916 protein-coding genes, 1 tRNA gene, 3 other RNA genes, 28 pseudogenes, 12 riboswitches and 10 other annotated features (2 of these 970 cut by a window edge) are annotated in these 922,746 nt (G+C 35.2%); of the genes and pseudogenes, 690 read left to right on the plus strand and 258 right to left on the minus strand.

Going from position 1 to position 922,746, the window contains the following annotated elements; all coding sequences use genetic code 11:
• Positions 1-596, minus strand: partial view of an O-antigen ligase family protein gene (locus NLJ82_RS04785; protein WP_000256702.1) — the 5' portion only. 799 nt of this gene lie to the left of the window's left edge; 596 of the gene's 1,395 nt are visible here — the first part of the coding sequence; the start codon lies at positions 594-596; its stop codon lies off the left edge, out of view.
• Positions 597-906: 310 nt separating this feature from the next.
• On the opposite strand from NLJ82_RS04785, the gene NLJ82_RS04790 reads away from it, so the two are divergent.
• From NLJ82_RS04790 to NLJ82_RS04800, 3 genes are all read left to right on the plus strand, one after another.
• Complete coding sequence (locus tag NLJ82_RS04790; protein WP_000454172.1) at positions 907-1,695, plus strand: enoyl-CoA hydratase; 789 nt, start codon at positions 907-909, stop codon at positions 1,693-1,695.
• A gap of 101 nt (positions 1,696-1,796) precedes the next feature.
• Positions 1,797-2,117, plus strand: coding sequence for a YjcN family protein (locus NLJ82_RS04795; protein WP_000720155.1), 321 nt, complete (start codon positions 1,797-1,799; stop codon positions 2,115-2,117).
• Between the two features lie 17 nt (positions 2,118-2,134).
• Positions 2,135-2,461, plus strand: coding sequence for a nucleoside triphosphate pyrophosphohydrolase (locus tag NLJ82_RS04800; RefSeq protein WP_000118158.1), 327 nt, complete (start codon positions 2,135-2,137; stop codon positions 2,459-2,461).
• A 21-nt stretch (positions 2,462-2,482) separates the two neighbouring features.
• On the opposite strand, the gene NLJ82_RS04805 is transcribed toward NLJ82_RS04800, so the two are convergent.
• Positions 2,483-2,662: a hypothetical protein gene (locus NLJ82_RS04805; RefSeq protein ID WP_001027104.1), complete on the minus strand. Its 180-nt coding sequence runs from the start codon at positions 2,660-2,662 to the stop codon at positions 2,483-2,485.
• 126 nt (positions 2,663-2,788) lie between these two features.
• On the opposite strand from NLJ82_RS04805, the gene NLJ82_RS04810 reads away from it, so the two are divergent.
• The 3 genes from NLJ82_RS04810 (at position 2,789) to NLJ82_RS04820 (ending at position 6,757) form a co-directional block, all read left to right on the plus strand.
• Complete coding sequence (locus NLJ82_RS04810; protein ID WP_000930097.1) at positions 2,789-3,838, plus strand: M42 family metallopeptidase; 1,050 nt, start codon at positions 2,789-2,791, stop codon at positions 3,836-3,838.
• A gap of 240 nt (positions 3,839-4,078) precedes the next feature.
• A complete protein-coding gene (locus NLJ82_RS04815; RefSeq protein ID WP_000877274.1) occupies positions 4,079-5,671 on the plus strand; it encodes an N-acetylmuramoyl-L-alanine amidase in 1,593 nt (530 codons plus the stop codon).
• A 132-nt stretch (positions 5,672-5,803) separates the two neighbouring features.
• The gene (locus NLJ82_RS04820; RefSeq protein WP_001059297.1) at positions 5,804-6,757 is read left to right on the plus strand and encodes a TRM11 family SAM-dependent methyltransferase; all 954 of its coding nucleotides are present in this window, start codon (positions 5,804-5,806) and stop codon (positions 6,755-6,757) included.
• Positions 6,758-6,961: 204 nt separating this feature from the next.
• Here NLJ82_RS04820 and NLJ82_RS04825 read toward each other — a convergent pair whose 3' ends face one another.
• Positions 6,962-7,204, minus strand: a complete 243-nt coding sequence (locus tag NLJ82_RS04825; protein WP_000803014.1) for a YflJ family protein — start codon at positions 7,202-7,204, stop codon at positions 6,962-6,964.
• A gap of 89 nt (positions 7,205-7,293) precedes the next feature.
• On the opposite strand from NLJ82_RS04825, the gene NLJ82_RS04830 reads away from it, so the two are divergent.
• From NLJ82_RS04830 to NLJ82_RS04840, 3 genes are all read left to right on the plus strand, one after another.
• Complete coding sequence (locus NLJ82_RS04830; RefSeq protein ID WP_140418899.1) at positions 7,294-8,346, plus strand: proline racemase family protein; 1,053 nt, start codon at positions 7,294-7,296, stop codon at positions 8,344-8,346.
• A 19-nt stretch (positions 8,347-8,365) separates the two neighbouring features.
• Positions 8,366-9,343: an ornithine cyclodeaminase family protein gene (locus NLJ82_RS04835; protein ID WP_000960720.1), complete on the plus strand. Its 978-nt coding sequence runs from the start codon at positions 8,366-8,368 to the stop codon at positions 9,341-9,343.
• Between the two features lie 140 nt (positions 9,344-9,483).
• A complete protein-coding gene (locus NLJ82_RS04840) occupies positions 9,484-9,843 on the plus strand; it encodes a hypothetical protein (protein WP_000417604.1) in 360 nt (119 codons plus the stop codon).
• A gap of 88 nt (positions 9,844-9,931) precedes the next feature.
• Here NLJ82_RS04840 and NLJ82_RS04845 read toward each other — a convergent pair whose 3' ends face one another.
• On the minus strand, positions 9,932-10,936 hold the full coding sequence (locus NLJ82_RS04845) for an RpnC/YadD family protein (RefSeq protein WP_000107287.1): 1,005 nt from the start codon (positions 10,934-10,936) through the stop codon (positions 9,932-9,934).
• Positions 10,937-11,345: 409 nt separating this feature from the next.
• Between NLJ82_RS04845 and NLJ82_RS04850 the strand changes: the two genes are divergently transcribed.
• From NLJ82_RS04850 to NLJ82_RS04870, 5 genes are read left to right on the plus strand one after another with little or no spacing between them, the layout of a single operon-like run.
• Entirely contained in the window at positions 11,346-12,935 is a 1,590-nt protein-coding gene (locus NLJ82_RS04850; RefSeq protein ID WP_000823585.1) for an ABC transporter substrate-binding protein, read from the plus strand.
• A 59-nt stretch (positions 12,936-12,994) separates the two neighbouring features.
• The gene (locus NLJ82_RS04855; RefSeq protein ID WP_000278764.1) at positions 12,995-13,945 is read left to right on the plus strand and encodes an ABC transporter permease; all 951 of its coding nucleotides are present in this window, start codon (positions 12,995-12,997) and stop codon (positions 13,943-13,945) included.
• Positions 13,946-13,951: 6 nt separating this feature from the next.
• Positions 13,952-14,803, plus strand: coding sequence for an ABC transporter permease (locus NLJ82_RS04860; protein ID WP_001016541.1), 852 nt, complete (start codon positions 13,952-13,954; stop codon positions 14,801-14,803).
• A 26-nt stretch (positions 14,804-14,829) separates the two neighbouring features.
• A complete protein-coding gene (locus tag NLJ82_RS04865; protein ID WP_001291138.1) occupies positions 14,830-15,822 on the plus strand; it encodes an ABC transporter ATP-binding protein in 993 nt (330 codons plus the stop codon).
• Positions 15,815-16,786, plus strand: a complete 972-nt coding sequence (locus NLJ82_RS04870; protein ID WP_000544148.1) for an ABC transporter ATP-binding protein — start codon at positions 15,815-15,817, stop codon at positions 16,784-16,786. Before NLJ82_RS04865 ends, NLJ82_RS04870 begins: the two co-directional genes overlap by 8 nt.
• A 260-nt stretch (positions 16,787-17,046) precedes the next feature.
• On the opposite strand, the gene NLJ82_RS04875 is transcribed toward NLJ82_RS04870, so the two are convergent.
• Positions 17,047-18,372 carry an MFS transporter gene (locus NLJ82_RS04875; RefSeq protein WP_000035817.1) on the minus strand — a complete coding sequence of 442 codons (1,326 nt, stop codon included), beginning with the start codon at positions 18,370-18,372 and terminating at the stop codon, positions 17,047-17,049.
• 224 nt (positions 18,373-18,596) lie between these two features.
• Here NLJ82_RS04875 and NLJ82_RS04880 point away from each other — a divergent pair, with 224 nt between their 5' ends.
• The 12 genes from NLJ82_RS04880 to NLJ82_RS04935 all read left to right on the plus strand — a co-directional run bounded on the left by NLJ82_RS04880 (position 18,597) and on the right by NLJ82_RS04935 (position 35,593).
• Positions 18,597-20,186: an ATP-binding protein gene (locus tag NLJ82_RS04880; RefSeq protein WP_000749620.1), complete on the plus strand. Its 1,590-nt coding sequence runs from the start codon at positions 18,597-18,599 to the stop codon at positions 20,184-20,186.
• 23 nt (positions 20,187-20,209) lie between these two features.
• Positions 20,210-20,887: a response regulator gene (locus tag NLJ82_RS04885; RefSeq protein ID WP_000921529.1), complete on the plus strand. Its 678-nt coding sequence runs from the start codon at positions 20,210-20,212 to the stop codon at positions 20,885-20,887.
• Positions 20,884-21,861 carry a tripartite tricarboxylate transporter substrate binding protein gene (locus NLJ82_RS04890; protein WP_000746657.1) on the plus strand — a complete coding sequence of 326 codons (978 nt, stop codon included), beginning with the start codon at positions 20,884-20,886 and terminating at the stop codon, positions 21,859-21,861. Before NLJ82_RS04885 ends, NLJ82_RS04890 begins: the two co-directional genes overlap by 4 nt.
• Positions 21,862-21,986: 125 nt before the next feature.
• Complete coding sequence (locus tag NLJ82_RS04895; RefSeq protein WP_000383011.1) at positions 21,987-22,184, plus strand: hypothetical protein; 198 nt, start codon at positions 21,987-21,989, stop codon at positions 22,182-22,184.
• 37 nt (positions 22,185-22,221) lie between these two features.
• Positions 22,222-22,770: a restriction endonuclease gene (locus tag NLJ82_RS04900; protein WP_001129146.1), complete on the plus strand. Its 549-nt coding sequence runs from the start codon at positions 22,222-22,224 to the stop codon at positions 22,768-22,770.
• A gap of 245 nt (positions 22,771-23,015) precedes the next feature.
• Positions 23,016-24,782, plus strand: coding sequence for a UvrD-helicase domain-containing protein (locus tag NLJ82_RS04905; protein ID WP_000052106.1), 1,767 nt, complete (start codon positions 23,016-23,018; stop codon positions 24,780-24,782).
• A gap of 79 nt (positions 24,783-24,861) precedes the next feature.
• On the plus strand, positions 24,862-26,067 hold the full coding sequence (locus tag NLJ82_RS04910) for a TerD family protein (protein ID WP_000582015.1): 1,206 nt from the start codon (positions 24,862-24,864) through the stop codon (positions 26,065-26,067).
• A gap of 98 nt (positions 26,068-26,165) precedes the next feature.
• Complete coding sequence (locus tag NLJ82_RS04915) at positions 26,166-28,703, plus strand: MrcB family domain-containing protein (protein WP_000893109.1); 2,538 nt, start codon at positions 26,166-26,168, stop codon at positions 28,701-28,703.
• The gene (locus tag NLJ82_RS04920) at positions 28,678-31,113 is read left to right on the plus strand and encodes a restriction endonuclease-like protein (protein ID WP_041185202.1); all 2,436 of its coding nucleotides are present in this window, start codon (positions 28,678-28,680) and stop codon (positions 31,111-31,113) included. The genes NLJ82_RS04915 and NLJ82_RS04920 overlap by 26 nt, the downstream gene beginning before the upstream one ends.
• Before the next feature lie 309 nt (positions 31,114-31,422).
• Positions 31,423-32,238: a DNA adenine methylase gene (locus NLJ82_RS04925; protein ID WP_001034985.1), complete on the plus strand. Its 816-nt coding sequence runs from the start codon at positions 31,423-31,425 to the stop codon at positions 32,236-32,238.
• A gap of 11 nt (positions 32,239-32,249) precedes the next feature.
• A complete protein-coding gene (locus NLJ82_RS04930; protein WP_238389564.1) occupies positions 32,250-34,250 on the plus strand; it encodes an ATP-binding protein in 2,001 nt (666 codons plus the stop codon).
• Positions 34,250-35,593 carry a hypothetical protein gene (locus tag NLJ82_RS04935; protein ID WP_088296492.1) on the plus strand — a complete coding sequence of 448 codons (1,344 nt, stop codon included), beginning with the start codon at positions 34,250-34,252 and terminating at the stop codon, positions 35,591-35,593. The genes NLJ82_RS04930 and NLJ82_RS04935 overlap by 1 nt, the downstream gene beginning before the upstream one ends.
• Before the next feature lie 145 nt (positions 35,594-35,738).
• Here the strand turns inward: NLJ82_RS04935 and NLJ82_RS04940 are convergent, their stop codons facing one another.
• Positions 35,739-37,280: a hypothetical protein gene (locus NLJ82_RS04940; RefSeq protein ID WP_000360560.1), complete on the minus strand. Its 1,542-nt coding sequence runs from the start codon at positions 37,278-37,280 to the stop codon at positions 35,739-35,741.
• A 204-nt stretch (positions 37,281-37,484) separates the two neighbouring features.
• On the opposite strand from NLJ82_RS04940, the gene NLJ82_RS04945 reads away from it, so the two are divergent.
• The 10 genes from NLJ82_RS04945 (at position 37,485) to dnaB (ending at position 50,144) form a co-directional block, all read left to right on the plus strand.
• Positions 37,485-37,823: a magnetosome magnetite crystal formation protein family gene (locus tag NLJ82_RS04945; protein ID WP_000859135.1), complete on the plus strand. Its 339-nt coding sequence runs from the start codon at positions 37,485-37,487 to the stop codon at positions 37,821-37,823.
• A 3-nt stretch (positions 37,824-37,826) separates the two neighbouring features.
• Positions 37,827-38,078, plus strand: coding sequence for a hypothetical protein (locus NLJ82_RS04950; RefSeq protein WP_000808327.1), 252 nt, complete (start codon positions 37,827-37,829; stop codon positions 38,076-38,078).
• Between the two features lie 8 nt (positions 38,079-38,086).
• Positions 38,087-38,827, plus strand: a complete 741-nt coding sequence (locus tag NLJ82_RS04955) for a MerR family transcriptional regulator (protein ID WP_000312430.1) — start codon at positions 38,087-38,089, stop codon at positions 38,825-38,827.
• Positions 38,828-38,996: 169 nt separating this feature from the next.
• Positions 38,997-40,379, plus strand: a complete 1,383-nt coding sequence (gene jetA, locus NLJ82_RS04960; protein WP_000732297.1) for a type I Wadjet antiplasmid transformation system protein JetA — start codon at positions 38,997-38,999, stop codon at positions 40,377-40,379.
• A gap of 9 nt (positions 40,380-40,388) precedes the next feature.
• Positions 40,389-40,982, plus strand: coding sequence for a type I Wadjet antiplasmid transformation system protein JetB (gene jetB, locus NLJ82_RS04965; RefSeq protein WP_001181829.1), 594 nt, complete (start codon positions 40,389-40,391; stop codon positions 40,980-40,982).
• Positions 40,960-44,274, plus strand: a complete 3,315-nt coding sequence (gene jetC / locus NLJ82_RS04970; protein ID WP_238389566.1) for a type I Wadjet antiplasmid transformation system protein JetC — start codon at positions 40,960-40,962, stop codon at positions 44,272-44,274. Before jetB ends, jetC begins: the two co-directional genes overlap by 23 nt.
• A complete protein-coding gene (jetD, locus tag NLJ82_RS04975; protein WP_000384974.1) occupies positions 44,234-45,463 on the plus strand; it encodes a type I Wadjet antiplasmid transformation system protein JetD in 1,230 nt (409 codons plus the stop codon). The genes jetC and jetD overlap by 41 nt, the downstream gene beginning before the upstream one ends.
• A 405-nt stretch (positions 45,464-45,868) precedes the next feature.
• Positions 45,869-47,656, plus strand: coding sequence for a DUF6119 family protein (locus NLJ82_RS04980; RefSeq protein WP_240460963.1), 1,788 nt, complete (start codon positions 45,869-45,871; stop codon positions 47,654-47,656).
• Between the two features lie 323 nt (positions 47,657-47,979).
• A complete protein-coding gene (locus NLJ82_RS04985; protein WP_000312205.1) occupies positions 47,980-48,858 on the plus strand; it encodes a DnaD domain-containing protein in 879 nt (292 codons plus the stop codon).
• Complete coding sequence (dnaB, locus tag NLJ82_RS04990; protein WP_000027336.1) at positions 48,855-50,144, plus strand: replicative DNA helicase; 1,290 nt, start codon at positions 48,855-48,857, stop codon at positions 50,142-50,144. Before NLJ82_RS04985 ends, dnaB begins: the two co-directional genes overlap by 4 nt.
• A gap of 121 nt (positions 50,145-50,265) precedes the next feature.
• Here the strand turns inward: dnaB and NLJ82_RS04995 are convergent, their stop codons facing one another.
• Positions 50,266-50,682: a hypothetical protein gene (locus tag NLJ82_RS04995; RefSeq protein ID WP_001199092.1), complete on the minus strand. Its 417-nt coding sequence runs from the start codon at positions 50,680-50,682 to the stop codon at positions 50,266-50,268.
• Between the two features lie 172 nt (positions 50,683-50,854).
• Between NLJ82_RS04995 and NLJ82_RS05000 the strand changes: the two genes are divergently transcribed.
• Both NLJ82_RS05000 and NLJ82_RS05005 read left to right on the plus strand, forming a co-directional pair.
• Entirely contained in the window at positions 50,855-51,472 is a 618-nt protein-coding gene (locus tag NLJ82_RS05000) for a hypothetical protein (protein WP_000503172.1), read from the plus strand.
• A 31-nt stretch (positions 51,473-51,503) separates the two neighbouring features.
• Positions 51,504-51,710: pseudogene (locus tag NLJ82_RS05005) on the plus strand (DnaB-like helicase C-terminal domain-containing protein); the annotation flags it as partial.
• A gap of 88 nt (positions 51,711-51,798) precedes the next feature.
• Here the strand turns inward: NLJ82_RS05005 and NLJ82_RS05010 are convergent.
• Positions 51,799-52,584 (minus strand): TrmB family transcriptional regulator, encoded by a 786-nt coding sequence (locus tag NLJ82_RS05010; RefSeq protein WP_000384610.1) that lies wholly within the window; start codon positions 52,582-52,584, stop codon positions 51,799-51,801.
• A gap of 262 nt (positions 52,585-52,846) precedes the next feature.
• Between NLJ82_RS05010 and NLJ82_RS05015 the strand changes: the two genes are divergently transcribed.
• Both NLJ82_RS05015 and NLJ82_RS05020 read left to right on the plus strand, forming a co-directional pair.
• Positions 52,847-53,614, plus strand: coding sequence for a TSUP family transporter (locus NLJ82_RS05015; protein ID WP_000348452.1), 768 nt, complete (start codon positions 52,847-52,849; stop codon positions 53,612-53,614).
• Positions 53,615-53,788: 174 nt separating this feature from the next.
• Positions 53,789-53,944 (plus strand): hypothetical protein, encoded by a 156-nt coding sequence (locus NLJ82_RS05020; RefSeq protein WP_000346670.1) that lies wholly within the window; start codon positions 53,789-53,791, stop codon positions 53,942-53,944.
• 148 nt (positions 53,945-54,092) lie between these two features.
• On the opposite strand, the gene NLJ82_RS05025 is transcribed toward NLJ82_RS05020, so the two are convergent.
• The 4 genes from NLJ82_RS05025 to NLJ82_RS05040 all read right to left on the minus strand — a co-directional run bounded on the left by NLJ82_RS05025 (position 54,093) and on the right by NLJ82_RS05040 (position 55,779).
• Positions 54,093-54,620: a permease gene (locus NLJ82_RS05025; protein WP_000661327.1), complete on the minus strand. Its 528-nt coding sequence runs from the start codon at positions 54,618-54,620 to the stop codon at positions 54,093-54,095.
• A complete protein-coding gene (locus NLJ82_RS05030; RefSeq protein WP_000606985.1) occupies positions 54,617-55,099 on the minus strand; it encodes a hypothetical protein in 483 nt (160 codons plus the stop codon). The genes NLJ82_RS05025 and NLJ82_RS05030 overlap by 4 nt, the downstream gene beginning before the upstream one ends.
• Positions 55,092-55,433 (minus strand): PadR family transcriptional regulator, encoded by a 342-nt coding sequence (locus NLJ82_RS05035; protein ID WP_000683197.1) that lies wholly within the window; start codon positions 55,431-55,433, stop codon positions 55,092-55,094. Before NLJ82_RS05035 ends, NLJ82_RS05030 begins: the two co-directional genes overlap by 8 nt.
• 220 nt (positions 55,434-55,653) lie before the next feature.
• Positions 55,654-55,779, minus strand: a complete 126-nt coding sequence (locus NLJ82_RS05040; protein ID WP_000540377.1) for a YjcZ family sporulation protein — start codon at positions 55,777-55,779, stop codon at positions 55,654-55,656.
• Positions 55,780-55,977: 198 nt separating this feature from the next.
• Between NLJ82_RS05040 and NLJ82_RS05045 the strand changes: the two genes are divergently transcribed.
• Complete coding sequence (locus NLJ82_RS05045; protein WP_000013679.1) at positions 55,978-56,223, plus strand: hypothetical protein; 246 nt, start codon at positions 55,978-55,980, stop codon at positions 56,221-56,223.
• 349 nt (positions 56,224-56,572) lie between these two features.
• Here the strand turns inward: NLJ82_RS05045 and NLJ82_RS05050 are convergent, their stop codons facing one another.
• Positions 56,573-57,979 (minus strand): alpha/beta hydrolase family protein, encoded by a 1,407-nt coding sequence (locus NLJ82_RS05050; RefSeq protein ID WP_000889705.1) that lies wholly within the window; start codon positions 57,977-57,979, stop codon positions 56,573-56,575.
• A gap of 431 nt (positions 57,980-58,410) precedes the next feature.
• On the opposite strand from NLJ82_RS05050, the gene NLJ82_RS05055 reads away from it, so the two are divergent.
• Positions 58,411-58,995, plus strand: coding sequence for a CGNR zinc finger domain-containing protein (locus NLJ82_RS05055; protein ID WP_001158445.1), 585 nt, complete (start codon positions 58,411-58,413; stop codon positions 58,993-58,995).
• A gap of 117 nt (positions 58,996-59,112) precedes the next feature.
• The gene (locus NLJ82_RS05060) at positions 59,113-59,667 is read left to right on the plus strand and encodes an HPP family protein (protein ID WP_001015680.1); all 555 of its coding nucleotides are present in this window, start codon (positions 59,113-59,115) and stop codon (positions 59,665-59,667) included.
• A 119-nt stretch (positions 59,668-59,786) separates the two neighbouring features.
• Here the strand turns inward: NLJ82_RS05060 and NLJ82_RS05065 are convergent, their stop codons facing one another.
• Positions 59,787-59,897: a YjcZ family sporulation protein gene (locus NLJ82_RS05065; RefSeq protein WP_000505679.1), complete on the minus strand. Its 111-nt coding sequence runs from the start codon at positions 59,895-59,897 to the stop codon at positions 59,787-59,789.
• A gap of 153 nt (positions 59,898-60,050) precedes the next feature.
• Positions 60,051-60,317, minus strand: a complete 267-nt coding sequence (locus tag NLJ82_RS05070; RefSeq protein ID WP_000400941.1) for a YmzC family protein — start codon at positions 60,315-60,317, stop codon at positions 60,051-60,053.
• Between the two features lie 380 nt (positions 60,318-60,697).
• On the opposite strand from NLJ82_RS05070, the gene NLJ82_RS05075 reads away from it, so the two are divergent.
• From NLJ82_RS05075 to NLJ82_RS05095, 5 genes are all read left to right on the plus strand, one after another.
• Entirely contained in the window at positions 60,698-61,054 is a 357-nt protein-coding gene (locus NLJ82_RS05075; RefSeq protein ID WP_000501489.1) for a hypothetical protein, read from the plus strand.
• A gap of 262 nt (positions 61,055-61,316) precedes the next feature.
• Positions 61,317-61,775 (plus strand): MarR family winged helix-turn-helix transcriptional regulator, encoded by a 459-nt coding sequence (locus tag NLJ82_RS05080; protein WP_000198926.1) that lies wholly within the window; start codon positions 61,317-61,319, stop codon positions 61,773-61,775.
• Positions 61,768-62,352, plus strand: a complete 585-nt coding sequence (gene pssA / locus NLJ82_RS05085; RefSeq protein ID WP_000042031.1) for a CDP-diacylglycerol--serine O-phosphatidyltransferase — start codon at positions 61,768-61,770, stop codon at positions 62,350-62,352. The genes NLJ82_RS05080 and pssA (NLJ82_RS05085) overlap by 8 nt, the downstream gene beginning before the upstream one ends.
• Positions 62,353-62,374: 22 nt before the next feature.
• On the plus strand, positions 62,375-62,746 hold the full coding sequence (locus NLJ82_RS05090; protein ID WP_000620588.1) for an ATP synthase subunit I: 372 nt from the start codon (positions 62,375-62,377) through the stop codon (positions 62,744-62,746).
• A gap of 289 nt (positions 62,747-63,035) precedes the next feature.
• Positions 63,036-63,689 (plus strand): DUF2306 domain-containing protein, encoded by a 654-nt coding sequence (locus tag NLJ82_RS05095; protein WP_001080290.1) that lies wholly within the window; start codon positions 63,036-63,038, stop codon positions 63,687-63,689.
• A gap of 108 nt (positions 63,690-63,797) precedes the next feature.
• On the opposite strand, the gene dhaQ is transcribed toward NLJ82_RS05095, so the two are convergent.
• Both dhaQ and dhaS read right to left on the minus strand, forming a co-directional pair.
• Positions 63,798-64,796, minus strand: a complete 999-nt coding sequence (gene dhaQ / locus NLJ82_RS05100) for a DhaKLM operon coactivator DhaQ (protein ID WP_000723394.1) — start codon at positions 64,794-64,796, stop codon at positions 63,798-63,800.
• A 19-nt stretch (positions 64,797-64,815) separates the two neighbouring features.
• Positions 64,816-65,382 (minus strand): dihydroxyacetone kinase transcriptional activator DhaS, encoded by a 567-nt coding sequence (gene dhaS / locus NLJ82_RS05105; RefSeq protein WP_000204220.1) that lies wholly within the window; start codon positions 65,380-65,382, stop codon positions 64,816-64,818.
• A 178-nt stretch (positions 65,383-65,560) separates the two neighbouring features.
• Here dhaS and dhaK point away from each other — a divergent pair, with 178 nt between their 5' ends.
• Positions 65,561-67,312: a dihydroxyacetone kinase subunit DhaK gene (gene dhaK / locus NLJ82_RS05110; protein ID WP_000720740.1), complete on the plus strand. Its 1,752-nt coding sequence runs from the start codon at positions 65,561-65,563 to the stop codon at positions 67,310-67,312.
• 317 nt (positions 67,313-67,629) lie between these two features.
• The gene (locus tag NLJ82_RS05115; RefSeq protein ID WP_000940661.1) at positions 67,630-68,019 is read left to right on the plus strand and encodes a hypothetical protein; all 390 of its coding nucleotides are present in this window, start codon (positions 67,630-67,632) and stop codon (positions 68,017-68,019) included.
• Between the two features lie 639 nt (positions 68,020-68,658).
• On the opposite strand, the gene NLJ82_RS05120 is transcribed toward NLJ82_RS05115, so the two are convergent.
• Complete coding sequence (locus NLJ82_RS05120; protein WP_000133829.1) at positions 68,659-69,492, minus strand: CPBP family intramembrane glutamic endopeptidase; 834 nt, start codon at positions 69,490-69,492, stop codon at positions 68,659-68,661.
• Positions 69,493-69,855: 363 nt separating this feature from the next.
• Positions 69,856-70,338, minus strand: coding sequence for a GNAT family N-acetyltransferase (locus NLJ82_RS05125; protein WP_001049722.1), 483 nt, complete (start codon positions 70,336-70,338; stop codon positions 69,856-69,858).
• 350 nt (positions 70,339-70,688) lie between these two features.
• Between NLJ82_RS05125 and NLJ82_RS05130 the strand changes: the two genes are divergently transcribed.
• Both NLJ82_RS05130 and NLJ82_RS05135 read left to right on the plus strand, forming a co-directional pair.
• Positions 70,689-71,018: a hypothetical protein gene (locus tag NLJ82_RS05130; RefSeq protein WP_000566279.1), complete on the plus strand. Its 330-nt coding sequence runs from the start codon at positions 70,689-70,691 to the stop codon at positions 71,016-71,018.
• 309 nt (positions 71,019-71,327) lie between these two features.
• Positions 71,328-72,452: an HD-GYP domain-containing protein gene (locus tag NLJ82_RS05135; RefSeq protein WP_000975384.1), complete on the plus strand. Its 1,125-nt coding sequence runs from the start codon at positions 71,328-71,330 to the stop codon at positions 72,450-72,452.
• Between the two features lie 150 nt (positions 72,453-72,602).
• Here NLJ82_RS05135 and NLJ82_RS05140 read toward each other — a convergent pair.
• Positions 72,603-72,677, minus strand: a pseudogene (locus NLJ82_RS05140) (YjcZ family sporulation protein); the annotation flags it as partial.
• Positions 72,678-72,955: 278 nt separating this feature from the next.
• Here NLJ82_RS05140 and NLJ82_RS05145 point away from each other — a divergent pair.
• Positions 72,956-73,237 carry an LCI fold-containing protein gene (locus NLJ82_RS05145; protein WP_000473834.1) on the plus strand — a complete coding sequence of 94 codons (282 nt, stop codon included), beginning with the start codon at positions 72,956-72,958 and terminating at the stop codon, positions 73,235-73,237.
• 688 nt (positions 73,238-73,925) lie between these two features.
• On the opposite strand, the gene NLJ82_RS28730 is transcribed toward NLJ82_RS05145, so the two are convergent.
• Complete coding sequence (locus NLJ82_RS28730; RefSeq protein WP_041185162.1) at positions 73,926-74,141, minus strand: hypothetical protein; 216 nt, start codon at positions 74,139-74,141, stop codon at positions 73,926-73,928.
• A 964-nt stretch (positions 74,142-75,105) separates the two neighbouring features.
• Between NLJ82_RS28730 and NLJ82_RS05155 the strand changes: the two genes are divergently transcribed.
• A complete protein-coding gene (locus tag NLJ82_RS05155; RefSeq protein WP_000288214.1) occupies positions 75,106-76,842 on the plus strand; it encodes an S-layer homology domain-containing protein in 1,737 nt (578 codons plus the stop codon).
• 135 nt (positions 76,843-76,977) lie between these two features.
• On the opposite strand, the gene NLJ82_RS05160 is transcribed toward NLJ82_RS05155, so the two are convergent.
• The gene (locus NLJ82_RS05160) at positions 76,978-78,003 is read right to left on the minus strand and encodes a trypsin-like serine peptidase (RefSeq protein WP_000633061.1); all 1,026 of its coding nucleotides are present in this window, start codon (positions 78,001-78,003) and stop codon (positions 76,978-76,980) included.
• Between the two features lie 34 nt (positions 78,004-78,037).
• A pseudogene (locus NLJ82_RS05165) lies at positions 78,038-78,157 on the minus strand (RNA-guided endonuclease TnpB family protein); the annotation flags it as partial.
• 270 nt (positions 78,158-78,427) lie between these two features.
• On the opposite strand from NLJ82_RS05165, the gene NLJ82_RS05170 reads away from it, so the two are divergent.
• From NLJ82_RS05170 to NLJ82_RS05185, 4 genes are all read left to right on the plus strand, one after another.
• The gene (locus tag NLJ82_RS05170; protein ID WP_001035233.1) at positions 78,428-79,057 is read left to right on the plus strand and encodes a hypothetical protein; all 630 of its coding nucleotides are present in this window, start codon (positions 78,428-78,430) and stop codon (positions 79,055-79,057) included.
• Positions 79,058-79,184: 127 nt separating this feature from the next.
• Entirely contained in the window at positions 79,185-79,508 is a 324-nt protein-coding gene (locus tag NLJ82_RS05175) for a PadR family transcriptional regulator (RefSeq protein ID WP_001078064.1), read from the plus strand.
• Positions 79,509-79,664: 156 nt separating this feature from the next.
• Positions 79,665-80,276, plus strand: coding sequence for a DUF2812 domain-containing protein (locus NLJ82_RS05180; RefSeq protein WP_001993041.1), 612 nt, complete (start codon positions 79,665-79,667; stop codon positions 80,274-80,276).
• Between the two features lie 263 nt (positions 80,277-80,539).
• Entirely contained in the window at positions 80,540-81,670 is a 1,131-nt protein-coding gene (locus NLJ82_RS05185; protein WP_001009750.1) for an S-layer homology domain-containing protein, read from the plus strand.
• Between the two features lie 1,103 nt (positions 81,671-82,773).
• Here NLJ82_RS05185 and NLJ82_RS05190 read toward each other — a convergent pair.
• Together NLJ82_RS05190 and NLJ82_RS05195 are read right to left on the minus strand one after the other, a co-directional pair.
• The gene (locus tag NLJ82_RS05190; RefSeq protein WP_000700215.1) at positions 82,774-83,013 is read right to left on the minus strand and encodes a DUF2798 domain-containing protein; all 240 of its coding nucleotides are present in this window, start codon (positions 83,011-83,013) and stop codon (positions 82,774-82,776) included.
• A 300-nt stretch (positions 83,014-83,313) separates the two neighbouring features.
• Positions 83,314-83,397, minus strand: a pseudogene (locus tag NLJ82_RS05195) (YjcZ family sporulation protein); the annotation flags it as partial.
• Between the two features lie 316 nt (positions 83,398-83,713).
• Between NLJ82_RS05195 and NLJ82_RS05200 the strand changes: the two are divergent.
• A complete protein-coding gene (locus NLJ82_RS05200; RefSeq protein ID WP_000120198.1) occupies positions 83,714-84,127 on the plus strand; it encodes a hypothetical protein in 414 nt (137 codons plus the stop codon).
• A gap of 86 nt (positions 84,128-84,213) precedes the next feature.
• On the opposite strand, the gene NLJ82_RS05205 is transcribed toward NLJ82_RS05200, so the two are convergent.
• Positions 84,214-84,669: a hypothetical protein gene (locus NLJ82_RS05205; protein WP_000720871.1), complete on the minus strand. Its 456-nt coding sequence runs from the start codon at positions 84,667-84,669 to the stop codon at positions 84,214-84,216.
• Positions 84,670-84,764: 95 nt separating this feature from the next.
• Positions 84,765-85,133 (minus strand): VOC family protein, encoded by a 369-nt coding sequence (locus tag NLJ82_RS05210; RefSeq protein WP_000545704.1) that lies wholly within the window; start codon positions 85,131-85,133, stop codon positions 84,765-84,767.
• 106 nt (positions 85,134-85,239) lie between these two features.
• On the opposite strand from NLJ82_RS05210, the gene NLJ82_RS05215 reads away from it, so the two are divergent.
• The 3 genes from NLJ82_RS05215 (at position 85,240) to NLJ82_RS05225 (ending at position 86,207) form a co-directional block, all read left to right on the plus strand.
• The gene (locus NLJ82_RS05215; RefSeq protein WP_000448798.1) at positions 85,240-85,629 is read left to right on the plus strand and encodes a YflT domain-containing protein; all 390 of its coding nucleotides are present in this window, start codon (positions 85,240-85,242) and stop codon (positions 85,627-85,629) included.
• A 50-nt stretch (positions 85,630-85,679) separates the two neighbouring features.
• On the plus strand, positions 85,680-85,880 hold the full coding sequence (locus tag NLJ82_RS05220) for a CsbD family protein (RefSeq protein WP_000004268.1): 201 nt from the start codon (positions 85,680-85,682) through the stop codon (positions 85,878-85,880).
• A 75-nt stretch (positions 85,881-85,955) separates the two neighbouring features.
• Positions 85,956-86,207, plus strand: coding sequence for a GlsB/YeaQ/YmgE family stress response membrane protein (locus tag NLJ82_RS05225; RefSeq protein ID WP_000522902.1), 252 nt, complete (start codon positions 85,956-85,958; stop codon positions 86,205-86,207).
• 181 nt (positions 86,208-86,388) lie between these two features.
• Here the strand turns inward: NLJ82_RS05225 and NLJ82_RS05230 are convergent, their stop codons facing one another.
• The gene (locus NLJ82_RS05230; protein ID WP_000390995.1) at positions 86,389-86,589 is read right to left on the minus strand and encodes a hypothetical protein; all 201 of its coding nucleotides are present in this window, start codon (positions 86,587-86,589) and stop codon (positions 86,389-86,391) included.
• Between the two features lie 197 nt (positions 86,590-86,786).
• On the opposite strand from NLJ82_RS05230, the gene rsbV reads away from it, so the two are divergent.
• The 5 genes from rsbV to NLJ82_RS05255 all read left to right on the plus strand — a co-directional run bounded on the left by rsbV (position 86,787) and on the right by NLJ82_RS05255 (position 90,182).
• Positions 86,787-87,125 (plus strand): anti sigma b factor antagonist RsbV, encoded by a 339-nt coding sequence (gene rsbV, locus NLJ82_RS05235; RefSeq protein WP_041185163.1) that lies wholly within the window; start codon positions 86,787-86,789, stop codon positions 87,123-87,125.
• A 6-nt stretch (positions 87,126-87,131) separates the two neighbouring features.
• Positions 87,132-87,614 carry an anti-sigma B factor RsbW gene (gene rsbW / locus NLJ82_RS05240; protein WP_000970575.1) on the plus strand — a complete coding sequence of 161 codons (483 nt, stop codon included), beginning with the start codon at positions 87,132-87,134 and terminating at the stop codon, positions 87,612-87,614.
• On the plus strand, positions 87,577-88,353 hold the full coding sequence (gene sigB / locus NLJ82_RS05245) for an RNA polymerase sigma factor SigB (RefSeq protein ID WP_041185164.1): 777 nt from the start codon (positions 87,577-87,579) through the stop codon (positions 88,351-88,353). The genes rsbW and sigB overlap by 38 nt, the downstream gene beginning before the upstream one ends.
• Before the next feature lie 70 nt (positions 88,354-88,423).
• Positions 88,424-88,864 carry a ferritin-like domain-containing protein gene (locus tag NLJ82_RS05250; RefSeq protein ID WP_000017748.1) on the plus strand — a complete coding sequence of 147 codons (441 nt, stop codon included), beginning with the start codon at positions 88,424-88,426 and terminating at the stop codon, positions 88,862-88,864.
• A 175-nt stretch (positions 88,865-89,039) separates the two neighbouring features.
• A complete protein-coding gene (locus NLJ82_RS05255) occupies positions 89,040-90,182 on the plus strand; it encodes a fused response regulator/phosphatase (protein WP_000025554.1) in 1,143 nt (380 codons plus the stop codon).
• A 38-nt stretch (positions 90,183-90,220) separates the two neighbouring features.
• Here NLJ82_RS05255 and NLJ82_RS05260 read toward each other — a convergent pair whose 3' ends face one another.
• The 3 genes from NLJ82_RS05260 to NLJ82_RS05270 form a co-directional block, all read right to left on the minus strand.
• Complete coding sequence (locus NLJ82_RS05260) at positions 90,221-91,078, minus strand: CheR family methyltransferase (protein WP_000429026.1); 858 nt, start codon at positions 91,076-91,078, stop codon at positions 90,221-90,223.
• Positions 91,079-91,094: 16 nt separating this feature from the next.
• Entirely contained in the window at positions 91,095-93,785 is a 2,691-nt protein-coding gene (locus tag NLJ82_RS05265) for an ATP-binding protein (RefSeq protein ID WP_000836717.1), read from the minus strand.
• A gap of 205 nt (positions 93,786-93,990) precedes the next feature.
• Positions 93,991-94,242 (minus strand): hypothetical protein, encoded by a 252-nt coding sequence (locus NLJ82_RS05270; RefSeq protein WP_000991341.1) that lies wholly within the window; start codon positions 94,240-94,242, stop codon positions 93,991-93,993.
• A gap of 208 nt (positions 94,243-94,450) precedes the next feature.
• Here NLJ82_RS05270 and NLJ82_RS05275 point away from each other — a divergent pair, with 208 nt between their 5' ends.
• The 5 genes from NLJ82_RS05275 (at position 94,451) to NLJ82_RS05295 (ending at position 96,518) form a co-directional block, all read left to right on the plus strand.
• Entirely contained in the window at positions 94,451-94,588 is a 138-nt protein-coding gene (locus NLJ82_RS05275) for a hypothetical protein (RefSeq protein ID WP_000359816.1), read from the plus strand.
• A gap of 39 nt (positions 94,589-94,627) precedes the next feature.
• Complete coding sequence (locus NLJ82_RS05280; protein ID WP_001055600.1) at positions 94,628-95,158, plus strand: general stress protein; 531 nt, start codon at positions 94,628-94,630, stop codon at positions 95,156-95,158.
• A gap of 125 nt (positions 95,159-95,283) precedes the next feature.
• Positions 95,284-95,487, plus strand: coding sequence for a DUF4028 family protein (locus NLJ82_RS05285; RefSeq protein ID WP_000635854.1), 204 nt, complete (start codon positions 95,284-95,286; stop codon positions 95,485-95,487).
• 136 nt (positions 95,488-95,623) lie between these two features.
• On the plus strand, positions 95,624-95,935 hold the full coding sequence (locus tag NLJ82_RS05290) for a YbjQ family protein (protein ID WP_000637511.1): 312 nt from the start codon (positions 95,624-95,626) through the stop codon (positions 95,933-95,935).
• Positions 95,936-96,371: 436 nt separating this feature from the next.
• On the plus strand, positions 96,372-96,518 hold the full coding sequence (locus NLJ82_RS05295; RefSeq protein ID WP_000498643.1) for a hypothetical protein: 147 nt from the start codon (positions 96,372-96,374) through the stop codon (positions 96,516-96,518).
• A gap of 95 nt (positions 96,519-96,613) precedes the next feature.
• Here NLJ82_RS05295 and NLJ82_RS05300 read toward each other — a convergent pair whose 3' ends face one another.
• Together NLJ82_RS05300 and NLJ82_RS05305 are read right to left on the minus strand one after the other, a co-directional pair.
• Positions 96,614-96,919 carry a hypothetical protein gene (locus NLJ82_RS05300; protein ID WP_000264236.1) on the minus strand — a complete coding sequence of 102 codons (306 nt, stop codon included), beginning with the start codon at positions 96,917-96,919 and terminating at the stop codon, positions 96,614-96,616.
• A gap of 616 nt (positions 96,920-97,535) precedes the next feature.
• Positions 97,536-98,507 carry a zinc-dependent alcohol dehydrogenase family protein gene (locus NLJ82_RS05305; RefSeq protein ID WP_000546055.1) on the minus strand — a complete coding sequence of 324 codons (972 nt, stop codon included), beginning with the start codon at positions 98,505-98,507 and terminating at the stop codon, positions 97,536-97,538.
• A gap of 353 nt (positions 98,508-98,860) precedes the next feature.
• On the opposite strand from NLJ82_RS05305, the gene NLJ82_RS05310 reads away from it, so the two are divergent.
• Entirely contained in the window at positions 98,861-99,424 is a 564-nt protein-coding gene (locus tag NLJ82_RS05310; RefSeq protein ID WP_000515998.1) for a DUF4352 domain-containing protein, read from the plus strand.
• A gap of 79 nt (positions 99,425-99,503) precedes the next feature.
• The gene (locus tag NLJ82_RS05315; protein WP_001036904.1) at positions 99,504-100,088 is read left to right on the plus strand and encodes a hypothetical protein; all 585 of its coding nucleotides are present in this window, start codon (positions 99,504-99,506) and stop codon (positions 100,086-100,088) included.
• A gap of 66 nt (positions 100,089-100,154) precedes the next feature.
• Here the strand turns inward: NLJ82_RS05315 and NLJ82_RS05320 are convergent, their stop codons facing one another.
• Positions 100,155-100,295: a YflJ family protein gene (locus tag NLJ82_RS05320; protein ID WP_000273537.1), complete on the minus strand. Its 141-nt coding sequence runs from the start codon at positions 100,293-100,295 to the stop codon at positions 100,155-100,157.
• A 153-nt stretch (positions 100,296-100,448) separates the two neighbouring features.
• Between NLJ82_RS05320 and NLJ82_RS05325 the strand changes: the two genes are divergently transcribed.
• Positions 100,449-100,811 (plus strand): hypothetical protein, encoded by a 363-nt coding sequence (locus tag NLJ82_RS05325; protein ID WP_000582778.1) that lies wholly within the window; start codon positions 100,449-100,451, stop codon positions 100,809-100,811.
• 26 nt (positions 100,812-100,837) lie between these two features.
• Here the strand turns inward: NLJ82_RS05325 and NLJ82_RS05330 are convergent, their stop codons facing one another.
• Positions 100,838-101,023 carry a YhzD family protein gene (locus NLJ82_RS05330; RefSeq protein ID WP_000539555.1) on the minus strand — a complete coding sequence of 62 codons (186 nt, stop codon included), beginning with the start codon at positions 101,021-101,023 and terminating at the stop codon, positions 100,838-100,840.
• Positions 101,024-101,190: 167 nt separating this feature from the next.
• Here NLJ82_RS05330 and NLJ82_RS05335 point away from each other — a divergent pair, with 167 nt between their 5' ends.
• From NLJ82_RS05335 to NLJ82_RS05455, 26 genes and pseudogenes are all read left to right on the plus strand, one after another.
• Complete coding sequence (locus tag NLJ82_RS05335; protein WP_000815726.1) at positions 101,191-102,432, plus strand: metallophosphoesterase family protein; 1,242 nt, start codon at positions 101,191-101,193, stop codon at positions 102,430-102,432.
• Complete coding sequence (locus tag NLJ82_RS05340) at positions 102,429-105,353, plus strand: ATP-binding protein (protein ID WP_001217600.1); 2,925 nt, start codon at positions 102,429-102,431, stop codon at positions 105,351-105,353. The genes NLJ82_RS05335 and NLJ82_RS05340 overlap by 4 nt, the downstream gene beginning before the upstream one ends.
• Positions 105,354-105,394: 41 nt before the next feature.
• The gene (gene yhaM / locus NLJ82_RS05345; protein WP_000726642.1) at positions 105,395-106,339 is read left to right on the plus strand and encodes a 3'-5' exoribonuclease YhaM; all 945 of its coding nucleotides are present in this window, start codon (positions 105,395-105,397) and stop codon (positions 106,337-106,339) included.
• Positions 106,340-106,515: 176 nt separating this feature from the next.
• Positions 106,516-107,091, plus strand: coding sequence for a TetR/AcrR family transcriptional regulator (locus NLJ82_RS05350; protein ID WP_000532764.1), 576 nt, complete (start codon positions 106,516-106,518; stop codon positions 107,089-107,091).
• A 48-nt stretch (positions 107,092-107,139) separates the two neighbouring features.
• On the plus strand, positions 107,140-108,360 hold the full coding sequence (locus NLJ82_RS05355) for an MFS transporter (protein ID WP_000609256.1): 1,221 nt from the start codon (positions 107,140-107,142) through the stop codon (positions 108,358-108,360).
• 417 nt (positions 108,361-108,777) lie between these two features.
• Positions 108,778-109,722, plus strand: a complete 945-nt coding sequence (locus tag NLJ82_RS05360) for a ring-cleaving dioxygenase (RefSeq protein ID WP_000272996.1) — start codon at positions 108,778-108,780, stop codon at positions 109,720-109,722.
• 44 nt (positions 109,723-109,766) lie between these two features.
• Positions 109,767-110,744 carry a ring-cleaving dioxygenase gene (locus NLJ82_RS05365; RefSeq protein WP_001072550.1) on the plus strand — a complete coding sequence of 326 codons (978 nt, stop codon included), beginning with the start codon at positions 109,767-109,769 and terminating at the stop codon, positions 110,742-110,744.
• A gap of 121 nt (positions 110,745-110,865) precedes the next feature.
• Positions 110,866-111,393 carry a DUF2199 domain-containing protein gene (locus tag NLJ82_RS05370; protein ID WP_000161563.1) on the plus strand — a complete coding sequence of 176 codons (528 nt, stop codon included), beginning with the start codon at positions 110,866-110,868 and terminating at the stop codon, positions 111,391-111,393.
• A gap of 214 nt (positions 111,394-111,607) precedes the next feature.
• Complete coding sequence (locus NLJ82_RS05375; protein ID WP_123805808.1) at positions 111,608-112,480, plus strand: alpha/beta fold hydrolase; 873 nt, start codon at positions 111,608-111,610, stop codon at positions 112,478-112,480.
• A gap of 80 nt (positions 112,481-112,560) precedes the next feature.
• The gene (locus NLJ82_RS05380) at positions 112,561-112,761 is read left to right on the plus strand and encodes a sporulation YhaL family protein (protein ID WP_000449227.1); all 201 of its coding nucleotides are present in this window, start codon (positions 112,561-112,563) and stop codon (positions 112,759-112,761) included.
• A gap of 173 nt (positions 112,762-112,934) precedes the next feature.
• Positions 112,935-113,786: a DUF2935 domain-containing protein gene (locus tag NLJ82_RS05385; RefSeq protein ID WP_000554476.1), complete on the plus strand. Its 852-nt coding sequence runs from the start codon at positions 112,935-112,937 to the stop codon at positions 113,784-113,786.
• A gap of 612 nt (positions 113,787-114,398) precedes the next feature.
• Positions 114,399-115,112 (plus strand): hypothetical protein, encoded by a 714-nt coding sequence (locus NLJ82_RS05390; RefSeq protein ID WP_000748573.1) that lies wholly within the window; start codon positions 114,399-114,401, stop codon positions 115,110-115,112.
• A 1-nt stretch (position 115,113) separates the two neighbouring features.
• Positions 115,114-115,344 (plus strand): hypothetical protein, encoded by a 231-nt coding sequence (locus tag NLJ82_RS05395; RefSeq protein ID WP_001093032.1) that lies wholly within the window; start codon positions 115,114-115,116, stop codon positions 115,342-115,344.
• Between the two features lie 74 nt (positions 115,345-115,418).
• Positions 115,419-115,505, plus strand: a pseudogene (locus NLJ82_RS28875) (sporulation YhaL family protein); the annotation flags it as partial.
• A 466-nt stretch (positions 115,506-115,971) separates the two neighbouring features.
• Positions 115,972-116,196 (plus strand): annotated as a pseudogene (locus tag NLJ82_RS05400) (hypothetical protein); the annotation flags it as partial.
• Between the two features lie 65 nt (positions 116,197-116,261).
• Complete coding sequence (glpP, locus tag NLJ82_RS05405; protein ID WP_000394287.1) at positions 116,262-116,822, plus strand: glycerol uptake operon antiterminator GlpP; 561 nt, start codon at positions 116,262-116,264, stop codon at positions 116,820-116,822.
• A gap of 228 nt (positions 116,823-117,050) precedes the next feature.
• The gene (gene glpF / locus NLJ82_RS05410; RefSeq protein WP_001272193.1) at positions 117,051-117,872 is read left to right on the plus strand and encodes a glycerol uptake facilitator protein GlpF; all 822 of its coding nucleotides are present in this window, start codon (positions 117,051-117,053) and stop codon (positions 117,870-117,872) included.
• Positions 117,873-117,885: 13 nt separating this feature from the next.
• Positions 117,886-119,376 carry a glycerol kinase GlpK gene (gene glpK / locus NLJ82_RS05415; protein WP_000759994.1) on the plus strand — a complete coding sequence of 497 codons (1,491 nt, stop codon included), beginning with the start codon at positions 117,886-117,888 and terminating at the stop codon, positions 119,374-119,376.
• Positions 119,377-119,509: 133 nt separating this feature from the next.
• Positions 119,510-121,192, plus strand: coding sequence for an aerobic glycerol-3-phosphate dehydrogenase (gene glpD / locus NLJ82_RS05420; RefSeq protein WP_000672840.1), 1,683 nt, complete (start codon positions 119,510-119,512; stop codon positions 121,190-121,192).
• 297 nt (positions 121,193-121,489) lie between these two features.
• Positions 121,490-122,850 (plus strand): IS3-like element ISBce15 family transposase gene (locus NLJ82_RS05425; protein WP_085963576.1). Its coding sequence is split into 2 segments (ribosomal slippage): positions 121,490-121,946 and positions 121,946-122,850, totalling 1,362 coding nucleotides; the frame shifts between segments, so codons are not numbered across the junction.
• A 394-nt stretch (positions 122,851-123,244) separates the two neighbouring features.
• On the plus strand, positions 123,245-123,412 hold the full coding sequence (locus NLJ82_RS05430) for a hypothetical protein (RefSeq protein WP_000877815.1): 168 nt from the start codon (positions 123,245-123,247) through the stop codon (positions 123,410-123,412).
• A 263-nt stretch (positions 123,413-123,675) separates the two neighbouring features.
• Positions 123,676-124,209 carry a sigma-70 family RNA polymerase sigma factor gene (locus NLJ82_RS05435; RefSeq protein WP_000343925.1) on the plus strand — a complete coding sequence of 178 codons (534 nt, stop codon included), beginning with the start codon at positions 123,676-123,678 and terminating at the stop codon, positions 124,207-124,209.
• A gap of 4 nt (positions 124,210-124,213) precedes the next feature.
• Entirely contained in the window at positions 124,214-124,621 is a 408-nt protein-coding gene (locus NLJ82_RS05440) for a PadR family transcriptional regulator (RefSeq protein WP_000390158.1), read from the plus strand.
• Between the two features lie 7 nt (positions 124,622-124,628).
• On the plus strand, positions 124,629-125,900 hold the full coding sequence (locus tag NLJ82_RS05445; RefSeq protein WP_001034624.1) for an FtsW/RodA/SpoVE family cell cycle protein: 1,272 nt from the start codon (positions 124,629-124,631) through the stop codon (positions 125,898-125,900).
• An 84-nt stretch (positions 125,901-125,984) separates the two neighbouring features.
• Positions 125,985-126,341, plus strand: a pseudogene (locus NLJ82_RS05450) (IS3-like element ISBt2 family transposase); the annotation flags it as partial.
• A gap of 756 nt (positions 126,342-127,097) precedes the next feature.
• Positions 127,098-128,240, plus strand: a complete 1,143-nt coding sequence (locus tag NLJ82_RS05455) for a hypothetical protein (RefSeq protein ID WP_000066939.1) — start codon at positions 127,098-127,100, stop codon at positions 128,238-128,240.
• Positions 128,241-128,291: 51 nt separating this feature from the next.
• On the opposite strand, the gene NLJ82_RS05460 is transcribed toward NLJ82_RS05455, so the two are convergent.
• On the minus strand, positions 128,292-128,783 hold the full coding sequence (locus NLJ82_RS05460) for a TIR domain-containing protein (RefSeq protein WP_001109537.1): 492 nt from the start codon (positions 128,781-128,783) through the stop codon (positions 128,292-128,294).
• 12 nt (positions 128,784-128,795) lie between these two features.
• Positions 128,796-129,467, minus strand: a complete 672-nt coding sequence (locus tag NLJ82_RS05465) for a hypothetical protein (RefSeq protein WP_000272248.1) — start codon at positions 129,465-129,467, stop codon at positions 128,796-128,798.
• Positions 129,468-129,769: 302 nt separating this feature from the next.
• Between NLJ82_RS05465 and NLJ82_RS05470 the strand changes: the two genes are divergently transcribed.
• The gene (locus NLJ82_RS05470) at positions 129,770-130,012 is read left to right on the plus strand and encodes a hypothetical protein (RefSeq protein WP_000502173.1); all 243 of its coding nucleotides are present in this window, start codon (positions 129,770-129,772) and stop codon (positions 130,010-130,012) included.
• A gap of 265 nt (positions 130,013-130,277) precedes the next feature.
• Here NLJ82_RS05470 and helD read toward each other — a convergent pair whose 3' ends face one another.
• The 3 genes from helD to NLJ82_RS05485 all read right to left on the minus strand — a co-directional run bounded on the left by helD (position 130,278) and on the right by NLJ82_RS05485 (position 134,476).
• Positions 130,278-132,614: an RNA polymerase recycling motor HelD gene (gene helD, locus NLJ82_RS05475; protein WP_001035446.1), complete on the minus strand. Its 2,337-nt coding sequence runs from the start codon at positions 132,612-132,614 to the stop codon at positions 130,278-130,280.
• A gap of 381 nt (positions 132,615-132,995) precedes the next feature.
• The gene (gene prsA / locus NLJ82_RS05480; RefSeq protein ID WP_000710066.1) at positions 132,996-133,856 is read right to left on the minus strand and encodes a peptidylprolyl isomerase PrsA; all 861 of its coding nucleotides are present in this window, start codon (positions 133,854-133,856) and stop codon (positions 132,996-132,998) included.
• 425 nt (positions 133,857-134,281) lie between these two features.
• Positions 134,282-134,476, minus strand: a complete 195-nt coding sequence (locus tag NLJ82_RS05485; protein ID WP_000172692.1) for a hypothetical protein — start codon at positions 134,474-134,476, stop codon at positions 134,282-134,284.
• A gap of 118 nt (positions 134,477-134,594) precedes the next feature.
• Between NLJ82_RS05485 and NLJ82_RS05490 the strand changes: the two genes are divergently transcribed.
• On the plus strand, positions 134,595-134,930 hold the full coding sequence (locus NLJ82_RS05490) for a DUF1878 family protein (RefSeq protein WP_000383660.1): 336 nt from the start codon (positions 134,595-134,597) through the stop codon (positions 134,928-134,930).
• A 5-nt stretch (positions 134,931-134,935) separates the two neighbouring features.
• On the opposite strand, the gene NLJ82_RS05495 is transcribed toward NLJ82_RS05490, so the two are convergent.
• From NLJ82_RS05495 to NLJ82_RS05505, 3 genes are all read right to left on the minus strand, one after another.
• Positions 134,936-135,493: an HTH-type transcriptional regulator Hpr gene (locus tag NLJ82_RS05495; protein ID WP_000834918.1), complete on the minus strand. Its 558-nt coding sequence runs from the start codon at positions 135,491-135,493 to the stop codon at positions 134,936-134,938.
• Between the two features lie 298 nt (positions 135,494-135,791).
• A complete protein-coding gene (locus NLJ82_RS05500; RefSeq protein ID WP_000030300.1) occupies positions 135,792-136,154 on the minus strand; it encodes a YtxH domain-containing protein in 363 nt (120 codons plus the stop codon).
• A 178-nt stretch (positions 136,155-136,332) separates the two neighbouring features.
• A complete protein-coding gene (locus NLJ82_RS05505; protein WP_001016840.1) occupies positions 136,333-136,767 on the minus strand; it encodes an HIT family protein in 435 nt (144 codons plus the stop codon).
• A gap of 558 nt (positions 136,768-137,325) precedes the next feature.
• Here NLJ82_RS05505 and ecsA point away from each other — a divergent pair.
• The 3 genes from ecsA to ecsC are packed head-to-tail and all read left to right on the plus strand — an operon-like array spanning position 137,326 to position 139,994.
• On the plus strand, positions 137,326-138,069 hold the full coding sequence (gene ecsA, locus NLJ82_RS05510) for an ABC transporter ATP-binding protein EcsA (RefSeq protein WP_001292601.1): 744 nt from the start codon (positions 137,326-137,328) through the stop codon (positions 138,067-138,069).
• On the plus strand, positions 138,062-139,273 hold the full coding sequence (gene ecsB / locus NLJ82_RS05515; RefSeq protein ID WP_001089166.1) for an ABC transporter permease EcsB: 1,212 nt from the start codon (positions 138,062-138,064) through the stop codon (positions 139,271-139,273). Before ecsA ends, ecsB begins: the two co-directional genes overlap by 8 nt.
• 13 nt (positions 139,274-139,286) lie before the next feature.
• Positions 139,287-139,994 (plus strand): ecs operon protein EcsC, encoded by a 708-nt coding sequence (gene ecsC / locus NLJ82_RS05520; protein ID WP_000634128.1) that lies wholly within the window; start codon positions 139,287-139,289, stop codon positions 139,992-139,994.
• Between the two features lie 40 nt (positions 139,995-140,034).
• Here the strand turns inward: ecsC and NLJ82_RS05525 are convergent, their stop codons facing one another.
• Positions 140,035-140,178: a YjcZ family sporulation protein gene (locus NLJ82_RS05525; RefSeq protein WP_000522746.1), complete on the minus strand. Its 144-nt coding sequence runs from the start codon at positions 140,176-140,178 to the stop codon at positions 140,035-140,037.
• Positions 140,179-140,333: 155 nt separating this feature from the next.
• On the opposite strand from NLJ82_RS05525, the gene NLJ82_RS05530 reads away from it, so the two are divergent.
• The 11 genes and pseudogenes from NLJ82_RS05530 to NLJ82_RS05580 all read left to right on the plus strand — a co-directional run bounded on the left by NLJ82_RS05530 (position 140,334) and on the right by NLJ82_RS05580 (position 149,592).
• Positions 140,334-140,915, plus strand: coding sequence for a TetR/AcrR family transcriptional regulator (locus NLJ82_RS05530; protein ID WP_000164850.1), 582 nt, complete (start codon positions 140,334-140,336; stop codon positions 140,913-140,915).
• Between the two features lie 2 nt (positions 140,916-140,917).
• Positions 140,918-141,085: a hypothetical protein gene (locus NLJ82_RS05535; protein ID WP_000783813.1), complete on the plus strand. Its 168-nt coding sequence runs from the start codon at positions 140,918-140,920 to the stop codon at positions 141,083-141,085.
• 79 nt (positions 141,086-141,164) lie between these two features.
• On the plus strand, positions 141,165-141,641 hold the full coding sequence (locus NLJ82_RS05540) for a PH domain-containing protein (protein ID WP_000371358.1): 477 nt from the start codon (positions 141,165-141,167) through the stop codon (positions 141,639-141,641).
• A complete protein-coding gene (locus tag NLJ82_RS05545; RefSeq protein WP_000278190.1) occupies positions 141,634-143,085 on the plus strand; it encodes a PH domain-containing protein in 1,452 nt (483 codons plus the stop codon). Before NLJ82_RS05540 ends, NLJ82_RS05545 begins: the two co-directional genes overlap by 8 nt.
• A 564-nt stretch (positions 143,086-143,649) precedes the next feature.
• The gene (locus NLJ82_RS05550) at positions 143,650-144,183 is read left to right on the plus strand and encodes a hypothetical protein (RefSeq protein WP_000711253.1); all 534 of its coding nucleotides are present in this window, start codon (positions 143,650-143,652) and stop codon (positions 144,181-144,183) included.
• A 182-nt stretch (positions 144,184-144,365) separates the two neighbouring features.
• A pseudogene (locus tag NLJ82_RS05555) lies at positions 144,366-144,680 on the plus strand (L,D-transpeptidase family protein); the annotation flags it as partial.
• A gap of 465 nt (positions 144,681-145,145) precedes the next feature.
• The gene (locus NLJ82_RS05560; protein WP_000402494.1) at positions 145,146-145,517 is read left to right on the plus strand and encodes a DUF1304 domain-containing protein; all 372 of its coding nucleotides are present in this window, start codon (positions 145,146-145,148) and stop codon (positions 145,515-145,517) included.
• Positions 145,518-146,151: 634 nt separating this feature from the next.
• Positions 146,152-147,087: a hypothetical protein gene (locus tag NLJ82_RS05565; protein WP_000735179.1), complete on the plus strand. Its 936-nt coding sequence runs from the start codon at positions 146,152-146,154 to the stop codon at positions 147,085-147,087.
• A 247-nt stretch (positions 147,088-147,334) separates the two neighbouring features.
• Positions 147,335-147,631, plus strand: coding sequence for a hypothetical protein (locus tag NLJ82_RS05570; protein ID WP_000606820.1), 297 nt, complete (start codon positions 147,335-147,337; stop codon positions 147,629-147,631).
• Between the two features lie 73 nt (positions 147,632-147,704).
• Positions 147,705-148,181 carry a PH domain-containing protein gene (locus NLJ82_RS05575; protein ID WP_001182700.1) on the plus strand — a complete coding sequence of 159 codons (477 nt, stop codon included), beginning with the start codon at positions 147,705-147,707 and terminating at the stop codon, positions 148,179-148,181.
• A complete protein-coding gene (locus tag NLJ82_RS05580; RefSeq protein ID WP_000278117.1) occupies positions 148,174-149,592 on the plus strand; it encodes a PH domain-containing protein in 1,419 nt (472 codons plus the stop codon). Before NLJ82_RS05575 ends, NLJ82_RS05580 begins: the two co-directional genes overlap by 8 nt.
• Positions 149,593-149,758: 166 nt before the next feature.
• On the opposite strand, the gene hmoB is transcribed toward NLJ82_RS05580, so the two are convergent.
• Complete coding sequence (gene hmoB, locus NLJ82_RS05585; protein ID WP_000644059.1) at positions 149,759-150,256, minus strand: heme-degrading monooxygenase HmoB; 498 nt, start codon at positions 150,254-150,256, stop codon at positions 149,759-149,761.
• Between the two features lie 127 nt (positions 150,257-150,383).
• Between hmoB and NLJ82_RS05590 the strand changes: the two genes are divergently transcribed.
• From NLJ82_RS05590 to hemY, 4 genes are all read left to right on the plus strand, one after another.
• Positions 150,384-152,501, plus strand: coding sequence for a transglycosylase domain-containing protein (locus NLJ82_RS05590; RefSeq protein WP_000756269.1), 2,118 nt, complete (start codon positions 150,384-150,386; stop codon positions 152,499-152,501).
• Between the two features lie 179 nt (positions 152,502-152,680).
• The gene (gene hemE / locus NLJ82_RS05595) at positions 152,681-153,727 is read left to right on the plus strand and encodes a uroporphyrinogen decarboxylase (protein WP_000252614.1); all 1,047 of its coding nucleotides are present in this window, start codon (positions 152,681-152,683) and stop codon (positions 153,725-153,727) included.
• 14 nt (positions 153,728-153,741) lie between these two features.
• The gene (gene hemH, locus NLJ82_RS05600; RefSeq protein ID WP_000726777.1) at positions 153,742-154,677 is read left to right on the plus strand and encodes a ferrochelatase; all 936 of its coding nucleotides are present in this window, start codon (positions 153,742-153,744) and stop codon (positions 154,675-154,677) included.
• Between the two features lie 19 nt (positions 154,678-154,696).
• A complete protein-coding gene (gene hemY, locus NLJ82_RS05605; RefSeq protein ID WP_001228065.1) occupies positions 154,697-156,118 on the plus strand; it encodes a protoporphyrinogen oxidase in 1,422 nt (473 codons plus the stop codon).
• 39 nt (positions 156,119-156,157) lie between these two features.
• Here hemY and NLJ82_RS05610 read toward each other — a convergent pair whose 3' ends face one another.
• Positions 156,158-157,510, minus strand: coding sequence for a DUF4026 domain-containing protein (locus tag NLJ82_RS05610; RefSeq protein ID WP_000453692.1), 1,353 nt, complete (start codon positions 157,508-157,510; stop codon positions 156,158-156,160).
• Between the two features lie 240 nt (positions 157,511-157,750).
• Between NLJ82_RS05610 and NLJ82_RS05615 the strand changes: the two genes are divergently transcribed.
• A complete protein-coding gene (locus NLJ82_RS05615; protein WP_000279244.1) occupies positions 157,751-160,117 on the plus strand; it encodes a DUF6359 domain-containing protein in 2,367 nt (788 codons plus the stop codon).
• Between the two features lie 103 nt (positions 160,118-160,220).
• A complete protein-coding gene (locus tag NLJ82_RS05620) occupies positions 160,221-160,520 on the plus strand; it encodes a hypothetical protein (RefSeq protein WP_001149499.1) in 300 nt (99 codons plus the stop codon).
• Between the two features lie 114 nt (positions 160,521-160,634).
• Here NLJ82_RS05620 and NLJ82_RS05625 read toward each other — a convergent pair whose 3' ends face one another.
• A complete protein-coding gene (locus NLJ82_RS05625) occupies positions 160,635-161,489 on the minus strand; it encodes a hypothetical protein (RefSeq protein ID WP_000984138.1) in 855 nt (284 codons plus the stop codon).
• A gap of 427 nt (positions 161,490-161,916) precedes the next feature.
• Between NLJ82_RS05625 and NLJ82_RS05635 the strand changes: the two genes are divergently transcribed.
• From NLJ82_RS05635 to NLJ82_RS05650, 4 genes are all read left to right on the plus strand, one after another.
• Complete coding sequence (locus tag NLJ82_RS05635) at positions 161,917-162,489, plus strand: TetR/AcrR family transcriptional regulator (protein WP_000963375.1); 573 nt, start codon at positions 161,917-161,919, stop codon at positions 162,487-162,489.
• Between the two features lie 215 nt (positions 162,490-162,704).
• Positions 162,705-165,476: a YhgE/Pip domain-containing protein gene (locus NLJ82_RS05640; RefSeq protein ID WP_000678105.1), complete on the plus strand. Its 2,772-nt coding sequence runs from the start codon at positions 162,705-162,707 to the stop codon at positions 165,474-165,476.
• A 147-nt stretch (positions 165,477-165,623) separates the two neighbouring features.
• Positions 165,624-165,833: a hypothetical protein gene (locus NLJ82_RS05645; protein ID WP_000678005.1), complete on the plus strand. Its 210-nt coding sequence runs from the start codon at positions 165,624-165,626 to the stop codon at positions 165,831-165,833.
• Between the two features lie 37 nt (positions 165,834-165,870).
• Positions 165,871-166,173 (plus strand): DUF2087 domain-containing protein, encoded by a 303-nt coding sequence (locus NLJ82_RS05650; RefSeq protein WP_000140287.1) that lies wholly within the window; start codon positions 165,871-165,873, stop codon positions 166,171-166,173.
• A 165-nt stretch (positions 166,174-166,338) separates the two neighbouring features.
• Here the strand turns inward: NLJ82_RS05650 and NLJ82_RS05655 are convergent, their stop codons facing one another.
• The 4 genes and pseudogenes from NLJ82_RS05655 to NLJ82_RS05670 form a co-directional block, all read right to left on the minus strand.
• Positions 166,339-166,677 (minus strand): hypothetical protein, encoded by a 339-nt coding sequence (locus NLJ82_RS05655; protein WP_000489542.1) that lies wholly within the window; start codon positions 166,675-166,677, stop codon positions 166,339-166,341.
• Positions 166,667-169,081, minus strand: coding sequence for a hypothetical protein (locus tag NLJ82_RS05660; protein WP_000127291.1), 2,415 nt, complete (start codon positions 169,079-169,081; stop codon positions 166,667-166,669). The genes NLJ82_RS05655 and NLJ82_RS05660 overlap by 11 nt, the downstream gene beginning before the upstream one ends.
• 284 nt (positions 169,082-169,365) lie before the next feature.
• Positions 169,366-169,897, minus strand: a pseudogene (locus NLJ82_RS05665) (DinB family protein).
• Positions 169,898-169,981: 84 nt separating this feature from the next.
• Complete coding sequence (locus NLJ82_RS05670; RefSeq protein ID WP_001082246.1) at positions 169,982-170,923, minus strand: helix-turn-helix transcriptional regulator; 942 nt, start codon at positions 170,921-170,923, stop codon at positions 169,982-169,984.
• A gap of 197 nt (positions 170,924-171,120) precedes the next feature.
• Here NLJ82_RS05670 and NLJ82_RS05675 point away from each other — a divergent pair, with 197 nt between their 5' ends.
• Positions 171,121-172,134, plus strand: coding sequence for a LacI family DNA-binding transcriptional regulator (locus NLJ82_RS05675; protein WP_000103718.1), 1,014 nt, complete (start codon positions 171,121-171,123; stop codon positions 172,132-172,134).
• A 39-nt stretch (positions 172,135-172,173) separates the two neighbouring features.
• Here the strand turns inward: NLJ82_RS05675 and yhfH are convergent, their stop codons facing one another.
• Entirely contained in the window at positions 172,174-172,302 is a 129-nt protein-coding gene (gene yhfH / locus NLJ82_RS05680; protein WP_000567010.1) for a protein YhfH, read from the minus strand.
• A gap of 180 nt (positions 172,303-172,482) precedes the next feature.
• Here yhfH and NLJ82_RS05685 point away from each other — a divergent pair, with 180 nt between their 5' ends.
• The 17 genes and pseudogenes from NLJ82_RS05685 to NLJ82_RS05765 all read left to right on the plus strand — a co-directional run.
• Complete coding sequence (locus NLJ82_RS05685) at positions 172,483-173,217, plus strand: MBL fold metallo-hydrolase (RefSeq protein ID WP_000784659.1); 735 nt, start codon at positions 172,483-172,485, stop codon at positions 173,215-173,217.
• Positions 173,218-173,226: 9 nt separating this feature from the next.
• Positions 173,227-174,216: a lipoate--protein ligase gene (gene lplA / locus NLJ82_RS05690; RefSeq protein WP_000897267.1), complete on the plus strand. Its 990-nt coding sequence runs from the start codon at positions 173,227-173,229 to the stop codon at positions 174,214-174,216.
• Between the two features lie 233 nt (positions 174,217-174,449).
• The gene (locus NLJ82_RS05695; RefSeq protein ID WP_000832616.1) at positions 174,450-174,878 is read left to right on the plus strand and encodes a hypothetical protein; all 429 of its coding nucleotides are present in this window, start codon (positions 174,450-174,452) and stop codon (positions 174,876-174,878) included.
• 161 nt (positions 174,879-175,039) lie between these two features.
• Positions 175,040-176,572 (plus strand): fatty acid--CoA ligase family protein, encoded by a 1,533-nt coding sequence (locus tag NLJ82_RS05700; protein ID WP_001055183.1) that lies wholly within the window; start codon positions 175,040-175,042, stop codon positions 176,570-176,572.
• 112 nt (positions 176,573-176,684) lie between these two features.
• Complete coding sequence (locus tag NLJ82_RS05705) at positions 176,685-176,936, plus strand: hypothetical protein (RefSeq protein ID WP_000435479.1); 252 nt, start codon at positions 176,685-176,687, stop codon at positions 176,934-176,936.
• A gap of 89 nt (positions 176,937-177,025) precedes the next feature.
• Complete coding sequence (locus NLJ82_RS05710; protein ID WP_000592112.1) at positions 177,026-178,051, plus strand: S-layer homology domain-containing protein; 1,026 nt, start codon at positions 177,026-177,028, stop codon at positions 178,049-178,051.
• A 19-nt stretch (positions 178,052-178,070) separates the two neighbouring features.
• Positions 178,071-180,419 carry an RHS repeat-associated core domain-containing protein gene (locus NLJ82_RS05715; RefSeq protein ID WP_012644256.1) on the plus strand — a complete coding sequence of 783 codons (2,349 nt, stop codon included), beginning with the start codon at positions 178,071-178,073 and terminating at the stop codon, positions 180,417-180,419.
• 55 nt (positions 180,420-180,474) lie between these two features.
• Positions 180,475-181,179, plus strand: a complete 705-nt coding sequence (locus NLJ82_RS05720; protein ID WP_000878668.1) for a hypothetical protein — start codon at positions 180,475-180,477, stop codon at positions 181,177-181,179.
• Between the two features lie 338 nt (positions 181,180-181,517).
• Positions 181,518-183,221 (plus strand): annotated as a pseudogene (locus NLJ82_RS05725) (RHS repeat domain-containing protein); the annotation flags it as partial.
• A 794-nt stretch (positions 183,222-184,015) separates the two neighbouring features.
• On the plus strand, positions 184,016-184,618 hold the full coding sequence (locus NLJ82_RS05730) for a hypothetical protein (protein WP_000382053.1): 603 nt from the start codon (positions 184,016-184,018) through the stop codon (positions 184,616-184,618).
• 164 nt (positions 184,619-184,782) lie between these two features.
• A complete protein-coding gene (locus NLJ82_RS05735; protein ID WP_000446714.1) occupies positions 184,783-185,538 on the plus strand; it encodes an Imm26 family immunity protein in 756 nt (251 codons plus the stop codon).
• A 43-nt stretch (positions 185,539-185,581) separates the two neighbouring features.
• Positions 185,582-186,232, plus strand: coding sequence for a hypothetical protein (locus NLJ82_RS05740; RefSeq protein ID WP_001037220.1), 651 nt, complete (start codon positions 185,582-185,584; stop codon positions 186,230-186,232).
• 139 nt (positions 186,233-186,371) lie between these two features.
• Positions 186,372-187,298: a hypothetical protein gene (locus tag NLJ82_RS05745; protein WP_000919186.1), complete on the plus strand. Its 927-nt coding sequence runs from the start codon at positions 186,372-186,374 to the stop codon at positions 187,296-187,298.
• 324 nt (positions 187,299-187,622) lie between these two features.
• On the plus strand, positions 187,623-188,081 hold the full coding sequence (locus NLJ82_RS05750) for a hypothetical protein (protein ID WP_002027198.1): 459 nt from the start codon (positions 187,623-187,625) through the stop codon (positions 188,079-188,081).
• A pseudogene (locus tag NLJ82_RS28880) lies at positions 188,082-188,465 on the plus strand (hypothetical protein); the annotation flags it as partial.
• Positions 188,466-188,794: 329 nt separating this feature from the next.
• Positions 188,795-189,667, plus strand: coding sequence for an Rpn family recombination-promoting nuclease/putative transposase (locus NLJ82_RS05760; protein WP_000070889.1), 873 nt, complete (start codon positions 188,795-188,797; stop codon positions 189,665-189,667).
• Between the two features lie 437 nt (positions 189,668-190,104).
• Positions 190,105-190,455, plus strand: a pseudogene (locus tag NLJ82_RS05765) (YxiH-YxzG fusion protein); the annotation flags it as partial.
• Positions 190,456-190,504: 49 nt separating this feature from the next.
• On the opposite strand, the gene NLJ82_RS05770 reads toward NLJ82_RS05765, so the two are convergent.
• Positions 190,505-191,050: a TetR/AcrR family transcriptional regulator gene (locus NLJ82_RS05770; protein ID WP_000411001.1), complete on the minus strand. Its 546-nt coding sequence runs from the start codon at positions 191,048-191,050 to the stop codon at positions 190,505-190,507.
• 169 nt (positions 191,051-191,219) lie between these two features.
• Between NLJ82_RS05770 and NLJ82_RS05775 the strand changes: the two genes are divergently transcribed.
• Both NLJ82_RS05775 and NLJ82_RS05780 read left to right on the plus strand, forming a co-directional pair.
• Complete coding sequence (locus NLJ82_RS05775) at positions 191,220-192,137, plus strand: alpha/beta hydrolase (protein WP_000301541.1); 918 nt, start codon at positions 191,220-191,222, stop codon at positions 192,135-192,137.
• A gap of 146 nt (positions 192,138-192,283) precedes the next feature.
• Positions 192,284-193,390 (plus strand): metallophosphoesterase, encoded by a 1,107-nt coding sequence (locus tag NLJ82_RS05780; RefSeq protein ID WP_000793759.1) that lies wholly within the window; start codon positions 192,284-192,286, stop codon positions 193,388-193,390.
• Between the two features lie 41 nt (positions 193,391-193,431).
• On the opposite strand, the pseudogene NLJ82_RS05785 reads toward NLJ82_RS05780, so the two are convergent.
• Positions 193,432-193,784: pseudogene (locus NLJ82_RS05785) on the minus strand (DUF5412 family protein).
• Positions 193,785-194,142: 358 nt separating this feature from the next.
• Between NLJ82_RS05785 and NLJ82_RS05790 the strand changes: the two are divergent.
• Entirely contained in the window at positions 194,143-195,120 is a 978-nt protein-coding gene (locus tag NLJ82_RS05790; protein WP_000587041.1) for an HD domain-containing protein, read from the plus strand.
• A 40-nt stretch (positions 195,121-195,160) separates the two neighbouring features.
• Here NLJ82_RS05790 and NLJ82_RS05795 read toward each other — a convergent pair whose 3' ends face one another.
• Complete coding sequence (locus NLJ82_RS05795) at positions 195,161-196,279, minus strand: anti-sigma factor (protein ID WP_000501923.1); 1,119 nt, start codon at positions 196,277-196,279, stop codon at positions 195,161-195,163.
• 5 nt (positions 196,280-196,284) lie between these two features.
• Positions 196,285-196,770: an RNA polymerase sigma factor gene (locus tag NLJ82_RS05800; protein WP_000823996.1), complete on the minus strand. Its 486-nt coding sequence runs from the start codon at positions 196,768-196,770 to the stop codon at positions 196,285-196,287.
• A gap of 136 nt (positions 196,771-196,906) precedes the next feature.
• Here NLJ82_RS05800 and NLJ82_RS05805 point away from each other — a divergent pair, with 136 nt between their 5' ends.
• From NLJ82_RS05805 to NLJ82_RS05815, 3 genes are all read left to right on the plus strand, one after another.
• A complete protein-coding gene (locus NLJ82_RS05805) occupies positions 196,907-197,806 on the plus strand; it encodes an AraC family transcriptional regulator (RefSeq protein ID WP_000446821.1) in 900 nt (299 codons plus the stop codon).
• 59 nt (positions 197,807-197,865) lie between these two features.
• Positions 197,866-198,231 (plus strand): VOC family protein, encoded by a 366-nt coding sequence (locus NLJ82_RS05810; protein ID WP_012644261.1) that lies wholly within the window; start codon positions 197,866-197,868, stop codon positions 198,229-198,231.
• 182 nt (positions 198,232-198,413) lie between these two features.
• The gene (locus tag NLJ82_RS05815; RefSeq protein ID WP_000394952.1) at positions 198,414-198,566 is read left to right on the plus strand and encodes a hypothetical protein; all 153 of its coding nucleotides are present in this window, start codon (positions 198,414-198,416) and stop codon (positions 198,564-198,566) included.
• Positions 198,567-198,939: 373 nt separating this feature from the next.
• Here the strand turns inward: NLJ82_RS05815 and NLJ82_RS05820 are convergent, their stop codons facing one another.
• Together NLJ82_RS05820 and NLJ82_RS05825 are read right to left on the minus strand one after the other, a co-directional pair.
• Positions 198,940-200,682 (minus strand): sensor histidine kinase, encoded by a 1,743-nt coding sequence (locus tag NLJ82_RS05820; RefSeq protein WP_001010461.1) that lies wholly within the window; start codon positions 200,680-200,682, stop codon positions 198,940-198,942.
• Positions 200,683-200,691: 9 nt separating this feature from the next.
• On the minus strand, positions 200,692-201,396 hold the full coding sequence (locus NLJ82_RS05825; RefSeq protein WP_000272691.1) for a response regulator transcription factor: 705 nt from the start codon (positions 201,394-201,396) through the stop codon (positions 200,692-200,694).
• 134 nt (positions 201,397-201,530) lie between these two features.
• On the opposite strand from NLJ82_RS05825, the gene NLJ82_RS05830 reads away from it, so the two are divergent.
• The 11 genes from NLJ82_RS05830 (at position 201,531) to aceA (ending at position 211,579) form a co-directional block, all read left to right on the plus strand.
• On the plus strand, positions 201,531-202,385 hold the full coding sequence (locus tag NLJ82_RS05830; RefSeq protein ID WP_002027206.1) for a CPBP family intramembrane glutamic endopeptidase: 855 nt from the start codon (positions 201,531-201,533) through the stop codon (positions 202,383-202,385).
• Position 202,386: 1 nt separating this feature from the next.
• Complete coding sequence (locus tag NLJ82_RS05835; RefSeq protein WP_000750873.1) at positions 202,387-202,743, plus strand: hypothetical protein; 357 nt, start codon at positions 202,387-202,389, stop codon at positions 202,741-202,743.
• Between the two features lie 31 nt (positions 202,744-202,774).
• Positions 202,775-203,074: a hypothetical protein gene (locus tag NLJ82_RS05840; protein ID WP_001006054.1), complete on the plus strand. Its 300-nt coding sequence runs from the start codon at positions 202,775-202,777 to the stop codon at positions 203,072-203,074.
• Positions 203,075-203,085: 11 nt separating this feature from the next.
• On the plus strand, positions 203,086-203,274 hold the full coding sequence (locus tag NLJ82_RS05845; RefSeq protein WP_000949420.1) for a hypothetical protein: 189 nt from the start codon (positions 203,086-203,088) through the stop codon (positions 203,272-203,274).
• A 134-nt stretch (positions 203,275-203,408) separates the two neighbouring features.
• Positions 203,409-204,674, plus strand: a complete 1,266-nt coding sequence (locus NLJ82_RS05850) for a M48 family metallopeptidase (protein ID WP_001233300.1) — start codon at positions 203,409-203,411, stop codon at positions 204,672-204,674.
• A 95-nt stretch (positions 204,675-204,769) separates the two neighbouring features.
• Positions 204,770-205,672, plus strand: a complete 903-nt coding sequence (locus NLJ82_RS05855; protein ID WP_000469093.1) for a DMT family transporter — start codon at positions 204,770-204,772, stop codon at positions 205,670-205,672.
• 84 nt (positions 205,673-205,756) lie between these two features.
• Entirely contained in the window at positions 205,757-206,428 is a 672-nt protein-coding gene (locus tag NLJ82_RS05860; protein ID WP_001208789.1) for an S-layer homology domain-containing protein, read from the plus strand.
• Positions 206,429-206,839: 411 nt separating this feature from the next.
• Positions 206,840-207,499, plus strand: coding sequence for an S-layer homology domain-containing protein (locus NLJ82_RS05865; protein ID WP_000739939.1), 660 nt, complete (start codon positions 206,840-206,842; stop codon positions 207,497-207,499).
• Positions 207,500-207,838: 339 nt separating this feature from the next.
• Positions 207,839-208,498, plus strand: coding sequence for an S-layer homology domain-containing protein (locus tag NLJ82_RS05870; RefSeq protein WP_000726287.1), 660 nt, complete (start codon positions 207,839-207,841; stop codon positions 208,496-208,498).
• A 190-nt stretch (positions 208,499-208,688) separates the two neighbouring features.
• A complete protein-coding gene (gene aceB / locus NLJ82_RS05875; protein ID WP_000107303.1) occupies positions 208,689-210,278 on the plus strand; it encodes a malate synthase A in 1,590 nt (529 codons plus the stop codon).
• 23 nt (positions 210,279-210,301) lie between these two features.
• Positions 210,302-211,579 (plus strand): isocitrate lyase, encoded by a 1,278-nt coding sequence (gene aceA / locus NLJ82_RS05880; protein ID WP_000787353.1) that lies wholly within the window; start codon positions 210,302-210,304, stop codon positions 211,577-211,579.
• A 183-nt stretch (positions 211,580-211,762) separates the two neighbouring features.
• Here the strand turns inward: aceA and NLJ82_RS05885 are convergent, their stop codons facing one another.
• Positions 211,763-212,554, minus strand: coding sequence for a phosphotransferase (locus NLJ82_RS05885; RefSeq protein ID WP_000074035.1), 792 nt, complete (start codon positions 212,552-212,554; stop codon positions 211,763-211,765).
• A 352-nt stretch (positions 212,555-212,906) separates the two neighbouring features.
• On the opposite strand from NLJ82_RS05885, the gene cspA reads away from it, so the two are divergent.
• A complete protein-coding gene (gene cspA / locus NLJ82_RS05890) occupies positions 212,907-213,110 on the plus strand; it encodes an RNA chaperone/antiterminator CspA (protein WP_000301518.1) in 204 nt (67 codons plus the stop codon).
• Between the two features lie 199 nt (positions 213,111-213,309).
• Here cspA and NLJ82_RS05895 read toward each other — a convergent pair whose 3' ends face one another.
• Positions 213,310-213,513: a hypothetical protein gene (locus NLJ82_RS05895; protein WP_000412679.1), complete on the minus strand. Its 204-nt coding sequence runs from the start codon at positions 213,511-213,513 to the stop codon at positions 213,310-213,312.
• 307 nt (positions 213,514-213,820) lie between these two features.
• A complete protein-coding gene (locus tag NLJ82_RS05900; protein ID WP_000659564.1) occupies positions 213,821-214,006 on the minus strand; it encodes a hypothetical protein in 186 nt (61 codons plus the stop codon).
• Between the two features lie 284 nt (positions 214,007-214,290).
• On the opposite strand from NLJ82_RS05900, the gene NLJ82_RS05905 reads away from it, so the two are divergent.
• From NLJ82_RS05905 to NLJ82_RS05935, 7 genes are all read left to right on the plus strand, one after another.
• Positions 214,291-214,872 (plus strand): competence protein ComK, encoded by a 582-nt coding sequence (locus tag NLJ82_RS05905; protein ID WP_000444431.1) that lies wholly within the window; start codon positions 214,291-214,293, stop codon positions 214,870-214,872.
• 212 nt (positions 214,873-215,084) lie between these two features.
• Positions 215,085-215,681, plus strand: coding sequence for a DUF4306 domain-containing protein (locus tag NLJ82_RS05910; RefSeq protein ID WP_002027215.1), 597 nt, complete (start codon positions 215,085-215,087; stop codon positions 215,679-215,681).
• A 306-nt stretch (positions 215,682-215,987) separates the two neighbouring features.
• Entirely contained in the window at positions 215,988-216,581 is a 594-nt protein-coding gene (locus NLJ82_RS05915) for a TVP38/TMEM64 family protein (protein ID WP_000347516.1), read from the plus strand.
• 56 nt (positions 216,582-216,637) lie between these two features.
• Complete coding sequence (gene lepB / locus NLJ82_RS05920) at positions 216,638-217,201, plus strand: signal peptidase I (protein WP_000751900.1); 564 nt, start codon at positions 216,638-216,640, stop codon at positions 217,199-217,201.
• A 116-nt stretch (positions 217,202-217,317) separates the two neighbouring features.
• Positions 217,318-220,833, plus strand: a complete 3,516-nt coding sequence (addB, locus tag NLJ82_RS05925) for a helicase-exonuclease AddAB subunit AddB (protein ID WP_000058550.1) — start codon at positions 217,318-217,320, stop codon at positions 220,831-220,833.
• Complete coding sequence (gene addA / locus NLJ82_RS05930; protein ID WP_000572276.1) at positions 220,830-224,555, plus strand: helicase-exonuclease AddAB subunit AddA; 3,726 nt, start codon at positions 220,830-220,832, stop codon at positions 224,553-224,555. Before addB ends, addA begins: the two co-directional genes overlap by 4 nt.
• 12 nt (positions 224,556-224,567) lie before the next feature.
• Positions 224,568-224,855: an RNA polymerase alpha subunit C-terminal domain-containing protein gene (locus NLJ82_RS05935; protein WP_000179956.1), complete on the plus strand. Its 288-nt coding sequence runs from the start codon at positions 224,568-224,570 to the stop codon at positions 224,853-224,855.
• Between the two features lie 32 nt (positions 224,856-224,887).
• Here the strand turns inward: NLJ82_RS05935 and gerPF are convergent, their stop codons facing one another.
• The 7 genes from gerPF to NLJ82_RS05970 all read right to left on the minus strand — a co-directional run bounded on the left by gerPF (position 224,888) and on the right by NLJ82_RS05970 (position 227,149).
• A complete protein-coding gene (gene gerPF, locus NLJ82_RS05940; protein WP_001141566.1) occupies positions 224,888-225,103 on the minus strand; it encodes a spore germination protein GerPF in 216 nt (71 codons plus the stop codon).
• Positions 225,104-225,145: 42 nt separating this feature from the next.
• Positions 225,146-225,532, minus strand: a complete 387-nt coding sequence (locus NLJ82_RS05945; RefSeq protein WP_000902334.1) for a spore germination protein GerPE — start codon at positions 225,530-225,532, stop codon at positions 225,146-225,148.
• 15 nt (positions 225,533-225,547) lie between these two features.
• Positions 225,548-225,742 carry a spore germination protein GerPD gene (gene gerPD / locus NLJ82_RS05950; protein WP_001052802.1) on the minus strand — a complete coding sequence of 65 codons (195 nt, stop codon included), beginning with the start codon at positions 225,740-225,742 and terminating at the stop codon, positions 225,548-225,550.
• Between the two features lie 6 nt (positions 225,743-225,748).
• Positions 225,749-226,363, minus strand: a complete 615-nt coding sequence (gerPC, locus tag NLJ82_RS05955; RefSeq protein WP_001070747.1) for a spore germination protein GerPC — start codon at positions 226,361-226,363, stop codon at positions 225,749-225,751.
• A gap of 67 nt (positions 226,364-226,430) precedes the next feature.
• Positions 226,431-226,637 (minus strand): spore germination protein GerPB, encoded by a 207-nt coding sequence (gene gerPB, locus NLJ82_RS05960; RefSeq protein ID WP_001012508.1) that lies wholly within the window; start codon positions 226,635-226,637, stop codon positions 226,431-226,433.
• A gap of 14 nt (positions 226,638-226,651) precedes the next feature.
• Positions 226,652-226,873 carry a spore germination protein GerPA gene (gene gerPA, locus NLJ82_RS05965; RefSeq protein WP_001111188.1) on the minus strand — a complete coding sequence of 74 codons (222 nt, stop codon included), beginning with the start codon at positions 226,871-226,873 and terminating at the stop codon, positions 226,652-226,654.
• Between the two features lie 96 nt (positions 226,874-226,969).
• Positions 226,970-227,149 carry an aspartyl-phosphate phosphatase Spo0E family protein gene (locus NLJ82_RS05970; protein ID WP_000462840.1) on the minus strand — a complete coding sequence of 60 codons (180 nt, stop codon included), beginning with the start codon at positions 227,147-227,149 and terminating at the stop codon, positions 226,970-226,972.
• A 244-nt stretch (positions 227,150-227,393) separates the two neighbouring features.
• Here NLJ82_RS05970 and NLJ82_RS05975 point away from each other — a divergent pair, with 244 nt between their 5' ends.
• The gene (locus tag NLJ82_RS05975; protein ID WP_000945297.1) at positions 227,394-228,296 is read left to right on the plus strand and encodes a fumarylacetoacetate hydrolase family protein; all 903 of its coding nucleotides are present in this window, start codon (positions 227,394-227,396) and stop codon (positions 228,294-228,296) included.
• Between the two features lie 40 nt (positions 228,297-228,336).
• Here the strand turns inward: NLJ82_RS05975 and NLJ82_RS05980 are convergent, their stop codons facing one another.
• Both NLJ82_RS05980 and rocD read right to left on the minus strand, forming a co-directional pair.
• Positions 228,337-228,621 (minus strand): hypothetical protein, encoded by a 285-nt coding sequence (locus NLJ82_RS05980; RefSeq protein WP_000926868.1) that lies wholly within the window; start codon positions 228,619-228,621, stop codon positions 228,337-228,339.
• Between the two features lie 110 nt (positions 228,622-228,731).
• A complete protein-coding gene (gene rocD / locus NLJ82_RS05985; protein WP_000616655.1) occupies positions 228,732-229,922 on the minus strand; it encodes an ornithine aminotransferase in 1,191 nt (396 codons plus the stop codon).
• Positions 229,923-230,072: 150 nt separating this feature from the next.
• Between rocD and NLJ82_RS05990 the strand changes: the two genes are divergently transcribed.
• On the plus strand, positions 230,073-230,435 hold the full coding sequence (locus tag NLJ82_RS05990; RefSeq protein WP_000233503.1) for a YisL family protein: 363 nt from the start codon (positions 230,073-230,075) through the stop codon (positions 230,433-230,435).
• A 60-nt stretch (positions 230,436-230,495) separates the two neighbouring features.
• Here NLJ82_RS05990 and NLJ82_RS05995 read toward each other — a convergent pair whose 3' ends face one another.
• Complete coding sequence (locus tag NLJ82_RS05995; protein WP_000616054.1) at positions 230,496-231,050, minus strand: DUF2777 domain-containing protein; 555 nt, start codon at positions 231,048-231,050, stop codon at positions 230,496-230,498.
• Between the two features lie 238 nt (positions 231,051-231,288).
• Between NLJ82_RS05995 and asnB (NLJ82_RS06000) the strand changes: the two genes are divergently transcribed.
• From asnB (NLJ82_RS06000) to katB, 3 genes are all read left to right on the plus strand, one after another.
• Complete coding sequence (asnB, locus tag NLJ82_RS06000; protein WP_000333977.1) at positions 231,289-233,136, plus strand: asparagine synthase (glutamine-hydrolyzing); 1,848 nt, start codon at positions 231,289-231,291, stop codon at positions 233,134-233,136.
• 188 nt (positions 233,137-233,324) lie between these two features.
• Complete coding sequence (gene hemH, locus NLJ82_RS06005) at positions 233,325-234,284, plus strand: ferrochelatase (protein WP_000727358.1); 960 nt, start codon at positions 233,325-233,327, stop codon at positions 234,282-234,284.
• Between the two features lie 59 nt (positions 234,285-234,343).
• On the plus strand, positions 234,344-235,810 hold the full coding sequence (katB, locus tag NLJ82_RS06010) for a catalase KatB (RefSeq protein ID WP_001069155.1): 1,467 nt from the start codon (positions 234,344-234,346) through the stop codon (positions 235,808-235,810).
• A 275-nt stretch (positions 235,811-236,085) separates the two neighbouring features.
• Here the strand turns inward: katB and NLJ82_RS06015 are convergent, their stop codons facing one another.
• Positions 236,086-237,318 (minus strand): ammonium transporter, encoded by a 1,233-nt coding sequence (locus NLJ82_RS06015; RefSeq protein WP_001091648.1) that lies wholly within the window; start codon positions 237,316-237,318, stop codon positions 236,086-236,088.
• Between the two features lie 213 nt (positions 237,319-237,531).
• Here NLJ82_RS06015 and NLJ82_RS06020 point away from each other — a divergent pair, with 213 nt between their 5' ends.
• Both NLJ82_RS06020 and NLJ82_RS06025 read left to right on the plus strand, forming a co-directional pair.
• The gene (locus tag NLJ82_RS06020) at positions 237,532-238,833 is read left to right on the plus strand and encodes an alpha-amylase family glycosyl hydrolase (RefSeq protein WP_012644265.1); all 1,302 of its coding nucleotides are present in this window, start codon (positions 237,532-237,534) and stop codon (positions 238,831-238,833) included.
• Positions 238,834-239,149: 316 nt separating this feature from the next.
• Complete coding sequence (locus NLJ82_RS06025) at positions 239,150-240,052, plus strand: helix-turn-helix domain-containing protein (RefSeq protein WP_000397905.1); 903 nt, start codon at positions 239,150-239,152, stop codon at positions 240,050-240,052.
• 483 nt (positions 240,053-240,535) lie between these two features.
• Here the strand turns inward: NLJ82_RS06025 and NLJ82_RS06030 are convergent, their stop codons facing one another.
• Entirely contained in the window at positions 240,536-241,027 is a 492-nt protein-coding gene (locus NLJ82_RS06030) for a YajQ family cyclic di-GMP-binding protein (RefSeq protein ID WP_001040153.1), read from the minus strand.
• A gap of 246 nt (positions 241,028-241,273) precedes the next feature.
• On the opposite strand from NLJ82_RS06030, the gene NLJ82_RS06035 reads away from it, so the two are divergent.
• From NLJ82_RS06035 to NLJ82_RS06060, 6 genes and pseudogenes are all read left to right on the plus strand, one after another.
• Positions 241,274-242,128 (plus strand): CvfB family protein, encoded by an 855-nt coding sequence (locus tag NLJ82_RS06035; RefSeq protein ID WP_000281267.1) that lies wholly within the window; start codon positions 241,274-241,276, stop codon positions 242,126-242,128.
• A 285-nt stretch (positions 242,129-242,413) separates the two neighbouring features.
• Positions 242,414-249,076: a DNRLRE domain-containing protein gene (locus NLJ82_RS06040; RefSeq protein ID WP_000391591.1), complete on the plus strand. Its 6,663-nt coding sequence runs from the start codon at positions 242,414-242,416 to the stop codon at positions 249,074-249,076.
• Positions 249,077-249,131: 55 nt separating this feature from the next.
• Complete coding sequence (locus NLJ82_RS06045; RefSeq protein ID WP_000878668.1) at positions 249,132-249,836, plus strand: hypothetical protein; 705 nt, start codon at positions 249,132-249,134, stop codon at positions 249,834-249,836.
• Positions 249,837-250,171: 335 nt separating this feature from the next.
• Positions 250,172-251,397, plus strand: a pseudogene (locus NLJ82_RS06050) (RHS repeat domain-containing protein); the annotation flags it as partial.
• A gap of 326 nt (positions 251,398-251,723) precedes the next feature.
• Positions 251,724-251,987: a hypothetical protein gene (locus tag NLJ82_RS06055; protein ID WP_000658333.1), complete on the plus strand. Its 264-nt coding sequence runs from the start codon at positions 251,724-251,726 to the stop codon at positions 251,985-251,987.
• 124 nt (positions 251,988-252,111) lie between these two features.
• Positions 252,112-252,249 (plus strand): hypothetical protein, encoded by a 138-nt coding sequence (locus tag NLJ82_RS06060; RefSeq protein WP_012644268.1) that lies wholly within the window; start codon positions 252,112-252,114, stop codon positions 252,247-252,249.
• 147 nt (positions 252,250-252,396) lie between these two features.
• On the opposite strand, the gene prsA (NLJ82_RS06065) is transcribed toward NLJ82_RS06060, so the two are convergent.
• Entirely contained in the window at positions 252,397-253,254 is an 858-nt protein-coding gene (gene prsA, locus NLJ82_RS06065) for a peptidylprolyl isomerase PrsA (protein WP_001214228.1), read from the minus strand.
• A gap of 130 nt (positions 253,255-253,384) precedes the next feature.
• Entirely contained in the window at positions 253,385-253,516 is a 132-nt protein-coding gene (locus NLJ82_RS06070; RefSeq protein WP_001120845.1) for a DUF3941 domain-containing protein, read from the minus strand.
• A gap of 100 nt (positions 253,517-253,616) precedes the next feature.
• Here NLJ82_RS06070 and NLJ82_RS06075 point away from each other — a divergent pair, with 100 nt between their 5' ends.
• Positions 253,617-254,474, plus strand: coding sequence for a YitT family protein (locus tag NLJ82_RS06075; protein WP_000364456.1), 858 nt, complete (start codon positions 253,617-253,619; stop codon positions 254,472-254,474).
• Between the two features lie 25 nt (positions 254,475-254,499).
• Here the strand turns inward: NLJ82_RS06075 and NLJ82_RS06080 are convergent, their stop codons facing one another.
• From NLJ82_RS06080 to NLJ82_RS06090, 3 genes are all read right to left on the minus strand, one after another.
• Positions 254,500-254,697: a DUF3813 domain-containing protein gene (locus NLJ82_RS06080; protein ID WP_000527392.1), complete on the minus strand. Its 198-nt coding sequence runs from the start codon at positions 254,695-254,697 to the stop codon at positions 254,500-254,502.
• Entirely contained in the window at positions 254,698-254,838 is a 141-nt protein-coding gene (locus NLJ82_RS06085) for a hypothetical protein (RefSeq protein WP_000516816.1), read from the minus strand.
• Positions 254,839-254,943: 105 nt separating this feature from the next.
• Positions 254,944-255,753 carry a Cof-type HAD-IIB family hydrolase gene (locus NLJ82_RS06090; protein WP_001041235.1) on the minus strand — a complete coding sequence of 270 codons (810 nt, stop codon included), beginning with the start codon at positions 255,751-255,753 and terminating at the stop codon, positions 254,944-254,946.
• Positions 255,754-256,245: 492 nt separating this feature from the next.
• Here NLJ82_RS06090 and NLJ82_RS06095 point away from each other — a divergent pair, with 492 nt between their 5' ends.
• Together NLJ82_RS06095 and clpB are read left to right on the plus strand one after the other, a co-directional pair.
• Positions 256,246-256,425: a YjzC family protein gene (locus tag NLJ82_RS06095; RefSeq protein WP_000531418.1), complete on the plus strand. Its 180-nt coding sequence runs from the start codon at positions 256,246-256,248 to the stop codon at positions 256,423-256,425.
• 211 nt (positions 256,426-256,636) lie between these two features.
• Positions 256,637-259,237 (plus strand): ATP-dependent chaperone ClpB, encoded by a 2,601-nt coding sequence (clpB, locus tag NLJ82_RS06100; protein ID WP_000365372.1) that lies wholly within the window; start codon positions 256,637-256,639, stop codon positions 259,235-259,237.
• 37 nt (positions 259,238-259,274) lie between these two features.
• Here the strand turns inward: clpB and NLJ82_RS06105 are convergent, their stop codons facing one another.
• Positions 259,275-259,457, minus strand: coding sequence for a YjzD family protein (locus tag NLJ82_RS06105; protein ID WP_001211114.1), 183 nt, complete (start codon positions 259,455-259,457; stop codon positions 259,275-259,277).
• 156 nt (positions 259,458-259,613) lie between these two features.
• Here NLJ82_RS06105 and NLJ82_RS06110 point away from each other — a divergent pair, with 156 nt between their 5' ends.
• From NLJ82_RS06110 to NLJ82_RS06140, 7 genes are all read left to right on the plus strand, one after another.
• Positions 259,614-260,348, plus strand: a complete 735-nt coding sequence (locus tag NLJ82_RS06110) for a lipase family protein (protein WP_000028698.1) — start codon at positions 259,614-259,616, stop codon at positions 260,346-260,348.
• A gap of 29 nt (positions 260,349-260,377) precedes the next feature.
• Positions 260,378-261,250 (plus strand): NAD-dependent epimerase/dehydratase family protein, encoded by an 873-nt coding sequence (locus tag NLJ82_RS06115; protein WP_000486161.1) that lies wholly within the window; start codon positions 260,378-260,380, stop codon positions 261,248-261,250.
• A 53-nt stretch (positions 261,251-261,303) separates the two neighbouring features.
• On the plus strand, positions 261,304-261,480 hold the full coding sequence (locus NLJ82_RS06120; RefSeq protein ID WP_009879752.1) for a ComZ family protein: 177 nt from the start codon (positions 261,304-261,306) through the stop codon (positions 261,478-261,480).
• A 577-nt stretch (positions 261,481-262,057) separates the two neighbouring features.
• Positions 262,058-262,990 carry a beta-ketoacyl-ACP synthase III gene (gene fabH, locus NLJ82_RS06125; protein ID WP_001100540.1) on the plus strand — a complete coding sequence of 311 codons (933 nt, stop codon included), beginning with the start codon at positions 262,058-262,060 and terminating at the stop codon, positions 262,988-262,990.
• Between the two features lie 31 nt (positions 262,991-263,021).
• Positions 263,022-264,260: a beta-ketoacyl-ACP synthase II gene (gene fabF / locus NLJ82_RS06130; protein ID WP_000412651.1), complete on the plus strand. Its 1,239-nt coding sequence runs from the start codon at positions 263,022-263,024 to the stop codon at positions 264,258-264,260.
• Positions 264,261-264,366: 106 nt separating this feature from the next.
• The gene (locus NLJ82_RS06135; RefSeq protein ID WP_000513292.1) at positions 264,367-265,155 is read left to right on the plus strand and encodes a DUF2268 domain-containing putative Zn-dependent protease; all 789 of its coding nucleotides are present in this window, start codon (positions 264,367-264,369) and stop codon (positions 265,153-265,155) included.
• 143 nt (positions 265,156-265,298) lie between these two features.
• Entirely contained in the window at positions 265,299-266,045 is a 747-nt protein-coding gene (locus NLJ82_RS06140; protein WP_000966138.1) for a YjbA family protein, read from the plus strand.
• Between the two features lie 158 nt (positions 266,046-266,203).
• Here the strand turns inward: NLJ82_RS06140 and trpS are convergent, their stop codons facing one another.
• Both trpS and NLJ82_RS06150 read right to left on the minus strand, forming a co-directional pair.
• Complete coding sequence (gene trpS / locus NLJ82_RS06145) at positions 266,204-267,193, minus strand: tryptophan--tRNA ligase (protein ID WP_000110985.1); 990 nt, start codon at positions 267,191-267,193, stop codon at positions 266,204-266,206.
• 75 nt (positions 267,194-267,268) lie between these two features.
• Positions 267,269-267,485 (minus strand) — a binding site (T-box leader).
• A gap of 105 nt (positions 267,486-267,590) precedes the next feature.
• Positions 267,591-267,971 (minus strand): DUF3899 domain-containing protein, encoded by a 381-nt coding sequence (locus NLJ82_RS06150; RefSeq protein WP_001044991.1) that lies wholly within the window; start codon positions 267,969-267,971, stop codon positions 267,591-267,593.
• 319 nt (positions 267,972-268,290) lie between these two features.
• Between NLJ82_RS06150 and NLJ82_RS06155 the strand changes: the two genes are divergently transcribed.
• The 5 genes from NLJ82_RS06155 (at position 268,291) to NLJ82_RS06175 (ending at position 273,982) form a co-directional block, all read left to right on the plus strand.
• Positions 268,291-269,922 (plus strand): peptide ABC transporter substrate-binding protein, encoded by a 1,632-nt coding sequence (locus NLJ82_RS06155; RefSeq protein ID WP_000727234.1) that lies wholly within the window; start codon positions 268,291-268,293, stop codon positions 269,920-269,922.
• 127 nt (positions 269,923-270,049) lie between these two features.
• Positions 270,050-270,979, plus strand: a complete 930-nt coding sequence (gene opp3b / locus NLJ82_RS06160; protein ID WP_000534165.1) for an oligopeptide ABC transporter permease — start codon at positions 270,050-270,052, stop codon at positions 270,977-270,979.
• Complete coding sequence (gene opp3C, locus NLJ82_RS06165) at positions 270,976-271,992, plus strand: oligopeptide ABC transporter permease (RefSeq protein WP_000974101.1); 1,017 nt, start codon at positions 270,976-270,978, stop codon at positions 271,990-271,992. The genes opp3b and opp3C overlap by 4 nt, the downstream gene beginning before the upstream one ends.
• Before the next feature lie 18 nt (positions 271,993-272,010).
• On the plus strand, positions 272,011-273,054 hold the full coding sequence (locus tag NLJ82_RS06170) for an ABC transporter ATP-binding protein (protein ID WP_000854346.1): 1,044 nt from the start codon (positions 272,011-272,013) through the stop codon (positions 273,052-273,054).
• Positions 273,047-273,982: an ABC transporter ATP-binding protein gene (locus tag NLJ82_RS06175; RefSeq protein ID WP_000166346.1), complete on the plus strand. Its 936-nt coding sequence runs from the start codon at positions 273,047-273,049 to the stop codon at positions 273,980-273,982. Before NLJ82_RS06170 ends, NLJ82_RS06175 begins: the two co-directional genes overlap by 8 nt.
• A gap of 144 nt (positions 273,983-274,126) precedes the next feature.
• Here NLJ82_RS06175 and NLJ82_RS06180 read toward each other — a convergent pair whose 3' ends face one another.
• On the minus strand, positions 274,127-275,572 hold the full coding sequence (locus NLJ82_RS06180) for an MATE family efflux transporter (RefSeq protein WP_002091818.1): 1,446 nt from the start codon (positions 275,570-275,572) through the stop codon (positions 274,127-274,129).
• Between the two features lie 352 nt (positions 275,573-275,924).
• Here NLJ82_RS06180 and NLJ82_RS06185 point away from each other — a divergent pair, with 352 nt between their 5' ends.
• Positions 275,925-277,571 carry a peptide ABC transporter substrate-binding protein gene (locus NLJ82_RS06185; RefSeq protein WP_000728616.1) on the plus strand — a complete coding sequence of 549 codons (1,647 nt, stop codon included), beginning with the start codon at positions 275,925-275,927 and terminating at the stop codon, positions 277,569-277,571.
• Between the two features lie 28 nt (positions 277,572-277,599).
• On the opposite strand, the gene NLJ82_RS06190 is transcribed toward NLJ82_RS06185, so the two are convergent.
• The gene (locus tag NLJ82_RS06190) at positions 277,600-277,803 is read right to left on the minus strand and encodes a hypothetical protein (RefSeq protein ID WP_000559978.1); all 204 of its coding nucleotides are present in this window, start codon (positions 277,801-277,803) and stop codon (positions 277,600-277,602) included.
• A gap of 592 nt (positions 277,804-278,395) precedes the next feature.
• On the opposite strand from NLJ82_RS06190, the gene spx reads away from it, so the two are divergent.
• A complete protein-coding gene (gene spx / locus NLJ82_RS06195; protein ID WP_000258267.1) occupies positions 278,396-278,791 on the plus strand; it encodes a transcriptional regulator Spx in 396 nt (131 codons plus the stop codon).
• A gap of 49 nt (positions 278,792-278,840) precedes the next feature.
• Here the strand turns inward: spx and NLJ82_RS06200 are convergent, their stop codons facing one another.
• Complete coding sequence (locus NLJ82_RS06200) at positions 278,841-279,515, minus strand: TerC family protein (protein WP_000362603.1); 675 nt, start codon at positions 279,513-279,515, stop codon at positions 278,841-278,843.
• 339 nt (positions 279,516-279,854) lie between these two features.
• On the opposite strand from NLJ82_RS06200, the gene mecA reads away from it, so the two are divergent.
• From mecA to pepF, 4 genes are all read left to right on the plus strand, one after another.
• Positions 279,855-280,538, plus strand: coding sequence for an adaptor protein MecA (gene mecA, locus NLJ82_RS06205; RefSeq protein ID WP_000350710.1), 684 nt, complete (start codon positions 279,855-279,857; stop codon positions 280,536-280,538).
• Positions 280,539-280,610: 72 nt separating this feature from the next.
• Positions 280,611-282,155 (plus strand): cardiolipin synthase, encoded by a 1,545-nt coding sequence (locus tag NLJ82_RS06210; RefSeq protein WP_000799204.1) that lies wholly within the window; start codon positions 280,611-280,613, stop codon positions 282,153-282,155.
• 80 nt (positions 282,156-282,235) lie between these two features.
• Complete coding sequence (locus NLJ82_RS06215; RefSeq protein ID WP_000612263.1) at positions 282,236-283,480, plus strand: competence protein CoiA; 1,245 nt, start codon at positions 282,236-282,238, stop codon at positions 283,478-283,480.
• 50 nt (positions 283,481-283,530) lie between these two features.
• A complete protein-coding gene (gene pepF / locus NLJ82_RS06220) occupies positions 283,531-285,357 on the plus strand; it encodes an oligoendopeptidase F (RefSeq protein WP_000003390.1) in 1,827 nt (608 codons plus the stop codon).
• Positions 285,358-285,474: 117 nt separating this feature from the next.
• Here the strand turns inward: pepF and NLJ82_RS06225 are convergent, their stop codons facing one another.
• From NLJ82_RS06225 to NLJ82_RS06240, 4 genes are all read right to left on the minus strand, one after another.
• On the minus strand, positions 285,475-285,648 hold the full coding sequence (locus tag NLJ82_RS06225) for a hypothetical protein (RefSeq protein ID WP_000754592.1): 174 nt from the start codon (positions 285,646-285,648) through the stop codon (positions 285,475-285,477).
• A gap of 229 nt (positions 285,649-285,877) precedes the next feature.
• The gene (locus NLJ82_RS06230) at positions 285,878-286,771 is read right to left on the minus strand and encodes a ClpXP adapter SpxH family protein (protein ID WP_000360670.1); all 894 of its coding nucleotides are present in this window, start codon (positions 286,769-286,771) and stop codon (positions 285,878-285,880) included.
• The gene (locus tag NLJ82_RS06235) at positions 286,771-287,169 is read right to left on the minus strand and encodes a globin domain-containing protein (RefSeq protein ID WP_000043379.1); all 399 of its coding nucleotides are present in this window, start codon (positions 287,167-287,169) and stop codon (positions 286,771-286,773) included. Before NLJ82_RS06235 ends, NLJ82_RS06230 begins: the two co-directional genes overlap by 1 nt.
• 180 nt (positions 287,170-287,349) lie before the next feature.
• Entirely contained in the window at positions 287,350-287,928 is a 579-nt protein-coding gene (locus NLJ82_RS06240) for a CYTH domain-containing protein (RefSeq protein ID WP_000191110.1), read from the minus strand.
• A 146-nt stretch (positions 287,929-288,074) separates the two neighbouring features.
• Here NLJ82_RS06240 and NLJ82_RS06245 point away from each other — a divergent pair, with 146 nt between their 5' ends.
• The 4 genes from NLJ82_RS06245 to NLJ82_RS06260 are packed head-to-tail and all read left to right on the plus strand — an operon-like array spanning position 288,075 to position 290,840.
• Positions 288,075-288,446 (plus strand): UPF0738 family protein, encoded by a 372-nt coding sequence (locus tag NLJ82_RS06245; protein ID WP_001180003.1) that lies wholly within the window; start codon positions 288,075-288,077, stop codon positions 288,444-288,446.
• Between the two features lie 30 nt (positions 288,447-288,476).
• Complete coding sequence (gene yjbM / locus NLJ82_RS06250) at positions 288,477-289,115, plus strand: GTP diphosphokinase (protein ID WP_001081482.1); 639 nt, start codon at positions 288,477-288,479, stop codon at positions 289,113-289,115.
• Positions 289,116-289,133: 18 nt separating this feature from the next.
• Entirely contained in the window at positions 289,134-289,931 is a 798-nt protein-coding gene (locus NLJ82_RS06255) for an NAD kinase (protein WP_000673184.1), read from the plus strand.
• Between the two features lie 15 nt (positions 289,932-289,946).
• Positions 289,947-290,840, plus strand: coding sequence for an RluA family pseudouridine synthase (locus tag NLJ82_RS06260; protein ID WP_001079092.1), 894 nt, complete (start codon positions 289,947-289,949; stop codon positions 290,838-290,840).
• Positions 290,841-290,887: 47 nt separating this feature from the next.
• Here NLJ82_RS06260 and NLJ82_RS06265 read toward each other — a convergent pair whose 3' ends face one another.
• The 7 genes from NLJ82_RS06265 to NLJ82_RS06295 form a co-directional block, all read right to left on the minus strand.
• Positions 290,888-292,276: a peptidase G2 autoproteolytic cleavage domain-containing protein gene (locus NLJ82_RS06265; RefSeq protein ID WP_000730497.1), complete on the minus strand. Its 1,389-nt coding sequence runs from the start codon at positions 292,274-292,276 to the stop codon at positions 290,888-290,890.
• 200 nt (positions 292,277-292,476) lie between these two features.
• Positions 292,477-293,217, minus strand: coding sequence for a bis(5'-nucleosyl)-tetraphosphatase PrpE (gene prpE, locus NLJ82_RS06270; RefSeq protein WP_000872680.1), 741 nt, complete (start codon positions 293,215-293,217; stop codon positions 292,477-292,479).
• A 74-nt stretch (positions 293,218-293,291) separates the two neighbouring features.
• Positions 293,292-294,452, minus strand: a complete 1,161-nt coding sequence (locus NLJ82_RS06275; protein WP_000654691.1) for an FtsW/RodA/SpoVE family cell cycle protein — start codon at positions 294,450-294,452, stop codon at positions 293,292-293,294.
• Between the two features lie 142 nt (positions 294,453-294,594).
• Positions 294,595-295,530, minus strand: coding sequence for a glycosyltransferase family 2 protein (locus NLJ82_RS06280; protein ID WP_000427735.1), 936 nt, complete (start codon positions 295,528-295,530; stop codon positions 294,595-294,597).
• Positions 295,531-295,536: 6 nt separating this feature from the next.
• The gene (locus tag NLJ82_RS06285) at positions 295,537-296,295 is read right to left on the minus strand and encodes a class I SAM-dependent methyltransferase (RefSeq protein WP_001004744.1); all 759 of its coding nucleotides are present in this window, start codon (positions 296,293-296,295) and stop codon (positions 295,537-295,539) included.
• A gap of 136 nt (positions 296,296-296,431) precedes the next feature.
• Entirely contained in the window at positions 296,432-297,277 is an 846-nt protein-coding gene (locus NLJ82_RS06290) for a TylF/MycF family methyltransferase (RefSeq protein ID WP_000428846.1), read from the minus strand.
• 122 nt (positions 297,278-297,399) lie between these two features.
• Complete coding sequence (locus NLJ82_RS06295; RefSeq protein WP_000069693.1) at positions 297,400-298,305, minus strand: BclA C-terminal domain-containing protein; 906 nt, start codon at positions 298,303-298,305, stop codon at positions 297,400-297,402.
• 165 nt (positions 298,306-298,470) lie between these two features.
• Here NLJ82_RS06295 and NLJ82_RS06300 point away from each other — a divergent pair, with 165 nt between their 5' ends.
• From NLJ82_RS06300 to NLJ82_RS06345, 10 genes are all read left to right on the plus strand, one after another.
• Positions 298,471-299,571, plus strand: coding sequence for a glycosyltransferase (locus NLJ82_RS06300; RefSeq protein WP_000932900.1), 1,101 nt, complete (start codon positions 298,471-298,473; stop codon positions 299,569-299,571).
• A gap of 151 nt (positions 299,572-299,722) precedes the next feature.
• On the plus strand, positions 299,723-300,412 hold the full coding sequence (locus tag NLJ82_RS06305; RefSeq protein WP_001087862.1) for a class I SAM-dependent methyltransferase: 690 nt from the start codon (positions 299,723-299,725) through the stop codon (positions 300,410-300,412).
• The gene (locus NLJ82_RS06310) at positions 300,409-301,095 is read left to right on the plus strand and encodes a glycosyltransferase family protein (RefSeq protein ID WP_001272381.1); all 687 of its coding nucleotides are present in this window, start codon (positions 300,409-300,411) and stop codon (positions 301,093-301,095) included. Before NLJ82_RS06305 ends, NLJ82_RS06310 begins: the two co-directional genes overlap by 4 nt.
• Before the next feature lie 12 nt (positions 301,096-301,107).
• Positions 301,108-301,788 carry a glycosyltransferase family protein gene (locus NLJ82_RS06315; RefSeq protein WP_000654997.1) on the plus strand — a complete coding sequence of 227 codons (681 nt, stop codon included), beginning with the start codon at positions 301,108-301,110 and terminating at the stop codon, positions 301,786-301,788.
• A gap of 14 nt (positions 301,789-301,802) precedes the next feature.
• Complete coding sequence (locus NLJ82_RS06320) at positions 301,803-302,540, plus strand: sugar phosphate nucleotidyltransferase (protein ID WP_000676174.1); 738 nt, start codon at positions 301,803-301,805, stop codon at positions 302,538-302,540.
• An 8-nt stretch (positions 302,541-302,548) separates the two neighbouring features.
• Entirely contained in the window at positions 302,549-303,094 is a 546-nt protein-coding gene (gene rfbC / locus NLJ82_RS06325) for a dTDP-4-dehydrorhamnose 3,5-epimerase (protein ID WP_000451992.1), read from the plus strand.
• Between the two features lie 15 nt (positions 303,095-303,109).
• Complete coding sequence (gene rfbB / locus NLJ82_RS06330) at positions 303,110-304,078, plus strand: dTDP-glucose 4,6-dehydratase (protein ID WP_001024146.1); 969 nt, start codon at positions 303,110-303,112, stop codon at positions 304,076-304,078.
• Positions 304,079-304,089: 11 nt separating this feature from the next.
• Positions 304,090-304,944 carry a dTDP-4-dehydrorhamnose reductase gene (gene rfbD / locus NLJ82_RS06335; protein ID WP_000664401.1) on the plus strand — a complete coding sequence of 285 codons (855 nt, stop codon included), beginning with the start codon at positions 304,090-304,092 and terminating at the stop codon, positions 304,942-304,944.
• 108 nt (positions 304,945-305,052) lie between these two features.
• Entirely contained in the window at positions 305,053-305,823 is a 771-nt protein-coding gene (fabI, locus tag NLJ82_RS06340; RefSeq protein WP_000421886.1) for an enoyl-ACP reductase FabI, read from the plus strand.
• Positions 305,824-305,964: 141 nt separating this feature from the next.
• Positions 305,965-306,507, plus strand: coding sequence for a spore coat CotO family protein (locus NLJ82_RS06345; protein ID WP_002027253.1), 543 nt, complete (start codon positions 305,965-305,967; stop codon positions 306,505-306,507).
• Between the two features lie 60 nt (positions 306,508-306,567).
• Here the strand turns inward: NLJ82_RS06345 and exsY are convergent, their stop codons facing one another.
• On the minus strand, positions 306,568-307,026 hold the full coding sequence (exsY, locus tag NLJ82_RS06350; protein ID WP_001277733.1) for an exosporium assembly protein ExsY: 459 nt from the start codon (positions 307,024-307,026) through the stop codon (positions 306,568-306,570).
• A gap of 125 nt (positions 307,027-307,151) precedes the next feature.
• On the opposite strand from exsY, the gene NLJ82_RS06355 reads away from it, so the two are divergent.
• Complete coding sequence (locus tag NLJ82_RS06355; protein ID WP_000899663.1) at positions 307,152-307,511, plus strand: DUF1360 domain-containing protein; 360 nt, start codon at positions 307,152-307,154, stop codon at positions 307,509-307,511.
• Positions 307,512-307,612: 101 nt separating this feature from the next.
• A complete protein-coding gene (locus NLJ82_RS06360; RefSeq protein ID WP_002194706.1) occupies positions 307,613-307,798 on the plus strand; it encodes a hypothetical protein in 186 nt (61 codons plus the stop codon).
• A 78-nt stretch (positions 307,799-307,876) separates the two neighbouring features.
• On the opposite strand, the gene exsF is transcribed toward NLJ82_RS06360, so the two are convergent.
• From exsF to NLJ82_RS06390, 6 genes are all read right to left on the minus strand, one after another.
• Positions 307,877-308,380 carry an exosporium protein ExsF gene (gene exsF / locus NLJ82_RS06365; RefSeq protein WP_000492930.1) on the minus strand — a complete coding sequence of 168 codons (504 nt, stop codon included), beginning with the start codon at positions 308,378-308,380 and terminating at the stop codon, positions 307,877-307,879.
• A 167-nt stretch (positions 308,381-308,547) separates the two neighbouring features.
• Positions 308,548-309,021 carry a spore coat protein CotY gene (gene cotY, locus NLJ82_RS06370; RefSeq protein WP_001277709.1) on the minus strand — a complete coding sequence of 158 codons (474 nt, stop codon included), beginning with the start codon at positions 309,019-309,021 and terminating at the stop codon, positions 308,548-308,550.
• 142 nt (positions 309,022-309,163) lie between these two features.
• On the minus strand, positions 309,164-311,230 hold the full coding sequence (locus tag NLJ82_RS06375; RefSeq protein ID WP_000191166.1) for an ATP-dependent helicase: 2,067 nt from the start codon (positions 311,228-311,230) through the stop codon (positions 309,164-309,166).
• 99 nt (positions 311,231-311,329) lie between these two features.
• Complete coding sequence (locus tag NLJ82_RS06380) at positions 311,330-311,752, minus strand: GNAT family N-acetyltransferase (RefSeq protein ID WP_000543275.1); 423 nt, start codon at positions 311,750-311,752, stop codon at positions 311,330-311,332.
• A gap of 1 nt (position 311,753) precedes the next feature.
• Positions 311,754-312,272: a YjcG family protein gene (locus tag NLJ82_RS06385; protein ID WP_000765876.1), complete on the minus strand. Its 519-nt coding sequence runs from the start codon at positions 312,270-312,272 to the stop codon at positions 311,754-311,756.
• Between the two features lie 92 nt (positions 312,273-312,364).
• The gene (locus tag NLJ82_RS06390) at positions 312,365-313,096 is read right to left on the minus strand and encodes an alpha/beta hydrolase (RefSeq protein ID WP_001076839.1); all 732 of its coding nucleotides are present in this window, start codon (positions 313,094-313,096) and stop codon (positions 312,365-312,367) included.
• A 203-nt stretch (positions 313,097-313,299) separates the two neighbouring features.
• Between NLJ82_RS06390 and NLJ82_RS06395 the strand changes: the two genes are divergently transcribed.
• Positions 313,300-314,211, plus strand: a complete 912-nt coding sequence (locus tag NLJ82_RS06395; protein ID WP_000808257.1) for a DMT family transporter — start codon at positions 313,300-313,302, stop codon at positions 314,209-314,211.
• Positions 314,212-314,287: 76 nt separating this feature from the next.
• On the plus strand, positions 314,288-314,683 hold the full coding sequence (locus NLJ82_RS06400) for a PH domain-containing protein (RefSeq protein ID WP_000395650.1): 396 nt from the start codon (positions 314,288-314,290) through the stop codon (positions 314,681-314,683).
• A gap of 24 nt (positions 314,684-314,707) precedes the next feature.
• Here the strand turns inward: NLJ82_RS06400 and NLJ82_RS06405 are convergent, their stop codons facing one another.
• Both NLJ82_RS06405 and putP read right to left on the minus strand, forming a co-directional pair.
• A complete protein-coding gene (locus NLJ82_RS06405) occupies positions 314,708-315,106 on the minus strand; it encodes an Ig-like domain-containing protein (protein WP_000878719.1) in 399 nt (132 codons plus the stop codon).
• A gap of 271 nt (positions 315,107-315,377) precedes the next feature.
• Positions 315,378-316,856, minus strand: coding sequence for a sodium/proline symporter PutP (gene putP, locus NLJ82_RS06410; RefSeq protein ID WP_000107220.1), 1,479 nt, complete (start codon positions 316,854-316,856; stop codon positions 315,378-315,380).
• 456 nt (positions 316,857-317,312) lie between these two features.
• Positions 317,313-317,550 (plus strand) — a binding site (T-box leader).
• A gap of 42 nt (positions 317,551-317,592) precedes the next feature.
• Positions 317,593-317,837 (plus strand) — a binding site (T-box leader).
• A gap of 52 nt (positions 317,838-317,889) precedes the next feature.
• Between putP and trpE the strand changes: the two genes are divergently transcribed.
• The 10 genes from trpE (at position 317,890) to NLJ82_RS06460 (ending at position 327,082) form a co-directional block, all read left to right on the plus strand.
• A complete protein-coding gene (gene trpE / locus NLJ82_RS06415) occupies positions 317,890-319,308 on the plus strand; it encodes an anthranilate synthase component I (protein ID WP_001993793.1) in 1,419 nt (472 codons plus the stop codon).
• Complete coding sequence (locus NLJ82_RS06420; RefSeq protein ID WP_000636343.1) at positions 319,305-319,892, plus strand: aminodeoxychorismate/anthranilate synthase component II; 588 nt, start codon at positions 319,305-319,307, stop codon at positions 319,890-319,892. The genes trpE and NLJ82_RS06420 overlap by 4 nt, the downstream gene beginning before the upstream one ends.
• A complete protein-coding gene (gene trpD, locus NLJ82_RS06425) occupies positions 319,889-320,914 on the plus strand; it encodes an anthranilate phosphoribosyltransferase (RefSeq protein WP_001067336.1) in 1,026 nt (341 codons plus the stop codon). The genes NLJ82_RS06420 and trpD overlap by 4 nt, the downstream gene beginning before the upstream one ends.
• 1 nt (position 320,915) lies before the next feature.
• Complete coding sequence (trpC, locus tag NLJ82_RS06430; protein WP_000536686.1) at positions 320,916-321,677, plus strand: indole-3-glycerol phosphate synthase TrpC; 762 nt, start codon at positions 320,916-320,918, stop codon at positions 321,675-321,677.
• Complete coding sequence (gene trpF / locus NLJ82_RS06435) at positions 321,674-322,288, plus strand: N-(5'phosphoribosyl)anthranilate isomerase (RefSeq protein ID WP_000865101.1); 615 nt, start codon at positions 321,674-321,676, stop codon at positions 322,286-322,288. Before trpC ends, trpF begins: the two co-directional genes overlap by 4 nt.
• Complete coding sequence (trpB, locus tag NLJ82_RS06440; protein ID WP_001105012.1) at positions 322,285-323,478, plus strand: tryptophan synthase subunit beta; 1,194 nt, start codon at positions 322,285-322,287, stop codon at positions 323,476-323,478. Before trpF ends, trpB begins: the two co-directional genes overlap by 4 nt.
• A 3-nt stretch (positions 323,479-323,481) precedes the next feature.
• Complete coding sequence (trpA, locus tag NLJ82_RS06445) at positions 323,482-324,258, plus strand: tryptophan synthase subunit alpha (RefSeq protein WP_000537853.1); 777 nt, start codon at positions 323,482-323,484, stop codon at positions 324,256-324,258.
• Positions 324,259-324,332: 74 nt separating this feature from the next.
• Positions 324,333-324,692, plus strand: a complete 360-nt coding sequence (locus tag NLJ82_RS06450; protein ID WP_000946154.1) for a DUF4029 domain-containing protein — start codon at positions 324,333-324,335, stop codon at positions 324,690-324,692.
• A gap of 116 nt (positions 324,693-324,808) precedes the next feature.
• Positions 324,809-326,308 (plus strand): L-lactate permease, encoded by a 1,500-nt coding sequence (locus NLJ82_RS06455; RefSeq protein WP_000996248.1) that lies wholly within the window; start codon positions 324,809-324,811, stop codon positions 326,306-326,308.
• Between the two features lie 90 nt (positions 326,309-326,398).
• Positions 326,399-327,082, plus strand: a complete 684-nt coding sequence (locus NLJ82_RS06460; RefSeq protein WP_001128583.1) for a DUF2278 family protein — start codon at positions 326,399-326,401, stop codon at positions 327,080-327,082.
• A 67-nt stretch (positions 327,083-327,149) separates the two neighbouring features.
• On the opposite strand, the gene NLJ82_RS06465 is transcribed toward NLJ82_RS06460, so the two are convergent.
• The 4 genes from NLJ82_RS06465 to NLJ82_RS06480 all read right to left on the minus strand — a co-directional run bounded on the left by NLJ82_RS06465 (position 327,150) and on the right by NLJ82_RS06480 (position 330,250).
• The gene (locus NLJ82_RS06465) at positions 327,150-327,581 is read right to left on the minus strand and encodes a thioredoxin family protein (RefSeq protein ID WP_000738240.1); all 432 of its coding nucleotides are present in this window, start codon (positions 327,579-327,581) and stop codon (positions 327,150-327,152) included.
• Positions 327,582-327,687: 106 nt separating this feature from the next.
• Positions 327,688-327,984, minus strand: a complete 297-nt coding sequence (locus NLJ82_RS06470) for a hypothetical protein (protein ID WP_000354355.1) — start codon at positions 327,982-327,984, stop codon at positions 327,688-327,690.
• A 27-nt stretch (positions 327,985-328,011) separates the two neighbouring features.
• Positions 328,012-328,893 carry a DUF2599 domain-containing protein gene (locus tag NLJ82_RS06475; protein WP_000838660.1) on the minus strand — a complete coding sequence of 294 codons (882 nt, stop codon included), beginning with the start codon at positions 328,891-328,893 and terminating at the stop codon, positions 328,012-328,014.
• 523 nt (positions 328,894-329,416) lie between these two features.
• Positions 329,417-330,250, minus strand: a complete 834-nt coding sequence (locus tag NLJ82_RS06480) for a hypothetical protein (RefSeq protein WP_000424506.1) — start codon at positions 330,248-330,250, stop codon at positions 329,417-329,419.
• Positions 330,251-330,599: 349 nt separating this feature from the next.
• Here NLJ82_RS06480 and NLJ82_RS06485 point away from each other — a divergent pair, with 349 nt between their 5' ends.
• Both NLJ82_RS06485 and NLJ82_RS06490 read left to right on the plus strand, forming a co-directional pair.
• Positions 330,600-331,385 (plus strand): zinc ribbon domain-containing protein, encoded by a 786-nt coding sequence (locus tag NLJ82_RS06485; RefSeq protein ID WP_000649878.1) that lies wholly within the window; start codon positions 330,600-330,602, stop codon positions 331,383-331,385.
• Positions 331,386-331,461: 76 nt separating this feature from the next.
• Positions 331,462-331,688: pseudogene (locus NLJ82_RS06490) on the plus strand (YARHG domain-containing protein); the annotation flags it as partial.
• Between the two features lie 43 nt (positions 331,689-331,731).
• Here NLJ82_RS06490 and NLJ82_RS06495 read toward each other — a convergent pair.
• A complete protein-coding gene (locus NLJ82_RS06495) occupies positions 331,732-332,163 on the minus strand; it encodes a hypothetical protein (RefSeq protein ID WP_000332405.1) in 432 nt (143 codons plus the stop codon).
• A gap of 199 nt (positions 332,164-332,362) precedes the next feature.
• Here NLJ82_RS06495 and NLJ82_RS06500 point away from each other — a divergent pair, with 199 nt between their 5' ends.
• The 3 genes from NLJ82_RS06500 to NLJ82_RS06510 all read left to right on the plus strand — a co-directional run bounded on the left by NLJ82_RS06500 (position 332,363) and on the right by NLJ82_RS06510 (position 334,846).
• A complete protein-coding gene (locus NLJ82_RS06500; RefSeq protein ID WP_001110200.1) occupies positions 332,363-333,697 on the plus strand; it encodes an FAD-dependent oxidoreductase in 1,335 nt (444 codons plus the stop codon).
• Between the two features lie 102 nt (positions 333,698-333,799).
• Positions 333,800-334,291 (plus strand): GNAT family N-acetyltransferase, encoded by a 492-nt coding sequence (locus NLJ82_RS06505; protein ID WP_000470981.1) that lies wholly within the window; start codon positions 333,800-333,802, stop codon positions 334,289-334,291.
• Positions 334,292-334,435: 144 nt separating this feature from the next.
• Positions 334,436-334,846: a DUF3908 family protein gene (locus tag NLJ82_RS06510; protein ID WP_000996791.1), complete on the plus strand. Its 411-nt coding sequence runs from the start codon at positions 334,436-334,438 to the stop codon at positions 334,844-334,846.
• A 32-nt stretch (positions 334,847-334,878) separates the two neighbouring features.
• Here NLJ82_RS06510 and NLJ82_RS06515 read toward each other — a convergent pair whose 3' ends face one another.
• From NLJ82_RS06515 to odhA, 6 genes are all read right to left on the minus strand, one after another.
• A complete protein-coding gene (locus tag NLJ82_RS06515; protein WP_000025740.1) occupies positions 334,879-335,469 on the minus strand; it encodes a class I SAM-dependent methyltransferase in 591 nt (196 codons plus the stop codon).
• A gap of 92 nt (positions 335,470-335,561) precedes the next feature.
• The gene (locus tag NLJ82_RS06520; RefSeq protein WP_001175520.1) at positions 335,562-337,103 is read right to left on the minus strand and encodes a SagB family peptide dehydrogenase; all 1,542 of its coding nucleotides are present in this window, start codon (positions 337,101-337,103) and stop codon (positions 335,562-335,564) included.
• Positions 337,104-337,119: 16 nt separating this feature from the next.
• On the minus strand, positions 337,120-339,069 hold the full coding sequence (locus NLJ82_RS06525) for a TOMM precursor leader peptide-binding protein (protein WP_000192959.1): 1,950 nt from the start codon (positions 339,067-339,069) through the stop codon (positions 337,120-337,122).
• The gene (locus NLJ82_RS06530) at positions 339,066-340,985 is read right to left on the minus strand and encodes a putative thiazole-containing bacteriocin maturation protein (protein ID WP_000067620.1); all 1,920 of its coding nucleotides are present in this window, start codon (positions 340,983-340,985) and stop codon (positions 339,066-339,068) included. Before NLJ82_RS06530 ends, NLJ82_RS06525 begins: the two co-directional genes overlap by 4 nt.
• 124 nt (positions 340,986-341,109) lie before the next feature.
• The gene (gene odhB / locus NLJ82_RS06535; RefSeq protein ID WP_000569908.1) at positions 341,110-342,366 is read right to left on the minus strand and encodes a 2-oxoglutarate dehydrogenase complex dihydrolipoyllysine-residue succinyltransferase; all 1,257 of its coding nucleotides are present in this window, start codon (positions 342,364-342,366) and stop codon (positions 341,110-341,112) included.
• Positions 342,367-342,499: 133 nt separating this feature from the next.
• Entirely contained in the window at positions 342,500-345,367 is a 2,868-nt protein-coding gene (gene odhA / locus NLJ82_RS06540; RefSeq protein WP_000197153.1) for a 2-oxoglutarate dehydrogenase E1 component, read from the minus strand.
• Positions 345,368-346,192: 825 nt separating this feature from the next.
• Between odhA and NLJ82_RS06545 the strand changes: the two genes are divergently transcribed.
• The 14 genes from NLJ82_RS06545 (at position 346,193) to NLJ82_RS06610 (ending at position 359,270) form a co-directional block, all read left to right on the plus strand.
• On the plus strand, positions 346,193-346,402 hold the full coding sequence (locus NLJ82_RS06545; RefSeq protein WP_000428510.1) for a helix-turn-helix transcriptional regulator: 210 nt from the start codon (positions 346,193-346,195) through the stop codon (positions 346,400-346,402).
• A 2-nt stretch (positions 346,403-346,404) separates the two neighbouring features.
• On the plus strand, positions 346,405-346,782 hold the full coding sequence (locus NLJ82_RS06550) for a hypothetical protein (protein WP_001109906.1): 378 nt from the start codon (positions 346,405-346,407) through the stop codon (positions 346,780-346,782).
• Positions 346,783-346,810: 28 nt separating this feature from the next.
• Positions 346,811-346,993 carry a DUF3976 domain-containing protein gene (locus NLJ82_RS06555; RefSeq protein ID WP_001178301.1) on the plus strand — a complete coding sequence of 61 codons (183 nt, stop codon included), beginning with the start codon at positions 346,811-346,813 and terminating at the stop codon, positions 346,991-346,993.
• Between the two features lie 522 nt (positions 346,994-347,515).
• Positions 347,516-348,871, plus strand: a complete 1,356-nt coding sequence (locus NLJ82_RS06560; protein WP_000101451.1) for an RNA-guided endonuclease TnpB family protein — start codon at positions 347,516-347,518, stop codon at positions 348,869-348,871.
• A 306-nt stretch (positions 348,872-349,177) separates the two neighbouring features.
• Positions 349,178-349,492, plus strand: coding sequence for a hypothetical protein (locus NLJ82_RS06565; RefSeq protein ID WP_049772327.1), 315 nt, complete (start codon positions 349,178-349,180; stop codon positions 349,490-349,492).
• Positions 349,493-349,510: 18 nt separating this feature from the next.
• The gene (locus tag NLJ82_RS06570) at positions 349,511-349,780 is read left to right on the plus strand and encodes a hypothetical protein (RefSeq protein ID WP_001195388.1); all 270 of its coding nucleotides are present in this window, start codon (positions 349,511-349,513) and stop codon (positions 349,778-349,780) included.
• 81 nt (positions 349,781-349,861) lie between these two features.
• Positions 349,862-350,407, plus strand: coding sequence for a hypothetical protein (locus tag NLJ82_RS06575; protein ID WP_001267335.1), 546 nt, complete (start codon positions 349,862-349,864; stop codon positions 350,405-350,407).
• A gap of 158 nt (positions 350,408-350,565) precedes the next feature.
• The gene (locus tag NLJ82_RS06580) at positions 350,566-351,162 is read left to right on the plus strand and encodes a hypothetical protein (protein ID WP_001169479.1); all 597 of its coding nucleotides are present in this window, start codon (positions 350,566-350,568) and stop codon (positions 351,160-351,162) included.
• Between the two features lie 531 nt (positions 351,163-351,693).
• Positions 351,694-352,941 carry a hypothetical protein gene (locus NLJ82_RS06585; RefSeq protein WP_000731040.1) on the plus strand — a complete coding sequence of 416 codons (1,248 nt, stop codon included), beginning with the start codon at positions 351,694-351,696 and terminating at the stop codon, positions 352,939-352,941.
• 699 nt (positions 352,942-353,640) lie between these two features.
• Positions 353,641-353,883, plus strand: a complete 243-nt coding sequence (locus tag NLJ82_RS06590; protein WP_049772328.1) for a hypothetical protein — start codon at positions 353,641-353,643, stop codon at positions 353,881-353,883.
• A gap of 67 nt (positions 353,884-353,950) precedes the next feature.
• Positions 353,951-354,799: a site-specific integrase gene (locus NLJ82_RS06595; protein WP_000288985.1), complete on the plus strand. Its 849-nt coding sequence runs from the start codon at positions 353,951-353,953 to the stop codon at positions 354,797-354,799.
• Between the two features lie 343 nt (positions 354,800-355,142).
• Positions 355,143-355,502 (plus strand): hypothetical protein, encoded by a 360-nt coding sequence (locus NLJ82_RS06600; protein ID WP_001289626.1) that lies wholly within the window; start codon positions 355,143-355,145, stop codon positions 355,500-355,502.
• 697 nt (positions 355,503-356,199) lie between these two features.
• Entirely contained in the window at positions 356,200-357,456 is a 1,257-nt protein-coding gene (locus NLJ82_RS06605; protein WP_000910499.1) for a hypothetical protein, read from the plus strand.
• A gap of 434 nt (positions 357,457-357,890) precedes the next feature.
• Entirely contained in the window at positions 357,891-359,270 is a 1,380-nt protein-coding gene (locus NLJ82_RS06610) for a hypothetical protein (protein WP_088296479.1), read from the plus strand.
• Positions 359,271-359,443: 173 nt separating this feature from the next.
• Here the strand turns inward: NLJ82_RS06610 and NLJ82_RS06615 are convergent, their stop codons facing one another.
• Positions 359,444-360,256, minus strand: a complete 813-nt coding sequence (locus NLJ82_RS06615; protein WP_000804011.1) for a DUF1411 domain-containing protein — start codon at positions 360,254-360,256, stop codon at positions 359,444-359,446.
• Positions 360,257-360,485: 229 nt separating this feature from the next.
• On the opposite strand from NLJ82_RS06615, the pseudogene NLJ82_RS06620 reads away from it, so the two are divergent.
• Positions 360,486-360,991: pseudogene (locus NLJ82_RS06620) on the plus strand (recombinase family protein).
• Between the two features lie 836 nt (positions 360,992-361,827).
• Complete coding sequence (locus tag NLJ82_RS06625; RefSeq protein WP_000897970.1) at positions 361,828-362,349, plus strand: type I restriction enzyme HsdR N-terminal domain-containing protein; 522 nt, start codon at positions 361,828-361,830, stop codon at positions 362,347-362,349.
• Positions 362,350-362,681: 332 nt separating this feature from the next.
• Here the strand turns inward: NLJ82_RS06625 and NLJ82_RS06630 are convergent, their stop codons facing one another.
• On the minus strand, positions 362,682-363,923 hold the full coding sequence (locus NLJ82_RS06630; RefSeq protein ID WP_000739802.1) for a toll/interleukin-1 receptor domain-containing protein: 1,242 nt from the start codon (positions 363,921-363,923) through the stop codon (positions 362,682-362,684).
• Between the two features lie 170 nt (positions 363,924-364,093).
• Positions 364,094-364,192, minus strand: a pseudogene (locus NLJ82_RS06635) (DUF3900 domain-containing protein); the annotation flags it as partial.
• Between the two features lie 245 nt (positions 364,193-364,437).
• Here NLJ82_RS06635 and NLJ82_RS06640 point away from each other — a divergent pair.
• Positions 364,438-365,550 carry a tyrosine-type recombinase/integrase gene (locus tag NLJ82_RS06640; protein ID WP_088296478.1) on the plus strand — a complete coding sequence of 371 codons (1,113 nt, stop codon included), beginning with the start codon at positions 364,438-364,440 and terminating at the stop codon, positions 365,548-365,550.
• A gap of 97 nt (positions 365,551-365,647) precedes the next feature.
• Here NLJ82_RS06640 and NLJ82_RS06645 read toward each other — a convergent pair.
• From NLJ82_RS06645 to NLJ82_RS06655, 3 genes are all read right to left on the minus strand, one after another.
• Positions 365,648-365,720, minus strand: a tRNA-Ala gene (locus NLJ82_RS06645).
• 189 nt (positions 365,721-365,909) lie between these two features.
• Positions 365,910-366,134 (minus strand): hypothetical protein, encoded by a 225-nt coding sequence (locus tag NLJ82_RS06650; RefSeq protein ID WP_000929649.1) that lies wholly within the window; start codon positions 366,132-366,134, stop codon positions 365,910-365,912.
• 220 nt (positions 366,135-366,354) lie between these two features.
• On the minus strand, positions 366,355-367,110 hold the full coding sequence (locus NLJ82_RS06655; RefSeq protein WP_000858640.1) for a class I SAM-dependent methyltransferase: 756 nt from the start codon (positions 367,108-367,110) through the stop codon (positions 366,355-366,357).
• A 364-nt stretch (positions 367,111-367,474) separates the two neighbouring features.
• Between NLJ82_RS06655 and NLJ82_RS06660 the strand changes: the two genes are divergently transcribed.
• The 6 genes from NLJ82_RS06660 (at position 367,475) to calY (ending at position 372,576) form a co-directional block, all read left to right on the plus strand.
• Positions 367,475-367,702, plus strand: coding sequence for a hypothetical protein (locus NLJ82_RS06660; protein ID WP_000251858.1), 228 nt, complete (start codon positions 367,475-367,477; stop codon positions 367,700-367,702).
• Positions 367,703-367,857: 155 nt separating this feature from the next.
• Positions 367,858-369,144 (plus strand): D-alanyl-D-alanine carboxypeptidase family protein, encoded by a 1,287-nt coding sequence (locus NLJ82_RS06665; RefSeq protein WP_000247018.1) that lies wholly within the window; start codon positions 367,858-367,860, stop codon positions 369,142-369,144.
• A 191-nt stretch (positions 369,145-369,335) separates the two neighbouring features.
• Positions 369,336-369,905, plus strand: a complete 570-nt coding sequence (gene sipW, locus NLJ82_RS06670; RefSeq protein WP_000767811.1) for a signal peptidase I SipW — start codon at positions 369,336-369,338, stop codon at positions 369,903-369,905.
• Between the two features lie 60 nt (positions 369,906-369,965).
• Positions 369,966-370,556, plus strand: coding sequence for a TasA family protein (locus NLJ82_RS06675; protein ID WP_000172846.1), 591 nt, complete (start codon positions 369,966-369,968; stop codon positions 370,554-370,556).
• 157 nt (positions 370,557-370,713) lie between these two features.
• Positions 370,714-371,556 (plus strand): DUF4047 domain-containing protein, encoded by an 843-nt coding sequence (locus NLJ82_RS06680; protein ID WP_000917717.1) that lies wholly within the window; start codon positions 370,714-370,716, stop codon positions 371,554-371,556.
• A gap of 426 nt (positions 371,557-371,982) precedes the next feature.
• The gene (gene calY, locus NLJ82_RS06685; protein ID WP_000053739.1) at positions 371,983-372,576 is read left to right on the plus strand and encodes a biofilm matrix protein CalY; all 594 of its coding nucleotides are present in this window, start codon (positions 371,983-371,985) and stop codon (positions 372,574-372,576) included.
• 74 nt (positions 372,577-372,650) lie between these two features.
• On the opposite strand, the gene NLJ82_RS06690 is transcribed toward calY, so the two are convergent.
• Together NLJ82_RS06690 and NLJ82_RS06695 are read right to left on the minus strand one after the other, a co-directional pair.
• Positions 372,651-372,974 (minus strand): helix-turn-helix domain-containing protein, encoded by a 324-nt coding sequence (locus tag NLJ82_RS06690; protein WP_000578882.1) that lies wholly within the window; start codon positions 372,972-372,974, stop codon positions 372,651-372,653.
• A gap of 79 nt (positions 372,975-373,053) precedes the next feature.
• On the minus strand, positions 373,054-373,188 hold the full coding sequence (locus NLJ82_RS06695; RefSeq protein WP_000276223.1) for an anti-repressor SinI family protein: 135 nt from the start codon (positions 373,186-373,188) through the stop codon (positions 373,054-373,056).
• 341 nt (positions 373,189-373,529) lie between these two features.
• Here NLJ82_RS06695 and inhA1 point away from each other — a divergent pair, with 341 nt between their 5' ends.
• From inhA1 to NLJ82_RS06750, 11 genes are all read left to right on the plus strand, one after another.
• A complete protein-coding gene (inhA1, locus tag NLJ82_RS06700) occupies positions 373,530-375,917 on the plus strand; it encodes a M6 family metalloprotease immune inhibitor InhA1 (RefSeq protein WP_001035931.1) in 2,388 nt (795 codons plus the stop codon).
• Positions 375,918-376,088: 171 nt separating this feature from the next.
• Entirely contained in the window at positions 376,089-377,456 is a 1,368-nt protein-coding gene (locus NLJ82_RS06705; RefSeq protein WP_000116810.1) for an aldehyde dehydrogenase, read from the plus strand.
• A 238-nt stretch (positions 377,457-377,694) separates the two neighbouring features.
• On the plus strand, positions 377,695-378,678 hold the full coding sequence (gene potA / locus NLJ82_RS06710; RefSeq protein WP_000720319.1) for a spermidine/putrescine ABC transporter ATP-binding protein PotA: 984 nt from the start codon (positions 377,695-377,697) through the stop codon (positions 378,676-378,678).
• Positions 378,675-379,523, plus strand: coding sequence for a spermidine/putrescine ABC transporter permease PotB (gene potB, locus NLJ82_RS06715; RefSeq protein ID WP_000715498.1), 849 nt, complete (start codon positions 378,675-378,677; stop codon positions 379,521-379,523). Before potA ends, potB begins: the two co-directional genes overlap by 4 nt.
• A 6-nt stretch (positions 379,524-379,529) precedes the next feature.
• Positions 379,530-380,330 (plus strand): spermidine/putrescine ABC transporter permease PotC, encoded by an 801-nt coding sequence (gene potC / locus NLJ82_RS06720; RefSeq protein WP_000714204.1) that lies wholly within the window; start codon positions 379,530-379,532, stop codon positions 380,328-380,330.
• A 39-nt stretch (positions 380,331-380,369) separates the two neighbouring features.
• Entirely contained in the window at positions 380,370-381,419 is a 1,050-nt protein-coding gene (gene potD, locus NLJ82_RS06725; RefSeq protein WP_000772494.1) for a spermidine/putrescine ABC transporter substrate-binding protein PotD, read from the plus strand.
• A gap of 86 nt (positions 381,420-381,505) precedes the next feature.
• Positions 381,506-382,123 (plus strand): phosphatase PAP2 family protein, encoded by a 618-nt coding sequence (locus tag NLJ82_RS06730; RefSeq protein WP_002027288.1) that lies wholly within the window; start codon positions 381,506-381,508, stop codon positions 382,121-382,123.
• A gap of 109 nt (positions 382,124-382,232) precedes the next feature.
• On the plus strand, positions 382,233-384,425 hold the full coding sequence (locus NLJ82_RS06735; protein WP_254754645.1) for an MMPL family transporter: 2,193 nt from the start codon (positions 382,233-382,235) through the stop codon (positions 384,423-384,425).
• Positions 384,426-384,526: 101 nt separating this feature from the next.
• The gene (locus NLJ82_RS06740) at positions 384,527-384,943 is read left to right on the plus strand and encodes a YodN-related protein (RefSeq protein ID WP_000490288.1); all 417 of its coding nucleotides are present in this window, start codon (positions 384,527-384,529) and stop codon (positions 384,941-384,943) included.
• Between the two features lie 98 nt (positions 384,944-385,041).
• The gene (locus tag NLJ82_RS06745; RefSeq protein WP_000448365.1) at positions 385,042-385,965 is read left to right on the plus strand and encodes an RluA family pseudouridine synthase; all 924 of its coding nucleotides are present in this window, start codon (positions 385,042-385,044) and stop codon (positions 385,963-385,965) included.
• 91 nt (positions 385,966-386,056) lie between these two features.
• On the plus strand, positions 386,057-386,662 hold the full coding sequence (locus NLJ82_RS06750; RefSeq protein ID WP_000598981.1) for a DUF1648 domain-containing protein: 606 nt from the start codon (positions 386,057-386,059) through the stop codon (positions 386,660-386,662).
• 40 nt (positions 386,663-386,702) lie between these two features.
• On the opposite strand, the gene NLJ82_RS06755 is transcribed toward NLJ82_RS06750, so the two are convergent.
• The 4 genes from NLJ82_RS06755 to NLJ82_RS06770 form a co-directional block, all read right to left on the minus strand.
• Entirely contained in the window at positions 386,703-387,530 is an 828-nt protein-coding gene (locus NLJ82_RS06755) for a CAP domain-containing protein (protein ID WP_000747604.1), read from the minus strand.
• Between the two features lie 465 nt (positions 387,531-387,995).
• Positions 387,996-389,324 carry a (Fe-S)-binding protein gene (locus NLJ82_RS06760; RefSeq protein WP_000209636.1) on the minus strand — a complete coding sequence of 443 codons (1,329 nt, stop codon included), beginning with the start codon at positions 389,322-389,324 and terminating at the stop codon, positions 387,996-387,998.
• The gene (gene glcD / locus NLJ82_RS06765; protein WP_000890742.1) at positions 389,321-390,733 is read right to left on the minus strand and encodes a glycolate oxidase subunit GlcD; all 1,413 of its coding nucleotides are present in this window, start codon (positions 390,731-390,733) and stop codon (positions 389,321-389,323) included. The genes NLJ82_RS06760 and glcD overlap by 4 nt, the downstream gene beginning before the upstream one ends.
• 117 nt (positions 390,734-390,850) lie before the next feature.
• On the minus strand, positions 390,851-391,966 hold the full coding sequence (locus tag NLJ82_RS06770; RefSeq protein ID WP_000898630.1) for a CdaR family transcriptional regulator: 1,116 nt from the start codon (positions 391,964-391,966) through the stop codon (positions 390,851-390,853).
• Positions 391,967-392,102: 136 nt separating this feature from the next.
• Here NLJ82_RS06770 and NLJ82_RS06775 point away from each other — a divergent pair, with 136 nt between their 5' ends.
• From NLJ82_RS06775 to NLJ82_RS06815, 9 genes are all read left to right on the plus strand, one after another.
• Positions 392,103-393,077: a YncE family protein gene (locus NLJ82_RS06775; RefSeq protein ID WP_001232399.1), complete on the plus strand. Its 975-nt coding sequence runs from the start codon at positions 392,103-392,105 to the stop codon at positions 393,075-393,077.
• The gene (locus NLJ82_RS06780) at positions 393,070-393,741 is read left to right on the plus strand and encodes a response regulator transcription factor (RefSeq protein WP_000049881.1); all 672 of its coding nucleotides are present in this window, start codon (positions 393,070-393,072) and stop codon (positions 393,739-393,741) included. The genes NLJ82_RS06775 and NLJ82_RS06780 overlap by 8 nt, the downstream gene beginning before the upstream one ends.
• 3 nt (positions 393,742-393,744) lie before the next feature.
• The gene (locus NLJ82_RS06785; protein ID WP_000494834.1) at positions 393,745-395,145 is read left to right on the plus strand and encodes a sensor histidine kinase; all 1,401 of its coding nucleotides are present in this window, start codon (positions 393,745-393,747) and stop codon (positions 395,143-395,145) included.
• 226 nt (positions 395,146-395,371) lie between these two features.
• Positions 395,372-396,061 carry a FadR/GntR family transcriptional regulator gene (locus tag NLJ82_RS06790; protein ID WP_254915594.1) on the plus strand — a complete coding sequence of 230 codons (690 nt, stop codon included), beginning with the start codon at positions 395,372-395,374 and terminating at the stop codon, positions 396,059-396,061.
• Between the two features lie 168 nt (positions 396,062-396,229).
• Complete coding sequence (locus tag NLJ82_RS06795; RefSeq protein WP_000869149.1) at positions 396,230-396,949, plus strand: (Fe-S)-binding protein; 720 nt, start codon at positions 396,230-396,232, stop codon at positions 396,947-396,949.
• A gap of 16 nt (positions 396,950-396,965) precedes the next feature.
• Positions 396,966-398,387 carry a LutB/LldF family L-lactate oxidation iron-sulfur protein gene (locus NLJ82_RS06800; RefSeq protein WP_000061914.1) on the plus strand — a complete coding sequence of 474 codons (1,422 nt, stop codon included), beginning with the start codon at positions 396,966-396,968 and terminating at the stop codon, positions 398,385-398,387.
• Positions 398,387-399,097 (plus strand): LutC/YkgG family protein, encoded by a 711-nt coding sequence (locus tag NLJ82_RS06805; RefSeq protein WP_000147208.1) that lies wholly within the window; start codon positions 398,387-398,389, stop codon positions 399,095-399,097. Before NLJ82_RS06800 ends, NLJ82_RS06805 begins: the two co-directional genes overlap by 1 nt.
• Positions 399,098-399,209: 112 nt before the next feature.
• Positions 399,210-399,932 (plus strand): prepilin peptidase, encoded by a 723-nt coding sequence (locus NLJ82_RS06810; protein ID WP_000495747.1) that lies wholly within the window; start codon positions 399,210-399,212, stop codon positions 399,930-399,932.
• Positions 399,933-399,946: 14 nt separating this feature from the next.
• Positions 399,947-400,258: a cyclic-phosphate processing receiver domain-containing protein gene (locus tag NLJ82_RS06815; RefSeq protein ID WP_001103780.1), complete on the plus strand. Its 312-nt coding sequence runs from the start codon at positions 399,947-399,949 to the stop codon at positions 400,256-400,258.
• Positions 400,259-400,285: 27 nt separating this feature from the next.
• Here the strand turns inward: NLJ82_RS06815 and NLJ82_RS06820 are convergent, their stop codons facing one another.
• From NLJ82_RS06820 to phaQ, 7 genes are all read right to left on the minus strand, one after another.
• Positions 400,286-401,137, minus strand: a complete 852-nt coding sequence (locus tag NLJ82_RS06820; RefSeq protein WP_000893050.1) for a formate/nitrite transporter family protein — start codon at positions 401,135-401,137, stop codon at positions 400,286-400,288.
• A 202-nt stretch (positions 401,138-401,339) separates the two neighbouring features.
• Positions 401,340-402,134 carry a TerC family protein gene (locus NLJ82_RS06825; RefSeq protein ID WP_000383322.1) on the minus strand — a complete coding sequence of 265 codons (795 nt, stop codon included), beginning with the start codon at positions 402,132-402,134 and terminating at the stop codon, positions 401,340-401,342.
• 90 nt (positions 402,135-402,224) lie between these two features.
• Positions 402,225-402,390, minus strand: a riboswitch (yybP-ykoY riboswitch).
• 38 nt (positions 402,391-402,428) lie between these two features.
• The gene (locus tag NLJ82_RS06830) at positions 402,429-403,748 is read right to left on the minus strand and encodes a TrkH family potassium uptake protein (protein WP_000822318.1); all 1,320 of its coding nucleotides are present in this window, start codon (positions 403,746-403,748) and stop codon (positions 402,429-402,431) included.
• Positions 403,749-403,862: 114 nt separating this feature from the next.
• Positions 403,863-404,048: an alpha/beta-type small acid-soluble spore protein gene (locus tag NLJ82_RS06835; protein WP_001140707.1), complete on the minus strand. Its 186-nt coding sequence runs from the start codon at positions 404,046-404,048 to the stop codon at positions 403,863-403,865.
• A 148-nt stretch (positions 404,049-404,196) separates the two neighbouring features.
• Complete coding sequence (locus NLJ82_RS06840) at positions 404,197-404,640, minus strand: MaoC family dehydratase (protein WP_001067916.1); 444 nt, start codon at positions 404,638-404,640, stop codon at positions 404,197-404,199.
• A gap of 101 nt (positions 404,641-404,741) precedes the next feature.
• Entirely contained in the window at positions 404,742-405,266 is a 525-nt protein-coding gene (gene phaP, locus NLJ82_RS06845; RefSeq protein ID WP_000448589.1) for a polyhydroxyalkanoic acid inclusion protein PhaP, read from the minus strand.
• A gap of 42 nt (positions 405,267-405,308) precedes the next feature.
• Complete coding sequence (gene phaQ, locus NLJ82_RS06850; RefSeq protein ID WP_000903020.1) at positions 405,309-405,761, minus strand: poly-beta-hydroxybutyrate-responsive repressor; 453 nt, start codon at positions 405,759-405,761, stop codon at positions 405,309-405,311.
• Between the two features lie 198 nt (positions 405,762-405,959).
• On the opposite strand from phaQ, the gene phaR reads away from it, so the two are divergent.
• The 5 genes from phaR (at position 405,960) to NLJ82_RS06875 (ending at position 411,167) form a co-directional block, all read left to right on the plus strand.
• Positions 405,960-406,442: a polyhydroxyalkanoic acid synthase subunit PhaR gene (gene phaR, locus NLJ82_RS06855; protein ID WP_000566940.1), complete on the plus strand. Its 483-nt coding sequence runs from the start codon at positions 405,960-405,962 to the stop codon at positions 406,440-406,442.
• A 151-nt stretch (positions 406,443-406,593) separates the two neighbouring features.
• Positions 406,594-407,337, plus strand: coding sequence for an acetoacetyl-CoA reductase (locus tag NLJ82_RS06860; protein WP_000250412.1), 744 nt, complete (start codon positions 406,594-406,596; stop codon positions 407,335-407,337).
• An 82-nt stretch (positions 407,338-407,419) separates the two neighbouring features.
• A complete protein-coding gene (phaC, locus tag NLJ82_RS06865) occupies positions 407,420-408,505 on the plus strand; it encodes a class III poly(R)-hydroxyalkanoic acid synthase subunit PhaC (RefSeq protein WP_000206335.1) in 1,086 nt (361 codons plus the stop codon).
• Positions 408,506-408,600: 95 nt separating this feature from the next.
• Entirely contained in the window at positions 408,601-409,794 is a 1,194-nt protein-coding gene (locus tag NLJ82_RS06870) for an NAD(P)/FAD-dependent oxidoreductase (RefSeq protein ID WP_000772476.1), read from the plus strand.
• A 23-nt stretch (positions 409,795-409,817) separates the two neighbouring features.
• Positions 409,818-411,167 carry a TrkH family potassium uptake protein gene (locus tag NLJ82_RS06875; protein ID WP_001204709.1) on the plus strand — a complete coding sequence of 450 codons (1,350 nt, stop codon included), beginning with the start codon at positions 409,818-409,820 and terminating at the stop codon, positions 411,165-411,167.
• 38 nt (positions 411,168-411,205) lie between these two features.
• On the opposite strand, the gene NLJ82_RS06880 is transcribed toward NLJ82_RS06875, so the two are convergent.
• The gene (locus NLJ82_RS06880) at positions 411,206-411,541 is read right to left on the minus strand and encodes a DUF3905 domain-containing protein (protein WP_000725962.1); all 336 of its coding nucleotides are present in this window, start codon (positions 411,539-411,541) and stop codon (positions 411,206-411,208) included.
• A gap of 147 nt (positions 411,542-411,688) precedes the next feature.
• Between NLJ82_RS06880 and ykzP the strand changes: the two genes are divergently transcribed.
• From ykzP to cbpA, 11 genes are all read left to right on the plus strand, one after another.
• Positions 411,689-411,841, plus strand: coding sequence for a protein YkzP (ykzP, locus tag NLJ82_RS06885; protein WP_000240799.1), 153 nt, complete (start codon positions 411,689-411,691; stop codon positions 411,839-411,841).
• A 228-nt stretch (positions 411,842-412,069) separates the two neighbouring features.
• Positions 412,070-413,146: a putative 2-aminoethylphosphonate ABC transporter substrate-binding protein gene (locus NLJ82_RS06890; protein ID WP_000750888.1), complete on the plus strand. Its 1,077-nt coding sequence runs from the start codon at positions 412,070-412,072 to the stop codon at positions 413,144-413,146.
• 20 nt (positions 413,147-413,166) lie between these two features.
• Positions 413,167-414,168: a putative 2-aminoethylphosphonate ABC transporter ATP-binding protein gene (locus NLJ82_RS06895; RefSeq protein ID WP_000006183.1), complete on the plus strand. Its 1,002-nt coding sequence runs from the start codon at positions 413,167-413,169 to the stop codon at positions 414,166-414,168.
• Complete coding sequence (locus NLJ82_RS06900; RefSeq protein WP_000425422.1) at positions 414,169-415,926, plus strand: putative 2-aminoethylphosphonate ABC transporter permease subunit; 1,758 nt, start codon at positions 414,169-414,171, stop codon at positions 415,924-415,926.
• A 21-nt stretch (positions 415,927-415,947) separates the two neighbouring features.
• Positions 415,948-416,742 carry a phosphonoacetaldehyde hydrolase gene (gene phnX / locus NLJ82_RS06905; protein ID WP_000687359.1) on the plus strand — a complete coding sequence of 265 codons (795 nt, stop codon included), beginning with the start codon at positions 415,948-415,950 and terminating at the stop codon, positions 416,740-416,742.
• A 15-nt stretch (positions 416,743-416,757) separates the two neighbouring features.
• A complete protein-coding gene (gene phnW, locus NLJ82_RS06910; protein ID WP_000138245.1) occupies positions 416,758-417,855 on the plus strand; it encodes a 2-aminoethylphosphonate--pyruvate transaminase in 1,098 nt (365 codons plus the stop codon).
• The gene (locus NLJ82_RS06915; protein ID WP_000862149.1) at positions 417,852-419,036 is read left to right on the plus strand and encodes a saccharopine dehydrogenase family protein; all 1,185 of its coding nucleotides are present in this window, start codon (positions 417,852-417,854) and stop codon (positions 419,034-419,036) included. The genes phnW and NLJ82_RS06915 overlap by 4 nt, the downstream gene beginning before the upstream one ends.
• 40 nt (positions 419,037-419,076) lie before the next feature.
• On the plus strand, positions 419,077-419,859 hold the full coding sequence (locus NLJ82_RS06920; RefSeq protein ID WP_000117662.1) for a DeoR/GlpR family DNA-binding transcription regulator: 783 nt from the start codon (positions 419,077-419,079) through the stop codon (positions 419,857-419,859).
• A gap of 413 nt (positions 419,860-420,272) precedes the next feature.
• Positions 420,273-422,591, plus strand: coding sequence for an NEAT domain-containing leucine-rich repeat protein (locus NLJ82_RS06925; RefSeq protein WP_079993962.1), 2,319 nt, complete (start codon positions 420,273-420,275; stop codon positions 422,589-422,591).
• 249 nt (positions 422,592-422,840) lie between these two features.
• Positions 422,841-423,470 carry a class II aldolase/adducin family protein gene (locus NLJ82_RS06930; RefSeq protein ID WP_000895995.1) on the plus strand — a complete coding sequence of 210 codons (630 nt, stop codon included), beginning with the start codon at positions 422,841-422,843 and terminating at the stop codon, positions 423,468-423,470.
• Between the two features lie 125 nt (positions 423,471-423,595).
• Complete coding sequence (gene cbpA, locus NLJ82_RS06935; protein ID WP_001264219.1) at positions 423,596-424,219, plus strand: cyclic di-AMP binding protein CbpA; 624 nt, start codon at positions 423,596-423,598, stop codon at positions 424,217-424,219.
• A gap of 67 nt (positions 424,220-424,286) precedes the next feature.
• On the opposite strand, the gene NLJ82_RS06940 is transcribed toward cbpA, so the two are convergent.
• The gene (locus NLJ82_RS06940; protein WP_001234122.1) at positions 424,287-425,057 is read right to left on the minus strand and encodes a divergent polysaccharide deacetylase family protein; all 771 of its coding nucleotides are present in this window, start codon (positions 425,055-425,057) and stop codon (positions 424,287-424,289) included.
• 336 nt (positions 425,058-425,393) lie between these two features.
• Here NLJ82_RS06940 and NLJ82_RS06945 point away from each other — a divergent pair, with 336 nt between their 5' ends.
• Positions 425,394-425,675: an aspartyl-phosphate phosphatase Spo0E family protein gene (locus NLJ82_RS06945; RefSeq protein WP_000495540.1), complete on the plus strand. Its 282-nt coding sequence runs from the start codon at positions 425,394-425,396 to the stop codon at positions 425,673-425,675.
• A 29-nt stretch (positions 425,676-425,704) separates the two neighbouring features.
• On the opposite strand, the gene NLJ82_RS06950 is transcribed toward NLJ82_RS06945, so the two are convergent.
• Positions 425,705-427,201: a sensor histidine kinase gene (locus tag NLJ82_RS06950; RefSeq protein WP_000669149.1), complete on the minus strand. Its 1,497-nt coding sequence runs from the start codon at positions 427,199-427,201 to the stop codon at positions 425,705-425,707.
• 191 nt (positions 427,202-427,392) lie between these two features.
• On the opposite strand from NLJ82_RS06950, the gene NLJ82_RS06955 reads away from it, so the two are divergent.
• The 4 genes from NLJ82_RS06955 (at position 427,393) to NLJ82_RS06970 (ending at position 430,583) form a co-directional block, all read left to right on the plus strand.
• On the plus strand, positions 427,393-427,839 hold the full coding sequence (locus NLJ82_RS06955; protein ID WP_000203341.1) for a MarR family winged helix-turn-helix transcriptional regulator: 447 nt from the start codon (positions 427,393-427,395) through the stop codon (positions 427,837-427,839).
• Positions 427,840-428,000: 161 nt separating this feature from the next.
• Positions 428,001-429,695: a M3 family oligoendopeptidase gene (locus NLJ82_RS06960; protein WP_000008563.1), complete on the plus strand. Its 1,695-nt coding sequence runs from the start codon at positions 428,001-428,003 to the stop codon at positions 429,693-429,695.
• A gap of 138 nt (positions 429,696-429,833) precedes the next feature.
• Positions 429,834-430,367 (plus strand): DinB family protein, encoded by a 534-nt coding sequence (locus tag NLJ82_RS06965; protein WP_000941973.1) that lies wholly within the window; start codon positions 429,834-429,836, stop codon positions 430,365-430,367.
• Between the two features lie 99 nt (positions 430,368-430,466).
• A complete protein-coding gene (locus tag NLJ82_RS06970; protein WP_000066280.1) occupies positions 430,467-430,583 on the plus strand; it encodes a DUF6254 family protein in 117 nt (38 codons plus the stop codon).
• Positions 430,584-430,594: 11 nt separating this feature from the next.
• On the opposite strand, the gene kinB is transcribed toward NLJ82_RS06970, so the two are convergent.
• The gene (kinB, locus tag NLJ82_RS06975; RefSeq protein ID WP_001993722.1) at positions 430,595-431,803 is read right to left on the minus strand and encodes a sporulation sensor histidine kinase KinB; all 1,209 of its coding nucleotides are present in this window, start codon (positions 431,801-431,803) and stop codon (positions 430,595-430,597) included.
• A 207-nt stretch (positions 431,804-432,010) separates the two neighbouring features.
• Positions 432,011-432,054, plus strand: a riboswitch (PreQ1 riboswitch).
• Between the two features lie 93 nt (positions 432,055-432,147).
• Here kinB and queC point away from each other — a divergent pair.
• Genes queC through queF form a run of 4 tightly spaced genes read left to right on the plus strand, consistent with a single transcriptional unit; the run spans position 432,148 to position 434,526 of the window.
• A complete protein-coding gene (gene queC / locus NLJ82_RS06980) occupies positions 432,148-432,810 on the plus strand; it encodes a 7-cyano-7-deazaguanine synthase QueC (protein ID WP_000711607.1) in 663 nt (220 codons plus the stop codon).
• A complete protein-coding gene (gene queD, locus NLJ82_RS06985) occupies positions 432,810-433,301 on the plus strand; it encodes a 6-carboxytetrahydropterin synthase QueD (RefSeq protein ID WP_000368413.1) in 492 nt (163 codons plus the stop codon). Before queC ends, queD begins: the two co-directional genes overlap by 1 nt.
• On the plus strand, positions 433,294-434,010 hold the full coding sequence (queE, locus tag NLJ82_RS06990; RefSeq protein WP_000036284.1) for a 7-carboxy-7-deazaguanine synthase QueE: 717 nt from the start codon (positions 433,294-433,296) through the stop codon (positions 434,008-434,010). The genes queD and queE overlap by 8 nt, the downstream gene beginning before the upstream one ends.
• Before the next feature lie 18 nt (positions 434,011-434,028).
• Positions 434,029-434,526, plus strand: a complete 498-nt coding sequence (gene queF / locus NLJ82_RS06995) for a preQ(1) synthase (protein WP_000918895.1) — start codon at positions 434,029-434,031, stop codon at positions 434,524-434,526.
• Positions 434,527-434,581: 55 nt separating this feature from the next.
• Here the strand turns inward: queF and NLJ82_RS07000 are convergent, their stop codons facing one another.
• On the minus strand, positions 434,582-434,767 hold the full coding sequence (locus NLJ82_RS07000) for a YkvS family protein (RefSeq protein WP_001165081.1): 186 nt from the start codon (positions 434,765-434,767) through the stop codon (positions 434,582-434,584).
• A gap of 232 nt (positions 434,768-434,999) precedes the next feature.
• On the opposite strand from NLJ82_RS07000, the gene NLJ82_RS07005 reads away from it, so the two are divergent.
• The gene (locus NLJ82_RS07005) at positions 435,000-435,182 is read left to right on the plus strand and encodes a hypothetical protein (RefSeq protein WP_001997014.1); all 183 of its coding nucleotides are present in this window, start codon (positions 435,000-435,002) and stop codon (positions 435,180-435,182) included.
• Between the two features lie 88 nt (positions 435,183-435,270).
• Positions 435,271-435,873, plus strand: a complete 603-nt coding sequence (locus NLJ82_RS07010; RefSeq protein WP_000703126.1) for a histidine phosphatase family protein — start codon at positions 435,271-435,273, stop codon at positions 435,871-435,873.
• A gap of 33 nt (positions 435,874-435,906) precedes the next feature.
• On the opposite strand, the gene NLJ82_RS07015 is transcribed toward NLJ82_RS07010, so the two are convergent.
• Entirely contained in the window at positions 435,907-436,485 is a 579-nt protein-coding gene (locus NLJ82_RS07015) for a GNAT family N-acetyltransferase (protein ID WP_000619530.1), read from the minus strand.
• A 245-nt stretch (positions 436,486-436,730) separates the two neighbouring features.
• On the opposite strand from NLJ82_RS07015, the gene ykzS reads away from it, so the two are divergent.
• From ykzS to NLJ82_RS07085, 14 genes and pseudogenes are all read left to right on the plus strand, one after another.
• A complete protein-coding gene (gene ykzS / locus NLJ82_RS07020) occupies positions 436,731-436,925 on the plus strand; it encodes a protein YkzS (RefSeq protein WP_000356683.1) in 195 nt (64 codons plus the stop codon).
• 25 nt (positions 436,926-436,950) lie between these two features.
• Positions 436,951-437,268, plus strand: coding sequence for a hypothetical protein (locus NLJ82_RS07025; RefSeq protein ID WP_000502210.1), 318 nt, complete (start codon positions 436,951-436,953; stop codon positions 437,266-437,268).
• Between the two features lie 476 nt (positions 437,269-437,744).
• Complete coding sequence (gene nrdI / locus NLJ82_RS07030; protein WP_000959450.1) at positions 437,745-438,104, plus strand: class Ib ribonucleoside-diphosphate reductase assembly flavoprotein NrdI; 360 nt, start codon at positions 437,745-437,747, stop codon at positions 438,102-438,104.
• Positions 438,091-439,218 (plus strand): annotated as a pseudogene (locus NLJ82_RS07035) (ribonucleotide reductase barrel domain-containing protein); the annotation flags it as partial. The gene nrdI and the pseudogene NLJ82_RS07035, both read left to right, overlap by 14 nt.
• A gap of 382 nt (positions 439,219-439,600) precedes the next feature.
• On the plus strand, positions 439,601-440,551 hold the full coding sequence (locus NLJ82_RS07040; protein ID WP_074543497.1) for a ribonucleotide reductase barrel domain-containing protein: 951 nt from the start codon (positions 439,601-439,603) through the stop codon (positions 440,549-440,551).
• A gap of 154 nt (positions 440,552-440,705) precedes the next feature.
• A pseudogene (locus NLJ82_RS07045) lies at positions 440,706-441,284 on the plus strand (ribonucleotide-diphosphate reductase subunit beta); the annotation flags it as partial.
• 189 nt (positions 441,285-441,473) lie between these two features.
• Entirely contained in the window at positions 441,474-442,241 is a 768-nt protein-coding gene (locus NLJ82_RS07050; protein ID WP_041185167.1) for a nuclease, read from the plus strand.
• A gap of 135 nt (positions 442,242-442,376) precedes the next feature.
• Positions 442,377-442,772 (plus strand): annotated as a pseudogene (locus NLJ82_RS07055) (ribonucleotide-diphosphate reductase subunit beta); the annotation flags it as partial.
• 216 nt (positions 442,773-442,988) lie between these two features.
• On the plus strand, positions 442,989-443,369 hold the full coding sequence (locus NLJ82_RS07060; protein WP_000687513.1) for a GntR family transcriptional regulator: 381 nt from the start codon (positions 442,989-442,991) through the stop codon (positions 443,367-443,369).
• The gene (locus NLJ82_RS07065) at positions 443,366-444,064 is read left to right on the plus strand and encodes an ABC transporter ATP-binding protein (protein WP_000137734.1); all 699 of its coding nucleotides are present in this window, start codon (positions 443,366-443,368) and stop codon (positions 444,062-444,064) included. Before NLJ82_RS07060 ends, NLJ82_RS07065 begins: the two co-directional genes overlap by 4 nt.
• Positions 444,061-444,855 (plus strand): hypothetical protein, encoded by a 795-nt coding sequence (locus NLJ82_RS07070; protein WP_000647934.1) that lies wholly within the window; start codon positions 444,061-444,063, stop codon positions 444,853-444,855. Before NLJ82_RS07065 ends, NLJ82_RS07070 begins: the two co-directional genes overlap by 4 nt.
• 14 nt (positions 444,856-444,869) lie before the next feature.
• Complete coding sequence (locus tag NLJ82_RS07075; RefSeq protein WP_000528792.1) at positions 444,870-445,772, plus strand: ABC transporter ATP-binding protein; 903 nt, start codon at positions 444,870-444,872, stop codon at positions 445,770-445,772.
• Positions 445,772-446,548: an ABC transporter permease gene (locus NLJ82_RS07080; protein WP_000475449.1), complete on the plus strand. Its 777-nt coding sequence runs from the start codon at positions 445,772-445,774 to the stop codon at positions 446,546-446,548. The genes NLJ82_RS07075 and NLJ82_RS07080 overlap by 1 nt, the downstream gene beginning before the upstream one ends.
• A 202-nt stretch (positions 446,549-446,750) precedes the next feature.
• Positions 446,751-447,422, plus strand: a pseudogene (locus tag NLJ82_RS07085) (CPBP family intramembrane glutamic endopeptidase); the annotation flags it as partial.
• On the opposite strand, the pseudogene NLJ82_RS07090 reads toward NLJ82_RS07085, so the two are convergent.
• Positions 447,407-447,514: pseudogene (locus NLJ82_RS07090) on the minus strand (Lrp/AsnC family transcriptional regulator); the annotation flags it as partial. The pseudogenes NLJ82_RS07085 and NLJ82_RS07090 overlap by 16 nt on opposite strands.
• 63 nt (positions 447,515-447,577) lie before the next feature.
• On the opposite strand from NLJ82_RS07090, the gene NLJ82_RS07095 reads away from it, so the two are divergent.
• The 3 genes from NLJ82_RS07095 to NLJ82_RS07105 all read left to right on the plus strand — a co-directional run bounded on the left by NLJ82_RS07095 (position 447,578) and on the right by NLJ82_RS07105 (position 449,101).
• Positions 447,578-448,069 (plus strand): carboxymuconolactone decarboxylase family protein, encoded by a 492-nt coding sequence (locus NLJ82_RS07095; RefSeq protein WP_002027309.1) that lies wholly within the window; start codon positions 447,578-447,580, stop codon positions 448,067-448,069.
• Entirely contained in the window at positions 448,062-448,616 is a 555-nt protein-coding gene (locus NLJ82_RS07100) for a cysteine hydrolase family protein (protein ID WP_001064625.1), read from the plus strand. Before NLJ82_RS07095 ends, NLJ82_RS07100 begins: the two co-directional genes overlap by 8 nt.
• A gap of 86 nt (positions 448,617-448,702) precedes the next feature.
• Complete coding sequence (locus NLJ82_RS07105) at positions 448,703-449,101, plus strand: SseB family protein (protein ID WP_000435206.1); 399 nt, start codon at positions 448,703-448,705, stop codon at positions 449,099-449,101.
• Between the two features lie 180 nt (positions 449,102-449,281).
• On the opposite strand, the gene NLJ82_RS07110 is transcribed toward NLJ82_RS07105, so the two are convergent.
• Positions 449,282-450,202: a S66 peptidase family protein gene (locus tag NLJ82_RS07110; protein WP_000640088.1), complete on the minus strand. Its 921-nt coding sequence runs from the start codon at positions 450,200-450,202 to the stop codon at positions 449,282-449,284.
• Between the two features lie 115 nt (positions 450,203-450,317).
• Here NLJ82_RS07110 and NLJ82_RS07115 point away from each other — a divergent pair, with 115 nt between their 5' ends.
• Entirely contained in the window at positions 450,318-451,412 is a 1,095-nt protein-coding gene (locus NLJ82_RS07115; RefSeq protein WP_000495259.1) for an NAD(P)H-dependent flavin oxidoreductase, read from the plus strand.
• Between the two features lie 17 nt (positions 451,413-451,429).
• Here NLJ82_RS07115 and dltD read toward each other — a convergent pair whose 3' ends face one another.
• The 5 genes and pseudogenes from dltD to NLJ82_RS07140 all read right to left on the minus strand — a co-directional run bounded on the left by dltD (position 451,430) and on the right by NLJ82_RS07140 (position 455,744).
• On the minus strand, positions 451,430-452,605 hold the full coding sequence (dltD, locus tag NLJ82_RS07120; protein ID WP_001030285.1) for a D-alanyl-lipoteichoic acid biosynthesis protein DltD: 1,176 nt from the start codon (positions 452,603-452,605) through the stop codon (positions 451,430-451,432).
• The gene (gene dltC / locus NLJ82_RS07125) at positions 452,602-452,841 is read right to left on the minus strand and encodes a D-alanine--poly(phosphoribitol) ligase subunit DltC (protein ID WP_000807310.1); all 240 of its coding nucleotides are present in this window, start codon (positions 452,839-452,841) and stop codon (positions 452,602-452,604) included. The genes dltD and dltC overlap by 4 nt, the downstream gene beginning before the upstream one ends.
• A gap of 68 nt (positions 452,842-452,909) precedes the next feature.
• Entirely contained in the window at positions 452,910-454,076 is a 1,167-nt protein-coding gene (gene dltB, locus NLJ82_RS07130) for a D-alanyl-lipoteichoic acid biosynthesis protein DltB (RefSeq protein ID WP_000127951.1), read from the minus strand.
• Positions 454,073-455,585, minus strand: a pseudogene (dltA, locus tag NLJ82_RS07135) (D-alanine--poly(phosphoribitol) ligase subunit DltA). The gene dltB and the pseudogene dltA overlap by 4 nt, the downstream one beginning before the upstream one ends.
• 12 nt (positions 455,586-455,597) lie before the next feature.
• Complete coding sequence (locus tag NLJ82_RS07140; RefSeq protein ID WP_000440293.1) at positions 455,598-455,744, minus strand: teichoic acid D-Ala incorporation-associated protein DltX; 147 nt, start codon at positions 455,742-455,744, stop codon at positions 455,598-455,600.
• 337 nt (positions 455,745-456,081) lie between these two features.
• Here NLJ82_RS07140 and amaA point away from each other — a divergent pair, with 337 nt between their 5' ends.
• The 5 genes from amaA (at position 456,082) to NLJ82_RS07165 (ending at position 459,199) form a co-directional block, all read left to right on the plus strand.
• Entirely contained in the window at positions 456,082-457,251 is a 1,170-nt protein-coding gene (amaA, locus tag NLJ82_RS07145) for an N-acyl-aliphatic-L-amino acid amidohydrolase (protein ID WP_001082799.1), read from the plus strand.
• 274 nt (positions 457,252-457,525) lie between these two features.
• Positions 457,526-457,702 (plus strand): hypothetical protein, encoded by a 177-nt coding sequence (locus tag NLJ82_RS07150; protein WP_000929014.1) that lies wholly within the window; start codon positions 457,526-457,528, stop codon positions 457,700-457,702.
• Positions 457,695-458,141, plus strand: coding sequence for a flavodoxin (locus NLJ82_RS07155; RefSeq protein ID WP_000041150.1), 447 nt, complete (start codon positions 457,695-457,697; stop codon positions 458,139-458,141). The genes NLJ82_RS07150 and NLJ82_RS07155 overlap by 8 nt, the downstream gene beginning before the upstream one ends.
• 24 nt (positions 458,142-458,165) lie before the next feature.
• Positions 458,166-458,939: a hypothetical protein gene (locus NLJ82_RS07160; RefSeq protein ID WP_000544556.1), complete on the plus strand. Its 774-nt coding sequence runs from the start codon at positions 458,166-458,168 to the stop codon at positions 458,937-458,939.
• A gap of 98 nt (positions 458,940-459,037) precedes the next feature.
• A complete protein-coding gene (locus tag NLJ82_RS07165) occupies positions 459,038-459,199 on the plus strand; it encodes a hypothetical protein (RefSeq protein ID WP_000651087.1) in 162 nt (53 codons plus the stop codon).
• 2 nt (positions 459,200-459,201) lie between these two features.
• Here the strand turns inward: NLJ82_RS07165 and NLJ82_RS07170 are convergent, their stop codons facing one another.
• The gene (locus NLJ82_RS07170) at positions 459,202-460,104 is read right to left on the minus strand and encodes an aminoglycoside phosphotransferase family protein (protein WP_000378998.1); all 903 of its coding nucleotides are present in this window, start codon (positions 460,102-460,104) and stop codon (positions 459,202-459,204) included.
• A gap of 78 nt (positions 460,105-460,182) precedes the next feature.
• Here NLJ82_RS07170 and NLJ82_RS07175 point away from each other — a divergent pair, with 78 nt between their 5' ends.
• The gene (locus NLJ82_RS07175) at positions 460,183-460,701 is read left to right on the plus strand and encodes a hypothetical protein (protein WP_000820143.1); all 519 of its coding nucleotides are present in this window, start codon (positions 460,183-460,185) and stop codon (positions 460,699-460,701) included.
• Between the two features lie 63 nt (positions 460,702-460,764).
• On the opposite strand, the gene NLJ82_RS07180 is transcribed toward NLJ82_RS07175, so the two are convergent.
• The 3 genes from NLJ82_RS07180 to NLJ82_RS07190 form a co-directional block, all read right to left on the minus strand.
• On the minus strand, positions 460,765-460,914 hold the full coding sequence (locus NLJ82_RS07180) for a hypothetical protein (protein WP_000744620.1): 150 nt from the start codon (positions 460,912-460,914) through the stop codon (positions 460,765-460,767).
• Positions 460,915-460,932: 18 nt separating this feature from the next.
• The gene (locus tag NLJ82_RS07185) at positions 460,933-461,106 is read right to left on the minus strand and encodes a hypothetical protein (RefSeq protein WP_000343560.1); all 174 of its coding nucleotides are present in this window, start codon (positions 461,104-461,106) and stop codon (positions 460,933-460,935) included.
• Positions 461,107-461,179: 73 nt separating this feature from the next.
• Positions 461,180-462,541 carry an MATE family efflux transporter gene (locus NLJ82_RS07190; protein ID WP_000665524.1) on the minus strand — a complete coding sequence of 454 codons (1,362 nt, stop codon included), beginning with the start codon at positions 462,539-462,541 and terminating at the stop codon, positions 461,180-461,182.
• A 187-nt stretch (positions 462,542-462,728) separates the two neighbouring features.
• Between NLJ82_RS07190 and uppP the strand changes: the two genes are divergently transcribed.
• Positions 462,729-463,520 (plus strand): bacitracin resistance undecaprenyl-diphosphatase, encoded by a 792-nt coding sequence (uppP, locus tag NLJ82_RS07195; RefSeq protein WP_000796243.1) that lies wholly within the window; start codon positions 462,729-462,731, stop codon positions 463,518-463,520.
• 29 nt (positions 463,521-463,549) lie between these two features.
• Here the strand turns inward: uppP and NLJ82_RS07200 are convergent, their stop codons facing one another.
• Both NLJ82_RS07200 and NLJ82_RS07205 read right to left on the minus strand, forming a co-directional pair.
• Positions 463,550-464,137 (minus strand): thioredoxin family protein, encoded by a 588-nt coding sequence (locus NLJ82_RS07200; RefSeq protein WP_001997033.1) that lies wholly within the window; start codon positions 464,135-464,137, stop codon positions 463,550-463,552.
• A gap of 33 nt (positions 464,138-464,170) precedes the next feature.
• Positions 464,171-464,602, minus strand: a complete 432-nt coding sequence (locus NLJ82_RS07205) for a YrvL family regulatory protein (RefSeq protein WP_000503434.1) — start codon at positions 464,600-464,602, stop codon at positions 464,171-464,173.
• Between the two features lie 162 nt (positions 464,603-464,764).
• Between NLJ82_RS07205 and NLJ82_RS07210 the strand changes: the two genes are divergently transcribed.
• Positions 464,765-465,184 carry a MarR family winged helix-turn-helix transcriptional regulator gene (locus tag NLJ82_RS07210; protein ID WP_000081435.1) on the plus strand — a complete coding sequence of 140 codons (420 nt, stop codon included), beginning with the start codon at positions 464,765-464,767 and terminating at the stop codon, positions 465,182-465,184.
• A gap of 136 nt (positions 465,185-465,320) precedes the next feature.
• Positions 465,321-465,476: a hypothetical protein gene (locus tag NLJ82_RS07215; protein ID WP_000184931.1), complete on the plus strand. Its 156-nt coding sequence runs from the start codon at positions 465,321-465,323 to the stop codon at positions 465,474-465,476.
• 22 nt (positions 465,477-465,498) lie between these two features.
• Here the strand turns inward: NLJ82_RS07215 and NLJ82_RS07220 are convergent, their stop codons facing one another.
• Positions 465,499-466,734 carry a dicarboxylate/amino acid:cation symporter gene (locus NLJ82_RS07220; protein ID WP_000814817.1) on the minus strand — a complete coding sequence of 412 codons (1,236 nt, stop codon included), beginning with the start codon at positions 466,732-466,734 and terminating at the stop codon, positions 465,499-465,501.
• A 994-nt stretch (positions 466,735-467,728) separates the two neighbouring features.
• On the opposite strand from NLJ82_RS07220, the gene NLJ82_RS07225 reads away from it, so the two are divergent.
• The gene (locus NLJ82_RS07225) at positions 467,729-469,072 is read left to right on the plus strand and encodes a TrkH family potassium uptake protein (protein ID WP_000454133.1); all 1,344 of its coding nucleotides are present in this window, start codon (positions 467,729-467,731) and stop codon (positions 469,070-469,072) included.
• 33 nt (positions 469,073-469,105) lie between these two features.
• Here NLJ82_RS07225 and NLJ82_RS07230 read toward each other — a convergent pair whose 3' ends face one another.
• Positions 469,106-469,498, minus strand: coding sequence for an imidazole glycerol phosphate synthase (locus NLJ82_RS07230; RefSeq protein WP_001997037.1), 393 nt, complete (start codon positions 469,496-469,498; stop codon positions 469,106-469,108).
• Between the two features lie 112 nt (positions 469,499-469,610).
• Here NLJ82_RS07230 and ytfJ point away from each other — a divergent pair, with 112 nt between their 5' ends.
• Both ytfJ and NLJ82_RS07240 read left to right on the plus strand, forming a co-directional pair.
• On the plus strand, positions 469,611-470,072 hold the full coding sequence (gene ytfJ / locus NLJ82_RS07235; RefSeq protein WP_001993741.1) for a GerW family sporulation protein: 462 nt from the start codon (positions 469,611-469,613) through the stop codon (positions 470,070-470,072).
• Between the two features lie 114 nt (positions 470,073-470,186).
• Entirely contained in the window at positions 470,187-470,276 is a 90-nt protein-coding gene (locus NLJ82_RS07240) for a hypothetical protein (protein ID WP_000608225.1), read from the plus strand.
• Positions 470,277-470,638: 362 nt separating this feature from the next.
• Here the strand turns inward: NLJ82_RS07240 and NLJ82_RS07245 are convergent, their stop codons facing one another.
• Positions 470,639-470,878, minus strand: a complete 240-nt coding sequence (locus NLJ82_RS07245) for a YkuS family protein (protein WP_001062580.1) — start codon at positions 470,876-470,878, stop codon at positions 470,639-470,641.
• Between the two features lie 125 nt (positions 470,879-471,003).
• A complete protein-coding gene (locus tag NLJ82_RS07250) occupies positions 471,004-471,243 on the minus strand; it encodes a DUF3911 family protein (RefSeq protein WP_000752508.1) in 240 nt (79 codons plus the stop codon).
• A gap of 415 nt (positions 471,244-471,658) precedes the next feature.
• Here NLJ82_RS07250 and ilvE (NLJ82_RS07255) point away from each other — a divergent pair, with 415 nt between their 5' ends.
• From ilvE (NLJ82_RS07255) to NLJ82_RS07350, 20 genes are all read left to right on the plus strand, one after another.
• Positions 471,659-472,555: a branched-chain-amino-acid transaminase gene (gene ilvE, locus NLJ82_RS07255; RefSeq protein ID WP_001005497.1), complete on the plus strand. Its 897-nt coding sequence runs from the start codon at positions 471,659-471,661 to the stop codon at positions 472,553-472,555.
• A 16-nt stretch (positions 472,556-472,571) separates the two neighbouring features.
• Positions 472,572-472,800: a binding site (T-box leader), on the plus strand.
• A 72-nt stretch (positions 472,801-472,872) separates the two neighbouring features.
• The gene (gene ilvB, locus NLJ82_RS07260) at positions 472,873-474,573 is read left to right on the plus strand and encodes an acetolactate synthase large subunit (RefSeq protein ID WP_000095852.1); all 1,701 of its coding nucleotides are present in this window, start codon (positions 472,873-472,875) and stop codon (positions 474,571-474,573) included.
• Positions 474,570-475,079, plus strand: a complete 510-nt coding sequence (ilvN, locus tag NLJ82_RS07265) for an acetolactate synthase small subunit (RefSeq protein ID WP_000822949.1) — start codon at positions 474,570-474,572, stop codon at positions 475,077-475,079. Before ilvB (NLJ82_RS07260) ends, ilvN begins: the two co-directional genes overlap by 4 nt.
• A gap of 26 nt (positions 475,080-475,105) precedes the next feature.
• Positions 475,106-476,116: a ketol-acid reductoisomerase gene (gene ilvC / locus NLJ82_RS07270; protein WP_001151717.1), complete on the plus strand. Its 1,011-nt coding sequence runs from the start codon at positions 475,106-475,108 to the stop codon at positions 476,114-476,116.
• 1 nt (position 476,117) lies between these two features.
• Complete coding sequence (leuA, locus tag NLJ82_RS07275; protein ID WP_000809579.1) at positions 476,118-477,638, plus strand: 2-isopropylmalate synthase; 1,521 nt, start codon at positions 476,118-476,120, stop codon at positions 477,636-477,638.
• 77 nt (positions 477,639-477,715) lie between these two features.
• A complete protein-coding gene (leuB, locus tag NLJ82_RS07280) occupies positions 477,716-478,780 on the plus strand; it encodes a 3-isopropylmalate dehydrogenase (RefSeq protein WP_000415369.1) in 1,065 nt (354 codons plus the stop codon).
• Complete coding sequence (leuC, locus tag NLJ82_RS07285; RefSeq protein WP_000518108.1) at positions 478,780-480,174, plus strand: 3-isopropylmalate dehydratase large subunit; 1,395 nt, start codon at positions 478,780-478,782, stop codon at positions 480,172-480,174. Before leuB ends, leuC begins: the two co-directional genes overlap by 1 nt.
• Positions 480,152-480,733: a 3-isopropylmalate dehydratase small subunit gene (leuD, locus tag NLJ82_RS07290; protein WP_000433210.1), complete on the plus strand. Its 582-nt coding sequence runs from the start codon at positions 480,152-480,154 to the stop codon at positions 480,731-480,733. Before leuC ends, leuD begins: the two co-directional genes overlap by 23 nt.
• Positions 480,734-481,043: 310 nt before the next feature.
• Positions 481,044-482,306, plus strand: a complete 1,263-nt coding sequence (gene hisZ, locus NLJ82_RS07295; protein WP_000170314.1) for an ATP phosphoribosyltransferase regulatory subunit — start codon at positions 481,044-481,046, stop codon at positions 482,304-482,306.
• Entirely contained in the window at positions 482,282-482,917 is a 636-nt protein-coding gene (gene hisG / locus NLJ82_RS07300; protein WP_001244470.1) for an ATP phosphoribosyltransferase, read from the plus strand. Before hisZ ends, hisG begins: the two co-directional genes overlap by 25 nt.
• 11 nt (positions 482,918-482,928) lie before the next feature.
• Complete coding sequence (gene hisD / locus NLJ82_RS07305) at positions 482,929-484,218, plus strand: histidinol dehydrogenase (protein ID WP_000407015.1); 1,290 nt, start codon at positions 482,929-482,931, stop codon at positions 484,216-484,218.
• A complete protein-coding gene (gene hisB, locus NLJ82_RS07310) occupies positions 484,218-484,802 on the plus strand; it encodes an imidazoleglycerol-phosphate dehydratase HisB (protein ID WP_001209290.1) in 585 nt (194 codons plus the stop codon). Before hisD ends, hisB begins: the two co-directional genes overlap by 1 nt.
• Positions 484,803-485,432: an imidazole glycerol phosphate synthase subunit HisH gene (gene hisH, locus NLJ82_RS07315; protein ID WP_000560333.1), complete on the plus strand. Its 630-nt coding sequence runs from the start codon at positions 484,803-484,805 to the stop codon at positions 485,430-485,432.
• Positions 485,405-486,124: a 1-(5-phosphoribosyl)-5-[(5-phosphoribosylamino)methylideneamino]imidazole-4-carboxamide isomerase gene (gene hisA / locus NLJ82_RS07320; protein ID WP_000402311.1), complete on the plus strand. Its 720-nt coding sequence runs from the start codon at positions 485,405-485,407 to the stop codon at positions 486,122-486,124. The genes hisH and hisA overlap by 28 nt, the downstream gene beginning before the upstream one ends.
• Positions 486,118-486,876: an imidazoleglycerol phosphate synthase cyclase subunit gene (gene hisF, locus NLJ82_RS07325; protein ID WP_000880082.1), complete on the plus strand. Its 759-nt coding sequence runs from the start codon at positions 486,118-486,120 to the stop codon at positions 486,874-486,876. Before hisA ends, hisF begins: the two co-directional genes overlap by 7 nt.
• The gene (gene hisI / locus NLJ82_RS07330) at positions 486,873-487,178 is read left to right on the plus strand and encodes a phosphoribosyl-AMP cyclohydrolase (RefSeq protein ID WP_000803975.1); all 306 of its coding nucleotides are present in this window, start codon (positions 486,873-486,875) and stop codon (positions 487,176-487,178) included. Before hisF ends, hisI begins: the two co-directional genes overlap by 4 nt.
• A gap of 10 nt (positions 487,179-487,188) precedes the next feature.
• A complete protein-coding gene (gene hisE / locus NLJ82_RS07335; protein WP_000786131.1) occupies positions 487,189-487,512 on the plus strand; it encodes a phosphoribosyl-ATP diphosphatase in 324 nt (107 codons plus the stop codon).
• 11 nt (positions 487,513-487,523) lie between these two features.
• The gene (locus tag NLJ82_RS07340; protein WP_000861826.1) at positions 487,524-488,540 is read left to right on the plus strand and encodes a histidinol phosphate phosphatase domain-containing protein; all 1,017 of its coding nucleotides are present in this window, start codon (positions 487,524-487,526) and stop codon (positions 488,538-488,540) included.
• Positions 488,541-488,607: 67 nt separating this feature from the next.
• Positions 488,608-488,775: a YozQ family protein gene (locus tag NLJ82_RS07345; RefSeq protein ID WP_000043572.1), complete on the plus strand. Its 168-nt coding sequence runs from the start codon at positions 488,608-488,610 to the stop codon at positions 488,773-488,775.
• Between the two features lie 145 nt (positions 488,776-488,920).
• A complete protein-coding gene (locus NLJ82_RS07350; protein ID WP_001062824.1) occupies positions 488,921-489,892 on the plus strand; it encodes an NAD(P)-dependent oxidoreductase in 972 nt (323 codons plus the stop codon).
• A gap of 32 nt (positions 489,893-489,924) precedes the next feature.
• On the opposite strand, the gene pssA (NLJ82_RS07355) is transcribed toward NLJ82_RS07350, so the two are convergent.
• Together pssA (NLJ82_RS07355) and NLJ82_RS07360 are read right to left on the minus strand one after the other, a co-directional pair.
• Positions 489,925-490,626 carry a CDP-diacylglycerol--serine O-phosphatidyltransferase gene (gene pssA / locus NLJ82_RS07355; protein WP_000285422.1) on the minus strand — a complete coding sequence of 234 codons (702 nt, stop codon included), beginning with the start codon at positions 490,624-490,626 and terminating at the stop codon, positions 489,925-489,927.
• A gap of 294 nt (positions 490,627-490,920) precedes the next feature.
• The gene (locus NLJ82_RS07360; RefSeq protein ID WP_000941732.1) at positions 490,921-492,807 is read right to left on the minus strand and encodes an LTA synthase family protein; all 1,887 of its coding nucleotides are present in this window, start codon (positions 492,805-492,807) and stop codon (positions 490,921-490,923) included.
• Positions 492,808-493,007: 200 nt separating this feature from the next.
• On the opposite strand from NLJ82_RS07360, the gene NLJ82_RS07365 reads away from it, so the two are divergent.
• The 12 genes from NLJ82_RS07365 (at position 493,008) to NLJ82_RS07420 (ending at position 504,073) form a co-directional block, all read left to right on the plus strand.
• Positions 493,008-493,457, plus strand: coding sequence for a DUF3888 domain-containing protein (locus tag NLJ82_RS07365; protein WP_002091837.1), 450 nt, complete (start codon positions 493,008-493,010; stop codon positions 493,455-493,457).
• An 89-nt stretch (positions 493,458-493,546) separates the two neighbouring features.
• A riboswitch (Lysine riboswitch) is annotated at positions 493,547-493,728 on the plus strand.
• A 180-nt stretch (positions 493,729-493,908) separates the two neighbouring features.
• Complete coding sequence (gene lysA / locus NLJ82_RS07370; protein ID WP_000280635.1) at positions 493,909-495,225, plus strand: diaminopimelate decarboxylase; 1,317 nt, start codon at positions 493,909-493,911, stop codon at positions 495,223-495,225.
• A 117-nt stretch (positions 495,226-495,342) separates the two neighbouring features.
• A riboswitch (SAM riboswitch) is annotated at positions 495,343-495,451 on the plus strand.
• Positions 495,452-495,523: 72 nt separating this feature from the next.
• A complete protein-coding gene (locus NLJ82_RS07375) occupies positions 495,524-495,667 on the plus strand; it encodes a YezD family protein (protein WP_000116162.1) in 144 nt (47 codons plus the stop codon).
• 86 nt (positions 495,668-495,753) lie between these two features.
• Positions 495,754-496,458: a phosphoadenylyl-sulfate reductase gene (locus NLJ82_RS07380; protein ID WP_000958984.1), complete on the plus strand. Its 705-nt coding sequence runs from the start codon at positions 495,754-495,756 to the stop codon at positions 496,456-496,458.
• Positions 496,459-496,496: 38 nt separating this feature from the next.
• Positions 496,497-497,633 (plus strand): sulfate adenylyltransferase, encoded by a 1,137-nt coding sequence (gene sat / locus NLJ82_RS07385; RefSeq protein ID WP_000108788.1) that lies wholly within the window; start codon positions 496,497-496,499, stop codon positions 497,631-497,633.
• A gap of 12 nt (positions 497,634-497,645) precedes the next feature.
• Positions 497,646-498,239: an adenylyl-sulfate kinase gene (gene cysC / locus NLJ82_RS07390; RefSeq protein WP_000380526.1), complete on the plus strand. Its 594-nt coding sequence runs from the start codon at positions 497,646-497,648 to the stop codon at positions 498,237-498,239.
• Between the two features lie 11 nt (positions 498,240-498,250).
• Complete coding sequence (locus tag NLJ82_RS07395; RefSeq protein ID WP_000119636.1) at positions 498,251-499,873, plus strand: nitrite/sulfite reductase; 1,623 nt, start codon at positions 498,251-498,253, stop codon at positions 499,871-499,873.
• A gap of 10 nt (positions 499,874-499,883) precedes the next feature.
• Positions 499,884-500,084, plus strand: a complete 201-nt coding sequence (locus tag NLJ82_RS07400) for a DUF3906 family protein (RefSeq protein WP_000366912.1) — start codon at positions 499,884-499,886, stop codon at positions 500,082-500,084.
• 86 nt (positions 500,085-500,170) lie between these two features.
• The gene (gene cobA / locus NLJ82_RS07405; protein ID WP_000521284.1) at positions 500,171-500,947 is read left to right on the plus strand and encodes a uroporphyrinogen-III C-methyltransferase; all 777 of its coding nucleotides are present in this window, start codon (positions 500,171-500,173) and stop codon (positions 500,945-500,947) included.
• A 1-nt stretch (position 500,948) separates the two neighbouring features.
• Complete coding sequence (locus tag NLJ82_RS07410; protein WP_000644365.1) at positions 500,949-501,704, plus strand: sirohydrochlorin chelatase; 756 nt, start codon at positions 500,949-500,951, stop codon at positions 501,702-501,704.
• A complete protein-coding gene (locus NLJ82_RS07415) occupies positions 501,679-502,296 on the plus strand; it encodes an NAD(P)-binding protein (RefSeq protein WP_000283343.1) in 618 nt (205 codons plus the stop codon). The genes NLJ82_RS07410 and NLJ82_RS07415 overlap by 26 nt, the downstream gene beginning before the upstream one ends.
• Before the next feature lie 61 nt (positions 502,297-502,357).
• Positions 502,358-502,606 (plus strand) — a binding site (T-box leader).
• Positions 502,607-502,717: 111 nt separating this feature from the next.
• Complete coding sequence (locus NLJ82_RS07420; RefSeq protein WP_000665448.1) at positions 502,718-504,073, plus strand: sodium-dependent transporter; 1,356 nt, start codon at positions 502,718-502,720, stop codon at positions 504,071-504,073.
• 30 nt (positions 504,074-504,103) lie between these two features.
• On the opposite strand, the gene NLJ82_RS07425 is transcribed toward NLJ82_RS07420, so the two are convergent.
• Complete coding sequence (locus tag NLJ82_RS07425; RefSeq protein ID WP_001095993.1) at positions 504,104-504,265, minus strand: hypothetical protein; 162 nt, start codon at positions 504,263-504,265, stop codon at positions 504,104-504,106.
• Positions 504,266-504,367: 102 nt separating this feature from the next.
• On the minus strand, positions 504,368-505,639 hold the full coding sequence (locus NLJ82_RS07430; protein WP_000726429.1) for a murein hydrolase activator EnvC family protein: 1,272 nt from the start codon (positions 505,637-505,639) through the stop codon (positions 504,368-504,370).
• Between the two features lie 494 nt (positions 505,640-506,133).
• On the opposite strand from NLJ82_RS07430, the gene gltP reads away from it, so the two are divergent.
• The 9 genes from gltP to NLJ82_RS07475 all read left to right on the plus strand — a co-directional run bounded on the left by gltP (position 506,134) and on the right by NLJ82_RS07475 (position 513,845).
• A complete protein-coding gene (gene gltP / locus NLJ82_RS07435) occupies positions 506,134-507,405 on the plus strand; it encodes a glutamate/aspartate:proton symporter GltP (protein WP_000821149.1) in 1,272 nt (423 codons plus the stop codon).
• Positions 507,406-507,471: 66 nt separating this feature from the next.
• Positions 507,472-507,990 carry a ribonuclease FAU-1 family protein gene (locus NLJ82_RS07440; protein ID WP_000824633.1) on the plus strand — a complete coding sequence of 173 codons (519 nt, stop codon included), beginning with the start codon at positions 507,472-507,474 and terminating at the stop codon, positions 507,988-507,990.
• Between the two features lie 120 nt (positions 507,991-508,110).
• Positions 508,111-508,216, plus strand: a riboswitch (SAM riboswitch).
• A 94-nt stretch (positions 508,217-508,310) separates the two neighbouring features.
• A complete protein-coding gene (locus NLJ82_RS07445) occupies positions 508,311-509,627 on the plus strand; it encodes a Na+/H+ antiporter NhaC family protein (protein WP_000665476.1) in 1,317 nt (438 codons plus the stop codon).
• A 228-nt stretch (positions 509,628-509,855) separates the two neighbouring features.
• On the plus strand, positions 509,856-510,212 hold the full coding sequence (locus NLJ82_RS07450) for a lmo0954 family membrane protein (protein WP_000808648.1): 357 nt from the start codon (positions 509,856-509,858) through the stop codon (positions 510,210-510,212).
• A 45-nt stretch (positions 510,213-510,257) separates the two neighbouring features.
• Positions 510,258-510,920 carry a PspA/IM30 family protein gene (locus NLJ82_RS07455; RefSeq protein ID WP_000814144.1) on the plus strand — a complete coding sequence of 221 codons (663 nt, stop codon included), beginning with the start codon at positions 510,258-510,260 and terminating at the stop codon, positions 510,918-510,920.
• A gap of 106 nt (positions 510,921-511,026) precedes the next feature.
• Positions 511,027-511,767, plus strand: coding sequence for a cell wall-active antibiotics response protein LiaF (gene liaF, locus NLJ82_RS07460; protein ID WP_000716088.1), 741 nt, complete (start codon positions 511,027-511,029; stop codon positions 511,765-511,767).
• A complete protein-coding gene (locus tag NLJ82_RS07465; protein WP_254754648.1) occupies positions 511,767-512,822 on the plus strand; it encodes a sensor histidine kinase in 1,056 nt (351 codons plus the stop codon). Before liaF ends, NLJ82_RS07465 begins: the two co-directional genes overlap by 1 nt.
• Positions 512,819-513,451 (plus strand): response regulator, encoded by a 633-nt coding sequence (locus NLJ82_RS07470; protein ID WP_000598709.1) that lies wholly within the window; start codon positions 512,819-512,821, stop codon positions 513,449-513,451. Before NLJ82_RS07465 ends, NLJ82_RS07470 begins: the two co-directional genes overlap by 4 nt.
• Before the next feature lie 124 nt (positions 513,452-513,575).
• Positions 513,576-513,845 carry a DUF3992 domain-containing protein gene (locus NLJ82_RS07475; RefSeq protein WP_238389565.1) on the plus strand — a complete coding sequence of 90 codons (270 nt, stop codon included), beginning with the start codon at positions 513,576-513,578 and terminating at the stop codon, positions 513,843-513,845.
• A gap of 23 nt (positions 513,846-513,868) precedes the next feature.
• Here the strand turns inward: NLJ82_RS07475 and brnQ3 are convergent, their stop codons facing one another.
• Entirely contained in the window at positions 513,869-515,224 is a 1,356-nt protein-coding gene (gene brnQ3 / locus NLJ82_RS07480; RefSeq protein ID WP_001099146.1) for a branched-chain amino acid transport system II carrier protein BrnQ3, read from the minus strand.
• A gap of 57 nt (positions 515,225-515,281) precedes the next feature.
• Positions 515,282-515,540: a binding site (T-box leader), on the minus strand.
• A gap of 270 nt (positions 515,541-515,810) precedes the next feature.
• On the opposite strand from brnQ3, the gene NLJ82_RS07485 reads away from it, so the two are divergent.
• A complete protein-coding gene (locus NLJ82_RS07485) occupies positions 515,811-516,020 on the plus strand; it encodes a hypothetical protein (RefSeq protein WP_000880630.1) in 210 nt (69 codons plus the stop codon).
• Between the two features lie 39 nt (positions 516,021-516,059).
• On the opposite strand, the gene NLJ82_RS07490 is transcribed toward NLJ82_RS07485, so the two are convergent.
• Positions 516,060-516,836 carry a class I SAM-dependent methyltransferase gene (locus tag NLJ82_RS07490; protein WP_001122122.1) on the minus strand — a complete coding sequence of 259 codons (777 nt, stop codon included), beginning with the start codon at positions 516,834-516,836 and terminating at the stop codon, positions 516,060-516,062.
• A gap of 108 nt (positions 516,837-516,944) precedes the next feature.
• Between NLJ82_RS07490 and NLJ82_RS07495 the strand changes: the two genes are divergently transcribed.
• Positions 516,945-517,796, plus strand: coding sequence for a YhfM domain-containing protein (locus NLJ82_RS07495; RefSeq protein WP_001253243.1), 852 nt, complete (start codon positions 516,945-516,947; stop codon positions 517,794-517,796).
• A gap of 104 nt (positions 517,797-517,900) precedes the next feature.
• Here NLJ82_RS07495 and NLJ82_RS07500 read toward each other — a convergent pair whose 3' ends face one another.
• Complete coding sequence (locus NLJ82_RS07500; RefSeq protein WP_001053353.1) at positions 517,901-518,098, minus strand: hypothetical protein; 198 nt, start codon at positions 518,096-518,098, stop codon at positions 517,901-517,903.
• A 151-nt stretch (positions 518,099-518,249) separates the two neighbouring features.
• Here NLJ82_RS07500 and NLJ82_RS07505 point away from each other — a divergent pair, with 151 nt between their 5' ends.
• The 3 genes from NLJ82_RS07505 to hmpA all read left to right on the plus strand — a co-directional run bounded on the left by NLJ82_RS07505 (position 518,250) and on the right by hmpA (position 521,352).
• Positions 518,250-519,347, plus strand: a complete 1,098-nt coding sequence (locus tag NLJ82_RS07505) for a site-2 protease family protein (protein WP_000794508.1) — start codon at positions 518,250-518,252, stop codon at positions 519,345-519,347.
• Between the two features lie 114 nt (positions 519,348-519,461).
• Positions 519,462-519,980: a hypothetical protein gene (locus NLJ82_RS07510; RefSeq protein ID WP_000735215.1), complete on the plus strand. Its 519-nt coding sequence runs from the start codon at positions 519,462-519,464 to the stop codon at positions 519,978-519,980.
• A 163-nt stretch (positions 519,981-520,143) separates the two neighbouring features.
• Positions 520,144-521,352 carry an NO-inducible flavohemoprotein gene (gene hmpA / locus NLJ82_RS07515; RefSeq protein ID WP_000947721.1) on the plus strand — a complete coding sequence of 403 codons (1,209 nt, stop codon included), beginning with the start codon at positions 520,144-520,146 and terminating at the stop codon, positions 521,350-521,352.
• 33 nt (positions 521,353-521,385) lie between these two features.
• Here the strand turns inward: hmpA and NLJ82_RS07520 are convergent, their stop codons facing one another.
• Complete coding sequence (locus NLJ82_RS07520; protein ID WP_000600590.1) at positions 521,386-521,898, minus strand: Crp/Fnr family transcriptional regulator; 513 nt, start codon at positions 521,896-521,898, stop codon at positions 521,386-521,388.
• A gap of 169 nt (positions 521,899-522,067) precedes the next feature.
• Here NLJ82_RS07520 and NLJ82_RS07525 point away from each other — a divergent pair, with 169 nt between their 5' ends.
• Positions 522,068-522,295, plus strand: a complete 228-nt coding sequence (locus tag NLJ82_RS07525; protein WP_000882907.1) for a hypothetical protein — start codon at positions 522,068-522,070, stop codon at positions 522,293-522,295.
• Between the two features lie 294 nt (positions 522,296-522,589).
• On the opposite strand, the gene NLJ82_RS07530 is transcribed toward NLJ82_RS07525, so the two are convergent.
• The 3 genes from NLJ82_RS07530 to NLJ82_RS07540 form a co-directional block, all read right to left on the minus strand.
• Complete coding sequence (locus NLJ82_RS07530) at positions 522,590-523,390, minus strand: sulfite exporter TauE/SafE family protein (protein WP_000455758.1); 801 nt, start codon at positions 523,388-523,390, stop codon at positions 522,590-522,592.
• 117 nt (positions 523,391-523,507) lie between these two features.
• Positions 523,508-524,506 carry an inorganic phosphate transporter gene (locus tag NLJ82_RS07535; RefSeq protein ID WP_000380271.1) on the minus strand — a complete coding sequence of 333 codons (999 nt, stop codon included), beginning with the start codon at positions 524,504-524,506 and terminating at the stop codon, positions 523,508-523,510.
• A gap of 11 nt (positions 524,507-524,517) precedes the next feature.
• Complete coding sequence (locus NLJ82_RS07540; protein ID WP_000231448.1) at positions 524,518-525,138, minus strand: DUF47 domain-containing protein; 621 nt, start codon at positions 525,136-525,138, stop codon at positions 524,518-524,520.
• A 312-nt stretch (positions 525,139-525,450) separates the two neighbouring features.
• Between NLJ82_RS07540 and NLJ82_RS07545 the strand changes: the two genes are divergently transcribed.
• Entirely contained in the window at positions 525,451-527,493 is a 2,043-nt protein-coding gene (locus NLJ82_RS07545; RefSeq protein WP_000769281.1) for a transglycosylase domain-containing protein, read from the plus strand.
• Positions 527,494-527,588: 95 nt separating this feature from the next.
• Here the strand turns inward: NLJ82_RS07545 and NLJ82_RS07550 are convergent, their stop codons facing one another.
• From NLJ82_RS07550 to NLJ82_RS07560, 3 genes are all read right to left on the minus strand, one after another.
• Entirely contained in the window at positions 527,589-528,017 is a 429-nt protein-coding gene (locus NLJ82_RS07550; protein ID WP_001265566.1) for a hypothetical protein, read from the minus strand.
• Positions 528,018-528,212: 195 nt separating this feature from the next.
• Entirely contained in the window at positions 528,213-530,414 is a 2,202-nt protein-coding gene (locus NLJ82_RS07555) for a Gly-Xaa-Xaa repeat protein (RefSeq protein ID WP_001060602.1), read from the minus strand.
• Positions 530,415-530,657: 243 nt separating this feature from the next.
• A complete protein-coding gene (locus NLJ82_RS07560) occupies positions 530,658-531,929 on the minus strand; it encodes a PAS domain-containing sensor histidine kinase (RefSeq protein ID WP_000937007.1) in 1,272 nt (423 codons plus the stop codon).
• A gap of 160 nt (positions 531,930-532,089) precedes the next feature.
• On the opposite strand from NLJ82_RS07560, the gene NLJ82_RS07565 reads away from it, so the two are divergent.
• Entirely contained in the window at positions 532,090-532,935 is an 846-nt protein-coding gene (locus tag NLJ82_RS07565) for a DUF72 domain-containing protein (protein ID WP_000897343.1), read from the plus strand.
• Between the two features lie 432 nt (positions 532,936-533,367).
• Here NLJ82_RS07565 and NLJ82_RS07570 read toward each other — a convergent pair whose 3' ends face one another.
• The 4 genes from NLJ82_RS07570 to deoD form a co-directional block, all read right to left on the minus strand.
• A complete protein-coding gene (locus NLJ82_RS07570; protein WP_001094858.1) occupies positions 533,368-533,562 on the minus strand; it encodes a DUF3924 domain-containing protein in 195 nt (64 codons plus the stop codon).
• 119 nt (positions 533,563-533,681) lie between these two features.
• On the minus strand, positions 533,682-534,212 hold the full coding sequence (locus NLJ82_RS07575) for a tyrosine-type recombinase/integrase (RefSeq protein ID WP_000806236.1): 531 nt from the start codon (positions 534,210-534,212) through the stop codon (positions 533,682-533,684).
• A gap of 107 nt (positions 534,213-534,319) precedes the next feature.
• Positions 534,320-536,131: a sensor histidine kinase gene (locus NLJ82_RS07580; RefSeq protein WP_000797491.1), complete on the minus strand. Its 1,812-nt coding sequence runs from the start codon at positions 536,129-536,131 to the stop codon at positions 534,320-534,322.
• Between the two features lie 156 nt (positions 536,132-536,287).
• Positions 536,288-536,995 carry a purine-nucleoside phosphorylase gene (gene deoD, locus NLJ82_RS07585; RefSeq protein ID WP_000110707.1) on the minus strand — a complete coding sequence of 236 codons (708 nt, stop codon included), beginning with the start codon at positions 536,993-536,995 and terminating at the stop codon, positions 536,288-536,290.
• 176 nt (positions 536,996-537,171) lie between these two features.
• Between deoD and NLJ82_RS07590 the strand changes: the two genes are divergently transcribed.
• The gene (locus NLJ82_RS07590; protein WP_000232628.1) at positions 537,172-537,960 is read left to right on the plus strand and encodes a DUF8832 domain-containing protein; all 789 of its coding nucleotides are present in this window, start codon (positions 537,172-537,174) and stop codon (positions 537,958-537,960) included.
• Positions 537,961-537,964: 4 nt separating this feature from the next.
• Here the strand turns inward: NLJ82_RS07590 and mprF are convergent, their stop codons facing one another.
• On the minus strand, positions 537,965-540,550 hold the full coding sequence (gene mprF / locus NLJ82_RS07595; RefSeq protein WP_000010860.1) for a bifunctional lysylphosphatidylglycerol flippase/synthetase MprF: 2,586 nt from the start codon (positions 540,548-540,550) through the stop codon (positions 537,965-537,967).
• A gap of 186 nt (positions 540,551-540,736) precedes the next feature.
• On the opposite strand from mprF, the gene NLJ82_RS07600 reads away from it, so the two are divergent.
• The 14 genes from NLJ82_RS07600 (at position 540,737) to NLJ82_RS07665 (ending at position 553,776) form a co-directional block, all read left to right on the plus strand.
• Entirely contained in the window at positions 540,737-541,126 is a 390-nt protein-coding gene (locus NLJ82_RS07600; RefSeq protein WP_000583786.1) for a hypothetical protein, read from the plus strand.
• 21 nt (positions 541,127-541,147) lie between these two features.
• The gene (locus NLJ82_RS07605) at positions 541,148-541,639 is read left to right on the plus strand and encodes a YpuI family protein (RefSeq protein WP_000067567.1); all 492 of its coding nucleotides are present in this window, start codon (positions 541,148-541,150) and stop codon (positions 541,637-541,639) included.
• A 105-nt stretch (positions 541,640-541,744) separates the two neighbouring features.
• Entirely contained in the window at positions 541,745-542,659 is a 915-nt protein-coding gene (locus tag NLJ82_RS07610; protein ID WP_000082669.1) for a superoxide dismutase, read from the plus strand.
• Between the two features lie 111 nt (positions 542,660-542,770).
• A complete protein-coding gene (dacB, locus tag NLJ82_RS07615; RefSeq protein WP_001252622.1) occupies positions 542,771-543,895 on the plus strand; it encodes a D-alanyl-D-alanine carboxypeptidase DacB in 1,125 nt (374 codons plus the stop codon).
• Complete coding sequence (spmA, locus tag NLJ82_RS07620; protein ID WP_000247808.1) at positions 543,888-544,484, plus strand: spore maturation protein SpmA; 597 nt, start codon at positions 543,888-543,890, stop codon at positions 544,482-544,484. The genes dacB and spmA overlap by 8 nt, the downstream gene beginning before the upstream one ends.
• Positions 544,481-545,011 carry a spore maturation protein SpmB gene (gene spmB, locus NLJ82_RS07625; protein ID WP_000029510.1) on the plus strand — a complete coding sequence of 177 codons (531 nt, stop codon included), beginning with the start codon at positions 544,481-544,483 and terminating at the stop codon, positions 545,009-545,011. The genes spmA and spmB overlap by 4 nt, the downstream gene beginning before the upstream one ends.
• Positions 545,012-545,300: 289 nt before the next feature.
• Positions 545,301-546,029, plus strand: coding sequence for a 23S rRNA pseudouridine(2605) synthase RluB (gene rluB / locus NLJ82_RS07630; RefSeq protein ID WP_000440555.1), 729 nt, complete (start codon positions 545,301-545,303; stop codon positions 546,027-546,029).
• 94 nt (positions 546,030-546,123) lie between these two features.
• Positions 546,124-546,645 (plus strand): thiol-disulfide oxidoreductase ResA, encoded by a 522-nt coding sequence (resA, locus tag NLJ82_RS07635; protein ID WP_000742197.1) that lies wholly within the window; start codon positions 546,124-546,126, stop codon positions 546,643-546,645.
• A 121-nt stretch (positions 546,646-546,766) separates the two neighbouring features.
• Entirely contained in the window at positions 546,767-548,392 is a 1,626-nt protein-coding gene (gene resB, locus NLJ82_RS07640; protein WP_000910530.1) for a cytochrome c biogenesis protein ResB, read from the plus strand.
• A 14-nt stretch (positions 548,393-548,406) separates the two neighbouring features.
• The gene (gene resC, locus NLJ82_RS07645; RefSeq protein WP_000250096.1) at positions 548,407-549,564 is read left to right on the plus strand and encodes a cytochrome c biogenesis protein ResC; all 1,158 of its coding nucleotides are present in this window, start codon (positions 548,407-548,409) and stop codon (positions 549,562-549,564) included.
• Positions 549,565-549,866: 302 nt separating this feature from the next.
• Complete coding sequence (gene resD / locus NLJ82_RS07650) at positions 549,867-550,583, plus strand: DNA-binding response regulator ResD (protein ID WP_000426862.1); 717 nt, start codon at positions 549,867-549,869, stop codon at positions 550,581-550,583.
• Positions 550,583-552,358, plus strand: coding sequence for a sensor histidine kinase ResE (gene resE, locus NLJ82_RS07655; RefSeq protein ID WP_000964682.1), 1,776 nt, complete (start codon positions 550,583-550,585; stop codon positions 552,356-552,358). The genes resD and resE overlap by 1 nt, the downstream gene beginning before the upstream one ends.
• A gap of 137 nt (positions 552,359-552,495) precedes the next feature.
• Positions 552,496-553,077 (plus strand): cob(I)yrinic acid a,c-diamide adenosyltransferase, encoded by a 582-nt coding sequence (locus NLJ82_RS07660; RefSeq protein ID WP_000781285.1) that lies wholly within the window; start codon positions 552,496-552,498, stop codon positions 553,075-553,077.
• 84 nt (positions 553,078-553,161) lie between these two features.
• Entirely contained in the window at positions 553,162-553,776 is a 615-nt protein-coding gene (locus NLJ82_RS07665) for a peptidoglycan DD-metalloendopeptidase family protein (RefSeq protein WP_000645701.1), read from the plus strand.
• A 28-nt stretch (positions 553,777-553,804) separates the two neighbouring features.
• Here the strand turns inward: NLJ82_RS07665 and NLJ82_RS07670 are convergent, their stop codons facing one another.
• Entirely contained in the window at positions 553,805-554,491 is a 687-nt protein-coding gene (locus NLJ82_RS07670; protein ID WP_000711807.1) for a hypothetical protein, read from the minus strand.
• Positions 554,492-554,736: 245 nt separating this feature from the next.
• A riboswitch (FMN riboswitch) is annotated at positions 554,737-554,876 on the plus strand.
• Between the two features lie 162 nt (positions 554,877-555,038).
• On the opposite strand from NLJ82_RS07670, the gene NLJ82_RS07675 reads away from it, so the two are divergent.
• Complete coding sequence (locus tag NLJ82_RS07675; RefSeq protein ID WP_000810850.1) at positions 555,039-555,617, plus strand: ECF transporter S component; 579 nt, start codon at positions 555,039-555,041, stop codon at positions 555,615-555,617.
• A gap of 123 nt (positions 555,618-555,740) precedes the next feature.
• Here NLJ82_RS07675 and NLJ82_RS07680 read toward each other — a convergent pair whose 3' ends face one another.
• A complete protein-coding gene (locus tag NLJ82_RS07680) occupies positions 555,741-555,989 on the minus strand; it encodes a ferredoxin (RefSeq protein ID WP_001151996.1) in 249 nt (82 codons plus the stop codon).
• Between the two features lie 298 nt (positions 555,990-556,287).
• Here NLJ82_RS07680 and NLJ82_RS07685 point away from each other — a divergent pair, with 298 nt between their 5' ends.
• The 12 genes and pseudogenes from NLJ82_RS07685 (at position 556,288) to NLJ82_RS07740 (ending at position 566,200) form a co-directional block, all read left to right on the plus strand.
• Positions 556,288-557,349 carry a YpbB family protein gene (locus tag NLJ82_RS07685; RefSeq protein ID WP_001176989.1) on the plus strand — a complete coding sequence of 354 codons (1,062 nt, stop codon included), beginning with the start codon at positions 556,288-556,290 and terminating at the stop codon, positions 557,347-557,349.
• A complete protein-coding gene (locus NLJ82_RS07690; RefSeq protein WP_000762990.1) occupies positions 557,339-558,868 on the plus strand; it encodes a RecQ family ATP-dependent DNA helicase in 1,530 nt (509 codons plus the stop codon). Before NLJ82_RS07685 ends, NLJ82_RS07690 begins: the two co-directional genes overlap by 11 nt.
• The gene (locus NLJ82_RS07695; RefSeq protein ID WP_001025765.1) at positions 558,868-559,431 is read left to right on the plus strand and encodes a CPBP family intramembrane glutamic endopeptidase; all 564 of its coding nucleotides are present in this window, start codon (positions 558,868-558,870) and stop codon (positions 559,429-559,431) included. The genes NLJ82_RS07690 and NLJ82_RS07695 overlap by 1 nt, the downstream gene beginning before the upstream one ends.
• Positions 559,432-559,453: 22 nt before the next feature.
• Positions 559,454-559,933, plus strand: coding sequence for a LysM peptidoglycan-binding domain-containing protein (locus NLJ82_RS07700; RefSeq protein ID WP_001254344.1), 480 nt, complete (start codon positions 559,454-559,456; stop codon positions 559,931-559,933).
• Positions 559,934-559,990: 57 nt separating this feature from the next.
• Positions 559,991-560,767 carry a metallophosphoesterase gene (locus NLJ82_RS07705; RefSeq protein ID WP_000637818.1) on the plus strand — a complete coding sequence of 259 codons (777 nt, stop codon included), beginning with the start codon at positions 559,991-559,993 and terminating at the stop codon, positions 560,765-560,767.
• Positions 560,767-561,642, plus strand: a complete 876-nt coding sequence (locus NLJ82_RS07710; protein ID WP_001142635.1) for a MerR family transcriptional regulator — start codon at positions 560,767-560,769, stop codon at positions 561,640-561,642. Before NLJ82_RS07705 ends, NLJ82_RS07710 begins: the two co-directional genes overlap by 1 nt.
• Before the next feature lie 77 nt (positions 561,643-561,719).
• Positions 561,720-562,328: a genetic competence negative regulator gene (locus tag NLJ82_RS07715; RefSeq protein WP_001235392.1), complete on the plus strand. Its 609-nt coding sequence runs from the start codon at positions 561,720-561,722 to the stop codon at positions 562,326-562,328.
• Between the two features lie 267 nt (positions 562,329-562,595).
• A complete protein-coding gene (gudB, locus tag NLJ82_RS07720; protein ID WP_000225176.1) occupies positions 562,596-563,882 on the plus strand; it encodes an NAD-specific glutamate dehydrogenase in 1,287 nt (428 codons plus the stop codon).
• Between the two features lie 78 nt (positions 563,883-563,960).
• Positions 563,961-564,171, plus strand: a pseudogene (locus NLJ82_RS07725) (hypothetical protein).
• Positions 564,172-564,263: 92 nt separating this feature from the next.
• A complete protein-coding gene (locus tag NLJ82_RS07730; protein ID WP_001983018.1) occupies positions 564,264-564,500 on the plus strand; it encodes a DUF3961 domain-containing protein in 237 nt (78 codons plus the stop codon).
• 79 nt (positions 564,501-564,579) lie between these two features.
• On the plus strand, positions 564,580-565,110 hold the full coding sequence (locus tag NLJ82_RS07735) for a peptidoglycan recognition protein family protein (RefSeq protein WP_001240643.1): 531 nt from the start codon (positions 564,580-564,582) through the stop codon (positions 565,108-565,110).
• A 109-nt stretch (positions 565,111-565,219) separates the two neighbouring features.
• On the plus strand, positions 565,220-566,200 hold the full coding sequence (locus NLJ82_RS07740; protein ID WP_001168493.1) for a YpdA family putative bacillithiol disulfide reductase: 981 nt from the start codon (positions 565,220-565,222) through the stop codon (positions 566,198-566,200).
• A gap of 37 nt (positions 566,201-566,237) precedes the next feature.
• On the opposite strand, the gene ansA is transcribed toward NLJ82_RS07740, so the two are convergent.
• Positions 566,238-567,212: an asparaginase gene (gene ansA / locus NLJ82_RS07745; protein WP_000822020.1), complete on the minus strand. Its 975-nt coding sequence runs from the start codon at positions 567,210-567,212 to the stop codon at positions 566,238-566,240.
• Between the two features lie 179 nt (positions 567,213-567,391).
• Between ansA and NLJ82_RS07750 the strand changes: the two genes are divergently transcribed.
• The 4 genes from NLJ82_RS07750 (at position 567,392) to NLJ82_RS07765 (ending at position 570,915) form a co-directional block, all read left to right on the plus strand.
• On the plus strand, positions 567,392-567,565 hold the full coding sequence (locus NLJ82_RS07750) for a YpfB family protein (RefSeq protein WP_000738061.1): 174 nt from the start codon (positions 567,392-567,394) through the stop codon (positions 567,563-567,565).
• A 128-nt stretch (positions 567,566-567,693) separates the two neighbouring features.
• Entirely contained in the window at positions 567,694-568,371 is a 678-nt protein-coding gene (gene cmk / locus NLJ82_RS07755; protein ID WP_000361264.1) for a (d)CMP kinase, read from the plus strand.
• 333 nt (positions 568,372-568,704) lie between these two features.
• A complete protein-coding gene (rpsA, locus tag NLJ82_RS07760) occupies positions 568,705-569,853 on the plus strand; it encodes a 30S ribosomal protein S1 (RefSeq protein WP_000229576.1) in 1,149 nt (382 codons plus the stop codon).
• Between the two features lie 12 nt (positions 569,854-569,865).
• Positions 569,866-570,915, plus strand: coding sequence for a type 2 isopentenyl-diphosphate Delta-isomerase (locus NLJ82_RS07765; protein ID WP_000251033.1), 1,050 nt, complete (start codon positions 569,866-569,868; stop codon positions 570,913-570,915).
• A gap of 316 nt (positions 570,916-571,231) precedes the next feature.
• On the opposite strand, the gene NLJ82_RS07770 is transcribed toward NLJ82_RS07765, so the two are convergent.
• Positions 571,232-571,366 (minus strand): YpzI family protein, encoded by a 135-nt coding sequence (locus NLJ82_RS07770; RefSeq protein ID WP_000513900.1) that lies wholly within the window; start codon positions 571,364-571,366, stop codon positions 571,232-571,234.
• Between the two features lie 116 nt (positions 571,367-571,482).
• Between NLJ82_RS07770 and NLJ82_RS07775 the strand changes: the two genes are divergently transcribed.
• The 29 genes from NLJ82_RS07775 (at position 571,483) to NLJ82_RS07920 (ending at position 596,187) form a co-directional block, all read left to right on the plus strand.
• Positions 571,483-572,094, plus strand: coding sequence for a YphA family membrane protein (locus NLJ82_RS07775; protein ID WP_000399225.1), 612 nt, complete (start codon positions 571,483-571,485; stop codon positions 572,092-572,094).
• On the plus strand, positions 572,087-572,980 hold the full coding sequence (locus NLJ82_RS07780) for a YIEGIA family protein (RefSeq protein ID WP_000575282.1): 894 nt from the start codon (positions 572,087-572,089) through the stop codon (positions 572,978-572,980). Before NLJ82_RS07775 ends, NLJ82_RS07780 begins: the two co-directional genes overlap by 8 nt.
• Positions 572,977-573,162, plus strand: a complete 186-nt coding sequence (locus NLJ82_RS07785) for a capping complex subunit for YIEGIA (RefSeq protein WP_000979054.1) — start codon at positions 572,977-572,979, stop codon at positions 573,160-573,162. Before NLJ82_RS07780 ends, NLJ82_RS07785 begins: the two co-directional genes overlap by 4 nt.
• A 124-nt stretch (positions 573,163-573,286) precedes the next feature.
• A complete protein-coding gene (der, locus tag NLJ82_RS07790; RefSeq protein WP_001125893.1) occupies positions 573,287-574,597 on the plus strand; it encodes a ribosome biogenesis GTPase Der in 1,311 nt (436 codons plus the stop codon).
• A gap of 18 nt (positions 574,598-574,615) precedes the next feature.
• Positions 574,616-575,638 carry an NAD(P)H-dependent glycerol-3-phosphate dehydrogenase gene (locus NLJ82_RS07795; protein WP_000161775.1) on the plus strand — a complete coding sequence of 341 codons (1,023 nt, stop codon included), beginning with the start codon at positions 574,616-574,618 and terminating at the stop codon, positions 575,636-575,638.
• Between the two features lie 115 nt (positions 575,639-575,753).
• Positions 575,754-576,005 carry a stage VI sporulation protein F gene (locus NLJ82_RS07800; protein ID WP_000369755.1) on the plus strand — a complete coding sequence of 84 codons (252 nt, stop codon included), beginning with the start codon at positions 575,754-575,756 and terminating at the stop codon, positions 576,003-576,005.
• 267 nt (positions 576,006-576,272) lie between these two features.
• A complete protein-coding gene (locus NLJ82_RS07805) occupies positions 576,273-576,476 on the plus strand; it encodes a DUF2768 domain-containing protein (RefSeq protein WP_001288998.1) in 204 nt (67 codons plus the stop codon).
• A gap of 48 nt (positions 576,477-576,524) precedes the next feature.
• On the plus strand, positions 576,525-577,238 hold the full coding sequence (locus NLJ82_RS07810) for a YphF family lipoprotein (RefSeq protein WP_000755471.1): 714 nt from the start codon (positions 576,525-576,527) through the stop codon (positions 577,236-577,238).
• Positions 577,239-577,481: 243 nt separating this feature from the next.
• Positions 577,482-578,960 carry a stage IV sporulation protein A gene (spoIVA, locus tag NLJ82_RS07815; RefSeq protein WP_000416519.1) on the plus strand — a complete coding sequence of 493 codons (1,479 nt, stop codon included), beginning with the start codon at positions 577,482-577,484 and terminating at the stop codon, positions 578,958-578,960.
• Between the two features lie 297 nt (positions 578,961-579,257).
• Positions 579,258-579,530: an HU family DNA-binding protein gene (locus NLJ82_RS07820; protein WP_001043860.1), complete on the plus strand. Its 273-nt coding sequence runs from the start codon at positions 579,258-579,260 to the stop codon at positions 579,528-579,530.
• A gap of 120 nt (positions 579,531-579,650) precedes the next feature.
• Positions 579,651-580,220, plus strand: a complete 570-nt coding sequence (folE, locus tag NLJ82_RS07825; RefSeq protein WP_001151482.1) for a GTP cyclohydrolase I FolE — start codon at positions 579,651-579,653, stop codon at positions 580,218-580,220.
• A gap of 212 nt (positions 580,221-580,432) precedes the next feature.
• Complete coding sequence (locus NLJ82_RS07830) at positions 580,433-581,182, plus strand: heptaprenyl diphosphate synthase component 1 (RefSeq protein WP_041185168.1); 750 nt, start codon at positions 580,433-580,435, stop codon at positions 581,180-581,182.
• Positions 581,183-581,211: 29 nt separating this feature from the next.
• Positions 581,212-581,925 (plus strand): 2-heptaprenyl-1,4-naphthoquinone methyltransferase, encoded by a 714-nt coding sequence (gene menG / locus NLJ82_RS07835; protein ID WP_001187667.1) that lies wholly within the window; start codon positions 581,212-581,214, stop codon positions 581,923-581,925.
• A 31-nt stretch (positions 581,926-581,956) separates the two neighbouring features.
• A complete protein-coding gene (gene hepT / locus NLJ82_RS07840; RefSeq protein WP_000776082.1) occupies positions 581,957-582,919 on the plus strand; it encodes a heptaprenyl diphosphate synthase component II in 963 nt (320 codons plus the stop codon).
• Positions 582,920-583,043: 124 nt separating this feature from the next.
• Positions 583,044-583,490, plus strand: coding sequence for a nucleoside-diphosphate kinase (gene ndk / locus NLJ82_RS07845; protein ID WP_000415887.1), 447 nt, complete (start codon positions 583,044-583,046; stop codon positions 583,488-583,490).
• A 270-nt stretch (positions 583,491-583,760) separates the two neighbouring features.
• Positions 583,761-584,933, plus strand: coding sequence for a chorismate synthase (gene aroC / locus NLJ82_RS07850; RefSeq protein ID WP_001269361.1), 1,173 nt, complete (start codon positions 583,761-583,763; stop codon positions 584,931-584,933).
• Positions 584,933-586,030: a 3-dehydroquinate synthase gene (aroB, locus tag NLJ82_RS07855; protein WP_000427694.1), complete on the plus strand. Its 1,098-nt coding sequence runs from the start codon at positions 584,933-584,935 to the stop codon at positions 586,028-586,030. Before aroC ends, aroB begins: the two co-directional genes overlap by 1 nt.
• 120 nt (positions 586,031-586,150) lie before the next feature.
• On the plus strand, positions 586,151-587,263 hold the full coding sequence (gene hisC, locus NLJ82_RS07860) for a histidinol-phosphate transaminase (protein ID WP_001264009.1): 1,113 nt from the start codon (positions 586,151-586,153) through the stop codon (positions 587,261-587,263).
• Between the two features lie 463 nt (positions 587,264-587,726).
• Positions 587,727-588,989, plus strand: a complete 1,263-nt coding sequence (locus tag NLJ82_RS07870) for a tetratricopeptide repeat protein (RefSeq protein ID WP_001168676.1) — start codon at positions 587,727-587,729, stop codon at positions 588,987-588,989.
• A 73-nt stretch (positions 588,990-589,062) separates the two neighbouring features.
• Positions 589,063-589,599, plus strand: coding sequence for a ReoY family proteolytic degradation factor (locus NLJ82_RS07875; protein WP_001095923.1), 537 nt, complete (start codon positions 589,063-589,065; stop codon positions 589,597-589,599).
• A gap of 154 nt (positions 589,600-589,753) precedes the next feature.
• Positions 589,754-590,215 (plus strand): YpiF family protein, encoded by a 462-nt coding sequence (locus NLJ82_RS07880; protein WP_000871309.1) that lies wholly within the window; start codon positions 589,754-589,756, stop codon positions 590,213-590,215.
• Between the two features lie 137 nt (positions 590,216-590,352).
• A complete protein-coding gene (gene qcrA, locus NLJ82_RS07885) occupies positions 590,353-590,865 on the plus strand; it encodes a menaquinol-cytochrome c reductase iron-sulfur subunit (protein WP_001290418.1) in 513 nt (170 codons plus the stop codon).
• Complete coding sequence (qcrB, locus tag NLJ82_RS07890) at positions 590,866-591,540, plus strand: menaquinol-cytochrome c reductase cytochrome b subunit (RefSeq protein ID WP_000932700.1); 675 nt, start codon at positions 590,866-590,868, stop codon at positions 591,538-591,540.
• Positions 591,541-591,583: 43 nt separating this feature from the next.
• Positions 591,584-592,351, plus strand: a complete 768-nt coding sequence (gene qcrC, locus NLJ82_RS07895) for a menaquinol-cytochrome c reductase cytochrome b/c subunit (protein WP_000554606.1) — start codon at positions 591,584-591,586, stop codon at positions 592,349-592,351.
• A gap of 110 nt (positions 592,352-592,461) precedes the next feature.
• Positions 592,462-593,052, plus strand: coding sequence for a lipoprotein heptaprenylglyceryl N-acetyltransferase LhaT (gene lhaT / locus NLJ82_RS07900; protein ID WP_000262841.1), 591 nt, complete (start codon positions 592,462-592,464; stop codon positions 593,050-593,052).
• 25 nt (positions 593,053-593,077) lie between these two features.
• Positions 593,078-593,764 carry a lipoprotein intramolecular transacylase Lit gene (gene lit, locus NLJ82_RS07905; protein ID WP_000742534.1) on the plus strand — a complete coding sequence of 229 codons (687 nt, stop codon included), beginning with the start codon at positions 593,078-593,080 and terminating at the stop codon, positions 593,762-593,764.
• A 108-nt stretch (positions 593,765-593,872) separates the two neighbouring features.
• Positions 593,873-594,661 (plus strand): sporulation protein YpjB, encoded by a 789-nt coding sequence (gene ypjB / locus NLJ82_RS07910; RefSeq protein WP_000831595.1) that lies wholly within the window; start codon positions 593,873-593,875, stop codon positions 594,659-594,661.
• 104 nt (positions 594,662-594,765) lie between these two features.
• A complete protein-coding gene (locus NLJ82_RS07915) occupies positions 594,766-595,446 on the plus strand; it encodes a zinc metallopeptidase (protein ID WP_000499536.1) in 681 nt (226 codons plus the stop codon).
• Between the two features lie 99 nt (positions 595,447-595,545).
• Complete coding sequence (locus tag NLJ82_RS07920) at positions 595,546-596,187, plus strand: uracil-DNA glycosylase (protein WP_000876858.1); 642 nt, start codon at positions 595,546-595,548, stop codon at positions 596,185-596,187.
• Positions 596,188-596,215: 28 nt separating this feature from the next.
• Here the strand turns inward: NLJ82_RS07920 and NLJ82_RS07925 are convergent, their stop codons facing one another.
• Entirely contained in the window at positions 596,216-597,097 is an 882-nt protein-coding gene (locus tag NLJ82_RS07925; RefSeq protein ID WP_000203302.1) for a YitT family protein, read from the minus strand.
• A gap of 383 nt (positions 597,098-597,480) precedes the next feature.
• Between NLJ82_RS07925 and NLJ82_RS07930 the strand changes: the two genes are divergently transcribed.
• Genes NLJ82_RS07930 through NLJ82_RS07960 form a run of 7 tightly spaced genes read left to right on the plus strand, consistent with a single transcriptional unit; the run spans position 597,481 to position 603,035 of the window.
• Positions 597,481-597,822: a nucleotide pyrophosphohydrolase gene (locus NLJ82_RS07930; protein ID WP_001992677.1), complete on the plus strand. Its 342-nt coding sequence runs from the start codon at positions 597,481-597,483 to the stop codon at positions 597,820-597,822.
• Positions 597,822-598,622: a dihydrodipicolinate reductase gene (gene dapB, locus NLJ82_RS07935; RefSeq protein ID WP_000658806.1), complete on the plus strand. Its 801-nt coding sequence runs from the start codon at positions 597,822-597,824 to the stop codon at positions 598,620-598,622. The genes NLJ82_RS07930 and dapB overlap by 1 nt, the downstream gene beginning before the upstream one ends.
• 14 nt (positions 598,623-598,636) lie before the next feature.
• Positions 598,637-599,032 carry a methylglyoxal synthase gene (mgsA, locus tag NLJ82_RS07940; RefSeq protein WP_000684765.1) on the plus strand — a complete coding sequence of 132 codons (396 nt, stop codon included), beginning with the start codon at positions 598,637-598,639 and terminating at the stop codon, positions 599,030-599,032.
• Positions 599,033-599,043: 11 nt separating this feature from the next.
• Complete coding sequence (bshB1, locus tag NLJ82_RS07945) at positions 599,044-599,748, plus strand: bacillithiol biosynthesis deacetylase BshB1 (RefSeq protein WP_000015666.1); 705 nt, start codon at positions 599,044-599,046, stop codon at positions 599,746-599,748.
• Entirely contained in the window at positions 599,745-600,890 is a 1,146-nt protein-coding gene (gene bshA / locus NLJ82_RS07950) for an N-acetyl-alpha-D-glucosaminyl L-malate synthase BshA (RefSeq protein WP_000768302.1), read from the plus strand. The genes bshB1 and bshA overlap by 4 nt, the downstream gene beginning before the upstream one ends.
• The gene (locus NLJ82_RS07955) at positions 600,877-602,070 is read left to right on the plus strand and encodes a CCA tRNA nucleotidyltransferase (RefSeq protein WP_000439306.1); all 1,194 of its coding nucleotides are present in this window, start codon (positions 600,877-600,879) and stop codon (positions 602,068-602,070) included. The genes bshA and NLJ82_RS07955 overlap by 14 nt, the downstream gene beginning before the upstream one ends.
• Entirely contained in the window at positions 602,055-603,035 is a 981-nt protein-coding gene (locus NLJ82_RS07960) for a biotin--[acetyl-CoA-carboxylase] ligase (protein WP_001192049.1), read from the plus strand. The genes NLJ82_RS07955 and NLJ82_RS07960 overlap by 16 nt, the downstream gene beginning before the upstream one ends.
• Before the next feature lie 100 nt (positions 603,036-603,135).
• On the opposite strand, the gene NLJ82_RS07965 is transcribed toward NLJ82_RS07960, so the two are convergent.
• Entirely contained in the window at positions 603,136-603,525 is a 390-nt protein-coding gene (locus NLJ82_RS07965) for a cupredoxin domain-containing protein (RefSeq protein ID WP_000026410.1), read from the minus strand.
• A 406-nt stretch (positions 603,526-603,931) separates the two neighbouring features.
• Between NLJ82_RS07965 and panB the strand changes: the two genes are divergently transcribed.
• The 10 genes from panB (at position 603,932) to NLJ82_RS08015 (ending at position 613,098) form a co-directional block, all read left to right on the plus strand.
• Positions 603,932-604,768 (plus strand): 3-methyl-2-oxobutanoate hydroxymethyltransferase, encoded by an 837-nt coding sequence (gene panB / locus NLJ82_RS07970; RefSeq protein WP_000853115.1) that lies wholly within the window; start codon positions 603,932-603,934, stop codon positions 604,766-604,768.
• The gene (gene panC, locus NLJ82_RS07975) at positions 604,768-605,616 is read left to right on the plus strand and encodes a pantoate--beta-alanine ligase (protein ID WP_000691780.1); all 849 of its coding nucleotides are present in this window, start codon (positions 604,768-604,770) and stop codon (positions 605,614-605,616) included. Before panB ends, panC begins: the two co-directional genes overlap by 1 nt.
• A gap of 12 nt (positions 605,617-605,628) precedes the next feature.
• The gene (panD, locus tag NLJ82_RS07980; RefSeq protein ID WP_000490176.1) at positions 605,629-606,012 is read left to right on the plus strand and encodes an aspartate 1-decarboxylase; all 384 of its coding nucleotides are present in this window, start codon (positions 605,629-605,631) and stop codon (positions 606,010-606,012) included.
• 129 nt (positions 606,013-606,141) lie between these two features.
• A complete protein-coding gene (gene dinG, locus NLJ82_RS07985; RefSeq protein ID WP_000044929.1) occupies positions 606,142-608,946 on the plus strand; it encodes an ATP-dependent DNA helicase DinG in 2,805 nt (934 codons plus the stop codon).
• Between the two features lie 251 nt (positions 608,947-609,197).
• Complete coding sequence (locus NLJ82_RS07990; RefSeq protein ID WP_000358352.1) at positions 609,198-609,368, plus strand: YpmA family protein; 171 nt, start codon at positions 609,198-609,200, stop codon at positions 609,366-609,368.
• A 7-nt stretch (positions 609,369-609,375) separates the two neighbouring features.
• The gene (locus tag NLJ82_RS07995; protein ID WP_000758749.1) at positions 609,376-609,879 is read left to right on the plus strand and encodes a cell wall elongation regulator TseB-like domain-containing protein; all 504 of its coding nucleotides are present in this window, start codon (positions 609,376-609,378) and stop codon (positions 609,877-609,879) included.
• Positions 609,880-609,897: 18 nt separating this feature from the next.
• Positions 609,898-611,085, plus strand: coding sequence for an aspartate transaminase AspB (aspB, locus tag NLJ82_RS08000; protein WP_000761548.1), 1,188 nt, complete (start codon positions 609,898-609,900; stop codon positions 611,083-611,085).
• A gap of 120 nt (positions 611,086-611,205) precedes the next feature.
• Complete coding sequence (gene dnaD, locus NLJ82_RS08005) at positions 611,206-611,913, plus strand: DNA replication protein DnaD (RefSeq protein ID WP_000728540.1); 708 nt, start codon at positions 611,206-611,208, stop codon at positions 611,911-611,913.
• A gap of 15 nt (positions 611,914-611,928) precedes the next feature.
• Positions 611,929-612,576: an endonuclease III gene (gene nth / locus NLJ82_RS08010; protein ID WP_000933025.1), complete on the plus strand. Its 648-nt coding sequence runs from the start codon at positions 611,929-611,931 to the stop codon at positions 612,574-612,576.
• 3 nt (positions 612,577-612,579) lie between these two features.
• Positions 612,580-613,098 carry a YpoC family protein gene (locus NLJ82_RS08015; protein ID WP_000442680.1) on the plus strand — a complete coding sequence of 173 codons (519 nt, stop codon included), beginning with the start codon at positions 612,580-612,582 and terminating at the stop codon, positions 613,096-613,098.
• A gap of 23 nt (positions 613,099-613,121) precedes the next feature.
• Here NLJ82_RS08015 and NLJ82_RS08020 read toward each other — a convergent pair whose 3' ends face one another.
• Together NLJ82_RS08020 and recU are read right to left on the minus strand one after the other, a co-directional pair.
• Entirely contained in the window at positions 613,122-615,800 is a 2,679-nt protein-coding gene (locus NLJ82_RS08020; RefSeq protein WP_254754651.1) for a PBP1A family penicillin-binding protein, read from the minus strand.
• 65 nt (positions 615,801-615,865) lie between these two features.
• Positions 615,866-616,468 (minus strand): Holliday junction resolvase RecU, encoded by a 603-nt coding sequence (gene recU, locus NLJ82_RS08025; protein WP_000155592.1) that lies wholly within the window; start codon positions 616,466-616,468, stop codon positions 615,866-615,868.
• A gap of 103 nt (positions 616,469-616,571) precedes the next feature.
• Between recU and NLJ82_RS08030 the strand changes: the two genes are divergently transcribed.
• Positions 616,572-617,597, plus strand: a complete 1,026-nt coding sequence (locus NLJ82_RS08030) for a DUF2515 domain-containing protein (RefSeq protein WP_041185207.1) — start codon at positions 616,572-616,574, stop codon at positions 617,595-617,597.
• Between the two features lie 123 nt (positions 617,598-617,720).
• On the opposite strand, the gene NLJ82_RS08035 is transcribed toward NLJ82_RS08030, so the two are convergent.
• Complete coding sequence (locus NLJ82_RS08035; protein WP_001982922.1) at positions 617,721-617,897, minus strand: hypothetical protein; 177 nt, start codon at positions 617,895-617,897, stop codon at positions 617,721-617,723.
• A gap of 85 nt (positions 617,898-617,982) precedes the next feature.
• Here NLJ82_RS08035 and NLJ82_RS08040 point away from each other — a divergent pair, with 85 nt between their 5' ends.
• Both NLJ82_RS08040 and NLJ82_RS08045 read left to right on the plus strand, forming a co-directional pair.
• Positions 617,983-618,225 carry a hypothetical protein gene (locus NLJ82_RS08040; protein ID WP_001252039.1) on the plus strand — a complete coding sequence of 81 codons (243 nt, stop codon included), beginning with the start codon at positions 617,983-617,985 and terminating at the stop codon, positions 618,223-618,225.
• A gap of 15 nt (positions 618,226-618,240) precedes the next feature.
• On the plus strand, positions 618,241-618,585 hold the full coding sequence (locus tag NLJ82_RS08045; protein WP_000872959.1) for a YppE family protein: 345 nt from the start codon (positions 618,241-618,243) through the stop codon (positions 618,583-618,585).
• A gap of 25 nt (positions 618,586-618,610) precedes the next feature.
• Here the strand turns inward: NLJ82_RS08045 and NLJ82_RS08050 are convergent, their stop codons facing one another.
• A complete protein-coding gene (locus NLJ82_RS08050; protein ID WP_000242664.1) occupies positions 618,611-618,802 on the minus strand; it encodes a YppF family protein in 192 nt (63 codons plus the stop codon).
• Between the two features lie 177 nt (positions 618,803-618,979).
• On the opposite strand from NLJ82_RS08050, the gene NLJ82_RS08055 reads away from it, so the two are divergent.
• The 13 genes from NLJ82_RS08055 (at position 618,980) to pbuX (ending at position 630,461) form a co-directional block, all read left to right on the plus strand.
• On the plus strand, positions 618,980-619,450 hold the full coding sequence (locus tag NLJ82_RS08055) for a YppG family protein (protein ID WP_000487707.1): 471 nt from the start codon (positions 618,980-618,982) through the stop codon (positions 619,448-619,450).
• Between the two features lie 155 nt (positions 619,451-619,605).
• Positions 619,606-620,028 (plus strand): CotD family spore coat protein, encoded by a 423-nt coding sequence (locus NLJ82_RS08060; protein ID WP_000546264.1) that lies wholly within the window; start codon positions 619,606-619,608, stop codon positions 620,026-620,028.
• A gap of 56 nt (positions 620,029-620,084) precedes the next feature.
• Positions 620,085-620,639 (plus strand): SLOG family protein, encoded by a 555-nt coding sequence (locus NLJ82_RS08065; RefSeq protein ID WP_000862921.1) that lies wholly within the window; start codon positions 620,085-620,087, stop codon positions 620,637-620,639.
• Positions 620,640-620,736: 97 nt separating this feature from the next.
• Positions 620,737-621,075, plus strand: coding sequence for a cell division regulator GpsB (gene gpsB, locus NLJ82_RS08070; protein ID WP_000622430.1), 339 nt, complete (start codon positions 620,737-620,739; stop codon positions 621,073-621,075).
• Between the two features lie 87 nt (positions 621,076-621,162).
• Positions 621,163-621,553, plus strand: an RNA gene (gene rnpB / locus NLJ82_RS08075) — RNase P RNA component class B.
• 180 nt (positions 621,554-621,733) lie between these two features.
• Positions 621,734-622,873 (plus strand): THUMP domain-containing class I SAM-dependent RNA methyltransferase, encoded by a 1,140-nt coding sequence (locus NLJ82_RS08080; protein WP_000521234.1) that lies wholly within the window; start codon positions 621,734-621,736, stop codon positions 622,871-622,873.
• A 61-nt stretch (positions 622,874-622,934) separates the two neighbouring features.
• The gene (locus NLJ82_RS08085; protein WP_000376895.1) at positions 622,935-623,117 is read left to right on the plus strand and encodes a DUF3921 domain-containing protein; all 183 of its coding nucleotides are present in this window, start codon (positions 622,935-622,937) and stop codon (positions 623,115-623,117) included.
• A 137-nt stretch (positions 623,118-623,254) separates the two neighbouring features.
• Positions 623,255-625,192, plus strand: a complete 1,938-nt coding sequence (locus NLJ82_RS08090) for an ATP-dependent DNA helicase (RefSeq protein WP_000493702.1) — start codon at positions 623,255-623,257, stop codon at positions 625,190-625,192.
• Positions 625,193-625,293: 101 nt separating this feature from the next.
• Positions 625,294-626,811, plus strand: a complete 1,518-nt coding sequence (gene ypwA, locus NLJ82_RS08095) for a carboxypeptidase (RefSeq protein WP_000215095.1) — start codon at positions 625,294-625,296, stop codon at positions 626,809-626,811.
• Positions 626,812-626,856: 45 nt separating this feature from the next.
• Positions 626,857-627,330, plus strand: coding sequence for a GNAT family N-acetyltransferase (locus NLJ82_RS08100; RefSeq protein ID WP_000456875.1), 474 nt, complete (start codon positions 626,857-626,859; stop codon positions 627,328-627,330).
• 139 nt (positions 627,331-627,469) lie between these two features.
• Positions 627,470-628,216, plus strand: a complete 747-nt coding sequence (locus NLJ82_RS08105; RefSeq protein ID WP_000628426.1) for a type I methionyl aminopeptidase — start codon at positions 627,470-627,472, stop codon at positions 628,214-628,216.
• Positions 628,217-628,332: 116 nt separating this feature from the next.
• Positions 628,333-628,434: riboswitch (purine riboswitch) on the plus strand.
• A 107-nt stretch (positions 628,435-628,541) separates the two neighbouring features.
• Positions 628,542-629,135 (plus strand): xanthine phosphoribosyltransferase, encoded by a 594-nt coding sequence (locus NLJ82_RS08110; RefSeq protein ID WP_000866485.1) that lies wholly within the window; start codon positions 628,542-628,544, stop codon positions 629,133-629,135.
• Positions 629,136-629,138: 3 nt separating this feature from the next.
• The gene (gene pbuX / locus NLJ82_RS08115; protein WP_000809226.1) at positions 629,139-630,461 is read left to right on the plus strand and encodes a xanthine permease PbuX; all 1,323 of its coding nucleotides are present in this window, start codon (positions 629,139-629,141) and stop codon (positions 630,459-630,461) included.
• A 15-nt stretch (positions 630,462-630,476) separates the two neighbouring features.
• Here the strand turns inward: pbuX and NLJ82_RS08120 are convergent, their stop codons facing one another.
• A complete protein-coding gene (locus NLJ82_RS08120; RefSeq protein ID WP_000193096.1) occupies positions 630,477-631,640 on the minus strand; it encodes a DUF418 domain-containing protein in 1,164 nt (387 codons plus the stop codon).
• Positions 631,641-632,188: 548 nt separating this feature from the next.
• On the opposite strand from NLJ82_RS08120, the gene NLJ82_RS08125 reads away from it, so the two are divergent.
• On the plus strand, positions 632,189-635,848 hold the full coding sequence (locus NLJ82_RS08125; RefSeq protein WP_000182167.1) for a dynamin family protein: 3,660 nt from the start codon (positions 632,189-632,191) through the stop codon (positions 635,846-635,848).
• A gap of 3 nt (positions 635,849-635,851) precedes the next feature.
• Here NLJ82_RS08125 and NLJ82_RS08130 read toward each other — a convergent pair whose 3' ends face one another.
• Positions 635,852-636,106: a DUF3931 domain-containing protein gene (locus tag NLJ82_RS08130; RefSeq protein WP_000369737.1), complete on the minus strand. Its 255-nt coding sequence runs from the start codon at positions 636,104-636,106 to the stop codon at positions 635,852-635,854.
• 72 nt (positions 636,107-636,178) lie between these two features.
• On the opposite strand from NLJ82_RS08130, the gene NLJ82_RS08135 reads away from it, so the two are divergent.
• The 5 genes from NLJ82_RS08135 to ssrS (NLJ82_RS08155) all read left to right on the plus strand — a co-directional run bounded on the left by NLJ82_RS08135 (position 636,179) and on the right by ssrS (NLJ82_RS08155) (position 638,280).
• Positions 636,179-636,637 carry a GNAT family N-acetyltransferase gene (locus tag NLJ82_RS08135; RefSeq protein WP_000219276.1) on the plus strand — a complete coding sequence of 153 codons (459 nt, stop codon included), beginning with the start codon at positions 636,179-636,181 and terminating at the stop codon, positions 636,635-636,637.
• 30 nt (positions 636,638-636,667) lie between these two features.
• Entirely contained in the window at positions 636,668-636,940 is a 273-nt protein-coding gene (locus tag NLJ82_RS08140; protein ID WP_000451811.1) for a YpbS family protein, read from the plus strand.
• 2 nt (positions 636,941-636,942) lie between these two features.
• Positions 636,943-637,776, plus strand: a complete 834-nt coding sequence (locus NLJ82_RS08145) for a sulfurtransferase (protein WP_000961781.1) — start codon at positions 636,943-636,945, stop codon at positions 637,774-637,776.
• Between the two features lie 116 nt (positions 637,777-637,892).
• Positions 637,893-638,075, plus strand: a non-coding RNA gene (gene ssrS / locus NLJ82_RS08150) — 6S RNA.
• 21 nt (positions 638,076-638,096) lie between these two features.
• Positions 638,097-638,280: non-coding RNA, 6S RNA (gene ssrS, locus NLJ82_RS08155), on the plus strand.
• 54 nt (positions 638,281-638,334) lie between these two features.
• Here the strand turns inward: ssrS (NLJ82_RS08155) and NLJ82_RS08160 are convergent.
• On the minus strand, positions 638,335-638,784 hold the full coding sequence (locus NLJ82_RS08160; RefSeq protein WP_001235528.1) for a hypothetical protein: 450 nt from the start codon (positions 638,782-638,784) through the stop codon (positions 638,335-638,337).
• 83 nt (positions 638,785-638,867) lie between these two features.
• Between NLJ82_RS08160 and NLJ82_RS08165 the strand changes: the two genes are divergently transcribed.
• The 6 genes from NLJ82_RS08165 (at position 638,868) to NLJ82_RS08190 (ending at position 643,539) form a co-directional block, all read left to right on the plus strand.
• The gene (locus NLJ82_RS08165; protein WP_000169019.1) at positions 638,868-639,179 is read left to right on the plus strand and encodes a hypothetical protein; all 312 of its coding nucleotides are present in this window, start codon (positions 638,868-638,870) and stop codon (positions 639,177-639,179) included.
• A 3-nt stretch (positions 639,180-639,182) separates the two neighbouring features.
• Complete coding sequence (locus NLJ82_RS08170) at positions 639,183-640,421, plus strand: glutathionylspermidine synthase family protein (protein ID WP_000084959.1); 1,239 nt, start codon at positions 639,183-639,185, stop codon at positions 640,419-640,421.
• Positions 640,414-640,800, plus strand: coding sequence for a DUF350 domain-containing protein (locus tag NLJ82_RS08175; protein WP_000606860.1), 387 nt, complete (start codon positions 640,414-640,416; stop codon positions 640,798-640,800). The genes NLJ82_RS08170 and NLJ82_RS08175 overlap by 8 nt, the downstream gene beginning before the upstream one ends.
• Before the next feature lie 183 nt (positions 640,801-640,983).
• A riboswitch (M-box (ykoK) riboswitch) is annotated at positions 640,984-641,149 on the plus strand.
• Positions 641,150-641,492: 343 nt separating this feature from the next.
• On the plus strand, positions 641,493-642,218 hold the full coding sequence (locus NLJ82_RS08180; protein ID WP_000964970.1) for a P-type ATPase actuator domain-containing protein: 726 nt from the start codon (positions 641,493-641,495) through the stop codon (positions 642,216-642,218).
• Between the two features lie 130 nt (positions 642,219-642,348).
• Entirely contained in the window at positions 642,349-643,215 is an 867-nt protein-coding gene (locus tag NLJ82_RS08185) for a 5'-3' exonuclease (protein WP_000757057.1), read from the plus strand.
• A 183-nt stretch (positions 643,216-643,398) separates the two neighbouring features.
• Positions 643,399-643,539: an FbpB family small basic protein gene (locus NLJ82_RS08190; RefSeq protein ID WP_001228040.1), complete on the plus strand. Its 141-nt coding sequence runs from the start codon at positions 643,399-643,401 to the stop codon at positions 643,537-643,539.
• A gap of 357 nt (positions 643,540-643,896) precedes the next feature.
• Here NLJ82_RS08190 and NLJ82_RS28645 read toward each other — a convergent pair whose 3' ends face one another.
• A complete protein-coding gene (locus tag NLJ82_RS28645; protein ID WP_437439328.1) occupies positions 643,897-648,177 on the minus strand; it encodes a beta strand repeat-containing protein in 4,281 nt (1,426 codons plus the stop codon).
• 687 nt (positions 648,178-648,864) lie between these two features.
• Positions 648,865-663,897 (minus strand): CLIPPER-2 domain-containing protein, encoded by a 15,033-nt coding sequence (locus tag NLJ82_RS08205; protein WP_088296494.1) that lies wholly within the window; start codon positions 663,895-663,897, stop codon positions 648,865-648,867.
• A 111-nt stretch (positions 663,898-664,008) separates the two neighbouring features.
• On the opposite strand from NLJ82_RS08205, the gene NLJ82_RS08210 reads away from it, so the two are divergent.
• Positions 664,009-664,869, plus strand: a complete 861-nt coding sequence (locus tag NLJ82_RS08210) for a GNAT family N-acetyltransferase (protein ID WP_000570997.1) — start codon at positions 664,009-664,011, stop codon at positions 664,867-664,869.
• A 34-nt stretch (positions 664,870-664,903) separates the two neighbouring features.
• Here the strand turns inward: NLJ82_RS08210 and NLJ82_RS08215 are convergent, their stop codons facing one another.
• A complete protein-coding gene (locus NLJ82_RS08215; RefSeq protein WP_000806354.1) occupies positions 664,904-665,464 on the minus strand; it encodes a cysteine hydrolase family protein in 561 nt (186 codons plus the stop codon).
• A 181-nt stretch (positions 665,465-665,645) separates the two neighbouring features.
• Here NLJ82_RS08215 and NLJ82_RS08220 point away from each other — a divergent pair, with 181 nt between their 5' ends.
• Positions 665,646-665,906: a DUF6123 family protein gene (locus NLJ82_RS08220; RefSeq protein WP_001195212.1), complete on the plus strand. Its 261-nt coding sequence runs from the start codon at positions 665,646-665,648 to the stop codon at positions 665,904-665,906.
• Positions 665,907-665,908: 2 nt separating this feature from the next.
• Here NLJ82_RS08220 and NLJ82_RS08225 read toward each other — a convergent pair whose 3' ends face one another.
• The 3 genes from NLJ82_RS08225 to NLJ82_RS08235 form a co-directional block, all read right to left on the minus strand.
• Complete coding sequence (locus NLJ82_RS08225; RefSeq protein WP_000711160.1) at positions 665,909-666,814, minus strand: DMT family transporter; 906 nt, start codon at positions 666,812-666,814, stop codon at positions 665,909-665,911.
• Between the two features lie 13 nt (positions 666,815-666,827).
• Positions 666,828-667,214: a reverse transcriptase-like protein gene (locus NLJ82_RS08230; RefSeq protein WP_000573873.1), complete on the minus strand. Its 387-nt coding sequence runs from the start codon at positions 667,212-667,214 to the stop codon at positions 666,828-666,830.
• 70 nt (positions 667,215-667,284) lie between these two features.
• Complete coding sequence (locus NLJ82_RS08235; protein WP_000127426.1) at positions 667,285-668,157, minus strand: aldose 1-epimerase family protein; 873 nt, start codon at positions 668,155-668,157, stop codon at positions 667,285-667,287.
• A gap of 132 nt (positions 668,158-668,289) precedes the next feature.
• A riboswitch (PreQ1 riboswitch) is annotated at positions 668,290-668,334 on the plus strand.
• A gap of 6 nt (positions 668,335-668,340) precedes the next feature.
• Between NLJ82_RS08235 and NLJ82_RS08240 the strand changes: the two genes are divergently transcribed.
• From NLJ82_RS08240 to NLJ82_RS08250, 3 genes are all read left to right on the plus strand, one after another.
• Positions 668,341-668,826 carry a QueT transporter family protein gene (locus NLJ82_RS08240; protein ID WP_001026465.1) on the plus strand — a complete coding sequence of 162 codons (486 nt, stop codon included), beginning with the start codon at positions 668,341-668,343 and terminating at the stop codon, positions 668,824-668,826.
• Between the two features lie 151 nt (positions 668,827-668,977).
• Entirely contained in the window at positions 668,978-669,637 is a 660-nt protein-coding gene (locus NLJ82_RS08245; protein ID WP_000875519.1) for a ribonuclease H family protein, read from the plus strand.
• A gap of 12 nt (positions 669,638-669,649) precedes the next feature.
• Positions 669,650-669,826: a zinc-finger domain-containing protein gene (locus NLJ82_RS08250; protein WP_000358799.1), complete on the plus strand. Its 177-nt coding sequence runs from the start codon at positions 669,650-669,652 to the stop codon at positions 669,824-669,826.
• A 33-nt stretch (positions 669,827-669,859) separates the two neighbouring features.
• Here the strand turns inward: NLJ82_RS08250 and NLJ82_RS08255 are convergent, their stop codons facing one another.
• Together NLJ82_RS08255 and cspB are read right to left on the minus strand one after the other, a co-directional pair.
• Positions 669,860-670,108, minus strand: coding sequence for a DUF2564 family protein (locus NLJ82_RS08255; RefSeq protein WP_000534391.1), 249 nt, complete (start codon positions 670,106-670,108; stop codon positions 669,860-669,862).
• Between the two features lie 119 nt (positions 670,109-670,227).
• On the minus strand, positions 670,228-670,425 hold the full coding sequence (gene cspB, locus NLJ82_RS08260) for a cold shock-like protein CspB (RefSeq protein WP_001161727.1): 198 nt from the start codon (positions 670,423-670,425) through the stop codon (positions 670,228-670,230).
• A gap of 263 nt (positions 670,426-670,688) precedes the next feature.
• Between cspB and NLJ82_RS08265 the strand changes: the two genes are divergently transcribed.
• The 8 genes from NLJ82_RS08265 (at position 670,689) to NLJ82_RS08300 (ending at position 677,230) form a co-directional block, all read left to right on the plus strand.
• On the plus strand, positions 670,689-671,417 hold the full coding sequence (locus NLJ82_RS08265) for a YqcI/YcgG family protein (protein ID WP_001005940.1): 729 nt from the start codon (positions 670,689-670,691) through the stop codon (positions 671,415-671,417).
• Positions 671,418-671,555: 138 nt separating this feature from the next.
• Positions 671,556-672,188 carry a LysE family transporter gene (locus NLJ82_RS08270; protein WP_000466557.1) on the plus strand — a complete coding sequence of 211 codons (633 nt, stop codon included), beginning with the start codon at positions 671,556-671,558 and terminating at the stop codon, positions 672,186-672,188.
• 19 nt (positions 672,189-672,207) lie between these two features.
• Positions 672,208-672,501 carry a hypothetical protein gene (locus tag NLJ82_RS08275; protein WP_000286373.1) on the plus strand — a complete coding sequence of 98 codons (294 nt, stop codon included), beginning with the start codon at positions 672,208-672,210 and terminating at the stop codon, positions 672,499-672,501.
• A gap of 79 nt (positions 672,502-672,580) precedes the next feature.
• Positions 672,581-673,210 carry a sterol desaturase family protein gene (locus tag NLJ82_RS08280; RefSeq protein ID WP_000832150.1) on the plus strand — a complete coding sequence of 210 codons (630 nt, stop codon included), beginning with the start codon at positions 672,581-672,583 and terminating at the stop codon, positions 673,208-673,210.
• Between the two features lie 223 nt (positions 673,211-673,433).
• Positions 673,434-673,775 carry a DUF485 domain-containing protein gene (locus NLJ82_RS08285; RefSeq protein WP_000817360.1) on the plus strand — a complete coding sequence of 114 codons (342 nt, stop codon included), beginning with the start codon at positions 673,434-673,436 and terminating at the stop codon, positions 673,773-673,775.
• Positions 673,776-673,777: 2 nt separating this feature from the next.
• Positions 673,778-675,328 (plus strand): solute symporter family protein, encoded by a 1,551-nt coding sequence (locus NLJ82_RS08290; protein ID WP_001098246.1) that lies wholly within the window; start codon positions 673,778-673,780, stop codon positions 675,326-675,328.
• Positions 675,329-675,518: 190 nt separating this feature from the next.
• Positions 675,519-676,868: an aspartate aminotransferase family protein gene (locus NLJ82_RS08295; protein WP_000850972.1), complete on the plus strand. Its 1,350-nt coding sequence runs from the start codon at positions 675,519-675,521 to the stop codon at positions 676,866-676,868.
• Complete coding sequence (locus NLJ82_RS08300) at positions 676,868-677,230, plus strand: DUF3986 family protein (RefSeq protein ID WP_001001116.1); 363 nt, start codon at positions 676,868-676,870, stop codon at positions 677,228-677,230. Before NLJ82_RS08295 ends, NLJ82_RS08300 begins: the two co-directional genes overlap by 1 nt.
• 59 nt (positions 677,231-677,289) lie before the next feature.
• On the opposite strand, the gene NLJ82_RS08305 is transcribed toward NLJ82_RS08300, so the two are convergent.
• On the minus strand, positions 677,290-678,453 hold the full coding sequence (locus tag NLJ82_RS08305) for a cation:proton antiporter (RefSeq protein WP_000393887.1): 1,164 nt from the start codon (positions 678,451-678,453) through the stop codon (positions 677,290-677,292).
• Between the two features lie 331 nt (positions 678,454-678,784).
• On the opposite strand from NLJ82_RS08305, the gene NLJ82_RS08310 reads away from it, so the two are divergent.
• From NLJ82_RS08310 to NLJ82_RS08320, 3 genes are all read left to right on the plus strand, one after another.
• The gene (locus tag NLJ82_RS08310) at positions 678,785-680,458 is read left to right on the plus strand and encodes a ribonuclease J (protein ID WP_001086697.1); all 1,674 of its coding nucleotides are present in this window, start codon (positions 678,785-678,787) and stop codon (positions 680,456-680,458) included.
• Positions 680,459-680,554: 96 nt separating this feature from the next.
• Positions 680,555-681,385, plus strand: coding sequence for a MerR family transcriptional regulator (locus NLJ82_RS08315; protein ID WP_000925947.1), 831 nt, complete (start codon positions 680,555-680,557; stop codon positions 681,383-681,385).
• A 146-nt stretch (positions 681,386-681,531) separates the two neighbouring features.
• A complete protein-coding gene (locus NLJ82_RS08320; RefSeq protein ID WP_000388380.1) occupies positions 681,532-682,887 on the plus strand; it encodes an MATE family efflux transporter in 1,356 nt (451 codons plus the stop codon).
• Positions 682,888-682,922: 35 nt separating this feature from the next.
• On the opposite strand, the gene NLJ82_RS08325 is transcribed toward NLJ82_RS08320, so the two are convergent.
• On the minus strand, positions 682,923-683,588 hold the full coding sequence (locus NLJ82_RS08325) for a DUF421 domain-containing protein (RefSeq protein ID WP_000923932.1): 666 nt from the start codon (positions 683,586-683,588) through the stop codon (positions 682,923-682,925).
• Between the two features lie 187 nt (positions 683,589-683,775).
• Between NLJ82_RS08325 and NLJ82_RS08330 the strand changes: the two genes are divergently transcribed.
• From NLJ82_RS08330 to NLJ82_RS08355, 6 genes are all read left to right on the plus strand, one after another.
• The gene (locus NLJ82_RS08330; RefSeq protein ID WP_306447215.1) at positions 683,776-684,327 is read left to right on the plus strand and encodes a YdcF family protein; all 552 of its coding nucleotides are present in this window, start codon (positions 683,776-683,778) and stop codon (positions 684,325-684,327) included.
• Between the two features lie 146 nt (positions 684,328-684,473).
• Positions 684,474-684,791, plus strand: coding sequence for a magnetosome magnetite crystal formation protein family (locus NLJ82_RS08335; RefSeq protein WP_000678038.1), 318 nt, complete (start codon positions 684,474-684,476; stop codon positions 684,789-684,791).
• A 272-nt stretch (positions 684,792-685,063) separates the two neighbouring features.
• Positions 685,064-685,798 (plus strand): oxygen-insensitive NADPH nitroreductase, encoded by a 735-nt coding sequence (gene nfsA / locus NLJ82_RS08340; protein ID WP_001004522.1) that lies wholly within the window; start codon positions 685,064-685,066, stop codon positions 685,796-685,798.
• 88 nt (positions 685,799-685,886) lie between these two features.
• Positions 685,887-686,471 carry a type 1 glutamine amidotransferase family protein gene (locus tag NLJ82_RS08345; protein ID WP_000709453.1) on the plus strand — a complete coding sequence of 195 codons (585 nt, stop codon included), beginning with the start codon at positions 685,887-685,889 and terminating at the stop codon, positions 686,469-686,471.
• 186 nt (positions 686,472-686,657) lie between these two features.
• Positions 686,658-687,203: a sigma-70 family RNA polymerase sigma factor gene (locus NLJ82_RS08350; protein ID WP_001997136.1), complete on the plus strand. Its 546-nt coding sequence runs from the start codon at positions 686,658-686,660 to the stop codon at positions 687,201-687,203.
• Position 687,204: 1 nt separating this feature from the next.
• Positions 687,205-687,816: a hypothetical protein gene (locus NLJ82_RS08355; protein ID WP_000361350.1), complete on the plus strand. Its 612-nt coding sequence runs from the start codon at positions 687,205-687,207 to the stop codon at positions 687,814-687,816.
• 94 nt (positions 687,817-687,910) lie between these two features.
• Here NLJ82_RS08355 and NLJ82_RS08360 read toward each other — a convergent pair whose 3' ends face one another.
• The 6 genes and pseudogenes from NLJ82_RS08360 to NLJ82_RS08385 all read right to left on the minus strand — a co-directional run bounded on the left by NLJ82_RS08360 (position 687,911) and on the right by NLJ82_RS08385 (position 691,920).
• Positions 687,911-688,636 carry a sulfite exporter TauE/SafE family protein gene (locus tag NLJ82_RS08360; RefSeq protein ID WP_012644317.1) on the minus strand — a complete coding sequence of 242 codons (726 nt, stop codon included), beginning with the start codon at positions 688,634-688,636 and terminating at the stop codon, positions 687,911-687,913.
• A 126-nt stretch (positions 688,637-688,762) separates the two neighbouring features.
• Positions 688,763-689,983, minus strand: a complete 1,221-nt coding sequence (locus NLJ82_RS08365; RefSeq protein WP_000791691.1) for an MFS transporter — start codon at positions 689,981-689,983, stop codon at positions 688,763-688,765.
• 19 nt (positions 689,984-690,002) lie between these two features.
• Positions 690,003-690,452, minus strand: coding sequence for an ArsR/SmtB family transcription factor (locus NLJ82_RS08370; protein WP_000459093.1), 450 nt, complete (start codon positions 690,450-690,452; stop codon positions 690,003-690,005).
• A 128-nt stretch (positions 690,453-690,580) separates the two neighbouring features.
• Positions 690,581-691,534: pseudogene (locus NLJ82_RS08375) on the minus strand (MFS transporter); the annotation flags it as partial.
• On the minus strand, positions 691,494-691,634 hold the full coding sequence (locus tag NLJ82_RS08380; protein ID WP_002091863.1) for a hypothetical protein: 141 nt from the start codon (positions 691,632-691,634) through the stop codon (positions 691,494-691,496). The gene NLJ82_RS08380 and the pseudogene NLJ82_RS08375, both read right to left, overlap by 41 nt.
• 166 nt (positions 691,635-691,800) lie before the next feature.
• Positions 691,801-691,920 (minus strand): YjcZ family sporulation protein, encoded by a 120-nt coding sequence (locus NLJ82_RS08385; protein WP_000120179.1) that lies wholly within the window; start codon positions 691,918-691,920, stop codon positions 691,801-691,803.
• 227 nt (positions 691,921-692,147) lie between these two features.
• Between NLJ82_RS08385 and NLJ82_RS08390 the strand changes: the two genes are divergently transcribed.
• Positions 692,148-692,366: an aspartyl-phosphate phosphatase Spo0E family protein gene (locus NLJ82_RS08390; RefSeq protein ID WP_002091864.1), complete on the plus strand. Its 219-nt coding sequence runs from the start codon at positions 692,148-692,150 to the stop codon at positions 692,364-692,366.
• 54 nt (positions 692,367-692,420) lie between these two features.
• A complete protein-coding gene (gene hfq / locus NLJ82_RS08395; RefSeq protein WP_000400661.1) occupies positions 692,421-692,609 on the plus strand; it encodes an RNA chaperone Hfq in 189 nt (62 codons plus the stop codon).
• Positions 692,610-692,636: 27 nt separating this feature from the next.
• Here the strand turns inward: hfq and NLJ82_RS08400 are convergent, their stop codons facing one another.
• Positions 692,637-693,239: an HD domain-containing protein gene (locus NLJ82_RS08400; RefSeq protein WP_000400760.1), complete on the minus strand. Its 603-nt coding sequence runs from the start codon at positions 693,237-693,239 to the stop codon at positions 692,637-692,639.
• A gap of 172 nt (positions 693,240-693,411) precedes the next feature.
• Between NLJ82_RS08400 and NLJ82_RS08405 the strand changes: the two genes are divergently transcribed.
• From NLJ82_RS08405 to NLJ82_RS08435, 7 genes are all read left to right on the plus strand, one after another.
• On the plus strand, positions 693,412-694,245 hold the full coding sequence (locus tag NLJ82_RS08405; RefSeq protein ID WP_000502135.1) for a flagellar motor protein MotP: 834 nt from the start codon (positions 693,412-693,414) through the stop codon (positions 694,243-694,245).
• Between the two features lie 22 nt (positions 694,246-694,267).
• Positions 694,268-694,945, plus strand: a complete 678-nt coding sequence (locus NLJ82_RS08410; protein ID WP_000596048.1) for an OmpA family protein — start codon at positions 694,268-694,270, stop codon at positions 694,943-694,945.
• A 149-nt stretch (positions 694,946-695,094) separates the two neighbouring features.
• On the plus strand, positions 695,095-695,463 hold the full coding sequence (locus tag NLJ82_RS08415; protein WP_000940577.1) for a response regulator: 369 nt from the start codon (positions 695,095-695,097) through the stop codon (positions 695,461-695,463).
• A 128-nt stretch (positions 695,464-695,591) separates the two neighbouring features.
• Complete coding sequence (locus tag NLJ82_RS08420; protein WP_001192575.1) at positions 695,592-697,604, plus strand: chemotaxis protein CheA; 2,013 nt, start codon at positions 695,592-695,594, stop codon at positions 697,602-697,604.
• Between the two features lie 173 nt (positions 697,605-697,777).
• Entirely contained in the window at positions 697,778-699,418 is a 1,641-nt protein-coding gene (locus tag NLJ82_RS08425) for a flagellar motor switch protein (RefSeq protein ID WP_001114994.1), read from the plus strand.
• A gap of 16 nt (positions 699,419-699,434) precedes the next feature.
• A complete protein-coding gene (locus tag NLJ82_RS08430; protein WP_012644319.1) occupies positions 699,435-700,787 on the plus strand; it encodes an Ig-like domain-containing protein in 1,353 nt (450 codons plus the stop codon).
• Positions 700,788-700,815: 28 nt separating this feature from the next.
• Positions 700,816-701,532, plus strand: a complete 717-nt coding sequence (locus NLJ82_RS08435; RefSeq protein WP_000403993.1) for a hypothetical protein — start codon at positions 700,816-700,818, stop codon at positions 701,530-701,532.
• 84 nt (positions 701,533-701,616) lie between these two features.
• On the opposite strand, the gene NLJ82_RS08440 is transcribed toward NLJ82_RS08435, so the two are convergent.
• The gene (locus tag NLJ82_RS08440) at positions 701,617-702,399 is read right to left on the minus strand and encodes a CheR family methyltransferase (RefSeq protein ID WP_000582906.1); all 783 of its coding nucleotides are present in this window, start codon (positions 702,397-702,399) and stop codon (positions 701,617-701,619) included.
• Positions 702,400-702,438: 39 nt separating this feature from the next.
• Positions 702,439-702,936 carry a flagellar motor switch protein FliG gene (locus NLJ82_RS08445; protein WP_001020115.1) on the minus strand — a complete coding sequence of 166 codons (498 nt, stop codon included), beginning with the start codon at positions 702,934-702,936 and terminating at the stop codon, positions 702,439-702,441.
• A 143-nt stretch (positions 702,937-703,079) separates the two neighbouring features.
• Here NLJ82_RS08445 and NLJ82_RS08450 point away from each other — a divergent pair, with 143 nt between their 5' ends.
• The 22 genes from NLJ82_RS08450 (at position 703,080) to NLJ82_RS08555 (ending at position 722,170) form a co-directional block, all read left to right on the plus strand.
• Entirely contained in the window at positions 703,080-703,544 is a 465-nt protein-coding gene (locus tag NLJ82_RS08450) for a YaaR family protein (protein WP_000946323.1), read from the plus strand.
• A gap of 16 nt (positions 703,545-703,560) precedes the next feature.
• The gene (locus NLJ82_RS08455; RefSeq protein ID WP_000275905.1) at positions 703,561-704,013 is read left to right on the plus strand and encodes a hypothetical protein; all 453 of its coding nucleotides are present in this window, start codon (positions 703,561-703,563) and stop codon (positions 704,011-704,013) included.
• Positions 704,014-704,030: 17 nt separating this feature from the next.
• Positions 704,031-705,329: a flagellar hook-associated protein FlgK gene (gene flgK / locus NLJ82_RS08460; RefSeq protein WP_001239726.1), complete on the plus strand. Its 1,299-nt coding sequence runs from the start codon at positions 704,031-704,033 to the stop codon at positions 705,327-705,329.
• Positions 705,330-705,633: 304 nt separating this feature from the next.
• Positions 705,634-706,497 (plus strand): flagellar hook-associated protein 3, encoded by an 864-nt coding sequence (locus NLJ82_RS08465; protein ID WP_001266397.1) that lies wholly within the window; start codon positions 705,634-705,636, stop codon positions 706,495-706,497.
• A gap of 19 nt (positions 706,498-706,516) precedes the next feature.
• Positions 706,517-707,926: a flagellar hook-associated protein 2 gene (locus tag NLJ82_RS08470; protein ID WP_000929230.1), complete on the plus strand. Its 1,410-nt coding sequence runs from the start codon at positions 706,517-706,519 to the stop codon at positions 707,924-707,926.
• Between the two features lie 22 nt (positions 707,927-707,948).
• Positions 707,949-708,317, plus strand: a complete 369-nt coding sequence (locus tag NLJ82_RS08475; protein ID WP_001149522.1) for a flagellar export chaperone FliS — start codon at positions 707,949-707,951, stop codon at positions 708,315-708,317.
• Positions 708,307-708,579, plus strand: a complete 273-nt coding sequence (locus tag NLJ82_RS08480) for a hypothetical protein (RefSeq protein WP_001058066.1) — start codon at positions 708,307-708,309, stop codon at positions 708,577-708,579. Before NLJ82_RS08475 ends, NLJ82_RS08480 begins: the two co-directional genes overlap by 11 nt.
• Positions 708,580-708,927: 348 nt before the next feature.
• The gene (flgB, locus tag NLJ82_RS08485; protein WP_309242189.1) at positions 708,928-709,365 is read left to right on the plus strand and encodes a flagellar basal body rod protein FlgB; all 438 of its coding nucleotides are present in this window, start codon (positions 708,928-708,930) and stop codon (positions 709,363-709,365) included.
• Between the two features lie 20 nt (positions 709,366-709,385).
• Positions 709,386-709,799 (plus strand): flagellar basal body rod protein FlgC, encoded by a 414-nt coding sequence (gene flgC / locus NLJ82_RS08490; protein WP_000484677.1) that lies wholly within the window; start codon positions 709,386-709,388, stop codon positions 709,797-709,799.
• 17 nt (positions 709,800-709,816) lie between these two features.
• Entirely contained in the window at positions 709,817-710,116 is a 300-nt protein-coding gene (gene fliE, locus NLJ82_RS08495) for a flagellar hook-basal body complex protein FliE (protein WP_000701675.1), read from the plus strand.
• Positions 710,117-710,138: 22 nt separating this feature from the next.
• Positions 710,139-711,713 carry a flagellar basal-body MS-ring/collar protein FliF gene (gene fliF / locus NLJ82_RS08500; protein WP_000413181.1) on the plus strand — a complete coding sequence of 525 codons (1,575 nt, stop codon included), beginning with the start codon at positions 710,139-710,141 and terminating at the stop codon, positions 711,711-711,713.
• 13 nt (positions 711,714-711,726) lie between these two features.
• The gene (fliG, locus tag NLJ82_RS08505) at positions 711,727-712,731 is read left to right on the plus strand and encodes a flagellar motor switch protein FliG (protein ID WP_000883370.1); all 1,005 of its coding nucleotides are present in this window, start codon (positions 711,727-711,729) and stop codon (positions 712,729-712,731) included.
• Positions 712,718-713,401 carry a FliH/SctL family protein gene (locus NLJ82_RS08510; RefSeq protein ID WP_000051720.1) on the plus strand — a complete coding sequence of 228 codons (684 nt, stop codon included), beginning with the start codon at positions 712,718-712,720 and terminating at the stop codon, positions 713,399-713,401. The genes fliG and NLJ82_RS08510 overlap by 14 nt, the downstream gene beginning before the upstream one ends.
• Positions 713,398-714,702, plus strand: a complete 1,305-nt coding sequence (locus NLJ82_RS08515; RefSeq protein WP_001080957.1) for a flagellar protein export ATPase FliI — start codon at positions 713,398-713,400, stop codon at positions 714,700-714,702. The genes NLJ82_RS08510 and NLJ82_RS08515 overlap by 4 nt, the downstream gene beginning before the upstream one ends.
• A gap of 117 nt (positions 714,703-714,819) precedes the next feature.
• Positions 714,820-715,230: a hypothetical protein gene (locus NLJ82_RS08520; RefSeq protein WP_000360866.1), complete on the plus strand. Its 411-nt coding sequence runs from the start codon at positions 714,820-714,822 to the stop codon at positions 715,228-715,230.
• Between the two features lie 10 nt (positions 715,231-715,240).
• Positions 715,241-716,353 carry a flagellar hook-length control protein FliK gene (locus tag NLJ82_RS08525; protein ID WP_041185209.1) on the plus strand — a complete coding sequence of 371 codons (1,113 nt, stop codon included), beginning with the start codon at positions 715,241-715,243 and terminating at the stop codon, positions 716,351-716,353.
• Positions 716,354-716,356: 3 nt separating this feature from the next.
• Positions 716,357-716,935 carry a flagellar hook assembly protein FlgD gene (locus NLJ82_RS08530; RefSeq protein WP_001143469.1) on the plus strand — a complete coding sequence of 193 codons (579 nt, stop codon included), beginning with the start codon at positions 716,357-716,359 and terminating at the stop codon, positions 716,933-716,935.
• Between the two features lie 16 nt (positions 716,936-716,951).
• Positions 716,952-718,172, plus strand: coding sequence for a flagellar hook protein FlgE (locus NLJ82_RS08535; RefSeq protein ID WP_000588326.1), 1,221 nt, complete (start codon positions 716,952-716,954; stop codon positions 718,170-718,172).
• Between the two features lie 49 nt (positions 718,173-718,221).
• Positions 718,222-718,557, plus strand: coding sequence for a DUF3964 family protein (locus tag NLJ82_RS08540; protein WP_000198164.1), 336 nt, complete (start codon positions 718,222-718,224; stop codon positions 718,555-718,557).
• Between the two features lie 262 nt (positions 718,558-718,819).
• Positions 718,820-719,305 carry a hypothetical protein gene (locus tag NLJ82_RS08545; RefSeq protein ID WP_000068328.1) on the plus strand — a complete coding sequence of 162 codons (486 nt, stop codon included), beginning with the start codon at positions 718,820-718,822 and terminating at the stop codon, positions 719,303-719,305.
• 128 nt (positions 719,306-719,433) lie between these two features.
• A complete protein-coding gene (locus NLJ82_RS08550; RefSeq protein ID WP_000075953.1) occupies positions 719,434-720,342 on the plus strand; it encodes a chemotaxis protein in 909 nt (302 codons plus the stop codon).
• A gap of 880 nt (positions 720,343-721,222) precedes the next feature.
• Positions 721,223-722,170 carry a DNA-binding domain-containing protein gene (locus tag NLJ82_RS08555; protein WP_000274731.1) on the plus strand — a complete coding sequence of 316 codons (948 nt, stop codon included), beginning with the start codon at positions 721,223-721,225 and terminating at the stop codon, positions 722,168-722,170.
• Between the two features lie 93 nt (positions 722,171-722,263).
• Here the strand turns inward: NLJ82_RS08555 and NLJ82_RS08560 are convergent, their stop codons facing one another.
• Positions 722,264-723,064 carry a flagellin N-terminal helical domain-containing protein gene (locus tag NLJ82_RS08560; protein WP_001219707.1) on the minus strand — a complete coding sequence of 267 codons (801 nt, stop codon included), beginning with the start codon at positions 723,062-723,064 and terminating at the stop codon, positions 722,264-722,266.
• 241 nt (positions 723,065-723,305) lie between these two features.
• Entirely contained in the window at positions 723,306-724,790 is a 1,485-nt protein-coding gene (locus NLJ82_RS08565; protein ID WP_001222363.1) for a flagellin N-terminal helical domain-containing protein, read from the minus strand.
• Between the two features lie 256 nt (positions 724,791-725,046).
• On the opposite strand from NLJ82_RS08565, the gene NLJ82_RS08570 reads away from it, so the two are divergent.
• The 18 genes from NLJ82_RS08570 (at position 725,047) to NLJ82_RS08655 (ending at position 738,283) form a co-directional block, all read left to right on the plus strand.
• Positions 725,047-725,826: a lytic transglycosylase domain-containing protein gene (locus NLJ82_RS08570; RefSeq protein WP_000260229.1), complete on the plus strand. Its 780-nt coding sequence runs from the start codon at positions 725,047-725,049 to the stop codon at positions 725,824-725,826.
• A gap of 63 nt (positions 725,827-725,889) precedes the next feature.
• The gene (locus NLJ82_RS08575) at positions 725,890-726,114 is read left to right on the plus strand and encodes a flagellar motor switch protein FliN (RefSeq protein ID WP_000775712.1); all 225 of its coding nucleotides are present in this window, start codon (positions 725,890-725,892) and stop codon (positions 726,112-726,114) included.
• Between the two features lie 14 nt (positions 726,115-726,128).
• Positions 726,129-727,115 carry a flagellar motor switch protein FliM gene (gene fliM / locus NLJ82_RS08580; protein WP_000012187.1) on the plus strand — a complete coding sequence of 329 codons (987 nt, stop codon included), beginning with the start codon at positions 726,129-726,131 and terminating at the stop codon, positions 727,113-727,115.
• A gap of 10 nt (positions 727,116-727,125) precedes the next feature.
• Positions 727,126-727,485: a flagellar motor switch protein FliN gene (gene fliN, locus NLJ82_RS08585; RefSeq protein ID WP_000680025.1), complete on the plus strand. Its 360-nt coding sequence runs from the start codon at positions 727,126-727,128 to the stop codon at positions 727,483-727,485.
• Between the two features lie 12 nt (positions 727,486-727,497).
• Entirely contained in the window at positions 727,498-727,818 is a 321-nt protein-coding gene (locus NLJ82_RS08590) for a hypothetical protein (RefSeq protein WP_000121176.1), read from the plus strand.
• The gene (locus NLJ82_RS08595) at positions 727,815-728,573 is read left to right on the plus strand and encodes an EscR/YscR/HrcR family type III secretion system export apparatus protein (protein ID WP_001220584.1); all 759 of its coding nucleotides are present in this window, start codon (positions 727,815-727,817) and stop codon (positions 728,571-728,573) included. Before NLJ82_RS08590 ends, NLJ82_RS08595 begins: the two co-directional genes overlap by 4 nt.
• A gap of 33 nt (positions 728,574-728,606) precedes the next feature.
• Positions 728,607-728,882 carry a flagellar biosynthetic protein FliQ gene (locus NLJ82_RS08600; RefSeq protein WP_001098085.1) on the plus strand — a complete coding sequence of 92 codons (276 nt, stop codon included), beginning with the start codon at positions 728,607-728,609 and terminating at the stop codon, positions 728,880-728,882.
• 15 nt (positions 728,883-728,897) lie between these two features.
• Positions 728,898-729,659, plus strand: a complete 762-nt coding sequence (locus tag NLJ82_RS08605) for a flagellar biosynthetic protein FliR (RefSeq protein WP_001055694.1) — start codon at positions 728,898-728,900, stop codon at positions 729,657-729,659.
• Positions 729,660-729,669: 10 nt separating this feature from the next.
• On the plus strand, positions 729,670-730,716 hold the full coding sequence (flhB, locus tag NLJ82_RS08610; RefSeq protein WP_001030105.1) for a flagellar type III secretion system protein FlhB: 1,047 nt from the start codon (positions 729,670-729,672) through the stop codon (positions 730,714-730,716).
• Positions 730,717-730,739: 23 nt separating this feature from the next.
• Positions 730,740-732,806: a flagellar biosynthesis protein FlhA gene (gene flhA, locus NLJ82_RS08615; RefSeq protein ID WP_000472552.1), complete on the plus strand. Its 2,067-nt coding sequence runs from the start codon at positions 730,740-730,742 to the stop codon at positions 732,804-732,806.
• Between the two features lie 14 nt (positions 732,807-732,820).
• Complete coding sequence (gene flhF / locus NLJ82_RS08620) at positions 732,821-734,131, plus strand: flagellar biosynthesis GTPase FlhF (protein WP_000535881.1); 1,311 nt, start codon at positions 732,821-732,823, stop codon at positions 734,129-734,131.
• Positions 734,132-734,173: 42 nt separating this feature from the next.
• On the plus strand, positions 734,174-734,977 hold the full coding sequence (locus NLJ82_RS08625; RefSeq protein ID WP_001013944.1) for a flagellar basal-body rod protein FlgG: 804 nt from the start codon (positions 734,174-734,176) through the stop codon (positions 734,975-734,977).
• Positions 734,978-735,130: 153 nt separating this feature from the next.
• Positions 735,131-735,967, plus strand: a complete 837-nt coding sequence (locus NLJ82_RS08630) for a TrmB family transcriptional regulator (RefSeq protein WP_000343375.1) — start codon at positions 735,131-735,133, stop codon at positions 735,965-735,967.
• Complete coding sequence (locus NLJ82_RS08635; protein WP_000029966.1) at positions 735,960-736,685, plus strand: AzlC family ABC transporter permease; 726 nt, start codon at positions 735,960-735,962, stop codon at positions 736,683-736,685. The genes NLJ82_RS08630 and NLJ82_RS08635 overlap by 8 nt, the downstream gene beginning before the upstream one ends.
• Entirely contained in the window at positions 736,676-736,987 is a 312-nt protein-coding gene (locus tag NLJ82_RS08640) for an AzlD domain-containing protein (RefSeq protein ID WP_000425940.1), read from the plus strand. Before NLJ82_RS08635 ends, NLJ82_RS08640 begins: the two co-directional genes overlap by 10 nt.
• A 62-nt stretch (positions 736,988-737,049) precedes the next feature.
• Complete coding sequence (locus NLJ82_RS08645; protein ID WP_000602230.1) at positions 737,050-737,220, plus strand: DUF3951 domain-containing protein; 171 nt, start codon at positions 737,050-737,052, stop codon at positions 737,218-737,220.
• A gap of 87 nt (positions 737,221-737,307) precedes the next feature.
• Positions 737,308-737,892, plus strand: coding sequence for a TetR/AcrR family transcriptional regulator (locus NLJ82_RS08650; RefSeq protein ID WP_001118325.1), 585 nt, complete (start codon positions 737,308-737,310; stop codon positions 737,890-737,892).
• On the plus strand, positions 737,885-738,283 hold the full coding sequence (locus NLJ82_RS08655) for a DUF5367 family protein (protein ID WP_001065260.1): 399 nt from the start codon (positions 737,885-737,887) through the stop codon (positions 738,281-738,283). Before NLJ82_RS08650 ends, NLJ82_RS08655 begins: the two co-directional genes overlap by 8 nt.
• Before the next feature lie 27 nt (positions 738,284-738,310).
• On the opposite strand, the gene NLJ82_RS08660 is transcribed toward NLJ82_RS08655, so the two are convergent.
• From NLJ82_RS08660 to NLJ82_RS08670, 3 genes are read right to left on the minus strand one after another with little or no spacing between them, the layout of a single operon-like run.
• Positions 738,311-738,670: a hypothetical protein gene (locus NLJ82_RS08660; protein WP_000176489.1), complete on the minus strand. Its 360-nt coding sequence runs from the start codon at positions 738,668-738,670 to the stop codon at positions 738,311-738,313.
• Positions 738,671-739,276 carry a dienelactone hydrolase family protein gene (locus NLJ82_RS08665; protein ID WP_000727631.1) on the minus strand — a complete coding sequence of 202 codons (606 nt, stop codon included), beginning with the start codon at positions 739,274-739,276 and terminating at the stop codon, positions 738,671-738,673.
• Between the two features lie 2 nt (positions 739,277-739,278).
• Complete coding sequence (locus tag NLJ82_RS08670) at positions 739,279-739,614, minus strand: antibiotic biosynthesis monooxygenase family protein (protein WP_000794575.1); 336 nt, start codon at positions 739,612-739,614, stop codon at positions 739,279-739,281.
• Between the two features lie 279 nt (positions 739,615-739,893).
• Between NLJ82_RS08670 and NLJ82_RS08675 the strand changes: the two genes are divergently transcribed.
• From NLJ82_RS08675 to NLJ82_RS08690, 4 genes are all read left to right on the plus strand, one after another.
• Positions 739,894-743,229, plus strand: a complete 3,336-nt coding sequence (locus tag NLJ82_RS08675) for an isopeptide-forming domain-containing fimbrial protein (protein WP_012644323.1) — start codon at positions 739,894-739,896, stop codon at positions 743,227-743,229.
• Between the two features lie 40 nt (positions 743,230-743,269).
• Complete coding sequence (locus NLJ82_RS08680) at positions 743,270-744,931, plus strand: SpaH/EbpB family LPXTG-anchored major pilin (RefSeq protein ID WP_001992696.1); 1,662 nt, start codon at positions 743,270-743,272, stop codon at positions 744,929-744,931.
• A 91-nt stretch (positions 744,932-745,022) separates the two neighbouring features.
• On the plus strand, positions 745,023-745,823 hold the full coding sequence (locus NLJ82_RS08685) for a class C sortase (RefSeq protein WP_000827790.1): 801 nt from the start codon (positions 745,023-745,025) through the stop codon (positions 745,821-745,823).
• Positions 745,824-745,844: 21 nt separating this feature from the next.
• Positions 745,845-746,669, plus strand: a complete 825-nt coding sequence (locus tag NLJ82_RS08690; protein WP_012644324.1) for a class C sortase — start codon at positions 745,845-745,847, stop codon at positions 746,667-746,669.
• 56 nt (positions 746,670-746,725) lie between these two features.
• Here NLJ82_RS08690 and NLJ82_RS08695 read toward each other — a convergent pair whose 3' ends face one another.
• Positions 746,726-746,905, minus strand: coding sequence for an H-type small acid-soluble spore protein (locus tag NLJ82_RS08695; RefSeq protein WP_001025740.1), 180 nt, complete (start codon positions 746,903-746,905; stop codon positions 746,726-746,728).
• Between the two features lie 66 nt (positions 746,906-746,971).
• Positions 746,972-748,183: a helix-turn-helix domain-containing protein gene (locus tag NLJ82_RS08700; RefSeq protein WP_000212360.1), complete on the minus strand. Its 1,212-nt coding sequence runs from the start codon at positions 748,181-748,183 to the stop codon at positions 746,972-746,974.
• A 118-nt stretch (positions 748,184-748,301) separates the two neighbouring features.
• On the opposite strand from NLJ82_RS08700, the gene NLJ82_RS08705 reads away from it, so the two are divergent.
• On the plus strand, positions 748,302-749,570 hold the full coding sequence (locus NLJ82_RS08705; protein ID WP_000390434.1) for an MFS transporter: 1,269 nt from the start codon (positions 748,302-748,304) through the stop codon (positions 749,568-749,570).
• A 105-nt stretch (positions 749,571-749,675) separates the two neighbouring features.
• Entirely contained in the window at positions 749,676-750,200 is a 525-nt protein-coding gene (locus tag NLJ82_RS08710) for a COG3014 family protein (protein ID WP_000736435.1), read from the plus strand.
• A gap of 40 nt (positions 750,201-750,240) precedes the next feature.
• On the opposite strand, the gene NLJ82_RS08715 is transcribed toward NLJ82_RS08710, so the two are convergent.
• The gene (locus NLJ82_RS08715) at positions 750,241-751,134 is read right to left on the minus strand and encodes a LysR substrate-binding domain-containing protein (protein ID WP_001050628.1); all 894 of its coding nucleotides are present in this window, start codon (positions 751,132-751,134) and stop codon (positions 750,241-750,243) included.
• A 160-nt stretch (positions 751,135-751,294) separates the two neighbouring features.
• On the opposite strand from NLJ82_RS08715, the gene NLJ82_RS08720 reads away from it, so the two are divergent.
• The 5 genes from NLJ82_RS08720 to NLJ82_RS08740 are packed head-to-tail and all read left to right on the plus strand — an operon-like array spanning position 751,295 to position 757,086.
• Positions 751,295-752,287: an ABC transporter ATP-binding protein gene (locus tag NLJ82_RS08720; RefSeq protein ID WP_000351824.1), complete on the plus strand. Its 993-nt coding sequence runs from the start codon at positions 751,295-751,297 to the stop codon at positions 752,285-752,287.
• Positions 752,265-753,290 carry an ABC transporter substrate-binding protein gene (locus tag NLJ82_RS08725; RefSeq protein WP_000714696.1) on the plus strand — a complete coding sequence of 342 codons (1,026 nt, stop codon included), beginning with the start codon at positions 752,265-752,267 and terminating at the stop codon, positions 753,288-753,290. Before NLJ82_RS08720 ends, NLJ82_RS08725 begins: the two co-directional genes overlap by 23 nt.
• Before the next feature lie 12 nt (positions 753,291-753,302).
• Positions 753,303-754,973: an ABC transporter permease gene (locus tag NLJ82_RS08730; protein WP_000248129.1), complete on the plus strand. Its 1,671-nt coding sequence runs from the start codon at positions 753,303-753,305 to the stop codon at positions 754,971-754,973.
• A complete protein-coding gene (locus NLJ82_RS08735; RefSeq protein ID WP_041185170.1) occupies positions 754,970-756,232 on the plus strand; it encodes an MBL fold metallo-hydrolase in 1,263 nt (420 codons plus the stop codon). Before NLJ82_RS08730 ends, NLJ82_RS08735 begins: the two co-directional genes overlap by 4 nt.
• A 20-nt stretch (positions 756,233-756,252) precedes the next feature.
• The gene (locus NLJ82_RS08740; protein ID WP_000843591.1) at positions 756,253-757,086 is read left to right on the plus strand and encodes a hypothetical protein; all 834 of its coding nucleotides are present in this window, start codon (positions 756,253-756,255) and stop codon (positions 757,084-757,086) included.
• 52 nt (positions 757,087-757,138) lie between these two features.
• On the opposite strand, the gene NLJ82_RS08745 is transcribed toward NLJ82_RS08740, so the two are convergent.
• On the minus strand, positions 757,139-757,561 hold the full coding sequence (locus tag NLJ82_RS08745; RefSeq protein WP_000214605.1) for a YfmQ family protein: 423 nt from the start codon (positions 757,559-757,561) through the stop codon (positions 757,139-757,141).
• A 41-nt stretch (positions 757,562-757,602) separates the two neighbouring features.
• On the opposite strand from NLJ82_RS08745, the gene NLJ82_RS08750 reads away from it, so the two are divergent.
• From NLJ82_RS08750 to NLJ82_RS08780, 7 genes are all read left to right on the plus strand, one after another.
• Positions 757,603-757,719, plus strand: a complete 117-nt coding sequence (locus NLJ82_RS08750) for a multidrug transporter MatE (RefSeq protein ID WP_073541824.1) — start codon at positions 757,603-757,605, stop codon at positions 757,717-757,719.
• A gap of 65 nt (positions 757,720-757,784) precedes the next feature.
• On the plus strand, positions 757,785-757,946 hold the full coding sequence (locus NLJ82_RS08755) for a hypothetical protein (protein ID WP_000108701.1): 162 nt from the start codon (positions 757,785-757,787) through the stop codon (positions 757,944-757,946).
• Between the two features lie 159 nt (positions 757,947-758,105).
• Complete coding sequence (locus tag NLJ82_RS08760; RefSeq protein ID WP_000098979.1) at positions 758,106-758,741, plus strand: cupin domain-containing protein; 636 nt, start codon at positions 758,106-758,108, stop codon at positions 758,739-758,741.
• 98 nt (positions 758,742-758,839) lie between these two features.
• Positions 758,840-759,931 carry a serine hydrolase gene (locus tag NLJ82_RS08765; protein WP_001023519.1) on the plus strand — a complete coding sequence of 364 codons (1,092 nt, stop codon included), beginning with the start codon at positions 758,840-758,842 and terminating at the stop codon, positions 759,929-759,931.
• A 50-nt stretch (positions 759,932-759,981) separates the two neighbouring features.
• A complete protein-coding gene (locus NLJ82_RS08770; protein WP_001237276.1) occupies positions 759,982-760,623 on the plus strand; it encodes a DUF3885 domain-containing protein in 642 nt (213 codons plus the stop codon).
• A gap of 156 nt (positions 760,624-760,779) precedes the next feature.
• Entirely contained in the window at positions 760,780-761,349 is a 570-nt protein-coding gene (locus NLJ82_RS08775; protein WP_000208289.1) for a histidine phosphatase family protein, read from the plus strand.
• 246 nt (positions 761,350-761,595) lie between these two features.
• On the plus strand, positions 761,596-761,967 hold the full coding sequence (locus NLJ82_RS08780) for a hypothetical protein (RefSeq protein ID WP_000461771.1): 372 nt from the start codon (positions 761,596-761,598) through the stop codon (positions 761,965-761,967).
• Between the two features lie 18 nt (positions 761,968-761,985).
• Here the strand turns inward: NLJ82_RS08780 and NLJ82_RS08785 are convergent, their stop codons facing one another.
• The 3 genes from NLJ82_RS08785 to NLJ82_RS08795 are packed head-to-tail and all read right to left on the minus strand — an operon-like array spanning position 761,986 to position 763,606.
• Positions 761,986-762,822: an alpha/beta hydrolase gene (locus NLJ82_RS08785; RefSeq protein ID WP_001992663.1), complete on the minus strand. Its 837-nt coding sequence runs from the start codon at positions 762,820-762,822 to the stop codon at positions 761,986-761,988.
• Between the two features lie 60 nt (positions 762,823-762,882).
• Positions 762,883-763,212 (minus strand): DUF3147 family protein, encoded by a 330-nt coding sequence (locus NLJ82_RS08790; protein WP_000545631.1) that lies wholly within the window; start codon positions 763,210-763,212, stop codon positions 762,883-762,885.
• Positions 763,196-763,606, minus strand: a complete 411-nt coding sequence (locus NLJ82_RS08795) for a MarR family winged helix-turn-helix transcriptional regulator (protein ID WP_000651917.1) — start codon at positions 763,604-763,606, stop codon at positions 763,196-763,198. The genes NLJ82_RS08790 and NLJ82_RS08795 overlap by 17 nt, the downstream gene beginning before the upstream one ends.
• Before the next feature lie 124 nt (positions 763,607-763,730).
• Here NLJ82_RS08795 and NLJ82_RS08800 point away from each other — a divergent pair, with 124 nt between their 5' ends.
• On the plus strand, positions 763,731-764,558 hold the full coding sequence (locus tag NLJ82_RS08800; protein WP_041185171.1) for a PP2C family serine/threonine-protein phosphatase: 828 nt from the start codon (positions 763,731-763,733) through the stop codon (positions 764,556-764,558).
• A gap of 41 nt (positions 764,559-764,599) precedes the next feature.
• Here the strand turns inward: NLJ82_RS08800 and asnB (NLJ82_RS08805) are convergent, their stop codons facing one another.
• Entirely contained in the window at positions 764,600-766,423 is a 1,824-nt protein-coding gene (gene asnB, locus NLJ82_RS08805) for an asparagine synthase (glutamine-hydrolyzing) (RefSeq protein ID WP_000334035.1), read from the minus strand.
• A 264-nt stretch (positions 766,424-766,687) separates the two neighbouring features.
• On the opposite strand from asnB (NLJ82_RS08805), the gene NLJ82_RS08810 reads away from it, so the two are divergent.
• Positions 766,688-767,254 (plus strand): sigma-70 family RNA polymerase sigma factor, encoded by a 567-nt coding sequence (locus NLJ82_RS08810; RefSeq protein ID WP_000840039.1) that lies wholly within the window; start codon positions 766,688-766,690, stop codon positions 767,252-767,254.
• Complete coding sequence (locus NLJ82_RS08815) at positions 767,251-768,357, plus strand: DUF4179 domain-containing protein (protein ID WP_000653153.1); 1,107 nt, start codon at positions 767,251-767,253, stop codon at positions 768,355-768,357. Before NLJ82_RS08810 ends, NLJ82_RS08815 begins: the two co-directional genes overlap by 4 nt.
• Before the next feature lie 40 nt (positions 768,358-768,397).
• Here NLJ82_RS08815 and NLJ82_RS08820 read toward each other — a convergent pair whose 3' ends face one another.
• On the minus strand, positions 768,398-769,471 hold the full coding sequence (locus tag NLJ82_RS08820) for a WD40/YVTN/BNR-like repeat-containing protein (protein WP_000825335.1): 1,074 nt from the start codon (positions 769,469-769,471) through the stop codon (positions 768,398-768,400).
• Positions 769,472-769,660: 189 nt separating this feature from the next.
• Here NLJ82_RS08820 and NLJ82_RS08825 point away from each other — a divergent pair, with 189 nt between their 5' ends.
• Positions 769,661-770,560: a cation diffusion facilitator family transporter gene (locus tag NLJ82_RS08825; RefSeq protein WP_000510047.1), complete on the plus strand. Its 900-nt coding sequence runs from the start codon at positions 769,661-769,663 to the stop codon at positions 770,558-770,560.
• A 193-nt stretch (positions 770,561-770,753) separates the two neighbouring features.
• Complete coding sequence (gene fbpA / locus NLJ82_RS08830; RefSeq protein ID WP_000098301.1) at positions 770,754-770,924, plus strand: Fur-regulated basic protein FbpA; 171 nt, start codon at positions 770,754-770,756, stop codon at positions 770,922-770,924.
• 56 nt (positions 770,925-770,980) lie between these two features.
• Here the strand turns inward: fbpA and NLJ82_RS08835 are convergent, their stop codons facing one another.
• Both NLJ82_RS08835 and NLJ82_RS08840 read right to left on the minus strand, forming a co-directional pair.
• Positions 770,981-771,652 carry a GntR family transcriptional regulator gene (locus tag NLJ82_RS08835; RefSeq protein WP_001992741.1) on the minus strand — a complete coding sequence of 224 codons (672 nt, stop codon included), beginning with the start codon at positions 771,650-771,652 and terminating at the stop codon, positions 770,981-770,983.
• A 16-nt stretch (positions 771,653-771,668) separates the two neighbouring features.
• The gene (locus tag NLJ82_RS08840; RefSeq protein WP_033670227.1) at positions 771,669-772,634 is read right to left on the minus strand and encodes a DMT family transporter; all 966 of its coding nucleotides are present in this window, start codon (positions 772,632-772,634) and stop codon (positions 771,669-771,671) included.
• A gap of 253 nt (positions 772,635-772,887) precedes the next feature.
• On the opposite strand from NLJ82_RS08840, the gene NLJ82_RS08845 reads away from it, so the two are divergent.
• Both NLJ82_RS08845 and nhaC read left to right on the plus strand, forming a co-directional pair.
• Entirely contained in the window at positions 772,888-773,547 is a 660-nt protein-coding gene (locus tag NLJ82_RS08845) for a class I SAM-dependent methyltransferase (protein ID WP_001104683.1), read from the plus strand.
• A 332-nt stretch (positions 773,548-773,879) separates the two neighbouring features.
• Positions 773,880-775,283, plus strand: a complete 1,404-nt coding sequence (gene nhaC / locus NLJ82_RS08850) for a Na+/H+ antiporter NhaC (protein ID WP_000843974.1) — start codon at positions 773,880-773,882, stop codon at positions 775,281-775,283.
• A 100-nt stretch (positions 775,284-775,383) separates the two neighbouring features.
• Here nhaC and NLJ82_RS08855 read toward each other — a convergent pair.
• A pseudogene (locus NLJ82_RS08855) lies at positions 775,384-775,461 on the minus strand (SDR family NAD(P)-dependent oxidoreductase); the annotation flags it as partial.
• A gap of 190 nt (positions 775,462-775,651) precedes the next feature.
• On the opposite strand from NLJ82_RS08855, the gene fumC reads away from it, so the two are divergent.
• On the plus strand, positions 775,652-777,040 hold the full coding sequence (gene fumC / locus NLJ82_RS08860; RefSeq protein WP_000456631.1) for a class II fumarate hydratase: 1,389 nt from the start codon (positions 775,652-775,654) through the stop codon (positions 777,038-777,040).
• A 64-nt stretch (positions 777,041-777,104) separates the two neighbouring features.
• On the opposite strand, the gene NLJ82_RS08865 is transcribed toward fumC, so the two are convergent.
• The gene (locus tag NLJ82_RS08865) at positions 777,105-777,527 is read right to left on the minus strand and encodes a PH domain-containing protein (RefSeq protein WP_000669080.1); all 423 of its coding nucleotides are present in this window, start codon (positions 777,525-777,527) and stop codon (positions 777,105-777,107) included.
• Positions 777,528-777,735: 208 nt separating this feature from the next.
• Between NLJ82_RS08865 and NLJ82_RS08870 the strand changes: the two are divergent.
• Positions 777,736-777,852: pseudogene (locus NLJ82_RS08870) on the plus strand (permease).
• Here NLJ82_RS08870 and NLJ82_RS08875 read toward each other — a convergent pair.
• The gene (locus NLJ82_RS08875) at positions 777,817-777,990 is read right to left on the minus strand and encodes a hypothetical protein (protein ID WP_000153821.1); all 174 of its coding nucleotides are present in this window, start codon (positions 777,988-777,990) and stop codon (positions 777,817-777,819) included. The pseudogene NLJ82_RS08870 and the gene NLJ82_RS08875 overlap by 36 nt on opposite strands.
• Before the next feature lie 221 nt (positions 777,991-778,211).
• On the opposite strand from NLJ82_RS08875, the gene NLJ82_RS08880 reads away from it, so the two are divergent.
• The gene (locus tag NLJ82_RS08880) at positions 778,212-778,976 is read left to right on the plus strand and encodes a DUF2087 domain-containing protein (protein ID WP_001280290.1); all 765 of its coding nucleotides are present in this window, start codon (positions 778,212-778,214) and stop codon (positions 778,974-778,976) included.
• A gap of 98 nt (positions 778,977-779,074) precedes the next feature.
• Complete coding sequence (locus NLJ82_RS08885) at positions 779,075-780,484, plus strand: MATE family efflux transporter (protein ID WP_000804168.1); 1,410 nt, start codon at positions 779,075-779,077, stop codon at positions 780,482-780,484.
• A 56-nt stretch (positions 780,485-780,540) separates the two neighbouring features.
• On the opposite strand, the gene NLJ82_RS08890 is transcribed toward NLJ82_RS08885, so the two are convergent.
• Positions 780,541-781,239: a peptidase E gene (locus NLJ82_RS08890; RefSeq protein ID WP_000762144.1), complete on the minus strand. Its 699-nt coding sequence runs from the start codon at positions 781,237-781,239 to the stop codon at positions 780,541-780,543.
• Positions 781,240-781,632: 393 nt separating this feature from the next.
• Here NLJ82_RS08890 and NLJ82_RS08895 point away from each other — a divergent pair, with 393 nt between their 5' ends.
• From NLJ82_RS08895 to NLJ82_RS08915, 5 genes are all read left to right on the plus strand, one after another.
• A complete protein-coding gene (locus NLJ82_RS08895) occupies positions 781,633-782,031 on the plus strand; it encodes a DUF3942 family protein (RefSeq protein WP_002081424.1) in 399 nt (132 codons plus the stop codon).
• Between the two features lie 102 nt (positions 782,032-782,133).
• Positions 782,134-782,547, plus strand: coding sequence for a BlaI/MecI/CopY family transcriptional regulator (locus NLJ82_RS08900; protein WP_000495061.1), 414 nt, complete (start codon positions 782,134-782,136; stop codon positions 782,545-782,547).
• Positions 782,548-782,551: 4 nt separating this feature from the next.
• Entirely contained in the window at positions 782,552-783,364 is an 813-nt protein-coding gene (locus NLJ82_RS08905) for a M56 family metallopeptidase (RefSeq protein ID WP_000871965.1), read from the plus strand.
• 55 nt (positions 783,365-783,419) lie between these two features.
• Positions 783,420-783,974 carry a TlpA family protein disulfide reductase gene (locus NLJ82_RS08910; protein ID WP_000733158.1) on the plus strand — a complete coding sequence of 185 codons (555 nt, stop codon included), beginning with the start codon at positions 783,420-783,422 and terminating at the stop codon, positions 783,972-783,974.
• 18 nt (positions 783,975-783,992) lie between these two features.
• Positions 783,993-784,673 (plus strand): prolipoprotein diacylglyceryl transferase family protein, encoded by a 681-nt coding sequence (locus NLJ82_RS08915; RefSeq protein WP_000454841.1) that lies wholly within the window; start codon positions 783,993-783,995, stop codon positions 784,671-784,673.
• A 50-nt stretch (positions 784,674-784,723) separates the two neighbouring features.
• Here NLJ82_RS08915 and NLJ82_RS08920 read toward each other — a convergent pair whose 3' ends face one another.
• Entirely contained in the window at positions 784,724-785,269 is a 546-nt protein-coding gene (locus NLJ82_RS08920; protein ID WP_000427640.1) for a helix-turn-helix domain-containing protein, read from the minus strand.
• A 149-nt stretch (positions 785,270-785,418) separates the two neighbouring features.
• Between NLJ82_RS08920 and dsdA the strand changes: the two genes are divergently transcribed.
• Complete coding sequence (dsdA, locus tag NLJ82_RS08925; protein WP_088296514.1) at positions 785,419-786,750, plus strand: D-serine ammonia-lyase; 1,332 nt, start codon at positions 785,419-785,421, stop codon at positions 786,748-786,750.
• A 153-nt stretch (positions 786,751-786,903) separates the two neighbouring features.
• Positions 786,904-788,151 carry a DUF445 domain-containing protein gene (locus tag NLJ82_RS08930; protein ID WP_000058328.1) on the plus strand — a complete coding sequence of 416 codons (1,248 nt, stop codon included), beginning with the start codon at positions 786,904-786,906 and terminating at the stop codon, positions 788,149-788,151.
• A gap of 31 nt (positions 788,152-788,182) precedes the next feature.
• Here NLJ82_RS08930 and exsE read toward each other — a convergent pair whose 3' ends face one another.
• Genes exsE through NLJ82_RS08950 form a run of 4 tightly spaced genes read right to left on the minus strand, consistent with a single transcriptional unit; the run spans position 788,183 to position 791,127 of the window.
• Positions 788,183-789,145, minus strand: a complete 963-nt coding sequence (gene exsE / locus NLJ82_RS08935) for an exosporium protein ExsE (protein WP_001261392.1) — start codon at positions 789,143-789,145, stop codon at positions 788,183-788,185.
• A complete protein-coding gene (locus tag NLJ82_RS08940) occupies positions 789,142-790,212 on the minus strand; it encodes a hypothetical protein (RefSeq protein WP_001039090.1) in 1,071 nt (356 codons plus the stop codon). Before NLJ82_RS08940 ends, exsE begins: the two co-directional genes overlap by 4 nt.
• Positions 790,205-790,648: a hypothetical protein gene (locus NLJ82_RS08945; RefSeq protein WP_000972367.1), complete on the minus strand. Its 444-nt coding sequence runs from the start codon at positions 790,646-790,648 to the stop codon at positions 790,205-790,207. Before NLJ82_RS08945 ends, NLJ82_RS08940 begins: the two co-directional genes overlap by 8 nt.
• Positions 790,645-791,127: an RNA polymerase sigma factor gene (locus NLJ82_RS08950; RefSeq protein WP_001195469.1), complete on the minus strand. Its 483-nt coding sequence runs from the start codon at positions 791,125-791,127 to the stop codon at positions 790,645-790,647. Before NLJ82_RS08950 ends, NLJ82_RS08945 begins: the two co-directional genes overlap by 4 nt.
• Before the next feature lie 283 nt (positions 791,128-791,410).
• Between NLJ82_RS08950 and NLJ82_RS08955 the strand changes: the two genes are divergently transcribed.
• From NLJ82_RS08955 to NLJ82_RS09000, 10 genes are all read left to right on the plus strand, one after another.
• Positions 791,411-792,049: a response regulator transcription factor gene (locus NLJ82_RS08955; RefSeq protein ID WP_000694106.1), complete on the plus strand. Its 639-nt coding sequence runs from the start codon at positions 791,411-791,413 to the stop codon at positions 792,047-792,049.
• A 4-nt stretch (positions 792,050-792,053) separates the two neighbouring features.
• Positions 792,054-793,154 carry a sensor histidine kinase gene (locus NLJ82_RS08960; protein ID WP_000397649.1) on the plus strand — a complete coding sequence of 367 codons (1,101 nt, stop codon included), beginning with the start codon at positions 792,054-792,056 and terminating at the stop codon, positions 793,152-793,154.
• 123 nt (positions 793,155-793,277) lie between these two features.
• Positions 793,278-794,216, plus strand: a complete 939-nt coding sequence (locus NLJ82_RS08965; protein WP_001093819.1) for an ABC transporter ATP-binding protein — start codon at positions 793,278-793,280, stop codon at positions 794,214-794,216.
• A gap of 37 nt (positions 794,217-794,253) precedes the next feature.
• On the plus strand, positions 794,254-795,363 hold the full coding sequence (locus NLJ82_RS08970) for an ABC transporter permease (RefSeq protein ID WP_001020170.1): 1,110 nt from the start codon (positions 794,254-794,256) through the stop codon (positions 795,361-795,363).
• Between the two features lies 1 nt (position 795,364).
• Positions 795,365-796,510, plus strand: coding sequence for an ABC transporter permease (locus NLJ82_RS08975; RefSeq protein ID WP_000651873.1), 1,146 nt, complete (start codon positions 795,365-795,367; stop codon positions 796,508-796,510).
• Positions 796,511-796,620: 110 nt separating this feature from the next.
• Positions 796,621-797,832 (plus strand): cardiolipin synthase, encoded by a 1,212-nt coding sequence (gene cls, locus NLJ82_RS08980; protein ID WP_000591916.1) that lies wholly within the window; start codon positions 796,621-796,623, stop codon positions 797,830-797,832.
• A 921-nt stretch (positions 797,833-798,753) separates the two neighbouring features.
• The gene (locus tag NLJ82_RS08985) at positions 798,754-800,577 is read left to right on the plus strand and encodes a sensor histidine kinase (RefSeq protein ID WP_000385071.1); all 1,824 of its coding nucleotides are present in this window, start codon (positions 798,754-798,756) and stop codon (positions 800,575-800,577) included.
• Positions 800,578-800,608: 31 nt separating this feature from the next.
• Entirely contained in the window at positions 800,609-801,262 is a 654-nt protein-coding gene (locus NLJ82_RS08990; protein ID WP_000616900.1) for a response regulator transcription factor, read from the plus strand.
• 323 nt (positions 801,263-801,585) lie between these two features.
• A complete protein-coding gene (locus tag NLJ82_RS08995) occupies positions 801,586-802,488 on the plus strand; it encodes a hypothetical protein (RefSeq protein WP_000185074.1) in 903 nt (300 codons plus the stop codon).
• Positions 802,489-802,576: 88 nt separating this feature from the next.
• Positions 802,577-803,992 (plus strand): RICIN domain-containing protein, encoded by a 1,416-nt coding sequence (locus tag NLJ82_RS09000; RefSeq protein ID WP_000145517.1) that lies wholly within the window; start codon positions 802,577-802,579, stop codon positions 803,990-803,992.
• A 181-nt stretch (positions 803,993-804,173) separates the two neighbouring features.
• Here the strand turns inward: NLJ82_RS09000 and pyrH are convergent, their stop codons facing one another.
• Positions 804,174-804,917, minus strand: coding sequence for a UMP kinase (pyrH, locus tag NLJ82_RS09005; protein ID WP_254754656.1), 744 nt, complete (start codon positions 804,915-804,917; stop codon positions 804,174-804,176).
• A 376-nt stretch (positions 804,918-805,293) separates the two neighbouring features.
• On the opposite strand from pyrH, the gene NLJ82_RS09010 reads away from it, so the two are divergent.
• From NLJ82_RS09010 to NLJ82_RS09035, 6 genes are all read left to right on the plus strand, one after another.
• Entirely contained in the window at positions 805,294-806,565 is a 1,272-nt protein-coding gene (locus NLJ82_RS09010; protein ID WP_000713290.1) for a cation:dicarboxylate symporter family transporter, read from the plus strand.
• A gap of 24 nt (positions 806,566-806,589) precedes the next feature.
• On the plus strand, positions 806,590-808,029 hold the full coding sequence (gene aspA / locus NLJ82_RS09015) for an aspartate ammonia-lyase (protein WP_000224178.1): 1,440 nt from the start codon (positions 806,590-806,592) through the stop codon (positions 808,027-808,029).
• Between the two features lie 75 nt (positions 808,030-808,104).
• The gene (malS, locus tag NLJ82_RS09020) at positions 808,105-809,817 is read left to right on the plus strand and encodes an oxaloacetate-decarboxylating malate dehydrogenase (protein WP_041185211.1); all 1,713 of its coding nucleotides are present in this window, start codon (positions 808,105-808,107) and stop codon (positions 809,815-809,817) included.
• 64 nt (positions 809,818-809,881) lie between these two features.
• Complete coding sequence (locus NLJ82_RS09025) at positions 809,882-811,180, plus strand: sensor histidine kinase (RefSeq protein ID WP_001997204.1); 1,299 nt, start codon at positions 809,882-809,884, stop codon at positions 811,178-811,180.
• 2 nt (positions 811,181-811,182) lie between these two features.
• Positions 811,183-812,115, plus strand: a complete 933-nt coding sequence (locus NLJ82_RS09030) for a response regulator (protein WP_000500316.1) — start codon at positions 811,183-811,185, stop codon at positions 812,113-812,115.
• 117 nt (positions 812,116-812,232) lie between these two features.
• Entirely contained in the window at positions 812,233-815,427 is a 3,195-nt protein-coding gene (locus tag NLJ82_RS09035) for a DEAD/DEAH box helicase (RefSeq protein WP_000011083.1), read from the plus strand.
• A gap of 91 nt (positions 815,428-815,518) precedes the next feature.
• Here the strand turns inward: NLJ82_RS09035 and NLJ82_RS09040 are convergent, their stop codons facing one another.
• Positions 815,519-815,653 carry a DUF3934 domain-containing protein gene (locus tag NLJ82_RS09040; protein ID WP_000047591.1) on the minus strand — a complete coding sequence of 45 codons (135 nt, stop codon included), beginning with the start codon at positions 815,651-815,653 and terminating at the stop codon, positions 815,519-815,521.
• 406 nt (positions 815,654-816,059) lie between these two features.
• Positions 816,060-816,318 (plus strand) — a binding site (T-box leader).
• A gap of 70 nt (positions 816,319-816,388) precedes the next feature.
• On the opposite strand from NLJ82_RS09040, the gene asnA reads away from it, so the two are divergent.
• Positions 816,389-817,372, plus strand: a complete 984-nt coding sequence (asnA, locus tag NLJ82_RS09045) for an aspartate--ammonia ligase (protein ID WP_000284910.1) — start codon at positions 816,389-816,391, stop codon at positions 817,370-817,372.
• Between the two features lie 140 nt (positions 817,373-817,512).
• On the plus strand, positions 817,513-817,953 hold the full coding sequence (locus tag NLJ82_RS09050) for a helix-turn-helix domain-containing protein (RefSeq protein ID WP_000051968.1): 441 nt from the start codon (positions 817,513-817,515) through the stop codon (positions 817,951-817,953).
• A 207-nt stretch (positions 817,954-818,160) separates the two neighbouring features.
• Here NLJ82_RS09050 and NLJ82_RS09055 read toward each other — a convergent pair whose 3' ends face one another.
• Together NLJ82_RS09055 and NLJ82_RS09060 are read right to left on the minus strand one after the other, a co-directional pair.
• On the minus strand, positions 818,161-818,616 hold the full coding sequence (locus tag NLJ82_RS09055; RefSeq protein WP_000183758.1) for a VOC family protein: 456 nt from the start codon (positions 818,614-818,616) through the stop codon (positions 818,161-818,163).
• Positions 818,617-818,965: 349 nt separating this feature from the next.
• A complete protein-coding gene (locus NLJ82_RS09060; protein ID WP_000448044.1) occupies positions 818,966-820,195 on the minus strand; it encodes an aspartate kinase in 1,230 nt (409 codons plus the stop codon).
• Positions 820,196-820,394: 199 nt separating this feature from the next.
• Positions 820,395-820,581, minus strand: a riboswitch (Lysine riboswitch).
• Positions 820,582-820,772: 191 nt separating this feature from the next.
• Here NLJ82_RS09060 and NLJ82_RS09065 point away from each other — a divergent pair.
• From NLJ82_RS09065 to NLJ82_RS09075, 3 genes are read left to right on the plus strand one after another with little or no spacing between them, the layout of a single operon-like run.
• Positions 820,773-821,681 (plus strand): DoxX-like family protein, encoded by a 909-nt coding sequence (locus NLJ82_RS09065; RefSeq protein ID WP_000676667.1) that lies wholly within the window; start codon positions 820,773-820,775, stop codon positions 821,679-821,681.
• A 3-nt stretch (positions 821,682-821,684) separates the two neighbouring features.
• Positions 821,685-822,290: a DUF4166 domain-containing protein gene (locus NLJ82_RS09070; protein WP_000002637.1), complete on the plus strand. Its 606-nt coding sequence runs from the start codon at positions 821,685-821,687 to the stop codon at positions 822,288-822,290.
• 5 nt (positions 822,291-822,295) lie between these two features.
• Positions 822,296-823,921: a YndJ family protein gene (locus tag NLJ82_RS09075; RefSeq protein WP_000789553.1), complete on the plus strand. Its 1,626-nt coding sequence runs from the start codon at positions 822,296-822,298 to the stop codon at positions 823,919-823,921.
• A 29-nt stretch (positions 823,922-823,950) separates the two neighbouring features.
• On the opposite strand, the gene NLJ82_RS09080 is transcribed toward NLJ82_RS09075, so the two are convergent.
• Positions 823,951-824,436 carry an 8-oxo-dGTP diphosphatase gene (locus tag NLJ82_RS09080; RefSeq protein WP_000069999.1) on the minus strand — a complete coding sequence of 162 codons (486 nt, stop codon included), beginning with the start codon at positions 824,434-824,436 and terminating at the stop codon, positions 823,951-823,953.
• Between the two features lie 170 nt (positions 824,437-824,606).
• On the opposite strand from NLJ82_RS09080, the gene NLJ82_RS09085 reads away from it, so the two are divergent.
• From NLJ82_RS09085 to NLJ82_RS09100, 4 genes are all read left to right on the plus strand, one after another.
• Positions 824,607-825,851 carry an N-acetylmuramoyl-L-alanine amidase gene (locus NLJ82_RS09085; protein WP_000797228.1) on the plus strand — a complete coding sequence of 415 codons (1,245 nt, stop codon included), beginning with the start codon at positions 824,607-824,609 and terminating at the stop codon, positions 825,849-825,851.
• A gap of 255 nt (positions 825,852-826,106) precedes the next feature.
• Positions 826,107-827,519 carry an S-layer homology domain-containing protein gene (locus NLJ82_RS09090; RefSeq protein WP_000755998.1) on the plus strand — a complete coding sequence of 471 codons (1,413 nt, stop codon included), beginning with the start codon at positions 826,107-826,109 and terminating at the stop codon, positions 827,517-827,519.
• 195 nt (positions 827,520-827,714) lie between these two features.
• The gene (locus NLJ82_RS09095) at positions 827,715-828,977 is read left to right on the plus strand and encodes an MFS transporter (RefSeq protein ID WP_001161157.1); all 1,263 of its coding nucleotides are present in this window, start codon (positions 827,715-827,717) and stop codon (positions 828,975-828,977) included.
• 29 nt (positions 828,978-829,006) lie between these two features.
• The gene (locus NLJ82_RS09100) at positions 829,007-829,285 is read left to right on the plus strand and encodes a hypothetical protein (RefSeq protein ID WP_000905837.1); all 279 of its coding nucleotides are present in this window, start codon (positions 829,007-829,009) and stop codon (positions 829,283-829,285) included.
• 19 nt (positions 829,286-829,304) lie between these two features.
• On the opposite strand, the gene NLJ82_RS09105 is transcribed toward NLJ82_RS09100, so the two are convergent.
• Positions 829,305-829,769, minus strand: coding sequence for a YozF family protein (locus NLJ82_RS09105; protein WP_000823325.1), 465 nt, complete (start codon positions 829,767-829,769; stop codon positions 829,305-829,307).
• Between the two features lie 90 nt (positions 829,770-829,859).
• Between NLJ82_RS09105 and NLJ82_RS09110 the strand changes: the two genes are divergently transcribed.
• The 6 genes from NLJ82_RS09110 to NLJ82_RS09135 all read left to right on the plus strand — a co-directional run bounded on the left by NLJ82_RS09110 (position 829,860) and on the right by NLJ82_RS09135 (position 836,518).
• The gene (locus tag NLJ82_RS09110; protein ID WP_000661602.1) at positions 829,860-830,069 is read left to right on the plus strand and encodes a hypothetical protein; all 210 of its coding nucleotides are present in this window, start codon (positions 829,860-829,862) and stop codon (positions 830,067-830,069) included.
• A 125-nt stretch (positions 830,070-830,194) separates the two neighbouring features.
• Complete coding sequence (locus tag NLJ82_RS09115; RefSeq protein WP_000627648.1) at positions 830,195-831,637, plus strand: carbon starvation CstA family protein; 1,443 nt, start codon at positions 830,195-830,197, stop codon at positions 831,635-831,637.
• 89 nt (positions 831,638-831,726) lie between these two features.
• A complete protein-coding gene (locus NLJ82_RS09120) occupies positions 831,727-832,539 on the plus strand; it encodes a polyphosphate kinase 2 family protein (protein WP_000443567.1) in 813 nt (270 codons plus the stop codon).
• A gap of 177 nt (positions 832,540-832,716) precedes the next feature.
• Complete coding sequence (locus tag NLJ82_RS09125) at positions 832,717-833,256, plus strand: PadR family transcriptional regulator (RefSeq protein ID WP_000678338.1); 540 nt, start codon at positions 832,717-832,719, stop codon at positions 833,254-833,256.
• 35 nt (positions 833,257-833,291) lie between these two features.
• Positions 833,292-835,040, plus strand: coding sequence for an MFS transporter (locus NLJ82_RS09130; protein ID WP_000438137.1), 1,749 nt, complete (start codon positions 833,292-833,294; stop codon positions 835,038-835,040).
• A gap of 203 nt (positions 835,041-835,243) precedes the next feature.
• Complete coding sequence (locus tag NLJ82_RS09135) at positions 835,244-836,518, plus strand: MFS transporter (RefSeq protein WP_000886927.1); 1,275 nt, start codon at positions 835,244-835,246, stop codon at positions 836,516-836,518.
• Positions 836,519-836,561: 43 nt separating this feature from the next.
• Here NLJ82_RS09135 and NLJ82_RS09140 read toward each other — a convergent pair whose 3' ends face one another.
• Positions 836,562-837,545 carry a ketoacyl-ACP synthase III gene (locus NLJ82_RS09140; protein ID WP_001086307.1) on the minus strand — a complete coding sequence of 328 codons (984 nt, stop codon included), beginning with the start codon at positions 837,543-837,545 and terminating at the stop codon, positions 836,562-836,564.
• Between the two features lie 174 nt (positions 837,546-837,719).
• Here NLJ82_RS09140 and NLJ82_RS09145 point away from each other — a divergent pair, with 174 nt between their 5' ends.
• Together NLJ82_RS09145 and hflX are read left to right on the plus strand one after the other, a co-directional pair.
• Complete coding sequence (locus NLJ82_RS09145; protein ID WP_000849226.1) at positions 837,720-838,265, plus strand: hypothetical protein; 546 nt, start codon at positions 837,720-837,722, stop codon at positions 838,263-838,265.
• Between the two features lie 483 nt (positions 838,266-838,748).
• Positions 838,749-840,008, plus strand: a complete 1,260-nt coding sequence (gene hflX / locus NLJ82_RS09150) for a GTPase HflX (protein WP_000391886.1) — start codon at positions 838,749-838,751, stop codon at positions 840,006-840,008.
• 41 nt (positions 840,009-840,049) lie between these two features.
• Here hflX and NLJ82_RS09155 read toward each other — a convergent pair whose 3' ends face one another.
• Entirely contained in the window at positions 840,050-841,690 is a 1,641-nt protein-coding gene (locus NLJ82_RS09155; protein ID WP_000730650.1) for a peptide ABC transporter substrate-binding protein, read from the minus strand.
• 222 nt (positions 841,691-841,912) lie between these two features.
• Here NLJ82_RS09155 and NLJ82_RS09160 point away from each other — a divergent pair, with 222 nt between their 5' ends.
• The 4 genes from NLJ82_RS09160 (at position 841,913) to NLJ82_RS09175 (ending at position 845,557) form a co-directional block, all read left to right on the plus strand.
• Positions 841,913-843,124 carry an MFS transporter gene (locus NLJ82_RS09160; protein WP_001149409.1) on the plus strand — a complete coding sequence of 404 codons (1,212 nt, stop codon included), beginning with the start codon at positions 841,913-841,915 and terminating at the stop codon, positions 843,122-843,124.
• A gap of 10 nt (positions 843,125-843,134) precedes the next feature.
• Positions 843,135-844,052, plus strand: coding sequence for a cysteine synthase A (cysK, locus tag NLJ82_RS09165; protein ID WP_000762275.1), 918 nt, complete (start codon positions 843,135-843,137; stop codon positions 844,050-844,052).
• A gap of 77 nt (positions 844,053-844,129) precedes the next feature.
• Positions 844,130-844,642 (plus strand): GNAT family N-acetyltransferase, encoded by a 513-nt coding sequence (locus tag NLJ82_RS09170; RefSeq protein WP_000771322.1) that lies wholly within the window; start codon positions 844,130-844,132, stop codon positions 844,640-844,642.
• 90 nt (positions 844,643-844,732) lie between these two features.
• The gene (locus tag NLJ82_RS09175; RefSeq protein WP_254754659.1) at positions 844,733-845,557 is read left to right on the plus strand and encodes a DUF4037 domain-containing protein; all 825 of its coding nucleotides are present in this window, start codon (positions 844,733-844,735) and stop codon (positions 845,555-845,557) included.
• A 40-nt stretch (positions 845,558-845,597) separates the two neighbouring features.
• Here the strand turns inward: NLJ82_RS09175 and NLJ82_RS09180 are convergent, their stop codons facing one another.
• Entirely contained in the window at positions 845,598-847,232 is a 1,635-nt protein-coding gene (locus tag NLJ82_RS09180) for a putative polysaccharide biosynthesis protein (RefSeq protein WP_000107887.1), read from the minus strand.
• 220 nt (positions 847,233-847,452) lie between these two features.
• Positions 847,453-847,675 (plus strand) — a binding site (T-box leader).
• A 300-nt stretch (positions 847,676-847,975) separates the two neighbouring features.
• Between NLJ82_RS09180 and NLJ82_RS09185 the strand changes: the two genes are divergently transcribed.
• A complete protein-coding gene (locus NLJ82_RS09185) occupies positions 847,976-849,313 on the plus strand; it encodes a sodium-dependent transporter (protein WP_001088182.1) in 1,338 nt (445 codons plus the stop codon).
• 40 nt (positions 849,314-849,353) lie between these two features.
• Here NLJ82_RS09185 and NLJ82_RS09190 read toward each other — a convergent pair whose 3' ends face one another.
• Positions 849,354-850,058 (minus strand): polysaccharide deacetylase family protein, encoded by a 705-nt coding sequence (locus tag NLJ82_RS09190; RefSeq protein WP_000727403.1) that lies wholly within the window; start codon positions 850,056-850,058, stop codon positions 849,354-849,356.
• A gap of 330 nt (positions 850,059-850,388) precedes the next feature.
• On the opposite strand from NLJ82_RS09190, the gene NLJ82_RS09195 reads away from it, so the two are divergent.
• The 4 genes from NLJ82_RS09195 to NLJ82_RS09210 all read left to right on the plus strand — a co-directional run bounded on the left by NLJ82_RS09195 (position 850,389) and on the right by NLJ82_RS09210 (position 852,556).
• Positions 850,389-850,652 (plus strand): CD3324 family protein, encoded by a 264-nt coding sequence (locus NLJ82_RS09195; protein WP_000878319.1) that lies wholly within the window; start codon positions 850,389-850,391, stop codon positions 850,650-850,652.
• Between the two features lie 155 nt (positions 850,653-850,807).
• Positions 850,808-851,494, plus strand: coding sequence for a DUF421 domain-containing protein (locus NLJ82_RS09200; RefSeq protein ID WP_001015532.1), 687 nt, complete (start codon positions 850,808-850,810; stop codon positions 851,492-851,494).
• Positions 851,495-851,604: 110 nt separating this feature from the next.
• Entirely contained in the window at positions 851,605-852,246 is a 642-nt protein-coding gene (locus NLJ82_RS09205) for a FusB/FusC family EF-G-binding protein (RefSeq protein WP_000387063.1), read from the plus strand.
• A 109-nt stretch (positions 852,247-852,355) separates the two neighbouring features.
• Positions 852,356-852,556, plus strand: a complete 201-nt coding sequence (locus tag NLJ82_RS09210; protein ID WP_000473064.1) for a hypothetical protein — start codon at positions 852,356-852,358, stop codon at positions 852,554-852,556.
• A 163-nt stretch (positions 852,557-852,719) separates the two neighbouring features.
• On the opposite strand, the gene msrA is transcribed toward NLJ82_RS09210, so the two are convergent.
• A complete protein-coding gene (msrA, locus tag NLJ82_RS09215; RefSeq protein WP_001291872.1) occupies positions 852,720-853,256 on the minus strand; it encodes a peptide-methionine (S)-S-oxide reductase MsrA in 537 nt (178 codons plus the stop codon).
• 192 nt (positions 853,257-853,448) lie between these two features.
• Positions 853,449-853,694, plus strand: a binding site (T-box leader).
• A 62-nt stretch (positions 853,695-853,756) separates the two neighbouring features.
• Positions 853,757-853,996: a binding site (T-box leader), on the plus strand.
• 153 nt (positions 853,997-854,149) lie between these two features.
• Between msrA and ilvE (NLJ82_RS09220) the strand changes: the two genes are divergently transcribed.
• From ilvE (NLJ82_RS09220) to ilvA, 6 genes are read left to right on the plus strand one after another with little or no spacing between them, the layout of a single operon-like run.
• Positions 854,150-855,049, plus strand: a complete 900-nt coding sequence (gene ilvE, locus NLJ82_RS09220; protein WP_000528129.1) for a branched-chain-amino-acid transaminase — start codon at positions 854,150-854,152, stop codon at positions 855,047-855,049.
• A gap of 22 nt (positions 855,050-855,071) precedes the next feature.
• Positions 855,072-856,787, plus strand: a complete 1,716-nt coding sequence (gene ilvB, locus NLJ82_RS09225; protein ID WP_000437845.1) for an acetolactate synthase large subunit — start codon at positions 855,072-855,074, stop codon at positions 856,785-856,787.
• Entirely contained in the window at positions 856,784-856,996 is a 213-nt protein-coding gene (locus tag NLJ82_RS09230; protein WP_000019906.1) for an ACT domain-containing protein, read from the plus strand. The genes ilvB (NLJ82_RS09225) and NLJ82_RS09230 overlap by 4 nt, the downstream gene beginning before the upstream one ends.
• A 14-nt stretch (positions 856,997-857,010) precedes the next feature.
• On the plus strand, positions 857,011-858,018 hold the full coding sequence (locus NLJ82_RS09235; RefSeq protein ID WP_000861127.1) for a ketol-acid reductoisomerase: 1,008 nt from the start codon (positions 857,011-857,013) through the stop codon (positions 858,016-858,018).
• 46 nt (positions 858,019-858,064) lie between these two features.
• The gene (gene ilvD / locus NLJ82_RS09240; protein ID WP_001255809.1) at positions 858,065-859,738 is read left to right on the plus strand and encodes a dihydroxy-acid dehydratase; all 1,674 of its coding nucleotides are present in this window, start codon (positions 858,065-858,067) and stop codon (positions 859,736-859,738) included.
• A gap of 31 nt (positions 859,739-859,769) precedes the next feature.
• Positions 859,770-861,032 carry a threonine ammonia-lyase IlvA gene (gene ilvA, locus NLJ82_RS09245; RefSeq protein ID WP_000250338.1) on the plus strand — a complete coding sequence of 421 codons (1,263 nt, stop codon included), beginning with the start codon at positions 859,770-859,772 and terminating at the stop codon, positions 861,030-861,032.
• 79 nt (positions 861,033-861,111) lie between these two features.
• Here ilvA and NLJ82_RS09250 read toward each other — a convergent pair whose 3' ends face one another.
• Positions 861,112-861,339: a hypothetical protein gene (locus tag NLJ82_RS09250; protein ID WP_014297763.1), complete on the minus strand. Its 228-nt coding sequence runs from the start codon at positions 861,337-861,339 to the stop codon at positions 861,112-861,114.
• A gap of 52 nt (positions 861,340-861,391) precedes the next feature.
• Entirely contained in the window at positions 861,392-862,495 is a 1,104-nt protein-coding gene (locus NLJ82_RS09255; RefSeq protein ID WP_000854500.1) for a CapA family protein, read from the minus strand.
• A gap of 212 nt (positions 862,496-862,707) precedes the next feature.
• Here NLJ82_RS09255 and NLJ82_RS09260 point away from each other — a divergent pair, with 212 nt between their 5' ends.
• The 3 genes from NLJ82_RS09260 to NLJ82_RS09270 all read left to right on the plus strand — a co-directional run bounded on the left by NLJ82_RS09260 (position 862,708) and on the right by NLJ82_RS09270 (position 865,677).
• On the plus strand, positions 862,708-863,424 hold the full coding sequence (locus NLJ82_RS09260) for a DUF554 domain-containing protein (protein WP_000236043.1): 717 nt from the start codon (positions 862,708-862,710) through the stop codon (positions 863,422-863,424).
• Between the two features lie 18 nt (positions 863,425-863,442).
• Entirely contained in the window at positions 863,443-864,294 is an 852-nt protein-coding gene (locus NLJ82_RS09265; protein WP_000390865.1) for a GNAT family N-acetyltransferase, read from the plus strand.
• A gap of 168 nt (positions 864,295-864,462) precedes the next feature.
• Positions 864,463-865,677 carry a multidrug efflux MFS transporter gene (locus NLJ82_RS09270; RefSeq protein WP_000179317.1) on the plus strand — a complete coding sequence of 405 codons (1,215 nt, stop codon included), beginning with the start codon at positions 864,463-864,465 and terminating at the stop codon, positions 865,675-865,677.
• 50 nt (positions 865,678-865,727) lie between these two features.
• Here the strand turns inward: NLJ82_RS09270 and NLJ82_RS09275 are convergent, their stop codons facing one another.
• Entirely contained in the window at positions 865,728-866,489 is a 762-nt protein-coding gene (locus NLJ82_RS09275) for a DODA-type extradiol aromatic ring-opening family dioxygenase (protein WP_000982926.1), read from the minus strand.
• Between the two features lie 203 nt (positions 866,490-866,692).
• Between NLJ82_RS09275 and NLJ82_RS09280 the strand changes: the two genes are divergently transcribed.
• From NLJ82_RS09280 to NLJ82_RS09305, 6 genes are all read left to right on the plus strand, one after another.
• Positions 866,693-867,616 carry an alpha/beta hydrolase gene (locus NLJ82_RS09280; protein WP_001102555.1) on the plus strand — a complete coding sequence of 308 codons (924 nt, stop codon included), beginning with the start codon at positions 866,693-866,695 and terminating at the stop codon, positions 867,614-867,616.
• A gap of 247 nt (positions 867,617-867,863) precedes the next feature.
• Positions 867,864-868,508, plus strand: coding sequence for a LytTR family DNA-binding domain-containing protein (locus NLJ82_RS09285; protein ID WP_000389714.1), 645 nt, complete (start codon positions 867,864-867,866; stop codon positions 868,506-868,508).
• 127 nt (positions 868,509-868,635) lie between these two features.
• Positions 868,636-870,150 (plus strand): succinyl-CoA:acetate CoA-transferase ScpC, encoded by a 1,515-nt coding sequence (scpC, locus tag NLJ82_RS09290; RefSeq protein WP_000429782.1) that lies wholly within the window; start codon positions 868,636-868,638, stop codon positions 870,148-870,150.
• 212 nt (positions 870,151-870,362) lie between these two features.
• Positions 870,363-870,806, plus strand: coding sequence for a GNAT family N-acetyltransferase (locus NLJ82_RS09295; RefSeq protein ID WP_000701901.1), 444 nt, complete (start codon positions 870,363-870,365; stop codon positions 870,804-870,806).
• A 27-nt stretch (positions 870,807-870,833) separates the two neighbouring features.
• The gene (locus NLJ82_RS09300; RefSeq protein ID WP_000342914.1) at positions 870,834-871,193 is read left to right on the plus strand and encodes a YunG family protein; all 360 of its coding nucleotides are present in this window, start codon (positions 870,834-870,836) and stop codon (positions 871,191-871,193) included.
• 53 nt (positions 871,194-871,246) lie between these two features.
• Positions 871,247-872,572, plus strand: a complete 1,326-nt coding sequence (locus tag NLJ82_RS09305) for a bifunctional S-methyl-5'-thioadenosine deaminase/S-adenosylhomocysteine deaminase (protein ID WP_000675568.1) — start codon at positions 871,247-871,249, stop codon at positions 872,570-872,572.
• A 151-nt stretch (positions 872,573-872,723) separates the two neighbouring features.
• Here the strand turns inward: NLJ82_RS09305 and NLJ82_RS09310 are convergent, their stop codons facing one another.
• Positions 872,724-874,106 carry an alpha/beta hydrolase family protein gene (locus NLJ82_RS09310; RefSeq protein WP_001035242.1) on the minus strand — a complete coding sequence of 461 codons (1,383 nt, stop codon included), beginning with the start codon at positions 874,104-874,106 and terminating at the stop codon, positions 872,724-872,726.
• A gap of 587 nt (positions 874,107-874,693) precedes the next feature.
• Between NLJ82_RS09310 and NLJ82_RS09315 the strand changes: the two genes are divergently transcribed.
• Positions 874,694-876,322: a peptide ABC transporter substrate-binding protein gene (locus NLJ82_RS09315; protein WP_000823537.1), complete on the plus strand. Its 1,629-nt coding sequence runs from the start codon at positions 874,694-874,696 to the stop codon at positions 876,320-876,322.
• A gap of 52 nt (positions 876,323-876,374) precedes the next feature.
• On the opposite strand, the gene NLJ82_RS09320 is transcribed toward NLJ82_RS09315, so the two are convergent.
• On the minus strand, positions 876,375-876,905 hold the full coding sequence (locus tag NLJ82_RS09320; protein WP_000483988.1) for a GNAT family N-acetyltransferase: 531 nt from the start codon (positions 876,903-876,905) through the stop codon (positions 876,375-876,377).
• Between the two features lie 142 nt (positions 876,906-877,047).
• Between NLJ82_RS09320 and NLJ82_RS09325 the strand changes: the two genes are divergently transcribed.
• The 3 genes from NLJ82_RS09325 (at position 877,048) to NLJ82_RS09335 (ending at position 879,744) form a co-directional block, all read left to right on the plus strand.
• Positions 877,048-877,746, plus strand: coding sequence for a response regulator transcription factor (locus tag NLJ82_RS09325; protein WP_000414532.1), 699 nt, complete (start codon positions 877,048-877,050; stop codon positions 877,744-877,746).
• The gene (locus tag NLJ82_RS09330; RefSeq protein WP_000695278.1) at positions 877,736-878,812 is read left to right on the plus strand and encodes a sensor histidine kinase; all 1,077 of its coding nucleotides are present in this window, start codon (positions 877,736-877,738) and stop codon (positions 878,810-878,812) included. Before NLJ82_RS09325 ends, NLJ82_RS09330 begins: the two co-directional genes overlap by 11 nt.
• A 71-nt stretch (positions 878,813-878,883) precedes the next feature.
• Positions 878,884-879,744 carry a M23 family metallopeptidase gene (locus tag NLJ82_RS09335; RefSeq protein WP_000265299.1) on the plus strand — a complete coding sequence of 287 codons (861 nt, stop codon included), beginning with the start codon at positions 878,884-878,886 and terminating at the stop codon, positions 879,742-879,744.
• A gap of 60 nt (positions 879,745-879,804) precedes the next feature.
• Here NLJ82_RS09335 and NLJ82_RS09340 read toward each other — a convergent pair whose 3' ends face one another.
• Positions 879,805-881,100: an Nramp family divalent metal transporter gene (locus NLJ82_RS09340; protein ID WP_001030679.1), complete on the minus strand. Its 1,296-nt coding sequence runs from the start codon at positions 881,098-881,100 to the stop codon at positions 879,805-879,807.
• Between the two features lie 478 nt (positions 881,101-881,578).
• Here NLJ82_RS09340 and trhO point away from each other — a divergent pair, with 478 nt between their 5' ends.
• Positions 881,579-882,538, plus strand: coding sequence for an oxygen-dependent tRNA uridine(34) hydroxylase TrhO (trhO, locus tag NLJ82_RS09345; protein WP_000246211.1), 960 nt, complete (start codon positions 881,579-881,581; stop codon positions 882,536-882,538).
• Positions 882,539-882,731: 193 nt separating this feature from the next.
• Here trhO and NLJ82_RS09350 read toward each other — a convergent pair whose 3' ends face one another.
• Positions 882,732-884,207 (minus strand): hypothetical protein, encoded by a 1,476-nt coding sequence (locus NLJ82_RS09350; RefSeq protein ID WP_000387300.1) that lies wholly within the window; start codon positions 884,205-884,207, stop codon positions 882,732-882,734.
• 175 nt (positions 884,208-884,382) lie between these two features.
• On the opposite strand from NLJ82_RS09350, the gene panE reads away from it, so the two are divergent.
• Positions 884,383-885,327 (plus strand): 2-dehydropantoate 2-reductase, encoded by a 945-nt coding sequence (gene panE / locus NLJ82_RS09355; RefSeq protein ID WP_001221878.1) that lies wholly within the window; start codon positions 884,383-884,385, stop codon positions 885,325-885,327.
• A 55-nt stretch (positions 885,328-885,382) separates the two neighbouring features.
• Here the strand turns inward: panE and NLJ82_RS28650 are convergent, their stop codons facing one another.
• Positions 885,383-885,511 (minus strand): hypothetical protein, encoded by a 129-nt coding sequence (locus tag NLJ82_RS28650; RefSeq protein ID WP_000031869.1) that lies wholly within the window; start codon positions 885,509-885,511, stop codon positions 885,383-885,385.
• A gap of 139 nt (positions 885,512-885,650) precedes the next feature.
• Positions 885,651-885,797, plus strand: a riboswitch (cyclic di-AMP (ydaO/yuaA leader).
• Positions 885,798-885,941: 144 nt separating this feature from the next.
• Here NLJ82_RS28650 and NLJ82_RS09360 point away from each other — a divergent pair.
• The 12 genes from NLJ82_RS09360 (at position 885,942) to NLJ82_RS09415 (ending at position 899,821) form a co-directional block, all read left to right on the plus strand.
• Entirely contained in the window at positions 885,942-887,768 is a 1,827-nt protein-coding gene (locus NLJ82_RS09360) for an APC family permease (protein WP_000254902.1), read from the plus strand.
• Positions 887,769-888,367: 599 nt separating this feature from the next.
• The gene (gene nheA, locus NLJ82_RS09365; protein ID WP_000751837.1) at positions 888,368-889,528 is read left to right on the plus strand and encodes a non-hemolytic enterotoxin NHE subunit A; all 1,161 of its coding nucleotides are present in this window, start codon (positions 888,368-888,370) and stop codon (positions 889,526-889,528) included.
• Between the two features lie 31 nt (positions 889,529-889,559).
• Positions 889,560-890,768 carry a non-hemolytic enterotoxin NHE subunit B gene (gene nheB, locus NLJ82_RS09370; protein WP_088296496.1) on the plus strand — a complete coding sequence of 403 codons (1,209 nt, stop codon included), beginning with the start codon at positions 889,560-889,562 and terminating at the stop codon, positions 890,766-890,768.
• A gap of 107 nt (positions 890,769-890,875) precedes the next feature.
• Positions 890,876-891,955 carry a non-hemolytic enterotoxin subunit C gene (gene nheC / locus NLJ82_RS09375; RefSeq protein ID WP_001172007.1) on the plus strand — a complete coding sequence of 360 codons (1,080 nt, stop codon included), beginning with the start codon at positions 890,876-890,878 and terminating at the stop codon, positions 891,953-891,955.
• Positions 891,956-892,252: 297 nt separating this feature from the next.
• Complete coding sequence (locus tag NLJ82_RS09380; protein ID WP_000405634.1) at positions 892,253-893,347, plus strand: response regulator aspartate phosphatase; 1,095 nt, start codon at positions 892,253-892,255, stop codon at positions 893,345-893,347.
• Entirely contained in the window at positions 893,344-893,487 is a 144-nt protein-coding gene (locus NLJ82_RS09385) for a Phr family secreted Rap phosphatase inhibitor (RefSeq protein WP_000721513.1), read from the plus strand. Before NLJ82_RS09380 ends, NLJ82_RS09385 begins: the two co-directional genes overlap by 4 nt.
• 642 nt (positions 893,488-894,129) lie before the next feature.
• A complete protein-coding gene (gene deoR, locus NLJ82_RS09390; RefSeq protein WP_000356563.1) occupies positions 894,130-895,080 on the plus strand; it encodes a DNA-binding transcriptional repressor DeoR in 951 nt (316 codons plus the stop codon).
• 306 nt (positions 895,081-895,386) lie between these two features.
• Positions 895,387-896,058, plus strand: coding sequence for a deoxyribose-phosphate aldolase (gene deoC, locus NLJ82_RS09395; protein ID WP_001017431.1), 672 nt, complete (start codon positions 895,387-895,389; stop codon positions 896,056-896,058).
• Positions 896,059-896,162: 104 nt separating this feature from the next.
• Positions 896,163-897,344 (plus strand): NupC/NupG family nucleoside CNT transporter, encoded by a 1,182-nt coding sequence (locus tag NLJ82_RS09400; protein ID WP_000876184.1) that lies wholly within the window; start codon positions 896,163-896,165, stop codon positions 897,342-897,344.
• A 36-nt stretch (positions 897,345-897,380) separates the two neighbouring features.
• Positions 897,381-898,682 (plus strand): pyrimidine-nucleoside phosphorylase, encoded by a 1,302-nt coding sequence (locus tag NLJ82_RS09405; protein WP_002081390.1) that lies wholly within the window; start codon positions 897,381-897,383, stop codon positions 898,680-898,682.
• A gap of 33 nt (positions 898,683-898,715) precedes the next feature.
• Positions 898,716-899,111, plus strand: coding sequence for a cytidine deaminase (locus NLJ82_RS09410; protein ID WP_000358525.1), 396 nt, complete (start codon positions 898,716-898,718; stop codon positions 899,109-899,111).
• A 230-nt stretch (positions 899,112-899,341) separates the two neighbouring features.
• Entirely contained in the window at positions 899,342-899,821 is a 480-nt protein-coding gene (locus NLJ82_RS09415) for a CcdC family protein (protein WP_000561054.1), read from the plus strand.
• Between the two features lie 47 nt (positions 899,822-899,868).
• On the opposite strand, the gene NLJ82_RS09420 is transcribed toward NLJ82_RS09415, so the two are convergent.
• A complete protein-coding gene (locus tag NLJ82_RS09420) occupies positions 899,869-900,099 on the minus strand; it encodes a DUF896 domain-containing protein (RefSeq protein WP_000789783.1) in 231 nt (76 codons plus the stop codon).
• Between the two features lie 189 nt (positions 900,100-900,288).
• Here NLJ82_RS09420 and NLJ82_RS09425 point away from each other — a divergent pair, with 189 nt between their 5' ends.
• A complete protein-coding gene (locus NLJ82_RS09425) occupies positions 900,289-901,572 on the plus strand; it encodes an aminopeptidase P family protein (RefSeq protein WP_000842990.1) in 1,284 nt (427 codons plus the stop codon).
• 97 nt (positions 901,573-901,669) lie between these two features.
• Here NLJ82_RS09425 and NLJ82_RS09430 read toward each other — a convergent pair whose 3' ends face one another.
• Complete coding sequence (locus NLJ82_RS09430; RefSeq protein ID WP_000687264.1) at positions 901,670-902,305, minus strand: pentapeptide repeat-containing protein; 636 nt, start codon at positions 902,303-902,305, stop codon at positions 901,670-901,672.
• A 281-nt stretch (positions 902,306-902,586) separates the two neighbouring features.
• Positions 902,587-903,132, minus strand: coding sequence for a hypothetical protein (locus NLJ82_RS09435; protein WP_000458505.1), 546 nt, complete (start codon positions 903,130-903,132; stop codon positions 902,587-902,589).
• A 321-nt stretch (positions 903,133-903,453) separates the two neighbouring features.
• Between NLJ82_RS09435 and topB the strand changes: the two genes are divergently transcribed.
• The 3 genes from topB (at position 903,454) to NLJ82_RS09450 (ending at position 908,690) form a co-directional block, all read left to right on the plus strand.
• Complete coding sequence (gene topB, locus NLJ82_RS09440) at positions 903,454-905,598, plus strand: DNA topoisomerase III (protein WP_000766744.1); 2,145 nt, start codon at positions 903,454-903,456, stop codon at positions 905,596-905,598.
• 268 nt (positions 905,599-905,866) lie between these two features.
• Complete coding sequence (locus NLJ82_RS09445) at positions 905,867-907,114, plus strand: DUF4153 domain-containing protein (protein WP_000999657.1); 1,248 nt, start codon at positions 905,867-905,869, stop codon at positions 907,112-907,114.
• Between the two features lie 133 nt (positions 907,115-907,247).
• Positions 907,248-907,353: riboswitch (SAM riboswitch) on the plus strand.
• 107 nt (positions 907,354-907,460) lie between these two features.
• A complete protein-coding gene (locus NLJ82_RS09450) occupies positions 907,461-908,690 on the plus strand; it encodes an MFS transporter (protein WP_000389106.1) in 1,230 nt (409 codons plus the stop codon).
• Positions 908,691-908,745: 55 nt separating this feature from the next.
• Here the strand turns inward: NLJ82_RS09450 and NLJ82_RS09455 are convergent, their stop codons facing one another.
• On the minus strand, positions 908,746-909,711 hold the full coding sequence (locus tag NLJ82_RS09455) for an arsenic resistance protein (protein ID WP_000103774.1): 966 nt from the start codon (positions 909,709-909,711) through the stop codon (positions 908,746-908,748).
• Positions 909,712-910,005: 294 nt separating this feature from the next.
• Between NLJ82_RS09455 and NLJ82_RS09460 the strand changes: the two genes are divergently transcribed.
• From NLJ82_RS09460 to NLJ82_RS09480, 5 genes and pseudogenes are all read left to right on the plus strand, one after another.
• Positions 910,006-910,698, plus strand: coding sequence for an FMN-dependent NADH-azoreductase (locus NLJ82_RS09460; RefSeq protein WP_000522524.1), 693 nt, complete (start codon positions 910,006-910,008; stop codon positions 910,696-910,698).
• Positions 910,699-910,937: 239 nt separating this feature from the next.
• A complete protein-coding gene (gene brnQ, locus NLJ82_RS09465) occupies positions 910,938-912,296 on the plus strand; it encodes a branched-chain amino acid transport system II carrier protein (protein WP_000182719.1) in 1,359 nt (452 codons plus the stop codon).
• 83 nt (positions 912,297-912,379) lie between these two features.
• Complete coding sequence (locus NLJ82_RS09470) at positions 912,380-912,799, plus strand: VOC family protein (RefSeq protein WP_000750834.1); 420 nt, start codon at positions 912,380-912,382, stop codon at positions 912,797-912,799.
• Between the two features lie 329 nt (positions 912,800-913,128).
• The gene (locus tag NLJ82_RS09475) at positions 913,129-914,778 is read left to right on the plus strand and encodes a copper resistance CopC/CopD family protein (protein ID WP_000636165.1); all 1,650 of its coding nucleotides are present in this window, start codon (positions 913,129-913,131) and stop codon (positions 914,776-914,778) included.
• Positions 914,779-914,867: 89 nt separating this feature from the next.
• Positions 914,868-915,481: pseudogene (locus NLJ82_RS09480) on the plus strand (YcnI family copper-binding membrane protein).
• A 52-nt stretch (positions 915,482-915,533) separates the two neighbouring features.
• Here NLJ82_RS09480 and NLJ82_RS09485 read toward each other — a convergent pair.
• Positions 915,534-916,439: a DMT family transporter gene (locus NLJ82_RS09485; protein ID WP_000192785.1), complete on the minus strand. Its 906-nt coding sequence runs from the start codon at positions 916,437-916,439 to the stop codon at positions 915,534-915,536.
• 97 nt (positions 916,440-916,536) lie between these two features.
• Here NLJ82_RS09485 and NLJ82_RS09490 point away from each other — a divergent pair, with 97 nt between their 5' ends.
• The 7 genes from NLJ82_RS09490 (at position 916,537) to NLJ82_RS09515 (ending at position 922,510) form a co-directional block, all read left to right on the plus strand.
• Positions 916,537-917,406, plus strand: a complete 870-nt coding sequence (locus NLJ82_RS09490; protein WP_000156768.1) for a LysR family transcriptional regulator — start codon at positions 916,537-916,539, stop codon at positions 917,404-917,406.
• Between the two features lie 120 nt (positions 917,407-917,526).
• Complete coding sequence (locus NLJ82_RS09495) at positions 917,527-917,958, plus strand: Rrf2 family transcriptional regulator (RefSeq protein WP_000704076.1); 432 nt, start codon at positions 917,527-917,529, stop codon at positions 917,956-917,958.
• A 71-nt stretch (positions 917,959-918,029) separates the two neighbouring features.
• Complete coding sequence (locus tag NLJ82_RS09500) at positions 918,030-918,680, plus strand: DsbA family oxidoreductase (RefSeq protein ID WP_000153047.1); 651 nt, start codon at positions 918,030-918,032, stop codon at positions 918,678-918,680.
• A gap of 57 nt (positions 918,681-918,737) precedes the next feature.
• Positions 918,738-919,340, plus strand: a complete 603-nt coding sequence (locus NLJ82_RS09505) for a nitroreductase family protein (RefSeq protein ID WP_001276944.1) — start codon at positions 918,738-918,740, stop codon at positions 919,338-919,340.
• Positions 919,341-919,466: 126 nt separating this feature from the next.
• On the plus strand, positions 919,467-919,598 hold the full coding sequence (locus tag NLJ82_RS28655; RefSeq protein ID WP_000997341.1) for a hypothetical protein: 132 nt from the start codon (positions 919,467-919,469) through the stop codon (positions 919,596-919,598).
• Positions 919,599-919,707: 109 nt separating this feature from the next.
• Entirely contained in the window at positions 919,708-921,318 is a 1,611-nt protein-coding gene (locus NLJ82_RS09510) for an amidase family protein (RefSeq protein WP_000759430.1), read from the plus strand.
• Positions 921,319-921,496: 178 nt separating this feature from the next.
• Positions 921,497-922,510, plus strand: coding sequence for an AI-2E family transporter (locus tag NLJ82_RS09515; protein WP_001006574.1), 1,014 nt, complete (start codon positions 921,497-921,499; stop codon positions 922,508-922,510).
• Between the two features lie 54 nt (positions 922,511-922,564).
• On the opposite strand, the gene NLJ82_RS09520 is transcribed toward NLJ82_RS09515, so the two are convergent.
• Positions 922,565-922,746, minus strand: the 3' end of a protein-coding gene (locus NLJ82_RS09520) for an L-lactate dehydrogenase (RefSeq protein ID WP_000715326.1). The gene runs 763 nt beyond the window's last position; the window shows 182 of its 945 coding nt (coding positions 764-945); its start codon lies off the right edge, out of view; it ends in the stop codon at positions 922,565-922,567.

A 922,746-nucleotide genomic window follows, 5' to 3' on the forward strand; every position in this document is an offset into this window, starting at 1 on the left:
GTTTTATAAATCGAATATAAGACAACGATTGGGAACATAATCGCGAAGAGAGCACTTAAATCATTTCCAGCAAAGAACCAACCTCTTGAGCCAATTTTTGAGTGAGGATAGCTTGGGAAATCAGTGCCAGTTTGCATTGCGATAATCATTGTGATGCTTAAAATTAAAGTTGCATATAAGAAATATGTAATGATTTTATGAAACACATATTCTTTATTTTTTAGCTCTTTAAAGACGATAATATATCCAAACAGTAGCACAATTGGATATATGCTCTTTAAAATAAATTTAACTTCTTCTCCAAATGAAACTGGAGATTTAACCATCATATTATTTACAAGACCGATTGCCAGTGCAATGCCGAGTAAACATAAATAGAGAATGTACTTTTTCGCGCCTTGTTGTTTATGATGAAGAAGTAGATAACCTAATGCAAGAAGCATAAAGGCGAAACGGACTACGATTCCGACTGTTGCGCTCATGTGTAATATATAGATTGAAAAAGACGTTAATAAATCTAAAATTGGTTGAAACACGATGAATAGCAGTAGGAAATGCGGGAAGTAGTTATCCGTCTGTTTTAACTTAGTAACCATATGTTCCTCCATTTCTTCATTCCTTTATTTCAGCACCCCTCTATATAATAGGAAGGGGAATGAATTTCTATATTTAATTTTTATATCAGACTTAAGAATACACCATTTCATTGTAATGGTAAATAGATGAAGAGCCGGGATAAACCGACTTTAATTTCTATATTTTTCAACGAAATTGTATGTTTTATGCAAAGTGATATACAAATTACGAGATTATTAGACAGAAAATTAAGAAAAAAAGAAGGGTTTTTCACATCCTTTCTATAATTATATAAGTATAATCTTTGTGTAGAAAAGAGGGGTATATATAATGGAAGTAACAAGTAAAACAGAATCTGTCATTGTGAAATATGAAGGGCACGTTGCAACGGTTATGGTCAATCGCCCAGAGGTGTTAAATGCATTAGATGAGCCAACGTTAAAAGAGCTATTACAAAAATTGAAAGAAGTAGCGGAGAGTTCTGCACACATTGTTGTGTTATGCGGGAACGGCCGTGGTTTTTCTGCGGGTGGAGATATTAAATCGATGCTTTCAAGTAATGATGAAAGTAAGTTTGATGGTATTATGAATACTATTTCTGAAGTTGTTGTGACTTTATATACGATGCCGAAGCTTGTTATTAGTGCGATTCATGGACCAACTGCTGGTCTTGGATTAAGTATTGCACTAACAGCTGACTATGTGATGGCAGATATATCATCCATTATTGCGATGAACTTTATTGGAATCGCTTTAATTCCAGATGGTGGCGGCCATTTCTTCCTTCAAAAACGCGTCGGTGAAAATATGACGAAGCAAATTATTTGGGAAGGAAAGAAATTATCGGCGAGCGAAGCGCTTGAAATCGGTTTAATTGATGAAGTAATCGGCGAGGATTTCCAAACGGCTGTGAAGCAAAAAATTAGTGAATGGTCACAAAAGCCGATCAAAGCGATGATTCAAACGAAGCAAATTTTATGTGAAGTAAACCGTTCTAATTTAGAACAAACACTGCAGCTTGAAAAACGCGGCCAATATGCGATGAGACAAACAGCGGATCATAAAGAGGGCATCGCTGCATTTTTAGAAAAACGTTTGCCAGCATTTAAAGGAGAATAAAGTGTAGTAATAGTTTTACTAACGGTTAATTTAAGGTAAAGGGGAGAAAGTGCTAACACATTTTAGTATAATTGTGTTAGCACTTTTTTTAGGAGTAATATATGAAGAAAATTATTGGTGTTATCGTTATTATTTTACTTACATATTATGCTTTGCATAGTACACCATCTCTTGCGGTACGAACTGCACTATTCTTTGAAGGGCATCCAATTGTTGCTTTCTCAGGTGAAGTGGAGAAAGAACGGGATGTGAAAAAAGAGGCGATTCCTGATGAGTACCAAACCTTATATGGCGATAAGAAAGAAGAACCAGAGCATTATTTCTTTCCGGCAGTAAGGGCACACGGATCAGGAATTGATATGTTAAGTGCTTGTGTGAAAAAAGAGTGGTTATTTTATAAGGCAGAGCTCGGCTGCTATTAAACATAGGAGGGTGGATGATGTCAGTATATAACAAGTTAGTAAGAGATCGTGTTCCAGAGAAGATTTTAATGTCTGGAAAAACATATACAGCACAAAAATTAACAGGACAAGCATACATACAAGCTTTGGCGAAAATTGGAACAGAAGAAATTCGTGAATTTGCTTCTATGAAAGAGCGTGAACATGCGCTTGATTCTCTTGCGGATGCACTGGAAGTAATCATATCATTAGCGCGTGCAGAAGGTGCAACAATTGAAGATGTAGAACGTCTTCGTAAGCAGAAAGAGATAGAGCGCGGTGGGTTTGAAAGAGGTATTTACTTGTTGGATGTTTCAGAAGAATAGATTTGTAGGGAAAGCATAGCATTACTCATTAACGCTATGCTTTTTTGTTGCAATTAAGCTAATAATGAAGAAGATAGCTGTTAATACCCAGCCGGTTGTAATAGAAGTAGTAGTATGAACTGCATAAGAAACTTGTAAACAAAGTAATGATGCTAGAAACAAAATGAGTGTAATGTGTACATATTTTTTTGATATATTCATATTGTATAACTCCTTTTATATACTAAAGTGAATTTTACTATAATTTAGAAAATTAAGCTATATGAGTAGAGGATTTATAGTAAATTCGGTATACTAAATAATAGGAAAAATGAGGAGGAAATGACAATGGCACATCATACGAAAGAAACGATGGAATTGATTAAGGAGCTTGTCTCTATTCCAAGTCCATCTGGAAATACAGAGAAAATTATTCGTTTTATTGAAAACTATGTAAGTGAGTGGAATGTAGAAACGAAGCGTAACAATAAAGGTGCTCTTATTTTAACGGTAAAAGGGAAAAATGATGCACAGCACCGTTTATTAACAGCACACGTTGATACGTTAGGTGCGATGGTGAAAGAAATTAAGCCAGATGGTCGTCTCAGTCTTTCTATGATTGGCGGATTTCGCTGGAACTCTGTAGAAGGGGAATATTGCGAAATTGAAACATCAAGTGGTAAGACGTATACAGGAACGATTTTAATGCATCAAACATCTGTACATGTATATAAAGATGCAGGTGAAGCGAAACGCGATGAGAAAAATATTGAGGTTCGTATTGATGAGCGCGTATTTTCAGCTGATGAAGTACGTGAATTAGGAATTGAAGTAGGAGACTTCGTTTCATTTGATCCACGCGTTCAAATTACAGAGAGTGGGTACATAAAATCACGTCATTTAGATGACAAAGTAAGTGTTGCGATCCTATTAAAATTAATTAAGAGATTACAAGACGAAAACGTAACATTACCATATACAACTCATTTCTTAATTTCTAACAATGAAGAGATTGGATACGGTGGTAACTCTAATATTCCAGAAGAAACGGTTGAATATTTAGCGGTTGATATGGGAGCGCTAGGTGATGGACAAGCATCTGACGAGTATACAGTATCTATTTGTGCAAAAGACTCTAGTGGTCCGTATCATTATGCACTACGTAAACATTTAGTAGAGCTTGCAAAAACGAACAATATTGAATATAAAGTAGACATTTATCCGTACTATGGATCGGATGCATCAGCTGCGATTCGCGCTGGATTTGATGTGAAGCATGCATTAATTGGAGCAGGTATTGATTCTTCTCATGCATTTGAGCGTACACATGAAAGTTCGATTGCTCATACAGAAGCACTTGTTTATGCATATGTATTATCAGAGATGATTGCAGAATAAGAAAAGAAATAGGCTACCTCTAGTAGCCTATTTTTTGTGTGCAGAGAAATCGACTTTATTTAACAAAGAGTAAATTAATTGTAATTTATTTTACAATATTAAGAAATTAGGTTTACTACATAATTCGAGTATTATAAAATAATAGAGGCGCACTAATTTTTTTTGTTCGGATTTGAAGAGATTTATATATTAAGATTACGCGTTATTAAAAGATGATTGTCGAGAGGAGTATTATTTTTTATGAAGTATCGTGCAGTCGCGGCAGGTATTTTAGCCGCAAGTTTATTATCGTCTCCAGTAAGTAGTTTCGCAGTAGCGAAGAAGTTTTCGGATGTCCCTTCATGGGCGCAACAATCAGTTGATTATTTAGTAGGAAAAAAGGCGCTTGATGGAAAGCCAGATGGAACGTTTTCTCCATCTGAAGCAGTAGATAGAGGGTCAGCTGCAAAAATTTTAGCAGTCGTTCTTGGTTTACCAATTGATCCAAAAGCAAAGCCATCTTTTAAAGATGCACAAAACCATTGGGCAGCTCCGTACATTGCTGCAGTGGAAAAAGCAGGTGTAATTAGTGGAGATGGTACTGGTAAATTTAATCCATCAAGCCAAATTAACCGTGCATCTATGGCATCTATGTTAGTACAAGCATACTCATTAGATAAGAAAATTATTGGAGAACTTCCAACACAGTTTAAAGATTTGGAACCTCATTGGGGTAAGAAACAAGCTAATATTTTAGTAGCTTTAGAGATTTCTAAAGGTACGGGAAATGGCTGGGAGCCTGAAGGAACTGTAACTCGTGCAGAAGCAGCTCAGTTTATTGCGATGGCTGATCAAAATAAAACAGATACATCAAAAAGAATGTATATGAACAGAAACTTTATTACATATCATCAACCATCATTATCATCTGGTATTACTGATGTTCAGCATAAGCCACAAATGGTTGTAGTGAAAGAACAAAGAGCAGACGGCTGGTTAAAAATTGTAACAAGTAAAGGTGAGAAGTGGACACCTCTAACAGAAAAAACAGAAACAATTAACCAAGACTTTACTGCATATGAATTAGCTTCACATAGTTCTAAAGTGCTAGGTACATATAATGCACAAACAGTAACGATTATGGAAGAGAGTGGAAGCTGGATTCGTATCCGCGTAGGCGCTGGTTTCCAGTGGGTTGATAAAAATCAATTAAACCCACCAGTAAAACAAGAGAACTTCTTAGAAGGTAAAGCGATTATTATTGATCCAGGTCACGGTGGAATTGACTCGGGTAATGTTGGTTATTACGAGAAAGAAAGTCAAATCGTATTAGATACATCTTTACGATTACAAAAACTATTTGAGAAAAAGACACCATTTACTGTTAAGTTAACACGTACGAACGATACACGCCCAGGAGTAGATTCTAGTGATTCTTTAAGAAAAAGAGTAGAATTTGCTAATGAAAATAAGGGTGATATTTTCGTAAGTATTCACGGTAACGGTTCAGATGAAAAAAATGGACACGGTACAGAAACATTCTATTATGCAGCAGCACCGACAAGATCAACGAATCCACATACGGAAGACAGTCGCTTATTAGCAGAAAAAATTCAAAAACGCCTTGTAGCAGCACTTGGGACATATGACCGTGGTGTGAAAAAGGATAATTGGTACGTAATAAAATATAATACAATGCCAGCTGTATTAGCAGAATTAGCATTTGTAGATAATAAGAATGATGCAAATAAAATCGCTACACCAGCACAGAAACAAAGTGCAGCAGAAGCGATTTATCAAGGTATTTTAGACTATTATGAAGCAAAGGGTAATAACGTATCTTCTTTCCGTTAATACAATAAAAGAGATTGCCAATAGGCAGTCTCTTTTATTTATTAACGTTTCTCTTTATTTCAGGCATGTGATATCATTTAATTTTATATAAGAAAGTATTGTAATTATAACGATATAGAGGATGATCATAGATTGAATAATCATAGGAAAACACCTGCATGTATATATACGTATGCATTTCGTGAGGAGGAGCGTGCTTTATGTTACTTGGAAATGCGCTCGTTCTTTGGAATGGAGTCCCACGTTAATATTTTGAAAAGTGATGTCAAAATTGACCCGAGTAGAAGTCCTTTTATGAAAGAGCGCGTTGAGGTTATGTATGAAGGAGACGACTTAGAAAGTATTTTGGAACAAGTAAAGGAAATTGAATTAGGAGAAATGACGTTTAAAGTTATCTTCGTGAAAATCAATGACCTTGAGGGGGAAAATAAAATAGAGTATGCGGAAAGACGTATCATTGAACGACGTATTGGAGATTGTATTGATGCGGAAGCAGATGTGCGCAATCCAGAGCGTACTTTTGGTATTGTTCCATTAGGCGGACGTTGGTATTTTGGACATTATGTAGAGAGTAAGCCAGTTTGGTATCATCATATAAAAAAACCACGTAGCTATTCGACATCTCTTAGCACACGCGTTGCAAGATCCGTTGCAAATATTGCGGTGCCAAATCCAGAGGGAGTACGAGCGATTGATCCGTGCTGCGGCATTGGAACGGTTGTAGTAGAAGCTCTTTCGATGGGAATTAACATCGTTGGTAGAGATATAAGTCCGCTTGTTGCGATTGGAGCGAGAGAAAATATTGCACACTTCGGATTCGATGGGACGATAACGAAAGGCCCGATCGAGGAGATTACGGATAATTACGACGTCGCAATTATCGACATGCCATATGACTTATTTACGCACGCAACACCAGAAAATCAGCTCTCCATTCTTTCAAGCGCACGCCGCATCGCTAAAAAGGTAGTCGTTGTTACAATGGAAACAATGGACGATATGATTCATGAAGCAGGATTTGAAATTATAGATCGCTGCACTACAAAAAAAGGAACATTTTCTAGACAAATTCTTGTTTGTGAATAAGGAAAAAAGGTCACCCGTTTGGGTGACCTTTTTTTGCTTTGTATGAATGTGTGATTGGTTGGTGGAATGGAGGAGGGATTTGGCGAAATTTGTCGGTAAGTCGATATTCCATGTCGAATCGTCGATAAATTTAAAAAATCGCCGATATATTGTGTGAAATCGCTGATATATTCCGAGAATCGTCGATATCGTTACATTAGCATATTACTGTTCTTTTAATTTCTCTTGTTGTGCAAGTAGTAAATTGCGCAAGATGTGTCCGCGGTAACTTTCTAGTTTGCGTCCTTCATGATAACGCACGCCTAATTTTTTTAGTTCAGCTACGTACCAGCCTTTTGTTCCGTAATACATTGGATCACTTCCTTTTTGCTTTTGAACAGTATATGTTGGGGATGGAAGTAACTTTCCAGTGAAAATAATAAGCCTGGCTGTATCAAGTGGTTTCATAAAATAGCTTCTGGATCGTGTATAAAAAAATAGACAGTGGTGTATGCTTTTTTAAACAATGTATACAAATTTATACCCTATGCGTTGGCATGATATTTGCAATAAAAAGAGTATCAACATATAGGGGAGAGATGGAAATGAAGGTTAGTAAAGTGTATACGACAATTGATGCTCACGTAGCTGGGGAACCACTTCGAATTATTACAGGAGGCGTGCCAGAAATAAAGGGAGAAACGCAGCTAGAAAGACGTGCATATTGCATGGAACATTTGGATCATCTTCGCGAGGTTCTTATGTATGAACCGAGAGGACATCACGGTATGTACGGTTGTATCATTACACCGCCAGCAAGTGCACACGCTGATTTTGGTGTGTTATTTATGCACAATGAAGGATGGAGTACGATGTGTGGACACGGCATTATTGCTGTTATTGCAGTAGGAATTGAGACAGGTATGTTTGAAGTGACAGGTGAGAAACAAAAGTTCATTATTGATAGCCCTGCTGGGGAAGTCATTGCGTACGCAAAATATAATGGGAGCGAAGTAGAGTCTGTATCATTTGAAAATATTCCTTCATTTGTATACAAAAAAGACGTTCCTATTAAAATAGATAACTATGAATTTCAAGTAGATATCGCGTTTGGTGGAGCTTTTTATGCTGTTGTAGATAGTAAAGAATTTGGTTTGAAAGTTGATTTTAAAGACTTAGCTGCTATTCAAACGTGGGGCGGTAAAATTAAGCGCTACATTGAGAGTCAGATGGAAGTGAAGCACCCACTTGAAGAAGGGTTAAAAGGAATATACGGCGTTATTTTCTCAGATGAACCGAAAGGGGAAGGCGCAACGTTACGAAATGTAACGATTTTTGCTGACGGGCAAGTAGATCGTTCTCCTTGTGGCACAGGAACTTCCGCAAGAATCGCAACTCTTTTTGAAAAAGGCGCTCTGCAAAAAGGAGAAATTTTCGTCCACGAATGCATTACTGATGGGAAATTCGAGGGAGAAGTATTGTCGGTAACAGCGGTACATACATATGAAGCTGTTGTTCCGAAAGTAACGGGGCATGCATTTATTACAGGATTTCATCAGTTCGTTATAGACCCGAGAGATGATTTGAATCGGGGATTTTTGTTAGGATAGAAGAAGGAGGTGGAAAGATATGCTAGTCCTAAGCGCGAACGAACAACGAAACTTAGTAAATATGAATGAAGTCATTGAATATGCGGCGCTTGCCTTAAAAGAGTTTTCCGCAGAAAGAACAATCACGCCAATTCGCGGTTCATTACCATTTGCGAACGAGCAAAATACGGCATTAATTATGCCTTCAGTCGCAGAAGGGCTTGAGGCACTTGGTTTAAAAGTAGTAACAGTAGTCCCCGAGAACAAAAAGATAGGAAAGAAAACGATAAACGGGATTGTGATGCTATCAGACTTTCAAACGGGAGAACCGCTCGCACTTTTAGAAGGATCCTACTTAACGATGATTCGAACAGGCGCCTTATCAGGAGTAGCGACAAAACATTTAGCTCGTCATACCGCAAAAACTTTATGTATTATCGGGACAGGCGAACAAGCAAAGGGAATTGCTGAAGCTATATTCGCAGTTAGAGATATTGAAAAAGTCATTTTATACAATCGCACAGAAAAAAAAGCGTATGCATTCTCGCAATATATACAAGAGAAATTTGGTAAACCTGCTTACGTTCACACCAATGCAAATGAAGCAATAAGCGAAGCAGACATCATCGTCACAACTACGAACGCATCTACACCAGTCTTCTCAAAAAAACTACAAAAAGGCGTCCACGTAAACGCCGTCGGTTCATTCAAACCGAACATGCAAGAACTACCATCTCACGCTATTGCTAATGCAAATAAAGTAGTAGTCGAATCGAAAGAAGCAGCATTAGAAGAGACAGGGGACCTTCAAGTTCCGATACAGGAAGGTTTATTCAAAGCTAGCGAGATCCACGCTGAACTTGGTCAAATTATAAGCGGAGAAAAAGCAGGTAGGGAGAATGATGAAGAGATTACTGTTTTTAAATCGGTTGGTTTGGCGGTAGTGGATATTATTGTTGCGAAGTATTTGTATGAGAGAGCGGTGGAGCGCGGAGTTGGGGAGAGGATTGAGTTTTGAGAGGGGCTGCCTTTTGGTGGTCTTTTTTTGTTTGGGGTGTTTTATACGGTTGTGGAATTGGTTGTTTAGAGAGAGGGGGTAATCACGAAGAGAATGATAAAAGGTGAGATTTATATTCGGATGGAAAATTAAAGTCTTATATGGAAAAATATTCAGAGAATTTAAAATTCTATAAAGTGAAAATTGAAACTTGGAACAACAATGAAAAAGTTTTAGATAATACAGTTCAACTAGAAGCAAAACATTTTGAGAAAGAAGAAAAAAAGGAAGATGAGGGGTTATTGAGCTCGTTAAATCCATTTAGTGTAAAAACTGCAAGTGCAGGAGGTTCTTTTGTAGATTTTCTAAGAGGTTTTAACAATTGCTTAGCATCTCAAGGAATTGCTGCATGGGATATTCTGCAGCCGGTATTGTTTGGGACCCGCAGCTGTATCAGCTTGCTACTATGGGTTATCTTTCCTTACAGGTGGAGTAGTTGGATATTGTTGGACAAGCGCTAAATATTATCAGTAATGAAAAAGATAGCCGTTATGGCTAGGGACTAACCCTTAAAAAACACTTACGTGTCCTTAGGATTAGTCCCTTTTATTATTTGGAAAATAAATCATCTATTTTTTTTACATTATGAACTCGGCGAGCTAATTGTTTCATCTGATTTGGATCATCAATTTTGTTTAATTTTGTTCGTAGCTCTTCATTTTGGGTATCGAGGTTCTTATCTTGTAAGACATCGTATATAAGTTCCTTGAACGCTTCAACACGTACTTTACGTTCTTTAACAGGACTCCACAATGTATTAATCATATTATCCACCTCCTTTTTTATTATATGATATTCACTGTTTTTTTGAAATACATGCTCCGTAACATTTGTTAATACAATAAGCATTTTATCCGTATCGTCAAATGTTAATTCATCTCTATTATAATAACCTATAATAATTTCAACTAAAATTTTCACCTCATCTTGAATCTTATCCAAGATTGCGCGGATTTCCTCATCTCTATTTTTAGATGGCTTTCTATCCAAAATTTTATTTAAGTTTTTTCGGTAATTAAAAGGCTGTATAGGTAATAAGGCATATAAATTTCTTTTCATTAATTGATTGACATCCTGTTTCCAATACTTTTCTACAGGTACTTGATAATGGAATCCCCCGCTTGTAAAATGCAATTCCATGGAAAGAAAATCTGGAATTTTTTCATCTTCTTCAATAAAAAGAACTAACTGTCTTGGAAAGACGAACTTATCATAAGTACCTATCGATTTCTGGCACTCTTCCGCAATACAACAGCCATAATCAAACATTCGATAAGGCATGGTTGAATCATTTTTTAATTGAAATTCTAAATGATAATGAAAAACATCATCATTGTTTTTAACTTGAAGAACTTTATCTGATCGCTTCGTTTGATAACTATTTGTTAGACGTTTTTGAGTATACTCGACATTAAGATGTGTAATAGTCAGTTGGTCGTGTAGTTCAAATGCTTCATGAAATAGTCCGTTAACTAAATGAATGGTCGGTTTTCTTGACAAATGAAATAAAATTTTTAGCATTTCATCCATTTGAACAGAAGATTGTGTGGACATGGTATATTAGTTCCTTTCTTCTTGTTAACATTTTCTTGTTTTTACTGTGAACTCCCCAATTGGTCAAGCTTTTTCTTTTCTATAGTTATTTTCTATGTAATAAGTTGAATTCCTTTGATAAGGGAATTATGTTTTTCATAAGAGTTAGGTGTATATAAAACATCCATTCGATTCTTTCGATTATAACAATCATTTAAGAGAAATTTTTTAGGCTACTAGTTTTTTAACTTATTTTGCTCTTCGCATCAATATAGTTTATTGCAAGAATGCATGAATAGATTTCAAACCTTCTAGTTTTACAAAAAAGTTTGACTTTATATAGAGGTAGTGGTAATTTAAAACTTATAAGAAAACTCGGGATTAATTCCGAGTTTTCTTATGGGTATAACTAGTTTGAGGGGGCCGAAAGATGAAACGAAAATTATTTGCATTACCATTTGTCCTAATACTACTTATTGCATTAGCGGCTTGTTCTGGAGGAAAAGATTCTTCGAAGCAAGCGGGCACTAGTAAATCAGGGACTCCGAAAGATGGAGGAACATTAACGATTGGCGTTAGCGATAACCCAGAGACGATGAATCCGCTTTATGCGAATGATCGTGTGTCGTTAACTGTGCAGCAAGCTTTATATGCACCGCTGTATCATATGGAAGACGGTAAGAAGAAATTTGTTCTTGCTGAAAGCTTTACGCCTTCAGAGGATCAATTAACGTGGACATTGAAGTTAAAAGATAATTTGAAATGGCATGATGGTAAGAAAATTACATCAGACGACATAGCATTTACATTCCAATCTATTTTAGATGAGAAGCAAAATAGCTCAAGTCGTGAAAACTTTGTTTTTAAAGGAAAACCGCTTGAGGTGAAAAAGGTAGATGAGTTAACAACTCAATTCGTTTTACCACAAGTAAGTGCATCTTTTGAAGGTGTGATGAATGATTTCTTCCCAATTCCGAAACATGTATTTGAAGGGGAAGCAGATTTAGCGAAGAGTAAGAAAAACTTACAACCTGTAGGATCAGGTCCGTTTAAGTTTAAAGAGTATAAGTCTGATGAGTACGTTGCATTAGATCGATTTGATGATTATGTAGGTGGTAAAGCGAAATTAGACTCTATCGTATATCGCGTTGTAAAAGACCGTAATACAGCAAATGTTTCACTACAAAATGGTCAAATCAATATGAAGATGATTGAGCCGCAAGACTTTAAGAAATTAGATAGCACTGGGAACTTCTCAATGGTGACATTCCCAGAAGGTAGATTATTCTACTTATCTTATAACATGAATACAGATCTGATGAAGAAAAAAGAAGTGCGCCAAGCAATTGCGCATGCATTAGATAAGAAAGAAATGATTAACTCAGCATTCGTTTCTAGTCAATTTGCAGAACCGGCAAATTCAATTTTAACGCCAGACGCTATGTATTATGCAAAAGACATTAAAGATTATAAGTATGATAAAAAAGAAGCGAAAGATTTATTAGCGAAAGCTGGCGTGAAAGATAAAGAAAAAGTACGCGTCATGTATGTAACGAATAATAAGATTATGGAAAGCTTAGCGCTTTATACACAACAAAAGTTAAAAGAAGTTGGCTTAGAAGTTGAACTAAATGCATTAGATGCTAGTGCGGCAAGTGAAAAAGGCTTAGATAAAGAGAATAAAGAATATGACATTACATTTGGTGGTTACATAATGGGACCTGAGCCAGATTCATATAAGAGCTTATTCTTAAGTAATGCTGAATACAATTATGCACGATATAAAAACGCTGATTTCGATAAGTTATGGGAAGAAGCTGCAGTTGAAACAGATAAAACGAAACGCGCAGAACTATACCATAAAATTCAAGAGACAGCTAGAGAAGATTTACCTTATCTACCAATTGCGTATCCGAAAGCGGTTATTGCAGTAGATAAAAAGTTTGATGGATTAAAAGAAGCAAAAGCAATTCCTGTCACAATGTTTGAAGATTTATCTAAGATTTATGAAGTGAAATAAGAAACAAACAGTAAAGAAGCTGGTGGAAATCAGCTTCTTTAGCTTGAGGGGGGAAGTTTGTGTATAAAGTAATTGCGAAGAGGCTTTTAAATGCAATTCCGCTTTTATTTGTTATTTCTATTATTTCTTTTCTATTAATAAAACTAGCGCCAGGTGATCCTGTTCGAAACTTTGTCACACCGAATATGAGTCCAATTGATGTTGAGCGTATTCGCAAAAGTTTAGGGCTCGATCAACCAATTTATATGCAGTATATTTTATGGCTGAAAAATATTTTAACAGGGAACTTTGGTTACTCACTGCAAAATCACCGTCCTGTTTTAGATCTTATTGTAGAAAGGTTACCTGCGACAATCGGCTTAATGGGATCGTCTTTACTCGTCTCATTTGTAATTGCAATCCCGCTTGGACTACTTACAGGTGTGAAAAAGAATTCTATCTTTGATCGCATTGTAAACTTTATTTCTTATGTGGGAATCTCAATGCCAGTCTTTTGGTTCGCGTTACTATTAATCTACTTGTTCTCTTTAAAGTTGAATTTTCTTCCAAGTATGGGTATGCGTACAGTCGGGCAAGATTCCTTCTTGGATATTGTGCAGCACGGTATTTTACCTTGTATGGTGCTTGCGTTCCAAAACGTTTCAGTTTATATGAGATATATTCGTTCCAGTACAATTCAACAATTAGAAGAAGACTATGTACAAATTCAATATGCGTACGGTGCTTCAAAGAAAACAGTTTTATTTAATCACGTACTGCGAAACGTATTAATACCGATCATTACAATTTTCGGATTATCTATTCCAAGTTTAGTGGGCGGAGCGTTTATTACGGAAACAGTATTTTCATGGCCAGGTCTTGGTTCACTTGGGGTAAATGCTATTTTTAGATTTGATTATCCAATTATTATGGCAATTACATTACTATCGTCCTTCATGTTGATTCTCGGTAACTTAATTGCTGATATTTTATATGGCGTAGTAGATCCACGCATTCGAATGAGGGGGTGATTTGGAATGAATCATAGGAGATTTCAAACGATAAAAAGTAGTTTTACGAAAAATAAGTTTGTACTAATGGGAGTTATTATACTGGCGGTTTTAACGGTCGCATCGATTTTCGCATTCGTATCACCTTACGATCCTAGTAAAATGTCAATTCCAGATCGCTTACAAGAACCAAGTGTGAGTCATCCTTTCGGAACGGATGATTACGGAAGAGATTACTTAACTAGGGCGTTATATGGTGGACGCGTTTCACTTGCGGTCGGTTTCCTTGCGATGGTTGTATCTGTTACAATCGGTACCGCAGTTGGGACGATTAGCGGATATTTTGGCGGAAAGTTAGACAACTTCTTAATGCGAGTTGTTGAAGTGCTTATGTCAATTCCATCATTCTTCTTAATGTTACTATTAAATGCTTATTTAAAACCAGGAATTACAACGTTAGTTCTTATTATCGGATTACTAACATGGATGGACACCGCACGTATCGTAAGGGCAGAAACGTTATCTGTAAAAGAGCGTGAGTACGTTTTATATGCAAAAGTATCTGGACAAAAATCACTCGCAATTATTGTAAGACATATCATTCCAAACATTTTATCAACCATTATTATCGCCGCGACATTAACGATTGCGACATCAATTTTAATGGAATCATCACTTAGCTTCTTAGGTTTAGGTATTAGAGAACCAGATTCTTCTTGGGGCAGTATGCTAAACAATGCGCAAGGATATATCGGTGAAGCTTGGTATTTAACACTCTTCCCAGGATTCCTTATTCTTTTAACAGTACTAAGTTTTAACGTAATTGGTGAAGCGTTGAAGAAAGCTTTCGCACCAAAAGGAGCTGGAAATGAAAACTAAAGTGTTACGTGAAAGGAGTGAGAAGCGTGTCTGAAAAACTACTAGAAGTGAAAAATTTAAAGACATCTTTTTTCATAGAAAGTGGAGAAGTGGAAGCTGTTCGCGGCGTTACATTTCGTTTAAATAAAGGAGAAGTAGTTGGTATCGTTGGGGAATCTGGAAGCGGAAAGAGTGTAATGGCGAAGTCCGTTATGTCTCTCGTTGCGTCACCAGGGAAAGTGAAAGAAGGGGAGATTCTTTTTCATAATGAAAACATCCTTTCTAAATCTGAAAAAGAATTACGTTCTATTAGAGGAAATCAAATTTCACTTATCTCGCAAGATCCAATGTCAGCGCTAAATCCGGTCGTGAAAATTGGGAAACAGATGATGGAAGTAATTATACGTCATCAAAAAGTGAAAAAGAAAGAAGCAGAGCAGATCGCGGTTAACTTGTTAAAGCAAGTCGGTCTTTCGTCGCCAGAAGAAAGGGTAAAACAATATCCGCACGAACTAAGCGGTGGTATGAAGCAGCGGGTTATGATTGCGATGGCAATGTCTTGTAATCCAGATCTTCTCATTGCGGATGAACCGACGACAGCGCTTGATGTAACGATACAAGCACAAATACTAGATTTAATGAAAAACTTAAAAAATGAAACGAATATGGCGTTACTTCTTATTACACATGACTTAGGGATAGTCGCGCAAAACTGTACACGCGTTATCGTTATGTATGGCGGGCTTATTATGGAAGAGGGATCTGTACTTGATATTTTCCAATCGCCGAATCATCCATATACGAAGGGGCTATTAAACTCTTTACCGAAAATATCGAACGGTGTAAAAGAAAGGCTCGCACCAATTCAAGGTGTAACGCCAAACTTATTACACCCGCCACAAGGTTGCCCATTCGCAGAGCGTTGTCCGCATGCAATGGAAATTTGTGAAAAAGAACGTCCACCGTATTTTGAAATCGGAGACGGAAGGCGTTCCATGTGCTGGTTAAATGATAGGGCGGTAGGTGATTCCCATGCATGAAGAAAATTTAATTGAAGTTCGGAACTTAAAAAAGTATTTTCCTATTAAAAAAGGACTATTTGGCAGAAAAACAGAGCAATTAAAAGCAGTCGATGACTTAAGTTTCACAATTAAAAAAGGTGAAACATTCGGATTAGTAGGAGAATCGGGCTGCGGAAAATCAACGACAGGAAGAAGTATCATTCGCTTGCACGATGTCACTTCAGGTAATGTTTTATTTGACGGAAAAGACATCGCAAGCTTAAAGGAAAGTGAACTAAAAGAATATCGAAAACGAATGCAAATCATTTTCCAAGATCCATACGCATCATTAAATCCGTCGATGAACGTATTCCAAATTATTAGTGAGCCAATGAACATTCATGGATCTTATGAAAAAGAAGAACAAAAAGAAATCATATTAGACCTGCTCAAAAAGGTAGGCCTAAAAGAAGAACATCTATATCGCTATCCGCACGAATTTAGCGGAGGCCAGCGCCAGCGCATCAGCATCGCGCGCGCACTATCTGTAAAACCAGATTTCATCCTATGTGACGAACCGATCTCAGCACTAGATGTCTCAGTCCAAGCGCAAGTCGTAAACATGCTGCAAGACATACAAGAAGAAACAGGCGTCACATACTTATTCATCGCACATGACCTATCTATGGTAAGACACATATCAGATCGAATCGGAGTCATGTACTTAGGAAACATAGTAGAAATTGCCGACAGCGAAGACCTATACACAAAACCGGCACATCCATACACACAAGCACTACTCTCATCCATGCCAGAACCAGATCCAACAAAAACAGGGAAAAATCGGATCATTCTAGAGGGAGAAGTACCAAGCCCACTCAACTCACCATCCGGCTGCAAATTCAGAACACGCTGCAAATTCGCCACTGAAAAATGCGCGCAGGAAGTACCGAAGATGGTCGAGATTGCGAAGGGGCATGAGGTGGCTTGTCATTTGTTTTAGAGTGGGGGAAAAGCACTGGGGGGACCTGGTGTTTTTTTCTTTTGTAGGGGCGTGGGTGCTGGTGTGGGATTGGTTGGTGGTTTTGGCGCTGTTTTTTGCGAAATTTGTCGGTAAGTCGATATGTTGTGTCGAATCGTCGATATATTCGGAGTTGCGGTCGATATAATTGGATAATCGTTGATATATTTTTTGGGGGTGTGGGATTGGTTGAGAGAGTATATAAAAAGGCCACCTTCTCCAAGGTGACCGTCCTTACTTTTTTATTTTGAACTAGTACCATTCTTCAAACTATCCCCACCATCAAGCTCCGCCTCAATCTGCGAAGTCTTCGATGACTCATCCATACGCCAATACGTAATAAAGCTGATCGCGATACATCCGGCTACGTAGAAGTAGAATAGTGATTCCATTCCGATACTCTTTAGCCATAATGCGATAAACTCGGCTGTTCCGCCGAATATTGCAACGGTTAGTGCATATGGTAAACCTACGCCAAGTGCGCGAATTTCAGTTGGGAAGAGCTCTGCTTTTACAATTGCGTTAATCGATGTGTAACCAGTAACGATAATAAGGCCGACCATCATAAGTAAAAATGCTACGATTGGTTCTGTCGTTTTTTCCATAAAGAAGAAGATCGGTGCTGTTAGTAACGTTCCGAGAATACCGAATGCCATTAATAGTGGACGGCGTCCGATTTTATCGGATAGTAGCCCTGCAATCGGTTGAAGTACGACGAATATAAGTAGTGCGACAAAGTTAATCCAGCTTACAACTTCTTTCGGAAGACCGACTGTGTTTACCATGAATTTTTGTAAATATGTTGTGTACGTATAGAATGCAACAGTGCCTCCGAGTGTTAGGCCGACTACTGTTAATACTGCTTTCGGGTGTTTCATAAGAGCACGAACAGTTCCTGCGCTTTCGCGTTTTTGTGATTTTATGTTTGAGAATTGCTCCGACTCGTCCATCGTGCGGCGAAGCCATAATACAGCTACTGCGCCCATCGCTCCAATAATGAATGGAATGCGCCATCCCCAAGCTTTCATATCTGGTTCGCTTAGTAATTGCTGAAGAACAATTTGAACGCCTAACGCAACCATCTGTCCAGCAACGAGCGTTACATATTGGAAGCTTGAATAAAAACCGCGGCGACCACTACTAGCCATTTCAGATAAATACGTTGCGGAAGTTCCGTACTCTCCGCCAAGTGATAATCCTTGCAGCAAACGGGCAAGAACTAAAATAATTGGTGCCATAATACCGATACTTTCGTAACTAGGTGTACAGGCGATAATGAAAGAACCACCGGCCATAACCGTAATCGAAAGCGTTAATGCTGCTCGGCGTCCGTGCCGATCCGCATAGCGGCCCATTAATAAACTTCCGATAGGGCGCATTAAAAATCCAACTGCGAAAATAGCCGCTGTGTTCAGTAACTGACTCGTTGGATCTCCTTTAGGAAAGAACTCTGCTGAGAAGTAAACAGCGAAAGCAGAGTAAACGTACCAGTCGTACCATTCAATTAAATTGCCGACAGAACCTTTGAAAATATTGCCGGCGACTCGGTTTGATTTTGCTTGAGCCATACTAATTCCTCCTCTTGCTTAGAAATAAAAGGTATATATGAAAGCGTGTTCATTGTAGTTGAATTGTACTGTCTATAGAATGAAATCTCAATATTATGACAATTTTATTCTTTTTGTACTTTATGTACACGGATAATTTTAATAGTTGCTTCATTATTCGTTTTGTCATAATAATAGAAAAAGGAGATTGATAGTTTTGAATATTTTATCAAAGGGTATGGGGTATGAAAAAATCACGCAAAGTGTCATTACAAACGAAAATAGTAAGCTTAATTATCGCGTTAATTTTATTTGTCGTTCTCCTATTAGCCGGAATATTTGTTTACATTCAGTCCGTTGATACGAAGCGCCAAGTGGAGCAGCTAGCACTGCAAACAGCGAAGTCGCTTTCTTTTATGCCTGCTATAAAAGATGCTTTTCAAAATAACGAGCATAAAAGTACGATTCAATCCATTGCGGAACAAGTTCGTGAGCAAGCTGGTGCCGATACTGTCATTATAGAAGATCGCTCTGGGGTTATGTATTCCCATTCTAATTCTGAGTTGATTGGAACAAAGAGTAACAATCCATATAACTATGAAGCACTCACTTTTGGTGGCTATTATACGCTCGAAGGAAATGGTGAAAGTGGTCCAGCTTTAATGGCGAAAGCACCCATTATTGTTCATAACGGAGACTACGATCAAGTCGTAGGCGTTGTGACAGTAGAGTTTTTAATAAAAGGTATTGAATCTAACATATTGAGCAGAACGAAAGAAATTATACTCTTTTCCTTAGCTGTATTAGTAGCTGGAATTGTTGGGGGCATTCTTTTAGCACGTAGCATTCGTAAAGACACACTCGGTTTAGAGCCGAATGAAATCGCGGCGTTATACCGGGAACGAAGCGCAATACTACTATCTATAAAAGAAGGGATTATCGCCATTGATCAAAACGGTTTTATTACGATGATGAACACATCAGCAGAAGAAATGCTACATGTAAATGGTGATTATATGCAGCAGCACATTTCAAAAGTTTTACCGGAATTTCATATGGAGAGAGTACTAGAAAACGATCAAGAAATCGCATTTCAAGATAAAGTGTTTATTTTAAACATGACACCAATACTCGAAAATAATAATACAGTAGGCGTTGTATGTAGTTTTAGAGATAAAACAGAACTGCAAAACTTAGTGAACACAATATCTGAGGTAAGAAAGTATTCTGAGGACTTACGTGCTCAAACACATGAATTTACAAATAAGCTTTTCGTCTTATCAGGATTACTTCAGTTAGGGCACTACAGAGAAGCGATTGAATTTATCCAACAAGAATCTAATATCCATCAAAGCCAAAACCATATTTTATTCCATCAAATTCACGATGCGAAAGTACAAGCTATTTTATTAGGAAAAATCGGAACAGCGTCTGAGAAGAAAATTGATTTTCATATTGAAGGAGATAGTGCGCTTCATCCGTTACCAGATCATATAAAAGTTTCCCACCTTATTACGATACTTGGAAACATAATCGACAATGCGTTTGATGCGGTGAGTGAACGAGAGGAAAAGAGTGTTTCCTTCTTCGTTACGGATATTGGACACGATATTGTATTTGAAGTGATAGATAGCGGGATAGGAGTACCGGCAGAAAAAATAACGACCATTTTTCAAAAAGGATTTTCAACGAAAGGAAACAATCGTGGTTACGGACTAGCAAATGTGAAAGAAATGGTAGATGTACTAGAAGGAACGATTGAAATTCAAAACGAGAAAAACGGAGGAGCTATTTTTACAATTTACCTTCCGAAAACATTGAAAGAAAGTACATAACAAACAGGGGGATGGATGGGCATATGTTGAAGGTTGCAATTGCAGAAGATGATTTCCGCGTCGCGCAAATTCAGGAAGAGTTTTTATCAAAAATAAAGGACATAAAAGTAATCGGAAAAGCATTGAACGCAAAAGAGACGATGGAACTACTAAAAAAGGAAGAAATCGACTTGCTTCTATTAGATAACTATTTACCAGACGGAATCGGAACAGACTTATTGCCGAAAATCCATGCTGACTTTCCAAATGTTGACGTCATTATGGTTACGGCGGCGAATGAAAACCATATGCTAGAAAAAGCAATTCGAAACGGCGTAAGTAACTACCTTATAAAACCGGTCACGTTAGAAAAATTTGTTCGCACAATTGAAGACTATAAAAGAAAGAAGCAATTACTACATAGTAACAATGAAGTGAATCAAGCACTAATCGATAACTTCTTCGGTATGTCGCAAACACAAGATATAAAAAACTTACCGACAGGCGTTGATCCGTTAACACTGCAAAAAGTGAAAGGCATTATAAAAGGATTCGAAGAGGGCATTACAATAGAAGAAATGGGAGAACAAATGGGGGCCTCCAGAACAACAGCAAGAAGATATTTAGAATACTTAGTAGCGACAAACGAGTGCACAGTAGAATACACATACGGAATAATTGGACGACCAGAACGAAAATATCGAATAGGACGAGGGCTATGAAAAAACGATTATTACTATGTATATGGATCATGACAGGAGTAATAGCGGGTTGTTCCTCGGGGAAATCCCATACGAATAAAGTGAACATCGACAAATTAGAAATCGTTGCGCCGAACGTTCAAGGGGCAGGCTGGGACTTAACAGCGCGGGCGATGCAAAAAACGCTCGCAGAAGAAAAAATCTTCACAAAACCAATCACAGTCACAAACAAAGTAGGTGGCAGTGGTGACGTCGGATGGAAATATACGAAACAAAAAGGCGGTCACGTGCTGGCGATTAACTCAAGCTTACTCATAACGAACAACCTACTAGGCCACAGTAAACTAACATATAAAGACTTCACACCGCTCGCGCTACTAGCATCAGACTGGGAAGTTGTTGTCGTATCAAACGAATCAAACATAGAAAACGCAAATCAACTAATGGAACAACTCAAACAAGACAAGGAAAACTTCAAAATCGGCGTTGCCCCCGGCCTAGGAAACGACGATCACCTATCCTTCGTACAAGTAAGCAAAGCCTTCGGCATAAACCCTGCCGAACTACAATTCTTCGTCTACGAAAACAAAGAAAAAATCATAAACGCCCTAACGAACAAACAAATAAACGCCGCAACCATGACCCTATCCGAAGCCGAAAAACAATACAAAGCCAGCAAAATAAAAATACTAGCCGTATCCGCACCAAAACGTCTAGACCGACTACCAGAAATCCCAACATGGAAAGAACAAGGAATCGACGTCATCTTCCAGCACTGGAAAGGAATTATGGGCCCAAAAGATATGACGGAGGAAGAGGTTGCTTATTGGGATAGCATTATTAAGAAGATGGTTGAGAGTGATAGTTGGAAGGGGATTTTGAGGGAGCGGGGTTGGGAGAGTTTTTATAAGGGGAGTGGGGAGACGAGGGGGTTTTTGGAGGAGAGTAGTGGGTGGTATGGGGGGATGGTTGGTGGAGATAGAGGAGATAAGTAATTTTAGTGCTTTGTACTTATAAAATATCGATATCACTCTTAGTATATACATTTATATAAAAATTTCCCTTTATAAAAATAATACGTTATTATAATTTTATAAGTTAAGATAGAAAGGGAAATAAAATGGATGTTAATAATATAGAGTTACCAAAATCACTAAAAGAAGTACTTTGGGACGGGTGGATACTCCTTGGTGTCGTATTTGTTGTATGTACCTTGCTAGTAATTATTAGATCTTATATACCAGATGATATGCTACCTATCATTAAAGGTGCTATAGCATTAGTTATTTTAGGTGGGATATTTTATATAGGTTATTAAAGTAATTATTATGGTTTATGAGTGAAAAGGAGTTAAGATGGCTAAGCGAAAGAAAAAGCAAGATGAATCGATATTGGGATCTTTACTAGTTATGACGTTTTTCGGGGTGTTGTGGAAACCGGAATTTTTAGTACCGATAATAATGGTATCGGCAGCAATTATATTATTATATATGTATGTGAATGTAAAAAAGCTAAGAGAACTTCGGCAATCAGGAATTTATGATATCGATAAAATGAGCGGACACCAGTTTGAAAAATATTTAGGACGTCTATTTCAGGCTTTGGGTTATAAAACAGAGGTTACTAGAGCATCTAACGATTTTGGTGCAGATTTAATTTTGAGAAAAAATGATAGAAGAATTATTGTACAGGCAAAACGCTATAAGAATAACGTTGGAATTAAATCTGTTCAGGAGATTGTTGGTGCAAAAGAATTTTATAAAGCTGATGAAACATGGGTTGTTACAAATAGTGAATTTACAGCTGCAGCATACAAACTCGCTAAAGTGAATCGAGTTGTATTAATTAATCGAGAGAAACTTATTAAGTTAATTAGTCAGGGCAAACGAGAAAAGAGAAATTAGTGATACAAAAGGTTAGGTATAGACTTATGGAAAAGGCACTATGAAAAGTGTCTTTTTGTTTTGGATATAGAAAAATAATCCAGAAAACTTATATTTTAGTATATAATTTAAAATTAGAATGGCGTGTAATAATAAAAGAGAACTTTTGATCATTTTTTATTATTATAAATTATTTATTTATATATATTTATATTTAATTTATATAAATGTAAAACGCACATAATATTAAAAAAGAGGGGATTCTTGTGAGTTTACATATTATACCGAATGATTTGCCGAGCTTAACTCCAGGTGAGAGAAAAGTACTTGAAAAGGTTCGGTCTTTATATAAAGATGTGCAAAGAGAAGCGTATTTATATATTCAGCCAAGAATTAGACATTTAGAACCAGATTTTATTTTAATTGATTCACAAAGAGGTGTAACAATCTTTGAAGTGAAGGATTGGGAACTTTCTTACATTAGTAGAGCGGATAGAAGAAAAATAAATTTAGCAGATGGGAAACTGGTAGATAATCCGTTTTGTAAAGCTAACTTATATCATACTGCAGCACAGAGATTATTTAGTTTGCAAGATGTTTTAAAAAATGAACGGAATGAATTAAAGTTTAAATTACATACTAACGTTATATTTCCGTATCTTCATTCTAATAAGATTGAAGAGAGTGGATTAGATCAAGTATTTAATCAGCCACCAGCGCAGTGTATTTCATCTGACATGTTAAGTGCAGTAAATATAAATCAATTATTTAAAAATGAATTTAGTTTTGTAGAAGAAGATGAAATTATTGCAATACGAACACTATTATTTCCAGAAATTAAGGTTAGTTGTAGCGATAATCAAATCAGTACAAAAGAATTAATTACAGCACTAGATGCAGAGCAAGAGCGTTTCGCGAAGCGTGTACCGTACGGACACTATATGGTAACTGGAGTTCCAGGTAGTGGAAAAACAGTTTTATTGCTAGCTCGTGCAATTCATCTAGTACGTGAACATCCAGAATGGAAAATAAAAATATTAACGTATAATAGGTCGTTAAAAACAAAAATTGAAAACAAATTGAATTCCTTAGCAGCTGATCTTGCCTTTATGAATGTGCGCTTGGAGAATATAGACGTTAGCACTTTTCATAAATTTGCGCTAGATACAGCAAGTATATGTGTACCCCAAAAAAATACAGTGAAGTGGTGGAATGAAGAATTGCCGGAAGTAGCTATACAGCGAGCGCAATCATCATATGATGCTGTTTTAGTGGACGAATACCAAGACTTTCTAGATGATTGGATTCGATTATGTGTGAAGTCTTGTAAAGAACATACTTATGTTAATAATCAAAAGGAAACTGTTACTGGGATAAATTTATTTTTAGCAGGAGATAGACTACAGAGCATTTATAATAACTCAGATCATAGTTGGAAGAGCTTAGGTATTGATATGCGCGGGAGAAGTTCTTTATTAAAGAAATCTTATCGTGCCGGTAGTCAACATATAGATTTAGCCCTTAATTTCTTGAAACAAGAAAAGAAATTGGAAGAGGAAGTAAATAAATTTTATTGTCCAATGAGTGAACTATCTTTTGAGAACGAAATGAAAGATGGAGTTAGTTTTATTGAAGGATCATATGAAGATATTAGTAATAAAGTTTACGAGCTTATTAAGCGCGAGGGCTATAAGCCAGAAGATATATTGATTTTATGTAGAGAGCGAAAAGATTGTGAGAGTATACAGGAAAAACTAAATCATGAAATACGTCAAAAAGTAAAAGTTACAAAAAATATTACTGAAGGACATTTAATTATAACGACATATCATTCATCAAAAGGTCTTGAGGCACCAATTGTATTTTTAGTTGATGTAGACAAGTTTGAGAGAATGCAGATCGAACAAAATGATATTAAACTACGTAAGCTATTATATGTAGGCATGACAAGATCATCTGAGCATTTATACATTCATGCTGGAAGTTATGATAAACCGTCCTTTGGACAAGTATTAAGGAACGAAATATCTTGAGGGTATCCTTGAAAATCTAAAGAGGAGTATAATTGAACTGAATGTTAAAACATTAAAGGTGTAGGACGGGGGAATTATGATGATACATACTTTAGTAAGGGGACAAAAGATAGACGTTACTAATAATCATCCGGAGATTAGAGGTTTACTGGTAGATTTAACTTGGAATGCCCCGATGAATATGGATGTAGATGCATCAGCTTTTTTAGTAGGGTTTAATAGGAAAATTACTAAAGAAGAAGATTTCGTTTTCTATGGACAACCTTATTCTAGTTGTCGATCTGTTCAATTGAATCAAAATGAAACAAATGGAAGTAAACAAAGATTTTCGATAGATTTTACTCATATAAAAGATGAGGTACAAAAGATTGTCTTTTCGATTACAATTCATAATGCGGAAGAGAAGAAACAGGCGTTACGAGATGTTTCCCATATTCAATTGAAAATAAGTAACGCACAATCAGGTTTAGAAATTATTCATTTTCCTATTACATATCCATTTACAGATGAAAGTGCCATTATTGTTGGAGAGCTATATCGACATGGAGGAGGATGGAAGTTCAATCCTATTGGAGCTGGCTATTTTGGAGGGTTAGCTGCATTGTGTACAAATTTTGGAATAGAAATCGCAGAAGATGAAAAACAATTTACTCCTCCTGTAGAGAAGAAAATAGTTCCTACTAAGCCTCTAGTACAAAAAACTATTAACGCAGTGAAGGTTGAATTGAAGAAAAAACAATCTATCAATATACAAAAATCTAAAATGGTAACAGCTACTTTAGAGTGGGAAACAAATAAAGATTTAGACTTATATTGTTTTTACGTAACAACGAATGGAGAGATAGGAAAAGTTTATTATAAAAATCTAGGTTCGTCTAAAGTGTCGCCGTATATTGTATTGGACGGTGATTCGCAAGAACCAGGAAAAGAAACAATTCGTATTTACCGACCAGAAGCTTTAAAATATGTTTTATTTGCTGCATATAGTGCTGTCGGAAATGGAATAGGTAGTTTCTATTCTATGAAGGCTAAAGCTGTTGTCGATAATCATATGGGAAGCGTTGTAACAGCACCATTATTAGAAATAAATGACCACGCTTATTGGGTGTGCATTGCTCATATTGATTTCACCAATTCAAATGAGATGAAAATTTCACATGTAGAAAGTTACTCAAAAGACCATTCAGAGGCCTCACCACTTTTGTACGAGAACGGGAAGTTTCGAATGGATGTTGGGCCGATTGAATTTAAAAATGAAGAGGATTATCAGAAGTATTTTAAATAGTAGAGTAGAAAATCATACATTAAATTGTATGATTTTTCTTTTATACATAGTTTGGTAAAATAGTAGTAATTGTAATTAATTGTAACGGTGGGATGAAAATGTTAGAGCAACTTATAATTGAATTGGCTAAAACAACGAAGCAGGTTGAAGATATAAAAGGTGATAAAACTTATTGGATTATAAACAAGGATGATAAAGGATTAGATGTTCAAACTAAAACTTCAAGTGGACAATATGCAAAAGAAGAAGAACCATCTGATTTTAACGTGAGTTTTGAGCTTCTTAAGAATGCTTGGGGAAAGATTATCGCTATGCGTACGGTAAAGAGTAAAGATTTCGGACAAGCAGGTGAATGTAATGCTTTCTTGTTAGCCTTCTTTTCACAGCTGCCATTTGTGAATGTAATAGAATCAGGAGCTATTGCATTTAAAGAATTCCAAACCGATAACCTACCAAGTGAAAAATATGATAAAGTCATACTCTTTTTAGAAGAGATCATAAATGGTACATATAATCCAAGTACGTTAAGTGAACAAATGGATGAAAATTTATATAGTAGGAAGTCTCGCGCGCGTCAAGATTTAAGATTATTGGGCTTTTTGAATGAATCTCATGAAATGAATCAGCTTTTATTAAATGAATATGTTCAATCGGAAGATAAGAATGCTTATATAGCACAGCTAGTTTTAAGGCAGGAATATTTCCGTCATGCTTTATTTGTTCTTGGATTGTTAGAGAAGTATTCAAAGGATGAAAAGAAAGAAGCTTTAGTAGGTTTTGGAATGACGATTGTTCGAAATTCTTTAGGTGATAATCTAATGGTTGAATCGGTAGCGAAGAGGCGTACGGGTAACTTACTAGATTGGCTTGAACAAGTAGGGCTAATTAATGGTGAATGGATTCCTGTTGAACAATATGCAAAAGACGATGGAGAAAAGGGCGGTAGTATGGACAGTAATTTGCGTGAAAAGTTTTTAACGGTTCTGAATGAGTATTTACAGGCAAGAACAGAAAGATTTGCGGGGCATAAAATGGGATCGTTTGTTAGGAATGAAATGACAACGGAAATAACGAGATTACCATTTATTGATCATAGTCAGTATGTTGTTACAGGGTCAGTTGGACAAGGGAATTGGGCTGCTGTTCCATGGCTTGCGATTATGAATAAAGATATTACGACATCTACGCAGAGAGGTTATTATATCGTTTATTTGTTTAGTGAAGATATGGAGCGATTATATTTAACGCTGGCGCAAGGTGTGACAGAAACAACTAAAGAAGAGATGCAAAAAATTAAAGAAGAGATCCGTGAACAAATACATATGTCTCAAAAAGTGAAAAAAGATGATGAGATCTTTCTTGGCACGAGTACGAAAGCAAAGGGATATTCGAATTCAACCGCGGCTTATATTGCATACGATGTTAATAAAATGCCAAGCGAAGCAGAATTAGTGGAAGACTTGGAAGAAATGCTTCGCTATTATGAGGGATTCATAGCCTACAAAAAGGAAGGAACGAAGTATGAAATGATTTATGAGAGGAAAGAAGTGTATTTAGATCAGCAATCAATTATCGACCATGTGTCTTCTTATATTCAAAGTAAAGGTTTCTTTTATGAGAAAAATGATCTTGTTAATTTCTTCCTTTCGTTAAAGACGAAGCCATTTGTGATTTTATCAGGTATTTCAGGTACAGGGAAAACGAAAATTGTTCAGTGGTTTGCGGAAAGTTTAGGAGCAACGGAAGAGAATGGACAATTTACACTTATCCCGGTTCGACCTGATTGGAGTGATAGCTCTGATTTACTCGGTTATGTGAATCTTCAAGGGGAGTTTCAAGAAAGACCGTTAATTAAAGTTCTTGAAAACGCAGATGCAAATCCAAATAGGCCGTATTTTGTAGTGTTAGACGAGATGAATTTAGCTCGAGTGGAATACTACTTTAGTGACTTTTTAAGTGTAATTGAAAGTCGTAAATGGAAAGATGGAAAAATTGTTACGTCACCTGTTCTTCCTGAGTCAATTGCGAATAAGCATATTACGATTCCATCAAATGTATATATTATCGGAACGGTAAATATGGATGAAACGACACATCCGTTAAGTAAGAGAGTATTAGATCGTGCGAATACAATTGAGTTTAATACCGTTAACTTAGATTATTTTAATTTCTTAATGGATGTAGAGGAGAAGGAAGCTGAAATTGCTTCGAATCGCTCTTTAGAAACCGAGTATCTTCATCTAAAAGAATGTTTTAAAGACAACGAAGATCTTGTGAGAAATATCTCAACTATTTTAATAGAAATAAATAAAATACTTGAATCAGTTGGAGCTCAAGTTGGATATCGTATACGAGATGAAATTTGTTTCTATATGGCATACAACGAGCAAGGAAAGTTATTAACGTTTGATGAATCGCTGGATTATCAAATATATCAAAAGATTTTACCGCGTCTTGCAGGGAGTGATGGAAGAACAGAAGAGGTATTAAAGCAGTTGTATGTATTATGTGCAAATGAAGAATATGATAGTAGCAATAGTGACGCTTCATATGCTAAGTATCCTCGTTCTGCTAACAAGCTGTCTCATATGTTAAGGAGGTTCGAGTATGATGGTTTCACCTCTTTCTGGATCTAATGATGAGATAGAATTAGTTAAGATTGAAACAGAGGAGCTATCATTGACGATTAAAGGAAATCCTTATCATGAAAAATATGAGAGTTTAAAAGAATATCACGCTATGAACGCAGATGAAATGATGTATTTTCATGTAAATGGGAAGGCGGAATCCGTCTCTGTATTTGATGCGAGATTGCAGAGGCTAGACGAAAGGAATGAACACCCGCCAATCTTTTTTGAGAATAGAAGTTATCAGCTTGTTGTTGTTCCGAAAAATAACAAGCAACTCTCTTTTTATCATGAACATCCGGGTTTTCGAAAACAAGTTAGTTCCATTCAAATGGGATCACTTCATGTGTTAATGGGGAATCTTTCGTTTCCAAATGAAGTAGGAAATACAAGGTTTGAAATTAAAGATGATAAAGATACTTTATTAACCGTTACATTTGAAGTTTTCCCGGCAAAACTTGATTATAAGGATGATTATAGAGCTTTATTAGATGAAGTAAATGATGAAATTTATAATTTAGCGTTTCATTTATTAAAGAGAACTTACTTAGGAGCATCTGCAATTTATGCTACAAATCCATCGAAGAGTGAGTTCTATCGTATTTTAAATGATTCCTTTGAGCGTTTTATGAAGTCAATCTCTCATATTAAAAGACAACCGCATCATACGCTTATGACTAGACATCAACTAGTACGAGGAGAAAAAATTCGTAAATTGGATTCTGTCGGAATGAATTATTTACGAAAGCGGCCACACTTGCTGCAAGGAGAAAATAGTATACCAACTAAAGGTATTAGAGCTTATAAGGAAGCGTCTTATGATACGTTAGAAAATAGATTTGTTAAATGGATGATTCAAAGAGTCGTACATAAAATAGAAGATTTACTTAAGGCGCTAGAGCCAAAGTCTAGATATACACGTGGTGTAACTGATGAAGATTTGTTAGAACGTGTAAGAAATATGAAGTATCGAATGAAAAATGAATTGAACGATCCATTTTGGCGAGGAATAGGAAAATTAGATCGCTCAGTCTTTTCACTCGTAATCCAAATGGCGGCTGGCTATAGAGATGCGTATCAAATTTTCTTAATGCTATCACGAGGCTTAACATTACGAGGACAAATTTTTAAAATGTCGGTAAAAGATGTTGCTAGATTATATGAATACTGGACATATTTAAAACTCGGACAAATTCTATCAAAGAAATATATACCGCTCCATCAAGATGTTATTCAAGTTAAACAAGATGGTTTATACGTAACGCTTGATGAAAGTAAAACTGCAAAAAGAACGTTCAAGCATCCAGTCACTGATGAAGTAATAGAACTGTATTTCCAGAAAAGAAACGGTAGACTACCAACAGTTACACAAAAACCAGATATGATGCTCGCTATTGAGAAAAAGGGAAAGAACTATCAATATCAATACATTTTTGATGCGAAATACCGAATTGATTTTGCTGAAAAAGCTCATTACAAAAGGAAGTATGGCACTCCTGGTCCAATGGAAGAAGATATTAACACAATGCATCGTTACAGAGACGCACTAGTAGTAGAACAAGAGGGGCCTTTTGAGCGAACAGCTTACGGAGCGTACGTACTATTCCCGTGGAACCAAGAGGAAGCATACGAGAACCATCCATTTTATAAAAGTATCGAAAAAGTAAATATCGGTGGATTCCCGTTCTTACCAAACGCAACAAGACTAGTCGAACAATTTCTAGACCATCTCATTGAAAAAAGCCCAGAAGAAATTATAAGAGAAGGCATCCTTCCGAGAGGAACAAAAGAAGAATGGCACTCTTCACTAGATGAAAAAGTATTAGTAGGCAGCGTGAAAACTGAAGCCGACTATGAAACATATAGAAAAGAAGGCTTATACCAGTTATCAGTCACACAGTTAAAACCAGGATGGCAAGAAGCAAAGTACATAGCATTATACGCACCGAAAAAATGGCATGGTGAAAAAGGCGGAATTCAATACGTCGCCAAAATCAAACACATTCAAATGCAACAAAACGATGAATATGTACATTTTGAACTAGAGCCATGGAAAAAACTAGACCACCTCATCCGCCCAGTAGGATACGGCATTCAAACATACACCATAACAACTATGTCGTTATTAAAAGAAGTACAAGAACTCCCAGAACTCTTCATGAAATCAAAAGAAGAACGCACTCTTTGGAAAACGCTGCGTCGTTTTACGAAGCAAGTTAAGGTTGAACTGGATCATAACAACTTAGATGAGGCTTCTACTATTAAGAGTTATTATGTGCAGGACGTTCAGATTTGGGTTGATTATGAGAATGAGGTTGTTATGGTGGGGAGAGATGGACTAGTTAAGGAAGTGCCTTTGGAGTTGGTTGTTAGTAGGGGATCGGTGTTGTTTAAATTGATTTTGGGCTTTTTAACTTGATAAAATGTGACTATTTTGTAGTTCGGAATCTTTTAAAAGAAGTTCATAAATGTATCAATTTGAAATAGAATTAAAAATCATAGATTATGAGCTGTTGTTTTATAAAACTATTTTAGATTTTATTTGAGAAAAACTCAGAATTGAGATAAATTAGAATATATAGGAAATTCATCAGGAATGGAGTTTATATTTAATAGACTTAAGAAAAAGGAAATGTGGTTGCGCTTAAGCCAATGAATTAAATTGTCATATCTAATATTAGATATTTACAGATGATATTATTAAGGTAACGGATTGGATTTGGGAAATATGAATAAGAAAATAATACCATTCTTAAAATGGGCAGGAGGTAAGCGGTGGTTTGTCCAGCAGTATCCACATCTATTACCAGAAAACTATAATAGATATTTCGAACCATTTTTAGGGAGTGGGGTAGTATATTTTACACTCTGTCCTAATGATGCAGTGCTAAATGATAGGAATAAAGAACTTATTGATGCATATAAAGGCATTAAATTTTGCTGGAAGAAAGTATACGATTTATTAATTCAACATGATAAATTGCATAGTAAAGAATATTATTACGATATTAGATCTACTAGTTTTACTTCTTTAAAGGAAAAAGCTGCAAGAATGATTTATTTAAATAGAACTTGTTTTAATGGAATTTATAGGGTTAATAAACAAGGACAATTTAATGTACCAGTTGGGAGTAAAACGAGCGTTTTATTAGAAACAGATGATTTTGGAGAATTAGCCAAACTATTGAAGAAGGCAAAAATATTGAATCAAGATTTTGAAAAAATAATTGATCAAGCTCAATATAATGATTTTGTTTTTGTAGATCCACCGTATACTGTTAGGCATAACCAGAATGGTTTTGTGAAATATAATGAGGTGTTATTCTCCTGGGACGATCAAGTACGATTATCTAAGAGTTTAATTAGAGCGAAAAATAGGGGCGTTAAAATTCTGATGACAAATGCCTCGCACCAATCTATTAGAGAATTATATGAATCAGAGGGGTTTGATTTGCAAGTTGTATCGAGGTTTAGCTCGATTTCAGCATCGGCTCTTCATAGAGATAAATACGAAGAGTTGGTGATTAAGGTAAACATGGATTGAAGGGGGACGTAATGATGAATTTGGGAGCTAATCAGTTGGAACATTTGGTAAAGAGTACGGCACTTAGTGAAAGTCCTTTGAAAGTTCTTTCTAATTTCTTGGAAAAGCAGAATAGTCTAGAAGAGGCTCGAATTATTGATCAGATGAATTTTGTTGGCTACGTATTGGAATTAAATTATGATACTGCAAAAATCATTACTTCGGATCCTTATAAAATTGCAGTTGGGGGGATTCCAAGGGGCTCTTATTTAATTTTGGTTCCTAATGATTATAGAGGGATCCCACTGCACTTTACTTTATTAAGAGTAAGTGGGGTATCACCAACACCATTAAGCAATCATGTACAACAAACTTATTTTGAACTGCATAAAAAATCTATGCCAGAGCTAGATATATGGACACAAAGTGAATTACAATGGGGTGCATTAGATTGTGATGTCTTAGGAATGTATTATCAAAATCCTACGGATTACTCTCAAGTTGCTTTTTCTGGGGATGTCAACAACGTTGTAAGTGCCCATCGATATAAGGTATATGCTCCGGATGAAGAGATTCTTAATTTGATTGTGAATGGCTTATTGAAAAAGAACCAGAGATATAATCTAGGATATTTACGTACAACTGAATGCCAATTGACAAGAAAGAAAAAGCCAACAGAAGTAAATATTTCTGTTGAAGATTTTAAAGGTACTCGAACTGCGATGTTTGGGAAAACAAGGTTAGGTAAATCAAATGTAGTAAAATTGATTGCACAATCTATCATTCAATCTTCTGAAAGTGAAAAAAATATTGGACAAATAATTTTTGATATAAATGGTGAATATGCAAATGATAATCCACAAGATGGAAATACGTCTTTAAGGACAGCTTATAAGGATCAATGTGTAGTTTATGCTTTAACTAAAAGAACTGGTACGGAATCTAAGGATTTACGCCTGAATTTTTATGAACAACCATATGCATGTAAAAATGTAATATCAACTCTGTTAGAGCAAGATAAACAGCAAGCTAACTATGTAAAAAGTTTTAGTAGTGTAGTTTTGCCCTCAATTGAAGAGGTGAAGGTTTCTGAAGAGAGTGAAAAAGTTAGAATGATCCGTAAAATTCAATTCTATTGGGCGATATTGAAAAAAGCAGGGTATGAATGTAAGGAAGAGAAGCTCAAAAATATGAAGCTTAGAGCAAGGAATGTAGGTGACTTTAATCCTGGTTTCTCAGAGGCAGTTCGTAAAAAGATATACAAGGTTAAAGACAAAGAAGAGTTAAAAGCCAAACCGATGTCTTTAGAAGAATTAGTTGCAGAAATTGAAAAATTAGCTGCATTTATAAATGAAAACGGTGCGTCGGATTTAAAATCTGCTACTGGTAAAGATTTATTAGACGCAGATGATATAGCCCTACTGAACTTTTTCACTCCAAAATCAGGCAGTGGTCCTATGATTTTAAGAGGGTATTTACAATATCATTCTAAGGATGCGGGTGATTTTACCAAAGAAATTTTGGATTTAGTTGATTTGGGAAAAACGGTTATTTTGGATTTAGGAAATGCAACAGATAAAATTAGACGATATTTTTCAGATTTAGTATCTCAAGCAGTATTTAATCATCAAGAGAAAAAGTTTGTAGGAAATTCATTATCCAAACATTATGTTCAATTATATTTTGAAGAAGCGCATAACTTGTTTCCACCTAATACAAATGATCATACAGACATTTATTCTCGGTTTGCAAAAGAGGGAGCGAAGTTTCACATTGGTATGGTGTATTCTACTCAATCTCCATCTACTATAAGTAAAGAGTTATTAGCTCAGACCGAAAATTTTTTTGTAGGACATTTATCTTCTTCTGATGAAACAAAATCCTTATCAAAAGTACAGGTAGCATTCAATGGGATAGAAGCTGATATTCAAAAAGCAAAAACTCCGGGGTATATGAGAATACTTACTATGTCACATAGATTTGTTGTGCCTGTCCAAACAAATAAATTTGAAGTTAGTGCAGGTGGTAAATAATGGCTTATGCAAGTGGTTCAAATTTGCCTTTTGAATCAGCATCAAAACTAGGACATATAAATGTAATTGAAAGTGAATGGGTCAAATCTCTTGTAAAAGAATTTGAATCTATGGTTTATGATATTACTGATAGTGAAAAGTGTGGATGGGAAAAAGCTGAATTAGAGGGAGTGCAAAAATTAAAACACTTTTGGGCTGTTGATGGCTCTTATGTTACAGTTGCATCAGACACGAAACCTTGTAAGGAAGTTTCATTTGTCAAAACGGCCTTAATGTCCATTGATCGATTAAAGCTTGATGAGATTGATAAAGATCAGCCCCATCCTCTACTGTTGCAAGATATTATGAAGAAGAGCGCGGTACAGCATGCAACAGTATTCCCATTAAGAAATATAAAAAATACAAAAGGTTCTAATTATGATACTGTGAGACATATCGTTAGAGATTCAATGAAAATTGATCAAAATGGTGTTTTTTATGAAACACTAAAGTGGTTGGTATATGAAAAATGGTCAAACAATTATACCGTTTCACCAGATTTTCAATGTCCACATTGTAGTAGGGAAATTATTGGCTTTGAGGCTAATTCGGATGAAAAAAGATGTGAATTTTGTGATGGATTAGTTTTTTTAACTGATATGATTGGATTTCATTTAGATATGGAAGAAGATAGTGCACCTGAGAGTGTGAGCTCTGCATATATGCTTATTATGGAACATTTAATGCTATTTACAATTATCCGCTTGATGTGGGAGTATGAAGATCAGCGACTTGTAACAGAAACTTTATTTATAAAAGATGGTCCTTTGACGTTAAGAAGCCAATATTCAAAATTAGTACCTAAAATAAGAAGCTTTTTAGAATATGCTAAAAAGAAAAAAAGAACAATACATATAATTGGACAAGAAAAATCAGGAGTATTTTTCGATCACCTCTCCAAATTAAGCAAGGAATTAAAACCAAATGAACGAGGAGAAACAATGCATTATTCGGTTTTAACACATGAGTATATTCGGAAAGAAGTATATAGAAAAACTGATTTAGTAAATCCTTATGGTAAAAGAACAAATTGGGGAGAAAAAATTTATGTCAAAGCCGATCCAAACTCATACTTTGTATTAAATATCCCCACAGGGGATTATATAAATGAAAAGGATTCACCTCGAAAAGAGGAATTAGTTGGACTTGATAGAATACTGGCCACAATCCCAGAAATGGTTAGTCATCGTTATACAGGTGCACTATTTCCGATAGAATTAGCTAATGGTATAGCATCTATGTCCAGTTACCCATCTTCTAGAATTTTACAAAGGTTCTTAGAAGAAGGTAGTAGGAATTTGTAAAGAAATGCAATGTATATATGACAATATTTTAATTGGATATTTGTGTGATTACAGTGAGGTAATATCAAAAAAATCACTAGACTAAGGATATTATTAGTCTAGTGATTTTTTTGTGTATTTATATATTAAATTTTTATATATATATTTATTGCATAATTAGTTCGTTATAAATGCATTCGAACCATATTTTCTCGTTTATTAATCTGTTTTGATCCACTAAAAAAATCTTAATATTATCAGAAGAATTGAGTCGAAGTTTTTCTTTATACTCTCTTTCTATTTGAGATGGAGAACGATTATCATTTTTGTAGTGAAAAATAAATAATTTTTTATTTTCTTGCTCTACTAAGCTTCTAAACATACCATTAATATGACCATCATCACCATTAAATCCGTATCCAATTACACAGACTATATCTGATTCTATAAAATGATCATATAGTTCCACATATTTCCTCGACATTCCAACGGATGTTAATGGTTTAATACCACTTTGAGTAAACATAAAAGGAACAAGTAAGCGGCCTTCTTTTTCAATATCTATTGGATCGGTTAAAATTTCGTTTTTAAATGGATCGTAGTATTCATTAACGCTTCCATTTAAGTGATATACAGGGGTGTTGCTTAGTTCTGTTCCTGAAATTACCTGCTGTACGAAGTTATTGTAATTTGTGCTTCCAATTGCTTTGACAGTGAATAGTTCTTTCATATTGAGAAGATCATGATAATAACCCGGACCTATCGAAATTTTGTGAGGATCTACTTGAACAGATTGGGTAATATATCGTCTAACTGTGTGAAGAAAAATAGCAATGCGTGTAAACTTTGCCCAATGAGCTTTGGGATTGTATAAATAGCGGAAATGGCTATCGATCAAAGCTTGATAATCCATAGCTTGACAGTAGATTTCTTCTAAAATACTGCGACCTAATTCTTTGAAAATAGTTAAACCTTCAGTACTGTCGTCAATATCCAGAGGTTGTTCCTCAATTACAATTTCCATTCCAGTCTGTCCTACGCCTTGATAATTTAGAGAGAAGATTCCTGACAAGTCATCAAATACACTTAATTCATCAGGGGCTTCTGTGAATAGTTCTTCATTTAACTGTGAAACAAGGCTTTGTCCAAATGCCCCTACTAGTAATTCTAAGAAGGCTCTTACGATTCTTTTTATATGTTGTTCTTGAGGGTGTTTGGCTAATAACCTCAAAAATGCAGAAAAATATGCAGAGTCAAACAGAGGGACTTGAGCAGCTAGTTTTTCATTTAGTCTGACAGATTGACTATAAAGCTGGTCTCCAATGTGCTCGTTTGTTTCGTTAGTAAATTTCTGACGTACTACTTCCTCTGTTACATGCCAATTTTGAAGGATATTAATAACATGCTCATCAAAGTTGTCAAGGTATGCTAAAATATTATTTCGTCTATTCTCTAAACTAGAAGCGATTAATCCTTCAAATTCACCTTTTCCAAATACATTTAAACGTTTATTGGTGTAGTTATCGGGTAACCATTGTGTTGCAATTTGAGACATTCTATTAATATTTTGAATCTGATGACGGAAAACTTCTTTGTCTTCCTCATTTGGACAGCGAAATATTTCAAGTGCAAACTTCCCTCCAGAAGGTAGTCCGTAACCTATTTCTGCTCCTGCGCCAAAAAATACGGATATATTTGGTTTATCCAATAGTCTTCCTCCTTAATAATTACCTTTATTATTATTCTACAATATTTAACAAAAAATGCATATTCTAATAGATTAGAAATGCCTTTTTTAGTTTGGAAGGCTTTTCTTGAAGTTTGTGAAGAGAACTAATCTTCCCCTTGCACCTCCCCCAACGTCACCCCCTAACCTAAAGAAGACAAATCAAAAGGGGGGACCAAACCAACCATGAAAACCACCACAAAAGAAAAAAGAAACACCATCATCATGCTACTACTCTCAGCCACGATAGGAATCTTTTCACCACTACTCATGTACATCACACTGGCACATAAAAATGAAGTGTACAAATACCATTGCCGAAAGGCGTTCAACTTTCATTTGTTAATTTTTCTTCTATTTAATATTAGTTCACGTATTAGTGATGTTTTATTTTGGATTGTATTTGCTTTTGAGGTAGTTCAAGTGATCATTGTTGCGTGGAAAGTAATACGCGATGAACCATATCGTTATTTCATTCGAATTCCGTTATTTAAAGAAGAGCAGTATACGGTGGAAGGAGAATAGGTGATGAAACAAGAAGTGGAGATAAGGGGAAAGCGACTTTTGGTTATGATTGCAGTGTTGTTTATTGCGATTTATATTGTTTTACGAAAAAGAAAGTATGAGTACTTTTATGATGGCATTAGCGAGTATGAAAATCGTTATAGAGGGAATATTCCTTTTTTGTTACCTGTTGTAGGTTTGTTTCAATATTGTAGGCAGAATGAGATGAGTTTTTCTCGTATGCTTCAGTATGTGAAAGATAAGTTATCGGAGTAGGTGATGATATGGCGTGGATGATTAGTGAGTTTGCAAGTGTTGGGGATGTTACGGTGCGGACGCTTCGTTATTATGACAAGATTAATTTATTAAAGCCGAGCGATTATACTGAGGGTGGGCATCGGTTATATACGAAAGATGATCTGTATGTGCTGCAGCAAATTCAATCGTTTAAGCATCTCGGTTTTTCGCTTGGAGAAATTCAAAATATTATATTGCAGCGTGATATAGAGACGGAAGAATTTTTAAGACAAATACATTTTCAAAGGGAATTGCTTTTTGCGGAGCAAGAAAGAATTGCGAAGGTACTTTCGCATATGGATGAGATGACGAAGAAGTTTCAAAAGGAAGAACGAGTGGATGTTGCTTTATTTTCTTCATTTCTGCAAACTTTTATATGGGAGAAAGAAAATAAAGAATGGTTAGAGGAACATTTTTCAAAAGAGAGTGTTCAAGCTTTTTATAATGATAAGGAATTAAAAGAAAAGTTTGAGCAGCGCTTTATGGATGTGATAGGGAAGTTGAAAAAGTATAAGGTAGAAGAGAAGGATCCGAGTCATCCTGAAGTTCAAGTTACTTTGAAGGAATTTTTCAACTTAATTGAAGAGGTAACGAACTATCTTGATACATCTCAAAGTGATATAGAGGATATAATCCAAAATTCAAACTTCTCACTATCCGAATTCCCGATCCTCTTCACAGCCGAAGAAGAAAACTATATTCAAGAAGTAGTGAAATACACGCTATAAGTTGATCAAGAAACAACTTATAGCGTGTATTTTTTGTTGTATAAAATTTTAAAAATTATGTAATTTGATGCAGGGGAATTAAAACGTAATATAGAAATTTATAATTATAATTATAGAGTTAAATGATGGTGCTTAATGGAAGACGATGATAGCGAAAAAGGAGGCTGAAATGAAAAAACTATTTGAATGCATTCCGGAAAATTATTTCAATTTGTTTGCTGGGAAAAATCGGGGGTTTTATGCTGAAGTTGCTTTTTTACTATATGAACAATTCCATATCAATCGAGCTGGTATTTTATACAGTTTGATGAAAGATGAGGTTCAAGAATTAATAGAAACGAAAGAAGAGTTAGGAGAATGTATTGATATAGAAGATGAAATAGAAGAAAAAGAGCAAGACAGTGCTGGGAGAGCAAATGAGGTGCTTCGACGTTTAAAGAAACTTAAATGGATTGATGTAGAAGTACGTGATCAATTTGAAGAGTTTATAGTGCTTCCAGTGTATTCTAGCCGTATTTTGGCTGTGCTAAAGGAAATTTGTGAAAATAGAACAATTGAATATCAAAGATATTGTTTTACGACATATCAATTATTAACAGGAGTGGAGGCGGAGGAGCGCCCAGCTTCAGCTATTTTGGAGTCTGAAAAATATAGTGAGCAACTTTATGATGAATTAACAATTTTACTGCACAATATGAAAAATCATATGGAAACAATTGCAGCTAAAGATGATATACAACAAGTGTTAGAGCATCATTTTGGAGAATATAAAAAAGATATAATTGATAAAAGTTACCATCGTTTAAGGACATCGGATCATGTGTCGAGATATCGAAATAAAATATTGGAGCGTATACAGACTTGGTTTTTAGATGATAAATTCATGAAACGTGCTGCCGAAGATGCTGTAGAAAGTGGATATTCTGCTAACTGGGAAGAAGCAATGGATGGATTAAGTAAGAAAATGTATAGGGTTGAAGAAATTTATAGTAATTTAGATGAAATTTGTAATCAAATTGATGCACGCCATTATCAATATTTACGAGCAGTTTTAGATCGTTCTAGATATTTAAGTACTTATAATGACAGTATCAATTACAAAATATCTTATATTTTAGAACATATAGGGCAAATGGACGAGAATATACTCGATTCTTCTCTGTTTCGTTTAGTACAGTTGCGGCAACTTCAAGAAGCGTCACTGTTATCCCCACGTAAGAAAAAAGGTGTATATGAACCAGAACAGCATGAGGTTAATGAAATTAGTGATGAGATGCGAGAGGAGCTAAAGGCTGAAAATATAAGACGTATGGAAAAGGTTATGAATCGAAAGAAAATCCAAAAATTTGTGTTAGAAGCAATGAAGGGGCGTCAAGAGATAGAGATGAGTGAATTGAATTTGCAAAATGAGGATGACGCTTTGTATTTAATTTACGTTTATTTGTATGGTTATAGTAAGGGAACTGGATACAAGCTTAGTGAAGAGCCACCTGAATTTATTACACAAAAGGGGTATACATTTTCTAATCGTACGATAAAACGAGAAAATTAGGGGGAAGTTATGCAAAATGTATCGGAAAGAGAAAGAGAAGAGATGGGGATTGTTGTTAATTATTTATTCTCCCATAATTTTTTATTGAAAGAATTTGAACGTGAGAAGTATCACCTGGCAGTACGGAATAAAGATATTATTAAGCAATATTTACAGGTAATTGGTTGGGATTTTATTGTGGATGAAAAGCATGGGTGTATTGTTATTGTTTCGCCACATTACGAGCATCGTTTGAAATTGAAGAAAGACGAAACGATTTGGTTGTTAGTATTAAGACTTATTTATGAGGAAAAGCGTAGCGCTCTATCTATTAGTCAATATCCCTTTACCACTCTTCAAGAAATCAAGGGGAAATATGAGACGTTTCGATTACCGTTTGTATCAAAAACAAAATTACGTGAACTTGTGCAGATTGGAAAGCAAAATCAACTTTTGAGACCAATTGATAATGACATAGAGTCGGATGATTGTCGTTTTCAGCTTTTCCATTCATGCATTCATGTGCTGCAACAAGGAGATTTAAATGTATTGTATGAAAAAATAAAATCTTATAGTGAGGGTGGGGATCACAGTGAAATGGATGAAGAAACTACGATTAATTAATTGGCATTATTATAGTGATGAAACAATTTTATTTGGAAAACAAACAGTGATATCTGGACATACAGGAGCAGGGAAATCGACTGTTATTGATGCTTTACAAGTCCTATTTATTTCCGATGAGCGGAAGATTAAATTTAATTCAGCAGCATATGAGGAGGCCAATCGTACTTTAATTAATTATTTGCGGGGGAAGATAGGTACAGAAGAAAAACCTTTTGTAAGAGAAGGGTATTTTACAACATATATTGTTGCTGAGTTTTATGATGAGAAGGCAGGAGAGAGTTTTGTAATTGGTATTTCAATTGATGTATTTAAAGATGATGAAAAAGTAAAAGAGTATTTTATTATACCGAAATCTGAGATTAATATGATTTCGTTTTTTAGTACAAAAGACGAGAAACGTTATGTGGAAAAGCAAGCAGACTTTTGTAAAAAAATAAGAGAACAATTTCCAGAGGCTATAATTGAAAAAAGTTCAAATCAATATCAAAAGGCTTTATTACAACGTTTTGGTGGATTACATGAAAGATTTGTTAAAACGTTTGCAAGAGCATTATCGTTTAAACCAATCGATAACATGAAAGATTTTGTATATAAAAATATATTGGACGAAAAAGAATTAAAAATCGACGTTATGAGGAATATTTTTCAAACACATGAAGAATTGCAAAGAGAATTAGAAGAATTAAAAGAACGAAAGGAAGAGCTGGAGCGAATAGATAATATTTATTTGGAATGTGTAAAGCTGGAAGCGGATATTTCCATACAAGAATATGTTCTTAGAGGGCTAGAGTATTTATTAATACAAGAAGAAAAGAGCATGTGTAAAAAAAGTATTGAACAGAGAGAAAAAGAATTAAGAAAATGTGAATCAGATCAAAAAAAGACAGCGGAACAAAAAGAGCATGCTAGAAAAAAAGAGACTGAGTATGAAATTAAGATTAAGGATAGTGCTGAACAAAAAAGACAAAAACAATTACAAGAACAAATAGCTCAAGCGAAAAAAGAATGTGGTGATTTAGAGTGTACCAAAAACATATATGTTCATAGTTTAGCAAGAGAAGAAAAGGATGTTTCTAGTCTTTTAAATTATCAAGGTAATGAATATTTCTCTTTAAGCAAGGACGAGAAGCATGCATTGGAAATAGGAAGAGATTGTCTAGCCTTCTTGTCACATAATGATGGTACTGGAGGGAATAGGGAAGAGCAAACATTAAATAAACTTGGAGAGAGTTTAAAAAGAATTAGTGGGCGTTTTTATAAGAGTACAGCAGAATTGGAACACAGATCTGCTGAATTGAAAACAGAAGAGAAAGAATTACTTTCTGATATAGAGAATTTAAAAAGAAGGAAGCGTCCTTATCCCATGTCTGTTGAAAAGTTGAAGGGATTACTAGAAAAACATTTAGAGGATCAATCGAAGGTATGGATTCTTTGTGAAGAGTTAGAAATAAAAAATGATAAATGGCGAAATGCCCTAGAAGGGTATTTGAATACTCAAAGATTTGATATTTTGGTAGAACCACATATGTTTGCGACTGCACTGTCTATCTACGAAAAGGAAAAGTGGAATCTTGGTCTTGAAGGTGTTGGACTTGTTGATACTGAAAAAGAACAAACATATTTAGGGAAAGTTGAGAAGGGTTCTTTAGCTGAAGAGATAGTAGGTGGTAACCCAATAGTACAGGCTCGAATTCATCATTTATTAGGTAGGGTTATAAAGGCAGACAATGAACAAGAATTACGAAAGTATAAAACAGCTGTTACTGCGACATGTATGAGTTATCAACGTCTTGTAGCACGCCAAATTCCTAGAAAAGTATATGAAACCCCATATATAGGTGCACATGCTATTCAAAAGCAATTAGAAATTAAAGAAGAAAACTTAAAGGAAATTCAAACAGAACTGCAAATAGTAGGATACTATATTAAAGACTTTAAGAAATGGATTGAAATTTTAGAAGATAAGCAATCGGATTATAAAAATTATATATTAAATTTTTCATTAAATGATAGTATTTTGGAGTTTAATAAAAACATAAATAAATGGAAGAGTGAACTAAATACTCTTGATTTGTCACGTTTAGAAAGTTTACGCCAAAAGTTGAAAGAGTGGAATGGAAAATATAATCAATTTAATGGAGAAGAAGGTAGACTGTTTGAACAAATTGGGAAGGTGAAGGAAGAACTTCAAAGAGTGAATGCTGAGTTATGGAAAAAGGAAAAGGCCGCAACAGAGATTTTAGAGAAGTGGAAAAATTGGAAGTTTGAATATAGAATCGAATTATTACAAGAGGCTGAGCAAAGGTACGAGCAAGCTATTTCTACAAATAAAGCTTATGGTGCTATAAAAAATAAATACGAAAATAATAAAAAAGAAAATCAAAATAAATACGAAGAAAAAAGGGGTTTTCTAGAAAGTGAACGTAAGTCTTATAATGAAGCGCGAACTTTCCAAGGAATTATACAGGCTAAAGATAATAAGCAGTACGAAGAAGCGCTCCGGAAAATTGCAAACCTCGATATCCCAAAGTTTGAACAAGAGATCAAGGAAACGTTGCAGCAAGCTGAAGAGGAATTTCAGTCTCACTTTATTTACAAGATGCGTGAGGCTATTCAAGCGGCGCGTAGAGAATTTAATCAATTGAACCATGCGTTAGGAAGATTTAAATTCCGAAATGACACGTATCGATTTGTAATAAAGCCAAGTGAACAATATAAAAAATTTTATGATGTAATTATGGATGAAAGAGTACAGCCGGAGATATCTCTATTTGATTTTGGTGATGAAGATAGGGCGGAGATTTTAAAGGACTTATTTGGTAGATTAGTGGTGGGCGAGTATGGTGAAAACGAAGAGTTTGTGGACTATCGTAATTATCTCGATTTTGATTTAAGCATTAATAATGAAAATGGAACAAGATTTATGTCTAACTTATTACGTGAGCAATCTGGTGGAGAGACGCAAACACCTTTTTATATTGCCATCCTAGCATCATTTCAACACCTTTATCGAAATAAAAATACCATTCGTTTAGTAGTGTTTGATGAGGCTTTTAATAAAATGGATGAAGAGCGGATTCAAATTAGTTTACGTCTTATTAAACAGTTGGACTTGCAATTAATTGCAGCTGTGCCAGATGAGAAAATGGCTCATATGGCAGCTGAGGCAGATACAGCTATAATAATTAACCGAATAGGGCATTCATGTTTTACTGACATATTATCTTATCCAAGGGAGGACGAGGCAATTGGATTACAAGAGCAAGATTCTTTCAGTCTTATTGAATAAATATGAAAATAGTAAAACTGCTCATACAGGTGAGAGAAGTGCTCAGCGCCCTCAATTTTCATTTCGGCAAAAACATGAACTTTCTAAAGCATATAATGATGAAATGGATTATACGAACCGATTAGAAATTAATACTGCATTAAAGGACTTAATTCGTAAAAAAATTATTGAAGTGAAATGGGAAAAGTGGGAAGAGAATCGAATTGCTGAAAAGGTTTATTTACAGTATGATTTTATTCCACAAGCTTATAGAGAAGCTGGTATAGAACCAAAAATTGAAAAGATGAATAGGATTTTAAAAGTGTTAGAACCACTTGCTGTTCATTCATGGGAGTGGGTTCGACAATGGTATAAAGAAGTACAACAGTCGTTTCAAAATAATAAAACGGCACGAATTAATTTAAACGATGTTAAAGGATATGAACTACTTGTAAAAGCACTTTCTAGATTAGAAGGTTTGGAAGATAGTATACCGAAAAGGACCTTTAGCCAATTAGTATTCGGGGATACAAAACTTTTTGAAACTACGATACAAAACCGATTATTAATAATATATAAAAGGTACGGAGATATAGAATATGAAAGTGATAAAGAATATTTAGAGAGTATTGGGATTTTAGAGAATATCCAACCTGTCTATATAAAAGGAAATGTTGATATTCGTGTTAGAGGAGAGAAGATTGCTCTCGGTTCCTTTCCTGGTGGGTTCGGTTTAATGGATGAAACAATAAAAGAACTAGAAATTCAGTATGTACACGATGAAAGTATAATGCTTATTGAAAACATGACCACATACTATGAACAAATTAAAAAAAATAATAATATTTTATTTATCTATACAGGTGGGTTTCCTAAAAAGAATGTACAGCAATTGTTAAAAAAGTTGAATATATATTTGGAAAATCATCCAGTTCCAGTATATCACTATGGAGATCTGGACTACGGAGGAATCCAAATATTTGAGTACATTAAGCGTTCGTTTTTTTCAGGGCTTGAGCCGTATATGATGGATGTAGCTACCTACAGGCAATTTGTAAAGTACGGGATGGAATTTGGTGAAGGGTATGAAGAAAAATTACTGAAGATGTTAGAGAATGAGCAGTATTCTTTATGGCATGAGTTAATTAAAGAAATGCTTAAAGAAAAGAAGCGTGTTGAGCAGGAAGTGATAGTTAGAAACGTAATTTAGTGTATTTATATAAATTTAAAAAGGATGTCTATAGACCAGGATAACGGTTTATGGGCATTTTTTATTAGGTTTTGTATAAAAGAGATTTAGTTAGAGGAAATGAGATTTAATATGTTTTGTAAACGCCATAATATTAACGCCTGAATTTTTTTAGGAGAGGAAAGTAGAGTGTTGGCTTTGTTTTTCGTAATTAACTAAGTAATGTGAGAAGTTTTTTATATGGGGTTATTTATATAATTATTAAGTGCTAGATAATGAATTGTTAGTCCATCCTTATTTTGGAGGCATGTTCTAATTAAATAAACTGGTTGGATGTAATAAGTGAATTCCTGGTAATTTATCGTTGGAAAAAAATATATATTATGTATAATTAGTGTATAAATAAAATTCTCTGAAATTTGAAAGGTGATAAAATTGGCCGCAACTAGCTTTACTTTGTATAAATTACAATCTACAGCAATATCTTTTGATGAGTATTGTGAAGAAATTATAAATAAGTATAATAAGGAATTACCACAAGGAAGTGAGTTCGTAGAAAAAGAGCAGATTGATAAAAATAAATTCGAAAAAGTTAGTAATTATAAAGTGTTTTTTTCTGAAAGCCAGACAAAGCCAGATTGGCAGTATCCTTTACAAGAGTTAGTTGATAATTTGCCTACAATTAAGAACTTAAATCACTCATTTGTACTATTTCTTGAATGTCAGGATAATATTTTTGCAATCACTGGTGGAAAAGGTTATTTAGTTTTACAAGAGTATAAAGATTATAATTTTGGATTGGAATTACTTTCAAAGATACTGGATCCAAATGACAGCATAATTAAGGAAACAAATGATAGGTATTTAAGTGGAAATAAAGCCAGTGGGCAGCATCAATTTTTAGGATTAGTTACTTTAAATTCAGAAAGTAGCATTAGTAATTTTTTTAAAGGGGTTGATGTATTTTTTAAAAAGGAAAGAATTGAAGAGTTGTTTGGAGTGAAAATCGGTGATGGTAGGAAGGATTACAAGTTTGTTGCTAGGGATTCGGTTAGACTAGGAAAGTCATTAAGTGTAAGTGATCTAGATATCTTTATAAATAGTATTAATAAACTGTTGAAACAGAAAACTATATCAAACATTAATAACTTTTATGAACTGAATAGTAGGGATCCTATAAATAATGTTTTAAATGAATTGTTGGTGCAGGAATTTAAAAAATGTTCTGATGATCAGAAGATTCAAAGTGAAAACTTATTCCTTCTACAAATACAAGCGGAATGTGATAAGTTTAATCTTTTAAAAAAGAGTACTGGTCAAGTATTGAATTCTTATGAAGGACATTTAGACATTCAAGATATATTTAAGTTATATGTGGAAAAGTTTAAGGTTAATATTGAGCAGGGAGAAGATAAAAATGTGCTTGATGATTTTATTAAGCAGATTTTTGTTGTTGGAGTCATAGATGGTGAGACTCCTGTAGAGCAATCTTTATTAAGCTTATTAGATTTTAAGGCTATGCATAACGATAAGACGTATTGGCTTATGAACGGGAAATGGGTTTATTTAGATGAAACGTTTATTGGTATTTTAAATGAGCAATTTTATAGGAAAGTAACCTCTAAATACAAACAATCGAAACCGCTAGATGGACTTAAGATTTGGAAAAAGGGTATAAGTGAAGGAGAATACAACTTTTCCCATAATACCATAGAAAATATATTGGTTTTGGACAAAATATTTGTTGATAATATTGAAATTTGTGATTTACTTCTTATTGAAGAAACTGAATCTTTTTTCATACATGTAAAAAATGGGTTAGACCGTGATGCTCGAGTTCTTAGTGAACAAATAATGTCTTCGATGACAGCGGTTAATAATGCACAGCGTTTTGGAGATTTAGAATTTTTTAAAAGGTATTATATGAGTATTAGTAACAAAAAAAAGGAGATTGTAAGAGGGACACCAGAGTCAAGTTTATCTAAGTCGGCGAGGAAGTTCCTAAGTAGATTTCCTTCTGAACAGAAATTTCTTGAGTGGATTAATAATCCAAAAATAAAACATAATTTCGTATTTGCCTTTAGACCAGCAAGTCAAAATATTAATAAACCTGAAACTATACAATCAACACCTGCAAAAATATCAATGGTTAATCTTATTGATTATGTAAAGAGATTTGATTTTGAGCTATCTATTGTGGAAATAGAAAAATAGGTATTTAAAAAGAACCACTAGTAAAGTGGTTCTTTTTAAATAGCCTTATACAGATGAAATGTTATTAATATAGTTATATATAATTTTATGTATTCTAATTGCATACAAACAAACTCTAATAACTAGCCCCTCCTAAGCCCCTTACAAGCCCCTACCAAGTAATAAATCACTAAGAAAAAACATAACAAAACAAAAACACCAACAAACACCGTAGTAGGAGTCGAAAAAATTTTTGAAATAACACGCCAAAAACCCAGCCCTCCTTCCTATATATAGTACAAAGAGGAAATGTTCATTTTTGAATTAGGACGGGAGGAATTAGGATGGCGGTGTATCGTACTGTGCAGGTGAATTTTTGGCAGGATGATTTTGTTTTGGATTTGACGCCGGAGGAGCGGTATTTTTATGTGTACTTATTAACTTGTTCGAAGACGACGCAATGCGGGATTTTTCCTTTTCCGAAGCGGTTAGCTGAGATGGAGACGGGTTATAATCGGGAGACTGTTGATAAGCTTGTGCAACGCTTTGTTGATTATGGAAAGATTCTTTATGATGCGGATACGCGGGAGTTATTCGTTTTGAATTGGCTTCGTTATAATCCGGTGACGAATACGAATGTGGAGAAGTGTGTGCTTCGTGAGCTGAAGGGTGTGAAGAATAAGGAGTTTGTACATATGTTTCTTCAGAAGTGCGTAGAGGAGGAGATGAATGTTCCGATGCTGTTAGCGCATTTCGGTATGCCTGGTGATTTGGCTATGGATGATGTAGAGCCGGCTTGTGAGGAGGCAGAGGAAGAAGAGGAAGAAGAGGAAGAAGAGGTTGTTCAGGAAGAGACGGGAAGTAAGGTGTTCACGTTTTATGAGCAACATTTTGGTAGTTTGTCTCCTTTTACGGTGGAGGAATTGAATGCATGGATGAATGATTTGTCAGAGGAGTTGGTGCTGAAGGCTCTTCAAATTTCGTATGAGAATAAAAATCGGAAGATGGCTTATGTGAAGGGGATTTTGCGTGGTTGGTACGGGAAAGGGTTTACGAAAGTGTGTGAGGTTGAGGCGGATGCTGCGAATTTCCGGAAGAAGGAGTCGTCTGTTAGTACGGGGGAGACGGAGGAGTTTTTGGCGAGGTGTGAGGAGTGGGAGAAGAATACGCCGTCTGAGGAAGAGTTGCAGCGCTTTTTAGCGGAGCGCGGGTGGCGTCCATGAGTATTCAAAATGTGGAGGCGGAAAAGACGGTGTTAGGCTCTCTATTACTTGATGGAGAGCTTATTAAGGAGTGCCGTTTGACGGAGCAGTATTTTTCTATGCCAGTGCATAAGTCTATATTTCAGTTAATGCGAAAGATGGAAGATGAGGGACAGCCGATTGATCTTGTGACGTTCACTTCTAGAGTGGATCCGAAGTTTTTGAAGGGGATCGGGGGAATGGAGTATTTTATAGGGTTAATGGATGGTGTGCCTACTACTAGCAACTTCTCTTATTATGAGGGGCTTGTTCGAGGTGCCTGGAAAATGTATCAGGCGGGTGTTCTTGGGCACAAGATGGGAGAGCGTCTTATTGCAGAGAAGAGTGAGAAAATTATTGGTGAGACGATTACGGCACTTTGTGAGTTAGAGGAGAAGGACTGTGTATGTGAGTTTGATTTGAAGGATGCGCTAGTTGATTTATATGAAGAGCTTCATCAAGATGCGAAAGAGATTACTGGTATTGAGACGGGTTATACATCGCTAAATAAAATGACGTGCGGATTGCAGGAAGGAGATTTTGTTGTTCTCGGTGCTCGTCCTTCGATGGGGAAGACAGCGTTTGCGCTAAATGTTGGACTGCATGCGGCGAAGTCTGGCGCGGCGGTTGGGTTGTTTTCGTTAGAGATGAGTAGTAAGCAATTATTGAAAAGGGTAGCTTCTTGCGTAGGTGAAGTGTCAGGAGGTAGGCTGAAAAATCCGAAGCATCGTTTTGCGATGGAAGACTGGGAAAGGATGAGTAAGGCGTTTGCGGAGATTGGTGAGTTACCTCTTGAGATTTACGACAATGCAGGGGTTACGGTGCAAGATATTTGGATGCAAACTCGTAAGTTAAAGAGGAAGCACGGTGATAAAAAGGTTTTAATTATTGTAGATTATTTGCAGCTTATTACGGGCGATCCGAAGCATAAGGGCAATCGTTTTCAAGAGATTAGTGAGATTTCTCGTAAACTTAAGTTATTAGCACGTGAGTTAAATGTTTGTGTAGTAGCATTGTCGCAATTGTCTCGTTCTGTAGAGTCGCGTCAAGATAAGCGTCCTCTTTTATCTGATTTAAGAGAGACAGGGCAAATTGAGCAAGATGCGGATGTCATTATGCTTATGTATCGCGAAGATTATTACGATAAGGAAACGAAGCAGAAAGAGATGACGGAGATTCATGTGGCGAAGCATCGGAATGGACCTGTGGGGAGTTTTAAGCTGCGGTTTATGAAGGAGTTTGGGCGGTTTGTGGAGGGGAAGAAATAGTTAGAGAGGAAGTTTATGTTAGGAAAAAGTTACGTATGATTTTAGTGGGATTCAAATTGTAAAAAGACACCTTAAGGTGCCTTTTTACAATTTAAATCCTCTATATTTTATAGCGGAATAGTTAACCTTCTTTGCCAGTTGTTTGTACATTGGATATGTCTTTTTTAGATAAAATAAAGCTTGCGATTGAAATTAAAATGGCTAATCCAGCCATATAGTAGCCATTCGCAGCCCCATCTATATTTGATGTTCCAAAATTAACCATTCGATTGAGTTCATATATTAATATAATGCTCAGTATTGTACTTGCAAGGTGGAGGATTGGTTTATAAGTTTTCATCCACCCAAAATATATGTGCGCGAGACCGAGTATAGGAAGTGCAAAGAATAATTTAAATAAAGGAAAACGACTAAATCCCATAAGTTCTGAAGGGGAAAATAAAAATGCTCCAGTATTGTACCATGCTGAAAAGAAACTGAATAATAGCAAGACACCACATATTATTTGTAAAATATTTTTATTCGTTGCATACTGCATAATAACTCACCCTTTCTCGTTTTGTTTGTCTCCATTATTTATATTACGAACTAGATTGATTTAGATAACTACTTTTTAAATAAAAAAACAGAAAATTAAATAAATAATAATTTAAACTTATAAATATAAATGAGATAATACAATGAAAAAAATATTTGATAGGGGGAAGTTTATGGGGGATTACTCGAATAAGTCAGATGAAGAGCTAGAACGGCTATATTACGAAGGGAATACAAGTGCAAGTCGAGAAGCAGAAAATAAGTTATATGACAGAGGGTATACACTAGATCCTGATAGCGATACATGGGATGTAGGATTGAAACAAAACGATACTCATTCAGTTGGGATTCCAATACCTACTGGACAATGGACATTTTTTTTAGTTTTAGCTATTTTAATAGCCGGTTTAATAGCTTTTTTCATCGGTGGATTTCTTGTTATTGCGTATGCGGTTGAATACGCTACATATATTTATATAGGATTTGTTATATCATTTACACTCATGTATGTAACGAAAGCTAATTCTAGATTTATGAATTTTTTATTCTATTTAGGGTGTTTAGCTCTGGCCACTAGGCTATTTACTAATGTTATTGAACTGTTTGAAAATGTAGATTATGTCACTTTTATAATGAGAGATACTGATGGATTAGGAGTTATTATTAAATATGGAATTATATATATTATATACGCAGCTATTATCCCCTTATTGTTAATGAAGGTAATAACGGCAATTGTAAGAAAAACAAACTTAAAATCTAATAATAAAAATTCTACATTAAATGTTTGAAAAAGAGGTGCCACATAGTTATAAAGTGACACCTCCTTTATTTGATCTAAGAGAAACAGGACAAATTGAGCAAGATGCGGATGTCATTATCCTTATGTATTGCGAGGATTATTACGATAAGGAAACGATGCAGAAGGAGATGACGGAGATTCATGCGGCGAAGCATCGGAATGAGCCTGTGGGGATTTTTAAGCTACGGTTTTTGAAGGAGTTTGGGCGGTTTGTGGAGGGGAAATAGTGAAAAGACTTGAGTATTACTTTGCATATAAAATAAAGCATAAGTTTTCCAGTGTATTCACTTATGCTTTATTTTTTGAATATGTTCCTTATTTCCCCATAAAGAAAGATCGTCTCTCCGCAGTAATCCATTGCTCCAAATCATCTTGGCTACGTCGGACAAGTCGATTTACTAAAACATCATGCCATACATAATCCTCTAATAAGTATATATGAACGGGGTCATCTGTATAAAAAGCAATATTACGCTCTTCAAGTGATGGGCCATAAATCATTTCTTTAGAATCTATTGATAAAATAAACCAATGCTCTGTAGAGAGGGTTTCTGTATAAGTTGTTATACGATGGGCTTCTAGATTTTTAATAGGATTTTCAACATGCAAGGTAATGCCTTGTACTGTGACTTTATCAGCTACCTCAGTTAGATCCTTTTTTAACGCTTCATACATTTCATCCCACATTGAAATGACAATACGTTGTTTTGCTTTTTTTATTAATGTTTGACAGTAGCTAATGATTGTTTGATTGTCTTTTAAAGTAATCACTCGATTATCCGTTTTTTCCTCAGAAGTTTCTAGTTTTTTTAATGAATCACTAATTCCTTCATAAGTAGACTGCCATTCTGATTGAGCCTTCTGTAAAAAGATTTCAACAGGTAGGGGTGAATAGCGGGTGGTGTCATTTATTTCTTCTTTCATGACAATTCCTTTTTCTACAAGGTTACCTAAAATCTCATAAATTCGCGCTCTTGGGACACCCGAATCTTTACTCACTTGGTAGGCTGTGACAGGCCCTTGTTTCACAAGAGATACATAAGATTTAGCTTCATATTCATTAAAACCAATTTTTTTAAGCTGTTGCACTATGTAGTCCACTTTTTCGTCCTCCGATGTTTGCTTTTATCCCGCTTTAACGGGCAGTAAGACCCCCACCTCAAAATTCAGCGGAAGCAAAGAAGTTAGGTGGGGGGCGGGCTGCCCGTAAAAGCCCGATTGGTGAGGGCTGATAATCAGTGGGGGATGAACAAAACCCCCACTGATTAAAGTTTCACTTTATATTTCAACGTTACAATAACTCTTTACATTTAGCAAATTGATAGTTACTATTACAATAGTGACTAAAGGGGAGGCTATTAGTATGGATTTTTATTTAGACCCATCTGTATTAATGATTTTGATTGTTTTTGGGTTTGTGGCTGCATTTATTGATTCAGTTGTAGGCGGTGGTGGATTAATCGCGTTACCAGCTTTATTATTTACAGGATTGAATCCAGCAAGTGCAGTAGCCACGAATAAATTAGCATCAACAATGGGGAGTGCCACTAGTAATATTGTGTTTTATCGTTCTGGTAATCTTGATTTGAAATCGGCGTTTAAATTATTTCCAATCACTTTCATAGGTTCCATAATAGGGGCATGGACCGTTCATTTAATGAATCCAGAAGTATTGAAGCCATTGATGCTGGTAATGCTTGGCGCAGTCGCTATTTATACGATATTCAAGAAGGATTGGGGAAGTATTTCCACTCATAAAAAATTGTCTGGTCGACACGTCATTATTTTTACCTTTTTTATTTTTGTTATTGGTTTTTATGATGGATTTCTAGGTCCTGGTACAGGTTCATTTTTAATGTTTGCTCTTTTATTCATTGGGTATGATTTTTTAAAAGCAGCAGGTACGGCGAAGTTTCTTAATTTAGGAAGTAACGTTGGTGCATTGTTCATGTTTATGTATGTAGGTCAAGTAAACTATGCGTATGGATTCATAATGGGAATTGCTCAAATTGCTGGAGGAATCGCCGGATCCAGATTTGCTATAAAAAAAGGAAGCGGGTATGTTCGCGCCCTTTTCATTACCGTAACTTGTTTGTTGTTAGCGAAAAATCTGTATGACTATGTGCAGTAAGTAATCTAAGTGAAGAGAATGAAAATAATATAAACTCATATTTTTTCATATAAAATTTCATTTGTTTTATTTACATAATATCTTTACAATCATTTGATAAAATAAAGTCAACTGCGTATTGTGAGGGTGGGTGGTTATCCCTTCTTTCTATTTGGAAGGAAAGGGGGGGATAATATGGACTTTTTGTTTGACCTTGTAAAAGAGTTTGTCAAAGCGACTATGTGCGAAGTTTCAGCGTATTTTTTGCGGAAGCAACTTCTAGATAAGGACAACAAAAAACCCACTCCGCGCCGTAGGAAGCAAAAGGGTGGGTTCCGCAAAAAGAAATAGCTTATAATAACTACCACCCTAAGCGGTAGCAGTTAGGGAAGAGATGTTAGCGCATCTGTTCTTTTATTATATGCCATTTTAGTGGATGTCATACTTATATAGTACTCTACCGAAAATATATCATATTCCCATTTTATGGTCAATTTGATTACATTTCCTCCGTAACATCATACCGAAGTAACTCTTCCTGATCATAAAACCTCTCAAAAATAATCCCCATTACATAGAAAAATACTAGACCGAAACCAATATGAATGAGTGTAAAAGTAGCTCCAAATGAAGAAAATTCATACACGAGAATTGGCAATTTCGCAGTTGTCCAAACGCCTAAGAAAAATACGATGTACCGAATGCTTGCGCCTTTTTTTAATAGTAGTGCTGCGATTGGAAAGGCGACGTAGAGGGGACCAGCTGCAATGCCTCCTAATAATAGAGAAAACAAGATTCCGTACATACCTGATTTTTCCCCCATATATTTCATAAGCGTTTCTTTTTTCACCCACTGATCAAGTAGCCCTACAAATAGTAAGACAGGGGGGAGGAGAAACAACATATCTAAAATGCTATTCCCTGTTAGTTGTAATGCACTCCACCCTAAAGATTGATTTATAAAAGTTAATACAAAAAGCCCGAGTAGTAAGACGAAAAAGAAGCGATATCTTTTTAGTTCTTTCATACCATCACCATCCAAATGATATAGGAGAATAAAAGAGACATGAGCAAAGCAGCTGCATTACGTGCGTAAGCAAAGCTTCGCCCAAATATCTTTTGTTCCATCGGTAAAGTTGTAAGTCCTACTGACATAAGTGTAGACATAAGTGCCGCAACTTGAGGTAGGCCTGCGCCGTGTTGGACTAACGTATGACCAAGAGGAAATACGACGAAGCTTGGAATAAGTGCAACGGAGCCGAGTATAGCTGAATACATAATACCTAACAATCCGGACTGTTCTCCAATGATAGAAGAGATAAAGGACGGCGTTAAGATTGAAAGCGATAAGCCAACGAAAAGCATGATGGAGAGCATGGCAGGGAGAAGGTTGCGAAACATTTTCCACGACTTCATGAGAGCATCTTTCGTTTTCTTGCGGTCCTTCATAAAAGAAATCCCAGTAAGAATAATGGCTAACGTGTAAAGAATCACGCCGTTAATCATGATCGGATTCCTGTAAGTCTTTATATTTGCCCAGGAAAAAGGATAAGTTCTTCATTTTTTCTTCAATATCCATTTGAAAATCTGCCAGTTGTTCTTTTCCAGCAGACGTAATTTTGTACATCTTTCTCGGTTTGTCTTGATAATTTGTACTTACATAAGATTCAATCGCACCTTCGTTTTCTAATTTCTTTAGCGTGCGATATAAAATGGCGCTATCGATTGGATTGACGGGAAGTTCTTCCTCGCACTTTTGCAGTAATTGCCCGCCATAGTTATCACCCTCAGCTAGAAATAACAAAAGAAATGCACCTGTATGTCTTCCTGTATGTTTCATGGATCTTCCTCCTAGAATGAATTATGATTAATACTGTTAATGACAGTATACTGTTGTTAACAGTATATGGTGTGTTAAGTGTTATGTCAATTTCAAAATGTACGAATTTCGAGGGAGAAGATAACAAGAACATTGTTTTTTTAGCGCTGGGAAACGACGGATAGGTATGGGCTGTACATCCAAAAACATAAAAAAAAGACACTCTCAAGAGTGCCTCCCCTTAGCAGCCGAATCCGCCGCCCCAACAGCTAGCGCCAACGATGATTAATAAAATAAACAGTACAACAAGTAAAGCGAAACCGCCGCCGAAACCGCAGCCTCCACCACAACTACCGCCATAGCCCATATTAACTCCTCCTTCCATAAAGACCATTTAATAATGGATTTAATTCACTTTATGTTTTTACGGATAATCTTGAGCAGGTCCTTTTGAAAAATAAAGGTGCTTAGATTTTAAGAGAGTTGACGACCTTATTTTTGTCACCGTTATTCCGCTGATGACATATTGTATTTTATTCTGTGTATTGGGGGAAGGAGGATCTTTATGGCTAATTCTGAAATGATTTTACGTTTACTTACAGATTTAAAGATTGAACAGCAAGCTTTAAAAGAACAGCTGGAAAAAATGCAAACAGCTGTGAATACTCTTGAAGAAAAATCATTGATTTTGGAAGAAAAACCAAAGACTATTGAAGAAAAACCAGCTGTTGCTGCTGCAAAGCAAAGAGCTCATTCTGGACACCCAACATCTTTTCGTGCTTGGAGAGCATCTGCTCAAAGGAATTCATAAAAATATAAGAAAAGAAGACATCTAGTAAGATGTCTTCTTTTGCTTGTACAATCCAAATGCGATAAGAAGGTATATATCCATATTGCTTTAAAACTAAGAAGAAAATAACGATTGTCGACTCCTATTTTAGTATAGCATGTAATAATGAAATTCCTCTATGTAATATTGCATATATATGAATTATGCAATTTTTATCGTATATATTTTAGTTGTCTGTTATTTGTTTTAATTCATTGACTTATATTATTTTTTGAGCGCCCCAGTAATGGGGCCTTTTTTTATAATTGTTTTAAAGCAAAAACCCCTCAAGTATAGTGAGAGGCTACATGACTAGATAAATGAATGATGATTAGTGTTTAATGAGCTGAAGTTCAGGATATTGCTTCTGAATTTCTTCTAAATGATTTTCGTTTATTCCTTTTAAATTTTGATCAAAGAAGCTAGTTACTAGCTTATTAATGAGTGTATAATTTGCGGCTACATCTTCGTCAGGTTCGTTAATAATAGGTGAAAATGCTGCTAAATCTGTAAAACTAGTATGGTTTGTTTTTGGAATTACCACTGTGTACACGCCCGGTTTTTCAATAGTTTTATTTCTTAAATAGACTATTTCCAATAATTCATTTTGGATTCCGGTTATCTTTTGATTCTTAGCCTCTTTCATAAAATGAATCGTAGCTTCAGCATTCATCAACATGAATGGTTTTTGAGGACCGTCTTTAGGTAGTGGATCGCCATACAATCCGCCATCCATATCAATTGCAGCTTTAATACGCGCATCCTTTACTAACATTTGTGCGGAAGTTGCTCCGCCAAAAGAGTGACCGAACATTCCGATTTTGTCATAGTTAATTAAGTTTGCGATAGTTTTAAAACTTTTATCGAAATTACCTTCTATTACTTCGTTTAAAACAAAAGTAGTATCCTGTTCCCATTTTTGAACTAGAGTATTTAAAGCCGTAGGTGTATATTCAATTGGTATAGAGTCCACACGGTTTCCGTTAGGGAAAATAGTTGTTGCTGCGTATCCTGTGAAATTAAGAGCGATTACTACATAGCCTTGACTAGCTAATTCCTCTAACTGGAATGTATTTTGTTGACCATATAATCCCATCCCATGGCCGAATAAAAGGAGGGGGAATTTTTCTTTAGCTTGAAGTGGCTTAGCATCTTGATAAGAATGTGTTTTTGTCAGCCCTAAATGTGTCGTTACGATATACGGAGCACCGTTTGTTACTGCCAATTGTTCAGCGAGAGCGTTTATGTTCTCAAAATAGGTAGAAGGGTTCCCTGATCCTTTTTCGGCAGGATAATATACTTGTATCATTAACTCACGATTTCTATGATTATTTGGTACAGTGGTTTCTTTTCGATTTTTATCAATTAAATGAAAAGCTTTCGTTCCTACTGTATATTTTCCAGTAGGCTCAGGGAGTGTTATGATCGGAAAAAGTAAAGGTAATGTAAACATTGCGATAGCAGTTACGATAATTCCTAAACCTTTTAAAACTTTCATCACTAACTTTTTAGAAACAGCTGTAGTTTTTGGTTTCAAAAAAACTTGTAATGTTAAAACGAACAATAAGAAATAGGCGGGGATCATACGCCAGTTTGCACCAATTACAATGATGGTGGCAAATAAGAATGCATAATTGATCAGTAAAATGGCTACATTTTTTTTCGTTAAACCACGTTCGATAAAAATGAGAGTGATGCTAGATAAAAGTAATACAGCAACAAAAATGATTTCTAACATTTTCAGATTTTAGCTCCTTTCCAAATCACGTTGTAATAGATTGATAATTTACAACCTTCTCAATTATATAACTATCATTGGTGATTGTATGCATGTAAGTAAGTTTAGAATGTTTTTACATGACATTTTAAAAAAAGTACTCATACGAGTACTTTTTCTTAAATGGATTATTATTTATTTTTAAACCGTTCCCCACAAATGATAAACCATACCGAAAACAAAAAATGCGAGTCCTACAAATAAAACGATTAAAGCAAGCATTCCATTTTTATTATGTTCCATACAGTTAGCTCCTTTTTAGTTATATAGAAAAAAGCCTTTAGTCGTAATTATAGCTAAAGGCTTTGATCTTCATACTGTGTATTTTATAAAAAAGTTGTACTTCTGTATGAATTTGGAATATGATTATTTAAAGAGTAGGTGATGAGTACATGCAGGAAACAAAACAATTCCCGCTTATATCTGGAAATCTCTCATTAGATTTAGTGAATACAGAGCTAGTTAGGCGTGGACAACGTTATGATTTATTAATAACGGATAAAGATGTATTAGAATGGCTACATGTAATAAAGGTTAATCTTCCTTTTTGGAATGAAAAAACACTTATAGGAATTCAAGAACGAATGGATCAAGTTACATCTAGCATATTAGAGGCAAGAGAAGTACTGAGAAAACAGTTTGAGACAATTGCTGATCAGCACGAAATTTCTAATGATTTTATTACGTATTTGGAAAAACAAATTGAGAAGGCACCATTTACATATAAAGTCATTGAACAGAGTCTAGTACCTGTCCCAGTTGGAGAAGTTGAGGATGTACTTGTATCGATAATTGCATTTGATGCTTTAACCTTAGTAGCAGAAAATAAACTTATTTTCCTTAAAAGGTGTTCAAATCCCGACTGTGTTTTATTATTTATAGATAAAAGTGGGAAACGAAAATGGTGTTCTATGAAAATATGTGGGAACCGAAAAAAGGTAGCAAAATTCCAGGATCGAAAATGTGAAGAAGTTTAGGGGATCAACTTATAGCAGTTGATCTTTTTTTATGTATTTTTAAACTAACCTCTAAAATTAATATTGACCGGTTAGTTTGTTTGAAATATAATTGTTGGTAAATAAAGGAGGAGAATGATGAATCATATAACAGCAGCTAAGCAGAAAGAGGCTCCACCAATAAGTGTACGATATTTTGCAAAAATGAAAGGGAAAGGAAGAAGTCCGTTACAAGTAAACATAAAGGACTCTTTGACGGGACTATTAGGGGGATTTTTAACAATTCTCACCTTAACATATTTAACGAGTATAACTTCTACAGAATTGTTAATGGCTCCATTTGGGGCGAGTTGTGTATTAGCGTTTGGAGTTTGGAATGCACCGTTATCACAGCCACGTAATATTATTGGAGGACATTTGATTTCAACTTTCATTGGTCTATCAATATATCATTTGTTTGGGAATGAATATTGGACGATAGCTTTAGCAGTTGGGATGTCGATTGCTATTATGATGTTAACAAGAACAACACATCCTCCGGCAGGGGCTGATCCAATTATCGTTATTTTAGGGGCATACAGTTGGAGTTATTTAGTAACACCAGTTTTAGTTGGTTCCCTTGTTATTGTAGTTATTGCTTTATTCATTAATAACATGAGTAGTAAAAGAAGCTATCCAACTTTTTGGATATAATTAATAAGGTGAAAAACAATTTGAGTAAGTATCCCGTTTTTGCTATGTCTTCATTTCATATACTTTTTAGTTTACAAAGAAAAGACACCCATATAAGAGTGTCTTTTCCAATAGTTTGTTTAGCAGAAGCAAGCAGCTCCAACGATGATTAATAAAATAAACAATACAACTAATAATGCAAATCCTCCAGCAAAACCGCAGCCTCCGCCGCAACTACCACCAAAGCCCATAATAGTTCCTCCTTTAATAAGAGGGGAAAACAAAGGGTCACTCGTGTTTTTTAACGGATTCCATTTACTTTATGTTTGACGCCTGAATGTGAGCAGGTCCTTTTGAAAATAAAAAAAAGACACCCTGAGGTGCCTTCTGTCCCATTTATTTCATTAATATTCGTTAGCATAAAATTCTTTTATTAGCTTTATTTCATTTGTATCTGGGTTAAACTTAAATATTTTAATTTGATTAGATTCATCTTTATAGGCAAATGTATGATCGCCAATTTGGGTCATATTGCTAGTGTTTAAGATAGGGTCACTATCATGATCAGTGATTTCCACAGGTTTGTCACGATCCCAAAATGCAATGACAATGATCAAGATAATAAGACATATACGTATGTTACGTAGTTCTCTTGCTAGAGGATGCTCCATATGATAGTCTCCTTTATCATGTAATAGATTTTGTGTCTAAAAGAGATAAATCCTTAGAATATAAATAAAAAAGACACTGTAAAAAGTGTCTTTTTTATTTGATTTATGCGCATTGCTTAATAAGACGCTAGTTCCTCAAGTTAAATATGAGTAACTATGTAGGGTGATTTCATTATAACATTTTAACCATTACTGGGTCTATATGGAATTTTATTGATGGTTATGTTTGATTATTCAGAATGATACATGTAGTGAAAGATATTTATTGCCTATAGTAATTGTAAAATATAACGATGTATATAACTAGTCTTGTAATGAATTTTTATTATATTTAAGATTGAAATAGAAATGAAAAAAGCACAAAGAAGGAGCTGTAGCATATGGGCGCTTGGGGAACTGGATTATTTGATGATGACACGACTTGTGATGTGAAAGATCAATTTATTGAGTATATAGAAGAGGGTAATAGTGCGGAAGAAGCAACTAAGTTCATTTTAGAAGAGTATGTAGATGAGTTTGATATAGAGGAAGAGTTAGAAGAAATATCTTTAGTATATATTGGTCTTGCGGCAATACAATTGGAGAAAGGCTGTCTTCAAGAAGAAGTTCGTAACAAGGCAATTGCATTAATTGAACGTGGGGCTGACCTTGAGCTTTGGGAAGAAGCCGATACGGAAGATTATGAAGAGAGAAAGAGAGTTTTAGATGAATTTAAGCAACAGTTAATTAACGGTTAGTAGTTTACAACATAAAACTTATATATTGTCTAATATATAAGTTGAGGTGAGAGAAACACTTTTGCTTGTATAAAGATGTAATTGAGAAGAATAGTGAAAGTTTAGAGCTTTACGTATGAGAAGGAGACATCTTAATGGATGTCTTCTTTTTTAAAGTATGGAAATTGATTTCCCTTTACACAAACATAACGGTATAATATAGTTAAGTTAAGTAAACTTAACTATTAAACGAAACAAAATAACAGCATGGAGGAAGAGTGCTATGACGAGAACATATAAAGAAATAATTAATGAAATGAACAGAGCCTATAATGAATTTTACATTTTACTATTCCAGGAGTTGAAAGATGAGTACGGTCTTACAGGACAGCAAGAGAGTATGCTATTTCATATTCATTTAAATGAAAACACGACAGCAAATCACATTGCGACTACTTTTAATATATCGAAAAGTGCTGTGAGCCAAGTGTTATCGAAATTGGAAAAGCAGAAGATGATTTCAAAGCAAGTAAATCCTAATAATAAAAGGGAGTATTTCCTTACACTTGGTCCAAACGGTAGCAAGTATATGGAGGAGTTGTCTGAGTTAGATGATGTATTAATTGAGAAGTATTTTTCTAAAATCGATATCGGTGCTTTAGAACAAATGACGGATACGTTAAAGAAAATAAATAAAGTTATATTGGAAGAAAAACAGAAGGATCTTGATTGTAATGAGTAAGAACTTAGATGAGGTAATGAGTAAAAAGGAGGGGAAGCATGTGATGAGTTACATACCAAATATGATTACGATAGCAAACTTTGTATGTGGACTTCTCGCTATTCACGCTGTTTTCGTTCACGATATGTATGGTGCAGTTATGTTCATTATTACAGGTATGGTATTTGATTTGTTTGATGGCATGGTTGCTCGGAAACTAGATGCTTTTTCGGAAATTGGCGGAGAGTTAGACTCATTTGCGGATTTAGTTACGTTTGGCGTGGCACCGTCTATTTTTGCCTATAGTGTTGCGCTAAAAGATTTGCAGTCTATTGGGATGATATGTGCGCTCGCTTACAGTATTTGCGGAATGCTGCGGCTTGCAAGATTTAACACGCAGCAAAGCAAACTCCCAACCTTTATCGGCATGCCCATTCCATTTGCGGCAATGTGCCTTCTTATTTTATGCCTCCTGAATAATCCAGTTTCCGTAGCGTTTGGCACATGCGTACTCGCGTATTTAATGGTGAGTAAAATCAAATTCCCTCATTTTAAAAAAGATATATCGGAAAGCTTGAAGTCCGAAAGATGGAATTAAAGAGAAAGGTAAGGAGTATAACATGATTCGTATGGCATTAAGATCATTCAACATACAAATATATTGTTTGCTAGGCGTAATGTTATTGGGATGGTTGATGACACCTTTTTCAGCCCAGTTCGTAGGGATAAGCATTGGCCTTTTAGTAAGTATGTACTGCGCCTGGATTTTAGGAAGGCGTATTGAAAAGTTCGGAGATAGCATTGTAAAAAAAGAAAAAGCACCGATGCTTGGAATGATGAATCGTTTCGCAGCCGCCATACTCGGTGCGATTATTATGTATGAAATTGAACACCGTGATTACATGTGGACATTTGCTGCTGGAATTATGGGTGGGTATTTCTTGATTATTATTAATTTGGGGTATTACAGTATGAGGGATGCGGAGGAATAGATGAGTAAACTCTCAAGTATAGAATGATATACTTGAGGTTTTTTTATTATATAAAAAGTTTGCTCATTTTAAATGTATCTATTACTTGTTGCAACATATCCATTAGAACCTCCCATTTCATTACCTTTAACAATATAACATATATATTCATTATTTTTGAAATCTTAATCTATTACATGTCTCTTTTTCGGAGGTATTTCATTTGTCTAGAAGGATTTTCTATTTTTTACAAGAATGAACAGTAACGTATAATCTAATTTCCATGAATGTAATAGGGAGGCAGTGAAATTTGAACAGGAAAATTTGGTTTGTATTTACTTGTTTTGCTCTTTTAGTATCTGGTTATATTGTTGTCCAATATTTTATTATGGATGGATTTCAAACAGGGCTTGTAAAAGCGAAGCTTATGTATGGATCTAAATTAAGTGAGTTCTGGTATAGTATGTTATTTACGCATATTACAACGAGTATAGTAGCATTAGTAATTGGTCCGTTTACATTATCGACTAAATTTAGAGAAAGGAATATCAATCGTCATCGAATAATGGGGAGAATCTATATGGTTGGTATATTATTAGGAGGCATTTCTGGACTGTACCTGTCCTTTTATGCTACGGGAGGATTGGTAGCGAAGCTAGGTTTCGGTTTGTTATCCGTATTTTGGCTAACTTCAGCATATCAAGCGTTACATAGAGTTAAGAATAAAAAAATGAAAGACCATCGAAATTGGATGATTAGAAATTATGCTTTAACCTTTGCGGCAGTTACATTAAGAATTTGGCTACCGTTGTTTATCGTTCTATTTGGAATAGAACATTTTGAACTTAGTTATGCTATTATTGCTTGGTTAGCGTGGGTACCTAATTTAATTGTTGCAGAATTATTCATAAGAAAAAGGCTTAATAAAGGAAAATACGAAGGAAATGAGGATTTACATTTTTAATGTAAATTTGCTGTAATATTGAGTGCAGAATTCTTCAGTAATTGAATTTTTCTCATAGCTGAATTACGTACAAAAATAGGGTGGCCAATTGAAGCCATCCTATTTGTATTACCAACTAGCAGTTTCCGTATTTTCTTTCAACCACTTCACCCAGTTCAAGTCCTCTACCTTAAGTAAACTTAAAGAAACACCTTTCATATCTAAAGAAGTTAGAAGGGTACCAACTTTTACGAATGTAATCTGTAATCCTTCCAGCTCACACAAACGGCGAATGTCATTTGCGAAAATGTATTGTTCCATTAATGGTGTTGCGCCGAGTCCATTAATAAGGATGGCGAAGTTGTCGCCTTTTCTCCAGCGATAAATGCTTTTAAGTTTGTTCATTAGTTCAATCGCTAATATTTCAGAAGAGGATAGTGCTTCTTTGCGGTAACCTTTTTCTCCGTGGATGCCGACGCCATAAAAGACTTCATCTTCATTTAATGTGAATGAAGCTTGTCCTTTCACTGGATCGTTGGCAGGTGAAAGAGCGACTCCTAATGTGTGTAAGTTTTCAGTGATAGAACGGCTAATTGTTGTTAGTTCTTCTAAAGAATGTCCTTCAAGAGCAGCCGCACCAAGTATTTTTTGAACGAAAACAGTACCAGCGACGCCGCGTCTTCTTTTATTAAAAGAAGCATCATCTTCAATTGAAACATCGTCATTTACGATGATGTGTTCAATTTTTCTTCCTTCTTCTTTGGCAATTTGCTTTGCTGCTAAAAAGTTCTGAACATCATCTTTAAAGTTTTTAATGATGAATAAAATGCTTTTCTCCTTCGGTATGAGGCGAGTTGCCGCCACAATTTGTTCCACTGTAGGCGGAGTGAAAATACTGCCGTTTACTGCCGCCGTAAGCATACCTTTTCCTACATAACCAATATCAGCTGGTTCGTGTCCGCTACCACCTCCGCTTATAATGACAACGCCTTGCTTCATTTTTTCGATATCTTTTACATAAATGATGTTATTTGTTTCGTCGTAATTTACTTTGTCGTTATGTTCAAAATAAAAGCCATGCATCATATCTTGAACGATATTTTGTACATCATTCATAATCTTTTTCATTGCTTTTGCCACCCTTTAATTACTTTGCTGATTGCTCCAGTAATAGTAGTAATTGATTGTTTATCATATTTTTCATAAGAGAAGACATAATGGAAGGATCTACTTCACACTTACTTTCAATCCAATCTTTTATCGTTCCAACGAAGCCGTGACTATAAAAGGAGGCAATCGTATTTTTTGTCTCATCAGAAAGACTGAATCCGCAGCTCACAGATAGTTCATCAATAATTTTCATATATAAGTTTTTCGTATGCTCAAATAAATAGTGATTAAACGAGTTTTGTTCAATGACTTTGAAAGCATTTCGGTAAAATTTTTGATTTTCATAAAAGTAATCAAATAATAAATCGAAAATATTTTCCCATGTTTCATAGTCGAGAAAATCGATAATGTTTTCTTTCGTTTCTTCTCTATAAATCCAGCTTAATAGTTCAAATTTATCTTTAAAATGATAATAAAAAGTTTGCCTACGCATTTGACAGTGTAACATAATATCGCTCACTGATATTTTATGAAACGACTCTGTTTCCATTAAATACTTCAATGAATTCGCGATTATCTTTTTAGAAATTATAGAAGAGGTCATCTGAATCATCCCTAGAATGTTAGTAATATAAAAATCCTATCTATAAATGAGAGCGGTGTCTTTAGACAGATTGTCCATTTTGTCCGTTTACTATAAAACGCTTTCATTTTAACATGGATAGTAAGAAGAAGATTTCAAATATATCACAATATATTAAAGGAATTGAGGGAGAACTACAATGAAAAAGATTATAAACAAACCAGAAACATTAGTAATGGAAATGTGCAACGGAATGGTTATGGCTCATCCAGAGCTTGAGCTTTTGAAAAAATATAAAGTCATTAAGAAGAAAGAAATGAACGAAAATAAAGTAACATTAATTAGTGGCGGCGGTAGTGGTCATGAGCCAGCGCATGCAGGATTAGTCGGAAAAGGAATGTTAGATGCGGCTGTGTGCGGAGATGTGTTTGCTTCTCCTTCACAAATTCAGGTGTATCAAGCGATTAAAGAGACAGCTAGTAAAAAAGGTACGTTATTAATTATTAAAAATTATAGCGGCGATATTATGAATTTCAAAAACGGAGCGCATTTAGCGACAGAAGATGGAATTGAAGTCGACTATGTAAAAGTGGACGATGATATTGCGGTAGAAGATAGCCTATATACAGTAGGACGCCGCGGCGTTGCGGGCGTTATTTTAGTCCATAAAATTGCCGGTGCAGCAGCGGAAGCAGGTATGGATTTAGGAGCGGTGAAAGCTGTAGCGGAAAAAGCAGCTGCTAACGTGCGCACAATCGGTTTAGCGTTAACGTCTTGTACAGTTCCAGCGAGCGGATCACCTACTTTCACACTTGCGGAAGATGAAATGGAATACGGCGTAGGTATTCACGGCGAACCAGGAATTAAACGTGAAAAAATGTTGTCAGCAGATGAACTAGCGAACCGTATGACAAATGATCTTGTAAAAGATTTAGGAGTAAAAGATGGCGAAGAAATCGCACTTCTAGTTAACGGTTTTGGCGGAACACCACTGCAAGAACTTTACCTGTTTAACAACGCAGTGACGAGAGAACTAGCAGCTAGAAACATTAAAATTAATAGAGTATTTGTCGGCAATTATATGACGAGTATCGATATGGCTGGTATGTCTTTAACAGTGATGAAATTAGATGATGAGTTAAAAACATTACTATCGAAAGAGTGTAATACACCAGCGTTTAAAGTAGATGGGCCAGTTGAAAGTGTTGAGTATGTAAATGTACTTGAAGAGACAGAAGAGAAGGAAGTTTCCTTTGAACTAGAAACGGCGGAAGAGCACGCTGTGATTAAAGAGAATGTCATCACATTAAACAACATGATTTATCTCGTTGATAAAATGAGCGATATTATTATTAAAAATGAAGTACCGTTCTGTGAGCTAGACACGCATGCTGGTGATGGAGACTTCGGAATGAGTGTAGCAAAAGGATTTAAGCAATTAAAACGTGAGTGGCATTCGATTGTAGAACAAGAAAACGTAACGATCGGATCATTCCTTGACGGTTGTTCCATGATTATTATGGAACATTGCGGCGGCGCATCTGGTCCAATTTGGGGCGGTGCATTCCGCGCAGCTAGTAAAGCAGCAGGCGAAAAACGTGAATTAACAGTGAAAGAGTTCGCTGAAATGTTACAAGCAGCACTGCAAGGCATACAATCGATCGGGGAAAGATCATTCGGCAGAGGAGCGGTAGTTGGTGACAAAACACTTGTTGACGCACTTGCTCCATGTGTAGATTCTTGGTTAGATAGCGCCTCAAACGAAGTAGACGTAAAAACTGCCTTTGAAAAAGGAGCAGAAGCAGCGGTCAAAGGAGCAGAGTACACGAAAGAAATCGTAGCTCGCATGGGCCGCGCCGGTACAGTTGGCGAAAGAAGCTTAGGATATCCAGATGCAGGTGCACATGCACTTGGGGTTATCTTTACGGAGATTGCGGGTAGTTTGAAATAGGAATGATGTTAGTTTGAAAGAATCTCCTTCATGGTAAGTTGTTCACTGTGGAGGGGATTTTTTTAGTTGATATATATAATTTCATTAGATGTTCTTTCCACAAAGATATGTATTTTATAAATACTGAGATAAGAATTTTAAAAGAAGTAATATGAGTTCTTATTTTTTACGGTATTTATTAATCTTTTTCATCATTGGCTTAGTAATACCGAGGGTTATTATAGATATATTAATCATATAATTTGTCCCTATCAAAATGAACGTTTTTTGCATCTAATATATTGTAAATATATTTTATTTTGAAAGGATGTGATGATATGGCTCATAAATCTACTGGAGTGTTTCGAGTTCCCGTTTCTGAAAATGGGATTATTCCAACTGCTCTTAACATTATGTTAAACAATGATTCACGCTGTCATACTAGTAATGTAACGGTCACTGTTAAGAGAAGTCGAAACACTTTTTTCCCAACTCAAAATGAATTAGTTGAAATCTCTCGTACTTTTGTTTCTTTAGAACCAAACAGAACAACTAAGATTGTGTTGTTTACGCCAGAATTCCAAATAGAAGATTTTCTTGATGTCACAATTAGTGGAAATAAAGAGGATGTTAAGGATGTGCTTGTATATTCTTTCTTAGCAGATTCAGTAGGGCACAATCTGCCATCTACTGTTTTCAGAAATGCAGAATACACTTTTGCTTGCTGACAACGTGATGATGTATGCTTTACTATCATAAGTGCCATCTTGCAGCTTGAATCAACTTAATTTTATTGTGTTGTTATTATATAAGAAAAGAAGACATCGATTAAGATGTCTTCTCTTACTTGTACACTTGGTGTTAAGAAGGTATCATATTGCTTAAAAACCATGAAAAAATATAACAATCATCGAGTAAGCCTATTATAGCATCAATAAATAATTTTTAATATGCAAAATTACATATATATAGATTTATTTATGTTTAATCTATATAGTTAAATTGTCTGTTATTTGTTTTAATTCATTTACTTATTTTATTTTTGAGTGCTCCAGCAATGGAGCCTTTTTTTATGAAATAAAACATTTTCTTTGCGTTATTTAGTTGATCTATATTAACTTTACCTCTTTGAAAAATATCCACATTTAACCAAAGTGGTGTATAGATAACTAGTTTTTTCAAGAATCTATTAGATTAATAGTTTTAATGATATTGTACTAAGTTGAGGTTGCGTCACATCACCATTAAGCTAAGAAAATACAAATCCCCCATAACGAAAATTTTGTGCATCGTTGACTATTAGTAATGAGACGCTATGTCTACTAATTTTGTATAGAACAAACATAAAAAAGCTGTAAAAACTATTACTAAATTGAATCATGTTCTTTATTAACAAAGTTTTTAATTTTATTTCCATATAAAACTTTCTTTGGATTTATAACTATAAGTAAAATGGCAACTATTAAATAAAAAATTGCAGTATACATAATTAATTCGATTAATGGTCCATTTATTATGCCAATAAATAAATTAAAGAAAAAGTGGATGATAATTGGAACAATTAAATTTTGATTTAAATTATAAAATGTTGCCATGATAATTGTAGTAGATATAATTGCAATCATAAAAAATAAAATATATTTAATTAAATTACTGCCTGTAAAACCTGTAGTAAACCATATAGGCAGATGCCACATTCCCCACCAAAAACCAATAATGATTGAAGATTTTAATGGCGAGAATTTTTTCTGGAGCTCCATTAATGCAAAACCCCTCCACCCTAATTCTTCTCCTAGTGGTCCAGATACAATAGTTTTAACAACATAATAAATTAACACGCCCCATGTAGTTCTATTAAAAATAGAGTCTGCTTCACTATTAGTCGAAATGAGAAACAGCATTGTCAAAAATATAATTATTTGAATCATACTGACAGTAAGAACGATAGAGTAATTAAGTTTATTTTTAAATCTATCTTTTACGAATTGAATAAAATTTTGTCCAGGATAAATTCTTTTAAATAGAAACATAAAAGCAAAAGTGGAAGACCAAGCTGATATGCAGAGCATTACATCAAAAATCCAAGTTGGAAAATGTAATAACTTTGTAATTCCTACAAGCAGAAAAAGTGGCCAGAAAATAATGTTGGTTAGTAATATAAAACTTACCACCGGCTTTTTCAGTCTTTTATCTTCAGTCATATACAATTCCACCTTAAGTTAAATTTTTAACATGCAATAATGTACCTATTCAGCGCGTTGAGATGATGCACCGAGTATTCTTTCTATTATATCTATATGTTCTTTCAAAATATTACTTAGTTAATTAATAAAGGGAATTTTCAACTAATTGTTCACATAAAATTCATTCTTGGAAGTAAAGTTCTAAAAGTAATTTATCCATAGTGATATTAAAATTACTACTAACAGGGGGAGCACCACATCGCTATCATGCTAACAAAAATAAACTACACGAAATTAATTTTTTTGCTTCATATGTTAAAGAATATGGAGCAAAAACCAGAAAATGAAAAGATTTATACAGAACTAGAGGTATATATAGTTTTATACATTTACATAGTTTTTTAATTTTAAACAGTAAACTAATTCTGGATGGTGTCCTTCTTCAATCTCTCCTGTTGGCCTAAAACCCACTTTTTCATAAATCCGCTTTGCGCGTTCATTATCGTGAATAACCGATAAGAATATTTCTTCACATTTGTACGTCTGAACCATACTATCTATTACTGCTTTTAAAACAGGAACCCCATACCCTATCCCTTGATATTGATGGCCAAGCATCATACTAATTAACTCATATTGCTTCGTTTCATTTCTAAACCCATACGAAGCAAAACCTATTAAAACATCATTATCATATATAGCTTTCGGAGTAAACCCAAACGTTTGGCAAGCTGCAAGAAAGAAAGCATTTGAACCAACCCATCTTTCATATATTTGAATGTGTTTTTCTTGAAGTTTATCTGATTTTAAATTAATAATTTCAAAGAAATTTTCTTCTGTTACATCTATTAATTTTAGATTCATCTTTTCCCCTCTTTCCATTTTTTACATTATCTATTCTAATTCTTTATCGTATTTCTTATTCCTTTATCTTCTTAATCAATAACTCATTAGTATTCTACATACTAATTGCATGAATTAAGAGGTTTCGTGCACTACTTCTTGGAAGTTGATCATGTAGCGCTCTATTTCGTAATTCACTATGCTTTCCAAAGAAAATAATGAAAGGAAAGGCGATGAATACATTTGCAAAATGACAAAATTGTAAGAATACAAGAATGTTTGTAAGAAAGTTCGATGTTTTCCTTTTTCTTTTTTTATTATAGTGAAAAAGAAGAAAGAAATATTCTCTTATGTAGGAAAGGAAGATAATAATGATTGATTTATTAAATAAATGGATGTTAGAAAGTACAGGGAATTTCAATATTGTTGTAGGACTTACAGCACTTCTATTTTTGGGTTCAGTAATTGCACTTATTATTATTTACAAAAAAATTGGTAAACCAGATGAAGGAACAAATGCTATTTATTTAAAAATTACTTCTCGTATGTTTATTACTCAAATTCTAATGAATGCTATATTTATTTCTTTAGTTGGTAAAGATATCGAGAATTTCCGTCAAATCTTTATATTATTTGAAGCTTTTGTATTCTTTATTGGAGCTATTTATTCGTTTAAATTATATAGACAGGAATACAAATAGTTCACTTATAAGAAACAATAAAAAATGTAAAATTTTCCTTTTTAGTTTACTGTATATTCTATACATATGAGGTTAATATAACGTCTCATTATCGGTAGCAAGAAAAAGGCGAATTCCAAACTTCAAAAGGAATTCGCCTTTTTCTTTTTCTATAACCCTATCCATCTCTTTATACATTCCTATCATGGCAGTACCCCATTTATAGGTTATGAGAAAGGGTGTTTTTTGCACTATTATCTATTCTTAGATATTATTAATAATATCTATATGAACTTCTTTTTTATTAAAAAAGGTTTGGCGGTGTGTAAAATGATGAAAGGGATTAAAAATATTGAAACGAAAGAACCGATAAACATGTTTCTATTTATTCCCTGTAGTACTCTTTTGTTTGATAATATTTATCAACATTTTATTCTTGGAAAGGATTTTACACTAGAGAAGCTTTTATTTGAACTCGTATTTTTATTTATTTTCATTTCATTTTTTTTATGTAATAAGTGTTTACAAAAAATGAATAAACAAATGTTTACAAAATATATTTTTCTTGGTGTTAGTATTATTTATCTTTTGGCATATGATCTTATGTTTATAAGTGATCCAGGTTCGTCTTTACATATCCCATATTTAGAGTGCTTCCTAGTAATTTCTGCACCTTTATTTTTAAGTATTTATTATCTTCTATCGGTATCTATCTGTATGATATGTAGATTTTTAATTGCTATTTATTATTTTGAAATTAACTATCCAATATCATTAATATTATTGTTTCTAACAATTTTTGTTACGTCATTTTTTGTATTTCTTTCATTAAAATTTTTAGTACAAAAAATTAAAGCATCCTATGAAAAACAAATGAAAGAAACAGCTTTATCGATAATGAGGATAATGGAATTAAAGGATCAATATACGAAAGGACATAGTGAACGTGTAGCCAATTATGCTACGATTCTTGCTAAAGAAACAAATGAATATGATGATAATTATTTAAAACAATTTCACCTTATCTGTTTATTACATGATATAGGGAAAATAGGTATTCCTGATGAAGTTTTAAAGAAAGCATCTTCTCTTACAGAAGAAGAATATAATATTATTAAGACACACCCACAATTAGGATTAGAAGTTTTTAAAAATATATCTTTAATAAAAGGTAATGAAGACATAATTCTTTCTCATCATGAAAGATGGGATGGAAAGGGCTATCCTCAAAAACTAAAAGGAAATCAAATACCATTATGCGCAAGAATCGTTGCAATAGCAGATGCTTTTGATGCAATGACTTCTTCAAGAGCATATCGTTCGGCTCTATCTCCTGAAGAAGCGTATAGACGTATTATAGAAGGATCTGGTACACAATTTGATCCTTCCATGGTAGAGATTTTCAAAAAGGTATTTCCTTTGTGGGAAAAAATGGTCCCCAATTCTTTTCGTTAAAAACACATGTCTGAAATCGATTCTTATTTCAGGTATGATGAATACGAAAAATGAAAAAACAAATTCAATCGTGATAAAAATTTGGAACTAGATAATGAATAAGGCATATAAAGAAAAGGTACCCATATAGGTACCTTTTCTAATAGTTTTTTAGCAGAAACAACTGCATCCGATAATGATTAATAGAATAAATAATACAACTAATAAAGCAAATCCTCCAGCGAAAGCAAAGAAGTTAGGTGGGGGATCAACTGCCCATAAAAGTCCGATTGGTTCAACTAATAATCAGTGGAGGATAAAGAACCCCCCGCTGATTAAAGTTTCACTTTATTATGCACTGTTACATACTTCTCTAAATTCCTCTATTTTTCATTTGATAAAATGGAATCCTAATATTACCAAAAATTAAATAAATATTTCTACATATTCAAGATATTTACATAAGTTACAAAAGTGATACATTTAAGTTGTAAGCTATAAAAACTATTAAAGGGGGATTTATTATGTTTAAGAAATTAGTAGTAGGGCTATTGGCAACTGGTATTGCATTAACAGGAGGAATTGGAGCGGCTTCAGCTGATACGCAAAAAGCTGTGAGTTCTCCGAAGCAAGCAGCATGCTCAATTCCTTATGAGTATTCTAATGGTAAATTTAAAAGAACTCTTTATTACTCAAATGGAGTATATGCTAATAGTTTTAATGAAAATGTTTGTGGCGGGACGATTACATGGTATTTAAAGCATGTTCAAAATGGAGTTGCTTTTTACGAAGGTAATTTAAAATAGTAGATTTTTTGAACCTCATTTATTGAGGTTCTTTTATTTTTGATTTTTAAACTGATTCTCTATAAAAAAGCTAGGATTTCTCTTAGCAAAAGAGTTATATGTCATACAGAAAGACAATTGTATGCAAACTGGATATTTTCAATTTTATTATATAACGTTTATTGAGGGATTAATTGAATTATAGCAATCTTTACGTAAGTTTTATGTGATATTAAAGTTTTTGGGAGAGGTTGAAGTAGGATTTTGTACAAATAAGTAGGAAGTATGGGGATAATATTATAAAAAAAGGGTTCAATCCTCAAAAGGGAGAGAGTTGAGCCTGAAGAGGTAATTACTAAGCTCTCGGGTTGATGAAAACTAGTAATTAAATAAAATCGCCCTAGGTTTAGGGGGTCTAGGGTTTCACGTTTTGGTATATCTCACACGACATTATAAAAAGAATAGAACGTACTGAAGGTAACACATGAATGTTTCATAAATGTATCAAAAAAATGAACAAATTGTGTTTGAAATAAAAAAGGTCCTTACTATTATGTAAGAACTCCATAAACAAAGAAAAAAGTCGTATGTGCCTCTATATTAGAATCGAAATAACATTTTTAATATTCAATTATATATAGTTTTCTATATAACTTAACGTGATGAAGTTAAATAAAAATGTTATTTTAATACAAAACGAAATTGAAAGTTAGCAAGCAATACTTAAATAAGTAAAAGCGGCAAATCCATAAACTAATAAGCTACTAGTAGCAAGGAATTTTATAATTTCATTTGTAGAAATAATAGTTAAACATATTGCTATAGATGCACCTATAAAGAATTGATACTTCGTATGTATAATTGTAAGATTAATTATTACAAGTACAGTTAAGAAAAGTGAAATGAAGTTCAAATATCTTTTCATTGTCATATTTCCTTTCAATATTTGATCTGTATTTATTATACCGGATGGTACCAGTAATAACATACTTTGTAATAGATCGGAATAGAAATCTCATTTTGCCATAAATAAAAAGACGGTTGTTTCCGCAACCACCTTTCAGCAAAATAAAGCACTTTTTCAGAAATAAAATATGGATAATTCCTGAAAATGTTATAGGATATAATCCCATTTTTATAATTCAAGTGACGAGCTTAATTTATAAGAAAGGAATGACTACATTATATGAAAACTTGTCTAACAAGGTTACAAATAAAAGAGCAGCTAGCAAAGGCTAACTGCTCAATACAAGGAGATACAGAGAAAACTAAATGGGTTTTGGCATACAGCCTATCAACATTATGGACATAATATTGAGTTTTATTCGAAGGAATTCATGTTTTGTAAATTAGATTATAATAATAGATAATTTAATAAATGCTACGATTGGTTTAGGGTTAGTAAGGCAATACATCGCTCCACAGAAATTAGAAAAGGCTGTAGCTTGTATAATGAAATAAGTGATGATATGGCACGAAAGCAAACGCGAGAGTCTCTTAGTATTGTACTAGATAAAACGATAAATACGTTTATAAAAATGAGGAATAAAAGAAAGGACCCCCTGAAGTTCGGGTCCTTTTAGAAGTGATGATGTTTTCTCGGCTTGGGAAACTGAGAAAATACAAAAATATAATACATTGAGATTTAGAGGATTTCAATACTAAATTAGAGATTATCATGAGGGAGTTATAACGAGTTACTATTTATATATCCACAAGTAAAACAACATAATATCACCATGAATCCCTATAACAATATGAATTTTTGCATATTTCAAAACCTAATATATCCTTCAAAAAATTTTAATAGTATAATATGTTTTGTCATATTCTTTTAGATTTTTCGACAAAAAATAACATAAATAGAAACGATATTGGGAGAAGGAATTATGTACACAAAACTACTAAAATCAATTACATCATTATCACTTATTGGTGGTGCTTTACTGTATACAAACGGCAGTGATGTGAGAGCTGCTGAGGGGGGTATTTTTTCCGATGTGCCTACATCGCATTGGTCGTATCCAGCAATTAAAGATTTAGCGGGTAAAAATATTATTTCTGGTTATGGAAATGGGAAGTTTGGTTTCGGTGATGTTGCGACGAGAGAGCAAGTTGCAGCTTTAATTTATCGTGCGTTGTTACCGAATAAGCAAGGTGGTACGTTTAGTAATGATGGTGCTCGTTACGTATTACAAGATGGATCTACTTTAAACAATCCGTATCGAGATATTCGCTCAGGATCCACATTGTTTCCAGAAGAGGTTTTAACGTTAACGAAATTAGGGATTTTTAACGGGGATGGAAACGGAGGTTTTAGACCGAAAGATTCTGTTAGCCGTGCAGAAATGGCGCAAATTATTAAAAACGCTTTTCAAGTTTCGGCTAAGCAAAAGCATACATTTAATGATGTTCCGAATGGTTTTTGGGCAGAAGGGGCAATTAGTGCGGTGCAGTCAAACGGGATTGCATCTGGTACAGGCGACGGGAAATTTGAACCTGCTAAAACGGTAACGCGTGAACAATATGCACAGTTTTTATATAATGCTTTGCAGTATAAAAAGCCTGCGGTTGCGGTGCAAAATACAGGAGATGCAGCACTATTAGCAGCATTCAAAGATGAAGTGCAGAAGCGTATTAATGCGTACGAAACGAATATTACACTTCCATATAAAACGACAAATAGTAATACAAAAGAAGTGATGAATACACTTTTTAACGCCTATAAAGAAGTGGCAAGTAAAAATGAGTATACAAATAATAATAGATCGAATGTTTCATATGGACTTTCTGGATCACCTGGAAATTATACGTTTACGCTAAAAATTACATATCGTGAAACGAAAGAACAAACAGAATATGTAATGAAGCAAGCGAAGGCAATTGTTTCTTCTATTACACAAGTTGGGATGGATGATCACGAAAAAGTGAAAGCGATTCATGATTATGTCGTAAAACATGTTTCTTATGATACGTCTTATAAAGCTTACACAGCATATGAAGCACTCGTAAATCGTTCTGCGGTTTGCCAAGGTTACGCACTATTAACTTATCAATTATTAAAAGAAGCGGGAATTGAGAATCATTTTGTAGTAGGAACTGGAGACGGTCAGCCTCATGCTTGGAACTTAGTGAAAATCGAAAACAAATGGTATCACCTTGATACAACATTCGATGATCCTGTGCCAGATGAACAAGGCCGCGTAACATATTCCTATTTCAACTTATCAGATGAGCAAATCGCAAGAAATCATGAATGGAACAGAAGTGACTATCCGCAAGCTACAACAAATTATTATAGTACATTAACAAATAAAATTGCTGCAGGTGGTACGAAAATCCCTGCCTATCAGCAAATATTAAAAGATACAAAGTTAAACTATTTAGGAAATGAATACATCGCAAATAACTATAACGAATTAAAAAATAAAATGCAGCAACGTTATAACGAAAAGTCACCAAAGATCGAAATCCTTTATAAACAATCAATGGATGGCGCATTGCAAGATGTGAAAAAAGCAATTGGGGAAATCGGTTATCCGCAAGGGGCAAGCCGTGTTTCTTATAAAGCGGAGCCGTATAATGCGAAAGAAGGGTATTCTTTAGTGACGATTACGTTTATGTAGTGAGAATGAGAAAAAGCATCTGTTTCAGATGCTTTTTTTAATTGCTGAAAAAGAGATTTAACAAATTATATAATTTATTCCGCACTGATTAAAGTTTCACTTTTTTCATGTAATTCTCTTGAAGGAATCGTAAAATTAATCAGCGTTTAGCATGTTAGTAAATTCATCACCTAAGGGGACAGCGTAAAGTCTTTTCGTACCAGAAGCTGAGCTTCTTGATGTGGCAGCAAATATATAACCAAGAGATTCACTAGACATTCTATCAAACCATGCACCGCCACTAGAACCTTTTGTCATCCCGCAATTCATATATGCATCGTTTGAAAAAAGGCCATCTTTAAAAGTGTCACCATAACATGAATAAGGAAGTTGGCCATCATAAGGGGCATCAGATGGATATCCTGTTATCCGCACATCTGTCTGATATTGACTAGCGTTAGTAATCCAACCATTTGACCCTAGATAATTCGCAATTTTGGTACCGCTATTATTTGGTCTCATTCTTATAATGGCTTTGTCATAATCATATTTACCTGAATTTGTCCAGCCATATGGTGCATGGACTTTTTCCCATATCCAACTACCATATGGTCGTTCACCATTAAAGTACGCTGGAACAAATAAAAAGTCCGTATACCAGGAACCTTTAGCGCCATCGTGAACACAGTGACCTGCTGTTAATATTGCGTTATCTTCATTAGAAGTAACTACAGATGCAGAGCATACCGACGTTTTAGAATTAGGGGTCTCGCGAAAATATAGCTTTCCTGTAGTTTTTGGGACTATTGATTTAGTAGGAACAGGATCATTGCTGGGATAAGTTGGTGGTGCAAATTGTTGCTTTTTATCTTTTTCTTTCATAGGTGGTTTCTCAAATGATGGATTTAATTTGATGGAGTTGTCTGGTGTTTTTGTTTTATCTTTAGGTATGGCGTTTTTGAGGTCCTCTTCTGTATAAAGGCCTCCTGATTCTTCATATAATGAATCTTTACTTTGAATATAGTTTTCGGGTTTGGAAGGTTCATCGGGATTCATTATTGTTACTGGAGTTTCTGGATCTTCTGCTGCCATTGCTTGTTGTGATGATAGTGATGAAAAGAATATAGAAAATAGGATAGTAGAAAAGATACATACATTCTTAGGGATAAAAGATGTAATCATAATTTTCTGCTACTAAAAATATAGACAAATATACAATCTGCTGCACCCTAAGCATATTTATATCTATATTTGCTCTTTTGTTAGTAACAGATTATTCACCTCGCTTTTTTATATTTTCAAATTTACGTGATAAAGAGCGTTGTTCACGTTTGCTTATGTTTTCACTTACTGTTGTTACCTCCTTATATTTGATGAAATCATTATATCACTATTTTAATGAAAATGATAATCAATATCATTTATGAAATGCGCTTGCAAATTTACGGAAATAAACAGAGCTATTTTCAATATTTGTTTAGAGTGTTTTTATGAAAAATAGAAAAGGACTTATCCTATTTTGTTTTAATTCGACGTAATGCGACAAAAGAACATGCTAGCATCTGTTATGATGACCTTGGTAATTTTACATTTTGGAGGATTAATAATGAACAAAAAGAAGATTGTTGCTGCGTTAATAGGAATTATAGTGTTACTTGTAATTATTAATGTAGTTATTACGAAGGGAAAAACGACATCAACTAGTGAAAAAATGTACACTGAGAAAGAATACAATACATTAGTAGATGAGCATTTTGAAGAAATGCAAAAGTTAAAAAGTGATAAGAGTGTATTAGAAACTGAAAATAAATCTCTGGATGCACAAGTTAAGAGGTTAAAAGATGAATTAGCGAAAAAAGAGCAACCAATAGTGCAACAGCCAGTTCAACAAGAACAACCGAAGCAACAACCAGCTCCACAGCCGGAAACGAAAGAAGAGCCTAAACAAGAACAGCCTACAGGCGCATTCGCAAATCCTGTGAAAAGTATAAATAAAACAGATGCAATGAACAAAGTGAAAGAAAAAGCGAAGCAAGACTTTCAAGATGATTATATGACGCAAAACTTTGTTGCGGATGAACAATCAAAAGCATTTGATTTCTTAAATGGAGTAGAGATCAAATCACAAGAAGAATTGAACGTGATGAAGAAGGCGTTGAGGGATTTTCCTAACGATTTTATGACCGCAAAGTTTGTTTATGAAGAGCAAATGAAGGCAAAGAATAAGCAAGGGTAATATAAAAACGCTATCTTTTTAAAAAGGTAGCGTTTTTGTTATGGGTAATGAAGTTATTTCTGCATTTGACATATACAGTTCGACTATATAGTTTAGCTATATATTTATCGTTACATTGGAGGTCTTTATGAATAGAGATAAGAATTTACCATTAACGGAAACAACGTATTACGTTCTTTTAGCTTTATTAGAGCCAGCACATGGTTATTTAATTATGCAAAAGGTGGAGGAACTGAGTAATCATCAAGTGAAAATCGCAGCGGGCACATTGTATGGGGCGGTTGAAAATTTATTAAAACAAGGGTTAATAGAATCGGTAAAAAGTGAAGATAAACGAAGAAAAGTGTATGTCATTACGGAACGCGGGAAAGAAGTATTGCATTTAGACTTTATGAGAATGCAGCACATTATTGCGGTTACAAAAAGTTTATCCCACTTTAATGGGCAGTAAGACCCCCACCTCAAAATTCAGCGAAAGCAAAGAAGTTAGGTGGGGGATCAACTGCCCATAAAAGTCCGATTAGTTCAACTAATAATCAGTGGGTGATGAAGAAAACCCCCACTGATTAAAGTTTCACTTTATTACACGTATAGTTAGGGGGAAACAATGATGTGGAAATTGAAATTCTTTTTAGACTTTGAGAAAGAGGAAAAATGGTTAGAAGAGATGGCTTGGAAAGGCTATCAACTAGAAAGCAATACATTTGGTTATACATTTAGATATACAGAACCGGAAGATGCGACGATTAAAATAGACCATAGGGTATTTAGTAGAAAAAGTGAATTTATGAATTACTGTACATTATTTGAAGATAGTGGCTGGGAGCATATAGCTGGTAATTGGTGGTCAGGTACGCACTATTTTAAAAAGGTAAATGAGGAAAATGAAGATGACATTTTTTCAGATCAAATGTCACGAGCAGGGAAATATAAACGTCTATCTAAAACATTTTTAGAATTAGCGATATGTTCTATTCCGATATTAATTCTATTTATGTTTAATGACACGATTCGTTTAGGAGCACTTGCAAATCCGAAAGAACTATATTTTACGCCAGGACTATGGGATAAGCAAGGTGTATCATTTCTATGGGCATTCTTATTTGAAACACCACTTGCATTGATGAGAGGCTTTGCATGGTTGTTTATCCCTGCTGCAATTGTTATGTATTTAGTTTGTTCGTATAAAGCAAATCGATTATATGAAGAGAGAAGATGATAGGATGGGTCCCCTTAAAGCTGATGCTTTGAGGGGATTTTTTGCATTTATAAATTGTATTTTTTTAAATGGATAAAGGAAATGAGTGCGTATTGGAAGCAAGTTAGTACGATTTTAATTTAGTTGTATAAACATTATATGCTGGAATAACCTTCTTTAAATATTCCATAATTAACCTACAAAAAACATTTTTATATGTTAATATTAAAAAATATGTACGGTATTTTTTTAATATATTATTTTAAGAATAAGGGGATTCAATTATGAATTTTAAACAATTAATTTTAGCAGGGGCAGTTATTGCATCAACAACACTAACACCTCTAACAAATGTGCAAGCAGAAAATACACTAGGATTTAAAGATGTTCCTGAAAATCACTGGTCTTATCAAGCAATTATGGATTTAAAAGAGAAAAATATTGTGGCTGGTTATGGAAACGGAATGTTTGGTTTTGGTGATAATATTACACGAGGACAAGTAGCTAGACTAATATATGCCTACTTGAAGCCAGTAGATGAACTTAATACACAAAACCCTTTCACAGATATAGAAGAGCATATGTTTAAAAAAGAAATTTTAGCTCTTAATAAAGCTGGTATTATGAACGGATTTGGTGATGGGAAATTTGGTCCAGATAACGTTTTAACGCGTGAACAATTAGCTGTTGTATTAACAAAGGCTTTTAACTTCAAAGCAACATCTACTACTACTTTCAAAGATGTAGATAAAAATTACTGGGCAACAAATGCTATCAGTGCATTACAAGAAAATAAAATTACGACGGGCACAGGTGATAATAAGTTTGAACCACAAAGTCTCGTGACTCGTGAGCAGTATGCACTATTCTTATACAATGCAATTAATAAATCGGAAAAAGAGCATGAGTCAAAGCCTACTGCTATCCCACAAGATTTAGCAGACGAGCTCATTTATTATCATGAAGGTTGGATGGATAGCTCTTCGGTATTAAAAAAATCTATATCTAAGGAAGCACAAAATCTTATTACTGAAATTAACGCAAAATATAATGCGGAGCTAAAATATATAGGGATAGGCGGTCCACGTTCAGAGGTCGTGTTATTCTCTCCGGTATTAGAAGGGATTCCAGAATTTAATGGGAATTTCACTGTAGAAGGCGATAATGAAAGTAACTTTACCGTTAATTTTGTAATTGATAGAGGTCAAGGTAAGAAGGCGTTAGTAGAGTTAGGGAAAAAATGGATCAATATGATAAATCCAAACTTAGATTTGAGTACAGAGATTGATAATATAGTGGCTTCTAATACACGCACAGGTAATTTTGATATAAATAAAAACAATCTTAAAATAGAGATAAGCTTAGAGAAGCAAAATTCTAGTAGCGATCTAATGAGTGTTAAAATCCACAAGTAAAAAAGAGGAGTGAAATTTCACTCCTCTTTTAATTATATTATTTTTACTGTTATCCCTCATTTGCCTGTAAATGCTCGATAGGTTCAATTAATAATCAATGGGGAAGGGGGCTTACCGCTGATTATAGTTTCACTTTATGTTTGGTGACGCTATATAATTGGAATTGAAAATAGTTTGTTTAGGGTTAATTGTTATTTATATCCTTTTTTGTTTGAGTGTGATAAAATTAATAATAATATTCCTTAGGAGGATGATCATCATTCATACACTTTTAGGTATTATTGGAGCAATTGTTTTACTCGCTTTTGTTATCCACCCCGGTGTTCCAGACAAACGTGTCCCTCTAAAAAATAAACTCGCAGTAACCCTTCCATTGATTGTTATAGCCGGTTTCATTTCCTGGTATATATAATGAAAATAAGCACTTATCAAGTAACATTAAGGTAGATAGAGAAGTATATATCTATTTTTCTCCCTATGTGTAGTCCCATAGAGAGGTTGCTTATAAGGAGATTTAATATATACTCAGTACTGCTTATGTTTCTATCCATTGGTTCAAGCAAGGACTTTTAGGTGTCATTACTACTATTGATTTTTTGTTAATTACTACATGGACTACAAAAAGATCTCATATAGACAACCAGCACAAGTAAATTATTGTATTTCTCAATAAACAAAAACAACTTAACATGGTAAAATAATAGTTGGATGGGAGTCCAATACATATTATTAAAATTAAGATGGTTCAAGTCGGAGGAAGGCACTTTAGGGTGTCTTTTCTTTTTTCTAAAAGAGAGTTTTTCTTTAAAGAAGACAAATTTTCAATGGATTAATGCCATGCGTATGTAGAGATAAAGTTCATCAATACATGTATGTTCATAAATATGTATAATTACATGAAATTTTAGAGAAAAAGAGAGTATACTTTCTTATTGTGTAATAAAGATAAAGCCCGCCTACGGAAATAGGCGAGCTTTTTTAACATATAAAGAAAAGCAACTTTTAAGGTGCCTTCCTTCGAGTTAAAACATTTTACTAGGTTAAGTTTTGTGATGATTGTCTCTTTTCATTTACATAAACTAAAGTAGTGCATCACTTTAGTTTTAAGCATCCTTCTCAACAAATATGAATATTTTCATTATCCTTTTCACTACAAAGGGTAGTAATTTAGAAGCTAAAAATGCAAGCACGAAAGCAATTGCCCATGTTTTTATCCATGATTTGAGAAATAAAGCTGTATACCCAACATTCATTGAAACCATGACGAAAGAGATAATACTAGATATACCTAAAATCATAAAGAGATTAAAAATTATCGGTTCAAATTTTTTATTGATTTTCAAAATTAACACCTATTTTCTATATATACTTTGCTGTCCGATTTCACCAACATCTAATCTTACAGTTTGAAATCTATGTTGTCCAGCTTGTTGTACTCTTCTGCAATAGCAATTATTGAGATGTTAACTAGTTTGTCTGGGATGGGAACTCACGATATTGCTATCAAGCTAAGGTTGTATAAATGAACACTTTATCTTTTTTATAGCATCGAAGTTCATTTTGGGGGCGAATGTAATATTATATCATTAAAGTATTAGTTACACTTGAATTTCTGCATATCGCATGTCTTTTCCAATAGTTTTTTAGCAGAAGCAAGCAGCTCCAACGATGATTAATAAAATAAACAATACAACTAATAAAGCAAATCCTCCCGCGAAGCCATAACTATCACCAAAGCCGAGAACAGTTCCTCCTTTAAATAGGAGGGGGAAAACAAAGGATCAATTATGTGTTTTAACGGATTCCATTTACTTTATGTATTTATGAATGGAGCAGGTTCTTTTCAAAATAGATTTATTCTTTGAAGGAGTTCAAGGACAAAATAGGAGAATCTATATTATTTATTAATAGGGAATAAGTGGGAAATAAAATTTCCAAAAACACAGATAGAAATCCGCTTTTATACCTTTCATTAAAATAATACTAGCATTATATATTGTAAGGAATACTTATCCTTAATTGTAAATAAAAGGGGTGATTGGTATGAGTTATGGCTATGATCATCCTCCTGAAAAACATCATAAACACCACAATGAAACTTTATCAACGGGTGTATTACGTAGACATTCCGCTACGTTGTTTCTTACTGTGGAAGCTATGAATGTTGATCCAGATGATACTCATACAGTAACTGTTGAAATGTTTGATTGGTCATCGGGTTCTCCGGTATTGTTACCATTAGTAGACCCTTCAACACAAACATTGGCACCTAATCGACGTGTTACTTTTCGTTCAGCAGCTCTTCCTTCAGGTGTTTTTGCTTATGAAGTAAGAATCATTCGTTCGAAAGATAGAGATGTTGTTACGAATGTTTTTGGTCTTAGTGCAATCGTATTTAACCCACAAGAAGGAAATAATGTTTTACAACATGATTTAGCAAAATTAGATCTTAAATAGCTTTTATAAAAGTTTATTTATTGGACAAGATTAAAAAAGAGTAGGATTACATCCTACTCTTTTTTAACATCAATTATATTAAAATTTTAAAAGAAATCCTTCATCATTTTCACATTTTTAATATTCACTGTTACACCTTCAACCTTATCCTTCTTCTCATCTTTAGCAATCGTAATTTTCTCATTATTATCAACCCAAACAAGAAACTCTTCTTTGGAGTCATCTTTATATGTAACGGTAATAGTAGAATGTGCCGATTCTCGCTTTTTTTGATCTAAAGTGATTGTTTTAGGCGTGCCTTTTTGAACTGCTGAAACGATAGATTGTATCATTTCTTCGTTGTCTGTTTGAGATTTTGAAACGTTGTTATTTATTGTGCTAAGTATTTCAATGTCTGTAATATTTGCGGATTTTAATTGAAAGGTAGTTTGTGTATGTTCTTGCTTAGCTTGTGAAGCTTTATTTGTAGCTGAGGTGCTTGTACAGCCTATTACAGTGAAAGATAGAGCGGTTAGAGCGCATATAGATATGATTTTTTTCATAGTATCCCTCCTTAAGTTTAATTATAACAATTTTCTGTTAATTTAGGTGGTTATTGTAAGAGGATTTATTTTACTAGTTTTAGGATAGAGAAAGTTCAAGAGGAGGTTAACCGTAAATAATAACCATCAGGGTCTACAATACGAAAATCCTTCATTCCCCAAGATTGCATTTTAAGGTTAGATTCCACTGGATAATTTTTTTCTAATACATGTTGGTATATTTGTTCAATATTATCAAAAACTATGATAACCTCAACACCTTTACCTTTTGGCTTAAGTCCACCTGTTTTTAAATAATGATTTTCATTGAGAATATAATCAGGGGTTAATAATAAAGAAAAATCCCCTAGTTTAATCATTGCACTAGTTGCATTCTTTTTTGAGAATACAAGGGTAAGGATTTCCTCATAAAAACGAATAGATCTTTGCAAATCTTCAACAAATAGCTCTAGACGAAAGTGCATATGTACTCTCCTTTTCATTTTTTTCAAATTTTATGTTTAACATTTCGAAAATAGGTGTACTACATATAATATAACAAATAATTCATTTTAAAGGAGGAAGTTAAAGATGGAAACGAAGTATAGGAAACCTTTTGTATATGAATTTATTACGGAGAAAGAGGTCATGAATGCGGCGAATGATCTAGTGAAGAAAGGAATAGACCAAAAAGATATTTACGTATTAACACACGAGAAAGAAAGGACAGATAGAATCGCAGACAATGCAGACGTGAATACAATTGGTATACAAGAGGAGGGACTTGGGACAAGTATTATTAACGTCTTTCAAAAAACGGGAGATCAGTTAAGAAATAAGATGCAGGAGTTAGGGCTTAATGAGGAAGAAGCGAACTTCTACGAAGAAAAGCTAGATGAAGGAAAAATCTTGTTATTCGTTAAAGATTTAGAGAGAGTCGGTGAATGGTTACAAGAAAGAAGATGCATGTATTCTATTTAAATTTGTATCCTGTAAATCTATAAATCTATTACGAAAAGGAGATGGGAAATATGAGTGAGAGCGGACTAAAAGAACAAATTACTGGTAAAGTGGAAAAGACAAAGGGACAAGTAAAAGAAGGAATTGGTGAAGTTACAGAAGATAGAAAGTTGAAAAATGAAGGGAAGTGGGACAAGACGAAGGGAACGATAAAAGAAAAAGTCGGAAAAGTGAAACAAAAGATAAGTGACGGGTTGGATCATAAAGAATAATACATGTTTATCAAGCTTTGGTTACATACCAAAGCTTGATAAATCCAATATAAAACGAATATAGGAGGGTTAATTGTGGGACTGATTATTACGTGTATTGTAGGTGGACTTATTGGTGCGTTAGCTGGAATGATTACGGGAAAAGACTTCCCTTTAGGTATAGTTGGTAATGTGATTGCTGGTTTAATTGGATCTTGGGTAGGTAGTGCGTTATTTGGTCATTGGGGTCCTGAATGGGGAGGCATCTTTATTCTTCCAGCTTTATTAGGTGCAATCGTCTTTATTTTAATCGTTACATTCTTCTCTAGAATGTTGCGGAAAGCGTAAGTATGATAATGAATAGTAATCTTAAGTTTATTATATATAGCTATAAAATTAATGAACTGATAAATATACATAAAAAAGCATCCAATTAAACTAATTTGGATGCTTTTTTAATGTAATCTACATAGGAATGAGTGGAGGATGAAGAACCCCCACTCATTGAAATTACAATTTCTATTATGTATTAAACCATCGTTACTTTTTTACAATTATTTATTCTTACGACCTGCCTTGGTTCTATATGAGATAAGTCCTCGTTATTACCTATATCAACTACAATTGTATTCGTTAGTATATTAATAATGGAACCAACTAATTTTGTAGCATGATCGTGTCGATAAGAAAATTGAACAAAATCTCCTTTTTTAAAATTGTGCTCTTCCATAGATAGATCCCCCTAAAAATAATGTTTATAGATTATATATACACAAATTTATAAGGTTTAAACATTTGGTAGTATTTTTTACGTGTTAAGCCGAGAAAGGTGTGGAAAATTTATTTATAATAAAAATAAAAAAATATGTTTAAAACTAATTTTTATGGGTAATTAACATAGTAGTAGTTTGAGATAAGGGGGCGGAAATGATGAATTTGGGAATAAATATTTTGCAAAATGATGTAGGTTATACGGTACAGCTTAATGGTGAAATTGATGCGTATACGGCATCAGATTTAAAAAATAAGATTATGCCTATTGCAGGCGAAAAAGAGGTTTATATTGTCGTAGATTTTACTGAGGTAGAGTATATGGATAGTACAGGTTTAGGTGTTTTTATAGCGCTATTAAAAGCGGTTAAGAAAAATAATGGAAAACTAGAGTTTATTGGTGTATCTAAAAGGTTAAAAAGATTATTTGATATTACAGGGTTAACAGAAATATTAAATTTGAATTCCGATTTTGAAAAAGTAGAAAGAAGGTGACTAGGGATGATGGAGAGATTTGAAAAGATAGAAATGAAAATTCCTGCAAAGGCAGAATATGTGGCTATTATTCGTTTAACAATGGCTGGTGTTGCAAATCGAATGGGCTTTGCTTATGACGATATAGAAGATATGAAAATTGCTATTAGTGAAGCATGTACAAATATTGTACAACATGCATATAAAGAAGACGTTGGAGAAATTGCAATTGTCTTTGGGCTATATGAAGATCGATTAGAAATTATGGTTGCGGATAATGGGGTTAGCTTTGATTTTAACAACTTAAGAAGTAAGGTTGGCCCGTATGATATTAGTAAACCAGTAGAACATTTGCCGGAAAATGGTTTAGGTTTATATTTAATCAATACGTTAATGGATGATATACAAATCATGCATGATGAGGGCATGACAGTTTTAATGACAAAATATATACAAAGAGAGCAGGTGGAGAATGATGGAAATCCAATCTCAACCTACAACTCTTACTAAAGAAGACGTTATGAAACTAATTGCAGAATTTCAACAAAATCAATGTGATGAAGCGCAAGAAAGGTTAGTTGAGCATTATAAAAATCTCGTATATTCCATTGCATATCGCTATTCAAAAGGCGGGCCGATGCATGAGGATATTATACAGGTGGGAATGTTAGGGCTCTTAGGCGCAATAAGAAGGTATGATTATTCGATAGGGAATGCCTTTGAGCCTTTTGCAATACCTACGATAGTAGGGGAAATAAAGAAGTATTTGCGTGATAAAACTTGGGGCATTCACGTTCCAAGGCGAATTAAAGATTTAGGCGGAAAAATTAAACTTGCGATAGAGGAGCTAACAGATCGCCTGCAGCGTTCACCGAAGATTATAGAGATTGCAGATCATTTAGGACTATCCGAGGAGGAAGTACTAGAAATTATGGATGCGAAAAATAATTATCGAGTATCTTCCTTAGATGATGTAGTTGAAAATGCATCTGATGGAAGTTCGGTAGCGAGAATTGAATCTGTAGGTGAAGTAGAGCAAGGATATGAAGAGACAGAAAGGCGTCTCGTTTTAAAGGATATTTTTAACGTATTAAATGATACGGAAAAGAGTGTTATTCATTATATATTTGGAGAAAATTTAAATCAAAAAGATACAGGGGAACGGTTAGGTATTTCACAAATGCACGTTTCTCGTATTAAAAGACAAGCAATAAGTAAATTGAAACAAGCCGCATTTTTAGATACATAAAAAATTTAAAATAATGATGTTTAAAACATGAGAAAAGGGGTACGTATTAAGTATAGGAGGAGATATAAAAATGTCACACGATGTGAAAGAACTAATCGAAGGATTGAATGAAGATTTAGCAGGAGAATACTCAGCAATTATTATGTATAACCATAATGCAGCTACAGTTTCTGGTATATATAGACAAGTGTTAAAACCTTTCTTTGAATCTGAAATTAGTGATGAACAAGGACATGCCCTATATTTAGCGGAGAAAATTAAGACGTTAGGTGGTACACCTACTACGATCCCTTTACCAGTGAAACAAGTAGAAGACGTTAGAGAAATGTTAGAAGAAGCTAGAAAGTCAGAATATGAAACAATTAAGCGTTATGAAAAGAGAAAAGAACAAGCAGCGAAATTAAATATGACAGAGTTAGTTGTAAAGTTAGAAGATATGATCGCAGATGAAACAAATCATATGGAAGAATTGGATCGTCTTTTAAGTGATAAAGCAATGGTGCTAAATTAAAAGTGGAAACTTATAGAGTGAAAGAACAAACTCTCATTTCTGGGGGTTTGTTCTTTTGCTATATAAAAAATATGTTTGAGTAGGAAATTTTCATTTTATAACTGAGTATGTAATACTAGAAAAATAGAAAATAATAATCGATTTACATTTTATATAAGAAAAGGGGAAATCACTTGTGTCCATTTTAATTGTAGATGATAATCCGGTGAATATCTTTGTAATTAAGAAGATTTTAAAACAAGCTGGATATCAGGATCTTGTATCACTTAATTCTGCACAAGAGCTTTTCGAATACATCCATTTTGGAAAAGATTCTTCCAGGCATAATGAAATAGATTTAATACTATTAGATATTATGATGCCTGAAATTGATGGACTTGAAGTTTGTAGGCGATTACAAAAAGAAGAGAAGTTTAAAGATATTCCTATTATTTTTGTAACAGCTTTAGAAGATGCGAATAAATTAGCTGAAGCACTTGATATAGGTGCAATGGATTATATTACAAAACCAATAAATAAGGTTGAATTGTTAGCGCGTATGCGTGTAGCACTACGCTTGAAATCGGAATTAAATTGGCATAAAGAACAGGAAGAAAATCTTCGGAATGAACTAGATTTAGCTACGCAAGTACAAAGAAACTTATTAAGTAGCCCATTAAGAGAAGAACACATAAAAATCGAAGCAAGTTACTTACCTTCATTTAAACTAGCTGGAGATATGTATTACTGGTATAAAATCGATGAAAACCGCTACGGTATTATATTATTAGATGTGATGGGACATGGTGTATCTGCTTCCTTAGTTTGCATGTTCATTTCGTCTGTATTACGTGAAACGATTAAATGTTTAATCGATCCAGAACTTGTCATGAAAGACTTAAATAAATATATGACTCTTTTACATAATGAGAATGACAATATTCCATATTATTTTACAGCGATATACTTAGTAGTTAATACAGAAGATAGAACGATTGAATATGTAAATGCAGGACATCCTTCTGGATATGTTTTAGTTGATGAAACAAATGTAGTGGAACTAAATCGCGGGAGTTGTGCGGTAGGATTTTTTGATGAGATAAAAGTTGAAAAGACAGTTATACCTTTTGAGAAAAATGCTCAAATCGTATTGTTTACAGATGGTGTACTTGAAGCAATAGCAAGTGATGAGTTTGAGGCTGAAGAGAAATTACGTAATTTTACAGAAAGAAAATGGGGAGAGTTAGAAGAAGAGATAGAAGGGTTTTACAAGGAAGAACAGAAGGAAGCACAATCAGATGATATGTGTCTTATCATGATACAAGCGAATGCGAAATAAAAAGCGTATGAAATCCAAATAGAGGATTTCATACGCTTTTATTGTATTTTTTGATAGATTTGTTCGTGTGGATTAAATTGCGTATAATGCGGCATGATATCCGAGAAACGAAGAGTTTCTTTATTTCCTAAACATAGGAATCCATTGTGACTTAAACTTTCATAAAATAGTTGCTGTACTTGGTTTTGAAGTTTACTTGTAAAGTAAATTAAAACGTTACGGCAAAGGATAATATGAAATTCGTTAAAAGATTGATCGGTTACTAAATTATGTTGTGCAAAAATAATGTTTTGTAACAGTGAAGGATTAAAATAAGCAAAACGACTATCCGTTGAATAATAGTTAGAAAATGCTTGTGTACCGCCAGCTTGTAAATAATTTTTCGTATAAGTTTGCATTTTATTTAATGGAAGAATACCTTGTTTTGCTTTTTCTAACACATCTGTATTCATATCTGTTGCGTAAATAATAGCTTTTTCACTTAATCCTTCTTCATGAAGTAAGATGGACATAGATAATACTTCTTCACCAGTTGCGCATCCAGCGTGCCAAATTCTAATTTCAGGATGCTTTCTTAATTCAGGAATAACATGCTCTCTTAGCGCCTTAAAAAAGATAGGGTTACGGAACATCTCAGTTACATTGATCGAGAAATCATTTAATAACTGTTCTAAAACCCCTTCCTCGTGAATTACTTTTTCTATTAATTTTGAAATGGTAGGGATATTAGAAATCTGCATTCGATTACAAATCCGCCTATAAATAGATGTGCGAGCGTATTGGCGAAAATCAAATCCTGATAGTTTAAATACCGCTTCTAATAGTAAGTCAATTTCTAAGTTCGTACGCTTATCCATATCTACTGATGGATCAAAATTATAATACTTATTTTCCACTGAAACGAAACCTCACTTATTTTATTAACCATACACTCATTACCGAATAGAGTTGATGTAAATTTAATGGTTTACTTATATAATCTGAAGCGCCAGCAGATAAACATTTTTCCTTATCATTTGGCATTGCTTTAGCAGTTAATGCGATAATAGGTATTTCATGTAACCCTAAGTTCATTCGGATATGTTCCATCGTTTCATAACCGTCCATATTTGGCATCATAATATCCATTAAAATAAGGTCGATATTTGTATTGTTTTTTAGTATTTCTAAACACTCTAGGCCGTTTTGTGCAGTAATGATATTGGCATGGTGTTTTTTTAATGCATTCTGTAATGCAAATATATTTCGATGATCATCATCGACAATTAAAATGGTTTTCTCTTGGAAGACATTATTTGTTTCTGGAAGAACGATGGTTTCCTCAACAACTTCAGCAGGAATAACTTCATCTACCGTTGCTGCGACTTCTAAATTGGATACTTGTATATCAGTTAATCCGTTTGGAAGGTTAGGAATATATACGGTGAAAGTACTGCCTTCTCCTACATTACTTTCTAACGTAATCCAACCACCTAATAGTCTAGCAAACTCTTTACAAATAGATAAACCTAATCCTGTACCACCATACTTCCGAATCGTTGCGCCATCTGCCTGTTGAAAGGCTTCGAAAATAAGTTGATGCTGTTCTTTAGCGATACCAATACCAGTATCTTTTACTGAAATTGATATCCAGTCTTTACTTATAGACTGCATATCATGACTCAAGTTGCTTGTTTCTACCGAATCGAAATGTAAAGAGACGGATCCTTTTTCCGTGAATTTAAATGCATTGGATAATAAGTTTTTAATAATTTGTTCAATCCGTTTTGCATCTGTATAAAACAGATCAGGAATCGTGTCACTGTCTTCAACAGTAAATTCAACATTTTTTTGTGCAGCGATATGTAAGAAGTTTTGCTGCATACTTGCTGCCATATCACTTATATTTGTTGCTTCAAAAATAACATCTAGTTTTCCAGCTTCTACTTTAGATAAATCTAGTATGTCATTAATTAAAGTAAGCAAATCTTTCCCTGATGAATGAATGACGGTTGCTAATTCAATTTCATCATCGGATAAATGATTATCATGATTTTCTTTTAACATTTCAGATAATAGTAAAATACTATTTAATGGTGTACGTAATTCATGTGACATATTTGCTAGGAATTCTGATTTGTATTTTGAGCTACGTAACAACTCGCTTGCTTTTTCTTCTAATTCTAATTTAGTCACTTGTAAGTCAGCTGTCTTTTGCTCGGCCTCTTCCGTTCTAGACTCTAACTGTTCGTTCGTTGTTCTTAATTCCTCGGCTTGCATTTGTAGTTCTTCCGCTTGCGTTTGCAATTCTTCAGATTGAACTTGTAACTCTTCTGTCATTGCTTGTGATTCATGTAAAAGAGTTTGAATTCGCATACGTCCCATAATACTATGGATTGTTAAACCTAGATTATCAACAGTTTGGTGAATTAAATCTTGATGTAAATCTGAAATGTCAGTTACACTCACTAACTCCATTACTGCAATCACTTCATCCTCAAATAAGACAGGGATGACTAGTAAATTTTTAGGGCGTATTTCTAATAATCCAGTAGTAACGTAACGAAACTCTTCAGGTATGTCCCTAAGAATAAAACTTTTCTTTTCTAAAGCAGACTGTCCAATGAAACCTTCACCCATTTTAATAGATTGTTTTCCAATATCAATACCTTGATCGGCGAAAGAAGCTTTTTTCACAAAGTAGACAGTTTCTTCAACTTCTTCACGTACATAGAATGCACCGCAAGAAGTCTGCGTTTTTTGTATAATGCCACTCAAAATTTTGTTACCTAACATCTCAATAGAAGATACACCTTGATACATTAAAATTAATTCTGCAATCTCCGTTTGTAACCACTCTCTTTTCGATATTTCGTCTAGCAGATGGTTCGTTGTATGAGCAAGATCTTTTATTTCATCATGTGTATTTACATGAATTCTTTCCGTAATTTTTTCTTTAGAAGAAATGGATTTAATAGCTTGAATTACATTTTTAATCGTTTTTGTAATGGAATTGGAAATATAAAGTGAAACGATAATAGAAATACAAGATAGTAAGAACAATAAACTGTATAACCAACGCTCTAATTTATTATTTGCAGTATCTAATTGTGCAGCTCTTTTTTTCGTTAGTTGTTCCTCAGTGCTCCGGAAGTCAGTTAGTTGTGATTGTAATGATTGGATTTCGGTAGTGTCGATTTCTTGTATTTTATTACTATTATGATTTGCAATTAACGGGTGAATCTCTTTATTCATCCAATTAGTAATGTTTCCATTAATCTCTTTTAATTTTTCTTGCTGAGATGGATTATCTTCTAATAAAGAAAAAAGATTATGGTAATGTTTTTCATAATCTCTTTCGGCAGAGTTAAGAGATTGCAAATAGTTCGCGTTATTAGAAGTGATAAAGCCTTTCGCTTTATTTTCAATTGTTAGCAAGTCTTTCTCCACTTGATTCGTTAAATTGAGAACTTTAAAATCGTGATCAATAATAAAATTGCGAGATTTTTGTAAATTGGAAATCTGATTGTTTAACATAATAAAAGAAATAAGTAAAAACAAAATGATAACTAAATAACCAGCCATAATTTTGTAGCGAATACTAAATTTTGCTTTCGATTTCATTAAAAATTCCTACCTTCAAGGTTATTAAAAGTTTTCTATTTTAAAGAATGAAAAACGTAATATATATTATATCAGTTTTCATAGGGCTAAACTAGAAATCCCCCTATTGTATTAGGGGGTCTCGTTTTGAATAGAGGAAATCATTTTGAAGTATAAAACTATGTATGAAAAATAACAATCGAGGGAATAGGGGATAATAAAACCTTTAAGAAGGAAAGAGTGTTCTTAAAGCTCTTTTTGCATCTATTCCTTCAAATATAAATAATACAAGCTCTCTCTTTTTTATAGTAAGGAAAAATGATACTAATGTGCTTAAGTTTTTAATAGAAGTAAGTGTTCCTCGTTTACTTATAAATACATTCGTTTGAAATGTTGTCATTAAAGCATAAAAATGATGAATCTGCGTTATTGTAGGTGTTTCATTATAAAGAATAGTAGTAGAGTGAATGGCGTTCATCGTAATTTTCCTTTCCATATAATAAGCATAACAATATAAACGTACCCGTTTTAAAAAAAGTTAAACATATAAATAAGAAAAAATATAATTATAGCTTTTTACGTTTAGAAAGGGGTAAGAAGGGTATACATATACCATAAAGAGATTGAACGAAGATGAATTGTAAGGTTTTATACTTTTACTTTAAATAAAAAGGAGACTGTTACATATGGATAAAATGATAACGGATATTACATTTGATTTCATTTACTTGTTAAGTAGTTCTCTTGTAGTCCTTTTATTATTAGCATTTTTCGTAAATGGTTATGTGAATAAAAAAATAAGTGTATATAAAAACGAAGAGTAATAAAGATACGTTATATAAAATTTTAGGAGGTTAATAGTTATGAATATGGATAGAAAAATAGTAGGTGTTTTTCCAACAATTGATGATGCGGCACTCGTTATTAATGAATTAAAGGAAAAAGGATACCCGGCAGATAACATTTCAGCTATTGCGAAAGATCAAAAGGAAATTGAACAGCTGGAAGAAAAATCAGGTGAGAAAGTGAATCATGAAACTGCACATAAAGGAGATATCTTTTCAGCGACAGGGCTTGTAGCTGGAGGAGTAGCAGGCGGACTCGGAGGTTTATTAACAGGTCTTGGTGTACTTGCTGTATCTGGACTGGGCCCAATTGTAGCAGCGGGACCGATCGCAGCAGCTATTGGGGGAGCCGGTATTGGCGGAGGAGCTGGAAGTTTAATAGGAGCATTTATTGGCTTAGGAATCCCTGAAGACCATGCTAAGAAATATGAAGAATACATTTACGATGGAAATATATTAATTTTAGTAGATGCAAAATTAGATGATAAGTTAGAAATCTACAAAATATTTGATAAGCATCATGCTTATAACTCTGATTTCTTTAAATAAAATGTAAACAAAGTAAATATCGTTTTTGATCTTACAACTTTGGCGCGACCGAGGAGTCGTATGACTATAAGAGAGGAAGGGCTTATGGTAAAAGATCAAGTTTCAGAGAGAAGGGGTGTCTTGTCGTGATTGTAAAAATATTAAAGGATAGTAGTAATAGCTTCCTTTGTACAGTGCAAAATAAAAATGGAGAGAAGTATGTAAAGAAATGGTTTCATAAACAGGGAAACAAGGAAGAATTAGGACGACCAACTTTTAAAGAAGTAGAACGCGACTGGAAAGAAAATAGAGAATCGTTTATGTATCCTAATGTTAAAGCGCTTTATTAAACAAAATAGTCGCTGTATTCTTACAAAACTGTCACATTCCTGTAAGGTAATTCAATAGATTAGTTGTTTGTTCCGTGTCATAATAAAGACATAAGAAAGCTAATTAAAACTACAACTTATTAGGAGAGTGTCAGTCATGATTGTAACAACAACGTCTGGAATTCAAGGTAAAGAAATTATTGAGTATATCGATATTGTAAATGGTGAAGCTATTATGGGTGCAAATATTGTCCGCGATTTATTTGCTTCTGTTCGTGATGTTGTCGGTGGTCGTGCTGGTTCTTACGAAAGTAAGCTAAAAGAAGCTCGTGATATCGCAATGGATGAAATGAAAGAACTTGCAAAACAAAAAGGTGCGAACGCTATCGTTGGCGTTGACGTAGATTACGAAGTAGTTCGTGATGGAATGTTAATGGTTGCTGTAAGTGGTACAGCTGTACGTATATAAGTAAATAAAAAAACAGGCTCACCCCTCGAAGATTATGCTTCGAGGGGATTTTTTTGTTCATAACTAAAGGTAAGAGGGAGAAGAGCCAATATACTAGCCGGCTTATTTCAAATGTAGTATATTATTTTTAAAGGTAAAAGTAATAATATGGAAAAATATTAACTTTATGACAAATAATAAAATTGTCATTTGAGGTAAGAAGAGAAATAATGGTATGAATAGCCTTAGAGAGTGTATAGTTTATAGAAATAAACGATTGAGCATGTAAAGAGTTATAGTACATAAAATTTATCCCGCGCTAACGGACAGTAAAACTCTCACCTCAAAATTTCAATTGGAGCAAAGAAGTTAGGTGGGAGATCAACTGTCCGTAAACGTCCGATTGGTGAGATCTGATTAAAGTTTTACTTTATAAAGGATTGGAGGCAATTACATTATGTTTTGGTTAGGGGGTTTTTTAGGCTACATTGTAGGTTCAGTTATTACATGTGCTTTACTTTACTATGGATATAGATCTAGTGAAAATAAAAAAGCGGATATACGAAAGAGGGAGGAGAGGAAAATCAATCAAAAAGGTGTATAGGATGTGGAACGTAAGGTGATTACGTTGATGCCAAAATAAAGGACAGTACATATTGGATATGACGACTATGTACTGTCCTATTTATTCTTTTTGAATTAGGAAAAGTTATTTGCTGTCTTACTATAAATTTTATAGGCGAAATAACCAAATAAATAGCCTATTCCGGTCCCTAAACTAACTGAAAGCAGGGAGAAGTCCGGGAAAAACATGCCGAAAATCAAGCCGATCATACAACCAATAAACATTCCTATTGGTATTAAACTGTCTAATAAAATTTGAGCCTCATTTGATTTTTTCTTACCCAATTTGCCGTGCTTATATTTATGTTCCAATCTTTTTATTACAAATACTACAATTCCCCCGACTATTAGAACAGGCGCGATTGCCGAAATGAACCACATGTTAGAAGCTCCTTTCACCTTTTAATAGAATTATACCAAAAAATTACAATTATAGACTGCTAAACGTACTATCTAGTCTATTTAAAAGGTAAATGCAAAAGACTTCTTCTTTTGCATTTAATAACTCGTCAAAAACACTTTCCGATACGATAAACTTAACTAAATCTATACAATTCAATCAAATTTATCTTGTTCAACTAAGGGCGCAATTCCTTAGCCAGTTCTCTTATGAACTTCTCATGTTTTCACATGAGCGCAGACTATATGTTTATCTCTTTAAAGATAGAGGATTTTTCCATCACCATAGGCTTGTGATGTAATCTCGTCAGTTATACGAGATAGTCGTTGAACGTTCATCTTATCACTTTTGACTTAGATGATTCGAGGCGGAAGACCCATTGTTCTAGTGTTTAGGATTTAACCTTGCACGATCTGATTGATTTTTTCTGCTTTCGCAACATTCACGCTCGCCATTTCTAGCCACGTTGTAGTTCAATCAGCTTTAGGGATTGCCCGCAGTTAACCCTCACTACTAGCCAATCACTTGACTAGCAGGGCTTACTGATATATTTAATTAACTTTCGTTATAATTGGTTAAATAAATCATAACAGTTAGTTACCCTTTCGTTTTCTCAGCGGACTGTACAACATCAACCGCCGTTTTCACATCCGCTAAGTCATATGTAGAATGTACTTTCATAAAACGTAATTGCTTATTTTCTACTAAGTGAATTAAATGACGAAACGTTTCTTGCCATTTATATGGTGACACTTCTTTATTCCAATGTCGTAAATGAAATATGTTCGCGTGCACTTTTGCTTTCGTGACAATCTCTGCCCAGTTAACTTGTACACCTGATAGAAGGCCGATCGTTAAAAAATGCCCGTTTGGACGTAAGGAGAAAGCTAATTCATTTCCATCTGGTCCCCCGATAGAATCAATTGCAGCATCCGCACCGAGCCCGTTCGTTAATTCCATAACGGTTTCATAAAGCGGGGTAGTGGAAGTATCGATTACATGATGAGCGCCAAGCTGAAGTAATTCGTCTGTATGTTTACTATTTCTTGTTACGGCAATGAGTTGGAAATTTAAAATTTGCGATAACTGCGCAAAAAGATGGCCAATAGCGGATCCACAAGCATTTACTAATAAAACGTCATTTCGTTTTAAGTTTAGCGTTTCTGTACATGTAACCCACGCTGTAAGGGGATTAATATACATTTGTGCCGCTGTGAAATCATCAATGGTATCAGGAATAGGGATTACAAAATCAGCTGATGTTTTCACATATTCTTGCCAAGTACCTTCTCCGCGTAACGGTAAAACACGTTTGCCGATCAGGTCTCTAGAAACAAAAGCTCCCACATCTTCTACAATACCAACACCTTCATAACCAGGTATGTTAGGTAACGGAATTCTATGTGCATACGCTCCGGTAATGGGAATTAAGTCAGATGGATTAATTGGTCTAACTAACATACGAACGAGAACTTCATTTTCTTTTAATGGTTCTATATTTTTATATTCAACTTGTAATACATCTTTTGGGTTGCCAAACTTGTGAAATTGAATGTGTTTTCCGTGCAAGATAAATGTGCCCCCTTAGTTTGATTGGGTTTATTATAGCATTTATAGCTTGTGCACATATCGCGTTAACGATAGATAAAAGTGAACAGAAAGGTGTTATATATACATTTGATGGAATTGAGAGAGAAATTTTAAATAAGGTAAATTTTCCAGAGTAATGTAGTTATAGGAGGTAATTAATAGTTTTTTTTACAAATAAACACTTATTATTCCATATAAAGGTGAAAAGGGAGTATTTACCCCAAAAATGTCGTTTTTTAATTTTTCCTTCGACAAAATACGACATAATACAATCAGGTCATCTGATATGATAAGTTCGTAAATCTTACATATTATCATTGGAGGAAATATTCATGGGTAAAATTTTTAAGTTTGGATGTTTAGGATTCATCGGTTTAATCGTACTAGGTATCATTGGATCGGCATTAGGTGGCGGAGATGATGAAAAAGAAAAATCTTCTACAGAGCCAAAGCAAGAAACTAGTGCTCCAGCTACTAAAGAAGAACCTAAAAAAGAACTTTCTAAAGAAGGCGAGTCTTCTAAAGTTAAAATCGCTGTAGGATCTGTTGAATCAGTGGATTCTGTAGGTGGCGAATATTTAAAAGAAAAAGCACAAGGTGTGTTTAAAGTAGTTGAAGTTACAGTTACAAATAATCAAAAAGATGCTATTACTGTTGATGCTAACAGCTTCAAATTAGTTGATAATAAAGATCGTGAATTTACGTACTCTACACAAGCTCAAACAGCTTTCGATGTAGGTAACGGTGGTAAGTCTGATTTCTTCTTAAAACAACTTAACCCTGGTTTATCTCAAACAGGTAAAATAATCTTTGATGTTCCTGCCGACGCACAAGGATTAGTTTTAAAAGCTCGTGGCGGTATGACAGGAAAAGAAATTAAATTAAAAGTGGAATAGTTAAAGGCACTCAAATGAGTGCTTTTATTTTTCCTTCCCAAATACAATTTAACAATTACGCATAAATGGAGGAATCAGCATGAACAAAAAGGTAATCGGAGGGATTTTAGGTGTTATTGTAATCATCATAGCTCTTGTGAGTATGAACGTATTACAAAAAAACGCTAAAGAAACCGAAGAAAAAAAGAAGCGTGAAGCTAGTTATGTTCAAGCAGCAGCGGAATTTTATGATAATATCGGACTAATGGGATTTGTTGCTGATCTTGTTTTACCACAATATTCACAGGCCTGGTCTAAAGCTATTGATGATCGCCGAGATTTTAATATCGCTGTAAATGCTAAGAAAAACTCAAATGATACAATAATTTCCCAAGCAGCTGTAATATATAATGATATGGAAGGGCAATTAAAAACTGTTTCTGAAGCTGCAAAAGAAAATCCAGATAAGTATAAAGAACTTTATGATGAATACAAAAAGATGTATGGGACCATTACATCTTTAAAGGAACAAACTGAATCACCTAGTGGGACCTTAATGACATTTAACCAAAATGCAAATATGTTATTTCAGGAATACAAGAAGTATAAAGGAAATATCGATGTGGTTGTATCTGAGGATATAAAAAGTGAAGTTGAAAAGTTAAAAGAAAAAAACAAGAAATAATTAAAATCGTAATTGAAGTTTTCAAAAGCAAGAAGCTACTTTTAGAGTAGCTTCTTCTATTTTTTATTAAGCCGAAGCTCTCTTCATTCTCTCAAGTAAACTAGATAACACATGCGTACGATACGATTCTAGTTTTTTACCTTCATAAGTACGGATACCTAATTTTTTAAGTTCTTTTACATACCAACCTTTGCTTCCGAAATACATGTGATCGCTCCCCTTCAACTTTGTTTTATTTGTTCTGATTGTATATGGAGGTACAGGTAATATAATGAAGGAAATGAATTTCGCGCGAAAATGGTTAACTTTGTTGCAAAAGACATATATACTAAAGATAGTATACAACGAGGTGGACAAGACGTGATTATAGAGAAGCACGAAATTCAAATTGACCAAATTACGAGTGGTAAGGTGAATATCTTTACTTTCTATCGAAATAGAAAGCAAATTGATGATCATTTTTTACGATTGCAAGAACCATCGCTTACAGCAAACTACTTCTTCCATTTTCATTTTGATGCAGAGAGCTTGCATCTACTGCAGGAAGAGTTTCAGGGCGTATATCCGTACGACGGTAGTGAAACGATTCACGACTGGACGGAAAAGATGAAAGCAGAATTGCAACATCAGATCCAAACAGGAAAATGGAATAAGCGCGTACGTATCGGTAATCGCATTCTAGATGTGGTGTTTACGTGGTGTGACGAAGATATAGTAGAATGAAAAAGAAGCGGATGACGCTTCTTTTTTTAGCGCTGGAATAAAACGAGCTTACCTGCAGAAGATGTGCAGCGATGTGTTTTTTCATACAATCCTTTTTCTCGTAAAATAGATTCACCTTTTGTTTTCGCTTCTTTTTCAGTTGCCGCCTCGAATGATTCGTCTAATGCTTTTGAACCATCTTTTTCAAAGACTGTTAGAACGTATACTCCCATGAAAATTCCCTCCAATAATAAAAATCAGAATCTTATAACTATTTTGGCATAAATCACTAGAATATGCAAAGAAATATATGACATTGCGTGTTAAAATAGAGTGAAAGTTTTATGGACACTAGATTTACTATTTGTAGTAAAGTACGGAAAAGAAAGGATCGTTATATGTGAAACAAGTGAAGTTTATACATGCGGCTGATTTGCATTTGGATAGTCCGTTTAAAGGAATGGAGATGAATGTACCGCAGTCTGTTTGGAAGAGAATGAAGCAAAGTACGTTTGAATCGTTCGAACGTATTGTTGATAAAGCGATTCAAGAGCGCGTTGATTTCGTATTGCTAGCCGGGGATTTGTATGATGCGGAGACGAGAAGTTTGAGGGCGCAAGTGTTTGTGCGCGAGCAAATGAAGAGACTATCGCAGTACGATATCCCTGTTTTTATTATTCACGGTAACCACGATCATTTAGGGGGAAGCTGGGCAGCAATTGAATTTCCAGAAAATGTTCACGTGTTTACGGAGCCTTACGTAGAAGAGAAATCATTTTATAAAAATGGTGAGTTGTTAGCTTCTATTTACGGGTTTAGTTATTTGCAGCAAGCGGTAACGGATAATATGACAGCGCAGTATACGAAAATGAGTGATGCGCCTTTTCATATTGGCATGCTTCACGGAAGTGTGGAAGGGGATGCAGAGCATAATCGCTATGCACCGTTTCAAATTCGTGAGCTAAAAGAAAAGCAGTTTGATTATTGGGCTCTCGGCCATATACATAAACGTGAAATTTTATCAGAAGAGCCGTGCATTATTTATCCAGGGAACATACAAGGGCGCCATCGTAAGGAAACGGGCGAAAAGGGCGCGTACTTGATTGAACTCACGAAACAAGGAACGCAATGTTCATTTTTCCATACGGCGGATGTTGTGTGGGATGAGATAGAAGTGAGTATCGATGGACTTGAAACTGTTGATGAACTTATGACGAGCGTATCGAGTGCGATGAATGAGTGCCGAAGAGAAGAGGAAGGAACGCTATTAACGGTCTTATTTACAGGACAGGGGCCACTTTCTCCTTATTTACGCGATGAAAAACGTGTGGAAGAGATTTTTCATATTTTAGCAGCGGGCGAAGAGCGAAAAGATTTCGTATATGCGATGAAGTGGAAAAATGAGACGGTTTCTTTTGCGGAAATCGAACGTTTGAAAGAAGAAAATCATTTCGTCGGTAGCGTGCTAAAAGAGTTAGAAGCTTTCACCAATATGGACGGCGTGCTGCGCAGTATTTGGACATCTCCTGTAGCGCGTAATAGTATTGAATCTTTTACAGAAGAAGAGAAGAAAGAGATTCAAAAAGAAGCGGAAAATATTATTTTAGAGCAATTATTCCAGCAAGAGAGGGATAAGAAATGAGAATTGAAAAACTCCATATTTATGGGTACGGAAAATTAGAAAATGTGGAAATGGATCTTTCATTGCTGACCGTTTTATATGGTGAAAATGAAGCGGGGAAATCGACAATTCGTTCATTTATGAAAAGTATTTTATTCGGTTTTCCAACGAGAGGACAGCGCCGTTATGAACCGAAAGAAGGCGGCAAGTATGGCGGAGCAATCACTGTGCAAACAGAGAAGTACGGCCGTTTGAAAATTGAACGATTGCCAAAGACGGCTGTTGGTGAGGTAACTGTTTATTTTGAAGACGGGAAAACGGGCGGCGAAGAAATTTTACACGATATATTAAGCGGGATGAATGAAAGTTTATTTGAATCGGTCTTTTCTTTTGATATGCACGGTCTTCAAAACATTCATCAGCTTGGCGAAGCGGATATCGGCAATTATTTATTTTCGGCAAGTGCAGTCGGAAGTGATGCATTATTGCAGCTAGATAAAAAGCTAGAAAAAGAAATGGACCAGCGCTTTAAGCCGAGCGGGCGTAAACCAGAAATTAACGTGTCACTGCAAGAGATGAAGAAACTGGAAGAGAAGATGAAAGAGTGGCAAGGGAAAATTGGCACGTATGAAAAGCAAGTGGAGCAATTAAAAGAAAGTGAAGAGAAACTTGCTTCTGTTCGAGTGGAAAAAGAGAATGCAGAAAAACGAAAGCAAGATTATGAAATATTAGCAGCGCTTGAGCCTCTCGTTATTGAAAAGCGTGCGTATGAGAAAGTGTTAGAAAACGAGAAGGGGCAGTTTCCTGTAAACGGAATGGCGCGTTATGAAGCGATTAAGGCGAAGATGGAGCCGCTCCAATTACAAGTTGATTCGCTCCATAAAAAAATAGAGACAGTGCAATCGGAAATGGAATCGATTCAAATAGATGAAGAGTTTTTACAAAAAGAAAGTTATGTAGAAGAACTTCGCATGCAGCATATGTCGTATGAAAATGCACGCCAAGAAATGCGTGATATAACAGGAACGATTACGAATATAAAAGAAGAGCTTGCAGAACTCGAGCAACAAATCGGTGCTACTTTTGAAAAAGAAACAGTCCTTTCGTTTGATATGAGTTTGGCAACGAAAGAGTTAATTACGCAGGCAGTACAAAAGGCGCGCGAATTAGAAACGCAAAAAGCACAGCTTGATGATCGTTTTAAAGTAGCGCAAGAGCAATTAGAAGAACAAGAAGAAAACATAAGACAGATTCAGAAGCAAATGTTAGCGGATGAAGAACGAAATGCGTTAGTTGAGAAAGAAAAATCGTTCCAAGATGCGGCGTTTATCGGTATGGGTGCTGAGAGAATGAAGCGTAAGTATGAGGAAAAAGCAGGAGCGGCGATGCAAAAGAAAAAACAGTGGCAAAGAGTTTGTCTTCTGTTACTTCTTATTAACACATGCGTGTTATTCACAAGCTTATTTATAGATAACCGAGCACTCTTATTTATTAGTGTCATTATTTTTGTAGGGATTGTTCTTGCCCTCGTTTTATATAAAGATCCGTCAAGTGGATTACAAGAAGAACTTCTTACTCTTCAGCAAAGTGCTGGCGGGAGACAAAGTGAAGAAGCGATGTCTGTTCGTTATGAGTTAGAAAAAGACGAAGAGATTCGTAAGTTATTTGAGCGTGAGTCTTATAAATTGCAGCAAATGGAGCGAGCGTATGATAAAGTCGTTTCATCGTATGAGGAATGGGAGAGAGAAACGTTCCGCACGAGCGAACAAGTAAATGTGTATAAAAAGCGCTATACGTTCCCTGAATTTTATACGTATGCGCACATATTGCCGGCGTTTGAGCGTATGGAAAAAATGCAGCAATTATATCGTGAATTAGAGAAACAAGGCACGCGAAAATCTTCATTATATGAAATGATTTCCCAATTTGAACATAAACTAGAAACTGTTATCGGTAGTGCGGAGTATAGTAAGCTGCACGAGGCACAAAGCCGTATGCAAAATGAGAAAGAGAAGCGCCAAACTTGTAAGCAGTTAAAAGAAAAACTGACGGAATGGCAAGAAGAATATGAGTTCATGCAAGAACAATTAAAGCAATTACTAGTAGAACGAGACAGTTTATGGCATATTGCAGAAGCTACAAATGAAGAGATGTTTTTAGAAGCAGGTAAACTAGCGGAAAAACGTGAAGATGCGGAGAAGCAAGTAGGACGTTTATTACCGCAAATTGATCTTTTAGAACAACGTTTAACGAGTTTATCATTAGCTGAACATTATGAAGCTGACGGTTATGATGAAAAATTAAAGCAAGAACTGACAGCCGCGCAAAACTGTCTAGCACAAGAAAAAGAACTGACAGAGCGTATTGCACAGCATCGTATGGAAATTGCGAATTTAGAAGAAGGTAGTACGTACGGAGATTTAATGCATGAATGGGAAATGAAAAAAGCGCAAGTGCGTGAACAAGTGAAGAAGTGGGCTGCTTATGCGGCTGCAAAGACAGTGTTAACGAAAACGAAGCAATATTATCATGAAGTACATCTTCCTCGTATTTTACAAAAATCAGAAGAGTATTTCGTCTATTTAACCGGCGGACGATATAGTAAAATCTTTTCACCGTCAGAGGCGGAGCCGTTTATTGTAGAGCGTAACGATGGTATGCGTTTTTATAGTCATGAACTAAGCCAAGCGACAGCTGAGCAGTTGTATTTATCGCTGAGATTTGCGTTAGCAAAAACATTTGAGCATGATTATCCATTTATTATTGATGACAGTTTCGTGCACTTTGATGCGGTAAGGACGAATCGGACGATTGAACTTATAAAGGAAATTGCAAAGGATAGACAAGTCATATTCTTTACATGTCATGCGCATTTACTCGCGTATTTTACAGAAAAACAGATTATAAAATTAACGCATATGCGTAAAGAAAACGAGTTGTAGTGTGCTATACTAAAAGTAACTGATTTGGTGGAGGAATTCGAATGAAAAAGAAAATTGCAGAGTATGAAGTTGGTGAACAAGTCGATGTTTTCTTGTTAATTAAAACAGCGACAAAAGGTATCGCAAGCAATGGAAAGCCATTTTTAACAGTAATCTTACAAGATCCAAGTGGAGATATTGAAGCGAAATTGTGGGACGTATCACCAGAAGTTGAGAAACAATATGTAGCGGAAACAATCGTGAAAGTAGCTGGTGACATTCTAAACTACAAAGGCCGTATTCAATTACGTGTGAAACAAATCCGAGTTGCGAATGAAAATGAAGTAACAGACATCTCGGACTTCGTAGAAAAAGCGCCAGTGAAAAAAGAAGATATGGTTGAAAAAATTACGCAATACATATTTGAAATGAGAAATCCAAACATTCAACGTTTAACAAGACATTTATTAAATAAGCATCAAAACGAATTTTTAGACTATCCAGCAGCGACTAAGAACCATCACGAGTTCGTATCTGGACTAGCTTATCACGTCGTATCAATGCTTGATTTAGCGAAAGCTATCTCAAATCTATATCCATCATTAGATAAAGACTTACTATATGCAGGCGTTATTTTACATGACCTTGGTAAAGTAATCGAATTATCTGGTCCAATTTCTACTACGTATACGTTAGAAGGAAATTTACTAGGCCACATTTCAATTATGGTGAACGAAATTGGTAAAGCAGCAGACGAGCTGCAAATCGATGCAGAAGAAGTATTAATTCTTCAACACATCGTCCTTTCTCACCACGGAAAAGCAGAATGGGGTAGCCCAAAACCACCATTAGTAAAAGAAGCAGAAATTCTGCATTACATCGATAACTTAGATGCAAAAATGAACATGATGGACCGCGCATTAGGACGCACAAAACCAGGTGAATACACAGAGCGTGTCTTTGCTCTTGATAATCGTTCGTTCTATAAACCGTCGTTCCATAATTAATAGTATGAATAAAGTGGCCTCATTAAGTGTTAATACGCTTAGTGGGGCTGTTTTTGTATTGAACATTAATGTAGAAGTGCATGTGTTATATGGAAGAATTGATCTCAAGATGTTTTTTCTGGACTTATCGTTCCAGAAAAATTATACTGAATTATATAATAGGGGGGTGTTATTAATTGGGTAGAAAAATTAGCTTTAACAAAGAACATGCACTAAATAAAGCTATGCATTTATTCTGGGAGAAAGGTTATGACGCTACATATATATCAGATCTTATTGAAACGATGGGTATAAGTCGCTCTACTCTTTACGATAGCTTTGGAGATAAGGATGCACTATTTAAACTCGTTTTAGAACAGTATAAAAACTATGGTTCTCAAAAGAGAAATTTACTTTTTAGTGATACAAATACGAAAGAATCACTGAAATCCTTTTTTTATCAACATATTGAAAAATGTTATTCAGATGACATTCCAAAAGGTTGTATTATAACTAATTCTTCATTGCTGATTGGGCAAATTGATCCTTCCATAGAAGAAATACTCATAAATGATTTTAATGAACTTGAAAAAGCATTTAAGCAAGTTATCGAAGAAGGAAAAAAGAAAGGAGAAATTTCACAAGAGGATGACACTGAATTAGTTGCATATTCTTTATTAAGTTTAAATCATAGTCTTAATTTAATGTCTATGTATAAAAAAGAGAAAAAGCTAGCATATAATTTAGTTGATAAGGCTATTGCAGAGCTATAGTCTTTCTTTTTTAATTGTTTTGGAACGAACGTTCCGAAAGTGGAAGGAATGATAAATTTGACTAAAAAGACAAATTTTCTAATATTCATTTTAGCAATTAGTTGTGGCTCACTTGTTGCGAATATTTATTATGCACAGCCAATTGTACAATTCATTGCAAAAGACTTGAATATCGCTTCGGATTTATCTGGATTGCTCACTACTTTGACGCAAATTGGATATGGATTGGGCTTGTTTTTTATCGTACCAATGGCAGATTTATTTAAAAGTAAGAAAATAATAGGTATTCTTATCGGACTCACTATTATTTCATTGATTGGTACGCTAATTTCGACAAATGGAATTGTTTTTTTAATACTAACAACTGTAATTGGTATTGGAGCCTGTGCAGCTCAAATGTTAGTTCCGCTAACAATGAGGATTGTACCTATTGAAGAGACGGGTAAATATGTGGGTAAAGTAATGAGTGGTTTATTAATTGGGATTATGATTGCTCGCCCATTATCTATCGGAATAACTGAATGGTTCGGCTGGAGAATGGTATTTCTTTTTTCACTAATCATTCTAGTTGCTGTATTACTGTTACTTATAAAATTTTTGCCCAACTATGAAGTAGTATCAAATAGTAACATGTCATATTCAAATTTAATAGCTTCTATGGTAAAACTGCTACTACATACTTCTCCGTTACAACAAAGAGCTTTTTATCACGCATGTTTATTTGCAACATTTAGTCTTTATTGGACAGTTATTCCAATCTTATTACGGTCAGAACCATTACATTTCTCAAATAATGAAATTGCATTGTTTGGATTTGCTGCAATAGCTGGAGCTTTATTAACTCCTACTATTGGTAAAATCGCAGATAAAGGCTATATTTTTACAATGACTAATGTATCAATGGCGCTCGTACTATTATCTATCGTACTATTATTTTTTGTTCAAGATCATTCACTTTTTAGTGTGATTGTAATACTTATTTCAGGTATTAGCATCGATATTGGTGTAGCAGGAAATTTATTATTAGGTCAAAAAGTTATCTTTAGTTTGAATCCTGAGATAAGAAACAGACTGAATGGATTATATATGACCATTTTCTTTTTGGGAGGAGCCTTTGGTTCATGGATTGGAAGTTATACGTACTATAAATTTAATAGCGAAGTACCGTTACTCATTGGAGCGGCTTTACCTTTAATCGCCTTATTTGTGCATTTAATAAAAAATAATGCGATACATTTATCAAAAACGAAAAATAAATATATGTCTTAACGTTATACAGTTTAGACAATGAAAGTACTTGAATGAAATAGTAGAACAAAACCATCGTTCTATAATTAAGCTTGTAAATAGAACGGCCTCATTAAGTGTTAATACGCTTAGTGAGGCTTTTTTTTATAGGAAGTAAATCATAAGATACAAAAAATATCTCGAATTTGAGATAAATCACTTGCTTTTTAATCACTTGAGGTGTAAAGTGATAGTAACGAAAGCGATTGAGTCATATGAAAAACATACACTCAGTTGCTTTCGAGTTAAAAACGAAAGTAACTTATGCAGTAAAAACTAAGATGAATTTACAAAAATATAATGAAGAATAAATTGAAACGTTAAAAACCATATTAGTTGTGGGAAATGTTATTTTTTTAGTCATCACTTGACTAGTAAAACGAAACGGAGGAATAAACAATGTATGAAATTAAAGGGCATCATCACATTTCAATGGTTACGAAAAATGCAAATAAAAATAATCACTTTTATAAAAATGTACTTGGCTTACGTCGCGTGAAAATGACAGTAAACCAAGATGATCCGTCAATGTATCATTTATTTTATGGAGATAAAACAGGAAGTCCAGGTACGGAATTAACGTTTTTTGAAATTCCTTTAGTAGGAAAAACATATCGCGGTACGAATGCCATTACTCGAATTGGATTACTTGTTCCTTCAGAGGATAGCTTGCATTACTGGAAAGAACGATTTGAGACATTTGATGTGAAACATAGTGAAATAACAACATATGCAAATCGTCCTGCTTTACAATTTGAGGACGCTGAAGGTCTTCGCTTAGTATTACTCGTTTCAAACGGAGAAAAAGTAGAGCACTGGGAAACTTGGGAGAAATCAGAAGTTCCTGCAGAGCATCAAATTCAAGGAATGGGTTCTGTGGAAATGACAGTTCGTAGACTTGATAAAATGGCGAGCACACTTACAGAGATGTTTGGTTATACAGAGGTTAGCCGTAGCGAAGAGGAAGCAATTTTCCAGTCCATTAAAGGAGAGGCTTTTGGAGAAATCGTTGTGAAATATTTAGATGGTCCTACTGAAAAACCGGGCCGCGGTAGCATCCACCATTTAGCAATTCGTGTGAAAAATGATGCAGAGCTTGCTTATTGGGAAGAACAGGTGATACAAAGAGGCTTCCAGTCTTCAGGAATCATCGACCGTTTCTATTTTAAAAGCTTATATTTCCGCGAATCAAACGGAATCTTATTTGAAATTGCAACAGATGGACCAGGATTTACAGTTGATGGAGATGTGGAACATTTAGGAGAAAAACTTGATTTACCACCGTTCCTAGAAGATCAGCGTGCAGAGATTGAAGCGAATTTAGTACCTATAGAAGAGAAGTAATAGAAGAGAAAATATAAATTTTAAAACCATTGGAGGAATATAAAATGAACCAATTAAAAGGAATTCACCACGTTACAGCGATTACAAGTAGTGCAGAAAAGAACTATGAGTTTTTCACTCACGTTTTAGGAATGCGTTTAGTTAAAAAAACAGTAAACCAAGATGACATTCAAACGTATCATTTATTCTTTGCAGATGATAAAGGTAGTGCAGGAACAGATATGACATTCTTTGACTTCCCAGGTATTCCAAAAGGAGTACACGGTACGAATGAAATTTCAAAAACTTCATTCCGTGTTCCAACTGATGCGGCATTAGAGTATTGGGTAAAACGTTTTGACCGTCTTGAGGTCGAACATACAGGAATTAAAGAGCAATTTGGTAAGAAAACTCTTTCTTTCGTTGATTTCGATGATCAACACTATCAATTAATTTCAGATGAACTTGATAAAGGGATCGAATCAGGTACACCGTGGCAAAACGGACCAGTTCCATTAGAATATGCAATTACTGGTTTAGGACCTGTATTCATCCGTATTGCAAACTTTAGTTTCTTCAAAGAAGTGTTAGAAAAAGTTTTATTATTTAAAGAGGTTGCGCAAGAAGGAGAATTCTATTTATTTGAAGTAAACGAAGGCGGAAACGGTGCATCTGTCATTGTAGAACATAATACGGTTCTTCCAGAAGCACGACAAGGTTTTGGTACAGTGCACCATGCTGCATTCCGCGTAGAAGATCGCGCTGTATTAGAAGAATGGATTGAGAGAATCAGTAGCGTAGGGCTTCCTTCATCTGGCTACGTAGATCGTCACTTCTTCGAGTCATTATACGCAAGAGTTGCACCACAAATCTTATTTGAATTTGCAACAGACGGACCAGGATTTATGGGAGATGAGCCATACGAAACACTTGGCGAAAAATTATCTTTACCTCCATTCCTAGAGCCAAAACGTGAAGAAATCGAAAAATTAGTTCGTCCAATTGATACAGTGAGAAGTACGAAGGAATTTATTAAAGAGTAAAAGTAGAGGTAATAAGTAGGAGAGCAAGTAGTTTTAGCTGATAGCTGGAACTGCTTGCTTTTTTTGTTTTCGCTTTATAAGTATTTTGCTAAAATGAATGTAAAACTGATGGAGGAATAGAATGACGAAAATTAATGGGTATACTTGTAGATGCTGCGGTACATATCATGAAGAAATTCCAACGAGCTATGGATCAGCAGCTCCTTTTTATTATTATGATGCTGAACCTGAAGAGCGAGAAGATAGATTTGAAATGAACGATGATTTATGCGTGATGGATGGAGAACACTTCTTTATGCGAGGGAGTATTGAAATTCCTATCATTGGCACAGATGAACATTTCATATGGGGTGTATGGGTTTCATTAAGTCAAGCAAATTTTGATAAGGTGAATGAATGCTGGGATAAACAAGAACTGTTAGAGCCAATGTTTGGGTGGCTTTCTACAGATTTACCATATGAGCTGGAAACAGTCAATTTAAAAACGATGGTTCACCCAAGAGCCGATGGCATTCGTCCTTATATTGAACTAGAGCCGACAGACCATCCTCTAGCAGTGGAGTTTAGAGAAGGAATAACGATGGAACGGGTACAAGAAATAGCGGAACAACTGTGTGTAAATAACGAGGATGATGAGGAAGAGTGCTGATATTTGTTCAGTGCTCTTTTTATTATATGGAATAAAATAATTGACTTACTTTTCGTTTGTAACTATAATGGTTACAAAGAAACTGTCAGTAATAGAAATGAGTAATATTTTTTTAATATATTTGTAACCATTATAGTTACAATTAAAAATAATTATAAAACAACCAAATAATGTAAAAACTTTAAATAGCAACAAGAGAAAGGAGACGGGAATGTTGAAACGGTTTAAGTTTTATATGATTAGCGGTATTGTGCTCGTTTTACTTATCGTATGTAACTTCGTTGATAAGCCAATCGCGAAGGTTGGAGAAGTGAAAGATACTGTTATGATGAAGCTGAATACGAAAGAGAGTATGGCGCAAATTGATGGGCAGACGATTTATTTTAAGAAAATTGGTGAGGGGAAACCACCTTTACTTATGCTGCACGGGTTTGGTGGTTCTTCAGATGGATTTAGTGATATTTATCCGGAACTTGCGCGGGACCACACGATTATTGCAGTGGATATTTTAGGGTTTGGGCGTTCTTCTAAGCCAATTGATTTTGAGTATTCGTTTCCTGCACAAGTGAATTTATATTATAAGTTAATGAAAAAGCTCGGATACGATCAGTTTGCGGTGCTCGGTCATTCAATGGGCGGAGAGATGTCACTGAATTTAGCGTATTTATATCCGGATGCAGTGACGCATCTCATTTTGGCGGATGCTACAGGGATAGAGTCTTTCCAGCAAAAAGAAAGTTATGAAGTGCCGCCGTTATCGACAGACTTACAAACTGTAACTGAGATTACGGATTACAATAAAAATGAAGTGAAAAATAGTCGTGACGATAAAGAGCACTATGATCAGCTGACGAAAATGAGAGAGCGCCGCATTGCGATGGAAGCCGATAAAATTAAGGTGCCGACTTTAATTATATGGGGACGACACGATAAGAGTGTTTCTTGGAAAAATGGTGAACTGTATCATGGACTATTTGCAAATAGTACGTTTCATATTATTGAAAAGGGATACCATGCACCGTTTCGCCAGGAACCAATCGAGTTTATGGAATATGTACAAGCGTTCTTCGCGAAGAATCCACAATGATAAAATTTTAAGCATAAATCTACTTCTTTCCTCATACAGTGAAACTAATAAGGCTTGTCTAAGGAAAGGAATGAAGTAGAGTGGAAACTTTACCATGGTGGGTGTATCTTGTAATCGTTGGGATCGTATTAAGTGGCTACATGGTTTTATATACTTCAAAAAAAGAGCAAGAGATGGATAATGAGTTTATTGAAAAAGAAGGCGAAGTGTACATGAAGCGCTTAGCAGAAGAGCGCGAGAAACGTAATCAGGATAGTGATAAAGATTCTGTATTGCTTTAATAGAAATGTTGAAAGGCTATTATCTAGTAGAAGTTTACATCTAGGTGGTAGCCTTTTTCTTTGTTGGGAAGCATGTATACGAAATTCATTATGAACTTTTATTGAGGGCATTTATATATATGTTTCTTCATAAGAATGGAACTAGCGGGGTATTTTACTGGGGGGGATTAACAATGCATAGGGATGAAACTCCATTACATCCGGATACAGGTGTTACATCTGTAATGTTTGTTGAGCGTTCATTAAATGAAATTCGTTTTTGGTCTAGAATCATGAAGGAGCATTCTCTTTTTCTTCGCTTAGGGTTTAGATGCGAAGATACGCAACTAATTGAAGAAGCGAATCAATTTTATCGATTGTTTGAACATATTGAACAAATAGCGCATTCCTACACAAATGAAACAGATCCTGAGCAAATCAAAAGATTTAATGCAGAAGTACAACAAGCCGCAACTAATATTTGGGGGTTTAAACGAAAGATTTTAGGGTTGATTCTCACATGTAAATTGCCAGGACAAAATAACTTTCCACTGTTAGTTGACCATACGAGTAGGGAAGCTGATTATTTTAGAAAACGTTTAATGGAATTAAATGAAGGGAAATTAGATGCTCTTCCTGATGCTATTATTAAAGAAAATGTTTTCTTTTTGAGGATTATGGCAGACCATGCTAAATTTATTGGTCATCTTCTTGATCCATCGGAAAGAAAGCTTGTAGATACAGCACGAAATTTTAGCAATGATTTTGATGCATTAATGTATCAAGCAATTGACTTAGAATCTATGAAACCACAATCCCAAACAGTCCCTCTTTTAGATCAATTTTTAGATCAAAATCGTGTGTCGGTTGCATCTCTTCGGGACTTTAAGAAAACAGCACGTGATTTAATTGAGCAGTGTAAAATAAAGAGTATCATCCACCCATTATTGGCAGACCATGTCTTCCGTGAAGCTGATAGATTTCTTGAAATCATTGATATGTATGATGTTCATCTTACAAATATTCAATCACAACCTAGATATTAGAAGATAAGAAAAGATATTATTTTCCCTTAAGTTGAGAAGTTAACAATTTATTGTTAGCTTCTTTTTCGCGTAGAAAAGTTTCTTTAAAAACTACATAAATCCCTTTGACCAAATATGTAATTCTTTGTAAAATGATATATATGGAAAGATTATGAATATACAGGAAATCTATTCGTAGTAGATTCTAATAAATTATTCGGGGAAAATTTATTAATTAAGTATATTAACTTTTTTACACTAAATTTTACAACTAAAGGGGTAGTAGTAATCATGAAAGCAAAAAAATTAGTAAGTTTAGCATTACCAGTTATGTTATTGAGCGGTTGTATTACAATTGAAACGGATGGTAAGAAAGCCGAACCAAATAGATGCTGTTAGCTATCACAAAAAGCCAATGTGCATATGCGAATGGAAACAAAGACAGGCCATAGTATAGAAAAAATCTATATTATGGCCTGTTTTTATATATACTTTGGTTTTCTTATGCATATGTATTTTTAGATAATCAAATAGATTAACATAAAAATGAAAATGTAATTGATTTTTACTAGAGAGTAATTTATATTCAATTTATGCAATATATAGTTTTAACATTATTGGGAGGGATGTATTATGAAAAAAAGTAAATTTCTTAATTTAACAACGGCCGCCACACTAAGTTTAAGCCTTTTATTCACAGGAGCTGTATCCGCCGCTACTGAAGAAAAATTCAGTCCAAAACAAATGAGTTTAGATAAAGTTACATCTGAAAAAATTGATATGTATCAACTAAATCAAATTCAAGATACATTTACAAAAAAAACTGAAAATCAGGTAACTTTTTATTGGAAAAATACACAAGGTATAGAGGAATCAATTGATTTATCTGTTCGAACAGATGCTAGAGGAAATATAACTTCCGTAAACGAAGTCACTACACATGACAACCTAGTTGATTCTCTAGTTAAAAAGAAAAAACCAGGGAAACCAGGGAAAGGTTCGAGTCCAAAGGTACCATATAAATTAAATGGTGGAACAAATAAATCTAGCTTTATTAACGAACACGCTTATAATAGACATAAATATAATCCAAAAGAAAAATCTACTTCTAGCAAAACTCAGTATGGTCGAGATGTTGACGTGAAAAAGTTAAGGGAGGAAACAATGCATAATTATGAAAATAAGTGGAGTCAAACGGATAACAAGGGTAACAGAACAACAACTTATGCTAAACAATTTGATGGTAATTTAAGCACTTCTGATTCATCAACAAGTCATCATAGGGTTATAATCAATCATTCTGACTCATCAAGAAGTACACAATTCCCATTGTACTTAAAGAACTAACATGAATACAAAAAAATTTCAAACCTATGTGGCGTTGTCAACAAAAGACTGGAGTGCTGAAACATTTGTAAGAACCTTAGAAGAGATTGTATCTTCGGCAAAAGAATATGAAAATGATTATATTGAAGTCCATCAAGTATTAGAAATGGTAGTAACAGAAGTTGAAGTTGAGTATGTAATCATTTTAAATCATACGAGAAACTTAGATGATTTGGGGAAATATCTTAAATAACACATTTCAAATACTGTTTATAAAAAGTATGTAATCAGTATGACAAAGGAAAAACTTTCGGTCGTTTTACGTGAAAAGAAGGCGAAGTTTATAGGAGACGTTGAGAAGAAGAGCGAGAGAAACGGAATCAGGATAGTAATAAAGATTCGGTGTTATTATAATAGTCGAGAGAAGTTATCTGAAAAGGGTGTGAGATACAGTCTGTTTTAGATAGCTTCTTTTATTAATGGAAGTTTGGATATTTGTATCTATAGAGAGAAAAAATTAGTGTAAAGTTGATATGAGAAAGAGTGGGAATTATTTTGAATTAGAATTTGAAAGGAACTGGATAGGGTATTTTTTGCTAAAACAACGAATAATTGAAACTTTATATAGTTGATTCTTGATGATTAAAATAAAATGAATGATATATGTGTTGATATAAAAAAATCATTGGTTTTTTTATAGGTTTTTGAAGATTTTTTGTTGACTATAGTCAACGTTTTTGAAGAATAAATTTAGTTTAAAAGAGGAAATTAGATAGGTTTTTGAAGAATAAATTTAGCTGGAATAGGGGATTAAATAGGTTTTGGAGATTAGATTTAGTTTGAATAAGGAATTAAATAGGGTAAATAATAGATTTTTTTATGGAAGGTGTTTTTTGATAGTTTATTTATGATGGGTGTATTTTTGTTTGTTACAAAAATCGTTGTCTGGATATTAAATAAGTTTACTGGGGCGAGCATTACACTTGTAGCAGATGCACCGTATGTAATGAACTTTTTACCTCTCATATTAATGGTTATAGGTGGTATAGGATCTGATAAGTTGAAGAAAATATATATAGATAGAGGAAATAATTCCCCACACTAGCTGTTCTTTCTACTCAAATTGTGTACTATAAAGGATAGGACGACATAAAGAAGGGGATATAGAGAATGGAATTTCATGAACAAAAGATTTTGCCGGCAGTGAGGCAAATTAAAGATTTGGAAAAGCTATTACATAGTTCGTATGAGTATATCGTTATTTTAGATATTCATGTCGGTCAATTGAAGAGTGTTATATCACTTGCGAAGCAATATTGTAAAAAGGTGTTTTTACATGTGGATTTAATTCATGGCTTGCAGAGTGATGGGCATGCGACGGAGTATTTATGTCAGGAGTTTAGACCGTACGGGTTACTTTCAACAAAGGCGAGCGTCATTATGAAGGCGAAGCAAAAAGGTGTTGTGGCAATTCAGCGTATCTTTTTAATCGATTCGAGTGCAATGGAGAAAAGTTGCAATCTTTTAGAAAAGACGAAGCCGGATTATATAGAGGTGCTCCCAGGAGCGTTAACGGATGTGATCGCTGAAGTGAAAGAGCGTACTGGTGTACCGATTTTAGCGGGTGGTTTCATTCGTACTGTTGATGATGTAGAGAGAGCTTTAAATGCTGGTGCGACAGCAATTACGACATCAAAACGCGAACTATGGAAACATTACCAAAAAAAGTGACGAAAATGTGAAATAATTCTGTTGACACCGCTTTCATTAACGGTTAACATTATAGACAAGTTAATAAACGTGACGGAGAAAAGTAGAGATCCACATTTCATTGTTTCTATATAAATTTATATAGAAGCGTGCAAAGCTGTGGGTCTTTTTCTTTTGACAAAAACGAATGGCCATTCATTTTACCTCTATCACATTTGAAAGCGTTTAAATTGATTGTGGAGGGATACTATGTCAGCATTTTTAGGAGAGTTAATAGGGACTGCGTTGTTAATCGTACTTGGTGGCGGCGTTTGTGCTGGTGTAAGTTTAAAGAAGTCGTTTGCGAAAGATTCTGGTTGGATTGTTATTACAATGGGCTGGGGCTTAGCGGTAGCGGTTGCAGCGTATGCGGTTGGATCAATTAGTGGGGCACATTTGAATCCAGCTTTGACGATAGGATTAGCATTTAAGGGAGCGTTCCCATGGAGTGACGTACCTGGCTATATCGCAGCACAAATGATTGGGGCAATTATCGGGGCAGTTATCGTATATTTACATTACTTACCACACTGGAAAGAAACAGAAGATCCAGGAACAAAGTTAGGTGTATTTGCAACAGGTCCAGCAATTCCGAACACATTTGCAAACCTTTTAAGTGAAATGATTGGGACATTCGTTTTAGTATTTGGTATATTAGCAATTGGTGCAAATAAATTTGCAGATGGATTAAATCCATTTATCGTAGGTTTCTTAATTGTAAGTATTGGTTTATCATTAGGTGGAACGACAGGATACGCAATCAACCCAGCACGTGATTTAGGTCCGCGTATCGCGCACTTCTTCCTTCCGATTGCAGGAAAAGGCGGTTCAAACTGGAAATATGCATGGATTCCAGTAGTAGGTCCAATTTTAGGTGGATCACTTGCAGGATTATTCCATCAAGTTGTATTTGAAGGAAAACAAAATGCAGCACTTATTTATGTGATTATTGCAACTGTGATTGTACTAGCAATCTCTTATATGACAAGCAAAAAAAGTGGAAGCAATACAAATAGTAGAAAAGTAGCATAAGGGGGAAACCATTATGAAAAAATATATTCTTTCATTAGACCAAGGAACAACTAGCTCACGCGCAATTCTTTTCAATAAAAAAGGTGAAATTGTTCATTCAGCTCAAAAAGAATTTACACAACATTTTCCAAAGCCAGGCTGGGTAGAGCATAACGCGCAAGAAATTTGGGGATCTATTTTAGCGGTTATCGCAACTTGTTTAAGTGAAGCTGATGTAAAGCCAGAACAAATCGCTGGTATCGGTATTACGAACCAACGTGAAACAGCGGTTGTATGGGATAAAACGACTGGTAAACCAATTTATAACGCAATTGTATGGCAATCTCGCCAAACAGCTGAAATTTGTGATGAGTTAAAAGAAAAAGGTTATAGCGAAATGGTTCGCGAAAAAACAGGTCTTTTAATTGACGCATACTTCTCTGGTACGAAAGTAAAATGGATTTTAGATAACGTTGAAGGTGCAAGAGAGAAAGCAGAAAACGGCGATCTATTATTCGGAACAATTGATACGTGGCTTGTATGGAAACTATCTGGTGGTAAAGCGCACGTAACGGATTACTCAAATGCATCACGTACATTAATGTTTAACATTCACGACTTACAGTGGGATGATGAGCTTCTAGACATGTTAACAGTACCAAAGAGCATGCTTCCAGAAGTACGTCCATCATCTGAAGTGTATGGAGAAACAATTGACTATCACTTCTTCGGTCAAAATGTACCGATTGCCGGTGTAGCTGGTGATCAACAAGCGGCATTATTTGGACAAGCTTGTTTCGGTGAAGGTATGGCGAAAAATACTTACGGAACTGGTTGCTTCATGTTAATGAACACTGGTGAAAAAGCAGTAGCTTCTGAGCACGGTCTATTAACAACAATTGCATGGGGAATAGATGGTAAAGTAAACTATGCATTAGAAGGAAGTATTTTCGTAGCAGGTTCTGCAATTCAGTGGTTACGTGACGGAATGCGCATGTTTAAAGATGCAAGTGAGAGTGAAGTGTACGCTTCTCGCGTTGAATCAACTGACGGTGTATACGTTGTACCAGCATTCGTAGGTTTAGGTACACCTTACTGGGATAGTGAAGTACGCGGCGCTATGTTTGGTGTAACGCGCGGTACGACGAAAGAGCACTTCATTCGTGCAACACTAGAATCTTTAGCTTACCAAACAAAAGACGTATTATGCGCAATGGAAGCAGATTCAGGTATTGAACTAAAAACATTACGCGTTGATGGCGGAGCAGTTAAAAATAACTTCTTAATGAAGTTCCAAAGTGATATTTTAGACGTTCCTGTAGAGCGTCCGGTAATCAATGAAACAACAGCTTTAGGTGCAGCGTACTTAGCTGGTCTTGCGGTTGGATATTGGAAAAACCAAGATGAAATTAAAGAACAGTGGCATATGGACAAACGTTTTGAACCAACGATGGAAGCGGAAATAAGCGAAGAGCTATATGCTGGATGGAAAAAAGCAATTGAAGCAACAAAAGCTTTCAAATAATCATAAACAGTGTTATAATGGTGACAAGTTAATAATTCGGTAGGAGATTTGGAGAGACCACAACACGCTATAGAGGCGAAATCTATAGCGGAGTTTGTGGTCTCTTTTTTCGTTATCAAAGGGAGGAATTACCATGAAATTTTCAAGTAAACAACGTAAAGACGTATTAAACGGAGTAAATAAACAAGAATTAGATGTGATCGTAATTGGTGGAGGTATTACTGGTTCTGGTATTGCATTAGATGGAGCAACACGCGGGTTATCAACAATTGTGTTTGAAATGCAGGACTTTGCAGCAGGTACATCAAGTCGTTCAACGAAGCTTGTACACGGTGGTCTACGTTATTTAAAACAACTTGAAGTGAAAATGGTAGCAGAGGTGGGGAAAGAGCGTGCGATCGTATATGAGAACGGTCCCCATGTAACAACACCAGAGTGGATGTTACTTCCGTTCCATACAGGCGGTACGTTCGGATCATTCAGTACATCAATTGGTCTTCGTGTATACGACTTCTTAGCAGGTGTAAAACGAAGCGAGCGCAGAAAAATGTTTAGCCGTGAAGAAACGCTGAAGAAAGAGCCTCTTGTAAAACAAGAAGGATTAAAAGGCGGCGGTTACTACGTTGAATATCGCACTGATGATGCGCGTCTTACAATTGAAGTAATGAAAGAAGCAATTGAGCACGGCGCAAAAGCTGTTAACTACGCAAAAGTAGACGGTTTCTTATATAAAGATGGAAAAGTATGTGGTGTACGTGTAATCGATTTACTAGACGGAGAAGTATACGAAGTTTACGGTAAGAAAATTGTAAACGCAGCTGGTCCTTGGGTAGATACACTTCGTGAAAAAGATAACTCGAAAAAAGGAAAAGTACTTCAGTTATCAAAAGGTGTTCACTTAGTAATTGATCAAAAACGTTTCCCATTAGGTCAAGCGATTTACTTCGATACACCAGATAAACGTATGGTATTCGCGATTCCGCGCGGAGGAAAAACATATGTAGGTACAACAGATACGTTCTATGATAAAGATGCAGCTGTACCACAAATGACAACAGAAGATCGCACATACATCATTAATGCGATTAACTACATGTTCCCAAGCGTAAAAATTACGGAAAAAGACATCGAATCAAGCTGGGCTGGTGTACGTCCGTTAATTTATGAAGAAGGTAAGAGTGCATCTGAAATTTCTCGTAAAGATGAAATTTGGACTTCTGAATCTGGTTTAATTACAATCGCAGGTGGTAAATTAACAGGATACCGCAAAATGGCTGAAATGGTAGTAGACTACGTAACGAACTTACTACAAAAAGAAGGCCATAGTGCATATCCGAAGAGCTCAACGAAACATATGCCAATCTCTGGTGGACATGTAGATGGCTCTAAAGGATTACCAGCATTTATCGCGAAAAAAGCAGGCGAAGGTACGAAATACGGTTTAACAACAGCACAAGCAGAAGAATTCGCGAAATTCTACGGCTCTAACGTTGACGTACTATTCGACTTAGCAAAAAAACATAAAGACGAAGCGAAAGAATACAACATGCCACTAGACGTTCTAATCCCACTTGTATACGCAATGGATTACGAAATGACAGCAAAACCAGTTGACTTCTTCGTACGCCGCAGAGGCGCTGTATTCTTCAACATCCACTGGGTATACGAGTGGAAAGAAGCAGTAATCAACTACATGGCTGCGAAACTAGGCTGGAGCAAAGAAGAACAAATGAAATACACAGCAGAACTAGAAAAAGCATTAAGAGACGCTGTCATTCCTGTAGATCAACAAGAGCATGCAGCTGCGTTAGCATAAAATAGAGAAACACCTGAAGAGAAACTCTTTAGGTGTTTTTTTATCTTGACTAAAAATAAATAAAATGTGTTACAATGATGGTAGAGTATATAGTATGAATTTTGCATAAAATAAAGAAGACAGAAGCCTGAGAAACTTCTGCCTTTGTAACCTAACTTGCTATTGTGGTGGTAGTAGGTGCGGTTATAAGACAATTACATTAACGTTTTAGCCGAGAACCGCCCTTACCTTTTCCACGAAGTGAACCGCACCCAATTTGTTAGACAAATAACTAACAATTGGAGGTGCGGTTTTATTATGTCTAGAAAATATAAATTCGAATTAAAAAGAAATGCCGTTGAACATTATTTAAATACAAATGATTCTTTTAAAGTGACTGCCAAAAAATATCAAGTCAGTATATCGTTATTAAAAGAGTGGGTGGCACGTACTAGAGAACAAGGAATAGAGTCCTTAAACTCTAAATGTACAAGGTATGACATTCAGTTTAAAATGGAAGTATTGAATTTTATGAACAATACAGGAGCTTCGCCCCTACAAGCGGCCGCTATGTTCAACGTTCCATCTCCTCGTACCGTTAGGAAGTGGCGATCAATGCTAGAATCACAGGGGATAGATGCTCTTCGTAAAACAAGTAAGGGGTACTCCACTGTGAAGAAGAAACAGGCTATTGCACCTAAGAAAAAACAAAATATTAACTCTCAAAATGATTTACAAAAAGAAATTGAATACTTACGCATGGAAAATGCTTATTTAAAAAAGTTACACGCCTTAATTCAACAAAAACAACAATCTCTGAAAAAGACAAAGCACACATAATATATGAGTTAAGGCATGAATATAAAATTATCGACTTGATTAAAGCGGCTGAAATGGCTCGTAGTACATATTATTACTGGGTGAAACAAATGAGTCGTGAAGATAAATATAACGAGGTTAAAGAAAGTATTAAGCAGATTTTTCAGGAACACCAAGGGCGATATGGCTATAGGCGTATCACACTTGAATTACGTAATCAGGGCTATACCATTAACCACAAAACCGTCCTTCGCTTAATGAATCAATTAGGGTTAAAATCGTTGGTAAGAATCACTAAATACCGCTCTTATCGCGGGAAGGTTGGGAAGGTAGCGCCAAATGTCTTGAAGCGTGATTTCAAGGCCTCTAAGCCTAATGAAAAGTGGGTTACAGATGTTACTGAAGTTCATTTGTTTGGTGAAAAACTCTACCTATCTCCTATTCTAGACTTGTTTAATGGTGAGATTATTTCCTATAATATTGAGAAACGCCCTACATTCCTTCTAGTCGAAAGGATGTTAGATAAGGCTTTAAAATGCTTGGATAAAGAAGATACTCCTATCCTTCATTCAGATCAAGGTTGGCACTATCAAATGGATAGATATCAATATATTTTAAGAGAAAATAATATAACTCAAAGTATGTCCCGTAAGGGAAATTGCTTAGATAATGCAGTCATTGAAAATTTCTTTGGCTTATTAAAATCTGAATTACTTTATCTTAAAGATTTTGAAAGTATGGAACACTTTAGGGAAGAACTAGAGAATTATATTTATTATTACAATAATAAAAGGATTAAGGCAAAATTAAAAGGATTGCCTCCTGTAAAATACAGAATTCAATCCTTATTAGCTGCTTAAATATATGTCTAACTTTTCGGGTCCAGTTCAAAGCAGGGTGGTTCTCGCTTTTTTGTATACAGAAATTAGCCATGGACCAACGTATCTTCTACCGATGACAACGCCAGCTCCGGTTAGGATACCATACACTAATTTAATGACAAACATCGCGATCATATTATCACCTCCCCCTTTTTTCAAGATGGAAGAGATGATTACCACACCTACTAGTTATAGCTTATTAAGTCACGTATTCATTGTATTATGTTTTAAAATAGGGAACAAGACATATAGATAAAAAGCCCTAGCGTTCAAACTCAAACCCCCACTGAAAGGCTTTATCTCAGTGGGGGTAGTTGACTCCTTGTTAAATAAACATAACTAAAAAAATAAAGATACTGATAACAATATCCAAATGAAATACACGGCAGAACTAGAAAAAGCAATAAATCAACAAGAACAAACAGCTGCGTTATGTATAGAACTTCAAATACTACACTTGTATGAAGAATGTATCGGTTTTGATATTATCGATCCATCTTTGTATGGCCATGAAATATTAGATTCTTTAAGTGAGTGTTAGAAAGAAGGAGGACTCGATTAAATCGGTTCTCTTTTTCATTTAGCGATAGGAAACGAAGACGCCCCTCTTATTGCAAACTTAAAGAGCGCCGTGGGAGAAAGACGCTCTTTAGGTGAATGTAGTGTAATAACTATTCGGTTTATTATATGTAAGTTGCTGAGGAAGTGTTTTATAAAAAACGTTATTACCCTCTGTATTTTTTATAAATTTATAAAACTTTTCCATACAGTGCGTCGTCTAATATATGGGAAGGAGGGAAGGCTGTGGATGAATTAATGATAGAAGCGTTTGAAATAGAAGATAAGGAGGACCTTATCGACGAAATCATGAACAAGTATGGACAAGAAGTCTTACAGCTTGTGTATTCATATGTGAATAATAAAGAGGTTGCGGAGGATTTAACGCAAGATATATTTGTGAAATGTTATAAATCTCTTCATACATATAAAGGGAATTCGAACTTAAAAACATGGCTATGGAGAATTGCAATTAATCATTGTAAGGACTATTTAAAAAGTTGGTATAACAAAAAGGTCATCGTGACAGAGGATGACTTTACGTATATGGGGAGTCAAAAAGAAAGTGTGGAACAAACTGTCATTCAAAATGCGGAGGATCGTGAACTGGCTTCTGCAGTAATGAATTTACCGATAAAATATCGAGAGGTGATTTATCTATTTTATTATGAGGAATTATCAATTAAAGAGGTTGCTATTGTAATAGAAGTGAAGGAGAACACGATAAAAACGAGACTGAAAAAAGCAAAGGAGCTTTTGAAGAAAGGATTGGAGGAATAGTCAAATGGAAGATCGATTAAAAGGCTTACGAAAATCAATGGAGAACACAACTTTTAAACATTTGAGTTTTTCTGATCAGCACCAGAAGCGGGTGCATAAAAAAATCAATCAATCGTCCGAAAAAGAAGAAGATATCCTTTTAGCAGTGTTGCAACTTCTTATGAATGAAAAAACAGGCTATGAATTGATGCAGTTACTGCGGGGGAGAGGAATTCAAACATTCGAAGGTGATGAAGGATCTCTATACACTTTATTACATCGTCTAGAGCAGAATCGCTTTATCCAATCTAGCTGGGACCACGCGGAAGCTAAATATTATCAATTGAATGATAAAGGAAATAAAATGCTGCGAAAGGTAGAGAAGAATGCTACGAAGGCACGATTTATATTAAAAGGATTAGTACAGGAGTGAGAACAAATTGAACAAAAAAGGGGAGCGTTTTTTAAAAGAAGTTACGAACCATATTAAATCAAAAGAAGCAAAGGACTTAGTGGCAACGGAACTAGACTTTCACTTGAAACAGACGAAGGATATGTGGATAGGGAAAGGGTTAAGTGAGGAAGTTGCTGAAGATAAGGCTGTTGAACAAATGGGGAGTCCGATTAAACTGGGGCAGGAACTTAACAAACTTCATAAGCCAAAGGTTGATTGGTTTTTAATTGGTTTATTAGTGGCTGCGATGGGGTTAGGGTTTTTGCCGGTTATAGCTTTTGGATATATGAATGATTTACTAATGGATAAAGTGATATTTGTTGTTCTTGGTATTGCAACAGCGTTAGGGATGATGCTGATTAATTATCGGAAGTTAGAGAGATTAGGATGGTTGTTTTATACAATTGGTGTACTTATCTTGTTAATGCTATACTGCTTTCCGAATGCTGGGATGCTTGGAGAACCGATAATAAAAGTTGGTCCTATTGCAATTGACCGTTTAATGGCAGTGCCGTTCTTTTTTCTAGCTTGGGCTTCTTTTTTCAATAATAGTAGGATAAAAGTAATGCATCTTGTGGCTCTTTATTTATTTTCTTTGTATTTATTTTTAATTGGCGCAGCTTTTTCAGTGATTTTTATTTATATCACGATGGTATTCGTTATGCTTTGGTGGAGTAAGTTAGGGAAGAAAAAGGCATTAATTATTACAATTGTACCAATCTGTTTATTGATTATAGGGGTCTATTTTTCCTGGCACACAGTAAAAGGAGTTTATTTGGATAGATTTTTAGGGTATTTGAATCCAGAGCGTGATGCACAGGGCGCAGGATTTATGTATATACGTTTAAAGGAGGTAATGTCGTCAGCAGGTTGGTTTGGTACATACGGAGATGTAAAGTTCATCCCTAATCCAGATACTGATTTTGTATTTGCAAGTTTGACTTATTATTATGGATATGTGCTTGCACTGGTCCTTGTCTTAATTCTTTCTCTTTTTGTAGCACGGTTAATCTTCATATCTTATACAATAAATGACCGATATGGTAAATTGCTTCTCATTGGAGGCATGACTCTTTTCGTAGTACAATTCCTTTATAACGTCGGTATGATTTTAGGTTTATTACCGATTACTGCTATATCATTACCTTTTATTAGTTATGGATTAACACCTACTTTATTTCATGCATTTTTAATGGGAATCGTGTTAAGTGTATATAGGCGTAAAGATGTGTCGTTTAGAAGGGAAGAGACAACTTGATGATTTGAAGTGAACCCGAATAGTGGTACATAAAAAAACACAAGAGTTCATTACCTAGAAGAAATAAAGTGAAAAGTGATTGGAATGAAAAAGGATGGTTATTCGAATTGCAATATTATGGAGAAGTACGAAATTTAAAATGCTTGTCAAATTAAAACATGGATGAAATGGTATCGTACGGATCAAACGTATCGTTTTCAACAACCTGTAGGAAAACGAGATTCTTATGGAAAAGGACTAAAAGAGATCAGTGAATTAGAACAGCTACGTTTAGCAAATAAACATTTAAAAACAAAATTACTTGTATGGGGAAAGAATCTGGAAATCGAAAGGAGCTGAAACCAGAAACTGTAGTTACTTATATGGAGAGATGTAAAAATAAAAATAATGGTAAAAGAAATGTGTAACGTATTGGAATTACTCCGTTACACATTTTATCGTTGTAGAGTCAGTTTTAGAAACTGATGATTTTATAGAGATTTTAAAAGGTAACCATTCAAGTGATATCATTTTCTGGAGAAAGTACTTATTATGTCATTAAAAATTTATTCGAAAATAATTAGTGACAAAATGTTAGATTTATAAGGATAAAGGAATAAAAAAGAAATCGAGTTCCTTACTGGAATTTGCGCTTCTTTTTTTATAAATTAATATTTTATGTGTAGAGTTTTATAAGGTTCTTAATCGGTTGAAGTAGAGGCTGTAATCAGGTTGTTTGTAAGAAATGTAAATCGAATTAAGTAGTTGGTAATAAGTATGGTTATAAATTTAAGAGGATGTTGTTAGTTTTATTTTTTATAATTGCTACATTTATATTGTTATCTTTTTTTGCTATTCATACTATACATTCTTCCCCTCTCTGTTTCGTGTTCTGAATAGACCTATTAATTGTTTCTGAGTTTATTGTGGCTTGAGGTTACTTATAAGTTTATTCAGTAGATTTAAGGTAGAAAAACATTGTTAATGACTGCGTGAATTGTGGACATACATGGATGCCTAAAAATAGAATGTTTATAGGGATCAAGAAAGAAAAGACAGCTGATTTATTGCTGTCTTTTTTGTTTTTTTTAAGAGATAACTGAAAATAAACCTTTATTCAAAGATTTATTTTTATTCTTTGTAGAGGATATTTATATTTTTTGTTGAATAACTTTAAATTGATGTAAAGAATAAGATTGTATGGAGGAATATTATTTAATGTCTAATAAATATAAGATTTTTTTTATAATGCCATTTGATACTGAATTTAATGATTTATATGTACATATAAAAGAAATAATAGAAAATGAAGATGAGCGGTTCGAGGTATTTAGAGCGGATAACTTATTAAATCAACAAAATATATTGAAAGATATTGTTATATCTATTAATAATAGTGATTTAATAGTAGCTGATTTAACAGATTTAAATCCTAATGTTTTTTATGAATTAGGAATTGCTCATGCACTTAGGAAAAATGTTATATTACTTACTCAGCAAATAGATGAATTACCATTTGATCTTCGGTCGTATAGAGTGCTTTCTTATTCTACAAACTTTAAAAAGATTTTAGAGTTGGATAGTAGTTTGAAAAGAATGTTAAATGAAATTAAAAATGGTCAAATGTCATTTGGAAGTCCTATTACTGATTGGATTCCTGAGGAAATCACAAGTGATAATAACATTTTTTATAGTGGATCTAATGTTAGTAGTATTAGTAATGCCCTGGAGGGTTCACAGAATTCTACTTTTGAATATGATATAGAAGAAAGAGGTCTCTTGGATTATATGGCAGATTTAGACGAGTCAATGATAGATTTAACTCATATTATGGGTTTATTTTCTTCAAAGACTGAGGATTTAGGAGAACAGATTACTAAGAAAGCATTAGAAATTGAAAAGGCCTTTCAAAATAAGGGGCAAGGAACAACTTCGCAGGTAAGAAAGCTAACTAGAAAAACGTCTTCTATTATGAATGAATACGGCCTTTCTATTGCAAAATATAATAAAGATTATGATCGTAGCTGGATATCTTTTGAGGAAAATATTAATAATCTTTTTAATAGTGAATTCATAAAAAGGGAAGTGACAAATGATCTGGATAGTTTTCAAGGTTTTGTTAATTCGTTAGGTAATTTTAAAGATTATATATATCCGACAAAATCTGCTTTGGAAACTATGAATATACAGATGCAAACTTTAAAAGGTGTAGAAGCTTCTATGACGAGAGCTGTGTTATTAGTTGAACAGGAAATCAAAGAGTTTATGGATTTATTAGATAAATCGGTTGCTACTACAGAGAGACTTCATATTAAGGGAATAGATCTTATAAAGAAGTATTATAAGAGTAGTGTATTGTAATGTTTTTAAAGACCAATTTTTTAGATTGGTCTTTTTATTTTTGATTTATAATCAATCGTTGTAGTATCGGGGACCTTCTATGTTGTCTTTTTTTAATTTATAATATTCATCTGGCCAATAATTTAAGGCTCTTTTTATTACTTCTTTTTTGTATGGAATATGTACAGCCAGTTTCTCCCTAATTATAGGTGGACAAAAATCATAATTTATACCATTTATATTATTTAAGTTAATTACTATTATGGGAAGATCTAATAGTAATGCTGTTTCTATTTCCCATCTAACATACTTATATAAGTTTTTAGTTTTGTTTCCTACAAGTATAATAAAACATTTTGTATTTAACAGTCTTTTTTTTAGTCTTTCTTTTATATATTGTTCATCATTAATATCTAATTTGTTTTTTTGCATTTGAAAAATGTCATGAGCATTATGAAAATTGAATTCTTTTCCATCTTTTGCTTTTAATGCTGTCAATAGGCGATAATAGTGTATATCTTCATCAGCATCGAAGCATACATAAGTTTTATTACGATAGTTCATAAATATACCTCCTCATTGGTTCGCTTTTGGAATTGATTGTGTGAGTATTATTGCGATAAATAAAAACGATAGTAATATTTGAGAAGCTTTAAAATATTGTCCAATTTCAGTTAGAGCTTTTACACCTTCGTAGCTTAATGGAAATGTATTCGATAGGCTGAATAATAAAGATTTAGAAGAAGTAGTTATATCTGATGACCATTGGAATTCTTTTTTAAAAGGAATTTGAAATAAATATGCGTAAGAAATAATCATATAGAATAAAGATTGAAATAAATTGATGAATTTTCTTCTTGTTCTATGTATTGTTGCAAATTGTCCTTTTATAGCTCCTTCTTCCCAAACATGATAATAAAAATAGATAAATGAATTCATAATTAGAAGATAAATTGTAATCCCAGTTAGATAAATATTTTCAATTTGACTATGCCATAATATACCAATAAATGCGAATTTTAAACAGATGAAAATATCTATTGCAATGTTACGTGCTTTTCTTTTTTTTCTGTTAATTAAATTAACATTTGTTGAATGCCTATTAAAAAATAATATAATTTTTACTGTTATCCATTTAATTAATTCTACTATATTTATATAGAATATAAGGGATATCATTTTATTAATAATAGGATATATAAATCCATTATCAGTTGTTTGTTCTTTATTTCTACCTTGATCATACATAGTGAATTCCCTGCTTTCTTTCTATGAAAGTATATCTAAATTATATTAAATATATAATTTAGATATTTTTAACATAAATTATACAGTATTCTTTTGGTTTTGAATTCAATATTTTAAATTTATTAATAACTATTATTAAAGATGATGTTACAGATTTTATTTTTGATACAGGTGCAATTGAGCATTTAATATATCCTAAGGATTTAAAATTTCAAAAAATTGTTGAATTTAAAAGAAAATTAGCTTCGAGAATAAAAATTACTTATGAAAAATCACAATCGGACCCTAAATATTCAACGTTTTTGGGTGATTTTGGTGAATTTAAAATTGCTAAACTTAATCAGACAGCAGTTTCTGATGTTGATCAATTAGTTTTAGAAGAACTTTATAGTCTTAGAAGAGAAATAAATAGTGTGAAAAGAGAAGTTACAGATGAAGATTTTTTAGATTATTTAAATATTAATGATGTGGATATTTATAGTATGCCTGTGAGTAATGTATTAACGATAATTGCTAATGCCCAAAGTGATTTGAAGAAGAGTTAAGAAATTTTGCTGGTATTCTGATACAAGAAAAGGGGATAGTTTGTGGAAATATTTATTATTGAAATCTATAAGAATTATAGCATGATTTTCTCCCTCTTCTCTAGTTTTAAATGTTAGAAAAGAGGGAGAAAAATATAGAGCCAGCCGAAAAGAAAGCCAGGATAAAGGGGAATAGGGTAGAAGATTTTTAGGAGTAAGCTGAATCTTCCGCCGCTGTATGGCTGCATCCTCCTGCACCTGCATAAAAAAGAAACACCTTGAATCATCAAGGTGTTTTCGTTATAAGCTCAAAACTCTCCGAATCAGCCCCAAGTATAAAAGGACTAACCTCGCCAACGCTATAAAGTTGTAATTCATGCATTGCACGCGTACAAGCAGTGTAGAATAATCTACGAACGCTCTCATCGCTGTATACATCTTTAGAAGCATTGTAAATAATAACAGCATCAAATTCGATACCTTTCGCTAAGTAAGCTGGGATCACGACGATGCCTTGCTCATACTCAGCTGAGTTACTCTTCACGAGTTTAATATTCTCGATATGAATAAGTGCCTCATAGGCCGCGGCGCTTTCAGCTGCAGATTTACATATAATTGCGATCGTATTGTGCTGCTCTGTTTGTAGTTCAGCAACTTTGGCAGTAATACGTTCGTGCAGTACGCTCTCATTCGCTACTTTCGTCACTGTAGGTTTCTCACCATCACGTTCAAATGCATGGATGTTCTTTCCTTCCGGTACGAGAGCCCGTGTAAATTCAATAATCGGTTTTGTTGAGCGGTAGCTACGAGTTAAGTTAATGCCGTTCGTTTCATCCGGCCCGTATAAATTTGTAAGTGTATCGAAATTCACCGTTTCACTCGCATGAGCAAATATTGCTTGGTTAAAGTCTCCGAGTACCGTCATTCTTGCAGCAGGGAAGAGACGTTTTAAAAACTCGAACTGAAATGGTGAATAATCTTGCGCTTCGTCTACGAGTACGTGCTTAATCGATCTATTTGTTTGGAAGCCTTCAATTAACTCTTTTAAAAGTAAAAATGGAGTCGCATCCTCGTAATATAGCTTTCCTTCATCTAACATGTTCACCGTTAATGAACAAATGTCATCCCAGTTTTTCGGTTTTTCTCCCGTAACCCATGATGCATCTGTGAATAGCTGTTTATATATGCCTGTGAAATTGATAAAGCGCAATGTTTGAACACCTTTACGAAGTGGCTTCAATTTTTTACGGACAATCATACGTCCAAGTACTTTCGCCTCTTTCTCAAAATCGTTAAAGGAGTTGTCGTCAAACTCGCCCTTTTTCTGTAAATATTTATAAGCCTTTTGATATTCATCTTTACTAAGTAGTTCGATTTCTTCTTCTACCCAAGGCTTTTTCAGTTCTGCTTTTTCAAGTGCATCTATTTGCTTATTTAGCCAATCCGTTAACTTCTCAATTCGGCTATGGAAGCGGAGAGAGGAGTCAGTATTATAAAATTGCTCTGTAATTTCTTTCGCAGAGACAATTAGCTTTCCTCTAAATTTCATTCCTCTAAATAGCATGCCTGATGATTCAAGAGATTGTCTGTACGCTCGAATCATTTCGAAAAATTGAGTAGATGCTTTAAAGCGAATGCTTGCATTTCTTGTTTTATAGATAGGGCTATTTGTTTCAGTGAGCATATATTCTAATTGCTCGTATGGATCTTCCACGTCAAATGACTTACTTAGTCTATGATTTAAATATTCTTGGAATGTCACTTGCTGCATATTTTCTTCGCCGAGTTCAGGTAGTACGTTAGATACGTAGCTATTGAACATAGAGTTAGGGGAGAAGAGAATAATTTGATCTGCTTTTAGCCATTCGCGATATTTATATAGTAAGTAGGCGATTCGTTGCAGGGCAGCTGACGTTTTACCACTACCAGCAGCTCCTTGCACGATAAGGAGTCGGCCTTCATCGTGACGAATAATTTCATTTTGTTCGCGCTGAATTGTAGCGACGATACTTTGCATATGTTTGTTTGTACCTTTTCCGAGCGCTTGTTGCAAGATTTCATCGCCAATTGTAAGGCTCGTATCGAACATAGAATCAATCTCGCCATTTTCAATAATGTATTGTAATTTTTTCTCCACATTACCGTGGATTACGCCGCCTGGTGTACTATATTGAGCCGGTCCTGGTGGATAATCGTAGTACACACTTGAAATGGGGGCGCGCCAGTCGTATATAAGAAAGTTTTCTCCGCTAGCATCAGTAAGTGTAGCAACGCCAATATAAATTTGCTCTGCAGCAGATTCTCCTTCTTCTTTGAAATCAATTCGTCCGAAATAAGGTGCTTTATGCATGCGTTTTAGTGCGGCAAGTCGATTAAAGGTGTGCTTATGGGTAATTTGTGTGACAGCTAGTGACTGAGCTTGTTGTCTTAAGTTGATAACTGTTTCAAGATAATCATCAAAAGTATCAGTATTCACTTTCACGTCATCCCAAAAGTGTTTACGAATATGGATTACTTCTGCCCGGCGTCTGCCAGTTTCGTTTTCCAGTTTATCAATTTGTTGCGTAATCGTTTCGATTACGGTATCCAATCGTTTTTGCTCTAAATCAAGTTTTTTGTTCATACGGTAAGCACTCCTTTAAAAGTGAAAAATAGAGGTTGACTGAAGAAAGAAACTATGGTATATTTGATATACGGATAAATATGTTTTAGTTAATTTGTAAAACGTGTTTCTGTACTAATTTAACATAGTTTCTGAATTTAATCAATGATAATAAGATAAACCTTGGTTCCGTGTGGCGTGAATCGAGGTTTTTTTGTGTTTTAAGAGGGGTTCGCAGTTATTGTCAGTTTCTGTCGGTAAGTCGATATATTATGAAAATCGCCGATATAATTTATTCAGAGGACCAACTATATAATTTCATTTACCGAACTCGGACATAACTACCGAGAGAAGAGGGTATACAAAAAAGCTCGGACCTAAGCCCGAGCTTTTTTCAATTCATTATTTCTTTTCATCTTTTTTAGCTTTTGGCTCTTCAAAAAGATCTTTTAAATCTTTATCGTCAACTTTTACGTCAGCTTTTTTGATTTCTTTTATCATAAGATCGTTCATGAATTCGCCATCTTGCTTTTTCTTCTCAACTAATTCTTTTTTCAAATCAGCTTTTGATTGTTCGAATGATTTTTCTGGTTCTTTAATGTCTGTAACTTTAATGATGTGGTAACCGAATTGTGATTTCACAGGTTCGCTTACTTCATCTTTTTTCAGCTTGTAAGCAGCATCTTCGAATTCTTTAACCATTTTACCAGGTCCGAAGAATCCTAAGTCCCCACCTTTTTCTTTTGAACCAGTATCTTCAGAGTATTGTTTTGCTAACTCTTCGAAAGATTTACCTTGTCCAAGCTCTTCTTTAACCTTTTTCGCAGTCGCTTCATCTTTTACAAGAATGTGGCTTGCTTTAATTTCAGGTTTATAGTAATCCTTAACCTCTTTATCAGTGATTGCTTGTTCAACTGCTTTTTCTTGAGCTAATTGAGCGCGTACACTATTTTTTAATGTTTTTTCTGTAACACCTGGTTGTTTTAATAGTGTATCGAATTGATCACCGATTTGTTTTTTCATTTCATCGTACTTTTTGTCTACATCTTTGTCTTCAACTTTGTAGTTTTTAATAAGTACTTTTTCTAAAACCATGTTGTTTAGTGTTTGTTTACCAGTTGGTGAATTTTTCATTTGTTCATAGAACTCTTCTTTTGTAATGTCACCAGCTTTAGATGTAACGATTTTGTCTGATGATGATGTTCCACAAGCTGATAGTGCGATTACACTTGTTGCGGCTAAGGCAAGCATAGCTTTCTTCATTCGATAAACACTCCTACTATTATGTATTTTTAATTTATCCTATACCAATGAATTTTAGTTCATCAGAGCCCGATTAAGTCTCACTGATACTTTTGCTTTGTATATTGGTAAAGCGCGCTTAACAAGGCTTACCGAGGCTTTAGGATAAAGTTAAGATGCGTGTCATTTATTTCATAGTATAAGCAATATGTACAAAATTTAATATATCATATTTCGACTCGATTTCATATTGATAAAGAAAAATTAACCAGTACGTGTCAGATTTTGAAGGTGTGCCATATTGGGCGTATGCCGCATATACAGGAAAGAGGAGGGGATGGGGATGAATTCTCAACTTATTTTATTACTTGTACTGTTTATTTTATTGGTTATAGTAGGTATAATTTGCTTATAGAGGAAAAAAGTGAGGAAGGGGCTTTCCTTCCTCACTTTCCATGAAATATAATTTCTATATAACTAGAAATTAATAAAATTGTTATACATACATTAATAACCCGAAAGACACCGGGTTGGCGGCTCGCAGATATTTGTTTTCGTTCACACAGTGTATGTGTCATGAAATTCGTGTAAAATATAACAAGAAGTGCGAATGCGACAAAAACAACTGTTATAAGTGTCATGAGGCGAGACCTCCTTTTGGCTAAAATACATATACTTTATATATTGTATCATACGATATTTTGTTCGTGTTATAAAATTCAGAAATAGAAGACTTTGTGTTAGAAAGTGAGGGAGAAAATGGACGTTGTTAGAAGATTAGAACAAGCTGAATACTACGTAGACCTACTATTTAAAATGATTGATGAAGAAAAGTGTCCATTTTATTCTTTAATCATAAAGAAAAAAGCTCGTAAAAAAGATGTTGAACGTATACTACATCTTTGTGAAAAACTGAACGAACAATATGTAGCGGAGAAAGCAGAAGGCCTTCTTTTGTTCGATGCGCTGTTAGATCAATTTGAAAAAGCGCTTCCACATCAGCTCGAAGTACACGAAACTGCGGAAGCGCTAGCAAAACAAGGTTTATTCAAACCGCTTATGAATGAATTCTTAAGCATGATTGCGAAAAAGTAAATAGATTACTTCTTAACTAACTTTTGATCGGATTCTGTAAAGTTCTCTTCAATATCTTCTAATGATTTCTCAAAAATATCGATGAAGTCTTGTCCGTAAATGTTACGCAAGATAGCAATCAGTTCGATATTTTCTGGGAACTTCCCATAAAAATTACGAAGTGCAAGAGCCCCATTAAACACTGAATTATTTTCAGGGTCATACTCCTCCATTAAGCGAAGTAGTAATTCTTCCCCTTTGTCTGTAATTTCGATGTACGTATTTCGTTTATCATCTTCTTTTTTCGAGAATACAAGATAGCCGCGTTCTTCCAACTTTTTCGAGAAGTTAAACGCCGTTGATACGTGCATAACTCCAAACTTAGCAATCTCAGAAATAGAAGCCCCTTTTAAATGATAAGCGATTGTTAAAATATGATGCTCATTAATGTTTAAATCATAAGGTTTAATCCACATCTGCCAATCTTTCTCTACACATTTCCATAACGCTTTCGATAATTGAGCAATGCGTTGGCTGAAAATCATCGCTTCTTTTACCGAGTAATCTTTTTCTCCACTTTTCATATACTCACCCACTTTAACATTCTTTTTCATTACTATCTATTATGCCAGTAAAATAAAAATTAATAAAGTCTTTTTGTGAGAATTGTGAAAATTTTTTGGAAAAATGACATTCTATACAAATCATGCATAACTATGGAAGCGGTTTATGAGTCGTGAATACATGTGTTGTCCATACATGTTAAGTGATAACATATATTGTAAATGCATAAAAACACGGCATATCTATGTGATATGCCGTGTTAAGGTCAATTTATATAAAAAATATTTGTTATATGCAAAAAACTAAGCAGGAATTTGTTTACGCTTTTTCCGGAACAGCTTCTTGTAGTTTCTCAATTGATTTTTGAATGTCCAAAATCTCTTTCTCAATATGTCGTTTGTTTTGAGAAATATCTTGCTTCCAGTTAGAAAGTGTATCGTGCATATCGTCTTTTAATTCTTGGAACACTTCTTTACCTTCTGAAGCAGTTTCAACGATTTGACGTTTTAATAATTTTGTATCAGCTGTAATATCAGCTAAAGTCTTTTTAATATCATTTCCTTTTTCTTTTAACTTACCGCGCATGTCTTTGCCCGAAGAAGGAGTTGAGAAAAGAACAGCTAGTCCAGCAACTGCTCCGCCGCAAATGACACCTGTAATAAAGGATTTAGCTTTTGACATAAAAGGAGACCTCCTTATTTTTTGTTCGTATTCATGATGTGAAAAAATATGCATATCTTTAAGACGAGGGAAAGGAAAGTGTGCAGTCCCTGGCATCTTAAGTGGAGAAACAAGCCGTGCCATATTTAATCACGTTAGGAAAGTGGCTTGTTATGTATGACTTCTTATTATAGTGTCACTATTTCACACTATTTGCAATTGTACTTGCGATGTTTTGTAAATTTTCCATTGTGTATTCATTTTGATGTGATTTCCAAACAGCACCGAAACCATCGTTTTCACCGTAGCGTGGAATTAAATGAAGGTGGAAGTGGAACACAGTTTGTCCAGCTTTTTCACCATTATTATTAAGTAGGTTAAAGCCAACTGGATTAAACTCTGCTTTAATCGCATTTGCGATTTTCGGAACGACAGAAAAAATGTGTGATGCGATTTCTGGCGTTAACGCAAAAATGTCTTGTTTGTGAACTTTTGGAATAACAAGAGTATGTCCTTTTGTTACTTGACTAATATCTAAAAATGCAAGCACATGTTCATCTTCGTATACTTTTGAGCAAGGGATTTGCCCGTCAATGATTTTACAAAAAATACAATTATCTGCTGTATGATTCATCGATCTCATCCTTTCAAATATCCTTAGCCGTATTTTACCATAATTACATAAGAGAACAAACACGAAAAACAGGAAGCTGACTCAGCTTCCTGTTTTCTGAAGATGGATTGAAAAAGCATTATCGTAATTTACGTTTCGCAGACACCTCATTTATTTTAAGAAATGCACGGTAAATCGGCTAAAGTTTCTGCCGTAGACACCCCATTTTCAAGTGAAATGAATTGCAATCTTTTTAAATGAAATTGTTTACTTTTTAAAACAGTATATGCTCTTTCGGAGACACCCCGTTTCGAAAATAAAACAAATAATCTGGTTATGTGTAAATTCCTTTGTCCAACTTGGACACCCCATTTCATGATGACTTCACTATGTTGTTGTACTCATCAATAGGTGGTCGCTTTTTCAATGTGTTCCTTCTTCCTTAATTATGATGTCCGCTTTCGGGAAAATATATGCGAACAAATTTAAATTTTTTTGAATGCATCGATACTATGTAGTACAGCGTAATTTTTGGTAAGATGAATATAGAACGAATATAAATGAAGAAAGTGGTGTCGTATGAGCGAGTTATTGCGTGTAGAAAATGTTACAGGAGGATATACGAAACGACCTGTATTAAAAGATGTTTCGTTCTCTGTGAATAAGGGTGAACTTGTCGGCTTAATCGGTTTAAATGGAGCAGGTAAAAGTACGACGATTAAACATATTATCGGTTTAATGGAACCGAAAAAAGGAACTGTCACGATTAATGGGAAAACAATTCGTGATGATATGACAGCGTACCGTTCTAGTTTTTCGTTCATCCCAGAAACACCTGTATTATATGATGAGCTAACGCTAGAAGAACATTTGAAGCTAACAGCGATGGCTTACGGTGTCGATGAAAAACAATATGAAGAACGTGTAGGACAATTATTACAAGAATTCCGTATGAAAAATCGTTTGAAATGGTTTCCGTCTCATTTCTCAAAAGGGATGAAACAAAAAGTAATGATTATGAGTGCGTTTTTAGTAGAGCCATCTCTTTACATTGTGGACGAACCGTTCGTTGGGCTTGATCCGTTAGCAATCCAATCACTCCTTCAAATGATGGACCAAATGAAAAAGAGCGGTGCAGGTATTTTAATGAGTACACATATTTTAGCGACGGCAGAGCGTTATTGTGATTCGTTCATTATTTTGCATCAAGGCGAAGTGAGAGCGAAGGGAACATTATCTGAGCTGCAATCACAGTTTCATATGCCGGATGCAACGTTAGATGATATTTATATTGCATTAACGAAGGAAGAAGATTATGAATAGCACAGCATTATGGAAAGAACGATTTCGTTACTTTTTACAAGAAGTTCGTACATATAGTAAATACGTATTTAATGATCATTTAAAATTTATTTTCGTATTCATCATCGGCGCAGGAGCATATTATTACCAGCAATGGTTACAAACGTTAACACCTTCGTTTCCGACGGCCCTCGTTATGGCAGTGTTGCTTGGGCTCGTATTAACGACCGGATCCATTCAAACGTTGTTAAAAGAAGCGGATCTCGTTTACTTACTGCCAGTGGAAGAAAAGTTAAAACCGTACTTCACAAAGGCATTTCTTTTTACGTTTATGATTCAGTTATACATAATTGCAATCGTAGCAGCAGCGCTTGCTCCGTTATACTTCCAACAAATGAAGCAAACAGGAGCTGGTTACATATGGATCGTACTCGCATTTGTCATTGTAAAAGCGTGGAATTTATTTGTAGCGTGGGAAAAGTCATTTTTAACAGATCAAAATATACAAAGAGCCGATTGGTTCATTCGATTTATTTTAAACGCCTTATTTGTTTATTTCCTTGTGGAACGTACTTCAGTTATGTTTATTGCCGGAATCATCCTTCTGATGGTGTTATACCTCGCTATTCTGCATCAAATGGTGAAGGGGAAACCACTAAACTGGGAGTATTTAATTTCTGAAGAAGGTAAGAAGATGATGCTGCTGTACCGCATCGCGAATATGTTCGTTGATGTACCAGCATTAAAAGAGAGAGTAGCACGTAGAAAATGGCTTGATTTCATTCTTTCGATGATCGGTGAAAAGCGTACCTATTTATACTTATATACGAGAACGTTCTTAAGATCTGGTAATTATTTTGGCTTATATGTGCGCCTGCTCGCTCTTGGCGGAGTTATTCTTTACTTCATTCCGTTTTTATATGGACGATTTATCGTAAGCCTTATCTTCCTATACTTAATCGGTTATCAGCTATTAACTTTATGGAAACATCACCGCATGAAAATTTGGCTTGATTTGTACCCAGTAGGCGGAGAAGAGAAGAAGAAAGATTTTCTTACTTTATTAAATGCAATTCTCATTATTGGCAGCGTTGTATTTACAATCATATTTGCACTTGCTACGAAAGATTTCATGATGACGGGAATTTTATTAGTCGTAAGCATAGTATTTAGTATCGGTTTCGTTTATCAATACGGGGCAAAACGTATTGAGCGTTTAAATTGAAGGGAATGAACCTATGATTACATATGAAGAAAAGGTTATAAAAGAACTGGAGCAGTGGAAAGCTACATTCATGAAAGATTCTTCTATGATGACACGGTTCTCAAAGAAAGTGCAGACGAAAGTACAACAGCTTATTCCGGCGAAAGTACAAAAAGTATTAACAGAAACGATTCGGATGATGGTGCAAACAATTAGTGCCGGATCGAACTTTATAAAGCCGAAATTAAAAGAGACGAACTGGTCGTTGCAAAGACGAGATGATGAAGTACGTAAAAAAATGGATGAGTATAAAAAAATAGCAGCGGCAGAAGGAGCGGGGACGGGAGCAGGCGGTATTCTCCTTGGCCTTGCTGACTTTCCGCTGTTGCTCGGCATTAAAATTAAATTTTTATTCGATGCAGCAACATTGTACGGATTTGATACGAGCGATAAAGAAGAGCGCCTTTTTATCCTTCACGTTTTCCAACTTGCCTTTTCAAGTGACGACCACCGAAAAGAAATATGGAAAGCAATCGAAACGTGGGATACAGAAGAAGAAAATCATATGGACTGGGAAAAGTTCCAAACAGAGTACCGAGACTATATCGATTTAGCGAAGATGCTTCAGCTCGTCCCGGTAATCGGTGCCCCGGTCGGCGCGTATGCGAACTATCAATTACTGCAAAGACTTGGAGAAGTAACGATGAATTGTTATCGTATGCGATTGTTGAATAAGGATTAAAAACAAGGCGTCCTACATGTGTAATGTAGGACGCCTTTTCTTAGAAGCCAAGTCCGATATAGCTAACTCCAACTATAATCAATACGACAAAAAGTACAATGAGTAATGAAAATCCACTTTTGCCAGCTTGTCCAGCTTCACCGCCGCCATTACCACCACTACCGCCTTTACCACCAAGTCCCATATGATATCCTCCTTATTGTTATATATTGCTTTTGTTTTATATTTTTCTCCATTTACCAATAAATTCCTCCTGGGGCGCTAACTAACTTGAAAATCATTTCGTTTCATTTTATAATTTACTTACCGACCGGTAAGTAAAAATAAGTGAGGTACAGTATGACAAAGAATTTACAAACATCGCAAAACATTGTAGAGGCTTCATTTAAACTTATGGCAGAGCACGGCATTGAGAAGATGAGCCTTTCCATGATTGCGAAAGAGGTAGGTATTTCAAAACCGGCCATTTATTATCATTTTTCTTCTAAAGAAGCGTTAGTCGATTTTTTATTTGAAGAAATTTTCTCTGGGTATCATTTCGTGAGTTATTTCGATAAAGAGCAATATACGAAAGAAAACTTTGCAGAAAAGTTAATCGCAGATGGTTTACATATGCTCTCTGAGTATGAAGGACAAGAAGGAATACTGCGCGTCATAAATGAATTTATCGTAACTGCGGCGCGAAATGAAAAGTATCAGAAACGCTTATTTGAAATACAAGAAGAGTTTTTAAATGGTTTCCACGAATTATTGAAGAAAGGCGCGAGACTAGGCGTTGTGTCACAAGATGCAACGGAAGAAAACGCTCATACGCTAGCGCTTGTAATTGATAATATGAGTAATTACATGCTCATGGGATTTCAGTTAAAGTATAAAGAAATTTGGATTCGAAATGTGAAAAACGTCATGAAGGAGGAGTAAAGATGAAAATGCAAAAAAACTGGTGGCTCGGTTTTCTTGGATTCATTGGGGTGTATAAAATTCCAGGCATGATAGAAGCTTTTCAAGCGGATGGAAATTGGATGAAGTTAATCGGTTTCATTTGGCTACTTTGGTTCGGATATTTTATTCCTGAGAAGAAAGAAGATTGAATTTCAATTTTCTGTAAGGTTATGTAAAATATAGATTGAGACTATTCATATATTAGATTACTAGATTTGGAGTGGTTACATGGATCCATTGAAAAATGAAATTCACCCTGACATGGTCAAGGTGTGGAAAGTTCGGGCTGTAATAGAAGAAGGGATCGGTATTCTTGTCATTTTAGCTTACCTTTTCCTCATGATAAAGTTTGATTGGTGGGCGTGGATTTTGTATGTGATGATTGGGCTAACAGTTGTGTTCGCACCATTTTCGTACTTTTTATTCCCAAAACTACGTCAGCGTTATTACAGCTACCAACTAAATGAAGAAGAACTTGAAATTCAACACGGTCTTTTCGTCGTAAAGCGCGTATTAGTACCGATGATTCGTGTACAGCATGTGACGATTGAACAAGGGCCGATTATGAGAAAATACGGTTTAGCAGAATTACACATTTCAACAGCAGCAACTTCTCACAGCATCCCAGGCTTAACGATGTATGAAGCAGAAATGTTGAAAACGAAAATCGCAGAATTAGCGAAAGTGAGTGATGAGGATGTATAAGAGGCAGCATCCGATCACGATGTTATTGGAATTAAAAATAACAGATTTTATACCATTTATTATTTTTCTCCTTAGTTTAAAAGGAAAGTTCCCATTTTGGTATTTAGTTCCTATCGGTTTTGCGGTAATCACGATTGTTTCAGCTATCGTAGGCTGGTATTACAAAGTATATTGGATTGAAAATAACGTATTACATGTGAAACAAGGTCTCTTTGTGAAGAAGGAGAGCTACTTAAATAAAGAACGTGTTCAAACAATCAATACAAGCTCTAACGTGTTATATCAAATGCTTGGCTTAAAGAAAATCCAAATTGAAACAGCTGGCGGGGGCGATGATGCGGAGGTTAGCTTAGCCGGTATTACAGTAGAAGAGGCAACTGAGCTTATTGCTTTGCTAAATGAGCCAACTCTAGAAGTGAAAGCAGAAGGAACGCTAGACGAAAAAGCGGAACATGCAATAGAAAAAGAAATCGTTACAGAAGAAAAACAAACGACAGAATATAAATTGACTTGGAAAGAAATTTTACTAGCCTCTGTTACATCGGGGCAGTTTGGACTATTATTCTCGTTAATCTTTTTCGTGTATCACCAAGTAGAGGAATACATTCCGAAGTGGATAGAGAATAGCGTAAAGTCATATGTAATGCAACATGATATATATGGCTGGATTTTCATGGTAGCTATTTTACTCGTCCTTTCGTGGATTATATCTACAATCGGTTATGCGCTAAAACATGGAGATTTCACAGTAAATCGAAGAAATGACGAAGTCCGCATTTCACAAGGATTACTTGAGAAAAAAGAACTCGTCTTAAAGTTACATCGTATTCAAGGGATTACGATAAAAGAAAGTATTTTACGTCAGCCATTCGGCTATTGTGCTGTGCAAGTAGAAGTGATTCAAAGTAAGGGAACGGATGATGAAAAAGAAAAAGTTACACTGCATCCAATCATCCGAAAAGATCGAGTACAACAGTTACTCGCGCATTTACAATTACCATACGAACTGCATACAAATATGATTTCATTACCAAAAGCAGCATTACGCCGCTATCTCATTGATAGCTTCATCTTTTTCGTAATAATAGCTATCCCGCTTATTGGTATAAGTATATACTTTGAAAAGCACTTCATCATGTGGGCACTCATTCCGCTTGCGATTCTCATCTTTATACTTGGATACGCAACATTTAAAACAAATGGTTACAGTGTAAATGGAGAGCAAATTACGCTTGTATATCGTAGCATCGGAAAATATACAGGACTTGTTAGAAGAAGACACGTCCAATCAATGGAAAAGACGCAATCATACTTCCAGCGCCGCGCGGATTTATGTACGTATAAGTTTTCGAGCGCATCATCGAGTTATAAATTAGAGTATACGAGAGTAGAAGATGCGGAGAGAATGCAGGATTGGTATAAGAAGAGAATAAGTGAGAATTAAATGGAATGGCTCGTCTTTTGCGGAAGGCGGGCTGTTTTTTTATGTAAAGCTGATGGAAAATAATTTTAATTTCATATTTTCATTTTATTAATTCTATTTATTTTAATAATGTTTCTTCAAATATACGATGGTAAGGAGAAATTTTTTTGTTTTTATGAATAGAGTTCGTTCCTAAAACATTTGTTATAGGGACGTTAGTATTCTTTTAAAAGTATTCATATGATGGAGTATAGGTGGTTTATAAATCAGCAGTTTGTATTTATTACAACTTAGGATTAGAAAAGGCTGTATAATCACCCGTTAAATCGCTCATAAACGTAGCAATCGGAAGGTGGATGTGTTTCTTTTCTTAAATAAAATACTGGCAGTAAATCGATAAATATAAGTGAAAATCAGAAAAATGTCTGAAATACGGACAAGGCAATACATATATTCGAGATTGTGGTAAAATAATTGTAGACCAACTTTATCCTAATTAGTAAAATTTTAGATTTCGTTTGTGATATATTTAAGCATTTGTTGTTAAATGTTGTTTTAATAATATATTTATAAGGTGGAATGGTCATGAAAAAGGAAGAATTTTTGTTGTATTCCGAAAATAGAATATTACCAACAGTTATTGAATTAGAAGGAAGATATTATCCTGCATATGCTAGTAAATTACACCCTTTTTGTATAACTACTTTGGGAGAGCATAATATTACCATCACACTTTGTGAGGCACTTAGAATTAAAAAAAAGAAAGAGCCGGTAGAAGAGTTTATGTACAGCGAAATTAGCAATATAGAGGTTTCTGTTGTTAAGAAGCCCACCGCTGTTCTTTTCCTTCCTGGGACTCGAATTAATTTAGACTTAATTCTCAATTTGAAAAATGGAAGACGACTACATTTAGAGTGCGAAACTATACGTGTTTTGCCACAAATCATAAATCTTTTTTCTAAAAAAAGTATAACGGTTAAAGATCCTTTGGATTTAGAACATATTTTTCTGTCTAAAGATTCTATTGAAGATGTCTATGAATATTTAGAGAGTAATCTTGAAAACATGGCTAAGGAAAAAGGAATAAGTATATTTCGATTAAAGCAAACTGAAGATTAATTATACATTTTAATGGATTGGAGAATTTTTAGTGGTTGAGTTTATAGGAAACCTTTTGATTATTTATTTTGTAGTTTAAGACTGATAACACTAATATACATAAATAATAGGATTCCTTTTTGATAATCAAGTGAATTAAATGCTATATAAGAAAATAACGTTGCGAAAGTTTGGAAGCAAAACCAAATCATGTTTGGGTAGATGATTCTAAATCTCCATATTATAATACGCTACAAGAAAAGCCTGTAAGAGGTAGATGGAAGTCAGCTGAAAATATGTATATCCCAGCATATGATTATGGATTCGTAATTAATTATAATACGGAATCACGTACACCATACAAAGGAAGCGCAATTTTCTTCCATGTCTCTACTTCATGGACAGAAGGATGTACAGGTGTAGATAAACAAAATGTGATTGATATTTTAAGGTGGATTGATTCAGGAAAAAATCCTGTTATTATTCAAACACCTGAAAATGAACTGATAAATTATTAAGTTAATAACCTAAAAAATTTAAGTCTACTTTCATTAGTAGGCTTTTTTGTTAAGTATGCAATTTTTGTTTTGTTGGTGTAATCCCATGCCCATAGAGCTAGCAAAATGGATTGCCCCTAAAATAATAAAAATGATATAAAATTTTCGTCTTTGGAGACAACTAATTATTAATTTGATGATTTAGTTGATTTTTTTTGTAGTTATTGAAAAACACCATAGTTTCTAGAGAGTGAACAGGGGTTTTGAATTGATTTAAAGTTGACGGAACAAAATAAAACGAATTGAGCAAAAAAACTTGCAAAACTAAAAGAGGAGTTGTATATTAATTGATGCGTCAAATATTGATGTATCAATTAATGTTTTAATAAGTAAGAAGGAGGAATTTTCGAAAACGTGTTATTCAGACGATGTCGGATTTTTATATAAGCTATAAGATTAAAGCGAAGATAGAGGGGGCACAATACTGTGGAAATAATCGCAGCTATTTTAGTCGGGATCGTAGCATTAGAACATTTATTTATCATGAGCCTCGAAATGTTTTTTATGAATTCAAAAGTCGCAAAACGTGCTTTTAAATTACCGGAGCATTTAGAAGGAGATCGAAACGTAGCTATTATGTTTGCAAACCAAGGTTTATATAATGGATTTTTAGCCGTTGGTCTCATTTGGGGACTTATACTTGGTCTCAATTCAATTGGTTATATGGTTCAATTATTCTTTGTAATGTGTGTGGTAGTAGCAGCTCTGTTCGGCGGTTTCACATCTAATAAATCAATTATTGTAAAACAAGGACTTCCAGCTATATTAGCGTTGATTGCCCTTTTAATTGTGATATAGAACTAAAGCGTTTGTATAAAAGAACTCATTTTTGAAAAATACGTTATTCTTTCTTCCTATAGGCTCATAGGAAGAAAGAATAGCGTATTTTTTCTTTTTAAGGGGGTATATCCTTCAATTTAATCAAAAATGTAAATTCTTTTTTAGCGCGATTGTTATGAAAATACGTATTACATTAAGGATTGGAACCGGATTAACGCTTTAAAATATAGAAAGTGGGGAAAATAATGTAAAAAAAACTATTGTATGTTTAAAAACCATGTGTTACATTTGTGTTACAAAATAGTTACAAACTGTAACTTATATTGCAGTTTGTTTTCTTTTTGTTTTTCGGTATGTTACAAATCGGAGTGTGTATCAAATCGTCAGAAGATATATGAAGTTCAAAAGTTTTTCTATGTGTATAAGAGTGTGTGTAGTAAAGAGCTTGGTGAGAACTTTGCGCACATTATTAAAATTCCTTTCTGTCTTTAAAAGAAGAAAACCAAATATTTAGGAGTTTTAAGTAATGATAGTAAATGAAATGTACTTCCTTTCCCGCACATAAAGTACATATTTACGCTCAGTCTAATTACTACACAGACTTTTATACATATAAAGCTATTGTTTTAGGGGATATATAGGAGGAGAAAAAATGAAAAAGTTATTAATGGTAATTGGACTTACATTTTTAATGTTAGCTGGATGTAGTAATGGGAATTTTGACAAAGTAATGGATGAAGGAAAGACCGCGTTAACGAATAAAGAGTATAAAAATGCCTTATCATCATTTGAAAAAGCACTAGATGAGAAGAAAGATGATTCAGATGCAAAGGTGCTTGTAGAACAAACAAAAGCAATGATTGAAGCTGTGAAGTTAAAAGAAGAAACAAAGGTAGAAGAATCAATCAAGTCATTTGAAAAAGTAGAGAACATGAAGGATGGAAATAGTACGTTAGTAAAACAAGCGAAGGAAGAACGAACAGCATTATTAGCTATCGTCGAACAAAAAAAGAAGTATAGCGAGCAACTAGTGAAAAGTGAAGAGTTAATAAATAAGAAAAATTACGCAGAAGCGAAAGATATATTAAATAAGCTAGTTTCAGAAACAAAAGATAACAAAAATCTTGAAGAATATAATAAAAAGGCTTCAGGATTAATTACTAAAATTGGTGAAGCAGAAAAGAATGCAACGGTAGCGAAGGCAGAAAAAACTAATGTAGCAACGAATCAAAAGGTAACAACAGAGAAGCCTCAAAAGGTAGAAGCAGAAAAGAACCAAAAGGTAACGGCAGAGAAGACTCAAAAAGTAGAAACAGAAAAGAACCAGAAGGTAACGACAGAGAAGAACCAAAAGGTAGAAACAGGAAAGACTCAAGATGCATTTACTTTTGAGAAAGCGAAAGAATATATTAAAAATGAATATAAAGAAGACTATGATTATACGCTAGAAAATACGCAAGTAGAGAATGGAAAGAAATATTATCAAATTAGAGTGCGTACGACATATAAAATAGAAGGCGCAGCTGGATCAGGATTTACTGGCGTATTTAAAGTATTTGAAGATGGTACAATTGTTGAAGTGCACTAAATTAATGGAAAGGTATCCTCAAAGTGTTTGAGGATACCTTTTTAGCGTAAAAAAAAGCATCTAGCAAAAGTACTAGATGCAAATAAAAACACAAGGGAAGACAAAATTCTTCCCTTTTCCCGTAAGTAATTATATCAAAAAATTTATAAAAAACTAGCTTTATTTTTAATATAATTGATGTGTGAAGCTATGAAAGTATAAGATTACACTATTTTTGTAGTGTTTTGTTAAAAAAGGAGCTGTATATATGATTAATTTTAAACCAGAAAATTTGAACCAACTATTAAAAGTAATGTTAATTAGTGCCAATAAGTCTTATGATGCGATTCAAGATTATGAATATACAGGAGAAGCGGTAGTATTCCGTGTAGACTTCGAATATGTTGACGTTTCTCTTATGATTGTGGATATGTTAGGAAGATCGGCGGCTAGATTTAACATTTTGCCATTTGCTAAGCCAGATACGAATGAGATAGATTACATTCAGTTTCAAGTGTATTCGATTAATGAAGGGAATTTTAAAGAAGTAATGGATACGATGTAAAAACTATAATTTTACAAATATGTATATACCAACTAATATATAAGTAATACATTCATATAATTGGAGTGATGAAATGCAGCCGTTAGAAAGGGAGATTCATTCTAATATGCTGAAAGTGTGGCGAATTCACGCTTTAATTGGGGCGGCAGTTATACTAGCAATCGTAATTGCGTATTTCTTTTTTATGATTAATTTTAATTGGTGGGGTTGGCTGTTCGGATTGTTAGTAACAGGCGCTATTACATTTATCCCGCTTGATTATTTTGTATTTCCAAATTTACGTCAACGCTATTATAGTTACAGATTAAATGAAGAAGAAATTGAAATTCAAAAGGGAATGTTCGTTGTAAAACGCGTACTTATTCCGATGATTCGTGTGCAACACGTAACAATTGAACAGGGCCCAATTATGAGAAAGTATAATTTAGCAGAATTACATATTTCAACAGCAGCAACTTCTCATAGTATTCCAGGTTTAACGAAAGAAGAAGCAGAGCAGCTGAAAAAACAAATTGGAGAACTTGCGAAAGTGAGTGATGAGGATGTATAAAAGGCAACATCCGATTACGATTTTATTAGGTATTCGAATTGCGGGTTTGTTGCCTTTTATTTTTCTTGTTTTATTTCGATCAGATGGTGAAGTAGAACCATGGTATTTCTTGCATCTTGTTCTTTTGGCTCTATTATTCATTATGGCTATTTTCTCAGCGATAAAATGGTATTTCAAAGTGTACTGGGTTGAAAATAATATTTTACATATTAAACATGGCGTCTTTGTAAAGAAAGAAAGTTACTTAAATAAAGAACGTGTGCAAAATATTAGTACGTCTTCTAACATCATCTATCAAATACTTGGACTGACGAAATTAAATATTGAAGTAGCGGGCGGCGGGACTGAGCCAGAAGTGATGTTAGCTGGCATTAGAGAAGAGGAAGCGAAGGAACTAATTGCCTTATTACATAAAGAAAGAAGCGTTGTGAGTGAAGAAGCGCCAGCGGCAGAAGGAAGTAAGACGGTTTATCAGTTAGCTACGAAAGAAATTTTAGCAGCATCTATTACATCTGGCAGATTTGGATTAGTGTTTTCTATGTTAGTCATCCTTTACACAGAGTTTAATCAATTTCTACCAGAATGGCTTATCAATAAAGTAGAAACGTATGTGATGGATAACGGTGTATATGAATTAATCGTTATGGCGGCGATTTTAATGGCAGTGTCGTGGGTCATTTCAACAGCAGGTTATGCATTAAAATATGCGAACTTTAAAATTGAGCGAAACGGAAATGAAGTTCGCATCGTGCAAGGTTTATTTGATAAGAAAGAGTTTGTTTTAAAATTACACCGTATTCAAGCGATTACGGTGAAAGAAGGCATTCTTCGTCAGCCTTTCGGTTATTGCTCTGTCGAGGTGGAAGTCATTCAAAGTATAGAAACGGCAGGAAATGAAGTGATGTTACATCCTTTTATGAAGAAAAAAGATGTGCAGCAGTTACTCGCATATTTACAGTTGCCGTATGAAATGGAAGCGGAAATCGTTCATTTACCGAAAGCAGCATTACGTCGTTATGTCATCATGGGCTGGATTACAAGTGCCGTACTCGCTGTGCCAATCATAGGTGCGAGTATATATTTTAAACAAAATATTGCGTTATCCACTCTCATACCACTATGTATTATATTTACGTTACTTGCATACGCGCGGTATACAAGTAGTGGTTATATGATACGAGACAATCAGTTAGTCATGGTATACCGAGGACTCGCGAAATATACAGGAATCATGCGAAGAAGGCATGTGCAAGCAGTCGAATACAGTCAGTCGTATTTTCAAAAGAAAGACGAGCTATGTGCAGCTGTCGTATCAGTAGCGGGGCATCCTTACAAAGTGAAACATATGCAAAAAGAAGATGCGCTTCGTATATATAATTGGTACAAAGAAAAAGGAAACACCGGTGTGTAACGGTGTTTCCTTTTTGTGTCGTCATTTGTCGATAAGTCGATATTCTTTGTCGAATCGTCGATATATTGAAAAAATCGTTGATATATTCGAAAAATCGCCGATATATTCAGAAAATCGTCGATATAATTTCACATACCGTGACCTTCAAACTTCGAACTCCAAAACCCTAAACTAACACATCAAAAGTAGTCACGAAAGACGGACGAGAGAAAATACTCTTTTGCTGTTCTGCATGTGGATGCGCCGGAGCTTGTCCTTCTGCTTGTGCGGGGCGTTTTTTATGAGCATTTTCGAATGAACGTGATTCTGTCCAGTCTTTAAAGTTTTGCTCTGTTTCCCACATCGTTAAGATGACGTATGTATCGTTACTTAATGGGCGTAGAACGCGGATCGCTTGGAATCCTGGTTCGTTTTCAATAAGGCCTGCGCGGTTTTTAAAACGGTTTTCAAATACTGGGCGACCTTCGTCTGTTACAGAAATGTTGTTACAAACGATATAGCCAGGCTGTCCTTTAAATTCTCCAACAGCGTCTAGTACATCATACTGAAGTGATCCTTCTACAGATTCTTCTGTATTTTCTTTATAAAACATATTTTTTTCATCATTTTTTGCAGTGAAATGTGCTTGTTCTAGAGGTGTTTCGTATGAAATAATAGCCTTCATTTTAATGCCCCCTTACTTATTTGTTTCTATTATATCAACTCTCTTAAAAAACTTCGAAGATTATATACATAAAGATACTTCTTTTTCAAATAATAAATGTACCATCATTTGGAAAGAAGGCCGATGTATGAAGAAAGTAAAGTGGACTTTATTAGGTGGGTTAGCAACGCTTGTACTAGCGATTGTCCTTTATAAACTAATTGTGTTAGCTGGTGGCTATATGATGGATGAAAAGCAGCTCGTTTTCCACTCTTCATCACGTATCGTTGACCAGAAAGGGAAAGAAATTACGAAATTATACGTAGAAAATAGAGACCTCGTACCAATCGAACAAATTCCAAAATACGTGCAGCAGGCGTTTGTTGCGGTGGAAGATTCTCGTTTTTATGAGCATCAAGGAATTGATTACCCGTCTATATTTCGTGCTCTTTATAAAGACACGTTAGCTGGAGGGAAGGTCGAAGGCGGCAGTACGATTACGCAGCAACTTGCTAAAAACGTCTTTTTAACTCGTGAAAAAACATTTACGCGCAAGTTGAAGGAAGTCGCAATTTCCCTTCAATTAGAGCAAAAATATACGAAGCAACAAATTCTTGAAATGTATATGAATCATATTTATTTTGGCCATGGAGCTTACGGTATTCAAGCAGCAGCAAAGTTATATTTTAATAAAAATGTAGAAGATTTAACAGTAGAAGAAGGAGCAATGCTTGCAGGTCTTCCGAAGTCGCCAAACGGTTATTCACCTTATTTTTCTCCAGAGAAGAGTAAAGAACGCCGCGATCTCGTATTGTCACTTATGCATAAACAAGGCTATTTGACTGCCGAAGAAAGCGTACGTTATCAAGGAAAGACAATCGCTCTCTATAAAAACTTAGATGAGAATGAGCTCGCATATATGCCGTATATTGATATGGTCATAGATGAAGCAGCACGTTTATACGGATTGTCTCATCAAGAAGTGCTTCGCGGAGGATATACGTTTGTCGTACCGATGGATGAAAAAATTCAAAAGGTAGCATATAACCAGTTTCAAGATGCAAGGAATTTCCCTGGGAAAGAAGAGGGAGCGCAAGGTGCTTTTTTATTAATGGATAATCGTACAGGCGGCATTAAAGCGGCGATTGGCGGAAGAAAGTACGTTCCGAGAGGGTTCAATCGTGTTTTTGCAAAAAGACAGCCCGGTTCTGTGCTAAAACCACTTATCGTTTATGCGCCAGCACTCGAAACGAAAAAGTATAATCCGTATTCTTTATTAAAGAATGAAAGACATTCTTTTGAAGGTTATGAACCTCGAAATTATAACCATGAGTATTCGAAAGAAATGACGATGTACGATGCGATTGTAGAGTCAGCAAATGTACCAGCAGTTTCTTTATTAAATGAGTTAGGGGTAGAAGAAGGAAAGCAATATTTAGAGAAAGGAAATGTTCACATTGCTGATGCTGGCTTAAGTACAGCGCTTGGCGGATTGAAAAATGGTGTTTCAACATTTGATCTTGTGAAAATGTACCGTGCGTTTTTAGCAAATGGTGATATTATTGAGCCGCACGTTATTGATAAAGTGTTAAATAGACACGGCGCAGTCATTGGAGAGTCGCCAAAAGTAGAAACGAAAATTTTCTCGAAACAAACGGCTTGGTATATGACGAAAATGTTAGAAGGAGTTGTAAAGGAAGGGACAGCGAAAGTCGGTGTATATAGCGGGGCGTTAGCTGGGAAAACAGGTACAACTTCCTTACCAAATGACGATAATGGGGCGAGGGATATGTGGTTCGTTGGCTATACGCCAAATTTAGTAGGCGCTGTTTGGATTGGTTATGACCGCATAGATGAAGAGCATAAGTTGCAAGGAGAAAGTGCATCAGCAACAAAATTGTTTAAGAAAATTTTAACGAAAGCAAATGTAGAACAGAAAGAGCAGTTTAGGAAACCAGAAGGTGTGGAAACAATCGGTGCTCCAATTCGGCTGCGCAAGATTGAAGATGTGAAAATGAAATTAGCATTTAGCCCTTTCGGTTTATTTAAAGCGAAATTAAGCTGGACACCACTTCCAGATGAAAGAATTATGTATCGTATTTATAGAGTGGAAAATGGAATTCATACGCATGTAGGTACTGTAAATGGTGCCGGGGAATATGAGGAAAAGTTCGTTAACATCTTTTCAAAACCGAGTTTTTACGTTGTGCCATATAACACACAAACGAATCGCGAAGGAGAAAAGTCAAAAGTAGCTAAACCATAGTTTTTCTCTGTGTTATAATAAGAATGTTGTGAAAATAGTAAGCGTTTTTAAGAATGTTTGTGTCAATTTAATGAACAACGTACATAATATTATGCATTTTGTTTTTACAAGCTGTATAGTAAAAAAAGATAAATATCGAACGTATTCGAAGCATTGTGGTAAGGAAGGGAGCTAGGGTCTTGGTAAGAACTATAAATGAGACATTTTTAAAAGCATGTAGGGGGGAACGTACTGATTATGTACCAGCGTGGTATATGCGTCAAGCAGGTCGTTCGCAGCCGGAATATAGAAAGATAAAAGAAAAGTATTCTTTATTTGAAATTACACATAATCCAGAGTTATGTGCTTACGTTACAAAACTGCCAGTTGATCAGTATAACGTAGACGCAGCAATTCTTTATAAAGATATTATGTCACCACTACCTGCAATTGGTGTGGATGTAGAAATTAAATCAGGTATTGGCCCAGTTATTGATAATCCAATCCGTTCTTTACAAGACGTAGAAAAACTAGGGGAAATCAATCCAGAAGATGACGTACCGTACATATTAGATACAATTCGTTTATTAACGACTGAAATGCTAGACGTACCGTTAATCGGTTTTTCAGGAGCTCCATTTACGTTAGCGAGCTATATGATTGAAGGCGGTCCATCTCGTAACTACCATAATACGAAAGCGTTTATGTATGCAGAGCCGAAAGCTTGGTTCGCTTTAATGGATAAGCTAGCAGATATGGTTATTACATATTTAAAAGCGCAAATTAACGCAGGAGCAAAAGCAGTTCAAATTTTCGATTCTTGGGTTGGAACAGTAAACGTAGCAGATTATCGCGTATTTATTAAACCGGCAATGGAGCGTATTTTTGCAGAAGTTCGCACGATGGGTGTACCGATGATTATGCACGGCGTAGGAGCTGCACACTTAGTAAATGAATGGCACGACTTACCGCTTGATGTAGTCGGTTTAGACTGGCGTTTACCAATTGAAGAAGCACGTGCACGCGGCGTTCACAAGGCGGTACAAGGTAATATGGATCCTTCGTTCTTACTTGCACCATGGTCTGTTATTGAAGAACATGTAAAAGGTATTTTAGATCAAGGGATGAAACAGCCGGGTTATATCTTTAACTTAGGTCATGGTGTATTCCCAGAAGTAAATCCAGATACATTAAAACGTTTAACTACATTTATTCATGAATACTCTAAAGGGCAGTTAGCGAAGTAAAGGAGAATTGTTGTATGAAAAAGAAAATTGGTTTGCTTGTAATGGCATACGGAACGCCATATAAAGAAGAAGATATTGAACGTTACTATACACATATTCGCAGAGGAAGAAAGCCAAGTCCTGAAATGCTAGAAGATTTAACAGAGCGTTACCGTGCAATTGGTGGTATTTCTCCTTTAGCTACTATTACATTAGAGCAAGCTAAGAAGTTAGAGAAGCGTTTAAATGAAGTACAAGATGAAGTCGAGTACCATATGTATCTTGGCTTAAAACATATTGAACCGTTCATTGAAGATGCGGTGAAAGATATGCATAACGACGGTATACAAGATGCAATCGCACTTGTTCTTGCGCCGCACTATTCTACGTTTAGCGTAAAATCATACGTTGGACGAGCACAAGAAGAAGCTGAGAAACTTGGAAACTTAACAATTCATGGCATCGATAGCTGGTATAAAGAACCGAAATTTATCCAGTATTGGGTTGATGCAGTGAAAGGTATATATAACGGTATGTCAGACGCAGAACGTGAAAAAGCAGTATTAATCGTATCAGCTCATAGCTTACCAGAAAAAATTATCGCAATGGGCGATCCCTATCCAGATCAATTAAATGAAACAGCGGACTATATTGCAAGAGGCGCTGAAGTAGCAAACTATGCAGTAGGTTGGCAAAGTGCAGGAAACACACCAGATCCTTGGATTGGTCCAGATGTACAAGATTTAACGAGAGAACTAAATGAAAAGCACGGTTATACTTCATTCGTATATGCACCAGTTGGATTTGTTGCGGAACATTTAGAAGTTTTATATGACAACGACTTTGAGTGTAAAGTGGTAACGGATGAAATTGGCGCGAAATATTATCGTCCAGAAATGCCAAACGCATCGGATGCATTTATTGACTGCTTAACAGATGTTGTAGTAAAGAAAAAAGAATCTGTACTGTAAGAAGAAAGGGGGAGCCTGCTTGAGGAAAAAAGTTGTGATCATCGGCGGAGGCATCACTGGATTAACAGCAATGTATAACTTACAAAAAAATATTCATGAAAAAAACTTGCCGATTGATACATTACTGATAGAAGCATCGGGTAAACTTGGCGGAAAAATTCAAACCGTTCGAAAAGATGGATTTACAATTGAGCGCGGACCGGATTCTTTCTTAGCACGAAAAGAAAGTGCAGCTAGATTAGTGAAAGAATTAGGTCTTGGCGATGAACTTGTAAATAATGAGGCCGGTCAATCATTTATCCTCGTAAACAATCGGTTACATAAAATGCCGAATGGATCAATGATGGGAATTCCAACGCAAATTACGCCGTTTCTATTTTCCGGGCTGTTCTCCCCAATTGGTAAACTAAGAGCTGGTTTTGATCTATTAATGCCGAGGTCAAAGCCAGTATCTGACCAATCACTCGGGCACTTTTTCAGACATCGCCTCGGAAATGAAGTGGTTGAAAATTTAATAGAACCATTACTATCGGGTATTTATGCAGGGGATATTGATGAAATGAGCTTAATGTCAACATTCCCGCAAATGTATCAAATTGAGCAGAAACATCGCAGTATTTCACTCGGTATGCGTACGCTCGCTCCGAAAGAAGAGAAAGCTGAACCGAAAAAAGGAATCTTCCAAACAGTGAAAACAGGTTTAGAATCTATTGTAGAATCTCTCGAAGCAAAGATGCATGAAGGTACGATAATAAAGGGAACTCGCATTGAAAAAGTTGCAAAACAGGGTGATGGCTATACGATTACTCTTAGTAACGGAAAAGAAATAGAAGCGGACGCGGTCGTAGTGGCAAGTTCACATAAAGTATTGCCATCTATGTTTGCACAGTACAAGCAGTTTCGTTTCTTCCGCAACATTCCGTCCACATCAGTTGCGAATGTAGCAATGGTTTTCCCGAAATCAGCCATTCAGCGAGATATTGATGGTACAGGATTTGTTGTCTCTCGAAATAGTGATTACACAATTACAGCATGTACGTGGACGCATAAAAAGTGGCCACATACAACGCCAGAAGGAAAAACGCTTCTTCGATGTTACGTTGGACGACCTGGTGATGAAGCAGTTGTAGAACAAACAGAAGAGGAACTCGTTCAGCTCGTACTAGAAGACTTACGAAAGACGATGGATATTACAGAGAATCCAGAGTTTACAGTCGTAAGCCGTTGGAAAGAAGCAATGCCCCAATATACAGTAGGCCATAGCGAGCGAATGAAGAAACTCACAACATTTATGGAGAAAGAGTTGCCAGGTATATACTTGGCAGGTAGTTCTTACGCTGGTTCTGGTCTTCCGGACTGTATTGATCAAGGTGAGAGGGCTGCAAAGCGTGTACTCTCTCATTTGGAGAAAGTAATGAATACGGAATTAATCGCACAGTAAAGAGAAACGCCTTCAATCATATTGAAGGCGTTTTGTTACTTATTCACCAATAAACATATATAAGTTATTTGGCTTTATAACGGCATCTCCTGCATAAATAACCCACTCTGTTAAGTTATCAAAATCTAAATGATAACTATTTCCTTCACTCATATCTTCTATAAAATATGGTTCATTAATGAGTATTCCTTGAATAAAGTCTTCCGTAATGTTTTGCATTTCAAACCACATATGTTCGCTTTTACCCTCTTCATAGGAAACACCAAACTTAGCGAGGAAACGAAAATCTTCATTTGATTGTTCAATTTGAAAAATGTTGCTGAAATACCCGAAAGTATTTTTTGCATTGTAAGCCATACGAGCCGTTTCACTATTTGTTTTATAAAACATGAGCCCTGTAGCTTCCTCGTGTTCTTTGAAAAAGCTTTCGATACATTCTTCTGAAGTATCAAATTTGAACAAGAGAACAGATGGCGATTGATGGTATTCATCTCGGTCATCCATCCCGCCTAAGAATGTGTTTTGTGCATCTATTGGTTGTAGCTTCACTTCTTCATTCTCAATTGAAGATAATTGATCTATACTCGTTTTATGCCCAATATAAGATAAGCCTTTCTCCCATGGAACAGCTACTGTATGTATAGAACCTTGCTGACTATGTGCGATAACGATAGGCTCATTCATAGGGACTTGGCCATTCTCAACGGTATTATTAGCAAATGTTTGAAAGAGGTCACCAATGCCGTAGTAGGAAGAAATGCGATTTGGAATAATTAATTCTATTTCTGTTACGCCCGCTCTTAAAAGGCCGTGTGTATGAAACCAATATTGCGTAGGCTCGCCTTCTTTATCGTCTTCATAAACGGAATGAATAACGTACAAGTCAGGAATGTCAGGTAATAATTCATTTTCAACATGATATTCAATATAGCTTCTAGATATCACCTTCATTGCTGCACTTGAATCAATTACAAATAACAAATCTGGCGCAAGGTTCCATAAAAACTGTAACTGCTGGAAAAAGCAGTCCAGCACATCGCCTACAAATAGCGTACGGGTGAAAATTTCAGTCCCGAAAGCCGCATCTTCAAAATTACGATCTACGATTGTAGAATCTTGTCTATTGTACAGTTTATATTCTTCTGGGTCATTGGCCTCATCAATATGCAGTTCATACGGTATGACATTTTCATCGATGTGTAACTCAACAATAAGGCTTGTCTCATCACTATAAACAATTTTTAACTCATCAACTTTAGTAGCGATAGTTTCTAGCCGTTGTTTTAACTTCTCAATTGTAATTCTAGTCGGTATAACAGCAATCATATCTGAAAAATGACGTTCTAATGTTCCATTCATAGCTGCGCGGTATGTTTCTGTCTGTACTTCCATCCAATCACTCCTATTCAAATGAATCCATTTTACATGCCAATTAAATTTCGATATTTCTGTTTTTTCTCTTTCATATTATAAAACGCATTCGTATAAGGTGTAAAATTATTATTTTGTATTATAGTTTGAAAGCTTGTAAATTAAATAAATTTTTTGTAAAACTTGTCGAAATATCATTCTATATAACGAATCATTTGATATGATAGACATGCTGAGAAAATATGAAATAGGGAGAGGGAAATGGCTGTGAAGAAATTGTTAAGTGTCTTTTTATCATTCATACTATTGCTTTCATTTACTGGAACTTTAGTACAAGCAGAAGAAACGACTTCTATGTCAGTAGAAAAAGCAATTCAAGTATTTAAGCAGCAAGGGAAAACGAAGGGGATAGTGGAAGGATATATTGTCGGATATACGCAAAGTCCTTCGAAATACACGAAAGATCCGGCTAAGTTTGATGATACAAACGTAGCAATTGCTGATTCGCCAAATGAAACGAATCCAGACAAAATCATGCCTGTTCAGTTACCAAAAGGCGATGTGAGAGCGGCAGTAAACGTGAAAGATCATCCTGAAAATATCGGGAAGAAAGTTAGTTTAACAGGGACGCTTGAATTATATTTTAGTAGCACAGGTTTAAAATCAGTAACAGCTCATAAGTTTCAAGGAGAAGGACAAAACCGTGTTAGCGATGTAGTAGCGTCGCCTAGTGGCGGAGAAATTGCGAAAGGAACAGCAGTAACGTTAACAACGAATACAGAAGGAGCAACAATCTACTATACGTTAGATGGCTCTAACCCTACAAATAAAAGTGTTCGTTATAACGGACAAATTGTAGTGAATGAAAATAGTGTGATTAAAGCAATTGCAGAGAAAGAAGGGCTTACTTCTTCAGCAATTTCAACATTTTCATTTGTTATCGTAAACAATGAACCAGTTCGTATTCATGATATTCAAGGAAAATCACATATTTCTCCTTACAACGGGAAGAAAGTATACAATGTGGAAGGCGTTGTAACAGCGCTTGATAAAAATGGTTTTTATATAGAAGATAATCAGCCAGATAATGATCCAGCTACTTCAGAAGGTATGTATGTGTACAAAAAGGATGCGAATGTAGCAGTAGGAGATCTTATTCAAGTTGATGGAGTAGTAGAAGAATATGTTGGACCTGGATATGCAGAAAGGTTTGACACAGACTTAACGACGACGGAAATTAAAGCGAGCCGCGTTGCTGTAATCGCAAAAGATCAAGTTTTACCAGCACCGATTGTACTTGGAGAAAACGGTGTGAAAATTCCTGATCAAATTATCGATAATGATGCATTTGGTTTATTTGATCCAAATGAAGATGCAATCGATTTTTATGAAAGTATAGAAGGTATGCGCGTTACGATGCCAACGCCAAAAATTATTGCACCTCAGAAAAACGGGAATTTATATGTAACAGTGAAAAATGGCGGAAATAAAGTCGTAACGAAATATGGCACACCTGTATTAGATGAAAATCAATTAAACCCAGAGCGTCTTTCTGTAAAAGTACCTCGTGATTATGTAGCAAAAGTAGGAGATACTTTCACTGGAGATATAACAGGAGTAGTCGGATATGATTACGGTGCGTTCCGCATTGCGCCAATAACGGAATTACCATCTGTAGTAGACGGTGGATTTAAGCAAATAGGAGCAAATATTCAGCCGCGTCTTGATAAGTTAACGGTTGCTACATATAATATTGAAAACTTCTCGGCGAATAAAAAAGAAACAACAGATGAAAAAGTAAAAGCGTTAGCGTATTCTATTAAATACAATTTAAAAATGCCGGATATTATCGGTGTAGAGGAAATGCAAGATAATAACGGAACGGTTAATGACGGTACAACAGATGCTTCGTTAAGCGCAAAACGTATCATTGATGCAGTGCTAGAAATTCGCGGGCCAAAGTATGAGTATGTAGAAATTGCTCCGAATAATAATTTAGACGGGGGAGCACCAGGCGCTAACATTCGCGTCGGGTTCTTCTATAACCCATCACGCGTGAAATTAGCGACAGTACCGAAGTTGCTTGATAAAAACGTTGTCCGTATTGGAGACGAAAACCCATTGTTTGAAAGTACACGTAAACCGTTAGCGGCAGAATTTACGTTCCAAGGGCAAAATTTAGTTGTTGTTGCAAATCACTTAAACTCAAAAATAGGAGATGCAACACCATTTGGAAAAGTACAGCCGCTCGTATTAAAAAGTGAAGAAAAACGAGTTCAATTAGCACAAGAAGTAAACAATTTCGTACAAGGTATTCAGAAAAAGAATACGAATGCACCAGTTGTTGTGTTAGGGGATATGAACGATTTTGAGTTCGCTAAACCACTAAAAACATTAGAGGGAACAAACTTAAAAAATATGTTAAACACAGTGCCAAAAGAGAACCGCTACACGTACATCCATGAAGGAAATGCACAAGTGTTAGATCATATTTTAGTAACAAACAACATCGCACCGCACACAATCGTAGATCCATTACACTTAAACTCAAACATTATGAAAGAACACGGACGTGTAAGTGACCACGACCCAGTACTTGCTCAAATTGATTTGAAGAAAGCTTCTTAAATAGTTGAGAAAGAGCGCTTAGAGATATACTGAGCGTTCTTTTTCTGTAAAAATCATGTTAAAATTATTTAAAAATTCAGTATTATTAACGAGGAGGTTGAAGATGCAAGCATGGTTAAATGGAAAATTAATGAATCAGCTTGCAATTTTTTTTAGTACAATCGTCATGCTTCAATTTGTAGCGGAGGTAATAGGACTTACGCAAAGTTTAGATATTACATATAACTTAATACATACAGCGGCATCTTATATAACATTTAGTTTGGCAGTTATTTTTACTTTAATTGGCGCAAGAAGAGAATTAAGTAAATATGCAATTATTTCATTATGTTTAGTGGTAGGTATTAAAGCGATTTATTTTGTAGCGGTCGTTATTTTATGGGGATTGGCTGGTACGCCGTAAAGGGGAGGGTGATGATATGAATAGTGAAAATATGCGATTGATACATGTAAATGATAATAAGAGCGTAATTCTCTAATCTAAATTAGGGAATTACGCTCTTATTCGTTCAATGATTTAGTCTGAAATTACTTGAAACGCTTTTCTACACCGATCTCTTCTTTGCAGTCTTCTTCTATATTTTTTTCTATCCCGCTTTACTCCTTGTATATACATAAGTAAGCTAACGAGAAGGAAGAAAGCACATTGCATCGTTAAAATGTACGGTGACATGCCTTGCAATGGTTGCTTTGGGTCATATAAATGAATAGGTGCTCCGCCTATTGTAGGGAATATTGTATTTAGCAGGACGTACGGAATGGAGTTAACTGCAAATGGAAATAGAATCGCCATATAGTCCTTTTGTGACCATGCAGATGCAGCGAGTCCTAAGAGGGCCATTAAACCTGCAAATAAAAAATTAATTCCGATATATACCGTAATGTAAGTGAGAGGCGCATCTAAATATAGGTTTGCGAACATTCCATCATCATTTATGATGCCTGAACCAGCTATAGGTTCTCCGTCTGGAATTGTTAATTTGCAAAATAATAATGATAAGATGAACGGAAATGTATAAAGAAATCCTCCGCAAAAAAACGTAACGATATATTTCGTTATTGAATAAGGAAATAACGAAATTCCTTTACTTACGAACGGTTTAAAACCATCTGACTTATCGGAATTGTAACTTGTACTAAAGGGGAAACTCGCAATAACTGGCATTAATAATAAATAAACATCCATTTCATTATCACGAAATCCAATCCATTTTATATCTGTTGATATAGGTCCGCCCGCAGCGTTTCCTAAATAACGAATGACATAATAATAATGATAAATACAAATAAGAACGAATCCACTAAACAAAATAATTAAAGAAACACGATTACAAAAAGCTTGCTTTATATTTAAACGAAGTGCACGCATCATGACTGAAAAAGCCCCCACTGATTATTAGTCTTCACCAATCGGACTTTTATGGACAGCCCGATCCCCACCTAAATTCTTTGCTTTCGCTGAATTTTGAGGTGGGGTCTTACTGCCCGTTAAAGTCGGATAAACTTGTCTATTTTCTATATTACTATTAAATGTAAAGATTTTCTTGTTTTTTTATTTGATTATTTGAAAAAAGAGAAATTTGTTGTTTGTAAGTAAGGTTTAGCTGTATATCTCAAGAACACCTTTTCCTTTTCTCTTTTCTTCTGATAAACTATGGAAAGTATGATATAACTTGACTGAAATTTTTTATGATGGAAATAATAAAAAAGAGAACTTGTATAGAATGTAAGCGTGTGGTAATATCAAAGATGTACTAATTGACTATATTATCCAATTGGTCATTTTTGGAGGTGACGATGTGGCGATAGATCGAAAACGTTCTATTATTGAGGCTGCAACAAAGTCTTTTTCAGCATTCGGTTATAAAGCAACAACGATGGATCAAGTAGCGAAGTTAGCGAATGTAGGAAAAGGAACGATTTATACTTTTTTCAAAAATAAAGAAGAGCTATTTGGCGAGATTATTTCTAATTTAATTACAGAAATGAAGCAAGTTGCAGAAAATGCAATTCGTTCAGATGTTTCATTTTTTGAAAATGTACATAGAGCATTATATAGCATATTAGAATTCAGAAAAGAACATCAGCTCATGATTAAGTTAATTCAAGAAGAGCGCGATATGGGAACGAAAGAAGTACAAGAAGTGATGCAACAAGTAGATGTGGAAATCGTTTCTGTCATTCAATCGTATTTAAAGATTGCGATTGATAAAGGTGAAATTAGCAAATGTGATCCAGAAATTACAGCATTTATTATGCTTCGCTTATATGTATCGCTTATTTTTGATTGGGAAAAAAATCATGAGCCGCTAGAAAAAGAAAAAATTGCAGAATTATTTGAACTTTATTTATTAAAAGGATTGTCAAACTAAGATAATCCTTTTATTATTATAAAAAAGTGACCAATTGAACAAAGTGGTCATATATTTAATTTAGGAGGGATAATAGAAATATTCACTTCATAGTAAGGAACAGTTGCATAGTATAAATTCGGGGATAAGGCATATGTATGAATAGGTATAGCCTTTTTGTTTGGGTAAAAATGACTAAATGAACAATATAGTCATTTTAAAAAGGGGGATAAATGATGAAAGGAAATCAGTTACTTCGTAAAGAGTTCACACAAATTATAAAAAGTAAAAAAATATTAATTCCAATTATCGCGGTTTTATTCGTACCGATTTTATATGCAGGCATGTTTTTATGGGCCTTTTGGGATCCGTATAAACAGTTAGATGATTTACCAGTTGCGGTAGTCAATTTAGATAAAGGTGCAGTGTTTGACGGAAAACCAATTGAGGTCGGAAAAGGGCTCGTTGATAATTTAAAAGATAATACAAGTTTTAAATGGGAGTTTGTAAGTGAAAAAGAAGCGAAAAAAGGAATGGAAGGTAGAAAGTATTACATGTTAGTACGCATTCCAGATGACTTCTCAAGTAACGCTACAACATTATTAAAAGATGAACCGAAACCATTAAACTTAGAATATATTCCAAACGAAAGCTTAAACTTCTTATCTTCACAAATTGGCGGAACAGCCATTGAAAAAATTAAAGGTGAAGTAGCAAGTACGTTAACGAAAACATATGCAGAGAAAATGTTTGATTCCATTCAAGACGTCTCAAAAGGATTAGCAGATGGGGCGGAAGGAGCAAGTAAACTACATGACGGATCAAGTGAGCTGCATGATGGTTCAAGTAAAGTAACAGATGGCCTTCATACACTTCAAGGAAAGTCTGGGGAGATGAAGGATGGAGTAGGGAAGCTATTTGATGGATCTGGGAAAGTGACAGTAGGTTTAAATACGTTAAATGGCAAAACAGGTGAGATGCAAATAGGTATTGGAAAATTAGTAGATGGGTCAGGAAAAGTAACGAACGGTTTAAATACGTTAAATAGTAAAACAAGTGAGATGCAAACAGGTATCGGAAAATTAATAGATGGATCCGGAAAAGTAACAGCAGGTTTAAATACGTTAAATAACAAAACGGGTGAAATGCAAAAAGGAATTGGCGAATTACATGATGGATCTGAAAAAGTGACCGGTGGTTTGAACAAATTAGTAAGTAAATCCGGTGAATTACAAAAAGGAACAACGGATCTATCAAATGGTATGGGAAAACTTGCTGAAGGGCAAAGTCAATTAGAAAAATGGTCTCAAGAGATTCAAAAGGGATTGCAAGATTTAAATAGTAATGTACAAAAATCTGTTGCAGGATTGGGGGAAATGCAGTCGAAAGGCCCTTCTATATTGAATACAGTAAATGAGAAAATAGATGGTGCTGGGGCGAATGTAAATCAGTTAAATGAGCTTACGCAATCAACAGAAGAAGATGCAAAAAATGCAACGCAAGATGTAGCGAATTTACAAAAGCAAATTGAAAGTTTACCGAAAGAATATCAAGAGCAGTTACAACCATTCATAACAAGTGCTGTAAAAAGTACAGCGACAGTTCAGCAAAAAACTACTGGAGTAGCAGGCGGAACAAATAAATTAAATGAAGAAGTAAAACAATTAAAAGGCGAAATAAATCAAAAAACAGGGGATGGACAAAGCAAACTGCCGAATGCAGCAGAGTTACAATCCTTAACTGCTGGTATTGAACAATTATCTAGTGCACAAAAAGGGTTTGTTGAAAAATTTCAAGGATTTGGTGTAAAGTTAAATGTTGCTAAAGAAGGCGCAAATAAATTTAAAAATGAATCCGGTCAATTAATTGATGCGATAAATCAATTAGCAGATGGCTCAGGTAAAGTAACAGGCGGTTTAGGAACTTTATCTGCAGGAGCAAATCAAATGGCAGGTGGAGTAAATCAATTAGCAGATGGCTCAAGTCAAGTAACAGGCGGTTTAGGTGCATTATCTGCAGGAGCAAACCAAATGGCAGGCGGAGTAAATAAACTAGCAGATGGTTCAAGCCAAGTAACAGGCGGTTTAGGTACATTATCTGTAGGAGCAAATCAAATGGCAGGTGGAGTAAATCAATTAGCTAGTGGCTCCGGTCAAGTAACAACAGGCTTAGGTGCATTATCAACTGGCTCAACCCAGTTAATCGACGGAGTAAATAAACTAGCAGACGGTTCCGGGAAAGTAACGGATGGCCTTGTAAAAGTAAACGACGGTTCAGGTGAACTTGCTGAGAAACTAGGCGAAGGGGCAGAGAAAACGGGTGAAGTAAAAGGAACGGATAAAACGTATGATATGTTTGCAAGCCCTGTAAAAGTGAAGACAGAGAAAATGGCGGAAGTTCCAAACTACGGAACTGGATTCACACCGTATTTCTTATCACTCGGTTTATTCGTTGGGGCATTACTATTATCAATCGTATATCCATTACGTGACACAGTTGGTGTTCCAAAATCAGGGTTTAGCTGGTTTATTAGTAAGTTTGGCGTATTACTATCAGTCGGTATTATTCAAGCAGTAGTAGCTGATGTCATATTACTGTTCGGATTAGGTGTAGAAGTACAAAGTATTCCGTATTTCATACTCTTTAGCATCGTTACAAGCTTAGCGTTTATCGCGTTAATTCAATGTTTAGTAACAGCATTCGGTGATGCAGGGCGTTTCATTGCCATCATCACATTAATTATTCAGCTTACAACAAGTGCCGGAACATTCCCACTAGAATTAATTCCAAAGTTTTTACAACCATTCAATGCTTGGTTACCAATGACATACTCTGTATCAGGATTAAAAGCAGTCGTATCAAGCGGAGACTTTGACTTCATGTGGCAAAACATAGGAATACTCATGATTTTCATCGTTGTGTTATCACTTGGAACAATTGCTTCATTAACTTGGATGCATAAACGACAGTTTAAAAATATTGCTGAAAATCAATCGGTTGAAGCGTAGAAAAAAGCACCTTTTTGGTGCTTTTTTTATTGTAATACAGGGCATCTTTTTTGTAGTTCGGATATGAATCTTTCTAAAAACTATAGAAACGAAAGAAAAGGAATTACAACAATTTACAGAGAAACATAGAGTAGAGGAGCTGATACGATGAAAGGAAATCTTACTTATTATTTTATCTTAAATCCGCTAATCATCTTTCTTGTTTACGCCCTTTCACCTATCTTGTTTCATAAAGAAAAATATATAAATATGAAAGATGCACTAGGAATACTTACAGTTTACTATGTACTAATTAGCGGGTATTACCTTATGGATGTTATAAGTAAAAGAATGAAGAAAAATAGTAAGGACAAATAAAAAATCAGTACATAAAAAAACGATGGAGGACAAAAAAATGACTGAAAGTGAAATGAAATTTAGGGATACGACCATTCGTAACTTTTTTGATAAAGAGGACCGTCTAAAATCGATTCCAGGTCAAAAGAAGAAAAAACTAGTATTGTTAGAGCATTTAATTAGCAAATTAAATGCTGAAAATCACTATACAGAAAAAGAAATGAATACATTTATAAAACAATATCACGATGATTTTTGTACGATTAGACGCGAGTTTATTGTGCACGGGTTTATGGATCGCGAGGATAATATGTACCATATAAATGGGAGAGAAGTTTGGACGAAGTGGGAAGAGTTATAAATGTAATGAGGAAGGGGGATTTTCTTGCAAGTTAGTAGTCTTATACATGAGAGTCCGGAAAAACATCGATGTTAGGGATATCATTTAATACTTCAAATGAAATAAACGGATGCTATATTTTCCAAGCATCCGTTTACACCACAATCTAGCTTTCGCTCCAAAAATTTATCCCCAAAAACTAAAGTTATTTTCAAGAATACCATCTGGGTTTGTTTGTATATAGCCACCACCGTTTTCAGTGGTTGCGTCTATATCTGTGTTGCCATCACCATCTCGCCAATATCCTTCAACATGAGTTCCGTCTTGACGATCATAACTAGAAACGAAATGTGGCTCTACAAAATGATCTCCAGCATAATCAACATTTGAAGTATCAGTAACATCTGGATTTGCACTGGTGAATGGATTATTTACCTCAGAAATACCGGTCATATCTATGGTATCCATCTGATCAAATGAATCAGGAGTAGCTGTATTGTTAGGATTAAATGGATTACGGAACATAATTTTCAACCTCCAAACGGAATGTGTCTACGTGCTTTTCAGCATGGTTTTCATTTTTATTTGCTAATTCGATAAGCTTCTGTTTTTTCATTGTAACAGACTCATCGATTGGCAAGTTTTTAAATGTATAGAGCTGTGTCATTTTCATTAACATGTGTTCTCGAACTTCTTCGTTGTTTTTAATAGGCTCATAAAGAGCATGAACTTGCTTATAAGTATGGAAAACGGCATGATTCACTTCAGAAATATAGAAAGGCAATAACGTCTGAATGAAATGTTCGAAGGAATCTTGTATTTTAGAAGTATAGAATTCTAAACGTTGATTCTCACTTTCTTTTCGAATTCGCTCTCTCATTTCATGGTCTTTCTTACTATAATAAGTATTAATCCCGGTCATAGCTATTCCAATTAAAGCGAGGGGGCTAAGAGCTATTGCGGCTACCCCATACAAAGCACCATTGATTATTCCTCTGTTGATTATTTGATTAGAAATGTTTTTCTCATAGTCCTCTCTAGGAATAAGTGCAAAAGAAACTGCTGAAATAGAACTCTCCATTTCATGAAGAGAACGATGAATTTGAGATGTAATACCCATAAGTTTTTTTTGTAATGATTTAAATGATTGATATACCTTTCCTTGACCATGTTCCTTTAAAATATCTTTTTCCATTTGTTCAAGCATTGCTGGAAGATAAATAGATACCTTATCCAAATGTTTCTTTTGAGACTGTGTAGCATAATATAAATAGTTAATGATTTGTACATTCTTTAGTTCTTTGTCTTGTGTAGTAGCCTGAATTTCTTTCAAACCTTCGTACATTGCGAAAAGTTGTCCGAAATAATGATATAAGATATGGTTGTTAATTTGCCGACTATAACTTAAAAATAGTTGATCAGATGAAACTTGTGGCAGACTTGCTTCTTTCTTAAAATAATAGGCTTTTGACATTATCTCTTTAATACGTTCATTATAAACGTTCAATTTATATTGTTTCTGATTATTGAGCGTTACTGTCAATTCAGAATAAGATGATGATTCATTACCATAGTTGGTTACAGAAATATCTACAATTTGTTCATGATATAAATGTAAGAAATCCTTTTGAAGGGATCGTTTTAATGTGATAGCGTCCATCGATTGTTCTAGGAAAAACGGCTCATTATGGCCCGTAAAACAAATATTCATTTTTAACGGTTCTGTTATAGCTTCAAATTGTATGTAATTATGTAATTTGAATTTATTCTTCGTTTTTATAAGCGCTATTTCACCTTGGTGGATGAAAATGACATTCTTACCGTCTCGAATAAATTGGGCGTTTACCAACCTCACTACACCGATAGAATTCAAAGTATCTGCTAGAATAAATTCAATTTCCTCTTCATTTATTGCCATTATTATATTCACATTTGTGTATTCCTTACCTAATAAGGTACCAGTGAAATCTCCAAAATTCGAAATGAATCTATGATTTGGTTTGGTGAACTTTTTTGAAATTTGATTTTCTAATCCATTATAATCTAGTGAAAGTATAAATCGAGCCATTTGTCGCTGTTTATGCATGATCAATATTTGTTTTGACAGCGAATTGTAATAGCTATCGTATTCTTTGAAAGGATGTTGACTTATAATCTTACGTTTTGCTTCATCCATGACAACTAAGTCATCATTGAAAAGTGCAAATACTAGCTCTTGATTTCGTACGAACTGTCGATGAATGATACCGTTTGTTACAGCAGTGTACAGTAAATTTGTATTACCTATATCTTCAAAGATACTTGGGGATTGTTCTAATAAGCTGATTAATTGATTAATTTTATTATCAAAAGGGATAAAAATCTTAATATTCTCCAAATCACCGACCGATTTATTATAGAATTTTCCATTCAATTCTATAATAGAATCCGTCTTTTTGTATGAATAGATTCTATAATAGTATATGTCGGTAAAAGGGCCGTTCATTAATACTATCTTCTGATCTTTTATTATAATATCGCTGGAAAACATTTCAGAATGTTCGCTTTCAAAGTTGTTTGATATTAAACACGGTGCACTAGTAGCTGTTTCACCAACAATATGCCATCGTTTTTTTCTTACTCCTGATGTATATAACTTGTAAAATTGTCCATGAGTTATAGAAATATGAAATGTAAAAGAATCTGTTTTATAATTAGATAATTGCACATCAGATTTTGAAAATTTTACTTTAATCTTCCCTGTATATTCCCAGCTTTGTTCAGAAGAAAATAATCCGCCAGAATCATACCCCAATACTCGACCAGAATTGGTTATATATAGTTTCTTGTCTCCTATAATAGAATTGTTTGGAGCGGAAAACCCTCCGTTAACCTCTATAACAACATATTCTGTTTTCGTTAATTTATTATAAATCATACTGGCCGTCATAAAGTCCCTCCATAAGATATAAAATGAATTTCCATATTTAACTATATTATTCATTTTAAAATCTGTCTATTTTTATATTTGAAATTAATTGTATATTTTTATAAGCGAAAATATTACTAGATCATCGCTCTGCATCTGTACCGTCTTACTAGTTGATACGCATTTCCCTATACTATTTCAAATTGCTTAACAGATTTTTTTCGTTTATATAGACGTAGGAATATTGCATCAAAAGTGAAGAGACTGCCAATATTGGCAGTCTCTTTTAGTGGAAATGTTAACACTTAGAAAACCTTAAGTTCCAATCTTTCTTTCTGACGAAGATGATGTGCAAAATGCATAGAAATAAGTTGGAACCATTCTGCTGCATGTAAGTAACCAAGCCCAGGGTGTTCGACTTTACAATCACTTGGAATAGAAGAAAGTGTTGGCTCAATGTCTTTAACAACTGTAATTAATTCTAGCATACGTTTTTGTATTTCTTCTTTATTAGAGGGATTTTCAGGTGTATATCCAGGATGATTTGGTACTTTGATTTGTATATCCAGGATGATTTGGTACTTTGATTTGTATATCCGGGAAAGCACCAAGTTTATATACTTTTTCACCCATATCCGTTTTCTTGTTAGTTGCTGATGGTGTTTCAGTTTTACATTTCGCGATTGCATCTAACTGCATATATGTAGAGGCAATTAAATGACTATACATTTGACCGAGGGACCATTCTTCGCTAGACGGCTTCGTCCTAAATTGTTCTATAGAGTACCTTTCTAATTCCTCTATGTAATACGTAGCTAATTCCTCAAATTTCTTCATATTGTTAACCCCTTTTTATAAAAATGTATTTGTTAATACCTACTATAAAGGAGGGCTACTGACAGCATTATGTCAGTAGTGAAATTAAAGTTTTAACATTTTTTTTGCTTCATCACGGATTTTCTCAGAAAGAATTTTTGGCTCAAGTACTTGCACTTGGCTCCCCCAGCTCAATACCCATTGAAACACTTCGTCTATATTTCTTGATTTCAAAAAGACGTGAAAACCGTTATTTCTATGTTCATATGAATCTATAAAATAATATCGTGATTCAATAATTTTATGTGCAATATGAGATGGAAACAATAAATGAATCATAACAGTACGATTGCTTTCAGGCTTATAGTTTTGTAAAGAAAAGTCTTTCGGTTTTGTGAAAAATTCTTGTTCTTGCTGTAACGTATCCATACGATCTAAACGAAAATTGCGTATTTGTTTTCGAAGTAAGCAATGTGCAACGATGTACCAAATTCCTGAAATATTGACTAAGCCATAAGGATGAACGGTCCGCTTTATTTTTGTAGTTTCTCTCGGTTTCCGATAAGAAAAAGAGATAGCTTGTTCTTTTTGAATAGATTCTTGCAATAGGAGAAGTTGATTTTCTAGTTTTTCTTGTTCAGATTGCTGATGTGAAAACATAGGAGAAAGGAAACGAAAAGTTTCTCGTAATTCCTGGGCTTTCTTTTGTTGATCAGCAGGGAGAACAATTTCAAGTTTCTCTTTTGCTGATCGTGCATGTACAGAAAAAGAAGAAGTGAAAGTTTTCTCGATATAATCACCGCCTAGTAAAAGAGTAACAGCCTCTTCAGGCGTAAGCTGAATGGGGGGCAAGAAATAACCATCCATTAATGAATAACCGTGACCAGGCATTGAATAAATAGGAACACCCGATTCGTTAAGTGCATCCATATCTCGATAAATCGTTCTTATACTTGTCTCAAATTTTTCCGCTAAGCTTTGTGCTGTAACAGTTTGTTTTCTTTGTAATTCAATTAATATAGCTAATAAACGATCTGTCCGATTCATGAAATATCACCTTCGAATTTTTATAAATATGTTTACTATAAACTTCTAAAAGCAGTATGTTTTCCCCTCCCATTAACAGACTTTTCCCTATGTATAATATTAATATAGTAAAATCATAAGAAGCCGTATTGCAGTTTCCAATAATATACTATATAATCAATTTAAGAAAACGTTTTCATGCAAAGGGGGAGAATTTCGTGTCGACTATAGAGGACGTGGCGAAATTAGCGGGGTTATCAAGGACAACGGTTTCTAGGGTGATCAATAATCATCCATATGTTTCAGATGAGAAGAAAAAAAGGGTTCAATTAGCGATGAAGCATTTAGGCTTCGTTCCTAATTCTGCGGCGAGAAGGCTTCGTAAACAAAAAACGGAAACAATTGCGGTGCTAGTTCCAAGGATTACAAATCCTTTCTTCAGTAGATTTATTGAAGCAATTGAGATTGCTGCTTCTGAACATAAATATAAACTGATTATTTGTCAAACAAGATATTTACCGGAAAAAGAGATGGAGTATTTACAATTATTATCTACGAAACAAGTAGATGGGATTATTCTATGTTCACTAGAAAATCCGTGGGAAGATGTAGAGCCATACTTACAACACGGTCCAATCGTGTTATGTAATGAATATATTGAGGAAGCAAATATTCCAACAGTGAAGTTTGATCATGCGCAAGGAGCATACATAGCTGCTAAGCATGTGTTAGAACAAGGATATCGTAATCTTATTTTTTGCCGTGGTAACGAAACCAAAGTGGTTAGCCAACAGCGAAAAATGGGCTTTTTACGTGCAATAACGGAGAAGAGCCGCCAAGTAGAAGCGATTGATTTTCTTGAAAACGCTTTCTCTTGGGAAGATGGAAAACGAATATTCCATGAAGTATTAAAGGACAAAAAAAATCCTACCGCGATTTTGGCAGGAGGCGATGAGGTAGCAGCTGGAATTATTTCAGAGGCGAAACGCCATGACTGGAGCATTCCAGATGATCTCGCTGTTATCGGTTTTGATAATCAAATTTTATCACAGATTACAGAGCCAGGTATTACGACAATTGAACAGCCAATCGATGAGATGGCCCGGAAAGTTGTCGACCTGATGATGGATAAAATCCATACGAAAAATTATCGAAAAAAAGAATTGTATGAGTTTGAACTGGAGCTCTTGGTGAAAGGTTCAACGATGAAGGATACGATGTTATTAGCCTAGTAGACTATGTCTGCTAGGTTTTTTTCTGTTCACAAACTACTATTCTTCGTGAACGCAGTCATCACATTTGTTATGGTATGCTTCGTGTTGCTCATCAATTTCTTTCCCACAGTGCGCACAAGTTTTCGTCGGTAAATTTCTGAAAAACTCCATTGGTTGATCGATCATGTCAATCCCTCCATTTCCATTTCTTACTATCATTGTATTAGTACAAAAAACAAAAGTCAACAACTGTTTTATAACAAAATTGAAAATTAATGAAAAAGTTTAGGAAATGGATTATAGTTAACAATGTAGAATGTAAGTGAAACATGCATTTCTACTCGGTTTTAGAAAGGATGGATACATATGAAAATGACTGTTGTCGGCTTTTGGGGCGGCTTTCCAGAAGCGGGAGAAGCAACGTCGGGGTATTTGTTTGAACACGATGGTTTTCGTTTACTTGTAGACTGTGGTAGTGGTGTACTAGCACAGCTTCAAAAATATATAACACCATCTGATATAGATGCAGTTGTACTTTCGCACTATCATCACGATCATGTTGCAGACATTGGGGTATTGCAATATGCGAGACTAATTACGAGTGCGACAAAGGGACAACTACCGGAACTACCAATATACGGTCATACGTTTGACGAGAATGGATTCCAGTCTTTAACGCATGAACCGCATACGAAAGGAATCGCGTACAATCCAGAAGAAACACTTCAAGTTGGACCGTTCTCGATCTCATTCTTAAAAACTATTCATCCTGTTACATGCTTTGCGATGCGTATTACAGCAGGTAATGACGCTGTAGTATACAGCGCTGATTCCAGTTATATTCCTGAGTTTATTCCATTCACGAAAGATGCTGATCTTTTCATTTGTGAGTGTAATATGTATGCACATCAAGAGGCTGCAAAAGCAGGGCATATGAATAGTACAGAAGTAGCAAGTATTGCGAAAGATGCGAATGTAAAAGAACTTTTATTAACGCACTTACCGCATACAGGCAATCCAGCTGATTTAGTAACAGAAGCAAAACAAATTTTCAGTGGCCATATTACGCTAGCGCATAGTGGCTACGTATGGAACTCATGAGGTGATACGATGTTATTTATTGATAATAAAGGGATTACAGATCCTAGAATAAACTTAGCGATTGAAGAATACTGTGTGAAGAATTTAGATATTAACGAAACATATTTACTTTTCTACATTAATGAACCTTCGATTATCATTGGTAAAAACCAAAACACAGTAGAAGAAATTAATGCAGATTACGTAAAAGAAAAAGGTATTCATGTCGTTCGTCGTCTATCAGGCGGAGGGGCAGTATATCATGATTTAGGAAACTTAAACTTCAGCTTTATTACGAAAGATGATGGAGATAGTTTTAGCAACTTCAAAAAATTCACAGAGCCTGTAACGAAAGCGCTTGGTAAATTAGGTGTAAATGCAGAATTAAGTGGTCGTAACGACATTTTAGCTGAAGGCAGAAAAATTTCAGGTAACGCGCAGTTCTCAACGAAAGGTCGTATGTTCAGTCACGGTACGTTACTATTTGACTCTGAAATCGATCACGTCGTATCAGCACTGAAAGTAAAAATGGATAAGATCCAATCAAAAGGAATTAAATCAATTCGTAGCCGCGTTGCGAATATTACAGAATTCTTAAACGAAAAAATGACGACAGAAGAGTTTAGACAACTTCTTCTAGAAACAATTTTCGAAGGAGAAACAGAAATTCCAACGTACGAATTAACAGAAAATGATTGGAAAGAAATCCATAAACTTTCTGAAGAACGTTACCAAAATTGGGATTGGAACTACGGAAAATCTCCAAAGTTCAACTTACAACATTCACACCGCTTCCCAGTTGGACAAGTTGACGTTCGTCTTGAAGTGAAAAAAGGAACAGTAACAGAATGCAAAATTTACGGTGACTTCTTCGGTTCACTAGATGTGCATGATATTGAAGAACGTCTAACAGGCGTACAATTTGATAAAGATGCATTCACTGCAGCTTTAGAAGGCGTAGATATCGCACGTTACTTCGGTAATATTACAACAGAAGATTTCTTACATTTGTTCTTCTAAAAATAAGGGAGGCTACCGTAACTGGCAGCCTCTTTCTTTTTGCGTAGATTGTCACGTTTTGTCGGTAAGTCGATATATTTTAAAAATCGCTGATATATTTGGAAAATCGCCGATATATTTCGAGTTGCGCTGATATATCTGAAAAATCGCCGATATAATTTTATATACGATAAAATCACAGGACATCTGCCTCTTATAAAAGAATATACATATTCAAAAGGAGGCGGATCGAAATGAAAAGAGTAATGTACGTTGTATTATTGCTCAGCTTCGTTATTGGAATAGCAGCTTGTAACGATGAAACGTCCTCAAGTCGCATACTTTTATCGATTGGAAAACCAGCGAAAGATAATGTTATATATTTTACGCATACAGATAACAGACGAAAGATACAGGAAATACAAGACATGTTTCAAAATAAGAAGTGGAAAAGAAATGAAACATTCAGCACTGTTAATAAGACACCAGATGTCGTCTTTTCAATAGATGAAGACAATGCAGGGTTACCGGCACTATATGTTACGGTGTATTTTCATGAAGATGGAGCGGACGCGATTAACTTGTTTGGAGAGCATACGACGTTAAATAAAGAGGAACTTACTAAACTTAGAGAAAAGATGAGTGCATATTATCCTAAAATGATTTTTGGTCTAGTTTCATAAATTACTTGCAAATAAAATTCCCTTATCCTTCCAAAGTAAATGAAGAGGAGGTGATCTGTTTATATGCAGTTAATGGAATAACACTTGCCACTTTAATTTTCTTTTAATATAATTAATTTAGAATTTTTAAATATTCTAAATTTTATAAAGGTGGGGTTTGTGTGAATCTCGTTCAATCTTTGGCTGAAACGGCGAAAAAGAAGGGAGATAAACCGGCTTATATATTTATGGATCAGTCGGTCTCATATGACCAATTAAACAAAATGGTCACAAGGTTTTCTAGCAATTTAGCAGAAATGGGCATTGGAAAAGGGGACAATGTTGCATTAGTTGTTGGAAATTCACCACATTTTTTGGTCGGTTTATACGGAACAATGAAAGCGGGAGCAACTGTTATTCCAGTTAATCCAATTTATACAGCAGACGAAATGCATTACATTTTACAAAATGGAGATGTAAAAACAATCATCGTACTCGACGTCCTTCTACCTGTTATACAATCTCTTACAACAAGACTTCCTTCACTTGAGAACATCATCATATGCGAAACCTCATCAGATTTTAACCATACAGAAACCGAAAAAATGAAAACGTTTACTACAATGATAGGGGCTGGAGATTTAACTTACGAAGGCCCAGAACTAGATGAAGAAGATGTAGCGGTTATTCTATACACTTCGGGCACAACTGGAAAACCGAAAGGCGCTATGTTAACTCATAAAAATTTATATAGTAATGCGAGCGATGTGGCGTCGTATTTACAATATACGGCTGATGATCGCGTCGTTGCGGCACTGCCGATGTTCCACGTATTCTGTTTAACAGTGGCGGTCAATGCACCGATTGTGAACGGGGCAACGATTTTAATGTTACCGAAATTTAGCCCGAAAGAAGTATTCCGTATTTGCCGCACGTACGAACCGACGATTTTTGCCGGTGTACCGACAATGTACAATTACTTATATTTATTCGAAGAAGCAAGCGCAGAAGATGTGAAGACGCTTCGTCTTTGTATTTCAGGTGGTGCTTCAATGCCTGTTGCTCTTCTGCAAAACTTTGAACAACGTTTTGACGTTATCGTTTCAGAAGGATACGGTTTATCAGAAGCATCACCAGTTACTTGTTTTAATCCACTAGATCGTCCGCGTAAGCCAGGGTCAATCGGTACAAATATTTGGCATGTAGAAAATAAAATTGTAAATGAACTTGGGGAAGAAGTACCTGTCGGAGCAGTCGGTGAATTAATTGTTCGCGGGCCTAACGTTATGAAAGGATATTATAACGCACCAGAAGATACAGCTGCGACATTGAAAGATGGCTGGCTGTATACAGGAGACTTAGCGAAAATGGATGAAGAAGGTTACTTCTATATCGTTGATCGCAAAAAGGATATCGTCTTAGTTGGCGGTTATAACGTATATCCTCGTGAAGTAGAGGAAGTATTGTACATGCACGAATCAGTGGCGGAAGTTGTCGTAATCGGTGTTCCTGATGAAAACTTAGGAGAAGCAGTGCGAGCGTACGTCGTTCTGAAACAAACGAACGTAACAGAAGAAGAACTGATGCATTACTGTGCGTTACATTTAGCAAAATATAAAGTACCAAAGAGTATTGAATTTTTAACAGAACTGCCGAAGAATACGACAGGCAAGTTGCTGAGAAGAGCTTTGAGAGAAAAAGCGATGCAAGTTTAAATATAGGGGCAACCATCTTTATGAAGATGGTTGCCTTTCTATTTTTTAGCATTGGTTAAGCTATGATGCCATATATTTAAACCGTAATATGACTAATAAGGAGGAGATATAAGTGGAGCAGAAGGAATTACGTTTGCGGCGAGTACAATATCTTATTTGTGACATTATGGATGAAATGAATACTGAAAGTGAGAAGAAAAACTTAGAGATTTTGCAGCAAGTCATTGATCACCTTTCAGGAGCGATAGGTGATTTAGTGGATCCATCAAGCTCGTATTCTATCGATTATTTAGAGAGGAAAGTTCATACCGCGCATTATTTACTTTTTAAAAATGAGCGGAAAGCTTACTTATGTAGGAAATAATAGTATTATTTTTATTTGACATTGATAATCATTATCAATATGATAGTTGTGTTAAGTATATTTATATAAAGGGAGATGTCATATTGATAATGATTAAGAAAAAATATATGAATGCATTCGTTATAGCAGCAACGTTAGCAGTTCCATTTAGCGGTATGATGGCACCGATTGCGAAAGCAGAAGCGGTAGTAGAAATGAAAGCAGCTAGCAAATTAGCAGATGGCACGTATGACGTTATTTTAAAGACTTATAAAGATCAAACGAATGATACATCAGTTGCTTCTACATATTTAAAGAATGCAAAAGTAACGATTCAAGGTGATAAAAAAATCGTTACGTTAACAGTTCAAGATAGTAGCTATTTCCAGTATCTTAGAGTAGAAGATCCGAAAAAATTAGGGACATTCCATGATGTAAAAGTAATTTCCGAAGATAAAGCAAATAACGGTACGAAAGTTGTTCAATTTGAAATTGATGAGTTTTCGAAAAAATATAATATGCAAATGCATATATTAATTCCAGCAATTAAATATGATCATACATATCAAGTACAGTTTGAAATCGATGCGAGTGCAATTGAACAGAAGCCTAAATTCTCTGACGTACCAACTTGGGCACAAGAATCAGTTCAATATTTAGTAGATAAAGAAGCAGTACACGGTAAGCCAGATGGTACATTTGCACCAGCTGAAAATATTGATCGTAGTTCCGCTGCAAAAATAGTAGCAACTGTTTTAGGATTAGAAATTAAGAAAGATGCAAAGCCATCATTCCCTGATGCACAAAATCATTGGGCAACGCCGTATATTGCTGCTGTTGAAAAAGCAGGTATTGTAAAAGGTGATGAGAGGGGAAACTTTAATCCGGGCGGGTTAATTAACCGTGCATCAATGGCTTCTATGTTAGTAAATGCATATAAATTAGAAAGAAATGAAAATATAAAACTACCGAAAGAATTTGCTGACTTAAACAATCATTGGGGTGCGAAGTATGCCAATATTTTAATCCAAGAAAAGATTTCAATTGGAACAGATAATGGCTGGGCTCCAAATAAAGCGGTAAGCCGTGTGGAAGCAGCACAATTTATTGCGAAGGCGGATAAGTTGAAGAAATAAAATGAAATAGAATGAGAAAATGAAGGCGCACAACGTTCACTTTTGTGAATGGATTGTGTGCTTTTTTGTTGTGGGTTTCATTAATGGGATAGAGGTAGATAAAGTATTGCCTCTTTGGATAAGGGGGAATACTTTATTTCAATTTAGAAGAGAGAATAAAGGAAAAGTTTGGTTTGATAATATTCGTTTACTAGAAGGAAACGCTCTTATTAAAAACGAGTACGACAACGACGGAAATGTTATTGCCGCGTATGATGAAGAAGGGCAGAAGAATACATTCACATACGATGCATCAGGAAATAAAAAGAGCGAAACCGATGAAAAAGGAAATACAAAACTATATGATTACAACAAAGATAATCTATTAACGAAGGTTACATTAAAAAATGGTACCTCTGTAAATTATCGTTATGATCATAATGGAAACACAACAGAAAAATCTGTCATGTTTGGTGGGAAAACACAAACACACAAATATGAGTATGATGTAGATAACAAAAATACAGTGTATATCGACGCGTTAAACCGTCGTATTGAACATACGTATGATGAAAATGCAAACAAGATTAAAACGAAAATGCCAAATGGTTCTATCTTAGAGTCTGTATATGATACAGCTGATCGCGTTGTTGGTGAAAAGCGCAACGGAAAAGATTCATTTACATTTGAACGTGATCAAAATGGACAAGTTACGAAAGTAAAAGACCATGTTAACGGTGTAGAACGCACGAAAACATACGACAAGGCTGACCGCGTTACAAGCGCAACAGATAGCCGAGGCGGAAAAATTGACTGGGCATATCACGATAAAGCAAACAGTAAGACAGAAAAACTAAAAGAACAAACAGTAACACAAGGCGGATACACAAATAAAGTATCGTATGACTACAACACGTTAGATCAAAACATTCGTGTAACAGACGGTTCTCAAACGTATCGCTTTGATTATGATGATCAAGGAAATGTTCGTACGTACACAGCTGGAAATGGTTCAGGCTCGACGTTTAACTATGACCATGCGAACAAGATTAAAGATTTAGTAGTCGGTACATCAAACAGTATTCTACTTTCGGAACGATATGAATATGACCAATCAGGTAACCGTACGAAGATTAAACATGAAGGTGCGGGCGGAAAAGTAACAGAAACAAACTTTGTATATGACCCGATTAACCAATTATTAAATGAAGCACTACCAAACGGAACAACTAAATCATACACATATGATGGATTTGGAAACCGTACAAGTGTGAAAGTTGTAGAGAATGGAAAAGAAACAAAATCTATAGCAGCAACATTCAATGATGGGAATCAGCTTGTCAAATTCGGAAACGAATCATTAACATATGATGCGAATGGCAATCGTACATCGGATGGAAAGTATAAGTATACATGGAATGAAGACGATCAAATTGTAGCGATCACAAAACAAGGTGAGAGCAATGCATTCGCAACTTATAAGTATGATGAGGATAATCGTCGCATTGAAAAGAGTGTAAATGGTCAAGTAACACGTTATTTCTATGATGGAGATAGCATTAATCCGTTGTACGAGACGGATGGTAGTGGAAATGTTATTCGTCAATATGTGTATTCCGTAAATGGTTTACGTTTGGCTATGAAATCGCAAGGACAAACATTATACTATCACTACAATCCTCGTGGTGATGTCGTTGCGATGACAAACCAGGATAAAGAAGTTGTAGCAACATATGAATATGATTCATGGGGTAACGTATTAAAGAGCGACGTAAAAGGTGTTGCAGCAGACAATCCATTTGGATATGCGGGATACATGTATGATAAAGAAATTGGGATGTATTATCTGATTGCGCGTTATTATAATCCAGAGCATGGTGTGTTCTTATCGGTGGATCCTGATCCAGGTGATAGTGATGATCCGGTTACAATGAATGGGTATACGTATGCGGATAATAACCCGGTAATGAACATTGACCCAGATGGGCATTGGGCAATGGCTGCAGGCATATATTTCGTACCAGGTTTGGGACAAGCGGCATTATTAGCAACTATAGCGGTTGGTGGTGCATATGCGGCTTGGCGTATTGGTGCAAAAATCAGAGTCATGCAGGCCCGTAGTAAACCATCTGGACCAGACCCGAAGGCAAAGGGAAGTCCACATACAAGATATAAAACTAAAAATGGAAAAGTGACTGAATACGCAACTTATGGACAAGGAGGAGTGTTGAGGAAACAATTTCGTGGAGAAGGAAAACCGCATGGTGATGTTCCACGACCAAATGTTAAAACTAAAAATCAATACAATAGAAACCCTATAACTAAGAAGAAGTATCCGAAAGAAAAAGTGAGAAAACCATTTAAAAAGGAATATCCAAGAGGGTATTAAAATGAATATAGTTATTGAAGAATACTTGTATTCATAACAGGAAGGAGGGATGGGCATGAAATATTATAACGGTGGATTTATGATAATTTCATATGAAAAAGAGCTTATTTATCAAACTTGCATAATTGAGGGGCTTTCCTCGATTATTTTAACAATAAGTAATAGCGTACGGCCAACATTTCCTGATTATTGGTTTTTCCCTTGGGCCAATACAAATGAAAATGAATCGATTACTAAACTAATAAACTCAAGATTAAGGATCAGTAAAGAGGAGCATGAACAGGCGCGATGTTTTTTAGATACATTGATAGAGGAAAAAAGGTTCTCCTGGCCCAATGTTTTTAGGGATTTAGAGGATGCTAGATTTTTTAAGAAAAACTATTTAAAGGGTATAGAGGATTTGGAAATTGTTAGTTTAAATCTTTCAGAAGAGTATCGGGCGGATTTTTTATTGAATGAGCGAGAAGAGAATGATTTTGATTGTTCTATATATCATTTTATGGAAGATGCATTGCCATTCTGTATCAATAACGATGAAATGTTAGGTTTTGATATATGTGGCTATAGTAACAATAATTTTTATTCGTTTATTCATAATAATTTACAGACGGATTTTAGAAAGTATGGTAAGAATTTAAATGAATTATCACTTATCGCTAATTATGAGGATGCACAATATGTTATTCATTTAATTGATAATCAAAAGATAGAGGCGGAAGAGATATTGTGGTATCCTTGGTTAATTTTGAGGTGCTCATAATTTATAAAGAAAATATAAAAGATTTTTAGGGTTATATAGGTTTTGAGAGAGTAAGATATATTGTTTGTAGATAAATAAATTATAATTGAGGGTAAGCGTCAAACTTATTAAAATTAAGGGATTTTGACGCTTATTTTTTTTATATGGAGTTTGAGAGGGTTATAATCTGTTGTGGATAAATGAACTCTGGTTATGTAACCTCGCATATTATAAATGTCAACTAGATAATATGCGAGGTTAAGTTTGTATGAAAAGGATTTTATATAATTTAAACTTTTTTCCTACAATATTTTAATTTCCTAGTTCATACTTAAATTGAACATAAACACAAATGGCGTAGAACGAAAACATACGACAAGGCTGACCGCGTTACAAGCGCAACAGATAGCCGAGGCGGAAAAATTGACTGGGCGTATCATGATAAAGCAAACAGTAAGACAGAAAAATTAAAAGAACAAACAGTAACACAAGGCGGATACACAAATAAAGTATCGTATGACTACAACACGTTAGATCAAAACATTCGTGTGACAGACGGTTCTCAAACGTATCGCTTTGATTATGACGATCAAGGAAATGTTCGTACGTACACAGCTGGAAATGGTTCAGGTTCTACATTCAACTATGACCATGCGAACAAAATTAAAGATTTAGTAGTAGGTACATCAAACAGTATTCTACTTTCTGAACGATATGAATATGACCAAGCGGGTAACCGTACGAAGATTAAACATGAAGATGCAGGCGGAAAAGTAACAGAAACAAACTTTGTTTATGACCCAATTAACCAATTATTAAATGAAACATTACCAAACGGAACAACTAAATCATACACATATGATGGATTTGGAAACCGTACAAGTGTGAAAGTTGTAGAGAATGGAAAAGAAACAAAATCTATAGCAGCAACATTCAATGATGGGAATCAACTTGTAAAATTCGGGAACGAATCGTTAACGTATGATGCGAATGGAAATCGTACATCAGATGGAAAGTACAAGTATACATGGAATGAACATGACCAAATTGTAGCTATTACAAAACAAGGTGAAAGCAATGCATTCGCAACGTATAAATACGATGAAAACAATCGTCGTATTGAAAAGAGTATAAATGGTCAAGTAACACGTTATTTCTATGATGGAGATAGTATTAATCCGTTATATGAGACGGATGGTAGTGGAACTGTACTTCGTCAATATGTATACTCAACAAGTGGTACGCGTCTAGCGATGAAATCAAAAGGACAAACGCTATATTATCACTACAACCCACGTGGTGATGTCGTTGCGATGACAGATCAAAATAGAGAAGTTGTAGCAACGTATGAGTACGATTCATGGGGTAACGTATTAAAGAGTGACGCAAAAGGTATCGCAGCAGACAATCCATTTGGATATGCGGGATACATGTATGATAAAGAGATTGGTATGTATTATCTGATTGCGCGTTACTATAACCCAAATCATGGTGTGTTCTTGTCTGTGGATCCTGATCCGGGTGATGAAGATGATCCGGTTACGATGAATGGGTATACGTATGGTGATAATAATCCGGTGATGAAGGTGGATCCGGATGGGCATCTTGCATGGTGGATCGCTTCTGGAGCTGTTGGTGGAATTGCTAATGTGGGCAGTTATGTAATAGGGCATTATGCAAAACATAAAACTTTAAAAGGAATGAATTATAAAAGACTGGGTAAGGATTTCCTTTGGGGGGTAGCCGGTGGTATTATAGGAGGATCAGGAGGTCATGTTGCTAGGCATTTAGGCAAAGGAGCTCGTTTATTTGTTAGTACTCATACAGCAGTACCTGGGTATGCTGTAGCGAATGCTGGAAGTGGTGTACAAAGAAAAGGGCAAAGTGGTTATAGTGGAAAAGGTATGGCTCGAGATGTAGCATATTCTATGACTGGAAGTAAAGGTTATTTAGGATTAACCTTTGCTACTGCATATCGTGATAATCGTTCTACTAAAAATGTAAGTAGTAAGAAGAAAAATACAAAAAGTAATAAAAAGGCTGCTAAAAAAAGGCGAAGATAGTTTTTAATAGAAAATTGAGGTTAGTATATTAGTTAGAAGTTATTTTATTATTATGAGTAAGATGAATGTTTATGAATAATATCCATTAAGTGAAAATATATTTTTCACTTAATGGATAAGGTCCTTTAAAAAATAATAAAGTAGGAGAGATATATGGAAGACATTTTTTTTATGGTACTATGTTTTTTTATAGCCTGTGGAATTATAATTTTTGGAATTATAATAGATAAAGAAACTTTTAAAAAGCAGCGTGTTAACTCACTGTTATTTTCTTTATTAACACCATTCCCAATCGTACTGTCTTTCAGTTTTTATTTGTTTAAGATATTTTCAATCGGTGTAGGAGTAGCTATATTATATTCGATCTTTTATGATGTATATAGTTATTTTGGATTATAACTTAGTGTGTAAGTACTTGAGAGGTTAAGGAGAAAATAATTATTGATGATAATATAAGAATTTAAAAAGAAAGAAGAGCTGAAATGCAGTGTCCCCTGTCAAGTAGACAGGGAGCACTGCAAACTTTTAAGCTCTTCCTTTTTTATATGTTATAAATTAGGATATTCTTTAGAAGTGCTCTATACGGCTGAATGTACATCACAGTTTACGATAATATTCAATTATATATAATTGAAATAAGATCTTTATAAAACAGTATGCATCTAATTTTTAAATGGGGTATTTTTGGGGGAATACATTGTACAACGTGAATATATCGCTTTTTCCTTAAAAGGAGCTTGAAAATAAGTGGGATAACAGTAATCAGCTATACGAACGAGCTAGAAGGAGAAACCATGGACACATACATCGAAATACACAAGCCTGCAACGGAAAAAAACGAATATTTTCTAGTGTTGGATGAACATGATAATTTTGAAAATGATAAAATCCTGAATTTGTTATCAAAAATTAATAGATATATAGTTGATGTTGATACAAGCATGGAACAATTTATGAAAACAATGATGTCGAAATTTCATTTATATATTTTAGTGAATTGTGAAGGGATTCAAGAGGAATTAACAAAGGTGCAAAATTACATTTGGGAAAAAGAATTAAAAGAGTTAAACTGGAAAAAGTCGATTGTGAAGAGCACAATTTTAATAAACCAGTATGATCCTGCAACTGATATTTTCGATGTGATTTCTCCTGTATGTATGGAAGGGAGCCTCATGTTCCTTTTCTCTGAAAAAGAAGTAAACGATAATGAGTTAGAGAGTATCATAAAACATATAAATTTTGATCGGACAAGAGTATATTTCAATAAAGAAACAATTGAACTGGCGGGGGAAATGGGGTATATAGTAGGGCATTTTGAAGATGAGTATTATGTAGTATCTTTACGTTCGGAAAAGCAAGTATTTGTTTGTTATGCGGAAGAACGTATTATGGATTAGAATGAAGCCGCAAAACATGAAGTTTCTACATTGAGAATGAAAATGCACCTGAATTTTTGGGTGCATTTTTTACAACCTTTATGTGTAGAATCAATGAGAGGATTTTATTATTAGAAGAAAATAGTTTCAATGAAAAACAGTTAGAGTGTTATAGGAGAGAATAAATGGAATCAGTACTATTCAATGAATTAAATTATACGTTACAAATCGGGAGAATTCGTATGTTTATACCGGATTTTAGTTCAAAAGAATATATCATTTTTGAGGATTTAGCCGGGCTTTTAGATTTAGAGACAAATTATGATGCAATGGTTTTTATACGAAATCAAGTTAAAGAAGCGGGAATAAAAGGTAAAGTCCGTTTTGATTCAGAGAGCGATTGTGTAGAGATATATTCAACAAATGGAAAGAAAATGTTACAAGTTGCGATTTTGGTGAATAAGCTTATAGACGAAGAATTTACATTTGAGAATAAAAGAGAGTATGAACAGTTCATTGAATCTTGGAAACGACCTAAAAAGCAAAAATGGAAAGTTGGGGATGTATTTTCTATCTCTTTACCAAATGAAACATATTTTTTCGGACAAATTGTTGAATTGATGGAAGACGTGTTTCCTTTATGTGTTATATTCGATTTGCATTTGAAAACAGTGCCTACTAAAGAGGATATTGATAATGCTAACATTTTAACAGCATTGATGCTTAATGGAATGGTATTTGACGATTATACTCTTAAGGTTATTTTTGATATGGAAATAATGGGAGAAATCAATGAAAACACTAGGAGAAATCCAGTTCGAAATGTGACTTGGTCTACTTCTCATTTAATAGATTTCTGCATGGAATACAAGTTAGAAAAGAAACAAAAGTTTGTAGAAGAGATATCCGCTAATAAAAATTTTGTAATTGAGTATAACTGAAGGATAACAACTGTTATCCGTATTATAAAGTGGAGGCAAATATATGAATAAATTAGGGTTTAGAGTTATTCACGGGGAAGAGGGATATAGCCATTATTTTGGTGGAGAAACTTGGAAAGTTCCTATATATCCGCAATGTAATGAACAAGTGCATCAAATATTTACCTTTGATTTGAATGATTCTAGATTAGAGGAACTTAAGACAGAAGAATTAAGAGAGTTGCCATTAATCACTTGCTTAAATTGTTCCTTATATGAAGATATACAAAATTTCAAAATAAATATAATGGAAAGTTCTATACATACCATTACTCAAAGTGAGATGTTTGATTGGAAGTATGAATTAATTGATAAGATACCAGTTCCTTTGCCAAAATATGATATGAAATTAGTAACGATGGAGAATTATGATGTCCCTTGTGATGAAGATGAAAATGACCAAGCTTTAGATGCTATGGGAAGAGATTATATTTGTAGAATAGTTGGAGCGCCCCTATACATAGAAGATTCTATAGAGGCAACGTGTCCTTGTTGCTCGAAAAGTATGAACTATGTGGCTATGTTGACCGGAGAAGATTATGGGAATGAAGGGGGACTTACAGGAGGAATAACGTTTCAAATAGGAGAGAGTTTTTTATATTTCTATCTATGTAAAGAATGTTTAATCATACAAACTTCCATGCAGAGCACTTAAGTTTGTTCCGCGGTCTGAACGGTTTATTTGAATGAGAAGAGAGAGCGCACCATTTATAAATGTAGAAAAAGAATAAGTGATAATAGAACTTTTATCAATGGTTTGAGTTACGTTAGGATGTATAAAAGAGGTGGTATCAATGTTAAAACGAGAGCCTTCAAAGCTCGTAATAGAGGGGAATCAATTTTATATACCTTGGGTGTATTGTGTCATACAGGATAACTGTATTGTTGTGGATTCTAAATCTCGAAAGTTACAGTTTAAAATTGTATGTCCAACATATAAGACTTTAGTAGAAGATGATTATTTAGATATATATTTAAATAAGTACCCTGATTTTATTCATAAGGAACAAAGTTATTACTATAGAGAGTTTAATTTTCAAGAATCGGAATTTAATATAGAGGGAGAAACTTTTACGGTCCTTAATGGAAACATTCGAATTAGTTATTTATCAATAAGGACTTTTTCTATAGAAATGGAATTAGAATTAAAAGCGAGTAATGGTTTAAGAACAATGGCTACTTTATATTTATATCCCCTTATTAAGGAATCAGTAACGAGTGAGAGAAATATGTACTTTAGTAATCTTATTCCTAAAATAGTGAAAGAGGCAGGATCGCCGGTGGGTTCAATTAATGGAAAACCGATAGAGGAGCTAAGTCTTGAAGATTTTTCTTTTTCATCCATTTGGGAATGGGACTTAGAAAATGAAAGTTTTGAGTACCAAGATGAATCTTGGATTAGACCATCAACTGTTAAGAGTATATTTGAATTAGATAATACGGATGTCTTTATAAAAGCAGACTTATTATTAGAGGACGATGATAGTTTATACAAATGTATTTTAAATATAGATGTAGACCAAATAGCGCAGACTTTTTTTGTTATAGAAGGGGCTGCATTTATAAATGAAGAGTATATCGATTTGAGAGATTTTTTATTCAATCCAAAAGTAAATATACAAAAGATAGTTTTTTATATTCAAGATCAAACATTTGAAAAGATGAGTCCAATAAATTATAGAAAGCAACAATGGGATTTAACATTTTCTTGGAGTAAGTAAGGTGAAGTATATAAAATTATAATGGAGGATAAGCGTCAAACTTATTAGAATTAATGGAGTTTGACGCTTATTTTTTATGTTTAGAATCAATGAGAGGGTTTTTTATCTATATGAAAGATATCGTATGCAAAGAGTTCATCAGTTTTAAGTCTATTGTTGAAGCTTATCAATTTAGAAAAAATGAACGTGGACTATAAACAAAATATAATTTTATTAGTACAAGATCATCAGGATCGCCCTTGTATTATTTATTTGGATAAAAATAATGGGAGTATAAGTAATATTAATTTAAATGTGGATATAGATGTTGAATCTGTGATATGTATGCAGCGAATCGGAGAGAGATGGCTATTTATATTTAATTATGAAGATAAGAATGCAGTTATTTATAATCCAGACGGAAGTGAATATGTTGAGTTTTATGCCGGAGAAGAAATTACAATAGAGTTATTTAATAGTGAAGAAATAGAAGAAGGACAGGTTGGATACAGTATTACCGATAATGGGGAAAGTTTAATGAGTAATGAAGAAGGATCTTGGCAAGAAAGTTGGATTGTAATTGGCTTAGATTCATATATAGGAGATCCTATTTTTGTAGATACTAAAGATATAGGGTGTGCAGTGTACACTGCTGAACATGGAGAGGGAATGTGGACTCCCGTGCTTGTAGCAGAAAGTATAGAAAAGGTAATTCAAGTGGTTAAGGAGAAAAAATTGCTGAAGAAGGTGATTCAAAAGGTCATTAAAAATGCTCTTTTGGAGACACCTTCTTTCTTTATCTAGACAGATGGCTCGCAAACGTATCGCTTTGATTATGACGATCAAGGAAATGTTCGTACGTACACAGCTGGAAATGGTTCAGGTTCTACTTTTAACTATGACCATGCGAACAAAATTAAAGATGTAGTAGTAGGTACATCAAATAGTATTCTACTTTCTGAACGATATGAATATGATCAAGCAGGTAATTGCACGAAGATTAAACATGAAGGTACGGGCGGAAAAGTAACAGAAACAAACTTTGTATATGACCCGATTAACCAACTATTAAATGAAGCACTACCAAACGGAACAACTAAATTATACACATATGATGGATTTGGAAACCGTACGAGAGTGAAAGTTGTAGAGAATGGAAAAGAAACAAAATCTATAGAGGCAACATTCTAATAAGTTTTACTTCATATATGTCGCTCTTGGGTTACAAAATTAATATAGTGATATTCGTTTTTTTAGGAATTAGTTTGTTTTTAGCTGGTATTTTTGAAAAAGAAAAGTAAAGTCGATTCGGTGTATTTCAAAATCTAAACAAATAGTTTGATTTTGGGATACACTTTTTAATTTTGAATAACTTATTACTTCTATAATCTGATTTTTTATTGTATGTTGCTATAAACAGGCTCTTATATATTTACATAAGAACCCGTTTGCATGTGTATCACTGTTTTATGTACAATAAAAGAAAAGCATCTTATGAGATGGGGAGAGGAAAACCCATGTCCAATCAACAATTAGTAAATTTACGAATTGATTTCGCTTTTAAACAATTATTTGGTACAAGTGGAAATGAAGACATTCTAATTGCTTTTTTAAACGCAATGTTACGAGATTCTTTAAAATCGCCAATTGTTGCGTTACAATTAGAAGATCCACATTTGCATCGAGAACATGAAGAAGATAAATTATCGATATTAGATATTTTAGTTACATTAGATACAGGTACGAAAGTAAATATTGAAATTCAGTTGAATAATGCTCACAACATGATTAAGCGCAGTTTGTATTACTGGGGAAGGTTATACACATCCCAACTTCAAAAGGGAATGCCGTATAGTTCTCTTCGGAAAACCATCACGATTAATTTGTTGAATTTCGTTATGTTTCCTGAATATGAAGCATTCCATACAATAGGAATCCTATGGAATCAACAGCAACAGAAAGTATTGAGTGATGATATTGAAGTTCATATTGTAGAGTTTCCCAAACTTATGCAACAGTGGCGGAATGAACAAGTAAATCCCTGGGAAGATTCATTTGTTCGTTGGTTATTATTACTCCCAGCGAATGAAGATGAACAATTAACCCAAACATTGGAGGATATTGCAATGAACCAAGATCCGATTTTACAAAAAGCAATGAATAAATGGGAACGTATGAGTCAAGATTCTTCTTTTCGACAAGCGTATGAAGCAAGGGAAAAAGCTCTGATGGATGAGGCAGCAAAGTATGCACATGCCCGTAAGGAAGGGATTGAAGAGGGGAAAATACAACTCATTCGTGGTATGAGTAAAAATGGAATGTTGATAGAAGATATTGCAAAGTTTACAAATTTACGCATAGAAGAAATACGAAACATTTTACAAGTCTAAAAGAGTTATGAAAATAAGGGATGTAAAAGTGTTGATTTAACGACATTTTTACATCCCTCTTTACGAAAGTGAAAGATCTTGTCAACGGTGTAGAACGCACGAAGACATTAGCATTTGAAAAACGACACATGAAACAAACATCTCAAGAACCAATAGAACAACTCAATACTTCTAATTTTACACAACAATTCCCCGCTAATTCATTTACACTCTATGATGACAAATAGCATTGGAGCAATATATTCCTATAGGGGAGTGTAAAACATCTTTTTTAGTAAAAAGGGATATTTATATGAAGAAAAAACTAGAGATATTGAAAAAAAACTAAAAGAATTTTAACCTGGGACAGCAGAGGAAATGAATGGTGAAAATTAAATGAAAAATAATTTGTAGAAAGAAGAGCTGATATCGGCTTTTCTTTTTTATAAATATCTTATATAGCTGATTGTTATGCAATAAATGTGCTAGATGGAGACGTTTGGCTCTATTATTCAGAATTTCCTTTAGTTCAAATGAAAGATAAAAAATTTCATATGTCTTGGAATGAAATAAATGTAATTAAGGAAATACGGTCGGAAAGTTTTGCGGTTGCTCAGGACAAAGTAGTATTTATTACGCAAGATAAAAAGTTGGTTGTTTATGATTTAAATAATAATCATGTGCATGATGTGAATCTTCGTAATGAACTAGGAGAACCGATTCAATTTGTTGCTTATTATAGCCGCGGATCTGTTATGTATTTTCAGATGGATGATAGGCTGTATTATGTTGATACAATCAATATATGAGATGATAACAAAGCGCACTCAACAATCTGGGTGCGCTTTTTCATAACCGTTATATATTCCTCCTCATCAACTCCCCAACTTGCGTCGCAACAAACGCAACATCACTATCAATTTCGTCTAACACGTAAGATTCCAAAATGCCCATTACAGCCGTTCCTAAAAATTTTAAAAGGATGTGTTTATCGATGTTGTTATTTATTGATGTGTTTGTGTTTAACTTTTTCTCTATTTCATCCATGATGAAAGTTAATAACTTTTTTTGAAACGATAATGTGCTGTTACTTTTAAATAACGCCGCGAAAAATGGTTTGTGTTCTTTGAAGTATTCAAACCATATGATCGTTCCTTCTATAAACCCTTTGTTTTGTTTCTCATAGCATATTTCTTTTAATTGGTCTAAATGATCGTCCACAATTTTATCTAATAAATTGTACTTATCTAGATAGTGTAAGTAAAAAGTTTTTCGCCCGATGTTTGCTTTTTCGGTAATGTTTTTTACTGTAATTTCGTCGAAACCATCTGTAATTAACATTTCTATAAATGCCGATTGAATGGCGTTTTGTGATTTTATAATTCTTCGATCGATTTTCTCCATATGGTGTTCCTCCGTTGTTGATACACATATTTCGTTATGTGTGTATTATCACCCAAATGTGTAAATGTGGTCATTGAAACAAGATTCTACTCATTTTATTATAAATATACACGTGAGTAATAACTCTCACAAGTGTAATATTAAATATGAGATAAGGGTGGTTTTATATATGGCAGTTACGAAGGAAAATGTACGATTTTATGCAAGAGGTTTACAAGTTGCAGGTATTTTGAACATTCCTGAAGGTGCTGAGGAAAAGAAACAAAATCCAGCGATTGTTTGTGTGCATCCAGGTAGTAGCTGTAAAGATCAAACAGCAGGATTGTATGCGGAAAGGTTAGCAGAACAAGGGTATGTAACACTTGCGTTTGATGCATCGTATCAAGGGGAAAGTGAAGGTGCACCGAGATATATGGAAGAGCCAGCTGCGCGAGTTGAGGATATTCGCTCAGCAGTAGATTATGTAACGACTCTACCTTATATAGATGAAGAACGTATCGGTGTGTTAGGTGTTTGTGCAGGCGGTGGTTATGCGGTAAATGCTGCGATGACAGAGCGCCGTATTAAAGCGGTTGGTACAGTTGTTGGTGCAAATATCGGTCGTTTAAATCGTGAGTCTAACCCGATTGGTGTGTTAGAGGCAATTAGTAAACAACGTACTGCTGAAGCACGCGGAGCAGAGGTAATGATTACAAATTGGATTCCTAAAAATCAGGAAGAGTTAGCGGCAGCAGGTATGACAGATATAGATATTGTAGAAGCAGTTGAGTATTACACAACGCCGCGAGGTCAAAGTGTGAACTCGCCAAATAAGTTAAACTTTACGAGTATGGGATCGGTAATTGGTTTTGATGCGTTCCATTTAGCAGATGCGTTATTAACGCAGCCACTGCAAATTATTGTCGGCAGTAAACAAGGTGCATTCGGTTCTTATAAAGATGGTCATGAGCTTTATGAGAAAGCAGCATCAGAGAAAAAAGACTTACTTGTTGTGGAAGGTGCGAGTCACTACGATTTATATGACCAACCAGAACCAGTAAAAATTGCAGTTGAAAAATTAACAAGCTTCTATAACGAAAATCTGTAAAAGTAATTTTGTTTTGAATTGCACCTCTAATTGTTAGGTTTGCATCTAGCAATTAGAGGTCTTTATTGTGAAGATTGCTGTGCTTAATATTTACGCTATAAGTGCATAACAAGATATAATAGAAGAAATGAATAAGGAGGCTAGTTGTGAAGAATCTTCGTTATCTCAATATATTTACGATATTAATTATATACACACTACTTATGCTCTACATCGGCTGGAACGGATGGGTTTGGCTTCATGCGGTATTTGGCTGGGAGTCTTGGGGATATTACGCTTTCGTTGTTGGCTTCATTTCCTATGCGTACATTCTCGTGCAAGTGTTTAAGTTTTTGCCTTTCCTACGAACGATAGGTTCGATTTGGTTTGCGGTTATACAATACGCGCTTATGTTATTGCCGTTAGCTAATATTACAGTCTTTCTTTTACAGTTTGTAGTAGAGAAAGAAGCGGCAATTATTTGGACAGGGGCAGCTGTGTTAGCTGCATTTATTTTTATCTTTGCGTACGGAGTATTTAATGCATATAGCCCGGTAGTAAGAAAGTATGAGGTGCACATTCCGAAAAAAGTAGAGGGACGTAAAAGCTTACGGATTGCGATGGCTTCTGATATGCATTTCGGTAAATTATCTGGCGTTTCGCATTTGAAAAGGCTTGTTCGTCATGTAAATGAAATGGAGCCTGATATTATTTTACTGCCAGGTGATATTATCGATGATCATCCAGGTGTGTTCATTCAAAAAAATATGGGACATATTATGAAACAAATGACAGCGCCACTAGGCGTATATGGTGTGTTAGGAAATCACGAATATTACGGACGAGCAGTTCCAGAATTCCTGCAAGAGATGGATAAGATCGATATTCGCATTTTATTAGATGAAGTAATTACAATTGAAGATCAGTTTTATCTCGTTGGAAGAAGAGATAAAACTGAGCGAGATCGCCAAAGTTTTGAAAATCTAATGAGTACAGTAGATAAAACGATGCCAGTTATCGCAATGGATCATCAACCATTCGAGTTAAAACAAGCAGCGGATGCTGGCGTAGATTTACTATTATCCGGTCACACGCACCGCGGACAAATGGCACCAAACCATATTGTAACGAGAAGAATGTACGAACTAGACTGGGGCTACGCACAAAAAGGTGCATTTCACGCAATTGTTTCTTCAGGCTTCGGATTTTGGGGACCACCGCTTAGACTTGGAAGTAGGTCGGAGATTGTACAGGTGGAAGTTACGTTTGAATAGTAGGATAGAGGGCCAGCTAATAACAGTTGGTCCTTTTTTCTTTAGTTTTTTCTAAAATCATATGTGTCCGTTTCTACATTTAATTTATGTTTATTAATCATCAATGTATGATCGTCTAACCATTTGACGGTTGCAGTTTCTTCACGATAATTCCAGTATATATTTTTCTTGTTCATAAACTTTTTATTATTTGTTACAAGCTCTCCTCTTATAGCATAGCTAGTTGTTGCTCCGCCATTATGCCTGTATATATGTAACGATACGTTTTATTTGGGGAGTGTATGGATTGAATCTTTTCACCGCCTGAAAGCCCAGATAAAGTGAAGAATTTCCAATATCCTAAACTAATTAATACAATAATGATTAATAGAATGGTAAAGAAAATCTTTTTCATGTTTCCCCTCTTTCCCTTAATAGCTATATATGTATTAAATCAAAAAAGAATGAAACTAACAATATTATCCTTTTTGAACTAGAATATGTATGTTCCTATTTTTAACGTCCTGTTCACGATGTAAACGAATCCTTTCTCGTGCTTGATTTGAATGAGGTTCTTTATTTTTTCAATAAAAAAAGGCTCCAGATAAGGAGCGCTCAATAAAAACAAATGAATTAAAACAAATAACAGACATGTATAATATACAACATTAGTAATTTAATATCAATATATTAAGATTTATTATTTATTTTGGTGTCAATTTCATAAAAGAGGTACGATTATAAGACGAGGTTGAAATAAAGGGGGATTACAATTGATCATATCAGATGTGCTATACGGAGAATTTGAAGTGGATCCAGTAGTAGAAGAATTAATTGTAAGTAAGTCTGTGCAAAGGTTAAAAGGTATTCATCAAACTGGCGCAAGCTATTTAATAAATGAGGAATGGAATGTAACGCGCTTTGATCATTCAGTTGGCGTTATGTTGTTAATTAAGAAACTCGGTGGCTCAGTAGAGGAACAAATTGCTGGTTTACTGCACGACGTATCGCATACTGCTTTTTCTCATGTGATTGATTATGTTTTTGATAACAAAAATGAAAGTTATCATGAAGAAATATTTAGTGCTGTTGTGAAAAATTCAGAAATTCCAGCGATTCTTGCGAAGTATGGCTATAACTATGAAGAGATTTTGTTAGATGATTCGAAGTGGACGTTACTGGAAAGGTCAGCGCCAGAATTATGCGCAGATCGAGTGGATTATACGTTACGAGATATGTATACATATGGGTATATTTCTTTAGAAGAGGTTCATAGATTTTTAGAGGATATTATCGCAGTAGAGGGGAGAATGGTCCTTCAAAATATCGAAATAGCTGAATGGTTTACAGAAACGTATTACAAAGAAGTCATCGATTTCTTTATGCAACCAATGAATATTTATGGAAATGACATGTTAGCAAAAACGCTAAAGTTAGCTCTACACAAAAAGGTTATTCATGCAGATGATTTTCTTCTTGAAGATGATGAGCTAATTTCGAAATTGCAGCAATGTAGTGATCCAGAAGTACATGCTTTAGTAAGCAAAGTTCATCCGAATGTAAAGGTAAAAGAAGATAAAAACGATTATGATTTGTATCAGAAAAATAAAGTACGTCTTATTGATCCACCGTTACTTTGTGAGGGGGAAGTCGTTCCATCGTCTGTTGTGTCAGAAAACATAAGAGAGATGAGTGATAGCGCTTATGAAAAAGCGGTGAGAGGGATGTATGTGAAAGTGATTTCGGATTAAAAAGGAGAGCATCACTCCTAGATGCTCTCCTTTTCCCACATCACTGATCAAACCAATTCCAAACCTCAATATCTCCAAGAGTCGCATAACGTACGTGAGGTGAGTTTTGTAATTTTAACAATTCTTTCGACGGTCCGGTAATGACGATCCCGTATACTTTTACACCGTTCTCTTTTACATACTCATAACGCTTATCTAAGTTCAGCTCTTTTTCAGAAGTCTGAGTAGTTTTACTTACAGTTTCTTTATGCTCAGAAAGAATACGCATCATTTCGATTACTTCATCTTCTTTTGTCTTCGGTCGTTTTGCTTCATTATCAGGGAGATTTATATGTTCTGAAAATCCGATAACCTCTCCGCCATGTAGAATGAAATCTTCTTCATCTATTCTTTCTTGCCCTGTGTCTAAAGCGTACCATATAGGAGTGGGCGGTATTTCTTGTGCTTCAAATGTGCTATATAGAATGGATGCTAATTCTTGTAAAGTGTAAGGTTTGTCAAAAGATATCGCTACTTCTGCAACGGTGCCCTCATGTATCTTTCCGAGTGTACTCCAAACTTTTTTAGAGATTTCTTTCAAATGATCATCTTGCTTTATTTTTGGATGAACAAAGGAAAGTTTGTTGGAATAGGGTTTATTTGCCCATGATTGATTTGTGTCAGTTACAGATGATAAGAAGCTACGCGTTGTTACTGTACCAATTGGCATTTCTTTTTTACCGACCGTTTTAACTAAATTCATTTCAATTTCTGTACGGAAAAAGGGTTTAATCTTTGTACTGCCTCCAGTGGAACGACTATTTGGAATTGTTGCTTCTAGTGCGAGTGCTGGGATTTCATCTACTTCGACTAACTTTTTCATATTATAGAAGTAAAGAGAAGACGAAAAATGGTCGACAAAATAGATTGCAATACAAACGGCAAGGACAAAACTAACGGTTTGCCAACGTTGTTTCCATTTTATTTTCCAAAACGGAACTTTCAGGTTTTGTGGTGGTAGTTTTTTCTTTATTGTTTCACTTTTTGAAAGCAATTGATCTAAGTAAGCCTCGCATTCTTCACATGTCTCAATATGACTTTCTAACAGTTTCTGTTCATCATGCATGAGCGTTCCGTTTTCGTACTTCTCCCATAGTTTTTTAAATTCTGTACAACCCATCCGTATCACTCCTTTATGCTTTTCATTTCTTTTCGACCACGGTGTAATTCAATTTTCACTTTCGCTAGTGAGAGACCGGTCATCTCTGCTATTTCTTTATATGAGAATCCGTAGTAATCTCGTAGTAACAGAACATTTCGTCTTTCAAGCGGAAGAGAAGATAAACCTTCTAACCAACTAGCAATCTCATGTTTTATGAAATAAGAGTGCTCTGTACTTGGCACGTTTGGTAAATGGAATTCTTCCACTGTAGTTGTTTTATATTTTTTCTCTTTTCGATACCAATCGATAAAGGCGTTGTAGGCAATTGTAAATAACCACGGTCTAATTTCTTCGCCTTTGTAATAGTCAATATGGACGAGCATGCGGTAAAAGGTTTCTTGCATGAGATCTTCAGCAAAATGGGAATCTCCGGTTAGGGAGAGAAGATAGCGAAATAAATCTTGCATATGTTCTGAATAAATTTCTTCTAATGATTGTTTACGTTTCACTACATTTCCCTCCCTTCACACATAACAACGAAAAACATATAAAAAAGTTACAATTTTTATGGAATTATAGTAAAAAACGTCAAGAATTGGATAAGATTCTCTTTTATCATAATACATATAAGGCGGGTGAACAGAGATGGAAAGCTATGAAACACAAATTCAAAGGTCCATTGATTATATCGAGGAAGATGTAATGGAAAAACAGACGCTGCGTAAGTTAGCTCGCATTGCAGGTTTTTCTGAGTCGCATTTTCATCGTGTATTCCAGGCGTTAGTAGGTGATACGGTAATGGAGTATGTTCGGAAGAGGAGGTTAGCCCGGGCAGCTTATCAACTTTCTCATACGGATGAAAAAATTATTGATATCGCATTTGAACATGGCTTTCAATCTCACGAAACGTTCACGAGAGCCTTTAAAAAATTATTTCAAATGACACCGAGTGAATATCGAAAGCAGGAAATAGAAACACCGATGTATTACAGCGTGAATGTAAAGCAAAGAAAATTAAATCCGTATTTAGGAGGCATACAAATGGAATATCGTATTGTAAATAAACCGGAATTTTTAGTGGCGGGTTATGAACTGAAGACGACAAGTAAAGAAGGGAAGAACCATCAAGACATTCCAGCATTTTGGCAAGAATATTTACAAAAAGATCTTGGAACGACAATTCCGAATCGTAAAGATACGAGCCAATGGGTAGAGCTTGGATTATGTACTGATTTTAATTTAGAAACAGGGGACTTCACTTATATTATCGGAATGGAAGTCACAGACTTTGAAAATGTACCAAATGAAATTGCAAAGCGCACGTTCCCGGCAGCAACATATGCGGTATTTACAACGCCGAAAGTTCCTCATGAAGAAATGGTATCGTCTATTCACCAAACGTGGAATGCAGTATTCTCAGAGTGGTTCCCGCATTCAGGATACGAACATTGCGGCGTTACAGAGTTTGAATTATACGATGAGCGTTGTCACGAAGATAAAAGTGAGTTCGCTCAAGTAGAGCTTTGGATACCGGTGAAGAAATAATAGGGTAAGAGCGAATCATTGGGAGGTGGTTCGCTTTTTTATAAAGGGAGAGTGGGAATATGTTCAAAAAACTAGAATGTGTATCTATACATACGAAGGATATAGAAAAATCCGTTTCTTTTTATAAAGAAATGGGAATGGAGCAAAACTGGGTTATAGAAAGAGAACTAGAAGAAGGGGTTATTTGGACGTTAATCGGATTGAAGTTTCCAGATGAGAAAAGTTCGGAGTTAGTAATAAGCAATCATCCGGATATTCATTTTATGGAAGTCGAAGTATTAGTAGAAGATGTGCAACAAACGTATGAAAGTTTAAAAGATACTAAAGATGTTAAATGGATTCGTGAACCATTTCCAACAGAATCAGGACACGTTGCGGTAATGGAAGCACCTGATGAGAATGTGTTTGTATTGGTAGGAAAATAGCTGAAATATGGAGTGACCTTTCATAGTGAGTTATGAAAGGTTATTTTTTATGAGTGGATTGTTAAATTTGTATTGCTTTATATGTAATACATTTGAAAATGGTAAAATAAAATAGCAATTAAATATTGCGGGTGGAAGGTTACGCCCTTTCTTCATTTGGTGAAGAAAGGAGGTGTAATCGTATGGAATTTCTTTTGCAAATTTTGTTGGAAATCACAAAAACTATAGCTAGAGAAGGTATAGTTATGGGATTTAAGAAATTAACGACAAAAAAGCGCAAAAAGAAGACCACCCGTCTGCCTGCGAAGCGTGGGAAGTCTTCTAAGCGCAAATAAGCTTTAGTTGCAACCTTCCACCTTGCGGTAATTCGTTGCAGTGACGGGGTGTTGGAAGCACCTCGTCTACTTCATTTTATGCAAAACTTAGTTAGTTTATACTTCTATTTATAGTATAACAGTTTAGAAATGTATTTGTTAATAGTTTTATTTTTACTTTGTATAGTAGAGGAAGTAGGTTAGCGTTGTCGATTTTTGTCGGTAAGTCGATATATCTAGAAAATCGCTGATATATTTTGATTTGCGCCGATATATTTGAAAAATCGCCGATATAATTTCATATATCGCTAAAACAACTCAGAAAGATGGTCTATATCATTTCATATACCGCTAAACTCTCCCAAAAAAGAAAAGACGCCACATAGCGCCTTTTCTACGAACGAAACGGAAACACAAGTATAATTGTCGTTCCTTTTCCTAGTTCGCTATCGATAGAAATCGTTCCGTTATGAGCATGAACGAGCTGCTTTGTAATAGCGAGGCCAAGTCCCGTTCCGATGTTGCTTTCTTCTGTATTTGTTCCTCTGTAATATCGCTCAAATAGAAGCTCTTTCGTTTTATCATCCATTCCTTTTCCGTTATCTGAAATAGAGAGTGTAAATGAAGTAGCATTTTGTGAAAGCTTTACAATTACATTAGTCGTTTCATTATTATGTTTTACAGCGTTTACGAGTAAGTTTTCAATAATACGCTGGAACCATTTTTCTTCAATGAAATATTGAATTTTATTTGAGCTTGGTACGAATTCAATATTTTGATTTTGAAGTGTCGGATTATTAATGAATTGTAATAATACTTTTTGGACGAATTGATTCATTTCAATGTTTACATGCTGCGCAGGAAGACTATTATTTTTTAATTGATACGTTAAGCTTAAGTCATCAATTAGTGTGGTCATATATTGAGATTTCTCTTTCATAACGCTGCCAAATTGCTGAATGTCACGATCGGTCCAGTTATACTGTTTTGATTCTAGTAATAATGCGTAGCCGTATATAGAACTTAGTGGTGTTTTTAAATCGTGCGTTAGACCAGTAATCCATTCTTCACGTGTTTGCTGCAGTACTTGCCTCATTGCATCATTTTTTTTGAGTGTAATAGAAAGGTGCTCTAGTGAATTTGTAACATCACTAAATAAGCGGAATGACCATTTTTCTTTACCAGATTTCCTGAACCTGATAGGTTTTCCTTTTTTACTAACAGGCTCTTCGTACTTTCCACCAGCTATGTTTTTAAGCCAGCGCATCGCATGTAATAACGGTTTTCCAAATTTATTACCGTACCAAATAGAAAGAATGACTAAATAAACAAATACGATAAGAAGGATTAATCCGCATCCGATTAGAAACTTTTTAGCAAATACATCGTCTATTTCATCATCTGGGTAGTAGTACTCATTTTTGGCAGTTACAACGAGAAGATGATTGCTATTTGTGTCGTAAAAGCTAGACGTGTTTTCTTTATGGTTCCACGGTTCCTTTTCGCTAAGAGCAGCTTGTATGACAGAAAACGTTTTTTTCTTTCCATCTGGATAGGAGAATACTTCTTCGCCGCCACTATTAAAGATTTGAAGAGTAGCCTTTTCTTTAGAAAGTAACTGTTTTTCTTCTTCTGTTAATGCGAATGAATCTGTAGATACAGAAGGGTGCTCTTTCTGTATCGTTTTCAGTAATACATTGCTTTTTAACATACCGCCGTAAATAACAAGTACGTTTTTTTCTTCTAATTCAATTTCCCAATATGTAAATGTATAAGGACTTTCTATGTGATTCTGTATATACGAGAATAAAGATGTTTTCGTATAAGATGTCGGTACGTCATTTGGCGTATTAAACTGATAGAGAACTTTTCCGTTTTCCTCTACAACTTGAATCCAATCATTTTTCTCTTTAATTAAGTCTTTTATTTCAGCTTTTAACGAAATATCGCCATCTTCTGAAGAAATGTATCTTGCAATCATAAAATTTTCAGCATCTGGAATGTTCGGTTCGTATGAAGTACTCGTAACAAGAAAAATTAAATACGTGAATGCAGCTACTACAGCAATCAGTAATGTAACTAAAACAAATACGTGTTGCATGATAAACTGGATAATAAGTCGTTTATTAAAGTTCATATCGTCACCCTACTTTGTAATGAACTTATAGCCAAGCCCGCGAACGGTTTTTATATATTCGGGTTTACTTGGGTCTTGTTCGATTTTTTCACGTAGTTTTCGAATGTGGACCATAACGGTATTGTCATCGCCATTGTAGGCAGGTGCTCCCCAAACTTTCTCGTATATTTCTTCTTTTGAAAATACGTAGTTCGGATTCTCGCAAAAGAAGAGTAATAGCTGAAATAGCTGGGCGGAACATTCGACAACACGCCCATTTACTGTAAGCTCTGCGGAATATCGATCAATTTCAAATCTACCAAATGAACTGGATTGTGCTTTTTGTTCGTGTGGCATAACTTGCTTCATATGTCTTCGGAGTTGTGCTTTCATACGAGCTACTACTTCAAGTGGATTAAATGGCTTCGTAATATAATCATCTGCACCGTGTGAAAATCCAGATATTTTATCTAAATCAGATGTTTTAGCTGTGAGGAAGAAGATAGGGCAATCTGTTTTTTTGCGAATGATTGGACAAATATCAAAACCAGATTGTCCAGGAAGCATGACATCTAAAATAATTAAATCGTAATCGTTTTGCTGAGTAAGAGATAAAGCCATTTCAGCTGATGTTGCAGTTGTAATATGAGAAAAACCTTCTTTTTCAAGAATGGTAGTTAGTAATTGTAAAATTGCTGTTTCATCATCAACGAGCAAAATATTTGCTTCATACATAAAAATCCCTCCTAATTTCCTCGAATATCATATCATCTTTCGGTAACTTATGGAATTTTTAAGGAAATTTTAAGGTTTTCTTTCTCAAAAAATTAAGAATCAAATGATATGATAAAAGTAACATAGGGGAGGAGATGAGTGTGAATCCGTTTCAAACGATGCGAGCTAGATATTTTTTAATTGTATTTGCACTATTAACTGTAGTTGCAAGAGCCAGTAATGAATTGATAGAAAATACATTTCATATGCAAAATTCTACTTTTATAAATATTCTTATATTCTATATCCTGCCGATTATGTGGATCTTTTTTGAGTATAAAAAACACCGTGTTGCATTTTCATTATTTATTAATAGAAATGAAACATTTAACCTGGTGCAAGTTTTATACATTACGATTATGTTATGTGTGTTTAGTTATGGATATCTTATTTTGTACATGTATAGCTTTGCATGGATTACACCGACATTTATTATGAACGCATTACGCGAACCGATTATGGATAGCACTGGAGGATATGTTTATCAAGTTATTATGGTCGTATTCATCGCACCAATTATTGGGGAATTTGTTTTTCGCGGATTTTTACTGCAACGCTTCGCAGCAAAATGGGGAACGAGTATAGCAATCATTGTTGTAGCGATATTATTTGCATTGTTACACGTTGATTTTCTAGGCGCAGTTGTATTTAGCATTGTACTATCAATCGTATATATTCGTACGAATAGCTTACTCATGCCAATTGCTATTCACATGTTAAACAATGCATTTGTAATTGGTCTTTCTTTTCTAATAAATAAAGAAGAGATAATGAGTTTTGCAGATTTCTCAAATTATACGACGTTCTTTCCAGGACTTATTATTTTTATAACAGGATTAAACTTAGTACTCATCTTTTTATTTGTTAACCGCAAGTATTGGAGTAAAGAAATGCCCGCTATATATGTAGAGCAGGAAAAAAGTTTTTCAGACGTAGTGGGGAGTAAATGAGATGAAGAAGACGATTGAAAAAATATTGAAAGACATTATAGATGCTACGTCTCTTACAGATATGTGTGATAAAAGCGTTTGTCATTGGCTGCAACCTGTAGTAGATACGATTGTGTTTCCAGAGTATTACTTATTTTCTAGTACGCATGTAAAAGAAAATATTATTTCTCTTCTCATTGTGTTAGGAGTTTTACTACTATTTGGTCTAATTGTAGAAGAAATGATGAAGCGCATCTTCAGAAAGAATGAAGAGAAGTATATGTGGGTTCATAAAGTATTCGAGAAAGTAATAGTGGCTTTCCTTTTGTTTTATAGTATGAAAGCAATCATTTACTTTATAGCCTTGAAACATCATTAATTCAAAATGTGAAAGGGATGTATAAAATTATATGAATGAAACAATATCATCAAATAAGTTTTTTTATTTGATTGTGCTTAGTATAGTGCTAATAACGACAGTCAACGTTATTCTTCGCTGGGAGGAAGCTTATTTCTTTATGTATTTAGCACTTCATTTGCTAGGGATTTTATGTATTAGTGGCGGTGTAGTTGCTGAAAAAAAGAGTGAAGAAAGCGTTAATTATATGTGTGTGACCGGCCTTATTTTACTTTTAGCTGTACAAGGTATTATGAAATATAGTTCTTTTTCTTTACAAGATTTTAGCTTATTAATGGATGTACTTCCTTAAGGAGGCACGTTATGTTATCTAAGAAGCAAATAGGATATGTACTAGTTTTAATTGGATTTTTTACGCTTATTGTAACGACTTTATTTTTTCAAGACTATGAATATATACGCTATATAAAAGGCGCTGGTTTAATATGCTGGGTTGTAAGTACGTTTCTTATCCCAGAGTATGAACCGAAGAAAGCGTCTAAAGGTAGGTAAAACTCTTCTATTTGTAGAAGAGTTTTTTTATGTAAATAAAAGGATCTCGAGCAATTCGCGTAATAAGCTTGTTCTAATTTAGCATGTACGAACTTACAATAATAATAGACAGGCAGCATAGAGGAGGGAATAGCGTGAGGAAGGTTATCGGGTGGTCGCTTTTTTTGTACGTTGGGTTTGCGTTATTTATATATTGGTATTTACTTGGATGGAATCATGAACTAATTCCTGACATGTACAAAGGAACGAGTGCAGATCCAGAAACGTTTATGAATGCAAGAGAGCTTACGCTAAGCCAAGATTATTCGCGCGTGAAAAATTTACTGTATTTTTTAGCGACGCCTCTTGAATGGATTATTTTATTATTTGTACTTGTGCTCGGTATTTCAAAAAAGTTTGAGAAATGGTCGAAGGAAACGACGAAAATAAGTGTCCTGCAAGTTGCGATTTATTTCTTTTATTTATCATTACTTACAACAGTTCTTGCCCTGCCAATGCAATGGATTAGCCGAAAAGTGTCCGTTGATTACGGCATTTCAACGCAAAGTACACAAAGCTGGATAAAAGATCATGTTATCGGTTTTTGGGAGAGCTATGCGACTATGTTAATTGTAGTTACGGTTCTTCTATGGCTTATCCGTAAATTCCCGAAGAGATGGTGGTTAGCAGGGTGGGCGCTCTCTGTTCCGTTTACAATCTTTTTAACATTTATACAACCTGTTGTGATTGATCCGCTATATAACGATTTCTCGACGCTGAAAAATAAAGAGTTAGAAACGAAAATTTTAGCGATGGCAGATAAAGCTGACATTCCGGCAAAACACGTATATGAAGTAAATATGTCGGAAAAAACGAATGCGTTAAATGCTTACGTAACAGGAATTGGGCCTAATGCCCGAATTGTAATGTGGGATACAACGCTTAAGCAATTAAAAGATAAAGAGATTTTATTTATAATGGCCCATGAAATGGGGCATTATGTTATGAAACATATATATTGGGGCGTTGCGAGTTATGTGTTGCTATCGTTTATAGGGATGTACCTCATTAGTCGTATTATAAATATGTGTATTCGAAAATGGGGGGATACGCTGCAAATTTCAAAAGCAGCATGTTTCTCAATTTTACCTTTATTTTTCTTAATTTCTTCTGTCCTCTCTTTTGTATCACAACCAGCAACAAACTATGTTTCTCGTATAGAAGAACGAGCGGCAGACCAATATGCTTTAGACATGACGAAGGACGGGAAATCTGGTGTAAAAACGTTTCAATATTTATCAAAAACGAGTTTAAGCCAAGTAAATCCTCCTGCGTTAGTGAAGTTTTTCTTATACACACATCCACCAATTTTCGAAAGAATTCATACATTTGAACAATATGAAAAGGAAAAGAAGCGGTAGTGTACTGCTTCTTTTTTTATGCGTTATTCGAGTTTTGGAAAATTATAGTGTATAATATATGGAATATTCAGTGAAATGTTTAGGAGGTTAATATTTTGTTTCATTCAAAATCAATGCCGGCTATAAAAATGATCCTTTCGATGTCTATTTTCGGATCAATTGGATTTTTCTCTGTTCAAACAGGTTTACCGTCTTTTGAATTAGTATTCGTTCGTTGTATTTGTGCGACTATATTTTTAGCATTATGTTGGCTCGTAACAGGACAATATAAAAGTGAGCAATGGAATAAAAAAGAAGTCATGCAAATATTAGCATGCGGTGTATTTCTCGTTTTTAACTGGGTATTTTTATTTAAAGCATTTGAAGTTATGTCGATTACAATTGCGATTTCAGTTTATCATCTAGCACCCATTATCGTATTAATGATTGGTAGTATTGTATTTAAAGAGAGACTTACAATGTTTGCTGTTTTGTCCATTGTTATTTGTTTTATCGGTACAGTGTTAGTGGCTGGAGTAGATGGAAGTCTATCACTTGAAAAACTGATGTCATCTGGCATGGTATGGGCACTACTTGCGGCACTATTTTATGCTTTTACTACTTTACTAGGAAAAGGAATTCAGCATACGAGCGCCTATGCGATGACATTTTTACAAACATTTTTAGGTATATTTTTATTGCTACCATTCGTAGACTTTGGCAAGTTTCAAGGGTTAACAGAGATGAATTGGATGATGATTACAGCGACAGGTCTTATACATACGGGATTTGTATATTACTTATTTTTTGACAGTTTAAGAGATTTATCGACGAGATTAATTTCTGTATTAGTGTTCTTAGATCCTGCGGTTGCAATACTATTAGATACAGTCTTTACCGGGTTTAGACCGACTAGTATGCAAATAGTAGGAATTATTCTTATATTTGTAGGAATGGCATTTACTTTTCGAAAAACGAAGGATGAAAAAATAGTAGTAGAAGAAAAATTCTATTCTTAATTGTAAATAATTATGTTGAAATGAATTTATAATTTTCAGATTTATTGTATAATATAATTTGCAGGGAAATAAAGGAAAAGGTAGATGAGAGAGATGAAAAAGCTAGTAAAGATAGCGACATCGTTAACACTAATGGGAGGAATATTTGTAGGTGCAAATGGTGTGTCTGCAAATACAGATATTATCCAAAAATCTAGTCCTAATATTATGATAAAGTTTGATGATATAACAACAGATCATTGGGCATATGATGAAATTACAAATTTAGTACATCATCGCATTATGTATGGCTATGGAAATGGTAAGTTTGGGACGGAAGATCATATAACACGTGAACAAGCGGCAGCAGTATTGTACCGCGCACTTCATGTGAAAAGAAGTGCGACTATTGGAAATCCATATGGAGATATTAGTGCGAAATCAACCATGTTCCCTTACGAAATTTTACGCTTAACACAGCTTAGTATTTTTAAAGGAGACGAAAATGGGAATTTCCGTCCGAAAGATACATTGACCCGTGCAGAATTAGCACAAATTTTAACGAAAGCATATGATTTGAAAACAAAGAGTCCACATACATTTACAGATATACCAGAAAATCATTGGGCAAGGGATGCAATTAGCGTATTGCAGTCTAATAAAGTAGCGGTAGGAACAGGAGATGGCAAGTTCCAGCCTGAAATGCTCGTTACACGTGGGCAATTTGCAAAGTTTTTACAACGATCAATTGATAATTCTCCAGGGAAAATGGAATAGATAAAGAGAAAGCTCATAATTTGTGGAAGAGGTATCTTTCGCTCATTATGAGCTTTTGTTAATAGAGAGGCTACTATTGTCGTATGTTGTAGTTAAGTCGATATAATTGCATTTTTTGTCTAGAAAATGAACTCTTAAAACGTGAAGGATTTCTTTTGAAAAAAGTAGAATATTTATATTATAGAAACACCTTTACATGAATACAGGAAAGAAAATTAGTTTGCGTACAATTCGGTATAAAAATTGAAATTGAGAGCGAATTGGCTCTCCTTTAGTAGTGATTTTCACAATAATAGATTTTTTAAATGTAATATATTGCATAAATGGTGCAAAGGCAACATATGTAATATTGGAAAGGATTTCAGTCTATTATTTTCCGTTTTTTCAAATGGAGGTAAAGGGGAGAGGGCAATGAAGAAGAACATGTTACGTATAATGGCAACGGTAACTATTATGGGTGGTTTGTTTGTAAGTACGAATGTTCCCAACGTAAAAGCAGAAGAATATCCAGAAATGATTGTGTTTGATGATGTTCCAGTAAACTACTGGGCATATGACGATATAATGGATGTAGTATACAATAAAGTAATGTTAGGGTATGGAAATGGTAAGTTTGGTGTAGGTGATAATGTAACAAGAGAACAAGTAGCAGCAGTGCTGTATCGTACATTGAATTTGAAAAGGGAAGGTCCTTTAAAAAATCCATACAAAGATATTTCTGAGAGAGCAACAATGTTTTTAGATGAAATTTTAGTATTAACAGAGCATGGTATTTTTAAAGGTGATGAAAAAGGAAACTTTAGACCAACTGCACCAGTAACACGCGCAGAAATGGCACAAATTCTTACGAATGCATTTACATTTGAGGTGAAGAAGAACCATACATTTAAAGATGTACCAAATAATCATTGGGCAAAAAATGCGATTAGTGCACTACAGTCTAATCATGTCATAGTAGGAACAGGAAATGGGAAATTTGAACCGAATAAAGTTGTAACACGTGAGCAATATGCAACGTTTTTAAATAGAGCTGTTTTTTATTTTCCAGTAAAAGATGAAGATTATGAATGAAAGTTAAAATATAAGGATGTTTAAGTTATATCAATATAATATATATCGAGAAAAAAGCGCGGGAATTCCACGCTTTTTTCTTATTTAAAATTATTTGTAATTATATCGATTTTCTATTCGTAATTTAGTTTTTCGATTTTAGTGGATAAGAAGAGTTTGAATAAAGTAACTTTTTATTGTTTAAATATACGGTTTAGTAACTTTATTGTTAATAACGTGTAAATAAAAGTATGTGAAATATAGTTCATAAATTAGACAAAAATCACATGAAAATTATATTGTTACGCTTCCATTAATTCTTTATATTAGAAAAAAATATGTTTTTAGGGAGAGAATACTTTGAAGAAAAAGTTTTTAAAAGTAGCAACAGCTTTAACAATTATGGGTGGAGTGGCATTTAGTGCTGAAGGGACAATAGCAAAAGCTGAATTAGCTGCAAAGCCACAACAAGCAAGTCAGGCATTCTTTAAAGATGTACCAGCAGGACATTGGTCTTATGAAGCAATTCAAACTTTAGCAGAACAAGAAATTATGCTTGGTTATGGAAATGGTGTGTTCGGTTTTGGACATAACGTAACACGTGAACAAGTAGCCGCTTTAATTTATCGCACAATGGATTTCAGTGAAGTATTCGAGGAAGGCGATATTCTTGAAAATCCATACAAAGATATTAATGAAAGATCAACAATGTTCTTAGAAGAAATTTTAGTATTAACAGAATTAGGTATCTTTAATGGTGATGGAACTGGAAACTTTAGACCGAAAGATACATTAACACGTGCAGAAATGGCACAAGTGCTTACAGTAGCATATGAGTTAGAAGTAAAAGAAACAAAAGGATTTAAAGATGTACCAAAAGGACATTGGGCAGAAAATGCGATTAATGCAGTAGGTTCAAATGGTATTTCGGTAGGAGATGGAAAGGGTAACTTTGCTCCAAACATGAAAGTAACACGTGAACAATATGCGCAATTCTTATTTAAAACAATTTTTGAATAAATAATAGAAAAAGAAGCTGGTGTTGTATAACACCAGCTTCTTTTTTATGTGTAATACCGGTGGAAGAATACAGTTTTACAAAAAAACAATTAAATTTTCAAAAAAAAACTTCCTTTTCTGAAGATTTGTTATATAATATAAAACATAAAATCAAATCTGTTATAAAACAGTTTAAGAAGGGGATGCTAATATGTCGACGCAAACTTCACGGGTTACATTGCCCGGAGAAATGTTGCCAGCGTACAACGAAATATTGACACCTGAGGCGCTTAGTTTTTTGAAGGAACTACATGGAAATTTCAATGAGCGCCGCATAGAACTTTTACAAAAGCGTGCGGAGAAACAAAAGAGAATTGATGCAGGGGAGTTTCCGAAGTTTTTAGAAGAAACGAAGCACATACGTGAAGCTGATTGGACAATTGCTAAATTGCCAAAAGATTTAGAGGATCGCCGCGTAGAGATTACTGGCCCGGTAGATAGAAAGATGGTTATTAACGCTTTAAATTCAGGAGCACATCTTTTTATGGCGGATTTTGAAGATTCGAATTCACCAACTTGGGAAAATGCGATTGAAGGTCAAATAAACTTACGAGATGCAGTAAAGGGAACGATTTCACATAAAAATGAAAACGGAAAAGAATATCATTTAAATAGTAAAACAGCAGTATTAATTGTGCGTCCAAGAGGATGGCATTTAGAAGAAAAACATATGCAAGTTGACGGAAAGAATATGTCTGGTAGCTTAGTAGATTTTGGACTTTATTTTTTCCATAATGCGAAAGCTCTTTTAGCAAAAGGAAGCGGTCCATACTTTTACTTACCGAAAATGGAAAGCCATTTAGAAGCAAGGTTATGGAATGATGTTTTCGTATTTGCTCAAAAATATATCGGTATTCCAAACGGAACGATCAAAGCCACGGTGTTACTGGAAACGATACATGCTTCGTTTGAAATGGATGAAATTTTGTATGAGCTTAAAGATCATTCTGCTGGATTAAATTGCGGAAGATGGGATTATATTTTTAGTTTTCTAAAGGGTTTCCGTAATCATAATCAATTTTTACTTCCAGATAGAGCGCAAGTCACGATGACGGCGCCATTTATGCGCGCGTATTCTTTGAAAGTCATTCAAACATGTCACCGTCGTAATGCACCAGCTATTGGAGGAATGGCAGCACAAATTCCAATTAAAAACAATCCAGAAGCAAATGAAGCAGCTTTTGAAAAAGTTCGTGCGGATAAGGAGCGCGAAGCTTTAGACGGTCATGACGGGACTTGGGTTGCCCACCCGGGACTTGTACCAGTCGCGATGGAAGTATTTAATCACATTATGAAAACGCCGAATCAAATTTTTAGAAAACGTGAAGAAATACATGTTACAGAAAAGGATTTATTAGAAGTACCAGTGGGAACGATTACAGAAGAGGGTCTTCGTCTGAATATTAGCGTAGGTATTCAATATATTGCATCTTGGTTAAGCGGCCGAGGAGCAGCACCAATTTATAACTTAATGGAAGATGCAGCAACAGCGGAAATTTCTAGGGCACAAGTATGGCAATGGATTCGCCATGAAGGTGGAAAATTAAATGATGGCCGTAATATTACACTTGAATTAATGGAAGAGCTAAAAGAAGAAGAGTTAGCAAAAATAGAAAGAGAGATTGGTAAAGAAGCCTTTAAGGAAGGGAGATTCCAAGAGGCGACAACGTTGTTTACAAATCTCGTTCGGAATGATGAATTCGTACCATTTTTAACATTACCGGGTTATGAAATTTTATAAAAAGTGAAAAGGGGATGGAACAAATGAAAAACGAAAGAATCGAGAAATTACAAGAGAGCTGGGAACTAGATACGCGTTGGAAAGGGATCACACGTCCATATTCGGCAGAAGATGTAATTCGCTTGCGCGGATCGATTGATATTGAACATACGTTAGCTCGCCGCGGTGCTGAAAAGCTTTGGGCGTCGCTTCATACAGAAGATTACATTAACGCACTTGGTGCATTAACAGGAAACCAAGCGATGCAGCAAGTAAAAGCTGGTTTAAAAGCAATTTACTTAAGTGGTTGGCAAGTAGCAGCAGATGCAAACCTTTCTGGACATATGTATCCAGACCAAAGTTTATATCCAGCAAATAGCGTACCTGCTGTAGTAAAACGAATTAATCAAACGCTTCAACGTGCGGATCAAATTCAGCATATGGAAGGAGGCGGTGATACAGATTATTTCGTACCAATTGTAGCAGATGCAGAAGCTGGATTTGGCGGACAATTAAACGTATTTGAACTGATGAAAGGTATGATTGAAGCGGGTGCATCAGGTGTGCACTTTGAAGATCAATTATCTTCAGAGAAAAAATGCGGTCATTTGGGCGGAAAAGTATTACTACCGACGCAAACAGCGGTGCGTAATTTAATTTCGGCACGCCTTGCGGCAGACGTAATGGGAGTACCGACAATTATCGTTGCAAGAACAGATGCGGATGCAGCAGATTTAATTACGAGCGATATCGATCCTGTTGATAAAGCGTTTATTACAGGAGAAAGAACACCAGAAGGATTTTACCGTACGAAAGCAGGTCTTGACCAAGCGATTGCACGTGGTTTAGCATACGCTCCTTACGCAGACCTCGTTTGGTGTGAAACATCTGAACCAAATTTAGAAGATGCAAAACGATTTGCGGACGCAATTCATAAAGAGCATCCAGGGAAATTGCTTGCATACAATTGTTCCCCTTCATTTAACTGGAAACAAAAACTAGATGAGAAAACAATTGCGAGCTTCCAAAAAGAAATCGCATCTTACGGTTATAAGTTCCAGTTCGTAACACTTGCTGGATTCCACTCATTAAACTACGGCATGTTCGAATTAGCACGCGGCTATAAAGAGCGCGGCATGGCAGCTTACTCTGAACTACAACAAGCAGAATTCGCAGCAGAAAAACACGGCTACTCTGCAACTCGCCATCAACGAGAAGTAGGAACAGGTTACTTTGATGAAGTAGCACAGGTGATTACAGGTGGTACTTCATCAACGACAGCATTAAAAGGATCTACAGAAGAAGCACAGTTTACGAAATAAAAGGAAGGGGCCCCTTTTTGAAGGGTGCCTCTTATTATTTTTCGCACGATTCGAGAGTAAATAAAAATATATCGACGATTTTTTCGATATATCTATCATAACTTAAAATATATCAACGATTTTTCAAATATATCGACGATTCGACAAAGGATATCGACTTACCGACAAAAAAAGACAATATGATCAAATCCACTCAGCTCCATGATCACGAATAAACTTCATATCTTTTTCATAATGCTCTAAATGTCCTTCGTCAATCATTCTTTGGAAATTGATGTCGCCTTCGTTTGCTTTTCTTTTCATATATGTACATAATGCTTCTAGACGTAGTAGTACCATACCTAAGTAATCTTCATCCATACTTTTACCGTAGGACTGGACGAATAATTTTATTCTTTCTTTCATACGGTCAGCATGTTGTGCCGATTTATAATGAATTGTCTCGCCTGATTCCGTATAATAAACTCTACTTAAAGGCACACAAGTATAAAGTGTATAAGCGATATCCCAACTTCTTGGTCCAGGGGCAGCGACATCGAAATCAATAATTCCTACTGGCTTCTCTTTATTAAATATAATGTTATATATAGCAAAATCATTGTGGCATAAAACCTCAATATTATTTGGGGTATGGTCCATAGGTTTCCAATCATCTAATAACGGAAAGTCACTTACAGCATCATGATAAAGGCGAAGCATCTTTGCTATTTCTTTTAACACATCATTAGATCGCATATATTCTTTTAAAGGATAATTCCCAGCCTCTCCTTCAATAAAAGATAAAATCTCTCTATTTTTCTCATCTATACCTAAAAACTTTGGTGCGTAATGAAAACTTTTGTTTTCTAAATGCTGTAATAACTTATGAATTTGTGCGCTGTCTGGCTTCAATTCTCGCCGAACAGTATTTTTAGAACGATATACGTTTGAGACGTTTCCCCCTGTAAGCTTTTCTTCGTTTGTGTAGTTTGACATTTCATCCCCTCCAGTAAGTACTGTCAGATTACATTTTAACACGTAGAAAAAGGAATATAGTGGCATTCGAAAGATTTGTTTATTTTTATTCAAATAAGATATTGATAATTGCATACGTGATTTAATTTGTCAGTTATTTTCAAAAAAGATTGTACATTTTATTTTAATGTGCTATGATAATGTCAGTTGAATAGTTAAATTAAGCAATCCATATATTATCAAGTGCTGAAAACGAACGAGAAAAAGTATGTGAGAACTAGTTTATGTTTCGTATTTGATAATGTGTGGATTCTTTTTTTAGATAGGAAAACTAAAAATTTAAAAAAATGTATTTTCTTAGGAGGAAATAATTATGGCAGTAACAGGACAAGTAAAATGGTTTAACAACGAAAAAGGCTTCGGTTTCATCGAAGTTCCAGGCGAAAACGACGTATTCGTACATTTCTCTGCAATCGAAACTGACGGTTTCAAATCTCTAGAAGAAGGTCAAAAAGTTAGCTTCGAAATCGAAGATGGTAACCGTGGACCTCAAGCTAAAAACGTAATCAAACTATAATTTTATAGTTGATGATGGAAAAAAGGATGGCTAATGCCATCCTTTTTTTAGGTTGTGGAGAAAGTTTTCCCAGAGCCTGTTTTTATATCTAAATCTCTTTTTCTATGTTACAACGGGTGAAAAATTATCTGGAATGCGTATTAGTTTCTGTAGAAGAATTAGTTCAGCAAGAGCATTTGCTGCGTATGATAGTAAATAACTATAAATTTGTATTCTCTGTTGAAATAGGGAAATCTTTTCCAGATAGACCTTGAGTAACATCTTTTTTGTTAGTATTGTTGTTAGAATTTTGTTCGTCTTGAGATGATGTTTCTAACATTTGTTCTTGCTCCTTACTAGGGGTATTCAGAGCATCTGATGGGACGCTATTAATCTGTTGGCTTAATAGACTTTTTTTCTCCATATTATACAGCTCCTTTTTGGAATTAGATAAAAAACGAATGTAATCATAAATAATCACTTACATATTTTGTGTTTTGAAGTGGAATTATATACAAAACTTATATTGCAGATTTAACGAGTTAAAAAGTTGCTAGTGATTTATAAAGGTGAAGTTCTTAATGAAAATGGGTAACACGTACAAGTACTTTTTAACGTAGTGGATAATTTTTTATATGTAATAATATTAGAAAATAAAGGGGATACAGGGACACTCGGAAGAAAATATGAATATGAAGAAGAGTAAAAGGCTTTCCAAAATAGAAAGCCTTTTACTCTTCTTTTTCAACTTTTTTCTTCGCGCTTTTCTTACATTCAGAGCATTTCGATTTACGAAAAGGCTTTGCAAAAAATAATAGAATGAAAAATAAAGCGAATATAATGCTAGCTGGGTTGTTCACGATCACAATGCTGCTATTTTTCATGTGAATCGTTGGTTGCATTTCTTTTTCTTTCATAGTGGACCTCCATATATTGGATTTTTATTTTAATTATAGCAAAGTTAATTGTCTTAATGATGCGAAATGAGGAAGTAGTTGTAAATATTTATAGGTAGTATAAATAGATTTTGTATAGGTTTATTATTATAAAAATAATATATTTTTATTTTATAATTTAAAAGGTATTTGACAAATAATAAAGTATTGTAAAAAAGCGGAATCTGTAAGCCATTTCCTTTTCATAGATGCTAAAATTATACATGCAGCTGCTAATATAAATAGAAAAAAGGAGATAGTGGAATATGGAAAGTAAAGTAGAACGCTACGTCGAAAACTATGTTGTAAATAAAAATACAATGGCCTTACTTCCTGTAATTCTCAGTGAAAAGAAAATTGTTACGCGAGTTGTTGAAGTGCAAGACTCTTTTTTCGTATTTCAAAAACCTCTAGATATTATAGAAAGAAGTTGTCGCAAGCATGGTTCTAGTTTCTTAGGCAGAAAAGAAGGAACGAAAGAGTTAACTCACATTACACATAAAGCACCAATTGCAATTAGTCCGACCGATCAACTTTATTTTTTCCCTACCTATTCGTATTCTAGAAAAGAGTGCGCGTGGTTATCTCATTTTTATATTGAAAGCAATAAAGAATTAAAAGATGGAAACCTTATTATCCGATTTATAAATGGTTTTGCTGTGAAGTTAGAGATATCGAAAACTAGTTTTGAAAATCAACAAAATCGTACTGCGAAATTGCGAACGGAGTATGAAGATCGTAGGAAAAAACAAGGGAATCCTTGCTTTAAAGAGGTTGATCAAAGGGATGAATCAACATTAAGACCAGCTTATGAGAGAGTGTATGTTGTTAGAGAAGAGGATGTGTGAGAGGAAAAGGATGAGGTGACTCATCCTTTTTGATTTCATTATATATACAGTTTACGTTGTAAGATTTATAAACAAAATGAGAGAATGTAAAAACTTTTGTTCTCGAAGGGTTCAAGATAATATATAATTACAATATAATGGAAAAATTATACATATTTACTATAGTGTGAACATACAGTATATTTTTTCATTCTGTATAAAAAGGAGATGGTATGTTGAAAAGGAACCTGTTATTTTGGGCGCAATATATTCTTGCTTTGCCTATATTTTTTCTTACATTTGTGTTTACTAGTTTCACTGGTAGTCAGTTGATGATAGTCGCTGATAAACGATATTTTGTTTTCACACCTCAAAATACGACAGATTATAGTCAAATTAGTGAAATTGATAAATTGCTATTTGCTTTTTCAATTCAACCGTTTGTCACTATAGTATGTTTTCTGTCAATCGTGTATGTACTGACACTTATTGTCTTTCAAATTATTGAATGTAAGAAGAAAAGAAAGATATTACATAGCCTGCAATATATGATTCTTATACCAATTTTTCTTTATTTGTGGTTAGGAACGATGGAATTTTCCGCAGTTAATTTAACGTGGATAGATAACTGGAAAGATTATCTTATCTTCACTCCTGCAACTATAACGAATGAAGAAGATATATATATGATTGATAAATTTTTATACAAATTTCGAATGATACCTATTCGGAGTACATTATTAATACTATCTTTCTTACATATGTTAATACTTATCGTGATTGACAGTGTACGCTTGCTAAAAAAATTGCTTGTAAGAACTAGCCATTAGAGGATTGTTTGAAGGTAAAATAATCATCCGTCGCTACCTATATGAAAAAGACTAATTATTACTTTTTGCATTTTCTTCTTTCTCATAAAATATAACCATTAAGCTATAATCGGCGCATGTTATTTAAAATAACTTCACGTCCTGTCGAATATTGATAGATTATCATAGCATAATAATGAAGGAATTCTCATGAAAGATATGGAAACTTAATAATTACATCTCCATATGTCGTATCTACCATTTCCTCTTTCATATAGGCAATGATACAGTAGAGGTAGTACTTAGAGTAAAGGGGTAAAGTGTAGAATGGATTTTCAGACAATCAAAGAGTATTTTTCACCAGAAAATATGGATCATATCGTTGAAAGCTATAAAGCGTTCGGACCACTTCTTGGTATTGGGTTACCGATGATAGAGGCGCTAATTCCAGCATTGCCACTTATCGTATTTGTACTGGCGAATGCTGTTGCATTTGGATTTTGGCTCGGTTTTCTTTATTCTTGGCTTGGATCAGTAATGGGTGCCTTACTTGTCTTTTTCATAATCCGCCATTTTGGCCGAAGTCGTTTCTTTTCTTTTGTAAATAAGCATGAGAAAGTACGAAAGGCAATGGGGTGGATTGAAAGGAAAGGGTTCGCACCGATTTTCGTCATATTTTGTTTTCCGTTTACACCATCTGCGCTTATAAATGTTGTTGCTGGTCTATCTCGCATTAGTGTAAAACAGTTTGGCCTTGCGCTCGCGTTCGGAAAGCTTGTGATGATTTTTATTTTAACGTATATCGGTCATGATTTAATGTCATTTATTCATAATCCGGTGAAATCAGTCATTGTAGCAATTGGTATTTTTATTTTATGGTATGTCGGTAAGAAAATCGAAGTAAAGTTAGAACTACATTAAGAATAGTCTTCTTTGTAAAGGAAAGCTTCATTATTAAAGGATAAGGGGAGAAGCGGATGAAGAAAACTTTGAAAAAAGAAGGCATAGAGTGGATACGAACAATTTTAATTGGTGTATTATTAGCTGTATTTTTTCGAACGTTTTTCTTTTCAACGTACGTTGTAGAGGGGAAATCAATGATGCCGACATTGCAAGATGGCAATATGCTCGTTGTAAATAAGGTGAGTTATCAAGTGGGGGACTTGAATAGGTTTGATGTTGTTGTGTTTCATGCGAATAAAAAAGAGGACTACGTAAAACGAATTATCGGTTTACCTGGGGATCATATTGAATATAAGCATGATAAACTATATATAAACGGACAATTCGTAGATGAACCTTATCTAGAGAAATATAAGAAAGAGATAAATGGACGACAACTAACAGGTGACTTTACGCTAGAAGAGTTAACGAAGGAAAAAACGGTGCCGCCTGGATATATTTTTGTAGTAGGTGATAACCGCCTCGGGAGCTGGGATAGTAGACATTTTGGTTTTGTAAAAGCTGATACAGTTGTCGGTAAAGTTGATTTACGATATTGGCCAATTCAAGAGGTGCAAACGAATTTTTCAAAAGGTTGATATAATAGGTAGAAGTATAGAAAAAGACAAACTACTCCGTTTGTCTTTTTTCGTGTCCTATAATACAATTATAGTAGCAAACTAACGTTCGTTATGTAAGTGAAAGGTGGGGTTACATGTCACTTCGATTTGTGATTGGTAGAGCGGGAAGTGGAAAAAGTACACTTTGTTTACACGAAGTGCAAGAAGAGTTAAAACAGCGCCCAAGAGGGGAAACAATATTATATCTTGTGCCAGAACAGATGACATTCCAAACGCAGCAGGCGTTAATTGGTAGTGAAGATGTTAGAGGTTCTATTCGGGCACAAGTTTTTAGTTTTTCACGATTAGCGTGGAAAGTATTGCAAGAAGTTGGCGGAGCGAGTCGTCTTCACATTGATGAAGCGGGCGTACATATGTTACTTCGTAAAATTGTAGAGTCTCGTAAAGATGGATTATCGGTATTCCAAAAAGCAGCGGAGCAAAATGGTTTCTTTGAACATCTTGGCAGTATGATTGCGGAGTTTAAACGATATAACGTGACGCCATCAAACGTATATGAAATGTGGCAACAATTAGATGCACATAGTAGCAGTGCTGAACAAAAGCTATTAGCGAATAAAGTGTATGATTTACAGTTATTATATGATGATTTTGAACGTGCTTTAATCGGAAAGTACTTAGATTCAGAAGACTATCTGCAATTGCTAGTGGAAAAGCTTCCGCAGTCTGAATATGTAAAGGGAGCTGAAATTTATATAGATGGCTTCCATTCATTTTCACCGCAAGAACTAGAAATTGTAAGACAGCTTATGATTTGCGGTGCGAGAGTGACAATTACATTAACGATAGATGAAAAAACGTTAGCGCAGCCAGTAAATGAACTAGATTTATTTTATGAAACGACGTTAACGTATGAAAAAATAAAACAAGTAGCGCGTGAAGAGAAAATAGAAATTGAAAAAACGATTCCGCTTATGGAACAACCGCGTTTTCATTCTCCAGCATTAGCGCATTTAGAAGCTCATTATGAAGCGCGTCCGAATGAGAAATTTAACGGGGAAGCAAGTGTAACGATTCATACAGCCGCGAATTTACGAGCTGAAGTAGAAGGCGTTGCTCGTGAAATTCGTAGACTTGTGGCAGATGAAAACTATCGTTACCGGGATATTGCGGTTCTTCTTCGTAACGGGGAAAGTTATTACGATGTAATGCGGACTCTATTTACAGATTATAATATCCCGCACTTCATCGATGAAAAACGCCCGATGTCACACCATCCGTTAGTAGAATGTATTCGTTCTGCACTCGAGATTATTAGCGGGAATTGGCGTTATGATGCAGTATTTCGCTGCGTGAAAACAGAGCTTTTATATCCATTAGACGTAAGAAAAGAAACGATGCGCGAAGAGATGGATGAGTTTGAAAACTACTGTTTAGCGTACGGTGTACAAGGGAAAAGATGGACTTCTGAAGATCCGTGGATGTATCGCCGCTATCGTTCTCTTGACGATACGGACGGGATGATTACAGACAGTGAACGTGAAATGGAAGAGAAAATAAATCGATTGCGTGGCGTTGTAAGAACGCCTGTTATTCGTATGCAAAAAAGACTGAAGCGTGCGGGAACGGTTATGCAAATGTGCGAAGCTGTTTACTTGTTTTTAGAAGAGCTTGACGTTCCGAAAAAATTAGAAGCATTACGTATTCGTGCAGAAGAGAGCGGAGATTTCTTATTTGCGACAGATCATGAACAAGTATGGGAAGAAGTAATGAGTCTTCTTGATACGTTCGTTGAGATGCTTGGCGAAGAAAAAATGTCACTTTCTATGTTCACAGACGTTATGTCGACAGGTCTTGAGGCGCTTCAATTCGCAAACATTCCGCCGTCATTAGACCAAGTGTTAATTGCGAATATTGATCGTTCTAGATTATCAAATGTGAAAGCAACATTCGTCATTGGAGTGAATGAAGGTGTGATTCCAGCAGCACCGATGGATGAAGGTATGCTTTCTGATGAAGAAAGAGATGTTCTTAGCGCTGCAGGTATTGAACTCGCACCAACGACGAGACAAACTTTATTAGAAGAACAGTTTGTTATGTACCAAATGGTAACGAGAGCAACTGAGAAATTATACATTTCATGCCCGCTTGCAGATGAGGAAGGAAAGACGTTACTTGCTTCTAGCTTTATTAAGAAAATAAAAAGAATGTTCCCTGATGTGAAAGATACATTTATTACGAACGACGTAAATGATTTATCACGTTCGGAACAAATTTCATATGTAGCAACACCAGAAGTAACGTTGTCATATGTTATGCAGCAACTTCAAACGTGGAAGCGATATGGATTTGAAGGCAACTTAGACTTTTGGTGGGATGTATATAATTTCTACGTTACTTCAGATGAATGGAAGCAAAAAAGTAGCCGCGTATTATCAAGCTTATTCTACCGAAATCGTGCGCAAAAGCTAAGTACAGCTGTAAGTAGAGATTTATACGGAGATAAAATAAAAGGAAGCGTTTCTCGTATGGAATTATTTAACCGTTGTGCGTACGCTCATTTTGCGCAGCACGGTTTATCATTAAGAGAGCGTGATATTTTCAAACTTGATGCGCCAGATATCGGAGAGCTCTTCCATGCAGCGCTGAAGAGAATTGCAGATAGGCTATTACGTGAAAACCGTACTTGGGCGGATTTATCAATAAAAGAGTGTGAGCATCTTTCTGCTGTAGTAATAGAAGAGATTGCACCGTTATTACAAAGACAAATTTTATTAAGTTCAAACCGTCACTTCTATTTAAAACAAAAACTACAACAAATCATTTTCCGTACGTCAATCATTCTTCGTGAACATGCGAAGTCTAGCGGTTTCGTACCAGTTGATCTAGAAGTGCCATTTGGTATGGGCGGTACAGGATCACTTCCGCCAATGGAATTCTCGTTACCTAATGGTGTGAAGATGGAAGTAGTTGGACGTATTGACCGTGTTGATAAGGCAGAAGATGAAAACGGAACATTCCTACGTATTATTGACTATAAATCAAGCTCAAAAGCGTTAGACTTAACGGAAGTGTATTACGGATTAGCACTTCAAATGTTAACGTATTTAGATGTTGTTACTTCAAATGCGCATACGTGGATGAAAAAAGGCGGCACGGCATCACCAGCTGGTGTATTGTATTTCCACATTCATAACCCAATTGTGGAGGTAAAAGGTGACGCATCTGAAGCAGAAATTGAAAAGGAAATTTTAAAGAAATTCAAAATGAAAGGTCTCGTACTAGGAGATGCTGACGTTGTTCGTTTAATGGATAACAAACTTTCAACAGGAAGCTCTGATATTATTTCTGCTGGTCTGAAAAAAGACGGTAGTTTTAGTGCGCGTTCAAGTATTGCCAGTGAACAAGAGTTTAACGTCCTGCAAAAATACGTACACCATACGTTTGAAAATATCGGGAAAGACATTACAGAAGGCGTTATTGATATTGCTCCTTACAAAAAGGGGAATAAAGCGGCATGTACGTTCTGTAACTTCAAATCTGTTTGTCAGTTTGATGAATCACTTGAAGATAACCAATTCCGTACGCTAAAAGATATGAAAGATAGCGAAGCGATGGAGAAAATTAGAGAGGAGGTTGGCGGAGAATGATAGAAAATTGGCCTAAAAAACCAGAAGGTAGTCAGTGGACAGATGACCAGTGGAAAGCGGTTGTAGCGAACGGACGTGATATTTTAGTCGCGGCAGCAGCAGGATCAGGGAAAACAGCAGTATTAGTTGAACGTATTATTAAAAAGATTATTAATGAAGAAAACCCAGTCGATGTCGACCGCCTGCTCGTTGTAACATTTACGAATGCAGCGGCGCAAGAGATGAAAAACAGAATTGGGGAAGCGTTAGAAAAAGTATTAATTGATGAGCCGGGCTCTCAGCACATTAGAAAGCAGCTGAGCTTATTAAATAAAGCTTCCATTTCAACGATCCATTCATTTTGTTTACAAGTCATTAGAGGATATTATTACATGCTTGATGTTGATCCTCGTTTCCGCATTGCGAATCAAACCGAAAATGAATTGTTAAAAGAAGAAGTGCTAGATGACATATTAGAAGAAGAGTATGGGATAGAAGATAATACGATATTCTTTGAACTCGTTGATCGTTATACGAGTGACCGTAGTGACGATGATTTACAACGTATGATTTTAGCGCTTCATACAGAATCAAGAGCGCATCCAAATCCGGAAAAATGGCTCGATAAATTAGTAGAAGCATATGACGTCGAAGGAAAGACAATTGAAGATTTAGTGTACGCCTCTTACTTATTAGAAGATGTGAAATTCCAGCTTGAAACAGCGGAACAGCATATTCGGAAAGCAACGGAACTCGCAATGCTTCCTGACGGTCCAGCGCCTCGCGTTGAAACCCTGCAAGCAGATTTAGCTTTACTTGGAACGTTATCATCAGCTGCTCGTGAGTCATGGACAAGCGTATATGAAGCGATGCAAAACGTATCGTGGCAAACGTTAAAGCGTATTAAGAAAAGCGATTATAACGAGGATGTTGTGAAACAAGTAGACTCTCTTCGTAATAAAGCGAAAGATGAAGTAAAGAAATTACAAGAAGAGCTATTTAGTCGCAAACCTGAAAGTTTCTTACGAGATTTTCAAGATATGCATCCTGTATTAGAAAAACTCGTACAGCTTGTAAAAGTATTTACAGAGCGTTTCCAAGCGATGAAGCGAGATAAAGGAATGGTCGATTTCACAGATTTAGAGCATTTCTGTTTACAAATTTTAAGCGAACAAAGTGAAGAAGGTGAAATGAAGCCATCAGCTGTAGCACTTCAATATCGTAATAAATTTGCTGAAGTATTAGTCGATGAATATCAAGATACGAACTTCGTACAAGAATCGATTATTAAATTCGTAACGAAAGATTCTGAGAGTGAAGGAAACTTGTTTATGGTTGGTGACGTGAAGCAGTCGATTTATCGTTTCCGACTAGCAGAACCAGGATTATTCTTAGGAAAGTATAAACGCTTCACGCAAGAAGGGTTAGGCGGCGGAATGAAAATTGACTTAGCGAAAAACTTCCGTAGTCGTCATGAAGTGTTAGCGGGTACAAACTTTATCTTCAAACAAATTATGGGCGAAGAAGTTGGGGAAATTGATTACGATGCTGACGCTGAATTAAAGCTAGGTGCTAGTTATCCAGAAGGTGAAGATGTAGCAGCTGAACTATTGTGCATTCAGCAAACAGAAGAAGAAGTAATAGACGGTGAAGAAGGTGCGGAAGTAGAAAAAGCACAGCTTGAAGCACGTCTTATGGCGCAGCGCATTAAAGCGATGGTTGATTCAGGTTATGAAGTGTATGATCGTAAAACGGATAGTATGCGCCCTGTACAATACCGCGACTTCGTTATTTTACTTCGCTCCATGCCGTGGGCACCGCAAATTATGGAAGAGTTAAAATTGCAAGGAATTCCAGTATACGCTGATCTTGCGACTGGTTACTTTGAAGCGACAGAAGTAAATATTATGATGAACGTATTCCGCGTTATTGATAATCCGATGCAAGATATTCCGCTTGCAGCAGTACTTCGTTCCCCAATCGTTGGATTAAATGATGAAGAACTTGCAACGCTTCGTGCTCATGGGAAGAAAGGATCGTTTTATGAAGTAATGAGCTCATTTTTAAAAGGGGCACCGCTTGAAGAAGAAAAAGAACTACATGATAAATTAGAGTGGTTCTATAACTTATTACAAGGATGGCGTGAATTTGCGCGCCAACAGTCTCTTTCTGATTTAATTTGGAAAGTGTACGGTGAGACAGGTTATTATGACTTTGTCGGTGGTTTACCAGCTGGAAAGCAAAGGCAAGCAAACTTGCGTGTACTATATGACCGCGCAAGACAATATGAAGCAACATCGTTTAGAGGACTATTCCGCTTCTTACGCTTTATTGAGCGTATTTTAGAACGCGGTGATGATATGGGTACGGCGAGAGCTTTAGGTGAACAAGAAGATGTCGTTCGCATTATGACAATTCATAAAAGTAAAGGACTTGAGTTTCCAGTCGTATTTGTCGCTGGACTTGGTCGTCGCTTTAATACACAAGACTTAATGAAGCGTTTCTTACTGCATAAAGACTTCGGTTTTGGTTCGCAATTTATCGATCCTCGTAAACGAATTAAATATACGACATTATCACAACTTGCAATTAAGCGTAAAATGAAAATGGAATTAATTGCGGAAGAAATGCGCGTCTTATACGTAGCGTTAACACGTGCAAAAGAGAAGTTAATTTTAATTGGAACAGTTAAGGATGCAACTAAGGAAATGGAAAAATGGCTGGATGCGAGAGAGCATAGTGAATGGTTATTACCAGATCATATACGTGCCGGAGCGTCTTGCTACTTAGACTGGATTGCACCTTCCTTATATAGACACCGTGATAGTGAAATACTTCTTGAATTAGGACAAGGAAGTGTTCCAGATGAAATTTATGGGTATGACACTAGCTGGAAAGTAGAAGTTGTTGACGGTAACACGTTACTCGCGCCAGAACCGGTTCAAGAAGAGAAACAAGAATTGTTAGAAGCACTTCGTGAGAAAAAGGCCGTTCCATTAGAGAGTGAACGGAAAGAAGAGGTGTACGATAGATTAATGTGGAAGTACGGATATGAGGAAGCGACATCTCATCGTGCGAAGCAATCTGTTACAGAAATAAAGAGAAATTATCAATCTGAAGAAGGTAGCGATAATGCCTTTATTAAAAAATTACGTGCACCAATTAGGACACGTCCTCGTTTTATGGAGAAAAAGGGATTAACATATGCAGAGCGCGGAACAGCAGTACATGCCGTTATGCAGCATGTTGATTTGAAGAAGCCGATTACAGAAGAAGTGATTCGGGAGCAAATTGCTGGAATGGTAAATAAAGAATTATTAACATTCGAGCAGGCGGAAGAAATTGCGATTGAAAAAGTAATTTCATTCTTTGATAGTGACCTAGGTAAAAGGGTATTAGCGGCGAAAAGTGTTGAGCGTGAAGTACCATTTACGATGATGCTTGCAGCAGAAGAAGCGTATCAAGATTGGCAAGGGCAGAGCGGGGAATCCATTCTTGTCCAAGGGGTTATCGACTGCATGATTGAAGAGGAAGATGGCATTACGTTAATCGACTTCAAAACAGATACGATTGAAGGGAAATTCCCAGGTGGATTCGAACAAGCGAAACCAATTTTAGAAGAGCGATATAAAGTGCAGCTTTCGTTATATGCAAAAGCGCTCGAGAAAAGCTTACAACATCCTGTGAAAGAGAAATGTTTATACTTCTTTGATGGTAATCATGTTGTAAAAATCGAAGAATAGAGGAACTTGAAAATGGCAACGGAAAAAACGTTAAGAACGTGTGAAAAAGGTCATGAATACTACAAAAGTAGCGATTGTCCAACTTGCCCAACTTGTGAGAAAGAAAAGAAACCACAAACAGGATTTCTTTCACTTCTTTCATCACCAGCACGAAATGCGCTAGAGCAGCATGGAATTCATACTATAGAAGAACTTTCAAAGTATAGTGAAAAAGAAATTTTAAAGCTACATGGTATGGGACCAGCATCTTTGCCAAAGCTTAGAAAGGCTTTGGAGGAGAGCGGGTTATCATTTAAATAAAAGAAAAAGTAGGAGATATTCTCCTACTTTTTTTACGCTGTTCCAATCTGGTCTTGATCCGCCACATCAGAATCAAACGTATTTGTTGCACTAACACCGTTAAAAGTATTCACGACAAATCCAACATTGGAAGCTCCGGATCCATTATAAGCTTTCGTATTTTCTTTCGGAGACACGTTATAAAAATCCCCTAAATTGAAAGAACCATTACTGTTTTGCACGACGAGATTTCCAACAACAGAAGGCATACCATCCACCTACTTTACTAAGCTTTTTAATTACTATATGAATTATTGTGCGGAAGGTTCATCCGTAATATATTGGCGAATTTGCATAATACGAGAGTTATTAAAAACATAATCAACATTTCCAATTTGAAATCCACCAGAGTTTAAAAGTGTGCGCAATTCAACGTTATTCACTTCAATAAAAGGACATTCATTTATAATGTTTAATTTTACATCTGTCGTTCGTTTTGGGATTGTGATGTATTCATCTGTAAAGATTTCAAATGCATCTAAGCGGCCTTCGTCTTTTATATAACAAGGGAATTCCCGGTGGACGGCAAGAGCTCGACTTTTTAATTCCATTTGATTGGCATCTCCAACTTGAAATACGGCAGCAATTCCTAACGAAACAATAGAAACATTTTGGACAATAGACACGTGATGTAACATAATTTCTCAGTCTCCTTAACCTGGAGTAGGAGGGACATCTGTTACTAATGGCACAAATGGACCCTCTGTAACAGTTTCAAACGGCGTATCAAGAATAGAAGATAGAATGAGGAAATTTGCATCCCCAATTAAAAAGAGTGCGGACGACGATACACCGTTCATTTTAATCTGTCCGACTTTGAACTCGCGGTTTACAACGTTAAGGTTCATACATACTTACTCCTTTCGGAAATTGCCCGGTATGTGTTGAATAAACGAAAGGAAGGCCTTGTCGATATCATGTTTCATAGCTTGAATAATGATATCTCGTAAATAATCTGGATCTGTTGAAATCCCTTCATGTGATTGTGCTTGTGATAAATAATAAGGAAGTCTATGCTCCATCTGTTTCTTTATGTCGTCAACCATCATTTGTCGATACATTTCATCGAGTGGCGTTCTCTCTTCTTGTTCAAAATGGAGAATTCGATTATATGCTTCTTCATCTAAGTAACGATGCATTTCCTGAAGGATACCTTGGTAAAAGTCTGGATTTGTGTCAGTTTCAGGATTGACCTTCAAAGTTTCCGTGTCAACTTGAAAATCCTCAATTTGTTGTCCTTTTGTTGAAAATGGATTTAATCCAATATTTAAAGTGCCATTTAAATTTTCTACTTTTAATTGATCGAATTTATATTCCACTTTTCCTATAGAAGAGGAGGGGCGACTTTTTAATTCATTAAGCTCTTCTTGTAATTGACGAACTTGATCTTCTAAGTTAAGAATGGTCGCTTGTTGTGCTTGAAGAGCTTGTTGAAGTTGGTGTAAGTAAGTATATATATCTTGATTCATTTGTGAAACCTCCTTTTCAATAGGGAGGGTAAATATATTCCTACTATATATTTATGACAAGGATGTCTTAAGAAGAACTAGTTGATGGTTTGATAGAAATAATTTGTCCTTTTGCCTGTAATGGGCGAAGGGGTTCTGTAAATCCGCCAGTATTTGAGAATTTAGATAGGGCTTTAATACTTCCGGCAGTACCAATTTGGAATACAGAAGAGGTTGTAATGCTATCAATTTTAATACTGTTAATGATGATGCTTTGGTTTACATAAAAATTCAATACAATCGCCCCCTTTAAGTTGAACCAATTATCGCTTGATCAACAACATCTGAATCATTAACAGTCGTTGCGCTTTGATAATTGTAGACAGAAACGTTATCTCCAACATTAAAAGAGCCGGCCCCAGCGAAAGCGCGTGAATAACTAATAGGCCTAATCGCAAATACATCTCCAATATGAAAAATACCACTTGATCCAATATTAACGATACGAATATGTCCGACCATAGCTGGCATACAAAACACCTTTCGTTTTTAAAATTTTCTTTTCTACTATTGTATGGGCGTTTTTAATAAAATGTGTGTTTTTTTGAAATAAAAGAAACACACACGTTATTGTGTGTGTGTGTCGAGTGTTTGATTAGGGTGAAAATCCGTATGTACATGCCAAATTGCATTTAAGAGCCTGTCCAGTTCTTGGCTACAATCCACTGTTTTTTGAGAAGTCATTCCGTAGCGTTCAGCAAAATAAATCATTTTTTCACGTTTTTTTTCAATCGCTTGCTCAAACATTGAAATCGGCTCCATCTCTAAATGAAATTTTTAGTATATATGTAGTACATATTATACAAAAAAAACATAAAAAAGAAATGCATTCGCTAAAAAAAGTAAAATTTCTACATTTTATGCCAAATGATAAAGGAGTAACGAATCGGATATGAGAAGAATATTGTAAAAATTAGCGTGTATGAGAAGGTTTTTTTCTTACAGATGCGAATACAATTAAAAGGTATGAGTTTTAGGATGGAGAGTGGAAATGTTGCGTTTGGTAACGGCGAAAAAAGAAGAAAAGGTATTTGTAGGTATTGTGGATGAAGAAGAAGAAAAGGTATTGCACTTAAGAGAAGCGCAAAGGCAAAAGGGAGAAAAGGTTACAATCCCTATTACAATGTTAGAATGTATTGAAAGAGGAACCGAATGTGTTGAAAAAATGTGTGAAATTGTCAATTGGGCGAAGGAAAATGAAGGAACGGCGTATTACCCGTTAACTGAGGTGAAAATATTAGCACCAATTCCAAGGCCAAGAAAGAATATTCTTTGCGTTGGAAAAAATTATCGTGAGCATGCGATGGAAATGGGCGGCGTAGAGTCAATTCCAGAAAATATAATGATCTTTACGAAAGCACCAACGACAGTGATTGGAATGGATGAAAAAATTAATAGTCATCCCCACGCAACAAATGAATTAGACTATGAAGGGGAACTAGCTATCGTCATTGGTAAGCGAGGGAAACAAATAAAAAAAGAAAAAGCGCTTGAGCATGTTTTTGGTTATACCATTATAAATGATATAACTGCTCGCGACATTCAAAGGAAGCATAAGCAATTTTTCCTTGGAAAAAGTTTCGATACATTTTGTCCGATGGGACCGTATTTAATTCATAAATCGATGGTTAGTGCGCCAAATGCATTACACATTGAAACGGTAGTAAATGGAGAAGTAAGACAAACTTCAAATACAAATAAAATGATTTTTTCAATAGAAGAAATCATTTCAACGATAAGTAAAGGAATGACATTAGAACCAGGAGATATTATTGCAACAGGAACCCCGGCTGGTGTTGGAAAAGGTTTCACACCACCGAAGTTTTTGCATGCCGGTGATGAAGTAGTTATTACAGTAGAAGGAATTGGTACTTTGCGAAATGTAGTGAAGTGAAGTGAAGAAAAGAGCTATCTTATTACTAGATAGCTCTTTTCTATGGTCTTGGGTGATAGAGGTAATCGATAACGGAAAAAGTGTAAAGACCAATGACTGCAAGTGTACAAATGCCAAATAGTATAACCGTAAGTGCGCTTTTTTCGCGTCCAAAACCAATGATAGTAAGAATAACAGTAGTCCAAAATGATGCTTTCAGTAGTGTGAATGTAGTGGGAGTTGAGTAGTGACTAAGCGATGTTACGGAAAGTAGGAAGCCAAAGAATGTAACTAAAAGAAAAGTTGTAGCTAAATAGTTAATATGTTTGCCGTATCTTAATAACATATCGCACCTCCTTTATGATTTTAAAATACAGAAAATTACAATTTTATTTTAGTATAAATCAATATAAAATGAAAGAGGTTGTCCCAACATGTAGGACAACCTCTCTATTATTACGATAATACAGCTTTAATTTTTTGGAATGCCCACTCTAAATCTTCTTCAGAGATTACTAGAGGTGGTGCGATACGAATTACGTTTTCGTGTGTTTCTTTACATAACAGTCCAGCTGCTTTTAGTTGTTCACAGTAAGGACGAGCTGGCTCGTTTAATTCGATACCGATAAATAAACCTTTACCGCGAACTTCAGTAATCATTGGGTTATCAATTTCTTTTAATTGTCCAACTAATTTTTCACCTAATTGAAGAGAACGTTCTGTTAATTTTTCTTCTTCTAACACTTCAAGAGCTGCGATAGAAACAGCACATGCAAGTGGGTTACCACCGAATGTAGAACCGTGAGAGCCTGGCTCGAATACACCTAAAATGTCGCGGTTTGCTGCAACGCAAGAGATTGGGAATACGCCGCCGCCAAGCGCTTTACCAAGTATGTACATGTCAGGAGTTACACCGTCCCAGTCACAAGCAAATACTTTGCCAGTACGGCCTAAGCCAGTTTGGATTTCATCTGCTACGAATAAAACGTTTTCTTTTTTACATACTTCAAGAGCTTCTTTTAAGAAACCAGCTGGTGGGATGTTAATCCCTGCTTCACCTTGGATTGGCTCTAAAATGAATGCAGCTGTGTTTGGTGTAATAGCAGCTTTTAACGCTTCTAAATCACCGTAAGGAATTACAACGATGCCAGGAAGCATTGGACCGAATCCGCGCTTGTACTCTTCGTTTGAAGACATAGAAACAGCGCCCATCGTACGTCCGTGGAAGTTATCTTCACAAACGATAATTTCAGCACGGTTTGCTTCCACTTTCTTCACATCATAAGCCCATCGGCGAGCTGTTTTAATTGCAGTTTCAACAGCTTCTGCACCTGTATTCATTGGAAGTACCATTTCTTTATTAGTTAGTTTCGCAACTTTTTCGTACCAAGGACCTAATTGATCGCTATGGAAAGCACGAGAAGTTAACGTAACACGATTAGCTTGGTCAATTAAAGCGTTAATAATTTTTGGGTGACGATGCCCTTGGTTTACTGCAGAATATGCACTTAATAAGTCCATATAGCGATTTCCTTCAGGATCTTCTACCCAAACGCCTTCCGCTTTAGAAATAACGATTGGAAGTGGGTGATAGTTATTTGCTCCGTATGTGTCTGTAAGTTCGATAATATCCTTAGTTTGAATCATGATTGTTCCCCCTTTTGTTATTACAAGAAGTTTGTAAATACTCTAAATATTATATCATTTAAATGTAAAAAAGCGAAACATTTCCTGAAAATAAATGAACATGTTATCATATAGAGTGAAAAAGTGTGAAAAGAGGAGGTAAGGGATACGATGGTACATATGCATATTACAGCATGGGCGTTAGGTTTAATTTTATTCTTCGTTGCGTATTCACTTTATTCAGCAGGAAGAAAAGGGAAAGGTGTACATATGGGGCTTCGCCTAATGTACATTATCATTATTGTGACGGGCGTTTGGTTATACCTAGATCAAACTATAGTTGATAAGAGCTATCACATGTGGTACGGTCTAAAAATGCTAGCTGGTATTTTAGTTATCGCTGGAATGGAAATGGTTCTTGTGAAAATGAGCAAGAACAAGGCAACGGGGGCATTCTGGGGATTATTTATTATCGCGCTTGTAGCGGTATTTTATCTAGGACTGAAATTGCCGATTGGTTGGCAAGTATTCTAATAAAGAAAATAAAACCACCTTATAATCTCAAATATTTGGGAAATAAGGTGGTTTTTTATTTTATGTTGCATCGATATGCAACTCTTCTCCGTTTACTTTCGTAAAACGAAACATATTTTTATTTGACGTAGCGTGACGAACGAAATGGTGCTGCAGTGAACAAATCATCTCTTCGTTATCAAATAAAAGAATATTTACTCCTTCGCATGCTTCCTCTTTCGGTAAAAAGGATAAATAATTATGACAATACATGCAATCATATAAAGAGTAATGAAGTGATTGCAATGCCTCTGTTAATAAGGCAAAGACAGAGTCAGGTAATTCCTCAAGCCATTCTGTATAGCTAAGGAGTAATTTTTTACGAATGCGTATCATTTCCCCATTTTGCAAATGGTGCTGTTCGTTGGCGATTTGTAATACATCTTGTTCATAGAAACGAGCTGGTAGCCAGTTATTGTTATATAAAATCTCAAATCCATCTTCGGCAATATCTTCTAATAAAAATGCTTCCTCATTTTCATCATCAAAGAATACCCATTCATTGTTTATATATTCTACATTACCGACCGTATGAGCACGAGGTTGGTTATATAAAATATGTTTACGTTGTATCATACACGATTTCTCCTTTTGAAAAGTAGTTATTCCTGTTATAGACAGTTCGTGCATTCTTTATAACTAGACACATCTACACATAGGTGGGCATACAATAAAACACGTTTTACTGAGTGAAAATGCTATTCCGTATATGGATAGTAGGTTATCGTCAAGTTTTTCATTTTTTAATCCGCACCTCTTAGGGTGGGGATTACTGCACGTTCAAGAAAAGAAATAAGATGGAAGGATGATTTATATGTGCGGGATTACAGGATGGGTGGATTATAAACGCTCATTAGAAGGAGAACGGGATGTCGTTACGAAGATGGCTGAGACGTTAGCGAAGCGTGGCCCAGATGATAATAAAGTTTGGATTAAAGGCAATGTCGCATTTGGGCATAAACGGTTAATCGTTGTTGATCCTGAAGGTGGTAAGCAGCCGATGACTTGCTTAAAGGACGAAGCGAATTATGCAATTTGCTATAACGGCGAACTGTATAACACGGAAGATATTCGAAAGGAACTATTAAGAAGAGGATATACGTTCAAAGGTCATTCTGATACGGAAGTACTATTAGCATCGTATATGGAATGGAAAGAAGAATGTGTCGATCATTTAAACGGTATATATGCGTTTGCTGTATGGGATGAACAGAAAGAACAAGTGTTTATTGCGCGCGATCGATTAGGGGTAAAACCGCTATTTTATAAATATGACAGTGGGCGATTACTATTTGGCTCAGAGTTAAAAGCGATATTGGCGCATCCAGATGTGAAGGCGGAAGTGACGTTAGAAGGATTATCTGAAATATTTGGCCTTGGACCATCTAGAACGCCTGGCCACGGCATTTATGCTGGTATAAAAGAATTACGTCCAGGTCATGCGATGACATTTTCAAAGAACGGTTTATGCATATGGAGATATTGGAATGTAGAAAGTAAAAAGCATGAAGATTCCTTTGAAGAAACAGTAGAAAAAACACGCTTTTTATTACAAGATGCGATTACAAGGCAGCTCGTTTCTGATGTACCATTATGTACTTTTTTATCAGGCGGTGTAGATTCAAGCGCTATAACAGCAATTGCTGCGAAAGAATACGAAAGATCAGGAAAAGGGCAATTACACACATATTCGATTGATTACGAAGATAATGACAAATACTTTAAAGCAAATGCGTTTCAGCCAAATTCAGATGCACCATTTATTCATTTGATGACTGAAACGTTTCAAACAATCCATCATCGCTGCGTCATTTCAAATGAACAATTAGCGCAGTATTTAACCGAAGCAGTGCTCGTTCGCGATTTACCTGGTATGGCAGATATTGATTCGTCATTATTATGGTTTTGTCGAGAGATTAAACAAGATTTTGTCGTCGGTCTATCGGGGGAATGTGCAGATGAAATATTTGGTGGTTATCCGTGGTTTTATAGAGAGGATGATTTACAATCGAGTGCATTTCCGTGGATGCGCTCTACAGAAGCGCGTGAACAACTGCTAAAAAAAGAATGGAGAAATAAATTAAACTTACAACAATATGTACAACAGCGCTATGAAGAGTCCATTCAAGAAGTTCCTATTTTAGAGGGAGAAAGCCCAATTGAAGCAAAGAGACGACAATTATTTTATTTAAATATGGTATGGTTTATGACAACATTATTAGACAGAAAAGACCGTATGAGTATGGGTGCAAGCTTAGAAGTACGCGTTCCATTTGCGGATCACCGACTTGTCGAATATGCTTGGAATATTCCTTGGGAAATGAAAATGTATAAAAATCGCGAAAAAGGTCTATTACGTAAAGCGTTAGAAGGATTACTTCCAAATGACATCTTATATAGAAAGAAGAGCCCGTATCCGAAAACACATAATCCGCACTATACGAAAGCAGTAACAGTATGGCTACAAGATTTATTAACAGATAAAGGATCGATTTTACACGAACTATTTGATAAAGAACAGCTGAGTGGATTAATTGAGTCAGGCGGCAGTGCATTCCAAACGCCATGGTATGGTCAATTAATGACTGGGCCACAACTTTTAGCTCATTTAGCACAAATTCACGTTTGGTTTAAAGAATATGGAGTAAATATTAAAGAATAGGAGAAAAGCGACTTACTTTATAAGTAAGTCGCTTTTTATTAAATAAATTGTCATATAAAATTCAAAATCATATTAGAAAAAATACTTATTTAGAATAATTATCTTTACGTACTTATTATTAGTTGTTATAATTGGAAACAAATGTTCTTGAAAAAGATTCTCATTTATAAAATTGAGGTGTTATATAGATGAAAAAGAAAAAAATAGGTTTACTCGTAATGGCGTATGGAACGCCGGATTCATTAGATGAAGTAGAGGCATATTATACACATATTCGTCATGGGCGTAAGCCATCAGAAGAAGCACTCCAAGATTTAATTGGACGTTATAAAGCGATTGGTGGAATTTCACCGCTTGCAAAAATTACGAAAGAGCAAGCGCATAAATTAACAGACTTAATGAATAATATGTTTACAGAGTATGAATTTAATTGTTACTTAGGCTTAAAACATACTGCTCCGTTTATAGAAGATGCAGTAGAAGAGATGAAGCGCGATGGAATTGAGCAAGCAATTAGTATCGTATTAGCACCGCATTATTCTACCTTTAGCATTAAGGCATATAACGAGCGTGCAATTCGTCTCTCGGAGGAAATAGGTGGTCCTGTTATTGAGCCGATTGACCAATGGTACGATGAACCGAAGTTTATTTCGTATTGGGCAGATCAAATAAAAGAAACATTTACAAAAATTGAAGATAAAGAGAAAGCAGTTGTAATTTTTTCTGCGCATAGTTTACCAGAGAAAATTATTGCAGCAGGTGATCCTTATGTGGAGCAATTGCAGCATACAGCGGATTTAATCGCAGCAGCTGCAAACATCCAAAACTATACAATTGGTTGGCAAAGTGCCGGAAATACACCTGATCCATGGATTGGACCAGATGTGCAAGATTTAACGAGAGATTTATTTGAAGAGCATAGATATAAATCTTTCATATATTGCCCAGTCGGTTTTGTGGCAGAGCATTTAGAAGTTTTATATGACAACGATTACGAGTGTAAAGTTGTGACGGATGAATTAAATGCTGCGTATTTTAGACCAAATATGCCGAATGCACAATCTACATTTATTGATTGTTTAGCTACAATTGTTTCCAGAAAAGTGAAAGAAATAGTTGACAAAGAACTAATTTTGAACAATAATTAATTTATAATAATTTTAAATAAATAATAATTACTATGAAAGAAAGAGGAGGATCCCCCTAGATGAATCCAAATAATCGCTTAACAACAAACCAAGGTGCTCCGGTCGGAGATAACCAAAATTCTCGTACAGCTGGTCGCCGTGGACCAGTATTATTAGAAGACTATCATTTAGTAGAAAAACTAGCTCACTTTGATCGTGAACGTATTCCAGAGCGTGTTGTGCATGCACGTGGTGCAGGTGCTCACGGTGTATTCGTAACGAAAAACAGCATGAAGAAATATACGAAAGCAGCATTTTTACAAAATGAAGGAACTGAAACACCTGTGTTTGTTCGTTTTTCAACGGTTATTCATGGTCAAGGTTCTCCTGAAACAGCACGTGATCCACGCGGTTTTGCTGTTAAATTTTATACAGAAGAAGGAAACTACGATATCGTAGGTAATCATTTACCAGTCTTCTTCATTCGTGATGCGATTAAATTCCCTGATATGGTGCATTCTTTAAAACCTGCACCTGATACAAATATTCAAACACCAGATCGTTACTGGGATTTCATGACGTTAAGTCCAGAATCTACACATATGATGACATGGGTATTTTCTGATTACGGTACACCAGCAAGTTATCGTGAAATGGAAGGTTTCGGTGTACATTCATTCAAATGGATTAATGCAGAAGGTAAAATCGTCTACATTAAATATCATTGGAAGCCACAGCAAGGTGTACGTAACTTAAGTGCAAAAGAAGTGCAAGAAGTACAAGGAAAAGACTTCAACCATGCAACTCGTGACTTATTCGATGCAATCGAAAAAGGAAATTATCCGAAGTGGGATTTACACGTACAAGTGATGCAACTAGATGAAACGGATTCTTTAGATTTCGATCCGTTAGACCCAACGAAAGTATGGCCAGAAGATCGTTTCCCATTAATGGAAGTAGGGACAATGACGTTAAATCGTAACCCGAAAAACTTCTTCGCGGAAGTAGAACAAGTAGCGTTCTCTCCAAGTGCAACTGTAAATGGTATTGAACCATCTGAAGATAAATTATTACAAGGTCGTTTATTCTCTTATCCAGATACACAGCGTTACCGCCTTGGTGCAAACTACTTACAAATTCCTGTAAACTGTCCATACGCAGCTGTTCATAATCAACAACGTGATGGTGCGATGCAAATCAATCAAAACCCATCTACAATTAACTATGAACCGAGCCGTCATGCTGAAAATCCAGTTGAAGACCCAGCTTACCGCGATTCAACTATGAAAGTAGAAGGCTATGTATCTCGTGAGAAAATTGACAAACCAAATGATTTCAAACAAGCGGGTGAGCGTTACCGTTCATTCTCTAAAGAAGAGCAAGACAACTTAATTGCAAACTTAACAAATGACTTAAAAGACGTAAATGAACGTACGAAATTACTAGCTGTATGTAACTTCTTCCGTGCAGATCAAGAGTACGGTATGCGTTTAGCGCAAGCATTAAACGTTGATATTACGCAATATGTAGGAAATGCTCCGAAATAAATTGGAAAAGACGACTGTTATGAAACGGTCGTCTTTTTTTGTTTATGTAAAGTTACACGCGGGTATTCTTCAGTTTCATTATGTCGGAATTTGTTGGTAAATCGATATATCGTGTCGAAACGTCGATATATTGAAATAATCGCTGATATATTTGAAAAATCGTCGATATATCCGAAGAATCGCTGATATATTTATATTAATACCGCTCAGGGTATGGTGCCGGCAAGTCTAATAAAAAGAGATGCAATCTACTATCAATAGATTGCATCTCTTTTTTAGTTCACTCGCTCAGTATATTCATAAGCTTTCTCCCCGTGCATTGAAATATCAAGTCCCATATGTTCCTCGTGCTCATCTACCCGGACAGGGAGGAAGAAGTTAATTGCTTTAATAATCGCGTACGTCATTATAATTGTGAACGCATATGTTGCGCCGATTGCTACAAGTTGTTTCAACAGCAGCGCGGCGTTCCCGTAAAATAATCCGTTAGCGCCATCACTGTTTACGGTGGTAGTTGCAAATAGTCCTGTCGCAATGCCGCCCCAAGTTCCGCCGATGCCGTGACATCCAAATGCATCGAGTGTATCGTCGTATCCGAATTTTGTTTTTAAGAAAAAGACCGCTCCGAAGCATAATACGCCGCCAATTGCTCCGATAAGAAGAGCTGAGAAAGGTGTAACGAACCCGCAAGCTGGTGTAATAGCGACTAGACCGGAAACAACGCCGCAAGCAGCTCCCATCGCGGTCGGTTTTGATTGGAAGAACCACTCTGAAAGCATCCAAGTTAATGCGGAGGCAGCGGCGGCTATATTTGTATTAATAAATGCAGTTAAAGCTACGTCGTTTAAAGATAATGCGCTTCCGACGTTAAAACCGAACCAGCCGAACCACAGTAAACCAGCGCCTAACATCGTAAATGGTAAATGATGAGGAGACGAACCGTTTATGTTTTTGCGTTTTCCAAGGAAAATAGCTAATACGAGGCCAGCCACGCCAGATGTAATATGAACGACATTACCGCCAGCGAAGTCTAATGTGCCAAGTTCTCTTAGCCATCCACCAACGCCCCATACCCAATGAGCGACAGGATTGTAAACGATTGTTGTCCACAGAAGGATGAAAATAAGGAAAGCTGAAAATCGCATTCTTTCGGCAAATGCTCCTGAAATTAGAGCGGGAGTTAAAATAGCAAACATGAGTTGAAACATCATAAATAAATTGTGAGGAATAGTAGATGAGTAGTCTGGATTTGGTGCGTAGCTAACTCCGTTTAAACCGAACCAATCGAATGTGCCGATAAGTCCGTGCCAATCTGGTCCGAATGATAAAGAATAACCAATTACAATCCATTGAATCGAAACGATAGCCATTGCGCTATAACTATGCATTGTCGTACTGAGTACGTTTTTACTGCGAACCATACCTCCATAAAAAAGTGCTAATCCTGGTGTCATTAACATGACCATTACTGTCGCTACAAACATAAAAACCGTATCTCCTGTATTCATTCTCTCTCCTCCTATAATGTTAGGAAAAATAACATCAATTTGTTATGTTTCATATCATATTCGAAATAAAAAGAAAAATCAACTAAAAATTCAGAAAAATTTATGTGTAATGTTAGAAAACCTAACATGTATTAATTTGATAAGAATGAAATCAACGTATGCGATTCGTTTGGATAATTGGTATAATATTCTTACAATTAAAATACATGGGGGATGCGTGTGGGGAAAATACATACTAGGAAACTATTCATTTGTTTTTGTTTAGCTGTCGTTTTGTTTGTACCAATACATACATTTGCAGACGAAAAAAGAGAGTGGCGAGACGAAGTTATATATTCCATTATGATTGATCGTTTTAATAATGGGGAACCGAAAAATGACAAACAGTTAGAAGTTGGCAATTTAGAAGGATATCAGGGCGGAGATATAAGAGGTATTATAAAAAGACTGGATTACATAAAAAAAATGGGATTTACTACTGTTATGCTTTCGCCGCTTTTTGAAAGTGTAAAATACGATGGGTTAGACGTGCGCAATTTTCAGAAGGTAAATGAACATTTCGGAACAGAAAATGATGTGAAAGAACTTTTGCAAGAAGCTCATGCAAAAGGAATGAAAGTTGTATTTCAATTTCCACTTGGTGAAAACGAACAGCAAGTAATCGACTCGATGAAATGGTGGCTCAAAGAAGTTGATTTAGATGCAAGTTATGTAATACATAGTGAAAAAAAATCACCTGCTTTTTGGGATGATGTGCAAAAAGATATGCAAGTGATAAAGAAAGATTTTCGAGTTATGACAAAAGAAGATAGTGAATACAACGAAAAAATAGTAGATGCGTTTTCCAAAGCGGACGTATCGGTGAAACCTTTATATGATGTAAGTAAAAAAGACGGAGCAGCCGCTACATTTTTAGATAATCAAGATACAAAAAGATTTGCTCGTATTGCAAAAGAGAATATGAATTATCCACCATCTCGTTTGAAACTAGCTCTTACATATTTATTAACAACACCAGGTATTCCGAATTTTTATTACGGAACTGAAATTGCATTGGATGGAGGAGGTACGCCAGATAATAGACGATTAATGGACTTCAAATCAGATGAAAAGTTTATGCAACATATAACGAAACTCGGTGAGCTTAGACAAGCGAGGCCATCTTTACGCCGCGGTACGTTTGAGCTTCTATACGATAAAGATGGAATGAGTGTACTAAAGAGAAAGTATAAAGATGAAGTGACAGTAGTAGCGATTAATAATACGAAAGAAACACAAAAAGTTGCTTTACCTGCAAGTGCGATTGGTGAAAAACAAGAGCTAAGGGGATTGTTAGAAGATGAAATTATAAGAGAAGAAAACGGAAAATTTTATCTCGTTTTAAAGCGTGAGGAATCGAATGTGTATAAAGTTAACGGGGAAACAGGTGTGAATTGGCTATTTATTTCTTTAATCGTCGGTGTGAACGTATTGTTTATTGCTTTTTTAATTGTGGTTAAAAAGAGGCGGAAATAAGGGGAGATTCTCTTTTATGTTCAATTAAAAGTGCGTGATGAGGTGAGATGTTTAAGTCTTCTTATCGTATTCGTAATTCTGTATTTTGGGGATAACAGTGACGATGGGGAATTTGTTTGGTGGGACAGGCTAAGGAGAAAACTTTCTCTCTAGTCTGTTTTTCTTTGAAGTAAGACTCTCACCTCGAAATGCAATTGAGCAAAGAAGTAAAAAAATCGATAGAAGCAACAATAATTGAAAATATACTAATTTTACATTACATTAAAGGGTGAAAAGTATTTTGTTACTCATTGAGGGCTATATTTGAGGAGGAAAAATGGAATTTTACGATTTGGGTATTACCATTAAAGAACTTAGAATGAAAAAGAATATATCACAATCTGAATTGTGTCATGGAATATGTTCGCAAAGTCAAATTAGCAAAATAGAAAAAGGTATGATTTATCCATCTAGCGTATTGTTATATCAATTATCTGAAAGACTTGGTATTGATCCAAATCATATTTTCGCACTAACTCAAAACAAAAAACTAAAATATGTAGAAAATGTAAAATGTGTAATGAGAGATTGTACAAAACAAAAACAATATAATGAACTTTATGAAATAGTGAAACAAGAGAAAACCGAAAATAATTTCCAGTTAAAAGAAGATAAACAATTTCTAATATGGCATGAAGCGATTGCTATATTTTATGTGAATAAATCAATAAAAACTGCTTTAAATCTTTTAAATAATGCACTAAAACTAACTGTAACGAATGGTGATTTTTTATCGGAAAGAGAAATAGATATTATGCAGTCGATGGCTATATTTCATTGGGCAAATAAAGAATATGAAAAGAGTATTACTATATTAAGAAGATGTTTAACTAATTTTAATAAGTTAGATTTCCCTAGAGATAAAGAGGTTAAATTAAAAATCATTTTTAATTTAGGGAAAATGTTAGGTCATGCAAATCAACATGAAGAGGCAATAAAATACAATGATATGGGTATTAAATTAGCTATTAATCTAAATACTTTATATTTATTAGGCGAATTATACTATGGGAAAGCTTGGAACATGCTAAAGCTGAAACAATGTAATGAAGAAGATGTAGCTGATAATATGAAAAAAGCATTATTTATCTTTGAATTAACAGAAAAAGAAGATCTGATAAAAATAGTTAAAGAAAAATATTTTGAACAACAAAATAAAAAAATCACTCATAATTTCTGATGAACATCTTATTATTCTCTATAAAAAAAGCACCATATGGTGTCTTTTTTATGACTTATATCATCGATTATTACAGTTCGTAGGTTTCTTATACCAAGCTTTGTTGATGTATTTACAATTCGCAGGTGTTGAAGTTTTAGATGTATCCCCAGGTGTAGTTATATTATTAGAACACCCTGCAATATATAGACAGAATGTAGTTAATAAAAAACATAGTATTAATTTCTTCAAATAACCACTTCTAACTCTTTTTAATTAACATTTTTCATAAAATAAATTCCTTACCAATTTTACATTACAGGAAAGGGTGGAAAATATTCTTATACTCATAATTTGTTACATTTGATTGGGGAGGGAGGTTTTTGTTTCGATTTTTAAAAGGTTCTTCTTCATTTATGCATAAAATTTATCCGATTGCCCGTAAGCTTAGACTTTTACAAGCTAAAAAGAAAAACATCCTCTACATAGAGGATGTTTTTCTTTTTAGCGGTAGTTAATAAATTGTACGTCAATTGGTAAATCAGCGCTACGAACTGCTGCGATAACTGCTTGTAAGTCATCACGGCTTTTCGCTGTAACACGTACTTGATCATCTTGTACTTGTGTTTTTACTTTTAATTTCATTTCTTTAATGATGTTGTTAATTTTTTTCGCGTTATCTTTATCGATACCTTGTTGAAGTGTTGCACGTTGGCGAACAGTGTTACCAGCTGCCGCTTCAACTTTTCCGTAATCTAAGTTCTTAATTGGAACGTTACGTTTTACGAGTTTAGAAATAAGAACGTCTTTTACTTGCTCTAATTTGAACTCGTCGTCAGAAGTTAAAACAAGTACTTCTTTTTCAAGTTTAATATCACTTTTACTTCCTTTAAAGTCATATCGGTTTTGGATTTCTTTTAATGCAGTGTTAATTGCGTTTGTTACTTCAGGTAATTCTACTTTCGAAACGATGTCAAAAGAACTATCTTTTGCCATAGTTAGCACCTCCAAATAAATTTCTACTCTTTTTATGTACTGTACATACTAAAGTATAGCTGAAAACGAGCTTAGACTTAAGTGTTTTCATACTTATAATGATGTAACCTCATTTTATTATAGTGAATTTTGGGCAGTTGGACAAATAAAGAGAAAATCGTGTTATAATTAACTTTTGTTTGGAATGATAAAAATATAAAAAGTTAAAAAGTTCATTTTATATATATAGAAGGGAATTAAAAAAATATGTATTTACAAATAGGATCGATTGAACAGGTAACTGTTTTACGCGAAACGGAAATTGGATATATGGTTGGAAATGAAGAAGAAGAAATTTTCCTACATAAAAATGAAGTAGCTGGAGAAATTGAAGAAGGCGATACGATTGATGTATTCTTATACCTTGACCACCAAAATCGTATTTCGGCAACAATGAAGGAGCCAATTATTACAACATATGATTGGAACTGGGTAAAGGTTGTAGAAGTTATTCCTAGTTTAGGTGTGTTTGTTGATATTGGTGTATCAAAAGATATACTAATTCCAGCTGATGAATTCCCAATTTATATGCCAGTATGGCCTGAAGTTGGAGATGAATTATATTGTACGTTAAAATTAACGAATCGTGATCGTTTAATTGCTCTTCCGGCAAGAGATAGTGATATGCAAGAAATCGTTGTAGATGCGACACCATCTATGCGTAATAAAAACGTAAACGGACGTGTGTATCGTTCACTTCAAGTTGGTTCGTTCGTATTAACAGATGAGCATTTCCGTGCATTTTTACATCATACAGAAAGAAAAGAACAAGTTCGCATCGGTCAGCGCGTAACAGGACGTATTATTGATGTAAAAGATGACGGCACAATTAACATTTCACTTCTTCCTCGTAAAGAAGAAGGAATGGAAGATGATGCTACAGTGATTTATGCATATATGGAAGAACGAGGCGGAGCAATGCCGTTTTGGGATAAGAGCTACCCAGAAGACATTAAAGAACGTTTCAATATGAGTAAAGCTGCATTTAAACGTGCACTTGGTAAGTTGATGAAAGAAGAAAAGGTTTACCAAGAAGAAGGTTGGACGTACTTTAAGAAATAAAGGAAATGAAAAAAGAACTATTCTTTCTCTGAATTTTTAAGAGAAGGGATAGTTCTTTTTTATTATAAAGTAGATAAAAAGTAAATAAGGTGTAATAAAACGTTTAATCTACAAATATTTTACTGTATTTATAAGGAAAAAGGAATATAAAATGGTAAATTGTCGGAAAATATACATTTTTAGAAAAAATATCACAATATTGTCGTTTTTATGTTGAAGCCCCTCGGAAAATTCTTTAAATTGTTAATTGTAAGAATAAAACCGATGCGAATTAGGGGTGAATGTATGGAAGAGAAGCAAGTTAAGAAAAAGTGGTATAGGTATTTAATCCAACTTATCATAGTTGCATTAATTGTTACCTCCATACCACTCAATGGATTGGCGGAAACGGCACCACCGTTTACACCATCTCCAAATTCAGAACAAAGTCCGGAAGTGGAAAAGAAAGAAGAAAAGGAATTACCAGATCCACATCCAGATCAATTAAAGAAGGATAAGACTAAAGCACAGGCGAGTCCGACTGAGATTGTAGAAGAAAGAACGGAAACAGAGAAAGTTTTCGATAATAATGATGGTACGTATACGAAAAAGGTATATACGGAACCGATTCATATTGAAAAGAATGGAAAGTTAGAAGAGGTTTCACCGAAATTAGTAGAAGCACCTAACGCAAAGATTGTAACGGAAAATACAACATTAGAACCAGAGTTCGAGAAAACAACACAAGATGGAAAGTACGTTCAATTTAAAGTAAAAGATCATACGATTCAGTACAAATTAATGAGTGCAAATGGTGAAAAAGGTGAAGTGAAGCCATCACCGGTCACTGCGACACATGAAAATAATACAGTATGGTATAAAGGGATCTTCCCAAATATTGATTTAAAGAGTACGACGTTTAACGAAAATGTAAAAGAAGATTTTGTCTTACGTGAATATACAGGACATCACATTTTTACATTTGCATTAGAAACAGATTTAACACCGAGCTTACAGGAAGATGGTTCAATCGACTTCCAAAATGAGAAAAAAGAAAAAGTATTCACATTACCGAAACCGTATATGAATGATTCAAATGTGGATCAACAATCAGGTGAGGCTGTAACGTCAGATGCAGTTCGCTACAATATTGAGAAGAAAGATGAAAAAACATATACATTAACTGTTACTGCAGACCCGCAGTGGTTACAAGCACCAGAGCGAAAATATCCGGTATATGTAGATCCTTCTGTTGAACTAGGGAACTTTGAAAATGCATACACTGCAAGTGCCTATCCAACTGTCAATTATTCTGGAGGAAAACTGTGGGATTCAGGTCAGAATGCTTACACGTTAAAAGTTGGGTATTATGATGGCTCATCTGGAACAAACTTTGCATTTATTAAACCGAATGTTTCAAATTTAAAAGGTGCAAAGATTGAAGGTGCAACATTCCATGCCTATGCTGTTTGGCATTACTATGGAAATCAACCGAATGGTGTTTGGTTAGATGAAGTAACAGGTGGGTGGAATGTTGGTGGAGTGAACTGGAATAATAAGCCAGGTTCTAATAACATTGCACAAACTGATGTCGGACGCGGAAAATGGGCGCAGTTTAATGTAACGAATACAGTAAAAGCATGGGTGGAAGGCACAAAGCAAAATAACGGCTTTAAGCTACATGCAAACGGAAATGGGCAAAGTCATTGGAAGAAATTCATTGCAGCTGAAAACGGAGCTAATGCACCGTACTTAGAAGTAAAATATTCTTACGCAAAACCAAATACACCGAGAGTACAAGCTTACTCAAATGGGAGCGGGAGTGGTTCAGGTCACTTCAATCTACAATGGGATCCGGTCCCAGGGGCAACCGAGTATAAAGTAGCTATTTTTAACGGATATGACTATGAATATATTTCAGTTGGGAATGTGACAAGCTGGACGACGAAAGACAAAAAAATATTCCCGACGCCAGAAGAGATTGCACAAGGACGATACTGGATACATGATGACGGAAAAGGGGCAGAAGCACCTACTAACCCAGGACAAATATATAAAAATGCTTATCAAGCAGGCGGTCCGTACGGAGATTATAGTGGAAGAAGTAGCTACTGGTTTCGTATTGTAGCAGAGTATCCATTTGGTGAAAGTCCGCTTTCGGATGGAGTCGTTCCATTTATTCCGTTAGAGCAAGTGAAAAAGCCAGATGGTTCAGCTTATATTAATGCGACAGATAAGGAAACGGGATATGTCACATTAAAGTGGGATGCAGTCCCGGCAGCATCCGGTTATAAAGTTTGGGTATATAACGGGAAAGATTATGAGGCTTTCGACGTAGGAGATAAGACGAATTGGACAACGCAAAACGAGAAAATTTGGCCAACGAAAGATGAAATAGCGAAAGGCCAATATTTACTTCATCACGATAAAAAAGGTACAGAATTAGCAGTTGATCCATCACCTGTGTATAAGAATTCTGGCGGAATTTATGCTGGCTTTAAAAATTATTGGTTCCGTGTAACGGCGTATAGTAAAGTAGGGCATGCCGAAAGTGAAATTTCTCATGAATTTGTGCCTAAATTTGCTCAAGACTTTGGGTTTATAGGGATGTTTGATTACTGGGCATCAGTTCCAGTACTAAATGGTAAAGTAAATGCTACAAATGGTAACTTTATCATGAGTGAGAAAGATATTACGTTATCTGGGCGCGGACCGGACGTATCAGTAGAAAGAACGTATAATAGCCAAAGTAAAAAAGTAGGTCTATTTGGTACAGGTTGGTCTAGTGGATTAGAAGAAAGAATTTTGGCTGAAGGAAATGGAAACTTACTATTAATTTCTGCCGATGGCGCAAATATTACTTTTACTAGAACGGGAGATAATACGTATCAAGCTCCTACTGGTATATATTTAGAAATTAAACAAGTATCAGGCGGATATGAAATAAAAGATAAAGACCAAACGGTTACTTTCTATAAATCTGGAGATGCACAAGGTCGTATCCAGTATACAAAAGATAAATACGGAAATACGACGACATATGAGTATGATGGGGAATCACGTTTATCAAAAGTAAAGAACGCTTCTGGTAAAGAGTTAGTCGTACAATATGATGGGAATAATAAAAAAGCAGCAAGAGTAATCGGCCCAGATAGCAAAACGATTACATTTAAATATGATGGAGATTTACTTGTTTCTTCTACAACAGCAGAAGGAAAAGTATATAAATACGGATATGATAATGGTTTACTAACATCTATTTATGATCCGCAACATACAGATGCAAAACCATATAAAACATCATATGCATACGAGAATAATAGATTAGTAAAAGTAACGGACCCATTAGGAAAAGCTACGACATTAGCATATAATACAGATACGAAAGAAGTTACGTTAACGAACCCTAAAGGTCGTAAAACTGTTTATACGTATAACGATGCTGGAAATCCAGTGAAAACAGTTGAAGATGTGGGACGTCTGAATTTAACGACATCTTATGAATACAATGCAAATAATTTAGTAAAAACAACAACGCCTAAAAATCAAACAGAAACAGCGACCTATGATGGTAATGGGAATGTAACTTCTGTTACGGATGAAATGGGAACAGAAAAGTTTGAGTACAATAAAGACAACGGGCTTATAAAAGCGACAGATAATGAGAATCGTGAAACAACAGTTGCTTATAAAGCAGCGAATACAGAAGTGTCTGAAACTAATCAAGCTGCAAATACATCATCTTTCATGCAGTATGATCAGTTTGGAAATCCAATTGCAACAACTAGAGAGCTAGGAACAGGAGAAAACCTGATTCAAAATCCAAGCTTTGAAATGAATGATACGGAAAAATGGGTACCAGTAAATGCGAATAATTCTGGATCTATTATAAAAGATGCAACACCGGCACCAGGTGGTCTGGGCGGAGAATCATCACTCAAAATTTCAACAAAAGCAACGAATAATGATTGGGGCTATATTGCTGCAATTCAAGAAGTAACGTTAGAACCAAATACAACGTATACGTTAAGTGGTATGATAAAAACGGATTTAGCCAATGGTGCTGGTTTCTTCAATGTACAGTTATTAAATGAAAACGGTGCTGGTGTAGATGGTGGATGGCATGATACTCGTCACAATAAAGTTCAAGGAAGGAGGGACTGGGTTAATCGTCAAGTTACTTTTAAAACAACAGAACAAACGAGAAAAGTAAAAATCTATTTACAAGTAGAAAATGGCGGTTCTGCTACGAGTGGTTCAGTCTGGTTTGATAAGATTCAACTGGAAAAAGGTGAGGTTTCTTCTAGCTTTAATCCGATTGAAAATAGTAGTTTAGAGAATATGACGGAAAAAGGTTGTATTCCAGGATGGGTTCGAGGAGATGGAACAAGCTGTGATCCAAAAGATGTTTCTCAGCAAGAGAGCTTTACAGGACATTCATCTATTGTATTAGAGCGCAGCCAATATGGTGGTTCAAATGTAGGGTATGGCAAGCATGTAACTATAAATCAGAAAAAAGCAGAGCCAATTACACTAACAGGGATGTCTAAATCTGAAAATGTAGAGAATGATGCGCCAGATAAACTTTCTCGAGACTATGCGATTTGGGCAGATGTGTATTATCAAGATGGTAGTGGGGCTAATTACCAAACGAAATTCCCAAGTGGGACAAATGATTGGAATCGTAGTGCAGTTGTGATTCCAGCAACAAAACCAATTAAACGTATGGAAATCTATCTTCTCTTTAGAAATAATAACAAAGGGAAAGTTTGGTTTGATAACATTCGTTTACTAGAAGGGAACGCTCTTATTAAAAACGAGTACGACAACGATGGCAATGTTGTTGCGACGTATGATGAAGAAGGGCAAAAGAATACATTCACATACGATGCATCAGGGAATAAAAAGAGCGAAACAGATGAAAAAGGAAATACAAAACTATATGATTACAACAAAGATAATCTATTAACGAAGGTTACTTTGAAAAATGGTACTTCTGTAAATTATCGTTATGATCATAATGGAAATACAACAGAGAAATCTGTCATGTTTGGCGGAAAAACGCAAACACACAAATATGAATATGATGTAGATAATAAAAATACAGTGTATATTGATGCGTTGAACCGTCGTATTGAAAACACGTACGATGAAAATGCAAACAAGATTAAAACGAAAATGCCAAACGGTTCTATTTTAGAGTCTGTATATGATACAGCAGATCGCGTCATTGGTGAAAAGCGAAATGGAAAAGATTCATTTACATTTGAACGTGATCAAAATGGACAAGTTACGAAAGTAACAGACCATGTCAACGGTGTAGAACGCACAAAAACATACGATAAGGCTGACCGTGTCACAAGTGCAACAGATAGCCGAGGCGGAAAAATTGACTGGGCATATCACGACAAAGCAAACAGTAAAACAGAAAAACTAAAAGAACAGACAGTAACGCAAGGCGGATACACAAATAAAGTATCATATGACTACAACACGTTAGATCAAAACATTCGTGTGACAGACGGTTCTCAAACGTACCGATTTGATTATGACGATCAAGGAAATGTTCGTACGTATACAGCTGGTAATGGTTCAGGTTCTACATTTAACTATGACCATGCGAACAAAATTAAAGATTTAGTAGTAGGTACATCAAACAGTATTCTACTTTCTGAACGATATGAATATGACCAAGCGGGTAACCGTACGAAGATTAAACATGAAGATGCAGGCGGAAAAGTAACAGAAACAAACTTTGTTTATGACCCAATTAACCAATTATTAAATGAAACATTACCAAACGGAACAACTAAATCATACACATATGATGGATTTGGAAACCGTACAAGTGTGAAAGTTGTAGAGAATGGAAAAGAAACAAAATCTATAGCAGCAACATTCAATGATGGGAATCAGCTTGTCAAATTCGGAAACGAATCATTAACATATGATGCGAATGGCAATCGTACATCGGATGGAAAGTATAAGTATACATGGAATGAAGACGATCAAATTGTAGCGATCACAAAACAAGGTGACAGTAATGCATTCGCAACTTATAAATATGATGAAAATAATCGTCGCATTGAAAAGAGTGTAAATGGTCAAGTAACACGTTATTTCTATGATGGAGATAGCATTAATCCGTTGTACGAGACGGATGGTAGTGGAAATGTTATTCGTCAATATGTGTATTCCGTAAATGGTTTACGTTTGGCTATGAAATCGCAAGGACAAACATTATACTATCACTACAATCCTCGTGGTGATGTCGTTGCGATGACAAACCAGGATAAAGAAGTTGTAGCAACATATGAATATGATTCATGGGGTAACGTATTAAAGAGCGACGTAAAAGGTGTTGCAGCAGACAATCCATTTGGATATGCGGGATACATGTATGATAAAGAAATTGGGATGTATTATCTGATTGCGCGTTATTATAATCCAGAGCATGGTGTGTTCTTATCGGTGGATCCTGATCCAGGTGATAGTGATGATCCGGTTACAATGAATGGGTATACGTATGCGGATAATAACCCGGTAATGAACATTGACCCAGATGGGCATTGGGCAATGGCTGCAGGCATATATTTCGTACCAGGTTTGGGACAAGCGGCATTATTAGCAACTATAGCGGTTGGTGGTGCATATGCGGCTTGGCGTATTGGTGCAAAAATCAGAGTCATGCAGGCCCGTAGTAAACCATCTGGACCAGACCCGAAGGCAAAGGGAAGTCCACATACAAGATATAAAACTAAAAATGGAAAAGTGACTGAATACGCAACTTATGGACAAGGAGGAGTGTTGAGGAAACAATTTCGTGGAGAAGGAAAACCGCATGGTGATGTTCCACGACCAAATGTTAAAACTAAAAATCAATACAATAGAAACCCTATAACTAAGAAGAAGTATCCGAAAGAAAAAGTGAGAAAACCATTTAAAAAGGAATATCCAAGAGGGTATTAAAATGAATATAGTTATTGAAGAATACTTGTATTCATAACAGGAAGGAGGGATGGGCATGAAATATTATAACGGTGGATTTATGATAATTTCATATGAAAAAGAGCTTATTTATCAAACTTGCATAATTGAGGGGCTGTCCTCGATTATTTTAACAATAAGTAATAGCGTACGGCCAACATTTCCTGATTATTGGTTTTTCCCTTGGGCCAATACAAATGAAAATGAATCGATTACTAAACTAATAAACTCAAGATTAAGGATCAGTAAAGAGGAGCATGAACAGGCGCGATGTTTTTTAGATACATTGATAGAGGAAAAAAGGTTCTCCTGGCCCAATGTTTTTAGGGATTTAGAGGATGCTAGATTTTTTAAGAAAAACTATTTAAAGGGTATAGAGGATTTGGAAATTGTTAGTTTAAATCTTTCAGAAGAGTATCGGGCGGATTTTTTATTGAATGAGCGAGAAGAGAATGATTTTGATTGTTCTATATATCATTTTATGGAAGATGCATTGCCATTCTGTATCAATAACGATGAAATGTTAGGTTTTGATATATGTGGCTATAGTAACAATAATTTTTATTCGTTTATTCATAATAATTTACAGACGGATTTTAGAAAGTATGGTAAGAATTTAAATGAATTATCACTTATCGCTAATTATGAGGATGCACAATATGTTATTCATTTAATTGATAATCAAAAGATAGAGGCGGAAGAGATATTGTGGTATCCTTGGTTAATTTTGAGGTGCTCATAATTTATAAAGAAAATATAAAAGATTTTTAGGGTTATATAGGTTTTGAGAGAGTAAGATATATTGTTTGTAGATAAATAAATTATAATTGAGGGTAAGCGTCAAACTTATTAAAATTAAGGGATTTTGACGCTTATTTTTTTTATATGGAGTTTGAGAGGGTTATAATCTGTTGTGGATAAATGAACTCTGGTTATGTAACCTCGCATATTATAAATGTCAACTAGATAATATGCGAGGTTAAGTTTGTATGAAAAGGATTTTATATAATTTAAACTTTTTTCCTACAATATTTTAATTTCCTAGTTCATACTTAAATTGAACATAAACACAAATGGCGTAGAACGAAAACATACGACAAGGCTGACCGCGTTACAAGCGCAACAGATAGCCGAGGCGGAAAAATTGACTGGGCATATCATGACAAAGCAAACAGCAAGACAGAAAAACTAAAAGAACAAACAGTAACGCAAGGCGGATACACAAATAAAGTATCGTATGACTACAACACGCTAGATCAAAACATTCGTGTAACAGACGGTTCTCAAACGTATCGCTTTGACTATGACGATCAAGGGAATGTTCGTACGTATACAGCGGGAAATGGTGCAGGTTCTACCTTTAACTATGACCACGCGAACAAAATTAAAGATTTAGTAGTAGGTACGTCAAATAGTATTCTACTTTCTGAACGATATGAATATGACCAAGCAGGCAACCGTACGAAGATTAAACATGAAGGTGCGGGCGGGAAAGTAACAGAGATAAACTTTGTATATGACCCGATTAACCAATTATTAAATGAAGCATTACCAAACGGAACAAGTAAATCTTACACATATGATGGATTTGGAAACCGTACAAGTGTGAAAGTTGTAGAGAATGGAAAAGAAACAAAGTCTATAGCGGCAACGTTTAATGAAGGCAATCAACTTGTAAAATTCGGGAATGAATCGTTAACGTATGATGCGAATGGTAATCGTACATCAGATGGAAAGTACAAGTATACGTGGAATGAAAACGATCAAATTGTAGCTATCACAAAACAAGGTGAGAGCAATGCATTCGCAACGTATAAATACGATGAAGATAATCGTCGTATTGAAAAGAGTGTGAATGGTCAAGTAACACGCTATTTCTATGATGGCGATAGCATTAATCTGTTATATGAGACGGATAGTAGTGGAAATGTTCTTCGTCAATATGTGTATTCCGTAAATGGTTTACGTTTGGCTATGAAATCGCAAGGACAAATATTATACTATCACTACAATCCTCGTGGTGATGTCGTTGCGATGACAAACCAGGATAAAGAAGTTGTAGCAACGTATTAAAGAGTGACGCAAAAGGTATCGCAGCAGACAACCCATTCGGATATGCGGGATACATGTATGATAAAGAGATTGGTATGTATTACTTGATCGCGAGATACTATAATCCAGATCATGGTGTGTTCTTATCGGTGGATCCAGATCCAGGTAAGGAAGATGATCCTGTTACTCAGAATGGATATACGTATGCGGATAATAACCCAGTTATGAAAATTGATCCTGATGGATATGCAGCAATTGGTTTATATTTCATACCAGGGATTGGACAAATTGCATTATTAGTTACTGGAGCAGTAATATTAGCCGGAATAACTTATAAGGCTGGATCCTGGCTTGGGAAAAAGGCAAAAGAATACTATTTACAGGCACAAAACAATAAACAAATTCGAAAAAGGATAGAGGGATTAGAGAAACAGATAAGACAACATAAAGAAAAAATAGCGAGAAATCCTCGTGCTCAATCGAGACCACATTGGGAAAAAGAAATAAGAGCATGGGAGAATGAAGTTGCGAGGTTAAAAAAACGATTGAAAAATAAGTAAAGAAGGTAGGGGTTAAATTGAAAGAAATAGAAATAGAAGAATTAATAGTACTTTTTTCTAAAATATCACCCCAGAAAAAACATGGTGAATTGGTCGCGGATATGTATGATATTTATGAGGGTTGTCAAAAGTTAGAGGGGTTAATTGAGGATATGCTTAGTGATAAAAATGATAAAGAAAGATTAATAGATGATCTGATAGAAATAGAGATAGAATTAGATCATATTAATTGGCACTACAAAAGTTTCAAAAAAGAGCTGAAAACGTTACTGATAGAGTAGGTAAAGGTATTAATCGTGCATATAATTATACTGATAAATCAACAAAATTAGTTGTGAAAACACGAAGATTATCATATAGGAAAAATGATTATGATAAAACAGGAAATTATACAGGGGGCTAAATGTGAAAGACCTAAATGAATCGTTAACGTATGATGCGAATGGAAATCGTACATCAGACGGAAAGTACAAGTATACATGGAATGAAAATGATTCTAGTTCTAATATAATAAAATCAAGATTAAAGATTAGTAGAGAGTAACATGAAAAAGAGGCTGTCCCAAAAGGTGCTTTTTAGCCAAAACCGAATAGAAAGTGAAAGGAAGAAACGTTGATTTAATAACGTTTCTTCCTTTTCAATTTCATGTGATTTTACTTCGAAAGAGACTTATGAGACAACCTCTTTCTTTTAGTTCGCTGGCTCATATACAAGTGCAAATGTATCTTCCAACTCACTATCATTTATTTTAATATTTGCTTTTTTTAATTCATTTTGCAATAGTTTTTTGCCGAATATAGGGTCAGAGATACGTTCTTCTTCTAAGTTTTTGCGAATAGAGTCTTTCACTTCATCATAGGGTTTTAATTCTTTTTTATCAGTTAATTTAATAATATGATAACCGTTTGGTGATGCAACGGGATTGCTAATTTGTCCGACCTTTAGTTTATAGGCAGCAGTTTCAAATTCAGGTGCCATTCTACCTGAATTGAAGTATCCAAGGTCTCCGCCTTTCTCTTTTGATAGTAGGTCTTGCGATTCTTGTTTTGCTAGTTCTTCAAATGAAGCACCAGCATCTAATTTTTTCTTTATTTCTTTCGCTTCATTTTCGTCACTTACTAAAATATGGCTTGCTTTAATTTCAGGTTTATAGTGGTCTTTCACGTCTTTTTCTGTAATACTTTTCTTAATCGCTTCATTCATAGCAAGTTTGAACTTAATTTGATTTTTGAAATCAGCTTCATCTTTTAAACCATTGTTTTTCAATACGTTTTTAAATTGGTCTCCGTATTGATTTTTCGCTTTTTGTAATTCTTTATCTACATCATCGTCAGATACTTTATATTTTTTCGTGATAACGTCTTGCGCCATCATTTCGTACAGCATGTCTTTTCCGTAACGATCTTTCAACTGTTTTTCGAAGTCGCTCTTCGTAATGGTTGAGTCTGTTGCCGTAGCGACTGTATCTGAGTCGTTTTTTTGTCCACAAGCAGATAGCATTAATATACTTAGTAGTGCAGTAATAATGAAAATGTGTTTCCCTCTCATGCTAACACCTCATCCGAATATGTTATCGCTATTGTAGAATATAGAAGTGAACATGAAGTGAATTTTTAATGTTTTTTCCCTGTAAACTGTAAAAAAAGTACACCAACAATATTGTCGGTGTACGATGGAATCAAAGGTGATCAGTCTTTTTAGAATAGGCACGCTTACCTTGTTCTATATTCTTTTGTTCTTGCTCATTTTTTTGCGCGCGTTTTGCATTATTATCGCGTGCTTTTTTGTCGTTATCACTCGTATGTGGCATATGTATCAACTCCATTTCTAAACGTTGTACGTTTATCATTTCCTTTTTCGTAAAGACTATGTATAGCAGTGTACTCATGAATAATGAAGGTGGATTGGAAATGGATTTGAAGTTGAATTATACCGAACTTATAAAGAAGTTAATCGTTGTAATGGTCGCAGGTTTGTTAAATGCGATTGGAATGAATTTATTTTTAACGCCAGCGAAAGTGTATGCAAGTGGCTTTGCTGGATTGTCTCAATTGCTATCACAAATATTAGGTGATTTTTTATCTATTCACATATCAACCGGGGTATTATTTAGCTTGTTTAACATTCCAGTCGTTATTTTAGCCTGGAAAAAGGTTGGAAAGGCCTTTACTTTCTTTAGTTTTCTTTGCGTTATCTTTATGACTATGTTTTTAGAAATTATCCCAGTTAGAGCAGTTTCAAACGATATCATATTAAATGCGATTTTTGGTGGGCTTATTTCAGCAATCGGGGTAGGGATTGCGTTGAAGTGGGGGGCTTCTACAGGTGGTTTAGATATAATCGCCATGATTTTATCAAAGATTAAAGACAAGCCTGTCGGTACGTATTTTTTCTTCTTTAATGCACTGATCATTATCGCTGCCGGCTATGTGTATGGATGGGAAAAAGCATTATATACTTTAGTGACTTTGTATGTGTCAACGCGAATCATCGATGCAATTCATACGCGTCATGTGAAGATTACGGCGTTAATCGTTACGAAGAATGGGGCGGATGTACGAAAGGCGATTCACTCACGCTTAGTGAGGGGGATTACAACTATACCAGCAACTGGTGCTTATACGAATGAAAATAAGGAAATGTTAATGATTGTTATTACTCGTTACGAACTGTACGAATTAGAGAGGGTTATTAAACAAGTGGACCCAGGTGCATTTACAAACGTACTGCAAACGGTTGGGGTATTCGGATTGTTTCGAAAAGATTAAAGAGGACCAAAGCTGGTCCTCTTTTTTAATGTGCATTCGTAATGTTTTGCAACTGCTCTTGCATTTCACGTAGCTGAACTTTTTCAGCTGTTGAAGAGTTTGCGTATGCAGAGTGCAAAGCGTTTTTTGCTCTATATACGAGATCTTGTTGCTCGGCACCGCTTGAACAAGATACGGCATTTGCAACAGCATCTCTAGCTTGTTGAAATAGTAAGTTCCCCATTTAGACCCCTCCAAAAGAAGAGTTACTTCTCGCTTTTTCTGCCTCAGCTAATGTACCTCGGTACGGGAATCTTGCATCATGCTTCATAACAGCATCGGCTCCTTGTTGGATAAAACGTTTTGATTTGTTCTTTTTACCCATTCGAAAAACCCCCTTTATTTAGCTGAAAACAATCGACGCGCTAACTTGTGCGTCTAATGATAGTATGAGCGTTTGGCGAGAAACTATAAGCAGGGAATTTTTAGATTACAACCCAAGAACCTCTTCTAAATATAGTGCAATACCATCTTCTTCGTTCGTTAGCGTCGTATGGTTTGCGAGTGATTTTAATTCAGGGATGGCATTTCCCATTGCGATGCCGTGACCAGCAAATTCAATCATTTCAAAGTCGTTATCTTCATCACCGAAAGCGATGATTCGCTCTTGTGGAATGTTATAATGACTAGAAATTTTTTGTAGTCCAACAGCTTTATTTAATCCGCTTTTTACAATTTCAATAATCGGCCAAGGTGCGCCCCACTTTCTATGGTCGATTACTTCAGCGTGCATATCAGTTAAATGTTGACGAATTGCACTGGAATGCTCGTCATGTGCGTCAATTAATAAGCAAGTTGGATGATCATTTAAAATATTTAATAAGTCTCCTGTAAAAATGTTTGGAGAACCGAATTCGAAAATATGTTTTTTATCTTCATCAATTTCACGCACATACACATCGTCCATTACTTCAGCGTATATGTTTTTTACGCCAAAATCAAAGCAAGCTCGGACAATTTCTTGCGCTGTTGCTAGCTCAAGAGGAGAGTGATGTGTGCCCCACTTTGAATCAAGAGGGTGATGTACGTAAGCGCCATTAAAGTTTACGATTGGTGTATTTAGGCCAAGTTCTTTATAGTAATCATAACTAGCGCGGAATGGACGTCCTGTTGAGATAACAACAATATGTCCTTGTTCCTTTGCTTTTGCAATTGTATGTTTCGTTCGAGTGGAAATTATTTTGTTGTCTGTTAATAATGTACCGTCTAAGTCTAATGCGATTAAATGTTGTTTGTTCATAATTTCACCTCTTATAATATTTTTTTGTTTTTATCTGTATTTCCGTTTTTAATCTGCAGAAATAAGAGGTTAGACTGGGTGAGACCACCAAAGATGGAAAGTTCACTATATATCCATCTTACGTCGCAAAGTGCTGCGGTGTCTACTATTTCTCGTTGGAAATTAAGAAAAGTCAACATCTTTTTAGAAAGTTCAAACAATGTTTCTTTCATTATGGACAAATTGTGAAAAGGGTTACATTGCTCGTATGATGAGGCTTATAATGAACATGTAATCTTCTCGTATATGTTTGACTCTCCTTTGAAACTGGCCTATAGTAGGTTGGTTTCTTTTTTTTCGACAAATAGGAAGGAAATCCCTGCTTTAAGCTTGTGTCATTCATGTATATGTACAAGAACGAAATGTAGTACTTGTTTCCTAAACATGACAGAAAAGCTTTCTTTTAAAATGGATATACTAATGAGGCAAAGACGTCATGGAAGGAGAATGGAAATGGGACAAAATCGCAGGTTTCGTTCGGGACAAAAAGCGCCGAATGATGGCATTTACGTAGAAATTGGTGAAACGGGAAGTATGGTGAAAGATCCGCAAATGGTGAAACTAACTGCTGGTGACAAGTTTCCAGATAACACGAATCATAACCGTCAGTGGACGTATAAAAGAAAACCGTAACAGAAGCCGCAATCGTTATTGCGGCTTTTTTGTCGTTACACATTTTAATTTCATTTACCGTATATTTTTCAGTTGTATCATGAATGCTCCTTTTTTCTTTTTCAAATAATAAGTTTGAAAATACATAAGCAAAATTATTGTATAAAAAAGTCAGTTGGCGTATAATCAAATCAAAGGTCAAAGAAAGTCAAACATTTGGAGGACTGTAAAGATGGACTTAAATCAAATGACAACAAAAACACAAGAGGCGATTATGAGTGCCCAATCTTTAGCGGTATCTCATCACCATCAAGAAGTAGATACTGTTCATCTCTTGTTTACATTATTAGAAGAGCAAGATGGGTTAGCAGTACGTATTTTTCAAAAAATGAACGTCGATATAGAAGCATTAAAACAAGGCGCCGAAAATTTAATTAAGAAAAAGCCTTCCGTAACGGGGAGCGGTGCAGAAGCAGGTAAATTATATATAACAGGTGCTCTGCAACAATTACTTGTAAGAGCAGGAAAAGAAGCAGAGAAATTGCAAGATGACTACATTTCAATTGAACATGTATTGCTTGCTTTTACTGAAGAAAAAGGCGATATAAACCAATTATTTACAAGATTTCATATTACGAAAGATAACTTATTACAGTCTTTAATGACAGTTCGGGGGAATCAAAGAGTGACTAGTCAAAATCCAGAAGCAACTTATGAAGCGTTAGAAAAATATGGTCGTGATTTAGTTGCGGAAGTAAGAGCGGGGAAAATTGACCCTGTTATCGGCCGCGATAGTGAAATTCGCCGCGTAATCCGCATTCTTTCACGTAAAACGAAAAACAACCCAGTTTTAATTGGTGAACCAGGTGTTGGTAAAACAGCAATTGTTGAAGGGTTAGCACAGCGTATTGTGAAAAAGGATGTACCTGAAGGATTAAAAGATAGAACAATCTTTGCATTAGATATGAGTGCGCTTGTAGCTGGAGCGAAATTCCGTGGTGAATTTGAAGAGCGACTGCAAGCTGTATTAAATGAAATTAAAAAGAGTGAAGGACGCATTTTATTATTCATTGATGAACTTCATACAATCGTCGGCGCTGGTAAAACAGAAGGCGCAATGGATGCAGGAAATATGTTAAAACCGATGCTTGCGCGTGGTGAACTGCATTGTATCGGGGCGACGACGTTAGATGAATATCGTAAATATATTGAGAAAGATCCAGCGCTAGAAAGACGTTTCCAACAAGTATTAGCAGAAGAACCAACTGTTGAAGATACAATTTCCATTTTACGTGGTTTAAAAGAGCGCTTTGAAATTTATCATGGTGTAAATATTCATGACCGCGCGATTGTAGCAGCATCAGTTTTATCAGATCGATATATTTCGGATCGTTTCTTACCGGATAAAGCAATTGATCTTGTTGACGAAGCGTGCGCAACAATTCGTACAGAAATTGATTCTATGCCAACAGAATTAGATGAAGTAACGCGTCGCATTATGCAGCTGGAAATTGAAGAAGCAGCTCTTGGAAAAGAGAAAGACTTTGGTAGCCAAGAACGTCTAAAAACATTGCAACGTGAATTATCGGATTTAAAAGAAGTGGCAAGTGGCATGAGAGCCAAATGGGAGAAAGAAAAAGAAGATATTCACAAAGTTCGTGACTTACGTGAACATTTAGAGCGTCTGCGCCGTGAATTAGAAGAAGCAGAAGGTAATTACGACTTAAATAGAGCAGCGGAACTTCGCCACGGAAAAATTCCTGCAATTGAAAAAGAGTTAAAAGAAGCAGAAGAAATGGGCGCGAATAATAAACAAGAAAATCGTTTATTACGTGAGGAAGTAAGTGAAGAAGAGATTGCTGATATTGTTTCACGTTGGACTGGTATTCCTGTTGCAAAACTCGTTGAAGGTGAACGCGAGAAATTACTACGTTTAGAGCAAATTTTATCAGAGCGTGTCATCGGACAAGAAGAAGCAGTAAGCTTAGTATCAGACGCAGTTCTTCGTGCACGCGCAGGTATTAAAGACCCGAACCGTCCGATTGGTTCCTTCATTTTCTTAGGACCTACTGGTGTTGGTAAAACAGAACTTGCAAAAACGTTAGCGCAGTCATTATTTGATAGTGAAGAACAAATGATTCGTATTGATATGTCTGAGTATATGGAGAAACACGCTGTGTCACGCTTAATTGGTGCGCCTCCTGGATATGTTGGATATGAAGAGGGCGGTCAATTAACAGAAGCGGTAAGACGTAAACCGTATTCGGTTATTTTATTAGACGAAATCGAAAAAGCACATCCAGAAGTATTCAACATTTTATTACAAATGTTAGATGACGGTCGCATTACAGATTCGCAAGGACGTACAGTAGACTTTAAAAACACGGTTATTATTATGACTTCAAATATTGGATCTGCTCATTTATTAGATGGACTAGGAGAAGATGGCTCCATTAAAGAAGAATCAAGAGAACTTGTCATGGGGCAATTAAGAGGACATTTCCGACCAGAGTTTTTAAATCGTGTCGACGAAATTATTTTATTCAAACCTCTTACAACGAATGAAATTAAAGGTATTGTTGATAAAATTGTAAAAGAATTACAAGGCCGTTTAGCTGACCGTCATATTACGGTACAATTAACAGACGCAGCGAAAGAGTTTGTTGTCGAAGTTGGCTTCGATCCGATGTACGGAGCTCGTCCGTTAAAACGATATGTACAGCGTCAAGTTGAGACGAAATTAGCGAGAGAATTAATTGCAGGAACGATTACTGATAACAGTCACGTAGTTGTTGATGTAGAAAATAACGAATTAGTCGTTCATGTGAAGTAAAACAAAAAAGAGTTCGGATAAAATCCGGACTCTTTTTTTAGTGTTGTTCTACTGGCTCGTTTGGAATTGCAGCTGCAATTGCTAGTACGAATACTGCAAGAACAACTGAGAAAATAGACGCTTGGTTAAAATCGTATGTACCGCCAGTCATAGAGCCGATTACGTAGCTCATCATATGTACAAGCAAGAACGACCAAATTAATGCCCAAATGAAACGCATATTTTACACCTCTATTCGTTCAATCTGTCCTTATTGTAACACAATTGAAAAAAGAATATAGAAAAATATTTGTAGATTTTTCAACGCAAATTTGCATTCTGTTCATACATTATAAAAGAGTACTTTTATACGTTTAGAAAATAAGGCGGGGGAAAAATGAGTATTACGGAACGTTTTTTTTACTTAGAAAAAGAACCATGTGTCATTTATTTACCGGAGAAGCCAAATGGATTTTCTGTCATGCTTCTAGGTGATTACAACTACTTTATTGAGAATGGTACAAGTTTATGGACACAGCATGCGGGTAGATCTTATTTTTTACATGGCCTTATTGAGGAAGGCTATACGGTCTTTTCTTCTAATTTATACGGAAGACATTGGGGAAACGACCAATCTGTTCGTCTAGCGAAACGTCTATATGACGTTGTTCTGAGAAAAGAGACATTAAATGCAAAAATGCACATTATGGCAGATGGTATGGGGGCACTTGTTGCACTTGAAATGATGAACAAATACCCTGAATGTATACGTTCTGTCATTATGTTAAATCCGTGTTTAGATTTACCAGAATATGTGGAGTTTGAGAAAGAGCATAAATTTTTTTATAAGAGACTCTTGAAGGAATTAAGTTTAGCGTATGATGCTAAAGAAGAAGAATTAGAAGCGAAAATAAATAAGAAATCATTTACGCTTCTTCCGTCTTGTGTACCTGTTAAAATTTTTGTATCAACACAAGAAAAAAGAGGAAGAAAACAGCTGCTACGTAAATACGAGAAAATGAGGCAATTGAACCAATGCGATACTTCTGTCTTATTCCATCTGCAAGATGTGAAATATAAAATGGTTAGGCAAACGACTGATTTCTTTAAAAAATATGAAGAAGAATTGTGAAGCTCCCATATACATAAATGAGGAGCTATTTGTTTCAAGGAGAAAGGGTTGGTGGTATGGAACGCGTGCTAATTATAGGTGCACTTACGTTTGTAGGTTATCACCTTGTGAATAAAATGATTGCAGAAGAAGTAGAAGTATATGGTCTTGATTTTGATGAATTCGATAATATGACAAAAATTAATGAAGAGAAGTTATTGTTAATTGGGCGAAATGCGTTATTTACGTATTATTCGATAAGAGATGAAGACGGATGGAGATCCGTAGAGGAAGAGAAATTTGATGCCGTTTACTTTTGTCTGTATGAGCCTAACCAACAAAGTGGCTTTCGAAATGAAAGAGTTATATTACAGTATTTAAAGCGAATGATAAGACTGTGTGAAGAACATAAAGTGAAGTTAAATCTAATTTCTTCTATTGAAGTAGGAAACGTAGATGAGTCCGAAAATAAACGTCTATTTGCGAAAGTGGAAGAAGGATTGAAAAAAGGAGAGGTACAATATAGTGTATTTCGAGTTCCTACATTATATGGGCCATGGCAACCATCTTTTATGATGTATCATCAGCTCATTTTATCAGAACTGGGTGAGAAAGAGTGCCATTATACGAGTGAGGAAAACGCCAGTGATCTACTGTACGTTGAAGATGTATGTGAATACTTATGGGAAAATGGCATGAACGAGGAATATCTCGGTATATATAATTTACTTAGTGGTAAAAAATCATTATGGAAAAAAGGTATGAACCTTTTACGTGCAGAGGATAAAGTGAAAAAAGAGAATCTAGAAGAAAGAGATGGAACAGTAGAGGTTATTTCGATAAAAAGAAATACTCCGTTAGAATACGGTTTAAATAAACAATTGGCACATATGAAAAAATATAAAGAGTTATACGAAGGATAGCGAGCGTGTTACACTATGTATGTGAAAGTTTTAATGGAGAGGAAGAACATAATATGAATGAGAAAAGCATGCAATTTTTACAAATCGCAATGAAGCATTTACCAGAAGCAAAGGCCATTTTAGATGATAATGGAATTGCGCTTGATATGGAGAAAGCTCAACCAGTATTAGAGTTATTGATGAAAGTTATGAACGAAGCATATGAGCTTGGGAAAGCAGATCAAGAATAAAAAGCATAAAAAGAATAAAAAGCATCTTTTGAGATGGAAGAGAGGCCCGAACCGTGGATAGAAGCGGTCAGGGCCTTTTTTATTCTCGCCTGGGGGAAAACCAGATATATGAAGAGGCTAAAGGAAAAGTAGTAAGGAAAACTCTCTAGTTTAGAAGGAAAGCAGATCAAGAATAAAAAGCATAAAAAGAATAAAAAGCATCTTTTGAGATGGAAGAGAGGCCCGAACCGTGGATAGAAGCGGTCAGGGCCTTTTTTATTCTCGCCTGGGGGAAAACCAGATATATGAAGAGGCTAAAGGAAAAGTAGTGAGGAGAACCCTCTAGTTTAGAAGGAAAGCAGATAAAGAATAAAAATTTAGATGGAAGAGAGGCCTGAACTGTAAGTAGAAACGGTTCGGGCTTTTTTATATTTCGAAAGAACAGGTAAAGGTATGTTTCCGTTTCTTTTCATAAACAATAAGGTGAATAATGCGTTCGCTTTATGTTTTAGCAGAAATATATTCTAGACAAAAATACATTTATGTTTTAAAATTAGTACCAAGTCATAATAATTGATATAAAACGGAGGGCTGCGATGTGAACGTGGGCATTTTAGGGATCGGAAGATATGTGCCGGAAAAAGTAGTCACAAATCACGATTTAGAGAAAATAATGGATACATCCGATGAATGGATTCGTACGAGAACAGGTATTGCGGAAAGACGCATTGCCGATGATACAATAGATACTTCATATATGGCCGTAGAGGCTTCTAAAAAAGCACTTGAAGATGCAGGGATTAGCGGAGAGGATATCGATCTTATTTTAGTAGCAACAGTAACGCCAGATCGTGCTTTTCCAGCAGTAGCTTGTGTCATTCAAGAAGCGATTGGCGCAACACATGCAGCTGCAATGGATTTAAGTGCAGCGTGTGCTGGTTTTATGTACGGAATGATTACAGCGCAGCAATTTATTCAAACGGGAACTTATAAAAATATACTAGTAGTTGGTAGTGATAAACTATCTAAAATTGTAGATTGGAACGATCGAAATACAGCAGTACTATTTGGAGACGGAGCCGGTGCGATCGTAATGGGAGCTGTTTCAGAAGGTAAAGGCGTTCTATCTTTCGAATTAGGAGCGGACGGAAGTGGCGGTAAGCATCTTTATCAAGATGAGTATGTTATGATGAATGGCAGAGAAGTCTTTAAATTTGCTGTTCGTCAACTTGGGGATTCTTGTCTTCGCGTTCTAGATAAAGCTGGTCTTACGAAAGAAGATGTGGATTTCTTAGTACCGCATCAAGCGAATATTCGTATTATGGAATCTGCAAGAGAGAGATTAAATTTACCACAAGAAAAGATGAGTATGACAATTGAGAAGTTCGGTAATACATCAGCTTCTTCCATTCCGATTGCAATGGTAGAGGAATTGCAAAACGGACGTATTCAAGATGGTGATTTAATTATACTTGTTGGTTTTGGCGGCGGATTAACATGGGGAGCAGTCGCTCTTCGTTGGGGTAAATAAGGACTGAGAGAAAAAAAGGAGTGTATTTTGTATGGAAAAAAAGAGGGTCGTAATTACAGGACTAGGAGCTGTTACACCGGTCGGTACAGATGTTGAAACAGCGTGGGAAAACATTAAAAAGGGTGTATCTGGAATCGGACGACTTACAAGAATTGATCCGGAACTATTTCCAGCAAAAGTAGCAGCAGAAATTAACGACTTTGAAGTCGAGAAATATATTGATAAAAAAGAAGCGCGTCGTATGGATCGCTTTACACAATATGCAGTAGCAGCAGCGAAAATGGCAGTTGCAGATGCAAAGCTTGAGATTACAGAAGAAAATGGACCTCGAATTGGTGTATGGATTGGCTCTGGTATTGGTGGTATGGAAACATACGAAGAACAATTTAAGATTTTTACTGAGAAAGGCCCGCGCCGCGTGAGCCCATTCTTCGTACCGATGATGATTCCAGATATGGCAGCAGGCCAAGTATCAATCGCAACAGGAGCAAAAGGAATTAACACTTGTTCTGTAACGGCTTGTGCATCTGGTGCAAACTCAATTGGTGATGCGTTTAAAGCAATTCAGCGTGGTGATGCTGATGCAATGATTACGGGCGGGGCAGAGGCGCCGTTAACAAGTATGGCATTCGCAGGATTTAGCTCAGCGAAAGCATTAACATTCAATGAAGATCCAGCAACAGCTTGCCGCCCATTCGATAAAAACCGTAGTGGTTTCGTAATGGGTGAAGGTTCAGGTATTTTAATTCTTGAAGAATTAGAGCACGCATTAGCTCGTGGTGCTCACATTTATGCGGAAATCGCTGGTTACGGTGCAACTGGTGATGCATTCCATATTACAATGCCAGCTCCTGGCGGTGAAGGCGGCGTGCGCGCAATGCGTCAAGCTTTAGCGGATGCAGGTCTACAGCCAGAAGATATTGATTACATTAATGCGCATGGTACAAGTACGGATGCGAATGAAAAGTATGAAACGATGGCAATTAAAGAAACGTTCGGTGAGCATGCGTATAAAGTAGCAATCAGCTCAACGAAATCAATGACAGGTCACTTATTAGGGGCAGCTGGTGCTGTTGAAGCAATCTTCTCTATTAAATCAATTACAGATGGAGTAATTCCTCCAACAATTAACTATGAGACACCAGATCCAGAATGTGACTTAGATTACGTACCGAATAATGCGAGACATCAAGAAGTAAACGCGGTGTTAAGTAATTCATTAGGATTCGGTGGTCATAACGCAGTATTAGTATTTAAAGCGTATAAATAATAGATGAAATAAGGAGTTTTTTCGTAACATATTGCGAAAAAACTCCTTATTTATTTTTACGCCTTTTTCTCCTTTTGCATATACATAAGAAAAAGGAGGGATAAAGATGGGGATTGTTGAAACTGCTGAGTGGTTACATCTATATTATGGACGGCCAGAAAAGCTGTGTGAGAAGTTTACGAAGTATATCCCGCTGCCAAAAGAAAGGTTGTATCGCTTTTTAATTTCTAAAGGTATGTATCGCCCTGTTATGCGAGGAGAACGAGAAATTAAAGAGTTAGAGAAAAAGGAAGTTTGGAAAGAGTTACGTGCGGAGTATGAGAAACTGAAAAATTGGTTAAAAGGTCCAGATGTCCCTGTTTTTATTCTATTATCAGATTCCTATAATCGAACTGTACAAGAAGAGTATAACGGCAGGGCTGGATTATCTATGCGTCACGTTATTTTCTTATTCGTATGTGGGCGGAATTCGGTGGAAGAATTAAAAGTGCTATTGGCGCATGAATATCATCATATATGCAGGTTGCATCAAATTGAGACGAAAGAAACGGAATATACATTACTTGATACGATGATTATGGAAGGGTTAGCTGAGCAAGCGGTAACGGAAAGATATTCAGAAAAAAACAATGCACCGTGGACGACGTATCTTTCAAAAGAAGAGGCTATATATTATTGGAAAAATGTTGTACATGAAAGAATAAGTATAAAGCGAGGAACAAGGGAGCACGACATCTTATTAAATGGATTTCACTCTTATCCGAAGATGCTTGGCTATGCGCTTGGATTTCATATTGTCAAAGATTGTGTAACTTTGCAAGGAGAAGATACACTTTCTTTATTGCCTATAGATGCGAAAGAAATATTAAATAAAGCCAATACATTTCATATATAAAAAAACAGGAGCTCTCTTTCCTGTTTTTTTAGTATTAATAGAAGAAAAAATAATAATTAGAATATATTTCCTTAGGTGGAATAAAGTTAAGAAAAATTGAACATAATGATGGATACAAACAGTAGTGAAGTGAGGGGTAGTGAATGTTATATCTACATGATGTATGGGTAAATTGGTTTGAAGGTGAAGAGAATGGGTATAACGTTTGTCATTTTTACGAATGGCGGAAAGATGATACGATTGAGCTATTAGATCAAGTGCCATTATTAAAAGTAGATTCCACATTATATCATTACATCGAGAACGAATTGTTAGAGCTTCCGCAAAAAATGTTGGAAGACGTACATCATAAGGCTTATATTCGTAAAAATCATGAACGTTTGCAGCAAGAGTATTGCTTTGTAGTTACAGATGGAAAAGGAATTATTGCAATTGATACAATTGGTTACAACGTGCCAATTCGAAAGAGCAGACTTATACCGCGCCAAGAGCAGATGGTATATGAGATGGTAGAAAACGTACAAGCAGAAAAGTATGAGTTCCAAGTAGAAGAAATGGAAAAAGAACATCATATTTTATCACCATCACCTTTCATTATGAATGGCTTAACTCGTAAAGAAAGGCAGCTTAAACAATTACTATTTATGGCGTTAGATCAATTACATACAACGAAAAACACAGCAGAAATTCGCTATTGGTTCACAGAGTGGGATCCATCAGCATACGGAATGGTTCAACATATGGAATTTGAAGATATTTGGGCTAAGCTGTATGAGGAAGCGAAAACAGGTTGGTCTGAGAAGCACGAACAATTATGCGAGCGTCTCGTAAAAGGACAGCCATTTTTTGAAAAGTTATGGGAAATGGAAAACGAGCAAAAGGTAAATTAAAAAACCGCCGATTGGCGGTTTTTTTAATTTGTTGTAGTCTTGCTCCAGCGGCAAGCTCTTCGTGTCTAAGAACCTTCCGCATAAGAAGGCAAAAAGCGCCTTTTATGCGAAAGAACCTTAGCCAGTCAGAGCTGAACGAGCCGCCTCCGCTTTATAAATTACCTACGTTTTCTGCTTAGTCCCATTGCGTTTTCTACTTTGCGTAGTTGTTTGAATGCGACGCGGTTTGCTTTTTCGGCACCTTTGTCTAGAATTTCGTCTAGTTCTGGTGAGTTGATTAGTTCGTTATATTTGTCTTGGATTGGACGAATTGCTTCTACGACTACTTGCGCTAAGTCGCCTTTGAAGTCGCCGTATCCTTTTCCTTCGTACATTGCTTCAATTTCTTCAACTGTTTTTCCAGAGAATGAAGAGTAAATTGTTAATAAGTTAGAGATGCCAGGTTTGTTTTCTTTATCAAATTTCACGATACCTTCAGAGTCAGTTACAGCACTCTTAATTTTCTTTTCAATTGTTTTTGGTTCATCAAGCATGCTGATCATTGATTTTGGATTCGGATCAGATTTACTCATTTTTTTCGTAGGCTCTGTTAGTGACATAACGCGAGCTCCTACTTTTGGAATGCGAATTTCAGGAATTGTGAATACTTCACGGAAGCGTTTGTTGAAACGCTCTGCTAGGTCACGTGTTAATTCCATATGTTGCTTTTGGTCATCACCAACAGGCACGATTTCAGTGTTGTAAAGTAAAATATCAGCAGCCATTAATGGTGGATACGTTAGTAATCCAGCTGGTACTGAATCTCTACCTGACGCTTTATCTTTATATTGCGTCATACGCTCTAATTCTCCAACGTAAGCAACTGATTGCATAATCCATCCTAGTTGAGCGTGTGCCGGTACTTCTGATTGTACAAATAACGTAGCTTTTTCAGGATCGATACCGCATGCTACATAAAGTGCAGCAAGACTGCGGATGTTTTTACGAAGCCCGACGGGATCTTGAGGCACTGTAATCGCATGTTGATTTACAATACAGAAATAACAGTCGTGTTCGTTTTGAAGCTCTGTAAATTGCTTCATAGCCCCTAAATAGTTTCCAAGTGTAATCGTTCCACTCGGCTGAATACCAGAAAAGATAACTGACATAAGTAATTCCTCCTAAATTTGAATGCGTGATAGGGAAGAGAAGGCAAACAAAAAAGCCCATTCATCCCAAAAAACTATAGGGACGAATGGACCGCGGTACCACCCTAATTATTTCACTACTGTGAAATCTCTCTAATCCATAATAACGTTTGGATATAACGCCAAAGCCTACTACTTTCGGTTCGGTTTGGAGCTCAAAAGCCCATTCCATACTGTACAATTACTTGTTCACACCAGCCACAAGCTCTCTGAAATTGCCTCAATATGTACTCTTCTTTATCATCGCATACATATAAATTTATTTATTGTTACTTGAGCTCTTTAAATATGAAAGAACTAAAGTTTTATAACAAAATGTTTTGCAGATTATTATATCATATGGGATAGTGTTTGCAAACTACATCAAAATAGTAAAGCTAATGAAGGTCGAGAACAACCCAAGAACGATACCGGTAATGCAAATTGGATACGTCCATTTGAATGAATATGTTTTATAAATACGTTCTTTCTTATCGACAGGTTCCTCTACTTCTTCAATTAAAGAGTCGATTTTTTTGTTCGTACCAAATACTCTTTGGAAGGCGTAAATTGTTACATTAAAAAATCCATTTTGAAATATGAATAAAAAACCGCCTATAAGAATAAAAAATAGTGCGATATAGAACGAGATGTTGACAAAATTCAACAAAAACTGCGATGAAACAAGGAATGCGCCAATACTAGAAGCAATTATCGCTATGAAAATTAGTATACAAGTATGAAAAAAAACTTTATTCAAAATGTTCCCCTCCGTCAAAATGTTACTAGAATTATTATACTATAAAAGCTATAATATGTACTAGAATTAATTTTTTGAAAATTATACGCAATTAAAGGTCTGATTGCAAGATGATGGTAGCAATGTTAACGTATCCCTTTACAAAAAAATAAAAATATAAACATTTTATTAAAAATTTTAACAAAAAAACAAAAAACTATATTCACAATCGTCATATTATATGTATAATGAAAATTGTAGAAACTTGGAGATTATTCTTTCAATTCTACTTTTTTACAAGTGAGGGTACAGGAAGTGCAATTAGGGGAGGCAACACAACATGAAGAAAAAGATACCGTTATTACTTGCATCGACGTTGACTGTCAGTATGTTAGGAGCTTGTAGTTACCAAAAAGAGGATAATAAAGCAGGCGCGAAAGAAAAATCCTCAAACAAGCAAGTGTTAAATCTAACTGAGACAGCTGAAATCCCAACTATGGATACGACGTTATCAACAGATGCAACATCTTCTAACATCATGAATAACACAATGGAAGGGTTATATCGTCTGGGGAAAGATGATAAACTTGTTCCGGGTGTCGCTAAATCTTATGAGAAATCAGAGGATGGCAAAAAGTATGTGTTTAAGTTACGTGAAGATGCGAAATGGTCTAATGGTGAACCTGTAACAGCGAAGGACTTCGTTTATTCTTGGCGAAGAGCTGTAGATTCAAACACGGGTGCCAAGTTTGCTTACATACTATTTGATGTTAAAAATGCGGAGAAAGTTAACAAAAAAGAGTTACCAGTTGAAGAACTTGGTGTAAAGGCAATTGATGATCATACACTTGAAGTGGAATTAGATAACCCTGTTCCTTATTTTGTAAGTTTAACAGTCTATCCAACATTGTATCCTTTGAATGAGAAGTTTGTAACAGAACAAGGAGCAAAATTTGGATTAGAATCCAATACGACACTTTATAATGGTCCATTCGTATTAAATGAATGGAAGCACGAACAAAGTTTCCAACTTAAGAAGAATCCAACGTATTGGGAAAATAAAGAAGTAAAACTTGAGGAAATAAACTTCAATATTGTTAAGGATCGTTCAACTGCTATAAATCTATATGAAACGAAAGCAATTGATCGTGTAGTCTTAACATCAGAGTTTGTAGATAAATACAAATCAGATGCTGACTTTAAAACGATTAAGAGACCATCTACACAATTTATTCGCTTAAATGAAAAGAATAAATTTTTAGCAAATAAAAATATCCGAAAAGCAATTGCAATGTCCTTTGAACGTGAAAACATCGGAAAAGTGATCTTAAACGATGGTTCAGAGGGTATATATGGTTTTGTTCCGAAAGGCTTAGCAAAAGGTCCGAATGGAAAAGACTTCCGTGAAGAAAACGGAAAGCTTATAAAAGAGGATATGAAAGAAGCACAAAAATACTGGGAAGCTGGTAAAAAAGAACTTGGTGTAGACAAAGTAGAGTTAGAGCTATTAAACTTTGATACTGATGATGCTAAAAAAATCGGAGAGTATTTAAAAGGTCAATTTGAAAAGAACTTACCAGGTTTAACAGTTCCAACAAAAATGCAGCCATTTGCACAAAAATTAAAACTTGAAGCAAGTGGAGATTATGCAATGTCATATGCGGGATGGAGTCCAGATTATATGGATCCAATGTCATTCCTTGAAATGTATACGACAGGTAATGCGCAAAACAAAGTACATTACGCAAACCCAGCGTATGATGATTTAATTAAAAAAGCAAAAACAGAAGTTGATGTACAAGCTCGTTGGGATGCATTATTACAAGCGGAAAAACAACTGCTTGAAGATGCAGCAATTGCTCCAGTATATCAACCAGGAAAAGCTTATTTACAACGTGGCTCAATTACTGGCCTATTAGAACATAAATATGGCGGAGAATTTAGCTATAAGTGGGTTGAACTAAAAAAATAAAAATGGTTTCCATCATGAATAAGGGTATATGCCTATGATGGGCATATGCTCTTATTTTAAAAAAATAAAAGTAAGAATATTTTAAACTATCTTATTGCTTTTGAGAAAAACGGGGAGGTGCTTGACTATGGGACGTTATGTATTAAAACGTTTCGTGTACATGGCTTTGACATTATTTTTAATTACTACACTGACTTTCTTTTTAATGAAATTACTTCCGGGTTCTCCGCTTAAAAACCAGGAGAAGTTATCACCGGCACAAAAAGAAATCATTCTTGAAAAATATGGTTTAAATGATCCAGTACCAGTTCAATATGCACGTTACTTAGGTAACTTAGCAAAAGGTGATTTAGGGGTATCATTCCAATATGATAACCGTCCAGTAACAGATATGATTGTGGATCGCATTGGACCATCAGCACAACTTGGTTTACAAGCGATTATATTAGGAACATTTATCGGTTTAATTTTAGGAATCGTTGCGGCACTTCGTAACAATACGTGGGTCGATTATGGAGCGACAATTATTTCCGTACTCGGGATGTCGGTACCATCGTTCGTATTCGCCGCATTACTACAATATTTCGTAGGGGTAAAACTTGGATGGTTCCCAGTAGCATTCTGGAAAGGACCAGAGTTTACAGTAATGCCTACAATCGCTTTATCGATGGCAGTTATCGCAACAATCGCACGTTTCGCTCGTGCAGAGTTAATTGAAGTTATGCAAGCTGACTACATTTTAACAGCGAAAGCGAAAGGAATTAGCCAAGGCGTTATCATTATTAAACACGCCCTTCGTAACGCGTTAATTCCAGTTGTAACAATTTTAGGACCAATGGTTGCAGGGTTAATTACAGGTACATTAGTTATTGAGCAAATTTATGCTGTACCAGGACTAGGGGAACAGTTCGTTAAATCTATTACAGTGAATGACTATACAGTTATTATGGGAACTACAATTTTCTATAGTGCGATCTTCATCTTAGTTATTTTCATTGTTGATATTTTATACGGAATTATTGATCCTCGTATTCGTTTAGCGGGAGGGAAAAAATGATGAAAGATGTACAAAAATTATCTCCAGACTTATTTCAACAAGCTAATCAAAATAATGTGGATAATGAAGTCATTGCCCGTCCAAGCTTAACGTTTTGGCAAGATGTAAGAAGACGTTTGTTCCAACATAAAGGAGCAATGTTTGGTTTAGTTTTATTAACGCTTATTATCTTACTAGCAATCTTCGGACCGATGGTAAGTAAGCACTCGTATAAAGAGCAAGATTTAGGACGTGCAAAATTGCCACCGAAAATTCCAGTTATTGAAAATGTTCATTGGTTACCATTTGACGGTACAGATCAATATGGTGTTGACCAATATGAAAAACGTGATATTAAAGAGTATTTCTGGTTTGGTACAGATGATCTTGGACGCGATTTATGGACAAGAACATGGGAAGGTACACGCGTATCATTATATATCGCTCTTTTAGCAGCAGCAATTGACTTAGTAATTGGGGTTGCATATGGAGGTATTTCAGCGTTCTATGGCGGTAGAGTAGATAACATTATGCAACGTATTATGGAGATTATTAACGGTATTCCATACTTAATCATCGTTATTTTAATGGTAATCATTATGGGATCTGGTATATGGTCAATTACACTCGCAATGGCAATTACAGGTTGGATAGGGATGTCGCGTATCGTTCGTGGACAAATCCTTAAATTAAAAAATCAAGAATACGTATTAGCATCTCGTACATTAGGTGCAACAAATACACAATTAATTGTAAAGCACTTAATTCCGAACGTAATGGGACCAATTATTGTAATGACAATGTTTACAATTCCAACAGCGGTGTTTGGTGAGGCGTTCTTAAGCTTCATCGGTTTAGGTATTCAGCCACCATTCGCATCACTTGGTTCTCTTGTAAATGACGGTTATAAATCAATTCAAACGTATCCGCATATGATGTTCATCCCTGCGGTTGTCATCAGTATATTAATTTTAGCGTTTAACTTAATGGCAGACGGATTACGCGATGCGTTAGATCCAAAAATGCGTAAGTAAAAGAGGGGAGAGGCAAAGATGAAAACACTGTTAGAGGTAAAAGATTTACAAGTCTCCTTTGATACACATGCAGGTGAAGTACAAGCTGTACGCGGCGTTACTTTTGATTTGAAAAAAGGAGAAACATTAGCGATTGTAGGAGAATCTGGTTCTGGGAAATCAGTTACTTCTAAAGCGTTAATGGGATTAATTCCGAATCCTCCTGGACGCATTAAAAATGGTGAAATCGTATTTGAAGGTCGTGACTTAACGAAATTAACAGAAAAAGAAATGCAGCAAGTACGTGGTAAAGATATCGCGATGATTTTCCAAGATCCAATGACATCATTAAACCCAACGATGACAATTGGAAATCAAATTATGGAAGGCCTTATTAAACACCAAGGAATGAGTAAAGCAGACGCACGTAAAGTTGCGTTGGAATTAATCGACCTTGTAGGTATTCCAAATCCAGAAGCTCGTTTAAAACAATATCCGCACCAATTCTCTGGTGGTATGAGGCAGCGTGTAGTTATTGCGATGGCATTAGCTTGTAACCCAAAACTATTGATTGCCGATGAGCCGACAACAGCGCTAGACGTTACAATTCAGGCGCAAATTTTAGAGCTTATGAAGGACATTCAGCAAAAAACAGAAGCAGCAATCATTTTCATTACGCATGACTTAGGTGTAGTGGCGAACGTTGCGGACCGCGTAGCAGTTATGTACGCTGGTAAAGTTGTTGAAATCGGAACTGTAGATGAAATTTTCTACAATCCAAAACATCCATATACTTGGGGCTTAATCGCATCTATGCCAAGTTTAGATGGTTCAGAAGAAGAGTTATATGCAATTCCTGGAACGCCTCCAGATTTATTGAAGCCGCCAAAGGGAGATGCTTTTGCACCACGTAACCCACAGGCACTGAAAATTGATTTTGAAATGGACCCACCTTTATTTAAAGTAAGTGATACACACTATGCGGCAACTTGGTTACTTCATGAGCAAGCTCCAGAAGTAAAACCGCCGGCAGTCGTTGAAAAACGCATTCTTCAAATGAAAGCAGGTGAACAACATGACTAAACAACGTGAGAAATTAATTGAAGTAAAAAATGTAAAGCAGCACTTCGACGTGAGTGGTGGTGTTGTCAAAGCGGTTAATGATATTTCATTTGATATTTACCGCGGAGAAACATTTGGTCTTGTAGGAGAATCGGGTTGTGGTAAATCAACAACTGGAAGAACGATCATTCGTTTATATGATGCAACTGCTGGTGAAGTATTGTTTGATGGTGAAAATGTACATGGTAAAAAATCACGCGCAGAACTGAAGAAATTCAACCGTAAAATGCAAATGATTTTCCAAGATCCATATGCATCATTAAACCCGCGTATGACAGTAGGGGATATTATTGCAGAAGGTATTGATATTCACGGATTAGCGAAAAACAAAAAAGAGCGTATGGACCGTGTTCATGAATTATTAAACACAGTTGGTTTAAATAAAGAGCACGCAAACCGTTTCCCTCATGAATTCTCAGGTGGACAACGTCAACGTATCGGTATCGCTCGTGCACTTGCTGTAGAACCTGAATTTATCATTGCCGATGAGCCAATCTCAGCACTTGACGTATCAATCCAGGCGCAAGTTGTAAACTTACTGAAAAAGTTACAAAAAGAAAAAGGTTTAACATACTTATTCATTGCCCATGATTTATCAATGGTAAAATACATTAGTGACCGCATTGGCGTAATGTATCGTGGTCAAATTGTTGAATTAACAACAAGTGATGAGTTATATGCGAATCCAATTCATCCATATACTAAATCACTATTATCAGCGATTCCACTTCCAGATCCAGATTATGAGCGTAATCGTAAACGTATCGTATACGATCCATCTCAGCATAATTATGGTAGTGAAGAACCGACAATGCGTGAAATTCGCCCGGGACATTTCGTACTATGTTCTGAAGCAGAGTATAAGAAATATAAAGAGATTTATCAATAATAAAAAATCCATTCTTCTATCACAGAAGAATGGATTTTTTTACTATATAAAAGAGTTGTCAATATTTCTCGGTAAGTCGATATATTTAAAGAATCGCAGATATAAGTTTCCTATACTAAAGACTACGCCTTAATTAAACGAGTATTATTGCACCTGAACAGAAACAATCTCCTCTTGTTCTTCAGGTTTAACAAGTGCATAACGCTCCCATGCTCTACTTTTCCAGCGGAAGAACATAATAATAGCACGTGTCCATTCATCAATAGCGATTGCTAGCCAAATACCAACGAGTCCCATATCTAAATGGAAGGCGAAAAAGTAACCGAGTGGTAAACTCATTAACACCATAGAGAATGCGCCGATTAAAACTGGGTATTTTGCATCACCAGCTGCGCGAAGTGAATTGATGATGACGATGTTCATCGTACGCCCTGTTTCAAGTAGTACACTTAGTAAAAGAACTGACGCACCTAACGCAATAATGTGCGGATTATCTGTAAATAGTCCCATTAATTGTGTGCGGAATGTAATAACGAGAGCAACCATACATAAAGTGACACCAATCGCCCACTTTACACTTTTCCATACACGTTCATACGCTTCATCTTTTTCACCACCGCCAACGAGGCGTCCGATAATAATTGCAGTTCCCATACCGATTGCAATAGCGAATAAATAAGTGAACATAGAGATGTTCGTAGCGTATTGTCTAGCCGCTAACGATTCCGTTCCTAAATATGTTGCATAGTATAAGAAGACAATTTGGCAAGCTTGATACATAACCTGCTCAAATGCAGATGGAATCCCAATCTTTAAAATTTTCCCGATGTATTCTTTTGATAAGGTGAAGTAGTATTGTAATTTTACACGGTACTCCATAACGCGGTACAGTAACAAGAAGAAAACGATAAGCGCGATTAGCCTGCTGACAGCAGAAGAAATGGCAGCCCCTTGTACACCGAGTTCTGGGAAACCAAATTTCCCGAAAATGAGTACGTAGTTTCCAGCGATATGAATAATATTCATTCCAAGTGAAATAAACATCGCTTGCTTTGTGAAGCCATGTACGCGGATAATTGCGGCTAATGAATTAATAATAGCTTGAAGGAAAATAGCTCCTCCGACGATAGATAAATAGCTCTGTGCATACATAAGTACATCGCCTTGTAAGTTCATCGCCATCATCATATGTTTTGAAAATAAAAGAAAACCAGCACTTATAACGAGTCCGACCACTAAATTTAATGTGACGGCTAAAGCTGATATTTTAGATGCTTCCATAAAACGTTTGGAACCGAGGTATTGAGATACGACGATAGCTGCGCCGTTCCCGATGACTTCTAGTACCAAAATAGCGATATGGAGATATTGATTCGCTGCACCAACCCCAGATACAGCATCATCTGATAATGCACTTAACATGAAAGTATCAGCGATCCCCATTAACATAAATAGAAAAACTTCTAGAAAAATAGGCCATGTTAATAAGAATAAACTTAATTTCTCAGTAGGCCCGTTTTTTGCCTGAATTGCTGTCATGTCCGTCCCCTCTTTACCGATATCTATTTTTAGCAAAGTGTATCGTAACATACTTTCTTAACCTTTGCACTCATTTTAACCTACATATCTTTATTATGAAGGGAGAGCTATTTTATGATAAAAACAGAAGGATAATTATGCGCAAAGTATTATAAAATATAAATTTTGTTTTTATCTAATAATTTGGAAAAATATAAAAATAATTATTTCTGACACTTCAGTAAGGAAAATCGGCAATATGAAACGTTTACAAAGGATTAAGTTTTAACAGAAAATTTTAATAAAATAGAAATATAAATATACAAAAAATATATTTGTGTGTATAATATGAATTGTTAGAACATATATATATTTCTTTTTGTTTAAAAATGAAAGGGCTAACATTTTTGTGGAGGGTGGAAGTATGAAAAAAAAGATGCCAGTTTTTGTAGTATCAACAGTAGCAATGAGCATGATGTTAGGGGCATGTAGCTACCAAAAAGATGAGCCGCAAGCGAACGCAAAAGGGGATAGCGGGAAAAGCGGTGCGAAGCAAGTTATTAACTTAATTGAAACGCAAGAAATTCCAACGATGGATCCAGCGTTATCAGCTGATGCGGTTTCTTCAAGAGTAATGACTAATACGATGGAAGGCTTATACAGTTTAGGAAAAGATGATAAGCTAGTTCCTGGTGTAGCAAAGGAATTTAAAAAGTCAGAAGACGGTAAAAAATATACATTTACATTACGTGAAGACGCAAAATGGTCAAATGGTGAGCCTGTGACGGCAAAAGATTTCGTATACGCATGGCAAAGAGCGATTAACCCAGATACAGCTGCGAAATCAGCGTACATTATGTATGATATAAAAAATGCAGAGAAAATTAACAAAAAAGAGATGAGTCCGGACCAATTAGGGGTAAAGGCGATTGATGATTATACATTAGAAGTGGAATTAGACAATTCCATTCCATACCTTGTAGATTTAATGGTATATCCAATCTTCTATCCTGTGAATGAAAAGTTCGTGAAAGAGCAAGGTACGAAGTTTGGTTTGGAAGCGAATACAACACTTTATAACGGACCATTTACATTAAGTGATTGGCAACATGAACGTAGCTTTAAAATGACGAAGAGCTCGTCATATTGGGATAATAAAGAAGTGAAGATTGAGGAAGTAAACTTTAATATTGTTAAAGATACGTCTACACCAATTAATTTATATGAAACAAACGCAGTCGATCGAGCAACGTTATTAGCGGAGTTCATCGATAAATATAAAGGAAAACCAGATTTCCAAACAGTAGAAGATACATCTGTATTCTTCCTTCGTTTAAATCAAAAAGATCCAGCGTTAGCAAATAAAAATATTCGTAAAGCAATTTCACTTGCTTTTGAACGTAAACCGTTCGTTGATACATTATTAAATAACGGTTCTAAGCCAGCAACAGGATTAATTCCTGATAACTTCATTAAAGGACCGGATAAAAAGGACTTCCGTGCTGTAAATGGAGATATTGTAAAACCAAACGTGAAAGAAGCGAAGAAATATTGGGAAGCTGGTAAAAAAGAGCTTGGTAAAAATGAAATCGAATTAGAGTTATTAAACGAAGATGTTGAATTATCGAAGAAAACAGGGGAATATTTAAAAGGTGAGTTAGAAAAGAATTTACCAGGTTTAACAGTGAAAATTAAACAACAACCATTCGCGCAAAAACTAAAATTAGAAGATGCGGGCGATTTCGTCATGTCATTCTCTGGATGGAGTGCAGACTTCCCAGATCCAATTACATATCTTGATATGTTTGTAACTGACGGATCACAAAATAAAATGAAATATTCTAATCCGAAATATGATGAGATCATCATGAAAGCAAAAAAAGATGGAAGCGATGTAAATGCTCGTTGGAAAAGCTTACTAGAAGCAGAGAAAATGTTACTTGATGACGCTGCGATTGTACCGGTATATCAACGTGGTAGAGCATACTTACAAAGAGATTCCATTAAAAATATGTACAACCATAAATATGGTGGCGATTTAAGCTTTAAATGGGCGTCAGTAGAGAAATAAGAAAAAAGCAGGTAATTGCCTGCTTTTTTTAATACGTACGTTTCTTATAAATACCTTTCCCACCAACTTGGTTCCAGCCGGATTGTACATCCAAACTTTTATTAACAAACTTCATCTTTTCTTTTCCGCCAAAGAGTTTTTCACCAATACTATTTGTAATGACGCCAATCAATGCTGTTATTCCGATGATGAGGGCAGCAACAGTGACAAAATCAATAAAAAAAGCAATCATTTGCAAATTCCCCCTTTGCCTGTCTGTATTTTTATTGTATGAGATAAAAGATGAAAAAGAAAGAAATGTCAGAAAAATTTTTGATTTATTTTAGAAATCGTATGGACATGAATGAGAATGTTTGTTAAAATGAGAACAAACGTTCTTTCGATTCTCACTTGTATAGTCTTACATTTCTTAATTGATTTATCAAAAAAAGGTAAGAAAACGTTCTCTTTTTCATAGGAAAGATTATGAGAGAATAACTATAAATCATATGAAAAATCTATGAAAAGCAAGCGTTAAGAGGGTTGAAGATTATTGTTAAAGAACAGCTGAAGTAAGTGTGATTATGTTACATAGCAGTGAAATGCACGGAAGAGTTTTCTCAATTAGAAGGAAATTTACTGTATATTTCTTGCAAAATCTATTGTATAATGATTATAGAAGTTACTTATTAAAAGTAATTGTTGTTTACTAAAAGTTGTTGCTTACATGAAAAGCAATTTTTGCACTTTGTTTTAAGACAAGGTATCGCGAAAAATTGCTGAATTTAGAAATTTAAACTGTAATTAGTACAGAATTTGTACTCTTTAAGGAGAGTGAGCTTTGTATGGTAACATTATATAGTTCTCCAAGCTGTACGTCTTGTAGAAAGGCGAAATTATGGCTAGAGGAAAATCATATTCCTTATACAGAACGTAATATTTTCTCAGATCCATTAACGATTGAGGAAATTAAAGAGATTTTACGTATGACAGAAAGCGGAACGGATGAGATTATTTCTACTCGTTCGAAAGTTTTCCAAGAATTAAATGTAAACTTAGAGTCTTTACCACTTCAAGATTTATATAAGATGATTCGTGACTATCCAGGGATTTTACGTCGTCCAATTATGATTGACGAGAAACGCCTCCAAGTAGGTTACAATGAAGACGAAATCCGCCGTTTCTTACCACGTACAGTAAGAACGTTCCAATTACGTGAAGCACAGCGTCTTGTAAATTAATTATAATAATATGAAAACCTTCTACCTATTATATAGTAGAAGGTTTTTTTTAATGTTTCAAATTTCGTAATCGAACTCGTTGAACGATAAAGCCGATGCATAAGATGGTGAAAATAAATAAGTAAGGAATGCCTGCAGTGAAACTTGGGTTGTTATGAAAAAAGGTTGCAAGTCTGTCTTCATGTGTGACCATTTTACCTGCTGTATAAGCGAGAATTGCTGCCCCGCAATAAATGAGGAGTGGAAAGCGTTCCATAAGTATTAAAATGAGTTTGCTGCCCCAAATAATAATCGGGATAGAAATGAGTAAACCGATTATTACGAGTAAAAATCTTCCGTGAGCTGCCCCTGCAATGGCGATAACGTTGTCAAATCCCATAACAAGGTCCGCGAATACAATTGTACGCACAGCTTGAAATAAAGTTGTTTTTCCTTGAATAGAAGAAAGATCGTTGCTATTATCAGTTAGTAAATTTACTGCAATGAATGTAAGTAAAATGCCCCCGATAAGTTGCAGAAATGGAATGTCGAGCAAATAGACAGCTAGTATAGTAAGGATAATTCTTAGTACGATTGCTAAAAGAGTACCGATCAAAATAGCTTTATTTCGTTTCGATTCAGGTAAATTTCGGCTAGCTAGTGCGATGACAATTGCGTTGTCACCACCTAATACAACATCGATACCGACAATCATTAGTACAGATGTTAAAAACTCTAAGTCCATTCGTCTGCCTCCATTTATGATGTTTTAATAAGCGAACTATATGTATGTGGTGAAAAGGACTAAAGCATCTTCTCTAATAAAAGTTTCACTTTATTACAGTGTACGGGGGAAGATGGAAATGTATGTCCAAATTTTTTATAAGTGAGGCATCGCGACAATGATATATTTGTGTATACCATTGAATGAAGATAGGTATATAACTATTTTTGTAAAATAAATCGATTTTATTTCCATTCTGGAGAATCTTATCATAAAATGAGAGTACAAGAATCTATTGATTTGTCATATGAGTGGGGAATCCCTTCATAACAATTCTAAGCAGGAAGGGAGAGTTGTATTTTGGATATTGAAAGAATTAATGATCATACGATGAAATTTTTTATTACGTACATTGATATAGAGGACAGAGGCTTTAATCGTGAGGAAATTTGGTATGACCGCGAAAGAAGCGAAGAGCTCTTTTGGGAAATGATGGACGAAGCTCGTGATCATGACGATTTCTTTATTGATGGGCCGTTATGGATTCAAGTGCAAGCAGTCGATAAAGGGATTGAAGTACTTGTAACGAAAGCAGAACTTTCAAAGGATGGACAAAAGCTAGAACTACCAATAGGTGTAGATAAAATTATAGACATTCCTCTAGATGAAGGTATTGAATCATTATTCCAGCAAGAATTAGTGGAAGAGGTAGAGGAACAAGCAGGTACAAACTTTAACGAAGATGGTACGTTTGGCTTTTTAATTAAGTTTAATGATTTTGAAGATGTCATTTCATTAAGTCATCGTCTTATCTTTGAAGATATAAAAGATGAGCTGTATTCATTTGAGGACCGCTATTATGTATATGTGGAATTCGATGAAGTGCTACATGATGAAGAAGAAATTGATCGCATTTTAAGCATTGTTTTAGAATACGGGGAAGAATCAACTTTAACAATTCATCGTGTAAGTGAGTATGGGAAACAAATTGTGAAAGAGCATGCGCTTGAAACAATTCGCAATAATTTTCCTGCTAAAACGTAGGCCGATTTCTGTAGTATGAAATCGGCTTTTTATATGAAGAATAGGAAAGCTTTCTTAGTAAGGAGGTAAGAGATGAAAAATACGTTAAAGTTGATTTTCTTTGTTTTACTATTGTTCGCATTATTTGTGTCATTACGTATGTTTATTGATGTAGCGTTTTATTCGGATGTAATTGGGATAAAAGATGTTTCGATTTTAGGTATTATTAGTATTTTATTTACGGTATCTGCATTTTTAATTGGTTGCGTTATTTTCTTAGAGAACCGTCATCCGTCAAAAACACTTACATGGCTCATTGTGTTAGGGATTTTTCCGGTATTTGGATTCTTCGCTTATTTATTATTCGGACAGAACTTTCGGAGGAAGAGAATGTTCCAAAAGAAGGCGTTGCTCGATGAACAAGCGTTTTTACAATATAAGGGGCATGAAGATTACGAAGAACGGATTTTGCGCAATCATAAGCATCAAGAGCTGTTATTTCGTTTAGCGGATCGCTTAGGCGCTTTAAATATTTCATTTCAAACTGAAACGAGAACATTAACAAATGGAGATGAAACGTTTCAGGCTATTTTAGATGGATTAAAACGAGCGAAACATCACATTCATATGGAATATTACATTGTGCGTGATGATAAACTTGGAACAGAAATTAAAGATATTTTAATACAAAAATCAAAAGAAGGCGTAGTCGTTCGTTTTTTATATGATGCGGTTGGAAGTTTTAAATTATCAAAATCATATATTGAAGAATTAAACGACGCAGGTGTCGAAATGATTCCGTTCTTCCCTGTACGTTTTCCGATTTTAAACGATAAGATTAATTATCGAAATCACCGAAAAATCGTTATTATCGATGGGAATGAAGGATTTGTAGGTGGATTAAATATTGGTGATGAATATTTAGGAAAGGATAAGTACTTCGGCTTTTGGCGAGACACGCATTTATATTTGCGTGGGGAAGCTGTGCAAAGTTTGCAGCTTATTTTCCTTCAAGATTGGTTTTATATGACTGGCGAGGCTGTGCTAGCCCCTGAATATTTACAAGCGAAAGCAGTTGAGGGGGAGCATTGGGGCGGCGTGCAGCTCGTTGCAGGTGGGCCGGATAATAAATGGGAAACAATTAAACATTTATATTTTGCCATGATTGCTTCTGCGCGGAAATCCATTTGGATTGCAACGCCGTATTTCATTCCGGATGATGATATTTTATCCGCATTAAAAGTAGCGGCACTTGCTGGTATTGATGTTCGGTTGTTAATGCCGAGTAAGCCTGATAAGCGAACTGTCTTTTACGCATCGAGATCGTACTTCCCAGAGCTTTTAGATGCAGGGGTAAAGATATATGAATACGAAAAAGGTTTTCTCCATAGTAAAGTTGTCATTGTCGATTCTGATTTAGCTTCAATTGGGACAGCGAATATGGATATGAGAAGTTTTCATTTGAACTTTGAAGTAAATGCCTTTTTATATGATACAGATAGCATTCGAAAACTTGTTCAAGATTTTAAAGACGATTTAGAAGAATCAAGTGAAATTCATGTCGATCGTTTTCATAAAAGGCGTCTTCATAGACGAATTGTTGAATCAACGTACCGGTTATTATCGCCTTTATTATAAAAAGAGATGTCCAAAATTGGGACATCTCTTTTTTAAAAGGAATTTGTAATAAATTGTAGAATATAAGGAGCTGAAAGGGTGTGATTCCAATATTTATCGCAAAAAGAGAAAACGGAGAAAAAATTCATCTACTCGATCATCATGATGAAGAGCTTTTACACCATATGCGTAAAAGGGAAAGTTTCTTTTGCATAGCTTGCGGGAAGGAAGTACTAATGAGATTAGGAAAACAAAAAAGGTGGCATTTTGCTCATAAGAAAGTAGATTCATGTTTAGCCTTTTATGAAGCAGAATCTACATATCATATGTACGGTAAAGAATTGTTATATCGGTGGTTCAAACGTCAAAAAGTTCATGTAGAGATAGAGCATTATCTACCAGAGATTCAGCAACGACCGGATATTTTTATAGAGAGAGCAGGGAGAAAAATTGCGATTGAATATCAATGCGCCAATCTTTCTATAGAGCAGCTCTGCAAACGAACCTATTCGTATTGGAAAGCTGGTATACAAGTCATTTGGATTATTGGTGGAAATCAATTGAAAAAGCACTCTGCATACTGGATGAAATTCTCCTCAATTATGGCTTTCTCCTTACAATCTTATCCTCAGCCACTTCTTATTTTCTTCTGTTCGAAACAAAAATCATTTATGAAATGCACGTTTATTACATCATTTTCTACAAGCGTTGCTTTTTCACATATTATATATTTACCAATTGAAACGACTACTTTTGAAATGCTCTTTTCTCCTGTTCCTTTCCAAAGGGAAGTATTAAACCGAGAATGGAAGAAGCGAAAGGATTATTTTCGTCAAAACGCTTTGCTCATCTTGAATTATAATGATAAATCACTATTACGCCTCTTATATCAATGTAAATGTACCCCAGCAAATTTTCCTTCTGAAATTGGTGTGCCACTCCCGTCCTCATTTGCTTTTCAAACAAATTCATTTATATGGCAAGCTTTTCTATATATGAAGTGTATAGGTGAGCTTGCAGTAGGGGATTGTATTTCCCTCAAGTACGTGTGTAGTTATATAAAAAAGTATACGAAAAGGCGTATGCTCCCGTACTTTTCACAGCATATATGGAAAGTGGCAGTTACTGAATATATGACATTTTTATGTTATGTAGGTGTCTTGCAGAGAGTAGGGACTTATAAGTACCGGAAAATACGGGGGATATCCATGTTAAAAACAGAGGAGGAGGTTATGAAATATGATGAAAGGAGTTTAGCGTATGCCTTATCTTTATTTGAGGCAAAGTACAACATGAGAGAAGGAAAAGCGGATATAATAAAGACTGATCGTGAAGGAATTACATAAGAAAAATCGAATTGTATGTAAGTAGAGATATTTAAAGGAGGGCTTAAAGCATGTCTGAACAAAACACAGCAAAAACATTACCGGATCGTAACGAAATTGAAGAATCAAGTACGTGGCGATTAGAAGATATTTTCCAAACAGATGCAGAATGGGAACAAGAATTCCAAGCTATTAAAGAGCTATTACCGAAGTTAACTGAATTTAAAGGGAAACTTGGTGACTCTGCGAACAATTTACTTGAAGCATTGCAATATGAAGATGAAATTTCAATGCGATTAGGTAAGCTATATACATATGCACATATGCGTTACGATCAAGATACAACAAACTCTGTGTATCAAGCGTTAAATGACCGTGCAACAAATTTATATTCACAAGTATCTAGTAGCACAGCATATATTGTGCCTGAAATTTTATCGATTTCAGAAGATACATTGCAAACATTCTTGAAAGAAAATAGAGACTTAAGTGTATATGAACATGCGTTAGAAGAAATTACGCGTCAACGCCCTCACGTATTATCTGAAGCGGAAGAGGCTTTATTAGCAGAAGCATCTGAAGTAATGAGTGCGTCAAGTAATACATTTGGTATGTTGAATAATGCGGATTTGAAATTCCCATCTATTAAAGGTGAGGATGGAGAAGAAGTAGAAATTACACATGGCCGTTACATTCAGTTTTTAGAAAGTGATGATCGTCGTGTGCGTGAAGATGCATTCAAAGCTGTATATGAAACGTACGGGAAATATAAGAACACATTTGCAAGTACGTTAAGCGGAGCTGTGAAGCGTAATAACTTTAATGCACGCGTTCGTAAATATGACTCTGCACGTCAAGCAGCATTAAGTAATAATAATATTCCTGAAGCGGTGTATGATCAACTTGTTCAATCTGTAAATGACAATTTACACTTGCTACATCGTTACATTGATATTCGTAAGCGTGCACTAGGGCTTGATGAGCTTCATATGTATGATTTATATACACCACTTGTACCAGAAGTGAAAATGAATGTGAAGTATGAAGAAGCGCAAGACATGTTATTAAAGTCTTTACATGTACTTGGTGATGAGTATGTTGATATTTTGAAAGAAGCATATGAAAATCGCTGGGTAGATGTGTATGAGAATAAAGGAAAACGAAGCGGAGCATATTCATCTGGTGCCTATGGAACAAATCCTTATATTTTAATGAACTGGCATGATAATGTAAATAATTTATTTACACTTGCTCATGAATTTGGTCATTCTGTCCATAGTTACTACACAAGAAAAACGCAGCCGCACGTATACGGGGATTATTCAATCTTTGTTGCGGAAGTAGCATCAACTTGTAATGAAGCGCTTCTAAACGATTATTTATTAAAAACGACAGAAGATAAGAAAGAGCGTCTATACTTATTAAATCATTATTTAGAAGGATTCCGTGGTACTGTATTCCGTCAAACGATGTTCGCAGAGTTTGAGCATATTATTCATAAGAAAGTACAAGAGGGACATGCGGTAACACCAGATATGCTAACGGAGATCTACTATGATTTAAATAAGAAATATTTCGGTGATGCTTTAGTAATTGATGAAGAAATTGGTTTAGAGTGGTCTCGTATTCCGCACTTCTACTACAACTATTACGTATACCAATACGCAACAGGATTTAGTGCAGCAACGGCTCTATCTAAACAAATTTTAGAAGAAGGGCAACCAGCAGTAGAACGTTACATTAATGAGTTCTTAAAAGCAGGAAGCTCAGATTACCCAATTGAAGTGCTGAAAAAAGCTGGAGTAGATATGGCATCTCCAGAACCGGTAAAAGAAGCATTGCAAGTATTTGAAGAGAAATTAAATGAATTAGAAGCATTATTATTTGAAGAGAAGTAATAGAAAAGACGAGGAATTTGCCTCGTCTTTTTCTTGATGTCATTTTGTCGATATTTGTCGAGAAAATAAATCGAATTGTCTTCTTTTTTCTAAACTAGAAGGCAGTTTTACAGTTCATTAAAACCCTTTAAATCGTTTTTTATGGTTGAAATAAGAGAGAGCGATGACAATGACTCCAAATAAAAGAGGAAAGGCAATCATTTTAGGAAAAGCTTGTAGTAGGGAGAGGATGTACAAGAAAAAAGAAACAATGATAGCTAGAATGATAAGTAAAATATACGTTTTTTTCATACAAAACACCTCCAAAATAGCTTTTTTATAGCTTATTCAAAAATGAAAACGTTTAGAATGTGACAAAAGTGTGAAATTCGACAAAAGGGGTTGTCATCTGACGTCGAATCTTGTAATATAATAAGCGTGAACGAATTCACATACAAACATATACCCCTTTGTTTGAACGTGAAAATTTCTCCCATCCCCTTTAATATTTTTATAAGCCGTAAAGAAGAAGACCTGGTGTTTACACCAGGTCTTTTTCTTTTGCTATCCATTTCCAATAACGCTCACATTTTACGTCAATCATTTGTACTTTTCGTTTCAGTTGTAATTTTTTTAGTTCACGTTCAATTTCTTGCTTCGAGCAGTCATATATAAATGCTACTTCTTTTGAAGAGATAAATTGTGTCGCTTCCAGTAATACTTCTAAAGGTGGTAATGGCTCTGGCTCGATTTCACATTTTACAAGTTCTTTCAATAATTGTACGTAGACGTCGTAGGAATACGTTCCAGCGATTTTAATACCTTCTTCATCTGAATTTGCATGAAAGAATACGAGAGAAGGTATTTCTGTAATATGCATCTCATTTGTGAATTTTAAGTCACATTGGAAAGCCTTTTTTGCGCTAGCGGAATATAGGTCTTTTTTAAATTCTTCTACATCAATATTGCTATCTTTTGCGCATGCAAGTAATAATTCGCAGTCAGGATTTGATACATTTTCAAGGAAAATGTATTCTTGGAGTTTTCGCAAAAACTTCGAACCTGCTTTTCGGCCCTGCAACTCCGCTGCTTTAATTGCCATCGAAACTAAATATGGTGTTGACGATGCTTCTTGCATATGTACCTTTCCATCACATGAAAAACCTTGTAAACTTGTTGTCTTTTCCCACACAAATCGAATATTAGCAGGTTTATTCCATTTGTGTGAGGAAGCGTTCGTTCCGTCCACTTTTCCTGTTACGATATGACGAATAGAGAAGTATTTCCCGTATTCAAGCCATAGTTTAATAATAAAGGGCTCAATTTCCCAGCAATCTTTACAAAGTGGATCAATAAATAAATATGCTTCTACAGACTTATGCTCACATGCGGAAGGAGATGGCATATTGATATACTTTGCTTCCTGTTTATCCATTATATTTCACCTGTTTCGTCTGGAGTATTAACCATATGCTGAGCAGTTAATGCTAAACGTTCAAAAACGAACTCTCTTATATGACCGTCCACTCCTGTGTCATCCATTGCTTGCTCCATGCACGATAGCCAAGCCTCTGCTCGTTTTGGAGTAATCTCAAACGGGAGATGGCGTGCTCTTAACATAGGATGACCATGTTCTTCCGTGTACAAATTAGGACCACCTAAATATTGTGTTAAAAATTGCTTCTGCTTCCTAGCTGTTTCTGTTAAATCATCCGGGAAGATGGGAGATAGGTCAGGGTGTTTACTGACATAGGAATAAAATGTGTCTACTAATATTGCAATGCATTGTTCACCGCCAATTGCTTCAAATGGTGTCATCGGTTGCTTGCTCATCCTTTTAAACTCCTTTTTCCATGAAATGTATATCTATTGTAGCAATGGAATGTTAGGGAGGGCAAATAAACCGCCTTCATAACGTTCTTTGCTTATTCTACAGATGTAAAAGAATCTTTTCTTTTTCAAAAAGTGAGATGTATCCACTAGTAGAACGTATTCACTAGTGGAATTTTCACTTTAGCGTGCTTTGTTTTGTTTGGCAAGGAAAAAGCGTTTTACTTTATTATTTGTATGACGGATTGGTATGTCGTGTTGCTTTAACAAATGAATAAAGGCAGCTTTGCCTGCTTCTTCATCTTGCACTTCAAATTCAATTTCATAATCATCGTGATTGTAATAGAAACTATGATCAAAGACAAGCGTTCCGCCTTCAAATAGTGTTTCGGCTCTTTCAGTTGTTAAACTACCCATATAAGTTAAAGCAGAAACAGGAATTTGTAATGTGTGTAGTTGATCTACTACAGCGCCTTGAATAATTGTATTTGTTTCCATCATCAATCTTGCTTCATCTGCTGTTATAACTTGATGCGTTTCTAACAAGCCGACTTCTGCAGGTTGTTTTAATGTTAATGTATAAGTTTCTCCTTTATGACGAATACGAAGTGCAGAGCCAGCTTCTTTTAATGAGAAGCTCGGTGTTTCAAAGTAGTGATTCACCTGTTTCGTAAATCCTTCAATAGAGAATGATTTACATAATGTATTGAATTCTTCTTCTGTAACAATATTTTTAAATTCAATTTCAATTTCTTGTGTCATTGTATGCGCGCTCCTTTTGAAAAATAATTCTTTACACATTATCGCTTTTTCACAAATTTGGTTCAATGTTTTATTTGTTTGCGTCCATGTTATGATACAATAATACTGTTAAGTAAGACAGGAAGTTGAGATGGAGGAGTTAGAGCATGCAAAATAAAATCCAAGTTAAGAGCGTAGAAAAGAGAGAGAATGCTCTTATTTTTTGTGCGGAAAATAGTGAAATAGAGGTAAAGGAGTTAAGTGCGCGTAATCACGTACTTGTAGACTCAGATAATTTATCATTTTTATATATCTTAGAAAACGAATCATCTTTCATTTATGTAAGCATTCCGCATACATGCTGGGAAGCAATGCATGAAGCGATGAATAACGACGTGGTTATGTTCGTTCGCGTGAATGACATTGAAATGGAATTAGAAGGTTTAAAAGAAGAAGTAGAATATTTAGTTGAAAATATTGAAGGTAATGCAAATTACGGAGAAGAACTAGTAACTGCTGTAGAAAAAGTATTTCTATAAGCAAATGGATTGATTTTGGTGGTGGTTGAAATGAATCGAAATTGGGAAGAATTTTTAGCACCTTACCACCAAGCGGTGGCAGAGCTGAAAGTGAAACTAAAAGGAATGCGTACTCAATTTGCAATGTTAACAGAGCATTCTCCAATTGAGTTTGTAACAGGAAGGGTAAAGTCGGTTGCAAGTATTATTGATAAAGCGGAGAAGAGAAATGTACCGTTAGACAGGCTAAGAGAAGATATGCAAGATATCGCGGGCCTTCGAATGATGTGTCAATTTGTTGATGAGATTAAGCCTGTTGTAGAATATCTTCGAAAACGAAATGACTTTGAAATCGTGGAAGAACGTGATTACGTCACGCAGAAGAAAGATAGCGGTTATCGTTCTTATCACGTTGTCATTAGTTACCCAGTTCAAACGATTCAAGGTGAACAAAAAGTATTGGTAGAAATCCAAATACGTACGCTAGCAATGAACTTTTGGGCAACAATTGAGCATTCTTTAAATTATAAATATAGTGGACGTTTTCCTGAAGATATTAAAATACGCTTGCAACGTGCAGCGGAAGCAGCATTTTTATTAGATGAAGAAATGTCTTCTATCCGTCTTGAAATTCAAGAAGCGCAGAAAGCTTTTTCAAGAAAGCAAGAAACGAAAGATTCCGAATCATAAACTAAAGGGTGTTGGGCGATGAAATTTACAATTATGTCAAAGGGAGATCAATCATCAGATGCACTGGCAAGCACGATGAAAGAATACTTGCTAGATTTTGGATTTATAATGGATGAAAAGGAACCCGATATTGTAATTTCTGTTGGGGGAGATGGAACGCTTTTATATGCGTTTCATCGTTATTATAATCGATTGGATGAAACAGCATTTGTTGGTGTACATACAGGGCATTTAGGTTTCTATGCAGATTGGTTACCGACAGAAGTAGAGAAATTAGTAATTGCAATTGCTAAAACACCATTCCAAGTGGTGGAATATCCGCTTTTAGAAGTGATTATTCGCTATGTGAATGGGAGTAAAGAGTCGCAGTATTTAGCGATGAATGAAGCGACTGTAAAAAGTGCAGAAGGTACATTAGTAACAGAAGTGGAAATACGCGGAGAGTACTTTGAAACGTTCCGCGGGGATGGCCTTTGTATTTCTACTCCTTCGGGAAGTACTGCGTATAATAAGGCGCTTGGCGGAGCAATTATTCACCCTTCTATTGAAGCGATTCAAATTGCGGAAATGGCATCTATTAATAACCGGGTGTTTCGTACGGTAGGTTCGCCGCTCGTATTGCCGAAACATCATACATGCGTGCTGAAGCCGACGGCAGGAATGAACTTACAAATTACGGTGGACCATTTAACGATGGTTCATCAAGATGTGAAATCAATTCAGTATCGCGTGGCAAATGAGAAAGTACGATTCGTTCGTTTCCGTCCATTTCCGTTCTGGAAACGAGTTCGTGACTCGTTTGTTGCAGATAAATAGAAAGGGTTTATATATTTGAACAGATTTACATTGAAATGGGATATAGACTCGGCTGAGGAAGGAACTTTAGTTAGAGAATTTTTAAAAACAAAAGGAATCTCCAAAGCTGCATTAACGGATATAAAGTTTCATGGCGGATCTATAGAAGTAAATGGTCAACATGCGAGCGTTCGTCATCAGTTGCAAGCTGGTGAAGAATTACGTGTCTTTTTTCCAGTAGAGGAAAGAAGTGAAGGGATGATTGCTGAAGATATTCCTTTATGTATCGTATATGAAGATGATGCAGTTCTTGTCATAAACAAAGAGGCAAACATGTCAACGATCCCGTCTAGAGAACATCCGGCAGGAAGTGTTGCGAATGCGCTCTTATCTCATTATGATAAGCGACATCTTACAAGTACGGTTCACATCGTAACGAGGTTAGATCGTGATACTTCAGGGCTTATGCTTATTGCAAAAAATCGTTTCGTACATCATCTTTTATCGAAACAGCATCAACAAAAAGCTGTGAAAAGAACGTATGAAGCGATTGTTCACGGTGAGATGGTAGAAAAAGAAGGAACGATTGACGCACCGATTGGACGAAAATCGGATAGCATTATTGAGCGAACCGTTTGTGAGGAGGGGCAAAGAGCCGTTACTCATTTTAGAGTGATCGATAGCGTCAATCATAAGACGCACGTATCACTTGAGCTCGATACAGGGAGAACGCATCAAATTCGTGTGCATATGGCGTACATAGGACATCCGCTACTTGGCGATAATTTATATGGTGGAAAAAGAGATGAAATGAAACGACAAGCGCTTCACAGTACATCCTTGACGTTTTATCATCCTATTTTAGAGAAAGAAATGTCTTTCACTACACCGATTCCAAGCGATATGCAAGCGATATTAAGACATATTTAAAAAGGGGACAAAATTCTTATGTAATGAAGAATTTTGTTCCCTTTTTCTTAGCGGAATAATATTAAAATTTGATTGTCGCCCGTGCGCTTTATAACGAAAAAGCCACTTTCAGATTTTGTAGCAATGCCATCGTTATTTGGACGACAATATCCATGCGTTTCGCAAGTACCGTCATCACGTACTAACATTTGTCCAATTAATCCGACAGGAAGCCACTCGTTACGGTCTTTTCTTGCTATATATTTGCAAGCTGGATCCCATTCTGTATTTAAAAGCGGTTGTATGTCTTGCGATTCCGTACGTACATATTGACGTTTTCCGAAGCTATCTGTTTTATAGCGTTTTTGCCAACTTAAAGCACCGCTATTTCCTATAAGAGCGGGGGTGGCACTAGATATTCCTAAGATGAATGAATCGTTTGAAGTAGCGATTCGAATTTTTTCTTCGCTACTAAATGTAACGAAATAACCTACATCAATAAAAGTATTGTCTACTGTTTCAAACATTTGCGCAAAATCAGTTCCGCTTGCATTGTAAGAAGCGCCCTCAATGTACATTTCTCCATTATGAGCAAGCCACTTTGCACCGATATTATGATCGGTTTCATTTGTGCCGTTTGCAATAAACCAAGAATAAGATTCATCTGCTGTGCCGAAGCGCCCCATAATATGGCTACCTGCAAAATGAGCTGTTGATGTATGATTACCTTCCGCATGAGAAGAGAATCCGTTAGCGATAGTCGCGGTTCCTTCTGCATGTGCTGCTTCGCCTAAAGCGATTGTATGTTTACCTTCCGCATGAGAATAGGAGCCACCTGCTGTCGTTTCACTTCCTTCACTATGGGAACTATGTCCAGTTGCTTTTGTTTTTGATCCTTCTGCATGAGAGAAAGAACCTTTTGCATGTGTGAGAAGTCCTTCTGCATGTGAAGCTGTACCCTCTGCATGAGAGTGAAGACCCTCTGCATATGCATACCGCCCATCTTTTTTTACTTTTTTATTTTCAGATGTAGGGGTCTGAATGATAATCGTTTTTTCTGTTTGTATATCACCTGATGGTACTAATGCTTCTTTAATTTTTTTTACTTGATTTATAATAGCAGCTGGAATTTCTGCTTCCGCTTTTTTATTTATTGCTACAGGGCTGTTTTCTTCTGTATTCTTCTCTACTTGCTCAGAAGGCACAATCTGTTCAATATGAGTAGAGAGAGGTTTATTTTTTTGCTGCATCTTTGCTTTTCTATTATCAATTATGCGGCTCATTACAGCATTCTGTAATGAGACATATTTTGGTCTATCTTTGTTTTTTGTGGAAGCCTCTTGTTCTTCCAGTTCTTCTACAGCTGCAGCTCGAATGCTGCACCAGTTGTTAATTCCGTACATGGGCAGATAAAAAGGCGGGCATTTTCTTTTTTGTTTAGAAGATTTTTTCTTCATTCTGTCACCTCCTGCGACAGTATATGCCGTGTCATTAAAAAAAGATGCACTTTATTGCATCTTTTTTTAATGACTTTACCCAATTTTTATCCCACTTTAATGGGCGGGCTGCCCATTAAAGTGGGATTGGTGAGGGCTGATTAAAGTTTCACTTTATATGAGAGACGCCTAAAAGATACGGTAATCCTTACACATATGAGTTATGAAATTGGGCGGAATTTCTCAGGGACAAAAGGCAGGGAGGAAGGAACGGAAACAATCTCCATTTCAGGATAACGTAGTCCAGTTAGTTTGCCACCAAATACAGCACCAGTGTCAATATTGACTGTATGATTTACAAAGCGAGGTTCTTTTACGGGTGTATGTCCATATACAATCCAAGATGTTCCTTTATACTCCTTCGCCCAGTCGCGACGGACAGGTGAACCGTCAGCATGTTTTTCTCCTGTAATATCGCCGTATAATACAAAGGTTTGTACTTTTTTATCTTTTCTTCCTATGTAATCTTGCCGAATGCCGGCGTGACACACAATTAACCTTTTTTCATCGAGTACGTGATATAAAGGGGATTGCTCGTAAAGTGTGATGAATTTTTCTTTTATCATGTTTTGTTGATGAGAAGGTAGTGCTTCATATTCGGCAACAGTTGTTTCGAGTCCATGAGCGATTGTCACATTACGTCCAAGGAAAAATCGGTATAGTTTATTGCAGTGATTTCCCGGAGCGTAATACGCTACTTTTTTATTTATGACAAGTTCCCATACAATTTCAATCATACGTAATGAATGAGGACCGCGATCTGTGATATCGCCAACAAAAGCAAGCTTACGTTGATCAGGGTGAATCGGTAAGTCACTATTCCAGTTATATCCGAGTTTTTTCGTTAAATCTTGAAACTCTTGGAAGCATCCATGAATATCCCCTATAATGTCATATTTCATATTTAAACCTCCATCATATTTTTCATTAGTATATCTAAAAAAGGATAGAGATAAAAATATACCGTTTTTGTGCTTCAGTTGAACATAAAGATTTTCGTTCTTGAGCGGACGTTTAAAACAAATCCAATCGCTATCATGTATGTGAGTAAGGAGCTTCCTCCGTAGCTCATAAGGGGTAATGTGATTCCTGTAATAGGTAGTAGTCCGATTGTCATCCCGATATTTTGAAATACTTGAAAAGTAAACATTCCGATTGTACCAGCGCAGATGTAACTACCGAAAGGGTCATTACTTTCTATAGCGATATGAATCATGCGGAAAATAAGTAGGAAAAAAAGTGCAATAATGACGCTTGCGCCTAAAAATCCGAATTGCTCAGCGACATTTGTGAAAATAAAATCTGTATGTGGTTCTGGAAAGTATACTTGTCCATTTTCCCAACCTTTTCCTTGCATTTCTCCTGATCCAGTAGCTAAGAAAGCTTGTCTTAATTGATAGCCTTGCGCATCATATTTGTATGGAGCTAACCAGCCGTAGAAGCGATTTAATTGATATTCTTGTAAAATGTGTGCTTTAAAGAATTTTGTATGAGTAAAAAAAATATACGTTAATGTAACGCCAGCTGCAAAGATACCGGAAGCTATCCCGAAAATAAAACGCCAACGTATACCAGAAACTAATATCATTGCTGCAAGCATAGCTGAAATTACCATTGTGTTTCCTAAATCAGGTTCCTTTGCGATAAGTAGTAGGGGCGGTAAACTTGTTGCGCATATTTTTCCGAGTAATAAAAAATCATCGTGTATTGTTCGGTAAAAATATTTCTCATTGTGATTTGCTATAATTCGTCCGGTGACGATAATTAAAAACAATTTCATAATTTCAGAAGGCTGGAAATTTCCGATGCCTGGGAGCCTGTACCAAGCGGTCGCACCTTTAATTGTAATGGCACCTGGTACTTGAAGTTCTAGTCCAATTAGTAGTACCAATGCAAAGCTATATAAATACCAAGCAATTTTTTGATAACGATCGAAATCGATAATCATAATAACACCAATGGCTATGAATCCAATGAAGTACCACTGGATTTGCTTTAATACAAAATTTACATGTTGCAAAAATGGTGGTAAAGAGGCTTGTGCACTTGCAATTGCAAAGCAACTAACAGTCCCAATGGCAAATAAGATGCATAGTAATACGTAGTCTATTTGATATTGAGAATTTGGATCTTTCAATGTATGTATTCCTTTCTATCGCCTAGTAAATATATGGATTATGTCATGAAAAAAATAATATACAAGCAGACTATGCATACATTTATTCCACTATTTGCGGGAAGTCATACATCACAAGGAAGGAATTCCCCCTTGTGATGGATTAGATTGCATGGAGTTCTTTTGTAACTATATTCAAACAATGAGAAAGGCGAGTATGTGTATCGGTCGTTGGAATGAGTTCTGGATATAGCTGATAAAATGTTGTAGCGTTTTTATACCATTCGCAAGCTTTTAACAGACTCGTTTTGTAATAGTCAGTCTCTTGTAGAAAACCATATTTTTTTGAATGTAAAACGAGATGTGAAAAATCTTCGCAACCTTCAAGGTATTTGTGATGTACTTGCTGTCCCGTATGAAGGCGGAAAGAACTTAAAGGTTCCGTAATATAGATTGCATCACCTTTGGAAAGTAAACTGATCCAAGAAGCCATATCCACACTACAATTATAATTTCTACCATTTAAAGTACCGAAAGGTTCTGTTAATAGGCGTTTTCGAAAGAGTACAGTCGTAGGTTCACCAATAATATTTTGCCCTAGTATAAGCATATGGTTTCCAAGATCTTTCCCATTTAATAGAGTATCTTCATCATATAATCTTTTCATGGAGGGGTGTTGTTCAATTATCTCTCCATCATCATTAATCCAAGTACGATAAGATGTAATAAGTGCGAGATTTTGATCTAAGTCTTTTTGGAAATAAAACATCATTTTTTCAATTTTATTATTATAAAATATATCATCGTCCATTAAGAAATTTATGTACTCTCCATTTGATTGTTCTAAAAGCATAAGGGCGTTATGAAATTGTCCTAAAGTAGAGGGGTTTCGAATGTACGTTATATGTTTATGCTTATGTAAATAATCTCTGTATATTAATTTTTCTGTTTCATTATTTGTGCTATCGTCTCCTACAATAATTTCAATATTTGAATACGTTTGTGCTAATGCACTTTCTAGAGCAATTTTAAAATAATGTGGCCGATTATAGGTAGGAATAAGGATGGAAACGAGAGGTACATTTTTTATGTTTTCCATATACAACTACCTTTCAGAAATTTTCTGTGTAAGAATAATATCTTGATAACTTGTGTGTTCAGTTCTGCCACACCATGAACCATAATGGGGAGGAGTCTGCATTTCTAGCCCATATTTATTTAATAGAGTACGAATATCTTCCTCAAGATAGGCAACTGCGAAATTCGGGATATCTTTATTTAGAACATAACAATTGTCAATTTGATGGTAAAAACCTAACGGACTTAGTCCTGCATTTAAGTAATAGGAAGATTCAGGATTAATTAAAAAGAAAGTAATAAAACATCTCCCATCTTTTTTCAGAACTCGTGCAATCTCGCGTACGTAATGTTCTAATTCTTTCGGAAGAAGATGGGTAAATACAGACGTTAAAAAAATAAAATCGAATGATTCATCTTCATATGGAAACTTGTATTGGGAAGCATCTTCTTTTCCATCGGGATTGTAGAATTGGTTATATATATCGACATGTTCAAAATGGAAATTGTTACGGCGTGTTGAAATGTTATTTTTGCACCATGTAATTCCCTTATTAAATAAGTCAAATCCATAATAATTACCATCATTGCTTAAATAGTTCATTAATGGAACCGCCATCCGGCCGATACCACAGCCTACATCTAACACTGTTTCATTTGATTTTAAATTGCCAATTTCAATAAAATACTGCATAAATTCTTTTCCAACTTCTTCAAAATGACCACCTACATATTGAACAAGTTCTGGAGGTGGGATTAATGTGATTTTTTTCTCATTTTCGTTCAAAAAATTCACACCTTTCTTATAGTAAAGTAGGAAATTTCTACTTTATATTGAGGGGAGCTTTGCTTTTATTCATTACAAGATTGGTTTTCATGAATTAGTAGTATAATAGTACCCCTCAACTAAATATTTTTTTGTTCTATTCTTTTCTCCAAAAAATACCGAAATCATCGATTTGAGTCATAGGAGTTTTTATGTTTCTTTCACTTCTGAAATCTGTTACAGCCTCTGCGCATGTTATCAGTCCATAATCATCAATAATAATAAAGCCACCTATTGAAACTTTATCGTATAAATTTACAAGACTATCCATCGTTGATTCATACATATCACCATCAAGGCGTGCAATTGCAATTTTTTCTATCGGTGCTGAAGGCAATGTATCTTTAAACCAACCCTTTAAAAATTTCACCTGATCATTTAATAAATCATATTTTCTAAAGTTTTCTTGCACTGTTTCTAAAGAAACTCGTAAGTAATCGAATGTGTGCAAATAATCACCGTAATCTTTCGGATATTGTTCTAAGTTAGGTGCGGGTAGACCTTCAAATGAATCGGCAACCCATACAGTACGATCCTTAATGTTGTTTGCTTGTAAAAACCCATTCATAAAAATGCATGATCCTCCGCGCCATACACCAGTTTCAATAAAATCACCTTCTATATTTTCCTTGACTACAGTTTCCATCGCCTCTTGTAATTGATTCATACGTTTTCGCCCAACCATACTATGTGCAGCTCTTGGCCAATCCTTGCCACCTTGACGCTCATTGTTTGAAACGTTAGGATTAACGATTTTTAAATTGTGATTTTCTATATACTGCTTAAGAAATAAAGGAAGGGGAACCGTAACTGGTTCATATGATAGTTCTTTAGAAATATGTAACGAAGCAGGTAAGTATGGTTCGTATTCCAACCATATTTCAAATAAAATTGTTTTCTTTAATAACTCGAGATAAAGCTGGACAGCCGATTTATTTTCCATATAAGTGCCTCCTGAAGAATGTCATACAACATTATGACTATGTAGAAAAGAAGGATTTAATGATTGAATTTACCAATGAAAAAGCAGTAAAACTGATATCAGTTTTACTGCTAAGTAAAAATTTAAGCGATTTTTTCAATAATAATGGATGCACTCGTACCAAGAGCTAATGATAATCCAAGCCCTGTAACAATTACTTCAACTAATGATGGAGTTGTCGTAATTTGCGTAATTGCTTGAATAACGATAGGTGCTCCAAGTGAGATTAAACTTGATCCAGTACCTGGTACAGGTACTCCATTCACTTGGATTGTAAGACCTCCTAATGCACTGACTGTTGCAGTATTAGCGATAACAGTGATTTTATAGAATCCAGTTTCACTAATTACGAAAGTATCAGCATCTAATTGAGAAATTGCTGTACCAAACTGAGATCCAACAGTATTAAATGGTAGTGGATCATTAATTCCTAGATCTAAAGAAATCCCACCGGAGTTAAATGCATATAATCCTGCTGGAAGTCCAAGCCCTGATGGTCCAGTCGGTCCAGTTGGCCCAGTCGGTCCAGTTGGCCCAGTCGGTCCGGTAGCCCCAGTCGGTCCAGTAGCACCAGTGTCACCAGTTGGCCCAGTCGGTCCAGTAGCACCAGTGTCACCAGTTGGCCCAGTTGATCCAGTCGTACCAGTTGTACCAGTTGGCCCAGTTGGTCCAGTCGTACCAGTTGTACCAGTTGGCCCAGTCGGTCCAGTAGCACCAGTTGGTCCAGTTGTACCAGTTGTACCAGTTGTACCAGTTGTACCAGTTGGCCCAGTCGGTCCAGTCGGTCCAGTTGGCCCAGTTGGCCCAGTTGGCCCAGTTGGTACAGTTGGCCCAGTCGGCCCAGTTGGTCCAGTCGGTCCAGTTGGCCCAGTCGGAAGGGTAAACGGTGGTATTGGTGGTAATGTTGGTCCTACAAGATTAGGGTCAAATGCACTAGCTGATAAAGATTCATCGGGATTCAATCCATCTGAATAATTATTATTTGACATAAATTCACCTCCATAAAGCGTTCATTATATAGTAGATGCAAAACCGAAAGAAAATGACACGGACATTTGAATTATTGAAAAGAAATCTTAAACTGCTTGTGCAAGTTAAAAAAGTGGAAAGTTTATTGTATGTATAACATATGATTGATTTGGAAGAGGGTGATTATGTTGAACAAGCAAGGAATTACAATTAGTTTATGTATGATTGTTCGAGATGAGGAAGATACAATAGGTCGATGTTTAGATGCAGTCGAAAAAATTGTTGATGAAATTATTATAGTTGATACAGGTTCCATTGATCGAACGAAAGAAATTGTAGCTCAATATACCTCTAACATATATGACTTTCCATGGATTAATGATTTTGCAGCAGCAAGAAATTTTTCTTTTTCAAAAGCAACGCAAGAGTATATATTGTGGCTAGATGCAGATGACGTATTATTAGAAGATGCTCAAGAAGCATTGAAACTTTTAAAAAGAGAATTAGATCCTAAAATTGATGCTGTTTCGATGCCGTATCATCTTGCATTGGATTCTAGCGGGAAACCTTTATATTGTACAAAAAGAAATCGACTTGTAAAGCGTGAAAAACAATTTCAATGGTTTGGAAAGGTTCATGAGTATTTAGCTATTTCTGGTGAAACTTTTAGTAGTAATGTTGCTATTACACATAAAAAAGAAAAAAAGGTAACAAATCGTAATTTGAAAATTTTTCAAAATGCTGTAGCTGCAGGAGAAGAATTGAGTCCGAGAGATTTATTTTATTACGCTAATGAATCTATGGATAACCAAAAATATGATGATGCAGTTATGCTATATGAAACATTTCTTAATCAAGATGAAGGATGGTATGAAGAGAAAATTTATGCATGTGGTAAGTTAGGAGATTGCTATGCAAAGCTTGGATCATGGGAAAAGGCAATTGAATCTTGCGTGAAGTCGTTTCGATATGATGTTCCTAGAGGGGAGAATTGTACAAGAATAGGATATATATATATGGAACAACAAAAATATAACGAAGCGATATTTTGGTTTAAACTTGCAACGGAAGTACCAATGGCGACGGAGAGTCCATTTCATAGTCCAGCGAGCTACACATGGCTTCCCTATTTACAAATGTGTATTTGTTATAGCAAGTTAGGAGATCAAGACAAAGCTTATTATTACAACGAATTAGCGGCTGCTTATGTTCCAAATAATGCTGCAATCGAATATAACCGCAAATATTTTCGGAGTGTTTTTGATAAACAATATAAATCGTTATAGGCAGCTTTTTTTAGAAATGGCTCATCGCGATTCTAACTCTAATAGATTGGCTATATAGTAAAGTATCGGCAATGTAACTAGTACAGGTTACATTTATAGACTTTAAATGAGATTTATATTTCAAATTCAATTTGCATAAGGAGTGTGTAAAATGAATTCCCCAAAAAATTCTTTATACGAAGAAAAGTCTGGGCATTATTATAATGCAGTGAATCCGAATTTATTAAAGCATATAAAAAAGGAATGGAAAGAAGTTCTTGATATCGGTTGCTCGAGTGGTGCATTGGGAGCTGCCATAAAAGAAAATGGCACACGTGTATCTGGAATTGAGGCATTCCCAGAGGCGGCAGAACAAGCAAAAGAAAAACTAGATCATGTCGTTTTAGGCGATATAGAAACAATGGATATGCCGTACGAGGAGGAGCAATTTGATTGCGTTATATTTGGTGACGTATTAGAGCATTTATTTGATCCTTGGGCTGTAATAGAAAAAGTAAAGCCATATATAAAAGAAAATGGTGTGATTTTAGCAAGTATACCAAACGTTGCTCACATTTCAGTATTAGCACCGTTACTTGCTGGAAATTGGACGTATACAGAATATGGTTTATTAGATAAAACGCATATTCGTTTCTTTACATTTAATGAAATGCTCCGAATGTTTTTAAAAGCAGGATATTCGATTAGTAAAGTAGATCGTGTATATATTGATCATAAAGTGTATGAACCGTTAATTGAGGAGTTATATGGAATTTGTAAGAAATATCGTCTTGGAAGTGGCTTCATGGCTGAGACGGTCGTATTTCAGTATATTATTGAAGCAGAAAAATCACAGTTATGAGTGCTGGTGAAAAAACAATATTATTTGTTACATGTATAAATGATCGGAAAATGTATGCACAGTGTGTACGGCATATATTGAGATTGGCAGTGCCTCCAGGATATATTGTACAATTTATGCCAATTCGGAATGCGAAAAGTATGACGAGCGGATATAATCAAGCGATTTCGCATCCAGCGAAATATAAAGTATATATACACCAAGATGTTTTCATTATGAATGTGGCATTTTTATACGGATTACTTCAATTATTTAACGAACATGAACATCTTGGAATGATTGGAATGATTGGAGCCCAGTATGTTCCTCCAAACGGGATATGGAATGAAGGCAAGGGAGTTGTTGGGAAAGTAATTGGTTATATGAACGATTTATTTTATATGGCAACGCAAGAACAACCGTACCATGAGTCAAAAACATTTATGCCTGTGGAATGTATAGACGGTTTATTGATGGCAACGCAATACGATATTCCGTGGCGAGAAGACTTGTTTGATGGGTTTGACTATTATGATGTATCTCAGTCATTTGAATTTAGAAAAGCTGGCTATACAGTTGGGGTTCCTGTACAGCGTGATGCGTGGTGCATTCACTATCATATTGATGTAAATATGACCAACTATGACAAGTATAGAAAGATATTTGTGGAGAACTATATGTCAGATGTAAATCAAGACGAATAGAGGGGCTACAAAATGAAGGATCGTACAATATTAGTTGTTGTCTGTGTAAATAATGAAGAGCTATTTGAACAATGCGAGAGACAAATAAGAAACCTTTTTGTTCCCCCTGATTATGTCGTGCAAATTTTTCCGATACGAGATGCGAAAAGTATGGCAAGCGCATATAACCGAGCGCTTTCATATCCCGCGAAGTATAAGGTTTATATACATCAGGACACTTATCTTATTAATCGAGAGATGTTTTATACACTTATTTCTCTGTTTAAAGATAATGAAAAGCTCGGCTTAATTGGAGTAGCTGGAGCCCAATTTTTACCGAGTAACGGGATATGGTGGGAAGGGAAAAATTTAGTAGGGAAAGTGATTGAGTATAGAAGACGGAATTATCAACTATTAAATTTAGATCAGGGGTTTTATGGAAGCCAATCTTTTATGTCGGTGCAGGCAATTGATGGCTTATTCATGGCAACGCAGTATGATATTCCGTGGCGAGAAGATTTGTTTCAAGGGTTCCACTTTTATGATGTATCACAGTCTTTAGAGTTTCAAAGGGCTGGTTATTTAATTGGTATCCCAAATCAATCAAATTTATGGTGTATTCATTATAACGGAGATGAATTTGATGCGGATACATATGAGAAAGATCGAAAAGTGTTTGTAGAACAGTATAAAGATATATTATCTCCATCATAAGGGAGAGATGCAGAGTGAAAGGGATTATTTTAGCAGGCGGTACTGGATCGAGGTTATACCCAATAACGAAAGTAACGAATAAACATTTGCTTCCTGTTGGACGTTATCCAATGATTTATCATGCGGTATATAAGCTGAAACAATGCGAGATTACAGATATTATGATTATTACAGGTAAAGAGCATATGGGAGATGTTGTTAGTTTTTTAGGAAGCGGTCAAGAGTTTGGCGTGTCCTTTACGTATCGTGTGCAAGATAAGGCTGGTGGAATTGCGCAAGCATTAGGGCTTTGTGAAGATTTCGTTGGGAATGATCGCATGGTAGTTATATTAGGTGATAATATTTTTTCGGATGATATTCGTCCGTATGTTGAAGAGTTTGCAAATCAAAAAGAAGGTGCGAAAGTACTGCTGCAATCTGTAGATGATCCGGAGAGATTTGGCGTAGCAAATATTCAAAACGGCAAAATAATTGAAATTGAAGAAAAGCCGAAAGAGCCGAAAAGTTCCTATGCAGTCACAGGAATTTATTTGTATGATTCGAAAGTCTTTTCTTATATAAAAGAATTAAAACCTTCCGCAAGGGGAGAGCTTGAAATTACAGATATCAATAATTGGTATTTAAAACGTGAGGTACTTACTTATAATGAAATGAGCGGTTGGTGGACTGATGCAGGAACTCATGTTTCTCTTCAAAGGGCGAATATGTTAGCGCGGGATATAAACTTTGGTAAACAGTTTAACGGAGAATAGGTGAGAATATGGAAGTTATAGAAACAAACTTTACCGACGCAAAATTGTTAGAACCGAGGTTATTTGGAGATGAGCGTGGCTTTTTTACTGAAAGTTATAATAAGAAGGTGCTAGAAACATTAGGAGTTACGTATTCATTTGTACAGGATAATGTTTCGTATTCGACAGAAGCGGGAACGATTCGGGGGTTACACTTTCAAAAAAATCCGAAAGCACAAACGAAACTTATTCAAGTTATGCAAGGAGCAATTTATGACGTTATCGTTGATTTGCGAAAAGATTCACCAACGTTTAAACAATGGAGAGGATATATTTTAAGCGCGGATAATCATCGGCAATTATTAGTGCCAAAAGGATTTGCACATGGTTTTTGTACACTTGTCCCGCATACTATTGTTATGTATAAAGTAGATGAGTATTATAGTGCTAATCATGACTCAGGGGTACTTTGGAATGATAAAGACTTAGCAATTCCATGGCCGGTAACAAGCCCTATTTTGTCTGATAAAGATCGAATATTACCATCGCTTCAGGAATGTGAAGATAGTTTTTGAGTAGGAGAGTTGTGTATGAATATATTAGTAACAGGTGGGGCCGGATTTATTGGAAGTAATTTTGTGCATTATATGTTACAAAGCTATGAAACATATAAAATTATTAATTTTGATGCATTAACATATAGTGGAAACTTAAATAATGTAAAGTCTATTCAAGATCATCCGAATTACTATTTTGTAAAAGGTGAAATTCAAAATGGAGAGCTGCTGGAGCATGTTATTAAGGAACGTGATGTGCAAGTCATTGTCAATTTCGCAGCTGAATCACATGTGGACCGTAGTATTGAAAATCCGCTTCCTTTTTATGATACAAATGTAATTGGGACAGTCACCTTATTAGAATTAGTAAAAAAATATCCGCATATTAAACTCGTGCAAGTATCAACGGATGAGGTGTATGGCTCTTTAGGAAAAACAGGGCGATTTACCGAGGAAACCCCGTTAGCTCCAAATAGTCCATATTCTTCAAGCAAAGCGAGCGCCGATATGATAGCTTTATCTTATTATAAAACATATCACTTACCAGTTATAGTAACGCGTTGTTCCAATAACTACGGGCCGTATCAATATCCTGAAAAATTAATTCCGTTAATGGTTACGAATGCGCTCGAAGGAAAAAAATTACCGTTATATGGCGATGGATTAAATGTAAGAGATTGGTTACATGTAACGGATCATTGTCGTGCGATTGACGTTGTTTTGCATAAGGGACGTATAGGAGAAGTATATAATATAGGTGGAAATAATGAAAAAACAAATATAGATGTTGTGGAACAAATTATTACTCTCTTAGGAAAAACGGAAAAGGATATTGAATATGTGACAGATCGTTTAGGACACGACCGCCGTTATGCGATTGATGCAGAGAAAATGAAGAATGAATTTGATTGGGAACCGAAGTATACGTTTGAGCAAGGGTTACAAGAAACGGTGCAATGGTATGAGAAGAATGAGGAATGGTGGAAACCATTAAAAAAGTAAGGGGCATATAAATGAAAGAACGGATTATCATAACAGGAGCAAATGGTCAATTGGGAAAGCAACTACAAGAAGAGTTAAATCCTGAAGAATATGACATATATCCATTTGATAAAAAGTTACTAGATATAACAAATATATCCCAAGTGCAGCAAGTGGTACAAAAAATAAGGCCACATATAATTATTCATTGTGCAGCGTATACGAAGGTTGATCATGCTGAGAAAGAACGAGATCTTGCTTATGTAATAAATGCAATAGGGGCTCGAAATGTAGCGGTTGCTTCACAATTAGTTGGGGCGAAGTTAGTTTATATTAGTACGGATTATGTATTTCAAGGCGACAGACCAGAGGGGTACGATGAATTTCATAATCCGGCGCCGATAAATATATACGGGGCTTCTAAATATGCGGGAGAGCAGTTCGTCAAAGAGTTACATAATAAATACTTTATCGTTCGTACATCATGGTTGTATGGTAAGTATGGAAATAATTTTGTGAAAACGATGATGCGATTAGGGAAAGAAAGAGAAGAAGTATCTGTTGTAGCGGATCAAATCGGTTCTCCTACGTATGTGGCGGATTTAAATATAATGATTAATAAGCTCATCCATACTTCTTTATACGGTACGTATCACGTATCCAATAGAGGATCATGTTCTTGGTTTGAATTTGCAAAGAAAATATTTTCGTATGCAAATATGAAAGTGGATGTATTACCGGTTTCAACTGAAGAATTTGGATCGGCGGCAGCGAGACCAAAATATTCTATTTTCCAACATAACATGCTGCGATTAAATGGTTTTTTACAAATGCCTTCTTGGGAAGAAGGATTAGAGCGTTTTTTTATAGAAACAAAAAGTCATTAACAATTTTAAGTTAATGACTTTTTTGTTTGCCTTTAAGAGGTTTTATGTTACTATAATTATAGTATCAGGTACTAATAACAAGTATAAGTATTTCTGGGAGGATATATCATGGAACTATTACAAGGGAAAACATTTGTTGTTATGGGCGTTGCGAACCAAAGAAGTATTGCATGGGGAATTGCTCGCTCTTTGCATAATGCAGGTGCAAAATTAATCTTCACATATGCAGGAGAACGTTTAGAGAGAAACGTTCGTGAATTAGCGGATACATTAGAAGGACAAGAGTCACTTGTATTACCTTGTGATGTAACAAATGATGAAGAACTTACAGCTTGCTTTGAAACAATCAAACAAGAAGTTGGTACAATTCACGGTGTAGCACATTGTATTGCTTTTGCAAATCGTGACGACTTAAAAGGTGAATTTGTAGATACTTCTCGCGATGGATTTTTACTTGCACAAAATATTAGTGCATTCTCCTTAACAGCTGTAGCAAGAGAAGCGAAGAAAGTAATGACAGAAGGCGGAAATATTTTAACGTTAACATATCTTGGCGGCGAGCGCGTTGTGAAAAACTATAACGTTATGGGTGTTGCGAAAGCTTCATTAGAAGCGAGCGTGAAGTATTTAGCTAACGATTTAGGTCAACATGGCATTCGTGTTAACGCTATTTCTGCAGGTCCAATTCGTACGTTATCTGCAAAAGGTGTAGGCGACTTTAACTCAATCTTAAGAGAAATTGAGGAGCGCGCACCACTTCGTCGTACAACAACGCAAGAAGAAGTTGGAGATACAGCAGTATTCTTATTCAGTGATTTAGCACGCGGCGTAACAGGAGAAAACATTCACGTTGATTCAGGGTATCATATCCTAGGTTAAATATAATATTAAATGTTAAAGGACAATCTCTATATGTTGAGATTGTCCTTTTTATTTGTTACTGGAAAGAACGATTTTTAACGAAAGTTCTTACCATGTAATGAATATAACTATAATAGTACACGATTTATTCAGCTACGTATGGAAGTGGGAGGGACGAGTGTGAAGAATAAAAATAAAAGTTCAACAGTTGGAAAACCGTTGTTATATATTGCGCAAGTAAGTTTGGAACTTGCCGCACCGAAAATAAAAAGAATTATCTTAACAAACTTTGAAAATGAGGATAGAAAAGAGGAAAGGAATAGAAACGAAAATGTTGTAAGTAGTGCTGTGGAAGAGGTAATAGAACAACAAGAACAACAAGAAGAAGAGCAACAAGAAGAACAAGTAGAAGAAAAAATAGAAGAAGAGGAACAAGTACAAGAACAGCAAGAGCCAGTGAGAACTGTTCCGTATAATAAATCATTTAAGGATATGAATAATGAAGAGAAAATTCATTTTTTATTAAATCGCCCTCATTATATTCCGAAAGTAAGGTGCAGAATAAAAACAGCTACAGTCTCATATGTTGGATCAATCATATCGTATCGTAATGGAATTGTAGCGATTATGCCGCCAAATAGTATGCGAGATATTAAATTATCTATAGAGGATATCCAATCAATTAGTATGGCCGGCTTTTAAATATGTAAAGGTGGTAGAAATTTTCTACCACCCCAATAGTTTTTTAGTTTACTTCACTTATTAGATAGAAACGTCGCGTAAGCATTGAATAGCACAGAAACAGCTTAAATCAACAGTAATACAAGTAGATGTCGATACTAGTCTTGCATTTGGTACAGCTAAAAACGTACAAATTGGGTCATCAGTAGGTGGTACAGGAGAGCTATCACCTAATACTACACTTAATACACGTAGTACAGCACAGCTATCATCATCTACACTTTCCACACGGAAAATTGGAGATCGGCAGCTAGTAAGGCTTGCGGATGGCGCGAATGCTTCAAATGGTGCTCCAGCTTTTGTGTATAAAATAAAAGGACGTGTATTTGCTACTGATGCAGTATTGTGTGCACCTAAAAATGGAATTTCACAACCAGATCCACACGTTGTTGTAGAACAATCTTGTAATTCATTGATGAATTTTACAACGTCAACTACACAATGAGAAGAGCCATGGTGTTTATTTTCGTTACAACTCATTAATGTCACTCCTTATCTTCTTGTTTGTATTTACATTAATAAGATATTGGAGTCGAGGAGATTTGGTCACAATCTCAAGACCTTTTTTTTTAAATAGGCGAAAGAGGATAAGGGAAGGTGGATTTATGCTGTTTACAAGTTGGCTTTTATTTTTTATTTTCGCGTTAGCTGCTTTTAGGCTCACCCGTTTAATTGTTTATGATAAAATTACAGCTTTTTTGCGAAGACCGTTTATTGACGAATTAGAGATTACAGAACCGGATGGAAGTGTATCAACTTTTACAAAAGTAAAAGGTAAAGGATTAAGAAAGTGGGTTGGCGAATTATTAAGCTGTTATTGGTGTACAGGTGTATGGGTTAGTGCTTTTTTATTAGTCTTATATAATTGGATTCCGATCGTTGCAGAGCCGTTACTTGCATTATTAGCTATTGCAGGAGCAGCAGCAATCATTGAAACGATTACAGGATATTTTATGGGAGAATAATATATTTCCATAATACGAGAAAAAGCGGAGTTTAAAAGAATGAGGGAACGGAAATAAAGAGTTGTTCATATAGTAAATAGACAGAATTGACAGTAGAGGAGATGTTTGCTGTGAGCAATAATCCAAGGCAAAATTCATATGACCTGCAGCAATGGTATAACATACAGCAACAGCACTATGCACAACAACAGGCATATCAAGAACAATTGCAACAACAAGGATTTGTGAAGAAAAAGGGATGTAATTGTGGGAAAAAGAAGAACACAATAAAACACTATGAAGAATGAAACACTCATGCTACTGTGAGTGTTTTTTATTATACATATAAAAAAGCGGTATTTCTGTATTAGAAATACCGCTTTTTACTAGCTAATTTGTGCAACTGTTAATGCTGCAGCACGGATGTCTACAGTTCCAATTAACTGGACTGGTACAATTTGAATTAAGTCACCAGGGTTTAAGTTAATCAGAATAACACCGCTGGATACGTCTACTTCACCAGTACCAATAACGTTAGAACGAACCGCTGTACCTGATCCAGGAATAATGTTAGCTGGTGTACCTAATGATAAGAAGAAACGACCAGCTTCTGGTGCAACAGGTGAGTTATCAAGACTAATTGTTAATGTATAACTGATTTGATAAATACCAGCTCGTAGAATTCGAATGCCATCTCCGACACTTACTGTATCATTTATTACAGGAACAGGAATATTTGGATTTGGGCTTACGCTAGGTAATAGTAGTGGTGTAAATAGTGAAGCGAACTGAGGTGCAGACGCGTTGAAAGCAAAACCGAAGGCAGGTAGTGTACTAGCTGGTTTTGCCTCGCAATCAATTTTCGTAAATTCGCAATCAGAAGAGAACATGTTTTTCACTCCTTTATCTGTTTCTACTTTCAGTTAATGAAAAGGACAGGTTCTATGTTCTAGACAAGTTCCCAATTTTAAGAAATTTACATAATAATACTCTTTAAGCATGGATTGGGTGGCAGATAATTCTGCCACCCAATCCATGCTTAACTCATTATTTAGTTTTAAATCGTAACATCACGTAAGCATTGAATAGCGCAGAAGCAACTTAAATCAACAGTAAGACAAGTGTTAGTCGATATTAATCTTGCATTTGGTACAGCTAAAAATGTACAGATTGGATCGTCAGTAGGTGGTACAGGAGAGGTATCACCTAATACTACACTTAATACACGTAGTACAGCACAATCATCATCATCTATACTCTCGACACGGAAAATTGGAGAGCGGCAGCTAGTAAGGCTGGCAGATGGCGCGAATGCTTCAAAAGGTACTCCAGCTTTTGTGTATAAAATAAAAGGACGTGTATTTGCTACGGATGCACTATTATGTGCACCTAAAAATGGAACTTCGCAACCCGATCCACATGTCGTGGTTGCGCATTCTTGTAATTCATGTATAAAACGAACGACATTTGATACACAGTTGAAATCACAATCGTGATGATGATGATGGTCTTCGTTACAATTGCAGCTCATTATGTTCACTCCTTCTCGTGAGTTCTGACATACACTATTACAATATGAATGAGATATGGTTGATATTACGTTAATTATCATGATGAAAACAGGGAATTTATATAGGAGGGATGTACATAATGCAATATAAAAAAAGACATCCTTATTTAGTGGATGTCTTTTCAGGTAAATCCTTTCGTACAGTGTACAAAAAACGAGATATATCTAATTTTTTTCCTCTGAAAAATTGCGGAGAGGAAATGTACAGTTCTTCTTTTGCGCGTGTAATTGCGACATAAAGTAGTCGGCGTTCTTCTTCTAAAGCTTCAGAAGTCTCTGTAACACGATCATTTGCATCTTTTAAAGAAGAAGTATGGGGCAGAATACCATCGCTTGCTCCCAGTAAAAAGACACATGGAAATTCAAGGCCCTTTGCGTTATGAATAGACATAAGTGAAACAGCATCTTTTTGCGGCATTGTTTTTAATGCTTCCATTTCTTTTTGCCCTTGAATTGCTTCATCAATAAATTGTAAATAAGCTGGAATGTCGGTGAAACGATTTGCTGACTCCATTAATTCTTCTAACATTTCTTCTTGTATATCTTTATGCATCGTAAAGGAAGAACGATCGTTACTTTGTAAGTACTCTAAATACTTTCCTTTACCATGAATAATTTCTTTTAAAGCTTTTTTCGGTTCTAATTCTTTTATAAATTTAATAAAATCGATACGCTCATTTACCTTTTTCACTTGAAAAGGTTTTAAGCTAGGATTTAATAATAAGAAATGAAGAAGAGAAGGGAAACGGCCTTCACCATATTTCCATTGTTCACGTTCAATAAATGAAATACAATCATCACGCCCGATATACATCGTTGGCAATATATTTGAAAGTGATTCCAATCGAAACGGATCAATTACGAGTCGTAAATGATCTAATACAGGCTTAATTAAAGAATGTTCATAAAATGACTGACTCGCACCGTGTTTAATGAACGGGATTTTATGAATGGTAAGCTGATCAAGTAACGAACGACTTACGGAATGTGTGCGATATAGTAAACAAAAATCTTTATAATTTCTTTCACCACTATCTACTTTTTCTTGAATGAGCTGCAAAATTTGATTTGCTTCATCAAGAGTCGTAGCCGGTCTTGCATAAAAAGGTTGTACACCTTCTTCACGAACAGAATATAGCTCTTTATCAAACCGTTCTTGATTTAGTTTGATAACTTCATTTCCAAGTCCGACAATAAAAGGATTGGATCGATAATTCGTATTAAGGGCGATAATCGTAGTGTTATCAAATTCTTTTGGAAAAGATAAAATAATTTGGTGACTTGCTCCTCGCCAACCGTATATAGCTTGATCGTCATCACCTGCGATAAATAAATTATTTCTTGGCGAAGCTAACAATTTTACAATTTCATATTGAGCATACGATGTATCTTGGAACTCATCTACTTCAATATAGTGGAAACGTTGTTGTAATTGGGTAAGCAAAGGAGCGTTATTTTCTAACATATAATATGTTTCTAATAAGATATCATCGAAGTCGATATAATTATATCGTTGTTTCACTTCTTCAAAACGCTCGTATACTTCTTTAAATTCTTGTTCAACGGGTGTTTTTGCTTTTACATCTTTCGGACGATTCAACTTGTTTTTCTCAAGTGAAATCATCGCGAGCATCGTTTCAGCATCATAAGCGTCTTTTAAACGCAATTCTTTTAAAATTTTCTTTATCATAATTTGTTTATGTTTTTCGTTTGCTAAAATTTGCTGATTATATCCTTGACTACGAAGCAATTTTAAAAAGACAGAGTGGAACGTACCAGCAACAACGTAGCTACTTGCCGCATGATTCATACCTGGTAAATTCGCTACACGATTTCGGATTTCTTCAGCCGCTTTTTGTGTAAATGTAAGCAATAAAATATTTCGCGGATGAACTTGTTTCACATTTACTAAATAACCTACGCGAGTTGTTAAAACAGATGTTTTCCCGCTTCCGGCACCAGCTAATGTAAGAACAGGACCTTCTGTCGTTCGAACGGCCTCTAATTGTTTTTCGTTTAAAAATACATTTTGTTGTTCGAGAGCGCGGAAATACGCCGCATCTGCATCTTCTTCCATAATTAAATGGGTAGATGTTTTCGGAATATGATATGTTGCACGTGGAATATCAGCGTGCGTTAATGATTTTTGTGAAAATTTTTCTTGTGTCATATATTCACCTTCAAAACTATAGCATCAACATTTAACTTTAGCGGAAGAAAAAGAAAATAGCAATGTAAAAAACAGGAGGGGATACCTCCTGTTTTCAAATTACAATTCTTTTATCATAACGATGTGAGGAATATTTGCTTCCATAAATACATCAGAACTCGTTACATATCCAAGTTTCTTATAGAAATCTTCTGCATGTGTTTGGGCATGCAGCTTCAATTTTGGTAGCGAGTTTTCCTTGGCATACGCTTCAAGTGCATCCATAACAATTTTTCCAATGCCTTTTTTACGATGGGAAGCTAGTACGCAAATGCGTTCCATTTTTCCTATTCCATCAATGGTGCGAAAACGTCCAGCACCAACGGGAACATCATTATCATATATAACAACGTGTATGGAAGTTTCTTCAAACTCATCATACTCTTCTTCGGCAGAAACTTGCTGTTCCTTCACAAATACTTGCTTACGTACAGAGAATGCATCTCTTAGTTGTTCGTCCGTTTGTACGATCTGTGCATGCAAATTAGTTGTTCCCCTTTCCAAGGCGGAATGTTTCGTGTACAGTCCATGTTCCATTTTCTAATTGATATAGAAGGTGGAAGCGGTCAATTGGTTGTTCGTAATAGAAATCTTTCATACGTAATCGACCTAGTACATCAGCATGCTCTGCATCTGATAAGCCTTGTCCAATTGTTAAATGAGGTACAAAAGCGTATTCGCGTTCTTGTGTAAAGAATCCGCTATGCATTTCCTCATTTAAGAAAGTAAGTTCAGGTGTTTTTTCTACTTTAAAATAAATAACATTATTAACAGGTGCGAATGAACCAACTTTTCCAACATGAAGGGTGAAAGGGTTCGTTTTACTTGCGATTGTATGTAACTCGTTTACAATCGATTCTAATTGTTCATCTTGCGTCTCAAAGGGTGTTTTCAATGTAATATGTGGCGGAACTAATGCGTAGTGCGGATCATAACGTTTACGCAATCCGTTCGCTTTATCTTGAATCATTTTAGATGGAAAAATTACAATGCCTAATTTCATGTTCCAATTCCTCCCTTTGTAAGTCTAGTTAGATTTTGAGAAAATAACTCTCTTACTCTATTATATCAAATTATTCTGAATACTGCTCTCTATTATTTCATTGATAGCATATGAGAGAAAGCTTTCGGTAAATCAGTTTGCCAATATTTCCACGTATGATTACCTTCAAACTCCTCGTAATGCGTGATGAAATTTCTATCTATCAGAAGCGTATGAAGCTCACGGTTCGGCCCTACGAAATCAGATACTTGTCCATCCGTGCGCTTTACAGCTGTTTCTTCTGTCCCAATAACGTGATAAAGCTCTAGTGCCTCCGGATTTTTGAAGTCTTTTGCTAAGTTCATTACTGTTTCATCCACAAATGGTGATTGCATAACAACTTTACCGAATGTATGCGGATACATAAGTGCAGTCATAAAGGAAACTGTTCCGCCAAGAGAGTCACCAATTAACACGCGACCTTTTCCCATTTGGTACGTTGGATAATTTTCATCGATATATGGCGCAAGTTCATGAGCAAGGAAACGAATATAAGCAGCGTTTTTTACTTCGTTTGGGAAATATTTTTCTTTACGATCGTGTACATTTTTATATGGAATACCGACAATAATTGTACGGTCAATTTCTTCAGTTTCACGAAGGCGCTCAATTACACGGTGTGCTTTACCAAGCTGAAAATAATCTCTGCCATCTTGTGCAATGACCACTGTATGTTTGTGCAGCGGTGTGTAATTTACCGGTAAGTAAATGAGAAGTGTAACATCTTCTTGAAGTGATGCACTATAAAATGAAATCTCTTCAATTCTCCCAATTGTTTGATTCATGTAGATCCCCCTAAATAAAAATTTACTGTAATAGTTGTAAGAGCGACGCTTGTAGTGAAAAAGAAAGAAATATTCACTAATAGGTGCTTTCGTTTCTATTTTACCATAATGGTACGAAGAATCTAAAAAATTAGTATTTAAGTTAGGGAAGAAAACGGATATAATGAAGTGGGATTTTTGACAGGTGAGAGGGGAGACGGAATTTGAAACAAGAAAGGTCAATCGCGCTACCATTAGCTATTTCCATTATAGCCATTTCATTCGCAGCAGTTTTTGTAAAGATGTCCTCGGCACCATCTTCCATATTAAGTATGTATCGATTATGGATTATTGTACTTCTTATGCTGCCTATCGTTTGGAAAAAACAGGAAGAGTTTAGTGAGATTCAAATAAAAGATTGGGGATTTTTAATTGGATCTGGTTTCTTTTTAGCACTTCATTTTCTTTTATGGTTTGAATCTTTAAAGCATACAACAGTTGCGAGTTCGACGATTATTTTAGCGCTTCAACCAATCGTATCTTTAGTTGGAGGTTTTTTCTTATTTAAAGAAAGAACAACATACTCAGCCATTGCGACAATGGGAATTGCGATATTAGGTGTAGTGTGTATTGGTTGGGGAGATTTAGGACTAAGTGAACAAGCAATTTATGGCGATATATTATCCTTTTTAAGTGTAATAGCAGTTGTCGGTTATTTATTTATCGGCCAAACGACAGTAAAGAAAGTATCACACTGGATTTACAGCTTTACAGTCTTTGCATTCGCCGGTATTTTTATGGGGATTTATAATATAGTATTGCAAGTGCCTTTTATAGGTTATACAAAGTGGGATTGGATCGTTTTTCTTTTACTTGCGGTCGTGCCGACAGTGTCACACGTCATTAATAATTGGTTATTAAACTACGTAAATGCAACAACAATTTCGATGAGTATTTTAGGGGAACCAGTTGGAGCATCTATACTAGCGTTCTTCTTACTTGGGGAAAGATTAAATGCTATGCAAATGATCGGTAGCATACTCGTATTGTTTGGTGTATCTGTTTTCTTATTGCAGCAACAAAAAAGAACAGCAAAAAATGTCGTAAACGAGCCTGTTTATACACAGGAATTATAATGTTAAGAGAGAAAAGAGAAGTTGTGATACTTCTCTTTTTGTTTTATAGAAATACGGGCGTAGAAGGGGGAGGGAAATGGAGTTTCCATCAAAAAAAGATACATGGTTATATCCGATTTTTTTCGTTGTCATGGGAGCGTGTTTTGCTCCCATATTTGCAGGAAGAGAATATTTTCTTTTGTTTTTCACAATCCCATTATCTATCTTATTGATGTGGAGTTGGTTTTCAACAAAATACATTGTTGGAGAAGAAACAATTACTATTAGATCCGGTTTCGTGAAAAAGTGCATATTGATACGAGATATAAAACAAATTTCAAATACGAAAAATCCAATAGCAGCTTATGCATTGTCACTTGATCGACTTGAAATTGTTTATGGATCACATCAAACAGAAATTATTTCTCCTAAAGATAAAGAGCAATTTATCAATCTCGTTACAAGTAAAAATCCACACATTGAAATAAAGTAAAAGAGTGGCTTCATAGCCACTCTTTTACTTTGGGTTTGTCATATAAGGTTGTACATGAATGATGCATAGGTCCCTGAACTTACCTTCAGCAGTTGTAACAATTACGACTGCTCTACCTGCACTTTTTCCAGTAATCGTTACTGTATCACCTTTTGGATACAGTGTGATAACATCAGCATTCATATTTGTCCAAATAAGTTCGTTATTGGTTGCTTGTACTGGCAAAACAGTGGCGGACAACTCAGTGCTTTGGCCAGTTCTTATTTTCAACTTATTTTTTTCCATATGAACACCGATGACTGAAATAACAGAAGGAGCGATTGAAATTTTAGGTGGATTAGGTTGTATGTTCAAACAAGACGCAGAAGTATTGGTGATAGGTGAAAATTTTCGTGTTTGTTGTTGCTGGAAAGCTGCTAACATGTTGGAGTCCCCTTTCTGTATAAGTGCTGATAGTATTACTATAAAGGAGTAGTGTTACGTTTAATTTAACGAAACATAAAGAAATTGTTAAATTCGAGCAGAAGATTGTCGAACATTGATAAATTGCAAATTTAATTAGTTCTTTACCAATCGGGCAGTTATTTCCCACCTAGCTCCTTCGTATTCGCCGAATTTTGAGGTGTGAGTCTTATTGCCAACAAATAGCGGGATAAAAAGAAAGCTCTGCTATCATAACAGCAGAGCTTTTCCTTTATAGATTATCACTATGTTGTTTTTCGAAATTCTCAAATTGCTCTTCAATTTCTTTTGAAGGCTGTGTTAGTAAACTAACAATTACGATTACTAGTAAACTAATAGTGAAACCAGGAATCATTTCATATAAGAATTCTTTTAAGAATTTGAATTGAGTCCAAATAATGACTGTAGCGGCACCAGAAATCATACCAGCAAGTGCGCCCCACTTCGTCATACGTTTCCAGTATAAGCTTAATAAAATAGCAGGTCCGAATGAAGAGCCAAATCCAGCCCAAGCGTATCCAACAAGAGCTAAAATCGTATCATTTTGTTTAAACGCTAATGCACATCCAACTAATGCAATAACAAGAACAGCCATACGGCCGACAAATACAAGCTCTTTATCAGAAGCAGAACGTTTAAAGAAAGTACGATATAAGTCTTCAGTTATGGCACTAGAAGTAACGAGTAACTGAGATGAGATTGTACTCATAATTGCTGCTAAAATAGCGGCTAATAAAAATCCAGTAATAAGCGGGTGGAATAAAATTTTTCCCAGTTCAAGGAAAATTGTCTCTGGATTGGATAGCTTTAATCCTTTGTCTGAGTAGTATGCAATACCGATAAGACCAGTAAACATAGCTCCAACAACAGAGAAAATCATCCAGCTCATACCAATTCGTCTTGCACTTTTAATTTCTTTTACAGAAGAAATTGCCATAAATCGTACGATAATATGTGGTTGTCCAACATAACCAAGGCCCCATGCGAATAATGAAATAATACCTAATACAGAAGTGCCTTTAAAAATGTCTAATAATGTTGGATCAATTGATTTAATTGTGCTAAATGCTGGACCAAGCCCATTTACATTCATAATTGTAACAGTAGGAACAAGAATAAGAGCAATTACCATAATGATTCCTTGCACGAAGTCTGTCCAACTTACTGCCAAGAAACCACCAAATAACGTGTAAGCAACAACAACGCCTGCAACAATGAATAATCCAACATGGTAGTTCATACCAAATGAATTTTCAAATAATACAGCGCCTGAAACTAATCCTGAAGCTACATAAAAAGTAAAGAAAATCATAATAACAAGTCCAGATACTAAGCGTAGCATATGGGATTTGTCTTGGAATCGGTGTTCCAAAAATTCTGGGATAGTAATAGAGTTGTTTGCAATTTCTGAGTAGGTACGTAAGCGAGGAGCGACATATAGCCAGTTTGCGTATGCGCCTAGTGTTAGGCCGATCGCAATCCAACTACTACTTAATCCAACGCTAAACATTGCACCCGGTAAGCCCATTAAAAGCCAACCACTCATATCGGATGCTCCAGCACTTAATGCTGTTACTGCGGGGCCTAGTGTACGCCCGCCAAGCATATAATCTGTTAAGTTGGATGTTCGTTTATAGGCGAAATAGCCAATCACTAACATCCCGAGCATGTAAATAGAGATAGAAGTTAAAGTTAACATCTGCGTACTCATGTAGTTCCCCTTCCTTTTGTCATGTCTTTTGATGCGTTATGCATATTTATCCCGCATTAACGGGCAGTAAAACTCCCACCTTAAAATCGGCTGGGCAAGGAAGTTAGGTGGGAGATCAACTGCCCGTAAATGCCCGATTGGTCCAACTAATAATCAGTGGGGGATGAACAAAATCCCCACTGATTAAAGTTTCACTTTATAATCTATCATGATTATTCTGAAAAATCCATACAGAAATATGAATTTTCAGAAATGTAAGCGTTTTTCGATGTCATTTTACTTTTTTAATATATAATATTCATACAAAAAACCTTATTTTTAATAGAGTATTTATTATATTTACATAAAAAGAGGTTGTTTTGTCAATATAATATTGAAAGGAGAGAAAAATAAAATTTTTTAAAAAGTATTGACTTGTGAAAAAAGTTAGGTCTATAATGAGTGCAACTTAAAAAAATGCAAGCGTTGATGAAGAAGAGTACACATGATGAACATGTCAGAGAGCTGATGGTTGGTGCGAATCAGTATGGAATTGATGTGGAATGGGCTTCGGAGCTTCCAAACCGAAACGAAAGAAGTAGGCTTTGGCGACATGATCTCATCGATACAAGAGACACGTATTGTTTTTGATACGGTAAAGTGCGTTACGTTCGTAACGAATTAAGGTGGCACCACGGGAGTACCCGTCCTTTCTATAGGATGAGTACTCCCTTTTTGTGTATAAAAAATTAAATAAATGAAATCGTTTAAGTAAGAAGAGTACGTATATTGGAGACGTTACAGAGAGCCGGGGATAGGTGGGAGCCCGGTGCGGTGCCATATACGGAATGGGCTTACGAGAGGTATGCTGAACAATTATTTTCAGTAGGCAACCCGGGTTCCGCCGTTACAAGGATAAGGTATAAATTTTGTACCTGAACAAAGCGGGATGCTTTTGCATCCAACACGAGGTGGTACCGCGGTATATTTATCGTCCTCTACATATTTTCGATATGTAGAGGACTTTTTTATTTTTCAGGGCGAGGTGAAGGACATGATGACGAAAGAAGAATTTATAAAACAAAAAAGAGAGAGAAAGACATTTTTAGTAATCGCTGAAGAAGAAGGAGATAGCATTACGCCAATTTCTTTATATAGACGTATGAAAGGGAAGAAGAAATTCTTATTAGAAAGTTCACAGCTTCATCAAGATAAAGGGCGTTATTCTTACTTAGGATGTAATCCGTATGGGGAAGTGAAAAGCATTGGTACGGAAGTGGAACGAACGATTTACGGCAGGGCAGAAAAGTTGCAAAGTAACGTACTTCAAGTGTTAGAAGAAGTGATCGCGTCAGCTCAAGTAGATAGTCCATTTCCATTTTGCGGTGGAGCAGTTGGTTATATTGGCTATGACGTCATTCGGCAATATGAAAACATTGGAGCAGATTTACATGATCCATTGAATATTCCAGAAGTACACCTTTTACTATACCGTGAGTTTATCGTGTATGACCACTTACGCCAAAAGTTGTCGTTTGTATATGTATGCAGGGAAGATGATTCAGCAGATTATGAAGAAGTATACGAAAGGCTGCAAGTATACAAAGAGGAAGTGCTACAGGGAGAAGAAGCGGAAGTAGCTGAAATAAGATCAACATTATCATTCACTTCTTCTATAACGGAAAGAGAATTTTGCGTGATGGTAGAAACGGCGAAAGAACATATCGGGGCCGGGGACATATTTCAAGTTGTATTATCTCAGCGTTTGCAAAGCGAATGTATTGGAGATCCATTCGCGTTATATCGAAAACTTCGAATTGCCAATCCATCACCATATATGTTTTATATCGATTTTCAAGATTATGTTGTACTCGGTTCTTCGCCAGAAAGTTTGTTATCGGTAAGGGAGGATAAAGTAATGACGAATCCAATTGCCGGTACGAGACCGAGAGGGAAAACGAAGGAGGAAGATACGGAGATTGAAAAAGAACTGTTAGAAAATGAGAAAGAGCGAGCGGAGCATATGATGCTTGTAGATCTAGGGCGAAATGATATTGGTAGAGTGAGTGAAATCGGCTCAGTTACGATAGATAAATATATGAAAGTAGAAAAATATTCTCACGTTATGCACATTGTATCTGAAGTTTACGGAACATTGCGAAAACGAATGAGCGGATTTGATGCATTAGCGTATTGCTTACCAGCGGGGACGGTATCAGGTGCTCCGAAAATTAGAGCGATGGAAATTATAAATGAGCTAGAGAATGAAAAAAGAAATGTGTACGCCGGTGCAGTTGGATATGTTAGTTTTTCAGGAGATATTGATATGGCGCTCGCCATTCGAACGATGGTCGTAAAGGATGAAAAAGCATACGTTCAGGCAGGAGCGGGCATCGTTTACGATTCAGATCCAGTAGCTGAATATGAAGAAACATTAAATAAAGCGAGAGCGCTATTGGAGGTAATGAAATGATTGTACTGATCGATAATTATGATTCATTCACATATAACTTGTATCAACTATTAGGCGAATACGAAGAAGAGATTGTTGTCGTAAGAAATGATCAAATAACGATAGAACAATTAGAAGAAATGAAGCCGAAAGGAATTGTGCTTTCACCAGGACCAGGAAAACCAGAGGATGCTGGCATTTGTATTGAAGTGATTCATCATTTTTATAAGAACGTTCCCATATTAGGTATTTGCCTTGGTCATCAAGCAATTATATCAGCGTTTGGAGGAGAGATTGTAAGAGCAGAGCGCATTAAACACGGAAAAACATCGCGTGTGAAACATAACGGAACGTCAATCTTTTCATATGTGACGCAGCCGCTAACAGCGATGCGCTACCATTCTCTTGTTGCAGCACAAACGAGCTTGCCACAGTGTTTTGACATATTAGCGACAGCGATGGACGATGGAGAAATAATGGCAGTTCGTCACAATTATTATCCGCTCTTCGGATTACAGTTTCATCCGGAATCAATCGCGACAGAAGAAGGCGGAAAGTTAATACGTGCCTTTTTAGGCGAAGTGAAAGAGGAGGAAAGAGTATGAATAACTATCTTCGTAAATTGGTGGAGGGACAACATTTAACAGAAGAGGAAATGTATAAAGCGGGGCTTCTTTTATTAAATGAAAACATATTGGAAAGTGAAATTGCAGCTTTCTTAGTCTTACTGAAAGCGAAAGGTGAAACGGCAGAAGAAATATACGGTCTCGTTCGAGCTCTTCGCGAAAAGGCATTACCGTTTTCGAATCATATACAAGGCGCGATGGACAATTGCGGGACAGGTGGTGACGGTGCCCAAACGTTTAATATTAGCACAACATCAGCATTTGTACTGGCAGGAGCTGACGTAAAGGTTGCAAAACATGGTAATCGTGCTGTTTCTAGTAAAACAGGAAGTGCAGATTTATTAGAAGAACTCGGTGTAAATATTAGTAGTACGCCAAACGAAATTGATTATTTATTAGAGCATGTCGGAATCGCATTTTTATTCGCACCAGCGATGCATCCAGCATTAAAGCGCATTATGAAAATAAGAAAAGAATTAAACGTTCCGACGATCTTTAACTTAATTGGACCGTTAACGAATCCGGTGAATTTAGAAACACAATTTGTCGGCATTTATAAACGAGATATGTTACTACCAGTTGCGCAAGTACTACAGAAACTAGGAAGAAAACAAGCACTTGTCGTAAACGGAAGTGGGTTTTTAGATGAAGCATCATTGCAAGGAGAAAATCATGTTGTCATTTTAAAAGATAATGAAATAGTAGAAACGAGTATTGAACCTGAGAAATATGGATTCTCAATAGTGAAAAACGAAGAGATTAGAGGAGGGAATTCGAAAGAAAATGCAAAGATTACGCTCGGAGTATTAAGCGGAGAAAAGAGTGTTTACCGTGATACTGTTTTATTCAATGCAGGGCTTGCTCTTTTCGCAAATGGAAAAGCAAAGACGATTGAAGAAGGAATAACACTCGCAGCACATAGCATTGACTCTGGAAAAGCATTAGCGAAACTAAACTTATTAATTGCAGCAAGTAACGAAAAATTAGAAAGGGTGAATTAAAGTGGGGACGATTTTAGACAAAATTGTAGATCAAAAGAAAAAGGAAGTTGCGGCATTATATGAAACATATACACCAGTAAAAGAAAAAAGAAAAACGCGCTCACTTGTAAAGGCTCTAGAGCAATTTACTGTCATTGCAGAAGTAAAGCGAGCATCACCATCAAAAGGAGATATTAATTTACATGTTGATGTACGAAAACAAGTGAAGGCATATGAAGAATGCGGCGCTGGTGCAGTTTCTGTTTTAACAGACGGTCAATTTTTTAAAGGATCATTTTATGATTTACAAACGGCAAGAGAAGAAAGTAGCATTCCGCTTTTATGTAAAGATTTCATAATCGATAAGATTCAAATTGATAGAGCGTATGAAGCTGGTGCAGATATTATTTTACTAATCGTAGCGGCGTTAACGAAAGAGAAATTAAAAGAGTTGTATAGCTACGTACTAGAAAAAGGGTTAGAAGCGATTGTTGAAGTTCATGATGAACAGGAATTAGAAATTGCAATTCAATTCAATCCGCACGTTATCGGTATTAACAACCGTAATTTAAAAACATTCGAAGTCGATTTAAGTCAAACAGAAAAGCTTGGAAAACGATTAAATGAGGAGAAATTACTTTGGATTAGTGAGAGCGGGGTTCATTCAAAAGAAGACATGATCCGCGTTAAACGAGCTGGGGCAAAAGGTGTACTAGTTGGAGAAGCGCTTATGACATCGTCTTCTATTCATACCTTTTTTGAAGATTGTAAGGTGAACATATGAAAGTGAAAATTTGCGGGATCACTGATATGGAAACAGCAAAACGTGCTTGCGAATACGGAGCTGATGCACTCGGATTTGTTTTTGCAGAAAGTAAGAGAAAAATTACTCCAGGGCTAGCGAAAGAAATCATTCAGGAACTTCCAGCCAACGTGTTAAAAATCGGTGTTTTCGTAAATGAATCAGTAGAAGTAATCCAGAAAATTACAGAGAATTGCGGGTTAACACATGTGCAACTACATGGGGACGAAGATAATCATCAGATTAGAAGATTGAATATTCCGTCTATAAAAGCGCTCGGAGTAACTTCAGAGATTGATATGAAAAATGCTCAAGCATATAAAACGGATTATATATTGTTTGATAGCCCAAAAGAAAGGTTTCACGGAGGAAATGGAAAGAAATTTTCATGGGAACTACTCGCACATATGTCAAAAGAGTTGCGAGAGAAAACGATATTAGCTGGTGGATTAAATGCTCTTAATATAGAAGAAGCAATTCGAACTGTTCGGCCATATATGGTCGATGTGAGCAGCGGAGTAGAGACAGAAGGAAAGAAAGATGTAGAGAAAATAAAACAATTTATTATAAAAGCGAAGGAGTGTTCTAAATGAACTACGCATATCCAGATGAAAAAGGTCACTACGGTATATACGGAGGACGATACGTTCCAGAAACGTTAATGCAATCTGTATTAGAACTAGAAGAAGCATATAAAGAGGCAATGGAAGATGAAGAGTTTCAAAAGGAATTAAATCATTATTTAAAAACGTATGTCGGAAGAGAAACGCCGCTTTATTTCGCTGAGAATATGACGAAGTATTGCGGTGGTGCAAAGATTTATTTAAAACGTGAAGATTTGAACCATACAGGAGCTCATAAAATTAATAATACAATCGGTCAGGCACTTCTTGCGGTGCGAATGGGCAAGAAAAAAGTTGTCGCTGAAACAGGAGCTGGACAACACGGAGTTGCAACAGCTACTGTATGTGCCCTTCTCGGTTTAGAATGCGTCATTTTTATGGGAGAAGAAGATGTAAGACGTCAAAAATTAAATGTGTTCCGAATGGAATTACTCGGAGCGAAAGTAGAAAGTGTAGCAGCAGGTAGCGGTACATTAAAAGATGCGGTAAACGAGGCGCTTCGCTACTGGGTTTCACATGTGCATGATACGCACTACATTATGGGATCTGTTCTCGGACCACATCCATTCCCGCAAATTGTCCGTGATTTCCAAAGTGTAATTGGAAATGAAACGAAAAAACAATATGAAGCATTAGAAGGAAAGTTACCAGAAGCAGTCGTTGCTTGTATTGGCGGTGGTAGTAATGCGATGGGTATGTTTTATCCGTTCGTACACGATGAAGAAGTTGCTCTTTACGGCGTAGAAGCAGCTGGAAAAGGAGTTCATACAGAAAAGCATGCAGCTACTTTAACGAAAGGAAGCGTTGGCGTTCTCCACGGATCGATGATGTATCTTCTGCAAAATGAAGAAGGACAAATTCAAGAAGCTCACTCTATTTCGGCGGGACTTGATTACCCTGGTGTTGGGCCAGAACATAGCTTGCTAAAAGATATTGGCCGCGTTTCTTATCATTCCATTACTGATGATGAAGCGTTAGAAGCATTTCAATTATTAACGAAAAAAGAAGGAATTATCCCGGCGTTAGAAAGCTCGCATGCTGTCGCGTACGCTTTAAAATTAGCGCCGCAAATGAAGAAAGACGAAGGGCTTGTCATTTGTTTATCTGGCCGCGGTGATAAAGATGTAGAGAGTATAAAACGTTATATGGAAGAGGTGTAAACAATGGGAGTAGAAAAAATGAAAGCAGCATTTGAAAATGGCAAGAAAGCATTTATTCCGTACGTAATGGGCGGAGATGGTGGCCTTGAAAAATTAAAAGAAAGAATTCGTTTTCTTGATGAAGCAGGAGCAAGCATCGTTGAAATTGGTATCCCGTTTTCAGATCCAGTCGCAGATGGCCCAACGATTCAAAGAGCAGGGAAACGAGCGCTAGATGGCGGTGTAACATTAAAGGGCATTTTTCAAGCGTTAGCAGAAGTAAGAAAAGAAGTACAAATTCCTTTTGTACTCATGACATACTTAAATCCAGTACTTGCATTCGGAAAAGAACACTTCATTGAGAGATGCTTAGAAGCAGGTGTGGACGGTATTATCGTTCCAGACTTACCGTATGAAGAACAAGATATTATTGCACCGCTTCTCCGAACTGCAAATATCGCTTTAATCCCACTCGTTACCGTTACGAGCCCAATTGAGCGAATCGAGAAAATTACGAGTGAATCAGAAGGGTTCGTCTACGCTGTTACAGTAGCAGGCGTAACAGGCGTACGTCAAAACTTTAAAGAGGAGATTCATAGTTACTTAGAAAAAGTAAAATCACATACGCATTTACCGGTAGTGGCAGGGTTCGGTATTTCAACAAAGGAACATGTAGAAGAAATGATTACAATATGTGACGGGGTTGTCGTTGGAAGTAAAATTATTGAACTGTTAGAAAATGAAAAACGAGAAGAAATATGTGAATTCATACAGGCAACAAAACAAAAAGAAGAGGCATAAGTCTCTTCTTTTTGTTTTCCACAATAAATGTTAAAATATACAGAAAATACATATAATTTAGAGGGTGAGAAAGCATGCTAAGACGGAAACTATTATATCTACTTCTAACTGTACCACTATACGCTTGGCTCATTAGCATGACAAAAATAGAGTTGATGGCTCTATTTTTAGGATATGTATTCATCTTTTCAAACTTAAATCGCATTCAAAAGCAATCTATTTTAGAAATATGTATATTTTCGATTAGTATAGAATTATTTAGTATCGTTTCAATTGTATTATTAAATGAATTATTTGGATGTATCCATTCATTTGAATTAATAAAATTTGGGGATGTTGTATTGCAAGTCATATGTGCTTATATTGTGTTTGTTGTGTTAGACAAAATAATTGGGCAGCAGACAGTTTTTCAGGATAATAGAAAATGGGAGTGATTAAAAAAGGAGCCGTTCGGTTCCCTTTTTTGTATCTGTTGCAAAAACAATTGAAAAAAATCATATCTGTTATATAATAGTTAAAAATTGTATTTTAAACGAAAAGAGATGATAACATGGCCATATTGTTGGCACTTATCCCAATTATGATGATTTTCATTTGTTTATTTTTATTTAAACAAACGTCATTAAGGTCCTCGTTAATTTCTTATGCTGTGTCTGTTGGAATCGTTTTACTCTCGCCAATGTTTCAATTAGGGATAAGTGAAACTGTGCACGCAACGATTAAAGGATGGTTAATTTGTTTTATTGTCGGGTACGTTTTATTTTTCGGTATTTTTTTATTTCACCTCATGAACAAAATGGGGTACATCGACCAAGTAGCGCGTTTTTTAGAAGAAGTGACGCAAGATCGTTTATTACAAATGCTTCTTATGTGCTTTGGTATTTGCCCACTAATTGAATCGGTAAGTGGATTCGGAATTGGTTTTATGGTTGCAGCACCTATTTTTCTTTCATTAGGTTATAAACCGTTCCAAGCTGTACTGCTCTCGTTTATCGGCTTACTAGCTAGTTCATGGGGGGCAATGGCAACTGGTACGATTATCGGTTCGCAACTTATCAATATGCCGCTTACAACACTCGGTACAAATACAGCGCTATTAAGTATCCCGATGTTTGCTTATTTCGTCATTCTTTCTTTACACGTTGTTGGCGGCTGGCAGGCGGTTATTGAAAAGTGGAAGGAAGGATTCGGTTTCTTTCTATTATTTTCTCTCGGAATCTATCTTTCTAACGCATACGTAAGTGTTGAACTAGCAGGTATACTAAGTTCTATCGTTACGATTACATTTGGCTTTCTTATCATTAAATTAAAAGGAAAAAGTGGGCAAAATCTTATAACAGAGCATGCGGCTGCAACGGAGAGAGAAGTATCTATTATAAAAATTATTAGCCCTTATATATTTCTAACAGTTTGTATTTTACTTTCTCGCCTCGTTCCAGCATTACATGATTTGTTCAGATCATATGTGGTTCTTGATTTGAAATCATACTCTTACAAACTAGAGTTACTATATTCACCAGGATTTTGGCTCGGTATGACTTGCTTATTTACTATTATTTTCTTCCGCATCCCGTCTAATATTATTAAACAATCACTCTCACAAACGATCAAACAATGGATTCCTTTTGCGATTACGACGACAATGTTTATCGCCATTTCAGAATTAATGGGTGCATCTGGCATGCATTCATTACTGGCAAAAACGGCTGGTGAAACATTTGGAACATTTTTCGTTTTCGTTGCTCCGTTTATCGGTGGTATCGGTGGCTTTTTAACAGGTAGTAATGCAGGCTCAAATGCGATGTTCATAAAACTACAAATGCAAACGGCGCAAAATGTAGCACTCCCGTGGCAATACGTCACAACATTGCAAAACACCGCATCATCAGTAGCGACGATCGCTTGCCCGTCACGGATTACACTAGGTGCGTATTTATGTAACATTCCGTATCGTGAAAATGAACTATTAAAGAAGACGACGTTAATGATTTTTGGTGCGGTGTTGCTTATAGTGGTAGAGGTTGTTGTTTGGTATATGTTGAGAAATTAAAAATCCTCCTGACATAGGAGGATTTTTGTTATGAGTGGATAATGTTTTAAATATGAAAAGCTTCTACTAAATGAATAGGAGATGAAATGTATGCCCCTAAAAAACTACGGCGTGTTAAAAGGTACAGTTATACAATCTAAAATCGGAAAAGGGAAAACTCCTCATTATCAAGTTCATTTACAAGGTGAAGCAGAAGTAGATTATCGTATTGCAATTAACGTAAAGTCGCAAAGTTATCCGTCAGAAATTTTATATTTTGCAAGCGACAATATTCGGTCAGAGGCGATTCATATTTTACCGACATTGCCATTTGGTTTTACAGAAATAAAAAACAATGAACCGAAAGTAGCTTTAGACTACGTAAGAGGTAATTTATTTGATTCCAAGCAAATGATTCCTTTACCTGCTGAAAAAGCAGGAGTGGATAATGATTTAAATGAAAAAATAGAACGTTATATAAAACAAGCAATAGAAGAAAAAGCAATTATTTACGCGTTCGGTGAAAGATGGGGACCAGAAGAAAATACACCCGATTCTTACTTTCATTTCGAACCAGGAAACGGGATACACGATATTCACATGAATCAAGGGAATGTAGAAAAATGGAAAGGTGATAATGGTATATGGCAAGACGGAGGAATACTCATTCACTTTGAAAAGGAAGAAGAATGGATTGGTATCTTTCTTGCATTCCAATCACAGTCATGGTGTACCGATGAAGAAGGGCATGCTCGTGTGCCTGTTGAGCATTGTGATTATAAGGGAAATAACTGATGAAAAGAGCTAGTTCGATATGAACTGGCTCTTTTCGTTGTAAATAAGATATATGGCAACCAGTATTTTATCTTATAATATTAAACCATTCTTTATAAGATGTTTCACTGTGCGCTCCCTCAATTCTATTTTTTTCTTTCCCGTTTCTATACTCAACGATTGTAGGGACTGCTTCTATCCTAAAATTATCCCATTCCTCTATAGGGTATTCCCCTAAATTTATTACTTTCATTGGGATATTTTTATCTTTTGCCATTGGTACAATAATTGGGCTAACTTGCTCACAGTATAGGCAACCTTCCTTATAAAAATATATAACATGCTTTTCATTATTAATTAGGTCTGCCTTTAGTTGTTTAATTGAAATCGAATTTTGATAATAATTCCCGTCCTGTATCTTACTAACTTCAAGTTCCTGATTTTTATTCCCTTTTTGCACAAAAAATATACCAGACAGAATTGAAATGATTACAAGACTAAACAGTATCATTTTTTTCATCGTTACACCACTTTTGCTAAATATATTGATTCCTTTTGAAAAATGAAGAGCCACCCATAAGTGAATTTCTAGGAAGCTCCTCATTTATTAATCATATATCATACATTCACTCACTTGTTCTATTTTTGAATATATAAAATAAAACATTTAAAACACCCAAAATAAATATAGTAAATATCATATATAAGCTTGTTCCATCTATCTCAACTTGGTATTCATCTACTATAAATCCAGACATTACATATAAGAGACCCGCTATCAATATACAAATCCCAGAAATACTAAATACATATAGAGTATTGATTTTTTTACAATTTATCAAAATTAAATACGAAAGAGCTATTAAGATACCAATCAGCACCTTAAATACGGGTCTTAATTCTGTGAAAATTTGAATATCCAAGTATATTCCTCCTAAAATAATATAGATTTAACTTGGATTGCAGGCTGCTAAAAGCGTCTGTGGATAACTTACATTTGGCCTACTTGGTTCAATATTCCAAGGGTTTTTCTTACTACCAATGGTATCATGATGACAATCATACTGTTTCTTTAATCCTGATTCATTCTTCCATTTACTATTTCCAGAATGAACAGCTTTTAACTTAACCCAACTATCATGCCTTCTAGAAAGAACTTCTGCATTGTTTTTTCCAGATGTTAAATATGGTTTATGCGTAATGCTTAGTGATATCATACCATCGCGCGTTATCCACTTAGCACCTGAGAAATAATCTTTGTAATATTTTACACTTGCTTTCATAGCCACTGTAACTGGTTCCTTTGCTTCACTAGCTTCCACATGTAACTGCAACACATTCCCTTTAGAAACTTCTGCATGGATTGTAGCACCTAGTTCAGATTTTATTTGTGGCGTATATAATAAAGCAATTGATTCATTTTCTTTATTATAAACGTTACCAGCCCCATTGAAGTTGCCATATTCATCTTTAATAAGTTGAATATACTCTCCATCTTGGAAGTCAAATGGAATTTCAATAGTAGCGTTCGTATCTTCAGGCGCTAAAGTAATTGTTTGCTCAATACTATTACCCTTCTTTTCGATCTTATAATCTAGTGTATCACCTTTAGAATAAGTATTTACTGATTTTTGTTGCAAACTAGGCTTTCCTACTCCAAATACATTTCCTTCCTCAGCTACTAATTGGTTTTCTCCAACCCATTTATCAATAGATTCTATATCGATAAATTTCTGATTTGTATTTTGTACTCCTGCATTTACTTCATTATTAAATGTTGCAAATGAAGTAGCCAATACAACACCTGTTGTAAAAACTTTTAAACTTTTCATACAATCACCTTCTCTTTTCTTTCTTGATTACATTTGTATATTATAATTAATGAATTTTAATTACAAGTCTAGTTATTTGTGCGTTTTTTCGATATAATTTTATTGTAAACATTTAGAAATTTAATGAGGTTTATAATTAGTTGTATTTAAATAAGTGGTAAAACGAATATAGAGCGGAAGGCACCATAGGGTGTCTTTATTTGCATAAAAACCCTCATCATCCTATGGGAATGACGAGGTCTTTAATATATATCCAATCTCTTCAATAATTTGTATTTTGAAATTCAAGAAAGATATTGATGTGCTTTTACGTAAGTAAATAGTTTTCTCTTGAGCCTATTATTGGTGTATAGAATAGTATTTGAAAGGAAGAATTTAATATTTCCATTAGGTGAACAGCCCGTTTATTCTTAAGAATTTAGTTGGAATAGTTGCTCATGTACAAAAGCTAGTTATTAGTGGTGAAATAAAGAATATAGGAGAAAAATTCATTAATCATCTTGAGAGAATAAGAAGAGGGCGTTCAAAAAGAACGCCCTCTTCTTATTTTATAAAACGAAAAACTAACGAGTGTAGAAAGACAAGAGAACAGCAGTGCCACACTAGAAAACGCAATGAGATACATATTATATTTCATAACCTGTCCAATTAGCTGATTACTGTCGTATTGAAACAGTCCTGCTATTATGTTGAATAAAAATAACACGATAAACATGACGACAACACCGTCTATTGATCCTTTAATGTCTGGTTTACTTAAAGCGATATGTGCGGAAATGCAAATGGCGATAAATAAAAATAACCAAAAGGAAGGATTCAATAAATTGCCGATTGTAAATAAGCTTTTCAATAATACAAACGTCGACAAGAGCATGTTTTGAACCATTTCTACATTAATAGAAGTAGTAGCGATTGTTTTTTCGAGAGTTGTATGAAATAAAAAATATGATTCTGGTACGAAATAGCGCATTAAAAGGATTAATGCAGTAATACCAGAAATAATAGGCCCAATGCCGATAAAGAAATTCCCAATTCGTTGATACACACTTTTTTGATTGTATTGATGTTGTATATAACCTAAGGCCCCTTGACTTGTATCTGTTGGGAAGAACTGAGTCGCCACAATTTTATGACGGAACAGTACGCACATAATGGCATGTCCAAGTTCGTGAATCGGAACACCGATCCAAGCCGTTAATAGGAATCCTTTTCTTCCAAAAGCTCTCGACCAATACATGCGCGTAAGAGATTCTAAATAGCCTAATAGAAATCCAATTACAATGATAACGCCAATTAAGGAAAATAATTGGATTACGCTTGTAAGGAGTATTTGAAAAATTGAGTTTACCAATTCCATTGCCAGTCATCCAATCTGTTAGAAACATTATTTATCCGACTTTAATGGGCAGTAAGACCCCCACCTCAAAATTCAGCGAAAGCAAAGAAGTTAGATAGGGGATCAACTGCCCATAAAAGTCCGATTGGTTCAACTAATAATCAGTGGGGGATGAAGAAAACCCCCACTGATTAAAGTTTCACTTTATTCTGTTTCATAATAGCATTTTTTTTCAAGATTGCTAGCACATATATTTTCTTTCGGAAGGAGGATTTCAGAATCTTTTTCTTGTAGTCATGTTTTATGTACAAAGTCATATATTGAATTTGTAACACCCTATATGGTATCTGCTTAAGGGGGGAATGCGAGAATGAAATGTCTGGCGTGTCATACAGAAAATAGAGCAGAGGCAAAGTTTTGCGGGAATTGTGGACATTCGTTAACGGAGGGGGCAGTAGCGAGTAGTTCACAGGAAGAAGGTGAGCAACAAGTACGCATAGCACAAGCGAAGGAAACTCGTCCGAATGAAACGGTAGAGAAAGCGAAGCGATTTGTGGGTGGGTATTTTCAGTTTTTTAAACATGCTTTCAAAGCACCGACAGCGATTATGAAAAGCGGCAAGGTTGAAGTGCGAAATGGAATTGTAAGTCTTGTTCTTATTTGTTTTTTAGGAGCATGTATTTTTTATAGAATGATGAGTGCTGGGGCAGCACTTACGAGAACATTAGCGCCAAATTTATCTACTCCTTCTTTCTTTGGAGACTCTATAACGGTCTTTTTATTTTTACTCATTTTAACTTTATTTGTCGGATTTATTATTTTTGTAAGTGGAAAGATGATGAAATCTTCATTTTCATTTCTTGAAGTATTCGGTGTGTGGGGAACGATAGCGACGCCAGCTATTGCTATATTAGTTCTTTCTTTTCTGTTTAGCTTTTTATTAATCTTTTTCTTACCAATCTTATTAGGGCTGGCTACAACGTATATGTCAATTAGTATAATTGTCGCTATAGTAAAGCTAGATAACGGCGGATTAGACCTTATTTATACACTTCTTATCGCAAATGTTTTAATTGGAATTGCAACATTCATTGTACTGTGGTCTTACATTAGTACGATAATTCAAACCTTTACACAGGGATTCACTGGCTTCTAACGAAAAGGTGGTTGAATGTATGTACAAAGTATGGAACTTAGTTTGAAGATGGTTTGCAATTTTATCAAAACCTCGGTATGTATATAATGGTTTCATCTTTCCTGATAGTGATATCCGAAAATTAACGAGTGGGGACTTAACATACTTATCGAAAGAACAATTGAAAATAGAGAGAAACGAAATATACGCAAGGCATGGACATATTTTTCAAAACAGTCTTGGTATAGAGAAAACAAATATTATACAGGAAAGCTAACGGATATTGAATCTTATAATGTTGAACTCATTAAATCAAGAGAATAGAACACGATAAAAAGGTACAGTGCATAACTGTACCTTTTTATCGTTATTTATCTGAACCAGGATCTCTTGAGAAAAAGATGTGAAAGAGAAATGTGACTTTACTGGATCCTCCTGATGTACTAGCTTGTATATGTGATAAAGGACCAGACGTTAGGGCTGCCTCGGAATGGGGTGGTACGACTATTTTGAGCGCATGATCTGATTCTGGTGAAGCAATAACAGTAATTGTATCATCAGAGAAGTTTATAATTTTAACAGAACCGACTGGAAAGATGGACTTGCCAGCATGTGATGCTGAAGCGAATTGGGTAGCTTTCCAAATATCTTGCGCAAATGTATCATCGTTAGATAACCAAGCACGAGCGCTATATATTGTTGCATTAATGGAAAATTCTTGGTCAAGTGAGACGGCGGGTTTCGGTTCTTTTGGTTCTTGCGGTTCATCTGGAAGCTGGGCGAGAAGGCCGGCGCACATGTATGTTTCACCTACTTTCAATTGTTACTGTTATAGCATATTAAACATGTTGTTTATAAGGCACGACGGTTACCTATTTAGGCATAGGTTTGTGCACTAAATTTGAAGATGAAATTCTCTTTCTTTACAATAGAAGTAGGTGTTATTTCTATAAAATATGGAAAACGTAAAGAGTATGTAAAAAAGAAGGAGTGGTAAAGTGAACTATGTCATTATTGGCGGAGATGCAGCTGGTATGAGTGCAGCGATGCAAATTGTTAGAAACGATGAAAATGCAAATGTTGTGACGTTAGAAAAAGGTGAAATTTATTCGTACGCGCAGTGTGGGTTACCGTATGTCATTAGTGGTGCTATCGCTTCAACGGAAAAGTTAATCGCGCGTAATGTAAAGATGTTTCGTGATAAATACGGAATTGATGCGAAAGTACGACATGAAGTAACGAAAGTAGATACGGAAAAGAAAATGGTATACGCAGAGCATACGAAGACGAAAGATATCTTTGAATTTTCGTATGACCGTTTATTAATTGCGACCGGAGTACGTCCTGTTATGCCAGAATGGGAAGGGCGAGATTTACAAGGCGTTCATCTTTTAAAAACAATTCCGGATGCTGAGCGCATATTAAAAACGCTAGAAACGAATAAAGTTGAAGATGTAACTATTATTGGCGGCGGTGCAATTGGGCTTGAGATGGCAGAAACATTCGTTGAACTTGGTAAAAAAGTAAGAATGATTGAGCGAAATGATCATATTGGTACCATTTATGATGCGGATATGGCGGAGTATATACATAAAGAAGCAGATAAACATCATATTGAAATTTTAACGAATGAAAATGTAAAAGCGTTTAAAGGGAATGAACGAGTAGAAGCAGTTGAAACGGATAAAGGTACGTATAAAGCGGATCTTGTTCTAGTATCTGTCGGAGTGAAGCCGAATACTGATTTTCTTGAAGGAACGAATATACGTACAAATCATAAAGGGGCAATCGAGGTAAATGCATATATGCAAACGAATGTGCAAGACGTATATGCAGCTGGTGATTGTGCGACACATTATCACGTTATAAAAGAAATTCATGATCATATTCCAATTGGAACAACTGCAAATAAACAAGGGCGACTTGCTGGACTGAATATGCTGGATAAACGAAGAGCTTTTAAAGGAACGTTGGGTACAGGCATTATTAAATTTATGAATTTGACGCTCGCAAGAACAGGCTTAAATGAAAAGGAAGCAAAAGGATTACATATCCCGTATAAAACAGTCAAAGTAGATTCGACAAATATGGCGGGCTATTATCCAAATGCGAAACCACTTTACTTGAAATTACTATACCGTTCTGACACGAAACAATTATTAGGTGGACAAGTAATTGGAGAAGAAGGTGTAGATAAACGGATTGATGTGATCGCAATGGCACTCTTCAATAAAATGAGCATTCACGATTTAGAAGATGTGGACTTAAGTTATGCACCACCATATAACAGCGTTTGGGATCCAATTCAGCAAGCGGCAAGACGAGCGGAATAGCACTTTTTAAGTGCTATTTTTTTCGTTAAAGGGTAATCATCATTTTTATCGAATGAAGAGGGTTGGGAAATAGTTACATATAGGGAAGGGGGATCATTAAAAATGTTTATAACACTTCAAGCAGTTCAAGAATCAGAAAAAGAGATATTACGTAATTTGTACGCACTATATCTACATGACCTCTCTAAGTTCACACCTAATATAACGATTGGAGCAAATGGATTTTTTGAATACGAAGATTTACATATGTTCTGGGAAAATGATGGAATCACTCCGTATTTTATTAAAAGTGATAATGAGATTGTAGGATTTTTATTACTACTGGAACGTCCGTTTTTGAAGAAGGAAAACGATTTTGGTATAAATGACATTTTCATATTGAATCAGTACAAAGGAAAAGGAATCGGTAAACAAGTTATTGAGAGTTTGCTAAAAGAGAAACGAGGACAATATTTCGTTATCGAACTTGTGAAAAATGTACCAGCCGTTTCTTTTTGGAAGAAAGTATATAGGGAACTAAACATCGAATTTGATGAGAAAATACAGTTAATCGATGAGGAAGAATGCCTCGTGCAAACGTTTAAAATACAATGAGATTGGTGCTCCTAGTATATTACTTTGAAATTTAACTTTATTTTGAATATACCGTTCACCCTTGAAAACATAGTACGTATCGCTTATATTGTCATATAGTATTTAGTTTTTAAACAAAGCAATGAACGAACCAGGGGGCACAGTATGGCAATTAACATGAAAACAATCGAAGAATGGATTGCTGAATCAAACGCAAGACAGGAAGAAGACTTTGGACACGTTATTGAAGAGATGAAAGAAGTATGCGTCGGACTTGATAATGCGACATTAATTTATACGAAAAATGTATTTTGTTTCGGTAAGAAAGTAGAAGTATTGTTCTTCTTCCAAGACCATGTCGTGATTGGACAAGAAAAAGAAGAGTATATTGAGATTGAAAAATTAAAGTATGATGCTATTACACATAGTAACTTAAAAACAAACGATAAAAATACAACGCTAGAATTAAAGTTTGCTAACGGACAATCTATCCATTTAGATAGTTTAAATGATAACTACGGTACGAAAAACTGGTTATTTGCGAGACAAATAAAGAGCATTTTCAAATTAATCTAGTAAAAAAAGCAGACCTCAAAGGGTCTGTTTTTTTACTTGGTCCCTATTACACAAAGGCATCCTCTTTCTTCATAACATTTCACGCTTGTAAATCCTGTTTTATAAAATAGGTTTACTAATTCTTCATTCGTTTTGCATTTCTCCATATGATATTGAATTTTGAAAGTTTCAGCCACTAATAAAAAGGATCCTTTCGGTTGCAAGACGCGAAATACTTCTTTTATATCTTGTTCCACATCAGGCCAGAAGTAGTGTGTTTGAAAAGCGGTAATGAGATCGAAGAAGTTTGTATGATAGGGAATAGAAGAAACGCTTGCTTGTTGAACAATGACTTTTTGTTTTTGAACATCTTTTATATTCGTCTGTATCGAATTTTTTACAGCTTGATAGGAGTAATCAATCCCGTATATTTTTCCAAGTGGAGTTCGTTTTGAAAGAGTGTGTATCGTTTTACCGCCGCCACAACCGATATCTAATATAATTGCCTCTTTCTTTATATATACTTTTTGTAATGCCCAATTAGTTAGTCTCGTATGTGCACTGTTCATAATACAAAGCATGGAAGAACCAATTGTCCCCCGAGGATTTTTTGCTTGCTGGATTAATCGTTGTAAAATGCTCAAGTTAAACTCTCCTTTTATGTAAGAATATATACTCACTTCTCTTTTTATTAAGTAAGTCCTTTAAAAAAAGCACGCCGATGAGTGGCGTGCTTTTAATTACGCAAATCCCCTTTTAACCAATTCCGCGCCCGATAAGCTCCAACAGGAATTTGAATAAGTGACGTTTCATTCCCAGCATCTATTCCGTACAACTGATCACATGAATTTGTATCAAAACTAAGTAAAGGATGCCCGCCCATCCCCATCGCAGTCGCTGCAAAAACGAGTTTGTGAACGAGTATACCTGTTTCCATTTGATGAATACGGTACCCTCTATAGCCTAATGCATTTGTATAATAATCTTTCTTTCCGACTACATGTAAGCAAAGCGGTACTTGAAAAAGGTTTATGTTATCCATCGTCATACTAGATTGAAGAGGATAACGAAGATCTCCATATCGAAGTGGTTGTATGGAATGTGTTTTACTGTTATAAGTGTAAGCCCCGTTTTCTATATCTTTTACGTTATAGAAACATCCATATAATGAGACGCGCGCTTTTTCATTTACATACTGACCATCAAGGTCGTTGTAATAAGGGAAGGAGAGACTCGCTTCTTGTAGTAAAGTAGCGAGCTCGGCTGCATCCCATTTTGTTAAAATAAAGTCAGCATCAGGGGAATACCGTTTTCGGCAAAGTTGTAAGAAATCATAAGATAAACGCTCTACTTTCGGCAGTTGTACAGCGTGCGCATGATGTTGATAGTGCTCTTCATGAGCTAGTGTTTGGAACTGTGCTGTCGATTCGACCATAGAAGCCTCATTTATTTTTGTTATCATCGGATACTCATTTACATGCTTTGAGCGAACGAAATGTTCATGTGCTAAAGGCGGAATTTGTTGTAATAGCTCATGGGAAGTAATTGTTTTATGTTCACGGTAATCATTGTGAAACCAATCAGTTTGTGGTTCTGTACTGAAAGGAACGACAGCATACACGCTTTCTTCTCCTTCTGACAGTCCGAGTAAATGATTGATTGCACGGTCTAGAAACTGAAAATATACACCATTTGTGTAACAAAATTGTTTGGCACATTCCAGTAATTGGCCGATGAGAACACCGCTATCTAACCCTTGAAGCCGATACGAAAAGTTATTGTATTTAAAGTAGTTTTTCCAAAACATAGTGGATACGAATGCAGCACCAAAACAAGAATGTAAGTTACAACGATTGCCGAGTGCTTCTGTAAGGTAAGAATCAAAATTTCCTTCGCGAAGTAAGATAAGTCGGTGATGCGCGGCATCGTAATGGTAAATGCCGTCTGGATAATCGTCTATTTTTAAATATATATACAATTCATTTGGATATAAAGCGCCGCCGGAAGGGATAGATCTTCTAAATAAAATTTTCTCGCTATTTAGCTGACATAACTGGGTTAAACCAAATGAACACCAAAGGTAATGACCAATCTCTTTCAAAGTAGGTGTAGTAGAAGAGTTAGGTAAAGATAATGGGATTTCTAAAGAGAGAGGGATAATAGGTAAGTTTCGATATAATTTATAAGGAAGCGGTGCATCTTCCCAGTCTATTTCATGATTTGGCATAATTTCATCGATAGAGAAATGGAGATGATGTAAAAAAGTATCTAGTTGCATGAAATCCCCTCCTTTACTATGGAAACGGGTGCGGATGTGGATTTAATTGTTCAGTCGTTAAAGGTTCGTCTGTATATCCAAGTGTCATTGGTACGGTATACACTCGATCTAGCCCTGTAAGTCGAGTGAGATGGTGGCCGAACGTCATCGGTAGCATGCCTGGAATAATGACTTTTACACAATGTAATCCGTTTTTTTCTATAAGAGGCACTGTTTGATCTACAACGATTACTTCAAGTCCAAATTGCCCTAGACGGTCTAAAAGTTGATGAAGATCGGATGTTAAATCAAGATCAAATGATTGTAATCCGTTCATTTCTTGGAACGTTTGCATCGGAGCGTCGTCACGTAAAAGAAAGTGAAGGCGTTCTTCTGCTTCTTTCAATCCGTACAGCATACTATGGTCTTCCATTTTATTTACGAGATAAGCGTCTTGTAAGCAGTTTTCGTAGTACTCTCTTTTTTCCTCAAGTTCATCGTCCGTTATAAGTAACATGCCTGCTATTTCATGGATGGCACTCTTTAAAGCGCGGACTGGGTCCAAATGAGAGCCTCCAGCGCAAACAACGTTCATTCCATTTTCACGCGTATTTTTCGCAATTACCCATAAGCTTGGGATGCCGTGTTCCATCGTTGCATTAAAAGCATGTAATTCATAACCGGTAATCGTGTATAGCCGCTGGATCATTAATTGTAATTCCGTATCATTTGCTGAACTAAGATCAAGGCGGGGAAGAGGTAATTCAGCATACCAAGTGAGCAAAAAGGCGTCACGTTCTACAATTTCTAAAATGCCGTGAAAAATTGCTTCTTCTAAACTACCACCAATTGCACAGCCATTTGACGTTTCATATACGTAAGCATCTCGATGACCGAGGCTATAATAAGCGATTGATTCCGGAACTAAAATTGGCCGGTTTTGTGACAATGAATATCCCCATACCCAGTTTTGTTCATAGTCAGGATCAAACGGTTTAAATGGAAAACCATCACGATTATAATGTTCATTTGTATGTACACCGAGCGTAAGGGGATTTAGTGCATGATCCTCTAAATCATGGAAACTACCATGCACATTTGTCTTTTTCCCTCGAGGTGACATACCACAATATCGTTCTAAACCTTCTAAAATAGCAGTTGCTTCACTTATCGCAAATGAAAGAGTTCGGCCTGCAACCCCTTCATTTCCAAACATTAATGGCATGTTTATAATAACGTCAGCAAATGGTAATAAAGAATGCTGCATTTTTCCGTTCAACATACCGACTCGGTAATCTAAATAGTCCTTCGTTAAAAATGTGTTTAGTTCATGAATGGAACGACAGCGATATGTTGCATCACTTGTTTTTAAGCTTGGTTGTAACGAAATCGTTGCCGCATCAGCTGTATCATCAGGCAAATTACTACATACAGGACAGAGGGGGTCTGGAAGAAAAGAATGCCGCGTACATTGCATTGTTTGTAAGTTTAGTAAAATGAGTTCATTTTCTAAAGAAGAATAGTTATGAGTTAATATTTTTTCTGTTTCTGCGCAAATAAGATGGCACATTTGCAGAATGCCATTTTGGGTGGCACGTACATCACGCCTCGTTACGTTTTCTTCTTTTACCGCATATTTTCGTTGTAGCTCCCACATTTCTTTTTGATCAAATCCAGCGATAAAGCGTCGTCCATCGGCACAATGAGTACATCCCGCTGCAAGAGGATGAATATAAGGACCGATAATACCTTCACCAAATGAAGTAAAACCACGTAGCCACGGAATATGATTTGACCGGAAAGTTAGCTCAGCGTCATGATGAATCGTAGAAGGAGAGCCGTCGTGTAATACGAGAGCGAGGTCGATATTTTCAGGGAGTTCATCTGCAATTGTATGTTGGCGAATGATGGAATATTGTTTGCATAATTGATCATGTACATAGTCTGCAAGAATGCCATCTCCTATAAGCAATATATTTTGAGTCATAGACCGTCCTCCTTTGCAATTAATACCCCGTACACACCATCTAAGTTTTCTTTCAAAAATGATTCAATCGCTAAATCAAACACGAATGGATAAAAATGATGTTCTTCTAAATGTTGCAGGGCAAGCTGTAATGATTGCGCATCTGGAATTTCTTTTTCCGCTTGTATTTCCACTCTAAAAGAATCCGTGTCATATAAAATAATAGATGATTCAGGCAAGATATTAGTTCTGTAAGGCGTATCTTCATTTTGAATATGAAGAAGTGATAGTTGTAGTGCGTTTCGTAAGGCTAACGTCATATTAATATTAGATGCACCATACCATCGATCATTTATACCGACCCAAACGACTGGAAAGATGAGAATATCTTCACCCATTGCGATTTTAGGTGTTTCAAGAATTGTAGCGAGGGCATCATAATAAAATCTACAATGTTTATCATGAATTTCGGTTAAGTCGACCGTCGTAATTTCTTCTAGCATATGTGATTGTCGTTCATACAGTTTGTGGTTTAAATGTTGTTGTAGTGCCCGGCATACACCCTCTGTCATCGTTTCTCCAGCGCCAATACCGATATCGTTATGTTCAGGAATAAGGCGGTGCATAATTTCCGCTACATATGTTTCAATTCCTACTAAACCAGCTTCTCGGCGCGCTTCGTTATGAGTTAAACCACTGCAAGTTATAAGAGGCAGGAGGGAAGCTGGGCCATCTGATAGAGGTGTAGCTACTTGAATATTGCATTGTGATAATGGTAATTGATATAAATCTTGTTCATCCCATACATGGAATATACCAGTTTCTTTAGAAGTTAATGAATCGAAAAAACGGAATAAATCAGTTGAGGTATGTTGGTTAGACCGATGCTCAAGTTTTTCAGAAAGGTTTTCTATCGTATCAATTGTAAAACTTTCATCAGTGGCGAGAGGATGTTTTATAAAAGGATGCCATGCTCCTTCGAGTGTTTCATAATTTAATAAAAAGAATTGTGGATTCTTTTCTCGATGTGAATCATCAGCAACGTGTTTAAATAATTCAAAAACGATTATATTTGCTAGCATTGCAGATGTAATTGGTGAAAATGAAGCTGATGAATGTTCATTTTGTAAAGTTGTTTCATGTAGCCGATGCCATGCGGATTCCCAGCATTCTTCACGATTAGCCATTACGACAGGACCAGCTATACCAAGTGCTGATAAACAAACGGCTGGTATGAAGTTCTTTCCTACTTCCTTGCAAATCGTGTGAGCTGCTCTTAGGCCATCAATATCTCCATTTTGAGAAACGTACAAAATCCAGTCGAAGGGCTCGAACACTTCATGCAGGGGACGATCAATTGTTGTATCTATTTCTTGAACAAGTACAGCATCATCTACTTCATGCGCAAGTTCTACTAGCTCGTGAATACGGTCGTAATTCGTTTCTTCATAATCTGTCACAAGGTAATGAAAGGTAGGTAATCCGGATTCTAATAAAGAAGAAACTAAGGAAGTAAGCATATCTCCAGAGCCGATTATAAGTACATTTGCATTGCGGTACGTTTCGAATTTTAAAGCGCCTGAATGAGAATCTGCTTCTAGAAATTCAATTTGCGAAGCATATCTATCAAGTAATGCACTGTTTAATTCATGAGGTGCATCTTGACTTACATCACGGACAAACCCATTTGTATATAAAATCTCTCCAATTTCAAATACACGATTTTGATAGGGGAGAGGGAGACCATCCGTTATTTCTGCTAAAGAATAATTACCGTTAAACATTGGCATTAATTTTTCAATCCAGTTATAAATTCCGTCACCATCCATACGAAATGAACTGGCGTTATTTCGAAAATAGACACCCCCGTTTGAGTCGGGGAGGAAGAAAGTATCTTTATTTGCTTTTAGTTTTGCATGTGCTGGAAGGTTACTCATTTTAATCCTCCTTACTTTTTAGGCATACATTATTACCTTATGTCATGCGATTTGTCCCGTATGAATGCAATAAAAAAAGCTGTAGAATGATATATTCTACAGCCTGTAATAGATTATGAATCCATCAACCTTCTAATAATAATGATTTTGGATCTTCAAGCATATCTTTAACAGCAACAAGGAAGCTAACTGCTTCTTTGCCATCAACAATACGGTGATCGTAAGATAAAGCGATGTACATCATTGGGCGGTTTTCCATACGTTCGTTATCGATTGCAACTGGACGTACTTGGATTTTGTGCATTCCTAAAATACCAACTTGTGGGCTGTTTAGGATCGGTGTTGACATTAGAGAACCGAACACACCACCGTTTGTAATTGTAAATGTACCACCTTGTAGTTCTTTTAGTGAAAGTTTGTTATCACGTGCTTTTTTACCTAATTCACGAATTTCGCTTTCGATTTCAGCGAAGTTTAATTGGTTCGCATCGCGTACAACTGGAACAACTAATCCATCTGGAGCTGCTACTGCAATACCGATATCATAGAATTTTTTAATGATAAGCTCGTCGCCTTGAATTTCAGCATTTAATAATGGGAATTGTTTTAATGCTGCAACAACTGCTTTTGTGAAGAATGACATGAAACCAAGACGTACATCATGTTTTTTCTCGAAAGCATCTTTACGCTCTTTACGTAATTCCATGATTGCAGTCATATCAACTTCGTTAAATGTTGTTAACATTGCAGATGTTTGTTGAACTTCTACAAGACGTTTTGCAATTGTTTGACGGCGGCGGGACATTTTCACGCGCTCAACTGGTTTTTCGAATTCAGTTTTTGCAACTGGAGCAGGAGCTGGATTTTTTGGAGCAGCTGGTGCTTCTTTCGGTGCTGCAGCATGAGCTTGTACATCGTGTGGTCTCACACGGCCAAGTGGATCTGTGCTACGTACGTCGTTTAAGTCGATTCCTAATTCACGAGCCATTTTTCTAGCAGCTGGTGATGCGATAGGACGGTTTGTATTTGGTAAACCTTGTAAAGTTGCAGTTTGTTCAGCACTTGGTGCCGCAGCTTTTGGTGCTTCAGCTGTTTCTTGTTTCGGTTGCTCAGCCGGTGCAGGCGTACTTACTGCAACTGGTGCTCCGTTTGCATCTAAAATTGCGATAGTTGCGCCAACTTCAACTGTATCCCCAGGTTCGCCTAGTAACTTCGATACAATACCTGAATCTTCTGCAATGATTTCTACATTGACTTTATCAGTTTCAAGCTCAACAACGCTGCCACCTTTCTCAACTTTGTCGCCTACGTTGATAAGCCATTGTGAGATAGTTCCTTCAGTAATAGATTCTGCAAGCTCAGGTACTTTAATTTCGATCATTTTAAATGTCCTCCCCTTATTTGCCTAACGGTGTGTTTTTTCTTCTTTTGTCTTCGGTAATCTCCATTTGTTAGCCTGACCTTGGGCAGAATATCTGCCCAAGGAACAAGCTAGAAATCTTCATTGTTACTTTTTAGTTGCTGAAAACTTCAATTTCTAGTTTATCTTGACGGAAGTTATACTTCACGTCTAAAGCGTGTGAAACAATTAGTTCTTGCTCAGCTTTGTGAGCGAATGGATCGCCGCCAGATGGGCTAGAGCGATCTGGGCGTCCAATATAACCTGTTTTCACTTTATCTCCAGCTAGTTCGAACAGAATTGGAGCCATGTAATGCCATGCGCCCATATTACGAGGCTCTTCTTGAACCCAAATAATTTCTTCTAAGTTTTTAAAGCGTTTAATAATAGATTGAACTTTCTCAGCAGGGAATGGGTACAACTGTTCAATACGAACGATATGAATTTCATCTAAGTTGTACTCATGCTTACCAGACTCGATTTCTGCTGCTAAGTCAATCGCCATTTTACCTGTACTTAAAACAAGACGTTTTACTTTGTTTGGTTTCATGCCAAGGTTTTCTTGTTCTAAAGCAGGTTGGAAACGTCCTTCGCTTAACTGACTAGCAGTTGAAAGCGTAAGTGGGTGACGTAATAAACTTTTCGGCGTCATCAATACTAATGGTCGAACAGCTTCTGTTCCTAAGATAGATGCTTGACGACGCAGGATATGGAAGTATTGTGCTGCACTCGTTAAGTTTGCAACTGTCCAGTTGTTTTCAGCAGCTAACTGTAAGAATCGCTCTGGACGTGCACTAGAGTGCTCTGGCCCTTGACCTTCATAACCGTGTGGTAATAGAAGAACTAAACCAGATTTTTGACCCCATTTTGCTCTTCCAGCTGAAACATATTGATCAAATAATGCTTGCGCAGTATTTGAGAAGTCACCATATTGCGCTTCCCACATAACAAGCGTTTCCGGAGCGAATACGTTATAACCATACTCGTAACCAACAACAGCAGCTTCTGATAACGGACTGTTATGAACAGAGAATGAAGCGTTGATGTTTGGTAAGCGATGTAATGGTGAATATGTTTCATTTGTATCCGTATCGTGTAATACGATGTGACGATGTGCGAATGTACCACGCTGTGAATCTTGACCAGTTAAACGAATTGGTGTACCTTCTTGTAAAATAGAAGCGAATGCTAATGACTCAGCAAGTGCCCATTCAATTTTACCGTTCTCTTCAAGAGCGTCTTTACGGCGCTCAAGAATTTTCTTCACTTTCGGATATACGTTAAAGCCTTCTGGCCAAGAGAGTAGACCTTCATTAATTGCACGAAGTGAATCAAGCTCAACACCAGTATCAATTGACTGAATGCCCTTTGCAACAACATCTGGCACTTTAACGTGAATTGTTGCATCGCTCGTATCAGCTGGCGGTACTTGTGCATAGTCAGATTTTAATTGCTCTTGCGTAAACTGTGTAATTGTTTCAATTTCATCTGCATTTAGAACACCAGCAGCTTGTAATTGATCTGCATAAATTGCTCTTACAGTTGGGTGATTTTTAATCTTTTTGTACACTTGTGGTTGTGTAACTGCTGGATCATCCATTTCGTTATGACCGTAGCGGCGGTAACCAATTAAATCGATTAAGAAATCTTTTTTGAACAACATGCGATATTGAATCGCAAGATTAGCAGCAGCAAGACAAGCTTCCGGATCATCAGCATTGACGTGAACAATCGGAATATCGAAACCTTTTGCAAGGTCACTTGAATATTTCGTAGAACGAGAATCATAGCTATCAGTCGTAAAACCAACTGCATTGTTTGCGATAACATGAATTGTTCCGCCTGTTTGATATGCATTCAATCTGCTTAAGTTGAGTGTCTCAGATACAATACCTTGACCAGGGAATGCAGCATCACCGTGAACTAAAATTACGAATGATTTTGAAGTATCTTGTTCTGGAAGACCAGATTTTTTACGATTTTCTTGAGCCGCACGTGCGAAACCTTCTACAACAGGATTCACGAACTCAAGGTGACTTGGGTTATTTGCTAATGTAACGCGAGTACTAACTTCTTCGTTACTAACGACTTGTTCTCTACCTAAATGGTATTTTACGTCGCCAGTCCAACCAGAGTTTGCTACTGCGCCTTCTATTTTTGCATGTTTGAACTCAGCAAACATGTGACTATATGGTTTTTCTAATACGTGTGCAAGTACGCTTAGGCGACCGCGGTGAGCCATACCAATCATGACATCTTCTACGCCGTTTTTAGCACCTTCTAGCACAATTTCATCTAGAACGGGTACAAGCATATCAACGCCCTCGATAGAGAAACGCTTTTGCCCAACGAATGTTTTATGCAAGAATTGCTCGAAACCTTCAACAGCTGTTAAACGTTTTAAAAGAGCAGTTCGTTTTTGATTTGATAGTGGTTGACGCAATGAATTTGATTCCACCATTTGATGCAACCACGCGCGTTCTTCACTATCTTGTATATGAGAAAATTCATAAGCTAAAGTTTGTGTATACACTTCTTTTAATCTATGAATTACATCAAGTGCAGTGTGAATACCTTCTGGTGCATCTTGCCATACTGTTTTTGCTGGAATCGCTTTCAAATCAGCGTCGCTCAGTTCGTTCATTGCTTTCTCAAGAAGAGATTGTCCATTTGCAGCATCTTCCATCGGATTGATGTGAGCCAACGTATGCCCGAAAGAACGAATCTGTTCAACAAGCTGAACGACTTTAAGAATTTTTTCAATGTTCCCTGTGTTTTGAGGAGAAAAATGTGTTGCTGTGTTGTCCCCTGTTACGACATCATCTTGAAACGAAGGAGCTCCAAAAATTTCAAAAAGCTCTTGTAATTCCGGATCAACAGAACCTGCTCCAGTTACGTAAAGATCATACTGTTCAATAACATAACCAAGGTTCGGACCGTGGAACTTGGCCCAAGGGTTTGTCGTTGTATTCTTCCTCGTCATTTGTTTAAACCTCCCAATGCATATAATCCTTTTTCCATACAAAAAGGTGCATTTTGCTCTTTTCAATAATTGATGAACCAATAATCAATGTAAATGTTTTTCTTTACTCTTATGTTATTACAATAATTTACATAATACCAAACACTATTACTTATCTGTTTTGTAAAAAAACATTCACAATAACTTATCACCCAAGTTAATCTTTCATGTTATAAAGTAATTTTACAGAAAAATAGGGTGGATATATTTGGTATACCTATACGAATAACTAAAATTGTTGCATGTAAATATAAGTATAATAGTTAGAATGTTTCGATAAAAATAAGTTCGAATTATGTATATTGAAATAATAAGCGCTTTCATTGATATTATACAACAATATAACGGAATATAGTATAAAAAATAAAAAATTATGAATTTATCGTAAACTTTATTTAGATAGTGTTAAATATTGAAAGGAAAGTGAAGGATTTCTACAAAAAAAGTTGCTAAACATAAAAAATGCTTCATAAACAGTTAGTTTCTATAAATATGACGAAAAACACCGTAAAACCAATAACACATTTCGCCGAATAAAGGGATAAATGAAATATTTTAAAAGGATAAAACAAATATGGAGATATTAAATTTTAAAAAAAGAGAGGAGGAGATATAGTAACTGTTAGTTACAGTGTTCCGTATTTTGTTTCAAAATAGACGTGCTGAAATTAAAAAGTTTCTTCTATATAAATAGAACGAAAAATAAACAAAACAGATGTAAAGTAAACTTGACGTAAAGTTTCCTTTACGTATATACTCGTTATAAGGAAGGAGGGAGAAATTTCCTTGGAAAATAAAATGGTCGAATACCGAAAAAAATTTGGACTATCTCAAGAAAAATTGGCTGAGAAACTTGGCGTTTCCAGACAAACCATCATTTCAATTGAAAAGGGAAAATACGATCCGTCACTTCCGTTAGCATTTGAAATCGCGAAAACATTTCAGACAACGATAGAACATGTATTTATTTATGAAGGAAAAGAAGGGGAGGAATAAAGATGAACTATTCACAAAAGTACTTCGTTATCATGGGAATTATTTTTCTATTCATGAGTGGATTTATGATATTAACAGGTATAATGACGCATTCCGCACCGCCAGAAGCAACTTATCCATTACTTGGTATGATGATTATGTGTTTCTGCCTAAGCTACTTACACCCGCAATTTAAAGAAAAAGACGAGCGAATGAAATTGATTCGTTATAAAGGAATGTTCTTCAGCTTTTTTGCGCTAACGGCATATTATCTTCTTTTCTCTTTCGGCTTAAACTTAAAAATAATTACACTATCTGCTACTGAATTATTGAACATACTAATGGCACTTACGATGAGTACTGTTTTCATCTCATTTGTTGTTTTATCGAAAAGATATTAAGATGGAAAAGAGAAAGGAAGATTAACATATGCAAATGATGTATGCTTTTGGCATTGGACTTGTATTATTTTTAGCTGTATTCTTATTTATTCGGAAAGACGTGCAAGGCGGGACGTTAACGAAAAGAGGTTTTTATAAAATGATCGGCTGTTTAGTTGTTATGTTTATAGCGATTATCGTAATGATCGTTTTAATAAATCGGTCACTATAGAATGTAAAAATGTAACCTTACTTGAGTAAGGTTTTTCTTTATAGTTTAAAATCCGAAAATTCCCATTAAATCCATTTACCACATATAATGGATATTATATAATTTAATAAAATGATGGATAAGGAGAATAGTATATGAATAAAAAAACTATCTTCTTTTTTATCCTTTTCGGCAAGAAGACTCCATCTGATTTGTGTTACGGGTGAAGCACAACAATTCAGGTGGAGATGAATTGCCGTCAGCAGGTAGACGAAACAATTTTGTTTCTTTTGTCTTACGATATAATCAGCTCTAGATGAGGAGGGGATATATTGTAGGACAACGAAATTAGATAATCATAATCATTCGGCTGCTTGAACCAAAAGAAATTAAGATGAAGAACATGTTCACATTTTGTTCCGTTCTAAATATTGATTTGTCAAAAGTAATTAACAGTTACAAAATTATTTCTTTCCTAAGAAAAAACACGATCTTAGGAAAGAAATAATTTTAATGAACTTTCTGAGAAAGGTGGTGAAAACAATGGCTAGAAAGAAAGCAGTGAAAGTATTACGGAAACAAAAGAAAAGAGAAACCATGCAACGATTTACGCAGAAACAGAATATCGGACGAGCTTGCCTTACTGCAAAAGAATTTCGCTTACTGCAACGTATGTCACATAGTTCAAAAGCGTTGCGAAATGTCGGATTGTACACGATTAAACAAAGTTACTTGAACTATAACAAGATGGCTACTGTAAAAGAAGTAGACACTGCCATGCAAGCTGATTTGAATTACTCGGGCGTTCAATCAAACTCTGTTCAAGCGATTCGTAGAGCCTTATTTACAGAAGTGAAGAGCTTTTTTAAAGCGTTGGAACAGTGGAAGAAAAACCCTAAAACCTTCACAGGTCGTCCTAAGTTTCCGAATTATTCTCGTTCAACGGATAAACGAATCATTGAAATCTATCAAATTCCAAAAGTGGATGATAACGGGTATTGGATGATTCCGATGAATGTTGCATTTAGAAAAAAATTCGGTTCCATTAAAATACGTATGCCGAAAAACGTAAGGCATAAAAAAATCTCCTACATTGAGATTGTACCGAAGCAAAAAGGTCGGTTCTTTGAGGTGCATTATACATATGAAATGCACGTTTCTCAAATGAAGAAACCATCCACGACTACGAGTAACGCTTTAAGTTGCGATTTAGGTGTAGATAGATTAGTAAGTTGTGTAACAAATACAGGCGATGCATTTTTAATTGATGGAAAAAAATTAAAATCTATTAACCAGTACTTCAACAAAATGATACGTAATCTGCAACGGAAAAATATAGAAAACGGGCTTTCAAAACGCGTTGTAACGAATAAAATTGCTGCACTTTGGCATAAACGGGAAAGACAAATCAATGGTTACATTTCACAAACGGTAGGCTTATTGTTCAAAAAAGTGAAAGCATTCGATATAGATACGATTGTCGTAGGGTATAACGCGGGTTGGAAACAAAAATCTGATATGGGAAAAAAGAATAATCAAACATTTGTTCAAATCCCATTTCATAAACTGATGGCAGCAATTGAGAATAAGTGTGTAAAAGAAGGTATACAATTTTTAAAACAAGAAGAAAGCTATACTTCAAAAGCTAGTTTTCTTGATAAAGATCCAGTTCCAGTTTGGTCTAAGGAAGATAGGACGCATTATCGCTTTAGTGGCAAACGAATTACTCGTGGTCTGTATCAAAGTAAAGCAGGAACATGCATCCACGCTGATATTAATGGTGCGCTGAATACATTGCAAAAATCAAAAGTTATAGAATTGGACGACAATCTCAAGGTAAAAACGCCGATTCTATTAGGAGTGCAAAAACGTAAGGCTGTTGCTTCGCGCATAGCTTAGTGGGTGTGTCAACCATCCATGTGTACTCGACTTGTCGGGGCTTGTAGCACACGCCAGATTCATCTGAGTGGTGGCTTCTTCTGCAAGGAAGAACTGCTCTTTTGCGAAAGGGTGGTGCAAGTGGGAAAACAATCGTTCTTTGTCAGTACCAACCAAAAACATACTTGGGGTGTTACCGTAGGGTAGCATGAATGCTAGAGCGTCAAACGGTCTAGTGATAGACCGAAAAGACCTAGCATTCAAACTCAAGCCCCCACTGAAACGTTTTATCTCAGTGGGGAGAGTTGACTAACATGTCTACTACTTATAGCTAGTATTACTTATATAATATGTAACAAACGCCAACCAGTGCCACCTATGTTAGTATGGGAGGGTCAGGAATACTATGTAACGCATGAACCTGCCAAAGCTGAAAAAGTTGGACAAAGGCTCGGAGAAGTAACGAAGAAAATCGAAACAAGTGAAAAACCTATTAAAAATAGTGAATCCAACATAGTACAGGAAAAAACAGAAGTATTCACAATGATAGAAGAAGAAAAAGGTCCCCACTCACCTTTAATCATAAAGGAGCCTGATGGTGAAGAATATAGAATTGTGAGGCCAATGTTAAAAGTATTATAAAGTGAAAAGGAGATTCCTATGCAGACAGTAACTTCATATCCATGGTCGTTAAGAAAAACGTTTGTCTTTTTCCTTTGTTTTATCCTTCCACCAATCGGTGCAATCTACATTGTAATGAATAGAGGGGCACTACAAAAGAGAGACTTCATTTTATACGTATTATTTGCTGCTATTAATATATCGCTTTGGTTGTCACTTATGATTTTTGATCGGGGCGTGTGGCTGGTGTCGGGGCATTATGTGCTTGGAGCAATTGTAATTGTTTTTTCGAATATAAATAAGAGATAACCTAGCAATTTTAAAGTTGCTGGGTTTTATTTTGCTATTTATAATGAAGAAACAAATTTTTAATAGAGAGTAGTGAGCGTTATGAGATGGAAAGAGGGAACGTTTGAAAAAATAGAAATGAATGACTCAGCTATTGAGAAACTTATACATACATTCAAGGAACAAAACGTAAATGGCGGAGCGGTTATAAGCTGTTTTAAAGTACATAACGAAAATTTTTTCAAAGAAATACCACATTTGAAAGATGGATACGATCACTTCTTTAGAAGAATCTTCAACTCTTTAGATATAATGCATAACTTAGAAGAGTTAAAAATACATACGTCAGAAAAATATAAGTTTCAATTTCAATATAGAAGCGCAGTAATGCTTGATGGGAGTATTGCATTTCAAATCATAAGAGGAGGAGCATATAAGTGCTTTCCGGATAGAATGGTAATGGCGAAGCAATTAGCGAGCGATGTATGTCAATGCATGTTCCAAGATCGTTATGAGGATATTATAGTGTTCGAAAGTCATGCTCCTTGGACAGATTGGTTTTATGATGTTGCGTGGGATGTTACTTGGATGGTGTTAGATAGTAAGGAGTGTAAAATGTGGCTCATTTGTGCTACGGATACGGATTGATAGAAGAGGGGCCTTGTAGGAAAGCTGCAAGGCCCTTAATATTTTGGGAATGAATAGAAAATAAATCATATAAATGCTATACTAAAAAATGTTTGTAATGTCAGTTTCATACTATTGTATAATGCTGACTTACTAGAAAAGATAAGAGGAGAATGAGCGTGCAAAAGATAAAGAAACTATTACTGTTAATTATGATAGTAGGATTAACAGTAGGTGTTTTAGCAGGGTGTGCAAATCCGAAAGATACGACAGAAGAATTTTTAACAGCTATACAAAAAGGTGATGTAGAAAAAGCTCGTACCTTTGTTGAAAGTGACAAAGAGTTTAATAAACTAAATGAAAAAACAGATGATGCGGAAGCGAAAGCAATGCTGAGCGCCATTACAAAAAACTTTAAATTTGAAAAGCTAGAAGAAGTATCGAAAAAGGATGACAAAGCAGAAGTGCAAGTGGAAATTACATCTGCTGATCTATCCGTTGCTGTAACAAAAGCAGTGGGAGAAGTTATGCCAATGGCCTTTGCTAGCGCATTTAGCGAAGACAAAGAACAATCTGAAAAAGCAATCGAAAAAACAATGACATCAACTATCGTCAAAAACTTAGCGGATAAAGATGCAGCAATGGCAACTCGCAAAGTTACATTGAACTTAAAGAAAAACAAAGATGGCGACTATATAATCGTTGCAGATGATAACTTGAAAGAAGTATTGTTTGCTAATGCGAAGTCTTTGGAGAAGATGTTTGGTGGGAAGTGATTGACTACATAAAAAGAGAAACCATATCACGTAGAAGGTTGATATGGTTTCTTTTTTTATGACCCCGGAGAGGCTCGAACTCACGACCTCCACCCTGTCAAGGTGGCGCTCTCCCTGCTGAGCTACGGGAGAAATGTTGATTTAAAGGCATTTTCACGGATTTGTATAAACGCAATTCTATTGAAAATCTAATGATTATTGTAAGTTATGTGACCATTTGTGACCACAAAATTTATGTCCTTAATTGTCTGTATAATGGTAAAGGGAATAGGGTGACTCATTTCTTTTTTGAGAGAGATGTTTTTTATGTATTATGACTATCCCGTTGTGGAAAGGGAAAGAGTGCTTCAATCCACAGTGGTTTAAAATGCAGAGAATTTAATTTGCAGTTGTTTTTTTTCGAAGCGGAACCATAATAATTATATTTTTATATACTAATGTTAATTGGTCGTTCCTATATAAATATTAGCTCGTTTAGTATAATATTTATTTGTAAGATTACGACAAATTCGAAGGGGACGGTGATAGGGTATGAAAAAGAAGGTTAATAATTTTTGGGATATCCTAAATCAAATAGAAGACGAGTTTATGGAAAAAGGTCATATATTTGAAAATGAACGAAGTGATGCGAATGCTTTCATACAAAAATATAAAAAATTAAGTAGTAAGATAATTAAAACGCCCAAAACGTGTATGTTTCCAAACTGTAATAAGGAGTCTATAAAACGTTCACATACCATACAAAATGCTTCATCTTTGGAGAGGATGGCTAAAAAGGGCCATGTATTCCAGCCTGTATGGGAGGACTTTTCCTCTAATTATCAAATGGATAAAATAGGGGTAAATAATGCTTCAGTTTTTACTGGCTTTTGCAAAGAGCACGAAGAAATATTTCGTAATTATGAAACAAAGAAAAAAATGTCGGAAAAGTACGATTTTATTTTGCAAATTTATAGGACCATATGTCGTGAAGTAGTTAACGTGAAAAACTGGCTAATAATTAATGAAAAAACAAGCATTGCATACCAAGATAAGAAAAAAGAAAAGTTCATTAATGTATTGGAAGGGGAAATGGGTAACAAACTTGATTCGATTGGAATAAAAAAGCTTGATATAGAGTATCCCGATAACGGGTCATTTATATTGAATAGAAAGATAGAGGAAGGCCAAAAAAGATTATTGAAATTTAAAGAGTTTTATAAAGCTTCTTGTAGCGATGTAATAAATAAAAAAGCAAAAAAACTTTCATATCGAATCTTTAACTTGGATTATTATTTACCTATATCATTAGCGGGAGTTGCTAGTTTTTCAATAGAGAAAAATGAAGTTATATTTATAATTAACATTTTACCGTTCGAAAAAGAAACATTCTTCCTTATTTCATCTTTAAAAAGAGACGAGGCTTACTTAGAAGAATACTTTGAAACCTTTACTCAGCATCCTCTTTTAATATTAGACATGGTTGAATCTTGGATGATTCATGGTTCAGACCATTGGTTTATAAACATTGATGTTTGGAATAAAATATCTAGTGATAAACAGAAGAAAATACTAAATGATTTACTAGTGACAGAGAAGAGTATCTGGAATCAATATGATTTATCAATTTTTGATGAAGTTCGAGAGGAATATCTCAAAATGTTATTTCCTTTTGATTTTGATGAATATAGTGAATCATTAAAAGCTCTAATAAATAGTCAAAAAGAAAAACTGGAAAAAAAACCTGGAAAACTTTTGGATAGTGAGGAATATCTTGCTGATTATTGGTTAAAAAGTTAATATATTCAAATATCTGTTTGCTTAATTTAAGATGAGATAGTGAATGTGTCTTCTTTTTTCATAATGAATCTATAAGGGATTGGAATATGTTCATTATTTGTACATTTATTAAGATATGCTATTCAAACAAATTTGAGGAACGGACTGGATTTGTATGGTTTTTCAAAGATAGTAGGATATGAGAATATTCAAGCTACTCAGCGATGTTTACAGGTGATTGAAGTAGAAAATATCTTAGAAATGGTATCAAGAACTAGCCTTTTAATGAATTTGTAAACATTTGCAGTTGTAAATCTGTTGTTCTGCACTCTCCTTGATGAGGAAAATTGAATGTGAAAAGCCTTGTCCCAATTTTTAAGGTTGATTGTTGAGTAGCAAAGGGGAAAAAGAAGTTCAATTCTTATATGAATTGAACTTCTTTTGCTTATTGATATAAAAAGGTTTTATAAGACTTAACGATTTAGTTAGCATTGAAATATCAATTAGCAGGGGAGAGATAGATATTTTACGAAAATTGAACCAAAAGGTGATTGATTAAATAATAGTTATAATCCTCTTACGACTTACTATAGATTTTTATTGTATAAGATGAAAAATTACTGAAATATTCAGTATAGTAATTGGAAATGATAAGTGAATATATGATTTAAATGATATAATTTATATACAATAAATTAGATTAAAGGAAGAGAATAATAGATGACTTGGTATTTAGATAATATTTGTAAGAGAAATAAAAAGTCACCTTATCTATTTTATGTTCCCAGTGAACAAGAAATAGATAGTTTAAAACTTAAATTGGGTAAAGTTATATTTTTTGTTACTGAGGCAGAAGAGGATGCATATTGCAGGGGGGGGGAGTATAGGGAGAAATTACGCGCAAAAATGGACAGCAATTCATTGGAAAATTTGATAACGAACGATGCTATCTTAAGGATTTAAAATATGGTCAAGAGATTTCATTTGGAATAGAAGTTATATAAAATTTAAATTTGTAGAGGTGAAATTAATGTATACATATTTGGCAGAAATTGAGGCACTGATAAATGAAATGAAAGAAGTTTATGAAATTAAAGAGGAAAGCTTAACCTTTTATAAAAGTAGAATCAATAAATTCTTTTTAGATTATATGGGGTTACAAGGTAATAAGGATAAACCTTTAAATGCCATAACATATTTTGATGTCGATATGTTTTTAAAAAGCTTAAAATGTAGTGATGCTGAGAAAGTAAATTATTATAGTGCGTTAAAGAGATTATTTGAATATACTTATTTAAAAGGGAAGACTAATGAGATTATAAGTCAAGTAACAAAACCTGTATATGAGAGAAAGCAAAAAGAAATATTAAAAGAGGATGAATATGTAAAGTTAAAAAACTTTATTGTAGATAGGGATAAAGTTTTAAATGAGCGTTTGATTTTGGGACTGTTTCTTTTTACAGGACTAAGCAGACAATATATGGCGTCTTTAAGAAATAATCAGTTCGAATATGAAAAGGGTGTATATAAACTGGTTATATGGAAAGATGAAAGCGAAGTTAAATTACCATTAAAGTCTGAATTACAACTACTCATTCATGAATATTGTACAGCGACTAATAATAAATTGGACAAAGTTGTACAAATGCCTGAAAACACTATAAGTACATACATTGGTACTTTAACAGAATCAATTGTAGGAAGAAGGTGCACACCTACAATTTTATCGAATACATTTATTTCTAAGGCTTTGTCAGATGGTAATTTTATATGGGAAGTCAGTAAACTGACTTTAGAATCTGTCACGACTATTGAGAAGCATATAATAAACACAAATAATTTAATGAACAGACAGACTTCGATATTAAATAGTTTTTAAGTAAAAAGAGAATATTTTTGAAATGGTATTCCAAAAGAAACCCTTAATGAACTTATAAGCTGTTGTGTTGTAAATTTTTTATCTCACATAGTTTTTGGAAATTAAAACCGAATTAAAAAGCCTGTTTCTAAATGGGATAGGCTCTTATTGTTAGTTGGGCGTTATTTTAAAAAATATTTTTCTTTTTCAATTAAAGCGAGGTTATTTAGTTAATGAAAATACATACAGACCATAATATAAAACATTAACAGCTGTCTACACTTGTTAGTGAGTATTTTTTCTACTCATAAGGGCTCAATTCCCAAATGTATATATAAATAAACAATGGGAGGAGTGGTGGTAGATGAGTGAAATTAAATGTTTGGTTTGTGGAGGAAACTATTTTCGTAAAGGATATTATGATGTAGGTGTAAATGTTGAGGTACGATGCAGTAGTTTTGATGATGTACATATAGATGTAGATATAAACACTTCGATTCATAATGAAGTCGATGAAAGTGCTGATATTTCTTTTATGTTAATTTCTGAAGAAGATAATAACTATGGTCGATATGACAAACCTAGTGAAGCTTGTAAATACAATTGTGAAAAGTGTGGATTCATCATGAGTTTTACAGAAGAAAAAAATGTAGAAAGTATATTTGAAGAAAAGAAGCGTAAGCAAAAGGAAAGAAAGTATGATTGGTCAGGTTTTGGAGAGTAATCATTATTACAGAATGGACTTGGTAGGAAAAGATTAAGATAAAGACTTATTTCGCACTCCTCGAACCATAAAAAGTATTCGGACTTTGGACATGGATTACTAAGCATTAGAAAAATAGAATGAAATATTTACTTGCGGTAGCTACTACGTAGCTCCGCATAGACCTCACTTCGTTCGGTGGGCTACGCCCTGCCTTTACGATAATCTATTCTTGAAAATATTCTTAATTGAGTGAGGATTGAATAACACAATATCATGATGATGTCAAGGTTTATGTAACGTATTATTTGATTTTTTCTATAATTTATGATATAATATTAATTGTAGTCAGGTTTAAGTGACTATAAAAACTAAAAACTAAAAACTAATTAAATACAACATTAAAAGACACAAACTAAACACAAAATTCTCCTCTTTTTATTGGGGGTTATTTTGTGTTTTTTTGTTTTCGATAACATCCAATTGAAATTGATGTTAAAGGAGTGAAAATAAAGTCTAGATTTAAGCAAGCCATTTTGGTACTTTTGTGGCTAGGCTTTAAATGTGGAACGTAGTGACATCATTTAAAGGATGGTGGGCAAAAGTACATAAATAGTTTTTTAGGTAAGCAAAAACGATACATAATCGCCTTATATATATTATTATTTATTATAACTCGATTTTGTATCAAAAATTTATATTAAAGAGGAGAATAAGTATGTTAAAGGAGTTTAGCCAAGAAGAAATTGTAGAGCTTGTGGGTGATGAGATAGTTAAAAATCATCTCAAGAAATATGGAAGATTAATGCAAAACGTATTTAAACGTTTTATTAAGGATTTAGACCAAAATTTTGAACAATTTAAAGTTGAAGGTAAGGGTGGTAAAAAGACAAGGTATTTTATAGGTGAGAAGAGAGTATGTCTAGCAGAACGTAACGATAAAAGGAAATTCAATGGTGAGGGGCAACTACCAGAGAACTATGAACAAGGATTTCCAATAATGATTTTAGAGCATTTAATTCGCTCGAGTATTAGCAAGCCAACCACCATGACATATCTTTTAAAGCAAATGGGATTTATCACAGATGGTATGTATGAAGCTAGTAAAAGTAAATATCATCAAAGTTTATTAAACAATCAAATTGCGATATTGAAACAAAAAAATATTATTGAAAATAAAACAGAAAGCGTTGTTTATGATTATATAGACCGTGAAATTACTAGACTAACTCAACATTTTATGAGTTGTATAAAAAAATTAGGAGATGCCAAGTTAATAATACATAATAAACATACAATGGGTTTAATTTCTGCAACAGAGCCAATTGATATATACGATAAATTTAGTGGAAGAATGAAAACAGTTTTAGACGACCAAGAGAGGTATATCGAATTATCACCATTTGTAATTGATGAAGTGGCAAAGATGAGAAGGGACTTGCAAAATAAGCCCAAGTATAAACATCTAACTTCGAAAGACATTTACCGATATCGCAATAAAAAGGACGTTATTGAATATTGGAAAGAGCATGACATATTGCTTTATCAAATTCGGAATGAAAGTGGTGTCCAATTAAAATTAGTAAGAATTTTTGAAGCACACACATTATATTTACAGGCAGGTGATAATCCTGTAATAAGATGGTTAGAGAAAAAGCAAAATCGAGGAGCGATAGATTTATATACTAATGATGAACTGCAATACTATTTGAAAAATCGTCAAGGGTTTCATAAAGAGAGAGAGAAATATGTTGTTAAGTTAGCGAGTGATAGACAAGACAACGCCAAAAAGGAAAACATTAAATTATTAGATAAATTGGGTGGGAAGCAGAAAAAAGTTGAATTTAACTTAGATGATACTGAGTGGGTTAAAAATAAAAAATTGATGTTTTTAGGCTTATATATAGAAGCTTATGAGAAGTTACAAGAACACTATGGTTATAATTTTAATCAAATAAAATCTATGGAAATATAATGGGTTATTTAAGCAGGATATAAGGAATTTGGAATTTTTGATTAACCTTATATAAAACATAAAAAACATATATGATGCTAATCAAGCATTTCAAACATAAAGTAGTAAAAGTATCCCCTGTTGAAAATGATGGGGGATAGCTGTATAAAATGGGGTTTTTATGTACAATGCTTCCGCTCATCTGAAAAATGTATGACGTGCGATTTTCAATAAAAACCCTGTTAATTAAGATGATTTTACGTGTGTTTTGTAACTTTACGCCACATTTTAAGAGCGGTGAAGTTGTTGCTTCTCTATTTTTCAGAAGCTTGATGTAGTACATCTTTTTATTTGAATGCTAAGTTGTGTGTCTTTATAATAATAGATATCGAATTAGTTATGTGGAAAATCTATTTTAAAAAGAAAATTTTTATTAGAAAAAAGGGAGAGATACGATGCTTGATAATAATTTTAATAGAGAATTAAAGTCAATAATTCATTATATTGTTGAATATGGCATTAAGAATATTTCATTTAAGATGGATTCAATAGATGTATTGAGAGATGTTAATAAGGGAAAGGAGTTTATATCTAAGGTACATTTAGGATTTATGAAAGCTCAAAAATTAATACTACAGAACTTGTTGTTATTAGGAAAAAAAAGAAGTAGAGTTCAGGAGCAGATTAAAGAATTAAAAAGGCAAAAAAGTGAGAAGAAAATCATTCAAAAACGTGAACAAGATTTAGAAATTATTAAGTATAAAGAAAAAGTATTAAGAAAAGCCGCTGATGCTATTGCATGGCAATTATTGAATAATGACATAACAGTTATTAGAAGATTGTATAAACATATTCCACCAGTGGAGGTATTTAATTCGAATGTAAAACACGATATGGAAGAAGTGGAAAGCATATTCCAAAATGATAATGCTATATTTCCCTTAATAAATGATTTAACTTCTTTTATACAAATAGGTGACTTGCTGGTTAGGGAATATAATAATCCCCAACTTCGCTTAATCGAATTAAAAGAGGGAAAGGTTAATGAAGAAATTGGACGATTAATTGGAGAATATACTGAATCTCCTTGTGACAGGAGATTGTATTTTCAGTTATCGGAGAAAGATACTAAATTTCATAAACAATTCAAGCGGTACATAAAACAGGAAAAAAGAGCTTTAGATACCACTGATATAATTAATAGCGGTATGGGAAAGGATGAAGTTACTGGATTAGATATAAAAATAATTGATGATGTTTTCTATACAAAGCACTTTGATGATGAAATTTCAACGATGTTAGAGGATGTTGATAAAAGAAATTATTCACTTAAGATAATTGATGAATGTCTTATAGTAGGAGTGTATAACGCTTCAGAAATACCCTTGTATAAAAGTTTTGATGGATGGAAAGATTCTATAGGGATAGATTTTCCGACAATTAATTTTGTGCAGTTTATTAATGCTCCTGTAGCATTTCCTCTGTTTTTACATCCTTTTTCTATTAATGATAAAGTGAAGTTAATTACTGGTGAAAAGGTAATTTGTATGTCTTTAAATATAAATAAATGGTTTAAGTTACTAGAACAGAAAGATATGAAAGTTAATATTTTATCTAAAAAACAAACAGCTAGGCTAAATACTGTCCCGTCTCATTCTAAGTCATTCGAATATAATGGCCGAGCAGTGGAGATTGAATGTGGAGAAATGAAGCAAATATTACATGATGGTATATTTGAAAGGATGTTTAATCAGTTTTTGAAGCCATCCTCCGCAGTTGATTTTTTGAAACATACTTTTTCAGAGGGAAAGAAAAACCTTAATAAAAATAAATAAATTATGGTTATGTTACGAGTTGTAGAAATAATGGTAAGATTGTTTGTAAAAGAAAAAACGGGCGTGTTTTTCTTCGATTTTAAGATTTTATTATTGAATAGTCTATAAGCACACTTGCTCCTATAATCCTTTCATCTAAGGTTATAGGAGTGGTGTGCTTATTTTTATGTCGTTTAAATGTGAGGTTTATGACTCATTAATGCCTGTTTAAATGCTTCATCAATAAGTGGTTTAATATACTTTAGATTCATAATATGTTTCAACCTAATATCAATTTGATTAGGTTCTTTATCTTTATTTATATGGGAATCTTCTAAATGCCTATCTTTGTAGCAGTATAGTTCTGGAATTGCAATTCTATATTTGATGTATATACTGTCACGATTTCCGTTAGGAAAATGAAATAGCAGGCGGTTTCCAATGGTTGATATAGACAAAAATTTCTTGTTACACTGTACTAATTGAAACATAATTCCATCTGAAATATTACAGATAATTGGGGTATCTAAAGTATGTAAGTTGTTAGCTATGTATTCGAAAATAACTTCTGCAATAGTTCCTTGTTTATTTAGTTTCTTTATAATGTTTTCTTTAGTACGATAAATAGAATTTCCCTTTGGTATTTCAATGATATTCTTTAATCGTACTTGAATATCGTTTTTATTTATACTCATATATTCTATTTGTAGTTCTTGTAATTTTAATTGGTAAATATCATCTATTGGAGAATTTGTAATGAGCATAAATCTTGAATTATTGTCTTTAACGAGTGCCCTATAACCTAGAATCTGTTTAATGGCTTTGTCATCTGCTACTTCTTTTACTTCGATATACAGGTTTCTTTCTGCTCTATCTTTAAATAAAATATCGCATCTTTTCTGCCCAAGAATTACTGATTCTCTTTCAATTAGTGTCAGTTCTTCTTCAATTATATCGTGTCTAACTAATAATTTATTTTGTAAAACAATTTCTTTGTTTGGTTTCATGTTACTATGCTCCTATTTTTAGGATGATTTTAACATTTAAAAGCTGATATATATACGTAAGTTTTACTGTTATTGAGATTTTGGTTTTAGAGTAATGATTGTGCTTGTTTCATTTGAGTACACTTTATTGATAGGAAAATAAGTACTCGATATACTTAGGTTATAAGTCTCTCATATACATGTATCAAAATGTAGAGCTGAAAGTTACATAAAGTATGGTTATGCTCGTGTGTCATCAGCAGGTCAGAAATTAAGTACACAAGTTAAGCAACTACAAGAAGTAGGTTATGATACTATCTTTAAAGAGAAGAGTAGTGGAAGAAAGAAGATAGTGAGCAGTTTAACTTGCTTATTGAGACGGTGTAAAAAGGTGACATTATGACTGTTACGAAGTTAGATAGGTTTGCTAGAAGTACAAAAGATGCTTTAAATACTATTGAATACTTAAACTGTAAAGGAGTTCCCCTTATTGTTTTAAATATGGATGAAGATAAGATTGACACAAGTACAGCGATTGGTAAATTAATGATTACGGTTTTGTATGGTATAGCTGAATTTGAAGCTGACATGATTAAAGAAAGACAATTAGAGGGCATCGAGGAAGTAAAAAGAAGATGTGTCTATAAAGGAAGACTTAAGAAGCATACAGAAAATCATAGAGGTTTACAGTATGCTCTAGAGTTATTTCATAACAGAGCAAGTAATAAGCTGACAGTTAAGAGATTGAAGAAATAACTAAGATAAGTAGAGCGACTCTCTATAGAGTAGTGAGCAGTAAGAGGACAGGAAAGTAAGTGTATAAGTGTAAGAAAAAAGTACGGGGGTGCATATCACCAATGTAAACATTACGTACATTGAATTGTGTATAAGCACTGTTGCTTCTCCACTCAGAAGGAAATAATGAAGAGAAACCTAATAAAATAGCTATAAAGCAAGGGGGAAGTACCATGATTATCAGATAGAAATAAAAATGTATTGATAGCTTTGGCAGAAGAATCGGGAGAATAAATAATTAGCGTATTAAAAAGGGATGCTTTCACTCTTGATGATAAAGCAGATGAAAAATCAAACAATGTTTACTAAAAAGAGAATGGCTTTGTAAAGAGTACATTAGACCAAGGTTTTTATTTTTCAATGGCTTCAATGCGACTAGACCATACTTCTAGTAGTAATTTCATTGATTTAGTTATTGATTTTAAAGTAAGACCTGAAATGTGTGAAGTTAGAATAATTCATTCTGGAGTCTATGTCCTAAAAGAGGACGGTAGCGGTTTTACTGAATTGAAAAGTGTTATGGATAGTGCTGAATAAGAAAATTTATTATTGGAATATAAAAATATCCTTTATGAAATTTTTATTAAATTAAGTAATGTACCAATGGTAGATGTTGAATTTACAGCAGCTAATCAAGTGGTGGCAATCGTGAAAGAAGAATAAGTCTATATTGGCAATTAACTAGAATGTAAAACTAAAACACTATGCTAATTTACTTGGTATAGTGTTTTAGTTTTAGGTAGCATAATTTCAAGGTTGATTGGGCTATAGTAATGAGTGAAAGGTGGAACAAAGGAATGTTATTCAAGGTTGATTGGGATGAGTATCCTGAAAATTATATTCTTACCACTAATTTAGGTGAAAAATGGATAAAATATCCTTATCATAATAGAAAAATGTATAAAGCATATCCTGAAGAATTGGTTCGATTACAAACGATACATTTTCTTTTTAAAGAAATGAAGGTCCCTTTTTTAAAGGGAGCCATAGAAGTCGAAGTTAAAATGTCTGAGTTCGATGAAAAATATAATGGTAGAGCAGATATTGTGGTTTATGCTGAGGATGAAGAGTTTCTTGTCCCTATTTTAATTGTGGAATGTAAGGCGAATCATATTGCTCTTACCGAAGAAGTATTTGAACAAGCAAAGCGGTATGATGAAGTCCTCTTTGCAAATAATATCATGATAACAAATGGAAAGTTATTAAAACTTTATTCATGGAAAGAGAAAGAGAAGAAATATATTGAGTTAAATAAAATTCCCACATATCAAGAATTAGCAAAGGAAGAGAATCTTCATCCCATAAGTGAGATAGGATGAGGAGTTATACAAATTGGTAGTTACTATAAAAGTTGATGATAATAAAAAGCTTAAAGATGATACGGAACTCTACTTGGACACTTTCATTAAGTATAAAGAATTTGTTGAAACGGCAATAAATAGTATGAAACCTTAAAATTAGCCTTAAATATCTTTGTGCAGTATCAACTAAATGTAGGATGTAATCTAAATAAGGATATATGTGCTGAATGTATGACTATGGGAGGACGCGATAAGAGAATTAAGGGTAGGTTAAAAAAAGGAGGCCTCTGCCTCCTTTTTTAGTATCTTTAAAGGATAAAAGTAATTAACCTTTGGAGTAGGTGTTTAGTTTAACCCAAACTAAAATACCAGCCATTAAGTAAAGATTCAGCTTCATGAGGTATTGACTTATCGTGTTTCAAAAATTCATGGTAAAGAAAGTCTACATATGCTGGAATTAATTTTTTATATTTAATATCTCGTGGAAGTTCTTGAGCATAGTTATACCCATAAATCATACTAGATTCCTTCTGCTCTTCTGAAAGCAATTCCCATTCTTCAGGAGTTAGGTAGATACTAAAGTAAAGAGACTTTTTAATAGTATGGTAGATGTCAACTTTCTTACCTGTGTAGAATGGAGACTGATTGCTAATGTATAAAATTGAGTTCTTGAATGTGTCCGCTAAAATATTGGAGGAGTAACATTCATGTCCAATGAATGAATTTTTAATAAATACCTTAACTGTATCTTCAAGTCTTTTCTTATATGCTTCTATCCTCTGGGATGTTTCTTTTTCTTCGAGAACCAATTTTCTTCGTTCTAAATCAGTAATATTCCCACTAAAAGCTAGTCTCAATTCTTCTCTAATCTTATCTTCTATTTCTAAATAGATTTGAAACGGAGATACTACGCCTTCTTTGATATTAAGTGATATTTCCGACAAAGAAACTTCTAACTCTTCTTCAGACATGTTTACAATTCCAAACTCATTGATTCGGATAATGGGTGTAGGATAGGAGCCAGATTCTACTTTTTGAACTGCAGTAGTAGGATTTTTAGTTATTGCAATATCAACTGAATCTGAGTCGCCCTTCAATTTTCTTTGTATATGTAAGGGAACTTCTCCTATGGGGTGTTCATCCCAATAATTCACTTTATATAACCTATGTATTAGTTCATCAAATTTTGTTGTATAATCCTCACTCTTGGTAAAGTTAATAGCATAATAATCATCCAGGTGGAATGGAAGGGCATCAGAATAGCCCGCTTCTTCTCTTACAATAAGAATAAATTTATTTGGATTCTTTTTAAATAAAGGTATAGATAAGATAGTTTCAAAACCAACCCCACCAACAAAAGAATTAGCCTTTTCGGAGTATTTTTTTGTTAATACTAGGATTATAAAATCAGTATCTCTTATATTTTCAATCATCATTTTGTTCATATTCTGAGTACCCTTTTGAAATTCAAAAAGGTCCATGGTTGCCATTAAGCCATTATCTCTTAAATCGTTAGTGAAATTTTGAACCCACTTTTTATGTTCTTCACTGTCCCAACTATAACTAATAAACACTGATTTATTCTTTTTCAAATTTTAGTACTCCTTTTTTATAAATTAAGATTTCTGAATAAGTAAATAAATACCACAATGGAATTATACTTTATTCATTGGCAATTGGGTATTATTAATTTTTTATCCTTATGAGATGAACTTGGATGCTTTGAAATGTGAAGCTTATGTTAATGAGTTTTTGGTTACTAGAGAAAGTCAAGATGGCGGGCGTGTGATGCTTGATGGATTTTTAGTTTGCTGGGTTCCACCATGCTTTCTTCTGGCATGTAGAGAGACTGATGGGGCTTTGTATGTTATAGATACAAAAAACTTCATCTTGGGAGATACTTTCTCTAGACAGACATTAGAGTAACTTATTTAGCGGATTAAATATCTCTTTATTTTTTCAGCTCGTTAGAAAATATACCTAGATAATGTTCATTTATCTTTATACTACTGATATGAAAAGTCTAGTCAATGATTTGAAGAGTTATCTGTTATAATAAAATTACCATATACAGCACAGTTAAGGACTCTAAGGAGGCTCTTAACAATGAAAGGAAGCGTCAAAAAAGATAAGAAAACAGAAAAGTATTTTTATATTGTAGACATTGGTATCGACCCTTTAACAGGTAAGAGAAAGCAAAAGAAGAAGAGGGGATTCATTACTAAAAAAGAAGCAGAAAATGCTTTAACAATGGTACTTTCAGAAGTTCATACGGGAACATATGTAGAACCTAGCAAGCTAATTTATGGTGAGTATCTGGAGAGCTGGTTTAATACAAAGAGGCACAGTGTCGGCATTCAAACAGCAAAGGTACTGAAAGGATATTTGACCAGTCGTATCATTCCTTCACTAGGTAATATCAAATTAGCAAAATTAACATCATTACACATGCAAAACTACGTTAATTCATTGCGAGACGAAGGGTTAAAGCGAGGGACGATTGAGAAGATAATAAAAATTATTAGGAACTCTCTAGAACATGCAATAGATTTGGAGTTAATCACCAAAAATGTTGCAGTGAAAACCAAATTACCAAAAGGTGATAAAGAAGAGCTAACTGTTTGGACTGAAGAAGAAGTACAATTATTCTTAAAAGCTGCACAAGATAGTAGATATTCTATTGTCTTTCATATGGCTCTTGTAACTGGAATGCGACAAGGTGAATTACTAGGATTGCGGTGGAAAGATGTTGATTTAGAAAAGGGGCATTTGACTATCAGCCAAACATTAAGCCATGATGGAAAGACGTTCTTGCTTGGAGGAAAGACGAAGTCAAGTTTAAGGAAAATACTACTACCTGCATCAACAATAGCAAAGCTAAAGAAACACAGAGCAGTCGTATTGAAAGAGAAGCTGAGTCAAGGTGAGGAATACCAAGACAATGACTTGGTGATGTGTACTCCTTCTGGAACGCCAATTAATCCTGCTAATGTGAGAAGAAGCCTAAACGCTTTGATTCAGAAAGCAGCCGTGCCAAAGATTCGATTTCATGATTTGCGTCATACACATGCAACTATGTTATTGGCTAAAGGTGTGAATGTGAAGGTGATTTCTGAGCGGTTAGGACATAGTAACATCAAAATCACATTAGACACTTACTCACATGTATTGCCAACGATGCAAGAAGATGCAGTGAATAAAATAGAAGAGATTTTATAGGTAATGTGACCAATTCTGTGACCACTAGGGTTGTAGGACACGAGTTTAAATAAATAAAAACCGCATCAGACGTTAATCTGACACGGTTTTTACGATATGACCCCGGAGAGGCTCGAACTCACGACCTCCACCCTGCCAAGGTGGCGCTCTCCCTGCTGAGCTACGGGATCTTCAAAAATACTTATGTAATAGCATCTTTACTCATTATGTTAAAGCAATTATATATAATCAACTGAAATTTTACAATATTTTTATAGTCATCTTTTGAAAGGAAAGAATTTGGGATCAAGTTAGTAGTGTATTAAGGAATATATAAGTAGAGATTGTAATGAAAAGGTGGTTCGAATAAAGCGGTTATATTATTTTTTTTGATACCAATCTAAAGGACCTTCATCACTCAAATCAACAAGAAAAGGGAATAAGAAGTGTAAAGGTAAGCTTAAAAGTTCTGGCATAGCGTTTATTGTTTTCTTTGATAGGTATTGCCTTCCGAAACAATACGGACAATCTTTTTCAAATGTCACGAGTATCGACCATACATCTTTTACTTTCCATTTCGTTTTACAATACGTACAGTGCGCCATTTAGTTCCTCCTCATTTTAAGGTGTTTTCTAATATATTCTACTTTATTGTACGAAAGTCATTTGAATTTGATGTGGTAAAATGCAAGTTGTTTTGTTTTTTGTAAAAAGACAATAAAGTGATTATATTTCAACACGTAAAACAAGCCTAACCCCGTTCTACATTTAGGGAGGGGGTAGGCTTGTTTTAATTCCGATCAAAGTCTCTTTGTATCAGGCTGTTTACACATTGCCCAAATAACTTCGCGTTAAGTTTGGGAGAACAATTTTTCCATTCTTACTGTATTTTTCGAATAACTCTGATAGGAGAAGAACAAAGTTTTTATACTCTTCGTCATTTTCTTTCGGAGCATAGGACGCTGATAAATTCCTTCCTAAAAAACCTTCATAGTCAAAAAGTAAATCATTTTGATATTCTTTAAACTCATACTTTCCATCTTTAAAAAAGCTGTTAAACATTTCTGGAGTTTCATCTATTCCACCGCTAAAGCCTTTAAAGGTTGGACAGGTTTTCTGGCAAATTTCTGCGTTCTCTTGAATAAGTGGACTAGTTACATCTCTACTATTCCAAACAAGTGCAACATGTGCTTTTTGTTTCAAAATTCGTTGGCATTCGATTTTGAAAGCTTCTTTATCAAACCAATGAAATGCTTGAGCAACAGTCACTAAATCTACACTATTTTCTTTTAAAGTGGTATTTTCAGCAGTTGCTTTTATAGATTGAAAACGAGGATATTGGTTTAACGATTGTTCTGCCATTTTTCTCATGTCATCATTTGGCTCCACTCCAATAACATGTAAACCACTTTCAAGCAGCTGGCGGCTAAATATCCCTGTACCTGAACCAATATCGGCCACAATTCGATTCTCATTTAGTTCGTTAGCCGAAAGCAAATAATCAATATATTCATTAGGATAACTAGGGCGATATTTCGCATATATATCGGCCTTGTCAGTAAAATTTTCTGTTGTTTTCACCGTACTACCTTCTTTCCAAAGATATTATGTATAGAAATAGGAACCAAATAGTAATTTTCGCATCGGTCTCTAAGTCTACAACGAAAGAGTCCAGCTAAATAGAGCTACCTTAGTTCTCTTGTTCAAATTATACTATTTTGCATGATATCTTCCAAAGACCATGATTTCTTATTCATCTAAAGGGTTTAATTATTGAATAATATGACCATTTGTATATGGAACGAGAGGTATGTAGGATAAGCGATTTCCATTTTTAATATCTAAATTGGCCAATATATCCTTTTTACAATTTACTTAAAATCATGTATAACAGAGATACAAGATTATTTTATAAATATTCAAAAGCAAAGGGAGAATTATCGTAATGGTAAGGAAGACGTTCAAGATGCGCGTATCTAAAAATAGAACGATTTCAATTAATGGCTCAATTCTTGATGTGGATGTTACACATGATGAGTTTTTGCAAGAGTTTGTTGAGTGGGTCGATTCTAAAGGTTGGTCGTTTATGGGGATGACAGATGAGATTACACCTGAGGAAGCTAGTCAAAATTTAATAGATTCATTAATTGATGAGAAGGATAAGAAAGAATAATTCTTTCTTATTTTTTATTGTATATTTATGTTCTTTATCGTAAAAGTATGATATAGTAAAAAACAGTGAATATTCTTCCAATTTAATACAAATTACATATAGATTGGTAGATTCAGTTTTTAAACTGTGAGAGTATAGTGAAAAGGGAGAGTCATATGGTAAATTTTAAGAAAATTTTGGTTTTTATTACCGCTATTTGTTTGTTTTTTTTGACACCTATGACGTTACGTGCTGAGACGAATGTTGGAGTGAATCCAGAACAAGTGGCACCACCACCTAAGGAAGGGCCAAATGTTTTTAGTCAGTTTGCAACTACGATTGATGCGAAAACTGGAGATATCTTGTATGATAAAAACGCACATCATCGTGCATTTCCGGCTAGTATGACGAAAGTGTTAACGGCGATTTTACTTATGGAGCATACGAAACCAGAGGATCAATTTACGTTTTCACAATTAGCATTAGATCAAGAGAAGAGTAATTATCAAATTGAGCTTCAACCTGGTGAGACGATTAATAGAAATACTGCACTTATGATTTTAATGGTGCTGAGTGCAAATGATGTATCATATGCAATTGCAGAGCATATTGGCGGAAGTGTTGAGAATTTCGCTAATATGATGAATGAGAGAGCGAAGCAATTAGGGGCTACTGATAGTCATTTTGTAACACCAAATGGATTGCATGATCCGAATCATTATACTACGCCATATGATATGGCTATGATTACGAGAGGGGTGCAAAAGTACCCTGAGATTTTGCAAGCGATGAATACGAAAAGGACGACAGTTACGACATCTAGGCAGACGGTGTCCATTTTTAATAAATCTACTTATTTTGAAAATCCATTTAGTATTGGCGGTAAGACAGGTTTTACAAATGAAGCGCGCAATACGCTCGTTCTATTAAATGAGAAGGATGGAAATCGTATTATAAATGTAGTAATGGCTTCTCAAAGACCTGAAATTTATGAAGATTTAAAGCAGATGGCGGACTATTCTTTTGGTCAATTTGTGAAGCAAACTGTATTAGATAAACATAGTTGGCATCAAAAGACAACGTATTTAAATAAAGATATTGATAGCGAGCTTGAAAAAAGTGCAGAAGTGATGCTTAAGAAAGATGAAGGAAAAAATGTGAGGACGATTTTCCGTGCGGCTTCATTAGATAAAGATTCTTTGTATCATAAAGGAATTCATCGTGGTGAGGTAGTTGGGGCAGTTGATATCACAAAGAATAATCAAACAATTGCGACGGTTAATGTTCTTTCTAAAGAAGATGTTACTTTTGCAATGCCTAAAAAAGATACGATCGAGCCTGAAGTAAATGAAGCAAACGTGAAAATAATAAGCATGGGGATAGGTGCTGCCATATTATTTGGAGCGATTTTATTTGTAGTGTTACGCCGAAATACAAAAGGAATGAAATCAGAAGAAAAATAAATTACTAGTTAAAAGGCTGTGAAGAGACTTTGTCACAGCCTTTTTTATATGTTTGAAATAACTAATAATTGTAAATTTTCTTATTGCATTTATGTATTGTTCGTTATATTATTTAGTTGTGTTCTTGTTAAAGAACGAAAAGAGTATTATATACTTCAAATAATATAAAACAACGGAGAGGGAGAGAAACGATGAAATTAATTTGGAAGGTGATTAGCAACGTTATCTCATTTGTTTTATTTGCATTAATGGTTTGCTTAGCTTTTGTAGTTATTTCTTCAAAAGCGAGCGGTGGGGATCCAACTGTGATGGGATATCAATTTAAATCAGTGTTATCAGGATCGATGGAACCAACATTTTTAACAGGGTCAATCATTGCGATAGAACCGACAAAAGATGGCTCTAAATATCAAAAAGGTGATGTTATTACTTTTAAAGAGAAAGATGAAAAAATTATCACTCACCGTATTATCGGTGTGAAAGATACAAATGGAAAAGTAATGTATGAAACAAAAGGGGATAACAACAATGGCCCTGATTTAGAACCAGTACTTGCGGATAATGTCATTGGAAAATATGCAGATATTACAGTTCCTTATGCAGGGTATGCATTAAATTATGCGAATTCAAAAGCTGGAGCTGCTTTACTTCTTATTATTCCAGGAATCTTTTTACTAGGCTATTCAGCGATTACTATTTTTAGTGCGATTCGTAGCATTGATGGAGAAAAGAAAGAGAAAAAAGTAGAACAATCCGTCTAGTTATTTTGGTTATAGTTTCCTATTAGGAAATTAACAAATATATATTAAGGGGATATGGACATGACTTTAAAGAAAAAATTAGGAATGGGTATCGCATCAGCAGTATTAGGGGCTGCATTAGTTGGTGGAGGAACATTTGCATACTTTAGTGATAAAGAAGTGTCAAATAATACATTTGCGTCTGGGACACTTGACTTAGCGCTGAACCCTTCAACAATTGTGAAAGTGGATAATTTAAAACCAGGTGATACAATTGAAAAAGAATTTAAATTAGAGAATAAAGGTACATTAGATATTAAAAAAGTATTATTAACTACAGAATATGATGTAGAAGATGTGAAGAAAGATAATAAGAGAGACTTTGGTGAAGACATTGAAGTAGTTTTCTTAAAAAATATTGATAAAAAAGATGAAGTAATTAAGAGAACGACATTAAAAGATTTGCAGAGTCAAACAGTGACTGCTGCAGAAAATGATATAGTAAGTTGGTTATGGCCTGAGAAAGGTATTAAAGCGGGAACTAACGATTCATTTAAAGTGAAATTCCGCTTTATTGAAAGAAATACATCTCAAAATGAATTCCAAGGCGATAAACTTCAATTAAAATGGACATTTGAAGCGCAACAAGGCGAAGGCGAAGTTAAAAAATAATGACAAGAAAAAGAGACTATCAAAAATGATAGTCTCTTTTTTGCTAAAAGTGAAATATAAAAAGAAACATAATTTTTATATCATTTTGTAATTCACTTTATTATAATAAAGATATAGTTCTTGATAAAGAACAAGTTGTTCGATAGGAGAGATTAAAATGCTGAAGCAACCGCGTAAATTCAAAAAGATGCTTATATTGCCATGTTTGTGTTCTATTACTTTTTATTTAGGCTCTCAAATGATGACTTATACAGAAGCAGCTTTCGTTCATGAAACGAAAGTAGCGGCTACTATTTCTACAGCAAGTATTTTTCCAAAAACAGTTGATCAATTAATAGAACAAGCTAAGCAGCATAAGGAAGTTATTTTGCATGAGTATAAAGAGATGAAATCAAAATTAAATGTTAGATCCACTCAGGAGATAGAACAGGCGCTTGTTATATGGAAGCAAGGACGCGAGAAGATAGCTGCTGAGAGAGAATCGTTACAAAAAGTATATAAATCAATAGAAGAACCTTATAATCAAGTACAAGAAGAGTTAAAAGGACATACAACTGAATCGAATAAGCAAGTATTCTCGTATGTGAATGCTGGCTTCCATATAGTAAAAGAAAACTGTGAGTATATTGATAAAGAAGTTAATTTACAAGTGATTGATAAACAAATTCAAGATTTTGAGAAGTTACTAGTAGATGAAACAGCAAAACAAGTGAGTGAGGCTGAGAAGCAAAAAGAACTAGAAGAGAAGAAACAAGAAGAAGCAAAAAAACTAGAAGAGAAGAAACAAGAGGAAGCGAAAAAGCTAGAAGAGAAGAAACAAGAGGAAACGAAAAAACTAGAAGAGAAGAAGAAACAAGAGGAAGCAAAAAAACTAGAAGAGAAGAAACAAGAGGAAGCGAAAAAGCTAGAAGAGAAGAAACAAGAGGAAACGAAAAAACTAGAAGAGAAGAAGAAACAAGAGGAAGCAAAAAATCAAGAAGAGAGTAAGAAACAAGAATAGCAAGTAAAATACAGCGACATATAGAGAGAATAGCGGTTATAAAGCCGAGTAGGTGAGAGAATATTGCGACTCACCTATTCGGCGTGTCTTCTTTATTTTAACAATCTACGTCAAAAAACAGATATGAGAAAATTAATTGGCAATATGATGGTGAAGATTAATAATTAGTATAGATAGGGAATATTAATTAAAGTTTTTCTCTATTTCTCGTTTTTTCGGAAATTTCAGAATAATATTGAGAAATAAAAATAACTGAAAATATTAATAAATATGTGTTGTATTTCTATAGTTATGTTCGTTATAATGAACATAAGGTTTTTAAAAAAGAACACATATTAGCTAAGCTAATATAGTTTTAGTTACATCTCTTATTGTAAATAAGAGATAGCAATAAAAAATATAAAAAACAGCTAGGGGGAATTGATTGTGAGTCTGAAAAAGAAATTAGGTATGGGAGTTGCATCAGCGGCATTGGGGTTATCTTTAATTGGTGGAGGAACATTCGCTTACTTTAGCGATAAAGAAGTATCAAATAACACATTTGCGGCTGGAACGTTAGATCTTACATTAGACCCTACAACGCTTGTAGATATTAAAGATTTAAAACCAGGGGATAAAGTAAAGAAAGAGTTCTTATTAAAGAATAGCGGTTCATTAGCAATTAAAGACGTACAATTAGCGACAAAGTATACTGTGAATGATTTAAAAAAGGATAACGCTGGTGAAGACTTTGGTGAGCACATTAAGGTGAATTTCATTTGGAATTGGGATAAACAGAGTGAGCCTGTATACGAAACAACATTAGCTGAGTTACAAAAAGAAAATCCAGATGTTTTAGCTAAAGCAATCTTTGCTCCTGAATGGGGAGAAAATGGTGGTTTAGCAGCTGGTACTGAAGATTACTTATGGGTAGAATTTGAATTTGAAGATAAAGGTGATCAAAATAAATTCCAAGGTGATTCATTGAACTTAGAATGGACATTCAATGCTCATCAAGGAGAAGGCGAAGCAAAAGAATAAACCAAAAAGCGGGGATTTCCCGCTTTTTTATAAAGAAAAAAGAAGTGCTGGTTGTAAGCACTTCTTTCTATTTATTATTTTTGATCTTGCTTCCATTTTGTAAATTCAAGAAATTCACGAAATTGTTCTTTGGAGACACCTGAGCTCATTGCATCTTTAACGAGTTGTGTCCATTCGGAGTCTAAGTGATTTTCCTTTGTTGTTTCATCATGAAGTAAAGTATCAACTGGAATTTGTAGAACTGCTGCGATCTTTTCAAGAAATTGAATGGAAGGGTTTTTTTGTAAATTTCGTTCTATAGAACTAATGTAAGATTTAGCAACACCAGCTTTTTCGGCAAGTTCAGTTAATGAAATACCTTTTTGTAAGCGAAGGCGTTTTATACGTTCTCCAATCATATTTGCGCACCTTTCTATCAATATGTCGTCGTCTTATGATGTCATTATTATAACATAAACTTCGCTAAAAAGAACAAACCTATTGAGCCTGGCTTGATGGTCTCATACGTTGGAAAAAATGTTCGATATCTTGCAAGGCGATACCAGCGTCTAGAGCTTCAAGTATTAAATCAATCCATTCTTGATCCAATGTGTCAGTCTTATCTTTGTACAAATGTAATTCCTCCCTAATTATCGGTCATAACTGCTGCTACAGAATACGTGATAATGCAATCGGATTTTGTATTTATGTAGTGAATTATCAAATATTTTGTAGATAAAACAAAGATAAAATCCCCATTAAATTCCCTCTATGGCGATTATAAAGTTTCTGACAAATATTTTCAATATTTTCAGAAAACATTGTTGAATTGTGATATACTCGTATGCTAACTATGAAATTTTTACAAATATATTAAAAACATTACATAATATGACTAAATATTGAAAAAATATTGAATTTTTAATAAAATTCAATTTGTAATACATATTATTTATTAGGGGAGGAAATAAGGGATGAACAAGAAACCGTTCAAAGTTTTATCATCAATTGCTTTGACAGCTGTATTAGGTCTTTCGTTCGGAGCTGGTACTCAATCTGCATATGCTGAAATGCCTGTTAATAAGACAGCTACGAGCCCAGTTGATGATCATTTAATTCCGGAAGAACGTTTAGCAGATGCGCTAAAAAAACGTGGGGTAATTGATTCGAAGGCTTCAGAGACAGAAACAAAGAAAGCTGTCGAAAAATACGTAGAGAACAAAAAGGGTGAAAATCCTGGGAAAGAAGTATCAAATGGGGACCCACTTACGAAAGAAGCATCGGACTTTTTAAAGAAAGTGAAAGATGCAAAAGCAGATACGAAAGAAAAGTTAGACAAACCAGCAACAGGAACACCTGCAGCGACAGGGCCAGTTAAGGGTGGTCTAAATGGTAAAGTACCAACTTCTCCAGCAAAGGGAAAAGAATATAACGGTGAAGTTCGTAAAGATAAAGTACTCGTTTTACTTGTAGAGTACGCTGACTTTAAACATAACAATATTGATAAAGAACCTGGTTATATGTATACTGATGATTTTAACAAAGAACATTATGAAAAAATGTTATTCGGTAATGAGCCATTCGCATTAGAAGATGGTAGCAAAATTGAAACGTTCAAACAATATTACGAAGAGCAATCTGGCGGTAGTTATACAGTAGACGGAACAGTTACAAAATGGTTAACAGTTCCTGGTAAAGCTGCTGATTACGGTGCAGATGCTGGTACAGGTCATGATAATAAAGGACCAAAAGGACCACGTGATTTAGTAAAAGATGCATTAAAAGCAGCTGTAGATAGCGGTATTGATTTATCAGAGTTTGACCAATTCGATCAATACGATGTAAATGGTGATGGAAATCAAAAACAACCGGATGGTTTAATCGATCATTTAATGATTATTCATGCGGGTGTTGGACAAGAAGCAGGCGGTGGTAAATTAGGTGACGATGCAATCTGGTCACATCGCTGGACTGTTGGACCAAAACCATTCCCAATTGAAGGCACACAAGCGAAAGTTCCATATTGGGGTGGAAAGATCGCAGCATTCGACTACACAATTGAACCGGAAGATGGCGCGGTTGGTGTATTCGCGCATGAATACGGTCATGATTTAGGTCTTCCAGATGAGTATGATACAGACTATACTGGTCATGGTGAGCCAATTCAAGCTTGGTCTGTTATGAGTGGCGGAAGCTGGGCTGGTAAGATTGCAGGAACAACGCCAACGAGTTTCTCACCACAAAATAAAGAGTTTTTCCAAAAAACAATTGGTGGTAACTGGGCAAATATTGTAGAAGTAGATTACGAGAAATTAAATAAAGGTATTGGTTTAGCAACATATTTAGACCAAAGTGTTACGAAATCAGCAAGACCAGGTATGATTCGTGTAAACTTACCTGATAAAGATATAAAAACGATTGCTCCAGCGTTTGGTAAGCAGTATTACTACAGCACAAAAGGTGACAATCTGCATACAACGTTAGAAACACCATTGTTCGATTTAACGAATGCAACGAATGCGAAATTTGATTTCAAATCGTTATATGAAATCGAAGCGGAATATGATTTCCTTGAAGTACATGCTGTAACAGAAGATGGTCAAAAAACGCTAATTGAAAAACTTGGTGAGAAAGCAAATAGTGGAAATGCCGATTCGACAAATGGAAAATGGATTGATAAATCATATGATTTAAGCCAATTCAAAGGTAAGAAAGTAAAATTAACATTTGAGTACATTACAGATGGTGGCTTAGCATTAAACGGTTTCTTACTTGATAATGCTTCATTAACAGTAGATGGTAAAGTAGTATTCTCTGATGATGCAGAAGGTACACCACAATTTAAATTAGATGGTTTTGTAGTTTCTAACGGAACTGAGAAGAAAAAACATAACTACTATGTAGAGTGGAGAAATCATACTGGATCAGATAGCGCATTGAAATTTGCTCGCGGTCCAGAATATAACTCTGGTATGGTTGTATGGTATGCAGACTCAGCTTACACAGATAACTGGGTTGGTTTACATCCAGGGCATGGTTTCCTTGGTGTAGTGGATTCTCATCCAGAAGCAATTGTAGGAACTTTAAATGGTAAACCGACAATTGAAAGTAGTACACGATTCCAAATCGCTGATGCGGCGTTCTCATTTGATAAAACGCCAGCATGGAAAGTTGTATCTCCAACGCGTGGAACGTATACGTATAATGGCTTAGCGGGTGTACCGAAGTTTGATGATTCGAAAACGTATATTAACCAACAGATTCCAGATGCAGGACGTATTTTGCCGAAGCTTGGTTTGAAATTTGAAGTAGTAGGACAAGCTGATGATAATTCTGCAGGTGCTGTTCGTTTATATCGTTAATACAGTAAAACTACCGAGAGATTTTCTTTCGGTAGTTTTTTTGTGAGCAATGAATTTTATATACAAAAAGAAATTATATATAATGTAACTTTACGAATAGAAATTTATTATATATGAAGTCTATATAAATAATGAAAGAATTGGATGAAAATAGTGGGAGAAGGTGAATGAATGAGTGTTTCTTCTATTGTAAATAAACAAAAAGAATATTTTTATAATGGCCATACGAGAAGTGTAGAAGTGAGAAAGAATAATTTGAAGAAGCTTTATGAAGGCGTTCAGCGTTTTGAACAAGAAATATTTCAGGCGTTAAAATTAGATTTAAATAAGTCAGTTCATGAGTCATTTACAACGGAAGTGGGATATGTATTAAAAGAAATCTCTTTTCAATTGAAGCATATTTCATCGTGGAGTAAACCGAAGCGTGTTCGAACAGCACTCACTCATTTTGGATCAAAGGGGAAAGTAGTGCCTGAACCGTACGGTGTGACACTTATTATTGCACCGTGGAACTATCCGTTTCAATTAGCAATTGCACCGCTTGTAGGAGCGCTAGCAGCCGGAAATACAATCGTTTTAAAACCGTCGGAGTTAACGCCAAACGTTTCCAAAGTGATTACGAGGATGTTAGAAGAATTATTCCAAGAAGAGCTTGTAGCGGTAGTAGAAGGCGGCGTCGAAGAGAGTACAGCTTTGCTGAAGGAACCATTTGATTATATTTTCTTCACAGGTAGTGTGGGCGTTGGGAAAGTTGTCATGGAAGCAGCAGCAAAACAGTTGACGCCGCTTACGTTAGAACTTGGCGGGAAAAGTCCATGTATTGTACATAAAGATGCAAAAATAGATGTAACAGCAAGAAGGATTGTGTGGGGAAAGTTTTTAAATGCAGGGCAAACGTGTGTAGCGCCTGATTATATGTATGTGCATGCTTCAGTGAAAGAACAGTTAATTGAAGCGTTGCGACATGAAATTGAGAAGCAGTACGGAAAAGAGCCGCTGCACAATGATAATTATGTACGAATTGTGAGTGAACGTCATTTTGAACGTTTATGTACGTTTTTGAAAGATGGTAAAACTGTAATTGGCGGGAACTATAAAAAAGAAACTTTACATATAGAACCAACAGTGTTAACTAATGTTACATGGGAAAGTGCTGTTATGGAAGACGAAATTTTTGGTCCGATTTTACCAATTATAGAATACGACAACATAGAAGATGTAATTGACACGATTCAGCAACACCCGAAGCCGTTAGCGTTATATGTATTCTCTGAAGATAAAGGAGTGCAAAAGAAAGTAACGAGTAATATTTCGTATGGCGGAGGCTGTATTAATGATGTCGTCTATCATCTTGCAACGCCATATTTACCTTTTGGGGGCGTCGGAAGTAGTGGATTAGGGAGTTATCATGGGGAAGAAAGTTTTCGGACTTTTTCACATTATAAAAGCATTTTAGCCCAATCTACGGCATTCGATATGAAAATTCGCTACTCTTCTACAAAAAGTGCTTTAAAATTCATACGAAAGTTGTTAAAATGATGATGGTGTTTATCAGTAGGCGTAGCCGTATGATAAAAGCCCCTTCGCAATGGAAGGGGTTTTTCTGTTCGACATTATGTATCATGCGAAAATGAATCAAACATACTACATAAAGAATAGAAGTGAACGCTTGCTAAATAACCATTTTTGTTTGGATCGAAACAAAAAATAGTCTATAGAACATAAATATGTATTCATGAATATAAAAATTTAAATTTGAGGTAGATAGGACGGGAAAATGAAAAAGATTATTAAAGTTGAAGCAGTAGAAAAACATTTTGGAAATCAAGTGATTATCCCACCGCTTTCTTTAGATATTAAAGAAGGGGAATTTTTAACTATTTTAGGGCCGAGTGGTTGCGGGAAAACGACGTTACTTCGTATGATCGCAGGATTTGAAACGCCAACTAAAGGGAATCTTTTATTAGATGATGAAAAGATTAACGATTTGCCACCATATAAGCGTCATATGAACCTAGTGTTCCAACATTATGCGCTATTCCCACATATGAATGTGGAGAAAAATATTTGTTTCGGTATGAAAATGCAGAAAGTACCGGCAGCAGAGCAGAAAGAGCGTGCTGAAGAGGCAATGCGTTTAACGCAGTTACTTGAGTTCCGTAATCGTAAACCTGCAAAGCTTTCTGGTGGACAGCAGCAGCGTGTAGCAATTGCGAGAGCGATTGTAAATAACCCGCGTGTATTATTACTAGACGAGCCACTTGGGGCGTTAGACTTTAAGTTAAGAAAAGACTTGCAACGTGAATTAAAAAACTTACAACGTAATTTAGGAATTACGTTCATATACGTAACGCACGATCAAGAAGAAGCGATGAGCATGAGTGATCGTATCGTTGTTATGAATAAAGGACATATTGAACAAATTGGAACGCCGAAAGAAATTTATAATAAGCCGAAAACGTTGTTCGTTGCGACATTTATCGGTGAAAATAATATTGTGAAAAACGGGGAAGGCTATGTAGCAATTCGTCCTGAAAATGTAAAAGTGCGTTCGGTTGAAGAGCCAATTTTAAAAGAATACCACCTTGGACATATTGAAGACATTGAGTTTGTTGGAAATATGGAGAAGCTTTATGTACGTGATGAGAAAACATCAGAATTACTAATGGCATATCAAACTGCTGAAGAAGCAGCACAGTGGAGCATTGGAGATAATGTATACGTAGGCTGGGAGCAAGAGGACGAGGTGACCTTAAATTGAAAAAAGGGAAATTACTCGCACTACCTACAGTCGCATGGCTGTTAATCTTCTTCCTAATTCCCCTTCTGTTTGTATTGGCATTTGCCTTCATGCAGCGCGGAGCATATGGGACAGTAGAAATGCAATTTACATTAGAGAACATAGAACGTGTATTTGATCCATTATATATGGGGACGTTATGGGAAACAGTAAAAATTGCGGTTATTACCACAGTAATATGTTTACTGATCGGTTATCCATTTGCATATACAATTACAATTGTCGATCGCAAATATCGTTCGATTCTTTTATTATTGGCAACGATCCCGTTTTGGATTAACTTCCTTGTTCGTTCTTACGCATGGATTGTTATTTTACGTTCACAAGGTCTTGTAAACACATTGCTATTGAAGCTAGGTATTATTAGTGAACCTTTAAATTTACTATATAATACACCTTCTGTCATACTCGGAATGGTATATTCTTTATTACCATTTATGATTTTACCAGTGTATGCAGCGATCGAGCAGCTTGATAAGCGTAAGCTAGAAGCAGCTTATGATTTAGGGGCAACACCAGTAAAGGCATTTTGGAATGTTACAGTACCAATGACGATGTCGGGGATTGCTACCGGTTCTATTTTAGTGTTTGTTTCTTCTATCGGAATGTTTGTTGTATCAGACGTTATGGGTGGATCGAAAGTAGCATTAATCGGAAACGTAATTCAAAATCAATTCTTAGGAGCGCGTGATTGGCCGTTTGGATCTGCGTTATCTATGATTGTTGTTCTATTCTCTGTTCTGTTAATTTACTTATATTATCGTGCAACGAAAGTATATAAATATGATGGGAACGGAGGGGAATAGGCAAAGATGAAGAAGTTTTTAGTTTCTTATTCTTGGTTAATTTTATTGTTCTTGTATTTTCCAATGATGGTTTTAATGGTGTATTCCTTCAATGATTCTCGCATTAATGCGGAATGGGAAGGATTCACATTCCATTGGTATACAGATTTATTTCAAAAACAAGATGTTATTGATGCGTTTGTAAATAGTATGACGATTGCGGTCGTAACGACGATTGTAACGACTGTTCTTGGTGTGATTTTCGCAATTGCATTACATCGTTATAAATATCGTTATGAAGGTGCGATTAACGGTCTTGTATATTTACCAATTTTAATTCCTGATATTTTAATGGGATTATCTTTACTTATTTTATTTAGTCAATTAGGTATGGAACTTGGTAAAACAACAATTATTATTGCACACATTACATTTAGTATTTCATTTGTTGTCGTTATTTTAGCAGCACGCCTTTCTGGTATGGGACGTGATTTAGAAGAGGCTGCGAACGATTTAGGAGCAACGCCGTGGCAAACGTTTCGTTTTGTAACGTTCCCAGCAATTGCACCTGGAGTTATTTCGGCTGCATTATTAACATTCACATTATCAATTGATGATTTTGTAATTAGTTTCTTCGTATCAGGACCAGGATCAACAACATTGCCATTATACATTTACAGTATGGTTAAGCGCGGAGTATCACCAGAAATTAATGCACTTTCTACAATTTTAATTGTGGCTATCGTAGGATTAATGGTTCTATCTGAAATCTTCCGTAACAAAGGTGCAGATGGTGAAGAAAACTCTGGAGGACACCTTCCTTTATAATACGAACGATATAGAAAGTACGAGGAGGTAATAAAACCGATGAAATTAATGAAAAGATTAGCCGGCGCAGCAATTAGCTTTAGCCTTATTGCTGGTGTACTTGCTGGTTGTGGTGAAAAAAAAGAAGAGTTAAACATTTATAGCTGGGCTGACAATTTTGATGAGCAAGTGCTAAGAGATTTTGAAAAGAAATATAACGTGAAAATTAACTATGATAAGTATGCAAGTAATGAAGAAATGCTTGCGAAATTACAAGCTGGTGGCGCAAAGTATGATTTAATTCAGCCATCTGATTACATGGTGAAAACAATGGCGAAAATGGATTTATTAGCGCCGTTAGATAAAAAGAATATCCCAAATATCGAAAACATGGTTTCTAATTTCAAAACACCTGCGTTTGATCCAGAGAATAAATATTCTTTAGTATATACTTGGGGCGTAACAGGTATTGCATACAATAAAAAGTATGTGAAGGAAGCACCTACAAGCTGGGCTGACTTATGGAATGAGAAATATAAAGGGCATGTAACTTTATTAAATGATTCTCGTGAAGTGTTAGGAATGGGTCTTAAGAAGCATGGATTCTCAAACAGTACGAAAGACGATGCACAGTTAAAGACAGCAGCAACTGATTTACAGAAGCTACTTCCAAACCTATTAGCATTTGATACAGATAATATTAAACAAAAATTCATTACAGAAGATGCTTGGATCGGAACAGTTTGGTCTGGAGATGCAGCATTTATCGCAAAAGATAATAAAGATGTAGAGTACGTTGTACCAAAAGAAGGCGGCACAATTTGGGCTGATACGTTAGCAATTCCAAAAGGTGCAAAAAACAAAGAGCTTGCAGAGAAGTTTATGAACTACTTATTAGATGAAAAAGTAAGTGTGAAAAACTACGAGTCAATTGGATACAGTAATCCAAATGAAAAAGCTCACCCTCTTCATAGTAAAGAATATCGTGATAACCACATGATCTTCTTAACGAAAGAAGAATTAGATCGTACAGAATGGCTTGTTGATGTAGACGATAAGCTAAAAGACTACGACCGTTACTGGACAGAGTTAAAAACAAAAGGTAAATAAGTAAGAAAATGCGGTTTCTACAGTAGAAATCGCATTTTTTCATAGTAGGAGGAAATCGTTTGAAGAAGTTGCATCAATATGAGGTAATGTGTATCGGTTTATTATTTGCTGTATTTGGCATTGTTGCTTGGCGAGTACATGCTGGCGGCGTTACAGTGATGGATACATATGTCCGAGGGGTAGTAAAAGGGTTACAAACAGAAAGTTCGCTTACATTTTTCTCACACTATACAAAATTAGGTTCTGCCATTGGGATTGTAACTGTGCTTATTATAAGTTTACTTGTTTTTTGGAGAAAACGTTATTATGCTGCGATGATCGTATATCCAATGGGCATTTTAACAACACATCTTGTGAATAAAGGAATAAAAGAAATTATGAAAAGGGATCGTCCGTCGTTAAATGAAACGTTGGATGCGCTTGGATATAGTTTCCCTAGTGGGCATGCAATGTTATCTATTATGACATTTGGATTTCTTACTTATATCATTGTGGCAAATTTGAAGAGTGTGACCGGAAAATATGTAATAACGCTTTTCATGGGAATAGTAATCGTATCGATTGGATTAAGTAGAGTCATTTTAAATGTACATTATCCAACTGATATTTTAGCAGGTTATTGCGTAGGTGGTATTTTGTTAATTATGGCGATTTATTGCCATCGTTTACTTACCGAGAGATTGGGACTTAATAAAGAGAGATAAAAAACGTCTGGAAAAACTATCATTATAGTGTTTCCAGACGTTTTTTGTTTGCATGAAGATGTGATACATTATAAGTAACAATTGAATGATGTAAAGTAGGTGAAAATGTGTGAAAACAAATGTACATAAAGTAGATAAGTGGGGAAAATTAGGAGCTTTTTTGTATCAGTTCCGTTATACAGTAATAGTAGCATTATTATTGCTTGCGATAGCACTCGGTATTTTCGCTCCAAAGCTACCGGGAGTATTAGGTGGTGATGGCTTTCAAACGGAAGGGGACTATCAAAAAACGAAAGAAATTTTAGATAAAGATTTTAAGAGGTCTCAAGATACGCTGTTACTTGTTTTTGAAAAAAATAAAGGCGTTTCAAATGAGGAATTTCAAAAGCAAGTAGAGGGAATTGTAAAAAATGTACAAGAAAAAGAGACATATGAATCTTTTCATCATCCAGTGCAAAATAAAGAAATGTTACAAGATGATATCGGCTATGCGACAATTTTATTTTCCGGGAAAACAAATAAAGAACGAATGGAAAAGACATTACAATTTGCTGATAAAATTGAAAAGGAAAGTAATACAGCATTAAAAGTAACACCTACAGGGTTTCCGAAAATTAATAAAGAGATTAATGAAAGAACGCAAAATGATTTAAAAGTGGCAGAGATGATTGGGTTACCAATTGCATTTCTCGTATTACTATTTTCATTCGGTAGCCTTTTGGCATCTATTTTACCAATTGTAAATGGGGCACTTAGTGTTATTAGTACGATGGGCATATTATATTTTATAGGTAGCGATAAGGAACTATCTATCTTTGTGCTAAATGTTGCACCGATGATCGGACTTGCGCTATCTATTGATTTTGCGCTATTATTTGTAAATCGTTTTCGAGAGGAAGTTGCAAAGCGAACGGTAAAAGAAGCAATAGCAATTACATATCAGACAGCAGGGCGGGCAATCGTATTTTCAGGATTATGTGTATTCGTTGGCCTATCTGGTTTGTTTTTCTTTAAAATCGATTATATTCAGTCTGTCGCAATTAGTGGAATGATTGTTGTGATTATGAGTATTGTATTCTCGCTCACACTTCTTCCAGCGTTATTATCATTAATTGGTAAACGAATATTAAAAAAGAATCAAGTAGCACATACGCCGGCAAAGGCATGGCGTACATTTGCACAATTTGTAATGAAACATCCAATTGCGATGATTATTGTTGTTACAACATTTATTGTGATTTGTTTATTACCATTACGTACAGCTAATTTACAGTTCCCTGACGTAGAAGCTTTACCTAAACAAAGTGATACAAGAATTGCATATGAGAAGTACGAAGAGGCATTTAATAAAACTGCAAAAACACATGCTGATGTTACGTTAGTCGTAGAGACGAAAAAAGATATGGAAGAAAAAGAAAGTTTACAAAAGGTAGAAGAAGTCGTTCAAAAGTTAAAAGATGATAAGAAATTATATGAAGTAAGAAGTTTATACGACAGTTTAAATGGAATGAAATCAGAGCAAGTTGCGGGGATGTTACAGTCGCCAGAAGCTGCTAAAATAGCTCCGGTATTTGAATCGTATACGAAAGGAAATAAGACAACAATCGAAGTCTTTTTACATACAAAACCACGTACAGAAATTGGGAAACAGTGGGTGCGTGATTTTAAACAAAATTATAAAGAAACGAATGTTACGTATTATCTAGGCGGAATGACGACGTTCCAACAAGAGTTAGAAGATGAAATTAAAGATAAAGTTGCAATTGGTATGTCTGTTATATTTGGATCGACTTTTGTTATATTATTATTTGCATTTCGATCTATACTCATTCCAATTAAGGCGATTATTATGAATATACTTAGTTTAAGCGCAACAATTGGAATTGTTGTTTGGTTATTTGAAGGTGGTCATTTTGGTTTAGAAGCAAGTCCAGTTCTATTTGTTTTACCAATCTTCATTTTCGGCCTCGTCTTTGGGCTTAGCATGGATTATGAAGTCTTTCTTATTTCACGTATCTATGAATTATATGAAGAAACAGGAGATAACGATCAGGCGACGTTAGAAGGACTTGTGTCAACAAGTAGAATTATTACGTCAGCCGCTTTAATTATGATTGTTGTAACTGGTGCGTTTGCTTTTACTGATATTTTACCAGTACGACAAATGGGGCTTGGCGTTGCATTAGCGATATTTCTTGATGCAACAATTATTCGTCTTATGCTCGTACCAAGTTTAATGAAATTGTTTGGAGACTGGAACTGGTGGTTACCATTTCGAAAGAAAAAAGAAAAATCATCGTAAAAAATACTCATCTTATAGATGAGTATTTTTTTATGAATAGCAAGACCTACATTTTGCAAATAGTATGTGATAAGAACATTACATATAAGTAGGTGAAGGCAATGTTTCGTTATTTTAAGTTTAAGCTAAATGATACAGTACAGTTTGCAGAAAACGATGGGCATTTGTATCGCATTGTCGGTTATCGGTTAGAAAAAGGGTTTTATCCAAAAGATGAATGGACTCATATCATTTATGAATTGCTTAGAGATTTTGATGGGTATACGATGGATGCGGAAGAAGAGGAACTTGTAAAGGTCATTCAAGTAGAGGATGAGTATTACAAAATACAAGAAGTATCGGGCTATCGTTATCCGGTAAAAATGAAGCAAAAACAACAAGTGATGAAAACAGAAAAGATGGATGACTTATTAGATACGTATAACGATTATAAGAGATTGGCGGATTTCTTTAAAGATTTATCGTATGAACAAAAAGCGGAAGAAGTGTTGCAGGAAATGAGAAGGCGTAGAGCGTGAAGGGCAGTCTATTATAAGACTGTCCTCTATTTTTGACGGTGCATCAAAGTGTATTTTCCGTTACAATGAGAGAATCAATAGAAATAAGGTGATACAGTATGGAAACGAAGAAGAAGGGCGAATGGTGCGAAATGACTGTGCCAGCGAAATGGAATGGTATAAGCATTGAGTCGCTATTAAAAATAGAATGGGAAATACCGAAAAAGTTGTTACATCAGCTTCGTATGGAAAAAGGTGTTACCGTTAATGGAGAACAGAGAAGATGGAATGAGCTTTTAAAAGAAGGCGATAAGTTGCAAGTTCATATGTTTATGGAGGAAGAATACGGTGTAGAGCCTGAATATGGTGAATTACATGTAGTATATGAAGACGATCATGTACTCATTGTCAATAAGCCTGAGAAGATGGATACGCACCCTTCTGAAAAAGGCGGGATGGGAACTCTTGCAAATCTTGTTGCCTTTCATTTTCAAATGCAAGGTTTAGAGACGAAGGTTCGTCATATTCATCGGTTAGATAAAGATACGACAGGTGGTGTCGTGTTTGCCAAACATAGAATTGCTGGTGCAATTATGGATCGTTTATTAATGGAACGAAAAATTAAAAGAACATATGCAGCTCTTGTAGAAGGCAAAGTGAAAAAGAAGCAAGGAACGATTGACGCGGCTATCGGAAGAGATCGCCATCATGCGACGAGACGACGTGTTTCTCCAAAGGGAGATCAAGCAATTACATATTATAAAGTAGAGAAGTATTTTAGAAAACAAAATGTTACGCTTGTAACGTTACAATTAGAAACTGGTAGAACCCATCAAATTCGTGTTCATATGAGCTATAATGGTAATCCGTTAGTTGGGGATGTTTTATATGGTGGAGGAACGAAATATATGTCTAGGCAAGCGTTACATGCGATGAAGATAAACTTTTTACATCCAATTACGAAAGAAGAGATTGAAGTGGATGTACCATTTCCTACAAAATTAAATGACACAATGAAAGAATTTCAAAGAGTAAATGCGTAAAGTGTAAGTTTAAAGTTGAGAAAAGTAGATTTTTGCAGGAATTTCTCTAAAAGAAGCGAAGCCGTTAAGAGAAAAGAGGGGTGAGAATCACTTGATCAAATATAAATATATACTAGGAATATTTTTCGCTTGTTTTTTAGTTACTCTATGTCTCTATCCATATTTACAAGAGCATTTGGCGGTACATTGGGATGGAAATGGTCGGCCAAACGAGTTTATGAGTAAACAAGTTGTTATAGCACTTATTCCTTGTCTTATTATTTTCTTACATGGATTGATGTATATTATTTCACATAATATATATAAGTTTAATGAAGACGAGCATGTCATTATAAGTGGATTTCTAAAGACGATTACTTTATTTATGTTGTTTATCCATATGCTCATTCTCTTTATTAATTTTGGAAGCATGATATCCTTTCAAACAGGACTAACAATAGGGATTAGTATGTTTCTCTTTATGCTTAGTAAGGCGTTTAAAAAAGTTCAGAGTACGGAAAAAGACCCAATCAAATTAAAAAAAATCCGTTTAGTGAGTAGACGGATTTTTCAAGTGATGGCATGTAGTATATTGTTTTCATTGTTTTTGAACTTGAAATGGGGATTTTATGTGTTACTTAGCGTAATAAGTGGTGGTTCTATTTTGTTTATGTTCTACGCTTTATACTCATACATAATAGAAAGTTATGAAACGTAAAAAAGAGTCTTCTCATTATGAGAAGACTCTTTTAATCTATTTACTTCGTAATAAATTGTTGTGTCCAGTAGTTGCCGCTTTCTACATAGCCAACACCGATGTGAGTGAAGCCATTATTTAAGATGTTTGCACGGTGTCCAGCACTGTTCATCCAAGCTTGTACTACTTCTTCAGGTGTACGTTGGCCTTGGGCGATGTTTTCACCTGCAGATGTATAAGAAATACCAAATTTCTTCATCATGTCAAACGGAGACCCGTATGTAGGGCTGTTATGATCAAAGTAGTTATTTTTTTGCATATCTTCAGATTTAATGCGTGCTACTTTGCTTAATTCAGTGTCGATTTTTAAAGCTGGTAAACCTTGTTTTGCACGCTCAGCGTTTGTTAATTCAACAACACGTTGTTCGAATTCGCTTAAAGATTTTGCTTCTTCAGCAGGCTTTTGCTCAGCTGGTTTTTGTTCAGCCGGTTTTTGCGTATTATTGTTTTCAGCAGGCTTTTGAGCTTCTGGTTTTTGAACTTCTTCAGCAGGCTTTTGCTCGGCAGGTTTTTGCTCAGCCGGCTTTTGAGTTTCTGGCTTAGCTGTCGGTTGCTCAGTTACAACATTTTCAGTAGGTTGTTGACCAGGAATAATGCAATTTGGTTGGAAGTTTCCTTGTTGCCATTGTGCTAATGACTCAACGCCCATAGATTGTAAGAATGCTTGTAATTCTTGTTGGCTCATTTGCTTCATCATCACTTTTGAATGCTGAATATTTTGAACCTTTACGTTAGATGGTTGTACTGTTGCAGCTTGTGCATCTAGAGAAGATACTCCTAAAGTAAGAGCCGTTGCAGCAGCTACAGATAATAAAACACGCTTTTTCATGATGTGTGTCCCCCTATATAAAGTTTTAATTTGTTTTCACACGATTTGTTTTTGACAGCCTGTCTGACTGACAAATTCATCGTAGCATAGATTTTGTGAGAAAAAAGATGGAAAAAAATTCATAGACTTAAAATTTACCTAATTTATCCTAAGAGGGGAAAAGGGGAAAAATAAGAGAAACATAGAGTATAAAAGGAATTTTCAGCATTTTTATACTTGGTTATAAGACGCGGTTTTTGGATAAATGTACCTATATTGAAAATGAAGAATCCTATTGTATCAATGGTTTGAGCGTTTTTTTGAGGAATATAATGGATTGATTTTTACAAAACTGTAATGTTTCTGTTGTTCTTTTTTATAATAAAGTAACATATTTTTAATGTTGTAGCGGACAAAAAAGCGGCTATCTCTTTACATAGACGAAGGAGATAGCCGTTTTCCTATTATTACGTATGTTACGAGTTATTACGAGTTGGTTTCAATTGCTTCTAATAATAAATCAACGATGTGAATTCCTCTCATTTTATGAGAAAGACCTTCTCGTTCAATGCCTAATTTCATTTGTAATAAACAACCTGGATTTGCAGTAACAATGGTTGCTGCTTCTGTTTCATGCACACGGTCCATTTTGTAATCTAGAAATTCCATAGATAGTTCTGAATGAACAATGTTATAAATACCAGCAGAACCACAGCAACGATCTGCATCTTTCATTTCGCGGTATGTTGCGCCTTGAATTGCTTCTAGTAACATACGAGGTTCTGAAGATGTTCGCATAACATTGCGTAAGTGACAAGAGTCTTGATACGTAATAACTTGCGGCGTGACTCGTAAGTCATTACGTTTATGGAAATCTAGTTCTACTAGAATAGCAGTAATATCTTTAATTTTAGAAACGAACTGCTTTGCACGTTCAGCCCACTGTGGATCATCTTTTAACAAGTAATCGTAGTCTACGAGGTAAGCTCCGCAACCACCAGCATTCGTAATAATATAGTCGATGTTTAAATCTTCGAATGCTTTTATATTGCGTTTTGCTAATTCCTTTGCCCCATTTTTCTCACCAGCATGTCCATGTAATGCCCCGCAGCAACTTTGTGTTTTCGGAATAACGATATCACAACCAGCTAACTGAAGCAGTTTCATCGTTGCGTTATTTGTTTCTAAAAACATTGTATCCATTAAACAACCTGTGAAGAATGCAACTTGTTTCTTCTTCGTACTTTCAGCATGTAAAAATTCAGGGCGATCTTTCATTGCTTTCATTTTAGGGACCTTAGGCAAAACGAGATCCATTGTTGCAAGTGTTTCAGGGAATAACTTCATAATCCCTGTTTTATGTGTTAGCGTTTGTAAGCCGGAACGTTGATAAAATCCGATTAATCCTGTTAATGTTCTCATTCGATTTTGATGCGGGAAAAGTCCTTCAAAAACGACTTTACGAACAGCTCTCACTGGCATTGAAAACTTTTTGTTTTGATTTATAATATCACGAGCTTCTTCTAATAAATGTCCATAATTCACACCAGATGGACAAACAGGTTCACAAGCACGGCAGCCGAGGCAAACATTTAATGTGTTTTCAACATCTTCATCTGGCTCAATTAAGCCGTCAACGACCGCTTTCATTAATGCGATACGTCCACGCGGGGAATGTGATTCTTTATATCCAGATTGAATGTAAGTAGGGCAAGTTGGTAAGCAGAAACCGCATCGCATACAGTTTAGTAGTTCATCTTCACTTAATCGTTCTTTAAATTCCTTTTGAATGTTTTCTTTATTTAATGTTGTCATCGCTCAACCACCACTCTTTTACGAGTGTCCTTCGCGAACATCTTTCCTGGATTCATAATGTTATTTGGATCGAAGGCTTGTTTAATTCCTTGCATAGCAGCAATACCTTCTTTACCTAACTTCATTTCTAAATACGGAGCCTTCATCGCACCAACACCATGTTCACCAGTAATCGTGCCACCAAGTTCAATTGCTTTCGCAAATATTTCAGCAAAAGCTTGTTCAGCTCGGTGCATTTCTTCTTCGTTGCGAGCATCTGTCATACAAGTTGGGTGTAGGTTGCCATCGCCAGCATGGCCAAACGTACAAATAGGAATATTATATTTTTTGGCAATGGCATTAATCGCTTCAACCATCGGAGCAATCTGTGAGCGTGGTACCGTTGCATCTTCTAATATTGTAGTAGGTTTTAATCTTGCCAGTGCTGACAGTGCACTACGGCGAGCTGTCCGAAGCGCATCTGCTTCCGCTTCATCTTTTGCGACGCGAACATCAACTGCATTCATGGAACGACAAACGTTAGCCATTTTTTCAATATCTCGATTAACAACTTCAGGCGGACCGTCTTGTTCAATTAATAAAATTGCTTTTACGTCAGTTGGTAAACCGATTTGAGCAAACTCTTCTACTACTTCAATTGTCGGCTGGTCTAAAAACTCAAGTGTCGCTGGAATGATTTTATTTGCAATAATAGAAGAAACAGCACGTGCAGCTTCATTAATATCTTCATAGAGTGCAAGCATCGTTTTCTTCGTTTCAGGCATAGGAACAAGTTTTAATATTGCTTCTGTTACGACGCCAAGTGTTCCTTCAGAACCGATAAATAAACGAGTTAAATCGTAACCAGCTACATCTTTTGCTAATTTACCACCAGTGCGAATCATATCACCATTTGGTAAGACAAGTTCAAGCCCCATCACATAATCACGTGTTACGCCATATTTTAATCCACGTAATCCACCCGAGTTTTCATTAATGTTACCGCCAATTGTAGAAATTTTCATTGAGCTTGGATCTGGTGGATAAAATAAACCTTTTTCTTCTACTGCTTTAATAATATCAAGCGTAATAACACCAGCTTGTACAGTAATTGTTAAATTTTCTTCATCAATTTCTAAAATGTTATTCATATGGCGGAAGATAAGGACGATACCGCCTTCAAGTGGACATGTCCCTGCGCAAAGATTTGTTCCAGACCCACGAACATATACAGGGATTTTGTGAGTGTTACATACTTTTAATACTTCAGCTACTTCATTTGTATTACGAGGAGCAATGACTGCATCAGGCATTGCTTGGAAGTTTGGAGTGGCATCATAACTATACGTTAAACGCCCCATATTGGATGTATCTACATTATCTTCGCCAACAATGGATACGAATGAATCAATAATTTGTTTTTCTAACATTGGAAATCCCCCTCAAACTGTTAACGTAATGAGTCATAATAAAAAACGTTGTCACAGTGCTTTCATTATAATGATAAAAAAGTCGGGGGATTCTTTCTATGTATAATCATCTAAAGATTAATCTGTTTTATCATTCTTTTTTGTTTGATTATCTAATAAGAGGAGCGAGAAATATAAAATATTTAAGTCTTTGAATTGTTTCGGATCAAGTCCTGTATACTCCTCAATTTTTTTAAGTCTATAATGCAATGTGTTAATGTGTATATGTAATTGCTCCGCTGTTTGTTTATAGGATTGGTTATAATCAATAAATAAACGTAAAGTGTGCATAAGTTCAGGCGATGATAGTAAGTTTTCGATGGTGCGCTTTAGAAATTGTTCCCGCGTTTCCGCAGAAATATCTTGTAAGCACATTTCTAAACGTAAATCTTCATTAAATACAATGTTTTTCGTTTCAAGTGATACGGAAAGAGCTTGTAATGCTTGTTCGTACGATAAATTCATATTGCTTGGCGTAACGGATTGGCCAATCCCGATATATAAAGGAATAGAAAATAAAGTTTCACAGTCTTGTTTTAATCGTTTTAAAAATTGATATGTTTGCTCTTTGGAGTTCGTGGCTGTAAATAAAATGAATCGATCATTTCCCCAGCGAACAAATAGATGCTCCTTTGTTAATAGATTGCGTACGTGTTGCCAAATCTTACGCTGAAGCATCGTGTCATTTTGATCGATAGAGAACAAAATAAGTTGTTTCTTCTTATATAAATCAATACCAAGTGTTTTGGCACGATCGAGAAAGCTTGGAGACCAGTCTGTATTTTGAAGCCAATCAAAGACAAATGCCTCATAAGAACGGTGTTCAAGTTCTAGTTGTTCTAAAAAGTAGTTTTCATGGATGAGTAGTTCGGTCATTTTACGTAATATTTCTCCGTATTGTGAAATATTTTCAGGTTCGCCTGTAATTCCAATGACACCAATTACTTCGTCATGGAATAGTAAAGGGAGATTCATACCTGCCTTTACGCCTTGCAAACGTCGTTCATCCTCTTTTGTAATAATGACAGTTTTCTTTTGTTTTGCGCAGCGGAGTGCGCCTTCATGAAATTGGCCGATTCTTTCTATATCTGTACTTGCGATAATAACGCCTTGTATATTAATGATAATAATATTTTCTTTAATTAGTCTGCGTACTTCTCGTACAATTTTATTTGCTAAATCAGGAAAAAGCATAATTGGCACACCTCAAATTCTATTTGTTGTACATTATATATGTAAATAAAGTAGGAAAGGGAAATTTCACACTTTCCACACATTTATTTGTTATTTTACAATTATAACGAAATCATCCGAAGATGGAGGGGATCTTTTGAGAAAGTCTGTTTTTCTTCTCTGTTTTTTATTTCTATTAGTAGGGTGTCAAGGAAGTTCCTATACATCGATTGCTAAAGATAAAAGCGTTATTATAACAACGAATATAAAAGAAGGTAGCCTTAGTTTTATTGATAAACATACTAAAAAGTTAATTACGACATGGGAACTTAACGAACCAATGGCAGGGATTGTACTACTTCCAAATGGTGAGGACATACTTGTATATGGTAAGCAGTTAGAGTACATGTATGTATATTCACTAGCAGAAGGAAGGCAAGTGGAAAAATATAAAACAGGAAAAGGCATTGTAAATGTAGTCGTATCAGAAGATAAAAAGCAATTATTTGCTGCCGATCAAAATGCCCAAAAGATAAGGTTCTTTACGATTAATGGAAAAGAAACAGGGAATGTTTCGACAGGAAAAGGACCAATAACGATGGTAGAGTACCATAACCAGTTATCTGTATTAAACTTTTATGATACGAAGCTAACGACAATTGATACAAAGAAAAAAGAAGTAATACAATCCTTTATGATTCCACCAGCGTCAACGGGGGCAACAATTAGTCCAGATGGGAAAGAAATATGGATTGGCGGACATGGTGATGGAAATCAGGTAAATGAGAAAGTATTAGTGTATTCTTTGCAGAGCGGAGAAATGGTACGTTCTTTACACGCTCCGTTTATGCCTGTGAATATTACGAAGGATCATAAGTACGTATATGCATTAAGTCACGGTTCGAATACGCTTAGAAAGTTTGATGTTAGCACGTATAAAGAGGTGGCTTCTGTAGAAGTAGGATCAAACCCATTTGCATTTTTGAAGAGCGGAGCAGAAGGATACGTAGCAAGCTATGATAGTGATGAAGTGTGCGTCATGGATATGAAGAATTTGAAAATAAAACAAACAATTAAAGTCGGAAAAGGACCGTTTCAACTCATAGAGAGAGAAGGGAAGGACAATGAGTAAATATAGGGTGCTAGTTGTAGATGATGAAAGTGATATGAGGCAACTTGTTGGAATGTACTTAGATAATTTCGGATACGAGTGGGGAGAAGCTGAAAATGGAAAAGAAGCTCTAAAAAAATTAGAGACAAATCATTATGATTTCGTTGTACTAGATATTATGATGCCAGAGATGGATGGACTTTCAGTTTGTAAAGAAATTAGAAAAACGTCAGATGTACCAATAATATTTTTAACAGCAAAAGGTGAAGAGTGGAATAGGGTGAACGGCTTACGTATGGGAGCAGATGATTATATTGTAAAGCCATTTAGTCCTGGCGAATTAATTGCTCGTATGGAAGCTGTATTAAGGCGTTATACAAAGCAAGAGCAACAAGAGGAATTTCAGTTTGGACCGATCCTTATTAATGAAAAAAGTAGGAAAATTGAGGTGGATGGTGAGCCAATTTCTCTTACAGTAAAAGAGTTTGATTTACTCTATTTTCTTTGCCAACATACAGGACAAGTATTTAGCCGAGAACAATTGCTGGAAAAGGTATGGGGATATGATTATGCCGGAAGTACAAGAACCGTAGATACGCACGTGAAAACGATGCGTTTGAAGCTTGGAGAAAGTGGAAACTACATTCAAACTGTTTGGGGTGTAGGATATAAATTTGAGGTGTAACGTATGTTTACGATGGTACAGAAGCTTTGGCTGACAGTAGTATGTGCAGTATTTGTAACAGTTTCCTTTCTTTATTTTGTATCTTTATACTCGTATGAAAAGCTATACGTTGATAATTTAAAAGATTCATTAGTAATGGAAGGGAAGCGTCTTTCTGCGCAATATGATAAGCGCGAAGGAATATCAATTTTTGAAGAGAAAGTAAGAGCATTTGATCAAATATCTAGTTCAGACGTTCTTTTCGTATCGAACCCACGTGATTTAAGTGCATGTTTACCATTTGATGTGCACCATCATTCTCTTATAAGTGAAGGGGACAGGCAAGCATTATTAGATGGAAAAACTGTGACAAAGATAGGATACGAGGAACATTTTGACCGTAATATTATGGGGGTTGTCATCCCTGTTTTAGAAAATAAAAAATTAGTTGGTATTGTATATTCTTATATTCCTTTAAAAAGTATAAAAGACTTAATATATGATATGGGTCTTATTTTAGCACCGTTAGCACTTGCTATAACTTTACTGACAATATGGATTGGTAGAAAAATTATTATTGCTATTACGAAACCACTTTCGCAAATGGAACGAGTTGCCAATCATTTGGCTACGGGGGATTTCTCAGAACGAATTACAATTTCTTCTGAAGATGAAATTGGGCGATTAGGAAAAGCATTTAATAAAATGGCAAATTCTTTGGAGACAGAAGACGTAAAGCGTAAGGAGTTTTTAGCCAACGTTTCGCATGAACTAAGAACACCGCTTAGTTATATAAAAGGATATAGCGAGGCTATTTTAGACGGTGTAGCGAAGGGACCACAACAGGAAAAAGTAACACAGCTTATTCATAAAGAAGCAGATCGTATGCAGCGTCTCGTTCATGATTTATTAGATTTAGCACAATTAGAAGGTGAACATTTTCCGTTAAAGAAACAACCTATCGTTTTTTCACAACTAATTGAAGATGTGTTAGATACGTATGAGATTAAGTTTATAGAAAAGAAAATTCGTATTTCAACAAATTTAAATCCAGAAATCATTGTAATGATTGATGAGGATCGTATGCAACAGGTGCTTCATAACGTGTTAGATAATGCGATACGGTATACAAATCAAAACGGGGATATTATGGTAACGCTCAGACAGATAGATGATTACTGTGAATTGAACATAAAAGATACGGGGATCGGTATTGATACAGAGCATTTGGAAAACCTTGGCGAGCGTTTTTACCGAGTTGATAAAGCGAGAAGTCGTCAACATGGTGGAACAGGTTTAGGCCTGGCAATTGTAAGACAAATTGTTCATATACATGACGGACAGTGGCGAATTGAAAGTGAAAAAGGGAACGGTACGACGGTTAGTATTAAATTGAAAGTACAGGATGAGGAGAGCATGTTCTAATTTTTAGGGCATGCTCTTTATATGGAAGACAATAATTATACGTAAGATATAAATTAATATGTAATAAATATCGGAATTTTGACGATTTTATGAACAAAACATTTGTACTTCTTACCAATTCGTTCTAAAATAGTTATGATGCAAAGTTCTTATAAATCGTTTCAATTGTTGTTTGGAAGATACTGAGGTGATTTAACTGGAGTACAAATCTATTAAACCGAAAAAGATTTACGAAGAAGTATCTGAAGCTATTTTAACAATGATTAAAAATGGTACGTTAAAACCTGGTGACAAACTACTTCCTGTACATCAATTAGCTGAGCAGTTTCGAGTTGGTAGATCTGCTGTTCGTGAAGCGCTAAGTGCGCTAAGAGCAATGGGCTTAATTGAGATGAAACAAGGAGAAGGTACATATGTGAAGAACTTCGATTCTTCTTCATTAACAAAATCATTAAACAATAGATTATTGATGAAGAAAGAAGATATTTTGAATTTATTAGAAGTACGAAAGGTGCTTGAAGTGGGGGCAGTTCGAGCAGCTGCGGCAAAACGTACGGAAGATAATTTGCAAAATATGAAGCATTGGTTAGATGAAATGGCAAAGAGCGTTGGAGATGAAAAAGCTGGTGAAAAAGCAGATTTTCAGTTCCATATGGGAATTGCAGAGTCTTCGCATAACAACATTTTGCTTGAACTTATGAATCATGTTTCAGAGATGATTGCTGAAACGATTGGTGAATCAAGACGCATTATTTTATATGGTGAACAAACAACATCAGAACGACTTATAGAAGAGCATCAAGTTATATATGATGCAGTGTTAAAGCAAGATGTAGAATTAGCGCAGCAAGCAATGCTAGATCATTTAACAAATGTAGAACATATTGTCACAGGTAGCAACGATATAAATTCTTAATTTAATCTTTTAAAAATCTAATTTTCTGATAAAATAGAGAGAGATTAAGTAAGCGTTTTCTTTAGAAGAGGGAGAGGATAGGCCATGGTTGAGCCTATTTCTTCTCTCTTTAGTCATCTGATGACCATATGTTTGTTGGTGGAGTTGTAAAAAGGGGGAGTAATAATTATGAAAGTTACTTTATTTGTTACTTGTTTAGTCGATATGTTTGAAACAAATGTCGGCAAAGCAACAGTTGAGGTGTTGGAGCGTTTAGGTTGTGAAATTGAATTTCCAGAAGCACAAGTTTGTTGCGGTCAGCCTGCTTATAATAGCGGCCATGTAGAAGCTGCAAAAGAAGCGATGAAACATATGATTGAAACTTTTGAAGATGCAGAATATATCGTTACGCCATCTGGTTCTTGTGCGACAATGTTTCATGAGTATCCGCATGTTTTTAAAGATGATCCGAAGTGGGCTAAACGTGCACAAAAAGTTGCTGATAAAACATATGAATTTACACAATTTATTGTAGACGTTTTAAAGGTTACTGATGTTGGTGCAAGTTTACCAGGGATTGCTACTATTCATAAATCATGTCATATGACACGTATGCTTGGAGTAACAGAGGCACCAGGAATTTTATTATCAAATGTAAAAGGGTTAACTGTGAGAGAGTTACCAAATGTGCAAAATTGTTGCGGGTTTGGGGGAACGTTTTCAGTGAAGATGACTCCAATTTCTGAGCAAATGGTAGATGAAAAGGTAGATAGTGCAATGGAAACAGGCGCTGATTATTTAATCGGTGCAGATTGTGGGTGTTTGTTAAACATTGGCGGACGTATTGAGCGTTTAGGAAAAGAAATAAAAGTAATGCATATTGCTGAGGTACTGAATAGTCGCTCATGAAGGGGGAACATAAGCTATGTCTATGAAAATCAGTGAGAAAAAATTTAATGATCGCGTTGGCGATGGAATTCAAGATTCGTTTATGCGCGGAGCAGTATCTTCTGCACAAACACGCTTATATACGAATCGTTTAAAAGCAGCAGATGAATTAGGAAACTGGGAAGAATGGCGTGAACTCGGTGAAGAAATTCGTCAACATACGTTAGAAAATCTTGATTATTACTTAATGCAGTTAAGTGAAAATGTATCCAAAAGAGGCGGACATGTGTACTTTGCGAAAACGAAAGAGGAAGCAGCAAAGTATATTCAAGACGTTGCCAAAAAGAAGCAGGCAAAAAAGGTAGTAAAATCAAAGTCAATGGTAACAGAAGAAATTAGTATGAACCATGCGCTTGAAGAAATCGGTTGTGAAGTGTTAGAAAGTGATCTAGGAGAGTATATTCTGCAAGTAGATAACGATCCACCTTCACATATTATTGCGCCTGCTCTTCATAAAAATAGAACGCAAATTCGTGACGTATTTAAAGAAAAGCTTGGCTATGAAAATTCTGATGATCCATACGAAATGACAAAGTTTGTTCGTAAACAACTTCGTGAAAAATTTATGGATGCTGAAATTGGTGTGACAGGTTGTAACTTCGCTGTTGCAAATACTGGCTCTCTTTGTTTAGTAACAAATGAAGGTAATGCCGACCTTGTTATGTCGATTCCAAAAACACAAATTGCGGTTATGGGTATGGAACGTATGGTTCCGACAATGGAAGAATTAGATGTTTTAGTTGGTTTACTATGTCGTAGTGCAGTAGGTCAAAAGTTAACAAGTTATGTAACGGTAGCGGGACCAATTCAAGAAGAGGAAGTAGATGGCCCAGAAGAATTCCACTTAGTTGTGGTTGATAATGGTCGTTCTCAAATTCTTGGATCTGAATTCCGTCAAGTGTTGCAATGTATTCGTTGTGCTGCTTGTGTGAACGTATGCCCTGTATATCGACATGTTGGTGGACATTCATACGGCTCTATATACTCAGGACCAATTGGGGCGGTATTAACACCACTTTTAGGTGGATATGATGATTATAAAGAGCTTCCTTATGCTTCTAGTTTATGCGGAGCGTGTACAGAAGCTTGTCCAGTAAAAATCCCATTGCATGATTTATTATTAAAACATCGTCAAGTTATCGTTGAGCAAGAAGGTCGTGCTCCACTTGCAGAAAAATTAGCAATGAAAATGTTTAGTATGGGTGCATCTTCAGCAGCTTTATATAAAATGGGATCAAAGATGGCGCCAGCAGCAATGAGTCCATTTACATCTGGTAACCGTGTATCAAAAGGTGTTGGGCCACTTAAAAACTGGACAGATATTCGTGAATTCCCGGCTCCAAGTAAAGAACGATTCCGTGATTGGTATAAAGATCATAAGAAAGGCGGGGACAAATAATGACAGGATTAATTCAAAACCGTGAGTCCTTTCTAGAAAATATTGCAAAAGAACTTGGACGCGCGCGTAAAACGGATGGTGTAAAACGTCCAGTATGGAAAAACAATGTGAATAAAGAAACGTTAAAAAATTATTCACAAGAAGAATTGTTAGAAGTATTTAAAAATCAATGTACAAACATTCATACAACTGTTGTGGAAACGACAAATGACCGTTTACGTGAAGATATTCAAAAAGTAATCGTTGAAAACGGCGGGGGACCTATTATGTTATCGGCAGATGAACGTTTTGATTCTTATGGATTGACTTCTTTATTTAAAGAAGAACTTCCAAAGCAAAATGTTGAAGTGAACGTATGGGATCCTGAGAAAAAAGAAGAGAATATGCGTATTGCGGAAAGAGCGAATATTGGAATTGCATTTAGTGATTATACTTTAGCCGAATCTGGTACGATCGTTGTACAAAGTCATAAAGGCCAAGGCCGTTCTTTACACTTTTTACCGACTGTATACCTTGCTATTATTCCACGTGAAACACTTGTACCTCGTATTACACAAGCAGTTGAGGATATGAACAAGCGTGTAGAAAATGGCGAGACAGTGGCATCTTGTATTAACTTTATTACAGGACCTAGTAACTCGGCAGATATAGAAATGAATCTTGTTGTCGGAGTACATGGACCATTAAAAGCAGTATATTTCATCGTATAAAATAGGGGAAAGCAGGCCAGAAAATGGCCTGCTTTTTTAATAGAATAGAGATAATATGAAGTAGAAGTTCTCTCCTTTTTTTGCTATGTTCTTTTGGAAAGGAGAGGAAGGGATGTTCACTTATGTATATGCATTGTTAGCGGGGATGGTGTTTGGTTCTTTTTTTATGGTAATTGCGATGAGAGTTCCGCTAGGGGAGTCTATCATAACCCCGCGTTCATATTGTCATTATTGTAAGTATGTGCTAAAGCCAAAAGAATTGATTCCAATCATTTCTTTTTGTATGCAAAGAGGGCGTTGTACGAATTGTAAGAGGAAAATTTCAATTTTGTACGTAGTATTTGAACTTGTAACTGGAATGATATGTCTTCTTACTGTATATATGATTGGGGTGGAACGAGAGCTTATTATCGTTTTATCACTTTTTGCGTTACTTCTTATTATTTCAGTTACAGATTACATATATATGTTAATTCCAAATCGTATTTTAGCTTGGTTTGCTTGTTTACTCATTTTAGAATGTGCTTTTATACCGTTAGTCACTTGGATAGATAGTATAGTTGGTAGTTGCGTTATATTCATTTTGTTATACTGCATGCAAAAGATATATCCAGAAGGGCTTGGGGGAGGGGATATAAAATTACTTTCGTTACTTGGATTTATAGTGGGACTGAAAGGGATTTTTATCGTTTTATTTTTAGCATCTTGCTTTAGTCTTTGTTTCTTTGGAGCTGGTCTCGTATTAAAACGTATGAAAATGAGGACTCAAATACCGTTTGGTCCTTTTATTAGTCTTGGGGCAATATGTTACATGTTGGTCACGTATGCAAAATAGAGAGGGGATAGAAAATGAATGTATATATGGATGATCAAAGAAGTTGTCCGTACGGTTACGTGCTCGCAACTACAGTAGAATGTGCTTTGCAAATGGTACGAGATTATGAGGTGAATGTTCTTTCCCTTGATTTCAATATGGGATGGGGAGAAAAAAGTGGATTAGATTTTGTCGAAGCTTTTTGTAAAGAGGGTTTATATGTAAATGAAATACACTTTCATACGAATGATGTCATCGGTATGCATAAGATGAAACAGAGAATGAATAAGGGGAAGGAAGAAGGAGAGATTAATCCTAATCTTGTTGTTAAATATGTGGGGAGCTAAAAACTCCAAAGTAAAACTTTGGAGTTTTTAATGTTTCATATGCGCTTGCAACGGAATGATTTCTTCTTGTTGAGCTGCTCCTAATTCAGTTTCTTCTTGTTTCACGTCAGGTACTTTCTTTGTTAAGTAATGGTATACCATACCGACAAATACAGACCCACCAATAATGTTACCGATTGTAACTGGAATTAAGTTATGAATAGCACCTGCAAAAGAAATTGTCTCAGGATGCGGTGAAATTAAAGATAAAGCAAACAGTGATAAGTTTGCGATGCTATGCTCGTAACCAGATAAGAAGAATGTGAAAACGAGCATCATCATCATCATAATTTTTGCTGTATCACCTTTAACTTGAGAAGGTAAGAAACAAGCAAGACATACAAGCCAGTTGCATAAAATTGCTTTAAAGAATAGTTGCATTGTAGGTGTATTCATTTTTCCTTCTACTACTTTATTCATGAAATGACCGTGATCAATTGCTTCAAAAATGCCAGTTGCGTAAAATAGTAAGGCAAAGAATAAAGCACCCGCTAAGTTACCTGCATAACAAGCAACCCAGTTACGAAGTGTATCAGATAGTGTTGTTTCTTTTCTTAATGTTGCTACAGTGAAGTACATTGTGTTTCCAGTAAACAATTCAGCACCACCATATATAATAAGTACGAGAGCAATTCCGAAAAACATAGAAGCAGCTAAATAAGTTGCTGGTGAATCTGCAATGTGAAAAAAGTTACCTAATTTAAAGCATAGAACAATAATAAAACCGATATAAATACCCGCAAGTGCTGCACGAATGAAATATTGCATCGGGTTTGTATCTAACATTTGTTTTTTGCTCTTAGCCAGTTTGACAACATAATCTAATCCTTGTTCTAGCATGAGTAATACGCTCCTTTAGTACATCATCTATAAATACTCCTTATATGAATAAAGTACATGGATTCTTTTATAGTTTCAATAAGTTTGTGCAATGTTTCACAAAAAGGACATACATATATTAAGAAAGCGTTTGCAGAAGATAGTATAATAGAATTTTTCTGGACATAGAGAGGGGACAAGGAAAAAAGAAAAAGCACTGTAATTACAGCGCTTTTTCGTCTAAATTCTTTTCTACTTTTGTTTCTACTTCTTTTGAGAAGAACCAACCACCAGCTGCGATTCCAACTAATACAATCCAGAATGTAAGCTTCCATGGTGTAGATTCTGGGAATGAGTGCGGAATTACATTTAATGCAGGGTGTGCTAACGTATAAACTGCTAGTTTTACACCAACCCAACCTACAATTAAGAATGCCGCAGTTTCAAGTCCTGGTTTACGTTTTAAAATTTGTACGAAAGCAGTTGCCGCAAATCGCATAATGATTAATCCGATAAGTCCACCTACAAAGATAACAACGAATTGTCCAGTATCAAGACTACCAATTGTACCTAATCCTGTTTTTGGTAAAGTCATTGCTAATGCAACAGCAGCTAAAATAGAATCAACTGCGAAGGCGATATCTGCAACTTCAACTTTAAATACGGTCCACCAAAAGTTCTCTTGTTTTTTCTTTGCTTCTTTTTCTTCTGTTTCTTCATCTGTATTCTTTTTAACATACGTTTTAAATAAGTGATTACCAGCGATAAACATAAGGTAAATGGCACCGATTGCTTGCACTTGCCATACGTCGACTAGGAACGAAATCATAAATAACGATCCGAAACGGAAAACAAATGCCCCTGCTAATCCATAAAATAGTGCTTTCTTTCTTTTTTCTTCTGGTAAATGTTTTACCATAATTGCAAGAACAAGAGCGTTGTCAGCCGCTAAAATCCCCTCTAGTGCAATTAGGATGAGTAATACCCAACCATACTCCAATAATAATGATACATCCATGTACATTCTCCTCTCATTTCTATAAGTACTAAATAAGTGAAGAATTTCCCCACTATTTAGTTTCCCCATACTCCTGCCTATTAACTTTGGAAGAATTTGGTAATGAATGCAAAAAAGACCTCTGCCGTTAATAGGCAAAGGTCTTGCTAGACATATGTAATGAAAATGCCAACAAAGCCGGAAGAACTAAGTTCTACGTAATGACGACTTTGTTTCCAAGAAATATTCTTGGACGCTACTCCCCTTTGGAGATATGCTATTGTACTCTCATTATATGGATAATTTATACGGTTGTCAACCTGTTAAAATGTCTTCATTCGGATATTTTATTTTCCGGTTCTTTTTACGTGCAAATGAAAAAGCTAATGTTAAAGGCCCCATCTTCCCAAAAAACATCATAAAGATAATAATAGCTTTTCCAATCATCGTTAAGTGTGGTGTGAAATTCATACTGAGACCGACAGTCCCAAATGCTGAAAATACTTCGAAAGCACTCATCAATAGAGGAACTCCCTCAGTAATGCTTAAAATTAAAATAGCAAAAAAAATAAATGAAATAGAAATAATAGCGATGGTTAATGATTTGACAATGAGAGTATCTTTAATGGATTTTTTAAACACGACAATATCATCTTGCTCTTGTAAAAATTTAAATACCCCAAAAAACATGATTAAAAAGGTTGTTAATTTAATCCCACCGCCGGTTGAAGCACTACCGGCTCCGATAAACATTAGAAGCATCATTAATAAAAGGGAAGGCTTTGATAATGCGGAAATATCAACTGTATTAAACCCGGCAGTACGCGTTGAAATAGCTTGGAAATAAGCAGCCATGCCTTCTTCAAATGGGGTAAAGCCTCTCATAGAAAGAGAATTGTGAAACTCGAATATAAAAATAAAAACAGTCGCAATAATATTGATGATTAGAGTAGAAGAGAGCATAAGTTTTGAGTGTAATGTAAGGTTTTTAAAATTTTTCTTTCTTTTTATATCTACGATTACTGTAAAACCAATCCCACCTAAAATAATGAGGGAGGAAATGACGAGATTGACAAGAATGCTGTGAGAGTGGGACATTAAATTATCGCTCCAAACAGAAAAACCTGCATTGTTAAAAGCAGAGATGGAATGAAAAAAGCTATAATAGATCCCTTTAGCAATCCCATATTTCGGTACCCATTCAAAAGAAAGAATGAAAGCAGCGATACATTCGACTGTAAAAGAGAATAAAAATAATGCTTTGGCAAGACGAATGACACCGCCTATATTCGTTTGATTTAATGCTTGTTGCAATAAAATTCGGTTTTGAAGGCCAATTTTTCTGCCAAGCATAATCGCAATTAAAACGGCAAAGCTCATAATGCCAAGTCCGCCCACTTGTATAAGTATTAAAATGACACATTGGCCAAATAAGGTAAATACTTTCCCAGTGTCCACAACACCAAGCCCTGTAACCGTACAAGCAGAAACGGTTGTAAATAAAGCATCGAGCCATGAAATAGACGTCGTTGTAGCAATTGGCAATTTTAATAAGCATGTACCGATAATTGATAACATAATAAAAGACAAAGTAAGAACACGGGGAGGACTCATGTGAATGTTAATCCGTTTCATGTTACATATCGTTCCTTTCAGTTTGCTTTTACTAGTATGTGAAAAAGCACCATTATGTATGTTAAAAATAGAAAGAGGCAGAGAATATCTGCCTCTAAGCCATATGTTATATTGTTATCCACGTAATTGTTGTTGAGCTAAAGAAACAAGACGTTTTGTTACTTCACCGCCAACTGATCCGTTAGAACGTGATGCAGTATTAGACCCTAAGCTTACGCCGAATTCTTGTGCAATTTCATATTTAAATTGATCAAGTGCTTGTTCAGCACCTGGAACTAGTAATTTGTTTGTTTTTGCCATGATGATACACATCCTTATGAGTAATCCAGTTCAGCTAAGTATGTATCTGAACTGGTACCGTTATTTTATGTGGAACCGGCGTGCTCATACGCGGAAGTAATCGGTGTGATTAGAAGTTATTGGATAGAAAAAAGAGTAGCAATTTTTGCTACTCTTTTTTTAGTATTGTCGCTGTACCTTCCACGACAATATCATCCGATTGATTATATATATTTGTTTGCAACGTAATGATTTTTTTATCATCACGTTTTTTGATGACCTCTGCCACAACGCGAAGTGTATCGCCGATTTTGACAGGAGCGCGGAATGAAACGTTTTGAGATAAATAAATCGTATTTTTACCCGGGAGTTTCGTTCCAAGGATGGTAGAAATAAAACTTGAAACGAGCATACCATGAGCAATACGTTCTTTAAACATTGTCGTTTTTGCAAAAGAATCTAAAATATGAATAGGATTCACATCTCCAGTCAATTTTGCAAAATTGATAACGTCCTCATCCGTAATCGTTTTTGTAAGTGATGCTTGATCACCGACTTGAATCTCATCATAACGAAGCTCCGGGACGGTTTGTGCTTCTTGAAATGGATTCATTTTGTCCTCCTTCTTTTCCATATCGAAAAATGCTAGCCATCTTGATGTAGTAGGAGGAAGAAAGAGTTTTGTTTGTGCTGCAGTTAGCTCCCACATTTTTCTTACTTGATGGAAGTAAATAGATTTTTTGAGTTTTCCTCGAACTTTTTTGCGAGTTCCAACTGTTTTGTCTTGAAATCTTCCAAAAAACCTTCTAACTGTTTTTGAGCCTCTTCACGTTGTAATTGTTGTTGTTCAATAAATTGCTTCGTTGTTTCTTCAAATTGACCGCTTGTTTGAGTAAGGATAGACAAAGATGTTTTTGTAGGAGAAACAGTTAGCTGTTGCATATGAGCAGAAAGCTCTTTCCATTTGTCTTGCCACTCATTAATTTGATCATTTAAGGAGTTTCCAGTTAATTGCTTCACGTAATCTGTATACTGATTATTGAATTGAGTAGTAAATTGTTGCAGTTCTTTTTCTAGTTCATCTACTCCTGATGTTAATTTATGCAAAGCATCTTGTTGTTGTTTTAATGTTTCTAAAGTAAGTTGCTCTAATTGTTTCCCAGCTGAAGAGAAAAGGGAAAGTGATTGAGACCAGTTTTTCCAAAATGCATCGACTAATTCGTATGGTTTAGTTTCCATTGTTTGACCCCCAAATGTTTTTTTACATATTGTGAACGCAGATTACTCTGCTGTATCACCAGGTGAAGATGAAGAATCTTTTTCATCCTTTTCTGGAGAAGTAGAAAATGGAAAGAATGCATTGGTGTATAACGTGAAAAACGTCCGCAACATATTTTGATAATGCTCAAAAGAAGTCGCACATGTTGTTAAATATTGCTCTCCATATTCAGTTAAAGAATAAATTCTTTTGGCTGGCCCTCCGTCGCTTGTATCCCAAGTAGAAGAAATAAGGTTTTCTTTTTCTAATTTGCGTAGTGTTCTGTACACATTACCTTGGTCAACAGAAGAAAAGCCGATATCCATTAGCATTTGAATAAGTTTGTAACCATGAAGACTCCAGTCTTTAAGACAGAGAAGTAAGAAGGGAACTAAGAAGTTTTTTGGCATGGAGTTTGGTTGTTTTGCTTGGTTGTTCTCCAAACTTTCGCGTTGTTCTGGTTCATTATGTAGCATGATTGTGCATCACCTCATGAATCAGTTAGATGGAATTTTTTGCTTATAAGTGCAATTTACACCTATCTGTTTTTAAAGTCAATACATTTGTTAGAAAATAGAAAAAAATAAAATATAGACTTGAAGTTTTATTCAGAATATTAGAAAATAATGAATAGGTTGAATTGTTTCAAAAACGAAAAAGGGAGTGTAGGTAAAGTGATTGATCAAAAATTCGATCCACTACAAGCATGGAAAAATGCTTATGAACAAACCGAAACATTTTGGGGAAAAGCGCTCAATGAAACAATTAAAACAGAAGAATATTCTGCTTGGATGGGCAGCGTTCTAGATTTGAATTTGTTTTATCAAAAAGCATTAAATGATACGACAAAAAATTATTTAGAGCAGGTAAATGTGCCTACGAAAGAGGATATCGCTAGAGTGGCTACGCTTGTTATTAACTTAGAAAATAAAGTGGATAACATTGAGGAGTTTCTAGAAGATAAGGTAGAGTCAGTAGGACAAGCTCCTACATTAAAGCGCGATGTTACGAAAGTAAAACAAGATATTCGCACATTAGAAACGAAAGTTGATCAAATTTTAGAATTGCTAGAAAAGCAAAATGCAGTACTAGCAAAACTACAAGAACCTGTAAAAGAAGAAGTAAAACCTACGAATAAGCCAGAAAATAAAAAGTGATAATAGCGCTTGTTTATAACATATGAAAGAGAAAGGGAGAATCTCTTTTCTATGTATAAACAGCGAAACATAATTATATAGGGACTCCATAGTATGAGTACCAAAATGATTCATAATAGTCGTTCACAAATTCATTTAAGGGGGAAAAGAAATGGTTCAATTAAATGGCAAAGTAGCAATCGTAACAGGTGGGGCAAAAGGGATTGGAAAAGCAATCACAGTAGCGTTAGCACAAGAGGGCGCAAAAGTTGTTATTAACTATAACAGCAGTAAAGAAGCAGCTGAAAACTTAGTAAATGAACTAGGAAAAGAAGGACATGACGTTTATGCAGTTCAAGCAGATGTTTCTAAAGTAGAAGACGCAAACCGACTTGTAGAAGAAGCAGTGAATCATTTTGGTAAAGTTGATATTCTTGTTAATAATGCTGGTATTACAAGAGATCGTACATTCAAAAAGTTAAATCGTGAAGATTGGGAACGCGTAATTGACGTGAACTTAAGCAGTGTGTTTAATACGACAAGCGCGGTACTTCCATACATAACGGAAGCGGAAGAAGGTAGAATTATTAGCATTTCTTCTATTATTGGTCAAGCGGGTGGATTTGGACAAACAAACTACTCAGCAGCGAAAGCAGGTATGCTAGGATTTACAAAATCATTAGCATTAGAGCTTGCAAAAACAAATGTAACTGTAAACGCTATTTGCCCAGGGTTTATTGATACTGAAATGGTAGCAGAAGTACCAGAAGAAGTACGCCAAAAAATCGTTGCGAAAATCCCGAAAAAACGTTTTGGTCAAGCTGATGAAATTGCAAAAGGTGTAGTATACCTATGCCGTGACGGTGCTTATATCACAGGTCAGCAATTAAACATTAACGGCGGATTATATATGTAATGAAGTAAGAAAAAAGTGCATATCCATAGCAGGAATGCACTTCTTTTTTTAGAAGGAAATTGACCAAAAAGGAGATAGAAAAATGACTACATTCGCAACAGAATGGGAAAAGCAATTAGAGCTATACCCAGAAGAGTACCGAAAAGCATATCGCCGAGTGAAAAGGGCGAGTGAAATTTTATTACGTGAACCAGAGCCACAAGTAGGATTAACGCCGAAAGAGGTTATTTGGACGAAGAATAAGACGAAGCTTTATCGCTACATTCCAAAACAAGAAAAAACACAAAGAGTCCCAATTCTATTAATATATGCTCTTATTAATAAACCATATATTATGGATTTAACTCCTGGAAATAGTTTAGTGGAATATTTAGTGGACCGTGGTTTTGATGTGTATATGCTTGATTGGGGCACATTTGGTTTAGAAGATAGTCATTTGAAATTTGATGATTTTGTGTTTGATTATATTGCAAAAGCAGTGAAAAAAGTAATGCGAACTGCAAAATCGGACGAGATTTCTTTACTTGGTTATTGCATGGGGGGAACGCTAACTTCTATTTATGCGGCACTTCATCCGCACATGCCAATTCGTAACCTAATCTTTATGACAAGTCCTTTTGATTTCTCTGAAACAGGATTATATGGTCCTTTATTAGATGAGAAATACTTCAATCTAGATAAAGCGGTTGATACATTTGGAAATATTCCGCCAGAAATGATTGATTTCGGAAACAAAATGTTAAAACCAATTACGAACTTTGTTGGTCCATATGTTGCTTTAGTAGATCGTTCAGAGAATGAGCGCTTCGTTGAAAGCTGGAGGTTAGTTCAAAAGTGGGTTGGCGATGGCATTCCGTTCCCAGGTGAATCATACAGACAGTGGATTCGTGATTTTTATCAAAATAATAAATTGGTTAAGGGTGAACTCGTTATTCGCGGACAAAAGGTAGACCTTGCAAATATTAAGGCGAATGTCTTAAATATTTCAGGGAAACGTGATCATATCGCCCTGCCGTGCCAAGTAGAAGCGTTGCTAGATCATATTTCTAGCACAGATAAACAATATGTATGTTTACCAACGGGACATATGTCGATTGTTTACGGTGGAACAGCGGTAAAACAAACGTATCCGACGATTGGAGACTGGCTTGACGAGCGCTCTAAGTAAAAATAAAAAATCCAACTAGCATGTGTTAGTTGGATTTTTTTTATGTAAAATAACAAAACATAGAAAGGAGAAATTTATATTTTAGGAGTATAATTATGAAGCTTATGATTGGTAAGTTGTTTTGGGATACAGGAGCTTCTATGCCTTGTTATCCATCGTTAGAAAATGATATGATATGTGATGTGCTTGTAGTTGGAAGTGGCGAAGCGGGTGCTCAAATAGCGTATTCGTTAGCGAAAATGGGAATGCGCGTTACACTTATTGAAAAAAATATGATTTCATGTGGCAGCACAGCTGCTAATACAGGGTTATTACAATTTCTTCATGATAAATCGTTAACCTCACTTATCCATACATTTGGAGAAGAAAAAGGGGTGCGAGCATATAAGCTTTGTTACGAAGCGTTACGAACAATGGAGAAAGTTGTACCGACTCTCGATATCGATCCCCAGTTTATTCCGCGAAACAGTTTATATTATGCAAGTAAAAGTGAAGATGTCTCATTTTTACAAGAGGAATATAAAACGTTACAGAATTATGAGTTTCCAGTTGAGTATTTTACAGCATCTGATATTAAGGAACGGTATCCTTTTACAAAACAAGCGGCATTATATACACACGGTGATGCTGAGGTAAATCCGTATTTATTAGCGCATAGCCTTTTGCATAAAGCAAATCAAATGGGTGCTACTATATATGAATATACAGAGGCCATACATATAAAAAAACGTCAAAATGATTTAATTTGTTATACGAAAACAGGAAATCAAATTGTAGCAAAGAATATTATTATGGCGACTGGTTATGAAGCACTTTTCGGAAAGAAAGAAAAAAATACAACAGTGGAAACATCATATGCAGTTGTGACAAATAAGGTAGATTCATTTGAAGGTTGGCATGAGCAATCATTAATTTGGGAAACAGCACGGCCGTATTTATATTTTCGAACGTATAAAAACCGTATTATTGTAGGTGGATTGGATGAAGCAATGAAAATTCAAACAATCGGTGATACGAAATTATTGCATAAGCGTGATGTCCTTATTAACATTATAAAAGAGATGTTCCCGCAGTATAAAACTATACAGGCAGACTACTATTGGGCGGCAGCATTTGGCGGTAGTCATGATGGTCTCCCTATTTTAAAAGAAGATAATAAGATACATAATTTATTTTATGCATTGCCATATGGAGGTAATGGAACTGTGTATGGAATGGTATTTGCTAAAATATTTGAGCAGTTATTTACAAATAAAGAAAGTAAAGATTTTTCTTTATTTAATCGATAGAAAAAAGGTAGCGAAGTGATGGAATGAGAGATATAAAAAAGTTTTTACAAAAATTACGCCCTGTACAACTCATTGTTCTGTTTTATTTATTAGCGGTAGTTGTATCGGTGATATTGCTTAGTTTACCGTTTGTTACGAAGCCTGGTGTCAAATGGACATTTATAGATGCACTTTTTACATCGGTTAGTGCGGTAAGTGTTACGGGCCTGTCTGTTGTTACGATTTCAGATACATTTACTACGGCAGGAATTATTATTTTAGCCCTTATTTTACAATTGGGCGGCTTAGGAATTATGGCGTTAGGTACATTCGTTTGGATTATAACAGGAAAAAAGATTGGTTTGCAGAGAAGAAGACTCATTATGGCAGACCATAATCAAGGGAATTTATCAGGTCTTGTAGAATTGATGCGTTCTATTTTAATTGTAATTATTTCAATAGAGCTTATTGGAGCAATATTATTAGGTACAAGATTCTTACTTTACTTTCCAACTTGGCAAGAAGCTTATTTTCACGGTTTTTTTGCAGCTGTTAGTGCAACTACGAACGGCGGATTTGATTTAACAGGACAATCGCTAATTCCGTATAAAAAAGATTACATTGTTCAAATGATTCATATGTTACTTATTATTTTAGGAGCAATCGGCTTCCCTGTATTAATGGAAGTGAAACAATTCCTTAGTAAAAGGAGACAGCAACTATTTCGTTTTTCGCTATTTACAAAATTGACGACAACAACATTTTTTGCGCTTGTGGTCGTTGGAACGATTATGATTTTTTTACTAGAACGAAATCATTTTTTAGCAGGAAAGTCATGGCATGAAACAGTTTTCTATACACTATTCCAATCTGTGACGACGCGAAGCGGGGGACTTGCTACAATGGATATACTTGAATTGTCACAACCGACGCTTTTATTTATGAGTATATTAATGTTTATAGGAGCATCTCCAAGTTCGGTTGGGGGCGGGATACGTACAACGACATTTGCTGTTAGTATATTGTCACTATACACTTTTGCAAGAGGCGGGAGAACGGTTAGAGTCTTCAAACGTCAGCTACATGAAGAGGACGTGCTGAAAGCATCTGTCGTTATGACAATGGGGATTTTATTATGTGCCACAGCACTATTTATTTTATCTATTACGGAAAATGTACCGCTTATGAGTTTAATTGTTGAAGTCTGTTCTGCTTTCGGGACGACAGGACTATCGACAGGTATTACGCCAGATTTAACAACTGTTGGTAAACTTGTACTCATTGTACTTATGTTTATCGGGCGTGTCGGTATTTTAACATTTATACTAGCTAGTGGCGGAAGAGAACAGCCACCTCGCTATAAATATCCGAAAGAGAGAATTATTATTGGATAGTATGAAACCATTCTACCTATGTTAGGTAGAATGGTTTTTTAGTCATTAATGCCAAATTGCGGATGCATAAAAGTATCCTTCTTATTATCTCCTTCTTTTTTTAGTAACTCTTGATTTTCTTCTGAAATCCACCCAATATCATTTGTAGGATGGATCCATTCTTCTCCAGCCATAATGGCAGGATCTACATCATCACTCCAATTGTGAAGTGGACTGTTCTCGGAATCATATTTACTGTCTCCGATTACGACGTCATATTGATTTATGAAAGGTTGTTGCATCTTCTTTCCTGTTCCTTTAAAAGATGGGAAATTCATTTGATGCGGGAGCGTTTCATCTAAAATGGGTGACTGGATTTTATCTTTCTTCTTCAAAATAAGAGCTCCTTTTTATTATGATTTCTTCATATGTAGTATTTCCATCTAGCAGTTCTTATGTACTTGTTAACACTTGCCAGTAATAATTATTTTAGCTTGCTTCAAACTAGAGTAGAAAGTGAATTTTGAGAGCAGGTGAATGTATTGGTAAAAAGAAAAGTGAAACAAAATGCGGCAATCAACAATAATAAAACTCCGAAAGAAAGCTTACCAGATGCAGAATTTGCATTAGAGTATGAAGGAGAAAATAGCGCGAAGTATGCAAATCGTAATTCAAAAAAAGGTAAACAAAAGTGAGGCGTTTTTTACAAACGCCTCATTTTTTTGTGGGATTATAAAGGTTTTTTTAATTATTTGTAAATTTAGTGTTCATTATTAGCAGAAAAATGCGAAAAAACATAGAAGTAGCAACGTATTACACAAAAACAAACAACAAACAAAAGATTAATGTTGGTTTAATACTGCTTTTACACTAGTTGTTTATATTTGAGTTGTACATAAGATTTGTAAAAGGAGAGAGAGACAGTGAAAAAAACAATCTTTAAAGCTGTAGCAACTGGAATGGTATTTTCGTTATTAATGGGGTGTGGTGCAAAGAAAGAAGAAAGTGCTGGGGCAAAAGTAAAAGATGATAAATTATCTGGATCATTAACTGTTTACACAGCAATTGAAGAAGAACTTGTACCAATTTATCTTGATTCTTTTAAAAAGAAATATCCAGATGTGAAGCTGAATATTGTTCGTGATTCAACTGGAGTTATTACAGCAAAATTGCTAGCTGAAGGGAAAAATACACAAGCAGATGTTGTATGGGGAACTGCAGCTTCAAGTCTATTAGCTTTAGATAAAAAAGATATGTTAAAAGGATACTCTCCAAAAGGAGCGGATCGCGTTTTACCGCAATTTAAAGATGATAAACAACCAGAAAAATGGGTAGGAAATACTGCATTTATGACGGGGATTGCTATAAATAAAGAAGAATTAAAGAAGAAAAATTTACCGATGCCAGAATCATACGAAGACTTAACGAAACCAGAGTATAAAGGAACGCTTGTTATGCCACATCCAGCATCTTCTGGAACAGGATTTTTAACAGTTTCTGCATGGTTACAAATTATGGGTGAAGATAAAGGCTGGGATTACATGAAGAAACTTCATGATAATATGGCAACTTATACTCATTCAGGTTCAAAACCAGCGAAATTAGCGGGGGCGGGTGAATATCCAGTTGGTGTATCGATGGTTTATAGTGCTTTGAAAGAGAAACAAAAAGGTGCACCAGTTGAAGTTGTATTGCCAAAAGAAGGATTAGGTTGGGAAGTAGAAGCGAACGCACTTATTAAAAAAGATAATGAAAAAAATGAAAAATTAGCGCAAGCATTTTTAGATTGGGCAATTACTGATGATGTAATGAAGTTATACTTCGAGAAAAATGGATTTGCGACAATTAAAAATGATTATAAACTTCCAGACGGATTCCCTAAAGATGTGACGGAAAAGTTATACAAAAAGAACGACTTTAAGTGGGCAGCAGAAAATCGTGACAAAATTTTAGAAAAATGGGAAAAAGAGTTTGGCCAAAAAGCAGAACCGAAAAAGTAAGTGAGTGGGAGAGAGAAAAAATGAGCGAATATTTATCAATTCAACACATTCAAAAACAGTTTGATGCATTTACAGCGTTAAAAGATATTTCTTTTACTGTGAAAAAAAATGAGTTTGTATGTTTATTAGGCCCAAGTGGTTGTGGGAAAACAACATTGCTTCGAATTTTAGCAGGGCTAGAAGAGGCGACAACAGGTAGTATAGCTGTGAATGGAAAAGATATTACAGCATTACCTCCTGGAAAGAGGAATTTCGGAATGGTGTTTCAATCCTATGCGTTATTTCCGAATTTAACAGCACTTGAAAACATTGAATACGGCTTAAAGACAAAAAAGTATGGAAAAGCAGAAGTAAAAGAGAAGGCGCTATCGGCGTTAGAACTAGTTGATTTACTGAATGTAAAAGATAAATATCCTGCTCAAATGTCTGGTGGACAACAGCAGCGAGTAGCACTTGCACGTGCACTCGCTCTGTCTCCGGATATTTTGTTACTCGATGAGCCGTTATCTGCTTTAGATGCAAAAGTACGTGAAAAGTTACGTAGAGAAATGCGTGATTTGCAAGAAAAAGTAGGAGTGACAACTATTATGGTCACGCATGATCAAGAAGAGGCATTAACGATGGCTGATAAAATTGTTGTAATGAATCATGCGGAAATTATGCAGATTGGCACACCAGAGGAGATTTACCAAAGACCAGCCAATCCGTTTGTGGCAGATTTTATTGGTTCTATTAATTTCTTTTCGAAAAATAACGAAGAACATGCAATTCGTCCTGAACATGTAACGATTGTACAAAATGATGGTATTAAAACGGTTGTGGAAAGTATGGAATTTCGTGGATCTGTATACCGGACAGAAGTGCGAGTTATAGATGAAAAAACGCATCTATATAATGAGAAAATCGTTGTAGATATATTGGCATCAGAAGTAGAAAAAACAGCTATTAGGAAAGGAAATCCGATTCAAATCTCTTTCTCAGAAAATCATATGTTGTCATATGGAAAGAAGGTTGTTGTATAGATGGAGATGTTAGAAGACTTAAAGGTAGAAAGTACGAAAAAAAAGATTAAGAGACGTATCGGTAAAGAAGAGTGGATACAAAGACTATTAATTATTGGTATGATTCTTGCTTTTTTGATTATGCTAGTATTGCCGCTATTACAATTGTTTACACAAGCTTTTTATGATAAAGATGGAGCTTTCATTGGTGTTGCGAATTTCAGTAAATATTTCACAACACCGACATTAGTTCAATCATTACAAAATACGGTATGGGTTTCGGGCGCGACAACAATTATTGCAGTAACACTTGCTTTTGCTTACGCCTATGCGATTGCTCGCACGAATGTGTTTGGGAAGCGTGTATTTCAATATGTCGCGTTGTTACCGCTATTCGCACCAACGATGATGCACGGTATTGCACTGACATATTTATTTGGTAATCAAGGATTAGTAACGAAAGGGATGTTTGGCTTGTTTGAAGGTATACAAATCCCTTTATATGGACCAGTAGGAATTGTAATGGCTGAAGTCATGTATACATTTCCGCAAGCCTTTCTTATATTATTAATTGCTTTCCAAGGCTCTGATTATCGTTTATATGAAGCTTCTAATATGTTGGGAGCGAGTAAAACAAAGCAATTTCTCACTGTTACTTTACCTAGTGTAAAGTACGGATTAATTAGTGCGATGTTCGTTGTGTTTACACTTAGTTTCACTGATTTTGGCGCACCAAAAATTGTTGGTGGGCAATATAATGTACTTGCTACTGATGTATACAAACAAGTAATTGGACAACAAAATATGCCGATGGGTGCAACTGTCGGAATGATTTTATTAATCCCGGCTATATTTGCATTTGCAGTTGATCGTATTACGCAAAGAAAGCAGGCGAATTTCTTATCTTCAAAAGCAGTGCCATATAGAATAACGGCTAATAAGAAAAGAGATGTAGTCTCATTCATATATTGTAGTGTGATTACACTTATGATTATTCTTTTATTTGTGGCAGTTGGTATTGCGGCAAGTGTGAAAGTATGGCCATATAATATGAGTTTTACATTTGAGCATTTTAATTTTTCGAGTTTAACAGGAGATGGACTTGAAGCATTTAAAAATAGTGTGATTGTCTCAGCAGTTACAGCAGTTATTGGGGCAATTTTAACATTTATGTTCGCATATGCGATTGAGAAAATGGATCAGCTAAAGTTTTTCCGAAAAACAGGCTACTTTTTCTCGATTGTCCCTTTAGCAATCCCAGGTTTAGTACTTGGATTGGGATACGTCTTTTTCTTTAGTCAACCAACGATTCAAATACTTGGACTTTCAGTAACGAATCCGTTTCATTCTTTATACGGAACAATTGCTGTGCTAGTACTAGTAAACATCATTCATTTTTATTCTGTAACATTCGTTACCGCAACGACTGCTTTAAAGAAATTAGACCGAGAGTTTGAGCTTGTTTCGCAGTCGATGGGCATTCCGTTTTATAAAACATTCTTTAGAGTAACAGTACCGATGTGTTTACCAGCAATTTTAGAAATGGTCATGTACTATTTCGTCAATTCGATGGTAACTGTGTCAGCGGTTGTATTCTTATACGCAGCTGATTTTAAACTAGCTGCCGTATCAATCGTAAATATGGATGATGCAGGAAATGTAGCGCCAGCAGCTGCAATGAGTGTACTTATTGTTGTTACAAATATTGTAGTAAGAGTTGTATATGAATGGGGAACGAAAGCACTTCGTAACCGAACTTCACAATGGCAAAAAAGATAAGTGAGAAGGGTGATGGATTGAATGAAAATAGAAGCAGTTATTTTTGATTGGGCAGGTACGACAGTTGATTACGGATGTTTTGCACCACTGGAAGTATTCATAAAAATTTTTCGTAAACGTGGTGTTAAAATTACAGATGAAGAAGCCCGTAAACCGATGGGATTATTAAAGATCGATCATGTAAGGGCACTAACAGAAATGCCTCGTATTGCGAATGAGTGGGAGCGTGTTTTCGGACATTTACCAACAGAAGCAGACATTCACGAGATGTATGAAGAGTTTGAAGAAATACTCTTTACTATTTTGCCACACTATGCCACGCCAATTGATGGGGTGAAAGAAGTGGTTGCTTCATTACGTAAAAGAGGCCTTAAAATTGGCTCAACAACTGGTTATACGAGAGAAATGATGGACATCGTTGCAAAAGAAGCAGAAATACAAGGATATAAACCTGATGTTCTTGTGACGCCAGATGATGTTTCAGCAGGCCGTCCGTACCCTTGGATGTGTTATAAAAATGCGATGGAACTTGGTGTGTATCCGATGAATCATATGATAAAAGTCGGGGACACAGTGTCAGATATGAAAGAGGGCAGAAATGCTGGTATGTGGACTGTGGGTGTAATTCTCGGTAGTAGTGAGCTCGGCTTAAGCGAGTGGGCAGCTGAAACTATGGATCCGGTAGAACTTCGTGAAAAAATGGAAGTAGTTCGAAAGCGTTTCGTTGAAAACGGGGCTCATTTTACAATTGAAACGATGCAGGGACTCGAAAACGTAATTGAACAGATTGAGAAACAAGAATTTATTATTTCATAAAAGGGGAATAGGATCATGACTGAAAATCACTACTTATTATTAACGCCAGGACCATTAACGACAACAAAAACAGTAAAAGAAGTTATGCTATACGATTGGTGTACGTGGGATGTTGAATATAACATGATGGTGCAACAGGTAAGAGCTAAACTTGTATCGTTAGCAACGAAGGAAGAAGAGAGATATACAACAGTATTAATGCAAGGAAGCGGTACTTTTTCAGTTGAAGCAGTAATCGGTTCTGTCATTCCAAAAAACGGAAAGATGCTTGTTTGTACAAATGGTGCGTATGGTAAGAGAATTGTACAAATGGCAGAGATGTTACATATAGATGTGGTGGTCAGTCAAACAGAAGAGTGGGAGCCTACTAATATTGTAGAAGTAGAAAAGATATTACAACAAGATAAAGAGATTACACATATTGCAGTTGTTCATTGTGAAACAACAACAGGTATTATCAATCCAATTGTAGATGTATGTAAATTAGGGAAGCAATACGGAAAAGTAACACTAGTTGATGCAATGAGTAGTTTTGGTGGTATTGAAATAGATATCGCTGAGTTGCAAATTGACTTTCTAATTAGTAGTGCGAATAAATGTATTCAAGGGGTTCCAGGGTTCGGATTTGTTATTGCAAAGCGCGATGAATTGTTGAAATGTAAAGGGCAGGCACGTTCATTATCTTTAGATTTATACGATCAATGGGAAACAATGGAAAATCAAAATGGGAAATGGCGTTTTACATCACCTACACATGTTGTACACGCTTTTTATCAAGCACTACTTGAATTAGAAAAAGAGGGCGGAGTAAAAGCACGTTACAATCGATATGATAACAATCAAAAACTATTAGTGAATCGAATGAGAGAAATCGGATTTAAGCCACTAGTAGATGAAAAATATCAATCGCCTATTATTACATCTTTCATTTATCCAGAAGAATGGTTTGATTTTGAGCAATTATACAATGAATTAAAGCGGGATGGATTTGTTATATATCCAGGTAAAATTTCAAAAGTAGATACATTCCGCATTGGAAATATCGGTGATGTACATGAGGCAGATATTCATCGCTTAGTTGATAGTATCGCTAAAGGAGTTGTTATAGGTTGAAAGTATTTTGCTTAGGTGGAGCAGGTAAAATTTGTCGTGAAGCAATTTTAGATTTAGTGCAATTTTCATCTTTTGAGACGATTACAGTAGCAGATTTTAACGAAGAAGAGGGGCTTAAAGTAGTAGAATGGCTCAACGATCCTCGCGTTGATTTTGTGAAAGTAGATGTAACGAATCATGAGGATACGGTTGCAAAAATGAAGGGCTATGACATTGTAATGGATGGTACAACAATTAAGTTAAATGGATTATCTACTCGATGTATTGCAGAAGCAGGTTGTCACGGTGTGAATTTAAATGGATTTGGTGAAGAAAATGATTCGCATTCTATATTTGTTCAAAACGGAAAAACATGTTTACCTGGGTTTGGTATGACGCCAGGTGTAACGCAAATGATGGCGATGCATGCAGCAAATCAGTTACATACTGTAGAGTCAGTTCGTGTAAGTCATGGTTCGTATCGTCCCATTGCTTTTTCTGCATCCATTACAGAAACAACGACATATGAATATGATCCACATTTGCCATCGCGTACAGTGTATGAAGATGGTGAGTTTAAGCAAGTGCCTCCGTTTGCGCGTCCAAGAGAAATTGAATTACCGGCGCCTTATGGTAAGACAACGCAGTATATCATACCGCATTCTGAAACGATTACGTTAGCAAAAGCATTAGAAAATAAAGGCGTTAAACTAATAGAGACGAGAGGAACTTGGCCAAAGCAAAATATGCAGCTCGTACGTGCATTGTATGATTACGGTATATTGCGTAATGATCCAGTTGAAATAAATGGAAAAGAAATCGGCATAATGGATTGTATTGCGAAGTATTTATTGCAATCGAAAGAAGGACAAGAAACAGAGATTTACGGTTATGCACTTCATGTAGAAGTAATAGGTATGAAAAATAATGAGAAACAAAGACGTGTATTATATCATACACACCCGTTATCTGATGGATCTGTTGTAGGATGGGAAAAATTAAGAGCTTATACGAGAAACGTCGGTATTCCATTTGGGATTGCTACAGAGCTAATCGCAAATGGGAATGTAAATAAAGTTGGTGTTGTGACACCCGAGGAAGCTTTTGTCAAACCACAAATTATTTTTGATGAACTAAAAAAGCGTGGTATTCATATTCACGAGGAAGTTTTCGTTGAAAAGGAAAGTTATAACTTTGTATAAGTAAGGCAGTGTATGAGGTAGAAATCAATGGGGTGAGGTTATGTCTGTAGTAGGTGAAGAAAGAAAGCGAACCATTCTTGAGAAGGTAGAGTTTAAAGGGAAGGTAAAAGTTTCAGAATTAGCGAGAGAGTTTGCTGTATCAACAGAGACGATTCGTCGTTATTTAGAAGAATTGGATCGTGAAAAGAAGTTGAAGAAAGTGTATGGTGGAGCCGTCCAACTTCCGGGAGCTGGAATAGAGGCACCAATGTTAGAACGAGAGATGCTACATATAGAAGAGAAGAAGCGAATTGGGTATAAAGCAGCAACATTTGTAGAAGATGGAGATGTTATTGCGATTGATGACGGAAGTACACCACTTCAAATGGTACCATATCTTGTACATCGTAAAAATTTAACGATTGTAACAAGTTCATTTCCAGTAGCGACACAATTAATTTCTTCTATTAATAAAAAGATGTTTCACGGTGAAGTTTTATTTATTGGTGGAAAAGTATCTCCAAAACATTCACGCGTATCAGGATCTATTTCGCAGCAAGTTATCCAGCAATTTCATTTTCATAAAGCATTTGTTTCGATTGATGGATTATTACCTGGTTTTGGAGTTTCTAGTTTTGAATTAGAAAAGGCGAAACTGTCAGAAGCGATGATGAAATTAGCAGAGAAAACATATATTTTATGTGATCATACAAAGGTAGGCGTAAAAGGAAATTACCGAATAGCAGCGTTTTCGCGCATTCAACATGTAATTTGTGATAAGAAAATGCCCTATAGTTTTGAAGAGGAAGTTAAAAGGCATAATATTCAATGGACAATTTGTTAAATACGTAGAACTCCCACCTGATTGTGAGGTGGGAGTTTTACTGCCTGCAAATAGCGGGATAAAAGATTTGTATTTATGCAAAAAAAGTGGACACATTTTCCCATCTCTTTCATATAATTTACCAATACAAAAAAAGTTGGTCGAAGGAAAGAAGGGGAAGTATGTCAGAACGGATATATAATAAACTTGTATTGTATGCAAATATTTTGCAAAAAATTGGTGTCATCAATGAGAAGGAGAAAAATGAAATTCTTCATACGATAGGTAAAAAAGCTCTTTGAATAAAGGGCTTTTATATTTTTTGCCTTTAAAAATATAAATTTAATGTAATATTCTCGTTGACATCGATAATGATATTCATTATCATTTATTTATGAGTAATTGATAATGTTTATCAATTATAAAGATTATATATGATAGGGGATATTATTTTGAAAAAAAATTATATGAAGGCGCTAGTAGTAGCGACAACATTAGCAATTCCATTTGCTGCATACTCTACTCCAGCGTTAGCAGCAATAAAAATTGAAGCAAACCAATCGGTAGCGGCAGCTAGTGAACGTACATACGATACTGAGATTAAAATATATAAGGATCAAAAAGACGAGCCATCTATGGTTTCTCAATATATAAAAGATCCTAAAGTAACGATTGCGGATGGGAAAAAAATTGTAACTGTAACAATGCAAGATAGCGATTATTTTCAATACCTTAGAATAGAGGATAAAAACCAACCTGGCGTATTTCATGATGTGAAAGTTTTGTCAGAAGATAAGAGGAAGAATGGAACGAAAGTAGTTCAATTTGAAATTGGCGAGTTTGAGAAGAAGCACAATATGCAAATGCATATACTTATTCCGGCTATTGGATATGATCACAAATATCAAGTTCAATTTGAAATTAAAGATCCAACTGTAGGTGACAAAGAAACAGAGAAACGAGATGATAACTCTAATTCAGGCAATATGGAGACGGATCATCCAGTTGATAATCAAAATATGATAACAGATAATAAATTAAGAGAGCTTGTTAATAAAAAGGTATTTAATAGAAAAGATTTAAATACACCAATCACGAAAGAAGAGTTATTACAAGTAAAGGACTTGTTTTTAAATACGAATGAGATACTGGATTATAGTGCATTAAAATATATGCCAAATTTAAAATCTTTAACAGTTGCGAATGCGAAGATAAAAGATCCATCATTCTTTACGAGCTTAAAACAATTGAAACATTTAGCTTTACGTGGTAATGAATTTTCAGATGTAACACCACTTGTTAAGATGGATAATTTAGATTCTCTTGATTTAAGTAATAATAAAATTACGAACGTTGCACCACTAATTGAGATGAAAAATGTAAAAAGTTTATATTTATCAGGTAACCAAATAGAAGATGTAACAGCGTTAGCGAAAATGGAACAACTAGATTACTTGAATTTAGCAAATAATAAAATTACGAATGTTGCGCCATTAAGCGCGTTGAAAAATGTAACATATTTAACTTTAGCAGGTAATCAAATTGAAGATATTAAACCGTTATATTCATTACCTTTAAAAGACTTAGTATTAACACGTAATAAAGTAAAAGATTTATCCGGTATTGAGCAAATGAAGCAATTAGAAGAATTGTGGATCGGGAAAAATGAAATAAAAGATGTTACTCCTCTAAGTAAGATGACACAGTTAAAACAATTACACTTACCTAACAATGAGTTAAAGGATATTACTCCATTATCAAGTCTAGTAAACTTACAAAAGCTTGATTTAGAAGCGAATTATATTTCAGACTTAACACCAGCTAGCAATTTGAAAAAGTTAGTATTCTTAAGTTTTGTTGCAAATGAAATTCGTGATGTTCGACCAGTTATAGAACTAAGTAAAACAGCCTATATCAATGTTCAAAATCAAAAAGTATTTTTAGAGGAAACAGAAGTAAATAAAGAAGTAAAAGTACCTATATACGAGAAAGATGGTAAAATCTCTACAAAAATTCGTTTAAAGAGCGAAGGTGGTACGTATAGTAATGATGCAGTTAAGTGGAGTACACCGGGTGAGAAAGTATATGAATTTGGTGTAAAAGATCCATTTGCGGATACAGGAATCTTCTTCACAGGATCTGTGATTCAAAATGTGGTAGAAAGTAAAGAAGATAACACTTCTAAAGAAGACAATAATTCTAAAGAAGATGAAAAAGTAGGAGTAGTAGAATTTAAAGATGTACCAAAAGGACATTGGTCAGAGGAAGCAATTCATTATTTAGCGAAAGAAAATATTTTTAAGGGATATGGAAATGGACAATTTGGATTTGGGGATCGTATTACTCGTGGACAAGTTGCGTCTTTAGTACAAAGGTATTTGAAATTAGAAAATAAAGTAGAGCAGAAAGAGAGATTTACAGATACGAAAGGACATATGTTTGAGCAAGATATTGCTACAGTTGCGCAAGCTGGAATTATGCAAGGAGATGGTACTGGGGAGTTTCGTCCAGATGGAGTATTAACTCGATACGAAATGTCTGTAGTATTATATAAAGTATTTCAGCTAAAAGAAGATGAAAATAATAAAGTGAACTTTAATGATGTACCAACTGGTCATTGGGCAGAAGAATATGTGAAAGCGTTAGCGGACAATAACATATCAAAAGGTGATGGAAAAGGAAACTTTTTAGGTGATGATTTTGTAACACGTGAACAATATGCACAGTTCTTATATAACGCAATAATGAAATAAAAGATGAGAAAATACGTTATTCTTTGATTGAAAAAGAATAACGTATTTTTTATGTATAAAATGAAATAGTCAATATACAGGAGTATAGACATATGAATAGCCCTTTTTAAAGGAGAGACGTGAAACTATATTGACAAAAAGGCGTTCTCATGTGATAATTCAATTAAATTTTTAGAATAATCAAAAAAATACTCCTTTTACATAGAAAGGATTCGAACATTATATAAATATTACGCCGGGGGTGACGAAATGTTATTTTTTCTAAAGAAATGGAATGAATTAAAAGATGTGAAATCTGAACTAGCACTTCGTGATTGGTTTTATGGTACAAAAATTAGCTTATCACTTTGTACGTCAAAAGAGCCGTTAACTTTTTTAGTAAATGTTGAAGGAAGAGATAAAGGGTTATTTTCAGAAGAAGATTTTATTGTTGTAAACTGTATGTGTGAACCAGTATTTGAAAATGAAGAAAAACCAGCTGCGGAATCATTTATGCATGCAGATATTTATAAAAAAAGTAGTGCAGAATGTATTTTACAAGTACAGACTGTAGATAGTCATTTAATATCAGAGTTGTATGGAGAAAAAGGGGAAGTAACATTCGATAAACGTAGCGTGGAACGTGTTTTTGGAAAAGAAGGTATAACAGAAATGACAATTCCCATTGTAGAAGATGAGAAAAAATTCGCAGATTTATTAGAGAATAATGTGCCGAATTTTATTGAAGGTGGAGGAGTAGTTCTCGTTCATAATTATGGCATGATTGTGTGGGGAAAAACTCCAGAATACGCGAAAAAATGGTTGGAGGGTATAGAATATTTAATGAACTACCATGTAAAATTGTTAATGATAAAAGGTGCAAAGAGCTCTGTTATATGAAATGTTTGTGATGTCGTTACAAGTCAATAAGTAAATGAAAGCGTTTTAAAAATAATTTTACTCATAAAATATAGGTCTCCTTATTATATATAGATTACATGTTGACATGTAAGGAGGAACATATTTTGCGAGTTAAATATCATTTTCTGCCAAAACAGCAAGTAACATTTTGCAAAATGAACGATTCAGGTAAGAAGGCTCTGCAAATTATGAATGAAACGGGATTTCGAGCAATCCCTGTATTAGCAGAAGATGAAAAGAAATTCATGGGGATTATTTATAAAGTGGATCTTTTAGAAAAGAAGTGTAATGGTGGATTAGAGGAATTAAGTACGGAACATATGTTGGAAGATTCCACTGCATTTATTTTTGAAAAGGACTCTTTTTTCAGAGCATTTTATGTTATTCGTCGTTTGCCGTTTTTAGCTGTATTAAATGATTATAATGAATTTGTTGGCATCTTAACTCATTCCAATATATTTGATGTTATTGAGGATTCATTTGGTATGCGGACGGGTGGTTATATATTAACAATTGCAACACAAGATTGTAAGGGAACGATTAAAGAACTTGGGACATTGTTGAAAGCATTTCATATCGGTGGACTATTTACGCTAGATAACGGCGATCAATATATTCGCCGCGTTATTGTCAATATAACAGATGAGTTAAATGAAAAAAGATTAAAGCAATTAATCGAAAAAATAGAGAAAAAAGGATTCAGGGTGAGTCATGTAGATTATATTTAAGATGAAAAGGAAAGGGAGCAATTTGCTATATGCAGATTGCTCTCTTTTTTAGTTTGAGTCATGAATCTTATTTTGAAACAGGAGGCGGAGATAATGCTAAATCGGATAAAAAAATAAAATCTGCATGTTCACGAATTTTAGGAATAGAGGTTTCTATAACACGTGATGTAATTTCACCTGGAGGCCCAACATGTCCGATAGCTACCATAATCGGTTTTTCTTGAAGTTTTTTAATGAGTAATTGGGCTTGTTTTGAAATATGTGCCGCTGTGTACACGTCATCAAAAAATAATTGATTTTCAATAATTGGTACTCCTAATTCTTTCCCGATTTTTGGGACGACACTCTTAGGATTTGTTTTGCTATCTAAATAAAATAAACCGTGTTTTTTACAAGCTGCGAGTATAAGTCGTACAATTCTTTCGTCTGCAGTCACCTTTGATCCCATATGATTATTCATCCCAATTGCATGTGGTACTTCTTGAATCGCTTGTTCGAGTCGATTATTTATTTCTTCGTCGCTTAAATCAGTTGTAATTGCTTTTGGTCCAAGCCATTCTTTTTTACCTTTAATCGGTTCCATTGGCATATGTATAATAACTTCGTGTCCTTTCTTATGAGCCGCTATCGCATCTTCCTTTGTGGAAGGAAGAAAAGGCATAACAGCAACAGTTAGTGGAATAGGAAGTGATAACATTTTATCAGTTCCTTTCATATTATTGCCGAAGTCATCAATGACAATAGCTACTTTATTTGTATGGGCCTTGGTCTCAATAGGAAACAAGAAGGCTGGTAAAAACATAGTCAAAATAAGCAATGCAATCGTATATTTGCGCATATAACTATTTCCTTTCTATATTATCAATCACCATTATGGTTTGCGTTTTTATATAAATTAAACAAAAAATGTCGAAGAAAAGTATATGGAAAATAGGGAATCCGCTATTTAATTGGTGTTTGTAAAAAAAGGAGATAAAAAAATTGTCTATTATTGCGAATGTATTTACAAAGATAGAATAATTTGTAATAATTCTCAAAGTGAGGGTAAAGATTTGTAAATTACAGGGAGAAAATGTTTAATTTTCTGATTCTTCAAATTCAAATATGATAAGCAGTTAAAAGTTCAATGGAGAAGTGAAGTAGAGAGCATGGAAGTATAATAAGGGGGATATGAATGTTTACTGTAAAAAGGAAGTACACATTAGAAAAGCTTTCACGTGATATTCATATGAAACGTGAAGAGATGATTCAATTAGGTTTAACGAGTGGGTTAAATAGTACGGAGACGATTCAAGTTAGTCAAGAATTGGACAAGCTTATTTTACAGTACCAGTGTTATAAAGAAAAACAAACACCAAAATGGTTATCAATTATAAAGGTACCTATTTTTCAAATTGGGTATGAAGGAAAATCAAGTAATTTTTGGCGAATGCTTGTGGCTGGTTTTATGAAATAAGTATAATTACCCTTTAGGGATAAGGATAATTATACTATGTGTAACGGAATTTCGATATGAACTGTCGTTCCTTCGTTTTCTATACTGTTAATAAAAATATGCCCGTTGTACATCTCTATAATTCGTTTACATATGACAAGTCCAAGACCTGTTCCAGTATCTTTATTAGTAAAGAACGGATGAAAGAGGTGTTTTTGAATATGTTTTGGAATCCCTTTTCCAGTATCTATAATTTGCAATTGTGCGTGTGTTTCATTGTTTGTTACGAAAATAGTTAGTGTATCGCCAAAAGTCATAGCTTCAATTGCATTTTTTGTAATGTTTAAAACCACTTGTTTCATATGGTCTTTCGAGCATCGGATATGAACAGGACGGTCTGGCAAATGTAAATGGAATACAATATTATGTAGATTCGCCTCAGATTGAATAATTAATGCTACCTCATTTAGAATGGTTCTCACATCATATGTTTGTTCAATGATTGCAGTTGGCTTTCCCAGAATAAGAAATTCACTTACAATTTCATTAATTCGTTCTATTTCTTGTTCGATGATGGAAAAATAGAACTGATCTTGTTCATCTTTATATTTCTCTTTTAATAGAGCGACGAGCCCTTTAATTCCGGTAAGTGGATTACGGATTTCGTGGGCGGTACTAGCTGCAAAAGTTCCAACTAATTCAATTTTTTGTAGTTCATTTTGTTGTCTTTCTAGTTTTGTTTGTCGTTTTAACAACATATATTGAGCGAGTAAAAATAAAATTGACATTAAAAATAAAGTAGCTATACATTCTACGGCAACCCACTGATTTAAAGTTTTTTGATGAATAGGTAACGGAGAAACAGAGACCTTCCAATCTAATCTTTGGAGTGGAGTAGTAAGCATATTAGAATGTGCATCACTTGTTTCGTTATTATCATCGGTTAGAAAAACTACATCATACTTATCAGTTACTTCAAAATGGTATTGTGGCTTAATGGCATTTAAAGATGATGAAATGTAGTCAAAGCGTAAACTTGCTAACAATAAGCCTGAGAGCTCCTTCTGTTTATTAAAAATGGGGGAAGCAATCATAATAGCTTGATGGCCAAGAACACGATCTGTAATGACGGATGATACAGTTGTTTTCTTAGTTTGTAATGCGTTTTGAATATATTTACGATCTGAGACATCAACAGGTGGTCGGTCACCTTCCGATGCGATTGTAATGATACCTTCTGGTGTAGCGTAATATAGACCAGAAAAACGTGCATCGTTTCCATCTGTATCATGTACAATTTCTTTCATCCCATTAATATTTCCAGTCTCGGTTCCTACGACCTTTGTGAGCATTTCTAGGGCAGAAATTGCTTCGCCAAGGTGGTGATCTAAATAGTCTCTATATAAAAAGAGAACCGTATGGGCAACTTGTTTATTTTCTTGTTTCATTTTATACGAATGATATGAATAAAATGTAGCACCAATCCCTGTTGTTGGTAGGATAACAAGCAATATATATAAAACTATGCTGTGGAATTTGAATTTCAAATTTGGTACTCCTTCTTTTTTATTATCATTATATATAAACTATGTTAAAATTGTCATATTTTTATTCAAGAATCATTCATAATATATTTGGGGGAGAGATAATGAATGAGTGAATACTCATTCGGAATTTATATGAAGTACTATTTTGTTCTTTTTATTACTGAGAATTTAAATGAAGGGTTGAAAGTTGTATGACATCAAATAATGAACGAGAAGATATTTCTCAATCTTTAAAAGTATTTATTGCATTATCTCGTGTACATCGTTCTGTTATGGATACGACAAATAAGTCTATACAAAGTAACGGTTTAAATCCAACTGAGTTTGCTGTATTAGAACTGCTATATCATAAAGGCGGTCAACCACTTCAGCAAATTGGTGAGCGTATTTTAATAGCTAGTGGCAGCATTACATATGTTGTAGATAAGTTAGAGAAAAAGGGACTAGTAAAGAGAATTCCATGCCCGAATGACCGACGTGTTATTTATGCACAATTAACTGAATCTGGAGAGAACTTTATTTCTTCTATTTTTCCAGGGCATGAGCAAGTTATTCATCAGTCTTTTGAAATGTTAACGAAAGAGGAAAAGGACGAATTACTGGATCTATTAAAAAAGATTGGAAAGTATGAAAAGTAATAATATGTTCCAAAGGAGCTTTGGATAAAGAAATCCAAAGCTTTTTTGTTTACATGTAATGATGGCAGTATATGCCGTATTTTGTTGAAGAATAAGAGGAGATTTGGAAGTAAGTATTGAATTATAGTAAAGGATGCATTTAATGGAGAGGAGGCTCGTTCATGTCATTTAAAGACTATGAATATAAAAGGCCAAATATTGAAGAATTAAAAGAGAAGTTTACAGCTGCTTTAGAGAGGTTTGATAACGCAAAAACTGTAGAGGAACAAAAACAAGTCATTCATTCAATTAACGAAATTCGTAACGATTTTGGTACAATGGGGAATCTTTGTTACATTCGTCATTCTGTTGATACAACAGATGCTTTTTATAAGAAAGAGCAAGATTTCTTTGATGAATTCTCTCCAGTTGTACAAGGATATGGTACAAAATATTATAATGCGTTAATTCATTCTCCATTCCGTGAAGAATTAGAAGCGTATTATGGGAAGCAATTATTTGCTCTTGCGGAGTGTGATTTAAAAACATATTCTGATGAAGTCGTGAAGGATTTACAATTAGAGAATAAATTGTCTTCACAATATACACAATTATTAGCATCTGCAAAAATTGATTTTGCAGGAGAAGAAAGAACTTTATCACAGCTTATTCCATTTATGCAAGGGAAAGAGAGAAGTGAACGTAAAGCAGCAAGTGAGGCGTATTACGGATTTTTAGCTGAGAATGAAGAAGAGTTAGATCGTATTTATGACGAGCTTGTTAAAGTGAGAACGAAAATCGCCAAATCTTTAGGTTTCAAAAACTTTGTTGAACTTGGATATGCAAGAATGTACCGTACAGATTATAATGCGGAAATGGTAGCAAATTATCGTCAGCAAGTGCTAGATTATATCGTTCCCGTTACAACGGAATTAAGAAAACGTCAACAAGCACGTATCGGTGTAGAGAAGTTAGCATATTACGACGAAAACTTTGAATTCCCTACAGGTAACCCAACTCCAAAAGGAGATGCGGATTGGATTGTTAATCATGGAAAAACGATGTATAAAGAGTTATCGGCTGAAACAGATGAATTTTTCAATTTCATGTTAGATAATGATTTATTAGATTTAGTTGCGAAAAAAGGAAAAGCTGGCGGTGGATATTGTACATATATTGAGAATTATAAAGCGCCGTTTATCTTCTCGAATTTTAACGGAACGTCTGGTGATATTGACGTATTAACACATGAAGCAGGCCATGCTTTCCAAGTATACGAAAGTCGTAAATTTGAAATTCCAGAATATAATTGGCCAACATATGAAGCGTGTGAAATTCACTCTATGAGTATGGAATTCTTCACATGGCCATGGATGAAGTTATTCTTTGAAGAAGATGCAGATAAATATTACTTCTCTCACTTAAGTTCAGCACTTCTGTTTTTACCGTATGGTGTATCTGTTGATGAATATCAACATTATGTATATGAAAACCCTGAAGCATCACCAGAAGATCGTAAGACAGCATGGCGTAATATAGAGAAAAAGTATTTACCGCATCGTGATTATGAAGATAATGATTATTTAGAGCGCGGTGGATTCTGGCAACGTCAAGGACATATTTATAGCTCGCCGTTCTACTATATTGACTACACGTTAGCACAAATTTGTGCACTGCAATTTTGGAAACGTGCAAGAGATAATAGACAAGAGGCGTGGGAAGATTATGTGAATCTGTGCCAACAAGGTGGAAGTAAATCATTCTTGGAATTAGTAGAAGTTGCCAATTTAACATCACCATTTACTGAAGGCTGTGTGAAAAGTGTTATTACAGAAATTGAAGCATGGCTACAAGCAATTGACGACACAAAATTGTAAAAAACATGCGCTTTTTTTCACATGTTTAACATCGACATAATGAGAAAATGATGAGATAATAAAAGAAAATTCAGAATACTAAAGAGGTGTTTCTAATAAGGAGCGCCTCTTTTCACCAACAAAAGGGGGGAAAGAAGTATGCTTCAATCTAATATGGATGTGAGTTTAGAAAGTTTAGTGAACTCATTACAGTCTACCCGAAGCACGCTATTGTCAGAAATTGAAATGTTAAATGATACAGAAGTGAATGTAAAGCCACGTCGTGATAAATGGAGTATTATTCAAATTTTGCATCACTTGCATTTAGTTGAACAATCTGTCACGTCTGCCCTTGTATATGCCTTACAAAAAAATGAAAGAAACACGACTCCATTTAAAGACCTCCAACTTACGCTGGATCGCACACATAAACGAGAAGCTCCTCAGCAAATGAAACCAACAGAAACGCTAATGAAAAAACAGCAAGGAATCCAATTACTAGAACATTCACGACAAGAATTATTACATGCGCTTCATAGCGTTATAGATGAAAAAGACCTATTTGAAAATGGGTTAAAGCATCCTGTTTTTAATGATCTGAATTTATATCAGTGGGTTCAATTTCTTGATTTGCATGAACAAAGACATCTTACGCAGTTAAAAGAAGCGAAACACGCAATTTTACAGCGATAATTAGGAAGAAGTGGGAGACCACTTCTTTTTCATATGTGCATAGTTTTTCTTCTTATTTTGGAATACTACAGAGAGAAAGAAAAGAAGGAGTTGAAAAGTATGTCCAATAAAAAGAAAGAAGAAGAGCGCGCTTGGAAAGCACGTAAAGAAAATCAAAAACCACATGGAAAAGTGAAAGCTTTTGCTGAATTAGTTGAAGGAACAGAAAAAACGTGATGAGTATTTCATCACGTTTTTTGTATGAGTGGAAAAGTTAATAAGAAAGTTGTACCTGTACCTTTTTCACTTATAATATCAATTTTTCCGTTCATAGCTTGCACAACACTGAATACGACCATCATTCCAAGACCAGTACCTTTTTCTTTTGTTGAATAGAAAGGGGATCCAAGACGTTTTACTTGTTCTTGATCCATACCAACTCCTGTATCTTTTATATATAATTGAATATGTTTATGATCAGGAACTAATGTGAAATAAAGATCACCGCCTTTTGGCATGGCCTCAATGCAGTTTTTTAAAATATTTAACAAACATTGATTTAGTTTTTGTTTTTCTCCCGCGATAAAAAAAGAAGTACTTTGCTTTATATAATGTGTACGCACATTTGTTAAATTAGCAAGCGGTGTAATTAACGATAATGCATGCAGTAGTTCTTCTTCTAACTGTAATGTTTGTTCTTTTTCAATACTTGGTTTTGCAAAGGTTAAATAATCTGTAAGAACGTGATTTGCTTGTTCGATTCCGTTGATGGCTATGTCAATATATAATTTTCGCTCTTGCTCAGTGCATGTACCTGACTGCAAAAGTTGTAAAAATCCTTTTGTTGAAGTTAACGGATTGCGAATCTCATGAGAGATGGACGCTGCCATTTCGCCAATTAAATGAAATTTTTCAGCATTCATAAGTTCGTTTTGGAGACGAACTTGAGTTTGTAATATGTGTAGTAAATATAAAATAAGAATCGTACCAAGTATCGTACATAACTCATACACAATAATATGTGGTATATAATCAGTCTTATTTGTAACCTTTGAAAGGAAGAAAGGTATCCAACTCAATCCGTATGTGAGACTGTATATAATAGCGAGTATTATTTTTATACGATTAGAAGTTCGATTGAAAAATTTATATGTAAATAGTAGAACAATAAATAGAAGGATAGAACCGATAAGCGATGGGAAAACACCTATTCCTCCTAATAAGAAGCGATATATATTTAATACAACTAATATTGATCCACCAGCAATAGGACCTCCGGTTAATGTACCGACAACTAATACGATATGACGCATATCAAATTGAAATCCATAATTTGTTTTTGCTGCGAAAGTGATACATAGTATAGTAACGAGGCAGCATAATACAATAAATATAGCTGAATTTAATTTAGGAGAGCGTTTCCCTTTTTGATTCCAAAATAAATGGTATACGAGCATTGTAACAAGGATGAATAATATATTTAGAAAGAGATAAATAATAAAGGATTTCAGTGGGATGCCTCCTCTCTTCTTATAGTAAATTAATCATACTATAAAATGAAAGAAATGAAATGAGAAATAGCGGAAAAATCAGAAATTTTTTCTGGTAGTATACAATATGTTACAATAAGCTTTGTCAATGAAAGAAGGAATTCCGTGCAATGCACGGGAGAGGTTCGCGAACTCCCTCTATAAAAAACTATGGAAACAACAATATCTTTAGGTATTGTTTTGTTTTTTTATTGTGACAGTTCAAGAACGTTCTTTCTTCTTATTCGTAGTAGAGAAGGAGAATGAGTGAAATGAAAAAAGAAAAGGCAGTTGTTGTTTTTAGTGGAGGACAAGATAGTACGACATGTTTATTTTGGGCAATGGAGCAGTTTGCAGAAGTAGAGGCTGTAACGTTTAATTACAATCAACGTCATAAGTTAGAAATTGATTGTGCAGCGGAAATTGCAAAAGAGCTAGGAATTAAACATACAGTACTAGATATGAGTCTATTAAATCAACTTGCTCCAAATGCGTTAACGAGAACGGATATGGAGATTACACATGAAGAAGGGGAATTACCATCGACGTTTGTAGATGGACGAAATTTACTATTCTTATCATTTGCTGCTGTATTAGCAAAACAAGTTGGAGCACGTCATATTGTAACGGGTGTATGTGAAACTGATTTTAGTGGTTATCCAGATTGCCGTGACGTGTTTGTGAAATCGTTAAACGTTACTTTAAATTTATCCATGGATTATCCGTTTGTGATTCATACACCACTTATGTGGATTGATAAAGCGGAAACATGGAAATTATCAGATGAACTTGGAGCATTCGAGTTTGTTCGAGAAAAAACATTAACATGTTATAACGGAATCATTGGTGATGGTTGCGGTGAATGTCCAGCATGTCAACTTCGTAAAGCAGGATTAGATACGTACCTACAAGAACGCGAAGGAGCGAGTAACTAATGGATAATTTCTTTGGATTTCGCATCGTAGAAAATTTGCAAAAAATGGACAAGGATATTCAGCGTAAACAGCTCAAATATCATAATAAACGAGTAATGGTCAGCAAGGAATTTACATTTGATGCAGCACACCATTTACACTGTTATGAAGGGAAATGTAAAAACTTACATGGTCACACATATAAAGTTGTATTTGGGATTAGTGGATATGTAAATGAAATCGGTCTTGCAATTGACTTTGGAGATATAAAAGAAATTTGGAAGAATGAAATAGAAATTTATTTAGATCATCGTTATTTAAACGAAACGTTACCAGCGATGAATACAACTGCTGAAAATATGGTCGTTTGGATTTATGAAAAGATGGCAGAAGCGTTAACAAAAGATAATCGTGTGAATGAATATAAAGGAGCTCGTGTTGAATTTGTTCGTCTATTTGAGACTCCGACTAGTTATGCAGAAGTAAGACGGGAGTGGATGCTCGATGAGTAAAATCCCTGTCTTAGAAATATTTGGTCCGACTATTCAAGGTGAAGGAATGGTTGTAGGACAAAAGACGATGTTTATCCGTACAGCTGGCTGTGATTATAGCTGCGCTTGGTGTGATTCTGCTTTTACGTGGGATGGATCGGCTAAAGATCAAATTAGACAGATGACAGCAGAAGACGTTTGGAATGAGCTTGTAGAAATTGGCGGCGAAAATTTTTCTCATGTTACGATTTCAGGTGGAAATCCGGTATTGTTGAAAAATATTGAGTTTCTTCTTTCTATATTAAAAGAGAATGGAATGCGAACGGCAATCGAAACGCAAGGGAGCAAATGGCAAGATTGGTTACTTGAAATTGATGAAATAACGATTTCTCCGAAGCCGCCAAGCTCGACGATGAATACTGATTTTCAGAAGTTAGATGATGTAATTCAGAAGCTAGCAGGAAAAGATATTAGCTTAAAGGTAGTAGTATTTGACGATTATGATTTTGAGTATGCAGTTAAGATGCACGAACGTTATCCAGAGGTACCATTTTTCTTACAAGTAGGAAATGATGATACAAAAACTGTGGATGATGCGATGTTGATTAAAAAGCTATTAGATAAGTATGAGTGGCTTATTGAAAAAGCGGTTAACTGCAAAGAAATGAATAATGCAAAAGTATTGCCGCAGCTTCATGCGTTAGTATGGGGAAATAAACGCGGAGTATAATGAGAAGGGATGTTTAAAATGGCAGGAAGATTAGATGAAGATTTAAAAGATGTAACATTATTAGGAAATCAAAATACAAAATATTTATTTGAATATAGCCCAGAAATTTTAGAGGTTTTTGATAATAATCATCCAAACCGTGATTATTTTGTAAAATTCAATTGTCCTGAATTTACAAGCTTATGTCCGAAAACAGGCCAACCGGATTTTGCAACAATTTATATTAGCTACATTCCAGAACAAAGAATGGTAGAGAGTAAATCTTTAAAACTATATTTATTTAGTTTCCGCAATCATGGTGACTTCCACGAAGATTGTATGAACGTTATTATGAATGACTTAATTAAATTAATGGATCCACGTTACATCGAGGTATGGGGTAAATTCACACCACGTGGAGGGATTTCAATTGATCCTTACTGTAACTACGGTCGCCCAGGAACAAAGTATGAACAAATGGCTGACTACCGCATGATGAACCATGATTTATATCCAGAAACAATTGATAATCGTTAATATATAATAGAAAGAAAGGATCTGTATGTTATACAGATCCTTTCTTTCTATTATATTATGCATTTTGATTAATGACAGTATAGTTTTTATGACTAACAACTGTAAGAGGTTCCATATCTAGTTCTCTAAAATTCTCCATAATTGTTATATCTACAATAACAGAGTTTTGATTTACTTTTTGAACACGGCCTTGCATTCCACCTTTAAATTCAATGATATCTCCAGTTTCTGCGATCTGCATAAGCAACTCTCCTTGTTACAGTTTTTCCAAAAAAGAATAATTTGGGATTTTTTATTTTCCTTTATTTTGAACTATGTTTCCTGTTTTGTAAATGTTTTCAAAGTAAAAATTCAAAAAATATTCACTTTTTGTAAGAAAATATGTAGAAAAGCCATGTTTTTTGAGAAGAAATAGGAGAAATGCAAAAATCTTTATATAGAGTTATAATAAAGAAATACAATAACCTATTAAAGTGGGAGAAATTAGAGGCGGTAAAATGATGTTTGAATTTGTGGGGAGTGTTATAGCATTAATTTTATTTGTATTTTCTTATATACATTTAAAAAAGATTCGTCATCATGAAACGACTACATATTTTGATGGGATGGATGGTATACATGCTGGGGTCACACATGAGAGTGGCGGGGATATGTAAAGGTGTATAACTTTCTTTTTTTGCGTGGTATGATATGTAAAAATAGTACATAATAGAGTTCGTAAGTGATGAATGGAGAGTGGAAAGAATGAAGATTTCTTTTATTCGTCATGGTCGCTTAAATCGTACTATAGAACCAATGACGGTTACATCCTTTCATGAATGGATGAAAGGATATGACTTACATACTATAACAGAAAAAGCACCTATACCAATGGAAACAAGAGAAGTGGTTGAGGCAGCAAAATTGATTGTATCAAGTGATCAACGGTGTGCTGTACAATCAGCAGCTGAATTAGTGGATTCTTTATCTTTTATCCAAAATTCTCTTTTTAGGGAAGCTGAAATTCCGACGAGTTTTTATGCTCCAAAATGGTTGAAGTGTAAACCTAACGTATGGATGTTTATCGGACGAACAGTATGGATACTTGGTTACCATAAAGATGTTGAGTCTTATAAGGAAGCAAGAGAAAGGGCAAAGCAGGCGGCTTACGTATTACACCGTTACGCTCTCGTACATGGAAGTATTGCTCTTGTAGGTCATAATTATGTGAATGGAATGATTGGTGCCGAACTGAGAGCGATGGGATGGTCTGGTTCTCCTATCTTGCACAGAGAGCCATGGGGATGTACAACATATACGTTTCATGAGGCGATGAATGGAAATGTATTAAATACGAATTTAACATAAAAGCACACGATTTATATAAATCGTGTGCTTTTTTTAAGATATAGAAATTTTGATGTTTAATGGTTTTACGAGATGTGCATAAGGTTCGCCTACAAGCATAACGATTTGATCTTTTTTATAACCTAGTTTTTCGTATAGTGAATAGGCACGTTTGTTTTCTAAATTAACAAGTAATGCGATTTTTTCATACTCCTTTTCAGTTGCATGTATTTCAGCAGCTTCAATTAATTTAGAACCAATTCCTTTTCCGCCATATACACTTGAAACGGATAAAGTATCAATGTAATATTCATCAAGCTCGGCTTCTTTTTCTAACGTAATCGATTCATCTTTATGTAATTCTCTTAAGTGATGTACGATTGGTGCATCAAGCATTGTTGCTTCACTACCGTGATAAGCGACAATAACTCCAACTGCATCCCCGTCTTGTTCATATACAAAACAGTTTTCATAGCTCAGTCGATTTTTCTCTTTTGAGAACCATGTTTCAAGTCCTAGTAATACTTCTGTCTCAACTGTGCTACCTGTGATTTTTTCAGCAATTTCGTGCAGAGCGTTATACAATAAAGGTGCTACCAGTTTCGCATCTGTCTTTTTTGCTTTCCGAATCATAGTATCCCTCCTAGTTCTATTTATATATTGTAGCATAGTGGTATGGAACTTTGCATAATTGAATGTCGAAATGTTTGATATAGAGAAGTAGCTATGTTAGTATATGATATTTAGTGGACATATAATTAAGAGATATCTTTTGAAAAATAATGAAAATGAAATGAAGGTATAGCATCTGGATAATTTTACAGTTGTTGACCTATAGAATATAAGTTAAAATAAAATATTGCATAGAGGTGAAATACATGGATAAAGAATTAGCAAATACAATTTTGGATCAGCTGAAAAATGGTGAAATAAAGGAGTATGTTGTTACGAAAGATGTATTTTATACGTTCAGAGAAGTTTTAGTAAATCGAGAAGACTTTAAACATTTCATTGGTAACGCACAGCGCGGCGGACAGGTCATTTATACATACTCAGAAACGCCACGTTCGTAACTAGAAGAATATAGGGAGGAGACTTATGGGCGATTTTAAACAAGGCATATTACCGCATTGGGATTATATGTGGAAAGATAGAGCCGGCAACCGATTTATGGGAATGGTCATGTATCCAGAGAAAAGAAAGTGTTCGACAAAAATGCTTCAGAAAATAAAAAGAGCATATGAAGAGGCTGTAGAAATTAAAATAACTGTACAAGTTCAACATACGTATCAGTACATAGAAGGAATGATTGTATACTTTGATGAAGAAGCTCCTGTATGTACAATGATTGATAAAGATGAAAATCCACATCATATATTTGTAAAAGATATTGTGCGTATTGAGCACTCTGCATAATCTTTTCATAAATAAGCTGCATTTCCATAATAATAATCTTTTTCTATAATAGTTATCTTTTAGTATGTAACGCGAATCGAAAGTATATGTATAATATTTAATAAAGTAAAATTGATAAATGTAATCGTTTTTTAGAACAGATTATCGTTTCATGTCTGTTCTTTTTTGCGTGATGCTGGAGAAATATATTCCTCCAGCATTTGCCGTTTTATGACAAAATATATTGTTAACTTTTTTAAAAATAAGGTTAAATTCGTTGACAACTTTTTTGAAAAGCACTTTATTGACATGAGTTTTAGAATGTTGTTTCATAGTCATTGTATTGAAAAAAATCGACGGTCTTGTCGAAAAGTAAAAGTTAAAAAAAGAAAGAATTTATACATATATCTTGTGTCTTATTTTGAAACGTAATACAATATATAGAGAAATCAAGAAACAACATACAGAGAGTATAGATTGAAAAGGGAGGGTCGGAAATGTTAGTTGCATATGATTCTATGACAGGAAACGTGAAGCGTTTCATTCACAAATTAAATATGCCGGCCGTTCAAATTGGTGAAGATCTAGTAATAGATGAAGACTTTATTTTAATTACGTATACAACAGGTTTTGGCAATGTACCAGAACGTGTTTTAGAATTTTTAGAGCGCAATAATGAAAAATTAAAAGGCGTATCTGCAAGCGGCAATCGTAACTGGGGAGACATGTTCGGTGCAAGTGCTGACAAAATTTCTGCTAAATATGAAGTGCCTATTGTATCAAAATTTGAGTTATCAGGAACAAATAACGATGTAGAATATTTTAAGGAAAGGGTGCGGGAGATTGCGACACATTGAACTGAATAATGAAATCACGCAAATGCAGGACGGTTTTTATCAGCTTCATAAAGATAAAGAGGCATTAGAAGTCTTTATGGAAGAAGCTAGAGAGAATACCGTTCATTTTAATAGCGTGGCAGAGCGAATGGAGTATATGAAAGAACATGATTACTATTACAACGTTCTGGACGAGTATAACTTGGAGGAAGTAGAAGAGGTATATAACATCGCTTATGGTGAAAACTTCGAGTTCCAATCTTATATGGCAGCATCTAAGTTCTACAAAGATTATGCGTTAAAAACAAATGATCAAAAACAATACTTAGAAAGCTATGAAGATCGTGTAGCAATTGTGTCATTATACTTAGGACGCGGTGATGTTGCGAAGGCAAAACAATTCGCAAGCATGATTGTCAAACAAAACTACCAACCAGCGACACCAACCTTTTTAAATGCGGGAAGAAGCAGAAGAGGAGAAATGGTGTCTTGTTTCTTGTTAGAGATGGATGATAGCTTAAATTCAATCGGCTTTAACATTAATACTGCAATGCAATTATCAAAAATCGGTGGTGGAGTAGCTTTAAACTTATCTAAGCTACGCGCACGCGGTGAGCAAATTAAAGGTATCGACAACGCTGCAAGTGGTGTAGTACCTGTTATGAAATTACTTGAAGATTCGTTTTCATATGCGAATCAACTTGGCCAACGAAAAGGTGCTGGCGCAGTATACTTAAACATTTTCCATTGGGATATTATTGAATTCCTTGATACAAAAAAAATAAATGCCGATGAGAAGAGCCGTATTCAGTCTCTATCAATCGGAATTATCGTTCCAAGTAAGTTCTTTGAGCTTGCTGAGAAAAACGAACCTTTCCATGTTTTCGCGCCTTATACGGTGTATAAAGAATACGGAAAGCATTTAGATGACATTGATATCGATGAAATGTACGATGAATTAATGAGCAATCCGAAAGTGAAGAAGAAGCCGCTAGATATTAGTGCACGTGATATGCTTATTAAAATTGCTATGATCCAGCTTGAGTCTGGTTATCCGTACTTAATGTTTAAATCAAATGCAAATAACCAACATCCATTGAAGGATATTGGAACTGTGAAGATGTCGAACTTGTGTTAAATATGTAGCACCTTCTAGTAGAAATGCTAGTCGAAAACTCCGTTAAACGGGGAAAGCCTCAAATTTGAGGTAACCTACCGTGCTAAATCTTATCTTAGAATGAAAATATAAAAGTTCAGAATGTATCTTATTATTTTGTATAGCAGAGTTATGGGACAACATAAAGTAATAAGAGACTTTCTGAAAGATTAAGATAAGTAAAAGCCTAACGACTATCCCTTATGGGAGTAGAGCGCAAGCGATTGGCGTTCGAAAAGCGGAGCACCTAATCAGGTAATGCTGTAGGTGATGATATAGTCTGTCCTGTATGGTGACATACAGCAGTTGCATGAGCAACGGACTGAGGAGTAGCGAACTCGGTTGAACATTCGAGACAGAAATTTTCCAGCTTCAAGAAACTTCTGAAATTAACGATTACGGTACAGATGACATTATCCGTCGTGATATTAACTGTAACTTAGGATCGTTAAATATCGTAAATGTAATGGAAAATAAAGAAATTCGTGAAGCAGTTCATGCGGGAATGGAAGCTTTAACAGCTGTTTCTGATATGACGATCATTCCGAATGCACCAACTGTGAAAAAAGCAAATGATGAGCTTCATTCAGTAGGGCTTGGCGCAATGAACTTACACGGATATTTAGCAAAAAATAAAATCGCTTATGAAAGTGCAGAAGCGAAAGAGTTCGCTCGTACATTCTTTATGATGTTAAATTACTACTCTATTGAGAAAAGTATGGAAATCGCTAAAGAAAAAGGCGAAACATTTAAAGACTTCGATAAATCTGATTATGCGAATGGCACATACTTTGAAAAGTATGAAACGACAGATTACAGCCCAGTAACTGAAAAAGTTCAGCAATTATTTGAAGGAATTCATATTCCAACAAAAGAAGATTGGACAAGTTTAAAAGAGCAAGTGCAGAAGAATGGTTTATACAACTCATATCGTCTTGCTATCGCTCCGACACAATCAATCAGTTACGTTCAAAATGCAACTTCAAGCGTAATGCCGATCGTAAGTCAAATCGAATCAAGAACGTATGCGAATGCGACAACATATTATCCAATGCCGTATTTATCAAAAGATACGTTCTGGTACTATAAATCTTCTTACGATATGAATCAGTTTAAATTAATTGATTTAATCGCAGAAATTCAAGAACATATTGACCAAGGTATTAGTACAATTCTTTACGTTAATAGTGATATTTCAACACGTGAATTAGCACGTTACTACATCTATGCACATAAAAAAGGCTTAAAGAGTCTGTATTATACGAGAACACGTAAATTAAGCGTGGAAGAGTGTGTGGCTTGTACCGTTTAATGGCATATTGCCATACTAAATGAATAACCCAAAAGTATGAGCAGGGTTATGAACCCTGCTCATACTTGGTTTGTTCTACTAAACGGTTAGCTTTTCATTATTAGATGGAAATTTAACCGTTCAGTAGAACAATAATAGATATAGGGGTGATTCAATGCGCGCTGTTAACTGGAATAAAAAAGAAGACGATTTCAGTTTAATGTTTTGGAAGCAAAACATCGCTCAGTTTTGGACAGAAGAAGAAATTGCGGTTTCGTCTGACAAAAATACTTGGGTGCAATTATCGAAAGAAGAGCAAATTGCTTATAAGCGTGTATTAGGTGGTTTAACACTTTTAGATACGAAACAAGGTGGCGAAGGAATGCCTCTTGTACTTGTTCATCTTGAAAATTTACAAGCAAAAAGTGTATTAGCTTTCATGGGTGCTATGGAAGAAGTACATGCGAAGAGTTACAGTCATATTTTCACAACGTTAGCTACTGAAGAAGAAATCGATGATATTTTCGAATGGGTAGACAACCATCCGTTACTTGAGAAAAAGGCTGGTATTATTACAAGTTACTATCGTCGTTTATTAAAGCCTGAAGTAACGAAAAAAGAGTTATACATGGCAATGGTAGCAAGTGTGTTCTTAGAAAGTTACCTATTCTATAGTGGATTCTTCTATCCACTTTACTTAGCTGGTCAAGGAAAACTAACAGCAAGTGGTGAGATTATTAACCTTATTATCCGTTAACTAATAGCGGCTTTTGGTAGAGATACCAATTGAAAAACCCTTTTAATTGCTGGGAACCCCTATTGTAAATTTATCTGTTATATTATTGATGAATACATACATTCAGGTTATTCTCTAACTATCAATGGATGGAAAGGAGAATAGCTGATAGGGCAATCAGCAGCGAAGCCTTTATCTAGCGATAACATGTACGGAATTTACTATTTGAAAATCAATGGGAAGTATTATATTGGTAAAGATGTGCAAGTTTCGAATTTAAAACGAATTAAGGAACATATGTGGATGTTAAAGAGTGGCACACATTATAATAAGTATTTACAAGCAGCATACTGTAAATATGAATTCACCTTAGAATATGGAGTTCTAGAGGAGATAGAATGTTCATTGGAAGAATTGAGTGAGATTGAACAACAGTATATTTGGCAGTATGATTCTTATAATAATGGCTATAATTTAACTTTAGGTGGAGAAGGATTGGGTGGAATTAAATTCACTGAAGAACAATTAGAAAAGAAAAGACAACGTGTTATAGGTGAAAAAAATCCACAATCCAAAATTACAGATGCGCAATTTTTTGAGATTGTAGAATTATTAAAGGACGGCAAGACAAACCCAGAAATTGCTGAAATATATAATCTTCATCCTAATTATGTGTCTTTAATTCGACATAAGAAACGTTTTAAACATCTTTGGGAAAAAGTGCGAAATTATATTCCGGTAAAATCTGAGCACCAACTGAAAACAAGGGGACGTGTTACTCTTGAAATGTTTTTGGACATTGTTCAGATGTTACAAGCCGGTGAATCAAATGCATCCATTGAAAGAAAACATGGGTTATCGAGCGGCACAGGAAGCCGTATCAGACACCGAAAGCTGTATAAACAGTGGTGGGTACGATACGTAGATAAAGGAACGTTCAACGACTATCCCAATGGCGGTGAAATTCCGCAATAGGAGTAGGGCCAAGCGGTGGGTGAGAATCCCTTAAATCGAAATGGAGGGCTACCTGAGAAGGTAGATGATATAGTCTCTTCTTACAGGAAACTGTAAGCTGTATAAACGGCATAGGAGTAGCGAATCTATGTGAAGGTAAAGGATGAGTCAATTCACGGCGTATTCGTCGGTATTTTAGCACAACAAATCTTCGCGGAACTTTCTGCAGAAGATCAACAAGAAGTGCAAAAAGAAACGCAAGAGTTATTAATGGAACTATATGAAATTGAAATGGCATACACAGAAGAAATTTACACTTCTATTGGCCTTGTAGAGGATGTAAATCGTTTCGTTCGTTACAATGCGAATAAAGGACTTATGAACTTAGGACTTGAGCCGAAGTTTGAAGAAGAAGAAATTAACCCAATCGTTTTAAATGGTTTGCGTACAGATACGAAAAACCATGATTTCTTCTCTGTAAAAGGAAATGGTTACGTAAAAGCGACGAACGTTGAAAAGTTATCTGATGATGACTTCGTGTTTAATTTTTAATATATGATCATAAAGAAAAGCTGTCTTATCAATGAATAAGACAGCTTTTCTTTATGGTTTTGTTTACATAACACTATTATTTTCGTATAACGATTTCTGTTTGAAAAATTCTATCCAGCTAACGGACAGAATTTTTTTGTAAGTAAATGGGTATTTACAATCCTTTTGTATCGGTGTATTATTTAACTAGTACACCGATACAAAAGGAGGGAAGAAATGAAAATAGAGTTTTCTCCAAATACACCAATTTACATTCAGGTAATGGAATACATAAAAAAAGAAATCGTAACAGGACATTTATTGCCTGGTGATAAAATTCCCTCTGTACGTGAATTAGCGAGTGAATTACAAGTAAATCCAAATACGATCCAGCGTACATTTCAAGAGCTAGAACGAGATGGGGTTGTTGTAACACGTAGGGGAATGGGACGATATGTAACGAATGAAGGGGAGAAAATTATGGAGCTGCGAAAAGAGATGGCGAAAGAATTACTTCATTCTTTTATAGATGGAATGGACAATTTAGGTTTTTCAGAAGAAGAAATTCTTACAATCCTTCGTTCTTCATTACATGAGAAAAGGGAGGAGAGCGAATGACAGAGCTATTAAAAATAGAAAACTTATGGAAGAGATACGGATTAAAAGCAGTGATTCGTGAATTAAACATAGAGATTACCGAAGGGAAAATTGTTGGGCTTGTTGGAGATAACGGAAGCGGGAAAACGACGTTATTGAAAATGATTGCTGGTCTGCAGCATCCTTCTGAAGGTAGTATTACAATCGCTGGTAAAAAGGTAGGATTAGAAACGAAAGAAATTGTTTCTTTTATGTCTGATAAACCAGTATTTGATGATTGGATGACAGTAAAAGATTCTATATTTTTCTACCGTGATTTTTATAAAGACTTTGACATTCAAAAAGCGGTAGATACGGTTGCGGAGTTTAAAATACCGTTAGAAGAAAAAATTACAGCTTTATCAAAAGGGATGGTTGAAAAGCTACAAATCATTTTAACATTTTCGAGGAAAGCGAAGTTATACGTACTAGATGAACCGTTGGGCGGGATTGATCTCATTTCTAGGGAACACGTACTGGAACTTATTCTACAATTTTATAGAGAAGATTGTACAATCCTAATCTCGACTCATTTAATAAATGAAGTTGAAAATATTTTTGACGAAGTAATCTTTTTAAAAGATGGTGAAAGTGTACTTCATGAAAATGTAGAGGAGTTACGCTTCCAGCGAGGAAAAGCTGTTACGGATTTGTTTAAGGAGGTGTTTAGTAGATGAAGGCCAGTTTAATATATATGTACAATGCGAATAAAAAACAAATTTTTATTTCGTTATTGTCATTCATATTTATTGTAGCTGTCGCTTTTGTAAGTATGGGGAATTATATTAAACAAGAATCAGGAGAAGTAAGGCAAATGATTATTATTGCTTTAGTATTCTTAGTTTATATGATTTTTGCAGTATTAGTATTTCTGCAGGCGATATCTGCGTTTGGGAAAATGACCGAAAGTACATTATTTCGATTAACACCGATATCTGGTAAAAAAATTGTTTTAGCAATATTGTCATATGCGGCAATTAGCTTCATGTGTTTTGAAGTAATAGGTGCTATATTTGTCTATAGTATTTCGATGAAAGTAATAAAAGGTACAGAACTCTATGGAATGTTATTTACGGAAAGTACAATTGAGATAGATATAGTAAAACAATTATTTAGTAGTGTGTTATATGTATTTAATTTATCAAGTATATTGTTAGTTTTACTTTTTACAGTAGCTGGTGTGAAAGTATTTTCTATGAAAAAGAAAAAAATGGAGTATGTAATTATTTTCTTCTTATTTTTACTAGTAACGAAAATAATCAATCTGATATATGAAATGCTGGGCCGACTTGCGCCTACACCTACTTTCATTAAAAAATCAGTTTATATAGATGAATCAGTGGATATAAATCTCATACTCTATCCGGAAAGTCTTATGAATTTATATAGCCTTAGTTTTTCTATAGGAATATTTATTCTACTTGTTTATATAACAGGTCGCATAATCGATAAAAAACTAGAAGTCTAAAGGAGGAATCGGCATTGGGAAACGTAGTAGTAAAATTAGAGAATGTTCGAAAAAAAATTGGTGGAACGGAAATTATTCGTGGTTTATCATTTGAAGTTCGTGAAGGGGAAGTATACGGGTTCCTTGGACCAAACGGTAGCGGTAAGACAACGACGATCCGTATGATGACAGGTCTTATTTCAATGACAGAGGGCGATATTACAATTTGCGGTCATAGTATTCGCACGGAGCGTGAAAAGGCGCTAGAGAAAATTGGAGCGATTGTAGAAAATCCTGAACTATATGATTATATGACAGGAATGCAAAACTTAAAGCATTTTGCGAACATGGCAATTACACCAATTAGTAAAGAGCGCATTGCTGAAATTGTAAAACTGGTTGAATTAGAGCATGCGATTCATAAAAAGGTGAAAACATATTCACTTGGTATGAAACAACGTTTAGGAATTGCACAGGCATTACTTCATCAGCCGAAAATTTTAATTTTAGATGAACCGACAAATGGATTAGATCCAGCTGGTATTCGTCAAATTCGTGATTATTTACAACGTTTAGCGAAAGAAGAGAATATTGCTGTAATCGTATCAAGTCACTTATTAAGTGAAATTGAACTCATGTGTGATCGCGTCGTTATTATTAAGCAAGGTGAGTTTGTACAAGAGTACAACTTACATGAACAAGCAAAACATGATGAGACAGTAGTTGTAGCGTTTGAAGTAGATCAAGTACAGAAAGCAAATGAAATCATTAAAGGGAAGGCACAAAGAAATGTCATTGTAGTATCTGTAACGAAAGAAGAAATTCCACAACTTGTAAAGAAACTTGTGAATGACGATGTGCTTGTATACGGAGTTACTGTTCAAAATAAAACGTTAGAGGATGAGTTCTTAGCGATTACAGGGGGAGTGAAAGCGTAATGTTTAAATTAATTCAAAATGAATTTTTAAAGCTGCATGCGAAAAAAGGAATGTATATTTTAATTGGTGTTATTGCAGTATTGGAGATTTTGGGAGTTTTAGTGATGCTGAAATGGGGAGAAGGAACTGAATTTAAAGGATCATATTTAGATTTTGCAAGTTCAGATATTGGTTTAATTACTTTGTTTACAACGATATTTGGAATTACAATTGCTGCTCGTATGATTACTGATGAGTTTCAAAAAGGTACAATTAAGCAGTTATTAATCCGTCCAAGAAAACGAATGACAGTTTTATTCTCTAAATATATTACAGTGTTACTTACTATAGTATTTATCATATTTGCTAGCACGTTAATTGCAATGATTATTGGCGGAATTGTAATGGATGGTAGCAAAACAGAATTAACGGTAGGAATCGTAATGAAATCTACTTTATACCAAGTACTTTCACCGTTCTTCTTTGCGACGCTTGCATTTTTCTTAGCAAACGTATTTAGAAAATCTGTATTACCATTAATTATCACGATGTTCTTCTTCTTTTTACAAGGAGCAATTAATATGGCACTAATGATGTTTGCAAAGGGTGTAGCGAAGTTTGTAGTATTCTTCCATTTGGATTTAAGAGCTTACGACAGTAATAAATTAATTAGTGGCGGAGCAGAACCACCATTCACAGAATTTACGTTTACAACTTCATTATTACTTGTAGCTGCATACTTTGTTGTATTGCTTGTAGCATCAAGTGCATTATTCCAAAAACGTGACGTATTATAATAAAAGAAATCCCCGCTTGTAAAAACGGGGATTTTTATTACATAACTTGCTCAGGTAGTGCAACTTGAAGAGCAGTAATATAGTATTTTAAGAGATATGTTGTTTGAAAGTAATTGAGAAAAATAGGAAGAGTTTCAACTATATTCATATTATAATGTAGTTATCTGACCATTTACTTTTACTATCTTTGGAGGTGTTCTATATGCATTATGCATTTTCACGTATAAGGCTACGTAGCTTTTTTGGATGGATGATTATAGGGTTGTTCCTTACGATGATCCCATTAGGTCTATCAAATGTTTCTGAGAATACGATGGAGGTTATTTCACAAATAACTGTGTTTTTTGTATTTCCATTATTTTGGTTATACGTAAAAACCAATAAAAATAATGTTGTATTTAATAGTTTTTTTGATAAGCCAGGACGTTTACCGTGGGGATTAATTGTATTAGCAACGATAATGGGAATGATTTTTTCAGTCGGTATATCTCATATTCAATTTTACATATTAGCACATACGTTACCGAATTTCTTAGTTACTATGTTAGAAGACGGAACTGTTATTAATACGAGTAACATATATATGACGATATTTACTTTCGTTTCAGCATGTGTATTAGCACCAATTATGGAAGAGGTTATTTTTAGGGGCTTCTTTTTACAGCGAATGGCTTATAAATGGGGGATTAAAAAAGCTGTCATTATATCTTCCATTATTTTTGGCTTAGGACATTTTGATGTCATTGGTGCGTTCATGTTTGGTGTTGTTATGTGTCTTTTATACATAAAGACACAAAATATATGGACGAATATCGCTGTACACGCTCTAAATAATTTAATTGCAACAAGTATGCAATTTGTTGGCGGAGAAGATAAGTTTACTCGTTTCGCCAATTCACGCATGGAAAGGCGACTATCATTATATAATTCATTTAAAATTTTTCGATCAACACGGTCTAGTTGCATTTGTAAATATACCTCCAGTAAAATGATAATTTTTGTAAAGGAAAAATATAAATTAAGATTCATATGAAATGTAAAGAGAACTTTATTTATTTTACAATAAAACTGAAGGGAATAGGAGGAAAAATAATGGAGAGAATTTCATTATCAAATGTAGGAGATACAAAGTTTCAAAGGTTATTAGGTCATAATCCGGAAATATTACATTCGTGGAGTACATTAGAAAATACATTATACAATAAAGGAACTCTTTCAGCAGAGTTAAAGGAGCAAGTGAGAAGAACATTAGCGTATGGGAATGAATGCCCGTACTGTATGGCAAAGGGAAGGCCTGATGATATGCAAAAGGTAGAAGAAATTGGTGTAGCAGTTACTTTTGCGCATACATTTATTCATGACAAAAAGGCGATAGATGATACTATGTTTCATGTATTGAAACAATATTGGACGGAAAAAGAAATTGTAGAGCTTTGCGCTTATATTTGTTTTATTACTGCGTCACAACAATTGGGTTTTCTGTTTCAATTACAGCCGAAAGAAGGAGAAAATGATGAATAATCAAATAGCACTTATCATAATTGATGTACAAAAAGCATTTCAATTACCATACTGGGGTGAGAGAAATAATCTTTTGGCTGAAGAAAATATGAGAATTTTGTTAGCAGAATGGAGAAAAAGGAAACGACCAGTTTTTCATATTCAACACGTAAATAAAGAAAATGATCAGTCGATGTTTTATGAGGGAGCAGAAACGATTAACTTTAAAGAAGAAGTGAAACCACTGTCAGGTGAAGTGGTTATTCAGAAAACCGTTAACAGCGCGTTCATTGGAACAAATTTAGAAGAGCAATTAAGAGAAAACAAATGTAATGCAGTAGTGATTGTAGGATTAACGACAAATCACTGTGTGGAGACTACGACACGAATGGCAGGTAATTTAGGATTTACAACGTATGTAGTGCGTGATGCGACGGCTACTTTTAACCGTAAAGGTCTAGATGGTAAAGAGTATAGCTCAGAAGAAATTCACAATATGACACTTGTAAATTTACATGAAGAGTTTGCTACGATTGTGACGACAAAAGAAGTGTTAAAATTATTTTAAGAAAATAATTGCGAATTATGTAGAAAAAAATAAGAATATTTCGTATAATTTAAGTACAATCATTTTGAAAATAGGGGTGGCATCATATGGAGCAAATTCCGGTAAAGAGAATAGAAGAAGTACTTGTTGTAGCAGGGGATGACAAACAAAAGCAAAAGGAATTTTATGAATTGCTCTTATCTACTGAGTTTTATGTTGCTGGCTCACTAGAAGCAGAGGAAGGGGCAACAGAAGGGATACTTCGTTTGCGTCATTTCCAAGGAGAGGGTAGATGGATCGTTCCGTTCTTTACACAAATGGATTTTGTAAAAGATGTGTTGCCAGAAGGAACACCCCTTATTACGATACGTGGGAAAGAATTATTTGGTAGCATTGAAAAAGATGCTACAGCAGTATTAAATGTCGGTACGGATATAAGTAAAACATTTATTCCAGAAGAAATTGCAGATATCGCATCTGGACGAATTTTTAACTATTATAAATAAAGTGAAACTTTAATCAGTGGGGGCTTTCTTCATCCCCCACTGATTATCAGCCCTCACCAATCGGGCTTTTATGGGCAGCCCGACCCCCACCTAACTTCTTTGCTTTCGCTGAATTTTGATGTGGGGGTCTTACTGTCCATTAAAGTGGGATAAAAGGAAAAGCTGAATTGCTTTTCCTTTTTAATTTGAACACGGAGTAGCTATGCCAGAAGAAATAGAGAGTGTTTTATTATTTGTATTTATTGTCGCTGTAGCTCCAAGAGGGATTCCGATGTTTGGGCTTATATGTCCAATCGGTAAACCGAATAGGACAGGTATAGCATATGAAGTGAAATATTCATATAGTATTGTTTGCAATGATTGAGATGGTTTAGAAGGAGTGCAGTCATGACAACTTGTAAAAATAACACCACTACATTCATGAAACTTTCCAGATAAAAGTAGCTGATTTAACATACGATCAACGCGATACGGTTCTTCCCCAATGTCTTCAAGCAATAAAAGTTTATTGGCTGTATTTATCTCGTAGGAGGAGCCAATGATACTCGTTAACACCGCTAAATTGCCTCCAACTAACTGACCTGTAACTGTACGGGAAGAGCTAGGTACGATACATTCTGAAGCAGATAAGATGGTTGAATACGGATGAAATAGTTGGTTGAAAGAAGATAAAGAAAGAGAATCTACACCTTTCCCTAATTCTTCAACCATTGGGCCATGAAAAGTAATAAGCTTTGCATAACGTGAAAAGGCAGTATGTAAAGCTGTAATATCACTATATCCCCAAAAGATTTTTGGATTTTGCCGAATGATTTCATATTGAATGTGAGGGAGGAGACGAGCGCTACCGTAACCACCTCGTGCACAGAAAACGGCCTTTACCTCATGATTTGAAAATGCTTCATGTATATCATCAAGCCGGACTTGATCCCTTCCAGCTAAATACCCATATTTCTCATAAACACTCTTCCCGATTACTACAGATAAACCCATTTCTTGTAATACCTTTACACCTTTTAATACATTTTCAATTGTTGGTGGCCCGGACGGTGCAATAATCATTACTGTATCACCTTGTTGTAATGCATTTGGATATATCATTGTTTTCAGCCTCCTTCACTTTCAATATATTCGCTTCGTAGGAAGTTCAATCCTTGTAAAAGAAGGGAAAAGTTTGTCAAATAAAGAAGATATAAAGAGAATAGGAGGAGAAACAATGTTTACAAGTCGAGTCATAGATACATTACAAATTAAGTATCCCATCATTCAAGCCGGTATGGCGGGTGCGATTACGACACCAGAACTCGTTGCAGCTGTGAGTAATAGCGGAGGATTAGGAACGCTTGGAGCAGGCTATATGAGCCCAGAACAAATTCGTGAAGCAATTTATACAATAAGGGAGCTAACAGATAAGCCCTTCGGTGTTAATTTACTTTTAACAAAAGAGATACAGATAGAAGAAGAGAAGATAAACTTGGCAAAGAGATTACTTAGCGGAGTGAATAGAGAATTCGGTATAGAGGAAGAAGAGCAGGTAAAGCTTCCAAAAAGTTATAAAGAACAATTACAAGTGTTAGTAGAAGAAAAAGTACCAGTCGTTAGCTTTGCGTTTCAAACGTTAGAAAAAGAAGAGATAAATGATTTGAAAAGAAGTGGAATAAAAGTCATCGGCACAGCTACTCATGTGGCAGAGGCGAAAGTGCTTGCTGAATTAGGAGTAGACATTATTGTCGGTCAAGGTAGCGAGGCAGGAGGGCATAGAGGAACGTTTATCGGGAAAGAACAGGACGCTATGATTGGTACGTTTGCATTAATTCCGCAGCTAGTAGCAGCAGTTCCGCATATCCCGATTGTTGCAGCAGGTGGTGTAATGAACGGGCAAGGGCTTGTTGCGGCATTTACACTGGGAGCAGAAGCTGTTCAAATGGGATCAGCCTTTTTAACGAGTGAAGAGAGTATTACGCATGACGTGTATAAAAAAGCGGTTTTACGTAGTACAGATACGAGTACAACTGTGACTCGTGCGTTTTCCGGGAAATATGCACGAGGTATTCGTAATGAATTTATAGAGAAGCATGAAGGGAAAGAAGAAGACCTTCCGATGTATCCGGTGCAAAATGTATTAACCTCTAAAATACGCCAACAAGCAGCAAAGCAAAATAATGGAGAATATATGTCACTTTGGGCAGGACAAGCGTCATCATTAGCACGAATAGAATCAGCTCAGCATGTAGTGGAGAGAGTGATGAAAGAAGCAGATAACGCAATTGAACAATTGCAAAATGTATATAGAAAAAGACCACTTGAATAATTCAAGCGGTCTTTTCATTAGTTTGCTTTATAAAATTGTTGGATGGCCTCATCGATATAAACCCAGCCTTTCCAACCTAAGTGCATGTGATCTTTTAAGAAGTATTTATCATACTCATGATTTGAGAAGTCAGCAATTGGATAGCCAGCTTTCTCAATTTGCTCATGAACTTTCTTATAGTACAATTCTCGGCGTTCTTTCGGGAAGCCAGCGTAATCGTACCAAGGACCTTTTACAGGAACAGAAATGAAGAGTGGTTTTGCACCAGATTGTTTTAATAAATCAAGTGCAATTTGTAAATCTTCATATTCTGGCGATTGATCATAAGCATCATTTTTTAAGTAGCCTTCACGTTGCTTTAATTTCTTCTTGATTTTGCTGTTGAAGTAACCATCTTCAATACCGTAATTGTTAGATCCAGATTCTGCTGCACCTGTTTGATCTGCATGTTTACGAGCCTCTTCCCAGCTCATTTGTTTTAATGAAGGGTCAAGTTTTTCTTTATGCGGTTTAATATTAAACATAGCTGTAAATAAATCTTTACGATCTAAAATGTTACGATAAATATAAGCGAAAGGTTTAGCAGCAAGTGCTTTTACTTTATGCTTTGTATCATCGTAAACGATACCTTCAAGCGAAATTTTTAATAAAGTTTCTTTCTTAACGATCTCAAAGTTCAATAAACGCTTTGCAATTTGCTTTTTCATTTCAGGTTTTACATCATCGTTGAAAATGAAGTGGTAACCTTGTTGCTTTGAAAAGTTAGGTGCAAAGTGTGTTTCATCAATACCTTGTGGCACAAACCATTGCGGAGAAAGAACGAATACCATTTTCTTATCCTTCAATTGATCCATCGTAGATGCAAAGTTTAATACATGTACAAGGTCTTGTGTTCCGCCACGTCCAAGTAGGAATGGTGTGAATCCTTCAGGCTTTACTTTGAAATAATTTGATGGATGGTAAGCATCCATACGTGCGAATTCCGATGAACCATACATCGGAAGGTATTTCGAGTCTGCTAACATCTTTTGCTGTAAAATCATACTTTGAATCTTTTCTTCTTTTAAAGAAGTTGCAGCTTGTTCTACTTTTTCGTCACTTAAAAGCGGGAGTAGAAAGCGCGTCGGAATAAGTAGGAATACAGCAAAAAGGGCCAATGCTAAAAGCATCGGACCAAATTTTGCTTTGTTCATCGGATTTCTTCCAACTTCTTAATAACCATGTTTGGAGTAGCCCACTCGTCACGATCAAAATCAGAAATAGAAACTTCAATATCTAAACGCTCTTGGAATTCAACTAATAAAGATACTACAGCGAAAGAATCAAGAATACCTTCTTCAAATAATTGAACATCTAAGTTTTCTTTTACAATATCGTTTTCACATACTTCTTCTAAAATATCTAATACTTGCTCTTTAAATTCTGCCATTTTTAAAATCTCCTTTATATCCGAAATATATTATATGTGCAACTTCTTAATGGTATAAGAAGGGTGCATTAAAAGTATCTGTTAAGGTGTCCAGAGAAAATTAGGAAACCGAAACATACAACGTGGAACGTAATTACGATCGCAAGGACGTGTGTAAATTTGTTGTTTGGCCAAAACTTATGCTTTTTGTTTTTTCGTTCGAAAATATCGAATAGAATAAACAGTGCGGCATGATAAAGACCATAAATAATGTATTGATACACATGCTCACCAGTAATATGCCAAATTCCCATAATGAAGAAGTTTAAAAACGCCCCGATATACGAAATAGTGTAACGGTTCTTAATTAACTTTTTCTTCGTTGCAAAAAAGACGAAACGCATGTAAATAAAATCACGGAACCAGAATGATAAACTCATGTGCCAGCGGTTCCAGAAGTCTTTAATATTACGACTAATGAACGGTTTATTAAAGTTTTCTGGCGTTTTAATACCCATCATATAACTCACACCAATTACAAATGAGCTATAACCAGCAAAGTCGAAGAATAAATATAAGCTATAGCTATACATGTAAATCATATTGGATAGGATTGTATCTTGCTGTGCAAATGCCGGATCCATAAAATATTGCTTTATTAAGTAAGCGATAATAAATTTATACAAGAAACCTTGGAAAATACGGTTTAATCCAGTATATAGTAAATTTTGATATTCTTCTGCACTAGGTGGCTTTTGAATATCTTTTTGGAATCTACGGTAACGATCGATAGGTCCTGTTGAAATTGCTGGGAAGAATAAAACGAATTCCCAAAAATTAAAGAAGGATAGTTCTTTAATTAAACCATCACGAACTTCAAATACCATTTGTACTGCCCTAAATGTTACATAAGACATACCTAAAAATACAATAAACTTTAGGTCAGGTGCAAATGGTGCGATTTTTGCCAAAATAAGTGGCAAAATTGATAAAATAACAGCTATACAAAACGTGAATGTACTATTATTTTGTTTTCTTAAAAGTAAATAGCCTTTAATTAGGGTATATTGCCAAATAATAAATGCGGCTAACATAATCGCTTGCTTCGGTTTATCTGAGAAGATAATAGCAAGCATGACTAATGTTAAAACGGCATTATATTTACGCAACATTTTACCTTTTAATCCAGCTATGATAGTAGGTATTAATAAAATGCCCACTATAGCGAAAAAATAAAATGATCCATATGCGGTCATGCTGTAACCTCACTCAATAATTTTTTGCGATCTACCTTTCCATTTGGTGTCATTGGAATAGAAGATTGATACATGAATTTACGTGGAATCATGTAGTTTGGTAATCGCTCATTGAGTTCTTTTTTGATTGCAGATGTTAATTTGAATTCTTTTTCAAATGAATGTTCTCCAGGAACAACAACCGCTAATAAATAATCGTATTTCTCACCTTTTTTAATTGGAACGATAACTGCTCCTTCTACGTAAGAACACGCACGAAGGTGATGCTCAATTTCTTCTAATTCCATTCGATAACCATGCAGCTTAATTTGGAAATCAAGACGACCATTATAGAATAGAAGACCATTTTCAACATAGCCAGCATCGCCTGTTTTATAGGCGCGCTCACCGTCAATCATAGTAAATGCTTTTTCTGTTAATTCAGGGCTTCCTAAATATCCAACGCTTACGCTTGGACCAACAATTACGATTTCACCTTTTTCACCATCAGGCGCAATCGTACCATCTTCTTTCATAATAAGAAGGCGGCAGTCTGATTTACAGTAGCCAACTGGAAGTGATTTGTATTGATCAAGCACTTCTTCTGTAACGTGAATACCTGTTACAGCGACAGTAGCTTCAGTTGGACCGTACGTATTCATAATTGTTGCTTTCGGGAAACGCTCAATTAATTTTCTAGCTACTTCATTTGGTAACACTTCACCGCAGAATAAGAATGTTTTCATGTTTGGTAGCATACTCTCAGAGAAAGATGCTTCCATTAAACACATTTCTGCGAAAGATGGTGTGGAAGTCCATACTTGTATATCCGATTGCTCTAAAGAAGCAAACAAGTCTTTTGGACGTGCAATCATATCTTTATCAATTGCCCAAAGTGTACCCTGTTACTAATGATGGGTAAATATCCATGACAGATAAATCAAATGAGAAAGGTGCTTGGTTTAAGAATACTTGCCCCGTTTGTAAGTTGAAATCTTCTACAGCCCATTTTGTAAAACTTACAAGGCAGTTATAAGTAATCTGAACCCCTTTCGGATTACCTGTGCTTCCTGATGTGTAAATAATGTAGAAGTTTTCATCACCTTTTACCGCATGTTCAGGATTTGGAGTTTTCCCTTTATGAGTAAAGAAAATATCTTTTAAGTTGTCCTCACTTACAATGCGAACTGGTAAATCAGTTACAGTTACTTCAGTTCCTGATAAAAGTAGTTTCGCACCAGAATTTTCAGCGATACGTTGTACACGATCAGCTGGGATAGATAAATCTACAGGAATATAAGCATGTCCAGCTTTTACACATCCTAAAAAGTTAATAATCATTTCAGGTTGCATATGGCCATACACCATAATTGGTGAACGATCATCTGGATACTCAGAAGAAATCCAATGTGCTAACGCATCAGAATCTTCCTTTAATTGTTTGTACGTAATTTTCGCATCTCGCCAAACAAAAGCAGTTTGATCAGGCGTTTCAATAGCCCACTTTTCAATTTGTTCTAATAACTTCATAACGTTCCCACCCTAGAATTCATTGTAAATAAATGTACTTGTGTTTGTATCATGGAATCCATACAACCAAAGTAATGCAAATAAAATTGCAAGGTAATAAACCGTCTTTGCAACCCATTGTGTGAGTGGTCGAGACCATATCTCTTTTAATCTTTCCATGTCTTTCCCTCTCTTAATGAAATAATAGCTCTTTGTAGGTATCATGTCCTACATTATTGTGAAAAAAACAAAATTCCACATTTTAGGTAAAAATAAGTCAAAAGGCTCTTTTCTGATATTAGCACTAAATACTAAAAAAGAAAATCCCTAACTTAGCAATTATATTACATTCAGCATCAATTTGTAATGGATTTGATATGTAAATAGGAAGTGGATTGTGTGAATACATAAAAGTGGACTATAAGAATGCGAAAAAATAGAGTATTTGTTTTTATTAATCACTCGAGACAGAGTAAAGTTTACAATTTCTATCTCTTTTGAAAAGGAGGAAATTATCATGAATAGAGTGTGGAAGAGTTTAATTGCGGAAGAAAATATCGTGAAATGGAGAAGACATTTTCATAAGTATCCGGAATTATCGTTTCATGAGAAAGAAACTTCACAATTTATATATGATACATTATGCACATTTTCTTCTTTTGAAGTAACGAGACCGACGAAGTATAGTGTACTAGCAATTAAAAGAGGAACGGAACAAGGGAAAGTAGTTGCGATTCGAGCTGATATAGATGCTCTGCCAATTCAAGAGGAGACGAGTAAATCTTATACGTCTGTGAATAAAGGAATGATGCATGCATGTGGACATGATGCTCACGCAGCTATTTTGTTGGGGACAGCAGAAGTACTGTCAAATATAAAGGAAGATTTTGCAGGGGAGATTCGTCTATTTTTTCAGCACGCAGAAGAGGTATATCCCGGCGGGGGACAAGAAATGGTTGAGGCAGGTGTAATGGACGGTGTTGATTATGTAATAGGTTTACATGTTATGTCAGGACTTGAGAGCGGAAAGATAGGAATTGCGTATGGGCCGATGATGGCGGCACCAGACGTATTTACAGTTGAAATTCAAGGGAAAGGGGGACATGCGGCGAGGCCGGAGGAAACGATAGATCCTATTGCTATCGGAGCGCAGATTATTACAAATCTACAACATATTGTATCAAGAAATACAAGTGCTTTCATGCAAAGAGTCATTTCAGTTACGCAGTTTCATGGGGGAATGGCTGATAATATTATTCCTAGTGCAGCAACTTTAATGGGCACTGTTCGTTCATTTAATCAAGCATTAAGGTTGGAAGCAGAAGAGAAAATTGAGAAAATCGTGAAAGGAATTACAGAAGCACATGGAGGGTCGTATACATATTCGTATCGATATGGATATAATCCGGTTATTAATGATGAATATATTACGAAAGTAGTAGAAGAAAGTGCACTACATTTGTTTGGAAATGAGCGTGTTGTGAAGCTTGAACCTTCTATGGGAGGAGAAGATTTTTCGGCATATTTAAGAAAAGCACCTGGTTGTTTTATTAAATTAGGGACTGGTAATAAAAAGATAGATACTTGCTACCCGCATCATCATCCAAAATTTGATGTAGATGAATCAACTCTCATTTATGGAGTGGAATTATTTTTAGAAACAACAATGAGATTATTGAAATCATAGAAAAGTATAAAGTGCAACTTTAATCAGTGGGGGTTTTACTGCCCATTAAAGTGGGATAAAAAAAGGCAACTGCGCTCTATCGCAGTTGCTTTTATTTCTTTCCGTCAGAGAGGGCTGAGAAAGAACTATGCTCATTTATAGTATATGAATAGCTAACGGACAAGCTTGTACATTTTAATCATTTTTAAAAAAAAGTTGTTGACAGTGATAATCAATATCAATTAATCTAAAAATAGTTGAAATTGATAATTATTATCAATAGGATGGATGCGACATGTTAATGAGAAAAAAATTTCACCTTCTACGGAGGGGATTAAAAGATAAAACTAAAGAAGTTGATCAGCATATGGAATGGCAACGAAATGTAATTCGTTCTGAATATGTAGATGAGAAGAAGAGCATTCAAACAGAAAAAGAGATACAAAGTAAGGGGAGAGGTTCAGTTGAGTAAGTTAGTAATGATTTTTGCAAGTATGAGTGGAAATACAGAGGAAATGGCTGATCATATTGCCGGCGTGATTCGTGAAACTGAAAATGAAATTGAAGTGATTGATATTATGGATTCACCAGAAGCTTCTATATTAGAACAGTATGATGGAATTATTTTAGGTGCATACACTTGGGGAGATGGTGACCTTCCGGATGATTTCTTAGATTTTTATGACGCAATGGATTCTATTGATTTAACTGGGAAAAAAGCGGCAGTATTCGGATCATGTGATTCGGCTTATCCAAAATATGGCGTGGCAGTTGACATTTTAATAGAAAAGCTAAAAGAACGCGGGGCAGAAGTTGTGTTAGAAGGATTAAAAGTAGAATTAACGCCAGAAGATGAAGATGTAGAAAAATGTTTACAGTTTGGAGCTGAATTTGTAAAACACCTTTCTTAATGGCAGAAGGGAGATGAAGAGCAAGTGCATGAGAAAATCGCAATTAAAACGATGACAGATTATCATTTGTATGATTTTATGCGTTGTCCACATAAATTTTATTTTCGTCATATCAAAAGAAGAGAACCTTCTTCGTTTGAATGGCAACAAATCGCACAAATGATTGTGAATCGAATTATTAACGAATATTACACATTACCGGCAGGCCAACAAACGAAAATTGTACTTTTAATATTAATAGAAAAGTATTGGAAAAAAGTAAGGGTTAATATGTTTGCTTCGAAGATGGAGTATTACATTGTGTTAGCGAAGCTAACGGATCACTTATTACAGTTTGTTGAAAGAGATGATAGTCAGACACCACCGTTATTTTTATATGAAAAATTTCAAACATATATGGAAGAGTTAGGTGTCCACATGTCATTGACATTAGAAGTTGGTGAGTGGAGTACTGAGTCGTTTGTAATTAAAAAGTATGTTGTCGATGCGGATGAGGAAATGCTTGCTCTTTGTCAAAAGCTAATGACAGTATTTAGTTATAAAGCTTTCGGCATTCTTCCAGGGAAAATTGAAGTTATTAATTTAATAGAAGGAACTAAGTATGACTACACTCCGAAACAGGAAGATATTATAACTGGAATGGCTCATTTATCTAGAATGAAAGAAATGTTACAGCAACCTGAGCATTATACAGAGCGTCATTTTCGTTCTGAGTGTATAAGTTGTGCATTTCGTAGTGAATGCCAAGGGGAAGAAGTAAAGAAAGAAGCGAAACAGAAGAAAAATATCGTACATTAAAGGATGCAAATTTGCATCCTTTTTTGTTGTTGACATGAAAAGCTTTTCATCATGTATCGTATATTTGTAGCAGATTTTAATAAAGGGAGGAATAATCAATGAAAGATGAAACGAAAGTATTTCAATGGTTAAAAGAACAGAATGCCCCTTTTGGAATTCAACTGCAAATTTTACAAGCATTTCAACTATATAAAGTCATTATTGAAATGGATAAAAAGTTAATGATGTATGAGGAGAGGGAATATAGGGAGAGAATGTAATCTCATCCCTGTAGTATTACTTTCAGTTGTTCTATACTTGCTAGAAATTCAAGTTCATTCTTTGTTTCAAAGTTATAAATTATATTATGTAGTAAAGGACTGTATTGATAAAAACTCGTGATGCGGTGAATGAGTAATGGATCATGGTGTGAAGTAAGTGTACAGTATTGTTCATATACTGATGTAGTAAATTCATGTCCGAAATCATCATATAGCCCAGCAAAGTCAAAGGCAGGATCTCCAATTTGAGCATCACCAAAATCAATGATTCCTGAAATGGTTTTATTTTGTTTATCAAATAAAATGTGATGATGTGTAAAATCAGCGTGAATGATTGTATTTTGAAATTTGGATGTAGCTAGACAGGCAAAGAAATTCTCGAATAAACGGTTTAAGGTTGATTTCTGGAACGAAGTTAGACTGTTAGTAACATACTCATTTAATTTAGTTTGTAGCTCTTTCCAGTAGGTAAGTGTTTTTTCGGTAGGGAACCCTAACGCTGTAACACTTTTTAGAGGAATGCTATGTAGAGCCGCAAGGAAAGTAGCTAATTGTGTAATAATTATTTTTCGTTCTTTTTCATCTAAGTTCGCAACTATTTCTGTTTTTAACGGTTCACCATGAATGAGAGTATAGTAGCTACAAAGAGGAACCTCATCAGATTCATTTGTATAAATTAGGTGATATTGTGGAACTTCGATTTCTTGTAGTGATTGAGTGAGAATTGTGCACAGTTCTTTTTCTAACGGAATTCGCATTGCATATTCCTGTTTTCGCGGGAAACGAAACAGTAGCTCATCATTTACTATAATCGCTACATTATCCCATCCTTCTTCATTTTGTTTATAGGAATGTATAGAAAGATTAGGCAAAGCTTCTTTTATATATTGTTTGTAAGAGTCCATAATTGTTCCTCGTTTCTAAGTTATTCCACTTTATGATATCAGAATTTTCTTTCTATATGTTAAAATATAATTATCATTATGAAGAGGGGCGGGAGTGTTATAAAGAAAAGACTATTAATCACTTCTCTATGTATCGCTTTTGGATTGTTTTGGTCATATAAAGAAGAGGTTTTTGCGGGCTATAAACCGATTGATCAGTACGGATTAAATAAGGAATTAAAAAACAAAGGTATAGAAACTTTAACTCATAATGAAATGAAAAAGGTAGGAGAACATTTTGTGACCGAGCAACTATCAGTTTTTGAGTTTACTAATAAAGAAGATGTGAAACGAAAAGGTGAAGAACTATTTGTAAATAGAGGGTATGAACAATTAATGAAAAATTATTATCCAAATCGTTTTCAGGATTTAGAGTATAAATTTATAAACGAGGAGATACGTGAAGTGACGGATGGAAGTTTTCTCTATCAAACTGTAGCGTACGTGGCGGGTACTGAAAATGGTAAGAGAAGCGAAATGAAATTGAATTATGAAATGAAAATTGTAAAGGTTAATCATACATTTAAGGTATTAGAACAAAAACAGTACGTACAATAAAGAGAAATATGAACCAGTACCATAAATAGCGGTATAAAAAATCCCCCAGTTCTTTGAGGGATTTTAAAGATTTTCATTTTGTTGACCAAGTTCTTTTTGAGCAATATATAAATTTCCTTGCTCGACTTGTTTCTGAGTAAGAACCGAATCACCTGCATACCCTTTTTCTGTTTTCACAATTCTTTTTGAACGATTGGAATTTTGTTTCTTCATATAATAAATCACCTTCCATCAAAAATAAACGAAAATGATAAGCACAAGCAATACAGCGGCAAAAATGGTAATCCCCATTAAAAACGAAGTGTTTTTATATTTAGGTTGTTTATGTACATCTTGCCGATATCCAGGTGAAATTTCAGGGGCGAATTCTTCGTCGAATGATTGCTTTTTTTCTTTTTCGTCCATATGTATCCACCTTTCTTTTTCATTATGTTATACGTTACAAGAAAAAATATGCATAAAGAAAACAACCGCTATATTATGAGCGGCTGTTTTGCGTTGTATATTTTCTCTGAACTTGAAAGAGACGGATAAGGAGGAAGGTTGCTCCAAATGCTAGACCGATAATAAGACCGATCCAATATCCTTTTGCTGCCCAATCAGTATAGGTTGCTAATATGTAACCGAGAGGGAGACCAATTACCCAATAGGCGATTAATGTCATAATTAAGGCGACATTTACATCTTTATAACCACGTAGTGCCCCTTGTACAGGAGTTGCAATTGCATCTGAGATTTGAAATAAAATCGCAAATATAAGAAATTCTTTTGCTAAATGATGAACTTGTATATCTGTCGTATAAATAGAAGCAATTTCATCATCAAAGAAGTAAAGAAGAATGGAATATAATAGGGCGAATGCAAGTGCTAAGCCAATCCCGATAAATCCATATTGTTTTGCATTATTATATCGTTTCGCTCCAACTTCAAATCCAACAGAGATGGTCATGGCCATTGCTAAACTTAAAGGAGTCATATATAGCAAGGAAGCGAAGTTCATAGCTGCTTGATGAGCTGCGATTGTTGTCGTACTAAAATTACTCATCATAAGTGTTACTGCAGCGAAAATACTCGTTTCAAAAAAGATAGCAAATCCGATAGGGACGCCAAGTTTTAAGAATTCTTTCCAACTAGAAAGAGAAGGGTGATATAACTGTTTAAAAATATGGAAAGATGCAAAAGGCTCTTTCGTACGAATAATCATAACGGTAATAATTAAAATGCACCAATAGGTTGCTGCAGAAGCAATTGCTGCTCCGACACCACCGAGTTTTGGAAAACCGAAGTTACCGAAAATTAATACATAATTTAATACTACATTAATTGGTAATGATAGTAATGTAATGATCATCGTTGTACGAGTTTTTCCTAATGCATCAATAAATCCGCGTAAAACTGTGTAAGTAAATAAAGGGATAATTCCAATTGCAATAATACTTAAAAATTGTGCTGCAATACGTTCTACCGGTTCTTCTAATCGCATGCCATTTAAAATAGGTGTAACAGTAAAGAAACCGATAAGGATAACAACGAGGCTAGCGAAAATGGCTAAATATACTGCCTGTATGACAACGTGAGGAACATCTTCTTTTTTCTTGGATCCAACGAGTTGCGCAACAATTGGAGTTGTAGCCATCAAAATACCTGTTAATCCCGTACTAACTGGAATCCATATACTCGTTCCGATAGCAACCCCTGCTAAATCAATAGGGCTTGCATGTCCTGACATTGTTGTATCAAAAAAGCTCATTGCAAATAATGACATTTGCGTAACAAAAATCGGGAAAAATAGTAATACAAATTGCTTTAATTTTTGTGAGAATGTACTAGTTTCTTTCATAAAATCCCCTTTCTACGTAAAAAAGAAAACTCTTACTATCATACAATTTAATCAAAAAATAGAAAAGGAATAAGCTTATTAAAACTACGGTTTGACTATAAAAAAGGATGCACTTTGAAAGGGGATAAGGTATTATGGTAAGGTATGAAAAAATTACATATTATTAGTTATTAAGGAGGCACTACTCGTGGCTGATTGGTTAATTGGAATAATCATGGGTGCTGTTGAAGGTTTAACAGAGTTTTTACCAGTTTCATCAACAGGGCATATGATTTTAACAGGTCATTTACTTGGATTTGACGATGAGAGAGCGAAAGTTTTCGAAGTTGTTATTCAATTGGGATCGATTTTAGCAGTTGTAGTTATATTTTGGAAGCGTCTATGGTCTTTAGTAGGTATAGGGAAAGTAACAGACGGACCATCGTTAAATTTATTACATATTATTATCGGAATGATTCCTGCCGGCATATTAGGTGTATTATTCCATAGTGCAATTAAAAAGGTTTTATTTGGTCCAGGACCAGTTGTCATTAGTTTAGTAGCCGGTGGTATTTTAATGATTGTTGCTGAGAAGTTTTCGAAACCAAGTACAGCAAGAACATTAGATGAAATCACATATAAGCAAGCATTTACAATCGGAATGTTCCAATGTTTAGCACTTTGGCCAGGATTTTCTCGTTCTGGTTCTACAATAAGTGGTGGTTTATTAGCTCGCGTGTCACATACAGCGGCAGCTGAATATACATTCATTTTAGCAGTACCAATGATGGTAGCTGCAAGTGGCTTAGATTTAATTAAAAGCTGGGATATATTAAGTGCGGCTGATATACCGCTATTTGCAACGGGATTTATTACGGCGTTCGTCGTTGCAATGCTTGCAATTGTTTCATTCTTAAAATTACTATCTCGTGTAAAACTAACACCGTTCGCTTACTACCGTTTCATTTTAGCTGCGGTATTCTATTTCTTCATTATGTAATAAAAAAACTGCCGAGTTCGGCAGTTTTTTTATTTTACTACTTTTTCCATCATGCTTTCCATTACATGTTCCCAAAGAGAAGTGTCATCAGCTAATGTGGCACGGAAATTAGCGTACATTTCTTTTTGTTTCTCTTCGAATGTTGGATCTTCTTTTTCAGGCAATGTAGCGCGCATTGAAGTTACTAACTCTTGTACTTTTGGAGCACGTGGTCCCCAAACGGCTTGTTCGTTTCCATCTTTATCAATGAAAATAAAGATTGGAATCGCACGTGCTGTTCCGTTTGTTAAATATTGATCCATTAATTCTAAGTTTTCATCGCGAATTAATAATGACATATCAATATTTGCAACTTCAGAAATTCGTTTCATAACAGGTACGCATAAAAGAGCATCGCCACACCAATCAGCTGTTAATACAATAACACGCCAGCCATCATTTTGACGTTCTTCTAATACAGGAAGTAATTCATTTGGAATTAAAAAGTTATTGTAAATGTGCAGTAGCTCGTATTGATTTACTTTCATTTCATTCACATATGTATCAAAGGACATACCTTTATCAGCCCATTTTTGTAAGTTCATAAGTAACACCTCTTTAGTATGATTTGTTTTCATTGTACCAATTTTTATATAGAAAAGCTTGTATTCTTACTCTTTCTTGTCACTTAATAATTTACTTAATAGGAAAAAGAATAGTACGACACATAATTCAGCTATGTTGGATAGTTGCACGCTCTCTATCCAATCGTCAGCGGTATGAATGACGAACCAATCTAGCGTAATTTCAATGATTGCAAAAAGAGTAATAGAAAGCCAATTTGGCATGTTTTGTGTCATTGGATATAGCAGTGCCTTGAAGAAAACGAAGATGAAAAATATAATACCGTCTAAGAAAGTAATTAATAAAAAAAATAGAAGTAAGGCAGTGCGCGATCGATACTCTACACCAGTAATATGAAAGATTCCTACATATATAAAAAATATAAATGCAAAAATTACAATGAGGAACAGAATAACAAAACCAATGATCAAAGTTTTATCTTTTAGATTAAAATTCGAAAATTTGTCTTCTTCACCCACTATCCCAACTCCTTTTTTTGGAAATTTAACTTCATTTTATCATGAAATATCTATTAAAAAACTACGAATTATGGGAAAATAAGGTGACAAAAAGTAAGATTTCATGTAGAATTATTAATAAGGTTTTTATTTAACTAAATGAAATAAAAGGGGCTGTCAAAGTTGTCTCAAAATCGAGAGCAATTAATGGAAGAACTATCGACAAATGTTTTTGCTATGTTCCGCACGTTGCGTAATGATATTGGAAAAATATTTGGTGGTTACATACCGTGGAATGAGTTCATCGTCCTTAGAATATTGAATCGTACGAATAAAGAAATGGTATCACGTGTGGCGAATGAGTTAAATGTGTCGAATAGTCATATTACAGCTGTTACAGAAAAATTAATTAATAAAGGTTTTGTAACTCGTTCACGTTCTACGTCAGATCGCCGAGTTGTATATTTGGAGATTACTGAACAAGGAAAAGATTTAGTTGCGAAAATGGAAGATGCGAAAAAACAATATTTACAAGAAAGATTTTCTACGCTCTCAGAAGAAGAAATGAATATAATGATATCTATTTCGAAAAAACTTATTTAAGTCATTATAAGCAAGAAAACGCTTACACTTTGAAAAAAAAGACTTTCCTTATATGAGGAAGGTCTTTTTTCGTATGTAAAAGATTATAAAAAAGAAAATATGTAACATACTACTAATAAAGGAAGGGGGCAGAAATATGACAAATCGAAATGGTAGTAAAGGGAGCGGAAATCAAGGCTCACCGAAATCAGGGCAATTTCAACAAGAGTTTAGTGCAGAATTTGAAACTGGTAACGATAATAAAGGAAAAGAATATCGTTCGAAAAAGGGAAGTAAATCAAAAAAGGAGTGAATCATTTCACTCCTTTTTTGATTTAAGATGCGGCAGATTGATCTGTATTATATTTTTCTTCTGATTTTGCGACAATCATTGCGCAAATTGCATCACCAGAAATATTTACAGCTGTTCTTGACATATCTAGAATGCGGTCAATACCGATAATTAAGGCAATACCTTCTACTGGTAGATTTACTTGATTTAAAACCATCGTCAGCATTACAAGCCCAACACCTGGTACACCAGCAGTGCCGATACTAGCTAGTACAGCAGTTAATACGACTACAGCTAGTTGGGAAATAGTAAGTTCAACGCCGTATACTTGAGCGATAAATACAGTTGCTACACCTTGCATAATGGCAGTACCATCCATATTAATTGTTGCACCTAGTGGTTGTACAAAAGAGCTAATTGCTTTTGGAACACCAAGCTTCTCTTGTGCGGTTTTCATTGCAAATGGAAGAGATGCATTAGAGCTAGATGTACTAAATCCAATCGCCATTACTGGTCCGAAATGTTTAAAGAAACGGACAATGCTTTCTTTTGCCAATACTTTTAATAAGCCACCATATACGAAGACACCGTGAATAATAAGTACTAGCATAACGACAATCATATACTTGAACATCGCAGCGACGCCTGCAAGACCCATTTTACCGACGGATGAAGCAAGCAACCCAAATGTTCCGATTGGAGCTAATTTCATAACGAGATTAACGAGATACATCATTAATTCGTTGCCCTGTTCAAGTAATGAATGAATACCTTGGACACGTTTTCCTAAAATAGCTATACCAAGTCCAATTAATACGGCAAAGGCAATAATTTGTAACATGTTTCCATCAGCCATCGCTTTTGCTGGATTATCTGGTACGATATTTAGCAATGTATCGACGAAAGATGTTTCGGTTTTTGCACCTTCATATTTAAGCCCTTCGGTTTTAAAATTACCACCAGATCCTGGTTGTATAATCAGTGCAAATGTAACTGCAATAGAGATGGCAACGGCTGTAGTTACAAGAAAGAATGAAATTGATTTTAAACCAATTCTTCCAAGTTGCTTCGGATCTCCAAGACCAGCAGCTCCAAGTACGATAGAAATGAATACAACAGGGACAACTAGCATTTTAATGAGGCGAATAAACAATTGACCAAGTGGATTGAACACATATTGATTTAATGGTTCAAAAATGGATGGTGCAGCTAAATTTAAAGTGAGTCCGACAACTAAACCGAGAAATAATGCAATTAAGATTGCTTTTGTTTGTTTCAATAAAATCCCCCCTTATTTTTTGTAAAATAGCTTTCTACATTAATTGTACCGAAAAACTACCTATTTTGACAATATTTTCTGAATATTTAGTACAAAAAGTATCTATTTAAATATAGATTGCTTTTACTAAAGTAAGCAGAAAAAGCTAAATAAACTATTTAGAAAACAAAATAGACCATCACATAGGATGGTCTAGGGAAGGGGACAATTTATGTCAATTTAATTAGGGATGGAAGTTGTTCAAGACACTGGGGAATGTCTTATAAATTAGGGAGGAACAACTTCGATACATATACTATAAAAGATAGATGTGACCGGGGTGTGAACATAGAGTGAAAGAGAGAGGGAGTTTTAAATAGAAGATAGAAAGACAAAAAATAAGACCATCACATATGATGGCCTAAGGAAGGGGACAATTTATGTCAATTTAATTAGGGATGGAAGTTGTTCAAGACACTGGGGAATGTCTTATAAATTAGGGAGGAACAACTTCGATACATATACTATAAAAGATAGATGTGACCGGGGTGTGAACATAGAGTGAAAGAGAGAGGGAGTTTTAAATAGAAGATAGAAAGACAAAAAATAAGACCATCACATATGATGGCCTAAGGAAGGGGACAATTTATGTCAATTTAATTAGGGATGGAAAGCTGTTCAAGACACTGGGGAATGTCTTATAAATTAGGGAGGAACAGCTCCGATACATATACTATAAAAGATAGATGTGACCCCTATGTGAACATAGAGTGAAAGGTATGAGGATTTAAGCAATGATACATATAAAATGATTGTTGTGAGAGTTATAGAGTAAGGGTACTTATAATAGAAAGAGTCTTTTCATAAATGAAGTGAAGTTCGAGTATAAATAAAAGTTGAAAACTATGAAAAAAAGGATTATGCTCAACTATATTATAAGAATATAAGGTTTATCCTGCTATTTAAGGTTTTTTATAAGCCTTTAGTTATGAGGGGAAAAAGGGAGCTAGTGAATATGGAAGTAACAAAAAGACAAAGGCTGTATAATCGTATTATACGATTAAATCCACCACAAATATTAGCATTAGGTTTTTTCTGCTTAATTGTGGTTGGTGGTTTGTTATTAAAGTTACCATTCGCAACGAAAGTACATATTAGTTGGGTAGATGCTTTCTTTACGGCAACATCAGCAGCAACTGTAACGGGGTTGGGAGTAGTAGATACTGCAAGTACGTTTACGATGTTTGGCGAAATTGTAATTATGTTTTTAATTCAAACGGGCGGTTTAGGTCTTATGACAATTGCCATTTTAATTGTTTGGGTATTAGGTAAAAAAATCGGATTACGTCATCGCTTATTAATTGGAGAGGCATTTAATCAGACAAATATAGGTGGTCTCGTAAAATTAGTAAAACGTGTCTTTATATTTTCAATTTGTATTGAGTTTATTGGAGTCATCTTTTTATCATTTCGTTTTATTCCAGAGTTTGGCTTTGGAAAAGGTGTATACTATAGTATTTTTCACGTAATCGCATCTTATAATAATGCTGGATTTGCTCTATGGCCGGATAATTTAACAAGGTATGTAGGCGATCCGATTATTAATATTGGGATTTGCTCTTTAATCGTAATAGGCGGTCTCGGATTTACCGTACTAATTGATATATGGTATAGCCGGAGTTTTCGAAAACTATCGCTTCATTCCAAAATCATGATTATTGGAACGGTAGCGCTAAATGTGATAGCGATGATTGTGATTTTTGTATTGGAATATAATAATGTGAAGACGTTAGGGAATTTACCGTTAAATGAAAAGTTATGGGCTTCTTTTTTCCAAGGGATTACTCCTCGTACGGCTGGATTTAATACAGTTGACTACGGGGGAATGGAAGAATCATCTATATTATTTACGATGGTTTTAATGTTTATTGGTGCAGGAAGTGTATCAACAGGTGGAGGGATTAAATTAACAACGTTTGTTATTTTAGTTACATCTGTTCTTTCTTTCTTTAGAAAGAAAGAGGAAATCGTATTATTTCAGCGCACAATTAAAATGTCGACAGTAACGAGAGCATTAGCAATTGCCGTTGCTAGTCAAATCCTTATTTTTGCAGCAGTATTTATGTTAATGCTTACAGAAGACTTCAGTTTTATTCAGTTACTATTTGAAACAATTTCAGCGTTTGGAACAGTAGGATTAACGATGGGAATTACTGCAAAGTTATCAGCGTTTGGAAAATGTATGATTATGTTTGTTATGTTTTGTGGATTAATCGGACCGTTAACACTTGTATTTTCTTTAGCGCGACCAGCAAAACAAAAAATTAAATATCCGTCAGAAGATGTATTTACAGGATAAGGTATCTCGCATAAGCGAGATACCTTTTTCTTTTTAAAAGAGGGAGAACAATAAGCCGATAAGCGCTACTCGGAATAAAATTGCAATGAGTGCTGCAATTCCACCGACAATCGCAGCGATACCACCAGTTACAGTAGCTCCGCGGTTATAAGCGTAAATACCTAGTAGTACAGAAACAAGACCGAATAATGTTGGGAAGGTGAAAAGTGATAAGATAGATAAGGCAAGAGCGATAAAGCCAGCCGTTGATCCAGCAGCAGACGATCTTACATCATCTTTATGTTCCTTCTCATCGTAATCATAATCAATGCGCTGTGGTGCAACCTCAGCTGCATATTCTTCTTTATAGTCACTATAATCACTATCTATTCTATCTCTTTTTTTATACTCATCAAATTTCTCAGTCAAAGTCATGACTCCTTTCATAACAAGGTTCAATAGTAGTATGTATCTCTTTTTCCTTTTTATCCGAGTATGTACAGGGAGTAATATCCATTTAAAAGGTGAAGATTGTTTTTTTGAAATAGGAAAAGTTAGTATGACTTCCTCTATTTTGGAAAGTATAAAAAAGAATAATGAGGAAAGGGTGCAATACATAATGGAACATCCAATTGAAAATTTAATGAAAACAGCAATGACAAATTTAAAAGAGATGGTAGATGTAAATACGATTGTTGGAAGTCCAGTTTCAACAGCTGATGGAAATGTAGTATTAACAGTATCTCAAGTGGCTTTTGGTTTTGGTGCCGGTGGAAGTGACTTTAAAGGTGATTTTATTTCCGAAAAACATAATAACGGACAAGGGCAGCATAAAGAGAAAAAGCAAGCTCATCCGTTTGGAGGCGGAAGCGGGGCTGGGGTTTCTATTAGCCCAGTTGCTTTTTTAGTAGTTGGTTCTAACGGTGTGCAAGTATTGCATCTCAATAGTAGTACACATTTAATTGAAAAAGCTTTAAATACCGTACCAAGCACTGTAGATAAATTTGTAAATGGTCGCTAAAGGTGAACTTGCATTTTTTAGGAATTATGATATATTAGAAAAAGTGCGCTTTAGGATGATCGGAATAATTGAACTGTAAATATATATGATGTGTGGAATAAGGGAGAGGAATTTATGATTAATATCAAAAACTTAGTGGTTGGCTTATGTATGTTAGTAAGCGGCTTTGTTGTATATGTAATAAAAGAAAAAGCTCCATTCTAAAACAGACAAACCGTTACTGTCTGTTTTTAATTTGTGAAAAATGTTGACAAGTTATTGTATCGGTGTTAAAATTTTAATTCGTGTCTCGGTTACAGCTAGTGTAAAGTAAATAAATCTTATAAATATAATACGAAAAGTTTGCGAAAGATCGGGTAGTTTTACCAACAACTTTTGTGAACAAACCCTATAAATTATAATTATAGGCTTTATAGGTATACTAGTGAATCAAGGAGCGGTCAGTGGAACCGTAATGATGAGAGAGAGGTAGGGCTTTCATCCAGTATATGTTACTTTCCCGTTAGGTGAATATAAAAAAGAGGACTCCTTTTCAAAAGGAGTCCTCTTTCTTTTTTGTATTGAATTTAAATGCGGCTCTCAACTTGCTGGCAAATTTCATCTGTTGTTAAACCGTGGGCGTTAATTACCGATCCTTTTATTGATGTATCTGCAATACCCATCATATTAGAATCTTGCCCAGTTACAACGCAACAGTCGCATCCTTGTGCGTCATGTTCCGAGTTAATTGTAATGACTTCATGCCCCTGTTGCTGAAGAGCTTGTTGGACATCTGTTAACGAATTTTCAACACCAATTTTAGCCATAATTCTCACCTCCTACCATCTAGTTGTTAGTATGCTCAAGTTCATCGTATATATTTATATAAAGACGGTAGGAAGCGTATATTTATCTGTTATTTACGGGTAGTCTGATTAAAGTACGACTTTATTTAGTCGTTATATACACCAGTAAGCATTTGACTTACGAATTGATCGTTTAGAGTATCTTGGGCGGAAGAAGTATTTGAATGAATGTCGATTGAAGCAATGAAATTGTTATATTCTTTATTATTTGGTTCTACCTCTACATAATTATCAAATTTACAAAAACCTTTCGTATCCATTAGATCAAATAGTTGAAGCATCTCTACTACCTCTTGTCTCGTTCCTTTAATTTGTACACACGCCATATTGATTTCCTCCTTCATTTTGACAAATTGTTTTTTAAAAATAGGATTATGATTCCGAAATGAAAAATATGAATGTTATTTTTAGACAGCGTTATTTTTATTATTTTCCCCCTTTTTCAGCAAAAGTCGTTATATATTCCCGAATTTATAAAAACGGACGTCCGTTTATTGAATACAATAGATTCGTATCAATTGACGAAAATCCTTCTTTTAAACAAATATTTTTTTAATGGAAATTGACGAAAAAATTTTTTTGACTTTTTGTAAACGTTAACAATGTTGTTAAATCAATACAATTAAAGATGTACGTACGAATAAAAATTATAAATTTTCTAAAAATTCACTTGATTTATTTAGAAAGGAGAGTAAACTAGGAAACAATAAAAAATTCATAGAACATAGGAGGCGCTTTCCAGTGAACGAGCAATGGATTTTCTTAAATGGAGAATTTGTTCCAAAAGACGAGGCAAAAGTATCAGTATATGATCATGGTTATTTATATGGAGATGGAGTATTTGAAGGAATTAGAGTTTATAGCGGTAATGTTTTCCGTTTGAGAGAGCATCTTGTCCGGTTATATGAATCAGCAAAATCCATCATGTTAGAAATTCCATATTCTTTAGATGAAGTAACGAATATTGTTGTTGAGACGATTCGACAAAATAAATTATCTAATGGATACATTCGCCTAGTTGTATCGAGAGGAGCAGGAAATCTTGGGTTAGATCCTGATTCTTGTAAAAAACCGAATGTAGTAGTAATTGCAGAGCAACTATCTTTATTCCCACAAGAATATTATGAAAAAGGGATTCCAGTTGTAACAGTTGCAACGCGCCGAAACCGTCCAGATGTATTGTCGCCTCAAGTAAAATCTTTAAATTACTTAAACAATATTTTAGTTCGCATCGAAGCGAAATTGGCTGGAGTACAAGAAGCGCTTATGTTAAATGATCAAGGATACGTAGCTGAAGGCTCAGGGGATAACGTATTTATTGTAAAAGGAAATAAATTAATTACACCACCAAGTTCTGCTGGAGCGTTAGAAGGCATTACACGAAATGCTATTTTAGAAATTGGTGAAAAACTTGGATATGACGTTAGAGAAGAGTTATTTACAAGACATGACGTATATGTAGCTGATGAAGTATTTTTAACAGGAACAGCAGCGGAAGTAATTGCTGTTACGACAGTAGATGGTAGAACGATTGGTTTAGGGCAAACGGGTCCACATACGAATCGTTTATTAGAAGAATTCCGAAAGTTAGTTATAGAAGATGGAGAGAAAATTTACGAAGAAAATAAAGTTGGATAACAACTTTTTATAACATAAGAAAGCGTTGATAGGGAGGAGTAGTTGATTGTGAAGCCTCACAGAGAGTCGGTGGTTGCTGGAAACCGATGGTTCACGTCGACGAACATCGCCCTTGAGTGCTAAGCTGAAGCATTTGTCTAGGCTTAGACGGTAGCTCCGTTATTAGCTAGACTCATTTTATGGGTCACTGAGGCAAGAGTATTCTTGCAAAGAAGGGTGGTACCGCGAAATCTTTCGTCCCTTCAGCACATAGCTGGAGTGTGGACGTAGGATTTTTTTTATTGATAAAAGTTTTTAAAAGGGGGCTTATAAGAACAATGTCTTCAAAAACGGAAGAGAAACTGGCAACTGGTGCACAGCTATTGTTAGAAGCGCTAGAAAAGGAAGGAGTAGAAGTGATTTTCGGTTATCCTGGTGGTGCTGTTTTACCTCTTTATGATGCACTCTATGACTGTGAAATTCCGCATATTTTAACAAGGCATGAACAAGGTGCTATTCACGCTGCTGAAGGGTATGCCAGAATTACTGGCAATCCAGGGGTTGTCATTGCAACGAGTGGACCAGGTGCTACAAATGTGATTACTGGTCTAGCAGATGCGATGATTGATTCATTGCCACTTGTTGTATTTACAGGGCAAGTAGCAACAACGTTAATTGGAAGCGATGCTTTCCAAGAAGCGGATATTATGGGGCTTACGATGCCAGTGACAAAACATAACTATCAAGTGCGAAAGGCTTCAGATTTACCTCGAATTATTAAAGAGGCATTTCATATTGCTAGAACAGGAAGACCAGGCCCAGTCGTTATTGACCTTCCGAAAGATATGGTAGTAGAGCAAGGCGAACGATGTAGTGATGTGCAAATGGATTTACCAGGATACAACCCTAATTATGAACCGAATCTACTGCAAATAAACAAATTATTACAAGCAATTCAGATTGCAAACAAGCCATTAATTTTAGCTGGAGCAGGTGTATTGCATGCGAAAGCTTCAAAGGAATTAACAAGTTTTGCTCGTAAATATGAAATTCCTGTTGTGCATACATTACTTGGTCTTGGTGGGTTTCCACCAGATGATGAACTATTTCTAGGGATGGGAGGAATGCATGGTTCTTACACAGCTAATATGGCGTTATATGAATGTGACTTACTCATTAATATAGGCGCTAGATTCGATGATCGTCTTACTGGAAATTTAGCTTATTTTGCGAAAGAGGCGACTGTCGCGCATATCGATATTGATCCAGCAGAAATCGGGAAAAATGTACCGACTGAAATTCCTATTGTTGCAAGTGCTAAGCAAGCGCTCCAAGTATTACTTCAACCAGAAGGAAGGAAAGAAAATCATCATGAGTGGATCTCTTTATTAAAGAATAGAAAAGAAAAGTATCCATTCTCTTATAAACGAAATTCTGAAAGTATTAAGCCTCAATATGCAATTGATATGTTATATGAAATTACGAAGGGAGAAGCGATTGTAACAACAGATGTGGGGCAACATCAAATGTGGGCAGCCCAATATTATCCGCTGAAAACTCCAGATAAATGGGTAACTTCAGGAGGACTAGGAACGATGGGCTTCGGATTTCCAGCAGCAATTGGTGCCCAAATTGCAAAGCCTGATGAATTAGTTATTGCAATTGTTGGTGACGCTGGATTTCAAATGACTCTGCAAGAATTAAGTGTGTTAAAAGAACACTCTTTACCTGTTAAAGTATTTATTTTAAATAATGAAGCTTTAGGAATGGTAAGACAATGGCAAGATGAATTTTATAACAAAAGATATTCGAACTCTTTACTATCGTGTCAACCAGATTTCGTTGCTCTTGCGAATGCGTATGGCATAAAAGGGGTTCGCATAGATGATCCACTTCTTGCAAAGAAACAATTGCAGCATGCAATTCAATTACAAGAGCCAGTTGTAATTGATTGCCGTGTACTTCAATCAGAAAAGGTAATGCCGATGGTTGCGCCAGGGAAAGGTGTTCACCAAATGGAGGGAGTGGAAAAAAGGTGAAGAGAATTGTTACAGCAACAGTTCGAAATCAAAGTGGTGTGTTAAACCGAATTACAGGTGTTATGACACGAAGACATTTTAATATTGAAAGTATTTCAGTAGGTCATACGGAATCATCGGACATATCGCGGATGACGATTGTTGTACACGTTGAAAATGAACAGCAAGTAGAGCAGTTAATTAAACAACTTCATAAGCAAATTGATGTTTTGAAAGTATCAGATATTACAGAAGAAGCGATGATTGCAAGAGAACTCGCACTTATTAAAGTAGCAACATCAGTAGCAAGAGCAGAATTATACAGTTTAATTGAACCGTTTCGAGCCACTGTAATAGATGTTGGGAAGGATTCCATAGTTGTGCAAGTAACAGGTACGCAGGAAAAAGTAGAAGCATTAATTGAATTACTTCGTCCATACGGTTTGAAAGAAATTGCAAGAACAGGGGTAACAGCCTTTACGCGTAGTATGAAAAAACAAGATAAGCAAGTTATGTTAATTCAATAATCATTTAAATATAGGGGGAAATGAAAATGGCAAAAGTTTATTATGAAAAAGATGTAACGGTAAATGTATTAAAGGAAAAAAAAGTAGCAATCATTGGATATGGCTCGCAAGGTCATGCGCATGCGCAAAACTTACGTGATAAAGGATTTGATGTAGTAGTAGGTTTAAGAAAAGGGAAGTCTTGGGATAAAGCGAAAGAAGATGGATTTTCTGTATATACAGTAGCAGAAGCAGCAAAGCAGGCTGATGTAGTAATGATTTTACTGCCAGATGAACTGCAACCAGAAGTATATGAAGCGGAAATTGCGCCAAATTTACAGGCAGGAAATTCTCTCGTTTTTGCACACGGATTTAACGTTCACTTTGATCAAGTGAAACCACCAGCGAATGTAGATGTATTTTTAGTAGCACCAAAAGGGCCGGGACATCTTGTGCGCCGTACGTTTGTTGAAGGAGGAGCTGTTCCTGCATTATTTGCAGTATATCAAGATGCAACAGGAGTTGCGACTGAAAAGGCACTTTCTTATGCCGATGGAATTGGAGCGACGAGAGCTGGTGTATTAGAAACGACATTTAAAGAAGAAACAGAAACAGACTTATTTGGAGAGCAAGCTGTACTTTGCGGCGGAGTAACTGCGCTAGTAAAAGCTGGATTTGAAACGTTAGTTGATGCGGGATATCAGCCGGAACTTGCATATTTTGAATGTTTACATGAACTGAAACTTATTGTTGACCTTATGTATGAAGGTGGACTTGAAAATATGAGATATTCAGTTTCAGATACAGCGCAGTGGGGCGACTTCGTATCAGGGCCACGCGTTGTAACGGAAGATACGAAGAAAGCGATGGGTACAGTGCTAGCAGAAATTCAAGATGGTACATTTGCAAGAGGTTGGATAGCAGAGCATAAAGCAGGAAGACCGAATTTCCATGCGACAAATGAGAAAGAGAATGACCACGAAATCGAAGTAGTTGGACGTAAATTACGTGAAATGATGCCTTTCGTACAGCCGCGAGTAAAGGTAGGGATGAAATAATATGAAGCAGATTTTGTTCATGGATACGACGCTACGTGATGGCGAACAATCACCAGGAGTGAATTTAAATGAACAAGAGAAATTGCAAATTGCAAGGCAATTAGAAAGACTAGGGATTCATGTTATGGAAGCTGGCTTTGCAGCAGCTTCCGAAGGGGATTTTCAATCGGTAAAACGTATCGCGAATACAATTCAAAATGCTACAGTTATGAGTTTAGCTAGAGCGAAAGAAAGCGATATTCGAAGAGCATATGAAGCTGTGAAAGGTGCGGTATCTCCTCGTTTACACGTATTTTTAGCTACGAGTGATATTCATATGAAATATAAACTTTGTATGTCAAAAGAGGATGTGTTAGATAGTATTCATCGTTCTGTTACACTTGGAAAATCATTATTTCCAACAGTACAATTTTCTGCAGAAGATGCGACAAGAACAGCAAGAGATTTTTTAGCTGAGGCAGTAGAAGTTGCGATTCGTGCAGGAGCCAATGTAATTAACATTCCAGATACAGTTGGATATACGAATCCAGAAGAATATTATTCTCTTTTTAAGTACTTACAAGAATCCGTTCCTTCATATGAAAAAGCAATTTTCTCTTGTCATTGTCACGATGACCTTGGAATGGCTGTAGCAAATTCGTTAGCTGCAGTTGAAGGGGGAGCATTGCAAGTAGAAGGAACAATTAATGGAATTGGAGAGAGAGCAGGGAATGCGGCATTAGAAGAAGTCGCAGTTGCTCTTCATATTAGAAAAGATTTCTATCAAGCAGAGCCTTCTATGACGCTAAAAGAAATTAAAGCGACAAGTACATTAGTAAGCAGATTAACAGGTATGGTTGTACCGAAAAATAAAGCAATCGTGGGAGCGAATGCATTCGCTCATGAATCCGGAATTCATCAAGACGGCGTTCTAAAAGAAGTGACAACGTATGAAATTATTGAACCAGAGTTAGTAGGCGAATCTCAAAACCTATTTGTACTTGGAAAACATTCTGGACGTCACGCGTTTACAGAAAAAATGAAAGAGCTTGGCTATGAATTTACAACGGAAGAACGAGATGCAGTGTTTGAAGCGTTTAAAAAATTAGCTGATCGTAAGAAGGAAATTACTGAGGAAGATTTACGAGCACTTATGCTTGGTGAAGCAGCATTTGCGGCTCAGCAATATAACATTACGCAACTGCAAGTACATTTCGTATCAAATAGTACACAATGTGCGACAGTTGTACTAAAAGATGAGGAAGGAAATGTATTCGAAGATGCAGCTACTGGCTCTGGTAGTATTGAAGCAATTTACAATGCAATCCAAAGAATTTTAGGATTAGAATGTGAATTGGCGGATTATCGCATACAATCTATTACACAAGGTCAAGATGCACTGGCTCATGTTCATGTTGAATTAAAAGAAGGAACACATCAAGTATCAGGTTTTGGTGTTGCGCAAGACGTATTGGAAGCGTCGGCGAGAGCATATGTCCACGCAGCGGGGAAATTGAAATCTTTTATCCAGCTTGTGAAATAAGTGTTTGATAGGTGAGAGGGGATATTCTCACCTATCAAATTAAAGTTCTGAAAATTCAGTTAAAAGGGGTGTTGAAATTGGAAAAACGTATCGTTTGTTTAGCTGGTGATGGGGTTGGACCGGAAGTTATGGAAAGTGCGAAGGAAGTATTGCATATGGTAGAAAGGTTATATGGTCATCATTTTCATTTGCAAGATGAGTACTTTGGCGGGAGTGCTATCGATTTAAATGGGCAACCATTACCACAACGAACGCTTGCCGCTTGTTTAGCAAGTGATGCGGTTTTACTAGGAGCAGTTGGTGGACCAAGGTGGGATAGTGCGAAAGAAAGACCAGAGAAAGGATTATTAGCTTTAAGAAAAGGGCTCGGTGTATTTGCGAACGTTCGCCCTGTAACGGTAGAAAGTGCAACGGCACATTTATCGCCATTAAAAAAGGCTGATGAAATTGATTTCGTTGTCGTTCGTGAATTAACAGGTGGGATTTATTTTTCTTATCCGAAAGAACGAACTGACGAAGTAGCAACGGATACACTTACGTATCATCGCCATGAAATTGAACGTATCGTTTCTTATGCTTTTCAATTAGCGAGTAAACGGAAGAAAAAAGTAACATCTATTGATAAGGCGAATGTTTTAGAATCTAGTAAACTATGGAGAACTGTAACAGAAGAAGTAGCACTTCGTTATCCAGATGTTGAACTAGAACATATTTTAGTAGATGCAGCTGCTATGGAGTTAATTCGGAATCCAGGACGGTTTGATGTAATTGTAACAGAAAATTTATTTGGGGATATTTTAAGTGACGAAGCTTCCGTATTAGCTGGATCATTAGGAATGCTTCCGTCAGCAAGTCACGCGGAAAAGGGTCCTTCATTATACGAGCCTATTCACGGATCGGCACCGGATATTGCCGGGAAAAATAAGGCGAATCCAATTGCGATGATGCGCTCTGTTGCCATGATGCTTGGACAATCATTCGGATTAACAAGAGAAGGGTGTGCAATTGAAGAAGCGATTTCAGCAGTCCTTAAATTAGGAAAATGTACAGCAGATATCGGGGGGACTGAAACGACAACTTCATTTACGAAGGCAGTAATGCAAGAAATGGAAGAGCAAGCGCTAGTAGGGAGAGGAAGATAATGGGGAAAAGGTTGCTAGATAAACTTTGGGAAAGACACGTAGTTGCGACAAATGAAAATGGATTAGATTTATTATATATCGATCTGCACCTTGTTCATGAAGTAACGTCACCGCAAGCCTTTGAAGGCTTGCGGCTTACAAATCGAACGGTACGCAGACCAGATTTAACATTCGCAACGATGGATCATAATATTCCAACGAAAGATGTTTGGAATATTACCGATCGCATTGCGAAGCAGCAATTAGATACACTTCGGGAAAATTGTAAACAATTTCAGGTGCCGTTAGCAGATATCGGAGATGAAGAGCAAGGGATCGTTCATGTTATCGGACCAGAACTTGGGCTCACGCAGCCAGGAAAAACAATTGTTTGTGGTGATAGTCATACAGCAACGCACGGTGCGTTTGGCGCGCTAGCATTTGGTATTGGTACGAGTGAAGTGGAACATGTATTGGCAACGCAAACGTTATGGCAAAGAAAACCGAAAGCGATGGGAATTGAGTTAAAAGGAAAATTACAGAAAGGCGTTTACGCAAAAGATATTATTTTGCATCTCCTTTCAAAGTACGGTGTAGCAGTTGGAACTGGATACGTAATGGAATTTTACGGAGAGACGATTCAGGCTATGGAGATGGAAGAGAGAATGACGCTTTGTAATATGGCGATTGAAGGCGGAGCAAAAGCGGGTATTATCGCGCCGGATGAAAAAACAGTTGCTTATGTAAAAGGACGTAAATATGCACCGAGAGACTATGAAACTTTCGAGAAGAAATGGTTTGAACTTTATACAGATGCAGATGCAATTTATGATTTACATATTTCGATAGATGTTACAGATTTAGCGCCATACGTTACGTGGGGAACAAATCCGAGTATGGGAGTTCGTATTGATGAGAAATTGCCAGAAAAACATGATGTAAATGACGAAAGAGCATTTTCTTATATGGGATTAAGCCCTGGACAAAGTACGTATGATATTCCAGTTCAGCATGTTTTCATTGGATCTTGTACAAATTCCAGGCTATCTGATTTAGAAATTGCTGCAGCTGTTGTGAAAGGGAGAAAGGTAAAAGAAGGTGTGCGAGCACTCGTTGTACCTGGATCGAAAAGAGTAAGGGACGCGGCGATGCAAAAAGGACTACATCACATATTTGAAGAAGCAGGATTTGAATGGAGAGAACCTGGATGTTCCATGTGTCTTGGAATGAATCCAGATCAAGTACCTGAAGGAGAGCATTGCGCTTCAACTTCAAATCGTAATTTTGAAGGAAGACAAGGAAAAGGAGCACGAACGCATTTAGTTAGCCCAGCAATGGCGGCAGCAGCTGCGTTATATGGTCATTTTGTTGATACAAGAAAGGAGAGTTATGATGGAGCCATTTCGTATTCATAAAGGTACTGCCGCAGTACTTATGAATAATAACATTGATACGGATCAAATTATTCCGAAGCAATATTTAAAGAGAATTGAAAGAACTGGGTTTGGAAAGTTTTTATTTGATGAGTGGCGATATGATAATGAACGACACGAAAACCCTAATTTCCCACTAAATGCACCAGATAGAAAAGGAGCAAGTATATTAATTACAGGTGATAATTTTGGATGTGGTTCTTCAAGAGAACACGCACCGTGGGCACTTGCTGATTATGGTTTCCGCGTAATTATCGCGGGAGGGTTTGCAGATATTTTTTATATGAATTGTATGAAGAACGGTATGTTACCAATTGTAATGGATAAAGAAATGCGAGAAAAGCTTGCCAAAACGGATGCAAGAGAACAAATAGAAGTAGATTTAGAGAATGAAGTAATTACAACAAGTACGCACAGGTTTCATTTTACAATCGAGAAAATGTGGAAAGAGAAATTATTAAATGGTTTAGATGAAATTAGTATTACAATGCAATATGAACAAGAAATAAAAGAGTATGAAAGAAGGATAGCTGTATATTAAAAGATAACGGAATATTTAAAATGTATTTACATTCAGAATTAAGTATTATATACTATGTAAAAATTAGAGGAGAAAGGGAGTAAGTATTATGAAAACAATGCAATCTATTAAAATGCTTACACAACTACATCATCATACATAAAGCCCTTGAACCTAGCGTGAAAACGTGTAGGTGCAAGGGTTATTCCCGTTGTACCTACACGCTACTAAAGAGCCTTGTAGGTATATTTTATCTACAAGGCTCTTTTTATTTTCGGTTTAGGTGCATGAAATAAGCATACATTAGAAAGGGAAAGGTGTGAGAATTTCGATGACAAAATGGAAACGGGCAAATCCAAATGGAACGAGAGATTATTTATTCGAAGAATGTACGTTAATTGAAGAAGTGGAGCAAAAATTAAGGCGTACTTTTTTAGAGAGAGGTTATGAAGAAATAAGGACACCAACAATTGAATTTTATGATGTGTTCGCCTTTCAAAGCAGGCCGATAGATGAAGAAAAGATGTATAAATTTTTTGATGAAAAGGGGAGGATTATCGTATTGCGTCCAGATATGACAATTCCTTTAGCGAGAGTGATCGGAACGCAGAGGTGTGATACACCACTTAAAGTGACGTATAGCGGAAATGTATTTCGAGCGAATGAGTCCCTTACTGGAAAATATAATGAGATCGTGCAAAGTGGTATTGAAATTATCGGTATTGATAATGTAAGAGCTGAAATTGAATGTGTTATAAGCGTCATTCAATCACTTCAAAAGTTGAAGGTGCAATCTTTTACAATAGAGATTGGGCAAGTACAGTTATATAAATGTATTGTCAAAAAGCTCTCCATTCATGAGGAAGAAGAGAAAGTTCTTAGAACATATATTGAAAGTAAAAATTATGCCGCTTTATCCAATTTTATTAGAGATAAGAAATTAGATCGATGTGATGAAACAGTAAAGTTACTGGAGAAATTACCGAGGTTATTTGGGAATTTAGAAGTGATTGAGGAAGCAGAAAAACTCGCCTCCAGTAATGAAATGAAAATGGCCATTACAAGAGTGAAAGAAATATATGAAGCAATTGACAAGCTAGGCTATGGATCGTACATATCCATTGATTTAGGTATGATTCAACATTTGGACTATTATACAGGTGTTATTTTCAAAGGGTATATATATGAAATTGGGGAAGAAATTGTTAGTGGCGGAAGATATGATGAGTTAATTGGAAATTTTGGAGAAATGTTACCGGCTGTTGGACTCGCGGTGCAAGTTAATCAAATTGTAAAGGCGCTGCAAGAGCAGCAAAAGCCATATGAACGAAAGAGAATAGATATTATGATTCATTACGAGTTAAATAGATTAGCAGAAGCGGAACGATTACGAAATTTACTTCAAAAGGACGGGAAAAAAGTAGCGCTATCTTTATTCTCTAATTTAAATGATACTTTTCAATTTGCTAGAAAAAATCAAATTGTAACGGTCGTTGAGGCAAAGAACGAATCATTAGTGGAATATGTATGGAAAGAGAAATGGGTCGTCCAGAAAGAAGGAGAAACTTCATGCGTAACATTCAAATTGCGTTAACGAAAGGGAGATTAGAAAAACATGTGATTCCGCTCTTTGAGCAGATTGGAATTGATTGTTCAGAGCTCAAAAATAAAGGAAGAAAACTTGTCTTTCAAAGTAAAAATACGGATATCTCATTTATTTTAGTGAAAGCAGTAGATGTTGCTACTTATGTAGAACATGGAGTAGCGGATATCGGAGTCGTTGGAAAAGATATTTTAATGGAAAACGAGAAAGATATTTATGAAATGTTAGATTTAGGAGTAGGCGTGTGTAAGTTTTGTGTCGCTTCTATTCCTACTTATAATCCGAAGAGCTACCGGAAGAAATGCATTGCGACGAAATATCCACATATTACTTCTAACTATTTTCATGATAAAGGAGAGGATGTAGAAATTATTAAAATAGAAGGTTCTGTAGAAATTGCTCCTATTCTTGGATTGGCAGATGCGATTGTTGATATTGTTGAAACAGGAAAAACATTACAAGAAAATGGACTCATTGTATTTGAGGAAATGTATTCTATATCTGCTCGAATGATTGTAAATAAGGCTGCATTAAAAACTAAAAAAGACGAAATATTCAGTATTATAAATATGATGGAGCAAGAAATTTTGTCAGGAAAATAGGGGGACTTGTAATGGAGATCGTTTTTGAAGATTTTCAAAAGGCGTTATCGAAAATAAAATTGCTACGAGAAAACGCTAATATAATGGAAGAAACTGTTCAAAGAAATGTAAGTGAAATCGTTCAAAATGTAAGGGAGAGTAGAGATGAGGCCTTATCTTTTTATACAAAAAAGTTTGATGGTGTAAAGATGAAAGAGTTTCGTGTAAGTGAAGAAGAAATAAAACGAGCGAGTATGTTTGTAGAGAATTCATTTTTAGAAGCGTTACAAGAGGCGAAGAAAAACATTATTTCGTACCATGAAAAGCAAAAAAGACAATCGATGTTCGATTGCGCGAGTAAAGGCATCATTAGAGGACAAATCATTCGGCCATTAGAGAATGTAGGCGTATATGTGCCAGGCGGAACTGCTTCGTATCCTTCGTCAGTATTAATGAATGTATTGCCAGCAAAACTCGCTGGTGTGAAAAAGATTGTAATGGTAACACCGCCAAGAGAAGGAGGAATTGATCCACATATTTTAGTTGCTGCAAGTCTTGCAGGAGTAGATGAAATTTATACGATAGGTGGTGCGCAAGCAATTGCTGCTTTAGCATACGGGACGGAATCGATTCCGAAAGTGGATAAAATAGTTGGACCAGGAAATTTGTACGTCGCTCTAGCGAAACGAGAAGTATATGGAATAGTAAATATTGATATGATTGCTGGACCGTCAGAAATTGTAGTTATTGCAGATGAAACCGGCAATGCAAAATATATTGCTGCTGATTTATTATCACAAGCAGAACATGACGAGAGAGCGACAGCAATTTGTATTACAACAAATATAGAGTTAGCAAAAGAAGTAGAAAAAGAGATAGAAAGGCAGTTAGAAACATTACCAAGAAGCGAAATTGCACGTGAATCAATAAAGAGAAATGGGGCCATTTTTATCGTTCCTTCTTTAGATGAGGCGCTAAATTTATCGAATGAAGTTGCCCCGGAACATTTAGAGTTACATATAAAAGAACCGATGAATGCTCTAGCTTATGTGAAACATGCAGGATCTATCTTTCTTGGACCATATGCACCAGAACCGCTCGGGGATTATTTAGCAGGACCGAATCACGTGTTACCGACAAGTGGAACGGCAAGGTTTTTCTCACCGTTATCAGTCGATGATTTTGTGAAAAAATCAAGCTTTCTGTCTTATACAGAGGAAGCATTAAGAGATGTAAAACATCATATTGTAGAGCTTGCCAGTAAAGAAGGGTTACATGCGCATGCGAGAGCAATTCAAATAAGATTTGAGGAGGAAGAATAATGCGTGAGTCTAGTCAAATACGTGAGACGACAGAGACAAAAATAAAATTAAGTTTACAGCTTGATGATGGGAAGAACGTTTCTGTACGAACGGGAGTTGGTTTTTTTGATCATATGCTAACTTTATTTGCAAGGCATGGAAGATTCGGTTTGCAAGTGGAGGCAGAAGGGGATGTATTCGTTGATGCACATCATACAGTTGAGGATGTTGGGATTGTACTCGGAAATTGTTTGAAAGAAGCCTTGCACAGTAAAGAGGGGATTAACAGGTACGGCTCAGCATATGTACCGATGGATGAGTCTTTAGGCTTTGTTGCAATTGATATAAGTGGACGCTCATATATTGTATTTCAAGGAGAATTAACGAATCCGAAGCTTGGGGATTTTGATACAGAACTAACGGAAGAATTTTTTAGAGCAGTTGCTCATGCTGCCAATATTACATTACATGCTCGTATTTTATACGGAAGCAATACACATCACAAAATTGAAGCGTTATTTAAAGCGTTTGGTAGAGCGCTTAGAGAAGCAGTCGAAAGAAATGCCAATATTACTGGTGTAAATTCAACGAAAGGGATGTTGTAATTGATTGCCATTATAGATTATGGAATGGGAAACATTCGTAGTGTAGAACAAGCATTAAAGCATATTGGAGCAGCGTACATTGTAACGAGTGATAAAGAAGAGATTTTTAGAAGTGATGGAGTGATTTTACCAGGAGTAGGTGCATTTCCAAAAGCGATGGATGTATTGGAAGAAAAAGATTTAGTACGTGTGTTACAAGAAATTGGGCGTTCCAGAAAACCACTTCTAGGTATTTGCCTAGGAATGCAGCTTTTATTTGAAAAAAGTGAGGAACTACAAGACTGTAACGGGTTAAGTTTATTGCCAGGCGTTATTCGAAAGTTAAAGGTTCCTTATAAAATTCCTCATATGGGATGGAATGAGTTAAAGAAAGAAGGAGAAATAGCGCTTTGGAATGGAGTAGAGGACGGTTCTTTCGTATATTATGTCCACTCTTATTACGCAGATTGTCCAAATGAAATTGTATATGGAATAAGTGAATATGGAGTGAAAGTACCTGGTTTTGTAGCAAAAGGAAATATATACGGTGCGCAGTTTCATCCTGAAAAAAGTGGTGACATTGGCATGCAAATGTTGAAAAATTTTAAAGGAGTGGTAGAAACATGGAAATCTTCCCAGCTATCGATTTAAAAGAAGGGAGATGCGTTAGACTGTATCAAGGAGAATTTAGTAAAGAAACAGTAATGAATGAAGACCCAGTTGCGCAAGCGATTATATTTGAAACATTTGGAGCGAAACGGTTGCACATTGTTGATTTAGATGGTGCAGTTGCTGGTGAGTCGTTAAACTTGTCCGTCATTGAAAGAATTTGCAAGGCAGTACGTATTCCAGTGCAAGTTGGCGGAGGAATTCGATCACTTGTATCCGTAGAGAAATTATTTTCAGTAGGGGTAGATAAAGTGATTTTAGGAACAGCCGCTCTTTATGATAAGCCATTTTTAGAAGAGACAGTTCGTCTATATAAAGAAAAAATCATCGTCGGAATTGATGCGAAAAATGGTTTTGTAGCAACGAGAGGCTGGCTTGATGTGTCTGAAATTTCTTACATTGATTTAGCAAAACAAATGGAGAAGATAGGTGTTCAAACGATTGTGTTTACAGACATTTCGAAAGACGGAACACTTGCAGGACCGAATGTAGAGCAATTGGAGTTACTACAAAAGAACGTTGCTACTCGAGTTATTGCTTCTGGAGGAATTGCATCTATACAAGATGTGAAAAAGTTAAATGATATGAACATATACGGCGTCATAATTGGTAAGGCTCTTTACGAGAAAACGATTGATTTAGAAGAAGTGCTAGAGGTAACAAAGTTATGTTAGCGAAACGCATTATTCCATGTCTAGATGTGAAAGAAGGGCGAGTCGTAAAGGGTGTAAATTTTATAGGACTACAAGATGTCGGGGATCCTGTTGAAATAGCAGCTTTATATAATGATGCGGGAGCAGATGAAATAGTATTTTTAGATATTACGGCAACGCATGAAGGACGAAAAACAATTATAGATGTTGTAGAAAAAACGGCTTCAAAAGTATTTATTCCTCTTACAGTTGGCGGAGGAATTTCAAGTGTGAAAGATATGTACAATTTACTAAGAGCGGGAGCAGATAAAGTTTCAATTAACTCAGCAGCAGTGCGAAATCCAAAATTAATCGAAGAAGGGGCAGAGCATTTTGGCTCACAATGTATTGTCGTCGCAATTGATGCTAGAAAAGTAGCGGAGGATAAGTGGAATGTATATGTGAACGGCGGAAGAGTTGATACGGGAATTGATGCAATCGGGTGGGCAAAGCGCGTTACAGAGCTAGGCGCAGGCGAAATTTTATTAACGAGTATGGATGCAGACGGAACGAAAAACGGATATGACCTTCGTTTAACAGAAGAAATTTCAAAAAGTGTTTCCGTACCAGTCATCGCGTCAGGTGGATGTGGTCATGCTGATCACATTATAGAAGTGTTTCAAAAGACAACAGTTGATGCAGCGTTAGCGGCATCAATCTTTCATTACGGTGAGGCGACAATAGGGGACGTAAAGAGAAAGTTAAGAAATGCAAACGTCGAGGTGCGGCTATGAAACCTAACTTTTCAAAAGGACTATTACCAGCAGTTGTAATTGAAGAAGGTACAAAAGAAGTTTTAATGCTAGCTTATATGAATGAAGAAGCATATGAAAAAACGCTAGAAACGAAAAGAACGTGGTTTTATTCTCGTTCAAGAAGGTCGTTATGGAATAAAGGAGAAACATCAGGTAATGTCCAACATGTGCAATCTCTTTATTTAGATTGTGATCAAGATGCAATTGTTGTTGTCGTAAAGCAAGTAGGGCCTGCTTGCCATACGGGAGAAAAAACGTGTTTTCATTACAAAATTATATAGGGGGATACATATGAAAAACGCCTTTACATTACTATTCGAAACAATTAAAGAACGAAAGAGAAATCCACTTTCTGAATCCTATACAAATTACTTGTTTTTAAAAGGAGAAGATAAAATTTTAAAGAAAATTGGTGAGGAATGTTCCGAAGTAATTATCGCATCTAAAAATAATGATAAAGAAGAGCTAGTGAAAGAAATGGTTGATGTATTGTATCACTGCTTCGTGTTATTAGTCGAAAAAAATATATCACTAGAAGATATTATGGAGGAAGTGACAGAAAGAAATGGGAAGCTATCAAGAGTAGGGGACAGAAGAGAAATAGATACATTATAGGGGGAATATGTATGAAAGTGGATTATCACATTCATTTAGAAGAAGGGCCATATTCAATAGGATGGCTAGCTAAAATAAATGAATCATTACAACACTATGAACCGCTAAAAGAAGAAAAACATTCTATGGAATGGCTTGTGAAAACACAAGAACGCCTGCAAAGACGTGTGAATGAAGGGCCATTTACAACGAAATGGATTGATTTATATTTAGAAGAAGCTTTGCGAAAAGGGATAAAAGAAGTTGGTATTGTCGATCATTTATACCGTTTTTATGAAGCGAAAGAATACTATGAAACATATGTTGATATTAGTGATTCGGGGCTTGGACGTTTACAAAAGGAATGGTTAGACCAAGTAAGGGTAGCTTCACTACATGATTTTACAAAAGCAATTGAAGAGGCGAAAGAACGGTGGAGTAAAAGAGGTGTTGTGCTTAAACTTGGAATTGAAGCAGATTATTTTATTGGTGGTGAACAACAATTACAATCTTTACTCGCATTAGGAGCTTTTGATTATGTAATTGGTTCTGTTCATTTTTTAAATGGCTGGGGATTTGATAATCCAGATACGAAAGAATATTTTAAGGAACATGACTTATATGCTTTATATGATACGTTTTTCAAAACGGTTGAGTGCGCAGTTCGTTCTGAGTTATTTGATATTATTGCTCATCTTGACAACATAAAAGTATTTAATTATCGATTAAATGAGAATGAACAACTTTCTTATTATAAGAAAATTGCGCGTGCATTAGTAGAAACAAATACAGCAACGGAAATAAATGCGGGATTGTACTATCGCTATCCTGTGCGCGAAATGTGTCCGAGTCCGCTATATTTACAAGTATTAGCTAAACACGAAGTTCCGATCACACTCTCTTCAGATGCTCATTATCCGAATGATTTAGGAAAATATGTGGAAGAGAATATAAAGACGTTACGTAATCATGATATTGCTCACTTAGCTACATTTACGAAACGAGTTAGAACGATGACATTACTAGAAGAAGTAACAATTTCAAAATGATCACGATTTTTTCATGAAAACCCATCTTTTTGTTCAAAATAAGAAAGAATAAAAAGGAGGGTAAGAAATGTCGAAACAGCAAAATAAACAAAATGTACAAGGTGCACAGCAACAAGCGTATACTTCTGAAACGAATGCTACATCTCAATCCGTTATTGAGGAACAAATTAGTGATACAGTTGCAGAAGGAACGATCGATGTGAAGCTTGGAAAACAATCGCAAGAAAAAGCATAAGAAGAGGGGGAGACTTGCATCTCCTCTTTTTTTGTGGAAAAGTGTCGATTTTCAAAACTATAATCAAATTCCTTGGTTTTTATATGTGGATTTCTTACAATGAAAGATAAGAGAGATCTTATTTTCTATAGAAGAGGTGTTAGTAGTGGCAAAAATATTAGTAGCAGGGAAAATTCCAGCAATCGGATTAGAACTATTAAAGGATCATGATGTAGAAATGTACGATAAAGAGGAGTTAATTTCTTTAGATGAATTAACAGAGCGTGTAAAAGACAAAGATGCATTGTTAAGCCTACTTTCTACAAAGGTGACAAAAGAAGTGATTGATGCGGCACCTAATTTGAAGATTGTTGCAAACTACGGTGCTGGTTACGATAATATTGATTACTCATATGCCGAAAAAAAAGGGATTGCGGTAACGAATACACCGAAAGTATCAACGGAAGCTACTGCAGAACTAACATTTGCACTTCTTTTGGCAGCTGCACGTAGAATTCCTGAAGGTGATACGTTATGTCGTACAACTGGATTTAACGGATGGGCACCGTTATTTTTCTTAGGCCGCGAAGTACATGGTAAGACAATTGGAATTATCGGCCTTGGAGAAATCGGAAAGGCAGTTGCAAAGCGTGCGAAAGCGTTTGGAATGAATGTTTTATATACAGGACCAAATCGAAAGCCTGAAGCTGAAAGTGAACTGGAAGCAACATATGTAACATTGGAAGAGTTATTACAAACAGCAGACTTTATTACAATTAACTGTGCGTATAATCGGAAATTGCATCATATGATTGATGAAGAACAGTTTAAAATGATGAAGAAAACAGCTTATATTATAAATGCTTCACGTGGACCAATTATGCATGAAGCGGCACTTGCTCATGCATTAAAAACGAATGAAATTGAAGGGGCAGCGCTTGACGTGTTTGAATTTGAGCCGAAAATTACTGAAGAGCTAAAAGGATTAAAGAATGTGGTACTTGCTCCTCACGTAGGAAATGCAACATTCGAAACGCGTGATGCGATGGCCGAAACGGCGGTAAGAAATATTTTAGCTGTATTAAATGGCGAAGAAGCTGTAACGCCTGTCAATCAAAAAGTATTCGTTACAAAATAAAAAGAAACCTTCCGATTCCGGAAGGTTTCTTTTTATTTTTCTTTATTTGCTCTTTTTGATGGTCTTTGTCTAAGGAATTGAGATAGCATGTACAAAATATATAGTGGAATAGCAATGAATAAGAAAACAGAAAAATTACCGAACCCTGTTTGGTACATTGTGATAATGATGCCCACTAAAAATAGTGTAATAATGATGCTATATCGTGGAATTGGTACATCTTTTAAACTTGGGATACGAATGCGGCTCACCATTAAAAATGCGAACGTTACAAATACTGTAATAAGAACGATTTTTGGAATGGTATGTGAAAATAATGTTAAGAAAGCAACAAGCCCTCCCGCTGCTGTAATCGGTACCCCAGTGAAATATTTCATTGAAGTAGAAGATGGTGTTACATTAAATCGTGCTAAACGATATGCTCCGAAAAGAGGGAATAGCCCCGCTATGTATAGTCCGATGATTCCATAATTAGAGAAAGATGTGTAATACATGAGAACAGCAGGTGCTGCACCAAATGTTACGACATCCGCAAGCGAGTCAAGCTCTTTTCCCATTTGTGAATCAACACGTAATAAACGAGCAACACGCCCATCAAGACTATCTAACATCATCCCGATAAGTACTAAAATAGCAGCTGATTTATAATATCCTAAAGATGCATAGCCGATTGACAAGAATCCACTATATAAATTTCCGAGCGTAAATAAGTTTGGAATAGCTGCTCTATACAAAATCTGATCCCTTGCTTTCTGTAATAAATTCTTAATTAGTGTATGAAAGTTTACTTATTTTATCATACCATAAATTTCTTCTTCACACGAAAGAAATTCCCAATTTGTGAAAGATTTCATATCAGAATGATTTGAAAAATAAGTGAAAAAAGAAGGGGCTGTCTCATAAGTCTCTTTCGAAGTAAGATCACATGAAATTGAAAAGGCAGAAACGTTATAAAATTAACATTTCTGCCCTTCACTTTTTATTCGATTTTGGCTAAAAAGCACTTTTTGGGACAGCCTCTTCTTGTATTATTCAAAGTTCGTTATCATAGTTCCAGTTTTATACCGATTGTTAGGATCGAAACGTAACAAATCTCCATAAATGAGTTTGTCGGAAAGTTTCAATTCTGTTTTTGCTTTTTCAATATTCGGTTGACATAATGAGATGTCTGCTTCTTCACCTGTGTTTCGTTTATAGCACATATTTTTTGTATACACATAATCTTCCGAAACGAAGCTACCATCACGCATTACCATAAGTGGATCTTCTTCTTTAATAAATAAGTCAGTTCCAAATTCAACTGATTTATTTGTTTTAATACCAAGTAAATGAAATAGCGTTGGTTTAATATCAATTTGACCAGACACTTTAGAAATGACTTTTCCTTCTTGACCAGGTACATGAATAATGAGAGGGACGCGTTGTAATTGCATAGAATCAAATGGTGTAATAGCGTCTTTCCCAAGGAACTGAGCCATAGCTGCGTTATGGTTTTCAGAAATACCGTAATGATCTCCGTAAATGACAATAACAGAGTTGTCATACAGTCCTTCTGCTTTTAATTGTTTAATAAATTGTTTAAGAGCTTCATCCGTATAACGAACGGTTGGGAAGTAACGGTTTACAACGCCACTTTCCGAATTAAACTCATCAACATATTGATCTTCTGGATTTAGAAGAAATGGAAAATGATTTGTTAAAGTAATGAATTTTGTATAGAACGGCTGTGGTAAGGATTTTAACTTTGGAATAGATTGTTCAAAGAACTCCTTATCCTTTAATCCCCAACCGACTGACATTTGTTCTGTGCCTACGTAATCATTTAAATTAAAGTAACGATCATATCCAAGTGCAGGATACATTACATCACGATTCCAAAACGCTTTATCATTTGAATGGAAGACAGCAGAAGAATATCCGTATTTCTTTAATTGTTCTGGTGTAGCTGTATATTCATTTGTTGCGTGAGTAAAGAATACAGAACCGCGGTCTAACGGATAAAGTGAATTTTCAACGATAAATTCAGCATCAGAAGTTTTACCTTGTCCTGTTTGATGATAAAAGTTATCGAAATAAAAACTATCTTTAATAAATTCGTTTAAAAATGGAGTAATTTCTTTTCCATTTATTTTTTTATTAATAACAAAACTTTGTGTAGATTCCATTGAAATCAAAATGACATTTTTACCTTTTGCAGATCCAAATAAGTTCTTATCAACTTGCTTATCTTTTGAGTCTGTATAGTTTTTAATTTCAGAGAACCCGTCCCCACTTGCAAATACACGTTCAGCTGAAGATTTTGATTGCAGTGTAATATCAAATAGATGATATGTGTATAAACCTAAATTTTTCACGACAGTTTGACGATCGAATGAGCGTGAGAACATTTGTGGTTTATAAATAACAGAAACAACAATTTGTAGTGCTAATAGAGCTGTTACACCGCTAAAGAAAGTTCTCTTCTCAGAGCGAGAAAGCGGCGTTTTGTCGCAAAATGATGGGAATTTACGCGAAAGAAACATTAAGATGATCGCATCTGCGAATAACAGTAATGTTTTATACGTAAAGAGTTCTTTTATACTCGTCCCTAAGTCAGCCATATTATTTGTTTGAAATAATACTGGGAACGTAACGAAATCGTTATAAAACCCATAAAACATTGCATTTCCAAATAAAATGAATGACAGTATAAAACTAATTCCAACTATAATGCGATTTCGGTGTTTAGATGCAAATAATGCAAAACCGAAAAATAAAAGTAACGCAGCTAGTGGATTCATAAAAAGCATAAATTCTTCAAAGAAATTATCAATTTTAATATCAAACGCTAGCTTGTACACAATATATGTTTTTATCCATAATAAAACGACTGCAACGAGTGCGAATCGCAGTTTTGGAAACAGACGTTGTAGCATAATATACTCCTCTCCTAAAAAGCATGACGGTTCTTGTGGGCCTATTTGATTAGCGCCTCATTTTATATATACGAACAGTCCTTTATTATTATGTTTATTATACTATGAGTATCATTATACGAAAATAAAAGAGAGTTGTGGACTTTTTTATAACAATTGAGTAGAAAAAGGGCAGTAGGAGACAATAAAATGGAGTTTCTATGTATGATTATTATCGTGCGCGGAAAGAATCGTGTAACAATACGGAGGTTATAATGCGAAAATTATTATATTTTATAGTATGCAGTAGTGTTATACTTTTTGCTTCACCAAGTGTGTCGGTAGCAGAGTATGATGCACCTCTTATGGAAGATGCCCTTTATTCTGTGTTATTTCCGAAAATAAATAAAGCAATCGAAAAACAATATGGGAGCTTGAAGCCTTATCAATGCCCGAAAATTATTAGTTTAAAAAAAGTGTATAGCGGTACATATTTATTTCAAGCGAGTATTGAAGTGACTAAGTATGAACGTGTTGCAGGGAAAATTGCGCCACCATTTGAGAAGGTAACGATTACATTTAATAACGAAGAAGGTGAATGGGAAGTGACAAAGGTTTCAGTAAAGCGCTTACCAAACGATACGAAACTAAACTGTCAAAAAGCAATATAAAAAATTGTTTGACAAATAAAATGGTCCTTTGGTATTGTTAATAGCAACAATTAGATGTTTGAAAATTAAATAGACTTACCTCATCTACTCTCAAAGGTAGAGGCCGCGATAGGAAAGAGTAAGCTATGGGAGATTTAATGGAATCTGTGATCATAGGTTGAAAGGGACTATTGCCGAAATATAAGAATAACCATCTTATTCATATATTGGGACTGCATTGAATAAATGTAGTACTGTCATAAGATTTATTTTATGGAGAGCTATTTGGAGATGTTGATGCGGTTTCTTATTTTGAGGAGATAACAACTCGTTTATTTTTTCAATATATATTTTTCCTAATAAGAAACGCGTGTGAACATTGTTCCGCGCGTTTTTTGTCTATCTAAAAGCGTGCTGCAATGAATAGAAGATTGGGGTTATGAGTTTTAGAGGAAATAAGGGAGGAATTCAAATGTATTTACACGGCACAAGCCGAATCAATGGGCAAGGACACTTAGAAATTGGAGGGTGCGACACGACGCAGCTAGCAAAACAATATGGAACACCACTTTATGTATACGATGAAGAGTCAATTCGAGGAAAGTGCCGCGCGTTTCATCGTGCTTTTAAAGAAAGTGGGTTCTCTTATCAAGTAGCATATGCAAGCAAGGCGTTCTTGTGCATGGAGATGTGCCGAGTAGCTCGTGAAGAGAATATGTCATTAGATGTTGTTTCTGGAGGAGAATTATATACTGCACTACAAGCAGGATTTCCTGCATCGCGCATTCATTTTCATGGCAATAACAAAACAGATGAAGAAATTGTGATGGCTCTTCAGGCGAATATTGGTTGTTTTGTCGTAGATAACTTCTTAGAATTAGAAATTTTGCATGATTTAGCAGTGCAACATGGGAAATTTGTGAACATATTAATTCGTGTAACGCCCGGAGTAGAGGCGCACACACATGAATATATTACAACAGGTCAAGATGATTCAAAATTTGGATTTGGCGTGTCAAATGGTCAAGCGATGCAGGCAATTGAGCTTGCTTTACAAAAATCAAATTATAACGTGTTAGGAATTCATTCACATATCGGATCACAAATATTTGAAACGGCTGGCTTTGTGCGAGCGATTGAAGTTCTTCATCAATTTTTAGAAGAATTGAGAGAGCGAACAAACTATGTAGTAAAAGTGCTAAATGTGGGCGGAGGATTCGGAATACGCTATACAGAATCAGATACACCATTAACTCTTGAGACATATGTGCGAGCTGTAACAAGTGCGGTGAGAGAACAATTTACAGTATGTGAATATCCACTACCGGAAATATGGGTTGAACCAGGTCGTAGCATTGTAGGTGATGCTGGAACGACACTTTATACAGTCGGATCTGTGAAGGACATTCCGGGTATTCGGAAATATGTATCAGTGGATGGTGGGATGACTGATAATTTAAGACCTGCTTTATATAACGCTCGTTATGAAGCGATGTTAGCGAATCGAGGGAATGATGAGAACGAGGAAGTTGTTTCGATTGCAGGGAAATGCTGTGAGAGTGGAGATATGTTAATTTGGGATATTACTTTACCGAAAGTTGCCTCTGCCGATTTACTAGCGATTTCTTGTACAGGGGCATACGGGTACTCGATGGCGAATAATTATAATCGGATTCGTAGACCAGCTGTCGTCTTCGTGAAAGGCGGTACATCACAAATTGTTGTAGAGCGCGAAACATATGAAAATATTATTGGGAACGATCGCATACGTATTAAAGAACTTGTTTAAATGAGGAAAAAGGAGTTGTTCGGATGGGCAATTCCTTTTTTGTAAAATAAAATAATTAAAATATATCGGAAAACTAGGATTGAAAAAAATCAGAATTATGATAAAATACAAATACAAAGCTTATCAAGAGAAGCGGAGGGAACTGGCCCGGCGAAGCTCGGCAACCTGCTTATAGAAAGCAAGGTGCTAAATCCAGCAAAATGGAATCCATTTTGAAAGATAAGGTAAAATATATTACCGAACAGTCTTTTCGAAATGGGAAAGATTTTTTTTATGAATAAAAAGGGGGGCTGTTCGCGTGAGTGTACGGGAACATTTTGAGGAAGTATCTGAGAAAATTGAAGCGATGCTTGCTGATATGAAATATGGTTCAATTACAATTGTTGTGCAAGATGGAAAAGTCATTCAATTAGAGAGAAGTGAAAAAGTACGTTTAAAGTAAAAAGCGCTGACTAGAAAAACTAGAGGCGGTTTTAACCTATTTTATTAGGTTAAAACCGTCTTTTTGCTTTTACAGGGGGAAAAAACATGTTGACGTATGAAACGTGGGAAGAAAATGATGTTTCATTTTCAGAAGAAGATGAAACGAAAGGCGCGTTATCTGCATTAAGTTGGGCTTATAAAGAATATAAAAGTGAAATTGTATACGCATGTAGCTTCGGAGTGGAAGGGATGGTACTGCTGCATCTTATTAACCAAGTAAATCCATCTGCTAAAGTTGTTTTTTTAGATACTAACGTACATTTTCAAGAAACGTATGAATTAATTCAAAAAGTGCGGGAACGATTTCCTTCATTAAATATTATAGAAAAACAGCCAAAACTTACACTTGATGAACAAGCCAACTTGCATGGTAACAAGCTATGGGAAAGCAATCCTAACCTTTGTTGTAATATTAGGAAAATTTTACCATTAGAAGAATCATTAGCGAATGAAAAAGCGTGGATATCGGGGTTGAGGAGGGAACAATCAGAAACGCGTAAGCATACAAAGTTTATAAATCAAGATCATCGCTTTCAATCTATTAAAGTTTGTCCGCTCATTCATTGGACGTGGAAAGAGGTATGGCGATATGTATACAAGCATAGCTTGCCGTATAACCCATTACATGATATTGGATATCCAAGTATTGGGTGTGAGAAGTGTACGTTGCCTGTAGGAGAGGGTGGCGATTCAAGAGATGGTAGATGGGCTGGGAAAGTGAAAACTGAATGTGGTCTTCATTATCAATAAGATGAATCTTGAAATAAAACTAAGAGGGGATATAGAACATGAGTACAGTAAACGAATTAGTAAACCGTGTAGACGAGACATATGACGTATTACAAATTGAAAAAGAAATTGGGCTAGATAACATTGCGTTAAGTGATTTAGAACTATTAGCGACAGGGGGATATAGCCCGCTTACTGGTTTTTTAGGAAAGAAAGATTATGATTCGGTTGTAGAAACGCTTCGTTTAGCTAATGGGAGCGTTTGGAGTATACCCATTACATTACCAGTAACAGAAGAAGTAGCAGAGACGCTAAAAGTTGGAGAGGAAGTAAAACTTGTTAACGGTGGAAATGTATATGGTGTCATTCAAATAGAAGATATTTTTGTGCCTGATAAGGAAAAAGAAGCGTTACTAGTGTATAAAACGACGGATGAGGCTCATCCTGGAGTGAAAAAATTATACGAAAGACCGAACGTTTACGTCGGAGGAGCTATTGTACTGACGAAACGCTTTGAAAATAATCCGTTTCCTTCTTATCATTTAGACCCAATTGAAACGAGAGAAGAATTTAAAAAACGTGGTTGGAAAACAGTAGTAGGATTTCAAACGAGGAACCCGGTGCATCGTGCCCATGAATATATTCAAAAATCTGCTCTTGAAATTGTAGATGGACTCTTTTTAAATCCGCTCGTTGGGGAAACGAAGTCGGATGATATTCCAGCTGATGTAAGGATGGAAAGCTATGAAGTATTACTTCAAAACTATTATCCGAAAGATCGTGTCTTTTTAAGTGTATTTCCTGCGGCAATGCGTTACGCAGGACCGAGGGAAGCAATATTCCATGCATTAGTTAGAAAGAATTTTGGATGTACCCACTTTATCGTAGGGCGCGATCATGCTGGGGTAGGAGATTATTACGGAACTTATGAAGCACAAGAAATTTTTACAAACTTTACAGTGGAAGAGTTAGGGATTACACCGTTATTTTTTGAACATAGTTTTTACTGTACGAAATGTGAAGCGATGGCTTCGACGAAAACATGCCCGCACGGAAAAGAAGATCATGTTATTTTATCGGGTACGAAAGTAAGAGAACTATTAAGAAACGGTGAGATTCCGCCAAGTACATTTAGTCGTAAAGAGGTAGTAGAGGTACTAATTAAAGGTTTGAAAAAAGAAGTAGTAACAGAATAGGGAGAGAATGAAATGGATACGAATATTACTTGGCATACAACTTCTGTTTCAAAAGATGAGAGAAGAGTGAAGAATGGGCATCATAGTTTTGTAATTTGGTTTACTGGTTTATCAGCTTCGGGTAAATCTACAGTAGCGAACGCGGTTGCTCGTAAACTATTTGAAAAGAATATTGGAAACTATGTACTTGATGGAGATAATATACGCCACGGTTTAAATAAAGACTTAGGTTTTTCTGAAAGTGATCGTATGGAAAATATAAGACGGATTGGCGAAGTGGCGAAGCTATTTGTAGATCAAGGGACTGTTGTTCTTACAGCGTTTATTTCACCGTTTCGAGTAGACCGAAAACAAGTTAGAGATCTATTAGCTGCAGATGAATTTATAGAAGTGTTTGTAAAATGTCCAATTGAAGAGTGTGAGAAACGTGATCCGAAAGGGCTTTATAAAAAAGCAAGAAAAGGTGATATTAAAGACTTTACAGGTATCGATTCACCGTATGAGGAACCAGAGAAAGCGGAATTAATTGTACAAACGCACAAGTATTCTATTGAAGAATGTGCAGAACAAATCGTGAAGTACTTACAAGAGCGTAGTTTTATATAGGGGGATAAAAAATGAGTTATGAAAAAGTATGGGCTAACAATGAAAAATTAAATCAAACTGAGAAAAATAAATTAAAAAAAGATGGATTGGAAATCTTTAATGATATTCCTTACTATGCAGAGAATGGCTTCGAATCTATTCCGAAAGAAGAGTGGGACGCATTCAAATGGGCAGGGTTGTATTTGCAAAGACCGAAAGAAGCTGGTTATTTTATGATGCGTGTAAATATTCCTTCTGGCATTATTACGAATGCACAGGCAGAAGTGCTTGCTTCTATCGCTGAGGATTATGGACGTGACGTAATAGATATTACGACAAGACAGGCGATTCAGTTTCATTGGTTAGAAATTCATCAAATTCCAGATATTTTTAAAAGATTAGCAAGAGTTGGGTTATCTTCAGCTGGGGCGTGTGGTGATATAACGCGTAATATTACAGGGAATCCACTTGCTGGCATTGATGCAAATGAACTATTTGATACCACTGGTATTGTAAAAGAGGTATATGATTATTTCCAACATAATGAAGAGTTTTCTAACTTACCACGTAAATTCAAAATGTCTATTAGTTCTAACATTTATAATTCAGCAAACGCAGAGATTAACTGTGTTGCATTTACACCTGCAACGAAAGAGATAGATGGTGAGAAAAAAGTTGGTTTTCATATAAAAGTAGGCGGTGGGTTATCAGCCCGTCCGTATTTAGCTGATGAATTAGATGTATTCGTTTTACCAGAAGAAGTCAAAGTGGTAGCGATTGCGATTGCTACGATATTCCGTGATTTTGGATATCGTGAAAAACGTCATTTAGCTCGTTTGAAATTTCTTGTTGCAGACTGGGGAGCAGAAAAGTTTAAAGAGAAACTAATAGAGTATACAGGACCATTACAAAGTAAAGGGGAAAGTGCTCTCAAAGGCTGGAATGCGGGATACTTTTATGGTGTCCAAGATCAAAAACAAGATGGACTAAAATATGTAGGTTTTAATGTGCCGGTAGGGCGTCTACATGCAGAAGAAATGTTTGAGATTGCAAGAATTGCAAAACAATATGGAAATGGACAAATTCGTACATGTAATTCGCAAAACTTCATTATTCCGAATGTTCCGCCAGAAAATGTAACAGGCTTACTAAATGAGCCGTTGTTTGAAGCGATATCAGCAAATCCGAAATCGTTTATTGGTCACGCAGTATCCTGTACTGGTATTGAATATTGCAATCTTGCTTTAGTAGAAACGAAAGAAAGATTACGAAAAATTGCCGAATACTTAGATACGCAAATTGCGCTCGATGTTCCGGTTCGTATTCATATGGTAGGATGCCCGAATTCATGTGGTCAACGTCAAATTGCTGATATTGGATTGCAAGGTGTAAAAATGAAAACGAAGGAAAAAGGAATTGTTGAAGCTTTTGAAATATATGTAGGTGGAACGTTGTTAGATGGTGGTGCTTATAATCAAAAGTTAAAAGGAAAAATAGATGGCGAGGATCTATCTGATGTACTCGCATCATTTATAAGTTATTTCAAAGAAAATAAATTACCAGCTGAAACGTTTTATGATTTTGTAGGACGTGTTGGTGTAGAGACATTACAAATAGTGTTAAATAACGTGTTAGAAGAAGTAATAGCGTCTTAGGAGGGGCAATATGGATTTATATCGATTTGAAGCGGTATTAGTAAATAGCATTGTTCCAATTGTTGTTGTTGCTGAAAGTGAAGAACAGGCATTTAAGATGGCGGAGATTGAGCTTGAAAAACATTTTTTACCGTTACCAGAGGTAAAGGAGATTGCTTTATTTGAAAAAAAGAAGATTCGAAAAAGTGCGGCTTTTGTTATTCATGAGTAAGGAACATTGAAATATGAAGAAATGAAAACTTCCATTCATATATAAGGATGGAAGTTTCACTTTAATAGTAGAAATGAGGAGAGATGATGGGAAAAGTATATATCGTTGGAGCGGGCCCTGGTGATCCAGACTTAATTACTGTAAAAGGGTTGAAATGTATTGAGAAGGCAGATGTTATTTTATACGACCGTCTCGTAAATAAAGAGTTGCTTTCCTATGCAAAGCCTGGAGCCGATTTAATTTATTGCGGAAAACTACCAAATTATCACACGATGAAGCAAGAGACAATTAACACGTTTCTTATTAAATATGCGAAAAAAGGAAAAGTTGTAACGAGGCTTAAGGGAGGCGATCCATTTGTGTTTGGTAGAGGGGGAGAAGAAGCTGAAGCGTTAGCAAAGCAAGGTGTACCATTTGAAATTGTTCCTGGTATTTCAGCTGGAATAGCTGCTCCTGCTTATGCAGGCATTCCAGTGACACATCGTGATGCAAGTGCAAGTTTTGCTATTGTGACAGGGCATAGAAAAGAAGATGCTGAAGAGGAAGTGAAGTGGGAAAATTTAGCGAAAGGTGTAGAGACTTTAGCTGTATATATGGGGGTTAGCAATTTACCCTACATATGTGAACAACTGATAAAGCATGGAAAAGATAAAAGTACGCCTGCTGCTATTATTGAGCGGGGAACGACATCTATGCAGCGCACAGTTGTTGGGACGTTAGGAACAATTGTAGATGTTGCGAAAAAAGAACAAATTCAAAATCCAAGCATGATTGTAATTGGAGAAGTCGTCCGTTTTAGAGAAAAAATTCATTGGTTTGAGAAACAGACAGAAAGTACGTATCAAGTAAGTGGAGTGTTATAAAATGAAAGCCATCTTATATATATGTCATGGAAGTCGCTTGAAAGCAGCGAAAGAAGAAGCGGTTGCATTTATTACGTCATGTATGAACCGTGTAGAGGCAAGTATTCAAGAAATTTGTTTTTTAGAGTTAGCGAGTCCAACTATTGATGAAGGGTTCCGTACATGTGTGAAGCGTGGTGCTACAGAGATTATTGTTATTCCCGTTTTTTTATTAGCGGCAGGTCATGTGAAAAAAGATATCCCGTTTGAATTGGAAAAGTTAACTAATCAATTTTTGAATGTTAAAGTGACCTATGGTAATCCGTTTGGTGTATCAGAAACACTTGTTAAATCGGTGTATAGCGGAAGTGGCATTGAACAGGAAGATAAGAATGAAGTGACGTTACTTCTCGTTGCAAGAGGGAGCAGTGATCCTGAAGTACTAAAAGATATAAACTGGATCGCTTCTTTATTTCAAATGGAAGAGAAAATTAAAAAAGTAGAAGTTTGTTATTTAGCAGCTGCCGAGCCGAAATTTGAGGAGAAGTTAAAGGAAGTTGTAGAACGAAAAGAAAAGAATATCGTTGTACTGCCTTACTTGTTATTTACAGGTTTGCTTATGAAGCATATTGAAAAAGAAGTACGCCAATATGAGCTAGATGAGATAAAAATAAGTCCATATTTAGGGAAGAATGAAGCGTTTCAGTATATGTTAATTCAGAAAACGAAGAAATTATTGAAGGGAGATCAATATGTATCCACTTACAGTGCGAGTTGAGAAGAAACGTGTTGTTGTCATTGGTGGAGGGAAAGTCGCGGGATTCAAAATTATTCCTTTACTCAAACAAGGTGCAGATATAGTCGTGGTAAGTCCTGAATTGGATGCAAATTTAGTGAAACTTGTAGAAGAAAAGAAAATTCGTTGGTATCAAAGGGAGTATGAAAAAAGTGATATTAAAGACGCCTTTTTAGTTGTTGCAGCGAGTAGTGATGCTGTATTGAATGAACAAATTGCTGAAGATGTCGCAGAGAATCAATTAGTAAATGTTATTACGAATCCGGAAAGTGGTAATGTTCATTTTCCGGCAGCGATTCATCGTGGATTACTGAATGTGGCTGTTTCTACTGGCGGAGCGAGCCCAAAACTTGCAAAAAAAATTCGAGATGATATCGCAAATAAATATGATGAGACGTATGAATCGTATCTTGATTTTTTATACGAAGTTAGAATAAAGGTGAAAGAATTACAAATAGAGAAAAGAGAGAAAAATATATTGTTGCAAGAGGTATTGAAGTCGATATATGTTCAAAATGAACAAAAAAGAGAATTGTTTTTACAAGAATTAGAGAGAAGAGTTCATATAGGATAATGAGTAAATTGTACTTTACAACTATAAAAATATAATTTATAATCACAAGTAACTTCAATAGATGAAATCGATGAGCAAGAAGAGTATGTATATTTGATACGTTCAGAGAGCTGGGGTAAGGTGTGAGCCCGGTACGATAAGATATACAGAATGGGCTTGCGAGAGGTATGTTGAACATTGTAGTAGGCAACCCGGGTTCCGCCGTTAAAAGGATAGAGTATCGGAGTTTTTCCTGTACTTGAACAAGTGGGATTTATCAATCCAATTGAGGTGGTACCACGGTATTAACATTACATATATCGTCCTCTACATGCATATTTGCGTGTAGGGGACTTTTTTATTTTCTAAAGGAGGTGTGCGAGTATGAAATGAAAGTGTATAATTAATAAAAGTTTAAATATTCAGAAAAGGGGAATTTATGATGAAAGAAACACAGCAATGGACGTCGAAAATAGGCTTTGTACTCGCAGCAGCCGGAGCCGCAGTAGGTCTTGGTGCAATATGGAAATTTCCATATGTTGCAGGTAATGGCGGGGGAGGCGCATTCTTCCTTGTATTTTTACTATTAACTTTATTTATAGGTATGCCACTCCTCTTAGCTGAATTTGTTATTGGACGTAGTACGCAAAAAGAGGCAGTTACAGCGTATAAAGTATTGGTGCCAAATAGCAAGTTATATCCTTGGATTGGTCGTATGGGAGTTGTTACTTGTTTTAGTGTACTATCTTTTTATAGTGTTGTAGGTGGATGGATTTTACTTTACTTATACTATAGTGTGACAGGAAGTTTCTGGAATGGAGTGACTGATTATGGGCAATTATTCGGTGAGACGATTTCAAATCCAGTAAGCGCGATTGGAGCGCAATTTGTCTTTATGCTTTGTACGATTTTTGTTGTAAGTAAAGGTGTAGAGAAAGGGATAGAAAAAGCAAGTAAGTATATGATGCCGCTATTATTTATTTTGTTTATTGCAATTATTGTTCGTGCGTTAACACTGGATGGTGCTTTTGCTGGGGTAGAGTTCTTCTTAAAACCAGATTTTTCAAAGCTGACAGCAGATACGATTTTATACGCGATGGGACAATCATTCTTCTCGCTAACAGTTGGGGCCTCGGTAATGGTCACGTATAGTTCTTATTTGAAGAAAGAAGAACATTTAGCAAAATCAGCAACATCTATTGTAAGTTTAACTGTTTTTATTACAGTACTTGCAGGATTAGCGATTTTTCCAGCGATTTTCGCATTAGGTGTTAAGCCGACTGAAGGACCGGGGTTACTATTTATCGTCCTTCCAGCGGTATTTGCGAAAATACCATTTGGACAATTTTTCTTCATTATGTTTTTGGTGTTATTCTTCTTTGCAACGCTAACATCTGCGATTTCCATGCTTGAAATTGTAGTAGCATCTGTTGCGAAAGATAATGAGAAAAAGCGTCCGTCAGCATCATTATTAATTGGTATTCTAATTTTTGCGGTTGGAATTCCGTCAGCATTATCGTTTGGTATTATGAGTGATGTGAAAATATTTGGGAAAACATTCTTTGACTTAGTCGACTTCTCAGTAAGTAACGTATTGCTGCCGTTAGGGGTACTAGCTATTTCGCTATTCGTACCAAATAAAATGAGTAAAGAAATGTTAATGAAAGAATTAGAAGTTACGGAAACGAAAGGGAAAACATTATTTAATATTTGGTTCTTCTTACTTCGTTATGTTATTCCAGTAACTGTAATTATTGTATTTTTAAATGTGATAGGTGTATTTAAAATGTTTGCATAATAAAAAGACGGAGAAATCTCCGTCTTTTTATTATGTTGTAGGTGTATTTAGTAAGCGATTATATGCTTTGTAGGCTGTGATGACTGCGAGGAATGATCCGATTAAAAATAAAACTGAGCCACCAAATGTAAATATCCGGCCAATAAAAGTCTCTCTAGCTTCTTGTATTTCTTGCTGTAATTGTGTATTCATATAATTCACCCCGTAAACTATAGGCATTTAGTTATAGTCTATGTAGAATGCCTATAGTGTGTGAAGTGGAAATAAAAGAACTCGGTATGCACCGAGTTTTTTTTATAATCCGATATAAGGAGATGGATCAACTGCGTTTGTCTTGCCGACATTCCATTCTCCCAGATGAAGTTCGAAGTGTAAATGTTGTCCGTATGATTGGCCAGTATTCCCCATAAATCCAAGTTGAGTTCCTTGTTTTACAGTTTGTCCATTTGATACAGAACGGCTACTCATATGAGCATATACTGTTGTATATGTTTTTCCGTTAATACGGTGAGATAAGTACACAACATTTCCGTAACTAGATGATAATTCTGAGCGAATAACAACGCCATCTGCAGCGGCAATAATTGGAACAGTTCCTGAAGCAGCAATATCGATTCCTTTATGGTTATCTATAGAGCGTACGCCAAAACCAGAAGTTTTTGATCCAGCTGCTGGTTTAATAAATCCTCCGATGTTTGTATCGTGTGGTGTTGGGGCCGCTTGAGCTGTTTGAGCAGATGTAGCAGCTTGTTTACGAGCTTCTTCCGCCTTGCGAGCTTCCTCAGCTTTACGAGCTTCTTCTGCGCGTTTTTCTTCTTCAATTGCCTTTTGAATAGCTTGACGCTGATTTTCTAAAATGCCTTTAGATTCTTCTAATCCTTCAATCTCTGAATCTACTTTTGCTACTTTCGTATGTAGATCGCTAATAAGAGTTTGTTGCTGTTGTTGGTTGTTTTGTAATTCTTGTTGTTTTTGTTCTAATTTTTGCTCGGATTCTTTCAGTTGTTGCTCTTTTTTCTCAACAGCCTCTTTTTCTTTCGTCACAGCATCTTGGTCATTTGTTTGTTTTTTCACAATATCAGTATCATTATTTAAAATTAAACTGACAGAGTACATATTATCAACAAGATCAGCAATGTTTGCAGAATTTGTTAATACTTCCGTAATGATATTTGTGCGAGGTTTTTCTTGCATAGATTGCAGTCGTTGCTTAATAACTTCCTGACGCGTATCTATGTTTGTTTGTAATTGCTCTATATGTTTCTTTTTTTCAGTAATTACTTGTTGTGTCTTACTAATTTCTTTTTTTGTATCGTTTAATTCAGCTTCGTTTTTATTAATAGAAGTAGTTAAATCGTCGATTTTCTTTTGTAATTCTTGAATTTCTTTTTCTATTTGTTCTTTCTCGGCTGATTTATTTTGTAAGTCATTTTGTTTTCCTTCTAATTCAGATTGAATATTAGATAATTTATCCTGATTCGTTTCAGCGTATGCGGGTGAAAGTAACGGGGAAGCAAAAATCGTTCCTGCTGCTAAAACGCTGAACGCTACAAATTTCTTTTTCATGGTTGTCTGGCTCCTTTCCCTATGAATGTTATATATCATAAGAAGAAGAGTGTCTATCGTTGTAACCATAATGTAAAGAAAATTTTATAAAATTACTAAGTTTTGTCGGAATTTATCATTTTTTTACGGTAATTGTAATGGTGATTCTCTTTCTTAATTTGTGTAACAAAGGTGTGTTCTGGATTGCGTTTTGTTAAATAAAGGAATAAATAGGTCTATTTTATGTAGTGAAATTTAATTTGGAAACTCAATAAAATACTAGTAAGGAATCGTTCTCATGTTAGGTTTTCTGACATGGGTTTTATTTTTGTCAAGAAAATTATTTGCGTTCAGGCAAACTTATTTTGTTGTCAGATTTTAAATTTTGATTTATGATTTTTAACAGGGACAAAATGTAGTGAATTGTCGAATAATATGTAATACTCTTAATTTCAAGTTTTATAGATATAGAATGAGAGGTAGAGTGACACATCGAAGAGGGGGTTACAACAAATATGAAAAGAATAGGACTTGCATGGCAAATATTAATAGGACTTGTGCTTGGTATTGCGGTTGGTGCGATTTTCTTTGGCAATCCAGCAGTGGTGAGTTACTTACAACCAATTGGTGATATTTTCATCCGACTAATTAAAATGATTGTAGTACCGATTGTTGTAGCAAGTATTGTTGTTGGGGTTGCTGGTGTTGGCGATGTTAAAAAATTAGGTCGACTAGGCGGAAAAACAATTATTTACTTTGAAATTATTACAACAATTGCAATTATTGTCGGTCTATTAATTGCGAATATTTTCCAACCAGGAAAAGGCGTAAATATGGAGCAGTTAACAAAGACAGATATTTCGAAATATACACATACGACAGAGCAAGTACAAAGTCATTCGTTTGCAGATACATTTGTAAATATTGTTCCAACAAACATTGTAAAGTCATTAGCTGACGGAGATATGCTTGCTATTATCTTCTTCTCTGTATTATTTGGTTTAGGTGTAGCAGCAATTGGTGAAAGAGGAAGACCGGTTCTTCAATTTTTCCAAGGTGTAGCTGATGCGATGTTTTACGTAACAAATCAAGTTATGAAATTTGCACCATTTGGTGTGTTTGCACTAATTGGAGTTACAGTTTCTACATTTGGTCTTGCTTCGTTAATTCCATTAGGGAAATTATTAATTGTAGTATACGGGGCAATGATTTTCTTCGTTGTAGTTGTCTTAGGACTTACAGCGAAAATATTTGGAATTAACATTTTCCAATTCTTTAAGATTTTAAAAGACGAGCTGATCTTAGCATATTCTACAGCGAGTTCAGAAACAGTTTTACCGAAAATCATGGAGAAGATGGAGAAGTTCGGTTGTCCGAAAGCAATTACATCTTTCGTTATTCCGACAGGTTATTCATTTAACTTAGATGGATCAACTTTATATCAAGCAATTGCGGCTATTTTCTTAGCGCAAATGTACGGTATTGATTTATCCATTACACAACAAATTACATTATTGCTTGTATTAATGGTTACATCAAAAGGTATCGCAGGTGTACCAGGCGTATCGTTCGTTGTATTATTAGCGACACTTGGTACAGTAGGTATTCCACCTGAAGGTTTAGCGTTTATTGCAGGTATTGACCGTATTCTAGATATGGCTCGTACAGCAGTTAACGTTGTAGGTAACTCTTTAGCAGCTGTAGTTATGTCTAAATGGGAAGGTCAATATGACGCTGAAAAAGGACAAGCCTACTTGAAAGAAATTTCTAATAAGCAAGCAGCGTAATTATAATTTGAACAAGCTCTCACATAATATGTGGGGGCTTTTCTATATAGAAGGGGAGCAGACGTAATGAAACGTAAATATGGTGACGGTTCTTCGTGGGAGCGACTACTAGAGAAGGATTATACGGTTAAGCAAATAGAAGAAGGAATGCTAGGAATACTGGAAATAAAAAAGGTGAGAGAACCTAGTTGTAAAGAATATGACGGTAAAGAGCTATGTATTGCTGGCAATCAGTATACGTGGATTCAATATTTCATAGACAAGAAAAACTTTGCGATTACCGCTATGTTAGATGATCAAAAGGAATTAGTGCAATATTATATCGATGTGGCGAAAGACTATGAAATAGACGAGCGTGGTTTACCGTATTTTGATGATTTATATTTAGATGTAGTATTATTACCGAATGGTAAAATCTATGTATTGGATGAAGATGAGTTAGAGGATGCTTATAAAAGTGGTGATGTTACAAAAGAAGAGTATGAGTTAGCTTGGTACACTACAAAGTGGATTATAGCTGCAATAAAAAATAATGAATTTTATTGGATTTCAATATTGGAAGAAGAAATCAAAAAGTTAAAATGATTATTGTATTCAAATTTTTGTATAATTACCAAAAAAATCTATACAAAAAATAATTGACTTTTGTTTTGTAAGCGAGTAAAGTTAGGGAAGAAATTATTATTAAAAAATAAATATGAAACCTTCTTATAAAGAGAGGCGGAGGGACTGGCCCTACGATGCCTCGGCAGCGGACTCGATTTCAGAGTGCTGTGCCAAATCCAGCAAGCATATGCTTGAAAGATGAGAAGAGCGTTTCTTATAGATGTATAAGACCTCTTCTCGTTGGAAGAGGTCTTTTGTTATTCATTAGAAAAAGGTTGAAACTAGGGAGAGATGGTACTTTGAAAGAAACGAGAGGAAATGGTTTGGCATTATTACCACTTGGGATATTTTTGGCGCTATTTATTGGTTCTGGAATTATTACAGGTGATTTCTATAAATTGCCGATACTTGTAGCAATTTCAATTGCTGTAGGAGTCGCTTTAGCAATGAATCGTAAAGAAAGTTTTCATGTAAAAGTGGAACGATTTGCTAAAGGTGCAGGGAACCCAGACATTATGATTATGGTTCTAATTTTTGTACTGGCAGGAGCATTTTCTGAAACAGCAAAAGGGATGGGTGGCGTTGATTCTACAGTTAACTTAGCGTTATCAATTTTACCACAAGGATTTATCGTAGCTGGCATTTTCGTTATAGGAGCATTTATTTCATTAGCGATGGGAACTTCAATGGGAACAATTGCTGCATTAGCACCAATTGCTGTAGGTATTAGTGGGCAAACTGATATCTCAATTGCACTTACGATGGCTACTGTTGTTGGCGGAGCGATGTTTGGTGATAATTTATCATTTATTTCAGATACAACAATCGCAGCTGTACGTTCACAAGGAACAGAAATGAAAGATAAGTTTAAAACGAACTTTTTAATTGTATTACCAGCGGCTATTATTACAATCGTACTATTAGTAATCATTACTTTAGGAAGTGATACGCAGATTAAAGCGCATAGCTTTGACTGGATAAAGATTTTACCGTATGCAGGAGTACTTATTACAGCGCTACTTGGTTGGAATGTACTTATCGTGTTAACTGGTGGAACTGTACTATCTGGGGTTATCGGTCTTTTAGATGGGAGTTATACGTTAGAGAGTTTCTTTAAAAGTGTAACGACTGGAATGGGCGGTATGATGGAGTTAGTATTACTCGCTATTTTAATTGGCGGTATGGTCGAATTGATTCAATATAATGGTGGCATTCAATATTTAATGAATATTTTAACGCGTAACATTCGTTCAAAAAAAGGAGCAGAGTTCGGTATAGCTGGTTTAGTAGGTATGACGAATATGTGTACAGCGAATAATACCATTTCTATTATCTTTACAGGTCCGCTTGCGAAAAACATTGCAGATCAATATGAAATTGATCCTCGTAAATCAGCGAGTGTATTAGATCTTTTCTCGTGCTGTGTGCAAGGGTTAATTCCGTATGGTGCGCAAATGTTAACAGCAGCAGGATTTGCGGCGTTATCTCCAATTGAACTGTTACCATATGCGTTTTATCCAATCTTAGTTGGAGTATGTGGAATCATTTCTATATTAATTGGTTTCCCGAGGTTTTCTAAAGTAGCGGAAAAGAAAGAGTATCATAAAACAGCATAATGAAAATGAAGTGTATGAAAAGTAACGAAAGCCGTACAGAGAATGTTCTCTGTACGGCTTTTTATGTGCGGGAAAAGAGTGAATGATCCCATGCTACCGTATGTTTTTACAAAAGGCTGAATGCAACTCGGTCTTAAGTCTGAGTTAAAAACGGTTCTTAAGCTCGTTATGGAAAAAAGAAAAAATAGTTAAGATAAGAGTATCAAATCGAAGGGAGGCAAGCACAAGATGAAACAATTTCTAGCGTTTATCGCGGCTGGTATTTTAGCTTTAATTGCTCTTGGTAGTCTTGCTGGTATTGTAGGATTCGCAATCGGAGCAGGAGTTGTGTACTGGAGCTATAAATCATTTGTGCGAGCACAATCATTTTTTGGAAAGTTAGCTTGGGGTATTGTTGGTTTGATCGGCTTGTCCATCGCCCTTTCTCATTCCCCAGCATTAATTGGTATTGCAGCATTAGTAGTTTTATACTACGGATACCGTGAGTGGAAAAAAGAAAAAGATGTAGTTGTTGATTCTGCTCCAGAAAGTTCTAAACCATATAGCAACTTTGAAGATGAGTGGAACAAGTTAATGAAAAACTAATATAAAATCAATCAAATTTATAAAGTAGAAGAGAGGAAGATTATAATGAAACAATCTTTATTCGGACGTGTACGCGATGCAATTTTAGCAGATTTTCATAATGTGTTAGATGAGAAAGAAAGAAAAAATCCAATTGCTATGTTAAATCAATATTTACGTGATAGTGAGCGTGAAATAACAAAAATTGAGAAGTTAATTCAGCGTCATAAAACATTAAAATCTAACTTTGCTCGTGAGCTTGAGCAAGCACGTTATTTCGTGAATAAAAGATCTAAGCAAGCGATCATCGCTCAAGAAGCAGGCGAATTACAACTACATGAGCGTGCATTAGAAGAAGTAGCTTATTATGAAGGGCAAGTAACTCGATTAGAAGAAATGTATACAGGTGTTGTAGAACAAATTGATGAGTTAGAGCGTCGTCTTTCTGAAATGAAAAATAAATTAAAAGAAATGCACGCAAAACGTATGGAATTAATGGCACGTGAAAATATGGCACATGCAAATCGTCGTATGAATACTGCGATGCATAAAATGGATGAAAATAATCCATTCTTACGCTTTGAAGAAATTGAAGATCATATTCGCGACTTAGAAACTCGTATGAACGAGGAGCATGAACGTGATACATTTGATATGAAGATTGCAAAGCTTGAGCGTGAAATGAAAGAAAAGAATGATGTATCGTTAACGAAAGAGTTAACAAAATAATAGTAGTATATTATAAAACAGGCTTATGATATAGTGATAGGAGAAAAGGTGTTGGAAAGCAATGCCTTTTCTTCTATGTATATGTGACAAGAAGGGGGGAGCTGAAATGAAGAAACATTTTTCAAAGACACAATTAATGGGGATGCTCCTCATCATATTTGGATTCGGTCTTTTTCTTGATATGATACTTGGACATTTTGAACCAGGTGGTCTCATTTTTGCATTTATTATGCTTATGTTTGGAAGACATTATCGTAAAAAGAATCGTTATGTACGGGGAAATGTATTTTTATTTATTGGTGGTATCGTATTTTTATTCTTCTTATTTTCATCAGCAGCATTTGTTCTTGTCGTATTTGCTTGTTTAGCTTTAATTGGTTATCAATTGATTCAACAAGGACATAAGCAAAAGGCAATGAAGGTTGAAATTAAAGAAAAAGGGATTATAGACGAAGAGAAGCAAATATATCGTACAGAAACATATTTGAAAAATATGTTTGTAGGCAATGTACGAATGATGGATCATATTTATGAACTTGAGGATATAAATGTTCAATATGGTGCTTGTGATGTGGAAATAGATTTAACAACTGCCATGATTCCAGAAGGAGAAACGGTAATTGTTATTCGGGGTGTCGTTGGTAATATTCGTTTATATGTGCCATATGATATTGAACTGTCTTTAAATCATTCTGTTATTGTCGGACGTGTGCTCTTGCCAGGTCATGAGGAGACAGGGTTTAACCGCAATGTTACATTTAGAACAGAGCAGTATAAAGAGGCACCTCGTCGTATTAAAATTATTTCTTCGCTTGTCGTAGGCGATACGGAAGTGAGGAAAGTATAATGAAGAAACAAAAAAATATTTCGTGGATGTATATTCGTTATTCTATGTTGTCCTCAGTTAGTATCGCACTCATTTGTACAATTGTATATGTATGGAAAAGTGAGCAACAAGTATATGATTTATTATGGAAGGAATCCATCGCTTCTGTTCCAATTGGCTTGTTTATTATGACTACAAGTTTACTTATCGGGGGAATTGTAGGATATGCAATCGGTTACTATATAGAGCAGCGTATACAAGGGTTAAATACGTTTCTATTTGAAGTGGAGCGAGGGAATTTTCCAAGCGATGTTTCGTTTACTGCAGATGATGAATTTCATGAAGTGGAACGAAAAGTAATCGGTCTGGCTCGTCGATTAGAGGAGCAAGCTGGACTCTTTCAAAAAGTAACGAATGAACGAGCTCATTGGAATGAAGAGATGAGACAAGAAGCGATTTCCCAAGAAAGGCATCGATTGGCGAGGGAGCTGCATGATTCTGTAAGTCAGCAGCTTTTTGCAATGTCGATGATGATGTCGGCTATTAATGAACAAGTAGCTGAATTTCCAGAAACGACGAAAAAGCAGTTACAGCTCGTTGAAAATATGGTTGTAAATGCACAGTCAGAAATGAGAGCATTGCTTCTTCATTTACGCCCAGTACAGTTAGAAGGTAAGAAACTAACAGAAGGTATAGAAGAATTATTAACAGAACTATCTAGAAAGCAACATATGAAAATTGAATGGTTAATTGAACCGATTCAATTAAAAAAAGGTGTAGAAGATCACTTATTCCGCATTGTACAAGAGGCGCTATCTAACACTTTACGTCATGCGAAGGCAAAGAAAACGGAAGTGCGTCTTCGAAAAATTGATCAATATGCAATATTGAAAATTATTGATGATGGTGTAGGTTTTAAAGTAGGAGTGAATAAGGCTGGTTCTTACGGATTAAGGTCAATACAAGAGCGTGTTCATGAAATTGCTGGGACATTAAAGGTACTTAGTTTTCCAAATAAAGGTACACAAATAGAAGTAAAAGTACCGATTATGATTGAGAGAGGGGGAGAATCATGATTAAAGTATTACTAGTGGATGATCATGAAATGGTTCGAATGGGTGTATCAGCATATTTATCAACGCAGCCAGATATTGAAGTAGTTGGAGAAGCTGAAAATGGAAGAAAAGGTTCAGAGTTAGCTTTGCAATTAAGGCCGGATATTATTTTGATGGACCTTGTCATGGATGAGATGGATGGTGTTGAAGCAACACGTGCTATTATTCAAGAATGGCCAGAAGCAAAAATTGTAGTTGTAACGAGCTTTTTAGATGATGAGAAATTGTATCCTGTTATTGAGGCCGGAGCGACAAGTTATTTATTAAAAACATCAAGAGCGAGTGATATAGCAGACGCTGTACGAGCTACTTATGATGGAGAAACGGTATTAGAGCCGAAAGTTACTGGTAAAATGATGTCTCGTATGCGTCAGAAGAAAGAACAACCTTTGCATGAGGAGTTAACAGAAAGAGAGTCTGAAATTTTGTTATTAATTGCAGAGGGGAAAAGTAATCAAGAGATTGCAGACGAGTTGTTTATTGCCCTCAAAACAGTAAAGACACATGTGAGCAATATATTAAATAAGCTAAATGTAAGTGACCGGACACAGGCAGTTATTTATGCGTTTCGACATCAATTGACGAAATGAGAAAGTGAAATTTTAACCAGTGGGGTGGTCCCCACTGGTTATTAGTTTGTACAAAATCTTTTTATTGACGCTAATAAATGTAAGCGTTATCATTTAGTTGTTAACAGTACATACAAAGGGGAGAATGTATATGCTAGTTCAAACGATATTTGGCATGGATAAATCAAAAAAATTAGGGGATTATGTGAACGCATTACAAGCGCTTTGTGAACAATATAATGTTGAAACAGATAAAATTGCAATTGTTGAGGCGACAGAAGAGTACTATTTATTTTTAATAAAGCAAGAAGAGTGCTACGATGTTGTCAAAGTAGAAACAGTGGATACAAATATTGACTATTATACGAAAGCGTATAAAATAAGCAGTTTTAATCATACTGCTTATCGAAAGTAAAAAACTCCCTTTTGGGAGTTTTTTTAGGATGCTTTTACTTCACGAGATTCGGTTAGTAAGGGAACTTTTTTCGCGCCACTTAGCTTAGCGATTGCAAGGCCAATAAGAGCTCCGGCTAATGCAGGTACTAGCCAACCTATTCCTTCATTATATAAAGGGATAAATTCAAAATATGATGTGATAAATGAAACTGAAATACCACCTTGTTTTAATCCATCAAATACGCTTACAATTGCAGCTCCAATTAAAGCACCTACATAAACAGAGCGATATCCACCAAAATATTTATGAAGTAACGATAGTAGAACAAGTACAATCGCAACTGGATATACAACAAGTAGAATTGGAACAGAGATGGAAATGATTTTTGTTAAACCTAAGTTGGCAACTAATAATCCCAATACACAAATGATACTTGCGAACGTTTTGTATGAAAATTTAGTCAATAATGTCGAGAAATATTGACTACATGCAGATACAAGTCCAACACATGTTGTTAAGCAAGCGAGTGTAACGATAAGAGATAATAAAAGTAGACCATATGGACCGAATAATTGTTGTACGATCACAGTAAGTAATTGTCCACCATTCTTTGCATATCCGAGCGAGACGCTAGTTGCACCGAGCCAGCCAAGCGCACCATATACAAGTACGAGGCCAGTAGCAGCAATAAGTCCAGCTTTGGCTGTTGCGATGGCAATGGATTTACGATCCTTTACACCTTTAGAGCGAATGGTATTTACAACGATAATTCCAAATGCAAGTGCTGAAATGGTATCCATCGTTAAGTATCCTTCCATAAAGCCTTTGAAAATCGGAGAAGTTTGATACTCTTGCATTGCAGGTCCTGATTGTCCAAGTGGTGTAAAGACACTTTTAACAAACAATAAGAAAATAGAGAGTAATAAAATAGGTGTTAATATATTTCCAATACGATCTACAAGTTTAGATGGATTCAAACTCAGCCAATATACGATAGCAAAGAAGATGATTGTATATACAAAAAGTACGAGGTTGCTAGAGCGAATCGTTTCTGGTAAAAAAGAACTAGCGCCCATTTCATAAGCGACATTTGCAACGCGTGGAATACCCATAGAAGGGCCAATGGCGATGTATACAACTACCGTAAAGAATATTCCGAATAATGGGTGAACATGACTTGCAAGTTGTTGCATACCATTTCCTGATAAAGAAATTGCGATAACTGTTAGTAGTGGTAAACCGACTCCTGTTAGTAAAAATCCAATCATTGCCGGCCAAAAGTTTTCACCTGCATTTTGTCCAAGCATGGGAGGGAAAATTAAATTACCTGCCCCAAAAAATAAAGAAAATAGCATAAGACCCGTGAAAAAAATATGTTTTTTTGATACAGTGTTCATTGTTTTTCCTCCTTTTTTAAAATTCATTTGTAAGAACACAAAAAACTCGTCCCTAAAGAAAGGGACGAGTTATATTTACCCGCGATACCACCCTAATTTATACATGTAGAAATAATTCTATATGTATACGGCTTTGCAACGTACAACATGATACGTGTTCCTTGTAACGGGGGACAGCCGGTAAGAACTTACTATAACATTCGGTTCTACTTCTCGGAGATGATTTTCGGCTACGCACTGAACGTTGGCTTTCAGCAAATCGCCAACTCTCTGGGGAACAGTTCTATAACGTACTCGTTCTCGTCAATGAATTTTTATTCAAGTATTCTGACAGTATTGTTACATTTTTTTTTTAGAAAGTCAATATATTTTTTAATAAAAAATATATATGCGGAAATGTTATTTGTTTTGAAATGAATAGTTGATGTAAATTGAATTGTAAAACAGAAGTAAAAATTTGCGGAGAATTGTAAAAATTATAGAGAAAGTTGATATTTATAAGAGTAAAGAAGGGATTATTTGAATTTACAGAGAATAATACAACAATCCACTTGCTGGAAAGAACAAACCAAAAGAGGTGACTGGAATGCTTGCGATGGGAGTATTATTTGGCATTATTGCTATAATTGGTTTTATGTGGTTATATTATTCGCGTTCGTTTAAACAAGCAGAAGTTTTACTCTTTCAAAAAGGTAGTTTGTTGACAAATCAGTCTAGATATTTAGTATGTCCGAAGTGTGGAAGTGCACAGGCCAGAAGTGGAGGGTATCAAGAGTGTTGCAAAATTAGATTATGAAAGGAGGAAGCCTCACATTATTTTGTGAGGCTTCCTTCCTTACAACTTCATGGCGCTCCAAATGGTCCACCGATCCCTTTCGATAATAGGAGAGACGTTTTGTAAGGCAGTCTGTACTTGTTGTAGAAGTTGAGAAAGTTCATAATCTGTTAATTCGTATAGAATGGATCGACCTGTTCGGGGGGATAAATCTTGCAATAATGCTTCGACAGACTCATGTATTTTTCGTACTTCCCATTGTGTTTGAGTGGGGAACACGTGAAGAAAATATTTTTGTAATTCTTGTTGTATCGTGGTGGTTTTTGGTCGTCTTTTTGATTCTATTTCGATAAGTTTCGGAAATATAGAGAAAAAATATCCACGAATGTGTTCAGGGCTTCCAGGAATTGTACAATCTTCAATGGTTCGGTCTTGTACAATAAGTACACCGTTTTTCTTTAATATACGAGAAGCTTCACGTAGAAATGTAGGAATGTCTTGCAAATGATGAATAACCGCACGCGAAATAACAATGTCGAATGTATCGTTAGGATATGGAGTACTATGTGCATCACCGTGAATGAATGAAATATTTGAAAATCCACTACAGTTTTCTTTTGCAGCTTGTAATATTTCTTTTGAAAAATCAAGCCCAACAACACTTTTTGCTCCCATAAGAGCAAGTTCTTTCGTATAAATCCCGCCACCACAGCCGATATCAATTATTCGTTTGTTTTGTATGTCTGTAATATTTTTTATCATTTCTCTCCAAGAAATATGGGCGTTTCGCTGTGCGTATGTGTATTTATTATTTGCATCGTGAAAATTAATGGGCATGAAAAAGACCTCCTTTCAATGCTTAGTATAGCGTATTTTATAGTGTGTCACGTTTTTGTTTTTTATATGAAGATTATAAGAGTTTCTTATTGTAAAAGGAGGATTAAGGTGAGAAGGAAATATGTAGTGCTATTATTTGCTATGTTACTAGCATCTTGTAGTCAAGTTGAGCAAAAAAAAGAAACAAAAAAAGTGGAAGAGACGGTGAATGAAGTGAAAGAAACAATAGAGGTAACCGTTATACAAAAAAAAGATAAAGAGAAAAAGTTACAGGAATCTGAAGCTAATGTAGTAATAGACATTATAGATAAAGCTGAGAAACAAGAAATAACAGGTAGCTTCGGTGAACCTGAATATGAAATACAAATTAGTAGAGGTGGGAAAAAGGAAACATATTATGCATGGCTAAGAGGAGAGGACAGAAAAGGATGGATACAACATAAGAAAGCTATGTATATGCTGAATAAAAAGGATACAGAAAAGCTTTTGGCTATATTTCCAAATGTATCAGAACAAAAAGAAGATGAGATACAAGTAGGTCCTTTAACGGAAGTAACGAAAAAAGATTTGCAGATTACCGCGTTTCATATTAAAGCGGGCGATCAAAAAGTGAATTATACAGTACGGTATACGATTTCACAATCACTATACAACAAGTTAGAGAAGGAACAAAAATACTATTTGCAGGTTATTTTTCCAGAAAAAGTTCAAAAATTAATTGGAGCAAAAGAGAGTGAAAAAATCTTAGGAGAAAAGGTAAAGGAAGGATATAAACAGTATGAATTGCATGCTACTGTTCCGGTACAAGGTGCTTCAGAATCACAATTAAAGTCATTAGAAACATATTATGAAAATTATGATTTAAAAATATTAAATAGTAAACAAGAAAAAATAGGTGTTTTTCAAAATATTATTCAAATTGTTAAAGAGTATGGTGAAAAAATGAATTTACAAAGGTAAAGTGAATCTTTATTTAGTCCTTACGGATTGGGGTGAATAAAAATTTGTCAATTTTATATGTACTTTCCTAGGAAATGATAATAGAGAGGGGACGCCCCTCTCTATTACTTTGCTTTTGCAGATGGCTCATTCATTGATTTTCGTGTAATAAGGAAAGAAATCATAAGAGCGGAAAGGATGATAAGGGCAATAAATACGTGATTGGGCAACAAATCTAATAATAATACGTAACTAACGGTATAAAAAATAAGAGTTGAAGCTAAAAACGATAGAGCGCCTATTATGAGAGATTGTAAATTCAATTGTGCACACCTCCTTTTATTTATATTTTTGGCTAAAAATGGATTATATAAACATTATTTCTAACAATAGAAAAAAATATGTCATAATAGAGAAAAGAACAAGCTTTGATGAATGTATATGATTCATTAATGAAAGATAAAGGAGAGGAATATGAAAAATAATAAAAAAGGATTATGGGGAATTCTTGTTGCAATAGGGCTATTTTTACTTTCTAAGTTAAAGTGGGTATTTGCAATTTTTAAATTAGCAAAGTTTTCAACGGTATTTAGTATGTTTCTATCACTTGGTGCGTACGCGGTTATATATGGTTGGAAATTTGGGGTAGCGCTCATTTATTTGTTGTTTATTCATGAAATGGGCCATTTATGGGCTGCGAAAAGAAAAGGTATACCAACATCGCCAGCAATATTTATTCCATTTATGGGCGCTCTTATTGGGATGAAAGAGATGCCTAAAAATGCAAAAGATGAAGCATATATTGCCTATATGGGACCTCTTTTCGGATTACTTTCATTTTTACCGGCTATTCCACTTTATATGATAACGAAAGAGCCGTTTTGGGCGCTCATTATTTTACTCGGAAGTATGATTAATTTCTTTAATTTAATTCCGGTTTCTCCGTTAGACGGGGGACGGATTATTTCAGTTGTAAGTACGAAAATTTGGGGAGCGGGGCTTGTTTTATTACTTGGGTATTCAATTTATTTTAAAAGTATTTTGGGAGGATTTATTGTTATTATCGGCTGTATGGAATTGTATAGAGTAATAAAAAGAGATGAGCCAATTAAGGAATTAGGATATAAAATTGATGGAATGAAAGAATATGTTGCAAGGCTTGAAGAGGAGTTAAAAGAAACTGGTGCTGTGCATCGAAATATATATATGATGCAACATGAAATAAATGTATTAAGGCAAAAAGAAAGAGAGAAAGAATTAAAAACAGGAGAATTTCAAAAGATTGAAGTGTTAGAGTATTTGTTACCGAAGTTTGAGCCACTGGATTACGTCCCGTATGAAGATGAAAAAGAAACACATACCATTCATATAAGAGAAGCATTTGAAATGTCAGAAAGAAAATTAGAGGAATGGGATGCGGAAAAGAGACAACAGGAAAACTACTATAAAGTGGATACAAAAACGAAATGGACGGTATTTGCTTGTTATATCGGATTAATGGCTATACTTGGCTACGTAGCTTATGAAGGATATATTGTTTTACAAGAACATTTGCCAACGAGAAATGTATAAAAGAATATTGTCGAAATGATAGGAAGAATTTATACAGGAATTATATTTCTACGAGAGAATGTTACAAGTATAGTCATACATTGTAATATCTTTAGTAGAGAAGGAGTTCTGTATATGAAGAAATTGTTAAATGTATTCGTGATTATTATCGTAATGATCATTGCGAGCTATAGTCTTATGAAAGTATTATTACATTATGCGAATAAGCCCGCTGAGATAAGTACAACAGCTGAAATAGAAGATGTGCAAGAAGAGACAAAAGTACTAGATTTTATTCGTATGACACATGAAAGTTATAATAATTTCTTAAATTATGGTAAAGCAGAGAATTATACAGAAGGGGACTGGAACCAATTTAAACAATGGTTTCAACAACAAGAATCATCGTTAAAAAATATACATACAGACATAAAGAATGAAAAAATAAAACGTGATGTAAATAGAAGCTATGAAATTGTAAAAAAAGGTGTGGAGCTCCAAAATATTGAGTATGTAGTGTATGCACATCGCGTATACCATGACTTAGACATTATTGTAAATAAATATAGGGGTGAAACGAACATCTGGGGGTATACAGAAGTTGGAGATGGGAAAGATATAAGGGTAATTGAACAAGCGATACAGTCTAAATAATAAGCGAGCTAGCTAGCATTCTAGTTGGCTTATTTTATTTTGTAAGTTCAATGTTCATATATTTTTCACAAAAACACCGTGTTAATAGTGATTAAAATCACAATCTGTATTATACAATTCAGTTAAACTAAAAACAGTTAAGGAAATAGAGGAGTGGGATACAATGTTAAGTGAAAAAACAATTGAAATCGTAAAGTCAACAGTACCATTATTACAGGAAAAAGGCGTTGAAATTACAACGAGATTTTATGAAATTTTATTTTCGGAACATCCGGAGTTATTGAATATTTTCAACCATACAAATCAGAAAAAGGGAAGACAACAACAAGCGTTAGCGAATGCTGTTTATGCAGCTGCAACGTACATTGATAATTTAAAAGCTATTATTCCAGTTGTAAAACAAATTGGTCATAAGCATAGAAGTTTAGGTATTAAAGCAGAGCATTATCCGATTGTAGGTACATGTTTATTACGTGCAATTAAAGAGGTCGCAGGTGCACCTGATGAAGTATTAAACGCATGGGGAGAAGCGTATGGTGTCATTGCTGATGCATTCATTAGCATTGAAGCAGAGATGTATGAAGAAGCGGCACATAAAGAAGGTGGATGGAAAGATTTCCGTAACTTTGTAGTTGTTAAAAAAGTGAAGGAAAGCGATGTTATTACGTCATTTTATTTAAAACCTGAAGATGGAGGGAAAGTTTCTTCATTCATCCCGGGACAATATGTAACGGTTCAAATAAATATCGAAGGTGAAACATATACACATAATCGTCAATATAGCTTATCAGATGCTCCTGGAAAAGAATATTATCGTATTAGTGTAAAGAAAGAAAAAGGTATAGATACGCCGGATGGTAAAGTATCTAATTACTTACATGATCATGTAAAAGAAGGCGATATGTTACCAGTAAGTGCACCAGCAGGGGATTTCGTATTAAATATGGATTCAACTTTACCAGTTGTCTTAATTAGTGGTGGAGTAGGTATTACACCAATGATGAGTATGCTAAATACGTTAATTGAACAAGATTCAAAACGTAATGTATGTTTTGTTCATGCAGCGATAAATAGTAATACACATGCAATGAAAGAACACGTTGAGGCAGTAGATAATGAATATGAACAAGTTAAAGCATATACTTGTTATTCTGCACCAACTGAAAAAGATTTAGAAATGAAGAACTTTGATAAAGAAGGTTTTGTTGAAAGAGAATGGTTACAAACTATTATTCCGACAACTGAAGCAGAGTTTTATTTCTGTGGTCCAATACCATTTATGAAATATATAAATGCTGTACTAACTGATTTAGGTGTGAAACAAGAACATATTCATTATGAATTTTTCGGTCCAGCAGCAAGTTTACAATAAATTGAGCTTTAAGAAGCAAAAAAAAACGAGGTGTTATTTTACCTCGTTTTTTATTTGTTCTCGTAATAGTCGATTTACTGTTTCACGGCGTATACCGATCAGTTGACCAATTTCAGTTTGCGTTAATATTTCATATATAGGAATGTCACCTAAATATAGTGTGAACCATTCTTGTAAGCGATGAAGGCGTTCTTTCGGAGAGACGGTCGTCAATTGGTCGATACGTTGCTGCATCATTCTTAATTTTGACTGTAATTGCATAGCGATATTTGCATATGATGCAGGATCCGCTTGAAGTTGATCATACCATTCATTACTCATTATAGGTTCAACTTCTGTTTTCATTAAAGCGATTGCTGTACCGTGATATTCCTTCGGTGAAATTAAAGAATGGTGAGGTATAGTTTCTCCTGGAACGATAATATTGAATAGAAATGGTGTTCCATTTTCTTCTAACCTTACTACTTTTAATAAACCTGTTTTTATAAAATATAAAGGACCGTCCTCACCTTGACGGAATAGTACATCTCCTTTGTGTAAAATCAATGTTAGCCCCCCATTTAAACATCTCTATTTCTTGTATGTTAGCGTATATGTATAAAGATAATATACTTTACAACAGCAATTTCATTGACGAAATATATGCTATTACAGTAGTATACTATTTAGTGTGTAATAGTACTAGCAATGAATACGCTGTAGGGGGTTTAGTATATTGTTAGATGCGATAAAAATGACGGATATGAGAATTCCAGCGAATGCCATCATTCATGTAGAAGAGATGAAAGGTGGAGTCGTGTTATCCGTTGAAGTAGATGGCCAAATTATTTATACGATGGCTTATGATGAAGAAACAGATAGTTATGCTGAATTATATGATCGAAACGATAAGAGGGCGTGCCAAGTACATGAAGATTTTATGGGATGGTCACTTCTTCATTAAAAAAGATGTCAATATGACATCTTTTTTTATTAAACCGATAGAATATACAAAGAAATGAAATATAAGGATAAAATTTGTAATAAATGATTTTGCATTGTTAGCACTTTGTAACTGCAACTGAATTATTTTTTCGCTATCATAAAGATAACAGTCGCAGTCATAGGAGTGGTCAACGTGAAGAAAGTACATATTTCCAATTACATGTTATTATGTGTTTGTCTAATTTTATTTGTTCTCTTAGGAGGATTTTTATATTCATGTGTATAAGAAAAAACGCATTCTAAAAAGAACGCGTTATAAAAAAGAAGTAATGATTAATCTAGTCCCAAGAATAATTAATGTGATACGCAATAAATTAATTACGGCGTTACCGCTTAATTTTGTATTAATATATGCCCCGATTTTTCCACCAATCCATGCACCAGGAATAAGAATTAATGCGTAAATCCAGCTGACATTTCCAAGGGAGATGTGAGTTGCAGAACTTACAATTGCTGATAGAAATACGATAAACATCGAAGTTGCTACAGCAATATGTGCTGGGAATGCAAAAAGTAGCATCATTGCTGGAACAAGTAAAGCACCGCCACCAATTCCAAATAATCCAGATATAAAACCAACTATAAAGGCGATAAAGATAGCGAGAAGCGGTGGGAATTGATAGTGTACAGTGTTTCCTTCGTTATCTGTAAAAGAGCGCTTGATTACAGTCATATTTGATAAAGAAAGGGGTTTTAATTTGTCTCGTAACATAAGAAGAATGGAGACAAAAATAAGAAAAATCCCAAAATATAAAGAAAATGTATCTTGGTTTAAAAATTTATTCGCCCACGAGCCGATGATACCACCAGGGCCACTCCCGATAAATAAAATAAGTCCACTTTTGTAATCTACTCTTTTATGCTTCATATAAGTAAGGGTGGAAGATAGTCCCGTAAAAACGACTGTTACCATTGAAGTTCCTACTGCAAGTTGTGGTGACAGGCTATGTAATCCGATTAATAACGGAACAATAATAATTCCGCCGCCAAGTCCGACTAGACTCCCGACTGTCCCGGCGATTAGCCCGATGAAAAGTAACATGATGTATTCCAAAATTGCCAACTCCTCTATATAACTTATCCACCAATTATTATACACGCTTTTTCATGAGAAAAAGCTTTGTTCACAAAAAAGTCGTCTTCCTAGAAAAATAAGGAAGACGACTTTTAATTAAAAGATTAAGTGTAATAAAGAATAAAATAAAGCAGCTAATGAAGCTGAAATAGGAAGTGTAATAACCCAAGTAATCAACATGCGTTTTGCAGTTCCCCATTTTACACCTTTTACACGATGAGAAGCACCAACCCCTAAAATAGAAGAGGAGATAACGTGCGTCGTACTAACTGGTAAGTGAATGAATGTTGCCCCGAAAATAACAAGAGATGATGATAAATCAGCAGCTACACCATTTACAGGACGAATTTTCATAATTTGTCCACCGACAGTTTTAATAATTTTCCATCCGCCGACAGAAGTACCAAGACCCATTGCAATGGCACAAGATAATTGTACCCAGAACGGGATGTCGCTAGAAGTATGATAACTATTCGCCATAAGAGCCATTGTAATAATTCCCATTGCTTTTTGCGCATCATTCGTACCATGTGTATAAGCTTGTAATGCAGCAGTGAAAATCTGGAATATACGGAAGTTTTTGTTCGTCTTCGTTAAATTAAAGTTTTTAAAGACGACTTTAAAAATACTGTATACGATATAACCAATAACAAATGCGATAATTGGTGAAATGATTAAAGCTTCAATAATTTTTATGAATCCTTTAAAGTTTAATGAACTAAAACCAGCAGCAGCGATAGCTGCACCTGCGATGGAGCCAATGATTGCATGCGAAGAACTACTTGGAATACCGTAGTACCAAGTAATCAAATTCCATGCTATTGCCGCAAGTAAAGCGGCTAAAATTACAAGAGAACCATTTTGTAAAGCGAACGGATCAACGATATCTTTCGTAATCGTTTTTGCTACACCTGTAAATGTCATCGCACCTAAAAAGTTCATAATAGCTGCCATAATAATTGCATGTCTAGGCTTTAGAGCTTTCGTTGAAACAGCCGTTGCAATAGCGTTTGCTGTATCGTGAAATCCATTAATAAAGTCAAAAGCTAAAGCGCAAATGACTACTAAAACGGTCAGTATCAAGAGTGTATCCATGATCAAACTCCTTACGCGTTCTTCATAATAATTGTTTCTAATACGTTTGCAACGCTTTGGCAGCTATCCGCTACTTCTTCAAGCTCTTCGTAAATCTCTTTGTATTGAATGATCTTAATTGGATCTTTTTCACGAGAGAATAAGTGCTTAATCGCGTGACGGCGAATATCATCACATTGTGATTCATAATCTTTAATCTTAATCGCATTTGTACGAATGTCGACTAATTTTTTGTTAGACATTAATTCAACAGAGTTTGCAATTTCAATCGCACATTGATTAATTGCTTCTACGAATTTAATCATGTATTCATCAGCTTCTGTAATAGAATACATTTCGAATAGACCAGCACTATGATCTAATCCGTCTAATACATCATCCATACTCATTGCAAGCTGTAGGATGTCCTCACGTTCAATAGGAGTAATAAACGCTTTGTTTAGCTCCATAATGATTTCGTGAATAAATGAGTCACCTTTTGACTCATACTCTTTCATGCGCATAGAAAACTCTTTTAAATCGCTAGCATTTTTAATTTTATACTCCACGAAAAACTGCGCGCCTTCTTTTAAATTTTCGGAAACATTCATTAACATTTCAGAAAATTTATCTTTTTTTGATTTAAAGACCATTATTAGTTACCCCCACAAAAGTAATATATGTAAAATATATTGGCTAGTCAATTCTAACAAAAAACTGTCGTTTTTTAAAACATTTTATCGAAAAGTTTACAAAAACTTAACATAACTCTTATTGTTGTATTAATAATATTAATAATCAATATTGAATATCTTACTTGTAGAATGTCCTTTTCTTGCAAAAAGTATGAATGTGAAAGAAAAGCTTTACACTACAGGAAAGACTACGTTATTATAATAAATTTAAAAGGAGGTATATTCTTCCTTTTGAAAAGAAGAGTGTAAACAAACGAAGGAAGTGAACGAATGAAATTGAAGAACACTCACTTAAAAAAAATGCAGGAGTGGTTCAACAAGAGGAAGAAGCTTCGTAATTCATTAATTGTATTAGGAAGTTTGCTCGCTACTCTATTTATTGCTATAAATATAATAATTTCTATTCAAGACATATCTGAATTAAAGCAAGCTGTTCCGCAGCCGACCTTAATTTATGATGCAAATAATGAAGTTGCGACTAAATTAGCTTCTTCTAAAACAGAAGGCGTAAAAAAGAAAGATATTCCTGATATTATGGTTCAGGCCATTGTTGCAGTAGAAGATAAGGAATTTTTTAACCATCACGGGATTTACTATAGTGGAATTATAAGTGCAGTTTTTAAAAATATTACAGCAGGAGAAGTTGTAGCAGGGGGAAGTACAATTACACAACAACTTGCGAAAAATGTATTTCTGACACAAGACCGCACATACTCTCGAAAAATTAAGGAATATTTTTTAACAAAAAAAATAGAGCGTACGTATACGAAAGATGAAATCATTGAAATGTATATGAACCAAATTTATTTTGGTGAAGGTGCTTGGGGTATAAAAAGAGCAGCTAAATCTTATTTTGATAAAGATGTAAAAGATTTAACAATTTCAGAAGCAGCAACGATTGCGGGCTTGATTAAAGCACCATCTGCGTATTCACCTTATAAAAACTTTAACAAGTCAATTGAAAGACGTAATGTCGTATTAAGTTTAATGAAAGAGCAAGGGTATATTTCGGACGAACAGTATAATAAAGAAAAAGAGAGTGGACTTGTGTTAAAACGTGGCGTTGATGATAAATACAAGGGAAAATACTCTCAATATGTAGACTATATTGTTAGAGAGGCGATGGACAAGTACGAATTAACACAAAATGAAATTTTAGCAGGTGGTTATCGTATTTATACAGAGCTTGACCCGAAAAAACAACAGGCCGTAGAAGACGTTGTGAATAATGATAGTTATTTCAAAGATAGTGGCTCAGACCAACTCATGCAAACGGGTGTAGTTCTTATGAATCCCAAAACAGGTGGTATACCAGCTTTAGTTGGAGGCAGAGGGCCGTATCAGTTTTTACAGTTTAACCATGCAACCCAATTAAAAAGACAACCGGGCTCAACGTTAAAACCTTTGGCTGTATATGTACCAGCGTTAGAACAAGGATATGAAGTATACGATATATTAAAAGATGAACCATTTAACATTAAAGAATATAAACCACAAAATAGCGATCATACTTTTCACGGTGATGTGACAATGTATGAAGCCGTAGCAAAGTCGTATAATGTTTCAGCTGTGTGGCTATTAGAACAAATTGGATTAGATAAAGGATTGAAATCTTTAGAGCGATTTGGTATTCCATTAGTGCCAGAAGATCGTACGTATCCGATTGCTTTAGGCGGTATGCATGTGGGGACATCTCCATTTGTAATGGCTCAAGCATACAGTACATTTGCAAATGACGGAGTCCAAGTGGAAGCTCATGCAATTAGGGAGATACAAAATGCTGAAGGTGAAACGCTTGGAAAGTGGTATAAGAAAGAGACACGAGTGACGAGTGAGAAAGTTTCTCAAAAAATGACATATTTATTAAAAGGTGTTGTCGAAAAGGGCACGGGCGAAAAGGCAAAAGTTAATAATGTTGATACGGCAGGTAAGACAGGAACTACTCAAATTGTAAATGGCCCGAGCACCGGTGCAAAGGATTCATGGTTTGTTGGATACACACCAGATTTGGTAGGTGCGATTTGGGTAGGATATGATAAAACCGATAGCGATCATTATGTTCCGGGTGGTAGTCAAATTACGACGACAATGTTCCGGGATATTATGAAAAAAGCGAACGCAAATCCAGCTCAAAAAGCATTTCAGTTATCGCTCATTTCTGAGGCTGATTATAAAAAACAATTGACTACAATAGAAGAAGAAAAACGAAGAAAAGAAGAAGAGAAGAGAAGGAAAGAAGAAGAACAACAACGAAAACAAGAGCAACAAGAGTGGCTTGATAAAGTGAAAGAATGGATTCCTTCATTTTGGTAAAAGAAAGAGGCGAATAACGAAATTCGCCTCTTTTTTGTATGAAAAACAAAATGAAACTTTAAATGATAGAGATTTTCATCTATCCTTATTAGCTATTATTCGTTAAGTATAATGTTCGTACTGCCATAGGATTCGGAATCGTATGTGACACTTATTCTACCTTTGCTTATAGGTTCATAAGGTAATTCTTCTTCGTAATTACCGTTATTCTCATTGTGGATAGAAAGTGTAATTTCATCGATTTTTTTATTTGTATACTGATTTTTAATCGTTTCAGCAATTTGGAGTAACGCCTCGGAACTAGAAGCTTTCGTAATAAGCATTCCTTTTATAACCCTTTTTTCATTATTTGTGGAATTGGAATAAGGGATGTTGCTTTGTTTTGTATACAAAAGTTTGTATGGAGCAGTTTTTCTCTCTGCTTTTGATATAGTGGAATATTTTAGAGTTAAAAAAAATCCTACACATAAAATAATGCATACCATAAGTGCAAACCAAATGCGTATTAGTGACATAACTCTCATTTGCATCCCTCTTTCATATCTTTGACTTCACTATTTATCATACAAAATAAGGATTAAGATAGAGTAAATTTGAGGTAAAGAAACGTAAAGAAGGAGCACTTATCCTCCCAAATAAGTGCTCCTTTCTATATAAAGAGAGATTTAATGCACGGTTAAACGATACATATTATTTTAAATATACTTTTTAAGCGAAAATTAGTAAATTCGGAATACAGATAGTGTTGCTGTTGTATCGCCTGTGTTAGGAATAGAAATAGTGTTTGCTGTAGGCTGTATAGAAATCGTTGTACCAGCTTGTAAAGTAACAATTGTAGAGAAAGAAACAGCACTACCGATAACGTTAGTTGAGAAATTACGAGTAGGTGGTTGACCATTGAATGAAATACCGAATCCAAATGGTGAAGACCCTGGGAAAGTTGTAGACGCTGAGAAACTAATATCATATACGCCTGTTTCTAAAATCGTTAAAGTATCTGAAGTATCATTGAAAGAGATATTAGTTAATTCAAACACTTGATTGAATTGAAGGTTTGTTCCAGGTGATATAGTTTGTGGATTTGAGTTTCCGATTGCCGCGATCGTTACAGGAATTGGTGTACCCGCTGGTCCGGTTGCACCAGTAGCACCTTGAGCACCAGTAGCACCTTGAGCACCAGTAGCCCCTGTAGCGCCTGCTGGTCCTTGAGGCCCAGTAGCGCCCGCTGGCCCTTGAACGCCTTGAGGTCCTTGAGCCCCCGTAGCGCCAGTAGCGCCCGCTGGTCCTTGAACGCCTTGAGGTCCTTGAGCCCCCGTAGCGCCGGTAGCGCCCGCTGGTCCTTGAACGCCTTGAGGTCCTTGAGCCCCCGTAGCGCCGGTAGCGCCCGCTGGTCCTTGAACGCCTTGAGGTCCTTGAGCCCCCGTAGCGCCGGTAGCGCCCGCTGGTCCTTGAACGCCTTGAGGTCCTTGAGCCCCCGTAGCGCCGGTAGCGCCCGCTGGTCCTTGAACGCCTTGAGGTCCTTGAGCCCCCGTAGCGCCGGTAGCCCCTGCTGGCCCTTGAACACCTTGAGGTCCTTGAGCCCCCGTAGCGCCAGTAGCGCCCGCTGGTCCTTGAACGCCTTGAGGTCCTTGAGCCCCCGTAGCGCCGGTAGCCCCTGCTGGCCCTTGAACACCTTGAGGTCCTTGAGCCCCCGTAGCGCCGGTAGCCCCTGCTGGTCCTTGAACGCCTTGAGGCCCAGTAGCCCCTGCTGGCCCTTGAACACCTTGAGGTCCTTGAGCCCCCGTAGCGCCGGTAGCCCCTGCTGGTCCTTGAACGCCTTGAGGCCCAGTAGCCCCTGCTGGCCCTTGAACACCTTGAGGTCCTTGAGCCCCCGTAGCGCCAGTAGCGCCCGCTGGCCCTTGAACGCCTTGAGGTCCTTGAGCCCCCGTAGCGCCAGTAGCGCCCGCTGGCCCTTGAACGCCTTGAGGTCCTTGAGCCCCCGTAGCGCCAGTAGCCCCTGCTGGCCCTTGAACACCTTGAGGTCCTTGAGCCCCCGTAGCGCCAGTAGCCCCTGTTGCGCCTTGAGGTCCTTGAGCCCCCGTAGCGCCAGTAGCGCCCGCTGGTCCTTGAACACCTTGAGGTCCTTGAGCCCCCGTAGCGCCAGTAGCCCCTGTTGCGCCTTGAGGTCCTTGAGCCCCCGTAGCGCCAGTAGCCCCCGCTGGCCCTTGAACACCTTGAGGCCCAGTAGCGCCAGTAGCCCCTGCTGGCCCTTGAATACCTTGAGGCCCTTGAGGTCCAGTAGCGCCTTGAACACCTGCAGGTCCTTGAGCGCCTTGAGGTCCTTGAGGTCCAGTAGCACCTTGAGCCCCCGCTGGTCCTTGAGGCCCAGTAGCACCCGTAGCCCCCGTAGCCCCCGCCGGTCCTTGAGGCCCAGTAGCGCCAGTAGCGCCGGTAGCACCAGTAGCCCCTGTTGCGCCTCCGCCTCCAAGACAACCTGATCCGTATTGAACTAGGATAGCTTGGATCTCTGTTATAAGTTTAACTAGTTTGTCGGTCGTACAACAATCTACTTTGAATAACTTAGCGATATACAATAAATAATTAAGCAGGCTTTGTAGTTCAACGTACAACGCTCCGCATGAGAAAGGTGTTGTTCTTAAAATAGTTAATAGATTAGCAATGATAGAATTTCCAATTTGTTTTTGTGCTGGAGATAAATCTAAGCAATTGAGAAATTTTTGTAAGTTATTTAGGGCAGCGATTAAGTTATCGATATTATTTTGAGAAGGGTTTTGAAAGACAGCTTGAATAGCTTGGCCAAGAGCTTGAAGAAGTATGACAAATTCTGTAAGTTCGGACTTAGAGATGTTAATATGACTACAAGCTCTGACTTCGCAACAGTCATTACCATAAAATACTTTTCCTTTATTTTTATTGTTCATCTTTTCATTCCTTTCTTTCATAGAATCAATAGTCATTACTATATATTAAAATGAAATTTATACTAAATCCGTGATGGACAAACTACCATTTCTAAAAAAATAAGAAATTGGCCCGCTTGGCAAACAAATAAGTAAGATATAGAGAAGGTTTCATATAATGTAAAGAAGAAAAGTTCAACATAAAAAACTGCATGTCGATTGTTAAGGGATTTAACAATTGACATGCAGTTCGTGGATTGAATTTTATTTGTCTTGATTTAATCTTTCAAGGGCTGTTTTAGGTAAGATTGGAATTGAAATAGTAAAAGTAGTACCATCTTCATTACTAGTCATTTTTAATGTACCGTTATGATTTTGAATAATTTTTTTCGTTACTGCCAAGCCGAGTCCTGTACCGGAATCTTTTGTTGAGAAGAATGGATCAAAGATATATTCTTGAATCGCTGATGGAATACCAGTCCCATTATCAGTGAAAGTAATACGAACAAAATTATCTAGGCGGTAACTAGTAATTTGGATAGAAAGTTTTTTTTCCCCTTGAGCATCGACAGCGTTCTGGAATAAGTTTAAAAAAACTTGCACAAGTTCATGACGATCAATATGAACTAAAATATCATCTAATTCGGTAGAAAAATTATAATCAATTGAAATGTTATGTAAAAAGACTTCACTAGCTAGTAACTGTTGAATATACTCACGTAAAAATGTATTAATTGGAAAGGGTTCTCTTGTAAATTCACGTGTTTTTGAAATAGATAAAAATTTTGTAATGATACTATTTGCGCGATCTAATTCAGGAATAAGTAAGTTTTTAAATAGTTCTTTATTAGATGGAGAAACAGTTTCTTGTAAAAATTGTAAATAACCTCGTACGGTTGTAAGAGGATTACGGACTTCATGTGCAATACCAGCTGCGATTCGCCCTGCTAACGAAAATTTTTCTGCATCACGTTCTGTGTTTAAATAATGAAAGACACTAATAACTCTAAAAATTTCTCCGTTATAATCACGAATAATTCGGTTATTTAAAATACCATAGTTTTTGTCTAAAACTTCTTCATTATATATTTCTGTGCCTGTTCTTAATGTTTCAAGAGCTTTAATTTTTTCTTCAGGTAATTTTAGTAATTGTTGAATTGGCTTTCCGATTATATCATTTCGTACTACACCAAAATCATCTGCCGCAGCCTGATTACATAAAGTTATATTTCCCTTATTATCAACAAAGGTTACATGATGTGAAAAAGCATCAAAAATATGAACAAAGTATGTTTCAAGTTGTTTAAATAAAAATAATGAATCGCAAGTAAGCTGAAAATCAGCCTCTTTATTCTCTTTTTGTATGTTTTGAATAGAATGAGTTGATCTCGTTTTCTTTATTTGTAAACCAATCTGTGGATTTTTATATGTAAAATGATGTGGTAATTGATTCACAAGTTCTTCATAAAAACGTACTTTATTTTCTAATTCGTCTATTCGTTTTTCATGAGACACAATATCATCTTTTGGAAGCATAAATAAATAACCCCTCAATTTAAAAATTCTTCCATCTATTATATCATATTTTTATACGGATACTCTTAAAGAAGGGACTACTTAATGAAATTGATTGGTCGAAGTGTTCAGGAAGTGAGTAGAATGGATAGTAGGTGAAGTTAAAAAGGGAGGAATATATTTGCTTTTCATTGGAGTAACAGGGTGGGGAGATCATGATTCTTTATATATAGACCCCTATGAAAATAGAAATAAATTACGAACATATAGTGAGTATTTCCCTATAGTAGAAGTGGATAGTTCATTTTATGCGATGCAACCTGCACGAAACTATACAAAATGGGCAATGGAAACACCGAAAGATTTTTCTTTTATCGTCAAAGCATATCAAGGAATGACAGGACATATGAAAGGTGAAGTTCCTTTTTCTACGTTCGATGAGATGTTTGATGTATATAAACAATCTATTCTTCCTTTAATTGAAGCTGGTAAATTAAAAACCATTTTATTTCAATATCCACCATGGTTTGATTGTAAAAAGAAAAATGTAGATTTTCTTCGATATACGAAAGAAAAAATGGAAGGTTTGCCGTGTGCAATAGAATTTCGAAATCAAACATGGTTTTATCCAGAAATGAGAGATAAGACGTTACAGTTTCTAGAGCAAGAAAAATGGATTCATACAATTTGTGATGAGCCACAGGCAGGGATGGGTTCAGTACCACTCGTATTAGAAGTGACGAATGCAGAGATGGTGTTAATCCGTTTTCATGGCCGAAATGTTCATGGCTGGCTTGATAAAGGGGAAAATTGGAGAGCGGTTCGTTGCTTATATCGCTACAACAATAAAGAATTAGAAGAATGGGTAGAAAGACTAGAACAATTAAAAAAGCAGACAAAGGACATATACGTATTATTTAACAATAATTCAGGCGGAGATGCAGCTGATAATGCGAAACAGCTTATGAAAATGATGAACATTACATATGGTGAGCCAAAGCCTGAGCAATTAAATTTGTTTGAGTGATAATAAACAAGAAAGGCACTGTACAAACAGGGGGAATGTACAGTGCCTTTCTATATGAAAAAGAGGGGTAACAATGTTACTGAGCGTTTGGTTGATTCATCAATTGTTGGCTTCGTAATAAATGATAATGGTTATCATTATCATTGTCAATGGTTTTCCTGAAAATAAATAAAAAATTTTTTATGGGATAGTAACGATAGGGAGATCCCTAATAGGAGTTTGGCTAAAGTAAAGAATTGTTTCGAGGTAGATTTCCTGCAAACCCCTGATAATCAGTGAGGTTTTGTTCATCCCCCACTGATTATCAGCCCTCACCAATCGGGCTTTTACGGGCAGCCCGACCTCCATCTAACTTCTTTACTTCCGCTGAATTTTGAGGTGGGGGTCTTACTGCCCGTTAATGCGGGATAAAGTATAAAAAAAGAACAGCAATTAATGCTGTTCTTTTCCAGTGATGAATTGTTGTAAATCAAAAGGAGTTATCGCTTGGATAAATTCTTTTGAGATAAGTGTTTGAACAAGAGTGCTCTCAGAAATAGAAGCACCTGTTTTCTTTTCATAAGCTTGTTTTAATAAATCAAGTTTTTCAGCCGTTTCTTTCGGTAATTCAATTGTTAAAGTGTTCATAATTTCTCCCCCTTACTATTAGAGTACCACTACAATATAGGAGAGACAAGAAAAGAGAATGTGAAACATAAAAAAGGTTACCATTTATAAATGGTAACCTTTTTTATGTATAAGAGTTATTAAGCAATACCGATATACTTTAAAGTTTTTGATGGAGTACTATGATCAAAGAAGTGTTGTAAAAATGCGATATCAACACCTGATTTGTATGCACAATATCCCCAAGTTTTTCGAAGTGTATGTGAGCTAATCCCTTCTAATCCAACTTCTTTTGCAGCTTTGTTTAAAATGTACCACGCATGTTGTCTCGTAATAGATTTTGTTCCTTTTTGAGACTTTAATAATGGTTCATTACGTTTCCAAGTTTTACGTTCTTTCATGTAGTCTTCGATTGCGTGCTGTAAGTCTTCATTTACAGCGAACCATTTATGTTTCTTTACTTTTTCATTGTAAAATAAAATGGAATGGCGAACATTTTCATTTTCATCGATTACATCACTAACTTTTAATTGTAAGATTTCACTTACTTTTAAGCCAGAATTTACAGCTAATACGAATAATAAGCCATCACGTTTCGAAGATTGTAAAAGTATATTTTTGATAGTTTCTAATTGTTTTTCATTTTGAATAGGTTGTCCTGCTTGTTTCATTTCACGCACTCTCCTCTTTTATATGTGTAAAGGAAAGGATTAACTTGTTTCTAACTATAAAGGGAGAGTGTGAATTTCATGTGAACTCCTAGTGAAATTAAGACAAATTATTTGACTTCTTTTACTTTTTGTAAATTAAAGTAGAATACAACACTATTAGTCGTATTATATACACCATACTCGGCATGGTGGAGGTCTAAAATATTTTTAACAATAGATAATCCAAGACCAGTACCACCAGTATGACGGCTACGCGATGCATCTAAACGGTAGAAACGATCCCAAATTTTTTCAAGACTGTCTTCTGGAATAGGGTTTCCTGTGTTTTCGATTTCAACTTTTACTGTATCTTCCATTTCTATAACGGAGACTTGTATTTTTTCTCCATCTGGCGTATAGCGAATTGCATTGCTAAGTAAGTTCACAACTACTTGTTCAATTCGACTACGATTCGCTTTCACAAATATAGAAGGGTCTACATCTATATTCACTTGTAAATGTTTTTCCTCCATGCTAAATAATAACTTTGTATAGACTTGTTGAATTAGTTCACCGATTGAGAATGTCGTCATATCTAGCTTGTACGTACCTGATTCTAATTTTGCTAATTCTAACATTTCAACAATAAGTCTGTTCATGTTTTCGGTTTCTTCTAAAATAACATCTGTGTAATACGTCGTATCTTTACTAACGCCATCTTTAATTCCTTCTGCGAAACTTCTAATTACACTAAGTGGTGTTTTTAATTCGTGTGATACACCAGAAATGAATTCTTTTCGCGTTTTCTCTAATTGACGTTCACGTTCAATATCTTGTTGTAATTTTGTATTGGCAACATTTAATCGATCAATTCGGTCTTTTAAATTTACAGATAACGTATTAATACTACCGGAAAGCCCTCCAATTTCATCGTCTGCTGTTACAGGTAATTTCTCGCTAAAATCAAAATTGGCCATTTTTTTTGTAACACGATTCATTTTAATTAATGGTTTCACAATAATTTTTGAGTAGTAGAAGGATAACAAAATAATTACGAGAAATACGATGATTAAGGCATAGACATAATAATCTTTCAAAACGAGCATCGCTTCATTAACAGGTTGCAAGGATGCTATCGCAAAAGCATATTCTGTAATCTTTCCATTTTCCATAATAGGCTTTACAAAGATGCTATTTTTTATATTCTCTTCACTATCTAGTAGAAAATAGCTTAATTGATGCGAGTTAGCAGTACCATTTCTAATAATATCTGCAAAATATTGAACGGCTTGTAATGTTTCAAAATCATTTGCAAGACGAACATCCGCTTTGGATGGAAGCTGTAACTTAGAAACAATACCAGTAAACTCAATTTGAGTCACAGGTTTGTATCGGCTTGTAATTCTATTTTTAGAAGGATTGCCATTAATGGATGAAAAATCTGAATTGATACGTTCGTTTTGCCATCGATTATAACTTGTTGTCAATTCTAGTGGTGTTATTATTTTCCCTCGTACCCAACCGACGACGTTGATCATGTCATCTTTTTTCAATCCTAAGTTTTCAAATTTTTTATATTCTTCGGGCGTTAAAAGATTATTGAGCGGAATGGAATATGCTTCACTATTTTTAGGATTAATTACATCAATATAGTAATTGTTGTCACTTTTAATAATGCCTTCAGGAGATAGAAATTGCATATCAGCATTTGTTTTATCATGAAATTCTTGTTTTAGTTTTCGAATTTCTTCATAACTTTTCCCACTTTTTTCGTACGTATCTACGAAATCCTCAAAAGCAGTTTGAACTGTTTTTACTTTTTTATTAATATAAAATTTCTCTAAAAATAGAGATTGTCCTAGGAAAAATAGGAGGAATATGATTGTAAATAATGTCGATGTTAATAAGAATAGTTTAAAGACGATACTTCTGTTTTTCACTGCGTCACCTCTTGTGAGAAATACTGTAAATGATTTCTTAATTATAACAAACGTTACAAAAAAGTAGAGGAGAAAATCTGTCTCTTCTGAAAGTAGTTTTTAATAAAAAGTCACATAAAAAGAACTCGACAGACGTATGACGAGTTCTTTAATGTATTATTGTTGAATTGCTGCATCTAAAGCGATTTCAATCATTTCGTTAAATGTAGTTTGACGCTCTTCAGATGTTGTTTCTTCACCAGTGAAGATGTGATCACTTACTGTTAAGACAGATAATGCATTTACACCGTATTTCGCTGCTAATGTGTAAAGCGCAGTTGTTTCCATTTCTACTGCTAGTACACCGTAATCTCCAAGCTTTTTCACCATGTCCATGCTCTCACGGTAAAATACATCTGCTGTTAAAACGTTACCAACACGAACGTGTAGGCCTTTTTCAGTTCCAGCATCGTAAGCTTTCTTTAGAAGGTCGAAGTTTGCAGCTGGTGCAAAATCAAATCCTGGGAATGTTAAACGGTTCATATTAGAATCCGTACAAGCTGTCATTGCAATAATAACGTCACGTACTTTTACGTCTTTTTGAATAGCACCGCAAGTTCCAACGCGAATTAAATTTTTAACTCCGTAGCTTTGGATTAATTCGTTTACATAAATAGAAATAGAAGGAACACCCATACCTGTACCTTGCACAGATACACGTTTTCCTTTATAAGTTCCAGTGAATCCTAACATGCCACGAACGTTATTATAGCAAGTAACGTCCTCTAGAAATGTTTCAGCAATATATTTTGCACGCAATGGATCACCAGGTAATAGAATAGATTCAGCGATTTCACCTTGTTTTGCTTCAATATGTACACTCATGAAAAGTCCTCCTTATAATGTATTGATAGAAATCAATATCATTTGCATTATACACTATGAATCCTTTCAATTAAAATCTTTTTTATCCTTTGTAATATGTGCAAAACAGAAGGATTTCATAAATCATAATCTAGAATATATATGAAAGAAGTTTTGTATGAATAGAGACTATAAAAATGGTAGGTGATGTTTTGAAAAATCTTGTCATTGGACTTGTTGCTTTGTTATTTGTTGTAGTAGGCGGATTTTACATAAAAAAGTATCAGGAAACTACAGAGACTGTAGGTGATGTTCAGGAAGTAAAATGGGATGTATCAAATGGAAAAGGAAATGAGAAAGCAAATATTTCATTTCAATTATTAAATAATAAAAATAACGAAGTTCGTGGTGTGAACGATCAAATTCGGGCAGTTATTGTAGACGGACAATTAAAACATGTACAACAAATGAAACCTACATTCGCAGGAAATGGATCATATAAAGTATCTTCTAAAATAGCGAAAGATGAAGGATATACAATATTTTTATATGAAGACAAAAATAAGTCTGTGCAATCATTTGCGAAGAAAGATTTTGGGAAAGAAATAGACGAGAAAAATAAGAAAAAAGTAAAATTTCCAATCGATAGTGTACTTACAAAAAAAATAGGGGAGTATGAAGTTTCTCTTTTATTCGGTGCACTGCATCCGAATGAGCCAGTGACGTTAACATTTCAATTTCAAGCGAAAAAGGGTGAGAAATTGAAATTACATGCAGAGAGAGGAGAAGTGGAGGCGCTCTATATTGTGGATGAAACGAGAGAAAATTTTTTATATGCAATCCCTGTTGATACAGAGGGACAATTACAATACCGTATTACATTTCCCGTTGAAGGAACGTACAAAATATGGGGAGATTTCTATATAAATGGTAAGAAATATGAAAAAGAATTTATTGTACAAGTTCAAAAAAGAAAAAACAGCTAACTATTTAGCTGTTTTTTCTTTTTCCTATTAATTTTGTTACAGAGAGCATTGTAATTGGTAAAGAATGATTCTTTCTAAATGCTAAATATTTACCGCTCCATGTTGGTTTATATTTTTCTTTAAAATGTCGTAACCCGCTGAAACTATATGTGTAACGAACATTATTAAAGATGGCAGCGGCAACTCGTTCAGACCAGAAAGATTGTGTCGATAAACCTACATTCGAAAGTGGCGCCATGCCAATATTAAAGGAGTGGTATTCATTTTCTTTTGCCCACTGGAATAGGTGGATGAAAATGGCATCCATAATGCCGCTAGGTGCATCTGGATAATACCGCATTAAATCAACAGACAATGATCCGTCTTGATATACGGGCATAAATGTCGTGAATGCAATGATTTTTCCATCTGCATCAGATAATGTAGCGATAGGAGCACGGCTAATATATTCACGATCAAAGTATCCGAGTGAGAAACTTTTCTCTTTTTTTCCACCGAGCCACGCATCTGAAACTTTTTTTAATTCTTCAAATAGTTCATCTGAGAACGGCGGCTGGTGAATAGAGAATGTATAGCCTTCTCGTTCAAAACGGTTGAAAGTCGCTCGCATACCGGCGCGTTTTTTTCCTGTTATTGTAAATGTATTCAAATCAACGACAGCTTCTTCACCAAGCTTAAAGAAGTTGTAACCAAAATCATGATATAAACTCATCCATTTACTTTCGATTTGGTAGAATACACAAATGTACCCAAATCGGTCAGCTTCAGCTAAAAACTCTTGTAACACAGTACGGTAGGAGGAAGGATCTCCAATTGGATCACCTAGTACAACAAGACGTTTTCCAGTTATAGAGAAGAGAAGGAGCGCTTTCCCATCACTACTAAAGAAGAATTGTTTATCGCCTAAGAAACCTAAATGACTAAGTACATTTCCGCCATGTTCATCTAAAAAGTTTTGTAATCTTTTATCATTAGCTGGTTGCCCGGGAAATTCATTTCGATAACGATTAGCAATGAGTGAGCCAATCAGTAAAAATGTAGGAACGAAAAAGGCAGCTGCTAATGCACTTCGTTTTACTTGCGTAATATTACGAACGACAAAATCAGGTTTAAAAGCTTCTTTTGCACCTGCAAATAAAATACCTAAGTTTTTATATAAATATAAAGTTATAAGTAAGAATATAAAAACTTTTACGATATCAGAAAGTGAGACTTCCATTTTCTCGCGTACAAATCTTTTACGAAGCATATATAATACAGCGAGTACAATTAATAAAATAAACGTTTCTTCAATATCAATCCCTTTTAGCGTATTAAAGATAGCTGCTCCGATTAAAGAAATAATCGTCATATAGTAAGAACGCTTTGTTCCATAATATATGCCTCGTGAAAGGATCAGGAGGAGAATACCGAATGTTAGTGATAAGCTAAAAGAAAATTGAATAAGATGTTTTGGAGCTAGAATATGTAAGGCGTGTGCTCTGTTTATACTTGTCGGTAGAATGGTCGATAAAATAACCATTAATCCAGCAAATACTGTTAAAGCAGCAGAGGCCCACGAACCTAGTTTTCCTAGAAAATCACGCTGCAAAGTCCATATAACACCAGTTGTTTCTAATGCAGGCGCAATAAAAGGTTTGTCTTCAAACTTTTTAATGGCCACGCCTGTCATTTCAAAAGCTGCAAAAATAAGACCAAGGCAGAATGGTAAAATGTAATAGACGAGGCGATATAATAACATAGCAGGTAGTAATACGCCTGTATCAATGCCATATTGTCCGAGCCCAGTTAAAAAGACAAGGTCAAATGAACCAAGTCCACCAGGTACAAGACTAACAACACCAGCTAAAGCAGCAATTACATACACACCTAAAAACTTTTGAAATTCGATATCAATGCCAAATAATATTAGTATGACGTACATAACAATACCAGCAGATACCCACTCAACTAATGAAACTAATGAGTATAAAACAGTTGGATTTTTCTCTTCTTCTCGTTCATCTTGTCCTTCGGTTTGCTTTGGTTTTCTATTTTTTAGTTTAGAAAAGCCAATGTATATAGGGACGAAAAGGGCGAAGAAGATCAAAACAGGCCATAGCCACGGTTTTTCATGCAAAATAAAACTTGTGTCTAATATTCCAATAAGGCCGAGGAATGAAAGAATAGCGAGTCCGTTAATAAAAGCAGTTGTCATCCAGGCGATACTTTTAATCAGCTTGCCATTTTCTTTTATGTATGGACGATAAAGCATCGTACGTACACCCGCTCCAACGAGACCACCAAATCCAATAAATCCATTTAAGGTATTAGCAATCCATGAGATACGAAAAATCTTTTGGACAGGTATATCAGCTTTTAAATAACGAAGCATAACATAGTCGTAAAAGAACATTGTTGATACGGCAAATGCACCAAGTGTAATGGCTAAAAAGACTCCTCCGGTTGGAATGTTTTTAATTGTATTGATTGCTTCTAAAAAAGAAATGCCTGCTAATTCTTTTTTTGCTTGAAAGAATACAATGGTTAATACAACAAATGGGAAGATAATTTTCCCGATTTGTAAGAAACGTTTCCATGAAAACGACATAAATACAACTCTCCTTGTATAAGAAAACTGAGACAATAATATTATTATGACAAACTTCAAGAAAAATAAAAAGGTAAATTCCTGTATAAGGAAGCTATTTTTTATAAGGGTTATATTTAAAAGAGTATTTCGTTTGTCAGAAAATTAAGTTAAAATAAATTGAAAGAAGGAAGAGAGGGGAAGTAGATGATTATAATAGGTTATGCGGGATATGAGCTAGAGAAAGCAAAACCTAATACGTCAGAAGATTTTTTTAATAGATCTGAAGTGACATATATATTAAATGATAAAGAAAGAACCTTTTCTGTTTTATATGTTCGGTATTTTGAAGAAGTTGTACAAGAAATTACTCCTTTTGAAGGAAATCCGGTATGTAAAGTAGAAAATCAAGACATATATTTGCGGGATATTGTAGCGATCTGTTGTTTACTGAAAGAGAATGAGCTTCGCATGCAAAAACGTTTGTATTTAAATAATATAGAAGAATTCCAACAATATTTTGATGAGGAAATAGTCGTGAAAGTACAAGAAATATTGGCTGAATTACATAAAAATAAAAGAGTAGAAATAGAGTGAACTGGCAAAGGAGAGGGAAAAATGTCTAATCTAATGGTGGAAAATCAAACAGAACAAGTTTCTATGTTTTTAGAAGATGTTATTCATTTGATAACCAATTATGTAAATTATCATACGTTGCCTTCTTTATTAGAAGAGACACCGGCAGGAAACGAACAATATTATAAAGGGTTATTAGCGTCAATAAGACGTCTTCTCGTTTTTTGTGAAGAAGGACATGATGCGTGTTTTGTTTTGTTAAATAGCCAGCCATTTCGAAAGACAGCAGCTGAAAAGATTTTATATAAAATTTATCATCAAGTAATTGCAGAGTTTTTTTCACCAAAGAGTGATCATTGGTATGAAAATAGTCGGTCTGCTTATACAGGGAAAAACTCCATCGTTTTTCAACAAACACCACCTGCATCTGTAGAGGAAGTAATGAAGAGCTTAGAGGGGAAATTCCAATTGATGCGTGAAGAATTAGAATATTATGAGACGGATTATCAAACAAAGATGTTACACAAATATTAACTGCGAAAAAGAAGCTGAGGGGACTTAGCTTCTTTTCCTTTTGTACAGTTATATAAGAGATTTCCTTTGAATATATTTAAGGGGATAGCATTAAGGAGGTGTAACATGAGTCAGCAAGGTGTATTCACAGATTACTTTCATGAAGTAGAAAGCTGGTGTGAAAGTGTTCTTCACGTATTAGATAGCCGTGCAATGGAAGTGTATGATGTCCATATGCTTGCTTATAAAATTCAAACGTTATTAGACCGTATGAAAGAGCATGAGTATGATACAGATGCAGAGTTTATGTATGAAATAAGTGATGATGTAGAACATATTCAGCATCATTTGCAGGAAGTATTCGTGCAGGGGGAAGAGGAATATGAACTATGTGAAAGAGGGGATAGTGAACGAGCTGTTCCAATTGGAGGGCATACACTCCCACCACTACCTTATCCATATAATGCGTTAGAACCGTATATTTCTAGAGAAATTATGATGTTACACCATGATAAACATCATCGTAGTTACGTGGAAGGATTAAATAAGGCAGAGAAGATGATGGAAGAAGCGAGAAAAACAAATCAATTTGATTTAATTAAGCATTGGGAAAGAGAAGCTGCTTTTCATGGATCAGGTCATTACTTGCACACAATATTTTGGAATAACATGAAAAAAGGTGGCGGCGGAAGTCCAAGAGGGGCTCTTTCACACCGGATTGAACAAGATTTTGGAAGTTTCTTGCGTTTTCAAAAACATTTTACAGAAGCAGCCTCTAAAGTGGAAGGTTCAGGATGGGCAATTCTCGTTTGGGTTCCCCGATCGGGAAGATTAGAAATTTTACAGAGTACACTTCATCAATTATTTACACAATGGGATACGATACCGCTCCTTGTACTAGACGTGTGGGAACATGCGTATTATTTACAATACCAAAATCGAAAAGATGAATATATTAAAAATTGGTGGAATGTTGTAAATTGGCCGGATGTAGAAAAAAGATTTGAAAGTGCAAAACAAATAGAATGGACACCTTATTAGACGCAGGTTCTCTGCGTCTTTTTTATTGGAAGGAGAGGGAGATTTCGTTCATATTTTAAAAGGCCAAGCATACACTTGTACAAAAAGTGCCAAAAGGACGTGGGGGGAAATATGAGACGAATTTGTGTAATCATTACGCTTCTTATTATGTACGCAAGCGTTATACCAATTCCTACATATGCAAAGATGACCAGCAATGTTAGTGCTCGAAATGCTGTATTAATGGAGCAACAGTCAGGTCGCGTATTATACGGAAAAGCAGAACATGAGCCGCAAAAGATTGCTAGTATAACAAAAATTATGACTGCCTTGTTAGCTGCTGAGTCAGGAAAAATGAAAGAAATGGTCTCGGTTAGTAATGAAGCAGTGAGAGTAGAAGGCTCAGCAATTTATTTAAAGCCTGGACAGAAAGTAAAATTAGAGGATTTAGTATATGGACTCATGCTTAGATCTGGTAATGATGCAGCACAAGTAATTGCTGAAAATGTAGGAGGGAGTATAGAAGGGTTTGTATATTTAATGAATGAAAAGGCGAAACAAATTGGAATGAAAGATACTCACTTTTCAAACCCACATGGTTTGGATGGAGATGGATCCCATTATTCGTCGGCCTATGATATGGCACTTTTAACAAGGTATGCAATGGGGAACGAAACCTTTAAGAAGATTTTTGGGACAAAAACGTATAAATCAGATTCGTGGGATTATCCGTGGAAAAACAAACATAAACTTGTGACGTCTTATTATGAATTTGCAACAGGAGGAAAAACGGGTTTTACGAAGAAAGCAGGCCGGACGCTTGTTACAACAGCATCAAAAGATGGACTAGATCTAATTGTCGTAACTTTGAGCGCTTCTAGTGATTGGGATGATCATATGAATTTATTTGATAAAGGTTTTGACCGTTTCGAACAAACAAAAGTTTTAGGACAAGGAGCACTTGCTGAAATAACCGAAAAGAAATACGCCAATCATGTTTACACGAAAAATAGTTTTTCAGTACCTTTAACTGAAGAAGAAAAAAAGAGCGTAGTATTAAAAGTTGAACTAGATAAAAGTGCAAAGCTTGTGGATGGAGTAAAGGTTGGAAAGACAGACGTTTATGTTGGCAATGAGAAAGTTGGAGAACGGAATTTATTTTATAGTAAACGAAAGTTAGTAGCTACAACGGGAATGTACTGGAATAATGTGAAAGAAATTTTTTCTTACATGATAGGTGTTGGGAACGATGGTTAATCTCGTATGGGTAGCGATGGCTGTCATTGGGATTGTGTATGCGATGATAAATGGAACAATGGAAGAAATAAATAAAGCTGTATTTGATGGAGCGAAAGATGCGGTAACGATTTGTATAGGACTCATTAGTGTTTTAGTATTTTGGCTCGGCTTAATGAAAATTGCAGAGGAAGCCGGATTGTTAAAAAAGTTAGTGGCACTTTTTATGCCGATAGTAAAAAGGCTGTTTCCAGAAATACCGAAGGATCATCCGTCAATGGGATTTATTTTATCAAATATGATGGCAAACTTTTTTGGTTTAGGTAATGCAGCGACCCCTCTTGGCATTAAAGCGATGGAACAATTGAAAGAGTTAAATGGAGGGAAGGATTCGGCGAGCCGTTCTATGGTAACGTTTTTGGCATTAAATACATCAGCGATTACTTTAATTCCTACGACCGTCATTTCGATTCGAATGACGTATGAATCAGCAAATCCAACTGAAATTGTTGGGGTAACATTCATTGCACAAGTACTCTCTATGATCGGAGCGATTTGGATTGACCGCTATTTTTACCGAAGAAGGAGTAGGAAGGGGCGGAAAAAATGAGCATTGTCAATACGATATCATTATGGGTAATCCCTTGTGTCATTGGTTTTATCCTTCTATATGGCACGATAAAGAAAGTTCCGACGTATGAATCGTTCGTTGAGGGGGGAAAAGAAGGGATTCAAATTGCAATCTCTATTTTACCGTTTATGGTTGGAATGCTCGTATCTATTTCTATATTTCGAGCTTCAGGTGCATTAGATGCAATGATATCAGTAATGAAGCCGATGTTAGATTTAATTCATGTCCCAGCAGAAATTGTTCCACTAGCACTTATACGTCCTATTTCGGGCTCTGCTGGTTTAAGTATTACGACCGATTTAATTGCGACGTATGGACCGGACTCGTTCATTGGGCGATTGGCTTCTACGATGCAAGGGAGTACAGACACAACTTTTTATATTTTAACAGTATACTTCGGAGCTGTTGGAATTAGAAAAATGGGAGATGCATTAAAAGTAGGACTTTTTGCCGATTTAATCGGAATTATTTGTTCGATTGTATTTGTTTCTCTATTGTTTCAGTAATGCTATTCATTTTTTATGCTATTTCGCTTATAATACGTATACGACCACTATTAAGGTGTTGCTTAATAGTGGTTTTTTTATGCGGTATTTTTGACAAAATAATGAACTTTTATTGTGAGCAATATGAAAAATATGGACAATAATAAAAGGTAAAACCATGATTTGACCTTTATATGTTTATTATCATCGCTATGTTGTTTAAGTAAGATGAAGCGAAAAGCCGTCAAGCGTATGCGGTTGCCAAGTCTTTCTAATGTAAGGTAAGATAAATTCGAGGTGAAAAAAAGAAATGGAACGATTACAAAAAGTGATTGCGCAAGCAGGTATTGCATCGAGAAGAAAGGCTGAGGAATTAATTCAGCAAGGAAAAGTGAAAGTTAACGGGAAAATAGTGAAGGAGTTAGGAACGAAAGTAACTCCTCAAGATAAAGTAGAAGTAAATAACATCCCTCTTGAAAAAGAAGAACCTGTTTATTTTTTACTATATAAACCAACTGGCGTAATTTCAAGTGTATCAGATGATAAAGGAAGAAGTGTTGTAACAGACTTTTTCCCGGAAATTACACAACGTTTATTCCCAATCGGACGCTTAGATTATGATACGTCTGGCGTATTATTAATGACAAACGATGGGGACTTCGCAAACGTATTAATGCACCCTAGATATAAAGTTGAAAAAACATATGTTGCAAAAATAAAAGGTCCTCTAACAGGTGAGAAAATTCGCATGTTAGAACGCGGTGTTATGTTAGAAGACGGAAAAACAGCACCAGCGCGTGTGAAAATCATTTCTTGGGACAAGCGTAAAGAAATGGCAATTGTACAATTAACAATTCATGAAGGTCGTAACCGTCAAGTACGTCGTATGTTTGAAGCTTTAGACTGTAAAGTAGTGAAACTAAAGCGTGAACGCTATGCTTTCTTAGAAGTAGGAAGCCTGCGACCTGGTGATGCAAGAGAATTGACACCACATGAGGTAAAACAATTACGTGCATTGGCTTCTACAAAGCCTCGCTAATCGATATTGTGAAAATTTCACCAGTGGAATGCTCCGCTGGTGATTTATTAAAAAATACATATATTCATCACTCGTCGAAGAGAGGGGAGACAATATGAAAAAAAATCGCTTATTATTTCGCGTTATTATTCTGCTCATTTTATGTGGTGCTGTAGGATTTACACTTTATCAAGGATATTTCTCTAAAGAAGAGAAAATGGAAATTGGAAAAGAAGCACCTAACTTTGTTGTGACAGATTTAGAAGAAAAGAAAATTGAGCTAAAAGATTTTAAGGGAAAAGGTGTATTTTTAAACTTTTGGGGTACGTGGTGTAAACCTTGTGAGAAAGAAATGCCTTATATGAATGAACTATATCCAAAGTATAAAGAAAAAGGCGTTGAAATCATTGCGTTAGATGCAGATGAAACGGATATTGCTGTTAAGAATTTTGTGAAACAATACGATCTTAAGTTCCCCGTTGCAATCGATAAAGGTGGAGAAATTATAAAAACGTATGGAGTAATACCATTACCAACAAGCTTCTTGATTGATAAAGATGGTAAGGTGATTCAAGAGATTAAAGGTGAACAAACGAAGGAACAATTGGAGGAGTATTTAAAGAAAATCACTCCGTAATAAAGAAAACCTTTACATACAAGGCGCTTACCTATAGTGCCTTCGGTTTAAAAATTCTGAGTATTGCGGTAACTTTAGGTTAGAATATACAATAGTACATATAGATACAGGGGCGGTGAGAGTGTTGAAAGAAATTAAATGTGAATGTGGACATGTGAATCCGATAGGAACTGTTTTTTGTGAAGCTTGTGGGAAACCATTTGAAAGCAATGAAAATATAAAACTATTGGATATGCGCTATGAGGGGAGTGCTCGGAGATCTCTCACGCAAACAAAAACGATTATTGATAAAATTTGGAGCTTTTTCTCTTCTGTAAAAGTCGGTGTATGGCTCATTGTAATCACTTTAGCTGCATCGGCGATAGGGACTATTTTTCCGCAAGAAATGTACATAACTCCAGGAATTGCACCAGCTGAATATTATAAGCAAGAATACGGATTTTTAGGGCAATTATACTATCAATTAGGCTTTAATAATTTATACGGTTCATGGTGGTATATGATGTTAATTGCTTCAATTGGTATTTCACTTGTGATATGCAGTTTAGATCGTGTCATTCCACTTTATAAAGCCTTAAAGAAGCAAGGGGTGAAAAGACACCCTAGCTTTTTAAAGAGACAAAGATTATACGGTACTGGTACACCGCAAGATGGTGATTTTGAAAGAGTTCAAAAGAATTTAAAGAAAAGAAACTATAACGTAAAAGTGGAAGACGGAAATATTTTGGCGGAAAAGGGACGGTTTTCACGCTGGGGTCCATATGTGAATCATATCGGTCTCATCATCTTTTTATTCGGTGCGATGCTTCGTTTTTTACCAAGTATGTACGTAGACGAAGCGCTTTGGTTACGTGACGGTGAAACGAAAGAAATACCTGGAACGGATGGGCAATACTATTTAAAAAACGAGAAGTTTATAAAGGAAGTTTATGATAAAAGTAAGGATAAAGAAGTTTTTGATGAAGCAATTGACCGTGTAGGTGATAAAATGATTGCGAAAAACTTCCAAACGAATGCCGTATTATATAAAGCGGTAGGTGAAAAGATAGCTGGACAAAAACCAAAATTGGAAAAAGTAAAAGAAGTTGAAATTCGAGTAAATGAACCGCTGAAATTTGATCAATTTGCTGTTTATCAATTGAGTTATAGAGAAAATGAATTTAAAAGTATGTCCTTCCGTTTGCAAAATAAAGAAAATAATCAAAAGTGGGGACCGATTAAAGTTGATTTAACAAACCCTGCAGAAAAATATGATTTAGGAAATGGTTATTCTTTAGAACTATTAAGCTATTTCCCTGATTTTTATTTTGATGAGAATGGAAGACCAAATACAAAAACAAAATTACCAAACAACCCTGCATTTGTATTTAAAATGTTTACACCTGAAACACCAGATGGTGAAGTGAGTTTTGTTGGTATTCAGCAAAATATAGAACCTGATGGGAATAACAAATATAAAATGTCCTTTGCAGGTGTGGAAATGCAAAATGCAACAGCACTTACTGTAAGAAAAGATTTAACGCTTTGGATTCTCGGTATTGGAGGGTTTATATTTATGGTTGGTGTCATTCAAGGAATGTATTGGAATCATCGCCGTATTTGGATACAACGCGTTAATGATGAATGGTGGATTGCAGGACATACGAATAAAAACTGGTTCGGTTTAAAGAAAGATATTGAAAGAGTACTAGAAGGTACAGCAATTCCGCAACCAAATGATAAAGTAGTCGATAAAAAAATTAGTTAAGGTGGGGAAACGATATGGTGCAAATAAGTAGTAACTTTCTCTTTACCGCATTTATTTTATATTTAATTGCCACTCTATTTTTTGGGGGAGCAATTAAAGAAAAGGGTCATAAATGGGCAAATGTAGGAATAACGATTACAATTTTAGGGTTTATTGCACAAACAGTTTATTTTGTAACAAGGTGGATTGCATCAGGTCATGCGCCAGTTAGTAACTTTTTTGAATTTGGTACGTTTTTCGGCATGATGCTTGTCGGAGCATTTATTGTCATGTACTTTATGTACCGCGTAAGTATAATCGGACTATTTGCATTACCAGTTGCGCTTTTATTAATTGCTTATGCAAGTATGTTTCCGAGGGAAATATCACCGCTTATTCCATCTTTAAAAAGTAATTGGTTACATATTCACGTGACGACTGCGGCTGCAGGACAAGCAATTTTAGCAATTAGTTTTATTACGGGCGTTATGTATTTATTAAAAAATGTAGATCAATCAGTGAAAAGTAAACGTACATTTTGGCTAGAGACGGTAGTATTCACACTTGTTTGTACAGTTGGGTTTATTGGAGTAACAACGGTATATTCTAGTATGAAATATGAAGCAAAGTTTCAATGGATTGATAAAAATGAACAACAAGTGGAAATGAAATACAATCTTCCGGCTTTAGTGGGGCCGCATGAAGGGAAGTTACTGACAGAAAATAAATTAGAGCCGACAGTTGAAGTTCCGGCGATTGTAAATGCGAAAAAATTAAATACTGTTATTTGGTCAGTGTTAGTCGGAACGTTACTCTATATTGTATTAAGGCTAATTTTACGTAAACGAGTATCAGCGGCACTTCAGCCGTTAGTGAAAAATACGAACAGCGATTTGTTAGATGAAATAGGATATCGTTCTATTGCAATTGGATTCCCAGTTTTCACATTAGGTGCATTAATTTTCGCCATGATTTGGGCTCAAATAGCGTGGACACGTTTTTGGGGTTGGGATCCAAAAGAGGTTTGGGCGCTTATTACTTGGCTCTTTTATGCTGCGGTATTACATTTACGTTTATCAAAAGGATGGCATGGAGAGAAGTCAGCGTGGTTAGCGGTAATTGGTTTTGCAATTATTATGTTTAACTTTATTGTAGTAAACTTAATTATCGCGGGTTTACATTCATACGCATAGAGAAATAAAATAGGAGAGTGTATGTCACTTTCCTATTTTATTTTTGTCAACTTTTCTTCTTTTTTGAGAAAAACATGACAAAGTAGCGGTTGATTTTGTAAAATGATGTCGAGGACATTATATACTGTTCAAAAAAAATACATAGTTTTGGAAAAAAATTGAACAAACTTTATTATTCTTGTGAAGCATAATATGGAAAGTGAAACATTTAGAGGATTGCTTAAATAAACGAGAATAGCGCAACATAATAGTATAGAAGGGTAGGTGTGAACCGTTGTGGTAAAAGTACGCAACGGGTAGAAATGGAAAATGAATCAAGAATTTTAATTGTAGATGATGAGGATCGTATTCGTCGTTTGTTGAAAATGTATTTAGAAAGAGAACAATACACAATTGAAGAAGCAGACAATGGTGATACAGCTTTAGAAATGGCGCTGCAAAATGATTATGATTTAATTTTATTAGATCTTATGATGCCTGGTAAAGATGGTATCGAAGTATGTAAAGGGGTTCGTGAGAAGAAAGCGACGCCAATTATTATGTTGACAGCAAAAGGTGAAGAAGTAAATCGAGTACAAGGGTTTGAGGTAGGAACTGATGATTATATTGTGAAACCATTTAGCCCACGTGAAGTAGTGCTTCGAGTGAAAGCGGTCTTACGCCGTTCTGTACCAACAACATTCTTTACACAAGATACAACGACAAAAGATGTTACTGTATTCCCTCATTTAACAATTGATAATGATGCACACCGTGTTACAGCAGATGGTAATGAGGTGAACTTAACACCGAAAGAGTACGAATTACTATTATTCTTAGCGAAAGCGCCTGATAAAGTATTCGATCGTGAGCAATTGCTAAAAGAAGTATGGCAATATGAATTCTTCGGAGATTTACGTACAGTTGATACGCATGTAAAGCGTTTACGTGAGAAGTTAAGTAAAAAATCACCCGATGCTGCGAAGATGATTGTTACCGTTTGGGGCGTAGGTTATAAGTTTGAGGTTGTGAACGACTGATGCTTTGGAGAAGTGTAGTAGGGAAGTTATGGATGACCATATTACTTCTCGTTTCGTTCGTGCTTGGATTTGTTGCGATTTTACTTTCACAGTTTTTTAGAACATATTATGTAGATATGAGTGAAGCTAGGCTTCAAAAAGTTGCAACAAGTGTTTCAGAGTTAATTGAAGAAGGTGCCGATGTAAAAACGATTGAGAATATCGCGTACAAATTCTCTGACCCACTTTCAAGGATCATTATTGTAGAAGATGGTAAAGAAATATCTTCTTCACCGAAACAAGAAGGATTAGTCACTCTTACAATGGATGACTTAAAAGAAGATAAAGAATTAGCGGCTGTGTTTACAGACAAAAAAGAAATTAAGAATAACATTAGAAAAGCCTCTAATAGTAGAAAGAATAAAAATACTGAAAATGATATTATGATTGTCGGAAAACCAGTACAGTCAAAAAATCAAAGTGCAGTGTTTGTATACGAATCTTTACAAGTGCCGATACAAGGTATGGAAAGAACGACTGATTTTATATTCTTATCAGCAGGGATTGCGATTATATTAACAACTTTCTTTGCATTCTTCTTATCTACTCGAATTACAGCACCCCTTCGTAAAATGCGTGAGGTTGCTTTTGAGGTGTCGCGTGGGAAGTTTGATGCAAAAGCTCCTATGGTATCCCAGGACGAGATTGGTGAGCTTGCAACAGCCTTAAATCAAATGGGGAAACAGTTGAAGTTTAATATGAATGCCCTGCAGCAAGAGAAAGAACAGTTAGCTAGTATTTTAAGTAGTATGGCAGATGGGGTTATTACATTAAATCAAGAGGGTGAAGTCGTTGTAATCAATCCGCCGGCTGAACATTTCTTACAAGTTTGGCAAGAAGAAAAAGAGATAGAGCTCAGTAAAAAACTACCTTCTGAACTTGTTGAACTATTCCATCTCGTTGTAGAAAGCGAACAACAACAAGTGGTTGAAATTAATTTACAAAAAGGTAACTATGTAGTTCTTATGACGCCGCTTTACAATCAAACGAAAATTCGTGGGGCTGTAGCTGTATTGCGTGATATGACGGAAGAACGCCGTCTTGAGAAAATGCGCCAAGACTTTATTGCGAACGTATCACATGAACTTCGTACACCGATGGTCATGCTTCAAGGGTATAGTGAAGCGATTTTAGATGATATTGTGCAAACAAAAGAAGAAATTAACGAGTTTGTTCAAATCATTTATGACGAATCCGTTCGTTTAGGTAAACTTGTAAATGAATTGTTAGATTTAGCGCGTATGGAAAGTGGTAATGTAGAGTTACATATAGGTGAAGTTGATATTCATCCTTTCGTTGAAAAAATAGGTCGTAAATTCCAAGGGATTGCAAAGGATAAAGAAGTCGCGTTAACGGTTGATTTCAAAAATCCAATTGAGCAATACCCGTTTGATGCAGATCGTATGGAACAAGTATTGACGAATTTAATTGATAACGCAATACGTCATACGAATGCAGGTGGACACGTAACACTTGTAATTGATACGAAAAATAATGGTCTTATTTTTGAAGTACAAGATTCGGGCGCTGGTATTCCAGAAGAAGATATTCCATTTTTATTTGATCGTTTCTATAAAGCTGATAAAGCAAGAACACGTGGAAAAAAAGGTGGAACAGGACTCGGGCTTGCGATTGCAAAAAATATTGTGCAAGGCCATGATGGGAAAATTGCTGTTTCAAGTGTTGTTGGAGAGGGAACTACATTCTCTGTATATTTACCGAATCGTATAATTTAGATATGCGTTTTTAAAGTTGATAATGAATAAAGTTCTACTGTTGTTTATTTTTTTGTAAAATCAATTAAATAAATAATAGTAGAACTTTTTTTCTAACTTAGTCGAATGAAGAATGATGAGAGGGGTGTCGTAAAGCGATGAAATTATATACAAAAACAGGAGATAAAGGGACAACAAGTGTAATAGGCGGCAGAGTGGATAAAGATAATATCCGAGTTGAAGCATATGGCACAATAGATGAGGCGAATTCTCATATTGGATATGCGATGACTAAACTACAAGGCGGGTCTTTCGGAGATATTTACAATGAACTTGAAACGATTCAACATGAACTATTTGATTGCGGGGGAGACTTGGCGATAGTAGGCGAGAAAATTCCTTATAAAGTAAAAATTGAAATGGTCGAAAACTTAGAAAGTAGGATTGATTCGTATATAGAAGAAGCACCGCCGCTAGAACGGTTTATTTTACCAGGTGGAAGCGAATCGGCAGCTGCTATTCATATTGCACGTACAGTTGTAAGGCGAGCAGAACGATGTATCGTGTCCTTGCAAAAGGAAGGAGAAATAAATGCAGTTGTTCTAAAGTATGTCAATAGATTATCTGACTATTTATTTGCAGTAGCTAGAGTAATAAACGCTCGATTACAAGTAAAAGATGTAGAGTATAATCGCAGTGCAATCGTTTTTCGTGATAAGAAAGAGAAGGAAGTGGAGTGATTCACTTTCTTTTTTTGTATACTTTTTTCTGTAATATACCAAAATAGAGAAGGTATGGTCGTAATTAGAAAACGGAGGATGTATATGAAAGCTTTAAAATACGGCGTCATGTTATTGACAGTACTGTTTTTATCTCAATTACATGTGTACGCAGAGGGAAATCAATGGGCATGGCCTGTTGAAGGACAGATAAGTGATTATTTTGGAACAAGGCACGGAAAACACTACGGTATAGATATAGCGGCACCGATCGGCACGCCTGTGTCAGCTATTCAAGAAGGGAAGGTAACAAAGTCTTATTATTCAAGTAGTTATGGAAACGTTATATTTATTAAACATGGAGAATATGAGGCTGTGTATGCACATTTAAATAAGAGATATGTAGTTCAAGGAGATTATATTTCAAAGGGAGAAATAATTGGAGAAGTAGGAAATACAGGAGAATCCCGAGGTGCACACTTACATTTAGAAGTTCATCAAGGAAAATGGACGATGGCAAAAAAGAATGCGATGAATCCATTGCTTGTTTTACATGAACAAAGAAATGAAACAGTTTCTTCATCGTTATACGTCGTCCAAAAAGGCGACACTCTAGTTAGCATTGCGCGGAAATTTAGAATGTCCGTTAAGGAAATTCAAGAAAAAAATGGATTGCAACAAGAGCTCATTTATCCAAATCAACAATTATATGTAAAGTAAAAAAAGAGCTAGTTTAACTAGCTCTTTTTTACCAAAAAATAAAGACACATATAAATCCAGAAATAGCTAAGTAGCTATATAAGTAAAATACTTTCGCTCTTGTTTTTTCGTTTGTTCGAAATAGTACAATAGTCGGTTCAATTAAACCAATTGTCAAACAAAGTAAACCAAGAAGCATACAACCGATTGAAATAGAGTACAGGGCGATTTGTGGTCCTTGAAATGGAATCATCCATTTTAATAAAAATGCAATGAGTGCAGTATAGCAAATGCTGCCGATGTATTTATTCAACGGTGCATTAGAACGGAAACCAGGAAGTTTTTTTAAGAAAGAGCGGGAAACAACTTCAGTTTGTAAAGATGTATGCTCTTCGATTATTTTTTGAGCTTCTTTTCCTTTTTGGAAAAGGGATAATATCCAGTTTCGCTCACCTTGAAAAATAAATTGTGAAGTTGTTAAATAATGATCCACCTTCACTTTATTCCAACTCTTCCACGGATGACGCTCACATAATTTTAATTTACTTTCTGTCTTTTTATCATACTGATAAATACTGATGCCATCTTCATCGAAAGCAGCATAGTATGTCTCGCTTGAGAATGTGCCTAAATCAATTGGACAGTAGAAAAGTAATTCTTTTTTTAAGTAAAAGTATTCTTTCCTTAAGTTTTTTTTCATTGTTTCTCGAATAGAGTGTCTCTTCTCTTTCTTCATGACATTTCCTCCATAATCCAGAAAATGTTCTTATCTTAACAATTCAACATCTTATCACTTTTAATTATATATGACTAGGGGATTCATAGGAGAAATGCCGAATACTAAAAAATATGGAGTGTATTGTAAAATATAATGAATGATTTTGATTATGTAAAATTAATAACTTATTTTTAATAAGTTACGATTTTTTTGTTCACAATACGATCATGTTGTTGTATAATGAAGTGGAAAATAGAATATCGGTCTATCTTCGGGGCAGGGTGAAAATCCCGACCGGCGGTGATGAACTATATGTGATTTTGTTCTAAGCCCGCGAGCCGTTAAGGCAGGATTTGGTGTGATTCCAAAGCCGACAGTACAGTCTGGATGGGAGAAGATGGAGGTTCAAGCGTTCAAAAAAGATAGGTATTTGAACGTCTGTTTGATGTGCCTTAAATTCTCCCTTTGTGTAAAACACAAAGGGTTTTTTCGTTCTATGAAAAAGTAGGCATAGCAGAACCTTTCCACTTTCCATGAGATGATCGATGGAAAAGGAGAGAGAAAGATGAAACAAAAAAACAGTGTAGTGCAGATGGTGAGTGTAGCGATGCTAAGTAGTATTGCATATTTACTGATGATGTTGGATTTCCCATTCCCAGGGCTTCCGCCATTTTTAAAAATTGATTTTAGTGATGTACCAGCTCTAATTGCTGCAATTATTTTCGGGCCGGTTGCAGGGATAATTGTAGAAGCGATAAAGAATATTTTACATTACGGGATTCAAGGGAGTTTAACGGGAGTACCAGTTGGAGAAATTGCTAACTTTATTGCAGGATGTTTATTTATTGGACCAGCAGCTTTCTTATTTAGAAAGTATCGTACTGTTAAGAGTTTAACGACAGGATTAATGCTAGGGACAATTACAATGGCTCTTATTATGAGCGTATTAAATTACATCATCATATTCCCAGCTTACACTTGGTTTTTAAATTCACCAGCTATGTCTAGCGAAGCGATAAAGACAACGGTTGTAACGGCAATTTTACCATTTAATTTGATTAAAGGAATTGTTGTGACAATTGTATTTGTAGCGTTATTCTCACGCCTGAAAGTATGGGTGTTTGCAAAAATGAAAAATGCATAAAATATAAAATAAAACCATTAGTAGTATGTAACTACTAATGGTTTTTTAATAAGGAGAATGAAAATAGAAAACAAAAAATACCCCTCAAAGGAATGAGGGGTATTTTTTGAAGTTAATAAAAGACTATTCGAATTTTAAAGCATCGCCGTCGAATGATTCGTCAGCAACTTTAATTGAGTCAGTTGGACAACCTTCGAATGCATCCATCATATCTTCAAGTAATACATCTGGAATTTCAACAATACCTTGGTTATCGTCTAATGTTACGAATGCAATACCTTCATCATCATAGTCATAAATGTCTGGTGCAGCAGCGCCACAAGCACCACATGCGATACAAGTATCTTTATCAACGATTGTATATTTTGCCATCTTTTTTCCCTCCTGATAATATGTATGTGAAAAGCTCGCCATAAAAATTATAACCTTATTGTAAAACGGTTTTTAAAACTTTTCAACATAAAATTATAATGATAATCCTTATCAATTAGAGTGTCAACTAATTTTTGCATTATGTCATAAGATTTTCAAAATACGTAAATGTTATTTCGTTTGGTACAATAGAATATATACAAGTATATATTGCCCATATGATAAGTTTAATGAGTAACGGTAGATGGCGCAATCATAACAAAAAGCAATTAAGTTAGATTGAAAGGTGGAAGCGGTAATGCAACTACAATATACTGTATTGTATTGTTTAAAACAATTGAATGGTGAAAGGACCGTTTCTTCTATTTATTATTTATTAAAGGGAAAACGTTCTTCGCAAACGTTACAAGATGGAAATATGTTCCGAATTTCTTTTTTGTTTGGAATATATAAATTGTTAAATAGAACTGAATATGATCGTGAAGTTGCAAAGTTGTTGCAAGCAGATTTAATTCAGGAAATACATGAAAATACATATTTGTTAACATCTAAAGGTGAAATGCAGTTACATACATGGGAGGAATGGTATGCTTTCCCAGCGCATTTACATGGTTTGCACTATGGTGAATTAGGTGAAACGTTTTGGAAAAGATTATCTTTAATTATTCAAACTGTATCTAATTTACAACAGAATAATACGAAGTTTATTCCTATTCAACAAGATACAGAAATAATGGTGTGGGTGAAGCGATTTTTAACAGGTATGCCGTATAGGCGAATTGAATTGGCAAAAAGATTATGGAAAGAAATACATAATCTTTTAGGGAAATGTGATGTGATAGAAGCGACGATTGTAACATATAGATTAACAGGATATGAACGTATCGGTTGTACATTGCAGCAGTTAGCGGAAATTACGAAACGAGATATTTTCAGGGTGTATTTTTTATTTTGGGGTACAATTCATTTCCTTATACAAGAAGTTCGCGATAAAGAAAATGAATTTCCGTTATTAGCTGAGATTATCTCTTATCCAAATGAGAGAGCTGAATTATTTAGTTTATCAACGAAAAAAACATATAATTTTTGGAGGCAAGGGCGCTCGTTAGAAGAAATAGCGACGATTAGAAATCTAAAGGTTGCAACGATAGAAGATCATTTTGTTGAAATTGCTTTGCGAGAAAGAGATTTTTCTATCGAGATGTTTATGGAAAAAGAAAAAATAGATAAAGTAACAGAAGTAATTGATGCATTACAAACACGTAAGCTGCGTGAGTTGAAACAAGCGGTTGGAGAGGATATCTCTTATTTTGAAGTTCGTCTTGTATTGGCGCGGATGGAGGGTATAAATGAAACTTGAGGAATATTTATATAGGTGGTTTGGATATTCTGAATTTCGTCCAGGTCAAAAAGGGGTAATTACAGATTTATTGGAAGGAAAAGATGTTATAGCGATGCTTCCGACCGGAAGAGGGAAGTCTATGTGCTATCAACTTCCAGGGCTCATGCAAGAAGGGACAGTACTTGTTGTATCACCATTATTATCTTTGATGGAAGATCAGGTTACACAATTAAAATATGTTGTGAAAAACCGAGTGATAGCATTTAATAGTTTTCGGACATTACAGGAAAAAAGAGAAGCGATGAAAAGATTAGCTTCTTATAAATTTATTTTTGTATCACCAGAGATGTTGCAGTCGGAATTGTTAATAAGAGAATTGAAGAAAGTTCATATTTCATTATTTGTTGTGGATGAAGCTCATTGTATTTCGCAATGGGGTTATGATTTTAGACCAGATTATAAAAAACTAGATGTAGTTATTAAGAATATCGGGTCTCCTACGGTGCTAGCATTAACTGCAACAGCGACGAAAGATGTACTCCGAGATATAGCAGAGAGTTTGAATTTGGAGAATGTGACGCAGCATGTGTATTCTATTGATCGTCCAAATATAGCAATGGAAGTACAATTTGTAGAGACGATAGAAGAGAAGAAAGAGGCGCTTTTGGACCAGGTGATGTATTTACAAGGGCCGGGGATTGTATATTGTTCAAGCAGAGCGTGGACAGAACGTTTAACGGAATATTTAAGAGGAAAAGGCGTTACTGGTGTCGCTTTCTATCATGGTGGTATGGAACATGAAGAGCGTATGTTAATTCAACAGCAGTTTATGAATGACCAATTACAGCTTGTAATATGTACAAGTGCTTTTGGTATGGGAGTAAATAAATCGAACACGAGATATATTATTCATTTTCACTATCCGACTAATATAGCTTCTTATTTACAAGAAATCGGAAGAGCTGGAAGAGATGGTGAACCAAGTATAGCTATTTTACTATGTAGTCCGTTAGATCACGATTTACCAATTTCAATCATTGAAGATGAATTGCCAAGCCAGTCACAAATACAATTTTTATTTTCTTTACTGCAGGAAAGAATGTTTCAAACGAAAGAATTACCAATAGAAGAGGTAGAAGAAATTTGTTATAATGCAGCAAGATTTAATGAACAATATTGGCGTTTCATCCGCTATCATCTTGAACAGCTTGGAATCATACAACAACGAAAACTAATATTAGAGAGCTTGTCAGATGAAATTATGAACAGATTAATAGCTGAAGTAGAAATAAGGTTACGTAATAAATATAGTGAGCTAGAAAACATGAAATCATGGATACAAGTGAAAGAATGTAGACGAGAATATTTGCTGCGACAGTTCGGTTACAGAAAAGAGGGCGAGGTAAAGAATTGCTGCGACTATTGTCATATTACAAAAACAGATTATAAAAAAAGACAAGCGCAACAATCGGATTTCGACTATAATTGGGAAACAGAGTTACAAAAGCTTTTCGGTCTAGAAAAGATGGGGGAATGATGAACATTCAAAGGCATAATATTGAAGATATGAGTCCGAAAGAAATAAGGCTGAATCTGTATATCACACAGTTCATTATTATCGGTATCGGTTGTTTACTAGCATATATACTATTCCGAGATATAAAATCGGTGTATAGTCTGTGGAAATGGGAACCGGTGTCTATACTTATAATAGGTGGCTTGTTAGCGATTGGTATTGTGTTATTAGATTATGTTGCAATGCGAGTATTTCCAGAGTCTTGGTTTGATGATGGTGGTATTAATGATAGGATGTTTCAAGGGATGTCGGTTATGCATCTACTCGTTATTACGTTCATTATCGGCTTTGCAGAAGAATTTTTATTTAGAGGTGTAGTGCAGACGCACTTTGGAATTGTAATAGCAAGTTTTGTATTTGCAGTATTACATATTCGATATATAAAAAAGCCATTTTTGTTTTGTTTCGTCTGTTTCATTAGTTTTGTTTTTGGCTATGTATTTGAATGGACAGGAAATTTGTTTATAACAATCTTTGCACACTTTCTTGTTGATTTTATAATGGGGCTTCAATTAAGAAAATAAATGGAAGGTGGTGGTGAACAACATGAGAAGACGAATTCCTGATTTTGAAGAGGAATTAGAAGTTGAGCGAGTGGAAGAAAAAGAAGGTTTACCGCCGCGTAGTGAAATTCATAGAAATAAAGAGAAAAAACAAAAGTTTAAAATGAATCATATTTTCGTTCGAGTTTTAACATTTCTATTCATATTATTACCAATTAGTATTTTATGGTATACGGATAAATATATTCAGGTGAAAAGTGATGGTAATAACGCTGGAAAAAGTGCATTTGAGGTCATTTTCTTTGATTCAGCTAAATCTCAGTCCGAGGCATCATCTGAGAAAGTTGTCACGCATACGGTGAAAGAGGGAGAAACTTTAGAAAGTATAGCGAAGCAATATTTTTCAGATGAAACTGGGATCGAAGTGATTAAAAAGTATAATGATTTACAAAAAGATGAAGTGAATGTAGGTCAAGAATTAAAAATTCCGATAAAAGATAAGTCCACAAAGCGAGAAAGTTAGTAAAATACTTACTATAAAAACTGAGGATTATCTTTATGAGGAGGGGAGTAAAAATATATGATATGGATTATCTTATTAAGTACTCTCGTTTGTATTGGTATTATAATGCTTCTTGTAATGTATACAGAAGCAATGCGTAATACGGTGCTAGAACATACTTTAATATTTGAAGAATTTCCGAAAAGTTTTCAAAAAGTAAATGTATTTTTTATATCTGATATTCATAGAAGGGTCATTTCGAATTCGTTAATTGAACAAGTAAAAGGAAGAGTTGATCTTGTAATTATTGGTGGTGATTTAGCGGAAAAAGGTGTCCCTTTATCGAAAATCTCTGCAAATATACAAAAGCTAAGAGCGATAGCTCCTGTATATTTTGTATGGGGAAATAATGATTATGAAATTGAATATCATGAATTAGATGCTTTGTTATTAGAAAATAATGTAAAAGTTTTAGATAATACAAGAGTTGTATTTGAGTCTGAATTAGGAGAGAAAATTTGTTTGCTCGGTGTAGATGATGTTGGTTTGGAACGTGATCGTTTAGATTTAGCGTTGGCTGATTGTAAAGAAGATGGTTTTCGCATATTAATTAGCCACAACCCTGATATAATAAATAAAATGTCTGGAAAAGAACAAATTTCACTTGTGCTAAGTGGACATACACATGGAGGGCAGATTCGATTATTCCCATCTAAAAAATATTTAAAAGGTGGCGTATATAAGCATTCAAATATAACTCTTTTTGTTAGTAATGGGTATGGAACAACGTTGATTCCACTTCGCTTCCGAGCACCTGCTCAAACACATATTATTACGTTATGCGGAGGGAAATGATGCCAACTCTAAACGGAAAATATAACATAAAAGCTGTTTCAAAAATAATTGGAGTTCAACCAAGTACGCTTCGTGCATGGGAAAGAAGATATCAAATGATTGCCCCAAAGCGGAATCATGCGGGGCATCGATTATATACAGAAGAGCATATTCAAATTTTGAAATGGTTAATGGACAAGGTTTCTTCCGGCATGATGATTGGACAAGCAGTTCAATTATTAGAAGGGAATCGTTTGCAGAATAGTGTTCAAAATGAAATACATTACGATAGAGAAGTTGTTTTAGTGGACGATTTACTACAAGCTTTGTTAAAATTTGATGAAATTACAACTTCTGCATTGTTAAACGAGGCCTTTAGTATTTATGCAACAGAAAAAGTTATCGCAAGTATTGTTCTTCAAGTGTCAAATAAATTGTTAACGTTAAAAAATAATAATGAAGTTACAATGGTGCAATTCCAATATGTCGTATCATTTTTACAAACGCGTCTAGGGATGGTATATCATAATGCATCATCGTTTTCTTCTATACACAAAGTTGTTGTGTTAGAAAGTAATATGTTGAAAGGGTTTGTTTTCTCAACGTATTTACGATTAAAAGGATATGAGGTGATATATATTAGGGCAAGCTTAGCGGAAGATAGTATTACGTTAGCTGTTGAGCAAATAAGACCTAAATATGTAGTAATCTCTTTTGATGACGGACGAGAACTGAAGAACGCAACGAGCTACTTGAATTTGTTGCAAGAAAAAAGTGAAAACCTTTCTGTTGGGGTTATAGGAGAAATAGGTGCTGGAGATCAGTTGAACATTCAAACAAACCTAATTGGTGATACGAAAGAAGAATGGGATAATTGGTTAAACATGTTAGAATAGTTGTTCGAAAAGAACCATCTATTTTCTATTTCATATAATAAAAATTATATTCATTGGTTGCGTAGGGAGGGTATGAGATGAGGCTGGAACGATTAAATTACAATAAGATAAAAATTTTCTTAACATTTGATGATTTATCTGAACGAGGATTAACGAAAGAAGATTTGTGGAGAAATGCACCGAAAGTACAGCAATTATTTCGTGATATGATGCAAGAAGCAAATAAAGAATTGGGATTTGAAGCGGATGGCCCGATTGCAGTTGAAGTATTTTCTCTACAAGCGCAAGGAATGGTCGTAATTGTAACGAAAGAACATCAAGAAGCGGATACAGATGATGAGTTCCGTGACGAGTTTATTGAAATGCAAGTGACTCTAGATGAAAGCGAGCATATCCTTTATGAGTTTGCTACACTAGATGACGTAATTAACCTGTCGAATCGTTTATATAACCTTGATGTAACTGGCGGAAAATTATATACGTGGGATGGGCGTTTCTATCTTTGGATGGAAGAAGAGGAGCAAATACAATTACTGAAGGCAGATTTTATAGCTATTTTAGCGGAATATGGTAATCCGTCTACAGCAACTATTTATCGTCTAATGGAGTATGGTAAAGAATTAATGGCTTCTCAAGCAATTGAACAAATACACAATTACTTTGTGAAAAAACAAAACCTTAGCTAATGTAACATAGCTAAGGTTTTGTTTTTTACCTTACTTAAATGTATTTTTTCAAAGTACTGTACATGAATAAAATAAAAAATATTTAAATATTTAAGTATTTTACTTTTCTAAAAGCGATAAAAGGACTATAATGATAGTGAAAACGCTTGCAAAAGAAAATACTTTGTATATATTTGTTAGCGTTTTCTATTGCATTCCAAATTTAACGGTGTATACTAGGCAATGAAGGTTTACTAAACAAGTGAAATTACAGGGGGTTTACTTACTATGGTAGCCGAAAAGGGAACTCAAACAAAAACACAACAACAAAGGGAACAACATTTTGAACTATTGAATTCAACACAAATTGTTATCAGTGAAGCGTTAGAAAAATTGGGTTATCCAAACGAAGTATATGAATTATTAAAAGAACCAGTTCGTATGATGACAGTGAAAATACCAGTTCGTATGGATGACGGGACTGTTAAAATATTTACAGGATATCGTGCACAACATAATGATGCTGTTGGTCCAACGAAAGGTGGAATTCGCTTCCATCCGAATGTAACAGAAAATGAAGTGAAAGCACTTTCAATTTGGATGAGTTTAAAATGTGGTATTGTTGATTTACCATATGGCGGAGGTAAAGGTGGAATTATCTGTGACCCGCGTGAAATGTCATTCCGTGAGTTAGAAAGATTAAGCCGCGGTTATGTACGAGCAATTAGCCAAATCGTAGGACCGACGAAAGATATTCCAGCTCCAGATGTATTCACAAACTCTCAAATTATGGCATGGATGATGGATGAGTATAGCCGTATTGACGAATTTAATTCACCAGGATTTATTACAGGTAAGCCACTTGTATTAGGTGGATCACATGGACGTGAAACAGCAACAGCGAAAGGTGTTACAATTTGTATTCGCGAAGCTGCAAAAAAACGCGACATTGATATTAAAGGTGCACGCGTTGTTGTTCAAGGATTCGGTAATGCTGGTAGCTTCTTAGCTAAATTTATGCATGATGCAGGTGCGAAAGTTATTGCGATCTCAGATGCTTACGGCGCATTACATGATCCAAACGGATTAGATATTGATTATTTATTAGACCGTCGTGATAGCTTCGGTACAGTAACAAAACTATTTAATAATACAATTTCAAACAAAGAATTGTTAGAACTTGATTGCGACATTTTAGTTCCAGCTGCAATTGAGAACCAAATTACAGAAGAAAATGCTAATGATATTAAAGCAAAAATCGTTGTTGAAGCTGCAAATGGTCCAACAACATTAGAAGCAACTAAAATTTTAACAGATCGCGGAATTTTACTCGTTCCAGACGTATTAGCGAGCGCTGGTGGGGTAACAGTATCTTACTTTGAGTGGGTACAAAATAACCAAGGTTACTACTGGACTGAAGAAGAAGTAGAACAACGTTTAGAAAAAGTAATGGTAAGATCATTTGATTCTATTTATGAAACAGCACAAGTTCGTAAAGTGAATATGCGCTTAGCAGCGTATATGGTCGGTGTTCGTAAAATGGCTGAAGCAAGTCGCTTCAGAGGTTGGGTATAATATTATATTGTGAGAAAACGTGATTCCTTTCGAGGGAATCACGTTTTTTTGTTGAATTATTAGAGTGAGGTGTTGTAAATGGGAAATGAAATGATGGAACGGGTAGAACAATTAGAAGAAAAGGTTAAGAGGTTAGAGGGAGAACTTGCAAGAACGACGAAAGCCAAAAAAGACAAGTATTGTTCGGGTGTTCGGGGAAGGGCTACTGTTTTTAATATTTGGTGCGGTTGTAGTAGGGCCAATTATCGCCTTTGTAATCACGATTCTTACTGGATTTGCTGAAAAATAAAATAAAAACGAAAAGAACGCTTGTTCTATACGAACAAACGTGCTATACTCTCCTTAGATAAACAAAACGGAAATGATTTTAAGGAGAGATAAATGATGAAAATGACAGTAGACCAAAGATTTATGATGCCAGCGGATGTTGTAGAACGAGTGGAAGTATTAAGAAACAAACAAAGTAAGCGCGGCACATTATTACAATCAGTAAATAAATTTTTCGGTTTAGATACGAAAGAAGATTGTGTTTGGTTTTACGGTTTTTATGGAGTTGCTGTAAGTATTTTATTATTTATGGTGTTCACATCAAATATTTTCGATTTTCTCTTCGCGTAAGAAATATGCTATAAGGACATTGCTACCGAATACATATATAAAGAAGTAAGGTAATCTTCTGAAGCGGGAGTTGGTAGTAATGGCGATGTTTCCTATAGAGCGTAACTATATTGGATATGGAAGTTCACGGCCGGGAATTCCTCTTTCTAAAGTAAGGTTTATTGTAAGCCATGATACGGGGAATCCTGGTAGCAATGCGATTGGGAATCGGGATTATTTTAATGAAATACAACCGAAAGCTTCGGCACATACATTTATAGATGACAAAACAATACTAGAAATTATTCCTATAAATGAAGTTGCTTATCATGTTCGATATGGTGTGCCGACAGATAATGACTTATATGGGTATGATGCCAATAAGGCTGCCATTGGAGTGGAGCTTTGTTATGGCGGTGATGTTAATTTTTGGGAAGCATATACCCGTTTTACGTGGTATCATGCGTATTTATGTCAAAACTTCGGCTTGAATCCGAAAAAAGATATCGTATCACATAAAACACTTGATCCAGCCAGAAAGATTGATCCTGAAAATGTTTTAGGGAAACAAGGTATTAAATTTCAGCAGTTTTTAGCAGATGTCTATCGGATGTACGTTTCGTTTAGATGACAAATATATGAAAAATGAATACAATAAAGATAGGTGCCTACTGCTGTAAGTAGGTTTTTTCTTGTTTTTATAAATAGTGTATTGGTAGAAGACTAGGAGTGAACCGAGTATGCAGAAAGAAACAGCTATCATAATTGGAGGCGGTCCGTGCGGATTAGCAGCAGCAATTTCGTTGCAAAAGGTAGGGATAAATCCGTTAGTAATTGAAAAAGGAAACATTGTAAATGCGATTTATAATTATCCAACCCATCAAACATTTTTCTCTTCTAGTGAAAAATTAGAAATTGGTGATGTAGCTTTTATTACAGAAAATCGTAAGCCTGTTCGAAATCAAGCGCTTGCGTATTATCGTGAAGTAGTAAAGCGTAAATCTGTACGTGTAAATGCTTTTGAACGAGTAGAGAAAGTTCAAAAAGATGGAGAAGTTTTTCAGGTTGAAACGACAAAGCGTGACGGAAGTAAAGAAATGTATATAGCGAAATATATTGTTGTAGCAACTGGATATTATGACAATCCAAATTATATGAACGTTCCAGGTGAGGAATTGAAGAAGGTAGCTCACTATTTTAAAGAAGGACATCCTTATTTTGATCGAGATGTAGTCGTTATAGGTGGGAAAAACTCGAGTGTAGATGCCGCGTTAGAGCTTGTGAAAGCTGGTGCGCGTGTAACGGTACTATATCGCGGAAGTGAGTATTCACCAAGCATAAAGCCTTGGATTTTGCCAGAGTTTGAGGCGTTAGTCCGAAATGGTACAATTCACATGCATTTCGGGGCTCATGTGAAAGAAATTACTGAACATACATTAACGTATACAGTTGATGGCGAAGCATATACAATCCAAAATGATTTTGTATTTGCGATGACTGGTTACCATCCTGATCATAGTTTCTTAACAAAGATGGGTGTTCGGATTGATGAAGCGACAGGACGTCCAATTTATGCAGAGGATACGATGGAAACGAACGCTGCAAATATTTTCATTGCAGGTGTAATTGCTGCTGGAAATAATGCAAATGAAATATTTATTGAGAACGGTCGATTTCATGGGGATGCGATTGCGCAAACCATTGCAACAAGAGAAATATAAAAAGAAGCTGTCGGAATAAACTTCGACAGCTTCTTTTTTAATCGTGCATAAACATGTTTTGGATTGCTTCATGAGAAGTTGTATTCTCTAATGCAACTAATAATTTAATACGTGCTTTTTGAGCGTTTAAACCGTATGTGAATACAATACCCATATCTTTTAATTGTTTGCCGCCACCTTCATATGAATATACATCTTGAACGATCCCATTGAAACAGCGAGAAACTAATACGACAGGAATTCCTTTATTTATTAGCCGTTCTAGACTAGGAAGTGTTCTTGGAGGTAAATTACCTTGTCCAAGCGCTTCAATAACAATCCCGTCTACTGGAAGATTTTCAATTGCTGCTAACAATGTATCGTCCATACCAGCGTACGCTTTTAGAACGACTACATTTTTAGAAACCTTATTTACTGAATATGTTTCGTGATGTACTAAAGCATGGTGGAATACAACACCACGTTTTGTTACCATACCGATTGGTCCATACTGTGGACTTTGGAATGTTGCTACATTACTTGTATGTGTTTTCGTTACGTTTGTAGCGCAATGAATTTCGTCGTTTAATACGACTAAAACGCCTTTTTCGGCAGCTTCACTACTGCTAGCGACTTTTACAGCGGATAAGAAGTTATATAGACCATCAGCACCTAATTCATTGCTAGAGCGCATTGCACCTGTTACAACGATCGGAATAGTTGCTTGTACTGTTAAATCTAAGAAATAGGCTGTTTCTTCTAATGTATCCGTACCATGCGTAATGACTACGCCATGAATGTTGTCTTGTTTTACTCTTTCATCAATGATGACTTGTAATTGTAACATTTCGCTCGGTGTCATATGAGGAGATGGTAGATGGAACACATCTTCAACGATTAAATCAACATCGCCTTCTAAATCAGGAATGAATTTTAAAAGAGGATTTTTTTCACCTGGTTGTACGACCCCAGTTTCTTTATCTTCCTCCATTGCAATTGTTCCACCTGTGTGTAAAACTAGGATTCTTTTCAATGCTTATACCCCTTTCAAGTAAAAAATACATTTAGAACATAACATGTTTTGAGTAAATTCGACAATGGAAATGTATAAAAGTATGCCTCGAAAATGACAATAAAATGAAATGCTATATGTACGATGTATAAAATTACGAAACGAAATGTGCAAATACAGTATAGGAGGGAGCCATTACGTTGAAAAAGATGGAGAGAATGCTTATTCGTATATTAATAATACAATTCATTTGTCTTTCTGTTGTGCAATTGTTATTTATACATAAGTCATCAGTGAAATATTTATCTAAAATTGTTTATTATGAAGGTGTCATGGTAAAAAACAAAGCAGAAATCTTACAGGTGAATAGGTAGTTTTCATTTTCTTCTATGAAGGATTATGCTACAATAATTGAGGATTTAATGACGTGAAGCAAATGAGAAGAAGCAGGAGAATACCTGCTTTTCGTTTTGTTTTATAAGTGAAAAAATGAGGTGTTACAATGGATAAACGAATTTCAATTGCTATAGATGGTCCAGCAGCTGCTGGAAAAAGTACAGTTGCGAAAGTTGTAGCGAAGAAGCTTTCTTACGTTTATATTGATACAGGCGCAATGTATCGTACGATTACATACGCAGCCCTTGAGCAAAAAGTGGATATTGAAAATGAAGAGCAGTTAATGGAAGTTGTAAAAAATGTGAAAATCGAGTTTCAGCAAGGAGAAAATACACAACTTGTATTTTTAAATGGACAAGATGTTTCTGAAGTCATTCGTACACCTGAGGTAACGAATCGAGTATCGATTGTGGCGAAACATCGCCTTGTTCGTGAAGAAATGGTACGCCGTCAACAAGAGTTAGCGGAAAAAGGCGGCGTTGTAATGGATGGTCGTGATATTGGTACACATGTGTTACCAGATGCTGAAGTGAAGATCTTTATGCTTGCTTCTGTTGAAGAAAGAGCAGAAAGAAGACATTTAGAAAATATGAATAAAGGTTTCGATTCTAATTTAGAGCAGTTAAAAGAAGAAATTGCTCAGCGTGATAAATTAGATTCAGAACGCGAAGTTTCTCCTCTAAAAAAAGCTGATGATGCATTGGAATTAGATACAACTTCTTTATCAATTGAAGAAGTTGTCCAAAAAATTATGGGTATTGTTTCGGGAGTGTTTGCGAAATAAAGAAAGGGGGTAGCCTCTTTCTTTTTTGTTTATATAAAAATGTAAAGGATACGTGAATTGTGAGTCTCTTTCCTTGACAAATGACCGGATTTATAAGAAGTTAGTTAAAGAGGAATAAAACTGTCAGAATATATTCGCTATTATATTTCAAAACATACTTTCTTCAACATGATTTTGCTGTATACTATTTATATAGGTTTAATATATTTTCTAGTGAAATGTATGAAGCTTACGTATGTGATGATAAATTCTTAAACATGCAAATGAAAACAATTGTTTTCATTTCGTATATACATAAAAAATGCTTTGTCAATTCTGTAGGGAGGTATTTCCATGGTAGAGAAAATGAATGAAGAAGTTATGGATTCAAAAGAATTACAAGTTGGTGACGTTGTTACAGGTACTGTAACGAAAGTTGAAGAGAAACAAGTGCTTGTAAATGTTGGATACAAAACAGATGGCGTAATTCCAATTAGTGAATTAGCTAACGTTCATATTGAAAAAGCAAGCGATGTTGTAGAATTAGATCAAATCCTAGAATTAAAGGTTATTAAGTTAGAAGAGGATGATCTTGTATTATCTAAACGTGCTGTTGATGCAGAAAAAGCATGGGTAGAATTACAAGAGAAATTTACTTCTGGTCACGTATTTGATGTTACCGTAAAAGATATCGTGAATGGTGGATTAGTTGTGGACCTTGGTGTTCGTGGCTTTATACCAGCTTCACTTGTAGAAGTACATTATGTAGAAGATTTTACTGACTATAAAGGCAAAACATTAGCCGTGAAAATTGTTGAATTGGACCGTGAAAAAAATCGTGTAATCCTTTCGCATAAAGCGGTAGTAGAATTAGAACTAGATTCTAAGAAGAAAGAAGCAATTTCTTCATTAAAAGAAGGCGACGTTGTTGAAGGGACAGTACAACGACTAACGGATTTTGGTGCTTTCGTTAATGTTGGTGGTGTGGACGGTTTAGTTCATATTTCACAAATTTCACACGAACGTGTAGAGCAACCTTCTGAAGTATTAGAGCAAGGTCAAAAGGTAAAAGTAAAGGTATTATCTGTTGATGCTGACACACAACGTATTTCTTTATCAATTAAAGCAGCTCAACCGGGACCTTGGGAAAATGTTGGTGGCGAAGTAAAAGCTGGAGATATTCGTGAAGGAGTAGTAAAACGTCTTGTTACATTCGGTGCATTCGTTGAAATTTTACCGGGCGTTGAAGGTCTTGTGCATGTATCTCAAATTGCAAATCGTCACGTGAAAAATCCAAATGAAGTATTGGAAATGGGACAAGAAGTAAAAGTGAAAGTGCTTGAAGTGCATGTAGCAGAGAAACGTATTTCTTTAAGTATAAAAGAAGCGCTTGAGGAAAATAATGTAACTGAAGATTATAGTCAGTATGAACCGAATGCTGATTCTGCTACTTTCCAATTAAGTGACATTATTGGTGAACAACTGAAAAAATTAAAAAAATAAAGAGGGGTACAAGTGGTAAGGGCAAAACGTAAATTAGATCATATTGAATACGCTCTTTCTACTGGTCAGTCTCGTACGCATGGCTTTCATGATATTGATTTTGTGCATCAAAGCTTGCCAAATTCAAATTATGACACAATAACATGTGAAACAAAAATCGGCGAACTTTCACTAAGTTCGCCGATTTTTATCAATGCGATGACTGGTGGTGGAGGAGAGAAAACGTTACATATTAATGAGCAATTAGCATATGTAGCGAAACATCATAACCTTGCTATGGCTGTAGGATCGCAAATGGCAGCGTTAAAAGATGAAAGTGAGGCTGCTTCTTATAAGATTATTAGAAAGGTAAATCCAAATGGTATTTTCTTTGCTAATTTAGGTAGTGAGGCAACTGTTGAACAGGCAGAGCGTGCTGTTGATATGGTTGAAGCGAATGCATTGCAAATTCATTTAAATGTCATACAAGAGTTAACGATGCCAGAAGGAGACCGTGACTTTACTGGTGTACTTCAGCGTATTGAGAAAATTGTTTTAAATAGTAAAGTTCCTGTCATTGTAAAAGAAGTTGGATTTGGGATGAGTAAGGAAACAATGCAACAGTTAGCGAGCGTAGGTGTAACGGCAATTGATATTGGCGGACAAGGTGGTACGAATTTTGCTGCTGTTGAAAATGAAAGAAGACAGCGAATGCTTTCTTATTTTAATAACTGGGGCATACAAACAGCTACCTCGATTATTGAAGCAACCTCTACAAATAATAACCTCTCTTTTATTGCATCTGGGGGTATACAAACAGCGCTTGACGTAGCGAAAGCAATCGCATTAGGGGCGAATACAACTGCTTTTGCTGGATACTTTTTACGCATTTTAATGCAAGATGGCATCGAGAAGTTAGTGGATGAAATTGATCTATTACATGCAGACTTGAAATTTATTATGACAGCTCTTGGCGCGAAGACGATAGAAGAGTTACAGTCTGTTCCTCTTGTTGTAAAGGGCGAAACGTATCATTGGTTAACGCAGCGTGGAATTGATACGACGCATTATAGTAGAAGATAAAAAATCAACCGTTTGGTTGATTTTTTTGTGTTCTATTCGTTTTAGTAATATAAGGCGAGGGATATAATTAATATTCTATAAAAATAAAATTATCTATATATATGAGTATTTAATTATAAAAAATTCGACTGAAAAATGTAGATAGTGTGTAATTGAATTCTTGAATAAGGTTTAATTTTGCTAAGGGAAAAGGGAAGGGTAAAAAATAAATTGTAGAAAGATTCGCAGGTGAAATATTATTTTGATATAAATAAAAATTATGAGGGATATATGAAAGACGGTTTCGTACAATATCGAAACCGTCTTTTTGTATTCACTAGTGCTGATTTTGTTTTCGAGCTTGTTCTGGTGTATCTAGTCCAGTTGCCCCTGGATATTGTAGTGATTGGTCGCGGTCAGATTCAACGCGGCGAGATTCTCTTAGTTTTCGTTCTTGACGATCTTTACCCATAATGAATAGCACCTCCTTATTAAAAGTGTTGCTGTTATATGAAAAAACTATGCGCGAAGAAAGTGGATTAACTTTCATAAAAAGTTCCCATAATGGAAAACATAGGAGGTGAAATGATGGAAGGGAGTACTTTTTATTTTGTAGCTTGGATAGGGTGGATTGTCGTAACATTTTTTATGAAAAAGGACTCTATTCGGTGGAAGATAAGCGCCTGTATATTGATTTTTATTATTTGTTCTCCGTTACATGTAACGATTGCTTCATTCACGGTATCAGTAAATGCACTTTTACTTTCTGGTATAGCTTTTATAGGACTCACGCTCTATTCTATTTGGAAAAAATTATATAGCTTACTTTCGGCACTTATTATTGCAATGTTATATACAAGTTTTCATTTGTTAGAAGTATATGATCCAATTTGGATTGTGGTGGACAGGTTGTTTTTGTTAAGTAGTGCTCTTGTATATGCATCCGTTTTATTACATGAGGATCGCATATTACGACTATGTTCTCTTTATATAGGGATGTTACAGGGAGAATTGTTTGTGACGATTATTTTTCGGAAACTGCATTTTCCTTACGATTACGGTAGTTTAGCGTTTTTTGATAGCGTCGCCGTTTCTACATTTTTTATGGCAATTTTGTTTTGGATTGCGAAAGCATCAGTATATATGGAACAGTTCAAGAGAAAAACACGTAAAAGAAAGGCGAGGGTAATACATGATTGAATATACACCGGCCATTTTATGTGGCGTAATAGCGGGGACAGTAACGAGAGTGTTAATGCTCCGGACAGATACGCGGCAATATCCGACGAGGCTCCACGGGAAAATTATTCATATTGCGATGGGGTTAATTGCGGCGGCTTTAGGAGCGATTGCAATTCCGTCTATATTGAAAAAAGATTTTTCTGCCATTACGTTTCTTACGTTAGCAGCAACACAGTTTCGTGATGTGCGTAATATGGAAAGAAATACATTGCAACAATTAGATGGTTATGAGCTTGTACCACGTGGGAATACATATATTGAAGGAATTGCATTAGTTTTTGAAAGTCGCAACTATTTGGCGATGTTAACGTCGTTTGTAACGACGTTTGCTTATATAGGGTTCCGTTCATGGATTGCTGGAGTCGTTATGGCTATCATCGCATTTTTTATCGCGAAAACATTAATGTCTGGTAAGAGGTTGCATGATCTTGTTGATATCGAGCATGTTCCACTTCGTTTTGAAGGAGCGGGGCTATATATTGATAATATTTACATTATGAATATTGGATTGCCAGCAAGACAAGAGGAAATTATGAAGTATGGAATGGGTTTTATTTTAAGACCGAAATCAATTGATGCGATGGTGACAATCTCTAACTTAGGACAACGACAAGCTATTTTACATGATGTTTCTGTTGCTTTAGGGATTTATAGAGATTCTGGTACGCCGGCACTTGCGCCGCTAGCAAAGCGTGATCTAGAGGATGGCAGGGTTGGAATCTTTGTCTTACCACAAGATCAAGATGTGGAGAAAGCAATAGGTGTCATAGGGAACGTGCCGACGTTAGAAAGCGCTGTTCATATGTCATCGGAAGCCCCGAAAGGAAGGGGAGATAAGAGATGATGTTAGAAAGTGTAATTCTTGCAGTTATTACAACGACTCCGGAGAAATTTGCTGGTGGTGCCCCTCTGTTTACTTGTGAATCGACAGAGGAGTTAGAATTTGTTGCAAATAATTTAGAGGCAATTCTAGATGGCATTGCGCATCGCTTACAAGAGAATGTATATATTATTGTGAAACATTAGCAACGTGTGTTATAATGTGAGGTGTTTTGATACGCTGAGAAATATTCTGGAATGCAAATCCCTTCTTGCACAAAGAAGGGTTTTTTACATAATAAACAGAAGCAAGTTGAAAGGATGAAAGTATATGCCGAAACCAGTAATAGCAATAGTAGGCCGCCCGAACGTAGGGAAATCTACTATTTTCAATAGAATTGTTGGAGAGAGAGTTTCAATCGTAGAAGATATTCCAGGTGTAACGCGCGATCGTATTTATAGCGCTGGAGAATGGTTAAATCATGAATTTAACATTATTGATACAGGTGGAATTGATATTGGAGACGAGCCATTTTTGACACAAATTCGTCAACAAGCTGAAGTGGCAATTGATGAAGCGGATGTTATCATTTTTATGACAAATGGTCGTGACGGTGTAACAGCAGCTGATGAAGAAGTTGCGAAAATATTATATCGTTCAAATAAACCGGTTGTACTTGCAGTAAATAAAGTGGACAATCCGGAAATGCGCAGTGACATTTATGATTTCTATGCATTAGGATTTGGTGAGCCATTCCCAATTTCAGGTACACACGGATTAGGATTAGGTGACTTATTAGACGAAGCTGCACAGCATTTTCCAAAGATTGAAGAAGACGGATATGATGAAGATACAATTCGTTTCTCTTTAATTGGACGTCCAAACGTAGGGAAATCATCACTTGTAAATGCTCTTCTTGGTCAAGAGCGTGTAATTGTTAGTAATGTAGCAGGAACAACTCGTGATGCTGTCGATACACCATATAGTAAAGATGGAAAAGATTATGTAATTATCGATACAGCTGGTATGCGTAAAAAAGGGAAAGTGTATGAAAGTACAGAAAAGTATAGTGTACTTCGTGCACTAAGAGCGATTGAACGTTCTGACGTTGTTTTAGTCGTTTTAGACGGTGAAGAAGGAATTATTGAACAAGATAAAAAAATCGCTGGATACGCTCATGATTCAGGGCGAGCTGTCGTGATCGTTGTAAACAAATGGGACGCAGTGAAAAAAGACGAGAAAACAATGAAAGCATTTGAAGAAAACATCCGTGCTCATTTCCAATTTTTAGAGTACGCACCGATTGTATTCTTATCTGCAAAAACGAGAAAACGTACACAAACGTTAATACCGGTTATCGATGAGGTAAATGAAAGTCATAGTATCCGTATTCAAACGAACGTATTAAATGATGTAATTATGGATGCGGTAGCGATGAATCCAACGCCAACGCATAATGGTAGTCGTCTGAAGATTTTCTATGCAACACAAGTTGCGGTAAAACCACCAACATTTGTTGTGTTTGTAAACGATCCAGAACTATTGCACTTCTCATATGAGCGCTTCTTAAAGAATCGTTTACGTGAATCATTCGGCTTTGTAGGAACACCGATTCACATTATCGCTAGAGCAAGAGACTAATGGAGAGGATGTGATTTTATGACAAAAATCACAGTAGTTGGAGCAGGTAGCTGGGGAACAGCGTTAGCGATGGTATTAGCTGACAATGGGCATGATGTACGTATTTGGGGAAATCGTTCTGAACTTATGGATGAGATTAATACAAAACATGAGAATAGTCGATATCTCCCAGGAATTACATTGCCAAGCACAATCGTAGCCTACTCTTCTTTAGAAGAAGCATTAGTAGATGTAAATGTAGTACTTCTTGTAGTACCAACGAAAGCGTATAGAGAAGTACTGCAAGATATGAAGAAATATGTAGCGGGCCCGACTACTTGGATTCATGCAAGTAAAGGAATTGAACCTGGTACGTCAAAACGTATTTCGGAAGTGATTGAGGAAGAAATTCCAGAGGACTTGATTAAAGATGTTGTTGTACTGTCTGGACCGAGTCATGCTGAAGAAGTAGGGCTGCGTCAAGCGACAACTGTTACGTCTGCAGCAAAGCGTATGGAAGCGGCTGAGGAAGTACAAGATTTGTTTATGAATAGTTACTTCCGTGTATACACAAATCCAGATATCGTTGGAGTTGAACTTGGTGGTGCGTTAAAAAATATTATCGCATTAGCTGCTGGGATAACTGATGGTCTTGGATTAGGTGATAATGCGAAAGCGGCATTAATGACGCGTGGTTTAACGGAGATTGCTCGTTTAGGAAGAAAAATGGGTGGAAATCCGTTAACATTTGCTGGTCTAACTGGTATGGGAGACTTAATTGTAACTTGTACAAGTGTCCATAGCCGAAATTGGCGTGCTGGAAATTTGCTTGGAAAAGGACACTCTTTAGAAGAAGTGTTAGAAAGTATGGGTATGGTTGTCGAAGGTGTAAGAACAACGAAAGCTGCTCATGAATTGGCAGAAAAAATGGAAGTAGAAATGCCGATTACAGCTGCTTTATATGATGTGCTATTCAATGGGAATAATGTAAAAGATGCAGTAGGCTCATTAATGGGGCGTGTTCGAAAACACGAAGTGGAAGCTATACCTGACTTACTTTAAAGAAAAGCGACAGAAGTACATTTGTACTTCTGTCGCTTTTTATTTTTTTGGGTCTTTTCACCATTTTTTTATTTTTGCATAGGATGAAGAGTAACTTGAGGAGAGGGTGAAAAGAATGGATAACAACATTTTTAATAACATTGAAAAAGAAGCGAAAGTGAATAAAGAAGATATTTTTAAATTAGCATCATCGGTACAAAATGCGAATTTACGTGATGAGACTGTGCTTCGTCAATTGATTCATCAAGTGGCTCTTATGGCAGGACGTGAGGTGCCGAAAGAACAAGAGGATCAAATTGTAAAAGCGATTATTAACAATAATATGCCGACAGATTTTGGCTCGTTAAGCAACATGTTTAAAAAATAAAATATGAGAAACAAAGAGTTTGTAAATTGCATATGATAGCCATGAAAGTATGGGAATAGAGCTGTTTTGGGCATATTTGGTCAACCGAAGCGAGAGGTATGCTTGCTTCGGTTTTATTTTTATCTAGACTGGTGGAAAATGCTGAAAAACCTATTGATTAAAACTACATATTCTCGATTTGTAGTAAAATGTTCTTTTTTGTATTTGTTTAAAGATTTTAATTTGTTAAAATAGTATAAAAATAGATTAATAAAAAGGGGTGTGTATATGTCGGAAGGGCTTATAAAAATGTGGTTTGCTTTAGGGGCAATTGGATTTATGTTTTTTGCAGTAAGTTTTATTTTACTAAGCAGATATAAAATAAAGAATAAAGTTTTGAAAGGGATTACAGCATTGGTAGCGTACACCCTCATGATTGTGTCAGGAATTGTTATTTTTCTTGTTGTATTTAGTGGACCTGTGCAGCAGTAAAGGGCATGGTACGGAGCGAGTTATATTAGTATGAAAAGGTGATTACTAGTGAAAAAAGTCCATATTATTTTAATATTTTGTTGTATGAGCATTTTAACAGGGTGTCTGTATCCAAAAGAAAATATGAAACAAAATGCTGTTCCTTATGAAGATCAGTTGCAGGTCGTTCAAAAAGCTGTTGCGACATTTAAGGAGCAAAATGACGGGATATTGCCAATTAAGACGCGGGATATGAATACGCCTATTTATCAAAAATATCCAATCGATTTTCAAAAGATTTCTCCGCGTTACATACAAGAAGCACCAGGGAATGCCTATGAAAGCGGGGGAGTATATCAATACGTATTAATAGACGTTGAAACAAACCCAACAGTAAAGTTAATTGATGTGAGGATGGCTGAACAAATTCAGCAATTATCATTAAAGCTTAGGATGTATCGAGATGAACATCAATATCCACCTTTTAAAAAGGTAATTTCAGATGGTGTGTATGAATTAGATTTCAAAAAACTTGGATATAAAGATGTACCGCAAGTGACAAGTCCGTATTCTGGTAAAGGCCTTCCTTTTGTAATTAATGAGCAGGGAGAAATTTATGTTGATTATAGAATCGACTTATATGAAGCGTTGAAAAAAAATGAAGGGCAATTTAAGGAGGGGGAAGATATTCGAAATATACTTTCGAAAGATTCTCCGTTTGTACCTGCGTATTCTTTACCGTATACGGTAAAGAATGGAGAACCAATTTTTTTAAAATCATAAGTCATGAACCTTTCTTTTAGTGAATAAGTTCTAGAAGAAAGGTTTTTTATGTTACACAACTTGCGATGCAAACAAAAGGTATTTTTTTAATAGTCATATGAAATTGGACAAAATTATATGATATATTGTCCGAACTTCTAGAATATCATTATATTATATCAGATATTATAGGCAACGTTAGAGAAGGTATTAGTTGACTATAAACGTGGAATTATTCCCAAAAATATTGAGGGAGGGAATCACTTGGAAAAGGTAGATATTTTTAAAGATATTGCGGAACGCACAGGCGGTGATATTTATTTTGGAGTTGTAGGAGCTGTTCGAACAGGGAAATCAACATTCATTAAAAAGTTTATGGAACTTGTAGTTATTCCTAATATTGAAAATGAGTCTGACCGTCAAAGAGCGCAGGATGAACTACCTCAAAGTGCTGCTGGTCGTACAATTATGACGACGGAACCGAAATTTGTTCCAAACCAAGCGGTTTCTATCGAAGTAGATGAAGGTCTTGAAGTGAATATTCGATTAGTAGATTGCGTCGGATATACTGTTCCAGGAGCAAAAGGTTATGAAGATGAGAATGGCCCGCGCATGATTAATACTCCTTGGTATGAAGAGCCTATTCCATTCCATGAAGCTGCAGAAATCGGAACACGTAAAGTAATTCAAGAACATTCAACAATTGGTGTTGTCATTACAACAGATGGAACGATTGGTGAAATTCCAAGAAGAGATTATATAGAGGCAGAAGAACGCGTCGTAAATGAGCTAAAAGAAGTTGGAAAACCTTTCATTATGATCATTAACACTGTACAGCCGTATCATCCAGATACAGAGCAATTGCGCCAAAGCTTATCTGAAGAATATGATATCCCAGTCATTGCGATGAGTGTTGAAAGTTTAAGGGAAACAGATGTATACAATGTACTCCGAGAGGCGTTATTCGAGTTCCCTGTTTTAGAAGTGAATGTGAACCTTCCGAGCTGGGTAATGGTACTAAATGAAGGGCATTGGTTACGCCAAAGTTATCAAGAAGCCGTTCAAGAGACTGTGAAGGATATAAAACGTCTTCGTGATGTAGACCGTGTCGTATGGCAGTTTAGTCAGTATGAATTTATTGATCGAGCGAGCCTAGCTGGCATTGATATGGGGCAAGGCGTAGCAGAGATTGATCTATATGCACCAGATGAATTATATGATCAAATTTTAAAAGAAGTAGTAGGAGTAGAAATTCGAGGGAAAGATCATTTATTGAAGCTTATGCTCGATTTATCTCATGCGAAAATAGAATACGATCAAGTGGCGGATGCTCTGCGTATGGTCAAACAAACAGGATATGGTGTAGCGGCGCCTGCGTTAGCTGACATGAGTTTAGATGAACCAGAAATTATTCGTCACGGTTCAAGATTTGGTGTGAAATTAAAAGCTGTAGCTCCATCTATTCATATGATTAAAGTAGATGTGGAGTCTACGTTTGAGCCAATCATTGGTACGGAAAAACAAAGTGAAGAACTAGTTCGTTACTTAATGCAAGATTTTGAAGATGATCCATTATCAATTTGGAATTCTGATATATTTGGACGTTCACTGAGTTCTATTGTTCGGGAAGGCATTCAAGCGAAACTATCTTTAATGCCAGAAAATGCGAGATATAAATTAAAAGAAACGCTAGAAAGAATTATTAATGAAGGATCTGGCGGATTAATTGCGATTATATTATAAGAAAAAATCCCTCTCATCGTAGAGGGATTTTTTAATTTTCGCATATAGAATAGGAAAATAAACAGATATTATCTAATATATTGTTGTAAATTGTCAAGTTTCATCAGATTTTCACATTTTAAGAGTAACAATTTCCTTAAAAATATTGAATTATAAAGGAGAATCGTATAATATAGGCGTTGATAATGATTTATCTACATCTTTGTAGTATAGAATTTGCAAAAATTGCCTACAAATGAAAGTAAGACTCATTTTATGATCATTATACAGTCTTATCTTTGGGAGGAGGTGAATGGCATGAACAAGACAGATTTAATCAATGCTGTTGCAGAAGCAAGTTCCCTTTCTAAAAAGGACGCAACAAAAGCAGTAGACGCTGTTTTTGATTCTATCTTAGAAGCTTTAAAACAAGGTGATAAAGTACAACTGATCGGATTCGGTAACTTCGAAGTTCGTGAGCGTGCGGCTCGTAAAGGTCGTAACCCACAAACAGGTGAGGAGATTGAAATCGCTGCAAGTAAAGTACCTGCATTCAAACCTGGTAAAGCGTTAAAAGATGCGGTTAAATAATCCTTACATATTAACAGGGAAGAAGAGTTTCCTTTTTGGAAACTCTTCTTTTTGCTTTTAAAAACATAAATATGCTAGAATGTGTTCGTATCACTTTTAGGTTTTCGGGAGGGCTAGCGGATGGCAAAAGTTAATTTAGAACAAATTGAACATGCAGTACGCCTTATTTTAGAGGCAATTGGAGATGATCCTAATCGAGAGGGAGTACTTGATACACCAAAGCGTGTTGCAAAAATGTACGCAGAAGTGTTCTCAGGTATGCATGAAGATCCGAAAGAACATTTACACAAAGTGTTCGGAGAAGATCATGAGGAGCTTGTACTAGTAAAAGATATACCGTTTTATTCGATGTGTGAGCATCATTTAGTTCCATTCTATGGAGTTGCTCACGTTGCATATATTCCGCAAGGCGGAAAAGTGACAGGGTTAAGTAAATTAGCTCGTACTGTAGATACAATTGCACGTCGTCCACAACTGCAAGAACGTATTACATCAACAGTAGCGAACTCTATTATGGAAGTACTAGAGCCGCATGGTGTAATGGTAGTAGTAGAAGCGGAACATATGTGTATGACGATGCGCGGTGTGAAAAAGCCAGGTGCAAAAACAGTAACAACAGCAGTACGTGGTGTGCTAGAAAATGATGCTGCAGCACGTAGTGAAATTTTATCTTTTATTAAAACGAAGTAAAGAAAAGTGGGAAACTGCTTTTCTTTTTTTTTTTTGTAAATAAATGATATAGTTTTAGCGAGGCAGAGTGAGAATAGAAAGATTACTTAAAAGAATAGAAGATGTTATGTAGTTCGGTAGAAGTTTGGAAAGAGTAGCCAAGTTTTGGTTATAGAAAATAGAGTGTATGTGTTATAATAAGTTTTATGAATTAGAAAACAAGGGTGATTTTTGTGTGTGACATCTACGGAGGGTATGCGGGTATAAGAGAGAAATTGATGGTGAAATTACGCCATCCTTATTTTATAAACTATATTGAAGAACCATTTATTGATGAAGAGAAAATCGCATTGTTATATGGTGCTTTAAAAGGTGCAAATTTACATATAGAACAAATTGAGCATTATGTAGTGACGATTATGCTTGTGCAAATTGCGCTTGATACACATGAAAGAGTATCAAATAAAGCAGGGGAAGAAGCGAATGAATCGCATAAGCGTCGCCAGTTAACAGTGCTTGCTGGTGATTACTATAGCGGGTTATATTATTACTTATTGTCTATGAATCGTGATATTGTTTTAATTCGTGCGCTTGCTGAAGGAATTAAAGAAATTAATGAACACAAAATAATGTTATATCAAAAAGCGCATAAAACGGTGGATGACATAATGGAGAGTGTAGTAATGATTGAGTCTGCACTGTTGCAAAAAACATGTGATCATTTTCATTTAGCGCATTGGAAGCCGTTTATAACATATGTACTAGGGAAAAATCGTCTCCAAAAAGAATGTGAACTACATGTTAATAAACAACATTCACCTGTTTTTCAAGCTGTTCAAGGGATTGTGAACGATAAAGCAGGTGCAGAAACAGTTATGAATGGATGGATGATGAAACTTAGGAAGAAAGAAAATCAATTTTTAGAAAATCACAGAGATATAAGCGAAATAAACTCTGTGTTAAGAGATACATCGAAGACATAAGCAATTTTACATTGGAAGAAGGTACGAGCATGCAACAATCAAAAGAAGAAAGAGTACATGATGTATTTGAGAAAATCTCTGATAAATACGATGTGATGAATTCTGTAATTAGTTTTCAAAGACATAAAGCGTGGCGCAAAGAGACGATGCGCATTATGGATGTAAAACCAGGTAGTAAAGCGCTTGATGTATGTTGCGGAACAGCGGACTGGACAATTGCGCTAGCTGGAGCGGTGGGTGAACAGGGCAAGGTTGTTGGTTTAGACTTCAGCGAAAATATGTTATCTGTTGGTAAGCAAAAGGTAGAGGCGTTACAATTAAAACAAGTAGAACTTCTGCACGGGAATGCAATGGAACTTCCATTTGAAGATAACACGTTTGATTATGTAACGATTGGATTTGGTTTACGTAATGTACCGGATTATATGCACGTATTAAAAGAAATGACGCGTGTAGTAAAACCAGGTGGAAAAGTAATTTGTTTAGAAACATCTCAACCAACAATGATTGGTTTTCGACAAGGTTATATTTTATACTTTAAATATATCATGCCGTTATTTGGAAAGTTATTTGCGAAAAGTTATAAAGAATATTCATGGCTACAAGAATCTGCTAGTACATTCCCAGGTATGAAAGAATTGGCTAATATGTTCGAAAAAGCTGGACTTGAACGTGTGCAAGTGAAGCCATTTACTTTTGGGGTAGCAGCGATGCATTTAGGCATGAAACCAGAATCAAAATAGAAAAAAGAAGTTTTAGGTTAAGGTGAACAATATGAAGTTACAACTTATGTACTCTTTTTTACGATCGGATATTAATGTGATAGAAAAAGAATTAAAAAAGACAGTTGCTTCTGAACAGCCATTAGTAGAAGAGGCGGCATTACAACTTATTGAAGCTGGTGGGAAGCGAATTCGTCCTGTATTTGTGTTGCTTGCGGGGAAATTTGGAGATTATAAGTTAGATGCAATTAAGCATGTAGCTGTTGCGTTAGAACTTATTCATATGGCTTCTCTTGTTCACGATGATGTTATTGATGCTGCGTTTTTACGACGTGGTAGTGCAACTGTGAATGCGAAATGGGGAGATCGTATTGCAATGTATACAGGGGACTATTTATTCGCTAAGTCTCTTGAATGTATAACGAATATTGAAATTCCAGAGGCGCATCAGGCGCTATCGCATACCATTTTAGAAGTTTGTAAAGGTGAAATCGAACAAATTAAAGATAAGTATAACTATGACCAAAATTTAAGAACATATTTAAGAAGAATAAAGCGAAAAACCGCTTTATTAATTGCTGCAAGTTGCCAACTAGGAGCGATTGCTGCTGGCGCTAATCGTGATACGGTAAGCCGTCTGTTTTGGTATGGCTATTTCGTAGGGATGTCGTATCAAATTATTGATGACATTTTAGACTTCGTTTCTACAGAAGAGAAACTTGGAAAACCTGCTGGGGGCGATTTATTGCAAGGAAACATTACGCTTCCTGCCTTATATGCTATGGAAGATCCAATCCTTTGTAAGAAAATCAGATCTGTACATGAAAATACAACAGCGGACGAAATGAAAGAAATTATTGAAGCTGTAAAGAATAGTGCTGCTATTGATAAAGCATTTGCGTTTAGTGAACGTTATTTACATAAAGCATTAGAAATGATAAAACCACTCCCACGTGGACAAGCAAAGTATGCATTACAAAATGTAGCAAAGTATATTGGAAAACGAAAATTTTAGTGTTTTTTCTAAAAAATAAAATAATCTCTCTATTTCAAAACTATTGCACAATTGTGATAAGGGTGTTAATATGTGTGTGGGGATATACAATTACATACATAATTCAGAAGTGGAGAGATTTTTTATGGAAAAAACATTTCTAATGGTTAAACCAGACGGTGTACAACGTGCCTTCATTGGGGAAATTGTAGCTCGTTTTGAGAAGAAGGGCTTTCAATTAGTTGGTGCAAAATTAATGCAAGTCACTCCAGAAATCGCTGGACAACACTATGCTGAGCACACAGAAAAACCTTTCTTTGGTGAATTAGTAGACTTTATTACATCTGGTCCTGTATTCGCAATGGTATGGCAAGGTGAAGGTGTAGTAGATACAGCTCGTAACATGATGGGTAAAACAAGACCACATGAAGCAGCTCCTGGAACAATTCGTGGAGATTTCGGTGTAACTGTTGCCAAAAATATTATCCATGGTTCTGATTCGTTAGAAAGTGCAGAGCGCGAGATTGGTATTTTCTTTAAGGAAGAAGAATTAGTTGACTACTCAAAATTAATGAATGAATGGATTTACTAATTATTTTGAAATAATTTGTAAACGCTTTAATCACTGTGATAATAGTAGAAAGTGCAAGGAGAATAGGGGTATTCTTCTTGCACTTTTTTTATTTCTATTAGTTACGAAGTTAGAGCTGTTATGATATATTGATATGTAAAGTAAAGGCCTATCGGAGAATAAGCGAATGGCTGATGTATGAATAACTCTTTCATATTTTTAGAGTAATGAAAGATAAAATTATTGCTTAATATAGCGAGATAAATACATATACGAAAAGAGGAATAACGTATGCGATATATTACAGCTGGTGAATCTCATGGTCCACAACTTACAACGATTATAGAAGGTGTTCCAGCCGGACTACCATTAGTAGCGGATGATATAAATGAAGAGTTAGCTAGAAGGCAAAAGGGATATGGGCGTGGTAGACGCATGCAAATTGAAACAGATCAAGTGCAAATTGTAAGTGGTGTTAGACATGGAGAGACATTAGGTTCTCCAATTGCACTTGTTGTTGAAAACCGTGATTTTGCACATTGGACAAAAATTATGGGTGCAGAGCCGTTAACGGAACAAGAAGAAAAAGAAATGAAAAGGAAAGTAACAAAACCAAGACCTGGACATGCTGATTTAAATGGTGCGATTAAATATGGTCATAGAGATATGAGAAATGTACTGGAACGCTCTTCGGCACGCGAAACGACAGTACGTGTTGCTGCTGGTGCGGTTGCAAAAAAATTGTTAGCGGAACTTGGTGTTGCAGTAGCAGGCCATGTAATTGAAATTGGCGGTGTACAGGCTAAAGAGACTACGTATCGTTCAATTGAAGAATTAAAAAGTATTACAGAAGCATCACCTGTACGCTGTTTAGATGAAGAAGCTGGTAATCAAATGATAAAAGCAATTGATGATGCGAAATCAAATGGTGATTCAATCGGTGGCATCGTGGAAGTAATTGTGGAAGGAATGCCAATTGGAGTAGGCAGCTATGTGCATTATGATCGAAAACTAGATGCAAAATTAGCAGCCGCAATAATGAGCATTAATGCCTTTAAAGGGGTCGAGATTGGAATTGGTTTTGAAGCAGCACATAGACCGGGTAGCGAAGTTCATGATGAAATTTTGTGGGATGAAGAGCATGGATATACAAGAAGAACAAATAACGCGGGTGGTTTAGAAGGCGGTATGACGACTGGAATGCCAATTGTTGTGCGCGGAGTGATGAAACCGATACCTACACTATATAAACCTCTTCAAAGTGTCGATATTGATACGAAAGAGCCTTTTACAGCAAGTATTGAACGTTCAGATAGTTGTGCTGTTCCAGCAGCTAGTGTCGTTGCGGAAGCGGTTGTAGCTTGGGAATTAGCGACAGCTTTAATAGAACAATTTGGATTAGATCGTATGGACCTTATTCGTGAAAATATTGAGAAACATAATGAATATGCGAGGGGATTTTAATGGAAAACATACATATTCAAACGAAATCAAAAGAATATGATGTACATGTAGGAAAAGAATCGTTGTCACATTTGACAACAATCGTTCAAAACATGCAGCCATCTGTATCAAATATTATGATTATTTCAGATGAGGCTGTTGCACCTTTACATTTACAGACAGTTGTAGATGCGTTGCAAATAGATCAAAAAGTATTTTCATTCGTTGTACCGAGTGGTGAAAAAGAGAAGTCCTTTGAAAATTTCTATGCGGCTCATACGTCAGCTCTTGAAAATAAATTAGATAGAAATTCTTTAATTATCGCACTTGGAGGCGGGATGATTGGAGATTTAGCTGGTTTTGTTGCTGCGTCGTTTATGCGTGGAATTCGCTTTGTTCAAGTTCCGACTACTTTATTAGCTCACGATAGCGCGGTAGGTGGGAAAGTAGCAATCAATCATCCGTTAGGTAAAAATATGATAGGTGCATTCCATCAACCAGAAGCAGTTGTATATCATACGCCGTTTTTACAGTCTCTTCCTGAAAAAGAGTGGCGCTCAGGTTATGCAGAAGTGATAAAACATGCTCTAATTGGTGATGTAAAGCTATATCATTGGCTAAAAGAAGAAGTGCAAACATTAGCAGATCTTCGTGATGAGAAATTAATCCACATATTAACGAAGGCGATTCCTGTAAAGGCAAACATTGTAGCGCAAGATGAAACAGAAAAAGGCGTACGTGCACATTTAAACTTTGGACATACGTTAGGCCATGCTCTAGAAAAAGAACTAGGATATGGAAATATTACTCACGGTGACGGAGTAGCGGTTGGAATGTTATTTGCTATATTCTTAAGTGAACAAGTGTATAAGGTAAATCTTGCTTATGAAGAGATGAAGCAGTGGTTCTTGAAGTACGGCTATCCAAAAATGCCAAGTGATTTAAGTGTAGAACGCCTCGTTGGGTTGATGAAACAAGATAAGAAAGCGAATGCAGGAACAATTCATATGGTACTTATGCAGGAATATGGGGTAGTGAATGTCGTATCTATTCCTGATGAGACTGTTCATATTGCGTTAGAGGCATTTCAAAAGGATATGGGTATAAGAAGTAGATAACAGCTATGGAGAGCCTATTTAGAAGCATTTTCGTAATAGTGACAGTTATGATAAACAATTATAGTAAGGGAGTATAACCGTATTGTAATCGAATTGAATAAAATGACTGGGGGAAGAAAAATGAGAGTAAAAGAACAATTGTTAACTTTGAGAGCATATGTACCTGGGAAAAATATTGAAGAAGTAAAAAGGGAATATGGATTATCAAAAATTGTGAAATTAGCATCGAACGAAAATCCATTCGGTTGCTCAGCACGCGTAACAGAAGCATTAACTTCTTTAGCGAGTCAATACGCTCTTTATCCAGATGGACATGCCTTTGAACTTCGGACACAAGTAGCAAAACATTTAGGTGTTAAAGCGGAACAACTGTTATTTGGTAGTGGATTAGATGAAGTTATTCAAATGATTAGTCGTGCGTTACTACACGAAGGAACAAATGTTGTAATGGCGAATCCAACATTCTCACAATACCATCACCATGCTGTTATTGAAGGAGCAGAAGTTCGTGAAGTACCACTTAAAGATGGCGTTCACGATTTAGATGCGATGTTACAGCAAGTAGATGATCAAACGAAGATTGTATGGATTTGTAACCCGAATAATCCGACAGGTACATATGTAGAAAAACAAAAATTACTTTCATTTTTAGAATCAGTTCCTAAGTCAGCGCTCGTTATTATGGACGAAGCATATTATGAATATGCGGGAGCAGAAGACTATCCGCAAACATTACCACTTCTTGAAAAGTATGAAAATCTTATGGTATTACGTACGTTTTCAAAAGCATATGGTCTAGCTGCTTTCCGTATCGGATATGCAGTTGGTAATACGGAGTTAATCGGGCAGCTAGAAGTAGCGAGGTTACCATTTAATACATCGACTGTAGCGCAATCTGTAGCACTTGCTGCATTAGAAGATCAAGCATTTTTACAAGAATGTGTGAAAAAGAATGAAGAAGGATTACATCAATATTACGCATTTTGTAAGGAATATAACGTATTCTATTATCCATCTCAAACAAATTTCATTTTCTTAAAACTCGGTATTCCTGGTAATGAAGCTTTTGAACGATTAATGAAAAAAGGATATATTGTTCGTTCTGGTGCTGCATTTGGTATCGATGATGGCATTCGTATTACTGTCGGTTTGAAAGAAGAAAATGATGAAATTATAGAGTTACTGAAAGAACTTGTAAATGAGCAAGTACAGAAAGAGGAAACATATTCTTAAGAGATTGTGAAGGCTCCTATTAGAGGAGTCTTTTTTATCGCATTAAAAAAGTTGAAGTTTGGTAATTAAGTTGTTCTGTAAATCAAGATTGGTATGGCTCGATAATTAGTGGGAGAAGTTATTTGCACGGTCATAAAAGAAAGCGGTACAATAGAAGAAGGTAAGAAGGTATCGGTATCATATCCGAACCTTTGAACAATTAACTACTCTGTAAGAAGAAGCATGCTCATTCTAAAGGTTGCGTTCTAACAATGAGTTGCTTATGATAAAGTGAAACTTTAATCAGTGGGGGGATGTTTATCCCCCGCTGATTATTAGCCCACACCAATCGGGCTTTTACGGGCAGTTGCCCCCAAAACTAACTTCTTTGCCCTAGCTGAATTTTGAGGTGGGGTCTTACTGCCCGTTAATAGCGGGGTAAATGAACAGAAAAGAATATTTTTTAGAATTAAAGGAGACGTTTATGCAAAAGTTTGAACAAGCTGTTTCATATATTGAAAATGGTGAAGCGGAAAAAGGATTACAATTATTAAAAGAGCAATTAAAAATTGCGAATGATGAAGAGAAGTATGATATTGCTCGCTATTATCATACTCTTGGATTTACGGATGAAGCGTTAGCTATTACAGAAGATTTGCGTTTATTGTATCCAGAGGAAAGTGAATTCACTGTATTTTTAGCGGAATTATATATTGATCTAGATAAAGAAGATGAAGCGATTGAAGTACTTCATGATATTCCGGAAAATGATGATTTATATGTTCAATCGTTATTACTTGTAGCGGATTTATTCCAAATGCAAGGTTTCGATGATGTAGCAGAACAAAAACTATTAAAGGCGAAAGAAATGATGCCTGACGAGCCTGTCATTACGTTTGGATTAGCAGAGTTATATAGTAGTAAAGGTGAAGAACAAAAGGCAATTACTTATTATGAGTCGCTATTAGCGGAGCATAAAGTAATGGGTGGTGTTGTCATTGCACTGCGCCTTGGAGAAACGTTAAGTGCCATTGGAAATTGGGAAGAGGCGATTTCTTACTATGAAGCAGGTTTAGAGGAACAAAAAGATATTCACTCATTATTTGGATATGCCTTCACATTATACCAAGGTGAAGAATACCAAAGAGCAATTGGTGCTTGGCAAGAACTAAAAGAATTAGATCCTGAGTATGCATCGCTTTACATGTATTTAGCGAAAAGCTATGAAAAAGAAGGAATGCTTCAAGAAAGCTATGAAACACTTCATGAAGGAATTAAAGTAGATGAACTTTCTGTACCATTCTATGTAGAATTAGCGAACATTGCAGCGAAATTAGGGAAAATAGCGGAAGCAGAGGAAGTGCTTCAAAAAGCGCTTGAGTTAGATCCAGGACATTTAGGTGCAACATTAAAATATGCATATATCTTAAAGGAACAAGAAAAGTATGAAGAGCTAATTGCTGTTGTAGAGCGTGCTATCGATAGCGGAGAACCAGATACACAACTACTTTGGGATCTTGCGTTTGCAAAAAAACAATTAGAAATGTATTCTGATGCATTAAAACACTATGAAAGTGCATATACTTCTTTTAAGAATCATCCAGACTTCTTGGAAGAGTACGGTTATTTCTTATTGGAAGAAGGTATGCGAAAAGAGGCGAAAGAAGTATTTACTCAGTTAATACAACTAGACCCGACACAAATTCATATTGAAGAATTGTTATATAATTTAGAGGATTTTTCATAAGTTGGAAGGAAACTGAATACCGCTTCTTGAATCTAAAAAGAAAAGAGAAAGACAGAGGAGGGACTTAATTGCTATGAATACCCCTGTTTCTGTAAACGAGAAGAAGGATTTTGTAAAATGGTTTTTGAATAATTACCAACTGAAACAGCGTGAATGTGTATGGATTTTGAATTATTTAATGAGTCACGACCAATTGATGCATAAAGTCCACTTCGTAGAGCATGCAAAATATTGTCCGCGTGGCTTAGTAATGTCCGCGAATTGTGTAAAAGACACACCGTTTCACTTTTTTAAACAAAATGTTATGACAACAGATGCTGAAAAATCGTTTCATGATATTCGTTTAAATCGAGATGAGGATATTTATATTCAACTCAATTTTAAATCATCGTTTCAAAATGCCAATTACGTAGCTGTATTAGAAGAAAACCCATATTTACCAAAGCACATTGAAGTAAATGAAAAAGATCGTTTACTTGCAGAAAGGTTTTTAGAAGAAAGTGTATTTTCTTTTAGAAGAGAACGTCTTTTAAAACAAATTGATGAAGCGCTGGATAAGCAAGATAAGGAAGCGTTTCATAGGTTAACAGCGGAGTTAAAGATGTTATAGAATTCATTTGGATTCATAAAATTTTACAAATTTCAGACTTTTTCAAGAAAAACTACCTTAATATAGGTAGTTTTTCTTTTTTTACCTCTTTTAGTATGGTTTAATATATATAAAGTGAAAGTTCTGTCATTTATAGATGGGGGAGGGAAGACATTTGAAATGGATTGTAAAAGATGTGGAACAGTTTGAGCAAGCAAGAGAATATGTAGATACGGGTGTTATACCACTTTTATCAATTTCAGCAGCGAAAGAAATGAAAATGGTAGTAGAACAAGGGGAATTTATCGAATTGTTGAGTATGGAGCTAGAAAGAGAATATAAAGGAAGAGTGCTTTTATTACCTGCATTTACGTATCTTGTAGAAAGTCAAAAAAACGAAAAAGGTCGTTTGCAAGAATGGACGAATCATTTGAAAAAGCAAGGTTTTAAGCATATTGCTTATGTTACAAGTGATTTTTCATGGAAAGAAGATATGCAAGAATTGCAGGGAGATTTATTTTGGTTTCCTTCATTAGCGTTAGAACAATTTAGTGATCAAGCGAAAAGAGAAGTGATTCATGCACATATAAAAAATATAATGGTAATGTTAGAAGAAAAGTGGGGAAAACAACAATAAACAGAAAGTTCTTATTATTATGAGTAGTATGATATTGACCTGTGCATGAGCGTATTATATCATGATAGTGTCCTAGTTTTTATTTTTTATATAATTTATCACGAGGGGACAATTTCTGATAGAGGGGGGAAATTTTCGTGAGCGAGAAAGAACATCGTGTGTCAAGAAGACAGTTTTTAAATTATACCCTTACAGGGGTAGGAGGCTTTATGGCGGCGGGTATTTTAATGCCGATGACGCGATTTGCGCTTGATCCGGTGTTAAGAAAAGAAGCGGGAACGGATATGGTTGCTGTTGCACAAGTAAAGGATATTACAACAGAGCCGAAACGTTTCGACTTTAAGGTGAAGCAGGTTGATGGTTGGTACAAGTCCGAAGAGCCAAAATCAGCTTGGGTTCATAAAGATGAAAGCGGAGACATTGTTGCGTTCTCTCCAGTATGTAAACATTTAGGATGTACAGTGAACTGGAATTCGGACAAAGCACATCCGAATCAATTCTTTTGTCCATGTCACGGGGGCCGTTACACAAAAGACGGGATAAACATTAAAGGCACGCCGCCCCTTGCGCCGCTCGATGTATACGAATCTAAAGTGAAAGATGGAACGCTGTACTTAGGAAAAGCGAAGCCAAGAGGGGGTGCAAAGTAGATGCTAAATAAAATTTATGATTGGGTAGATGAAAGGTTAGATATTACACCAATATGGCGTGATATCGCTGATCATGAAGTACCTGAACATGTAAACCCGGCACATCACTTTTCTGCATTCGTTTATTGCTTTGGCGGACTTACCTTTTTCGTTACTGTAATTCAAATTTTATCTGGAATGTTTTTGACGATGTATTATGTGCCTGATATTAAAAATGCTTGGGAATCGGTTTATTATTTGCAAAATGAAGTTGCATATGGGCAAATTGTTCGTGGTATGCACCACTGGGGTGCTAGTCTCGTCATTGTAATGATGTTTTTACATACACTTAGAGTTTTCTTCCAGGGTGCGTATAAAAAGCCTCGTGAGCTAAACTGGATTGTTGGTGTTCTTATTTTCTTTGTTATGTTAGGTCTTGGTTTTACCGGATATTTATTACCGTGGGATATGAAAGCGTTATTTGCTACGAAAGTAGGGATTCAAATTGCAGAGCAAACGCCGCTCATTGGTCCTTACATTAAAACATTACTCGCTGGTCATTCCGAAATTGTTGGCGCTCAAACATTAACTCGCTTCTTTGCTATTCACGTCTTCTTCTTACCAGCAGCACTTCTAGGTTTAATGGCCTTCCACTTCATCATGATTCGCAAACAAGGTATTTCCGGTCCACTATAAGAGATTGCTAAATTAAAGGGGAAAGAACTAAAGGAGGGAGATTATGCATCGCGGCAAAGGGATGAAGTTTGTAGGAGATTCTCGGGTACCAGTAGCTCGGAAACCAAATATTCCAAAAGACTATTCGGAATACCCAGGGAAAACAGAAGCATTTTGGCCGAACTTCTTGTTAAAAGAATGGATGGTTGGTGCAGTTTTTTTAATTGGTTATTTATGTTTAACAGTGGCGCATCCGTCACCGCTTGAAAGAATGGCGGATCCAACTGATGCTGGGTATATACCACTTCCAGATTGGTATTTCTTATTCTTGTATCAGTTATTAAAGTATTCTTATGCTTCTGGCTCATTTACTGTAATTGGAGCGTTCATTATGCCAGGGATTGCGTTTGGCGCATTACTGTTAGCTCCATTTCTTGATCGAGGCCCAGAAAGACGCCCATTGAAGCGTCCTGTAGCAACGGGATTTATGCTTTTAGCAGTTGCATCAATTATCTTTTTAACTTGGGAATCTGTAGCACACCACGACTGGGAAGCTGCAAAAAAACAAGGAGCAATTGTAAAAACAGCACCAGTTGATAAAAATGATGACGGTTATAAATTAATGCAAAAAAATACTTGTTTAACATGTCACGGTGACAATTTACAGGGCGGCGCAGCAGCACCAGCACTGCAAAATTTAACTTTGAAGCCTGAAGAAATTGCTAAAATTGCGAAAGAGGGAAAAGGTTCCATGCCTAAAGGTGTATTTAAAGGTACAGATGAGGAACTGAAGAAGCTTTCGGAATTCGTTGCAAAGTATAATAAAAAATAATAAAAAGCTGACTACAAAATTTGTAGTCAGCTTTTTATTTTGATGATAGAAAGTTTACTATATAATAGAGTAGAGTTTGATGAAAGAATGAAAGGTGTTGGACATACAGCTTGGTTTACTTGTATGCAATGTTAAGACAACGCTCCGTATTATCATTTTTATTAGTTGTTAACATATTAGGTACAATATACGGATTCATATGGTATGGAAATCAATTAAAAGAAACTTTACCTATATTTTGGCCGTTTGTACCCGATAGTCCTATGGCAAGTCTCTTTTTTGTCTTTGTTTTAATCGCTTTTTTAATAAAGAGAAATTGGGGATTAATAGAGGCGCTAGCGATTGTTACTTTAATAAAATATGGTATATGGGCTGTTGTTGTAAATGGGGTTATGATCTATGTAAAAGGTCCTATTGGCCTTATCGGGTATATGTTAATGCTTTCGCATTTTGCGATGGCAGTACAAGCAGTGCTATATGCACCGTTTTACCGTATAAAAAAATGGCATTTTGCGGTAGCCGCTATATGGACATTACATAATGATGCAATTGATTATTTGTTCTGGCAAATGCCGAGATACGGAATTATGCATTTGTTTGTAGGAGAAATTGGTTATTTTACGTTCTGGTTAAGCATTGCTGTGCTTTGTATGACATATTATTATTGCTTACGTGAGAATCGAAAACAGTTTTCTTTATGATAGTTAGAATATGTAGGGGGAGAAAATGAAGAAAAATACGAGTGGTACAAAAATATTGGATCGATTGATTACGATAATTGTTTCATATAGCATAGCATTTTCTATATTTGCACTCGCAACAACGGCGGTTGTATATGGAAAATGGCTATATTATTTTGAAATTGATTTTTTAAACATTCCAGATTTAGCAGATATGACGAAGGATGATATTAAAAGAAATTATGATGTGCTTATCACATATTTATCTCCGTTTTATGACGGTGCATTACAGTTGCCCACATTAGATATGTCTACAAATGGCCGTATTCATTTTGTAGATGTTAAAAATATTTTAGTAAAGATACAATATGTAATGTATGCGACAATTATAATTGCAATAGTAGGCGGCATGTATTTATTAAAAAAGAAAAATGAAAAGTTTTTACTGCATGGATCGATTGTAACAATTATCTTTCCGATTGCGCTTGTGTTACCAATTGCTATTAATTTTGAAAAGAGTTTTGTATTATTCCATAAGCTTTTATTCAGTAATGATTATTGGATGTTTGATATTGAAACGGATCCGATTATATTAATGTTACCAGAAGAGTTTTTTATGCATGCAGCGTGTGCTATTTTATTATTTATTTTATGTGGTAGCATAATTTGTTATAGCTTGTATAAATATTTCGTAAAAAAGAAAAGGATTTCAAAAGAAAAATTCTCTGTTTAAAGAGAATTTTTTTTGTTTGTAAAACGATAATATATTTTTCGGTCCAGTTCTGTTCTATTCTTGTCCACATTAACATATTTTGTACTAGTAGTTATAGGGGGGACCGTGATGAAGAGAACATTAATTGGACTGATTGCATTTCTAATTATCATGTTTCCGTTACGTATATATGCTGAGGAGTGGAGTGAACTAACAGGGTTGTTAGATGACTCATTACAATTAGTGAAGCGTAATGAAGATGAAAAAGCAGTACAAGTACTGCAACATTTCTCGGAGCAGTTTGTAATAAAGGGGAATGAAAAGAAGCAGGAAGTAACGCCAGATCAAGTTAGAGTTATTTCTTTAGCTTACGACAAGGCGAAACAATCTCTCGCGGAAGAAGATGTAAGGAAACAAGTTAAAATTGATAATGTGTTAGCCCTGCAGCTCGCTGTCGATGCGCAAGTATCGAAATACCAACCACTTTGGATGGAAAGAGAAGGAAAAGTAATGGATGCCTTTTCTCAAATGGAAAAAGCAATGAAAAAAGAAGATACGGGACAGTTTCAACAAACGTTAAACACATTTTTACATGAATTTAATATTATTTATCCAAGCTTAATGATTGCCTTGCCAGAAAATGAAGTGCAGCGTGTAAATGCCCATTTATCTTATTTGGATGAATTTCGTAACGTTATGTTAAAAACAAAAGGTGGGCAAATGCAATTAGGAATCATTAAAGGAGATTTGCAAAAAATATTTCATACAGTAAAAAAAGATGAAATTGCACCTTCTCTCATTTGGTTTATGACAATTACTGGAGGTCTTATTTTATTCACATTAACTTATGTTGGGTGGAGAAAGTATAAAGGAGAGAGAGAAAAAAGAAAAAGTAATGTACATTCTAAGAATAGATAATGTAATAAATAAAGATTCGGATTGTAAGGTTTATTCATTGACAATGGTGGCAGAAGAAAATAGAATGAGAAGTACTATAATTAAAACTTCAATGGAGGTTCATGATGTTTTATTTAATTTACTTCGCGATCATTTTGATCATACCGTTGTATGCACAGTCAAAAGTACGTAGTGCCTATAGCAAGTATTCACAAGTTTATTCAACATCAGGTATGACAGGAGCAGAAGTGGCTCGGAAAATCTTAGATGAAAATGGATTATACAACGTAGCTGTAGAAGAAACACCAGGTCATTTATCAGACCATTATGATCCAACTGCCAAAACAGTTCGATTATCAACAGATAACTATTACGGTCATTCAGTTGCTGGTACAGCAGTTGCAGCACACGAAGTAGGACACGCAATTCAAGATGCAAAAGATTATAACTTTATGCGTATTCGTCATTCGTTAGTGCCAGTTGCGAACTTTGGTTCAAATATTTCTTGGATATTTATTATGATCGGTATTTTTGCATCGATGGCCAACATGATATTTTTAGGTATCATTTTAATGGCAGCAGGTGTTGTGTTCCAACTCGTTACATTACCAGTTGAGTTTGATGCATCAAAGCGTGCGATGCAACAAATTGAAGCGTTAGGAATCGTATCAACAGATGAATATGGCCAAGCTCGTAAAGTATTAAATGCGGCAGCATTAACATATGTAGCAGCTGCAGCCGTAGCGGTATTTGAATTATTACGTCTCGTATTAATTTATACTGGTATGCAGCGTAGCGACGACTAAAGACTATCAATTTTGATAGTCTTTTTTGTTTTGTGGATTGAATTATATAATGTATTGCAAATAGAAATAATAGAAGTAATGCGGAAAGGCGGTGGGGAAATGAAATATCCAGACCATTTAGTAAAACAAGTGAAAGAGCGTAGTGCTCCTTATCAATTAGAAGGTTTTTTAAGTGGACAAGGCCCTGAAAATCCGAAATTTATGTTGTTAGGAGAAGCGCCTGGTGAAACAGAAATTCATAATGGGATTCCGTTTAGCGGGAGAGCCGGAAAACAATTAATGGGTTTTTTAGAACGTATTCACGTTACAAGGGAAGAAGTATATATTACGAGTGCTGTTCGGAGTAGACCTTATAAGTGGCGAGAGAAAAAAGAACGAAATGGTTCTATTATACAAAAAAAGTATAATAGAACGCCAAATCAAGGAGAAATAGTTGCCCATGCACCTTTGTTAGATTATGAATTAGAGAAACTAAATCCGAAGCTAATTGTCACGCTTGGCAATATCGGTCTTCAGCGTTTAACAGGAAAAGGTAAAAAAATCACAGATGTACACGGGCAATTATTAAAACAGCCCATTCAAAAATTAAAGGATATACAAAGTGCAGAATTTACATGGTCAGAGAAAGAATATCATATTTTTCCGACCTTCCATCCTGCTTCCATTTTTTATAATCGGGGCTTATTGGAGCTTATTTATGAGGATTTAGAGAAACTTAAGCAATACGTAATAAAAAACTAGAAAAGCTAAAAAGCTTTTCTAGTTGTGTTTATGTATGTAATGGGTTTTTATTTTCATCCAACGTAAAACCTTCACCAACTACATCATGTACGTCACTTACTGCAACAAATGCATGAGGATCTACAGAAGTAATAATATTTTTTAATTTCACGATTTCATTTTTAGCCACAACGCAATACAATACGTTCCGTTCCACTTTTGTATACGATCCAACAGCTTTTAAAAAGGTCGCTCCGCGCTCCATCTCAGATAAAATTTTAGAAGCAATTTCATCGTTTTTATCGGAGATAATAGTTGCTCCTTTTGCTGCATAGGCTCCTTCTTGCATAAAATCAATGACTTTCGCCCCGATAAAAACAGCAACTAACGTATACATACCCTCGCGATATGATAAATAGGTAAGGATAGAGACGATAATGACGATAGCATCAAACATAAACATCGTTTTCCCCATACTCCAGCCAACATATTTATGAGCGAGTCTCGCAATAATATCTACACCGCCAGTAGTTCCGCCGTATTTAAATATGATCCCGAGACCGATACCAATAAATGCCCCAGCAAATAAAGCTGCGAGTGTCATATCATTTTGTAAGTTTACATGTAAGTTGAGAACTTCGTAACGCTGAAAAATCCATAGAAATAAAGATACGCTAAATGTGCCGATTAGTGTATATATAAATGTCGCTCTTCCAAGTAACTTCCAACCAATAAAAAATATAGGGATATTTAAAATTAAGTTTGAATAAGAAGGGTCAAACTTAAATAGAAAATACAATAATAGTGTAATACCGGTAAATCCACCTTCTGCAAGGTGATTTTCAATATTGATATTCACAATACCGAAAGAAAAAATAGCGGAACCGATTAAAATAAAAATGATATTTCGAATCTTCAAATTTGATGTCATATAGAAATCCCCCTAATTATGTAAATGGCATTGCTCCGCTGAAACGGTAAAACATAATGATAAGTAATTTCTAGTTGCTAGTGAAAATAGTGAAGGCTATAAAAAATGATTGGTTTAGGCTAATTTTTTGCCAAAAACGCAAAAGAAGTTTCACTTTACCCCGTACCAACGGCTGGTAGGAGATAAAGCTCTGAAGAAAGGCGAACCAGCCGTAGGAACCCGATTAGTTCAACTAATCTTTTGCAAAAAAATCGCAAAAGAAGTTTCACTTTATTATAGTCTATCCAAAAATGGGTCGCAAATAGGTGTTTGGCGGGGAATAATATTTGTCAAATCGCGATGAATTGGCTAACATGAAAGAGGAAGGATTAGAGGTGAATTGTATGGAAGCGAAAACGATGAAGGATATGCAGAAAGAAGTTGATGCATATATTGGTCAGTTTAAAGAAGGTTATTTCAGTCCACTTGCAATGATGGCTCGTTTAACGGAAGAAATGGGGGAGCTTGCAAGAGAGGTGAATCATTATTATGGTGAGAAACCGAAGAAAACAACTGAAACAGAACGTAGTATTGAAGAAGAGCTTGGAGATGTATTATTTGTTATGATTTGTATGGCAAATAGTTTAAATATTGATTTAGAAACAGCACATAACATTGTAATGAATAAATTTAATACTCGCGATAAAGATCGCTGGACACGTATTGATGAGGGAGAGAAAGAATAATGAAAGAAATTAAAGTAATTATCGCTGGACCAAGAGGACGTATGGGACATGAAGCAGTTCTTCTTATGGAAAGAACGGAACATTTTAATTTAGTAGCAGCAGTGGATTATAAGCATGGTGGAGAGAAAATCTCTGATTTACCGGGAATGCCAGCGCTAGATACACCTATTTATGGAGATTTACATACTTGTTTAGAGGAAGTAGAAGCAGATGTGTTGTTAGATTTAACAACGCCAGAAGTTGGGAAACAACACGTTACACTAGCAGTTGAGCGTGGACTTCGTTCTGTTATTGGTACAACTGGATTTACAGAAGAAGAGCTAAAACAATTAACCGAGACTGCGAAAGAAAAAGCAGTAGGAACAATTATCGCTCCAAACTTTGCAATTGGTGCAGTTCTTATGATGAAATTCTCACAAATGGCAGCGAAATACTTCCAAGATGTTGAAGTAATTGAATTGCATCATGATCAAAAGTTAGATGCACCATCTGGTACAGCGGTAAAAACAGTAGAATTAATTCGTCAAAATCGTGAATCAAAGCAGCAAGGTCATCCAAATGAAGTAGAGCAACTAGAAGGGGCTCGTGGTGCAAATGTAGACGGCATTCACATTCATAGTGTACGTTTACCAGGACTTATTGCACACCAAGAAGTAATGTTTGGTGGAGACGGACAAATGTTAACAGTTCGTCATGATTCATTCAATCGTGCATCATTTATGTCTGGTGTAAAACTATCAATTGAGACAGTAATGAATCTAGACCATCTTGTGTACGGTTTAGAAAATATTATCGACTAAAGGGGAGACAACGGATGAAAATTGCCTTAATTGCACATGACAAAAAGAAAAATGACATGGTTTCGTTTGCATACGCATATAAACCAATTTTTGAACAACATGAATTATTTGCAACAGGAACGACAGGACTTCGTATTATGGAAGCGACCGGCTTAGTTGTAACAAGATATCAATCTGGTCCTCTTGGCGGCGATCAAGAAATTGGTGCAATGATTGCAAAAAATGATTTAGACATGGTAATTTTCTTCCGCGATCCATTAACAGCACAACCGCATGAACCGGATGTGAATGCATTGCTTCGTTTATGTGATGTATATGCAATTCCACTTGCGACGAATATGGCAAGTGCTGAAATGTTAATGCACGCATTAGAGCGAGGAGATTTAGATTACCGCAAGTTAAGAAAATGAGGGGAACAATTATGAGTGGATTACATATATTAGCGTTTGGTGCCCATGCCGATGATGTTGAAATCGGCATGGCGGGTACCATTGCTAAATATACGAAGCAAGGGTATGAAGTAGGTATTTGTGATTTAACGGAAGCTGATCTTTCTTCTAATGGAACGATAGAGTTAAGAAAAGAAGAAGCAAAGGCGGCAGCTCGTATAATGGGAGTAAAAACGAGACTAAATTTAGCGATGCCAGACCGTGGTTTGTATATGAAAGAAGAGTATATACGTGAAATTGTAAAGGTAATTCGTACATATAAACCAAAACTAGTTTTTGCGCCGTATTATGAAGATCGTCATCCAGATCATGCAAATTGTGCAAAACTTGTGGAAGAAGCTATTTTTTCAGCGGGAATTCGCAAATATATGCCAGAGGTTCCACCACATCGTGTGGAGTCTTTTTATCATTATATGATTAATGGTTTTCATAAACCGAATTTTTGTATAGATATTAGTGAATACGTATCGCAAAAGGTGGAAGCATTAGAAGCGTATGAAAGTCAGTTTTCAACAGGGAGTGATGGTGTGAAAACGCCGTTAACAGAAGGTTACGTTGAAACTGTAGTCGCTCGTGAGAAAATGTTTGGAAAAGAAGTTGGAGTCTTATATGCCGAAGGGTTTATGAGTAAGAAACCGGTTTTATTACATGCTGATTTAATAGGGGGATGTAAATGAAATTAAAAATAGGTATTACATGTTATCCTTCTGTAGGTGGTTCTGGAGTTGTTGGAACAGAATTAGGAAAGCAATTAGCGGAACGCGGGCATGAAATTCATTTTATTACATCGGGTTTACCATTCCGGTTAAATAAAGTGTATCCAAACATTTATTTTCATGAAGTGACGGTAAATCAATACTCTGTATTTCAATATCCACCATACGATTTAGCGTTAGCGAGTAAAATGGCAGAGGTTGCACAAAGAGAAAACCTAGACATTTTACATGTGCATTACGCAATACCACATGCCATTTGTGCTTATTTAGCAAAACAAATGATTGGAGAGCGTATTAAAATTGTTACAACCTTGCATGGAACAGATATTACTGTGTTAGGATCCGACCCTTCGCTAAATAATTTAATTCGTTTTGGTATTGAGCAATCTGATGTTGTGACGGCTGTCTCGCATTCATTAATTAACGAAACGCATGAGCTTGTAAAACCAAATAAAGGCATTCAAACGGTATATAACTTTATAGACGAACGTGTATATTTCAAACGTGATATGACCCAATTAAAGAAAGAATACGGTATAAGTGAGAGTGAAAAGATACTTATTCACATTTCAAATTTCCGTAAAGTGAAACGTGTGCAAGATGTTGTGCAGGCATTTGCTAAAATTGTTACAGAAGTAGATGCGAAGTTGCTTCTTGTTGGAGATGGACCAGAATTTTGCACGATTTTACAGTTGGTGAAAAATTTACATATTGAAGATCGCGTCTTATTCTTAGGGAAGCAAGATAATGTTGCAGAACTACTTGCGATGAGTGATTTAATGTTGCTTTTATCAGAGAAGGAGAGTTTTGGTCTTGTTTTATTAGAAGCGATGGCGTGTGGTGTACCTTGTATCGGAACAAGGGTTGGAGGTATTCCAGAAGTCATTCAACATGGTGATACAGGATATTTATGTGAAGTTGGCGATACAACAGGAGTGGCAGATCAAGCCATTCAGCTATTAAAGGATGAAGAACTTCACCGTAATATGGGAGAGCGAGCAAGAGAAAGTGTTTACGAGCAGTTTCGCTCTGAAAAAATCGTCTCACAATATGAAACGATTTACTATGATGTACTAAGGGATGACAAAAATGGAAAGATTTAAAAAAGCTAGTTCTATTATTGAGACTTTAAAGCAACAAGGGCATGAGGCTTACTTTGTCGGTGGAAGCGTAAGAGACCTTATTATCGATAGGCCGATTGGAGATATTGATATTGCGACATCTGCTTTACCAGAAGAAGTGATGGCTATATTTCCAAGACATGTTCCTGTTGGTCTTGAACATGGAACTGTAATTGTAGTAGAAAATGGTGAGCCTTATGAGGTAACCACTTTTCGAACAGAGAGTGAATATGAAGACTTTCGAAGACCTAGTAGTGTTCAATTTGTTCGTTCATTAGAAGAGGATTTAAAACGTCGTGATTTCACAATGAATGCAATTGCAATGACAGAAGAAGGAAAAATGGTTGATTTATTTGCTGGACAGGAAGCGATTCAAAAGAGAGAAATTATGACAGTGGGAAATGCTGCGGATCGGTTTCAAGAAGATGCCCTGCGAATGATGCGTGGTATTCGGTTCGTAAGTACGTTAGGTTTTTCTTTAGAGACGAAAACGAAGCAAGCAATTGAAACATATGGACATTTGCTGGAACATATAGCAATTGAGAGAATTACAGTGGAGTTTGAAAAACTGTTAACTGGCACATATTGTGTGAAGGCTCTCAAAGAATTAGTAGAAACGAAACTATTTTCTCATCTACCATATTTACAGATGTCAGAAGAGAAATTGTTAAAAGCTACGCAGTATAAATGGGATTCTTTTGAAGCAGACATTGAGGCGTGGGCGTTTTTCTTATATTGTATCGGGGAAGAACATCCAGCTGTCTTTTTACGTCAATGGAAGTTTTCGAATAAAAAAATAAAAGATATCGTCGCAGTTTTATTAACAATCCGTAAGAGAAAGGAGAAGGATTGGGATACAGTTCTTCTTTATAAAACGGGAATTCATATAGCTGAAATGGCAGAAAGAGTATATGAAGCGATGATTGAAAGCTATGATCATACAGCTGTTAACCGGGTACAAACGTTGTTTCAAGCATTGCCAATTAAGAATCGACAAGAGATGAATGTGACTGGGAATGATTTGTTAAACTGGGCAAGTAAAAAGCCAGGTCCGTGGGTTGCTGAAATGATTCAAAAAATTGAAGAAGCAATTGTACAAGGAAACGTAGTAAATGAGAAAGAGTGTATAAGGGAGTGGCTGCAAGAATGCAATCTACTATAAGAAAGCAGTTATTGCAAGTTTTTTCGGAAGCGGATGGCGAGTTTGTATCTGGTCAAACGATTAGTGATAAACTTGGTTGCTCAAGAACTGCTGTGTGGAAACATATGGAGGACCTTCGGAATGAGGGATATGAACTTGAAGCTGTGCGTCGATTAGGTTATCGAATTGCAAGTAAGCCAGACAAAGTGACTGCGAATGAAATACAGTTAGGGTTACAAACGAAACATATTGGTAGAACAGTGTATTTTGAAGAGTCCGTTGAATCGACGCAACATATTGCAGCAAAGCTTGCTTATGAAGGTGCAGAAGAAGGAACAATTGTTGTGGCAGAAGAACAAACAGCGGGTAGAGGTCGTTTAAGCAGAAAATGGCATTCACCAAAAGGAACAGGAATTTGGATGAGTATTATTTTACGTCCATCAATCCCGGTTCAACATGCACCACAACTTACTTTATTAGCCGCTGTTAGCGTTGCGCAAGCAATTGAAAAGTTCACAGGTGTAAACGTAGGAATAAAATGGCCGAATGATATTTTAATTCAAGGGAAAAAGGCTGTAGGAATATTAACAGAAATGCAAGCTGATCCTGATAAAATTAATGCTGTCATTATGGGTATTGGTATTAATGCGAATCAAAAGCAAGAACATTTTGATGAGGAAATTCAGCATATTGCTACTTCTTTAGCGATTGAATCTGGTAAGCCAATTGTTCGTGCGGAGCTTATGCAACAAATCTTTTTACAACTAGAAAAATTATATGAAGAGTATTTACAAAATGGTTTCTCTGTCATTAAAATTCTTTGGGAAAGTTACGCTGTAAGCATCGGGAAAGAAATTAACGCTCGAACGATGAGAGAGACAATTACAGGGATAGCAAAAGGAATTACAGAGGATGGTGTATTGCTCCTAGAAGACCATGAAGGAAAAGTACATCATATTCATTCTGCGGATATCGAAATTAAGTAAAAGAAGTTCCTCTTTTGGAACTTCTTTTTTATTTCCATATTAATAAAATCTTTTAATATTTAAGTTTTATTTTAAAAGATCGTCCAGTTGAGTTTGCTTCTTATTTTACGATTACTTTACCTTCCATTCCTTTGAGGAGATGGTATCGACATATTAATTCATATGTACCGGCACTGTTAGGTTTCACGGTAATGTTTTTTTCTTTTCCTGACTCGACGACGACATCAATACCGAGTTTTTTGATTGTAAAGGTATGCTCACTCTTACCTTTATTTTTCAACAGTAATGTTGTTGATTCGTTAATTGGAATCGTGATGACGTTTGGATTAAAGTAATCATCGTTTAGCTCAACTTCAATCACTTTCGCTGACGCAATAGGTTGTGCCAAGTCGTTAACTGAGGCAAATACATTGAGGGAATTTAAAGTTGTTATTACCACAAGCATCACAAGAAAACCGATGAATCGAAATAACCATTTGTTTATAGACATTTGCAATTCTCCTTTTGTAAGTATATCTCCTCAATTAACCTGCATCATTATTTTATGAGTTATACCATGTATTTAAAAAGTTTATCTTTCTATGATTGAATCGTTCACTTATAAATTTCACATACCGTAATAAGAATAAAAATTATTTTTTCAAAAAAATGTAGTAATTCCTTTTTGGAGTTTGCTATAATTAGTTCGAATGTGGGCAGTATCAGAGCGAACTGCACCATGATTCGAAGCGATACGAAAAATAATAACTTGGATTCTGCCTTGATCCAATAACGGACTGGGACAGAGGGATGAATAATGCCGACTAATACACAACCCTTCTGCCCTTTTATGGCCAGAGGGGTTTTTTATATGATTTCGGCCATCTCCTCTCTCCTGTATAAAGGAGGAGTAGTTTTTGAAAACAAAAACAGATTTTTTGAAAATGAAAGAGCAAGGTGAGCCGATTACAATGCTAACGGCGTATGATTATCCATCTGCTAAGTTAGCAGAAGAAGCGGAAGTTGATATGATTTTAGTTGGAGATTCCCTTGGGATGGTTGTGCTCGGCTATGATTCAACAGTACCTGTAACAGTAGAGGATATGATTCATCATACGAAAGCTGTACGCCGAGGAGCGAAAGAGACGTTTATTGTAACTGATATGCCATTTATGTCGTATCATGTGTCGCCTCAAGATACGATGGTGAATGCACGCCGCATCGTTCAAGAGAGTGGTGCTCATGCACTGAAGGTAGAAGGTGCAGGAGAAGTGATATCAACTATTCATTACTTGACGAGTGCGGGAATTCCTGTCGTGGCACACTTAGGCTTAACTCCTCAATCTGTAGGAGTGTTAGGTGGCTATAAAGTACAAGGAAAAGATGCTGAAAGTGCAAAAAAATTAATAGAAGATGCGAAGAGATGTGAGGAAGCTGGTGCGATAGCACTTGTATTAGAATGTGTGCCAATGCAGCTAGCAAAATTTATTTCGAAGCAACTAACAATTCCAACGATTGGAATTGGAGCAGGACAAAAAGTGGATGGGCAAGTACTCGTTTATCATGATCTTATCTCATATGGCGTAAATCGTGTTCCGAAATTTGTTAAGCAATATACGTCTGTTCAAGAGGAGATTGTGCGAGGGATTTCACAATACGTAACTGAAGTAAAGACAGGTCAATTTCCGGAAGAAAAACATTCATTCACAATGAAAGAGGAAGAATGTTTAGCGTTATACGGAGGAAAACAATAATGAAAATCATAAATACAGTGCAAGAGATGCAGCAAATTACAAACGAACTACGTGCAAGTGGAAAAAGTATCGGTTTTGTCCCAACGATGGGTTATTTACATGAAGGTCATGCGACTTTATTACGTAAGGCAAGAGAAGAAAATGAAATTGTAGTTTTAAGCGTGTTTGTTAATCCGCTACAGTTTGGACCAAATGAAGATTTAGATCGATACCCTCGTGATATTGATAGAGATGAAAATGTAGCAAAAGAAAACAGTGTAGATTATTTATTTTATCCGAGCGTAGAAGAAATGTATCCAGCAGAACAAACGACAACAGTAGAAGTTGTGAAGCGTACCGATGTGTTATGCGGAAAACAAAGACCTGGTCATTTCGCTGGTGTTGCGATTGTACTAATGAAACTATTTAATATTACATTGCCAACACGTGCTTATTTCGGTATGAAAGATGCACAGCAAGTTGCTGTCATTGAAGGATTTGTCGCTGATTTTAATATTCCGGTTACAATCGTACCGGTGGATATTGTAAGGGAAGAAGATGGATTAGCCAAAAGTTCTCGTAACGTGTATTTATCACCAGAAGAGCGTGAAGAGGCTCTTCATTTATACCGCAGTCTATGTATAGCGAAAGAAAGAATTGAGACAGGAGAACGTAATGCAGAAATCATTACAACTCTTGTGAAAGAGTATATTGAGACGTATACGAAAGGCACTGTAGATTATGCTGATTTATATGCGTATCCTTCACTACAAGTAGTGGATAAAATTGAAGGACGAATCATTTTAGCAATTGCAGTTAAATTTGACAATGTACGATTAATTGACAATATAACATTAACGGTTAAATAAGGGGGAGCATCTATGTTTCGCACAATGATGAGAGCGAAGCTACATCGCGCAACAGTAACAGAAGCAAATTTAAATTATGTAGGTAGTATTACAATTGATGAAGATTTAATGGATGCAGTAAATATTGTAGAAAACGAAAAAGTCCAAATTGTAAATAATAATAATGGTGCTCGCTTAGAGACATATGTTATTAAAGGAGAACGTGGTAGCGGTGTTGTTTGTTTGAATGGTGCAGCTGCAAGGCTTGTACAGCCAGGAGATAAAGTTATTATTATTTGCTACGGTTTAGTGGCAGAAGAAAATATTCATAAACAAGAGCCGAAAATTGCAGTATTAGACGATGATAATCAAATTATTGAAATGTTAGGTGCTGAAAAAGCGGGTACGATATTATAAGTAAGAAGGTTATCTCTATTATGGAGATAGCCTTTTTTGTGCATCTTTTCATTAAGATGAGATAAAACGTGGTATAGTAACATTATATAATTTTCTGTTTGATAGGTAAGAAATTGAGGTGTTACATATATGAGTAAGCGTTATGTCGTTGTGGATTTAGAGACGACAGGGAACTCCTGGAAGGATGGGAAAGATAAAATTACCCAAATTGCAGCTGTTGTAGTGGAAGATGGAGAGATATTAGAGATTTTTTCATCTTTTATTAATCCGAAGAGAGAGATTCCACCATTTATTACAGAGTTAACAGGGATTGATGAGAGTATGGTTAAGCAAGCCCCGTTATTTGAAGATGTAGCCCCAATGGTTGTTGAGCTATTACAAGGTGCAGCTTTCGTTGCACATAACGTTCACTTTGATTGGAATTTTTTAACGGAAGAATTAAGGCAGGCTGGATATACAGAAATACATTGTCCAAAAGTTGATACAGTTGAGTTGGCGCAAATTCTTTTGCCAACGGCTGATAGTTATAAATTACGTGATTTAGCTAAACAACACGAATTAGAGCATGATCAACCGCATCGTGCGGATAGTGATGCTCTTGCAACAGCGGAATTGTTTTTACAATTTTTAAATGAAATTGAGAAGTTACCCCTTGTCACCTTGCAATCGCTTTATGAATTGAGTGATGTGTTTCAAAGTGATATAGCGGATGTGCTTTCTGAAAATATTTTAAAGAAAATGATGCATGGTAAAAAAGGAGCAGAGGGATATGAAGTGTATCGAAATATTGCCCTTCGAAAACGGAATTATTCTTTAAACTTAAGTGAAACATGTGCATTTAAATTTGATGCTTTCTTGCATAAGACAATTGATAAACTTGAGTCGAATATGCCAAAGTTTGAAAAAAGAGAAAGCCAACAGAGTATGATGAAGGAAATATATACAGCGCTAAGAGATTCTAGGTTTTCACTAATTGAAGCAGGAACAGGAACAGGAAAGACTCTTGCATATTTGCTTCCAAGTATTTATTTTGCAAAGAAAAAAGAAGAACCTGTCATCATAAGTACCCAAACTGTACAACTGCAGCAACAAATACTAGAAAAAGAAATTCCATTATTACAGAAAATAATGCCATTTTCATTTGAAGTAGCTCTTCTGAAAGGAAGAAAGCATTATCTTTGTCTACATAAATTTGAATATGCTTTGCAAGAAGAAGAGAAGAATTATGATATGGCGCTCACGAAGGCAAAAATTTTAGTGTGGTTATTGCAAACGGAAACGGGCGATCGTGATGAATTAAATATTCCTGAGGGCGGAAAGTTACTTTGGAACCGGATTTGTAGTGATGTACATAGTCCGGGTGGGATGCAAAGCAACTGGTTTAGTCGTTGTTTTTATCAACGAGCAAAGAATAGAGCATTATTTGCAGATATCGTTATTACAAATCATGCGTTATTATTTCAAGATTTTTCAAGTGAAGAACCACTGTTTGCTTCATGTGAACATATTATTTTTGATGAGGCTCATCATATCGAGGAAGCAGCGAGTAGAACATTAGGTGAACAGTTCTCCTGTATGTATTTCCAGCTAGTTTTATCTCGTCTTGGTACGCTAGAAACAGATGATGTACTTTCTAAAGTATATAAAATGATGAAAAAATCAGAGCAAGCCTCCCGTTCTACTTTCCGCATGGTAAGTCATAGTTTGAAGGAATTGAAATTTGATGCGGATGAGCTATTCCAAATGTTACGTGCATTCATCTTTAAACAAACAAAGCAGGAACAAGGGATCAGCAATATGCCACTCATTTATCGATATAACACGGAAGTAGAGAAAGGTAAGTTATGGGATAGTATTACCGAGTTAACAAATCGCTTTGTATATGATGTAAGAAAATTACTCTCTACACTTGAGAAGCAAGTTGATATATTGCAAAGTAAATTAGAATGGGAAATGCATGTTGTTACAGGTGAATTTATGCATTTAATTGAGTTGTTGAGAAAGATGGCGCAATCTTTACAAGTACTCATTTTAGAAAAAAATTCATATGTGACATGGATGGAAACTGAAACGAAGGGAACCATTCATTCAACTGTTTTATATGGGCAACCTGTTCATATTGGTGAAAGATTTGCTGATGAATTTTTAACAGAGAAAAAGAGTGTTATTTTCACATCAGCAACGCTAACAGTAAACGATTCATTTGACTATATAAAAGAAGAGCTAGGCTTACATGATTTTGCTCCAAATACATTACAGGTCCCATCACCATTCCATTTTGAAGAACAGATGAAATTAATGGTTTCAACGGATGTGCCCTTTATTAAGCAAGCAAGTAATGAAGAATATATTGAATCTGTGTCGGCTCATATTGCAAAAATAGCGAAAGCTACAGAAGGTAGAATGCTTGTTTTGTTCACTTCATATGAAATGTTGAAAGAAGCGTATACGAATTTGAAAAATGATGAGGAATTAGAAGGCTATTTATTATTAACGCAAAGTGTGAATAATAAGAGCAGAAGTCGTCTCATTCGTAAGTTTCAAGAGTTCGATAAATCAATTTTATTAGGAACAAGTAGTTTTTGGGAAGGGATAGATATACCTGGAGATGCCCTTAGTTGTCTTGTTATTGTCCGCCTTCCCTTTACGCCTCCTCATCAACCGATGATGGAAGCAAAAGGAGAGTGGTTAAAAAATCAAGGAGAGGACGTATTCGCTAAGTTAGCACTCCCGCAAGCAATACTGCGTTTCAAACAAGGATTTGGTCGTCTTATTAGAACAAGTACAGATACCGGAACGGTGTTTGTACTAGATCGTCGTTTGACAAGCGCTTCCTATGGAAAACGTTTTTTACAATCAATTCCAACTGTTCCGCTTTATGAAGGCCCTCTAGAAGAATTGTTAGAACAATTAAAGGAACGGTCAATTGAATAAAATTGGAAGGAAAAATACGCCTGAAGTGCATGTAAACTTCAGGCGTAAAAAATGTGGGTAGGAGGAATTTTATTTTTCTTACTTCTTGTATACAAAATGTATCGGTTTTCGACTTGAAACCTTTTTTTGCTGTACATGTCCTGCTATAATAGATGGGTGATGAAGCAGGGGTTGTAAAGAATGTACTCTTATTGTAACCGCATTGCGTTCTTCTATAATTAGAAATTTTTGTGTAACGGAGGAGTTTTTTCATGGATAAGAAAATCGAAGTCCTATCAACGACGCGTATTAAATATTCGTCTGACTTGTATAAAATCGTTGATAGTTTGAATCGTACGTTAAAAGAGCAGGACCTCATGTTCGGATTAGCATTAGACGAAAAAGATAAAGAAACAGCTGTATTTACGATTTACAGAACGTAGTGATACAATGAAAAAGTGGATCTTTGCAATCGTTATCGTAATCGTTGCTAGCGGAATATATGGGGCGTATGTTTATAATAAAGCAATGGAAAAGAAAATCCCTAAAGAGGCAAAATCTGTAGAAATTGCAAAAGAAAAAGCAAAGCTTGTAAAAGTAAAATCTGTGGATTATTATAACGGAGAATCTTCATATACTGTCGTACAAGGTACAGATGAAAAAGGAGAACAACTTATCGTTTGGGTGCCTGAGAAAAAAGGGGAAACTATAGTAAGGAAAAAGAGTGAAGGTATTTCTGAAAAAGAGGCTTTACAAAGAACGATTGAACAAGTCGGAGATGACAGTAAAGAGCACAAAAGTAAGCCTAAAGAAATTTTAAAAATAAAATTAGGCTTTGAAAACAATATACCATTATGGGAAGTTACATATATTGATGATGAAAATCGTTATAGTTATTACTATCTTGCATTTAAAGATGGGCAGTTTTTACGACGATACAGCATTGAAAAATAGATGTAGGGGGAACTACAAATGAAATTAGCAAAGCGAGTAGCTGCTTTAACACCATCTGCAACTTTAGAAATTACAGCAAAGGCACAAGCATTAAAAGCAGAAGGTCATGATGTAATTGGATTAGGGGCAGGAGAACCTGACTTTAATACGCCAGAACATATTATGGATGCTGCACATAAAGCGATGTTAGAAGGACATACGAAATATACACCAACAGGTGGGTTACAAGCGTTAAAACAAGAAATTGTGAAGAAGTTTACTCGCGATCAAGGAATTGCGTATGATCCGTCTGAAATTATTGTATGTAACGGCGCAAAGCATGCATTATATACATTATTCCAAGTGCTACTTGATGAAGGTGATGAAGTTATCATCCCTACGCCATACTGGGTAAGTTATCCGGAACAAGTAAAGCTTGCTGGTGGTAAGCCAGTTTATGTAGAAGGCCTTGAAGATAATGAATACAAAATTACAGCGAAGCAGCTGCGTGAGGCAATTACAGAGAAAACGAAAGCAGTTATTATTAATTCACCGAGCAATCCAACAGGAATGATTTACAGCAAAGAAGAATTACAACAGCTTGGAGAAGTATGTTTAGAACACAATATTTTAATCGTTTCAGATGAAATTTATGAGAAATTAATTTATGGTGGAGCAGAATATACTTCGGTTGCCCAGCTTTCTAATGCATTAAAAGAACAAACACTTATTATTAATGGTGTATCTAAATCTCATTCTATGACAGGATGGCGTATTGGATATGCAGCAGGAAATAAGCAGCTTATTAAAGCGATGACGAACTTAGCGAGTCATAGTACGTCAAACCCTACTTCAATCGCTCAATACGGCGCAATCGCGGCATATGCAGGCTCACAAGAACCTGTAGAAACAATGCGTCAAGCATTTGAAGAGAGATTAAACATTATTTATGATAAATTAATTCAAATCCCTGGCTTTACTTGCATTAAACCACAAGGTGCATTTTACTTATTCCCTAATGTAAAAGAAGCAGTAGCTTTATCAGGATACGAAACTGTTGATGATTGGGCAAAAGCTCTATTAGAAGAGGAAAAAGTAGCTCTTGTACCAGGTACAGGATTTGGTGCTCCAAATAACGTTCGTTTATCATATGCGACATCTCTTGAACAAGTGGAGAAAGCATTAGAACGTATTCACACGTTTATGAAAAGTAAAGTGCAAGCTTAATTGTATATTTTATTAATGTAATACAAAAACCTTCCTACATAATAGGGAGGTTTTTTTGACGAATTGTGGCAAAAAGAAATGGCGAAAGGTGTGTTATACTAGAGAGCGAGGTGTTTGGTGATGAAAAAGAAAATGATGTTACAGTGGTTTGAGCAGGGAAGCATTGCAATTCCAAAATTACTTATGATGCATTATAAAAAATTAGGGTTAAATGAAACGGAATTTATGGTTGTACTTCATGTACATACATTTTTAGAATCGGGCAATTCGTTTCCGACTCCGTCAGAGATTTCAGAACGGATGACGATTACCGAAATGAAATGTATGGAAGTAATTCAGGCATTGATTCAAAAAGGTTTTTTATCACTAGAAGGTGGACAAAAATCAGAAGCGATGATGTGTGAAAGTTATTCTTTACAACCGCTATGGGAAAAAATATTGCATTTCTTAATGAATGAATCAATAGAGGAAGAACAAAAAGAAATAAAGCAATTGCAAGTAAATTTATATACAGTATTTGAAAAAGAATTTGGAAGACCACTTTCTCCATTTGAATGTGAAACGTTGGGAATGTGGGAAGATCAAGATCAACATCATCCGAATTTAATTCAAGCGGCCCTCAGGGAAGCTGTAATGAGTGGTAAGCTTAATTTCCGATATATTGATCGTATTTTATTTGAATGGAAAAAGAATGGTATTAAAACAGTAGATCAAGCCCAAAACCAAGGACGGAAATTTAGAGCAAATCAACAACGAACGCAGCAAACGACAAAACAAGAGACGAAATTTACTGGAAAAGTGCCTTTTTATAATTGGTTGGAGCAGTAATGTAGGAGGAAGTATATGTTAAATAAAACGCAAATTCGCTATTGTTTAGACACAATGGCGGATATGTACCCAGAAGCACATTGTGAATTAATTCATGATAATCCATTTGAACTAGTAATCGCGGTAGCATTATCTGCACAATGTACAGATGCACTTGTAAATAAAGTGACGAAAAATTTATTTCAAAAATATAAAACACCAGAAGATTATTTAAGTGTTTCGCTAGAAGAATTACAACAAGATATACGTTCTATTGGTTTGTATAGAAATAAAGCAAAAAACATTCAAAAATTGTGCAGAATGTTATTAGATGATTACAATGGGGAAGTGCCGAAAGATCGAGATGAGCTTACGAAGTTACCAGGTGTAGGTCGGAAAACAGCAAACGTAGTTGTTTCGGTAGCGTTTGGTATTCCGGCAATTGCTGTTGATACGCATGTAGAGAGAGTGAGTAAACGGTTAGCGATTTGTAGATGGAAAGATTCGGTGTTAGAAGTAGAAAAGACATTAATGAAGAAAATTCCGATGGATGAATGGAGCGTTACACATCACCGTATGATTTTCTTTGGACGTTATCACTGTAAAGCGCAGCGACCACAATGTGAAGAGTGCCCTTTACTAGAAGTATGCCGAGAAGGAAAGAAGCGAATGAAGGGGAAATAAAGGATGGAGCGAGTGATAGAAATACCGAGAGAATTTCGGTGCTTACCATTTTTTAAAGAAAGTATAAATTCGATTGCGTATTATACAGAACAGTCATTTGAAGAAACAATACAAAAGACTTATTTTATATATGATATGGAAAGACAATATGAGCCGTGGAATGAAATTGAAAACAGTATTCCGGTACTATTGAATGTATGGAAAAATAAGCATGAGGACATTGCTACTTTATTTCGAAACAGAAAGAAACAAGAAGCTGAAGGTCCGATGATTCTTTTTGCAGCACATTTATTATCAATTGTATATTGGCTAAACGAGCAACCTGTTCATTGTTTGAACAAAATGGCAGATTACACGAGTAAGTTGGAAGTACAACCAGTTAATTTTATAGAGCGATATTCGTTCATTATAAAGAAACCGAATAATTATCATTCTTATATTCAGTTAGCGCAGTTGTATATTGAAATAGAAAAGCTATATGTAAAGAAAATGATAACAAAAAAGAAGTCCTATTCTCGTTAAGAGAAAGGACTTCTTTTTTTGTATTAAGACTCTGTTGTAACAACATTTCCGTCTGCGTGAGGTGTATCTTCGCCGGTATTTTGTTGTTGTTCTTGTTGTTTCTTAGCTTCCTCTTCAGCTTTCTTTTGAGCCTCTTCTTGCTGTTTACGTTGTTGTTCTTGTTGTTTCTTAGCTTCTTCTTCAGCTTTTTTTCTAGCTTCCTCTTCAGCTTTCTTTTGAGCTTCTTCTTGCTGTTTAAGCTGCTGCTCTTGTTGTTTCTTAGTTTCTTCTTCAGCTTTTTTCTTAGCTTCTTCTTGTTTTAGTTTATCTTCATTAGCCTTTTTCTGAGCTTCCTCATCGGCTTTTTTCTTAGCTTCTTCTTCAGCCTTCTTCTTAGCAGCCTCATCTTCAGCTTTCTTCGCGTCTGGAGTTCCTCCAGGCGCAGTGAAGGATGCACCAACGGCCGGGCTTGTTCCAGTACCTTTTTTCGCTACTACAGAGAAGCTATAAGTAACACCTGGTTTAATACCACCAAGAGTAGCTGTCGTACCTTTTATTGATAAACTACCGCTTGAACCGTCAGTCGCTTTATAGCTTGCGGCATACGCATCAACTTCTGCTGGTCCAGACCAGTTTAGTGTAACTGTGCTAGCGCCATCGAAAGTGACATTAAGACCACTAGGTGCATCTACTTTAATTTGTTTCACTGCATCCTTTTTAGCGCCTTTTACATACAATTCACCATTTAATTCTTGTACAGAAGAAGGGCGTTCGAAACGAGTTTTATCTGTAGCGAATTTACTCATCATTACTTGGAACATTTGCTGTGCAATTCTAGTATAACGATCACTAATGTAGTTTTCTGGGCCATTTTTTTCGTACCCAGTCCATACTGCCATTGTATATTGCGGTGTATATCCAGCGAACCAGCTATCTCTGTTTGCATCAGCTGGAATACCATATTCTTTTATAACGTCTGCATCAAAGTTTTGTGTTCCTGTTTTACCGGCAACATCAACACCTGAAACGTATGCTGTTGGACCAGTACCGCCAGAACCAGGTTTTACGACGTCACGAAGAACGTCAGTCACCATGTAAGCTGTGTAGTCTTGCATCGCACGTTGTTCTTTCGGTTTAAAACTTTTCTTTTTCCCATCTGGGAAGGTAACTTCTTTTACGAAGTGCGGTTTATTGTAGTTCCCACCATTACCAAAGGCTGCATATGCACCTGCTACTTGTAATGGTGAACTATCGTTACTACCAATTGCTGTTGATTCAAATGTTTTGCCGTCTTTAAATGTCATACCTAAACCTTCAGCAAACGCTTGTGACTTAGGAAGACCAACAGCTTGGGCTGTTTTTAAAGCTGGGATGTTTAATGACTTTTTCAAAGCTTCACGTAGTGAAACGTCACCTTTGTAACTATTTGTTGCATTTCGTATCTTTTTACCATTGGAATACGTATACTCTGAGTCATTTAATTGATGGTATGTAGACCATTGTAAATTTTCAATTGCTGGGCCGTAGTCAAAAATTGGTTTCATTGTTGAACCGACTTGGCGTTTTAAATCGGTAGCCATATTATGACCTTTGAAAGTAGACTTACTTCCTTTACGCCCAGCTCCAATTGCTCGAACTTCACCAGACTGTGTATCCATAAATACGAACGACCCTTGGAATTGATCATTCGGATACTTAATAAGATTGCCATCCATAATTTTTTCAGCATAATCTTGCGCATCTTGATCAAGTGTTGTATGAATCGTTAAACCATCTGAACCAATATTTACATCAGGATATTCTTTTTCAACTTCTTTTACAACCGCATCTAAAAATGCTTGATACTTCATCTCAGTTATTTCTGAAGACGGTTGAAGACCCTCTGTTACTGGAATCTTAACTGCATTATTCATTTCTTCTTTTGTTATATAACCATGTCGATTCATTAATGACAATACGACATTACGACGATTTGTTGCTCGTTCAACATTTTCCTTTTTGGTTGGATCATAAATGTTTGGACCTTGGGGTAAACCAGCGAGCATAGCAGCTTCATGTAACTGTAAGTCTTTTAAATCTTTTCCATAATATTTTTGCGCTGCTGTCGCAATACCATATGAACGGTTACCTAAATTAATCTTATTTAAGTACATTTCTAAAATCTCATGTTTAGAGTATTGTTGCTCTAATTTGTAAGATAGGTACCATTCTTGTACTTTCCTCTTTGCAGTTTTGTCCATCGTTAGAAAATAGTTTTTGACTACTTGTTGTGTAATCGTACTACCACCTTGAGATCCGAAACCTCCAGTGACATTTTCCATAACTGCTTTTGTAGTTCGTTTAAAATCAATACCATTATGATCATAGAAACGTGAGTCCTCAGTTGCAAGGAATGCATTTTCAACTACTTTTGGAATTTGATCATACGTAACGTGGGTTCGTTTTTCAGCACCGTATTCATAGAAAAAGTTCCCATCTTTATCAAGAAACTTTGTTGATAAAGGATTGACGAGTTTTGATTTGTCTAATTTTGGAGCATCCTTCACCATAACAAAGAAAGCGGAAACGCCAGCTACAAGACCAACGATACCAAGAAGTAGACAACCTATAAGGAATTTTTTAAAAAAGGAGCCTTTTTTCTTTGGTTTTTTCTCTGTATTTGTTTCTTGCTTTTGATTTTTTACATGATTTCGTTCTGTACGAGAACGATAATTATCTGACATTATACTTTCTCCTACCTTTCATTCTCTCCCCAAAAGTCGAAAAAAGAGCCTTAGTGATGACTCTATCACGAAAAATAAACCGTGTCTAGTACACGGATATAATCAATCCGAGGGTGATAACCGCATGATAATAAAGATCCATGCTCTTCTATTTCTTCTTTCGTAATCGATTTTCTTCCACCTGTATTTTGACGATTCCAAAATGCAATAATATGTTTTGCATCTAATAAATAAAGTTCATCAAAAAGTGTAAATTTAATAATAACAAATGCAATTCCATTATGAGCGATTACTTGCTTCATATGCTCAATTTGATGAAGGTGGAAGTTTTGAAGTGGAAAACTCGTTTTATTTTTTGTTTCTTTCGCTTCAAAATCGATGTATTTCCCTTTATATACACCGTTGTAATCTGTTGTAGAAGGTTGTTTAAAATACGCTTCTTTTACCACTGCAGCACTTCGAGCGGGGTAATCTACTTTTACAATTTGAAGAGGTGTAGGTTTTTTATGTACGCATGCAATATTATGGGTTAAGTAATATTCATTCGTTTCATTCAATTCCTCTTCAAGGGACATACCTCTGTTACTATAAGTATGTTTTTTAATTGGTGTTTTATGAGGTTGTGAAGCTTGATTGTACCGTTTTCCATTTGGGTAACGAATGGTCATAGTGTGTCCACTCCCAACTTGCTAAGAATTACTTACAAAGGTGATTATAACAAAAAATGAAAAAAGATGTGACCTTTTTGCAGAAAGGTATGATGACTTATTCATGTTTACATGGAATGATTATGAAAAAATTAAACAATATCGTAAAAATACGGTCTGTACAGAGAAAGAAAAAACAATGGTTTACAACATGAAGAGGGAAATAGAAATAGCTAATATGGACAACATTTCTCGAACGCAGTGTTATCAAGAATATTATGTAAGAAATAGTGAAATTAGGTGGGCTTTTTTAGCGAGTATGGTCTCGAGAAATGCGGGGTGGAATATGACTGATTTACAAGGGAGGTATTATGCTACTGTTTTACCTCAAACAGTAAAAAAACATTTGTTTTTGACTTATGAAGAAGCGAATTGGATTATTTTTTTAGATGCATTTCCTCAGCTGTTGTTATACGAAGAAAGTAAGAGGAGGCAGATCCCACTATTCCATTTGTTACAATATTTTAACGTATCCATTTTTATGGAAAAAGAATGGATATATTTTTGGGAGAAAAAAGATATAAATAGACTTATGACAGCGCTTATTATAAATGAACAAAATAAAATTCAAAAACCAGTTATTGAGAATGCATACTTTAAAAAACATGTATTCCATACAGCCCTTTTTAAATTACAAGAAATGTTCCATATTAGTGCCGTTATATTCCCAACCGTTGAAGGGAAGGTGTATGGTTTTTCAGTTTATCAATTTGAAACGTTACAGAAGCGTATAGAACTAGGAAAGAAATTAGCAGCGTTACTGTTCCATCCGAATTACAAAAGTTTATTCCATAGATTTGCATCGCAAACGATACACACAGGATCAAGAGCAGATTATGAATGTTATGTAAGTGAAGCTAGAAAATCTTGTACACCAGCTCTTAGAGAAGTTTATCCTGCTGTTGCACATGATGAAATAAGTATGAGAGATTGGTTTTGTAGAGATACGGAAATAAATGAACTATTTTTACGAGAAGAGTATACGGGTGAAGTTGATATAACAGAATGGTATAAAAGAAAGAGGGAGCAAATCTATATTGCTTCCACCGTAAATCGTTTTGTTAAAAGGATGGATGAGTTCGTGATATAATAAAAAAGAAGTCCCGTCTTCATAAATGAAGACGGGACTTCTTAATGTGAAGTAACCCTACTATGCGTGGTAAACATTTAATCTCAAAACGTAATGAATATAAGAGATTAAAGAAGTTTCACTTTATGTAGCAGGGAAGTTTGGACCATCTAATTTTGGATTGCCAGTTTCGGGTTTATTTTGTTTATTTTGTTTTTTCTTTTTTTCGTTTTTGTTCTTTGCCATTTTCATGCACCTCCTTTTTGTATTGTTACCATTTCTATAAATGACATACAAAATGATTTCTTTGACGAATAACAACTAGTTTTGTCATGTGGGCAGGAGTGAAGAATCATTCGGCGAAATTACATGACAAAGGAAAAGCAAAGAAGGAGGCGTTTTGTATATGGCGATGGTTCAGAAGGAAGATGTAATGAAAACAATGGATCAAATGTTAAGTTCTCTCGATTTGCTGGAAATGAATATAGGGATTAGAATGAATCATGCATTAAAGGATAAGAGTGAAAAAATATGCAACAAGATAGAAATAACAGAAATGCATATTGAGCATATGGAAAATAAATTAGTGCATCACGAAGAAAAAGGGAATTGGGTGAAGGCATTTCAAAACGTCGTAGTGAGTGCATAATAAGGTGGGAATAAAATGAAGTATGAAGCATTAATACAGTCTTCGGAAAAACTTATGCAACATAATAATGAAGCAAATGTGAAAAAAAGAGAAATGATTGAATACGATTTTTACAAGGATATGAAACCGTTTGTAGATATGGTAGATGAGGAATTAAAAGTGTGGAAAGAATTAGCTTATGAATGGATTAAGGAAGAAAAACCGAAGTATATACATGTACAGCAAATTGATCAAGTGTACGATAATTTACAAACAAATGTGTTGCAATGCTTTGTAAATAAAGGTAAAGGTAAGCGATTCTTTGAAACGCATCAAGCCATTTCGTATACTTTGCAAAATATAATTGAGCAATGTAAGTAACAAGAGGGGAAACCCTCTTGTTTTTTTATGCTTCTGTCACTGTTGTAGGTTTTGTTGCCCCGTTTATTTCTAGTTCTTTTATTACTGTTCGGTAATCTGAAATACATATTTTCCCTTCGAGATACCAATGTCTCGCAAAGTCTAACAATTCATTTACATTCTCTGTGTAATACCCCTTTTTTTGAGAAAACGCTTGTTTTAAATCCCCTAATACCATGTTGATTCCTCCCCCATGAGAATCTTCTTCTTTTTTATCATAGCATGGAAGGGTTTTCTTTTATAATTTTTTAAAAATTTAAACTTCCGACAAAAATAGACAGATACTCCGTCACACAAATTATTTTACAAGTACATATTATATATGTAGAAACTTATGTGAAGGAGGAGAGAATGCATGTTTCAACAATCTAACGTATATCAGCAATCTAATCCATATGCACAGCAAAATATGTACCAATATAATACGGATACATATTTACGTTATAATATGTATCCTTTCGAGCCTCATTATGGAAATCAAAATTATTACCAGCCATTTGAAGTATCGTTTATGAATCAACCGCAGCAACCGTATATGAACCAACAACCGCAACCTTATATAAATTCACAATATTATATGCCACCACCATCTCCCTATGGCAATCAACAAGCGATGTTTTATCCACCAAAACAACCGTATCCGACACAAAATAAACAAAAGCAACAGCAGCAACCAAGCCAATTTTCTAGTTTTGTTTCCCAATTTAAAAATTCAGATGGTAACTATGATGTAAATAAAATGATGAATACAGCTGGACAAATGATGAATGCGATGAATCAAGTGACAGGTATTGTAAAGCAAGTGGGAGGCTTTTTTGGTAAGTAATGTCGAAGGTTTGTCTATAAAAAGCATTGGATAGAAAATCAAAGACTAGACAAATTTCCTTAGAATAAATGGGTATATATAACAAGCGGCTTACCCTCTTTTCTCATACTGTAAAGTGTAATCAGATTTTTTTTATGAGAGAGGAGAGAAAAACTATGCATCATTGTCATCCTTGCTTTGGAGGGCATAAGCCTACAGGACCTATTTGTACAACTGCTCCTGTCATTCATCCGACGAAACAATGCGTAACACATTCTTTTTCAACAACGGTGGTGCCACACATTTTCCCGACGCATACAACACATGTACATCATCAACAAATTAAAAACCAAAACTTCTTCCCGCAAACAAATTCAAATGTAAATGTTGTGGACCCAATCGACCCAGGATTCGGCGGATGTGGACCATGTGGCCATGGTCATCATCACCACCACGGTCATCAAATATCCCCATTCGGACCAGGACCGAATGTATCACCGTTTGGACCAGGACCAAATGTATCTCCGTTTTTACCAAACAATGTATCACCAGTAGGTCCGAATATTGGACCAAACGTTGGTGGAATATTTAAAAAGTAAATGATATGTTAGAACTAGCGAAATGCTAGTTCTTTTTTTGTAATTGGAGTGTTGATATGAAAGTTATTGCAGTAACAGGCTATAAGCCATTTGAACTTGGAATATTTAAAAATGATCATCCAGGAGTAGAATGTATAAAAAAGGCGCTGCGTCGTAAATTAACTGCTTTTGTAGAAGATGGGTTAGAGTGGGTTATAATAAGTGGCCAGTTAGGTGTAGAATTATGGGCTGCTGAAGTTGTTTTTGAAATACAAGTAGAATATCCAGATTTAAAATTAGCGGTATTTACTCCATTTTTAGAACAAGAAGAAGGTTGGAAGGAAGATAACCGTGAATATTACGAATTTATTCTCTCTCAAGCAGACCATGTTGATAGTATCACAAAACGAAAGTACGAAAGCCCAGAGCAATTTAAATTAAAAAATCAATTTTTTATTGAAAAAAGTGATGCACTTTTAGCTGTATATGATGAAGAAAAACCAGGGAGTCCTAAATATATTGTAGAAGCGGCAAAGAAAAAAGGAGAAATAGAAAATTATCACAGTTATTTCATTCTTTTTTCCGATTTACAAGATATAATAGAAGAGGAACAGTGGAATAATGCTGAGTAATATGTAATATAGTACTCGTATATATGATTGACAAAAAGCATTGTTTCTGAAAAAATTTAGTTAATGAAAGTTTTGGCAAAAATTTGAGGTGAAGAAAATGATTTCGGATAAAATTAAATTAACGGCAAAAGATATTTTAGAAAAAGAATTTAAAACAGGTATGAGAGGTTATCAACAAGAAGAAGTAGACAAGTTTCTTGATATGATCATTAAAGATTATGAAGCTTTTCACAAGGAATTTGAACAATTAAAGCAACAAAATGCTCGTTTAAAGCGTGAATTAGAAGAGCAAAAGCTAGCAGCAACGCAAGTTCCACAACAACCAGTTGTACAAACACCAGTTGCACAACCAGTATATAACAACACGAATACGGACATTTTAAAACGTTTATCGAATTTAGAAAAAGCTGTATTTGGAAGTAAGTTATACGAATAATTTCTGGTGATAAAAAGGTTACAGCATTTTACATAGAAAAAAACATTGCAAAATCTTTTTGTTTCCACTATACTAATGGATGTCATAACGTTTGGGTAATCGCTGCAACGCCAACGTTGTAGAGGAAAGTCCATGCTCGCACGGCCTGAGATGGCTGTAGTGTTCGTGCCTAGCCAATTCATAAGCTAGGGTATTCTGGCTGTAAGGCTGGTTTAACGGCAGGGAAAAAACCTAAGTCCTTTCGGATATGGTTTGACTACCTTTAAAGTGCCACAGTGACGAAGTCCTTGAAGAAATGATAGGAGTGGAACGAGGTAAACCCCACGAGCGAGAAACCCAAATAATGGTAGGGGAATCTTTTCCAAGGAAATGAACGATGGGAAAGGACAGGTTGTATAACCTGTAGATAGATGATTGCCACCGGAGTACGAGGCGTGGGCCGTTTGCAGTACAAAGGAACAGAACATGGCTTACAGAACGTTATGAACCAACTATGAAATAACTCAGCTCTCCTTTGTTAGAGGAGGGCTTTTTATTTGTATGAAGTTATAAATGATGAGTTAAAATGGTTAATGAGAAAATTCTTCGTAAAATGTAATAATTAATAGGAGAAATAGCTATTAATTATTGTTTGAATATACATAAGAGGTGAATGCAAATGGGAAAAGTTACTTTAATCGCAACAGCGGCAATGGGTATTGAAGCTTTAGTTGCCCGAGAAGTTCGTGATCTAGGTTATGAATGCCAAGTAGAAAACAGCAAAGTAACATTTGAAGCAGATGAAAAGGCGATTTGTCGCACGAATTTATGGTTACGTACTGCGGACCGTGTGAAAATTAAAGTTGGCGAATTTAAAGCGACAACATTTGATGAGCTGTTTGAGAAAACAAAAGCATTAAACTGGGGAGATTATATTCCAGAGAACGGTGAGTTCCCTGTTATCGGTAAATCTTTAAAATCTGAGTTATTCAGTGTTTCGGATTGCCAGCGTATCGTTAAAAAGGCTGTCGTTGAAAAATTAAAAACAACATATAAACGTACAACTTGGTTTGAAGAAGATGGCCCGTTATTCCGTATTGAGATTGCAATGTTAAAAGATATCGCAACATTAACAATCGATGCGAGTGGTGTTGGACTTCATAAACGTGGATATCGTGTGGATCAAGGGGAAGCTCCTTTAAAAGAAACATTAGCTGCGTCTTTAATTAAATTAACAAACTGGAAGCCAGATCGTCCTTTCGTGGATCCTTTCTGTGGATCGGGTACAATTCCGATTGAAGCAGCATTAATTGGACAAAATATCGCACCAGGTTTTAACCGTGGTTTTGCATCGGATGAGTGGGGCTGGGTTGGTAAACAAAACTGGCGTGAGGCTCGTCAAGAAGCAGAAGATTTAGCGAACTATGATCAACCATTGCAAATCATTGGATCAGATATTGATCATCGTATGATCCGTGTTGCTCAAGATAATGCAGAAGAAGTCGGTTTAGGCGATTTAATTACATTTAAACAAATGCAAGTAAAAGATTTCACAACAAAAGAGGATTATGGCTATGTTGTAACGAATCCTCCATACGGAGAACGTTTAAGTGAAAAAGCACTTGTTGAACAACTATATAAAGAAATGGGACAAGTATTCCGTCCATTAGACACATGGTCGGCATATGTATTAACAAGTTACGAAGCATTTGAGAAGTGCTACGGAAAAGATGCATCGAAGAAACGTAAACTGTTTAACGGATTTATCCGTACAGATTACTACCAGTACTTCGGAAAACGTCCACCTCGTAATTCATAGTATAAAACTCCTCCAGCGCGCATATACTGGCTATTATGTAATGCGTAAAGGAGGAACTGATATGGATAGTTTCCAATTATCAATGATTCAAAAAGCTATTCACCGTACGTATGATGAGCTCGGAAAAGAAGTGGATAGCCAAGGTGCGATTGTAGATGAAATACAAAAAGCACAAGAAGAATATTTGTCAGCTCTTTCACATGAAACAGCGATTGATAAACGGTATTTAAAGTCATTAATATAGAAGAAAATTTTCCTTTTTCGAAAGGAAAATTTTTTTTCGTGTATTTCTATGTATTGCAACAGGGGAAAGTGGCTGCACACATATGAGTAGCAGTTGCTATATCTTTTATAGAAAAACTTTTTGGTTGGAGGCTAAGGATGTTTACTGAGAAGAGATTACCATTTGAAGTAGGGAAACAAGACAATTTTTATGATAAGTTGAATGAGTGGATTGGAGATGTGTTTTACGACATCCTTCCGGAAAAAGGCTTTGAAGAACGTGATGAACAAATTTTTATGGCGTTTCAATTAGAGCGTGCTTTTCAAGAAAAGAAAGTTATGTTCGCAGAAGCTGGTGTAGGAACCGGGAAAACAATTGTATATCTTCTATATGCAATTTGTTATGCACGTTATACTGGAAAGCCAGCGATTATCGCTTGTGCAGATGAAACGTTAATTGAGCAGCTTGTGAAAGAAGAAGGGGACATTGCTAAATTATCTGAGGCATTAGGCTTATCGGTAGATGTAAGACTTGCGAAATCAATGGATAATTATTTATGTTTACGTAAACTTGAAGATGTTATGAGTGGACGAGCTCCAGAAGTAATTGAAGATGTGTACTACGAATTACCGCAGTTTGTATTTGACCATGGTACGATGCAAAACTTTACTCACTATGGTGACCGAAAAGAATTTCCGCTTTTAAATGACGAGGAATGGTCAAAAGTAAATTGGGATTACTTCCAAGATTGCTTCACTTGTGATTCGCGACATCGTTGCGGGCAAACTCTATCACGTGAACATTATCGTAAAGCAGCAGATTTAATTATTTGTTCTCAAGATTTCTATATGGATCATATTTGGACGTACGATGCTCGTAAGCGTGAAGGACAAATTCCATTATTACCAGAAAGTAGTTGTGTTGTATTTGATGAAGGACATCTTGTAGAATATGCAGCTCAAAAAGCTTTAACATATCGTTTAAAGCAAACGATGATGGAGCAACTTTTAACGAGATTATTACAAAATGATATTCGCGAGGAGTTTGCGCATTTAGTAGAAGAAACAATTTGGCAAACAGAGCGATTCTTTGATGTGTTACAAGAGAATAAAAAAGAAATTGCTGGTTCTGATCGTTTAGAAATTACTGTGACAGAAAAAGTAACGGCTGAAGCGAAGCGACTTTATGCGAAAATTGGTGAAGTCGGTGATGCATTAGTATTTGAAAGTGAAATGCATACAGTAAACACGTATGATTTAAATATTGTTGATGAACATTTAGATGTATTAGAGCATTCACTTCGTCTGTTTATGCACGAGAAAAATGTAATTACATGGGGTGAAGAAGGTGATGGAGCTTTCACGTTAGTAATTATGCCGCGTGCAGTTGAAGAAGTATTACAAGAGAAAGTATTCTCGAAGAAAATCCCGTATATTTTCTCTTCTGCTACATTATCTAACAACGATTCATTCGCATTTACAGCAAATAGCTTAGGGGTAAAAGATTACTTATCATTCTCAGTTGCCTCCCCGTTTGATTACGAAGAGCAAATGGCAGTAAACTTACTATCTCATACGAAAGAAAATGAATGGGAAAGAAAGTGTCAATATACACTTGAAAATATACAAAAAACAAATGGACGTACACTTGTATTATTCCGTACAACGCAAGAACTTGCAGCGTTTAAAGAATATGTAAGTAAAGAACAAATGTCAGTTCCGTTCCTATATGAAGGGGACCAAGAAATTAGTCAGCTTGTTTCTCGTTTCCAAAATGAAGAAGAGACTGTACTTTGTGCCGTTCATTTATGGGAAGGTTTAGATATTCCTGGTTCATCATTATCACATGTTATTATTTGGTCATTACCATTCCCTCCAAACGATCCTGTGTTTGAAGCGAAGCGTAAGCACGTAAATGATCCATTCTGGGATGTAGATGTACCATATATGATTTTACGTCTTCGTCAAGGGATTGGCCGTTTAATTCGTACGAGCGAAGATAAAGGTGCTATATCAATCTTCTTATCTGATACAGAAGATGAGAAAGTGGTAAAAGCAGTGAAAAACGTACTACCAGTAGAAGGTAAAGAATTATAAGGAGAAAGCTTGGCGCTTGCCAAGCTTTTTTTTTATTATAAAAGGAATTTAGATTTTCATGTCGAATTAAGTTTGAGGTAGAAAAAGGAGGTTTTTATATAATGACAGTAGCTACATATGAAGTAGAAAAACAATTTTTAACATATGTGAAGAAGATACAAAATTACGGAGAAGCGTTAAGCTTAATGTTTTGGGACTTAAGAACAGGTGCGCCTAAAAAAGGTGTAGACCAGCGTTCAGAAGTAATTGGCATGCTTTCATCAGAAGTGTTTGCTATGTCGACTTCAGATGAAATGGGAAATTATTTAACAGAGCTTGAAGATTTAATACGTGAAGACAAGCTTTCTGAAACGACGAAGAAAATGGTGGAAGAGTGCCGTAAAGAATATGATAGAAATAAGAAAATTCCACAAGCGGAATATGAAGCGTATGTGAAATTAGAAGCGAAAGCAGAAAGTGTGTGGGAAGAAGCTCGCGAAAAATCTGATTTTGAAATGTTCCGTCCGTATTTAGAACAAATCGTTGAATTTAAAAAGAAATTTATTACATATTGGGGTTATGAAACATATAAATATAATACATTATTAGATATGTATGAGCCGGGCATTACAGTAGAAGTGTTAGACCACGTATTTGGTCAACTTCGTGAGCGTATCGTACCGCTCGTAAAAGAAATATCGGATTCGCAAAAGAGATTAAAGACAAGTGCTTTATCAGAACATTTTTCAAAAGAAAAACAAAAAAACTTTACATTAGAGCTATTAAAGCAATTAAATTATGACTTTGAAGCAGGTCGTCTTGATGAAACGGTACATCCATTCGAGATCACATTAAATAGAGGGGATGTTCGTATTACGACACGCTATGACGAAAAAGATTTCCGTATGGCTGTGTTTGGCACAATTCATGAATGTGGTCATGCTGTATATGAACAAAATATTGCAGAGAAATTTGAAGGTACACCGCTATGTAGTGGAACATCTATGGGTATTCATGAGTCACAATCATTATTCTTTGAGAACTTTATCGGTCGTAATAAATCATTCTGGAAGAAAAATTATGATTTATTAAAAGAGTATAGCGATGGTCAATTCAATGATATATCAGTAGATGAGTTTTATGATGCAATAAATGAATCGAAGCCTTCATTTATTCGCATAGAAGCAGATGAGCTTACATACCCGCTTCACGTTATGGTTCGTTATGAACTTGAGAAAGAGTTATTTGATGGCACATTACAAGTGAAGGATTTACCAGCGGCTTGGAACGATAAAATGGAAGCATATTTAGGAATTCGTCCGGCTAACGATGCACAAGGCGTATTACAAGATGTTCACTGGGCTGGTGGTTCATTTGGATACTTCCCATCTTATGCGCTTGGTTATATGTATGCAGCGCAATTTAAGCAAAGAATGGTAAAAGACATTCCGAATTTTGATGCATTATTAGAAGAAGGAAACGTAACACCAATTCGTGAATGGTTAACAGAAAACATTCACCAATACGGTAAAACGAAAAAGCCACTTGAAATTTTAGAAGATGTAACAGGTGAAGGATTGAATGCAAATTACTTAGCAGATTATTTAGAAGCGAAGTATAGAGAGATTTACGAGTTATAAAAAAGGGCTGCTTACTTGCAGCTCTTTTTTTAAGGGGATAGAAAAATGGAGTATACTTATACAGTAATGACGCAAGAAGAAGCAGAAGAAATTGCATACAACTGGCATTATGAAGGGAAATATTCCTTTTACGATATAGAGGCAGATGAAGAAGATTTAGCCGAATTTTTACAAGATGAGAGTAGAGGGGATTATACATTTTCTGTGAAGGAAAATGGCACTCTCATTGGTTATTTTACTGTTTGTAAAATAAATGATGGAACGGTTGATATAGGTCTTGGAATGAGACCTAATATAACTGGGAATGGATTTGGTTTACAGTTCATAAATGCTATACTAGCTTTTAGTAAAGAAAAATATGGATGCAAGTATATAACACTATCAGTAGCTACATTTAATAAAAGAGCGATTAAAGTGTATAAAAGGGCAGGGTTTGAAGCAGTTGGGACGTTTATACAGAAGACGAATGGTAGTTATTTTGAATTTTTGAAAATGAATTATATATGTAAAAATGATTAAAAAAACAGAAGAATCTCCTTCTGTTTTTTTATGCAGAAATAAATCTTACTATTTGTAATTGGAAGTTTTGTAATTTTGGAAGAGGATGTGTATGATTGAAGTTTAATGGTAAATAGCAAGTTTAGTAAGGAGAGACAGCATGATTACAATTAAAACGAAAAATGAAATAGATTTAATGCATGAATCTGGAAAATTACTTGCTTCATGTCACAGAGAAATTGCGAAGATAATGAAACCAGGTATTACAACAAAAGAAATTAATACGTTTGTTGAAGCGTATTTAGAAAAACATGGTGCAACGTCTGAGCAGAAAGGGTACAACGGATATCCATATGCGATATGTGCATCTGTAAACGATGAAATGTGTCATGCATTTCCGGCCGATGTTCCTTTGACTGAGGGTGATATTGTAACAATTGACATGGTAGTAAACTTAAATGGTGGTCTTTCAGATTCTGCTTGGACGTATAGAATTGGAAAAGTTTCTGATGAAGCAGAAAAGTTATTACTAGTAGCTGAGAATGCTTTGTATAAAGGCATTGAGCAGGCGATAATCGGTAATCATGTAGGAGATATTGGTTATGCGATTGAAAGTTATGTAGCTGCTGAAGGTTTTTCTGTCGCAAGAGACTTTACGGGACATGGAATCGGTAAAGAAATTCATGAAGAACCAGCAATTTTTCATTTTGGGAAGCAAGGACAAGGGCCTGAGTTACAAGAAGGAATGGTAATTACAATTGAGCCAATTGTCAATGTAGGTATGCGATATTCGAAAGTAGATTTAAATGGATGGACCGCGAGAACGATGGACGGGAAATTATCAGCTCAATATGAGCATACAATTGCGATTACAGAAGATGGACCAATCATTTTAACGAAGTTATAATTGGGAATGAAAGAGTTTACAAAACTCGAACGAAAATGATGTTTTTATAAAATTTGTACGTGTTTTATGAATAAAAGCTTTTCAAAGTATAAAAAGTGCGTTATAATCCTTCTATAAAATAAATAGTTAGCTACACTCATATAATCGCGGGGATATGGCCTGCAAGTTTCTACCGAAGTACCGTAAATACTTTGACTATGAGTGAGGACGAATATATTTGCTTGTTTAGCATTCTTTTTTGCGAAACTCCAAAAGCGCGTCTCTCACTTGTAACGAGTGGTGGCGGCTTTTGGAGTTTTTTTATTGCATAAGAGGGGGAACAAACATGAAAGTATTACAAGAAAAGATTTTGAACGAAGGAAAGGTTTTATCTGGTGATGTATTAAAGGTAGATGCATTTTTAAATCACCAAATTGATCCAGTACTTATGCAAGAAATCGGAAAAGAATTTGCTAAACGTTTTAAAGAAGAGAACATTACAAAAATCGTGACGATTGAATCTTCAGGTATTGCACCAGCAGTGATGGCTGCATTAGAGCTTGGTGTAAAAGTAATCTTTGCTAGAAAGCGTAAATCGTTAACGTTACAAGATAATATGTATGTTGCAAACGTATATTCATTTACAAAACAAGAAACCAATGAAATTTCGTTATCTCGAAATCATATTGATGAAAGTGATCGCGTTTTAATTATTGATGACTTTTTAGCAAACGGTCAGGCTGCTTTAGGTTTAATGAGCCTAGTAGAGCAAGCTGGAGCAAGTATTGCAGGAATTGGTATTGTTATTGAAAAAGCATTTCAAGATGGAGGAAAGAAGCTTCGTGAACAAGGAATTCGTGTTGAGTCACTAGCAGAAATTGCATCACTTGATAATAACGCAGTTACATTTGTACAGCAAGAAACTGCGGAGGTGAAATAAACGATGAAGCAACATCCATTTAAAATCGCATCGCTTGGTATGCAGCATATGCTTGCTATGTATGCTGGCGCAATTATCGTTCCGCTTATTGTGGGCGGCGGACTTGGTTTAAATCAAAAAGAGTTAACATATTTAGTCTCAATTGATTTATTAATGTGCGGCGTTGCGACAATTTTACAAGCATTATCAAATCGCTTTTTCGGTATTGGACTCCCAGTTGTACTAGGTTGTACATTTACAGCCGTTGGGCCGATGATTGCAATCGGAAAACAATACGGCGTATCCTCTATTTATGGAGCAATTATTGCTGCGGGGTTATTCGTTGTTATTTTTGCGAAATTATTTGGAAAGCTTGTAAAGCTGTTTCCACCTGTTGTAACAGGATCTGTCGTTACCGTAATTGGAGTTACACTTGTTCCAGCAGCAATTAATGATATGGCTGGAGGAGTAGGAAGTAAGGATTTCGGTAGTCTTGAAAATTTAGCATTAGCATTTGGTGTGTTACTATTTATTATCATTATGTATCGTTTCTTTGACGGATTTATTCGTTCAATCTCTATTTTACTAGGTCTATTGTTCGGTACAATCGTTGCAGCATTTATGGGGAAAGTAAGCTTGCAAGCGGTTGGAGAAGCGGATTGGTTCCATGGTATTCAGCCATTTTATTTCGGTACACCAACGTTTGAATTAACGCCAATTATTACGATGATTCTCGTTGCTTGCGTAGGGATTGTAGAAGCGACAGGTGTTTACTTTGCATTATCTGATATTTGCAATAAAAAGATTGGTGAAAAAGAATTAACAAAAGGGTATCGTGCAGAAGGATTAGCGATGGTGTTAGGTGGTATTTTCAACGCCTTTCCGTATACAACATACTCACAAAACGTAGGGCTTGTTCAATTAACTGGAGTAAGAAATCGCGTGATTATTTACACGTGTGGTGGTATGTTAATCGTTCTTGGATTCATTCCAAAAATCGCAGCTATTACAACAATCATTCCGAAATCAGTACTTGGCGGTGCGATGTTAGCGATGTTCGGTATGGTAATGGCATATGGTATTAAAATGTTAAGTAGCGTTGATTTTGGAAGACAAGAAAATTTATTAATCGTTGCATGTTCTGTTGGGATCGGACTAGGAGTTACTGTCGTTCCTACATTATTCTCACAACTTCCAGAAAGCATTCGTATTTTAACAGATAACGGAATCGTACTAGGAAGTGCGTCAGCAGTCCTTTTAAATATCGTATTTAATATGGTGCCGCAGCGTAAAGTGAAAGTAAAGGATGAACCAGTTCCGATACAAAGTGCGGTAAGAGAAGCATAAAAAAGCAAGGTCTCACTATGAGACCTTGCTTTTCTTTTTAAGTGGCATCATCTTTCCGTACGTACCAAGGCGCCATATATACTCAAGTGGTCCGTATTGGTAACGTGACAGCCACCAGCGGCTAATAAAGATTTGCAGCGTGTAGAAACCGATGCAAAATAGTGGTCCTACCCATAATGGAGCAAGATAATCATTTTTGAACAATATTCCGAATACAAGCAACGTAACAATTGTATGCGAGATATAATTTGTTAATGCCATTCGACCAACGTACTGGAACGGACGTAATATCTTTTGCCATTTTTCTTTTTGTAATAAACGCATGAGCGTGAAAATGTAGAATATGAATAATGTCTTTCCGCTTATCATCGTAATACCCATAAGTGAAAATGGTGTGTATAGTTGATTGTTCATAAAGTAGTAAACCATAATAAACCACATCGGTAATGTTAAAACAAACATAATAATTTGCCATTTCTTTAGTTTTGGATCTAATTCTTTCGCACGGCGGAAAATATCTTTTTTACCGGCATATAATCCGAGTAAAAACAATCCTAGTGTTTCAGGAAGCATAATAAGACTATTACTTATTGCTTCAGAGTAGAAAGAATAGAATCGGTCTGTGATTTGTAAGCCCCAGTTTTCTAACGGCATAATTGCTGTGGAAAGGCCTAACTCCTCTACTGGCACGATTAACATGACAAGAGAACCTAATAATGTGAACAATTGCATGAAACTTAATAGTACAATTGACCATATTAAAATAGTACGTGGCTTTCTTTTGTAAAATAAAAATAAGAAAAACCCGGTAATTGCATAAGTATGTAAAATGTCTCCGTCCCATAAAAGAACGTAATGTAAGAAACCAAATAATAATAAAATAAGTAAGCGACGAACAAATAAAGTTTTTGGTCGATCTGTTTTCGCTTCAGCACGAGTCATAAAAATGTAAAATCCTAGGCCGAATAAAAACGAAAAGATAGTATAAAACTTTGTTTGAATAAACATATCGTAAAATAGACGGATATAGCTATCTAGCCCCTCGTAAACTCCTGTAATATCACGTGAGTCAATCCCGGCGATAACAGGCCAGTTCACAAGAAAAATACCAAGTACAGCTATTCCTCTAATAATATCGATCGAGTGTATCCTCTCGCCTTGTGAAATATTTTGTGTCATTATTTTCCTCCTTGTTAAGTAATTCCCTTTTATTATACAAAATGTAAGATGGGGGGTATAGGGTGGATTTCCATTTTTTTTAACTATTAAGTTATGTAAGATGAGATATAATAAGAGTGCACAACAAGTTTTAATCTTCTTCAAAACAGGCAGTAAAGCTCCTTCTTATAAGGGGCTTTCTTTATGAAAAGTGTTGATAATGATTCTCTTTAATGATAAAATGTATTCAAAAGTGATAATCATTATCAAAAAAAGGTTGGTGCACGAGTATGGTATATGCATTAGTAGCAGGTACAGTCGCTGTATATGCAGTTATTGCAAAGTATGTTTTAAATGGAGTAGGAACGGCAAAATGAGTGATATTACATAAAATCCCTTTCATTTGTAAAAAGAATGAAAGGGATTTTTTATTTTTAATGAGAATATGCTGAAAATTTAGTATGATAGTAAAGTGAAACGGTAATCATGAGGGATGTATCTCCTGTTGATTATGTGCTCGCAAATAGCGGGGAAAAGTATATACATCTTGGATAAAGGGGAACAAGGGGATGACAAACATAGTACAGACAAACGGTATGAAAAAACTTGTTTGTTTTTATGAAGAGTGGCAAAAACACGGCGATGCAGAGAATAGCTTAAAGTTGTTTGAAGTAATTCAAAAATATAAACGAGAGCAGCTTATGATAGCATTCTGCGGTCACTTCTCAGCAGGGAAATCAACGATGATGAATCATCTATATAAAGCGCAGTTGTTACCGACAAGTCCAATTCCGACAAGCGCTAACGTCGTTAAAATTGAAAAGGGGTCTGATCGTGTTGTTGTAACGATTAAATCTGGAGAGCAGTACGAATATGACGGTGCATATTCAGCAGAAGAATTAAAACAAATTTGTAAAGATGGCGATGAGGTAATTGGTGTTCATATTTATCGAAATGATGCGCCAATTCCAGAAGGTGTTATGTTAGTTGATACACCAGGGATTGATTCAACAGATGATGCCCATCAACTAGCAACAGAATCAACGCTGCATCTAGCAGACGTAATTTTTTATATGATGGATTATAATCACGTCCAATCGGAAGTGAATTTACAATTTGTTAAAGAATTGAAACAACGTAATAAAACGGTTTATCTCGTTGTAAATCAAATAGATAAACATAAAGAAAATGAATTATCGTTTGCGGATTATAGAGATAGTGTAAAACAATCATTCTCTAACTGGGATATTGAAGTAGATGGAGTTTATTATACATCATTACGAATGATGAACCATCCACATAATGAAATTGAAAACCTAGAAACGTTAATTACTTCTATTATGAAAGAAAAAGAGCAGTATGTAAGAGATGGAATGGAGCGAGAAACAGAATATTTAATGAGGGAACATTTCTCGTTTATTCTTTCTGAAAATGAAAAAGCTCTTTTGAAATATGAGGAAGAGTTAGCATCACCGCTTTCCATTTCGGAAATAGTTGAAAAGAAAGAAGAGCTAACGGAAATGAAACATCGCGAGGCTAATAAAGAGTCTCAAATGAGAAATGAATTTATAAAAGGCTTACAAGCTATATTAGATAACGCGTATTTAATGCCATTTGAAATGAGAGAATTGGCAAATGCGTACTTAGAAACGAAATTAACAAAATTTAAAGTTGGTTTGCTATTTGCGAAAGGAAAGACTGAGCAAGAAAAACAGAGACGTTTAGATGCTTTTTATGCTGCTTTGCAAAAGACTGTCGAAACGCAACTTGATTTTCATGTGAAAGAATTTATTGTTGCCTTCTTAAAAGAAGAAGGGGTGTTTACAGAAGAGATTGGGAAAGACATATATGATTTAGAAATTGCTTTTGGACCAGAAATGTTGGCAGAAGTAATTAAACAAGGTGCAGGTTTCACAGGTGATTACTTACTTCTTTATGCAGCGGATGTAGCGAATGAATTAAAGAAACGTTATTTTACAAAAGCACAGCAAATTTTTGATAAAAGTGCAGTCGTTTTAAAGCAAAAGGTAAAAGAAGCAGTTGATCGTATTGAAGAAGAGATTGAAACATATACGATGTTGCAAACGGCGAAAGAAACGAAATTGCAATACAGTAACAATTTGGAGGCATATGAAGGCTATTTACAAAATGTTTGGCATGATCGTGTTGCTACACCAGAAGGGTTGCAAATAGAAGAGATATTGCAAAGTAAAAAACAAATTGTTAGTGAGAAATTCACACTACAAGAGCAGGAAATTGTAAATGATAACGTAGCGGCTCGTGAGGAAGAGATAAAAGGAACGGCAGCTTTAAATATTCAGCGTATATTAGAGAAGGTGAAGAAAGCTGAAACGATATTAGAGCCATTGCCAGCGCTAAAACATGTACAGCAAGAGGTAATAGAAAAAAGGCGCCGTGTGGAAACGAAACAATTTACAGTAGCATTATTTGGAGCTTTTAGTGCTGGGAAATCATCATTTGCCAATGCATTGCTTGGTGAGAAAGTACTTCCAGTGTCACCAAATCCGACGACGGCAACGATTAATCAAATTTTGCCAGTTACAGAGGAAAAACCACACGGAACAGTAATGGTTCAATTTAAATCAAAGCAAGCCTTATTAGAAGATATGAAAGCTGTTTATAAGCTGTTTCATTATGAGATTACTACGTTAGATGAAGCGTTAGCACAGATTGATAAAGTTATGAAATACCCTTCACCAACTGGGAAGCAAAAAACAACATTTAGCTTTTTACGAGCAGTACAAAAAGGGTATGATACAGTTTCTGCACATTTAGGCGAGAAAGTACAAGTTACATTAGAAGAGTTTTCTGATTATGTAGCGAATGAAGAAAAATCTTGTTTTGTTGAGTACATGGAGCTTTATTATGATTGTACATTAACAAGGCAAGGAGTAGCGCTTGTAGATACACCTGGAGCGGATTCTATTAACGCCCGCCATACAGACGTTGCGTTCCAGTATATTAAAAACGCAGATGCTATTTTGTTTGTCACGTATTATAATCACGTGTTCTCTCGTGCTGACCGTGAATTTTTAATTCAGCTTGGTCGTGTAAAGGATACTTTTGCTCTTGATAAAATGTTCTTCTTAATTAATGCGGCCGATTTAGCAGAGTCTGAAGAAGAACTTGAAATGGTAAAAGGTTATATCGCAGACCAGCTACTACAATACGGTATTAGAAATCCACGTTTATTTGCAATTTCAAGTTTATGTGCGCTTGAAGAGAAACAAGGAAAAAATATTGAGAAAGAGAAGTACGGTATTTTACAAAACTCTGGGATTGCTAAGTTCGAGGAATCATTTACATCCTTTATGATGAGAGATTTAATGCTCGTATCTGTTCATGCTTTATATGGTGCATTGCAAGGGGCAGATCAGCTGTTAGTAAATATGATAAATGGTGCAAAGCAGGGGAATGAAGAGAAAGAGAAGCAAACGAAAAAATATGAAGCAGAGCGTGATCAACTACTTCATATTATTTCATCATATAGTGTGCTTGCTGAAGAACAGGCGATGCAAAATGAAGTGAAAGAATTGCTTTATTACGTGCAACAACGTCTATTCCTACGTTATAACGATGTGTTTACTGAATTTATTAATCCAGCATCGCTTCGAACGGATGGAAATGTGAAAGTGCAGTTGCAGCAGTGTGTTATGGAATTAGTAGCATTTATTCAGCATGATTTATTACAAGAAATGCGTGCGACATCATTACGCCTTGAAAGATGGATAGATGAAGCGATGAAGCGTGCAAAGAATGAAATTGTGGTGAACTGTAAAGTAGAAAATGAATCAATTTCTATGAATGGAACAGTGGAATATGAATATAAAGATATTACACATAAAGAACCGTTCCCTTCAGTTGAAATAAAAGATTTCAAAAAAGCATTGGCACACTTTAAAAATGAGAAAAGCTTTTTTGAAAAGAATGACAAAGCCTTTATGCAAGAAGACGCTAAATCTGTATTAGAACCTCTCGTATCAAACTATGTAGCTGATGAAAAAGATTTATTTGTTCATCATTATAAGCAAGAGTGGGATTTGAAATGGAACTTATTCCAAAAAGTGATGCAGCAAGATGTGATGAATTATTATGAAAGTGTATTATTTGCATTGGCTGAAACGATTGATGTATCACTATATGAACAAAGTAAAGAACAATTGCAAAAGCAATTAGTAGAGATTGAAAAAGAAATGTATGTGATGTAGTCGTTATGAGAAAAAGATTCGTTCGATTTTCTTTTGTAATACCGTATCTAAAGATTTGACAAATCCAGCAAATTCATCGGTAGAAATCATATGAGTAAGAACGAGTCGTCTGCCGTCTGGTGTTTCACCGCATAAGACGAATGAAGAAAATTCATATGTTTTGTTTTCGACTACTAATTTTGGATGGGAATACGTGTCGCTCTTCTTCTTCTTTCCATCAATAGAGATGACGTTGCATTTTTTCTCATTGTTGTCCATGGTGAATCCCTCCTTTCTATTACTTATGGTAGACAAGGAGGGTTTAGAACAATAGAGAAGGGGGAATTTTTTATGACTGTTGTAATAGAACGTATTTCAAAAGAAGCTATACCGAAGTCTTTATTACTACTTGCTGATCCGAGTGAACAGCAAGTAGCTACATATGTACAAAGAGGGGTAACATACGTAGCTAAGCAAGAAGATAATGTAATCGGTGTATATGTGATTTTGGAAACAAGGCCGAAGACGATGGAAATTATGAATATTGCGGTTGTAGAGCATTTGCAAGGAAAAGGGATTGGAAAGAAGTTATTAAGTCATGCTATAGAAACTGCTAAAGGATATGGTATGTCAAAACTTGAAGTTGGTACAGGCAATTCAAGTGTTTCACAACTTGCTTTCTATCAAAAATGTGGATTTCGTATTTTTTCTATTGATTTTGATTACTTTTCGAAGCATTATGAAGAAGAGATTATTGAAAATGGGATTGTATGCCGTGATATGATTCGGCTTGCAATGGAATTGAATTAGAACGTATAACTTATTTAGGGGGAAGAGAAGATGGAAGTACATAAAGCAATTACAGCACATTCTCGTAAACAAAATGAAAGTGTAAAAGCATGTTTACAATTAGATGCGCAGCGTGAAGCAGCTATTGAAGCAGCCGTATCTCTTGCGTCAAATGGGAAAGAATTTTCGGTTGATGTCATTAATGTTGTAACGAAGCAAATTAATGCTCTTGCAAAAAATGGTGTTACACTAGAGCGTAAATATGTTACAAAAGAAATGGTTATGGAGTATGTAAGTCGTTTGAAAGAGAAAGAAGGTCGTTAAAGATGTTAGTTACAGTCGAATGGTTACGTGAGCATATAGAAGATGAGAACGTCCGTATAATCGATTGTCGTTTTGATTTAGCGAATCCTAATTGGGGTAGAGAAAAGTATGAGGAGGAACATATTCCTCATGCATTATATTTTGATTTGAATGTAGATTTATCAAGTCCTATAACAGAACATGGTGGTCGCCACCCGTTACCAAATATTGAGGAGTTTGCAGACAAGCTGTCGCGAGCTGGTATTGATGAACATACGACAGTGATTGCATATGACAGTGAAGCGGGTGCAAATGCTTCTCGTCTTTGGTGGTTATTAAACTATGTAGGACATGAGAAAGTATATATATTAGATGGTGGATTTCCAGCATGGAAAGAGAATGGACTACCGGTAACAACAGAAATTTCTGTTGCTAAACGAAAAGCATTCAAAGCAAATGTACAAAATCATATGCTTGTAACGATGGAAACGGTGAGAGAGAATATCTATGCAGGTGCAGATGTTACGTTAATTGATTCTAGAGAGCCAAAACGTTATGCTGGTGTAGAGGAACTTGTTGATCCGAAAGCAGGACACATTCCAACAGCAGTAAATTATTTTTGGAAGGATGGAATGCTGCAATCAGGACAATTTAAGAATGAAGCTCAGCAACAAGAACGATTCCAAAACCTTTCGAAAGATAAGGAAACAATTGTATATTGTGGTTCTGGCGTTACAGCATGTCCAAATATCGTTGCATTGAAATTAGCTGGATTCCAAAATGTTAAATTGTATGCAGGTAGCTGGAGTGATTGGATTTCTTATCCAGAAAATCAAATTGCAAAAGAAGAAGATTAATCACTTGCATGCAAAAATAATTTGTATTAAAATAAGGTCACAAGCAAGAGATTGCTCGAAAAACTTTGTATTTTACACATTGGAAACAATGTGATAATATAACGACAAGTAAATAATACATCCTGCGGTGTACGTAACTTATTTATGTCTAAAACCGATGTTAGTTATACGGAAGCTCAATATTTAGTGACCATCATCAAGCCTTCCTTGTGGAGGAAGATGTACGGTAACTGTGAGGGCATCCACCTGCGAGTAGCGGGTTTTTGGACATTTACGAGGAGCGGCACGTGCGGGGGTCTTATTTCAACTAACATTATATAAAATTCCTACGGTGTACGTAGCTTATGCATGTCTTAAACCAATAAGTTTAATATGGAAGTTCAATATTTAAATGTAGCTAACATGCCATCTTTTTAAGAAGGAAGTTACAAACATTTGTGAGAGCATCCACCTGTGAGAGCAGGTTTATGGACATCTAGAGAGAACGGCATATGTGGGGCTATATAAAAACCTTACGTTTTATACGTAAGGTTTTTTTGTTGTATACATATATCCATGTTATCTTGATTCACCTGTGAAGTTTCCGTAATAAATATAGCATTTTCTGTCTTCATCAATTTCTCTTGAATCTAAAGTAAATTCCATATGCATGCCGTCTTGTTGAATATATATAATATCTGAATGCAGATATGGCAAGATTTCTTCATAGTTCCATACATCTTTACTTTCAATCAAGTTTGAACTTGTATCCTTTAGCTCTCTAATTTCAAAACCGATGTGGAAGTAAGTAGGATCTGAAGGATCGTTAGAGAAAGTTTCTTGTTGAATATATATAACTGCTGTTCCGTCTGGATCTACTGAGGTTGCAGTGACAACATATGTATTTTTATCTTTTATAAAATATTCACAAGTCATGCGTGCAATGGTTTCAGAATTAGAAATATTTGCATAGTTCCATAAAGCTGGATACCCTTTCGTTTCATCATTAAGTCGGTATTCTAAGCGCATTTCATCACTCTTCTTCCTTTTTCTTCTACTTTATCATGCCATCCTATATAATAGGAATAGAATTTAAAAAGGGGAGTGCGAAGGTGACAAAAACGAAATGGTTAGTAGGTGGTGTCGTAACGTCTTTAATGACTGGCACCTTATTTGGCTGCGCACAAGATCTTCCCCCAAAACCGAATGATAAAAGTTGTGCAGATTGGGATTGGGATGATGAAATTGGGGTATGGCAGTGTGATGATAGTAGTTCAGGATATCGTGGGCATTATTTCTATGGCGGGAGATACTATCAAAATAAATCCACTTTCAAAAATTCATCGGCGTTTAAATCTTATCAATCGTCTGCGGAATTTAAAGGTGGAATTGGAAGCGGTTCAAAGGGAGGATTTGGGGGCTAACATATGTCGCAATACATAAGGGATCGAAAAGAGTTTTATTCAAAATATCAGGATTTCTGGTCGGATTTATATGAATGTGAGTATAGTTTGTTTCATGTTTTTCCTATAACAAATGAGACTATGAAACAATTACAAGTTGCAACTGAACGAATGGGGAAAATATTTTTTAAGACTGCTAGACTTTTGCGTAATTTAAGTGACGAACAGCTTCTTGAACTTGGATTTCCCCCCGCAAGCTTATCGTTCATTAGAATGAAAGGATTATATCCTGAATCTGTTATTTCACGATTTGATTTCGTTTTAACAGGCGATAACCAAATTAAAATGCTTGAGTTTAATAGTGATACACCTACCTTTATTATGGAATGCTTTCAAATGAATGGGGAAGTTTGTAAAAAGCTAGGTTATGATGATCCAAACTTAGGCCAAGAGCGATTGCTATCCTCTGGTGTTACAAAAGCTGTAATGGAAGCGACAAAGGGAATAGACAACCCAAATGTTGTTTTTACAGCGCATCATGAGCATATTGAGGATTGGAATACGACTATGTATTTAAGTCAGTTATGCCGTGTTGAAAATAAAGTCGTGCCAATGTCAGAACTTAGAATTACAAAAGATTCTTTAGTGGATAGGGATGGAGTGCAAATTGATGTTTTATATCGTCAAACATATCCGATAGAAGATTTAATTGAGGATCAAGATCCTGAAACAGGGGATTTGGTAGGTGTGGAGTTGTTACAACTCGTAAAAGCCGGAAAGCTTTTTATTATAAATCCTTTGTCAGCATTTTTACTTCAGCCTAAATCAGTTCAATGTCTTATTTGGGGATTAGCAGAAGAAGAGGTCTTTTATACAAATGAGGAACGACAGTGGATTAAAGAATATATGTTACCTACATATTTAGAACCAGATTTATTTTTAGGAAAAGGTTCTTTCGTTCGAAAACCTTCATTTGGTAGAGAGGGAGACACGATTACCATTCGTGATAAGGACGAAAATATTATGATTCAAAATGCACACCAAACGTATAAAGCGTCACTGCCGATATTTCAAAAGTATACAGAACTTCCAGTCGTAACTTTGGAAACAGAGAAAGGGATGGAGAAACTGTCGTATGTGTTTGGTTCGTTTTTAATTGCAGGAAAAGCAAGTAGTATCGGTATTCGTGCTGGTGAAAAAATTACGGGGAATGAATCGTACTATTTACCAGTAGGTATAAACAAGGAGGAAGTATATGATTAATTTTTTATTATATTTAGCAGTAACACTTGGTCTTTTATGCATAGGTCTTTTCCTGATGGAAGTGACAACGAAAGTAAAAGAATTTAAGTTAATGGCCCAAGGGAATAAGGCAGTAAGCTATGTACTTGGAGGGCGATTACTTGGGTTAGCTATTGTTTTATATTCAACAGCAGCTAATTCCATTTCACTTCTTGATATGGTTTCGTGGGGAGCGGTTGGGATTTTGGCTCAAATTATCGTCTTTTATTTAGCTGAGTGGCTTACACCACGCTTTAATATAAATAAAAGTCTTGAAGAAGATAATCAAGCGGTCGGTCTTTTTCTTATGTTTTTATCGCTTTCAATTGGGATTGTAATTGCTGGTTGTATAACTTATTAAAAACTTTACGTTTAAACGTAAGGTTTTTATTTTTACTAATTTTAAAATATGTGCTTCATTCATTTGATACGTAGAAAGAGAACTAGTATGTATATGAGAGGGAGTTGTTGTAATAAGGAAAAGATTCCATTCAAGGTGTTGACATCTATTTTAAATAAGAGTAACATTTTCTATGTAATAAAAATAAGTCTCTGTTAGGTGAGGCTCCTGTATAGAGAAATGCTACTGCCCAAAAATGTCGAGAGACGCCAATGGGTCAACAGGAATGATCGAATTAAGGTTTTTCTTAACGTAGCTGGTAATGTACCTATGCTATACAGTGCTAAAACTCGGCGAGGGAGAGGTCCGTAGATTTCTAATTGTATTAGGAATCGTTTATTTGTGTATGTCATGGCCTTTACTCTTTTCGGAGTAAGGGTCTTTTTGTTACAAAGCTATGAGTAATTTCATAGTATAAACTATAAAATAAAACGAGGAGGTGAGGAGCATGTCAAATTCTGACTCGGTTCCGTTACCCATATACTTCAAATCAAAAATATATGATGTAGGCAGGAAACGACTTGTTCCTCCCTCTATATTTATCATCATGTAGCGTTTATATGTATGTTTAGGCGCTAGACACTTTCACCGTAAAGTGGATAAATTGAGAAACAAAGCGTTTCTTCCTACGTTGTAAAGGAGGAGACGATAATATGTTATATGCAAACAAAACTGTGGGTAACACGTCATATAAATTAAGCAAAAAATCAATGAAAGAACAAACGATGCTTCAAAAAAATAAAGATTTATTAATTGAAATCGCAACGAGAGATGTAAAATCTGTATTTGCGTATTTTAAAACAACAAGAGATGGATTGTCTATGAAAGAGGCACAAAAACGTATTCAAGTATACGGCCGAAATGAATTAACTTCAAAAAGAGCTCGTATTGCAGAAGTGATGATGAAGCTAGGTGGAATGATCCCAGGTTTTTCAAAACAACATGTGAGAGATGGATTACAATGTGAGAAGATTACTGTGTCTCGAGTAGAATGTTCTAGTGTAACAGGTTTAAACGGTGAATTAAAAATGATGGATTTGCCAGTACAAGAGCTTGTTCCAGGAGATATGATTTTCCTTTCAGAAGGTGATACAGTACCAGCAGATGTACGTATCATTTATGCAAATGATCTATTAGTAAATGAATCTGTGCTAACAGGAAACGATGCAAGTGTTGAGAAATTTGAAAGTTGCTATCATCTTGAACGCAAACGATTTATTCCTTTGAAAAGAATGAAAGACTATAATCCACTTGAACTTGAAAATGTATGTTTCAAAGGGACGTATATTGTTAGTGGAAATGCAAAAGCTGTAGTAGTTTCAACTGGGAAAAATACGTATACAGGGATTCTTCATACTTGTTGTAGTAAAACGTCTTAATGTGTAAATGATGCTAAATATACAAAAACAATGTATAATAGACAAAGTTGAAAAACGTAGAATGGTAATCTATTTATATAACCTTACGTGATGACGTGGGGTTATTATTTTTTTGGGTAGGAGAGGAATTATGAAAAAAGTATTATTAGTTGATGGTATGGCACTATTATTTCGTGCTTTTTATGCAACAAGTGTCTACGGGCAGTTTATGAAACGACAAGATGGTACCCCTACAAACGGGATTCATGGTTATATGAAACATTTATTAACGGCAATGCAAGCAATTGAACCGACACACATCGTAACATGCTGGGATATGGGAAGTACAACATTTAGAACAGAGTCGTTCTCAAATTATAAAGCGAATCGTGCAGCGCCACCTGAAGAATTAATTCCGCAATTTGATCTAGTGCAAGAAATGACTGTAAAATTATCTGTTCCAGTTATCGGCATGAAAGGGTATGAAGCGGATGATTGTATCGGTACACTAGCAAAACAATACTGCAATGAAGCGGAAGTTTATATTTTAACAGGTGATACGGATTTACTTCAACTTGTTGATAAGAACGTTACAGTTATGCTTCTGCGCAAAGGAATTGGAAATTACGAGTATTACACACCGGAGAAAATTATGGAAGAAAAAGGTGTAGAACCGTGGCAAATCGTGCATGCGAAAGCTTTCATGGGAGATACGAGCGATAATTACCCAGGTGTAAAAGGTATCGGTGAAAAAACAGCGTATAAGCTTATTCAAGAACATGGTACAGTAGCAACTGTACTAGAAAATGTGGCAGCATTAACGAAAGCGCAACGTACGAAGATCGAAAGTGATTTAGAGAATTTAAATATTTCATTACAATTAGCGCAAATTCATTGTGAAGTTCCTATTTCATGTTCACTAGAAGAAGGATTACACACAATAGATGAAGAAAAATTACGATTCGTTTGTGAAGAAATGAATTGGGGAAGACCTGAAATATTAATCAATATGCTATAAGTACTAGGAAGACCGGTTAAAAGTAAAATGAATCGGTCTTCCTTTTTTGTTCACAAAGTTGTCAGAAAATAAACGTAATTTTCATGTAAAGTTCAAATGGAATTCACAACAATCAATTATTATAAGACAAACAGATAAATACTTATCTTTTATATAAACCATCCCCCAAGGAGGACAATGAAAATGAGAAAAAAAGTAAGAAAATCCTTTAAACAATTATTAATAGAAAATAAACAATTACTATTAAGTAATAAAGAAAATATGAAAGAAATTGAGGAACGAATTGAGAAACGACATGTAGCATATGGTGTAGGAAACAATTGAACGAAAAACTATTGAACCTTAAAACAGAATGAATTCAAAAAAATACCTCCAGTTGAATTTGCATTTGTAGTTTGTAAATTCAGGTGGTATTTTTCATGTCTACTGTAATTAGACACGTTATATAATTTTAAAACTTTTACTAGGAGAAGATTGTTTTTATAGCTAAAAAGTTTGAATTTTGATAGGCCTAAGTGTGAATCGTTTAGAATAACATGAAGCTTTCATGGGCACGATTGTCTAACTCATATACATTGGAATTCATGACAGTTAATCTCTTGATAAACTTTCTTGTATTTATTAAGTTTTAAGGTGATATTTTTAATGCTTAAAAAGGTAAACGTTAAATCTGTGTTATTTCTAATCAACCCTTATGACAGTGACCCTTGCCACGCCACCTCCAGCTGCTCCACCTGCACCGTTATTTAAAGAAACAGCTACACCAGAATTATTAAATAAAGAAAGAGTAGTGCCAGCAGTTAATGAAATGATGGTAGTTGATGAAATCATCCCACCAGATACGTTAGATACCATATTTGTACTAGGAGTAGGATTATTATTTAAACCAACCCCAAATGCTGCTGGGGTAACAGAACCTAGTGCTGGGGATACATTTAGAGTTATCATATAATCTCCATTTTGTTGAATAGTAAGTGTATCCGAACCATTAAAAGTAATTCCATTAAGATTAGTGCCACCACCAGAAAAATTAACTTTTCCGTTTGCTGCTACTGTTTGATTAACTCCCAATGTTAAACTTGCATAAGCTTGTGCTAGCGTCCCCGTAGGTCCAGTGCTGCCGGTAGGTCCAGTGCTGCCGGTAGGTCCGGTGTTGCCAGTAGTCCCCGTTCTACCAGTGGGTCCAGTGCTGCCGGAAGGTCCAGTAGCTCCCGTAGGTCCAGTAATCCCAGTAGCTCCAGTAGGTCCGGTGTTTCCGGAAGGTCCAGTAGTCCCAGTAACTCCAGTAGGTCCAGTGTTCCCGGTAGGTCCAGTAGCTCCAGTAGGTCCGGTGTTTCCGGAAGGTCCAGTAGTCCCAGTAACTCCAGTAGAGCCAGTGTCGCCCGTAGGTCCAGTGATACCAGTAGGTCCGGTGATACCAGTAGGTCCAGTAGTCCCAGTAACTCCAGTAGGTCCAGTGTTCCCGGTAGGTCCAGTAGATCCAGTAGGTCCGGTGTTTCCGGAAGGTCCAGTAGTCCCAGTAACTCCAGTAGGTCCAGTAGCTCCAGTAGGTCCGGTGTTTCCGGAAGGTCCAGTAGTCCCAGTAACTCCAGTAGAGCCAGTGTCGCCCGTAGGTCCAGTGATACCAGTAGGTCCAGTGTCGCCGGTAGCTCCAGTAGGTCCGGTGTTGCCAGTAGGTCCCGTGTCGCCGGTAGCTCCAGTGTTCCCGGAAGGTCCAGTAGTCCCAGTAACTCCAGTAGAGCCAGTGTTGCCGGTAGCTCCAGTAGGTCCGGTGTTGCCAGTAGGTCCAGTGTCGCCGGTAGCTCCAGTGTTCCCGGAAGGTCCAGTAGTCCCAGTAACTCCAGTAGAGCCAGTGTTGCCGGTAGCTCCAGTAGGTCCGGTGTTGCCAGTAGGTCCAGTGTCGCCGGTAGCTCCAGTGATACCAGTAGGTCCGGTGATACCAGTAGGTCCAGTGTCGCCGGTAGCTCCAGTGATACCAGTAGGTCCGGTGTTGCCAGTAGGTCCAGTGTCGCCGGTAGCTCCAGTATCGCCAGTAGGTCCGGTGTTGCCAGTAGGTCCGGTGTTGCCAGTAGGTCCGGTGTTGCCAGTAGGTCCAGTGTCGCCGGTAGCTCCAGTATCGCCAGTAGGTCCGGTGTTGCCAGTAGGTCCGGTGTTGCCAGTAGGTCCAGTGTCGCCGGTAGGTCCAGTGATACCAGTAGGTCCAGTAGTCCCAGTAACTCCAGTAGGTCCAGTGTTGCCGGTGTTCCCAGTAGCTCCGGTAGGTCCGGTAGCGCCAGTAGGTCCAGTGTTGCCGGTAGGTCCAGTAGTCCCAGTAACTCCAGTAGGTCCAGTAGAGCCAGTGTCGCCCGTAGGTCCGGTGTTCCCAGTAGGTCCAGTAGTCCCAGTAACTCCAGTAGAGCCAGTGTCGCCCGTAGGTCCGGTGTTCCCAGTAGGTCCAGTAGTCCCAGTAACTCCAGTAGAGCCAGTGTTGCCGGTAGGTCCAGTAGAGCCAGTGTCGCCGGTAGCTCCAGTGTTGCCAGTAGGTCCAGTAGGTCCAGTAGAGCCAGTGTTGCCGGTAGGTCCAGTAGAGCCAGTGTCGCCGGTAGCTCCAGTGTCGCCGGTAGCTCCAGTGTTGCCAGTAGGTCCAGTAGTCCCAGTAACTCCAGTAGAGCCAGTAGGTCCAGTGTCGCCGGTAGAGCCAGTGTTGCCAGTAGGTCCGGTGTTACCAATAGCTCCAGTGTTCCCAGCAGGTCCGGTGTTGCCAGTAGGTCCAGTGTCGCCGGTAGATCCAGTATCGCCAGTAGGTCCGGTGTTCCCAGTAGGTCCGGTGTTCCCAGTAGGTCCGGTGTTGCCAGTAGGTCCAGTGTCGCCGGTAGCTCCAGTGATACCCGTAGGTCCGGTGATACCCGTAGGTCCGGTGATACCCGTAGGTCCGGTGATACCCGTAGGTCCAGTAGTCCCAGTAACTCCAGTAGGTCCGGTGTTTCCGGAAGGTCCAGTAGTCCCAGTAACTCCAGTAGGTCCAGTGTTTCCGGTAGGTCCAGTAGATCCAGTAGAGCCAGTGTCGCCCGTAGGTCCGGTGTTGCCAGTAGGTCCAGTGTTGCCGGTAGCTCCGGTAGGTCCGGTGTTGCCAGTAGGTCCAGTGTCGCCGGTAGCTCCAGTGATCCCAGTAGGTCCGGTGTTGCCAGTAGGTCCAGTGTCGCCGGTAGCTCCAGTATCGCCAGTAGGTCCGGTGTTGCCAGTAGGTCCGGTGTTGCCGGTAGCTCCGGAAGGTCCAGTAGTCCCAGTAACTCCAGTAGGTCCGGTGTTTCCGGTAGGTCCGGTGTTTCCGGTAGGTCCGGTGTTTCCGGTAGGTCCAGTGATACCAGTAGGTCCAGTAGTCCCAGTAACTCCAGTAGGTCCAGTGTTCCCGGTAGGTCCAGTAGATCCAGTAGGTCCAGTAACTCCAGTAGAGCCAGTGTTGCCGGTAGCTCCGGTAGGTCCGGTGTTGCCAGTAGGTCCAGTGTCGCCGGTAGGTCCAGTGATACCAGTAGGTCCGGTGTTACCAATAGCTCCAGTGTTCCCAGCAGGTCCGGTGTTGCCAGTAGGTCCAGTGTCGCCGGTAGAGCCAGTGTTCCCAGTAGGTCCGGTGTTGCCAGTAGGTCCGGTGTTGCCAGTAGGTCCAGTGTCGCCGGTAGGTCCAGTGATACCAGTAGGTCCGGTGTTGCCAGTAGGTCCAGTGTCGCCGGTAGCTCCAGTGATACCAGTAGGTCCGGTGATACCAGTAGGTCCAGTGTCGCCGGTAGCTCCAGTGATACCAGTAGGTCCGGTGTTGCCAGTAGAGCCAGTGTTGCCGGTAGCTCCGGTGTTTCCGGTAGGTCCGGTGTTTCCGGTAGGTCCAGTGATACCAGTAGTCCCAGTAACTCCAGTAGGTCCAGTGTTCCCGGTAGGTCCAGTAGATCCAGTAGAGCCAGTGTTGCCGGTAGCGCCAGTAGGTCCGGTGATACCAGTGTTTCCGGTAGGTCCAGAGTCGCCGGTAGAGCCAGTGTTGCCAGTAGGTCCAGAGTCGCCGGTAGAGCCAGTGTTCCCAGTAGGTCCAGTAGCTCCAGTAGCTCCAGTGATACCAGTAGGTCCGGTGTTGCCAGTAGGTCCAGTGTTGCCGGTGTTACCAGTAGCTCCGGTAGGTCCGGTAGCGCCAGTAGTCCCAGTAACTCCAGTAGAGCCAGTGTCGCCGGTAGAGCCAGTGTTGCCAGTAGGTCCAGTGTCGCCGGTAGCTCCAGTGATCCCAGTAGGTCCGGTGATACCAGTAGGTCCAGTAGTCCCAGTGTCGCCGGTAGCTCCAGTGATACCAGTAGGTCCAGTAGTCCCAGTAACTCCAGTAGGTCCAGTGTTCCCGGTAGGTCCAGTAGATCCAGTAGAGCCAGTGTCGCCCGTAGGTCCGGTGTTCCCAGTAGGTCCAGTGTTGCCGGTAGCTCCAGTGATCCCAGTAGGTCCGGTGATCCCAGTAGGTCCAGTAGTCCCAGTAACTCCAGTAGAGCCAGTGTTGCCGGTAGCTCCGGAAGGTCCAGTAACTCCAGTAGGTCCGGTGTTGCCAGTAGCTCCGGAAGGTCCGGTAGCGCCAGTAGGTCCAGTGTCGCCGGTAGATCCAGTGATACCAGCAGGTCCGGTGTTGCCAGTAGGTCCAGTGTCGCCGGTAGATCCAGTGATACCAGTAGGTCCGGTGTTGCCAGTAGGTCCAGTGTCGCCGGTAGCTCCAGTATCGCCAGTAGGTCCGGTGTTGCCAGTAGGTCCGGTGTTGCCAGTAGGTCCAGTGTCGCCGGTAGCTCCAGTGTCGCCGGTAGCTCCAGTAGAGCCAGTGCTACCGGTAGGTCCGGTAATACCGGTAGGTGATACTATTGTAGTGTTTGGGAATGTAGGTCCTATGACACTAGGGTCGTAGGAAATGGCTGATATAATATCATCAAAATTCAATGGGTTTTTAAATTTTTTATCTTTATTGGACATATACCTTCCCACCTATAAAAAATTTACTCATTATAGCCAGTAGAGACAATGAATAAAATGTTTATTAAAAAAGGATAATGATTATGAAAGTGAATTAATAAATATATATGTAGTAAAGTTATGTTAAGTTAAAATTTAAGTTGCATATTCAATATGGTTTAGAGTTCTGGGTGTGAGGGACAAGAAAAGATTGGGTATACACGAAGTATTTCATTGTATACATTTTGAGTGACACATTATTAAATTTGAAATTTTTTGGTGCAAATATTATTTTGTTTTTGTAAAAGGTATGTAATTTATTAGGTTAGAATTATTATTTTTTAGTGAATATCGTATAAATAATATTGAATATTTTGATGGATTGTGTATTTGGTAATGTTCTGTACGGAATAAGAAGGCTGATATAAGTGTTTCAATATTGAATATTTAAATATTAGTTAATAGGATTAGTGTGATTTTGTTTACTACGTTTCTTTTAATTTGTTAATTGTAGTGTAATAGCAAATATCTTATTTGTATGGAAGAGAATTGATTCGGAATATGGATATTTTTGTTTTATTTACAATATAACTTTAGATGACGCTTAATCGTATATCATTGGCCGGGTTATAATGTAGCACGATAAAAGTAATGAAAAAGAGATTGTAATTTGGTTGAAACCAAATCACAATCTCTTTTTTGTTTCAATTAATTCCACCAAATCCAAGTCCAAAGGTAATTGCCTACATTTCGAGGAGTAATCCGTATGAAGCGTTCACCGTCAAAGAAGCAATTGAAATTTGGAAGTGTTTTATCCGGATTTTCTGGAACAAAGGTGACGATGTTTTCGTTACTTGTAACGGTTACTGTAATTGGTGGATCGGTAGGTGAGGCTTGAAGTTGTAACGAAATATTAGCCGTATTTTTAAACTCATTAGTAACAGGTGGACTTATCACTTGTACGGTGAATAACACGATAATTGTTTCGCTTGGTTCTAAATTAGTAGCAACTAGGAAACCGATATTCGGATTCGCTAGTGGAGAGCGTTCTCCGTTAATGGAGACGGTGCCGCTCATAAATTGTAAACCTACTGGAATAGTATCCTGTAAAGAAATATTTAAGAGTGAAATCTCGGAAGTATTCGTAATACGCACCGTGTAATCAAAATATTGATTTAAATAAGCTGAGCTGACGGAAGCGTTTTTCGTGACTGTCGCAGTTACAAATTGAACTGGTATACGAACAATATTCGAATTAACAACGAAAGTAATAATCGGATCCTGTGGTGTCAATTGGAAAGCGGCTGTAACTGTTGCAGAATTTATAATTGTATTTTTTGAAGGAATAGAAGTTACGAGCACTTGAAATGTTATCGTTGCTACTGAGCCAGCAGGTAAAGCGCCGATATTCATACCAGTGTCTGGACGGACAGTTGGTACCAGAATACCGTTAATTGTTACGCTATTTTCTATAAATGTTGTACCAGCCGGAATTGTGTCTATAACAGAAGTATTGATTGTCGGAATTGGGGAGTGGTTAAATACTGCTAATGTGAATGTAATTATATCTCCAATAACGACAATAGATTTGTCAGCTGTTTTTTCAATACGAACCATCGGATCAATGACTGTCGTTGTAACGATATTTGTTTGTTTTGTAATTGTAATAGGTGGTTTTGTTGGATCAATGATGACGGTATAGGAAACAGAAGCATCATTATTAATTGTAGGTTGAAGAGTAGAAGAAGATATTGTTATTTGGAACGTAATAATAACAGATTCACTAGGAGCAAGAGTTCCTAACGTAATACCATTTTCAGGATTTTCATTAGGTTGATTGATTCCGTTAATCGTAACACTACCAATAACGAATGTCGTATCTACTGGTGCCGTGTCTATTAGAAGAAGATCTTCAATAGTGATATTACCACTATTAGTAATCGTAATGGTGTACGTTAAAGTTTGACCAGGTAAGGCACTCGTGAAATCAACAGCTTTTATCGCAATGACATTATCATTTTGGACAGTTGTTGTGACAGTATTTGTTGTAGTCGTATTTGTAACAGGTATGTTATTTGGATTGACTATATAGTTAAAAGTAGTGATTGCTTGGTTGGTGAGTTCATTTTGTATTGGAATAGAAGTCACAGTTACTTGGAATGAAGTAATAGCGTCTCCACCAACAATTATAGTACCAATTGGTATACCACTTACTGGATTAACTCCCGGAAGCGTTTTTCCGTTTACAATCACGCTATTTTCTATAAACGTAGTACCTTGAGGAATCATATCTTGAATGACTACATCATTTGCTGCAACATTACCAGTTTGATTGAGTGTAATCGTATACGTTAACGTATCACCGACAGTTGCAAATGCCAGGTCTACAGATTTATTACTATTTAAAGTCGCGTGATTAATTTCTGTTACGGCAGCTGATGAAATAATAGTTTCGGTAATAGGTGGTAGATCTGGTAACGTGTATTGGTATTCAATTGTACTCGTGTTAGAGATTGGATTTGTTTGCGGAATCGAAGTAACCCGTACTTGGAATAGAATAGTTGCTATTGTATTAGGCGGAATGTTATCAATTGGTATCCCGCTAAGTGGATTGTCATTTGGACGAGCGTTGCCATTCGCAATAACACTGTTCTCTATAAAGCTCGTATTTGCTGGGATGATATCTGTAACGATAATGTTTTCTACTTGTATATTTCCGTTGTTTGTGATGGAAATTGTGTAAGGGATAATCGTTTGTAGGTCACCGTATTGAATAGGTGTTGTTTTTGTCGCAATTACATTAGCAGAAATAACTTCAGTGAAGGTAATATTACTAGTCGATATTTGTTCTTCTCCATTTATCGTATAACGAGAAGTTGATTGATTTTGAACATGGCCGCTAGCTGGAAGCGCTATGACGGTAACAGAAAATGTGACTGGGATAGAAATGTTAGGAGCAATCGTTCCTACAAGTATACCGGTACTTGGATTGGCGTTAAGCTGCGGAATGTTATTTACTAAAACGCTACCGTCAATAAAGGTAGTTCCACCAGGAATATTGTCTGTAAATACAACAGCAGTGGCATCTGTATTCCCTGTATTCGTTAAAGTTGTTGTATAAGTTAAAATGTCACCAATTGTTACAGAAGTCAAATCAACAGTTTTAAGTGAAATGATATCAGCATCATTAATTTGAACGAAAGTAGTGTTGGAAGTAGTCGATTTTTGAATTGGTGCAAAATCAGGGTTGAAAATAAAGTCGTAGACGATGTTTGCAGTATTAGGTGTTGGGTTTACAGCAGGTAAATTCGTAACGGAAACTTGGAACGTTATTGTAGTCGCTTGACTTGACGCAATATTAGGAATAGAAAAACCGATATTTGGATCTGCTGCAGGAAGTACCGTGTTGTTAACTATTACACTTCCTGGAATAAAAACTGTTCCATCTTCTATCGTATCTGTAAAAAAGATGGAGTTAGTTGTAGTGGATCCGTTATTTTGAATGAGTACTGTATATTCAATAGTTTCATCAATATTAGCTAATATTGTATTAGCAGATTTTGTAGCGATAAGAATAGCATCAATAAATTGTATATTTGTAGTATTGGAAGATGTCGTTTCTGAAATTGGTGGTAAGCTTGGGTCTGGCTGATACTCATAGTGGATGACGGCGATATTATTAATGTTATTTTGAGGAGGTATAGAGACTACATTTACTTGGAATGTAACGATAATTGTATTGTTTGGAAGGATAATATTAAGAGTGATTCCAGTAATTGGATTTTCGTTAGGTCTTGGTATGCCATCTACAAGAATGCTATTTGGAATGAATGTGGTGCCAGCAGCAATTGCGTCAATTAGGAGAGTATTTGTAATAGGTACTGTACCAGCGTTTGTAACTGCGACTGTATATGTGATGATTTGACCGATGCGTGTAATAGATCTGTTAGCGGATTTAATTGCACTAATATTTGCTGTACGGATTTCAGTATTTACTGCATTTGATAACGATCTACGCTGAATAATTGGAGAACTAGGCTCAATTTGGTATTCATACGAAGTGTCTGAAATGTTAATGACTGTATTGCCAGGAGGTATACTTGTAAGTTGTACTTGGAATGAAATAGTGACTGTTTCATCTGGTTGTATCGTGCCAAGAGTTATTCCATTTTCAGGGTTCGCACCAGGCTGAATGACATTATTTATTGATAAGCTATCTTCAATGAATATCGTACCTTCTGGAATATTGTCAATGAACAATGTATTGTTAGCCGGAACAGTTCCTATATTTTGTAGTGTATTTGTGTAGGTAATATTTTGCCCGATGGATACGAAAGTAACATCTGCCTGCTTAACAGAAATAATATTTGCATTTTGAAGTGATGTTGTAACGATATTAGAGGTTGCAGAGCGATTCACTGGGGGAGCTGTAGGAATGCTTACATATTGGTACGTTGCTGAAGATTGATTTACAATTTCGGTTTCAGTAGGTGGATTGTTTGTTTGTACTTGAAATAGTATTGTTTTGGAACTATTTGATGGGATCGTTCCAATTGATATTCCGTTTTCTGGATTTGTATCAGGCTGAAGTACACCGTTAATTGTGACACTGTCGGGAACGAATGTAGTCCCAGCTGGAATCGAATCTGTAAAAATAATATTTATTGCGTCAACATTGCCGATATTTTTCACTTCAGAAATATAAAGGATCGTTCCACCAATATCTACAGTTGTTGGATTGGATGTTTTTGTAATTGTTAATTGTGCTTGCACGAAATTTGTAATGACGATATTACTAGTAGATGTTTCCGTAATAGGCGGTTTCCCTGGATCTAGTTGAATTGTATATGTTGTATTAGATTGATTTGTAATCGATTGTTGCGAGAATGGATCGTTAATAAGAATTTGGAACGAAATAAGGTGAGTAGCGTTTGCTGCTAGGTTAGGCAAAGTAACACCTGCATTTGGATTGGCACCAAGTATAGCTGTTCCGTTAAGTGTAAAACTATTGTCTACGAATGTAGTCCCTTCTGGAAGAGTATCTGAAAATATAAGATTTGAAGCAGGAATATTTCCGGTATTCTCTAGCGTTATCGTATAAGTCAAAATATCACCTGTTGTTGCTTGTTGTGCATTGACTGCTTTTAATGAAAGAACATTCGCATCCGAAATTTGTGTGACTGCTGGATTAGACGTTATTGTTCGAGAGATGATAGGAGCGGTTGGATCGGCGATAAAAGTATAGGCAATACGGGCTATATTAGAAATTGGATTCACGCTTGGAATGGATTGAACGATCACTTGGAATGTTATGGTGATAATGTCTGAAGGCGCTATGGAGTTTAATGGTATCCCTACGTTTGGATCGGCACCTGGAGCTGAAACGTCATTAATGGTTACGCTATTCGGAATAAATGCAGTTCCTTCTGGGACCAAATCTGTTAAAGTAACTGTATTTGCAGTTGTATTCCCGTTATTTTGAACGACTACAGTGTAAGTGATTGTACCGTTAGTAGATTGTACGAGAGAATCTGTATTTTTAATTACAGACAGCGATGCATCAACGACAGCTGTACTAACCGTATTAGATGAGGAGGTTGCTGTAACTGGAGGTTGACTCGGATCGACAATATACGTGTAACTTGTAAGTGCTTGATTTATAATTGCTCCTTGCGGTGGAATAGAGTTTGCAAGAAATTGGAACGTAATCGTAGCAGAATCACCTGGTGCGATAATACCAACGGGAATACCGAGAGTTGGACTTGCATCTGGAAGTGAAATCCCGTTAAGCGTGACACTATTTGGAACAAATAATGCCCCTTCAGGAACACCGTTAATGAGTAATACAGAGTTTGCAGGGAAGTTCCCAGTATTCGTTAATGTTGCTGTATACGTAATGATATCTAAGGTAGATACGATTGTTCGATTTGCCTCTAAAATAGTTGTAACAGTCGCGTTATTAATTTGTGTTGAAGCGCTATTAGAAGTTATTGTGCCGGTAACAGGAGGAGCCGCCGGATCAACGATGAATGCATATTGAATAGATGCAACGTTTGTAATTGGATTTGAAGGTGGAGTAGATGTAACTATGACTTGGAAAGTAACAGTTAAGGAACTACCCGCGCTAACGGTCCCGATAGTAACTCCACTGTTTGGATTTGCACCTGGAATGGTATTTCCATTTACAGTAAAACTATTTTCAACAAAGGTCGTTCCTGCTGGAATGAGGTCTGAGAAATTTACATTCGTAGCATTTGTATTGCCGCTATTTTGAATTAAAACGGTATAAGTGATCGTGTCGCCAATATTTGCAAAGGCTGTACTAGCAGTTTTTACAGCTGAAAGTATTGCTGTATTAATAGAAGTAACGAAGACGTTCGTTTCCACGTTGCCAGGCTGAGCCTGTAATGCATTGCCTACGTTATATTGGAAGTTCACAAATGCTAAGTTTTGGAGTTCAGGAGTGAATGTTGTTGGATTGCTTACAATTTGAACTTGGAATATGATTGTTACAGTTTGATCTGGATTGACTGTATTTATGCCAATACCGCTGGTGATAGAAGCGGATGGTAATGAAGTACCGTCAACAACAACTGATCCTGCAACAAGTTGTGCCCATGAAGGTAAAGGGTCTGAGAAAACAACGTTGTTAGCTGGAATATTTCCTGTATTCGTAATCGTAGTTGTATACGTAATCGTATCACCAATCGTTGCAAAAGCTTTATCTCCAATTTTAATCGTGTTTAAAATTGCACTTTCGATTTTTGTTGAAACAGTAGTAGAAGTAATGTTTTTTGAAACTGGTGGATTAGCCGGATTAACGATATGTTGAAAGTTAACGCTAGCTTGATTGGTAATTGGATTTATAGGCGGGATTTCATGTGCGATAATATTAAATGCCACAATGACAGATTGGTTTGGCGCGATATCACCAATTGGAACCCCTGTAACGATATCTGCAGTTGGGATGCTAATTCCGTTAAGTGTAAAACTATTCGGTTCAAATGAAGTTCCATCTGGAATAAGGTCGGTGAAAATAACATTTGTTGCACTAACATTTCCGCTATTTGTAATTGTAACGGAGTAGACAATATCTTGCCCAATGTCAACCGTAGATACATTTGAATTTTTTTGTGCAGTAAGGATAGCGCTATTAATTTGTGTGGTTGTTGTATTAGATTGATTAGAAGTTGTAATAGATGGCTGGCTAGGGTCAACGACATAATGATATGTGATAGAAGCAGAATTAGAAATAGGATTTAGTGTAGGAAGTGTAGTAACAGTTGCTTGGAATGTGACGATTGCGGCATTACCACCATTAATGGAACCGATATTTACACCAGTAGATAAATCAGCATTTGGAATGGTTTGCCCATTAACTGTGAAACTATTTGGAACGAAACTTAAATTGCTATCAAGTATATCGATGACGGTAACATCAGTTGCAGCCACATTCCCGGTATTAGGGAGGTTAAGTGTAAATGTTATTGTATTACTAACATCCGCAAAGGCTAGATCTGTCGTTTTTGTACTTATAATATTTGCGTTATTTATTTGAAGAAGCGTAGTGTTGGAAGTAGCTGAACTCGACACTGGAGGGTTAACAGGATCAACAGTAAACTCATATGTCGTTGATGCTGTATTCGGTGCTGGGTTACTAAGAGGAATATTATTTACTGTCACTTGAAAGACGATACTATATATTTCATTTGGTGGAAGCGCTGCAAGTAATACACCTGTATTTGGATTCGCGTTAGGTTGTAAAACGCCATCGACGGTTAATGTGTTAGGAACAAATGTGAGTCCACTTGGTAATACATCTGTGAATACTATATTAGTTGCATCCGTATTTCCTATATTGGAAATAGAAGTAGTATAAAAGGCAGTTTGCCCGATATCTGCAAAGGATGCACTTTCATTTTTCGTCATAGATAATATGGCTTCTTTAATTTGCGTTGAAATAGGATTGCTAATGGAAGTTTCTGTATCAGGCGGTGAGACTAATTGATAAGATGTTGATGAGAAATTTACAATTGGGTTTTCGGTCGGTAATGAGGTCACGTTTACTTGGAAGGAAACATTTACTGTAGCCCCCGCTGTTATCGGTCCAATATTTACACCGTTTACTGGATTCGCACCACTTTGAGGAACTCCATTAATGGAAAATGTGTTTGCAATAAATGTAGTTCCGCTCGGCATAGTATCTGTGAAAATAACATTTTGTGCAGATGAATTTCCATTGTTTGTTAAAGTGACAGTATAAGTGAGTGTATCTCCGATGTGGCTAAATGCTTTATCAACTTGTTTAGATGAAAGAATGGTAGCTGTATTAATTGTAGTAAATGTGGCGTTTGAAGTAACATTTCTTGAAACAACTGGTGCATTTGGATCAGCGATAAATGTGTAAGAAGCAGTAGCGGAATTGGCAATAGGATTTTGGGCTGGTGTAGAAGTAGCGGTAACTTGAAATGCTATAGATATTGAGCTGTTAGGAGCAATTGATCCAATTGTTATGCCGGTATTAGGATTGAGCCCGATTTGTGTAATGCCACCTATTGTAACGCTATCAGTAATAAACGTTGTACCATTTGGTATAACATCAGTGAAAGTAATATTCGTAGCGTTTGTATTACCGATATTTGTCAAAAGTGTCGTATAGGTAATGGTATCACCTAGTGTTACAATTGTTTGATCTACAGATTTCACCATCGTTATCATAGCATCTAGTACCGGGTTTGTAACGATATTCGTTGAAGTAGAAGTTGTAATAGGAGTTCCGTTTGGATCGACAGTATAAGAATATAAAATTGTGTCACTACCCATAATTGAACTTGAAGGGGGAACAGAAAGAACAGTTGCTTGGAAAGTAACGGTTACTGTTTCACCAGGAGCGATATTTGGTATAGTTACTCCAAGTGCTGGTTGCGCACCAGATTGCTGAACCCCATTTATTTTGACTGAGTTTAGTATAAAGGTAGTGTTAGCTGGAATTGCGCTCGTGAACGTTATATTCGTTGCAGTCGTATTTCCTGTATTTGTAATAGTTGTTGTATACGTAATCGTATCTCCAACAGAAATGATAGATTTATCAACGCTTTTTTGGGTCGTTAATATTGCACTATTAATTGTTGTCGAAACAGAATTAGATACATTCGTTTGTGTTACGGCAGGTTGGCTAGGATCAACCACATGTGCAAATTGTACAGAACTAAAATTAGAAATTGGATTTATACTTGGAATGTTTGTAACAAGTACATTAAGAGTAATCACGGCCGTTCCATTTGGGTTTATATTTCCAATCTGAATCCCGTTAGATGGATTTCCGATTTGCTGTGTACCAGAATCGTTTGTAAGAGTGCCAGATATGAATGTCGTTCCATCAGGTAAAGTATCCGTGAAAATTATATTTTGTGAAGTGACATTGCCAGGGTTGCTTAATGTAATTGTATAAGAAATTGTATCGCCAATCGTTGCGAAAGTTTTATCTACAGATTTGATTGCCACAATTTCCCCAGAATTTATTTGTGTCGAAACAGAATTAGATGTCGTATTTCGTGAAACAAGTGGTAAATTAGGTCCTGTCATAAATTGATAATCAATAGAAGCACCGTTTACAACTGGTGAGTCTGGTCCTCCAGGTCCGATTGTGAAAATAGGATTTGGGATGCTAACTACTTGCACACGGAAGGTAACATTTATAAAATCTCCTGCAATAATATCCCCAATTGGTATCCCGTTCGCTGGATTTACTCCAGGTAATAAAACCCCACCTACTCGAACGCTATCTTCTATAAATATTGTATTATTTGGAGTCGGATCTGTAAAAATGATATTCGTAGCAGTTGTGTTCCCTATATTTTCTAATAAGACAGTATACGTTAAAAATGAATTTCCAGGTGCAATGTCAGAAAATAGTCGATCCACACTTTTCGTTGCTTGAATAATCGCTTCGTTAATTTGAACTAAAGTTGGATTACTTGTAGCTGTTTCTGTCACTGGTGGCTGGTTAGGATCAACAATAATAGAGTATGTTGTGCTAGATTGGTTTAATGTTGGATTTGTAGCTGGTATTGAGCCAACGATCGCTTGAAAACTAATTATTGTCGTTCCTCCAACTGGAATGGGGTCTAAAGAAATCCCGCTATCTGGTCTAAATCCAAGTTGTGGGATTGTATTAATTTGTACGCTATCAGGAACGAATGAAAGTTCGGGTGGTAATATATCGATAAAAACAGGTGTGTTTGCGGTAGTATTTCCGCTATTAGTGAGGGTAGTTGTATACGTAATTGTATCTCCAACAGCAGCAAATGCACTGCTTGCAGTTTTTGTTGCGATAACAGAAGCAGTATTTACTTGTGTAAAGGTTTTATTAGATTGAACTGTTCGTGAAACTGGCGGTTCATTTATATCAACAATAAAGTTATATTGAAGCGATGATTTGTTCGGAATTGGATTCGGGTTTGGCAGCGTTATAATGTTTACTTGAAAATTGAGTGTAATCGATGCATTTGCATTCAAGTTACCAATATTGATACCGTTTTGCGGATTTGCATTTGGGACGGTTACACCATTTATTTTAAAGCTATTTGGGACAAAGGTAGTACCATTTGGAATGGAATCTGTAAACACAATGTTGTTCGCAGTAGTATTTCCTGTGTTTGTAATAGATGAAGTGAATGTAATCGTATCACCAATTGTAGCGAAAGTTGTACTCGCATTTTTATTTAAAACTAAAGTAGCATCAATAATTGGAGTAACCGTCGTATTCGTAATTGTGCTATCAACAGCAGGTGATTGGTTTGGGTTCACGGTATACTCATAATTTACAAGAGCATTATTTGTTAATGTGCCACTAGGTGGTATCGCTAAAATTTGTGCTTGAAAAGTAATGAATACAGTATCTCCTGGGGGAATATCTGCTAAGTGAATACCAAGTGATGGATCTAAACCCGGCTGCGGAATATTATTGATAGTTACAGAGTTTTGGACAAATGAAGCGCCTGCGCCGAGTCCATCTGTTAAAACTGTAGCACTAGCCGGAATATTTCCTGTATTCGTAACGGCAATCGTATAAGTAACGATATCCCCAATTGCAGCTGTCGGTGTATTTACTGACTTCGTAGCGACGATTGTAGCGTTATTAATTTGAGTTGTTATTACGTTACTTAACGCATTAGCGGATGCTGGAGGTAAGTTAGGATCTATGACATATTGGTACGCTGTATTGCTTTGGTTCGGGATTGGATTTGGACTAGGAATGGAATTTACTATTACTTGAAATGAGATTGTTGCACTTGTATTAGGGTTTATTGGATCAATTGCAATCCCACTTGCTGGATTTGTATTAGGGAGTGTATTTCCATTTAATGTTACACTATTAGGGATAAATGATGTTCCGTTTGGAAGTACATCTGTAAAAATTACATTTGATGCAAGTGTGTTCCCGTTATTCGTTAAAGTAGTCGTGTACGTAATCATATCATTTACGTTAGCAAACTGTTTATCTGCCGATTTTACAGCGGCAATTGTAGCATTATTAATAGTCGTCTGTACGGTGTTAGATGCCACCATCTGCGTTACAATTGGTTTGGATGCGTCGTACATGTATTGGAATGTAGTGCTCGATTGATTCGTAATCGGATTTGGACTAGGAATAGTTGGTACAGAAACTTGGAATGAGACAGTACGTGATGAATTCGCTCCTATTGTACCGATTAAAATGCCATTAGCAGGGTTTGCATTAGCTATAGGGACACCGTTAATCGTTACAGTGTTAGGAAGGAAGATGGTACCAGCTGGAATGATATCTGTAAACGTTACATTGGAGGCAGGGATATTGCCGTTATTCGTTAAAATCGTTGCATAAGTTATGACATCACCAACATCAGCGAAATTTGTACTTGTTAGTTTCGTAGCGACAATATTAGCAGTATTAATTTGTGTCGTTACTATATTACTAACAGCATTTCTCACAACAGCAGGTAAATTTGGGTCAGCAATAAAGTTATATTGCAGTGCAGCACTGTTTTGAATTGGATTTTGTGTAGGCAAACTACTTGCGCTTATTTGAAAAACAATCGTTGTAAATCCACCAGCAGGAATTGTCCCGACTGGAAGACCGGTACTTGGGTCTGCACCTAGCTGTAAAGCACCGCCTATAAAAATACTATTTGGTACGAGAGTTGTGCCGGAAGGGAGTATATCGGTAACAACTACATTATTCGCTGGAGTATTTCCTGGGTTAGCTAGGGCAATGGTATATGTGATTGGTTGCCCAACATCAGCAATAGTTAAATCTACCTGTTTGACAATAACTACATTTGCTACATTAATTTGTGTACTTACAGTATTACTTAAAGATGTTTCTATAGTTGGTGGATCGCCCGGATTTAGAATAAAGCTATATTGTGTACTAGATGAATTTATTGTTGGGTTTTGTGTTGGTAAAGAGGTGACAGTTACTTGATAAGAGACGGTAAGTGAACCGTTAGCAGGAATGGAAGGTAACGGAACACCGACATTTGGATCGGCGTTATTTTGGAGTACACCATTAATAAGGAACGTGTTTTGGATAAAGGTAGTCCCGTCTGGATTTGTATCTACGAAAGTAGGACTATCAGCAGAAACACTTCCTGCATTCGTTAAAACGACGGTATAAGTTAATACATCCCCTACAGTAGCGAACCTTTTATCCACTGTTTTAGCTGAAATGACATTTGCATCGTTTACTTGCGTAAATGTAGTAGTTGAGGTAGTGTTCTTACTTACAGGCGAAGCGTTTGGATCAACAATAAAGTTATAAGAAATGGAGGCACTATTCGAAATAGGGTTTGGGTTTGGAATGCTAGTGATTAATACTTGGAATGAAGCTGTAATCGTAGTATTAGCATTGATGCTACCGATATTGATGCTAGCTGGTGTTGCGCCCGGCTGATTAACGCCGTTAACGATAACACTGTTCGGTACAAAGGAAGTCCCGTTCGCTATTGAATCGGATAGTAATACATTGTTTGCCGTAACATTTCCGTTGTTTGTAAGAGCGAAGGTATAGGTTAATATATCTCCAACTTCTGCAAACGTTTTATCTACAGATTTAGTAGCTTGAAGGTTTGCTAGTCTAATTGTTGATGTAACAGAATTAGAATTTGCTGTTTTTGAATTTGGTGGCAGACTAGGATTTACAGTGTATAAATAAGAAGCGAAAGCATTATTAATGATAGGATTTTGAGCGGTAATATTGATGACAGTTACTTGGAAAGAAAGTGTAAAAGTAGCTCCGCCGGGAATTGTGCCAATAGGCAAAGCAACGAGAGAATTTACATTTTGCAAAACACCGTTTAGTGTTACAGTACCTGGAGTCAATATTGTCCCATTTGGAAGTGGATCTGTTAGTTGTACGTTCGTTGCACCTGTATTTCCACTGTTTGAGATAAGGATTGTATAACTGATTGTATCGCCGATTGTAGCAAACTGTTTATTTGTTGATTTTGTTACTGTTACATTCGCATTATTAATTTGAGTGGAAACGAGATTAGAAGAAATGTTTTTTGTAACGGGTGATTGGCTTGGATTGATAGTGTACTGATAAGAAGCACTTGAACCATTAGATACGACATTCGACGCTGGAATTGTATTTACTACTACTTGAAATGAAATGTTTTTTGTCGTACCAGTAGGAATGGATCCTATATTTACACCGTTTGCGGGAGTTGCTCCAACTTGTGTCGTGCCATCTATTGTTAAACTGTTGAGAACAAAAGTTGTTCCAGTAGGAATGACATCTTTAAAAATAACGTTGTTCGCATTTGTATTACCTGTACTTGTAAAGGAAACGGTGTACGTTAGTGTATCACCAATATCTGCAAAATTTTTATCTACTGATTTTGCCATAGTTACAGTAGCGTTATTCACTTGAGTAGATACGATATTGGTCGTATCAGTCCCACTTATTGCCGGTTGATTTGGCACAGGAATGTATTGATATGTTGTTGTTCCGCTATTTAAAACTGGATTTGTTTGGGGAATAGAAGGAACGAGTACTTGAAATGAAACAGTAGTCGTAGAATTAGCAGCAATAGCGCCAATTGATATACCAGTAGCGGGATTTGCTCCAGTCTGAGTAACTCCGTTAACAGTTACACTCCCCGGAACGAAAGTAGTCCCGCTAGGAATCGGATCCGTATATATAACGTTCGTTGCAGCAATATTCCCTATATTAGCTAAGGCGATACTGTAAGTTAACGTTTCACCAATATCGGTAAAAAGTTTGTTAACTGATTTTGTGCCATTAATATCTGCGAGGTTAACTTGTGTTCCAGCAGAGTTGCTTGTTGCAAGACCGTTAAAAGTCGTTCCTCCAGCGATTGGTGTATATTGAAATGTAATATTAGCAGTGTTGGAGATAGGATTTTGATTTGGAAAAGAAACGACAGTAGCTTGGAAAGTTACTGTACGAGAAGCGCTGTTATTAATGGTTCCAAGAGATATACCAGCGGCCGGATTTGCATTCGTTTGCGGGACATTATCTACTGTTACAGTTCCAGGTATAAAGGAAGTACCGTTAGGAAGAATGTCTGTAAAAATAACGTTATTGGCGGGGAGAAGCCCTGTATTAGGGATAGTAACTGTATAAGTGAGAACGTCTCCAATTGCTGCAACACTTTTATTCACGCTTTTTGTTGCTTGTATGTTAGGTGAATTTATGTTGATTTGTAAACCGACTGTATTCAACATATATGCGTCTCCGTTAGTTGTTAAACGGATTGCGGCGGACACTTGAGAATTTGTTAAATAAGGAGAAATATCAATGGAAGTAATGTCCCAGCCCTGTCTTCCAGCGGAGATGTTTGTACCTGTAGAAGCACTTTGATTTCGCGTTCCAAATGTCCCGGTTGTATCTAAGTTTCCAGCGGCATTATTAATTTGAGAACCGAAGAAATTATTTACAGCATTGTTAGGTCCAGATAAGGCATTTAATGAACTGAAATTTGGCCCGAATAGAGCCTGATCCCCAATTAAATCAGCATCCCCTTCGGTAGAACTTAAAAACAATCTCCCGCTTACAGGCCCTCCTGAAGGTGTTAAAAATCCTGAAACAGATACATCGGCACTACCAGTTTCTGCAGAAACCCGGTTGCCTGCTACATAAATGGTTAAATTTCTTGCAGGTAATGTTCCATTTTGGTAAGCGACGATAAGCGTCCACCCAGCTGAATTAATTGTTCCGTTAGAAGCATCTATAGGATCTACAAGTCCAGGGACAGAGCCGGTTGTATAAGAGCCAGATCCTCCTGCTTGAATGAGGGATGTTACATCTGCAGAACGTGTATAGAATCCAAATGTGATAGATCCAGAAACGAATGTTTGATTGGAAGCTGTAACAGCCGATGGAGTAATCGAGTATGTTGAAACAGGTGTTGTAAAAGAAACAGGATTGCCTAATACGTTCGTAATGTTTTGATCACGAGATAAATAGTTTCCGCCCCAAACGAGTTCTGCGTAAAGAATCGTACTACCAGCAGGTATATTTAAAAGAGCGGTAGAACTATTTTGTGTATAGTTTAATGTTGTACCAGCAGGAAAAGAAGTTACTTGTAAAGCGGTATTGGTAGTTATAAATGCGCCAATTGCCCCGATTGTACCAGCACGGTTTTGATTACTGATTTTACTTAAACCGAGTGTGTTTCCTGTAATCGCAAGTGCGCCGTTAGTGGTGGTAGAAAATCGATTTGTAATGGGCATGTTGTCACCTCACTTACAATATAGTCTTGGTCAAAATAGGATATGTGTGTGACAAATAAAGGGTAACATGTACAAGTTGAATTGGGAAGATGGCTAGATAAGGGGTGGAGTATGATTGAATTGGAATTTAGCGTAGAGCGTCTTAAGGAAGAACAAATAGGCGATATTGTAGCATTATCATCTTATATTGGTTGGGATTATAACAGGGAAGAAGTTGAAACAATTTTTAACTCAGGTATTGTATACGGCGTATGGAATGAGAGAAAGGAACTTATTGCTAGCGCAGCAATAATATTATATGGGGAGGCGTTGGCATCTATCGGAATGGTAATTGTACATCCAGATTATAAGGGAAGAGGAATTGGAAAGATGATTACAAATTCATGCATGAATAGCGTATCAGCTCAAACTCCATTTATGCTTATTGCTACGGATGAAGGAAAACCTTTATATGAAAAATTAGGATTTAGAGCAGTAAGTTATGTTTCTAAATACATATGTAACTCGTACAATGCGAATGATTATTGTGTAAGAAATGAAGATTATGTGATGAACTATGAAGAGGGTGAGTTAGAAAAAATAATAAAAATAGATGAATATGCGTTTGGAACAAATAGAAAAGAGTTTTTAAAGAAAAGAATTATGCAAAGTGAACAGTGCACTGTTGTAAGGGACAAGGAACAAAATGTATTAGGTTACGGTTTAAGCATACAAACACCAGAAAATAAAATAATAGGACCGGTTGTTGCTAAAAATGATGAGATGGCAATGAGAATTGTACATGATTTAGCAAAAGGGCATAATGGTAAATTAAGAATTGATGTACTAGAAGGAAAGAAAGATTTCATGAAAGTATTAGAGATTACTGGTTTTAAAAAGGTGAATACACCACCAATTATGATGAAAAATAGCGGTCAATTATTAAAAAGGAATAATGAGTTATATAGCATTGCAGCACAAATTTTTGGGTGAAAAAGAATCCTTCTGAACGAAGGATTCTTTTTCGCTAATCACGATATTGATTATGAGTCGGCTGAAAGAGGTCTTCCTCGATATCCCTTACCATAGAAAAATGATCAACATTATAATGACCATGGAGAATTTTATTATGGTGAGAGATAATTTGTTCTGCAGTCAATACGTCAGAATCAGTTGTGGAATGACCGTTTTTAATTAATGTAACATCAAATCCTTGTACAGTTGCTGTTCGAACAGCGGTGTCGATACAATGTTCTGTTTTACATCCACCTATAACGATATGGTTAATTTTTTCTTCTTTTAACAGTTCAAGTAAAGAAGTACCATAGAATGAATTTGTTGCGGCTTTATTAATAAGGATTGCAGATTGAGGTACTTGAATTTGATTATGTACTTCAAAGCCTTCTCCGCTACCAGAAGCAACATCGATATCTCTTACGAAAACAATAAGGGCATTGGCATCTATTGCTTTCTGCACGGCTGTATTGAGTGTAGATAATAATTCGGTTTTACGAAAAACTTCACTTTCTTGTTCATTTCCATCCATTAATTCTTGCTGCGCATCGATAATTAATAGTGCTTGTTTCATCGTGTCTCCCCTTTAATATGAAATAAGTTCCACTGTACATATTCCTCCATATTATAAGGAAATCCTCCATTGCAAGTAGAGTATAGGCTGATTTACAAAGTTGTCAAAGAAATTTCATTCTCATGGCGTATAAAAACATGTATGATAGGAAGTGGAGAATTTTTGAGTAGGTGGGAATAACATGCAAACAGTAGAAGATTATCTTTCATTCTTACATACGAAAGGATTTAAATTATCAGAGGAAGCACAAGGATTTATTATGTTCGGACAAGGATATACGGGTGCATCTGATGGCATTGTAAACGCAGCAATAGAAGCGACAATTAAGCATCAATTGCAGTTTGATGGCAGTTATTTTGTTGCGTTATTAGAACGATTGAAAGAAGAAGAGATTACAGATAAAAAAAGCGCTAAGGCTTTTATGCGGAAGTTACAAGCGTAACTTCACGCAGCCTGCGCTTCTTTTTTTGTTTTAGAAGGTAATTCAACAAAAATCATGCCTAGGAAAATACAGAGGCATCCGATAATAGCGGAAATAGAAAGTTGTTCGTTTGCAACGAGAACGCCTGTTAAGGCAGCGAAAACGGGCTCCATTGCGAAAATAATTGCTACTCTCGTTGGAGACGTATGTTTTTGTGCTGATGTTTGAATGAAAAAAGCAATGGATGTCGCGAACAGGGAAGTTAGAAATAGAGCAAATAAAAAGGAAGAATTCGTCCATAGTGCTACTGAAAATAATTTTTCCCAATCTTCAAACAAAAAGGCGCAAATAGAAGAAAACATACCGACAGCTAATACTTGCGATGTGCTTAACAATAAAGGTGATATTTTTTTAGAGAAGAAGCCGTTAACGAGAATATGAGCAGCGAAAGCAACTGCACAACCGAGAACGAGTATATCTCCAATGTTTAATTGAAAAGAATCACTTGCTGTTAATAAATATAAACCCGCTGTTGCTACAGCAATGCCAATTACGATAAAAATAGTAGCTTTTTGTTTTAAAAAGATAAAAGACAAGATTGGTACCATAACGATACTAAGCCCTGTTAAGAAACCAGCTTTTGAAGAAGTTGTATAAAGTAAGCCGAATGTTTGTAATACATAGCCGACGCATAAAAAGAATCCAACGGTTAATCCAGCGAGGCTACTCTGTTTTATATGTTGTTTTGAAGTTTTTTTTGAGAAAATCATTTGAACGAATAATAAAATGATTCCAGCGAATAAAAAACGTATACCATTAAAAGTAAATGGTCCAACGAAAGACATAGCATTTTGAACGACAACAAATGTAGCTCCCCAAATAAAAGACACAAATAATAAAGCAAGAGGAGCAATCCAATCTTTTTTCACACTCATACCCCCGTTAATTTTGTAAGATAGCTTTTCTAGCTAACTCATCAGCAACTTTATTTTGACTACTTGGAATCCACTTAATAAAAAAGAGATCGAAACTTTTTATGTACTGCAGTGCTTCCTCTAATAGTGGTGCAAACATTTTATTTTTTGCGTATTCTTTTTCGACAGCTCGCTCAACAAGTTGCGAATCTGTACGAAAAGAGACAATGTTATAATTATGCTCCGTGCAATATTTTAATGCCGCAAGTAAAGCGTGGTATTCCGCTTCATGATTGGACATTGTCCCAAGGGGCAATGATAATTGTACAGCGGGTTGAACCCCTTTAATAAATACGCCTGCACCAGAAGGACCAGGATTTCCTTTTGATGCACCATCAATATATACTTCAATCAAAATGAGAAACCTCCAAATGATAAGATGATCCCCTACCTATATGTTTCTTTGAAGTAGGGGATAGAGTAACTTAGCCGATTGTAATACTATAACGACATGTAAATGTTTCATTCGCTTGTAAAGATTGAATTCCTTTTTTTTCCTTGAAATCTTTTGCTGGATTTACTTCATCAGCAATTCCGTACCAAGGTTCAATACATAAGAAAGGTGCATTCTCGCCTGGTGTCCATACGCCGACAAATGGGAATCCGTCAAATTCTACTTTTACGAATTTATTATGTTTATGAGAACGGATGGAGATTTCATCTGTATTCATATTTTCAAAAATAAGTGCATCGTTTTTAAATAGGTCGTATGTAAGTGGCAACTCATTCGTACTTTCAGCAATTAGTTGCTTCTTATTTGAAAGGTAAGGTCCTTCTAATACGCTCGTTTCTAAACGCTCTGGACCATTAAAAGATAGATGGTAATCTGTAAATGACTCGCCCTCTAATAACGGGAAATTGAAACCAGGATGTGCTCCGATTGAGAAGAACATCTCTTTTGAAGCAGGGTTATTCACTTCGTATGTTACATGAACGGTTTGTCCGTCTAGTTCATAAGAAACGAGTAATTCGAATTCATATGGGTATTTTTTTAATGTTTCTTCATTACTAGTTACAATGTAGGTGATTTTCGTTTCACTTTGTTCTTCTACAGAGAATGTAAGATCACGAGCAAAGCCGTGTTGTGTTAAAGAATAAGGTTTACCATCTACGTAGTATGTATTATCTACTAATCGGCCGACGATTGGGAATAAAATTGGTGCACGGCGTCCCCAATAAGTAGCATCACCTTGCCATAAGTATTCTGTATTGTCTTCTTTTAAGAGAACGCTTTGTAATTCTGCACCTTTGTCAGAGATGGTAACGATCACTTTTTCATTTTGAATTGTTGCAGTCATGAAGTAAAACCTCCTAAATCTTTCATATATTTCATTATACGTTGTCTAAAAGAAAAAGGGTAGTTCATGGTAGGAATCTATTGACGAAAGGGGGGCTAACGCGTAAAATATAATCTTGTTGCTTAAAAAACGAATAACGTGGTTCGAAACCATCCCACGTAAAAAAACTAAGGAGATTTTGTCATGAATATTAGAACTTTAGTCGGTAATGGTATTTTAGCGGCATTATATATTGCTGTTTCTATGCTTATTCAGCCATTTGGCTTTACGAATGTACAGTTTCGTATTTCAGAGATGTTTAATCATCTCGTTGTATTTAATAAGAAAGCAATTTACGGAATTGTATTAGGTGTATTTTTAACGAATCTCTTTTTTTCACCTATGATCGCTTACGATTTAGTATTTGGAGTAGGGCAATCTATTCTTGCATTAGCTGCGACGATTATTTCTATGCGATTTATTAAAGGTGTTTGGGCTCGTATGATTTTTAATACAGTCATTTTTACAATTACAATGTTTATGATTGCAATTGAACTTCATCTTGCATTTGATTTACCATTCATGTTGACTTGGTTAACATGTGCAATTGGTGAATTTGTTGTTATGGCGATTGGTATGCCTGTAATGTACTGGATTAATAAACGAGTACAATTTGAAAGATTTATGTAATAGATGAAAGAGCTATTCCTATAGGGATAGCTCTTTTTGCATGTGATAATATTGAATATAATTCTTTGACTCTTGATAAAATATAATAAAATAAAGTGAGGCTTTCATTAGCTGGATACATATAAGAAGTCTTACATAAGGGGAATCTAGTATGAAATATAAAATTCATTGGTTGTATAAAACAAAACGCGGTTTTCAGACGGAATTAACGACAGATTATATGAACATAGAAGAAGCACTTCAATTTGCGGAGGATTTCGAGAAAACAGGAAGAGTGAAAGAAGTATTATTTTACGATGAAATGGATGCAGAATGGTCATTAAAGGAAATGAAGAAGCTGAGCAAACAAGTGGAGGAAGAACCCCAAGAAATACTCGTTTATTTTGATGGCGGCTATGATGTACAGACGAAAGAAGCTGGTATAGGCATATGTGTATACTATAAAAAAGGAAATACAAAATACCGAATTCGCCGTAATGCATATATAGAAGGCATATATGATAATAATGAAGCGGAATATGCATCATTACTATATAGCATGAATATACTCGAGGAATTAGGGATTAAGTATGAAGCGGTCACGCTTCGCGGAGATTCTCAAGTTGTACTGCAGCAATTGGCTGGAGAATGGCCTTGTTATGATGAACATTTAAATCATTATTTAGACCAAATTGAGCAAAAAGCAAAGCAAATGAAATTAAAACTTGTATGTGAGCCTATATCAAGAAAACAAAATAAAGAAGCACATCAATTAGCTACGCAAGCATTAGAAGGAACAGTGATTGATAGTCATAAAGAAATAACCGAATAGAGAGGTGCAAAGGTGGATAAAAAGCAACTCATTACAGAGGTAAATGACTTATTAGAAACGTATTGTGAAGGATGTTTTTTGCGAGAACATAATCGAAAGATAAATAGTAAGTATTATGCTCATTCCTTTTGTATAAGACAATGTACAGTTGGAGAAACATTGAAAAAATATGGGGAACAGTTGTCATGAAAAAACATCCAGAGAAAACTCTCTGGATGTTTTTTAGTGCTTCGCTTCATTTAATTGATGCTCACACTCGCTTAATTTCTTTTCCTCATTTATTAAAAATGGCTCGTCTAAATCTGTTGCAACAGATTTCATAATTTCAAGCTGAGAGCGAGCTGCTTCTACAGCAGTAGTAGCATGCTCTAATGTATCTGGATCCATTGAAATTGTCGCTGATCCTACCATTTTTTGTGCTGTTTCTACACGGAATTTCACTTCTTCAAAATCATTTACTTCTGATCCCATTAATAATTCCTCCTTTGTATAGTGCGCATTTCACATAGTTTTTGCTCTGGAAAACGGAAATATACAAAGGAATAACAAAGGAGGTTACCAAGTAAGGTAACCTCCTGTCATATGTTGGATTAAAGTTTTACTACGTTAGCAGCTTGAGGTCCACGGTTTCCTTCAGTGATATCGAAAGATACTTCTTGACCTTCTTCTAAAGCTTTGTAGCCTTCGCCTTGAATAGCAGAGAAATGTACGAATACATCGTCAGCGCCTTCAATTTCGATAAATCCAAAACCTTTTTCGTTGTTAAACCATTTTACTTTTCCTTGCATGTTACAATTCCTCCTAAAAACATTTGCTTTTTTCATTTAGTGAAATTCATTTGAAAAGATAATATAAACTAAAAATGCTATAATCTTGAATATTCTGCTAAATGATTAATTTAAATATACACGAATTGGGAGAATTTAGTCAAGTAAGCGATTTTATTTTTTTGTATTTTTAAATAATTTTTTAACCAAATTTTTAAATAGGTATAGGACAGGCCAAGTATGTAATAGTCTTAATTGAATGCTATACATAATGAGGTGAAAGAATGAATGAGTCTTATTTATTAGATAATGAAGGAATGAGAATGAGAACGGATATACCGAATTGGGTTGCAAAGGAATTTCAAAATTTTTCGAGTGTTGTGCTAGAACCAACTTTTCCGTGCTATTTCGGCTTAACAGCTTTAAAAAAGAATGAACTTCGTTATTCCTTTCTCTCTCATAATGATTGGAGTCATTTGCCATATACAATGTTATCTTTTTTAGAGCTAATGAAAGAGCGTCCAATTGTAAGAAGAGGCTTTTTTCTTTTTGTAGAACCGGAATGTGAGGAGCAATCACTGGAATATTACCGTGATTACTTTTGGAAAGTACTACAATATTTACATGAAAACGATAAGGAAACATGGCCAAAGCAAATTCCTAAAGACCCAGACCATTACTTATGGGAATTTTCATTTGGCGGGGAACCGATATTCGCATTTGGAAACGCACCAGCCTATAAACAACGAAAAACTAGGCATTTAGGAAATTCTCTCGTTATTGGATTTCAGCCACGTACTATATTTGATGGATTAGAAGGGGATCGTCCTAAAGGAGCATATTCTAGGCAAACGGTCCGTGAGCGAGTTGAAAAGTGGGATCAGCTGCCGAAACATCCTAACATTAGTCATTATGGTGACCCGAATCATCGTGAATGGAAACAATACTTTATAGGAGACGATATAGAACCGATAAAAGGAAAATGTCCTTTTCTTTATAAGATAGAAAAGTAAGAGCCATCATCTGGAGGGCTCTTTTGCATATTTTGGATAAAAAAGGGTATTTTAGTAGTACATATTTTCATGAAAGCTAGTCTATTTTTAATGATTACATCATTACTTAATAGTAAAGGAAGTAGAAAGGATAGAGTGATGTTTGGAGCGATTATACAACAAATTGTATTAGGTATTTCATTAGCTGCGCCAGTAGGTCCAATTAATATTGAAATGTTAAAACGAGGAATTGAACGAGGTTTTTGGCATGCGTGGGTTGTTGGAATTGGTGGAATGACAGCAGATATTTTGTTTATGCTTCTCATCTATTTCGGTTTATCTTCTCTGTTTATGTATACATATGTACAAGCTTTTATGTATTGCACAGGGTTTTTCTTATTATTTTATTTAGGATTTCAAAGTGTAAAACAAGGAATTTCTCAATCGAATATGGAATATAAAAAAGAAGAGGTAGGCGGCCTTAAACAATCGTTTATGGCAGGTTTTTTAATTGCGATATCCAATCCATTAAATCTTGTTTTTTGGTTTGGTATATACGGAAGTACACTTAGCTCATTGCTTACGAAGGTAACGAAACAAGAAGCCTTTTTGTATAGTCTTTGTATTATCGTTGGTATTATTTTATGGAATGTAAATATTGCTTTTTCTGTCCATTTTGGCAGAACTTTATTAAAGCAAAAAGCACTTGGCTATATAACAGCCGGAGCAGGTATTATTTTAGTAGGATATTCTATCCATTTTGCATACAAAGCTTTACAGTTGTTCACATAAGATTGAAGGGGAGATTTTTATGTATCGAACCACTATTGACGGAAAAGAAATCATTATTACGTTAGCACCAAAAATCAGAAAAGAAATTACTGATAGAAATCCACTATATGAAGCGGTATTTCAGAATGCAGCAAGATTACTACAAACAAAGCAACCAACGTTTGCTGTAAATCATGAAATATTTGGGCTTATCATTGGAGAGGTACAAAGAGGAGAAGTAACAGTGTTTGCGGTGGAACATATTATTCCGAAGCAAAATATATTTGGACCGAACAATTTTTTCTCGACAATAGAGCAACAGGCAAATTTGTAAAGCGTATAGAATAAGATATAGAAAAGAAATAGTCGTAACGATATGTTGCGACTCTTTTTTTTGAAAAGGGGGAAGGAAGATGAAGAGGGTGGGGAAAGAGTTCTTTTTACAACATGATATCGTTATTATGTATAGTATTTTATTTGTTTTTATCATTATTTTAAAAATGCAATTTTTCACATGGATCGGTTTGTTAGCTTGTTTGTTTGGTATTATTTTTTATACGCTAAACGAATATATGACACACCGTTTTTTATTTCACTTAAAACCACCTAAAAACGTATTTTTATTAAAAATGCTAAGAAGATTACATTATGACCATCACGTCTATCCAGATGATTTAAAACTGTTATTTTTACCTGTATGGTTTAGTATACCGAGTTTTACTATATATTTACTTATATCATATGCTATAACAAAAAGTGTTACTATTGCACTTTCGTTCGGAATTGGAATGATTATTATGCTTCTCGTTTATGAATGGAAACATTATATTGCACATAAGCCAATTCGTCCTGTTACTAAGTTTGGAAGATGGCTAAAAAAACAGCACATATTACACCATTATAAAAATGAAAAGTTTTGGTTTGGTGTTTCAAATCCAGTATTCGATTTCATATTTGGAACGCTTAAAGATGGAAAAGACGTTGAATTAAGTGAAACAGCTCGTAATTTAGAAAAGGAAAAAAAGAAAAAAGTAGTGCGTTAAGCACTGCTTTTGTTTTAATGAGGAAAAAATAAGTAAGGTGTCACTTTATTTTGAAAAAGTATATTAAAAACTTAGGGGAAAATGCCGAAAAATGTCTATCGAAAAATCTTTGCAGGAATGTATGGATTGTCTAAAATGAAAATAAGTTTCTGAATATTTATAAAATTTAGTCTTTAGGTATACAAGGGGGAATTGCATTTCTAGTAAGAGAGGGGATAAGAGAATGAAAAGAGATGATACGTCAGCACGTAAGTTACAAAATGAGGTGAATTATACAGAGGTTGTTCAGTCAGAAGAATTTCAATTGTTATTAAATAAGAAAAAGAAGTTTATCGTTCCAATGAGTATTTTCTTTTTAAGTTTTTTTATTGCGTTACCTATTTTAACATCGTATTCAAAGGTACTCAATACACCGGCATTTGGTGATGTTACGTGGGCGTGGGTATTTGCTTTTGCACAATTTATTATGACTTGGGCTTTATGTATGATTTATAGCAAAAAGGCGGAATCCTTTGATGAAATCTCGCAAAAAATTCTACAAAATATGCAAAAAGGGAGGGGCTGAACTTGAATACGACGGCATTTGCACTATTTTTAATTATTGTCCTTGGTACGCTCGTCATAACCTATTTTGCATCGAAAAAAACGAAAAATGCGAGTGAGTTTTATACAGCTGGAGGGGGATTAACTGGTTGGCAAAATGGTCTGGCCATTGCGGGAGATTATATGTCTGCTGCGTCTTTTCTTGGTATAGCTGGAGCGATCGCATTAACTGGGTTTGATGGTTTCTTTTATAGTATCGGCTTTTTAGTTGCTTATTTAGTTGTTCTATACCTTGTCGCAGAACCGCTAAGGAATTTAGGGAAGTACACGTTAGCGGATATGATTGCGGCGCGTTTTGACGCGAAAAAAGTTCGCGGAGTTGCAGCGCTTAATACGATGACGATTTCAATTTTTTATATGATTGCACAATTAGTTGGGGCGGGTGCACTTATTAAGTTATTATTAGGGATCGAATATACAACATCCGTTTTAATTGTTGGTACATTAATGACAGTGTACGTTATTTTTGGCGGAATGACCGCGACGAGCTGGGTGCAAATTGTTAAGGCTGTATTACTTATGGCCGGTACATTTATTATTTCTGTTATCGTTTTCGCAAAATTTAATTTTAGTGTGACGGAAATGTTTGCTCAAATGAAAACAGCAACTCCATTAAAAGATTCGTTTTTAAATCCAGGAGTAAAGTATAAAGATGGTCTTGATACACTATCTTTAAATTTAGGACTAGTCCTTGGTACGGCAGGATTACCACACATTCTTGTTCGCTTTTTTACAGTACGTGATGCAAAAACAGCACGTCAATCTGTCGTATACGCTACGTGGTTAATTGGCGCATTTTATATTATGACAATTTTCTTAGGATTTGGGGCAGCGGCGTTTGTAGGGAATGAGGCGATTATGAAAGCAAACCCTGCTGGTAATATGGCAGCACCTTTATTAGCGAAAGCATTGGGCGGAGATTTCTTATTTGCTTTCGTATCAGCAATTGCTTTTGCAACGATTTTAGCTGTAGTGGCAGGCCTTGTATTAACAGCAGCATCCGCATTCGCACATGATTTTTATAATGAAATTATCCGCAAGGGGAAATCAACGGAAAAAGAGCAAGTATCCATGGCTCGTTATGCGTCTATTGGAGTAGCGGTATTGTCTATTATACTAGCGTTATTTGCTCAAACATTGAACGTAGCATTTTTAGTTTCGTTAGCATTTGCAGTTGCAGCGAGTGCAAACTTGCCAGTTATATTATTCACAATATATTGGAAGCGCTTCAATACAACAGGTGCCATCTCTGGTATGATTGCTGGTCTTGTATCAGCTATTGTTCTTGTAGCGTTAAGCCCAAATGTATGGAACCCTGTAGCTGGAAAAGCTATATTTGTCGGGGAAGCGATATTCCCATATACGACACCCGGAATTATTTCGATTCCGCTTGGATTTCTTGCAGCGTATTTAGGAACTGTTTTATCTAGTAAGAAAGAAGATGCAGCGAAATTTGATGAAATTCTCGTGAAATCTAATACTGGGCATGGTATTAGTGACGCGTCTTCGCATTAAAAAAGAGGAGCTTTTCGATAGATAAGAAAAGCTCCTTTTTCTTTTGTCATTTTCTTGTAAATAATACTGCTTTGTAAGTAGGATTTGTCTTAATTTTGTGGAATGAAAATAAGCAGGGAGAAATTTAAATCATCATGGTACCAGCGCAGCTTTTGTGAAAAATAAGTTGTTATGGAAGGTGGAAGAAATGATGAAAACGAAACAGACTGATGAATTATTAGCAAAAGATGAGCAATATGTTTGGCACGGAATGCGTCCCTTTAGTCCAAATAGTACAATGGTAGGGGCAAAAGCAGAAGGGTGCTGGGTTGAAGATATACAAGGAAAAAGATATTTAGATGGTATGAGTGGTCTATGGTGTGTAAATAGCGGGTATGGAAGAAAAGAGCTTGCAGAGGCGGCCTATAAGCAATTACAAACATTATCATACTTTCCGATGTCACAATCACATGAACCGGCTATAAAGCTTGCAGAAAAATTAAATGAATGGCTTGGAGGAGAGTATGTTATTTTCTTCTCTAATAGTGGTTCGGAAGCGAACGAAACAGCTTTTAAAATAGCAAGACAATACTATGCGCAAAAAGGTGAACCACATCGTTATAAATTTATGTCACGTTACCGCGGCTATCATGGGAATACAATGGCAACGATGGCAGCGACGGGACAAGCACAGCGTAGATATCAATATGAGCCATTTGCTTCAGGATTTTTACATGTAACGCCGCCAGATTGTTATCGTATGCCTGGAATAGAAAGAGAGAACATTTATGATGTAGAATGTGTAAAAGAAGTAGATCGGGTCATGACATGGGAACTAAGTGAAACGATTGCAGCTTTTATTATGGAACCAATTATTACAGGCGGAGGCATTTTAATGCCGCCACAAGACTATATGAAAGCTGTTCATGAAACGTGTCAAAAACACGGTGCCTTGCTCATTAGCGATGAAGTGATTTGCGGTTTTGGGCGTACAGGAAAGGCATTTGGATTTATGAATTATGATGTGAAACCAGATATTATTACAATGGCAAAAGGGATTACAAGTGCATATTTACCATTATCAGCAACAGCTGTGAAAAAAGAAATATATGAAGAATTTAAAGGAAAAGGAGAATATGAATTTTTCCGCCACATTAATACATTTGGTGGGAACCCTGCCGCTTGTGCATTAGCACTTAAAAACTTAGAGATCATGGAAAATGAAAATTTAATTGAGCGCTCTGCACAAATGGGCTCGCTTTTATTAGAGCAATTAAAAGAAGAAATTGGAGAACATCCACTTGTAGGGGATATTAGAGGAAAAGGACTACTAGTTGGAATTGAACTAGTAAATGATAAAGAGACGAAAGAGCCAATTGATAATGACAAAATTGCAAGTGTTGTAAATGCTTGTAAAGAAAAAGGGTTAATTATAGGACGAAACGGTATGACAACAGCAGGATATAATAACGTTTTAACGCTAGCACCACCGCTTATTATTTCAAGTGAAGAAATTGCCTTTGTTGTTGGAACGTTGAAGACAGCGATGGAACGTATTTAATGAATGAAGCGAGCTGTAATATACAGCTCGCTTTTGTTTATGATGTGAAATATGATAAATTTTCAAAGAGAGGGGAATTTATTATGAAGAAATATGATTCTAGTCAACATTATCACATCGGATATTATGAAGACGGATATGATTTAGAAGTGACGGCGTACAAAAGAATAAATGAACCAGTTTGGGATGCTTATATTCCGCACTATGAGGTAAACGATTTTTATAAGAAAGTGGAGGAAATGAAATTAGGTGAATATATAGATAATCATGGTATTATGGTGTATTCATTTAGTAATGATATTGATGATGGTGAAGCACGAATTATATTTGAAAAATGGTTAAAAAAGAACAGGATTGTTTAAAGATAAAACAAAAAAGGAGATTGCTATCTTATAAGATAGCAATCTCCTTTTTATTAAAATTATTTACTTGCTTTCATTGCTTTATCTTTTGCACCAAAAGTGTATTTTAACATTGGTGGTGTAATCATTGTAGTTAAAATAACGACAATAACAATTGCTGTAAAGTAATCTTGTGCTAGTAGACCTGAAGAAAGTCCTGTTCCTGCGATGATAAGTGCAACTTCACCACGAGAAACCATTCCAGAACCGATAATTGCAGAAGACTTAGCATCAAATCCAGTCATTCGTGCACCTAAGCCACAACCGATTAGTTTCGTTAATACAGCGATTACTGTTAATGCTAGGATGAACCAAATTTGATCGCCAATACCGTCAAATGTAATATTCATACCGATACTTACGAAGAATACTGGAACGAACATAGCGTAAGCGATTGGCTCTACTTTCTTTTCTACTTCATGTTTGTAGTTCGTTTGAGAAATAGCGATACCAGCTGCGAAAGCACCGATAATACCAGCAATTCCTAATAGTTCGCCGAAATATGCGAATGAGAAACAGATGATAAGAGCCGCGCTCACGATAGACTCAGATACGCGTAGCGGTGATAACCAGCGCATAATCGCAGGAACACCTTTCCATCCGATTAAAATAATAGAAGCGAAGAATACAACTTTCTTCAAGATAATCATTGTTAAGTTAACATCGTCTGTACCTAGGAAACTCATTGCAAATGCTAATAAAATAACGACAAGAATGTCATCAAATACAGCTGCGCCCAGCATAGTTGTACTTTCACGTGTTTTCATCTTTCCTAAATCACGAAGTGTTTGTACGGAGATACTAACACTTGTCGCACATAGAAGTAATCCTAAAAATACAGCATTTCCTTGTTCCATTCCCATAATAAGACCAGAAACGTAACCACCTACGAATGGAAGAATGATACCTCCAAGTGCAACAGCTAAAGAAGAATTACGGTTTGCGTTTAATTCCTCTAAGTCTGTTTCAAGACCGGCCATAAACATTAAAAGAATAACCCCAACATTACTTAATTGTGTTAGAAGTTCTGAATTTTCAATCCAACCTAATACAGCTGGACCGATAACGATACCGACAATTAATTTACCGAGTACAGAAGGTTGGCCTAATCTAACACTAAGATCACCAGCAAGCTTTGTACTTAATAAAATAAGTGCAATTTGAAAGAAAAATTCGAATTCCATCGGATCCTCTCCTCATCATTTTTATTTTTATCATACGATTTCTCGGAATTTGCCTAATGAAAATATGTAAAACCCATTAAACAAAGGGTCTGATTACAAGTTCTTTTGAACTCGTAATTTGAACCTGTAATTAATATATAATATATTTTGCAAAAAATCAATGAAAAAATGGGAGCTTTTTTAGAGAGAGACGGTGTTATTAGGGATATACATATAAGATTAGCGTGTGGATTTTATATGTATGAAATAGTATGAAGTCCTTTTTTATTACAAATAATAAAGCCTAAATGCTATTTCACGAATTATAAATGTGAAAGGGAGGTTTTATCATTTGAATTCATTAAAAAACAACTTGTCTATCGTTGCTTTAGGTGGAGTAAATGAAATAGGGAAAAATATGTACGCTATTCAATATGAAAATGATATTGTCGTTATTGATTGTGGATCTAAATTTCCAGATGAAAGTTTATTAGGAATTGATTTAATAATTCCAGACATCACATACTTACAAGAAAATAAAGAAAAAATTCGCGGGTTAGTCGTGACGCACGGACATGAAGACCATATTGGCGGAATACCATATTTTTTAAAACAACTAAACGTACCAATTTATGCGACGAAGTTAACGTTAGGTTTAATTGAAATTAAATTAAAAGAGCATAATCTTCAAAATGATACAGAATTAATCGTCATTCACGCAGAATCAGAAATTGATCTCGGTTCTATTAAGACGACATTTTTTAAAACGAATCATAGTATTCCAGATTGTCTCGGTATTGTGTTTCATACTCGAGAAGGTAATGTAGTACATACTGGGGATTTTAAATTTGATTTAACACCAGTAAATAACCAACATCCTGATATTCATAAAATGGCTAAAATAGGTAGTGAAGGTGTACTAGCTTTACTATCGGAAAGTACAAATGCAGAACGACCAGGTTTTACTCCATCAGAGAGATCGGTAGGAGAACGGATAGAGGAAATATTTATGAAAGCAAATAGAAAAGTAATTATTTCTACATTTGCTTCTAATGTGAATCGTGTTCAGCAAATAGTTGAAGCTTGTATAAAAACAAATCGAAAACTGGCTTTACTCGGCAGAAGTATGGTAAATGTAGTAGAAGTTGCTCTAGAGAAAGGGTATCTAAATATTCCAGATGGTATGTTAATTGAAGCAAATGAGGTAAATCATTTAGATCCATCGCAGGTCGCAATACTTTGTACAGGAAGTCAAGGAGAACCAATGGCAGCTTTAGCGCGTTTAGCTAGTGGAAACTATAGGCAAGTAGATGTTTTACCAGAAGATACAGTTATTATAGCTGCGACTCCTATTCCAGGAAATGAACGTAATGTTTCGCGAATTATCGATAACTTATTTGCATTAGGGGCAAGAGTGATTTACGGATCAGGCAGTTCTACTGGAGTCCATGTATCTGGCCATGCATATCAAGAAGAATTAAAGTTAATGCTCACATTAATGAAGCCCAAATATTTTATCCCCGTTCATGGAGAGTTTAGAATGCTACATCACCATAGCTTGCTAGCGGAATCAATTGGTGTCGAAAAAGAAAATATCTTTATCGTTCGTAATGGAGATGTTGTAGATATAAGTAATGAAGTGGCCGTTCAATCTAGAAAAATACAGGCTGGAAATATATATGTAGATGGATTAGGAATTGGTGATGTTGGAAATGCATTATTACGTGATCGAAAACAACTTTCAGAAGATGGAATGCTCGTTATAGTTATTACTTTTAATAAAGTGGATGGAGAAATAATTTCAGGTCCTGATATTATTTCTCGTGGATTCGTCTATGTTCGTGATTCAGAAGAGTTTTTGAAGGAATTAAATAAATTAGCTGTTATTACAATTAATAATTTGAAGAAAGAGAATGTGAATAGTTGGGGTATTTTGAAAAGAGAAGTAAGAGAGGCTTTAGGGAAGTTTATATATACTAATACGAAAAGAAAACCGATGATCCTTCCTATAATAATAGAGGTTTAAGAGTTAATAAAAAGAATTCTCGTAGGGGAATTCTTTTTTGTTTTGAAGACAGAATGAACATATAATGAAATAAATAGAAATGGAAGGAAATAAAAGATGTTATTAAATAAACGCTTTACAATTGGAGAAATGGCAAAAATGCATAATATAGCGGAATCTACTTTACGCTATTATGATGAGAAGGGAATTTTTCATCCGTCCACTGTGGACCCGCAAACAAATTATCGTTATTATACAATCGATCAATTTTCACTATTAGATACGATTAAGTTTTTACGGCAATTAAACATTCCATTAAAGGAAATTAAAAAATATATTGATGAGAGAAATCCAGCATATGCACTCAATTTACTGGAAAAACAACAAGAGATGATGTTGAAAAAACAAAGAGAAATTGAGTATGCTTTGGCGAAAATGGAGCATAGAATTCATTTAATTAAGGAAGCAACAAAAGCAAAAGCTGAACAAATGGTAATAAAAGAGATCCCGCAGCGAAAAATAACAGCTATTGCGGTTGCCCCGGATACGACGGATGATATGTTTGAGTACTACATTCATTCGTTGCAAAAAAATATGAGGCAAATGGATGATAGCTTATTTTCTGGAGATATCGGTGTAACAGTCGCGAAAAAAGGATTAATGCAAAATGAGTTTCAAGCATATAGCAGTGTTTTTATTCTTTTGGATTACATGCCTTTCCAAGTACAGAGTTCAGATGAGATTAAGGAAGGTTTATATGCTTGTTCTTATCATCATGGACCGTATGAAGAAACAGGTGCAACGTATAAGGAATTACTTGCATACATTGATCAAGAAGGATATGAAGTAAGTGGAGATGCGATTGAGATTGGATTAATCGATTGGTCTGTAACAGAAAATCCAGAGGAGCAAGTAACAGAAATTCAAATTCCTATCATGAAAAAATAAAGCAATAAGTTGTAGCACTCGTATCATTACAAATTGGCATGAAACACGATAAGTAAGTTACCTATTTTTCAAATTCTCTATTGACCTTCAAGTTACTTTAAGGTTTAAACTGAGAAAAGAGAGTTGAAAAAAAGGAGCAAAATAGTATGGAAGCAACAGAAAAGTTAAGAGAAAAACCGATAAAGAGCTTATTTATTTCGTATTTAATACCAGCCGTTCTAGGAATGGTATTAATGTCAGTTAACATTGTAATTGATGCGGTTATGATTAGTAGGGGAGTTGGAGCAAACGGATTAGCAGGAGTAAACGTGGCTATTCCAGCGTTTTCAATTTTCTTCTCTATTTCATTATGGATTGGGATGGGCGGGGCAACGTTATATTCCATTGCATTAGGTGAAAATAAAATTGAAAGAGCAAGGTCTATTTTTACTCAATCCATGACGGTAGCAGTCATTATCGTAGGCGTTTTAGCGGCGATTTGCTTATGGAGAATAGAAGACTTAGCATACTTATTCGGTGCAAACGAAGTGATTTTACCGTATGCATTAGAATATTTACACGTATTATTAACATTTGGAATGATATACGTTTTAGAAAATATTTTAAGTACATTTATACGAAATGATGGAAATCCTAATTTAGCAATGGCAGGTTTAGTTGTAACAGCTGTATTAAATATAGTGTTTGACTATATCTTTATTTTCATCTTTAAATGGGGCGTAACAGGAGCGGCTTCAGCAACTATTCTTTCGGCAGCGATTGGTTTCCTTGTATTATTAACGCACTTCTTGAGAAAAAGTAGTATTTTAAAATGGACGAAATTCCATTTTGAATGGGATACAGTAAAACAAATTATGATAATCGGTTTCCCGAGCTTTACAGCAGAAAGTACAGTAGCGATTGTAACGATTGGTTTTAATATTGCATTCGTTCAATATGCAGGAGAAGTAGGAGTCGCTTCTTATGCGATGGTGAATAGTATTCATGCAATGACATTACTATTATTCTTTGGTGTAGGTGCTGCTTTACAACCGATTGCTAGTTTCCATTATGGTGCAAATTTAGCAGAGAGACTTCGTGAAGGGTTGCAGTTTGCAGTGAAAATTGCAGTTGTACTTGGAGGCGTTGCAATAATTGTCGGATTATTCTTCGGGAAATATATTATTGGTCTATTTGATGTCCAATCTCCAGAGTTATTGGAGTTAACATTAACGGGTATTAGCCTGTTCTTTATCCAATACGTATTTTTAGGCTATAACATTGTATATGGAGAGTACTTCCAATCAGTGCGACAAACGACAAAATCAGTACTTATTATAATGAGCCGAGGGTTACTATTTATTATTCCATTATTATGGATTATGCCGAAATTATTTGGGATAAACGGAATTTGGCTCGTTATGCCAGTAGCGGAAGTATTGACAGCGATTATCGTATTTACGATGAATCGTATGAAACATCCTGTTCCATTAAACATGGCAGGCGAGAAAGAAGCGATATAATGAAGAAAATCCCCTTAAGCAAGTAAGGGGATTTTTTATTTTTTTAAACTGATAGCAAAAGATCCATCTGTTTCTTGAACAGACGCAAAGGCAACGTTTTTAATGTTTGTAATTCCTTTTTCTTTTAATTCTTTATATAACCACTTTTCGTCCTTATGAATTAACTTTAAGTTATCGTATTGAATTTGTGAATCAACGATAAGGGCAATTGGTAATCCAGCATACTTAACATCTATATTCAAATCTTTCGGAGTTAATGGTACAAGTTCACGCTTTGGTAAAATGCTAATGGCTCCATTCGCTTCTAAAATAGCGTATTCAATTTCATGAACACTTGGGTATCCTGCGACGCGAAGATTAGAAAGTAATTCAGCAATGGGATATCTACTTTTTTGTAAGTTCTCAAAAATAATATCACCATGTTTAATTAAAATAATCGGGTGCCCGAGAATAAAACGATTTAGTTTGTTGAATAGGCTTAATTTTGTAAGGATTAAATGCAAACATGTAATAACAACCATACCGAGAAAAGCTTGCAAAGCACCAGAGACTGGTATGGCTTGAAAAGCTAAATAAGATAAAAAGATAATCGCACCAAAATCATGAGGAGTTAGTTGTGCTAAAGCTGATTTACCGAGCATCTTAAGTGATAGTAAAAATAAAATAAAAAAGAACGATACGTTACATAAAAAGAGAAGCAATAGAGACACTCCTTCGTGCAAAGTTGTACTTACTGTTCCCGAAAGAAATATAAATATTACTTTCTAGAGGATAAATTAGGTTGAATTGGAATTTGTCTGTATACAAACAAATAAATGGATATTATCATGAAAGAAGCAAAGAACATAGGAGTATATAGATATGAAAAAGAAAAAAATAATGAAGTATATGATAGGAATTATAATGGTTTGCGCCGTTTATGTGGGATTTTTACAATATAACATTTATAAGCATGGGCACATGAATGCGACCTATGAAGCTGATTATATCATTGTTTTAGGCTCGAAAGTAAACGGAACGAAACCATCGTACTCATTGCAATATCGTATTGATAAAGCAGCTGAGTATTTGAAAGCACATGAGAAAGCAATTGCTATTGTGTCTGGAGGAAAAGGAAAAGGGGAAGATATTTCAGAAGCATTAGCAATGAAAAATGGATTAATGAAACTAAAAATTGCAGAAGACCGCATTATCATGGAAGATAAGTCAACGAGTACAGATGAAAATATTAAATTCTCAAAACCTTTAATTCCGGACAATATGAAAAAAGGAATGATCGTAACAAACGATTTCCACATGTTTAGAGCGAAAAAAATAGCAGCTAAGCAAGGTTTACAATTAGAAGGTCTTCCGGCCGAAACACCAAAGCGAATTGTCATTCCATCGAATATACGTGAGTATTTAGCCATTACGCAATATTGGTTTATGAATCGAATATAGTGGAAGTGATTCCGCCTAGTATTCTAGGCGGGATTTTTTGAGGGGAATCTTACAAATATGTCATCTTAATGAAAGGTAAAGCGATAGTTTCTAGAATGGATTCCTGACATAATGAAGATAACAAAAACTATTTAGAGGTGAATCGGATGAAAGGAAATAATATATTATCTTCACTATGTTACTTTAGTATCTTTTTTGCCCCATTTTTATTACCAATTATCGTGTACTTCGTTGCAGAGGATGAAGTGAAATATCACGCGAAAAAAGCATTTTGGTCACATATTTTCCCGTACGCAATTTTATTCGGAGGATTAGCGATATCAGGAATATTCGGTTTAGGATTCAATCAATCTGACGGTGCTGGAATTGGAATGATGATCACATATGCAGTGTTCATTCTTGTAGGAATTTACTACTTCATTTGGAATATCGTAAAAGGTATTAAAGTTTTGAAAACGGCGTAATAAGATAAGGAATAATTCGGAGTGAGTTTGTCGTTATTTGTCGGTAAGTCGATATTCTTTGTCGAATCGACGATATATTTGAAAAATCGTCGATATAGTGCAGGGAATCGTCGATATATTGAAAAAATCGACGATATAATTTCATTTACCGTATTAATAGATCTTTTAAAAAGAGCAATTCAAAAAGAATTGCCCTTTTTGTGCTTATAAGTTGTGAATATTGGAAAAGATATGTTAATTTTTCATTAGGAAGAGAAAAAGGAGTGATTTTCATGAATGAGATGATACATAAAATGGAGCAACACGTTTCAGTTCGTAAATATAAAGAAGAACCTATTCCGAAAGATGTAGTAGAAAGAATGGTGCAAGCTGCGCAGCATGCTGCTTCCTCGCATTTTGTACAGGCTTACTCTGTTATATATGTAACCGATCAAGACTTAAAGGCGAAACTAGCAGAGTTATCCGGAAATCGTCATGTGAAAGATTGCGCAGCATTCTTTGTTTGTTGTGCAGATTTAAAACGACTTGAAATGGCATGTGAAAAACATGGTACAGAGATAAAGCATGAAGGAGTGGAAGACTTTATCGTAGCAACGGTAGATGCTTCACTCTTTGCGCAAAACTTGGCGTTAGCAGCAGAATCGTTAGGATACGGTATTTGTTATATTGGTGGTATTCGTAATAATCCGAGAGAAGTGAGCGAATTGCTTCATTTACCGGATAAAGTATATCCTGTATTCGGAATGACAGTCGGTGTACCAGATGAAGATCACGGAGTGAAACCACGTTTACCGATAGCAGCAATCCTTCATGAAAATGGATATGATGAAAAGAAATATGATGAATTATTAAATGAATACGATGAAACGATGAGCGCGTATTATAAAGAAAGATCATCAAATCAAAAAAACGTAACATGGACGGAATCGATGAGTTCGTTTATGTCTAAAGAAAAAAGAATGCATATGAAAGAGTTTTTAAATGAGAAAGGATTAAATAAGAAATGAATAAAGAGGCAAACCTGTGATGTAGGTTTGCCCTTTTTGGGAGGAGAAAGGTGATTGTCTTCGAATAAGTATAGGGGGAGGGGATAATATGAAAAAAGCTTTAATCTTTTTATTTGATGGATTTGCAGAATTTGAAGTGAATATAGCGAGTTTATTTTTGATAAGTAAGCAATTTGAAATAATAACAGCAACTGTAGACGGAAAAACAGTTACAGGAGAAGGTGGGTTTTTGTGTCAACCACATGTGTCTATGGAGCATATTGAAGTAGCGGACTATGAAGTGTTTATCGTACCAGGCGGACATATTTTTGATCATTTAGAAAATGAACAATTGTTATCTATTGTGAACAAATTACATAAGCAAAATAAATGGATAGCGGGTATTTGTGCCGGAACATCTTTATTACATGCAGCAGGGGTGCTGAATAAGAAGAAATTCTCAACATCATTAACATCAGATGAAAAACAATTAGCTCATTTACATGAATGGGAATATAAACAAAACAAAGATGTAACGGTTGATGGAAAAATAATAACAGCGGTAGGGTCTGCGTACGTTGAATTTGCTACTGAAATAATGAAGCAACTCAATTTATTTAATGAAGCTGAAGCGAAGGAGAACTTGCAATATTTTAAAAACGTAACAGAGACTTGTGATGAAACGTTAGCATAAGTGAATAGTTTGATTGTTAATACCTAAGTTCAGAATGTAGATACTACTTTCTGAACTTAGGTATTTTGTTTGTTATCATATACATAGAAATAAAAATTAATAGATTTTTACAAAAGTGATAGAAAATGAGAATGAAATGCCAATAGTAAGTAAAGGCAGCTGCTAAAGGGGAATTGAGGAAGGAAGATGCTTATGATTTTCGATTCTGAAGTGGATTTAATTATAGCTATGAAAAAACGCGATCAAGATGCTTTGAAAGAAGTGATTGATCAATATGGAAAATTAATTTTGTACATTATTCATAAATCGTTAAGTACCCCTATTGAAAAACAATATGTGGATGATTGTTATAACGATGTATTTACTGTTATTTGGTTTCATATCGACCATTTTGATACAGAAAAGGGCAACTTAAAATCTTGGATGATTGGTATTACTAAACTAAAGGCGTTGGAATATAAAAAGAAAGTATATAAAGAGAATAAAATTGATAAAGACGTAGAGATAGATACAGGTGTCCATGATAGGTATGACATAGAACAAGAAGAAGAGATTATGGAAATAGTTCAAGATTTAAATAAGAAAGATCGATATATCTTTTTAAAGAGGTATATTGATGGGTATTCCATTGATGACATTGCAAAAGAATTAAAAGTAACGGCGGATTATATATACAATCGAATTTCTCGTGGGAAGAAAAAAATTCAAAAACTATGGAAAGGGAGTGTGTAATATGGATAAAAGATTATTATCTATGTTAAATGAGCTCCAATATTCAGAGGAAGAGATTACACGTTTGGAGAAAGAAGCGGATGAGACTATAAATGTAGATAAGTATTATGTGAAAAACGGAGAATTATTGAAGAAATTAACGGTGCAAATGTTGGAAGAATCAGTTCGGAAAGAGTTACAAGAGGGAGAAGAAATTGAATGTGAAATATTAGTGGAAGAGGGGAGCCTTGTGAATTCTAAAGTTATCCCAAGTATAATAACTGCAGGTGCTACTTTTTATTATTACATTGTTTTAACAAATACAAGATTACGAATTAAATCGTTAGATTGTTATTTTAAAAAATTAAATGAATACAATGTACTAATAAACTCAATTCAAGCAGTTTCGCGACATAAAAAAATGAAGAATGTATATGGAATTACTATAGATAATAACTATATACAATTAGGAAGTACCGAGCATGAGCAAGAATTGAAAACTGTAATTGAGAAGCTAAAACAACGCGGGGTGAAAGAAGAGAGATATAAAGAGTTTGAAAAAAGTTGGCTGATTGTTTTCAATGTGTTTGTAATAGCGATGGGTGGGCTTCTAGTTTTAAAATATTTAATTTGAAAATAAAAAGCGGCATAATAGCCGCTTTTTATTGTTATCACGTTTAAAAATATTGAAAACTTATCCGCCGTTATGACACATACTAAAGCACCTTCTATAACGAATGCAAACTTTCAATAAGAAGATATATGCCCGTGCAACTTAAAAGGATGTACGTAAATATTTTAAAAATCCGTTGATTAAGCCATTTGAAAATAATTTGACCTATATACAAACCTAGAAATACGATTGGAATAGCGTAAAAACTTGATTCCCAAATTGTCTTGTTTGTGCCAGTAAAGAGTATTTGCGTTAGTAGACTAATGAAATATATAAATAGATAAAAAGCTAAAGTAGTTGCTCTCAGCTTCTCTTTTTTCGTATCAGTTCCTGTAAAGTACAGTAACAGGGGTGGTCCTGGCATACCGATACTTGTCGTTAAAAGACCGGATAATCCTCCTACTAAGAAATCTCTAGATTTTGTTGATTGAATCTTAAAGTTGCATATTAGCATCAACGTTAATAGTAAGAGCAGGATGCTAATTGCTAATTTAAACGTGTTGATGTTAATGGAAATGAAAATGAAAATACCAAAAGGAACACCAACTATACTTCCGAAAATTAATCTTTTCAGTAGAATACAATCAATGTCCGTTCTTATTTTCCAAATGAGTGATATGGAAATAATGAATGATAAAATGATATTTATTTGTATAGCTTCCTGTGGTAGAAATAACATGAGTAAGAAAGGTGTTGCCATAATAGAAAAGCCAAAACCTGTACTTGTTTGTAAAATAGAAGCTACTAATATAATACAAATGAAAGTGAATATAATCTCCAAAATAGCCCTCCTACATAATCAGATCCAATACATATTTTAACATAAAGTGATACTTTAATCAGTGGAGGCTTACTGGCCTTTCATACGGGGAAAAAAGCGGCAAAGTAGCCGCTTTATATGTTGCAATTAATATTCCAATGATGATCCTGTAGCCTTAAAATATTTTTCTCGTGAAGGCGTCATTACTCGGATTGCTAATAAACAGGAAAGGAAAAGGATGAGTAACGAGCTACTTATTACAGTCATTTGAACGGAAAGAAATTGTGCGGATGCTCCAATTGCTAAAATGAAAAAGATTTGGATAAAACTTTTTATGGAATCAAATACGCTATCGATACGTCCTATCATATGAACCGGGATGTTATTTTGATAAAATGTAAAAAAGCCAGTACCAGCAAATGATGAAGAAATGCCAAGTAAAATGAAACCGCCTGCCGCGACGATAAATGAATTTGAAAAGGCGAAAATTACATAGCCTATTGCTGTGAAAATTGTCCCTAATCCGATACAATATTGAATTGGTAAACGTTTGGAAAAGAGAGAGACAAGAAATGAACCGGAAACGTAAGCAGCGCCAGTTATACTAACAAGCATACTGTATTCTATATCGGTTAAAAACAGTACTTGTCTTGTAAAAACAACTTCTTGTGAATCAAGTGCCATAGCGACAAGCATAGTCGCTTGAAATAAAACGAATATGAGAATAATGTACGTTTCAGTTCGAGCGAATGAAAAAACTTGTTTCCAATCACTTCGTAATGTTTGTACGAAAGTATTTGCAACTTCTTCGCTTTGCTTTGTTTGTAACGTAATATTAGGTAAGAAATAAATGAGAATAGTAGAAAGTAGAAAGGAAAGTGAGTTGCAGTAAATTACAAAGGATGCTGAGTGCGTGGTGAGAAGTATTCCAGCAAGAGCTGGACCGATAATAAAAGCCCCGCTTGTACAAAAGCTACTCCAAGCGTTGAATTGAGCGCGTTCTTCAGCAGGTATAAGCATTGTTTTATAAGAAAATGAAGCTGGATCGAAAAATGATGTAGCGATACGAGTTAAAAAGATAAAAATATAAATGGCCCAAATAGAATCAAATAGTGGAACGCAGCCAATGAGAACTGCTCGAATGATATCTGTGATAAGCATAATGGACCGTTTGTTTAATCGATCTACTATGCTACCAGACCAAATTTTTGTAACAACGGTCGCAATTGGACCGACAATCCATAATCCTGCTACAGCAGCAGGGGAGTTTGTGCTATGTAAAACCATTACGTTTAGGGCGATGAGATACATAAAATCACCTAAACGAGAAATTCCTGTTCCCGACAATAATAATAATTTATTTTTCATGAGCAGCTGGACCTTTCTTTCATTGTTTTTTTATCCTGCAGGAAATAGCGTATTCCTCTTCAGAGTTTGATTGACGAGCGGTTTTGTTTTCCCAGCGTAATAAAACTTGTGTAACCTCCCAAGTAAGCTGTTGTAATTCCTCTGGAGTTAAAAATAAATGAGAAACAATATGACTACCTGTATTCGTTCCCTCTGTGCCACTTTCTTCAATATAGAAATGAGCAGATTTTGCCTTGTAATATTTTTCAATAATCCCTCGTTTTTCCTTCGTGTCTACTAATTCAAGTAACCCTCCATCATATAAAATTTGAACGTGATAATGTACGCTACCAGTAGATTTGTTTAGTTTAGTAGCTACTTGTTTTGCAGTGAGTGCTTCGTCTTTTAAAAGGTGAAGAATTTGAATACGAGTTGCGTTGGAAATGAGCTTCTGCTGTTCAGCTGAAATAGTAAGTCTATCGTCAAACATTATGGCATCCCCTTTCTTATAATCTAAATTTATTGTACATTCTAAAAAATTAGAACGTAAGGAAAATAAATCGTCTTTTTCCTTTATATTTCGACATAAATAAAAATAGCATGTACATAAACATGCTATTAAGTAATAGTAGATTCTTCATTAAGTTTCCCGCGATAATACAAGAACAGCCATATAAAACTAACAAAAATACAACATGTAGCTAGAAAACTACCAATTATTTGAGGAGAAAGGATTTCTAATAACCATCCTGTCATGAGCATAGATAACTGTATAAGTGAGCTATAAATAGAGTAATGAAAGGAGAAAACTTTACCAATCATATTTTCACGCGTGTAAGTTTGAAGTAATGTCGTATCAAGTGGAACGATGATTCCTCCTGCTATGCGCATACAGAGTAATGTAATGATACCGAAAATAAGTTGATCGGATAGAATGAATCCAAGAAAGAAAAAGCCTTGTAGGAAGTAGGCCCAACCAAATGCTTTTTTCATTTTTTCTTTATTGCTAGATATATAAAGATTAACGAGAAGGCTTCCTATCATAAGCCCAGCCCCTTGAACCATATATAAAATCCCAATGTTCGTGTGGAAAATTTTTTCGGCATAGATTGTTAGAAGTAGCTGATAAGCACCTCCAATAAGCCCCCATGAAATGCCTACAAGAATTAATATTAAAATGATTTTTGTTTGTAATATGTATGTGTAACCATCTTTTATATCAGTAAAAAATGCTTTTTTCTTCTTACAAGTATCATAAGAGGGAACACTCATATTATAAATAAAATAGGCCGAAATAAAGTATGATAGGCTATTTACTAAAAAAGCGAATTCAATATGTAAAGGTTGTGCAATAATCCCGCCTAGAGAGGCCCCCATAATAGACATAAAACCATTTATTGTACTAGAAAGAGAGTTAGCAGTTACGAAATGATTTTGATGTACGATGTTTTTTAAGGTTGCTTGTTTAGCCGGCTCAAATAAGCAAGAAAGTACAGATAAATATATATTAGTAATGAAAATAATTTCAATTTTATAGCTGGCGAATAAGTATGTAAGGACTAGAATTCCCCGTTCCTCTTTTATATAATTTCAGTCCAAGTGATTCATAAAAAGATATTGATACTTCTAAGTTACGTACAGGTAAATGTTCTTCGTAAAGGCCTTTAATCATTGTAATCCTCCTAAGTAAAAATACTTCTTATTTCATAGTAAACATTTTTTTATGAGTTGAAATCAGAAAAAGGAGGGACATAACTTCATACGAAAGTATGAAAAAACAGCTCAAATATGAGCTGTTTTCTTATAGTTTTTCGTTCATTTGTTAAGGATAGGATATATTAGTATCCGTATCCGCCGCCACCCCAACAGCTACATCCGATGATGATTAGAAGGATGAATAGTACGATAAGCAAAGCAAATCCACCGCCGAAACCAGCGCAACTTCCACCATAACTCATATGTTTTCCTCCTTTTGAGTAAGTTAATCTATATAATTCATGGACTACTGTATACAGTATGTTTTTCGTATGGAAAAGGAGCCAGTCTCTTTTGTAATTAGATAAATGCCTGTATGGTCATTTTGATTGTATATGGAGCTAGGTGTATGTGAAGAAATCGCGATTTGTTCATAAAAAAATATAAAAATTGTAAAAAAAACCATTTTTATATTTTTTTATGAGAGGATTTGTACTATAATTTTACAAGTAATATTATGGGAAAAGGGAGTTTTAGTGAAGAGATGGAGATGGGACAACTACAAAATAAAATAGAAACTAAAAAGAAAGAGCTAATTCAACTTGTTGCTAGACATGGATTGGATCATGATAAAGTTTTGTTATTTAGCCGAGATTTAGATATACTTATTAATAAGTTTATGAATGTAAAAGATAAAGTACATAAATAAAGAATTTGTAGTTTTTTATATTAAGATATTCAACGAAAAAGGAGAGAGATGTATTTGGAACATTTACAAGAAGAGCTATATAAACAAATAAAAGAAGAAAAAGGTATTGTTACAATTTTTTTAAAGAGTGGCGTTAGAATAGTAGGAGAAGTTGTTGCAATAGACAAATTTACCGTTTTAATGTTAGTTGATGGAAAACAACAACTTATTTACAAGCAGGCTGTATCAACAATAATGAAATAAGACACTCGTACTGAGTGTCTTATTTCATTATTGCTTGCAGGCTTCAACGTCAATGCCGGCAGCTAATAATTTTTTTTCACCATCTTGCTCAATGATTTTTTGTAATTTAGATAGGAAAGAATCAAAGTTTGTATGCTTTGCTACTTGGAATGTCATTTTATGCTCAATTGGCAGCCACGTATCAATATCAGCTTCGTTATGCTGAATTTTTACCTCAAGCTTATCAAGTGCGTTAGCAACTTTTGCTTCGTACGTTTCTTTCGCTTCAAACTCCATCCATAAATCATATAATTCCTCGCCGAGAGAACCTTTTAATGTTCGTTTAATATTTGAAATTGCTTCTTGTTCATTTATTTGTTTTTGTAATTGTAATTCATGACTATTCATTGTATCAAAAGCAGGAATATCACCAGCTTCTGCTTCGACTAGATCGTGAATAATAACCATTTTAAGTAATTTTTCAATATTTACTTTCTGATCTAAATAAGGTTCAACTAAAATGGCCATTAGAGACATGCGCCACGTATGTTCAGCAACACTTTCTTGACGTCCGTTAGAAAGCCAGCTATGTCGCATTTCATATTTTAGTTTTTCTGCTAGTGCAATGACTTGTAAAATGTTATGTTCCATCGTGATCCTCCTCGTATTTCCATACTATAATTCTAATATGGAAATGAAATGTGTCAATTTTATGAGTATATTGCGATAAATAGATGATGAGCGTATAATAAGCATTATATGTGAAAACGCATTATTAAAATAAAAAAATGTTTTATAAAAATGAAAAGGAAAGGGCAGGAATATGGGAGACGAAAATCAAGGATTTGCTAGACCAGAAAGAAAAAAAAGGAAGTTTGACATTTCTAGCCCATTTGGCATTTTAGTAGGTTTTGCCATAGTGATAGCGGCAATTATGCTTGGTGGAGGCGGAATAAAAGCTTTTAAAAACTTTTTAGATGTTTCATCTATTTTAATTGTCATAGGGGGAACAACTGCGACAATTGTTGTGGCATATCGATTTGGAGAAATAAAAAAATATACGAAAAGTATTTTTACTGTTTTACATAGAAAAGAAGAAGATTTAGAACAGTTAACGGATTTGTTTGTTGATTTTTCAAAAAAATCTAAAAAACACGGTTTACTTTCTTTAGAGGTTGATGGAGAGCAGGTGGACAATCCTTTTATTCAAAAAGGAATTCGATTAATGTTAAGTGGTTACGATGAAGATGAATTAAAAGAAGTGTTAATGAAAGATGTTGAAACGGAAGTGTATGAATTAAGAAAAGGGGCAGTATTATTAGATAAAATTGGCGATTTCGCTCCGGCTTGGGGTATGATAGGGACTTTAATTGGTCTTATCATTATGCTTCAAAACTTGCAAGACACATCGCAAATTGGTACAGGGATGGCAGTTGCGATGTTAACGACATTGTATGGATCAGTACTTGCAAATATGATTGCAATCCCTCTTGCTGAAAAAGTGTATCGTGGTATTGAAGATTTATATACAGAGAAGAAGTTTGTTATTGAAGCAATTTCAGAATTGTATCGTGGACAAATTCCGTCTAAATTAAAGTTAAAACTCGATACGTATGTATACGAAACAAAGATAAAAAAAGTAAAACGAGCAGCCTAATATTGCAAGGAGTGGTATGGTGATGATAAAACGACCGCAAAAGGGATCGCCTCGTTGGATGACGACTTTTACAGATTTAACGATGTTATTATTAACTTTCTTTGTATTACTAGTTGCTACTTCAAAGCAGGATGCAGTAAAATTGTCAAAGATGCTTGAAAAGTTTAGTGATACGGAGCAAGTTGATGCAAAAGTAATGGAAAATACTATACCAGATATTTCACATGAAAAAAATGATGAAAAAACGGTCTCAAAAAAGCGAATGGACGACTTGTACAAAAAGTTAAAAGCATATGTAGATAATAACGGTATTAGTCAAGTGAATGTATATCGAGAAGATACAGGGGTAAGCGTTGTTATAGTAGATAATTTAATATTTGATACAGGTGATGCGAACGTTAAGCCTGAAGCAAAAGAAATTATTAGCAAATTAGTCGGATTTTTTCAATCCGTACCAAACTCAATTGTTGTGGAGGGGCATACAGATAGTAGACCGATCCATAATGAAAAGTTCCCTTCTAATTGGGAATTATCTTCAGCACGAGCAGCTAATATGATCCACCATTTAATTGAAGTGTATAATGTGGAGGATAAAAGGTTAGCTGCGGTAGGATATGCAGACACAAAGCCAGTTGTACCGAATGATTCACCGCAAAATTGGGAGAAAAACCGTCGCGTTGTCATTTACATTAAAGAATAGTATTTTAGTATTTTAGTAATAAAATACTAAAATGAAGAAATTCTTTTAAAAAAATATTAAATTTTATCGTTTTATTTTGTATAATGAGTGAGAATGATAAGGTGAAATATTAAGATATATTTATACATAGAAGGAGAGAATCAAAAAGAATGGCACATAAAATTTTAGTTGTAGATGATGCGATGTTCATGCGAACAATGATTAAAAACTTATTAAAAAGTAATTCTGAATTTGAAGTAATCGGAGAAGCGGAAAATGGAGTGGAGGCAATTCAAAAATATAAAGAACTTCAACCTGATATTGTAACATTAGATATTACTATGCCAGAAATGGACGGACTTGAAGCATTAAAAGAAATTATGAAAATTGATTCAAGTGCAAAGGTTGTTATTTGTTCAGCAATGGGACAACAAGGTATGGTATTAGATGCAATTAAGGGTGGGGCAAAAGACTTTATTGTAAAGCCATTCCAAGCAGATCGCGTAATCGAAGCTTTAACAAAAGTAGCAAATAGCTAATATAAAAGGGGTGCCACAAGGAATCAAAACAGTGATAACGGATAGATGTGTGGCCCCTTTTTTCTCATTTTAAAACACTAAATTGTTATACATAAATGAAATGTTTGTTAGACAGGTAGGGGATGAAAATGCAAACAGATCTATTAAATATATTTTTTGAAGAGTCGGAAGAACATTTACAGTCGCTAAATGAAAATGTGCTAATTTTAGAGCAGAATCCTACAGATATGGATGTAGTGGGAGAAATATTCCGCTCAGCTCATACGTTCAAAGGTATGTCTGCGAGTATGGAATTTACGGAAATGGCGGATTTAACGCATAAAATGGAAAACGTTTTAGATGAAATTCGTCATGGGAATATAGTAGTACATGCGGATATTATTGATGTCATTTTTGAATGCATTGATAATTTAGAGAAAATGGTTGCAGATGTGCAGCAAGGCGGAATGGGTAATATTGATGTAGTCGCAACGAAGCAAAAATTAGAAGCGTTATTGAACGGAAATGTAGAAACTTCTATGGAACATGTAGAGCAAGAGTCTATAAACAATGATGATGCAGTTTCGCATGAAGTGCATATAACCGTTGAACAGCAAGCTATTTTAAAAGCAGTACGTGCCATTATGTGTATTGAAGCACTGCAAAATATAGGCGATATACAAAAAACGGTTCCTAGTATTGAAGAAATCGAAGCGGATGCTTTCGGTTTTGAGTTTACAGTATTTATGAATACGGATCGTAGTGAAGAAGAAGTGAAACAGGTAGTGCTTCACGTTTCTGAAATTGAGAAAGTAGTAGTGAAACAAGGAGAATCATTACAGGAAGTAGATTCGATGGTTGCTATGCAAGAAACTACGCGAGTAGAAGAAATGATACAGTCGTCTGTAGTTGCGCAGGGGGAAGCGCCTATTGAGACAGCGAAGCAACCTGCAAGTGCTACGCCAACTAAAAGCACTGCAAAAACGAAAAATGCTAAAGGTGAGAATCGTTCCATTCGTGTGCAGCTAGAGAAAATTGAACGATTAATGAACATGTTTGAAGAGAGTGTAATTGAGCGTGGTCGCATAGATGAATTGGCACAAGCAATTCAAAACAAAGAATTAATCGAGCATTTAAATCGATTAGGCGATATTTCAAAAGATATTCAAAATGTACTTCTAAACATGCGTATGGTGCCGATTGAAACAGTCTTTAATCGTTTCCCGCGTATGGTGCGTATGTTAGCGAAAGATTTAGGAAAGAAAATCGATTTGCAAATTACGGGTGAAGATACAGAAGTTGATAAAATTGTTATTGATGAAATCGGTGATCCACTCGTTCATTTAATTCGTAATGCAATTGATCATGGTATTGAGACTGTTGAAAAACGTCGTGATGCAGGGAAAAATGAGACGGGTACAATTAAATTAGAAGCGTTCCATAGTGGAAATCATGTCGTAATTCAAATTACGGATGATGGAAATGGAATTCATAAAGGGAAAGTATTAGAAAAAGCGATTAAAAATGGTGTTGTAACAGAATCTGAGGCAAATAAATTAACGGATCGTGAAGTGTTTGATCTCATTTTCCAACCAGGATTTAGTACAGCAGAAGTAGTATCGGATCTTTCAGGGCGCGGGGTTGGATTAGATGTTGTAAAACATACAATCCATAGTTTAGGTGGACATTTAATTATTGATTCAGAAGAAGGAAAGGGAAGTACATTTAGAATTGAACTTCCATTAACGTTGTCCATTATTCAATCTATGCTTGTTCAAACGAATGATAAACGTTATGCTCTACCTCTTGGTAACATTGTTGAAGCGATTCGTATTAAGAGAGAAGACATCCAAACCTTACAAGGAAAAGACGTGTTAAACTATCGTGATCAAATTATTGAAGTGAAGCATTTGAGTACTGTATTTGGTGAAAAATCAGTAGATGAGGCATTTGAATCATATGAAAGTCAAATGGTTCCTGTGTTAATTGTTCGTAATACACATCGTAGCTATGGACTTATTGTAAACACAATTATCGGCCAAAGAGAAATTGTCTTAAAGTCATTAGGCGATTTCTTTGCAGAGAGTTCGAACTATTTCTCTGGCGCGACGATTCTCGGCGATGGACGAGTGGTCCTCATTTTAAACCCAGAAGGTTTATAATAGGAATGAAGGAAAGCTCCCCACTTGTATACAATTGGGGAGCTTTTTGGTTAATTACATACTAATATATATAACAGGAAATAAATACATGTTCACGATTTACGTAATAAATTTGTTAAAATGTAATGAGTGTATTCATTTAATAGAAAAACAAAAATGAGGAGGCAGGGAAAATGCCTGAGCAACACACAAAAGGGGATACGAGCACAATTGTGCTAGAAAAAGAAAAGGAGCTTTTAACGCCTCAAGAATGTGATATTCTTGGCGAAATTGCAAATATATCATTTGGCTCTGCTTCGACAGTATTATCAACGATTTTAAATAGGCAAGTAAGTATAACTGCTCCTCATGTAGAGTTAGTGGATTTATACGATACAAGCGATGTTGAGGTTCCTCATGTTGTATTAAATATTCATTTTACAAAAGGATTAGATATGGAAAATCTACTTGTCCTTCAGCAAGATGTTGCTTTATCTATTGCTGATTTAATGATGATGGGGACAGGTGAAGTGGAAGAGGGAAAAGAACTTGGCGAATTAGAGCTAAGTGCTGTACAAGAAGCGATGAACCAGATGATGGGATTCGCAGCGACGTCTATGTCGGAATTCTTCCAAGATACAGTAGACATGTCACCGCCGACAATTAAAGTTGTAAAGTTATTAGAAGAGATGGAGAAAATCTCTGGAATAACTGGAAATAACACGATTGTGAAAGTGTCGTTTGACCTTAAAATAGATAATCTTGTAAACTCTAAACTTGTACAAATTGTTTCAGTTGAACATGCGAAACAAATGATAAATAAATTACTACAATTATCTGGTGGCGTAGAAGAGCAAGACGAGCCAGCAGAAGTAGCGGAAGCCGAGATTGTAGAAGAACATGTTAAAAAAGAGCAGTTAACGCAAGAGGAGAAAGATGTACTTGGGGAAATTGCCAACATTTCCATCGGTTCAGCCTCAACGGTATTATCAACGCTTTTAAATCAGCCGGTTACGATTAGTACACCCAATGTAGAAGCGATTAATGTGCGTCATTATGACGGTGTACCGGTTCCCTTTGTGATTTTAAATGTCGATTTTGTTGAAGGTTTAAAGAATGAGAACGTATTCGTATTTACGAAAGATGTTGCTTTGACAATGGTAGATTTAATGATGATGGGAACAGGGGAGATTGATCCAGAGAAAGAGCTTAGTGAATTAGAGCTGAGCGGTATTAAAGAAATCATGAACCAAATGATGGGGCATGCGGCAACAGCGATGTCAGAAATGTTTAAAGAGAAGATGGACATGACGCCGCCAGACGTCAAATTTGTCACGTTAAAAGAAGAAATGGAATATTTGGGAGAGTCAATGGAAGTGGATGAACTCGTTCAAATTACGTTCAACCTTGAAATTGGCGACTTGCTTCAATCGAAAATGTATCAAATTTTACCGATTTCAGAAGCGAAAGAAATGGTAAGACGACTGCTATATCCAATGGTGGAAGCAGAAGAAGAGGTTGCAGAGGAAGAAATGGAAGAAGAGGTTGTAGAACCTGTTGTACAACCTATTGAATTTAAAGAAGTGAAACAAATTGAGCCAGTGTATATGGATACATCTATTCTACAAAATGTAGAAATGAATGTGAAATTTGTATTTGGAAGTACAGTGAAAACGATTCAAGATATATTAAGTTTACAAGAAAATGAAGCCGTTGTATTAGATGAAGATATTGATGAACCAATTCGAATTTATGTAAATGATGTATTGGTGGCGTATGGTGAACTTGTAAATGTAGATGGATTTTTCGGAGTAAAAGTGACAAAATCACTATAAGGCGTTGAAATAGTAGATGAAAAGCGTAAAGTTTTTTCTAATTTGCTGGCTATGCATACATGTGTGCTTGCTCTTCCCACTGCAAAGTCAGGCGGAAGAGCAAAATGTGCCAGAACAAAATATAAATGAAGTGGTTGTACAAGAAGAGAATAAGGAAGTTCAAGAACAGCCAGAACAAGTGGAAATAAAGCAAGATAAAGAGGAACAACAAGAAGTAAAGAATGAGCAAGAAACCGAAAAAAAGATAGAGACGGATCAAGGGATTATTACAATAAATAAGCGAGAATTAAAAGTTGGCGAAGAAATACGGATTATTGTAGAGCCAAAAGAGACAAATATTCAAAGTATAAAAGGTATGTTGCGTTTGCCAAAAAACAGTAATCTGTATGAGCAAGAAAGAATGATACCTTTTGACTATGAAGAAGAGACGAAGCGATGGATTGCTAACTATAAGGTCGGGATTTTTGATTTGCAAGGTGATTGGAACCTTCAGCTTATTCAAAGTTTTAAAGAAAATGAGAAAGAAGAGCTGATAGAAAATGAAGTGAAAGTCCCACTTATTCGTATAAATAATGAAACGCCAACAATAGATAAAGAGATGCCGAAGTTGCATAAAGTCACTATTGACGAGGCGAAGGAGAATGTAATCGAACGAAAACGAGGCGATTCTATACGTGTAAGAGTGAAGGCGGCAGACGTGGAATCGGTTGTGAAAGAAGTTCGTGTTACATTAAAAGGAAAAGAAAATAAAGAGATTACATTTTTATTAGATTACAATAAGCGCGACATGGAATGGCAAAAAGTATTTGAAATAACGGATGCATTGCCAAATGGGACATACGAGCTACTTGTAGAGGTAGTAGATGCGGCTGGAAATAAACTCGTTGAAGAAAGTGAGTATGTCGTTTCTGTTTTGGAACAAAAAACAGAAGAGGATAAAAAGACAGAAGAACGAGAGAAAGAAGATAAATTAGAAAATAAACTAGAAGATAAGAAAGAAACTGAGAAGCAGGAAGACACGAAAGTAGAAATCCCGCTTCAGGAAGAAAAACAGCCAGTTGTTCAAATTCCGAAAAAAGAAGAGAAAGTAAACGACCTTATAAAAGAACCATTGAAAGAGAAAGAAAAAATTACTTATGTTATAAAAGAGCCTCTCACAGACAACAAGGAAGTAAATAATACGAAGGCTCAAAAAGATAAAGATAATAACAATCAAGTCATTTTGAAAAAGAAAGAAAAAAAAGAAGAGCCAGAAGATAAGAAAGAAACTAAAAGTGACCATGGAATACAAGCTTCTAATGTATTTGCTATTATGTCAGGTTTATTCGTACTATTTTTAGTTTTAAAGAGCAATAAAGAATGGGGCTAATTAATTTCATCATAGTGGAGGCGCTTAAATGGAAATTAAACGTACGACAATTGAAAATAAGACGCTACAACCATTAAAACAGCCTGCAGCTATTTCAGAACATGAAATCCAGAAAGAACGAAAGTATAGTAATCTAGTGTTTACTGGACAGTCTAAAATTATTTCGAAAAATAACGAAATAGGGATTTTACTTGCGAGTTTAGGTGATGGAAAGGTTATGAAGGAAATGCTTTCTAAAGAGATGGATACAGTATTACAACTCTTTAGAAAGTTACATACATTATCTGGAGAAGGAAAGCAAACAGATAAAATATTTGAACAAGTAATGAGAAGCTTACAAGGGCTTGTGAAACAGGCGCATATAAAAGAACTGCCTTTATTAGATGGAACGTATGATTTCGCTGAAGTACAACTATCATTTGGTAGAAAGGTACACATTCCGTTATTAGATGTAAGTGCACTCCTCTCTAGCGTGGAGAGTGACTCGTCAGAAGGAAATATAAATTTAATGGTAACGGTTATTACTGCGTATATCACGAAATTGTCTAACGAAACCATTTTAATTAGCGTCACGAATCGCACAGCTAAAGAGCGGGATGCAAGTGTATGGAGAGCACTTGCAGAAATGAATATGACACAATTATCACAGGCATTGAAACAAACGGTGCAAGAACATAAATGGTCTATGACGTTTCTTTTTCTCTTTATATGGGTTGCTTGTATTATTTTAATTCGAGTTATATAAAAAATGAACGGAATCACGCAATTCTTTGTTATGATTTTAGTAAATAAATAAAAAAAAAGCAGGGTGCAATAATCCTGCTTTTTTCTATATTTTTTCATAAAAGAATGTATCAAAACGCTGAAGATTGAATCGTTCAGGTGTTAAAATTTGCTCTGTGCTACCGACAAATAGCACACCGCCTTTTCGTAAAGAACGGCTAAATTTTTCATACAGCTTGACTCTTGCTTCTTCTGTGAAATAGATCATTACATTACGACAAACAATTAAATCGTAATTTGTATCGAACGATTGCATTAATAGGTCATGCTGTTTAAACGTGACGTGTTGTTTAATATTTTGATGTAATGAATATATATCATCTTCTTTTGTGAAATGACGTTCTTTCAAATCGCTAGGTAATTCTTTCAACGAACGTTCCGTATATTGACCACGTTTTGCACTCTCTAAAATATGAAAATCAAGATCCGTTGCTAGTATTTCATAGCGAAATGGAGAGAGATGTTTCGATAAAATTAAAGAGAGTGTATATGGTTCTTCACCAGCAGCGCAAGCGGCACTCCATACTTTTAATTTTCCGTTATTTTGTTCGAGTAATTTTGGCAGTGCTTTCGATTCTAACGTTTGCCAACGTTCTTTATTTCTAAAAAACTCTGAAACGTTAATTGTAATATAGTCAATAAAACTTAAAAATAAGTTTTGATCAACACGTAAAGTACTTAAAAATGTAGTATAGTTTTCAAAGCCTTTTCTTGAAATAAAAGCATCGATTCTACGGCGCATCCTATCTTGTTTATACGAAGCGATATCCATATTGAATTGTTGTTTAAAACTCGTGATAAAATGATCATAATCTTGTTCAATTATCATATTTACAATGGGCACAATAACGATATTGTGCCGCCCCCTTTACATCATACGAATTTTTTGTTCAAAGCTTTTTTTCATTTGTTTTTCATGTAAACCTGGTAAATCATAAATGACAGCATCAATCCCAGCTTCTTTTGCAATGTCAACGGGAATGACAGATGTATGTTTGTCTCCGTTATAAAAACAGAGAACTAAATCGGTATCTTCAATAATTTGTTTCACAAAAAACATATAATCAGATCGATAAATAGAGTCGGAAGGATGATCAAAAGCAACATACTCGGCTCCGTGTGATTTTAAATAATCTACGATTTCTTGGAATTCATCTGTTACTGCTTGTAACGGTTGGAGCGTGTAAAGGCATAAATTTTGAGCGAGCCTTTCGTTTTCAACGAAAAAACGAAGTACCTCATTTTCAATAGATTTATAACATAATATGTAAATTTTATGTTTGTGAGCATAGTCAGTTAAAAATTTTTTAATTTCTTCTTGATCTAATGCTGTTAATTGATTTGAACCACAAAGAAAAATATTCATAGAATTGTGCCACCTCATGCTAAATTGTAACATATCTTCTATAAAAAATAACTGCAAAATATTAGTGTTCAGAGTATAATTATAAATAACTAGATTTTACGATTAACTTTTGGAAGAAATAAAAAAATAAATAGGTGATATATATGCTGCGTTCAATCTCGCATAATCCAATCTTATCGCATATACCGCCTGCTACTCAAATGCCGAAAGAAGCAAATGTCAGGACTGGACTTGCATTTTCGGATAATTTGCATGCAGATCCGAAAAAAGATAAGTTGTTAGAACAAATGGAAGCGTTTGTTGATAATATTGGAGAAATTAAAGAAAAAATCGAAATGGAATTAACACTTGATAACGTAATGGAATACAAAAATACAGTAAAATCATTTTTGAATTTTTACGTTGATAATGTATTGCAATATAAAGATGTCATGTCTCGTCATCCGCGTTATGGCTATTCACAGAAAATGACGATTGTAAAGCAGGCGGAAATGGGATTGAATGAGTTAGAAGATGTTATGAACTTAATTAATACAAAAACGGGACATTTAGAAATGTTAAATCAAATTGGAGAAATCCACGGTTTAATTGTAAATTTAGTCTTGTAAAAGGGAAGGAAGCTATATGTATATACAATTATATGAAAAGCTCGTTATTATTCAAAAAGCATATGAAAACATTCAAACGCTTGGAGAACAAATATATGAGAATTTAAAAAATAAAAATGTAAATGCAGTTCAAAAGTTACAAGTAGAGCAATTGCAGTACATTGAAGGTTTAAAACAATTATCGAGATCATTTGAAGAAATGGTTGTTCAGTTTTGTAAAGAACAGGGAGTGGAATCATTTCGCGTAAGTGCGTTATTTTCGTATTTTTCTCAAGAAGAAATTGAGAAAATGGAAAAAATACAAAAAAACTTAATTGAATTAGAAGAAAATGTAAAAATGCTTCTTTTGAAAAATCAATATTACTTAAACGTACTATTAAAAACTACAGAAAGTATTGTGGATTCAGTTTCTGAATATAACTTAGAACGAAACAATAATTCGCAAATCTTTATGAATGAACTATTGTAAAGGGGAAGTGAAGCATTATGAGATTATCTGATTACAATACCCCGTTATCGGGTATGTTAGCGGCCCAAATGGGATTACAAACGACGAGACAAAACTTATCAAACATTCATACACCTGGCTATGTGCGCCAAATGGTGAATTACGGATCTGTTGGAGCGAGCAATGGCCATACGCCAGAACAGAGAATTGGTTATGGTGTACAAACGTTAGGTGTTGATCGTATTACAGATGAAGTGAAGACGAAACAGTTTAACGATCAATTATCTCAGCTCTCTTACTATAATTATAAGAACTCGGTTTTATCACGAGTAGAGTCTATGGTAGGAACGACAGGCAAAAACTCACTATCTAGTTTAATGGATGGATTCTTTAATGCTTTTCGAGAAGTTGCAAAAAATCCAGATCAATCAAACTATTATGATACGCTAATTTCTGAAACTGGGAAGTTTACAAGTCAGGTAAATAAACTTGCGAAAAATTTAGATTCAGTAGAAGCGCAGACGACAGAAGATATTGAAGCGCATGTCAATGAATTTAATCGTCTTGCTGACAGTTTAGCAGAAGCGAATCAAAAAATTGGGCAAGCTGGTACACAAGTGCCAAATCAACTTTTAGACGAACGTGACCGTATCGTTACAGAAATGTCTAAGTATGCCAATATAGAAGTATCTTATGAATCTATGAATCCTAATATCGCAAGTGTTAGAATGAATGGCGTTTTAACAGTGAATGGACAAGATACATATCCATTGCAATTAAATAAAACGAAAGAACCTATGTCTGTTGAAATTTACGGTTCGGAAATTCCTTTAACTAGTGGGGCAATAAAATCTGCAATCGATACGAAAGGGCAGATTGCTAGTTATAAGAAAAATCTTGAAGAGTTAATGGGTTCAGTGAAAAATCAAGTAAATACAGTGATGGGAAAAGACTTCTTCGTTGGAGATTATGCGAAAGAGTTGAAATTAAATCCAGAATTTGCGAATGATTTTTCGAAAATGAAAATATCTGCTGAAACTGCAAATAAATTGGCAGGAATTACAGATGAAGATTATAAAGATGGTCTTTCATATAAAAAAGCATTAGACCAATTCATAGTGAAGGTAGCATCTGATAAAAGTGAAGTGAACGGTTATCAAAAAATTCATGGAGACTTATTAGAAGGTATTCAGCAAGAAAAGATGAGTATCGAAGGCGTGAATATGGAAGAAGAAATGGTTAATTTAATGGCCTTCCAAAAATACTTCGTTGCGAATTCTAAAGCTATTACTACAATGAATGAAGTGTTTGATAGTCTGTTTTCAATCATTAGATAATGAGAGGTAAAAACAAAAGCTTTTTCTTTTATGTTTGAAGAGAGGGCCAGCAGAGTGTAGAAGCGGTCAGTGCCTAATAGAGGACCTATCGGTGTGAGACCAGAGATATGGAGCGGGTGCCAGATAAAGTAGAAGAGGAAACGACCTAGATTTGAGAATGGAACGCTTTGTAGCACCTTTTGTATAACGATGAATGAGAGGTAAAGCGAAACCTTTTTCTTTTATGTTTGAAGAAAGAGCCAGCGGAGTATAGTTCCGGTTTCAGCTTCCAATCAATTTTCAATAGATAAAGGAGGAGATATAAATGAGAGTATCTACATTTCAAAATGCAAACTGGGCAAAGAATCAGTTAATGGATTTGAATGTGCAACAACAATATCATCGAAATCAAGTAACTTCAGGGAAGAAAAATCTTCTTATGAGTGAAGATCCACTTGCAGCAAGTAAATCATTTGCAATTCAACATTCGTTGGCGAATATTGAACAAATGCAAAAGGATATAGCGGATTCTAAAAACGTGTTAAGTCAGACGGAAAATACATTGTCAGGTATTGTGAAATCTTTAACGAGAGCGGATCAATTAACAATACAAGCATTAAATGGACCAAATGGTGAAAAAGAATTAAAGGCAATTGGTGCCGAAATCGATCAAATTTTAAAACAAGTTGTATATTTAGCGAATACGAAAGAGCAAGGTCGTTATCTTTTTGGTGGAAATAGTGCAGAGAAACCTCCATTTGCGGATGATGGGACATACCAAGGTGGCGAAAAAGATGTAATGTGGAAGCTAAATGACGGTTATGAAATTAAAGCTTTTCGTAATGGCGAGAACTTACTAACTCCTGTTATTCAAACGTTAGTAAAGATGAAAGATGCGATGCAAAGCGGTGATCAAAAGGCGTTGCAACCGATTTTAACGGAAAATAAGAAAAACTTGGATAGTGTTATTAACCGTACAACAGAAGTGGGAGCAACGATGAACACTGTAGAGACGTTTAAGACGATTTTAAGTGAGCAAAACTTAGCGCTTCAAGAAAACCGTAAAGAAATTGAAGATGTTGATTTAGCGGTAGCAATTTCTGACTTGGCGTATATTAACGCGACGTATGAAGCGACGCTTAAAGCGGTTAGCACGATGAGTAAAACGAGTATTTTAGACTACATGTAAAGAATAAGGAGTGAGAAATATGGCAGGAACGATAACAGGTATTGGCGGTAGACAACAGATTTGGAATCTCGGAAATAACATGATCGATACTTCTAACTTCGTTGAATTAGAAATGAATGCGTTAGATATGAGAAAAACACCGTATACAACTGAAAAGAATAGCCTTTCACAAGATAAACTTTTATATACAAGTTTAAAATCGGAATTCAGTTCTTTCACGCAAACATTTAAAAATTTAGCGGCTTTTAAAGGGAATGAGAAAAAGGTAACAACATCACAAGACGGTTATATTAATGTGAAAGCTGATGGTGGAGCTATTGCGGGAACTTTTAATATGAAGATTACACAGCTTGCGCAGCGCCATCAAATAGCTTCTGATGAAATTAAAGATATAGATGCAAAGCTTAATAGAGATGAAACATTAAAACTAGGTGATAAAGAACTAAAAATAACATCTGATATGACATATAAGGATTTAATTAATAAAATTAATGATGGAGATTATGGTGTATCAGCTTACACACTTGGAAATAAAATTTTTATGACCTCAAAAAAAGAAGGAAAAGATGGAGTAATTAATTTTGAGGGGAACACATCTAAATTTTTTCAAGATATAGGGTTAGCTAATGAGAAGGGTGCAGCGATCCATATAATCAATGAAGCGCAAAATGCTGAATATACGATTAATGGTATTACAGGTAGCAGCTCCACCAATACAGTTGAAGCCCTTCCAGGTGTGAAAATTGAATTATTAAAAGTAACTGAGCAAAAAGTAGAGGAAAAGCCAGTAGAAAATCCGGACGGAGAAAGTACAGAGGTTGATCCAAAGACAACAGAGGCACAAGCAAAAGGGATAGAGCTGAAGTTTACAGTAAGTGACTCAAACGTAACAGACGCATCAAATGTTATTAAAAAAATGGTTGCGGATTATAATAAAGCTGTTTCTACAGTAGATATCTTTGCTGGTAAAGGCGGGGCGTTCCAAGGTCAAGCTATTATGCAAAGTGTACGCCAAGCGATGAATAGCGTCGTAACATTTTCTCAAGATGGTAATTACTTATTCTCATTTGGTATTCAATTAAAGCAAGATGGAACGATGGAAGTTAATGATGAAGCATTAACGAAAGCGTTAAAAGAGAAGCCGGATGCAGCGAAGCAATTTTTCTTTAGTTCTAACGGATTAGGGAAAATGATGGAAGAACCACTTGAAAAATTATTTGGTGATAAAGGTGTAGTAGGAGAACGAGTAAAAAGTATTGATTCACGTGTAAGTGATTTAGATAAAAAGATTAAAGATATTGAAGCACAAAACTTGCAAAAACAAGATGAAATTGTGAAGAAGTATCAAAAGCTAGAAAGTACATTAGCGGCGCTAGATAGCCAATTAAAAACAATTAAAGCAATGACAAAACAAAAAAGTGATGATTAATGAAAGTTGAGGAAGTGATCGTATGCAAGCATGGCAACGTTATATGCAAAATGATATTATGACGAGTAATCCGATTAAAAATACAATTTTTATTTATGAAAGATGCATTGTAGAGTTTCGTAATTTAGAAGAGCTTTTACATACTTTTAAACTACAAGAGGGAGATGCGCTTCTTGAGAAGTTAGAACGTATTTTTGAAGAATTAAAGCTTCAATTAAACCCTGAGATTACGAAAGATTTATATGATAGTCTTTATGGTTTATATGATTGGATTAGCGTTCAAATTCAAACGATGAAAGTAACACGTGAAGCGAAAGATATTGATGCGATTGTGAAAGTGTTACAAGATTTAATAGACGGTTATCGCGGAGCGCTTGAAAATGAACAATGATATTTATCGAGCATTTGTCGGCTGTTTTAATGAAATCGGTGAATTGCAAGTGTCAGATGAAGAGTTTGCTGAGAAGAGTGCGATGTTAAATCGCTGGATGATGACATTGGATGAAGAAACGCGCGCACAAGTTGCGGCAGAAGTAAGTCCATTTATTATTAAGGCAGCACAGCATATTCGAGATAAGCAAAAGATTTTGGAAGAAATGATTATGACAAATGATGGGCGAATGAAAGCAAATTCATTTTACGGTAAATATTAATTATAAAGTGTGGAAACGGATCTCCCTTATTACAAGGGGATCCATTCCTTCATGTAAATAAAGAATTCCGCTGATTGAGGTTTCATTTTATGACTGTAAAAAATAAAAGTAATCTAAATAATGTAAAAATAACCTACGGCTAGTCGTAAATATGTTGAAATATTATATAGATTACTACGCGTATACAGTTTTTTTGTATTCTTTTTTATATTTTTGTATTTTTCTAAAGACAACAATGTAAAAATGGAATAAAATATGTAAGGGTACATGATAGTTAATATTTTAATAAATACATATAAGAAATTAAATAATGAAGTGAAACTTCCATCAGTGGATTATTATGCCAAAATGATAAGTGAAAAAGGAAGGGTGTGGAGTATGCCAGATTTAGTGACTGATGTAAGCCATTATATGAATTATTTAGTGACGAAACGAAATACTGTTTCTAGTAATATTGCAAATGCGAATACACCTGGCTATAAAGCACAAGACGTTACATTTGCTGAGCAAATGAATAAAAGTAGTGCATTATATAAGAGTAATACTGCGGATTTAAAAACTAATGCAGATTTATATCAAACGAATGAAATGCACTTACCGACAGTAAATGCGAAAAATACATATGCAAAGATTCAAACGAAGTCAATGCAAACGAATAAAGATGGAAACAGTGTGGATGTAACGACAGAAATGCTAGATTTAATGAAAGCAAACCAATTGTATGGGATCTCAATTAATGCAATTAATACACAATATGCAATTAACCAAGCAGCTCGCGGACGTTAATAGTAGAAGGAGAGACAACGATGTTTCAGGCAATTAATGCAAGTGGATCAGGGCTAACAACAGCGAGAAAATGGATGGAAGTTACTTCAAATAATATTGTAAATGCAAATACAACGGCAGCTCCGGGGGCAGATTTGTATGAGCGCCGTAGTGTAGTGCTTGAATCAAATAATAGTTTTGCGAATATGTTAGACAGTGCACCGACTAACGGGGTGAAAATAAAAAGTATTGAGGCAGACAAAACTGAAAACTTAGTGTATGATCCGACGCATCCGCATGCAAATGAAGAAGGATATGTACGTTATCCGAATGTTGATGTGACTGCTGAAATGACGAATGTAATGGTTGCTCAAAAAATGTATGAAGCAAATACAAGTGTATTAAATGCGAATAAAAAAATGCTGGATAAAGATTTAGAAATCGGCCGAGGATAAAGGGGGAATATGGGAAGATGAAAATCCAACCAATGTTACATACACAACCATTTGGCGCGATTCAGTCAATTGGTGTACCGAAAAATACACAAACATCTGTAGTCGAGGGGAAGAAGTTTATCGATTTATTGGAAGATATGAATCAAACGCAAAATAATGCGCAAACAGCGGTATATGATTTACTAACAAAAGGAGTAGGAGAAACACATGACGTTTTAATTCAGCAAAAGAAGGCTGAGTCTCAAATGAAAACGGCTGCTCTTGTACGTGATAATCTTATTGAAAATTATAAGTCACTAATTAATATGCAAATTTAGGAAAATGGACGGGTGTGTTTAAATGGAAAAGTTAAAAAATGTTTTCCAATCGTTAAAAACGTGGCATAAGTTAGTCATTGGTGCTGCGCTTTTAGCAATTGTAACAGGAGCACTTTTATACTTCACCTTGCCAGATAAATATGTTGTTGTATATCAAAATTTAAATGATGCAGACAAGCAAGAGATTACAGCAGAATTATCGAAGCTAGGTGTCGATTACCAATTAGCAGCCGATGGTTCGATTCGTGTGCAAAAGAATGATGCTCCATGGGTTCGAAAAGAAATGAATGGAATGGGCTTACCGTTTAACTCAAAAAGCGGTGAGGAAATTTTATTAGAAAGCTCGCTCGGTTCAAGTGAGCAAGATAAAAAAATGAAGCAAATTGTCGGTACGAAAAAGCAATTAGAGCAAGACATTGTAAGAAACTTTGCGACAGTTGAAACGGCAAATGTTCAAATTACATTACCTGAAAAAGAAACAATTTTTGATGAAGAAAAAGCAAAAGGAACAGCCGCAATTACGGTTGGTGTAAAGCGTGGTCAACTATTAACGGCTGATCAAGTTGCTGGTATACAGCAAATGATCAGTGCAGCAGTTCCTGGTGTAAAAGCAGAAGAAGTAAGTGTGATTGATAGTAAAAAAGGTGTTATCTCAAAAGGGGCAGATGAAGCACATGCTACTAGTTCCTCTTCTTATGAGAAAGAAGTAGAGATGCAGCACCAAATTGAAGGTAAATTAAAGCAAGATATCGATGCAACATTAATGACGATGTTTAAGCCGAATGAATATAAAGTGAATACGAAAGTATCTGTAAACTACGATGAAGTTACACGTCAGTCTGAAAAATATGGTGATAAAGGTGTACTTCGTAGTAAACAAGAGCAAGAAGAAACCTCTACTGCGCAAGAAGGTGCAGATACGAAGCAAGGCGCTGGTATTACAGCGAACGGTGAAGTGCCAAATTACGGTACGAACAATAATCAAAATGGTAAAATCGTCTACGATAATAAAAATGGCAACAAAATCGAAAACTATGAAATAGATAAAACAGTTGAAACGATTAAGAAACACCCAGAGTTAACGAAAACAAATGTTGTTGTATGGGTAGATAATGATACGTTAGTAAAACGAAGAATTGATATGACAACTTTCAAAGAAGCGATCGGCACAGCTGCTGGGCTTCAAGCTGACCCGAATGGAAACTTTACAAATGGTCAAGTTAACGTTGTAACTGTTCAGTTTGATCAGCCGAAAGAAGAGAAGAAGAAAGAGCCAGAAGAAAGTGGTATAAACTGGTGGTTATTCGGTGGTATTACAGGTGGCTTATTAGCGCTCTTTGGTCTAATATGGTTCTTCTTAGCAAGACGTAAGAGAAAGAAAGAAGAAGAGGAATATGAAGAATACTTAGCAGAAGAGGAAGTTGCTGCAAGTAGTGAAAGTATTATGGAAATTCCGGAAGAGAAAATAGTACCAGAGCCAAAACCTGAGCCAGAAGAACCGAAAGAACCAACGTTAGATGAACAAGTGCAGGATGCTACGAAAGAACATGTAGAAGGTACTGCAAAAGTAATTAAAAAATGGTTAAACGGACAGTAAGGGAGGAACAACGATGTTAGATGAAATCTCCTCCAAAGAAAAAGCTGCCATCCTCATTCGTACATTAAATGAAGAGGTGGCAGCAAAAGTCATTGAATATATGACGGCTGAGGAAAAAGAAGTGTTGCTTCGTGAAATCGCGAAGTTTCGTGTATATAAACCAGAAACGTTAGAGAATGTACTAGGGGAGTTCTTATATGAACTAAATGTAAAAGAATTGAACTTAGTCACTCCAGATAAAGAGTACATTCGTCGCATATTTAAAAATATGCCAGAAGACGAGCTTGAAAAATTATTGGAAGACCTTTGGTACAACAAAGATAATCCATTTGAATTCTTAAATTCACTGACAGATTTAGAGCCACTTCTTACAGTGCTGAATGATGAATCACCACAAACAATTGCAATTATCGCTTCTTACATTAAACCGCAACTTGCTTCTCAATTAATTGAGAGATTGCCAGATCATAAGCGAGTAGAAACGGTAATGGGTATTGCGAAACTAGAACAAGTTGACGGTGAACTCATTAATCAAATTGGTGAGCTATTAAAAGCGAAATTAAATAATATGGCATTTAGTGCAATCAATAAAACAGACGGCTTAAAAACAATTGTGAACATTTTAAATAACGTTTCACGAGGCGTTGAAAAAACAGTCTTTCAAAAGCTGGATGAAGTTGATTATGAGTTATCTGAGAGAATTAAAGAAAATATGTTTGTCTTTGAAGACTTACTTGGTCTTGAAGATCTTGCGCTTCGCCGTGTGTTAGAGGAAATTACAGATAACGGTGTCATTGCAAAAGCGCTTAAAATTGCAAAAGAAGAAATTAAAGAGAAATTATTTACATGTATGTCTTCAAACCGTAAAGAGATGATTCTGGAAGAATTAGATGGCTTAGGACCACTTAAGATGACAGATGCTGAGAAAGCGCAGCAAACGATTACAGGTACGGTGAAAAAGCTAGAGAAAGAAGGAAGAATTATCGTTCAAAGAGGTGAAGATGATGTCCTTATTTAAAAACAGAATTCCGAAGAATTCTGTTTCTTTTTCTGAAGAAACGTATGAATTACAATTTCCAAAACCAATACCGGTTCATGTAGAAGAAATACAAGTAGATCATGAAGAACTTCTTGCGCAGCAACAATCGTTACATGTTGAACTAAATCAACTAAGGCAAGAGCAGCAAATATTAGAGCGAGAGCGTCAGCAGCTATTACATGATCAAGAACAATTTCAAATGCACGTTCAGCAGCAGATGAAAGAAATAGAATCGGCACGTCAGCGGTTTCAAAAAGAGCAACAAGAAACTGCATACGAATGGACAGAATTATTATGGGATCAATCTTTCCAACTAGCAGAAAAAATTGTGAATCAAGCAGTAGATACTAGATTGCTTGATGTGTTACCTATTTTAACTGGCATCGTTCAAACGTTACCTACTTCGTTTGAAAAACTAGTTATTACCGTACATCCAGAAACGTTTGAACGTATTCAAGAAGAGAAGGAAAATACGAAAGAATATTGGTTGCTACAATTAGTAGAATGGAAATATGATTTCTCCTTACAGTTCGGTGAATTTGTTCTAGAAGAAGAGAAAGAGTTCTTTGAATTTAAGTTTGCACCTATATTTGCGAAACTTCGCCAGAAATGGGAAGAAGAGAAGTTATTTGAGGAGCAAAATGTATGAATCGATTGTTAATGAATGAAAACCAAAAATGGAATACATTTATTGAAACGCCGTTTTATACGAAAGTCGGTAAAGTTCATAGTGTGCAAGAGCAGTTTTTCGTAGCGAAGGGACCGAAGGCGAAAATCGGTGATGTTTGTCTCGTTGGAGAACATAACGTCTTATGTGAAGTAATTGCAATTGAAAAAGAGAACAATATGTTACTTCCGTTTGAACAGACAGAAAAAGTTTGTTACGGAGATTCCGTTACATTAATTGCAGAAGATGTTGTTATACCTCGTGGTAATCATTTGCTCGGAAAAGTGTTAAGTGCAAATGGCGAAGTGTTAAATGAGAACGCTGAAAACATTCCGCTGCAAAAAATAAAACTAGATGCTCCGCCTATTCATGCGTTTGAACGTGAAGAGATTACTGACGTATTTGAAACGGGAATTAAATCCATTGATTCTATGCTAACAATTGGTATCGGTCAAAAGATTGGTATTTTCGCTGGGTCTGGTGTTGGGAAATCTACTTTACTCGGCATGATTGCGAAAAATGCAAAAGCGGATATAAACGTTATTAGTTTAGTAGGAGAACGTGGCCGAGAGGTAAAAGACTTTATTCGAAAAGAATTAGGCGAGGAAGGTATGAGGAAAAGCATCGTTGTCGTAGCGACGTCAGATGAAAGTCACCTTATGCAACTTCGCGCTGCTAAGCTTGCGACATCTATTGCAGAATACTTCCGAGACGAAGGCAATAACGTACTACTTATGATGGACTCTGTTACTCGTTTTGCTGATGCACGTAGAAGTGTTGATATTGCTGTTAAAGAGTTGCCGATTGGTGGTAAAACACTTTTAATGGAAAGTTATATGAAGAAGCTGTTAGAGCGATCTGGGAAAACACAAAAGGGGTCTATAACAGGTATTTACACTGTACTCGTTGATGGAGACGATTTAAACGGTCCTGTACCAGATTTAGCACGTGGTATTTTAGATGGACATATTGTATTAAAACGTGAACTTGCAACGCTCAGTCATTATCCTGCTATTTCCGTGCTAGACTCAGTAAGTAGGATTATGGAAGAAATCGTGTCGCCAACTCATTGGCAACTTGCAAATGAAATGAGAAAAATTTTATCTATTTATAAAGAAAATGAATTGTATTTTAAATTAGGAACGATTCAAGAAAATGCAGAAAATGCTTATATTTTTGAATGTAAAAATAAAGTAGAAGGTATAAATACATTTTTAAAACAAGGTCGATCTGATAGTTTCCAATTTAACGATATCGTTGAAGCAATGCACCATATAGTATAAGACCTTGCGCCATGCAGGTCTTATTTTTTTGTTTTTTAATATTTCACAGATTTTTTTGGAAAAAAACTATATAATAGAAAAAGAGAACGTTATAATAGGAAGGGGCTATGAAAACAGGTGGATAAGCAGCAGTACGACACGATAAAATTGCAAATAAATCAAGAAAAAGAACAGATCTTGAAAGAAGTGTATGAATTAACAGCTGAAAAAAGAAAAATAGAACAAAAAAAAGAATATGATTTATATGTTGTAAAATCGCGTAGTAAAGTCGTACAAGCTGGGCAACTTATAATGGCTGGCATGCTTTCGTCACATACGTTTTCACCTGAAAGAATAGAAGAATGGAATCGGAAAATTAAAAAAATGGAAGATTTTATCCGGAAAAATGAAAGCCTTTTAGAACAAGTAAAAGAAAAAGAACGTGTCATTGATGAGATGTATCAAGAAGATTGTAGAAAGCTTGCGAAAATACGAGAAAAGCAGGAAGAAAAAATGCTTCTTGATTTGAAAATGTGTATGAATGGATGAGGTGAATGTAGTGATACAGTCTGTATTACCGGTGCAACAAAGTTTACCTCCGCAAAAAGAAAAAGGGCTAGAAGTACAATCTAAAAGTGAAGATTCTTCATTTGATCATGCGATGAGAATGGAAAATACAAAGCAGCCAAAAACGGAGAAAACGAAGCGAGAAGATGCACCAGAAGATAGAAAAGAAAACATTCTTTCTAAAAAATCGGCAACGAAAGAAGAGCCAAGTGTAAAGAAAGAAGAAAAAAAAGAGACAGAACAGTTATTGTTAGCTGTATCTGAGCAAATGGTTGCAATTGAACAATTACGTGTGCAGCCAGAATTGTTATATCAATACATACAAAAAATACAAGAGCTATATAAAGAATATGGAAATATAAAACTTAATGAATTACCCGCAGGTGAATTACAACAATTACAAGAACTTCTTTCCAATATGAATATCAAAAATGCTATATGTTTAGAAGATACAATGCAAATGGTATTAGACAAAGTGAAGATGCCAGAACAAATGATGCAAGTATTGAAAGTGGTAGAAACAGAAACTTGTAATATTGCAAAGAAACAAGAAGAGTCTAAAGAATTAGATGGAGATCTTCCGAAAACCGAGGGCGAAGATGCCAAGGTAGAGTTGCCAGAAGGTGATGTATTCAACGATTCGAATTCTGCCGGTACGGAGTTATTAAATAAAGCGACGAGTACCGATCAAATAGGAAAATCTAATAGTGGCGCTGAGAAAGTTTCATTGCCTGACTTAGGAAAGAAAATGGAAGCACAAGTAGAAGCACTGCAAAAATTTGTAGTGAAACAAGAACGTGTGTTATTTCAGTTAAATCCAGAAAAACTTGGTACATTAACAGTGTTTATGAAAAAACATGGAGATCAAATTGATGTTCACGTAGAAATGGAAAAACACGATGCGAAGAAACGCGTGGAAATCATTTTTGATGAATTGAGATTGAAGTTAAAAGAAAAGGAAATCAACATTCAAATTAGCTATGCAGATAAAGATGAAAATCGTAAAGAGCAGCGAGAACAAGAGCAAAGGCAAAAACAAAAACTAGCAAGTACGAAACATGAAAAACAAGAATCAAAAGAATTTGCGGGATTATTGGAGGAATAAAGCGTGCCAACAGTTGGATTAAATACAACGAGTACAAACCATATTCCATTACAAGCAGGAGCGCAGAATAGGAACGCATCTGTTAACGGTGCACAACCGGCAGTAGGGCAAATGAATGGAGTATCAGCAGGAGAACAAAAGACTCCTGGTGTAATGGGGAAAGATGATTTTCTAAAATTATTTTTAGCGAGCTTTCAACATCAAGATCCATTTAATGCGATGGATATGAATCAAATGATGAACCAGACAGCACAATTATCTCTTATGGAACAAGTACAGAATATGACGAAAGCGGTAGATAAACTGCAATCAACGATGTATTCAACAGCGCTTGATGGTGGAATGAAGTTTTTAGGAAAGTATGTAAGAGGTGTTGACGGTGATGGTAAAAAAGTCACTGGTCAAGTAGAGACAGTTCGCCTCGCAGAAAATAATGAGGTACAGCTCGTTATTGATAATAAAGTTGTATCTCTTCGTTTCGTTGAGAGAGTATCTGATAAACCAATTGGAGACACGAATCCAGAAGATACAAAGAAAGACGAGCAAAAAGTAACGGAAGAAGAAAAAACTACAAATTCATAAGGAGTGTCCATACGTTATGATTAAAGCGTTATATACAAGTATTACAGGAATGAATGCAACACAAAATGCATTAAGTGTAACTTCAAATAATATCGCCAATGCACAAACAGTAGGTTATAAAAAACAAAAAGCAATGTTCGATGATTTACTATATAATAACTCAATTGGTGCAAAAGGTGATGGTAATTACGCAGGAACGAATCCGAAAAGTATCGGTAACGGTGTGAAAATGAGCGGTACAGTTACAGATTATAGTGATGGTACCATTACGCTAACTGGTGGAAAAACACAAGCAGCAATGGAAGGTAATGGTTTCTTCGTAGTAGGTGATTCAAAAGGCGGTAATATGGAATTTACTCGAAAAGGTACATTCGGCATATCTTCAGATTACTATATTACGAATACAGAAGGCCAATACGTATTTGCATACCCTGCAAATGAAGCAACTGGTGAAGTTGATTTATCTGGTATTCCAGGACCGTTACAAATTCCAATGGGAACTGCAATTGGTGGTATTCGAACATCAAAAGGAGTAGTTGGAGGGAATATTCCAGCTGATGCAAAAGCAATATCACAAGAGATACCTATATATGATAATGCTGGTAACACTTGGACGATGCGTGTGGAGTTTACACAAACGAGTGAACATAATTATTCATATAAAGTACAGATGCGCAATGATTCGAAAAAAGAAGAGTTTAAGGATGTTCAAGGTGCAGGCGGTAATATGACATTTGATGCTGTTGGAAATCCAAGTCCGAAAGAGCAAGCAGCTAATATCCCATTTAATGGCGGTAATGTAAAACTAGACTTAAGTAATTTAACGAATCATCCGACAGATAAAACATTATCAGTAACAGGCGTAGATGGTAGAGCAGCGGCGACTGTTAAAGATTGCTTTATTGCTGATGGTGGATATGTGATGGTAAAATATTCTGATGGAAGTATGAAAGCTGCTGGTCAATTAGCTGTTGCGATGTTCCCGAACGAAGGCGGACTCATGAAAACAGGTAACGGTAACTATACAGCGACGAATACAACTGGTATTTTAGCACTTGGTGCATCTGGTCAAAACGGTGCCGGTAAAATACGTGGTGCTGCACAAGAAGGTGCAAACGTAGATTTATCTGTAGAATTCGTTGACTTAATGTTATACCAACGTGGATTCCAAGGAAATGCGAAAGTAATTAAAGTGTCAGATGAAGTATTAAATGAAGTTGTAAACTTAATTCGATAATATATTATAAAGAAAAATTGTAATGTAGTAGAAAGGGTTTTTCATTCGTATGACAAGACAAGAGCGAATTTTACAATTGCCTTTTTTCGAAAATAAACGTGACCTTGCTGAGCAAGTGTTAAAAATGGAACGAGAAGAGCATGTATATTTACCAGATCAATTTGAAATTAAGCAAGTGCCTCCCTATTCATTTGGTGAAAAACAAGCAATCATTGGCCGTATTCACGAATTTTATTTCGTAAGTGTTGGTAGTGAAGGTGAGTGGAAGTATCAACTGTTTAAAGATGAAATGAAGTGCCGGGAGTTTTTTGTTACGTTGCCGGATATTGCGGATCAGCAGATAGCATTCTGGTTCAATAACATCGAGTTACTGAAAAGATCTTAAAAAATTCTTAAAAGCTCTTTTTTAGGTTTTGAGAGAGGGCCTGGCGATGTGTGGTGGCGGTTAGTGCCTAATAGAATCTCGACCGGTGTGTAAGGACAGAGGTATGGAAAGTTACTAGGGCAGTTTGAGAAGTTGTAAGCGAAGTGTAGTTGCAAAAATAGATTTATGAAAGGTTACTGGGATGGTTAATCGTTTTATGGCAAACCAGTGCCTTTTGGATCGTTTGTGGCGATAGATTTCTATAAAAGGAGAGGTGAGGAGGATGGCGCAGAATAAGTATCGCGTTACATTCATTTCGCCGAGTGAGGTTGAGCAGCGGACTGTAATGTCGGCGAGTAGTTTGCCGAATTTAATTCGTAAAGTAGAGAGCATTATTGCAGATCCGAACGGTTATTTTGTAAATGATAAAAAAAATAATTGCTATTTTAAAGTGATGAAACAAAATGTTACATTCATTCAATATGAGTTGCTATTTTCAGATAAAGAGATTCATATTGAAAAATTAAAACATATAGCACCGGCAGTATTAAAACAATTATTTGCAAAAATAAATGATCCGGAACTATATGCGCTCGCACTGCTGGATGTTGATATAGCAACGAAAGAATATGTGCTAGAAGTAATGAATGCAGAGTTAAGAATAAGAGTAGAAACAGAGCTTTCGAAAAAATGGGAAGCGATGCCGACAGAAATTGTAGGAGCGCAAGAAGTGTTATTAGAAGCACTTGCTTCGTTTATACAAGAGTAATCGCCTTTTCAAATAAAGAAATGAATTGTTCGACTATCTATATTTTTTATATAGGTAGTTGACTTTTTCGTTTTAATAAAGCTTAATAATTAGATATACGGAAATAATGAAAGGGGAGCGACACCTTTATGTCACAAGCACAAAGTATTTTATTAGAAAGCGGAACAAATGAATTAGAGATCGTTACATATACTGTTGGTGAAAACCTATTTAGTATTAACGTAATGAAAGTACGTGAAATCATTAATCCATTCCCTGTTACAACTGTGCCAGAATCTCATCATGCAGTTGAAGGTGTTGTTCAAGTACGCGGTGAAATTTTACCAGTTATTAACTTAGCGACAGCTCTTAATTTAAAATCGACAAAGCCACTTGATCAAACGAAATTTATCATTTCAGAATTAAACCAAATGAAAGTTATTTTCCGCGTGGATGAAGTGCATCGTATTCAACGTATTTCTTGGGAGCAAATTGATGAACCAGCTTCATTATCTATGGGACTAGAAGAAACGACATCTGGTATTGTAAAACTAGATGGAAAAATCATCTTACTATTAGATTACGAGAAAATTGTATGTGAAATTAGCGGTACTGGTTATGATAATAAATCACTTTCAAAATTAGAACAAAAAACAGATCGCGGTGAAAAAGTTATTTATATTGCGGAAGATTCAGCGATGCTTCGTCAAATATTAGAAGAAACATTATCATCAGCTGGATATACGAAAATGAACTTCTTTAGCAATGGTGCAGAAGCGTTAGCACAAATTGAAAAGCTAGCGAAAGAGCAAGGTGAAAAAATGTTTGAACATATTCACTTGCTCATTACGGATATTGAAATGCCGAAAATGGATGGACACCATTTAACGAAAGTAATTAAAGATAGTGAAATAATGAATCGTTTACCAGTCGTTATTTTCTCTTCTTTAATTACAAATGAATTATTCCATAAAGGTGAAGCTGTGGGAGCAAATGCGCAAGTAAGTAAGCCGGATATTCAAGAGTTAATTGGTTTAGTAGATAAGTTAGTGTTGTAAAAGAGATTTAAAAGCTTTTTTAGCTGGAATAGAAGCTCTAGCCATATATGGTGGCGGTCAGTGCCTAATAGAGCCCCATACGATGTGAGACCAGAGATATGGAGCTAGTTTTTTAGCTAAAAGGAAGAAGTGGGACATCGAGAGTGGTAGTTGGTGTACAATTTTATTCTGTTTAGCTGGAATAGAGGATCTAGCCATGTGAGGTGGCGGTCAGTACCTAATAGAGTCCCATGCCGTGTTCAGAACAGAGATGTCGAGCAGGCTTTAGGGGGAATGGAAGAAGTGGATCGCCGAGAGCTTTTTAGAAGAGTTGGTGAACAATTTTCCAGGAATATGAAACTAACTATGTGTGGGAGCGGTCAGTGCTTAATAGAGCCCCGTGTGATGTGAGGTGTTAATTGAAGATTTGTAGATTCTACTTATAACTCTATTCTTTTAGTGGAGAGAAGGGAACTAACCGTGTGTACTATTGGTTAGTTCCTTTTTATTGTTTTATACTCTGTATAGGTCGAAAGATGGAACGTTTTTGGAGTGTTTGTGGTTGTATGTATGAAAAATCTTCATTTGAAGATTTTTGATTTAAAAATATAAAAATATATCTTTGGATTTTTTTAGTAATTTTTCGTGATAACGCAAATTTTTTCGGTGAAATTACATTCTAAATACCATATAATATAATTAAAAGTGATTCATATGCAATTATGCATATGAATGAAAAAATCTTTTTCTATTTCTATACTTTCTATACATTTTTGTATGTTTATTATTTGACAGATAATTTCGAAATGTTATAATATGGATATGTAAAATTTTCTATTTTCTGAATGGACATGGGAGTCTGATGAGAATTGTGAAAGGATGAGGGGGAGTGGCACAGATTATGTATCACCACACAGCAATTAATGTATTAAGTCTCTTACAAAACATGTCAAATAATAAAATGAACGATATGCAACTAGAAGTGGAATTTAAAAAAATAGAAAAACAATTCCAAGTAAAGTATGAAGAACTAGTTGATTTATATAATAGAATGGTATTATTTCAAATAGATATAGAAAAACATGGCGGAATACGAGCATATGAAAAATCAACGATCACATGGCTCAAGTCTGAACTAGAGTTACTGTATGAAGTGTATCAATTTTGCCAACGTCACGGTTTAAACATTATTAATATTTCAAAGTATGTTAGTAAAAACGAACTAAATCTATTCCCGAAAACAGAAAGTCAGTTACAAAATACGTATTACAAATTAAAAAAACGTGAAATACCGTTTGAAAATATTGAAAAACAAAAACCTGGACGCAAGCGAAAATATACACCTGTAAAAGAAACAATCGTTGAAATGAAAAAAGAAAACAATCAAGTATTAAAAGAAGAAATCCAGCATAAAGAGAGTGAAAAAAGCCTCGTAACAGTTATATCTGGTATCGTTGATAACTTTGAAACAATTAGTCAACATAGTGAAAGAAAAGAAGATGAATTACGCCAGTTTATGGAGGGTATTTATAAGCTTTCTAACATGGCTGCAGGGCATTTTAAAGAAGAGTCTAATAGGAGTAGTCTAGAAAGCGAACTGCGAACGCTACAATTGGAAAACGAAAGGTTAAAACGAGAAAAAGAAGAACTCGTGCAAGATGTGAAAGATATGACGCAACATTTAATTAGTTTTATTAAAAGTTCGGATGTCAATCAAATTCGTAAATTACCAACCTTCGTACAAGAATGCAAAATAGAATTAAATAAGCTAGGTTTATATAATCCACAAGACGGAAAAATGAAAATAAGGATCGACCGTAGAGGACAAGTTATGACAGTAGCACCATAGAAGTATTGGGTACAAAATAAAAGGGAAATACATAGTGTATATGTATTTCCCTTTTGCTTTTGTATGGAATCGTTTCAAAGAGTGGAATGACAATTATGATTGCAGTAATTTAGAAACCATTTGCGGAATTTGATTTGCCTGTGAAACCATACTAAGTGCAACTTCAGTTAACAATTTAAACTTTAAAAAGTCACTCATCTCTTGCGCCATATCCGCATCCTCAATTCGGGAAGCGGCATCTGTTAACGCTGTACTTTGACTATTTAAATTTTCGATATTAAATTGCAGTCGGTTGATCATAGCCCCGAGATCAGCACGGTGAAGTGATACATTTTGTAAAGCTTCTTCAATTTTACGAATCGCCGCTCTTGCTTCTTGTTCTGTTGAAATGTTGATGTCATGTTGTGTAGGAGAAGGGGGAATATGTTTCGTTACATTTACTGTATGACCAATATCATCTAACGTAACAGTCCGATTTTGACCGTCGAAAACGGATAAATCATTAAACTCAGTTGTCTCATCAATATAGCCAATTTGTTCTGTTAAAGATTGAAACTCTTTATTTAGTGAATCACGGTTTTTACTGGAATTTGTACCATTTGCAGATTGAACAGCTACATCACGCATACGCTGTAAAACATTCGTCACAGTTTGAAGGGCAGCTTCCGCTGTACGCAACATCGATATAGCATCCTCATTATTACGAATCGCCACGCGCATACCACTCGCTCTCGCATGCATACGAGTCACAATCGCAACATTTGCAGGATTATTAGAAGCATGATTCAACTTCTTACCAGTCGCCAAATGCTCCATCGCAACATTCATACGTTTTTCATTCTCGTATAGTGATTGCCTAGCATTCATACTCAAAACATTCGTACCAATACGCATAATAGACACTCCTTATAGATTGATATAGTCGGTATCTCTTAATCTAATAAACAGCTATAAACAGAAAAAGAGACGTATGCTTATCTTCTAGTTGTGTTTTAACATGAAAGGGGGATAAAGATAGGCACTGACCGCTTCTACGCCACGCGGATGCTCTCTTCCATCAAAAAAAGGAAGGTTTTACAAAAAATAAACCTCTCCGCAAGCAGAGAGGTTTATTCATGAAACTAACTCAAATGGCTTATTGTAATAATTTAGAAACCATTTGTGGAGTTTGGTTTGCTTGAGAAAGCATGCTGATACCAGCTTCGTTCAAGATTTTGAACTTAGTCATTTCAGACATTTCTTTCGCCATGTCAGCGTCTTCGATTTGAGAAGCAGAAGCAGCCATAGCAGAAGATTGACTCTTAAGGTTGTTTACGTTAAAGTCTAAACGGTTTAATGTAGCACCTAGAGTTGCACGGTTATCGGCAACAGTTTTAAGAGCAGCATCGATTTGTTTAACTGCATCTAGTGGCATTGCATTTGCAGGATTAAGAGCTTCTTTAGCATTTTCGTAAGTTTTAACTAAACCTTTTGCAGTATCGTCTTTTTCTAAAGCCTTAGTTGCATTTTCAAGTTCGGCTTTTTTATCTGCATCATTCGGAGCTAATTCTGCAGCGGCTTTAGCAACTAAATATGCATTTGCAGTATTATTTTGTGTTGCAGCCTGTTTAGCATCATCCATAGTCTTAACTAATTCTTTAGCAGCAGGACTTTCGTCGAAAGCAGCTTTTGCTTTGTCAAAGTCAGAGATAGCTTTATTAGCGGCATCATCAAGAGCACCGAGTTTAGAATCATAAGTTGTAACGATGTCTTTTATTGCTTGATCAGCACCATCATGAGCAGTTTTAGCTTCAAAATAAGTTTTTGCGACTGTATTAGCGTCCATTAGAGCTTTTGTATCAGCAACGTCTTTCTTTAAATCATCATTAGTATCGTCTTTAGCAAGAGCTGCTAAAGCATCTGTATAATTAGAAACTAATGCTTTTACTTCAGGTTTAGCATCATCAAAAGCAGTTTTAGCTTCAACGTAACCTTTAGCAATAGCATTGCCATCAAGAGCTTTTTTAGCATCAATGAATTCATTCGCAGCTACATTTTTTGCTAATGCTTCTTTAGCGTCAACATAATTTTTAGCTTCAGTACTTCCAACAGCACCAACTGTTAAGTCTTTGATTCCTAATGCTTCAAGAGTAGCAGATTTTAAATCGATACCGATTTGTTTAGTAGAATCATGTGAATCAAGAGTTTGAATGTTAATAGTTTGGTTACCGTTTAATAGGTTTTTGTCATTGAATTGTGTGTTGTCTGCAATGTAAGTGATTTGCTCTTTTAATGCAGCAAATTCTTTTTGAAGAGCAACTTGGTTTTTGTCAGTGTTCGTACCGTTCGCAGATTGGTTGGCGATGTCACGCATACGAAGTAAGATGTTAGATACTGAGTTCATTGCTGAGTCAGCTGTACGGATTAAAGACATACCGTTTTGCGTGTTGTCAGCAGCTACGCTTAATCCGCTTTCACGTGCACGCATACGAGTTGCGATTGCAAGACCTGCTGCATCGTCAGAAGCGTTGTTGATACGTTTACCGCTTGATAAACGGTCCATAGCGTTACTCATTTTAGCTTGGTTTTGGCGCATGTACTCTTGCGTACGCATGCTATTAATGTTTGTATTAATTCTCATGTAAAGAACCCCCATTTTTTTATATTGAGTTTTCTGCAAATTGAAAAACGGTAATATGCAAAAAAAACAATTTCGAATTTATTGTAAGCCTTGCTATAATGGGTGTCAACTGAAAATTTGAATTAATAAATATAAAAAAATAACAGTTTAACAATTTAGCCGTTTTTTTATTACAATATAATTGCAAAGGATTATTGCAAACTTTACGAAAAAACTCTAATATTAGATTATCTTTGTTTACCGAAAAGGTGATATTATGGTAGTTGGAAATATAGTAAAAGAAGTACTTGCATATAAAAAAGGACAGTTTCAGCAAAAGTTAAGTAGTCCGCAGGCGTTCGTTAGTAGTAGGTTTCAAGAGAAGTTGCAAAGCGAGCCTATGAAGGAAACGAAGGCTACTACGCAGCCGGCAAAAGTAGAGGATATGAGTCAGCCGGTACAATCTACGAAAATAGAAACGCTCGTTAATAAAGGTGATTCTAGTAAAGTAGAGGAAGCGAGTAAGCCGGAAGAAAAGTCTGAAACGAAGAAAGTCGATGAAGTGCAAGTTGCGCAAAAAGAGTTTGAACGACGTTTCCCGGAAACGAAAAATGAGGCTGTTGATACGTGGGGATTAACGAAGAAGTATAATATTCAAAAAATACGTTCTTCAAATGAAGGGAAGTATGAGGATATTATAGATAGAGTAAGTCGTACATACGGAATTCCGAAAACGTTAATTCAAAAAATGATTGAAGTAGAGTCTGATTTTAATCCGAAAACGGTGTCGCATGCAGGGGCGATGGGCCTTATGCAGCTTATGCCGGCGAATGTAAAAGAGATGGGTATAAAAAATCCATTTTCACCAGCTGAAAGTATTGAAGGCGGCGTGAAAGAGTTAAGCGGTTATTTAAAGAAAAATAACGGTGACTTAGTATTGGCGCTCGCTTCTTATAATGCTGGCCCTGGTAATGTGAGAAAGTACGGAGGCGTACCTCCATTTAAAGAAACGCAAGGATATATTAAAAAAATATTAAATATCGACGTTTCAAAATAAGAGATTTCATTATATAGAGAGAACATGAAATTTTCGTGAACATGATATGGGAGTTGGCTAGATTTGAAATTACAAGATGATATTCCGTTAACAATTTATTTTGAAATCGGAAATACGAAAAAGAAAATTGAAGATCTGCTTCATATTACGAAAGGTACATTGTATCGTCTTGAAAATTCAACGAAAAATACGGTGCGTCTTATGCTTGAGAATGAAGAGATTGGAACCGGAAAGATTTTGACGAAGAATGGAAAAATGTACGTTGAAATCGTTGAATTGAAAAGGTAGGGAAGGGGATTTTCATGAGTGGCGATAAATTAAGCCAAGAGCAAATTGATGCCCTGCTGAAGGCGGTAAATGAAGGCGAGGAAATGCCAGCTTTCGCACAAGAAGCAGGGAAGCAAGATAAATTTCAAGAGTATGATTTTAATAGACCAGAGAAGTTCGGTGTTGAACATTTACGTAGCTTGCAAGCGATTGCTTCTACGTTTGGTAAACAGACGTCACAGACGTTATCTGCGCGTATGCGTATTCCGATTGACTTAGAGCCTTCGACAGTGGAGCAAGTTCCATTTACGAGTGAGTATGTGGAGAAAATGCCGAAAGATTACTATTTATATTGCGTCATTGATCTCGGACTTCCAGAGCTTGGAGAAATTGTTATTGAAATTGATTTAGCATTTGTTATTTACATTCATGAGTGCTGGCTTGGCGGGGATAGTAAGCGTAATTTTACGATGCGTAGACCACTGACGGCATTCGAGTTTTTAACGCTTGATAATATTTTTGCGCTTCTATGCAAAAATTTAGAGCAATCATTTGAAAGCGTTGTGGCGATTAAACCGACATTTGTAACGACAGAGACAGATCCGAATGCACTTAAGATTACGACAGCGAGTGATATTATTTCATTACTGAACGTAAATATGAAAACGGATTTTTGGAATACGACAGTTCGTATTGGGATTCCGTTCTTATCTGTTGAAGAAATTATGGATAAGTTAACGTCTGAAAATATTGTCGAACATTCTTCGGATAAGCGTAAAAAGTATACGTCTGAAGTAGAAGTGAAAGTAAATCAAGTGTATAAACCAGTTCATGTTGCGATTGGTGAGCAGAAGATGACGATGGGCGAGATTGAACAAATTGAAGAAGGCGATATTATTCCGCTTCATACGAAAGTTTCGGATGAGTTGCTTGGTTTTGTAGATGGAAAACATAAATTTAATTGTTTTATTGGAAAAGATGGAACGCGTAAGGCGCTCCTATTTAAAAGTTTTGTAGAGTAGGAGGATCCATATGAAGCATGAAGTATCTCCTGTGTCATTAATGGGATTAGAAGAATTTGCAGGGAAGCGAAATGAAGCAAGTAAAGCACATATTGATACCGTTTCAGATATTTCGATTGAACTTGGTGTAAAGCTTGGGAAAACATCTATTACGCTCGGTGATGTGAAACAGTTAAAAGTGGGCGATGTTCTGGAAGTAGAGAAAAACTTAGGACATAAAGTAGATGTATATTTAAGTAATATGAAAGTCGGCATTGGGGAAGCGATCGTAATGGACGAGAAGTTCGGTATTATCATTTCTGAAATTGAAGCTGACAAGAAGCAAGCTGCGCTTATGAAAGCGCAAAGTCAAATGCAAGATAAAGAGTAGAGGAGGAGTCATATGTCGTATATGACGACCTTATTTCAAGTCGTTTTACTGTTTGGTGCGCTCGGCTACGGTGCATATTATATGACGAAAAAGACGCGCAAACAGCAGTTTTTTAAACAAGGTGAAAATGGCCACATTCAGGTGAAAGACGGCGTTTATTTAAATCATCAAACGAGCGCCTTTTTATTTGAAGTAGACGGCAAGCAGGTGTTCACTGTTATTAGTAATAACGGTGTACAGTCTGTGCAATTAACAGGAACAGGAAATCAGTTTCAACAAGCGCTAGAAGACGCGGTGAAGAGTGAAACGAAAAAAGTAGAGGATCCATCATGAGAATAAAGAAACAGTTATCATTATTAGCCGTTATTTTCGTATTTTCTATCGTTTTTTCAATTATTTTTGTAAATCCAGCGTATGCAGCCCAAAACGGTTTTATTAATTTCGAAAATGGAAAAGAGTTTACGAGTAATTCAAGTGTACAGCTATTTGCGCTCGTTACCCTTTTATCATTATCTTCATCTATCGTTCTATTATTTACACATTTTACTTATTTTATGATCGTTCTTGGGATTACACGTCAAGGACTTGGGGTAATGAATTTACCACCGAACCAAGTACTTGTTGGACTTGCATTGTTTTTATCACTCTTTACGATGCAGCCTGTTCTTGGACAGCTAAAGAGCGATGTGTGGGATCCGATGACGAAAGAGAAAATAACGGTAAGCCAAGCTGCGGAAACGACAGCGCCGATTATGAAAGAGTATATGTCAAAGCATACGTATAAGCATGATTTAAAAATGATGCTGAAAGTACGCGGAGAAGAGTTGCCGAAAGATTTAAAAGATCTTTCACTATTTACGCTCGTCCCATCCTTTACGTTAACGCAAATTCAAAAAGGATTATTAACGGGGATGTTCATTTATTTAGCGTTTGTATTTATAGATTTGATTATTAGTACACTGTTAATGTACCTCGGGATGCTGATGGTACCGCCGATGATTTTAAGTTTACCATTTAAAATACTCGTTTTCGTATATTTAGGTGGATATACAAAAATCGTCGACATTATGTTTAAAACGGTCGCCTGAAGCGTTTGATGCTATGTGATAGGAGTCATATAAATGAATACGTCACCAATTATAGATATTTTTCAAACCTTTTTTTATAAAGGGGTTATGATTTTAATGCCGGTTGCCGGTGTTAGTATGATTGTCGTTATTATCATCGCTGTCATTATGGCGATGATGCAAATTCAAGAACAAACGCTGACGTTTTTACCGAAAATGGCGAGTATTGTACTCGTTATTATCATTTTAGGTCCGTGGATGTTTCAAGAGTTAACGACGCTTATTTTAGATTTATTTGATAAAATTCCATCGCTATTGCGTTCGTACTAAGATAGGGGAACTGAAATGAATATGGAATTATGGGCGGCGACGTTTTTTGCGTTTTGCCGCATTACTTCATTTTTATATTTTTTACCGTTTTTCTCAGGGCGATCCATTCCAGCTATGGCGAAGGTTACATTTGGACTTGCTCTTTCCATTACTGTTGCCGATCAAGTGGATGTCTCTCACATAAAGACAACTTGGGACGTAGCAGCTTATGCAGGAACGCAAATTGTAATTGGATTATCACTTTCAAAAATTGTAGAAATGCTGTGGAACATTCCAAAAATGGCCGGGCATATTTTAGACTTTGATATCGGTTTATCACAAGCAAGTTTGTTTGATGTAAATGCAGGTTCACAGTCTACTTTACTATCAACCATTTTTGATATATTTTTTCTTATTATTTTTATTTCACTTGGCGGCATTAATTATTTCGTTGCCACGATTTTAAAGTCGTTTCAATATACAGAGGCGATTTCAAAATTGCTGACGACTAGTTTTTTAGATAGTCTACTCGCAACGTTATTATTTGCGATCACATCAGCGGTTGAAATTGCTCTTCCGCTCATGGGAAGTTTGTTCATCATTAACTTTGTTTTAATTTTAATCGCAAAAAACGCTCCGCAATTAAACGTTTTTATGAATGCGTATGTTATTAAAATTACGTGTGGTATTTTGTTTATTGCGATGAGTGTACCGATGCTCGGTTATGTGTTTAAAAATATGACGGATGTATTGCTTGAGGAATATACGAAACTATTTAACTTTTTCTTAACGAAGTAGGGGGACGCTCATGGCAAAGGATAATAAAACAGAAAAGGCCACCCCGCAGAAGCGTAAAAAATCGCGTGAAGAAGGGAATATTGCCCGGAGTAAAGATTTAAATAATTTATTTTCCATTCTTGTATTAGCAGTTGTCGTTTACTTTTTTGGAGATTGGCTAGGGTTTGAGATTGCCAATTCTGTATCGGTGCTGTTTGATCAAATTGGAAAAAATACAGATTCAACCGAGTATTTTTATATGATGGGGATTTTACTACTAAAAGTATCAGCTCCGATATTAATACTCGTATACGCTTTTCATTTATTCAACTATATGATTCAAGTCGGTTTCTTATTTTCTTCTAAAGTCATTAAGCCGAAAGCGTCACGTATTAACCCAAAAAATTATTTTACGAGATTGTTTAGTCGTAAAAGTTTAGTAGATATTTTGAAATCACTGTTTTATATGGGATTAATCGGTTACGTTGCTTACGTTCTCTTTAAAAAGAATTTAGAGAAAATCGTGAGTATGATTGGATTTAATTGGACTGCGTCACTTACTGAAATTATAAGACAAATTAAATTTATCTTTTTAGCTATTTTAATTATATTAATTGTTCTTTCTATTATTGATTTCATTTATCAAAAGTGGGAGTACGAACAAGATATTAAGATGAAAAAAGAAGAAGTAAAACAAGAGCATAAAGATAATGAAGGGGACCCGCAAGTAAAGGGAAAACGAAAAAACTTTATGCATGCCATATTGCAAGGAACAATTGCGAAGAAGATGGATGGCGCAACGTTTATTGTAAACAATCCGACTCATATTTCGGTCGTACTCAGGTACAATAAACACGTTGATGCAGCACCAATTGTCGTTGCAAAAGGGGAAGATGAACTCGCATTATATATACGAACACTTGCCCGTGAACAAGAAATACCAATGGTGGAAAACCGTCCGCTTGCTCGTTCTTTATATTATCAAGTCGAGGAAGATATGGCGATTCCAGAAGATTTATACGTAGCTGTAATTGAAGTTATGCGCTATTTAATTCAAACGAATGAACTTGAAGTATAATAGCGCGTTTGGAGGAGATCTCTTTGTTTAAGATAGATTCTGCAAGAACCTATTTTTCTATCTTTTTAGCAGCGTCATTCGTAGTGGCGCTCTTAATTCCACTTCCACCATTTATACTTGATATCATTATCGTTTTTCTACTAAGTATGTCAGTGCTTATTTATATGCGAGCGACAAGTATTAACGAGTGGGATGAATTAAAGTCATTTCCGACGATGTTGTTATTAATCGGGATTTTCCGCGTATCGATTAACGTATCGACGACGCGAGCGATTTTGACAAACGGAAATGCGGGTCATGTTATTGAAGAGTTCGGTCAGTTCGTAATTGGCGGGAACTTATTAATTGGTATCGTTATTTTTACAGTATTAATTATATTCCAGTTTATCGTTGCAAACGGTGCATCTCGTACAGCTGAAGTTGCAGCTCGTTTTACACTTGATTCTTTACCAGGGAAACAAATGTCGATCGATGCTGATTTAAACCAGCGTATTATTACAGAAAAAGATGCACAAGCAAAACGAAAAAAATTAAATATGGAAACAGAGTTTTACGGGGCGATGGATGGTGCCGGGAAGTTCATTAAAGGGGACGTTATTTTCGGCATTGTCATTTTATTCGTAAACATTATTTTTGGCTTAATTGTCGGAATGATGCAGCAAGGAATGAGCTTTGGTGAAGCAGCTCTTCATTACACACAGTTAACTGTCGGTGACGGAATTGTAAACCAAATCGGTTCGTTAATGCTTGCGATTTCAACAGGTATTATCGTAACGCGTGTATTTGACGGTTCACCAGATACAGTAACGGAAGGTATCTTTAAAGAGTTATTAGCGCATGAAGTCGTTGTATATGCGCTTGGCGGTTTATTTATCGCAATGGGTATTTTTACTCCGCTACCATTTCTACCATTCGCACTCGTTGGTGGAACAATTATCTTCTTAGGAATTCGAAATAAAAACCGAATGAAGAAAGAAAAAGAAGATGAGCTTCAAAAAGAATTAGAAATGATTCAAGGCGAAGATGAGCAACTGCAACAAGTGGAAGATTCATTTGGCGTATTTACAGATAAATATCCAATTATTGTAGAACTCGGCTTAGATTTAGCAGCACTTGTAAAGCAGAAAATTAACGGGGAAACAGCTCGTGATAAAGTTGTTCTTATGAGGAAATCAATTATTACCGACCTTGGTATTAACGTTCCTGGAATTAACTTTAAAGATAATACGAGTTTTAGACCACGTGGACGTTACATTATTCGTATTAAAGGTGCGAAGGCAGCTGAAGGTGTTTTAAAATCAGGTTACTTATTAGCACTGAAAACACCGAACGTAATGGCCGATTTAGATGCAGAACCAGCGAAAGATCCAATTTTTGGCGAGGATGGATATTGGATTTTAGAGCATATGGTACAAGATGCACAAATGAAAGGCTATCAAGTATTAGAGCCACTTAGCATATTAATTACGCATTTAGATGTTGTCGTTAGACGTAATCTTCATGAGTTAATTCAGCGTCAACATGTAAAAGACTTAATTAATTCGCTTGAAAATGATAACAGCGTTTTATTAGAAGAGATTAAGAAGAAAGAAATTGACTTATCACTCGTTCAAAATGTTATTAAACAACTACTAAAAGAAGGTATTTCTATTCGTGATTTACCAACCATTATTGAAGGTATTATTGACGGAAAAGAAATTTATCAAAATCATGTTGACGGTGTAACATCATTCGTTCGTGAATGTATTTCAAAAGTTATTTGTGAAAATGCGAAAAATCCTGACGGTAAAATATATGCGGCGCTCTTCTCAGATACAATTGAGTTAGACGCAGACGTTGTGAACAATTCTTATCAAGGTTATTTATTAAACTGGGATTTAGATTTAGAAACGCGAGTCGTTGAGCAAGTACAACGCGTATTGAAACAAGCGAGGTTAATGGGAAGAGAACCAGTATTATTAACGCGTAGAAAAGATTTCAGATTTGCGATTGTAAGACTTCTTGAGCGCTATCAAGTAGAAGCGCAAGTACTTTGTATTAGCGAATTAGCACCAGAAATTGTTGTAGATCAAATTGCCTATATTGAATAGTAGGGGGTGAAGTAATGGGAAGTACAGAAAAGAAAGAAGCGTTAATGCGAATAAAAGCAGCTTCGAAAAATGAATTGTATCGAAAGTTATTTGACCAATATGGTACAGATTATTATTATGTTGTCGATGAAAGTGTAAAACGAAATATCCCGTTTTTTTGGAAAAAGAATTATGAAATGTTAGTTGCTTTTCCAGAGGATAAACAGGAAGAAGTGAAAGAAGGTACAGCTGAATTTCATGAACAATTAATGGATGTTGTGAATGTTCCTTCAGAACAAATTGTGAAGGCGAACGGAATTCAATCGGTACTGCACAATTTAGAAAACGTGACGACTCCTATGTCGTACGCGGCAATGCAAACAGGAAATAGTGAAGAATGGGCAAGAAAGAAAGAGAAACTATTAAAGCTGTTTGAAAAAGGTATCGTCGTTGTGAAACAGACGGAAGAAACGAAAGTAACGAAAAAGCAAAAAGCTGTGAAAAAAGTCGTTTCTGTCAAGAAAGAAGAAGTGGTTGAAAAAAAAGAAAAGCAAGAATCTGTACCATTTATTATTCAAAAAGTAATTCGCATGCTAGAACAAAACGATGTAGAACAATATTTCATTCATGCATATGCTGAAAAGCTAAAAGTGAAGTTTGAGAATGCAACGATGATTACAGAAGAAGAAGTAATCGAATATATATTGGAAGATATGAGATCTCATTTCAACACAGAAAACGTATTTGAAAAAGAAGTACAAACAATTGCATTAATCGGTCCAACTGGTGTTGGAAAAACGACGACACTTGCGAAAATGGCATGGCAATTTCACGGTATGAAAAAAACGGTTGGTTTTATTACGACAGACCATTCTCGCATTGGAACAGTGCAGCAATTGCAAGATTACGTAAAGACAATTGGATTTGAAGTAATCGCTGTGCGTGATGAAGCTGCAATGACAAGAGCGCTTACGTATTTTAAAGAAGAAGCGCGCGTCGATTATATTTTAATTGATACAGCTGGGAAAAATTATCGTGCGTCAGAAACTGTGGAAGAAATGATTGAAACGATGGGACAAGTAGAGCCAGATTATATTTGTTTAACGTTATCAGCTTCGATGAAAAGTAAAGACATGATCGAAATCATTACGAACTTTAAAGATATTCATATTGATGGTATCGTGTTTACGAAATTTGATGAAACAGCAAGTAGTGGTGAATTGTTGAAAATTCCAGCAGTATCATCAGCTCCTATTGTATTAATGACAGACGGACAAGACGTGAAGAAAAACATACATATCGCTACAGCGGAACATTTAGCGAAACAAATGTTACAAACATCATAGAAAAGAGGTGAAGGATAAGGCGATTGCCTTATTCAAACGAGTATGAACGGTCTTTATATAGGTTCTATGGGTATGATGAATTACATGCAGCGCATTAATGTTCATTCGAATAACGTTGCAAATGCCCAAACAACAGGATTTAAAGCAGAAAATATGACTTCTAAAGTATTTGATGTACAAGACACATATCGCCGCGGTGACGGAGCTGTAACAAATATCGGTTCGGTCGATTACGCTGTAGTACCAGCCGCAACGCATGTGAATTTAGTACAAGGAAATATACAAATGACAAATAGTGCTACAGATTTCTTTTTAGATGACGGTGCAAACGGTACAACATCATTTTTCGTTACATCTAAAAACGATGAAACGTTTTTAACGAGAGATGGTAGTTTTACAATAAATAGTGATCGTTACTTGCAAACATCTTCAGGTGCTTATGTTATGGATGTTAATAATGAACGTATTAAAATTCCGGAAAATGTTAACTTCTTCGTATCTAATAATGGAGAAATTTATAGAGAAGTGAACGATGGAACTTTGCAAAAACCAGATATTAAGAGAATAGTAATAGCACAGTTGCAAACCAAAACAGTAGATGCAGAAGCGAATTCTCGTCTAATGCAAAGAGAAAACAAAAGCTTTACACTAGCAGAAGGAAACATTGCTGATTTACCGAACGGAACAGGATTAGTGAAAAATCATATGCTAGAAAATTCAAATGTAGATATGACGAAAGAGATGGCAGATCTTATGACGGATCAAAGAATGATTTCAGCATCACAACGCGTTATGACTTCGTTTGATAAAATTTATGAAAAAGAAGCGAATGAAATATTGAGATAGGGACTTCCGTTAGCGGAAGTCTTTTTTATTTAAATTTCAGAATTCTCAATTGACTTTGCAGGTCTGTTTTTTTATATTAGTAGGTATACTAATAACTACTAATGTGCATACATCGTTTTGAAATGAGAGTTATATAGATTGTGAGGGGTACTGATGGATGAAATTATAAAAGAATTACAAAAGTTAGGTTTTTCCCAGTACGAATGTAAAGCGTATATTGGACTACTAAAACATTCCCCAGTAACTGGGTATGAAGTGAGTAAACAAACAGGAGTACCTCGTTCTATGATTTACGAGGTACTCGGTAAGTTAATGGATAAAGGAGCGGTACATATTGTACCTTCTGAACCAGTTAAATATGTACCAGTACCAGCTACTGAATTAATGAATCGAATGCGAAAAGACTTTGAAAAGTCCTTTGAATTTTTAGATGAGAAATTAAATAGTTTAGAACAAGAGCGACAAATAGATGTAATTTCGCATATTCGCTCAAATGATCGGGTTTTGAAGGAAATATGCAATATAATTAATAGAGCGAAGGAAGAGTTATGGATTTCTGTATGGGAAGATCAAGTGCATGAAATTGAGCCATACATTCATCAAAAGGAAGAGGAAGGTGTACATATATTTTCAATCTTATTTGGCGCTCCTGATACAAAAATAGGCGCGACGTTTCACCATAATTATATGACGCCTCACGTTGTTGAAAAGAGAATGGGTGGTCATTTAACTGTAATCGCGCGTGACGGGGAAGAAGTATTAATTGCGAACTTCTCAAATGATAGCACTTCATGGGCTGTTACAACGTATGACCCAGCTCTAGTTCTCGTTGCTACAGAGTATGTGCGACACGATATTATGGTTGAAGAAATTACGAAGGAATTTGGAGCTGATAAGTTAGATACGTTGTGGCGTGAAAATATAGATTTAGTTCATGTCGTAACAGGAAAACGAACTTTAGAAGAAATGGAGGATGATAGAGATGAGTAAAGCTGAGGCTCATGTAGCTTTGCAGAGCGATGATACATTTCAGCAAGGAGTAAAAGATTGTTTACCAACTGTATTTGGTTATTTAAGCATCGGTATAGCAGCTGGTGTAATTGCAAAAACAGCTGGTTTCTCCATTATTGAAATTGCGTTTATGTCCACTTTAATTTATGCAGGTTCTGCCCAATTTATATTAGCAGGTATGTATGCAGCTGGTGCCCCTGCTTCCGCAATTATTTTTACCGTATTTTTTGTTAATTTGCGCCACCTTCTTATGAGTGCTGCACTTGCGCCGTACTTTACGAAACTGCCTCTATTTAAAAACTTACTAATCGGTTCGCAAATTACAGATGAAACGTTCGGCGTTGCAGTACAGCATGCAGCGCAAAAAGGATATTTAGGCGAAAGATGGATGATTGGGCTAAATGTAACGGCTTATTTAAACTGGATTCTTGCTACTATTATCGGCGGGCTATTTGGTGAATGGATACCAGATCCGCATACGTACGGTATGGATTATGCATTACCAGCGATGTTTATCGGATTATTTGTACTTCAGCTCATAAGTAGTAAACCGAAACTGGCAATTCACCTTACTGTTGCAATTGTAGCGATTATAATTGCGTACGTTTCACACTTATTTATGCCAGATAGTATAGCGGTTATTATCGCAACATTACTAGCTGCGACGATTGGAGTGGTGATTGAAAAATGGAAATGAGATTAGACGTATTATTACTTTTATTAGCAGCAGGAGCTGTCACACTCGTGCCACGTATTTTACCTCTACTCGTATTTAGCAAACTACAAATTCCAGACTGGGGTTTAAAATGGTTAAATTACATACCAATCGCGATATTAGCAGCACTTTTAGCGCAAGTTTTATTTATGCATGACACGATGCAGTGGGATTACTTGATTGCAGCAATTCCAACATTTCTTGTAGCGATATATACTCGTAGTTTATTAGGTACAGTATTAACTGGTGTGATTGTGATTATTTTGTTACGTTTCTTTTTCTAAAAAGGATTACGCTCATATAATAGCGAAAAGTGTAATAACATGAAAAATATAGGGGTGGTGTTATGATACTTTTAACGATAGGAGCAATTTTGTTAACGTTGTTTATTTTCTTTATTATCGGCTTTATTACGTTTATGATGTTTGTTGATAAGGCGACACCTCAAATATATTATACACCTTGTGAATCAGTGACAGTGAAAGCTAAAGGTAAACATAAAAGGAAGAAAAGTTGAATGCTGGCTTTTCTTCCTTTTATTTTATCTGATTTTTCTGTATAATTTAAGTTAGTTATCCAACTAACTTAAAAGGGGGGCATAGAAATGGCAAAACCGAATGTTGTTAATAAAGAGAAGTTACTACAAGCAGCAAAAGAAATTATTGCAGAGCATGGGATGGAAAAGTTGACATTAAAAGCAGTTGCAGAGAGTGCTCAAGTTACACAAGGTACCGTATATTATCATTTTAAAACGAAAGATCAATTATTACTGGAAGTAACTGAATCGTTTTGTAAAGCGTCGTGGGAACAAATAGGAAAGGATGTACAGTTAGAAAAGGCTTTACAGTCGGCCGAAAGTAGATGTGTGAAAGATTCAATGTATCATCATTTGTTTTTTCAATTAGTAGCTAGTGGATTACAAAATGATGCGATGAAAAATAAAATTGGTGGATTGTTACATTATGAAAACCAACAACTAACAAGAGTGTTAAATAAAAAAATAGGAGATACAACGACATCTCAAATTTCAACTGAAACGTGGAGCATTTTATGTAATGCATTAATTGATGGATTGGCATTGCAAGCCTTATTCAATCCATCTTTTTCTACAGACAAAGTATATGGTGATTTATATATGCTCTTGGAAAAGTTTACAGTGCTACAAAAGGGAGGTAATGTCAGTGAATAATAGACTTTGGCTCACTATTTTATTTTCTATCGGCATTTGGCTTTTTGCCTCAGCGTTCTTCATTATTTTCGGTTCTTCTGTTTTATTAGAATACACTTCAAATAGATTTTTTCTACAAATGGCGTTGCTTGAATTAGGGACAGCTATAGCTTTATATTTTGTAATGTGGTTATATCAAAAACTGGATACCTCGAAATATGCAGTTATTAAGTTAGGTATATGTGGCACAGCGATTGGTTTAACTTTAGATTCTTACATCTTGTATCATTCTTCTAATATATTCTCACAATTAACCTCACAGCAAATCATGTCATTTACCATTTGGATGGTAATTGCTTACGCTCTTTATTTAATAATTCCTTTCGTTATGGAACGAAAAAGACTGTTATAAAGAGGATTTTTATCCTCCTTATAACAGTCACATCCCCGAAAGAACTAACAACAATAAACCAAATAAAAAACTAATAAAGGAAAGAAAACCGATACATATCGAGAACACACGATTGTTTCTCCATTCGCGCCAAAAAGTGATAAAACCTAAAATACAAAGGAAAAACCAAATGGGCAGGAATAGGAACCCGTTAATTTTCTCAGGGAATAACGTATAAAAAGATGTTAAATATAAAATCCAATTTGTAAAAAATAAAATGCAAACGATAATAGATTGTAAGTAGGGGCCTTTGGAAAACGCTCCCTTTTTTACGGTTACTAAAATAATAGTTAACACGGAGAAAAAGGCAATGAATAGGAAAATAAGTAAGAGTAATGTAAGTGTCATTTACATCTCCTTTATAAGAGTGTTTTTTACAAGAAATGACTCTATTAAATTATATGCTTGATTTGTAGAGTGCCCGTTATATTTTTCAGTGTACGGATTTAGAAAACCATGTTCACCAGGTAGTTGCTGTATTTCTAATAAAGGGTTCTTTTGTTGCTGCAACGATTGAATGAAAGAGGGTACTGAAAAACTAGCTTCTTTTTCAGGGAAAATAAGTAAGGTAGCACATGATGGTTTCATATGAATATAGTCACGTATACGAGAACCGTAACATCCGATAATAAAATCTATTTTCGGATTGTTACTACATAGCCATGAGATGGTAGCACCAACACTAAAGCCGATAAGTCCAATATGTGTGTAACGACTAGAAAGATGAGTAATGAATGTTTCAATTTGCTTTTTTCCATCTTCAAATCCAATATGATTCATAAAAAAATGATATGCTTTTTCTTCATCACTATAAGGAAATGCATGTTGCGATTGTAGCAGATTAGGACAAAATACATCTATATGAGATGAAGTGAAGTGGTCGGTAACGTGATGCATATGGTCGTTCACACCATATATCTCATGAACAACAACGAGAGCTAATTTTTTCTTCATCGTTATAAAGTACCTCTATGAAATTTAAATTCTTTCTCAACAAGGCAGATACGAAGGTGGAAGTTTTCATACCATTGCTCACGGCCCCTTTCTTTCGCTTCTTTATGTAAGGCATTCTGTTTCCAATTTTCAATCGCCTCAAGTGATTCCCAATAAGAAATTGTGATTCCGAGCCCTGAATGATTTCGTGCACTTTCTACACCTAGAAATCCAGGTTGCTGCTTTGCAAGTTCCTCCATTTTGTCAGAAGTGGCATTATAGTCTGTTGTATCATTTGATAAATTAGAAGTGAATATAACTGCATAATAATGACTTGTTTTTTGTAAATTATTTTTCATATAGATTCCCCCTTTTCATCTAGTTTAGCATGTAATAAATAGAAAAGAAGTTATGGCTTCTTATTAATATTTCGTTTTTTTTTATTGTCACTTGAATGAAGTAAGATGGTTTCTATATTGATATTCGAAATTTTTTATCTCTGAATATAAATATCTTTATATATAAATGTTTAAAATAGGAAAAAATCACATATTTTGTTAACAAAATATGTGATTTATATTAGAATAATACATATAAAGTATATATATATAATATGTTAGTAAAATTTATTGAAGGAGGTGACCTCTTTGCACAGTAGGATAAAAGAAAATAAAAAAGTATTAAATGCATTTGTAGTTGTTATGAGTTTACTCTTTCTATTATCCCAATTACAGTTTTTAAGTCCGATTGATACGGCAACGGCAGCAGTTACAGATGAAGAAGGGTTTGACACACCAACTTATCAATCCATTCATAAAGGTGATATGTATTCTACTGGTAATGTCAATTTAGGTATTAAAGCCACTGAAGCTCAAAAGAAAACGGCGTTGTATTCTGATATAACGAATACTGCGTATACAGCACCGAATGGCTATACCCGTGAACTCATTGATGTAGATGATGACCCAACAACTACAAATTCATCTAAGGCATATATTCCTGTTCCAGAAGATGCTGAAATTGAATGGGCTGGATTATATTGGAGTTCAACACGTTATGAATTAACGCAGCAACAGTATGTAGCACCAGTTAAGTTCACGACTCCGGCGGGGAAGAGCTTTCAAGTAAAACCAAGTAATACGTATTACGGAAGTGGCTTGCTTTATGGTTTCGGTATTGATGGTACTTATTATTCTAACTATGCAGATGTTACAAAGCTTTTACAGTCCTCTAATTCAAAAGGAGGAAGCTATACTTTAGCAAATATTCCTTATCCAAATACAAAGCTTGCGTATAATTATGGATATTATTCTTTTGCCGGATGGTACATGCTAGTGATCACGAAAGATAAGTCAAAAACAAGAAAAGCATTTACTGTTTATGATGGTGGATTGAAAAGAGCTACTGGATCTGGTGAAAAAGAATTCACTGTGAAAAACTTTCTTGCTTCAAAAACTGGAGATTTAGATCCAAAAGTTTCTGTTTTTGCTGTCCAAGGTGATAGATATTGGAAAGGTGATAAACTCTTTGTTCATACAGATAATACTTGGAAGGAAGTTACTGATAAGCTGAATCCAACAGGTAATATATTCAATTCCACTATTTCTGAATATGAGGAACATATGCGAGATAAGTATCCAGGTACATTTAATCCAGATTATAAAAATAATTTGGGAGTTGATGCAGATTTAATCAAGTTACCAGCAGGATATATTAAACCAGAGCAAAAAGAAATACGCCTAAAAGCTGCGACAGCTGGTGATGACTACGTATTAAACACATTAGCTTTTGCAGTAAATGCAACAGCGCCAGAGCTTGTCATCGATAAGGAAGTAGTAGATGCAAAAGAAAAGTATGAGCCAGGTGATGAGGTTACATATCGTTTACGGGTGAAAAACATTGAACCGAATTCGAGTTCTGTTGATACAAAAATTGAAGATGTTTTAGATTCGCGTCTAGAATTTGTACCAAATTCGGCGAAAATCATTTCTGGTCCGAATGCTGGAAATGAAACAGAACAAGTTGACTATGATGCAAAGACAAGAAAGTTAACAATAAGAATTGGTGAAGGAGCAATTGCTACAAAAGGTGGAATCTATACGGATAAAACACCTGAGACAACAATTGAATTTAAAGCAAAATTAGAGGGAGAAAAGGTAGAAACAGAAGTCCCTAATATCGCTGTCGTTCAAGGGGTTGATGAGTTAACAGGAAGTCAGGTTGAAGCTAACGATTCTAATAAAGTAGTAGTTAAAGTATTACCCGAACGAGAAGAGAAGCCTGGGAAGTTAGTAGCTACTAAACTAGCTAAAGATATAAATGGTGGTACACTGAAAGTTGGCGACAAACTAGAATATACAATTCATACTAAAAATAGTGTGCCAGATTCTATCTTAAAGGCAGTTAAAATTACGGATAACCTTCCTGAAGGAGTAGAGTATGTTCCGAACACGTTAAAGATAAACGGAAAGGAACAAACGGATGTTGAAGATGAAGATTATGCACATATAAAAGATGGAACGATTTATGCTCATTTCGGCGATCTTAAAGGTGAGCAAGAGAAAGCAATCACGTTTGAAGTTGTTGTAAAGCCGGAGATGGCAAATAAGAAAATAAAAAATATAGCAATAGTTGAGACTGATAGTTCGAAAGATAAGGAGAAACCAGAAGTTGAAACGCCGGTTGATCCGTTGTCTGGACAACTAGAATCGAAGAAAGAGATTATTGGTATAAAGCAAGAAAAATTTCATGTCAATGATGAATTTGAGTATCAAATTAAAGCTCGAAATAAGGTGGAAAATGGGCTTATTAAAGATATGCGTCTAATAGATAAACTTCCTGAAGGTATAGAATATATAGCTGGTAGTATGAAATTGAATGGGAATCTATTGACAGATGCAGTTGACGAAGATGAAGGATCGTATGAGGATAATACGGTTAAAGTAAACTTTGGCGACGTACTTGATACAGAAGAACGAACAGTAACTTTTAAAGTGAAAGTTACGCAAGATGCATTAAAAACGAAGGAAATTGAGAACATAGCAGTTGTTGAGGGAAAAACACCAGATAATGAAGATTTACCTCCACAAAAACCGAATGTAAAAACGAATGTGGAAGCAAAGGAACCTAAAGTAAGAAAGATGGTTTCGGATGCAGATGAAAAAGAAGTGGAAAAAGCGACATTACAAAGTATAGATGAAGAGTTTACATGGCATGTAAACTATAATTTTGGTAATGACGTTATGAACCTTGAAAAAGTAGTATTGCAGGATGACTTAGAGGATATTTTAACTATCTTACAAGTAAAACTTGTAAACAGCGATGGAGAAGAAATAGAAGTTATACCGCAAATTGATAAACAATTAAAGAAAGTAAGTATTGAGTTACCGAAGCAGGACGGAAATTATACTTATCTTGCGAATCAATCGTATACAATGCATATTAAGTCAAGACTAAGCGCTAATGTGAATGCAGACACACAAACGAAATACAATGCGAATGATGGTATTCCAAATAAAGCGGAATTACTGTTTGATCAGAAAAAATTTGTGTCAAATGAAGTATTCATAGTACCACCAATATTAGGGAAGTTTGAAATTGAAAAAGTAGATGCGAACGATGAAAATCTCAAATTGGAAGGCGCAGTATTTGATGTGATTAGTAAAGATGGAACCATAGTATGTAAATTAACAACCAATAAAGATGGTTTGGCAACTTCTATTCCATTAATGGTTGGCAAATATACATTAAAAGAAGTACAAGCACCAAATGGATATATGTTAATGAGAGAACCAGTAGAAATTGAAGTGAAATCTGGAATGGATTCACAAAAAATAAGAGTAGTAAATAAAAAGAGTGAATTTGTTATTCCAGAGACTGGTGGAATAGGGACAATTATTTATTATGTAATTGGTGGAATATTGATGTTTGTTACATTGTTCCTCTTTGTTAGAAAGAGAAATAATGAGAGATAGAAATAACAAAGGCAATGCAAATGATAGGGAGTGGACAACAATGAAAAAGATTTTTAGTTTATTTTTAATCTGTACGTTAGCTTTTTCGACGTTATCTAACATGATTGTTAGTGCGGAATCAAAAAGTACAGGTACTTTAACGATTCACAAGTTTGAACAAAGTAAAGAATTAAAAACAACTACAGAAGGTAATGGAAAAGAAGGACAAACTGTTCCAGAAGATGCAAAACCTTTAGAAGGTGTAACTTTTGAAATTAAACGAATTGAGTCATTTGAAAAAATTTCAAATGATGGAACTGTTATAAAAGAAGATGCAAAACCAGTAAAAGACGCTGCAATAACAAAGGTAACAAACGCAAAAGGGGAAGCTGTTTTTTCAAATCTTCCGCTAGGACGTTATGAAGTAAAAGCAATTGAGGGTCCAAAACATATTGCGTTGGATAAGACTACTTTTATTGTCGATATTCCAATGACAAGTGCAGACGGTAAAGATTTAAATTACGATGTTCATATTTACCCTAAAAATGAAACAAAACGTGGTTCAGTAGAATTCGTAAAAAAAGGTGAAGCCGGTAAAGTATTAAAAGATGCAGAATTCCATTTATTTAAAAAGAATAAAGATGGAACAAGCACACAAGTTAAGACACCGAGTTCATTAGTAACAGGGGAAGATGGTAAAGTTCGTGTAGATTCTCTAGAATATGGGGATTATTATTATTTTATTGAGCATAAGGCTCCAACAGGTTATTTAACTAGTAAAGAGGAGCGTCCTTTCTCTATTAAGGAATCTGGTGAAGTCGTTAAGCTGGATGATATAAAGAACTATAAAGAACCTACCATTACTAAAAGTATAAATAACGGTTCAAAAGTAGCTGGAATTAATAAAGAGACAGATTATACGTATGATATTAAAACACTACTTCCTGAAGATATTCAATCATATAAAAAATATGTTGTAAAAGATATTTTAGATGATCGTTTGGAAATAAAAGGCCTACCAATTGTTATGGTTGACGGAAAGAAAGTTGAAGATGGTAGTGTAAAAGTAGTTGTAGAAGGTCAAAAAGTAACCGCTACAATTGAAGATTTTTCAAAAATTAATGGGAAAGAACTTCATTTGCAAATTACTGCAAAAATTAAAAGTGATGTTGAATCTGGAGTGAAAATTCCAAACAAAGCAGTACTTGATTTTGTAAACAAAGATGATGTTTCATCAGAAAAAGATGGAAAGCCATCTAATGAAGTGGTGGTCACACCGACAGCGGGAAATATTAAAATTGAAAAAGTTGATGGTAAGGATAAGACGCTTAAATTAGAAGGTGCGAAGTTCCAATTACAAGATAAAAAAGGTAATGTTATAAAAGTTAATGGGAAAGAAATGAATGATATAACAGATGCAAATGGTATTATTACATGGAATGAGATCCCGTACGGTGAATATCAAATTGTTGAGACGGAAGCACCAAAGTATAAAGATAAAGACGGTGCAGTCGAACACTATCAAAAGTTAAGAGATCCGATTAATATTACACTTGATGAAAAACACCAAAAAATAGAGCTACAAGTTGAGAATAATAAGAGCGGTTGGATTATTCCAGCAACAGGTGGTATGGGTACAATTCTCTTCACAGTAGTGGGCCTTATACTAATGGCGGTAGCGACATTTATTTTCTTTAGAAAAAAACCTGTAAAAAATTCTTAATTTATATGTTTATAATAATTGAGTTTAGAAAAGAGGAAAGGCATATTGCTTTCCTCTTTTCCATATTTTATCCGTAGTGAAAGAGGCTATTATGAAACGAAATATAATTTTTGGAAGTATTTTTTTACTAGGATTAAGTATATTTCTCTATCCAACTGTAAGTAATTGGTTTGCAACAAGAACACATTATTCAGAAGTAAGTACATATGATGAAGCGATAAAGAGGCTGGAGCAGGAAGAGATTGATCGTAAAGAAATGGAAGCACGAGAGTATAATAAGAAGGTCCAAAATACAACGCAAACATTTGCAGATCCTTTTCGGGAAAAGGATGGTGAACGTAAAAGTTCTACTGTGGATATGTTAAATGTTGGTGATGTTATGGGGTATATTGAAATTCCAAAAATTGATGTGAACCTTCCAATTTATCAAGGGACAACAGAAGAAGTGTTAAGCCGTGGGATTGGTCAGTTGAATGAAACCTCATTACCAGTAGGAGGAGAAAATACGCATACAGTTTTAACGGGACATCGCGGTTTACCTTCAGCGCTAATGTTTACTCATTTAGACAAAATTGAAAAGAAAGATATATTTTATATTCATACATTAGATAAAGTACTTGCCTATCAGGTAGATCAAATAAAAGTTGTGTTACCAAATGAGACAGAAGATTTATTAGTAGTACAAGGACAAGATTACGCAACATTAATTACGTGTACCCCTTATGGAGTGAACACGCACAGGTTACTAGTGAGAGGACACCGTGTTCCATATGATGTTAGAGAAAAAGAAATGATTACAAAACCTTTCATTTTAGAAGATTGGATGATCGTTTTTCCTATTGGTATTATTTGCATGATCCTTCTAATAATCTATTTAAAAAAACGAAAATAGTATGTATTGTGTGGTGAGTGTGTGAGAAGGGGAGTTATAAGCGTAATATTGTTTCTTACAGGATTATCCCTATTTTTATATCCAATAATTGCTAATTATATAAACAAGTATGTATATAAGACAGAAGTGATACGTTATGAAAAAATGGTTGATGATTTAAAAATAGAAGATGTAAATGAGAAGTTTCGAAAGATGGAAACATATAATAAATCGTTAGGGAAAACTATTTTCAAAATGAGTGACCCATTTGTACAGGATGATGAAATAAGTACGGAACCGTTAAATTTTATAAACAAAGATGAAATATTTGGTACGATTTCTATTCCGAAAATAAATGAGGAATTGCCAATTTACTTAGGAGCAAGTCAAGAAAACTTAAGTAAAGGAGTAGGGCAAATTGAAGGGACTTCTTTACCGATTGGCGGGAAAGATACACATGCTGTATTGGCAGGACATCGTGGATATCACGGAGCAACGATGTTTCGTCATCTGGATCGGTTAAGGGAAGGAGACGTATTCTATGTAAAGGTATTTGGAAAGCAGCACGTGTATAAAATAATTGGACGTGAAATCATTAATCCAAATCAAGTGGATAAATTAAAGGTAGTAAAAGGAAAAGACAAAGTTACACTGCTTACATGTGAGCCATATACATCACGTAAATATCGTTTGTTAGTATATGGGGAGCGAGTAGAAAGTGAGCAAAAGGAAATGAAACGTCTGAAAAAGAGTGTAGTCGAAGTTAGAAGCTATGAAACAAGAGACATATTTATAAAACTAGCTTGTGGAATAGTAGGCTTCATTGTAATTTGTATTGGTTTGTATGGATTACTAAAGAGAAAATAGGAATGACATTTATATAGAAAAAGAAAAATGCCACTTCAAAAATGAAGTGGCATTTCTTATATTTCCTCTAAGCTATTAACTGGAACTGTTAATTCGCGTCCTGGGTTTTTTACTTCATATATGCGGGCGGTTTCATTGCTCTCGTCGACGTGTTGAATCATAACAGGCATGCCTTGAAAACTAACATTCGCTTGCTCCGCTGACACAGAAAGCTCTTTTGCACGTTGAATATTCATTTATATTCCTCCCATCATTATTATCTTTGCTAAAAAAGAGGAATAATATACCATTTCGAGACATTCTTAAAGTTTTTGTATTATTTGTAATGTTTCTTTAATAAATGAAGTGAAGATCGAATCAGGATAGCTATCTATTGCTTGAACAGCTTCTTTTGCCTCTGTTAAGGCAGATTTTTTATCTTGAAGTTCTATATAGCAAAGGGCACGATAAGACCCAGCTGTTAATACCCACGATTGATCAAGTGGATGATTCATATAATCTGGTATGGTAGCGTGTTTTAATGTTTCCAAAGCTTCCTTATAACGTTTTAAACCATACAAAGATTTTCCTTTTTCAAGATAATACAGCCCATCGTCTTGGAAAATTGGATCATTTTTTAGTTTTTCTCGAAATTGTTCTAGATGTTCCAATGCGATTGTATATTCATTCGTAACAGTGTTGTAGTAATAAGCTTTTAATATATCTACATTTGCAGCGGATAAAGTATCTTCTGTAAAAATGGCAAATTGCTCCGATTTTTTTATGTAATATAAATATCGTTCTTTATCAGCTACAATGATTTTTTGATAAGATAAAATACGGTAAAATTCATCTGTTTTATAATACACTTGATGTTTTTTTGAAAATGCAAGTGCATCTAAAATGACTTTTTCACATTTTTCATAATTGCCGTATGCGAGTAAAATAATTGCCTCTTTTAAGTATAGTTGTATATGTGTAATAAGATCCATTTCTAAATTCTTCGCCTTATATTCATCACGAATTGTGGCGATCAACTGTAAACATTCTTTATATTTTTTACGTTTGAAGAGCATATAGTAAAACAGTAGTTTCGTTTCAGTACTTTCGCGATACAAAGTATATTTTTCAAATATAGAAACAGCTGTTTCAACGTAATATTCAATATTATAATCGTTCATAATAGCCGCTCCAGTTATGAACTGTTTATATAAACGTGCTGTATTTAAAGTTGGAGGTAAATCTGTTTGAACGATAGGTAGTAAAGTTTTGTATACTTCATCGCCATTTGCCTTTATTAGTGGCTCCATTTTTTGAATGAGTTCTACAATTTTTCCTTCATCTTCTTCTAATAAAAAGCTCGGTTCACATTCAAGTTTTTCTGCAATATATTGTAATGTTTTCATAGAAGGTGTAGCTTTTCCATTTTCAATTTGACTAAGCATACTTTTTGTCAATTCTGAACCTGCTAGTTCAGTTTGTGTAAGTTTTTTTTCTTTACGTAATGCTTTAATTTTTTCTCCGAGAGTTGCCATATTGTAGCTCCTTTATAATTAAAAAGTTAAATACAATTAAACTTTTTGTTGTAATAATTGGAAAGTTGATTATATAATAAGTTTAACACAATTTAACTTTTAAAGGGAGAGTGTCATAATGGAAGATGTAAGTATAGATCAAAATGATTCAAGAATGAAGATTGCAACGAGAAATATCATTTTAATGATGATTGGAAAAATGACGTCTTTATTAGGCGCAGGTATTTATACGTTCGCAATGGGGTTATATGTATTAAAGACGACTGGTTCAGGGATGGGGTTTGCAACTACGCTCGTTTGCGGATCACTTCCAAGGATGATCTGTGGTCCGATTGCGGGTGCTGTAGCTGACCGTGTGAATCGAAAATGGCTTGTCATTGGTACTGATTTATTAAGTAGTTTAACGATGCTTATCATGTTTATCCTTGCTACTATATTTGGACCATCACTTCTTTTTATTTATGTTTCAGCAGCATTATTATCAATTTGTGCAAGTTTTTATTCTGTTGCATTAACTTCGTCTATTCCTAATTTAGTAGATGAGGGGCGTATTCAAAAAGCGAGTGCTTTAAATCAAACGGCAGCTTCTTTATCAAATATTTTAGGACCAATTATTGGCGGAGTAGTATTTGGTTTCTTTTCCATTCAGTCGTTCTTTTTGTTAAATAGTATTACGTTCTTTTTAGCGGTTATTTTGCAATTATTTATTGTATTTGATTTATATAAAAAAGAAGTGGCTGAAAGAAAAGAACATTTCTTGACGAGTATAAAAGAAGGTTTTTCATATGTAAAACGACAACATGAAATATATGGTTTAATGAAAATAGCATTGTGGGTAAACTTTTTTGCGTGTGGGCTAACCGTTGCACTTCCATACATTATCATACGTACATTGCATTTATCTTCAAAGCAACTCGGTACTGTAGAGGGAATGTTAGCGGTCGGGATGCTAATGGGGGCGATTGCTTTATCAGTGCGTAAAGAAGTGAATAATCCGTTTCGTTCTATTTATACTGGACTGTTTTTGTTTGCAGGTTTGAGTTTATGTACAGTCTTCCCGTTGTTAGTTACCATTCCAAAAGTGGCAAGTTTTATTTACTATATTGCCTTTATGATGTTAACTGGTATAGCAATTATGATTGTCAATATTCCGATGCAAGTACATATGCAAAAAACGACAGATCCGAGCTACTTAGGGCGTGTGTTTGGTCTACTTGAAACAATTGCGACTGCAATCGCACCGCTCGGTATGATTGTATATGGATTATTGTTAGACATGTTGCCAACTAGCATTGTTATGATGACAATAGGCGGAGGTTTATTGTTAGTTGTATTAGTTGGAGTAAGGCAACATATGGCGAAAAAACAAGTGAATGTGTCGGCTTAAAAACAAGAAAATAATAAAAATGACCAAATTAGTATTTTAGTTTTTGAAACTCTTTTTCATGTATGTTACAGTATAGTGAGCAGGTAAAGAAAAGGAGACAACAGCATGAAAAAATTAAGTTTTGTTATGCTTTTTCTGTTAGTCGTAATGGCTGGATGTAGTAATTATGACACATATATTGAAACAGGTATGCAATCATTGAAAGATGAAAAATATAGTGATGCAACAATGTGGTTTGAAAAAGCAGAAAAAGAGAAATCGGGAAATGAAGCGAAATCATATAAAGAAATGGCCGAGAAAATGGATAATGGAGCAACGGCATTAAAAGACGGTAAGTATTTAGAAGCGAAAGACATTGCAAATGAAGTGTTACAAATGAAAAAAGACGATGCACTTGAAACAGCTGTAACATCAAATGCAGAGAATATGCTTCAAAAAGCAAAAGATGTAGAAGAGAAAGTAAATGAAAGAGTAGCAAAGCGGAGAAAAGTAGAAGAAGAAGGAATTGATAAACTCATTAAAGCTGTAGATAGTATAGATGATGTGAAAGAAAAGGAGAAAAAAGTTTCAGAAGCATTAGATAAGGCTGAAGAAGCGCAAGCAAAAATTGAAGCGAAGAAAAATAAATAGAGTTATAGCTTAAAAGACTGTCGTGTAAAGCGACAGTCTTTTAATTTTTTGTTGCATAAGAAGTGATGTTATGTAGTAAAAAAGAAATAATTTTAGAATTCCACCTGTCCTCATGATGAATCGTATAAATGTTACGTTGAAATTCAAATTCAGGGATGGGTATGTAGCGTAGTTCATTTCGTTGTACTTCTTGTTCAATAGCAAGTTTAGAAATAAAGGCAACCCCATTACCGTATTTTAAAATTTGTTTCATCGTTTCTAATGAATCTAATTCAATTTCTGATTGGAATGTAATGTTATGAGCTAATATCCATTTTGTAAGTAAATCTCTCGTTGTAGATGGATTACGATGTAGTAATATGCGTTCCTTTTCGATATCTTGTAATGATACATTTTCTTTTTTTGAAAAATGATGTTCTTTGGAGAAAGCAAGAACAAGTGTATCAGGCATTACATTCGTCTGTTTTAAAAGTGATTCATCAAACGGTGCTGCTGAAATTACACCGAGATCAATTTCATGATTTTGTAGCATCGTTCGAATTTCAGGAGCTGTTTTTACCATGAGTGTTATTTTTATATTTGGAAATTCACATTGAAATTGATGAACAATTTCTGGTAAAAGATATGTCGCTGGTACATAACTAGCGCCAATTGTTATAGCTCCTTTATGAAAATCTTTAAACTCTTGCGTGACTCGCCTAGCTTCTTTCATAAGCGCATCTATTTTACAAGCATAATGATGCAATGCTTCGCCAGCCTCTGTTAAGAAATATCTTCCAGAACGTAATTCAAATAAAGGTACACCGAGCTCCTCTTCTAAGCTTTTTATATGGAATGTAATAGTAGGTTGTTTAACACCAAGCTGTTCTGCAACAATCGTGAGCTTTTTGTATTTCTTAATAAGCACTACAATTTCTAATTTTAAGAGATTCATGGCAAGTTGCCCCTTTTTCTTCTAACTATAGAAAAAATCTATAGAAATAAATAGTTTATTAGAAGTTTTTTAATTTAATCTTTACAGTACATTAACATTCAGTATAAATCTCCCATATAGAATGAAAGCAGGTTAAGAGTGAGGGGAGAGAGGTGAAACGATGGATATTAAAATTAGTGGATTAGAAAAATCATTTGGAAAAGTACAAGCGTTAAAGCCGTTACAAATTATGATGAAACAAGGTGAATTCACCACACTTTTAGGACCTTCGGGATGCGGGAAAACGACATTACTCAGAATGATTGCAGGACTGGAAGAGCCAGATAAAGGTGAAATATATTTTGGAGATACGTGCATGTATTCTTCTTCTAAAAAAATAAAAACATCTCCTCATGAACGTAATATCGGTATGGTATTTCAAGATTTTGCTTTATGGCCACACATGACTGTATTTGAAAATGTTGCATTTGGGTTAAAAGCTACAAAGCAAACGAATCAATTACGGGAAAAAGTAGAAGAGGCAATAAAGCGAGTTCGCTTGCAAGGGATGGAGAAAAGATATCCGCATGAACTCTCTGGCGGACAGCAGCAACGTGTCGCATTTGCGAGAGCAATTGTAACGAAGCCACATTTCATTTTGTTTGATGAACCGCTCAGTGCACTCGATGCAATTTTGCGAGAAGAAATGCGGTTAGAGCTTATGGATATCGTTCATTCCATTGGTTTAACGGCATTGTATGTAACGCACGATCAAACAGAAGCTATGTCAATGTCAGACCAAATTATTGTCATGAAACAAGGAGAAGTATTACAAAAAGGAACACCAGAAGATATTTATGTGAAGCCATCTCATGAATTTGTTGCAAAATTTGTTGGTAAGGCAAATTGGCTTGTAGAGGGTAAACAAATGGTTCGTCCAGAGCATGTGAGCTGGACAAAAAATGAAGTGTGTGAAATGTATACAGGTGAAGTCCAGCACGTTACATATGTAGGAGAGCGTTATGAAGTGAAAGTAAATATGGGGACACTCGGAATATGGACAGCTTATCACAATAGTAAGATAAGCATCGGAAAGCCAGTATCGTTATATGTACCGAAAAAATGTATTCATCATATAGGGGGAGAATCGTATGAAGAAATTCAGTTCGCTTAAGTCGTTATTTGTATGTACTTTATTATTTTCTGCCGTAGTAACAGGGTGTAGTTCAAAGACAGGTAATGCAGATGCAAAAAGTAAAACTACGAATGAAAAGAAGATTGTTGTATATAGTGCAGGACCAAAAGGATTAGCAGAAAAAATTCAAAAGGACTTTGAAAAGAAAACGGGTATAAAAGTGGAAATGTTTCAAGGAACAACAGGTAAAATTTTAGCGAGAATGGAAGCCGAAAAGAAAAATCCAGTCGTTGACGTAGTCGTACTTGCATCTTTACCAGCGATGGAAGGATTAAAAAAAGATGGACAAACGTTAGCTTATAAAGAAGCGAAACAAGCTGATAAGCTTCGTTCTGAATGGTCAGATGATAAAGGACATTATTTTGGATATAGTGCTTCAGCGTTAGGAATTGTGTATAACACAAAAAATGTGAAGACAGCGCCTGAAGATTGGAGCGATATAACAAAAGGAGAATGGAAAGGGAAAGTGAATCTTCCAGATCCAGCACTTTCAGGTTCAGCTTTAGACTTTGTGACAGGATATGTGAAAAAGAATGGAAAAGATGGATGGAATTTATTTGAACAGCTTAAGAAAAATGAAGTTACAGTAGCAGGGGCAAACCAAGAAGCGTTAGATCCAGTTGTAACAGGAGCAAAAGATATGGTCATTGCGGGTGTTGATTATATGACGTACAGTGCAAAAGCAAAGGGTGAACCAGTTGATATTGTTTATCCAAAAAGCGGAACAGTTATTAGCCCACGTGCAGCAGGTATTATGAAGGATAGTAAAAATGTAAAAGGTGCAAAAGAGTTTATTGATTATTTATTATCAGATGATGTACAAAAACAAATTTCTAAAGCGTATTTATTACCCGGTAGAACAGATATAAAAGCGGAAAATAGACCAAATGTGGAAGAGATTCCAGTATTACATATTGATTGGAAAACAGTTGAGAAAGAACAAGATGAAATAGGAAAACAATTTAAGAAAGTATTTCAATAAGATGGTGATTACATGGTAAATCGATTTGGATCAGTAAGGCAAGTTGGGATGACGGTAGCGTTGTTACTTGTGGCGATGTTAATCGTCATTCCGCTTTTTCTCATTTTACTTTCTAGTGTATATGAAAATAGTAGTTGGAATTTTTTAAAGCCGTTTGAAGTGATGCAGAGTGGTGGATTAGCTGGGATTTTTCTGAATTCGATGCTTCTAGGTGTACTCGTAGTAATAGGGGCAACTATCTTTGCATTTCCACTAGCTTTCATTATGAGCAAAACAGATGTTGGAAAGCATAGCAAGTTAGATATTGTTTTTATGATTCCATTTATGACACCGCCGTATATTGGATCGATGGGCTGGATTTTGTTCATGCAACCGAACGGATATTTTGAACAGTTTTTTCCGATGCTAAAGACGATTTCATCTTCGTTCTTTAGCTTAGGAGGTATGGTTTTAATTATGAGTCTGCATTTATTCCCATTTCTTTACTTCATGTTGAAGAATACATTACTTCAAATTGGGAGTAGTAAAGAAGAAGCGGCAGCAGTTCATGGTGGAAGCTTTTTCTATCGTTTAAGAAAAATAATATTACCGTTATTAGTATCAAGTTATGTAATGGGTGCTTTACTCATTTTCGTAAAGACGATTGCTGAATTTGGAACACCGGCTACATTTGGACGAAGAATCGGATTTCATGTGTTAACATCAGAGATTCATAAATTTATTTCGAGTTGGCCAATTGATTTTAGTAGTGCAACAGCATTATCTTCTTTATTACTTAGTGCATGTATGCTCATTTGGTATATGCAAAACGTATTAAATCGAAAGTATTCATATGCAATGGTTAGTGGAAAAGGTGTGAAATCTAAAAGGTACACTTTGTCTATATATGTGCGCGTTGTAGCATGGGTTTATGTAATTGGTTTATTAATCGTATCAATTGGAATCCCGTATTTTTCTATACTGATTGCTTCTTTGTCAAAATTAAGAGGCGGAGGCTTACAGTTACATAACTTTACAACGAGTCATTATGAAGCATTATTTACAATCGGATCTCCAGGATTAGAAGCTCTATGGAACAGTTTTCTTTTTTCACTTATAACAGCGATTATTGCTGTTATGATTGGCGTCTTTTTAGCACTTATGATTCGAAAGGGGAAAAAGTCCTCTGAAAAATGGCTGGATATGTGCGGTATGTTACCGAACATGGTACCAGGAATCGTAATGGTTGTAGGGCTTATTTTATTTTGGAATTCCCCCTATATGCCCCTGTCCATTTACAATACACCAGTCATGGTAATCGTAACGTACGTTGTTCTTTTTTTACCTTATACAGTGCAGTATGTAAAAGCATCGCTCGGGCAAATTGATGATTCTCTCGTGCAGGCAGGAAGTATTTTTTCTGGGAATTATATGTATATTTTTAGAAAAATAATATTCCCTCTTATTATCCCGGGTATTCTTGCCGGATGGGCGATGACATTTACAATCTCGATAAGGGAGTTAGTAGCATCGCTTCTCGTACTACCTCCATCGGTAGAAACGTCAGCAACATTTATTTTTGCTCAATTTGAACAAGGAGAAGTATCTATTGGAATGGCGATGGCTGTCGTTTCAGTTGGACTTACAACACTATGTTTATTACTTCTGCAGCATATGGAGCACAAACGAAAAGGGGTAGCATGATGAGGGTAGAAGTATGGGGAGGAGCGGGAGAATACGGTCGCTCCTGCTACTTCGTAAAAAATAAAGAGACAAAAATATTATTTGATTGTGGTATTAATCGGTCATATAAGGATAGTTATCCAAAAATAGAACGAGAAGTTGTACCGTTTTTAGATGCAGTATTTTTGTCACATATTCATGAAGATCATACGATGGGCTTACCTTTATTAGCGAAGTATGGATATAAGAAAAAAATATGGACAACTCGTTATACGAAGGAGCAACTCCCAGCTTACTATGAAAAATGGAGAAACTACAATTTGGCGCAAGGATGGCATGTACCTTATACCGACCAAAATGTGAAAGATTTAAATTATGTATATATTGATGAGATTAGCAATCCGAATGAATGGGTACAGATTACTCCTACATTGCGTTTTCAATGGGGGTATAGTGGGCATGTATTAGGAGCTGTTTGGTTTTTAGTGGATATGAGTCATACATATGTATTCTATTCTGGCGATTACTCAGCAGAGTCTAACATATTGCGAGCTAATTTACCTGAGAAGTTGCACGGCGATATAAAAGTCGCAATCGTAGATGCCGCTTATCATACTGATGATGTTTCGCAACATGAACGAATAAACGAACTATGTACAGAAATTGAACGCGCCGCCGGGAATAAAGGGATAACATTACTACCATTGCCCCCCCTTGGTAGGGCGCAAGATATCGTATTGTATTTATATAAAAAATATAAAGAACTCCCTATTATAGTAGATCAAGAAATTTTGGATGGATTTCAACAGATGTTCGCATATAAAGATTGGATCAAAAATAATGAAGAACTTGAAGAGCTAATGGAGAGTTTAAAAAGAAACATAATAGTTATGGATGATGACAGCGGTACGCAACATAGTTATGGAATAGTTGTAATGAGTGATGCGAATATGCAAACGAAGCGAGCGCAGTTATATTATGAACAAGTTCGGCATGACGAACGAAATTCTATTATCTTTACTGGACATATTGCGAAAGGGAGTTTTGCAGAAAAAGTTTTGAAGGAACGTGTAGGTAAAGAATGTAGGGTGAAGAGAGTTCCATATAAAGTTCACCAAAGTATAAGAGATGTGAAAGAGATGTTAAATACATTATCACCAGAACATACGGTGTTAGTACACGCTTTGAAAGAGGATACGGATCGATTACAGAAAAAGCTTAGCACCGCAGGGTATGAAAATGTATATTCACTTACTATGGAACGAATAGAAGTCATTTGAAATGTAAAGGGGATAGGTATATGAAAAGCGTATTTGTATTCGTAAGTATTTTCTTTTGTTGTTTCCTTTATAACGTTAAGGAAGGATTTGCCGCTAGTCCAATGACACCTAGTTTTGAAGTGAAGTTATTATTAAAGCCAGAACAAGTACTAGGTCCTAACAAAGAGATGAAGCAAGATGTACTAGAGCATTTCCAGGCTGGTACAAATTATGAAAGAATACAAGTACAGTTTTTAGATACTGCAAATAAAAATTTAAGTAATGAAGGCTGGTTTGCCAGAATACGAAAGAAAGAATTTAGTAAAGATTTTGAGCTAACATATAAAAAAAGATATCCTATTCCAAATGGTGTAATTCAAGATGCACTAGAAGTAGCTAAAAAAGAAGGATTCGATAGTAATACGGATAGTTATGAGGCGGAAATAGACTGGGGATTTGAAAAGGAAACGTTAAGTATTTCAAATAAGAAAAGTTACAGTGCAAAAGGATATGGAGTACTTGATTTACCAAACGAAAAAGCTGCTCAAAACATGTTAGTAGAAAAGTTACCGGGGAAAATGAACAAATGGTTGTATACGAATTGGGGAGAAGAGATGTTAAGGGATTCCCGTATTTACGGTCCGGTATTAATGAAAAGGTATACAGGGGAGTTTGAAAATAGTAAAACGAATATTGAAGTTTGGTCACTAAGTAATACAGGGAAAATAGAAGATGATTTCGTAATAGAAGTGTCGTTTAAAACAAATGAGGAAAGTATAGCAAAAGAAAAAAGAGAATTATTAATGAAGAGTTTAGACCAAAAAGGATGGTTGTTACCGAAAGATAGTTTGAAAACAGAGCTTATTTTTCAGTGAATAGTAAAAAGGAATCCATATGCCATGGATTCCTTTTTTTAATATATGAGTATTAAGCTAAATCAGCTGACACGAACATATCACTATTTTGAAGGTTTTTAGAGCGTAAACTATAAGCAACGACCTTCTTTTTATATTGCTTTACAACATCAACATGCTCTTCATGGCTATAAATATAAAATGTAAAATCTTTTTTGCCGCGTTTTGCATTAATAATTAGAGGCGTACCCTCATTGTGTGGCGGTGCGTAATAGCGATCTAAAAATAAACCTTCGTTAAAATCATGAATAATTTTGGATTTTTGTTCGCCTTCTAAGTTATTTCCATTGATTGTAACAGTCGCATTCTTTTCTTCCAGTTGTGGATGTGTTTCGTACTTGCTAATAATGGATTCAATAACAGTGTTAGGAAGGCTAGAAACGATAATTTTAAATGCTCCAAATACAACTAACATTACAATAAACCAAGTCGTCATAGTATATCATCCCCTTTATTCTATTTAATAATATAACTCATATGGTAATAGTACATATGGTGAAGTTTTGTATAATTTGTGAAAAATATGTCATTTTTACGAACGAAATATTAGAAAAATCAATTTTGTTACAAAAAGTTGAAATCGAAGTATTTTAAAAGAAAAAGGTTTATAATAAAAATATAACTAATAACCACATTACTAATTATAAGGAAGTGTAACTATGAGTACTGTAGCAATCGTATATGGTATTATTCTTTCCACAATTATTGTTTTGTTTTTTGTTGGGGTTTCACGTTATATTCATAAATGGAAAGAAGGCGTTGCGAAATTAAATCACATTGAAGAAGAACTTAGTGATTTAATGTTACATCATGGTAAGTAAAAAGTTTATTTTTAGCTAAATAATGTGAAGGATATCACAAAACATGTTCTCATTATGAGGCATGTTTTTTTGTTATGTGAATGATAGGCACATTCATACATTTTTTCCATACGATACAGTGTGAAAGCCGAAATGTTCAGAGTGGAAAAGAGGGATAAAATGAGTAGTTCAGGCTATGTTCCAGATAATAAAAATTTAAAGAAAAGCTCAGGAACTCCAAACCTTTTCTTTGATTCGAGAAAAAATGTCTTTTTTAAAAGGAATGAGAAAAACGTTGCATATGAAGTTACGTCAACGCAGTTACCAGCAATGATAGGTGGTGCGTTTGTTGATTTATTTATGACAAAAGGGCATATGCGGGAACCACATTGGCATCCGAATGCGTGGGAATTGGATGTTGTAGTATCAGGAGAAGCAGTTACATCCATCTTAAATCCCGAAACGAATCAATTGCAAAATTATCATGTGAAAGCGGGGCAAACTGTCTTTATTCCAATGGGATGGTGGCATTGGATCACAGCGATAACAGAAGAAGTGCAATTACATTTGTTCTTTAATAACGATCAGTTTGAAACAGCAGAAGGATCAGACATACTTAGATTAACACCGCCAGAAGTATTTCAAGCTGCATATGGTGTAAGTGCAGAAAAATTAGAGAAGGACCTTTCGCCAATTAAGGAATCAGTTGTAATTAGTCCTACTAACTCAAATCGAATAAATAGTGTGAAAAAAAGTGACGAATCAAATATAGTCGTTACGTTAAATGGACAAATAACATCATGTGAAATAGAGTAACTCTTTCTTTTTAGGAAGAGTTACTCTATTTGTATAATTTTGTAATTTAATTCGTTATAATTATGAGATAGAAGGGAATGTATTAGAGGGGGTATATTGTGAACATATTAAAGGTTATAGGAATAATTGTAGGAGTCATTATAGTAGCTGTTATAGCTTTCTTCGTTATTATGAATTACTATTTGTCAAAAGAAGATCCTGATTACGTATTAAAGTACATAAAAGAACATAAAGAAGATGAAACATGTTCATTACTTATTAAAAGAAATGGAGAAGTATTAACTTCTATAAATGAAAATAAAAAATTGCCATTAGCAAGTATGGCAAAAATCGTAATAGCAGTTGAATTTGCTAAGCAAGTGTCAGAAGGAAAAGTAAGTCGTGATGAACAAATTTCATTGCAGGAGCTAGAAAAATATTACGTTAAAAACACTGATGGTGGAGCGCATCCTAACTGGTTAGAAGATGCCAAAGCGAGAGAATTAGTGAAAAATGGACAAATCGCTTTGGAAGAAGTCGCTAAAGGAATGATTCATTATAGTTCTAATGCAAATACAACATATTTGCTAGATAAGCTTGGAATAGAAAGGGTAAATGACAGTTTAAAAGAATTAGAACTTACTAGTCATGACAAGTTCACTTCATATACTGCTTCACTATATATGAGAGGGTATGTAGAAAAAGAGCTTCATGAGCCAGAGAATCAATCTTTAGAAATGATACGTAACATGTCACAGGATGAGTATAATAAACATGTGTTACAAATTCATGAATGGATGAAAGACGAAGAAGAATGGAAAAAACGGGATATCCCATTAAAAGTAGATATGGAATTTCAGCGAATTTGGTCAGATCGATTAGTGGGTGCAAACGCTAAAGATTATATGAGTATAATGGAAAAGATAAATAGTAGAAAGTATTTTCCAAAATCAATGCAAGAAGAAATCGAGAACATTTTCAAAGGAACAGTTAAAAATAGTAAGTTCGAATATGCTGGTCAAAAAGGTGGTTCTACCGCATTCGTATTGACAAAAAGCTTGTATACTACAGATAAGAAAGGGAATAAAGTAGAAGTTGTCATTATGTTTAACGATATAGAAGATCAAGTTGCATATCAAAAGTTGAGAAATAATGTAGACTATTTTATTCGAGATATTATAACAAGTGAGGAATTTAGAAATAAATTATAATAGAATAATTTTATTATGTAAACAAGATGCTATTAAAGGTAGGTGTTGAGATGAGATTGAAGGAGTATATGCTTGAAACGTTTCCAAATTTAGAACTTAGACCACCTCTATTTTATAATGGGGATATTGGTATTCGCTTTAAATTAGGTGTGAACTATGATTGCACTAATATTTATGAAAACTGCCCATATTTAGAAGGCGTTTATAATAGAGCCATTACTTTATTTCAGTCTTTACATTCCAAAACAGATGATATGTATATTGTAGCGGATGTAAATGACTATGCAGATGGTGAAACTTTCAAACACAAATTGAATATCTTTTCTAAGTATGTAAAAGAGAAGTCTGATTTGTTTAAGTTACAGAAAAATACAATCCCTTATGTTTTTCCAGAAGACGATGAAGACGGGGTATATAAAACACATAGATATACTTTGAAATGTAAAGTTTCAGACTTGAAATACATTCCTATGATAAAAGCAATTTGTAATCAAGATATGGGGATAAAACCGCGTATTTTTCATATGGTGTATTTCATAAATATTAACAAGAATACTATATTTCACATTTATGATGATAGATGTTGTGATGTGTTAGCTACCTCTCCTAATACAATTAGGAATATGTATCATACATATAATGATTGGGTATTAGAATACGACAGAAATAAAATTGATAAAGTATTTAATTGAATGTAGTCTATTTTAAATGGGGGAAATACCATAGAGGTGTTTCCTTTTATTAATATGAAAATCAACATTTAAATTTGGCGGCACTTATTGTAAAAGTAAAGGGATTTGATGGTAATGTATTGAATTTGGGTAGAGAGGGAAAAAGGAGATGAATAAATGACAACAATATATTTCGTTCGCCATGCCCATTCTACATATACAAAAGAAGAACGGGAGCGACCTTTATCTGAAAAAGGGCACTTAGATGCAGAGAATGTAACACGCTTATTAAAAGATAAACATATTGATGTTGTGATTTCTAGCCCCTACAAAAGAGCAATTCAAACTGTACAAGGAATTGCGAATACATATCATGTATCAATAGAAATAGAAGAAAATTTACGGGAAAGATTATTAAGTAAAGAGCCAGTAACAGATTTTAATGATGCGGTCCAAAAGGTGTGGGAAGATTGGGATTTTGCATACGAGGCCGGAGAATCGAATGAAGTAGCGCAAAGGCGTGCTGTAATATGTATGCAAAATATATTAAAAAAATATGAAGATCAGAATATTGTAATAGGAACTCATGGAAATATTATGGTATTACTCATGAATTATTTTGATTCAAAATATGATTTTCGATTTTGGAAAACACTTCGTATGCCCGATATATTTAAGTTGAATTTTCATAATGAAGATTTAATTTCTGCCGAAAGGATAGAGAATACGGGTCATCAAATAAAGTGAAACTTTAATCAGTGGGGGTTTTCTTCATCCCCCACTGATTATTAGCCTTCACCAATCGGACTTTTATGGGCAGCCCGACCCCCACCTAACTTCTTTGCTTCCGCTGAATTTTGAGGTGGGGGTCTTACTGCCCATTAAAGCGGGATAAATAATTTGTAAAAGTTTATCAAAAAAAGAGGAAAGAGAGATATTATTGTAGAAGTATGACTTTGTAACATAAAAAATATGTTAAAGGAGGCTGTTTACATGTTTGAGAAAGAGAAAGAAGGGCTTATTGAAGTTCACAACGTATATGAAATTGCACCAGCAGATGGAACAATTATAGGTATGGCAACGGAAGAAGAAATGGAAATTGCTGCTGAACTAGAGCTGCAGTACTATGCCCATTCTCGTTTGTTAGAAACAAATATTCAGTTAGACGGTTCCTCCTACAAAGAGTTACTTCAGGAGTTCCAGGAGTACGAAAGAAAATCAATGAGCTTTTGGCGAGCAATACATAAGCGTTTAGCTGTGCCATGGGCATGGGTATTACGTATTGACGTTGCGAATGGTCCTATATATGTAAGTAATGGGAATTCGTATTACGAAGAAATCGATGATGAAGAAGATTATGAATAGATAAGTAAGGAAGCAGCTTTAGTTGCTTCCTTTTTTTATTTTTAGGGAGTGAACAGCTTCAATGATAATATCTGGTCGGTCATTTTCTATTCCGTGACCAGCATGTTCAGCAAGTATATATTGGCTATGTATTGAGAGTTGTAATTGTTCATGAATCAGTTTTTGCCACATTGTTTCAAGTTGTATGGCTTCCTCTTTTGGCATGCTGCCCTCAGTCAACTGAGTAATAGAATATTGAGGGTCTCTACCGATAACGATTAATGGTATTTCTAATGTTTTATATAGCTCTTTTAGTGAAAGGGCACAGTTTTTCCACTCCGATAGTTCAGAAGCTGTCGCTTTATATAATGAAGGAGAGGTAGAAAATTCAATTTGCTGTCTTGATTGACCGGCTAGCATAGGTTTTAGTTCATTAGAAAGCAGGTCTACATCCATCTTGGAATATGTATTATATTTTTGAAGCCACATATCATCAGAATCAGTCTGATCAGAAATTGGTAAATGAAGTTCATCTAATCGGTGTAAGTTCATAGAAGTAGAATCAACTAAAATAAGTGATTGTAGCTTATTTTCATATAACATCGCAAAATGTTGTGCACATAAACCTCCATAGGAATGACCGATTAGAATGATTGGTTCGTGAATATCTAGTTTTTGTAGTAACATATGAAGTTCTTTTGTTGTTTGTAATGTAGTACGTGAATGATTCCTTAGTTCACTTTTTCCGTAACCTGGGCGATGGTAGGAAACGACTGTAAAGTGCTGTGAAAGTTTTTCTATAATAGGAAGCCAATCATAAAATGAGCAAGTCATTCCGGTTTGAATGACTACAGTTTGTTTACTACTTCCTTTCATATATACTTCTATAGTTTGCCCCAATACCTCTACAAATTTATAAATAGTAAACCCTCCTAACTAAGATTGAAGTAATTTTTGACAAGCGAAAACAATACACCAGACACCTATACCGAATAGGACAGATGTACTAAGTGCAAATGAGTTTTTTAAACCGATATAAACGATAAATAATAGTAGTGCGGATGCAGGGAATCCATATAATACGCCTATAGCAAATTGACTTAATTCTTGTTTGTTCCCGCCTTCGAAAGAAATCCAAAACAGGCTCAGTAAACTAACGAGAGGAAGGGCAGCGATAAACCCGCCAATCGTACTATAATGTTTAGCTACTTCAGTAATAACACCGATAATAAGTGCCGAAACGATTACTTTAACGAGGAAATGCATACTTTGCCTCCTTCGCTAATAATGAAAAAGCTTTTTCAATGAATTGTTGTTCTTCTTTCGATAACTGCGATTCTAATATTTTTATCTTTTCTTTATCTAGTAAAGTATGCTTTTCTAATACTTCAATGCCTTCTTTCGTTAAAGTAAGGTTCACAACTCTTTCATCTTGTTTGTTTCTTTCTTTCATGATAAATCCTTTTTGAATAAGGCGCTTTACGTGTTCAGATGCTGTGTTATGAGAGAGAGTAAGCTCAGTAGCGACTTTTCCAATTGTTATTTCTTTCTCACGAGAAACGATTTGTAAAATACGAATAGCTTGGTGAGAAAGATTGTCTTCATATTCATATCGTAAGTGATAATAAATGTTCTCCCAATGCTGATTGATGTCTTTCATAATAATAAATCCTCCTGTTTTTATATCGTATATTAAGATATATTCGTTAGTATAGAAATAAAATCCTTTTATTTGGATAAAAAATGTTGAAAAAGTTTATTTTTATTGAAATATAAGGTAATCTATGTGTAAAGGTATACATTTAGCAAGAGAGAGGATGATAGCTGTGAATACATTCAAATGGATGAGTCATGAACAGATGTATGTAGATGAAATACATGTTGAAAAATGTGGTCCTCTTTCAGTCGGCGTATATGGGGGAAATCAAGAGAGCGATGCATATGAACGAGGAGATGCGGTGCTTGCTTGGTGGGATCCTGAATTACAATTTGAATTTGTTATGATTTTTGATACACACCACAAAACAAAAAATATAGATTATATAATAGAAGCAATTTCCGAAAGAAAAGAGAAACTAAAAGAGTTATTTTCCTACCCGATACATTTAGCTTTTCATCATACACATATGTACTTGTTAGCGTTATTTACAGATGAGTTGTTTATTGAAAAATGTGATCAAGATGATGAGGAACTTGCATGCTTAATTTGTTTACGAAAAGGTGAATTTTTATATTGGTTATCAGTTGGTGATTGTTTCGCATATTTATTCCATTCTGAGAAAACGAAGAATGGAAAAGGACGATTAAATAAACGGAAGAATTATGAATATATCGGTAGGAAAAATATTTTTGCAGCAAATACACCTTGCTTTACGTCAGGTGTAAGAGGACTAGAAAAAGGAATGAATCACATTGTAATGGCAACGGACGGTATTTTAGAGTGTGATAAACGAAGGTTTGATGATGACCAATCTTTAATAGAAATATTACACGACGGAAGTTGCTTACAGATTGAGCCAGTATTAACAAATGTACTGCAGTGGAAAGGTAGAGATTGTGCCACAATTATTGGATGGTCCATTGACACTGAAAATAAACGATGTGCTAATTAATATAAAAGGAGTTCAAGGTTTTTTATCCTTGAACTCTTTTTTTAAGCAATATGGATGTGATACGTTTTTAACCATTCATTTACTTGTAGCATGTATTCCATAGCACTTCTTGCTTCGAAATTGTTAATTTCTTTATTACTCTGATCGGCAATAGCAAGTAATGTGGAATGATTAATAAGTGAGAAAATAGGGTTGTTTTTATTACTACACATTTCAAGTGTTAAATTCCGGATTGTTTGTAAATAATGTGGGTCTTGTGAAGTTGGATAAGCACTTTTTCTTCTATTACGTACATCGTCAGGTAAAGCAGGTTTCAGTGCTCTACGTAAAATGCCTTTTTCAATATTATCAATGCTTTTTATGTTGAAAGGAACGTTCCATAAATATTCAACTAATCTATAATCGCAAAACGGTACACGAACTTCAAATCCTACAGCCATACTCATACGGTCTTTACGGTCAAGTAAGAACGGAAGAAATCTCGTTAAAAATAAATAAAACATTTGACGTTGTTTCGCGGATTTTTTACTTTCACCTTCAAGAGTAGGTACTTCAAGTATCGCTTCTTGGAATCGTGTATCAATATAGTTTTCTAGATTACATTGGTTACTTATTTCATGTAGTAGAAGAGGAGATGTATTTTTCCAATTTGTTAGCCAAGGAAATTTATCTACATATAGTAATTCTTCTTGATGAAACCAAGGATATCCACCGAATACTTCATCAGCAGATTCTCCCGATAAAGCTACGGTCGCATCTTTTTTCATTTCGCAAAATAGTAAATATAGTGAAGTTTCCATTTCGCCAGCACTCGGTAAATCTTTTGCACGGAGGGGAACGAATAAGTGATTAGCTAATTCTTCAGCATTCACAATAATATCATGATGAGATGTCCCTACATGTTCAGAAACGCGTTTTACCCAAGGAGCGTCTAAACCAGTGCGAGCAAATGTCAGCTCGAAATCTTTTGCGCTATTTACAAAGTCAACGGAATACGTATGAAGTGTTTTATTTTCAGCAGCAAATTCTTTTCCTGCTAGTGCAGTAATACCGCTAGAATCTAATCCTCCTGATAACATGCAGACGAGAGGGACATCGGCAATTAATTGTCTTTTTACTGTATCTTGTAAAATAGATAAAATATGTGATGATGTATCTTCTATAGAATCTGTATGGACCTTACTTTCTAAATTCCAATACTTCGTAACTACTTTTTTATCACGTGTAAACGTTATAGAATGTCCAGCACGCACTTCTTGAATATGTTTAAAGACGCCACATCCTGGAGTTCGAAATAACCCTAATCCAAATATTTCATTTATGCCATCCGTATCAATTTCAGCAGGGACAGATGGATGAGCTAATAATGCTTTAATTTCAGATCCGAAAATAATACTGTCATTTCTTTCTGTATAAAAGAGTGGTTTTACGCCTAAATGATCACGTGCTAAAAACAGTTGTTGCTTCTGATCATCCCATAAGGCGAAAGCGAAAATGCCGTTTAAATGTTGTACGCAGTCTTCTTTCCATTCTAAATAAGCATGTAGTAACACTTCTGTATCTGAATGCGTTTCAAATGTATGACCACATTTCCTAAGTTGTTCTCTCAGCTCACGGAAATTATAAATTTCTCCATTATAAGTAAGAGCATACGTATAATCACCAGCACGAAATGTCTTCGGCTGTGTCCCACCTTCTGGATCAATTACAATTAAACGGCGGTGTGCAAAAGCCGCGCGAGGTGAAAACCAAAATCCTTCAGCATCCGGACCGCGATGCTGAATACGATTTGCCATCTTTTTTAAAATAACATGTTCATTGGAAAGATCTTTATTCCAATTTACCCAACCTGTAATTCCACACATACACATCTCATCTCCTAATTTTAAATAGTAGGTTAACGAAATAAAATGTACACTAAGTTAAAGAATGACTATATAAATAGTGTACTACATGAATCAAATTACAGACTTGAGAAAATTTTCTTTGGATGCATAGTTATGTGAGACAATGGCTAAGGGAAAGTATTCCATTACATACAAAAAATAATTAAAAGATGAGAGAAAATATTTTTTTAGACGTTATATAGGGTGTAAAAGCTTTTACAAAAAAATAAGGGGAATCGCTACATGAAATCAAATGAGAAAAATTATATAAAAAGATTAAAGCGACAAAAAGAAGATGCGCTAGAATTTGTTGTCGATACATACTTACCGCTCATAAAAGGAATAACCCACAAAGTTCTTCTTCCAGTTCAAAATGATGGACTCATAGAGGAATGTGTAAACGATATATTTCTTTCCATATGGAATAACGCAAATAAATTTCATGGAGAACCAAATGATTTTAAAAAATGGATTGCGGCAATTGCGAAATTTAAGGCGATTGATTATTACCGGAAGGCAACTAAAAAAGTAGAGATTATTTCGGATGAGTTTCATATTAGTACGGAAAAGTCAGCAGAAGATGAATTAATCGTTATGGAAGATAGGGAAGAGTTATTGAAGCTTATTAATCAATTAGAACCGTTAGATCAAAAGGTGTTCATTATGAAATATCTTCTTGGTATGAAGACAGAAGAAATAGGAGACAAGTTAGGGTTAACTCGGGCAGCGATAGATAATCGTGTGTATCGTGGAAAAAAGAAACTACAACAAAATGCTACGAAAATTAGTTTTGGAGGTAGTGTCATATGAAAGACATTTATGAACTATTAAATGATATTGATATAGATGAGAAAGAACTTGAGGAAATTGAGGCTTCTGAAATTGAAAAAGAAAAAGTAAAGCGCAATGTAAAACAATCGATGCGTACGAAGAAAAAGATGAAAAGTTGGAAAAAAGGCGTTGCTGCTGCATCTATTTTAGTCGGCGTATCGGTTGCCATGCTTGGCATCGGATTTCCGACATACGCTGGAGGATTACCAATAGTAGGTGACATATTCCGATTTTTAGATAATGGTAGAACAGGGTTATATGAAAATTATAAAGAGTTTTCGACTGAATTGAATATGACGAGGGAGAGTAATGGGGTTAAGGTTACCATTAATGATGCTGTGTTCGATGGTAGAACTATTACAATCACATATTCTATTGAGAGCGAAAAAGATTTAGGAGAGAAACCGTTCCCATTTGGAAGTCCGCAAGTTATGGGCTTTGATGGCGGAGGAGGTAGTTCAAACGTTACAAAAGTTGGAGAGGGGAAATATGTAGGTATGACTACGATGAGTGGTCATGGTAGTGAAAGATTAGATGTTGCAAATGTTTGGTGGGATATAGAGGCAATTGAGTTGGATTATGAAGGTAATGTAATAAAGGGAAACTGGAATTTCGCACTTAGTTTAAAAGCAATGGATAGTAAAGAAGTAAAGGTTAATAGGGTTTCTGAAAATGAATTAATAAAAGTAAATATAGACAAAATGGAAGTAACTCCGATGTCATTTATCGTTTTTTTCAATCAGGAAGAATCTAAAGTATTAAGAAGTATATGGGATAGCGCTGATGTGGAATTAGAAATAAAAGATGATTTAGGAAATAAATATGCTGGTGAAGGAAATGGCGGAACTAGTACAGTAGCAGAACCGCACAAAAGTAGTTGGAGTTCGACATTCCAAAAGTTAAATGAAAATGCAACAAAGCTTATCGTTACACCTCACGTGCACTTGCGAGTTCATACACCTGAAAATCATGGTGGAGTGGAGTATGTGAATGGGAAAGAGAAGAAGATTGAAGTACCGAAAAAAGAAGCGAAGAGCAAAGATATTGTTCTAGATGATATCGTAATTGATTTAAAGAAATAGAAGAGAGACTGCCTAAAACCATTAGGCAGTCTTTTTTTCGTTAAGGAGTAGTAACGAGTAATGCATGCGGGTGTTGTGTTTTATACTCATCTTTCCACGGAATGTTTAGTTGTTCCCACGATTCACCGCTATCATTGGATTGAAACAAGCCGTTGTTATTTAAAGTGTAAAATGTATGTGGTTCTGCTTCGTTTGTCGCAAACATCGAAATGACTGTACCGATTGCAGATGGTAGTCCTTGTTGTACTTGCTGGAACGGAGTATCTTTCGTTTTACGATAAATATAAGATTCATAAGGAATACGGTGATGAGCGAGATCTGCACTCGGTGCGGCAGAAACGAGAATTGTATTACAATCAGCTGGATCGATAGCCATGCTATATAAATAATGATGTTCAAGTCCATCACTACATGAAATCCAGCTGTTTCCACTGTTATAACTTTCAAGATATGCGCGATCAGGTCCGCCCATAAATCCGTCACCACATGATGCATAAAGGCGATTTGGGGCTTCAGGGTGCATAAGTAATTGATGAGCATCGATAGGAGCACCGAATTTTTTATCAATCCATGTATGCCCTTTATCGTTACTTTGAATAACGGCACCAGCTTCGATTGAAACGTGGATTGTATTTGGATTGTTTGGATCAACCGTAATCCAGCGTACGTGATGAGTAAAAGGTCTAGGAGGGAAAGCCCACGTATAAGAAGATAATAATGATTTCATATTTTTTAGTTCCGTCCACGTTTCCCCACCATTTTCTGAACGGAATAAAGCGCTCGGTTCTGTGCCGACATAAACGACGCCATATCCGTTAACTTGTTCATTCGTGCTTATCGTAATGGAAGTGATCGAAGAATGTAAAATACCATCTTCTTTTGGAAAATCAAAGTAACGATAAGAATCTCCAATTGGTCTCCATGAATCTCCGCTATCGTCACTTAACCAGAGACCTCGTCCAAAAGTGCCGCAATATACACGATTTTTTTGAAATGGATCAACAGCGATACAGGTAGGTTGCATATTTTGTAAGTGATACGCCGCTTCATAGTTACCATATCGTTCTTTCACTACAACAAGTTCACGTTCCATACAGAGAAATAAACGTTTCATTTTCGTAACCTCCTTAAAAATTCTTTCATTAGTAAACAATATGAAGCTGAAAAAGAAGTAGTCTTATTTTTTGTTGAGAAAAAGGACTTGTTTGAAAAGTATCGAAGTGTGAATACAGAGGAAGCGGGATAAAGACAGGGAGTTTGTTTCATACTAACATACAGATATAGCACTTAAAGGAGTATAAGTATGGGACATTCACATGATCATGGTCATTCCAAAAATAAAAAGGCATTACTACTTGCATTCTTACTAACAACCAGTTTTATGATTGCTGAAGTTATTGGGGGATTTGTAACAAATAGCTTAGCACTACTATCTGACGCGGGGCATATGCTAAGTGATGCAGTATCTTTAGCTTTAAGTTTACTTGCGTTTAAACTCGGAGAAAAAACAGCAACAACTGCGAAAACATATGGATATAAGCGAGTCGAAATGTTAGCGGCATTATGTAACGGTGTCGTCCTTATTGTCATTTCAATATACATTTTTATTGAAGCAATTCGCCGTTTTAAAGAGCCAGTTGAGATTGCTAGTAATGGAATGCTTATTATTGCTGTACTTGGTCTGCTTATTAATATTTTATCAGCTGGGATATTAATGAGAGGCGGAGATGTGAAGGGTAATTTAAATTTAAGAAGTGCTTTCTTACACGTATTAGGCGATCTATTAGGATCAGTTGGAGCGATTATTGCTGCGTTACTTATTAAATTTTTCGGATGGACTGCTGCAGATGCGATTGCTAGTATTCTTGTGTCTATTTTAGTCATTATTAGTGGATGGCGTGTAACACGTGATACGGTCCATATATTAATGGAAGGTGCACCGCAGAACATAAATGTTGAAGAGGTAAAAAGTACATTGTTAAATATTCCGGTTGTAAAAGAAGTTCATGATTTGCACATATGGTCTGTCACATCGGATTTTCAAGTATTAACTTGCCACTTGATTATTAAAGGAAATGAAACACAAAGTGTATTAAAAGAGGCTACGGAAGTATTAAAAGAGGAGTTTCATGTAGAACATGTCACCATTCAAGTAGAAATAGATGGTGAATTTAATCATAGTGAGACAACTTGCAAAGTATGAAAGAAAAAGGATAAGAAAAAGTGTCATAACATTTTTCGCACGGCATACATATATATAATGTGGCCACAAATACTTTGTAAGGTAAATATTTCATGAAATTACTTTACTTATAAAGAGTCATCTTTTATAATCAAAAGTGGTAATTGATAAAGATTATCATTTTCAATGATCGTAGAAAGGAGTTTTTTAAAAGATGAGTAGTCAACTCCGTTTTGCTGTTGAAAATCGTAAGAGGCATTTAATTGATGAGTTAATTGGAGCAGGTGTGTTTAAAATTCGTGACCGACAATTATACGAGCTGTCTTTAGAGGAATTGGAAAAAGAGTACGAAGATATGGAAGATTATGCAGATATTCAGGCATAGCTATATATATTAGTAAAAAGAGAGCTGGTTACGATTTTGTGTAGCCAGCTCTCTTTTTATTTCGTAGAAATTATTTTTTGTATTTCTTTCATTGGACGGAGCCAGTTTTGAGTCATCATTTGTTCCATTTGTTTTTCATCCTGCTTCTGTAATGCTTGAATGATAGAGTGATGTTCTTCAATAGATTGACTTGCTGGAACAAAGTTTTGGAAAAACAAATATTCAAGGCGTAAGACGTGAAGTTGCATATTTTCTAGAAAGGGTTCAATATATTGATTTTTAGCAATAGAAGAAATGGTATTGTGAAATTGTATATCTAGTTGTAAAGCTTGTTTTGTGTTTTCTTTCTCTATAGAGTACTGAAAGTCATCATTTATTTTAGAAAGTAGCTTCAGATCAGCGTCTGTAATGTTTTGAAGTGCTTGTTTTCCTATAATAGAGTGAAGACCAGCCATCGTTTCATAAATGATCGGAATGTCGTCTAACTGAATAGGAGCAATTTTTGTTTTTTGTCCAGGTACCATTTCCACTAATCCAGAAAGCTCTAATATTTGAAGCGCTTCTCTCACAGGTGTTCTGCTTACTCCTAGTGCTTCAGCCAGTTCCCCATCATTAATTTTTTCATTGGGCTTCAGTACACCTTCAATAATCCAATCTTGTAGTTGATTTAAAACGAGTGATTTTGCTGAAACTCTTCCTAGTTTTTTATTATTTTGAGGGATAGGCATAGTGAATTCAATCCTTTCATTGTATATTTTCCTTTTTCTCATGAACAAGCTTTAATTCGGGTTTCCCTTCATCCGGTTTTTGGCTTAAGATAAGCACCATTACAATGACACAAAGGGCCCCTAATAACTGAAAAGATTGAAATGGTACATGTAATATAAGTACAGAAGAAATAATAGCTGCGAGTGGTTCTGTACAACCGAATAATGTCGTTTCTTTCGGGGTTAAGTATCGTATGCTGTCTAAGTATAAATAAAAGGCAATAAGTGTCCCAAAAATGACGACAAATGTGATGAGCGGTAGAGTACTTAATTTTACATATTTCACAGTTGATAATAAAATAAATTCTTTCGTAGAAATAAAGTGTACAATCGTTACACCAATACCCCCAATAATCATGCCCCATCCAACGATAACAGAGGAAGACCATCTTTCTAGTAATCCCTTTGAATATAAACTATAAAAAGCGAGAGATAATCCAGATAAAATCCCCCAAATAATAGCTGGTGTAGAAACAGCTAAGTTATGCACAGACCCGTTTGTTAGTAAGAGGAAAGTACCTACTAATGAAAGGGTAATTGAAATAAAATCAATTTTTGATGGACGAACGTTCCATTTGAAAAGTAAGTATACAGTAATAAATATAGGAGCTAAATATTGCAATAATGTTGCAACGGCAGCATTTCCTTCTTTAATAGAAGCGAAGTACGTGTATTGTACAGCAAGCATACCGAATAGGCCAAACAATATCATTTTAGTAGCATCAGATCTTTGTTTCCATATGCTGAATATTTCTTTTTTTCTCGTTCCGAATGATGAAATAATGAGCAAGATAACGCCCGATATAAGCAATCGAATTGTAACTAACCATTCAGTAGAAATATTGTCATATTGAAAAAGTTGTTGTGCAGCTGTTCCGGACAAGCCCCATAAACAAGCACCGATGACAACCATAATGATTCCTTTTAGACGATTTGGATCCATCATGTAGAGAGTCCTCCTTCCAGAAAATATATTGTATACAATATGCAATATATCACGAAATGAATGAAAAATAAACTGAAATTTCTGTACTGTGAAGTAGGAATTATAGTATTTTCAGTTACGTTTACGATACAAGTGAGTAGGTTAAATAAAGAGAGATAAAATTATAAAATTAAATCATAATCAACAGGATAAAAAAATAAAGATAAGAGTAATTTGGTTTGTTAAAAATATGTGTAGAAGGAGATACGCGATGAACTGGGTTACTCATAAACCAACATTTGAATTTGATAATTTTAGTCCATTTATTCGTGCGAATACTGCGTGGCTTGGGCATTTGGAGTTCGCATACGATTTAGTAAGATTTGAAAAACCAGAAATATTAGTTGAGCTAGGTACACATCTAGGCGCTTCTTTTTTCAGTTTTTGTCAAGGGGTAAAGGATGGGGGATTATCTACAAAATGTTTTGCTGTAGATACTTGGACTGGAGACGGGCATACAGGTCCATATGGAGAAGGTGTTTTCCAAATCGTAGATAAAGTGGTGAAAATGAGCTATCCCAATATAGGTAATTTAATTCGATCTACTTTTGATGAGGCTGTTGATCAATTTCAAGATGGAACGATAAACTTGTTGCATATTGATGGCTATCATACGTATGAAGCAGTTTCTCATGATTATAAAACATGGTTACCGAAACTTGCGAATAACGGTATTGTGTTATTTCATGATATTGAGGTGAAAGATCGAAACTTCGGCGTGTATAAGTTTTGGGATGAAGTCACAGCAAAGCAACCTCATTTTCAGTTCCAGCATTCATATGGACTCGGCGTATTATTTCCGAAAGGTTGTAGCGATAAGTTTGTGGAAATACTTAAAAATAAAGAAGAAATACAAAATATGTATAAATAAAAGTGGAGCATGCATCATTTGAATGATGCGTGCTTTTTTGTGTGGGGAATAATGATATTCCTTTAAATGGTGAGGATAATAGTAAAAAGTTTTATGTTGTCAAATATTAAAAAAGTTACTCTTTGATTGTTAAATATAAAAAATGTAACATTTTTTATATTTTCCATTGCGAAAAGTAGCATCTACTTTTACAATAGAAAAGGTGTCCAATATATTATACTGGAAAAATAAATCGAAATAATATGAAAATTTTGTTTTGTCTTCGCTAATTGTATATTATATACATGTAAGACGACACACGTCATGTTATCGACTTGTAAGGAGAGAAAAAAATGAAAAGTGTAAGATTACCATCGATGCTAGAAATCATAGTTCTTTTATTATTATTTCTTGCTGTTGTCTTTTCCTTCCAAACGATTTTTGATCTCCCAATTCAATTAGCGCTATTTATTTCATGGTTTTTAGTAATTGCGCTTGGATTAAGATTAGGATTTCGTTATCAAGAATTGCAAGATGCAATTACGAAAGGGATTTCTAACGGATTAGAAGCAATACTCATTTTAGTTGCAGTAGGTGCTTTAATTGGAACATGGATTGCTGGTGGGATAGTACCAACATTAATTTATTATGGATTAGAATTTATTCACCCTAGCATATTCCTATTAGCAACATTAATTATTTGTTCGATAACTTCTATCGCGACAGGAACATCATGGGGAACAGTTGGAACAGCAGGTATTGCAATGATGGCGATTGGTGAAGGTCTTGGGTTACCATTACCACTTGTTGCTGGTGCAGTTCTTTCAGGTGCTTATTTCGGGGATAAATTATCGCCACTTTCTGATAGTACAGTACTTGCAGCATCTATGGCAAAAGTAGATGTTATTGCACACGTACGAGCTATGCTTGTATTAGACGTTCCAGCGTATATTATTACTAGCATTATGTTTACTGTAGCTGGTTGGATGTATGGCGGAGATAACGTAGATTTAAATCGAGTAGAATTTTTAAAGGAATCATTATTAAAACACTTTGATATTAAAATATGGATGTTAGTTCCGGCGATTATTGTCATTGTCCTATTAGCAATGAAGAAGCCTTCTATGCCTACAATTGCAATGGGAGCTTTACTTGGCGCAATTTGGGCAACTGTTTTCCAAGGAATGCACTTTGGAGACGCAATTGGAACAGCGTATAACGGATTCTCAATTCAATCAGGCGTTGAGTTTGTCGATAAGTTATTAAACCGTGGCGGAATTAACGGTATGCTCGGTTCAGTAGCCGTAATTATTTTCGGTTTAGGGTTTGGTGGATTACTTGAAAAATTAGGTGTTTTAAAAGTAATCGTATCAAAATTCGAAAAGAAATTAAATTCTGCTGGTAATGTAACATTATCTACATTAATCGTTGCATTTTTAGCGAACATATTTGGATGTGCGATGTACGTATCACTTATTTTAACACCGAAAATTATGCAAGAAAGTTATGATAAACTAAAAATCGACCGCCGCGTATTAGCGCGTAACTCAGAAGTAGGTGGAACATTAACTTCAGGTATGGTTCCATGGTCGGATAACGGTATTTTTATGGCTGGTATTTTAGGTGTTGCGACGATATCATACATTCCATTTATGTGGTTAAGCTTCGTATCGTTAATTTTAGCAGTTATTTACGGATATACAGGCAAGTTCATTTGGTATGTAGATGATGCTGAAAAAGGAAAAGAAGCATCATAAATAAAAAATCACCTTCTACGTGTTGTAGAAGGTGATTTTTTATTTTGTAATAGGAGTTGAAGAGGTTATCTCATCCTCATATTTAGCAATTTTTTGTTGTATCTTTTTTTGCTAATTGACGAACAAGTTCATATCCAATTCCTTTATTTGCACCTGTTATGAAAGCATATTTTTTCATATTGAATTCCTCCAGTATTGTTATAGTAGGTTACAAAGGAAAGAATACAACCTAAACTTAAGTTTAGGTCAAGAGGAGTTTTTAAAATAAATATAAAATATCTATTTATATGAGTGAGAATTCTTATCATTTAAAGGGAAGTCTGTTATTATAAGAAATGTAGGTATTATATTTTCAAGGGGATGAAAACATGGAGTACAGAATTGAAAGAGATACATTAGGAGAAATTAAAGTTCCAGCTGATAAATTATGGGCAGCACAAACACAACGTAGTAAAGAAAACTTCCCGATTGGAACAGAGCAAATGCCGCTTGAAATTGTAAAAGCATTTGCCATTTTAAAGAAGAGTGCAGCACTTACTAATAAAAAATTAGGAAAGCTATCAGAAGAAAAAGCAGAAGCAATTGTGACAGCAGCTGACGAAGTGATAGTAGGGAAATGGAATGAACATTTTCCACTTGTCGTATGGCAAACAGGTAGTGGTACTCAGTCAAACATGAATGTGAATGAAGTAATTGCAAACCGAGGGAATCAAATTTTGAAAGAGAAAGGATTTGACGTACATATTCATCCGAATGATGATGTGAACATGTCTCAAAGTTCAAATGATACTTTCCCAACTGCGCTTCATGTAGCATGTGTACTCGCAGTAGAAAATCACGTGTTACCAGCAATTACGAAATTAAAAGAAACGTTAGCAGAAAAAGTAAAAGCATTTGAACATATTATAAAAATTGGTCGTACACATTTACAAGATGCGACACCGTTAACATTAGGACAAGAAATTAGTGGATGGCACCGTATGCTTGAAAAAACAGAGCGTATGATTGCAGAGAGCAATACATATATGAAAGAGCTTGCGATTGGTGGTACTGCAGTTGGAACAGGTATAAACGCCCATCCTAAATTTGGTGAGATGGTATCTGAGGAAATTAGCCAATTTACAGGTAAGCAATTTATTTCTGCACCAAATAAATTCCATGCATTAACGAGTCATGATGAAGTTGTATATACGCATGGAGCATTAAAAGCATTAGCAGCGGATTTAATGAAAATCGCTAACGATGTGCGCTGGCTGGCAAGTGGTCCACGTAGTGGGCTAGGAGAAATTATTATTCCAGCAAATGAGCCAGGAAGCTCTATTATGCCAGGTAAAGTAAATCCAACGCAAAGTGAAGCGTTAACGATGGTTGTAGCACAAGTGATGGGAAATGACGCAACAATCGGATTTGCAGCGAGCCAAGGCAATTTTGAGTTAAATGTATTTAAACCTGTTATTGCATATAACTTCTTACAATCTGCTCACTTATTAGCAGATGCAATTGTTTCATTTAATGATAATTGTGCAGTTGGTATTGAAGCAGATGAAGAAGTCATTAAAGAGAATGTGAATCGTTCATTAATGCTTGTTACAGCATTAAATCCGCATATCGGATATGAAAATGCAGCGAAAATTGCGAAGCATGCTCATAAAGAAGGGTTAACTTTAAAAGAAGCAGCATTGCAATCTGGATTACTAACAGAAGCACAATTTGATGAAATTGTCGATCCGAAAAAAATGATTGCTCCGAAAGAGTAATAAAAACGCCAAGATTCTTTGTTTAGAATCTTGGTTTTTTTATTACTGTAAATGCCAAAATATATTATTTGTTAGCAGACATATTCAATATTTTCATATGTGGGCAGTTTTCTTTTAAAAGTGCAATGAATTTTTCTTCTTCTTGTGGTACGAAAGTTGTCACAGAGTCGAATAAATTATAATGGATTTCTAATTGCTGTCTAGTCCATTTCTTTGAATGAAGTTTTTTACCAGAGTATTTAATGTGGCGAATATCTTCAAAGGGAATTTCAGTACGTAGTATGAAACCATGTTTTACGAAAAGAGATGATTCCGTTACGTTGTAGTGAGAGAAATAGAATGAAGAAAGATTCACGATATTTAGCAGCATCATGAGGGTGAAAAAAATAGAATTTTCATTTTGGAAAAATAGTGAAATGAAAAAAATCATGATAAATAATGTAATAAAAATGACGTGAAATGGATTTTTTTTCGCTTTAAATTTCAAGTTAGTCACCTCGGTATACGTGTACTTTAACTAAATTAAATCATAACATCGTAATAAAACGTGTGAATATGCATAATTGCATATTCACACGTTTTATTATTCATGTAAAATTTCTTGATGGGATACATTCAAAAGAAGTTTTGTAATAGTGGAGTGGCATGAAGTGACTTACAAGAATAGGAAGATAGTGTTAGTCATAATTAGTTGTATGATGATTATGGGGAGTTGTGCTAATACATTTGTTTAAGATAGAAACCGAAAGCATACATTTGTACAAGCAAGTAAGGTTTTAGTTGAGACTGTAAATAGAATCTTTAAAAGATAAAGGTGTTTTCGTATACGGAAACACCTTTTTTGTAGTTAAAATTGAATGTACTTTCTCCCAATGTCCATATTCACTAATTGCATATGTATTTTGGGCAATTTGTTTAACAGTAAACCAAGGGTCGTGCAGAATAGTCATGTTTTGTTTCACATCCTATCGTAATTTATTAAATACATTCGCTTTTTATTGCTTCATGTCCTTTTTAAAGAATATTTTATAGACATTTTTTATAAAGGTTTGAAAAATAGGTAAACGAAACATTGAAATGTTTATTTCGTTTATGTTAAGATGATGAAGTGATAATAAACGTTATTGAAATTTGTTTATTTTAAAACGGACATTTTAAAGGAGTGTTTAGTATGAGCGATATTTCAGAGAAGTTTTGGGATGCGTCGGTAGAGGAATTGAAAAAAGGGTATGTGTTTGATGAGGAAACGGAAGAGTATATTTGTTTAGCTTGTGGAGAAACGTTTATTAAGGGTGTTATTTATCAAGATAATCAAGTTTTGTATGAAGCAGAGAAGTTTGTACAATTGCATGTGCAAAACGAACATACATCTATGTTTGACTATTTATTAAACCTTGATAAGAAGTATACGGGTTTAACGGATTTGCAAAAGAAGATGGTTCAGTTTTTCCATATGGGGCTGAATGATAAAGAGATTGTGAAAGAGATGGATGGCGGAAGTACTTCAACCATCCGCAATCATCGGTTTACACTTCGAGAGAAAATGAAGCAAGCGAAAGTGTTTTTAGCGTTAATGGAACTGTCAGAAGAAAAATCAAAAGTACAAACGAAATTTGTACCCATTCATAGAACAGCAACGATGGTAGATGATCGTTACAATATTACAGAAGAAGAAAATGATGAAGTGTTAAAAACGCATTTTACAGAGGGATTAGATGGACCGCTTTCTAAATTTCCAAAAAAGCAAAAGCGTAAATTAATTATATTACGTCATTTAGTGACGAAGTTTGATAGTAATAAAAAGTACACTGAAAAAGAAGTAAATGCTATTATAGAAAGCGTATATCCGGATTTTGTAACTTTGAGAAGATATTTAATCGAATACGGGTTTTTAGATAGAACAGCTGATGGAAGCCAATATTGGGTGAAGTTATAATATAGGGACAAGAAAATGAATAGAAGCACATCGTTATAACAACTATACAAAGAGATAGAAGTTGAAAAACAGATTTTTAATAAAAGGAGAAATGAAATTTGAAACCACCTACAAATAACAATAAAGAAGGTGCGGAGTCACATAAGTTAGAAAGTGAGAGTAAACCGATTTGGAAATCGATGTCCATGTTTTTAGTACCGTTACTATTAAGTAATGTACTACAATCAGTTGGACAATTATTCGGTATGGTAGTAGTAGGAAGATGGCTTGGAGTGAATGATTTAGCGGCCATATCGGCATTCTTTCCTCTATTTTTCTTACTCGTTTCATTTGTAATTGGTATTGGTTCAGGTAGTTCTATTTTAATAGGTCAGGCGTTTGGGGCAAAAAACGAAGATCGTTTAAAAGCGATTGTTGGTACGACGCTAACATTTACCTTTATTATTGGAGTTGTGTTAGCGATAGTAGGTAGTATTTTTGCAATGGATATTATGCGCCTTATGGGGACGCCAGAAAATATTATTGAAATAAGTGTACATTATGCACGTATTTTATTTATATCGATGCCAATCTTATTTTTATATTTCGCATACACAACGTTTATGAGAGGTACAGGAGATTCTAAAACGCCATTTTACTTTTTAATTGTAAGTACAGCGCTAAATATGATCTTATTACCAATCCTTATTTTTGGATGGTTAGGTGCTCCAAAATTAGATGTGTATGGAGCAGCCTATGCTTCTGTTATATCTACAGTTATTACGTTTATTGTCATGTTAGTGTATTTAAAGAAAAAAAATCACCCACTACAATTAGATAGTACGGTAAGGAAATATCTTCGAATGGATTGGGGGTTATTAAAGCTTTTACTACGACTTGGTATTCCAGCGAGTATTAATATGATATTAGTTTCATTATCAGAAATTGCGGTAATCGCGTTTGTAAATCGTTACGGTTCGGATGCAACAGCAGCTTATGGCGTTGTGAACCAAGTTGCAAGTTATGTGCAAATGCCAGCAGTTAGTCTTGGTATTACAGTCTCCATTTTTGCTGCCCAATCAATTGGTGCGAATCAATTTGATCGATTGCAGAAAGTTGTGAAGGCCGGAATTATTATGAACTACGTCATCGGTGGTGTGCTAATATCTCTCATTTACTTGTTCTCAAGAGACATTCTATCACTATTTTTAACGAGTCAAACTACAATTGAAATTGCTCATAGCCTAGTTATGATTACATTATGGAGTTATTTAATTTTCGGGCATGCGCAAATTATTAGTGCGACAATGCGAGCAAGCGGTACAGTATTATGGCCAACTGTTATTGGCGTCGTATCAATTTGGCTTGTTGAAGTACCTGTAGCGTATTACCTTTCTTACCATACAAGCCTTGGCATAGAAGGCATATGGATTGGATACCCAGCAGCATTTATTGTTAGCTTAATACTACAATATGCATATTATAAGCTTTCATGGCAGAAGAAACGAATTACACGATTAGTGAGTTAAACACTAAAAATGTCCCTAAGTTATTATACTTAGGGACATTTTTTATAAGTGCAGATTTACAAATAGCTTTTTAAAGTAATATCAAAATGTTGTCTAATGAGTTTATTATCACTCATGTAAAACTCCCACGCTTTTTCTGGTTCACCGATAATTTCAAAAGATTCTTCTGTAATATATAAGGCACAATTATCCTCTAGTGCAATGCCTTCTATATTCCCTTGATGATTTTGTAAAAAGGAATGGAAGGCGTTCATTCTATTTAATTGATTATAATGTGGACAAAACCTTTTGTTCACAATTCCCCAGCCGTTGCTCTCTATATAACCGGAGCCTTCATAATCTGAGCGGATGCTAGATGTGAACCAGCACATAGCACCAGCGCTACACCCTGCAATGAGCGTTCCTTGCTGCAGAGCCGATAGTAATTTTTCATCGAGCTTATGTTCTTTCCATTCTGTAATCATTTGAATATAGTTCCCGCCACCGAGATAAATTAAATCAGCAGACTGAATCATTTCGTTTATTTCATATTTAGAAGGTGTATCGGCTATAATACGTAAAATTTGTACGTCACAGTGTAATTGTTTTTCAAATGTGTCTAAAAATAATTTTATATAGCTTTCATCATCATGACTAGCTGTAGGAATGAATAATACTTTCGGATACTGTTTATTTGTTAATTCTATAAGTCGCTCATTAATAGGCGAGTGATTTGAATCTTGTAAATCACCGCCACCAATGACAGCTAATTTCATAGTAAAGCACCACCTAATCATTTTCGTTATATAAAAATTCGATAGAAGAGAGTTACATTCCTTCTGTGATGTAATGATTAAGTAGAAAATATAGTTTAAATATATCGGGATAGTAAAGCAAAGGCTGGTTATATTGGGAAATGAATTAAAAACAATTTATTAATATATAATACTTCTTACTATTGTTTCAAAATATGGAAACAATATGTTTAAATAGATATAACGAAGCATGAATTCATATTGAATGAGTGCTTATCCTTTAAAAAAGAATTGGAAATAATAGAGATTTTACAAATGAGTTTTTACTTTTAATAGGAAGTTATATTACAATATGGTAAAATTATTTCAATATATTTATTTAATATAAAAATACAAAGAGGGAGCGTGAAAAAAGTGGATTTTCGATTTGAATTTACAACGAAGGTGAAAGAATACTTGGATGATGAGAAGGATGAAAAAATAATAAAAGATGGACATAGAGATATTATTTTTCAGTATTTATATCCGCTAGAGAGTGAAATTGGTATTTATAAAAATCCTAACTTTACTTTTTTTGCATCAGGAAGACGCTCGCATATCGTATTAGAAAACATTGAATTTAAAACAGAGGTAAATGTAAAAAGTAACATCATTGAAATTACAAAAATAGTGGATAATGTCGTTATCCCGTTAGATACTATCGTAGCGAAAGATCGGGAATTGTTTGCACTTGGACGTAATGAGAAGTTTAATGTACAAATATTAGAGCAGTATCTCTTTGATACGTTTGGTGAAAAATTAGGTTTAAAATGAATGGAATTGCCTATGATAGGTAGTTCATTTTCGTATATATCATTTACGTTTGACCTTTCATGTAATTTGTACTACAATTCGTAGTGTGAAAGGAGCCGCATTATGTTTACTCAAAACTATAAGCTAAATGAGCAAGGGTTAAATCATTTCTTTGGACCGCTTGAAGCGAAAATTATGGAGATTGTTTGGTCTAGCGAGGGTATTACGATTAAAGAAGTACAGCAGAAATTAAGCGAAGAATCACCTGTGAATTTTAATACTGTGATGACAGTTATGAACAGGTTAGTAGAGAAATTACATTTAGAAAAACAGACTGTGAAAAGAAGTGGCATATATCTTGCTGTACAAACAAAAGAAGAATTCTTATCCAATCAAACGAAGAAAATGACACAGGAATTGATGGGGGAATTTGGAGATTTGGTTGTAAATCATATGCTAGATGAGTTAGAGCAGGCTGATCCGACTTTAATAAAAAAGTTAGAAGATAAATTGAGTCAGTTAAAAAAAGAGGATTAATGAAATGAAATGGCAAATGCGTAAAATCGTATTGTTAACAGTAATTGTTAGTACCCTTTTTGTTAGCATGTTATTGTATTACGTTACATATCCATTTCTTTTTCAAAATAAGGCGTTCTTTCTTTCGAATTTTTGCTTGTTTCAGTTAGAAAAACATATGAAAGAATTATCGCTCATTCGTATTATAATTGCTGGATTTCTACTACTTACTGTGTTTATCGTGTGCAAAAGAATGTGGCGACAATTTTTCGATACTAAAAGATTACAAAAAGTACTTATCGCCTTTGTTCGAAAAGGAAAACAAATATATATATTGCCGACTGCGGAAGTTGTGGCATTTACAATTGGATTATTTCGTCCGAAAGTTGTCGTGTCAGAAGGGATGCTTCAAACATTTTCAGATGAAGAAATGGATGCGATTATTTTTCATGAAGAATATCATCAAAACAATCGAGATCCGCTAAAATTATTTTGTTTTACGTTATTAGCAGAAGGAATGATATACATCCCGATATTAAAAGGGCTATTGCAGCGCTATCATGTGTATCAGGAGTTAGCTGCAGATAAGTATGCAATGCGGAAAATGAAATCTAAATTCGAGTTAGGAAGCGCATTATTAAAATTAATTAAAATAAAGACAATGGAAAATCGATGTGTTACAGCTTCATTTGCAAAAACAGCAATAAATTTACGAATTGAGCAAGTGTTACATGAAAAAGTTGTTAAGCTTACTATTCCGTTACATACGAATTCGGTATATGTAACAGTAGGTTTATTCTGTATGTCGGTTGTACTGATTGTAGGAGAGTGCATATAGCCTCTTTTTTTTAAGAATTAACACTACTTTATGTAGTGTTTTGGGAGGAAGAAAAGTGAAGAAACTAATTGCTATTATACTAGCCGGAGCACTAATTTGGGCCGGAGTGAATTTTTATAATGCAAAGAAAGAAGAAAAAGAAAGAAAAGCGAAACAAGCGGAATTACAGAAAACAGAAGTATTACCACAAGTAGGATTTAAAGCACCAGACATAACATTAAAAGGATTAGACGGGAAGCTGTATTCGTTAAATGATGCAAAAGGTAAACCATATCTTATTAATTTTTGGGCATCATGGTGTGGTCCATGTGAAATGGAGGCACCTGACTTAGTTCATATGTATGATAAATATAAAAAGGATGTTGAAATCTTTGCGGTAAATGCAACAATAGGAGATCCAGTGCAAGAAGCGAGCGCTTTTGCAGATCGTCATGGATTTCAGTTTCCTGTTTTACTAGATATGGACGGAGTAGCTGGATTAGACTATAAAGTATTTTCTTTACCAACGACATTTTTTGTTAATAAAGATGGAATTATTGTAGAGCAAGTACGAGGCGTATTACCTCCAGATCAATTAGAAGAGAAATTTAAGAAATTAATTGAGAGTTAAAGAGGGGATTTTGTATTAATGGAGTGGATCGTGAGGATACAATCTGTAGCTCTTATAATTGGAAGTCTATTTGGATTTATATTGATGAAACGAAAGATGAAGAACGAAAGTGTACCATATGAAAAAATGATGGATGCAGTAACAAATGCTTTTCTTATCATCGTATTTGTATGGAAATTTGCACCGGCAATTATAAATCCAGTATGGGCTATTAGATCACCACTGCAAGCATTATTAGCTATAGGAAGTATGAAACATATTATAGTAGGATGTATAATTGCGAGTGTATACATTGTTTGGAAAAGTAAAAAGGAGCAATTTTCGCTTCGTATTTTACTTGATGCATTGCCCATTGGGTTTTGTATGAGTATTATTTTTTATTTTCTATTCCACCACAAAATAGGTGTACAAACGACACTGCCTTGGGGTGTGAAAATATATGAATCTAAATTTATATATCATCCCATTTTCGTATATGAGATCATCCTTGGTCTTTGTATACTGGGCTTGTTATGGATGAAAAATGAAAGACTGGGAAATGGAAAGAATATAAGTGTTTTTCTAATAGTTGAGGGGTTTGCTCATATTATTATTTCGCTTGTTAGTGAACAGAATTCGGTTTTATTTGGTTTATCGATGCAGCAAATACTAAGTTTTTGTGTTATGAGTTTAGGGATTTTGTTCGTGCCGAAAAGATAAAAATAGCCATGTACGGAGGAATCCGCACGTGGCTATTTTTATTACATCTATTAAAAAATCGGCGGAGTAACAGAAAATAAAACAATGGCATTTTTCTCGAATTGATTTACCCATTTATGTTTTAAATAAGCGGGTATTTTTACGCTATCACCCGTTTCTAATATGTATTCTTCTTCATTTAAATGTAATGTGATTTTCCCTTCTAATACAAATGCTAATTCTTCACCTTTATGCTCTAGCACATTTTCTGATGAAGCTGTATTCGGCGGGACGGTCATAATTGCTGTTGCTAAATTTCCTGTGAAATCAGGTGATAGCATTTCATATGATAAATTATCGATAATCATTTTTTTGCGTTTATGAGAACGTACAATTAAATCGTCTGTATTGGTATCTTCAAGTAAAAAGCTAAATGTTGGAACATCAAGAGCTTTAGCGAGTACTTTTAATGTTTGGATAGAAGGGTTGGCAGATCCACGCTCAATTTGACTTAACATAGATGGTGTAATATCAGCCATCTTTGCAAGTTCTTTACTCGTTAAACCTTTTTCTTTTCTTTGTTTTTCAATTTTTTTACCAATATCTATATTTTCCATAATGAAAATCTCCTTACTAATTATTAAATTATATTTAAATAAATTAAATTAAAATTAACTAAAGTGAAAAATTTATGTTAAACTATATTAAAATTAATTTAATTATAATTTATTAAATCGTAAGCTACAAGGTGATGAGGAGGAAGAGAATGAAGGGAATAGAGAAATTAAAAGAGGGATATCCACTCTTAAATAAATTAATCGCAACAGAAGAAGTGTTTTGGGTGAATCCGAACATGGAAAAGTATGAAACGGCAATAAAAGATTCGCCACTCAGTGAAGAGAATGTAAAAGATGCGGAGGAGAGGTTAAAGCGTTTTGCATCATACATTGCGAAAGTTTTTCCTGAAACGAAAGAGACGAAAGGCATCATTGAATCACCTTTATTGAAAATCCCTTCTATGAAACAAGCTTTAGAGAAACATTACAAGCAACCTATTTTAGGAGAATTATTATTAAAATGTGATAGCCATCTCCCAATATCAGGATCAATTAAAGCTAGAGGCGGCATTTATGAAGTGTTGAAACATGCTGAACAATTAGCTTTGCAGCATGGTATGTTAACAGAAGAAGCTGATTATTCCATTTTAGATAGTGATACATGTAGAGAGTTTTTTGCAAAATACTCAATTGCTGTAGGTTCTACAGGTAATTTAGGGCTAAGCATTGGGATTATGAGTGCGAAACTAGGTTTTAACGTAACGGTTCATATGTCAGCAGACGCGAAACAATGGAAAAAAGATTTATTAAGAAGTAAAGGTGTAAATGTTATTGAATATGAAGCTGATTATAGTAAAGCAGTAAAAGAGGGGCGTCAGCAAGCAGATACAGATCCTAGTTGTTATTTTGTAGATGATGAAAACTCACATGATTTATTTTTAGGATACGCAGTAGCAGCATCGCGTTTACAAAAACAATTAGAAGAGTTAGAGATTGTAGTGGACGAAGAACATCCTTTATTCGTTTATCTACCATGCGGAGTAGGGGGCGGACCTGGCGGAGTCGCATTTGGTTTAAAGTTATTATATAAAGACAACGTACACTGTTTCTTTGCAGAGCCAACACATTCACCATGTATGTTACTCGGGTTAATGACAGGACTTCATGATAAAATCGCCGTTCAAGATATCGGAATTGATAATGTAACAGACGCAGACGGACTTGCGGTAGGAAGGCCGTCTGGATTTGTCGGTAAAACGATGGAACCATTTTTGAGTGGGAATTACACAGTAAGCGATGAAGAGTTATATAGATTGTTAAAAGAACTAGCTGATACAGAGAATATTTATTTAGAGCCTTCTGCATTAGCTGGTATGATAGGACCAGTAAAAGTATGTAAAGAAGATGCGTATTTACAAGAGCAACAGTTAATGAAGGAGATGAAAAAAGGTACTCATATTGTATGGGGAACTGGTGGTAGTATGGTTCCAGAAGATGTGATAAATGGGTATTATAAAACGGGTGAGAGATTAACAATATAAGAAAAATGAGGCTAGTTGTAGCCTCATTTTTTCATGTACATAAAAATCTTTGTTATTTTCACAATAGTTCTTTATAGTATATATAAAGGATAATTAATATTGTATAAATACAACAAAAAGCTTTATTTTACATAATAAGAGGATGTGTATACGATGTCATTACAGACTAAATATATAGCGGGTATTTCGCTTGGGGTTATGGGAGTAGGTTTTGCGGCTTCTATTCCTTTTCAAGGGACGGTAGCTGGTGAGATTATTCAAGGTGGATTTGAAGCTGGGTTAGTTGGTGGACTTGCGGATTGGTTCGCAGTTACAGCATTATTCCGTCACCCGATGGGAATTCCAATTCCGCATACAGCTTTGTTACCGAAAAACCGAAAGAGAGTAACGAAAGGGCTCATCAATACGTTAGAAAATGAGTGGCTAACGAAAGAAAGTATTACGAATAAAGTAAAAGAAATGCAACTAGCACAAATGGTGCTGCAAATTGCAGAGAGAGAAATGCAGTCTGATGCTGTGAAAAAAGGGATTGTAACGATTGCGGAGAAAGCGATTGTTTCAATAGATACGGAAAAATTAGCGGTTATTATTGAAAAAGAATTAAAAACATATTTGCATACAATGAATACAAGTAACATTTTACAAGTGCTTGTTGATCAATTAGTTGTGCAAGAATATGATGAAAAGACACTTGATTACATATTAGTAAAAGTGAAAGACTGGACAGCGCAAGATGAAGCGCGTTACCAACTCGGAAGCTTAGGTATGAAGGCGATGGAAAATATAAAAGTAGATGGATTCTTGCAGTTTACTTTGAAATCATTTATGAATATTGTAGATGAAGATAAAATTGGCGGTATTTTGCAGAAGTTTATTATTAGTAATATTAGCAGCTTACAAGATGCTGATAATAGCACGAGACAACTTATATTAGCGAAAATTCGTCAAGAAATTATAAATGTAAAAGAAAATGAAGCGTTGCTACAGGAATTAGAAAAATGGAAAGAAAAGTGGATTGCCAATTGGGATGGTACTGACAAAATTAAAGAGATGCTGGAACAAGTGCAGCAAAAAGCAGTTGCCTTTGTAAACAATGAAGAATTTGCGGATAAGTATGTTATTCCATTTTTACAAAAACAAATGAATAAAATAAAAGATGACGAAGTGACTGTTCAAAAAATAGAAGATTGGTTACAAAAACAAGTTGTGAAGCTTGTTGAGAATAACCATTCGAAAATCGGAAAGCTTGTGCAAGAAAACCTTGATAAGTTAGATGATAAAACGTTAATTGAAATGATTGAAAATAACGTCGGTAAAGATTTACAGTGGATCCGAGTAAACGGAGCTGTTTGCGGATTTATGATTGGCTTAGTGTTAGAGGGAATTAAAGCGATTATATGAGAAAAACCTTCCGCAATTGCGGAAGGTTTTTTTATTTTTCAATAACGCTCATATTTAAATTGTAAGCTTTCTCAATGTTTAATTTGTACGTTCCATTCCCGGTTTTAATCGAATTTTTATACCAATGTTCTTGCCCGTTGGATTCTGGATTTTCTTCTGAAGAATTATTTTCTTTTTTCGTTAAATCTTCTACTTGTTCCCAAGGTGTATTTCCGATAGCTTCTTTTTGGTTTGTTACTGCTGTTAGAGAAATGTCACTTTCTTTTATTAAATGAACAGATACACCTGAGCTTTCTTGTACAAACCAATTGTTTTGTAATTGACCTGGATAAAGAGAAAGATCGCGATTAGAAGCACGAATTTCTACATGTTTCGTTTGCGGTAGTACAAGTGTCGGCTTTACGCGTGGTTCATGACCAAACAGTCTTTGATGAAACGGTAACGACTTTAATGTTATATACATTGTTTCTCCGGTCGTTTGAACTGAAAGAAAATCTTCTTGTTTTAAATTTGGTTTTTCATTTCCTTTTGTTGTCATTTCGTATGTTCCAAGAAGGCTAACTTCATTTGAGTTTCTTCCGTCTATCGTTAGAGGATGGTTGTCTGTACCTGCATCTACGACAATTTTATTGATAGATTCAGGAATGCTAAGTTTGCTTTCTGGAATCGTGTTCGTTTGTCTAGTTGTATGAATGGCGTAGCGAACTTCTTCTAGCAATCCAGTTGATAATAAACAGTAAAAAGCAATGCCAACACTTCCTAAAACACCGATAAAGAAAATACTAAAAATATCATATTTAATAAATGAATGTTCCTTCTTAGAAAATAGTAGGTAAAGTAAAATTTCCACGCCAAGTATAATAAGTAAAACAGGCCACCATGCTGTTAAGGAATCTAATACCTCAGTACCTTTTATAACTGAAAATAGTAAAAAGCATCCTAATGCAATAATAGAAAGCCCCATTGAAAATGTTCCAACGCGCCATGTTCTCATTCTTTCGTACCACCTTTATTTTCTTTATTTCCAAGTAACAATTTAAAGCCGCCACCAATTAAGAGGAGTGCAACGATAGATGTTTGGAAATAGCGATAATACAGCTCGCTAAGATGAATGTTAAATATAGTTGCGAAGTAATCATTCAAAATAGGAAGGACTGTTTGATCTAATAAATAATAACCACCGAGTGTAATTAATCCAATACCGATCCACCTTTGATGATTGATAAAATAATCAATGATAGGTTCATCATTTACACGTTCTTTTCCATATTTTGCAGTTTGTTGTAAAGCGTCAAAAAAGCTATAGAACCAAATGATGGGTACTAAAAATAAAAACGCTGAAAGTCTTAATAAGTCGAGTAAATATATTGAAAGTAAAAAGGCTGCCATAAGCTGAAGACCACGGCGCTGTAAGCCTAAATACATATGTCCTGCTCCGGGGAACATCGCTAAAATAGAAGCAAATGTTTTATTCTTCTTTCCTTGTTCACGATGCTCTTCAAACTCTTCGAAAATAGTACGATCATCTAGTTGCTCGCCACGTTCTTTTTTCTGGAGTTGCTGAACAACATCGAAGAAATTGTATATCCATAAAACAGGTAATGTAATAAGGAAGATAAGGAAACTTTCTTGCGATGTTAAAAGCGCAACGAAAATAATCATACTTCCGATCCCTGTGCAAGCTACTAAAAATGTAAGTCCACGTTGCATAAGCCCTAATTGAAAATGTCCAAGTCCAGGGATGATTGATAGAAGAATGATATAAAATCGTTCGCTCTCTTTAGAGGACTCTGTTAATTCTCCAGCTTCTTGTTTTTTCGTTTGGTTTATAATGGTGATAACTAAATCTAGTAAGTTAATTACCCATAGAACAGCTAGTAAAAATAGGGAAAGAAAAGCCATGGTGCGCTCTCCTAATTCTACTGTACAAAATACTGTGAAGATAAATAGAAATAAAGCTCCCCCGCTATATAAAATAAACCGTCCAAATTTCTTTAAATATAAATGTCCAAGCCCGGGAATTAGCCCTAATACAAGTGCTAAAAAGGGATTTTTATTCATGCTTTGAACCTCCGTCCTTTTTGGATGTGTCTACCGATTTGTTTACAATTTGTTGTGAGATAGAAGACTCGTTATGTTTTGAAGATTTCTCGAAATTTGATGTCGCTGTGAAAATATATTGGAATAAACCACTTACCATAAAAATAATTGTAGCCGCAGTCGCAATTATGTAGTGAACGATGGTGCGCTTTAGTGAGTTTGTTTTTATATTTTCATTAGGTTGTAGCGTTTCAAAATTAATTTGCGTCATAACTTCGTTGGTAAATGAATCATCATTTATCATTGGAAGGTTTTCCTGTTGTTCATCAATACTTTCCATATAAAGTGCTAAACAATGATCACATTCATAAAGATGTTCTTCCATAGATTCACGTTCATTGCTTTCTATAACATTTAATGTATAATTGCGCCAATCTTCTTTTGAATAATGCATCATAGAAACTCTTCCTCCTTCCAATGTTTTTTAATCCATTTTCTTGCCCGATACAGTTTCATTTCGACTGTTTTCACTTCGATGTTTTCCTGTAAAGCAATTTCTTGATAGCTTTTTTCTTCTAAGTAATGTGCGAGAACGACGTCACGGTAATTATCGGGAAGTTCTCTCAGTTTTTGAGCAATGAGTAATTTTTGCTCTTTCGTCAATAATAAAGCCTCAATATTATGAGAGGATTTTATATTTTCTTCGGTTTCTTTACATAAGGAGAGCTCTTCGTTTTCTCTAGCTTTCTTTCTCTTATAATCAATAGCGTGATTGGTGGCAATACGCGCCATCCACGTTTTTAATCCGCGAAATTGATAATTTGGGAGAGAGGCGTGAATTTTTACGAATACTTCTTGTGTAACATCTTTCGCATCTTCTTCATGTCTTAAAATAGAAAAGATAACTTGAAAAATATAATGACGATATGTTTGCACAAGGATACGAAAAGCATGTTCGCTTCCTTGCTGTGCTTTTTCAATTAATTGTTTTTCCTCAATGGGTCTCTCCCTCCTTTTTGACGCATTCTATTATATAGACGTAAAGAATGATAAGTCACCCTACACATGTTGTAAAAAAAGAATAATATATTTTTAGGAAGGGGGCTAGATGAAAAAAGGTGTGAAAAAATGGTAAAGAGAAGTATATAATGAGCAAGTAAGAAATGTTACGGGAAGAAAGGATGTGAATGTTAGTAGGGGAAGATCCATACTAACAAACATGAAAATTAAAATATTAATAGCAGATGATAACTCTTTTATAAGAGAAGGTATGAAAATTATTTTAAATACATATGAAGAGTTCGAAGTAGTAGATACAGTAAATGATGGGAAAGAAGCAGTGGAATATTGCAAAAAGAACGACGTTGATATCGCTCTTTTAGATGTTCGTATGCCGAACATGAATGGGGTAGAGGCGACGAAATTCATTTGTGAAGAGACGAAAACGAAGCCGCTTATTTTAACGACGTTCGATGATGATGAATATATTTTGGACGCAGTGAAGAATGGGGCGAAAGGTTATTTATTGAAAAATAATGATCCAGAGCGTATTCGTGATGCGATAAAAGGAGTATATAACGGCCAAACCGTTATGCAAGATGTAGTTCTCGATAAAATTAAGTCTAATTTAATGGAAAGTAAAGAGGAAGAATGTAAAATAGATAAAAGTCTTTTTACTGAAAGAGAGCTGAGTATTATCGCATTAATTGCAAAAGGCTTTTCGAATAAAGAAATCTCGAAGCAACTTTTCATATCAGAAGGAACAATTGCAAATTATATTACGTCAGTTTTAGGGAAAACTGGACTGGAACATCGTACACAAATCGCGATTTATTATTTAACAGGGAAAGTAGATTAAAGATATGGAATTTTGGTTAATTGTAAGTAAATTAATTGTCTTTATATATATTGTGTTTAGTTACATGTATTTAAATGTTGCGAACTTACCATGGATTATACTTACTTTGCTTTTATATCTTTCTGTAAACGTGCTAATTTCTATATGTAAAAAAAATACGTACAAAAACATATTAACTTTTATTTCAATTGGCTTAGTTATGTTATTTACATGGAAGATTCATTCGTTCTTTATTTTGTTTTTACCACTGAACTTATATGAAATTATATTCCGTTATATAGAGAAGAGATGGCAACTCTTTATCATTATGATGATTCCTATTATCTTTACAAATGAAAGTATTAGAATGACATATGGATTAATTGTTGCATTTTCCTTTCTCGTATTAACTATGGCAGAACGGTATATATCGCGCGTATTAAAGCTTGAATCACAAAATGATCAGATGCGAAAAGATATGCAGCGGCTGACGAAAAGCTTAAATGAAAATAAAGAGTATATAAGACAATCAGAGTACACATTTAAGTTAGAAGAGAGAAACCGGTTATCACAGGAAATTCATGATAAAATTGGCCACTCGATGACAGGGGCACTCATTCAAATGGAAGCAGCAAAGAGATTAATGGGGATAGATAAAGAAAAATCTGCCGAGTTATTACAAAATGCAATTCATATTTCAAAAGATGGTATTGAAAGCATTCGGATTACATTAAAAAATATGAAGCCACCAACTGAGCAAATTGGCATTCATCGTATGAAATTATTCATAGAGGAATTTGCCGGTAAGCATGATATAAATATTCCTTTCGTATATAAAGGGAATTTAGATATGATTTCGCCGATTCAGTGGAAGATTATCGGTGAAAATGTTACGGAGGCATTAACAAATGCGATGAAATATGCTGATGCGACAGTCATTTCAATCGATATTCATGTACTTAACAAGATGGTGAAAGTGCAAGTGAAGGATAATGGAAAAGGTGCAGTACTTGTTAAAAAAGGTCTCGGGATTATGGGGATGGAGGAACGAACGGCGTCTGTAAATGGTAAAATTATTGTAGATGGAACAAGTGGTTTTTCAGTAACAATGTTGCTGCCGATATGAGGATGAATCATCTCATATGAAAAAAGTGAATAATCTCATGTGAAAAGAATGAACTTCTGCACTGAGCAGGTTCATTCTTTTTGTTTATACTAAAAGCAGAGAAACCGAAATAGGGGTGAAACGATGAATACTTTAGAAATTAAAAATTTAACGAAAAAATTTGGTGATTTCATCGCAGTTGATAATATGTCTTTATCTATTAAAGAAGGAGAAATATTTGGCTTTTTAGGATCGAATGGTGCTGGTAAGAGTACGACAATCAACATGATTGCTGGTTTGTTAAGAAGTAATGAAGGTGAAATTAGCATACTAGGAAAAAATATAAAGAAACACAATCGATTTGCGAAGATGAATATCGGTATTGTTCCCCAAGATATTGCAATTTATGAAGAGTTAACAGCTTATGAAAATGTGAAATTCTTTGCTGGATTGTACGGATTACGGGGAGCTGAATTAAAAGCTAGGGTCGAGGAAGCTCTTCAATTTGTAGGACTTAGTGATAAACAGAAAAGCTATCCGAAAAACTTTTCAGGCGGGATGAAGCGAAGACTGAATATCGCTTGTGCAATTGCTCATAGACCGAAGTTAATTATTATGGATGAGCCGACAGTTGGAATTGATCCACAGTCAAGAAATTATATCCTGCAGTCTGTTCGGAAATTAAACGAAATGGGAAGTACGATTATTTATACGAGTCACTATATGGAAGAGGTAGAAGAGATTTGTACGAAAATAGCGATAGTAGATCACGGTAAAGTGATTGCAGAAGGAACGAAAGAGCAGTTAAAAGCGATTATTACTGATACGAAAGATATTTGGATTGAAGTGAAATCGGTAGAGAATTTAGATGTAGAAAAATTAAAAGAGATAAACGGTGTGAAAGCTGTTCAAATTGAAGAGAACGTAATTAAAGTAAATTCTGATGCAGGATTAAATAATTTAAATAAAATTGTTCAGCACTTCATCAATCATGACATTGAAATCCGTTCGTTAGAGGAGCAGGCTCCTAACTTAGAAACGGTATTCCTTACGTTAACTGGAAGAAACTTACGAGATAAATAAAGAGTAAATGAAGAAAAGGTAAAGGGAGGTTCATCAATTGAACATCTTCAATATTGCAATTATGCATATGAAAAGAGATTTCAGAGACGTAAGAACTTTAGTTTTTATGTTAGCTTTTCCGATTGTGCTTATGCTTGTGTTAGGTACAGCATTAAGTAATGCGTTTAATAGTGATAGTCATTCAATTAAAGATATACGGGTGCTATATAAAGATGAAGCGAGTAGCACGTTTTCTCAAGCATTTGAAGCATTTGCGAAAGAAGTTAATAAATCGGGGATTCATTTTAAAAAAGCTTCTGAAGGTATAGATGGGAAGGAAGCAGTGAAGCAAAATAAATATGCTGCTTATGTAGAATTAAATAAAGATGGTGCAAAAACTTACGGAAGTGACAAAAGTAGTATTGAGGGAAGTATTGTGGAAGGTATGCTTACAACATTTGTTGATAAGTACAATGTAGCAGCCGAAGTTGCAAAAGTTGATCCTAGTAAGGTGAGCGCAGTTATTTCAAATGGAAATCATAATGATTATATAAAAGAAACATCTTTACAAGCTGCGAATAAACCGGGTTCTATGGATTACTATGCGGTTGTAATGACGACGATGATTGCGCTGTATGCTGCGATGGGAGCAAGTTTTCTAATTCGAGGCGAACGAATACGTAAAACAGGAGATCGCCTTATTGCTGCACCTATAAGTAAGGCTGAAATCTTCATTGGGAAAGTGCTTGGTAGTCTAGTAGCAAATGCCCTGTGCATATTACTCGTTATGTTATTTAGTAAATTTGTCTTTCAAGCGAATTGGGGAGATCACCTTGGAATCATATTTCTTATTTTATTAACAGAAATCTTTCTAGCTATTAGCTTCGGTTTAGGGATTGGATATATTACAAAAACACCTGAATCGTCTAGAGCAATTATTATGGTGGTAGTGCAATTAGCTTCTATTTTTGGCGGTGCATATTTCGTAATAGAAGAAAATTTCGTTACGAATTTATCACCATTAACGTGGGCAAACACAGCTGTTATGAAAATTATTTATGCGAATGATGTAGGGGCAGCACTACCAGTCATTTCTTTAAATATTGGAATATCAGCACTCTTTTTATTAATTGCAATTATTGCATTACGTAGACGGGAGGGGCTATAGTATGAAAGATATTTTATGGCTCATACAAAAAACGTTATCTGTACTTTTGAAAAATAAAAAAGGGTTATTGATTATTATTAGTTTGCCAATAATCGGGACGCTCATCTCTTTTTCGATATACGGAAATGCAGGGCAAGGAACGTTAAATATCGGGATTGTAAATAAAGAAAATGAGCCGATAGCAAACGATACGATAAAGTTTTTAGAAGGATTAAATCATGTGAATGTGAGTAAGGTTAAGGAGTCTGAAATAGAAGATAAACTCACTTCTAAAAAACTTGATGGAGTTATTACATTAGCTTCTGGTTTTTCAAAAAGCGTTCGAGAAGGGAAACCAGATCATATTGAAATTGCATCGATTAAAGGTGATCAAGTAACAGGATTTATAAAATCATATTTATACAATTATATTGATAATGTAGCAGCTATTAGTAAAGTAGCAGGAACAGATCAAAGTGCATTTGATAAGATGTACGCAGGATATCAAAAAAGTTCATTTAAAATGAAAACGGAGACGCTAGAAGATACTTCGAAAAATAAAGATATGACAAATCAAACGATGGGTTATCTTATTATGTTTATGCTGTTTTCAGCAGTGAACTTATCAGGATTTATTTTAAAAGAAAAAGAGAATAGAACGTATTTTAGATTATTATCAACACCAATTGACGGAAAGAAATTTATATTGTCCAATGTGGCAGTAAATATGATGATATTAACATTGCAAATTGTCATTGCAGTACTATTTCTGACGAATGTTTTTCATACAAATATTAATATGCCTTTCATAGTAATGATTGGTGTGCTTATGATATTCGCTTTAATTGCAATTGGTTTATCATTAGTCATTGTGTCTTTTTCAAAAAGTTCAGCTGCTTCAAATGCAATGCAAAATTTAGTGATAGTACCAACATGTTTGCTTGCTGGATGTTATTTCCCGTACGACATTATGCCAAATGCAGTACAAAAAGTAGCTAATTTTCTTCCGCAGCGTTGGTTATTAGATACGATAGCAAAATTACAACAAGGAATTCCGTTCTCTGAGTTGTATTTAAACATATTAATTTTATTCGCTTTTGCGATTGCGTTCTTCTTAATTGCCATTTATAAATTTGGAAGAAATAATGATGCGAGAAACTTTGTTTAATACAAAAAGGGTGTGATGTAAAGTCACATCCTTTTTTGTATAAAGCATGAAATCTAAATTTGAATGACAAAATAGAAAGGAGGAAAGAAAACGAGCGGAAGGAAATTAAAATGATTAAAAAAATATTGCGAGTTACTTCTATTATTATTGCTATTTTCGTTTTTATTTTAATTTGGATGCATATTGACGTTACCTTAGGAAGGAAAATGGAAGCTGGCAAAAATATGCCGACAGAGTATGCCCCTCACTATAGTGATTTTCAATTATATGTAGAAGGGAAGTCGTTTTATAAACAGCTATTTGCTGATATAAGAGAAGCGAAGCAATCTATTTATACATATTTTTTTATTTTGTCGGATGATAAAAGTAGCCATACTTTTTTAAGTTTATTAAAAGAGAAGGCAAAAGAAGGAGTAAACGTCTATTTATCAGTTGATCGCATTAATGATTTATCATTTGAAGGAAAGATGATAAATGAATTGCGGGAAAGTGGTGTGCATTTTACGTATAGTAGAAAACCTGAATTGCCATTCGGATTTTATTCACTTCACCATCGTAATCATCGCCGTATTACGACAATTGATGGGGAGATTGGCTATACAGGTGGTTTTAATATAGGAGATGAGTATTTAGGTAAAGATAAGCATTTTGGATATTGGCGTGACTATCATGTGCGCCTTAAAGGGGAAGGAGCAAAAGATTTAGAGGAACAATTTGCTTTAGATTGGAAACGAGATACGAAAGAAGATATAAAGAGGAGTACGAATAAGGCTAGTAAAGGGAATACATTGCATACTATGGTCAGTTACAATGGGCATTACGTTGCTGAAAAATATATAGAGCTAATAAAACAAGCTCAGCACTCAATTGTAATTGCAACGCCGTATTTTATACCGAAAAATAAAGAATGCATGAATGCTTTAATCGCAGCACAAAAGCGTGGTGTTACAGTGAAAATACTTTGGTCATATAAACCAGATTTACCTCTTATAAAAGAAGCAGCGTATCCATATATACGTCAAGCTGTTAATAATGGGATTACTGTATATGGGTATAAAAAAGGAATGTTCCATGGAAAATTAATGCTTATTGATAATGAATTAACCGTTATTGGCACAACAAACTTTACTTCGCGTAGCTTCAATATAAATGATGAAATAAACTTGTATATTCATGGTGGTTCAATTGTAGGACAAGTTAATGAGGCATTAACGGAGGATTTTCATGATTCAAAAGAAATGACGAAAGAATTTTTTGAGAAGTTATCATTTTGGGAGCGTTGTAAGGAGAAATTTGCGGGATGGATTGATTTTTATTTGTGATGGTTAATGGAGAATGGGAGTTTATTTTCTTTCAGTCTTTACGATCTTTCATAACACATTAATTAAAAACTATGAAGATTAATCCTCATAGTTTTTTTGTGTATTCAAAATAAGGGGATATTTACAGAAATTTCATCGTAAACAAACAATAATTTAACTTTTAAAAAATATCCATACTATATAATAAAAATGTATAAATATCTGTATAAACGAAATAAAAATAAATGAGAATATAGTATGAATGTACTAGTAAATAAAAGATTTATAACCAAATTTCTGAAGCTAATATTTAATTATTAAAATCGCTGGCTCAGCTATTATTTTTGAAAATCATTAGTGAATGAATTAATAAAAAATTGAGTGTATCGCAATGAACAGAAAATTTAAGCATTCCGCAATTCTAAAATTCTAAATATTTGTCTATATTAAAAAAACTTAAATGGAGAAAGAAAAAGCTAGAGGTTTATTATCGTATTTAAAAACTAAAAGTCTTAAAAAAAGAATGTTCACAAAAAGCGAGGCGGTTAGATACAGGAAGATGAAAGGATGTTATAAAATGCCAGTAGTGGATAAATCAGTAGTGCAAGTGTATTATTAACCGGATTTTCACTCAATATAAATATTATGTATATGGTATTCCTTTAATTTCACCTAACAAATGATAATTCAAATGCTTTCCTTCAACGAATTGAGATTTTTTTTAATTAGATAATTAATAATTTTAAAATAGTTGAAATAAACATGGTAGAAAATCGTCATTTTTCTTTCTATTAAAAAGAAAAATGTTCATAATATATTTTAATTTTATGAAAAGGAGTTGGTATTTAATTATGAATTCTATGATTCTTTTATTCTCTCTCATTATGTTAGATATAATTCAGCTGAAAAATATTTTTTTGGACTAAAATAGGTGAATCTGTAATGGATTATTTGAAAGAATATATAAATGGGCTGTTACTATTAATTTTATCTCTTGTTCTTTTATCTTATTTTGTAAGTACCATTTTTCGGTATTCATTCACGGGTATTGAAGTTAAAAAATCAAATTCAATTTATTATACTACATATATTTATGAAAATACTTTGACTGCAAAAAACGGAATACAGGTAGGAGGCATTGTTAGAAAGGTTAACAATAAAGAACTAAATAAAAATATAAGATTAAAGACCTTTTTGAGAGTTGAAAAAATAGATACTATTGATATAATGCATAGGAATAACCTACTTAAATACCGAGTTTCATATGAAAAAGGTGATAAACAAAGAATGTATCATATAATATCTCCAACGATATTTACCCGTATAGTTTTATTTATTATACCAAATTTAATTTTAGATAAAGAGTTAATTACCTTTGAACTATCAGCAGTATGCTTCATTTTTATCCCCGTATACTCCCTGTATATATTAATTTTAAAAAAATTTGATTTTGACTTAATTATAAATCGATTACAATACTATTTATTGATTTCTTTTGGAATTTCTGGTGTTTTATTTATAATTAACTTAATTATTTTTGAAAAAAGAAGAGAGAGTTTACTAGAAGTTATTCAATTCAATATTCTTATATATATTAGTATATTAATAGCACTTTATTTGAAAGACTATTTAGATTTTACCTTTCGCAAAATTTTATATAATCATAAAAAAAATTATACAAATAGCTTAAATCGTTTTATGCATCAGACAAAGAAAGAGTATGAAGTAAAAAAAATAATAAAGTTTATCAAAAGAGAAGTGAAAGATGTTCTGAGCGTTACGAATCCTATATGTATTTCAGTCAATAATATGAGTAATAAAATAAGTTTTTTTGAAAAAGAACAAAGTATTTCTTTATCCAAATTACATAAATTTAATTGGAATAGTTATGGTATTGGTTCTATCATTTACATAGAAGGGTATTCTGTAATAGTAATTGCTATATTACCAGACTACCGTGTCGTACTATTAGCAAAGGGAAAAAAATTTAATATCGATGAAATTGTATGGCTGGAGACCCTTGCTAACTATGCGAACCTTCAATTTGAATGTTTACGGAAAATAGAAATACTGGCAAAGAGTCTAGAACATGTAAATTTTGATACTAATTATCCAGCAGAGTATGCGCGATTTTCCTTTATGATTGCTGAAAAAGAACGTGAAAATTTGTCAAGAGATATACATGATGGCATTCTACAAGATCAATTACGCTTATATAGAAAAATAGAGGTACGTGAAAAAAAAGAGACTAATGAAGAATTTAAAGTGACCTTACGGCAAATACGTGAACAAATAATAGATCATATATATATAACACGAGAAACATGTAATAATCTCAGACCTCCATTTTTAGAAGAATTAGGATTAGAAAAAGCGTTATTAAATTTAATCAAAAAGATTAATCGAGAAGCAAATTTCTTGTTAGATTATAAAATTGAGAAAGAGTTGCGTATATATAATTCAGAAATCAGTCATTGTATATATAGAGTTACACAAGAGTTATTAAATAATGCGATAAAACATTCACAAGCTACAGTAGTAAAATTAAGGCTATTTGAGCAAAACAATTACCTTTGCTTATATTATGTTGATGACGGGATTGGCATGGGGATTGGGAAACAAGTAGGAGATTTGAGATCAACCATAGGTATACCGGGAGTTATTGCTAGAGTAAGGGGATTACACGGTTCTGTTTCGATAGATAGCACTCATGGTAGTGGTGTACGCATAAAGATTAAATTTAACAAGGATAGTGTATATAAATAGTACAAATGATAGAGAAGGTGAGAATAATATAATGATTCAAGTACTGATTATAGATGATCACCTAGCTGTTGGTATGGGAACAAAAGTATTAATAGAGCAAGAGAATATACAAGCCGATGTATTGTTTTACAGTGAAAAACTTCAAACACATTTGAGTAATAAAAAATATGATGTATATATGGTAGATTTATATATGCCCAATTTAAATGGGTTAGAGATATCAAAAAAAATTTTAAAAGAGGATCCTAATGCAAGAATAATTATATATACTGGGTTTGATATTGAACCGCATTTTAACTTGCTTATTGAAACTGGAGTGATGGGGATAATAAGTAAAACAGCTTCTCAAGAATCAATAATTAATGCCATTGAAAGTATCATGAGAAAAGAGATTGTTATTCCATATGAGTTGTTTAAACAATTACGTATCCAAGAACGTTATTCACATATCAACATTAATAAAAATGGAGTAGTTCCTATATCGATGAATCATCGAGAAATCGAAGTTTTATCCTATATAGAAAAAGGGATGACAAATAAATGTATAGCTTCTACATTGAATTTAAGTCAAAGGTCAATTGAATACACGATAACAGAAATATTCAATAAATTGGGTGTGTATTCCCGAGTTGAAGCTGTAAAAGCTGCAAAAAAGATTGGGATAATTTCAAAATTTGACTTGTGAATATGTCGCCACATACATTTTAAATTATATATTTTATAAAGAGAGTGTTTACAAGGCACTCTCTTTTTTGTGGTATTTTCAATATTTTATAATCGATTCATATAAAGGCAACAATATTATTGATACCGCAACTCACATTTCGGTATTTTGGAGAACTAAAAATATACATAGATAAACTGGGTTAATCATGACTTTCTGAGTTCGTATAAACGAATATGAAATTTCGGTGAAATATAATGAATTTTATGAAAAAATGAAGATAGAGTTAAACGCAAAATATTTTATGCTTAACTCAAAAATCCATTTTGAAGGGAATGTTTATAATGACTAACTCAAAAGAGGTAACAGAAACGGTAGAAACGCAACATACGTGGCAAGATCATTTATTTCCTGATAATCCGAAAAGACGCAAACGAGTAGAACAATTAATGAGCGAATGTGCTGATTATACAAATGTATTAGCGGATAAAAAATTGCAAATTGAAAACATATTAGAACTTATGAACAAATATACTAAAGAGGCTTATAGTCTTATTGGTATCGACTCTATTTCATTCGAAGAGATTAAATTAGACCATGAATGGTATGTGAAAATGTTACAACCAATTGGAATTACCACTGTTTTTTCTTTAGCTAATAAAGGTTTCAATTTTCTCCTAAAGAAAGTTGCGGTTTCATATTTATTAAAACAAGGGAGAATTGGACCAGCTGCATTAGTCAAATTAGTTGGTTTGCCAAAATGGTTTAAATTAGGAACTAGCGTTGGATCCGCGATTGGTGGTGCAATTGTAGCTGTTGGCATCGATGTTACTATCGACGCAATTACTGGAAATGATGAAAGAGCTAAACTACAAAATGGTATTAAAGATTTAGCGAAACCACGTATAGAACTTCGTTACGGTGTATTAAAAACACAATATTACTATGACATGCTAATGGCTATAACTAACGAAATCAATCGTATTAAACGGAAAGCTGCTAAGAAAAAATGGACTGAGGAAGATCTTAAAGAGGAGATACGAGATGCGATTACCGATACTATGGAAACCTTTAAAGAAACAACTCCGGAGCCAACTAGAGAATCTGCACTAACAGATTTAAAAGGAAAAGATAAAATACTGGGGAATTGGACAGACGAAGATCTATCTCAAAGTAGCTTGGAAGAAGTCGTAAAAGAGCTTAATGAACATGAAAATAATATTGATTTAACAGCAATTAAATACTAATACTACCTTTATGTACTACCTCTATTAACATATTAATAGAGGTAGTACATTTAATATTAAATATACATTGATATATAGGAGGGTAATTATGACAGGATTTGATGATTTATTTTATCCAGACAATAAGAATCGAAAACGTCGTGCAGAACAATTATTGACTCAATGTGAAGGTTACTCTAAATATATAGATATACTTAATGAAGAAATTGAAAATCTGCTGAATTCAAATGAAACTATAAAAAATCTTCTCAAAGATATAAAAATAGATAATTTTAAATATAAAATATATGATATTATCCCAGATTTATTATCATTTGGAGCAATAATTGATGCAATCCTTGGCTCAGATAAAAGGAGCAAATTACAAGAAGCTATTAGAGGATTATCCAAACCAAGAATTGAGTTAATGTATAGAAAAAATACTTTAGAATATAACAAACAAATTTTAAATGCCATTCTAAGTGAAATAAATAGAATTAAAGAAAAATCAAAAAGAAACAACTGGTCAAATGTGAAATTAGCGGATGAACTAGCAGACGCATTAGACAGTGCCGTTGAAATTGCTGTAGAAACTAATAAAAGAAATACAAGAAGGGAAGTATTGGAAGAATTAAAAAGGCTAGATAAATATAATAATGCTTGGACGAACGAAGATCCATCAGGTGATGAATTGGACAAGTTTGTTAAAGAATTAGATGCTACTGATTCAAATTATGCATTTTTAAATGGGGTATATAAAATTATATCAGTATTAGATATGTATAAAGTTTTAGATGTTAAAGATGGTCAGTATAATTCTAATGAGATATCTACTAATGTTCAAATATGGAATTGGAATAAATCCAAAGGGCAATGGTGGGAGTTTTCATTTGACTTTAAACATCAAGCATACAAAATTAGAAGTAAATTAAATTTGAATGCTATTTTAGCTTGGGATAGAGGTAATAATGAGCAAAATGTATGTGTGACTAAAGATACAAATAAGCCTGAACAGTATTGGATACTACAGATAGATACGGATTATCAATTCATATTAAAAAACAAAGCAAATCCATCATTAACTTTATATTTAGATAATAAAAATACTCAAAATGGAACAAATGTAAAACTTGAATTATTGAAAAACGATAACGACCCGTATTTGCAAGCCCAAAAATTCTTTATAGTATCAGAAATACAAGAAGCTCATATTATCGACACATGGTTAAAATCTTATGAGAAAGTAGATGGTAAAGAACATTACCATGGATTTTACTTCAAAAAAATGGAGGTTGATGTTCTTTCTGAAGTTATATCTTATGAGGTGAAAATTAATGGTAATCACTTTGGAAATGCAACATCAGAACGGTATAGCCCAAGTGAAGACGGAAGAATAAAAGTTAATTTTTTCGAATATAACGCTTATGGTAGTAATCATCCTGTAGAAGGAGACAAATTACAGATTTGGGCAGTAAAAAAAGATCGTTCAACTGAAAAAGTTATTGATACTATCATTTGGAATTAACATAAAGTACAAACAACAAATAAAATAAAAAACTTGTTGTTCTAAGGTTTAGTAATACAAACTGAAGTCCTAGTGTAATACAAATAAGGGGAATTCAGTTTGTATACAATATTTTATTTTTCTCTAGTAAGAGATTGGTGATATAAAGTAATACTCGAAAGGTCATGGTTTATAAAAATAACTATTTTTCATGCACAAGCAATGAAGCATCATCATTAATCAACGTCCCCACATGTTCACCTAAGCAAATTCTTTTCATTACTCCAGGCTCATCAAAGTTAAAGACGTGTGCTGGTAAATTATAATCACGGGCAAGCAATAAAGCGGCTTGATCCATTACTTGTATGTTTTGCCTAACTATATCGTTATAGTTTAGTTTTTTGTACATTTTTGCTGCTTTATTATGTTTTGGATCACTAGTAAAGACGCCATCTACTCCTTGTTTTGCGACTAATATTGCGTCACTATTCATTTCAATGGCCCTTTGAACACTTGGATAATCTGTCGTAACGAATGGTTGCCCGTTACCACCTCCAAAAATAACGATATACCCGTTATCTAAATGGTGGACTGCACGCAAGCGAATGTATGGTTCAGCTACAGCATTAAACGGGATGGAAGTCATAACGCGCACTTCTTTATTTGTTTTACTTGTTAAAACGCCGCTGAGCATTAAGCTGTTAATGATTGTACCTAACGTCCCGATATTGTCAGCTTCTACACGATCGATTCCCCATTCTTCAGCTAGATGACCTCTAAAAATGTTACCGCCACCGATGACGATGGATACTTCGATACCTAAATCAACAATGGATAAAATTTCGTTTGCGATATGTTCTAATCGTTTGGAGTTAAAGCTATTTCCAGTTTGATCGGCAAGTGCACCGCCGCTTAATTTAATTAAGACACGTTTATATGGTCTCATAACAATTCCCCCTATATAGATCGCAATAAAAAAGGAACAAAGGCGAATGCCTTTGTTCCTTTTTAAGAAAATGAAAAAGAAAAGAAGAAGATAAGACGAATTGTTTTGTATAGTTTTTCATATCATCCACTCCTTTTCATTTTGATTTGTTGTAAGTACATATATTTTTGATTATACGAAACAATCTGATTACTTATCAAGTATATTTTATCGTTTTTTAACAAAATGGTGTCAATGAAAAAAAGAAGAAAAATATTTGAATTTTTTGTGACGAACTTGTAGGTTTTTGTATGATTTTGTAGGTTCGCTTATAAGATGTGTGAGTAGCTTTTATAAATTCAAATTGAAAGCGTTCGCATGAAGGGGATGAACATAAATGAAAAAATTCGGATTGGCAACACAAATTTTTGTCGCGCTTGTTTTAGGGATTGTAGTAGGGGCAGTCTTTTATGGCAATAAAACGGCGATTTCTTATATCACACCAATTGGGGATATATTTATTCACTTAATTAAAATGATTGTAGTACCAATTGTTATTTCAGCATTAATTGTTGCAGTAGCTGGTGTAGGCGATATGAAAAAGCTTGGGAAACTGGGCGGTAAGACAATTCTTTATTTCGAAATTATTACAACGATTGCTATTTTAATGGGATTACTTGCAGCGAATATATTCCAACCAGGTACTGGCGTTGATATGAGTAATTTACAGCAAAGTGATATTTCTTCTTATAAACAAACTGCAGATGCAACAGAGAAGAAAGGTTTTGCTGATACAATTGTTCACATTGTACCGAAAAACGTATTTGAATCGATTGCACAAGGTGACTTATTACCGATTATTTTCTTCTCAGTATTATTCGGTTTAGGAGTTGCGGCAATTGGGGAAAAAGGAAAGCCTGTTTTTAACTTCTTTGAAGGTGTACTCGAAGCGATGTTTTGGGTTACAAATCAAGTTATGAAATTTGCACCATTTGGTGTATTCGCATTAATTGCGGTTACGGTTGCAAAATTTGGTGTAGCAACACTACTTCCTTTAGGAAAACTAGTGCTAGCTGTATACGTAACTGTTATACTATTCGTTGTGATTGTATTAGGTATTAATGCAAGAATGGTTGGCGTAAACATTTTTACATTAATGAAAATTTTAAAAGAAGAACTTATTCTTTCATTTACGACAGCAAGTTCAGAAGCTGTTTTACCTAATATAATGAGAAAAATGGAAGAGTTCGGTTGTCCAAAGGCAGTTGCCTCTTTCGTAATTCCGACAGGTTATACATTTAACTTGACTGGATCGGCTATTTATCAAGCGTTAGCGGCATTGTTTGTTGCACAAATGTACGGTGTGCACATGTCACTGACAGAGCAAATAACGTTATTATTCGTTCTCATGTTAACATCCAAAGGTATGGCGGGAGTTCCAGGTGCATCGTTCGTTGTTGTATTAGCAACGTTAGGTTCAATGGGGTTACCACTAGAAGGTATCGCGTTAATTGCGGGAATTGACCGCATTTTAGATATGATTCGCTCATCTGTCAATGTATTAGGAAATGCATTAGCGGCCATTGTTATGTCGAAGTGGGAAGGCGAATTCGATAATGAGAAAGCAAAACAATATGTAGAAACAGTCAAAGAAACAAAAGCAGCATAAGAAATCGTTAAGGAGTGAATAATCATGGCAACATTAACTGAAGTTAAAAATGGTGTTCGAATTGAAAAAGACTTTTTAGGTGAAAAAGAAGTACCAAACTATGCGTACTACGGCGTACAAACAATGCGTGCAGTTGAAAACTTCCCAATTACAGGATACAAAATCCATGAAGGTTTAATTAAAGCGTTCGCAATTGTAAAAAAAGCTGCAGCGCTTGCCAATACAGATGTAGGAAGATTGGAATTGAACAAGGGCGGCGCGATCGCAGAAGCTGCTCAAGAAATTCTCGATGGAAAATGGCATGATCATTTTATCGTAGATCCAATCCAAGGCGGAGCAGGTACTTCAATGAACATGAATGCAAATGAAGTCATTGCCAATCGTGCGCTTGAATTATTAGGAATGGAAAAGGGAGACTATCATTATATTAGTCCAAATAGTCATGTAAACATGGCGCAATCAACAAACGATGCATTCCCAACAGCGATTCATATCGCAACATTAAACGCATTAGAAGGTTTATTACAAACGATGGGTTATATGCACGATGTATTTGAATTAAAAGCAGAACAGTTCGATCATGTGATTAAAATGGGTCGTACGCATTTACAAGACGCTGTGCCAATTCGTCTTGGACAAGAATTTAAAGCGTACTCTCGTGTACTTGAACGTGATATGAAACGAATTCAGCAATCACGTCAACACTTATATGAAGTGAACATGGGAGCAACTGCAGTTGGTACAGGCTTAAATGCAGACCCAGAATATATTGAAGCAGTTGTAAAACATTTAGCTGCAATTAGTGAACTACCACTAGTTGGTGCAGAAGACTTAGTAGATGCAACGCAAAATACGGATGCATACACAGAAGTATCTGCAGCACTTAAAGTATGTATGATGAATATGTCTAAAATTGCGAATGACCTTCGCTTAATGGCATCAGGTCCACGTGTTGGTTTAGCAGAAATTATGTTACCGGCTCGTCAACCAGGTTCATCTATTATGCCAGGGAAAGTAAACCCTGTTATGCCAGAAGTAATTAATCAAATTGCATTCCAAGTAATTGGTAACGACCATACAATTTGTCTTGCTTCAGAAGCAGGTCAATTAGAATTAAACGTGATGGAACCAGTACTTGTTTTCAACTTACTACAATCAATTAGCATTATGAATAACGGTTTCCGTGCCTTTACAGATAATTGCTTAAAAGGAATTGAAGCGAATGAAGATCGCTTAAAAGAGTATGTTGAGAAGAGTGTAGGAATTATTACAGCCGTGAACCCTCATATCGGTTATGAAGCAGCAGCTCGCGTTGCGAAAGAAGCAATCGCGACAGGGCAATCCGTTCGAGAACTTTGTGTGAAAAATGGTGTACTGTCACAAGAAGATTTAGAGTTAATTCTAGATCCATTCGAAATGACACACCCAGGGATTGCAGGAGCAACTCTTTTAAAGAAAAATTAAAAGAAGAGGGGGGACAAGCCCCTCTTTTTTGTTTACAATATAGAAATGCTATATATGAATAGAGGTAGGGATGTTATGAGCAAGTTTACAGTAGCTTCTAATGGTTCATTAGAAACGACATTAAGAGGAGTAGAAGTATTATCAACACCACTTTTAAATAAAGGGGTCGCTTTCACGCAAGAAGAAAGAGAAGAATTAGGTTTAAAAGGGTTATTACCGCCAGCGGTTTTAACATTGGAAGAACAAGCACGTCGAGCATATGAACAATTTTGTTCTCAGCCGGATGATTTATTAAAGAATGTATACTTAACAGCGTTACATGATCGAAATGAAGTATTATTTTATCGTATTTTAACAGATCATTTACGCGAAATGTTACCAATCGTATATACACCAACTGTCGGTGTAGCGATTCAAAGATATAGTCATGAATATCGTAAACCACGAGGTGTGTATTTATCAATTAACGATCCGTCAGGTATTGAGGAAGTATTTGCCAATATTGGTGCAACAGCAGAAAATATTGATTTAGTCGTTGTAACAGATGGAGAAGGTATATTAGGAATTGGTGACTGGGGCGTTGGTGGTATTAACATCGCGATCGGAAAATTAGCTGTTTATACAGCCGCAGTTGGAATCGATCCTAGCCGCGTATTACCGGTAATTTTAGATGTAGGTACAAATCGTGAAGAATTATTAGACAATCCATTTTATATTGGAAATCGTCACCCTCGTATAACAGGTGAAGCTTACGATGAATTTATTGATACATTTGTACAAGCGGTAAATAAGCAATTCCCGAAAGCGCTTTTACATTGGGAAGACTTCAGTTCTCGTAATGCACGAAAAATTTTAGATAAATATCGTCATGATATTTGTACGTTTAATGATGATATTCAAGGTACAGGTGCAGTTTCGCTTGCGGCTGTATTATCGGCAGTAAAAGCTTCTGGTGTACCGCTAAGTGAACACCGCGTTGTTGTGTTTGGTGCTGGTACGGCTGGAATCGGTATCGCAGATCAAGTTAGAGATGCGATGGTCCGCGTAGGCGTATCAGAAGAAGAATCATATAAGCGTTTCTGGTGTATTGATCGTAACGGATTAGTTACAGATAATATGGAAGATCTTCTTGATTTCCAAATGCCGTATGCAAGAAAAGAAGCGGAAGTAAGTGAGTGGAAACAAAATGGTGTGATTGGACTTGCTGAAGTTGTGAAACATGTGAAACCGACAATTTTAATCGGTACATCAACCGTTGCTGGTGCATTTAAAGAAGAAATTATTAAAGAAATGGCTTCTCACGTAGAAAGACCAATCATTTTACCAATGTCGAATCCGACGCCACTTGCTGAAGCAAAACCAGCCGATTTAATCGAGTGGACAGAAGGAAGAGCGTTAGTTGCAACAGGAAGTCCATTTGAACCAGTTACATATAACGGTGTAACGTATGTGATTGGACAATCAAATAATGCACTTATTTTCCCAGGTCTTGGTCTTGGAACAATTGTCGTACGTGCAAGCGTTATGACGGATGGAATGTTCGCAGCAGCAGCTGAAGCAGTTGCAAGTATGGTTGATACAAGTCAGCCAGGAGCACCTATTTTGCCAGAAGTTGAAGAGCTACGTAATATCTCGGAAATGGTAGCAATTGAAGTAGCGAAAGTTGCCGTTGCGGAAGGTGTTGCGAGAGAGAACTTAAGTGATAACGATATCAAGATTGCAGTGAAAGAAGCAATCTGGGAGCCTGAGTATCGCCAAATAAAAGCGGTAGAAAAGGTTAGAATATAGAAATAAAGCCCGTTTATAATATAAGCGGGCTTTCACTTTTATTACTGAAAAAAGAGTATAGGAAGTGGCACCTTTGAATTGGAATCAATTATGGAAGAAAGATATATCTCTTTTAATTATATTAATGGTTGTTGTTCCGATTGCTGGAGAGCTTAATTTTCATCCTTTTAATGATACGTTTCGTGTTAGCTTTGGGACACCGTTATTCTTCTTTTTATTACTATTTTTAAGAAGAATACCAGCAGCTGCTGCGGGTATTCTTGTCGGTATATGTGTAGTCTTATTCCGCGTATGCCTTGACTGGGTCATGCAAGGCTCATTTCATATGACAGAATCATTTTATTTGCGTTATCCTGTGTTCTTTTATTATTTTATTTATGGAAGTCTTTTTTCACTTTGTAGGGTGAATAAGTTTCATCAGAAGCCAATTGTTATTGGGTGCCTTGGAATTTCAATTGAAATTGTTGCAAGTATGTCGGAACTTGCGTTTTATCACATGTTAGTATTAGGTACAACAATAACAATTTCTGAAGTAAATAAACTCATCATTATTGCTATTTTCCGTAGCTTCTTTGCACTTGGCTTTTTAAATATGATGAATTTATATGAAACGAAATTAAAAGAATCACAAGTTAGAAAAGAAAATGAAAAAATGTTCATGCACCTTTCAAATTTATATGTAGAATCTGTTCATTTGAAAAAAACGTTACAAAATGCAGAATTAATTACACAAGAAGCGTATCAATTATATCGGAATTTACAAGCGAATGATGATTCCAGCAGTAAAACAGCATTGAAAATAGCAGGAGAAGTGCACGAAATAAAAAAGGATAATCAAAGGATTTTTGCAGGATTATCTAAACTGTTATTAGATAAAAATGTGGCTGAGTATGTAGAAGGTCATGAGCTTACAGAAATGATTGTAAGAATAAATGAAAAGTATGCTGAAATGTTAGAGAAAGATATACGTTTTTCTAAACATATAGAAGGTGAACACGCTGCATATCACGTGTATACAGTGCTATCAATTTTTAATAACTTAGTTGCGAATGCAGTTGAAGCAATTGAAGATAGAGGTCTCATTCGTATTAAGTTATATAAACGAGAAAAAAATGTAATCTTTGAAGTGATTGACGATGGCCCAGGTATAACGCAAAAGTATAAGAAATTAGTATTTAAGCCCGGGTTTACTTCAAAGTATGATCAAACAGGAACACCGTCCACAGGTATTGGACTTTCTTACATAGATGAAATGGTAACAGAGCTCGGCGGAGAAGTAAGGTTAGAAGACAATGAAAATGGGAACGGGTGTAAGTTTATCGTTTGTTTACCGGAGTGCAGTTTAAAGCGGGAAGGGGAATAGGTTTGTTTTATTATATTGTAGATGATGATGAAGTTTTCCGTTCGATGCTTTCGCAAATTATTGAGGATGGCGATCTTGGGGAAGTAATTGGAGAATCGGAAGATGGAGCGTTTATTGAAGCAGAACAGTTAAATTATAAAAAAGTGGACATTTTATTTATTGATTTACTAATGCCGATGAGAGACGGCATTGAAACAGTTCGCCATATAGCATCTTCATTTACTGGGAAAATTATTATGATTTCCCAAGTTGAATCGAAACAGCTCATTGGTGAGGCATATACACTTGGTGTAGAATATTATATTACAAAACCACTAAACAAAATAGAAGTAGTATCTGTTGTACGAAAAGTGATAGAACGTATTCGTTTGGAACGTTCTATATATGACATTCAAAAATCATTAAATAATGTGTTTCAGTGGGAAAAGCCGCAAATGCGTAGCGAAACAGTGCAAGAAGGGAAAAAGATATCAGATTCAGGACGCTTCTTACTATCAGAACTCGGTATTGCGGGAGAGAACGGAAGTAAAGATTTACTTAGTATGCTGGAATATTTAAATGGACAAGAAAAGGCGCAAACATTTGAATTTGGATTTCCTGCGTTGAAAGATATTTTTCACCAAATTACACTGAAAAAATTAGGGGAACTAGCTTCAGAGGCAGATATAGAGAAGGAGAGAAAAGCATCTGAACAACGTGTAAGAAGAGCGATTTATCAATCATTGAACCATTTAGCTTCTCTTGGACTAACAGACTTTTCAAATCCGAAATTTGAAAGTTATGCTCCGAAGTTTTTTGATTTCACTGTAGTTAGAAAACGGATGACAGAAATGACAAAGGATGGGGTAGCAACTTCTGGCCATATACGAATTAATACGAAAAAATTTATTCAAGTGTTGTATTTTGAGGCGAAACGACTGATGGAGATAGAGTGAAAAGGTGCTTATAAATAAGCATCTTTTTTTGTTAAATCAACATTTTATATTTTCTCGTGAAGCATGTAAAATGTTAAGTAAGAGAAAATGGTTTTACATTAAGGAAGTGTCAAAACAATGAGTTTTACATTAAATAAATCGATTATTAAAGAAGTATGTGGAGAAACCTCATATAAAAGAGGCGAAGCTTATTATAAATCAAATAAAGTAATCGTGAATTACTATGATGAAACGAAAGAAATTTGTGAGGCGACGGTAAAAGGGAACGAGGATTTCCATGTTACAGTAGAAAAAGCTAAGAAAGGTGATGTTGTTGCGAGATGTAGTTGTCCTTCGTTAGCATCTTTCCAAACGTACTGTCAACATGTTGCAGCTGTATTGATACAAATAAATTATAACCAGCAAACGGGTGGAATGGGCTCTGTTAGTAGCAGAAATGATCAATTAACAAACGGGATGTTTCAGTTGTTTGCAGATAAACCACTGAGGCCAAAAAGTAAACAACATCGGTTTGATACACGTGAAATATTAGATGTTGCGTTTATATGTTCACCAGTAGCGACGAAAAGCGGTGGGGCTCTTCTTGGAATTCAGTTAAAACTTGCGAAAACATATTTTATAAATCATATGAGAGAATTTCTTTCTAAAGTGGAGAAGAGAGAGACTTTTCATTGTTCCAATGAATTTACATATACGCCAGATGTACACAGTTTTAAACAAGAAACAGACGCGATTATACAACAACTCATTAAAATATATCATAATGAAAAAATGTATGAAGATGCACTAGAAGTACATGCGAAACAAGATGAAAGTATGATATTTATACCGCCAGCTTCGTGGAATGATATGCTCTCTGCACTTTCTAGAGCCGAGTATGTACAGCTGAAACAAAATGAGCAACTGTTTCAGGGATTACACATTTCAAAAGGGTTATTGCCATTACATTTTGAGTTTACGAAAGGGAATAATGGCGGGTTTACCCTTCATATAGACGGTCTAAATCGTGTTCGAGTTATGGAGATGTATAACAACGCTCTTTACGATGGGAAATTATATCATTTACCCATGGAAGATTGTATGCGACTTATTGAATTGCAAAAGATGATGAGTCGCTCAAATAGCAATCAGTTTTATATTCCTGAAAATAAGATGGAACATTTCGTAGCGAAAGTTGTGCCTGGATTAATGAAACTTGGAACAGTGCGCATTGATGAAGTAATATCCGATCGTGTTGAAACGCCGTTGCTAAAAGCAAAGCTATATTTAGATCGTGTGAAAAATCGTTTGCTAGCAGGTCTTGAATTTCATTATGGAAACGTCGTGATTAATCCGCTAGAAGAAGACGGGCAACCTTCTGTTTTTAATCGTGATGAGAAAAAGGAAAAAGAGATTTTAGACATTATGAGTGAAAGTGCCTTTGCGAAAACAGAAGGCGGTTACTTTATGCATAATGAAGAAGCTGAGTATAACTTTTTATATCACATCGTTCCAACGTTAAAAGATTTAGTTGATATTTACGCGACGACAGCAATTAAATTACGCATTCATAAAGGTGATACCGCACCTCTTATTAGAGTGAGAAGAAAAGAAAGAATTGATTGGTTATCATTTCGTTTTGATATAAAAGGAATACCAGAAGCTGAAATTAAAGGTGTATTAGCGGCTCTTGAGGAGAAACGTAAATATTACCGATTAGCGAATGGTTCTTTATTATCACTAGAGAGTAAAGAGTTTAATGAAATTAATCAGTTTGTAAAAGAATCAGGTATTCGAAAAGAATTTTTACATGGGGAAGAAGTGAATGTTCCGCTTATTCGGAGTGTAAAATGGATGAACGGACTTCATGAAGGTAATGTTTTAAGTTTAGATGAGTCTGTTCAAGATTTAGTTGAAAGCATTCAAAACCCGAAAAAATTAAAATTTACAGTGCCACAAACTTTACATGCTGTAATGAGAGAGTATCAAGTATACGGGTTCGAATGGATGAAAACACTTGCCTATTACCGTTTTGGCGGTATTTTAGCAGACGATATGGGACTTGGAAAAACGCTGCAAAGTATTGCTTATATAGATTCTGTTTTGCCTGAAATTCGAGAGAAGAAGCTGCCTATATTAGTCGTTTCACCGTCCTCGCTTATTTATAATTGGTTTAGTGAATTGAAAAAATTCGCTCCACATATTAGAGCAGTTATTGCAGATGGAAATCAGACAGAACGGCGAAAAATTTTAAAAGATGTAGCAGAATTTGATGTCGTAATTACGTCATATCCATTACTAAGAAGAGATATAAGGTCGTATGCGAGGCCGTTTCATACGCTATTTCTTGATGAAGCACAGGCGTTTAAAAATCCGACAACGCAAACTGCAAGAGCAGTGAAAACAATTCAAGCTGAATATCGTTTCGGACTAACAGGAACGCCTGTAGAAAATTCATTAGAAGAGCTATGGTCTATTTTCCACGTTGTATTTCCAGAATTATTACCAGGAAGAAAAGAGTTCGGTGATTTAAGGCGTGAAGATATAGCGAAGCGCGTAAAACCGTTCGTATTAAGACGATTAAAAGAAGATGTATTACAGGAGCTGCCAGATAAAATAGAGCACTTACAGTCATCGGAGTTATTACCAGACCAAAAGAGACTATATGCTGCTTATTTAGCGAAATTAAGAGAAGAAACGTTAAAACATTTAGACAAAGACACGTTACGTAAAAATAAAATTAGAATTTTAGCTGGCTTAACGAGATTGAGACAAATTTGCTGTCATCCCGCTTTATTCGTTGATGATTATAAAGGGAGTTCAGCTAAATTTGAGCAACTGTTAGACATACTAGAGGAATGTAGAAGTACTGGTAAGAGAATTTTAATCTTTTCTCAATTTACAAAGATGCTGTCCATTATTGGTCGTGAATTAAATCGTCAAGCGATTCCATACTTTTATTTAGACGGAAATACACCTTCGCAAGAACGTGTAGAGCTATGTAATCGATTTAACGAAGGGGAAGGGGACCTATTTCTCATTTCTTTAAAAGCTGGTGGTACGGGACTTAACTTAACGGGTGCCGATACGGTTATATTATACGATTTATGGTGGAATCCAGCTGTTGAACAACAAGCAGCAGATCGGGCATATCGGATGGGACAGAAAAATACGGTACAAGTTATTAAGTTAGTGGCTCACGGAACAATCGAGGAAAAAATGCATGAACTGCAAGAGAGTAAGAAAAATTTAATTGCTGAAGTGATTGAGCCGGGAGAAGAGAAATTATCATCCATCACGGAAGAAGAAATTCGAGATATTTTAATGATCTAATAAAGAAAGCTATGCCTTCAAATATATGAGGGCATAGCTTTTTCGTTGTAATAATTATATTTTGTTTTGTACAAAGTAAAGAAACTAAATGTTATTTCTTTGTACCTTTACTTTTGTATGGTTTTGCAGCTTTCTTTTTCTTTGCGCTTGATTGCCAACGGTTCCATCCTTTACTTCCTGTACCTTGTCCTACACCTTTTTTCGGTTTTGCTTTCGTTTTACTCATATGATCACTCCGTTATATAAAAATCTTATTTGATAATAGTCAATGATTTAGAAAATACTCTTTATAAATGACTATGTTTGTTTTAAGTAAAAACAAACTGCTTGAATGCTATAGTATATCATGAATTTGCAAGTAAACTGAAAGGAATTACAAAGAAAATGAAAATAATACGAAATACTGCGGATTCTATATTTCGGACGATTACATTAATTGTTGTATATATGTTAGTTTCTGTTAGTGAAACGTTTTTTGGAATGCCCAGACAAAAGAAGTAAAGAAGGTATATTGGAAACAATCAATAAAGCCGTAAAATAAAGAATTGAAAAATATTTTAAAACTTTTTGTTGACTTTCTTTATTTTTTGTATAGAATAATCATTAATAAAATGTTTCAGAGATGTGACAACAAAACGACTATGAAAGGACGAGTAGTAGTAGGACGTAGTCTAAGCGAGTCAGGGGTGGTGTGAGCCTGATACGAAGCCTATTATGAAGAACCTCCTGGAGTTGCTAACCGAAATCCTTGATAGGAAAGTAGACTTAGCCGGGAACTTCGCCGTTACAAGAAGAACAGTATCGAGATATTTCATCTCCGTATTGTATAAGTGAGCAACCTCTGTTGCTAATTTGGGTGGTACCGCGGAACCAAAGCCTTTCGTCCCAGTTTTTTGGGAAAGAAGGGCTTTTTTTGTTGGCTTCTTTTCACAACATCCAAACATTTTAGGAGGAAACCACCATGTATCAATCATTAATGACAGTAAGAGAGACTCAAATCGCAATTAAGGAAGTTAAAACATTTTTCGAGGATCAATTAGCAAAACGACTTGAACTATTCCGCGTATCTGCACCATTATTCGTAACGAAAAAATCAGGATTAAACGATCACCTAAACGGTGTAGAACGTCCAATTGAATTTGATATGTTACACTCAGGAGAAGAATTAGAAATTGTGCACTCACTAGCGAAGTGGAAACGATTTGCACTCCATGAATATGGATATGAAGCTGGTGAAGGTTTATATACAAACATGAACGCGATCCGTCGTGATGAAGAACTTGATGCAACACATTCTATTTACGTTGACCAATGGGATTGGGAAAAAATCGTTCAAAAAGAATGGCGTACTGTAGATTATTTACAAAAAACAGTACTAACAATTTATGGAATATTCAAAGATTTAGAAGACCACTTATTTGAAAAGTATCCGTTCCTTGGGAAGTATTTACCAGAAGAAATTGTATTCGTTACTTCTCAAGAACTAGAAGATAAATATCCAGAATTAACACCGAAAGATCGTGAACATGCAATTGCAAAAGAACACGGTGCAGTCTTCATTATCGGAATTGGTGATGCACTTCGTTCAGGTGAAAAGCATGATGGACGCGCAGCTGATTATGATGATTGGAAATTAAACGGTGATATTTTATTCTGGCACCCAGTACTACAATCTTCATTTGAATTATCATCAATGGGAATTCGTGTTGATAGTAAATCACTTGATGAGCAGTTAACGAAAACAGGTGAAGACTATAAACGTGAGTACGATTTCCATAAAGGTATTTTAGAAGACGTACTACCATTAACAATTGGTGGTGGTATCGGACAATCAAGAATGTGCATGTACTTCTTACGTAAAGCACATATTGGTGAAGTTCAATCTTCTGTATGGCCTGACGATTTACGTGAAGCTTGCAAGAAAGAAAACATTCATCTATTTTAATAGAAGAGAGAGAATAGCTTAAATATAGAGCTATTCTCTCTTTTTTACTGTGTAAACGAATGGTTTACAGTGAGTTTTACTAATGGTTTCTTTCTTTTTTATCTCCTTGTATGTAATAATTTGTTAAAGGAGGGGACGTTATGAGCTTAGGAGAACAGTTAAAAAAATTACGAGAGTCAAAGGGATTTTCACAAGAGGATGTTGCTAAAAAGATTGGTGTGACGAGGCAAGCGGTATATAAGTGGGAGAATGATAAAAGTTGTCCTGATATTGATAATTTGATTTTATTGAGCGAAATGTACAATGTTACGCTCGATGAGTTAATAAAAGGGAATCAAAACATTAAAGAAAAAATACATATTGATGAAGAAGATGAGGATTTTGAGAAGGAGAACGATTTTGGTTTTTATATTGGATTTGGTTTACTAATTATGAGTGCGTTCATTGATTATGAAAAAATACAGGTGGTTGTATTAGTAATTGCACTATTCATGATGGTTTTTTATTCGGATGTGAAGAAAGTTATTTTGAATGAGTTCAGATCGTTTTTTGAAAGAAAAGATATATATGATAAAAAGTGAGAAGAGTAAGTTATATTTCCTAGGAAAGAGTATAACAAGAAAATAAATTGCCTTATAATAATTTTAGGATGTTAATAGTATGTTAAAAAGCTCAAACAAGTATAACCCCGTTCTAAAGCTAGGACGGGGTTCAAAATCTAAGTTTTATTAAGTGTAAAGTTCTTTCAAATATTTTTACTTTAGTAAAGACTTCTAATAAAACATTAATTATTTATTACCGAGTTCTTCCGCTAAACCGATTAAAATGCCTTCAGTTCCACGAATGTAGCAGAGACGGTAAGAGTTCTCGTATTGAACTACTTCGCCAACGAGCTGAGCACCATGCTTAGTAGTAAGCCTAGATACCATTTCGTCAATGTCTTCAACGGTGAACATGACGCGCAAATAACCGAGGGCATTGACAGGAGCTGCCCGGTGATCTGCTATAGCGGGCGGGGTAAGAAATCGCGAAAGTTCAATTCGGCTATGGCCATCTGGAGTTACCATCATAGCAATCTCTACGCACTGAGAACCGAGGCCGGTTACGCGACCGGCCCATTCACCTTCGACAGTGGCGCGCCCTTCGAGTTTCAAACCAATCTCCTCGAAGAAAGAGATTGCATGATCAAGGGATTCTACAACGATGCTGACATTATCCATTCTGAGTAATTTGTTGTTTGTCATTGTCTTTATCTCCTTATATGTAAAAGTGTATGATCTAACCATCTACATAATTATACTATTAAAAAGTTATAAACTCCTTCCAAACAAAAAATAGCTTGTCACAGTATAGGGAAATGTGACAAGCTATTTTTAATTGTGCTATATAGTATCTTGTTAACAAACAATACCGCGACTTCCCCGAAAAATGTTTCTACGCTGTATGCTCTTAAAGGGCCCGATCGTTGTATAGAATGAAGTGTATTATTTAAATGATAAATACATTTCTTATTACTCTATATGCAAATAGCTTTCTATTTATATAGGAAGGAAGTAGATTCATATAATTTGTTTTAAGTTTTACTAGTAGAAATTAGCTCATCTGCACTAAAGGCTCAATTTTCGCCATAAATGATTGATGCAGCGCCTCGACACCTGTTACTAAATGAAGGCGGTCAATAACGACAGACACTTTAATTTCTGATGTACTTACCATTTTAATATGAATATCTTCTTCTTTTAAAGTAGTGAACATATTCGCAGCAACACCTGGATTAGAGACCATACCAGATCCTACAATTGATACTTTTGCTAAATGATTTTCATATTCTACTGATTCATAGTGAAGTGCCTCTTGATTTTGTTCCAATACTTCTAATGTTTCTCTTAAATCATTAGAATGGATGGAGAAGGAGAGATGAACAGTTCCTTCATTTGTAATACTTTGAATGATGATATCTACATTAATATGTGCCGCTGCTAATGTAGAGAAAACTGTTGAAAGCGAGCCTTGTTCCAATCCTTTCAATGTGATACGTGTAATATTATCTTCAAATGCAATACCTTTAACGATTGATTGTTGTTCCATGGTACATTCTCCTTTTACAATTGTTCCATTTTCTTGTTCCATACTTGAGCGAACTTCTAAAATGACATTATGATTTTTAGCAAACTCAACAGCACGTGGGTGTAATACACCAGCACCGAGATTTGCAAGTTCTAACATTTCGTCATAAGAAATTTCATCTAATTTATAAGCATCTTTTACAACTCGTGGATCCGTCGTATATACGCCAGTCACATCTGTGTAAATATCACATTTTTTTGCGTTCAGTGCAGCAGCTAATGCAACAGCAGTTGTATCAGAACCACCGCGTCCAAGCGTTGTAATTTCATGGTTTTCACTAACGCCTTGGAAGCCAGCTACGATAACAATCGTACCTTCAGCAAGATAAGATTGAATTCGATCTGTATGAATGTCAGTAATCCGTGCACTATTATGTACAGATTCTGTCGTAATACCAGCTTGCCATCCTGTTAATGAAATCGCGTTATAACCTTTTGCTTGTAATGCCATTGTTAATAATGAAATAGTGACTTGCTCTCCTGTTGATAGAAGCATATCCATTTCGCGTTTACTCGGATTTTCTGTAATCGCGTTAGCAAGTGCTACAAGTTCGTCTGTACTTTTCCCCATTGCTGAAACGACAGAGACGATACTATGTCCTCGTTCATATTCTTCAATAATTAAATTTGCTACATGTTGAATGCGTTCAACGCTTCCGACAGAAGTGCCACCAAATTTTTGTACAATCGTTTCCATTACGAATTCCTTCTTTCATCCATTTTTAAGAATAGATTAGGACATATATAAATCCCAATATTCCTGTAGTTACCAGAGAAAAACAAAAAACACCATCTCAAATAAGTGAGGATGGTGCTGTTACAGGAAAAGGGAAACAGAAAACGGAGCTAATAAAAAAACCGCCAAAAAAGGAATACCATAAAAATGATATCTCTTTTTTGTAGATAGCTCTTCATACGTACACGTCTGTACATATGACAGTTCTGTTTCTATTCGAAAACAGCCCCAATCGATACATACAGAGAAATATATCGATTTCGGCAATACTTCCTTTCATCTAATTTCATAGACATCTCTGTGTCTCCATTAGAATACTCATAAGTATCGCAACCTCTATCTCACGTTTTAGGCGAGAGTGTTTGATTTATGAAGTTGTTGGTAACATTTGTTTTATAATAATTTAAATTTTTCGAGGAATCAAGTGTTTTATATATATTTTAAAAATTCTATCTTTTTATGAGGGAGTTTGTGAAAAATGTAGCAAAATAAATTTATTACATGTACATTAAAATTATAGTGCATTGGAGGTGGAAGAATGAAAGGGAAAAAGCCTATTTATGTTTCAACAGAAATGAACACAACAATGGAGAAATTATGGGAATACACGCAAGAACCACATATACATACAGAATGGGATGCCCGCTTTACTGAAATTTCATATTTAGAGAAAAAAGAAGGAGAACCACAGAAATTTTTATATAAAACAAAAATCGGATTTGGACTTGAAATAGCTGGGGAAGGGGAATCGATAGGTGAAATAAGAAAAGAAACAGGTGAACGGATTTCTTCTTTAAAATTTTGGACAGAAAATCAATTATCACTTATTCAAATAGGGCGTGGTTATTGGAAGTATACACCCCGTAAAGAACACATTCATTTTGAGACGCAATATGATTATGATACGAGGTTTGGTCGTATAGGGAATGTAATAGATTTCTATATGTTTCGGCCGTTATTAGGCTGGGCGACTGCTTGGAGTTTTGATGCTTTAAAATTATGGTTAGAAAAGGGGCTTCATCCTAGGTTGCTAATTAGAAGAACAATGACATATTGGCTCGTATGTTTTTTATTTGCATTTGTATGGATGTATCAAGGGATCTTCCCAAAAATAATTTTCAGTCATCCAGAAGAGATGAAGATGCTTTCTGCGATTATTGATTCAACTGGAAATAGTATTGCAATTCTTAAAGTAATAGGGATGTTAGAAATTATTTTTGGTATCATATGGCTATTTCCAGTTCCAAAACAAAAATTATTTATACTACATATTTTTATGTTAATAGCCTTAACGATAGTGGCAGGATTTACGAATATCGTAAGCTTTACAGAGCCGTTTAATCCAATTACATTAAACGTTTTACTAATGGGGGTATCGATTGTCGGTTATATAAATAGTTTTGATTTACCAAGTGCAAAAAATTGCAAGAGGAAGAGAAAGGGATAATGTATGGCTAATATGTATGAAAGACTATTAGGGGATTCTTATAAAAAACTTCATCCAAAATTACAGAAACGTTATGAGATTACAGAAGAAAATAGCTTTACTGGAGAAGGAAAGATGGATGAAATTTACGGAGGTTCTTTTTTCGTAAAATTGATATTAAAAATTGCATCGAAGTTTCGAATGTTTTTCTCTGAGCGGGGGAAGGAAGTGCCATTTACAATACATAATACCGCTGAGCGAGATGGAAACGGAAATGAATTTGTGCGATGGAATCGTACTTTTTACTTTCGTAATAAGAAAAGATATTTTAATGCGGTAATGAAATTCGATGAAAATGAAATTGTAGATTATTTTGGTGAACCACACATACTTGTTTCTACACTGAATTTTCATATTGATGAGATGGGGGCGATGCATATTTCTTCAAAGAAACAATGGTTTTACATGTTTAGAAGAAAAATCCCGTTACCTAGATTCTTATACGGAGAGGCCAACATTGTAGAAAGTTATGATGAAACAAAACAGTGCTTTCGAATTCATGTACAAGTACGCAATCCGTTAATTGGTTCATTATTTTCATATAGGGGAACATTTGTGGAGAGGAAATAAATGATATGAAAAATATAATAGTTGGGCTTGCTTGTTATATTATTTTTCTAATATGTGAGTGGTCAAATGTAAACCCAGTTGAAGCAATTATTTTATTATCTATTTTGTTATGTATACCGATGTCTTTTTGTATTATTGATAAAAGAGCACGAAATGGATCGTATGTATTATTTTATAAATCTGTATCGTTTTTATATCCGATAGCAGCGATTTGTGCAATGTTAGCTTTCGTAACAAATCAATATATCTTTGCGATAATTTGGTTTGTATATACGGGGATCGTTGCGTTATTTGGTATAAATAGATTACTAGAAAGAGGATGGACACCGTTAGAAGAGACAGCTATCGATAGTGCGTTTATTTATTTGTTTTTAGGTGGTTTTTGGTTTTTTGCTTCTGTAGCAAAGATTTCGATTATGCAGTTTACTTCTGACATCGTTTTACTCACAGCTGCACACTTTCATTATTCGGCGTTTCTATTGCCATTATCAGCTGGTTTAATAGGGCGGAAGAGAGAAAAGAGCAGTAAAGTATATGATGCAATTATGTTTATTATAGTCATTTCACCGATGACAGTTGCGATTGGAATTACGTACTCAAGGGTATTTGAATTTTTTGCAGTGTTCCTATATTTATGTGCGATTTATGGGTATGGAATTTATGTTTGGCGGGCGAAATTTAATGCTATCAGTGCAAAAATCCTCCTAATCATATCGTCTAGTACGCTCATGGTAACAATTATGTTTTCACTTATATATTCGTATGGGAATTTGAAACATGTAATGACGATTACAATTGCCCAAATGGTTTGGATTCACGGTGTTGTTAATGGAATTGGAGTAGCGTTGCCGGCATTTGTCGGCTGGATGATTGAAAAGAGTGTTCCGAACTATAAATATTACGGGAAACCAATGAGCAGATTAAGAGGAGAGGCGACAGTTGGTGAAGCATTTTTACATAACAGAAATGTAATAGATAGCAAGGAATACAAAGGTTTAGTTGATAAAATGAATGATTTCCATAGTGGGATATTTGATAGGGCCAAGATTCCTGTAAGTATTATTCGTTTTTATGAAAATACAACAGAGTATGAATTACAATCGCATATTAAATGGACTCGCTGGTTCCGCCCGTTTGCATTTTGCTATGAGAAAATGAGTAAGCGTGTAGGACAAATGCATTTAGGAATGGGCGGCAAGTGGGAAACGATGCACGGCTCTATCATAGGGATAATGGATGAGAAGGATGGAAGGGAGAATGTAAGGGCTTGGCTAAGAAAAAATGAAACAGGGGAGTCTATTTTTTTAGCCTTGTATTCCATGTATACATATAAGAGCGATACATATATGAATATCGCATTGCCTTTACCATATTCGAATATGACGGGGATTTTAAAATTACGCAATGATAATAATAATTTAATTATTACTAGTAAGCTGAGAAGAAATGGTAAGGGAGATGAGGGGATCTATATACATACTCGTTTCTTTACAATCCGTTTACCGTTAGCTGAGACGTTTATTATTAAAGAGGGCACCAATCAAATGTTAGAAGCTAACCATAAAATGTGGATATTTGGAGTTAAGTTTTTAGAAATTGATTATGAGATTAAGAAAATAGAGGAGAAGTAAGAAAAGCTTGGAGAGATTCCAAGCTTTTTTTACGTATGGGTAATTGTCATAGCGACTTGTTTATCTAAGTCTTTGTCCCAAACACGTTGAATTTCAAACGTACCTTTTTCAAAAAATAATGGAAATCTTTCTTTAAACCAATCTTGCATAGGAAGATTTAGTGCTGTATCGATTGGTACCCATAATAATTCGCCTTCAGGAGGATTCGAAAGGAGTTCACCTTCAAATGAATCTGTCCAATAGTTAAATACCATATATCGAACATTTTCTTTCGGATTTACGTATTCATCTAATCCTTTAAAAGTTAAATTTGAAACAAGTAATCCAGTTTCTTCTTTTACTTCCCGTTTAGTAGCTTGAACGATACTTTCTGGAAAATCTACTTTTCCGCCGGGAGCGATGTAACCAGGGAAGCCAAGGTGATTGGGGCGCTGTATTAACAATACTTTGTTATTCCGCTGAATCATACACATTGTATACATACAGTGCTCTATATCTTTCCAATTGTTGCTCATATGAATCTCTCCTCTTAATAAAATCTTATAGTTTTTAACTATAGTTATGTATGACAAAAAATACAATAATAATACAAAATTATACAATTTTCAATTGACTATTACTAATTTTCAGAACTATAATTAGTCTGTTACATCAATACATCGTACTTGAGAGGGGAATATATTCTATGAAAAATAGAATAATCGCAGCAGGAGTAATTGCAGCTAGTATATTATCTTATTCATCTAGTAGTTTCGCGCAAACGAAAAAATTTCCAGATGTCCCAGCTAAACATTGGGCAGAAGACTCTATTTACTATTTAGTAGAGAAAGGTGCAGTTACAGGTAACGAAAAAGGAATGTTTGAGCCAGGAAAAGAAATCACTCGTGCAGAAGCAGCTACAATGATGGCTCAAATCTTAAACTTACCAATCGATAAAAATGCTAAACCATCTTTCGGTGATTCTCAAAACCAATGGTATACTCCATTCATCGCAGCTGTAGAAAAAGCTGGCGTTGTAAAAGGGAAAGGAGCTGGCGTATTCGATCCAACTGGGAAAATTGACCGAGTTTCAATGGCCTCTCTTATTGTAGAAGCTTACAAATTAGATTCTAAAGTAAATGGTACTCCAGCAACTAAATTTAGTGATCTAGAAAAAAGTTGGGGTAAAGCAAAAGCTAACATTCTAGTTGAATTAGGGATTTCTATTGGAACTGGTGACAAATGGGAGCCCGAAAAAATTCTAACTAAAGCAGAGGCAGCTCAATTTATAAAAAAGGCAGATTCTCTTAAAATAGGTAACCCTTTAGTAGAAAAGGTAGTTATTATTGATCCTGGTCATGGAGGATTTGATCCAGGGAATCCAGGGCAAGGTGTAGAGGAAAGTAAAATCGTATTTGATACATCTTTAAGATTACAGAAGTTGTTAGAAAAAAATACACCTTTAAAAGCTTTATTAACACGTGAAGAGAACGGAAATCCAGGAAGTAACAAAAATGAATCTCTTGCGAATCGAGTGAAATTTGGTCAAGAGAACAATGCAGATATATTTGTAAGCATTCATGCAAATTCTTCTGAAAATCATGATGGTCATGGAACGGAAACGTATTATTATAAAAAATCCAAGCGTGGAGAAGAGACACAGATTGAAAAGGATAGTGAAGTGTTAGCAAAGAAAATTCAAAATAGAGTAGTAGAAGCACTACATACAAGAGATAGAAATATAAAAGACAATCACTCACTTTATGTAGTAAATAATAATACAGTACCAGCAGTTTTAACAGAGCTTGCCTTTATTGATAATGATATAGATAATGGTAAATTAGCTACTGAATCAGGAAGACAAATTGCTGCTGAGGCAGTTTATGCTGGGATTTTAGATTATTATGAGTGGAAAGGTTTCGATGTTGAAAAATATCGTTTAGCTAAATAACAATATTGATTGCTAAGTCCATCGTCTACATAGAGATGGGCTTTTTATGTGATTTTATGTAATTTTGTATCGAAATAAAAAGATATATCGTATTATGTTGATTATAAATAAAATAATGGTAGATTAGTTGATTTTTATCACGTATACTTTTACTGTTGACTATTTAAGAGTGTGTTAGTTTAATAGGGAAAATTATACGATAAAGGGAGGCAAGTTAACACGGGACAAGCATATAAAAAACGTGTTAAAAAATTTATGAAAAAAGTTATTTCTAATGTGTTAGCAGTGACAGTCGCGCTTCAAGTAGTGATGGCTCCAGCAACTTCGTTTGCATCTACAAAAGAATTTCCAGATGTTCCAAAAAATCATTGGGCACTTGAAGCAATTAATGATTTAACGTCAAAAGGGATTATTGCAGGTTACGATAATGGTAAATTCGGCTTCGGAGATGTTGTAACTCGTGAGCAAGTAGCAGCATTAATGTATCGCGCATTAAAACCAGAAGCAAAAAGTGATTATAAAAATCCATACTCTGATATTAGTGCAGGAACGACAATGTTCCCAAAGGAAATTTTAGCATTAACAGATATGGGGATTTTCGTAGGTGATGATAAAGGAACGTTTAGACCGAAAGAATCATTAACACGTGCGGAGATGTCTGTTATTTTGCAAAAAGCATTTAAATTAGAAGTAAAAGCACCACATACATTTGATGATATAGATGCAACATATTGGTGGGCAAAGGAAGCAATTAGTGCATTGCAATCTAATGGTGTAGCGGCAGGGAATGGACTTGGAGGATTTGATCCATCAGGTGTATTAACACGTGAAAGCTATGCACAACTTTTATATAAAGCGATGCAAATAAAAAAGGATGTTCCTGTTGAACAACCATCATATATTAATCTAGATGTGACATTACCATCTAACGTAACAGCGCAAGAGATTGATAATTTTATTAAAAAATCCCATCCAGATAGCCCACTTGTTGGGAATGGTAAAGATTTTATTCAAGCGCAAAACGAGTATGGTGTGAGCGCATTATACTTAGCTGCACATGCAATTTTAGAATCTGGTTACGGTAAATCAGAAATTGCATATCGTAAACATAATTTATTTGGCTTAAAAGCATTTGATTGGGAGCCATTTGCCAATGCGAAATACTTACCATCTTACGCGCAAAGTATTTCATACAATGCTGATTATGTACGAAAGAATTATTTAGAAGAAGGTGCTGATCATTTCCATGGCTACACATTACCTGCTATGAATGAAAAGTATGCAACAGATAAAGAATGGGCTGGCAAAATCGCTAATATTATGGAACGTATTAAACCGTTTAACAAGAAAGACTATGAAAATGTAAAACGATTACCAAAAAACCCTAATACATTAAATGTAAATGCATTAGGCGAAGCGATTCCATATAAAGATTATGCAAAAGATGCAACAGCTACTGTTCAATTAGTAGGCTCTTACTATCAAGTACCATATCCATTTAGCTATACAATTAAGAGCGTACCAAATATTACGCAAAATGAAGTTGGAAAATTAGAAAGTGGCAAGAAAGTAAATGTATATCGTGAAGATCCAAACGGCTGGGTAGAATTTTCATTTGAAAATGCTCAAGAAAAATATTGGACATTGAAGAAGAACTTAAAAATATAAATAAAAAAGGTGTTTTCACTTATGAAAACACCTTTTTTATTTATATTTAACATGTAATATTCTTAGATTCAGTATGAGTTTCTTTTTTATGTTTTTACCAATAATTAAACCGTTTCATATATAATTAAAAGTATTTAAGATTGAATTTTCTGTTTTTGTTTCATTGTTAACTTAATTTGAAAAGAGGAGAGGTATATGCAAGGAGAAATACCAACAGAGAAAAGTTTAAGTTATATCGGTAAATTGTTATTGCCGGTTAAAGCGTCACCACATTTTAAATTTTTATGGATCGGGCAATTGCTTTCGACTTTAGGTAGTTCGATAACGATGGTTATTTTGCCAGTCGTTGTGTATTCATTAACTGGTTCAACAGTTGTAATGGGAATGACTATGGCAATGTACATGCTTCCTAATATTCTTGCGTTACCGTTTGCTGGATTAGTCGTAGATCGAATGGATCGAGTGAAAGTAATGTTATTTACAGATATAGTTCGCTGCATATTAATGCTATTACTTGCAACACTTATATTTATGGATGATTTAACAATTCCGCTTCTATATGTCCTCATAGCATTATATGGACTTATGGAAGGGATATTTCAACCAGCGTATGCGGCTGTAAGAGCGAAAGTATTTGTACCAGAAATTCGAAATGCAGCTAATGCATTAACGCAAATGAGTAATCAAGGTATACGACTAATTGGACCGGCTCTTGGAGGATTAATCGTTTCAGTTGCATCTGCTGGAATAGGGTTTGGACTAGATGCAGTAACATATTTGTTATCATTTTTTTGTTTATTATTTTTAAGGGAAATAAAGTTTAAAAAAGTAAAAACGATTGAAAAAAGAAAGATCGATTACAAACAAGAGTTTATGGAAGGTGTTTTCGTTTTAAAAAGTCATCCGTGGCTATGGATTACAATTTTAGTTTTTTCTTTTATCAATATTTGTTATGCAGGAATTATCGTCGTATTAATTCCATGGTTATTTAATGTTCATCATCATTTTGAAGCATACGTGTATGGATTAGGAATGGCATCCTCTGGTGTTGGAGCTGTAATTGCCGCGCTAATATTTGGCGGGAGAGAACGGTGGTATAAGCGGGGATTACTTGCCTATGGTGGTGTTTTAATAAGTGGTTGTGCGCTTTTAATAATGCCGTTTATTGCTTGGGCACCTGCTTTAATCGCATTAATGGCAATTGAAGGGTTCGGTATGATGATATTTGGACTCATTTGGGAAACGAGTTTACAAGAGCTCGTGCCAGAAGAAGCATTTGGAAGAGTGGCAAGCCTTGATATGTTAGGTTCATTTGCTTTATTGCCACTAGGTTATGTAGTTGTAGGATGGTTAGCTACTGTCATAGGTGGTGAGATAACGATTATAACATTAGCTATTTTAGTACTTGTAACAATTGGAGTAGCATTATGTGTGCCGAGTATTCGAAGATTTGATTGATGATATAAGGGAAGGTGGGAACGACTTATATGCTTATAAAAAATTTGAACGATATAGTCACAAAGGAATGGGACAACCAATATACTTTGCAGGAAAAGATCTTTGAAGCAAAAAATTTCACAGTCTATATTGCTACCCATAGAGAAAATAAGCTAGCATATAATCAACTAGTATTAATAAAACATTTTTGTAACGAAAAGCCTTCCGTGCATATTTGGCATAAGAAAATTAGCACTGATGCAACAAAACTGGACATCACAAAAGAAGTGACAGAAGCCATTCAAACTGGTTTTGTAAATGAAGAGTAAGCTCTAATTAAATTAGGGCTTACTCTTCATTAAATACAAATGTTTGTTTCAGTTTTTTACTTTCATTTACTGGATGGCCGTTGTAAGAAAAGTTCTTTTCTTCCCAAGTAATCACAACTTTAAAATTATGGCTATTAAAGTCTAATGGGAATACCATGTAGTCAAAGCTTGTATGACTTTTAGAAATATTTTCATTAGGGGTAGTAGGTTTAAAGGTAGCTTTAGAGGTAGGATTGTTATCAAGTATTTCCACGGATACGTTTGATACATCATGACCGATGTTTTTTACGAGTAAACTATATGTATCAAATACACCTTGTTTTGGCTGGATTGCTTGCTTGTTTACGTTATGAGATTTATCAATTTCGATATACCATTGTTTAGACTTTGATGCAATTGGTAGTGATTGAAATGTGTATGCACTAGCTTGTATTGGTAGTGCTAAGCATATAAGCGTAAAGAGAGTTAATATTTTTCGTTTCATTTTTTGAGAGCTCCCATTCTTTAATGAATTTTTTGTTATTTTCTTCTCTTTTTGAGATAATATACTATACGATTTAGGGGGGAGGATATATTGAAAGAACTCGTAAGTATGGGAAGCAGTATTTTTCTACAATTATTATTTTTGTATATATTTATTTCTGTAATGTTATTAGATTTGAATCCATGTAATGCAGTAATTGTGTATATAAGTATTGGGGTACTAAGCCTTATCGTTGGAATGGATTTAGTTACGAATAATCAAGTTACCCTTACTGTTATGAGGCGGATGTTTTCATTATAAAAAGAATATACTAAAAATTCTATATAAACCATTTATTTAATTTGGTTAAATATGCTAGAATAAATTGAAAGCGTTTTCTTATGTGGGAATAGGAAAGCATTTTCTGTAAAGGGGAGGGGATAGTAATGATTACATTTTTAGTATCAATCGTCGTATTGATAATTGGTTATTTTACATACGGAAAGTTTATTGAAAAAATATTTGGAGTCAATTACAAAAGAAAGACACCGGCCTATGTGAACCAAGATGGCGTAGATTATGTACCTATGGATAGGCGAAAGAATTCTATGATTCAATTATTAAATATTGCAGGTACTGGACCTATATTTGGGCCAATATTAGGTGCTTTATATGGACCAGTTGCATTTGTTTGGATCGTAATAGGGGCTATTTTTGCAGGTGCTGTTCATGATTATCTTACAGGGATGATTTCTATTCGAAATAAAGGGGCGCATATTCCTGAATTAGCAGGGAAGTTTTTAGGAAATGCAATGAGACACATTGTAAATGTTTTTTCACTGTTGCTTTTAGTATTAGTAGGAACTGTGTTTATTACAACACCAGCATCATTACTTGATATCGTATTACAAGGGAAAGTGTCAATCACTATTATCCTAACTGTTATTTTCGTATATTACATTTTATCTACAATCTTGCCGATTGATAAAATTATTGGAAAGATTTATCCGGTATTAGGTGCATTATTGCTAATAAGTGCTATTGGTATAGGGGGAATGATGATAATAAAAGGTTCTCCAATCCCAGAATTAACGTTTGAAAATATGCATCCAGATAATGCGCCGATTTTTCCATTATTAATGCTGACAATTACATGTGGTGCTTTATCAGGATTTCATGCAACACAATCACCAATTATTTCACGGACACTTCAAACTGAAAAGCACGGCAGATATGTATTTTTTGGCATGATGATTGCGGAAGCGATTATTGCGATGATCTGGGCAGCGGCCGCTATGAGTATTTTCTCATACGGTGAATTAAATGAGTTAATTAAATCAGGTACACCAGCTGCGGTTGTAAGCGAAATCTCGAAGACAATGTTAGGTGCTGTCGGCGGAACGATCGCTGTTATCGGAGTAATTGTATTACCAATTACATCTGGTGATACCGCATTCCGTGCGGCACGTTCTATCATTGCGGACTATTTTAACTTTGAGCAAACGAGATTGAAAAACCGCTTAATTATTGCAATTCCGTTGTTTGTCATTGCATATGGTTTAACGAAAATTGATTTCACACTATTATGGAGATATTTCTCTTGGGCTAATCAATCGACTGCAGCAATTGCGTTATGGATTGGAACGATGTATTTATTCATAAAAGGAAAGCCGTATGTTGTTTCCTTAATTCCAGCGATATTTATGACGCTTATGACTGTTATTTATATTTTAAATGCGAAAATTGGTTTTAATATCCCGTTAAACACATCTTATATTATAGGTGCAGTTATTACCGTTATATTAACTGCTATATTCTTTATGAAAGCCATGAAAAATAAAAATGAGAATATTGAAGTAGATGTGCAATTAGAGAAGGAAGCTGTGTAGAGATTTTTCTACACAGTTTTTTCTAATGTGAAAAAATTTCCAATAATATGTTAAAATAACATTGTCATACAACAAGGGGGATTTGTTTTATGGAAAGTGGAGTTCTTGCTAAAGTAGATGTAACGAAAAGAATTGAATCAAAATCTAAGTACAATAAGAAACTTGAAAAATATCAAAGGCGCTTATTAGCGTTGCAGCAAATTGTAAAAGAAGAAAAAATTGCAGTTATGCTCGTTATGGAAGGCTGGGATGCGGCTGGAAAAGGTGGGGCGATTAAACGAGTGACGGAACACCTTGATCCGCGTGGGTTTCAAGTAAATCCAATTGGAGCACCAGCACCTCATGAAAAACGATACCACTACTTGCAACGTTTCTGGCGGAAGCTACCTCAGTATGGGCAAATTACTATTTTTGATCGCTCATGGTACGGCCGTGTGTTAGTGGAGCGTGTTGAAGGTTTTGCTACAAAGGAAGAGTGGATGAGAGCGTATGACGAGATCAACGATTTTGAAAAACTATTAACAGATGATCATTATATAATCGGGAAGTTCTTCTATCATATTAGTAAAGATGAACAATTAAAGAGGTTTAAGGATAGAGAGAACAATCCTTTAAAAAGATGGAAAATTACAGATGAAGATTGGCGTAACCGTGAAAAATGGGACGAGTATGTTGAAGCAATGGAAGAAATGTTTGAAAAAACAAATAGGCCAAATGCGAAATGGAAAATTATCGCGAGTAACGATAAATTATACGCTCGTTTGAAAACGTTGAAAGTGATTATTTCATTAATTGAGGATTACCTTGTAGAACATAATATAGAATTACCTTCATATTATTATGAAATAAAAGAGGGAAAGACAGAAGGCTTTGAAACGGGCCAAGATGAAGTTGTAAAATAGTACAAAGTTTGTATAGGAAATATAAAATAGAGATACCCTGTAATTTTGAACAACAAATTTACAGGGTATTTTTAATTTAGAAACATTTTACAAATAACAGAATAAGGTATATAATCAATAATCATATTAACAATGTTAATATGATTATTGATTATATACTATGTGGGGGGTCTTATTTTGAAAGGAAGAGATGTTGTTTTAGGTTTATTAATGGGAAAAGAATTGTCTGGTTATGATATTAAAATTGTGTTTGAAGATGTATTTACTCATTTCTTTGATGGAAGTTTTGGGATGATCTATCCAACGTTACGTCAGTTGGAAAAAGAGGGGAAAATAAAAAAAGAAGTTGTTATGCAAGAAGGGAAACCGAATAAGAAAATGTACTTTATTACAGATGCAGGGCGTGAAGAGTTTTATCAATACATGCAAACGGATGTAGAGAAAGATGTTTTACGTTCAGATTTTTTAATGAGGATGTATTTCGGTAATTACAGCGATGGTCAGGCGATAAAAAAATGGATTAAGGACGAAATTGAAAGGAAAGAAGCATACATTGCGGATCTACGTCTGAAATATGAAAAGTGGAGAGAAGGTATTACTTTTGTTGAGGAAATTTCACTTGATGTAGGAATTGCATCGTATAGTGCTCAAGTAGAGACTTTGAAAAGAAAACTAGAGCAACTAGAAGCAAAAGAACACAATAAAATGGAAGAGTGAAAAAACGTTCATAATAAATAAAGGGGTAGAAGAACATGGAACAATCAAAGGGTATTAAGATTGTCTTTTTAATGTGCTTAGGTATATTTCTTTGTATGATTGATACGACAATTATGAATATAGCTTTACCAGCGATACAAACGAGTGTAAATACTTCATTGGAAAAAATGTCTTGGGTATTAAATGTTTATACAATGACAATAGCAGTACTTGCTATCCCGCTAGGGCGGATAGCTGATATCTTTGGAAAAGCAAAGATGTATATTCTTGGTCTGGTGATTTTTGGTGGCGGGTCAGTACTGTGCGCTTTTGCTAATACGGGGGATTTTCTTATCTTTTCTCGCTTTATACAAAGTGTAGGGGCAGCAATTTTATTTCCAACTAGTATGGTAATTGGTGTATCAGCTATGCCGTTAGCTAAGAGGCATGTTGCACTAGCAATTTTAGGAGTAACACAAGGATTATCAGCGGCGATGGGTCCAGTAATAGGTGGGATTATTACACAAAATTTCGGTTGGAGATGGGTGTTCTTCGTAAATGTTCCAATTTGTATTCTTGGAATCATTTTATGCTGTATTATGCTACAAATAAAAAATGAAGAACGTATTACCTCAAAAATAGATTGGATAGGATTGCTATTAAGTAGCATAGCAATTTTTTCTTTTACTCTCATATTAGTAAAAGGTAATACATGGGGATGGCAAAGTAATATAGCTTTGTTTTGTTATGCAATTAGCACTATTTCTCTTATTCTATTTGTTTTAGTAGAACAAAAGATTCATAATCCGATGGTGAATTTAAATTTATTTAAAGATCGAATGTTTGTCGGAGCATCTATCGTTGTCATATTAAGTAATGTATTTTTAATTGGAGTTACTGTATTGCTTCCGACGTTCTTGACGAAAATACAAGGTCGAACGGAAATTGAAGCAGCTTTTTTAGTGACACCTATTTCAGCAATGATATTTTTTGTCTCACCAGCTGCAGCAACTTTAATTAAAAAACTCGGAAAAGTAACTATTATTTTGTCAGGCTTTCTTGTTATGGGCTTATCTTATTATTGGTTGCAAATGATTGATGTTAATTCAACAAATATAGAAATTATTATTCCATGTATGATATTGGGTGTTGGGTATGGTTTAGTAGTAGGTCCAATTACAGTTTTAAGTGCTTCTTCGTTTGAAGGGGAATTATTAACTGCTTCTCAAAGTGTTGTATCAATGTTGCGGCAAGTAGGTATTGTTTTAGCGGTCGCAATATTTGTATCTAACTTAACTCACAACTTAACTGTAAATAAAGAGAATGTATATCGTTATGCAGAAGAAAAGGTACGTAATATTCATGTAGGTAATACTCAGCAAGCGGAGATATTACAAATGACAAAAGAAAAAATAGAGAATCAAAGTATAGAAACGAATGTAGAAAAGCATCAAAATGAAACATTTGTAGGGTTACATAAAGAGAAAAAAGACGAATTAATTCACCAAAAAGTAGATGAAGTGTTAAATGCTGTTCCAGTAGAATATAGAGATATAAAAAGAGAAGAAGTTATGAATCAAGTGACAAATGAAGTTGAAAAACAAGAGGAAAGTATAAAGAAAGAAGTACTCGCATTTTCGAATGATGTAAACCATTATGCTAAGAATCAGATGGCGATGAGTTTTACAGATTTATATAAAGCGAGTGTGCCAATTATTTTAATTTGTGCTTTAGTAAGTTTGTTATTTTCGGAAAGAAAGGTTTTGAGTAAAAAGAAAAGTGGAAGAGTAGTAGAGGAAGTGTAAAGAAAACGGGCTAATAGCAGCCTGTTTTTTGTTTTTTGATTACATATTGTGAATGGTAGTATTTTTAATATAGCATGAGAGAAGTCGAGTTCGGTTAGCAAGTTTTTTAGAATGAAAGAGAAGAATGGAAAATGGCATTGAATATGTAACGTTAAACATAGTACATTAACAAGAGGGTTTAATTTTAAAGGGAGGATGAGGAATTGTTAGATAGGGCGGGGGCTTTAATAAGTAATCGTATGTATACAGAGGAAGAGCAACAAAAATTATACAAAAGAACGTTAATAATCGTAAGTATTTCACAAATGTTCGGCGGAGCTGGGTTAGCTGCTGGGATTACAGTAGGTGCACTTCTTGCGCAGCAAATGCTTGGGACAGATGCATTTGCAGGTTTACCGGCTGCTATGTTTACGATGGGATCTGCGATAGCGGCTTTCTTTGTTGGGAAGTTATCGCAAAAGTATGGTCGCCGCGTAGGGCTTGCAGCGGGTTTTATAGTAGGTGGACTAGGGGCTATTGGAGTTGTATTGGCAGCTTTAATAAATAGTATTATTCTTTTACTAGTTTCTTTACTCATATATGGCGCGGGTACAGCTACAAATTTACAAGCGCGTTATGCTGGAACGGATTTAGCGAATAAGAAGCAAAGAGCAACTGCCATTAGTATTACGATGGTAATGACGACTTTTGGTGCAGTCGCAGGTCCAAATTTAGTAGGTGTAATGGGAAGGTTTGCTCATTCAATTGGAATTCCTGAACTTGCTGGCCCATTCATATTATCAGCGGCGGCGTTTATACTGGCGGGTCTTGTCCTTTTTGTTATGCTACGTCCAGATCCGTTACTTATTGCTAATATGATAGAATCATATAAACAAGAACATACATATAAAGAGCAAGCGGTAATAGAAGAAGCGAAAGAAAATAAAAGAGGCATTACAGTTGGAGCTATCGTAATGATACTTACGCAAATCGTGATGGTTGCGATTATGACGATGACGCCAGTTCATATGGGACACCACGGTCATGCTTTAAGTGCAGTAGGTCTTGTAATTGGTTTTCATGTAGGTGCAATGTATCTTCCATCTCTCGTTACAGGAATGTTAATTGATAAAATTGGCAGAACTACGATGAGTATAGCTGGTGGAGTAATCTTATTAGCAGCAGGTGTCATAGCTGCGATAGCGCCAAGTGATTCTTTAATACTATTAATCGTTGCTTTGTCTTTACTTGGATTAGGGTGGAACCTCGGTTTAATCAGTGGTACTGCTCAAATTGTTGATGCAACTATACCTTCCACACGTGCAAAAACACAAGGGAAGATAGATGTGTTTATTGCGTTAGCTGGAGCTTCTGGTGGAGCGATGTCAGGAATGGTAGTAGCGAATTCAAGTTATGCGGCATTGTCATTAGCTGGAGGAGTGTTAGCTTTCATGCTGATTCCTGTTGTGATATGGTCTCAAAAAGGAGAAAGAAATTAAAGAAGAGGTTCTAGTTATTGACTAGAACCTCTTTTTCATGCATTTAACTTAAATCCCACTCCACAATAAGACCTAAATGCGTAAGACCACCACCAAATCCGTACAGTAAAAGTGTGTCTCCGTTATTTAATTTTCCTTCTTTTCTAGCTAAATCTAGAGCGAGTGGAATAGAGACAGAAGATGTATTCCCCATATATTCCACGCTCGTTAATGTTTTTTGTATTGGAATTTGAGATTTTTCACAAATAGATTCAATCATGCGTAAGTTAGCGCTATGAGGAATGAGCCAGTCTATATCATCTATTTGCATATTTGCAGTATGTAATAGTTCTTTTATACCTGCTGGCACCGTACGTGTTGCCCATTTATATACTTCTCTTCCATTTTGAACGATTTTTTCATTTGTTTGCAGTGGGGTGTCATTCATAGTAGTAGATAAGTTTGTTCTATATAGATGAATATCGCCGTGCCCATTTGTGCCCATATGATACGCGATAAAGCTTGGTTTGTTTTCATCTCTTTCTAATAAAATAGCTCCAGCACCATCGCCAAATAAAATGCAGGTCGTTCTATCGGTGTAATCAGTAACTTTTGATAATGTCTCTGTCGCTACGACAAGTACTTTTTTATGTGATCCAGAAGTAATCAAGCTATTACCGACGTGCAAGCCATATGTGAAACCAGCGCAAGTGGCATTTAAATCAAATGCCATTGTATGAGGTATGTTGAGGTATTGTTGTATTTGGCAAGCAACACTAGGGAAAACGTAATCAGCAGTAGTAGTAGCGACAATGATACAGTCGACATCTTCTAAGTTTTTCTTATATGTTGTACATAAATTTTCAACTGCTTTAATGGCTAAGTTTGAGGCGTATTCATCTTCGCTAGCGATTCTTCTTTCCTTCATTCCTGTTCTTTGTACAATCCATTCATCATTCGTATCGATCATTTTTTCTAAATCATGATTTGATAATATTTGTTCTGGAACATGAGTACCAATTGCAGTAATACGGGATTTAGAATTCATAGGAACAGCTCCTAACTTTATTTTATAACCTGATACTAATATCAGGTTATAAAAATGTCAATATAGATTTTTAGTGTATTGAACGACTTAGCTTACTATGAAGGAATTTAGCGAGTGTTGTAAAAATAATATACGAGAAGTTTCTAAAATTGATAATGAAGTGAGTTGAGCTCCTTGAAAACAATTTTACGCATGTTGCCTTTTGTCATTATTTGTAGCTTTATTTTTATTATTTTTCCAGAGAAATCTTATGCTTGTGATTGTATTAACGTATCAGCAGAAGAGGCTTTTCAAAAAAACGATGTAGTGTTTGAGGGACAAGTAATTGAGGTTGGAAGGAAAGAAGGAGGTGGAATTGAAGTATTATTTGAAGTGAAGAAAATTTGGAAAGGGACAAATTCTTCGCAAATTATTGTATATACAAATGGTGGTGATTGTGTGTTTCATTTTGTGGAAGGAGGAGAGTACTTAATATATTCTTCTCAAAGAGGATCTGAAAAACAATTACACACAAATAGTTGTAGTGGAACGAAGAGATTAGATGAGGCAGGGGCGGACAAAGTGGCTTTACGTCAAATTGCAAAAGAGTCTGTTCCAACGAAGAAAGTGGATTTAAAAGGGGAGATGGTGAGCGGTTTCAGTTGGTGGCAAGTTGCTATCATTTCCATTTGTCTATTATTAATCATTGTTTTTGTTGTGAGAAGAACTCGCAAAAAATGACGATTAAAGTAAATATATAAAGATTTTCTTTCTGTTTCTATAGGTGGTTTAACCTTGTGAAAGCGAATTACTTATGCTACACTTTATGTAACTTAAAATGAACGGAGGGGCTTCCTTTGATCTTAATCAGATTACGTCTCAATACTTTGTGCCAATAATTGAATAGCGCTCAAAGGCTCTGTCTGTGTGCAGAGTGAACGGGATTGGTCTGCCTATTTTAAAGGAACCCTTTATTAAGCTTATATGTGAAAAAGAGGGAGGGACGAATACGCCCTCTTTTTGTTTTGCCTTTATAAATAGAATGGGATTGTATAGGTGAACACTTATAGTGGATACGCATACGATCTTGGGACTTTTTAACTATGAGATAGGATGAAAGCACAACTTTCTTCTATTTCTTTGGTGAACCCTTATCCGTTTACGAAAACACAGGCAGCGACCTGTGTTTTTTATTTTACGTAATCGAAATGGAGGAATAAATATATGGAAGAATTATTACAAAGAGCAGTTTTAGTTGGAGTAAATTTAGGTAATGAGGATGATTTTGCATATTCGATGGAAGAGCTAACGAATCTTGCAGAAGCTTGTGATGTAGAGGTAATTGGACAAGTGACGCAAAATTTACAACGTGTAAATCCATCCCATTATATTGGAAAAGGAAAGATTGAAGAAGTAGCAGCCTATGTAAATGAAGTAGGTGCGAATATGGTCATCTTTAATGACGAATTATCGCCTTCTCAAATTCGAAATTTAGAAGCAGATTTAGATTGTAAAGTAATTGACCGTACCATATTAATTTTAGACATTTTTGCGCAACGTGCGAAAACGAAAGAAGCGCAGTTGCAAGTAGAGGTGGCCCACCTTCAGTATATGATGCCTCGTTTAATTGGTCTTCGTGAGTCGTTAGGAAGACAGAGCGGCGGTGTTGGTACGAAAAATAAAGGTGTCGGTGAGAAGAAATTAGAGTTGGATCGTCGTAAAATTGAAGAACAAATTTCAGTTTTAAATAAAGATTTAGAAGCTCTTGTTGCGCAGCGTCAAACGCAGCGAAAGCAACGTAAGAAAAATGAAATTCCTGTTGTAGCATTAGTAGGTTATACGAACGCAGGAAAATCAACGACGATGAATGCGATGCTTGAAATTTATAATGGGACAGAAGAAAAACAAGTATTTGAAAAAGATATGTTATTCGCGACGTTAGAAACATCGGTGCGAAATATTGATTTACCAGATAATAAATCATTCTTATTAACAGATACAGTTGGATTTGTAAGTAAATTACCACATCATCTTGTGAAAGCATTCCGTTCAACGTTAGAAGAAGTAGCGGAAGCAGACTTACTTATTCACGTTGTAGATTATGCAAATCCGAATTATGAACAGTTAATTGATATTACAAATGAAACGTTAAAGAAAATTGGAGTAGAAAATATTCCAACAATCTATGCTTATAACAAATCAGATATGGTAGATGTTGAAATTCCGAAAGTACAAGAAGACCGTGTTTATTTATCGGCGAAGAAACATGTTGGAATAAAAGAGCTTGTCGAAATGATTCGCTCACACATTTATAAAGAGTATACGAAGTGTGAAATGTTAATTCCGTATGATCAAGGGCAGGTAGTTTCTTATTTCAATACTCATGCGCACGTTCTATCTACGAGTTATGAAAACGAAGGTACGAAACTAGAAGTGGAATGTAAGACGAGCGATTACGAAAAGTATAAGCGTTTTGCAATTTAATAAAGAAGGCGATCCTAATATGTTTTAGGATCGCCTTTTTCTTATTCCGTAATAGAGGCCCACTTATAAGAATAAATTCCTGCAAATGGACGAACAACAACACCTTTTACTGTTGGACGTTCTAAATATACAAGTCCTGATTGGAAGATTGGAGCGATAGCTGCATCATCTTCAAGTAAGATTTTCTCTGCATCTTGGAACGCTTTCCAACGTGCTGGTAAGTCAGTTACTAAAGTAGAGCTCGTTTTCTCAATTAATTCGTCGTATTGTTTGTTTGAGTAACTCATCTTATTAAACGGTCCGTCTGTGACGAACATATTTAAAAATGTTGTAGGATCAGGATAATCTGGTCCCCATGTAGAAAGTGAAATTTCAAAATCACCATTTCCTTCACGATCTAAAAATGCTTTTACTGGAAGTGATTGTAATGTGATTTTTAATCCAGGTAAGTTTTTCTCCAGTTCACCTTTTAAAAACTCACTAATTTTTTTATCGTTAGATTCATCAGTTGTTATGATTGAAAGAGAAGCGTTTTGTAAATTTGTTTCTTTTTTCGCAGTTTCCCATAGTGTTTTAGCTTCTTTCACATTTGTTTCTACTTTTACATGACTTGTACTGCGAAAATCTTTATTGTCAGGTCCTTTTACGAATCCTTTTGGAACGAATGCATTCGCAGGTATAGAACCATTGTTTAAAATCGTTGTTGCGATTCCTTGTTTATCAAAAGCAAGCGAAATAGCTTTACGAGCATTTTTGTTTGCTAATAAAGGGTTCTTTTGACTAAATCGGAAAAATGTCACAGAAGGACGTTCCATTTTCTTTAAGCTCGGATCTTTTTGATATTTATCAACAAACTCTGAATTGATCGTAATACGGTCTACTTGTTTACTTTCAAATAAATTAACGGCTGTTGAAGTATCTTTTACGATATTTACATTAATTTCATTTAATTTCACATTTTTATTATCCCAGTAGTTCGGGTTTTTTGTCATTTTATAACTTGTATCATGTTTCCATTCACTTAATTGGAAAGGTCCGTTATAAACTACATTTGCAGCTTCAAGTCCGTAATTTTTCCCTTGTGCTTCTACAACCTTTTTGTTTTGAGGATAAAATGTTGCAAATCCCATTAAACCTAAAAAGTATGGAACAGGGTGTTCTAACTGTACTTCAAGAGTTTTATTATCAATCGCCTTTACACCAAATGAATCAATTGGCAATTCTTTTTTATTTATTTTTTCAGCGTTTTTAATATCGAACATAATATGTGCGTATTCAGAAGCAGTTTCTGGATTAACGGCCCGTTTCCATGCATATTCAAAATCATGGGCAGTTACTGGATCGCCATTTGACCATTTTGAATCGTGTAATGTAAATGTATATGTTTTTCCGTCTTCGCTCAGTTTGTATGATTCAGCTGCTGCAGGAACAGGTTTATTGTCAGGACCAGGCATATATAATCCTTCCATTACGTTGTTTAATGCAGCGTAAGAAAACCCATCGGTTGCGATAGATGAATCAAGTGTAGAAATTTCCCCAGCTTCTACAATGTTTAATACTTGTTTCGAAGATTCTTTTTTCTTCTCTCCGGTAGTTGTTGCCTCTTGTTTTTGACCACATGCTGTTAAAAACATAGATAATGTGATTGAGAGTGCAACGATTCCCTTTGTTTTTTTCTTCATAGTTGTCATCCTTTCCTTCATCTCTGCCTTAGTATAAAAGAAAATATAGAAAATTTCTATAAATAAATCCGATAAAGCATATAGAAAAAATATATTATTTAAAAGGTGATATTTCTGGAAAAAGAAATGAAACCATTATAGAATAGAAATGTTTCAAAAGTCAGAATTTATTACACCTACTGTAATAAATATATATTTTGTACAGGAAGGAGAGATTCACATATGCAGGCAGTTTCGCAAAAAAACAGAGTAGAAACACCGACAATATATCGAATATTATTTGCGATTAGTTTCGGTCATTTTTTAAATGATTCGATGCAAGCAGTTGTGCCCGCGTTGTTTCCTATTTTGGAAAAAACGATGAATTTATCCTATATGCAAGTAGGGTGGATTGCGTTTGCGTTAAATATGACATCATCGATTATGCAACCGGTTTTTGGTATGTATTCGGATAAGAAGCCGTCACCATTTTTATTACCGCTCGGTATGTTTTCGAGTATGCTTGGGATGATTGGACTCGCGTTTGCACCGAACTTTATTATTGTTATTATTTCTGTTTTATTTATCGGATTAGGTTCCGCAGTCTTTCATCCAGAAGGCGCCCGAGTTGCTTATATGGCAGCAGGGACGAAACGAGGTTTAGCGCAAGCGATTTATCAAGTGGGAGGAAATACAGGTAATTCTCTAGCTCCTATTTTTACAGCATTAATTTTCGTTCCACTCGGTCAAATTGGTTCTTTAGGTTTTACTGCCTTTGCGGCGGTAGGAATTGTATTATTAATTTTCGTATCAAATTGGTATAGGAATGAATTAGCAACTGGTGCTGTGAGAAGAAAAAAGAGGGCTGCGCTTGAGGCGGAAAATGCGATTGTCAGTACACATATTAAATTTGTTATTTTACTTCTTGTGTTTCTTACTTTTGTACGATCTTGGTACGGTGCTGGTATCGGGAATTTTTATCAATTTTACTTAATTGAACATTACGGTTTATCTATAAAAAATGCCCAGTATTTCGTATTCGCATTTATGATTGCCGGTGTATTAGGAACTTTCTTTGGTGGACCGTTAGCAGATCGATTTGGAAAGAAAACAATTATTGTATTTTCAATGCTAGGTTCAGCGCCACTTGCCTTGCTATTACCACATGTTTCGCTCGTGTGGGTCGTACCGTTATTTTTATGTATCGGTTTTATTAGTTCAAGTAGTTTTAGTGTAATTGTTGTTTATGCGCAAGAGCTTGTTCCGGGAAAAGTAGGAATGGTATCTGGATTAATTGTAGGGCTTGCGTTTGGACTCGGCGCTTTAGGATCTGTAGTCCTTGGGAAATTGGCTGATATATATAGTCTACAATTCATTATGTTACTATGTAGTTGTCTACCATTAATTGGACTCACTTCTTGGTTATTACCAAGTGATAAGAAAACGATAGAATAGGGGATGCGCTATGAAATTATGTGAAAACGTAACAGAATTAATAGGAGATACACCTGTCGTCCGATTATCTAAATTTATTCCAGAAGACGCAGCAGATGTGTATGTAAAACTAGAAATGTTTAATCCATCGCGCAGTGTGAAAGACCGTGCTGCTTATAATTTACTGCACGTTGCAGAAGAAAATGGTCTCATTAAACCAGGAGATACAATTATTGAACCGACAAGTGGAAATACAGGAATAGGCTTAGCAATGAATGCAGCCGCAAAAGGATATAAAGCGATTTTAATTATGCCAGATAATATGTCAAAAGAGCGTATAAATTTATTAAAAGCATACGGAGCAGAAGTAGTTTTAACACCGGCAGAACAAAGAATGCCAGGAGCAATTGCGAAGGCGTTAGAATTGCAAAAGCAAATTCCAAATAGTTTTATTCCGCAACAATTTGAAAATCCAGCAAACCCGAATATTCATCGTTATACAACTGCACTTGAAATTTATGAACAAATGGATGGAGAGCTTGATGCATTCGTAGCAACGGCAGGAACAGGCGGAACGATTACTGGGACTGGTGAAACGTTAAAAGAGAAACTACCCAATTTATATGTTGCAGTAGTAGAACCGAAAGGATCTCCCGTACTATCGGGAGGTGTTCCGGGTCCTCATAAACTAGTAGGAACAAGTCCAGGGTTTATCCCAAAAAACTTAAATACAGAGGTGTATAACGAAATTATTCAAATTGCAGACGAAGAGGCTTTAACGACAATGAGAAACTTAGCTAGACAAGAGGGGTTATTAGTTGGGCCGTCTTCTGGTGCTTCTGTTTACGCAGCGATTATGATTGCGAAACGATTAGGTGCTGGTAAAAAAGTTTTATGTATTGCACCTGATACAGGTGAGCGTTATTTGAGTATGGGATTATTTGAATGAAAATGATAGAAACCCCTTAATGGTGAAAGAGAGCTATTAAGGGGTTTGTTGTAGGTTATTTAGAGAGGAGAACCACAATGAAACTATTAAAACCAACATATGAATATAGCAAACAAATTACGGAGTATCGCGATGCGTTTTTACATGCTGATGAACAACCACACGGCAGTAGTTCTTTACAAAATTTTGATTCTCTCGATGAATGGTTTGAAAAAGTGAGTATACAAGAAGCGGGAGAAAACTTACAAGGTAATCGAGTACCGTCTAGCCAATTTTTAAGTTTTGAAAAAGGGGAACTTATAGGTTTTGTAAATATTAGACATCGACTAAACTCAGAATTATTGCGGGAAAGTGGTCATATTGGATATAGTGTCCATCCAAATAAACGTCGCCAAGGTTACGCTACAAAACAACTACAATTTGCATTGGATGAAGCACAAAAATTAGGATTGCAGAAAGTGTTAATAACTTGTGATAAAGCTAATATCGCTTCGGCTAAAACGATTCAAAAGGTTGGCGGTGTGTTAGAAAATGAAGTAGTTTCTTCTCATACTGGGGAAATTGTACAACGTTATTGGGTAGAAATATGATGTAGTGGAACTTTGAAAAGGGAATAAAATGTGTAATATCGAAATAAATAAAAGAAGTAAGGCTGTAATGCAATTATAGGGGGAAATGAAGTGGGATTAAAAGAGAAAGCAATAGAAATGTCAGAGATTTATAGGAAGAACCCAAAAGTGGAGGCTATTATTTTAGCCGGTTCAGTAGCTAGAAAGCTAGAAGATGAACATTCAGATATAGAACTACATATTTTATGGTCAATGCCACCAGAGAATGAGGATCGTAAAGGGCCTATTAACTATATTGGTGGAACAATTTTGTCATATCATCCTTATGAGGAAGAAGAATGGTCGGAAACGTATTTGACGAAAGAAGGAATTAAATTAGAGATTAGTAACTTTTTAACAGAAACAGTAGAGAAAGTGATTTCGGATGTGGTGGATCAATATGATATAAGTTATGAAAAACAATGTATTGTATCATCCGTGCATGACGGTGTTAGTTTGTATGGGGAAGAGAAAGTGAATGAATTAAAAGATAGAGTGGTAGCATATCCAGAAAATCTAGCGAAACGGATGATTTCAGAAAATCTTTGGTTAAGCAATCGCTGGCATAATCGAGAGGCGCTTTTAAAACGAAAAGACAGGCTTATGCTATATGATGTTATTTGTGAAGCACAAAGGAATATATTTGGTGTCTTATTTGGTTTGAATAAAATGTATGTACATCACCCAGCGTTTAAATGGATGCCATATAATGTGGAACGAATGATTATTAAGCCTGAAAACTTATATGAGCGTATGGCGAATGCTTTAATAGGGAAACCGGAGTATAGTGTACAGGAGTTAGAAGTGTTAATCGAGGAGCTATTACAGTTAGTAGAACACCATGCTCCAGAATTACATATCGCTGAACAGCGAAAGCGTATTCAATATGCGAAATAAAAAACAAAGAGATGTAACCCTTGTTACATCTCTTTGTTTTTTATTTTACTAATTTCCCCAGTATAGGTAAGCGTTGAATTCTATCACCGAGAATATGTGAAGCAAGTCCACTTGTTAATACGAATAAAAGGTAAACAAGCCCTCCTACAGCGCCACATATAACGACAATGAGAAGTGATTCCATATAAGTTTGTCCAGGAATTAACCATGTCAAAATTGCTTTTAATGCCATCACAACAGCAGACATTGCTGCGGGGTAAATTGTAATAAGAAATACTGTTTTTGCTGTCTCACCAATTTTAAATTTCGCAAACTTAACGATGCAGTACAACATAATACTATTGGAAACGAGGTATCCAAGAATGGTTCCAAGTACAGCACCGTGTCCGCCAAATAAATGTAAGAGCGGTGTATTTACTACAACTTTAACGAGAATTCCGGCTGAGAATGCAATCATTGTTTTTCGTTGATAATCGATTCCTTGTAAAATAGCTGCTGAAACTGTGAAAATCGCACTTAATATAGCAGACGGTGCGAATGAAATTAAATATTGTGATCCACCAAGTGCGATTTCAGGATTTACATAAACCATGCGGAATGCATCGTAAGCGATGCTAGCAAGACCAAATGCAGCCGGGATTGTGAAGAATAACAAGACTTGAAATATCTTTGAAATTTGTTCTTGTAATTCTTCTAATTTCCCGCTTGTATAAGATTTCGTTATAGCCGGAATGATCGTTAAGGAGAATCCAGTTGCAAGTGAAGCTGGAATCATAATTAACTTTTGGGCATAGTTCGTTATATAAGCGAAAACTGCATTTGCTGTTTCTAACGGCTCTCCCATCGCTCTAAGGACATCAGCTACAGTATATTGATCTACTAACGTGTAGAGTGGAATTGCGATGCCGACAAATACAATTGGGATGGCATATCGAAGTAATTCTATATAAATATTTTTTAATGGAATATTGGATGCTCTTGATTTTAATTCACCTTCGGGAGGTTTTAACCCATTATATTTTTTCCAGTACATCATTAAAATAGAGACGCTTGCAAGTGCTCCGATAACAGCTCCAAACGTAGCAACTGCAACAGAAGAGGCTACGGAACCTCCTAATAGTTTTGAGACGATAAAGCTACCAACTAAAATGAAAACAACGCGTGCAATTTGTTCTACGACTTGAGAAACAGCGCTTGGTTTCATATGTTGAAATCCTTGGAAATAACCACGTGTAACACTCATAGCTGGTACGATAATAAGTGCAAAACTTAATGCTCGCATCGTAAGTGTTACGTCAGAGATAAATTGTGGATCTGGCGTTTTCGAGCGAATAATAAATTGTGATATGTATGGTGCTCCAATAAATAAAACTAAAAACCCTAAAAACCCCATAAACAACATTAATTTTACGCTAGAGTTGTATAATTTTTTGCTTGTACTATAATCACCAAGCGCATTATGCTTTGCAACAAATTTGGAAACGGCAATAGGGATACCGGCAGTTGAAAAGCTTAATAAAATTCCGTACCAAGAGTATGCATATCCATATAAAGCGACCCCTTGTGTTCCGACTAATAGTTGAAAAGGGAAGAAGTATATAAAACCTAATATACGTGAAATCATTGTTGCGCCGCTTAATAAAGCAGTTCCTTTTAAAACTTTTGAAGTAGACAAAATCCTTTCCTCCTACTCGTGCTGTCTTACGTTTATCGTATATTACTATAAACCTGTTAGAGTAGTTAATATAGTATGGAACATAAATATTCAAATATTATTCACTTAAAAGTCATATTTTACATTTTCAAATAGAATGTAATACGTAAAAATTCAAAATATAAGTTGACACTATTTTTAATGTGTGATAAAAATGATAGTAATCAATTCGGAAAATAATATTTGGGCAATGAAAGGGTATAGTAGTGAATATCTCCCTATTACAGAGAGCTGATGGTTGGTGTGAATCAGTATATAGATTATTCATGAAGTTCGTCCTGGAGCATCTTTCATAAATCTCACATTATGAGGAAATGAAAGACGGTAGTTTATACCGTTATCAAATAAAGTGGTGAAGATTGTTTCACAACTAGGGTGGTACCGCGATATTTATCGTCCCTACGTATTTACGTAGGGACGTTTTTTATTTAGGTCTTACTTTGTTGTGGCTTCATAACTAGGGTGGTACCGCGATAATTTATCGTCCCTACGTATTTGCGTAGGGACGTTTTTTATTTAGGTCCTAACTTTGGTGTATCTTCATAACTAGGGTGGTACCGCGATATTTTTGTCGTCCCTACGTATTTACGTAGGGGCGTTTTTTATTAGTAGAGAGGAAGTGAACGTATTAGAAAAGAGTGTGGATAGAACAATATAAATACCGAATTGTAAAACAGAAAAAGATAAAGAGAGGAGATTAACAAATGAATTCACAGCAATGGACATCGAAATTAGGTTTCGTATTAGCTGCGGCAGGTTCAGCAATTGGTCTAGGGGCTATTTGGAAGTTCCCGTATATGGCCGGAATTGGAGGGGGCGGCGCGTTCTTCCTTATTTTCATCGGTTTCACATTATTAATTGGTTTACCGCTATTATTAGCTGAATTCGTTATCGGAAGAAGTACACAAAAAGAGGCTGTTGATGCGTATAGAGAAATCGCACCAAAAACATTATGGCCATGGTTAGGGAAATTAGGGATTGTAACATGTTTCATATTACTTTCTTTCTACAGTGTTGTAGGAGGCTGGATTTTATTATATTTATGGAATGCAATTACAGGTAGACTATGGGAAGGAAATGGTGCATACGAAGCTACGTTTGGTGAAATCATTTCCAATCCGTATTTAGCAGTAGGATCACAGCTATTATTCATCCTTATTACTATTTTTATCGTAAGTAAAGGTGTACAAAATGGTGTTGAAAAAGTAAATAAATATTTCATGCCAGCACTATTCGTTTTATTCTTTGTATTAATCGTTCGTGCACTTACGTTAGATGGTGCAGGAGAAGGGGTTCGTTTCTTCTTACAACCTGATTTCTCACATGTAACATCAGAAGTTATTTTATATGCAATGGGACAATCGTTCTTCTCACTATCAGTCGGAGTAGCAGTAATGGTAACGTATAGCTCATACTTACCGAAAGAGGAAAGTTTACCGCGTTCAGCATTTTCTATCGTAGCTTTAACGCTTGTGATTACATTACTTGCAGGACTTGCAATTTTCCCAGTAGTGTTCGCATTTGGAATGGAACCATCTCAAGGACCGGGACTATTATTTATCGTACTGCCAGCTATTTTTAGTAAAATGGCATTCGGAAAATTCTTCTTCATCGTTTTCTTACTACTATTCTTCTTTGCTACTATTACATCAGCGATTTCGATGTTAGAAATTAGCGTGGCATCTTTAACTGCAAAAGGTAAAGGGAAACGTGAAAAAATGGCTTTAATCGTAGGTTTATTAATCTTCGTTGTAGGAGTACCATCAGCATTGTCATTTGGTATATTAAGCGATCTGAAGATTTTCGGAAAGACAGTCTTTGATTTAGCGGATTATGCAGTTAGTAACGTATTAATGCCACTTGGTGTTTTATTAGTTTCTATCTTTGTTCCTTTAAAAATGAAGAAAGATGTATTAATGAAAGAGCTTGGTGTAAGTAAAAATAAAGGCTATAAATTATTCGTATTATGGTTATTCTTACTTCGCTTTATCGCACCAATTGCGATTATTATCGTATTCTTAAATGTACTTGGCATTATTTAAACAAAAAGGTAGCGTATCATTGTATGATACGCTACCTTTCTTACTTTGTTCTTTTTTGTAGTTCGTTTACTGTTACGAACTGATAGCCCTTCTTAGATAAAGAGTCTAAAATACCTTCAATGGTCTGTAAACTTTCATTAGACTCATCATACATAGAGTGCAGTAAAATGATAGAACCTGGTTTTACATTTTTATTAACATATTCAATTTTATCAGCAGCAGATTTATAAAAAGTATCAGGTTCAAGGTCCCAGGTGATTGTTTCGATATTGTTTTTATTTAAATAATAGGGCAGACCAATTAGCTTTTTCCCGTTAGGTGGTCTAAAATCAATGGCGCCTGTAAATCCTGTTTGGCGGATTAATGCATTCGTTTTTTCTATTTCTTCTTTAATAAAAGAAGGTGTTTTAAAAACCATTCTGTTATGAGAATATGTATGGTTTCCAACTTGGTGTCCAGATTGTACGATAGATTTTCCTAACGATAGGTTTTTCTCTAATTCATTTCCAATTAAAAAGAAAGTAGCTTTTGCATTGTATGTATCTAGTAGCGGTAATATTTGTTTTACATTGTTAGTAGGGCCATCATCAAAAGTTAAAGCAATCACCTTTTCATTTGTTTCTACTCGATTTGTTAAATCTCCAAATAATTGAAAGCTTCTTGCATTCATCAATTTGTATGTTCCGAATAATGCTACAGTAGTAATGAATATTGTAACGATTGTAATGATTTTTTTCTTCTTCATAACGCAACCTCACTATAGTTTTTGATTGGACTAAAAAGTATTATATCAAACTAAGTAATTTCATGCTTTAAAAAGGATGTGGATGCAAGGGGAAGGAATTTATCATATAATGTAATGAAAAAGGTATATTAGGAGGTGTTTACATGGCGATTATAATTCAATTGCCAGACACTGCAGCGTCTCATGCAAAGCCAAGTATGGAAATGGCGATACTTTGCGTGAGGTAGACAAGTAATATACAATTCATCGCCAAAATGAGCTTGTATCATTTTTTGTATTTGGCTTTGCACCTTATTGAAATGAACCATAAAAAATAAGGGGCGAGCAGAAATGAAATACGTAAAAGCTAAGGCAGTTTTACCAGAGAGTTTAATTACTGAAATTCAAAAGTATATACAAGGTGAAACAATTTACATTCCAAAACAAGAAACGAAACATTATAAATGGGGAACACGATCTGGAGGAAGAAAACAGTTAGATGAAAGAAACAAAGCCATTAAAGAAGCGTTTAAAAGTGGAATTGCTATTCATCAACTTGCAGAAGAGTATTTTCTTTCCGGAGAAACGATTAAAAAGATTGTGTATTCTAAATGAAAAAAAGAGTCTAGTTCAAATATTATTTTGAACTAGACTCTTTTTTGCTTTGTATCTATTGGATATATAGCTTATGAATGGGAAAGATAATAGAAAAATATGTCGTTTTTTTACTAAATAGAACATTTGAGTGAAAAGCAGAAAGGTGAACATATATGAATCATATTGGACAAATAACGATAGAGCTTTTAATTGGTTTCTTTGTTCTATTAATTGCTACAAAAATATTAGGGAAAACACAAATATCTCAGCTGACGCCATTTGATTTTATTTCTGCTATTGTTCTTGGTGAGCTCGTTGGAAATTCAATATATGATCCTAAAATTAAAGTGTGGTCTATTTTATATTCAGTATTTGTATGGGTAATTTTAATTTATACAATAGAAGTGATAACGCAAAAAATAAGAGGAACAAGAAGGTTTTTTGAAGGATATCCTTCCATTATTATTCGTAATGGAAAGATTGATCGTGAACAATTAAGTGTAAATCATTTGGACATTAACCAATTACAACAAATGCTTAGGCAACAAAAAGATATATTTTCAATCCGAGAAGTTGAATATATGATATTAGAACCTAACGGAAATATAAGTGTTCTGAAAAAAAGTAAATACGAATCTCCCACTATAAATGATTTAAGTTTAAAACATAAGCCTGTATACTTACCAATTTCATTAATTAGCGATGGAAAAGTAGTGAAAGATAATTTGAGAGAAGCGGGCTTTGATGAAGGATGGCTGTATAAGCAAATAAAGCAAAAAGGAATTACTAAATTTGAAGACGTGTTATATGCGGAATGGAAAACAGATGATGGCTTCTTTTGTCAGGAAATGGAGCGGTAAAATATAATCGATGTATGTAATATTCGTTTCTAAGTTATCTTTTACATACCAAAAAGCTAAATCATTGTATACAATAAGATTAGATCAACAATTTGTATGGAGTGATAAAGATGGAAGCTTTTATTAGAAGTGATCAATATAATTTTATAAAATCACAAGCTTATATTTTAGCGAATGGGCACGCAACGGCAAATGATAGAGGTGTCATTCAAGCGTTAAAATCATTAGCGATTGAAAAAATAATACATGTATTTGAGAATTTAACGGATGAGCAGAAAGAGTTAATCGATACGGTATTAACAGTTCAAAATAGAGAAGATGCAGAATCGTTTTTAATGAAAATAAATCCGTATGTCATTCCGTTTCAGGAAGTTACAGCGCAAACATTAAAAAAACTATTTCCTAAAGCGAAAAAGTTAAAACTGCCTGATATGGAAGAAATAGATATGAAAGAAATATCTTATTTAAGCTGGATTGATAAAGGGTCAAGCAGGAAATTTATTATAGCGAAAAATGATAAAAATAAATTTGTTGGTCTGCAAGGAACGTTTCAAAGTTTAAATAAAAAGAGCATTTGTTCTTTATGTCACGGACATGAAGAGGTAGGGATGTTTTTAGTTGAAATTAAAGGTGATATACCAGGAACTTTCGTGAAAAAGGGAAACTATATTTGCAAAGATGCCGTGGCCTGTAATCAGAATATGAAATCACTTGATAAATTACAGGATTTTATTGAGAGATTGAAGAAATAAAATGGAAAACCTCTAGTGCTTAAACTGGAGGTTTTTTATTTAAGAAACGGTAATAGATTTCTTTTTTAAAAGATATAATTTATAAATAAAACATAGGAGAGCTAAAGAAATGTTTAAAAAGTTTTTACTTTCTTTACCGGATGTTTTACTTATATGTATTGTTATCTACATAACGTACACAACTACTCTTAGTTTTGTACAGATGTTAGTAATTTCAATTACAATCGGAATCGTTGGTGGTCTTGTTATAAGAATTTGTAAGGATGTATTCACGTATATAAGGTGGACAATGAAACAAAGGAAATCTTGAATATGTTAAATAGCTATAAGGAGAAAATAAAATGACTAATAAAAAGAATAAAACTAAAAATGAGATAATACTTTGGACATTAACAGCTGTTGTTTTTATCATTGTATGGTACTTTTTTCAAAGATAAAAATGCATCGTACTTAAAAGGTACGATGCATTTTTATTATTTTTTTTGCCAATTTTCTTTTATAAAGTCTGCACGGCCAGATTCTTTTTGCTCAGTAGCATATTTCTCTGGATTTTTTTTATAGAAATGTTGATGGTATTCTTCAGCCTCATAAAAAGGTGCAGCCGGGCGAATTTCAGTTACGATTGGCTCTTTAAACATACCGCTTTCCGCAAGAGTTTGTTTTGATTTTTCAGCAAGTTCTTTTTGCGTTTCGGTATGATAAAAAATAGCGGTGCGATAAGATGGACCACGGTCAAAAAATTGTCCGCCATCATCAGTTGGATCGATTTGCGGCCAATATAAATCCAGTAATTTTTCATATGGGAAAATAGAAGGATCAAATGTAATTTGTACAACTTCTAAATGACCAGATGTACCCGCTTTTACTTGTTCATATGTTGGGTTTTCTACATGACCACCTGCATAGCCAGAAAGTACTTTATGAATACCAGGAAGTTCATCAAACGGCTTTACCATGCACCAAAAGCAACCGCCTGCGAAGGTTGCGAGTTCGTATGTTTTTTCGGACATTGTTGTAATCCTCCTAAATATATATGTTTTATATAGTATTATATAAAAAGTTTTATTGCGCAATAAAAAAGATTCGAAAATATATGTAGTATTAAAAAAAATCAAAAAAACATGTTGACAATGAAAAGAACAACGTCCTATAATACGTTTAACAAATGAAAGTTAATTAAGAATTTTCTAACTTTATATGTTGTATATGCAAAGAAGAGGAAAGTAGATGATTATGATCGTTTCAGAGAGCTACTCCAAGGCTGTGAGAGTAGTAACAATCGAGTCATTGAAGATCACCTCGGAGCATCGCTTGCGAAAGGGAAACTGAGTAGAGGGCGACGGCATCGTCTCCGGTAAAAGGACGGGGGTCTAATTGGACCTACAGAGCTTATATTTCGTGAGAAGTATAAGGAAGCTGAGTGGTAACGCGAAACTCTCGCCTCAGCAATCAAAGCTACTAAATTGTAGTAGTTGATTGCTGAGGCGAGAGTTTTTATTTTTAAAAATAAGAGAATGCGTAGAAGAGGAGAGTAAATGATAAAAATTGTTTCAGAGAGCTACCCAGATGCTGTGAGGGTGGTAACAATGTCATCATTGAAGATCACCTCGGAGCACTACTTTTGAAAACTAGTAAAAAGTAGCGGAGTTGTTTCCGATAGAAAAACAAAAGTCTAATTGGACTTGCAGAGCTTATATTTCGTGAGAAGTGTAAGGAAGCTGAGTGGTACCACGATTCCCTCGTCTCAGCAATGGATTGCTACAAGTATGTATGTAATCGATTGTTGAGACGAGTATATTTTTAAGAATTATATACTGAATATTCTGTTAAAAAATACTCATCTCAGCAATCGATATAGAAATAGATTGCAAAAATAGAGAGAAAAAAAGAGGAGCGATGTGAGATGGGAAATCAGTACATTTATATGAATGGGGAATTTGTAGAAAAAGAAAAGGCAGTTGTTTCAGTATATGATCATGGTTTTTTATACGGAGACGGTGTATTTGAAGGGATTCGTAGTTACGGTGGAAATGTATTTTGTTTAAAAGAACATGTAAAACGATTATATGAATCGGCAAAATCTATTTTACTTACAATCCCGCTGACGGTTGACGAAATGGAAGAAGCAGTTCTACAGACACTTCAAAAAAATGAGTATGCAGATGCTTATATTCGGTTAATTGTTTCAAGAGGAAAAGGGGACTTAGGGCTCGATCCGAGAAGTTGTGTGAAACCGAGCGTTATTATCATTGCAGAACAATTAAAGTTATTCCCACAGGAATTTTACGATAATGGATTAAGCGTTGTATCTGTTGCATCAAGACGTAATACGCCAGATGCTTTAGACCCACGTATTAAGTCAATGAACTACTTAAATAACGTACTTGTAAAAATTGAAGCGGCACAAGCAGGAGTGCTAGAGGCTCTTATGTTAAATCAACAAGGATATGTTTGTGAAGGATCTGGAGATAATGTTTTCGTTGTGAAAGATGGAAAAGTATTAACCCCGCCATCCTATTTAGGAGCATTAGAAGGTATTACAAGAAATAGTGTTATTGAGCTATGTGAGCGACTTCATATTCCATGTGAGGAAAGGCCATTTACTCGCCATGACGTATATGTAGCAGATGAAGTATTTTTAACGGGAACGGCAGCAGAATTAATTCCTGTTGTAAAAGTTGATTCAAGAGAAATTGGAGATGGGAAACCAGGAAGTGTAACGAAACAATTGACAGAGGAATTTAAAAAGTTAACGAGGGAAAGAGGAGTACGTGTTCCAGGATTGGCGGAAAGCTTACTGTAGGTAGGGAGAGGAGTTAATTAAAATGGAGCAACAGTATACAACATATGAGAAATTACAGTGTGAAGATGTGACAGGAGCTGGACACGTTATTCAATGCTTGAAGAATTTAGGCGTAACGACTGTTTTCGGTTATCCGGGCGGAGCGATTTTGCCAGTGTACGATGCGTTATACGGAAGTGGTTTAAAGCACATTTTAACTCGTCATGAACAAGCTGCTATTCATGCGGCAGAAGGATATGCGAGAGCTTCTGGAAAGGTCGGGGTAGTCTTTGCTACCTCTGGCCCAGGGGCGACAAATCTAGTTACGGGCTTAGCAGATGCTTATATGGATTCGATTCCTTTAGTTGTCATTACAGGGCAAGTTGCAACGCCTTTAATTGGTAAAGATGGATTTCAAGAAGCGGATGTTGTCGGAATTACAGTACCTGTTACGAAGCATAATTACCAAGTTCGTGATGTAAATCATGTATCACGAATTGTGCAAGAAGCTTTTTACATCGCCAAAAGCGGACGACCGGGACCAGTATTAATCGATATTCCAAAAGATGTTCAAAATGCAAAAGTCACCAGTTTCTTTAATGAAGAAGTTGATATTCCGGGGTACAAACCAGAACTCGTACCAGACAGCATGAAACTTAGAGAGGTAGCGAAAGAAATTTCAAAAGCAAAACGTCCACTTCTTTATATTGGAGGAGGTGTCATTCATTCAGATGGATCTGATGAACTGATCAAATTTGCAAGAGAAAATCGTATTCCAGTCGTGTCAACTTTAATGGGACTAGGTGCGTATCCGCCGGGAGATTCATTATTTTTAGGAATGCTCGGTATGCATGGAACGTATGCTGCAAACATGGCAGTAACAGAATGTGACTTATTACTTGCTTTAGGTGTTCGTTTTGATGACCGTGTAACAGGAAAATTAGAACTCTTTTCTCCGCATTCGAAAAAGGTACATATTGATATAGATCCTTCGGAGTTTCATAAAAATGTAACTGTGGAATATCCAGTTGTTGGAGATGTGAAAAAAGCGTTACACATGTTGTTACATATGCCGATTTGTACACAGACAGATGAATGGATTACGAAAACCGAGGAATGGAAAGCGGAATACCCTCTTTCCTATATTCAAAAAGAAAGTGAGTTAAAACCACAGCATGTTATTAGCTTAGTAAGTGAATTAACGAATGGTGAAGCGATTGTTACGACAGAAGTAGGACAGCATCAAATGTGGGCTGCGCATTTTTATAAAGCGAAAAACCCGCGGACTTTTCTAACATCAGGTGGATTAGGAACGATGGGATTTGGCTTCCCGGCGGCAGTTGGTGCTCAGCTTGCAAAAGAAGAAGAACTCGTTATTTGTATTGCAGGTGATGCTTCTTTTCAAATGAATATTCAAGAACTACAAACAATTGCTGAAAATAACATCCCTGTAAAAGTATTTATTATAAACAATAAATTTTTAGGGATGGTAAGGCAATGGCAAGAAATGTTTTATGAAAATCGATTATCAGAGTCGAAAATTGGATCGCCAGATTTTGTGAAAGTGGCAGAAGCTTATGGAGTGAAAGGGTTAAGAGCGACAAATTCAACTGAGGCGAAACAAGTGATGTTAGAAGCATTTGCTCATGAAGGACCTGTCGTAGTTGATTTTTGTGTAGAAGAAGGTGAAAACGTATTTCCGATGGTTCCACCAAATAAAGGGAATAACGAAATGATTATGAAGAGGTGGGAAGAATGAGTCATACTTTTTCATTAGTTATCGATAACGATCCAAATGTCTTATTACGCATAAGTGGAATTTTTGCTCGGCGTGGTTATTATATTTCTTCATTAAATTTAAATGAAAGTGAAATGGAGTTAACGGCAGTTTGTACAGAACAAGAAGCAACATTACTCGTCGGTCAGTTGAAAAAGTTAATCAATGTACTGCAAGTAAACAAATTATAAGGAGTGTATGGAATATGAAAACGTATTATGAGAAAGATGCAAATGTAGATTTACTACAAGGGAAAACTGTTGCAGTAGTTGGCTATGGATCACAAGGTCATGCACAAGCGCAAAATTTACGTGATTCTGGTGTAGAAGTTGTAGTTGGTGTTCGTCCTGGTAAGTCGTATGAAGTAGCGAAAGCGGATGGATTTGAAGTAATGTCTGTTTCAGAAGCGGTTCGAACCGCACAAGTTGTACAAATGTTACTGCCAGATGAACAGCAAGCTCATGTGTATAAAGCAGAGGTAGAAGAGAATCTTCGTGAAGGACAAATGTTACTTTTCTCACATGGATTTAACATTCACTTCGGCCAAATTAATCCGCCAAGTTACGTAGATGTAGCGATGGTTGCGCCAAAAAGTCCAGGTCATCTCGTTCGCCGTGTATTTCAAGAAGGAAATGGTGTTCCAGCATTAGTCGCAGTGCATCAAGATGCAACAGGCACAGCTTTACATGTAGCACTTGCGTATGCAAAAGGTGTAGGGTGTACACGTGCAGGTGTAATTGAAACGACATTCCAAGAAGAAACAGAGACGGATTTGTTTGGTGAGCAAGCGGTACTTTGCGGAGGTGTAACTGCACTTGTGAAAGCTGGTTTTGAAACGTTAACAGAAGGCGGATATCGTCCTGAAATTGCATACTTCGAATGTTTACATGAATTAAAGTTAATTGTTGATTTAATGTACGAAGGTGGTTTAACGAACATGCGCCATTCTATTTCCGATACGGCAGAGTTCGGAGATTATGTAACAGGATCGAGAATTGTTACAGATGAAACGAAGAAAGAAATGAAACGAGTACTTACAGAAATTCAGCAAGGTGAATTCGCGAAGAAATGGATTTTAGAAAACCAAGCTGGGCGTCCAACGTATAATGCGATGAAAAAAGCAGAGCAAAATCATCAGTTAGAAAAAGTAGGAGCAGAGCTTCGTGAAATGATGAGCTGGATTCATGCACCGAAAGAATTAGTAAAGAAATAGAGTAATAGATTGTAAGTGAAAAATACGTAAGAGGGGATTTGACAAGATGAGAAGTGACATGATTAAAAAAGGTTTTGATAAAGCGCCGCATCGTAGTTTATTAAAAGCAACTGGTTTGAAAGATGAAGATTTTGATAAACCGTTTATAGCTATTTGTAATTCTTTTATTGAAATTATTCCAGGTCATAAGCACTTAAATGAGTTTGGGAAACTTGTTAAAGAAGCAGTACGTGCAGCAGGCATGGTTCCATTTGAATTTAATACAATTGGAGTAGATGACGGTATTGCGATGGGGCATATCGGTATGCGCTATTCGCTTCCGAGTCGAGAAATCATTGCAGATTCAGTAGAAACGGTTGTAAATGCACACTGGTTTGATGGCATGATTTGTATTCCAAACTGTGACAAAATCACACCTGGTATGATGATGGCTGCACTACGTATTAATATTCCGACTGTGTTTGTTTCGGGCGGCCCGATGGCAGCAGGAAAAACATCTAAAGGAGAAGTTGTCGATTTAAGTTCTGTTTTCGAAGGAGTAGGAGCGTATCAATCTGGGAAAATTTCAGAAGAAGAATTAAAGGATATTGAAGATCATGGTTGTCCATCTTGTGGTTCTTGTTCCGGTATGTTTACAGCGAACTCTATGAACTGTTTATGTGAAGTATTAGGCTTAGCTCTTCCTGGTAACGGTAGTATTTTAGCTATTGATCCAAGACGTGAGGAATTAATTAAACAAGCAGCAGAGAAATTAAAGATTTTAATTGAAAGAGATATTAAACCGAGAGACATCGTAACAGAAGAAGCAATTGATGATGCGTTCGCGCTTGATATGGCGATGGGCGGTTCAACAAATACAGTGTTACATACATTAGCACTCGCACATGAGGCAGGACTAGATTATGATATGAGCCGTATTGATGCTGTTTCAAGGCGTGTACCACATTTATGTAAAGTAAGCCCTGCTTCTAATTGGCATATGGAAGATATTGATCGCGCGGGCGGGATTAGTGCAATTTTGAAAGAGATGAGCCGAAAAGAAGGGGTACTTCATTTAGATCGTATTACTGCTACGGGGCAGACGTTAAGAGAGAACATTGCTCATGCAGAGATTAAAGATAAGGAAGTGATTCATTCTCTTGAAAATCCTCATAGTGAAGAAGGTGGATTACGTATATTAAAAGGAAACCTTGCGAAAGATGGAGCAGTTATTAAAAGCGGGGCAACTGAAGTAAAACGATTTGAAGGACCTTGTGTTATTTTTAATTCACAAGATGAGGCGCTTGCCGGCATTATGCTTGGGAAGGTTAAAAAAGGAGATGTAGTTGTTATTCGTTATGAAGGACCAAGAGGCGGTCCTGGTATGCCGGAAATGTTAGCACCAACGTCAGCGATTGCTGGCATGGGATTAGGTGCAGATGTTGCGTTGTTAACCGATGGTCGTTTCTCTGGTGCTTCACGTGGTATTTCAGTAGGGCATATTTCGCCAGAAGCAGCTGCGGGCGGAACGATTGCACTTCTTGAACAAGGGGATATCGTTTGTATCGATGTTGAGGAAAGGTTGTTAGAAGTAAGAATTAGTGATGAAGAATTAGATAAGCGTAAAAAAGAATGGAAACGACCAGAACCGAAAGTGAAAACGGGATGGCTTGGGCGCTACGCACAGATGGTAACGTCGGCGAATACAGGTGCAGTCCTAAAAGTCCCAAATTTTGATTGAGCCAATATAAAAGAGATAAGGATGATATGAAATGGTGCAAAAGGTAAAGGAGAGAGTGAAAATTGAAGATATCTTAATGGCTCATAATTGCATGAAGGATATCGTTATTAAAACACCGTTACAACGTGATACAGTTTTATCTGAGAAATATGATTGTGACGTTTATGTAAAACGAGAAGACTTACAATTAATTCGCTCTTTCAAAATTCGTGGTGCGTATAATCTAATTCAAAGTTTACCGAAAGTACAATTACAAAACGGTGTTGTTTGTGCAAGTGCTGGTAATCATGCGCAAGGAGTAGCTTATACGTGTAATTTATTGAAGATTCCGTCAAAAATTTTCATGCCGACGACGACACCTAAACAAAAAGTGTCACAAGTACAATTTTTCGGTGGTGATTTTGCGGAAATTGTATTAGTTGGTGATACATTTGATAGCTCTTTCCAAGAAGCACAGCGTTATTGTGAAGAAAATAGAATGACATTTGTTCATCCGTTTGATGATCCGTACGTAGTTGCTGGTCAAGGGACAGTGGCAGTTGAAATTATGCATGATATGGAGAAACCGGTTGATTATATCTTTACAGCAATTGGTGGTGGTGGATTAGCATCAGGTGTTGGTACATATGTGAAAGGTGTTAGTCCTGCTACACAGGTCATTGGGGTAGAGCCAATGGGAGCTGCATCTATGAAAGAGGCTTTTCTTCAAAATGATAATGTCGCATTGGAGAAAATAGATAGTTTTGTTGATGGGGCAGCGGTTAAAAAGGTAGGAAAGTTAACATTTGAAACTTGTAAAGATGTAATTGATGACATTGTTTTAGTACCAGAAGGAAAGGTTTGTACGACGATTTTAGAACTGTATAAGAAAAATGCGATTGTAGCTGAACCAGCTGGTGCACTCTCTATTGCAGCGCTTGATTTATACAGAGATGAAATAAAAGGTAAAACAGTTGTTTGTACGCTAAGTGGTGGAAATAATGATATTGATAGAATGCAAGAAATGAAAGAACGATCTCTCATTTATGAAGGATTAAAGCATTATTTCATCATTGAATTCCCACAGCGTTCAGGTGCGTTAAGAGAATTTCTTGATAAAGGATTAGGGCCAGAAGATGATATTACTCGCTTTGAGTATATTAAGAAACATAATAAAGAAAATGGTCCAGCATTAGTCGGAGTAGAGTTAAAACATAAAGAAGATTATGAGCAATTAATTACTCGTTTTAAAGAAAATAATATTCAATTTATGGAGCTTAATAAAAATCCTGTTTTGTTTGATTTGCTTATTTAATATAAGGAAAGGGTTGGCATCCAAATAAAAAAGATAGATACAAGCAAGGGAAATGCTGCTTGTTCTATCTTTTTTACAATTAAACTAAATAATTGCCATATTCAAGAAGAATAAAGCTAGCTAACCAAAAGAATATGGCAATCCGAATGATTATATACATAGTAAATTCAAAGGGAGAAAGGTTTCTCTCTCGCTTTATTTTTTTTAATAGTCTCACAGAATAAAAGGAACATAAAAGCAGAATTGCTATAGAGATTTTATAGATATTTTCTAAGAGATTTATATTTTCTAATAAGTCTTTTAGCATATTCATCACCTATTCTCTAATGTATGTTACAGAGAAATGGATCTTGTACTGTTTAGTTGCGTTTATTTATTATTTTCCCTGTATCATCAATTTCTACATCAGTTGAAATTGTTTGTAAGTATTGGAGAGCTTTTCTCTTTTCCTCCTCATTCACAGGGGAAACTTGGTTGTTACGGATGATATAAGGATTGAATGACATTTGGACATCCTTTCCTTTAAAAGTTAAAGTTAATACACCAGTTTCAGCACTTTTTCCGTTCGCATAACTTGGGAATAAAAAGTTTCCTAATGAGTAAGCGACAGGAACATTATTATAATATTCAAACCCTTGTAACCAATGTGGATGACTTCCGACAATCGCGTCGGCTCCTGCTGTAACCATTTTATTTACATATTGTTTTTGATAATCTACCGGACGATTTGATTTTTCGACACCCCAATGCATATAGACAATTAAATAGTCTGCATCTTTCTTTTGCTCTTTAATTGTTTTTGTTACAAGATTTAAATCATACCCGTTCGCAACGCCAGGTTTATTGTCATCAGCTACCCAAGTGAAATCAGGCATAAATCGGACGAATGACAGGAATTTGAATTTTTTTCCTTTTACAGTCATTTCTCGTGCAGTATATGCGTCTTTTGCATTTTTTCCGGCTCCAATGTAAGGGAACTTTGATTTTTCTACGTAAGAGATTGTATCTAGTAATCCCTCTTGTCCGTAATCAAGTGTATGATTATTCCCGATATTTACGATGTCATAACCGGTGTTTTTTATAGCTTGAAGCGTGGATGGATCACTTTTAATCCAAAACAGTTGTCCAGGAGCTTTTTTTTCTCTCGTTGTAAATGCAGACTCTAAATTAACGAAAGAAATATCAGCTTTTGTTATTTCTTCTTTTACATGCTGGAATGGATAATCAGCCCCGTTTTTTTCGATTACCGGACGTAATTGCCAATCGAACATTGTATCACCAGAAAAGGTGAGGGTAATTTCTGGGTCTTCTATTTTCTTTTCTCTCGTTGAAGCAGTTTTGCTAGATTTGTTTTGGAAATCGGGTTTGTCTTTCGCTTTTGAAGTAAAAGAGTGGTTAATTAATACAACAATTGGCGTAATGCAAAAGGCTATTAACAAAAATCGTTTTAGTAAAGTTTTCATAAATACCTTCCCTTTTGAGTTTATCCCGCAATTAAATTAGCAATGAGTCTATAAAAAGTAATTGGTTTATGTACAGATATAAAAAATGCGGTTTATGTATTGAAAAAACATTTGTTAATATTCTCAATATTAAGTTAACATATAGATAACCTGTAAATCAATGAATAAACCAAAATATAGAAATAAAGAATTCGAAGGGTGAAGAATGAGAAATGGTTATATTAGGAGCAGTTGTAAATGGGATTTGCATTATATTTGGTACTTTACTAGGTAAATTATTTAGTAGAATACCAGAAAGTATGAAGGGAACAATTATGCATGCAATCGGTTTAGCGGTTACTGTACTTGGACTTCAAATGGCATTGAAAAGTGAAAATTTTCTTGTTGTCATACTAAGTTTAGTAATTGGTACCGTCATCGGGGAATGGTTACAATTAGAGGGAAAGTTAAAACAGTTAGGAGATTGGCTAGAAAATAAAGTTGGATCGAAAGGGAAAGGGAGCATATCAGAAGGTTTTGTAACAGCTACTTTAATATTTGCAATTGGCGCGATGGGGATACTTGGTGCACTCGACAGTGGAATTCGCGGAAATCATGATATTTTATTTACAAAGGCAATTATCGATGGATTCATTTCTATTATATTAACGACAACTTTAGGAATTGGCGTAGTATTTTCAGCGATTCCCGTTATTTTATATGAGGGTGGTATTGCAATTTTTGCAACACAAATTAATAGTTTGGTCCCGAAGGAATTAATGAATCAATTTATAGTAGAAATGACAGCTACAGGTGGTATTATGATAGCCGCTATTGGATTGAACTTGCTTAGTATTATTAAAATCAAGGTGGCAAATTTACTTCCAGGTATATTGGTAGTGGGTGTAATTGTTTCAATTATTTATGGTTACGGTTTGTTAGTAAATTAGTAGAGGATGGAAATACATATGGAGGAGTTTCAATTTACAAAACGTGTGCATAACATATTGGAGATTGCAGCAGAAGAGGCAGAATGTAATATCATTCAACCAGTTCATTTATTTATTGGCATGTGTAAAGAAGGTACTGGCGTTTGTGGCGAGTTGTATATGTATTTGTTCCGTAATATGGGTACGGATTTTTCAGAAAAATTTTCATTACGAAAACAATATGATTTAACGGATCAAGATTATAAAAAAATAGGACAATATAAATTATCCCATAAGACGCTAGAAATTTTACAAATAGCGAAAAAACGTATGGAACGTTTTCAGCAAGTAATAATTAATGAAGGACATGTTATATATGCATTATTTCGTGTAAATCCAGTTATTGAAAATGCACAGATGCAAAGAGATATATTACGTATTATAGCTGAGCCAAGAGATTTAGCAGTCGATTTAAAAAGTTTTGTTCCTATTTATAATGATTTAACTTGTACTGTTAGAAAGGCTAACGCTTCTGATTTTGAACAATTAGCAATTTTTGTTGAAGCAGAATTTGGTGAACGGTGGTTACATTCGATAGAGTATGGATTTCGTACATATAAAGAAAACTTACCTATTTATATAGCAGAGCAAGAAGAAGTGATAGTAGGTTTCGCTTGTTATGACGTAGTGAGAGGAAAGAAAGGATTGTTTGGTCCAATGGGCACGGCGAAACAAAATCGTGTGAAAGGTGTAGGGAAGCAATTGTTACATTGTAGTCTACATAGTATGAAGCAAGAGGGTTATGAATATGCAATTATTGGGCAAGCGGGCCCAATTGAGTTTTATGAGAGATGTTGTAATGCACGTTTAATACCGATCATGGATTATTAACCAACTTCATTTAGGTGGAGTTGGTTTTATTATGAAAAAAATGTGGGAATGTAGTGATTTTTATTAGAAAATAGCGGGTTTTGTAGTAAATCTTACAAATAAAGCAAATTACTAAACTTTTTATAAGAAAGGGTGTAGAATGGGTATCTAAAGAAAGAAGGTGTGAAAATGGCCAGCTGGAAACGAAATTTAATGATTTGTTGGCTAGGTTGTTTTACCACTGCAGCCGGTATGAGTTTAGTAATTCCTTTTTTATCTTTTTATATTGAGGAATTAGGGGTGACTGGCACTTCTAGTATTGCACAGTGGTCGGGACTTGCATTTGGTGTAACATTTTTAATGGGTGCGATCGTATCACCAATATGGGGAAAGCTTGGTGATATACATGGACGGAAATTGATGCTAATTCGTGCTAGCCTTGGTATGGCGATTATTATGACGCTTATGGGGTTTGTAACGGATGTATATCAACTAGTCGCACTAAGATTTTTGATGGGAGCAGTATCTGGTTTCCTTTCAACAGCAATGACATTTATTGCAGCAGAAACTCCGCAAGAGCATTCAGGTTGGGCGATCTCCACAATTTCAACTGGTGGCGTGAGCGGTTCTTTACTTGGACCGTTACTTGGAGGTTATTTATCTGAGTTAATTGGAATGCGTCATGTTTTTCTTGTTACAGGAGCTTTTTTATTCCTTTCCTTTCTCATCGTTTTTTTCTTTCTACATGAAGAAAATCACTCTGCTCAAGCAAAAAAAGTACAAACGAAAAAAGTATGGACGATGGTTCCAGCTAAACATTTGATTATTAGTTTGTTTGTAACAACATTTATTATTCAACTTGCTAATATGTCTGTTCAGCCAATTGTTACATTGTACGTGAAAAATTTAGTTGGTCCTCAAACAGCGCATATTGAAACAATTGCAGGCGCCGTTATGTCAGCGACAGGATTAGCTGTTATTTTGGCAGCACCAAGATTAGGACGATTATCAGATCATATCGGTCCTCAAAAAACGTTAGTTGTAGCGTTGTTTGCTGCAGGAATTATTTTTATCCCGCAAGCATTTGTAACCTCAGCTTGGCAACTATTAATTCTTAGATTTTTATTAGGTATTGCACAAGCAGGATTATTACCTTCCGTACAAACTCTACTAAAACAACATACACCAACTCATGTAACGGGACGAATATTTGGATATAATCAATCGTTTCAGTTTTTAGGAAATATGATTGGACCAGTACTTGGTGGACAAATTGCAGCACATGCAGGGTTTCAATATGTTTTCTTCTCTACATCATCACTATTGTTTATTGCGTGTATTTGGGTTTATTTTCATAATAAGAACGAAGAGGTATCAGAGAAACGACATTTGGAAGTTAGTTAACTAAGTGAAAGAAAAAAGGATGAAGCAATGATTGCTTCATCCTTTTTTCTTTAAAATTGGAGACAAAGATAACTTAATGTACCAAGCTCGTAACTACGGTGAATGACTTCACCGCTATTTTCACCACTTCCCATAGCGATAAATAAAGGAACAAAATGCTCTGCTCTTGGTACTGCTAATTGTGCATGAGGCGCATTGTTTTCCCAATTAGACAACGCATCTTTATCGTTAGTCTGCATATGTTTTATAATCCAATCATCAAATTCAATTGCCCATTGTTCGGGTGTAGTTTGATTCCATTTCAGTGCTCGTAAGTTATGAACGGTAACACCGCTACCGATTACTAAAATATCTTCTTGTCCAAGTCCTTTTAATGCTTCTCCAATCTTAAATTGTTCTTTTGCAGAAAGGAATGGATTTACTGATATTTGTATGACAGGAATATTTGCTTCTGGATACATACGGTGCAATAGTGTCCATGAGCCGTGATCTAAACCTCTCGTCATATTATGATGAACTGGAATACCTTTGTTTTTAAATTTTGTTTCTAACATGGATGCAATGCTAGAAGAACCTTTTGCACGATATTTAATTTCATATAACTCTGGAGGAAAACCTCCAAAATCATAAATTGTTTCATATTCGTTATCTGATGAGGAAATCGTTAATACTTCACTTTCCCAGTGAGCAGTGAAAATAACAATTGCTTTCGGTTTATATGTTTCTCCAAGTGTTTTTAAAAAACTTGTATAATCTGTATCTTGAATAGCGAGCATTGGTGAACCATGTGCTAAAAATAGTGATGGCATCATAGTAAAAACCTCCTAAAACCATATAGTTACTTTATGTAAGTAACTATATGGTTTTATAGACGTTTCGTCAACATAAATAGTTTGACAGCTAATCGGAAAAGGTAGGCATTTGTCATAATGAAAGCAATTGCATATAATACATAATAAGAATAATGAATAGATATTCATTTTTGAGATACATAATAGAGTTGGGGGCTGACGAAATGAACGTACAGGAAAGTTTCGTTACGGCATTGGATGAATCAGAAATTTATTTACGCAAGTGGTTACCAGAATGTGAACCGAAAGGGATTATTCAAATTGCACATGGTATGACAGAACATGCAGGTGTTTATACAGATTTTATTGATGCTTTATTAGAAGCAGGGTATGGTGTTTATGCGCATGATCATAAAGGCCATGGGAAAACAGTAAAAAGAGAAGAAGACTATGGTCATTTTGAACCGGATATAGGGTGGAATCAGGTTGTGTCTGATGTGATCTTTGTTTCGGAAATGATAAAAGAAGAGCAGTCATGTCCATTATTTTTACTTGGCCATAGTATGGGATCTTTCCTATCAAGACGAGCTGTGCAACTTAGAGGCGAACTATATGATGGATTCCTTATTTCAGGAACTGGTGGAAACCCAGGGTTCTTAGGAGTCATTGGTCATAAAGTAGCGACAATTGAGATGAAATTACGCGGGGCAAAAACGAAAAGTCCGATGCTAAACTTTTTATCTTTCGGAAATTTCAATTCGCACTTTAAACCAAATCGCACAAAATTTGATTGGTTATCTTCAGATAACAGTCAAGTAGATAAATATATTGCGGATCCATTATGTGGATTCATTTGTACGACTAGTTTTTATCGAGAATTATTTTCTGGTGTGTTAGAAGTAAATAAACTAGAAGAGTTTAAGAAAACACCGCAAAACCTTCCAATACATATTTTTTCAGGAGATTGTGATCCTGTTGGAGATATGGGAAAAGGTGTAAAAGAAGTATATGAAAATTATAAAAAATGTGGCGTAAAAGATGTAACGCTGCGTCTATATGAAAATGGAAGACATGAAATGTTCCATGAAGTGAATAGAGAAGAAGTATTTCAAGATTTGATTTCGTGGTTAGAAGAACATAATAAATGAGAATGAAAGCTAAGTCCAGACTGTTTATAGTTTGGACTTTTTGTTTGTAGGTGTTGCAAGTATTTACTGATGTAGTGTTCATGTCATTTTTACATATTTGAAGGTAGGTTATATTCTATATAATTAAATAAATAGAAAGCCTTGTGCAAATGAGGAGATAAATGTATAAAATTAATAATCAAACTTTTTATAAAGCAACAGAGGCCATTCATAATAGTAGTATAATAGTGAATGAGGTGTTAATAGAATGGAAGATAAAACATTAGGTTTACTATTAGATGTTGTTGGGGAATTATTTTCAGATGAAATTTCAATTGCTGTATCGAATACGAAAGAATATATATACTATCGGCCAAGTAAACGAATTGATTTAAAGATTAGTGTCGGTGATCCTATAAAGGAAGGAACGATTGCTCATAAAGCAATGGTGACAAACCAAAAAACCTCTGAGTTTATGAATCGGGATGTTTTTGGTATTCCTTATCATGGTATGGCCGTACCATTCTCAAACAATGGAAAGCTTGAAGGGTGCGTGACAGCCATTTATCCAGCTTTAACGGACGGAAAATCAGTCGTTACTTTAAAAACAACGGACGGCTGGATTCCGGTTCCTTTTTCAAAAGTCATGTATTTAGAGGCGAAAGATAAAAAGACGTATGTAAATGCAGAAGAGTTAACAGGGACACATAAATACTCGTTACAAGAATTCGAATACTTACTTCCGAAAGATTCATTTATTAGATGCCACCGTTCCTTTATTGTAAATGTGAATCATATTCAAGCGATTTATCCTGATACGCATTCTACTTTTTTACTTTCTATGGATAATGGAGAGAGGGTTCCAGTTAGTCAATCATACGCTAGTTATTTTCGTAAACTTCTAGGATTCTAAATTATTCTGCTTTAGAGACTAGATTCGCTGTTTTGTCTGAATTTTTGCCATTGTATACTGAAATCCCTATTTAGATAATGTTAAAGTGTAAAATAATTATGAATATTCATAGGGAGAGGGATTACATATGGAGAATAATTTGGATAGAATTAGGGATGAACGTCTGAAAGATCGCGTAGTTACACCTGAAGAAGCAGCTTCATGGATTGAAAGTGGAATGACTTTAGGCTTAAGTGGGTTTACACGTGCAGGTGATGTAAAAGCAGTCCCATTTGCGCTTGTAAACCGAGTTAAGAATGATACATCTTTTAAAGTAAATGTTTATACTGGTGCCTCTTTAGGTTCTGATGTAGATAAATTATTTGCGGAAGCAGGAATTTTAGGGAAAAGATTGCCTTTCCAAGCTGATGCGACTATGCGAAAAGGAATCAATAACGGAGATTTTTTATTTGTGGACCAGCACTTATCTCATACATCAGAGTTACTTCGCGCTGACGTTATGGATGTAGATTTTGCTATTTTGGAAGCGGTTGCGATTACTGAAGATGGCATGATTATTCCAACAACTTCAATAGGAAATTCTTTAGCGTTTTCTTTAAATGCTAAGTCCATTATTATTGAAATGAATATGGCTCAATCCACGCAGTTAGAAGGACTGCATGATTTATATGAACCAGGTAAACAAGGAGAAAGACTTCCAATTCCAATTGTGAAAACGGATGATCGAATTGGAACGATTGGCATTCCAATCGATGTTGAAAAGGTGAAAGGGATTGTGTTTACGAACCAATTAGACTCACCATCGACAATTGTTCCTCCGGATGAAGAAACTGTTATTATGGCACAGCATTTAATAGAGTTCCTTCGAAAAGAAGTCGAAGTAGGCCGATTAACAAATCGTTTAGCACCATTACAATCAGGAATTGGCTCAGTGGCTAATGCTGTTCTTCATGGAATGTTAGATTCGGAGTTTGAAGATTTAGAAGTGTATTCTGAAGTTTTACAAGATGCGGTCTTTGATCTTATGGATGCTGGAAAAGTCAATTTTGCTTCATGCTGTTCAATCACACTCTCTGAGGAGAAAATGCAAAAAGTATTTTCCAACTTTGAAAAATATCGTGACAAATTAATGATGCGCCCGCAAGAGATTTCTAATCATCCTGAAATCATTCGTCGCCTCGGATTAATCTCGATTAATACTGCTTTAGAATTAGATATATACGGAAATGTGAACTCTACTCACGTTTTAGGCACAAAAATGATGAATGGTATCGGTGGTTCTGGTGATTTTGCGAGAAATGCTCGCCTAGCTATCTTTGTTACGAAATCGATTGCGAAAGGTGGCAACATTTCAAGTATCGTTCCTTTTGTTTCACATGTGGACCATACGGAACACGATGTAGATGTTATCGTCACTGAACAAGGGTATGTTGATCTAAGAGGACTGGCCCCAAGAGAAAGAGTGGAATTAATTATCGAGAATTGCGCACATCCAATGTATCGTGATCAGCTAAGAGCTTATTACGAAGAAGCTAAAACGAGAGGTGGACAAACTCCTCATGTTTTAGAAAAAGCTTTTTCTTGGCATACGAATTATGCTAAAAATGGAACAATGCTTGAGGCGGTAGTAGAAACTGTATAGGTGTTTATCGTTAGAAATAGTAAAACGAAAGATTGAGTTTGAAAAAATTTTAGAAGAAGAAAACGCCAACTTTCAAAGATGGCGTTTTTTCTTTAAATACATTGTTACAGGCCGTACTGATTATAATAAAGATTTATGAAAATAAGAGGGTTTTTTAATTACTTTTCGAATCATTTTAATAGTTTACATATCGAAGGTGAGGAGAAAGAATCATGAAGATAAGAGAAGCGTTATTAAGTGAAGCAAATGAATTAAGTGAACTCGCACTACAATCAAAAGCGACGTGGGATTATAGTGAAGAATTCATAATTGCCTGTAAGGAAGATTTAACTATTACAGAAGAGTATATAAATAATAATTTTGTATATATTTTTGAAAACGATAATACGAAGATTGGATTTTTCTCATTTTTACGTAATGATAAAGCTCTCGATTTCCTGTACATTCATCCTCGTTACAAAGGGAAAGGCTACGGGAAAATAATGTGGAAGTATGTAATAGAAAAAGCAAATGAACTAGGCTTAAAAAGTTTTACGATTGATAGTGATCCGAATGCAAAAGGATATTACTTGAAAATGGGCGCACAGTTAATCGGAGAGACACCATCAACGGTCTTTAAGGATCGTTTACTGCCTCTTTTGAAATATGATGTGTAAAACTATTAATAGTAGGGGAAGATTAGAGTGGATGATGTAAAGGAAAAAAGAATATATGAAGCATTAATAAGATCGTGGTCCATTGAAACAAGTTCAAAGTGGACGACTGAGAATCCAGCAAAGGGACAGTGTGGTGTAATGGCTTTGGTCGTTCAAGACATATACGGAGGAGAGATTAAAAAGACAAAAGTAAGAGAGGCGTGGCACTTTTATAACTTTATAGATGGACAGAGGTTTGATTTTACAGAGGCTCAATTTAATGAAAAACTGAATTATATGGATATAGAATCAAATCGAGAAGAAGCATTTGCAGATACAAATGAAAAACAATATTGCATGTTGAAGAAAAAGATAACGAAAGAATTGAAATTATCTTTTGACTCTTAATCTTTAATAAGTTACTATAATGGTGGTAACTTATTAAAGGGGACTTCATAGAGTTGAAAGGGGAAATACTTTTGAAAACAACTTATGTAAACGCTACAATCGTAACGATGAATGAACAAAATGAAGTGATAGAAAATGGATATATCATTGTAGAAAATGATCAAATTATAGATGTGAAGAGCGGAGAATTCGCTAATGATTTTGAAGTAGATGAAGTAATTGACATGAAAGGAAAATGGGTTTTACCAGGGCTTGTCAATACACATACACACGTTGTAATGAGTCTCTTAAGAGGTATTGGTGATGATATGTTATTACAGCCGTGGCTTGAGACAAGAATTTGGCCACTTGAAAGTCAATTTACTCCAGAACTTGCGGTTGCTAGTACGGAATTAGGATTACTTGAAATGGTGAAAAGTGGTACAACATCTTTCTCTGATATGTTTAATCCAATTGGAGTAGATCAAGATGCAATTATGGAAACGGTATCAAGGAGCGGGATGCGAGCTGCTGTTTCAAGAACTTTATTTAGCTTCGGAACGAAAGAGGATGAAAAGAAAGCAATTGAAGAAGCTGAGAAATATGTGAAGCGTTACTATAACGAAAGTGGTATGTTAACTACGATGGTTGCACCGCATAGTCCATATACATGCAGTACAGAACTGTTAGAAGAGTGTGCACGTATTGCAGTAGAAAATCAAACGATGGTTCATATTCACCTTTCCGAAACAGAGCGTGAAGTACGTGATATTGAAGCGCAGTACGGAAAACGTCCAGTAGAATATGCGGCAAGTTGCGGATTGTTTAAACGACCAACAGTGATTGCACACGGTGTAGTATTAGATGACAATGAGCGTGCATTTTTAGCGGAACATGACGTTCGAGTAGCTCATAATCCGAATAGTAATTTAAAACTAGGGTCTGGTATAGCGAATGTAAAAGCGATGTTAGAAGCAGGAATAAAAGTAGGAATTGCAACAGATAGTGTTGCATCTAACAATAATTTAGATATGTTTGAAGAAATGCGCATAGCGACTTTACTACAAAAAGGTATTCACCAAGATGCAACAGCGTTACCGGTTGAAACAGCTCTTACACTTGCAACTAAAGGAGCGGCTGAAGTAATCGGCATGAAACAAACAGGATCACTTGAGGTTGGAAAGTGCGCTGATTTCATTACAATTGATCCGTCTAATAAGCCCCATTTACAACCAGCAGATGAAGTATTATCGCATCTTGTATATGCTGCTAGTGGAAAAGATATAAGCGATGTAATTATTAACGGAAAACATGTCGTTTGGAATGGCGAATGTAAAACGTTAGATGAAGAGCGTATTATATTTGAAGCAAGTCGATATAAACGAGGTTTGCAAAGATAGGTATTTTCAGGATGTGGAGAAAGTCTTCTCCACATCCTTTTTTTGTGTCTGAACCTTTTTATTAATAAAAAGAAGTTAAGAATTTAGATAAAATCATTAGTTTCAAAAATCCTTTACATCATAATGATTATTTAAAGGATTTTGATGTTTCTTATTCTTTTGTCGCGTTGACCCATTTAATAATGTCCTGAATTACGTATTTAGGAATATTAGCAGGGATTTCATATTCACTAGGAAGACTTAATTCCCCATCACCCTCTGTGAAGAAATGATTCAATTTTGGGTATTCATTGAACTGAACATTCCTGCGGTTTGAAAGCCCTTCCTGCCATTTTATATATTCATTTTTTACTGTTACTTGATAATCGCGTGCTCCTTGCAGAATCAGTAAAGGTTCTTTTCGTGATCTTGCCTCTTCAACAGGACGCCACCTAGAAACATCATACATAAAATGAGGCGATCCCAAATTGTAGCCAGTTGGAGGATGCTCAGGATTGAACGTAGGGTCTTGGATAAAAGCGAACTGTCTTTTTAGTTCATCGATTACTTCCTTTGACGCCCCTAGGTATTGATTCTGATCAATGGCAATGTCAGTCAAGGGGCGTGCAGGTGGTGCGAGTAAGATACTTCCTCTAACAAGTGAAGAAGGTGATTTGCTTAGTATACGTGGCATTGCGCCAGCTCCTAGACTATGTCCAAGAATGAAAATATTATTTGGATCAATGCCTTCCTGCTGCGCTGCTGATTTTGCTGCATATATGGCATCATCTGTAGTATCACGGTCTAACGTAACAGGTTCTGCACTCATCTTTAATGCGTGTTCTAAGGTACGTTTTTCATAGCGCAACACTGCAATTCCGTTGGATGAAAGGCCCACCGCAAGATCGCGTAAGATTTTTGTTCCCATATATGTGCTATCGCGATCATGGATGCCAGCACCATGAACAAGAACAACTACGGGTAGCTTTTCACCAGGCTTATGTTTCGGAACCGTTAATGTCGCTGGTAACGGATAGGTGGAATTTCCGATGACGATTTCACGTTCTTGATAAGAGTCAGGTTGATCATAGCTAGGATGCGGGATGGTATATGATTCCTTGGGAGGCCTTTCTCCAATTTCATCTACTTTCCCGCCAGGTGTAAATTTAAGGAGGAGCGTTATGGTAGTTCCTTCGATAACTGCTGGCATTTCCACCGTCTGATGGACTAAGTTTCGTTCTTTTATCACGGGGGGCCCCATGCTTTTTATACCGCTCCAGCCACTCTGTGTCCACCAGTTTTGTAATGTGTTTGCTGTAAACTTGGATTGAAAAGCAGCAGACGTCAACTGAAGTGCCTCTACATATTTATCTTGCTGGAGATATTCAAAAAATAATGAGGTACGCTCCGTTAAAGAGACTCGTTTTTTTTCTACAGATGGTTCCTCACGTGTATTTGCGTGAATAGCTGTTGTAAGCGGAAAAGATGAAATGCCTAAAGAAAAGAGCAGGGTAAAGGAAAGTATTGATTTTTGTATTTTCTTTTTTTTATTCATGTTTTAACCTCCAATATGTGATGGTGAAAAATAGGTATGATAAATTAAGGTTCTGTTGTAACAACGTCTAAACCATTGATATGTTCATCTAAAACCAACAGTTCTGGTTTTGTCGTAATCGCTCTAGTAACTCCTAATCTCTCTTTCTTCACTTTATATTTTGACTATACGAAACAAAGTTCTCGTTTTTCTTACTTGATCCTTACAAAATCCTTAAGTGTATAAGATTTGTAAAATATCACTTTCTATTTGACCTGAATTCCAAAAAACAAAGTGGCATTGCTGAATGGAGATAGGAAGATATCCCAACCAAACTGTACCCTATACGTCTATTAAGTTAGTTATGGGGAAATTTACATGAAACAGAAGAAAAGTTAAAATAAAAAGAGAGGTATGCAATAAGAGATTTTTTATAAATACTTGAGCGAACAGCGCAGATTAAATATTCAATCTTTAGCTATCCTTTTTAAAAGGGTAGCTTTTTTCTTGAACGAATAAATATTCAAAAGAATGTCGCATCTTTCTGGTAGTATTTCTGCTATAATATATTACGCTTTATAATATTTTATATTTAAGGAGAACAACTCATGAAGCGAAAGAAGAGCCGTTTAATGGTAATGGCACTTGTTACATCTTTATTATTAACAGCTTGTAATAATAAGGAAAATAAAAGTGATACAAAGGCAAAAAAACAAGTATTAAATGTAACAGTATCAGAAGAAATTCCTTCTCTTGATACAGCGAAAACGATGGATGGTACGTCAGCGCACGTTATGCAAAACATATTTGAAGGATTGTATGCATTAGATGATCAAGATCAGCCGATTCCAGCAGTAGCAAAATCGTTTAAAAGAAGTGAAGATGGTAAAAAATATACATTCGATTTGCGTAAAGATGCAAAATGGTCAAATGGGGACAATGTGACAGCGCATGATTTTATGTTTGCGTGGAAACGTGCAATTACCCCTGAAACAGCGTCTCAATATGCGTCCATGCTCTTTTATGTGAAAAATGCGAAAGAGATTAATAAGGGGACGATGCCTCTTGATGAACTTGGGGTTACAGTTATAAATGATTATAAGTTAGAGGTGGAACTAGAACAGCCAATTCCTTATTTTTTACAGTTGTTAGCACTACCTATATATTTACCACAGCATGAATCATTTTTGAAAGAACAAGGAAAAAATTATGCATTGGAACCTAATAATCTTATATATAACGGTCCATTTGTATTAGAGAAATGGAAGCATGAACAAGAGTTTCAATTAAAGAAGAATGCTACTTATTGGGATGAAAAGAAAGTGAAATTAGACGAGATAAACTTTCAAATTGTAAAGGATACAATGACCGCTGTTAATTTATACGAAGCTGGTAATTTGGACCGGGTGCCTATTAATTCTCAATTTGTAGACAAGTATAAAGGGGATAAGGAGTTACATATGTCGAGCGAACCTGCAATTGCTATGCTACGTTTTAATGAAAAAAATAGTGCGTTAGCAAATAAGAAAGTGCGTCAGGCTATTTCATTCGCGTTAAATAAAGAGGATTTCGTTGCTCATTTTATTAATAACGGAGCAAAACCTGCAACTGGGCTAGTACCAGTTGGGCATATCAATGAAGAAACGGGAAAAGATTTTAGGGAAGAAAACGGAAACCTTTCTTTATATGATGTACAAAGTGCGAAAAAAAATTGGGAAGAAGCGAAAAAAGAGCTTGGAGTAGAGCAAGTAAACTTCGAGTTTTTAACATTTGAACAAGATAACGCAAAACGTATGGCAGAATATATAAAAGGTGATTTAGAAAAGAATTTACAAGGATTAACGATACAAATTAAACAACAGCCATTTAAGCAAAAATTACAGTTAGAACAAACAGGTGATTACGATATAACTATGGCAAATTGGGGACCCGACTATAAAGACCCAATTAGTTATTTAGAACTATTTACGACGGGGAATCCGAATAATAAAATGAATTATTCTAATGTTCGTTACGATGAATTAATAAAGAAAGCGAAAACGGATTTTGTACTAGATACGGAAAACCGATGGGAAGCGTTGCGAGAAGCCGAGCAGGTATTATTAGAAGATGCTGCGGTGGTGCCGCTTTATCATATTGGCTCAGCATATGTACAAAAGGATTATGTAAAAGGAATTGAAAAGCATCAATTTGGTGGTATTTATACTTATAAGAATGCTTATGTTGCAAATGAATAAATACAAAAAACCTTACTTTTTTGAAGTAAGGTTTTTTTACACATGTATTCTATTAAAACGATTTTAATAAAGAATAAAAATTCGTATCATAGGGAATGTCATCTTGATACATATAATTTTTTAGAACGCCTTCTTTTTCAAAGCCTAATTTTAATAGTACTTTATTGGAAGCTTCATTTTCAAGAAATACAATTGCTCCGATCCGCTTTAAATGAATCGTATGGAAACCGTATGATATAACCTCAGAAACAGCTTCAGTCGCATATCCTTTTCCCCAGTGCTCAGGTAAAAAGGCATAACTTAAATTGGCCCGTTTATGCTCAGAAGACCAATCGTGAAAACCAATTGTTCCAATGAGTTCTTTCTTGTTTTTTAATTCGATTCCCCATTTTATACCGCTTCTTGCATTGTAACTCAGTTTAAAGTTATGAATAATTTGTTTCACTTGATCAATATCTTGTAACGGTTTTTGGCCATAATAGCGCAGTACGTCAGTATTAGAGAAGCATTGTAGTATACCTGGTGCATCTTCTTCGGTAAGTTCTCGTAAAATGAGTCGTTCAGTTTTCAATATAGGAAACATACTTTCACTCCATTTCTTTTGAAACTAGAATGTGTTGTTATTATATAATCTAGTCTGAAAATAAAGATTATTCAAGAGGGGAGTATAGTTTTGATTTGTGATAAAATTGATTGTGGAATATATTTCAAAAAGAGGTTTATATATGGAGAAAAATTCAATTTTAATTGTAGATGATGATCAAGATATTGTTAGATTTATGAACGTGAATTTAATACAAGAAGGTTTTAAAGTTTTTAGTGCTCATAACGGAGAAGAGGCTTTAGAAATTATAAATAATAACAGTATTCAACTTGCTATTTTGGATATTATGATGCCACAAATGGATGGGATAGAATTGTGTAGAAGAATTAGAGAGAAACATAGTTTGCCAATTATGTTTTTAAGTGCAAAATCATCGGACGTAGATAAAGTCGTCGGATTTAGTACGGGAGCAGATGATTATATTGTGAAGCCGTTCAGTACAATTGAATTAATTGCAAGAGTGAAGGCTCAATTAAGAAGGTATACATATTTCAATCAAAATGCTGTCCAAGTAATAGAAAAGAAAATAAATATTAGAGGTTTAGAAATAGATGAAGTGTCTAGAACAGTAATGTTATATGGAGAAACAATCAATCTTACGAAAACTGAATATGATATTTTGTATTTAATGGCAGCTGCAAAGAATCGTGTATTTACTATTGAAGAAATATATGAGAGCGTTTGGAAAGAAAGGGCTTATGAAAGCAATAATACAGTAATGGTTCATATCGCAAGATTAAGAAATAAAATTGAAGAGAATCCAAAAGAACCGAAGTTTATTCAAAATGTTTGGGGAGTCGGATATAAAATTGAAGATTAAATCATTACAAGGCATTAGAGCTAAGTTTTTTATCGCATTCATATGTAGCATCTTGTTAGCGACTGTAAGTATAATAGTGTTTCAAATTTTGGTTGGAAATATATATAGTCAGGTTAATGTTTTAGAGGAAAAATATTCATTTTTATATTTTATAGTCTTTTTGATTTTTACTACAACATACTTTGCATTCATGACAAAAACGCTGATGAAAAGGTTGTCTCAAATTAACAAGAACGTGAAAGAAATAAGTGAAGGTAATTTTGAAATACATATACCTATTTCGAAAAGCGATGAGATTGGTGAACTAGCGGCAAATGTTAATAGAATGGCGAAAAGCTTAAAAGAGTCTATCGAGAATGAAAAAAAATCACAGGAAATGAAAAATGAAATGATTAGTAATATTTCGCACGACTTACGAACACCTGTAACATCTTTAATTGGTTACGCGGACTTGTTAGGAAATAAGCTACATTCAAATGGAGAAGAATGTGAACAGTATGTAAGCATATTAAAGCGAAAAAGTTATGAATTAAAAAATCAAGTAGATGAATTATTAGAATACTGTCAAATAAATTATAGAGAGATTGAATTACATAAAAGTGTAGTAAATATGAAAGCATTAATGGAACAAATTATGATTGATTTTGTACCACAACTAGATGATGCCAATATGAGCTTTTGTATGAAAGGTGATAAGGAGTTACATGTGGAAATGGATGTAGCACTTATGGTGAGGTTATTCGAAAATGTAATTAGTAATAGTATTATGTACGGGAAAGACGGAAAGGAGATTGTAATTCAAATTTCTAAAAGAGACATGAATGTTGAAATAGAAATTAAAAATTTTGGGCAATGTATTCCGAAAGAGGACCTTCCTTACGTTTTTGAGAAATTTTATCGTAGTGAAAAATCACGTAGTTCTCATACGGGCGGGAAAGGAATAGGACTTGCAATTTCAAAAAGTATAGCCGATCTCCATCAAGGGGATATCACTGTACGTAGTAACGATAAAGAAACAGTTTTTACTGTGAAATTACCGCAGTATAAAAAAGTAAGAAAGTCGTAAGTATTTCTTTTATATGTCGTAATTTTTACTTTGTATCATTGAGAAAAAGGATATGAGAGTAGGGACGCGACATGTGGAAGGCATTTTTATTAGTAATTATAGTTTCTTTTTTAATTATAAGTTGGATCTTAGTTTATGTAGCTAATGGTGTTACATCAGTTTTTGTTTGGTGGAGTATACAGGCTTTTAGTTTTATTTCAGTTTTCCTCTTGGTAGGATCAGTAATAATATTTTTTTGGAAAGGCATTTTTAGAAAGCGGATAGATAGAACGCTATTCTTAATCATTCTGTTTTCTATCATTGGAGCTTGGCCTGTCGGTTGGTTTGCTAATATAGGTAGAATTGCTTATCCAGCAGATATACAATCTATGAGTCCTAAAGCAGTAGTTCGTTTTCCTTTGAATGAGCGAGCATTAATAGGTTGGGGTGGTGATCGGTTAGAAATGAACTATCACGTTATAAAACCAAATGAAAGGTGGGCATATGATATTCTCATTCCACCTGCTGAAGTGAAAAGTAGTAAATTAAAGGCCTATGGAATATACGGAGCGAGAGTAATGGCACCAGCTTCTGGAACAGTTGTATCAATTAATAATGATGAAAAAGATTTAGTTCCGGGATCGGATGATTTTCAGTCAATGGCGGGAAATCATATTTATTTACGACTAGATGAAACAGGGACATTTTTGGTTCTTGCGCATTTAAAGAAAGGGTCAATTAAAGTGAAGGAAGGACAACATGTAAATGAAGGAGAATTTCTTGCTCAAGTCGGTAACTCAGGAAGTTCAAGTGAGCCGCATTTACATATTCATCATCAAAGGCAAGATCCGTCCAAGGTAAGTATGTTTTTTGCGGAAGGATTGCCACTTTACTTTCGAACTGAAAATGGTGTCATGATGCCGGAAAGAGGGACATACACAAGTGGTAACTAGAAGAAAATCATTTCATCCAAAAAGGGTACTCCAAATTAAAATTGGAATACCCTTTTTTCATTACCCTACAAATGTTTGATACAGTAAGAAGATATTTAAAACGATAACGAGTGCTGCAATTATCCAAGCGATAAATGTTGTTATACGGTGGTTAACGAGTGCACCCATAATCTTTTTGTTACTTGTAAACATAATAAGTGGCACTAGTGCAAATGCAATACCGAATGATAAGACGACTTGGCTCATGACTAGAGCGTAAGTTGGATTTACACCTAAAGCGATAATAACTAATGGTGGAATCATTGTAATAAATCGGCGTAAGTATAACGGAATATGCATGCGAATGAAACCTTGCATAATAATATCACCCGACATTGTACCGACAGAAGAGCTAGATAGTCCTGCTGATAAGAGCCCAATTCCAAACAAAGCAGCTGATACAGGACCTACTAAGTTGGTAAATTGAGTGTAAGCAACATCTAAATCTTCAACGTGCAAGCCGTTTTTAAAAAATAGTGCAGCAGCAACAATTAACATACTTGCATTAATTGCTCCAGCAATAACCATTGCAATAATAATATCGATAAATTCGAAACGAAAAATCTTTTTCTTTTGTTCGTCAGTTGTTCCGACCACACGGCGTTGTGTTAATGCAGAATGCAAGTATATTGCATGCGGCATAACTGTCGCACCTAAAATCCCTGCTGCAAGTAATATACTGTCTACACCCTGGAATTTTGGAATAAATAGTCCTGAAAGAAGGGGACTTAATTCTGGTTTTGCATAAAAAACTTGAATGCCAAAAGCAATTACTACAATGAAAATCATTCCTGTAATAATAGCTTCTAGTGGACGAAATCCTCTACGTTGAAATTCAAGGATAATAAATGATCCGGCTGCTGTAATTAAAGCGGCAGGTAGCATCGGGATTCCAAATAGTAAGTAAAGCCCCAATGCAGCTCCAATAAATTCCGCTAAATCTGTAGCCATAATAACTAGTTCACCTTGTATCCATAAACCGATAGACACAGGCTTTGGAAAGTTTTCACGAGCTATTTCGGGTAAATTGTTTCCTGTAGCAATTCCTAATTTAGCTGATAAAGTTTGGATTAATACAGCCATTAAGTTAGAGGCGAGTATAACCCATAATAGTAAATATCCATATTGTGAACCAGCTGCGATATTTGTAGCAAAGTTGCCAGGATCAATATAAGCAACGGACGCTATAAAAGCGGGTCCTAAAAATGGTAACAGTCTTTTCCAGCCTTTTGTTTCTCCACTTAAAGCTAAGTGAGCTGATTGTACGGTTGTACTTTCAGAAGGGAGATGTTCATCTTTTGTTATATCTTTATTCATAGTAGTTTTCCCCTTTAAAATGTTAACTTGATGAAATTATTGTATTTATTCTTACTCATTATTTCAATACATTTAGATATGTTATATGATAATTTCATTTGAACACGAAAGTTTCCTTAATGCAAATTATATGCCTTTATGCAATGGATGGTGTGATAACGTAAAATAAATTGGGAGTTTATGGTGTGATGACATGGGGAAACATAATAAATTAAAGGGTCAATTTTGAAATTTATGTGAACATAAAGCCGATAATACAGCATATTAATTGATGGAATTGCATTTGTATGATATATAATATATTGGGATTACAACATAACCACAGTGTTTTGGTGTGTAATCTTGTTTTTTATTTTTGTTAACTGATAGAAAATAGTATAAAGAGAAGGAAATGGGATTCATTTTCTTATTATATATGTTTTGATATGAACGTTAACTTATACATGATTTTAAAAATTAGATAGGTGGTAGAAATACATTGGCAACTACAAAACCATACAGAGTATTACTATATTACATGTACACAACAATTGAAAACCCAGAAGAATTCGCGGCAGAGCATTTAGCATTTTGTAATTCACTTGAATTAAAAGGAAGAATTCTTGTAGCTAAAGAAGGTATTAACGGAACTTGTTCTGGTACTGTAGAACAAACAGAGAAATATATGGAAGCAATGAACAATGATCCACGTTTTGACGGTATCGTATTTAAAATAGATGAAGCTGATGGTCATGCATTCAAGAAAATGCACGTGCGTCCTCGTCCAGAGTTAGTTACACTTCGCCTAGAAGATGACATTAACCCACACGAAATAACTGGGAAGTATTTAGAGCCAAAAGATTTTTATGAAGCAATGAAACAAGAAGATACAGTTATCATTGATGCGCGAAATGATTATGAATTTGATTTAGGTCACTTCAAAGGTGCGATCAAACCTGATATCGAATCATTCCGTGAATTACCAGATTGGATTCGTGAAAATAAAGAAATACTTGAAGGCAAAAAGATTTTAACTTATTGTACAGGTGGAATTCGTTGTGAGAAGTTTTCTGGTTGGTTAGTTCGTGAAGGCTATGAAGATGTAAGTCAGCTTCACGGCGGTATTGTAACGTACGGAAAAGACCCAGAAGTACAAGGTGAGCTTTGGGATGGACAATGTTACGTGTTCGATGAGCGTATCGCTGTACCAGTAAACCAAAAAGAACATGTTATCGTTGGTAAAGACCACTTTACAGGTGAACCTTGTGAGCGCTATGTAAACTGTTCAAATCCAGAATGTAATAAGAAAATTTTATGTTCTGAAGAAAACGAAGCGAAATATTTACGTGCATGTTCTCACGAATGTCGTGTAAGTCCACGTAACCGCTACGTAATACAACATGAATTAACGGAAGAGCAAGTAGCTGCTGCATTAGAGAAAATCGAAGCAGAGAAGTAAGAGGGAAAAGGCTAATCTAAATTTTTGGATTAGCCTTTTTTATATTTGATTTTTGGGCGTTTTTTGTCGGTAAGTCGATATATTTAAATAATCGCTGATATATTTTGAGTTGCGCCGATATAATTTGAAAATCGCTGATAAAAATTTCAATTACTGTAGCGTACCACATACTTCAATGTAAAAATACTCTTCTTTACTTCTTATCATCTTTCTCTCTCACAGCAGAAAGTACAGTTTGTTTTACCCATGCTTTTCTTCGTTTATGTTGTAGACTCCATTGGTATAAACTTTGCGCACCTAAAATAAGTGAAATGACGATACCGCTAATTGCTATTAAAAGCGCGAAAAATTCAAGTGGCGATGATATTTTGTTTGAATCGGTGTTTCTTAACAGATCAATCATAGTAAACCCTAACATTTGGCCTACTACAGAGTAGAGCGTTAAAATTAATAGTAAAAGGCTATCTTTTTTTGAAGCAACATTTTCTTGATATTTAAACAAACTATCAAGATTTTGTTTTGCATTTGAGTATAGTATCTCAATGTTAAAAAGCTTTCTTAAGCGAAAGAAAATATCTTCACTCTGTGATTGGGATACTAGCTCTAAAGAAAAGTAATTCGCCGTAAACGAATTGATTGAATAAATTAATTTCTCTATTTCATTTGTATCTTGTTCAATGTTTAACTCAGCATAAGCGTTTGCCATTTTCAATAAAACAATTTTATGAAATAGATTTAATAATAAAGCGTAATAAAACTCCCCATACATTTGACTCGCAAGTTTAGTAAATTCGCGTTCTCCTTCATTTGTTACACATGTGAATATATGTTCTTCCATTATGAAATAGCGATTCGGAGCCCATCTTTGGTAAGCGTGTTGTTTTAAATAATCATGAATATAAGGCAGATTATTTGCACTCACATATGCCTTGCCATCACTTGTTAACCCGGAAAGACTAGAAGTACGATAAACATCCACTTCATTCAGTTCCATATCTTCTTTTATAGATAATAAAGTTTGTACGTACATTCGCTGATCTTCAAAGAAAGGAAAGGTTTGAAAGTAAGAACTTCTTAATCTCTTCTTCTCAAAGAAATCTGTTATGCCATGAAATAAATAACCAAAAATGAATCTTTCCACTTGGGAATATTTTTTTTCATTACATTCAATGCAAATCGTTTCATTTGTATCATTTTTAGTTTCAAGTACACGGAAGCGGGCGGCGAATTCAATTGCTTCTGATAATGTCATGTTTGGAGCGGTCTCTATTTCTGTCCGAATTGTTAAGAAGCCAAGCTCATAAGGACAAAGTGTTACGTCAATAGAATGAATCTTAAATGGAACGGAAATAAGATTTGTTGTTAAATGTCCAGTTAAGTTAAGGTCTTTAGAATAGCGCTGCAATCCTTTTTGATGCTCTGAGTGAGGAAAGAGAATTTTATTGGTAAATGAAAGGTAGTATGCTTCCATATTTTGATGTGAAACTTGAAACTTTCCGTAGTATGTATTTTCATTTTCAAGATGATCGAGTCGAAAAGGGTGAAAATCATTTTTCTGTAAGAAAGGGAACATATTTTGTTCATATCCAGTTTTAAAAGAAAACGGGAATATAAATTGAAATATAGCTGTTGTTACATCTTTTTCCTCGATTGTATGTATTGCCTCCATTTACATTGTTTCCTTTCCAAATATGCTATAAAAACAACATGCCCAAATTCATTTGAAAATAACCACTGTTTTATACTTGAGTAAGAATGAAAATTCAGCTTATTTAGTAGGGGACATGTATAATGTTATGTATACTGAATGTTATAAAATTGTATTTTGAAAAGGGGGATGTTGTATGCGTATTTTAGTATTAGGAGCGGGAGGCGTTGGAGGCTTTTTTGGGGGACGCTTAGTAGAAAAAGGAGAAGATGTTACTTTTCTTGTTCGTAGTAAACGGAAAAAACAATTGGAGGAAAGAGGACTTGTAATCCGCAGTGTTAATGGGGATTTTTCCTTCCAACCGAAATTAATAACGAAAGAAGATCAAACTGCTCCATTTGATGTGATTCTATTTTCAACAAAAGCGTATCACTTAAATGAGGCAATTCAAGATTTGAAGCCGTTTGTAGGTGAAAGTACTGTAATCATTCCGTTGCTAAATGGTATTGCTCATGTATCGCTATTACAAAAGGAATTCGGTGAGGAAAAAGTAATTGGTGGTTTATGCTTTATCGAGACGACGTTAAACGATCAAGGAGAAATTGTACAAACTAGCGCTGCAAATAGACTTATGTTTGGAGAAATGAAGTCTCAAAATTCAGAGAGAATAAAGCATATTTCTAAAGCATTTGCAGGTACGAAATCTAGTTTTATTTTAAGTGAAAACATTATGCAAGATATGTGGCATAAATATTTATTTATTACTGTAATGTCCGGTGTGACAACGTTAATGCGTGCACCAATTGGACCAATCCGTGAAAGTGAAGGCGGCCGTGATTTTATCCGTAATGTGTTTGAGGAATCTGTACAAATCATGAGAGTATTAGGAGCCCCCGTAAAGGAAAATATTGCCGAGGAACATATGAAAACGATTGATAAAATTTCGTATGATATGAAGTCATCAATGCAACGTGATATGGAAAAGGGTTCGTTTATTGAAGGGAAGCACTTGCAAGGATATTTACTGGATGTAGCAGAGCAATTTTCAATAGCGGCACCATTATTAGGCACTATATATCAAAATTTAAAGGTGTATGAAGAGATGACCTTTAACAGATCTGTAATAGAATTAGATGTATGAAAAAATAAAAAAGAAAGCAATATATAAGTGTATTGCTTTCTTTTTTTATGACAAATCATTTATTTCTTTTTGTTCTATCTGTCAAATTTATTTCCTGTTCACGTTTACCGTATAATTGATTAATTTCATTTGCTAATGCATCTAAATAGGAATCGGAAAAAATAGGCTTCTTTTCTTTAGACATATAGATCTCCTTTATTGATTTTTTAGTATTCATTATGTATATTTACCAGCGGATTATGCGCAATCATTTTAATTTTTTCTTTTTAAAAATTTTTGTTTACATTTTGAAAATAAAGGAGTATTATAATCCACAGTTTCAATTTTCTAAATCGCTGAAACCGCATGGTGCGGGGGACCCGTTCTTATGGATTAGTTCTGAATCCAATGGGGTGAATCCTTGAAAAAGGTAGGGCTACTCATAGGCCCGAATCCGACAGCTAACCTCGTAAGCGTTATATTGAGAAGGAAGGTGGAGCTTGTGCGACAAAAAAAATAATGTCTACAAGTCTATTTCGTTATGGCTTGTAGACATTTTTTGTTTTCTGAAGAAATCGTTTATCCGCTATAACTAGCAGAAAAGTTCGTACAAAATTATTGGAGAGTGGACAGCAGTGGTTTCATCTATTAAAAGATTTTTAATTGGAAGACCGTTAAAATCAACAGAGCTTGGAGAACAGAAGCTTAATAAAACGAAAGCTTTAGCTATTTTATCTTCTGACGCATTGTCATCAGTTGCTTACGGTCCAGAGCAAATTTTAATTGCTTTAGCAGGTGTTGGAGCGATCGCTTATTGGTATTCCATTCCGATCGCTGTTGGGGTATTAGTATTATTGACGGCCCTTATTTTATCTTATCGTCAAATTATTTTTGCTTATCCGCATGGCGGGGGCGCGTATGTTGTATCAAAAGAAAATTTAGGGATGAATCCAGGCTTAATTGCTGGAGGATCTTTATTAGTTGACTATATTTTAACTGTTGCAGTAAGTGTGTCTGCAGGTACAGATGCGCTCACATCTGCTTTTCCTAGTTTACATGCACATAATGTAATCATTGCGATTATATTTGTTATATTTATTACCATCTTAAATTTAAGAGGTGTAACGGAATCAGCTTCCGTTTTAGCATATCCTGTTTATTTATTCGTTTTGGCACTATTTATATTAATTGGTGTAGGGATATACAATATTTTAACGGGGCACGTTTCGCAGGCTTTACACACGCCGATTGGAACACCAGTTGCAGGGATTAGTTTATTTTTATTACTAAGAGCATTTGCATCAGGTAGTTCTGCTTTAACAGGTGTTGAAGCAATTTCAAATGCAATTCCGAACTTTAAAGATCCTGCGCCAAACAATGCAGCGAAAACATTGCTTGCAATGGGTGCATTACTTGCAGTTTTATTTTCAGGAATTGTGTTCTTAGCTTATTATTACGGAATTTCTCCAAGTAAAGAAGTAACAGTTGTTTCACAAATTGCTGAACAAACATTTGGACGTAATTTCATGTACTATTTCATACAAGGTACAACAGCTTTAATATTAATCCTTGCTGCTAACACAGGATATTCTGCGTTTCCGTTATTAGCAGTAAACCTTGCAAAAGATAAGTTTATACCAAGAATGTTTACGATTAGAGGAGACCGCCTAGGTTACTCAAATGGAATTATTATACTTGGAATCGCATCGATTATTTTAATTGTAGCTTTCCAAGGGCAAACAGAGCATTTAATTCCGTTATATGCAGTAGGTGTATTTATTCCATTTACCCTTTCTCAAAGTGGTATGGTATTAAAATGGCTTCGTGAAAAACCGGAAGGATGGGCTTTACGATTAACGGTCAATTTAATTGGTGCAGTCATTAGTTTTATCGTAATGAGTATGTTCTTTTTAACTAAATTTGCACAAGTTTGGTCAATCCTTATTTTCTTACCTGTAATTATCTTCTTATTCCACCGAATTAAGAAGCATTATGATGCAGTAGGAGACCAACTAAGTTTAAAAACTTGTGAACGGATTGTTCCGATTGAAGGAAATGTAATTGTCGTTCCAGTAGCTGGTATGACACATGTGGTAGAAAACTCATTGAACTATGCAAAGTCTCTTTCAGCAGATCAAGTTATTGCTGTATATGTCGCTTTTGACAGAGAAGAGGAAAAGAAATTTGAAGAGAAATGGAAGAAGTGGCAACCTGAAGTAAGGCTTGTTACTTTACATTCTCATTATAGAAGTATTATTCAACCGCTAACAAAGTTCATTGATACAGTACAGTATAAAGCGAGTGAATCAAATTACCGAGTTACGGTCGTTATACCACAATTCATTCCGAAAAAAGGTTGGCATAACATTCTTCATAATCAGTCTAGTTTACTCATTCGTGCGTATTTACTCTATAAAAGAAATGTTGTTATTACAACAGTACCATATCATTTGAAAAAATAAGAAGGTTTTTTAAGGATAGCTTTACGAAAGTGAAGCTATCCTTTTTGTGTATACGCTATGCATAATTGCATACGAATCCGAAAGATATATTGATATAATTTTTACATCTGTGAGTAAGTAGAGGTTTTTGTTGTGATATATGGATATTTCAATTGAAAAAGTAAAGTGGATTATATTTTAAAATAAAGACATGAAAGCTTGAAAATAAAGGGAATGAAAATACTTCTTTACGTTATATAAATAGCTGTGTTTAAATGACCTTACAGTATAAAACTTATATGAAAACAAAACGGAATTTCATATTTACGTACGTTATTTAGTTTAATATGAATAATATTTTTATGTAATATATTCACTGTGTGAATGTGGAAATTGCTGTAAAATAGAAATTTTATACAATGTTATTCATACTAATCACATATGAAAAAATAATAAAATGTTTTGTGAAGATAAGTAAGTACTGTAGCAATACGAGAGAGGTGGTTCATACATGTATTGCGGTGAGAACGTTCTCTATTTTAACCATCTCAAATTATGGGTAAGAAAATAGAATAATAAAATGCGATAGTAATAGTTGCTAATACATAGGAGGAGTTAAAGTGAAAAAGACTTTAATTACAGGGTTATTGGTTACAGCAGTATCTACGAGTTGTTTTATTCCTGTAAGCGCTTACGCTAAGGAGGGGCAAACAGAAGTGAAAACAGTATATGCACAAAATGTAATTGCTCCAAATACATTATCGAATTCAATTAGAATGTTAGGATCACAATCACCGCTTATACAAGCATATGGACTAGTTATTTTACAGCAGCCAGACATTAAGGTAAATGCGATGAGTAGTTTGACGAATCATCAAAAGTTTGCAAAGGCAAATGTAAGAGAGTGGATTGATGAATATAATCCGAAGCTAATTGACTTAAATCAAGAGATGATGAGATATAGTATTAGATTTAATAGTTATTACAGTAAGCTCTATGAACTAGCAGGAAACATAAATGAAGATGAACAATCAAAAGCAGATTTTACAAATGCATATGGAAAACTACAATTGCAAGTACAAAGCATCCAAGAGAGTATGGAGCAAGATTTATTAGAGTTAAATCGATTTAAAACAGTATTAGACAAAGATAGTAATAACTTATCGATAAAGGCTGATGAAGCAATAAAAACACTACAAGGATCAAGTGGAGATATTGTGAAGTTAAGAGAAGATATTAAAAGAATTCAAGGGGAAATTCAAGCTGAACTAACTACTATATTGAATAGACCTCAAGAAATTATTAAAGGTTCTATTAATATCGGTAAACAAGTATTTACAATTACAAATCAAACTGTACAAACGAAAACAATTGATTTCGTTTCTATCGGTACTTTAAGTAATGAAATTGTAAATGCTGCCGATAGTCAAACGAGGGAAGCAGCTCTTCGCATTCAGCAAAAGCAAAAAGAGCTATTGCCACTTATTCAAAAATTATCACAAACTGAAGCAGAGGCGACTCAAATTACATTCGTTGAAGATCAAGTAAGTAGCTTTACAGAACTAATTGATCGTCAAATTACAACATTAGAAACGTTGTTAACGGATTGGAAAGTTTTAAACAATAATATGATCCAAATTCAAAAAAATGTTGAAGAAGGCACATATACAGATAGTAGTTTACTACAAAAACATTTCAACCAAATTAAAAAAGTAAGTGATGAAATGAATAAACAAACGAATCAATTTGAAGATTACGTTACAAACGTTGAAGTACATTAAAAATAAGTAACGATATAGGGAGAGAAGAAAAATGATAAAAAAACCTTATAAAGTAATGGCTCTATCAGCACTTATGGCAGTATTTGCAGCAGGAAACATTATGCCAGCTCATACGTATGCAGCTGAAAGTACAGTGAAACAAGCTCCAGTTCATGCGGTAGCAAAAGCTTATAATGACTATGAGGAATACTCATTAGGACCAGAAGGCCTAAAAGATGCAATGGAAAGAACAGGTTCAAACGCTTTAGTAATGGATCTGTACGCTTTAACAATTATTAAACAAGGTAATGTTAACTTTGGAAATGTATCGTCTGTTGATGCTGCTTTAAAAGGAAAAGTGATTCAGCACCAGGATACAGCTAGAGGAAATGCGAAGCAATGGTTAGATGTATTGAAGCCACAGCTTATTTCAACAAATCAAAATATCATTAATTACAATACGAAATTCCAAAACTATTATGATACTTTAGTTGCTGCGGTTGATGCAAAAGATAAAGCGACGCTTACGAAAGGGTTAACTAGATTATCAAGTAGTATTAATGAAAATAAAGCGCAAGTAGATCAGTTAGTAGAAGACTTAAAGAAATTCCGAAATAAAATGACGTCGGATACGCAAAACTTTAAGGGTGATGCAAATCAAATTACATCTATTTTAGCTAGTCAAGACGCTGGAATTCCGCTATTGCAAAATCAAATTACAACGTACAATGAAGCAATTAGTAAATATAATGCAATTATTATCGGTTCATCAGTTGCGACAGCTCTAGGGCCAATTGCAATTATCGGTGGTGCAGTAGTTATTGCTACAGGTGCAGGAACGCCGTTAGGAGTGGCGTTAATTGCAGGTGGTACAGCAGCTGTAGGTGGTGGTACAGCTGGAATCGTATTAGCAAAAAAGGAGCTTGATAATGCACAAGCTGAAATTCAAAAAATAACAGGACAAGTTACAACTGCTCAATTAGAGGTAGCAGGATTAACAAACATTAAAACACAAACGGAGTATTTAACAAATACAATTGATACTGCAATTACAGCGTTGCAAAACATTTCAAACCAATGGTACACAATGGGGTCAAAATACAATTCTTTACTTCAAAATGTAGATTCAATTAGTCCGAATGACCTTGTTTTTATTAAAGAAGATTTAAACATTGCGAAAGATAGCTGGAAAAACATTAAAGACTATGCAGAAAAGATTTATGCTGAAGACATTAAAGTAGTAGACACAAAAAAAGCATAATCGAATACGAATCGTTAGAGCGTTAAGTGTTGATGAATGATTTGAAGCTCCTGTTCAGTTGTGAGCAGGAGCTTTTTATACTCTTATAAAGAAACTAGGTGAAAAGTATGCAGAAACGATTTTATAAGAAATGTCTTTTAACATTAATGATTGCTGGGGTGGCAACGAGTAATGCATTTCCTTTACATACTTTTGCAGCAGAACAAAACGTAAAAATACAACAAGAAAATGCGAATGATTACTCTCTTGGCCCAGCAGGATTCCAAGATGTAATGGCACAAACAACATCGAGCATATTCGCGATGGATTCATATGCAAAATTAATTCAAAATCAGCAAGAAACGGATTTAAGCAAAATAAGTTCGATTAATGGTGAGCTTAAAGGGAATATGATTCAGCATCAAAGAGATGCAAAAATGAATGCGGCGTATTGGTTAAATAGTATGAAGCCTCAAATTATGAAAACGGATCAAAATATTATTAATTACAATAATACTTTTCAATCGTATTATAATGACATGTTAATAGCGATTGATCAAAAGGATAGCGGAAAATTAAAAGCGGATTTAGAAAAGTTGTATGCGGATATTGTAAAGAATCAAAATGAGGTAGATGGATTATTAGGAAATTTGAAAGCTTTTCGCGATAGAATGGCGAAAGATACAAATAGTTTCAAAGAGGATACAAATCAGTTAACAGCGATATTGGCAAGTACGAATGCAGGTATTCCAGCTCTAGAGCAACAAATAAATACATATAACGATTCGATTAAAAAGAGTAATGATATGGTTATTGCTGGTGGCGTACTTTGCGTAGCTCTAATAACATGTCTTGCTGGCGGACCGATGATTGCCGTCGCGAAAAAAGATATCGCAAATGCAGAACGAGAAATCGCTAATTTAAAAGATAGAATTTCTGGAGCGCAAGCAGAAGTCGCAATTTTGACAGATGTAAAAAATAAAACAACAAATATGACTGAAACGATTGATGCAGCAATTACAGCACTGCAAAACATATCAAATCAATGGTATACAGTAGGGGCAAAATATAATAACTTATTACAAAACGTAAAAGGAATTACTCCTGAAGAGTTTACGTTTATAAAAGAAGATTTACATACAGCAAAAGATAGCTGGAAAGACGTAAAAGATTATACAGAAAAATTACATGAAGGCGTAGCGAAGTAAACAGTGGACTAGTTCTGCTGTTTATTTTTTGCCGAGAGTACCAACCTTCTTATCTCAAGGTATTTACTCTTCTTGGTATGATGATCGCAAGTTCTATTTATAAAAAATAGGTCTTAATAGAAATTTATATAATTCTTTCAAATAAGTGCAATTGGATATTAGCCATGTGTATTTTAAGTGCGAAATATATAGTTTGATCCTAAAATATTTCTCAACCTCAAAATTGCATGCATTCAAAATAATTGTGTTAATATTTAAATAATATGCAAGTAATAGCTAAAGAGAGGGTGACGGGCGATGGAAATAAGAGATTTCACACATACAGGGTATGCATTATTACAAGAATGGTATCATCAAATGGTTTCTCAACATACTGAAAAAACTATTATGTTGAAACAAGTTATAGACGAAAAACTTGATAGTATGAAAGAATGTGACAATCTTTTAGATTATTACACCTTATTTAATTGGCGTTTTCAAATGTTAATCGGTAATTTTGAAAATGATCTAGAAAGTCTTTCACATCTTCAAGAGCAACCTGATTCAAGATTACAATACTATTATCACTTCTTTAAATTCATCTATAAAACAGAAATGGGGCAGTATCCAAGGGCAGAACATCATTTGAGGCTTGCGGAAAAAATGCTTCCAATACTTAATGATGAATTAGAAAATGCAGAGTTTCAATATAGAGTAGGTTTATATCATTACTATTTGTCGCAACCTACTTTAGCGGTGAAATATACATCTAATGCCCTTGATTATTTCGCAGAAGATAAAGAATTACATACGTTTCATGCGAAAGTTGGAGCGTGTAAAAACACAATAGGAATGTCTCTTATTACACTTGATCAGCATGATATGGCGGAAGAATATTTAATATCTGCCTTAAGTATATTAGAGGATGAAAAGGAATTGAAAGCAGCCCTAACAGTTCGTTATAATTTAGCTGTTTTTTATTCGAATCAACAATTGTGGGAAATCTCTCTAAGGCATTTAGAAGATGTATATGAAAAATTCAGTTCCCCGCGATTACCGTACCAGAAAAAAGGTATACATACCTTAGCGGAAGTTCACTATAAATTAGGGAATTATGAAAAGGCAAAATTCTTTATTGATGAAGGGCTAAAAGATTGTACGGAAGAATACCACCACCGTTATAATATCTTGAGTGCTTTAGTTAATAAGGTTTCTATTGAAAAATTAGAGTTTGTTGTTTTGGAAGCTATAGCTTATTTTAAGGAACAAAATATTTCAAAAGAAATTCAAAATTATTCTGAACTTTTAGCTAATGAGTGTTATAACGTAGGAATGAAGGATAAGGCTTCAGAGTATTATCGTATGAGTTATGAAGCTAAAATTTCAATAAAGGAAAAGGGGTATTTAAGATGAAAAAGATTAAGGTTTTCGTCATAAGTCTAGTAACTGTCACTGTATTATCTATTGGATTAAATAACCCTGAAATTCATCAAAATATATCAGAAAAAGCACCTGTTGTACAACATATGACTGAACCAGGTGGAGGAATCTAGTAAAAGGTTCATTCCCCTTTTAAAAAACGATAATTATAATTCCTAAGAAAAGCCTATTTCCTAAAAAGAAATGGGCTTTTTAATATGTGCTAATACCCCATTGTCCATCAAGCGAAAATTTTAAGACGCTCTCATAACAAGAAATCAGCTCATCTTTTCTTAGCTGTCTAACAAAAATTAAATTTCACTAAAACAGGTAAATCTTGTTTTAATTTTTCACTTCAAACTGAAGATTTAATGCATGTTACGTATGGAATTAAGAAAAAAGGACAAAAAATGGTCTCTTTACTAACCCTTACAGAAAACGCGAATGGAAATTCCATAAGTATGAGAAAAGCAGTTTTTGATATCCTGGGCCTCATATACAACTTTTCTATGTTAAATAACTTGATTCTACCGTGCGTTTTTGAGCGGTCCTGTTATCGTTATTGCAGAAAATGCGTGAATTAAATGATAATGGATTTACATGTTTCACGCGTAACTATATTGAGTTAGTAAATCTACACAATAATGTTTTATTTCATGCAGTAAGTGTAGTGGATGTTCAGTTAGATAAAATTCAGTAGTCGAAATTTCTTGCATAAAGCTGTATAATGCTTGTAACGAAAAGGAAATACAGGAAAGGATATGTAGCGAGTTACTATGGATAAAGATAAACAACAATTAAGTGTAGAAGTTGCAAGATTATATTATCAATCAGATTATAGTCAGCAAGAAATTGCTAACAAATTAAATATTTCAAGACCGACAATTTCTAGACTATTAAAGTACGCGAAAGAAAAAGGATTTGTTCAAATTAGCATAGCCGATCCATTTGCTGATTTAGATAATGTCGGTAATTTACTGAAAGAAAAATATAACTTGTTAGAAGCACATGTTGTATTTTCCCCAGTGCCAGAATATGCAACGATTACAGAGTATATAAGTAAATATGCAGCTGAGTATATGGAAAAGACGGTTAAAAACGGTGATATCGTTGGTGTAAGCTGGGGAATGACGATGTATGAAATCGCTAGAAAAATCGTACCACAACATGTAAAAGGTGTAGAAGTTGTCCAGCTAAAAGGTGGTATTAGCCATTCGAGTGTAAATACATATGCAAATGAAACCATTGCATTATTTGCAGATGCTTTTCAAACGACGCCAAGAAATCTACCTCTTCCAGTTATATTTGATAATGCAGTGACAAAAGAATTAGTAGAGCAGGATCGACATATTCATCACATTATCGAAATGGGGAAACAAGCGAATATTGCAATTTTCACTGTAGGAACAGTGCGAGACGAAGCGCTATTATTCCGATTAGGTTATTTCGATAAGGATGAAACGAGTTTACTCAAAAAACAATCGGTCGGTGACATTTGTTCACGTTTCTTTGATGGAGACGGAAATATTAGTAGTGAAGAAATTAATAAGCGAACCATCGGAATTGAGTTAGAAGAACTAAAATTAAAGAAACGCTCTATTTTAGTTGCAGGTGGTAATAGAAAAATAAAAGCAATTGATGGTGCGTTACGTGGCGGATATGCAAATGTATTAATTATCGATCAGCATACGGCGAAAGAATTGTTACATTATCAAAAAGAAGATTAGAAATAAAAGGCTTTCTCAAGATATTCATTTTGAGAAAGCCTTTTATTTTGTTATGTATGAATTATGGGATTATTTTTGAATACAAATTGCCTTTTTTAAAATAATTATGGATATTGAGATACATACTACCATTGTTAATATAAAAAATTTGAATTTATATATGAAGTATTTCTTAGTTAGAATGCGCTTTATTTACTAGAAGGAAATTCCTTTTTAAAAAGAATGAACAAAATTTCAAAAGTATATTTACATTTGTTCAACTAAGAGTTAGAATGAAGTTGTTAAAAGATATGAGGAGTGAAGATAATGAATATTGCAAAGTTAATTGACCATACAATTTTAAAAGCTAATGCTACAAAAGAAGATGTTATGAAAGTAATCGAAGAAGCAAAGGAATATAAATTCGCTTCTGTTTGTATTAACCCAACATGGGTAAAGCTAGCTGCTGAAGAACTAGCTGGACATGATGTAGATGTTTGTACTGTAATTGGTTTCCCATTAGGAGCAAGTACGACTGAAACAAAAGCATTTGAAACAAAAGATGCTATCGCAAAAGGTGCAACTGAAGTTGACATGGTAATCAACGTAGGCGCTTTAAAAGATGGCGACGACGAACTTGTTGAAAAAGACATTTATGAAGTAGTACAAGCAGCAAAAGGAAAAGCTCTTGTAAAAGTAATCATTGAAACTTGTCTATTAACAGATGAAGAGAAAGTACGCGCTTGTGAATTATCAGTAAAAGCTGGTGCTGACTTCGTAAAAACTTCAACTGGATTCTCAACTGGCGGAGCAACTGCTGAAGATATCGCATTAATGCGTAAAACAGTAGGACCAAACGTTGGTGTAAAAGCATCTGGTGGTGTTCGTACACGTGAAGATGCAGACAAAATGGTAGCTGCTGGAGCTTCTCGTATTGGAGCAAGTGCTAGTGTTGCAATCGTATTAAATGATGCAAAAGGTGCTACAGATAACTACTAATCATTAGTGAAGTCAAGGGCAATAGATACACAAAGTAAAGTGTATCTATTGCTTTAACAATTGAAAGAAATGTAAGCGGATACGAACACGGGAGGAGACGGCTTATGAAATACTTAATCGGTGTTTTTGGCCTCGTATTGATTTTAGGTATCGCTTGGCTTGCTAGTAATGATAGAAAGAAAGTCAAATATCGTCCAATCATAACGATGGTTATATTACAATTCATTTTGGGGTTTCTATTATTAAATACAAGTGTAGGGAATATATTAATTAGCGGAATAGCAGATGGTTTTGGAGAGCTATTAAAATATGCCGCTGACGGTGTAAATTTCGTATTTGGTGGATTAGTAAATCAAAAAGAGTTTTCATTCTTTTTAAGTGTATTAATGCCAATCGTATTTATATCAGCTTTAATCGGTATTTTGCAACATATTAAAGTGTTACCTATTATTGTGAAATCTATCGGTCTAGCATTAAGTAAAGTAAATGGAATGGGGAAACTAGAATCATATAACGCTGTTGCTTCTGCGATTTTAGGACAATCTGAAGTGTTTATTTCAGTTAAGAAACAATTAGGATTATTGCCAGAGAAAAGAATGTACACATTATGTGCATCTGCAATGTCTACCGTTTCCATGTCTATCGTTGGATCGTATATGGTGTTATTAAAACCGCAATATGTTGTAACCGCTTTAGTGCTTAACTTATTCGGGGGCTTTATTATTGCTTCTATTATTAATCCTTATGAAGTTACTGATGAAGAAGATATGTTAGAAGTACAAGAAGAAGAAAAAAAGACTTTCTTTGAAGTATTAGGGGAATACATTATTGATGGATTTAAAGTTGCGATTACAGTAGCAGCTATGTTAATTGGTTTCGTTGCTCTTATCGCATTCATTAATGCAGTATTTAAAGGTGTAATCGGTATTTCATTCCAAGAAATTCTCGGTTATGCATTTGCACCATTTGCATTTATTATGGGTGTACCTTGGCATGAAGCAGTTAATGCCGGAAATATTATGGCAACAAAATTAGTATCGAATGAATTTGTCGCTATGACAGATTTAGCACAAGGAAACTTTAATTTCTCAGATAGAACGACAGCGATTATATCTGTATTCTTAGTTTCATTTGCAAACTTCTCTTCAATTGGAATTATTGCAGGAGCGGTTAAGAGCTTAAATGAAAAGCAAGGGAATGTAGTCGCAAGATTTGGTTTGAAATTACTTTTCGGTGCAACATTAGTAAGTTTCTTATCAGCAACAATCGTAGGCTTATTATTTTAATAGATTCATATCATATAAAAAGGAATGGTGATTGTAATGAGAATGGTAGATATTATTGCGAAAAAACGTGACGGTAAAGAATTAACGACTGAAGAAATCAAATTCTTTATTAATGGATATACAGACGGAAGTATTCCTGATTATCAAGTAAGTGCACTTGCAATGGCAATCTTCTTTAAAGATATGACAGATCGCGAACGTGCAGATTTAACGATGGCAATGGTGGAGTCCGGAGAAACAATCGACTTATCAGCAATTGAAGGAATTAAAGTAGACAAACATTCAACTGGCGGTGTTGGTGATACAACAACATTAGTACTAGGACCATTAGTAGCTGCTTTAGATGTACCAGTAGCAAAAATGTCTGGTCGTGGTTTAGGACATACGGGCGGAACAATTGATAAATTAGAAGCGGTAGAAGGATTCCACGTTGAAATTACGAAAGAGCAGTTCATTGATATTGTAAACCGTGACAAAGTAGCTGTTATTGGGCAAACAGGAAACTTAACACCTGCAGACAAAAAGATTTATGCATTACGCGATGTAACAGGAACGGTTAACTCAATTCCTTTAATCGCAAGTTCAATTATGAGTAAAAAAATTGCAGCTGGTGCTGACGCAATCGTACTTGATGTGAAAACAGGTGCTGGCGCATTTATGAAAACAGAAGAAGATGCAAAAGAATTAGCACATGCAATGGTACGTATCGGAAATAATGTAGGACGTCAAACGATGGCTGTTATTTCAGATATGTCACAACCACTTGGTTTTGCAATTGGTAACGCTCTAGAAGTGAAAGAAGCGATTGATACGTTAAAAGGTGAAGGTCCAGAAGATTTAACAGAATTAGTACTCGTATTAGGAAGTCAGATGGTCGTACTTGCGAAAAAAGCAAATACATTAGAAGAAGCTCGTGAAATGTTAATTGAAGTGATGAAGAACGGAAAAGCAACTGAGAAGTTTAAAGAGTTCTTAAGCAATCAAGGCGGAGATAGCTCAATTGTAGACAATCCAGAAAAAATGCCACAAGCGAAGTATGTAATTGATGTACCTGCAAAAACTTCAGGTGTTATTTCTAACATTGTTGCAGATGAAATCGGTATCGCAGCTATGCTACTTGGTGCTGGCCGTGCAACGAAAGAAGACGAAATTGATTTAGCGGTAGGACTAATGTTACGTAAAAAAGTGGGCGATGCAGTAAAAGAAGGCGAGCCATTCGTAACAATCTATGCAAATCGCGAAAATGTAGAAGATGTAAAAGCTAAAATTTATGAGAACATTTCTATCGCTGAAACAGCAGAGGCTCCTAAATTAGTGCATACAGTTATTACTGACTAATCATCATTACACTTACTTTGAGGGGGAAATAATATGGATAAGAAAAAATATATTGAAGAAGCAAATAAGATGTTAGAAAAAGCATATATTCCGTATTCAAAATTTCCTGTTGGTGCAGCGTTAGTTACGAAAGAAGGTAAAATCTATACTGGTTGTAATATAGAAAATGCTTCTTATGGTTTATGTAACTGCGCAGAAAGAACAGCGATCTTTAAAGCAGTATCAGAAGGTGAGCGCGACTTTAGTTACTTAGTTATTACAGGAGAAACGGACGGACCGATTTCACCGTGTGGTGCTTGTAGACAAGTAATCGCTGAATTCTGTGATCCGAAAATGCCTGTATTATTAACGAATGTAAAAGGCGATGAAAAAGAAGTAACTGTTGAGCAATTACTTCCAGGTGCTTTTACAAATGACGATTTAAAATAAGTTAAAAGCCATTTTGCAATATTAATTGCAAAATGGCTTTTTTGTTTGAAAATTGAATGTAATATTTTGTTCATATTCCGTTCATAAACTTTGCGTAAAATGATTGCAGCGAATATGGAAAGTTTACAGCAGGAGGGATATAATGAAGAAATTCTATAATGGTGCTTGTAGTTACTTATTAATTTATGATTTTGCTCAAAAAGTCATTTAAATAGATAGGAGTGGAAAGTATGATAGCACTTTTATCAAGTATTGTAGCAGTTTGTATGGCTGTTGGGGTAATGTTTCTTCGCTTTAAAGCAGCGAAAAAGCCGGTAACGAAAAAGAAAATAATATTGCCGCCAATTTTTATGAGTACTGGCGCAATGATGTACTTCTTACCAGCGTTTCGATTAACATCGTTAGAAATAGTAGAGGCGATTAGTATAGGACTTATTTTCTCTATATTTCTTATTAAAACAACGAAGTTTGAAATAAGAAATGAACATATATATATGAAACCGTCAAAAGCATTCATATTTATTTTAGTTGGATTATTAGCAGTGCGAGTAGTAATGAAATCGTATTTAAGTCAATCGATTGACTTAGCAGAGTTAAGTGGAATGTTTTTCTTACTCGCTTTTGCGATGATTGTATCGTGGAGAATTGCTATGTATCGTTCCTATGCTAAATTAGAAAAAACAATAAAAAGAGCTGGAATTTCTATATAGGAAATCCAGCTCTTTTTATGTTTTATTAAAATTCTTTAACGCGGAACTCATTTGCTTAATTTTAAACGTATTTGAGCATCTTGTAATGCCGCTGGCGTAACGTTAAGACCATTTTGATCAACAATTTTTGTGTTTAATAAAATGGAATCTAAGCTTCCACGAAATGTTTGTGTATAGTTTTGACGCAACATTTGTTGTTCTTGTTTTTCATCAACTGTTAATCCAGTTGCTTTTTCTTTTTTTGATAATTCGTTAATACGGAATAAAATGTTTTTCATTTGTTTCACCTCTAGTTTAATTTAATTATATTAGTTGCTTACTAATGTATAGTTATTGTAACGTGTAATTTTAATTATGTCAACACCATCTAAAAAGGTTAAAAATTGACGAAAAATTGTAACAATAATAAAATGAATTGATTAGATAATTATTTTTTTAATCATACATAGAACGCTAGGGGGATTATTATGAAATCAACATTTTTTGCTCAAAATAGAGAACGATTAGTAAACACATTACCAGATGAATCGATTACAATTTTATTTGCTGGTCAAGCACCTCATATGTCAGCGGATGCACATTATAAGTTTGTGCCGAATCGGAATTTTTATTATGTAACAGGAATCGATGAACCAAATGTTATTTTTATGCTGAAAAAGTTTGGGAATTGTGTAGAAGAGACACTTTTCATTGAAAAATCAGATCCAGTAATGGAAAAATGGGTCGGTAAAACAGTTTCTAAAGAAGAAGCAGAGAAAATTTCTGGTATAAAGAAAGTTGTATATTTAGATAGCTTTGAAAAGACAATGTCAAATATATTTTTTACAGAAAATGTGAAGCATCTATTTTTAGATTTAGAGCGTCGTGAGTGGAATGGTACAGAGACAAAAACATTAGCGTTTGCTAAACATGTAAGAGAACAATACCCCCACGTAACAATTGGTAATATATATCCAAATATTTGTGAATTACGAGTGTTTAAAACAGAAGAAGAAATTGAAATTATGAAAGAAGCGATTGCTGTAACGAAAGACGGTATTTACAACGTACTTAAGCATGCAAAAGCAGACATGATGGAGTATGAATTAGAAGCTCAATTTGATTTTACACTGAAATCATCTGGCATTAAGCATCATGCGTTCAATACAATTTTGGCGAGTGGGAAAAATGCTACAGTTCTTCATTATGAAGATAATGATGCGCAAATTCAAAATGGTGATTTAGTATTACTAGATTTAGGTGCTCAAAAAGACTACTATAACGCTGATATTAGTTATACATTCCCAGCAAATGGAACATTCTCTAGTCGCCAAAAACAAATTTATAATATCGTATTAAAAGCATTGAAAGAAACAACAGAGATTATTAAGCCAGGCTTAAAGTTCGCTGCATTAAATGAGCATGCTAAAAAAGTACTTGCAGAAGGGTGTAAAGCGGTTGGTTTAATTCAAGAAGATGAAGAGTTATCAAAATATTATTATCATGGTGTCAGCCATTTCCTTGGTTTAGATACGCATGATGTAGGGACATACAAAGATAGAGTATTAGAAGAAGGCATGGTTATTACAATTGAACCTGGTCTTTATATTGAAGAAGAATCGATTGGAATTCGTATTGAAGATGATATTCTTGTAACGAAAGACGGATACGAAAACTTGTCAAAAGATATCATTAGAGAAGTTGAAGAGATTGAAGCGTTTATGAGTGTAAATAATGAACATGTCAAAGGAAAACAAGCTGTAGTTAAATAATAAGAAAGTCATCACTAATTTATTTGAACTTTATCTCGAATCGTGGACAATTAAAAAATCCATGATTCGGGATAGGGTTCTTTTTATCTTCGAAATACTAATCTTTAATTATTAATCCTAATAAAGTCGCAAACTGAACAGCTTGATATGTAGATACTTTACATCCCCTTAAATCGCTCACTGAAACTGTCAGAGTATTAAAATTAGAAGAGCTAATATCGATCCCCTTCAGTGATGTCTGGTCAAAATTAGCTTCGTCAAGGCTACATAATTGGAATTCAACTTTTTTTAGTTTACAGTCAAAAAAATCTGCACTATTTAATGAAGTTTCATTAAATACAATCTTTTCTAGTTTAGAATTTCCAAATGCAGCTAAGTTCAAAATAGAATTCTCAAATTTAACATTTCCTAAGCTAGATTCTGTAAAATTAACCCCGATTAATTTACTGTTTTTAAATTCAACTCTGTGAACAGAAGAATTGCTTAAATTAACATTTGATAAATCACAGTTTTCAAAACAAACATCTGTAATATCAATATTGCTAAAGTCTGTATTCGTGAACTTACAATTCTTTATCACGGCATCATATAATCGTACTCTATCCACAGATTCATTTTCGAAAGTGGAATCGATAATTTCACACATTTCTAGTGTAGGATCTTCTTCATAAAAAATATCTTGAAAATTTTTTGAAGATAACTCTGGTGAAATTTTGGGTCTATCAATTTTCATGGTATATCAATCCTCTTCTATTTGATATATAAGTGTAATTTAGGTTTAGTGAATCCCCGAAAGGAACATTAGTTCTTATTATACACAATCATACGTTTTTTTGTGAAGAGGATTTTGGTTACCTTTTTCTAATTTAATAATCACAGTGTTATTGTTTCTTAAGAAATAAAGCCCTAATAAATAGGAGAACTGCTAATACATTCGTTACAGAGAAATCCTCTTGCATACCTAAAAGTATCGCTTCTTCTAAGGTTTCTGATTTAATAATTTTGTTTTAAGTGTTAGTGCATATGTTGTTTATACTCGTGTGAAGTTGAAGGAGTAAAATCGGGGAATGTTATGAATACCGAAACAATAATTACAACACTAATTGAAAGCAATAACAAAAAGCATCGGTGGATCACAGTAGAAAACCTTTCTGATAAAATTTGAATTATAAATGACATAGTAATCGTTATAGTAAATAAAAGGCTGATAAACAGTATACTATGAGCTTGTTGCGCATTTAGCATTTCTGTAATCATTGCTCCCATCATACTTGCCATTACCCCAGAGAACATTCCTTCTAAAGCAGTATATAGATGAAAACGTAGACCAACTAAAAAGCCGATACAACCACTAATTAAAATCGCAAGCAAAGTAGAATATAGCAATTCTCCTTTAAATAGAATACCTAAATAAAAACCTATACTTAAACCGATACTCATACTAAAAGACATAATAAATACCATATACTCCATTAGGGTACCACTACGTTTCGAAATATATGATGTAATAATAATTGAGATACAGCAAAGCATTAAGGCAGTTAATGTATAAGCAAACATCATGATACCTCCCTGTCCTATCATTCACTTCATCATATGTTCATATAGAGAGTACTTATGCTTATTTATATCTGCATATTATCTGCACAATTTCATAAATGAAAGCAAGGTGGCGTTTGATTTTTTTACGTGTGAACATGTGAAAGAAAGTGTTATATAATGAGTTTCTATTGTGAAGCAATAAAGAATAAGCGTATAATATTATAGTTATCCCATTACTCGGGACAACCCGCGAATGATAAATAAGATTGTTGTTTTATCATCGCTTCTAAACAGATAGACAATGAAAGTAACAGTGGAATACAGATAGGGAGTTATAAAATGAAATTAATTATTGCCGAGAAACCAGATCAAGGTTTGGCTCTTGTTTCACAGTTTAAATATCGCCGGAAAGATGGATATTTAGAAGTAGAAGCGAATGAGTTATTTCCAAATGGAGCGTACTGTACATGGGCAATTGGTCATTTGACGCAGTTATGTAATCCAGAACATTATCACGCAGAGTGGAAAAAATGGTCACTTGATACGTTACCGATGATTCCTGAACGATTTCAATTTGAAGTAACAAAGTCGAAGTATAAACAATTTAACGTTGTGAAACAGCTGTTACATAATCCTCAGGTAACAGAAATTATTCATGCGGGCGATGCTGGGCGTGAAGGGGAATTGATTGTACGAAATATTATTAACCTTTGCAACGTGCAAAAGCCGATGAAACGTCTTTGGATTTCATCTTTAACGAAACAAGCTATTTATCAAGGATTTAAAAACTTGCTTGATGAATCAGACACGATTAATACGTATTATGAAGCATACACAAGATCTTGTGCTGACTGGGTTGTTGGTATGAATGCATCACGTGTGTTTAGTATTTTGTTAAAGAAAAAAGGAATGAATGATGTATTTTCAGCTGGTCGTGTACAAACACCGACACTCGCGTTAATCGTAAAGCGTGAAAAGGAAATAGAAAACTTTAAGTCAGAGCCGTTCTGGGAAGTGTTCGCAACCTTTAATATAGAAGGAAAGAAGTATGAGGGGAAATGGGAGAAGGATAGTGAATCCCGCTTAAAAGACCCTGATATGGCGAATAAAATTGCGGCATTTTGCCAAGGTAAACCGGCAGTAGTGAAGGAAATGAAAACGGAGCGTAAAGAATTTCAGCCGCCGCTTTTATTTAACTTATCATCACTGCAAGCAACGGCAAATAAAGCCTTTAAGTTTTCACCGAAAAAGACGCTTGATATAACGCAAGCACTATATCAAAAAGGGATTGTTTCTTATCCTCGTTCGGATTCCAACTATGTTACCCAAGGAGAGGCAGCAACGTTCCCTGATATTTTACAGAAGTTAAGTCAGTTTGATGAATATAAAGGTTTATTACCAGCTCCGGTTGAATCGATTATGAATAATAAGCGTTATGTGAATGAAAAGAAAGTAACAGATCACTACGCCATTATTCCGACAGAGCAAGTTACAAATCCAAGCAGACTATCAGGTGATGAAAAGAAAATTTACGATATGATTGTTAGAAGACTTATAGCAGCTCACTATGAAGTTGCAATCTTTGACTATACAACGATTGTAACGCTTGTAGATGAACGTGCTGAATTCATTTCAAAAGGAAAACAGCAAATTCAAGAAGGCTGGCGTAAAGTTATTTTCCAAGACGATAAAGATGACGAAACCATTCTTCCAATTGTAGCTGAAGGTGAAGAAGGAAAAGTTGTAAAAGTGAAAGTGAAAGAGGGAAAAACACAACCACCGAAGCGTTATACAGAAGGACAACTTATTACGTTAATGAAAACAGCTGGTAAGTATTTAGAGAATGAAGAGCTGGAGAAAGTATTAAAGAAAACAGAAGGTTTAGGCACAGAAGCAACTCGCGCTGGAATTATTACGATGCTGAAAGACCGTAAATATATAGATGTGAAGAAGAACCAAGTGTATGCGACCGATAAAGGGAAAGTATTAATTACCGCAATCGGTGACAAAATACTAGCTTCACCAGAAATGACAGCGAAATGGGAGCAGCGCCTTGCAGAAATTGGTGAAGGCACGGCTTCACCAGCTACATTTATGGAACAAACGAAAAAGCTATCAGCTAAAATTATTGAAGATGCAGTGGAAATGTCAGAGAAATGGGACTTTACTGGATTGCATGTTGAATCGATTGAGCGAAAAGGATCGAAATTTACAACAGGTAAAAAGGTTGGTAGCTGTAAAAAATGTGATGGCGATGTGATTGATAAGTCAACGTTTTACGGCTGTTCTAATTACAACACGACACAATGTGACTTTACCATCTCGAAGAAGATATTAAGTAAAACAATTTCGCAAAAGAATATGACAAAGCTATTAAAAGGTGAAAAGACCGATTTAATTAAAGGCTTTAAAAAGGGCGAGAAAACATTTGATGCGAAATTAGAGTGGAAAGATAATAAGATTAATTTTGTATTTGAGAATTAAGTTGTTTTAACAAATAAAAATATGATAATTAAATTATATCCTATAGAATAGACGCTTAAAAAAGTCTATTCTATAGGATATTTTTTTTGAATAAGTAGTACTATATATTTTTGTTTGAAATAAAATATACAATAAAAAAATCTTTATAATTGATAATTATTTATTGTAAAACAATAAATAATGTATTAAAATCATTATCATAATAAATCGGTGAGATGCTTTTTATAGAAAGGGAACAAAGCTGTTTTTTATTAGAGGAGGTAAAGCTATGAACGATCAAAATTTGATTATCGAAAATATGGATAACCCTCATGAGTTGGAGAGAATGTATAGAAAAGACCCGAAAGCTTTTAAAAAGTCATTCTCACAAGCATGGGATGAAAACTCTGATTCTCAGGTGCTAGCTGCCTGGTATGAAAGGTTACATTTCAAGGAGACGGCAAATGCGGAAAAAAAGTCGTTGTTTCAAAAAGGTTTCTTATTTATGGGCATGTTAGCTATTCTGGCCGGGATAAGCACCAGAATCATTTTCTACTTTGTCGAACAAGAAGCAATTGCTCCAATTAACCTAGCTTTTGGTGTAATTCCCTTTATTGTCGCTTATTTTGTCTACCATAATACGCCGAAAAAAAGTATTATTTATTCCCTTATAGCGTTGTTCCTAATTTCCGGGATATATCTTAATACGTTGCCATTAAATTATAAAGACAGTATTATCCTTGCTTATTTACATCTTCCTATATTTTTATGGATCTTGGTAGGACTTGCGTTTACAGGAAATGAATATTCAAAAGGCAGTACAAGATTAGCTTATATTAAATTTAATTTGGAATATGCCCTTCTCTACGCCAGCATGGCAGTTAGCGGAATGATTCTAGCAGTATTCACCATGCGTTTATTTAGCTTTGTTGACTTGGATATAGGAGAATTCTATTTTAGTAATGTTGTGTTATTTGGTGCTGCTGCTCTTGCTATTGTGGCTGCATATTTAGTATCAATGAATCTTAAACTTGCTAAAAATATTACACCATACATATCTAAAATTTTTAGTCCACTTGTCTTGATTACGTTGCTAATCTATCTTATAACGGTTATATGGGTCGGGAAAAATCCTTTCTTGGACCGCAATTTCTTAATGGCCTTCAACGGAATACTCCTTGGCGTGTTGGCCGTTACCATATTTTCTATCGTTGAGAGTGATTCGGATGAGAAAAAGAACATTTCAGATTATATAAATTTTGCCTTAATTGTTCTGGCGCTTATTATTGACACTGTCGCTTTATCAGCCATTGTATTCAGACTTTCTTCTTACGGGATTACACCTAATAGACTTGCTGTTTTAGGGGTAAACATACTGATCTGGGCAAATTTAATTTGGATTATGTTTTCCTATATGCGTTTCTTGCAAAGCAAATCAGGACCGACAGCTATCCAAGATGCCGTTACGAAGTATTTACCAATTTACGGACTTTGGGCAGCTTTCGTTATATTTACGTTTCCTATCATTTTTAATTAGAAAGGTCTTGTTAACGTAACGACAAAATTGTTAAAAGAAGATGATAGATGTCATCTTCTTTTAACTGTATAAAAAAACATATTGAAATTATTTTGATGTAAAATATAATGAATTTAGATAATTAAATAAAAACTTCTTATTAAGAGAGGTGGAGGGACTGGCCCTTCGAAGCCTCAGCAACCTTATGTGATATAAAGGTGCTAAATCCTGTAGGATCTAAAATTCCTAATAGATAAGATGCGGTTATAAGTAAACCTTCTTCTTATTTTGAAGAAGGTTTTTTCTCATTTAAATAGAGGTTTTGAAAGGTGGTGAGGAAGAATTAAAGAAAATATACAAGAGGAAAATGGAGGATGCAGTGAATAATGAAATTGAGGATTTAAAAGAGAATAGCACAAGTATTTGGAGCAATAAAATTTTTTCGTATTTTTTCTTAGCAAGTTGCATTTCTTTAATAGGTAATTCTATGGTTACGCTCGTTTTACCGTTATGGGTAATGAAATTAACGAACTCTCCATTACTTGTTTCTGGAGTAAACGTTGCAATTGCGACGACGGCGATTTTATTTGCACCTGTAACAGGAACGTTAGCAGATCGAATGTCGAGAAGAAAGCTTATGATAATTGCGGATGTTATGAGATGTATCGTCATGATTTTAATTGCAGTTATAGCATTTTATAATAAAATGCTATACATTCCGTTACTAATTTTACTTATAATACGCTCAATTGGGAGTGCTTTATTTACTCCGGCTTCAAATGCAGCATTAGTAACATATGTGGAAGAAAAGCATGTTCAACAGGCGATTACGCTGAGGCAAATATCAATACAAACCATATCGGTAGCTATTCCTTTAATGGCTAGCTTTTTAATTAGTATTTTTAATTTTCATGGAGTATTTTTGTTAGATGCAATTACATTTTTTATATCATTTTTAATTTTAATGAAAATTAAATTTCCACGTGAATTAAAAGTAGAAAAGAAAAAGCCTTTTTACGAAGACTTTAAAGAGGGTTTCTCCATATTTAATAGTAATCAATCATTGAAAACATTGCTTATGAGCGCTGCGCTTATTAATTTACTTGGAGCGGCGTGTATGCTTTCGCTACAAGTAATAGTTGTTAGAGAAATGGACCTTTCTACGGGATGGTATAGTATAGTTTTTGCGGCATCACCGATAGGGATTTTAATAGGAGCATTTATTACGAAAAAGATTCGTACATATAAAACGATTACGACTGCTTTTATATTTACAGCTATTATGGGGGTTTTTAATGCTGCAATGGGTACGACGTTAAATCCGGTATTATTTTCAGTTTATTATTTTCTGTCAGGAATTGCATTTGGGGTAAGTAATATATATTTTGGAGTGTTGTATAGAAAGTTAATTCCAAATGAAGTGCAAGGAAGATTTTTTGGTTTTTTAAATTCGTTATTATTAGTATCAACCCCGGTTGGAATTGCAATAACGGGATATTCCTTAGAGTCAATTTCAGCTTCTATTGTATTTATTATAATTGGTATTATTACGTTTCTAGTTTCGGTTATTTCATTTGTAATGATAAATAAGAAATAAGTGTTGTATGAGATTTTTCAAAAATAAAAAACGTCCTGCTATAGGACGTTTTTTATTATATATATTGCCGTCTTTTCTTAATAAGTAACAACACCTGTGAAACACAAGCAAGTACTGGCAGTTCAATTAACGGTCCAATAACGAGTGCAAGTGCAATAAGAGGCTCGTCAGGGAAAGCAGTCACAGCAATAGCAAGAGCAACAGGTGAGTTTCTTGCTAACGTTGTTAAGTTTAGACTTACTGTATCTTTATAAGATAAGCGCATAACGTGCCCGATAAATTGTCCTAGTACAAAATTAATGATGAAGAACAATAGAACAGGAATGAGTAATAATAAAACGACATTCATATTTTGTAGTAAATATTTACCTTGTGATGCAAACATCGCTACGATTGCTAAACTTAAAAATACAATTTGGGCAGAGCTGAAAAATGGAATGAGTTTATTCTCGAGCGTTTCAGCTTTTTTCAGTTTATTCATAATGAATTTTGTAGCGTGTGCAAGTAAAAATGGTAAGACGATTACGATAACAATACTTTCTACTAAAACAGAAACCGCTACAGTCTTCATAACACCAGCGAATAAAAATAAATAAATGGGAAGTAGTAGTACTTGCAAAATTAAATTTACTGGTAAAATCGCTGTAGAAAGTGCTACATTACCTTTTGCTATTTCAGTAAAGATTAAGTACCAATCTGTACATGGAGTAACCATTAGCATTATAAATCCAACCCACAGTGCTGGGTGATCTGAAAGAAATAGTGCTCCTAATCCCCAAGCGAGTAAAGGTGTCCATAAAAAGTTAATAGTAAGACTTGTTCCAGCAAATTTTAAATTGTGAAATCCGTTTTTTATTTCTTTTAATGGGATGCTAAGGAATAATCCATATAGCATGAAAAATAAAAAGGGAACAATAAATTTGTCTGAATACATATGTATAACATTAAATTGTCCAAGTATGATGCCGCATGTAACAGCAAAAAGAATAATAAAAGTTTGAATCTTTTCTATCGTGCTCATGAATGAATCCTTTCTAAATATGAATTTTCCTCTCTAATTTTATTATACAAGTAATAAGGCTGTAATTTGGTGTTCAATTGTATTTTAGTAAATGTTTTTAATTTGAGATTTATTTTTTTATTAAAAGTTACTTGACTAAAGTAAGTGACTATATTACAATCACTTACATAAGGTAATTAAATAACAAAAAGTTTTAATTAACTTTCCTTAAGGTATCAATTGGAACTTTTTATTAGAATAAGAATTTTTATGATGTTGAATAATGAATATGATAAGAAAGTTTAGGTGAAGAAAATGGGATTATTTAGCTCGTTATTTGGTAAAAAAGAAGAAAATACAAAAGTAGAGGGGAATAAAACAATGTCAAAAGTATTATTTGTAAAAGCAAACGATCGTCCAGCGGAGCAAGCAGTTAGTTCAAAAATGTATGAAACATTTGTAAGTACTTATAAAGAAGCAAATCCGAATACAGAAATTACAGAGTTAGATTTATTTGCATTAGATCTTCCTTATTACGGAAATATTGCTATTTCAGGTGGATACAAACGTAGTCAAGGTATGGAATTAACAGCAGAAGAAGAGAAGGCAGTTGCTACAGTAGATCAATATTTAAATCAGTTTTTAGAAGCTGATAAAGTTGTATTTGCATTCCCGTTATGGAACTTTACTGTACCAGCACCATTAATCACATATATTTCATACTTATCTCAAGCTGGAAAAACGTTTAAATATACAGCTAATGGCCCAGAAGGTTTAGCTGGTGGTAAGAAAGTAGTTGTGTTAGGTGCTCGTGGTTCAGATTACTCTTCAGAACAAATGGCTCCTATGGAAATGGCAGTTAATTACGTAACAACTGTACTTGGATTCTGGGGAATTACAAATCCAGAGACTGTTGTAATTGAAGGGCACAACCAATATCCAGATCGCTCACAACAAATTGTTGAAGAAGGTCTAGAGAACGTTAAGAAAGTAGCGGCGAAATTTTAATTAATTGATAGTAAAAATGGAAAAACCAACATGGATGACCATGTTGGTTTTTTAGTCTATTTCTATGTTAAAAAATGTATATTTATAAAATGAATGAAAAGTTTGAAAATAGTATTGCAAAATATTATATATCAAACTATAATGAGTTCAAGAATAGTTGATACTTAAGTTAAATATTCAGAAAATTCAATTAGTTAAAATTGGAAATGACATAGGTTATTTTGAATGGAGGTTATATTATGACGAATAAAGTACCGTTTTCGTTCATAGTTGTTATTGGTTTAATGTTATTTGCACTATTTTTCGGGGCAGGAAATTTAATATTCCCAGCAATGCTTGGTCAATCGGCAGGAGAGAATGTTTGGATTGCTAATGCAGGATTTTTAGTAACAGGTGTAGGTTTACCGTTGCTAGGGGTATTAGCATTTGGAATTTCAGGTAAAGAAGATTTACAATCGTTAGCAAGTCGTGTACATCCAGTGTTCGGCATTGTATTTACGACAGTTTTATATTTAGCGATTGGTCCACTATTCGCTATTCCGAGAACAGGCAGCGTTTCTTATGAAATTGGTATGAAGCCTTTTGTACCAGAAGCTATGGGTTCTTCAGCACTCATTCTTTTTACAATTATATTCTTTAGCATTACTTGTTTTTTTTCGCTAAATCCCGCGAAAATTGTCGATATTGTAGGAAAAATCTTAACGCCAATTAAATTAACGTTTATTGGGATTTTAGTAGTATTTGCTTTTATTCATCCAATGGGAGAAATGCAAGCACCTGCAGAGGCATATACATCACATGCGTTCTTTAAAGGGTTCCAAGAAGGTTACTTAACAATGGATACGTTGGCATCATTCGTATTCGGTATTATTATCATCAATGCGATTAAAGAAAAGGGCGCAAAAACAAAAAAAGACATTATGATTGTTTGTGCAAAAGCAACATTGATTGCTGCATCTATTTTAGCAATGATCTATTCAGCACTTTCATTTATGGGAGCTTCAAGTGTTGCAAAACTTGGTCATTTAGATAATGGTGGTGCAGTATTAGCAAAAGTTTCAAACTATTATTTTGGGTCATACGGCGGAATTATATTAGGAATTATGGTTACAGCAGCATGTTTAACGACTAGTGTAGGACTTGTTTCAGCGTGTTCTTCATTCTTCCATAAACTATTCCCGAATGTTTCGTATAAAAAGATAGCAATCATCTTATCAGTGTTCAGTGCAGTTGTTGCGAATGTAGGTTTAACGCAATTAATCGCAATTTCTGTTCCTGTATTAATCGCGATTTATCCATTAGCAATCGTCTTAATTTTCCTAACGCTCCTTCATCCATTGTTTAAAGGAAGAGCAGAAGTGTATCAAGGTAGCTTATTAATTACATTTATTGTAAGTGTGTTCGATGGATTGAATGCAGCTGGTATGAAGTTAGCAGTAGTGAACGATTTTCTTACTAAAATACTTCCAATGCATGAAGTTGGGTTAGGTTGGATTTTACCAGCACTTATTGGCGGACTGATCGGGTACGTCATTAGCATTATGAAAGCAAAAAATCAAGTTCAACCAGCAGCTAGTGCGGATAAGAAAATAGGTTAAATAAAAAAGTTATAGAACTTGTTTCTATAACTTTTTTTGTTACTATTAATAATGAGAGAAAATAAAGTAGTAGGGGAAATAAAATGAAAAAAACAATTGATCACATCGGCATCGCAGTGCGCGATATAGATAGTACGATACGTTTTTATGAAAAGGTATTGTTAGGAACATTAATAGATCGTTACGTAAGTGAGGCACCTGGTGTTGAAAGCGAAGTAGCCATTCTTGAAGTAGATGGAGATAGAATCGAATTACTTGCACCGACGAATAATACGACGTCGCCAATTGCCAGATTCATTAAACAAAAAGGTAAAGGTGTACATCATGTTGCATATCGAGTAGATGATTTAGATGTAGCTTTAGAAGAATTGAAAGAACAAGGTATTCGAACGTTAGAGCATACACTTCGAATGAATAAACACGGCAGAAGACTAATCTATCTTAACCCAGCGGATACAGAGGGAACAATCATAGAGTATTGTGATTATCCGGAAGAGAAATAGAAAAAAGATATTTTTAAAAAGATGTTACGTAATAAAGTAACATCTTTTTATTTATGTATTTCACATTTTCTTCACAAATGATTCACGATAACTTTTCTTCTTCAGGAACTTACATAAATATATTTTATGATATAATAACAATCGACTTTAAAAATGTAAGTTGTATCTATACAGGTAGTTACTATTTTATTAGAAGTTTATAGGTGAGAGAGAAATAAAGAGTTATACTGTATAGAAATTTATATTTAATTAGGTTAATATTTCGCCCGAGAATTAAACTTAGGAAGTTAAAAGCATGAAAATAGAGCGATGAGTAAGAAAGAAGTGAAATGATTGTGAAAGTAATGAGAAGGGTAGGGACATGGCTATTACTTGCATGTGTGCTTATTATATTGATACCGAAAAGTGCATCTGCTCATGCATACGTTGTGAAATCAAACCCTACTGAAAATGAAACATTGAAGAAAGCACCATCTGTTGTGAAAATTGAATTCGATGAGGACATACAAGTTTCAAGTTTTAATACATTGTACGTGAGAGATACATCAGGTAAAAGGGTCGATTTAAAAGATGCTCATATTGATACAAAAAATAAAAAGCTACTAGAAGCCGGATTAAAAGAGAATCTCAAAAACGGTCTGTACTCTATTCAGTGGAAAGTGATTTCAGCTGATGGTCATCCAATTCAAGGAGTTATTCCATTCCGTATTGGATTAGCAGAAGTGAAAGCAGACGATATACAAGTGGAAGAGATGGGTTACGTCCCACAAATCGATATGATTATGGAACGTGGAATTTTATATACAAGTTTCTCACTATTTATAGGCGTGCTATTCTTTAATCTTATTATGTATAAAGGGAATGCAACCTCGGTTCGATCAAGGAGTAAGAACATAATATGGATTTCCTTATTAGGGATATTTATTAGCTTGTTATTCAATCTACCACTGCAAGCGAAAATAAATGCTGATGTTTCATGGCTAGAAGCATTCAATCCTTTACTATTAAAAGAAACATTACAGCTTTCTGTTTTTGGATATATATGGATTTCCCAAATAACTCTTATTAGTTTGCTTATAATCGTTACGTATTTTGCGATGAGGCGTGAGAAGCTTTCGTCGTTTAAAGTATGGAGCATTCCAATAGTATTGTTTATTGGGATACTTGTTATGAAAGCATGTAATAGTCACGCATATGGTTTAAAGTTTAAAGACATTGCTGTCGTTATGGATTTTCTACATTTATTCGCAGCTTCATTATGGATTGGTGGTTTATCATCTATTATTCTCCTTTTACGCAAAGAGGATAACAAGTGGAGTATGTATTGGGATATGATTAAGCGTTTTTCACCGTGGGCAACATGTGCTGTCATTGTGATTTTCATAACAGGTCTTTTTAACAGTACATTTTTTATTCCAACAATCCACTCGTTATTTGATACGAAGTATGGATTAGCTTTATTAGCAAAGATACTTTTATTCATTTTCATGGGGATATTGGGAATTATTCATTATGTGAAAGGGAAAATGAGAGCGGAGCAAGGATTAGGTGCTACGGTAAAAGTAGAGTTTATCATTGGAATTATCATTTTCGTAATCGTAGCTTTTATGACAAATGTACAAACACCACCGATGCCTCCTACTGGACCTTTTACAGAGAGTAAACAATTAGATAATGGATATGAAATGACGCTAAATGTAAGTCCTAATAGAGTAGGACAAAATATATTCCATATTACTTTAAAGGATGAGAACGGACAACCTGTTACTGATATGGAACAAATTATATTAACGACTCAATCGTTAGATATGAATATGGGAAAAGGATCATTTAAAGTTTCGGCAGTTTCACCGGGAGAATATGAAGCAGAAGGTATGTATATTAACATGACAGGCAACTGGAATATACAAGTACATGGATTAACGAAATCGCTTGATAGCTTCGATACGGATTATAAATTTATTGTAGGTGGCAGATAAAGTGAAACTTTAAGCAGCCCTCATCAATTGGGCTGCCCGGCGAATAGCGGGATAAAGAGTAGGTATAGATAAAAAGGAGCTAATTGAAAATGAAACGCATAAAAAAATTAGGAACAACAATGATCGCAACAGTAATTGCAATGGGAATTTTTTCGTTACCTGTTAGTGCACACGTCACTGTGAAGCCAGCAACTTCTGACATCGGCTCTTGGGAGACTTACACGATAAAAGTACCAGTTGAAAAGAATGTAGCAACAACAAAAGTTACACTGAAAATACCGTCTGGTGTGGAATTCCAACAGTATGAACCAGTGCCAGGATGGAAGAGCAAAAAGATAGTGCCGGAAAAGTGAAAACTGTAGTATGGGAAGCAACAGGAGAAGGGATTTTACCTGGCCAATTCCAGCGGTTTACTTTCGTCGCTAAAAATCCGGATAAAGAACAAAAAATAGCTTGGGATGCATACCAACAATATAAAGACGGAGAAATTGTGGAATGGACGGGCGATGAAAAAGCTGAAAAACCACATTCATTTACAACAATTGCAAAAGGTACATCATTAACAGGAGAACATGGTGAAGTGTCTAGTGTAGAAAAGAATGCAGGTACTAGTAATATGCAATTGATAGCAATTGTTTTATCTATTTTAGCGATTGTATCTTCGGTAGGTACGTGTGTTTTTATGGTACGTCGTAAAAAATAGGTAATAATTATAAGAAGGAGCCTACAATCAGTAGGCTCCTTCTTATGTTAATTTACTTCACTTCAACCCGCTGCCCTACAGCAAGTGCTTTCGGCTTTATATTTACGAAACAAATACTCACTACAATAAATAATAGTCCGATAAATAAGCTAATAGTAATGGCTTCATGTAAGAAAATTGAACTTACAATAATAGCGATTAGAGGAATGAGAAATGTATAAGCCCCAACTTTACTCGCTTCACCAGCTCCAACGAGTGTGAAGTATGCAAGCCACCCCATTGCAATAACAAAGAATGAAATAAAGAGTAGTACACTAACAAACGGCATACTCCAAGCGATACTAGACCAACTTTCAAACTCTGATCCAAATCCAATTAAGCAAAGTCCGCCAATAATAAGTTGCAGTGTTACCATCCAAATGGAATTAACGCGGTGCCCAGTCTTCTTAATAAATACGGTTCCAAGTGCCCAGCCAATAGCGCATCCTATCGCGAGAAGAATCCCGATAATAGAAATATGTCCAGTTAAACTGCTAGAGCTAATAACACCTACACCAATAAATCCGAGTATAAGCCCGAAAATTTTTAACCCATACATTGATTCTTCAAGCCATATCCACGAGAAAATACCAAGTAAAACGGGTTGTAGAAATACGATGGCGGAAAATAGACCAGCAGGCATATATTGAAGGCCGACAGTTTGTAATCCGTAAAATATAATGATGTTAAGTAAAGAAGAAATAACGTATAAATGCCAAGTTTCTTTTAAGTGTAACTCTTTGTATTTCGGTAATGCGAAAAGGAGTAAAATGAATCCTCCAATTAAAGTTCGAACGCCTGCAAATAAAACGGGTGGTGTATAATGCAGAGCAAACTTAGATAAAGGCCAATTGATTCCCCACATGAAAACGAGAAAGATAAGGATGATGGCCGTCTTAGTTCGAGAAAGCTGTGTCACTGTAAGACCTCCTTGATGTTATTCATTTCACTATGATATGATATCGACTGTAATAAATAAAATGAATCTTTTTTATGAGGAGTATAAGTGATTAGTTATGACCATTACACAACTTCAAGTGTTAATAAAAACTGTTGAGTTAGGTAGTTTTACGAAGGCAGCTCGGGTGTTAAATATGACGCAGCCGGCTGTAAGTCATGCCATTTCAAGTATTGAGTCAGAGTTAGGAGTTACGATTCTTATACGTGATAAACGAAAAGGGTTAATTGTTACGGATGTAGGAAGCAGAATTCTTGTACATATTAGAGAGATTTTGAACGGTGTAGAGAAGATTGAACAAGAAGTTGCGATGGAGAAAGGACACGAAGTTGGGACGATTCGAATTGGGAGTTTTCCGAGTGCTTCTGCACATTTCTTACCGAAAATGATAAACCATTTTAAGGAGAAGTATCCGAACTTAGAAGTCGTTCTTTATGAAGGAACGATTAAAGAAGTTGAAGATTGGTTAGTATCGAGGGTTGTTGATATAGGGATTGTTATTTTACCTAATAAAGAGATGGAGATTGTTCCATTAACGAAGGGAAAAATGGTTGTTATTTTAAGAGAGGATCATCCTCTTTGCAAGAAGGACGCTATTACAATTCGTGATTTGGAGAATGAACCGATCATATTATGTAAGGGCGGATACGAACCACCTATTATCGATATGTTTAAACAAGTAAATGTACCACTTCGAGCTGAGTATGTAATTTCGACAGTTACGACAGCTTTAAATATGATTCAAGAAGGGTTAGGTATTGCAATATTAGCTGAATTATCTTTAACGAATTTACCAAAAAATGTGCAAACGAGAGAATTGGAACCGCAAGTATGGAGAGAAATTGCTTTAGCTGTTCCTTCACTAAAGGATTCTTCAATCGCTGTGCAGCTATTTATTGAAGAATTTCAGGCGCTATTTGCAGAATAAAAAGAGGTGTCTCGTATATTATAATGGGACACTTTTTAATTTATTTATAAAAAATATGTGAAAAGGATTGACTTATTTTTTAGTTGTAACTATAATGATTACATCAAGGTGGTGATTACGATGAAAATTAGTAGCCGCTTTTCCATAGCTGTTCATATTTTATCTATTTTGAAAAACAATCCATCTTCACTTTGTACTTCAGACTATATGGCTGAGAGTGTCAATACAAATCCAGTAGTCATTCGTAAAATCATGTCGTACTTGAAACAAGCTGGCTTTGTTTACGTAAATCGTGGACCGGGTGGTGCAGGTTTACTAAAGGATTTACATGAAATCACATTGTTAGATGTGTATCATGCAGTGAATGTAGTGGAAGAGGATAAATTATTTCACATTCATGAGCAACCAAATCCAGATTGTCCAATCGGAGCAAATATTCAAGCTGTATTAGAAGTTATATTAATACAAGCGCAATCTGCGATGGAAGAAGTTTTGAGAAATATTACGATGGGGCAGCTGTTTGAAACTTTGCAAGAAAAAATGAATGCTTAAATCATATTTATATTTTTTTAACATTAATGTAACTTGTGTGGTTACAACTATAAAGGTAAGGTGTAAAAGTTATGACTATAAAAATGAAAGTATACTCAGATTTTATATGTCCATTTTGTTTTTTAGCAAAAGGTCCATTAGATGAAGTAGCGAAAGAAAAAGATGTAGAAATTGAATGGATGCCATTTGAATTACGTCCAAGTCCATATTCAAAAATAGATCCATGGAATGAGCCAGAAAAATTAGGTTCATGGGATGCTTTCATTCTTCCGACAGCGAAGAAGTTAGGAATTGATATGCGTTTGCCACGTGTTTCTCCGCATCCATATACACATTTAGCTTTCGAAGGGTGTCAATTTGCGAAAGAACGTGGACTAGGTAATGAGTATCATCACCGCGTATTCACAGCATTTTTCCAAGAAGAGCAAAACATTGAAGATATTGATGTGTTAACAAAATTAGCGGTAGAAGTAGGACTTCCTGAGGCGGAATTTAAAGATGCTTTAGTAACTCGTAAATATAAGGAAAAGCATCAAGAAGCAATTCAGCACGCACATGATGAAGCGAATATTATGGCTGTTCCAACTGTCATGATTGGAGATGAAATCATTCAAGGGCTTGCTAGTAAAGAAACGCTACAAAGGGTCATTGATAAAGAAATTGAAAAGGATAAAACAAATTCATTTGAAGGTATGCAATGTAATACCGATGGATATTGCTAATTCGCTTGTTATGAAATAACAAAATAAATGATAAAACAAACATTTGGAGGAATTAAAATGTCAGCAACTAAAACAAACTTAAAAGAAGCAATCGTGAACCGCCGTTCCATTCGTAAAGTAACAAAAAATGATGCAATTACGAAAGAAAGAATTGAAGAAGTGCTAAAAACAGCTTTACACGCCCCAACATCTTTCAATATGCAAAGTGGTCGTATGGTTGTATTAATGGATGGGGAGCATGAAAAGTTTTGGGATATTGTGAAAGAAACATTAAGAGCCCGCGTACCAGCAGAAAACTTTGAAGCGACTGTAGAAAGACTAAAAGGTTTTCATGCAGGTGTAGGAACAGTTCTATTCTTTGAAGATCAAGCAACTGTAGAAAAAATGCAAGAAAACGCACCATTATATAAAGAGCAGTTCCCATTCTGGTCTCATCAAGGAAATGCGATGTTACAACATACTGTGTGGATGTTATTATCTGCTGAAGGAATTGGGGCGTCATTACAACATTACAACCCAATCGTAGATGCTGAAGTGAAAGAAACTTGGAATATTCCAGCAGAGTGGAGCTTAGTAGGTCAAATGCCATTTGGTGAACCAAACGAACAACCAGCAGAAAGAACGTTCTTGCCTACTGAAGATGTAGTGAAATTTTATTAAGAAATACAATATGTAACGAGAAGGAAGCTGTACTTAAAAACAGCTTCCTTTTTTGTAGTGGTGTTAAATTATGTGCATTTAGGGAAGAAATATAAGAAATAATCCGGTGAGAAGGGAATTAGAAAAATGAATGATGAGAAAAAATATACAGTGGTAGGTACTGATGTTGAGGAAGTAAAGCGTTTAAATAAAAATTCAGGGTTAACGTATAATCAAGTGAAGGAATTATTAGCGAAGCAAATGCAAAAAAAGAAGTAATGAAATTGAAATTCTTCATTTTTTCATTTAGCATTTTTATTAAAGAGAGTTATAAAGATAACTCTCTTTTTCAATACAATTGAGCAACTGTTAGAGTGGAGGAAACAACATGAAGAAGTGGGTAAAGATAACGTTATCGATCGCTGGAGGTATTGTCCTATTGGCATGTGCCGGAGGGTATTACGTGTATAAAAATTATTTTCCAAAGGAACCTGAGCGTATTGTATATGATAAAGAAAGAGTGTTAAAACCGATACATAATCAGCTCAAAGGAATTAACATAGAAAATGTAAAGATAAAAGAAAAAGAAGTCGTAAATGCGACTGTAGATGAGCTTCAAAAAATGATTGATGATGGGAAATTATCATATGAAGAATTAACGAGTATTTATCTTTTTAGAATACAAGAACATGATCAAAATGGAATAACATTAAATGCTGTTACAGAGATAAATCCTAATGCGATGGAAGAAGCAAGAAAGTTAGATCAAGAGCGAGGTAGAAACAAAAAGTCGAATTTATATGGTATTCCTGTCGTTGTAAAAGATAATGTACAAACGTCAAAAGTGATGCCGACTAGTGCAGGAACTTATGTATTAAAAGATTGGATTGCAGATCAAGACGCAACAATTGTGAAGCAGTTGAAAGAAGAAGGGGCATTTGTTTTAGGAAAAGCGAATATGTCTGAGTGGGCGAATTATTTATCTTTTACAATGCCAAGCGGGTATAGCGGGAAGAAAGGACAAAATTTAAATCCGTACGATCCGATTACATTCGATACTTCGGGATCAAGTTCAGGATCTGCTACAGTAGTTACAGCAGATTTTGCACCGCTTGCAGTCGGAACAGAAACGACAGGATCGATTGTAGCACCCGCAGCGCAGCAATCAGTAGTTGGGTTACGTCCATCTTTAGGCATGGTAAGTAGAACAGGAATTATTCCGTTAGCTGAAACTCTTGATACAGCAGGACCTATGGCAAGAACGGTAAAAGATGCAGCAACGTTATTTAATGCAATGATAGGTTATGACGAAAAAGATGTTATGACAGAAAAAGTGAAAGATAAAGAAAGAATTGATTATACAAAGGATTTATCAATAGATGGATTAAAAGGGAAAAACATAGGGCTTCTTTTTTCTGTAGACCAACAAGATGAAAATAGAAAAGCAGTAGCAGAAAAGATTAGAAAAGACCTTCAAGATGCAGGTGCGATATTAACTGAGTATATTCAGTTAAACAATGGGGGGGTAGATAATTTACAAACATTAGAATATGAGTTCAAGCATAATGTAAACGACTATTTTTCACAACAAAAAAATGTGCCGGTAAAATCGTTAAAAGAGATTATAGCGTTTAATAAAAAGGATAGTAATAGACGAATAAAATATGGACAAACATTAATTGAGGCGTCTGAAAAATCTGCTATAACGAAAGATGAGTTTGAAAAAGTAGTGCAAACGAGTCAAGAAAATGCAAAAAAAGAGCTGAATAGATATTTAGTAGAAAAGGGTTTAGACGCTTTAGTTATGATTAATAACGAGGAAGTTCTTCTATCCGCTGTAGCTGGCTATCCAGAATTAGCAGTGCCAGCAGGATATGATAACAATGGAGAGCCAGTAGGTGCAGTATTTGTCGGGAAGCAATTCGGTGAGAAGGAACTGTTCAATATTGGATATGCGTATGAACAGCAGTCTAAAAATAGAAAACCACCTAAATTGTAAAAGGTTAAACGAAAAAAAGATCTCAACTGAAGTAAGTAGGTGGGCTAATATAAATAGAATCTAACAATATAAAAAGAAAAAAAGGATTCTTCCTAATTAGTAAGAAAGATTGTCTATAGAAGTTCATAAAATGTAATATATTCAATTTCCATCCATTGAAGGGGGAGGTTAAATCTTAATGAATGAAGTGAAAAATTTCTTTCGAAGTAGAGGGTTTCAACGGTTTCTCGTTTTAATAATATTAGCGCTTGTATTATATGGATTAAAAAGTATGATCAACTTAATATTAATTACGTTTATACTGACATTTTTAATGGATCGATTTCAACGTTTTATTTCAAAGAAATTGAAAGTGAACCGGAAAATTGTTATCGCCTGTTTGTATATCATATTAGTTTCCTTTATTGGCACGACATTGTATAAATATTTACCTGTGTTAACGATACAAATTTCGCAATTGATTTATCAATTTAAATTGTTTTTTCAAAACCCGCCTGATAATGAAATTATTAAATATGCACTTTCGACAATTAACGGAATGGAAGTATCAAAGTATATAGAACAAGGTGTAGATGTCATCTATCAATCGATAGCAAATATAGGGAAGGTAAGTTTACAAATATTATTGTCTCTCATATTAAGCTTATTTTTCTTATTAGAAAAAGAGCGTATTATTACCTTTACTTCTAAATTTAAAGAGAGTAAGCTAAAGATTTTTTATGAGGAGATTGCATATTTTGGCGAAAGGTTTGCAAGATCGTTCGGTAAAGTAATTGAAGCACAGTTTTTAATTGCGGTTGTAAATTGTATTCTTACTGTTATTGCATTAATTGTTTTAGGATTTCCGCAGCTTCTCGTATTAGCTGTTATGATTTTTCTACTAGGGTTGATTCCAGTTGCAGGTGTGATTATTTCTTTATTTCCACTTTGTATTATTGCTTATAACGTAGGCGGAGTTATATACGTTGTGTACATACTTGTGTTCATTACAGTCATCCATGCTCTTGAAAGTTATTTTTTAAACCCGAAGTTTATGTCTGCGAAAACAAATTTACCAATCTTTTATACATTTATGATTCTCATTTTTTCAGAACATTTTCTTGGAATATGGGGGCTTATTATTGGGATACCAATCTTCATCTTTTTATTAGATGTACTTGATGTAAATAATGAGGAATCGATTAAAAAATAGAAAATAAAGTAAAAAGCAATCCAACAAATTTTGGATTGCTTTTTGCATATATCATTAAAGAACAGGAGCCATTGTTTCTTTCAACACTTGAACAGAGTGATCGAATTTTAATTCTTCGTCTTCACTTAATTCTACTTCTAAAATTTCACGAACACCGCCGCGATTTAAAACAGCAGGTACACCGATATACACATCTTTTTGACCATATTGACCTTCTAAGTAAGCCGATACAGTTA

This window comes from Bacillus paranthracis, from assembly GCF_024296885.1.
GTDB classification, from domain to species: Bacteria; Bacillota; Bacilli; order Bacillales; family Bacillaceae_G; genus Bacillus_A; species Bacillus_A paranthracis.

Excerpts from the sequence above, each read along its gene's own strand:
- NLJ82_RS06615 (WP_000804011.1), bottom strand. The coding sequence starts at position 360,256 with ATGAAACCAAACAAAGAAATTGTTTTACAAAATAAATTATTAGTTAGA.
- ypwA (WP_000215095.1), top strand. The coding sequence starts at position 625,294 with ATGACAGTAGCTACATATGAAGTAGAAAAACAATTTTTAACATATGTG.
- NLJ82_RS04830 (WP_140418899.1), top strand. The coding sequence starts at position 7,294 with ATGATATTTGCAATAAAAAGAGTATCAACATATAGGGGAGAGATGGAA.
- NLJ82_RS08160 (WP_001235528.1), bottom strand. The coding sequence starts at position 638,784 with ATGCGCTTAGAATACCGACTTAATGATGAAACGAAAGGGTATCCAGCT.
- lepB (WP_000751900.1), top strand. The coding sequence starts at position 216,638 with ATGAAGAAAACTTTGAAAAAAGAAGGCATAGAGTGGATACGAACAATT.
- msrA (WP_001291872.1), bottom strand. The coding sequence starts at position 853,256 with ATGTCCGAAAAAACATACGAACTCGCAACCTTCGCAGGCGGTTGCTTT.
- NLJ82_RS09410 (WP_000358525.1), top strand. The coding sequence starts at position 898,716 with ATGGATAAGAAAAAATATATTGAAGAAGCAAATAAGATGTTAGAAAAA.
- hisE (WP_000786131.1), top strand. The coding sequence starts at position 487,189 with ATGAAAAACGCCTTTACATTACTATTCGAAACAATTAAAGAACGAAAG.
- NLJ82_RS08815 (WP_000653153.1), top strand. The coding sequence starts at position 767,251 with ATGAAAGACATTTATGAACTATTAAATGATATTGATATAGATGAGAAA.
- NLJ82_RS05540 (WP_000371358.1), top strand. The coding sequence starts at position 141,165 with ATGGATCCATTGAAAAATGAAATTCACCCTGACATGGTCAAGGTGTGG.
- NLJ82_RS08735 (WP_041185170.1), top strand. The coding sequence starts at position 754,970 with ATGATGAGGGTAGAAGTATGGGGAGGAGCGGGAGAATACGGTCGCTCC.
- NLJ82_RS28645 (WP_437439328.1), bottom strand. The coding sequence starts at position 648,177 with ATGTCCAATAAAGATAAAAAATTTAAAAACCCATTGAATTTTGATGAT.
- NLJ82_RS04805 (WP_001027104.1), bottom strand. The coding sequence starts at position 2,662 with ATGAATATATCAAAAAAATATGTACACATTACACTCATTTTGTTTCTA.
- opp3C (WP_000974101.1), top strand. The coding sequence starts at position 270,976 with ATGATGAAAGATGTACAAAAATTATCTCCAGACTTATTTCAACAAGCT.
- brnQ3 (WP_001099146.1), bottom strand. The coding sequence starts at position 515,224 with ATGAACACTGTATCAAAAAAACATATTTTTTTCACGGGTCTTATGCTA.
- NLJ82_RS05620 (WP_001149499.1), top strand. The coding sequence starts at position 160,221 with ATGCAAGCATGGTTAAATGGAAAATTAATGAATCAGCTTGCAATTTTT.
- fumC (WP_000456631.1), top strand. The coding sequence starts at position 775,652 with ATGGAGTACAGAATTGAAAGAGATACATTAGGAGAAATTAAAGTTCCA.
- NLJ82_RS08785 (WP_001992663.1), bottom strand. The coding sequence starts at position 762,822 with ATGAAAGGAAGTAGTAAACAAACTGTAGTCATTCAAACCGGAATGACT.
- NLJ82_RS06805 (WP_000147208.1), top strand. The coding sequence starts at position 398,387 with ATGACAGGATTAATTCAAAACCGTGAGTCCTTTCTAGAAAATATTGCA.
- NLJ82_RS08185 (WP_000757057.1), top strand. The coding sequence starts at position 642,349 with ATGAAAAAAGTATTATTAGTTGATGGTATGGCACTATTATTTCGTGCT.
- NLJ82_RS08920 (WP_000427640.1), bottom strand. The coding sequence starts at position 785,269 with ATGGAAAATATAGATATTGGTAAAAAAATTGAAAAACAAAGAAAAGAA.
- NLJ82_RS08430 (WP_012644319.1), top strand. The coding sequence starts at position 699,435 with ATGAAAAGCGTAAAGTTTTTTCTAATTTGCTGGCTATGCATACATGTG.
- NLJ82_RS08740 (WP_000843591.1), top strand. The coding sequence starts at position 756,253 with ATGAAAAGCGTATTTGTATTCGTAAGTATTTTCTTTTGTTGTTTCCTT.
- NLJ82_RS08130 (WP_000369737.1), bottom strand. The coding sequence starts at position 636,106 with ATGGACAACAATGAGAAAAAATGCAACGTCATCTCTATTGATGGAAAG.
- resE (WP_000964682.1), top strand. The coding sequence starts at position 550,583 with ATGCTTTGGAGAAGTGTAGTAGGGAAGTTATGGATGACCATATTACTT.
- NLJ82_RS06875 (WP_001204709.1), top strand. The coding sequence starts at position 409,818 with ATGAGAGATATAAAAAAGTTTTTACAAAAATTACGCCCTGTACAACTC.
- NLJ82_RS07705 (WP_000637818.1), top strand. The coding sequence starts at position 559,991 with ATGATATGGATTATCTTATTAAGTACTCTCGTTTGTATTGGTATTATA.
- asnA (WP_000284910.1), top strand. The coding sequence starts at position 816,389 with ATGTATCAATCATTAATGACAGTAAGAGAGACTCAAATCGCAATTAAG.
- NLJ82_RS08960 (WP_000397649.1), top strand. The coding sequence starts at position 792,054 with ATGGAATTTTGGTTAATTGTAAGTAAATTAATTGTCTTTATATATATT.
- NLJ82_RS08835 (WP_001992741.1), bottom strand. The coding sequence starts at position 771,652 with ATGCCTATCCCTCAAAATAATAAAAAACTAGGAAGAGTTTCAGCAAAA.
- NLJ82_RS08135 (WP_000219276.1), top strand. The coding sequence starts at position 636,179 with ATGACTGTTGTAATAGAACGTATTTCAAAAGAAGCTATACCGAAGTCT.
- nrdI (WP_000959450.1), top strand. The coding sequence starts at position 437,745 with ATGTTAGTTGCATATGATTCTATGACAGGAAACGTGAAGCGTTTCATT.
- NLJ82_RS06375 (WP_000191166.1), bottom strand. The coding sequence starts at position 311,230 with ATGACACAAGAAAAATTTTCACAAAAATCATTAACGCACGCTGATATT.
- NLJ82_RS07110 (WP_000640088.1), bottom strand. The coding sequence starts at position 450,202 with ATGATATATCCAAATGCATTACAACAAGGTGATACAGTAATGATTATT.
- gpsB (WP_000622430.1), top strand. The coding sequence starts at position 620,737 with ATGATTTCGGATAAAATTAAATTAACGGCAAAAGATATTTTAGAAAAA.
- NLJ82_RS05080 (WP_000198926.1), top strand. The coding sequence starts at position 61,317 with ATGACGAGAACATATAAAGAAATAATTAATGAAATGAACAGAGCCTAT.
- NLJ82_RS08760 (WP_000098979.1), top strand. The coding sequence starts at position 758,106 with ATGAGTAGTTCAGGCTATGTTCCAGATAATAAAAATTTAAAGAAAAGC.
- NLJ82_RS09510 (WP_000759430.1), top strand. The coding sequence starts at position 919,708 with ATGAAGAAGTGGGTAAAGATAACGTTATCGATCGCTGGAGGTATTGTC.
- NLJ82_RS09050 (WP_000051968.1), top strand. The coding sequence starts at position 817,513 with ATGAGCTTAGGAGAACAGTTAAAAAAATTACGAGAGTCAAAGGGATTT.
- NLJ82_RS06585 (WP_000731040.1), top strand. The coding sequence starts at position 351,694 with ATGAAAAAGAAGGTTAATAATTTTTGGGATATCCTAAATCAAATAGAA.
- NLJ82_RS05300 (WP_000264236.1), bottom strand. The coding sequence starts at position 96,919 with ATGTGGTTCATTTCGGCAATCGCGCCTGTTCTAATAGTCGGGGGAATT.
- rsbV (WP_041185163.1), top strand. The coding sequence starts at position 86,787 with ATGATGAATTTGGGAATAAATATTTTGCAAAATGATGTAGGTTATACG.
- NLJ82_RS06140 (WP_000966138.1), top strand. The coding sequence starts at position 265,299 with ATGTTATATCTACATGATGTATGGGTAAATTGGTTTGAAGGTGAAGAG.
- NLJ82_RS05715 (WP_012644256.1), top strand. The coding sequence starts at position 178,071 with ATGAAGGCGCACAACGTTCACTTTTGTGAATGGATTGTGTGCTTTTTT.
- NLJ82_RS07170 (WP_000378998.1), bottom strand. The coding sequence starts at position 460,104 with ATGGACTCTTACAAACAATATATAAAAGAAGCTTTGCCTAATCTTTCT.
- NLJ82_RS05215 (WP_000448798.1), top strand. The coding sequence starts at position 85,240 with ATGGAAACGAAGTATAGGAAACCTTTTGTATATGAATTTATTACGGAG.
- NLJ82_RS08965 (WP_001093819.1), top strand. The coding sequence starts at position 793,278 with ATGAATACTTTAGAAATTAAAAATTTAACGAAAAAATTTGGTGATTTC.
- NLJ82_RS06610 (WP_088296479.1), top strand. The coding sequence starts at position 357,891 with ATGCTTGATAATAATTTTAATAGAGAATTAAAGTCAATAATTCATTAT.
- NLJ82_RS06810 (WP_000495747.1), top strand. The coding sequence starts at position 399,210 with ATGTTCACTTATGTATATGCATTGTTAGCGGGGATGGTGTTTGGTTCT.
- dapB (WP_000658806.1), top strand. The coding sequence starts at position 597,822 with ATGAAAGAAATTAAAGTAATTATCGCTGGACCAAGAGGACGTATGGGA.
- NLJ82_RS05365 (WP_001072550.1), top strand. The coding sequence starts at position 109,767 with ATGAACCAATTAAAAGGAATTCACCACGTTACAGCGATTACAAGTAGT.
- NLJ82_RS07100 (WP_001064625.1), top strand. The coding sequence starts at position 448,062 with ATGAATAATCAAATAGCACTTATCATAATTGATGTACAAAAAGCATTT.
- NLJ82_RS05025 (WP_000661327.1), bottom strand. The coding sequence starts at position 54,620 with ATGAAAGAACTAAAAAGATATCGCTTCTTTTTCGTCTTACTACTCGGG.
- odhB (WP_000569908.1), bottom strand. The coding sequence starts at position 342,366 with ATGATCGAAATTAAAGTACCTGAGCTTGCAGAATCTATTACTGAAGGA.
- NLJ82_RS06420 (WP_000636343.1), top strand. The coding sequence starts at position 319,305 with ATGATTGTACTGATCGATAATTATGATTCATTCACATATAACTTGTAT.
- kinB (WP_001993722.1), bottom strand. The coding sequence starts at position 431,803 with ATGCTCGTATACCATTTATTTTGGAATCAAAAAGGGAAACGCTCTCCT.
- resA (WP_000742197.1), top strand. The coding sequence starts at position 546,124 with ATGAAAAAAAATCGCTTATTATTTCGCGTTATTATTCTGCTCATTTTA.
- putP (WP_000107220.1), bottom strand. The coding sequence starts at position 316,856 with ATGAGTACGCAGATGTTAACTTTAACTTCTATCTCTATTTACATGCTC.
- NLJ82_RS09130 (WP_000438137.1), top strand. The coding sequence starts at position 833,292 with ATGGAACAATCAAAGGGTATTAAGATTGTCTTTTTAATGTGCTTAGGT.
- NLJ82_RS07165 (WP_000651087.1), top strand. The coding sequence starts at position 459,038 with ATGAAAGATGAAACGAAAGTATTTCAATGGTTAAAAGAACAGAATGCC.
- pbuX (WP_000809226.1), top strand. The coding sequence starts at position 629,139 with ATGAAGCAACATCCATTTAAAATCGCATCGCTTGGTATGCAGCATATG.
- phnX (WP_000687359.1), top strand. The coding sequence starts at position 415,948 with ATGAAAATAGAAGCAGTTATTTTTGATTGGGCAGGTACGACAGTTGAT.
- NLJ82_RS07105 (WP_000435206.1), top strand. The coding sequence starts at position 448,703 with ATGGAGCAAATTCCGGTAAAGAGAATAGAAGAAGTACTTGTTGTAGCA.
- NLJ82_RS05020 (WP_000346670.1), top strand. The coding sequence starts at position 53,789 with ATGGACTTTTTGTTTGACCTTGTAAAAGAGTTTGTCAAAGCGACTATG.
- dhaS (WP_000204220.1), bottom strand. The coding sequence starts at position 65,382 with ATGACCTCTTCTATAATTTCTAAAAAGATAATCGCGAATTCATTGAAG.
- NLJ82_RS07545 (WP_000769281.1), top strand. The coding sequence starts at position 525,451 with ATGAAATTGAAGAACACTCACTTAAAAAAAATGCAGGAGTGGTTCAAC.
- NLJ82_RS07400 (WP_000366912.1), top strand. The coding sequence starts at position 499,884 with ATGGATTTATATCGATTTGAAGCGGTATTAGTAAATAGCATTGTTCCA.
- NLJ82_RS09155 (WP_000730650.1), bottom strand. The coding sequence starts at position 841,690 with ATGAAGAAAAAAACAAAGGGAATCGTTGCACTCTCAATCACATTATCT.
- rfbD (WP_000664401.1), top strand. The coding sequence starts at position 304,090 with ATGAAAGAACGGATTATCATAACAGGAGCAAATGGTCAATTGGGAAAG.
- NLJ82_RS05495 (WP_000834918.1), bottom strand. The coding sequence starts at position 135,493 with ATGAAAAGTGGAGAAAAAGATTACTCGGTAAAAGAAGCGATGATTTTC.
- rpsA (WP_000229576.1), top strand. The coding sequence starts at position 568,705 with ATGGTAGAGAAAATGAATGAAGAAGTTATGGATTCAAAAGAATTACAA.
- NLJ82_RS08440 (WP_000582906.1), bottom strand. The coding sequence starts at position 702,399 with ATGATAATTGAACAAGATTATGATCATTTTATCACGAGTTTTAAACAA.
- glcD (WP_000890742.1), bottom strand. The coding sequence starts at position 390,733 with ATGTTAGAAAAACAAATTATTGATTCATTCGTATCCATTGTTGGCGAA.
- NLJ82_RS05090 (WP_000620588.1), top strand. The coding sequence starts at position 62,375 with ATGATTCGTATGGCATTAAGATCATTCAACATACAAATATATTGTTTG.
- NLJ82_RS06940 (WP_001234122.1), bottom strand. The coding sequence starts at position 425,057 with ATGCGCAAATATACGATTGCATTGCTTATTTTGACTATGTTTTTACCA.
- NLJ82_RS06070 (WP_001120845.1), bottom strand. The coding sequence starts at position 253,516 with ATGCCACATACGAGTGATAACGACAAAAAAGCACGCGATAATAATGCA.
- lit (WP_000742534.1), top strand. The coding sequence starts at position 593,078 with ATGAAGAAAAATACGAGTGGTACAAAAATATTGGATCGATTGATTACG.
- NLJ82_RS08040 (WP_001252039.1), top strand. The coding sequence starts at position 617,983 with ATGGCGATGGTTCAGAAGGAAGATGTAATGAAAACAATGGATCAAATG.
- flhB (WP_001030105.1), top strand. The coding sequence starts at position 729,670 with ATGGCAAAGGATAATAAAACAGAAAAGGCCACCCCGCAGAAGCGTAAA.
- NLJ82_RS06755 (WP_000747604.1), bottom strand. The coding sequence starts at position 387,530 with ATGAAAAAGCGTGTTTTATTATCTGTAGCTGCTGCAACGGCTCTTACT.
- NLJ82_RS08545 (WP_000068328.1), top strand. The coding sequence starts at position 718,820 with ATGGCGCAGAATAAGTATCGCGTTACATTCATTTCGCCGAGTGAGGTT.
- gerPA (WP_001111188.1), bottom strand. The coding sequence starts at position 226,873 with ATGCCAGCTATGGTCGGACATATTCGTATCGTTAATATTGGATCAAGT.
- NLJ82_RS06560 (WP_000101451.1), top strand. The coding sequence starts at position 347,516 with ATGGCTAGAAAGAAAGCAGTGAAAGTATTACGGAAACAAAAGAAAAGA.
- NLJ82_RS08550 (WP_000075953.1), top strand. The coding sequence starts at position 719,434 with ATGTCACAAGCACAAAGTATTTTATTAGAAAGCGGAACAAATGAATTA.
- NLJ82_RS07590 (WP_000232628.1), top strand. The coding sequence starts at position 537,172 with ATGGTAGGTGATGTTTTGAAAAATCTTGTCATTGGACTTGTTGCTTTG.
- NLJ82_RS05170 (WP_001035233.1), top strand. The coding sequence starts at position 78,428 with ATGAACAAAAAGAAGATTGTTGCTGCGTTAATAGGAATTATAGTGTTA.
- nhaC (WP_000843974.1), top strand. The coding sequence starts at position 773,880 with ATGAAAAGTGTAAGATTACCATCGATGCTAGAAATCATAGTTCTTTTA.
- NLJ82_RS07365 (WP_002091837.1), top strand. The coding sequence starts at position 493,008 with ATGTATGATTATTATCGTGCGCGGAAAGAATCGTGTAACAATACGGAG.
- ilvB (WP_000095852.1), top strand. The coding sequence starts at position 472,873 with ATGTCTTCAAAAACGGAAGAGAAACTGGCAACTGGTGCACAGCTATTG.
- NLJ82_RS05640 (WP_000678105.1), top strand. The coding sequence starts at position 162,705 with ATGAAAGGAAATCAGTTACTTCGTAAAGAGTTCACACAAATTATAAAA.
- deoR (WP_000356563.1), top strand. The coding sequence starts at position 894,130 with ATGGATAAAGATAAACAACAATTAAGTGTAGAAGTTGCAAGATTATAT.
- gerPC (WP_001070747.1), bottom strand. The coding sequence starts at position 226,363 with ATGAATCAAGATATATATACTTACTTACACCAACTTCAACAAGCTCTT.
- NLJ82_RS06200 (WP_000362603.1), bottom strand. The coding sequence starts at position 279,515 with ATGGACTTAGAGTTTTTAACATCTGTACTAATGATTGTCGGTATCGAT.
- rsbW (WP_000970575.1), top strand. The coding sequence starts at position 87,132 with ATGATGGAGAGATTTGAAAAGATAGAAATGAAAATTCCTGCAAAGGCA.
- NLJ82_RS05340 (WP_001217600.1), top strand. The coding sequence starts at position 102,429 with ATGAGAATTGAAAAACTCCATATTTATGGGTACGGAAAATTAGAAAAT.
- NLJ82_RS09035 (WP_000011083.1), top strand. The coding sequence starts at position 812,233 with ATGAGTTTTACATTAAATAAATCGATTATTAAAGAAGTATGTGGAGAA.
- NLJ82_RS05040 (WP_000540377.1), bottom strand. The coding sequence starts at position 55,779 with ATGGGCTATGGCGGTAGTTGTGGTGGAGGCTGCGGTTTCGGCGGCGGT.
- NLJ82_RS07870 (WP_001168676.1), top strand. The coding sequence starts at position 587,727 with ATGCAAAAGTTTGAACAAGCTGTTTCATATATTGAAAATGGTGAAGCG.
- asnB (WP_000333977.1), top strand. The coding sequence starts at position 231,289 with ATGTGCGGGATTACAGGATGGGTGGATTATAAACGCTCATTAGAAGGA.
- NLJ82_RS05205 (WP_000720871.1), bottom strand. The coding sequence starts at position 84,669 with ATGAAAAAAATCATATCTATATGCGCTCTAACCGCTCTATCTTTCACT.
- NLJ82_RS07605 (WP_000067567.1), top strand. The coding sequence starts at position 541,148 with ATGTCTAATCTAATGGTGGAAAATCAAACAGAACAAGTTTCTATGTTT.
- addA (WP_000572276.1), top strand. The coding sequence starts at position 220,830 with ATGATAGAAAATTGGCCTAAAAAACCAGAAGGTAGTCAGTGGACAGAT.
- NLJ82_RS05995 (WP_000616054.1), bottom strand. The coding sequence starts at position 231,050 with ATGATACAACGTAAACATATTTTATATAACCAACCTCGTGCTCATACG.
- NLJ82_RS06210 (WP_000799204.1), top strand. The coding sequence starts at position 280,611 with ATGAAAAATACGTTAAAGTTGATTTTCTTTGTTTTACTATTGTTCGCA.
- NLJ82_RS06820 (WP_000893050.1), bottom strand. The coding sequence starts at position 401,137 with ATGCTAGAACAAGGATTAGATTATGTTGTCAAACTGGCTAAGAGCAAA.
- phaP (WP_000448589.1), bottom strand. The coding sequence starts at position 405,266 with ATGGAAACTAAACCATACGAATTAGTCGATGCATTTTGGAAAAACTGG.
- dhaQ (WP_000723394.1), bottom strand. The coding sequence starts at position 64,796 with ATGAAAAAGATTATGAATGATGTACAAAATATCGTTCAAGATATGATG.
- NLJ82_RS09160 (WP_001149409.1), top strand. The coding sequence starts at position 841,913 with ATGCAGGCAGTTTCGCAAAAAAACAGAGTAGAAACACCGACAATATAT.
- NLJ82_RS05685 (WP_000784659.1), top strand. The coding sequence starts at position 172,483 with ATGAAAATGACTGTTGTCGGCTTTTGGGGCGGCTTTCCAGAAGCGGGA.
- NLJ82_RS09505 (WP_001276944.1), top strand. The coding sequence starts at position 918,738 with ATGTCAGCAACTAAAACAAACTTAAAAGAAGCAATCGTGAACCGCCGT.
- NLJ82_RS06575 (WP_001267335.1), top strand. The coding sequence starts at position 349,862 with ATGAGATGGAAAGAGGGAACGTTTGAAAAAATAGAAATGAATGACTCA.
- NLJ82_RS04930 (WP_238389564.1), top strand. The coding sequence starts at position 32,250 with ATGATGAATTTGGGAGCTAATCAGTTGGAACATTTGGTAAAGAGTACG.
- NLJ82_RS07505 (WP_000794508.1), top strand. The coding sequence starts at position 518,250 with ATGAAAAATAATAAAAAAGGATTATGGGGAATTCTTGTTGCAATAGGG.
- NLJ82_RS08625 (WP_001013944.1), top strand. The coding sequence starts at position 734,174 with ATGAACGGTCTTTATATAGGTTCTATGGGTATGATGAATTACATGCAG.
- NLJ82_RS06895 (WP_000006183.1), top strand. The coding sequence starts at position 413,167 with ATGAGCGAATATTTATCAATTCAACACATTCAAAAACAGTTTGATGCA.
- NLJ82_RS06970 (WP_000066280.1), top strand. The coding sequence starts at position 430,467 with ATGTCCAATAAAAAGAAAGAAGAAGAGCGCGCTTGGAAAGCACGTAAA.
- NLJ82_RS08180 (WP_000964970.1), top strand. The coding sequence starts at position 641,493 with ATGTTATATGCAAACAAAACTGTGGGTAACACGTCATATAAATTAAGC.
- NLJ82_RS08570 (WP_000260229.1), top strand. The coding sequence starts at position 725,047 with ATGGTAGTTGGAAATATAGTAAAAGAAGTACTTGCATATAAAAAAGGA.
- NLJ82_RS05115 (WP_000940661.1), top strand. The coding sequence starts at position 67,630 with ATGGCTCATAAATCTACTGGAGTGTTTCGAGTTCCCGTTTCTGAAAAT.
- NLJ82_RS08445 (WP_001020115.1), bottom strand. The coding sequence starts at position 702,936 with ATGAATATTTTTCTTTGTGGTTCAAATCAATTAACAGCATTAGATCAA.
- NLJ82_RS09115 (WP_000627648.1), top strand. The coding sequence starts at position 830,195 with ATGATTACATTTTTAGTATCAATCGTCGTATTGATAATTGGTTATTTT.
- NLJ82_RS06240 (WP_000191110.1), bottom strand. The coding sequence starts at position 287,928 with ATGACACAAGAAATTGAAATTGAATTTAAAAATATTGTTACAGAAGAA.
- NLJ82_RS05310 (WP_000515998.1), top strand. The coding sequence starts at position 98,861 with ATGGGTAAAATTTTTAAGTTTGGATGTTTAGGATTCATCGGTTTAATC.
- gerPD (WP_001052802.1), bottom strand. The coding sequence starts at position 225,742 with ATGAACCTTAACGTTGTAAACCGCGAGTTCAAAGTCGGACAGATTAAA.
- NLJ82_RS06090 (WP_001041235.1), bottom strand. The coding sequence starts at position 255,753 with ATGAACAAACAACATTTAATCGCATTAGACTTAGACGGTACATTATTA.
- NLJ82_RS08825 (WP_000510047.1), top strand. The coding sequence starts at position 769,661 with ATGGGACATTCACATGATCATGGTCATTCCAAAAATAAAAAGGCATTA.
- mgsA (WP_000684765.1), top strand. The coding sequence starts at position 598,637 with ATGAAAATTGCCTTAATTGCACATGACAAAAAGAAAAATGACATGGTT.
- NLJ82_RS08405 (WP_000502135.1), top strand. The coding sequence starts at position 693,412 with ATGGGAGACGAAAATCAAGGATTTGCTAGACCAGAAAGAAAAAAAAGG.
- NLJ82_RS05045 (WP_000013679.1), top strand. The coding sequence starts at position 55,978 with ATGGCTAATTCTGAAATGATTTTACGTTTACTTACAGATTTAAAGATT.
- glpK (WP_000759994.1), top strand. The coding sequence starts at position 117,886 with ATGAAAAAATATATTCTTTCATTAGACCAAGGAACAACTAGCTCACGC.
- NLJ82_RS05615 (WP_000279244.1), top strand. The coding sequence starts at position 157,751 with ATGGCTGTGAAGAAATTGTTAAGTGTCTTTTTATCATTCATACTATTG.
- NLJ82_RS08880 (WP_001280290.1), top strand. The coding sequence starts at position 778,212 with ATGAGCGATATTTCAGAGAAGTTTTGGGATGCGTCGGTAGAGGAATTG.
- NLJ82_RS08780 (WP_000461771.1), top strand. The coding sequence starts at position 761,596 with ATGTTTGAGAAAGAGAAAGAAGGGCTTATTGAAGTTCACAACGTATAT.
- prpE (WP_000872680.1), bottom strand. The coding sequence starts at position 293,217 with ATGAAATATGACATTATAGGGGATATTCATGGATGCTTCCAAGAGTTT.
- potA (WP_000720319.1), top strand. The coding sequence starts at position 377,695 with ATGAAAAAGATTATTAAAGTTGAAGCAGTAGAAAAACATTTTGGAAAT.
- NLJ82_RS07425 (WP_001095993.1), bottom strand. The coding sequence starts at position 504,265 with ATGAATACACAATTACAGCAAGAAATACAAGAAGCTAGAGAGACTTTT.
- NLJ82_RS04895 (WP_000383011.1), top strand. The coding sequence starts at position 21,987 with ATGGATGTTAATAATATAGAGTTACCAAAATCACTAAAAGAAGTACTT.
- NLJ82_RS09080 (WP_000069999.1), bottom strand. The coding sequence starts at position 824,436 with ATGAGCAACAATTGGAAAGATATAGAGCACTGTATGTATACAATGTGT.
- fabF (WP_000412651.1), top strand. The coding sequence starts at position 263,022 with ATGGAAAAAAAGAGGGTCGTAATTACAGGACTAGGAGCTGTTACACCG.
- NLJ82_RS09280 (WP_001102555.1), top strand. The coding sequence starts at position 866,693 with ATGAACGTACAGGAAAGTTTCGTTACGGCATTGGATGAATCAGAAATT.
- NLJ82_RS08650 (WP_001118325.1), top strand. The coding sequence starts at position 737,308 with ATGGCAAAACCGAATGTTGTTAATAAAGAGAAGTTACTACAAGCAGCA.
- gerPF (WP_001141566.1), bottom strand. The coding sequence starts at position 225,103 with ATGCCTTCTGTTGTTGGAAATCTCGTCGTGCAAAACAGTAATGGTTCT.
- hmpA (WP_000947721.1), top strand. The coding sequence starts at position 520,144 with ATGTTAAGTGAAAAAACAATTGAAATCGTAAAGTCAACAGTACCATTA.
- ilvB (WP_000437845.1), top strand. The coding sequence starts at position 855,072 with ATGGAGCAACAGTATACAACATATGAGAAATTACAGTGTGAAGATGTG.
- NLJ82_RS09040 (WP_000047591.1), bottom strand. The coding sequence starts at position 815,653 with ATGAGTAAAACGAAAGCAAAACCGAAAAAAGGTGTAGGACAAGGTACA.
- flgC (WP_000484677.1), top strand. The coding sequence starts at position 709,386 with ATGTTTCAGGCAATTAATGCAAGTGGATCAGGGCTAACAACAGCGAGA.
- hemH (WP_000727358.1), top strand. The coding sequence starts at position 233,325 with ATGAAAAAGAAAAAAATAGGTTTACTCGTAATGGCGTATGGAACGCCG.
- NLJ82_RS05695 (WP_000832616.1), top strand. The coding sequence starts at position 174,450 with ATGAAAAGAGTAATGTACGTTGTATTATTGCTCAGCTTCGTTATTGGA.
- glpP (WP_000394287.1), top strand. The coding sequence starts at position 116,262 with ATGGAATTTCATGAACAAAAGATTTTGCCGGCAGTGAGGCAAATTAAA.
- NLJ82_RS09260 (WP_000236043.1), top strand. The coding sequence starts at position 862,708 with ATGGTTATATTAGGAGCAGTTGTAAATGGGATTTGCATTATATTTGGT.
- NLJ82_RS08240 (WP_001026465.1), top strand. The coding sequence starts at position 668,341 with ATGAATATTAGAACTTTAGTCGGTAATGGTATTTTAGCGGCATTATAT.
- NLJ82_RS05360 (WP_000272996.1), top strand. The coding sequence starts at position 108,778 with ATGTATGAAATTAAAGGGCATCATCACATTTCAATGGTTACGAAAAAT.
- trpB (WP_001105012.1), top strand. The coding sequence starts at position 322,285 with ATGAACTACGCATATCCAGATGAAAAAGGTCACTACGGTATATACGGA.
- NLJ82_RS06930 (WP_000895995.1), top strand. The coding sequence starts at position 422,841 with ATGTTATTTTTTCTAAAGAAATGGAATGAATTAAAAGATGTGAAATCT.
- NLJ82_RS08410 (WP_000596048.1), top strand. The coding sequence starts at position 694,268 with ATGATAAAACGACCGCAAAAGGGATCGCCTCGTTGGATGACGACTTTT.
- NLJ82_RS08665 (WP_000727631.1), bottom strand. The coding sequence starts at position 739,276 with ATGAAGAAAAAATTAGCTCTCGTTGTTGTTCATGAGATATATGGTGTG.
- NLJ82_RS08510 (WP_000051720.1), top strand. The coding sequence starts at position 712,718 with ATGTCCTTATTTAAAAACAGAATTCCGAAGAATTCTGTTTCTTTTTCT.
- NLJ82_RS06455 (WP_000996248.1), top strand. The coding sequence starts at position 324,809 with ATGGCCATATTGTTGGCACTTATCCCAATTATGATGATTTTCATTTGT.
- NLJ82_RS04950 (WP_000808327.1), top strand. The coding sequence starts at position 37,827 with ATGAAACAAGAAGTGGAGATAAGGGGAAAGCGACTTTTGGTTATGATT.
- hisZ (WP_000170314.1), top strand. The coding sequence starts at position 481,044 with ATGACAAAATGGAAACGGGCAAATCCAAATGGAACGAGAGATTATTTA.
- NLJ82_RS05465 (WP_000272248.1), bottom strand. The coding sequence starts at position 129,467 with ATGTATGATCAAGGTAGAAATAAAGAACAAACAACTGATAATGGATTT.
- NLJ82_RS05455 (WP_000066939.1), top strand. The coding sequence starts at position 127,098 with ATGTCTAATAAATATAAGATTTTTTTTATAATGCCATTTGATACTGAA.
- NLJ82_RS07065 (WP_000137734.1), top strand. The coding sequence starts at position 443,366 with ATGACAGAGCTATTAAAAATAGAAAACTTATGGAAGAGATACGGATTA.
- rfbC (WP_000451992.1), top strand. The coding sequence starts at position 302,549 with ATGGAAGTTATAGAAACAAACTTTACCGACGCAAAATTGTTAGAACCG.
- NLJ82_RS08305 (WP_000393887.1), bottom strand. The coding sequence starts at position 678,453 with ATGGAATTCGAATTTTTCTTTCAAATTGCACTTATTTTATTAAGTACA.
- NLJ82_RS05265 (WP_000836717.1), bottom strand. The coding sequence starts at position 93,785 with ATGAAATCGAAAGCAAAATTTAGTATTCGCTACAAAATTATGGCTGGT.
- ilvC (WP_001151717.1), top strand. The coding sequence starts at position 475,106 with ATGGCAAAAGTTTATTATGAAAAAGATGTAACGGTAAATGTATTAAAG.
- NLJ82_RS06105 (WP_001211114.1), bottom strand. The coding sequence starts at position 259,457 with ATGCGTTTCATTTGGGCATTAATTTGGTCGTTCTTGCTTGTACATATG.
- leuC (WP_000518108.1), top strand. The coding sequence starts at position 478,780 with ATGGGGAAAAGGTTGCTAGATAAACTTTGGGAAAGACACGTAGTTGCG.
- NLJ82_RS08085 (WP_000376895.1), top strand. The coding sequence starts at position 622,935 with ATGGATAGTTTCCAATTATCAATGATTCAAAAAGCTATTCACCGTACG.
- der (WP_001125893.1), top strand. The coding sequence starts at position 573,287 with ATGCCGAAACCAGTAATAGCAATAGTAGGCCGCCCGAACGTAGGGAAA.
- NLJ82_RS08235 (WP_000127426.1), bottom strand. The coding sequence starts at position 668,157 with ATGACTGCAACAATTCAAAATGAAAAAGTGATCGTTACCATCTCTGAC.
- NLJ82_RS06600 (WP_001289626.1), top strand. The coding sequence starts at position 355,143 with ATGAGTGAAATTAAATGTTTGGTTTGTGGAGGAAACTATTTTCGTAAA.
- NLJ82_RS08900 (WP_000495061.1), top strand. The coding sequence starts at position 782,134 with ATGTTTACTCAAAACTATAAGCTAAATGAGCAAGGGTTAAATCATTTC.
- NLJ82_RS08210 (WP_000570997.1), top strand. The coding sequence starts at position 664,009 with ATGATTGAATTGGAATTTAGCGTAGAGCGTCTTAAGGAAGAACAAATA.
- recU (WP_000155592.1), bottom strand. The coding sequence starts at position 616,468 with ATGACCATTCGTTACCCAAATGGAAAACGGTACAATCAAGCTTCACAA.
- hemH (WP_000726777.1), top strand. The coding sequence starts at position 153,742 with ATGAAAAAGAAAATTGGTTTGCTTGTAATGGCATACGGAACGCCATAT.
- NLJ82_RS06075 (WP_000364456.1), top strand. The coding sequence starts at position 253,617 with ATGGATTTGAAGTTGAATTATACCGAACTTATAAAGAAGTTAATCGTT.
- NLJ82_RS08380 (WP_002091863.1), bottom strand. The coding sequence starts at position 691,634 with ATGATTAAAGGCCTTTACGAAGAACATTTACCTGTACGTAACTTAGAA.
- NLJ82_RS08515 (WP_001080957.1), top strand. The coding sequence starts at position 713,398 with ATGAATCGATTGTTAATGAATGAAAACCAAAAATGGAATACATTTATT.
- NLJ82_RS08595 (WP_001220584.1), top strand. The coding sequence starts at position 727,815 with ATGAGAATAAAGAAACAGTTATCATTATTAGCCGTTATTTTCGTATTT.
- NLJ82_RS08685 (WP_000827790.1), top strand. The coding sequence starts at position 745,023 with ATGAAACGAAATATAATTTTTGGAAGTATTTTTTTACTAGGATTAAGT.
- resD (WP_000426862.1), top strand. The coding sequence starts at position 549,867 with ATGGAAAATGAATCAAGAATTTTAATTGTAGATGATGAGGATCGTATT.
- NLJ82_RS08890 (WP_000762144.1), bottom strand. The coding sequence starts at position 781,239 with ATGAAATTAGCTGTCATTGGTGGCGGTGATTTACAAGATTCAAATCAC.
- NLJ82_RS07190 (WP_000665524.1), bottom strand. The coding sequence starts at position 462,541 with ATGAAAGAAACTAGTACATTCTCACAAAAATTAAAGCAATTTGTATTA.
- ndk (WP_000415887.1), top strand. The coding sequence starts at position 583,044 with ATGGAAAAAACATTTCTAATGGTTAAACCAGACGGTGTACAACGTGCC.
- NLJ82_RS05070 (WP_000400941.1), bottom strand. The coding sequence starts at position 60,317 with ATGGAGCATCCTCTAGCAAGAGAACTACGTAACATACGTATATGTCTT.
- NLJ82_RS05280 (WP_001055600.1), top strand. The coding sequence starts at position 94,628 with ATGAATATGGATAGAAAAATAGTAGGTGTTTTTCCAACAATTGATGAT.
- jetA (WP_000732297.1), top strand. The coding sequence starts at position 38,997 with ATGAAAAAACTATTTGAATGCATTCCGGAAAATTATTTCAATTTGTTT.
- NLJ82_RS08845 (WP_001104683.1), top strand. The coding sequence starts at position 772,888 with ATGAACTGGGTTACTCATAAACCAACATTTGAATTTGATAATTTTAGT.
- NLJ82_RS07415 (WP_000283343.1), top strand. The coding sequence starts at position 501,679 with ATGTATCCACTTACAGTGCGAGTTGAGAAGAAACGTGTTGTTGTCATT.
- glpD (WP_000672840.1), top strand. The coding sequence starts at position 119,510 with ATGAAATTTTCAAGTAAACAACGTAAAGACGTATTAAACGGAGTAAAT.
- NLJ82_RS08840 (WP_033670227.1), bottom strand. The coding sequence starts at position 772,634 with ATGGATCCAAATCGTCTAAAAGGAATCATTATGGTTGTCATCGGTGCT.
- NLJ82_RS08020 (WP_254754651.1), bottom strand. The coding sequence starts at position 615,800 with ATGTCAGATAATTATCGTTCTCGTACAGAACGAAATCATGTAAAAAAT.
- trpE (WP_001993793.1), top strand. The coding sequence starts at position 317,890 with ATGATGACGAAAGAAGAATTTATAAAACAAAAAAGAGAGAGAAAGACA.
- NLJ82_RS05210 (WP_000545704.1), bottom strand. The coding sequence starts at position 85,133 with ATGCACTTTCGTCTAGAGCTATTTGTTGAAGATTTGCAAAGATCTATT.
- rluB (WP_000440555.1), top strand. The coding sequence starts at position 545,301 with ATGGAACGATTACAAAAAGTGATTGCGCAAGCAGGTATTGCATCGAGA.
- NLJ82_RS05550 (WP_000711253.1), top strand. The coding sequence starts at position 143,650 with ATGAAAAAGGAAGAATTTTTGTTGTATTCCGAAAATAGAATATTACCA.
- NLJ82_RS09185 (WP_001088182.1), top strand. The coding sequence starts at position 847,976 with ATGAATTCACAGCAATGGACATCGAAATTAGGTTTCGTATTAGCTGCG.
- yhfH (WP_000567010.1), bottom strand. The coding sequence starts at position 172,302 with ATGATCGATCAACCAATGGAGTTTTTCAGAAATTTACCGACGAAAACT.
- NLJ82_RS07550 (WP_001265566.1), bottom strand. The coding sequence starts at position 528,017 with ATGAGAGTTATGTCACTAATACGCATTTGGTTTGCACTTATGGTATGC.
- NLJ82_RS07710 (WP_001142635.1), top strand. The coding sequence starts at position 560,767 with ATGCCAACTCTAAACGGAAAATATAACATAAAAGCTGTTTCAAAAATA.
- NLJ82_RS09490 (WP_000156768.1), top strand. The coding sequence starts at position 916,537 with ATGACCATTACACAACTTCAAGTGTTAATAAAAACTGTTGAGTTAGGT.
- NLJ82_RS06920 (WP_000117662.1), top strand. The coding sequence starts at position 419,077 with ATGTCTGTAGTAGGTGAAGAAAGAAAGCGAACCATTCTTGAGAAGGTA.
- NLJ82_RS06310 (WP_001272381.1), top strand. The coding sequence starts at position 300,409 with ATGAGTGCTGGTGAAAAAACAATATTATTTGTTACATGTATAAATGAT.
- NLJ82_RS05900 (WP_000659564.1), bottom strand. The coding sequence starts at position 214,006 with ATGAAAGAAAAAGAAATGCAACCAACGATTCACATGAAAAATAGCAGC.
- NLJ82_RS09270 (WP_000179317.1), top strand. The coding sequence starts at position 864,463 with ATGGCCAGCTGGAAACGAAATTTAATGATTTGTTGGCTAGGTTGTTTT.
- NLJ82_RS05735 (WP_000446714.1), top strand. The coding sequence starts at position 184,783 with ATGGAATCAGTACTATTCAATGAATTAAATTATACGTTACAAATCGGG.
- NLJ82_RS09210 (WP_000473064.1), top strand. The coding sequence starts at position 852,356 with ATGTTTAAAAAGTTTTTACTTTCTTTACCGGATGTTTTACTTATATGT.
- NLJ82_RS09095 (WP_001161157.1), top strand. The coding sequence starts at position 827,715 with ATGCAAGGAGAAATACCAACAGAGAAAAGTTTAAGTTATATCGGTAAA.
- NLJ82_RS08170 (WP_000084959.1), top strand. The coding sequence starts at position 639,183 with ATGTCGCAATACATAAGGGATCGAAAAGAGTTTTATTCAAAATATCAG.
- NLJ82_RS06525 (WP_000192959.1), bottom strand. The coding sequence starts at position 339,069 with ATGACTCAAAATATATTGCTTATAGGAGATGGCATTCTTGCAGACTAT.
- NLJ82_RS06175 (WP_000166346.1), top strand. The coding sequence starts at position 273,047 with ATGACTAAACAACGTGAGAAATTAATTGAAGTAAAAAATGTAAAGCAG.
- NLJ82_RS08215 (WP_000806354.1), bottom strand. The coding sequence starts at position 665,464 with ATGAAACAAGCACTATTAATTATCGATGCGCAGCAAGAATTAATGGAT.
- resC (WP_000250096.1), top strand. The coding sequence starts at position 548,407 with ATGGTGCAAATAAGTAGTAACTTTCTCTTTACCGCATTTATTTTATAT.
- NLJ82_RS05610 (WP_000453692.1), bottom strand. The coding sequence starts at position 157,510 with ATGGAAGTACAGACAGAAACATACCGCGCAGCTATGAATGGAACATTA.
- NLJ82_RS09100 (WP_000905837.1), top strand. The coding sequence starts at position 829,007 with ATGCTTATAAAAAATTTGAACGATATAGTCACAAAGGAATGGGACAAC.
- NLJ82_RS09285 (WP_000389714.1), top strand. The coding sequence starts at position 867,864 with ATGGAAGATAAAACATTAGGTTTACTATTAGATGTTGTTGGGGAATTA.
- exsY (WP_001277733.1), bottom strand. The coding sequence starts at position 307,026 with ATGAGTTGTAACGAAAATAAACACCATGGCTCTTCTCATTGTGTAGTT.
- NLJ82_RS07225 (WP_000454133.1), top strand. The coding sequence starts at position 467,729 with ATGGAAGTAACAAAAAGACAAAGGCTGTATAATCGTATTATACGATTA.
- NLJ82_RS05650 (WP_000140287.1), top strand. The coding sequence starts at position 165,871 with ATGACTGAAAGTGAAATGAAATTTAGGGATACGACCATTCGTAACTTT.
- NLJ82_RS05770 (WP_000411001.1), bottom strand. The coding sequence starts at position 191,050 with ATGGAGAAAATCGATCGAAGAATTATAAAATCACAAAACGCCATTCAA.
- asnB (WP_000334035.1), bottom strand. The coding sequence starts at position 766,423 with ATGTGTGGAATTACAGGTTGGGTAAATTGGAATAAAGATCTTTCCAAT.
- bshB1 (WP_000015666.1), top strand. The coding sequence starts at position 599,044 with ATGAGTGGATTACATATATTAGCGTTTGGTGCCCATGCCGATGATGTT.
- NLJ82_RS05730 (WP_000382053.1), top strand. The coding sequence starts at position 184,016 with ATGGACACATACATCGAAATACACAAGCCTGCAACGGAAAAAAACGAA.
- NLJ82_RS08055 (WP_000487707.1), top strand. The coding sequence starts at position 618,980 with ATGTTTCAACAATCTAACGTATATCAGCAATCTAATCCATATGCACAG.
- prsA (WP_000710066.1), bottom strand. The coding sequence starts at position 133,856 with ATGAAGAAAGCTATGCTTGCCTTAGCCGCAACAAGTGTAATCGCACTA.
- NLJ82_RS08730 (WP_000248129.1), top strand. The coding sequence starts at position 753,303 with ATGGTAAATCGATTTGGATCAGTAAGGCAAGTTGGGATGACGGTAGCG.
- NLJ82_RS07070 (WP_000647934.1), top strand. The coding sequence starts at position 444,061 with ATGAAGGCCAGTTTAATATATATGTACAATGCGAATAAAAAACAAATT.
- NLJ82_RS06290 (WP_000428846.1), bottom strand. The coding sequence starts at position 297,277 with ATGGAAAATAAATCGGCTGTCCAGCTTTATCTCGAGTTATTAAAGAAA.
- rfbB (WP_001024146.1), top strand. The coding sequence starts at position 303,110 with ATGAATATATTAGTAACAGGTGGGGCCGGATTTATTGGAAGTAATTTT.
- brnQ (WP_000182719.1), top strand. The coding sequence starts at position 910,938 with ATGACGAATAAAGTACCGTTTTCGTTCATAGTTGTTATTGGTTTAATG.
- deoC (WP_001017431.1), top strand. The coding sequence starts at position 895,387 with ATGAATATTGCAAAGTTAATTGACCATACAATTTTAAAAGCTAATGCT.
- NLJ82_RS06475 (WP_000838660.1), bottom strand. The coding sequence starts at position 328,893 with ATGAAAAGTTTAAAAGTTTTTACAACAGGTGTTGTATTGGCTACTTCA.
- NLJ82_RS08790 (WP_000545631.1), bottom strand. The coding sequence starts at position 763,212 with ATGCATTTCCTCGTTAAAGTAATCGTTTCGGCACTTATTATCGGTGTT.
- NLJ82_RS05720 (WP_000878668.1), top strand. The coding sequence starts at position 180,475 with ATGAAATATTATAACGGTGGATTTATGATAATTTCATATGAAAAAGAG.
- NLJ82_RS07785 (WP_000979054.1), top strand. The coding sequence starts at position 572,977 with ATGATGTTAGAAAGTGTAATTCTTGCAGTTATTACAACGACTCCGGAG.
- NLJ82_RS07965 (WP_000026410.1), bottom strand. The coding sequence starts at position 603,525 with ATGTCTATAAACAAATGGTTATTTCGATTCATCGGTTTTCTTGTGATG.
- NLJ82_RS06305 (WP_001087862.1), top strand. The coding sequence starts at position 299,723 with ATGAATTCCCCAAAAAATTCTTTATACGAAGAAAAGTCTGGGCATTAT.
- NLJ82_RS07240 (WP_000608225.1), top strand. The coding sequence starts at position 470,187 with ATGATTAATATCAAAAACTTAGTGGTTGGCTTATGTATGTTAGTAAGC.
- NLJ82_RS08345 (WP_000709453.1), top strand. The coding sequence starts at position 685,887 with ATGAAAAAAGCTTTAATCTTTTTATTTGATGGATTTGCAGAATTTGAA.
- NLJ82_RS07440 (WP_000824633.1), top strand. The coding sequence starts at position 507,472 with ATGAAACGTAAATATGGTGACGGTTCTTCGTGGGAGCGACTACTAGAG.
- rocD (WP_000616655.1), bottom strand. The coding sequence starts at position 229,922 with ATGATTCAAACTAAGGATATTATCGAACTTACAGACACATACGGAGCA.
- NLJ82_RS09455 (WP_000103774.1), bottom strand. The coding sequence starts at position 909,711 with ATGAGCACGATAGAAAAGATTCAAACTTTTATTATTCTTTTTGCTGTT.
- NLJ82_RS05570 (WP_000606820.1), top strand. The coding sequence starts at position 147,335 with ATGATTAATTTTAAACCAGAAAATTTGAACCAACTATTAAAAGTAATG.
- panE (WP_001221878.1), top strand. The coding sequence starts at position 884,383 with ATGCGTATTTTAGTATTAGGAGCGGGAGGCGTTGGAGGCTTTTTTGGG.
- NLJ82_RS08725 (WP_000714696.1), top strand. The coding sequence starts at position 752,265 with ATGAAGAAATTCAGTTCGCTTAAGTCGTTATTTGTATGTACTTTATTA.
- NLJ82_RS06120 (WP_009879752.1), top strand. The coding sequence starts at position 261,304 with ATGAATGAGAAAAGCATGCAATTTTTACAAATCGCAATGAAGCATTTA.
- hmoB (WP_000644059.1), bottom strand. The coding sequence starts at position 150,256 with ATGAAGGCTATTATTTCATACGAAACACCTCTAGAACAAGCACATTTC.
- NLJ82_RS07470 (WP_000598709.1), top strand. The coding sequence starts at position 512,819 with ATGATTAAAGTATTACTAGTGGATGATCATGAAATGGTTCGAATGGGT.
- NLJ82_RS09385 (WP_000721513.1), top strand. The coding sequence starts at position 893,344 with ATGAAAAAGATTAAGGTTTTCGTCATAAGTCTAGTAACTGTCACTGTA.
- NLJ82_RS06480 (WP_000424506.1), bottom strand. The coding sequence starts at position 330,250 with ATGGAATTGGTAAACTCAATTTTTCAAATACTCCTTACAAGCGTAATC.
- NLJ82_RS05795 (WP_000501923.1), bottom strand. The coding sequence starts at position 196,279 with ATGGGTTGTACAGAATTTAAAAAACTATGGGAGAAGTACGAAAACGGA.
- NLJ82_RS05820 (WP_001010461.1), bottom strand. The coding sequence starts at position 200,682 with ATGAACTTTAATAAACGACTTATTATCCAGTTTATCATGCAACACGTA.
- NLJ82_RS08645 (WP_000602230.1), top strand. The coding sequence starts at position 737,050 with ATGATACTTTTAACGATAGGAGCAATTTTGTTAACGTTGTTTATTTTC.
- NLJ82_RS05860 (WP_001208789.1), top strand. The coding sequence starts at position 205,757 with ATGAGAGAGATGAAAAAGCTAGTAAAGATAGCGACATCGTTAACACTA.
- NLJ82_RS06405 (WP_000878719.1), bottom strand. The coding sequence starts at position 315,106 with ATGTTAGCAGCTTTCCAGCAACAACAAACACGAAAATTTTCACCTATC.
- NLJ82_RS08710 (WP_000736435.1), top strand. The coding sequence starts at position 749,676 with ATGAAAAAATTAAGTTTTGTTATGCTTTTTCTGTTAGTCGTAATGGCT.
- NLJ82_RS06300 (WP_000932900.1), top strand. The coding sequence starts at position 298,471 with ATGTTGAACAAGCAAGGAATTACAATTAGTTTATGTATGATTGTTCGA.
- NLJ82_RS09140 (WP_001086307.1), bottom strand. The coding sequence starts at position 837,545 with ATGAATTCTAAATCCCGTATTACTGCAATTGGTACTCATGTTCCAGAA.
- panC (WP_000691780.1), top strand. The coding sequence starts at position 604,768 with ATGAAAATCATAAATACAGTGCAAGAGATGCAGCAAATTACAAACGAA.
- NLJ82_RS08940 (WP_001039090.1), bottom strand. The coding sequence starts at position 790,212 with ATGAATAAAAATCCCTTTTTAGCACTTGTATTAGGGCTAATTCCCGGG.
- NLJ82_RS08110 (WP_000866485.1), top strand. The coding sequence starts at position 628,542 with ATGAAAGTATTACAAGAAAAGATTTTGAACGAAGGAAAGGTTTTATCT.
- helD (WP_001035446.1), bottom strand. The coding sequence starts at position 132,614 with ATGAACAAAAAACTTGATTTAGAGCAAAAACGATTGGATACCGTAATC.
- NLJ82_RS09250 (WP_014297763.1), bottom strand. The coding sequence starts at position 861,339 with ATGCTAAAAGACTTATTAGAAAATATAAATCTCTTAGAAAATATCTAT.
- NLJ82_RS06835 (WP_001140707.1), bottom strand. The coding sequence starts at position 404,048 with ATGGCAAAAACAAACAAATTACTAGTTCCAGGTGCTGAACAAGCACTT.
- NLJ82_RS08905 (WP_000871965.1), top strand. The coding sequence starts at position 782,552 with ATGAAATGGCAAATGCGTAAAATCGTATTGTTAACAGTAATTGTTAGT.
- NLJ82_RS07700 (WP_001254344.1), top strand. The coding sequence starts at position 559,454 with ATGAGAAGACGAATTCCTGATTTTGAAGAGGAATTAGAAGTTGAGCGA.
- NLJ82_RS05295 (WP_000498643.1), top strand. The coding sequence starts at position 96,372 with ATGTTTTGGTTAGGGGGTTTTTTAGGCTACATTGTAGGTTCAGTTATT.
- NLJ82_RS09265 (WP_000390865.1), top strand. The coding sequence starts at position 863,443 with ATGGAGGAGTTTCAATTTACAAAACGTGTGCATAACATATTGGAGATT.
- NLJ82_RS08245 (WP_000875519.1), top strand. The coding sequence starts at position 668,978 with ATGAAATATAAAATTCATTGGTTGTATAAAACAAAACGCGGTTTTCAG.
- NLJ82_RS06745 (WP_000448365.1), top strand. The coding sequence starts at position 385,042 with ATGGAAACGAAGAAGAAGGGCGAATGGTGCGAAATGACTGTGCCAGCG.
- NLJ82_RS06595 (WP_000288985.1), top strand. The coding sequence starts at position 353,951 with ATGTATACATATTTGGCAGAAATTGAGGCACTGATAAATGAAATGAAA.
- NLJ82_RS05745 (WP_000919186.1), top strand. The coding sequence starts at position 186,372 with ATGTTAAAACGAGAGCCTTCAAAGCTCGTAATAGAGGGGAATCAATTT.
- NLJ82_RS05750 (WP_002027198.1), top strand. The coding sequence starts at position 187,623 with ATGCAGCGAATCGGAGAGAGATGGCTATTTATATTTAATTATGAAGAT.
- NLJ82_RS08635 (WP_000029966.1), top strand. The coding sequence starts at position 735,960 with ATGAGTAAAGCTGAGGCTCATGTAGCTTTGCAGAGCGATGATACATTT.
- gudB (WP_000225176.1), top strand. The coding sequence starts at position 562,596 with ATGGTAGCCGAAAAGGGAACTCAAACAAAAACACAACAACAAAGGGAA.
- katB (WP_001069155.1), top strand. The coding sequence starts at position 234,344 with ATGAATCCAAATAATCGCTTAACAACAAACCAAGGTGCTCCGGTCGGA.
- NLJ82_RS05000 (WP_000503172.1), top strand. The coding sequence starts at position 50,855 with ATGGGGGATTACTCGAATAAGTCAGATGAAGAGCTAGAACGGCTATAT.
- dsdA (WP_088296514.1), top strand. The coding sequence starts at position 785,419 with ATGAAGGGAATAGAGAAATTAAAAGAGGGATATCCACTCTTAAATAAA.
- NLJ82_RS07680 (WP_001151996.1), bottom strand. The coding sequence starts at position 555,989 with ATGGCAAAATATACAATCGTTGATAAAGATACTTGTATCGCATGTGGT.
- NLJ82_RS04890 (WP_000746657.1), top strand. The coding sequence starts at position 20,884 with ATGAAAAAACGATTATTACTATGTATATGGATCATGACAGGAGTAATA.
- NLJ82_RS08370 (WP_000459093.1), bottom strand. The coding sequence starts at position 690,452 with ATGTTTGACGATAGACTTACTATTTCAGCTGAACAGCAGAAGCTCATT.
- NLJ82_RS05125 (WP_001049722.1), bottom strand. The coding sequence starts at position 70,338 with ATGAATCTAAAATTAATAGATGTAACAGAAGAAAATTTCTTTGAAATT.
- NLJ82_RS05050 (WP_000889705.1), bottom strand. The coding sequence starts at position 57,979 with ATGTTAGAAATCATTTTTGTTGCTGTATTACTTTTATCTAGCATCACT.
- NLJ82_RS07730 (WP_001983018.1), top strand. The coding sequence starts at position 564,264 with ATGATGAAAATGACAGTAGACCAAAGATTTATGATGCCAGCGGATGTT.
- NLJ82_RS09205 (WP_000387063.1), top strand. The coding sequence starts at position 851,605 with ATGGAAGCTTTTATTAGAAGTGATCAATATAATTTTATAAAATCACAA.
- NLJ82_RS06510 (WP_000996791.1), top strand. The coding sequence starts at position 334,436 with ATGGCAATTAACATGAAAACAATCGAAGAATGGATTGCTGAATCAAAC.
- NLJ82_RS09435 (WP_000458505.1), bottom strand. The coding sequence starts at position 903,132 with ATGTTTGCTTATACATTAACTGCCTTAATGCTTTGCTGTATCTCAATT.
- jetC (WP_238389566.1), top strand. The coding sequence starts at position 40,960 with ATGAAGAAACTACGATTAATTAATTGGCATTATTATAGTGATGAAACA.
- NLJ82_RS05580 (WP_000278117.1), top strand. The coding sequence starts at position 148,174 with ATGTATAAAAGGCAACATCCGATTACGATTTTATTAGGTATTCGAATT.
- NLJ82_RS07050 (WP_041185167.1), top strand. The coding sequence starts at position 441,474 with ATGTACGGAATTTACTATTTGAAAATCAATGGGAAGTATTATATTGGT.
- dnaD (WP_000728540.1), top strand. The coding sequence starts at position 611,206 with ATGAAAAAGAAAATGATGTTACAGTGGTTTGAGCAGGGAAGCATTGCA.
- NLJ82_RS06965 (WP_000941973.1), top strand. The coding sequence starts at position 429,834 with ATGCTTCAATCTAATATGGATGTGAGTTTAGAAAGTTTAGTGAACTCA.
- NLJ82_RS04835 (WP_000960720.1), top strand. The coding sequence starts at position 8,366 with ATGCTAGTCCTAAGCGCGAACGAACAACGAAACTTAGTAAATATGAAT.
- aroB (WP_000427694.1), top strand. The coding sequence starts at position 584,933 with ATGGAAAACATACATATTCAAACGAAATCAAAAGAATATGATGTACAT.
- NLJ82_RS08140 (WP_000451811.1), top strand. The coding sequence starts at position 636,668 with ATGGAAGTACATAAAGCAATTACAGCACATTCTCGTAAACAAAATGAA.
- NLJ82_RS07185 (WP_000343560.1), bottom strand. The coding sequence starts at position 461,106 with ATGGACGAAAAAGAAAAAAAGCAATCATTCGACGAAGAATTCGCCCCT.
- pyrH (WP_254754656.1), bottom strand. The coding sequence starts at position 804,917 with ATGAGACCATATAAACGTGTCTTAATTAAATTAAGCGGCGGTGCACTT.
- NLJ82_RS07735 (WP_001240643.1), top strand. The coding sequence starts at position 564,580 with ATGGCGATGTTTCCTATAGAGCGTAACTATATTGGATATGGAAGTTCA.
- NLJ82_RS09075 (WP_000789553.1), top strand. The coding sequence starts at position 822,296 with ATGAAAAATATAATAGTTGGGCTTGCTTGTTATATTATTTTTCTAATA.
- NLJ82_RS09235 (WP_000861127.1), top strand. The coding sequence starts at position 857,011 with ATGAAAACGTATTATGAGAAAGATGCAAATGTAGATTTACTACAAGGG.
- NLJ82_RS06590 (WP_049772328.1), top strand. The coding sequence starts at position 353,641 with ATGACTTGGTATTTAGATAATATTTGTAAGAGAAATAAAAAGTCACCT.
- NLJ82_RS05825 (WP_000272691.1), bottom strand. The coding sequence starts at position 201,396 with ATGTATGAAGCAAATATTTTGCTCGTTGATGATGAAACAGCAATTTTA.
- NLJ82_RS05590 (WP_000756269.1), top strand. The coding sequence starts at position 150,384 with ATGAAGAAAGTAAAGTGGACTTTATTAGGTGGGTTAGCAACGCTTGTA.
- NLJ82_RS05535 (WP_000783813.1), top strand. The coding sequence starts at position 140,918 with ATGAAAATGCAAAAAAACTGGTGGCTCGGTTTTCTTGGATTCATTGGG.
- NLJ82_RS06465 (WP_000738240.1), bottom strand. The coding sequence starts at position 327,581 with ATGAAAAAAATGATACTGTTTAGTCTTGTAATCATTTCAATTCTGTCT.
- NLJ82_RS05660 (WP_000127291.1), bottom strand. The coding sequence starts at position 169,081 with ATGACGGCCAGTATGATTTATAATAAATTAACGAAAACAGAATATGTT.
- leuD (WP_000433210.1), top strand. The coding sequence starts at position 480,152 with ATGGAGCCATTTCGTATTCATAAAGGTACTGCCGCAGTACTTATGAAT.
- NLJ82_RS07485 (WP_000880630.1), top strand. The coding sequence starts at position 515,811 with ATGCTTGCGATGGGAGTATTATTTGGCATTATTGCTATAATTGGTTTT.
- cspB (WP_001161727.1), bottom strand. The coding sequence starts at position 670,425 with ATGCAAGGAAAAGTAAAATGGTTTAACAACGAAAAAGGTTTTGGATTT.
- NLJ82_RS08955 (WP_000694106.1), top strand. The coding sequence starts at position 791,411 with ATGAAAATTAAAATATTAATAGCAGATGATAACTCTTTTATAAGAGAA.
- NLJ82_RS06925 (WP_079993962.1), top strand. The coding sequence starts at position 420,273 with ATGATAGGGGATATTATTTTGAAAAAAAATTATATGAAGGCGCTAGTA.
- NLJ82_RS05185 (WP_001009750.1), top strand. The coding sequence starts at position 80,540 with ATGAATTTTAAACAATTAATTTTAGCAGGGGCAGTTATTGCATCAACA.
- NLJ82_RS06080 (WP_000527392.1), bottom strand. The coding sequence starts at position 254,697 with ATGGGGAACTTACTATTTCAACAAGCTAGAGATGCTGTTGCAAATGCC.
- NLJ82_RS07395 (WP_000119636.1), top strand. The coding sequence starts at position 498,251 with ATGAGTTATGAAAAAGTATGGGCTAACAATGAAAAATTAAATCAAACT.
- NLJ82_RS08985 (WP_000385071.1), top strand. The coding sequence starts at position 798,754 with ATGGATTATTTGAAAGAATATATAAATGGGCTGTTACTATTAATTTTA.
- NLJ82_RS08300 (WP_001001116.1), top strand. The coding sequence starts at position 676,868 with ATGAATGAAGCGAGCTGTAATATACAGCTCGCTTTTGTTTATGATGTG.
- queD (WP_000368413.1), top strand. The coding sequence starts at position 432,810 with ATGGATAATTTCTTTGGATTTCGCATCGTAGAAAATTTGCAAAAAATG.
- NLJ82_RS06170 (WP_000854346.1), top strand. The coding sequence starts at position 272,011 with ATGAAAACACTGTTAGAGGTAAAAGATTTACAAGTCTCCTTTGATACA.
- nheB (WP_088296496.1), top strand. The coding sequence starts at position 889,560 with ATGATAAAAAAACCTTATAAAGTAATGGCTCTATCAGCACTTATGGCA.
- NLJ82_RS09085 (WP_000797228.1), top strand. The coding sequence starts at position 824,607 with ATGAAAAATAGAATAATCGCAGCAGGAGTAATTGCAGCTAGTATATTA.
- NLJ82_RS05810 (WP_012644261.1), top strand. The coding sequence starts at position 197,866 with ATGTTCAAAAAACTAGAATGTGTATCTATACATACGAAGGATATAGAA.
- NLJ82_RS05835 (WP_000750873.1), top strand. The coding sequence starts at position 202,387 with ATGAAGAAGACGATTGAAAAAATATTGAAAGACATTATAGATGCTACG.
- NLJ82_RS06960 (WP_000008563.1), top strand. The coding sequence starts at position 428,001 with ATGTCATTTAAAGACTATGAATATAAAAGGCCAAATATTGAAGAATTA.
- inhA1 (WP_001035931.1), top strand. The coding sequence starts at position 373,530 with ATGAACAAGAAACCGTTCAAAGTTTTATCATCAATTGCTTTGACAGCT.
- NLJ82_RS05135 (WP_000975384.1), top strand. The coding sequence starts at position 71,328 with ATGATGAAAGGGATTAAAAATATTGAAACGAAAGAACCGATAAACATG.
- NLJ82_RS06360 (WP_002194706.1), top strand. The coding sequence starts at position 307,613 with ATGTTTGCTGTGAGCAATAATCCAAGGCAAAATTCATATGACCTGCAG.
- cls (WP_000591916.1), top strand. The coding sequence starts at position 796,621 with ATGATTAAAAAAATATTGCGAGTTACTTCTATTATTATTGCTATTTTC.
- NLJ82_RS08270 (WP_000466557.1), top strand. The coding sequence starts at position 671,556 with ATGTTTGGAGCGATTATACAACAAATTGTATTAGGTATTTCATTAGCT.
- NLJ82_RS06035 (WP_000281267.1), top strand. The coding sequence starts at position 241,274 with ATGTATTTACAAATAGGATCGATTGAACAGGTAACTGTTTTACGCGAA.
- NLJ82_RS06650 (WP_000929649.1), bottom strand. The coding sequence starts at position 366,134 with ATGGCGCACTGTACGTATTGTAAAACGAAATGGAAAGTAAAAGATGTA.
- NLJ82_RS05250 (WP_000017748.1), top strand. The coding sequence starts at position 88,424 with ATGTCACACGATGTGAAAGAACTAATCGAAGGATTGAATGAAGATTTA.
- dltB (WP_000127951.1), bottom strand. The coding sequence starts at position 454,076 with ATGACCGCATATGGATCATTTTATTTTTTCGCTATAGTGGGCATTTTA.
- NLJ82_RS07780 (WP_000575282.1), top strand. The coding sequence starts at position 572,087 with ATGATTGAATATACACCGGCCATTTTATGTGGCGTAATAGCGGGGACA.
- NLJ82_RS04920 (WP_041185202.1), top strand. The coding sequence starts at position 28,678 with ATGGTTTCACCTCTTTCTGGATCTAATGATGAGATAGAATTAGTTAAG.
- NLJ82_RS05980 (WP_000926868.1), bottom strand. The coding sequence starts at position 228,621 with ATGTTATTAAGATACGGCAAACATATTAACTATTTAGCTACAACTTTT.
- NLJ82_RS07915 (WP_000499536.1), top strand. The coding sequence starts at position 594,766 with ATGTTTTATTTAATTTACTTCGCGATCATTTTGATCATACCGTTGTAT.
- NLJ82_RS06495 (WP_000332405.1), bottom strand. The coding sequence starts at position 332,163 with ATGTGCGCCGGCCTTCTCGCCCAGCTTCCAGATGAACCGCAAGAACCA.
- pepF (WP_000003390.1), top strand. The coding sequence starts at position 283,531 with ATGTCTGAACAAAACACAGCAAAAACATTACCGGATCGTAACGAAATT.
- flgK (WP_001239726.1), top strand. The coding sequence starts at position 704,031 with ATGAGATTATCTGATTACAATACCCCGTTATCGGGTATGTTAGCGGCC.
- NLJ82_RS05030 (WP_000606985.1), bottom strand. The coding sequence starts at position 55,099 with ATGATTAACGGCGTGATTCTTTACACGTTAGCCATTATTCTTACTGGG.
- gltP (WP_000821149.1), top strand. The coding sequence starts at position 506,134 with ATGAAAAGAATAGGACTTGCATGGCAAATATTAATAGGACTTGTGCTT.
- NLJ82_RS05120 (WP_000133829.1), bottom strand. The coding sequence starts at position 69,492 with ATGACTGAAGATAAAAGACTGAAAAAGCCGGTGGTAAGTTTTATATTA.
- ecsA (WP_001292601.1), top strand. The coding sequence starts at position 137,326 with ATGAGCGAGTTATTGCGTGTAGAAAATGTTACAGGAGGATATACGAAA.
- NLJ82_RS07450 (WP_000808648.1), top strand. The coding sequence starts at position 509,856 with ATGAAACAATTTCTAGCGTTTATCGCGGCTGGTATTTTAGCTTTAATT.
- NLJ82_RS05015 (WP_000348452.1), top strand. The coding sequence starts at position 52,847 with ATGGATTTTTATTTAGACCCATCTGTATTAATGATTTTGATTGTTTTT.
- NLJ82_RS06730 (WP_002027288.1), top strand. The coding sequence starts at position 381,506 with ATGTGTATCGGTTTATTATTTGCTGTATTTGGCATTGTTGCTTGGCGA.
- NLJ82_RS09055 (WP_000183758.1), bottom strand. The coding sequence starts at position 818,616 with ATGACAAACAACAAATTACTCAGAATGGATAATGTCAGCATCGTTGTA.
- NLJ82_RS05865 (WP_000739939.1), top strand. The coding sequence starts at position 206,840 with ATGAAGAAGAACATGTTACGTATAATGGCAACGGTAACTATTATGGGT.
- NLJ82_RS06400 (WP_000395650.1), top strand. The coding sequence starts at position 314,288 with ATGGAGTTTCCATCAAAAAAAGATACATGGTTATATCCGATTTTTTTC.
- pssA (WP_000042031.1), top strand. The coding sequence starts at position 61,768 with ATGAGTAAGAACTTAGATGAGGTAATGAGTAAAAAGGAGGGGAAGCAT.
- ilvD (WP_001255809.1), top strand. The coding sequence starts at position 858,065 with ATGAGAAGTGACATGATTAAAAAAGGTTTTGATAAAGCGCCGCATCGT.
- NLJ82_RS06265 (WP_000730497.1), bottom strand. The coding sequence starts at position 292,276 with ATGAAGAAAAAATCTTCTAAACAAAAAAGAAAATGCCCGCCTTTTTAT.
- NLJ82_RS05740 (WP_001037220.1), top strand. The coding sequence starts at position 185,582 with ATGAATAAATTAGGGTTTAGAGTTATTCACGGGGAAGAGGGATATAGC.
- NLJ82_RS09380 (WP_000405634.1), top strand. The coding sequence starts at position 892,253 with ATGGAAATAAGAGATTTCACACATACAGGGTATGCATTATTACAAGAA.
- NLJ82_RS05320 (WP_000273537.1), bottom strand. The coding sequence starts at position 100,295 with ATGTATTTCGGAAGCAAAGGTTGGTATGTAAAAGAACTTAAAAAATTA.
- hisB (WP_001209290.1), top strand. The coding sequence starts at position 484,218 with ATGCGTGAGTCTAGTCAAATACGTGAGACGACAGAGACAAAAATAAAA.
- NLJ82_RS06770 (WP_000898630.1), bottom strand. The coding sequence starts at position 391,966 with ATGCTTTTTCCTGATTTAGCAAATAAAATTGTACGAGAAGTACGCAGA.
- NLJ82_RS07175 (WP_000820143.1), top strand. The coding sequence starts at position 460,183 with ATGAAGAGGGGCGGGAGTGTTATAAAGAAAAGACTATTAATCACTTCT.
- NLJ82_RS09090 (WP_000755998.1), top strand. The coding sequence starts at position 826,107 with ATGAAAAAAGTTATTTCTAATGTGTTAGCAGTGACAGTCGCGCTTCAA.
- NLJ82_RS09500 (WP_000153047.1), top strand. The coding sequence starts at position 918,030 with ATGACTATAAAAATGAAAGTATACTCAGATTTTATATGTCCATTTTGT.
- trpF (WP_000865101.1), top strand. The coding sequence starts at position 321,674 with ATGAAAGTGAAAATTTGCGGGATCACTGATATGGAAACAGCAAAACGT.
- NLJ82_RS05530 (WP_000164850.1), top strand. The coding sequence starts at position 140,334 with ATGACAAAGAATTTACAAACATCGCAAAACATTGTAGAGGCTTCATTT.
- NLJ82_RS05545 (WP_000278190.1), top strand. The coding sequence starts at position 141,634 with ATGTATAAGAGGCAGCATCCGATCACGATGTTATTGGAATTAAAAATA.
- NLJ82_RS07380 (WP_000958984.1), top strand. The coding sequence starts at position 495,754 with ATGTTGACGTATGAAACGTGGGAAGAAAATGATGTTTCATTTTCAGAA.
- NLJ82_RS06235 (WP_000043379.1), bottom strand. The coding sequence starts at position 287,169 with ATGAGCAAGCAACCGATGACACCATTTGAAGCAATTGGCGGTGAACAA.
- NLJ82_RS05905 (WP_000444431.1), top strand. The coding sequence starts at position 214,291 with ATGGAAAGTAAAGTAGAACGCTACGTCGAAAACTATGTTGTAAATAAA.
- NLJ82_RS05160 (WP_000633061.1), bottom strand. The coding sequence starts at position 78,003 with ATGATTACATCTTTTATCCCTAAGAATGTATGTATCTTTTCTACTATC.
- NLJ82_RS05440 (WP_000390158.1), top strand. The coding sequence starts at position 124,214 with ATGGAAGATCGATTAAAAGGCTTACGAAAATCAATGGAGAACACAACT.
- NLJ82_RS08465 (WP_001266397.1), top strand. The coding sequence starts at position 705,634 with ATGAGAGTATCTACATTTCAAAATGCAAACTGGGCAAAGAATCAGTTA.
- NLJ82_RS09010 (WP_000713290.1), top strand. The coding sequence starts at position 805,294 with ATGAAAAAATTCGGATTGGCAACACAAATTTTTGTCGCGCTTGTTTTA.
- NLJ82_RS06315 (WP_000654997.1), top strand. The coding sequence starts at position 301,108 with ATGAAGGATCGTACAATATTAGTTGTTGTCTGTGTAAATAATGAAGAG.
- hisC (WP_001264009.1), top strand. The coding sequence starts at position 586,151 with ATGAGAGTAAAAGAACAATTGTTAACTTTGAGAGCATATGTACCTGGG.
- NLJ82_RS04955 (WP_000312430.1), top strand. The coding sequence starts at position 38,087 with ATGGCGTGGATGATTAGTGAGTTTGCAAGTGTTGGGGATGTTACGGTG.
- sipW (WP_000767811.1), top strand. The coding sequence starts at position 369,336 with ATGAAATTAATTTGGAAGGTGATTAGCAACGTTATCTCATTTGTTTTA.
- exsF (WP_000492930.1), bottom strand. The coding sequence starts at position 308,380 with ATGTTCTCTTCTGATTGCGAATTTACGAAAATTGATTGCGAGGCAAAA.
- NLJ82_RS07360 (WP_000941732.1), bottom strand. The coding sequence starts at position 492,807 with ATGCTACAACGTCTGTTTCCAAAACTGCGATTCGCACTCGTTGCAGTC.
- NLJ82_RS08065 (WP_000862921.1), top strand. The coding sequence starts at position 620,085 with ATGAAAGTTATTGCAGTAACAGGCTATAAGCCATTTGAACTTGGAATA.
- NLJ82_RS09420 (WP_000789783.1), bottom strand. The coding sequence starts at position 900,099 with ATGAAAAACATTTTATTCCGTATTAACGAATTATCAAAAAAAGAAAAA.
- NLJ82_RS04910 (WP_000582015.1), top strand. The coding sequence starts at position 24,862 with ATGATACATACTTTAGTAAGGGGACAAAAGATAGACGTTACTAATAAT.
- malS (WP_041185211.1), top strand. The coding sequence starts at position 808,105 with ATGAGCAAGTTTACAGTAGCTTCTAATGGTTCATTAGAAACGACATTA.
- spx (WP_000258267.1), top strand. The coding sequence starts at position 278,396 with ATGGTAACATTATATAGTTCTCCAAGCTGTACGTCTTGTAGAAAGGCG.
- NLJ82_RS05180 (WP_001993041.1), top strand. The coding sequence starts at position 79,665 with ATGATGTGGAAATTGAAATTCTTTTTAGACTTTGAGAAAGAGGAAAAA.
- NLJ82_RS06660 (WP_000251858.1), top strand. The coding sequence starts at position 367,475 with ATGGTAAGGAAGACGTTCAAGATGCGCGTATCTAAAAATAGAACGATT.
- NLJ82_RS07555 (WP_001060602.1), bottom strand. The coding sequence starts at position 530,414 with ATGAACAATAAAAATAAAGGAAAAGTATTTTATGGTAATGACTGTTGC.
- dinG (WP_000044929.1), top strand. The coding sequence starts at position 606,142 with ATGAGTAAGCGTTATGTCGTTGTGGATTTAGAGACGACAGGGAACTCC.
- NLJ82_RS06570 (WP_001195388.1), top strand. The coding sequence starts at position 349,511 with ATGCAGACAGTAACTTCATATCCATGGTCGTTAAGAAAAACGTTTGTC.
- NLJ82_RS07740 (WP_001168493.1), top strand. The coding sequence starts at position 565,220 with ATGCAGAAAGAAACAGCTATCATAATTGGAGGCGGTCCGTGCGGATTA.
- NLJ82_RS07795 (WP_000161775.1), top strand. The coding sequence starts at position 574,616 with ATGACAAAAATCACAGTAGTTGGAGCAGGTAGCTGGGGAACAGCGTTA.
- NLJ82_RS09405 (WP_002081390.1), top strand. The coding sequence starts at position 897,381 with ATGAGAATGGTAGATATTATTGCGAAAAAACGTGACGGTAAAGAATTA.
- NLJ82_RS09515 (WP_001006574.1), top strand. The coding sequence starts at position 921,497 with ATGAATGAAGTGAAAAATTTCTTTCGAAGTAGAGGGTTTCAACGGTTT.
- NLJ82_RS06555 (WP_001178301.1), top strand. The coding sequence starts at position 346,811 with ATGCAAATGATGTATGCTTTTGGCATTGGACTTGTATTATTTTTAGCT.
- NLJ82_RS05840 (WP_001006054.1), top strand. The coding sequence starts at position 202,775 with ATGAATGAAACAATATCATCAAATAAGTTTTTTTATTTGATTGTGCTT.
- NLJ82_RS06690 (WP_000578882.1), bottom strand. The coding sequence starts at position 372,974 with ATGATTGGAGAACGTATAAAACGCCTTCGCTTACAAAAAGGTATTTCA.
- NLJ82_RS05275 (WP_000359816.1), top strand. The coding sequence starts at position 94,451 with ATGGATAAAATGATAACGGATATTACATTTGATTTCATTTACTTGTTA.
- aspB (WP_000761548.1), top strand. The coding sequence starts at position 609,898 with ATGAAATTAGCAAAGCGAGTAGCTGCTTTAACACCATCTGCAACTTTA.
- NLJ82_RS08715 (WP_001050628.1), bottom strand. The coding sequence starts at position 751,134 with ATGAATCTCTTAAAATTAGAAATTGTAGTGCTTATTAAGAAATACAAA.
- NLJ82_RS08535 (WP_000588326.1), top strand. The coding sequence starts at position 716,952 with ATGATTAAAGCGTTATATACAAGTATTACAGGAATGAATGCAACACAA.
- NLJ82_RS06020 (WP_012644265.1), top strand. The coding sequence starts at position 237,532 with ATGCGTGTGGGGAAAATACATACTAGGAAACTATTCATTTGTTTTTGT.
- NLJ82_RS07805 (WP_001288998.1), top strand. The coding sequence starts at position 576,273 with ATGTCGGAAGGGCTTATAAAAATGTGGTTTGCTTTAGGGGCAATTGGA.
- NLJ82_RS05645 (WP_000678005.1), top strand. The coding sequence starts at position 165,624 with ATGAAAGGAAATCTTACTTATTATTTTATCTTAAATCCGCTAATCATC.
- NLJ82_RS08220 (WP_001195212.1), top strand. The coding sequence starts at position 665,646 with ATGCAAACAGTAGAAGATTATCTTTCATTCTTACATACGAAAGGATTT.
- NLJ82_RS07410 (WP_000644365.1), top strand. The coding sequence starts at position 500,949 with ATGAAAGCCATCTTATATATATGTCATGGAAGTCGCTTGAAAGCAGCG.
- NLJ82_RS08415 (WP_000940577.1), top strand. The coding sequence starts at position 695,095 with ATGGCACATAAAATTTTAGTTGTAGATGATGCGATGTTCATGCGAACA.
- NLJ82_RS08670 (WP_000794575.1), bottom strand. The coding sequence starts at position 739,614 with ATGAAAAATAATTTACAAAAAACAAGTCATTATTATGCAGTTATATTC.
- NLJ82_RS05565 (WP_000735179.1), top strand. The coding sequence starts at position 146,152 with ATGAAAAAGTTATTAATGGTAATTGGACTTACATTTTTAATGTTAGCT.
- NLJ82_RS08285 (WP_000817360.1), top strand. The coding sequence starts at position 673,434 with ATGAAAAGAGATGATACGTCAGCACGTAAGTTACAAAATGAGGTGAAT.
- NLJ82_RS05760 (WP_000070889.1), top strand. The coding sequence starts at position 188,795 with ATGTCCAATCAACAATTAGTAAATTTACGAATTGATTTCGCTTTTAAA.
- NLJ82_RS04875 (WP_000035817.1), bottom strand. The coding sequence starts at position 18,372 with ATGGCTCAAGCAAAATCAAACCGAGTCGCCGGCAATATTTTCAAAGGT.
- sigB (WP_041185164.1), top strand. The coding sequence starts at position 87,577 with ATGATGGAAATCCAATCTCAACCTACAACTCTTACTAAAGAAGACGTT.
- NLJ82_RS04845 (WP_000107287.1), bottom strand. The coding sequence starts at position 10,936 with ATGTCCACACAATCTTCTGTTCAAATGGATGAAATGCTAAAAATTTTA.
- NLJ82_RS09415 (WP_000561054.1), top strand. The coding sequence starts at position 899,342 with ATGATAGCACTTTTATCAAGTATTGTAGCAGTTTGTATGGCTGTTGGG.
- NLJ82_RS08590 (WP_000121176.1), top strand. The coding sequence starts at position 727,498 with ATGTCGTATATGACGACCTTATTTCAAGTCGTTTTACTGTTTGGTGCG.
- NLJ82_RS06180 (WP_002091818.1), bottom strand. The coding sequence starts at position 275,572 with ATGTTACGATACACTTTGCTAAAAATAGATATCGGTAAAGAGGGGACG.
- fabI (WP_000421886.1), top strand. The coding sequence starts at position 305,053 with ATGGAACTATTACAAGGGAAAACATTTGTTGTTATGGGCGTTGCGAAC.
- NLJ82_RS06385 (WP_000765876.1), bottom strand. The coding sequence starts at position 312,272 with ATGAAATTAGGCATTGTAATTTTTCCATCTAAAATGATTCAAGATAAA.
- NLJ82_RS08320 (WP_000388380.1), top strand. The coding sequence starts at position 681,532 with ATGGAAGCAACAGAAAAGTTAAGAGAAAAACCGATAAAGAGCTTATTT.
- NLJ82_RS07800 (WP_000369755.1), top strand. The coding sequence starts at position 575,754 with ATGGATAACAACATTTTTAATAACATTGAAAAAGAAGCGAAAGTGAAT.
- NLJ82_RS06485 (WP_000649878.1), top strand. The coding sequence starts at position 330,600 with ATGAAATGTCTGGCGTGTCATACAGAAAATAGAGCAGAGGCAAAGTTT.
- NLJ82_RS09445 (WP_000999657.1), top strand. The coding sequence starts at position 905,867 with ATGAACGATCAAAATTTGATTATCGAAAATATGGATAACCCTCATGAG.
- NLJ82_RS08810 (WP_000840039.1), top strand. The coding sequence starts at position 766,688 with ATGAAATCAAATGAGAAAAATTATATAAAAAGATTAAAGCGACAAAAA.
- NLJ82_RS07570 (WP_001094858.1), bottom strand. The coding sequence starts at position 533,562 with ATGAACACTTTAACAATTGAATTACCGAAAGAAACGGCTGAAAAACTT.
- NLJ82_RS05895 (WP_000412679.1), bottom strand. The coding sequence starts at position 213,513 with ATGGAGAAAAAAAGTCTATTAAGCCAACAGATTAATAGCGTCCCATCA.
- NLJ82_RS08265 (WP_001005940.1), top strand. The coding sequence starts at position 670,689 with ATGAATGAGTCTTATTTATTAGATAATGAAGGAATGAGAATGAGAACG.
- NLJ82_RS08280 (WP_000832150.1), top strand. The coding sequence starts at position 672,581 with ATGAAGAGGGTGGGGAAAGAGTTCTTTTTACAACATGATATCGTTATT.
- NLJ82_RS05505 (WP_001016840.1), bottom strand. The coding sequence starts at position 136,767 with ATGAATCATACAGCAGATAATTGTATTTTTTGTAAAATCATTGACGGG.
- NLJ82_RS05815 (WP_000394952.1), top strand. The coding sequence starts at position 198,414 with ATGGAATTTCTTTTGCAAATTTTGTTGGAAATCACAAAAACTATAGCT.
- hisG (WP_001244470.1), top strand. The coding sequence starts at position 482,282 with ATGCGTAACATTCAAATTGCGTTAACGAAAGGGAGATTAGAAAAACAT.
- NLJ82_RS06190 (WP_000559978.1), bottom strand. The coding sequence starts at position 277,803 with ATGATTGCTTTTTTTATTGATTTTGTCACTGTTGCTGCCCTCATCATC.
- NLJ82_RS05065 (WP_000505679.1), bottom strand. The coding sequence starts at position 59,897 with ATGGGCTTTGGTGGTAGTTGCGGCGGAGGCTGCGGTTTTGCTGGAGGA.
- NLJ82_RS07140 (WP_000440293.1), bottom strand. The coding sequence starts at position 455,744 with ATGGAAAGATTAAAAGAGATATGGTCTCGACCACTCACACAATGGGTT.
- NLJ82_RS05575 (WP_001182700.1), top strand. The coding sequence starts at position 147,705 with ATGCAGCCGTTAGAAAGGGAGATTCATTCTAATATGCTGAAAGTGTGG.
- cobA (WP_000521284.1), top strand. The coding sequence starts at position 500,171 with ATGGGAAAAGTATATATCGTTGGAGCGGGCCCTGGTGATCCAGACTTA.
- NLJ82_RS05220 (WP_000004268.1), top strand. The coding sequence starts at position 85,680 with ATGAGTGAGAGCGGACTAAAAGAACAAATTACTGGTAAAGTGGAAAAG.
- NLJ82_RS07465 (WP_254754648.1), top strand. The coding sequence starts at position 511,767 with ATGAAGAAACAAAAAAATATTTCGTGGATGTATATTCGTTATTCTATG.
- NLJ82_RS05500 (WP_000030300.1), bottom strand. The coding sequence starts at position 136,154 with ATGTCAAAAGCTAAATCCTTTATTACAGGTGTCATTTGCGGCGGAGCA.
- NLJ82_RS05060 (WP_001015680.1), top strand. The coding sequence starts at position 59,113 with ATGAATCATATAACAGCAGCTAAGCAGAAAGAGGCTCCACCAATAAGT.
- odhA (WP_000197153.1), bottom strand. The coding sequence starts at position 345,367 with ATGACGAGGAAGAATACAACGACAAACCCTTGGGCCAAGTTCCACGGT.
- NLJ82_RS06245 (WP_001180003.1), top strand. The coding sequence starts at position 288,075 with ATGCAAAATAAAATCCAAGTTAAGAGCGTAGAAAAGAGAGAGAATGCT.
- NLJ82_RS06680 (WP_000917717.1), top strand. The coding sequence starts at position 370,714 with ATGCTGAAGCAACCGCGTAAATTCAAAAAGATGCTTATATTGCCATGT.
- prsA (WP_001214228.1), bottom strand. The coding sequence starts at position 253,254 with ATGAGAGGGAAACACATTTTCATTATTACTGCACTACTAAGTATATTA.
- NLJ82_RS08750 (WP_073541824.1), top strand. The coding sequence starts at position 757,603 with ATGGTAATAGTACATATGGTGAAGTTTTGTATAATTTGTGAAAAATAT.
- NLJ82_RS09195 (WP_000878319.1), top strand. The coding sequence starts at position 850,389 with ATGAAATACGTAAAAGCTAAGGCAGTTTTACCAGAGAGTTTAATTACT.
- NLJ82_RS08770 (WP_001237276.1), top strand. The coding sequence starts at position 759,982 with ATGAGATTGAAGGAGTATATGCTTGAAACGTTTCCAAATTTAGAACTT.
- NLJ82_RS06550 (WP_001109906.1), top strand. The coding sequence starts at position 346,405 with ATGAACTATTCACAAAAGTACTTCGTTATCATGGGAATTATTTTTCTA.
- NLJ82_RS08145 (WP_000961781.1), top strand. The coding sequence starts at position 636,943 with ATGTTAGTTACAGTCGAATGGTTACGTGAGCATATAGAAGATGAGAAC.
- NLJ82_RS06230 (WP_000360670.1), bottom strand. The coding sequence starts at position 286,771 with ATGGATAAACAGGAAGCAAAGTATATCAATATGCCATCTCCTTCCGCA.
- NLJ82_RS04850 (WP_000823585.1), top strand. The coding sequence starts at position 11,346 with ATGAAACGAAAATTATTTGCATTACCATTTGTCCTAATACTACTTATT.
- NLJ82_RS09315 (WP_000823537.1), top strand. The coding sequence starts at position 874,694 with ATGAAGCGAAAGAAGAGCCGTTTAATGGTAATGGCACTTGTTACATCT.
- dnaB (WP_000027336.1), top strand. The coding sequence starts at position 48,855 with ATGAGTATTCAAAATGTGGAGGCGGAAAAGACGGTGTTAGGCTCTCTA.
- NLJ82_RS04840 (WP_000417604.1), top strand. The coding sequence starts at position 9,484 with ATGGAAAAATATTCAGAGAATTTAAAATTCTATAAAGTGAAAATTGAA.
- NLJ82_RS09470 (WP_000750834.1), top strand. The coding sequence starts at position 912,380 with ATGAAAAAAACAATTGATCACATCGGCATCGCAGTGCGCGATATAGAT.
- ypjB (WP_000831595.1), top strand. The coding sequence starts at position 593,873 with ATGAAGAGAACATTAATTGGACTGATTGCATTTCTAATTATCATGTTT.
- spmA (WP_000247808.1), top strand. The coding sequence starts at position 543,888 with ATGGTTAATCTCGTATGGGTAGCGATGGCTGTCATTGGGATTGTGTAT.
- panD (WP_000490176.1), top strand. The coding sequence starts at position 605,629 with ATGTTTCGCACAATGATGAGAGCGAAGCTACATCGCGCAACAGTAACA.
- NLJ82_RS07150 (WP_000929014.1), top strand. The coding sequence starts at position 457,526 with ATGTTAATGAGAAAAAAATTTCACCTTCTACGGAGGGGATTAAAAGAT.
- NLJ82_RS09350 (WP_000387300.1), bottom strand. The coding sequence starts at position 884,207 with ATGGAGGCAATACATACAATCGAGGAAAAAGATGTAACAACAGCTATA.
- yjbM (WP_001081482.1), top strand. The coding sequence starts at position 288,477 with ATGAATCGAAATTGGGAAGAATTTTTAGCACCTTACCACCAAGCGGTG.
- NLJ82_RS08420 (WP_001192575.1), top strand. The coding sequence starts at position 695,592 with ATGCAAACAGATCTATTAAATATATTTTTTGAAGAGTCGGAAGAACAT.
- NLJ82_RS06955 (WP_000203341.1), top strand. The coding sequence starts at position 427,393 with ATGACATCAAATAATGAACGAGAAGATATTTCTCAATCTTTAAAAGTA.
- NLJ82_RS06280 (WP_000427735.1), bottom strand. The coding sequence starts at position 295,530 with ATGGAAAACATAAAAAATGTACCTCTCGTTTCCATCCTTATTCCTACC.
- fliN (WP_000680025.1), top strand. The coding sequence starts at position 727,126 with ATGAAGCATGAAGTATCTCCTGTGTCATTAATGGGATTAGAAGAATTT.
- NLJ82_RS06255 (WP_000673184.1), top strand. The coding sequence starts at position 289,134 with ATGAAATTTACAATTATGTCAAAGGGAGATCAATCATCAGATGCACTG.
- NLJ82_RS08475 (WP_001149522.1), top strand. The coding sequence starts at position 707,949 with ATGCAAGCATGGCAACGTTATATGCAAAATGATATTATGACGAGTAAT.
- NLJ82_RS05230 (WP_000390995.1), bottom strand. The coding sequence starts at position 86,589 with ATGGAAGAGCACAATTTTAAAAAAGGAGATTTTGTTCAATTTTCTTAT.
- NLJ82_RS08975 (WP_000651873.1), top strand. The coding sequence starts at position 795,365 with ATGAAAGATATTTTATGGCTCATACAAAAAACGTTATCTGTACTTTTG.
- cmk (WP_000361264.1), top strand. The coding sequence starts at position 567,694 with ATGGATAAACGAATTTCAATTGCTATAGATGGTCCAGCAGCTGCTGGA.
- NLJ82_RS07180 (WP_000744620.1), bottom strand. The coding sequence starts at position 460,914 with ATGAAGAAACAAAATTCCAATCGTTCAAAAAGAATTGTGAAAACAGAA.
- NLJ82_RS08385 (WP_000120179.1), bottom strand. The coding sequence starts at position 691,920 with ATGAGTTATGGTGGAAGTTGCGCTGGTTTCGGCGGTGGATTTGCTTTG.
- NLJ82_RS08565 (WP_001222363.1), bottom strand. The coding sequence starts at position 724,790 with ATGAGAATTAATACAAACATTAATAGCATGCGTACGCAAGAGTACATG.
- NLJ82_RS05395 (WP_001093032.1), top strand. The coding sequence starts at position 115,114 with ATGAATACAAAAAAATTTCAAACCTATGTGGCGTTGTCAACAAAAGAC.
- NLJ82_RS08450 (WP_000946323.1), top strand. The coding sequence starts at position 703,080 with ATGCTGCGTTCAATCTCGCATAATCCAATCTTATCGCATATACCGCCT.
- NLJ82_RS09105 (WP_000823325.1), bottom strand. The coding sequence starts at position 829,769 with ATGAAACGAAAAATATTAACTCTCTTTACGCTTATATGCTTAGCACTA.
- NLJ82_RS08795 (WP_000651917.1), bottom strand. The coding sequence starts at position 763,606 with ATGAAAGACATCAATCAGCATTGGGAGAACATTTATTATCACTTACGA.
- queF (WP_000918895.1), top strand. The coding sequence starts at position 434,029 with ATGGCAGGAAGATTAGATGAAGATTTAAAAGATGTAACATTATTAGGA.
- NLJ82_RS08775 (WP_000208289.1), top strand. The coding sequence starts at position 760,780 with ATGACAACAATATATTTCGTTCGCCATGCCCATTCTACATATACAAAA.
- NLJ82_RS09425 (WP_000842990.1), top strand. The coding sequence starts at position 900,289 with ATGAAATCAACATTTTTTGCTCAAAATAGAGAACGATTAGTAAACACA.
- nth (WP_000933025.1), top strand. The coding sequence starts at position 611,929 with ATGTTAAATAAAACGCAAATTCGCTATTGTTTAGACACAATGGCGGAT.
- NLJ82_RS08275 (WP_000286373.1), top strand. The coding sequence starts at position 672,208 with ATGTATCGAACCACTATTGACGGAAAAGAAATCATTATTACGTTAGCA.
- flhF (WP_000535881.1), top strand. The coding sequence starts at position 732,821 with ATGGGAAGTACAGAAAAGAAAGAAGCGTTAATGCGAATAAAAGCAGCT.
- NLJ82_RS09335 (WP_000265299.1), top strand. The coding sequence starts at position 878,884 with ATGTGGAAGGCATTTTTATTAGTAATTATAGTTTCTTTTTTAATTATA.
- NLJ82_RS06785 (WP_000494834.1), top strand. The coding sequence starts at position 393,745 with ATGTTTACGATGGTACAGAAGCTTTGGCTGACAGTAGTATGTGCAGTA.
- NLJ82_RS05385 (WP_000554476.1), top strand. The coding sequence starts at position 112,935 with ATGCATAGGGATGAAACTCCATTACATCCGGATACAGGTGTTACATCT.
- NLJ82_RS05945 (WP_000902334.1), bottom strand. The coding sequence starts at position 225,532 with ATGTTACATCACGTGTCTATTGTCCAAAATGTTTCTATTGTTTCGTTA.
- NLJ82_RS08100 (WP_000456875.1), top strand. The coding sequence starts at position 626,857 with ATGGAGTATACTTATACAGTAATGACGCAAGAAGAAGCAGAAGAAATT.
- NLJ82_RS07340 (WP_000861826.1), top strand. The coding sequence starts at position 487,524 with ATGAAAGTGGATTATCACATTCATTTAGAAGAAGGGCCATATTCAATA.
- NLJ82_RS04915 (WP_000893109.1), top strand. The coding sequence starts at position 26,166 with ATGTTAGAGCAACTTATAATTGAATTGGCTAAAACAACGAAGCAGGTT.
- NLJ82_RS06345 (WP_002027253.1), top strand. The coding sequence starts at position 305,965 with ATGGAAGTGGGAGGGACGAGTGTGAAGAATAAAAATAAAAGTTCAACA.
- dacB (WP_001252622.1), top strand. The coding sequence starts at position 542,771 with ATGAGACGAATTTGTGTAATCATTACGCTTCTTATTATGTACGCAAGC.
- NLJ82_RS04825 (WP_000803014.1), bottom strand. The coding sequence starts at position 7,204 with ATGAAACCACTTGATACAGCCAGGCTTATTATTTTCACTGGAAAGTTA.
- NLJ82_RS09000 (WP_000145517.1), top strand. The coding sequence starts at position 802,577 with ATGACAGGATTTGATGATTTATTTTATCCAGACAATAAGAATCGAAAA.
- NLJ82_RS05290 (WP_000637511.1), top strand. The coding sequence starts at position 95,624 with ATGATTGTAACAACAACGTCTGGAATTCAAGGTAAAGAAATTATTGAG.
- NLJ82_RS09325 (WP_000414532.1), top strand. The coding sequence starts at position 877,048 with ATGGAGAAAAATTCAATTTTAATTGTAGATGATGATCAAGATATTGTT.
- hflX (WP_000391886.1), top strand. The coding sequence starts at position 838,749 with ATGGAAGAATTATTACAAAGAGCAGTTTTAGTTGGAGTAAATTTAGGT.
- NLJ82_RS08190 (WP_001228040.1), top strand. The coding sequence starts at position 643,399 with ATGAGAAAAAAAGTAAGAAAATCCTTTAAACAATTATTAATAGAAAAT.
- NLJ82_RS05525 (WP_000522746.1), bottom strand. The coding sequence starts at position 140,178 with ATGGGACTTGGTGGTAAAGGCGGTAGTGGTGGTAATGGCGGCGGTGAA.
- NLJ82_RS08435 (WP_000403993.1), top strand. The coding sequence starts at position 700,816 with ATGGAAATTAAACGTACGACAATTGAAAATAAGACGCTACAACCATTA.
- NLJ82_RS05625 (WP_000984138.1), bottom strand. The coding sequence starts at position 161,489 with ATGATGCGTGCACTTCGTTTAAATATAAAGCAAGCTTTTTGTAATCGT.
- amaA (WP_001082799.1), top strand. The coding sequence starts at position 456,082 with ATGAATAGAGTGTGGAAGAGTTTAATTGCGGAAGAAAATATCGTGAAA.
- NLJ82_RS07095 (WP_002027309.1), top strand. The coding sequence starts at position 447,578 with ATGAAATGTAAAGAGAACTTTATTTATTTTACAATAAAACTGAAGGGA.
- NLJ82_RS08660 (WP_000176489.1), bottom strand. The coding sequence starts at position 738,670 with ATGACACTTACATTACTCTTACTTATTTTCCTATTCATTGCCTTTTTC.
- NLJ82_RS07080 (WP_000475449.1), top strand. The coding sequence starts at position 445,772 with ATGTTTAAATTAATTCAAAATGAATTTTTAAAGCTGCATGCGAAAAAA.
- NLJ82_RS07490 (WP_001122122.1), bottom strand. The coding sequence starts at position 516,836 with ATGCCCATTAATTTTCACGATGCAAATAATAAATACACATACGCACAG.
- NLJ82_RS06760 (WP_000209636.1), bottom strand. The coding sequence starts at position 389,324 with ATGACAACATTAAATAAAGAAAACATTCAAAAGGAATTTAAAGAACGA.
- NLJ82_RS05910 (WP_002027215.1), top strand. The coding sequence starts at position 215,085 with ATGTTGAAAAGGAACCTGTTATTTTGGGCGCAATATATTCTTGCTTTG.
- NLJ82_RS07660 (WP_000781285.1), top strand. The coding sequence starts at position 552,496 with ATGAAATTATATACAAAAACAGGAGATAAAGGGACAACAAGTGTAATA.
- NLJ82_RS08400 (WP_000400760.1), bottom strand. The coding sequence starts at position 693,239 with ATGGAACATAACATTTTACAAGTCATTGCACTAGCAGAAAAACTAAAA.
- trpS (WP_000110985.1), bottom strand. The coding sequence starts at position 267,193 with ATGTCAGTTATCTTTTCTGGTATTCAGCCGAGTGGAACGATTACACTT.
- NLJ82_RS09200 (WP_001015532.1), top strand. The coding sequence starts at position 850,808 with ATGAATCATATTGGACAAATAACGATAGAGCTTTTAATTGGTTTCTTT.
- NLJ82_RS06900 (WP_000425422.1), top strand. The coding sequence starts at position 414,169 with ATGGAGATGTTAGAAGACTTAAAGGTAGAAAGTACGAAAAAAAAGATT.
- NLJ82_RS07690 (WP_000762990.1), top strand. The coding sequence starts at position 557,339 with ATGAAACTTGAGGAATATTTATATAGGTGGTTTGGATATTCTGAATTT.
- NLJ82_RS09070 (WP_000002637.1), top strand. The coding sequence starts at position 821,685 with ATGGCTAATATGTATGAAAGACTATTAGGGGATTCTTATAAAAAACTT.
- NLJ82_RS08050 (WP_000242664.1), bottom strand. The coding sequence starts at position 618,802 with ATGGTATTAGGGGATTTAAAACAAGCGTTTTCTCAAAAAAAGGGGTAT.
- NLJ82_RS07960 (WP_001192049.1), top strand. The coding sequence starts at position 602,055 with ATGCAATCTACTATAAGAAAGCAGTTATTGCAAGTTTTTTCGGAAGCG.
- NLJ82_RS08800 (WP_041185171.1), top strand. The coding sequence starts at position 763,731 with ATGTGTAAAGGTATACATTTAGCAAGAGAGAGGATGATAGCTGTGAAT.
- scpC (WP_000429782.1), top strand. The coding sequence starts at position 868,636 with ATGGAGAATAATTTGGATAGAATTAGGGATGAACGTCTGAAAGATCGC.
- NLJ82_RS04945 (WP_000859135.1), top strand. The coding sequence starts at position 37,485 with ATGAAAACCACCACAAAAGAAAAAAGAAACACCATCATCATGCTACTA.
- NLJ82_RS05935 (WP_000179956.1), top strand. The coding sequence starts at position 224,568 with ATGGCAACGGAAAAAACGTTAAGAACGTGTGAAAAAGGTCATGAATAC.
- fliG (WP_000883370.1), top strand. The coding sequence starts at position 711,727 with ATGTTAGATGAAATCTCCTCCAAAGAAAAAGCTGCCATCCTCATTCGT.
- NLJ82_RS08350 (WP_001997136.1), top strand. The coding sequence starts at position 686,658 with ATGCTTATGATTTTCGATTCTGAAGTGGATTTAATTATAGCTATGAAA.
- NLJ82_RS04860 (WP_001016541.1), top strand. The coding sequence starts at position 13,952 with ATGAATCATAGGAGATTTCAAACGATAAAAAGTAGTTTTACGAAAAAT.
- NLJ82_RS08355 (WP_000361350.1), top strand. The coding sequence starts at position 687,205 with ATGGATAAAAGATTATTATCTATGTTAAATGAGCTCCAATATTCAGAG.
- ykzS (WP_000356683.1), top strand. The coding sequence starts at position 436,731 with ATGGATAAAGAATTAGCAAATACAATTTTGGATCAGCTGAAAAATGGT.
- NLJ82_RS07665 (WP_000645701.1), top strand. The coding sequence starts at position 553,162 with ATGAAAGCTTTAAAATACGGCGTCATGTTATTGACAGTACTGTTTTTA.
- NLJ82_RS05130 (WP_000566279.1), top strand. The coding sequence starts at position 70,689 with ATGATTGATTTATTAAATAAATGGATGTTAGAAAGTACAGGGAATTTC.
- NLJ82_RS05460 (WP_001109537.1), bottom strand. The coding sequence starts at position 128,783 with ATGAACTATCGTAATAAAACTTATGTATGCTTCGATGCTGATGAAGAT.
- addB (WP_000058550.1), top strand. The coding sequence starts at position 217,318 with ATGTCACTTCGATTTGTGATTGGTAGAGCGGGAAGTGGAAAAAGTACA.
- NLJ82_RS05145 (WP_000473834.1), top strand. The coding sequence starts at position 72,956 with ATGTTTAAGAAATTAGTAGTAGGGCTATTGGCAACTGGTATTGCATTA.
- aceA (WP_000787353.1), top strand. The coding sequence starts at position 210,302 with ATGAAAAACGAAAGAATCGAGAAATTACAAGAGAGCTGGGAACTAGAT.
- NLJ82_RS08120 (WP_000193096.1), bottom strand. The coding sequence starts at position 631,640 with ATGACACAAAATATTTCACAAGGCGAGAGGATACACTCGATCGATATT.
- NLJ82_RS09400 (WP_000876184.1), top strand. The coding sequence starts at position 896,163 with ATGAAATACTTAATCGGTGTTTTTGGCCTCGTATTGATTTTAGGTATC.
- NLJ82_RS06800 (WP_000061914.1), top strand. The coding sequence starts at position 396,966 with ATGTCTATGAAAATCAGTGAGAAAAAATTTAATGATCGCGTTGGCGAT.
- menG (WP_001187667.1), top strand. The coding sequence starts at position 581,212 with ATGCAACAATCAAAAGAAGAAAGAGTACATGATGTATTTGAGAAAATC.
- NLJ82_RS08105 (WP_000628426.1), top strand. The coding sequence starts at position 627,470 with ATGATTACAATTAAAACGAAAAATGAAATAGATTTAATGCATGAATCT.
- NLJ82_RS07015 (WP_000619530.1), bottom strand. The coding sequence starts at position 436,485 with ATGATTCGGAAAGCAAAAAAGACAGATGCGAAACTGGTAGCACCTTTA.
- hisD (WP_000407015.1), top strand. The coding sequence starts at position 482,929 with ATGGAGATCGTTTTTGAAGATTTTCAAAAGGCGTTATCGAAAATAAAA.
- NLJ82_RS08480 (WP_001058066.1), top strand. The coding sequence starts at position 708,307 with ATGAACAATGATATTTATCGAGCATTTGTCGGCTGTTTTAATGAAATC.
- NLJ82_RS06355 (WP_000899663.1), top strand. The coding sequence starts at position 307,152 with ATGCTGTTTACAAGTTGGCTTTTATTTTTTATTTTCGCGTTAGCTGCT.
- NLJ82_RS05200 (WP_000120198.1), top strand. The coding sequence starts at position 83,714 with ATGAGTTATGGCTATGATCATCCTCCTGAAAAACATCATAAACACCAC.
- NLJ82_RS06840 (WP_001067916.1), bottom strand. The coding sequence starts at position 404,640 with ATGAATCCATTTCAAGAAGCACAAACCGTCCCGGAGCTTCGTTATGAT.
- NLJ82_RS07600 (WP_000583786.1), top strand. The coding sequence starts at position 540,737 with ATGATTATAATAGGTTATGCGGGATATGAGCTAGAGAAAGCAAAACCT.
- NLJ82_RS08295 (WP_000850972.1), top strand. The coding sequence starts at position 675,519 with ATGAAAACGAAACAGACTGATGAATTATTAGCAAAAGATGAGCAATAT.
- NLJ82_RS08560 (WP_001219707.1), bottom strand. The coding sequence starts at position 723,064 with ATGCGTATTGGTACGAATGTTTTGAGTATGAATGCTAGGCAATCACTA.
- dhaK (WP_000720740.1), top strand. The coding sequence starts at position 65,561 with ATGAAAAAGATTATAAACAAACCAGAAACATTAGTAATGGAAATGTGC.
- NLJ82_RS08700 (WP_000212360.1), bottom strand. The coding sequence starts at position 748,183 with ATGGCAACTCTCGGAGAAAAAATTAAAGCATTACGTAAAGAAAAAAAA.
- NLJ82_RS09320 (WP_000483988.1), bottom strand. The coding sequence starts at position 876,905 with ATGTTTCCTATATTGAAAACTGAACGACTCATTTTACGAGAACTTACC.
- NLJ82_RS05355 (WP_000609256.1), top strand. The coding sequence starts at position 107,140 with ATGATAAATTTGACTAAAAAGACAAATTTTCTAATATTCATTTTAGCA.
- NLJ82_RS06815 (WP_001103780.1), top strand. The coding sequence starts at position 399,947 with ATGAATGTATATATGGATGATCAAAGAAGTTGTCCGTACGGTTACGTG.
- NLJ82_RS05775 (WP_000301541.1), top strand. The coding sequence starts at position 191,220 with ATGGCAGTTACGAAGGAAAATGTACGATTTTATGCAAGAGGTTTACAA.
- NLJ82_RS07060 (WP_000687513.1), top strand. The coding sequence starts at position 442,989 with ATGAAAATAGAGTTTTCTCCAAATACACCAATTTACATTCAGGTAATG.
- NLJ82_RS08695 (WP_001025740.1), bottom strand. The coding sequence starts at position 746,905 with ATGAATATTCAACGTGCAAAAGAGCTTTCTGTGTCAGCGGAGCAAGCG.
- NLJ82_RS08365 (WP_000791691.1), bottom strand. The coding sequence starts at position 689,983 with ATGAAAAATAAATTATTATTATTGTCGGGAACAGGAATTTCTCGTTTA.
- NLJ82_RS07610 (WP_000082669.1), top strand. The coding sequence starts at position 541,745 with ATGAGTCAGCAAGGTGTATTCACAGATTACTTTCATGAAGTAGAAAGC.
- NLJ82_RS06795 (WP_000869149.1), top strand. The coding sequence starts at position 396,230 with ATGAAAGTTACTTTATTTGTTACTTGTTTAGTCGATATGTTTGAAACA.
- NLJ82_RS08455 (WP_000275905.1), top strand. The coding sequence starts at position 703,561 with ATGTATATACAATTATATGAAAAGCTCGTTATTATTCAAAAAGCATAT.
- glpF (WP_001272193.1), top strand. The coding sequence starts at position 117,051 with ATGTCAGCATTTTTAGGAGAGTTAATAGGGACTGCGTTGTTAATCGTA.
- NLJ82_RS08930 (WP_000058328.1), top strand. The coding sequence starts at position 786,904 with ATGTCATTACAGACTAAATATATAGCGGGTATTTCGCTTGGGGTTATG.
- NLJ82_RS06155 (WP_000727234.1), top strand. The coding sequence starts at position 268,291 with ATGAAGAAAAAGATACCGTTATTACTTGCATCGACGTTGACTGTCAGT.
- NLJ82_RS05490 (WP_000383660.1), top strand. The coding sequence starts at position 134,595 with ATGGACGTTGTTAGAAGATTAGAACAAGCTGAATACTACGTAGACCTA.
- queC (WP_000711607.1), top strand. The coding sequence starts at position 432,148 with ATGAAAAAAGAAAAGGCAGTTGTTGTTTTTAGTGGAGGACAAGATAGT.
- NLJ82_RS09430 (WP_000687264.1), bottom strand. The coding sequence starts at position 902,305 with ATGAAAATTGATAGACCCAAAATTTCACCAGAGTTATCTTCAAAAAAT.
- flgB (WP_309242189.1), top strand. The coding sequence starts at position 708,928 with ATGATAAGTGAAAAAGGAAGGGTGTGGAGTATGCCAGATTTAGTGACT.
- NLJ82_RS06675 (WP_000172846.1), top strand. The coding sequence starts at position 369,966 with ATGACTTTAAAGAAAAAATTAGGAATGGGTATCGCATCAGCAGTATTA.
- NLJ82_RS07715 (WP_001235392.1), top strand. The coding sequence starts at position 561,720 with ATGAGGCTGGAACGATTAAATTACAATAAGATAAAAATTTTCTTAACA.
- NLJ82_RS07920 (WP_000876858.1), top strand. The coding sequence starts at position 595,546 with ATGAAATATCCAGACCATTTAGTAAAACAAGTGAAAGAGCGTAGTGCT.
- NLJ82_RS08995 (WP_000185074.1), top strand. The coding sequence starts at position 801,586 with ATGACTAACTCAAAAGAGGTAACAGAAACGGTAGAAACGCAACATACG.
- NLJ82_RS05175 (WP_001078064.1), top strand. The coding sequence starts at position 79,185 with ATGAATAGAGATAAGAATTTACCATTAACGGAAACAACGTATTACGTT.
- NLJ82_RS06045 (WP_000878668.1), top strand. The coding sequence starts at position 249,132 with ATGAAATATTATAACGGTGGATTTATGATAATTTCATATGAAAAAGAG.
- exsE (WP_001261392.1), bottom strand. The coding sequence starts at position 789,145 with ATGAGAACATGGCGCGTTGGAACATTTTCAATGGGGCTTTCTATTATT.
- NLJ82_RS04870 (WP_000544148.1), top strand. The coding sequence starts at position 15,815 with ATGCATGAAGAAAATTTAATTGAAGTTCGGAACTTAAAAAAGTATTTT.
- NLJ82_RS04995 (WP_001199092.1), bottom strand. The coding sequence starts at position 50,682 with ATGCAGTATGCAACGAATAAAAATATTTTACAAATAATATGTGGTGTC.
- NLJ82_RS07430 (WP_000726429.1), bottom strand. The coding sequence starts at position 505,639 with ATGAAAAAGAAATTTGTAGCGTTCAGCGTTTTAGCAGCAGGAACGATT.
- cysC (WP_000380526.1), top strand. The coding sequence starts at position 497,646 with ATGGATACGAATATTACTTGGCATACAACTTCTGTTTCAAAAGATGAG.
- dltC (WP_000807310.1), bottom strand. The coding sequence starts at position 452,841 with ATGGCAGAATTTAAAGAGCAAGTATTAGATATTTTAGAAGAAGTATGT.
- bshA (WP_000768302.1), top strand. The coding sequence starts at position 599,745 with ATGAAATTAAAAATAGGTATTACATGTTATCCTTCTGTAGGTGGTTCT.
- NLJ82_RS07475 (WP_238389565.1), top strand. The coding sequence starts at position 513,576 with ATGTATATGCTAGTTCAAACGATATTTGGCATGGATAAATCAAAAAAA.
- NLJ82_RS07775 (WP_000399225.1), top strand. The coding sequence starts at position 571,483 with ATGGAAGGGAGTACTTTTTATTTTGTAGCTTGGATAGGGTGGATTGTC.
- NLJ82_RS07560 (WP_000937007.1), bottom strand. The coding sequence starts at position 531,929 with ATGCTTCCAAAAGATGATATTGTGTCTCATGAAAAACGAATAGACGAA.
- NLJ82_RS08630 (WP_000343375.1), top strand. The coding sequence starts at position 735,131 with ATGGATGAAATTATAAAAGAATTACAAAAGTTAGGTTTTTCCCAGTAC.
- NLJ82_RS06450 (WP_000946154.1), top strand. The coding sequence starts at position 324,333 with ATGCTAAGACGGAAACTATTATATCTACTTCTAACTGTACCACTATAC.
- NLJ82_RS08680 (WP_001992696.1), top strand. The coding sequence starts at position 743,270 with ATGAAAAAGATTTTTAGTTTATTTTTAATCTGTACGTTAGCTTTTTCG.
- NLJ82_RS08125 (WP_000182167.1), top strand. The coding sequence starts at position 632,189 with ATGACAAACATAGTACAGACAAACGGTATGAAAAAACTTGTTTGTTTT.
- NLJ82_RS07770 (WP_000513900.1), bottom strand. The coding sequence starts at position 571,366 with ATGGGTAAAGATCGTCAAGAACGAAAACTAAGAGAATCTCGCCGCGTT.
- NLJ82_RS07995 (WP_000758749.1), top strand. The coding sequence starts at position 609,376 with ATGAAAAAGTGGATCTTTGCAATCGTTATCGTAATCGTTGCTAGCGGA.
- NLJ82_RS06460 (WP_001128583.1), top strand. The coding sequence starts at position 326,399 with ATGCCCCTAAAAAACTACGGCGTGTTAAAAGGTACAGTTATACAATCT.
- NLJ82_RS08205 (WP_088296494.1), bottom strand. The coding sequence starts at position 663,897 with ATGCCCATTACAAATCGATTTTCTACCACCACTAACGGCGCACTTGCG.
- trpA (WP_000537853.1), top strand. The coding sequence starts at position 323,482 with ATGGGAGTAGAAAAAATGAAAGCAGCATTTGAAAATGGCAAGAAAGCA.
- hisA (WP_000402311.1), top strand. The coding sequence starts at position 485,405 with ATGGAAATCTTCCCAGCTATCGATTTAAAAGAAGGGAGATGCGTTAGA.
- NLJ82_RS06860 (WP_000250412.1), top strand. The coding sequence starts at position 406,594 with ATGGTTCAATTAAATGGCAAAGTAGCAATCGTAACAGGTGGGGCAAAA.
- deoD (WP_000110707.1), bottom strand. The coding sequence starts at position 536,995 with ATGAGTGTACATATTGAAGCAAAACAAGGTGAAATCGCTGAATCTATT.
- NLJ82_RS06705 (WP_000116810.1), top strand. The coding sequence starts at position 376,089 with ATGAGTGTTTCTTCTATTGTAAATAAACAAAAAGAATATTTTTATAAT.
- NLJ82_RS05370 (WP_000161563.1), top strand. The coding sequence starts at position 110,866 with ATGACGAAAATTAATGGGTATACTTGTAGATGCTGCGGTACATATCAT.
- NLJ82_RS07250 (WP_000752508.1), bottom strand. The coding sequence starts at position 471,243 with ATGGCGTGTGTACAAATTAAAGGAACGAGACAAGAGGTAGTAGAGATG.
- NLJ82_RS06295 (WP_000069693.1), bottom strand. The coding sequence starts at position 298,305 with ATGTCAAATAATAATTATTCAGATGGATTGAATCCCGATGAATCTTTA.
- fbpA (WP_000098301.1), top strand. The coding sequence starts at position 770,754 with ATGAGTAGTCAACTCCGTTTTGCTGTTGAAAATCGTAAGAGGCATTTA.
- NLJ82_RS05035 (WP_000683197.1), bottom strand. The coding sequence starts at position 55,433 with ATGAAACATACAGGAAGACATACAGGTGCATTTCTTTTGTTATTTCTA.
- NLJ82_RS06780 (WP_000049881.1), top strand. The coding sequence starts at position 393,070 with ATGAGTAAATATAGGGTGCTAGTTGTAGATGATGAAAGTGATATGAGG.
- NLJ82_RS06945 (WP_000495540.1), top strand. The coding sequence starts at position 425,394 with ATGTTTACTGTAAAAAGGAAGTACACATTAGAAAAGCTTTCACGTGAT.
- NLJ82_RS07875 (WP_001095923.1), top strand. The coding sequence starts at position 589,063 with ATGAATACCCCTGTTTCTGTAAACGAGAAGAAGGATTTTGTAAAATGG.
- NLJ82_RS08090 (WP_000493702.1), top strand. The coding sequence starts at position 623,255 with ATGTTTACTGAGAAGAGATTACCATTTGAAGTAGGGAAACAAGACAAT.
- hisF (WP_000880082.1), top strand. The coding sequence starts at position 486,118 with ATGTTAGCGAAACGCATTATTCCATGTCTAGATGTGAAAGAAGGGCGA.
- NLJ82_RS07670 (WP_000711807.1), bottom strand. The coding sequence starts at position 554,491 with ATGAAGAAAGAGAAGAGACACTCTATTCGAGAAACAATGAAAAAAAAC.
- phaQ (WP_000903020.1), bottom strand. The coding sequence starts at position 405,761 with ATGCTACATAATGAACCAGAACAACGCGAAAGTTTGGAGAACAACCAA.
- NLJ82_RS06870 (WP_000772476.1), top strand. The coding sequence starts at position 408,601 with ATGAAGCTTATGATTGGTAAGTTGTTTTGGGATACAGGAGCTTCTATG.
- NLJ82_RS07535 (WP_000380271.1), bottom strand. The coding sequence starts at position 524,506 with ATGGATACACTCTTGATACTGACCGTTTTAGTAGTCATTTGCGCTTTA.
- NLJ82_RS05270 (WP_000991341.1), bottom strand. The coding sequence starts at position 94,242 with ATGAACGCCATTCACTCTACTACTATTCTTTATAATGAAACACCTACA.
- topB (WP_000766744.1), top strand. The coding sequence starts at position 903,454 with ATGAAATTAATTATTGCCGAGAAACCAGATCAAGGTTTGGCTCTTGTT.
- NLJ82_RS07990 (WP_000358352.1), top strand. The coding sequence starts at position 609,198 with ATGGATAAGAAAATCGAAGTCCTATCAACGACGCGTATTAAATATTCG.
- NLJ82_RS07245 (WP_001062580.1), bottom strand. The coding sequence starts at position 470,878 with ATGGCTAAAATTGGTGTTGAAAATTCGTTAACAGATGTCCAACAAGCT.
- NLJ82_RS08060 (WP_000546264.1), top strand. The coding sequence starts at position 619,606 with ATGCATCATTGTCATCCTTGCTTTGGAGGGCATAAGCCTACAGGACCT.
- leuA (WP_000809579.1), top strand. The coding sequence starts at position 476,118 with ATGAAGCAGATTTTGTTCATGGATACGACGCTACGTGATGGCGAACAA.
- spmB (WP_000029510.1), top strand. The coding sequence starts at position 544,481 with ATGAGCATTGTCAATACGATATCATTATGGGTAATCCCTTGTGTCATT.
- NLJ82_RS07540 (WP_000231448.1), bottom strand. The coding sequence starts at position 525,138 with ATGGTCTTTAAATCAAAAAAAGATAAATTTTCTGAAATGTTAATGAAT.
- NLJ82_RS08600 (WP_001098085.1), top strand. The coding sequence starts at position 728,607 with ATGAATACGTCACCAATTATAGATATTTTTCAAACCTTTTTTTATAAA.
- NLJ82_RS05390 (WP_000748573.1), top strand. The coding sequence starts at position 114,399 with ATGAAAAAAAGTAAATTTCTTAATTTAACAACGGCCGCCACACTAAGT.
- NLJ82_RS06505 (WP_000470981.1), top strand. The coding sequence starts at position 333,800 with ATGTTTATAACACTTCAAGCAGTTCAAGAATCAGAAAAAGAGATATTA.
- NLJ82_RS07115 (WP_000495259.1), top strand. The coding sequence starts at position 450,318 with ATGTTTACAAGTCGAGTCATAGATACATTACAAATTAAGTATCCCATC.
- NLJ82_RS08820 (WP_000825335.1), bottom strand. The coding sequence starts at position 769,471 with ATGAAACGTTTATTTCTCTGTATGGAACGTGAACTTGTTGTAGTGAAA.
- NLJ82_RS08555 (WP_000274731.1), top strand. The coding sequence starts at position 721,223 with ATGTATCACCACACAGCAATTAATGTATTAAGTCTCTTACAAAACATG.
- clpB (WP_000365372.1), top strand. The coding sequence starts at position 256,637 with ATGGACTTAAATCAAATGACAACAAAAACACAAGAGGCGATTATGAGT.
- NLJ82_RS07925 (WP_000203302.1), bottom strand. The coding sequence starts at position 597,097 with ATGACATCAAATTTGAAGATTCGAAATATCATTTTTATTTTAATCGGT.
- NLJ82_RS08080 (WP_000521234.1), top strand. The coding sequence starts at position 621,734 with ATGGGAAAAGTTACTTTAATCGCAACAGCGGCAATGGGTATTGAAGCT.
- NLJ82_RS06185 (WP_000728616.1), top strand. The coding sequence starts at position 275,925 with ATGAAAAAAAAGATGCCAGTTTTTGTAGTATCAACAGTAGCAATGAGC.
- NLJ82_RS08875 (WP_000153821.1), bottom strand. The coding sequence starts at position 777,990 with ATGACTATTCTGCACGACCCTTGGTTTACTGTTAAACAAATTGCCCAA.
- NLJ82_RS05430 (WP_000877815.1), top strand. The coding sequence starts at position 123,245 with ATGAAATACACGGCAGAACTAGAAAAAGCAATAAATCAACAAGAACAA.
- sat (WP_000108788.1), top strand. The coding sequence starts at position 496,497 with ATGAGTACAGTAAACGAATTAGTAAACCGTGTAGACGAGACATATGAC.
- ilvE (WP_000528129.1), top strand. The coding sequence starts at position 854,150 with ATGGGAAATCAGTACATTTATATGAATGGGGAATTTGTAGAAAAAGAA.
- qcrB (WP_000932700.1), top strand. The coding sequence starts at position 590,866 with ATGCTAAATAAAATTTATGATTGGGTAGATGAAAGGTTAGATATTACA.
- NLJ82_RS05655 (WP_000489542.1), bottom strand. The coding sequence starts at position 166,677 with ATGTTCCGTAATCCATTTAATCCTAACAATACAGCTACTCCTGATTCA.
- cotY (WP_001277709.1), bottom strand. The coding sequence starts at position 309,021 with ATGAGCTGCAATTGTAACGAAGACCATCATCATCATCACGATTGTGAT.
- NLJ82_RS09255 (WP_000854500.1), bottom strand. The coding sequence starts at position 862,495 with ATGAAAACTTTACTAAAACGATTTTTGTTAATAGCCTTTTGCATTACG.
- NLJ82_RS04935 (WP_088296492.1), top strand. The coding sequence starts at position 34,250 with ATGGCTTATGCAAGTGGTTCAAATTTGCCTTTTGAATCAGCATCAAAA.
- NLJ82_RS09120 (WP_000443567.1), top strand. The coding sequence starts at position 831,727 with ATGGAAAGTGGAGTTCTTGCTAAAGTAGATGTAACGAAAAGAATTGAA.
- fliE (WP_000701675.1), top strand. The coding sequence starts at position 709,817 with ATGAAAATCCAACCAATGTTACATACACAACCATTTGGCGCGATTCAG.
- NLJ82_RS08720 (WP_000351824.1), top strand. The coding sequence starts at position 751,295 with ATGGATATTAAAATTAGTGGATTAGAAAAATCATTTGGAAAAGTACAA.
- NLJ82_RS08745 (WP_000214605.1), bottom strand. The coding sequence starts at position 757,561 with ATGACGACTTGGTTTATTGTAATGTTAGTTGTATTTGGAGCATTTAAA.
- ytfJ (WP_001993741.1), top strand. The coding sequence starts at position 469,611 with ATGACTTCCTCTATTTTGGAAAGTATAAAAAAGAATAATGAGGAAAGG.
- NLJ82_RS09450 (WP_000389106.1), top strand. The coding sequence starts at position 907,461 with ATGGAGGATGCAGTGAATAATGAAATTGAGGATTTAAAAGAGAATAGC.
- NLJ82_RS06135 (WP_000513292.1), top strand. The coding sequence starts at position 264,367 with ATGGGGATTGTTGAAACTGCTGAGTGGTTACATCTATATTATGGACGG.
- NLJ82_RS05075 (WP_000501489.1), top strand. The coding sequence starts at position 60,698 with ATGGGCGCTTGGGGAACTGGATTATTTGATGATGACACGACTTGTGAT.
- NLJ82_RS08015 (WP_000442680.1), top strand. The coding sequence starts at position 612,580 with ATGGAGCGAGTGATAGAAATACCGAGAGAATTTCGGTGCTTACCATTT.
- NLJ82_RS04810 (WP_000930097.1), top strand. The coding sequence starts at position 2,789 with ATGGCACATCATACGAAAGAAACGATGGAATTGATTAAGGAGCTTGTC.
- NLJ82_RS07230 (WP_001997037.1), bottom strand. The coding sequence starts at position 469,498 with ATGAAAGGAGTCATGACTTTGACTGAGAAATTTGATGAGTATAAAAAA.
- NLJ82_RS06665 (WP_000247018.1), top strand. The coding sequence starts at position 367,858 with ATGGTAAATTTTAAGAAAATTTTGGTTTTTATTACCGCTATTTGTTTG.
- liaF (WP_000716088.1), top strand. The coding sequence starts at position 511,027 with ATGAAGAAACATTTTTCAAAGACACAATTAATGGGGATGCTCCTCATC.
- fliM (WP_000012187.1), top strand. The coding sequence starts at position 726,129 with ATGAGTGGCGATAAATTAAGCCAAGAGCAAATTGATGCCCTGCTGAAG.
- NLJ82_RS28655 (WP_000997341.1), top strand. The coding sequence starts at position 919,467 with ATGAATGATGAGAAAAAATATACAGTGGTAGGTACTGATGTTGAGGAA.
- folE (WP_001151482.1), top strand. The coding sequence starts at position 579,651 with ATGGCAAAAGTTAATTTAGAACAAATTGAACATGCAGTACGCCTTATT.
- nheC (WP_001172007.1), top strand. The coding sequence starts at position 890,876 with ATGCAGAAACGATTTTATAAGAAATGTCTTTTAACATTAATGATTGCT.
- NLJ82_RS09340 (WP_001030679.1), bottom strand. The coding sequence starts at position 881,100 with ATGAATAAAGATATAACAAAAGATGAACATCTCCCTTCTGAAAGTACA.
- NLJ82_RS07695 (WP_001025765.1), top strand. The coding sequence starts at position 558,868 with ATGAACATTCAAAGGCATAATATTGAAGATATGAGTCCGAAAGAAATA.
- nfsA (WP_001004522.1), top strand. The coding sequence starts at position 685,064 with ATGAATGAGATGATACATAAAATGGAGCAACACGTTTCAGTTCGTAAA.
- ecsC (WP_000634128.1), top strand. The coding sequence starts at position 139,287 with ATGATTACATATGAAGAAAAGGTTATAAAAGAACTGGAGCAGTGGAAA.
- ecsB (WP_001089166.1), top strand. The coding sequence starts at position 138,062 with ATGAATAGCACAGCATTATGGAAAGAACGATTTCGTTACTTTTTACAA.
- NLJ82_RS05710 (WP_000592112.1), top strand. The coding sequence starts at position 177,026 with ATGATTAAGAAAAAATATATGAATGCATTCGTTATAGCAGCAACGTTA.
- NLJ82_RS06520 (WP_001175520.1), bottom strand. The coding sequence starts at position 337,103 with ATGCAACTAGATACTTTTTTACATCATCTCCATTTCTCTATCGATGAA.
- NLJ82_RS08255 (WP_000534391.1), bottom strand. The coding sequence starts at position 670,108 with ATGGGATCAGAAGTAAATGATTTTGAAGAAGTGAAATTCCGTGTAGAA.
- NLJ82_RS05155 (WP_000288214.1), top strand. The coding sequence starts at position 75,106 with ATGTACACAAAACTACTAAAATCAATTACATCATTATCACTTATTGGT.
- NLJ82_RS06085 (WP_000516816.1), bottom strand. The coding sequence starts at position 254,838 with ATGGGTAAAAAGAACAAATCAAAACGTTTTATCCAACAAGGAGCCGAT.
- NLJ82_RS08045 (WP_000872959.1), top strand. The coding sequence starts at position 618,241 with ATGAAGTATGAAGCATTAATACAGTCTTCGGAAAAACTTATGCAACAT.
- NLJ82_RS09295 (WP_000701901.1), top strand. The coding sequence starts at position 870,363 with ATGAAGATAAGAGAAGCGTTATTAAGTGAAGCAAATGAATTAAGTGAA.
- NLJ82_RS08335 (WP_000678038.1), top strand. The coding sequence starts at position 684,474 with ATGAAAGGAAATAATATATTATCTTCACTATGTTACTTTAGTATCTTT.
- NLJ82_RS09495 (WP_000704076.1), top strand. The coding sequence starts at position 917,527 with ATGAAAATTAGTAGCCGCTTTTCCATAGCTGTTCATATTTTATCTATT.
- NLJ82_RS06830 (WP_000822318.1), bottom strand. The coding sequence starts at position 403,748 with ATGAAACGGATTAACATTCACATGAGTCCTCCCCGTGTTCTTACTTTG.
- NLJ82_RS28730 (WP_041185162.1), bottom strand. The coding sequence starts at position 74,141 with ATGAAAAGATATTTGAACTTCATTTCACTTTTCTTAACTGTACTTGTA.
- NLJ82_RS04900 (WP_001129146.1), top strand. The coding sequence starts at position 22,222 with ATGGCTAAGCGAAAGAAAAAGCAAGATGAATCGATATTGGGATCTTTA.
- qcrC (WP_000554606.1), top strand. The coding sequence starts at position 591,584 with ATGCATCGCGGCAAAGGGATGAAGTTTGTAGGAGATTCTCGGGTACCA.
- NLJ82_RS07575 (WP_000806236.1), bottom strand. The coding sequence starts at position 534,212 with ATGAAACAAGCAGGACAACCTATTCAAAATGAAAAACAATTAGAAACT.
- NLJ82_RS08755 (WP_000108701.1), top strand. The coding sequence starts at position 757,785 with ATGAGTACTGTAGCAATCGTATATGGTATTATTCTTTCCACAATTATT.
- NLJ82_RS08640 (WP_000425940.1), top strand. The coding sequence starts at position 736,676 with ATGGAAATGAGATTAGACGTATTATTACTTTTATTAGCAGCAGGAGCT.
- NLJ82_RS05315 (WP_001036904.1), top strand. The coding sequence starts at position 99,504 with ATGAACAAAAAGGTAATCGGAGGGATTTTAGGTGTTATTGTAATCATC.
- hepT (WP_000776082.1), top strand. The coding sequence starts at position 581,957 with ATGAAGTTACAACTTATGTACTCTTTTTTACGATCGGATATTAATGTG.
- NLJ82_RS04885 (WP_000921529.1), top strand. The coding sequence starts at position 20,210 with ATGTTGAAGGTTGCAATTGCAGAAGATGATTTCCGCGTCGCGCAAATT.
- NLJ82_RS07025 (WP_000502210.1), top strand. The coding sequence starts at position 436,951 with ATGGGCGATTTTAAACAAGGCATATTACCGCATTGGGATTATATGTGG.
- lysA (WP_000280635.1), top strand. The coding sequence starts at position 493,909 with ATGTATTTACACGGCACAAGCCGAATCAATGGGCAAGGACACTTAGAA.
- NLJ82_RS05975 (WP_000945297.1), top strand. The coding sequence starts at position 227,394 with ATGTTGCGTTTGGTAACGGCGAAAAAAGAAGAAAAGGTATTTGTAGGT.
- NLJ82_RS05830 (WP_002027206.1), top strand. The coding sequence starts at position 201,531 with ATGAGTGTGAATCCGTTTCAAACGATGCGAGCTAGATATTTTTTAATT.
- NLJ82_RS09275 (WP_000982926.1), bottom strand. The coding sequence starts at position 866,489 with ATGATGCCATCACTATTTTTAGCACATGGTTCACCAATGCTCGCTATT.
- NLJ82_RS04880 (WP_000749620.1), top strand. The coding sequence starts at position 18,597 with ATGAAAAAATCACGCAAAGTGTCATTACAAACGAAAATAGTAAGCTTA.
- NLJ82_RS04985 (WP_000312205.1), top strand. The coding sequence starts at position 47,980 with ATGGCGGTGTATCGTACTGTGCAGGTGAATTTTTGGCAGGATGATTTT.
- NLJ82_RS08915 (WP_000454841.1), top strand. The coding sequence starts at position 783,993 with ATGGAGTGGATCGTGAGGATACAATCTGTAGCTCTTATAATTGGAAGT.
- hisI (WP_000803975.1), top strand. The coding sequence starts at position 486,873 with ATGAAACCTAACTTTTCAAAAGGACTATTACCAGCAGTTGTAATTGAA.
- dltD (WP_001030285.1), bottom strand. The coding sequence starts at position 452,605 with ATGAACAAAGCAAAATTTGGTCCGATGCTTTTAGCATTGGCCCTTTTT.
- NLJ82_RS05885 (WP_000074035.1), bottom strand. The coding sequence starts at position 212,554 with ATGTCAAACTACACAAACGAAGAAAAGCTTACAGGGGGAAACGTCTCA.
- aspA (WP_000224178.1), top strand. The coding sequence starts at position 806,590 with ATGGCAACATTAACTGAAGTTAAAAATGGTGTTCGAATTGAAAAAGAC.
- NLJ82_RS07200 (WP_001997033.1), bottom strand. The coding sequence starts at position 464,137 with ATGAAAACAAATCATACTAAAGAGGTGTTACTTATGAACTTACAAAAA.
- NLJ82_RS07820 (WP_001043860.1), top strand. The coding sequence starts at position 579,258 with ATGAACAAGACAGATTTAATCAATGCTGTTGCAGAAGCAAGTTCCCTT.
- NLJ82_RS06030 (WP_001040153.1), bottom strand. The coding sequence starts at position 241,027 with ATGGCAAAAGATAGTTCTTTTGACATCGTTTCGAAAGTAGAATTACCT.
- trpD (WP_001067336.1), top strand. The coding sequence starts at position 319,889 with ATGAATAACTATCTTCGTAAATTGGTGGAGGGACAACATTTAACAGAA.
- NLJ82_RS07215 (WP_000184931.1), top strand. The coding sequence starts at position 465,321 with ATGACAAATCGAAATGGTAGTAAAGGGAGCGGAAATCAAGGCTCACCG.
- mprF (WP_000010860.1), bottom strand. The coding sequence starts at position 540,550 with ATGTCGTTTTCATGGAAACGTTTCTTACAAATCGGGAAAATTATCTTC.
- NLJ82_RS08945 (WP_000972367.1), bottom strand. The coding sequence starts at position 790,648 with ATGATGCATTATTCAAAAGAAGATTGGCGCAATTATACATTAAATGTT.
- NLJ82_RS07685 (WP_001176989.1), top strand. The coding sequence starts at position 556,288 with ATGCAACTACAATATACTGTATTGTATTGTTTAAAACAATTGAATGGT.
- NLJ82_RS09475 (WP_000636165.1), top strand. The coding sequence starts at position 913,129 with ATGATTGTGAAAGTAATGAGAAGGGTAGGGACATGGCTATTACTTGCA.
- potD (WP_000772494.1), top strand. The coding sequence starts at position 380,370 with ATGAAATTAATGAAAAGATTAGCCGGCGCAGCAATTAGCTTTAGCCTT.
- NLJ82_RS08175 (WP_000606860.1), top strand. The coding sequence starts at position 640,414 with ATGATTAATTTTTTATTATATTTAGCAGTAACACTTGGTCTTTTATGC.
- NLJ82_RS06110 (WP_000028698.1), top strand. The coding sequence starts at position 259,614 with ATGAGTATTACGGAACGTTTTTTTTACTTAGAAAAAGAACCATGTGTC.
- lplA (WP_000897267.1), top strand. The coding sequence starts at position 173,227 with ATGTTATTTATTGATAATAAAGGGATTACAGATCCTAGAATAAACTTA.
- NLJ82_RS05670 (WP_001082246.1), bottom strand. The coding sequence starts at position 170,923 with ATGAATCGGACAGATCGTTTATTAGCTATATTAATTGAATTACAAAGA.
- NLJ82_RS08030 (WP_041185207.1), top strand. The coding sequence starts at position 616,572 with ATGTTTACATGGAATGATTATGAAAAAATTAAACAATATCGTAAAAAT.
- NLJ82_RS09310 (WP_001035242.1), bottom strand. The coding sequence starts at position 874,106 with ATGAATAAAAAAAAGAAAATACAAAAATCAATACTTTCCTTTACCCTG.
- NLJ82_RS08315 (WP_000925947.1), top strand. The coding sequence starts at position 680,555 with ATGTTATTAAATAAACGCTTTACAATTGGAGAAATGGCAAAAATGCAT.
- NLJ82_RS08705 (WP_000390434.1), top strand. The coding sequence starts at position 748,302 with ATGGAAGATGTAAGTATAGATCAAAATGATTCAAGAATGAAGATTGCA.
- NLJ82_RS05330 (WP_000539555.1), bottom strand. The coding sequence starts at position 101,023 with ATGGGAGTATACGTTCTAACAGTCTTTGAAAAAGATGGTTCAAAAGCA.
- NLJ82_RS06015 (WP_001091648.1), bottom strand. The coding sequence starts at position 237,318 with ATGAATACAGGAGATACGGTTTTTATGTTTGTAGCGACAGTAATGGTC.
- NLJ82_RS09065 (WP_000676667.1), top strand. The coding sequence starts at position 820,773 with ATGAAAGGGAAAAAGCCTATTTATGTTTCAACAGAAATGAACACAACA.
- potC (WP_000714204.1), top strand. The coding sequence starts at position 379,530 with ATGAAGAAGTTTTTAGTTTCTTATTCTTGGTTAATTTTATTGTTCTTG.
- NLJ82_RS06640 (WP_088296478.1), top strand. The coding sequence starts at position 364,438 with ATGAAAGGAAGCGTCAAAAAAGATAAGAAAACAGAAAAGTATTTTTAT.
- yhaM (WP_000726642.1), top strand. The coding sequence starts at position 105,395 with ATGAAAAAGAAAATTGCAGAGTATGAAGTTGGTGAACAAGTCGATGTT.
- NLJ82_RS28650 (WP_000031869.1), bottom strand. The coding sequence starts at position 885,511 with ATGTCTAAAGAAAAGAAGCCTATTTTTTCCGATTCCTATTTAGATGCA.
- NLJ82_RS07000 (WP_001165081.1), bottom strand. The coding sequence starts at position 434,767 with ATGCAGATCGCAGAAACTGGAGATATCATTGAATTTAAAGGTGGAATG.
- NLJ82_RS05915 (WP_000347516.1), top strand. The coding sequence starts at position 215,988 with ATGGATTTTCAGACAATCAAAGAGTATTTTTCACCAGAAAATATGGAT.
- NLJ82_RS06225 (WP_000754592.1), bottom strand. The coding sequence starts at position 285,648 with ATGAAAAAAACGTATATTTTACTTATCATTCTAGCTATCATTGTTTCT.
- NLJ82_RS08470 (WP_000929230.1), top strand. The coding sequence starts at position 706,517 with ATGGCAGGAACGATAACAGGTATTGGCGGTAGACAACAGATTTGGAAT.
- NLJ82_RS05055 (WP_001158445.1), top strand. The coding sequence starts at position 58,411 with ATGCAGGAAACAAAACAATTCCCGCTTATATCTGGAAATCTCTCATTA.
- NLJ82_RS06740 (WP_000490288.1), top strand. The coding sequence starts at position 384,527 with ATGTTTCGTTATTTTAAGTTTAAGCTAAATGATACAGTACAGTTTGCA.
- NLJ82_RS05805 (WP_000446821.1), top strand. The coding sequence starts at position 196,907 with ATGGAAAGCTATGAAACACAAATTCAAAGGTCCATTGATTATATCGAG.
- aceB (WP_000107303.1), top strand. The coding sequence starts at position 208,689 with ATGTCGACGCAAACTTCACGGGTTACATTGCCCGGAGAAATGTTGCCA.
- queE (WP_000036284.1), top strand. The coding sequence starts at position 433,294 with ATGAGTAAAATCCCTGTCTTAGAAATATTTGGTCCGACTATTCAAGGT.
- NLJ82_RS07345 (WP_000043572.1), top strand. The coding sequence starts at position 488,608 with ATGTCGAAACAGCAAAATAAACAAAATGTACAAGGTGCACAGCAACAA.
- NLJ82_RS07455 (WP_000814144.1), top strand. The coding sequence starts at position 510,258 with ATGAAACAATCTTTATTCGGACGTGTACGCGATGCAATTTTAGCAGAT.
- NLJ82_RS08540 (WP_000198164.1), top strand. The coding sequence starts at position 718,222 with ATGACAAGACAAGAGCGAATTTTACAATTGCCTTTTTTCGAAAATAAA.
- NLJ82_RS04925 (WP_001034985.1), top strand. The coding sequence starts at position 31,423 with ATGAATAAGAAAATAATACCATTCTTAAAATGGGCAGGAGGTAAGCGG.
- fliF (WP_000413181.1), top strand. The coding sequence starts at position 710,139 with ATGGAAAAGTTAAAAAATGTTTTCCAATCGTTAAAAACGTGGCATAAG.
- NLJ82_RS06025 (WP_000397905.1), top strand. The coding sequence starts at position 239,150 with ATGGAATTTTACGATTTGGGTATTACCATTAAAGAACTTAGAATGAAA.
- NLJ82_RS07420 (WP_000665448.1), top strand. The coding sequence starts at position 502,718 with ATGAAAGAAACACAGCAATGGACGTCGAAAATAGGCTTTGTACTCGCA.
- NLJ82_RS05485 (WP_000172692.1), bottom strand. The coding sequence starts at position 134,476 with ATGACACTTATAACAGTTGTTTTTGTCGCATTCGCACTTCTTGTTATA.
- NLJ82_RS09460 (WP_000522524.1), top strand. The coding sequence starts at position 910,006 with ATGGGATTATTTAGCTCGTTATTTGGTAAAAAAGAAGAAAATACAAAA.
- NLJ82_RS04800 (WP_000118158.1), top strand. The coding sequence starts at position 2,135 with ATGTCAGTATATAACAAGTTAGTAAGAGATCGTGTTCCAGAGAAGATT.
- NLJ82_RS06040 (WP_000391591.1), top strand. The coding sequence starts at position 242,414 with ATGGAAGAGAAGCAAGTTAAGAAAAAGTGGTATAGGTATTTAATCCAA.
- NLJ82_RS04790 (WP_000454172.1), top strand. The coding sequence starts at position 907 with ATGGAAGTAACAAGTAAAACAGAATCTGTCATTGTGAAATATGAAGGG.
- NLJ82_RS06095 (WP_000531418.1), top strand. The coding sequence starts at position 256,246 with ATGGGACAAAATCGCAGGTTTCGTTCGGGACAAAAAGCGCCGAATGAT.
- phaC (WP_000206335.1), top strand. The coding sequence starts at position 407,420 with ATGACTACATTCGCAACAGAATGGGAAAAGCAATTAGAGCTATACCCA.
- NLJ82_RS08605 (WP_001055694.1), top strand. The coding sequence starts at position 728,898 with ATGAATATGGAATTATGGGCGGCGACGTTTTTTGCGTTTTGCCGCATT.
- NLJ82_RS06390 (WP_001076839.1), bottom strand. The coding sequence starts at position 313,096 with ATGAATCAAACAATTGGGAGAATTGAAGAGATTTCATTTTATAGTGCA.
- NLJ82_RS07675 (WP_000810850.1), top strand. The coding sequence starts at position 555,039 with ATGAAACAAAAAAACAGTGTAGTGCAGATGGTGAGTGTAGCGATGCTA.
- cysK (WP_000762275.1), top strand. The coding sequence starts at position 843,135 with ATGAAATTATGTGAAAACGTAACAGAATTAATAGGAGATACACCTGTC.
- NLJ82_RS07930 (WP_001992677.1), top strand. The coding sequence starts at position 597,481 with ATGGAAGCGAAAACGATGAAGGATATGCAGAAAGAAGTTGATGCATAT.
- NLJ82_RS07010 (WP_000703126.1), top strand. The coding sequence starts at position 435,271 with ATGAAGATTTCTTTTATTCGTCATGGTCGCTTAAATCGTACTATAGAA.
- NLJ82_RS06530 (WP_000067620.1), bottom strand. The coding sequence starts at position 340,985 with ATGAGTAACCTTCCAGCACATGCAAAACTAAAAGCAAATAAAGATACT.
- NLJ82_RS08330 (WP_306447215.1), top strand. The coding sequence starts at position 683,776 with ATGATAGGAATTATAATGGTTTGCGCCGTTTATGTGGGATTTTTACAA.
- NLJ82_RS09190 (WP_000727403.1), bottom strand. The coding sequence starts at position 850,058 with ATGAAGAAGAAAAAAATCATTACAATCGTTACAATATTCATTACTACT.
- NLJ82_RS08425 (WP_001114994.1), top strand. The coding sequence starts at position 697,778 with ATGCCTGAGCAACACACAAAAGGGGATACGAGCACAATTGTGCTAGAA.
- NLJ82_RS04815 (WP_000877274.1), top strand. The coding sequence starts at position 4,079 with ATGAAGTATCGTGCAGTCGCGGCAGGTATTTTAGCCGCAAGTTTATTA.
- aroC (WP_001269361.1), top strand. The coding sequence starts at position 583,761 with ATGCGATATATTACAGCTGGTGAATCTCATGGTCCACAACTTACAACG.
- NLJ82_RS07510 (WP_000735215.1), top strand. The coding sequence starts at position 519,462 with ATGAAGAAATTGTTAAATGTATTCGTGATTATTATCGTAATGATCATT.
- NLJ82_RS06625 (WP_000897970.1), top strand. The coding sequence starts at position 361,828 with ATGTTATTCAAGGTTGATTGGGATGAGTATCCTGAAAATTATATTCTT.
- phnW (WP_000138245.1), top strand. The coding sequence starts at position 416,758 with ATGACTGAAAATCACTACTTATTATTAACGCCAGGACCATTAACGACA.
- NLJ82_RS09170 (WP_000771322.1), top strand. The coding sequence starts at position 844,130 with ATGAAACTATTAAAACCAACATATGAATATAGCAAACAAATTACGGAG.
- NLJ82_RS06605 (WP_000910499.1), top strand. The coding sequence starts at position 356,200 with ATGTTAAAGGAGTTTAGCCAAGAAGAAATTGTAGAGCTTGTGGGTGAT.
- NLJ82_RS09230 (WP_000019906.1), top strand. The coding sequence starts at position 856,784 with ATGAGTCATACTTTTTCATTAGTTATCGATAACGATCCAAATGTCTTA.
- opp3b (WP_000534165.1), top strand. The coding sequence starts at position 270,050 with ATGGGACGTTATGTATTAAAACGTTTCGTGTACATGGCTTTGACATTA.
- cspA (WP_000301518.1), top strand. The coding sequence starts at position 212,907 with ATGGCAGTAACAGGACAAGTAAAATGGTTTAACAACGAAAAAGGCTTC.
- jetB (WP_001181829.1), top strand. The coding sequence starts at position 40,389 with ATGCAAAATGTATCGGAAAGAGAAAGAGAAGAGATGGGGATTGTTGTT.
- NLJ82_RS04795 (WP_000720155.1), top strand. The coding sequence starts at position 1,797 with ATGAAGAAAATTATTGGTGTTATCGTTATTATTTTACTTACATATTAT.
- NLJ82_RS09060 (WP_000448044.1), bottom strand. The coding sequence starts at position 820,195 with ATGGAAACGATTGTACAAAAATTTGGTGGCACTTCTGTCGGAAGCGTT.
- NLJ82_RS05990 (WP_000233503.1), top strand. The coding sequence starts at position 230,073 with ATGGTACATATGCATATTACAGCATGGGCGTTAGGTTTAATTTTATTC.
- NLJ82_RS06825 (WP_000383322.1), bottom strand. The coding sequence starts at position 402,134 with ATGGATGTATCATTATTATTGGAGTATGGTTGGGTATTACTCATCCTA.
- NLJ82_RS08990 (WP_000616900.1), top strand. The coding sequence starts at position 800,609 with ATGATTCAAGTACTGATTATAGATGATCACCTAGCTGTTGGTATGGGA.
- NLJ82_RS05845 (WP_000949420.1), top strand. The coding sequence starts at position 203,086 with ATGTTATCTAAGAAGCAAATAGGATATGTACTAGTTTTAATTGGATTT.
- NLJ82_RS05970 (WP_000462840.1), bottom strand. The coding sequence starts at position 227,149 with ATGTTTGAGCAAGCGATTGAAAAAAAACGTGAAAAAATGATTTATTTT.
- ilvA (WP_000250338.1), top strand. The coding sequence starts at position 859,770 with ATGGTGCAAAAGGTAAAGGAGAGAGTGAAAATTGAAGATATCTTAATG.
- NLJ82_RS07955 (WP_000439306.1), top strand. The coding sequence starts at position 600,877 with ATGGAAAGATTTAAAAAAGCTAGTTCTATTATTGAGACTTTAAAGCAA.